The sequence below is a fragment of the Candidatus Methylopumilus rimovensis genome, assembly GCF_006364615.1.
Classification (GTDB): domain Bacteria; phylum Pseudomonadota; class Gammaproteobacteria; order Burkholderiales; family Methylophilaceae; genus Methylopumilus; species Methylopumilus rimovensis.
Genome location: NZ_CP040986.1, coordinates 1 through 922,746, shown reverse-complemented (window position 1 = coordinate 922,746; position 922,746 = coordinate 1). Strand labels below are relative to the sequence as shown.

Annotated in this window: 919 protein-coding genes, 30 tRNA genes, 3 rRNA genes, 3 other RNA genes, 1 pseudogene and 1 riboswitch (1 of these 957 only partly in view); of the genes and pseudogenes, 490 read left to right on the top strand and 466 right to left on the bottom strand. The window is 36.9% G+C overall.

Going from position 1 to position 922,746, the window contains the following annotated elements:
- The 6 genes in view from dapE to xseA are tightly spaced (at most 53 nt apart) and all read right to left on the bottom strand, a layout consistent with a single transcriptional unit that may run on beyond the window.
- Window positions 1-136: the 5' portion of a succinyl-diaminopimelate desuccinylase gene (gene dapE, locus FIT61_RS04720; protein ID WP_139883555.1), read on the bottom strand. The gene continues 992 nt to the left of window position 1, outside the view; the window shows 136 of its 1,128 coding nt (coding positions 1-136); the start codon lies at window positions 134-136; its stop codon lies beyond the left edge, outside the window.
- A 2-nt stretch (window positions 137-138) separates the two neighbouring features.
- On the bottom strand, window positions 139-501 hold the full coding sequence (locus FIT61_RS04715; RefSeq protein ID WP_139883553.1) for a Spx/MgsR family RNA polymerase-binding regulatory protein: 363 nt from the start codon (window positions 499-501) through the stop codon (window positions 139-141).
- 3 nt (window positions 502-504) lie between these two features.
- Complete coding sequence (gene dapD, locus FIT61_RS04710; RefSeq protein WP_139873638.1) at window positions 505-1,332, bottom strand: 2,3,4,5-tetrahydropyridine-2,6-dicarboxylate N-succinyltransferase; 828 nt, start codon at window positions 1,330-1,332, stop codon at window positions 505-507.
- 53 nt (window positions 1,333-1,385) lie between these two features.
- A complete protein-coding gene (locus FIT61_RS04705; protein ID WP_139873637.1) occupies window positions 1,386-2,201 on the bottom strand; it encodes a M48 family metallopeptidase in 816 nt (271 codons plus the stop codon).
- A 2-nt stretch (window positions 2,202-2,203) separates the two neighbouring features.
- Window positions 2,204-4,090, bottom strand: a complete 1,887-nt coding sequence (locus tag FIT61_RS04700; RefSeq protein ID WP_139873636.1) for a potassium transporter Kup — start codon at window positions 4,088-4,090, stop codon at window positions 2,204-2,206.
- A gap of 35 nt (window positions 4,091-4,125) precedes the next feature.
- Window positions 4,126-5,352 (bottom strand): exodeoxyribonuclease VII large subunit, encoded by a 1,227-nt coding sequence (xseA, locus tag FIT61_RS04695; RefSeq protein WP_223259444.1) that lies wholly within the window; start codon window positions 5,350-5,352, stop codon window positions 4,126-4,128.
- Between the two features lie 64 nt (window positions 5,353-5,416).
- Between xseA and FIT61_RS04690 the strand changes: the two genes are divergently transcribed.
- The 8 genes from FIT61_RS04690 to FIT61_RS04655 all read left to right on the top strand — a co-directional run bounded on the left by FIT61_RS04690 (window position 5,417) and on the right by FIT61_RS04655 (window position 11,930).
- Window positions 5,417-5,917, top strand: a complete 501-nt coding sequence (locus FIT61_RS04690; RefSeq protein ID WP_139873635.1) for a disulfide bond formation protein B — start codon at window positions 5,417-5,419, stop codon at window positions 5,915-5,917.
- Window positions 5,917-6,798 (top strand): cysteine synthase CysM, encoded by an 882-nt coding sequence (cysM, locus tag FIT61_RS04685; RefSeq protein WP_139883552.1) that lies wholly within the window; start codon window positions 5,917-5,919, stop codon window positions 6,796-6,798. Before FIT61_RS04690 ends, cysM begins: the two co-directional genes overlap by 1 nt.
- 4 nt (window positions 6,799-6,802) lie before the next feature.
- A complete protein-coding gene (locus FIT61_RS04680) occupies window positions 6,803-7,579 on the top strand; it encodes a 3'-5' exonuclease (RefSeq protein ID WP_139883550.1) in 777 nt (258 codons plus the stop codon).
- Between the two features lie 10 nt (window positions 7,580-7,589).
- Window positions 7,590-8,927, top strand: a complete 1,338-nt coding sequence (gene rlmD / locus FIT61_RS04675; protein ID WP_187351782.1) for a 23S rRNA (uracil(1939)-C(5))-methyltransferase RlmD — start codon at window positions 7,590-7,592, stop codon at window positions 8,925-8,927.
- 13 nt (window positions 8,928-8,940) lie between these two features.
- Window positions 8,941-9,423, top strand: a complete 483-nt coding sequence (locus FIT61_RS04670; RefSeq protein ID WP_139873631.1) for a L,D-transpeptidase — start codon at window positions 8,941-8,943, stop codon at window positions 9,421-9,423.
- Between the two features lies 1 nt (window position 9,424).
- Window positions 9,425-10,123 (top strand): queuosine precursor transporter, encoded by a 699-nt coding sequence (locus tag FIT61_RS04665; protein WP_139883943.1) that lies wholly within the window; start codon window positions 9,425-9,427, stop codon window positions 10,121-10,123.
- A gap of 21 nt (window positions 10,124-10,144) precedes the next feature.
- Window positions 10,145-11,164, top strand: coding sequence for a beta-N-acetylhexosaminidase (nagZ, locus tag FIT61_RS04660; protein WP_139883547.1), 1,020 nt, complete (start codon window positions 10,145-10,147; stop codon window positions 11,162-11,164).
- Between the two features lie 82 nt (window positions 11,165-11,246).
- Entirely contained in the window at window positions 11,247-11,930 is a 684-nt protein-coding gene (locus tag FIT61_RS04655; RefSeq protein ID WP_139883546.1) for a Bax inhibitor-1 family protein, read from the top strand.
- Window positions 11,931-11,962: 32 nt separating this feature from the next.
- Here the strand turns inward: FIT61_RS04655 and tadA are convergent, their stop codons facing one another.
- Together tadA and FIT61_RS04645 are read right to left on the bottom strand one after the other, a co-directional pair.
- Window positions 11,963-12,424, bottom strand: a complete 462-nt coding sequence (gene tadA, locus FIT61_RS04650; RefSeq protein WP_187351781.1) for a tRNA adenosine(34) deaminase TadA — start codon at window positions 12,422-12,424, stop codon at window positions 11,963-11,965.
- Between the two features lie 8 nt (window positions 12,425-12,432).
- Window positions 12,433-12,900, bottom strand: a complete 468-nt coding sequence (locus tag FIT61_RS04645) for a phosphate-starvation-inducible PsiE family protein (RefSeq protein ID WP_139874062.1) — start codon at window positions 12,898-12,900, stop codon at window positions 12,433-12,435.
- Between the two features lie 85 nt (window positions 12,901-12,985).
- Between FIT61_RS04645 and FIT61_RS04640 the strand changes: the two genes are divergently transcribed.
- On the top strand, window positions 12,986-13,573 hold the full coding sequence (locus FIT61_RS04640) for a nitroreductase family protein (RefSeq protein ID WP_139883544.1): 588 nt from the start codon (window positions 12,986-12,988) through the stop codon (window positions 13,571-13,573).
- Between the two features lie 39 nt (window positions 13,574-13,612).
- Complete coding sequence (locus tag FIT61_RS04635; protein WP_139873626.1) at window positions 13,613-14,002, top strand: thioredoxin family protein; 390 nt, start codon at window positions 13,613-13,615, stop codon at window positions 14,000-14,002.
- Here the strand turns inward: FIT61_RS04635 and FIT61_RS04630 are convergent.
- The 6 genes from FIT61_RS04630 to FIT61_RS04605 are packed head-to-tail and all read right to left on the bottom strand — an operon-like array spanning window position 13,980 to window position 18,859.
- The gene (locus FIT61_RS04630; protein ID WP_139873625.1) at window positions 13,980-14,945 is read right to left on the bottom strand and encodes a peptidoglycan DD-metalloendopeptidase family protein; all 966 of its coding nucleotides are present in this window, start codon (window positions 14,943-14,945) and stop codon (window positions 13,980-13,982) included. The two genes, FIT61_RS04635 and FIT61_RS04630, sit on opposite strands and share 23 nt — an antisense overlap.
- Window positions 14,942-15,691, bottom strand: a complete 750-nt coding sequence (gene surE, locus FIT61_RS04625; RefSeq protein ID WP_139873624.1) for a 5'/3'-nucleotidase SurE — start codon at window positions 15,689-15,691, stop codon at window positions 14,942-14,944. Before surE ends, FIT61_RS04630 begins: the two co-directional genes overlap by 4 nt.
- 1 nt (window position 15,692) lies before the next feature.
- Entirely contained in the window at window positions 15,693-16,028 is a 336-nt protein-coding gene (locus FIT61_RS04620) for a DUF2069 domain-containing protein (RefSeq protein ID WP_139873623.1), read from the bottom strand.
- The gene (gene wrbA, locus FIT61_RS04615) at window positions 16,025-16,618 is read right to left on the bottom strand and encodes an NAD(P)H:quinone oxidoreductase (protein WP_139873622.1); all 594 of its coding nucleotides are present in this window, start codon (window positions 16,616-16,618) and stop codon (window positions 16,025-16,027) included. Before wrbA ends, FIT61_RS04620 begins: the two co-directional genes overlap by 4 nt.
- Window positions 16,618-17,988: an adenylosuccinate lyase gene (gene purB, locus FIT61_RS04610; protein ID WP_139883542.1), complete on the bottom strand. Its 1,371-nt coding sequence runs from the start codon at window positions 17,986-17,988 to the stop codon at window positions 16,618-16,620. The genes wrbA and purB overlap by 1 nt, the downstream gene beginning before the upstream one ends.
- Before the next feature lie 31 nt (window positions 17,989-18,019).
- The gene (locus FIT61_RS04605; RefSeq protein ID WP_139883541.1) at window positions 18,020-18,859 is read right to left on the bottom strand and encodes a 23S rRNA (adenine(2030)-N(6))-methyltransferase RlmJ; all 840 of its coding nucleotides are present in this window, start codon (window positions 18,857-18,859) and stop codon (window positions 18,020-18,022) included.
- Window positions 18,860-18,934: 75 nt separating this feature from the next.
- Here FIT61_RS04605 and FIT61_RS04600 point away from each other — a divergent pair, with 75 nt between their 5' ends.
- The 42 genes from FIT61_RS04600 (at window position 18,935) to pqqA (FIT61_RS06840) (ending at window position 51,854) form a co-directional block, all read left to right on the top strand.
- Window positions 18,935-19,567 carry a uracil-DNA glycosylase gene (locus tag FIT61_RS04600; protein ID WP_139883539.1) on the top strand — a complete coding sequence of 211 codons (633 nt, stop codon included), beginning with the start codon at window positions 18,935-18,937 and terminating at the stop codon, window positions 19,565-19,567.
- 2 nt (window positions 19,568-19,569) lie between these two features.
- Window positions 19,570-19,749, top strand: coding sequence for a tautomerase family protein (locus FIT61_RS04595; RefSeq protein WP_139867296.1), 180 nt, complete (start codon window positions 19,570-19,572; stop codon window positions 19,747-19,749).
- A gap of 4 nt (window positions 19,750-19,753) precedes the next feature.
- Entirely contained in the window at window positions 19,754-21,550 is a 1,797-nt protein-coding gene (gene uvrC / locus FIT61_RS04590; RefSeq protein ID WP_139873618.1) for an excinuclease ABC subunit UvrC, read from the top strand.
- Window positions 21,551-21,563: 13 nt separating this feature from the next.
- Window positions 21,564-22,142 carry a CDP-diacylglycerol--glycerol-3-phosphate 3-phosphatidyltransferase gene (gene pgsA, locus FIT61_RS04585; RefSeq protein WP_139873617.1) on the top strand — a complete coding sequence of 193 codons (579 nt, stop codon included), beginning with the start codon at window positions 21,564-21,566 and terminating at the stop codon, window positions 22,140-22,142.
- A 68-nt stretch (window positions 22,143-22,210) separates the two neighbouring features.
- Window positions 22,211-22,286: transfer RNA gene (locus FIT61_RS04580), tRNA-Gly, on the top strand.
- Window positions 22,287-22,341: 55 nt separating this feature from the next.
- Window positions 22,342-22,415: transfer RNA gene (locus tag FIT61_RS04575), tRNA-Cys, on the top strand.
- A 68-nt stretch (window positions 22,416-22,483) separates the two neighbouring features.
- A tRNA-Leu gene (locus tag FIT61_RS04570) sits at window positions 22,484-22,570 on the top strand.
- Between the two features lie 22 nt (window positions 22,571-22,592).
- Window positions 22,593-23,516, top strand: coding sequence for a hypothetical protein (locus FIT61_RS04565; protein WP_139883537.1), 924 nt, complete (start codon window positions 22,593-22,595; stop codon window positions 23,514-23,516).
- Window positions 23,506-25,188 (top strand): single-stranded-DNA-specific exonuclease RecJ, encoded by a 1,683-nt coding sequence (gene recJ, locus FIT61_RS04560; RefSeq protein WP_139883535.1) that lies wholly within the window; start codon window positions 23,506-23,508, stop codon window positions 25,186-25,188. The genes FIT61_RS04565 and recJ overlap by 11 nt, the downstream gene beginning before the upstream one ends.
- Before the next feature lie 69 nt (window positions 25,189-25,257).
- The gene (gene tpiA / locus FIT61_RS04555; RefSeq protein ID WP_139873614.1) at window positions 25,258-26,010 is read left to right on the top strand and encodes a triose-phosphate isomerase; all 753 of its coding nucleotides are present in this window, start codon (window positions 25,258-25,260) and stop codon (window positions 26,008-26,010) included.
- Between the two features lie 18 nt (window positions 26,011-26,028).
- Window positions 26,029-26,379, top strand: a complete 351-nt coding sequence (gene secG / locus FIT61_RS04550) for a preprotein translocase subunit SecG (RefSeq protein WP_139883533.1) — start codon at window positions 26,029-26,031, stop codon at window positions 26,377-26,379.
- A gap of 19 nt (window positions 26,380-26,398) precedes the next feature.
- Window positions 26,399-26,483: transfer RNA gene (locus tag FIT61_RS04545), tRNA-Leu, on the top strand.
- Between the two features lie 39 nt (window positions 26,484-26,522).
- On the top strand, window positions 26,523-26,879 hold the full coding sequence (locus FIT61_RS04540) for an NADH-quinone oxidoreductase subunit A (protein WP_139873612.1): 357 nt from the start codon (window positions 26,523-26,525) through the stop codon (window positions 26,877-26,879).
- Window positions 26,880-26,882: 3 nt separating this feature from the next.
- Window positions 26,883-27,359, top strand: a complete 477-nt coding sequence (locus tag FIT61_RS04535) for a NuoB/complex I 20 kDa subunit family protein (protein ID WP_139873611.1) — start codon at window positions 26,883-26,885, stop codon at window positions 27,357-27,359.
- A complete protein-coding gene (locus FIT61_RS04530) occupies window positions 27,360-27,956 on the top strand; it encodes an NADH-quinone oxidoreductase subunit C (protein WP_139873610.1) in 597 nt (198 codons plus the stop codon).
- On the top strand, window positions 27,949-29,199 hold the full coding sequence (locus tag FIT61_RS04525) for an NADH-quinone oxidoreductase subunit D (RefSeq protein WP_139883531.1): 1,251 nt from the start codon (window positions 27,949-27,951) through the stop codon (window positions 29,197-29,199). Before FIT61_RS04530 ends, FIT61_RS04525 begins: the two co-directional genes overlap by 8 nt.
- Before the next feature lie 2 nt (window positions 29,200-29,201).
- Window positions 29,202-29,675 (top strand): NADH-quinone oxidoreductase subunit NuoE, encoded by a 474-nt coding sequence (gene nuoE / locus FIT61_RS06780; protein ID WP_187351780.1) that lies wholly within the window; start codon window positions 29,202-29,204, stop codon window positions 29,673-29,675.
- Window positions 29,676-30,995, top strand: a complete 1,320-nt coding sequence (nuoF, locus tag FIT61_RS04520; RefSeq protein WP_187351779.1) for an NADH-quinone oxidoreductase subunit NuoF — start codon at window positions 29,676-29,678, stop codon at window positions 30,993-30,995.
- Window positions 30,992-33,382, top strand: a complete 2,391-nt coding sequence (gene nuoG / locus FIT61_RS04515; RefSeq protein WP_139883529.1) for an NADH-quinone oxidoreductase subunit NuoG — start codon at window positions 30,992-30,994, stop codon at window positions 33,380-33,382. Before nuoF ends, nuoG begins: the two co-directional genes overlap by 4 nt.
- A 2-nt stretch (window positions 33,383-33,384) precedes the next feature.
- Entirely contained in the window at window positions 33,385-34,416 is a 1,032-nt protein-coding gene (gene nuoH / locus FIT61_RS04510) for an NADH-quinone oxidoreductase subunit NuoH (RefSeq protein ID WP_139883528.1), read from the top strand.
- Complete coding sequence (gene nuoI, locus FIT61_RS04505; protein WP_139873606.1) at window positions 34,417-34,908, top strand: NADH-quinone oxidoreductase subunit NuoI; 492 nt, start codon at window positions 34,417-34,419, stop codon at window positions 34,906-34,908.
- A gap of 3 nt (window positions 34,909-34,911) precedes the next feature.
- On the top strand, window positions 34,912-35,538 hold the full coding sequence (locus tag FIT61_RS04500; RefSeq protein WP_420886425.1) for an NADH-quinone oxidoreductase subunit J: 627 nt from the start codon (window positions 34,912-34,914) through the stop codon (window positions 35,536-35,538).
- Window positions 35,535-35,840 (top strand): NADH-quinone oxidoreductase subunit NuoK, encoded by a 306-nt coding sequence (nuoK, locus tag FIT61_RS04495; RefSeq protein WP_139867318.1) that lies wholly within the window; start codon window positions 35,535-35,537, stop codon window positions 35,838-35,840. The genes FIT61_RS04500 and nuoK overlap by 4 nt, the downstream gene beginning before the upstream one ends.
- Before the next feature lie 4 nt (window positions 35,841-35,844).
- Window positions 35,845-37,848, top strand: a complete 2,004-nt coding sequence (nuoL, locus tag FIT61_RS04490; RefSeq protein WP_139883526.1) for an NADH-quinone oxidoreductase subunit L — start codon at window positions 35,845-35,847, stop codon at window positions 37,846-37,848.
- Between the two features lies 1 nt (window position 37,849).
- A complete protein-coding gene (locus FIT61_RS04485) occupies window positions 37,850-39,352 on the top strand; it encodes an NADH-quinone oxidoreductase subunit M (protein WP_139883524.1) in 1,503 nt (500 codons plus the stop codon).
- Window positions 39,353-40,804 (top strand): NADH-quinone oxidoreductase subunit NuoN, encoded by a 1,452-nt coding sequence (gene nuoN / locus FIT61_RS04480; protein WP_139883522.1) that lies wholly within the window; start codon window positions 39,353-39,355, stop codon window positions 40,802-40,804.
- On the top strand, window positions 40,805-41,092 hold the full coding sequence (locus tag FIT61_RS04475) for a DUF2818 family protein (protein WP_139873602.1): 288 nt from the start codon (window positions 40,805-40,807) through the stop codon (window positions 41,090-41,092). It abuts the gene before it with no gap.
- The gene (locus FIT61_RS04470; RefSeq protein ID WP_139883520.1) at window positions 41,083-41,931 is read left to right on the top strand and encodes a sugar nucleotide-binding protein; all 849 of its coding nucleotides are present in this window, start codon (window positions 41,083-41,085) and stop codon (window positions 41,929-41,931) included. The genes FIT61_RS04475 and FIT61_RS04470 overlap by 10 nt, the downstream gene beginning before the upstream one ends.
- Window positions 41,932-41,971: 40 nt before the next feature.
- Window positions 41,972-42,048 (top strand) — tRNA-Val (locus FIT61_RS04465).
- Window positions 42,049-42,129: 81 nt separating this feature from the next.
- Window positions 42,130-44,037: a threonine--tRNA ligase gene (gene thrS / locus FIT61_RS04460; RefSeq protein WP_139883518.1), complete on the top strand. Its 1,908-nt coding sequence runs from the start codon at window positions 42,130-42,132 to the stop codon at window positions 44,035-44,037.
- Between the two features lie 28 nt (window positions 44,038-44,065).
- Window positions 44,066-44,638 carry a translation initiation factor IF-3 gene (gene infC / locus FIT61_RS04455; RefSeq protein ID WP_317615599.1) on the top strand — a complete coding sequence of 191 codons (573 nt, stop codon included), beginning with the start codon at window positions 44,066-44,068 and terminating at the stop codon, window positions 44,636-44,638.
- 52 nt (window positions 44,639-44,690) lie between these two features.
- Entirely contained in the window at window positions 44,691-44,888 is a 198-nt protein-coding gene (gene rpmI, locus FIT61_RS04450; RefSeq protein WP_028817792.1) for a 50S ribosomal protein L35, read from the top strand.
- Window positions 44,889-44,898: 10 nt separating this feature from the next.
- Window positions 44,899-45,261, top strand: coding sequence for a 50S ribosomal protein L20 (gene rplT, locus FIT61_RS04445; protein WP_139873598.1), 363 nt, complete (start codon window positions 44,899-44,901; stop codon window positions 45,259-45,261).
- A 59-nt stretch (window positions 45,262-45,320) separates the two neighbouring features.
- The gene (gene pheS / locus FIT61_RS04440) at window positions 45,321-46,304 is read left to right on the top strand and encodes a phenylalanine--tRNA ligase subunit alpha (RefSeq protein WP_139883517.1); all 984 of its coding nucleotides are present in this window, start codon (window positions 45,321-45,323) and stop codon (window positions 46,302-46,304) included.
- Window positions 46,305-46,316: 12 nt separating this feature from the next.
- Window positions 46,317-48,668, top strand: coding sequence for a phenylalanine--tRNA ligase subunit beta (gene pheT / locus FIT61_RS04435; RefSeq protein ID WP_139883515.1), 2,352 nt, complete (start codon window positions 46,317-46,319; stop codon window positions 48,666-48,668).
- Window positions 48,669-48,703: 35 nt separating this feature from the next.
- Window positions 48,704-49,006 (top strand): integration host factor subunit alpha, encoded by a 303-nt coding sequence (locus FIT61_RS04430; protein WP_028817796.1) that lies wholly within the window; start codon window positions 48,704-48,706, stop codon window positions 49,004-49,006.
- Window positions 48,990-49,430, top strand: coding sequence for a MerR family transcriptional regulator (locus FIT61_RS04425; RefSeq protein ID WP_139873595.1), 441 nt, complete (start codon window positions 48,990-48,992; stop codon window positions 49,428-49,430). Before FIT61_RS04430 ends, FIT61_RS04425 begins: the two co-directional genes overlap by 17 nt.
- Window positions 49,431-49,450: 20 nt before the next feature.
- Window positions 49,451-49,527: transfer RNA gene (locus tag FIT61_RS04420), tRNA-Pro, on the top strand.
- A 167-nt stretch (window positions 49,528-49,694) separates the two neighbouring features.
- Window positions 49,695-50,906, top strand: coding sequence for a nucleoside recognition domain-containing protein (locus FIT61_RS04415; protein WP_244925182.1), 1,212 nt, complete (start codon window positions 49,695-49,697; stop codon window positions 50,904-50,906).
- A 44-nt stretch (window positions 50,907-50,950) separates the two neighbouring features.
- Window positions 50,951-51,202 (top strand): hypothetical protein, encoded by a 252-nt coding sequence (locus FIT61_RS06795; RefSeq protein WP_222845037.1) that lies wholly within the window; start codon window positions 50,951-50,953, stop codon window positions 51,200-51,202.
- Window positions 51,203-51,223: 21 nt separating this feature from the next.
- Window positions 51,224-51,493 (top strand): hypothetical protein, encoded by a 270-nt coding sequence (locus FIT61_RS04410; protein WP_139883512.1) that lies wholly within the window; start codon window positions 51,224-51,226, stop codon window positions 51,491-51,493.
- 289 nt (window positions 51,494-51,782) lie between these two features.
- Complete coding sequence (gene pqqA, locus FIT61_RS06840) at window positions 51,783-51,854, top strand: pyrroloquinoline quinone precursor peptide PqqA (protein WP_012777389.1); 72 nt, start codon at window positions 51,783-51,785, stop codon at window positions 51,852-51,854.
- Window positions 51,855-51,909: 55 nt separating this feature from the next.
- Here pqqA (FIT61_RS06840) and FIT61_RS04400 read toward each other — a convergent pair whose 3' ends face one another.
- Window positions 51,910-52,914, bottom strand: a complete 1,005-nt coding sequence (locus tag FIT61_RS04400; protein ID WP_139883510.1) for a Gfo/Idh/MocA family protein — start codon at window positions 52,912-52,914, stop codon at window positions 51,910-51,912.
- Window positions 52,915-53,033: 119 nt separating this feature from the next.
- On the opposite strand from FIT61_RS04400, the gene FIT61_RS04395 reads away from it, so the two are divergent.
- A complete protein-coding gene (locus tag FIT61_RS04395; protein WP_139883508.1) occupies window positions 53,034-53,414 on the top strand; it encodes a surface-adhesin E family protein in 381 nt (126 codons plus the stop codon).
- Between the two features lie 4 nt (window positions 53,415-53,418).
- On the opposite strand, the gene FIT61_RS04390 is transcribed toward FIT61_RS04395, so the two are convergent.
- Window positions 53,419-53,733, bottom strand: a complete 315-nt coding sequence (locus FIT61_RS04390) for a hypothetical protein (protein ID WP_139883506.1) — start codon at window positions 53,731-53,733, stop codon at window positions 53,419-53,421.
- A gap of 64 nt (window positions 53,734-53,797) precedes the next feature.
- Window positions 53,798-53,873: transfer RNA gene (locus FIT61_RS04385), tRNA-Lys, on the bottom strand.
- 319 nt (window positions 53,874-54,192) lie between these two features.
- Between FIT61_RS04385 and FIT61_RS04380 the strand changes: the two genes are divergently transcribed.
- The gene (locus tag FIT61_RS04380) at window positions 54,193-54,804 is read left to right on the top strand and encodes a DUF2490 domain-containing protein (RefSeq protein ID WP_187351778.1); all 612 of its coding nucleotides are present in this window, start codon (window positions 54,193-54,195) and stop codon (window positions 54,802-54,804) included.
- 74 nt (window positions 54,805-54,878) lie between these two features.
- Here the strand turns inward: FIT61_RS04380 and FIT61_RS04375 are convergent, their stop codons facing one another.
- The 3 genes from FIT61_RS04375 to msrP all read right to left on the bottom strand — a co-directional run bounded on the left by FIT61_RS04375 (window position 54,879) and on the right by msrP (window position 57,749).
- Complete coding sequence (locus tag FIT61_RS04375) at window positions 54,879-56,183, bottom strand: DASH family cryptochrome (RefSeq protein WP_139883502.1); 1,305 nt, start codon at window positions 56,181-56,183, stop codon at window positions 54,879-54,881.
- A 28-nt stretch (window positions 56,184-56,211) separates the two neighbouring features.
- Window positions 56,212-56,628 carry a protein-methionine-sulfoxide reductase heme-binding subunit MsrQ gene (locus FIT61_RS04370; RefSeq protein WP_244925229.1) on the bottom strand — a complete coding sequence of 139 codons (417 nt, stop codon included), beginning with the start codon at window positions 56,626-56,628 and terminating at the stop codon, window positions 56,212-56,214.
- Window positions 56,629-56,804: 176 nt separating this feature from the next.
- Complete coding sequence (gene msrP / locus FIT61_RS04365; RefSeq protein ID WP_139883499.1) at window positions 56,805-57,749, bottom strand: protein-methionine-sulfoxide reductase catalytic subunit MsrP; 945 nt, start codon at window positions 57,747-57,749, stop codon at window positions 56,805-56,807.
- Window positions 57,750-57,860: 111 nt separating this feature from the next.
- Here msrP and FIT61_RS06775 point away from each other — a divergent pair, with 111 nt between their 5' ends.
- From FIT61_RS06775 to FIT61_RS04320, 11 genes are all read left to right on the top strand, one after another.
- Window positions 57,861-58,019 carry a hypothetical protein gene (locus FIT61_RS06775; RefSeq protein WP_187351777.1) on the top strand — a complete coding sequence of 53 codons (159 nt, stop codon included), beginning with the start codon at window positions 57,861-57,863 and terminating at the stop codon, window positions 58,017-58,019.
- Between the two features lie 127 nt (window positions 58,020-58,146).
- Window positions 58,147-58,752: an alternative oxidase gene (locus FIT61_RS04360; protein WP_139883497.1), complete on the top strand. Its 606-nt coding sequence runs from the start codon at window positions 58,147-58,149 to the stop codon at window positions 58,750-58,752.
- An 83-nt stretch (window positions 58,753-58,835) separates the two neighbouring features.
- Window positions 58,836-58,994: a hypothetical protein gene (locus tag FIT61_RS06770; protein ID WP_187351776.1), complete on the top strand. Its 159-nt coding sequence runs from the start codon at window positions 58,836-58,838 to the stop codon at window positions 58,992-58,994.
- A 5-nt stretch (window positions 58,995-58,999) separates the two neighbouring features.
- A complete protein-coding gene (gene msrA, locus FIT61_RS04355; RefSeq protein WP_139883496.1) occupies window positions 59,000-59,503 on the top strand; it encodes a peptide-methionine (S)-S-oxide reductase MsrA in 504 nt (167 codons plus the stop codon).
- 385 nt (window positions 59,504-59,888) lie between these two features.
- Entirely contained in the window at window positions 59,889-60,674 is a 786-nt protein-coding gene (locus FIT61_RS04350; RefSeq protein WP_139873583.1) for a bacteriorhodopsin-like, read from the top strand.
- Between the two features lie 113 nt (window positions 60,675-60,787).
- Window positions 60,788-61,513 carry a bacteriorhodopsin gene (locus FIT61_RS04345; protein WP_139883494.1) on the top strand — a complete coding sequence of 242 codons (726 nt, stop codon included), beginning with the start codon at window positions 60,788-60,790 and terminating at the stop codon, window positions 61,511-61,513.
- A gap of 59 nt (window positions 61,514-61,572) precedes the next feature.
- Window positions 61,573-62,517 (top strand): polyprenyl synthetase family protein, encoded by a 945-nt coding sequence (locus tag FIT61_RS04340; RefSeq protein ID WP_222845036.1) that lies wholly within the window; start codon window positions 61,573-61,575, stop codon window positions 62,515-62,517.
- Window positions 62,507-63,988: a phytoene desaturase family protein gene (gene crtI / locus FIT61_RS04335; RefSeq protein WP_139883942.1), complete on the top strand. Its 1,482-nt coding sequence runs from the start codon at window positions 62,507-62,509 to the stop codon at window positions 63,986-63,988. Before FIT61_RS04340 ends, crtI begins: the two co-directional genes overlap by 11 nt.
- Window positions 63,978-64,868 (top strand): phytoene/squalene synthase family protein, encoded by an 891-nt coding sequence (locus tag FIT61_RS04330; RefSeq protein WP_139883491.1) that lies wholly within the window; start codon window positions 63,978-63,980, stop codon window positions 64,866-64,868. The genes crtI and FIT61_RS04330 overlap by 11 nt, the downstream gene beginning before the upstream one ends.
- 3 nt (window positions 64,869-64,871) lie before the next feature.
- Window positions 64,872-65,999: a lycopene cyclase family protein gene (locus tag FIT61_RS04325; protein WP_139883489.1), complete on the top strand. Its 1,128-nt coding sequence runs from the start codon at window positions 64,872-64,874 to the stop codon at window positions 65,997-65,999.
- On the top strand, window positions 65,989-66,873 hold the full coding sequence (locus FIT61_RS04320; protein ID WP_139883487.1) for a Brp/Blh family beta-carotene 15,15'-dioxygenase: 885 nt from the start codon (window positions 65,989-65,991) through the stop codon (window positions 66,871-66,873). The genes FIT61_RS04325 and FIT61_RS04320 overlap by 11 nt, the downstream gene beginning before the upstream one ends.
- Before the next feature lie 96 nt (window positions 66,874-66,969).
- Here the strand turns inward: FIT61_RS04320 and FIT61_RS06765 are convergent, their stop codons facing one another.
- A complete protein-coding gene (locus FIT61_RS06765; RefSeq protein ID WP_187351775.1) occupies window positions 66,970-67,134 on the bottom strand; it encodes a hypothetical protein in 165 nt (54 codons plus the stop codon).
- Window positions 67,135-67,335: 201 nt separating this feature from the next.
- On the opposite strand from FIT61_RS06765, the gene FIT61_RS04315 reads away from it, so the two are divergent.
- A complete protein-coding gene (locus tag FIT61_RS04315; RefSeq protein ID WP_139883485.1) occupies window positions 67,336-68,643 on the top strand; it encodes a PQQ-dependent sugar dehydrogenase in 1,308 nt (435 codons plus the stop codon).
- A gap of 9 nt (window positions 68,644-68,652) precedes the next feature.
- Here FIT61_RS04315 and FIT61_RS04310 read toward each other — a convergent pair whose 3' ends face one another.
- From FIT61_RS04310 to FIT61_RS04300, 3 genes are all read right to left on the bottom strand, one after another.
- Complete coding sequence (locus tag FIT61_RS04310; protein ID WP_139883483.1) at window positions 68,653-69,399, bottom strand: TerC family protein; 747 nt, start codon at window positions 69,397-69,399, stop codon at window positions 68,653-68,655.
- Window positions 69,400-69,550: 151 nt separating this feature from the next.
- Window positions 69,551-70,006 (bottom strand): ferritin-like domain-containing protein, encoded by a 456-nt coding sequence (locus tag FIT61_RS04305; protein ID WP_139883941.1) that lies wholly within the window; start codon window positions 70,004-70,006, stop codon window positions 69,551-69,553.
- Window positions 70,007-70,231: 225 nt separating this feature from the next.
- On the bottom strand, window positions 70,232-72,565 hold the full coding sequence (locus tag FIT61_RS04300) for a TonB-dependent receptor family protein (protein WP_187351774.1): 2,334 nt from the start codon (window positions 72,563-72,565) through the stop codon (window positions 70,232-70,234).
- Between the two features lie 157 nt (window positions 72,566-72,722).
- Between FIT61_RS04300 and FIT61_RS04295 the strand changes: the two genes are divergently transcribed.
- Window positions 72,723-73,691, top strand: coding sequence for an L-threonylcarbamoyladenylate synthase (locus tag FIT61_RS04295; RefSeq protein ID WP_139883479.1), 969 nt, complete (start codon window positions 72,723-72,725; stop codon window positions 73,689-73,691).
- Window position 73,692: 1 nt separating this feature from the next.
- Here FIT61_RS04295 and FIT61_RS06760 read toward each other — a convergent pair whose 3' ends face one another.
- Window positions 73,693-73,842, bottom strand: a complete 150-nt coding sequence (locus FIT61_RS06760) for a hypothetical protein (protein WP_187351773.1) — start codon at window positions 73,840-73,842, stop codon at window positions 73,693-73,695.
- Between the two features lie 60 nt (window positions 73,843-73,902).
- Window positions 73,903-74,919, bottom strand: a complete 1,017-nt coding sequence (locus tag FIT61_RS04290) for a histone deacetylase family protein (RefSeq protein ID WP_139883940.1) — start codon at window positions 74,917-74,919, stop codon at window positions 73,903-73,905.
- A gap of 96 nt (window positions 74,920-75,015) precedes the next feature.
- Here FIT61_RS04290 and FIT61_RS04285 point away from each other — a divergent pair, with 96 nt between their 5' ends.
- The 6 genes from FIT61_RS04285 (at window position 75,016) to nhaD (ending at window position 81,607) form a co-directional block, all read left to right on the top strand.
- Window positions 75,016-75,441, top strand: coding sequence for a DUF4399 domain-containing protein (locus FIT61_RS04285; RefSeq protein WP_139883477.1), 426 nt, complete (start codon window positions 75,016-75,018; stop codon window positions 75,439-75,441).
- Between the two features lie 14 nt (window positions 75,442-75,455).
- Entirely contained in the window at window positions 75,456-76,049 is a 594-nt protein-coding gene (locus FIT61_RS04280) for a cation efflux transmembrane domain-containing protein (RefSeq protein WP_139873571.1), read from the top strand.
- Window positions 76,050-76,105: 56 nt separating this feature from the next.
- Window positions 76,106-76,762, top strand: coding sequence for a DUF4136 domain-containing protein (locus FIT61_RS04275; protein ID WP_139883475.1), 657 nt, complete (start codon window positions 76,106-76,108; stop codon window positions 76,760-76,762).
- Between the two features lie 9 nt (window positions 76,763-76,771).
- Entirely contained in the window at window positions 76,772-77,401 is a 630-nt protein-coding gene (locus FIT61_RS04270; protein WP_139883473.1) for a DUF6134 family protein, read from the top strand.
- 137 nt (window positions 77,402-77,538) lie between these two features.
- The gene (gene glnE / locus FIT61_RS04265) at window positions 77,539-80,229 is read left to right on the top strand and encodes a bifunctional [glutamate--ammonia ligase]-adenylyl-L-tyrosine phosphorylase/[glutamate--ammonia-ligase] adenylyltransferase (protein WP_244925181.1); all 2,691 of its coding nucleotides are present in this window, start codon (window positions 77,539-77,541) and stop codon (window positions 80,227-80,229) included.
- Between the two features lie 94 nt (window positions 80,230-80,323).
- Window positions 80,324-81,607, top strand: coding sequence for a sodium:proton antiporter NhaD (gene nhaD / locus FIT61_RS04260; protein WP_139883470.1), 1,284 nt, complete (start codon window positions 80,324-80,326; stop codon window positions 81,605-81,607).
- Between the two features lie 199 nt (window positions 81,608-81,806).
- On the opposite strand, the gene pqqA (FIT61_RS04255) is transcribed toward nhaD, so the two are convergent.
- Window positions 81,807-81,878: a pyrroloquinoline quinone precursor peptide PqqA gene (pqqA, locus tag FIT61_RS04255; RefSeq protein WP_012777389.1), complete on the bottom strand. Its 72-nt coding sequence runs from the start codon at window positions 81,876-81,878 to the stop codon at window positions 81,807-81,809.
- A 317-nt stretch (window positions 81,879-82,195) separates the two neighbouring features.
- On the opposite strand from pqqA (FIT61_RS04255), the gene FIT61_RS04250 reads away from it, so the two are divergent.
- The 7 genes from FIT61_RS04250 (at window position 82,196) to FIT61_RS04225 (ending at window position 87,208) form a co-directional block, all read left to right on the top strand.
- Window positions 82,196-82,648 (top strand): Fur family transcriptional regulator, encoded by a 453-nt coding sequence (locus FIT61_RS04250; protein ID WP_139883468.1) that lies wholly within the window; start codon window positions 82,196-82,198, stop codon window positions 82,646-82,648.
- A gap of 92 nt (window positions 82,649-82,740) precedes the next feature.
- Entirely contained in the window at window positions 82,741-83,997 is a 1,257-nt protein-coding gene (zigA, locus tag FIT61_RS04245) for a zinc metallochaperone GTPase ZigA (RefSeq protein ID WP_139883466.1), read from the top strand.
- Window positions 83,998-84,103: 106 nt separating this feature from the next.
- A complete protein-coding gene (locus FIT61_RS04240) occupies window positions 84,104-84,379 on the top strand; it encodes a hypothetical protein (protein WP_139883464.1) in 276 nt (91 codons plus the stop codon).
- A gap of 70 nt (window positions 84,380-84,449) precedes the next feature.
- Entirely contained in the window at window positions 84,450-86,555 is a 2,106-nt protein-coding gene (locus tag FIT61_RS04235) for a TonB-dependent receptor (RefSeq protein ID WP_139883462.1), read from the top strand.
- Window positions 86,556-86,660: 105 nt separating this feature from the next.
- On the top strand, window positions 86,661-86,795 hold the full coding sequence (locus FIT61_RS06835) for a hypothetical protein (RefSeq protein ID WP_280525204.1): 135 nt from the start codon (window positions 86,661-86,663) through the stop codon (window positions 86,793-86,795).
- On the top strand, window positions 86,792-87,061 hold the full coding sequence (locus FIT61_RS04230) for a TIGR03643 family protein (protein ID WP_139883460.1): 270 nt from the start codon (window positions 86,792-86,794) through the stop codon (window positions 87,059-87,061). Before FIT61_RS06835 ends, FIT61_RS04230 begins: the two co-directional genes overlap by 4 nt.
- Before the next feature lie 6 nt (window positions 87,062-87,067).
- On the top strand, window positions 87,068-87,208 hold the full coding sequence (locus FIT61_RS04225; RefSeq protein WP_139883457.1) for a DUF2256 domain-containing protein: 141 nt from the start codon (window positions 87,068-87,070) through the stop codon (window positions 87,206-87,208).
- Window positions 87,209-87,252: 44 nt separating this feature from the next.
- Here FIT61_RS04225 and FIT61_RS04220 read toward each other — a convergent pair whose 3' ends face one another.
- The 4 genes from FIT61_RS04220 to FIT61_RS06845 all read right to left on the bottom strand — a co-directional run bounded on the left by FIT61_RS04220 (window position 87,253) and on the right by FIT61_RS06845 (window position 90,355).
- Complete coding sequence (locus FIT61_RS04220) at window positions 87,253-88,782, bottom strand: cryptochrome/photolyase family protein (protein WP_139883455.1); 1,530 nt, start codon at window positions 88,780-88,782, stop codon at window positions 87,253-87,255.
- 203 nt (window positions 88,783-88,985) lie between these two features.
- Window positions 88,986-89,312, bottom strand: coding sequence for a DUF3147 family protein (locus tag FIT61_RS04215; RefSeq protein WP_139883454.1), 327 nt, complete (start codon window positions 89,310-89,312; stop codon window positions 88,986-88,988).
- Window positions 89,312-89,998 carry a DUF429 domain-containing protein gene (locus FIT61_RS04210; protein WP_139883452.1) on the bottom strand — a complete coding sequence of 229 codons (687 nt, stop codon included), beginning with the start codon at window positions 89,996-89,998 and terminating at the stop codon, window positions 89,312-89,314. Before FIT61_RS04210 ends, FIT61_RS04215 begins: the two co-directional genes overlap by 1 nt.
- Window positions 89,999-90,355, bottom strand: a complete 357-nt coding sequence (locus FIT61_RS06845) for a thiol-disulfide oxidoreductase DCC family protein (protein ID WP_139873557.1) — start codon at window positions 90,353-90,355, stop codon at window positions 89,999-90,001. It abuts the gene before it with no gap.
- Window positions 90,356-90,507: 152 nt separating this feature from the next.
- Between FIT61_RS06845 and FIT61_RS04200 the strand changes: the two genes are divergently transcribed.
- The 3 genes from FIT61_RS04200 to FIT61_RS04190 all read left to right on the top strand — a co-directional run bounded on the left by FIT61_RS04200 (window position 90,508) and on the right by FIT61_RS04190 (window position 93,170).
- Window positions 90,508-90,990: a hypothetical protein gene (locus tag FIT61_RS04200; protein ID WP_139883450.1), complete on the top strand. Its 483-nt coding sequence runs from the start codon at window positions 90,508-90,510 to the stop codon at window positions 90,988-90,990.
- Window positions 90,987-91,688 (top strand): pirin family protein, encoded by a 702-nt coding sequence (locus FIT61_RS04195; protein WP_139883448.1) that lies wholly within the window; start codon window positions 90,987-90,989, stop codon window positions 91,686-91,688. The genes FIT61_RS04200 and FIT61_RS04195 overlap by 4 nt, the downstream gene beginning before the upstream one ends.
- 135 nt (window positions 91,689-91,823) lie before the next feature.
- Entirely contained in the window at window positions 91,824-93,170 is a 1,347-nt protein-coding gene (locus FIT61_RS04190) for a CorA family divalent cation transporter (RefSeq protein ID WP_139873554.1), read from the top strand.
- 22 nt (window positions 93,171-93,192) lie between these two features.
- On the opposite strand, the gene FIT61_RS04185 is transcribed toward FIT61_RS04190, so the two are convergent.
- The 4 genes from FIT61_RS04185 to FIT61_RS04170 all read right to left on the bottom strand — a co-directional run bounded on the left by FIT61_RS04185 (window position 93,193) and on the right by FIT61_RS04170 (window position 96,860).
- Complete coding sequence (locus FIT61_RS04185; protein WP_139883446.1) at window positions 93,193-93,648, bottom strand: toxin-antitoxin system YwqK family antitoxin; 456 nt, start codon at window positions 93,646-93,648, stop codon at window positions 93,193-93,195.
- A gap of 4 nt (window positions 93,649-93,652) precedes the next feature.
- Window positions 93,653-94,045, bottom strand: a complete 393-nt coding sequence (locus FIT61_RS04180) for a hypothetical protein (RefSeq protein ID WP_139883445.1) — start codon at window positions 94,043-94,045, stop codon at window positions 93,653-93,655.
- 68 nt (window positions 94,046-94,113) lie between these two features.
- Window positions 94,114-94,698, bottom strand: a complete 585-nt coding sequence (locus FIT61_RS04175; RefSeq protein WP_139883443.1) for a hypothetical protein — start codon at window positions 94,696-94,698, stop codon at window positions 94,114-94,116.
- Between the two features lie 35 nt (window positions 94,699-94,733).
- Entirely contained in the window at window positions 94,734-96,860 is a 2,127-nt protein-coding gene (locus FIT61_RS04170; protein WP_139883441.1) for a YgiQ family radical SAM protein, read from the bottom strand.
- A gap of 85 nt (window positions 96,861-96,945) precedes the next feature.
- Here FIT61_RS04170 and FIT61_RS04165 point away from each other — a divergent pair, with 85 nt between their 5' ends.
- Complete coding sequence (locus FIT61_RS04165) at window positions 96,946-97,689, top strand: sulfite exporter TauE/SafE family protein (RefSeq protein ID WP_139883439.1); 744 nt, start codon at window positions 96,946-96,948, stop codon at window positions 97,687-97,689.
- Between the two features lie 64 nt (window positions 97,690-97,753).
- On the opposite strand, the gene FIT61_RS04160 is transcribed toward FIT61_RS04165, so the two are convergent.
- The 7 genes from FIT61_RS04160 to iscX all read right to left on the bottom strand — a co-directional run bounded on the left by FIT61_RS04160 (window position 97,754) and on the right by iscX (window position 102,953).
- Window positions 97,754-98,092 carry a helix-turn-helix transcriptional regulator gene (locus FIT61_RS04160; protein ID WP_139883437.1) on the bottom strand — a complete coding sequence of 113 codons (339 nt, stop codon included), beginning with the start codon at window positions 98,090-98,092 and terminating at the stop codon, window positions 97,754-97,756.
- Window positions 98,093-98,096: 4 nt separating this feature from the next.
- Window positions 98,097-98,336 carry a helix-turn-helix domain-containing protein gene (locus tag FIT61_RS04155; RefSeq protein ID WP_189342505.1) on the bottom strand — a complete coding sequence of 80 codons (240 nt, stop codon included), beginning with the start codon at window positions 98,334-98,336 and terminating at the stop codon, window positions 98,097-98,099.
- 66 nt (window positions 98,337-98,402) lie between these two features.
- On the bottom strand, window positions 98,403-98,993 hold the full coding sequence (locus FIT61_RS04150; protein WP_139883435.1) for a response regulator transcription factor: 591 nt from the start codon (window positions 98,991-98,993) through the stop codon (window positions 98,403-98,405).
- Window positions 98,986-100,413, bottom strand: coding sequence for a sensor histidine kinase (locus tag FIT61_RS04145; protein ID WP_139883433.1), 1,428 nt, complete (start codon window positions 100,411-100,413; stop codon window positions 98,986-98,988). Before FIT61_RS04145 ends, FIT61_RS04150 begins: the two co-directional genes overlap by 8 nt.
- Before the next feature lie 14 nt (window positions 100,414-100,427).
- A complete protein-coding gene (locus FIT61_RS04140; RefSeq protein ID WP_139883432.1) occupies window positions 100,428-101,309 on the bottom strand; it encodes a transporter in 882 nt (293 codons plus the stop codon).
- A 69-nt stretch (window positions 101,310-101,378) separates the two neighbouring features.
- Window positions 101,379-102,755 (bottom strand): phosphomannomutase/phosphoglucomutase, encoded by a 1,377-nt coding sequence (locus FIT61_RS04135; RefSeq protein WP_139883430.1) that lies wholly within the window; start codon window positions 102,753-102,755, stop codon window positions 101,379-101,381.
- 3 nt (window positions 102,756-102,758) lie between these two features.
- Complete coding sequence (iscX, locus tag FIT61_RS04130) at window positions 102,759-102,953, bottom strand: Fe-S cluster assembly protein IscX (RefSeq protein WP_139873542.1); 195 nt, start codon at window positions 102,951-102,953, stop codon at window positions 102,759-102,761.
- 159 nt (window positions 102,954-103,112) lie between these two features.
- Here iscX and glyA point away from each other — a divergent pair, with 159 nt between their 5' ends.
- From glyA to ftsB, 8 genes are all read left to right on the top strand, one after another.
- On the top strand, window positions 103,113-104,360 hold the full coding sequence (glyA, locus tag FIT61_RS04125) for a serine hydroxymethyltransferase (protein WP_139883428.1): 1,248 nt from the start codon (window positions 103,113-103,115) through the stop codon (window positions 104,358-104,360).
- Between the two features lie 20 nt (window positions 104,361-104,380).
- Window positions 104,381-104,827, top strand: a complete 447-nt coding sequence (gene nrdR, locus FIT61_RS04120; RefSeq protein WP_139873540.1) for a transcriptional regulator NrdR — start codon at window positions 104,381-104,383, stop codon at window positions 104,825-104,827.
- Between the two features lie 27 nt (window positions 104,828-104,854).
- Entirely contained in the window at window positions 104,855-105,910 is a 1,056-nt protein-coding gene (gene ribD, locus FIT61_RS04115) for a bifunctional diaminohydroxyphosphoribosylaminopyrimidine deaminase/5-amino-6-(5-phosphoribosylamino)uracil reductase RibD (protein WP_244925179.1), read from the top strand.
- 9 nt (window positions 105,911-105,919) lie between these two features.
- Complete coding sequence (locus tag FIT61_RS04110; protein ID WP_139883426.1) at window positions 105,920-106,717, top strand: TatD family hydrolase; 798 nt, start codon at window positions 105,920-105,922, stop codon at window positions 106,715-106,717.
- A gap of 355 nt (window positions 106,718-107,072) precedes the next feature.
- A complete protein-coding gene (locus FIT61_RS04105) occupies window positions 107,073-108,716 on the top strand; it encodes a CTP synthase (protein WP_139883424.1) in 1,644 nt (547 codons plus the stop codon).
- A complete protein-coding gene (gene kdsA / locus FIT61_RS04100; RefSeq protein WP_139883423.1) occupies window positions 108,713-109,549 on the top strand; it encodes a 3-deoxy-8-phosphooctulonate synthase in 837 nt (278 codons plus the stop codon). Before FIT61_RS04105 ends, kdsA begins: the two co-directional genes overlap by 4 nt.
- A 28-nt stretch (window positions 109,550-109,577) precedes the next feature.
- Entirely contained in the window at window positions 109,578-110,864 is a 1,287-nt protein-coding gene (eno, locus tag FIT61_RS04095) for a phosphopyruvate hydratase (RefSeq protein WP_139883422.1), read from the top strand.
- A gap of 1 nt (window position 110,865) precedes the next feature.
- The gene (ftsB, locus tag FIT61_RS04090; protein WP_139883420.1) at window positions 110,866-111,189 is read left to right on the top strand and encodes a cell division protein FtsB; all 324 of its coding nucleotides are present in this window, start codon (window positions 110,866-110,868) and stop codon (window positions 111,187-111,189) included.
- Here ftsB and ygfZ read toward each other — a convergent pair.
- The 7 genes from ygfZ to FIT61_RS04055 are packed head-to-tail and all read right to left on the bottom strand — an operon-like array spanning window position 111,186 to window position 117,462.
- Window positions 111,186-112,106, bottom strand: a complete 921-nt coding sequence (ygfZ, locus tag FIT61_RS04085; RefSeq protein ID WP_139883419.1) for a CAF17-like 4Fe-4S cluster assembly/insertion protein YgfZ — start codon at window positions 112,104-112,106, stop codon at window positions 111,186-111,188. The two genes, ftsB and ygfZ, sit on opposite strands and share 4 nt — an antisense overlap.
- Window positions 112,084-113,058 (bottom strand): vWA domain-containing protein, encoded by a 975-nt coding sequence (locus FIT61_RS04080; RefSeq protein ID WP_139883417.1) that lies wholly within the window; start codon window positions 113,056-113,058, stop codon window positions 112,084-112,086. Before FIT61_RS04080 ends, ygfZ begins: the two co-directional genes overlap by 23 nt.
- A gap of 4 nt (window positions 113,059-113,062) precedes the next feature.
- Complete coding sequence (locus tag FIT61_RS04075) at window positions 113,063-113,617, bottom strand: hypothetical protein (RefSeq protein ID WP_139873532.1); 555 nt, start codon at window positions 113,615-113,617, stop codon at window positions 113,063-113,065.
- Window positions 113,608-114,585 carry a vWA domain-containing protein gene (locus FIT61_RS04070; protein ID WP_139883415.1) on the bottom strand — a complete coding sequence of 326 codons (978 nt, stop codon included), beginning with the start codon at window positions 114,583-114,585 and terminating at the stop codon, window positions 113,608-113,610. The genes FIT61_RS04075 and FIT61_RS04070 overlap by 10 nt, the downstream gene beginning before the upstream one ends.
- Window positions 114,582-115,574 (bottom strand): hypothetical protein, encoded by a 993-nt coding sequence (locus FIT61_RS04065; protein WP_139883414.1) that lies wholly within the window; start codon window positions 115,572-115,574, stop codon window positions 114,582-114,584. The genes FIT61_RS04070 and FIT61_RS04065 overlap by 4 nt, the downstream gene beginning before the upstream one ends.
- A 5-nt stretch (window positions 115,575-115,579) precedes the next feature.
- Window positions 115,580-116,440, bottom strand: coding sequence for a DUF58 domain-containing protein (locus tag FIT61_RS04060; RefSeq protein ID WP_139883413.1), 861 nt, complete (start codon window positions 116,438-116,440; stop codon window positions 115,580-115,582).
- A gap of 5 nt (window positions 116,441-116,445) precedes the next feature.
- Window positions 116,446-117,462 (bottom strand): AAA family ATPase, encoded by a 1,017-nt coding sequence (locus FIT61_RS04055; protein WP_139883411.1) that lies wholly within the window; start codon window positions 117,460-117,462, stop codon window positions 116,446-116,448.
- A 161-nt stretch (window positions 117,463-117,623) separates the two neighbouring features.
- Between FIT61_RS04055 and fabA the strand changes: the two genes are divergently transcribed.
- On the top strand, window positions 117,624-118,139 hold the full coding sequence (gene fabA, locus FIT61_RS04050; RefSeq protein WP_139883410.1) for a 3-hydroxyacyl-[acyl-carrier-protein] dehydratase FabA: 516 nt from the start codon (window positions 117,624-117,626) through the stop codon (window positions 118,137-118,139).
- A gap of 24 nt (window positions 118,140-118,163) precedes the next feature.
- Window positions 118,164-119,393 (top strand): beta-ketoacyl-ACP synthase I, encoded by a 1,230-nt coding sequence (gene fabB, locus FIT61_RS04045; RefSeq protein WP_139873526.1) that lies wholly within the window; start codon window positions 118,164-118,166, stop codon window positions 119,391-119,393.
- Here the strand turns inward: fabB and FIT61_RS04040 are convergent.
- Entirely contained in the window at window positions 119,390-119,758 is a 369-nt protein-coding gene (locus FIT61_RS04040) for an Mth938-like domain-containing protein (RefSeq protein WP_139873525.1), read from the bottom strand. The two genes, fabB and FIT61_RS04040, sit on opposite strands and share 4 nt — an antisense overlap.
- A 106-nt stretch (window positions 119,759-119,864) precedes the next feature.
- Between FIT61_RS04040 and FIT61_RS04035 the strand changes: the two genes are divergently transcribed.
- Genes FIT61_RS04035 through FIT61_RS04015 form a run of 5 tightly spaced genes read left to right on the top strand, consistent with a single transcriptional unit; the run spans window position 119,865 to window position 125,119 of the window.
- Window positions 119,865-121,091, top strand: a complete 1,227-nt coding sequence (locus tag FIT61_RS04035; protein ID WP_139883408.1) for a pyridoxal phosphate-dependent aminotransferase — start codon at window positions 119,865-119,867, stop codon at window positions 121,089-121,091.
- 13 nt (window positions 121,092-121,104) lie between these two features.
- The gene (locus FIT61_RS04030; protein ID WP_139883407.1) at window positions 121,105-122,400 is read left to right on the top strand and encodes a homoserine dehydrogenase; all 1,296 of its coding nucleotides are present in this window, start codon (window positions 121,105-121,107) and stop codon (window positions 122,398-122,400) included.
- A 7-nt stretch (window positions 122,401-122,407) separates the two neighbouring features.
- Window positions 122,408-123,832 (top strand): threonine synthase, encoded by a 1,425-nt coding sequence (gene thrC / locus FIT61_RS04025; protein WP_139883405.1) that lies wholly within the window; start codon window positions 122,408-122,410, stop codon window positions 123,830-123,832.
- Window positions 123,833-123,836: 4 nt separating this feature from the next.
- Window positions 123,837-124,631: a thymidylate synthase gene (locus FIT61_RS04020; RefSeq protein ID WP_139883404.1), complete on the top strand. Its 795-nt coding sequence runs from the start codon at window positions 123,837-123,839 to the stop codon at window positions 124,629-124,631.
- Window positions 124,631-125,119: a dihydrofolate reductase gene (locus FIT61_RS04015; protein WP_139883402.1), complete on the top strand. Its 489-nt coding sequence runs from the start codon at window positions 124,631-124,633 to the stop codon at window positions 125,117-125,119. The genes FIT61_RS04020 and FIT61_RS04015 overlap by 1 nt, the downstream gene beginning before the upstream one ends.
- Here FIT61_RS04015 and FIT61_RS04010 read toward each other — a convergent pair.
- From FIT61_RS04010 to gnd, 4 genes are all read right to left on the bottom strand, one after another.
- Window positions 125,112-127,352 carry an arginine/lysine/ornithine decarboxylase gene (locus FIT61_RS04010; protein ID WP_139873519.1) on the bottom strand — a complete coding sequence of 747 codons (2,241 nt, stop codon included), beginning with the start codon at window positions 127,350-127,352 and terminating at the stop codon, window positions 125,112-125,114. The genes FIT61_RS04015 and FIT61_RS04010 overlap by 8 nt on opposite strands.
- A 9-nt stretch (window positions 127,353-127,361) precedes the next feature.
- Window positions 127,362-127,928, bottom strand: a complete 567-nt coding sequence (gene dcd, locus FIT61_RS04005) for a dCTP deaminase (protein ID WP_139883400.1) — start codon at window positions 127,926-127,928, stop codon at window positions 127,362-127,364.
- 83 nt (window positions 127,929-128,011) lie between these two features.
- On the bottom strand, window positions 128,012-129,487 hold the full coding sequence (gene zwf, locus FIT61_RS04000) for a glucose-6-phosphate dehydrogenase (RefSeq protein ID WP_139873517.1): 1,476 nt from the start codon (window positions 129,485-129,487) through the stop codon (window positions 128,012-128,014).
- 24 nt (window positions 129,488-129,511) lie between these two features.
- Window positions 129,512-130,420 (bottom strand): phosphogluconate dehydrogenase (NAD(+)-dependent, decarboxylating), encoded by a 909-nt coding sequence (gene gnd, locus FIT61_RS03995; RefSeq protein ID WP_139873516.1) that lies wholly within the window; start codon window positions 130,418-130,420, stop codon window positions 129,512-129,514.
- Window positions 130,421-130,574: 154 nt separating this feature from the next.
- Between gnd and pgl the strand changes: the two genes are divergently transcribed.
- A complete protein-coding gene (gene pgl / locus FIT61_RS03990; protein WP_139883399.1) occupies window positions 130,575-131,252 on the top strand; it encodes a 6-phosphogluconolactonase in 678 nt (225 codons plus the stop codon).
- Here the strand turns inward: pgl and apbC are convergent.
- Window positions 131,249-132,337, bottom strand: coding sequence for an iron-sulfur cluster carrier protein ApbC (gene apbC, locus FIT61_RS03985; protein WP_139883397.1), 1,089 nt, complete (start codon window positions 132,335-132,337; stop codon window positions 131,249-131,251). The two genes, pgl and apbC, sit on opposite strands and share 4 nt — an antisense overlap.
- Before the next feature lie 83 nt (window positions 132,338-132,420).
- Here apbC and metG point away from each other — a divergent pair, with 83 nt between their 5' ends.
- A complete protein-coding gene (gene metG / locus FIT61_RS03980) occupies window positions 132,421-134,454 on the top strand; it encodes a methionine--tRNA ligase (RefSeq protein WP_139883396.1) in 2,034 nt (677 codons plus the stop codon).
- Here the strand turns inward: metG and pyrF are convergent, their stop codons facing one another.
- The 9 genes from pyrF to aat all read right to left on the bottom strand — a co-directional run bounded on the left by pyrF (window position 134,455) and on the right by aat (window position 142,784).
- The gene (pyrF, locus tag FIT61_RS03975; RefSeq protein ID WP_139883394.1) at window positions 134,455-135,156 is read right to left on the bottom strand and encodes an orotidine-5'-phosphate decarboxylase; all 702 of its coding nucleotides are present in this window, start codon (window positions 135,154-135,156) and stop codon (window positions 134,455-134,457) included.
- Window positions 135,156-136,328, bottom strand: a complete 1,173-nt coding sequence (gene lapB / locus FIT61_RS03970; RefSeq protein ID WP_139883393.1) for a lipopolysaccharide assembly protein LapB — start codon at window positions 136,326-136,328, stop codon at window positions 135,156-135,158. The genes pyrF and lapB overlap by 1 nt, the downstream gene beginning before the upstream one ends.
- Window positions 136,329-136,415: 87 nt before the next feature.
- Window positions 136,416-136,694, bottom strand: coding sequence for an integration host factor subunit beta (locus tag FIT61_RS03965; RefSeq protein ID WP_028817882.1), 279 nt, complete (start codon window positions 136,692-136,694; stop codon window positions 136,416-136,418).
- Between the two features lie 8 nt (window positions 136,695-136,702).
- The gene (rpsA, locus tag FIT61_RS03960; protein WP_139873510.1) at window positions 136,703-138,418 is read right to left on the bottom strand and encodes a 30S ribosomal protein S1; all 1,716 of its coding nucleotides are present in this window, start codon (window positions 138,416-138,418) and stop codon (window positions 136,703-136,705) included.
- Between the two features lie 84 nt (window positions 138,419-138,502).
- Window positions 138,503-139,174, bottom strand: a complete 672-nt coding sequence (gene cmk, locus FIT61_RS03955; RefSeq protein ID WP_139873509.1) for a (d)CMP kinase — start codon at window positions 139,172-139,174, stop codon at window positions 138,503-138,505.
- Window positions 139,175-140,461: a 3-phosphoshikimate 1-carboxyvinyltransferase gene (gene aroA / locus FIT61_RS03950; protein WP_139883392.1), complete on the bottom strand. Its 1,287-nt coding sequence runs from the start codon at window positions 140,459-140,461 to the stop codon at window positions 139,175-139,177.
- Between the two features lie 9 nt (window positions 140,462-140,470).
- The gene (locus FIT61_RS03945; protein WP_139883390.1) at window positions 140,471-141,325 is read right to left on the bottom strand and encodes a prephenate dehydrogenase; all 855 of its coding nucleotides are present in this window, start codon (window positions 141,323-141,325) and stop codon (window positions 140,471-140,473) included.
- Window positions 141,326-141,339: 14 nt separating this feature from the next.
- On the bottom strand, window positions 141,340-142,101 hold the full coding sequence (locus tag FIT61_RS03940) for an arginyltransferase (protein ID WP_139883388.1): 762 nt from the start codon (window positions 142,099-142,101) through the stop codon (window positions 141,340-141,342).
- Complete coding sequence (gene aat, locus FIT61_RS03935) at window positions 142,098-142,784, bottom strand: leucyl/phenylalanyl-tRNA--protein transferase (protein ID WP_139883387.1); 687 nt, start codon at window positions 142,782-142,784, stop codon at window positions 142,098-142,100. The genes FIT61_RS03940 and aat overlap by 4 nt, the downstream gene beginning before the upstream one ends.
- A 37-nt stretch (window positions 142,785-142,821) precedes the next feature.
- Here aat and FIT61_RS03930 point away from each other — a divergent pair, with 37 nt between their 5' ends.
- Together FIT61_RS03930 and FIT61_RS03925 are read left to right on the top strand one after the other, a co-directional pair.
- On the top strand, window positions 142,822-143,676 hold the full coding sequence (locus FIT61_RS03930; RefSeq protein WP_139883385.1) for a TraB/GumN family protein: 855 nt from the start codon (window positions 142,822-142,824) through the stop codon (window positions 143,674-143,676).
- A gap of 1 nt (window position 143,677) precedes the next feature.
- A complete protein-coding gene (locus FIT61_RS03925; protein WP_139883383.1) occupies window positions 143,678-144,454 on the top strand; it encodes a TrmH family RNA methyltransferase in 777 nt (258 codons plus the stop codon).
- Here FIT61_RS03925 and hslO read toward each other — a convergent pair.
- The 3 genes from hslO to FIT61_RS03910 are packed head-to-tail and all read right to left on the bottom strand — an operon-like array spanning window position 144,444 to window position 146,530.
- The gene (gene hslO, locus FIT61_RS03920; protein ID WP_139883381.1) at window positions 144,444-145,331 is read right to left on the bottom strand and encodes an Hsp33 family molecular chaperone HslO; all 888 of its coding nucleotides are present in this window, start codon (window positions 145,329-145,331) and stop codon (window positions 144,444-144,446) included. The genes FIT61_RS03925 and hslO overlap by 11 nt on opposite strands.
- A 5-nt stretch (window positions 145,332-145,336) precedes the next feature.
- Entirely contained in the window at window positions 145,337-146,215 is an 879-nt protein-coding gene (gene gluQRS, locus FIT61_RS03915) for a tRNA glutamyl-Q(34) synthetase GluQRS (protein ID WP_139883379.1), read from the bottom strand.
- Complete coding sequence (locus tag FIT61_RS03910) at window positions 146,216-146,530, bottom strand: DUF3301 domain-containing protein (RefSeq protein WP_139873500.1); 315 nt, start codon at window positions 146,528-146,530, stop codon at window positions 146,216-146,218.
- A 239-nt stretch (window positions 146,531-146,769) separates the two neighbouring features.
- Here FIT61_RS03910 and FIT61_RS03905 point away from each other — a divergent pair, with 239 nt between their 5' ends.
- From FIT61_RS03905 to FIT61_RS03890, 4 genes are read left to right on the top strand one after another with little or no spacing between them, the layout of a single operon-like run.
- Window positions 146,770-147,960, top strand: coding sequence for an ammonium transporter (locus tag FIT61_RS03905; RefSeq protein WP_139873499.1), 1,191 nt, complete (start codon window positions 146,770-146,772; stop codon window positions 147,958-147,960).
- A gap of 45 nt (window positions 147,961-148,005) precedes the next feature.
- Window positions 148,006-148,686: a 2-C-methyl-D-erythritol 4-phosphate cytidylyltransferase gene (ispD, locus tag FIT61_RS03900; RefSeq protein WP_139883378.1), complete on the top strand. Its 681-nt coding sequence runs from the start codon at window positions 148,006-148,008 to the stop codon at window positions 148,684-148,686.
- A gap of 9 nt (window positions 148,687-148,695) precedes the next feature.
- Window positions 148,696-149,172 carry a 2-C-methyl-D-erythritol 2,4-cyclodiphosphate synthase gene (ispF, locus tag FIT61_RS03895; RefSeq protein WP_139873497.1) on the top strand — a complete coding sequence of 159 codons (477 nt, stop codon included), beginning with the start codon at window positions 148,696-148,698 and terminating at the stop codon, window positions 149,170-149,172.
- 8 nt (window positions 149,173-149,180) lie between these two features.
- Window positions 149,181-151,010 (top strand): ABC transporter ATP-binding protein, encoded by a 1,830-nt coding sequence (locus tag FIT61_RS03890; RefSeq protein WP_139883376.1) that lies wholly within the window; start codon window positions 149,181-149,183, stop codon window positions 151,008-151,010.
- On the opposite strand, the gene FIT61_RS03885 is transcribed toward FIT61_RS03890, so the two are convergent.
- Window positions 151,007-151,555, bottom strand: a complete 549-nt coding sequence (locus FIT61_RS03885; RefSeq protein ID WP_139883374.1) for a Smr/MutS family protein — start codon at window positions 151,553-151,555, stop codon at window positions 151,007-151,009. The two genes, FIT61_RS03890 and FIT61_RS03885, sit on opposite strands and share 4 nt — an antisense overlap.
- 4 nt (window positions 151,556-151,559) lie before the next feature.
- Window positions 151,560-152,501, bottom strand: a complete 942-nt coding sequence (gene trxB, locus FIT61_RS03880; RefSeq protein WP_139883373.1) for a thioredoxin-disulfide reductase — start codon at window positions 152,499-152,501, stop codon at window positions 151,560-151,562.
- A 168-nt stretch (window positions 152,502-152,669) separates the two neighbouring features.
- On the opposite strand from trxB, the gene FIT61_RS03875 reads away from it, so the two are divergent.
- Genes FIT61_RS03875 through serS form a run of 4 tightly spaced genes read left to right on the top strand, consistent with a single transcriptional unit; the run spans window position 152,670 to window position 158,553 of the window.
- A complete protein-coding gene (locus tag FIT61_RS03875; RefSeq protein ID WP_139883939.1) occupies window positions 152,670-154,970 on the top strand; it encodes a DNA translocase FtsK in 2,301 nt (766 codons plus the stop codon).
- Entirely contained in the window at window positions 154,963-155,967 is a 1,005-nt protein-coding gene (lolA, locus tag FIT61_RS03870) for an outer membrane lipoprotein periplasmic chaperone LolA (RefSeq protein WP_139883371.1), read from the top strand. Before FIT61_RS03875 ends, lolA begins: the two co-directional genes overlap by 8 nt.
- A gap of 5 nt (window positions 155,968-155,972) precedes the next feature.
- Window positions 155,973-157,277 (top strand): replication-associated recombination protein A, encoded by a 1,305-nt coding sequence (locus FIT61_RS03865; RefSeq protein WP_139883370.1) that lies wholly within the window; start codon window positions 155,973-155,975, stop codon window positions 157,275-157,277.
- Between the two features lie 7 nt (window positions 157,278-157,284).
- The gene (gene serS / locus FIT61_RS03860; RefSeq protein ID WP_139883368.1) at window positions 157,285-158,553 is read left to right on the top strand and encodes a serine--tRNA ligase; all 1,269 of its coding nucleotides are present in this window, start codon (window positions 157,285-157,287) and stop codon (window positions 158,551-158,553) included.
- Here serS and rpiA read toward each other — a convergent pair.
- On the bottom strand, window positions 158,550-159,224 hold the full coding sequence (gene rpiA, locus FIT61_RS03855) for a ribose 5-phosphate isomerase A (protein WP_139883366.1): 675 nt from the start codon (window positions 159,222-159,224) through the stop codon (window positions 158,550-158,552). The two genes, serS and rpiA, sit on opposite strands and share 4 nt — an antisense overlap.
- 68 nt (window positions 159,225-159,292) lie before the next feature.
- On the opposite strand from rpiA, the gene mfd reads away from it, so the two are divergent.
- Complete coding sequence (gene mfd, locus FIT61_RS03850) at window positions 159,293-162,694, top strand: transcription-repair coupling factor (protein ID WP_420886464.1); 3,402 nt, start codon at window positions 159,293-159,295, stop codon at window positions 162,692-162,694.
- Here mfd and FIT61_RS03845 read toward each other — a convergent pair.
- Together FIT61_RS03845 and FIT61_RS03840 are read right to left on the bottom strand one after the other, a co-directional pair.
- Window positions 162,691-165,333 carry a UvrD-helicase domain-containing protein gene (locus FIT61_RS03845; RefSeq protein WP_139883364.1) on the bottom strand — a complete coding sequence of 881 codons (2,643 nt, stop codon included), beginning with the start codon at window positions 165,331-165,333 and terminating at the stop codon, window positions 162,691-162,693. The genes mfd and FIT61_RS03845 overlap by 4 nt on opposite strands.
- On the bottom strand, window positions 165,330-167,930 hold the full coding sequence (locus FIT61_RS03840; RefSeq protein WP_139883362.1) for a PD-(D/E)XK nuclease family protein: 2,601 nt from the start codon (window positions 167,928-167,930) through the stop codon (window positions 165,330-165,332). Before FIT61_RS03840 ends, FIT61_RS03845 begins: the two co-directional genes overlap by 4 nt.
- Window positions 167,931-167,973: 43 nt before the next feature.
- Between FIT61_RS03840 and greB the strand changes: the two genes are divergently transcribed.
- Genes greB through efp form a run of 3 tightly spaced genes read left to right on the top strand, consistent with a single transcriptional unit; the run spans window position 167,974 to window position 170,164 of the window.
- On the top strand, window positions 167,974-168,459 hold the full coding sequence (gene greB, locus FIT61_RS03835) for a transcription elongation factor GreB (RefSeq protein ID WP_139883360.1): 486 nt from the start codon (window positions 167,974-167,976) through the stop codon (window positions 168,457-168,459).
- Window positions 168,452-169,552: an elongation factor P maturation arginine rhamnosyltransferase EarP gene (earP, locus tag FIT61_RS03830; RefSeq protein WP_139883358.1), complete on the top strand. Its 1,101-nt coding sequence runs from the start codon at window positions 168,452-168,454 to the stop codon at window positions 169,550-169,552. Before greB ends, earP begins: the two co-directional genes overlap by 8 nt.
- Before the next feature lie 54 nt (window positions 169,553-169,606).
- Window positions 169,607-170,164: an elongation factor P gene (efp, locus tag FIT61_RS03825; protein WP_139883356.1), complete on the top strand. Its 558-nt coding sequence runs from the start codon at window positions 169,607-169,609 to the stop codon at window positions 170,162-170,164.
- 2 nt (window positions 170,165-170,166) lie between these two features.
- Here the strand turns inward: efp and tldD are convergent, their stop codons facing one another.
- Genes tldD through acs form a run of 4 tightly spaced genes read right to left on the bottom strand, consistent with a single transcriptional unit; the run spans window position 170,167 to window position 178,317 of the window.
- On the bottom strand, window positions 170,167-171,603 hold the full coding sequence (gene tldD / locus FIT61_RS03820; RefSeq protein WP_139883354.1) for a metalloprotease TldD: 1,437 nt from the start codon (window positions 171,601-171,603) through the stop codon (window positions 170,167-170,169).
- Window positions 171,604-171,611: 8 nt separating this feature from the next.
- The gene (locus FIT61_RS03815) at window positions 171,612-172,466 is read right to left on the bottom strand and encodes a carbon-nitrogen hydrolase family protein (RefSeq protein WP_139883352.1); all 855 of its coding nucleotides are present in this window, start codon (window positions 172,464-172,466) and stop codon (window positions 171,612-171,614) included.
- A 2-nt stretch (window positions 172,467-172,468) separates the two neighbouring features.
- Entirely contained in the window at window positions 172,469-176,296 is a 3,828-nt protein-coding gene (locus FIT61_RS03810; protein WP_139883350.1) for a YhdP family protein, read from the bottom strand.
- Window positions 176,297-176,340: 44 nt separating this feature from the next.
- Window positions 176,341-178,317 carry an acetate--CoA ligase gene (acs, locus tag FIT61_RS03805; protein WP_139883937.1) on the bottom strand — a complete coding sequence of 659 codons (1,977 nt, stop codon included), beginning with the start codon at window positions 178,315-178,317 and terminating at the stop codon, window positions 176,341-176,343.
- Window positions 178,318-178,484: 167 nt separating this feature from the next.
- On the opposite strand from acs, the gene FIT61_RS03800 reads away from it, so the two are divergent.
- Together FIT61_RS03800 and FIT61_RS03795 are read left to right on the top strand one after the other, a co-directional pair.
- On the top strand, window positions 178,485-180,194 hold the full coding sequence (locus FIT61_RS03800; RefSeq protein WP_139883348.1) for a PAS domain S-box protein: 1,710 nt from the start codon (window positions 178,485-178,487) through the stop codon (window positions 180,192-180,194).
- Between the two features lie 13 nt (window positions 180,195-180,207).
- The gene (locus FIT61_RS03795) at window positions 180,208-180,846 is read left to right on the top strand and encodes a response regulator (RefSeq protein ID WP_139883346.1); all 639 of its coding nucleotides are present in this window, start codon (window positions 180,208-180,210) and stop codon (window positions 180,844-180,846) included.
- On the opposite strand, the gene FIT61_RS03790 is transcribed toward FIT61_RS03795, so the two are convergent.
- On the bottom strand, window positions 180,832-181,695 hold the full coding sequence (locus tag FIT61_RS03790; RefSeq protein WP_244925177.1) for a DMT family transporter: 864 nt from the start codon (window positions 181,693-181,695) through the stop codon (window positions 180,832-180,834). The genes FIT61_RS03795 and FIT61_RS03790 overlap by 15 nt on opposite strands.
- A complete protein-coding gene (locus FIT61_RS03785) occupies window positions 181,692-182,810 on the bottom strand; it encodes an aromatic ring-hydroxylating oxygenase subunit alpha (protein WP_139883344.1) in 1,119 nt (372 codons plus the stop codon). The genes FIT61_RS03790 and FIT61_RS03785 overlap by 4 nt, the downstream gene beginning before the upstream one ends.
- Window positions 182,811-183,089: 279 nt before the next feature.
- Here FIT61_RS03785 and FIT61_RS03780 point away from each other — a divergent pair, with 279 nt between their 5' ends.
- The 32 genes from FIT61_RS03780 (at window position 183,090) to FIT61_RS03630 (ending at window position 215,369) form a co-directional block, all read left to right on the top strand.
- On the top strand, window positions 183,090-183,581 hold the full coding sequence (locus tag FIT61_RS03780) for a urate hydroxylase PuuD (protein WP_139873476.1): 492 nt from the start codon (window positions 183,090-183,092) through the stop codon (window positions 183,579-183,581).
- A gap of 66 nt (window positions 183,582-183,647) precedes the next feature.
- On the top strand, window positions 183,648-184,826 hold the full coding sequence (locus FIT61_RS03775) for an aspartate aminotransferase family protein (RefSeq protein WP_139883342.1): 1,179 nt from the start codon (window positions 183,648-183,650) through the stop codon (window positions 184,824-184,826).
- A 22-nt stretch (window positions 184,827-184,848) separates the two neighbouring features.
- Window positions 184,849-185,772, top strand: coding sequence for an ornithine carbamoyltransferase (argF, locus tag FIT61_RS03770; RefSeq protein WP_139883341.1), 924 nt, complete (start codon window positions 184,849-184,851; stop codon window positions 185,770-185,772).
- Entirely contained in the window at window positions 185,765-186,979 is a 1,215-nt protein-coding gene (locus FIT61_RS03765; protein WP_139883339.1) for an argininosuccinate synthase, read from the top strand. The genes argF and FIT61_RS03765 overlap by 8 nt, the downstream gene beginning before the upstream one ends.
- A 10-nt stretch (window positions 186,980-186,989) precedes the next feature.
- On the top strand, window positions 186,990-187,301 hold the full coding sequence (gene ppnP, locus FIT61_RS03760; RefSeq protein ID WP_139873472.1) for a pyrimidine/purine nucleoside phosphorylase: 312 nt from the start codon (window positions 186,990-186,992) through the stop codon (window positions 187,299-187,301).
- A 28-nt stretch (window positions 187,302-187,329) separates the two neighbouring features.
- Window positions 187,330-187,824 (top strand): YajQ family cyclic di-GMP-binding protein, encoded by a 495-nt coding sequence (locus FIT61_RS03755; RefSeq protein WP_139873471.1) that lies wholly within the window; start codon window positions 187,330-187,332, stop codon window positions 187,822-187,824.
- 8 nt (window positions 187,825-187,832) lie between these two features.
- Window positions 187,833-189,236, top strand: coding sequence for a 3-isopropylmalate dehydratase large subunit (leuC, locus tag FIT61_RS03750; RefSeq protein WP_139883337.1), 1,404 nt, complete (start codon window positions 187,833-187,835; stop codon window positions 189,234-189,236).
- A gap of 3 nt (window positions 189,237-189,239) precedes the next feature.
- Window positions 189,240-189,875, top strand: a complete 636-nt coding sequence (leuD, locus tag FIT61_RS03745) for a 3-isopropylmalate dehydratase small subunit (RefSeq protein WP_139883335.1) — start codon at window positions 189,240-189,242, stop codon at window positions 189,873-189,875.
- Between the two features lie 23 nt (window positions 189,876-189,898).
- Complete coding sequence (gene leuB / locus FIT61_RS03740; RefSeq protein ID WP_139873468.1) at window positions 189,899-190,957, top strand: 3-isopropylmalate dehydrogenase; 1,059 nt, start codon at window positions 189,899-189,901, stop codon at window positions 190,955-190,957.
- Between the two features lie 19 nt (window positions 190,958-190,976).
- Window positions 190,977-192,095 carry an aspartate-semialdehyde dehydrogenase gene (gene asd, locus FIT61_RS03735; RefSeq protein ID WP_139883333.1) on the top strand — a complete coding sequence of 373 codons (1,119 nt, stop codon included), beginning with the start codon at window positions 190,977-190,979 and terminating at the stop codon, window positions 192,093-192,095.
- Window positions 192,096-192,100: 5 nt separating this feature from the next.
- The gene (locus tag FIT61_RS03730) at window positions 192,101-193,708 is read left to right on the top strand and encodes a type IV pilus assembly protein FimV (protein ID WP_139883331.1); all 1,608 of its coding nucleotides are present in this window, start codon (window positions 192,101-192,103) and stop codon (window positions 193,706-193,708) included.
- 284 nt (window positions 193,709-193,992) lie between these two features.
- Entirely contained in the window at window positions 193,993-194,346 is a 354-nt protein-coding gene (locus tag FIT61_RS03725; RefSeq protein ID WP_139883329.1) for a hypothetical protein, read from the top strand.
- 6 nt (window positions 194,347-194,352) lie between these two features.
- On the top strand, window positions 194,353-195,159 hold the full coding sequence (gene truA / locus FIT61_RS03720) for a tRNA pseudouridine(38-40) synthase TruA (RefSeq protein WP_139883327.1): 807 nt from the start codon (window positions 194,353-194,355) through the stop codon (window positions 195,157-195,159).
- 40 nt (window positions 195,160-195,199) lie between these two features.
- The gene (locus FIT61_RS03715; protein ID WP_139873463.1) at window positions 195,200-195,823 is read left to right on the top strand and encodes a phosphoribosylanthranilate isomerase; all 624 of its coding nucleotides are present in this window, start codon (window positions 195,200-195,202) and stop codon (window positions 195,821-195,823) included.
- The gene (gene trpB / locus FIT61_RS03710; RefSeq protein ID WP_139873462.1) at window positions 195,810-197,012 is read left to right on the top strand and encodes a tryptophan synthase subunit beta; all 1,203 of its coding nucleotides are present in this window, start codon (window positions 195,810-195,812) and stop codon (window positions 197,010-197,012) included. Before FIT61_RS03715 ends, trpB begins: the two co-directional genes overlap by 14 nt.
- A 7-nt stretch (window positions 197,013-197,019) precedes the next feature.
- Window positions 197,020-197,814, top strand: a complete 795-nt coding sequence (gene trpA / locus FIT61_RS03705) for a tryptophan synthase subunit alpha (RefSeq protein WP_139873461.1) — start codon at window positions 197,020-197,022, stop codon at window positions 197,812-197,814.
- Between the two features lie 16 nt (window positions 197,815-197,830).
- Window positions 197,831-198,688, top strand: a complete 858-nt coding sequence (gene accD / locus FIT61_RS03700; protein WP_139873460.1) for an acetyl-CoA carboxylase, carboxyltransferase subunit beta — start codon at window positions 197,831-197,833, stop codon at window positions 198,686-198,688.
- A gap of 34 nt (window positions 198,689-198,722) precedes the next feature.
- Entirely contained in the window at window positions 198,723-199,973 is a 1,251-nt protein-coding gene (gene folC / locus FIT61_RS03695; protein ID WP_139873459.1) for a bifunctional tetrahydrofolate synthase/dihydrofolate synthase, read from the top strand.
- Between the two features lie 3 nt (window positions 199,974-199,976).
- Entirely contained in the window at window positions 199,977-200,534 is a 558-nt protein-coding gene (locus tag FIT61_RS03690) for an SPOR domain-containing protein (RefSeq protein ID WP_139883325.1), read from the top strand.
- Entirely contained in the window at window positions 200,534-201,037 is a 504-nt protein-coding gene (locus tag FIT61_RS03685; protein ID WP_139873457.1) for a CvpA family protein, read from the top strand. Before FIT61_RS03690 ends, FIT61_RS03685 begins: the two co-directional genes overlap by 1 nt.
- A gap of 9 nt (window positions 201,038-201,046) precedes the next feature.
- Window positions 201,047-202,576 (top strand): amidophosphoribosyltransferase, encoded by a 1,530-nt coding sequence (purF, locus tag FIT61_RS03680; protein WP_139873456.1) that lies wholly within the window; start codon window positions 201,047-201,049, stop codon window positions 202,574-202,576.
- A gap of 176 nt (window positions 202,577-202,752) precedes the next feature.
- The gene (locus FIT61_RS03675) at window positions 202,753-203,925 is read left to right on the top strand and encodes an O-succinylhomoserine sulfhydrylase (RefSeq protein WP_139873455.1); all 1,173 of its coding nucleotides are present in this window, start codon (window positions 202,753-202,755) and stop codon (window positions 203,923-203,925) included.
- Window positions 203,926-204,011: 86 nt separating this feature from the next.
- Window positions 204,012-206,561, top strand: a complete 2,550-nt coding sequence (gene gyrA, locus FIT61_RS03670) for a DNA gyrase subunit A (protein WP_139873454.1) — start codon at window positions 204,012-204,014, stop codon at window positions 206,559-206,561.
- A 14-nt stretch (window positions 206,562-206,575) separates the two neighbouring features.
- The gene (gene serC / locus FIT61_RS03665) at window positions 206,576-207,652 is read left to right on the top strand and encodes a 3-phosphoserine/phosphohydroxythreonine transaminase (protein ID WP_139873453.1); all 1,077 of its coding nucleotides are present in this window, start codon (window positions 206,576-206,578) and stop codon (window positions 207,650-207,652) included.
- A 4-nt stretch (window positions 207,653-207,656) separates the two neighbouring features.
- On the top strand, window positions 207,657-208,727 hold the full coding sequence (pheA, locus tag FIT61_RS03660) for a prephenate dehydratase (RefSeq protein ID WP_139873452.1): 1,071 nt from the start codon (window positions 207,657-207,659) through the stop codon (window positions 208,725-208,727).
- A 49-nt stretch (window positions 208,728-208,776) separates the two neighbouring features.
- A complete protein-coding gene (hisC, locus tag FIT61_RS03655; protein WP_139873451.1) occupies window positions 208,777-209,871 on the top strand; it encodes a histidinol-phosphate transaminase in 1,095 nt (364 codons plus the stop codon).
- Between the two features lie 12 nt (window positions 209,872-209,883).
- Complete coding sequence (gene aroF / locus FIT61_RS03650) at window positions 209,884-210,903, top strand: 3-deoxy-7-phosphoheptulonate synthase (RefSeq protein WP_139873450.1); 1,020 nt, start codon at window positions 209,884-209,886, stop codon at window positions 210,901-210,903.
- A 109-nt stretch (window positions 210,904-211,012) separates the two neighbouring features.
- Window positions 211,013-211,930 carry a pyrroloquinoline quinone biosynthesis protein PqqB gene (gene pqqB, locus FIT61_RS03645; RefSeq protein ID WP_139883323.1) on the top strand — a complete coding sequence of 306 codons (918 nt, stop codon included), beginning with the start codon at window positions 211,013-211,015 and terminating at the stop codon, window positions 211,928-211,930.
- 15 nt (window positions 211,931-211,945) lie between these two features.
- Window positions 211,946-212,680, top strand: coding sequence for a pyrroloquinoline-quinone synthase PqqC (gene pqqC / locus FIT61_RS03640; protein ID WP_139883322.1), 735 nt, complete (start codon window positions 211,946-211,948; stop codon window positions 212,678-212,680).
- Window position 212,681: 1 nt separating this feature from the next.
- Entirely contained in the window at window positions 212,682-212,960 is a 279-nt protein-coding gene (gene pqqD, locus FIT61_RS06755) for a pyrroloquinoline quinone biosynthesis peptide chaperone PqqD (RefSeq protein WP_187351772.1), read from the top strand.
- A 12-nt stretch (window positions 212,961-212,972) separates the two neighbouring features.
- Window positions 212,973-214,157, top strand: coding sequence for a pyrroloquinoline quinone biosynthesis protein PqqE (gene pqqE / locus FIT61_RS03635; RefSeq protein WP_187351771.1), 1,185 nt, complete (start codon window positions 212,973-212,975; stop codon window positions 214,155-214,157).
- A gap of 51 nt (window positions 214,158-214,208) precedes the next feature.
- Complete coding sequence (locus tag FIT61_RS03630) at window positions 214,209-215,369, top strand: multidrug effflux MFS transporter (protein ID WP_139883935.1); 1,161 nt, start codon at window positions 214,209-214,211, stop codon at window positions 215,367-215,369.
- A 32-nt stretch (window positions 215,370-215,401) separates the two neighbouring features.
- Here FIT61_RS03630 and fdxA read toward each other — a convergent pair whose 3' ends face one another.
- The 7 genes from fdxA to FIT61_RS03595 are packed head-to-tail and all read right to left on the bottom strand — an operon-like array spanning window position 215,402 to window position 221,747.
- Complete coding sequence (fdxA, locus tag FIT61_RS03625; protein WP_139883320.1) at window positions 215,402-215,725, bottom strand: ferredoxin FdxA; 324 nt, start codon at window positions 215,723-215,725, stop codon at window positions 215,402-215,404.
- A 60-nt stretch (window positions 215,726-215,785) separates the two neighbouring features.
- A complete protein-coding gene (locus FIT61_RS03620) occupies window positions 215,786-217,063 on the bottom strand; it encodes a sulfate adenylyltransferase subunit 1 (protein ID WP_244925176.1) in 1,278 nt (425 codons plus the stop codon).
- Between the two features lies 1 nt (window position 217,064).
- Window positions 217,065-217,973, bottom strand: coding sequence for a sulfate adenylyltransferase subunit CysD (gene cysD / locus FIT61_RS03615; protein ID WP_139883318.1), 909 nt, complete (start codon window positions 217,971-217,973; stop codon window positions 217,065-217,067).
- Between the two features lies 1 nt (window position 217,974).
- Window positions 217,975-218,712, bottom strand: a complete 738-nt coding sequence (locus FIT61_RS03610) for a phosphoadenylyl-sulfate reductase (RefSeq protein ID WP_139883316.1) — start codon at window positions 218,710-218,712, stop codon at window positions 217,975-217,977.
- Window positions 218,709-219,317 (bottom strand): DUF934 domain-containing protein, encoded by a 609-nt coding sequence (locus tag FIT61_RS03605; RefSeq protein WP_420886455.1) that lies wholly within the window; start codon window positions 219,315-219,317, stop codon window positions 218,709-218,711. The genes FIT61_RS03610 and FIT61_RS03605 overlap by 4 nt, the downstream gene beginning before the upstream one ends.
- Complete coding sequence (locus tag FIT61_RS03600; protein ID WP_139883312.1) at window positions 219,310-220,959, bottom strand: nitrite/sulfite reductase; 1,650 nt, start codon at window positions 220,957-220,959, stop codon at window positions 219,310-219,312. The genes FIT61_RS03605 and FIT61_RS03600 overlap by 8 nt, the downstream gene beginning before the upstream one ends.
- A gap of 17 nt (window positions 220,960-220,976) precedes the next feature.
- A complete protein-coding gene (locus FIT61_RS03595) occupies window positions 220,977-221,747 on the bottom strand; it encodes a sulfite exporter TauE/SafE family protein (protein WP_139873442.1) in 771 nt (256 codons plus the stop codon).
- A 121-nt stretch (window positions 221,748-221,868) separates the two neighbouring features.
- On the opposite strand from FIT61_RS03595, the gene FIT61_RS03590 reads away from it, so the two are divergent.
- From FIT61_RS03590 to rlmB, 10 genes are all read left to right on the top strand, one after another.
- Complete coding sequence (locus tag FIT61_RS03590; RefSeq protein WP_139873441.1) at window positions 221,869-222,801, top strand: CysB family HTH-type transcriptional regulator; 933 nt, start codon at window positions 221,869-221,871, stop codon at window positions 222,799-222,801.
- A 13-nt stretch (window positions 222,802-222,814) separates the two neighbouring features.
- Window positions 222,815-224,470: a formate--tetrahydrofolate ligase gene (locus tag FIT61_RS03585; RefSeq protein ID WP_139883310.1), complete on the top strand. Its 1,656-nt coding sequence runs from the start codon at window positions 222,815-222,817 to the stop codon at window positions 224,468-224,470.
- Window positions 224,471-224,474: 4 nt separating this feature from the next.
- A complete protein-coding gene (locus FIT61_RS03580; protein ID WP_139883308.1) occupies window positions 224,475-225,059 on the top strand; it encodes an IMPACT family protein in 585 nt (194 codons plus the stop codon).
- Window positions 225,060-225,066: 7 nt separating this feature from the next.
- Window positions 225,067-226,248: a DNA recombination protein RmuC gene (locus tag FIT61_RS03575; protein ID WP_139883306.1), complete on the top strand. Its 1,182-nt coding sequence runs from the start codon at window positions 225,067-225,069 to the stop codon at window positions 226,246-226,248.
- Window positions 226,238-226,495, top strand: a complete 258-nt coding sequence (gene moaD / locus FIT61_RS03570) for a molybdopterin converting factor subunit 1 (protein WP_139873437.1) — start codon at window positions 226,238-226,240, stop codon at window positions 226,493-226,495. The genes FIT61_RS03575 and moaD overlap by 11 nt, the downstream gene beginning before the upstream one ends.
- A 2-nt stretch (window positions 226,496-226,497) precedes the next feature.
- On the top strand, window positions 226,498-226,947 hold the full coding sequence (locus tag FIT61_RS03565; protein ID WP_139873436.1) for a molybdenum cofactor biosynthesis protein MoaE: 450 nt from the start codon (window positions 226,498-226,500) through the stop codon (window positions 226,945-226,947).
- Between the two features lie 85 nt (window positions 226,948-227,032).
- The gene (gene galU / locus FIT61_RS03560) at window positions 227,033-227,899 is read left to right on the top strand and encodes a UTP--glucose-1-phosphate uridylyltransferase GalU (RefSeq protein WP_139873435.1); all 867 of its coding nucleotides are present in this window, start codon (window positions 227,033-227,035) and stop codon (window positions 227,897-227,899) included.
- A 16-nt stretch (window positions 227,900-227,915) separates the two neighbouring features.
- Window positions 227,916-228,449 (top strand): hypoxanthine-guanine phosphoribosyltransferase, encoded by a 534-nt coding sequence (locus FIT61_RS03555; protein WP_139883304.1) that lies wholly within the window; start codon window positions 227,916-227,918, stop codon window positions 228,447-228,449.
- 44 nt (window positions 228,450-228,493) lie between these two features.
- Window positions 228,494-230,812, top strand: a complete 2,319-nt coding sequence (gene rnr, locus FIT61_RS03550; RefSeq protein WP_139883302.1) for a ribonuclease R — start codon at window positions 228,494-228,496, stop codon at window positions 230,810-230,812.
- A 1-nt stretch (window position 230,813) separates the two neighbouring features.
- Complete coding sequence (gene rlmB, locus FIT61_RS03545) at window positions 230,814-231,560, top strand: 23S rRNA (guanosine(2251)-2'-O)-methyltransferase RlmB (protein WP_139883300.1); 747 nt, start codon at window positions 230,814-230,816, stop codon at window positions 231,558-231,560.
- Here rlmB and mqo read toward each other — a convergent pair.
- A complete protein-coding gene (mqo, locus tag FIT61_RS03540) occupies window positions 231,550-233,028 on the bottom strand; it encodes a malate dehydrogenase (quinone) (RefSeq protein WP_139883298.1) in 1,479 nt (492 codons plus the stop codon). The two genes, rlmB and mqo, sit on opposite strands and share 11 nt — an antisense overlap.
- Window positions 233,029-233,128: 100 nt before the next feature.
- Between mqo and FIT61_RS03535 the strand changes: the two genes are divergently transcribed.
- Both FIT61_RS03535 and FIT61_RS03530 read left to right on the top strand, forming a co-directional pair.
- The gene (locus FIT61_RS03535) at window positions 233,129-233,884 is read left to right on the top strand and encodes a glycosyltransferase family 2 protein (RefSeq protein WP_139873430.1); all 756 of its coding nucleotides are present in this window, start codon (window positions 233,129-233,131) and stop codon (window positions 233,882-233,884) included.
- Window positions 233,885-234,210: 326 nt separating this feature from the next.
- On the top strand, window positions 234,211-235,254 hold the full coding sequence (locus tag FIT61_RS03530) for a glycosyltransferase family 9 protein (RefSeq protein ID WP_139883296.1): 1,044 nt from the start codon (window positions 234,211-234,213) through the stop codon (window positions 235,252-235,254).
- Window positions 235,255-235,278: 24 nt separating this feature from the next.
- On the opposite strand, the gene FIT61_RS03525 is transcribed toward FIT61_RS03530, so the two are convergent.
- The 3 genes from FIT61_RS03525 to FIT61_RS03515 form a co-directional block, all read right to left on the bottom strand.
- Window positions 235,279-235,354, bottom strand: a tRNA-Asn gene (locus FIT61_RS03525).
- 82 nt (window positions 235,355-235,436) lie between these two features.
- Window positions 235,437-236,642 carry a pyridoxal phosphate-dependent aminotransferase gene (locus FIT61_RS03520; RefSeq protein WP_420886454.1) on the bottom strand — a complete coding sequence of 402 codons (1,206 nt, stop codon included), beginning with the start codon at window positions 236,640-236,642 and terminating at the stop codon, window positions 235,437-235,439.
- Window positions 236,643-236,715: 73 nt separating this feature from the next.
- Complete coding sequence (locus FIT61_RS03515; RefSeq protein WP_244925175.1) at window positions 236,716-237,654, bottom strand: S1 family peptidase; 939 nt, start codon at window positions 237,652-237,654, stop codon at window positions 236,716-236,718.
- A gap of 208 nt (window positions 237,655-237,862) precedes the next feature.
- Here FIT61_RS03515 and uvrB point away from each other — a divergent pair, with 208 nt between their 5' ends.
- From uvrB to radA, 8 genes are all read left to right on the top strand, one after another.
- Window positions 237,863-239,902: an excinuclease ABC subunit UvrB gene (uvrB, locus tag FIT61_RS03510; RefSeq protein WP_139883292.1), complete on the top strand. Its 2,040-nt coding sequence runs from the start codon at window positions 237,863-237,865 to the stop codon at window positions 239,900-239,902.
- A 103-nt stretch (window positions 239,903-240,005) separates the two neighbouring features.
- Window positions 240,006-240,383, top strand: coding sequence for a 30S ribosomal protein S6 (gene rpsF, locus FIT61_RS03505; RefSeq protein WP_139873426.1), 378 nt, complete (start codon window positions 240,006-240,008; stop codon window positions 240,381-240,383).
- A 42-nt stretch (window positions 240,384-240,425) separates the two neighbouring features.
- Window positions 240,426-240,674, top strand: coding sequence for a primosomal replication protein N (locus tag FIT61_RS03500; protein WP_244925174.1), 249 nt, complete (start codon window positions 240,426-240,428; stop codon window positions 240,672-240,674).
- A 9-nt stretch (window positions 240,675-240,683) separates the two neighbouring features.
- On the top strand, window positions 240,684-240,911 hold the full coding sequence (rpsR, locus tag FIT61_RS03495; protein ID WP_046487999.1) for a 30S ribosomal protein S18: 228 nt from the start codon (window positions 240,684-240,686) through the stop codon (window positions 240,909-240,911).
- Window positions 240,912-240,923: 12 nt separating this feature from the next.
- Window positions 240,924-241,376, top strand: a complete 453-nt coding sequence (gene rplI, locus FIT61_RS03490) for a 50S ribosomal protein L9 (protein ID WP_139883289.1) — start codon at window positions 240,924-240,926, stop codon at window positions 241,374-241,376.
- A gap of 67 nt (window positions 241,377-241,443) precedes the next feature.
- The gene (gene dnaB, locus FIT61_RS03485; protein ID WP_139873423.1) at window positions 241,444-242,823 is read left to right on the top strand and encodes a replicative DNA helicase; all 1,380 of its coding nucleotides are present in this window, start codon (window positions 241,444-241,446) and stop codon (window positions 242,821-242,823) included.
- A 5-nt stretch (window positions 242,824-242,828) separates the two neighbouring features.
- Complete coding sequence (gene alr / locus FIT61_RS03480; RefSeq protein ID WP_139883287.1) at window positions 242,829-243,911, top strand: alanine racemase; 1,083 nt, start codon at window positions 242,829-242,831, stop codon at window positions 243,909-243,911.
- Window positions 243,898-245,268 carry a DNA repair protein RadA gene (radA, locus tag FIT61_RS03475; RefSeq protein WP_139873421.1) on the top strand — a complete coding sequence of 457 codons (1,371 nt, stop codon included), beginning with the start codon at window positions 243,898-243,900 and terminating at the stop codon, window positions 245,266-245,268. Before alr ends, radA begins: the two co-directional genes overlap by 14 nt.
- On the opposite strand, the gene hpnD is transcribed toward radA, so the two are convergent.
- Together hpnD and FIT61_RS03465 are read right to left on the bottom strand one after the other, a co-directional pair.
- Window positions 245,250-246,107, bottom strand: coding sequence for a presqualene diphosphate synthase HpnD (gene hpnD / locus FIT61_RS03470; protein ID WP_139883285.1), 858 nt, complete (start codon window positions 246,105-246,107; stop codon window positions 245,250-245,252). The two genes, radA and hpnD, sit on opposite strands and share 19 nt — an antisense overlap.
- Window positions 246,104-246,964 (bottom strand): squalene/phytoene synthase family protein, encoded by an 861-nt coding sequence (locus tag FIT61_RS03465; RefSeq protein ID WP_139883283.1) that lies wholly within the window; start codon window positions 246,962-246,964, stop codon window positions 246,104-246,106. The genes hpnD and FIT61_RS03465 overlap by 4 nt, the downstream gene beginning before the upstream one ends.
- Window positions 246,965-247,015: 51 nt before the next feature.
- Between FIT61_RS03465 and FIT61_RS03460 the strand changes: the two genes are divergently transcribed.
- The 3 genes from FIT61_RS03460 (at window position 247,016) to FIT61_RS03450 (ending at window position 248,420) form a co-directional block, all read left to right on the top strand.
- The gene (locus FIT61_RS03460; RefSeq protein ID WP_139883282.1) at window positions 247,016-247,771 is read left to right on the top strand and encodes an S-methyl-5'-thioinosine phosphorylase; all 756 of its coding nucleotides are present in this window, start codon (window positions 247,016-247,018) and stop codon (window positions 247,769-247,771) included.
- Window positions 247,772-248,305, top strand: coding sequence for a peptide deformylase (gene def / locus FIT61_RS03455; protein ID WP_139883280.1), 534 nt, complete (start codon window positions 247,772-247,774; stop codon window positions 248,303-248,305).
- Between the two features lie 24 nt (window positions 248,306-248,329).
- A tRNA-Ser gene (locus FIT61_RS03450) sits at window positions 248,330-248,420 on the top strand.
- Window positions 248,421-248,424: 4 nt separating this feature from the next.
- Here the strand turns inward: FIT61_RS03450 and glnD are convergent.
- Complete coding sequence (glnD, locus tag FIT61_RS03445) at window positions 248,425-250,983, bottom strand: [protein-PII] uridylyltransferase (RefSeq protein ID WP_187351770.1); 2,559 nt, start codon at window positions 250,981-250,983, stop codon at window positions 248,425-248,427.
- 3 nt (window positions 250,984-250,986) lie between these two features.
- Window positions 250,987-251,787 (bottom strand): type I methionyl aminopeptidase, encoded by an 801-nt coding sequence (gene map, locus FIT61_RS03440; RefSeq protein WP_244925173.1) that lies wholly within the window; start codon window positions 251,785-251,787, stop codon window positions 250,987-250,989.
- A 163-nt stretch (window positions 251,788-251,950) separates the two neighbouring features.
- Between map and rpsB the strand changes: the two genes are divergently transcribed.
- The 15 genes from rpsB to rnhB all read left to right on the top strand — a co-directional run bounded on the left by rpsB (window position 251,951) and on the right by rnhB (window position 265,969).
- Window positions 251,951-252,703 carry a 30S ribosomal protein S2 gene (gene rpsB / locus FIT61_RS03435; protein ID WP_139873414.1) on the top strand — a complete coding sequence of 251 codons (753 nt, stop codon included), beginning with the start codon at window positions 251,951-251,953 and terminating at the stop codon, window positions 252,701-252,703.
- An 83-nt stretch (window positions 252,704-252,786) separates the two neighbouring features.
- Window positions 252,787-253,662 (top strand): translation elongation factor Ts, encoded by an 876-nt coding sequence (tsf, locus tag FIT61_RS03430; protein ID WP_139883274.1) that lies wholly within the window; start codon window positions 252,787-252,789, stop codon window positions 253,660-253,662.
- 94 nt (window positions 253,663-253,756) lie between these two features.
- The gene (gene pyrH, locus FIT61_RS03425) at window positions 253,757-254,482 is read left to right on the top strand and encodes a UMP kinase (RefSeq protein ID WP_139873412.1); all 726 of its coding nucleotides are present in this window, start codon (window positions 253,757-253,759) and stop codon (window positions 254,480-254,482) included.
- A gap of 15 nt (window positions 254,483-254,497) precedes the next feature.
- On the top strand, window positions 254,498-255,055 hold the full coding sequence (gene frr / locus FIT61_RS03420) for a ribosome recycling factor (protein ID WP_139873411.1): 558 nt from the start codon (window positions 254,498-254,500) through the stop codon (window positions 255,053-255,055).
- Entirely contained in the window at window positions 255,055-255,795 is a 741-nt protein-coding gene (locus FIT61_RS03415) for an isoprenyl transferase (protein ID WP_420886453.1), read from the top strand. The genes frr and FIT61_RS03415 overlap by 1 nt, the downstream gene beginning before the upstream one ends.
- Window positions 255,796-256,596 (top strand): phosphatidate cytidylyltransferase, encoded by an 801-nt coding sequence (locus FIT61_RS03410; RefSeq protein ID WP_139883272.1) that lies wholly within the window; start codon window positions 255,796-255,798, stop codon window positions 256,594-256,596.
- A complete protein-coding gene (ispC, locus tag FIT61_RS03405) occupies window positions 256,597-257,784 on the top strand; it encodes a 1-deoxy-D-xylulose-5-phosphate reductoisomerase (protein ID WP_139883270.1) in 1,188 nt (395 codons plus the stop codon).
- On the top strand, window positions 257,781-259,100 hold the full coding sequence (rseP, locus tag FIT61_RS03400) for an RIP metalloprotease RseP (RefSeq protein WP_139883268.1): 1,320 nt from the start codon (window positions 257,781-257,783) through the stop codon (window positions 259,098-259,100). Before ispC ends, rseP begins: the two co-directional genes overlap by 4 nt.
- Entirely contained in the window at window positions 259,100-261,445 is a 2,346-nt protein-coding gene (bamA, locus tag FIT61_RS03395; RefSeq protein WP_139883266.1) for an outer membrane protein assembly factor BamA, read from the top strand. The genes rseP and bamA overlap by 1 nt, the downstream gene beginning before the upstream one ends.
- A gap of 33 nt (window positions 261,446-261,478) precedes the next feature.
- A complete protein-coding gene (locus FIT61_RS03390) occupies window positions 261,479-261,985 on the top strand; it encodes an OmpH/Skp family outer membrane protein (protein ID WP_187351769.1) in 507 nt (168 codons plus the stop codon).
- 21 nt (window positions 261,986-262,006) lie between these two features.
- Window positions 262,007-262,984, top strand: a complete 978-nt coding sequence (gene lpxD / locus FIT61_RS03385) for a UDP-3-O-(3-hydroxymyristoyl)glucosamine N-acyltransferase (protein ID WP_139883263.1) — start codon at window positions 262,007-262,009, stop codon at window positions 262,982-262,984.
- A 14-nt stretch (window positions 262,985-262,998) separates the two neighbouring features.
- Window positions 262,999-263,460, top strand: a complete 462-nt coding sequence (gene fabZ / locus FIT61_RS03380) for a 3-hydroxyacyl-ACP dehydratase FabZ (protein WP_139873404.1) — start codon at window positions 262,999-263,001, stop codon at window positions 263,458-263,460.
- A gap of 20 nt (window positions 263,461-263,480) precedes the next feature.
- Window positions 263,481-264,254 (top strand): acyl-ACP--UDP-N-acetylglucosamine O-acyltransferase, encoded by a 774-nt coding sequence (lpxA, locus tag FIT61_RS03375; RefSeq protein ID WP_244925227.1) that lies wholly within the window; start codon window positions 263,481-263,483, stop codon window positions 264,252-264,254.
- A 2-nt stretch (window positions 264,255-264,256) separates the two neighbouring features.
- Window positions 264,257-265,393 (top strand): lipid-A-disaccharide synthase, encoded by a 1,137-nt coding sequence (gene lpxB / locus FIT61_RS03370; RefSeq protein ID WP_139883259.1) that lies wholly within the window; start codon window positions 264,257-264,259, stop codon window positions 265,391-265,393.
- Window positions 265,394-265,969 carry a ribonuclease HII gene (gene rnhB / locus FIT61_RS03365; RefSeq protein WP_139883258.1) on the top strand — a complete coding sequence of 192 codons (576 nt, stop codon included), beginning with the start codon at window positions 265,394-265,396 and terminating at the stop codon, window positions 265,967-265,969.
- On the opposite strand, the gene FIT61_RS03360 is transcribed toward rnhB, so the two are convergent.
- Genes FIT61_RS03360 through FIT61_RS03345 form a run of 4 tightly spaced genes read right to left on the bottom strand, consistent with a single transcriptional unit; the run spans window position 265,958 to window position 270,531 of the window.
- The gene (locus tag FIT61_RS03360; protein ID WP_139883256.1) at window positions 265,958-266,677 is read right to left on the bottom strand and encodes an SAM-dependent methyltransferase; all 720 of its coding nucleotides are present in this window, start codon (window positions 266,675-266,677) and stop codon (window positions 265,958-265,960) included. The two genes, rnhB and FIT61_RS03360, sit on opposite strands and share 12 nt — an antisense overlap.
- Entirely contained in the window at window positions 266,677-267,252 is a 576-nt protein-coding gene (locus tag FIT61_RS03355) for a Maf family protein (RefSeq protein ID WP_139883254.1), read from the bottom strand. Before FIT61_RS03355 ends, FIT61_RS03360 begins: the two co-directional genes overlap by 1 nt.
- Window positions 267,253-267,264: 12 nt before the next feature.
- The gene (gene oadA, locus FIT61_RS03350; protein WP_139873398.1) at window positions 267,265-269,106 is read right to left on the bottom strand and encodes a sodium-extruding oxaloacetate decarboxylase subunit alpha; all 1,842 of its coding nucleotides are present in this window, start codon (window positions 269,104-269,106) and stop codon (window positions 267,265-267,267) included.
- Between the two features lie 6 nt (window positions 269,107-269,112).
- A complete protein-coding gene (locus FIT61_RS03345) occupies window positions 269,113-270,531 on the bottom strand; it encodes an acetyl-CoA carboxylase biotin carboxylase subunit (RefSeq protein ID WP_139883252.1) in 1,419 nt (472 codons plus the stop codon).
- A gap of 110 nt (window positions 270,532-270,641) precedes the next feature.
- Here FIT61_RS03345 and FIT61_RS03340 point away from each other — a divergent pair, with 110 nt between their 5' ends.
- The 16 genes from FIT61_RS03340 (at window position 270,642) to FIT61_RS03265 (ending at window position 282,331) form a co-directional block, all read left to right on the top strand.
- Window positions 270,642-271,133, top strand: a complete 492-nt coding sequence (locus FIT61_RS03340) for a YceD family protein (RefSeq protein WP_139883251.1) — start codon at window positions 270,642-270,644, stop codon at window positions 271,131-271,133.
- 14 nt (window positions 271,134-271,147) lie between these two features.
- Window positions 271,148-271,327, top strand: a complete 180-nt coding sequence (gene rpmF, locus FIT61_RS03335; protein WP_028817942.1) for a 50S ribosomal protein L32 — start codon at window positions 271,148-271,150, stop codon at window positions 271,325-271,327.
- Between the two features lie 48 nt (window positions 271,328-271,375).
- Window positions 271,376-272,407: a phosphate acyltransferase PlsX gene (gene plsX, locus FIT61_RS03330; protein ID WP_139883249.1), complete on the top strand. Its 1,032-nt coding sequence runs from the start codon at window positions 271,376-271,378 to the stop codon at window positions 272,405-272,407.
- Window positions 272,404-273,357 carry a beta-ketoacyl-ACP synthase III gene (locus FIT61_RS03325; RefSeq protein WP_139873394.1) on the top strand — a complete coding sequence of 318 codons (954 nt, stop codon included), beginning with the start codon at window positions 272,404-272,406 and terminating at the stop codon, window positions 273,355-273,357. The genes plsX and FIT61_RS03325 overlap by 4 nt, the downstream gene beginning before the upstream one ends.
- Before the next feature lie 36 nt (window positions 273,358-273,393).
- Entirely contained in the window at window positions 273,394-274,320 is a 927-nt protein-coding gene (gene fabD / locus FIT61_RS03320) for an ACP S-malonyltransferase (protein ID WP_139883247.1), read from the top strand.
- Between the two features lie 21 nt (window positions 274,321-274,341).
- Window positions 274,342-275,091, top strand: a complete 750-nt coding sequence (gene fabG, locus FIT61_RS03315) for a 3-oxoacyl-ACP reductase FabG (protein WP_139883246.1) — start codon at window positions 274,342-274,344, stop codon at window positions 275,089-275,091.
- A 95-nt stretch (window positions 275,092-275,186) separates the two neighbouring features.
- A complete protein-coding gene (gene acpP / locus FIT61_RS03310; RefSeq protein ID WP_028817778.1) occupies window positions 275,187-275,423 on the top strand; it encodes an acyl carrier protein in 237 nt (78 codons plus the stop codon).
- Window positions 275,424-275,474: 51 nt separating this feature from the next.
- The gene (gene fabF, locus FIT61_RS03305) at window positions 275,475-276,707 is read left to right on the top strand and encodes a beta-ketoacyl-ACP synthase II (RefSeq protein ID WP_139873391.1); all 1,233 of its coding nucleotides are present in this window, start codon (window positions 275,475-275,477) and stop codon (window positions 276,705-276,707) included.
- A 63-nt stretch (window positions 276,708-276,770) separates the two neighbouring features.
- A complete protein-coding gene (pabC, locus tag FIT61_RS03300) occupies window positions 276,771-277,586 on the top strand; it encodes an aminodeoxychorismate lyase (protein ID WP_187351768.1) in 816 nt (271 codons plus the stop codon).
- Window positions 277,583-278,563: an endolytic transglycosylase MltG gene (gene mltG / locus FIT61_RS03295; RefSeq protein ID WP_139883244.1), complete on the top strand. Its 981-nt coding sequence runs from the start codon at window positions 277,583-277,585 to the stop codon at window positions 278,561-278,563. Before pabC ends, mltG begins: the two co-directional genes overlap by 4 nt.
- Entirely contained in the window at window positions 278,560-279,174 is a 615-nt protein-coding gene (gene tmk / locus FIT61_RS03290) for a dTMP kinase (protein WP_187351767.1), read from the top strand. The genes mltG and tmk overlap by 4 nt, the downstream gene beginning before the upstream one ends.
- The gene (locus tag FIT61_RS03285; RefSeq protein ID WP_139883242.1) at window positions 279,171-280,163 is read left to right on the top strand and encodes a DNA polymerase III subunit delta'; all 993 of its coding nucleotides are present in this window, start codon (window positions 279,171-279,173) and stop codon (window positions 280,161-280,163) included. The genes tmk and FIT61_RS03285 overlap by 4 nt, the downstream gene beginning before the upstream one ends.
- Window positions 280,160-280,942 (top strand): TatD family hydrolase, encoded by a 783-nt coding sequence (locus FIT61_RS03280; protein WP_139883240.1) that lies wholly within the window; start codon window positions 280,160-280,162, stop codon window positions 280,940-280,942. The genes FIT61_RS03285 and FIT61_RS03280 overlap by 4 nt, the downstream gene beginning before the upstream one ends.
- Window positions 280,924-281,697 carry an MBL fold metallo-hydrolase gene (locus FIT61_RS03275; protein ID WP_139883239.1) on the top strand — a complete coding sequence of 258 codons (774 nt, stop codon included), beginning with the start codon at window positions 280,924-280,926 and terminating at the stop codon, window positions 281,695-281,697. Before FIT61_RS03280 ends, FIT61_RS03275 begins: the two co-directional genes overlap by 19 nt.
- Window positions 281,698-281,705: 8 nt before the next feature.
- Window positions 281,706-282,077 (top strand): hypothetical protein, encoded by a 372-nt coding sequence (locus FIT61_RS03270; protein WP_244925218.1) that lies wholly within the window; start codon window positions 281,706-281,708, stop codon window positions 282,075-282,077.
- A 5-nt stretch (window positions 282,078-282,082) separates the two neighbouring features.
- Window positions 282,083-282,331 (top strand): hypothetical protein, encoded by a 249-nt coding sequence (locus FIT61_RS03265; protein WP_139883237.1) that lies wholly within the window; start codon window positions 282,083-282,085, stop codon window positions 282,329-282,331.
- Window positions 282,332-282,625: 294 nt separating this feature from the next.
- Here the strand turns inward: FIT61_RS03265 and FIT61_RS03260 are convergent, their stop codons facing one another.
- From FIT61_RS03260 to smc, 4 genes are read right to left on the bottom strand one after another with little or no spacing between them, the layout of a single operon-like run.
- Window positions 282,626-283,486, bottom strand: coding sequence for a tetratricopeptide repeat protein (locus tag FIT61_RS03260; protein ID WP_139883235.1), 861 nt, complete (start codon window positions 283,484-283,486; stop codon window positions 282,626-282,628).
- A 6-nt stretch (window positions 283,487-283,492) separates the two neighbouring features.
- The gene (gene ligA / locus FIT61_RS03255) at window positions 283,493-285,508 is read right to left on the bottom strand and encodes an NAD-dependent DNA ligase LigA (protein WP_139883233.1); all 2,016 of its coding nucleotides are present in this window, start codon (window positions 285,506-285,508) and stop codon (window positions 283,493-283,495) included.
- A complete protein-coding gene (locus FIT61_RS03250) occupies window positions 285,509-286,531 on the bottom strand; it encodes a cell division protein ZipA C-terminal FtsZ-binding domain-containing protein (protein ID WP_139883231.1) in 1,023 nt (340 codons plus the stop codon).
- A gap of 22 nt (window positions 286,532-286,553) precedes the next feature.
- Entirely contained in the window at window positions 286,554-290,054 is a 3,501-nt protein-coding gene (smc, locus tag FIT61_RS03245; protein ID WP_187351832.1) for a chromosome segregation protein SMC, read from the bottom strand.
- A gap of 78 nt (window positions 290,055-290,132) precedes the next feature.
- Here smc and queF point away from each other — a divergent pair, with 78 nt between their 5' ends.
- From queF to ppa, 4 genes are all read left to right on the top strand, one after another.
- The gene (gene queF, locus FIT61_RS03240; RefSeq protein ID WP_139873380.1) at window positions 290,133-290,579 is read left to right on the top strand and encodes a preQ(1) synthase; all 447 of its coding nucleotides are present in this window, start codon (window positions 290,133-290,135) and stop codon (window positions 290,577-290,579) included.
- A gap of 56 nt (window positions 290,580-290,635) precedes the next feature.
- A tRNA-Ala gene (locus tag FIT61_RS03235) sits at window positions 290,636-290,711 on the top strand.
- Between the two features lie 53 nt (window positions 290,712-290,764).
- A tRNA-Glu gene (locus tag FIT61_RS03230) sits at window positions 290,765-290,840 on the top strand.
- A gap of 81 nt (window positions 290,841-290,921) precedes the next feature.
- Entirely contained in the window at window positions 290,922-291,452 is a 531-nt protein-coding gene (gene ppa / locus FIT61_RS03225) for an inorganic diphosphatase (protein ID WP_139873379.1), read from the top strand.
- A gap of 3 nt (window positions 291,453-291,455) precedes the next feature.
- Here the strand turns inward: ppa and FIT61_RS03220 are convergent, their stop codons facing one another.
- From FIT61_RS03220 to FIT61_RS03210, 3 genes are read right to left on the bottom strand one after another with little or no spacing between them, the layout of a single operon-like run.
- Complete coding sequence (locus FIT61_RS03220) at window positions 291,456-291,833, bottom strand: hypothetical protein (RefSeq protein WP_139883227.1); 378 nt, start codon at window positions 291,831-291,833, stop codon at window positions 291,456-291,458.
- Window positions 291,834-292,571 (bottom strand): pseudouridine synthase, encoded by a 738-nt coding sequence (locus FIT61_RS03215; protein ID WP_139883225.1) that lies wholly within the window; start codon window positions 292,569-292,571, stop codon window positions 291,834-291,836. It lies immediately after the preceding gene.
- Window positions 292,572-292,587: 16 nt separating this feature from the next.
- Window positions 292,588-294,351, bottom strand: coding sequence for a pyrroloquinoline quinone-dependent dehydrogenase (locus FIT61_RS03210; protein WP_139883929.1), 1,764 nt, complete (start codon window positions 294,349-294,351; stop codon window positions 292,588-292,590).
- Window positions 294,352-294,543: 192 nt separating this feature from the next.
- Between FIT61_RS03210 and mnmC1 the strand changes: the two genes are divergently transcribed.
- Both mnmC1 and FIT61_RS03200 read left to right on the top strand, forming a co-directional pair.
- Window positions 294,544-295,746, top strand: a complete 1,203-nt coding sequence (gene mnmC1, locus FIT61_RS03205) for an FAD-dependent 5-carboxymethylaminomethyl-2-thiouridine(34) oxidoreductase MnmC1 (RefSeq protein ID WP_139883223.1) — start codon at window positions 294,544-294,546, stop codon at window positions 295,744-295,746.
- 9 nt (window positions 295,747-295,755) lie between these two features.
- Window positions 295,756-297,612 (top strand): O-linked N-acetylglucosamine transferase, SPINDLY family protein, encoded by a 1,857-nt coding sequence (locus FIT61_RS03200; RefSeq protein ID WP_139883221.1) that lies wholly within the window; start codon window positions 295,756-295,758, stop codon window positions 297,610-297,612.
- Here FIT61_RS03200 and FIT61_RS03195 read toward each other — a convergent pair.
- The 4 genes from FIT61_RS03195 to tsaE are packed head-to-tail and all read right to left on the bottom strand — an operon-like array spanning window position 297,609 to window position 301,114.
- Window positions 297,609-298,469 carry a DMT family transporter gene (locus FIT61_RS03195; protein WP_139883219.1) on the bottom strand — a complete coding sequence of 287 codons (861 nt, stop codon included), beginning with the start codon at window positions 298,467-298,469 and terminating at the stop codon, window positions 297,609-297,611. The genes FIT61_RS03200 and FIT61_RS03195 overlap by 4 nt on opposite strands.
- Window positions 298,466-299,407 carry a tRNA (adenosine(37)-N6)-dimethylallyltransferase MiaA gene (miaA, locus tag FIT61_RS03190; protein WP_139883217.1) on the bottom strand — a complete coding sequence of 314 codons (942 nt, stop codon included), beginning with the start codon at window positions 299,405-299,407 and terminating at the stop codon, window positions 298,466-298,468. Before miaA ends, FIT61_RS03195 begins: the two co-directional genes overlap by 4 nt.
- 4 nt (window positions 299,408-299,411) lie before the next feature.
- Complete coding sequence (locus FIT61_RS03185) at window positions 299,412-300,635, bottom strand: N-acetylmuramoyl-L-alanine amidase (protein ID WP_244925216.1); 1,224 nt, start codon at window positions 300,633-300,635, stop codon at window positions 299,412-299,414.
- A 17-nt stretch (window positions 300,636-300,652) separates the two neighbouring features.
- Window positions 300,653-301,114 carry a tRNA (adenosine(37)-N6)-threonylcarbamoyltransferase complex ATPase subunit type 1 TsaE gene (gene tsaE / locus FIT61_RS03180; protein ID WP_139883213.1) on the bottom strand — a complete coding sequence of 154 codons (462 nt, stop codon included), beginning with the start codon at window positions 301,112-301,114 and terminating at the stop codon, window positions 300,653-300,655.
- Between the two features lie 31 nt (window positions 301,115-301,145).
- On the opposite strand from tsaE, the gene queG reads away from it, so the two are divergent.
- Together queG and pgi are read left to right on the top strand one after the other, a co-directional pair.
- Window positions 301,146-302,219 (top strand): tRNA epoxyqueuosine(34) reductase QueG, encoded by a 1,074-nt coding sequence (queG, locus tag FIT61_RS03175; RefSeq protein WP_139883211.1) that lies wholly within the window; start codon window positions 301,146-301,148, stop codon window positions 302,217-302,219.
- A gap of 70 nt (window positions 302,220-302,289) precedes the next feature.
- Window positions 302,290-303,942 carry a glucose-6-phosphate isomerase gene (gene pgi / locus FIT61_RS03170; RefSeq protein WP_139883208.1) on the top strand — a complete coding sequence of 551 codons (1,653 nt, stop codon included), beginning with the start codon at window positions 302,290-302,292 and terminating at the stop codon, window positions 303,940-303,942.
- A 10-nt stretch (window positions 303,943-303,952) separates the two neighbouring features.
- Here pgi and sppA read toward each other — a convergent pair whose 3' ends face one another.
- The 4 genes from sppA to FIT61_RS03150 are packed head-to-tail and all read right to left on the bottom strand — an operon-like array spanning window position 303,953 to window position 306,932.
- Complete coding sequence (gene sppA, locus FIT61_RS03165; RefSeq protein ID WP_139873368.1) at window positions 303,953-304,927, bottom strand: signal peptide peptidase SppA; 975 nt, start codon at window positions 304,925-304,927, stop codon at window positions 303,953-303,955.
- 21 nt (window positions 304,928-304,948) lie between these two features.
- Window positions 304,949-305,296, bottom strand: coding sequence for a Rieske (2Fe-2S) protein (locus tag FIT61_RS03160; RefSeq protein ID WP_139873367.1), 348 nt, complete (start codon window positions 305,294-305,296; stop codon window positions 304,949-304,951).
- On the bottom strand, window positions 305,293-305,946 hold the full coding sequence (locus FIT61_RS03155; RefSeq protein WP_139883206.1) for an HAD family hydrolase: 654 nt from the start codon (window positions 305,944-305,946) through the stop codon (window positions 305,293-305,295). The genes FIT61_RS03160 and FIT61_RS03155 overlap by 4 nt, the downstream gene beginning before the upstream one ends.
- Entirely contained in the window at window positions 305,943-306,932 is a 990-nt protein-coding gene (locus FIT61_RS03150; protein ID WP_139873365.1) for an RluA family pseudouridine synthase, read from the bottom strand. Before FIT61_RS03150 ends, FIT61_RS03155 begins: the two co-directional genes overlap by 4 nt.
- Window positions 306,933-307,320: 388 nt before the next feature.
- On the opposite strand from FIT61_RS03150, the gene FIT61_RS03145 reads away from it, so the two are divergent.
- Window positions 307,321-309,657, top strand: a complete 2,337-nt coding sequence (locus FIT61_RS03145; RefSeq protein ID WP_139883205.1) for an Rne/Rng family ribonuclease — start codon at window positions 307,321-307,323, stop codon at window positions 309,655-309,657.
- A gap of 1 nt (window position 309,658) precedes the next feature.
- On the opposite strand, the gene crcB is transcribed toward FIT61_RS03145, so the two are convergent.
- Entirely contained in the window at window positions 309,659-310,036 is a 378-nt protein-coding gene (gene crcB / locus FIT61_RS03140; protein ID WP_187351831.1) for a fluoride efflux transporter CrcB, read from the bottom strand.
- Window positions 310,033-310,581: an oligoribonuclease gene (orn, locus tag FIT61_RS03135; RefSeq protein WP_139883928.1), complete on the bottom strand. Its 549-nt coding sequence runs from the start codon at window positions 310,579-310,581 to the stop codon at window positions 310,033-310,035. Before orn ends, crcB begins: the two co-directional genes overlap by 4 nt.
- A 100-nt stretch (window positions 310,582-310,681) precedes the next feature.
- Between orn and FIT61_RS03130 the strand changes: the two genes are divergently transcribed.
- On the top strand, window positions 310,682-311,911 hold the full coding sequence (locus FIT61_RS03130) for a M48 family metallopeptidase (protein ID WP_139883202.1): 1,230 nt from the start codon (window positions 310,682-310,684) through the stop codon (window positions 311,909-311,911).
- A gap of 61 nt (window positions 311,912-311,972) precedes the next feature.
- Entirely contained in the window at window positions 311,973-312,410 is a 438-nt protein-coding gene (queD, locus tag FIT61_RS03125) for a 6-carboxytetrahydropterin synthase QueD (protein ID WP_139883200.1), read from the top strand.
- A gap of 6 nt (window positions 312,411-312,416) precedes the next feature.
- Here the strand turns inward: queD and dnaQ are convergent, their stop codons facing one another.
- Genes dnaQ through FIT61_RS03110 form a run of 3 tightly spaced genes read right to left on the bottom strand, consistent with a single transcriptional unit; the run spans window position 312,417 to window position 314,256 of the window.
- Window positions 312,417-313,097: a DNA polymerase III subunit epsilon gene (dnaQ, locus tag FIT61_RS03120; RefSeq protein WP_139883927.1), complete on the bottom strand. Its 681-nt coding sequence runs from the start codon at window positions 313,095-313,097 to the stop codon at window positions 312,417-312,419.
- Entirely contained in the window at window positions 313,094-313,543 is a 450-nt protein-coding gene (gene rnhA / locus FIT61_RS03115) for a ribonuclease HI (RefSeq protein WP_139883198.1), read from the bottom strand. Before rnhA ends, dnaQ begins: the two co-directional genes overlap by 4 nt.
- Window positions 313,540-314,256 (bottom strand): class I SAM-dependent methyltransferase, encoded by a 717-nt coding sequence (locus tag FIT61_RS03110; RefSeq protein ID WP_139883196.1) that lies wholly within the window; start codon window positions 314,254-314,256, stop codon window positions 313,540-313,542. Before FIT61_RS03110 ends, rnhA begins: the two co-directional genes overlap by 4 nt.
- Window positions 314,257-314,300: 44 nt before the next feature.
- On the opposite strand from FIT61_RS03110, the gene gloB reads away from it, so the two are divergent.
- Genes gloB through FIT61_RS03080 form a run of 6 tightly spaced genes read left to right on the top strand, consistent with a single transcriptional unit; the run spans window position 314,301 to window position 320,719 of the window.
- On the top strand, window positions 314,301-315,026 hold the full coding sequence (gene gloB, locus FIT61_RS03105) for a hydroxyacylglutathione hydrolase (protein ID WP_139883194.1): 726 nt from the start codon (window positions 314,301-314,303) through the stop codon (window positions 315,024-315,026).
- A 55-nt stretch (window positions 315,027-315,081) separates the two neighbouring features.
- On the top strand, window positions 315,082-316,434 hold the full coding sequence (locus FIT61_RS03100) for a transglycosylase SLT domain-containing protein (protein WP_187351830.1): 1,353 nt from the start codon (window positions 315,082-315,084) through the stop codon (window positions 316,432-316,434).
- Between the two features lie 11 nt (window positions 316,435-316,445).
- A complete protein-coding gene (locus FIT61_RS03095) occupies window positions 316,446-318,080 on the top strand; it encodes a peptide-binding protein (RefSeq protein ID WP_139883190.1) in 1,635 nt (544 codons plus the stop codon).
- A gap of 1 nt (window position 318,081) precedes the next feature.
- The gene (locus FIT61_RS03090; RefSeq protein ID WP_139883189.1) at window positions 318,082-319,101 is read left to right on the top strand and encodes an ABC transporter permease; all 1,020 of its coding nucleotides are present in this window, start codon (window positions 318,082-318,084) and stop codon (window positions 319,099-319,101) included.
- Window positions 319,098-319,925 carry an ABC transporter permease gene (locus FIT61_RS03085; protein ID WP_139873354.1) on the top strand — a complete coding sequence of 276 codons (828 nt, stop codon included), beginning with the start codon at window positions 319,098-319,100 and terminating at the stop codon, window positions 319,923-319,925. Before FIT61_RS03090 ends, FIT61_RS03085 begins: the two co-directional genes overlap by 4 nt.
- An 11-nt stretch (window positions 319,926-319,936) precedes the next feature.
- Complete coding sequence (locus tag FIT61_RS03080; protein ID WP_139883187.1) at window positions 319,937-320,719, top strand: enoyl-ACP reductase FabI; 783 nt, start codon at window positions 319,937-319,939, stop codon at window positions 320,717-320,719.
- Here the strand turns inward: FIT61_RS03080 and FIT61_RS03075 are convergent.
- From FIT61_RS03075 to FIT61_RS03040, 8 genes are all read right to left on the bottom strand, one after another.
- The gene (locus FIT61_RS03075) at window positions 320,716-322,611 is read right to left on the bottom strand and encodes a SurA N-terminal domain-containing protein (RefSeq protein ID WP_139883185.1); all 1,896 of its coding nucleotides are present in this window, start codon (window positions 322,609-322,611) and stop codon (window positions 320,716-320,718) included. The two genes, FIT61_RS03080 and FIT61_RS03075, sit on opposite strands and share 4 nt — an antisense overlap.
- Window positions 322,612-322,715: 104 nt before the next feature.
- Window positions 322,716-322,792 (bottom strand) — tRNA-Asp (locus FIT61_RS03070).
- An 18-nt stretch (window positions 322,793-322,810) separates the two neighbouring features.
- Window positions 322,811-322,886: transfer RNA gene (locus tag FIT61_RS03065), tRNA-Val, on the bottom strand.
- 62 nt (window positions 322,887-322,948) lie between these two features.
- On the bottom strand, window positions 322,949-325,366 hold the full coding sequence (gene lon / locus FIT61_RS03060; protein WP_139883183.1) for an endopeptidase La: 2,418 nt from the start codon (window positions 325,364-325,366) through the stop codon (window positions 322,949-322,951).
- A gap of 83 nt (window positions 325,367-325,449) precedes the next feature.
- Window positions 325,450-326,730, bottom strand: a complete 1,281-nt coding sequence (gene clpX / locus FIT61_RS03055) for an ATP-dependent Clp protease ATP-binding subunit ClpX (protein ID WP_139883181.1) — start codon at window positions 326,728-326,730, stop codon at window positions 325,450-325,452.
- A gap of 8 nt (window positions 326,731-326,738) precedes the next feature.
- Window positions 326,739-327,356 (bottom strand): ATP-dependent Clp endopeptidase proteolytic subunit ClpP, encoded by a 618-nt coding sequence (gene clpP, locus FIT61_RS03050; RefSeq protein WP_139883179.1) that lies wholly within the window; start codon window positions 327,354-327,356, stop codon window positions 326,739-326,741.
- A gap of 2 nt (window positions 327,357-327,358) precedes the next feature.
- Complete coding sequence (gene tig, locus FIT61_RS03045) at window positions 327,359-328,672, bottom strand: trigger factor (RefSeq protein WP_139873348.1); 1,314 nt, start codon at window positions 328,670-328,672, stop codon at window positions 327,359-327,361.
- Window positions 328,673-328,700: 28 nt separating this feature from the next.
- A tRNA-Leu gene (locus tag FIT61_RS03040) sits at window positions 328,701-328,785 on the bottom strand.
- A gap of 209 nt (window positions 328,786-328,994) precedes the next feature.
- Between FIT61_RS03040 and FIT61_RS03035 the strand changes: the two genes are divergently transcribed.
- Genes FIT61_RS03035 through FIT61_RS03025 form a run of 3 tightly spaced genes read left to right on the top strand, consistent with a single transcriptional unit; the run spans window position 328,995 to window position 334,534 of the window.
- A complete protein-coding gene (locus tag FIT61_RS03035) occupies window positions 328,995-330,368 on the top strand; it encodes a TolC family protein (RefSeq protein ID WP_139883177.1) in 1,374 nt (457 codons plus the stop codon).
- A complete protein-coding gene (locus tag FIT61_RS03030) occupies window positions 330,368-331,441 on the top strand; it encodes an efflux RND transporter periplasmic adaptor subunit (RefSeq protein WP_139883175.1) in 1,074 nt (357 codons plus the stop codon). Before FIT61_RS03035 ends, FIT61_RS03030 begins: the two co-directional genes overlap by 1 nt.
- 6 nt (window positions 331,442-331,447) lie before the next feature.
- Window positions 331,448-334,534 (top strand): efflux RND transporter permease subunit, encoded by a 3,087-nt coding sequence (locus tag FIT61_RS03025; RefSeq protein ID WP_139883173.1) that lies wholly within the window; start codon window positions 331,448-331,450, stop codon window positions 334,532-334,534.
- Between the two features lies 1 nt (window position 334,535).
- Here FIT61_RS03025 and pabB read toward each other — a convergent pair whose 3' ends face one another.
- From pabB to tal, 4 genes are all read right to left on the bottom strand, one after another.
- Window positions 334,536-335,918 (bottom strand): aminodeoxychorismate synthase component I, encoded by a 1,383-nt coding sequence (gene pabB, locus FIT61_RS03020; RefSeq protein WP_187351829.1) that lies wholly within the window; start codon window positions 335,916-335,918, stop codon window positions 334,536-334,538.
- Between the two features lie 140 nt (window positions 335,919-336,058).
- The gene (gene hxlB, locus FIT61_RS03015; RefSeq protein ID WP_139873343.1) at window positions 336,059-336,592 is read right to left on the bottom strand and encodes a 6-phospho-3-hexuloisomerase; all 534 of its coding nucleotides are present in this window, start codon (window positions 336,590-336,592) and stop codon (window positions 336,059-336,061) included.
- 100 nt (window positions 336,593-336,692) lie between these two features.
- Window positions 336,693-337,325, bottom strand: a complete 633-nt coding sequence (gene hxlA / locus FIT61_RS03010) for a 3-hexulose-6-phosphate synthase (protein ID WP_139873342.1) — start codon at window positions 337,323-337,325, stop codon at window positions 336,693-336,695.
- Window positions 337,326-337,494: 169 nt separating this feature from the next.
- Window positions 337,495-338,445 (bottom strand): transaldolase, encoded by a 951-nt coding sequence (tal, locus tag FIT61_RS03005; RefSeq protein WP_139873341.1) that lies wholly within the window; start codon window positions 338,443-338,445, stop codon window positions 337,495-337,497.
- A gap of 473 nt (window positions 338,446-338,918) precedes the next feature.
- On the opposite strand from tal, the gene ppsA reads away from it, so the two are divergent.
- Both ppsA and FIT61_RS02995 read left to right on the top strand, forming a co-directional pair.
- Window positions 338,919-341,282 carry a phosphoenolpyruvate synthase gene (gene ppsA / locus FIT61_RS03000; protein ID WP_139883169.1) on the top strand — a complete coding sequence of 788 codons (2,364 nt, stop codon included), beginning with the start codon at window positions 338,919-338,921 and terminating at the stop codon, window positions 341,280-341,282.
- Window positions 341,282-342,097, top strand: coding sequence for a pyruvate, water dikinase regulatory protein (locus FIT61_RS02995; protein ID WP_139883167.1), 816 nt, complete (start codon window positions 341,282-341,284; stop codon window positions 342,095-342,097). Before ppsA ends, FIT61_RS02995 begins: the two co-directional genes overlap by 1 nt.
- Window positions 342,098-342,103: 6 nt before the next feature.
- Here FIT61_RS02995 and FIT61_RS02990 read toward each other — a convergent pair whose 3' ends face one another.
- Window positions 342,104-342,589 carry a glutathione peroxidase gene (locus FIT61_RS02990; RefSeq protein WP_244925215.1) on the bottom strand — a complete coding sequence of 162 codons (486 nt, stop codon included), beginning with the start codon at window positions 342,587-342,589 and terminating at the stop codon, window positions 342,104-342,106.
- Here FIT61_RS02990 and FIT61_RS02985 point away from each other — a divergent pair.
- Window positions 342,588-343,232, top strand: coding sequence for a hypothetical protein (locus FIT61_RS02985; RefSeq protein WP_187351844.1), 645 nt, complete (start codon window positions 342,588-342,590; stop codon window positions 343,230-343,232). The two genes, FIT61_RS02990 and FIT61_RS02985, sit on opposite strands and share 2 nt — an antisense overlap.
- Window positions 343,233-343,235: 3 nt before the next feature.
- Here the strand turns inward: FIT61_RS02985 and FIT61_RS02980 are convergent, their stop codons facing one another.
- From FIT61_RS02980 to FIT61_RS02970, 3 genes are all read right to left on the bottom strand, one after another.
- Window positions 343,236-344,756, bottom strand: coding sequence for a fumarate hydratase (locus FIT61_RS02980; RefSeq protein ID WP_139883162.1), 1,521 nt, complete (start codon window positions 344,754-344,756; stop codon window positions 343,236-343,238).
- 6 nt (window positions 344,757-344,762) lie between these two features.
- The gene (acnB, locus tag FIT61_RS02975) at window positions 344,763-347,327 is read right to left on the bottom strand and encodes a bifunctional aconitate hydratase 2/2-methylisocitrate dehydratase (protein WP_139883160.1); all 2,565 of its coding nucleotides are present in this window, start codon (window positions 347,325-347,327) and stop codon (window positions 344,763-344,765) included.
- Window positions 347,328-347,418: 91 nt separating this feature from the next.
- Window positions 347,419-347,509: transfer RNA gene (locus FIT61_RS02970), tRNA-Ser, on the bottom strand.
- 204 nt (window positions 347,510-347,713) lie between these two features.
- On the opposite strand from FIT61_RS02970, the gene adh reads away from it, so the two are divergent.
- The 6 genes from adh to recR all read left to right on the top strand — a co-directional run bounded on the left by adh (window position 347,714) and on the right by recR (window position 352,403).
- The gene (gene adh / locus FIT61_RS02965) at window positions 347,714-349,234 is read left to right on the top strand and encodes an aldehyde dehydrogenase (RefSeq protein WP_139883158.1); all 1,521 of its coding nucleotides are present in this window, start codon (window positions 347,714-347,716) and stop codon (window positions 349,232-349,234) included.
- Window positions 349,235-349,288: 54 nt separating this feature from the next.
- Window positions 349,289-349,675, top strand: a complete 387-nt coding sequence (locus FIT61_RS02960; protein WP_139883157.1) for a DUF779 domain-containing protein — start codon at window positions 349,289-349,291, stop codon at window positions 349,673-349,675.
- 30 nt (window positions 349,676-349,705) lie between these two features.
- An RNA gene (gene ffs, locus FIT61_RS02955) (signal recognition particle sRNA small type) lies at window positions 349,706-349,803 on the top strand.
- Window positions 349,804-349,833: 30 nt separating this feature from the next.
- Window positions 349,834-351,471, top strand: a complete 1,638-nt coding sequence (gene dnaX, locus FIT61_RS02950; RefSeq protein WP_139883155.1) for a DNA polymerase III subunit gamma/tau — start codon at window positions 349,834-349,836, stop codon at window positions 351,469-351,471.
- An 11-nt stretch (window positions 351,472-351,482) separates the two neighbouring features.
- Window positions 351,483-351,791 carry a YbaB/EbfC family nucleoid-associated protein gene (locus FIT61_RS02945; RefSeq protein ID WP_139873331.1) on the top strand — a complete coding sequence of 103 codons (309 nt, stop codon included), beginning with the start codon at window positions 351,483-351,485 and terminating at the stop codon, window positions 351,789-351,791.
- Between the two features lie 9 nt (window positions 351,792-351,800).
- The gene (gene recR / locus FIT61_RS02940; protein ID WP_139873330.1) at window positions 351,801-352,403 is read left to right on the top strand and encodes a recombination mediator RecR; all 603 of its coding nucleotides are present in this window, start codon (window positions 351,801-351,803) and stop codon (window positions 352,401-352,403) included.
- Here recR and FIT61_RS02935 read toward each other — a convergent pair.
- The 15 genes from FIT61_RS02935 to rluD all read right to left on the bottom strand — a co-directional run bounded on the left by FIT61_RS02935 (window position 352,400) and on the right by rluD (window position 366,599).
- Window positions 352,400-353,044, bottom strand: a complete 645-nt coding sequence (locus FIT61_RS02935; protein WP_139883154.1) for an HAD family hydrolase — start codon at window positions 353,042-353,044, stop codon at window positions 352,400-352,402. The two genes, recR and FIT61_RS02935, sit on opposite strands and share 4 nt — an antisense overlap.
- Window positions 353,041-353,766, bottom strand: a complete 726-nt coding sequence (gene ubiG, locus FIT61_RS02930) for a bifunctional 2-polyprenyl-6-hydroxyphenol methylase/3-demethylubiquinol 3-O-methyltransferase UbiG (protein ID WP_139883152.1) — start codon at window positions 353,764-353,766, stop codon at window positions 353,041-353,043. The genes FIT61_RS02935 and ubiG overlap by 4 nt, the downstream gene beginning before the upstream one ends.
- Window positions 353,736-355,070 (bottom strand): TRZ/ATZ family hydrolase, encoded by a 1,335-nt coding sequence (locus FIT61_RS02925; RefSeq protein WP_139883150.1) that lies wholly within the window; start codon window positions 355,068-355,070, stop codon window positions 353,736-353,738. Before FIT61_RS02925 ends, ubiG begins: the two co-directional genes overlap by 31 nt.
- A gap of 6 nt (window positions 355,071-355,076) precedes the next feature.
- A complete protein-coding gene (locus tag FIT61_RS02920) occupies window positions 355,077-356,390 on the bottom strand; it encodes an adenylosuccinate synthase (protein WP_139883148.1) in 1,314 nt (437 codons plus the stop codon).
- 6 nt (window positions 356,391-356,396) lie between these two features.
- A complete protein-coding gene (locus FIT61_RS02915; RefSeq protein WP_139883147.1) occupies window positions 356,397-357,548 on the bottom strand; it encodes an ATP phosphoribosyltransferase regulatory subunit in 1,152 nt (383 codons plus the stop codon).
- Between the two features lie 3 nt (window positions 357,549-357,551).
- On the bottom strand, window positions 357,552-357,737 hold the full coding sequence (locus FIT61_RS02910; protein ID WP_139883145.1) for a DUF2065 domain-containing protein: 186 nt from the start codon (window positions 357,735-357,737) through the stop codon (window positions 357,552-357,554).
- A gap of 3 nt (window positions 357,738-357,740) precedes the next feature.
- Window positions 357,741-358,616: a protease modulator HflC gene (gene hflC, locus FIT61_RS02905; protein ID WP_139883143.1), complete on the bottom strand. Its 876-nt coding sequence runs from the start codon at window positions 358,614-358,616 to the stop codon at window positions 357,741-357,743.
- 5 nt (window positions 358,617-358,621) lie between these two features.
- On the bottom strand, window positions 358,622-359,833 hold the full coding sequence (gene hflK / locus FIT61_RS02900) for an FtsH protease activity modulator HflK (RefSeq protein WP_139883142.1): 1,212 nt from the start codon (window positions 359,831-359,833) through the stop codon (window positions 358,622-358,624).
- A 13-nt stretch (window positions 359,834-359,846) separates the two neighbouring features.
- Entirely contained in the window at window positions 359,847-360,989 is a 1,143-nt protein-coding gene (gene hflX / locus FIT61_RS02895; protein WP_139883140.1) for a GTPase HflX, read from the bottom strand.
- A complete protein-coding gene (gene hfq / locus FIT61_RS02890) occupies window positions 360,989-361,225 on the bottom strand; it encodes an RNA chaperone Hfq (protein WP_139873320.1) in 237 nt (78 codons plus the stop codon). Before hfq ends, hflX begins: the two co-directional genes overlap by 1 nt.
- 18 nt (window positions 361,226-361,243) lie before the next feature.
- A complete protein-coding gene (gene gltX / locus FIT61_RS02885) occupies window positions 361,244-362,635 on the bottom strand; it encodes a glutamate--tRNA ligase (protein WP_139883138.1) in 1,392 nt (463 codons plus the stop codon).
- Window positions 362,636-362,647: 12 nt separating this feature from the next.
- On the bottom strand, window positions 362,648-363,967 hold the full coding sequence (rimO, locus tag FIT61_RS02880) for a 30S ribosomal protein S12 methylthiotransferase RimO (RefSeq protein ID WP_139883136.1): 1,320 nt from the start codon (window positions 363,965-363,967) through the stop codon (window positions 362,648-362,650).
- The gene (locus tag FIT61_RS02875) at window positions 363,967-364,764 is read right to left on the bottom strand and encodes a ZIP family metal transporter (protein WP_139883134.1); all 798 of its coding nucleotides are present in this window, start codon (window positions 364,762-364,764) and stop codon (window positions 363,967-363,969) included. Before FIT61_RS02875 ends, rimO begins: the two co-directional genes overlap by 1 nt.
- A gap of 64 nt (window positions 364,765-364,828) precedes the next feature.
- The gene (gene pgeF, locus FIT61_RS02870) at window positions 364,829-365,509 is read right to left on the bottom strand and encodes a peptidoglycan editing factor PgeF (protein ID WP_244925214.1); all 681 of its coding nucleotides are present in this window, start codon (window positions 365,507-365,509) and stop codon (window positions 364,829-364,831) included.
- 43 nt (window positions 365,510-365,552) lie between these two features.
- Window positions 365,553-366,599: a 23S rRNA pseudouridine(1911/1915/1917) synthase RluD gene (gene rluD, locus FIT61_RS02865; protein ID WP_139883131.1), complete on the bottom strand. Its 1,047-nt coding sequence runs from the start codon at window positions 366,597-366,599 to the stop codon at window positions 365,553-365,555.
- Between the two features lie 42 nt (window positions 366,600-366,641).
- On the opposite strand from rluD, the gene FIT61_RS02860 reads away from it, so the two are divergent.
- Window positions 366,642-367,442 carry an outer membrane protein assembly factor BamD gene (locus tag FIT61_RS02860; RefSeq protein ID WP_139883129.1) on the top strand — a complete coding sequence of 267 codons (801 nt, stop codon included), beginning with the start codon at window positions 366,642-366,644 and terminating at the stop codon, window positions 367,440-367,442.
- Here FIT61_RS02860 and der read toward each other — a convergent pair.
- The 9 genes from der to ndk form a co-directional block, all read right to left on the bottom strand.
- Window positions 367,439-368,869 carry a ribosome biogenesis GTPase Der gene (gene der, locus FIT61_RS02855; RefSeq protein WP_139883127.1) on the bottom strand — a complete coding sequence of 477 codons (1,431 nt, stop codon included), beginning with the start codon at window positions 368,867-368,869 and terminating at the stop codon, window positions 367,439-367,441. The two genes, FIT61_RS02860 and der, sit on opposite strands and share 4 nt — an antisense overlap.
- Window positions 368,870-368,871: 2 nt before the next feature.
- Window positions 368,872-370,044: an outer membrane protein assembly factor BamB gene (bamB, locus tag FIT61_RS02850; protein WP_139883125.1), complete on the bottom strand. Its 1,173-nt coding sequence runs from the start codon at window positions 370,042-370,044 to the stop codon at window positions 368,872-368,874.
- A 4-nt stretch (window positions 370,045-370,048) separates the two neighbouring features.
- A complete protein-coding gene (locus FIT61_RS02845; protein WP_139883123.1) occupies window positions 370,049-370,675 on the bottom strand; it encodes a YfgM family protein in 627 nt (208 codons plus the stop codon).
- Window positions 370,676-370,698: 23 nt separating this feature from the next.
- A complete protein-coding gene (locus tag FIT61_RS02840) occupies window positions 370,699-371,523 on the bottom strand; it encodes an ATP-binding cassette domain-containing protein (RefSeq protein ID WP_139883122.1) in 825 nt (274 codons plus the stop codon).
- A 19-nt stretch (window positions 371,524-371,542) separates the two neighbouring features.
- Entirely contained in the window at window positions 371,543-372,361 is an 819-nt protein-coding gene (locus tag FIT61_RS02835) for an ABC transporter ATP-binding protein (RefSeq protein WP_139883120.1), read from the bottom strand.
- Window positions 372,358-373,623 (bottom strand): histidine--tRNA ligase, encoded by a 1,266-nt coding sequence (gene hisS / locus FIT61_RS02830; protein ID WP_139883118.1) that lies wholly within the window; start codon window positions 373,621-373,623, stop codon window positions 372,358-372,360. Before hisS ends, FIT61_RS02835 begins: the two co-directional genes overlap by 4 nt.
- A 5-nt stretch (window positions 373,624-373,628) precedes the next feature.
- Window positions 373,629-374,816: a flavodoxin-dependent (E)-4-hydroxy-3-methylbut-2-enyl-diphosphate synthase gene (ispG, locus tag FIT61_RS02825; RefSeq protein WP_244925224.1), complete on the bottom strand. Its 1,188-nt coding sequence runs from the start codon at window positions 374,814-374,816 to the stop codon at window positions 373,629-373,631.
- Window positions 374,817-374,879: 63 nt separating this feature from the next.
- A complete protein-coding gene (rlmN, locus tag FIT61_RS02820) occupies window positions 374,880-375,977 on the bottom strand; it encodes a dual-specificity RNA methyltransferase RlmN (protein WP_139883114.1) in 1,098 nt (365 codons plus the stop codon).
- Window positions 375,978-375,986: 9 nt separating this feature from the next.
- Window positions 375,987-376,391: a nucleoside-diphosphate kinase gene (ndk, locus tag FIT61_RS02815; RefSeq protein ID WP_139870405.1), complete on the bottom strand. Its 405-nt coding sequence runs from the start codon at window positions 376,389-376,391 to the stop codon at window positions 375,987-375,989.
- A gap of 85 nt (window positions 376,392-376,476) precedes the next feature.
- Between ndk and trhO the strand changes: the two genes are divergently transcribed.
- On the top strand, window positions 376,477-377,457 hold the full coding sequence (gene trhO / locus FIT61_RS02810; protein ID WP_139883112.1) for an oxygen-dependent tRNA uridine(34) hydroxylase TrhO: 981 nt from the start codon (window positions 376,477-376,479) through the stop codon (window positions 377,455-377,457).
- 50 nt (window positions 377,458-377,507) lie between these two features.
- Here trhO and FIT61_RS02805 read toward each other — a convergent pair whose 3' ends face one another.
- The 41 genes from FIT61_RS02805 to rfbB all read right to left on the bottom strand — a co-directional run bounded on the left by FIT61_RS02805 (window position 377,508) and on the right by rfbB (window position 417,597).
- Window positions 377,508-378,179: an O-antigen ligase family protein gene (locus tag FIT61_RS02805; protein WP_187351828.1), complete on the bottom strand. Its 672-nt coding sequence runs from the start codon at window positions 378,177-378,179 to the stop codon at window positions 377,508-377,510.
- A 23-nt stretch (window positions 378,180-378,202) separates the two neighbouring features.
- Window positions 378,203-378,757 (bottom strand): hypothetical protein, encoded by a 555-nt coding sequence (locus FIT61_RS02800; protein WP_139883109.1) that lies wholly within the window; start codon window positions 378,755-378,757, stop codon window positions 378,203-378,205.
- A gap of 2 nt (window positions 378,758-378,759) precedes the next feature.
- Window positions 378,760-380,625 carry a polysaccharide biosynthesis protein gene (locus tag FIT61_RS02795; protein ID WP_139883107.1) on the bottom strand — a complete coding sequence of 622 codons (1,866 nt, stop codon included), beginning with the start codon at window positions 380,623-380,625 and terminating at the stop codon, window positions 378,760-378,762.
- A gap of 109 nt (window positions 380,626-380,734) precedes the next feature.
- On the bottom strand, window positions 380,735-381,949 hold the full coding sequence (locus FIT61_RS02790) for a DegT/DnrJ/EryC1/StrS family aminotransferase (protein ID WP_139883105.1): 1,215 nt from the start codon (window positions 381,947-381,949) through the stop codon (window positions 380,735-380,737).
- An 18-nt stretch (window positions 381,950-381,967) separates the two neighbouring features.
- Window positions 381,968-382,561, bottom strand: coding sequence for an acetyltransferase (locus tag FIT61_RS02785; RefSeq protein ID WP_139883103.1), 594 nt, complete (start codon window positions 382,559-382,561; stop codon window positions 381,968-381,970).
- Complete coding sequence (locus FIT61_RS02780; protein WP_139883101.1) at window positions 382,558-383,154, bottom strand: sugar transferase; 597 nt, start codon at window positions 383,152-383,154, stop codon at window positions 382,558-382,560. Before FIT61_RS02780 ends, FIT61_RS02785 begins: the two co-directional genes overlap by 4 nt.
- Complete coding sequence (locus tag FIT61_RS02775; protein ID WP_139883099.1) at window positions 383,154-384,581, bottom strand: lipid II flippase MurJ; 1,428 nt, start codon at window positions 384,579-384,581, stop codon at window positions 383,154-383,156. The genes FIT61_RS02780 and FIT61_RS02775 overlap by 1 nt, the downstream gene beginning before the upstream one ends.
- Window positions 384,578-386,017: a hypothetical protein gene (locus FIT61_RS02770; protein WP_139883097.1), complete on the bottom strand. Its 1,440-nt coding sequence runs from the start codon at window positions 386,015-386,017 to the stop codon at window positions 384,578-384,580. Before FIT61_RS02770 ends, FIT61_RS02775 begins: the two co-directional genes overlap by 4 nt.
- Complete coding sequence (locus tag FIT61_RS02765; RefSeq protein WP_187351827.1) at window positions 386,014-387,153, bottom strand: glycosyltransferase; 1,140 nt, start codon at window positions 387,151-387,153, stop codon at window positions 386,014-386,016. Before FIT61_RS02765 ends, FIT61_RS02770 begins: the two co-directional genes overlap by 4 nt.
- Window positions 387,146-388,102, bottom strand: a complete 957-nt coding sequence (locus FIT61_RS02760) for an NAD-dependent epimerase/dehydratase family protein (protein ID WP_139883094.1) — start codon at window positions 388,100-388,102, stop codon at window positions 387,146-387,148. Before FIT61_RS02760 ends, FIT61_RS02765 begins: the two co-directional genes overlap by 8 nt.
- Window positions 388,099-388,875 carry a glycosyltransferase family 2 protein gene (locus FIT61_RS02755; RefSeq protein WP_187351826.1) on the bottom strand — a complete coding sequence of 259 codons (777 nt, stop codon included), beginning with the start codon at window positions 388,873-388,875 and terminating at the stop codon, window positions 388,099-388,101. Before FIT61_RS02755 ends, FIT61_RS02760 begins: the two co-directional genes overlap by 4 nt.
- Window positions 388,876-388,904: 29 nt before the next feature.
- On the bottom strand, window positions 388,905-389,846 hold the full coding sequence (locus FIT61_RS02750) for an NAD-dependent epimerase/dehydratase (RefSeq protein ID WP_139883090.1): 942 nt from the start codon (window positions 389,844-389,846) through the stop codon (window positions 388,905-388,907).
- 7 nt (window positions 389,847-389,853) lie between these two features.
- Window positions 389,854-390,615, bottom strand: a complete 762-nt coding sequence (rfbF, locus tag FIT61_RS02745) for a glucose-1-phosphate cytidylyltransferase (RefSeq protein WP_139883089.1) — start codon at window positions 390,613-390,615, stop codon at window positions 389,854-389,856.
- Window positions 390,616-390,649: 34 nt separating this feature from the next.
- A complete protein-coding gene (locus tag FIT61_RS02740) occupies window positions 390,650-391,099 on the bottom strand; it encodes a dTDP-4-dehydrorhamnose 3,5-epimerase family protein (RefSeq protein WP_139883087.1) in 450 nt (149 codons plus the stop codon).
- Entirely contained in the window at window positions 391,096-392,163 is a 1,068-nt protein-coding gene (gene rfbG / locus FIT61_RS02735) for a CDP-glucose 4,6-dehydratase (RefSeq protein ID WP_222845050.1), read from the bottom strand. Before rfbG ends, FIT61_RS02740 begins: the two co-directional genes overlap by 4 nt.
- 10 nt (window positions 392,164-392,173) lie before the next feature.
- Window positions 392,174-393,406, bottom strand: coding sequence for a glycosyltransferase family 4 protein (locus FIT61_RS02730; RefSeq protein ID WP_139883083.1), 1,233 nt, complete (start codon window positions 393,404-393,406; stop codon window positions 392,174-392,176).
- Entirely contained in the window at window positions 393,403-394,335 is a 933-nt protein-coding gene (locus FIT61_RS02725; protein ID WP_187351825.1) for an NAD-dependent epimerase/dehydratase family protein, read from the bottom strand. The genes FIT61_RS02730 and FIT61_RS02725 overlap by 4 nt, the downstream gene beginning before the upstream one ends.
- Window positions 394,336-394,372: 37 nt before the next feature.
- Entirely contained in the window at window positions 394,373-394,927 is a 555-nt protein-coding gene (locus tag FIT61_RS02720) for a class I SAM-dependent methyltransferase (RefSeq protein WP_222845049.1), read from the bottom strand.
- 90 nt (window positions 394,928-395,017) lie between these two features.
- Window positions 395,018-396,172, bottom strand: coding sequence for a hypothetical protein (locus FIT61_RS02715; RefSeq protein ID WP_139883079.1), 1,155 nt, complete (start codon window positions 396,170-396,172; stop codon window positions 395,018-395,020).
- The gene (locus FIT61_RS02710) at window positions 396,172-396,861 is read right to left on the bottom strand and encodes an acylneuraminate cytidylyltransferase family protein (RefSeq protein ID WP_139883077.1); all 690 of its coding nucleotides are present in this window, start codon (window positions 396,859-396,861) and stop codon (window positions 396,172-396,174) included. Before FIT61_RS02710 ends, FIT61_RS02715 begins: the two co-directional genes overlap by 1 nt.
- Window positions 396,858-397,505, bottom strand: coding sequence for an imidazole glycerol phosphate synthase subunit HisH (hisH, locus tag FIT61_RS02705; protein ID WP_139883075.1), 648 nt, complete (start codon window positions 397,503-397,505; stop codon window positions 396,858-396,860). The genes FIT61_RS02710 and hisH overlap by 4 nt, the downstream gene beginning before the upstream one ends.
- On the bottom strand, window positions 397,498-398,262 hold the full coding sequence (gene hisF, locus FIT61_RS02700; protein WP_139883073.1) for an imidazole glycerol phosphate synthase subunit HisF: 765 nt from the start codon (window positions 398,260-398,262) through the stop codon (window positions 397,498-397,500). The genes hisH and hisF overlap by 8 nt, the downstream gene beginning before the upstream one ends.
- A 12-nt stretch (window positions 398,263-398,274) precedes the next feature.
- A complete protein-coding gene (locus FIT61_RS02695) occupies window positions 398,275-399,432 on the bottom strand; it encodes an N-acetyl sugar amidotransferase (protein WP_139883071.1) in 1,158 nt (385 codons plus the stop codon).
- The gene (locus FIT61_RS02690; RefSeq protein WP_139883069.1) at window positions 399,429-400,523 is read right to left on the bottom strand and encodes a nucleotidyltransferase family protein; all 1,095 of its coding nucleotides are present in this window, start codon (window positions 400,521-400,523) and stop codon (window positions 399,429-399,431) included. Before FIT61_RS02690 ends, FIT61_RS02695 begins: the two co-directional genes overlap by 4 nt.
- Before the next feature lie 2 nt (window positions 400,524-400,525).
- The gene (neuC, locus tag FIT61_RS02685; protein WP_139883067.1) at window positions 400,526-401,677 is read right to left on the bottom strand and encodes a UDP-N-acetylglucosamine 2-epimerase; all 1,152 of its coding nucleotides are present in this window, start codon (window positions 401,675-401,677) and stop codon (window positions 400,526-400,528) included.
- Complete coding sequence (gene neuB, locus FIT61_RS02680; RefSeq protein WP_139883065.1) at window positions 401,674-402,681, bottom strand: N-acetylneuraminate synthase; 1,008 nt, start codon at window positions 402,679-402,681, stop codon at window positions 401,674-401,676. Before neuB ends, neuC (FIT61_RS02685) begins: the two co-directional genes overlap by 4 nt.
- Window positions 402,678-403,676, bottom strand: coding sequence for an NAD-dependent 4,6-dehydratase LegB (locus FIT61_RS02675; protein ID WP_139883064.1), 999 nt, complete (start codon window positions 403,674-403,676; stop codon window positions 402,678-402,680). Before FIT61_RS02675 ends, neuB begins: the two co-directional genes overlap by 4 nt.
- 29 nt (window positions 403,677-403,705) lie before the next feature.
- On the bottom strand, window positions 403,706-404,908 hold the full coding sequence (locus FIT61_RS02670) for a polysialyltransferase family glycosyltransferase (protein WP_320410142.1): 1,203 nt from the start codon (window positions 404,906-404,908) through the stop codon (window positions 403,706-403,708).
- A gap of 168 nt (window positions 404,909-405,076) precedes the next feature.
- A complete protein-coding gene (locus FIT61_RS02665; RefSeq protein ID WP_139883060.1) occupies window positions 405,077-405,778 on the bottom strand; it encodes an acylneuraminate cytidylyltransferase family protein in 702 nt (233 codons plus the stop codon).
- A complete protein-coding gene (locus tag FIT61_RS02660) occupies window positions 405,779-406,597 on the bottom strand; it encodes a methyltransferase domain-containing protein (RefSeq protein ID WP_139883058.1) in 819 nt (272 codons plus the stop codon).
- Window positions 406,576-407,475 (bottom strand): class I SAM-dependent methyltransferase, encoded by a 900-nt coding sequence (locus FIT61_RS02655; RefSeq protein ID WP_139883057.1) that lies wholly within the window; start codon window positions 407,473-407,475, stop codon window positions 406,576-406,578. The genes FIT61_RS02660 and FIT61_RS02655 overlap by 22 nt, the downstream gene beginning before the upstream one ends.
- Before the next feature lie 17 nt (window positions 407,476-407,492).
- On the bottom strand, window positions 407,493-408,647 hold the full coding sequence (gene neuC / locus FIT61_RS02650) for a UDP-N-acetylglucosamine 2-epimerase (RefSeq protein ID WP_139883055.1): 1,155 nt from the start codon (window positions 408,645-408,647) through the stop codon (window positions 407,493-407,495).
- Window positions 408,644-409,690, bottom strand: coding sequence for an N-acetylneuraminate synthase family protein (locus FIT61_RS02645; RefSeq protein WP_139883053.1), 1,047 nt, complete (start codon window positions 409,688-409,690; stop codon window positions 408,644-408,646). The genes neuC (FIT61_RS02650) and FIT61_RS02645 overlap by 4 nt, the downstream gene beginning before the upstream one ends.
- 1 nt (window position 409,691) lies before the next feature.
- On the bottom strand, window positions 409,692-410,945 hold the full coding sequence (locus tag FIT61_RS02640) for a nucleotide sugar dehydrogenase (RefSeq protein WP_244925223.1): 1,254 nt from the start codon (window positions 410,943-410,945) through the stop codon (window positions 409,692-409,694).
- Window positions 410,946-411,040: 95 nt separating this feature from the next.
- Entirely contained in the window at window positions 411,041-412,861 is a 1,821-nt protein-coding gene (locus FIT61_RS02635) for an ABC transporter ATP-binding protein (RefSeq protein ID WP_244925212.1), read from the bottom strand.
- Entirely contained in the window at window positions 412,845-413,210 is a 366-nt protein-coding gene (locus FIT61_RS02630; protein WP_139883049.1) for a MarR family EPS-associated transcriptional regulator, read from the bottom strand. Before FIT61_RS02630 ends, FIT61_RS02635 begins: the two co-directional genes overlap by 17 nt.
- Before the next feature lie 146 nt (window positions 413,211-413,356).
- Entirely contained in the window at window positions 413,357-413,950 is a 594-nt protein-coding gene (locus tag FIT61_RS02625; RefSeq protein WP_139883047.1) for a hypothetical protein, read from the bottom strand.
- 22 nt (window positions 413,951-413,972) lie between these two features.
- Window positions 413,973-415,085 carry a hypothetical protein gene (locus FIT61_RS02620; RefSeq protein ID WP_139883045.1) on the bottom strand — a complete coding sequence of 371 codons (1,113 nt, stop codon included), beginning with the start codon at window positions 415,083-415,085 and terminating at the stop codon, window positions 413,973-413,975.
- A gap of 13 nt (window positions 415,086-415,098) precedes the next feature.
- A complete protein-coding gene (gene rfbC, locus FIT61_RS02615; protein WP_139883044.1) occupies window positions 415,099-415,647 on the bottom strand; it encodes a dTDP-4-dehydrorhamnose 3,5-epimerase in 549 nt (182 codons plus the stop codon).
- A gap of 10 nt (window positions 415,648-415,657) precedes the next feature.
- Window positions 415,658-416,542 carry a dTDP-4-dehydrorhamnose reductase gene (rfbD, locus tag FIT61_RS02610; RefSeq protein ID WP_139883042.1) on the bottom strand — a complete coding sequence of 295 codons (885 nt, stop codon included), beginning with the start codon at window positions 416,540-416,542 and terminating at the stop codon, window positions 415,658-415,660.
- Window positions 416,539-417,597, bottom strand: a complete 1,059-nt coding sequence (gene rfbB, locus FIT61_RS02605) for a dTDP-glucose 4,6-dehydratase (protein ID WP_139883040.1) — start codon at window positions 417,595-417,597, stop codon at window positions 416,539-416,541. The genes rfbD and rfbB overlap by 4 nt, the downstream gene beginning before the upstream one ends.
- Before the next feature lie 285 nt (window positions 417,598-417,882).
- Here rfbB and FIT61_RS02600 point away from each other — a divergent pair, with 285 nt between their 5' ends.
- From FIT61_RS02600 to FIT61_RS02580, 5 genes are all read left to right on the top strand, one after another.
- Window positions 417,883-418,719 carry a hypothetical protein gene (locus FIT61_RS02600; protein WP_139883039.1) on the top strand — a complete coding sequence of 279 codons (837 nt, stop codon included), beginning with the start codon at window positions 417,883-417,885 and terminating at the stop codon, window positions 418,717-418,719.
- Window positions 418,720-418,891: 172 nt separating this feature from the next.
- Entirely contained in the window at window positions 418,892-419,383 is a 492-nt protein-coding gene (locus FIT61_RS02595) for a helix-turn-helix transcriptional regulator (protein ID WP_187351824.1), read from the top strand.
- On the top strand, window positions 419,370-420,026 hold the full coding sequence (locus FIT61_RS02590; RefSeq protein ID WP_139883035.1) for a nucleotidyl transferase AbiEii/AbiGii toxin family protein: 657 nt from the start codon (window positions 419,370-419,372) through the stop codon (window positions 420,024-420,026). Before FIT61_RS02595 ends, FIT61_RS02590 begins: the two co-directional genes overlap by 14 nt.
- Before the next feature lie 125 nt (window positions 420,027-420,151).
- Window positions 420,152-420,373 carry a helix-turn-helix domain-containing protein gene (locus FIT61_RS02585; protein ID WP_139883033.1) on the top strand — a complete coding sequence of 74 codons (222 nt, stop codon included), beginning with the start codon at window positions 420,152-420,154 and terminating at the stop codon, window positions 420,371-420,373.
- A 348-nt stretch (window positions 420,374-420,721) separates the two neighbouring features.
- Entirely contained in the window at window positions 420,722-421,267 is a 546-nt protein-coding gene (locus tag FIT61_RS02580; RefSeq protein ID WP_139883031.1) for a Sak single strand annealing protein, read from the top strand.
- A gap of 106 nt (window positions 421,268-421,373) precedes the next feature.
- Here the strand turns inward: FIT61_RS02580 and FIT61_RS02575 are convergent, their stop codons facing one another.
- On the bottom strand, window positions 421,374-422,567 hold the full coding sequence (locus FIT61_RS02575; protein ID WP_222845048.1) for an O-antigen ligase family protein: 1,194 nt from the start codon (window positions 422,565-422,567) through the stop codon (window positions 421,374-421,376).
- A gap of 9 nt (window positions 422,568-422,576) precedes the next feature.
- A complete protein-coding gene (locus FIT61_RS02570) occupies window positions 422,577-423,350 on the bottom strand; it encodes a glycosyltransferase family 25 protein (RefSeq protein ID WP_139883027.1) in 774 nt (257 codons plus the stop codon).
- A gap of 279 nt (window positions 423,351-423,629) precedes the next feature.
- Between FIT61_RS02570 and FIT61_RS02565 the strand changes: the two genes are divergently transcribed.
- Complete coding sequence (locus tag FIT61_RS02565; protein WP_139883025.1) at window positions 423,630-424,391, top strand: outer membrane protein; 762 nt, start codon at window positions 423,630-423,632, stop codon at window positions 424,389-424,391.
- A 110-nt stretch (window positions 424,392-424,501) separates the two neighbouring features.
- Here the strand turns inward: FIT61_RS02565 and ssrA are convergent.
- Together ssrA and smpB are read right to left on the bottom strand one after the other, a co-directional pair.
- Window positions 424,502-424,864: a transfer-messenger RNA gene (gene ssrA, locus FIT61_RS02560) on the bottom strand.
- A 19-nt stretch (window positions 424,865-424,883) separates the two neighbouring features.
- Entirely contained in the window at window positions 424,884-425,336 is a 453-nt protein-coding gene (gene smpB, locus FIT61_RS02555) for an SsrA-binding protein SmpB (protein ID WP_139881591.1), read from the bottom strand.
- A gap of 54 nt (window positions 425,337-425,390) precedes the next feature.
- On the opposite strand from smpB, the gene FIT61_RS02550 reads away from it, so the two are divergent.
- From FIT61_RS02550 to FIT61_RS02520, 7 genes are all read left to right on the top strand, one after another.
- Window positions 425,391-425,825 carry a type II toxin-antitoxin system RatA family toxin gene (locus tag FIT61_RS02550; protein ID WP_139883023.1) on the top strand — a complete coding sequence of 145 codons (435 nt, stop codon included), beginning with the start codon at window positions 425,391-425,393 and terminating at the stop codon, window positions 425,823-425,825.
- Window positions 425,826-425,846: 21 nt separating this feature from the next.
- On the top strand, window positions 425,847-426,158 hold the full coding sequence (locus FIT61_RS02545; RefSeq protein ID WP_139883021.1) for an RnfH family protein: 312 nt from the start codon (window positions 425,847-425,849) through the stop codon (window positions 426,156-426,158).
- Window positions 426,159-426,226: 68 nt separating this feature from the next.
- Window positions 426,227-427,687 (top strand): IMP dehydrogenase, encoded by a 1,461-nt coding sequence (gene guaB, locus FIT61_RS02540; protein WP_139883019.1) that lies wholly within the window; start codon window positions 426,227-426,229, stop codon window positions 427,685-427,687.
- A 51-nt stretch (window positions 427,688-427,738) separates the two neighbouring features.
- Entirely contained in the window at window positions 427,739-429,298 is a 1,560-nt protein-coding gene (gene guaA / locus FIT61_RS02535) for a glutamine-hydrolyzing GMP synthase (protein WP_139883017.1), read from the top strand.
- Between the two features lie 3 nt (window positions 429,299-429,301).
- Window positions 429,302-429,799 (top strand): GreA/GreB family elongation factor, encoded by a 498-nt coding sequence (locus FIT61_RS02530; protein ID WP_139883015.1) that lies wholly within the window; start codon window positions 429,302-429,304, stop codon window positions 429,797-429,799.
- 20 nt (window positions 429,800-429,819) lie between these two features.
- Window positions 429,820-430,425 carry a nitroreductase family protein gene (locus FIT61_RS02525; protein ID WP_139883013.1) on the top strand — a complete coding sequence of 202 codons (606 nt, stop codon included), beginning with the start codon at window positions 429,820-429,822 and terminating at the stop codon, window positions 430,423-430,425.
- A gap of 22 nt (window positions 430,426-430,447) precedes the next feature.
- Complete coding sequence (locus FIT61_RS02520) at window positions 430,448-432,040, top strand: ABC-F family ATPase (RefSeq protein WP_139873269.1); 1,593 nt, start codon at window positions 430,448-430,450, stop codon at window positions 432,038-432,040.
- A gap of 3 nt (window positions 432,041-432,043) precedes the next feature.
- On the opposite strand, the gene typA is transcribed toward FIT61_RS02520, so the two are convergent.
- A complete protein-coding gene (typA, locus tag FIT61_RS02515; protein ID WP_139873268.1) occupies window positions 432,044-433,852 on the bottom strand; it encodes a translational GTPase TypA in 1,809 nt (602 codons plus the stop codon).
- Window positions 433,853-434,045: 193 nt separating this feature from the next.
- On the opposite strand from typA, the gene FIT61_RS02510 reads away from it, so the two are divergent.
- On the top strand, window positions 434,046-435,725 hold the full coding sequence (locus FIT61_RS02510) for a DEAD/DEAH box helicase (protein ID WP_139883012.1): 1,680 nt from the start codon (window positions 434,046-434,048) through the stop codon (window positions 435,723-435,725).
- Window positions 435,726-435,730: 5 nt separating this feature from the next.
- Here FIT61_RS02510 and FIT61_RS02505 read toward each other — a convergent pair whose 3' ends face one another.
- The 4 genes from FIT61_RS02505 to FIT61_RS02490 form a co-directional block, all read right to left on the bottom strand.
- Window positions 435,731-436,141 carry a group II truncated hemoglobin gene (locus tag FIT61_RS02505; protein ID WP_139883010.1) on the bottom strand — a complete coding sequence of 137 codons (411 nt, stop codon included), beginning with the start codon at window positions 436,139-436,141 and terminating at the stop codon, window positions 435,731-435,733.
- An 8-nt stretch (window positions 436,142-436,149) separates the two neighbouring features.
- The gene (purT, locus tag FIT61_RS02500) at window positions 436,150-437,346 is read right to left on the bottom strand and encodes a formate-dependent phosphoribosylglycinamide formyltransferase (RefSeq protein ID WP_139883008.1); all 1,197 of its coding nucleotides are present in this window, start codon (window positions 437,344-437,346) and stop codon (window positions 436,150-436,152) included.
- A 224-nt stretch (window positions 437,347-437,570) separates the two neighbouring features.
- Entirely contained in the window at window positions 437,571-438,212 is a 642-nt protein-coding gene (locus tag FIT61_RS02495; RefSeq protein WP_139883006.1) for a response regulator, read from the bottom strand.
- A complete protein-coding gene (locus FIT61_RS02490) occupies window positions 438,213-439,574 on the bottom strand; it encodes an ATP-binding protein (RefSeq protein WP_139883004.1) in 1,362 nt (453 codons plus the stop codon).
- A 142-nt stretch (window positions 439,575-439,716) separates the two neighbouring features.
- Here FIT61_RS02490 and FIT61_RS02485 point away from each other — a divergent pair, with 142 nt between their 5' ends.
- Entirely contained in the window at window positions 439,717-440,133 is a 417-nt protein-coding gene (locus FIT61_RS02485; RefSeq protein ID WP_139883002.1) for a zinc ribbon domain-containing protein, read from the top strand.
- 57 nt (window positions 440,134-440,190) lie between these two features.
- Here the strand turns inward: FIT61_RS02485 and FIT61_RS02480 are convergent, their stop codons facing one another.
- The 4 genes from FIT61_RS02480 to dnaE form a co-directional block, all read right to left on the bottom strand.
- Window positions 440,191-442,695, bottom strand: coding sequence for a TonB-dependent receptor (locus FIT61_RS02480; protein ID WP_139883001.1), 2,505 nt, complete (start codon window positions 442,693-442,695; stop codon window positions 440,191-440,193).
- A gap of 207 nt (window positions 442,696-442,902) precedes the next feature.
- Window positions 442,903-444,168, bottom strand: a complete 1,266-nt coding sequence (gene tilS, locus FIT61_RS02475; protein WP_187351823.1) for a tRNA lysidine(34) synthetase TilS — start codon at window positions 444,166-444,168, stop codon at window positions 442,903-442,905.
- Window positions 444,169-444,274: 106 nt separating this feature from the next.
- Window positions 444,275-445,243, bottom strand: coding sequence for an acetyl-CoA carboxylase carboxyltransferase subunit alpha (locus tag FIT61_RS02470; RefSeq protein ID WP_139882997.1), 969 nt, complete (start codon window positions 445,241-445,243; stop codon window positions 444,275-444,277).
- A 26-nt stretch (window positions 445,244-445,269) separates the two neighbouring features.
- Window positions 445,270-448,731 (bottom strand): DNA polymerase III subunit alpha, encoded by a 3,462-nt coding sequence (dnaE, locus tag FIT61_RS02465; protein ID WP_139882996.1) that lies wholly within the window; start codon window positions 448,729-448,731, stop codon window positions 445,270-445,272.
- Window positions 448,732-448,856: 125 nt separating this feature from the next.
- Here dnaE and tpx point away from each other — a divergent pair, with 125 nt between their 5' ends.
- Complete coding sequence (gene tpx / locus FIT61_RS02460) at window positions 448,857-449,357, top strand: thiol peroxidase (RefSeq protein WP_139883924.1); 501 nt, start codon at window positions 448,857-448,859, stop codon at window positions 449,355-449,357.
- On the opposite strand, the gene FIT61_RS02455 is transcribed toward tpx, so the two are convergent.
- Genes FIT61_RS02455 through FIT61_RS02435 form a run of 5 tightly spaced genes read right to left on the bottom strand, consistent with a single transcriptional unit; the run spans window position 449,354 to window position 456,357 of the window.
- The gene (locus FIT61_RS02455) at window positions 449,354-450,505 is read right to left on the bottom strand and encodes a THUMP domain-containing class I SAM-dependent RNA methyltransferase (RefSeq protein ID WP_139882994.1); all 1,152 of its coding nucleotides are present in this window, start codon (window positions 450,503-450,505) and stop codon (window positions 449,354-449,356) included. The genes tpx and FIT61_RS02455 overlap by 4 nt on opposite strands.
- 21 nt (window positions 450,506-450,526) lie before the next feature.
- A complete protein-coding gene (locus FIT61_RS02450; RefSeq protein ID WP_139882993.1) occupies window positions 450,527-451,324 on the bottom strand; it encodes a polyamine aminopropyltransferase in 798 nt (265 codons plus the stop codon).
- A complete protein-coding gene (gene hrpA / locus FIT61_RS02445) occupies window positions 451,321-455,082 on the bottom strand; it encodes an ATP-dependent RNA helicase HrpA (RefSeq protein WP_222845047.1) in 3,762 nt (1,253 codons plus the stop codon). The genes FIT61_RS02450 and hrpA overlap by 4 nt, the downstream gene beginning before the upstream one ends.
- A gap of 10 nt (window positions 455,083-455,092) precedes the next feature.
- Window positions 455,093-455,521 (bottom strand): hypothetical protein, encoded by a 429-nt coding sequence (locus tag FIT61_RS02440; RefSeq protein ID WP_244925211.1) that lies wholly within the window; start codon window positions 455,519-455,521, stop codon window positions 455,093-455,095.
- A 14-nt stretch (window positions 455,522-455,535) separates the two neighbouring features.
- The gene (locus tag FIT61_RS02435; RefSeq protein ID WP_139873255.1) at window positions 455,536-456,357 is read right to left on the bottom strand and encodes a class I SAM-dependent methyltransferase; all 822 of its coding nucleotides are present in this window, start codon (window positions 456,355-456,357) and stop codon (window positions 455,536-455,538) included.
- A gap of 74 nt (window positions 456,358-456,431) precedes the next feature.
- Here FIT61_RS02435 and ylqF point away from each other — a divergent pair, with 74 nt between their 5' ends.
- Complete coding sequence (ylqF, locus tag FIT61_RS02430) at window positions 456,432-457,328, top strand: ribosome biogenesis GTPase YlqF (protein WP_139882991.1); 897 nt, start codon at window positions 456,432-456,434, stop codon at window positions 457,326-457,328.
- Here the strand turns inward: ylqF and FIT61_RS02425 are convergent.
- From FIT61_RS02425 to FIT61_RS02410, 4 genes are all read right to left on the bottom strand, one after another.
- On the bottom strand, window positions 457,311-457,793 hold the full coding sequence (locus FIT61_RS02425; protein ID WP_139882990.1) for a ribonuclease H-like YkuK family protein: 483 nt from the start codon (window positions 457,791-457,793) through the stop codon (window positions 457,311-457,313). The two genes, ylqF and FIT61_RS02425, sit on opposite strands and share 18 nt — an antisense overlap.
- 144 nt (window positions 457,794-457,937) lie before the next feature.
- Window positions 457,938-459,083 (bottom strand): outer membrane beta-barrel protein, encoded by a 1,146-nt coding sequence (locus FIT61_RS02420; protein ID WP_139882988.1) that lies wholly within the window; start codon window positions 459,081-459,083, stop codon window positions 457,938-457,940.
- Window positions 459,084-459,262: 179 nt separating this feature from the next.
- Window positions 459,263-459,338 (bottom strand) — tRNA-Arg (locus FIT61_RS02415).
- A 12-nt stretch (window positions 459,339-459,350) separates the two neighbouring features.
- The gene (locus FIT61_RS02410; protein WP_139882986.1) at window positions 459,351-460,805 is read right to left on the bottom strand and encodes a M17 family metallopeptidase; all 1,455 of its coding nucleotides are present in this window, start codon (window positions 460,803-460,805) and stop codon (window positions 459,351-459,353) included.
- 250 nt (window positions 460,806-461,055) lie between these two features.
- Here FIT61_RS02410 and aceE point away from each other — a divergent pair, with 250 nt between their 5' ends.
- Genes aceE through lpdA form a run of 3 tightly spaced genes read left to right on the top strand, consistent with a single transcriptional unit; the run spans window position 461,056 to window position 466,819 of the window.
- The gene (gene aceE / locus FIT61_RS02405; RefSeq protein WP_139882984.1) at window positions 461,056-463,710 is read left to right on the top strand and encodes a pyruvate dehydrogenase (acetyl-transferring), homodimeric type; all 2,655 of its coding nucleotides are present in this window, start codon (window positions 461,056-461,058) and stop codon (window positions 463,708-463,710) included.
- A gap of 2 nt (window positions 463,711-463,712) precedes the next feature.
- On the top strand, window positions 463,713-465,032 hold the full coding sequence (gene aceF, locus FIT61_RS02400; RefSeq protein WP_139882983.1) for a dihydrolipoyllysine-residue acetyltransferase: 1,320 nt from the start codon (window positions 463,713-463,715) through the stop codon (window positions 465,030-465,032).
- Window positions 465,033-465,037: 5 nt separating this feature from the next.
- Window positions 465,038-466,819: a dihydrolipoyl dehydrogenase gene (lpdA, locus tag FIT61_RS02395; protein ID WP_139882981.1), complete on the top strand. Its 1,782-nt coding sequence runs from the start codon at window positions 465,038-465,040 to the stop codon at window positions 466,817-466,819.
- An 8-nt stretch (window positions 466,820-466,827) separates the two neighbouring features.
- Here the strand turns inward: lpdA and FIT61_RS02390 are convergent, their stop codons facing one another.
- Window positions 466,828-467,568 carry a type III pantothenate kinase gene (locus FIT61_RS02390; RefSeq protein WP_139882980.1) on the bottom strand — a complete coding sequence of 247 codons (741 nt, stop codon included), beginning with the start codon at window positions 467,566-467,568 and terminating at the stop codon, window positions 466,828-466,830.
- Between the two features lie 2 nt (window positions 467,569-467,570).
- Window positions 467,571-468,563: a biotin--[acetyl-CoA-carboxylase] ligase gene (locus FIT61_RS02385; protein WP_139882978.1), complete on the bottom strand. Its 993-nt coding sequence runs from the start codon at window positions 468,561-468,563 to the stop codon at window positions 467,571-467,573.
- Between the two features lie 116 nt (window positions 468,564-468,679).
- On the opposite strand from FIT61_RS02385, the gene FIT61_RS02380 reads away from it, so the two are divergent.
- Entirely contained in the window at window positions 468,680-470,449 is a 1,770-nt protein-coding gene (locus FIT61_RS02380) for a glutamine--tRNA ligase/YqeY domain fusion protein (protein WP_139882977.1), read from the top strand.
- A gap of 70 nt (window positions 470,450-470,519) precedes the next feature.
- On the opposite strand, the gene rrf is transcribed toward FIT61_RS02380, so the two are convergent.
- The 20 genes from rrf to rpoE form a co-directional block, all read right to left on the bottom strand.
- Window positions 470,520-470,633: ribosomal RNA gene (rrf, locus tag FIT61_RS02375) — 5S ribosomal RNA — on the bottom strand.
- A gap of 143 nt (window positions 470,634-470,776) precedes the next feature.
- Window positions 470,777-473,657, bottom strand: a 23S ribosomal RNA gene (locus FIT61_RS02370).
- 316 nt (window positions 473,658-473,973) lie between these two features.
- A tRNA-Ala gene (locus tag FIT61_RS02365) sits at window positions 473,974-474,049 on the bottom strand.
- Window positions 474,050-474,074: 25 nt separating this feature from the next.
- Window positions 474,075-474,151: transfer RNA gene (locus FIT61_RS02360), tRNA-Ile, on the bottom strand.
- 84 nt (window positions 474,152-474,235) lie between these two features.
- Window positions 474,236-475,777, bottom strand: a 16S ribosomal RNA gene (locus tag FIT61_RS02355).
- The 16S, 23S and 5S rRNA genes sit together here with 3 tRNA genes alongside, the layout of an rRNA operon.
- Before the next feature lie 267 nt (window positions 475,778-476,044).
- A tRNA-Met gene (locus FIT61_RS02350) sits at window positions 476,045-476,121 on the bottom strand.
- Between the two features lie 86 nt (window positions 476,122-476,207).
- Window positions 476,208-478,097, bottom strand: coding sequence for a molecular chaperone HtpG (gene htpG / locus FIT61_RS02345; protein WP_139882975.1), 1,890 nt, complete (start codon window positions 478,095-478,097; stop codon window positions 476,208-476,210).
- Between the two features lie 86 nt (window positions 478,098-478,183).
- The gene (locus FIT61_RS02340) at window positions 478,184-478,933 is read right to left on the bottom strand and encodes a tRNA threonylcarbamoyladenosine dehydratase (protein ID WP_139882974.1); all 750 of its coding nucleotides are present in this window, start codon (window positions 478,931-478,933) and stop codon (window positions 478,184-478,186) included.
- Between the two features lie 8 nt (window positions 478,934-478,941).
- Complete coding sequence (gene acpS / locus FIT61_RS02335; protein WP_139873240.1) at window positions 478,942-479,319, bottom strand: holo-ACP synthase; 378 nt, start codon at window positions 479,317-479,319, stop codon at window positions 478,942-478,944.
- 22 nt (window positions 479,320-479,341) lie between these two features.
- The gene (pdxJ, locus tag FIT61_RS02330) at window positions 479,342-480,067 is read right to left on the bottom strand and encodes a pyridoxine 5'-phosphate synthase (RefSeq protein WP_139882973.1); all 726 of its coding nucleotides are present in this window, start codon (window positions 480,065-480,067) and stop codon (window positions 479,342-479,344) included.
- Window positions 480,068-480,075: 8 nt separating this feature from the next.
- Window positions 480,076-480,792 carry a DNA repair protein RecO gene (gene recO / locus FIT61_RS02325; RefSeq protein ID WP_139882971.1) on the bottom strand — a complete coding sequence of 239 codons (717 nt, stop codon included), beginning with the start codon at window positions 480,790-480,792 and terminating at the stop codon, window positions 480,076-480,078.
- Between the two features lie 7 nt (window positions 480,793-480,799).
- On the bottom strand, window positions 480,800-481,690 hold the full coding sequence (gene era, locus FIT61_RS02320; protein WP_139882969.1) for a GTPase Era: 891 nt from the start codon (window positions 481,688-481,690) through the stop codon (window positions 480,800-480,802).
- Window positions 481,691-482,374 (bottom strand): ribonuclease III, encoded by a 684-nt coding sequence (gene rnc, locus FIT61_RS02315; RefSeq protein WP_139873236.1) that lies wholly within the window; start codon window positions 482,372-482,374, stop codon window positions 481,691-481,693.
- On the bottom strand, window positions 482,374-483,117 hold the full coding sequence (gene lepB, locus FIT61_RS02310) for a signal peptidase I (RefSeq protein WP_139882968.1): 744 nt from the start codon (window positions 483,115-483,117) through the stop codon (window positions 482,374-482,376). Before lepB ends, rnc begins: the two co-directional genes overlap by 1 nt.
- Window positions 483,114-484,910 (bottom strand): translation elongation factor 4, encoded by a 1,797-nt coding sequence (lepA, locus tag FIT61_RS02305; protein WP_222845046.1) that lies wholly within the window; start codon window positions 484,908-484,910, stop codon window positions 483,114-483,116. Before lepA ends, lepB begins: the two co-directional genes overlap by 4 nt.
- 107 nt (window positions 484,911-485,017) lie before the next feature.
- Window positions 485,018-486,442, bottom strand: coding sequence for a DegQ family serine endoprotease (locus FIT61_RS02300; RefSeq protein WP_139882966.1), 1,425 nt, complete (start codon window positions 486,440-486,442; stop codon window positions 485,018-485,020).
- 24 nt (window positions 486,443-486,466) lie between these two features.
- Window positions 486,467-486,901, bottom strand: coding sequence for a SoxR reducing system RseC family protein (locus FIT61_RS02295; protein WP_139882965.1), 435 nt, complete (start codon window positions 486,899-486,901; stop codon window positions 486,467-486,469).
- Window positions 486,902-487,858, bottom strand: coding sequence for a MucB/RseB C-terminal domain-containing protein (locus tag FIT61_RS02290; RefSeq protein ID WP_187351822.1), 957 nt, complete (start codon window positions 487,856-487,858; stop codon window positions 486,902-486,904). It lies immediately after the preceding gene.
- A gap of 7 nt (window positions 487,859-487,865) precedes the next feature.
- Window positions 487,866-488,324 carry a sigma-E factor negative regulatory protein gene (locus FIT61_RS02285; RefSeq protein WP_139873230.1) on the bottom strand — a complete coding sequence of 153 codons (459 nt, stop codon included), beginning with the start codon at window positions 488,322-488,324 and terminating at the stop codon, window positions 487,866-487,868.
- Window positions 488,325-488,348: 24 nt separating this feature from the next.
- The gene (gene rpoE, locus FIT61_RS02280; protein WP_139873229.1) at window positions 488,349-489,068 is read right to left on the bottom strand and encodes an RNA polymerase sigma factor RpoE; all 720 of its coding nucleotides are present in this window, start codon (window positions 489,066-489,068) and stop codon (window positions 488,349-488,351) included.
- A 111-nt stretch (window positions 489,069-489,179) separates the two neighbouring features.
- On the opposite strand from rpoE, the gene nadB reads away from it, so the two are divergent.
- Window positions 489,180-490,802: an L-aspartate oxidase gene (gene nadB, locus FIT61_RS02275; protein WP_139882964.1), complete on the top strand. Its 1,623-nt coding sequence runs from the start codon at window positions 489,180-489,182 to the stop codon at window positions 490,800-490,802.
- Window positions 490,803-490,876: 74 nt separating this feature from the next.
- Entirely contained in the window at window positions 490,877-491,356 is a 480-nt protein-coding gene (locus FIT61_RS02270; protein ID WP_139873227.1) for an FKBP-type peptidyl-prolyl cis-trans isomerase, read from the top strand.
- Here the strand turns inward: FIT61_RS02270 and FIT61_RS02265 are convergent.
- Window positions 491,353-492,153 carry an inositol monophosphatase family protein gene (locus FIT61_RS02265; protein ID WP_139882962.1) on the bottom strand — a complete coding sequence of 267 codons (801 nt, stop codon included), beginning with the start codon at window positions 492,151-492,153 and terminating at the stop codon, window positions 491,353-491,355. The two genes, FIT61_RS02270 and FIT61_RS02265, sit on opposite strands and share 4 nt — an antisense overlap.
- 94 nt (window positions 492,154-492,247) lie before the next feature.
- Between FIT61_RS02265 and FIT61_RS02260 the strand changes: the two genes are divergently transcribed.
- The 10 genes from FIT61_RS02260 (at window position 492,248) to fdx (ending at window position 500,199) form a co-directional block, all read left to right on the top strand.
- Window positions 492,248-492,991: an RNA methyltransferase gene (locus FIT61_RS02260; RefSeq protein ID WP_139873225.1), complete on the top strand. Its 744-nt coding sequence runs from the start codon at window positions 492,248-492,250 to the stop codon at window positions 492,989-492,991.
- A 63-nt stretch (window positions 492,992-493,054) separates the two neighbouring features.
- Entirely contained in the window at window positions 493,055-493,801 is a 747-nt protein-coding gene (cysE, locus tag FIT61_RS02255) for a serine O-acetyltransferase (RefSeq protein WP_139882960.1), read from the top strand.
- Window positions 493,802-493,890: 89 nt separating this feature from the next.
- A complete protein-coding gene (gene iscR / locus FIT61_RS02250) occupies window positions 493,891-494,373 on the top strand; it encodes a Fe-S cluster assembly transcriptional regulator IscR (RefSeq protein ID WP_139873223.1) in 483 nt (160 codons plus the stop codon).
- Between the two features lie 6 nt (window positions 494,374-494,379).
- A complete protein-coding gene (locus FIT61_RS02245) occupies window positions 494,380-495,525 on the top strand; it encodes a cysteine desulfurase family protein (protein ID WP_139882958.1) in 1,146 nt (381 codons plus the stop codon).
- 15 nt (window positions 495,526-495,540) lie between these two features.
- Window positions 495,541-496,752: an IscS subfamily cysteine desulfurase gene (locus FIT61_RS02240; protein WP_223259485.1), complete on the top strand. Its 1,212-nt coding sequence runs from the start codon at window positions 495,541-495,543 to the stop codon at window positions 496,750-496,752.
- 17 nt (window positions 496,753-496,769) lie between these two features.
- Window positions 496,770-497,153, top strand: coding sequence for a Fe-S cluster assembly scaffold IscU (gene iscU, locus FIT61_RS02235; RefSeq protein WP_139873220.1), 384 nt, complete (start codon window positions 496,770-496,772; stop codon window positions 497,151-497,153).
- Between the two features lie 7 nt (window positions 497,154-497,160).
- Window positions 497,161-497,484, top strand: a complete 324-nt coding sequence (gene iscA / locus FIT61_RS02230) for an iron-sulfur cluster assembly protein IscA (protein WP_139873219.1) — start codon at window positions 497,161-497,163, stop codon at window positions 497,482-497,484.
- A complete protein-coding gene (hscB, locus tag FIT61_RS02225; protein WP_139882957.1) occupies window positions 497,481-497,993 on the top strand; it encodes a Fe-S protein assembly co-chaperone HscB in 513 nt (170 codons plus the stop codon). Before iscA ends, hscB begins: the two co-directional genes overlap by 4 nt.
- Before the next feature lie 3 nt (window positions 497,994-497,996).
- Window positions 497,997-499,862: a Fe-S protein assembly chaperone HscA gene (gene hscA / locus FIT61_RS02220; protein ID WP_139882955.1), complete on the top strand. Its 1,866-nt coding sequence runs from the start codon at window positions 497,997-497,999 to the stop codon at window positions 499,860-499,862.
- 1 nt (window position 499,863) lies between these two features.
- A complete protein-coding gene (gene fdx, locus FIT61_RS02215) occupies window positions 499,864-500,199 on the top strand; it encodes an ISC system 2Fe-2S type ferredoxin (protein WP_139873216.1) in 336 nt (111 codons plus the stop codon).
- Here fdx and ppk1 read toward each other — a convergent pair.
- Window positions 500,196-502,310: a polyphosphate kinase 1 gene (gene ppk1 / locus FIT61_RS02210; RefSeq protein ID WP_139882954.1), complete on the bottom strand. Its 2,115-nt coding sequence runs from the start codon at window positions 502,308-502,310 to the stop codon at window positions 500,196-500,198. The two genes, fdx and ppk1, sit on opposite strands and share 4 nt — an antisense overlap.
- Before the next feature lie 93 nt (window positions 502,311-502,403).
- Between ppk1 and FIT61_RS02205 the strand changes: the two genes are divergently transcribed.
- A complete protein-coding gene (locus FIT61_RS02205; protein ID WP_222845045.1) occupies window positions 502,404-504,032 on the top strand; it encodes a Ppx/GppA phosphatase family protein in 1,629 nt (542 codons plus the stop codon).
- Here FIT61_RS02205 and FIT61_RS02200 read toward each other — a convergent pair.
- From FIT61_RS02200 to FIT61_RS02190, 3 genes are all read right to left on the bottom strand, one after another.
- Window positions 504,029-505,240, bottom strand: coding sequence for a glycosyltransferase (locus FIT61_RS02200; protein WP_139882952.1), 1,212 nt, complete (start codon window positions 505,238-505,240; stop codon window positions 504,029-504,031). The genes FIT61_RS02205 and FIT61_RS02200 overlap by 4 nt on opposite strands.
- Entirely contained in the window at window positions 505,241-505,753 is a 513-nt protein-coding gene (locus tag FIT61_RS02195) for a phosphatase PAP2 family protein (RefSeq protein ID WP_244925210.1), read from the bottom strand.
- Between the two features lie 78 nt (window positions 505,754-505,831).
- Window positions 505,832-506,551 carry a lysophospholipid acyltransferase family protein gene (locus FIT61_RS02190; RefSeq protein ID WP_222845044.1) on the bottom strand — a complete coding sequence of 240 codons (720 nt, stop codon included), beginning with the start codon at window positions 506,549-506,551 and terminating at the stop codon, window positions 505,832-505,834.
- 87 nt (window positions 506,552-506,638) lie between these two features.
- Between FIT61_RS02190 and FIT61_RS02185 the strand changes: the two genes are divergently transcribed.
- The 4 genes from FIT61_RS02185 to FIT61_RS02170 all read left to right on the top strand — a co-directional run bounded on the left by FIT61_RS02185 (window position 506,639) and on the right by FIT61_RS02170 (window position 509,132).
- Window positions 506,639-507,382, top strand: coding sequence for a UDP-2,3-diacylglucosamine diphosphatase (locus tag FIT61_RS02185; protein ID WP_139882947.1), 744 nt, complete (start codon window positions 506,639-506,641; stop codon window positions 507,380-507,382).
- Window positions 507,383-507,457: 75 nt separating this feature from the next.
- Window positions 507,458-508,249 carry a GNAT family N-acetyltransferase gene (locus FIT61_RS02180; protein ID WP_187351820.1) on the top strand — a complete coding sequence of 264 codons (792 nt, stop codon included), beginning with the start codon at window positions 507,458-507,460 and terminating at the stop codon, window positions 508,247-508,249.
- Window positions 508,250-508,575: 326 nt separating this feature from the next.
- Window positions 508,576-508,755: a hypothetical protein gene (locus FIT61_RS02175; RefSeq protein WP_139873210.1), complete on the top strand. Its 180-nt coding sequence runs from the start codon at window positions 508,576-508,578 to the stop codon at window positions 508,753-508,755.
- A gap of 8 nt (window positions 508,756-508,763) precedes the next feature.
- Window positions 508,764-509,132: a diacylglycerol kinase gene (locus tag FIT61_RS02170; RefSeq protein ID WP_139882945.1), complete on the top strand. Its 369-nt coding sequence runs from the start codon at window positions 508,764-508,766 to the stop codon at window positions 509,130-509,132.
- 65 nt (window positions 509,133-509,197) lie between these two features.
- Here the strand turns inward: FIT61_RS02170 and FIT61_RS02165 are convergent, their stop codons facing one another.
- Together FIT61_RS02165 and FIT61_RS02160 are read right to left on the bottom strand one after the other, a co-directional pair.
- Window positions 509,198-510,598, bottom strand: coding sequence for a hypothetical protein (locus tag FIT61_RS02165; RefSeq protein WP_139882944.1), 1,401 nt, complete (start codon window positions 510,596-510,598; stop codon window positions 509,198-509,200).
- A 220-nt stretch (window positions 510,599-510,818) separates the two neighbouring features.
- Window positions 510,819-511,091, bottom strand: a complete 273-nt coding sequence (locus FIT61_RS02160; RefSeq protein ID WP_139882942.1) for a hypothetical protein — start codon at window positions 511,089-511,091, stop codon at window positions 510,819-510,821.
- Window positions 511,092-511,218: 127 nt separating this feature from the next.
- Here FIT61_RS02160 and FIT61_RS02155 point away from each other — a divergent pair, with 127 nt between their 5' ends.
- The 3 genes from FIT61_RS02155 to FIT61_RS02145 are packed head-to-tail and all read left to right on the top strand — an operon-like array spanning window position 511,219 to window position 514,473.
- A complete protein-coding gene (locus FIT61_RS02155; protein ID WP_139882941.1) occupies window positions 511,219-511,980 on the top strand; it encodes a response regulator transcription factor in 762 nt (253 codons plus the stop codon).
- A gap of 48 nt (window positions 511,981-512,028) precedes the next feature.
- A complete protein-coding gene (locus FIT61_RS02150; protein WP_139882939.1) occupies window positions 512,029-514,005 on the top strand; it encodes a hybrid sensor histidine kinase/response regulator in 1,977 nt (658 codons plus the stop codon).
- Entirely contained in the window at window positions 514,006-514,473 is a 468-nt protein-coding gene (locus FIT61_RS02145) for a response regulator (RefSeq protein ID WP_139873204.1), read from the top strand.
- A gap of 42 nt (window positions 514,474-514,515) precedes the next feature.
- Here FIT61_RS02145 and FIT61_RS02140 read toward each other — a convergent pair whose 3' ends face one another.
- From FIT61_RS02140 to prfB, 4 genes are all read right to left on the bottom strand, one after another.
- A complete protein-coding gene (locus FIT61_RS02140; RefSeq protein WP_139882937.1) occupies window positions 514,516-515,487 on the bottom strand; it encodes a trypsin-like peptidase domain-containing protein in 972 nt (323 codons plus the stop codon).
- Window positions 515,488-515,960: 473 nt separating this feature from the next.
- On the bottom strand, window positions 515,961-517,373 hold the full coding sequence (locus FIT61_RS02135; protein ID WP_244925222.1) for a porin: 1,413 nt from the start codon (window positions 517,371-517,373) through the stop codon (window positions 515,961-515,963).
- Window positions 517,374-517,882: 509 nt separating this feature from the next.
- The gene (gene lysS / locus FIT61_RS02130) at window positions 517,883-519,403 is read right to left on the bottom strand and encodes a lysine--tRNA ligase (RefSeq protein ID WP_139882934.1); all 1,521 of its coding nucleotides are present in this window, start codon (window positions 519,401-519,403) and stop codon (window positions 517,883-517,885) included.
- Between the two features lie 3 nt (window positions 519,404-519,406).
- Window positions 519,407-520,511 (bottom strand): peptide chain release factor 2 gene (gene prfB, locus FIT61_RS02125; RefSeq protein ID WP_139882932.1). Its coding sequence is split into 2 segments (ribosomal slippage): window positions 519,407-520,429 and window positions 520,431-520,511, totalling 1,104 coding nucleotides; the frame shifts between segments, so codons are not numbered across the junction.
- Between the two features lie 132 nt (window positions 520,512-520,643).
- On the opposite strand from prfB, the gene FIT61_RS02120 reads away from it, so the two are divergent.
- The 5 genes from FIT61_RS02120 to FIT61_RS02100 all read left to right on the top strand — a co-directional run bounded on the left by FIT61_RS02120 (window position 520,644) and on the right by FIT61_RS02100 (window position 524,709).
- Complete coding sequence (locus FIT61_RS02120; RefSeq protein ID WP_139873199.1) at window positions 520,644-521,642, top strand: PstS family phosphate ABC transporter substrate-binding protein; 999 nt, start codon at window positions 520,644-520,646, stop codon at window positions 521,640-521,642.
- Window positions 521,643-521,765: 123 nt separating this feature from the next.
- The gene (gene pstC, locus FIT61_RS02115) at window positions 521,766-522,692 is read left to right on the top strand and encodes a phosphate ABC transporter permease subunit PstC (protein ID WP_139883919.1); all 927 of its coding nucleotides are present in this window, start codon (window positions 521,766-521,768) and stop codon (window positions 522,690-522,692) included.
- A 3-nt stretch (window positions 522,693-522,695) separates the two neighbouring features.
- Window positions 522,696-523,655 (top strand): phosphate ABC transporter permease PstA, encoded by a 960-nt coding sequence (gene pstA, locus FIT61_RS02110; protein WP_420886460.1) that lies wholly within the window; start codon window positions 522,696-522,698, stop codon window positions 523,653-523,655.
- Window positions 523,656-523,676: 21 nt separating this feature from the next.
- Entirely contained in the window at window positions 523,677-524,456 is a 780-nt protein-coding gene (pstB, locus tag FIT61_RS02105) for a phosphate ABC transporter ATP-binding protein PstB (RefSeq protein WP_139873198.1), read from the top strand.
- Between the two features lie 10 nt (window positions 524,457-524,466).
- Window positions 524,467-524,709, top strand: a complete 243-nt coding sequence (locus tag FIT61_RS02100; RefSeq protein WP_223259481.1) for a DUF6552 family protein — start codon at window positions 524,467-524,469, stop codon at window positions 524,707-524,709.
- On the opposite strand, the gene glmM is transcribed toward FIT61_RS02100, so the two are convergent.
- From glmM to FIT61_RS02080, 4 genes are all read right to left on the bottom strand, one after another.
- A complete protein-coding gene (glmM, locus tag FIT61_RS02095) occupies window positions 524,710-526,062 on the bottom strand; it encodes a phosphoglucosamine mutase (protein ID WP_139882931.1) in 1,353 nt (450 codons plus the stop codon).
- A gap of 2 nt (window positions 526,063-526,064) precedes the next feature.
- Window positions 526,065-526,895 (bottom strand): dihydropteroate synthase, encoded by an 831-nt coding sequence (gene folP, locus FIT61_RS02090; RefSeq protein WP_139882930.1) that lies wholly within the window; start codon window positions 526,893-526,895, stop codon window positions 526,065-526,067.
- 38 nt (window positions 526,896-526,933) lie between these two features.
- Window positions 526,934-528,772: an ATP-dependent zinc metalloprotease FtsH gene (gene ftsH / locus FIT61_RS02085; RefSeq protein WP_187351837.1), complete on the bottom strand. Its 1,839-nt coding sequence runs from the start codon at window positions 528,770-528,772 to the stop codon at window positions 526,934-526,936.
- Between the two features lie 131 nt (window positions 528,773-528,903).
- Window positions 528,904-529,521, bottom strand: a complete 618-nt coding sequence (locus FIT61_RS02080) for an RlmE family RNA methyltransferase (protein ID WP_139882928.1) — start codon at window positions 529,519-529,521, stop codon at window positions 528,904-528,906.
- Window positions 529,522-529,561: 40 nt separating this feature from the next.
- Between FIT61_RS02080 and FIT61_RS02075 the strand changes: the two genes are divergently transcribed.
- Window positions 529,562-529,849 (top strand): YhbY family RNA-binding protein, encoded by a 288-nt coding sequence (locus FIT61_RS02075; protein WP_139882926.1) that lies wholly within the window; start codon window positions 529,562-529,564, stop codon window positions 529,847-529,849.
- Here FIT61_RS02075 and FIT61_RS02070 read toward each other — a convergent pair whose 3' ends face one another.
- The 6 genes from FIT61_RS02070 to FIT61_RS02045 all read right to left on the bottom strand — a co-directional run bounded on the left by FIT61_RS02070 (window position 529,850) and on the right by FIT61_RS02045 (window position 536,895).
- Window positions 529,850-530,296 carry a DUF4149 domain-containing protein gene (locus tag FIT61_RS02070; protein ID WP_139882924.1) on the bottom strand — a complete coding sequence of 149 codons (447 nt, stop codon included), beginning with the start codon at window positions 530,294-530,296 and terminating at the stop codon, window positions 529,850-529,852.
- A gap of 35 nt (window positions 530,297-530,331) precedes the next feature.
- Entirely contained in the window at window positions 530,332-530,811 is a 480-nt protein-coding gene (greA, locus tag FIT61_RS02065; protein ID WP_139873191.1) for a transcription elongation factor GreA, read from the bottom strand.
- A gap of 68 nt (window positions 530,812-530,879) precedes the next feature.
- Window positions 530,880-534,083 carry a carbamoyl-phosphate synthase large subunit gene (gene carB / locus FIT61_RS02060; protein WP_139882922.1) on the bottom strand — a complete coding sequence of 1,068 codons (3,204 nt, stop codon included), beginning with the start codon at window positions 534,081-534,083 and terminating at the stop codon, window positions 530,880-530,882.
- Window positions 534,070-535,218 (bottom strand): glutamine-hydrolyzing carbamoyl-phosphate synthase small subunit, encoded by a 1,149-nt coding sequence (carA, locus tag FIT61_RS02055; protein ID WP_139882920.1) that lies wholly within the window; start codon window positions 535,216-535,218, stop codon window positions 534,070-534,072. The genes carB and carA overlap by 14 nt, the downstream gene beginning before the upstream one ends.
- 146 nt (window positions 535,219-535,364) lie before the next feature.
- Entirely contained in the window at window positions 535,365-536,177 is an 813-nt protein-coding gene (gene dapB, locus FIT61_RS02050; protein WP_139882918.1) for a 4-hydroxy-tetrahydrodipicolinate reductase, read from the bottom strand.
- Window positions 536,178-536,181: 4 nt separating this feature from the next.
- On the bottom strand, window positions 536,182-536,895 hold the full coding sequence (locus FIT61_RS02045; RefSeq protein WP_187351819.1) for an outer membrane protein assembly factor BamE: 714 nt from the start codon (window positions 536,893-536,895) through the stop codon (window positions 536,182-536,184).
- Between the two features lie 84 nt (window positions 536,896-536,979).
- Here FIT61_RS02045 and fur point away from each other — a divergent pair, with 84 nt between their 5' ends.
- Window positions 536,980-537,411, top strand: a complete 432-nt coding sequence (fur, locus tag FIT61_RS02040; RefSeq protein ID WP_139873187.1) for a ferric iron uptake transcriptional regulator — start codon at window positions 536,980-536,982, stop codon at window positions 537,409-537,411.
- Here fur and recN read toward each other — a convergent pair.
- Window positions 537,408-539,066, bottom strand: a complete 1,659-nt coding sequence (gene recN, locus FIT61_RS02035) for a DNA repair protein RecN (RefSeq protein ID WP_139873186.1) — start codon at window positions 539,064-539,066, stop codon at window positions 537,408-537,410. The two genes, fur and recN, sit on opposite strands and share 4 nt — an antisense overlap.
- 9 nt (window positions 539,067-539,075) lie before the next feature.
- Window positions 539,076-539,945 carry an NAD(+) kinase gene (locus tag FIT61_RS02030; RefSeq protein WP_139882916.1) on the bottom strand — a complete coding sequence of 290 codons (870 nt, stop codon included), beginning with the start codon at window positions 539,943-539,945 and terminating at the stop codon, window positions 539,076-539,078.
- A 179-nt stretch (window positions 539,946-540,124) separates the two neighbouring features.
- Between FIT61_RS02030 and hrcA the strand changes: the two genes are divergently transcribed.
- The 6 genes from hrcA to waaF are packed head-to-tail and all read left to right on the top strand — an operon-like array spanning window position 540,125 to window position 546,276.
- Window positions 540,125-541,144, top strand: a complete 1,020-nt coding sequence (gene hrcA, locus FIT61_RS02025) for a heat-inducible transcriptional repressor HrcA (protein WP_420886430.1) — start codon at window positions 540,125-540,127, stop codon at window positions 541,142-541,144.
- A complete protein-coding gene (gene hemH, locus FIT61_RS02020; RefSeq protein WP_139882914.1) occupies window positions 541,145-542,254 on the top strand; it encodes a ferrochelatase in 1,110 nt (369 codons plus the stop codon).
- A 23-nt stretch (window positions 542,255-542,277) separates the two neighbouring features.
- On the top strand, window positions 542,278-543,261 hold the full coding sequence (rfaD, locus tag FIT61_RS02015) for an ADP-glyceromanno-heptose 6-epimerase (RefSeq protein WP_139882912.1): 984 nt from the start codon (window positions 542,278-542,280) through the stop codon (window positions 543,259-543,261).
- The gene (locus FIT61_RS02010) at window positions 543,258-543,827 is read left to right on the top strand and encodes a D-sedoheptulose 7-phosphate isomerase (RefSeq protein WP_139882910.1); all 570 of its coding nucleotides are present in this window, start codon (window positions 543,258-543,260) and stop codon (window positions 543,825-543,827) included. The genes rfaD and FIT61_RS02010 overlap by 4 nt, the downstream gene beginning before the upstream one ends.
- A 3-nt stretch (window positions 543,828-543,830) precedes the next feature.
- The gene (gene rfaE2, locus FIT61_RS02005; RefSeq protein ID WP_139882908.1) at window positions 543,831-545,279 is read left to right on the top strand and encodes a D-glycero-beta-D-manno-heptose 1-phosphate adenylyltransferase; all 1,449 of its coding nucleotides are present in this window, start codon (window positions 543,831-543,833) and stop codon (window positions 545,277-545,279) included.
- 58 nt (window positions 545,280-545,337) lie between these two features.
- Window positions 545,338-546,276, top strand: coding sequence for a lipopolysaccharide heptosyltransferase II (gene waaF, locus FIT61_RS02000; protein WP_244925208.1), 939 nt, complete (start codon window positions 545,338-545,340; stop codon window positions 546,274-546,276).
- Here waaF and FIT61_RS01995 read toward each other — a convergent pair.
- From FIT61_RS01995 to edd, 3 genes are read right to left on the bottom strand one after another with little or no spacing between them, the layout of a single operon-like run.
- Window positions 546,273-546,932: an HAD family hydrolase gene (locus tag FIT61_RS01995; RefSeq protein WP_139873178.1), complete on the bottom strand. Its 660-nt coding sequence runs from the start codon at window positions 546,930-546,932 to the stop codon at window positions 546,273-546,275. The two genes, waaF and FIT61_RS01995, sit on opposite strands and share 4 nt — an antisense overlap.
- A gap of 9 nt (window positions 546,933-546,941) precedes the next feature.
- Window positions 546,942-547,568, bottom strand: a complete 627-nt coding sequence (eda, locus tag FIT61_RS01990; protein ID WP_139882905.1) for a bifunctional 4-hydroxy-2-oxoglutarate aldolase/2-dehydro-3-deoxy-phosphogluconate aldolase — start codon at window positions 547,566-547,568, stop codon at window positions 546,942-546,944.
- Between the two features lie 16 nt (window positions 547,569-547,584).
- Window positions 547,585-549,399 (bottom strand): phosphogluconate dehydratase, encoded by a 1,815-nt coding sequence (gene edd, locus FIT61_RS01985; protein ID WP_139882903.1) that lies wholly within the window; start codon window positions 549,397-549,399, stop codon window positions 547,585-547,587.
- A gap of 144 nt (window positions 549,400-549,543) precedes the next feature.
- Between edd and waaC the strand changes: the two genes are divergently transcribed.
- The 4 genes from waaC to dnaJ all read left to right on the top strand — a co-directional run bounded on the left by waaC (window position 549,544) and on the right by dnaJ (window position 554,301).
- Entirely contained in the window at window positions 549,544-550,503 is a 960-nt protein-coding gene (gene waaC / locus FIT61_RS01980) for a lipopolysaccharide heptosyltransferase I (protein ID WP_139882901.1), read from the top strand.
- Window positions 550,504-550,584: 81 nt separating this feature from the next.
- Complete coding sequence (gene grpE, locus FIT61_RS01975; protein ID WP_139882899.1) at window positions 550,585-551,115, top strand: nucleotide exchange factor GrpE; 531 nt, start codon at window positions 550,585-550,587, stop codon at window positions 551,113-551,115.
- Between the two features lie 70 nt (window positions 551,116-551,185).
- A complete protein-coding gene (dnaK, locus tag FIT61_RS01970; protein ID WP_139882898.1) occupies window positions 551,186-553,117 on the top strand; it encodes a molecular chaperone DnaK in 1,932 nt (643 codons plus the stop codon).
- A 62-nt stretch (window positions 553,118-553,179) separates the two neighbouring features.
- Entirely contained in the window at window positions 553,180-554,301 is a 1,122-nt protein-coding gene (gene dnaJ / locus FIT61_RS01965; protein ID WP_139873172.1) for a molecular chaperone DnaJ, read from the top strand.
- Here the strand turns inward: dnaJ and gloA are convergent, their stop codons facing one another.
- Genes gloA through FIT61_RS01935 form a run of 6 tightly spaced genes read right to left on the bottom strand, consistent with a single transcriptional unit; the run spans window position 554,302 to window position 558,654 of the window.
- On the bottom strand, window positions 554,302-554,691 hold the full coding sequence (gene gloA, locus FIT61_RS01960; RefSeq protein ID WP_139873171.1) for a lactoylglutathione lyase: 390 nt from the start codon (window positions 554,689-554,691) through the stop codon (window positions 554,302-554,304).
- Window positions 554,692-554,693: 2 nt separating this feature from the next.
- Window positions 554,694-554,951 carry a YfhL family 4Fe-4S dicluster ferredoxin gene (locus tag FIT61_RS01955; RefSeq protein ID WP_139882896.1) on the bottom strand — a complete coding sequence of 86 codons (258 nt, stop codon included), beginning with the start codon at window positions 554,949-554,951 and terminating at the stop codon, window positions 554,694-554,696.
- Window positions 554,952-554,953: 2 nt separating this feature from the next.
- Window positions 554,954-555,445 carry a pantetheine-phosphate adenylyltransferase gene (gene coaD, locus FIT61_RS01950; protein WP_139873169.1) on the bottom strand — a complete coding sequence of 164 codons (492 nt, stop codon included), beginning with the start codon at window positions 555,443-555,445 and terminating at the stop codon, window positions 554,954-554,956.
- Complete coding sequence (rsmD, locus tag FIT61_RS01945) at window positions 555,432-555,992, bottom strand: 16S rRNA (guanine(966)-N(2))-methyltransferase RsmD (RefSeq protein ID WP_139882894.1); 561 nt, start codon at window positions 555,990-555,992, stop codon at window positions 555,432-555,434. The genes coaD and rsmD overlap by 14 nt, the downstream gene beginning before the upstream one ends.
- 3 nt (window positions 555,993-555,995) lie before the next feature.
- The gene (locus FIT61_RS01940) at window positions 555,996-557,300 is read right to left on the bottom strand and encodes a M16 family metallopeptidase (RefSeq protein WP_187351818.1); all 1,305 of its coding nucleotides are present in this window, start codon (window positions 557,298-557,300) and stop codon (window positions 555,996-555,998) included.
- A complete protein-coding gene (locus tag FIT61_RS01935; RefSeq protein ID WP_139882892.1) occupies window positions 557,290-558,654 on the bottom strand; it encodes a M16 family metallopeptidase in 1,365 nt (454 codons plus the stop codon). The genes FIT61_RS01940 and FIT61_RS01935 overlap by 11 nt, the downstream gene beginning before the upstream one ends.
- 93 nt (window positions 558,655-558,747) lie before the next feature.
- Between FIT61_RS01935 and ftsY the strand changes: the two genes are divergently transcribed.
- From ftsY to FIT61_RS01890, 9 genes are all read left to right on the top strand, one after another.
- On the top strand, window positions 558,748-559,914 hold the full coding sequence (gene ftsY, locus FIT61_RS01930) for a signal recognition particle-docking protein FtsY (RefSeq protein WP_139882890.1): 1,167 nt from the start codon (window positions 558,748-558,750) through the stop codon (window positions 559,912-559,914).
- Between the two features lie 15 nt (window positions 559,915-559,929).
- On the top strand, window positions 559,930-560,592 hold the full coding sequence (ftsE, locus tag FIT61_RS01925; protein WP_139873165.1) for a cell division ATP-binding protein FtsE: 663 nt from the start codon (window positions 559,930-559,932) through the stop codon (window positions 560,590-560,592).
- Window positions 560,593-561,498 (top strand): permease-like cell division protein FtsX, encoded by a 906-nt coding sequence (ftsX, locus tag FIT61_RS01920; RefSeq protein ID WP_139882888.1) that lies wholly within the window; start codon window positions 560,593-560,595, stop codon window positions 561,496-561,498. It abuts the gene before it with no gap.
- 118 nt (window positions 561,499-561,616) lie between these two features.
- Entirely contained in the window at window positions 561,617-562,477 is an 861-nt protein-coding gene (rpoH, locus tag FIT61_RS01915) for an RNA polymerase sigma factor RpoH (protein ID WP_139882886.1), read from the top strand.
- Between the two features lie 67 nt (window positions 562,478-562,544).
- Window positions 562,545-562,925 carry a gamma-butyrobetaine hydroxylase family protein gene (locus tag FIT61_RS01910; protein ID WP_420886459.1) on the top strand — a complete coding sequence of 127 codons (381 nt, stop codon included), beginning with the start codon at window positions 562,545-562,547 and terminating at the stop codon, window positions 562,923-562,925.
- Entirely contained in the window at window positions 562,918-563,670 is a 753-nt protein-coding gene (locus FIT61_RS01905; protein ID WP_139873162.1) for a class I SAM-dependent methyltransferase, read from the top strand. Before FIT61_RS01910 ends, FIT61_RS01905 begins: the two co-directional genes overlap by 8 nt.
- Window positions 563,667-564,227, top strand: coding sequence for a ubiquinone biosynthesis accessory factor UbiJ (locus FIT61_RS01900; protein WP_139873161.1), 561 nt, complete (start codon window positions 563,667-563,669; stop codon window positions 564,225-564,227). Before FIT61_RS01905 ends, FIT61_RS01900 begins: the two co-directional genes overlap by 4 nt.
- A complete protein-coding gene (gene ubiB / locus FIT61_RS01895; RefSeq protein ID WP_139882884.1) occupies window positions 564,224-565,768 on the top strand; it encodes a ubiquinone biosynthesis regulatory protein kinase UbiB in 1,545 nt (514 codons plus the stop codon). Before FIT61_RS01900 ends, ubiB begins: the two co-directional genes overlap by 4 nt.
- Before the next feature lie 16 nt (window positions 565,769-565,784).
- Window positions 565,785-567,212, top strand: a complete 1,428-nt coding sequence (locus tag FIT61_RS01890) for a high affinity choline transporter 1 (protein ID WP_139882883.1) — start codon at window positions 565,785-565,787, stop codon at window positions 567,210-567,212.
- Here the strand turns inward: FIT61_RS01890 and mutM are convergent.
- Genes mutM through FIT61_RS01865 form a run of 5 tightly spaced genes read right to left on the bottom strand, consistent with a single transcriptional unit; the run spans window position 567,209 to window position 572,024 of the window.
- Entirely contained in the window at window positions 567,209-568,024 is an 816-nt protein-coding gene (mutM, locus tag FIT61_RS01885; protein WP_139882881.1) for a bifunctional DNA-formamidopyrimidine glycosylase/DNA-(apurinic or apyrimidinic site) lyase, read from the bottom strand. The two genes, FIT61_RS01890 and mutM, sit on opposite strands and share 4 nt — an antisense overlap.
- Window positions 568,025-568,032: 8 nt before the next feature.
- Entirely contained in the window at window positions 568,033-568,920 is an 888-nt protein-coding gene (locus tag FIT61_RS01880; protein WP_139882879.1) for a DUF4340 domain-containing protein, read from the bottom strand.
- Window positions 568,921-568,929: 9 nt separating this feature from the next.
- Window positions 568,930-570,315, bottom strand: coding sequence for a GldG family protein (locus tag FIT61_RS01875; RefSeq protein ID WP_139882877.1), 1,386 nt, complete (start codon window positions 570,313-570,315; stop codon window positions 568,930-568,932).
- A gap of 6 nt (window positions 570,316-570,321) precedes the next feature.
- Window positions 570,322-571,068: an ABC transporter permease gene (locus FIT61_RS01870; RefSeq protein ID WP_139882875.1), complete on the bottom strand. Its 747-nt coding sequence runs from the start codon at window positions 571,066-571,068 to the stop codon at window positions 570,322-570,324.
- Between the two features lie 23 nt (window positions 571,069-571,091).
- Entirely contained in the window at window positions 571,092-572,024 is a 933-nt protein-coding gene (locus tag FIT61_RS01865; protein WP_139882873.1) for an ABC transporter ATP-binding protein, read from the bottom strand.
- 155 nt (window positions 572,025-572,179) lie between these two features.
- Here FIT61_RS01865 and FIT61_RS01860 point away from each other — a divergent pair, with 155 nt between their 5' ends.
- The 9 genes from FIT61_RS01860 to FIT61_RS01820 all read left to right on the top strand — a co-directional run bounded on the left by FIT61_RS01860 (window position 572,180) and on the right by FIT61_RS01820 (window position 579,067).
- On the top strand, window positions 572,180-573,850 hold the full coding sequence (locus tag FIT61_RS01860; RefSeq protein WP_187351817.1) for a tetratricopeptide repeat protein: 1,671 nt from the start codon (window positions 572,180-572,182) through the stop codon (window positions 573,848-573,850).
- 21 nt (window positions 573,851-573,871) lie between these two features.
- The gene (locus FIT61_RS01855) at window positions 573,872-574,489 is read left to right on the top strand and encodes an outer membrane lipoprotein LolB (RefSeq protein WP_139882870.1); all 618 of its coding nucleotides are present in this window, start codon (window positions 573,872-573,874) and stop codon (window positions 574,487-574,489) included.
- 10 nt (window positions 574,490-574,499) lie between these two features.
- Entirely contained in the window at window positions 574,500-575,354 is an 855-nt protein-coding gene (gene ispE, locus FIT61_RS01850; RefSeq protein ID WP_139882868.1) for a 4-(cytidine 5'-diphospho)-2-C-methyl-D-erythritol kinase, read from the top strand.
- Between the two features lie 7 nt (window positions 575,355-575,361).
- A tRNA-Gln gene (locus FIT61_RS01845) sits at window positions 575,362-575,438 on the top strand.
- Between the two features lie 54 nt (window positions 575,439-575,492).
- Complete coding sequence (locus FIT61_RS01840) at window positions 575,493-576,425, top strand: ribose-phosphate pyrophosphokinase (protein ID WP_139873150.1); 933 nt, start codon at window positions 575,493-575,495, stop codon at window positions 576,423-576,425.
- A 75-nt stretch (window positions 576,426-576,500) separates the two neighbouring features.
- Entirely contained in the window at window positions 576,501-577,193 is a 693-nt protein-coding gene (locus FIT61_RS01835; protein WP_139882866.1) for a 50S ribosomal protein L25/general stress protein Ctc, read from the top strand.
- Window positions 577,194-577,252: 59 nt separating this feature from the next.
- Complete coding sequence (pth, locus tag FIT61_RS01830; protein WP_139882864.1) at window positions 577,253-577,828, top strand: aminoacyl-tRNA hydrolase; 576 nt, start codon at window positions 577,253-577,255, stop codon at window positions 577,826-577,828.
- 12 nt (window positions 577,829-577,840) lie between these two features.
- A complete protein-coding gene (ychF, locus tag FIT61_RS01825; protein WP_139882862.1) occupies window positions 577,841-578,926 on the top strand; it encodes a redox-regulated ATPase YchF in 1,086 nt (361 codons plus the stop codon).
- 64 nt (window positions 578,927-578,990) lie between these two features.
- Window positions 578,991-579,067, top strand: a tRNA-Met gene (locus FIT61_RS01820).
- A gap of 4 nt (window positions 579,068-579,071) precedes the next feature.
- Here FIT61_RS01820 and FIT61_RS01815 read toward each other — a convergent pair.
- Together FIT61_RS01815 and FIT61_RS01810 are read right to left on the bottom strand one after the other, a co-directional pair.
- On the bottom strand, window positions 579,072-580,202 hold the full coding sequence (locus tag FIT61_RS01815) for a GNAT family N-acetyltransferase (RefSeq protein ID WP_139882861.1): 1,131 nt from the start codon (window positions 580,200-580,202) through the stop codon (window positions 579,072-579,074).
- 37 nt (window positions 580,203-580,239) lie between these two features.
- A complete protein-coding gene (locus tag FIT61_RS01810; protein ID WP_139882859.1) occupies window positions 580,240-580,746 on the bottom strand; it encodes an EF-hand domain-containing protein in 507 nt (168 codons plus the stop codon).
- 167 nt (window positions 580,747-580,913) lie between these two features.
- Between FIT61_RS01810 and FIT61_RS01805 the strand changes: the two genes are divergently transcribed.
- Together FIT61_RS01805 and FIT61_RS01800 are read left to right on the top strand one after the other, a co-directional pair.
- A complete protein-coding gene (locus FIT61_RS01805; protein ID WP_139882857.1) occupies window positions 580,914-581,633 on the top strand; it encodes a response regulator in 720 nt (239 codons plus the stop codon).
- Window positions 581,630-582,946: an ATP-binding protein gene (locus FIT61_RS01800; RefSeq protein WP_139882855.1), complete on the top strand. Its 1,317-nt coding sequence runs from the start codon at window positions 581,630-581,632 to the stop codon at window positions 582,944-582,946. The genes FIT61_RS01805 and FIT61_RS01800 overlap by 4 nt, the downstream gene beginning before the upstream one ends.
- On the opposite strand, the gene cysG is transcribed toward FIT61_RS01800, so the two are convergent.
- Complete coding sequence (gene cysG / locus FIT61_RS01795) at window positions 582,943-584,322, bottom strand: siroheme synthase CysG (RefSeq protein ID WP_139882853.1); 1,380 nt, start codon at window positions 584,320-584,322, stop codon at window positions 582,943-582,945. The genes FIT61_RS01800 and cysG overlap by 4 nt on opposite strands.
- Before the next feature lie 132 nt (window positions 584,323-584,454).
- Between cysG and miaB the strand changes: the two genes are divergently transcribed.
- From miaB to FIT61_RS01740, 11 genes are all read left to right on the top strand, one after another.
- Window positions 584,455-585,777 (top strand): tRNA (N6-isopentenyl adenosine(37)-C2)-methylthiotransferase MiaB, encoded by a 1,323-nt coding sequence (miaB, locus tag FIT61_RS01790; RefSeq protein ID WP_139882851.1) that lies wholly within the window; start codon window positions 584,455-584,457, stop codon window positions 585,775-585,777.
- Between the two features lie 7 nt (window positions 585,778-585,784).
- Window positions 585,785-586,735, top strand: coding sequence for a PhoH family protein (locus tag FIT61_RS01785; RefSeq protein ID WP_139883915.1), 951 nt, complete (start codon window positions 585,785-585,787; stop codon window positions 586,733-586,735).
- 6 nt (window positions 586,736-586,741) lie between these two features.
- Window positions 586,742-587,197: an rRNA maturation RNase YbeY gene (ybeY, locus tag FIT61_RS01780; RefSeq protein ID WP_139873139.1), complete on the top strand. Its 456-nt coding sequence runs from the start codon at window positions 586,742-586,744 to the stop codon at window positions 587,195-587,197.
- On the top strand, window positions 587,194-588,027 hold the full coding sequence (locus FIT61_RS01775) for an HlyC/CorC family transporter (protein ID WP_139882849.1): 834 nt from the start codon (window positions 587,194-587,196) through the stop codon (window positions 588,025-588,027). The genes ybeY and FIT61_RS01775 overlap by 4 nt, the downstream gene beginning before the upstream one ends.
- Before the next feature lie 51 nt (window positions 588,028-588,078).
- Window positions 588,079-588,447 carry a hypothetical protein gene (locus FIT61_RS01770; protein WP_139873137.1) on the top strand — a complete coding sequence of 123 codons (369 nt, stop codon included), beginning with the start codon at window positions 588,079-588,081 and terminating at the stop codon, window positions 588,445-588,447.
- A 61-nt stretch (window positions 588,448-588,508) separates the two neighbouring features.
- Window positions 588,509-590,008, top strand: coding sequence for an apolipoprotein N-acyltransferase (lnt, locus tag FIT61_RS01765; RefSeq protein ID WP_244925207.1), 1,500 nt, complete (start codon window positions 588,509-588,511; stop codon window positions 590,006-590,008).
- Window positions 590,009-590,035: 27 nt separating this feature from the next.
- Window positions 590,036-590,965 (top strand): glycine--tRNA ligase subunit alpha, encoded by a 930-nt coding sequence (glyQ, locus tag FIT61_RS01760; protein ID WP_139873135.1) that lies wholly within the window; start codon window positions 590,036-590,038, stop codon window positions 590,963-590,965.
- Window positions 590,962-593,061: a glycine--tRNA ligase subunit beta gene (glyS, locus tag FIT61_RS01755; RefSeq protein WP_139882845.1), complete on the top strand. Its 2,100-nt coding sequence runs from the start codon at window positions 590,962-590,964 to the stop codon at window positions 593,059-593,061. Before glyQ ends, glyS begins: the two co-directional genes overlap by 4 nt.
- 3 nt (window positions 593,062-593,064) lie before the next feature.
- A complete protein-coding gene (gene gmhB, locus FIT61_RS01750; protein ID WP_139873133.1) occupies window positions 593,065-593,607 on the top strand; it encodes a D-glycero-beta-D-manno-heptose 1,7-bisphosphate 7-phosphatase in 543 nt (180 codons plus the stop codon).
- Between the two features lie 9 nt (window positions 593,608-593,616).
- The gene (locus tag FIT61_RS01745; protein WP_139882842.1) at window positions 593,617-594,324 is read left to right on the top strand and encodes a lysophospholipid acyltransferase family protein; all 708 of its coding nucleotides are present in this window, start codon (window positions 593,617-593,619) and stop codon (window positions 594,322-594,324) included.
- Window positions 594,317-595,039: a M48 family metallopeptidase gene (locus FIT61_RS01740; RefSeq protein ID WP_139873131.1), complete on the top strand. Its 723-nt coding sequence runs from the start codon at window positions 594,317-594,319 to the stop codon at window positions 595,037-595,039. Before FIT61_RS01745 ends, FIT61_RS01740 begins: the two co-directional genes overlap by 8 nt.
- On the opposite strand, the gene FIT61_RS01735 is transcribed toward FIT61_RS01740, so the two are convergent.
- Window positions 595,036-595,611 (bottom strand): SCO family protein, encoded by a 576-nt coding sequence (locus tag FIT61_RS01735; RefSeq protein WP_139882840.1) that lies wholly within the window; start codon window positions 595,609-595,611, stop codon window positions 595,036-595,038. The genes FIT61_RS01740 and FIT61_RS01735 overlap by 4 nt on opposite strands.
- Before the next feature lie 99 nt (window positions 595,612-595,710).
- On the opposite strand from FIT61_RS01735, the gene FIT61_RS01730 reads away from it, so the two are divergent.
- Together FIT61_RS01730 and FIT61_RS01725 are read left to right on the top strand one after the other, a co-directional pair.
- Complete coding sequence (locus FIT61_RS01730; RefSeq protein WP_187351816.1) at window positions 595,711-596,643, top strand: branched-chain amino acid transaminase; 933 nt, start codon at window positions 595,711-595,713, stop codon at window positions 596,641-596,643.
- A 2-nt stretch (window positions 596,644-596,645) separates the two neighbouring features.
- Window positions 596,646-596,807: a zinc-finger domain-containing protein gene (locus FIT61_RS01725; RefSeq protein WP_139873129.1), complete on the top strand. Its 162-nt coding sequence runs from the start codon at window positions 596,646-596,648 to the stop codon at window positions 596,805-596,807.
- Between the two features lies 1 nt (window position 596,808).
- Here FIT61_RS01725 and murI read toward each other — a convergent pair whose 3' ends face one another.
- Window positions 596,809-597,618 carry a glutamate racemase gene (gene murI, locus FIT61_RS01720; RefSeq protein ID WP_139882838.1) on the bottom strand — a complete coding sequence of 270 codons (810 nt, stop codon included), beginning with the start codon at window positions 597,616-597,618 and terminating at the stop codon, window positions 596,809-596,811.
- A gap of 78 nt (window positions 597,619-597,696) precedes the next feature.
- Here murI and FIT61_RS01715 point away from each other — a divergent pair, with 78 nt between their 5' ends.
- From FIT61_RS01715 to FIT61_RS01665, 11 genes are all read left to right on the top strand, one after another.
- Window positions 597,697-598,245 (top strand): cob(I)yrinic acid a,c-diamide adenosyltransferase, encoded by a 549-nt coding sequence (locus FIT61_RS01715; RefSeq protein ID WP_139873127.1) that lies wholly within the window; start codon window positions 597,697-597,699, stop codon window positions 598,243-598,245.
- Window positions 598,246-598,260: 15 nt separating this feature from the next.
- Complete coding sequence (gene pcnB, locus FIT61_RS01710; RefSeq protein ID WP_139882836.1) at window positions 598,261-599,523, top strand: polynucleotide adenylyltransferase PcnB; 1,263 nt, start codon at window positions 598,261-598,263, stop codon at window positions 599,521-599,523.
- 6 nt (window positions 599,524-599,529) lie between these two features.
- A complete protein-coding gene (gene folK, locus FIT61_RS01705; protein ID WP_139873125.1) occupies window positions 599,530-600,015 on the top strand; it encodes a 2-amino-4-hydroxy-6-hydroxymethyldihydropteridine diphosphokinase in 486 nt (161 codons plus the stop codon).
- The gene (locus tag FIT61_RS01700) at window positions 600,012-600,659 is read left to right on the top strand and encodes a deoxynucleoside kinase (protein WP_139873124.1); all 648 of its coding nucleotides are present in this window, start codon (window positions 600,012-600,014) and stop codon (window positions 600,657-600,659) included. The genes folK and FIT61_RS01700 overlap by 4 nt, the downstream gene beginning before the upstream one ends.
- Window positions 600,656-601,411, top strand: coding sequence for a 3-methyl-2-oxobutanoate hydroxymethyltransferase (gene panB, locus FIT61_RS01695; RefSeq protein WP_139873123.1), 756 nt, complete (start codon window positions 600,656-600,658; stop codon window positions 601,409-601,411). Before FIT61_RS01700 ends, panB begins: the two co-directional genes overlap by 4 nt.
- A gap of 2 nt (window positions 601,412-601,413) precedes the next feature.
- Entirely contained in the window at window positions 601,414-602,250 is an 837-nt protein-coding gene (panC, locus tag FIT61_RS01690) for a pantoate--beta-alanine ligase (protein ID WP_139882834.1), read from the top strand.
- A 47-nt stretch (window positions 602,251-602,297) separates the two neighbouring features.
- Complete coding sequence (gene panD, locus FIT61_RS01685; protein WP_139882832.1) at window positions 602,298-602,678, top strand: aspartate 1-decarboxylase; 381 nt, start codon at window positions 602,298-602,300, stop codon at window positions 602,676-602,678.
- 6 nt (window positions 602,679-602,684) lie between these two features.
- Window positions 602,685-603,047 carry a ribosome silencing factor gene (gene rsfS, locus FIT61_RS01680; protein WP_139882830.1) on the top strand — a complete coding sequence of 121 codons (363 nt, stop codon included), beginning with the start codon at window positions 602,685-602,687 and terminating at the stop codon, window positions 603,045-603,047.
- Window positions 603,044-603,505, top strand: a complete 462-nt coding sequence (rlmH, locus tag FIT61_RS01675; RefSeq protein ID WP_139882829.1) for a 23S rRNA (pseudouridine(1915)-N(3))-methyltransferase RlmH — start codon at window positions 603,044-603,046, stop codon at window positions 603,503-603,505. Before rsfS ends, rlmH begins: the two co-directional genes overlap by 4 nt.
- Complete coding sequence (locus FIT61_RS01670) at window positions 603,498-604,904, top strand: cryptochrome/photolyase family protein (protein ID WP_187351815.1); 1,407 nt, start codon at window positions 603,498-603,500, stop codon at window positions 604,902-604,904. Before rlmH ends, FIT61_RS01670 begins: the two co-directional genes overlap by 8 nt.
- A 145-nt stretch (window positions 604,905-605,049) precedes the next feature.
- Window positions 605,050-605,772 carry an MlaA family lipoprotein gene (locus FIT61_RS01665; RefSeq protein ID WP_139873117.1) on the top strand — a complete coding sequence of 241 codons (723 nt, stop codon included), beginning with the start codon at window positions 605,050-605,052 and terminating at the stop codon, window positions 605,770-605,772.
- 10 nt (window positions 605,773-605,782) lie between these two features.
- Here the strand turns inward: FIT61_RS01665 and pmbA are convergent, their stop codons facing one another.
- Window positions 605,783-607,117 carry a metalloprotease PmbA gene (gene pmbA, locus FIT61_RS01660; protein ID WP_139882825.1) on the bottom strand — a complete coding sequence of 445 codons (1,335 nt, stop codon included), beginning with the start codon at window positions 607,115-607,117 and terminating at the stop codon, window positions 605,783-605,785.
- Window positions 607,118-607,192: 75 nt separating this feature from the next.
- On the opposite strand from pmbA, the gene yjgA reads away from it, so the two are divergent.
- Window positions 607,193-607,693 carry a ribosome biogenesis factor YjgA gene (gene yjgA, locus FIT61_RS01655; RefSeq protein WP_139882823.1) on the top strand — a complete coding sequence of 167 codons (501 nt, stop codon included), beginning with the start codon at window positions 607,193-607,195 and terminating at the stop codon, window positions 607,691-607,693.
- Window positions 607,694-607,695: 2 nt separating this feature from the next.
- On the opposite strand, the gene FIT61_RS01650 is transcribed toward yjgA, so the two are convergent.
- Window positions 607,696-608,451: a PDZ domain-containing protein gene (locus FIT61_RS01650; RefSeq protein ID WP_139882821.1), complete on the bottom strand. Its 756-nt coding sequence runs from the start codon at window positions 608,449-608,451 to the stop codon at window positions 607,696-607,698.
- Window positions 608,452-608,507: 56 nt separating this feature from the next.
- On the opposite strand from FIT61_RS01650, the gene mog reads away from it, so the two are divergent.
- The 11 genes from mog to FIT61_RS01595 all read left to right on the top strand — a co-directional run bounded on the left by mog (window position 608,508) and on the right by FIT61_RS01595 (window position 616,774).
- The gene (gene mog, locus FIT61_RS01645) at window positions 608,508-609,083 is read left to right on the top strand and encodes a molybdopterin adenylyltransferase (protein ID WP_139882819.1); all 576 of its coding nucleotides are present in this window, start codon (window positions 608,508-608,510) and stop codon (window positions 609,081-609,083) included.
- A gap of 2 nt (window positions 609,084-609,085) precedes the next feature.
- Entirely contained in the window at window positions 609,086-610,030 is a 945-nt protein-coding gene (gene thiL, locus FIT61_RS01640; protein WP_139882817.1) for a thiamine-phosphate kinase, read from the top strand.
- Window positions 610,023-610,502, top strand: coding sequence for a phosphatidylglycerophosphatase A family protein (locus FIT61_RS01635; protein ID WP_244925206.1), 480 nt, complete (start codon window positions 610,023-610,025; stop codon window positions 610,500-610,502). The genes thiL and FIT61_RS01635 overlap by 8 nt, the downstream gene beginning before the upstream one ends.
- Window positions 610,487-610,987 carry a CinA family protein gene (locus FIT61_RS01630; protein WP_139882813.1) on the top strand — a complete coding sequence of 167 codons (501 nt, stop codon included), beginning with the start codon at window positions 610,487-610,489 and terminating at the stop codon, window positions 610,985-610,987. The genes FIT61_RS01635 and FIT61_RS01630 overlap by 16 nt, the downstream gene beginning before the upstream one ends.
- Before the next feature lie 45 nt (window positions 610,988-611,032).
- Window positions 611,033-612,067 (top strand): recombinase RecA, encoded by a 1,035-nt coding sequence (gene recA / locus FIT61_RS01625; RefSeq protein ID WP_139873110.1) that lies wholly within the window; start codon window positions 611,033-611,035, stop codon window positions 612,065-612,067.
- Window positions 612,068-612,215: 148 nt separating this feature from the next.
- Window positions 612,216-612,530: a regulatory protein RecX gene (locus FIT61_RS01620; RefSeq protein WP_223259476.1), complete on the top strand. Its 315-nt coding sequence runs from the start codon at window positions 612,216-612,218 to the stop codon at window positions 612,528-612,530.
- A 7-nt stretch (window positions 612,531-612,537) separates the two neighbouring features.
- Window positions 612,538-615,192: an alanine--tRNA ligase gene (gene alaS, locus FIT61_RS01615; RefSeq protein WP_187351814.1), complete on the top strand. Its 2,655-nt coding sequence runs from the start codon at window positions 612,538-612,540 to the stop codon at window positions 615,190-615,192.
- A gap of 5 nt (window positions 615,193-615,197) precedes the next feature.
- Window positions 615,198-616,421, top strand: coding sequence for an aspartate kinase (locus tag FIT61_RS01610; RefSeq protein WP_139882811.1), 1,224 nt, complete (start codon window positions 615,198-615,200; stop codon window positions 616,419-616,421).
- Window positions 616,422-616,470: 49 nt separating this feature from the next.
- A tRNA-Ser gene (locus tag FIT61_RS01605) sits at window positions 616,471-616,564 on the top strand.
- Between the two features lie 33 nt (window positions 616,565-616,597).
- Window positions 616,598-616,674, top strand: a tRNA-Arg gene (locus tag FIT61_RS01600).
- 23 nt (window positions 616,675-616,697) lie between these two features.
- Window positions 616,698-616,774 (top strand) — tRNA-Arg (locus FIT61_RS01595).
- 235 nt (window positions 616,775-617,009) lie between these two features.
- On the opposite strand, the gene FIT61_RS01590 is transcribed toward FIT61_RS01595, so the two are convergent.
- Both FIT61_RS01590 and ffh read right to left on the bottom strand, forming a co-directional pair.
- Window positions 617,010-617,085, bottom strand: a tRNA-Lys gene (locus tag FIT61_RS01590).
- Between the two features lie 65 nt (window positions 617,086-617,150).
- Entirely contained in the window at window positions 617,151-618,506 is a 1,356-nt protein-coding gene (gene ffh, locus FIT61_RS01585) for a signal recognition particle protein (protein ID WP_139882810.1), read from the bottom strand.
- A gap of 75 nt (window positions 618,507-618,581) precedes the next feature.
- Here ffh and FIT61_RS01580 point away from each other — a divergent pair, with 75 nt between their 5' ends.
- Window positions 618,582-619,385 (top strand): cytochrome C assembly family protein, encoded by an 804-nt coding sequence (locus tag FIT61_RS01580; protein ID WP_139882808.1) that lies wholly within the window; start codon window positions 618,582-618,584, stop codon window positions 619,383-619,385.
- Between the two features lie 4 nt (window positions 619,386-619,389).
- Here the strand turns inward: FIT61_RS01580 and FIT61_RS01575 are convergent, their stop codons facing one another.
- From FIT61_RS01575 to pssA, 3 genes are read right to left on the bottom strand one after another with little or no spacing between them, the layout of a single operon-like run.
- Complete coding sequence (locus FIT61_RS01575; RefSeq protein WP_139873076.1) at window positions 619,390-620,052, bottom strand: histidinol-phosphatase; 663 nt, start codon at window positions 620,050-620,052, stop codon at window positions 619,390-619,392.
- An 8-nt stretch (window positions 620,053-620,060) separates the two neighbouring features.
- Window positions 620,061-621,611: a 2-isopropylmalate synthase gene (locus FIT61_RS01570; RefSeq protein ID WP_139882806.1), complete on the bottom strand. Its 1,551-nt coding sequence runs from the start codon at window positions 621,609-621,611 to the stop codon at window positions 620,061-620,063.
- Between the two features lie 10 nt (window positions 621,612-621,621).
- Complete coding sequence (gene pssA / locus FIT61_RS01565) at window positions 621,622-622,401, bottom strand: CDP-diacylglycerol--serine O-phosphatidyltransferase (RefSeq protein WP_139873074.1); 780 nt, start codon at window positions 622,399-622,401, stop codon at window positions 621,622-621,624.
- Window positions 622,402-622,512: 111 nt separating this feature from the next.
- Here pssA and tgt point away from each other — a divergent pair, with 111 nt between their 5' ends.
- The 7 genes from tgt to clpA all read left to right on the top strand — a co-directional run bounded on the left by tgt (window position 622,513) and on the right by clpA (window position 630,768).
- Window positions 622,513-623,619: a tRNA guanosine(34) transglycosylase Tgt gene (gene tgt / locus FIT61_RS01560; protein ID WP_139882805.1), complete on the top strand. Its 1,107-nt coding sequence runs from the start codon at window positions 622,513-622,515 to the stop codon at window positions 623,617-623,619.
- A 54-nt stretch (window positions 623,620-623,673) separates the two neighbouring features.
- A complete protein-coding gene (gene yajC, locus FIT61_RS01555; protein ID WP_139873072.1) occupies window positions 623,674-623,988 on the top strand; it encodes a preprotein translocase subunit YajC in 315 nt (104 codons plus the stop codon).
- A 27-nt stretch (window positions 623,989-624,015) separates the two neighbouring features.
- A complete protein-coding gene (gene secD / locus FIT61_RS01550) occupies window positions 624,016-625,869 on the top strand; it encodes a protein translocase subunit SecD (protein ID WP_139882803.1) in 1,854 nt (617 codons plus the stop codon).
- A 2-nt stretch (window positions 625,870-625,871) separates the two neighbouring features.
- Window positions 625,872-626,810 (top strand): protein translocase subunit SecF, encoded by a 939-nt coding sequence (gene secF / locus FIT61_RS01545; RefSeq protein WP_139873070.1) that lies wholly within the window; start codon window positions 625,872-625,874, stop codon window positions 626,808-626,810.
- A gap of 13 nt (window positions 626,811-626,823) precedes the next feature.
- The gene (locus FIT61_RS01540; RefSeq protein WP_139873069.1) at window positions 626,824-628,101 is read left to right on the top strand and encodes an HlyC/CorC family transporter; all 1,278 of its coding nucleotides are present in this window, start codon (window positions 626,824-626,826) and stop codon (window positions 628,099-628,101) included.
- 75 nt (window positions 628,102-628,176) lie between these two features.
- Entirely contained in the window at window positions 628,177-628,491 is a 315-nt protein-coding gene (gene clpS, locus FIT61_RS01535) for an ATP-dependent Clp protease adapter ClpS (protein WP_139873068.1), read from the top strand.
- Window positions 628,492-628,500: 9 nt separating this feature from the next.
- Complete coding sequence (gene clpA, locus FIT61_RS01530) at window positions 628,501-630,768, top strand: ATP-dependent Clp protease ATP-binding subunit ClpA (protein WP_139882801.1); 2,268 nt, start codon at window positions 628,501-628,503, stop codon at window positions 630,766-630,768.
- On the opposite strand, the gene FIT61_RS01525 is transcribed toward clpA, so the two are convergent.
- Together FIT61_RS01525 and FIT61_RS01520 are read right to left on the bottom strand one after the other, a co-directional pair.
- Complete coding sequence (locus tag FIT61_RS01525; protein WP_139873066.1) at window positions 630,765-631,364, bottom strand: glutathione S-transferase; 600 nt, start codon at window positions 631,362-631,364, stop codon at window positions 630,765-630,767. The genes clpA and FIT61_RS01525 overlap by 4 nt on opposite strands.
- Window positions 631,365-631,366: 2 nt before the next feature.
- Window positions 631,367-632,380, bottom strand: a complete 1,014-nt coding sequence (locus FIT61_RS01520) for a quinone-dependent dihydroorotate dehydrogenase (RefSeq protein ID WP_139873065.1) — start codon at window positions 632,378-632,380, stop codon at window positions 631,367-631,369.
- 46 nt (window positions 632,381-632,426) lie between these two features.
- Here FIT61_RS01520 and FIT61_RS01515 point away from each other — a divergent pair, with 46 nt between their 5' ends.
- Window positions 632,427-633,578: a JmjC domain-containing protein gene (locus FIT61_RS01515; RefSeq protein WP_139873064.1), complete on the top strand. Its 1,152-nt coding sequence runs from the start codon at window positions 632,427-632,429 to the stop codon at window positions 633,576-633,578.
- 89 nt (window positions 633,579-633,667) lie between these two features.
- Window positions 633,668-633,799: a hypothetical protein gene (locus FIT61_RS06830; RefSeq protein ID WP_262981973.1), complete on the top strand. Its 132-nt coding sequence runs from the start codon at window positions 633,668-633,670 to the stop codon at window positions 633,797-633,799.
- Window positions 633,800-633,852: 53 nt separating this feature from the next.
- On the opposite strand, the gene FIT61_RS01510 is transcribed toward FIT61_RS06830, so the two are convergent.
- The 3 genes from FIT61_RS01510 to dapA are packed head-to-tail and all read right to left on the bottom strand — an operon-like array spanning window position 633,853 to window position 636,778.
- Window positions 633,853-634,623: an MBL fold metallo-hydrolase gene (locus FIT61_RS01510; RefSeq protein WP_139873063.1), complete on the bottom strand. Its 771-nt coding sequence runs from the start codon at window positions 634,621-634,623 to the stop codon at window positions 633,853-633,855.
- Between the two features lie 2 nt (window positions 634,624-634,625).
- Complete coding sequence (gene bamC / locus FIT61_RS01505; RefSeq protein WP_139882799.1) at window positions 634,626-635,903, bottom strand: outer membrane protein assembly factor BamC; 1,278 nt, start codon at window positions 635,901-635,903, stop codon at window positions 634,626-634,628.
- The gene (gene dapA, locus FIT61_RS01500) at window positions 635,900-636,778 is read right to left on the bottom strand and encodes a 4-hydroxy-tetrahydrodipicolinate synthase (protein ID WP_139873061.1); all 879 of its coding nucleotides are present in this window, start codon (window positions 636,776-636,778) and stop codon (window positions 635,900-635,902) included. The genes bamC and dapA overlap by 4 nt, the downstream gene beginning before the upstream one ends.
- 240 nt (window positions 636,779-637,018) lie before the next feature.
- Here dapA and rsxA point away from each other — a divergent pair, with 240 nt between their 5' ends.
- From rsxA to nth, 7 genes are read left to right on the top strand one after another with little or no spacing between them, the layout of a single operon-like run.
- Entirely contained in the window at window positions 637,019-637,600 is a 582-nt protein-coding gene (gene rsxA / locus FIT61_RS01495) for an electron transport complex subunit RsxA (protein ID WP_139882797.1), read from the top strand.
- Entirely contained in the window at window positions 637,601-638,158 is a 558-nt protein-coding gene (rsxB, locus tag FIT61_RS01490) for an electron transport complex subunit RsxB (RefSeq protein ID WP_139882795.1), read from the top strand.
- A 10-nt stretch (window positions 638,159-638,168) separates the two neighbouring features.
- Window positions 638,169-639,692, top strand: coding sequence for an electron transport complex subunit RsxC (gene rsxC / locus FIT61_RS01485; RefSeq protein WP_139882794.1), 1,524 nt, complete (start codon window positions 638,169-638,171; stop codon window positions 639,690-639,692).
- Window position 639,693: 1 nt separating this feature from the next.
- The gene (locus FIT61_RS01480) at window positions 639,694-640,713 is read left to right on the top strand and encodes an RnfABCDGE type electron transport complex subunit D (protein ID WP_139882792.1); all 1,020 of its coding nucleotides are present in this window, start codon (window positions 639,694-639,696) and stop codon (window positions 640,711-640,713) included.
- Window positions 640,714-640,717: 4 nt separating this feature from the next.
- Window positions 640,718-641,341, top strand: coding sequence for an electron transport complex subunit RsxG (gene rsxG, locus FIT61_RS01475; protein WP_139882790.1), 624 nt, complete (start codon window positions 640,718-640,720; stop codon window positions 641,339-641,341).
- On the top strand, window positions 641,338-641,967 hold the full coding sequence (locus tag FIT61_RS01470; protein ID WP_139882788.1) for an electron transport complex subunit E: 630 nt from the start codon (window positions 641,338-641,340) through the stop codon (window positions 641,965-641,967). The genes rsxG and FIT61_RS01470 overlap by 4 nt, the downstream gene beginning before the upstream one ends.
- Before the next feature lie 9 nt (window positions 641,968-641,976).
- Window positions 641,977-642,609: an endonuclease III gene (gene nth, locus FIT61_RS01465; RefSeq protein WP_139882786.1), complete on the top strand. Its 633-nt coding sequence runs from the start codon at window positions 641,977-641,979 to the stop codon at window positions 642,607-642,609.
- Here the strand turns inward: nth and FIT61_RS01460 are convergent, their stop codons facing one another.
- Genes FIT61_RS01460 through FIT61_RS01450 form a run of 3 tightly spaced genes read right to left on the bottom strand, consistent with a single transcriptional unit; the run spans window position 642,610 to window position 646,398 of the window.
- Window positions 642,610-642,783, bottom strand: coding sequence for a DUF1289 domain-containing protein (locus tag FIT61_RS01460; RefSeq protein ID WP_244925205.1), 174 nt, complete (start codon window positions 642,781-642,783; stop codon window positions 642,610-642,612).
- Between the two features lie 18 nt (window positions 642,784-642,801).
- Entirely contained in the window at window positions 642,802-645,471 is a 2,670-nt protein-coding gene (gene secA, locus FIT61_RS01455) for a preprotein translocase subunit SecA (protein WP_139882782.1), read from the bottom strand.
- Between the two features lie 36 nt (window positions 645,472-645,507).
- Window positions 645,508-646,398 carry a M23 family metallopeptidase gene (locus tag FIT61_RS01450; RefSeq protein ID WP_139882780.1) on the bottom strand — a complete coding sequence of 297 codons (891 nt, stop codon included), beginning with the start codon at window positions 646,396-646,398 and terminating at the stop codon, window positions 645,508-645,510.
- 41 nt (window positions 646,399-646,439) lie between these two features.
- Here FIT61_RS01450 and FIT61_RS01445 point away from each other — a divergent pair, with 41 nt between their 5' ends.
- The 3 genes from FIT61_RS01445 (at window position 646,440) to FIT61_RS01435 (ending at window position 649,797) form a co-directional block, all read left to right on the top strand.
- Window positions 646,440-646,883 carry a DciA family protein gene (locus tag FIT61_RS01445; protein WP_139882778.1) on the top strand — a complete coding sequence of 148 codons (444 nt, stop codon included), beginning with the start codon at window positions 646,440-646,442 and terminating at the stop codon, window positions 646,881-646,883.
- On the top strand, window positions 646,867-647,670 hold the full coding sequence (locus FIT61_RS01440; RefSeq protein ID WP_139882777.1) for a sulfite exporter TauE/SafE family protein: 804 nt from the start codon (window positions 646,867-646,869) through the stop codon (window positions 647,668-647,670). Before FIT61_RS01445 ends, FIT61_RS01440 begins: the two co-directional genes overlap by 17 nt.
- 102 nt (window positions 647,671-647,772) lie before the next feature.
- Window positions 647,773-649,797: a sodium-translocating pyrophosphatase gene (locus tag FIT61_RS01435; protein ID WP_139882775.1), complete on the top strand. Its 2,025-nt coding sequence runs from the start codon at window positions 647,773-647,775 to the stop codon at window positions 649,795-649,797.
- A gap of 48 nt (window positions 649,798-649,845) precedes the next feature.
- Here the strand turns inward: FIT61_RS01435 and FIT61_RS01430 are convergent, their stop codons facing one another.
- From FIT61_RS01430 to FIT61_RS01410, 5 genes are all read right to left on the bottom strand, one after another.
- Window positions 649,846-650,745, bottom strand: a complete 900-nt coding sequence (locus tag FIT61_RS01430) for a phosphoribosylaminoimidazolesuccinocarboxamide synthase (RefSeq protein WP_139882773.1) — start codon at window positions 650,743-650,745, stop codon at window positions 649,846-649,848.
- Entirely contained in the window at window positions 650,745-651,920 is a 1,176-nt protein-coding gene (locus FIT61_RS01425; RefSeq protein ID WP_139882771.1) for a phosphoglycerate kinase, read from the bottom strand. The genes FIT61_RS01430 and FIT61_RS01425 overlap by 1 nt, the downstream gene beginning before the upstream one ends.
- An 11-nt stretch (window positions 651,921-651,931) precedes the next feature.
- Entirely contained in the window at window positions 651,932-652,951 is a 1,020-nt protein-coding gene (gene gap / locus FIT61_RS01420) for a type I glyceraldehyde-3-phosphate dehydrogenase (RefSeq protein ID WP_139882769.1), read from the bottom strand.
- Window positions 652,952-653,020: 69 nt separating this feature from the next.
- Complete coding sequence (gene tkt / locus FIT61_RS01415; RefSeq protein WP_139882767.1) at window positions 653,021-655,012, bottom strand: transketolase; 1,992 nt, start codon at window positions 655,010-655,012, stop codon at window positions 653,021-653,023.
- Window positions 655,013-655,180: 168 nt separating this feature from the next.
- Window positions 655,181-655,735 (bottom strand): thioredoxin family protein, encoded by a 555-nt coding sequence (locus FIT61_RS01410; RefSeq protein ID WP_139882766.1) that lies wholly within the window; start codon window positions 655,733-655,735, stop codon window positions 655,181-655,183.
- A 43-nt stretch (window positions 655,736-655,778) separates the two neighbouring features.
- Here FIT61_RS01410 and FIT61_RS01405 point away from each other — a divergent pair, with 43 nt between their 5' ends.
- From FIT61_RS01405 to FIT61_RS01390, 4 genes are all read left to right on the top strand, one after another.
- Window positions 655,779-656,519, top strand: a complete 741-nt coding sequence (locus FIT61_RS01405) for a 16S rRNA (uracil(1498)-N(3))-methyltransferase (protein ID WP_139882764.1) — start codon at window positions 655,779-655,781, stop codon at window positions 656,517-656,519.
- Window positions 656,520-656,588: 69 nt separating this feature from the next.
- Window positions 656,589-658,142, top strand: a complete 1,554-nt coding sequence (gene argA, locus FIT61_RS01400) for an amino-acid N-acetyltransferase (RefSeq protein WP_139882762.1) — start codon at window positions 656,589-656,591, stop codon at window positions 658,140-658,142.
- A 27-nt stretch (window positions 658,143-658,169) separates the two neighbouring features.
- On the top strand, window positions 658,170-659,054 hold the full coding sequence (argB, locus tag FIT61_RS01395; RefSeq protein WP_139882760.1) for an acetylglutamate kinase: 885 nt from the start codon (window positions 658,170-658,172) through the stop codon (window positions 659,052-659,054).
- Window positions 659,055-659,672 (top strand): pyrimidine 5'-nucleotidase, encoded by a 618-nt coding sequence (locus FIT61_RS01390; RefSeq protein ID WP_139882758.1) that lies wholly within the window; start codon window positions 659,055-659,057, stop codon window positions 659,670-659,672.
- 5 nt (window positions 659,673-659,677) lie between these two features.
- Here the strand turns inward: FIT61_RS01390 and FIT61_RS01385 are convergent, their stop codons facing one another.
- The 20 genes from FIT61_RS01385 to rnpB all read right to left on the bottom strand — a co-directional run bounded on the left by FIT61_RS01385 (window position 659,678) and on the right by rnpB (window position 680,576).
- Complete coding sequence (locus tag FIT61_RS01385) at window positions 659,678-660,802, bottom strand: tRNA nucleotidyltransferase/poly(A) polymerase-related protein (protein ID WP_139882756.1); 1,125 nt, start codon at window positions 660,800-660,802, stop codon at window positions 659,678-659,680.
- On the bottom strand, window positions 660,803-661,753 hold the full coding sequence (locus tag FIT61_RS01380; protein WP_139882754.1) for a complex I NDUFA9 subunit family protein: 951 nt from the start codon (window positions 661,751-661,753) through the stop codon (window positions 660,803-660,805).
- A 167-nt stretch (window positions 661,754-661,920) separates the two neighbouring features.
- Window positions 661,921-662,871, bottom strand: a complete 951-nt coding sequence (lpxC, locus tag FIT61_RS01375; RefSeq protein ID WP_139882752.1) for a UDP-3-O-acyl-N-acetylglucosamine deacetylase — start codon at window positions 662,869-662,871, stop codon at window positions 661,921-661,923.
- Window positions 662,872-662,878: 7 nt separating this feature from the next.
- Complete coding sequence (ftsZ, locus tag FIT61_RS01370; RefSeq protein ID WP_139873035.1) at window positions 662,879-664,030, bottom strand: cell division protein FtsZ; 1,152 nt, start codon at window positions 664,028-664,030, stop codon at window positions 662,879-662,881.
- Window positions 664,031-664,046: 16 nt separating this feature from the next.
- The gene (gene ftsA / locus FIT61_RS01365) at window positions 664,047-665,285 is read right to left on the bottom strand and encodes a cell division protein FtsA (RefSeq protein ID WP_139873034.1); all 1,239 of its coding nucleotides are present in this window, start codon (window positions 665,283-665,285) and stop codon (window positions 664,047-664,049) included.
- Window positions 665,282-666,016 (bottom strand): cell division protein FtsQ/DivIB, encoded by a 735-nt coding sequence (locus FIT61_RS01360; protein ID WP_139882750.1) that lies wholly within the window; start codon window positions 666,014-666,016, stop codon window positions 665,282-665,284. The genes ftsA and FIT61_RS01360 overlap by 4 nt, the downstream gene beginning before the upstream one ends.
- Window positions 666,006-666,911, bottom strand: a complete 906-nt coding sequence (locus FIT61_RS01355; RefSeq protein WP_139882749.1) for a D-alanine--D-alanine ligase — start codon at window positions 666,909-666,911, stop codon at window positions 666,006-666,008. The genes FIT61_RS01360 and FIT61_RS01355 overlap by 11 nt, the downstream gene beginning before the upstream one ends.
- Window positions 666,911-667,789 (bottom strand): UDP-N-acetylmuramate dehydrogenase, encoded by an 879-nt coding sequence (gene murB / locus FIT61_RS01350; protein WP_139882747.1) that lies wholly within the window; start codon window positions 667,787-667,789, stop codon window positions 666,911-666,913. The genes FIT61_RS01355 and murB overlap by 1 nt, the downstream gene beginning before the upstream one ends.
- Window positions 667,786-669,177 (bottom strand): UDP-N-acetylmuramate--L-alanine ligase, encoded by a 1,392-nt coding sequence (gene murC / locus FIT61_RS01345; protein ID WP_139882745.1) that lies wholly within the window; start codon window positions 669,175-669,177, stop codon window positions 667,786-667,788. Before murC ends, murB begins: the two co-directional genes overlap by 4 nt.
- The gene (gene murG / locus FIT61_RS01340) at window positions 669,174-670,247 is read right to left on the bottom strand and encodes an undecaprenyldiphospho-muramoylpentapeptide beta-N-acetylglucosaminyltransferase (RefSeq protein WP_139882743.1); all 1,074 of its coding nucleotides are present in this window, start codon (window positions 670,245-670,247) and stop codon (window positions 669,174-669,176) included. Before murG ends, murC begins: the two co-directional genes overlap by 4 nt.
- Window positions 670,248-670,251: 4 nt before the next feature.
- Entirely contained in the window at window positions 670,252-671,409 is a 1,158-nt protein-coding gene (gene ftsW / locus FIT61_RS01335) for a putative lipid II flippase FtsW (RefSeq protein WP_139873028.1), read from the bottom strand.
- Window positions 671,406-672,755: a UDP-N-acetylmuramoyl-L-alanine--D-glutamate ligase gene (murD, locus tag FIT61_RS01330; RefSeq protein WP_139882741.1), complete on the bottom strand. Its 1,350-nt coding sequence runs from the start codon at window positions 672,753-672,755 to the stop codon at window positions 671,406-671,408. The genes ftsW and murD overlap by 4 nt, the downstream gene beginning before the upstream one ends.
- Window positions 672,752-673,855 (bottom strand): phospho-N-acetylmuramoyl-pentapeptide-transferase, encoded by a 1,104-nt coding sequence (mraY, locus tag FIT61_RS01325; RefSeq protein WP_139882739.1) that lies wholly within the window; start codon window positions 673,853-673,855, stop codon window positions 672,752-672,754. Before mraY ends, murD begins: the two co-directional genes overlap by 4 nt.
- A gap of 23 nt (window positions 673,856-673,878) precedes the next feature.
- A complete protein-coding gene (locus FIT61_RS01320; RefSeq protein WP_139882738.1) occupies window positions 673,879-675,225 on the bottom strand; it encodes a UDP-N-acetylmuramoyl-tripeptide--D-alanyl-D-alanine ligase in 1,347 nt (448 codons plus the stop codon).
- Window positions 675,226-676,656 carry a UDP-N-acetylmuramoyl-L-alanyl-D-glutamate--2,6-diaminopimelate ligase gene (locus FIT61_RS01315; protein WP_139882736.1) on the bottom strand — a complete coding sequence of 477 codons (1,431 nt, stop codon included), beginning with the start codon at window positions 676,654-676,656 and terminating at the stop codon, window positions 675,226-675,228. It lies immediately after the preceding gene.
- On the bottom strand, window positions 676,653-678,398 hold the full coding sequence (locus FIT61_RS01310) for a peptidoglycan D,D-transpeptidase FtsI family protein (protein ID WP_244925204.1): 1,746 nt from the start codon (window positions 678,396-678,398) through the stop codon (window positions 676,653-676,655). The genes FIT61_RS01315 and FIT61_RS01310 overlap by 4 nt, the downstream gene beginning before the upstream one ends.
- On the bottom strand, window positions 678,395-678,658 hold the full coding sequence (gene ftsL / locus FIT61_RS01305; RefSeq protein WP_139873023.1) for a cell division protein FtsL: 264 nt from the start codon (window positions 678,656-678,658) through the stop codon (window positions 678,395-678,397). Before ftsL ends, FIT61_RS01310 begins: the two co-directional genes overlap by 4 nt.
- Window positions 678,659-679,609, bottom strand: a complete 951-nt coding sequence (rsmH, locus tag FIT61_RS01300) for a 16S rRNA (cytosine(1402)-N(4))-methyltransferase RsmH (RefSeq protein ID WP_139882734.1) — start codon at window positions 679,607-679,609, stop codon at window positions 678,659-678,661. It lies immediately after the preceding gene.
- A gap of 24 nt (window positions 679,610-679,633) precedes the next feature.
- Window positions 679,634-680,080, bottom strand: a complete 447-nt coding sequence (mraZ, locus tag FIT61_RS01295; protein ID WP_139882733.1) for a division/cell wall cluster transcriptional repressor MraZ — start codon at window positions 680,078-680,080, stop codon at window positions 679,634-679,636.
- A 205-nt stretch (window positions 680,081-680,285) separates the two neighbouring features.
- Window positions 680,286-680,576, bottom strand: an RNA gene (gene rnpB, locus FIT61_RS01290) — RNase P RNA component class A.
- Window positions 680,577-680,763: 187 nt separating this feature from the next.
- Between rnpB and FIT61_RS01285 the strand changes: the two genes are divergently transcribed.
- Window positions 680,764-681,015 carry a helix-turn-helix domain-containing protein gene (locus FIT61_RS01285; RefSeq protein WP_139882731.1) on the top strand — a complete coding sequence of 84 codons (252 nt, stop codon included), beginning with the start codon at window positions 680,764-680,766 and terminating at the stop codon, window positions 681,013-681,015.
- On the opposite strand, the gene FIT61_RS01280 is transcribed toward FIT61_RS01285, so the two are convergent.
- From FIT61_RS01280 to rsmI, 3 genes are read right to left on the bottom strand one after another with little or no spacing between them, the layout of a single operon-like run.
- Window positions 681,012-682,268, bottom strand: coding sequence for a Y-family DNA polymerase (locus FIT61_RS01280; RefSeq protein WP_139882729.1), 1,257 nt, complete (start codon window positions 682,266-682,268; stop codon window positions 681,012-681,014). The genes FIT61_RS01285 and FIT61_RS01280 overlap by 4 nt on opposite strands.
- Window positions 682,269-682,277: 9 nt before the next feature.
- Window positions 682,278-683,312 (bottom strand): dihydroorotase, encoded by a 1,035-nt coding sequence (pyrC, locus tag FIT61_RS01275; RefSeq protein WP_139882727.1) that lies wholly within the window; start codon window positions 683,310-683,312, stop codon window positions 682,278-682,280.
- Complete coding sequence (gene rsmI, locus FIT61_RS01270; RefSeq protein ID WP_244925203.1) at window positions 683,305-684,147, bottom strand: 16S rRNA (cytidine(1402)-2'-O)-methyltransferase; 843 nt, start codon at window positions 684,145-684,147, stop codon at window positions 683,305-683,307. Before rsmI ends, pyrC begins: the two co-directional genes overlap by 8 nt.
- A gap of 131 nt (window positions 684,148-684,278) precedes the next feature.
- Between rsmI and FIT61_RS01265 the strand changes: the two genes are divergently transcribed.
- The 5 genes from FIT61_RS01265 (at window position 684,279) to FIT61_RS01245 (ending at window position 688,674) form a co-directional block, all read left to right on the top strand.
- The gene (locus FIT61_RS01265; RefSeq protein ID WP_139873016.1) at window positions 684,279-684,848 is read left to right on the top strand and encodes a BON domain-containing protein; all 570 of its coding nucleotides are present in this window, start codon (window positions 684,279-684,281) and stop codon (window positions 684,846-684,848) included.
- Between the two features lie 222 nt (window positions 684,849-685,070).
- Window positions 685,071-685,397: a thioredoxin TrxA gene (trxA, locus tag FIT61_RS01260; protein ID WP_139868364.1), complete on the top strand. Its 327-nt coding sequence runs from the start codon at window positions 685,071-685,073 to the stop codon at window positions 685,395-685,397.
- A 58-nt stretch (window positions 685,398-685,455) separates the two neighbouring features.
- Window positions 685,456-686,715, top strand: a complete 1,260-nt coding sequence (gene rho / locus FIT61_RS01255; RefSeq protein WP_139873015.1) for a transcription termination factor Rho — start codon at window positions 685,456-685,458, stop codon at window positions 686,713-686,715.
- 73 nt (window positions 686,716-686,788) lie between these two features.
- Window positions 686,789-686,989 carry a 50S ribosomal protein L31 gene (gene rpmE, locus FIT61_RS01250; RefSeq protein WP_139873014.1) on the top strand — a complete coding sequence of 67 codons (201 nt, stop codon included), beginning with the start codon at window positions 686,789-686,791 and terminating at the stop codon, window positions 686,987-686,989.
- A gap of 53 nt (window positions 686,990-687,042) precedes the next feature.
- Window positions 687,043-688,674, top strand: coding sequence for an ArnT family glycosyltransferase (locus FIT61_RS01245; RefSeq protein WP_139882724.1), 1,632 nt, complete (start codon window positions 687,043-687,045; stop codon window positions 688,672-688,674).
- A gap of 4 nt (window positions 688,675-688,678) precedes the next feature.
- On the opposite strand, the gene FIT61_RS01240 is transcribed toward FIT61_RS01245, so the two are convergent.
- Genes FIT61_RS01240 through FIT61_RS01220 form a run of 5 tightly spaced genes read right to left on the bottom strand, consistent with a single transcriptional unit; the run spans window position 688,679 to window position 694,566 of the window.
- Window positions 688,679-688,891, bottom strand: coding sequence for a formate dehydrogenase subunit delta (locus tag FIT61_RS01240; protein ID WP_139873012.1), 213 nt, complete (start codon window positions 688,889-688,891; stop codon window positions 688,679-688,681).
- A gap of 2 nt (window positions 688,892-688,893) precedes the next feature.
- On the bottom strand, window positions 688,894-689,712 hold the full coding sequence (gene fdhD, locus FIT61_RS01235) for a formate dehydrogenase accessory sulfurtransferase FdhD (protein ID WP_139882722.1): 819 nt from the start codon (window positions 689,710-689,712) through the stop codon (window positions 688,894-688,896).
- Window positions 689,713-689,721: 9 nt separating this feature from the next.
- Window positions 689,722-692,568, bottom strand: coding sequence for a formate dehydrogenase subunit alpha (gene fdhF, locus FIT61_RS01230; RefSeq protein WP_139882720.1), 2,847 nt, complete (start codon window positions 692,566-692,568; stop codon window positions 689,722-689,724).
- Between the two features lie 31 nt (window positions 692,569-692,599).
- Window positions 692,600-694,153, bottom strand: coding sequence for a formate dehydrogenase beta subunit (locus FIT61_RS01225; RefSeq protein ID WP_139882718.1), 1,554 nt, complete (start codon window positions 694,151-694,153; stop codon window positions 692,600-692,602).
- Window positions 694,150-694,566: a formate dehydrogenase subunit gamma gene (locus FIT61_RS01220; RefSeq protein ID WP_139883912.1), complete on the bottom strand. Its 417-nt coding sequence runs from the start codon at window positions 694,564-694,566 to the stop codon at window positions 694,150-694,152. Before FIT61_RS01220 ends, FIT61_RS01225 begins: the two co-directional genes overlap by 4 nt.
- A 182-nt stretch (window positions 694,567-694,748) precedes the next feature.
- On the opposite strand from FIT61_RS01220, the gene FIT61_RS01215 reads away from it, so the two are divergent.
- The 7 genes from FIT61_RS01215 to lplT all read left to right on the top strand — a co-directional run bounded on the left by FIT61_RS01215 (window position 694,749) and on the right by lplT (window position 702,880).
- The gene (locus tag FIT61_RS01215; RefSeq protein ID WP_139882717.1) at window positions 694,749-696,872 is read left to right on the top strand and encodes a molybdopterin-containing oxidoreductase family protein; all 2,124 of its coding nucleotides are present in this window, start codon (window positions 694,749-694,751) and stop codon (window positions 696,870-696,872) included.
- A 29-nt stretch (window positions 696,873-696,901) separates the two neighbouring features.
- On the top strand, window positions 696,902-697,888 hold the full coding sequence (moaA, locus tag FIT61_RS01210; protein WP_139882715.1) for a GTP 3',8-cyclase MoaA: 987 nt from the start codon (window positions 696,902-696,904) through the stop codon (window positions 697,886-697,888).
- A gap of 6 nt (window positions 697,889-697,894) precedes the next feature.
- On the top strand, window positions 697,895-698,470 hold the full coding sequence (gene mobA / locus FIT61_RS01205) for a molybdenum cofactor guanylyltransferase MobA (RefSeq protein ID WP_139882713.1): 576 nt from the start codon (window positions 697,895-697,897) through the stop codon (window positions 698,468-698,470).
- Window positions 698,467-699,744, top strand: coding sequence for a molybdopterin molybdotransferase MoeA (gene moeA / locus FIT61_RS01200; RefSeq protein ID WP_139882711.1), 1,278 nt, complete (start codon window positions 698,467-698,469; stop codon window positions 699,742-699,744). Before mobA ends, moeA begins: the two co-directional genes overlap by 4 nt.
- 103 nt (window positions 699,745-699,847) lie before the next feature.
- Window positions 699,848-700,315, top strand: a complete 468-nt coding sequence (locus FIT61_RS01195; RefSeq protein WP_139882709.1) for a peroxiredoxin — start codon at window positions 699,848-699,850, stop codon at window positions 700,313-700,315.
- A gap of 2 nt (window positions 700,316-700,317) precedes the next feature.
- Window positions 700,318-701,712 carry a PhoH family protein gene (locus FIT61_RS01190; protein WP_139882707.1) on the top strand — a complete coding sequence of 465 codons (1,395 nt, stop codon included), beginning with the start codon at window positions 700,318-700,320 and terminating at the stop codon, window positions 701,710-701,712.
- Window positions 701,693-702,880 carry a lysophospholipid transporter LplT gene (lplT, locus tag FIT61_RS01185; protein ID WP_139882705.1) on the top strand — a complete coding sequence of 396 codons (1,188 nt, stop codon included), beginning with the start codon at window positions 701,693-701,695 and terminating at the stop codon, window positions 702,878-702,880. The genes FIT61_RS01190 and lplT overlap by 20 nt, the downstream gene beginning before the upstream one ends.
- Here the strand turns inward: lplT and FIT61_RS01180 are convergent.
- The 4 genes from FIT61_RS01180 to FIT61_RS01165 all read right to left on the bottom strand — a co-directional run bounded on the left by FIT61_RS01180 (window position 702,877) and on the right by FIT61_RS01165 (window position 707,774).
- Window positions 702,877-704,184 carry an NAD(P)/FAD-dependent oxidoreductase gene (locus FIT61_RS01180; protein ID WP_139873003.1) on the bottom strand — a complete coding sequence of 436 codons (1,308 nt, stop codon included), beginning with the start codon at window positions 704,182-704,184 and terminating at the stop codon, window positions 702,877-702,879. The two genes, lplT and FIT61_RS01180, sit on opposite strands and share 4 nt — an antisense overlap.
- A gap of 94 nt (window positions 704,185-704,278) precedes the next feature.
- Window positions 704,279-704,746: a c-type cytochrome gene (locus tag FIT61_RS01175; protein ID WP_139882703.1), complete on the bottom strand. Its 468-nt coding sequence runs from the start codon at window positions 704,744-704,746 to the stop codon at window positions 704,279-704,281.
- Window positions 704,747-704,922: 176 nt separating this feature from the next.
- A complete protein-coding gene (locus FIT61_RS01170) occupies window positions 704,923-705,780 on the bottom strand; it encodes a substrate-binding domain-containing protein (RefSeq protein WP_139882701.1) in 858 nt (285 codons plus the stop codon).
- Window positions 705,781-705,899: 119 nt separating this feature from the next.
- Window positions 705,900-707,774 carry a PQQ-dependent dehydrogenase, methanol/ethanol family gene (locus FIT61_RS01165; RefSeq protein ID WP_139882699.1) on the bottom strand — a complete coding sequence of 625 codons (1,875 nt, stop codon included), beginning with the start codon at window positions 707,772-707,774 and terminating at the stop codon, window positions 705,900-705,902.
- A gap of 284 nt (window positions 707,775-708,058) precedes the next feature.
- Here FIT61_RS01165 and pip point away from each other — a divergent pair, with 284 nt between their 5' ends.
- Together pip and FIT61_RS01155 are read left to right on the top strand one after the other, a co-directional pair.
- Window positions 708,059-709,024, top strand: coding sequence for a prolyl aminopeptidase (gene pip / locus FIT61_RS01160; RefSeq protein ID WP_139882698.1), 966 nt, complete (start codon window positions 708,059-708,061; stop codon window positions 709,022-709,024).
- The gene (locus tag FIT61_RS01155; RefSeq protein WP_139882696.1) at window positions 709,024-710,262 is read left to right on the top strand and encodes a YhjD/YihY/BrkB family envelope integrity protein; all 1,239 of its coding nucleotides are present in this window, start codon (window positions 709,024-709,026) and stop codon (window positions 710,260-710,262) included. The genes pip and FIT61_RS01155 overlap by 1 nt, the downstream gene beginning before the upstream one ends.
- Here FIT61_RS01155 and FIT61_RS01150 read toward each other — a convergent pair.
- Both FIT61_RS01150 and FIT61_RS01145 read right to left on the bottom strand, forming a co-directional pair.
- The gene (locus tag FIT61_RS01150) at window positions 710,259-711,842 is read right to left on the bottom strand and encodes a tetratricopeptide repeat protein (RefSeq protein WP_139882694.1); all 1,584 of its coding nucleotides are present in this window, start codon (window positions 711,840-711,842) and stop codon (window positions 710,259-710,261) included. The two genes, FIT61_RS01155 and FIT61_RS01150, sit on opposite strands and share 4 nt — an antisense overlap.
- Before the next feature lie 11 nt (window positions 711,843-711,853).
- The gene (locus FIT61_RS01145; RefSeq protein WP_139872996.1) at window positions 711,854-712,372 is read right to left on the bottom strand and encodes a TIGR00645 family protein; all 519 of its coding nucleotides are present in this window, start codon (window positions 712,370-712,372) and stop codon (window positions 711,854-711,856) included.
- A gap of 127 nt (window positions 712,373-712,499) precedes the next feature.
- On the opposite strand from FIT61_RS01145, the gene FIT61_RS01140 reads away from it, so the two are divergent.
- The gene (locus tag FIT61_RS01140; protein WP_139882692.1) at window positions 712,500-713,423 is read left to right on the top strand and encodes a helix-turn-helix domain-containing protein; all 924 of its coding nucleotides are present in this window, start codon (window positions 712,500-712,502) and stop codon (window positions 713,421-713,423) included.
- A 13-nt stretch (window positions 713,424-713,436) separates the two neighbouring features.
- On the opposite strand, the gene FIT61_RS01135 is transcribed toward FIT61_RS01140, so the two are convergent.
- Complete coding sequence (locus FIT61_RS01135) at window positions 713,437-714,039, bottom strand: LexA family protein (RefSeq protein ID WP_139872994.1); 603 nt, start codon at window positions 714,037-714,039, stop codon at window positions 713,437-713,439.
- A gap of 200 nt (window positions 714,040-714,239) precedes the next feature.
- Here FIT61_RS01135 and FIT61_RS01130 point away from each other — a divergent pair, with 200 nt between their 5' ends.
- Both FIT61_RS01130 and clsB read left to right on the top strand, forming a co-directional pair.
- Entirely contained in the window at window positions 714,240-714,512 is a 273-nt protein-coding gene (locus tag FIT61_RS01130) for an HU family DNA-binding protein (protein ID WP_139872993.1), read from the top strand.
- Between the two features lie 79 nt (window positions 714,513-714,591).
- The gene (gene clsB, locus FIT61_RS01125; RefSeq protein WP_139882690.1) at window positions 714,592-715,734 is read left to right on the top strand and encodes a cardiolipin synthase ClsB; all 1,143 of its coding nucleotides are present in this window, start codon (window positions 714,592-714,594) and stop codon (window positions 715,732-715,734) included.
- Here the strand turns inward: clsB and FIT61_RS01120 are convergent.
- Window positions 715,731-716,678, bottom strand: coding sequence for a pentapeptide repeat-containing protein (locus FIT61_RS01120; protein ID WP_244925202.1), 948 nt, complete (start codon window positions 716,676-716,678; stop codon window positions 715,731-715,733). The genes clsB and FIT61_RS01120 overlap by 4 nt on opposite strands.
- A 59-nt stretch (window positions 716,679-716,737) precedes the next feature.
- On the opposite strand from FIT61_RS01120, the gene FIT61_RS01115 reads away from it, so the two are divergent.
- Window positions 716,738-717,433: an SDR family oxidoreductase gene (locus tag FIT61_RS01115; RefSeq protein ID WP_139882686.1), complete on the top strand. Its 696-nt coding sequence runs from the start codon at window positions 716,738-716,740 to the stop codon at window positions 717,431-717,433.
- A 131-nt stretch (window positions 717,434-717,564) separates the two neighbouring features.
- Here the strand turns inward: FIT61_RS01115 and FIT61_RS01110 are convergent, their stop codons facing one another.
- From FIT61_RS01110 to FIT61_RS01060, 11 genes are all read right to left on the bottom strand, one after another.
- Complete coding sequence (locus FIT61_RS01110) at window positions 717,565-717,882, bottom strand: PepSY domain-containing protein (protein ID WP_187351813.1); 318 nt, start codon at window positions 717,880-717,882, stop codon at window positions 717,565-717,567.
- An 86-nt stretch (window positions 717,883-717,968) separates the two neighbouring features.
- Complete coding sequence (locus FIT61_RS01105) at window positions 717,969-718,730, bottom strand: thiosulfate oxidation carrier protein SoxY (RefSeq protein ID WP_139882685.1); 762 nt, start codon at window positions 718,728-718,730, stop codon at window positions 717,969-717,971.
- Between the two features lie 78 nt (window positions 718,731-718,808).
- Entirely contained in the window at window positions 718,809-720,011 is a 1,203-nt protein-coding gene (locus FIT61_RS01100) for an SAM-dependent methyltransferase (RefSeq protein ID WP_139882683.1), read from the bottom strand.
- A 6-nt stretch (window positions 720,012-720,017) separates the two neighbouring features.
- A complete protein-coding gene (locus tag FIT61_RS01095; protein WP_139882681.1) occupies window positions 720,018-720,752 on the bottom strand; it encodes a DUF1365 domain-containing protein in 735 nt (244 codons plus the stop codon).
- The gene (locus tag FIT61_RS01090; RefSeq protein WP_139882679.1) at window positions 720,749-721,996 is read right to left on the bottom strand and encodes an NAD(P)/FAD-dependent oxidoreductase; all 1,248 of its coding nucleotides are present in this window, start codon (window positions 721,994-721,996) and stop codon (window positions 720,749-720,751) included. The genes FIT61_RS01095 and FIT61_RS01090 overlap by 4 nt, the downstream gene beginning before the upstream one ends.
- A 2-nt stretch (window positions 721,997-721,998) precedes the next feature.
- Complete coding sequence (locus FIT61_RS01085; RefSeq protein WP_139882677.1) at window positions 721,999-722,940, bottom strand: acyl-CoA desaturase; 942 nt, start codon at window positions 722,938-722,940, stop codon at window positions 721,999-722,001.
- A gap of 2 nt (window positions 722,941-722,942) precedes the next feature.
- Window positions 722,943-723,464: a lipocalin family protein gene (locus FIT61_RS01080; protein ID WP_139882675.1), complete on the bottom strand. Its 522-nt coding sequence runs from the start codon at window positions 723,462-723,464 to the stop codon at window positions 722,943-722,945.
- Window position 723,465: 1 nt separating this feature from the next.
- Window positions 723,466-724,203, bottom strand: a complete 738-nt coding sequence (locus tag FIT61_RS01075; RefSeq protein ID WP_222845043.1) for a DUF1295 domain-containing protein — start codon at window positions 724,201-724,203, stop codon at window positions 723,466-723,468.
- 17 nt (window positions 724,204-724,220) lie between these two features.
- Complete coding sequence (locus FIT61_RS01070) at window positions 724,221-724,727, bottom strand: DUF2878 domain-containing protein (RefSeq protein ID WP_139872981.1); 507 nt, start codon at window positions 724,725-724,727, stop codon at window positions 724,221-724,223.
- The gene (locus FIT61_RS01065) at window positions 724,728-725,783 is read right to left on the bottom strand and encodes an SAM-dependent methyltransferase (RefSeq protein WP_139882671.1); all 1,056 of its coding nucleotides are present in this window, start codon (window positions 725,781-725,783) and stop codon (window positions 724,728-724,730) included.
- A 38-nt stretch (window positions 725,784-725,821) separates the two neighbouring features.
- Window positions 725,822-726,826, bottom strand: a complete 1,005-nt coding sequence (locus tag FIT61_RS01060) for a S1 family peptidase (protein ID WP_139882669.1) — start codon at window positions 726,824-726,826, stop codon at window positions 725,822-725,824.
- A 54-nt stretch (window positions 726,827-726,880) separates the two neighbouring features.
- On the opposite strand from FIT61_RS01060, the gene FIT61_RS01055 reads away from it, so the two are divergent.
- Together FIT61_RS01055 and FIT61_RS01050 are read left to right on the top strand one after the other, a co-directional pair.
- The gene (locus tag FIT61_RS01055) at window positions 726,881-727,237 is read left to right on the top strand and encodes a DUF2237 family protein (protein WP_139882667.1); all 357 of its coding nucleotides are present in this window, start codon (window positions 726,881-726,883) and stop codon (window positions 727,235-727,237) included.
- Window positions 727,238-727,240: 3 nt separating this feature from the next.
- A complete protein-coding gene (locus FIT61_RS01050; RefSeq protein WP_139872977.1) occupies window positions 727,241-727,525 on the top strand; it encodes a 4a-hydroxytetrahydrobiopterin dehydratase in 285 nt (94 codons plus the stop codon).
- 2 nt (window positions 727,526-727,527) lie between these two features.
- Here FIT61_RS01050 and FIT61_RS01045 read toward each other — a convergent pair whose 3' ends face one another.
- Window positions 727,528-728,055 carry a peroxiredoxin gene (locus FIT61_RS01045; RefSeq protein WP_139882665.1) on the bottom strand — a complete coding sequence of 176 codons (528 nt, stop codon included), beginning with the start codon at window positions 728,053-728,055 and terminating at the stop codon, window positions 727,528-727,530.
- Window positions 728,056-728,076: 21 nt separating this feature from the next.
- Window positions 728,077-728,445 carry a hypothetical protein gene (locus FIT61_RS01040; RefSeq protein ID WP_139882663.1) on the bottom strand — a complete coding sequence of 123 codons (369 nt, stop codon included), beginning with the start codon at window positions 728,443-728,445 and terminating at the stop codon, window positions 728,077-728,079.
- Window positions 728,446-728,554: 109 nt separating this feature from the next.
- On the opposite strand from FIT61_RS01040, the gene FIT61_RS01035 reads away from it, so the two are divergent.
- Window positions 728,555-728,827, top strand: a complete 273-nt coding sequence (locus FIT61_RS01035; RefSeq protein ID WP_244925201.1) for a helix-turn-helix domain-containing protein — start codon at window positions 728,555-728,557, stop codon at window positions 728,825-728,827.
- 6 nt (window positions 728,828-728,833) lie between these two features.
- On the opposite strand, the gene FIT61_RS01030 is transcribed toward FIT61_RS01035, so the two are convergent.
- The 6 genes from FIT61_RS01030 to rpsU all read right to left on the bottom strand — a co-directional run bounded on the left by FIT61_RS01030 (window position 728,834) and on the right by rpsU (window position 733,757).
- Window positions 728,834-729,094, bottom strand: coding sequence for a transcription initiation factor IIE subunit alpha family protein (locus FIT61_RS01030; RefSeq protein WP_139872974.1), 261 nt, complete (start codon window positions 729,092-729,094; stop codon window positions 728,834-728,836).
- Window positions 729,095-729,119: 25 nt separating this feature from the next.
- Window positions 729,120-729,196: transfer RNA gene (locus FIT61_RS01025), tRNA-Ile, on the bottom strand.
- A gap of 14 nt (window positions 729,197-729,210) precedes the next feature.
- Window positions 729,211-731,106, bottom strand: a complete 1,896-nt coding sequence (gene rpoD / locus FIT61_RS01020) for an RNA polymerase sigma factor RpoD (protein WP_223259495.1) — start codon at window positions 731,104-731,106, stop codon at window positions 729,211-729,213.
- A gap of 154 nt (window positions 731,107-731,260) precedes the next feature.
- Entirely contained in the window at window positions 731,261-733,012 is a 1,752-nt protein-coding gene (gene dnaG, locus FIT61_RS01015; protein ID WP_139882662.1) for a DNA primase, read from the bottom strand.
- 78 nt (window positions 733,013-733,090) lie between these two features.
- Window positions 733,091-733,534 carry a GatB/YqeY domain-containing protein gene (locus FIT61_RS01010; protein WP_139882660.1) on the bottom strand — a complete coding sequence of 148 codons (444 nt, stop codon included), beginning with the start codon at window positions 733,532-733,534 and terminating at the stop codon, window positions 733,091-733,093.
- A 10-nt stretch (window positions 733,535-733,544) separates the two neighbouring features.
- Window positions 733,545-733,757 (bottom strand): 30S ribosomal protein S21, encoded by a 213-nt coding sequence (gene rpsU, locus FIT61_RS01005; protein ID WP_028818016.1) that lies wholly within the window; start codon window positions 733,755-733,757, stop codon window positions 733,545-733,547.
- Window positions 733,758-733,877: 120 nt separating this feature from the next.
- Here rpsU and tsaD point away from each other — a divergent pair, with 120 nt between their 5' ends.
- A complete protein-coding gene (tsaD, locus tag FIT61_RS01000; RefSeq protein ID WP_139883910.1) occupies window positions 733,878-734,876 on the top strand; it encodes a tRNA (adenosine(37)-N6)-threonylcarbamoyltransferase complex transferase subunit TsaD in 999 nt (332 codons plus the stop codon).
- Between the two features lie 3 nt (window positions 734,877-734,879).
- Here the strand turns inward: tsaD and plsY are convergent, their stop codons facing one another.
- The gene (plsY, locus tag FIT61_RS00995) at window positions 734,880-735,470 is read right to left on the bottom strand and encodes a glycerol-3-phosphate 1-O-acyltransferase PlsY (RefSeq protein ID WP_139882658.1); all 591 of its coding nucleotides are present in this window, start codon (window positions 735,468-735,470) and stop codon (window positions 734,880-734,882) included.
- A 52-nt stretch (window positions 735,471-735,522) separates the two neighbouring features.
- Here plsY and folB point away from each other — a divergent pair, with 52 nt between their 5' ends.
- Entirely contained in the window at window positions 735,523-735,885 is a 363-nt protein-coding gene (gene folB / locus FIT61_RS00990) for a dihydroneopterin aldolase (RefSeq protein ID WP_139882657.1), read from the top strand.
- Here the strand turns inward: folB and xerD are convergent.
- From xerD to FIT61_RS00890, 20 genes are all read right to left on the bottom strand, one after another.
- Window positions 735,882-736,808 carry a site-specific tyrosine recombinase XerD gene (gene xerD, locus FIT61_RS00985; RefSeq protein WP_139882655.1) on the bottom strand — a complete coding sequence of 309 codons (927 nt, stop codon included), beginning with the start codon at window positions 736,806-736,808 and terminating at the stop codon, window positions 735,882-735,884. The two genes, folB and xerD, sit on opposite strands and share 4 nt — an antisense overlap.
- A gap of 52 nt (window positions 736,809-736,860) precedes the next feature.
- Window positions 736,861-737,307, bottom strand: coding sequence for a 50S ribosomal protein L19 (rplS, locus tag FIT61_RS00980; protein WP_244925200.1), 447 nt, complete (start codon window positions 737,305-737,307; stop codon window positions 736,861-736,863).
- A 16-nt stretch (window positions 737,308-737,323) separates the two neighbouring features.
- Window positions 737,324-738,091 carry a tRNA (guanosine(37)-N1)-methyltransferase TrmD gene (trmD, locus tag FIT61_RS00975; RefSeq protein ID WP_187351812.1) on the bottom strand — a complete coding sequence of 256 codons (768 nt, stop codon included), beginning with the start codon at window positions 738,089-738,091 and terminating at the stop codon, window positions 737,324-737,326.
- Window positions 738,092-738,571: a ribosome maturation factor RimM gene (rimM, locus tag FIT61_RS00970; RefSeq protein WP_187351811.1), complete on the bottom strand. Its 480-nt coding sequence runs from the start codon at window positions 738,569-738,571 to the stop codon at window positions 738,092-738,094. It lies immediately after the preceding gene.
- 54 nt (window positions 738,572-738,625) lie between these two features.
- Window positions 738,626-739,156 carry a 30S ribosomal protein S16 gene (gene rpsP / locus FIT61_RS06825; RefSeq protein ID WP_139882652.1) on the bottom strand — a complete coding sequence of 177 codons (531 nt, stop codon included), beginning with the start codon at window positions 739,154-739,156 and terminating at the stop codon, window positions 738,626-738,628.
- Between the two features lie 282 nt (window positions 739,157-739,438).
- Entirely contained in the window at window positions 739,439-739,954 is a 516-nt protein-coding gene (locus FIT61_RS00960) for an acyloxyacyl hydrolase (protein ID WP_187351810.1), read from the bottom strand.
- 115 nt (window positions 739,955-740,069) lie between these two features.
- On the bottom strand, window positions 740,070-740,741 hold the full coding sequence (gene queC / locus FIT61_RS00955) for a 7-cyano-7-deazaguanine synthase QueC (protein ID WP_139883908.1): 672 nt from the start codon (window positions 740,739-740,741) through the stop codon (window positions 740,070-740,072).
- Window positions 740,731-741,315 (bottom strand): 7-carboxy-7-deazaguanine synthase QueE, encoded by a 585-nt coding sequence (gene queE, locus FIT61_RS00950; RefSeq protein WP_244925220.1) that lies wholly within the window; start codon window positions 741,313-741,315, stop codon window positions 740,731-740,733. The genes queC and queE overlap by 11 nt, the downstream gene beginning before the upstream one ends.
- Before the next feature lie 98 nt (window positions 741,316-741,413).
- A complete protein-coding gene (gene ybgF, locus FIT61_RS00945) occupies window positions 741,414-742,190 on the bottom strand; it encodes a tol-pal system protein YbgF (RefSeq protein WP_139882646.1) in 777 nt (258 codons plus the stop codon).
- Between the two features lie 14 nt (window positions 742,191-742,204).
- The gene (locus FIT61_RS00940; protein ID WP_139882644.1) at window positions 742,205-742,702 is read right to left on the bottom strand and encodes an OmpA family protein; all 498 of its coding nucleotides are present in this window, start codon (window positions 742,700-742,702) and stop codon (window positions 742,205-742,207) included.
- A 23-nt stretch (window positions 742,703-742,725) separates the two neighbouring features.
- The gene (gene tolB / locus FIT61_RS00935) at window positions 742,726-744,009 is read right to left on the bottom strand and encodes a Tol-Pal system beta propeller repeat protein TolB (protein WP_244925199.1); all 1,284 of its coding nucleotides are present in this window, start codon (window positions 744,007-744,009) and stop codon (window positions 742,726-742,728) included.
- A gap of 7 nt (window positions 744,010-744,016) precedes the next feature.
- Entirely contained in the window at window positions 744,017-744,808 is a 792-nt protein-coding gene (locus tag FIT61_RS00930) for a TonB C-terminal domain-containing protein (protein ID WP_244925198.1), read from the bottom strand.
- A gap of 8 nt (window positions 744,809-744,816) precedes the next feature.
- Window positions 744,817-745,203, bottom strand: a complete 387-nt coding sequence (locus FIT61_RS00925) for a biopolymer transporter ExbD (protein WP_244925197.1) — start codon at window positions 745,201-745,203, stop codon at window positions 744,817-744,819.
- A gap of 3 nt (window positions 745,204-745,206) precedes the next feature.
- Window positions 745,207-745,878, bottom strand: a complete 672-nt coding sequence (tolQ, locus tag FIT61_RS00920) for a protein TolQ (RefSeq protein ID WP_139882640.1) — start codon at window positions 745,876-745,878, stop codon at window positions 745,207-745,209.
- On the bottom strand, window positions 745,869-746,285 hold the full coding sequence (gene ybgC / locus FIT61_RS00915) for a tol-pal system-associated acyl-CoA thioesterase (RefSeq protein WP_139882638.1): 417 nt from the start codon (window positions 746,283-746,285) through the stop codon (window positions 745,869-745,871). Before ybgC ends, tolQ begins: the two co-directional genes overlap by 10 nt.
- Window positions 746,273-747,310 carry a Holliday junction branch migration DNA helicase RuvB gene (gene ruvB / locus FIT61_RS00910; protein ID WP_139882636.1) on the bottom strand — a complete coding sequence of 346 codons (1,038 nt, stop codon included), beginning with the start codon at window positions 747,308-747,310 and terminating at the stop codon, window positions 746,273-746,275. The genes ybgC and ruvB overlap by 13 nt, the downstream gene beginning before the upstream one ends.
- 9 nt (window positions 747,311-747,319) lie before the next feature.
- Entirely contained in the window at window positions 747,320-747,901 is a 582-nt protein-coding gene (ruvA, locus tag FIT61_RS00905; RefSeq protein ID WP_139872956.1) for a Holliday junction branch migration protein RuvA, read from the bottom strand.
- A complete protein-coding gene (ruvC, locus tag FIT61_RS00900) occupies window positions 747,898-748,401 on the bottom strand; it encodes a crossover junction endodeoxyribonuclease RuvC (protein ID WP_244925219.1) in 504 nt (167 codons plus the stop codon). Before ruvC ends, ruvA begins: the two co-directional genes overlap by 4 nt.
- 53 nt (window positions 748,402-748,454) lie before the next feature.
- Window positions 748,455-749,180 (bottom strand): YebC/PmpR family DNA-binding transcriptional regulator, encoded by a 726-nt coding sequence (locus tag FIT61_RS00895; RefSeq protein WP_139882634.1) that lies wholly within the window; start codon window positions 749,178-749,180, stop codon window positions 748,455-748,457.
- A gap of 2 nt (window positions 749,181-749,182) precedes the next feature.
- The gene (locus FIT61_RS00890; RefSeq protein ID WP_139882632.1) at window positions 749,183-750,136 is read right to left on the bottom strand and encodes a DMT family transporter; all 954 of its coding nucleotides are present in this window, start codon (window positions 750,134-750,136) and stop codon (window positions 749,183-749,185) included.
- Window positions 750,137-750,210: 74 nt separating this feature from the next.
- On the opposite strand from FIT61_RS00890, the gene FIT61_RS00885 reads away from it, so the two are divergent.
- On the top strand, window positions 750,211-750,642 hold the full coding sequence (locus FIT61_RS00885) for a CBS domain-containing protein (RefSeq protein WP_139872953.1): 432 nt from the start codon (window positions 750,211-750,213) through the stop codon (window positions 750,640-750,642).
- A 107-nt stretch (window positions 750,643-750,749) separates the two neighbouring features.
- Here FIT61_RS00885 and ntrC read toward each other — a convergent pair whose 3' ends face one another.
- The 3 genes from ntrC to glnA form a co-directional block, all read right to left on the bottom strand.
- Window positions 750,750-752,138 carry a nitrogen regulation protein NR(I) gene (ntrC, locus tag FIT61_RS00880; protein ID WP_139882630.1) on the bottom strand — a complete coding sequence of 463 codons (1,389 nt, stop codon included), beginning with the start codon at window positions 752,136-752,138 and terminating at the stop codon, window positions 750,750-750,752.
- Window positions 752,135-753,265, bottom strand: a complete 1,131-nt coding sequence (gene glnL, locus FIT61_RS00875) for a nitrogen regulation protein NR(II) (RefSeq protein WP_139882628.1) — start codon at window positions 753,263-753,265, stop codon at window positions 752,135-752,137. The genes ntrC and glnL overlap by 4 nt, the downstream gene beginning before the upstream one ends.
- Before the next feature lie 205 nt (window positions 753,266-753,470).
- A complete protein-coding gene (gene glnA, locus FIT61_RS00870; protein WP_139872950.1) occupies window positions 753,471-754,880 on the bottom strand; it encodes a type I glutamate--ammonia ligase in 1,410 nt (469 codons plus the stop codon).
- Between the two features lie 270 nt (window positions 754,881-755,150).
- Between glnA and aroE the strand changes: the two genes are divergently transcribed.
- Both aroE and mtgA read left to right on the top strand, forming a co-directional pair.
- Window positions 755,151-755,984: a shikimate dehydrogenase gene (aroE, locus tag FIT61_RS00865; protein ID WP_139882626.1), complete on the top strand. Its 834-nt coding sequence runs from the start codon at window positions 755,151-755,153 to the stop codon at window positions 755,982-755,984.
- Complete coding sequence (mtgA, locus tag FIT61_RS00860; protein ID WP_187351809.1) at window positions 755,985-756,704, top strand: monofunctional biosynthetic peptidoglycan transglycosylase; 720 nt, start codon at window positions 755,985-755,987, stop codon at window positions 756,702-756,704. It abuts the gene before it with no gap.
- Window positions 756,705-756,719: 15 nt separating this feature from the next.
- On the opposite strand, the gene uvrA is transcribed toward mtgA, so the two are convergent.
- Window positions 756,720-759,536, bottom strand: a complete 2,817-nt coding sequence (gene uvrA, locus FIT61_RS00855; protein ID WP_139882624.1) for an excinuclease ABC subunit UvrA — start codon at window positions 759,534-759,536, stop codon at window positions 756,720-756,722.
- 76 nt (window positions 759,537-759,612) lie between these two features.
- Here uvrA and FIT61_RS00850 point away from each other — a divergent pair, with 76 nt between their 5' ends.
- The 9 genes from FIT61_RS00850 to FIT61_RS00810 are packed head-to-tail and all read left to right on the top strand — an operon-like array spanning window position 759,613 to window position 767,311.
- Window positions 759,613-761,019, top strand: coding sequence for an MFS transporter (locus FIT61_RS00850; protein WP_244925196.1), 1,407 nt, complete (start codon window positions 759,613-759,615; stop codon window positions 761,017-761,019).
- Window positions 761,003-761,491 (top strand): single-stranded DNA-binding protein, encoded by a 489-nt coding sequence (locus FIT61_RS00845; RefSeq protein WP_139882622.1) that lies wholly within the window; start codon window positions 761,003-761,005, stop codon window positions 761,489-761,491. The genes FIT61_RS00850 and FIT61_RS00845 overlap by 17 nt, the downstream gene beginning before the upstream one ends.
- A 3-nt stretch (window positions 761,492-761,494) precedes the next feature.
- Window positions 761,495-761,752, top strand: coding sequence for an FmdB family zinc ribbon protein (locus FIT61_RS00840; RefSeq protein ID WP_139872946.1), 258 nt, complete (start codon window positions 761,495-761,497; stop codon window positions 761,750-761,752).
- 8 nt (window positions 761,753-761,760) lie between these two features.
- Complete coding sequence (locus FIT61_RS00835; RefSeq protein WP_139874020.1) at window positions 761,761-762,369, top strand: DUF502 domain-containing protein; 609 nt, start codon at window positions 761,761-761,763, stop codon at window positions 762,367-762,369.
- Between the two features lie 23 nt (window positions 762,370-762,392).
- The gene (gene aspS, locus FIT61_RS00830) at window positions 762,393-764,180 is read left to right on the top strand and encodes an aspartate--tRNA ligase (RefSeq protein ID WP_139882620.1); all 1,788 of its coding nucleotides are present in this window, start codon (window positions 762,393-762,395) and stop codon (window positions 764,178-764,180) included.
- Window positions 764,181-764,191: 11 nt separating this feature from the next.
- Window positions 764,192-764,563: a VOC family protein gene (locus FIT61_RS00825; RefSeq protein WP_139882618.1), complete on the top strand. Its 372-nt coding sequence runs from the start codon at window positions 764,192-764,194 to the stop codon at window positions 764,561-764,563.
- A 26-nt stretch (window positions 764,564-764,589) separates the two neighbouring features.
- Complete coding sequence (locus tag FIT61_RS00820; protein ID WP_139882616.1) at window positions 764,590-766,200, top strand: tetratricopeptide repeat protein; 1,611 nt, start codon at window positions 764,590-764,592, stop codon at window positions 766,198-766,200.
- A complete protein-coding gene (locus FIT61_RS00815) occupies window positions 766,184-766,864 on the top strand; it encodes a glycosyltransferase (protein WP_139882614.1) in 681 nt (226 codons plus the stop codon). The genes FIT61_RS00820 and FIT61_RS00815 overlap by 17 nt, the downstream gene beginning before the upstream one ends.
- 27 nt (window positions 766,865-766,891) lie before the next feature.
- Window positions 766,892-767,311: a secondary thiamine-phosphate synthase enzyme YjbQ gene (locus FIT61_RS00810; protein ID WP_139882612.1), complete on the top strand. Its 420-nt coding sequence runs from the start codon at window positions 766,892-766,894 to the stop codon at window positions 767,309-767,311.
- A gap of 381 nt (window positions 767,312-767,692) precedes the next feature.
- On the opposite strand, the gene FIT61_RS00805 is transcribed toward FIT61_RS00810, so the two are convergent.
- The 4 genes from FIT61_RS00805 to FIT61_RS00790 form a co-directional block, all read right to left on the bottom strand.
- The gene (locus FIT61_RS00805) at window positions 767,693-768,895 is read right to left on the bottom strand and encodes a porin (RefSeq protein ID WP_139882610.1); all 1,203 of its coding nucleotides are present in this window, start codon (window positions 768,893-768,895) and stop codon (window positions 767,693-767,695) included.
- A gap of 203 nt (window positions 768,896-769,098) precedes the next feature.
- Window positions 769,099-770,205: a deoxyguanosinetriphosphate triphosphohydrolase gene (locus FIT61_RS00800; protein ID WP_139882608.1), complete on the bottom strand. Its 1,107-nt coding sequence runs from the start codon at window positions 770,203-770,205 to the stop codon at window positions 769,099-769,101.
- A complete protein-coding gene (aroB, locus tag FIT61_RS00795; protein WP_139882606.1) occupies window positions 770,202-771,290 on the bottom strand; it encodes a 3-dehydroquinate synthase in 1,089 nt (362 codons plus the stop codon). Before aroB ends, FIT61_RS00800 begins: the two co-directional genes overlap by 4 nt.
- 4 nt (window positions 771,291-771,294) lie before the next feature.
- A complete protein-coding gene (locus FIT61_RS00790) occupies window positions 771,295-771,810 on the bottom strand; it encodes a shikimate kinase (protein ID WP_139882605.1) in 516 nt (171 codons plus the stop codon).
- 139 nt (window positions 771,811-771,949) lie between these two features.
- On the opposite strand from FIT61_RS00790, the gene FIT61_RS00785 reads away from it, so the two are divergent.
- Both FIT61_RS00785 and FIT61_RS00780 read left to right on the top strand, forming a co-directional pair.
- Window positions 771,950-774,232, top strand: coding sequence for a penicillin-binding protein 1A (locus tag FIT61_RS00785; RefSeq protein ID WP_139882603.1), 2,283 nt, complete (start codon window positions 771,950-771,952; stop codon window positions 774,230-774,232).
- 23 nt (window positions 774,233-774,255) lie between these two features.
- A complete protein-coding gene (locus FIT61_RS00780) occupies window positions 774,256-774,831 on the top strand; it encodes a hypothetical protein (protein WP_139882601.1) in 576 nt (191 codons plus the stop codon).
- Here FIT61_RS00780 and FIT61_RS00775 read toward each other — a convergent pair.
- From FIT61_RS00775 to rpe, 7 genes are read right to left on the bottom strand one after another with little or no spacing between them, the layout of a single operon-like run.
- A complete protein-coding gene (locus FIT61_RS00775; protein WP_139882599.1) occupies window positions 774,821-775,363 on the bottom strand; it encodes a hypothetical protein in 543 nt (180 codons plus the stop codon). The two genes, FIT61_RS00780 and FIT61_RS00775, sit on opposite strands and share 11 nt — an antisense overlap.
- A 13-nt stretch (window positions 775,364-775,376) precedes the next feature.
- The gene (gene hemB, locus FIT61_RS00770) at window positions 775,377-776,375 is read right to left on the bottom strand and encodes a porphobilinogen synthase (protein ID WP_139882597.1); all 999 of its coding nucleotides are present in this window, start codon (window positions 776,373-776,375) and stop codon (window positions 775,377-775,379) included.
- Between the two features lie 5 nt (window positions 776,376-776,380).
- A complete protein-coding gene (trpC, locus tag FIT61_RS00765) occupies window positions 776,381-777,172 on the bottom strand; it encodes an indole-3-glycerol phosphate synthase TrpC (RefSeq protein WP_139882595.1) in 792 nt (263 codons plus the stop codon).
- Window positions 777,165-778,151 carry an anthranilate phosphoribosyltransferase gene (gene trpD, locus FIT61_RS00760; RefSeq protein ID WP_139882594.1) on the bottom strand — a complete coding sequence of 329 codons (987 nt, stop codon included), beginning with the start codon at window positions 778,149-778,151 and terminating at the stop codon, window positions 777,165-777,167. The genes trpC and trpD overlap by 8 nt, the downstream gene beginning before the upstream one ends.
- Window positions 778,144-778,713 (bottom strand): anthranilate synthase component II, encoded by a 570-nt coding sequence (locus FIT61_RS00755; RefSeq protein WP_139882592.1) that lies wholly within the window; start codon window positions 778,711-778,713, stop codon window positions 778,144-778,146. The genes trpD and FIT61_RS00755 overlap by 8 nt, the downstream gene beginning before the upstream one ends.
- Before the next feature lie 3 nt (window positions 778,714-778,716).
- Window positions 778,717-780,189 (bottom strand): anthranilate synthase component I, encoded by a 1,473-nt coding sequence (gene trpE / locus FIT61_RS00750; RefSeq protein ID WP_139882591.1) that lies wholly within the window; start codon window positions 780,187-780,189, stop codon window positions 778,717-778,719.
- Window positions 780,190-780,237: 48 nt separating this feature from the next.
- Complete coding sequence (gene rpe, locus FIT61_RS00745) at window positions 780,238-780,936, bottom strand: ribulose-phosphate 3-epimerase (protein WP_139872927.1); 699 nt, start codon at window positions 780,934-780,936, stop codon at window positions 780,238-780,240.
- Window positions 780,937-781,037: 101 nt separating this feature from the next.
- On the opposite strand from rpe, the gene hemA reads away from it, so the two are divergent.
- Genes hemA through FIT61_RS00715 form a run of 6 tightly spaced genes read left to right on the top strand, consistent with a single transcriptional unit; the run spans window position 781,038 to window position 787,190 of the window.
- Window positions 781,038-782,282 carry a glutamyl-tRNA reductase gene (gene hemA, locus FIT61_RS00740; protein WP_139872926.1) on the top strand — a complete coding sequence of 415 codons (1,245 nt, stop codon included), beginning with the start codon at window positions 781,038-781,040 and terminating at the stop codon, window positions 782,280-782,282.
- 5 nt (window positions 782,283-782,287) lie between these two features.
- A complete protein-coding gene (gene prfA / locus FIT61_RS00735; protein ID WP_139882589.1) occupies window positions 782,288-783,367 on the top strand; it encodes a peptide chain release factor 1 in 1,080 nt (359 codons plus the stop codon).
- 3 nt (window positions 783,368-783,370) lie between these two features.
- On the top strand, window positions 783,371-784,225 hold the full coding sequence (gene prmC, locus FIT61_RS00730) for a peptide chain release factor N(5)-glutamine methyltransferase (protein WP_139882587.1): 855 nt from the start codon (window positions 783,371-783,373) through the stop codon (window positions 784,223-784,225).
- 8 nt (window positions 784,226-784,233) lie between these two features.
- Window positions 784,234-785,367, top strand: coding sequence for a homoserine O-succinyltransferase MetX (gene metX / locus FIT61_RS00725; protein ID WP_139882585.1), 1,134 nt, complete (start codon window positions 784,234-784,236; stop codon window positions 785,365-785,367).
- Entirely contained in the window at window positions 785,364-785,954 is a 591-nt protein-coding gene (gene metW, locus FIT61_RS00720) for a methionine biosynthesis protein MetW (protein ID WP_139872922.1), read from the top strand. The genes metX and metW overlap by 4 nt, the downstream gene beginning before the upstream one ends.
- Before the next feature lie 6 nt (window positions 785,955-785,960).
- Window positions 785,961-787,190, top strand: coding sequence for an AmpG family muropeptide MFS transporter (locus tag FIT61_RS00715; RefSeq protein WP_139883901.1), 1,230 nt, complete (start codon window positions 785,961-785,963; stop codon window positions 787,188-787,190).
- Here FIT61_RS00715 and FIT61_RS00710 read toward each other — a convergent pair.
- Window positions 787,187-787,960 carry an exodeoxyribonuclease III gene (locus tag FIT61_RS00710; protein WP_139874018.1) on the bottom strand — a complete coding sequence of 258 codons (774 nt, stop codon included), beginning with the start codon at window positions 787,958-787,960 and terminating at the stop codon, window positions 787,187-787,189. The genes FIT61_RS00715 and FIT61_RS00710 overlap by 4 nt on opposite strands.
- 23 nt (window positions 787,961-787,983) lie before the next feature.
- Between FIT61_RS00710 and pyrE the strand changes: the two genes are divergently transcribed.
- Window positions 787,984-788,628, top strand: a complete 645-nt coding sequence (gene pyrE, locus FIT61_RS00705) for an orotate phosphoribosyltransferase (protein WP_139872921.1) — start codon at window positions 787,984-787,986, stop codon at window positions 788,626-788,628.
- On the opposite strand, the gene gatB is transcribed toward pyrE, so the two are convergent.
- Genes gatB through gatC form a run of 3 tightly spaced genes read right to left on the bottom strand, consistent with a single transcriptional unit; the run spans window position 788,625 to window position 791,799 of the window.
- Window positions 788,625-790,055: an Asp-tRNA(Asn)/Glu-tRNA(Gln) amidotransferase subunit GatB gene (gene gatB / locus FIT61_RS00700; RefSeq protein WP_139882583.1), complete on the bottom strand. Its 1,431-nt coding sequence runs from the start codon at window positions 790,053-790,055 to the stop codon at window positions 788,625-788,627. The genes pyrE and gatB overlap by 4 nt on opposite strands.
- Window positions 790,052-791,509, bottom strand: a complete 1,458-nt coding sequence (gene gatA, locus FIT61_RS00695; RefSeq protein ID WP_139872919.1) for an Asp-tRNA(Asn)/Glu-tRNA(Gln) amidotransferase subunit GatA — start codon at window positions 791,507-791,509, stop codon at window positions 790,052-790,054. Before gatA ends, gatB begins: the two co-directional genes overlap by 4 nt.
- A gap of 2 nt (window positions 791,510-791,511) precedes the next feature.
- Window positions 791,512-791,799, bottom strand: coding sequence for an Asp-tRNA(Asn)/Glu-tRNA(Gln) amidotransferase subunit GatC (gene gatC, locus FIT61_RS00690; RefSeq protein WP_139882581.1), 288 nt, complete (start codon window positions 791,797-791,799; stop codon window positions 791,512-791,514).
- A 132-nt stretch (window positions 791,800-791,931) separates the two neighbouring features.
- Between gatC and FIT61_RS00685 the strand changes: the two genes are divergently transcribed.
- Genes FIT61_RS00685 through lysA form a run of 16 tightly spaced genes read left to right on the top strand, consistent with a single transcriptional unit; the run spans window position 791,932 to window position 805,709 of the window.
- Entirely contained in the window at window positions 791,932-792,993 is a 1,062-nt protein-coding gene (locus FIT61_RS00685; RefSeq protein WP_139872917.1) for a rod shape-determining protein, read from the top strand.
- Window positions 792,994-793,025: 32 nt separating this feature from the next.
- The gene (gene mreC, locus FIT61_RS00680) at window positions 793,026-793,913 is read left to right on the top strand and encodes a rod shape-determining protein MreC (RefSeq protein ID WP_139882579.1); all 888 of its coding nucleotides are present in this window, start codon (window positions 793,026-793,028) and stop codon (window positions 793,911-793,913) included.
- Window positions 793,897-794,361, top strand: a complete 465-nt coding sequence (gene mreD, locus FIT61_RS00675) for a rod shape-determining protein MreD (protein WP_139882578.1) — start codon at window positions 793,897-793,899, stop codon at window positions 794,359-794,361. The genes mreC and mreD overlap by 17 nt, the downstream gene beginning before the upstream one ends.
- A 22-nt stretch (window positions 794,362-794,383) precedes the next feature.
- Window positions 794,384-796,291, top strand: coding sequence for a penicillin-binding protein 2 (gene mrdA, locus FIT61_RS00670; RefSeq protein ID WP_139882576.1), 1,908 nt, complete (start codon window positions 794,384-794,386; stop codon window positions 796,289-796,291).
- 12 nt (window positions 796,292-796,303) lie between these two features.
- Complete coding sequence (gene rodA / locus FIT61_RS00665) at window positions 796,304-797,401, top strand: rod shape-determining protein RodA (protein ID WP_139882574.1); 1,098 nt, start codon at window positions 796,304-796,306, stop codon at window positions 797,399-797,401.
- A complete protein-coding gene (locus FIT61_RS00660) occupies window positions 797,401-798,303 on the top strand; it encodes a septal ring lytic transglycosylase RlpA family protein (protein WP_187351808.1) in 903 nt (300 codons plus the stop codon). Before rodA ends, FIT61_RS00660 begins: the two co-directional genes overlap by 1 nt.
- A complete protein-coding gene (locus FIT61_RS06750) occupies window positions 798,304-798,582 on the top strand; it encodes an HP0495 family protein (RefSeq protein ID WP_187351807.1) in 279 nt (92 codons plus the stop codon). It begins immediately after the preceding gene.
- Window positions 798,583-798,586: 4 nt separating this feature from the next.
- The gene (gene lipB, locus FIT61_RS00655; RefSeq protein ID WP_139872912.1) at window positions 798,587-799,204 is read left to right on the top strand and encodes a lipoyl(octanoyl) transferase LipB; all 618 of its coding nucleotides are present in this window, start codon (window positions 798,587-798,589) and stop codon (window positions 799,202-799,204) included.
- Window positions 799,201-800,151, top strand: coding sequence for a lipoyl synthase (gene lipA / locus FIT61_RS00650; protein ID WP_139872911.1), 951 nt, complete (start codon window positions 799,201-799,203; stop codon window positions 800,149-800,151). Before lipB ends, lipA begins: the two co-directional genes overlap by 4 nt.
- A complete protein-coding gene (gshA, locus tag FIT61_RS00645; RefSeq protein WP_139882572.1) occupies window positions 800,152-801,447 on the top strand; it encodes a glutamate--cysteine ligase in 1,296 nt (431 codons plus the stop codon).
- Window positions 801,448-802,371, top strand: a complete 924-nt coding sequence (gshB, locus tag FIT61_RS00640) for a glutathione synthase (protein ID WP_139882570.1) — start codon at window positions 801,448-801,450, stop codon at window positions 802,369-802,371.
- Window positions 802,358-803,407 (top strand): FAD:protein FMN transferase, encoded by a 1,050-nt coding sequence (locus FIT61_RS00635; protein WP_139882568.1) that lies wholly within the window; start codon window positions 802,358-802,360, stop codon window positions 803,405-803,407. The genes gshB and FIT61_RS00635 overlap by 14 nt, the downstream gene beginning before the upstream one ends.
- On the top strand, window positions 803,391-803,765 hold the full coding sequence (locus FIT61_RS00630) for a NusG domain II-containing protein (RefSeq protein ID WP_187351806.1): 375 nt from the start codon (window positions 803,391-803,393) through the stop codon (window positions 803,763-803,765). The genes FIT61_RS00635 and FIT61_RS00630 overlap by 17 nt, the downstream gene beginning before the upstream one ends.
- Window positions 803,746-804,267: a Gx transporter family protein gene (locus tag FIT61_RS00625; protein ID WP_139882566.1), complete on the top strand. Its 522-nt coding sequence runs from the start codon at window positions 803,746-803,748 to the stop codon at window positions 804,265-804,267. Before FIT61_RS00630 ends, FIT61_RS00625 begins: the two co-directional genes overlap by 20 nt.
- A 50-nt stretch (window positions 804,268-804,317) precedes the next feature.
- Window positions 804,318-804,449, top strand: coding sequence for an LPS translocon maturation chaperone LptM (lptM, locus tag FIT61_RS00620; RefSeq protein WP_139872906.1), 132 nt, complete (start codon window positions 804,318-804,320; stop codon window positions 804,447-804,449).
- A gap of 3 nt (window positions 804,450-804,452) precedes the next feature.
- A complete protein-coding gene (gene lysA / locus FIT61_RS00615) occupies window positions 804,453-805,709 on the top strand; it encodes a diaminopimelate decarboxylase (RefSeq protein ID WP_139882564.1) in 1,257 nt (418 codons plus the stop codon).
- On the opposite strand, the gene purU is transcribed toward lysA, so the two are convergent.
- A complete protein-coding gene (gene purU / locus FIT61_RS00610; RefSeq protein WP_139872904.1) occupies window positions 805,706-806,560 on the bottom strand; it encodes a formyltetrahydrofolate deformylase in 855 nt (284 codons plus the stop codon). The two genes, lysA and purU, sit on opposite strands and share 4 nt — an antisense overlap.
- A gap of 96 nt (window positions 806,561-806,656) precedes the next feature.
- On the opposite strand from purU, the gene ispH reads away from it, so the two are divergent.
- The 4 genes from ispH to FIT61_RS00590 are packed head-to-tail and all read left to right on the top strand — an operon-like array spanning window position 806,657 to window position 809,574.
- Window positions 806,657-807,598 (top strand): 4-hydroxy-3-methylbut-2-enyl diphosphate reductase, encoded by a 942-nt coding sequence (gene ispH / locus FIT61_RS00605; protein WP_139882562.1) that lies wholly within the window; start codon window positions 806,657-806,659, stop codon window positions 807,596-807,598.
- Window positions 807,599-807,600: 2 nt separating this feature from the next.
- Window positions 807,601-808,050: a dihydroneopterin triphosphate diphosphatase gene (gene nudB / locus FIT61_RS00600; protein ID WP_139872902.1), complete on the top strand. Its 450-nt coding sequence runs from the start codon at window positions 807,601-807,603 to the stop codon at window positions 808,048-808,050.
- Window positions 808,051-808,062: 12 nt separating this feature from the next.
- The gene (nadA, locus tag FIT61_RS00595; RefSeq protein WP_139882560.1) at window positions 808,063-809,160 is read left to right on the top strand and encodes a quinolinate synthase NadA; all 1,098 of its coding nucleotides are present in this window, start codon (window positions 808,063-808,065) and stop codon (window positions 809,158-809,160) included.
- A 3-nt stretch (window positions 809,161-809,163) separates the two neighbouring features.
- Window positions 809,164-809,574, top strand: a complete 411-nt coding sequence (locus FIT61_RS00590; protein WP_139882558.1) for an HIT family protein — start codon at window positions 809,164-809,166, stop codon at window positions 809,572-809,574.
- On the opposite strand, the gene FIT61_RS00585 is transcribed toward FIT61_RS00590, so the two are convergent.
- The 5 genes from FIT61_RS00585 to FIT61_RS00565 form a co-directional block, all read right to left on the bottom strand.
- Entirely contained in the window at window positions 809,566-809,874 is a 309-nt protein-coding gene (locus tag FIT61_RS00585) for a (2Fe-2S) ferredoxin domain-containing protein (protein WP_139872899.1), read from the bottom strand. The two genes, FIT61_RS00590 and FIT61_RS00585, sit on opposite strands and share 9 nt — an antisense overlap.
- On the bottom strand, window positions 809,875-810,750 hold the full coding sequence (locus FIT61_RS00580; RefSeq protein ID WP_139872898.1) for an energy transducer TonB: 876 nt from the start codon (window positions 810,748-810,750) through the stop codon (window positions 809,875-809,877). It lies immediately after the preceding gene.
- A 3-nt stretch (window positions 810,751-810,753) separates the two neighbouring features.
- Window positions 810,754-812,118 carry a UDP-N-acetylmuramate:L-alanyl-gamma-D-glutamyl-meso-diaminopimelate ligase gene (gene mpl / locus FIT61_RS00575; RefSeq protein ID WP_139882556.1) on the bottom strand — a complete coding sequence of 455 codons (1,365 nt, stop codon included), beginning with the start codon at window positions 812,116-812,118 and terminating at the stop codon, window positions 810,754-810,756.
- Between the two features lie 11 nt (window positions 812,119-812,129).
- A complete protein-coding gene (gene metH, locus FIT61_RS00570; RefSeq protein WP_139882554.1) occupies window positions 812,130-815,894 on the bottom strand; it encodes a methionine synthase in 3,765 nt (1,254 codons plus the stop codon).
- 80 nt (window positions 815,895-815,974) lie between these two features.
- On the bottom strand, window positions 815,975-816,211 hold the full coding sequence (locus FIT61_RS00565; protein WP_139882553.1) for an accessory factor UbiK family protein: 237 nt from the start codon (window positions 816,209-816,211) through the stop codon (window positions 815,975-815,977).
- 213 nt (window positions 816,212-816,424) lie between these two features.
- On the opposite strand from FIT61_RS00565, the gene FIT61_RS00560 reads away from it, so the two are divergent.
- The 5 genes from FIT61_RS00560 (at window position 816,425) to pqqA (FIT61_RS06820) (ending at window position 820,782) form a co-directional block, all read left to right on the top strand.
- Window positions 816,425-817,399 carry a TorF family putative porin gene (locus FIT61_RS00560; RefSeq protein ID WP_139882551.1) on the top strand — a complete coding sequence of 325 codons (975 nt, stop codon included), beginning with the start codon at window positions 816,425-816,427 and terminating at the stop codon, window positions 817,397-817,399.
- Between the two features lie 61 nt (window positions 817,400-817,460).
- On the top strand, window positions 817,461-817,799 hold the full coding sequence (locus tag FIT61_RS00555; RefSeq protein ID WP_139872893.1) for a P-II family nitrogen regulator: 339 nt from the start codon (window positions 817,461-817,463) through the stop codon (window positions 817,797-817,799).
- A gap of 15 nt (window positions 817,800-817,814) precedes the next feature.
- Window positions 817,815-819,305: an ammonium transporter gene (locus FIT61_RS00550; RefSeq protein WP_139882549.1), complete on the top strand. Its 1,491-nt coding sequence runs from the start codon at window positions 817,815-817,817 to the stop codon at window positions 819,303-819,305.
- A 92-nt stretch (window positions 819,306-819,397) separates the two neighbouring features.
- Window positions 819,398-820,597, top strand: a complete 1,200-nt coding sequence (locus FIT61_RS00545) for a hypothetical protein (RefSeq protein ID WP_139882547.1) — start codon at window positions 819,398-819,400, stop codon at window positions 820,595-820,597.
- 113 nt (window positions 820,598-820,710) lie between these two features.
- Complete coding sequence (gene pqqA, locus FIT61_RS06820; RefSeq protein WP_012777389.1) at window positions 820,711-820,782, top strand: pyrroloquinoline quinone precursor peptide PqqA; 72 nt, start codon at window positions 820,711-820,713, stop codon at window positions 820,780-820,782.
- A gap of 52 nt (window positions 820,783-820,834) precedes the next feature.
- Here the strand turns inward: pqqA (FIT61_RS06820) and mltA are convergent, their stop codons facing one another.
- From mltA to thiS, 4 genes are read right to left on the bottom strand one after another with little or no spacing between them, the layout of a single operon-like run.
- Window positions 820,835-822,088 carry a murein transglycosylase A gene (mltA, locus tag FIT61_RS00535; protein WP_139882545.1) on the bottom strand — a complete coding sequence of 418 codons (1,254 nt, stop codon included), beginning with the start codon at window positions 822,086-822,088 and terminating at the stop codon, window positions 820,835-820,837.
- Window positions 822,089-822,472: a Co2+/Mg2+ efflux protein ApaG gene (gene apaG, locus FIT61_RS00530; RefSeq protein WP_139882543.1), complete on the bottom strand. Its 384-nt coding sequence runs from the start codon at window positions 822,470-822,472 to the stop codon at window positions 822,089-822,091. It lies immediately after the preceding gene.
- A gap of 4 nt (window positions 822,473-822,476) precedes the next feature.
- Window positions 822,477-823,268, bottom strand: coding sequence for a thiazole synthase (locus FIT61_RS00525; protein ID WP_139882541.1), 792 nt, complete (start codon window positions 823,266-823,268; stop codon window positions 822,477-822,479).
- On the bottom strand, window positions 823,269-823,472 hold the full coding sequence (gene thiS / locus FIT61_RS00520; RefSeq protein ID WP_139882539.1) for a sulfur carrier protein ThiS: 204 nt from the start codon (window positions 823,470-823,472) through the stop codon (window positions 823,269-823,271).
- A gap of 108 nt (window positions 823,473-823,580) precedes the next feature.
- On the opposite strand from thiS, the gene FIT61_RS06745 reads away from it, so the two are divergent.
- Window positions 823,581-823,748, top strand: a complete 168-nt coding sequence (locus FIT61_RS06745) for a hypothetical protein (protein WP_187351805.1) — start codon at window positions 823,581-823,583, stop codon at window positions 823,746-823,748.
- Here FIT61_RS06745 and FIT61_RS00515 read toward each other — a convergent pair.
- The 6 genes from FIT61_RS00515 to FIT61_RS00490 form a co-directional block, all read right to left on the bottom strand.
- The gene (locus tag FIT61_RS00515; RefSeq protein WP_139882537.1) at window positions 823,745-824,482 is read right to left on the bottom strand and encodes a dienelactone hydrolase family protein; all 738 of its coding nucleotides are present in this window, start codon (window positions 824,480-824,482) and stop codon (window positions 823,745-823,747) included. The two genes, FIT61_RS06745 and FIT61_RS00515, sit on opposite strands and share 4 nt — an antisense overlap.
- Window positions 824,483-824,562: 80 nt before the next feature.
- Window positions 824,563-824,766, bottom strand: coding sequence for a hypothetical protein (locus tag FIT61_RS00510; protein ID WP_139882535.1), 204 nt, complete (start codon window positions 824,764-824,766; stop codon window positions 824,563-824,565).
- Window positions 824,767-824,837: 71 nt separating this feature from the next.
- The gene (locus FIT61_RS00505) at window positions 824,838-825,143 is read right to left on the bottom strand and encodes a hypothetical protein (protein WP_139882533.1); all 306 of its coding nucleotides are present in this window, start codon (window positions 825,141-825,143) and stop codon (window positions 824,838-824,840) included.
- A 62-nt stretch (window positions 825,144-825,205) separates the two neighbouring features.
- Window positions 825,206-826,192 (bottom strand): trypsin-like peptidase domain-containing protein, encoded by a 987-nt coding sequence (locus FIT61_RS00500; RefSeq protein WP_187351804.1) that lies wholly within the window; start codon window positions 826,190-826,192, stop codon window positions 825,206-825,208.
- Window positions 826,193-826,266: 74 nt separating this feature from the next.
- Entirely contained in the window at window positions 826,267-826,947 is a 681-nt protein-coding gene (locus tag FIT61_RS00495) for a TSCPD domain-containing protein (protein ID WP_139872882.1), read from the bottom strand.
- A 22-nt stretch (window positions 826,948-826,969) separates the two neighbouring features.
- Window positions 826,970-829,132, bottom strand: a complete 2,163-nt coding sequence (locus tag FIT61_RS00490) for an adenosylcobalamin-dependent ribonucleoside-diphosphate reductase (protein WP_139882530.1) — start codon at window positions 829,130-829,132, stop codon at window positions 826,970-826,972.
- 265 nt (window positions 829,133-829,397) lie between these two features.
- On the opposite strand from FIT61_RS00490, the gene FIT61_RS00485 reads away from it, so the two are divergent.
- Window positions 829,398-830,663 carry a 3-deoxy-D-manno-octulosonic acid transferase gene (locus tag FIT61_RS00485; RefSeq protein ID WP_139882528.1) on the top strand — a complete coding sequence of 422 codons (1,266 nt, stop codon included), beginning with the start codon at window positions 829,398-829,400 and terminating at the stop codon, window positions 830,661-830,663.
- On the opposite strand, the gene FIT61_RS00480 is transcribed toward FIT61_RS00485, so the two are convergent.
- The gene (locus FIT61_RS00480) at window positions 830,653-831,198 is read right to left on the bottom strand and encodes an isochorismatase family protein (protein ID WP_139882526.1); all 546 of its coding nucleotides are present in this window, start codon (window positions 831,196-831,198) and stop codon (window positions 830,653-830,655) included. The genes FIT61_RS00485 and FIT61_RS00480 overlap by 11 nt on opposite strands.
- A 5-nt stretch (window positions 831,199-831,203) precedes the next feature.
- Window positions 831,204-831,929 carry a protein-L-isoaspartate O-methyltransferase family protein gene (locus tag FIT61_RS00475; protein ID WP_320410141.1) on the bottom strand — a complete coding sequence of 242 codons (726 nt, stop codon included), beginning with the start codon at window positions 831,927-831,929 and terminating at the stop codon, window positions 831,204-831,206.
- A 24-nt stretch (window positions 831,930-831,953) separates the two neighbouring features.
- Window positions 831,954-832,048: riboswitch (TPP riboswitch) on the top strand.
- Window positions 832,049-832,086: 38 nt separating this feature from the next.
- Here FIT61_RS00475 and thiC point away from each other — a divergent pair.
- Genes thiC through mutY form a run of 4 tightly spaced genes read left to right on the top strand, consistent with a single transcriptional unit; the run spans window position 832,087 to window position 836,452 of the window.
- Window positions 832,087-833,982 (top strand): phosphomethylpyrimidine synthase ThiC, encoded by a 1,896-nt coding sequence (gene thiC / locus FIT61_RS00470; RefSeq protein WP_139882525.1) that lies wholly within the window; start codon window positions 832,087-832,089, stop codon window positions 833,980-833,982.
- Window positions 833,983-834,783 (top strand): undecaprenyl-diphosphate phosphatase, encoded by an 801-nt coding sequence (locus tag FIT61_RS00465; protein WP_139882523.1) that lies wholly within the window; start codon window positions 833,983-833,985, stop codon window positions 834,781-834,783.
- Between the two features lie 2 nt (window positions 834,784-834,785).
- Complete coding sequence (locus FIT61_RS00460) at window positions 834,786-835,433, top strand: exopolysaccharide biosynthesis protein (RefSeq protein ID WP_139882521.1); 648 nt, start codon at window positions 834,786-834,788, stop codon at window positions 835,431-835,433.
- Window positions 835,430-836,452 (top strand): A/G-specific adenine glycosylase, encoded by a 1,023-nt coding sequence (gene mutY, locus FIT61_RS00455; RefSeq protein ID WP_139882519.1) that lies wholly within the window; start codon window positions 835,430-835,432, stop codon window positions 836,450-836,452. The genes FIT61_RS00460 and mutY overlap by 4 nt, the downstream gene beginning before the upstream one ends.
- On the opposite strand, the gene FIT61_RS00450 is transcribed toward mutY, so the two are convergent.
- Entirely contained in the window at window positions 836,441-836,875 is a 435-nt protein-coding gene (locus FIT61_RS00450; RefSeq protein ID WP_139882517.1) for a GNAT family N-acetyltransferase, read from the bottom strand. The genes mutY and FIT61_RS00450 overlap by 12 nt on opposite strands.
- Before the next feature lie 72 nt (window positions 836,876-836,947).
- On the opposite strand from FIT61_RS00450, the gene FIT61_RS00445 reads away from it, so the two are divergent.
- The 3 genes from FIT61_RS00445 to FIT61_RS00435 all read left to right on the top strand — a co-directional run bounded on the left by FIT61_RS00445 (window position 836,948) and on the right by FIT61_RS00435 (window position 838,719).
- Window positions 836,948-837,376, top strand: a complete 429-nt coding sequence (locus FIT61_RS00445; protein ID WP_139882515.1) for a DoxX family protein — start codon at window positions 836,948-836,950, stop codon at window positions 837,374-837,376.
- Between the two features lie 170 nt (window positions 837,377-837,546).
- Complete coding sequence (locus tag FIT61_RS00440) at window positions 837,547-838,146, top strand: cytochrome b (protein WP_139882513.1); 600 nt, start codon at window positions 837,547-837,549, stop codon at window positions 838,144-838,146.
- Window positions 838,147-838,293: 147 nt separating this feature from the next.
- Complete coding sequence (locus FIT61_RS00435) at window positions 838,294-838,719, top strand: DUF3293 domain-containing protein (RefSeq protein ID WP_139882511.1); 426 nt, start codon at window positions 838,294-838,296, stop codon at window positions 838,717-838,719.
- A 4-nt stretch (window positions 838,720-838,723) separates the two neighbouring features.
- Here FIT61_RS00435 and FIT61_RS00430 read toward each other — a convergent pair whose 3' ends face one another.
- Genes FIT61_RS00430 through FIT61_RS00415 form a run of 4 tightly spaced genes read right to left on the bottom strand, consistent with a single transcriptional unit; the run spans window position 838,724 to window position 843,266 of the window.
- Entirely contained in the window at window positions 838,724-839,944 is a 1,221-nt protein-coding gene (locus FIT61_RS00430; protein WP_139882509.1) for an ABC transporter permease, read from the bottom strand.
- Window positions 839,944-840,651 (bottom strand): ABC transporter ATP-binding protein, encoded by a 708-nt coding sequence (locus FIT61_RS00425; protein WP_139882507.1) that lies wholly within the window; start codon window positions 840,649-840,651, stop codon window positions 839,944-839,946. Before FIT61_RS00425 ends, FIT61_RS00430 begins: the two co-directional genes overlap by 1 nt.
- Window positions 840,652-840,653: 2 nt before the next feature.
- Window positions 840,654-841,850, bottom strand: coding sequence for an efflux RND transporter periplasmic adaptor subunit (locus FIT61_RS00420; protein WP_139882505.1), 1,197 nt, complete (start codon window positions 841,848-841,850; stop codon window positions 840,654-840,656).
- Window positions 841,851-841,853: 3 nt separating this feature from the next.
- A complete protein-coding gene (locus tag FIT61_RS00415; protein WP_139882503.1) occupies window positions 841,854-843,266 on the bottom strand; it encodes a TolC family protein in 1,413 nt (470 codons plus the stop codon).
- A 145-nt stretch (window positions 843,267-843,411) separates the two neighbouring features.
- Here FIT61_RS00415 and FIT61_RS00410 point away from each other — a divergent pair, with 145 nt between their 5' ends.
- From FIT61_RS00410 to htpX, 6 genes are all read left to right on the top strand, one after another.
- On the top strand, window positions 843,412-844,650 hold the full coding sequence (locus FIT61_RS00410) for a TolC family protein (RefSeq protein WP_244925195.1): 1,239 nt from the start codon (window positions 843,412-843,414) through the stop codon (window positions 844,648-844,650).
- Window positions 844,651-845,793 carry an efflux RND transporter periplasmic adaptor subunit gene (locus tag FIT61_RS00405; RefSeq protein WP_139882499.1) on the top strand — a complete coding sequence of 381 codons (1,143 nt, stop codon included), beginning with the start codon at window positions 844,651-844,653 and terminating at the stop codon, window positions 845,791-845,793.
- Between the two features lie 2 nt (window positions 845,794-845,795).
- Window positions 845,796-848,891, top strand: coding sequence for an efflux RND transporter permease subunit (locus tag FIT61_RS00400; protein ID WP_139882498.1), 3,096 nt, complete (start codon window positions 845,796-845,798; stop codon window positions 848,889-848,891).
- An 18-nt stretch (window positions 848,892-848,909) separates the two neighbouring features.
- Window positions 848,910-849,245 carry a P-II family nitrogen regulator gene (locus FIT61_RS00395; RefSeq protein ID WP_139882496.1) on the top strand — a complete coding sequence of 112 codons (336 nt, stop codon included), beginning with the start codon at window positions 848,910-848,912 and terminating at the stop codon, window positions 849,243-849,245.
- Between the two features lie 67 nt (window positions 849,246-849,312).
- Window positions 849,313-849,804: a glycine zipper 2TM domain-containing protein gene (locus tag FIT61_RS00390; RefSeq protein ID WP_139882494.1), complete on the top strand. Its 492-nt coding sequence runs from the start codon at window positions 849,313-849,315 to the stop codon at window positions 849,802-849,804.
- Window positions 849,805-849,821: 17 nt separating this feature from the next.
- Entirely contained in the window at window positions 849,822-850,703 is an 882-nt protein-coding gene (htpX, locus tag FIT61_RS00385) for a protease HtpX (protein WP_139882492.1), read from the top strand.
- Window positions 850,704-850,706: 3 nt separating this feature from the next.
- Here htpX and hemE read toward each other — a convergent pair whose 3' ends face one another.
- The 6 genes from hemE to thiD all read right to left on the bottom strand — a co-directional run bounded on the left by hemE (window position 850,707) and on the right by thiD (window position 860,671).
- Entirely contained in the window at window positions 850,707-851,774 is a 1,068-nt protein-coding gene (gene hemE, locus FIT61_RS00380) for a uroporphyrinogen decarboxylase (protein WP_139882490.1), read from the bottom strand.
- Window positions 851,775-851,810: 36 nt separating this feature from the next.
- Complete coding sequence (locus FIT61_RS00375) at window positions 851,811-853,238, bottom strand: glutamate synthase subunit beta (protein WP_139882488.1); 1,428 nt, start codon at window positions 853,236-853,238, stop codon at window positions 851,811-851,813.
- On the bottom strand, window positions 853,238-857,866 hold the full coding sequence (locus tag FIT61_RS00370) for a glutamate synthase-related protein (protein WP_139882486.1): 4,629 nt from the start codon (window positions 857,864-857,866) through the stop codon (window positions 853,238-853,240). Before FIT61_RS00370 ends, FIT61_RS00375 begins: the two co-directional genes overlap by 1 nt.
- Window positions 857,867-857,940: 74 nt before the next feature.
- Complete coding sequence (hemL, locus tag FIT61_RS00365) at window positions 857,941-859,221, bottom strand: glutamate-1-semialdehyde 2,1-aminomutase (RefSeq protein ID WP_139882484.1); 1,281 nt, start codon at window positions 859,219-859,221, stop codon at window positions 857,941-857,943.
- 6 nt (window positions 859,222-859,227) lie between these two features.
- Window positions 859,228-859,854, bottom strand: a complete 627-nt coding sequence (thiE, locus tag FIT61_RS00360; protein WP_187351803.1) for a thiamine phosphate synthase — start codon at window positions 859,852-859,854, stop codon at window positions 859,228-859,230.
- Window positions 859,832-860,671, bottom strand: coding sequence for a bifunctional hydroxymethylpyrimidine kinase/phosphomethylpyrimidine kinase (gene thiD / locus FIT61_RS00355; RefSeq protein ID WP_139872855.1), 840 nt, complete (start codon window positions 860,669-860,671; stop codon window positions 859,832-859,834). The genes thiE and thiD overlap by 23 nt, the downstream gene beginning before the upstream one ends.
- 98 nt (window positions 860,672-860,769) lie before the next feature.
- Here thiD and FIT61_RS00350 point away from each other — a divergent pair, with 98 nt between their 5' ends.
- Window positions 860,770-861,240: a tryptophan-rich sensory protein gene (locus FIT61_RS00350; protein ID WP_139882480.1), complete on the top strand. Its 471-nt coding sequence runs from the start codon at window positions 860,770-860,772 to the stop codon at window positions 861,238-861,240.
- 7 nt (window positions 861,241-861,247) lie between these two features.
- Here FIT61_RS00350 and FIT61_RS00345 read toward each other — a convergent pair.
- Window positions 861,248-861,318, bottom strand: a tRNA-Gly gene (locus tag FIT61_RS00345).
- Between the two features lie 78 nt (window positions 861,319-861,396).
- On the opposite strand from FIT61_RS00345, the gene FIT61_RS00340 reads away from it, so the two are divergent.
- From FIT61_RS00340 to FIT61_RS00325, 4 genes are all read left to right on the top strand, one after another.
- Window positions 861,397-861,741 (top strand): hypothetical protein, encoded by a 345-nt coding sequence (locus FIT61_RS00340; RefSeq protein ID WP_139882478.1) that lies wholly within the window; start codon window positions 861,397-861,399, stop codon window positions 861,739-861,741.
- A 186-nt stretch (window positions 861,742-861,927) separates the two neighbouring features.
- The gene (locus FIT61_RS00335) at window positions 861,928-862,326 is read left to right on the top strand and encodes an MAPEG family protein (RefSeq protein WP_139872852.1); all 399 of its coding nucleotides are present in this window, start codon (window positions 861,928-861,930) and stop codon (window positions 862,324-862,326) included.
- 18 nt (window positions 862,327-862,344) lie between these two features.
- Window positions 862,345-862,668, top strand: a complete 324-nt coding sequence (locus FIT61_RS00330) for a rhodanese-like domain-containing protein (RefSeq protein ID WP_139872851.1) — start codon at window positions 862,345-862,347, stop codon at window positions 862,666-862,668.
- 1 nt (window position 862,669) lies between these two features.
- Window positions 862,670-862,906: a sulfurtransferase TusA family protein gene (locus FIT61_RS00325; protein WP_139872850.1), complete on the top strand. Its 237-nt coding sequence runs from the start codon at window positions 862,670-862,672 to the stop codon at window positions 862,904-862,906.
- On the opposite strand, the gene FIT61_RS00320 is transcribed toward FIT61_RS00325, so the two are convergent.
- The 6 genes from FIT61_RS00320 to FIT61_RS00295 all read right to left on the bottom strand — a co-directional run bounded on the left by FIT61_RS00320 (window position 862,884) and on the right by FIT61_RS00295 (window position 867,294).
- Entirely contained in the window at window positions 862,884-865,700 is a 2,817-nt protein-coding gene (locus tag FIT61_RS00320) for a valine--tRNA ligase (RefSeq protein ID WP_139882476.1), read from the bottom strand. The genes FIT61_RS00325 and FIT61_RS00320 overlap by 23 nt on opposite strands.
- A 90-nt stretch (window positions 865,701-865,790) precedes the next feature.
- Window positions 865,791-866,537, bottom strand: a complete 747-nt coding sequence (locus FIT61_RS00315) for a HesA/MoeB/ThiF family protein (RefSeq protein WP_139874015.1) — start codon at window positions 866,535-866,537, stop codon at window positions 865,791-865,793.
- 74 nt (window positions 866,538-866,611) lie between these two features.
- A tRNA-His gene (locus tag FIT61_RS00310) sits at window positions 866,612-866,687 on the bottom strand.
- A gap of 16 nt (window positions 866,688-866,703) precedes the next feature.
- Window positions 866,704-866,780 (bottom strand) — tRNA-Arg (locus FIT61_RS00305).
- Window positions 866,781-866,843: 63 nt separating this feature from the next.
- A tRNA-Pro gene (locus FIT61_RS00300) sits at window positions 866,844-866,920 on the bottom strand.
- 74 nt (window positions 866,921-866,994) lie between these two features.
- The gene (locus FIT61_RS00295; protein ID WP_187351802.1) at window positions 866,995-867,294 is read right to left on the bottom strand and encodes an EF-hand domain-containing protein; all 300 of its coding nucleotides are present in this window, start codon (window positions 867,292-867,294) and stop codon (window positions 866,995-866,997) included.
- A 135-nt stretch (window positions 867,295-867,429) separates the two neighbouring features.
- On the opposite strand from FIT61_RS00295, the gene folD reads away from it, so the two are divergent.
- The 3 genes and pseudogenes from folD to dksA all read left to right on the top strand — a co-directional run bounded on the left by folD (window position 867,430) and on the right by dksA (window position 869,132).
- Window positions 867,430-868,284 (top strand): bifunctional methylenetetrahydrofolate dehydrogenase/methenyltetrahydrofolate cyclohydrolase FolD, encoded by an 855-nt coding sequence (folD, locus tag FIT61_RS00290; protein ID WP_139882474.1) that lies wholly within the window; start codon window positions 867,430-867,432, stop codon window positions 868,282-868,284.
- 98 nt (window positions 868,285-868,382) lie between these two features.
- A pseudogene (locus FIT61_RS06810) lies at window positions 868,383-868,643 on the top strand (hypothetical protein); the annotation flags it as partial.
- A 126-nt stretch (window positions 868,644-868,769) separates the two neighbouring features.
- Window positions 868,770-869,132: an RNA polymerase-binding protein DksA gene (gene dksA / locus FIT61_RS06805; RefSeq protein ID WP_244925231.1), complete on the top strand. Its 363-nt coding sequence runs from the start codon at window positions 868,770-868,772 to the stop codon at window positions 869,130-869,132.
- A gap of 69 nt (window positions 869,133-869,201) precedes the next feature.
- Here the strand turns inward: dksA and pnp are convergent, their stop codons facing one another.
- The 8 genes from pnp to tyrS form a co-directional block, all read right to left on the bottom strand.
- Complete coding sequence (gene pnp / locus FIT61_RS00280) at window positions 869,202-871,331, bottom strand: polyribonucleotide nucleotidyltransferase (RefSeq protein ID WP_139882473.1); 2,130 nt, start codon at window positions 871,329-871,331, stop codon at window positions 869,202-869,204.
- A gap of 176 nt (window positions 871,332-871,507) precedes the next feature.
- The gene (rpsO, locus tag FIT61_RS00275; protein WP_139872844.1) at window positions 871,508-871,777 is read right to left on the bottom strand and encodes a 30S ribosomal protein S15; all 270 of its coding nucleotides are present in this window, start codon (window positions 871,775-871,777) and stop codon (window positions 871,508-871,510) included.
- Between the two features lie 67 nt (window positions 871,778-871,844).
- Window positions 871,845-872,747, bottom strand: coding sequence for a tRNA pseudouridine(55) synthase TruB (truB, locus tag FIT61_RS00270; protein ID WP_139882472.1), 903 nt, complete (start codon window positions 872,745-872,747; stop codon window positions 871,845-871,847).
- A gap of 9 nt (window positions 872,748-872,756) precedes the next feature.
- The gene (rbfA, locus tag FIT61_RS00265) at window positions 872,757-873,104 is read right to left on the bottom strand and encodes a 30S ribosome-binding factor RbfA (RefSeq protein WP_317615595.1); all 348 of its coding nucleotides are present in this window, start codon (window positions 873,102-873,104) and stop codon (window positions 872,757-872,759) included.
- 2 nt (window positions 873,105-873,106) lie between these two features.
- The gene (gene infB, locus FIT61_RS00260; protein WP_139872842.1) at window positions 873,107-875,605 is read right to left on the bottom strand and encodes a translation initiation factor IF-2; all 2,499 of its coding nucleotides are present in this window, start codon (window positions 875,603-875,605) and stop codon (window positions 873,107-873,109) included.
- 39 nt (window positions 875,606-875,644) lie between these two features.
- Window positions 875,645-877,111, bottom strand: coding sequence for a transcription termination factor NusA (gene nusA / locus FIT61_RS00255; protein ID WP_139872841.1), 1,467 nt, complete (start codon window positions 877,109-877,111; stop codon window positions 875,645-875,647).
- 22 nt (window positions 877,112-877,133) lie between these two features.
- Complete coding sequence (gene rimP, locus FIT61_RS00250; RefSeq protein ID WP_139872840.1) at window positions 877,134-877,574, bottom strand: ribosome maturation factor RimP; 441 nt, start codon at window positions 877,572-877,574, stop codon at window positions 877,134-877,136.
- Window positions 877,575-877,717: 143 nt separating this feature from the next.
- Complete coding sequence (gene tyrS, locus FIT61_RS00245; RefSeq protein WP_139882471.1) at window positions 877,718-878,917, bottom strand: tyrosine--tRNA ligase; 1,200 nt, start codon at window positions 878,915-878,917, stop codon at window positions 877,718-877,720.
- A 69-nt stretch (window positions 878,918-878,986) separates the two neighbouring features.
- Between tyrS and FIT61_RS00240 the strand changes: the two genes are divergently transcribed.
- Window positions 878,987-880,123 carry an anhydro-N-acetylmuramic acid kinase gene (locus tag FIT61_RS00240; protein WP_244925194.1) on the top strand — a complete coding sequence of 379 codons (1,137 nt, stop codon included), beginning with the start codon at window positions 878,987-878,989 and terminating at the stop codon, window positions 880,121-880,123.
- A 67-nt stretch (window positions 880,124-880,190) separates the two neighbouring features.
- On the top strand, window positions 880,191-881,474 hold the full coding sequence (gene gltA / locus FIT61_RS00235) for a citrate synthase (protein WP_139872838.1): 1,284 nt from the start codon (window positions 880,191-880,193) through the stop codon (window positions 881,472-881,474).
- Between the two features lie 7 nt (window positions 881,475-881,481).
- Here gltA and erpA read toward each other — a convergent pair whose 3' ends face one another.
- The 15 genes from erpA to FIT61_RS00160 all read right to left on the bottom strand — a co-directional run bounded on the left by erpA (window position 881,482) and on the right by FIT61_RS00160 (window position 893,288).
- Window positions 881,482-881,847, bottom strand: a complete 366-nt coding sequence (gene erpA / locus FIT61_RS00230; RefSeq protein WP_139872837.1) for an iron-sulfur cluster insertion protein ErpA — start codon at window positions 881,845-881,847, stop codon at window positions 881,482-881,484.
- Window positions 881,848-881,862: 15 nt separating this feature from the next.
- Entirely contained in the window at window positions 881,863-882,246 is a 384-nt protein-coding gene (locus tag FIT61_RS00225; RefSeq protein WP_139872836.1) for a bactofilin family protein, read from the bottom strand.
- Window positions 882,247-882,256: 10 nt separating this feature from the next.
- On the bottom strand, window positions 882,257-882,622 hold the full coding sequence (locus tag FIT61_RS00220; protein WP_139872835.1) for a hypothetical protein: 366 nt from the start codon (window positions 882,620-882,622) through the stop codon (window positions 882,257-882,259).
- Between the two features lie 12 nt (window positions 882,623-882,634).
- Window positions 882,635-883,678: an N-acetyl-gamma-glutamyl-phosphate reductase gene (gene argC, locus FIT61_RS00215; RefSeq protein ID WP_139872834.1), complete on the bottom strand. Its 1,044-nt coding sequence runs from the start codon at window positions 883,676-883,678 to the stop codon at window positions 882,635-882,637.
- 128 nt (window positions 883,679-883,806) lie between these two features.
- Complete coding sequence (gene rpsI, locus FIT61_RS00210) at window positions 883,807-884,199, bottom strand: 30S ribosomal protein S9 (RefSeq protein WP_139872833.1); 393 nt, start codon at window positions 884,197-884,199, stop codon at window positions 883,807-883,809.
- Window positions 884,200-884,212: 13 nt separating this feature from the next.
- The gene (gene rplM, locus FIT61_RS00205; protein ID WP_139872832.1) at window positions 884,213-884,641 is read right to left on the bottom strand and encodes a 50S ribosomal protein L13; all 429 of its coding nucleotides are present in this window, start codon (window positions 884,639-884,641) and stop codon (window positions 884,213-884,215) included.
- Window positions 884,642-884,727: 86 nt separating this feature from the next.
- Window positions 884,728-885,576, bottom strand: coding sequence for a 4-hydroxybenzoate octaprenyltransferase (gene ubiA, locus FIT61_RS00200; protein ID WP_139882470.1), 849 nt, complete (start codon window positions 885,574-885,576; stop codon window positions 884,728-884,730).
- A gap of 18 nt (window positions 885,577-885,594) precedes the next feature.
- A complete protein-coding gene (locus tag FIT61_RS00195) occupies window positions 885,595-886,239 on the bottom strand; it encodes an energy transducer TonB (RefSeq protein ID WP_139872830.1) in 645 nt (214 codons plus the stop codon).
- A 94-nt stretch (window positions 886,240-886,333) separates the two neighbouring features.
- On the bottom strand, window positions 886,334-886,813 hold the full coding sequence (locus FIT61_RS00190) for a chorismate--pyruvate lyase family protein (RefSeq protein ID WP_139872829.1): 480 nt from the start codon (window positions 886,811-886,813) through the stop codon (window positions 886,334-886,336).
- A 2-nt stretch (window positions 886,814-886,815) separates the two neighbouring features.
- On the bottom strand, window positions 886,816-888,879 hold the full coding sequence (gene recG, locus FIT61_RS00185; RefSeq protein WP_139882468.1) for an ATP-dependent DNA helicase RecG: 2,064 nt from the start codon (window positions 888,877-888,879) through the stop codon (window positions 886,816-886,818).
- Window positions 888,880-888,906: 27 nt separating this feature from the next.
- Window positions 888,907-889,284, bottom strand: coding sequence for a RidA family protein (locus FIT61_RS00180; RefSeq protein WP_139872826.1), 378 nt, complete (start codon window positions 889,282-889,284; stop codon window positions 888,907-888,909).
- Between the two features lie 30 nt (window positions 889,285-889,314).
- Entirely contained in the window at window positions 889,315-891,516 is a 2,202-nt protein-coding gene (locus tag FIT61_RS00175; RefSeq protein ID WP_139882467.1) for a RelA/SpoT family protein, read from the bottom strand.
- A 42-nt stretch (window positions 891,517-891,558) separates the two neighbouring features.
- The gene (rpoZ, locus tag FIT61_RS00170; protein ID WP_046486627.1) at window positions 891,559-891,774 is read right to left on the bottom strand and encodes a DNA-directed RNA polymerase subunit omega; all 216 of its coding nucleotides are present in this window, start codon (window positions 891,772-891,774) and stop codon (window positions 891,559-891,561) included.
- Window positions 891,775-891,790: 16 nt separating this feature from the next.
- The gene (gene gmk, locus FIT61_RS00165; protein WP_139882465.1) at window positions 891,791-892,402 is read right to left on the bottom strand and encodes a guanylate kinase; all 612 of its coding nucleotides are present in this window, start codon (window positions 892,400-892,402) and stop codon (window positions 891,791-891,793) included.
- 19 nt (window positions 892,403-892,421) lie between these two features.
- Window positions 892,422-893,288, bottom strand: coding sequence for a YicC/YloC family endoribonuclease (locus FIT61_RS00160; protein ID WP_139872821.1), 867 nt, complete (start codon window positions 893,286-893,288; stop codon window positions 892,422-892,424).
- A 134-nt stretch (window positions 893,289-893,422) separates the two neighbouring features.
- On the opposite strand from FIT61_RS00160, the gene rph reads away from it, so the two are divergent.
- The 8 genes from rph to FIT61_RS06735 all read left to right on the top strand — a co-directional run bounded on the left by rph (window position 893,423) and on the right by FIT61_RS06735 (window position 898,294).
- Window positions 893,423-894,136, top strand: a complete 714-nt coding sequence (rph, locus tag FIT61_RS00155; RefSeq protein ID WP_139882463.1) for a ribonuclease PH — start codon at window positions 893,423-893,425, stop codon at window positions 894,134-894,136.
- Between the two features lie 4 nt (window positions 894,137-894,140).
- Window positions 894,141-894,737, top strand: coding sequence for an RdgB/HAM1 family non-canonical purine NTP pyrophosphatase (rdgB, locus tag FIT61_RS00150; protein ID WP_139882461.1), 597 nt, complete (start codon window positions 894,141-894,143; stop codon window positions 894,735-894,737).
- Window positions 894,730-894,957 (top strand): hypothetical protein, encoded by a 228-nt coding sequence (locus FIT61_RS00145; RefSeq protein ID WP_139872816.1) that lies wholly within the window; start codon window positions 894,730-894,732, stop codon window positions 894,955-894,957. The genes rdgB and FIT61_RS00145 overlap by 8 nt, the downstream gene beginning before the upstream one ends.
- Window positions 894,958-894,964: 7 nt before the next feature.
- Window positions 894,965-896,134 carry a radical SAM family heme chaperone HemW gene (gene hemW, locus FIT61_RS00140; RefSeq protein ID WP_139882459.1) on the top strand — a complete coding sequence of 390 codons (1,170 nt, stop codon included), beginning with the start codon at window positions 894,965-894,967 and terminating at the stop codon, window positions 896,132-896,134.
- Window positions 896,135-896,143: 9 nt separating this feature from the next.
- A complete protein-coding gene (locus FIT61_RS00135; protein WP_139882457.1) occupies window positions 896,144-896,563 on the top strand; it encodes a protein tyrosine phosphatase family protein in 420 nt (139 codons plus the stop codon).
- A gap of 2 nt (window positions 896,564-896,565) precedes the next feature.
- On the top strand, window positions 896,566-897,417 hold the full coding sequence (locus FIT61_RS00130) for a radical SAM protein (RefSeq protein ID WP_139882456.1): 852 nt from the start codon (window positions 896,566-896,568) through the stop codon (window positions 897,415-897,417).
- Between the two features lie 115 nt (window positions 897,418-897,532).
- Window positions 897,533-898,147, top strand: coding sequence for a MarC family protein (locus FIT61_RS00125; RefSeq protein WP_139882454.1), 615 nt, complete (start codon window positions 897,533-897,535; stop codon window positions 898,145-898,147).
- Window positions 898,148-898,153: 6 nt separating this feature from the next.
- A complete protein-coding gene (locus FIT61_RS06735; protein WP_187351801.1) occupies window positions 898,154-898,294 on the top strand; it encodes a hypothetical protein in 141 nt (46 codons plus the stop codon).
- On the opposite strand, the gene FIT61_RS00120 is transcribed toward FIT61_RS06735, so the two are convergent.
- Entirely contained in the window at window positions 898,295-898,543 is a 249-nt protein-coding gene (locus FIT61_RS00120; protein WP_139882452.1) for a hypothetical protein, read from the bottom strand. It lies immediately after the preceding gene.
- Window positions 898,544-898,638: 95 nt separating this feature from the next.
- Between FIT61_RS00120 and FIT61_RS00115 the strand changes: the two genes are divergently transcribed.
- From FIT61_RS00115 to FIT61_RS00100, 4 genes are all read left to right on the top strand, one after another.
- Window positions 898,639-899,334, top strand: a complete 696-nt coding sequence (locus FIT61_RS00115; RefSeq protein ID WP_139872804.1) for a VIT1/CCC1 transporter family protein — start codon at window positions 898,639-898,641, stop codon at window positions 899,332-899,334.
- 216 nt (window positions 899,335-899,550) lie between these two features.
- Complete coding sequence (locus FIT61_RS00110) at window positions 899,551-900,579, top strand: efflux RND transporter periplasmic adaptor subunit (RefSeq protein WP_139874012.1); 1,029 nt, start codon at window positions 899,551-899,553, stop codon at window positions 900,577-900,579.
- A complete protein-coding gene (locus FIT61_RS00105; protein ID WP_139882450.1) occupies window positions 900,579-903,689 on the top strand; it encodes an efflux RND transporter permease subunit in 3,111 nt (1,036 codons plus the stop codon). Before FIT61_RS00110 ends, FIT61_RS00105 begins: the two co-directional genes overlap by 1 nt.
- Before the next feature lie 2 nt (window positions 903,690-903,691).
- Entirely contained in the window at window positions 903,692-905,086 is a 1,395-nt protein-coding gene (locus tag FIT61_RS00100; RefSeq protein WP_139882449.1) for an efflux transporter outer membrane subunit, read from the top strand.
- Between the two features lie 14 nt (window positions 905,087-905,100).
- Here the strand turns inward: FIT61_RS00100 and argH are convergent, their stop codons facing one another.
- The gene (gene argH / locus FIT61_RS00095; RefSeq protein ID WP_139882447.1) at window positions 905,101-906,495 is read right to left on the bottom strand and encodes an argininosuccinate lyase; all 1,395 of its coding nucleotides are present in this window, start codon (window positions 906,493-906,495) and stop codon (window positions 905,101-905,103) included.
- An 89-nt stretch (window positions 906,496-906,584) separates the two neighbouring features.
- Between argH and hemC the strand changes: the two genes are divergently transcribed.
- From hemC to FIT61_RS00075, 4 genes are all read left to right on the top strand, one after another.
- The gene (gene hemC, locus FIT61_RS00090) at window positions 906,585-907,514 is read left to right on the top strand and encodes a hydroxymethylbilane synthase (RefSeq protein WP_139872795.1); all 930 of its coding nucleotides are present in this window, start codon (window positions 906,585-906,587) and stop codon (window positions 907,512-907,514) included.
- Window positions 907,511-908,284, top strand: coding sequence for a uroporphyrinogen-III synthase (locus FIT61_RS00085; protein WP_139872794.1), 774 nt, complete (start codon window positions 907,511-907,513; stop codon window positions 908,282-908,284). Before hemC ends, FIT61_RS00085 begins: the two co-directional genes overlap by 4 nt.
- A gap of 90 nt (window positions 908,285-908,374) precedes the next feature.
- Window positions 908,375-908,773 carry a hypothetical protein gene (locus FIT61_RS00080; protein WP_139872792.1) on the top strand — a complete coding sequence of 133 codons (399 nt, stop codon included), beginning with the start codon at window positions 908,375-908,377 and terminating at the stop codon, window positions 908,771-908,773.
- 196 nt (window positions 908,774-908,969) lie between these two features.
- Window positions 908,970-909,164, top strand: coding sequence for a hypothetical protein (locus FIT61_RS00075; RefSeq protein WP_139872790.1), 195 nt, complete (start codon window positions 908,970-908,972; stop codon window positions 909,162-909,164).
- Window positions 909,165-909,225: 61 nt separating this feature from the next.
- Here the strand turns inward: FIT61_RS00075 and FIT61_RS00070 are convergent, their stop codons facing one another.
- Window positions 909,226-910,248, bottom strand: coding sequence for a CDP-6-deoxy-delta-3,4-glucoseen reductase (locus tag FIT61_RS00070; protein WP_139872789.1), 1,023 nt, complete (start codon window positions 910,246-910,248; stop codon window positions 909,226-909,228).
- Window positions 910,248-910,643 carry an FxsA family protein gene (locus FIT61_RS00065; RefSeq protein ID WP_139872787.1) on the bottom strand — a complete coding sequence of 132 codons (396 nt, stop codon included), beginning with the start codon at window positions 910,641-910,643 and terminating at the stop codon, window positions 910,248-910,250. Before FIT61_RS00065 ends, FIT61_RS00070 begins: the two co-directional genes overlap by 1 nt.
- Window positions 910,644-910,786: 143 nt before the next feature.
- On the opposite strand from FIT61_RS00065, the gene dsbD reads away from it, so the two are divergent.
- The 7 genes from dsbD to FIT61_RS00030 all read left to right on the top strand — a co-directional run bounded on the left by dsbD (window position 910,787) and on the right by FIT61_RS00030 (window position 916,740).
- Window positions 910,787-912,580: a protein-disulfide reductase DsbD gene (gene dsbD / locus FIT61_RS00060; protein WP_139882445.1), complete on the top strand. Its 1,794-nt coding sequence runs from the start codon at window positions 910,787-910,789 to the stop codon at window positions 912,578-912,580.
- On the top strand, window positions 912,567-913,115 hold the full coding sequence (locus tag FIT61_RS00055; RefSeq protein WP_139882443.1) for a TlpA family protein disulfide reductase: 549 nt from the start codon (window positions 912,567-912,569) through the stop codon (window positions 913,113-913,115). Before dsbD ends, FIT61_RS00055 begins: the two co-directional genes overlap by 14 nt.
- An 86-nt stretch (window positions 913,116-913,201) precedes the next feature.
- On the top strand, window positions 913,202-913,639 hold the full coding sequence (gene aroQ / locus FIT61_RS00050; RefSeq protein ID WP_139872782.1) for a type II 3-dehydroquinate dehydratase: 438 nt from the start codon (window positions 913,202-913,204) through the stop codon (window positions 913,637-913,639).
- 20 nt (window positions 913,640-913,659) lie between these two features.
- Window positions 913,660-914,112, top strand: a complete 453-nt coding sequence (gene accB, locus FIT61_RS00045; RefSeq protein ID WP_139872780.1) for an acetyl-CoA carboxylase biotin carboxyl carrier protein — start codon at window positions 913,660-913,662, stop codon at window positions 914,110-914,112.
- Between the two features lie 8 nt (window positions 914,113-914,120).
- Window positions 914,121-915,470: an acetyl-CoA carboxylase biotin carboxylase subunit gene (gene accC / locus FIT61_RS00040; protein ID WP_139882442.1), complete on the top strand. Its 1,350-nt coding sequence runs from the start codon at window positions 914,121-914,123 to the stop codon at window positions 915,468-915,470.
- Window positions 915,471-916,370 carry a 50S ribosomal protein L11 methyltransferase gene (prmA, locus tag FIT61_RS00035; protein WP_139872776.1) on the top strand — a complete coding sequence of 300 codons (900 nt, stop codon included), beginning with the start codon at window positions 915,471-915,473 and terminating at the stop codon, window positions 916,368-916,370.
- 52 nt (window positions 916,371-916,422) lie between these two features.
- Window positions 916,423-916,740 carry a YgaP family membrane protein gene (locus FIT61_RS00030; protein WP_139872774.1) on the top strand — a complete coding sequence of 106 codons (318 nt, stop codon included), beginning with the start codon at window positions 916,423-916,425 and terminating at the stop codon, window positions 916,738-916,740.
- A gap of 47 nt (window positions 916,741-916,787) precedes the next feature.
- Here the strand turns inward: FIT61_RS00030 and FIT61_RS00025 are convergent, their stop codons facing one another.
- The 4 genes from FIT61_RS00025 to dnaA form a co-directional block, all read right to left on the bottom strand.
- On the bottom strand, window positions 916,788-917,687 hold the full coding sequence (locus tag FIT61_RS00025; protein WP_139872773.1) for a LysR substrate-binding domain-containing protein: 900 nt from the start codon (window positions 917,685-917,687) through the stop codon (window positions 916,788-916,790).
- A 13-nt stretch (window positions 917,688-917,700) separates the two neighbouring features.
- Window positions 917,701-920,118: a DNA topoisomerase (ATP-hydrolyzing) subunit B gene (gene gyrB, locus FIT61_RS00020; RefSeq protein WP_139872771.1), complete on the bottom strand. Its 2,418-nt coding sequence runs from the start codon at window positions 920,116-920,118 to the stop codon at window positions 917,701-917,703.
- Between the two features lie 23 nt (window positions 920,119-920,141).
- On the bottom strand, window positions 920,142-921,242 hold the full coding sequence (gene dnaN / locus FIT61_RS00015; RefSeq protein ID WP_139872769.1) for a DNA polymerase III subunit beta: 1,101 nt from the start codon (window positions 921,240-921,242) through the stop codon (window positions 920,142-920,144).
- 229 nt (window positions 921,243-921,471) lie between these two features.
- Window positions 921,472-922,746, bottom strand: a 1,275-nt coding sequence (gene dnaA / locus FIT61_RS00010; protein WP_139872767.1) for a chromosomal replication initiator protein DnaA, incomplete at its 5' end; no start/stop codon positions are given.

The window sequence follows — 922,746 nt, the reverse complement described above, 5'->3', positions numbered from 1 at the left end:
CACCTACTTTAATTTTTTCACATTTAAAACCTAAAGGTTCTAAGAGGCTGATAAGCAAATCTTGACAGCCAGCATCGTCAGGCGTGTTAGATTTTCTAGCAATTAAATTCTTAGTGAGTTCTAATGTTCTGGTCATTTTTATTTTTTAAATAATTGTGTAAATGTAGCTTCATCAAATCCAAGCGATACTACTTTTTTGTCGATTGCTACCAAAGGTCTTTTCATCACCGTTGGTTTTTCTATAATTAATTGAATGGCAGTTTCTTTCTTGTCTCCAAGTTTTTTTTCTCGGTCTGTCAGATTTCTCCAGGTCATGCCGGATTTATTAATGAGCATATCCCAGGTTAAATGATTTGGAAGTTTTTTAACCCATGCAGTCAAAGTAGCTTGATCTAATGCTTCTTTTTTTAGATCAAAAAATTCATATTTAATTTTATGGTTATCAAACCAAGTTAATGCTTTTTTGACGGTGCTGCAATTTTTAATGCCGACCACCATCATAATTTAGATACCTCTAAGCAACTCGTTAATACCAACTTTACCAAGTGTTTTTTCGTCTACCTTTTTTACAATCACTGCACAGTAAAGACTATAAGAACCATCTTTTGATGGTAGGTTTCCTGAAACAACAACTGAGCCTTTAGGAATGCGGCCATAAGTTACTTCGCCTGTCTCACGATCATAAATTTTAGTAGATTGACCAATATAGACCCCCATAGAAATAACTGCGTTATCTTCAACGACAACACCTTCAACCACTTCTGATCGTGCACCAATAAAGCAATTATCACCAATAATAGTTGGACCAGCCTGAATAGGTTCCAATACCCCACCAATGCCCACGCCTCCTGAGAGGTGAACATTTTTACCAATTTGCGCACAAGAACCGACAGTCGCCCATGTATCGACCATTGTACCTTCGTCTACATAAGCCCCAATATTTACATATGAAGGCATGAGCACAACATTTTTGCCAATAAATGAACCGCGTCTTGCAATAGCATTCGGCACAACACGATAACCACCTGCTTTAAAATCTTCATCGGTGAAATTAGCAAATTTTGAATTTACTTTATCAAAGTAATTGGTATAACCACTCTTCATGACCTCGTTATCGTAGAGCCGGAAAGAGAGCAATACCGCCTTCTTAATCCATTGATGTGTTTCCCATTCCTGAGAATCTTTAATGCGTGTTGCCACTCGAAGTGACCCATTATTTAAATTATTAAGCACTTCATCCACAGTATCTTTAATTTCTTTTGGCGCATTTTTTGGATTGATTTCAGCTCTTATTTCAAAAGCATTTTCGATGATTGATTTTAATTGATCCATGAGAGTATATTTTTTTAAGTTAAAACAGTATTTTACATTAAAGTTTAATGTAATTATCGTGGTCGGTTTGATTCATAGAGAGGCTTTAATTTGTAAGCAAGATCAGTAAGCTCTCTAATGCGATTGTCATCAGATGGATGGGTACTTAAAAATTCAGGTGGTTTTTTTGTATCTTGTTGTTTCATTTTTTCCCATAAAGTGACTGAAGCGAAAGGGTTAAATCCTGATCTCGCAGCAAGTTCAAGACCAATAGCATCAGCCTCTTTTTCTTGTGTTCGGCTATTAGGAAGAGCAAAAAAGAGGGTGGTACCTAATGAAACTGCTTGCATTGTGGCATTAGCTCTATTTCGATTACTCGTATTAGAGATGTAAGCAGCAAAACCAATCAAACCTAATTGTTGAACGGCTGCTGTCGACATTCTTTCTCGTCCGTGTTCACGAAGTGCGTGAGAAATTTCATGTCCTATGACAGCTGCTAATTCATCATCAGTAGCGTTTAGCTTTCGAATAAGACCTGAGTAAACCATAATTTTACCCCCAGGCATGCAGTAAGCATTGACTTCATTGCTGTCTTCAATATTTATTTCCCAAGCCCATTGACTAGCTTCGGGCTTAAAATAACTTGCTTTAGCAATAAGCCTATTACTTATTCTTTTAACGCGACTTACTTGAAAAGGGTCAACATTAAGTTTATTTTTTTTGCTTGCTTCTTGAAGTGCAGATCTGTAGCCATCATTCGCCAGGCTTGCCACCATAGATTGGGGCATAAGCAAAAGCTGTTTTCTATCAACACCTGATTGATTTTTTAATGTAGTGGAAGCACAACCCACGACAAGAAATACTAAGAAGAATAAAACGCTATATTTCATTCTTAAAACAATACTTGGCTTCCTAATTCAACCACCCGGTTAGGCGGAAGCTTAAATTGATTGGTAATTGTTTCCGCACTTCTAAATAAACCGATAAATAGTTTCTTTCTCCAATAATTCATGTTGTCTTTTGGCGTAGCTAATAAAATTTCCTTGCCGATAAAATAAGAGCTATTCATTGGATCAATATTGACACCATTTTTCACACATAATGCCAAGTCTTTTGGTAAGTCAGGCTCATCTTTAAATCCATATTTCACAGTGACTTTGTAAAAGTTATAAGGCAGTTTTTCAACAGTTACTAGATCTTTTGTAAGTGAGTGAGGATAGTCCATAAACATCACAGTCAAAATAATAACTTTTTCATGGATTACTTTATTATGTTTAAGGTTATGAAGAAGTGCATGAGGAACACCTTCAGGATTAGGCGTCATAAATATTGCAGTACCTTCTACCCGAGGCGGCGGATTAGCGCCTATAGATGAAATAAATGAATTAATTTCAATAGCTTCACCCTTAAGTATTTTATAAAGAAGTGCACGACCTTTTTTCCAGGTAGTCATTAAAACAAAAAGAATGCAGCCGATTAAAATTGGGAACCAACCACCATCAGGTATTTTTAAAATATTGGCACTAAAAAATGCAAAATCGATCATTAAAAAAATTGCCATAAAAATAAGTGTTTTAATGGAGTTCCATTTCCACACTTCATAGAATACAAAGCTCGCTAGAAGCGTTGAGATTACCATGTCACCTGTAACTGCAATACCATATGCACCTGCAAGATTGCCTGAGCTTTTGAAAGTCACTACTAAAGCCATCACTGAAATCATTAAGAGCCAATTAATTCTTGGGAGATAAATTTGTCCCTCTTGATTTTCCGAAGTATGTTCGACGTGCATTCTTGGTAAGAATCCCAATTGAAGTGCTTGCCTTGAAACTGAAAAGGCCCCAGTGATCACTGCTTGTGAAGCTATAATTGCAGCGAGCGTTGCTAAAATAATAAGAGGAATACCAAGAAATTCGGGGGCCATAAGATAAAAAGGATTTTTAATATTTTCAGGATTACTAATAAGTAATGCACCTTGTCCAAAGTAATTTAATGTAAGCGCTGGAAGCACAAAAATAAACCATGCAAGTCTAATAGGATGTTTACCAAAATGTCCCATATCTGCATAAAGCGCTTCAGCACCTGTTACAGACAAAACGACAGCACCTAAAGCTACAAATGCAACCATGGGAGCTAATTGGAAGAAATGAAATGCATGTAAAGGATTAATCGCATAAAGTACATGTGGCTCTTGCGCAATATTCATAAGACCTAATAATCCAAGTGTTAAAAACCAAAAAAACATAATGGGACCAAAGAGTGCGCCTACAACATTTGTTCCTTTACTTTGTGCATAAAATAAAATAAAAAGTACTACAAGAGTTATTGGAATAATAAGATGGCTTAAGGAAGGCGCAACAACCTCAAGACCTTCAATCGCAGATAAAACAGAAATTGCAGGTGTAATCATTCCGTCTGCATAAAACATACAAGCCCCAAGAATGCCTAAAATCATAATCCAATTTCTTTTATTGCTGCTCGGTGCATTTTTATTAGCAAGAGAGAGTAAAGCCATAATGCCGCCTTCACCTCTATTATCAGCTCGCATGATAAAGCCTACATATTTCACTGACACAATCATAATGAGAGACCAGAAGACAAGCGAAAGTATGCCTAGAACGTTAAATTGAGTAAGTTCAACTGGATGTTTGCTTAAAGAAAAAACTTCTTTCATGGTGTATAGAGGACTTGTGCCAATATCACCAAATACCACACCTAAGGCTGCAAGCGAAAGTGTAGCTATCGAGACTTTGTGATTATTTTTTTTGATATCTTCCATGAGTGCCAGAGTATTTTTAATTCAATCTAAAATTATTAATTTTTAAGATCTGAAATATTTGCATCAGCTTGTCCATGGTTCAATTGAATAAGAATTTTATCATCAAGCTTTAACTGGTTTACATTATTTACAATCTGACCATCAACATTTGTGATAATGGAATAGCCTCTTGATAAAACAGCATGAGGGCTTAAATGATCTAAGTTTACTTTCAATTTATCGATCTCTAAACGATATTGGATCATTGCATTTTTCATGCTTTGATTAATCCTTTGTATATATTGATGAATCTGTTCTTTTTGTCTTTGAATTTGTTGTCGGGGCGATATAAGACGTTTCTCTAGATAGTCAATTTTCTGCATCAATTCACGAATGACGCCAGCCATTACTTTATTTAGTTGATTTTTGTATACTTGAATTGTTTTAACTAGTTCGACAGTATGGCTTGTGACGAGCTCAGCGGCGCCTGTGGGTGTCGGTGCTCTAAGGTCAGATACAAAATCAGCTATGGTTGTATCAGTCTCATGACCAACACCAGTAATAGTAGGTATTTTAGATGTAACAATTGCTCGCGCTACAATTTCTTCATTAAAGGCCCATAAGTCTTCAATCGAACCACCACCTCGCGCAAGAATGAGCACATCACATTCCATTCTGATATTTGCAGTTTCAATAGCTTTTACAATCGCGAGAGGCGCCTCTTTACCTTGAACGAGACTAGGATATATAAAGATTGGAATATGAGGACTACGTCTTTTAAGAGTAGTAAGAATGTCTTCAATTGCAGCGCCTGTAGGAGAAGTAATAACTCCAATAGACTTGGGAAATTGAGGTATGAGTTTTTTGCGAGAAGTTTCAAAAAGACCTTCTTTGAGAAGCCTTTCTTTTAATTGATTAAAGGCTTCCGATAAAAGCCCAGCGCCCGCATGTCTAATCAGATCAATATTAAGCTGGTATTCTCCGCGAGCTTCATAAAGCCCGATAAAGCATTTCGCTTCAATTTTTTCACCATTTTTAGGGGTCCAATCAGCAGCCATATTTTTATTTTTAAACATGGTGCAGCGCACTTGAGCTTCATCATCCTTAAGAGAAAAGTACCAATGTCCGGAGGATGCGCTTATAAAATTAGAGATTTCACCTGATATCCAAAATGAGGGAAAACTTTGCTCAAGAAGCTCCCTGACGAGGCGGTTAATTTCTTTAACAGAAAAAACCTTGGCCTCGTTAGGTTTGGAGCTATTTATTGGTGTTGAATTAATCAAACTAGGGGGATATCCGTTACAATTATCTTCATTATAGAGTTAATGAATAATTAAAGAGCTTTAATTGAAGAAATTTTTTTTATCACATAAACAAGCCCATTTATTTGCTTTTTTTGCTGCTTATTTTTTAGTTGCATTAGCGCTGATCATTCAAAAAAAATTTAATCTCGAACCTTGTCCTTTATGCATTACACAAAGGATTATTTTTATGGTGTTGGGACTATTCTTTTTGATTAATGCATTTATTAAGCCAACATATTTAATGAGAAGACTGACCTTAGTTGTCTTGTCTATAACCTCAATTATAGGCATGGTATTTTCGTTTAAACATATTCTGATTCAATCGAAAGCCATTGATGTTCCTAATGAATGTGGCGTTGACTTAAATTATATGTTTGAAAATTTTCCATTTTCAAAAGCTTTAAATTTGCTTTTTAAAGGGACGGGCGACTGCTCCCATATTGATTGGAGTTTACTGGGCCTCACAATTCCTCAGTGGGCTTTAATTGGATTCATATCCTTTTTCGTATACACCGTTCTTTTATTTCGGATGAATGTAAAGTAATGCACTTAGAAAATTTTATTGGTAACACCCCACTCGTTTCCTTGCAGCGCATGAATGGAAATTTAACCAGCGCGATCCATCTTAAATTAGAAGGTAATAATCCCGCAGGCTCAGTAAAAGATAGAGCCGCGTTTTCTATGATTCATAACGCTGAATTAAGAGGCGATATTAAACCAGGCGACACACTCATTGAAGCTACATCTGGCAATACGGGTATAGCGCTTGCTATGGTGGCTGCGATGAAGGGCTATAAAATGATTTTGGTTATGCCAGAAAATCAAACCATCGAAAGACGGCAAACTATGAAGGCATTTGGCGCAGAACTCATTCTGACTTCGCAAGAAGGCAGTATGGAGTTTGCAAGAGACACCGCTCTAGAGATGCAAAAAGAAGGTAAAGGTTTTGTTTTGGATCAATTTAGTAATCTTGACAATCCTAAAGCACATTATGAAGGCACCGGCCCCGAAATATGGAAAGATACAAAAGGTCGTATCACTCATTTTATTTCGAGTATGGGTACTACAGGTACGATTGTAGGCACCTCAAGATTCTTAAAAGAAAAAAATAAAGATATTCAAATTATTGGTGTTCAGCCAAAAGAAGGCTCTCAAATTCCAGGTATACGTAAATGGCCAGAAGCCTATTTACCTAAAATTTATAATCCAAAAAATATCGATCGTATTGAGTATGTCTCACAACAAAATGCAGAAGAAACTGCACGAAAACTTGCAAAAGAAGAAGGTATTTTTTCTGGAGCGTCTTCTGGCGGAGCGCTTTATGTCGCTCTTCAAATAGCGAAAGCAAATAAAGATGCTGTGATCGTATCTATTGCTTGTGATCGAGGCGACCGCTATTTATCTTCCAATTTATTTGTGAGTTAAAGTTTTGACTCCTATTCTAGTTTTTGATATCGAAACCATTCCTGATATTCAAGGTATTAGATCTTTATATGCATTAGATAATAATTTTTCTGATGATGTTGTTGTGAATGCTGCTACTTACAAAAGAAGACAAAAAAATGGCTCGGATTTTCTACAGCACCATCTTCAAAAAATTGTAGCGATCTCATGTGTTCTTCGAGAAAGAGATCAATTAAAAATATGGACATTGGGAGATATTGACGATTCCGAAGAAGAAGTTATTCAGCGTTTTTTTGATGGTATTGATAAGTACACCCCTATACTTGTATCGTGGAATGGATCAGGATTTGATTTGCCTGTATTAAATTACAGAGCTTTGATTTATGGCATTAATGCTTCCAAATATTTAGATATGGGCGAGATTGATAAGGATTTTAAATGGAACAATTATTTAAGCCGATATCACACACGCCATACAGATTTAATGGAATTTTTAGCTATGTTCCAAGGTAAAAATAATGCCCCATTAGATGATATTGCAAAGCTTTGTGGCTTCCCAGGTAAGTTAGGTATGGATGGTGGAAAAGTTTGGAATACCTATAGAGAAGGAGATATTCAATCGATAAGAGACTATTGCGAAACTGATGTTGCGAATACTTATCTTGTTTATCTTAAATTCCAATTAATCCGGGGCCATCTTAATCAAAACGAATATGATGCTGAAATTAATTTAGTTAAAAATACGATTCAAGAATATCAAAAAGATTATTGGGATGAGTTTTTGTCCGCCTGGAAATCTTAAGTCTTCCTCAATGCAAGACGATATTAAATCTAAAAAAAAATTATTACTCGCCACAATAGAAAATATTGATCAAGAGGGTAGGGGTGTTACTCATATTGATGGTAAAGCTATTTTCGTAGAAGGTGCGCTTCAAGGCGAGTTGGTTGAGTGTGAGTCTTATGTGAGAAAGCCAAGCTATGAAATCGCTTTTACACATAGAGTGATTCGACAATCTAATTTAAGAGTAAAGCCTAAATGCGATCACTTTAATCGATGTGGCGGTTGTTCTATGCAGCATTTTGAGTTTCAAGCTCAAATTGCAGCTAAGCAAAGAGTATTTGAAAATACATTATCCAGAATTGGTAAGGTTAAATCTGAAACAATCTTAACGCCACTTGCAGGACCCTCCTGGCATTACAGATATAAAGGCCGGCTAAGGGTTAAATTTGTTGTTAAGAAAAATAAAGCGCTTGTGGGTTTTAATGAAAAAAGAACACATTTTATTGCTGATATTTCCAGCTGCGAAGTGTTACCTCAAAACCTCTCTGATATCCTGCCCCCGCTTCAAGACTTGATTACTCAGCTTTCTATCAAAGATAAAATACCTCAGATTGAATTCGCAGCAGATCAAAAATATTTAGTGTTGGTATTAAGAATTTTAGAAAAGCTAGATTTAAGAGATGAAGCACTTTTAAATGCATTCTCAAGTCAATATTCCGTCCAATTTTGGACGCAATCTAAAGGCCCTGAAACAGTAAAACCGTTATCAAAGAAAGATGACGTGAAGCTCTCTTATGCTCTAAAAGAGTTTGGTCTGCAATTTAGTTTTATGCCTTATGACTTTACACAAATCAATCCTTTTATTAATCAAGTATTAGTAAGAAGAGCGATGAGTCTTTTAAAGCCATCAAAAGATGAACGTATTTTTGATTTCTTCTGTGGGCTTGGAAATTTCACATTGCCTATTGCAACTAGAGGTGCAAAAGTGACCGGTATCGAAGGCTCAGCATCACTGATAGAAAGAGCAAAACAATGTCGAGATGAAAATCACTTAAATGATTTTGTGGAATATCAATGCATCAATTTATTTGAAATTACTAAGGAAATATTATTAAAATTGGGTCATGCAAATAAATGGCTGATTGATCCTCCGAGAGATGGGGCGTTTGAATTAGTTCAGCTCATTGATGAAGAAATTAATCCCTCAGTGATTGTTTATGTATCTTGTAATCCAGCCACCTTGGCTAGAGATGCTCAAATATTAGTAAATGAGAAGGGATATAAATTAGATAAAGCTGGTATTGTAAATATGTTTCCACATACCTCACATGTAGAATCTATTGCATTATTTGTAAAGACAGCATCTTAAGAATTATTTAATTATGCATATTAAAATTTCAATCAAAGAGCAAAAACTTCATGTCTATCAAGATGATAATGTATGGGTGAAATCATTTGTGATTTCTACTGCAGAAAAAGGTCCGGGTCAAAATAAAGGCAGTTTTTGTACGCCCTTAGGTCAGCATATTGTGCGAGCAAAAATTGGCAACGGCGCACCTTTGTTCGCGCAATTTATAGCTCGAAGACTTACAGGAAAAATATGGAATTCAACAATGTCAGGCTCTAACTCCAAAGAGGATTGGATTTTAACTCGCATACTTTGGCTTTCAGGTCTCGAGGTTGGATTTAATCGTCTGGGCACTCAAGATACAATGCAGCGTTTTATTTACATCCATGGAACTAATGACTTAGCTCATTTGGGTCAGCCCAAATCTCATGGATGCATTCGTATGGATAACTATGACATCATCGATTTATTTGATCAAATTAACGTTGGTGATCATGTCTTGATCAATGAAATTTAATATGAATAAAAATCAATATCGATATTACGATCTAGTCATGGCAGCATTTGTGACGGTATTGATTACATCTAATTTGATTGGGCCTGCAAAAATTTCCCAAGTAGACGTTCCATTCTTTGGCGTCCTGACTTTTGGCGCTGGCGTTTTATTTTTTCCCATTTCTTTTATTTTCGGGGATATCTTAACTGAAGTTTATGGTTATGCGGCATCGAGAAGAGTGATATGGGCAGGATTTGCTGCACTTGCTTTTGCATCTTTTATGGCTTGGATGATTGTGGCATTACCACCCGCACCCTATTGGCATAATCAAGATGCTTATGAAGTTGCTTTTGGTTCAGCTTGGAGAGTTTCTTTAGCGAGCTTAATTGCTTTTGCAGCAGGTGAGTTTGCGAATTCTTTTGTATTAGCAAAAATGAAAATCATGACGAAGGGTAAATATTTATGGAGTCGCACGATTGGCTCAACTATTGCAGGTGAGGCGATCGATTCTATTTTGTTCTATCCATTAGCCTTCTATAACAGCGGTGTGATTCCAAATGACAAATTGATTCTTGTTGTTATGGCACAATTTTTTGCTAAAACATTAATCGAAGTATTATTTACACCAGTCATTTACAAAATTATTGCTTTTCTTAAAAAGAAAGAAAATATAGATTATTTTGATACGCGCACTAATTTCAATCCTTTTATTTTTAAATAATATGAATAAGATCGATTCTATATGACGATCGGCCCGTTAATGATTGATGTGGAAGGTCTTGCTTTGCAAGATGAGGAGACCAAAAGAATCATGCATCCGATGGTGGGCGGACTTATATTATTTACAAGAAATTACAAAGATACCGTTCAATTAAAAACTTTAACGGATGCGATTAGAAAAATAAGAGGCCATGACTTTTTAATTGCTGTAGATCATGAAGGCGGGCGTGTGCAGAGATTTAGAGAGGGCTTTACGACTATTCCTGCTATGAGAAAGTTAGGAGAAGTTTGGGATAAGGACCCTAAAAGAGCTAATCACTTAGCTTTTTTAATTGGCCAAATTATTGCTACTGAATTAAGAGTGTTTGATATCGACTTTAGTTTTACACCAGTTTTAGATATTGATTACAACGAAAGTACCGTGATTCGAGATAGAGCTTTTCATAATGATATTGAAGCGATCAAGGCTTTGGCATCGAGTATTTTGGAGGGCTTAAAAGAGGGTGGTATGCGCGGGGTTGGAAAACACTTTCCAGGACATGGATATATTAAAGCTGATTCACATTTAAGTGTTTCTGAAGATGAAAGAACATTTGATGAGATTGCTTCTAAAGATATGAGTATTTTTATCTCATTGATCAAGCACGGATTAAATGCAGTTATGCCATCCCACGTCCTTTATTCTGCGGTAGATAAACATCCCGCAGGATTTTCAAGTTTCTGGCTTAAAGATCAATTAAGAGAAAAGTTTCATTTTAAAGGCGCTATTTTTAGTGATGATATGAGCATGAAAGGTGCCATACTTGGCGGTGAAATGAAAGATAGGATTTTAAAGGCCCTCGAAGCCGGATGCGATATGGTCTTGTTATGTAACAGCCCCCAGCTGGTTGATGAGGTCTTACTTCATTTAGATTGGAAAATGTCATCCGAGAACATTTCAAGACTTCTTTCAATGAAAGGCACTAAAGAACCTGCTGATGCCTTAAAAATGATCCAAGAAAAAGGTTTCAAAGAGATGACAAGTCAAATTATGGCTATGTAAAATAATGCAAATGAATGTTGAAACTATTTAGTAGGTTATATAATCTAAACAAAGTATTAAAAACTTCTTAAAGAGGAAAAATATGGAAAATGTAAGAATTGAAAGTCAGTCGCAATCAACACTAGCGACAAATAAAGTACTAAGAAATACTTATGCTTTACTTGGTTTATCCCTCATTCCAACAACAATTGGCGCATACATAGGCATGAGCATGAACTTTTTATTTGCTCAACAACATCCTATTATGTTTGCCATTATGCTTATGGCCGGTATTTTTGGTTTATTTTTTGCTATTCAAGCAAATCGTAATAATAGCCTAGGCGTTGTTTTGCTATTAGCGCTTACTTTGTTCTTAGGTGTGATGTTAGGCCCAATTCTGCAAGTAGCTTTTAATCTAAGTAATGGTGCTCAAATCGTTGGTCTTGCTGCAGGCGGCACAGCAGCTATATTTTTAACTCTAGCGACGATCGCAACCACCACTAAAAAAGATTTTAGCTTTATGGGAAAATTTTTGATGATTGGCATCATTCTTCTTATCTTAGCTTCTCTGGCTAATTTATTTTTCCAAGTGCCTGCGATGGCTTTAGCTTTATCTGGTGTTGCAGTTTTATTATTTTCTGGATTCATTCTTTATGACGTAAGTCGTATTGTGAATGGCGGAGAAACAAACTACATCATGGCAACTTTGGCGCTTTATATGAATATCTATAACTTGTTTGTTAATTTACTTCAATTGTTAATGGCTATTTTAGGCAATAGAGACTAATCGTTTGATTGAAAGAAAGAAGCCGTAGTTTTCTACGGCTTTTTTCTTTTTGAAAGAAAGAAATCTTTTAGTATTTGACCACATTCTTTTTCTAAGATACCACCCAAAGCTTCTGCATGATGGTTAATTTCTTTAACGCTTATTAAATCAATCATGCTTCCACAAGCGCCAGTTTTTGGATCAGGAGCACCATAGATAATTTTCTCAATACGAGCGTGTTGAATAGCTCCAACGCACATAGCGCAAGGCTCCAATGTCACGTAAATCGTGCAATCTTTTAACCTATAATTTTTGATAGCCTTAGCAGCTTCTCTGATGGCATTTATTTCAGCGTGTGAAGTAGGGTCATAATCACTAATAGATGTATTCATACCTCGACCGATTATTTTGCCATCCCGAACAACTAGAGCGCCGACAGGTACTTCATTTTTTAACTCAGCTTTTTTTGCTAGCTCTAGAGCTAGCTTCATAAACTTAAGATCTTCATCTGTCATGAAGTGGTTTATTTTCTTTTGGGATCAGAAATTGTCGTTTTAAAACGGAGCACTAAAATATAGAGTAAGCCAATTAAAAATGCACCTCCAACCCAAATACCGACCTCTTCAAATGTTGGTGTTGAATCTTGAACGGGAAGCACAATGAGCTTTCTTAGGAAAAGAACCATCACAACTTCAATAAAGGTTTCAACTTCTAATTTACTTCCATTGAGGTAGCGCATTTCGGCAGAAATAAGGGCCGATATCGACCAAAGAAGCATTAAAGTGCCTAGCGCATGAATAAAGCCATGAATTAGATTGTGGGCATTCGCTGCAGCATTGATTTCATTAAAGAAAAGCCAAGTGAACATAATAATGGACGTCGCTAAGGCAAGGCCAATAATAATATGGGCGAAGCCATTTAAATAAAGCATTGCTTTAATAGCAAATCGATTAATGCCTTTGAATTCGGAAGGAAGTTCAGTTTGAATCATCATGGAATCCTTATTATTTAATTTGAACGAAGTGAAAACTATCTTTATTATAGAGACAACTTTAAATATAAAGATAGCTCCCTTAATGAAAAAACCAGCCATTACTGAACAACCTATTCATTCAATTCTAAGTGATAGATGGAGCTCTAGGGCTTACGATCCCGATCAGTTGGTCTCCCAAGAATCGTTTTTATCTCTTATGGAGGCTGCAAGATGGAGTCCTTCCTGTATGGGAGATCAGCCTTGGCAATTTATTGTATTCCATAAGAAAGATGCGACTTTCTGGACGCAAGCCCTTAATTGCTTATCTGTAGGTAATCAAAATTGGGCTATGGATGCATCCATTTTAATTTTGGCATGCGCCCGTCAAAGCTTCTCGAGTAATGAAAAACCTAATCGATGGAACCAGTATGATACGGGAGCTGCTTGTGAAAATATCTGTCTTCAGGCTACAAGCATAGGGTTAGTGGCTCATCAAATGGGCGGATTTGACGTTGAAAAAACTAGACAATTATTTCAAATTCCAAGCCAGTATGATTTAATGTCTTTTATAGCGATTGGTTATCCGCTCGCTATAGAGAAAATTAGTGCTGAAGCGCTAGTTAAAGAAAAAGAAGCTAGAAAGCGTAAGCCCTTAAGAGAGATTTTTTATACCAATCAATGGGGTGAGTAGTCGTTATAGTTTTTTAACCAAACACAACTGGGATATAAGATGGCAACAGTCAAGCTTACAAAAAAGAACTTTAAAAAAACAATCGAAGAAAATGATTTTGTGATTGTTGATTTTTGGGCCCCTTGGTGTGAGCCTTGTGTTGAATTTACCCCTCTATTTGAGGCAGCTTCGGACAAAAATAAAGATATTATATTTGGTATGGTAGATATCGAAGCTGATCCAGAAATTGGTGAGTATTTCCAGGTTGATAAAATTCCAGGCCTTTTGATCATCAGAGAGCAGGCTGGTATTCATACTCAAATCGGTCAAATTGGGGCATCAGCGCTTGATGAAATTATTACGTGGGCGAGAGACCACGATATGTCAACTGTAAGAGATTATTACGAGAGAGAAGCCAAAGGGGAAATTAAGGTTGCCCGAGAAAAGTAGTCGGATCGACTGATTGACCTTGTTTTCTAATTTCAAAGTGTAGTTTCACTTTATCTGTTCCAGAATCCCCCATTGTTGCAATTTTTTGACCCTTTACAATCGCCTGACCTTCTTTAACGAGAAGTTCTTTGTTATGGGCATAGACAGACAAGTAAGAATTATTGTGTTTTATGATGACAAGTTTGCCATATCCCTTAAGATCTTCACCGCTATAAATGACTTTGCCCGGCCCAGCCGCTTTAATATCCTGACCGAGCGCTCCTAAAATATCGATTCCTTTTTGTCCTTGTGCTTCATTAAAAAGATTTTCTAATTTGCCTTTGGTAGGCCATTGCCAATCCACTTTATCTTCTAAAAAAATAGACGCACTTTCTTTGAGTGTTGCGGGCGAAGTATTATTAGTTGTTTGTGTTTGAGCTGTAACTACCTTTCGGTTATATGCTTCCTCTGTATATTTCTCTCTATAAGCTTTTGGATTGTCTAAATGCGCAACACCCGCTGATACTGGTTTTGTTTGAGGTTGAGCCTCTGTATTTGCAATAGCTTCTTCATTATTTTTTAATGGTGAAGTCACAACCTCTTCATTTTTTTTAATTTCATTCGAAGTTGTAACGGGATTGTTTGTTTTAACTTGGTCAAATTTTATTTTGTCACCTACTTTAATAGCATAGGGCTCTTTAATATCATTTGCTTGAGCGACTTCTTTGTAATAGAAGCCACAATCAAGACTTAAGCTATAAAGCGTATCACCTGGTTTGACGATATAAGTATCAGGACATGGTTGACTAGAGTCTCTTTTCACTCTCGCGACAGGTTTTTTTTGCAATACTGTGGATTTCTCAGTAGCTATTCTTTTTTCAGTCACTGGCGCAGGTGCATTAGATGCACAGCCAGCAATTAAAGAAGCTAGCGCCAAGTAAATAATAAAAAAATTCAATCTCATTTAAAGTTATTCATCCATGTTTTTAAATCATTAATTTGATTATGTCTTGTAAGATCTGCATGAATAGGAGATACAGATACAAAACCATGACCCACTGAATAAAAATCAGTACCTTCCCCACCGTCGTTTGGAAGACCTGCAGCACCAACCCAATATAAAATATTGCCATCAGTATCTTCTGTTTTATTCACGGGTTCTGCTTTATGTCTTTTTCCAAGTCTTGTGATGTGTATGCCTTGAATTTTTTCTAAAGGGATGTCGGGGACATTAATATTTAATAGCATCGCATCTTGAGGTTTATTTTTTTGGTAATGCAAAATCAGATCAACTGTAATAGATGCAGCAGTTTCAAAATGTGTTGCTTCATGCTGTGACATTGATATAGCAAAAGAAGGGATATCTAATAAATAACCTTCCATCGCTGCTGCGACTGTGCCAGAGTAGATTGTGTCGTCACCCATATTGGCACCATTATTAATACCCGAGATCACCATATCTGGCATCTTGTCTAATAATCCTGTTAAGGCTAAATGCACGCAATCCGTAGGCGTGCCATTGATATGATAATAATCTTTTTCAACTTCTGTCACTTTAAGAGGGCGGTCAAGCGAGAGGGAGTTACTTGCGCCGCTCCTATTGCGATCAGGCGCGACAATTGTGACGTGCGCGATTTTTTTTAAATAGCTTGCAAGTATTTTAATGCCTGGCGCATCATAACCATCATCATTAGATAAAAGAATATTCATATTACGGACGATTAGCTTTCACGTAAAACGCTACACATAAAAAAAATACAATACTTAAAAAAACTTCAAGAAGTGCTATTTTAGATGATAGACCTTGATCAGAATAGGACCTCACAACGCCCTCAATAAAATAAATTAAAATCAGCATACCTGACCATTTGTAAGTATAAATTTTCCCTTTAAGAATACCCATCAGCGAGATAAGTAGCGGTATGATTTTAAGAACTAACCATGAGCTCTGATTTTTAAAGGGCGCTAAAAATAATTCCCAAGAGCATAAAAGAAAAATAAGGCAGATTAAGCTAACAGAAGCTCCTAATTGGAGATAATTTTTCATGCTGAAAGTTTGAGTGCGGTTTCGGCTAATCTTTTTCCCATCGCAAGACATATTTTTTTTTCATCTTCAGATATAGGTGCTTTATTTGATTCTCCCGCTACGTGGGATGGTCCGTAAGGCGTGCCACCAGTTTTGGTGCTACTTAATTCCGGCACTGAATATGGGACACCCACAATTACCATACCTAAATGAAATAATGGAAGTTGCATACTAAGCAGAGTTGATTCATTACCGCCATGGTGAGAACCTGATGATGTAAATACACAAGCAGGCTTACCAATAAGATTTCCATTTAACCATAAAGGTATAGTGCTATCGATAAAATATTTAAGAGGTGCTGCCATATTGCCAAATCTTGTGGGGCTTCCCAAAGCAAGCCCAATACACTCCTCGAGGTCTTTGTGTTCAACATAAGGAGGACCCTCGCTAGGAATATTGTCTTCTAATGTCTGAATGGTAGACGTGATTTTTGGGACAGTTCGAATTCTAGCTTTTACACCAGAAATAGACTCAATACCTCTCGCAATAAATGCGGCCATTTCTCCGACAGCACCTCCATGAGAGTAGTAAAGAACTAAAACTTCTTTCATTAGATTTTTTTTGCTAACTGAATGGCGTCGCCGATATAAGTTGCCGGCGTTAATTGAAGTAGTTGATTTTTAGCATCTTGAGGAATTTCAAGTTGCTGAATAAACTCTTGTATCACTTCTTTGGATATATGGTCGTTGCCGCGCGTTAATTCTTTTAGTTTCTCGTATGGATTTGCGATGCCATACCTTCTCATGACTGTTTGAATAGGCTCGGCTAAAACTTCCCAAGCATGATCCAGATCACCAGATAATTTTTTTGCATTAATTTCTAATTTATTAAGACCTTTGAGACAAGATTCAATTGCAAGCGATGTATATCCAAAACCTAAACCAATATTTCGAATGACCGTTGAATCTGTCAAGTCTCTTTGCCATCTCGAGATAGGAAGTTTTTCTGAGAAATGACTTAATAAGGCATTTGCAATACCAAGGTTACCTTCTGAATTTTCAAAATCGATGGGGTTTACTTTGTGTGGCATAGTAGATGAGCCCACTTCATTTTCTTTTAGCTTTTGTTTGAAATATCCGAGTGATATATAGCCCCAAATATCGCGATTAAGATCGATGAGAATCGTATTCATTCTTATCATATTTTGAAAGAGCTCTGCCATGTAATCGTGAGGCTCAATCTGCGTTGTATAAGGATTAAAAGTTAGCTTAAGTGATTGTACAAATGTTTTTGAAAAAGCTTGCCAATCAAAATCAGGATAGGTTGTTATATGCGCATTGAAGTTACCTACGGCACCATTAATTTTTCCTAGAATTTCTTGTGCTTTAAATTGATTAATTTGTCTTTCTAATCTATAGGCCACATTGGCAATTTCTTTACCCATTGTAGTTGGGCTCGCAGCTTGTCCATGTGTTCTTGCTAACATAGCGTGCGCACTTAAGTCGTGTGCGAGATCCTTTAATTTCTTAATGAGACTTTCAAAGTGAGGTGTTAAGACATCTTCTTTCGCATGCTTAATCATTAGCGCATGTGACAAATTATTTATATCTTCGGAAGTACATGCAAAATGAATGAATTCTGAAATATTTTTTATTTCTTGGTTGTCTTTAAATTTATTTTTTAACCAATATTCAACTGCCTTCACATCATGATTTGTTGTTTCTTCAATTTTTTTAATTTCAGCGGCGTCAGCTTCGCTAAAAGATTGGATAGTTTTTTGAAGTGACTCTCTGGTAGATTTGCTTAGTTCAGAAACTTCTTTAATCGCTTTTTCGTTTGACAATGAAATGAGCCAATTAATTTCAACTTCAACACGAAATTTAATGAGAGCAAACTCACTAAAGTACTGACGCAAATTATCTACTTTTTTAGCGTATCTTCCATCGAGCGGAGACAGGGCATTGAGCGTTGATAATTCCATGTAGAAATCCTATGAGATATATAGTGTTATTTTAACTCGTTTTTGCTTCAATTTCATAGGAACCGTGGCCGTTAAGCCCTAATTGCTCGCTTAAGTAGGGCATGATTTCTTCTAATTGTTCTTTCAGTTTCCACGGCGGATTAATAATAAAAAGATAGCTACCAAACATACCAACATCATCAGCAGGTTTAGCAATCGAAAGACTTACATAAAGCCATTCTTTAGCATTTAATTTTTGAAGTTGTTTAAGCATAGCTAAAGGTTCACTTCTATCAATCAAAGGGCACCAACACATATAAATCCCTGTTTCAAAACGCTTCAAACTATCTTTTAGAGAGTCCACTACTTTAAGGTAATCATTTTTAATTTCATAAGACGGGTCGGTTAAGATAAGTGCTCTTTTTGGAGGTGGCGGAATGAGCGCTTTTAGCCCCTGAAAGCCATCTTCACCATAGATTTTAGTATTTTGTTTTTTGCCTAAAGTATGAAGTAATGCAGTTAAATCAGTCGGGTGTAATTCAAAGAGTCTGATTTTATCTTCATGGGATAGAATTTGGCTCGCAATCCAAGGAGAACCGGGGTATTGTTTTAATTGATCACCGCCATTGAGATTCCGGATAATTTCAATATATTTTGCTAAAGCCAATGGCTTTTTTTTGTCATGAAAAATCTTATCTATGCCATCTAGGTGCTCAGATGTTTTGTTGGAAAATTCACTTTCAAGCGAATACTTACCTGCACCTGCATGCGTATCAATAAACCAATAGGGTTTATTTTTTTGTTTGAGGTAATCTAAGACCAGTGTTAGTACAATATGTTTTAACACATCAGCATGATTACCTGCGTGAAAGCCGTGTCGATAACTAAGCATGGATAGAGGTCATGATGAACATGGACTATTATAGAGTTTATAAATAAAATACGTGAATTCTCACGATATAAAATAATGACACAATATAAAGAAGACTGTAGAGAATGTCCTCGGCTTGCTACATTTTTAGATCAAGTTAAATTAGAGCAACCCAGTTATTTTTGTAAGCCAGTGCCGCCATTTGGCGACACATCAATTCGTTTATTGATTGTGGGTTTAGCCCCTGGCATGCATGGAGCGAATAAAACAGGTAGGCCTTTTACGGGTGATTATGCAGGGATTCTTTTATATAAAGCATTATTTCACTTTGGGTTTTCAAATCAACAAGAGTCAACTTCAGCAGATGACACATTAAGACTTATTGGTTGCAGAATTACAAATGCAGTGAAATGTTTACCTCCGCAAAATAAACCTGAACCTAAAGAAATAAAACAATGTAATCACTATTTAAAATCAGAATTAACTTCACTCCAACCACATACATTAGTATTGGCTCTAGGAAGTATTGCGCATCAATCAGTTCTATCGGCCTTTGAATTAAAAAAATCTGACTATTTATTTTCACATGGCGCTCGTCATGCTTTACCTAATCAACTAGTTTTGTATGATAGCTATCATTGCAGTCGATACAATACCCAGACAAAAAGACTTACCGATGAAATGTTTTTTAGTGTTTTTCAATCAATCAAAAAAGAAATGGAGAGTTAAATATGCCTTATATAAATATTAAATTAGCAGGAACATTAAACCGCGATCAAAAAGAAACGATTGCGAAAGAAATCACGACACTTATGGAAAAAGTAGCCCACAAGCCGGCATCTTACACATACATTGTGTTTGATGAAGTTAAGGGCGAAGATTGGTCTGTAGGAGGCAGTTTGTTAGGCTAATTAAATGGACATTAAACCCTTTTTAAAATCATTACCTAATTTACCTGGCGTATATCGGATGATTAACCAGGCAGGAGAGGTAATCTATGTTGGAAAAGCTAAAGATTTAAAAAAAAGGGTTTCATCATACTTTGTTAAAACTATTGTAAGTCCAAGAACAAAAATGATGGTAGGTCACATTGACCATATTGAAATCACTGTGACACATTCTGAAGCTGAGGCTTTGATCCTAGAAAACAACATGATCAAGTCTCATATGCCCCGCTACAATGTTATTTTTAGAGATGATAAATCTTATCCATATATTGTATTAACAGGTGAAAAATTCCCACGTTTAGCATTTCATCGGGGCACACAAAAAAAAGGGAATCAATATTTTGGACCTTTTCCAAATACCAACGCGGTTAGAGAAAGTATTCAGCTCTTACAAAAAGTTTTTAAATTAAGAACATGCGAAAACTCAGTATTTAAAAATAGATCAAGACCTTGCCTTCAATATCAGATTCATCGATGTACCGCACCATGTGTTGATCTGATTAAGGAAGATGAATATAAAAATGATATTAAACATGCATCACTTTTTTTAGATGGAAAAGATAGTGAAGTCATTAGCCAGCTTACCTATCAAATGAATGAAGCAGCAAGCTCGCATGCATATGAGTATGCAGCTTTATATCGCGATCGTATTCAAAGTTTAAGGCAGGTAAGAACTAAGCAATTTGTAAGTGACTTTAGCGCTAGCGATGCTGACATTATTGCGTGTGTCGAAGAGGCGGGCGAATACTGCCTAAATTTAGTAATGATTCGGGCAGGGAGACATTTAGGCGATAAAAGTTTCTTTCCTAAAAATGCTGCTGATATTGAGACGCAAGATGTTATTGAAACCTTTGTTGCGCAATATTATACAAATCAGACGATACCAAAATTAATTGTTACGCAGCAGCATGTAAATCAATCATTGCTATCTGAATTTTTTAAATTAAATTATGACATCGAAGTTAAAGTGATAAATAAGGCGATTGGCGATAAACGCGTTTGGCTTGCCATGGCACAAAAGAATGCGCAGATTGCTTTAAAACAAAAACTGATGCAATCAGAAACCCAAGAAAATAGAGTGGAAGCACTAAAAGCAATTTTTAATTTATCTGAATCATTTTCAAGAATTGAATGTTTTGATATCAGCCACACCATGGGCGAAGGCACAGTTGCTTCATGTGTGGTCTTTGATAAAGGCAATCTTCAAAATAAAGAGTATAGACGTTTTAATATTGAAGATATTACGCCTGGAGATGATTACGGAGCTATGCGCGAAGTATTAACGCGTCGCTATAAAAAAATTGCAACGGGTGAGGGTATTAAACCCGATCTTATTTTTATAGACGGAGGTAAGGGTCAACTTAATATTGCTATAGAGGTTATTCAAGAATTGGGCCTAAGCGATATTCTGCTCGTAGGTATTGCAAAAGGTGAGGGTAGAAAGCCTGGATTGGAACAACTTTTTGTGGAAGGTAAAGACGAGCCTATCATTGTTAAAAAAGATAATGTTGGATTCCACCTTATACAGCAAATAAGAGATGAAGCGCATCGTTTTGCCATTTCAGGACATAGAGCTAAACGTGCTAAAAAAAGGATAACATCATCCCTAGAAGATATTGAGGGTATTGGCGCACAAAAAAGAAAAAATCTACTCGTCTATTTTGGCGGTATAGAGCGTATTAAAAATGCTAGTATTGAAGAAATTATCATGGTTAATGGCATTGATAAAAAGTTAGCTGAAAAAATTTACGATTACTTTCATTAAGAAATAAATATATATGAAAATTAATGTCCCCAATGCGCTTACTTTTTTTAGGGTAGTTTTGATTCCTTGTTTTGTAGGTATTTATTATCTTCCTCACACACTTATCAATCAGTCTTTAATGAATTGGATCGGCGCTGGTATTTTCTTATTTGCGGCAATCACCGATTGGCTCGATGGATTCTTTGCGCGATATTTAAATCAAGCCTCTAAATTTGGTGCATTTTTTGATCCAGTAGCTGATAAATTGATGGTGGTTGCAGCGCTTCTTGTTTTATTAGAGCTTGATCGGGTGAATGCAATTATTTCTTTGGTTATTATAGGCCGTGAACTTTCTATCAGTTCTTTGCGAGAATGGATGGCAACGATTGGCAAACCGGGTGGTATGGCAGTTATGTTTATAGGTAAACTTAAGACCACAATTCAGATGATTGCCATTTTGATGCTTCTTTACTATGACAATCTATGGTTTATCAATTTAAAGTGGATAGGTAATATATTGATTAATATAGCTGCATTACTCACTGTAATTTCGATGGTTTATTACATCCGTGTGGCTTGGCCTACCTTAAGAAAGAGCATCAAAATAAGGTAAGTCTTAAGAATGGGGCGGACTTTAAATTGACACTAGCCCAAAAAACGCTAAAATACTCGCTTCTTTACGCGGGAATAGCTCAGTTGGTAGAGCGCAACCTTGCCAAGGTTGAGGTCGCGAGTTCGAGACTCGTTTCCCGCTCCAAATCAAAATCGGGGAAGCATCGTCTTCCCCTTTTTAATTTTGGTGATATTGATGTGGCGCGATAGCAAAATGGTTATGCAGCGGCCTGCAAAGCCGTAGACGCCAGTTCGATTCTGGCTCGCGCCTCCACTTATTAGTGCTTAAGTCTATTTAAGAATAATTAGTGATAAAATTCGGTCTTAGTTTTATTTCAAAAGGCCCGGGTGGTGAAATTGGTAGACACAAGAGACTTAAAATCTCTCGCTCGCAAGGGCGTGCCGGTTCGATTCCGGCCCCGGGCACCACATTTTATTATTTCCTTGTAGTTTGAATACAACCCTTCTTTGTAAATTTACTCCTAACCATCATCATCCAATACTTGATCGATTTTTGACGATTGGACAAGTTGAATCTTTAAAATTTTCCTACGAAGAATTTATATGTTATTTGTTAGGTGTAAAACCCAATCCCGATTATCCATTTGCTGCTATGGATTACCAAAAAAATCATAAACATTATTATCTCTATGCAGATCTAGTTTATTTGAGCCTTCAAAGAGATACATTTTTTTTAGAAAAAAAACTAACAGATGATTATACGAAGGATGAGATTGAGAAATTATGTCATGCCCTTAATGAGACATTTGAAGATGAAACTCGCGTATTTGTCTTAAATGATAAAGAACAGTTATTTCTTGAATTAAAAAAAGAGCCTCACATTAAAACGACATCAATTGCTCATATCAAACGCCAGTCGATTGATAAATTTATGCCGCAAGGCGATGAAGCTATGGCATGGCACGCATTTATGAATGAAATTCAAATGTTTCTTTTTGATCATCCGCTTAATCAAGATAGAGTTCAGCGAGGACTTCTTTCTCCTAACAGCATTTGGTTTTCAGGTGGCGGCCTATTGCCTAAGAGTATTCAAAACCCTTATACAACCATTTTTTCTAATAATAATTTTTTAAAAAAAGCGCTCTCTATTGATGCAAAGATTTCCCCAAAAACTTTAGATATATTTCATCAAGACAATATCAACAGCAACACATTTATTGCTTTTGAGGACGATAAAGAGATAGATCGCATTTTAGAAATTATATGGAATAATTTTAAGAAACGAAAAATAAAGCATTTGGATATTTATGTAAGCTATCAAGGAGAGCTCTTACATATTCATAATAGATTTATACAGTTACTTAAGCTATGGAAAAAAACTAATACAGTAGAAAATTATTTTAATGTTCATTAAATCAAAAAAAATTGATCATGCTGCTTTAGATATACTCGTTAATTCAGGGCTAAATCCTCATTTGGCGAAGTTTTATTCAGCGCGTGGTATTAAGCATATTGACGATGCCACGCTTTCTATTGAGAAAATTATTCCACCAGAAGCTTTAACAAATAACACATTAATGGCATCGATCTTAGCAGATGCTATTTTAGAAAAACAAAAAATTCTTATTATTGGTGATTATGATACAGACGGTGCAACCTCGACCGCTGTTGGAGTAAGAGCTCTCAAAATGATGGGTGCTGATGTAGATTATTTGGTACCTAATCGATTTGAATTCGGTTATGGGTTAACACCTGAAATTGTTGATTTAGCGAAAGAAAAAAATCCTAATATTATTATTACCGTCGATAACGGTATTGCAAGTGTTGAAGGTGTAAATCAAGCTAATCAATATGGTATCAATGTCTTAGTCACAGATCATCATCTTCCTGGTGACGTATTACCTCGCGCCAAATGTATTGTGAATCCTAATCAGCATGGTTGTGATTTCCCAAGTAAATATCTATGTGGTGTAGGCGTTATTTTTTATGTGATGTTAGCTTTAAGAGCCGAACTTCGAAAACGAGATTATTTTATGGACCATGCAGAACCTAACTTAATGCAGTTAATTGATCTTGTGGCTTTAGGTACAGTTGCAGATTTAGTGCCGTTAGATCGAAATAATCGTACTTTGGTTGAATATGGTATTCGAAGAATTAGATCAGGTCAGGCTAATCCTGGCATTAGAGCGCTCATGGCATTAACTAAAAAAAATCCATCACAATTTCATACTTCTGATCTTGCTTTTAGTATTGCACCAAGACTCAATGCCGCAGGAAGATTGGACGATATGACCTTGGGTATACAATGTCTTTTATCTGAAAGTTATGAGGATGCGCGTTTTATTGCATCATCACTTGAAACTTTAAATCTCAAAAGAAGATCAATTGAATCTGAAATGAAGGATGGTGCTTCAATTCAACTTCATGACGTGAATTGTGAAGCACAATTTAGCATCGCACTTTATGACCCCACTTGGCATCAGGGAGTGATTGGGATTATTGCTTCTCGCATTAAAGATAAATATCATCGCCCTGTGATTGTGTTTGCTAAATCTGATGAAGGCATACTTAAAGGCTCAGGTCGATCTATTCAATCACTTCATTTAAGAGATGCTCTCGATCTTGTTTCAAAAAAAAATCCAAATATTCTTATTACATTCGGTGGCCATGCTATGGCAGCAGGACTCACTATTAAAGAAACGGATTTTGATCATTTTGTTCAATTATTTGAAGAAACTGTAAAAGGTTTAATTTCATCAGACGATCTTGAATTAACAATTGAAGTAGATGATGCGCTTAATTTTTCAGAGGTCACTTATGAAGATATAGAACATATTAACGCGCAAGTATGGGGACAAGGTTTCCCCCTTCCTATCTTTGAAGGTGAGTTTGAAGTCGTTGAGCAAAAAATCCTTGCAGATAAGCATTTGAAGTTAAATCTTCTCTTACAAAATAAAGTGTTTGAAGCTATTTATTTTAATCATAGCGAACACCTCCCTCGCAAGATAAAAGCGATCTATCAGGTTGATTCTAATGAGTTTAATGGCAATAAAAAAATTCAAATTCAATTAAGAATGCTCTCTTAAAGAGATATCCTTGAATTGCCCATCTAGCGCCAACAAAGTAAAATTCAACAAACTATTTAAGAGAGTGTCATGAGACGTAAAATCGTTGTTGGTAATTGGAAAATGAATGGTTCTTTGGCATCTAACGAATCGCTCCTTAAAGCCTTGGCAGAAAAGATACCTCAGACAATCCCAGTCGACATTGTGGTGTGCGCCCCTTACCCCTACTTATTTCAAACGCAATCCTACCTTAAAAATTCGCCTATTCGCTGGGGCGCTCAGAACGTGGCTAAATTCGAATCTGGCGCTTTCACGGGTGAAGTAAGTGTTTCTATGCTCAAAGAATTTGGTGCAAGTTATGTGATCATTGGTCATTCTGAAAGAAGTACTGCTTACTGTGAATCAGATGAAAATATCGCTACTAAATTTATGATGGTAAAAAAAGCAGGTATGACGCCTATTCTCTGTGTAGGTGAAACTCTGATTGAGCGAGAAGCTGGCATTATGGAAAAAGTTGTTTCTAAACAGCTTGATACTATTATTGAAATGTATGGCGAAGAAATATTTGATGAGACTGTGATTGCTTATGAGCCTGTATGGGCAATTGGCACTAATTTGGCTGCATCTCCTGAGCAAGCTCAAGCGATGCATCAATTTATTCGTGAGAAATTATCTTCAAATACCAAGGTCGTAAAGAGCCTTAAAATCATCTACGGAGGGAGCGTAAACCCTCAAAATGCGTTACAATTATTCTCTATGCCAGACGTAGACGGCGGACTCGTAGGACGAGCTTCTTTAAATGCGAGTGATTTTGAGTCTATTTGTCATTCGGCTGAAATATAAATCAAAGAAAATAGGATTATGGAAAATTTATTAACAATTATTCATGTGATTGCATGTTTAGGTGTCATTGGTTTAGTGCTTATGCAACACGGTAAGGGTGCTGATATGGGGGCAGCCTTTGGAAGCGGCTCTTCAGGAAGTTTGTTTGGCGTAAGCGGCTCATCTAATTTTTTAAGCAGAACAACAGCAATATTTGTTTTAGTCTTTTTTCTAACTAGTATTGCCTTGGCGTTTATCGCAGGTCAAAAATCAGGCACTGGAAGTGTGGTGAAATCAACTGAGTCGTCAGAAGTTCAAAAACCTTCTGAAACTAAAAGTGGTGAAGCTCAGTCGAAGTCATCAAGTGGTGCTCAGAACATCCCAAAATAGAGACTGTTAAATCTATAAAGCCGTCGTGGTGGAATTGGTAGACACGCTATCTTGAGGGGGTAGTGACGAAAGTCGTGAGAGTTCGAGTCTCTCCGACGGCACCAAATTAAGAAAATCATGTAGTATTTTTTTAAGGAATCGTTGTGCTGGAAAATTATTTTCCAATTTTATTATTTATATGTGTAGGACTTGCGGTTGGTGCAGGGCCTCTTCTTATCGGCAGCATTCTCTCACCTAATAAACCTGATAACGAGAAAAATTCCCCCTACGAATGTGGTTTCGAAGCATTTGAAGATGCGCGTATGAAATTTGATGTGCGATATTACCTTGTTGCTATTCTTTTTATTTTATTTGATCTTGAAATAACATTTCTTTTTCCTTGGGCGGTAGTCATTCAAAAAATTGGTATGTTTGGATTTATTGCGATGATGATTTTCTTAGCCATTTTGGTGGTTGGTTTTATTTACGAATGGATGAAAGGTGCCCTTGATTGGGAATAGCGAATGAGCATTGAAGGCGTCATGGAAAAAGGATTTGTCACCACAAATCTAGATACTCTTATCAATTACACACGCACAGGCTCTTTATGGCCCATGACTTTCGGGCTTGCATGTTGCGCAGTTGAGATGATGCATGCAGGAGCAGCTCGATATGACCTAGATCGATTCGGTATTGTATTTAGACCTAGTCCAAGGCAATCCGATGTCATGATTGTAGCTGGCACACTAGTCAATAAAATGGCGCCCGCATTAAGAAAAGTTTACGATCAAATGGCAGAGCCGCGTTGGGTTATTTCGATGGGCTCTTGTGCAAATGGTGGTGGTTATTATCACTACTCTTATTCAGTCGTTCGCGGTTGCGATCGTATTGTGCCAGTAGATGTTTATGTGCCCGGTTGCCCACCAACAGCTGAAGCCCTTATGTTTGGGATTATTCAGCTTCAAAATAAAATTAAACGTACCAATACGATTGCGCGTTAAATGACGAACTCAGTCGAAATATTACTTAAAGAAATAAAGTCGACTTTTGGTAAAGAAGTAAGCCACACATTCATTGAGCATAATGAACTCACAATCGAAGTAAAAATCGATGATCTTTTAGCTACCTTAAAAACTTTAAAACAACACAAAGCATTTCAATTTAAACAATTGATCGATCTTTGCGGCGTTGACTATAAAGATTATGGCGAAGGCGCTTGGATCAAACCTCGTTTTGCTCTGGTATATCATTTCTTATCCATTGAACATAACCACCGTATTCGAGTACGAACTTTCTCTAAAGAAGATAATTTTCCATTATTTCCGTCAGTAATTGATTTATGGCCAGCTGCTAATTGGTATGAACGAGAAGCTTTCGATTTGTTTGGTTTTATGTTTACTGATCACCCGGATTTAAGACGCATACTTACAGATTACGGATTCGTAGGCTATCCATTCCGTAAAGATTTTCCGATGATTGGTAAAGTTGAAATGCGTTATGACGATGTGCAAAAGCGTGTTGTCTATCAGCCTGTGTCAATTGAAGAAAGAAATAACGTGCCACGTATCATTCGTGAAGAAGGTTTCCATAATGGCTGAGATTAGAAACTACACGATGAATTTTGGCCCACAACACCCTGCAGCGCATGGTGTGTTGCGATTAGTGTTAGAGCTTGATGGTGAAGTCATTCAGCGTGCAGATCCTCATATTGGACTTCTTCATCGCGGTACGGAAAAATTAGCTGAAAATAGAACGTACTTACAAACCGTTCCTTATATGGACCGCTTAGATTACGTATCTATGATGGCGAATGAACACGCGTATGTTCTAGCTATTGAAAAATTATTGAATATATATGTTCCTATTCGCGCTCAATATATTCGTGTCATGTTTGATGAAATTACCCGTATCTTAAATCATTTGTTATGGCTAGGAGCACATGCGCTTGATGTTGGCGCTATGACTGTATTTTTATATGCATTCCGCGAAAGAGAAGATCTTTTTGATTGTTACGAAGCCGCATCTGGCGCCAGAATGCATGCAGCATATTATCGTCCCGGTGGTGTTTATCGCGACCTACCTGATCGCATGCCTCAATATGAATCGACTTTTAAAAATAAAAAAGAATTAGATGGTCTAAATCAAAATCGCAGTGGCTCACTATTAGACTTCATTGAAGATTTTTCAAATCGCTTTCCAAAATATGTAGATGAATATGAAACATTATTAACAGACAATCGTATTTGGAAACAGCGCACAGTCGGTATTGGCGTTGTTGATCCTGATCGCGCCATAGCTCTTGGTATGACAGGCCCTATGTTAAGAGGCTCAGGTATTGCATGGGATTTAAGAAAAAAACAACCTTACGAAGTTTACGATCAACTTGATTTTGATATTCCCGTGGGTGTGAATGGTGATTGTTACGATCGATACCTTGTTCGCATCGAAGAATTTAGACAATCTAATCGCATTATTAAACAGTGCGTTGACTGGCTCAGAAAAAATCCAGGCCCAGTCATTAGTGACAATCACAAAGTAGCCCCACCTCCTCGCGCTGCCATGAAAGAAGATATGGAGGCGATGATTCATCACTTTAAATTATTTACAGAAGGCTTCCATATTCCGCCAAGTGAAGCTTATGCAGCAGTTGAACATCCTAAAGGTGAATTCGGCATTTATTTAATTTCGGATGGCGCAAACAAACCTTACCGCTTAAAGATTCGCGCTCCAGGTTTTCCTCATTTAGCAGCTTTAGATGAAATGACGCGAGGCCATATGATTTCTGACTTAGTGGCTATTATTGGTACGCAAGATATTGTATTTGGCGAGATTGATCGATAAAAATGATACACGCTGACGACATTAAATTAATTGATAAAGAATTAAAGAAGTTTCCGGATAACCAAAAACAATCTGCAGTGATTTCTGCTTTACGTATTATTCAAACACGACATGGTTGGCTATCTCATGAACATATTTCTGATGTTGCTCATTATCTCGGTATGCCGGAAATTGCTGTGATGGAAGTTGCCACTTTTTATAACATGTTCAATTTAGAAACAAAAGGTAAGTACCAAATTACGGTATGCACCAATATTTCATGCATGTTAAGAAATTCAGATGAAATTGTGCAGCACTTAGAAAAGAAATTAGGAATTGGTTTTGGTGAAGTCTCAAAAGATAAAAAATTCTCACTTAAAGAAGGAGAGTGTATGGGCGCTTGCGGCGGTGCACCTTTATGCCTAATTAATAACCACAGCATGCATGAACACTTAACGACCGAAAAAATTGACAAGCTTTTAGCGAGCCTTAAATAAATGGTAAAGCAAATCGACATCATTAAGCCATCAAAAATTTTTCCTAATCAAGATTTGGTTTGTTTAAGAACTATGGTTCATGATGATCCGGGTTCTATCGAGACTTATTTAAAAGTAGGTGGGTATGAACAACTTAAAAAAATACTCAAAAAGAAAATAAAGCCTGAAGCAATCTTAGCTGAATTAAAAACATCAGGACTAAGAGGTCGAGGTGGTGCGGGATTCCCAACGGCAATTAAATGGTCATTTATGTCGCGCGATTACGATGGTATGAAATATCTTGTCTGTAATTCAGATGAAGGCGAGCCTGGTACATTTAAAGATCGAGACATTCTAAGATATAACCCACATCAGCTTATTGAAGGTATGCTCATCGCAGCTTATGTAATGGGTACGCGTGTAGGTTATAACTATATTCACGGCGAGATATGGCGTGAATACGAGCTCTTTGAAAAAGCACTTGATGAAGCAAAAGACCACGGATTTTTAGGCGAAGACATTTTAGGATCAGATTTTAGTTTTGATTTATATGCAGTGCATGGTTATGGAGCTTACATTTGTGGTGAAGAGACAGCGCTGATCGAATCGATTGAAGGAAAAAAAGGGCAGCCGCGTTACAAACCACCATTCCCAGCAACTTATGGAATTTACGGTAAACCTACAAATGTAAATAACACAGAAACATTTGCATCTGTGCCTTGGATTTTGGAGCACGGCGGTCAAGCATTCCAAGATTTAGGTGTTGAAAATTCCGGCGGCGTTAAATTATTTTCTGTATCAGGCCATGTTGAAAAGCCAGGTAACTACGAAATTAAAATGGGCACCCCTTTCAGTGAATTATTAGATATGGCTGGCGGTATTTGGCATCGCAGAAAATTAAAAGCGGTGATTCCGGGCGGCCCTTCCACAGCAGTTGTTCCCGCAGCACTTATTGAAAATGCGACCATGGATTATGACGGATTACAAAAAATTGGCTCGAGTTTAGGCGCGGGTTCTGTGATTATTATGGACGACTCTACCTGTATGGTAAGTGCACTAAAACGTCTTTCTTATTTCTTTTATGAAGAATCTTGTGGCCAATGTACACCGTGTCGTGAAGGTACAGGTTGGGTTTATCGTGTAATTAAAAGAATTGTGGATGGTAAAGGCACCATGGAAGATCTTGATCTTTTAACGGATGTCAGTAAAAAGATTTCTGGCAGAACTATATGCGCTTTAGGTGATGCAGCTGCCACACCCGTATTAAGTTTCATCAAGCACTTTAGACCTGAGTTTGAATATTTTATTCAGCACGGGCATTCAATGGTTAAAGCTAAATGACAATTACAATTGAAATTGATGGCAAGAAAATTGAAGTAGAAAAAAATACGACGATTATTGCTGCTGCAGATAAAGCAGGTATTCCAATTCCTCGCTTTTGTTACCATAAAAAATTATCGATCGCTGCAAATTGCCGTATGTGTTTAGTTGATGTAGAGAAATTCAATAAACCGTTGCCGGCATGTGCTACACAAGTTACTGATGGTATGAAAGTTTCAACCACATCTAAAATGGCTACCGAAGCGCAGCAAAGTGTCATGGAATTTTTGCTTATCAATCATCCACTAGATTGCCCGATTTGTGATCAAGGCGGCGAATGTGAATTGCAAGATACTGCAGTGGCTTTTGGTAGTGGTCAGACACGTTACAAAGAAGAAAAACGAGTGGTATTTAATAAAAATATAGGCCCACTCATTTCGACAGATATGACGAGATGTATTCAATGCACGCGATGTGTGAGATTTTTACAAGAAGTCGGCGGCATGATGGAGCTTGGCATGGTGGGTCGTGGTGAGCATTCAGAAATTACAGCTTATGTTGATCGCTCGATTCAGTCTGAACTCTCAGGCAATATTATCGATTTATGTCCTGTAGGCGCACTTACAAGTAAACCATTTAGATACAAAGCCCGCACCTGGGAGCTCATTAGAAGGCCTACTATAGCCCATCATGATAGTTTAGGTTCACCTCTTGAAGCGCATATTAAACAAAACAAAGTGATTCGAATGCTTCCTCGCGAAGATGAGGGAATCAATGAATGTTGGATTTCTGATCGCGATCGTTTTTCATATGAGGGGTTGAATAGCGAAGACCGTTTGCAAGTTCCTATGATTAAAGAAAACGGGCAATGGAAAGAATCGGATTGGGAATCTGCATTAGCATTAATTGGCGAAAAACTAAAACATATTGTAGATCATAATGGGCCTGAAACATTGGGCATCCTCATATCACCGCATAGCACGATTGAGGAAGGCATCTTAGCCAAGAAAATAAGTAACACTTTAAATTCGCCTCATATTGACCATCGTATTCGTCAATCTGATTTTTCAATAGAGCATCAAGGTTCGCCATGGTTAGGAAGTCATATTGATGCGATCGGCCACTTTGACCAATATCTTTTGATTGGTAGCAACATAAGAAATGAACAGCCGCTTTTAACTTCAAGAATTCGCAAGTCTGTAAATCAAGGCGCAAATCTTTTTGTAGTTAATTCAGTTGATGCAGATCCTCTCATGACGGTATCTGAAAAGTTGATTCAAGCTTCTCATAAACTTCCTCACGCACTCGCAAAAGTTTTGAAATCAATGACAGAATTAAAAGGTGTATTAAGAAAAGATATTAAATTTATAAAAGCTGATATTGAAAAAATTAAAACCGACAAAGTAAGTGATGGAATAGCCCAACAACTAATGAAAAATGTTTTAGCTGGCAAAAAAAATAACACATCTATATTGCTTGGCCAAATAGCTCAAGAACATCCAGACTACTCAACGATTTATAAGCTTGCTTTTGAAATTTCAAAATTATCTCAAGCGACTTTTGGTGTTTTACCCACATATGCTAATAGTGTAGGACTTCATGCTGTTAATGTGCTTCCAGAAAAAGGCGGCTTAAATACATACGCGATGTTGGAGAAGAAATTAAAGGCCTATATTCTTTTAAATGTTGAACCTCAATTAGATACATCGAATGCACAATTAATGCATGATGCAATTGCTTCTTCAGACTTTACTGTGGCATTAAGTTCTTACAATTCGAAATATCTTAAAAATGCAGATGTACTTTTACCAGTCTCACCATTTACAGAATCATCCGGTACGATTATTAACATGGAAGGTCGAGTACAAAGTTATGCCGCTGTGACTCAGCCTTTAGGTCAATCGAGACCAGCCTGGAAAGTATTAAGAGTATTAGCTAATCATCTTAACTTGAAGGGATTTGATTACGAATCGAGTTTAGATGTCAAAGAGGTGCATATGAAATCTAAAAATCAATTCATCTCAAAAGAGCTTTCTAATGCAATTGATATTACAAATGATTACAAAATACCTAATACTAAGCCTCAGCAATTCTCGCGCATTGGAGAGATACATCAATATCGTATGGATCCTATTGTAAGAAGAGCTCCATCTCTTCAAACAGCGATTCAAAAATCAAAAGCGTTTGCGAAACTGAACCCGATAGAGATGAAGTCATTAAGACTTAAAGCAAATGACAAAATTAAAGTTACACAAGGTAAGCAATCGATCAATCTTGTCGTGACAGAAGATGTAAGTATCCCAGAAGGATCTATTTATATACCAAGCGGTATCGATGAAACGGCGAATCTGTCTGATATTTATGGTGATGTTACCGTTAAAAAAATAACTTCAAGGAGTGCATCTTAAAGATGGATGCTTTGATGACATCTTTCTTTGGAGCTTGGTGGCCTGATATTGCCAAAACATTATGGATACTTTTAAAAATTGTAGCTGTCGTTTTACCTTTGATGATATCGGTGGCTTATCTCACTTATTTTGAAAGAAAAGTCATTGGTTATATGCAAGTGCGTATTGGACCTAATCGTGTAGGTTATTTTGGATTACTTCAGCCAATTGCTGATGCCTTAAAACTTTTATTCAAAGAAATTATTCTCCCTACAGCATCAAATAAAGTTTTATTTTTCTTGGCACCTATTTTAGCAATTGCACCAGCTTTTGCTGCTTGGGCTGTTATCCCTTTTGATCTTAATTTAGTGATTGCAGATATTGATGCAAGTCTTTTATATATTTTAGCTATGACATCTATTGCAGTTTATGGAGTGATTATTGCAGGATGGGCTTCAAATTCTAAGTATGCATTTTTAGGAAGTCTACGTTCTGCGGCGCAGATTGTGTCTTATGAAATTGCCATGGGATTTACGCTAGTAGGCGTTTTAATGTGTGCCAATAGTTTAAATTTAGGAAAAATTGTCTTGGGACAAGAGGGAGGTTTCTGGTATTGGTATATCTGGCCTTTATTTCCTTTATTTATTATCTACTTTATTAGTGCTGTAGCAGAAACAAATCGAGCGCCTTTTGATGTGGCTGAAGGTGAATCTGAAATTGTGGCTGGATTCCATGTGGAATATTCCGGTATGGCTTTCGCAGTATTTTTCTTAGCTGAATATGCGAACATGATTTTAGTTTCGATGCTTGCAGCTTTAATGTTCTTAGGTGGATGGTTATCTCCCATTCCATTTATTCCAGATAGCTTTTTATGGCTTTTAATTAAAGTTGCATTTTTACTATTTTGCTTCTTATGGTTTCGAGCTACATTCCCTCGATATCGATATGATCAAATTATGCGATTAGGCTGGAAAATTTTTATTCCAATTACAATTGCATGGATAGTATTTATTGGCGGCATGATGCAAACCTCATGGGGATATCTATTTCACTAAATGATTAAAAAAACCAAACAATTCTTATCAAGTCTGATGCTCATTGAGCTTCTTAAAGGCATGCTCCTTACAGGCCGCTATTTCTTTGCAAGAAAGATTACTGTGCAGTATCCGGAAGAAAGAACACCACAATCTAATCGCTTTAGAGGCCTTCATGCGCTTCGTCGTTATGCAAATGGTGAAGAGCGTTGTATTGCCTGTAAATTATGTGAAGCTGTATGCCCTGCTATGGCAATTACGATTGAATCCGAAGAGCGGGAGGATAAAACAAGACGTACGACCCGTTATGACATTGATCTTACTAAATGTATCTTTTGTGGTTTCTGTGAAGAATCTTGTCCTGTGGATTCTATTGTTGAAACAAGAATTTTTGATTACCACGGGGAGTCTCGGGGCGATTTAATTTATACGAAAGACATGTTGCTTGCCGTAGGTGACAAATATGAAAAACAAATTGCAGAAGACCGTGCTCAAGATGAGAGGTTTCGATAAATCATGATTGAATTTAAAGATTTCGTATTTTATGTTTTATCCTTCGTGCTTATTAGTTCAGGATTGAGCGTCATTACTTCTAGGAATCCTGTAACTGCAGCACTATCTTTAGTATTAGCATTTTTTAACGCCGCAGGCATTTGGCTTCTATTGCAAGCTGAATTTTTAGCGATTGCATTGGTACTAGTTTATGTAGGTGCTGTGATGGTCTTATTTCTATTTGTGGTAATGATGCTTGATATCAATCTAGATAAATTAAGAGAAGGTTTCTGGGATTACTTACCCATGGCAGGATTTATAGGTCTCCTTATGATGGTTGAAATGGTGATGGTTTTTAAAACCAAACCATTTACTCTGGCGCTTATTACAGAGCCAATTTCAAATACCTCGAATACAGAAATGATAGGCAATACTTTATATTCTAATTACGTGCTTCCGTTTGAACTCGCTTCTGTTGTCTTACTTATTGCTATTGTTTCAGCAATTGCTTTAACACTGCGCGATCGTAAAGATAGCAAAAAAACAAATCCTGCAGATCAGGTAGCTGTGAAGCGTCAAGATCGAGTGCGAATAGTTAGAATGAAATCAGAGGAAAAGTATATAAAACCCAAAGCGAAGGAAAGAACATGATTGGTTTATCTCATTACCTTATCCTTGCTGCAATTTTATTTACGATCAGTGTAGTAGGTATTTTTCTTAACCGAAAAAATATTATTATTTTGCTTATGTCGATTGAGCTTATGTTGCTTGCCGTGAATATTAACTTTATTGCTTTTTCACATTACTTAAACGATATTGCCGGACAAATTTTTGTGTTCTTTATTTTAACGGTTGCAGCTGCAGAGTCAGCAATAGGCTTAGCAATTATCGTTTTAATTTTTAGAAATACTCGCTCTATTAACGTTGACGATTTAAATCGTCTTAACGGGTGATCACTTGAATTCTATTTATTCATATCTAGCAGTTCCGTTATTGCCTCTTATAGCGTCTTTCTGCGTAGGCATCTTAGGTCGAAAATTACCCGAATTTTTTGCATCAAGTATGACTATTTTTTCTGTTTTTATTGCATTTGTTCTTTCATGTTTCACGCTTAATGAAACATTAAATGGGTTAGTTTTAAATCAGACAATCTATCAGTGGCTTCTTACAGGACATTATCAATTTGAGGTTGGTTTTTTAATTGATAATTTAACAGCCATGATGATGGTTGTTGTAACTTTTGTATCGCTGATGGTTCACATTTATACGATGGGTTATATGAAAGGGGATCCAGGCTATCGAAGATTCTTTAGTTATATCTCCTTATTTACTTTTTCAATGTTGATGTTAGTTATGAGTAATAATTTCATGCAGCTCTTTTTTGGATGGGAAGCAGTAGGCCTTGTGTCTTATCTTCTTATTGGATTCTGGTTTGAAAGACCCACTGCAATTTATGCAAATCTCAAAGCTTTTCTGGTTAATCGTGTTGGTGATTTTGGTTTTATTTTAGGTATTGCTTTAATTCTTTATTGGACGGGCTCACTCGATTACGCGAAGGTATTTAATAGCACAGGGATTATAGCGGCCCACACGATGCAGTTATTTGGACAGCCTATTTCCGTCGTCACAGTAATATGTATTTTGTTATTTATTGGAGCTATGGGCAAATCTGCACAAGTGCCATTGCATGTGTGGCTTCCAGATTCAATGGAAGGCCCGACACCTATATCTGCATTGATTCATGCTGCGACGATGGTCACCGCAGGTATTTTTATGGTCTCACGAGCATCACCTTTATTTGAATTATCTGATACTGCACTTTCTTTTGTCATGATCATTGGTGCTATTACCGCATTATTTATGGGTTTATTAGGCATTATTCAAAATGACATTAAGCGTGTTATTGCGTATTCAACACTTTCACAATTAGGTTATATGACAGTAGCGCTAGGTGCTTCAGCTTATTCAGTGGCTATGTTTCATTTAATGACACATGCATTCTTTAAAGCTTTGCTTTTCTTAGGCGCTGGTTCAGTCATTATAGGTATGCATCATGATCAAAATATTCAACACATGGGCAATTTAAAAAAATATATGCCTATTACATGGATTACTTTTTTAATTGGCTCTTTAGCATTAATAGGCACACCATTATTTTCAGGATTCTATTCAAAAGATAGCTTGATTGAAGCTGTGAAATTCTCCCATATCACAGGAAGCCATTTCGCTTATTTTGCTGTATTGATAGGCGTTTTTATAACGGCTTTTTATTCATTTAGACTTTATTTCCTAGTATTTCATGGCAAAGAGAAATGGCGTCTTCAGAAGTTGGTGCATCATGATGATCACCATCATGGCTTGAGCGCAAAAGATAACCCACACGAGAGTCCTTTAAGTGTTACTTTGCCTTTGGCACTGCTTGCCATCCCGTCTTTAGTAATTGGCTATATGACAATCGAGCCTATATTGTTCGGTAACTTTTTTACAAAAAGCATTTTCTTAGATATTAAAGCGCATCCTTCGATGGAACACTTAAGCCATCATTTCCATGAAATTTATCATGGACCTTTTGGTATGGCATTACACAGCCTAGTGAGCTTACCTTTCTTATTTGCTTTAAGTGGTGTTGCATTCGCTTATTACTGTTACCAAGTGAATTTAAATTTACCCAAAGCTATTTTCAATCGAACACAAATGATTTGCCGCATATTAGAAAATAAATATGGATTTGATACATTTAATGAAAAGTTTTTTGCTTTTGGCAGTCGTTTTTTAGGTGAAAGATTCTGGCAAATAGGTGATGTAAAAATTATTGATGGATGGCTTGTCAATGGAACAGCAAAATCTATCGGTAAGTTTGCAGAAAAAATACGCGTGATTCAATCGGGTTATATTTATCACTATGCTTTTGCGATGGTGATAGGTGTATTTTTATTTTTAACCTTCTTTATAAAAATATAAGATGAATTTAACCCATATATTAAGTTATTCAATTTGGACGCCTATCTTTTTAGGCGGACTTATACTTTTATTAAGTGGGAAAGTAAACGACACACAAGCTAAATGGCTTTCACTTATCAGCAGTGTGATTTCATTTTTAATCACGATCCCGCTTTACACGGCCTTTGATTTTTCTTTTGGACAGTTCCAGTTCCAGGAATTTTTTCATTGGATTCCAGCTTTTCACATTAACTACCATTTAGGTGTAGATGGATTCGCTGTACCTTTAATTATTTTAACAAGCTTTACTACATTAATTGCAGTCATCGCTTCATGGCGATCTATAGAAGACCGTGTTGCACAATACATGGCGGCTTTCTTGATCATGTCAGGCCTTATGATTGGTGTTTTTAGTGCGCTTGATGCCATGCTTTATTATATTTTTTGGGAAGCTATGCTTATCCCTATGTTCTTGGTGATTGGTATTTGGGGTGGGCCTAATCGCATTTATGCCACGATTAAATTCTTTTTATATACTGTTTTAGGTTCTTTATTAATGTTGGTAGCGTTTATTTATCTTTACTTACATACTCATTCATTTGAGATAGTGAATTTTTATAATACCGGTCTTGGTCTTTATCCTCAGATTTTTATCTTCCTAGCTTTGTTTATGGCATTTGCAGTCAAAATTCCAATGTGGCCTTTACATACGTGGCTACCTGATGCTCACGTTGAAGCACCGACAGGAGGTTCAGTAGTATTAGCAGCAGTGATGTTGAAATTAGGCGCATATAGCTTTATGCGATTTGCAATGCCAATCGCACCTGACGCTGCGATCTATTTAAAAGGGTTTATGGTGACTCTATCACTCATTGCTATTTTATATATTGCACTGATTGCAATTGTTCAAAAAGATATGAAAAAATTGATCGCTTATTCATCGATATCACATATGGGCTTTGTCACGTTAGGCTTATTTATGTTTAATTCAATTGGCATTGAGGGCGCATATGTTCAAATGATTTCTCATGGTTTTATTTCAGCTGCGATGTTTTTATCTGTAGGTGTTTTATACGATAGATTACATACAAGACAGATTGCAGATTATGGTGGTGTCATTCACGCAATGCCAACTTTTGGAGCCTTTGCAGTATTTTTTGCTATGGCTAACTGTGGACTGCCAGGGACTTCAGGATTTGTAGGTGAATTTATGGTTATTATGGGTGCAATGCAGAATAATTTCTGGATTGCATTGATTGCTGCAAGCTCTTTAATTTTCGGTGCAGCATATTCTTTATGGATGGTTAAGCGAGTATTTTATGGTGAAGCGCGCAATCAAAAAATCAGCGCTTTAAAAGATATCTCGTGGCGTGAATTTTTCATACTTACTGTATTGGCACTTCTTATTATTTTAATAGGCATTTATCCGAAGATAATTACGGATATGACAAATGCAACAACAGTTCAATTTTTAGAGAATATGCATTTGATAAAACCTGTCACATCATTACCGCTGGATGTATAAATGAATTCATTCATTCAATCTGATCTTTCTCTAATCTTGCCAGAAATTTTTGTGCTTTCAATGGCAATGATTGTACTTATGACAGATTTATTTATTAAGCCATCAATGCGCTGGATTATTTTTGCTCTATCTCAATTTGCCTTATTAGGCGGCGCTTATTTGACTGGTCAACATTTTAATCATGAAACTGAATTTGCTTTTTCTAATATGTTTGTTCGTGATGGTTTAGCAGATCTTTTAAAGATGATGAGTTATTTAGGAACGTCACTGATTTTTTTCTATAGTCGGTCTTATATGAAAGATCGTAATTTATATCGTGGTGAATATTTTTCACTCGTTCTATTTGCATTGCTTGGCATGATGATTATGATTTCAAGTCATAATATGCTGCTCGTTTATATGGGTCTCGAGCTTCTCTCTTTATGTTTATATTCTCTAACAGCTCTTGATCGTGACAATCAAAAAGCGACAGAGTCCGCAATTAAATATTTTGTATTAGGCGCTCTTGCATCAGGACTTCTTCTTTACGGTATGTCGATGATTTATGGCGCGACATCAAGCTTAGATTTAAATGTGATTTCGATCGCATTGTTAAATCACCCCACAGACCATGCCATTCTTGTCTTAGGCCTTGTTTTTGTAGTTGCTGGCCTTGCTTTTAAATTAGGCGCAGTGCCATTTCAAATGTGGGTGCCAGATGTATATGAAGGCTCACCCTCATCTATCGCTATACTGATTAGTTCAGTGCCTAAATTAGCGGCTTTTGCTATTACCGTTCGTATATTAGGTGATGGTCTTCAGTCTATGATGGTGGATTGGAAGCAAATGATACTTATTATGGCGGTTCTTTCTATCGGTATCGGAAATGTTATAGCGATTGCACAAACAAATATCAAGCGTATGTATGCATATTCAACGATTTCTCATATTGGCTTTACTCTTTTCGGATTCATGAGTGGAACACTCAATGGTTACGCATCAAGTTTATTTTACGTAGTGAGCTATATGTTTATGACTTTAGTTTCTTTTGCAGTGTTAATGATGATGTCTCGGAAAAATTTTGAGTGTGAAACGCTTGAAGATTTTAAAGGTTTAAATAAGAGAAATCCTTGGTATGCATTTCTTATGTTAATCACCATGTTAAGTATGGCAGGCATACCCCCTACCATAGGTTTTTACGCAAAGTTTATGGTGCTTCAAGCAGCATTTGATGCAGGCTTTGCAAGTTTTGTGGTCTATGCAGTCATGATGGCTTTAGTGGGTATGTTTTATTACATGAGAATTGTAAAACTTATGTACTTTGATGAGCCAAAATTAAAAAATAAATTAGATGTGTCCATCGATATGCAATGGATCTTATCAGCTAACGCATTAGCGCTTCTAATTATTGGTTTAATGCCACATTCATTTATGGATGCTACTGCTCAAGCAATAGCTTTAAGTCTTCATTAAATGACTCAGTGGATCCTCATCTTAATTACTATCATCATGGCTAATGTGCCTTGGATGTTTAACGATTTTCTTTTTATTAAGAAATTCCCCTCTTATAAAAAACCATTTTCTTGGGCTTTACTTGAAGTTGTCATTTTGTATTTTGTGACCGGCGGTATTGCACTATTTACAGAACTTAAAGTAGTAGGACATATTCACCCGCAAGATTGGGAATTTTATACAGTGACTTTCTTTTTGTTTTTAGTTTTTTCTTTTCCTGGATTTATTCTTAAAACGCTTTGGAAATAAAATCTACTAAAGTATTAATTGTAGGCTGCGGTCAACTTGGCTTTTCGGTTGCTAAAAATATTGATTGCCATATTTTTAAACTCTATGGATTTAGTCGAAGTTTAAAAAAATCACCCCCTTCTATTGAAATGCATCAGGCGGATATTTTAAAAACTGAAACTATTGATACTATTAAATCAATAAATCCTGAAATCATTATCTATGCAGTTTCTGCAGATGCACAATCTGTTGAGAGCTATCAAGATCATTATGTGGTTGGCTTAAAAAAAACTTACGAAGCTATTTTAGATCTCGATCACTTTAAGCATCTTTTCTTTGTTTCAAGCACGAGAGTTTATGGACAAAAAACAACAAAGATCTTAAGTGAGTTTGATGTTGCTCAACCTTCTGATTACGGAGGTGAAGCGTTAATGGAAGCTGAAACGATTGCGCGTCAATTAAAAGAAAAGGCCACTATATTGCGTTTATCTGGAATATACGGCCCCACTCGATCGCGCATGATTCAATTAGCGCAAAGTAATCCTGGCAATTGGCCTGCAACCAATAACTGGTCTAATCGAATTCACGAGGAAGATGCTGCGCGCTTTATTGTTTTTCTCATGAATAAAATTGTGAGACAAGAATCTATCGAATCACTTTATCTTGTGACAGATGGCGAACCTACTAAACAATATGACGTATTAACGTGGATTAGAAAACATCTCAAATTAAGCACAGACACTATTGAGATACCGATTGTGGAAGGGGGGAAGCAACTACGATCTGTTTTATTGAATCAAACTGGATTCACATTAAAGTACCCTGATTTTACTTACGGCTACAAAGCGATGATTGATTAGGGTTCTTCAATAGGATAGAATCCAAACTCCTAAATTCTTTAGGCGCGTAGCTCAGCTGGTTAGAGCACCACCTTGACATGGTGGGGGTCGTTGGTTCGATTCCAATCGCGCCTACCAATTTTTTGCCTCATGGCTCAAGCTATCAAGAATAGAGAAAAGCTTATAAAATGATGCAATTCTTAATAACTTGATTCAACTATGCCTGAAATAAGATTACCAGACGGATCTAAGCGACAATTTGAAAGTGACATTACTGTTGCAGAAGTTGCACAAAATATTGGTGCAGGATTAGCCCGTGCAGCCCTTGCTGGTCGAGTCAATGATCAGTTAGTCGATCTTTCATTTGTCATTCGTGAAGATAGTGATCTTGCAATCATCACCGACAAAAATTCTGAGGGGCTTGAAGTGATTCGTCATTCAACAGCTCATCTTTTGGCATACGCTGTTAAAGAATTATTTCCAGACGCACAAGTGACGATTGGCCCTGTGATTGAACATGGGTTTTATTATGACTTTTCGTATTCGCGTCCTTTCACACCAGAAGATTTAGAAAAAATTGAAAAGAAGATGGCTGAAATTGCCAGTCGCGATTTACCGATCACAAGAAAAGTATTGCTACGTAATGACGCAGTGGAATATTTCAAATCAATCAAAGAAAATTACAAGGCTGAAATTATTGAATCGATTCCCGCGGATCAGGAAGTATCTTTATATTCCGAAGGCGAATTTACAGATCTCTGTCGGGGTCCTCATGTGCCATCGACTGGAAAATTAAAAGTATTTAAATTGATGAAAGTAGCAGGCGCTTATTGGCGTGGTGATTCTAAAAATGAAATGCTACAGAGAATCTACGGCACAGCATGGACAACTAAAGAAGACTTACAAAATCATCTCTTCATGTTAGAAGAGGCTGAAAAAAGAGATCATCGTAAATTAGGTAAGCAGCTCGATTTATTTCATATGCAAGATGAAGCACCTGGTATGGTTTTTTGGCATCCTAAAGGATGGTCGATTTGGCAAGAAGTTGAACATTACATGCGAAAGATGTTCTTAGATTTTGGATATCAAGAAGTTAAAACACCTACGGTCATGGATAAGACTTTGTGGGAAAAATCCGGACATTGGCAGAATTATCGCGATAACATGTTTACAACTTCATCTGAAAATAGAGATTATGCAGTGAAGCCTATGAACTGCCCTGGCCATATTCAAATCTTTAATAATGCGCTTCATAGCTATCGTGAATTACCTTTAAGACTTGCTGAATTTGGTTCATGTCACCGCAACGAACCCTCAGGATCCCTTCATGGGTTAATGCGCGTGAGAGGGTTTACTCAAGATGATGCCCATATTTTTTGTACCGAAGAGCAAATTAAAGATGAAGTAGCTCAATTCATCGTAATGCTCTTTAAGGCATACGAAGACTTCGGATTTAAGGATGTGTTAGTGAAATTATCCACTCGCCCTGAAAAACGCGTGGGTTCTGATGAGACTTGGGACAAGGCAGAAGCTGCCCTTAAAGCTGCTTTAGTTGAAAATAAGCTCGAATTTGACCTTCAGCCCGGGGAAGGGGCTTTTTATGGCCCTAAGATCGAATTTACCCTAAAAGACAGTTTAAGCCGTCTTTGGCAGTGCGGTACGATCCAGCTCGACTTTAATTTGCCTGAGCGTCTAGGCGCTGAATATGTCACAGAAGACAATAGCCGTAAGCATCCCGTGATGTTACATCGAGCCATTGTAGGCTCTATGGAGCGTTTTATTGGGATTCTGATTGAGCATTACTCAGGTGCCATGCCCCTCTGGCTTGCCCCTACTCAAGCGGTTATCCTCAATATTGCTGATGCCCATGCAGACTATGCCTCAAAAGTCATGGATGAACTCAAGAAAAACCACATCCGATGCGATTCTGACTTGAGAAATGAGAAAATAACCTATAAAATACGCGAACATAGCTTACAAAAGATTCCTTATCTCTTAATTGTAGGGGAAAAGGAAATGGAAGCTGGGCAAGTTGCCGTGCGAACCCGAAAAGGCGAAGACTTAGGATCTATGTCGATTAAGTCATTGATTGATCGACTAAATCAGGAAGTTCAAACTAAAGTCTAGTCATAAGGTAGCGCGGTTTTTCTTTTATATTTACAGGGGATTTGTTATCGCTCAAGAAAAAGAAGTCAGAATTAACGGGGATATTACAGCTCCAGAAATTCGATTAATTGGCGTAAATGGCGAAGCGCTTGGCATAGTGACACTAGCTGAGGCATTTGCAAAAGCAGAAGAGATAGATATTGATCTAGTGGAAATTGCTCCACAAGCCCAACCCCCCGTATGTCGATTACTCGATTACGGTAAGTTTAAATATGCAGAAAGTAAGAAGCAACACGAAACCCGCTTAAAACAAAAGCAGGTCAAGATTAAAGAAGTGAAGTTTAGACCAGGCACTGATGACGGTGATTACAACATCAAAATACGAAACCTCATCGGATTCCTTACGGATGGCGATAAGGCGAAAATCACCTTACGTTTTAGAGGTCGAGAAATAACACATCAAGAATACGGTTTAGCAATTCTAAAACGTGTTGAGCAAGATTTAATGGAATATGCAGTCGTCGAACAATTTCCAAAAATGGAAGGTCGACAAATGGTGATGGTTTTGGCTCCGCAAAAAAAAGCCAAAGCAAAAACCACAGAAGCAAAAGTTTCTGAGTGATACGGCTTAAACGGCATGCCTAAGCACTCTTAATACTCTAAAGGAGATCAAAATGCCAAAAATGAAAACAAAAAGTGGCGCAAAAAAGCGCTTCAAGTTTTTAGGAAGTGGTATGGTAAAGAGAACGCGTTCTCATTTACGTCATATCTTGACCAAAAAAACAACGAAACAAAAACGTAATCTCAGAGGCACTGTCCTCATTTCAGCAACCGATATCAAACGCGTTCGCGCGATGATGCCAACTCAATAAGGAGAATCATATGCCTAGAGTAAAACGTGGTGTCACCGCTAGAGCAAAACATAAAAAAGTTTTAGCACTTGCTAAAGGTTATCGCGGACGTCGTAAAAATGTATACCGCATAGCTAAACAAGCAGTGATGAAGGCAGGTCAGTATGCATACCGTGACCGCCGTCAGAAAAAACGTCAATTTAGATCATTATGGATTGCGCGTATTAATGCAGCAGCTCGTGAGTGTGGTCTTACATATAGCCGTTTCATGAATGGCCTTAAGAAAGCTTCGATCGAAGTAGATCGTAAGGTGCTAGCAGATATGGCAGTATTCGATAAAGCAGCTTTTGCTAAGTTTGTCGAAATCGCTAAATCTGGTTCAGGAGCAGCATAAAAATATTAATTTTTAAAAGGAGGCTTCTAGCCTCCTTTTTTTTATTAAAATGATAGTCAATGAATAATCTCGAACATACCTTAAAAGAAGCCCGTGAAGATTTTGAGCAGTGTCAGACTCTGACCGATCTTGATCAGGCTAAAGCTAAATATCTAGGTAAGAGTAGCATCTTAACAGAAGCACTCAAATCATTAGGTAAATTATCCGCAGAAGATAGACCTAAAGTAGGCGCTGAAATTAATGTTGTTAAGCAAGGCGTTGAAGAAGCTTTAGAAAAAAGACGTGAAGCTATTCTCAATGCCTCGCAAGCAAAACAGCTTGCAGAAGAATCATTGGATGTGACTTTGCCTTCACGAAAAGAGGATCAAGGTAGCTTGCATCCAGTCACACAAACACTTCATCGCGTTGAATCACTTTTTCATTCCATCGGATTCTCAGTGGCACATGGCCCACAGATTGAATCAGATTTTTATAATTTCACCGCACTTAATATTCCAGAATCACATCCAGCGCGTGCGATGCATGACACATTTTATATTGATGAATCTTATGTATTAAGAACGCACACATCCCCTGTGCAAATTCGTCATTTAGAAAAAAATAAACCACCACTCAAAATTATTTCACCAGGTCGCGTTTATCGTGTTGATTCAGACGCAACACACTCACCAATGTTTCATCAAGTTGAAGGTTTATGGGTTGATCAACAAGTAAGCTTTGCAGACCTTAAAGGTGTTATCGAAGATTTTCTTCAAAACTTTTTCGAGAATAAAGATTTAAAAGTGCGTTTCAGACCTTCGTACTTTCCATTTACAGAACCTTCAGCTGAAATGGATATGAGCTGGAAGGGCGGTTGGCTCGAGATTGGCGGCTGCGGCATGGTTCATCCAGAAGTATTTAAACATGTGGGTATCGATTCAAATCAATATCAAGGCTTTGCTTTCGGCTTAGGTATAGAACGTTTAACAATGTTGCGTTATGGCGTTCAAGATTTACGTCACTTTTTTAATAACGATTTACGTTTTCTTCAGCAATTTATTTAAAGACATTTCAATATGCAATTTTCTGAAAACTGGTTAAGGTCATACGTTAATACATCACTCGACAGTGATGGGCTTAACCACGTCATGATTATGGCAGGATTAGATGTTGATGATTCTCATCCTCTAGGAGCATCGTTTAGCCATGTTGTAGTCGGTGAGATTGTAGCTATTAAAAAACATCCTGATGCAGATCGACTTCAAGTATGTGATGTCAACATTGGTGATAAGTCATTACAAATTGTTTGTGGTGCATCTAATGCGAGACAAGGCATTAAAGTAGCATGTGCTTTAGTAGGCGCTAAATTACCCTCGATTGATATCAAAGAAGCAAAAGTACGAGGAGTTGAATCGTTCGGTATGCTTTGCTCATTAAAGGAATTAGGATTAGCTGAAGAAGCTGATGGTATTCTGGAGCTCAACCATGATTTAAAAAACGGTACAGATTTAAGAGTGGCGCTTGATCTTAATGATCAAATTACAACATTAAAATTAACACCTAATCGAAGTGATTGTTTAAGTGTTTGGGGTGTAGCTCGAGAAGTGGCAGCCATTAGTGCATCTTCACTTTCTCCCATCCATTATGATGTTAATCCAATCAAGCAAAGCGAAAAGAAAAATGTAATCATTGAAGAAAAAGAAGCATGTCCGCGTTATTGTGGTCGCATCATTAAAAATGTAGATAACACAAAATCGTTGCCTGAATGGATGACTTCAAGACTTGAGCGTTCCAATATAAAGTCAATCAGTCCTATTGTCGATATTACGAATTATGTGTTGCTTGAAATTGGACAGCCACTGCATGCATTTGACCATGAAAAATTACAAGGTGATGTCACGGTTAGATTCGCAAAGCCTGAAGAGCCGATACATCTTCTCAATGATACAAAAATTAAATTATCAAAAAAAGATCTAGTGATTGCAGATCAATCAGGCGCAATTGCATTTGCAGGGGTAATGGGTGGCATGCCTTCATCAGTCACCGATAATACTCAAACTATTTTCTTGGAAAGTGCTTTTTTTGATCCCATTGTGATTGCTGGTAAAGCTAGAGCATATAACTTATCTACAGACTCATCTTATCGTTTTGAACGCGGCGTAGATTTTTCTAATACGCGACATGCACTAGAACGTGCAACATCTCTTATTATTGAATACTGTGGTGGAGCAGCAGGAGAGATTACAGAAGTTTTAAATGCTTTACCAAAGCGCAATGAAATTCATCTAAGACTTAAAAAATTAAATGCTATCTTAGGTATTGAAGTTCCTAGCCAAGATGTTGAGCGAATATTTATACAATTAGGTTTTGAAGTGAATAAAACAATCGAAGGATTTAAAGTCACACCCCCTTCTTATCGCTTTGATATTGCTATTGAAGAAGATCTGATTGAGGAAGTTGTGCGATTGTATGGCTACGATAAAATTCCTTCACATCATCCTCTGAGCCATCAAGTGATGTTACCTACATCCGGCACTTATCATCGTGACCTTAAAGAAGCACTCACATCTCGAGGTTTTTATGAGGTAGTGACTTATAGCTTTATTGAAGATGAGGTTGAGAAATCATTACATGGAAATGCCAATCCGATTCAATTACAGAATCCAATTGCAAGCCAGATGTCGACGATGCGATCATCTTTATGGGGTAGTCACCTTGAAGTTTTAACTTACAATTTAAATCGCCAAGTATCGCGTTTAAATATTTTTGAGATCGCTCAAACCTTCCATGGTGTAAAAAAAGATTTTATTGAGACCGAAGTGATATCAGGACTCAGTTACGGTAGTTTTATGCCTGAGCAGTGGGCTGACAAAATTCGCGATATTGATTTTTATGACATAAAAGCACATGTTGAAGCTTTGACGTCTAAACAACTCACATTTAAAAGAAGTGATAAAACTCCATTAGCGCTTCATCCAGGACAATCAGCAGAAGTCATTTTGGACGCTCAGTCGATAGGTTGGGTGGGTAAATTACATCCAAAATGGCAGCAACACTTTTCCCTCCCTAAAGCCCCTTTTATTTTTGAATTAAAAATAGAGAAGCTTTTAGAAGACAAGGTATTTAAATACGAAGAAATCTCAAAATTCCTCCCGGTAAGGCGTGATATTGCTGTTGTGGTAGACGACTCAGTCGAGGTGGATTCGATTTTAGATGCGGTAAATAAGGCTAAAATTCCGTTCTTAAATCATATGGCTTTATTCGATCTTTACCAAGGAAAAGGCATCGCCGAAAACAAAAAAAGTGTTGCATTTCTGATACTTATGCAGGATACTTCAAAGACATTAGTTGATAGTGAAGCTGATTCTTCTGTATCAAAAATCGTTGAATTACTTGAAAAACAATTTGGCGCAACGCTCCGCAACTAATCCCATATTTAATACCGATTTAAAAGTAGGCCGTTATGACATTAACTAAAGCAGATCTATCCGAAATACTATTTGACCGTGTAGGTTTAAATAAGCGTGAAGCCAAAGATATGGTGGAGGCTTTTTTTGAAGAAATTCGCAATGCACTTGAAAATGGTGACAGTATCAAATTATCTGGTTTTGGTAATTTTGAATTAAGAAAAAAATCAGAAAGACCAGGCCGCAATCCTAAAACGGGCGAAGAGATTCCTATCAAAGCAAGACGTGTAGTGACTTTTCACGCAAGTCAAAAACTAAAAAGCAATGTAGAAGAGAACTACTCTGGAAAGAAAGCTTAAATCCCCCGTCTTACCTGAAATACCTTCAAAGAGATATTTTGCAATCGGAGAGGTAAGTGAGCTTTGTCTCGTCAAGGCGCATGTGCTTCGATATTGGGAGCAGGAGTTTGATCAACTCAAAGACATCAAGCGACGCGGCAATCGACGTTATTATCAATTACCTGAAGTGCTTCTCATTCGTAAAATTAGAGAGCTCCTTCATGATGAAGGCTTTACGATTCAAGGCGCTAAACAGCGACTTAAAGATAAAAATTTTGTTAAGGAAGTAAAGCAAGCTGAGCCCCCCAGAGAATTTCAAGTGACCAAGCAGGGTCAAGTTGAATTACCTTTAGAAAATCTCAATCAATCCAATTCTCTTGCTGGTCTTAATATCAAATCGATTAAAGACGAATTGCTCAGTATTATCGAGCTACTTAAAAAGTAATTCATCATTGTTTTAGTTTTCGGGGCGTAGCGCAGCCTGGTAGCGTACTTGCATGGGGTGCAAGGGGTCGTGAGTTCGAATCTCACCGCTCCGACCAATTAAAGCGATGAATTAGTTTTCAAAAATAGATTTCTTAGCCTTATAATTTTCATACATCTTTAAAATCTAGTAACTCGTACTGGGTGAGTCATTATAAAAATCAATCAACCTTATCAGAATAAAACTTCATCGAAGCATAATGGTTCGATATTAAATACGCTATGGGTGAGTTTTTTCTTTATCGCTTTGTTAAGTGCATTATGGCGATGGGCTAACTTAAGCGACCTCGAAGTTTTTGCTCGCATGGTAGACAGTCTTTTTTCTATGGCGAAATTATCTGTTGAAGTCATGATATTACTTTTCGGAACGCTAACACTATGGTTAGGCTTTTTAAAAATTGCCGAACATGCTGGTTTAGTTGAAAAAATTGCAGGTTGGCTTTCGCCATTATTTAGACGTCTTATGCCTGAGGTTCCTAAAAAGCATCCAGCAATCGGCCTTATCACTATGAATTTTATTGCAAATGGATTAGGTCTTGATAATGCGGCGACACCTATTGGACTAAAGGCGATGCGATCCTTGCAGTCACTTAATCCGACACCAAAGATTGCCAGCAATGCACAAATTTTATTTTTAGTGATGAATGCATCTTCACTTACTTTGCTACCTGTATCAATCTTTATGTATCGTGCACAACAAGGTGCTGCAGATCCTACTCTTATATTTTTACCTATTCTTTTAGCGACAAGCGCATCTACGATAGCTGGATTTTTTTCTGTAGCATTCACTCAACGTATTAAAATGAATGATCCTGTGGTATTGACATGGATGTTAACTATAGCGATTTTATTAAGTGCATTTATCTTTTTCTTAAGTCACTTATCAGCTGCGGCATTAGGCGTATTCTCGTCTTTCTTAGGGAATGCTGCACTTTTTGGATTGATTATTACTTTTCTTGTGATCGGTGTTTTAAAGCGTGTGCCAGTTTATGAGTCATTTATTGAAGGCGCTAAAGAAGGTTTTGATGTATCAAAAAATTTACTTCCTTATTTGGTTGCAATGTTATGTGCAGTAGGTGTTCTTCGGGCGTCAGGAGCACTTGATTTCACTTTAGACATGATTCGTTATTTAGCTCATAGCTTTGACTGGGATACACGTTTTGTGGATGCATTGCCTACTGCACTTGTAAAACCTTTTTCTGGGAGTGCCGCAAGAGCTATGTTAATTGATACTATGATAACTCACGGTGTAGATAGCTTTCCATCATTATTAGCAGCTACTGTGCAAGGAAGCACCGAAACTACATTTTATGTTTTGGCTGTTTATTTTGGTGCCGTAGGTATTCAGCGAGCTCGCCATGCAGTGGCATGTGCATTATTTGCAGATCTTATTGGGGTATTAGCTTCTATTGCTGTTTGTTATTGGTTCTTTGGATAAACGTATTTTAATTTGGATTTGATATGAATGTATTCATGATAATTATGTATGGTGGTATTTTATTTTTAATTGCTGCTTTTTCTTTTGCATTCATATCATGGAAGATTTATAAAAAGAATAAAAAAAGTAAACAATTAAAAAATTTATATTTGGCACGTGTTGTTTCCGCGGTACTTTTAACACCTTATGTATTTTTTCAGTATATATTTTCTGATTTAACTTACCTCCCTATCAGAATTGCTTTTGTAATTTTCTCTTTTTTCATTCTTTATCTTCTAGTTAAGCGTTGGGGGTAAAGAGGCATCATCAAGACGCAAATGATTACGATTAAATTAATTAAAGATTCTGATTTTGAAGTCACGGTGAAATTAAAATCGACTACACAACATGAGGTTCATGTTTCAAATGATTTCCATAAGTCACTAACGGATGGTAAGGTCTCGCATGAGAGTTTAATCAAAGCTTCGTTTGAGTTTTTATTGGAGCGAGAATCGAATAATTCGATTCTTTCTCAGTTCGATTTAGAGGTAATCTCGCAGTATTTTCCAGAGTACGAAAAAGAAATAAAGAAGCGGCTGAAGCCCTAGCCTTTCGTATACAATGTTCATTTATTCAACCTATTAAGGAGGTCATATATGGGTAGTAAAGATAAGAGAAAAGAATCTAAAGGTAAAAAACCACAACCTAAGCCAGCTAAGGTGTAGTTTTATAAGTTATTGATTTATATAGTTTTTAATATAAATTTATTGTTTTAGTGCCTTATCTCTCATGATTTTCATGAGACCTCATTCATGATCCTAAAGGTGTTTACTTTTATAGTCCGAGTAAGATTACATTTAAGTAATTTCTTATTAACTTAATAAAAGGATAAACATCATGTGGACAACTCCAGCTGCTACTGAAATGCGTTTCGGTTTCGAAGTTACAATGTATGTAATGAATAAGTAATTATTCAGATTTTAAAAAAGCCCGCTATATGCGGGCTTTTTTGTTTTTAAAGCTTTTAAAGATGAACCCAGGTTTTTGTTTTGATGGATGATTGAATAGCTTCCAATGTTTTTGTATTCCAAAGTGCATCATCTAAAGAAAGTTTAGGTGCGGTATTATTTATGATGCATTGGTTAAAGTGATCAATCTCAAGCGTAAAATGATTGGCTTTTTTAATATGTTCATTTTTTACGCCATCTGCATCTGTTGTTAAAGTTAATAAGGCTTCATCATTCTCATGCTGCCATACTGTATGGCACATTAATTTCCCTTTTGATCCGAATATTTCAAATTGAGAACGTCGAACACATTCAAAGCTGATATCAAATTGTGCGCGTCTGTTATTTCCAAAATCGATCATCCCTGAGGTTGTGAGATCTGCACCGTGTTCATTGAGATGGCTTTTTGCAACGATTGATAGAGGATTCTGCTCAAAGCATTGCCTTATCGTATGAATGGCATAAGGTCCAATATCCCAAAGTGCACCACCACCATTTTCAATTGAACGATCGATTCGATAAAAACGTGCAGGCTGGATTGGAAAAGAAAACATAGAATGCACATATTGAACATCACCTAACAATCCTGAGCTGATGATTTCTTTTACGCGATCAAATTGGGGATGAAAGACATACATAAAACCTTCCATCACCTTGACATGATTTTTTTCGGCAGCCTCTTGAATTGCTTTAACTTCTTTTGAATGAAGTGTGATGGGTTTTTCAATTAACACATGTTTTTTATTATTGACCGCTTTAAGAGCTGGCTCGGTATGCTCTTCATTTGAGAGTGGAATATAAATAGCATCTATATCGGGATGGTAAATCACTTCATCCAGTGAATTAAAGGTTTTAACTTTACCTTTTAGGTTGGGTTGATATTTTTCTAAACATTCTTCTGCGGCATTTGCTCTTCGACTTCCAATGGCAAATAGATCACCAAAAGGACTATTAGCAATAGCTGGAAGAAGTCGTTCGTTTACGCGCGCAGCCCCCAGAATACCCCAACGTATTTTTTTCATTTTTTTTAACTTAAATTAAACGATGTTTAATTATGCTCAGCCTTCAGTGAATAGACAAGCCGTGATTTCTCAGAAGTTTCATGTTGAGAAAATATTTATTAAATGCGATGATTTGACCCATGAAATTTTTCCTATCTCTTTTGTTTCTTATTCCAATTCATTCCTTTGCTGATTGGTCTTTGGTGCATCAAGACGATGCCGATCATTACATAGATTATGCTCTTATGAGTAAAAGTGGACATAAGACAAGGGCGTGGTATTTACAAAATTACGCCGAACCACAAACCATTAAAAATCTTCAATATCGATCTGTTAAAAATAGATCAGAGTTTGATTGTAAGTCTCGAAAAATGCGAATTCTTGCTTATGCGTTATACCCAGAGCCTATGGGGCAAGGCCATTCATTATTTAATAAAGGTGAAGCATTAGATTGGCAAGCAATCAAACCTAAAACGCTGAATGATTTGTACTTAAAAAGCGTCTGTAGCAAAAAGAAATAGAGTTTTATTTGCTTCCACGTTTAGGTAATACAACACCAAGTCTTTGAGCGGCCATTTCATTATTACCTTCTGAATCTGCTAAAACCCATCCAGTCATAAACATACGCGTCATATATTGTCTGTTATATAAAAAAGCCACAATGATCTGCCATAGCCCTAATGTGATAATTGAAAAAAGCATATGAAGTGCAGCTACACCTAATTCACCTCTAAAAAGCGGCACAAACCAACCAAAAAAAAGATAGGTCCAACTAAAACCATAGTAACCAATTTTAATCATGCCAGAATTCGGATGTTTAATAATTACGGCGGTAGCCATTGTTATTCCTTAGTTTTATAAAATTAAATTTTAATAGAGATTATCAGAAATAAATTAATTTTAGTGGTGGGGGATGCGAGGGTCGAACTCGCGACAAACGGATTAAGAGTCCGCTGCTCTACCAGCTGAGCTAATCCCCCAGAAAAGAACATTTTACAGTACTTGTGCGGGTTGTAGATGGCAAACCAAGTCAAAACTGCAAAGGGTGAATAGTGGCGAACTTTAAAACAACTGAAACTTCAGTAATTAGATTTTGTAAATTTCAAGATTTTGAGTGGTCTGAGTCATCAGGTATCTAATCTAGTAAACTAATGATAAATGCTTAAGCGTCATATTTCCTTCATAATTATCAGTGATTATCATAAGATTTGTGTGCATTCTATGTTTAAAAATTACATAAATTACCTAGTTTATATTTTGACTAGCTTCGTGCTTACATATTCTCCGCTTATCAAGGCTATGGATGAAGATAGTCGCTTATGGCAAGCCTTTATTGCAGAAGGCAATATTACAAAAGATGTGCGCTGGTATGCCGAGGTTCAGGCACGCTGGAAGGATGATGTAAAAAACTTCGACCAGGGTTTTTTACGTCCCGCTTTAAATTTTGCATTATCAGAAAAAGCCTCACTGTGGCTAGGGTACGCCTATGCTGACACTAAAGCGGCCAATGGGCATACTCACGAAGATCGTTGGTGGCAGCAGTTTCAATACGTATCAAAGTACAACGACATTACATGGCTTACTCGTTCTAGGCTTGAGCAGCGCCATTTGGATAGCGGCGACTCAGCATCATATCGCTTCAGACAACAGATACGTGCGAGTTTGCCGATCAATGGTAGAAATGACTTGAGTTATTTAGTTTGGGATGAAGTCTTCTGGAACGTAAATGATACGCAATGGGCAGGATCTGATGGTTTTAATCAGAATCGTCTATTTACTGGTTTGATGTGGAAATATACCGAGTCATCAAGACTAGAAATTGGCTACTTGAATCAGTATATCAATGGAACAAATGGTAGGACTGATCAAATGAATCATGTACTTTCTAGTTTTGTGTTTATCGGTTTCTAGCTATCTTTAATGATGTTTTGAAGTCTATTAAATTATTTGAGTATAAAGATAGAAAAAGTGGTGAGTGAAAAAAGCTAAATTGGAGAAATGTTTATGGACTGTTCTTTCCAATAATTCTTATATATATCAGTTGGATCATGTTCTAAATTTTGTTTTGTCGTATTAAATCTTCTTCCACCTCTAGGATCAGTGCCATTTCCTGCAATGTAAAGCCAATTCCCATGATTACTATAAACATCATAGTCAATTAATTGAGATTCAAACCATTGAGCCCCTTTTCTCCAGTCACACTCTAAATCATAAATTAAGTAGCTTGCAACAATTTGTCTCATTCTGTTTGATAGGTATCCAGTCAAAAAAAGTTCTCTCATGCCAGCATCGATTAATTGATTTCCTGTCCTACCATGTATCCAAGCTTCAAATTTAGATTCATTATGGTTTATGTGTGTTGGATTCTTATTTAATCCATTTTTTAAATAGAGACTTTTTCCATATTTAAAATGTAAGAATCTAAAGTAATCTCTCCATAGAAGTTCAAACCATATCCAATATGAGCTTTCATTTGCACCAAATTGATCCTCAAATTCTTTTAATTTAAAGGCTATATATTTTGCGGATATACAACCGATAGCAAGCCATGGAGAAAACTTTGTTGAAAAATCAATACCGGATAGTTTATTTCTTGTTTCTTTATAAGAATGAGGTAGTTTTTTAAGTAAATAATTTTCAAGGTGAGCCAGCGCAGTTTTTTCACCACCTAAGAATTGATTTTCTGTATATGGAAAAGATGATTTTTGATTCTTAATCTCTTTTGTAAAATTAATATTTATATCACTTTCAAATTTTTTGTTTGGAAGACGCGGAAGTTTTGAAGGCGATTGAGCCAATGTTTTTATTTCAATATTCTTTAACTCAATCTGCTTTCTAAATTCTGTAAAAATATCTGGCATATTTTGAGGTTCAAATGGAAGTTCGGATGGATCAATCATTGAGGACTGCCAAAATGTCACAACAGGAATACCGAGGCTTCGAATTAATGCTTCTTGCTCAAGCTCTTCAGGAGCTATAATTTTTTCGAAGAAAATATTTGTAGCACCGATTGCATCTGCTATTTTTTTTATCTGATCACAAATATTACCCTGAACTTCAATAAGATCTGAGCCCATCAATTTAAGACTAGCGCTTAATTGATTTAATGCCTGTCTTAAAAAAGTTTGTCTATGTATACCAACCCTTTTAACGCTTTTATAAATCAAATCATTATTCGGATGACAAAATAAAGGTAATAAAATATCGCTTTCACTTGCAGCCTTTAGAAAGGCTGGATTGTCTATTAAACGAAGATCATTTCTAAAACAGTAAATAGTGATATTGGGCATTTAATCTTAAATTTTTTAATTATGTGTTCTAAAGCTTTTGTCGCTTAAACATATTTAATCTCAATAGAAATAATATGAAAATAATGAGGGCGTAAATGAGTGGCTCGGTGATATCTTTTTTAACTAGCCATAAAAAGTGAAGTACACCTAGAATAGCTATTAGATAAATAAGACGATGTAACCTTTTCCAATTAAATTTAAGCTTTCTCATCATTGTGTCTGATGAAGTAATAGCTAAAGGTAATAACAAAAGCCATCCTAAAAAACCCACAAGTACATAGCGATGCTTAATGATGTCATTTTTTATATCAATCCAAGCAAAATGATAATCGAGCCCTATATAGCAAAGAAGATGCACTGTTGCATAGAAAAAAGTAAAAAGCCCTAACATTCTTCTATATAAAATCCATTGATTCATATGGGTGATTCTTCTTAAAGGCGTCATGCTTAATGTTAGACACAAAAAAATCAGTGCCCACTTACCAAAATGACGCTCAATAAATTCGACTGGATTAGCTCCAAGATTATTTAGGAATATAGCAACACTAAGAGATAAAATTGGCCAAAGGCTTATGATAAAAATTAAACGTTTGATATATATTTGATTTAACTTCAAAAGGCTTAAAAATACCTATTTAGATCCATGCCCTGATATAAGTGAGCAACCTCTTCTTGATAGCCATTAAACATCTGGGTTTTTAGTCGAGGTGTTAATAAACTTTCACCCACTCTTCTTTCAGTGGTTTGTGACCAGCGAGGGTGATCAACCTTAGGATTCACATTTGCGTAAAAACCATATTCCTTTGGGTTTGCTTTCATCCAAGTAGATATAGGCATTTTTTCTACTAATCTAATTTTTGTAATCGCTTTAATGCTCTTAAATCCATATTTCCATGGCACAACTAATCTGATAGGCGCACCATTTTGTTTAGGTAAAACTTTTCCATATAAACCCACTGCTAATATCGTCAAAGGATGCATCGCTTCATCTAATCTTAGGCCTTCGGTATAGGGCCAATCGAGCATGTCATCTTTTTGGCCAATCATTTCACTTGGCCGTTTTAAGGAGACAAATTCCACATACTTAGCATTTCCATTCGGGGACACTTTTTTAAGTAATGCATGTAATGGAATACCCACCCAAGGGATGACCATCGACCAACCTTCGACGCATCGAAGTCTATAAATGCGCTCTTCTAAAGGCATCTCTTTTATAAGTTCATCCAAATCTAATTTGAGTGGTTTAGTCACAGAACCTTCAATAGAGATTGACCAAGGGTCGATATTTAATTTTTCTGCGTAGTCATAAGGGTCAGATTTTGAAGTACCGAATTCATAATAATTGTTATAGCTTGTGATGTCCTTAAGTGAGGATAGCTTTTCTTTTTCTCGCTCTTTAGCTTGAGCAAATGAAGGTAGTGTATGAAGTGCTGCAAAACTTTTATTTGCAAATGCAGAGAGCGCAGTTGAACCTAAAATTAAACCTAAATTTTTTATAAAATGTCGACGATCAATATAAATATGCTCAGGCGTAATTTCTGATGACGGTATTTTTTTTATCTTCATTAAAATTAAGTAAATTTAGTTATTGCTGATACTCTAGTTGAAAATAGTTAACTTGAATAGAAATAGATTATAGAAATTTATCTAGCAATTATTTTATAAGGAGCTCAAATTTTGGAAGATAAAAGATGCTGTGGAAGAGGAGTCTGTATCATTAATGCTCAAGGTATTTGTTGGTGCGGTCAAAGGTGGGATGGTGAAAAAATGATCTCTTCAAAGCCAGATGACAGCAAAAAAATAGAATTAGAGAAAAAACGGCTATCAAAAAATTAATCATTTAAATGAATCACGCTCATTAAATATTGTAGCAAGGCTCTAGAAGGCGTGAGTTACAATAGAACCTAAATCCAGAGGTTTTTTCATTGAACTCATTCGATTAATTTAACTCTCTAAAAACATCATGATTAAAAGAATAACTCATCATAAAGCTGAAGGTTTTTCTGATTACTTTGCCTTAGCTTGTACTAAATTCCTTCGTTTTTTTGCAGATACTTTTTTTGCTGGACGATACGGACATAGAGCTGTAGTTTTAGAAACGGTAGCAGGCGTCCCAGGAATGATAGGCGGTACTTTACAACACCTGAAATCCCTAAGGCGGATGCAAAATGACGATGGTTGGATCAGGTTATTGCTCGATGAGGCTGAAAATGAGCGTATGCATTTAATGACCTTTATTGAAATTGCCAAGCCAAACGCTTTTGAAAGGTTCTTGATCATTCTGGCACAAGGCATTTTTTATAACTTATTCTTTTTGCTTTATTTGATTTCATCTAGAACAGCCCATCGCTTAGTTGGTTATTTTGAAGAGGAAGCAGTTTATAGCTATACAGAATATTTGCATGGTGTCCAAATGGGTAAATATGAAAATATTCCAGCACCTCAAATAGCTATTGATTATTGGCATTTAAAAAAGAACGCACGATTAAGTGATGTTATTTTGGCTGTGCGAAAAGATGAAATGAATCATAGGGATGTAAATCACTATTTTTCAAATCAACTTAACTAACTTCTTGGAACTAATAAATTTACATCGAATCTTAAATGCGTTAACCATAAGTTAATAATTTTAAGAACCCAAAAGGTGTAAATATGATTAATAAAGAAGATAAAAATAAAAACCGAAAAGTTAAAGATTTAGCAACAGAAGCAGCTATTAAAGCTTTAACACTTCCGGAACAATTCCCCTGTAAAGCTGAAGATAAAGCATGCACTAAAAGATGGCTTGAATCACAGTCTGATTGTGCTTGATTAAAATGGCTAATGAAACAGTATATTTGGCAGGTGGTTGCTATTGGGGCTTAGAAAATCTTTTAAGTGGAATTCCGGGCGTTGTTGATACAACGGTAGGTTTCTCCGGCGGGCATGTTAAAAATGTATGTTATCGAGAAGTCACAACCGGTACAACAGGGCATGCAGAGACAGTAAAAGTCGTTTTTGATTCTGATATTTTAAGTTTTAAGGACTTACTTTTATTCTTTTTTAAAATACATGATCCCACAACGCTTAATCAACAAGGCAATGATTTAGGCACTCAATACCGATCAGCTATTTTCGCAACCAATAATGAACAAATCATGATGGCCGAAGATTTAATTAAAAAGATCGATGCGTCAGGTGCGCTTTCAAGAAAAATTACAACAGAGGTAATTACATTCAGCTCATTTTTCCCCGCTGAAGAAAATCACCAAAAATACTTAAAGAAATACCCGGATGGCTATTCATGCCATTTTTTACGAGATATAAATTGGGTACTTTAAATATTATTACTTAATGAGGAGATGAGGCGTTAAGTTTGAGGGTGTTTTAATAAACAAAACCCCTTCTTTCTCTATTCATGCAAGGATTTAGTAAGCAAATAAAAAAAGAAGGGGCGAACCTAGGAAAAAATTTACGTCGAAATAAATTTTTAGCTAATCCAATTTATTCCTTTGATTACAAAAAATCAACACTATATAGGTTTTTATTTATTCCCATATTTGTTTTATGGTTAATGATAATCATGAATGAAATCAATAGAATAAAAATATATATAACAACCCTAAAGTTAGAGTGTAAACTTTCTTCAAGATAATTTTATTAATGCTACATTTAATTATCTAAACTTTAGTCGTTAAAGTTTTTTTCAATCAACAGGAGGTTCTTATGTTTCAAGGTTTTTTTAAATCCCTAAGAAATAAGTGCTTATTAGGATTGTCTTTATTAGGCTTATCAACATCAGTTTTTGCTACATCAGGTCAAGTGCTTCAATCAAGCGATTTTGTTGGTATTACCTTTTGGCTAATCTCAATGGCATTAGTTGCTTCAACTGCTTTCTTCTTCCTCGAAAGAGATCGTGTAGCAGGTAAGTGGAAAACTTCTCTCACTGTGTCCGGACTTGTTACATTAGTAGCGGCTGTTCACTATTTCTATATGCGTGACGTGTGGGTCGCAACTGGATCAACACCAACAGTTTATAGATATATTGATTGGCTCATTACAGTACCACTATTAATGATTGAGTTTTATTTGATCCTATCTGCAATTACCAAAGTATCAACAGGTGTTTTTTGGAGACTTGTAATTGGTACATTAGTAATGCTTGTGGGCGGTTATGTTGGCGAAGCTGGCTATGCTGACGTGATGACATCATTTATCGTTGGTATGCTTGGATGGTTCTATATCCTTTACGAAATCTTTGCTGGCGAAGCAAGCAAAATTAGTGCAAATAAGGCTCCTGCAACTGTGCAAAAAGCTTTTAACACTATGAGATTAATTGTAACTTTTGGATGGGCAATTTATCCATTAGGCTACTATTTCGGATATTTAACTGGCGCTGATCCTGCAAGCAGCATGGCATCATTAAACATTATCTATAACTTAGCTGATGTTTTAAATAAAATTGCATTCGGTGTAATTATTTGGTCTGTAGCTGTTTCAGAATCTAAGTAAGTATGTAATATATTAAAAAAACTGTGTGGCTTAGGCTACACAGTTTTTTTATTTTTTGCCTTTAAATTTAAATATATCAAAAGCCCAAGTAACAAAATCGATATACCCATACGATGAATAATGTTGAGTTTAATTTAGTTTATAACGCAATTTCATTTGCAATTGCTGCTTTTGGAGCCTCAACTATTTTTTTTCTATTGCAAAGATCGCAAGTATCTCCTGCATATAAAACTGCATTAACTCTCTCAAGTCTTGTTTGTTTGATCACAACGTATCACTACCTAAGGATTTTCGAAAGTTTTAATAATGCATACTTATTAAAAGATGGTTTAGTGATAGAAAGCGGTATGCAATTTAACAATGCATATCGATATGTTGACTGGTTATTAACAGTCCCTCTTTTGCTTTTAGAGTTTGTTTTAATTTTAAGATTGCCTCATTCAGAGACATACAAAAAAGGATTTGCCTTGGTTGCAGCATCAGCCCTTATGGTCTTATTGGGCTATCCTGGCGAAACGCTTACTATTGGATTTGCTAAGATTATTTGGTGGATTTTAGCCATGATTCCATTCTCATACATACTCTACGAAATGGTTTATGGCATAGGAATGTCAATCAAAACCCAACCTATGATTGTTCAACCGTTATTTAAGAAAACAAGATTACTTATTATATTGTCTTGGTCATTTTACCCTTTAGTTTATATTCTTCCCTTGCTAGGTTTTTCTGCATTTGTAAGTATTCAGGTGGGATATACCTTCGTAGATATTATTGCTAAATCAGTTTTTGGCATTTTGATATACATTATCGCGCAAAGAAAATCTGAAATTGGTGCCTAGTTAAGCCTTTTATCTAAATAAGCTAAATTTCTATATGCTTTCTTTTAAATAAATTAATGATGTATACAGACGAAAGCGACTCCATAAGTATTGTAAAAAAACATCTGGCGATGTCTTTTGATGTCGACGAGAAAAACTTATCTCAGTGGTTAAATTGGCATGGCAGATCAGAAGGTAAATTAATCAGATCGCACTTAGCTTTATCATCCGGTGAAGCCTTAGGAATCTCTAAACACACAGCAATTATTTGGTCTGTTGTTTGTGAGTTAATTCATAGCGCATCTTTACTTCACGATGATATTTGCGATAGCGATGAAATAAGAAGAGGCAAGGTAAGTGTTTGGAAGAATTTTGGAATTCCAGCTGCAATATGCACAGGCGATTATTTGATTGCTGAGTCGTTTCGAAAAATCACTGAAATTGAGCAGGGCTGGCATCAGAATATTTTACTTAGCCTGCTTTCAGGAACTGTTAAGGAAATCGTATTCGGTCAATCGGGAGACGTCAATACGAATTTTTTAAGTTTAAGTTGGGAAGAATATATAAAACTTGCAACAGCTAAAACATCACCACTTATTTGTTTACCTATTATGGGTATGTTCAAATGTGGAGAGCTAGAAGAGCCTTATTATATGCACTTAAGAAAATTAACAGACGAAATGGGGCTTGCCTACCAAATAGTGAATGACTTAGAAAATATTTTAATCAGCCAACATAACGAAATTCCCACAGATATTAAATTTGAGAGAGTGAATGCACTTATTGTTTTACTTAAGGAAAAGTCCTCCGAAAAAGAAATAAATTTCCTTAAGAAAAATAAGAGCGAGTTAAAGCAATATCTTTTATCATCAAATATTGCAGATGATTTAATTTTTAAAATTGAGAATATTCTACATGGCATTAAAAATTCTCTACATCTTATGCCAGTCGTCATCAGACCTATTATTTCTTCTTTAAGCGAAGAAATTGAAAAAAGATCCCATCAATTCTCACATGCAAACTAAAAAAATTATTGTCATTGGAAGTGGTTTCGGCGGTATTGCAGCTGCTTTGAGAATGCGAGCAAAGGGGTATGAAGTTGATTTACATGAAAAGCTTGATCAACTTGGCGGAAGAGCAAGACAATTCAATCAAAATGGGTTTATTCATGATGCTGGCCCTACAGTTATAACAGCGCCTTATTTATTTAGAGAGTTATTTGAAATTTTTGGTGAAGAAATAGATGATTTTATTAATTTCATACCTTTAGATCCATGGTATCGCTTTAGATTTCATGATGGATCATTTTTTAACTATGGTCCAAATCAAGATGAATTATTAGAGCAAATCAAAGCTTTTGAGCCTAAAGATGTGAATGGGTACCTTAAAATGCTTAAACATGCTGAGAAAATTTTTGAATTAGGCTACCTTAAGCTTGCTGACCAACCTTTTCATAAACTAAGCAGTTTGATTCGGTATACCCCCGATATTATTAAATTAAAAGGCTATCAATCTGTTTATCAGTTTGTTTCAACTTATTTAAAGCATCCAAACTTAAGACAAGCATTTTCAATTCAACCCTTACTCGTGGGTGGTAATCCTTTCAATACAACCTCTATATATGCATTGATTCATGCACTAGAAAAAAAATGGGGAGTATTTTTTGCTAAAGGTGGCACCGGGGAAATAGTCTCTCAATTAAAAATGCTTATGGAGCGAAAAGGGATTAATATTTTTTTAAATAGTGAGATTAATAAGATTGTGACTTCACAGCAAAAAGTCGACGGTATTGTAAATTCAAAAGGAGATTTTTATAAAACTGACTATTTAATTACAAATGCAGATCCCATTTATACAAATAATCATTTAATAGACAATCAGAAAATCTCACTCCATAACAAATTTATTAATAAAACAGCAAAACATTCAATGGGCTTATTTGTCCTTTTCTTTGGAACAAAAGTTAAGTATGAAAATATTGCTCATCATACGATATGGATGGGACCAAGATACAAAGAGCTATTAAGTGATATTTTTGACCTTCACAAATTGGCTGACGATTTTTCTATCTATCTTCATAGACCCACAGCAACTGATACTAATTTTGCACCTATCGGTTGTGATAGTTTTTATGCCCTAATTCCAGTTCCGAACTTGAAAGGGAATATAGTTTGGGAGGATGAAGCGCCCGCATTCATTAAATCAATTATCAAAGCATTAGAACAAACAATGATGCCAAAACTTACTGAAACCATTTGCGAATCATTTTATATGACTCCAGAAAACTTTCTTCAAGATTACAATACACCTTTCGGGTCTGGTTTCTCTATAGCACCTCTATTTAGACAATCTGCTTGGTTTAGGACTCACAATAAAGATGATTTATATCAGAATCTTTTTTATGTGGGTGCAGGTACTCACCCAGGTGCTGGTGTTCCCGGTGTTTTGAACTCTGCCAAAGTTATTGATAAGCTTATTCCTAAACATGAAAAATAATTTACTCATGCGTAAGCATGGTAAGACTTTTTATTGGGCTTCCCTTTTCCTTGATAAGTCGAACATGCAAGCCATTTATTCAATTTATAGCTTCTGCCGAAGAGTCGATGATATGGTGGATGAAGCCAAAACTACCCACATAGCAAAAAAAAGACTTTTGATATTTACGGAAGCATGGAAGAAGAGCAGATCACATCCTGTTATTAATTTGTTGAGCGATATTCCAAAAGAAAACTGGCCCAACCAAAAACTTGTTAAAAATTTCTTAAATGGACAAATTTCAGATATTAAATTTTCCACCTTTAAATCAGAAAAATCTCTAATTGTTTATTGTTATCAAGTTGCTGGTACTGTCGGTTTAATGGTCTGTGATATTTTTGGGGTAAAAGATAAAAAAATGCGATATTTTGCAATTGATTTAGGAATTGCGATGCAGTTAGTCAATATTTCGAGAGATATTTATGAGGATAGTCTACGAAACAGAGTTTATTTGCCAGAAAGTCTCATTGGGAAATATAGAGCTAAAGAAATTGCTAATCCAAACAAGGAGACAGCTAGAAAAATAGATGAAGCTCGAAAGAAAATGATTCAATTAGCGAACATCTATTTTGAAAGCGCTAGTCGAGCTATTGACCATTTACCCAAAGGCGCATCACTTGCCGTGAAATTAGCTTCAGCTTTATACCAGCAAATTGGATACCAGCTAATGAAAGCCCATTATGAGCGTAAAGAAAAAAGGTGTTATGTTAGTAATTTTTCTAAGTTTATGATTACATTGGGTATTATTACAAAATACTTGACCTCATTTAAACAAGAGATGAAGCTGCATAATAAAAATCTTCATAAATTTATTCATAATCTACCCGACGCACATTTTTGATATATGAAACAGAAATTTGATATTGGCATTATTGGCGCTGGTCTATCTGGATTAACTCTAGCGAATTCTCTTCTTAATAAAAAAATTAATAATTTTATTTTATTAGAGAAAAATCGCACTTTAGAAAATGATAAAACCTATAGTTTTTGGTCGGGACCAGGTCTCTTAGATATTAAAAAAAAATTAAATATTAAAATTAAAAAAGAATGGTCTCAGCTAGAAATTAAGGTAAAAGGTGAATCACATATTATTGATTTAGGCGATTATCGGTATGCATGCTATGAATCTAAATCAGTTATAAAGGAGCTTTATAAAAGATTAGTTACGAAAGGTATTAAAGTTGAGCGGGGATGCTTAATTAAGCAGATTAAAAAAATTAATGATGAGTGGGAAATTAATTTAAATAATAAAAAAATTTTACTAAAAAATATAGCAGATAGTAGACCAAATATTAAGTTTGACGATAAGTATCCTTCATTAAAACAAGTTTTTATTGGTTCTGAGGTTGTTTCAAACACAAAAATATTTAATGAAAATATTGTCACATTAATGGATTTTTTCGAATCTGAAAAAAATATTATTTTTACCTATATTCTTCCTTTCTCAAAAACTAGGGCATTAGTAGAGACTACTTTTTTTTCTCGAAAAATAAACTTCAAAGAAGTAGATAGGCTGCACAAAAAAAATCTAAAGAAGTTTAATATTAAAGAGATATTGAAGACAGAAAAGGCTGTTTTACCGATGTCGCCATATTCTGAAGCAAGAGCAGATAATCAATACTTTAGAATTGGTAATTTTGGAGGAGCTTCTAGACCCGCCTCTGGATATGCTTTTACCCGAATTGCTTTGTGGGCAAATCAAATAGATGTAAAAAATCAATTTTCATATGAAATGATAAATCACAAAAAAAAATATCTTACTAATTGGTTAGATAAAATTTTTCTTTCTGTCTTAAGATCAAATCCAAAAGAAGCACCTAAAATATTCCGAATTTTTTTTACAAAGGTGCCTATTGCATCAGTCATAAGATTCTTATCTGATCAAGCAAGGCTCATTGATTATTTAGCCATTATTTTGAAATTGCCTAAAATAATTATGCTTAAGGGTTTGCTGAATTTATATGTTAAATAAGATAAGAGTTCATCAAGCTATATATGTGATTTCAGGACTTTTTTTGATGTTTTTTAATCATCAGAATGCTTTCTTTAAAATTTCTGATATCAATTCATCTTTAGCTATCATTTTTGTAATCATCATGTCCCTTGGTGTTTCACACGGTGCTTCTGACTCTATTGTTATATGGAATGCTTACTCAAACATTAAAACAAGAGCGATAGCTTTTTTAGTTTATATATCCATAGTTTTTTTAGGCTTGTTTGTGTGGTTCCAAAGCCCTGCTCTTGGATTGGTTTCCTTAATTTTAATGTCTATTATCCATTTTGGAGAGAGCGATCTTACATATCTAAAAAAAGTTCCTCAAATGATGAAAGTATCATGGGGCTTTGCTATGACATTACTGCCAGTCATTTTTTTTGAAAATGATGTTAAAAACATTTTTGATATATTAGTGAATTTTGAAATAAACCCTAATGTATTCCTTGCTCTTAAAATACTTACACTTTTTTTTAGCTTTAGTTTTCTATTTCTTGTTTATACAAGTAATATCATTACAAAAAAAGATAAGATTTTTCTTTTTTTAGAGTTTCTAATAACCCTTATTCTAGCTAGCTTTTTGCAACCGCTTTTTTGGTTTGCTTTTTATTTCTGTTTTTTGCATGGCATTAGAGCCTTGATTAACGTCGGAATTAATTCTTTGCGAGATCTTTTATTTTTAATTATTTTTACCTTGCCAGTTACTCTTTTTGCTTACTTTGTACTTTTTGAGAATTTACAGATTGAATATTTAAATATTATTTTTTCTATTTTAATGGCCCTTACAATTTCCCATATGTTTTGGCCAGCAATTAATCGTTTTCTGTCAAATTTACTCGGCGAGCATAAATAGTTTTAACATATCAACTTCTCAGAATGGTTTAGAATCTAGAGGTTGTCATTAAAGTTTAATGGGGCATATCAAATACCCTATTTTGGTATCTATTAATTAAACACAATCTCCCATTGCAGCAGAGTATCGATGCCAGCAGTCTTTATCATTTTGTTTGCATACAAAAATATTTTCATCTGTGTTTTTTAACACTTTTGTTTTTTGTAAACCGGTCTTTTTTCCTTGACCCTTAGATGTTTTAATTTCTTTTTTTGATTTCATTTTTAACCCCTCATTAATAGTTTTTACGAATCAACTTTATGCCTCTTATTGTGATAAATCCAATGAATTGTTTTTAAGTATGTGATAAGTATTATAAATCAAAGATGGATTAGTCAGGGTCAAGTCAAGACGTCATGAGGACATTTACTGAGCCTAGAGAAGGATTGAGCTAAAACATTAACAATTCTATAAAATAAGGTCATGAAAAAAATATTAAGTATTTTTATATTGGCCATTCTCTTTTCTTGCCAAACAATTCTCTCTTCAGATTTGCCTCCATCGAGTTTAGGAGTAAATCCTGAATTACCTGAGCCAAGCGTATCAATTATCCCTACAGTGAATATTGCAAAGGCATCAAAATGGCCAGAAAATTTGACACCTATTGTTCATGATAATTTTGCGATAAATCTTTATTCAAGAGATCTCATACATCCTCGTTGGCTTTATGTTTTACCTAATGGAGATGTCCTTGTTGCGCAAAGTAATAAGCAACCCCCTAAAAAAGCTCAAGGATTAAAAGATCTTATAGCAGGATTCATCATGAAACGCGCTGGAGCTGGTAATGATAGTCCAGACAAAATTTCACTACTTCGTGATAAAAATGATGATGGGGTTGCTGAGCTAGCTAATGATTTTTTAACCCGATTACATTCACCTTTTGGCATGGCATTAATTGGCAATGATTTATATGTGGCCAATACTGATGCTATTTTGCGTTTTCATTATGAGTTAGGCGATTTAAGCATTGATACTAAAAAATACCCTCCAGAAAAAATTGCAGATTTGCCAGAAGGAGAGATTAACTCACATTGGACGAAAAATATTATTGCATCATCCGATGGCGCAAAGCTTTATGTCACAGTCGGATCTAATAGCAATATTGGCGAGCATGGACTAGATCAAGAAAATGATAGAGCCTCAATTATAGAAGTCGATCTTAAAACAAAACAAAAACGAGTTTATGCTTCAGGCTTAAGAAATCCCAACGGCCTTGCATGGCATCCAACTTCAGGTGAATTATGGACAGTAGTAAATGAAAGGGATGCATTAGGTAATGATTTAGTACCTGATTATTTAACCTCTGTTCATGATGGCGATTTTTTTGGATGGCCTTACGTATATTATAAAAATCATAAAGATCCTCGTGTGAAAGAACCTATGCCAAGCAATCTAAATCCTCGTTCACCTGATTATGCACTAGGCGCACATGTCGCAGCATTGGGCTTAGTTTTTTCGGATATTTCACAATTCAAATCGCCCTATAACTATGGCGTATTTATAAGTGAGCATGGCTCTTGGAATAGAAAGCCAAGAAGTGGCTATAAAGTCGTTTATATACCTTTTAAAGATAATGAACCTCAAGGGTTGCCAATCGATATTGTCACCAATTTTGTGGTCGGTGATGAAGCATATGGAAGGCCCGTGGGGTTAGTGATTGATAAAAAAGGAAATCTTCTTATTGCTGACGATGTAGGTAATCGTGTTTGGAGGGTTACTTCAAAACAATAAATTATTGCGTTACTCAGATACTTTCTTTTTATGGCGAGCTCGGATGTTTAGCGCTTCTACCCCAAGAGAAAATGCAACTGCAAAACCAACATATTCTTTTGGAATATGGATATCAAAACTTTCAGTAATTAAAATAAGGCTAACAAGTATTAACATAGATAGCGCTAAAATTTTAATTGATGGATAGCGATGGATAAAATCACTTGTAGGCTTTGCAGCTAAAAGCATAAAAAAGACAGACGTCAAAACAGCAGCAATCATGATTGAGATTTCATTGACTAAGCCAACAGCAGTAATGATACTGTCTAGTGAGAAAACCATATTAAGAATACCAATTTGGAGGATAGCGCCCCAAAAAATCTTCTGAGTGGATTTTGCTCTGAGGTTTGAAGAATCAATTTTCTCTGCAGATTCCTCTTTGGCTTCAACCTCAAGATAAATTTCCGAGCAAGCTTGCCATAAAAGGAATAAGCCACCGAAGAATAAAATTAAATCTTTGCCACAAATTTCTTGGTTATAAAGAGTAAAAAGTGTTTCTGTTAAGCCCATTACCCAAGCTAATGTCAGTAGCAATAAAACCCGCGTAATTAGTGCAAGGAATAAGCCAAATCGATTGACTGATTCACGGATTTCTGATGGAAGGCGATTAACAATAACGCTAATTAAAATAATATTATCAATACCTAAAACAATTTCCATAGCCGAAAGTGCAAAAAAAGCAATGATCGTATTTGGATTAAGAATGAACTCAAGCATTTTGTAGCTACATTACCTCAAAGAATTTAAAATTGATTATTACGCATATTTGAAATTTTGGTAAAAATAAATTTCTATATAAATTTAGCAATTACAAATTGCTAATGCATGTAAATTTAAACATTCATTAGCATGTTAGTTGAATAAAAATTTATGCATGGAATTTTGATAAATCACCTGGTTTTCTAAGCATTTTGTCTACCTCTCCAAGATGAAGTTCTTCTTGATAAATCATCTCTCGCGCATACTCTTCAAGCATTACTGACTCATCGGTTACGATATTTAAAAGATTTTTATATGCATTAAGAGTATTTAATTCATGAGCAAGTGACTCTCGTAAAATATCACCAATGTCATGGTTATGTGTTTCTAGAAGAGGGCCTATTGAGAGCGAAGGATGGCCACCTAAATGCGTAATGAGTTCACCAGCCTTGTCAGCATGCGCTAAAGACTCTGAGGCTTGGCCTCGAAGCCAAGATACGATAGGTATGCGATTGTAACCATAGACCATTAATGCATAATGCGTGTATCTTACAACTCCGGCTAATTCAAACTCTAAAATGGTGTTCAATGCTTTATTAATTTCATTTGTTTTTTTTTCGTCCATCATTAGACTCCTTTTGTAAATGTGCTATGCAATTTTTTGATCTAACTTCGAAAGCTCTAAATATTTTACAGGATTTGATACGATTGAGGAGTGAATCGTCATCGAGATTAATTAGCTTTTGCAGAACAGTGAAGTTATGCTGTTTGTTCTAGCATAGATTAATTGACCGCTCTTCATAGATAAAGCCTTATAGTCAATGAGAAAATACAAGACTTCTCACTCTATTTAAAAATCAATTTTTGCTCCAACTTGAAATAATGCTGGCATGCCTGTGATAATTCCTCTTGTTCTATCAACTATATATTCATTATCAAAAATATTTTTTCCAACAGCAAATAATGATGTTTTGTATTGCGGAATTTTATAGTTAACAGAAGCATTAAATATTGTATAACTATTAATGACGCCATTTTGTCCTAAAACATCAACATTTTTAGTTTCTGCAAAATCAGCAAATTGCTCTCCCACGTGAACTAATTCTAAAATTCCATCCCAGGAATTATTTCTAAATCCTAATCCAGCTGTGATTGTTTGCTTAGGAGCATAGGGTTGTCTTTTTCCTTCCATGCTATTTGCAACAATCGAATTATTATCAACTCTTCTAAATGCGCTTTCTTGTCTAGCAATAGGCAGCCAAGTAATAGCAGCTTTCGAATAAAACCCACTGTCAAAATCATATTTACCCAATATTTCAAGACCAGCGAATAATGCTTCACCTTGCGCCAGAGCTGGTAAATTTGACGCTACTGAACCAACAGCGATTAAGTTTCTAAAGTCGTTATAAAATGCAGTTGTTTCAATATAGCTCTTTGAGTTTGGTTTTGCCCTTAATCCAATTTCATGATTAGTAGAATTTTCGGCATTGACATCGATTGCTCCACCATCATTTGTGATCAAATCTTCTGTTCTAGGAGGCGCAAATCCTTTATGGACTCCGGCAAAATATGTGATCTGATCATTTGGAGTATATCCAACAGAGACGCCTGGCACCCAAGCATGTAAAATATTTTTTCCATGAGCTCCATTCAGCTTGTTTAATCTTTCATTTTCAATATGTTCATATCTCACTGCAGGTGTGATACTAAATTTATCTATTTCAAATCTATTGCTTATATACCCTGAAATTGCATTTGTTTCTCGATAATTGTCTTCGACCAAAGTTCCATCTCTCGCTCTTGGCGAAGATCCGTTTACTTGTCTTCTATCTTGTTGTTCGCGATGAATACGCATACTTAATTCAAGTAAGCCCAAGTCATGATTTATACTTAATCTAGGTTCAACACCGTATGTTTCATAAGCTCTTAGTCGGCCTTGATTTCCAAGACAATCATCACTGTTGATTCTTTGCCCGGCTTCACGCGCAGAACCTACACTATTGCAACCTGTTCCGGAGGCAATATTCCCAGCTGCTGAATTACTTTGCTGGCGCCACCAATCTCGATCAAAATAGCTGTAATAAATATTTGTTAATAGATACATATTTTGACTCACCTGCCAATCATGTGTTACTGAAGTACCATACCTTTTGGTCACAAAAGAATCATTTTTGAAGGGGTTATATTGACCTCCAAAATTCTCATATTCAGCTCTGGTGATTCCGCTATAGCTAACTTGAGAGTCTTCACTAAAATAATTTGTACGTAATGTTAATGCTTGATTTTCTGTTAAGTCACGAATGATTTTGAAATTCAAATCATCAATATTGTGATTAGTATTATCTCTAGCCCCATCCCCTTTCTTAAACGTATAGTCCAGCAACATTCCATTCCCACCAACATTTAACTTTGTATTAAGAAAGTCTCTATTACCTCCGGTATAACTTATAAAACCACCAAATTTTTCTGGAGGTAAGGGTGTAATATGATTAATAACACCACCGATTGTTTGTGGGCCATATTTTATTTGCCCTGCACCTTTAAGGACTTCAATTGAAGAAAATCGATCTATAGAAGGATAGTAGTAACTAGTGTTATCACCATATGGCGCATAAGCAAGCGGAATCCCATCTTCTAATAGCATGACTTTGGTCGAGCGAGTTGGATTGAGTCCTCTTATGCTTATATTGGGCCTCATACCAAAACCTTCCTCATCTCTTACAACTACACCTGGTACTTTTCTGAGAGCCTCATTAGTTGTCATTACATGATTATCATTTAGCTCTTTTTGTTCAATCGTATTAAATGAGCTAGGTAATTTAAACTGAAGGTTTTTAGAGCCTAAAATACTAGAGTCTCCCTTCACATCAATCGTACTTAGCTCAACGACATTTAATCTCGCCGTATTGATAGCGGTATTTAAAAATACTTTATTGGTATTCTCAGAGATTAAAGGGGGAGTGTTGCGACTTTGTAGATTTTTTTTTGTGAAGGTAGTCACTCTTTTCTTGAGATTTGTTTTAGCTAAACCGTCTTTAACACTTTCAATTTCATTACGCTCATTTTTTTTATAATAATTTTCATTTTCAGCTGTATTGGCAAAAGAAATACCCGGCAGCAAGCTTCCTATAAATAGGTAAATTATTGTTTTATTGAGATATTTTGATTTATTGTGTATTTCCACACCTAAATGATAATCATTCTCATTTAAAACATCAAGGAAAATATTAATTTATGTGTTTTCAAGGCATGGCCGGTTTACAAGACTAAGATAGAGGTAAGCCATAAAAAAATAAAAGAAGAAAAACATTCACTTTTTTAATTAAAATGATTTAAATCTTATGAAAACTATTCTTCTTAAAGCAAATGACATTGATTTAGACAAGGCATCACAATTACTATCTGATGGTGAGCTGGTCGCCATCCCTACAGAAACTGTTTATGGATTGGCTGCGGATGCGTCAAATATATCCGCCATAAATAAGATTTTTGAAGTTAAAAAAAGACCTCAATCACATCCTTTAATCTTACATCTCAGAAGCATCGATCAATTGAATGATTGGGCCATAGACATTCCAAGTGACGTCCATAATTTAGCAAAACATTTTTGGCCTGGACCCATGTCACTTTTATTAAAAAAACACCCTGATGTGCTAAGTGAAATTACTGGCGGATCAGACAAAATTTGTATTCGGATCCCTAATCACCCTGTGACGCTTTCTCTTCTCACAATTCTTAATAAAGGGATTGTCGCGCCATCTGCAAATTTATTTGGTCGTGTAAGCCCTACGTCAGCTCAACATGTCTTGGATGATCTTGATGGAAAAATTTCAGCTATTCTTGATGGCGGTCAATGTGAAGTGGGGCTTGAATCTACCATTATTGACTTAACAGAAATCAAACCTAAGATACTTCGCCCGGGAGGTTTGCCTATAGCTCATATTGAAGAGGTCATAGATAAAAAAATTCTGCCTCATTCTAATTCTGACGAGAAAATTTCAGGCAATTTATTGAATCATTATCAGCCGAGAGCTTCAGTTCATCCATATGAAAAATCAGAAATTGAACATTTAATTAACGATATGCCAATAAATAAATCTGTCTTATTACTTTTAAGCGATATCAATAAAAATAATATACATATTCATCAAATGCCAAAAGATGCCTATCAATATGGGCAAGTTTTTTACTCAACACTAAGGTTAATGGACGATAAAAAATATGAAAAAATATATATTGAATTGCCACCCGAAAAATCTGAATGGTATGCAATACATGACAGAATCAAGAAAGCTTCTTTTAAGATTTAAATTATTTATTTAGAAGATAGAGCATTAAGCCAAAGTATAGAAAAGCAAAAATAGCGACAATCCAAAATACTTTAAGCATATTGGTGTTAATGTCTGAGAGTTTTTGATGGATTTTTTCCAGCAATGCTTCTTCTATATTTTTTTTAGCCATAATTAACTCCTCAAAAATTGTATATTTTACTTTATCAAAGTAAGGGAATAATTTGAATTATTAATTGTTATGTTTAGATATCATTGCGTTCAGAATGCTCTCTGAAGCATCTTTTATATTTGTTGGCTCATAGCCACCTTCTAATACAAACATCATACGATTCATGGAGTATTTTTTTGCGAGTGACAATAAAATATCAGCAGCTTTTTTGTAACCATCATTTGAGTACTTTAATTGTCCAAGCAAATCATTTTCATGCGCATCAAATCCGGCAGAGACTAAAATAAATTCTGGTTTAAACTTGTCCATAGCAGGTATTAATTGATTATTTAAACCTTCAATGAATTCTCTATCTCCCGCACCTTTTGGTAAATCGATATTTAACGTAAAACCATATCCATTACCAATACCTCGCTCGGTTTGACGTCCCGTGCCAGGATAAAAAGGATGTTGATGAATGCTAAAATAAAATACCGAATTATCACTATAAAATATATCTTGCGTTCCATTGCCGTGATGAACATCAAAATCCACAATTAAGATACGCTTAATCCCATATTTATTTTGTAAATACTTAGCTGCAATGGCTACATTATTAAATACACAGAATCCCATACCTTTATCTCTAGATGCATGGTGTCCAGGAGGTCTTGTGAATGCAAATGCACTAGATACTTTCCCTTGCATGATTTGATCAATACCTTCAATCATTGCGCCAACAGATTTTCTTGCAACTTGATAAGATTTGTCAGAAATAACTGTGTCCCCTGTGGAGAGTGTAGCAACAGATTTATTAAGTCTTTCCGACTCTAGCTTTACAAGATTAATATATTTTTCTGAATGAACAAGACTTATCAAATCGATGGGCGCATAATCAAAAGAGGGCCATATCAAATGAGACTTAAATTGATATTCTTTTTTAAGAAAGTCAATAGCATGAGTAATGCGACTTGGATTTTCAGGATGATTGAGTCCGGTATTATGAAGGAGAAATTGATCATCATAAAGAACAGCAATCTTTAATGTATTTTTTTCTGATTCCGCCACTATCTCTGCGGGCTGAAGAAGTGCAATCATAGCTAAAAAATAATAAAAATACTTCATATCAATGAGACGTATTATGTTGATGAGTTTATTGTATTATCTAGGAGTCATTATATAAATCTACTGCCAATGAAAATTAAAACACTTTTTTTTATAGGGTTGTCTGCCTTGTGGCTCTCAACGCATATTTTTTCTTATCCAAGAAATGACATTCCAGTTCCTGAACCCTCTGTTGATTTTTTAAATCTTAAGGATGGTGATCAGGTCTCAAATCCTTTCAAGATCATATTTAAAGCCAATGGTATACGAACAGAGCCAGCCGGTGAGTTTAAAGAGAACTCTGGACATCATCATTTACTCATTAATAAACCTTATATCGAAAAAGGTAATGCTATTCCTGCGGATTCAAATCATTTGCACTTTGGGAAAGCACAGACAGAAACAGAGCTTAACCTAAATCCTGGCGTGTACACACTGACCCTTCAATTTGCGGATGGATATCATCGTTCATATGGGAAAGCTTTAAGTAAGACAATTCAAATTGAAGTGAAGTAGAGCCCAATATATCCATGCTTAGCAATAAAGAAGCACTATTTAAAAAATCTATTCTACTGGTAGCCTTAGCTAATTTAAGTTATTTTTTTGTAGAATTTTTTGTTGCACGCAATATCCATGCTACCTCTCTTTTTGCGGATAGCATTGACTTTTTAGAAGACGCTTCGATTAATTTACTTATCTTTCTTGCATTACATTGGACATCAAAAAATAAAGCAAGACTTGGTAAGGTCTTAGCGATCATTTTAGTTATCCCAGCTTTTGCTTTTTTGTATACAGCATGGCAAAAATTTTATGTACCTTCTGTTCCAGATCCATCGATGCTTTCTATCACAGGGGTCGGAGCCTTATTGATTAATTTCAGTTGCGTATATATCTTGGTGAAATTTAGAAATTATCAAGGTAGTTTATCTCGAGCCGCGTTTCTTTCAGCGCGAAATGATGCCTTGGCCAATATAGCTATTATTTTTGCTGGTTTAATAAGCTTTATTTGGTATTCGATATGGCCTGATTTACTCGTTGGTTTTTTTATTATGACTATTAATCTGGATGCGGCTAAGGAAATTTGGGAGGCTTCCGAAAGTTCAGATATAGAATTGAAGCCTTAGAAGTTTTCTTAAATTTAGAAATGAACAAATATAGAAATATTTAGTCCTAAATCAAAATGAGATTTATCTTTACCATCATTTCATTAATAGCCTTAGCTAGCGTTGCGGGATGCCAACATCTTGCGCAAAAAAATCCAAGCCTCAAGGCTGAACTTACTGTTTTTCATGAGCTTCCAAAAGACTTTAAACTTTCTACTGTTGCCATTGTTCCTTGGCATCAATCTCAAAAAGGCTCCTTAGAGTTTAAGCATTATTCTGCGATCTTAAAGGAGCGGATAGAGAAACTAGGCTTTACTGTCGTAGACCATTCTAAAAAACCTGAACTACTTTTATTCTTTGATTATGGGGATGACAATGGTAAGGAAATAACCGAAACCTACACCATCCCTGATTTTGGTATGATTGGATATACTGGATACTCTCTAAATTCTTGGGGTATGTATCCCGGTATGCCCATGTATGGATATCGAGGTTATCAAACTCATACTAATAAATACACTTTATTTACGCGATATATTCGTATTGATATAGCTAAACCCAAAATGAAAAGTACTGAACTAGATAAAATTTATGAAGGCCAGTTAAGAAGTAGAGGCACGTGCTCAAAACTTACCGTGACACTTCCATATCTCATTGACATGTATTTTCAAAATTTCCCGGGAAAAAATAATGATACTCAATCTCTTGAAAAATCTTGGGATGGTGTGTGCTAATATTTCTCTATGAAATCTTTAGCTTTTAAAAATTTAATTCTCTGTCTAACCCTTATTCCAAGCATAACTTTTGCAAAAGATTGGAATTTTGATGTCTTTATGGATGAAAAATTAATTGGAGAACATACTTTTCAGCTCAAAGAAGACGTTGAATTTAATCAGCTTACTAGCAATGCTCAATTTAAAGTCACGCTTTTATCTATCCCAGTTTATAAGTATAAACATATATCCCAAGAGCAATGGAATAAAGATTGTTTATATACTGTTGAATCTTCGACGCAGGATGGAGGAGACGCTTACAAAGTATTAGGCAAAACAGAGGCTAACACTTTTAAATTAATAGAGCCGACTAAACAAGCATTTGCAGCTGATTGCCCGATGACCTTTAGCTATTGGAATCCTCTTATGCTAAAACAGAAAAAACTTTTAAATGTTCAGACGGGGGAATACCCAGAAGTGTCGATTAAATATTTGGGTAAAAAGTCTATTAAAGTTAAAAATGAAAATATAGAAGCTGACTCATATCAGCTTTTAGCACCTAAAATTAATATACAGCTTTGGTACAAAGAGAATAAGGAATGGGTTAAGTTAGAATCAATCACACCTGATAATCATCATATTGTTTATATGCTTAAGTAAATATAATTGATCGAAGTCTAAGGTAATTAGTACTAGGCTATTCAAACAATCCTGTAATGAGTTTTTTTATGGTAATTTCTAGTGTATAGAAAATTTACTATTTCCATTTACGCATGCATACTCAGCACAATTCATTAATGAGTCAATTGATAGATAAGAATCTTGCTTACACTTTTTATTGTTCTCCTTTTATCAAAAGATTATTTGAGGCTGATCAAGACCTTGAACAAAAATCACTTGAACACATAAATCATCCCTTTAGTCGTCAAGAGATGGAATCTTGGCTGAATAGCCGTCAAATTTTAGATGAAGCAAGCTTAAATCAATCGCTTCGTAAATTACGTCAATATGTTGTTGCTAATATCATTCTTCGTGATCTTAATAAGCTTGGTGATTTAGATGAGGTTTTAGTGTCAATTACTGCACTTGCCGAAATCACGCTCATTCAAGCACATCAATTTCATTTCAATTACCTCAAGACCATTCATGGCTCGCCTATAGGATTAAATGGTGAAGAGCAACAATTAAGTATTGTGGGCATGGGTAAATTAGGTGGAGAAGAGCTTAATGTTTCATCTGATATTGATCTTATTTTTGCATATCCCGAAGAGGGTGATACCGAAGGTAAAGAACCTATAAGTAATCAAAGCTTTTTTATTAAGCTTAGTAAGAAAATCATATCGAGTCTCAACGACATCACAGAAGATGGATTTGTATTTCGTGTAGATATGCAATTAAGACCTTTTGGCTCTGAGAGTCAAATTACATGCAGCTATCAAATGCTAGAAGACTATTATCAAAAATACGGACGAGAATGGGAAAGATATGCTTGGGTAAAAGGTCGCGTTATAGCGGGGCCTCGAATAGAGCTTAATAAAATTATTGACCCTTTTGTCTATCGCAGGTATCTAGATTATGGCGCATTAAACTCTATGCGCGACTTAAAAAGTCAAATTCAAAACGACGTCAAAAAAAGAGGTATTCAAGAAAATATAAAACTTGGCCGAGGCGGTATTCGCAAAGTTGAGTTTATTGCGCAGGTCTATCAATTAATTAGAGGCGGTCAAGACAAAGCTTTAAAGCTAAAATCACTTTTGCCCACATTAAAACTTCTAGAAACTAAAAATTTATTATCTACCGAAGCTGTCAAATCCTTAACTGAAGCTTATCGATTCCTAAGAAATCTTGAGCATAGACTTCAGTATATAGAAGATAAGCAAACACAAGAGCTACCAAAGTCTGATGAAGGGAAATCAAGAGTCGCAAAATCTATGCAATATGAGGATTGGAATTTGTTTTATCGAGATCTTGAAATTCATAGAGCAAAGATAGAATTGTATTTTGATGAAGTCTTTAAAGAAGCCATTAAAGACGAGGATTCGCCTCAATTAAATATGGCTAAAGCACTTTGGCATGGCACTTTAAAATTAGAGGATGCACTTCAGTATCTCGAGAGTTTAGGATTTAAATTACCGAGTGAGACTTATCAAGTGCTTGATGGACTCAAGCATAGCTCACGATATATTCATTTACCTGAATCTAGTCGGCAACGATTCGATTTGCTGATGCCTTTAATTATAAATGAAGTCTCTTTGACGTCAGCATCTTATGCAACATTGATAAGAATGATCTCAGTTTTAGAGAGTATATGTCGGCGTGCAAGTTATCTTGCGATGCTCACAGAAAATCCAAGCGCACTAAAGATACTTATTAAATTATCGGAAGCAGGCCCTTGGCTTTCCCAATACCTTGTTCAGCATCCGATTTTAATTGATGAGCTTCTTGATATTAATCATTTTTATACAAAACCAGATTTTGCTGAAATAAAAGCGAGACTTCAAAAAGATTTACTGGATGCTCGAGATGATATTGAGCATCAAATGAATGTGATGCGGAATATTAAGCATGCCACGATTTTTAAATTAGCAGCGCTCGAGGTAATAGGAGATGTATCCGTTGAAAATCTTTCTGATTATTTAACTGAACTTGCTGATTTATTGATTGAAGAAACATTAGATTTAGTTTGGAGTTATATGTATTCAGAGCAGATTGACTTGCCTAAGTTTGCAGTAATTGCTTATGGAAAATTTGGTGGTAAAGAAATGAGCTATACGTCAGATTTAGATGTTGTATTTATCTATGATGATGAACGAGATGGTATGGCCGAAAAATATGCAAGATTTGCACAGCGTATTAATAGTTGGCTTAATACCTATACATCTTCAGGTGTGCTTTATGAAATTGATCTCGCATTAAGACCTGATGGTGCCAGTGGCCTTTTAGTCAGTTCAATCAATGCTTTTCGAGATTACCAATCAAAGAGAGCATGGACTTGGGAGCATCAAGCGATTACACGCGCTAGATTTTGTGCTGGAGATAAAGAAATAGGTAATCAATTTGAAAAGATTCGATTTAATATTTTAAATGCTCCAAGAGATATAAATCAGTTAAAGAAAGATGTAGTCGAGATGCGAGAAAAAATGGTTGAAAAACACAAAGTCGATCATCATTATTTCGATTTAAAGCAAGATCGTGGCGGTATTATTGATATTGAATTTATTGTGCAATATTTTGTATTGGCTTTTAGTGCTTCATATAAAGAACTCACTCACAATATAGGCAATATTGGACTACTTAATCTTTTTAGTAAAAAAAATTTAATAGAAGTTGAAATGGCAGAAAAACTTATTGATGCATATCGCTTATATAGATCACTCCAACATCAATTAGGGCTGGAAGCTAAACTAGATGGAAAAGTGATACTTTCTGAAGTGGATCATTACCCCATGGAAGTTATATCGATTTGGAAGGAACTTTTTAAAGATTAATTGCCATAAGTTTTTTCAATTTGAGTGATATATAAATCAAGGCATTTAAAATGTTAAAATCTAATTGTAAAAATAAATAAGCTAGCTAAAAATTATGATTAGTTCACTCATTATTATCTTCGTCATTACATATGCTTCAATTACGCTCGAACATTCTATAAAAATTAATAAATCAGCCAGTGCATTACTTGGTGGCGGATTGTTATGGACCATATATGCATTAGCAACAAGTGACCATTCACTTGTAGGTCACCAATTATCCGAATCAATAGCTTCTACAGCTGAAATTGTTTTTTTCTTAATTGGTGCTATGACGATTGTAGAAGTGATTGATGCGCATAATGGCTTTGAAGTTATTACATCTCGTATCAAAACTACAAAATTGACATCTTTACTATGGATTGTAGGGTTCCTATCTTTTTTCTTAAGTGCCGTATTAGATAATTTAACAACTACCATCGTGATGGTTTCGCTTACTAGGAAATTATTACAAAAACAAGAAGATAGGCTTTTATTTGCAGCAATGGTGGTAATTTCAGCTAACGCGGGAGGTGCTTGGTCGCCCATTGGCGACGTGACAACCACTATGTTGTGGATTGGCGGACAGATTACTACATTGGCTATCATTAAAGGTTTATTCTTAGCTTCATTAGCTAACCTTATTGCGCCCTTATTATTTGTTAGTCATTCAATGAAGGGCAAGCTTATTTCAACGCAAACTAAAACATATAACGCCCCTTCAATGCTGACATCTGATTTTGAGCGGAACACTATGTTTTATTTAGGCCTCGGTATTTTGATTTTAGTGCCTGTATTTAAAACAGTGACGCATTTACCACCTTTTATGGGCATCCTTTTTGGATTAGGAATTCTTTGGTTGGTAGGGGATTTGATACATTATAAGAAGGACGATGCTGATAAACAGCAATTCACTTTAGCCCATGCTTTACATCGTATTGACATGACATCGATTGTCTTTTTTATTGGGATTTTATTGGCTGTCGCTACACTCGAACATAGCCATATACTTCGCTCATTCTCTGAGTTTTTAGATAAAACAGTGGGTCGCCAGGATTATATTGTCACCTTATTGGGCTTATTGAGTGCTGTTGTTGATAATGTGCCCCTTGTCGCAGCTTCTATAGGGATGTACGACTTAACGCAATATCCGGCTGATAGTTTCTTATGGGAATTTATGGCTTATTGTGCAGGTACAGGTGGATCAATACTTATTATTGGTTCGGCTGCAGGAGTCGCTGCTATGGGCTTAGAAAAAATTCCATTTTTTTGGTATGTTAAAAAGATTAGCTGGTTAGCCTTGATAGGCTATTTTGCAGGCATAGCTGTCTATATTGCCCAATATAATTTAACTCACTAATTGTTATTAATGAATTTTTGTTGAACAAATAGGGCAGGTACATTTCCAGGAATGCACAAGCCACTCAAATGCTTCAGTTTTATTTTTATATTTCATTACTCTTCCTCAAATTATTAAACACTATCAGTAATGGCAGATAACATATAAAAAAGCCTAGTATGAACCAGGCTTTTTAGTTTTTTCATTTAAAAAAAAACAATTACTTGTTCATTACATACATTGTGACTTCAAAGCCAAAACGCATTTCAGTAGCTGCTGGAGTTGTCCACATAATATTTTCCCTAAAAGTTATTTTAAAAAATTAATAATGTCTAGTTTATTAATTCATTTAACAAGTCTTTTAACTTGTTAAATGAATCGTACTCTTAAGATTGATACATCATAGGAAAAATTCACTTAACATAAGCTAAGTAATTTCATGAATACAATAAAGGCTTGATTGTAAGAATTTATAAAAAAGATATTGATTGCAAACTTAATTAAAAGAAATTCATAAAAATTTAGACAAAATGCAAAGCATTTTCATCATAGCTACTTATAAAAATTCCTATTTAAAACCCACAGGGTAGTGGTATTATTTTTTTAATAATGAATAATTCACAAACTCTATTTGCACAAAAAAAGTTAAGAGCTACATCTTCCAGATTAATTATTGTCGATGTTCTTTTAAGTCACCATCAGCCACTTTCTCACCAGGATATATTAAAACAACTACCGCAAAATTTTGATCGCGTCACACTTTATCGAAATCTTAATTGGTTACTAAAAAAAGGTTTAATTCATCGCATTTCAGGTGAAAATCGCACTTGGTATTTTCAGTTGAATCATGAGTTCTTTAATTCCCAACCACGACCAAGGTTAACTGCAAAACAGAAAATCTCAACTACGAATCATTTGCATGCACATTTTAATTGTAAATCTTGTGGGCAAATTTTTTGTCTAGATGATATTCATCCAAAATTAAGCCACGTTCTTCCCGCTAAATTCTTTGCGGAATCCATTGAGCTTACCATCAAGGGTAAGTGTTCTCGCTGTCAATAATTTAAAATAGCCAAAAATATGCAACTTAGTTGCATATTTATTTTTTTCTTTTATAATGCAACAAAATTGCATATTTTTAAAAGGAAAACTCCTTGGAATCAAAAACTTTTGCCGTAAATAAAAAACTTCCCGTGACCGTTCTCTCAGGGTTCCTGGGTGCGGGTAAAACTACTCTCTTAAATCACGTTTTACATAATCGTGAGGGTAAAAGGGTTGCAGTTATTGTGAATGACATGTCTGAAGTAAATATTGACGCTCAATTAGTCCGAGACGGAGGAGCCGAGCTATCTCGTAGTGAGGAAAAATTGATTGAAATGAGTAATGGTTGTATTTGCTGCACTTTAAGAGAGGATTTACTGGTTGAAATTACCAGACTTGCAAAGGAAGGTCGATTCGATTACTTACTTATTGAATCCACTGGTATTTCAGAACCTCTTCCTGTCGCTGAGACATTTACATTTCGTGATGAAGATGGAGTTAGTTTATCTGATATTGCAGAGCTTGATACGATGGTGACTGTAGTTGATGGGTATAATTTTATCAAGGATTATAGCTCCAGAGATTATATTGCAGATAGAGGGGAGAGCCTTGGCGATGAAGATGAGAGAACAGTAGTAGATCTGCTAGTAGAGCAAGTTGAATTTTGTGACGTGATAGTTCTTAATAAGACAGATTTACTCTCCACTGATGAAATTGGACGTTTAGAAGGCATTTTAAAAACGTTTAATCCACGCGCTAAGATTATTCATAGTCAATTTTCTCAGGTAGCGCTTGATCAAATTATGAATACTGGATTGTTTAATTTTGATGTAGCTGCAGAATCACCAGGTTGGCTTAAGGAATTACGTGGCGAACATATTCCTGAGACTGAAGAATATGGAATTTCAAGTTTTGTATATCGCTCTCGCATTCCATTCCATCCAGAGAGGTTATGGGCGTACTTTAACGAGGAATGGCCTGGAGTGATTCGCTCAAAAGGTCGATTTTGGATAGCCTCACGACCTGATTGTTGCATGAATTGGTCTCAAGCTGGAGCTATCACAAGAACCGAATTAGCTGGGTTCTGGTGGGTGATTACGCCAAATACTCATTGGCCTGAAGATGAAGCTAGTCTTCAGCAAATTAGGGCGCGCTGGGAAAAGCCTTATGGCGACAGACAACAAGAGATTGTAATTATTGGCATGGATATGGATAAAGATGCGATTATAAGAGGGTTTAATGCATGCTTACTAACCCAACAAGAATTAGCTATTGGCGATCATGGAGAAAAAATGAATGCGTGGAAACACTTCAATGATCCTTTCCCAGAATTTACGAGCGAGCATTTAGCCAGTGAAGAAGTTCATTAGGTGGGCCTTTCTTTAGGGAAATTATGATTAGTATAATATGCAACATAGATGCATTTATGGTGCTACAATAAAATTTATGTTTAAACGATTGTTTTCTATATTGTGTTTGATAATTCTGTTTGCGGTAAGTCAGCAAGCAGCAATTGCGCATGAAATTTCTCATATAGAAGACTATACAGAAAAGACGCAATCACATAAGTCAGATCTTCATTCCTGTGCTCAATGTATTGGTTTCGCAAAACTTCAGCATATTAATGATGGTGAATTTGCTTTCAGTCTTGAAGAATTAAATCATTACACAGTATTTGTAGTTCAACCTAATTCATATGAATCTCTCACAGCAATTCACTTTGCTGCTCGCGCCCCACCTCAATACCTTTAAATTATTCGACTTTAAAATTACCCCATTTTAATTTGATGGGCTTTTGGTTTAAATATTTAAAAGGTTTGACATGAAACTCAAGAAACTAGTATTAGCGCTTTTTTTTATATCAGTGAACGAAGCGATCGCAGCTGAAAAATCTTTGATTACACTGCCTACAACACCGGTCACTGGAAATCCTTTGGGCGTTGGTTCAGATGAAATGGTGGTCCCCATTTCAATTCTCAATGGTCGTGAACTTTCATTAAGACGAGAAAATACATTGGCTGAGACATTAAATAGCATTCCAGGCGTGAGTAATAGTTCGTTTGGTCCTTCGGTGGGGCGTCCTGTGATTCGCGGCATGGATAGCGATCGGATTAGAATCTTACAAAATGGTATTAATAACTTAGATGCGTCTAATTTAAGTTTTGACCATGGCGTATCGATTGACCCTTTAATTATAGAACAGATAGATGTGATTCGAGGACCTGCCACACTTCTATATGGCGGTGGTGCAGTTGGGGGGGTAGTCAATGCGATTGATCATCGAATTCCTAAAGAAAAATTAGAAGGCATTACAGGTCGTGGTGAAGTGCGTTATGGAGGTGCTAACTTAGAACAAAGCAATGCGGCTGTGGTGGATGTCGGTACAGGTAATTTTGTGATGCACTTTGATGCTTACAATCGAGATAGTAAAAACTTAAGAATTCCAGGCAATGCGGTTTCAAGAAGACTTGAATCCACTGGATATTGGGACAAAGAAGAAGAAGTTGAAGGCTCAAAAAATGGATCTTATAAGCCTTATTTGACCGATCATGGTAGGGGTAGACTCCTGAATAGCCAATCTGAGACAAGGGGTGGTGCTATAGGAGCATCTATGATTTTTGATAGGGGCTATGCAGGTGTTAGTTACGCTAAACATCAAACAAATTATGGCAGCATCGTAAAACCAGTTCTTATTGATATGGATAGCGACCGCTTTGACTTTGCCTCTGAAATTAGAGATCTAGGTACTTTTTTTGAGCGCGCTAAATTTAAAGCAGCTTATACCGATTACCTTCATCATGAAAAAGATGGAAGTAAAATTCACACCACTTTTAAAAATAAAGGTATCAATGGGACATTTGAATTGACGCATGTACCTTTATTCGGTTTGAAAGGGGTGATCGGAACTCAATTTGATAATGGTAGATTTGATGCGCTTGGTCATGAAGCCTTTGTACCAAATTCAAAAACAAATTCTCAATCTGTTTATGTTTATGAAGAACTTCCCTTAAACCAACATAAGCTGACCTTTGGTTTAAGACATGGCAAACATAATGTGGCAAGTCAAGGTGGAGGAGATTTAGAAGATGGTGGAGGTTTTCATTTTGGTAATCCTTCTACAAAGAAATTTAATACCAATAATGCAGCTATTGGTGGCCTTTATGCGCTTAACGATCAATGGTCGTTGACAGGTAATGTCACTCATAATGAGCGTGCTCCTAGCTATTTTGAACTTTTCGCAAAGGGTATGCATGTTGCTACAGCTACTTATGAACAGGGTGATACTGGACTTAGGAAAGAAAGATCAAATGGATTAGATGGTCAAATTCGCTGGAAAGCAGGAGAAGATAGCTTGACGCTTGGAGCTTATTATACAAATTTTTCAAATTTTATTGGTCTTTTGTCTACTAGTGAAAAAGGAGACGCTTACGACCATGACCACGAAGAATATACATACCCTAAAATATCTCAATTTACAGGCATTAAGGCTATATTCAAGGGTGTGGAGTTAGAGGGTAAAACCATGTTGACAGAGAATCTTCAATTCAATCTTAGAGGAGATTATGTGGATGCTCAAGATAAAACGAATGGTGGTTATGTGCCACGCATAGCGCCACTCAAATTAGGCACAGGTCTTAAGTATGAATTTAATAGCTTTGGCGCAAGATTAGATGTACTTCATGCTTTTAGACAAGATCGTGTTGCGACAAACTATAATTACGAGGGAGGTAAGGAGCTTGTTACAGACAGTTATACAAACGTCAGCATGATGGCAACGTATAAGTTACCTACCCAATATAATTTAGAGGCATTTACGCGCGCTAATAATTTATTAGACGAAGAAATTCGCGAGCATACATCATTTCTAAAAGATATAGCGCCCATGGGTGGTCGATCGCTTATGATTGGTCTTCGAGGTGAATTTTAAATTTTCAAAAATTTAAAAAAGAACAAAGGCCGTATCATGAATTGAGTGAACTCTATCTTTAACATTTGCTCTATTCAGAGTTATTAATTACAAATAGGATTAGTCATGGCAAAAAAAGTAAAGCAAGAAAAAAAATGTTCCTACAATTGGCATATGGCTTTTAGATGTTTACTTGGAACTGCATTTTATGTTTTAGGTATTGCCGCTTTCGTTAAATATCTTTTTTGTTCTGCATCATGAGCCTAAAAAAGCCATTATTGAGTGAGGGTGATCTCTCACGTCTCATTGAAATGGCTTGGGAGGATAGAACGCCTTTTGAGGCAATCTTAAAAAATTTTCATGTAGATGAGCCGTCTCTCATGAGAATCATGCAAGAAAATCTTAAGCCATCCTCGTATCGGTTATGGAGAAAGCGCGTTAAAGAAAAATCAGTCAAACATCTGAAACTCAGATCGTCTGAGATAAAACGCGCTTATTGCCCTACGCAATATAAAATCAGCCGTTAATTTTTTATGAGAATGATAAAAAAAGCACAATTAGCCACTAAGATTTGTGTTGTGTGCCAGAAACCATTTGCTTGGCGAAAAAAATGGCAACTTGTTTGGGATGAAGTGAAGTTTTGTTCTGAACGTTGCAGGCGCCATAAAAATTAACATGAATGTCAAAATAAAATAACTGCTGCCCCTGTTACGCTTAGTTACAAAGTCTCAATATTTTGAATATATTTACGTGCTTGAGATTGCACATCCTTTAATAAATCAGGATCCATGTCTCGAAGTTGCTTGTATACAATGCCTAATCTAGGATTCTTACCAAGCTTTTCGGCATTTAATAAAAAGAAATTCCAATAAAGACTGTTAAATGGACAAGCCTTTTCACCAATTTTTTCATTTTTAGAATAATGGCAGCCCTCACAATAGTTACTCATTTTATTGACATAATTGGCAGTGGAAACATAAGGTTTACTCGCTAACTTTCCACCATCAGCAAATTGACTCATACCAATAGTATTAGGCATTTCCACCCATTCAAAAGCATCAATATAAATTCCAAGATACCATTGATGTAGTTTTTGTGGATGAATGCCTGCAAGAAGTGAAAAATTGCCAATCACCATAAGTCTTTGAATATGGTGAGCATAGGCTTCATTTAAAGATTGATTAATGGAATATTTAAGACAATTCATTTGGGTTTGACCATTCCAAAACCAACTTGGTACCTTTAATTGATGATTAAAATAATTTTCACTATTTAGTGAAGATATATTTGCCCAGTAATAGCCTCTTATATATTCTCTCCAGCCTAAAATTTGTCTGATAAAACCTTCGGCGGTATTAATAGATATGTGATTATCGCGATATGATCTCTCAACCTTCAAAATAACCTCATGAGGCGATAACATTTTTGTGTTAAGAGCAAAAGAAATTAATGAATGAAACATCTTTGACTCATCCTTATGCATCGCATCTTGATAATCACCGAAGTGCACTAATATGTTTTTTACAAAGAAATCGAGATGTTTTAATGCTTCTTGTCTATTTAATGGCCATCGAAAGTGAGATGCATTATTTTCACCAAAGCTTTGTATCTGGGCATTACAAATTTCATTCCATAGGGCACTATGATCATGTATGGGTCGAGTATCTTTAAAAGTCTTGGGTGTTCCCTTCCATACCTTTCTGTTCTCATTATCAAAATTCCATTTTGAACCGATTGGCTCATTTATATCATTCATCAGAATGTGATGCTTTTTTCTCATATAACGATAAAAAGACTCCATGAGCCATTGTTTTTTATCTTTAAAGACCTCTTTAACTTCATCACGGCTTGTATAAAAATGTTCTGATGAGACACATGCTGATGGTATAGAGATTTCATTACAAAAATTTTTTAATTCTTTATCTAACCTTGATTCGTCTGGCTCTTGATATTCAAATTTTTTAATATGGTGAACTTTAAGTAAGGCATTAAGATTAGATTTAAAACATTGTTGATTGTCTTTATCATTTATTTTTATATAAATGACGTGATGATTATTTTTTAAGAGAAACCCCTTAAAATCTCTCATGGCAGCAAATATAGCTATAATTTTTTGTGCATGATGAAGAACATAATTTGTTTCTTGCTTCACTTCCATTAAAACGTAATATATTTCATCATTTGTGGTTTTAAACCAGGAATGGTTTGGATTGAGCTGATCGCCTAGAATAAGTCTTAGAGTTTTCATATAAATAATCTAATAAAAACAATTTTTTTGTTTTTCACATATAAAATAGTGTTTTTACATTGCATCATTTAGTTATGAGTATTTTTGGAATTCATGAGGAAAAATATAAATAACTCAAGAAATATTGATGAAAAGGACTATATTCAATCACTATTAATGATTATAGGAAACTTTTTTAAAGATTATTGAGAGTAGTCCCATACTTAGAGTATTTTTTGGAGCAAATAAAAAAGTATTGTCATGATAATGATAGCCAATAGCATAGAAGTAAAATAACCATACTGGTTTTTTAATAGCCAGCTAAATAAGGGTAATACAGGCATCACTGGCAATACATAAATAAAATTTTCATTAGCCAGTTGAGCAATCTTTTCAGTATCTTTACTTTCAAACCAAATCATAGTGTATGCAGTAAATGAAATAATTGGGAGCGCTAAGAGGAGTGCTGCTATCTTAGTATCTTTTTTACTTAATTCAGTCACTAATACAATCACTAAAGTAGCGATAATAATTTTTACAAAGTAAGCCATCAGTAAGCAATTTGCATGTTTGGTTTTTTTGGGGCTTGGGGTATAAATGAAGCTTCATTGGATTGAATCCTTTTTGCGCTCCATAATACGGCAAGTGCATCTAATATATCATCATCCATGACATCTTTTTTTGGATATTGCATCCTTATTTCATCAAAATGAAAATATTTAAAATGTGTAGTTAATAATGAATTTCTTATATTAAAACCCTCAAAGGTCTTTTTGCTTTCCAAAATAACTTTTTCATTATTCATTGCCCTAAAACTCAACTCCGGATGTATTTCATAAAAATTCATTTTTTCATGGTGAATCATGGTTTGCACATCTTTAATCTTAGGAAATAAATACCATGATTGAAGCGACATAGACTTACCAAAAAGTCTTTTTGAAACTAATGAAGCTTTTTCATAGTTGGGCTGTTCTAACATTTCAGGAGTAGGTGCCGTAAATACTGAAGAAGCTTTTTTGCTGAGTAATTTTCTGGCTAGTTGGTCGGCTTCCCTTGGAATTTCATCAGATAGAATGACTGGCATATCAATGCCAATAACTAGATGATTTTCATCTTTAAAGAAATTATTTAAGTCATTAAGATTTGTAAAAATAGATGACTCAATATTCTCACTTTGATTTTCCCAAACTGAAAACCAACCAGACTTACAACCATCAATTCCAATAATGAATGCCAATTAATTCACTCGACAGTAATTGAGCCTGTTAAAACGCCATGACGCGAAATATTGATATGCTATTTTGCTCATAGGGTAAATGATAGGAAGCTTGATAACGATGCTTAAGCAGCGCCATCCTCTTAAATGTTTCCAAATAAGACAAAACGCATCGATACCTTTATGAAGCATTTCGTTTTCATCGATAGCGTGAAGGCTTAAAAGTGCATCCTTATATGTAATTTGATATTTGTTGAGCAGGTCTTTATTCGTATGAAGATTGCACCACAAAAAAATGTTGGTGGGGGCAATTGATTTGTAATATCGAATTTCTTTTTTGCAAATATTGCATTGATTATCAAATAAAATCTTTATCATAATTTTTTAAATGAGATTTAAAAAGAAAGGCCCCAAACCATTCAGGGTGAATTTGGAGCCTATCGAGCAATATTTCAGCTTATTGCTTCTTTTATAGAGCTCAGCCTCTATTAAAAATTCAATTTTTTTACTAAAGACCCTATACTTATTTTATGGATACTTTAAGTCATGCTTTATGGGGTTATGGTTTGTTTGGGTACAAGCGATATCCTTGGTCAGCCATATTCTTCGGTTCTATGCCAGATCTTATTTCGTTTGGATTCTTGATGCTTATAAATCTTATGACGGGGCATTGGCATTTTGGAAAACCCGCATTAGATTCTCTGCCGTCTTGGATTTTTCCAGCCTATTCAATCGGCCATAGTTTTATGGTATGCCTGCCTATCATTTATCTTGTTTATCGCTTTAACCGAGCATTTGCTATGGCGATGCTAGCTTGGCCTTTCCATATTATTCTCGATTTTCCTTTTCACTCGAAAGCTTTCTTTGCGACCCCGATTTTTTGGCCACTATCAGATTACAAAATGGATGGAGTGCCATGGACACATTGGTATATTTGGTATCCAAATATTTTATTTCTCTCTATTTTGCTCTTTTATCGTTACAAGAAAAATTTTAAGAAATTTAATCAGTGATCATACTTAGAAAATCAGAAGATCGAGGATATGCCGACCATGGTTGGTTAAAAAGCTATCATTCATTTTCATTTGCAGATTATTACGATCCTCAATATATGGGTTGGGGTAATCTTCGCGTCATTAATGAGGACTATATTGAAGTAGGCGGAGGCTTTGGAGATCATTCTCATAGAAATATGGAGATCATCACCTATGTACTTTCAGGTCAGTTGGCCCATAAAGACAGCATGGGCAATATGAAAACTATCAATCCAGATGAGGTGCAAAGAATGAGTGCAGGGAGCTTTGTTGCGCATAGCGAATTTAATAGTGCTAGTAATTCTATGACCCATCTATTACAAATTTGGATTGAGCCTCATGTGAAAAATATAGAGCCTAGCTATGAGCAAAAAACGATTTCTAGAGCTAAGAAAGAAGGTAAGCTTGCCCTCATTGCATCTTCAGATGGGAGAGATCAGTCCGTTTTGATTCATGCGGATGCGTCTTTATATGCCGGTATTTTCAATGAACATCAGAAAGCGATTTTAAAGTTGAGCCAAAATAGAAAAGCGTATGTTCATCTTATCAAAGGAGCATTGGAAATTAACGGCCATCATTTGAAGTCTGGTGATGCATTATTGCTAAAGGATGAGCCCCTAATCACCATTGAAAAGGGTGGGGATGGGGAAGTGTTGATATTTGATCTAGCGGCATAAGTATTAGCCAAACCACCTTATTTTCAAGGTATATATAAGTAATTCATTTTTATTGGTGATCAAGGTTTCAATTTGATGGCTATTACTTTACAATTGCCGAAACCTTAAGCTTAATCTGAATTCGAGGCAATTATCATGTCAGAAAAAAACAACATTGATAAGAAATTATCCAGTATCAAAAACTTGCTCGCTAAGCAAAATCTGGTTGGTAATCTCATTCAAAGACAAGAGATGTCTCGTCAGGATATTGTCGAATCTCTCATTCAAAAACAAAATTCCACCGAATTAGAAAAGCTTGTTAAAAAGCTAGAAGTTAATGACATTGCCAGAATTCTGGAAGCATTAATAGAGCAAGAGCGAATTGTTGTATGGGATCATATTGAAACAAGTCGTCGTGATGATGTGCTTCTGGAAGTTTCTGATGACATTCGTATGGATCTTGTATCTGACGAAACTCCAAATAAAGAGCAAATTACGGTTATTCGAGTATTTGACTTATTTAAAGGTCGTTTACGTCAAATACCTATTTACAGCCGAAAAGATCTTGAAAAGGCCAAGCCTATTTGGGTGGATCTTGTCACACCTGAGATTGAGCAGCTCGAATGGGCTAGAGAAATTTTTGGTGCGCATATTCCTAACCCCAATGAACTTACAGACTTGGAAACGAGTGCGCGTTTTTATATTGAAGATAATGGTGAAATTCATCTACATTCCAATTTCTTACTAGACACCACGAAAGAATCTAAAAACGTTACGGTGGCATTCGTTCTTAAAGACAAAATATTATTCACTGTTAGAAATGAAGAATTGCCTGTATTCAGACTTCAACGTTTAAGAGCGCGTGCAGAAGCAGGTTATGTATCTCAAGCGAAAGATGTCTTATTAGATTTGTATGCAGCAGATATTGAATATTCAGCGAACGCCCTTGAAGATGTTTACTCAAGACTAGAAAAAGTCGGTAAGCAGGTTGTGAAGTCCTATATGACAAATAGCCAGGCGGCGACGATTCTTTCTGATATTGCCATCGAGGAAGATTTGAACGGTAAGATAAGACGTAATGTGATGGATACTAGAAACGCTCTGTCATTTTTGATGCGTTCAAAGCTTTTATCAGTGAGTCAACATGAAGATGTCAAAGAAATTCTTCGTGATATAGACTCATTAGATGGCCATACATCATTCTTATTTAATAAGATCAACTTTCAAATGGATGCCACAGTCGGTTTCCTTAATGTAAATCAAAATATTGATTTGAAAAGATTGACGATTATCAGCGTCGTCTTTATGCCGGTGAATATCATTGCAGGTATTGGAGGTATGTCTGAATTTAGTATGATGACGAATGGTATCCCTTGGCAATTAGCTTATGGCTGTTTTATTTTAGTCATGATTGCGATTGGACTCTTTACATTTATAGGTTTAAGAACCTTTGAAAATAAGCGTATTGAAAAATTAAGATCAGAAAATTCTTTTGATAAATAAAAATGCTACCTAGGTAGCATTTTTATTTTGTGGGCTTTCCATCCTCATATAAGGTTTTAGATTTGACATCGCCATTCTTTTCCCAGTAAGTCTCATACCCTTCTTTTTTGCCATCTTTAAAAGTTGCTTCAGATCTTTTGGCGCCATTGTCATACCATTGTGTAAATAAACCATGCTCTTTACCATCTTTGTAATGCGCTTCTAATTTAAGTTGGCCACTTTCATACCATTGATTCCACACACCATCTTCTTTATCGTTTTTATAATTAGTTTGTATATATTTCAGTCCACTGTTGTACCAAAAAGTCTCTAAACCTTCTTTTTTGCCGTTGACATAATGGACCTCATATTTGGTATTTCCATTTTGGTATTTTTCAATATGTGTTCCTGAGAGTAATTTGCCATCTAAGTCTTTGGAGAATGAGAGATTGCAAAGACAGAGAATAGAAATGATCGCTATACATCGAATAATTTTCATAAAATTAACTTGCTAAGCAACTCGCCTTATAGTTTTTCGCTGATGCAAGAGAGGCTCTTAAGTCTTCCCTTGGATAAAAGAACGGTTCGCTAAGATAAGACTCTTCCATTTTTTCGCAGCTTTTTGGGTCTAATTTTTTAACGCTTGCTACAAAACATGAAGGATTGTATTTAATAAGCTCTTCAAGTAACGCCGCATGTTGAGCCCTTTTTTCATGATTAGAGACATTAACAAGAGCATTTTGAATGAATTGCTCTAATTGGGCAGGATTACTACATTGATTGATGTTACTAATAAATTGCTTTTGGCTTTGAAGTTTTTGAGTATTTATATCTTGATTAGCAAATGCCAATGAAAAACAACTAAGTAACGTTAAACATACAACTAAAGCTCTCATAAAAATACCTTATAAATGAAATGCTTCTTTGTCTTAAGTTTTATGAAAAAGTTCATAAAAATAAGAACTTAAGTTTTTGAAAGCTGTTTTCTAAAATTCTCAAGATTTTCTTGATAGTTTTTAGCATCTCCGTATTCTAAAAATTTTATATATCTTGAGTGTGTGCCCATGACTTTTCTTGCATGTTTTATAGGGCAGAAGTATTGCTCAGTTCTCGCTACAATTTCTGTGATGTAAGCTAAAAGTCCAGCCCCATAAGCACAGTAGGTGCAATGAAATTTTTCGATCCAATTAAGATAATGAAGATGGTGGCGATCAAAAGAAATGTAATCACGTCGCTTCACTAATTTAATTTCATAGATAGGAAAACACGTGAATTGATAAAAGCTTATACACGCATCTAGGATTAACATAGGGATGATCATGCTGTAGATAATGGGCCCTGTCATAAGATTGATGGGTCTTGTTGAAAACCAATGTATTAAACCTATTTTTAATTTCTTATGTGCCTCTTTAATAGAACTTTCAAATTCAACCTTCTTGCCTTTAAATTGATAGTTGAATTGAATTTCTTGCTGATGAATGACTTCATTCAGTTCTTTTTCAATCGCTTCCATCTGTTTAAGAAGTTCTGTGATTTTTTTGTTTTTCATTTTATTTTCTTTCAACTTCTTAGCGAAGTTAAAGGTTAGCGAGCGCGTTTAAAAGGCTTTGTAGTGGAGGGTTTGTTTCTCGCAAATTGATGCATTCTTTTAGAGTGATTTTCTGATAAAGGCTGCCTTGCTGGAATCAGATGTTTTTTACTGTCTCCAATTAAATCAGAGCGGCCCATACGTTGTAATGCCTCTCGTAACATAGGCCAATTTTTTGGGTCATGATAGCGAATAAATGCTTTATGAAGTCGTCTTATGCCACCTGCTCGAGGAATGGGAACTTCTTCACTATCATTTGTTACTTTACGCAAAGGATTTTTACCTGAGTGATACATGGCTGTAGCCATAGCCATCGGTGTCGGTGTAAAAGTTTGCACCTGATCTAATTTAAAGTCATGTTCTTTGAGCCATAGTGCCAAATTCATCATATCCTCATCGGTAGCACCTGGATGCGCTGCGATAAAATAAGGAATTAAATATTGTTCTTTGCCGACTTCTTTGGAGAAGCGATCAAACATCTCTTTAAATTTATTATATGAACCCATGCCCGGTTTCATCATTTTAGATAAGACATTTTCCTCAGAGTGCTCAGGTGCAATTTTCAGATAACCCCCGACATGATGTTGCACAAGCTCTTTGACATATTCAGGAGAAGTGACTGCAAGGTCATAACGCAGTCCTGATCCAATCAGTACTTTTTTGATACCTTTGGTGTTTCTGGCTTTTCGATAAAGCTCTATAAGGGCTGAGTGGTCAGTATTTAAATTCTCACAAATACCAGGATAAACACAAGAAAGCTTTCTACAAGAAGCTTCAATGGTTTCAGATTTACAAGCCATGCGGTACATATTTGCTGTAGGACCACCTAAATCTGAAATGACCCCTGTAAAGCCTTCAACTTTATCTCTAATCTCTTCAACTTCTTTTAAGATACTCTCTTCAGATCTACTTTGAATAATGCGACCCTCATGTTCTGTAATGGAACAGAAAGTACATCCACCAAAACACCCGCGCATAATATTCACTGAGAAACGAATCATTTCCCATGCTGAAATTTTAGCGTTGCCATAAGAAGGGTGAGGTTTTCTTGCATAAGGCATGCCATATACATAGTCCATCTCTTTTGTTGTGAGAGGAATAGGGGGTGGGTTTAACCAAACTTCACGATCCCCGTGTCTTTGAATGAGCGCTCGCGCATTTCCTGGATTCGCTTCTAAATGAAGGACGCGTGATGCATGCGCATAGAGCACCGGATTATCAACCACTTCTTCAAAGTTTGGTAAACGAACTACTTGTTTACTTCGATCTGTTTTTGTTTTTCGAACAACCTGAATGACTTTCACATCTTCAGGCAATTTTTCTTTGGTTTCGCAATCACTTCCAGCCCCCATTTTCATTTCATAAGGGTCAACATGGACTTCAATTTTTCCTGGGCGATCAAGGTGTGTGGACGCAATCTCTTCCCAGCCTTCAGGAATTTTTTTACGTAAGAATGCTGTACCTCTTATATCTTGAATATCTTCTACTTTTTCACCATCAGCAATACGGTGTGTGAGTTCAATCAGTGCGCGTTCAGCATTGCCATATAATAAAATATCAGCTTTAGAATCCACCAGTATTGAACGACGTACTTTGTCAGACCAATAGTCGTAATGTGCAATTCGACGAAGACTTGCTTCAATACTTCCAATCACTAATGGCACATCTGAAAATGCTTCGCGACAACGTTGAGAATACACAAGCACTGCTCGGTCAGGTCGTTTGCCTGCAATAGCGCCGGGCGTATAAGCATCATCAGATCGAATTTTTCGGTCAGCCGTGTATCGGTTGACCATACTATCCATATTGCCAGCGGTGATACCGAAATAAAGATTGGGTTTACCTAGCGCTCTAAAAGGTTCAGCACTCGACCAATCAGGTTGGGATATGATGCCCACTCGGAATCCTTGATCTTCAAGTAATCGTCCTACTAAGGCCATACCAAAACTTGGGTGATCAATATAAGCATCACCTGTCACTAAAATAATGTCGCAACTGTCCCAGCCTAATGCATCCATTTCCTTACGCGTCATAGGAAGCATTGGGGCTGCGCCAAAACGTTTCGCCCAATAAGGACGGTATTTGTTTATAGCTTTTACTGAAGATTGAGCAGTCGTTTGCATAGTTGAGCATTTTACTCCGATAAAGCTATTAAACGCTTTATAATTAATTAGTTAATATCATTAATAAGCGATTAAGAAAGTGTTTATGCATTTTGAATTGATTGATTTTACTATCAGCTTCTGTTTATTATTGGGTGCAATCTTGTATACATCAGTGGGGCATGCAGGCGCTTCAATTTATATTGCTATCATGACGCTATTTAATATCCCTAGTTCTGTGATTAAACCGACAGCATTAGTTTTAAATATCTTTATTGCTTCATTTACGAGCTGGCGTTTTATACGAAAAGGTTTTTTTGATTTAAAAGTTTTATTGCCGATTGCACTAGGTGCCATCCCATTCGCATTTTTAGGGGGTTATATCAATCCTCCGAGCCATATCTATAAATCTATTGTGGGTTTTATTCTTTTAATATCTGCTATTTCTCTTGTGACCGATCTTTCTAAAAAGATCGATAAAAATCTTAAAAAACCTCCATTTTTCTTAGCCGTTTTGATTGGTTCATGTATAGGCTTTTTGGCAGGATTAACTGGAACAGGTGGAGGTATATTTTTATCACCACTGATATTATTTTTAGGTTGGAGCTCAACCAAAACAACTTCAGGCATCACCGCACTATTTATTCTTATTAATTCTAGTTTTGGATTGCTTGGAAACTACTCTTCTATTCAGAGTCTACCTAATCAACTACCTTTATTCATAGGGGCTACTTTGATAGGCGCACTTATTGGCACAACGCTTGGGATAAAGTTTTATACAGCTAACACCATTAAAAAAACATTAGCTTTGGTTTTGGTGATTGCAGGATTAAAGTTGTTACTCACTTAAAACAAAAAAATCCCACATACCGCGATATATACGTGGGATAAAAACGATCCCGAAAGATAGTTTTTTATGCGGCCTTAGCGAGAACAGAGGGGTGAATTCCAAATCTTGCTTTGAATTTCACAGAAAATCTTCCGAGGTGTTTACATCCAACATTCAAAGCAATTTCAGTCGTTTTTTTAGTACTTTTGTGACGTTTAATTAAATCGAAAGCCAGAACGAGTCTTTCTTCTTCAATATATTCAAAAGGCGTTTTATCAAAATGCTTTTTAAATAAAAGCTGCAAAGATCGCTCTGAGTAGCCGGAGGCATTTCTTAAATCACTCATAGTTATTTTTTCTGAAAGATGCAATCGAATATATTCTTGAGCTAATTCAATTGCTTTATGAGGAGTTGCGTGAACCATTAAATTAGGAGATTTCTTCTGAATGAGGAATTACTTCAGAGATGGGTAAACCAACTGCCTTGGCATATTTTCTTACACACACTAACTTTAGAGAGGCAGAAGGAAAGTGCTGAAGTTTATTTTCCTCGATAGAAAGAATTTGTCTTTCAGCTAAACATAACTCGTTAGCAATATCCAGAGGAGATAAGCCACGTTCAATTCTTTTTTGCTTAAGTAAGCCAAAGTTATATTCTAATTTTTCCACAGCCAAATATTAAATGTACATTCGGTCTATGGATATCCTTCGAAAGCATGATATTTAGGGGTGGGGTTAGACGGTTTGATTACTTAAATTCATCAATTCGGAGAGTGATTTAACTCCTAATTTCCTCATCACTTCAGATTTGTACTGCTTAGCCGTTGGTAGCGAAACATTAATTTTTTTCATAAGTTCACTATTATTTAAACCTTGGATTAAAAGATCAAAAACTTGTTTTTCCCTGGGAGATAAGTTTTTTAATAATGTTTTTAAATTTACCCGCTTATGTTCTAAGCGAGTTGCTTTTTCGATCGCATTAGTTAAATCATTTATATCAAAAGGCTTTACTAAAAATTCAATAGCACCTTGTTTCATGGCATCAATACTTTGCTGAATAGAAGATTCGCCACTTATAAAAATTATTGGAATGTCTTCGCCTCGATCTGTAAGAGCTTTATAAAGCTCCACCCCGTTCAAATCAGGAAGGCGCATATCAGATACCAACACAGCAGGTCTTGAAATGTCAGAAAGCGTTAAAAAATCCATAGCATTTTTAAAAGATTGAAAAACAAATCCTTTGAATTCTAATAAAGACTCGATACTTTTAAGCTGTGAAGGATCGTCCTCAATCAAAAAAATAGTAATTTTATTTTTTTTATGCATTCTGAGTGATAGGAAGCTCAATCAAGAACTCTGCGCCTTTTAGATATTTCATATTAAGACCTATAGCACCTTTATGATTGAAAATAATGTACTTAGTTAACCATAAACCTAAACCCATATTTCCATCTTTTGAACTTTCATATAGCTCAAAAACTTTGTTTTTAATTTTTTTATTCACGCCTGGTCCATTATCAGAAATAGAACAGACTAATTTATTATTATTGATAGAGGTTTTAATTAGTATTAATTTACTTGTCTTTTTTGTTTTGGACAGCGCTTCCACTGAGTTATTAAATAAATTAGATAAGGCTTGTCTTAACTGGTCTGGATTAATACTTACAGAGGCTGAAGCATTTAATGAAAACTTAATAGAAATTTGCTTTTCTGAAGCAGCTTGAATAAACAAAGGCTTTAAGGATTCGATAAAAGTATCAAATTTTATAATTTGGTAAGTAGGATTACTGTTAAATGCAGATTTTAGTGTTGCAATAATATTTGCTGCTCTATCATTGTCTTGAATAATTTTTTTTATGAGGGCTTTTTCTTTTTTATTTTTTAATAAAAGATCTAAATGCTGACTATTTATTTTTATAGCACCAAGTGGTTGGTTTAGTTCGTGAGCTATCGAAGCGGAAAGCGCTCCAGATACTGCTGTTTTATTTGCTGACATTAAAGAATTAATTAATTTATATTTTTCATTTAGTAATATTTTTATTTTTGTATTTTCAATTAAATTTGCTGTACTTGATGAAGCAATTTTTTCTGTCCAATAGCCATTGATTGATATGTATGACCAAATATTAACTATGAGCATTAGCCATAGCATAGCAAGAGGGGCAATGGGTATTTCATTGAGACTGTCTATGAATCCATAGTCATTATTTAAGAGTATTAATATTCGAATGAGAAGCAAAATAAATTCAATAAATGTAGTAGCGGAAAATATTTTTAAATATTTTGAATCTTCATATAATTTTTGTTTTTTTATTTCTACAAGTAATACTAAGTAAGCCAATAATGAACAGCTGGCTGCAAAAAGTTGCCTATCTATAAAATTACCATTTTGCCTTACGACTTCAAATACAATTCCATATGCAATAACTGTCAATGAGTAGAGCTTTATATCTTTATTTGAAATTTTATATTTGAGACTTTTAGAGTAAAAAATAAGCCATATCGTAGAAGCAAAGAAAATAATATTGGAAAACGTTAAAAATAAACTTCCTTTTGCAAGGCTTTTTAACATAGCAGAACCCAAAGCGATACAAGTAATTCCAATCGAACCAGATAAGAGTGACGCTGCCCAATATTTTATAGATTTTTCATTGGGATAGATTTTGATAAGAGAAATTGAATTTACGAAAATTCCCAGCTGAATGATTGCAATCGTAATAAAAATAATTGGAATAATCAGATTCAATTAATTAACTTTCTTTAGAATTTAAATGTGTATATAGTGATTAATCGATGCTCTTCAATATAGCTATTTTCATTTACTAATTCTGAACCATACTGCAACGTGAGTCGACCAAAATTATAATTACCTTGACCGCTTAATTGGTAGCGATGAATTTTATTGATATTACCTTGATCAATTCCATTTATTGTACTTTCGCCTCCTACAGTATAGAAATATCCAATCGATACCGAATAAGTTGGATTAAATAAATACTGTAACCCTGTTTGGAATGTATAGAGCGGATCTTTTTCAAGTTTTTTATTACCTAAATATTCATTATTATCAGTGCTTAGAACTACGTCTAAAGCATTCATCCAGTTAATATTTTCCATGAGCTTTTTCTGGTAGCCAGCTTGCAAAGCTGTTTGATAAATATTGTTTCCAATATTAATCGCTCGATTTTTATCATAATCACCTGTGGGTAATGTTAAGTATGCTGCTATACCAAAGTGCTCTTCTTTTGCTCGATCGACATGAGGCCATAAAGCGAATACAAAGGCAGTGTCGCCAATACCATTTTCGTTACCATTGGCTACCCCGGGAATATTAGTATTTTCAAGATGATTTATAGATGATTGTACATAGGCAGCAGCTGGTATTTTCATAATATCAAAAGCATGACTTAGCCTCAAAAGAAAAGCATTGTAATTTATATGACTAGCATCTGATGTTTTTTTGCCGTGGGTATATTTATCTCCTTTTTCAACATACAAATAAGACATTTGTGCTGTATTAAATGTCCCTATAGGTGCTTTTATTTCTCCTGGCTGGAGATCAATCGCAAAGGCTATTTTATGAATCATCACGAGTGTGATGACATACAAAAGTTTGAATTTATTCAGATAGTTAATTAACATTAGGTTACTTTAACTGAATAGGCTCTTGATTGATTATCCTTCGATCGTAGGATATTGGTAATCAGGATCTTAAAAAGGTAAAACTGAATTCGGAGAGGCTATAGATAAAATACTTTTAAATGAACTTTGAATTCTCTCGAGTGCATTTTTGTTCTCAGCTTCAAATCTTAAAACAATGACCGGTGTTGTATTTGATGCTCGCATTAAACCAAACCCATCTTGATACTCAACGCGCAATCCATCGACTTTAATAATTTCGAGTGCATTATCAAATTGCGCTTCCGTTTGTAATTTTTTAATCAAAGCGTGTGGCTCACCTTCCTTCATTTTAATTTGAAGTTCTGGCGTGCTAATGCTATTAGGTAAGTTATTTAAAACTTCAGATGGATTATTGAAGCGACTTAAGATTTCTAGAAGTCTGGCACCTGCATAAATACCATCATCAAAACCATACCAACGCTCTTTAAAAAAAGTATGTCCACTCATTTCGCCAGCAAGCGCTGCATTTTCTTCTTTCATTTTAGCTTTGATAAGAGAGTGCCCTGTTTTCCACATTAAAGGTTTACCCCCTTTGTCTTTAATCCATTGAAATAAATTCCGCGTTGATTTCACATCAAAGATAATTGTGGCATTTGGATTACGACTTAAGACATCTTCAGCAAATAGTAAAAGCTGTCGATCTGGATAAATGATTTGACCATCTTTTGTTACCACACCTAAACGGTCTGCATCACCATCAAAGGCAAAACCTAATTCAGCTTCACTTTTTTTAAGATGCGCTATCACGTCATTTAAGTTATGAGGTTCAGAAGGATCAGGGTGGTGATTCGGAAATGTGCCATCCACATCACAGAATAATTCTTCGACAGAGCAGCCAATACTTTCATAAATCTTTCGAGCATAAGCTCCTGCGACACCATTGCCACAATCTATGACAATTTTCATGGGACGTTTTAAATGAATATGATTTTTGATTGCTTCAATATAGTCTTTCGCAATGTCATATTTTTTTTCAAATCCCTGACCTTCATGAAAGTTTTCTTCTTCTATACGGGTATAAAGTTTCTGTATGGCTTCGGTTGATAAGGTATCGCCACCTAAAACCATCTTTAAACCATTGTAGTCGGGGGGATTATGACTTCCTGTGACCATCACACCCGATTGGGTTTTAAGAAAGAATGTAGAAAAATAAACCATCGGCGTTGTGACCATGCCTAGATTAATGACGCTAATACCTGTTTTAAGTATGCCTTTGATGAGTGATTGAGATAATTCTGGGCCTGAAAGCCTTCCGTCAAAGCCAATAGAGATCTCTTTTTGCCCGCGATCAATTGCCTCACTTCCAATAGCGCGACCTATAATTTCTACAAATGCAGGCGTGAGCGTTTCGCCCACAATGCCACGGATGTCGTAGGCTTTAAAAATCTCTCTAGGAAGTAATGCCATGATTTATTCGGACTCTTCGATCCATGCGAGCTGAATGGCTTCTAGAATTTTTTCCCCACATTTATTAGGGTCATCTTCAAAGCCTTCAAGGTCTAAAATCCACTGGTATAAGTCAGTAAATCGAATCGTCTTAGGGTCTATATCAGGATGTTTGTCGTACAAAGCCTCAGCAATCCTTTGGCTATCAGTCCAATGCATATAAACCTTTCTCTTCAATATAGTCACAAGGATTATAACTTTTAGATTTTATCTAAGATAGAACTTCATTAAGAAAGATAGGTCAGACCCATGATAAAATATCGACTTTTCTGAGACAAAAATCTCTAATCATTTTAAATACATAGCGGAAATAAAGACATGTTTAGCAAAGCTCAAAAATTAAGTATTGTGGATCCAGAAATTGCGCTTCAAGTCACTCAAGAAGTGAAGCGACAAGAAGACCATATCGAGCTTATAGCATCTGAAAACTACACAAGCCCAGCGGTGATGGAAGCCCAAGGCTCTCAACTTACAAATAAATATGCAGAAGGCTATATCGGCAAACGGTTTTATGGCGGTTGCGAATTTGTAGATAACGTTGAACAAATTGCAATTGATCGCCTAAAGAAATTATATGGTGCTGAATACGTGAATGTGCAGCCACACTCAGGTAGCCAAGCGAATCAAGCTGTCTATTTTTCAATACTTAAACCTGGCGATACGATCATGGGTATGAACCTAGGACATGGCGGTCATTTAACCCATGGCTCCCCTGCAAATCTATCGGGCAAACTCTTTAACATTGTGCCTTATGGACTCAATGCAAATGAAGAGATTGATTACGATGAAATGGAAAAGCTCGCGATTGAATCAAAACCGAAACTGATTATTGGCGGTGCTTCAGCCTACGCTTTGCGTTTCGATTGGGAACGTATGTCTCAGATTGCAAAAAAAGTGGGCGCTTATTTCATGGTGGATATGGCGCACTATTCAGGATTAATTGCTGCTGGTGTTTATCCTAGCCCAGTGCCTTATGCAGATTTTGTAACATCAACTACACATAAAACTTTAAGAGGCCCTCGTGGCGGCATTATTTTGGCTAAAGCTGAATTCGAAAAAAGCATTAATAGTTTCGTATTCCCTGGTATTCAAGGCGGACCTTTAATGCATGTAATCGCAGCAAAAGCTGTTGCTTTCTTAGAAGCATCGAAACCCGAATTTAAAGCGTATCAAACGCAAGTCGTTAAAAATGCTCAAACCATGGCTGAGTCATTAAGCAAAAGAGGTGTTCGTATTATTTCTGGTCGCACCGAGTCCCATTTGTTTTTAGTTGATTTAAGACCTAAGGGATTAACTGGAAAAGTAGCGGATGTTCTTTTAGGCCAAGCGCATATTACAGTGAATAAAAATTCAATTCCTAATGATCCGGAAAGTCCTTTTGTGACATCAGGGATTCGTATCGGATCACCTGCAATTACGACACGTGGCTTTAAAGAAAAAGAAGCGGACATGGTGGCACAAATGATTGCTGATATTCTTGATCATCCGCATGATGAAAAAGTGATTAATGAAACTAAAGCTAAGGTTGTTGCCTTAACCGCTCAATTTCCTGTCTACGGATCTTAATTTAGATTTAAATACATCAAGTGAAATGCCCATTCTGCGGAACTGATGATACCCAAGTTGTTGACTCAAGAGTGAACGACGAAGGTAATTCAATTCGCCGTCGCCGTCGATGTTCAGAATGCGATAAACGTTTTACTACATATGAATCAGTCGAACTCACATTTCCTCAAGTTGTGAAGCAAAATGGCAAACGTGAAGACTTTAGCCGAAATAAACTTCACCAATCATTTAGCCGTGCCCTTCATAAGCGTCCTGTACCTGTTGAATATATAGATCAAGCGATTGAACGTATCATTCAAAAAGTTTTAGCGTACGGTGAGAAAGAAATTAGTGCCCGTGAATTAGGCGAAAACGTCATGCATGAATTAAAAAAAATGGACAAGGTAGCTTATATTCGTTTCGCATCTGTTTATAGAAGTTTTTCAGATGTTGAAGATTTCCATGATGTTATGCGTGACCTTGATTAAATGAATTCATATTCACCTCAATTTTTCATGAGTGAAGCTTTGAGACTTGCAGAAAAAGCTTTATTCACAACATCCCCTAATCCAAGAGTTGGTTGTGTCATCGTTCAAAACAATGAGATTGTAGGCCGTGGTTATCATATGAAAGCGGGCGAATCACACGCTGAAGTGATGGCATTAGAAGAAGCAGGAAATAGATCAGAAGGTAGCGATGTATATGTCACATTAGAACCCTGTTCTCATACCGGTAGAACGCCTCCATGTGTCAATGCTTTAATTAAAGCTAAAGTTAAAAAAGTATTTATTGCCATGCAAGATCCAAATCCTTTAGTGTCAGGTCAAGGTATTCAAAAATTAAAAGAAGCGTATATTGATGTTGAAGTAGGTGTGATGGAAGCACAAGCACAACAATTAAATATAGGTTTTATTTGTCGCATGACAAAAAAATCACCTTATGTCAGAGCAAAGCTTGCAGTATCAATAGATGGAAAAACTGCACTTCATAATGGTAAGAGTCAATGGATTACAGGCGAAGCTGCAAGGGCAGACGTTCAATACTGGCGAGCTTCTTCTTGTGCGATTTTGACTGGTATCGGCACTGTGTTATCTGACAACCCAAAACTTTCTGTAAGGCTTTATGAAAATGCACGTCAACCATTACGTGTAGTAGTAGATTCAGAATTAAAAATTCCACTAGATGCTGACATCCTGCATGAAAAGCCTTTACTTATAGTTTATGCCAATGATAAACAAAAAAAATTAGCGCAATTAGAAGCTTTAGGTATTGAATGTATTCAATTAGATGATAGAGGTAAAGTTGATTTAGCAGCGCTTATTAAAATACTTGCTGAACGGGAAATGAATGAAGTATGGATTGAAGCAGGCGAAGGTTTAAATGGCGCATTTTTAAAAGCTAATTTAATTGATGAGCTTATGATTTATTATGCGCCTGTGATTTTAGGTTCAGAGGCTAAAGGTATGTTTACATTGCCTGCTTATGAAAATTTAGAAAACAAAATTACCACCACACTCATAGATCATCGCTGGGTCGGTCAAGACTTAAGAATGCGATTTAAATTAAAGTGACCATTCGTAATGCTTATCGATAGTCACTGTCATCTAGATGCATTAGAGTTTAATCAAGAGCAAGATACTATTGTTAAAGAGGCGCTCGATCATGGTGTTGAAAAAATTATTGTTCCTGCGGTGAATAGAAAAAGTTTCGATGATGTTATTAATCTTAGAAAGAAATTTCCCAATTGTTTTTATGCATTGGGTTTTCATCCAATGTTTATCAATGATATGAAAGACGATGATTTAGATACATTGCAATCTTATTTAAAAACATATGAGCCTATCGCAGTGGGTGAGATTGGTTTAGATTTCTTTGTTACCAAAGACAACAAATTACTTCAAGAAGAAATATTTGTAGCGCAATTAAAATTAGCGAGCGCATTTGATTTGCCCGTCATCATGCATGTAAGGCAGGCGGTTGATGATGTACTTAAAAATTTAAGACGATATCCAGTGAGAGGTGGTATTGCGCACGCCTTTAATGGCAGCATGCAACAAGCCGAAGCTTTTATCGAGTTAGGATTTAAATTGGGCTTTGGTGGTGCTATGACTTATTCAAGAGCCACACATATTCAATTCTTAGCAAAGACGTTACCTATAGAGTCTATTGTGTTAGAAACAGATGCGCCTGACATTCCCCCATCATGGTTAGGTCATGGAAGACGAAATGCACCTCATGAGTTACATCAAATTGCAACTTTTTTCGCTGAATTACGAGATATGAATTTAGATTCAGTGATTGAGGTATCACATCAAAATACGCTCGATGCGCTCCCCAAAATAGTGCAGTTATGCACATCTTCTAAGAACTTACATTAACTTTAACCAAAAATCCTAATAGAATTAGGGACATAAGTTAAGTCATTGATTTTAAATAACTTTTATTTAGCTTAAAAAATAAGCGATTTAAAAAAATGCTTATAAATTCAAGAGTTATAAATTTATGTCATCTTTATCCACAAAGTTATCCACAGATTTTGTGGAGATGTTTTTTTATCAAAACCGGTTGACAGTGGATACCTTTATCCATTAAAGGAAATGCCATTTTCTGATTAATTGAGATAAAAACCTTTGAAATCCCTTTCCCTCTATGAGAAACCTCAAACTTCAATTGTGAGACACATAGCTTTAAAGTAAAATAGACTCCCGTCAGCAATTATTTAAAAGCCTTTCCATGACCAAATATGTGTTTGTTACTGGCGGTGTCGTTTCTTCCTTGGGTAAAGGTATCGCAGCTGCTAGTCTCGGGGCTATCTTAGAGTCACGGGGCATTAAAGTGACGATGCTAAAACTCGATCCGTATATTAATGTTGATCCAGGCACGATGAGTCCTTTTCAGCACGGTGAAGTCTTTGTGACCGATGATGGTGCAGAAACCGATCTTGATCTTGGCCATTACGAGCGTTTTATTTCGGCGCGCATGGGAAAGAAAAATAATTTTACGACGGGCCAGATTTACGACAGCGTTATTCGCAAAGAGCGTCGTGGTGAATATCTAGGTAAGACAGTTCAGGTCATCCCCCATATTACAGATGAAATTAAGTTACACATAAAGAATGGCGCAAATGGCGCTGATGTTGCAATCGTTGAAGTGGGCGGCACAGTTGGTGACATTGAGTCACTTCCTTTTCTAGAAGCTATTCGTCAAATTGGATTTGAAGAAGGCCGTGAAAATGCTTGTTATATTCACCTCACCTTACTTCCTTTTATTTCAACAGCAGGTGAATTAAAAACAAAACCAACGCAACACTCTGTTAAAGAATTAAGAGAGATTGGTATTCAGCCAGATATTTTAATTTGTAGAGCTGATCGTGCTATTCCAGATGATGAAAGAAAGAAAATAGCCTTATTTACAAATGTTTCACCTGAAGCAGTTATTTCAGCCGTTGATTCAGATTCTATTTATAAAATACCAAGCTTACTTCATCAACAAATGATTGATGAAATTGTTTGCCATAAATTAAATATTTTGGCGAAACCCGCAGATCTTTCAAGCTGGGACAAAATTACCGACGCATTAAAACATACGAAACATCATATTGATATCGCATTCGTAGGTAAATATGTAGATTTGACTGAGTCTTACAAATCTCTCACAGAAGCATTGATTCACGCTGGAATACACACATCATCAAAAATAAAAATTCATTATCTTGATTCAGAAGAAATTGAAAAAAGTGGTACTAAAGCATTAGCAGCTATGGAAGCCATTTTGGTGCCTGGTGGTTTTGGTAAACGAGGTACAGAAGGAAAAATTAAAGCGATTCAATTTGCACGTGAAAATAAAATTCCATACTTAGGTATTTGTTTAGGTATGCAATTAGCTGTTGTTGAATTTGCAAGACATAAAGCCATGCTCAAAAATGCAAACAGCTCTGAATTTGATCAAGATACTCAGCACCAAGTAATTGGGTTAATCACTGAATGGAAATCATCCGAGGGTACGATTGAAAAAAGAGATGATTCCTCAGATCTAGGAGGTACGATGAGATTGGGCGCACAGAAGTGTCCAATTGAATCCGGTACTTTAGCGTATAAAATTTATGGAGCTGAAGTGAATGAGCGCCATCGTCATCGTTATGAAGTTAACAATCATTACGTGGATCAGTTGATTAAAGCGGGACTTATAGTTTCAGCTAGAACGCCTTTTGAGCAACTCTGTGAGATCATTGAATTACCGCAGGATCAACACCCTTGGTTCGTAGGTTGTCAATTCCATCCAGAATTTACTTCCAATCCAAGAACAGGCCATCCATTATTTAAAGCCTATATTCAAGCCGCACTTAAATACAAACAATCTAAAGGAAGTGCATCATGAAACTATGCAACTTTGATGTTGGATTAAATCACCCATTATTTTTAATTGCAGGTCCTTGTGTGATTGAATCTGAAGCAATGACTTTAGATGTCGCGGGTCAGTTAAAAGAAATGACCGCAGCACTCAATATCCCATTTATTTTTAAATCCTCTTATGACAAAGCTAATCGAAGCTCAAATAAAACTTTCAGAGGTTTTGGCATTGATGAAGGATTAAGAATTTTGTCTGAAGTGAAAAAGCAAATAGGCGTCCCAGTACTTACAGATGTCCATGATCAATTTCAAGTTGAACAAGTTGCAAGTATTGTGGATGTAATCCAAACACCGGCTTTCTTGTGTCGACAAACTGATTTCATTACTGCTGTTGCAACTTCAGGTAAGCCTGTAAATATTAAGAAGGGTCAATTTTTAGCGCCAGGTGATATGAAACAAGTTGTTACAAAAGCTAAAGAAGCTAACGGCGGTCTCGATAATATTATGGTCTGTGAACGAGGCGCATCTTTTGGTTACAACACACTTGTATCAGATATGAGAAGTTTATCTATTATGCGAGAAACGAATTGCCCTGTTGTGTTTGATGCAACGCATTCAGTACAACAACCGGGCGGCCAAGGTGACAAGAGTGGCGGACAAAGTGAATTCGTACCCGTTCTTGCAAGAGCAGCAGTTGCGAGCGGTATCGCAGGCATTTTTATGGAAACACACCCTAATCCAAAAGAAGCTTTATCTGATGGACCGAATGCATGGCCACTTAAAAAAATGAAAGCATTGCTTGAGTTATTAGCTGAAATTGATCGATCAGTTAAAAAAGCAGGCTTCATCGAGATGTCCTAAACAATTAACTGTAAACGAAGGAAAAAGAATGAGTTTTGTGAAACAAATTGTTGCTCGAGAAGTTATTGATTCAAGAGGTAACCCAACTATAGAAGCTGATGTTTTATTAGATTCTGGTGTGATGGGAAGAGCAATGGTGCCATCAGGTGCTTCTACAGGAAGTAAAGAAGCGATTGAGCTTCGTGATGGCGATGCAAAACGTTATTTTGGAAAAGGTGTTTTAAACGCAGTGAAGCATGTCAATACCGAAATTGCTAAAGCAATAGTAGGTCTTGATGTAGATGATCAAACGTTGATTGATCAAACTATGATTGAATTAGACGGCACAGACAATAAAGGTCGCTTAGGGGCTAATGCAATTCTCGCAGTTTCAATGGCTTCAGCTATAGCAGCAGCAAAAAATTCTAATTTACCTCTCTATCGTTATCTTGGTGGCTCAGGTGCTATGCAATTACCTACACCAATGATGAATGTTATTAATGGCGGAGCGCATGCAGACAATAGTGTCGATATGCAAGAGTTTATGATTATTCCTGCTGGAAGACCTACATTTAGAGAAGCAATACGATGTGGTGCGGAAGTTTTTCAAGCACTCAAAAAAACATTAAGCAAAAAAGGTTTTTCAACGACCGTTGGTGATGAAGGTGGTTTCGCACCTAACCTTCCATCTAATGAGTCAGCCATACAAATGATTATGGAGGCTATCTCTCGAGCTGGATACGAGCCCGGCCGTGATGTTTACCTTGGTCTTGATTGCGCAAGTACTGAATTTTATAAAGATGGTAAATATCATCTCGCCTCTGAAAATTTATCTTTATCAAGTGAACAATTTACAGATTATCTAGCGACATGGTGTGATAAATATCCAATCATTAGTATTGAAGATGGTATGGGTGAATTTGATTGGGATGGTTGGCATGTTTTAACACAAAGATTAGGTAAACATATTCAACTTGTAGGCGATGATCTTTTTGTAACAAATCCAAAAATTTTAGATGAAGGTATTAAACGAAAAGTTGCTAATTCTGTTTTAATTAAAGTAAATCAAATTGGTACACTTACTGAAACATTTGAAACTATTGCGATGGCTAAAAAAGCAGGATATACCGCTGTCATTTCTCATCGCTCAGGAGAAACTGAAGACACAACAATTGCTGATTTAGCAGTGGCGACAAATGCATTGCAAATCAAAACTGGCTCACTTTCAAGATCTGAACGTATTGCTAAATATAATCAACTGCTTCGTATCGAAGAGGAGCTTGGATTAGCTTCATCATACGCAGGCCTTTCTTGTTTTTACCAATTGAATAAATAACATGAAATCTTTAACTGCTATTTTTGTCATATTGGTAGCGTTAATGCAATACCCATTGTGGTTTGGTAAAGGAAGTTGGTTGCGCGTATGGAGTTTAAATCATCAAATTGATGCTCAGAAAAAAACAAATGCGGATAATCAAGTAAGAAATAATGTTCTCAATGCTGAGGTAGGAGATCTTAAACAAGGTTTCTCAGCGATTGAAGAGAGAGCTCGTAATGAGCTTGGTATGATTAAGCAGGATGAAATCTTTTTCCAAGTGACAAATCACGAAAAAGATAAAAAAGAAAATGAAGCTTCAAGTAATTCGCAAGCTAAGCACTAATCAAATCTTCCTTGGTCTTCTAAAAAGATTTCAATTAATTCACTCTTAATGAAAAGCGCTTCGCGCGCTTGATCAACTCTTAATTCAATCAGCATGTTTGTTTTCTCATCATTTTCATTGGCTGATCTCACTAGCTGACCAATTTCTTCACCATTATTATTTAAGATCAGATCACCAGGATTAAGATCCGCGCGCGATTTAATAAAAGCACGATACATCCGTCTTTTAACTTTGCCTAAGTAGTGTGTTCGAGCAACAATTTCTTGTCCTGTATAACAACCTTTTTTAAAATTAATACCTTCGATTAAGTCCATATTTAAAGATTGTGGAATAAATGCTTCTTGCGTGGTTGGGTAAATATCAGGAATCCCATCTAGGATATTTAAATTATTCCAATCATTAAAACTCATGGATGAATATTCAGAAAAGTTAAGCTTCATAAATTCATTCACTTTAGAAGTTTCTCCAATGAGTTGGTATCTATCATCATCTTTTCCTAAACGCATAATCATGATGCCATTTGCTTGAATGATATCTAAATAATTTTTTGGAGGTTGAATGTTTTTTGTAAGAAGTACTTTGGAGCCCACAAAACCTACACATGTGAATGTTTCATTGGCTAATTTTAGCGACACTTTTGAGCGAAGAATATACATCCTAAGTTTTTGAAGTATAAAATTTTGAATGGAGCTATCAATTTGTAAGTGGATTGATTCATGATCTAAATAACACAACATAAAAGCCAGCATTCTACCCTTGGGGTTACAAAAGCCAGCGTATAGAGCATTATTTTGCGAGATGAGATTAATATCTTGAGTCAATTGGCCTTGCAAGAACTGAACTCGATCATCACCTTCAACTTTTATCGTAGAGGTTTTATCAAGAATAATGAATTTATTTTCTACGCTTAATGACATATTGTTTTATTTGTTTTATCGAAAAAAATCGAAGGCTAAAAATAATACCTGCGAGTGAGGCAAAAAACCATTTAAGATGAAAGTCAGCTGTATCTTGCCAAGCAGGCTTTTGTTTTTTCATTGCACTTAAGATATTTAATATGGAATCACCTCTTACATAAATCCCATTTATCTGTTTTGTAATGTCTTTTAAGTAGGCTTCATCTAGCTTAGACATATAGCGATCACTCTCGCCACCTGCCACATTGTCATCTCGAGTACCAATATTAGCCTCTGAGATTTGCGCAATACCTGGTTGTAATGCAAAGCTATCATTAGCCCAATAGCCAATGAGTTGATTTTTTCCATCTAACTTTGGAATGGGTGCTCCTTTTAAACTTCCAATTCCAACAATTACCCAATCATTTCCGCCTTGAAATTGAGAAAGATCTTTTGTATTAAATGCGTGGAGCTTTGGAGCTTCTTCACCGTCAGTAAAATAAACGACTTGAGAATTTTCAGGAAAGCTTCTAATTAAACGTGCTAAGTTAAAAAAAGATTCTCGAATACGTGAATTACCAGACCAACCCGAACGCCAATCCAAATGATCGATTGTGTCTTCAATAGCATCAAAATTTTCACAGACTTCAATAGGTGTATATGAGGCTGCCACACTCACACCTACAAACATACCTATACTCACTTTTGTACCACAAGGAAGCTCAGACATAATTTCATGAAGACTATGCTTCATATATTCAAGTCTTGAGATGGATTTATTCATGACAGACATATCAATCGTATTCATACTTTGCGAGATGTCAGTCACAAAGATATAGTTATAAATATTGTGTTTGAGAGGTATTGATGGATTGATAATCGCAAGCAACATAAACCCAATCGATACTATGAGTGATAGGGTATTAAAATCGAGATTGGATCCCGATTTTATGTTTTTAAGCCACGCTTTCATAGATTTAAGGAAGGCCTACAGGAACATTGCCTAAAATGAGTCCAGGCGAATCTGAATCGCCAACACCAGGCGTTGGGTTGGCAGGCAAAATCATAAGCACGCGATCAAGATTATGTTTTACATCCCATGCATGATTATCAATCTTAATAGATAGCATATAAGCTGCTTTTGCTTGTCTAAATAAATATTCTGTTTCATTTTTGACCGTCATATCAGTACCGTTGATCGCCAATGCGCGCTTAAAGAAAATATTACCAATATTGTATTGAATGGCTGCTTTTTGAGAGGGTGAAGCTATCGGTAAAAGATTTGTAAAAAGAATATTGGCTTCTTTATATCTTTCTTTAGTTGTGAGCCAATAAGCTGTTGCATAACGCGCTTCAAAACTATTGATAAACATACTCGGCGATTTACCTTCAGCAATATCTCGATTAAATACTTGAATATTTTTTAATTCAATCCATTGCTTTATAAATACACCAAGTGAAATTATGAGAAACAGTGCAAAAATCCAAGTGAGTTTTTTAGTGCTAAAAAGATTTTTTGTGATTAAAGCCATGATCTCACCTCAATTAATTTAAGCATCAGTAAACCTATCATCATAAGAGCCGCAACGACAAAACAATGAGTTGAATAATCTTGACCTGGAATTTTCTCAAAATATTTAATGGGTTTCTTTTCTTTTTGATTGATATCCTCGATGGCTTTTTGTAGTGTTTTTGGATCTTCTGCCTCATAAGCTTGAAACGGCGAATGAAGTGTTTTAAAAAATTCATTAAGCTCAATTTGAGGTGGTAGCGCCTCATCATCTCGTGCTTTATATGAAGTATTAAAAATACTGATACCACCTGGTTGTCTTAATACGATCCAATAAAGGCTAATTTTAAATCGGCCTAGCCAATCCTTAATTTTTTCTTGAGTAGCAGCATCGATACGACCTGCTCCATCTGAAAGTAAAATCATCGCTCTTGAACCAGAGTCTGGTACTTTATTAAATAATTCAGCACCCGTCGTAAGACCACTACCAATATTAGTTTGAAATAATGCGTTACCAGCTGTTGCTCTTACGGCTGAAATAATGGCATTTTTATTATCAGTCAGTGGCAAAACATACATGCCAGAATTGCTAAATGAAACCATACCAATCATGTCGTTTTTTCTTGATTTTACAAAGTCAGTAATTAGTCTGGCAGCAGCAGCTGATTTCATTTCTCCCACTTTGGATTGGTCGTTGCCTGCAAAAGGATCATCCATACTCGCACTTCGATCCAATACCAAACCAATTTGAGCGCCTATACCTGTTTTTTCAATTTCTTTTTGGCGAGAATGTGGCCCACTTAATCCAACAATGATTGCCAATAAAATCATGGTCGCGATAAATTTTAAGATAATAGCCACAATCCTTGAGAGTCGATCTTTTGGAATCATTTCATTCCATGAGTAGTACTGTAAGGATACTTCTTTAAAAAAAAGCGGAATAAAAGCTAAAGGAATAAGCCATAAGACCCATGGAAATGAAAATGTCATTTAGCTAAACCTGCCACGAGTGATTTTTTATCAACAATAAGTTTTCTCTCGCAATCTCGACAATGCCTTGAGAAATCTTTAAGCCATTTAAGTATTTCATCATGATCATATTTTTTATTTGAAGTATTAAAAAATACGAGTGTGGAAAGCTTAAAAAACTCGCGCAGTTCAGTATCGATATTTTTAAATGAAGGATTCTTAGCATAAAGATCATGAAGATTATCTGTAAAGAGAGTTTTTTCAATAACAAGATCAAAAGCACGATGCATGTCTGTGATTGCTTTTTCAATAGAAGCGGGAGTTGCCTTCATTTTATTGAATGAGCGATGGGTTCTTGCAAATATACCTCGAGCGTTTGGTAGCCATGCATATTGACTATAAATATATATAAGACCTAATAAAGAAAGAAGTGCGATGATGCCCGAAATTTTAAGTGTTTTTATAGGACTTTTCTCATCCATTAAAATGACGCCTCTTAATGGGCTCATATCTTGTTCAATTTTTATAGCGCCAAAAATAGATAAAGGAGATATCGCAATTTGATACTCAGGAATCCTATATTTAAAGACTTTCTTTTGTGGGTCATTAGGATTTAAGACTCGGATATATTCAGCTGGTAAGAATCCCGGTTTTGCGACTACATTATTTGTAAAAATTTGATACGTAAGATCCATGACTAATGTAGAAGATGTTTTATTTTCTTTTAATACATGTTTCATTGCATCCAATACGATACCTAAATCTTGGCCTTTATATTTTCTTTCGTAACCCGGAATAGGCAAAGACTCTTTAATAAGTACATAAGGTTTTTTAATTGTAACTTCTACATGTCTTTCTGATTTGTCCCCTACGGTATATCCGACTCGGTGAAGCGGCTCTTTTATTTTGATGGATATGATACCTTCTTGAATATCAGGCCACTCTTGCACATCCAGTGCAAAACTAGAAACTGATAATAGAAGCATCCATAAAGAAATAAGATATTTCATAATTATTAAGCGCCCACGAATTGATTGAAGTATTCGGTCATTTTAGTTGCATCAAAATGGTCATCTACAAAAAAAGGTGGAATATCAAAATTCATAAATGCTTTTGTAATGACAGCACGTCTTTTTTCAAATGAATCCACAATTTTTTCTTTCAGTTCTTTTCTTAAAAAAAGTGTATTTTTTTTACCACTTTCAGGATCGGTAATTGTGACAATGCCAAAATTAGGAAGATTGATGTATTCTTTCTTATCCCATAAAACTACAGGGACCACATGGTGCCTCATAAGATTAGATAAACAATTTTCTAACTCAACTTCTGGCATGTGAAAGTCTGAAATAAAGAAAATAAGTGAACGTTCACGAGGCATATACTGATAGAGGTCTTTGATTGCGCGATTCGATTTATTTGTAGATGTAAAGTTTTTAAGTTCGTGAATAAGTGTTAATGCATGTTGTGATCTAAATGATAAGGGTGCTAACCAATCTTCTCTAATCTCGTCATCAAAACCAATGAGACCGATAGCGTCATGACGATCTATGACAGAGTGAGCTATGGATTGCGCGACTTCAGCAGCTAAATTAATTTTTTTATTTTTTCCACCAAAATTCATACTGGCAGATAAATCACAGACAATCATGACGGGTGTCGCACTACGTTGATTAAATATTTTGACGTGAATCTCACCTAAAGGATCTCGAATCGATTGGCGAATATCAATTCGCCTTGGGTCAGGGTATGAAAGGAGTGTTGTGTGTCCTGCAAATTCAATACCCATTCCTCTCTGATTGCTTTTATGGCGACCAGGATGCTTGCCTTTAGATTTCCAACCGATGTGGTAATCAAATAATGGGGTGGATTGAACCATTTGGTTTAAGGTGCGTTGATGGCGTTTAAAATGCCATTAGTTAAATCACGTGCAATGATCGTTCTTCTCATTTCATAGACAGGGTTAAATACGAGTCGATGGGCAATAGTTTCATGGAAAACTGCGTGAATATCTGCAGGGGTCACTGATGTTCGATCATTAAGCCATGCATTCACACGCGCTGCTTTCATCATCATGCTCATACCGCGCGGGCTAGCGCCTGATACGATTAATCGATTCATATCAATATCAGATAATTTAATACCATAATCGCCAGGATTTTTTGTAGCCTTCCATAAACGTAACGCATAATTTTTTAATGCATCACTGGCTTTAATATTTTCTTGAATTGTTTCTGAAAGTTCATTGAGCTTATTAAATTTAATAAGATCAGGTTTGACTTCTTCAATCAGTTTGTCTGCGTTATGGAATTTAGTTTCAAAGACTAAGTCTTTCATCATCTGATCAGCTTTTGGGATAAGAATAGGTATTTCCATCATAAAACGATCACGCGCTGCTGAAGGAATTTCAAATGTTTCTTCACGTTCTACTTGGTTTCGATCAGCAAATACCACCATATGAGGAAAGTGATGTTCTTTATTAAATGCGGATAGTGTTTTTTCTGCCATGATTCTTAAAAGCAATGAATGCACTTGCGGTCTTGCACGATTGATTTCATTGAAAAAGAAAATTGATAAATCACTGCCTGACATCAAAATAGGGCCTGGGCTTACATGGGGCTTTCCATCTTCACCGAGATAAGTGTGATAGATAAGATCGTTTGGCATAAGGTCAATCGTACCTTCGATACGTTGGTAACCACCGCCAATAGCACGCGTAAAAGCCTTAAGTAATGTTGTTTTTCCAACTCCCACATCACCCTCAAGGAGAACGTGCCCTCGTGCAAAAATTGAAGTGGTAATAAGCCTGATAGGACTTTCTTGCCCTACGATAACTTTATTAATTTCTGCTTCAAGTTTGACTGCAAGTTTTCTCCAGTCAGCCAGATTTTGGTCGCTCATATCGAATCCTAATAGATGAAATTGTTAGTTGAGTGTTTTACTATGTTTTTCATAGTAGCGTAATAATTTATAAGGGTAAATAGATAAAAACACGATAAAATACTTGCGTTATCAAACAAATATTTTTTCACAATCTTTTTTATCAGCAGCCTAAAAACCCAATGCCTAAAAAAAATAGCTATACAAAAGAAGAGCTTTTGTCTTGCGGCCGAGGAGAGATGTTTGGTCCAGGCAACGCACAGCTTCCATTACCCCCCATGCTTATGTTTGATCGCATCGTTTCTATTACTGACGAGGGCGGCGAATACAATAATGGACAGATTATTGCGGAACTAGATGTCAATAGAGATCTTTGGTTTTTTGGTTGTCACTTTGAAGGCGACCCTGTCATGCCAGGCTGTTTAGGGCTTGATGCGATGTGGCAATTGGTTGGCTTCTATTTGGGATGGAAAGGTGGTTTAGGCCGTGGTCGTGCACTTGGCGGCGGTGAAATTAAGTTTACAGGTCAGGTATTACCTACAGCGCAAAAAATTACCTATGTAATTGATTTAAAAAGAGTAATTATGCGTAAATTAATCATGGGCATTGCTGATGCTAAAATGTCAGTTGATGGCCGAGAGATTTACCATGCGAAAGATTTGCGTGTCGGATTGTTTACGCGTACTGATAATTTTTGATCGTTATTTAATGGGAGGCGACGCATGACCCGTCGTGTTGTTGTTACCGGATTAGGTATTGTATCTAGCCTAGGTAATAATAAAAAAGAAGTTCAAGATAGCTTATACCAAGCTCGTTCAGGCATTAAATTTCAGCCTGAATATGAAGCTCATGGATTGAGATCTCATGTTGCTGGATCTATTGATTTAGATTTTTCTGAACTTATCGATCGTAAACTCCTTCGATTCATGGCCAAAGGCCATGCTTATGCTTGGCTTGCTATGCAAGAAGCTATTCAAGACGCCAATCTTCCAGAAACCCTTGTATCTAATATCAGAACAGGCCTTATTGTAGGCGCTGGAGGCACATCCACGGAAAGTATGTTGGAAGGCACAGACACACTTCGAGAAAAAGGCATTCGACGAGTAGGCCCTTATATGGTGACTAAAACCATGTCGAGTGGCGTAGCTGCATGTCTTGCAACTGGGGCTCAGATCAAAGGGATTAATTACAGTATTAGCTCTGCATGTTCAACCAGTGCGCATTGCATTGGTAATGCTTATGAGCAAATTCAATACGGTAAACAGGATATCGTATTTGCTGGGGGTGCCGAAGAAGAGCATTGGACCATGAGCTTTTTATTTGATGCAATGGGTGCACTTTCTTCTAAATATAATGCAACGCCAGATAAAGCATCTCGCACTTATGATGCGAATCGAGATGGATTCGTGATTGCAGGCGGCGGCGGCATACTTGTTCTAGAGGAGTATGAGCACGCGAAAGCACGCAATGCAAAAATTTATGCTGAAGTCGTAGGTTATGGGGCAACTTCAGACGGCTATGATATGGTGGCTCCGAGTGGTGAAGGGGCGCAACGTTGTATGGAATTAGCTCTTCAAGGTATTGATCAAGTTGATTATATGAATACACATGGCACAAGCACCCCTGTAGGTGATGTGAAAGAACTTGAAGCCATTCGTGCAGTCTTTGCCGATAATAAATATGGCCCTATGCCGCATATTGCCTCTACAAAATCTTTGTCGGGTCACGCATTAGGCGCGGCTGGCGTGAATGAAGCAATTTATAGTTTGATCATGATGGAAAATAAATTTATTGCACCATCAGTGAATATTGAAGAGCTAGATCCTTTAGCTAAAGATCTACCTATCGTAACAAAACGTATTGATAATATTGAAGTGAAAACGGCGATTTCAAATAGCTTCGGTTTTGGCGGTACAAACGCCTGTCTTGTATTCTCAACAAAAAATCTTTAAAGCATAAGCGCGAGCAATACTTTGCGCTCTTCGTTTGCCAGAATATTATAGGTTCTGCACGCGGATTGATTGTTCATACATTCAATCGCCATATTTTTCTTTGAAAAATATTCTAAAAGTCTTGGTTCAAGATGTTCTTGTATGTTGCCAGTGCCCAATAAAATAATTTCAATATTCAAAGATTCAATAGCTTCAAAACTATTTTCTTTAATATCTTTAATGGTTTTGACTGGCCATTCGAGAAGGAGTTTATTAGGCGTCATGATAAGACTTGTTTGATGGCGCTCTTGATTTACTTCCACCCAGTTTAAATCATACCCTGTGATGAGATTTTTATTATCAGATTGAATTAAGTGAAATTTCATAACATCGTGTTTTTAAAGAAATAAATTGAATCAAAACCCTCTCATTTGTTGGCGGAATGGGCGTTCACAAGGTAAGATAGCATATATTCAAATTTAGGTAATTAAATTGGCTCAGCTTAAAAAATCATCGAAATTAAATAACGTCTGTTATGACATTCGCGGACCTGTTTTAGCACACGCTAAAAAAATGGAAGAAGAGGGTCATCGCATTATTAAACTTAATATTGGCAACCCAGCAGCCTTTGGATTTGAAGCACCTGAAGAAATTGTGCAAGACGTGATTCGTAATATGAGTAAAGCATCTGGTTATACAGATAGCAAAGGCCTTTTTGAGCCAAGAAAATCCATCATGCATTACACACAGGAAAAAAACATTCTAAATGTAGATGTCGATGATGTGATTATTGGTAATGGTGTTTCAGAACTTATTGTGATGGCAATGCAGGCATTGTTAGATAACGATGATGAGGTATTGATTCCTATGCCTGATTATCCTCTATGGACAGCAGCCGTAACATTAGCAGGTGGAAAGCCAAGACATTATTTATGTGATGAAGCTGCAAGCTGGTACCCAGATCTTAAGGATATCGAAAGTAAAATTACAAGTAAAACAAAAGCTATTTTAGTTATCAATCCTAACAATCCAACAGGCGCACTTTATCCAAAAGAAATTCTAGAGGGTATTATTCAGATTGCAAGGAAACATAAGCTTGTTATTTTTGCAGATGAGATTTACGACAAAGTGGTTTATGACAAAAAGAAACATATTTCGATCGCATCCCTTGCAGATGATCTTCTCTTTGTGACATTGAATGGCCTATCAAAAAATTATCGTGCATGTGGTTATCGTGCAGGATGGCTAGTCGTGTCTGGAAATAAGAAAGAATCTGGGGATTATATTGAAGGTCTTAATATGTTAGCTTCCATGCGTTTATGTGCAAACGTTCCTGGGCAGCTTGCGATTCAAACAGCTTTAGGTGGATATCAAAGTATTGATGATCTTGTAGCGCCGACAGGACGATTATTTAAGCAAAGAGAGCTTGCATACGATATGCTTGTTTCTATACCCGGTGTCACTTGTGTTAAGCCGGAAGCTGCGATGTATCTATTTCCTAAATTAGACCCTAAGATATATCCAATTAAAGACGACCAAGAATTTATTCTAAAATTACTTATCGATAAGAAAGTATTGTTAGTTCAAGGTACAGGATTTAATTGGAAAGATCCTGATCATATAAGAATTGTATTCTTACCAAATGAAGACGATCTAAAAGAATCAATTAAGCGTATTGCCAATTACCTCGAAAACTTTAAGAAAAATACTGCGAACTAGAAAGTTAGAGCTGATGAAAAGAATGAATATAGGTTTGTTAGGTATCGGCACAGTGGGTGGCGGTGTATTTGAACTTTTAAAATCAAATATTAAAGAAATACAACGTAAGACATCTGTAGATATGAAAATTGTGGCTGTGGCAGATAAAAATATTGCGCGTGCAAAAGAAATTGTTGGTAGCGCTATAGAAGTTACTGATGACGCATTCAAGCTAGTTGCTGATAAAGAAATTGATGTCATTGTTGAGCTTATAGGTGGCACTACCATAGCAAAAGATTTGGTCATGAAGGCTATTGAAAATAAGAAACATGTTGTGACAGCCAATAAAGCATTGCTCGCAAATTTCGGAAATGAATTATTTCAATTAGCCAAAAAAAATAATGTCACATTAGCTTTTGAAGCTTCTGTCGCTGGTGGTATACCTATTTTAAAATCAATCAGAGAAGGTCTAGCTGGTAATAAGATTGAGTGGGTGGCAGGTATTATTAATGGCACTACTAATTTTATTTTGACTGAGATGCGCGAAAAAGGTATCTCATTCGCTAAAGCCCTATCTGAGGCGCAATCATTAGGTTACGCGGAAGCAGATCCTACTTTTGATATCGAAGGTATTGATGCTGCGCATAAACTAACAATTCTTGCTGGTTTATCTTTTGGCATACCTATGAGCTTTAAAGATGTATATGTAGAAGGTATTAAAGCGCTTGAACAAAAAGATATTCGGTATGCCGAAGAATTAGGTTATCGCATTAAACTTTTGGGCATCGCTAAAAAAAGAGATCAAGGAATTGAGTTAAGAGTTCACCCAACTTTAATTCCTGAAAAACGTTTAATTGCAAATGTAAATGGTGCTATGAACGCTGTTGTTGTTAAAGGTAATATGGTTGGACCAACACTTTACTACGGTGCTGGCGCTGGAGCATTACCAACTGCAAGTGCTGTTGTTGCTGATCTTATTGATATATCAAGATCATCTCAGGTTCCGCTACATGGTTTTGATGAAGGTAAAATTGATTCAATTCCTATTTATAAAATTGATGACGCGATTAGTGGTTATTATTTAAGAATTCGAGTTTCAGATAAGCCTGGTGTTTTAGCTGAGATTACAAAATTATTTGGTGATAAGAAAATTTCAATTGATGCGATGCTTCAAAAAGAACCTCAAGAGCACGAATCTGAAGCAGATATTGTCATATTAAGTCATTTAGCAGTTGAGAAGGATATCAATGCCGTGATTCATTCAATTGAGTCGTTGTCAGCCACTATTGGAAAAGTTATTAAAATTAGATTAGAAGAACTTAGCAAATAAAGGCTTTATGAAATACATTTCAACACGTGGTCAATCAAAGCCACTTTCTTTTTCTGAGATTTTATTAGGCGGTCTTGCACCTGACGGCGGTTTGTATCTCCCAGAGTCCTATCCTCAGTTTTCAGATCAAGATTTAAATAATATGCGAGGTATGAATTATGCTGAACTTGCATTTCATATTATTTCTAAATTCATAGATGACATACCGAAAGATGATTTAAAAGCAATTATCAATAAAACGTACACAAAAGAAGTGTATGCATTTTCAAGGGCACAACAAAGAGCAGAAGACATTACCCCTATTTTAAAAGTTAAAGAGAATCTTTATATTCTCTCGCTTTCAAATGGCCCGACACTTGCATTTAAAGATATTGCCATGCAATTGCTTGGTAATCTCTTTGAGTATGTGCTTGCAAAAGAAAATGCAGAAATTAATATTTTAGGCGCAACCTCAGGAGATACTGGCTCCGCTGCTGAATATGCAATGCGGGGAAAAAAAGGTATTAATGTCTTTATGTTATCGCCCTATCAAAAGATGAGTCGTTTTCAATCAGCTCAGATGTTTAGCATCCAAGATCCTAATATTTTTAATCTAAGCATCAAAGGCGTCTTCGATGATTGTCAAGATATTGTCAAAGCAGTATCTAATGATTTAGATTTCAAAAGAGATATGAAAATTGGCGCAGTGAACTCAATTAATTGGGGTAGGATTTTGGCGCAGATCGTTTATTACTTTAAGGGCTACCTTGCTGTTGCTAAAAATAATGAGGAGGTTAGCTTTACTGTTCCCACAGGTAATTTTGGTAATATTTGTGCAGGCCATATAGCACGTATGATGGGACTTCCAATCAAGAGACTTGTAGTTGCTACAAATGAAAATAATGTATTAGATGAGTTTTTTAAGACAGGCATTTATAAGCCACGTGACTCTGAAAATACTTTTCATACCTCAAGTCCTTCAATGGATATATCTAAAGCATCTAATTTTGAACGATTCATTTTTGACTTAATTGGGCGGGATAGTGAAAAATTAAATGCATTATGGAAATCAATCGATCAAGGCGGTAATTTTGATTTAAACCAAGAGGGCGTCTTTAAAAAAATTAAAGATTTTGGATTTACATCTTCCTCGAGTACACACAAAGAACGCATTCATTACATTAAAGAAATTTACAATCAATATAAGATCATGATTGATACCCATACAGCAGATGGATTTAAAGCAGCTTATGAGCACATGGATGATAATGTTCCGATGATTGTTCTCGAGACAGCATTGCCTACTAAATTTGAAGACTCTATTGTAGAAGCAATTAATCAGAAGCCTGAGAGACCTGAATCATTAAAATATTTAGAAGATCTTCCTCAAAGATTTGAGGTTTTAGATAATCAGGTTGAAAAAGTAAAAACATTTATAAGGCAAAACATCTAAGATTATGAAGCAATATTTAGATTTACTGAATCACGTTAAAAACCATGGTGATATTAAGCATGATCGAACAGGTACAGGGACTATTTCGGTGTTCGGTTATCAAATGCGATATGACCTATCTCAAGGCTTTCCTTTGGTTACCACTAAAAAAGTACATTTAAAGTCTATTATTCATGAGCTTTTATGGTTTTTAAGTGGCAGCACAAATATTAAGTACTTAAAAGATAATGGTGTAAGTATCTGGGATGAATGGGCTGATGAAAATGGCGACTTAGGTCCGGTATATGGTTATCAGTGGAGAAGTTGGCCTACTGCTGATGGAAAACATATAGATCAGATTACTGATTTGATAGAGTCAATCAAAAAAAATCCAGACTCAAGAAGATTAATCGTTTCAGCTTGGAATGTTTCAGAAATTTCAAAGATGAAATTACCACCTTGCCATGCATTTTTCCAATTTTATGTTTCGAATGGAAAATTGTCTTGTCAGCTTTACCAAAGAAGTGCAGATATTTTTTTAGGCGTACCGTTTAATATAGCATCTTATGCGCTTCTTACAATGATGGTGGCTCAGGTATGCTCATTAGAGCCTGGTGATTTTGTTCATACATTAGGTGATGCACATATCTATTCTAATCATATGGAGCAAGTCAACGAGCAGCTATCTCGAACACCTAGAACTTTACCTCATATGAAAATTAATCCTGAAGTTAAAAGCATTTTTGACTTTAAATTCGAAGATTTTGTTCTAGAAAATTACGATCCTCATCCTGCAATTAAAGCGCCTGTTGCGGTCTAGTGTCTAAACTATCCATTATTGTTGCCATGAGTTCTAACCGAGTCATTGGTGTGAACAATACGCTTCCATGGCATCTAAGCGAAGACCTAAAGCATTTCAAATCCTTAACGGTAGGACATACCATTATTATGGGTCGAAAAACTTATGATTCTATTGGTCGGGCGCTCCCCAACAGAAGAAATATTGTGATTAGCCGAAATATAAAAACTTCATGCGAAGGTGCAGAGGTTGTTCATAGCATTGATGATGCGTTTTCAATTTCAAAAAATGATGGTGAGGTATTTGTTATAGGGGGTTCAAATATATACGAACAAGCTTTACATTTAGTCGATCATTTATATATTACAGAAATTAAAAAAAGCTTTTCGGGAGATGCTTTTTTTCCTGAAATTAATAAATCAATATGGGCTGAAACTTTAAGAGAAGATCATATTGCAAATGATGGACTTGAATTTTCTTTTGTAAATTACCAAAAAAATATCAAATAGATACGCAATCTACAAAATAGTGCGCCTTGCCGTCAATCTTTTGTTTTACTAATCCGTGATTATCTGTTTCAAATCCTGGGAATTTCTCATTAAAATCTCGTGCAAATTTTAAATAATCCACAATAATTTTGTTAAAACGCTCGCCAGGGATGAGAAGCGGAATTCCCGGTGGATATGGTGTAAGAAGCACCGCTGTAATTCTGCCTTCTAGATCATCAATCGCAACACGTTCAATTTCTTTATGGGCCATTTTTGAAAAAGCATCTGTTGGCTTCATTGCAGGGACCATATCAGAGAGATACATTTCAGTTGTCAGTCTCGCAATGTCATGTTTTTTATAGATCTCATGAATCTGTGTGCATAAATCTCTTAATCCAATACGCTCATAGCTTGGTTGCTTTTGAATAAACTCAGGTAATACTTTCCATAAAGGTTGATTCTTGTCGTAATCATCTTTAAATTGTTGAAGCGCTGCAACCAGTGTATTCCATCGACCTTTAGTAATACCAATCGTAAACATGATAAAGAATGAGTAGAGACCAGTTTTTTCTACAATAACTCCGTGTTCTGCTAAATATTTGGTGACAATAGAGGCTGGTATTCCAAACTCGTCAGAAAACTCACCATCAACATTGAGTCCTGGGGTAATGATTGTTGCTTTAATTGGGTCGAGCATATTAAAGCCATCAGCAAGATTACCAAATCCATGCCAATGATCATTGGCATTTAACATCCAAGCATCCCGATCTTCAAGACCTTCATCTGATAAATCATTCGGTCCCCAAACTTTAAACCACCAGTCAGATCCCCATTCAATATCTACTTTTCGCATGGCGCGTCTAAAGTCCAATGCTTCCATTAGTGATTCTTCCACAAGTGCTTTACCACCAGGCTCTTCCATCATTGCAGCAGCTACATCGCAACTTGCAATGATTGAATATTGTGGACTGGTGGAGCTATGCATCAAGAAGGATTCGTTAAAGACTTCACGATCCAGTTTATTTTTTTCTGCATCCTGTACAAGAATTTGAGACGCTTGACTCAAGCCTGCTAAAAGTTTGTGTGTAGATTGCGTTGAGAAAATGAGACTATCTTTACAGCGTGGACGGTCAGCGCCAATAGCATGATAGTCGCCATAAAAGTCATGGAATGTTGCATGTGGCAACCAAGCCTCATCAAAATGAAGCGAATCAATTTTTCCATCTAACATTTCTTTAATTTCTTCTACGTTATAAAGGATGCCGTCATAAGTTGATTGTGTAATTGTTAATACACGTGGCTTGTCTTTTTTATTGGTGATGAATGGATTCTTTTGAATTTTTTCTTGAATATTTTTCCATTCAAATTCTTTTTTAGGTATAGGTCCAATAATGCCAAAGTGATTTCTTGTTGGCATTAAGAAAATTGGAATGGCGCCAGTCATAATAATGGAATGCAATACTGATTTATGGCAATTTCTATCTACGATAACGATGTCACCTGGCGCTACTGTTGAATGCCAAACCATCTTATTAGACGTCGATGTACCGTTTGTGACGAAATAGAGATGATCAGAGTTATATATACGCGCTGCATTTCTTTCTGAAGCACCTACAGGACCTGTATGGTCAAGTAATTGTCCTAATTCATCTACTGCATTGCATACGTCAGCTCGAAGCATGTTTTCACCAAAAAATTGGTGAAACATTTGGCCGACAGGTGATTTTAGAAAAGCAACACCACCTGAGTGGCCAGGACAATGCCAGGAGTATGAACCGTCGCCTGCATAATGAGTAAGAGCTTTAAAGAATGGTGGGGGCAGGCTATCTAAATAGGTTCTAGCTTCACGCACAATATAACGAGCTACAAACTCAGGCGTATCCTCATGCATGTGAATAAAACCATTAAGCTCTCTTAAGATCTCGTTTGGAATGTGACGACTTGTTCTTGTTTCACCATGGAGAAATATTGGAATTTCTTCATTGCGAAATCTAATTTCATCTACGAAATTTTTTAATTGTTCAAGGGCAGTCTGATTTTCTTCAACAAACTCTTCATCATCAATAGATAAAATAAATGCAGAAGCTCGACTTTGTTGTTGAGCAAATGAAGAAAGGTCACCATAACTTGTAACACCTAGCACTTCAAAATTTTCTTCCTCGATTGCTTTTGCTAAAACTCTAATACCAAGACCAGATGAGTTTTCAGATTTGAAGTCTTCGTCAATGATGACTACGGGGAAGTTAAATTTCATATTAACCCTTTATATTTTAGGTAATGTCACGCCTACTTGGCCTTGGTATTTTCCGCCACGATCCTTGTAGGATGTTTCACATACTTCGTCAGATTCAAAGAATAGCACTTGTGCACAACCTTCGCCTGCATAAATTTTTGCTGGAAGAGGTGTGGTATTGCTAAATTCTAGAGTCACATAACCTTCCCATTCTGGTTCAAAAGGCGTGACGTTTACAATGATGCCGCATCGGGCGTAAGTCGATTTGCCTAAACATACTGTGAGCACACTTCTTGGAATCCTGAAATATTCAACTGTTCTTGCAAGTGCAAATGAGTTAGGTGGAATGATGCAATAGTCGGCATTAAATTCCACGAAGGAATTTGGATCGAAATTTTTTGGATCGACGATAGTGCTATTAATATTAGTAAATACTTTAAATTCATTAGCGCATCGAATATCATATCCATAGCTAGATGTGCCATAAGAAACGATCTTTTGGTTGTCTTTTTCGCGTATAAGTTTAGGCTCGAATGGCTCAATCATGCCATATTGTTCAGCCATCTTTCTTATCCATTTATCTGATTTTATCGTCATAATTTTCTTGTCTCAAAAAAGAAAAATCCCGTTTGCACAATCTTGACGCTACGGGATTTCTAATGATTTAAATTTTCATTACTTTAGAGCTTATTTTCACCGATTTCAATACTCTGACGCCAAAATTGTTCAGGCTTATCAAAGATAACTTTGGACTCAGATGGGTCGGCACTTCCAGCAGCGTATGTAAAGACTGGGCTTTTGTCTTCATTCCAGGCTTTAATTACCGGATCAAGTAGTCTCCATGATGCTTCTACTTCATTAATATGAAGGTATAAAGATTGGTCACCTTGCATCAAATTAAGAAGAAGCGATTCATATGCATCTACGCTTTCATCCCCTGAGATTCTATTTGGGGCGTCCATAGCAACGGTTCTTACTTTGGTATCAAGCCCTGGGATTTTTGTTTGAATTTCAAAACGGGTAAATTCTTTGGGCTGAATACTGATGACGAGCCAGTTATCAGCTTGTTCTGAAAGTGAAAGTGGTGCCTTTTTGAATTTAATAGCTATCGCAGTATCGGCTGCGTGAAGTCGTTTTGCTGTCCTAACATAAATAGGTACACCTTTCCATCGCGGTGTATTAATGTAGAACTTCAGTGCTGCGTAAGTTTCAACTACACTCTTTGGATTGTCTAATTCTTCCAAATAACCTTTAACCTCTTCACCATTGATTTTGCCTCGACCGTATTGTGCTTTAAAAGCATGCTTCTTAATTTCGCCAAGTGGAATAGGTATAATTGATTCGAGTACTTTAATTTTCTCAGCACGAATATTTTCAGGGCTTAATGTTTGTGGCATCTCCATCGTAGTTAATGCAAGCATTTGCATGAGATGACTTTGAATCATATCTCTTAAAGCGCCAGTCGCATCATAAAACTGAGTTCTTTCACCTACGCCTAACGTTTCATTGTTTGTAATTTGAATATGATCAATATGTTCATGCGTCCAAAGTGGATCAAATATATGATTTGCAAAACGCGTGAGCAGAATATTTTGTAATGCTGATTTACCAAGATAATGATCGATACGGTAAATCTGGGTTTCTTTTAAATGTTTGGTGATTGATTTTTGAAGTGCTTGAGCTGTTTCTAAATTGGTACCAAATGGTTTTTCAATTACAACACGACGCCAAGCTTTGCTTTCATCAGTTAAGCCGACGCTCGCAAGCAAATCTACAATAGAAGCAAAGTCTGACGGTCTAACAGATAAAAAGAAAGCTAAATTTTGTGGGAAAGTTGATGCGTCGGAAAGTCTCTCGCTGAGACGTTTAAAAGCATTGCTATCATCAGGCGGATTTGCATGATAAAAATTTCTAGCAATGAAACGATCAAATACTTTTGCGTCGTAATTTTTTTTGAATTTAATATCAAGCATGGACTTGATGTCATCTCGCCATGCTGATTCTTCAACTTCAGATCTTCCCACCGAAAGAATTTTCATTTTCTCTGGCAATCTACCAAGAGAATCAAGTCTAAAAAGACCTGGAATAAGTTTTATTCTAGAAAGATTTCCACTTGCACCGAAGAGGACTAGGGTGCAGTCATCAATTTTTGTCATAGATAATTTAAGAATGTAAAAAAGTTATTTAGATTTTTTTACTACATGACCACCAAATGCATTACGCATTACTGATAGCAATCTATAGCCATAACCTTGTTTTTCTTGGCTTCTAAATCTCACTTGCAATGCAAGTGTAAGCACTGGAACTGGAATACCTTGCTCAATTGATTCAACAACAGTCCATCTGCCTTCGCCTGAGTCAGCTACATAAGGAGCAATTTCTTCAAGCTCTTGATCTTCTTTTAGAGCGTCAGCAGTTAAATCTAATAACCAACTTCTGACTACTGAGCCGTGCTTCCATAATTCTGTAATTTGCGCTAAATCAAGTTTAAATTCACTTTTACCTTTAAGAAGCTCAAGGCCTTCAGCGAATGATTGCATCATGCCGTATTCGATACCATTGTGTATCATTTTGGTAAAGTGACCTGAGCCTACAGGACCTACATGAGCCCAGCCACGATCTGCGTGAGCTAGCGCTTGAAGAATAGGTTTCATTGTATCTGCAACTTCTTGTTTTGCGCCTACCATTAAGCAGTAGCCGTTTGCTAAGCCCCATACACCTCCTGATGTGCCGCAATCCATGAAGCCAATACCTTTTTCTTCAAGGAGTTTACCGATGCGCTGAGAGTGTTTGTAATTTGAATTGCCACCGTCAATAATAATGTCGCCTTTATTGAGCATTGGAATGAGTTCTTTGATTTGTTCTTCGGTTGGATTTCCTGCTGGCACCATGAGCCATACAATTTTTTGACTATCTAATTTTGCTACAGCATCTGCAACTGAGTTTGCGCCAATAATGTTTGCTTTTTCTTCGAGTGTTTTTACAACTTCTGCACTTCGGTCAAAACCTACAACAGAAATACCTTTTTGAACAAGACGAGTAGCCATATTGCCACCCATTTTTCCGAGACCAATCATTGCTAATTTCATTTTTTTTACCTTTTTATGGAAGATTTGTTATTGCTTAATCTTTTGGAATAAAGCAAATTAGTTTAAAGTGCGATACAACTTAAATTATATCAAACGCAAGCCTCTTCAAGGAATTGATTTCGATATAAAATCCATATTATTTTGAAAGATTTACATGAATTTGAAACAAATCAAATGGCAGTCATTTGAAAGCCAAGCTTCTCTTGATCAAGCTGCTATGGAGAAGGTTATAGCCTTAGCAGAGTCTTCAATTAAAACGCGGGGCCAGTTTCATATTGTATTAGCGGGAGGATCGACACCTAAAAACGTCTATACACTGCTTAAAAACATCAAAACAGATTGGCACAAATGGCAGATCTATTTCGGTGATGAGAGATGTCTTGATTCCGATCACCAAGATCGAAATAGTACTATGGCGTTTGAAGCATGGCTCAATCATATCGATATTCCAGTGCAAAACATTCATACAATTCCAGCTGAGCTTGGTCCAGTAGAAGGTGCCCATGTATATAACCAAACATTAAGCCAGGTAGGTGATTTTGATCTTGTCCTTCTGGGGCTTGGTGAAGACGCCCATACGGCAAGTTTATTCCCAGGACATAGCTGGGATAACAATTTAGATGCTTTAGCGGTCTTTGATGCACCCAAGCCACCACCATTAAGAATATCTATGTCGCCAGCACGCTTAAGTCGATCTAAATCTGTACTTTTCTTGGTCAGTGGAAAAGAGAAACAAACAGCGATAAATCAATGGAAAGCAGGGGATTTGATACCTGCCAGCACAGTTACTTGTAACAACGGGGTAGATGTATTTTGTTTTAACGTAAGTTAGGTTTTTTGAATCACAATATTTGGGAATTTATTGCTGTAATCTTGGGCGAGTTTAGATACCTTAACGGCTGTTAAACGAGCAATTTTCATGTAAGTTTTTGCAGCGCTACTTTCAGGTTCGGCTACCACTGTTGGATTACCATCATCAGATTGCTCCCTAATCTTAATGTCTAAAGGAAGGCTTCCTAAAAGAGATACATCATAATCCTGACACATTTTTTTAGCACCACCCGATCCAAAGATATGTTCTTCGTTGCCACATTTTGAACATGTGTGCATAGCCATATTTTCTACAATACCAATAATTGGAATATTTACTTTTTCAAACATCTTTAGTCCGCGCCTAGCATCAAGTAAGGCGATATCTTGCGGTGTTGTAACAATAATCGCGCCTGTGACAGGTACTTTTTGAGATAAAGTGAGTTGAATATCGCCGGTGCCAGGAGGTAAATCAACAATAAGATAATCAAGGTTATCCCACCTTGTTTCTTTTAAAAGCTGTTCGAGTGTGCCTGTCACCATAGGACCTCGCCATACCATGGGCGTTTCTGTATCTACAAGGAACCCAATCGACATAGCTTGAATGTTGTGAGCCATAATTGGCTCCATAGATTTACCATCTTTGCTCTCAGGCTTTGTGTATATCCCCAACATTTGAGGCTGGCTTGGACCGTATATATCAGCATCCAAAATACCTACGCGAGCACCTTCAGTTGATAAAGCTAAAGCGAGATTGACTGCAGTTGTAGATTTTCCTACGCCACCTTTTCCAGAAGCGACGGCAATAATGTTTTTAACACCAGGAATAAGTGCTATACCTTTTTGAGCTGCGTGAGATGTGATTTTAAAATCAACCTCAATATTTAAATTAACTTCAGGTAGTGTTTTTTTAATTTGAGTCGCAATCAAATTTTTGATGTCATTTAATTGACTATTAGCAGGGTAACCAAGCAAGACTTTGATATCAATATCATTGTCTTTAATTGAAATGCTCTTGATAGATTTATCGTTAATAAGGTTGTCGTTTGTATTGGGATCAACAACGTCCTTTAATAAATCTTTTATTTGTTGTTCTGAGTGTGTCATGAGATGGTAATTTTAACCTATCTTAGTTGAGGCGTCATTTGATAGAATAGGGACTTAGTCAAATCAATAAAGTTTCTCAATTCATGCGAAAGATCTTAGTCACTTCAGCCTTGCCCTACGCGAATGGAAGCATTCATTTAGGCCATTTAGTGGAATATATCCAAACTGATATTTGGGTTAGATTTCAAAAGATGCAAGGCCATGAGGCCTATTATGTATGCGCCGATGATACACATGGAACCCCTATTATGCTCAGGGCTGAAAAAGAGGGTATTACTCCAGAAGCGCTGATTAAAAAAGTACATATAGAGCACTCGAAAGATTTTTCGGATTTTTTTGTAAATTTTGATAATTTTTACTCTACAAATTCCTCTGAAAATCTTGAGCTATCTCAAACTGTTTATAAAAAACTTAAACAGAATAAAAAGATTTATACGAAAACGATAGAGCAATTTTACGACCCAGTAAAAGAAATGTTTTTACCTGATCGCTTTATTAAAGGTGAATGTCCTAAGTGTCACGCTAAAGATCAATATGGTGATTCATGTGAAGTTTGTGGTGCAACGTATGCGCCTACAGAATTAATTAACCCTATATCTTCGGTCTCAGGCTCTGTTCCAATTAGGAAAGAAACGGAACATTACTTCTTTAAGCTTTCAGAATGTGAAACATTTTTAGCTGATTGGACATCCTCAGGAACACTTCAGCAAGAAGCTGCAAATAAAATGAAAGAGTGGTTTAAATCTGGCTTGGCGGATTGGGATATTTCGAGAGATGCACCTTATTTTGGTTTTGAAATCCCTGACGCGCCAGGTAAATATTTTTATGTATGGCTTGATGCACCAATTGGTTACATGGCGAGCTTTAAAAAACTTTGTGAAGATAAAAAAATTAATTTTGATGAGTTTTGGAACACAGATTCAAAAACAGAGCTATATCATTTTATTGGCAAAGATATTCTTTATTTCCATGCATTATTTTGGCCAGCAACATTAGAATTTTCTGGCTATAGAAAACCGACAAAGATTTTTGCACATGGTTTTCTCACAGTAAATGCGGAAAAGATGTCTAAATCTCGTGGCACTTTTATCACAGCCAGAAGTTACTTAGATCATATTAAAAATCCAGATTACCTTCGATATTATTACGCTGCTAAATTAAATAGTACGATGGAAGACATAGATCTTAATTTAGATGATTTCTTATCTCGAGTGAATAGTGATCTTGTAGGTAAGTTTATTAATATTGCAAGTCGAACATCAGGATTTATTCATAAATATTTTGAAGGTAAACTTTTTCTTGACGATTCAAAAACTGAAAAAGAACATATTGCTATCACTCAGAAATGTAAAGACATAGAAAATGAAATCAAAAGCTGCTTTGAATTTAGGGAGTATGGCCGTGCAGTTCGAGAAATTATGCGTGTGGCAGATATTACAAATGAGTATGTCAACACAAAAGCACCTTGGACACTTGCAAAAGATGATGCACAACATAAAACAGGTTCTGATTTGCATGTGATATGCAGCCGAAGCCTTGAAGCTTTTAGAAGGCTCTCTATATATCTCGCACCCGTATTGCCAAAACTTACGGCAGACATTGCAAAATTCTTTAATGAAAAAGAATTTATGTCATTCAAAGATCTTGATAGGAAAGATATTACCGTTAACGAATATCAGCACATATTAACTAGAGTTGAAAAGAAAGATATCGATATGATGATTGAATCAAACAAAGAATCCTTAGATAAAAATAATGAAGCTTCGAAAAAGGCAGAAGTCGATCAATCAACGATTTCCATCGATGACTTTATGAAGATTGATTTAAGAGTCGCGCTTATTAAAGAAGCTTCTTTTGTAGAGGGTGCAGATAGTCTTTTGAGGTTAAGTTTAGATCTTAATGACGGTCGCCCAAGACAAGTTTTTGCAGGTATTAAATCTAAATATAATCCTGATCAGCTTGTTGGAAAATTAACCGTCATGGTCGCTAATTTAAAGCCAAGACAAATGAAATTTGGCTTGTCTGAAGGTATGGTGCTTGCTGCAAGTGATGAATCAGAAGGGCCATTTGTTCTTTTTCCAGATCAAGGCGCCAAACCTGGTATGCGCATTAAATAATTAACTACGGTTAATTTCTAAGTAAATTTTTTCTAAAGTTTTTGATGGATCTTTTGATTGGGTTATAGGCCTTCCAATGACTAAATGACTGGATCCTGATTTAATAGCTTCAACAGGCGTCATCGTTCTCACTTGGTCATTTGCAATATCATCTGTCATTCTTATTCCTGGTGTTACAAATAAAAATGATGGGCTAAAGTGATTTTTTAAGAAAACTAAATCTTTGGCAGAACATACGATGCCATGAAGTCCGCTTTTTTCAGTTAATTTAGCAAGGTGTAATACCTGATCTTCCAAGTTTCTAGATATACCAATTTCTTCTAAAGTTTTTTGATCCATACTTGTTAATACGGTCACCGCAATTAGAAGGGGCGGCTGTTTAACTTTACTTGTGCCTTCGAGTGCAGCCTCCAACATATTAGTTCCTCCAGAAGCATGCACATTAAGCATCCATACTCCTAATTGACTCGCAGCCTCACATGCTTTTTTAACAGTAGTGGGAATGTCATGGAATTTAAGATCTAAAAATACTTTGAAATTTTTAGTTTGAAGATATTCGATGAGGGAAGGACCAGTTGCTGTAAATAATTCTTTGCCGACTTTTAAATTGCAATACTCTGGATTAAGTTGTGAAACTAAGGTTTTTGCTTCTACAAGATTTGCATAATCAAGAGCTACGGTAACTTTATGCTTTGCTGTCATTAATTAATTTCATTTATCTCAGTGGGTTCTGAAGGCAGCGCTTCCCAAGCATTACAAGCAGGGCATTGCCAATGGTGTTGTTTGGCTTTAAAGCCACAACTGCTGCATGTAAATAAACGTCGATTGCCAATAGCATTACGAACAGTTTGTTGAATAAGTTGGATGTCTTGTTCTTTATGCTTGCTATTCATGGCACGGGCTTGAAATAATTGATCTAGTGCTTGAAGGCTTGGCTTTCTTATAAGCTCTTTTCGCGCGAGCTCTTCAGCCATTTCCGAGCCTTGTAATTTTAATGTTGCTTCATAGATGACATTAAGTAGTGATCTTAATTTGTAATTTTCAAAATAAAGATTTAGAAGCGATAAACCTTCTTCGGGTTTTTTGAGCTTTTCAAACGAATTAAGTATCTTGGCTGCGACAAGACCTAGAGATTCAGGATCTTGAAACTCAATTTTTTTCCAATGATTGATCGCTTTATTATGATCACTATCTTCCGCATCCAAATCACCAAGTAAAATATTTGCACGAACACATTTCTTATGTGCGTCGAGCGCATCGTTAAGCGACTTAACTGCTGACTTTTTATCTTTATCTAAAATCGAATTCAGTGCGATTTCGCAATGGTAATGACTAATTTGTAATCTGAATGAAACACCTGATTCTTTTTCTAATTTTGTAGCCATCTTAATTGCGTTTTGCCATTCACGTTCTTTCACGTAAATCTCAAGCAAAGCATTAGATGCATATTGTTTATATTTTCCAGATTCTAACTTTAGAAATAACTCTTCAGCGCGATCAAATAAGCCGGCTTTAAGATAATCTTGAGCTAATTCAGCTTTCACGGATTCTTCTTGTGAGGGATTAAGGTCACGATTTTCTAATAAATCTAAATGCATATTGATAGCGCGATCAATATGACCTATACGCCTTAAGATACTGCCTAAGGCAAAGTGTAATTCAAGGGATTCATTATTAATACGAACAGCATCCATAAAAGCGTTTACTGCTTTATCGTATTGATTAGTGATAAGGTAATTAAGTCCTTTAAAGTAGGTCGCAGGAAGGCTTGTAGACTCCTTCATAAGTTGTTTAATATCAATGCGAGCGGCTACCCAGCCTAATGCAAAGAAGAAGGGAATAACAAGGAGCCACCAATATTCGAATTGAATCATATTTGATTTATTGTATATCTATTAATTGATAGATCAAAAAAAAAGCATATCCTGGTAAGAAGATATGCTTTTAAATGATGTTTAGTCTTATTTATCAACGCGATCTCTAAGTTCTTTACCTGCTTTAAAATGTGGAACATATTTTTCTGGTACTTCCACTTTTGAACCTGTTTTAGGGTTTCTCCCCAAACGAGGTGGTCGGTAATTTAAGCTAAAGCTACCAAACCCTCTGATTTCAATTCTTTTACCTTTGGATAGCGTTTCACCCATGGCATCAAGAATAGTTTTGACCGATAACTCAGCATCTTTATAGACTAACTGAGAGAAGCGGCTAGCAAGTAAGTTGATTAATTTAGACTTCGTCATAAGATTAATTATTTTTTACTATCTAATTTTGCCTTTAATAATGCGCCAAGATTAGTTGTGCCCGCATTATCAGAACTTTCTTCAGCTTCTACTTTTTTCTTAGCAGCTTTTGGTTTAGCTGTATTTTTAGACTTTAGTGAAAGTTGAATTGTTTTTTCTTTAGCATCGACATTGAGTATTTTAACTTCAATTTCGTCACCAACTTTAACAACAGTTGATGCATCATCAACTTTATCTTCGCTGACTTCGCTAATATCAACTGTGCCTTCAACTTGGTCAGCTAAAGTCACTAAGATACCAGAAGCATCTGCTGATTTAACTGTGCCTTTAACAAAACTACCTTTGTCGTTAGCTTTTGTGAAGCCTGTAAAGTTGTCGCCTGATAATTGTTTAAGTCCAAGAGAAATTCTTTCTTTCTCAACATCGATTGCTACGATAAGCGCTTCGAGTTCGTCACCCTTTTTAAAGTTTCTAATAGCTTCTTCACCTGTTTTATCCCATGAGATATCAGATAAATGGATGAGACCGTCTATGCCGCCATCAAGACCGATAAAGATACCGAAATCAGTGATTGATTTAATAGGGCCGCTAACTTTGTCACCCTTTTTATGTGTTTCAGAAAATTCTGCCCATGGGTTTGATTTGCATTGTTTCATACCCAATGAAAGTCTTCTTCTATCTTCATCAATTTCAAGAATCATGACTTCAACCTCATCACCGAGCTGTGCAATTTTTCCTGGGTGAATATTTTTATTTGTCCAGTCCATTTCTGAAACGTGCACTAAGCCTTCAATACCTGCTTCAATTTCAACAAACGCACCGTAATCAGTTAAATTAGATACTTTACCGAATAGGCGAGTGCTTACTGGATATCTTCTTGATAAGCCTTTCCAAGGATCATCGTCGAGTTGTTTTAAACCTAATGAAACACGATTTTTTTCTTGATCAAATTTAAGCACTTTAGCTTCAACTTCATCGCCAATATTTAAGATTTCAGATGGATGCTTTACGCGTCTCCATGCTAAGTCAGTAATGTGAAGTAAGCCGTCAATACCGCCTAAGTCAACGAACGCACCGTAATCTGTAATATTCTTAATGATGCCTTTTACAGTAGCACCTTCAGTAAGTGTGCCAATAACAGCATCTCTGTCCGCACCTGAAGATTGTTCCATCACTGCTTTTCTTGAAACAACCACGTTGTTTCTTTTCTTATCAATTTTGATAACTTTAAGATCCCATTCTTTATTTTCAAATGGCGATGTATCTTTAACAGGTCTCACATCAACGAGAGAGCCTGGTAAGAATGCTGTGATTCCATTTACAGAAACTCTTAAGCCGCCTTTAACGCGACTACTTACAAAACCTTTAACTACCGTTCCTTCGTTCATTGCATCTTCAAGATCAAGCCATGCCTGCATTTTCTTTGCTTTATCTCTTGATAAGATCGTTGAACCGAAACCGTCTTCTAGTTTTTCAATTGCAACTTTAACAAAGTCACCCACTTTAACGTCAAGTCCGCCTTGGTCATTAAGGAATTCTTCTGCTTTGATAACGCTTTCTGATTTAAGTCCTGCGTTTACAATCACAAAGTCATTATCAATAGATATAACTTCGGCTGTAATTACTTCGCCTGAACGCATTTCTTGAAGCGCAATGCTTTCTTCAAATAGAGCTGCGAAACTTTCTGTGGATTTTGATTCTGTATTTTTTGCTGTCGTTGCCATTAAATGTTACCTATAAAGTCCTACCTAGCGATAGGGATGTTAAAGTTAGCAATAGATCTTTGAAATCCATTACACCTAAATTTTTTAAGACGTTTGAGACTTTAAACTGAAGAGATGGGTGATGTTATCAACGGCATCAGATATGCTTAATGTGTCTGTATCTATTTCTATAGCGTCTTTTGTTTTTAAGAGGGGTGAGATTTCTCTTTGTAAATCTCGCTCATCTCTTAAAATAATTTCACTTAAAACCGAGGCCATATTAGCAGGGTTTCCTTTTGAGATCAACTGTTTATATCTTCTTTCAGCCCTAATTTGAGCGCTTGCAGTTAAGAATATTTTAATGTCAGCATGCGGGAAAACAACTGAAGTCATATCCCGTCCTTCAGCCACCAATCCGGGACTTTTTTCGAAGCTTCTCTGAAAGCCGAGAATTGCCTCTCTTAAAGCCTTATGAACTGCAACTTCAGAAGCTCCGCGACCTGATTCTTCAGTACGTATAGCTTCTGAGACGTCTTTACCATTGAGTAAAATTTGATCATTTTTGAAGTTTAAATCAGCATTTTCGAGAACTTTGAGAAGTAAGGCTTCGTTATCGAGGGGTATATTTTGTATGCGGCCTGCATAAGCGATCGTACGATAGATTGATCCGGAGTCTAGATAATGAAACCCAAGTTTTTCTGCAACAAGTTTAGCAACCGTGCCTTTTCCGGAAGCAGAAGGTCCATCAATCGCAATAATCGGAACGTGAGATGTCATCTATGTCTTTACAATACTTTCTAATACTTCAAAGTAAGTAGGAAATGTTTTATTTACACAAGCTGGATCATTAATGATGATCGGAATATTTTTAAGGCTGACTAATGAAAAACACATCGCCATTCGATGATCATCATAGGTGTCGATCTCTATATTTTCTTTGATGTGAAGAGGAGGGGTGATTTCAATAAAATCTTCACCTTCAACAACCTCTGCACCCAATTTTTTAAGTTCAGTCGCCATAGCTTTAATACGATCAGTTTCTTTAACGCGCCAACTTCCAATGTTATGAAGTTTAGTTGTGCCATTTGCAAATAAAGCTAAGACCGCGAGTGTCATCGCAGCATCTGGTATGTGATTACAATCAAGGTTGATGGCCTGAAGCGTTGAAGCTTTCGAAGCCTTGATCGATCCTTCAAGAATTTGAATTTCAGCGCCCATAAGCGTCAAGGCTTCGGTAAATTTTATATCACCTTGAATACTATTTTTTCCAATACCTTTGACTTCAATATCACCAGCAAGCGCACCAGCACCTAGGAAATATGAAGCTGATGAAGCGTCACCCTCGACAAATATTTCACCCGGACTGACATAACCCCCTGAGCCTGGAATTACAAAGTATTGCCAGTCTATTTTTTTTACTTGAACACCAAATCGATTCATAAGGTTAAGCGTGATATCAATATAAGGTTTTGAAATCAAATCCCCGACAATTTCAATAGAGACTTCTTTTTTTGTAAGAGGGATCGCCATTAATAGAGCTGTTAAGAATTGACTTGAAATATCACCTCTAATTTTTACTGAGCCATTAGTAATAATTTCAGAAGGAGATATTTTTAGCGGAGGGTACCCTTCTTCATTAAGATAAGTGATATCAGCATTTAATTGCAAAAGTGCATCGACGAGATCTTTAATAGGACGCTCATGCATTCGAGGCACACCACTTAACATGTAATCACCTTGACTAAAGGCTAATGCGGCAGTGAGCGGCCTAAAAGCTGTGCCTGCATTACCAAGAAAAATCTCCGCTGACTTATTTTTAAACTGACCTCGTGCACCTTGAATGAGAATGTCACCATTTTCTTTTTGTGTAAGATCAACTTGAAGTATTTTTAATGCCTCAATCATATGATGGGTGTCATCTGATTGAAGTGGATGCTTGATAGTTGTTTCTCCTTTTGCAATAGCAGATAAAAGAAGAATGCGATTAGTAATACTTTTAGATCCAGGAAGAGTAACTTGACCAAAAACAGATTGAACAGCTTTTAATTTCTTTTGGTTCGCCATGTGTTTATATTATTTTGACCATTCGTTTCGAGTTTTACTTGCATTTTCGAATAACGCCAAAATCTTTTTGGTATCTTCTTGTTCAATGGCTTCTTTAAGTAATTTAATTTGATTTTCAAAAAGCTGAATATCTTCAAGAATAAATTTCTTATTTGCAAGTGTAATATCTTTCCACATCTCAGGAGAGCTTGCCGCGATTCTTGTAAAGTCTTTAAATCCACTCGCAGCAAACTTTAAGAGTTCATTTGCATTTTTTCTTTGCGTAATCATATCTACAAGAGAGAAGGCTAATAAATGTGGTAGATGACTAATCGTTGAAAATATTTTGTCATGATCGTTATGAGACATATTTGAAACTATGGCGCCTGCATTTTTCCATAGCATTTCGATTTTTTGTTTTGCTTCAAAAGACGTCTCTTGATCTGCCGTTAATATGACATTTTTATTTTTAAATAGATCAATATGGGCTGCAGTTGCGCCATGTTTTTCAGATCCAGCAATAGGATGCCCACCAATGAATTGAGAGTATTGTGGGCCTAAAATTTGTTTGGCTGATTCAATGACATCAGTTTTTGTGCTGCCCACGTCAGTAATGATCGTGTGTGAAGATAAATGTGGTTGGATTAACTGGAGTATGACCGGAAATTGCGCAACAGGTGTTGCGATAATAATAATATGCGCTTCTGAAATATCTTTCTTTAAATCTTGGCTTGTGCGATCAATAAGTTTTAGTTTAATAGCATCATTGAGGTTATCTTGGTTCCTACCGACGCCCACAATATCGGATGCGAAACCTGATTTTTTTGCAGAGAGTGCAATAGATCCACCAATAAGACCTACACCAAAAATAAGAATTTTATTCACTGTATATAATTGATTTATTTGATATTGTTTAACAATTGAATTGTATCATGTTCACTATTAAATGATCGCCATTCATTATTTATGAATAACTCAAATGGCTTAAAGTGAGTTTTGTAATTCATCTTTTTACTCTCTTTAATCCAGTAGCCTAAATAAACATAATCTAATTTTTTTTCAATGCACCAATTGATAAGCCATAATATGGAATAAGTACCATAACTGAAGGATTTATCGTTTGTATCAAAAAATGTATAGACTGCAGAAATTCCGTCATCAATTACATCAACAAAACTTATTATTTTTAAATCATCTTGATCTTGAAATTGAATTAATCGACTATCAATATTACTTTGTAATAAAAATTCACTGTACTGATTAACTTCATCATCCGTTGTTTTAGATTTTTCATGTCTCGTTTTTTGGTATTCCATGTAAAGCTTAAAATGATTTTCATGAAAGGAAAGTGGAAGGACTGAAGCTTTTAAATGCTGATGTTTCTTTATGTTCCTTTTAAAGCTTTTAGAGGATATAAAATTTTTAACATTAATGCGAATAGGTATGCATGCATTACAAAGTTCACAATAAGGTTTATATGTAAACTTACCACTTCTTCGGAAACCTTTTTTAATAAGATCATTGTAATGACGTTGGCTAACAATATTATGGGGTGTGGCAACTAATGATTGTGAGGCACGGCCTTCTAGATAACCACATGCATAACTTGTAGTGACATAGAATTGAATTTTATGACTTGAAAGTTCGTCAGGAAGACTCATGTTTTAATATAATTATTAAGCAATTGAATAAATTGATTACGCGTAATTTCTTTAGCGCCAAAACTTAAAAGATGTTTTGTTTTCATTTGACAGTCTATCATTTTAACGCCCATCTTTTTTAAATATTGGACAGCAAGTACAAATGCAATTTTTGAGGCATCTGTTTCATAGTGAAACATAGATTCTCCGAAAAAAACATCATCCAAAATAATCCCATAAAGACCGCCAACGAGATTTCCATTAAAATAAATTTCAAAAGAGTGAGCTATTTTCATTTGATGTAATTCTGAATAGGCGTTAATAATGCGCTCATCAATCCAAGTTCCATCTTGATCTTTTCGCTTAACTTCACTGCAGCTTTTAATGACAGATAAAAAATTCTTATCTACTTCAAATTGATAATTATTTTTTTTAATTTTCTTAGAAAGCGATGATGAAATCTTAAGATCATGGGGAAATAATACTAATCTTGGATCGGGCGACCACCATAAAATAGGTTCATGTTGATTAAACCAGGGAAATATTCCTTGTTTATATGCTTCAATAATTCTCTCACTCTTAAGTGTATTAGATACTGCAATAAGACCATTAGGCTCAATAAGCGCTTGATCAGTATTCGGAAAGGGGTCATGATGATCAAGAAAAGCGATGGAACCGAAATCAGTTTTTATCCATTGACCCATATGTTTTTGTGAGGAATGCTTAATTTAATTTTAAGATATGAAACGTTTTTCAATATTAGTTATATTACTCTTAAATATTATCTCAATGGCTCATGCCAATGAGAGGGGTTTGTTCTGGCAATTAAAGGCGCCAAACGGTTCAACACATTATTTATTCGGAACAATTCATACTGATGACAATAGGATTATTAAATTCTTACCTGTCGTTAAAAAATCAGTCAGTCAGTCAGATCTTCTTCTTGTAGAAATTACACCTGATAATCATTCACCAAATCTCATTTTGAAGGATCATTCCTTAGTATCGAAATTGACTGAAGATGAATTGAATCAAGTGAAAAAACTTTCAGAATTTCATGTGATGTATTTCGAGAATGTCATCAGAATGAAACCTTGGCTTTTAGCAGTCATTTTTGATTCACCAAAGCCTCATACTGAATTTAATCAAGACTATCTTTTGATGGCCATGGCAGGAGATTTAGATAAAGATGTTATAGGCATAGAGTCATCCCAAGAACATTTTGCCACAATGGACTCATTATCTTTAGATGAACAATTAATCATGCTTAGAGCAGTTTTAAAAAAGACAGAGAAAGAAAGATTATCCGACTACAATTTACTTATGAAAGACTATCTTTCAGCTGATGCAGAACAAATACGTCATACCGATGAGCGATTAACGGGTAAGTTATTGCCAGAAGCGTTGTGGGCTAAAATTAAAGTTAAGCTTATGGATGAGAGAAATAAAAAAATGGTAGCAAAAATTAAAGAACTTTCAAAAGATAAGCAGTTGTTCATTGCAGTAGGCGCTTCACATCTTGCGGGTCAAGATGGCTTGTTAAGTCAGTTAAGGCAATCAGGATTTAAAATGTCTCCTATGAAGGCCTTTGAATAATATGAAGCACCAAGTTATTTCATCTCGCGGAAATCAACACTTTAAACATTTAAAAAAACTTAACGAATCACCGCGTTATCGCCACGAAGTACAGCAAACTATTTTAGATGGGATGCACCTTATTGAATCTTATGCGGAACGTTTTGGTTCTCCTGATTCAATAGCCTTAATCGAGGGCGGTAATCTTGATAAGATTGCATCTTATCTTAATGAAGATACACAAGTATTAGAATTCCCAGCAGGGCTTTTTTCTGAAATAGCGCCTGTCATATCGCCTACGGGTATTTTGGCTTCTATTAACATCCCACATTTGGAACCATCAAAAAAACAAAACTGTATTTTATTTTTAGAAGATATTCAGGATCCAGGTAATTTGGGCAGTATATTAAGATCTGCAAGCGCCTCTGGTGTTGATCTTGTTTACTTGTCTGATCATTGCGCTGACCTTTGGTCGCCTAAAGTTTTACGAGGTGGCCAGGGTGCCCATTTTCATCTTCCATGTATTGAGAAGGCAAATTTTTCAGATATCACAAAATCATTCACTGGAAAAATTTTTGCAACAACATTAAGTGGAAAATCCATTTTTAAAGAAGACTTGAAAGGTCCTGTCGCATTTATTTTTGGGAACGAGGGAAATGGTATTCATTCAGAAACGATGCAATTAACTTCACATTCAATTCATATACCTATGGAAAAAGGGATTGAATCTTTAAATGTTTCAGCAGCTGTCTCGATATGTCTATATGAAAAATATAGGCAAGAACATTTTAATGTTTAATTGAATCTTCTGATTCGTTAAAGATAAACTCCACTTCATCTTCCGAATATTTATAGCATTCGTTGCAGAAATCACAGTGAATTGTGATTGATGATTGTTCTTCAATGATAGATTCGCATTCTTTTTTGCCGATGAGACGAAGCATATTTTCTACGCTTTTTTTAGAGCAACTGCACGCAAAATTAGGATAGCTTGGATCGTATAGACGAATAGTTTCTGAAGAAAATATTGTTTGAAGAATTTTGGAAGCTTCTAATGCTGGATGAATAGTTTTAAAAGATTTATCAGCGGACATTACTATATCTTCCCAAGCACTTGTCATTGCATCATGATCGAGTGCTTCCGCTGAAGAATTAAATGGAAGTTTTTGTATAAGAAGCCCATGAAAGATATTTTCTTGAGAATGAATCCATAATTTTGTTTGAATCTGCTCCGACCTTAACATGTAATTTTCAAGTAGCTCACTGATTAAATTTCCTTCCATAGGAACAATACCTTGATAGGGTGTCTTTGCATTTTTTTGAATTAAGGTAATGATAAAGTGACCTTCTTTAATTAGATCAATAGGCGCTATGGATTCGATAGGGCCGTTCCATTTAACCGTACCTCTTATACCTAAGTTTTCATTGCATTCAGCAATTAATAATTTGAGTGGCCCATTTGTTTGAATTTGTAATGTTAAGGAACCATCAAGTTTGAGAGTGGAAGCAAGGAGAGAGCTTGCTACCATCAACTCACCTAATGCTATGTGAATATTCTGAGGCAAGGCTTGGTGTTGTGTAGCCTCTTCGATCGTGTGATTAAGCTTCACATAGTTGCCGCGAATGTCAGTATTTTCAAAAATAAATCGATGTAAAGTGTCTTCAGAGTTATGCATAAAATTTAAATTTCAATCGTTTTGATTTTGGGCACAAGTGAGATATCCCATAATTGAATAGCTGTAGTCCAAAAGTTTGTAAGTGTATTTTCTTTTTCAATTAACTCATAGTCTTGCCCAAGAAATTTAAGGCATGCGATCAGATTATTTTTTATATTTGCATCATTCACAGGGGTAGAATGATTTTCTTTGCTTAATTTTTTTTGATTTAAAGTTGCAATAGGTATATGACCGTAATTCATCGAAGGGAATGATAAATTCTTTTGTAAATATATCTGCCTTGACGTGGAGTCGATAAGATCGGCACCTCTTATAATAGTGTTGATATTTTGCAATGCATCATCAATAACAACTGCTAGCTGATAAGCATAAATACCATCTGATCTTTTTAAAATAAAATCACCAAAGTCTTTTGATATATTTTGATGAATGCTACCTTGGATCTTGTCTTCAAATGTGATGAAAGTATCTTTTGCTATGATTCTTAAAGCATGATGATTAGCATCTAATTTTTTATTTCTGCAAGTACCCGGGTAAATCATTCCATCAATCCCTGTCATGGCTGAATCAGCAATTTCTTTTCTACTACATTCGCAAAAATAAGTACTGCCTTGCTGATTTAAATTAGACAGATACGTTTGATAAATATCTATTCGATGGCTTTGATAAATGATTTCATCATCCCAATGAAAACCATGTTGATGAAGCGAATTGATAATAGCTTTATCGCTTCCCTCAACAAATCTTGGCTGATCGAGGTCTTCCATTCTGATTTTCCATATGCCATCGTGATGTTTGGCATCAAGATAGCTTGCGACTGCAGTGACCAATGATCCAAAATGTATTGGCCCTGTTGGAGATGGAGCAAAGCGACCTATATACATTTAAGAGGCGGTGTTGATATAAGGTGGAATATGCCAGTTATGCAAATTTTTGCCCAAAAGAAAAAGATTGCATTTGATTCGATCATTTGTGGAGCTACTTACCATAAATTCATAACATCGTAATATGGCAACCTGTCCTTTTTCATTGCGTTTCAATGTAATTTTTTCGCAGGCAACAGTTTCATCTAAAAACTGAAGATCAAATTGTTGAGATAGATTTTTACCAAGTTGAATAGCTAGCTCACGTTTCGAGATAGTATCAATCCAAAACCAAACGGTTGTAATTAGAAGAGCGAGAAGAATATATTCCAACATGGGGTTTAATTAAAAAAATCGATTTTGATATCTTAAACGGGGTTCATAAGACTTTAATGATTATTTTGATGCATTATTTATGTGCATCAAAACATGAATTGATATAAATGCACACAAATAGTGCTTAAAATTAGAATAATTCGCAAATTTTAAGATAAAAAAATTCACAATCTCTAATTTCCATTCTTTTTTATATAAAATTAAGTTTAATTAAATACTAAAGATAAGGAATTCTCGTCATGGATAACTTAATTGGTGCAAATGATGTTTTGTTTGTTTTGTTAGGCGCGATAATGGTGCTTGCTATGCATGCGGGGTTTGCATTTTTAGAAGTAGGTACAGTTCGTCATAAAAACCAAGTGAATGCGCTTGTTAAAATTCTTGTTGATTTTTCTGTGTCGACGATTGCATATTTCTTTATTGGGTATGGCATCGCATATGGGGTTAATTTCTTATCTCCAGCAGAAACATTGTCTGCTAAAAATGGATATGACCTTGTAAAGTTTTTCTTTTTACTAACTTTTGCTGCAGCGATTCCTGCAATTATTTCTGGAGGTATTGCTGAGAGAGCTAAATTCAATTCTCAATTAGCAGCCACTTTTGCTTTGGTAGGATTCGTGTATCCCATTTTTGAAGGTATTGCTTGGAATAATCATTTAGGCGTTCAATCTTTTCTTGAAGGTCATTTTGGATTTAAATTTCATGATTTTGCAGGTTCAGTCGTTGTGCATGCCATGGGTGGATGGATTGCTTTAGTTGCCGTGTTATTACTTGGTGCGAGACATGGGAGATATGGCAAAGACGGAAGGCTCCAAGCGTATCCGCCATCTAATATTCCATTTCTAGCTTTAGGTGCTTGGATTTTAACTGTAGGTTGGTTCGGTTTTAATGTGATGTCAGCGCAAACTGCCAACGGTATTTCAGGCCTTGTAGCGATTAATTCTTTAATGGCATTAGTAGGCGGCACAATTGCAGCACTCATCGTTGGAAAAAATGATCCTGGTTTTATCCATAATGGACCACTCGCAGGTCTTGTAGCTGTGTGCGCGGGATCCGATATTTTTCATCCCATAGGTGCCCTTATTACTGGTTTAGTTGCCGGCATACTTTTTGTATGGGCTTTTACGCTCACGCAAAATCGTTTAAAAATTGATGATGTATTGGGAGTATGGCCATTGCATGGACTATGTGGAGCCTGGGGCGGCATTGCAGCAGGTATTTTTGGATCCACATATTTTGGGGGCATGGGTGGTGTTAGTTTTACATCGCAACTCATTGGGACTTTATTGGGAGTGGGTATAGCACTTTTAGGCGGATTTCTGGTTTATGGGGTCATCAAGTATTTCTTTGGTATACGATTAAGCCAAGAAGAAGAATTTAATGGTGCAGATATTTCGATTCATAAAATTGCCGCTAATACAGAAGATTAATCTTATCTCTTAAAAGCCTCATATGAGGCCATGTTAAAATTTGCCATGGCCAAATTTCATATCATTATTCCAGCCGCAGGCTCAGGTTCCAGAATGGGGCTTGGCCAGCCTAAGCAATATCTTAAAATTCATAAGCAAACCTTTATTGAGAGAGTGCTTAGAGTTTTTCAAAATATTCCACTCGTTGATTCAATTCATATTGCACTTCACCCAAACGATGAAATCTGGAAAACACTTAACCTGTCTTTATCATCAAAGGTTAGTGTTCACTATTGTGGTGGTGAATCTCGAGCAGAAACAGTACTTAATACACTAAAAATAATAAAAGATTATGCAGATGACAGCGATTGGATTTTGGTTCATGATGCTGCTCGTCCTGGTATAGAAGAAAAAGATGTAGAGCGTTTAATGCATGTATTAAAAGATGATTCGGTAGGTGGTCTCTTGGCTTATCCTATAGCAGACACTATAAAAAAATCTGATAAAGAAGATAGGGTAGTTGAGTCACCCTCAAGAGATTATTTGTGGCAAGCACAAACACCACAAATGTATCGATATAAAATGTTAAGTGATGCGTTAGAAAAGTTTGACGGAATTCCAACGGATGAATCTCAGGCGATTGAGGGTTTAGGTTTGAAACCTAAATTAATTAAAGGCAATTTTAAAAATTTTAAAGTCACCTACCAAGAGGATCTCAGTATCCTTGAACGTTTAATAAATAAATAGGTATTTACTATGATAAAAGTCGGACAAGGTTTTGATGTTCATCAATTGGTGAATGGAAGAAAATGTATCATTGGCGGCGTTGATATTCCATTCAGTAAGGGATTGGATGGCCATTCAGATGCTGACGTTCTTCTTCATGCCATATCAGATGCTATTCTCGGCGCAGCTGCTTTAGGTGATATTGGAAAGCATTTTCCAAATACAGATCCTTTGATTAAGGATATAAATTCAAGAGAAATTTTAAAAAAAGTCATTTCACTTCTTCAGCAAAAAAAATATTCTATTGTAAATATTGATGCGACTGTGATTTGTGAATTGCCTAAATTAACCCCTTATATTGATCAAATTAAAAAGAATATTGCATCGGATTGTAATATAGATATAGATAGAATCAATGTTAAAGCGACAACTACTGAAACTCTTGGATTTACTGGTAGAGGAGAGGGTATTGCAGCCCAAGCTATCTGTTTAATAGAGTCTAATTAAGCTTTTTCATGTTTAAGCATTTCGAAAAGCTACTTAATCCATTTCCTGAAGATTTTTTAGTTACCCCACCTAAAACTTTATTACCATTTATTTGGTTGTGCACGAAAAATCTTAGATGGCTAATTTTATGTATGGCTTTACTAACAGCATTTATAGGTGGATTCGAAGCTGTTTTATTTTCATACATGGGATCGCTTGTTGATCTCTTAAATCATTCAAGTCGAAATGATTTCTGGAGCCAACATTTTTCAATGCTGCTATCTGCTTCCCTGATTTTAATTTTAAGTACAGTGCTTATTTTATTTCAAACATTAATTAAGCATCAATCACTTGCTGGCGCATTCCCGATGCGCATGCGTTGGAATTTCCATCGCTTGCTTCTTAATCAAAGTATGAATTTTTATCATAATGAATTTGCAGGAAGAGTTGCTGCAAAAGTTATGCAAACTGCTCTTGCTGTCAGAGATTTATGGTTTATTTTGGCTGACATATTAATTTATGTTGTGATTTATTTTCTCACGATGATTTTAGTTGTTGGCAAATTTAATTATGTATTAATACTTCCTTTTATTGGATGGGTAATATTTTATATTTTGGCTTTAGTGTATTTTGTGCCGCGCTTAAGCAAGCTATCAAGAAATCAAGCTGATGCTAGATCTTTAATGACTGGAAGAATTACAGATGCATATACCAATATAAGCACAATCAAACTATTTTCACATGCAGGACGGGAAGCTAATTTTGCAAAAGTGGCTATGAAGGAATTCTTAGTTAGTGTAAATAAGCAAATGCGATTAGTTAGCTGGATTGAAGTCATTAACCATTTGCTCAGTATGCTTCTTGTGATTGGTACTGCTTTTGCTGCAATTTGGCTGTGGTCGAGCAGCGAAATTATGGTGGGTGTAATTGCAACTTCCACCGCCATGGCTCTTAGATTAAATGGTATATCGCATTGGGTGATGTGGGAGATGACTTCGCTATATGAACAAGTGGGAACGCTTCAAGATGGTTTGAATACTTTATCAATGCATCAAGAGATTAAAGATGAAAAAAGTGCAAAAGATCTCCAAATAAAGAAGGCTTCGGTTTCATTTCAAAATATAGTTTTTAATTATCCTAACCAAAAAAAATCTGTTATTCATAACTTTTCTTTACATATTAATCCGGGTGAGAAGGTTGGCTTAGTAGGAAGATCTGGCTCAGGAAAATCTACGCTCGTAAATTTACTATTAAGATTTTATGATCTCAAAGCAGGCATGATCACAATTGATGATCAAGATATTTCTAAAGTAAAGCAAAATAGCTTAAGAGAAAAAATTGGTATGGTGACCCAAGATACTTCTCTTCTTCACCGTTCCGTTAAAGATAACATTGTGTATGGCAGACCTAATGCAACTCAAAAACAAATGATTGATGCTGCAAAAAGAGCTAAGGCGCACGATTTTATAATGCAGTTAGAAGATAATTTTTCTAGAAAAGGTTATGAAGCACACGTAGGAGAAAGAGGCGTTAAATTATCAGGCGGCCAGAGGCAGCGAATATCTATTGCCAGAGTTATGTTAAAAGATGCGCCGATATTGTTGTTAGATGAGGCAACAAGTGCGCTTGACTCAGAGATTGAGGTTGTGATTCAGCAAAGCCTCTATCAACTCATGGAAGGCAAAACAGTAATTGCAATCGCACATCGACTATCAACTATTGCAGCAATGGATAGACTAATTGTCATCGACAAAGGTAAGATTATTGAGGAGGGGTCTCATGCTGAGCTTATTAAAAAGAAAGGTTTATATGCGAGACTCTGGAGACATCAAAGCGGAGGCTTCCTTGGTGAGGCTTAATGTGCGCTTAATAAAACAATAACTGCGCCGCCACCACCATCATGCACTCTAGCTTGAGCGTATGCTATTACCTCTTCTTTTTGTGCTAACCAATGCTTTAATTTGTTTTTAAGAACAGGTTCCTTATTTTTCGAGTTGTAACCTTTTCCATGCACGATGCGAACGCATCGAATATTATTTTTTTTACATTCAGCAATAAATTGAACAACATAGGCTTTAGCTTCATCCGAAATCATGCCATGGAGATCAATAGATTTTTGTACAACCCAAAATCCTTTTCTTAGTTTTTTTAAAATATCAGGGGAATGGCCTTCTCTAATATAAAAAAGTTCTTCTCCATTCTCAATATCATGAAGCGGTTCATAGTGATCGCTGATGGAATCAATGAGCGCTTGTTTTTCGTCTCTTATAAGGTTAAGAGGTACCGGCTTGGGTTTTTTTTGAGGGGCTTTATGCTCTTTTTTCTTGGGACTGATTCTTAATGGATTTGCCCCTTTGATGGCTTCTCTGAATAAATCAATTTCGTCTTCATCATTTGCTGCCATGACATTATTTTGTTAAAAATCTTTCTGCATCGAGAGCTGCCATACAGCCCGTACCAGCGCTTGTAACTGCTTGACGATATATATGATCTTGCACATCACCCGCTGCAAACACGCCAGGGATTGAGGTAGCTGTAAAATTACCTTCGCGACCTGCATTGGTAACTATATAACCATTTTCCATATTTAATTGGCCTTCGAAAATTGAAGTATTCGGTTGATGACCAATAGCAATAAAAATACCTTTGAGTGCTATGGTTTTACTTTCATTTGTATTTACATCTTTGATTTTGATGCCTGTGACACCTGAAGCATCACCTAATACTTCCTCGAGGACTTTAAATGTTTCAAGGACGATTTTTCCCTCTTTTACGCGATCGTGTATTTTGTCCATCTGAATCGCTTCAGCTTTAAATTTATCGCGTCTATGAATTAAAGTTACTTTATTTGCAATATTAGACAAATAAAGCGCTTCTTCAATCGCTGTATTACCGCCACCGACAACAGCTACTTCTTGATTTTTATAAAAGAATCCATCGCATGTTGCGCATGCAGAAACTCCTTTACCTAAAAATGCTGTTTCACTATCTAATCCAAGATATTTTGCTGAAGCACCTGTGGCAATAATGAGAGCGTCACAAGTGTATTCGGATGAATCGCCTACGAGTCGAATGGGCTTTTCTTTGAGGTGTGTTGTATGAATATGGTCAAATACAATTTCGGTATTGAAGCGTTTAGCATGTTTTTCAAAACGTTCCATCAGTTCAGGGCCCATGACACCGTCAGGATCCGCAGGCCAATTATCAACATCTGTTGTAGTCATTAATTGACCACCTTGAGCAATACCTGTAATCAGGACAGGATTAAGGTTTGCTCGAGCTGCATAAACTGCAGCGGAATAGCCAGCGGGGCCAGAGCCTAAGATGATAAGTTGGGCATGTTTTGCCATAAAAAATTCCTGAAAAGAGTATGAAGTTACAAACGATCAATTTTAGTTTTCATCGCTTGATTAAGCAAACCTATTTTTGTTAGAACAGGCCTTTTTTGTGGCTTTTTTCATCATTTTTTGGCACCTCAAACTGATATAATTGATGAAACATTCCGAGTATTTACAACCTTGTTTTTTAAAAAAAAATCAGAATCTACAAAAGCTAGCCAAACTCCACAAGATAACAAGCTGAGTGGGATTAAAAATAAGCTAACACGCGAAGCTTGGTGGTTAAGTTTAATTTTTTTAGGCTTTTATTTAACCATCACACTTGCGACGTACTCTAACCAAGATCCTTCATGGTCTCATAGTGTCAGCGGTGCAAATTCAATTCATAATGCCGGTGGTATTATTGGCTCTTATTTGTCGGATTTGCTACTCTATATTTTCGGCTTATCAAGTTGGTGGTTAAGCTTTTTGTGTTTCTTTAGTATTTGGCTTCTTTACCCGCAATACAATAAAGAGTTAAAAGGCTATCGCTCTTTTTTACTTTTTAATTATTTTGGTTTCTTTCTTCTCATCTCTAGTTCAGCTGCATTTGAGGCTGGCCATCTTGTTGATCTGCCGGCTCAATTTCCATTAAGCCAAGGGGGATTGCTCGGAAAATTATTTGATCATGCGTTGCGTGCATCTTTAGGTTATTTAGGCTCAAGTATTTTTCTCATTACATCGATTGCGATCGGTTTTAGTCTATTTACAGGATGGTCATGGCTTAAAATTTCAGAGCATTTTGGCCACTTTACTTTTGCTTTATTTCAAAGAGCACAATTTAGATATAGAGATTGGCAAGACCGCAAACACGGAAGAATTATCGAGAAGCAAAGATTGGAGCTGCTTGAGAGTGAGCGAAGAAAATCTGAAAATAGATCGCCACTTAACATTGAATCTCCAGAAGTTGAAATTAAAAAAAGTGAGCGAGTTCAAAAAGAAAAACAAATTCCACTATTTAATTTTAGTGATAATTTATTACCGCCACTTCATCTTTTAGATCAACCCTCGCATCAGGTTGAACCTCAATCGCCAGAAACAATCGAGTTTATATCTCGACTTATTGAAAAAAAATTAATGGACTTTGGTATTGAAGCGAAGGTAATATCTGCTCAGCCAGGCCCTGTAATTACACGTTATGAGTTTGAGCCAGCGCCAGGTGTTAAAGGTAGTCAGGTGACCAACTTATCAAAAGATTTGGCACGCGCACTTTCTGTTGTGAGCGTTCGTGTGGTTGAAACGATTCCTGGTAAAACATGCATGGGATTAGAAATACCTAATCCTAAGAGACAGATTGTTTATTTGTCTGAAATTATGAGCTCTCAAATCTTTGCAGATACGAGCGCTTCACTCACGATTGCTTTGGGAAAAGATATTTCAGGCCGACCCGAGGTTGCTGATTTGTCGAAAATGCCACATGTATTAATTGCGGGTACCACAGGCTCAGGTAAATCAGTGGCAATCAATGCATTAATCTTAAGTTTGCTTTATAAAGCTAATTCTGAAAAAGTTAGGATGATTTTCATCGATCCTAAAATGCTCGAGTTATCAGTATATGAGGGCATTCCTCATTTATTAGCACCAGTTGTTACTGATATGCGCCAAGCTGCTAATGCATTAAATTGGTGTGTAGCTGAAATGGAAAGACGTTATAAGCTGATGTCGATGTTGGGCGTTAGAAATTTAGCTGGATACAACCAAAAAATTAAAGACAGTATTAAAGATGGCTCCCCAATTGCGGATCCTGTGAATCCAGAAAATACTGAACCTTTATCTGAAATGCCGCTTATTGTCATTGTGATTGACGAACTTGCTGATCTAATGATGGTGGTAGGTAAAAAAATTGAAGAGCTTATTGCAAGACTTGCTCAAAAAGCGAGAGCTTCTGGCATTCATCTAGTATTAGCAACACAAAGACCTTCCGTTGATGTCATTACAGGGCTTATTAAAGCTAACATTCCTGCAAGAATTGCATTCCAAGTCTCTAGCAAAATCGATTCTCGAACAATTTTAGATCAAATGGGCGCTGAAACACTCCTTGGGCAAGGGGATATGTTATATCAGCCAGCAGGCTCAGGCTATCCTCAAAGAATTCATGGTGCATTTGTGTCTGACCAAGAAGTTCATAAAGTAGTGAGTTATCTTAAGTCGCATGGCGAACCTAATTACATTGAAGGTATTTTAACTAACGAAACTTCAGAGAGCGGTGATTACGGCGACTCTTCTTCTAATTTCTCTGGCGAGAAAGACCCGCTTTATGATGAAGCTGTGGAGTTAGTATTACGAACTAGAAAACCATCCATCTCTTCAGTGCAAAGACATCTCCGCATTGGTTATAACCGTGCCGCAAGAATTATTGAAGATATGGAAAGAGCTGGGCTCGTTTCCGCTATGCAAAGTAATGGCAATAGAGACATCCTAGCTCCCAATCAAAATGAATAAAATCTTTTTTGCTTTTTTAATTTTCTCATTCAATGTTCTTGCAGACGGCATTTCAGATTTAAATGCTTTTGTGAATAACGTTTCAAGTATGTCTTCTGAATTTAGTCAGGTTGTTTTGGATAAGAAAGGCTTAAAACTTCAGGACGTAGAAGGCGTTATGTTATTTAAAAGACCTAATAAATTTAGGTGGGATTATTTAAAGCCTTATCAAAATCAAATTATCAGTGATGGCGATCGACTCTTTATGTACGATCAGGATCTAAGACAAGTTTCTATTAATCCTATAGCTAAAGTTGCTGGATCAACACCACTTCTCATTATTGCAGGCAAAAATATTGAAAAATATTTTACTCTCAGAAATATAGAAGACCAGGTCGCTAATGAAATGAACCAAAATATTAAATGGGTCGAAGCAGTTCCTAAAGAAGAGGGGGCTGGTTTTAGCAAAGTCATACTTGGATTAACTGAAAATAAATTATCAGTGATGAAAATTGTTGATGCATTTGAACATACCACAACGATTAGTTTTAAAAATGCAAAATACAATGTGAGCCTAGTGGACAATGATTTTTTATTTAAACTGCCAACTGGTGTCGATGTTGTACAAAATGGCGTAGCCTCTAATAATTCATCATCTACAAAACCTACTAATAATAAAGATTCAGAGCTGATTGCATTTGCGAATAGTTGGGTAAGTGCTTGGTCAGCCAAAGACATTGGGGTTTACTTAAGTAAGTATGCCGAAGATTTTAAAACACCCAACGGTGATGCGTTAGCTTTATGGCAAGCTTCAAGAAAACAAAAAATCTCATCACAAGGAAAAATTCTTGTTGAAATTGAAGATATAAAAGTGACTATGAAAAATGAAAATCTGGCCCGCATACAATTTAAACAGAAATATACTTCTGATAAATTAACTGAAGACTCTAATAAATCCCTTTTAGTCAAAAAAATAGATGGTAAATGGCTTATTCAAGAAGAGACTTCAGGTAAATAGCGCTTATGAACCAAATGTTTGAACCTAATCAATCCCAATTGCCTCTCGCTGAGTATTTAAGGCCTAAATCTGTCAGTGAAATTGCAGGACAAAAACATATTTTAGGTGAAGGTAAATCATTACGCGTCGCAATAGAATCAGGAAATCTACCGTCCATGATTCTTTGGGGGCCGCCAGGAGTTGGAAAAACAACGATTGCACGTGTGATTGCCAATTCCATTGATGCTGAGTTTATATCTGTGTCCGCAGTATTGTCTGGCGTTAAAGACATTCGAGAGGCTATAGATAAAGCACAGCTTAATTTACAACAATATAATAAGAAGACAATTCTATTTGTAGATGAAGTTCATCGATTTAATAAAAGTCAACAAGATGCATTTTTGCCGCATGTCGAATCAGGGCTCATTACTTTTATTGGAGCGACAACTGAAAATCCATCTTTTGAAGTTAACTCTGCTTTATTAAGTCGATCCCAAGTCTACGTTTTAAAAATGCTGGATCAAGAAGATCTTCTTTTGATCTATGAAAAAGCAAAAAATTATATTGCGCCAGATATTGAAGTAGATGAAGAAGCTAGACAAGAAATTATTGGTCATATCAATGGCGATGCTAGACGTTTGCTTAATTTCTTAGAATTACTTTTTAATACAGCCACATCTTTAAAAGTAAATAAAATTGATCAAGATTTTTTAAAGAAAACGATTACGAGCAAAGTAAGACGCTTTGATAAAGGCGGAGATCAATTTTACGATCAAATCTCAGCGCTTCATAAATCTGTGAGAGGCTCTGATCCGAATGCAGCTCTGTATTGGCTCCATCGTATGCTGGATGGGGGAGCTGATCCACTTTATTTGGCAAGAAGAATTGTTCGTATTGCAATTGAGGATATAGGGTTAGCTGATCCGAAGGCACAAACCATGGCTTTAGAGGCCTATCAAATTTATGAGCGTTTAGGTTCGCCTGAGGGTGAGTTAGCGCTTTCAAATGCGGTGATTTACTTATCTATTGCGGCTAAAAGTAATGCAGCCTATATGGCCTTTAATGAAGTGAAAGCGTTTGTAGGTGATGGTGATAATAGCGATGTGCCTGTACATCTTCGAAATGCTCCAACTAAGCTTATGAAAGAATTAGATTACGGTAAAAATTATCGATATGCCCATAATGAACCCGATGCGTATGCGTCAGGTGAAAAATATTTTCCAGATAATTTAGAGCCTATTGAATTTTATAAGCCTACAACTCGAGGATTAGAGAGTAAAATTCTTGAAAAAATGAATTATTTAAAATCTCAGGACAAGCAAAAGAAATAGGGTATTTATGATAGATATTCAGTTATTAAGAAATGATATTGAATTTGTTAAACAAAAGCTTTCAAGTCGAGGCTTTGATCTTGATTTAAGCACTTTTCAGTCATTGGAAAATGTAAGAAAAGAACTGCAAGTAAAGACGCAAGATTTTCAAGAAAAAAGAAACTCTATTTCAAAAGAAATAGGCATTGCGAAATCTAAGAATGAGAATACTGATTTACTTATGAAAAGCGTCAATGCTATTTCTGATGATTTAAAAGCAGGTGAGTCAGAATTGGCTGAGCTACAAGAAAAAATTAATCAGTTTATGCTGAATCTTCCTAATATTCCGCACGAATCTACCCCTCTAGGTAAGTCTGAAGCCGATAACAAAATAGTTAAGACGGTAGGTGAGCCTAGAAAATTTACTTTTAAAGTTAAAGACCATGTTGATGTGGGTGCAAATCATGGACTTAATTTTGATTTAGGTGCAAAGCTTTCTGGGGCTCGTTTTGTAGTAATGGAAGGTAAGCTTGCAAGGCTGCATCGCGCTATTGCGCAATACATGCTTGACACTCAAACAGAGAAACACGGATATAAAGAATGTTATACGCCTTATTTAGTGAATAGCGAGACACTAATAGGCACAGGACAGCTCCCTAAGTTCGAAGCTGATCTTTTTAGCCTTTCACACAATGAAAGTAAATTATATTTAATTCCAACTTCTGAAGTGACGCTAACAAATTTTGTTCGAGATGAAGTTGTTAAACAGTCTGATCTTCCTATTAAATTAACCGCACATACGCCATGCTTTAGGTCAGAAGCCGGATCATATGGAAAAGACACACGCGGTATGATTAGGCAGCATCAATTTGATAAAGTTGAAATGGTTCAGATTGTGCATCCTGATAAAAGTTACGAAGCATTAGAAGAGATGGTTTCGCATGCTGAGTTTATCTTGACTTCATTAGAGCTTCCATATCGATTGTTGTCATTATGTACAGGTGATATGGGCTTTGGCGCAGCAAAAACTTTTGATTTGGAAGTTTGGCTTCCATCACAAAATACATATCGTGAAATTTCATCTGTTTCAAATTGTGAAGCTTTCCAAGCTAGGCGATTAAAAGCTAGATTTAAAAGTGAAGATGGAAAGAATTTATTTCTTCATACATTAAATGGTTCTGGATTGGCTGTAGGTAGAACCTTGGTTGCAGTTATTGAAAACTATCAGAACGAAGATGGCAGTATTACGATACCCAAAGTATTGATTCCTTATATGGGCGGTATTGAAAAGATCTAGCTTCTCCAAATTTCACGAACATTTCCATTGTGGCTAATTAGAGCGCCATGAGCCAAATTGTAAAAAATACCATGTTCTACAATGCCAGGTGTTAGTGAAAGTAAGTTATTTAAGTTTTCACTACTCTTTTCAGCAAAATTAAAATCAAGCACAAAATTTCCACATGAAGTTATGGCATAACCATCTTTTGCTGCATTGATTCTAATATCCCCTGTACCTTTTTTCATCAAGACATTTTTTACAAGTTCCCAGGCGAATGGATGAACTTCTGAAGGGACGGGGAAATTATCTCCAATATTTTTAACGATTTTAGATTCATCCGCAATAACGATAAATTTTCTGGCTGCACGTGCAAGTAGCTTTTCTCGAACGAGATCATAACCACGCCCTTTAAGTAAAGTAAGGTCAGGTGTAATTTCATCTGCGCCATCAATATAAAGATCAATTTCTTTTATTTGATCTATTGATAAGAGAGGTAAACCAGCTTCTTTCGCTTTAATCATACTTACAACAGAGCTTGAGACCGCTCTTACATTTAATTTTTCTTCTTTATTTCGTTTAGCTAAAGCGTCGATAAAGAAGTTAGCAGTAGAGCCGGTACCTAAGCCCACAATCATATTTTCACTAACATATTGTAAAGCTTGATGTGCGACTAATTCTTTATCGTTCATGATATTCCCTCTCAATGAATGCAGCCTTTAAAGCTTATAATATTGGTAATCATTTATACATGCAATATATGTCAATAGAAGCAAATAATCAAAATAAAGAATCATTATCAATCGTAAATATTGATGGCTCGGATAGTTATTCTTTAGCTCGATATATTCAAGATGAAATTATTAAGAATAAAAAATATCTAGCTATTTTTACTGAGACTGCATTCGAAGCAAGACGTCTCATGGAAGAAATGCTTTGGTTTAGTCCAAATTTAAAAATTAATCTTTTGCCTGATTGGGAAACGCTCCCTTATGATCACTTTTCTCCTCACCCTGATCTAATATCCGAGAGACTCCTTACACTCTACCAAGTTACTCAGAAAAGTTTTGATGTGGTTATTATCCCTGTAACAACTGCGCTACATTTATTGCCACCCAAGAGTTATATTCAGCAATTTAGCTTTCATTTTGCCAAAGGGCAAAAAGTAGATATTGAGGCTTTTAAAAATCAACTAACACTAAATGGTTATATGAATGTCGTTCGCGTAATGGCTCCAGGCGAGTTTTCAGTGAGAGGCAGTTTAATTGATTTATTTCCCATGGGAAGCATAGTTCCATATCGTTTAGATTTTTTTGATGATGAGATTGATTCTATTCGAACATTCGATGTTGATTCACAAAGAACACTTTATCCTGTAAATGAAATTAAATTACTTCCTGCGCGAGAATGTCCGATGGATGAAAAATCAATCAGTACATTTAGACAAAATTATCGAGAACGCTTTGAAGGAGATCCATCTCGCTCTTCGATCTATAAAGACATTAGTAAAGGGATTCCTATAGGCGGTATTGAATGGTATATGCCCTTATTTTTCGATGAGATGAGTGATATTTTTAGCTATTTCTCGGATAACACTATTATTTATAAGCACGGTAACCTTGATCATGCATGTAATCATTTTTGGCAAGAAACTGAGAAACGCTTTCGATTATTTGCTTATGATGCCGAACGTCCAATATTAGAACCTAAAGATCTTTTACTTAAATCAGATCAATTTTTCAAATCTATTAATGCATATAAAAAATTCGATTTAAAAAGGCCAGAAATATTTGAGAAAATTCCAGATGTATCAATTGATCGAAAAAATATTCAGCCTTTAGCAAAGCTTGATAAATTTATCTCCGAAAACTCCAAAAGAATTTTTATTTTAGCTGATAGCTTAGGTCGCCGAGAAACCGTTTCTGAGCTTTTAAAAGTAGGTGGTATCAAGTTTAAATCTGCAGATGATTGGTCAGAATCTTTAAATATGAATGATCAAGTTGTATTAACAGTAAGCCCAGTTCATCAAGGCTATATTTCATCAGAGCATATTGTAATTACAGAGTCTGAGCTTTATGTGAATACTGTTCGGCAATCAAAAAGGCGTCAACGCGATAAGAATTTTTCAAGTGATGCAATGGTGCGTGACTTATCAGAGCTAAAAGATGGTGATCCGATTGTTCATGAACAATATGGTGTCGGACGATTTAGGGGATTATTTAATTTAGATTTCGGTGAAGGTGAAAGTGAATTTTTACTTCTAGAGTATTTTGGTGACGATAAACTTTACGTTCCTGTATCTAATTTAGATCTTATCTCCCGCTATTCTGGAGGGCCAGCAGAAACCGCGCCACTTCATAAGTTAGGTTCTGATCAATGGGATAAAGCAAAGAAGAAAGCTTTAAAACAGATTCATGATACTGCAGCTGATCTTCTAAATATTTATTCTCAAAGATCTATTAAGAAAGGCTATGCCTTTAAGATTAACTTACAAGACTATGAAAGATTCACAGATGGATTCCCGTTTGAAGAAACTGAAGATCAATTAACAGCAATCAATGCAGTCATCAATGATATGGAATCTCAAAAGCCTATGGATCGTCTTATATGTGGTGATGTAGGATTCGGTAAAACAGAGGTGGCATTAAGAGCTGCCTTTATTGCAGCGAACGATGGTAAACAAGTCGCAATATTAGTACCTACAACACTTCTTGCTGAGCAGCACTACAATAATTTTATGGATCGTTTTTCAGATTCCCCCATCAAGATTGCTGAAATTTCTCGTTTTAAATCTAAAAAGGAACAAGCTGAGTCACTTATAAAATTAGCAAATGGTGAAATTGATATCATCATTGGTACACATAGGCTTATTCAAAATGACATTAAATTTAAAAATTTAGGTTTGATTATTATTGATGAAGAGCACCGTTTCGGGGTGCGCCAAAAAGAATTACTTAAGGCAATGCGTGCGGAAGTTGATGTCTTAACTCTTACGGCAACACCTATTCCTCGAACACTATCTATGGCTATGGAAGGCTTAAGAGAATTTTCCATAATTTCCACACCCCCTCAGAAACGCTTATCAATTAAAACATTCGTAAATAATTATTCGGAAGGCATTATTCGCGAAGCAGTTTTAAGGGAATTTAATCGAGGCGGCCAAGTTTATTTCTTGCATAACGATGTTGACACTATTCTTTCAATGAAAGAAAAATTAGAAAAATTAATACCTGAAGCAAGAATTGAAATTGCTCATGGACAAATGCGAGAGCGGGAACTTGAAAGAGTTATGCATGATTTTTATCAACAAAAAGCTAATATTTTGCTTTGCACAACAATTATTGAAACGGGCATAGATATTCCTTCAGCGAATACAATTATTATGAATCGCGCAGACATGTTTGGATTAGCGCAACTTCATCAACTGAGGGGTAGGGTAGGAAGATCTCATCATCAAGCATACGCTTATTTACTTGTTGATCCCGACAGAAAAATTAGTGGCCATGCTCAAAAACGATTAGAAGCTATTCAACTTTTAGAGGATTTAGGGGCTGGATATTATCTTGCCATTCATGATTTGGAAATTCGTGGCGCCGGAGAGCTTCTAGGGGATAATCAAAGCGGCCAAATGCACGAAATTGGATTCAATCTTTATGTCGACATGTTGAACTATGCTGTTAAGCAACTCAAGCTAGGCAAAAAATTAAGTCTCGATAATCCACTCCAAAAAAATACCGAAATTAACCTGCATACACCAGCTATTATTACAAATAGTTATTGTGGTGATATCAATGAAAGACTTGTGCTTTATAAACGATTATCAGGACTCAATGATCATGAGGGGTTAATGGAAATGAAAGAGGAGCTGATAGATCGTTTTGGTGTCATGCCTGAGCAAACGCAATCACTTATTTCTTTTCATGATTTAAGAATTTTTATTCAACATCTCGACATTAAAAAAATAGATGCTAGTGACACTTCAATTCAAATTACCTTTGCAAGCGACAGTAAAATGGACCCACTAAAGCTTATTAAACTTCTGAGTGAGGATAAGCGGTGTCGCATGAATGGCCCGGATAAAATTAAAATAGGTGTCACGATTATTGATATTTTAGAAAGAGTTAAATTCATTAAAGATTTTTTGAAAAAAATTTCAATCTAAATTTTCAATCGCATAAGTTTGGGTACAAAGTCTTCAATTTTACTATTTGGTGTTTCTATTTTAATGTTTGTTATAGGTTTTGCTTCTTGAAAATTCCTGCCGTAGATATCCCAAAGCATACCTAAAAATGAATTTGAAGCAGCCTTCATTTCATCTTTAAATACTATAGAACCTACAAGGTGAAGTTTCATTTTTGCTCTTGTCATAGCAACATAAAGTAATCTTTTTAATTCATTTTCTTCCTTATTTTTTTCAATGTTATAAATAAGATTATGTAAGTGAGGTAATTTGTTATCTGGTTCGCTAAATGCTGTGATATGGCACATAAGATTATTTTTGATAAAATTATCAGATACAATCATTTTTTTGTCTGTTGAGCGTGTAGTTGAATTTAAAGATGGAATAATTACTGTATCGAATTCAAGGCCTTTAGCTTTATGAATCGTGAAAAATTGTATACGCTCTTCGGCTGATGGAATGTCTGATAAGTATGTTTTTGTAATTTGATATTCGACTAATTCAAAATCAATAGCTATAGGTGTACTCGATGTTTGCAAAATATCGAAAAACTTATTGATGTCTACGATATCATTTGGGTGATGAAGGCATTTCTCTCCACCTAAATTTATCCAAACTGATTCTATAAGTCTTCTAATGTGAGTCTTATTTTGATGCTCAAATGCATCATCTAGAATGTCGATTAGTCGGTTGATCCTTTTTTTTCCATCAGCAGAAATATTATTCATTTTGTTTGTATTATGAATAATTTCCCACACAGTAGATGAATGATCATCTTGAAAAAGTACAACTAAATCATTAAGTGTAATCCCACACCATGGAGCCCTGAGAATTGCAAGCCAATGAATTCTGTCGCTTAAATCAAGCATAGCGTAGCTTAAAGAAAGAATATCCTGAATTGATTGATGTTGATCTAATGCATCAATTTCTACGGCATTAAATTTTAAGGCAGGTTTAAATTTGCGAATGTAATTAATTAATTCTGAAAGGTGACTTCTTGATCTTGTGAGAATGGCAATTTTTTCATTCTCAGGAAATGTATCAATTAAATTACATACATACTTTGCTTCCTCGGTATCAATATCAGTACCTTCATCAAATGTTAATGCATGAAATTTGAATTCACTTGCACTGGTATCACTTTCTTTTTTTGCTGAGAAAAAAGGCTTGTAACTTACAGTGCCTTGTGAAATTGAGTCTTCTTTTGGTAGTATTTTTTCAAATATCTGATTTACTTCATTCACGATAAGGGAGGAAGATCGCCAATTATCTTGAAGCCGAATGGTTTCTAAAGGAATTGTATTGAAGCCATATTTTTTAGCTTCAATAAAAATGCTAACATCAGCCTCTCTGAATTTATAGATGGATTGCATAGGATCACCCACACAAAAAATGGTTTTCTGCGCTTCAGATGCCCAGCCATCAACTATTTTCTTTAAAAAATTAAAGTGACTTCTGCTCGTATCTTGAAATTCATCAATAAGTAAATGTGAAATTTTATAATCTAGAGATAATAAGAGATCGCTTGCTGCATCATTTTTACCAAGAGCTTCATTTGCTATTTCTATAATCTCAATAAAATCAACTGTATTACTCTGCCTAAATAGCTGCCTTAGTCTTTTTTCACATTGAAGAAGAAGGTTCGCAATAGATTTAAGTTTTATGACATACGATTCATTTAGAGGCTCTGGCATATCTTTAATGGCTATTAAGCAATCTATATTAGGTAGATTGAGACATTTAGCCTTATAAATTTCACCTTCTTCATCATTTTTGAATCCTTCTCGGGCTGTAATTGAAACTCGTCTAGTACTTTTATCTGTATATAATATTTGTGTGATTGTTTGCCATAAAGGGATTTCTTCTGCATCAAAATTAAAGCTATTTTTGTTTCCTAGCTTTATATCTCCTCTAAGCTTTATATTTTCAAGGTAATGAAGCACCTGCATAAGATCATTTAGCTGATCATGATTTAGTAAATCTTTAATTTTTCGATAAATAGGTTTAATTAAATGTTCAAGGTACGCATTGCTTTCTTCGACAATTTTTCCATTTGATTTTTGAGTAAGAGCATGGCATCTAGATTTCCACTGATCTCTAATTGACATCATCGCGATTAAACGACGATTAATTTTTTCATATTCATTATCATAATGAGCAAAGACAATTTTAATGTCTTCCATGCTCTCTTTATTCTGTAATGTTTGTTTAACAGATTCTTCGTAAAACTTTTCAGGAGTATCAGTGATATTGGGTTTATCACCCATTTTGCTTAATACAGGAATTTGACTGACTACGTTATGACAGAATTTATCAATAGTCATCACTTTAAGTCGCGATAGATCGTACTCAATGCCCCAGCCTTTTTCTTTTGAGCGCTTTAGAATTGTGTGGGCAAAAGGACTGTCGCCTTTTTTAATGCGCTCTAGGATTTTAGACTTCATCTCTGAAGCCGCTTTCTTTGTGAAGGTAATGGCTACAATTTCTTCGGGCACATCAACAATAGTGAGAAGTTTTAAATACCGATCCGTGAGTAACCTTGTTTTACCAGAACCTGCCGGAGCTTCAACAATAAATGAGCGTAAATCAAGAGCTCTTTGTCTTAATTGGATGTCACTCATTGCTTCGTTTGCTCAAATTGAAGTATTCGTTCAGGAAGCCTTAAGATCGGCTTAACCTGACAATAAGCCATGTCTTTTTCGCGCGTAAATTTGATAGCTGCGTTGCCTGATTCGTAACTTTTACTAGCCTCATCAATACGGTATTTCCAGAATCCGATTAAATCATCCCAAGATTGGTATTCGATAGCAGTAGCATCTTTGATGCCTTGAAGCAGACCTCTATCTCGACCGATACCAATCCATTGAGGTTTTGGTGAATTAATAATACCAATCGCAATGGCATCAATAGGTGTATTTGAGGCAAAGAGGGCATAAAAGGGCATCTGGAGCTCACCATACGCATTTAAAAACCATTCGTTTAGAGTCTTTGTTGCACCGGATTTGTAATCAATCACAATGTTGTTTTGATTCACTTCATCGATACGATCAATTTTGATATTAAAGTTAAGGCAACCTAAATGAATAGGTATATTTTTTTCCGTCTCTTTAACTTCAAAATCCCCTCTTTTTAATTCATGTTGAATCCATTTTTCAAGGTAGCTTATTAAGCGTATTTCTTCGATATTAAAAAATTCAGGTAAGATTCTGGGGTATTTTTTCTTTTCTATAGATATATTTTTATGTGCAATCACCTGTATTTTTTTTGACAGCTCTTTTTCATTTAAAGCGCTTACTAGAGAGGCTGATTTATTTTCCGTCCAGAATTGTTCTAGGGTTTTATGAAAGAGATTCCCGCGTAATCTAGTAGTTAAATTTTCCTCATCTTCTTCTTCTATTTTTCTGGCGCCAAGTCTAAACTCATAAAATGCCCAAGCAGGGCATATGGATTGTGCTTCAAGTAATTTTATGCCCGATTTAACCGTCTGCTGCACTTCAATATTACTTGAAGTACTGTCTTCAATATATTCTATAAATTCATGATTAAATTCATCTTTTTTAAATTTAAAATTGATATCTTCAAGTAATTTCGAAGATATAAAGTCATATAATGTTGGTGATGGAAATATCTCTTCTTCACCCATTTTTTTGGCATACGAAAGTGTTACAAAAGGTGATGTATGGGTAAATTTATCTAAAATCTTTGAGGCATTTAAATGACGTTTTTCATGGGTGTTGATATGCCTATCATGCTGAATTTTTATAGGTATAAATGGATTGTACTGATGAGGCGTAGGCCAATGATGTTCATTTAAATTCATAATCCACGTAGCGTCATAATTTTCATAAGTAGTTTCATGAAAACCTAAAATATCAATTTTAAAATTGCCTTGATGTTTGTGTTGGTGAGTGGTTTTTTTAAGGTAATACTGAAAAATATCTAGCATCTCTTGGATGGATATTTCACCCATCAGATTATCTAATGAAGATATCGTTTCGTTAGTTTTGTTCCATGCCTCATAAATACTTTCTTCAAAGGAATCTTTTGGAGCTAATAAACTAGATTGAATATTCTTTAAATACTCCTCAAATGTTTTAATCCATCCGGAAGGACTTCTTTTTGTTCGCCATTCATGATGTGAGGCATGTATGTGATTTAAATGTATTTTTAGGAAGGGTATTTCATTATTTAATCCTTCAATTAACTCAGACATCTCAATGAGATCTTTAACTGATAGATTGCCCCTTCGTTTTCTTTCTAGGTGGTTAATAAGCTTGTAGCGATGACATAACTCTTTGTCATCTGACCAGCCACTATGACTCAGGATGTTTTTAAGCTCATTGATCTTAGAGGTGCCTCTCGCAGCCAATTCTATTAATTTTAGGTTTAAATAAACCATAGATAAATGAAATAAGGGAGCATTCAAGGAGAACTGATAAATTCTTTTTTCTTGAGAGAGACTTGGGGTAAATGTTTCAGGATGAAATGTTTTATCAAGCATGCTTGTGAGGCGATCGATAATTTGATCGAGTTGCGGCGTCACAATCAATATCTTTTTGTTATTTTCTATTTGTGTTTTGCACCATTCGACAATCTGCATGCTTTCATGTTCTTCATTAAGAAAAACACGTGACTCAATATAAGGCTCTATTTGTGGCGCTTTAAAAAGCTCTATATCAACTTGAGTTTTACATGCTTCAATAAAAGAATCTTCAATAGGTGTTGTTAATTCAAAATTAACAAAACAAATAGGGTACTCAATTGAAATATCGCCATTTCTAATATGTTCTTCACTTATCTTTAAAAGATTATTAAAAGTGATAACATTTTTATCGCTACAGTATTTTTTAAAAAGCAGGCGCCAAGCGTTAAAAAATGCATGTTCTTCACTACGCTCTTCACTTTTTAAAGTATTTTCGCCAATATTAAATTGATCAATGAGACGGTTGGCCTGCATTGCGGTTTCACTTAAGTTTTCAATATTGGATAAATCAAAAAATGATTTTTTATATTGCTTAATACTGCTTTCCCATAACAATTTTTCTTCAATCCCATTAAGAACCCGATATGACATCTTGATATTTGGGTGTTTTTTAAAGAGGTTATTGATGAAGTCATGAAGCGCTATTACCTTTTCTTTTGAATCAAAATGTTGGCTTAATTTATAAGCTTCTTTTGAATTGCGGCAGAGGTAGATAGGCTTTTGCTCAGAATGCATGCTTCTATTGTAAACTTAACCCCGTTAATTATTATTAAAAAATATGACAGAGCGTAAAAATTACATTACTAAGCAAGGATATCAGCGCCTAAAAGATGAGCTCGATTTTTTAGTTAAAGTTGATCGACCTAAGGTTGTAGCTGATGTTTCATGGGCTGCAAGTAATGGCGATCGGAGTGAGAACGGAGATTATATCTACGGGAAGAAACGCTTACGCCAAATTGATACAAGAGCTAAATTTTTATTCGGTCGCATTGATGAAGCGGTAGTAATTGATCCTTCGTCGCAAGAGCAACAAGACAAGATTTTTTTTGGCGCATGGGTAACTTTACTCAATGAATCAGATGATTCGGAGCATCATTATCGCATTGTGGGGCAAGATGAAATTGATACAGAAAAAGGCTTTATTAGTTGGGTATCACCCATTGCTAAAGCCCTTTTAGGTAAAAACTTAGAGGATGAAGTGAAGGTTGAAACCCCTGGAGGTTTAGTGAAATTTAGAATTATTGATGTAGCTTATCATGAGTAATCAAAGTCCTATCGTGTGCCACTTAACATGTAAGGTGATTGATTTTTTTGGGGATATTGGTGTTGCTTGGCGAATAGCAAAGCAGCTTAAGATTGATTTTAATATTGAGGTGCATCTTCTCATTGACGATCTTGTAACCACCAAGAGATTGATACCTTCAATCGATATTTCCCTGCAAAAACAAACGATTAATGGAATCAATATTTGTCATTGTGATTTTAGTGAGGATTCAACATCACTTCCGCCGCCTCCAGATTTTGTATTAAACCTTTTTAATATAGATTTGCCACATAGCTATAAAACGCTTATTAAGCGCAAAAAGTCCAAATATATTGCGATTGAATATTTATCAGCCGAACCCTGGGTAGATAACTTCCATTTAAAACCTTCTATCGATCCTCAATCGGGGCTTATTAAAACTTACTTTTATCCTGGCTTTACTAATCAAACAGGGGGTCTTATTCGGGAAAAGGGATTGTTTTTGCGCCGAGAGGCTTTTGATCAATCTAGACGCAAAAAGCTTATTCAGTCATTAGGTGGAGATCCGAACTTATATTCAATATCACTCTTTTATTATCCAATACAAAAAATTGAAGTTTTTTTGGATGTAATAGATCACATAAATAAACCTGCTCAATTTTTTATACCTCAATATCTATTTGATCTTTTAAAGCTAAAAAATAATTATCAATTTATTCATATCATTCCTTATCCATTTTTAAATCATGATGATTTTGATAACCTACTTTGGTCATGTGATCTTAATTTTGTGCGAGGAGAAGATAGCTGGGCAAGAGCAATTTGGGCTGGCAAACCTTTTATTTGGCAGCCTTATATCCAAGAAAATAATATTCATTTAATTAAACTTAAGGCTTTTTTAAAGCGTTATTGCGAAGCATGCGATCAAGATTTATCTGAAATTTTAATTAAAATGCATGATGACTGGTCGAATAACAAATTTAACGAAGTTTTATGGCGTGATTTTTTTAAGCAACAAGCTCGTTTAGAAGCTTTTGTATTAAAGCAAAGTCATCATTATTTCAAAGAGGCTTCATTTGTAGAGAGTTTGGTCGATTATTGTTACGAAACATAATTTTCGAGTATAATTCCACCCTTTATTTGGTAAGCATTCCCAAGGATCAATATTATGAAAATCGCTCAAGAACTTCGCGCTGGTAACGTTATTATGGTTGGCACTGACCCTATGGTCATCTTAAAAACTGAATATAACAAATCAGGTCGAAATTCAGCTGTGGTGAAGATGAAGATGAAAAATCTTCTCACTGAAGCCCCTAGTGAAAACGTGTATAACGCGAGCGATAAATTTGAAGTGATTGTCTTAGATAAAAAAGAAGTTACTTATTCTTATTTCTCAGATCCTGCTTACGTCTTTATGGATAATGAATATAATCAATATGAAGTTGATGCTGAAAATATGTCAGAAGCATTGAATTTCTTAGAAGATGGCATGCCTTGCGAAGTTAAATTTTACAATGGTAAAGCGATATCTGTGGAGTTGCCAAATTCTGTGACGCGAGAAATTACCTATACTGAGCCAGCTGTAAAAGGAGACACTTCAGGCAAAGTAATGAAACCAGCTAAAATTAATACAGGTTTTGAAGTAATGGTGCCTTTATTCTGTAATACAGGCGATAAAATTGAAATTGATACACGCACTTTAGAATACAAAAACCGCGTTTTATAATTTTAAGCAGTTCCGCCTACAACTAAGCCATCAATTTTTATTGTGGGCTGACCTACACCTACCGGAACACTTTGACCTTCTTTGCCACAGGTACCCACTCCCGAGTCTAAAGACATATCATTTCCGATCATGCTAACTTTCTTTAATACCTCTGGGCCATTGCCTATTAGAGTTGCGCCTTTGACTGGATAAAGTAATTTTCCATCTTCAATCATCCACGCTTCAGCTGCAGAAAATACAAACTTACCGCTTGTGATATCAACTTGGCCACCACCAAAGTTAACTGCATATATACCTTTCTTGACTGACTTGATAATTTCTTCAGGTGTTTTGGTGCCATTAAGCATATAAGTATTTGTCATTCTCGGCATAGGAAGATGCGCATAGGATTCTCTTCTCGCATTTCCAGTGGTGGGCATATTCATAAGTCTCGCATTTAATGTGTCTTGAAGATATCCTTTCAGAATACCGTTTTCTATAAGCACTGTTCTTTGTGTTTCATTGCCTTCATCATCGATATTTAGTGAGCCTCTTCGATCTTGGATCGTACCATCATCAACCACAGTAATATCCTTTGCAGCAACTTGAGTGCCAATTTTATTGCTAAAAGCGGAGCTGCCTTTTCGATTGAAATCACCTTCTAGGCCATGACCAATAGCTTCATGTAAAAGAATGCCTGGCCATCCAGGGCCTAAGACAACCGTCATGCTCCCAGCGGGCGCAGGTTTTGCATTTAGATTTGTAGTGGCTTGATGAACTGCTTCATGCGCATATTGTTTTAATATTTCATCAGAGAAATATTCAAAACCAAAACGACCACCGCCACCGGAAGAACCTTGCTCTCTTTTTCCATTCGCTTCTGCAATGACATTAATCGATAATCTTACGAGGGGTCTAATATCTGCAGCAATTTTTTGCTCATGATTAATGACGAATATTACTTCATATTCTCCAGCAATCGATGCTGTGACTTTAGTAATACGCTCATCCATTTTTTTAGCAAAATTTTCTATTTTTTCTAGCATTTTAATTTTAGTTTCAGCAGGGACTGCCGAAAGGGGGTCTTGAGTGCTATATAAATTAGATATGATTCTTGGATGATCAAGTTTATGACTTTGATTTAAATTTTTTGAAGCAATAGCTTTAGCAATATTTGATGAGGACAAGAGTGCTTCAATGGAAATGTCATCAGAATATGCAAAAGCAGATTTGTCTTTGTTAACAGCCCTAACACCTACACCTTGATCAATTGAGAAGCTACCAGATTTAACTTGTCCTTCTTCAAGCCCCCAATATTCATTTTTTGTGTATTGAAAATAAAGGTCTGCGTAATCGACTCCATGTGACATCATGCTATTGAGTATTTTATTTAGATCATTTATATCTATACCAGATTGTGCGAGAAGCAAATCTTTTGCATGAGCAATTTTATGTTCCATAAGGGATGTTATTTAATAGTTCGATGTTTAAGAGCGGGTAAAGATTTCCGAATAGATTTAATGTATTCTTTATTTAAGAACCCAGTAATTACGCCAGAACCTCTAGTGAGACGATCCAGTATAGTCCCCCATGGATCGACGATCATTGAGTTTCCGTGAGTTTCTCGTCCTGATAAGTGATAGCCTCCTTGAGCAGGTGCTAATACGTAACATTGATTCTCAATCGCTCTTGCACGAATCAAAATTTCCCAATGTGCTTTACCGGTTGTTTCTGTAAATGCAGATGGAATGACAAGAAGATCAATATCTTTCATGGTTCTGAAGAGCTCTGGAAATCTTAGATCGTAACAAATTGCAATACCAATTTTTCCAAATGGAGAATCGATAACTACAACATCGGAACCTGCCTCAATTAATTTATCTTCGCGATAGTATTCATCCCCCATATCAAATCCAAAAAGATGAATTTTGTCATAGCGGTGAATTAAATTACCTTTGTCATCATAAATTAAACAACTGTTCCTAATTTTATTTTTATCTTTTGATACTAAAGGAATAGAGCCGCCAATAATCCAGACTTTGTTTTTCTTGGCTTGTTTTGATAGAAAAGATTGAACGAGACCATGCTCAGGCTTTTCTTTTGCTTTTAATTTCTCAGAATCTTTGGAAGACATGATGGAAAAATACTCAGGGAGCGCTATGAGTTTAGCGCCTTGGTTTGTAGCAATAGCAATTAAATTTTCAGCTTCATTAAGATTTGATTTGATGTCTGGCCCAGACGCCATCTGTATACCAGCAATTTTTATAATATCTTTATTTACCAACCTTGCTTTCGTTGTTTTTATTTTAGATTTAATTGCCATTATTATTTTTTATCATTTAATAAGTTTTTAGTATTATCGATCGTTGTTTTGATTTTATCAGATGCAGAGTTATTAACTTCTTCTGGTTTTTCCCATGTGCCAATAATTCGATATTCGGAAGTAAGAACTTTATTGAGAGGATCCTTAAGTATTTTTTGTGCAACGAAAGCTACAGCACCTGCTAATGGACCACCTGCTAATGCTGCAATCGATAAACTATCACTAATATGAGGGGTTACCTTGACATTTAAATCTTGTGTTTCATTAATGATATTAGTTTCACCTGACATAAATACTTCTGCAGCAGGACCATTCATCCTAAAATTTGTTGTTTTCATGATGCCATTATTCATTCTTATAGAAGCATTGATTGTGTCAAATATGAAACCACTACCAAACAAATCTCTAAAGTCTAGACTAAGTCGTCTTGGTAAACTTTGCAAAGTGACGAGTCCGAAAAGGCGACCTACGCCTGGCTCCACTTTTAAAATTGTTCCTTTATGAATATCTAAAGTGAAAGAGCCATCAATTTTAGTTTTATCAAAATTGATTGGACTTCCAATCCATTTAAATTGACCATTAATTTCCGCATCACCATCTTTAATGAAATGGTTGTATCCCAAAAAGTCGAGAGTATTGCCAAGATTATTAATCTTCCAGTTAAAATTAATATTTGTTTTTGAATTTTTATTCCAGTCGAGCCAATCACCATCTGCCTGAAAAATGCTTGTATCGCTTGTAACTTTGAATTTTTGAAAGGTAATATGTTGTTTTGATGTATTGGAAATAAGTTCTAATTTCCCTATTTTTTTGCCATCTACCTCAAGCGCTTCAATTTTGACATCTAGGTTAGGCACATTTTGGGTGCTCGTATTGTGAGATAAGGAAATCTTTTTTATTTCACTTGGAAGTTTGAGTCCATTTAAACGAGCAATTAATCTGTTATCTTTTTCAAACCACAAAAGATTACCTGATGTTTCGCTTGAGTTAATTTTAAATTTTGTATTGCCGTTACCTGGCGCTATTCCTATTTTGATATTGTTAAATCTTCTGTCAAATAGATCAGCACTCATAAGCGCTATATCTGCTTTATCTATTTTAAAATGATAATGACTATCACTTCCGCTATATACGCTAATAAAATCATCCAGATTGATGTAAGGGAGATTAGCTTTGAGATAAAGTCCTTTTTGGGGATTTGTTCTAACATCTGAATTAATAGCAATAAAGCCTTTATCAATAGTCATCAGATTATTTTTTTCAGTGCGCGATATTTTTGCGCTTACAATATTGCTGAATTTAAATTCAATCTCATCATTTTTTTGGTTATTCTGTTTTTTACTAAAATAGAATTTTTCTTCTTTATCTCTTGCTTTATTAAATGGGGCGGGGTAACCCATTTCAATACCTTTTAAATTTGACGAAATTTGGATATTTAGTAAAGGTTTTTTGTATTCTACAAAACCCTCCCAATCGGCTGAGCCACTGAATTTTGTAAAACTTTTACCTAATTTTTCTTCAATACCTTTATCAGTAAATTTACCATTTAATTTAATCTTAATAGCTTTACTTGGATCGGCAGTAAGGGAAATATTCGTATTACCTCCAAACATAGTACCGTTAAGATTTTCAGTTTTAACATTATGTTCATCAAATGTGACACTACCTTTAATTTTTTCTATATTAGGAATGCCGATCGATGAATTGCTCAGAGTACTATTTAAAAATTGATATTGACCTTTAAAGGTAATGGCATCTAAATTGTCCATGGGAATGTCAACATTTACCATCAACTTTCCTTCACCGGATCCTGCAGCATCATCAAAAAAATGTTGAGCTGATTCTTTTATGGGGCTGTTATTAATAAATTTAATTGCCTCACCTGTAGGGCTATTGAGATTTCCTTGAATATTAAGCACGGGGTGTTCAATTGCTATTGCGGGAATTGTCGTTTTAAGATCTTTAATTGTATTCCCTAAAATTTGACCTTTCTTACTTACCAACTCAAAAGTGCCAGCATTAATTGAGGCATTAAAATCAAATTTTTCGACTACAGGCCATCCTGCGCCATATTCAATTAAAGTATTTTTTCCGGTTGTAGTAACAATAAATTTGCCCTTGCTAGGATCGGGTCGATTATTCGCATCAACAAATGGAAAATCGGCTGTCGAGCCTTTTATAGCGACCAATGTATTTTCTAGATTTCCTTCAAGAAGAGAAGTGTCTAGCCAATGAAGGCCTTCTGCGCTAATTGTTCTTGGGTAATAAGTTTTTGCTTGTTTAAAATCGATATAAGGAATTGAAGCTTGTATGTCTAGATAAGTTACTTTTTGAGCATCGTATTTAATACTTCCATTTATTGAACCATTAATAAATGGATTATTAAAACTAATATTTTTAAACATTAAATAACTTTCTGTCCACTTTAAGTCGCCATGTAAGTCACTAAATTTAAGTTGCTCTCTAAATAATTTATTATATGAAAGCGAAACATCTGCTGATTTAAGTTTCAAAGAACCGTCTTTATTTGACAGACGAATAGTGCCTGAAAGATTTTCGAAGCCTGGCACATCCTCAAAAGATTTTAAGCTTAATTTGTCAAACTGAGCTTTGAGACTTATTTCAGTTTTTTTATTCTCCATCCATTTAAGATCTAAATTAGTTAATAATCCCGCAGGCTGAATTACATTAATTTTATTTTTCACATCATCAAAATATGGAATAGTTTGTAATATTTCATTGGCTGCCTCAAGTTGAATTGTATTTACCTTCAGAGAGAATGCGGTAGGTTTGTTTGTTTCAGATGAAATAGTAATAGAGCTATCAGCATCTTCGATATTAATGCCATTATTAGTTAGTAAGTAAATATTTTTAAATGCAAGCTGATAATCTTTTTCATTAGAAAGCCATATAATATCTCCAGAAAAATTCTTTAAATTTAGCTCGTTTTTGTAAGCTTGATTCAATTCAGTTTTAAAACTTGTGAGCTGAATTGATGATTTAATTTTTGTAATCGTAGCATTAGTGATGCTCGCAGTTAAATTTATGTCGCCAGTACCTGCATTAATTTTAATAGGATAATTAATCCAGGGCATATAGGCCGCAAAATTGATATTGCTAGCTTTAATTTTAACTTCGGAGTCCCATGAATTTATATCTTCAATTTTTTTTGCATAAATATTTCCGTTAATATTAATAAATTGATTGTCGCTATTGCTGATTTTAAAATGTAGAGCAAATTCATGTTTTCCAATGAGCTCGATAATAAAAGGTGTTTTATATCTAAAATTTAAATCTTTTAATGTGAGTGCAGGCGCTTGTCTGTATTCGTCATGCCAATCAATTTCACCTTGCTTTATTACCACCTTTTTTTGATTGAGGAGCCAATTCGTTAATTTATTATTAGCAGGTCCGTCGATAAGTATTCCACCAATGAAAATTTTGTTATTAAGGTCTCTCTTAATGAGAAGCTTGGGAGCTTGCAATCTGATTTCTGAAAGTGTTGGTTTTAAATAAAATGGACTTAACCACGAGAAGTCAATACTAATTTCTTTAAGTGTAAGGGTAATTTTATTTTGACTGTCATAAAATAAAACTTCTTGTAAAGCAATTTCTGGATTAATAAAATCCCATCGACCTTCAAGCGAGTTTATTTTAATCGTTTGCCCAGTTGATTGAGATACAAGGGCTTCAATTTTTGATTTGTAGTTATTTAAATTGGGCTTGATGTAAAACTGAAATGCAAGACTTGAGATAGCAACAAAAAGTGTATAGGTAACAGCAAGTACAAAACCAATTTTTTTAATATAAGGTAGTAATTTTCGCTTCATGGGTCTTTCTTAAACTTAAACCGCTTAAGCTATTTTACTTTAAATTATTGAATTGTTTTTTTTAGTTGCTCAAGAATTGATGGGTTATCTAGAGTTGAAATGTCGGATGTAATTTCTTCACCTTTTGCAAGAGAACGCAAAAGTCTGCGCATAATTTTGCCTGAACGCGTCTTGGGTAAATTGTCACCAAATCTAATATCTTCAGGTTTGGCAATAGGGCCTATTTCTTTACCAACCCAATCTCTGAGTTGATTTACTATCGCTTTGGCTTCATCCCCTTCTGGTCTTTTCCCTTTAAGGACTACATAAGCTACGATAGATTCGCCCTTAATTTCATGGGGTTTTCCTACGACCGCGGCTTCAGCCACAAGCGGATTTGATACTAATGAAGATTCAATTTCCATGGTACCAAGTCTGTGACCTGAGACACTTAATACATCGTCGATACGACCCATGATAGTGAAGTAGCCAGTCGTTTTGTCTCTAATAGCTCCGTCACCCGCTAAATACACTTTTCCGCCAAGCTCTTCTGGGTAGTAGCTTTTTTTATATCGCTCAGGATCTCCCCAGATGGTTCGAATCATTGAAGGCCAAGGTTTTTTAATTACCAATAGCCCACCTGTGCCCCATGGTACTTCATGTCCTGCCTCATCAACAATTGCTGCATCAATCCCTGGGAAAGGAAGGGTACAGGAGCCAGGTACTAATGGTGTGGCACCCGGCAATGGTGTTATGACATGACCCCCTGTTTCTGTTTGCCAAAATGTATCTACAATTGGGCATTGATGATGCCCAATTTTTTCGTAATACCACATCCATGCTTCAGGATTTATAGGCTCTCCTACAGAACCTAGAAGACGAAGGCTCGATAAATCATAAGTATCAGGATTAGATTCTTTATTTGATTCTGAAGCTTTAATAAGAGATCTAATCGCCGTGGGCGCAGTATAAAAAATACTGACATGATGTTTTTCTATCATCTGCCAGAACCGTCCTCCATGAGGAAAAGTGGGAATTCCTTCGTAAATAAGTTGAGTAGCCCCCATAGCAAGAGGCCCATAAGCAACGTAAGTATGTCCTGTTATCCATCCCACATCAGCCGTGCACCAGTAAATATCATCTCCTTTGATGTCAAAAGTCCATCGCATTGTATTCATGGCATGAAGTAGATAGCCTGCAGAAGAATGTTGAACGCCCTTAGGTGTTCCAGTCGAACCCGAGGTATAAAGTAAAAAAAGAGGATGTTCAGCATTCACATATATCGGATCACAATCTTTAGATTGATTCTTAATGAGTTCGTGCCACCACACTTCTTTATTTTTTAATTCGATTGCATCATTTGATTTTTTAAGTACCACATTACCAACAACTGACTCACAACCGCCTAAAATAAATGCTTCATCTACTGCAGCTTTGAGAGGAAGTATTTTTCCACCTCGAAATTGAACATCAGCTGTGATAACAAGTTTAGCTTGCGCATCTTTGATGCGCTCTTGAATGCTTTTTGCTGAAAAACCTCCAAATACAACAGAGTGTGTTAATCCAATTCTGGCACAAGCAAGCATAGCTACAACTGCTTCAATACCCATGGGCAGGTAAATAACAACCCTATCACCCAGATTTAGATTGAATGTTTTAAGGCCATTTGCAAATTGACATACTTTTTCATAAAGCTCTTTATAAGTGACATTATTAATATCACCATTATCAGCTTCAAAAATAATTGCAATTTTATTTGGTTGACTGCTTAAGTGCTTATCAAGACAGTTATATGAAACATTTAATTCCCCATCTTCAAACCATTTGTAAAAAGGGGCATTCGAATCGTTGAGTGTTTTAGTGAAAGGTTTTTTCCAGACAATCAACTCACGAGCTAAATTAGCCCAAAATTCCTCATAATTTTTGTTTGCAGCAGTACATAATTTTTCATAAGCCACCATGCCGGAAACATTGGCTCTGCTAACAAACGATTGATCGGGATGAAATGTTCTGTGTTCACTTAAGACTGACTCGATACCCATACGTTTTAACTGAAACCCCATTTAAAAAAGTAAATCTATTATTAGTAGTAATTTATTTTATGTAAAGCAAAAAAATGTGCTTGAATTATTTTCATTATTTAACTCTTGTGATCAAGGCTTTATGTGTGGTAAAAGTCTTTTCATATAATGATTAACACCGAGACATCATGAATTTAAGACTTAGATTAAATCTTTTGATTACGGTACTTTTGCTGGTCTTTTTTATTTCAATGGGTTATACCATCATGAAAGGGTCTAAAGAGTCCATTCAAGAGGGGGTAGAGTCGGCTAATAGAGTGACACTGCAGTTATTAGATACGGTCATCATAAGCTCTGCCCAAAATCCAGAATGGGGTTATACCCACGAGGTCTTAAAGAAATTTTTGGAAGAATTAGGTCATGTAAGAAGTAGCGATATTTATTTATATTCACTACAAGGCGAACTTCTTTATCAATCACCACCTTCTAGATATCGTGCAGATGATTTGCCACCACCCAAATGGTTTTCAAATTCCTTGGCACCTAAAGAGCACATTGATACAAGAACAGTAAGATTTGGAAAGTTGATTATAAAAACAAATCCAATTGGTGCCATAAAAGAATCTTGGTCTAAAATGCGTTACTTTTTTTGGATCACTCTTACATTTTTTATTTTGTTAAATATTTTAGTATATTGGATGCTTGGATTTTGGCTACGACCTCTTGCGCCTATGGTAAATGCTATTAATAAAATGGGGGAAGGCGATTTTGAAGTAAGACTTCCAAATTTTAATTTACCTGAATTTGCAACAATAGCTACAAACTTTAATCGCATGGGCGATTCACTTGAGTCTAAAATTCGTGAAAACCAAAGGCTAGCATTAATTGCTCAACAAACTGCAGACGCAATTCTTATTCATGATCTTCAATCTAAAATATCTTTTTGGAATGCTTCTGCTGAAAAAATATTTGGATATTCCTCAAAAGAAATATTAGGAAAATCAGCCTATATACTCACATCTAAAGCCCATGAGAATGAATTAAGAAAAAACTTTCAATTAATTCATAAAGGAAAAAATATTCATAATATAGAGTCGCAGAGAATTAAGAAGAATGGTGAAGCGGTTAATGTTGCTATATCATTTTCGCCTCTGATTGATCCCATCACCAATGAAATTATTGGTGATATCTGTAGCATGAGAGATATAAGTGAAAAGAAAATTGCAGAGGAATCAAAATTAAAACTTGAAGAAAATAGAAAATTTACTCAATTAATTCAAAGTCATATTGAAGATGAAAGAAGAAGTTTGGCAAGAGAGCTTCATGATGAGTTAGGGCAGTATGTATCTGCTATTAAAATATTTGCATCTAACATATCAAATAAAGCTAAAAAAATATCACCCGAAATAGAGAAAAATGCAGATTCTGTGATCTCCGCAGCTAATCAAATATACGATGGCATGCATAGCATTATTAAACAGCTAAGACCAAGTGCGCTTGATAACTTGGGTTTGGCTGAAACTCTTAAAGACACAGTAAACACCTGGCAAAAACAATATCAAGATTTAAAAATTCATTTGTCAATCAAGGGCGATCTTAATGGCTTAAATGAAACTTTAAATATAAATATTTATCGAATTATTCAAGAAGCAATGAATAATGTATTGAAGCATTCAAAAGCTAAAATAATTGAAATTAATTTGGTTTTAAATAAAAAGGGTCTTTTGGAATTGAATTTTAGAGACGATGGTCAAGGTATGGACCTTAAAAAAGTAGATCAAACAAAAAATTTTGGTATTTTGGGTATGCAAGAGCGCATTCAATCTTTGAATGGTTCGTTTGAATTAATTTCTAAAAAGAATCAAGGCACACAGATTTTAATTTCTGTGCCCACTTAAAAAGGATGAAAGATTGAGTCAAATTAAGATATTACTTGTCGACGATCATGCCGTAGTTCGTATGGGCTTTAAAATGCTGATCGAAGCTGAAGCAGATATTAAAGTTATAGGAGAGGCTGAAAGCGGCGAAGTTGCCGTTAAACTATTTCAAGAATTAAAACCTGACATTATTGTCATGGATATTACGATGCCAGGTATAGGAGGGCTTGAAGCCATCGATCGCATTATGGCGAAAGATAAAAATACCAAAATTCTTGTTTTATCTGCTCATGAAGATTCAGTGCATCCTAAGCGAGTCTTAAATGCGGGCGCGATGGGCTATTTAACAAAAAGAAGTGCAGCGGAAGAATTGATCAAGGCAATTAAATCTATTTACCAAGGAAAGCGTTATTTAGAGCCTAATATTGCTCAACAAATGGCTATTACACAATTATCGGGTGAAACGAATCCTGTTGAGATTCTCTCCGATCGAGAGTTTGAAGTCTTTATGGCATTAGCCAAAGGTAAAAGTACAAACGAAATTGCGGATACTTTATGTTTGAGTCCTAGAACTGTAGGCACTCATTTATATAATATTAAGCAAAAATTGAATGCAAATAATTCAGCAGAGATCGCTTTAATTGCTATTCGCTGTGGCTTAATTGATCCTTGATTTTAAGCTAATGTTTGAAGCAATGGCACCGCTTAAAATAATGAGGCTTGCCCCTATCAAATCTTCTATTCTCATTGTTTCGTTAAAATAAAGAAGACTGATAACACCAGAAAAAACAATTGTCAGATAAGACAACGCACCAATCACAAGAGTATTTCCAAGCCTGTATGCTCGTGTCATTGCAATTTGAGCAATGGTGGCTGATAAGCCAAGCGGAATTAATATCCACATATCATCCCACACCAACTTTTGACAATCGTTAAAGCTTATCCATAATCCCGAACCAACTGTTGATACAAGTGTGAAATAAAAGACAGTTCTCCAATCGGGTTCATTAAGTTTACTAAGCTGTATGACATGAATGTAAGCTAATGCTGCACCAATACCTGATATCAAGCCTACTAAACCCGCAAACCAACTTTGCCATTCTCCGTGTGGATCAAGAATTAATAAAGCACCAATAAAACCAATAATGGTACACATCAAAATTGATTTTTTTATTTTTTGGTGTGAGATAAAAGGCAAGAAAAAGCCAAGAAATATAGGTGATGTATAGTTCAGCGTCATCGCAGAGCCTAAATTAAGATGTGCAATGGCATAAAAGAAAAAAGCCAAAGATAAAAACCCTACAACGCCGCGATCAATTTGTTTTCTTAGATGAGGTGTTTTTAATTCCTCTTGACTAATAACGATGTAAATAAAAAGAAATAATAGGCTTATGAATGATCGATAGAATACAAGCTCGACGCTTGAAAAATGGGTAGCACCAATCTTTACAAATGACCCCATGAGCGAAAAAAAGAAGGTCGCTATGATCATCCATAGCATACCTTTTTTTTGGTTTGTCATAGATAGCTAGACATTTCTGTTTGATACCACTGATGAAAATGTTTTAATCCATTTTCTAACGGTTCGTGATATGGACCCATATCTTCTTGTTTGTTTTTAAATAGCAGGCGTCTTCCTTCGTGCATCTTTTCACAAATGACTTTATCTTCTAGCGCTGTCTCGTTATAAGCCGCTTGTTGTGCAGCAATATAATCTTGGTCAAAAAGAATCGTTTCTTCCGGATAATAAAATTCAATAATATTTCTGCAACGATCTGCCTCATCGGGAATAAGATGAGAAACGACAATTACATTGGGATACCATTCGATCATAAAAAAAGGATATATAGTGAGCCAAATTGCACCAAATGCAGGTTTTGAATCGCCACTTTGCTCATTAATCTTTGATTTCCAAAGATCATAAATGGGAGAGCTTACTGAATGATTTTTCTCCCTGAAAGGTACTTTTTGAATAGATGAAAATGATTTAAATTCCCAAGTTAAATCGTCACAGTTCACTATATTGTTTAGACCTGGATGAAAAGCCCAGACATGATAATCTTCAAGATAGACTTCAATAAATGTCTTCCAATTAAAATTGTAATGGTCAATTTTGATGCTATGTAATTTGTAAGATTCGAAATTTAATAAATGATTTAATTGTTTAAACTCCATCGCATCTTTGATATTCAATGAGGTTTGTTTATGTGTTTGTTTGAAAATGAGATCATGGATTTCTTCCACTGGAAATGATTCTAAATTGAGACAAGGCGTTTCTTTAAAATAGGGTGCGCCTTTCAATTCTCCATTAAGGCCATATGTCCAACGGTGAAGAGGGCAAACGATATTTGATGCCGAACCATTATTTTCAAGCATAAGCGCTTGTCTATGACGACAAATATTACTTAATAAATTGATTTTTCCGTGGTCATTTACAAGAATCGCTGATTGATTAAGTGCATCTAAAACTTGGTAATTACCGTGTTGAGGTGCCATTAACCGATGCCCTAAATATTTTGGATATTTATCGAAAATCGCCTTTTTTTCTATTTCGAAAATATGAGGATCGATATAGCTATGAACAGGTAGCTGACTAAAAATCTTAGCTTGGGAATCAACCGATTTGAGTGTCAACATACGTGATTATTAACTATTGGGAAATGTTTTTTAAAATCTAGGGCAATTTTGCCTTAAATAGGTTTTTTTGCAAACTTAATTTACCTTTTAAGCCCGCTATCTTGCTTAAATCGGCTATTTGAGCTACTCTCAGTGTTAGAATATTTATGTATTTTTTTAGAGGAGTTTATAGATGAAAAATCCACTTGATTCAATCTTAGGAACAATCATTTCAGGCTTGGTTCTAACACTAGTACTTTACGTTTTTCTTAAAAACTTTATTTTGTAGGAGTTTAAATAATGGAATTTATACCTGGACTTGCTAGATGGCTTCATATTGTGGCTGGTATTACATGGATTGGTTTACTTTATTACTTTAACCTAGTGCAAATTCCTGCATTAAAAGATGCAGCTGCAGACGGTTCAGCAGGCGGCATTACAAAGCATGTTGCACCGCGCGCTTTACTTTGGTTTAGATGGGCTGCTGTAGCAACTTGGCTAGCAGGCGCTGCAATCTTACAAGAAAATTTTATTAGTGCATTTACCTTGCAAACAGGATACGAGGGTATTGGTATCGGTTCTTGGTTAGGTACGATTATGCTATTTAATGTTTGGGTACTAATTTGGCCAAATCAACAGAAGATTTTAGGTATGGTTCAAGCTTCAGATGATGAAAAAGCTAAAGCACGCAGAGTAGCTTTCTTAGCATCAAGAACTAACTTAATGCTCTCTCTCCCGATGCTTTTCTTTATGGCAAATGGATTGACTCACCGCGCATTAATCGGTCTTTAATTTAATTTAAGCTGAAATAAACGGAGGCTTAAGCCTCCGTTTGTGTTTATAAGTTCGGAAAATTGTATGTCAAAAATGATGGATACCTATGCTAGACAGCCCGTCACCTTTGAAAAAGGTGAAGGTATTTGGCTATGGGCTAAAGATGGTAAAAAATATTTAGATGCCCTATCTGGTGTAGCTGTGAACGGATTGGGACATACACATCCTAAATTAATCAAAGCCATTAATGAGCAAATATCAAGACTCATCCATGTATCGAATGTATACCACATTGCCGAACAAGAAAGGTTAGCAGAAAAACTAACAGCCATTTCTTATATGGACAATGTTTTTTTCTGCAATTCAGGATGTGAAGCGAATGAAGCAGCAATTAAATTAGCAAGGCTTTTTGGACATCAAAAAGGCATTGATACCCCAGAAATTATTGTTATGGAAAAAGCTTTCCATGGACGAACTATGGCAACGCTATCTGCTACTGGTAATCGAAAAACACAGGCTGGCTTTGAGCCACTTGTAGGTGGGTTTATTCGAGCAGCTTTCGATGACTTAGAGGCTATTCAGCAAATTGCGTCAAGAAAGAATAATGTAGTTGCGATTCTTGTAGAGCCTATTCAAGGTGAGGGCGGTATCAATATTCCAAACAATATTCAAAACTACCTCAAAGGCTTAAGAGCAGTTTGTGATGAGCATGATTGGCTTTTAATGTTTGATGAGGTTCAGTCAGGTATTGGTAGAACAGGTAAATGGTTTGCGCATCAACATACCTCTGTTCAGCCTGATGTCATGACGCTCGCCAAAGGTTTAGGTTCGGGTGTTCCGATTGGCGCCTGTTTAGCTAAAGGCAGAGCAAGCAAGGTATTTACACCGGGCAAGCATGGATCAACATTTGGTGGCAATCCATTGGCGACCGCAGCAGGTTTCGCAACATTAACTATTATTGAAGAAGATAAGCTTTGTAGTCATGCATCAAAAATGGGCGCATTAATTAATGAAGAATTTACAAAGCACTTAAAAGATTGTCCTCAAGTAAAAGTGATCCGCAACTTGGGCTTGATGATAGGTATTGAACTTGATCATCCATGCGGAGACTTAACTAAATTAGCTTTAAATGAAGGGCTTCTTATTAATGTGACAGCAGAGAAAGTGATTCGACTTTTACCACCTCTTGTTATTAATGATATGGAAGTAAAAGAATTAGCCGAAAGATTATCTCAAGTGATTAAAAATTTTTTAGCAAAGTAAAGTTTTAAATAGAATTAATTTTATGAAAACAAAACATTTTTTAAGATTTAACGATCTCAAGCGAGATGAGTTTGAATATATTTTCGCGAGAGCAAGTTGGATTAAAAAACAATTTAAAGAATACAAGCAGTATTGGCCTCTTGTCGACAGAACTCTAGTGATGATCTTTGAAAAAGCAAGCACGCGAACAAGATTATCTTTTGAGGCAGGTATTCAACAGCTTGGCGGTTCAGCAATTTATTTAAATACGAGAGATTCTCAGCTCGGAAGAGGAGAGCCTGTTGAAGATGCGGGACAAGTAATTTCAAGAATGTGTGACCTTGTAATGATTAGAACATTTGAGCAGGATATCATTGACCGATTTGCACAAAATTCAAGAGTGCCTGTGATTAATGGATTAACTAACGAATATCATCCATGCCAAATTCTAGCTGATATTTTTACCTACATCGAACATAAAGGTTCTATTCAAGGCAAAACAATTGCTTGGATTGGTGACTCTAATAACGTATGCAATACGTGGTTACAAGCTGCTGAAGTTTTAGATTTTAATGTACATGTTTCAACACCTAAAGGTTATGAAGTTGAAGTCGAGCGAGCAGGCTTGTATGGCGATAAACATTTTGAAGAATTTGAAGATCCTATGGATGCTGCAAAAGATGCAGATATTGTCACAACTGACGTATGGACCAGCATGGGATTTGAATCTGAAAACGAAGAGCGTTTGAAAGACTTTGCAGACTGGCAAGTAGACCAAGAAATGATGTCAGTGGCATCCTCAGATGCTTTGTTTATGCACTGCCTTCCTGCTCATCGAGGCGAAGAGGTGACTGCAGAAGTCATTGATGGCCCTCAAAGCGCAGTATGGGATGAGGCTGAGAACCGCCTTCATGTTCAGAAAGCATTGATGGAGTACCTATTATTAGGAAAAATGAAAAATGAGTGATATTAAAAAAGTTGTTTTAGCTTACTCGGGCGGATTAGACACGTCTGTTATTTTGAAATGGCTTCAAGAAACTTACCAATGCGAAGTCGTTACTTTTACAGCTGACTTAGGTCAAGGCGATGAATTAGAGCCTGCAAGAGAAAAAGCTAAAGCAGCAGGCGTTAAAGAAATCTTTATCGAAGATTTAAAAGAAGAATTTGTTCGAGATTTTGTATTTCCTATGTTTAGAGCGAATACAATTTATGAGGGCGAATATCTCCTCGGTACCTCAATTGCGAGACCGCTTATCGCTAAACGCTTAATAGAGCTAGCTAGAAAAACTAATGCTGATGCTATTTCTCATGGCGCGACAGGTAAAGGTAATGATCAAGTTCGTTTTGAATTAGGCGCGTATGCGCTTAATCCTGACATTAAAATTATTGCACCATGGCGTGAGTGGGATTTACTGAGCCGAGAAAAATTACTTCAGTATGCTGAAAAAAATAACATTGCGGTTGAAATGAAACATAAAAAAGGCGGTAGTCCATATAGCATGGATGCTAACTTATTACATATTTCTTATGAGGGGCGTCACTTAGAAAATCCAGGTGCGGAACCCGAAGAAGATATGTGGCGCTGGACTGTTAGTCCTGAAAAAGCACCAAATGTATCTGAAACTGTCGAGATTAAATTCGAAAAAGGTGATCCAATAAGTCTTAATGGCAAAGCTATGAAAGCGCATGAATTATTAGCTGCGCTAAATCAATTGGGTGGAAAGCATGGCATAGGACGATTAGATCTTGTTGAGAATCGATATGTCGGTATGAAATCTCGAGGTTGCTATGAAACTCCCGGTGGTACTATTTTATTAAAAGCTCATCGAGCGATTGAGTCTATTACATTAGATCGTGAAGTAGCTCATCTTAAAGATGACTTGATGCCAAGATTTGCTTCTCTAATTTATAACGGTTATTGGTGGAGTCCAGAGAGACTTGCATTGCAAACTTTGATTGACCACACCCAAATAAACGTGAATGGCTGGGTTAAATTGAAACTCTATAAAGGTAACGTCACCATAATTGGAAGAGACAGTGAAACAGACTCACTTTTCGATACTTCGATTGCAACATTTGAAGATGATCAAGGCGCGTATGACCAAAAAGATGCAGCAGGTTTTATTAAACTCAATGCTTTAAGAATGAGAATCGCAGCAAAAATTAAAAAATAAGGTGAATTAAATGGCTCAATTTGACAATGTAAGTGTAAAGAAAAAAGCAAATATTTATTTTGATGGTAAATGTGTAAGCCATACTATTCTTCTTCCAAACGGAACAAGAAGTACGATTGGTGTCATTTTTCCAAGTTCATTAACCTTCAATACGCAAGCAGCTGAAGTTATGGAAATTCTAGCTGGACACTGTCGGGTGAAATTGCAAGGCGCTTCTGATTGGACGGAATATAAAGAAGATCAAAAATTTTCTGTGCCTGCAAATTCATCTTTTGAAATTGAGACAACAGATACGCTTCACTACGTTTGTCATTTTGAATAAGTAATTTTATTAAGCAAGGAGATTTCATATGCCATCTTTTGATATTTCATCCGAAGTAAATATGGCTAATTTAAACAATTCTATTGATGTCGCATCTCGAATGATTATCAATCGATACGACTTTAAAGGTACGAGTGCAAAAGTTGAATTTTCAGAAAAAGAATTAACTATTACACTTTATGGTGATTCTGATTTTCAATTAGGCCAAATCAAGGATATTTTATTGCCTGCTATGGAAAAGAAAGAAGCTGATAGCTCCAAAAGACTTGATCCTCAAGATATTCAAACTGTATCTGGAAATAAAGTAAAACAGGTTTTGAAATTAAAATCAGGCATTGATAGCGAACTTGCAAAAAAAATTGTTAAATTACTTAAAGATAGTGGACTTAAAGTTCAGGCAGCTATCCAAGGTGAAAGTGTTCGTGTGTCAGGCGCTAAAAGAGATAACCTACAAGACGCTATAGCATTCGTTAAAAAAAGTATTACTGATTTTCCATTGGAATTTGGAAACTTTAGAGATTAGTTAAACGCATGCAAGCTAAAACACTCTATGAAAAATTATTTGAGAGCCATATTGTTAGAGAAGATGCTGGCACTTATCTCATATACATTGATCGTCATCTTGTTCATGAAGTCACAAGTCCGCAGGCATTTGAAGGCTTAAGAATTAATCATAGGCCTGTATGGAGAAATAAATCCATTCTTGCAGTTCCTGATCATAATGTTCCTACGACAGATCGATCGCTTGGTATTTCTGATCCTATTTCAAAAATTCAAGTTGAAACGCTTGATGAAAATTGTAAGTATTTTGGATTGACTCAATTTCCTATGAATGACAATCGCCAAGGCATTGTTCATGTTATCGGACCTGAGCAAGGAAGTACATTACCAGGCATGACAATTGTATGCGGTGACTCTCATACAAGTACACATGGAGCATTCGGTGCACTTGCAATGGGTATCGGCACTTCTGAAGTTGAACATGTATTAGCTACTCAATGCTTACTCTTAAAAAAATTCAAGACAATGGAAGTGCGTGTAGAAGGAAAATTAAATAAAGGCATTACGGCAAAGGATATTGCTTTAGCCTTGATTGGGAAAATTGGAACAGCAGGTGGCACAGGTTATGCGATTGAATTTACTGGTGAGTCTATTCGTTCTCTTTCTATGGAAGGTAGAATGACGCTTTGTAATATGGCGATTGAAGCTGGTGCTAGAGCTGGAATGGTAGCAGTAGACAATGTCACGATGTCTTATGTTGAAAATAGACCTTTTTCACCTAAAGGTGAAGCTCTTGAAAAAGCAAAAGCTTATTGGAAAACATTACATAGCGATAAAGATGCAAAATTCGATAAAGTAGTCATGCTTAATGGAAGTGAAATCCTTCCGCAAGTTACATGGGGAACTTCGCCTGAAATGGTTGTAAGTATAGAAGGTATGACGCCTGATCCCAAAAATGAAAACGACCCTTCAAAAAGAAAAAGTATTGAGGATGCGCTTGCTTATATGGGTCTCGAACCCAATCTTCCAATCAATCAAATTCAAATTGATAAAATTTTTATTGGGTCATGCACTAATTCGCGTATAGAAGATTTGCGAGAAGCTGCCAACGTTCTTAAGGGGAAAAAAATTGCCCAAAATATTAAGTTGGCGCTAGCAGTTCCTGGATCAGGTCTTGTAAAACTTCAAGCTGAAAAAGAAGGTTTGGATCAAATCTTTATAGAAGCAGGCTTTGAATGGAGAGAGCCTGGCTGCTCGATGTGTTTGGCAATGAATGCTGATAGGTTAAATCCAGGCGAGCGTTGCGCATCAACTTCTAATAGAAATTTTGAGGGTCGACAAGGTCAGGGTGGCAGAACGCACCTTGTAAGTCCATCGATGGCTGCTGCTGCTGGTATTCATGGCCATTTTGTAGATATAAGATCTTTAAATTAATTTATGAATCCATTTATTACTCATACTGGTATTGTCGCCCCTCTTGATCGTGCGAATGTAGATACGGATGCAATTATTCCCAAACAATTTCTGAAGTCGATTAAGAAAACAGGTTTTGGCCCTCATTTATTTGATGAGTGGCGATATCTTGATCACGGCGAGCCAGGCATGGATTTAACTCAAAGGAAAAAAAATCCGGAATTTGTACTAAATCAGACCCCATATGAAAAGGCTTCTATTTTGATTGTGCGAGAGAATTTTGGTTGTGGCTCAAGTCGAGAACATGCACCATGGGCAATCGAAGACTATGGGTTTAGAGCGATTTTAGCGCCTAGTTTTGCTGATATTTTCTTTAGCAATTGTTTTAAAAATGGTTTGTTACCTATCGTATTGCCAAATGAAACAATCGATTTTTTATTTAAATCTATTTATGCAAATAAAGGTTATGTATTAACAATTGATTTAGAAAATCAATTTATTGTGATGCCTTCAAATGAAAAAATAAGTTTTCAAGTAGATGCATTTAGAAAGCATTGTTTAATACATGGATTAGATGATATTGGATTAACAATGCAGCATAGCGAGAGTATTAAAGCATTTGAGCAAGATTACTACCAAAAAAATTCATGGCTACTTTAAATTAGAAAGATTTTTTAAATAAAATGAAAATTGCAATATTACCTGGCGATGGCATTGGTCCCGAGATTACAAATCAAGCGGTTGATGTATTAAAAGCTCTTAATGTGGGCGCAGAGTTAGTGGAAGCTCCTATTGGCGGAGCTGGCTATGAAAAATTTGGCGACCCACTGCCCGATTCAACACTTGATTTAGCAATTAAATCTGACGCAGTTCTTTTGGGTGCTGTAGGGGATTGGAAATATGACACTCTGCCAAGAGATAAAAGACCTGAGCGCGGACTTCTTCGTATCAGAAAAGAACTTAATTTATTCGCTAACTTAAGGCCAGCAATTTTATATCCTGAGCTGGTGGGTGCTTCTACACTTAAAGCCGAGATTGTTTCTAATCTTGATATTATGATTGTTCGAGAATTGACAGGTGATATTTATTTTGGCCAGCCACGAGGTATTCATACAAATGAAAAAGGAGAGCGTGAAGGTATCAATACAATGCGCTATTCAGAATCTGAAATTAAACGTATCGCTCATGTAGCATTTCAGATTGCAATGAAACGATCAAAGAAGTTATGTTCAGTTGACAAAGCAAATGTTTTAGAAACCACAGAATTATGGCGTCAAATTATGATCGACCTCTCAAAAGAATATCCTGAAGTTGAGTTGACACATATGTATGTTGATAATGCAGCGATGCAACTTATTAAAAATCCAAAACAATTTGATGTGTTAGTAACTGGAAATATTTTCGGTGACATTTTGTCTGACGAAGCTTCGATGTTAACAGGGTCAATCGGCATGCTTCCATCTGCATCACTTGATAGTAATAATAAAGGCATGTATGAACCCAGCCATGGTTCAGCGCCTGATATTGCAGGAAAAAATATTGCAAATCCGCTTGCGACCATTTTATCTGTAGCCATGATGTTTAGATATACATTCAGTGACGAAAAAAATGCAAACAAAATTGAGTCAGCAGTTAAGAAAGCATTGAGTCAAGGTTTTCGAACAGCAGATATTTATTCTGACGGGGATAAAAAAGTAAGTTGTAGTGAAATGGGTGAGGCAGTGATTGCAGCTCTTAAATAATTAAAGAATAGGATATTTAATGATTCGAGTGGGCTTTGTAGGTTGGAGAGGTATGGTGGGTTCAGTCCTTATGCAGAGAATGCAAGAGGAAAGTGATTTCAAGGAATTTGACTCAACTTTCTTCTCAACTTCGCAAACAGGAAAAGCAGCGCCATCTTTTTCCGGAAGTCATAGTTCATTAAAGGATGCACATGATGTTAAAGATTTGGCAGCTATGGATATTATTCTTTCGTGCCAAGGTGGCGACTATACATCAGCTATATATCCAAAATTAAGAGATTCGGGATGGGAGGGGCATTGGATAGATGCAGCTTCTACATTAAGAATGGAAAAAGATGCGGTGATTATTTTAGATCCATTGAATGGTGATCTTATTGAATCAGCATTCAAAAAAGGTAATAAAAATTGGATTGGCGGTAACTGCACTGTATCGCTTATGTTATTGGCGCTCGACGGACTTTTTAAGAGAGATCTTGTTGAGTGGGTTTCATCGATGACCTATCAAGCTGCTAGTGGAGCTGGGGCACAAAATATGAGAGAGCTCATTTCGCAAATGGGTACTATTTTTAATCATGCAAAAGACTTAATTGAGGATCCTAAGACGTCTATCTTAGATATTGATCGAAATGTTTCGTCTACGCTTAAATCGCAGGATTTTCCAATAGATAACTTTGGCGTACCTTTAGCAGGCAGTTTAATTCCATGGATTGATAAAGATTTAAATAACGGTCAAAGTAAAGAAGAATGGAAGGGCTCAGCTGAAACTAATAAGATTCTCGGAAGAGAAAATAATCCTGTTGTCATAGAAGGATTATGTGTTCGCATAGGTGCAATGCGGTGCCACAGTCAAGCTTTAACAGTTAAATTAAAAAAGAATATTTCCTTAGAAGAAATTAATGAAACTATAAGCAATGCAAATGCCTGGGTTAAATTAATACCGAATGAGCGTGAAATCTCAATGAAAGAATTAAGTCCTGCAGCAGTTTCAGGTAAGCTTTTTATTCCTGTAGGGAGAATTAGAAAGCTTAATATGGGTCCCGAATATATATCAGCTTTTACTGTCGGCGATCAATTGCTCTGGGGAGCGGCAGAACCACTTAGACGTGTTTTAAGAATACTTATTAAATCCATTAAATAAAATTTATGAGCAAACAAATTAAAAAGTTACTTTTATTATTCGTATTCTTATTTCCGCTGATCGGGCAAGCATTGCAGTTAGGCAAAATTGTGGTCACATCTTCACAAGGTCAGCCTTTAAACGCAGAAATTGAAATGATGTTGGCGCCAGGTGAAGATGCATCAAAGCTTCAAACATCGCTAGCTTCAAAAGAGAATTATGAATCGCAAGGTATAGAGCGACTTCCTATTCATAATAATATCTCTGTTGAATTACAAAAAAATGAAAGAGGACTCACAGTTCTAAAATTGAAAAGCACTCAGCCTGTCCCAGAACCATTTTTAGATTTACTCATTCAAGTGGACTCTGCTAAAGGAAGAAATTATCGTGAATATACGGTACTTCTTGATCCGCCAGAAACCCCTATTATTCAACAAGAGAAAATTGTGGCCGTCGACAAGACAAGCCCACCTCTAATGAATGACAAAAAGGATATGAAGGAAAGTATTGAAAAAAACAAAGCTGCAATTGAAAAAGAAGTTAAAATCAGTCCTAAATCTTTAGAAAAAAATAAATCATCTGATTTTTCTGCAAAATCAATTACAGTTAAATCTGCAGATACTATTTACAAAATTGCCCGTGAAAATAAAATACCAGGCATTACAACTGAGCAGATGGTGATAGGTATTTTCAATCTTAATGAACTTGCTTTTACAAATAAAAATATTAATGGTTTAGAAGTTGGACAGAAAATTGTTTTGCCGACAAAAGATGATTTTATGAATTTAAGTCATGCTAAGGCGATGGCTGAAATTAAAATTCAATCTGCACAGTGGAATAAATTTAGCTCAAAAACAGCTGAAGCAGTTGCGGCCAGTCCAAAAATTATTTCTCCAAAGCCTGATGCACCAGTCACCCCTGCAACTGTTGTTCAAAGTGAATCAATTACACCAGCACCCCGTATTAAATTGACCGGAGATACATTAAGTGTTGATAAGAACAGTAAAGAAGTCGTTCAAAAAGAAATTAATCAAATTAATGACGATAAAACAGCATTAGAGAAAAACATTAAGGATGCCGAGCAAAAAATTGTACTCTTAGAAAAAGAACTTGCTGATGCTAAAAAAATATTAGCTGTTTCTAATCAAGCTTTATTTGAACTTCAAGAAAAGTCGAAGCAAGTCAATCAAACTAAAGATTTGGCTAACAAAGCCCCCGTGGTCGAAACAAAACCAGATTTAAATTCACTTATTAGTAAACCTAACGACTTAGATGCAAATAAAAATGAGGTTACACCGCCTGCTGATACAACATTTAAATCGTCTATCTCAGATGGCCCAATCGATGAAAATGCAAGTGCACAATTAGCTTCAGATAAAGAAGTTTCTAGCGTCTCATCATCTAGCGGATTATTTATTTTCTTAGGCGTTCTTCTTGCAATTTTAATTATGCTTTTTGTTTTTAAAACAAAAAAACAGCAGGAACAAAAAGAGCTTATTGATTATATCAATACGGATGATGATAAGCTTGAAGTGTCTTCAATTAAAGGAGAGAGCGGTGTAGATGAGGTTAATTTGTCAGGTATTGAAATTAATTTATCGGATAAAGATCAAAAGCCAACTCATCTTGATTAAGCAATTAAATTATTGTGCATGCATTAGTTAAATTTGTAGCTGTTTTGTGTGCTTTATTGCTTATTAATAAATATAACTTTAACTTCAATCTTTATTTACTCTTTTTTATTTTGGCCATTTCTTTTTTCTTAAAGTTTTCAATTCCTAAACTTATACTTAGATTAAAATTTTTTCTTATCATTACCTTTCTGCTTTATGTATTTAATACGCCGGGCGAGTATATAGTTCTTTGGGCTTATTTTTCACCTTCTTATGAAGGCCTTTTATTAGGTACAACTCAAATTATGCGTCTCATTAATTCAGTCGCTCTTATTACGATGATGATTTCATTCATGAGCTATCAGACTTTAATTGAAACTTTCTATTTAATAGTTAAACCATTAAGGTCGTTAGGTCTTGATGCAAAAATTTTTGCTGTTCGTCTTTGCTTAACTATGGAGTATGTTAAGACTTTTCAATCGAAACGCAAACTGCGTTTTAATTTTAACGATTTGTCTTCATTGCTCTTATATTCAAGTAATAAAACTCATAGAAAGCATACTTATATTGAAATAAAAGAGGAAAGAGTTAATACATTGTCTATGGTTATGATTTCTGCAATGGTATCTATTACATTTTTTGTGATTTCTTATATTTAAATCCTTATGAAAATCGCATTGTGTATTGAATATGATGGCTCTGATTATTCTGGATGGCAAAAACAGAATGATGTAGATTCTATTCAAGGTGAAATTGAAAAAGCGCTTGAAAGCATTGTGTTAGAAAAAATAGATACCTATGCATCAGGCAGGACTGATACCGGTGTTCATGCGCTTATTCAGATCATTCATTTTGAAACTTCAATTGAGAGACCTGTGACGGCTTGGATAAGAGGTGTTAATGCTTTCTTGCCATCTTCTATTCGAGTGTTATGGGCGCAAGAAGTTGATGATACCTTTCATGCGCGTTATTCAGCAACACAACGCCATTATGAATATTTAGTGTATAACGCCTCTTTTCCGTCTGCTCTATGGGCTAATAAAGCAGGATGGATTCACGATGACCTTGACTTTAAAAAGATGAAAAAGGCTATTCAATATTTTGAAGGTGAACATGATTTTAGTGCGTTTCGATCTTCAGAGTGTCAAGCTAAAGGTCCTGTAAGAACGATCACTCGCACATCTATTTTAAATTACCACCCATTTTATCTTTTTAAGTTTTCTGCGAATGGTTTTCTGCATCATCAAATAAGAAATATGATGGGGGCTATTCTCTATATTGGTAAAGGTAATTACCCAAGTGAATATATTAACGAGCTATTGATATCAAAAGATAGAAAAAAATCACCCCCTACTTTTTCTCCTCACGGCCTTTATTTGTGCGGTGTTGATTATGATCCGTGCTATGCATTTCCTTTTACGCATCGAACCGTCAATATTTTTGACAATAATCATTTAAGCCAAGATCGTTAATCCTTATAATGATCATCTTTCATCTTGAATTGATTTCACATTGAGAACACGTATTAAAATTTGTGGCATTACGCGCTTAGAAGATGCAAAAGCTGCTATTCATGCTGGCTGCGATGCGCTTGGCTTTGTTTTTTATAAAGAAAGTCCACGTTATATTGCTTTAGCTGCATTTAAAGACTTTGCTAAAGAGCTGCCACCATTTGTGACTAAAGTAGGCCTTTTTGTTAATGCGGATCCTGCCTATATTAAAGAGGCAATACAATCAGGATTGGTAAATGTTTTACAGTTTCATGGCGATGAAACCCCTGACTTTTGCAGGCAATTCAAATTTCCTTATATTAAAGCCGTTGCGGTTTCGCTATCAGTAGATTTGTTACAATATGAAAAGAGTTTTTATGATGCAGAAGCCTTATTGCTTGACGCACCACATGAGTATCTCAAAGGTGGCACAGGTCAAACATTTGATTGGAATTTAATCCCACTTTCGCTTTCTAAGCCTATTGTTCTAGCAGGTGGTCTTACAGTAGACAATGTGAAAGAGGCCATCAAAAAGGTTAAGCCATACGCAGTTGATGTGAGTGGCGGCGTTGAAGAATCAAAAGGTATTAAAAATTCTCTTAAAATTCAAGAATTTATAAAGGAAACTCAAGATGCAGCCGTATGATATGCCAGATGAAAAAGGCCATTTTGGTCAATTTGGCGGTGTATTTGTCGCAGAAACTTTGATTGAAGCGCTCGATGAATTAAGAGTGATGTATGAAAAGTATCGCCATGACCCGGATTTTCTTGCTGAACTTCATTATGACTTAAAGCATTTTGTGGGTCGACCAAGTCCAATCTATCATGCTAAAAGATGGTCTGATCGAGTGGGTGGCGCTCAAATTTATTTGAAGCGGGAAGACTTAAATCATACAGGCGCTCACAAAGTCAATAATACTGTAGGCCAGGCTTTACTTGCGAAACGTATGGGCAAGCCTCGCATCATAGCCGAGACAGGAGCAGGGCAGCATGGGGTTGCAACAGCGACTATTTCAGCACGTTTAGGTCTTGAGTGCGTAGTTTATATGGGAGCTGAAGATGTTAAAAGACAAGCGCCTAATGTATACCGCATGAAACTTCTTGGCGCTACGGTTGTACCAGTAGAAAGTGGATCTAAAACTCTAAAAGATGCGCTTAATGAAGCCATGAGAGATTGGGTTACTAACATCTCTACTACCTTTTATATCATAGGTACTGTGGCAGGACCTCATCCTTATCCTATGATGGTTCGTGATTTTAATTCTGTCGTGGGTGTTGAATGTAAAACGCAAATGAATGAAATGCTTGGCCGGCAACCAGATGCGGTGGTCGCATGTGTCGGTGGTGGTTCTAATGCGATGGGTATTTTTTATCCCTATATAGATTTGCGCGAAGTTCGATTAATTGGCGTTGAAGCTGCAGGGCATGGTATTGAAACGGGCAAGCACGCAGCACCTTTAACTGCCAATAGTCCGATAGGTGTGTTGCATGGCAACCGAACTTACTTAATGCAGAATGAAGAAGGTCAAATTATTGAAACACACTCAATATCAGCCGGTCTTGATTATCCAGGCGTTGGCCCTGAGCATGCTTGGTTAAAAGATATTAAGCGCGCTGAATATGTTGCTGTTACAGATACAGAGGCTTTGGATGCTTTTCATAGTCTATGTCTTACCGAAGGTATTATTCCAGCGCTTGAAACTAGCCATGCTCTAGCATATGCAGAGAAGCTTGCGAAAACAATGAAGCCCGATCAAGTGATTCTTGTGAATTTATCAGGCCGTGGGGATAAAGACATCAATACCGTAGCTAAAATTTCAAATATCAACTTGTAAAATTTATATGTCGAGAATCACAAATACATTTCAAGTGCTTAAAGAAAAAAATAAAAAAGCTTTAATTCCCTACATTACAGCAGGTGACCCGCATCCTGATTTAACTGTGTCAATGTTGCACGCTTTGGTTGATGCGGGTGCTGATATGATTGAATTGGGTATCCCATTTTCAGATCCGATGGCAGACGGACCTACCATTCAAAGGGCAAGTGAAAGAGCTTTAGCGCATCACGTAGGTTTGTCCCACGTATTTAAAATGGTAAAAGCTTTTAGAGAAAAAGATAATAAAACACCTATTATCTTGATGGGCTATGCAAACCCTATTGAAGCAATTGGTGCAGAGACTTTTGTGGAAAGAGCGAAAGCTTCTGATGTGGATGGAATTATCACAGTAGATTATCCGCCTGAAGAATGTAAACAATTTACAAAACTTCTTAATGAAAAGAACATAGATAGTATTTTTTTATTATCACCAACGACAGAATTGGATAGAGTAAAATTAATTATCGAACAAGCTTCTGGATTCTTATATTACGTCTCACTTAAAGGCGTAACAGGTGCTGCTAATATCGATATTGAACAAGTGAAATCCAAAGTAGGCATTATTCGTGAATTAACAAAACTTCCGATTGGTGTAGGTTTTGGAGTAAGGGATGCGGCAACAGCAAAAGAAGTTGCTAAAATTTCTGATGCCGTTGTAGTAGGCAGTCGCATGGTTCAGGAAATTGAGAATTCAAATAAAGATAATTTAATTCACAATATTTCAAAGTTAATGAAAGAATTAAGAGAAGCTGTTAATTAATGAGTCGAGTGAATATATGAGCTGGTTAAAAAACGTCATACCTCCCAAAATAAAACGCATCGTTGGTAGCGTATCTAAAAAAAATATTCCTGAGGGTTTGTGGTGTAAATGCCTATCATGCCAGGCGGTTCTTTATCGTACAGATCTTGAGCAAAACATGGAAGTATGTCCAAAGTGCTCTTTTCATAACAGAATTTCAGCCCGCGCGCGCATCGATACCATATTAGATAAAGAAAAAAGAAAAGAAATTGGTGCGCAGATTCAACCACTAGATTCTTTAAAATTTAATGATACGCAAAGTTATGCTGATCGCATTAAATCATCACAAAAAGATCTTAATGAAAAAGATGCGATGGTTGTGATGCAAGGTTCGATAGAGGGTAAGCCTGCGGTGATAGCTGCTTTTGAATTTAAATTCATGGGCGGATCTATGGGGTCTGTCGTTGGTGAAAAATTTGTGCGTGGCATTCAAGCTGCAATTAAATCTAAAGCAACATTTATATGCGTCTCTGCAAGTGGTGGTGCTCGCATGCAAGAAGGTCTGTTATCGCTTATGCAAATGGCAAAAACAAGCGCTGCTTTAACTAAGTTAAGCGAGGCTAAATTACCATACTTCTCAATTCTTACCGATCCTACTATGGGTGGTGTATCTGCCAGTTTTGCTATGTTAGGTGATGTCATTATTGCAGAACCTAAGGCATTGATTGGATTTGCTGGCCCTCGTGTGATTGAGCAAACGGTAAGAGAAAAACTTCCTGAAGGATTTCAGCGGTCTGAATTTCTTTTATCACATGGCGCGATTGATATGATTGTAGATCGCCGTGACATGAAAAAGAAACTTGTTAATTTAATATCTAAATTATCTAAAAATTAATTTAACTCCACTCCAGTTCCCACATAATCGCCCTATGAGTCTTAAAGATTGGCTAGGGTATATTGAATCGATTCATCCCTCCACAATTGATCTCACTCTAGAGCGTATCAAAGTTGTTGTTGAGCGTTTAAATCTAGATATTTCTTTCTCTATCATTACTGTTGGTGGCACTAATGGCAAAGGCTCTACCTGTGCTATTTTGGAGTCGATTTATAAGGAGGCAGGTTATAAAGTAGGCTGCTATACCTCACCTCATTTTTTACATTTTAATGAGCGAATTAAAATTCAAGCAGATCCTGTTTCAGATGATCTTATTTGTGAAGCCTTTACAAAAATTGAATCAGTTAGAAAGGAAATCTCACTTACTTATTTCGAATACGGCACGATCGCTGCCATGATTATTTTTGCCGACGCTGATCTAGATATTGCTATTCTTGAAGTAGGTTTGGGTGGCAGGTTAGATGCTGTAAATGTTTTTGATTCCGATTGTGCCATTGTCACTTCCATTGATCTTGATCATATGGATTATTTAGGACATACAAGAGAGGCGATCGGTTTTGAAAAAGCTGGAATTTATCGTGCTAATAAAATAGCAATATGTGGCGACTTCGATCCTCCTCAATCTTTAATAAATCATTGCGAATCTATTCAAGCTGAATTAAAAATAATAGGTAAAGATTTTGCTTATGAAGCACATCATGATTCCTTTGATTTTTCGATTGATTCCTCTTTTGTGATGAATTTACCATTACCTAGTTTGCAAGGCTTTTTTCAGCTTACCAATGCTTCAAATGCACTCATGGCTGTCAAAATAATGGAAGATCAATTACCTTTAACTGAAGCTGCAATTCAGCAAGGTATTGCTTCAGCATTATTGCCAGGTAGATTTCAGGAGGTGAAAACAAATCCTTCTTTGATTTTAGATGTTGCGCATAACCCTCATGCAGCTAGATCTTTAAGCGATAGTCTAAGAGCCCATAGCGCGTCTGGCAAAACGATCGCCATATTTTCAATTCTTAGAGATAAAGATATCTTGGGCGTAGTTGAAGCAGTAAGTCTTGATATTGATGCTTGGTATATTGCAGAAATTGAAAATGAGAGAGCCGCTAATATAGATACCATTTCTAATGCCATACAAAAAGTTAATCCATCAGCGCATATAGTGCCATTTAAAAATATACAAGAAGCGTACCAATTTGCATCCAATGAAGTCGCGAGGAATGATAGAATAATCGCATTCGGTTCTTTCTTTACCGTAGCCGATATTATGAAACTTATTCCCTAAGTTATGAGCGAAGACAATTCAATACAGTCTCAAGAAGATAAACTGATTAGCCAGGCCAAAAAGAGGCTTCTTGGCGCATGTGTCCTTTTATTTATTCTTCTTATTTCAGCGCCTTTTGTTTTAAAAAATCGTAACGAAGAAGGACCTACTGAACCTATTAAGATTTCAATGGAAAGTTCACCTGTCATTGCTGACATGAATGCCGAAAGCATTAAACCAGCAGATATAAAACCAGAGATTCCAGAATCACCTAGCCCTCAAAACAAAAAAGAATTATCGCCATCATCACCTGACGCAAAGGCAAAACAGGAAACAATCATATTATCAAATAGCGGCTTGTACATTCAATTAGGCGTTTTTTCAGACGTGGAAAAATTAAAACCGCTTCAACAAAAATTAAATCTAATAAATATTCAAACTAAAAGTGAAGTGGTTAAGATTAATGGTGTCGATAAAGTAAGATTAATTACAGATGAATTTAAAACTGAAGCTTTAGCAAAAGACACATTACTTAAAATTAAAAATGCAGGTATCACAGGCATTATCAAGAAGATTAATTAATGACATTTATTGATTATGGTTTTTTTATCATCATCATTGTTTCTTGTCTTCTTGGCTGCTACCGTGGTTTTGTGCGAGAACTTCTTTCTATCATTGCTTGGTTTTTTGCGTTTTATTTAGCACAATCTTTTTCTCTTGTTATTGCTTCAAAACTTCATTGGATTGATACGGAATCGATTCGAAATTTAGTCGCTTATGTCTTGATTTTTATTGCTGCCCTTGTTCTTTCAATGGGTGTGATTGCCGTTCTTAACAAATTTATTAAATATACGGGCTTTTCATTTCCTAATATTTTATTGGGAGGCTTATTTGGTTTTGTTCGCGCAATCTTTATTGGCTTGATTTGTCATTTTGTTATTCAATCAACATCGTTTGTAAATCATTCCGCTTGGCAAGATGCTTTTATTAAACCTTATTTCGAATCTTTTACAGCCAAGGCAGGCGTTTATTTGCCACTAGATATCCTTAAGCATGTAAAATATCCTCAACGAACATATTTTTAAGGCGCTGAAATGTGTGGAATCCTTGGAATAGTCGGTAAAAATCCTGTTAATCAGCTACTTTATGATGGCTTATTAGTTCTTCAGCATCGGGGTCAAGATGCTGCTGGTATTGTCACCTGTGACGGCAATACTTTCTTTATGCATAAAAATAATGGTCTCGTGAAAGATGTTTTTCATACCCGCCATATGCGAAATCTTATTGGTAATGCTGGTATTGCGCATGTGCGTTATCCTACTGCTGGTTCATCTTCTGCTGCCGAAGCTCAGCCTTTTTATGTGAACTCACCTTTTGGCATTGTTTTAGGACATAACGGAAATTTAACGAACGCGGAAAAACTTAAAGAAGATATTTTTAGGCAAGATCTTCGTCATATCAATACCACATCAGATTCAGAAGTTTTACTTAATGTGTTAGCGCATGAAATTGAAGAGTCTTCAAAAAGCACTGTCCTTAATAGTGACGTTGTTTTTGATGCTGTTACTTCACTTCATAAGAGATGCAAAGGCGCATATGCTGTAGTTTCTATGATTGCTAATTTCGGCTTACTTGCATTTAGAGATCCTCATGGTATTCGCCCGCTTGTTATTGGCAAACACGACAGTCCAGAAGGTGTTGAATATATGGTGGCTTCTGAAAGTGTAGCGCTTGATGTATTGGGATTTAAGTTAGTAAGGGATGTTGAGCCAGGCGAAGCAATCTTTATTGATATGAATGGTAATTTTTATTCTAAACAATGTGCCAAACCTAATCATCATCCTTGTATATTTGAGTATGTATATCTTGCAAGACCTGACTCTGTCATTGATGGCATTTCTGTCTATCAAACACGACTTAATATGGGAAAGACCTTAGCGCAAAAAATTAAAAAAGCATGGGCACATTTAGATATCGATGTAGTGATCCCTATACCCGATACAAGCCGTCCTAGCGCATTACAGCTTGCGCTTGAACTGGGACTTGATTACCGCGAAGGCTTTATTAAAAATCGTTATATTGGTCGTACTTTTATTATGCCTGGCCAAGCATTAAGAAAAAAATCAGTGCGACAAAAACTCAATCCCATTAAGATTGAATTTCAAGATAAGAATGTACTGTTAGTTGATGATTCTATTGTGCGAGGTACAACGTCAAAAGAAATTGTTCAAATGGCTAGAGAAGCGGGCGCTAAAAAAGTTTACCTAGTTTCAGCGGCACCTCCCGTGAGATTTCCCAATGTGTATGGCATTGATATGCCTTCACGTACAGAATTATTAGCGCCTAATAAAACAGACGAAGAAATCCGCGAAGAAATTGGTGCGGATGAATTAATTTATCAAGATCTTGATGCACTGATTGAGAATATTGCATCGATCAATCCAAAGCTTAAAAAATTCGACGCTTCTTGTTTTGATGGCAAATACATCACAGGCGACATTGATGAATATTATTTAAAAAATATTGAAACGCTTCGAGCTGACTCTAATAAATCTGATAAGCCGTCAAATGCAAGTACACAAATGGATTTAAATTTAATTAAAAATGAAGAAGAAGCTGCTTAATATTAAGCGTTTCTTGACGTATTTTTTTTATCGTGCATAATTCGAACTGCGCTGATTTGAGTGATAATTTATTTCTCAGCTTGCGGGCGCGTTAAAAATACAGCTAAAGCGAGGTCTGTCCCGTTTTAGCTTTTTGTGAAACGGGTTTTTTTATGCCCAAAAAAAGGTAACAGACTATGAATAACGATCCATGGAAATTTGATACACAAGCTATTCGAGCAGGCTCATTACAATCTGAGTTTGGTGAAAATTCTGAAGCTATCTTTTTAACTTCAAGCTATGTGTTTGATTCATCATCCCAGGCTGCAGCAAGATTTGCGGGTACTGAGCCTGGCAATATCTATTCTCGTTTTACAAATCCTACGGTCACAATGTTCCAGGATCGCCTTGCAGCTCTCGAAGGTAGTGAAGCATGTGTGGCAACTTCAAGCGGTATGTCAGCTATTTTAGCAACGATCATGGGCCTATGTTCTGCAGGCGACCATATTGTGGCGTCAAGAAGTATCTTTGGTACAACTGTTCAACTCTTTAGTAATATTTTAAAGCGTTGGGGTTTAGAAGTGACTTTTGTGTCACTCACTAATCTTAATGAATGGGAAGAAGCCATTCAAAAAAACACAAAACTTTTCTTTGTGGAGACTCCGTCTAATCCATTGACTGAAGTGACGGATATTAAAGCGCTTTCAAAAATTGCACATCATAAAGATATTAAATTGGTGGTCGATAATTGTTTTTGTTCGCCAGCACTTCAAAGACCTTTGTTATTTGGTGCCGATATTATTATTCATTCAGCCACCAAATATATTGATGGCCAAGGACGTTGTCTAGGTGGCGCAGTTCTGGCAGATAAAAAAACGATAGAGCCAATTTATCAATTCTTACGAACAGCAGGCCCTTCGATGAGCGCTTTCAATGCTTGGGTATTTTTAAAAGGCTTAGAAACATTATCTATTCGTATGGACGCGCACTCCAAGAGCGCTCTTCATTTGGCTTCATGGCTTGAATCCCAGCCTCAGGTAGATCGAGTTTACTATCCTGGATTGGCTTCCCATCCGCAGCATAAACTTGCTTTAACCCAGCAAAAAACCGGAGGAGCCATTGTATCTTTTGAGGTAAAAGGCAACCAAAAAGAGGCTTGGAGCCTAATTGATTCGACTCGGTTAATCTCTATTACAGCTAATTTAGGGGATGTTAAATCTACAATTACACATCCTGCAACAACCACTCATTCAAGAGTAAGCCTTGAAGAACGTCAAAAAGCCGGTATTAAGGATAACCTCGTTAGAATCGCTGTAGGCCTTGAGGATATAGAAGACCTAAAAGCCGATTTGTCTAGTCTTTCACGCTAAAAAATACCTTTAGCAGGGCAAGAATACAGCCCTGCTACATGCTAAAATTTGGGTAGTTTTCTACTTAAATTATCGATCTAAATCCTATGAATCAATTTGCCAAAGAAACCATCCCAATCAGCCTTGAAGATGAGATGAAACGCTCTTACCTCGATTACGCGATGAGCGTGATTGTCGGGAGAGCACTTCCTGATGTAAGGGATGGGTTAAAGCCTGTACATCGCCGTGTTCTTTTTGCGATGCATGAACTTAATAACGACTTTAATAAGCCTTATAAAAAATCAGCGCGTATTGTCGGTGATGTGATCGGTAAATACCATCCTCATGGCGACACAGCTGTATACGACACAATCGTTCGTATGGCACAAGATTTCAGCTTGCGATATATGTTAGTTGATGGTCAAGGTAACTTCGGTTCGGTAGATGGTGATAATGCTGCTGCTATGCGATATACGGAAATTCGTATGTCTAAAATTGCGCATGAGCTTTTAGAGGATATCGATAAAGAAACCGTTGATTTTGGCCCTAATTATGACGGCTCTGAGCAAGAACCGCTTATTATGCCAGCGCGCATTCCGAATCTTCTTATTAATGGAAGCTCCGGTATTGCTGTGGGTATGGCGACCAATATTCCACCCCATAATTTAAATGAAGTTGTCGATGCTTGTTTGCTGCTCCTCGAAAAACCTGAGTCATCAATTGATGCATTAATTAAGTTAATACCAGCACCAGACTTTCCAACAGCTGGAATCATTCATGGCACTTCAGGTGTTAAAGAAGGATATAGAACCGGACGCGGCCGCGTTGTCATGAGAGGTAGAACACACGTTGAAAAATTAGATAAAGGTAATCGTGAAGCACTCATTGTTGATGAGCTTCCATATCAAGTAAATAAAAAAACATTTATCGAGAAGATTGCTGAGCTCGTAAATGATAAAAAAATTGAAGGTATCTCAGATTTGCGAGATGAGTCAGATAAATCAGGTATGCGTGTTGTGATTGAGTTAAAGCGTGGGGAAAATCCGGATGTCATTCTAAATAATCTTTATAAGCAAACACAACTTCAAGATAGTTTTGGTATGAACATGGTAGCGCTCATTGATGGCCAACCAAAACTTCTTAACTTAAAACAAATTCTTGATGCTTTTTTAAGACATCGTCGTGAAGTTATTACAAGAAGAACAGTATTTGAATTAAGAAAAGCACGGGAGCGTGGCCATATCTTGGAAGGTTTAGCAGTGGCATTAGCAAACGTCGACGAGATGATTAAAATTATTAAAGCAGCGCCGACACCACCAGATGCTAAAAAAGAATTGATGGCGCGCACATGGAAATCTTCTGTCGTAGAAGGAATGCTTAACGGCGCTGCAATGGAATTCTCTCGCCCTGAAGGCTTATCAAAAGAGTTTGGGTTGAGTGCATCAGGCTATAAGTTATCTGATGTTCAAGCTCAAGAAATTCTTCAATTAAGATTACAACGTTTAACAGGCTTAGAACAAGAAAAAATTGTTAACGAATATAAAGAGATTATGAATGTCATCACAGACCTTCTTGATATTTTAGCAACGCCTGCAAGAGTCACAGCAATTATTGCAGATGAACTTAAAGCCATCAAAGAACAATATGGCGATAAACGTCGAAGTGAAATTGTTGAGAATGCATTAGATTTATCAACCGAAGATTTAATTACTCCTGAAGATGTAGTGGTGACACTTTCGCATACAGGTTATATCAAATCACAAGCATTAGCTGAATATCGCGCGCAAAAACGTGGCGGAAGAGGTAAGCAAGCAGCAACTACAAAAGATGATGATTTCATTGACAAAATGTTTGTGGCAAATACACACGACAACATTTTATGCTTCTCAAGTCGCGGACAAGTTTATTGGCTAAAAGCATATGAAGTGCCGCAAGGAAGCCGCACAAGCCGGGGTAAACCTATTGTGAATTTATTCCCTCTGCAAGAAGGCGAAAAAATTAATGCGATTTTGCCCATTAAAGAATTTGATGATAAGCATTATATTTTCATGGCAACGGCTTTAGGTACAGTTAAAAAGACCCCGCTTACAGATTTCTCAAACCCACGCAAGTCAGGCATTATCGCGATCAATCTTGATGACAATGACTTCTTAATTGGCGCTGAAATTACGGATGGCTCCAACGATATTGTTTTGGTTTCAAATGGTGGTAAGGCTGTTTGGTTTGATGAAGAAGACGTAAGAAGTATGGGTCGAAATACACGGGGCGTTCGTGGAATGAAATTGCAAGAAGACCAACAAGTGCTATCACTCCTAATTGCAAGTGATGATCAACAATCTATGCTTGTGGCTACTGAAAATGGGTATGGAAAACGAACTGTTCTCTCTGACTTTAGACATTCAGGACGAGCTACACAAGGCGTTAAAGCTATACAAGTGAGTGAACGTAATGGTCTTGTCGTTGCTGCAAAACTTGTGAGTGATGAAGATGAAATTATGTTAATTACAACAGGTGGTGTTCTTATTCGAACACGCGTCAGTGAAATTCGAGAGCTTGGTCGGGCAACGCAAGGTGTCACATTAATTAATTTAGGCGAAAACGAAAAATTATCAGGTCTCGAAAAGATCGTAGAAGCTGATGATGATTTAGAGGAATAGCTTTTTAATTCACCATGAAATGTACTTATAACTTTTCAGCAGGTCCGGCAGTACTTCCAAAATCAGTCATGCTTCGAGCGCAATCTGAAATGCTAGATTGGCATGGCTCAGGTATGTCTGTCATGGAAATGTCGCATCGTGGTAAACATTACATGTCGATTATTGAAAAAGTAGAAAGTGATTTCCGATCTCTTTTTAATGTCCCTAAAAATTACAAAGTACTTTTTTTACAGGGTGGTGCGATCGCTCAAAACTCCATGGTGCCTTTAAATCTTCTTAATGGTAAAAAAGCGAATTATGTAGTGAGTGGATATTGGTCTAAGCGCTCTTATCAAGACGCCTTACCTTTTGGCGATATGACGATTGCAGCTTCTTCCGAAGCTATTGGTTATGCAAAAGCACCTGATCCTAAAGACTGGAAAATTGACTCATCTGCAGCTTATGTTCATTTTTGTTCCAATGAAACGATACACGGTGTCGAATACTTTGATATGCCATCTATCAAAACGATTCCAGTTGTTGCCGATATGTCATCTCACATTCTTTCAAGACCGGTCGATATAAGTCAATTTGGGGTGATTTATGCTGGTGCACAAAAAAATATTGGACCTGCAGGTTTAACAATTCTTATTGTAAGAGATGATCTTTTAGATGTTGCTTCACCATTAACTCCCTCGGTATTTAATTGGAAAACACAAGTCGAAAATCAGTCTATGATTAATACACCGACGACTTATAGTATATATATGGCAGGCCTCGTATTTGAATGGCTTATTGAGCTTGGTGGTCTAGAAGTTATTGAGAAACAAAATATTAAAAAAGCTGAATTGTTATATGGCTACATTGATTCAACAGACTTTTACTCTAATCCGATTGATATCAAAAATCGTTCTCGTATGAATGTGCCTTTTAGAATTCAAAATGAAGATTTACATACATCTTTTGTAACAGGCGCTGAAAATTTAGGTATGATCGGCTTAAAGGGGCATCGCCTTGTAGGCGGTATAAGGGCTTCAGTCTACAATGCTATGCCTATTGAAGGCATTCAAGCCTTAGTTGATTACATGAAGGATTTTGAAAAATCACATTAATCTTATGACAGACGAATTAAAAAAATTAAGAGACGCCATCGACAAAATCGATAATGAACTTTTAGATCTTATTTCTAAAAGAGCTTCATTAGCGTCAAATATCGGAAGTCTAAAAACCGATGGTGTGATTTATCGTCCTGAACGAGAAGCTCAGGTCTTGCGTCGTTTGGTTGAACAAAACCAGGGACCGCTTTCAAATGAAAGTATTGAAAGTATCTATAAGAGCATCATGTCTAATTGTAGGGCGCTTGAAAAACAAATCTCCGTTGCATTTTTAGGGCCGCTCGGAACATTCAGCGAAGAAGCATCTATGAAACAGTTCGGTGAATCGATTGTTTCTATGCAAACATCGAGTATCGATGAAGTATTTCATCTTGTGGAATCACATAAAGCGCACTATGGTGTAGTGCCTGTAGAAAACTCCACAGAAGGTGCGATTAATCGGACGCTTGATTTACTTCTCACATCTAATACTTTGATATGTGCTGAGATTATTTTGCCTGTGCATCATAATTTAATAAGCAATGAAAAAAATTTATCGAGCATTAAAAAAATATACTCTCATGCTCAATCATTATCGCAATGTCATCAATGGTTGCTTAATCATGCTCCAGGCATTGAATTACAATCCGTTTCTAGCAATGCTGAAGCTACCAAGATAGCATCTAAAGAAAAGGGTACCGCTGCTATTGCTAGCATCCGTGCTGCAGGATTATTCAACACTCCTGTGTTAAATGAAAATATCGAAGATGATCCAAAAAACTCAACGCGATTCCTAGTAATTTCTAATCACGAAGTTAAGCCTTCTGGATTAGATAAAACATCCATTATTGTTGCCGCAAAAAATCAGCCTGGTGCTATTGCATCGATGATTGAACCTTTTGCAAAGAATAAAGTAAGCATGACTAAACTTGAATCTCGCCCATCTAAAACTGGCTTATGGGAATATGTTTTTTTTATTGATGTGGAAGGGCATATGACGGACACAAAAGTCGCGCTATCACTGAAAGAAATCGAATCTAAAGCTTCATTCTTAAAAGTCTTAGGATCCTATCCGCAATCTAATTTGACTTAATGGATTTATGCGCTAGCATGCCACTTAAGACTTTTTTTAATATTTGATTATGTCTATTCAATCTCTCATTCCAAAGTATATTTGTGATATTGCCCCTTACCAAGGTGGCAAACCTATCTCTGAACTTGCTCGGGAATACAACTTAGAAGAATCATTCATTGTGAAGTTAGCTTCCAATGAAAATCCTTTGGGTATGAGCCCAAAAGCGCGTGAAGTGATTTTAAAATCTATTGATGAGATTTATCGCTATCCTGATGGTAATGCATTTAAATTAAAAAACGCTGTTAGTCATAAATTTAATTTAAATCCCGATGGTTTAATTTTTGGAAATGGATCAAACGATATTTTAGAGTTAACTGCACGCACATTTTTAAAAGTGGGCGATGAAGTTATTTTTTCACAACATGCTTTTGCTGTTTATAGTCTTGTAACCCAGGTTATGGGGGCTATAGGTGTTAAGGTCCCGGCTTATAATTTCTCGCACGATCTTTCAAAAATGTTCGATGCGATCACTTCAAAAACGAAGATGATTTTCATTGCGAACCCCAATAATCCCACAGGAACACTTATTCTTAAAAATGAACTTAAAGCGTTTTTAGGTAAAATTCCTCAGCATATTATTGTGGTTTTAGACGAAGCTTACGATGAGTATCTAGACGGTGATGATAAATCAGTGAGCTTTACATGGCTTAATGAATTTCCAAATTTAATTATCTCAAGAACTTTTTCAAAAGCTTATGGTTTGGCAGGATTGAGAGTGGGTTTCGGGGCATCCAACCCTGAAATTATTCAATTTATGAATCGAGTAAGACAGCCTTTTAATGTCAATAATTTGGCGCAAGACGCTGCGGTTGCAGCATTATTGGACGACGCATTTGTCACTGAGAGTAAAATACTGAATAATAATGGAAAAAAACAATTAGAATCAGCTTTTCAAAAACTGAATTTAAGCTTTATTCCTACTTTTGGAAACTTTATAAGTTTCAAGGTAGACAAAGCTTCTCAAGTGTACGAGGCGTTATTAAAAGCGGGTATCATTATCCGCCCAGTGGCTAATTATGAGATGCCTGATTATTTACGTGTCAGCATTGGTCTTAAAGAAGAAAATGAAAGATTTATTCAGGCATTAGAAACGATTATTTAAATAGGATTTAGCATGATTATTGTAATGAGCAACGCTGCGACAGAAGAGCAAATTGAGTCGGTCATTAAGCGCATAGAAGAAAAAGGCCTAGAAGCCAATGTTTCTCGAGGCACTGAGAGAACAGTAATTGGTGCAATTGGAGATGAGCGTAGCCTTGATCCAGAGCTTTTAGAGTCTCTTCCCGGCGTTGAGCAAGCGCTTCATATTGTAAAGCCTTATAAAATTGTTGCACGTGAATGGCACAAAGAAGATACCGTGATTGATATAAAAGGTAATCTCATGGGCGGCAAACAAATCCAAATTATTTCAGGCCCGTGTTCAGTTGAGACGCCGGAGCAAATGGAAAAATCTGCAAAGGCTGTAAAAGCCGCGGGTGTAAGGCTTATGCGTGGAGGTGCGTTCAAGCCTCGCACAAGTCCTTATACGTTCCAAGGTACAGGTGTTGAAGGGCTAGAAATGTTTAGAAAAGCTGCAGACAAAGAAGGCTTGCCTATTGTTACTGAACTTATGGATGCAAGACAACTTGATACCTTTATGAAATATAAAGTAGACGTGATTCAAATTGGTACTCGTAGTATGCAAAATTTTGAGCTTCTAAAAGAAGTAGGTAAAGTCAATGTGCCAGTGATTTTAAAGCGTGGGATGTCAGCAACGATTTCAGAATGGCTAATGGCTGCAGAATATATTGCAGCAGGCGGCAATCATAATATTATTTTCTGCGAGCGTGGTATTCGAACTTTTGAAACTTATTATAGAAATGTATTGGATGTCACTGCGATTCCAGTGTTAAAAAAAGAAACACATCTTCCTGTGATCGTAGATCCGTCTCATGCCGGTGGTAAAGCATGGATGGTGGCAGCTCTATCTAGAGCAGCTATTGCTGCAGGGGCTGATGGTCTTTTAGTTGAGATGCATCCTAACCCATGCGAAGCATGGTGTGATGCAGATCAAGCGATTAATCCTCAAGAGCTTATTACGCTCATGGGAGAACTAAGAGGTATTGCAAAGGTGATTGGCCGCGAAATTCTTTAAAGAACTCATGGATTTCATGAGTTCTCTTTAGCAAATTTCCACTATGAGATTAGGTGTTTTTACCTCAGTATCATCCCATATTAAAAATTGATCTCATCGACAGGATTTTATGCATATACATGTATTAGGTGCAGGTGCGGGTGGCGGATTTCCCCAGTGGAATTGTAATTGCGAGAATTGTGATGGCCTTAGAAAGGGAACCATCAAAGCTACAAAACGCACACAATCATCCATATGTGTAAGTTCTGATGGTATCCATTGGGTGCTTTTTAATACGTCACCTGATGTGTTGCAACAAATTCAAGATTTTCCTCCTCTTCAACCGGGTCGAGCTATTCGTGATAGCGGTATTTCAGCCATTGTGCTTATTGATGCTCAAATCGATCACACCACAGGTTTATTGATGCTTCGTGAAGGCACACAAAAACGTGAACTCTATTGTACAGATATGGTGTATCAAGACCTCACTTCAGGTAATCCGCTTTTAAATATTTTAGATCATTACTGTGGTATCAATCATCATGAAATTCCAACTGATGGAAATACTTCATTTGAAATACCTCAGATTGAAAATCTTACATTTACTGCAGTTGCATTAAAAAGTGCAGCACCACCTTATTCCCCGCATCGAAATAATCCACATCCAGGCGACACGATTGGTATGTTGATCGAAGATAAAAAAACACAAAAGCGATTATTTTATGCACCAGGCTTGGGCGAAATTGAACCGCATTTACCACCTTTATTTGAAAAAGCAGATTGCATTATGGTGGATGGTACTTTTTGGACTAATACAGAAATGATTGATATGGGTTTAATGACTAGGAAGGCCCGGGATATTGGACACAATCCTCAATCAGGTGAGGGCGGAATGATTGAAGTATTAGATCGTTACCCTCGCGCTAAGAAAGTACTTATACATATTAATAATACAAACCCAATTTTGCGAGAAGACTCAAAAGAGCGTGCCATCTTAACCCAACACGGTATTGAAGTTGCATACGATGGTATGGATATTGTTTTATAAAAGGAATCGTTAGATATGGATAAAATTTGGACAAGGTCAGAATTTGAAGAAAAGCTTCGTGAAAAGGGCCGAGGTTATCATATCTATCACCCCTTTCATGTAATGATGTATGAAGGAAAACTCACTAAAGAACAGTTGCAATGTTGGGTATTAAATCGTTTTTATTATCAAATTGGTATTCCACAAAAAGACGCAGCGATTCTTTCTAACTGCCCTGACAAAGAAGTAAGAAAACAATGGATTGTGCGCATCACAGATCACGATGGTGTTGATGGTGCTGAAGGTGGTATCGAAGCATGGGTGAAACTAGGTGAAGCGGTTGGCTTAACTCGAGAAGACGTTACATCTTTAAAGCATGTGAGTCCAGGTGTTCGTTTCGCAGTCGACGCATATATTAACTTTGCAAGACAAAGACCATGGCAAGAATCAGTTTGTTCATCACTCACAGAATTATTCGCTCCACATATTCATCAGCAACGGATTAGTTCATGGCCTGAAGTATATCCATGGATTAAAGAATCAGGCCTCTCTTATTTTAAAAAACGTTTAACAGAAGCAAGACGTGACGTAGAACAAGGGTTGTCTGTGACACTTGATTATTTTAGTCAGTCACGTGCGATGCAAGAACGTGCATTAGATATTCTTCAATTTAAACTTGATGTGTTATGGGTAATTGCAGATTCTATTATGCTTGCATCTTCTAATATTAAAGTTGAAGATCGCGATTACTTAAGACAGCCTAGATACTAAAATGACGATTGAGCAAAAAGATATATTCAAGATTGCAGCCCATCATCGATTCCAATGGGAAGAAGCACAACAATCTCATGTTATTTTATTTCCTGAAGGTATGGTGAAATTAAACGGTAGTGCAGGTGAGGTTTTAAGTTTGGTTGATGGAAAAAACTCAGTCGATCAAATAATCGCTTCTTTAAAAATAAAATTTAAAGATGTGGAAGGTATTGAAAAAGATATTCTATCTATGATCCAATTCGCTTTAGATAAAGCTTGGATTGAGAAAGCTAAATAAAGGGGCAATAAGATGGCAACACAAAATAATGGTGTAGCAGCATCCGTCACACATACCCAGCCGTTATGGTTATTGGCTGAAATTACCTATCGATGCCCACTTCATTGTGCATTTTGTTATAACCCTACTGATTACGACAAACATACGCAAAACGAATTGTCGACCGAGCAATGGATAAATGTCTTACGCGATGCAAGAAAATTAGGCGCACTTCAATTAGGTATCTCAGGAGGAGAGCCACTCCTTCGTGATGACATTGAGGAAATCGTGGTAGAGGCAAAAAAATTAGGTTATTACAGTAATCTTATTACTTCAGGTGTTGGCTTAACTGAAAAAAGAATTCAAGCATTTAAAGAGGGTGGATTGGATCATATTCAGCTCTCCATGCATGACATCACTGAAGAAATTAATAATTTCATTACTAATACAAAAACTTTTGAATTAAAGAAAAAAGTTGCAGCTATGATTAAGAGCCATGGTTATCCGATGGTACTTAACGTTGTGATCCATCGCTATAACATTGGACATATCAAAGAAATATTAGATATGGCTGAAGCGCTAGGTGCTGATTATGTAGAACTCGCTAATACACAATATTATGGATGGTCGCTTGTTAATCGCAATCAATTAATGCCTACTAAAGAGCAAATTGATTATGCAGAAAAAGTGACGAATGAATTTAGAGAAAAAATTGGTAATAAAATGAAAGTATTTTTTGTAGTGCCTGATTATTTCTCAGATCGCCCTAAGAAATGTATGAATGGTTGGGGTGAAGTCTTTATGATTGTCACTGCGAATGGGGATGTACTTCCTTGCCATTCAGCGCGTGTATTACCTAATATTGAATTTCCAAACGTGCGTGATAAAGGACTTATGTGGGCTTGGCAAGATTCGCCTGCATTTAATCGATATCGTGGCGACAGTTGGATGAAAGAGCCATGCAGAACTTGCCCTGAAAAAGAAAAAGATTTAGGTGGCTGTCGTTGCCAAGCTTTCCTTTTGTCAGGTGATGCTGAAAGTGCTGACCCAGTATGTAGCATGTCTCCTCATCATCATCTAATAGAAAAAGCGATTGAAGATGCTCAAAATCCAGTTCTTCAAGCGCAACCTATTCTTTTTAGAAATGATAAAAACTCTAAAAAGATTATTTCAGGTGAAGTCAAAGAACTTGTTAAAGACTTCCACGCCACACCCTAAGTTTTTAGCTTCATTTTTCCTTTAAAATCTAAAACTATGATTTCATCTCATATGATCCGTGTCTTTGTTTTGGCTAGTTTGGCTGCATTAGCGCCTTTTGCTATTGATACTTATTTACCAGCGTTTCACGTCATGACAAATGATTTAGAAACAACACCGCATGCTATTCAGCAAAGTCTTACTTTTTATTTATTCCCTTACGCATTAATGACTTTATTTCATGGTGCTATTTCTGATGCCATTGGTCGAATTGATACTATTAAAATAGGTTTAGGAATTTTTATTTTAGGTTCTCTTTGCTCTGCTTTCGCGAAAAACGTTGAGATGTTATGGTTAGGTCGAATTTTACAAGGCTTAGGTGGTGGAGCAGGAAATGTTGTAGCGCGTGCTATGGTGCGCGATTTATTCCAAGGCCCTGAAGCGCAGCGTGTCATGGCTACTATACAAATGTTATTCGGTATTGCACCTGCAATAGCACCTATGATTGGCGGTCTTTTGCTAGGCATTCATTGGCATAGTATTTTTATATTTCTAGCAGTATATGCCTCTGTTTCTTTAATTGCTGCTATGAAATTTTTACCTGAAACAATGCCTCAAACAAAACGCGTTTCTTTTTCTTTTTCTGCACTTACATATCGCTATAAAACAATTTTTTCTGATAAAGAGTTTTTGTTTCTCATAATTGCTCTAGGCGCAAACTTCTCAGGATTATTTTTGTATGTTTTAGCAAGCCCAATATTTATTATGAACCACTTAGGTCTTAATTCATCTCAATTTGGCTATCTTTTCATACCTACTGTATCAGGAATGATTTTTGGTTCTTTCTTATCAAAAAAAGCTGCCGGAAAATTAACTCAAAAAAAGACTGTTCAAATTGCCTATACATGGATGGGTTTAATAACGACTCTTAACGTCCTTTTTTGTACTTTTTTTAATACTAATCTAATTATTAATACTGGATTTGTGGCTCTTTATAATATTGGCATGGCTTTGGCTATGCCTGTTCTATCTATTGCTGCTCTTGATCGTTTTGAAAAGATTCGTGGTACAGCTTCCTCAGGCCAGGCATTCGTTCAAATGCTGCTCTCTACTTTATCAGCAGGGCTAATAGTGCCTTTTCTTTGGTTTTCAACCCTTGGCTTATCTTTAGGTATGTTGGGGTACTTCTTCTTAAGTCTTATCGTGATATCTCAAACAAAATCATTACGATAGTGATTGAGAGTTAGAGATTTAGGTAAAAATTATTATTTTTCGAGCAATTCTCTTTTATTAGGTTTGCCATTAAATGAGTCAGCATCTGGAAGGGGACCTTTTCTCGATGAGATCACAGGCCAGATTTTTGACATCTCAGCATTGATCTTTATAAAGTCTTGCTGATCATTAGGAACGTCATCTTCCGCAAAAATCGCTTCTGCTGGACACTCTGCTACACATAATGTGCAGTCAATACATTCGTCTGGATTAATTGCCAAGAAATTAGGACCTTCAACAAAACAATCAACAGGGCAGACGTCTACACAGTCAGTATATTTACATTTAATACAATTTTCGGTTACTACATAAGTCATATCAGTCCTTTTATTTCTAGATATAGTTATTTTAATCTATTTTTTTTCTTGATCCAATCATTATGAAATCATGCCGGCTCCTACCGTATGGTAAGTCGACTCATCAATAATGATAAATGCACCTGTAGATCTATTGTTTTCGTAGAAATCCGCCATAATTGGTTGTGCTAACTTAAATGTCACTTGAGCTATATCATTCATGCTTAAATTGCCAATCGACTCATGCGCAAGTGTTTCGATATTCACCTTGAAGTGCATTTTATCCAATTTAGCTTTTGATTCTCGGGAGGTATGACGAATTAAATAAGTTCGTGATGATGCCATAGGTGTTTCTGATAACCAACAGACCATAGCATTAATATTTTTTGTAGGCTCAATAGAATCATTTGATTTTATGATCATATCGCCACGTGAAATATCAATTTCATCTTCTAGAAGAATAGTGATAGATTGTTCTGAGATAGCTTTTTGAAGTTGTGTGTCACCTAATTGAATTGATTTAATTTTTGATTTATATTGGGATGGCAATACTGTAATTTCTTCGCCTACAGAAATAGAGCCTGATTCAACACGACCCATAAACCCTCTAAAATCATGAAGCTCACGATCATCAGAAGCATGTGGACGGCAAACAAATTGAACTGGGAATCTGAAGTTTTTTTCTTTGCCCTCATAATCTGCAGTTGTTTTTTCTAAAACATCAAGTAATGTTGGGCCTTTATACCAATCAATAGATTCACCTCTATCTACAATCATGTCTCCATTTAACGCTGACATTGGCACAAATTCAATGGTACGATTTTCAGATAGTTTAATTTCTTTCGCAAAAGCTTTATAACTTTCGCAAATAGCTTTGTACTTACTTTCATCGTAATCAATAAGATCCATTTTATTAATTGCGACAACGATATGAGGGATACCAACTAGTTTTGCTAAAAATGAGTGACGTCTTGTTTGCGTTAAAACACCTTTTCTAGCATCAATTAATATAATAGCCAAATGGGCGGTTGAAGCCGCAGTCACCATATTGCGAGTATATTGTTCGTGTCCTGGGGCGTCTGCAATAATATATTTACGGGTGCCCGTACTAAAGTATCTATAGGCAACATCAATCGTAATGCCTTGTTCACGCTCAGCTTGAAGACCATCAGTAATTAAAGATAGATCCACAGCTGTCATACCTCTTTTTTTAGAGGTCTTTTCAATTTGAGTGAGTGTATCTGTAAGAATTGTTTTAGTATCAAAAAGAAGACGGCCAATGAGCGTACTCTTTCCATCATCAACACTGCCACATGTCATAAAACGTAATAAACTATCTTGAATATTTGCTTGTGACATTTTAGAAATAACCTTCTTTTTTACGTTGTTCCATAGAGGCATCTGATGTTTGATCATCAAGCCTTGTTGCACCGCGTTCCGTGATAGTAGTGCTTGCAGTTTCAATAATAATTTTTTCAACACTATCAGCCACACTTTCAACAGGTGCTGTGCAAGTAATATCGCCTACCGTTCTATAGCGCACCATAATTTCTTCAATCACTTCATTATCCTTTTTAGGCGTGAGAGAGGTAATAGGTACAATGGCACCCCCGCGTCTGACAATTTCCCGCTTGTGTGCAAAATAGATACTTGGCAAACCTAATTTTTCACGTTCGATATATTGCCATACGTCCATCTCAGTCCAATTTGAAATAGGGAAGGCGCGAATATTTTCACCCTTATGTACTTTAGCGTTATAGAGATTCCATAATTCAGGCCTTTGATTTTTTGGATCCCACTGACCAAATTCATCTCTAAAACTCATGATACGTTCTTTAGCGCGTGCTTTTTCCTCATCGCGTCTTGCACCACCAATACAACAATCAAATTCAAATTCAGCGATAGCTTCAAGGAGTGTCACTGATTGATATTTATTGCGAGGTTCATCAGGTGTTTTTAAAACGACTGTGCCGCGCTTCATGGAATCTTCAACAGATCTTACAATTAATCTTTCATTTAATTCTTTAGCACGAAGGTCTCTAAATTGAATGACTTCCTCATAATTATGGCCTGTATCAATATGAAGGAGAGGAAAAGGAAAGCGTCCAGGCCTGAATGCCTTTTCAGCTAATCTTAATAAGCAAAGAGAATCCTTGCCACCTGAAAAAAGTAACACTGGATTACTGCATTGGCCAGCGACTTCTCGAAGAATATGAATGGCTTCAGATTCAAGCCAATCTAGGTGCGTTAAATTTGAGAGAGATGTCATATTATTTTACGTGTAATCCACATTCTTTATTTTGTGGGTCTTCCCACCACCAGCGTCCAGCTCTAATATCTTCTCCCGCTGAAATCGCTCGTGTACATGGCGCACAACCGATACTTGGATAAAATTGATCATGAAGCGTGTTGTAAGGTACGTCATTAATTTTAATGTAAGCCCAAACTTCAAGTTCACTCCAAGTGCTTAAGGGGTTCAATTTTTGAGATTGATGTACCTCATCAAATTCTTCCTCTTTTAAAGCGAATCTTGTTTGTGACTGCTCTTGCCTCATGCCTGTGATCCAAACTTTTTTATCTTTTAAAGCGCGATTTAAAGGCTCTACTTTTCGAATTGCACAGCAAGATTTTCTTAGATCAACTGAGTTATAAAATGCATTAATGCCATTTGTATTGACATAACTCTCAATTTTTTGATAATCAGGAAAATAAAGTTTGATTTTAAATTGATATTTATCTTCTACTTTTTGAATTAAATTATAAGTTTCAGGAGGCAGTCTTCCTGTATCAATAGAAAAAGCTTCAACACTTAATTTATTCTTTTGGATAAGATCAATAAGCACCATATCTTCTGCACCTAAACTATTCGCAAAAGCTACAGAGCTATATTTTTCAATATTCTTTTGAATCAGTGAAATTACATTTTTTGATTTTTCATCAATTATTTTAATGAGCTCATCGTCGATATCGATTTTATCAATATGTTTTTTATTGGCATGGATCATCATGAACGCACTTTTCTTTTCCAGACAGGTTCTTTTATATCAACAGCCCCTTGGTAAGGATCGCTGAAAGATTGAAGCGCTTTTAATGCTTCATTTGGATCTTTCCCTTCTTTAATAAGGTAGCTATCAAATCCGGAGCGTTTTAAGTAAAACAACTGATCTTGTAATACATCACCAAAGGCTCTTAAGGTATTTTTAAATTGATGTCGCGTACGAAGTAAATTACCTAATGTAAATATTCGGCCATCTTGAAAACGCTCCACAAATACTGCAATAAGTGGAAATATATTGATATCTTTTTCAGCAGATATTAAGGGATCTAAAGTTTCATGTGTTGCTATCCATAATGCAATTTCATTATTCTTAGCTCTATGCTGCAATGCATCACGATTTTTTAAGTAAACGCTCAATGGCAAAATAATTTTTCCAGTTTGTGGAATGACTGTTTCATTAATTTGTAATTCTGAAGGTAATGATTCACCTGTTAATTTAAATAACACTACTTTACCTGCTTGCTTTTTTATTTCTTCATGGCCACTTGGAAGTGGTACAAATGTCCATTCATCATCAACGATGCTTTGATTGAGTATGAGTTGTGAATTAAGCATAGACATGTTCTTTAAATGGATTCACACCTAAGCGTCTTACTGTATCTATAAATCTTTCTTCGGGATTGCGTTGTTTGATATAAACATCAATGAGTTTTTTTACAACTCCTGGCATTTCTTCTGCTGCAAAAGAAGGGCCAATCACAGTTCCAAGACTTGCATCATTACCTTGTTTGCCACCAATCGTTACTTGATACCATTCGGATCCATCTTTATCGACACCTAATACACCAATATGACCAATATGATGATGACCACATGCATTCATACAACCTGAAATATTAAGTTCCAATTCTCCAATATCATGAAGGTAATCAAGGTCATCAAAGGCTTCTTGAATAGAAGTTGCAATTGGAATACTTTTCGCATTAGCAAGCGAACAGAAGTCTCCACCAGGGCAACAGATGATATCTGTTAAAAGACCTATATTAGGCGTAGCTAATTGATGTGCTTTAGCTTTTTCCCATAGCTTAAAGATATCTTTTAATTTCACATCCGCTAAAATGAGATTTTGTTCGTGCGATACACGAAGCTCACCAAAGCTATATTGATCTGCAAGTTCAGCCACAATTCTCATTTGGTCTGAGGTCGCATCACCAGGTGCTAAGCCGTGGGGTTTGAGAGACAAGGTAACAGATCGATAACCTTTTTGTTTATGCGGATGAACAGATCGCTTCACCCATGATGCAAAAGCCTTATTGTTTTTATTGACCTCATCGAACGCATCATCTTGATCCTTTAATTTTTCATAAGGCATTTGAGTAAAAAATTTTGTAACGCGTTTTAATTCGCCTTCATTAATTGTATTCGGTGAATTTTTTAAATGAAGCCATTCTGCTTCGACTTGTTTTTTAAATTCTTCAACACCTAAAGCTTTCACTAAAATTTTAATGCGCGCTTTATAGATATTGTCGCGACGACCATGAAGATTATAGACACGAATGATAGCTTCACAATAAGTCAGTACATGTTCCCATTCGAGATGTTCGCGAATAACAGATCCAAGAATAGGGGTCCTACCTAATCCACCACCCACCCAAACGCGAATAGCCATCTTTTGTTCTTTGTCATAATAAAATTCAAGACCTATATCATGCGCTTGAACAATCGCACGATCTTGTTTGCTGCCTGATACTGCAATTTTAAATTTACGAGGTAGGAGTGAAAATTCAGGATGAAAGGTACTCCATTGTCTCAAAATTTCAGCAATTGCTCTTGGGTCAATAATCTCATCAGGGGCCACACCTGCAAATTGGTCGGTCGTAATGTTACGAATACAATTTCCAGAAGTTTGAATAGCGTGCATTTCAACTTTAGAAAGCTCTTCTAGAATATCGGGTGTCTCTTCTAATTTAGGCCAATTGAGCTGTAGGTTTTGTCTTGTACTAAAGTGACCATAACCACGATCAAAGCGATCGGCAATATCAGCTAATTTGCGTAATTGTTTTGAAGATAAAAGCCCGTAAGGAATGGCAATGCGAAGCATTGGCGCATGACGTTGAATATAAAGACCGTTTTGTAATCGAAGTGGTCTAAATTCGTCATCAGTTAGTTTGCCACTTAAATAACGCGATGTTTGATCACGGAATTGTGTAACACGCTCATTGACAATGGTTTGGTCGATATTATCGTACTGATACATAAATTCTTTTTAAATACTTAATGAAAAATAAGTTTCTGGCCAACATAAATTAAGATTAAAGCCAATACATAGCGAACAGATTGTTCGCTGACTTTAGAACTTAAATGACTGCCAATATAGATACCTGGAATTGAGCCAATTAAAAGCACGCTTAAGAGAGAATAATCAACGGTGCCTAAGCTTACATGACCAAGACCTGCAACAAGTGTTAATGGTACCGCATGGGCAATATCGGTTCCAACAATTTTTGTAATACCTATTTTAGGATAAATTAGTAAAAGAGCTGTTACACCCAGAGCGCCTGCCCCTACGGAGGTTAAAGTTACTAAGCCGCCCAAAACTAGCCCTAAAAGAATAGTTGCAATTGCAATAGCATTATCTGTTTTTAATAGGCTCGCTTTTGATCTTTCAATGAGAAATGGTCTAAAGATAACAGCGACTGAGGTCAATAATAATGCAATACCTAGGTAGAACTTGATGATTTCGACTGCACCTGAGGATGACACATCAATTTGTCTTAAATAATAGGTTGTAAATATAGAAGCAGGAATACTGCCAAGCATGAGCCTTTTTACAATTTTCCAATCGATATTGCCTAATTTTCCGTGAGCAAATATACCAACCGATTTAGTAATGGATGCGTAAAGAAGATCAGTACCTACAGCAAGGGCAGGTTTGATGTGGAAAAATAAGACAAGAATGGGAGTCATGAGTGACCCGCCTCCTACACCGGTTAAGCCAACAAGAAGCCCCACTAAAAACCCTGAAAATATAAAACCAATATTCATACAATCCTAAAAAAATTTAACATTTAATGCTAAAGTGGACGTCAATATAGCAAATTTTGATATTATAAATTAATAATATAATATTCTATCATTATACCTTTTGGTTATATTGGAATAAGACATGAAACTCCAGCAATTACGATGTATCCATGAGGTAGTTAAAAATGGTTTTAGTATATCTAAAGCCGCAGAAGCGCTGCACACCTCACAGCCTGGTGTGAGTAAACAGATTCAATTGTTAGAAGAAGAAGTAGGCCTCCACATTTTCTTGAGACATGGTAAGCGTCTTGTAGGGCTCACTGAACCAGGACAGCATGTTTATAAGCGTATTAGCGAAGTAATACGCGAAATTAAAAGCATTAAACAAGTCAGCGATGAATTTAGTCATTCAAATGTTGGTGAATTAACAATTGCAACAACACACACGCAAGCACGTTATAAATTACCGAGCGTCGTTCAAGCATTTATGACTAAATATCCAGAAGTAAAACTTAATATTCACCAAGGAAACCCAACGCAGGTCACCGATCAAGTTGTTAAAGGTGAGGCGGATATAGGCATAGCTACTGAATCAATTAGTAAAAATGAAAAATTATTTTGTATACCCTGCTATACATGGAATCGTTGTTTAGTGATGCCAGCAAAGCATCCTTTAGCTAAAGAAAAATCAATTTCTCTTGCGAAACTTGCCAGTTATCCCATTATCACTTATGACTATGCATTTACTGGAAGTACTATTGTTTCGAAAGTTTTTCATGATTCAGGACTCACGCCGAATATTGTTTTAACTGCCATTGATGCTGATGTGATTAAAACATATGTAAATTTGGGTTTAGGTATAGGACTTATTGCTCAGATGGCTTACGATTCTAAAAGAGATCAAGGACTTGTAAGTATTGATGTAAGTCATTTATTTCCCACAAGTACAACTTATCTTGGCATCAGACGTGATGTATTTTTAAGAGGTTTTATGTATGACTTTATTGAAATGTTTACACCTCAATTTACAAAACAAACCATCAAGAAAATGATGTTAGAGCAAGATAATATTTGAGTCTCGAAACGACATGAAATCCGACTTAGAAATTAACCAAGCTACAAAACTAAAATCTATCAATGAGATTGTCAAATCACTTCATATCAAAGAAGATGATCTAGATTTTTATGGTGCATATCAAGCCAAATTAAAAGCTTCTTTTATAAGCCACTTAAAAGAAAATCAAATATCTAAATTAATTTTAGTTACCGCAATGAGTCCTACTCCTGCAGGTGAAGGCAAAACCACCACCACAATTGGCTTGGCTGACGCACTTTTTTCGTTAGGAAAAAAAGTGGCCGTTTGCATTCGTGAACCATCTCTAGGGCCCGTCTTTGGCATGAAGGGTGGTGCAACAGGAGGCGGTTATGCGCAAGTAGCACCTATGGATAAAATTAATTTACATTTCACAGGTGATTTTCACGCCATTACATCAGCTAATAATCTTTTAGCTGCATTGATTGACAATCATATTCATCACGGAAATTTACTTAATATTGATATTGATCAAATTTCATTTAGACGATGTCTTGATATGAATGATCGCGCTTTACGGAATATTGACTTAAAGCTTGACCATAATGATCGAAATACAGGTTTTGATATTACAGTTGCAAGTGAAGTGATGGCAATTTTTTGTTTAGCAGAATCGTTAGATGATCTTCAGCATCGGTTAGGAGAAATTGAGGTTGCAAAAAGAAAAGATGCAACGTCTGTTTATGCTAAAGATTTAAAAGCAGAAGGCGCTATGACAGCATTATTAAAAGATGCATTTCAACCTAACGTTGTTCAAACACTTAATGGAACACCTGCTTTTATTCACGGAGGGCCATTTGCAAATATTGCTCATGGTTGTAATTCAGTGGTTGCGACAAAAACAGCATTAAAATTAGCTGATTATGTGATCACAGAAGCTGGATTTGGCGCCGATTTAGGCGCAGAAAAGTTTATTGATATCAAATGTAGACAATCTGGCATCAAGCCCGACATCATTATTTTAGTTGCTACCATTCGGGCACTTAAATTTCATGGTGGTATAACCGTGTCCGAATTAAATCAAGAAAACTTAAAAGCACTTGAAGTTGGATTTAATAACCTAAAACGTCACATTGAGAATTGCTCTGAGCATTTCGGTTTAGACGTTATTGTTGCAATTAATCGCTTTAATTCTGATACAGACAACGAAATGATTTGGCTTCAAAACTCAATAGATAACATGGGATTTCAATCTGTTTTATGTTCGCATTGGGCAGATGGTGCCAAAGGTGCACAAAATTTAGCTGAATCTGTTTTGGATCAATTAAATAAACCCAAAACATTTAAATTTTTATATGAAGATAGTTTGAGTTTAAAAGAAAAAATAACGGCTATTGCTTTAAAAATATATCGTGCAAAAGAAGTACAGTTTTCGGATAGCGCTTTAAAAAAACTTGTATCACTTGAAAAAAATTATGCAAATTTACCAGTTTGCATTGCTAAAACACCTTATTCATTTTCAAGTGATCCCAAGGCGTATGGTGCGCCTGAGAATCATACGCTTATGATAAGAGAATTAAGGTTAGCAAGAGGTGCTGGTTTTGTAATGGCTATCTGTGGAGACCTGATGACGATGCCAGGACTGCCGAAGATTCCCGCAAGCGAAAAAATAAAGCTATCTGCTCAGGGTTTTCTCGAAGGATTAAATTGAGAGGATGAATTGTTTTAAAAGTATTTCAATACAAGAACAAACGATTCAAAAATCTAGGTTTATTGGGTATACATTTATAGGTGAAACAAAGCAGGATATATTGCGTGTATTGCAATCAATCGCAAAAGAACATCCTCATGCAAGTCATTTAGCTTTTGCCTACCAACTAAAATCAGAGCACGGATTTGAGCCCTATTATTCAGATGCAGGTGAGCCTTCAGGCACTGCTGGAAAACCATTGTTGCAATTAATTGATGCCCATCAAATCGTATCAGGTGGAATCGGTGTCATTCGATATTATGGCGGTATTAATTTAGGTACGGGAGGTCTCACAAGAGCTTATGGAGGTACCGGTAAGCTTGCTTTAACGCATTCCGTGATTGAGCCTTATATTGAATATATAAAATTAAAATTAACTATAAATTACAATAATTTAGATAATTATATTCATGTAATACATTCAATGAATGGCAGTGTTTTAGATAAAGCTTTTGATGATAAAGTGAGTCTTTTGATAAGGCTTCCTGATAATGCTTTAGATAAATTAAAAGCGCGTTTCCCCATGACCGAAATCAATCATTCGCTATAATCAATCTATGCTTAATTTTATTCTGATTTTACTTATTCTCTTGTGCGTTTTAGTTGCCTATTTGCTGTGGCGATTTCAAAGTCGTTCCCCCGAAGGAGCGACGATAAAAGCTCTTGAAGAAAAACATCGAGAAATGATTGTAGGCCTAAATGATAGTTTAAATAAGTTAACAGATCGTCTTAATGTGACACTTTCTGAGCAGGGCAAAATACAAGGTGAAATTGTTCGTGACACCATGGATAGCTCTACCAATCAATTAAAAAATCTACTCAATATGAGATTGCAAGATATTGATAGCAAGGTAAAAGAAAGTTTGGAGGAGGGGTTTAAGAAAACAAACGATACCTTTGATCGTGTCATGAAACAGCTTTCTACAATTGATGAAGCTCAGAAAAAAATAGATGGCCTCACTACCAACATTGTAAGTTTTCAAGAATTGTTAGGAGATAAAAAATCTAGAGGTGCCTTCGGAGAGGTGCAGCTTGAAAGTTTAGTACGTAATGCGCTTCCGCCCGATGCATTTTCGATGCAACACACATTATCTAACGGTAACCGAGTAGATTGTGTTTTATTTTTGCCAGAACCAACGGGCAATGTTGCGATTGATTCTAAATTTCCATTAGAAAGCTATAGAAAAATGTTGGATTCTAGCTTACCACCCGATGAAGTTAAAAATGCACAAAAACAATTTAAGCTTGATATCAAAAAACATATTCATGATATTGCGAGTAAATATATTATTTCCAATGAGACTTCCGATGGTGCAGTCATGTTTATTCCTGCCGAAGCTGTTTTTGCAGAAATTCATGCATATCATTCTGATTTGATAGAGGAGGCGATGAGCCAGAGGGTATGGATTGTATCTCCAACGACACTGATGGCTGTTCTCAATACAGCAAGAGCAGTTTTAAAAGATGTTGAAACAAGAAAGCAAGTTCATATTATTAAGGCAGAACTCGGTAGACTTGGGCAAGAATTTGAGCGTTTTGATGTACGTATGAAGAAATTAGCTGACAATATTAGACAGGCTCATGAGCATGCTCAAGATGTTCATGTCACAAGTCAAAAAATATCAAGACGATTTTCTCAAATTGAGCGCGTGGAATTAAAAGATGACCCAAATGCTTTATTAGAGTTCGAAGAAGAGATTTACACAAAACAAGAAGAGCAGAATAAAGATGAAAATTAAATTATTTTATTTTGCTAAAGTGAGAGAAATGGTGGGCATTGACCAGGAAGAAGTTGATGTTGAAAGTGATATCAAGACATTGGCTGAATTGATAGCTTTTCTAAAGCTAAGAGGTAGTCAATGGCAAGCTATTTTCAATATGCCTTCATCATTTAGAATGGCAGTCAATCAAGAGCTAGCAGAAGCAAGCGACAAAATAAATGCGAATGATGAGGTAGCCTTTTTTCCTCCAATCACGGGTGGATGATTATGTCTGTTTATGTTCAGCAAGACGTATTTGACTTACAAAGCATCACTCAACAACTAAAAAAACTTCATAATAGCGGTGCATCGGTAAGCTTTGAGGGGTATGTTAGAGATTTTGATCTTGGGAATGATAAGCTAGAGATGCTTGAATTAGAACATTATCCTGGCATGACTGAAAAGGCGTTATTAAATATTGAGTCTTTAGCAATGAATCGATGGCATTTAGATGATGTTTATATTGTGCATCGATATGGTAAATTAAAAGTCGGCGAGCCTATTGTAGGTATTGTGGTATTTGCAAAGCATCGTAAAGAAGCTTTCGACGCTTGTCATTTTATTATCGATTTTCTAAAAACTGACGCACCATTTTGGAAGAAAGAGATTACCAACCATCAATCATATTGGGTTGATGCTAAAAAAATAGATGATGAAGAGAAAAATAAATGGAATTAAATTATATAATTAATACATATAGTTATATATATAAATTAAAGTTAAATGTTAGAGAATAAAAGCCCATGAAAGTGACTTTATATATATGAAAGTAATAAAAAAAGCAGTATTCCCAGTGGCTGGGCTCGGTACACGTTTTTTGCCGGCTACTAAGGCGAATCCAAAAGAGATGCTTCCGATCGTAGATAAGCCTCTAATTCAGTATGCGGTAGAAGAGGCTATGCAGTCTGGTATTACTGAGCTAATTTTTGTGACAGGCCGCAATAAAAGATCGATTGAAGATCATTTTGATAAAAATGTTGAGCTTGAAGCTAGCCTTATAGCTTCCAATAAAAATCTTCTGCTCGAGTCTATTCGCTCCATTATTCCGTCCCACGTAAAGTGTATTTATACAAGACAATCTGAACCTTTAGGTTTGGGTCATGCCGTTCTTCAAGCAAAAACAATTATCAATGATGAGCCATTTGCAGTTTTATTGGCTGATGATTTAACAGATGCCAATACGCCAGTCTTAAAACAATTAATCATTCAACATGAAAAAGAACAAGTCTCCGTGATAGCCATTGAAGACATTCCAAAAGAAAAAACCTTACAATACGGTATTGTTGATGTAAGTGGTTCCAAAGGCAATCTCCATAAAATTAATTCTATTGTGGAAAAGCCTCAACCAAAAGATGCGCCATCAACATTGGGCGTAATCGGACGCTATGTTTTTAATCCAGAAATTTTTGATTGTTTAGAAAAAATTAAACCGGGTAAGGGCGGTGAGATTCAACTCACTGACGCTATTCAAATGTTGCTTGGTCAGCAATCAATTTTCGCATATCAATTTGAAGGTAAGCGATATGATTGTGGCGATAAATTAGGCTTCATGAAAGCCAATATTGAATTTTCAAAAAAACATCCAGAAATCGGAAAAGAATTTATTGAATTTCTAAAATCAATATCATGATTCGCTTTATTAGTTAATGGATACCATCCAAACATTGATTAATAAATCTTCTGTGCTGTATTCAGAAATTGAAATTAAAAATGCAATTCAAGATATTGCAAGTCAAGCCAATCAAACCATTGATGCAAGTGAGATTTACGTATTATGTGTCATGAATGGCGCACTAATTTTTGCAGGACAGCTTTTGCCTCAGTTAGAAAAAAATATTCAATACAGTTACATTCATGCTACACGATACGATAATTCGATCATAGGCGGTTCGATTCATTGGCTTGTTAAGCCCCCAAAAGACATTGAGGGGAAAACTGTTTTGATCCTTGACGACATTTTAGATGAGGGGATTACGCTTAATGAAATTGTATCGACTTGTCGCACAATGAATGCAAAAGAAATTTATACCGCAGTTCTTTTTGATAAAGAGATCACGAAAGAAAAATCTTATTCACCTAATTTTATTGGTCTTAGAGTACCAGATCAATTTGTCTTTGGATACGGATTGGATTGTAAGGGTCTAGGTCGAAATCTCCCGCATTTATATGCTTTAAAGTAAAAGCATCTTATGTTTCCTTAATTTAATGTCACAATGACACACATATGAGCAAAAAAAATAAATCCATTCGACAAGAAGACCCTCAAAAAGAACGCGAGGCCATGTTTTATGAAAAACCATTGCCAAGTCGCGAGCTGATTTTAAAGGTGATGGCTGATCAAGGTGTACCTCTTTCTATTTCAAAACTTAATGAATTGCTTGAAATTGCTGATGATGAATCCGAAGCGTTTAGTAAACGTATTCGAGCCATGGAAAGGCAAGGTCAGATTTTACGAAATCGTAAGGATGATTTTTGTATTTCTGAAAAATTAAACCTTATCCCAGGACGAATTCAAGGACATCCAGATGGATTTGGATTTCTTATCCCAGATCAAGGGGGCGATGATATTTTCTTGTCTTCAAGAGAAATGATGCAAGTTCTTCATAATGATCGCGTCATGGTTCAAACCATCGGCCAAGATAGAAAGGGCCGACCCGAAGGTAAAGTTATTGAGATCCTTGAAAGAAAAAATGAGACTTTGGTGGGAAGAGTGGTTCAAGGTCAAGGCGTCACTATTGTAGCTGCAGAAGATAAAAGAATTAATCAAGACTTTCTGATTCCATATCATCTTGATATGGGGGCTAAACCAGGCCAAATCGTCGTCATTGAAATTACTGCTCAACCTTCATTTAAATCGCGACCGATGGGTAAAGTAATTCAGATTCTTGGTAATTATGCAGATAGCGGCATGGAAATCGAGATTGCTTTAAGAAAACACCAACTTCCTTACAATTTCTCAGAAGAAACAATTCGTATTGCCGAATCTTTCTCAAAAAAAGTTTCAGAAAAAGATTTCAAAGGAAGAGTTGATTTACGGGACTTACCTCTCATCACTATTGACGGCGAAACGGCTAGAGATTTTGATGATGCAGTTTATGCTGAAAGTAGTGGTAAAAATTGGCGATTAGTGGTGGCTATTGCTGATGTAAGTTATTACGTGCAGCCTGATAACATTTTAGATAAAGAAGCATTTGAAAGAGGCAACTCAGTTTACTTTCCTAGAAGAGTTATTCCGATGCTTCCAGAAGCTCTTTCTAATGGCCTTTGTTCTCTTAATCCGCATGTGGATCGGTTGTGTATGATTTGTGACATGTTGATCGATCAACATGGAAAAGTCACATCTTATAAATTCTATCCATCTGTCATGGAATCAAAGGCAAGAATGACATATATGGATGTTAGTGCCTTATTAAAAGGGGCATCACCAGATTTAACAGAAAAATATAAATCTATTATCCCTCATATTAAAAATCTTGAATCAGTTTATAGGATTCTTACAAAACAAAGGCATGCTCGCGGTGCCATTGAATTTGACTCATCTGAAACCATCATGATTTTTAATGACCAAGGAAAAATCGATCGTATTGAGCCCGTGATTCGAAATGAAGCTCATCGGCTCATTGAAGAGTGTATGTTGGCAGCTAATGTATGCGCAGCTAATTTTTTAATTGAACATGAGCATCCGGCGCTTTATAGAATTCATGAAGGCCCGACCGAAGAACGCTTAGAAAACTTACAAACATTTTTAGCAGAGTTTGGATTTATGTTAGGCGGTGGAGATAAACCTAGCATTAAGGATTATGCAACTTTAATTGAAAAAATTAAAGGACGACCAGATGAACATCTATTACAAACAGTTCTCCTCAGGTCTATGCAACAAGCTGTTTATAGCCCTGACAATATTGGTCATTTTGGTTTAGCTTATGAAGCTTATGCACATTTTACTTCCCCGATACGTCGATACCCAGATCTTTTAATTCATCGTGCTATTAAAGCTACGATAGAAAAAAAGAAAATGCCTGCATCAAACTGGCATGTTTTAGGGCAGCATTGTTCTATGACAGAGAGAAGAGCGGACGATGCTACGCGCGATGTTTCTTCATGGCTTAAATGTTATTACATGCAAGATAAAATTGGCGAGATATATGAAGGCACTGTTGCAGGAGTCACAAGTTTTGGTTTGTTTGTTGCAATCGACGCTATTTATATTGAAGGTTTATTACATGTTACAGAATTAGGTAATGATTACTTTACTTATGACAAAGCAAGACATGCCATGATTGGTGAAAGATCTCATGCAATTTATCGCTTAGGCGATCGATTAAAAGTAAAATTGGTTCGTGTAGACTTAGAGCTCAGTAAAATTGACTTTAGCCTTGAGAGTCATCAAGAAGTTCAAAAATCAACATTAAAAGATAGAAAACCAAAAAATTTCTTTAAAGATAAAGCGACGCACAAAAAGAAATCTCAGGCTGCAAAACACCGAGGAACTTCAAAGCCAAGCAGATCGGCTAAAAGCAAAAAGAGAATAAGAGCAAAATAATATGTCACACAGTCAGATCATTTTTGGATTTCATCCGATTATCAGTCAATTAAGACAATCTTCTAGAAGCATTCAAGAAATTTATTTGGATAGTGATCGTAATGACCCTAGAGCTAAAGAAATTATTGAGCTAGCTAAAGAAAATAATATTCGTATCTTAATGGTGGATCGCGCAAGATTAGATGGTATTGCTTCGCAATCCAAACATCAGGGTGTAGTTGCAAAAATCATTCCTTTAGTAATTCCCTATAAAACGGTGGAAGATATTTTAGAAAGTGACCTGAAAGAGCCTGCGTTTTTTTTAATATTAGATGGCGTAGAAGATCCGCATAATTTAGGCGCTTGCTTGCGTGTTGCAGATGGGATGGGAGTCCATGCCGTTATTGCACCTAAAGATAGAGCAGTAGGATTGAATGCTACTGTCAGAAAGGTTGCTTCAGGAGCAGCAGAATCGTTACCTTTTATTGTCGTTACGAATTTAGCAAGAACGATTCGTCAGCTCAAAGAAGAAGGTGTTCTCGTTGTAGGAACAGCGGAAGATGGTGCAGAGTCTCTTTACGAAGCAAATTTTAAAGGGCCCATTGCTGTAGTGTTAGGTTCTGAAGGCAGCGGTCTGAGAAGATTAACCCGTGAAGTATGTGATTTCCTAATTAAGATACCAATGTTAGGCGCTGTTGAAAGTTTAAATGTAAGTGTTGCTAGTGGTATTGTGCTGTCAGAAATTAGACGGCAACGTTTTAAATCTTAAATCCAAGTGTTTTATAAGCAGATAGTCGAGTTTTCGTAAATAACGATGGTGTTTTACTTAAATCTTGATTGTACGATGGTGCTATTTTTTCAATTTTATTCTTCCAGACTTTAGAGTCAATTCTTCGTTTTAGACTTCTTTCTATGATATTTAGCATCGAATAAACTGAGGTTGAAGCTCCGGGAGACGCCCCCAAAAGAGCAGCAAGAGAACTGTCATCTGACCATACAATTTCCGTGCCAAATTCTAGTTTTCCAGCTATTTTTTTATAAGGCTTAATAATCTGAACTCTCTTGCCAGCAGATTCTAATTTCCAATCTTTTTCATTAGCTAACGGATAGAATTCTCTTAGCGTATTCATTTTGTTTTTATATGAATTGCTTGATTGTTTGATTAAATAACTAAGAAGATTTAGGTTGGATACAAACACATGAAGCATAGGAATAATATTTCGTACTTTGATTGATTTGATTAAATCTAAATAGGATCCCGTCTTTAAAAATTTAAATGTAAAACTCGCAAATGGGCCAAACATAAGCTGTTTTTTACCATTAATAATTCTCAAGTCTAAGTGAGGCGCTGACATAGGTGGTGCTTTGGGCCCAGCCAAGCCATAAATTTTAGAAAAGTGCTTCTTTGTAAGTGATGGATTCTTGCATATTAACCATTCTCCATTCACAGGAAATCCGGCGTAACCTATTTGATTTTTAATGTTACTTTTTTGAAGAAGATGAATTGCTGAGCCGCCGGCGCCAATAAAAATAAATTTTGCATTTACTAAAAATGTCTTATTGGTTTTTATATTGAATATTTTTATATCCCAGGTTTGATCTTTTTTTTGTGATATAGATTTAATCTCATGATGAGTATGCACAGAAAATTTTTTACTCTTTGATAAAATTTTTAACATTTCATGGCTTAATGACTCAAAATTTACGTCGCTACCATATTCATATTTTGTCATGGCAACTTCATCTTTAGTTTCCACGCCAATAAGAGGAGCCCATTTTTTAATGGTTTCTTTATTGCGAGAAAATTCCATTCCTTTAAATGAAAGTGTTTTACTAAGCGCTTCGTATCTTTTCTTTAAAAAAGAGATATTTTTTGCGCCTTTAACAAAGCTAATGTGAGGAACTTGGGTAATAAATGATTTTGGCTTAAAAGCTTTATATTTTCTTGCTAAAAAACTCCAGAATTGAAGAGACACTTCAAATTCTCTATTGATTTTTATTGCTCTTTCGATATTAACTTCTTTATACCTATTTAAAGGGGTGTAGTTAAGTTCACAAAATCCAGCATGACCTGTTCCAGCATTGTTTATAGATTGAGTACTTTCTAGCGCACAAGAAGAAAGTTTTTCATAAATAGTTACATCAGTATTTATGTCTAGTTCCTGGATTAATTTTGCTAATGTAATGCTCATAATGCCACCACCTATGCAAACAATATCTTTTTTTGTGGTTAGCATCTATTCATCTAATTCCTTAAAATCTGTTTATTTGATTTTATTAGTTGTTATAATCTATTGTAATAATTTACCTCTAAATTAACTATTAGTCACTACATTAATGCCTAGAATCTCCGTTATTATCATTGCAAAGGATGAGTCTGAAAATATAGCTGATTGTATTAAGAGCGCTAATTTTGCTGACGAAGTTATTGTTTTGGATTCAGGTAGCTCTGACAATACCATTTCTATTGCTAAGAAATTAGGTGCAAAAAGTTTATATCGACCTTGGAAGAGCTATGGCCATCACAAAAACATAGCTATTCAATTGGCCAAATACGAGTGGATATTTTCTTTAGATGCGGATGAGCGAATTACAAAAGCTTTAGCTAAAGAAATTAAAATTAAAATTAACTCTGGGTTATATGACGTTTATGATGTTCCAAGAAAATCATTATTTATTTCTAGGTTTATTAGATTTTCTGGATGGTGGCCAGATAGAACAAAAAGACTTTTTAAAAAAAATAATGCTCAATTTACAAAACATAACGTTCATGAGCATCTGATCACTAAATGTGAGATTGGCCATTTAAACGAACCTCTTATTCATTATTCATATAGAAATTTTGAAACTGTTTTAAAAAAGATCAATGTCTATTCAAGCTTAGGTGCTAAGGACCTTAAAAATAGAGGCAAGAATGGCAGCCTTAAAAAAGCACTTTTTCATGGGATTTGGGCTTTTATTCGAACTTATTTTTTAAGACTGGGCATTCTCGACGGAAGCGAGGGTTTTATTTTGGCTGTGATGAATGCAGAAGCAACATATTATCGCTATTTAAAATTAATTTATATAAATAAAAGATCAATTAATGTATAAATTTATATATTAGTTGAGGGTAATAATATTGTTAAAAATCTTAGGTGGATTTTAAATTCTAATTCGATATTTTATATGCAAAAGCCAACAATGGAAACTTGTGCAACGAAGTTGTTGCTAGAGGCTGGAGTCGATTCTGAAGAGTTGAACCATGACTTTTCGAATCCTGAGTCCTAATGCTTTTATTATTCAAATAATCCAATAAAAGTAAAAAATATGATTCGCAATGAGAATAAGTTCATTAATTAAATTAAAGATAAGTCATTGCAGCTAGTAATTGCAATTGGAGTTACTAAAAAGTACTTCAGACTTTTAGGTCAAGCATAATGAGTCCTCAGGAAAAAATTCTTTTTATACAATTCAAGTTTTTGGGAGACATTGTTTTTTTAACTCCAGTTCTCAAAGCATACAAAGAACAATTTCCAGAAAAAGAACTTCATGTTTTAGTCCCAAAAGAGGCGGCTCCTTTGCTTTCAAATTTAGTCTTCATAGATAAAGTTTGGGCATTTCCTCGAGTTAGAGGCAAATTAAATTTATTTAATTCGATTAAATTTCTTATGAAATTAAGATCACTAAATTTTGAATGTTCTTTGGATTTCGAAGGTAATGACAGAGGTTCAATAGCAACAAGAATTATTGCAGCAAAGCAACGTATTGGTGTTGTTAGATTTAATTCAACTCTTCTTCAAAAATCTGCATACCAAATTAAAGTTAATACCGATTTTTTTGCGCCTTCTTATATTGATTTTAATAAACAAATCCTTCAAAAAGCCTTTAACTTTAAATTTTTTAAAAAATTTCCAACAATGGAAATTCGCCCTGATTTTTCTTCAGCAGCTAGAGCTAAAAAATATTTTGATTCTAATTTTATTTTGTGCCACGTTTCTACAACTCAGGAAAAAAAACAGTGGTCTTTAGATAATTGGATTGATTTTTATAAATTGACTGAAAATTGTAAAATTCCACTTATATTTTCTGCTGGACCATCTGATACTGAACAATCTTTTTTATTGGAACTAAAAAGAAGAATTCCAAAAGCAAATATTCTAAAACCAATAAATGATTTAAAAATTTTTATAATATTTTTAAGTAGGGCAAGTTTACTAATTTCTAACGATACAGGTCCTTTGCATTTCGCAGCGGCAATGAATGTAAAAATAATAGGTTTGTTTGGCCCAGCGGATTCGGTTAGAAGGGCGGCTCCTATATACACTTCTGAGCAGAAACTTTTTGGAAAAAAATGCGAGTGTATAAATCACTTAGGCATGAAGCATTTTTGTTCAGCACAGGTAAGATGTATTGACACCATAAAACCAATCGAGGTTTTTAGCTTGATGAAAAAACAAATGAAAAAAGCCAAAAAATTTTAATAGATTTTGGCTTTTTATAGATTTTGGCTCCTCGACCTGGGCTCGAACCAGGGACACACGGATTAACAGTCCGTTGCTCTACCGACTGAGCTATCGAGGAATTGAGATACGACATAATAAAGCAGTTATTGCTCTAAGGTCAACTTTTCAAACCCTAAATTATACTTGAATTGAGGCTGCATTTAAACAGAGAGGGCACGTTTGATGCGTTTCATCGCCTCTACTAAATTGTCCATAGATGTTGCAAACGAAATTCTGAAATAACCATCCGAACCAAATGCAGAGCCTGGTACTACCGCTACACCTTCTTTTTCTAGGAGATAATCGGCCAAAGCAAGATCAGTTTTTTCTTTTAGAATTTTTTGATCATATAAACGTTCGATTGCCTTTCTTGCATCAGGAAAAGCGTAGAAGGCTCCTTGTGCTTCAATGCACGAAAGTCCTGGGATCTCATTAAAACTTTTGACGACGTAATCATGTCTTTCCCTGAAGGCTTTAATCATGGGTTGCATACATGCTTGCTCTCCCGAAAGTGCTGCCTCTGCTGCTACCTGCGATACTGATGTTGGGTTAGATGTTGATTGTGATTGGAGTATTTCCATAGCTTTTATAATGTAACTTGGACCTGCTGCAAAACCGATTCGCCAGCCTGTCATGGAATAAGCCTTTGAAACACCATTCATAACCACACAACGATCTTTTAATGATGGCTCAACATTTAAAATATTATAAAAAGGCATGTCTTTTAATTTGACATGCTCATACATATCATCTGTCCCAATTAAAATATTGGGATGTTTTGTTAGTATTTTTGCAAGAGATTCTAATTCTTCTTTTGAATAAACAGCGCCAGTTGGATTTGAAGGCGAGTTCAACATGAGCAGTTTTGTTTTTGGAGTGATTGCCTTTTCAAGTTGTTCGGCTGTCATTTTGAATTTTTGTTCAATTCCACATTCAACAATAACTGGTTTGGCATTTGAGACCAAGGCAATATCTGCATAAGATACCCAATAAGGTGCTGGAATAATAACTTCATCTCCTGCGTTTAAAACAGCAAGACAGAAATTAAAAATACATTGTTTGCCACCAACACCAACAATAACTTCATTAGAGTTGTATTCAAGATTATTATCGCGTTTAAATTTTTCAATAATCGCTTTTTTTAATGATGGAATGCCAGACACGGGTGTGTATTTAGTAAATCCATTATCGATCGCTTTTTTTGCAGCATCCTTAATGTGTTGTGGCGTATCAAAATCTGGTTCACCAGCAGCAAGACCAATAATATCTTTACCTTCAGATTTATAGCGAGCTGCTTTAGCAGTAATAGCGAGCGTTGGAGATTCTTTTATTCGGCCGACACAGTCGGATAGTTTGATGGCTGACAATTTAGATCCAGGGTTTATTAATGATTGCCCCTATTTTACGCAAAAAGAACTACAGTTGAAATAGACTTTTAGTCTAATCGCAGGTCTTAGAGCAGCCAAGCAGTTTATAATAATCTTCGAGAAGTTCAGGGTTCACTTTAGCAATTTGTTCTTGAATATTTTTAATTTCGATTTTGTCTTCTTTGCCTTTAGCAATAAAACCTAAACGCAAGAGTGCATCGGTATTTTGATTGTCTAATTTGATGGATTGTCGATATGCTTTTTCAGCAGCATTTAAATTATTAAGGTTTTCGTTAGCGAAGCCAAGTTCAAACCAAGCTTCCGCATTATTCATTTCTTTTCTTGTCCATTCGCTAGCTACTTCGAGTAATTTTTTCCAATCTTCTTTAATCGTTGGAATTGCAACTTGAAGAAAGATTGGTTTTTTATCTTCCTCTTCCTCCCATAAAGCTGTACCAGTGATTGGGAAATTAGTTTCAGTAGGTTTATTTTTAAGTGAATTGAGCCATTCAACCGGAAGAGCATAATAAAAAGAATTTTTTCCAGAAGTTTTGAAAGTATTTATACCTACAAGCCGACCTTCAGTATCAAATAAGCCACTTCCTGATGCGCCCATCCTAAATTTTGCCGAACTCAAGATTACCTTTCCTTGATCAAGATCATAAGTAGATTTCACAAAACCCGCACTTGTTAATGGGGCAGGTACGCCATTTGAATGACCTATTGCGATCACTTCTTGGCCTTTTTTAAGGTCAGTACTTTTGCCTATAAGAACCGATTTGTGTGGCATCCCGAATGTACTAACTAAACATAAATCATGCCAACGATCTGCTTTAACTGCCGTCACTGAGTAAGTTTCTTCGCCTTGAGAAATCCATGGTTGCTTTGTTTTTCTTAATACATGACAATTCGTGATGACTTGATTGTCTCCTACAACAACTCCTGAGCCATAAGCAAGACCGCCGGTTTCGTTGTATCCTCTTATCATGACAACGCTTAAAAATGAGCTCATTAACTGGTCATTATTTAAAGCAAATACATTCGTTGAAAAAAATGAAAACCCAATTGAAATAAATGCAAAAAATTTAAAGAATGGTTTCATAGGAAGTCGCTTTTAAAAAGTATAATGTTCACTGGACTGTATGCAATACTAAAAGTTCTCGTTAGTTTTGCCGCATATTTAATTTTCTAATAGTTTATTTAAGTAGAATACCACTATCTTGTTACTTACATTTCCAAATAGCCCTTATCAGTTATTCCAACCATTTCCCCCTGCTGGAGATCAACCACAAGCTATTGATCTTTTAACACAAGGGATTTTTGACGGAAAAAAGTTCCAAACACTCTTAGGTGTCACTGGTTCAGGAAAAACATACACCATAGCAAATGTAATCGCCAGAACAGGAAAGCCTGCAATTGTAATGGCGCCTAACAAAACACTAGCCGCACAACTTTATTCAGAATTCAGAGAATTTTTCCCCCAAAATGCTGTGGAATATTTTGTGTCTTACTACGATTACTATCAGCCTGAAGCTTATGTTCCCGCCCGAGATCTTTTTATTGAGAAAGATTCAAGTATTAACGAGCATATTGAACAAATGCGCTTATCTGCAACCAAAGCTCTTCTTGAGCGTGATGACAGCATTATTGTAGCGACAGTATCTGCGATCTACGGTATTGGTGACCCTGTTGATTATCAGGGTATGGTCATGCATCTCATTAAAGGTGAAAGGTTATTACAACGTAATATTATTTTGCGCTTAGTTTCTATGCAATATGAACGTAATGATTTTGATTTTTCACGAGGTGCCTTCAGGGTAAGGGGCGATACGATTGATATTTTCCCTGCTGAAAATTCAGAGACTGCAATTAGAGTCACATTATTTGATGATCTCATAGAGTCGATTACGCTCTTTGATCCACTCACAGGGCAGATGTATAACAAAGTGAATCACTTTACAGTTTACCCTTCGAGTCATTACGTAACGCCAAGAGAAACCACTGTGAGGGCAATTGAAAAAATTAAAAATGAACTAAGAGAGCGCTCAGATTATTTTGTAAAAGCCAATAAATTAGTTGAAGCTCAAAGAATTGAACAGCGCACTCGTTTTGATATTGAGATGTTAAATGAAATAGGTTTTTGTAAGGGCATTGAAAATTATTCGAGACATTTGTCAGGCAGGAACCCAGGTGATCCACCTCCCACCTTAATTGAATATCTGCCTAAAGATGCGCTTATGATTATTGATGAAAGCCATGTTACCGTTCCTCAAATTGGTGGGATGTATAAAGGCGATCGTGCTCGAAAAGAAAATTTAGTTGAGTATGGATTTAGATTGCCATCAGCGCTTGATAATCGACCTTTAAAATTTGAAGAGTTTGAAAAAACAATGCGTCAATGTATTTTTGTTTCAGCAACACCTGCTGAATATGAAGCCCTAAATACACAAAAAATTGTAGAGCAAGTTGCTAGACCTACAGGATTAATTGACCCTGAAATTATTGTCAAACCAGCAGATACACAGGTTGATGATTTATTAAGTGAGATTAATCTTCGCGTTGAAAAAAATGAAAGAGTATTAGCAACAACCCTTACTAAGCGTATGGCTGAAGATTTGACTGACTATTTATCTGAACATCAAATTAAAGTGCGCTATCTTCACTCAGATATTGATACGGTGGAACGCGTTGAAATTATTCGCGATTTAAGATTAGGCAAATTCGATGTAGTGGTGGGTATTAATCTATTAAGAGAAGGTCTCGATATTCCAGAAGTTTCTCTTGTGGCTGTATTAGATGCTGACAAAGAAGGCTTTTTAAGGTCTGAACGCTCCCTCATTCAAACGGCGGGAAGGGCAGCCCGTAATTTAAATGGACAAGTTATTTTCTATGCCAACAAGATTACACGAAGCATGAAAATAGCTATGGACGAAACTAGTCGAAGGCGCGCCAAGCAAATTACATTTAATTTAGAAAATAATATTACGCCCGTAGGCGTTACCAAAAAGATTAAAGATATTATTGATGGTACTTTTGATAAAGAAGAAGTCGATTTTAATCGGGCGCTGAAGAAGGAAGAGGCTCGCTATGACCATTTAAACGAGAAGCAGATGGCCAAGGAAATCCAAAAGCTAGAAAAATCAATGCAGATAGCGGCACGTAATTTAGAATTTGAAAAAGCGGCTCAACTTCGAGACGAAGCGAAATTCCTTAAAGAAAGACTTTATGGGGCAGGGCTTAGGGACCGAATTGACCTCTAAAAACCATTGATTTAATTCAAAAAACACCTATAATACTCGATCTTTCTACCTTGCTTTACAGTGAACCGCATCACTGAAAGCTATTAACCATAAGGGGATTTATATGCGACATTATGAAGTTGTATTCATCGTACATCCTGATCAAAGCGAACAAGTGCCTGGCATGATTGAACGCTACAGATCTCTAGTAACATCCAAAGGTGGAAAACTCCACCGCCTCGAAGATTGGGGCCGTAAACAGCTTGCCTACATGATTGAAAAAATTCACAAAGCTCATTATGTGCTTATGAATATTGAATGTGATCTTGAAACGCTTGCAGAGTTAGAGCATGCATTCAAATTCAATGATGCCGTTTTACGTCATTTGATTATGGGCACAAAAACAGCCGTGACTTCACCATCTATTATGATGAAAGAAGAAAAATCAAAATCAGTGCTTGATAAAGATGAGCGAGCTGCACCTGAGGTTGTTGAAGCTTAATTTAGATTGAACTGCTTAGAAATTTCTGGGGAAGTGTCCCACGTGGATCCAATTCGATACACACCCGCAGGAATACCAGCACTTAATCTTACTTTAAAACATAACTCAGAGCAGATTGAAGCGAATTTAAAACGTACAATCAATTGTGAGTTAAGCGCAAAAATCATGGGTAGCAATGCTTTGATACCAGTGAAAATTGGCGACAAAATTAAAACAAAAGGGTTTATTGGAAATAAGAGCGCAAAAAGTAATCAGCTCATTTTTCATATTAATTTTATAGAATATCTATAGGAGTTTAAGATGGCTAGAGAAATGTACAAAAGAAGACGTTACTGCAGATTTAGTGCTGAAGGCATTAAAGAAGTAGATTACAAAGATGTTGATTTATTAAAAGACTTTATTACTGAAAACGGAAAGCTGATTCCAGCTCGTATCACAGGCACTAAAGCCATTTATCAACGACAACTCAACATTGCGGTGAAGCGCGCTCGTTTTTTAGCGCTTTTACCATACACTGATAAGCACTAAGGAGATTATAAGATGCAAGTTATTTTATTAGAGAAAGTTGCTAATTTAGGAAACCTTGGTGACATTGTTAAAGTTAAAGATGGATTTGGTAGAAATTTTTTAATTCCACAAGGCAAAGCTAAGCGCGCAACAGATTCAAATAAAGCAGAATTTGAAGCAAGACGTGCTGAACTTGAAAAACAACAATCAGCGCTTCTTGATGCTGCCAAAGAAAGAGCTAAAGCCCTTGCTGGTTTTAATCTTGCTGTGACGCAAAAAGCTGGTGTTGACGGAAAACTTTTTGGCTCTGTGACAAACACAGATATTGCTGAAGGTTTAACAGCGAAAAATATTAAGGTAGTTAAAGCTGAGATTCGTATGCCAAATGGCCCACTCAAAACTGTAGGTCAGCATCAAGTCACCATTGCTTTGCATCATGATGTGACAGTTGATATTACAATCGACGTGATTGGTGAACCTGCTTAATAAAAAGCAATCTATTTTTTTAAAGGCTGCCTAGAGCAGCCTTTTTTTATTCCGTTATAATTAATCCATGGCTGACGATATTCTCAATACCCTTAAATTACCCCCACATTCGATTGAAGCAGAGCAGTCTTTATTGGGTGGTTTGCTCATTGAAAATGAAGCGCTTGATAAAATTGCGGACCTTGTGTCGCCCAGTGATTTTTATCGTCAAGATCATCGTTTAATCTATCAGCATATTATTAAGCTTGTTGAGCAAAATAGCCCAGCGGATATTGTGACTGTTGCTGAATCCTTAGAGAAGAATGCTGAGTTAGTAACGGCTGGTGGTATAAGTTATCTGGGTTCTTTAGCACAAAATACGCCAACTTCTGCGAATATTCGTCGATATGCAGAGATTGTTCGCGAACGTTCAATCATGAGACATTTGGTCGAGGTGGGTTCTGATATTGCAGATAGTGCTTTTGCGCCTCAAGGACGAGATGCTCAGCAACTTTTAGACGAAGCTGAAGCTAAGATTTTTCAAATTGCCGAAAAAGAAAAGCATGATCAATCCGGCTTTAAGGATATTAAAGAGCTTTTGCCTCAGGTAGCACAAAGGATTGATGATTTATTTACTGCAGGGGCGAGTGACGTTACCGGTGTACCCACAGGATTCTCAGATTTAGATGCGATGACCTCAGGATTGCAACCAGGTGACCTTGTTATTGTTGCTGGTCGTCCTTCTATGGGTAAAACTTCATTGGCTCTTAATATGGCAGAAAATGTTGCGTTGGACACAGGACTTCCTGTCGCAGTATTTTCAATGGAAATGGCTTCTACCCAATTAACTATGCGTCTATTAGGTTCAGTTGGACGTTTAGACCAGCACAAGATGAGAACAGGGCGTCTTGAAGATGATGACTGGGAACGATTAACTCATGCACTAGGAAGGCTTAATGAGGCACCTATCCATATTGACGAAGGCGCCGGTTTAAATTCTTTTGATATAAGAGCGCGCGCTAGAAGACTCTCGAGACAGTGTGGAAAATTAGGTTTGATTGTCATCGATTACCTTCAATTAATGTCACCTCCAGGTGGGCGACAAAGCGAAAATCGTGCGACGGAAATTTCTGAAATGTCACGATCACTTAAAGCTCTTGCAAAAGAGCTTGATGTTCCAGTTGTTGCATTATCTCAGCTCAATCGAAGTGTTGAACAGAGACCTGATAAGCGTCCCGTAATGTCGGACTTGAGAGAATCAGGTGCGATTGAACAAGACGCTGATTTAATACTTTTCATTTATCGAGACGAAGTTTATAACCCCGATACTCCAGATAAAGGCGTTGCAGAAATCATTATTGCAAAACAAAGAAATGGCCCTATTGGGCGAGTTAGACTCACATTCTTAGGAGAATATACTCGCTTCGAAAATTTTGCTAATCCAGGCTTTCAATCTTACGACGAATAATATAAATGCGTCCTCTTAAGGCATTCATTAATCAAGCTTCGCTTCGACATAATCTCGCTATTGTTAAGCAATTAACACCTAAATCTAAGATCATGTCAGTTGTAAAGGCTAATGGTTATGGACATGGTCTTATTAATGTTGCTCACGGACTAAGTGAAAGCGATGGTTTTGCTGTGCTTAGTTTAAATGAAGCAATTGACTTAAGAGAGCACGGTTTTGAGCAAACTATTTTATTGTTAGAAGGCGCTTTTGAAGCTTATGAAATTCCTATAGCAGCAAAAATGCGCATCAACCTTGTGGTGCATAATATTCAACAATTACAGATGATTGAACACGCAAAACTCAATCATCCTATCGATATTCACTTTAAGATTAATACTGGAATGAACCGTTTAGGATTTGACCCTAAGGATGCAAAAGATATTGTTAAATCTTTACAAAATAAATCTCATATTAAATCGATCACACTGATGACTCATTTTGCAACTGCGGATGAGCCTAGAGGTGTTGATTGGCAATTTAATATTTTTAATGATATTGCTAATCATTTTAATTTCTCTCGTTCGGTTGCAAACTCGGCATCTATTCTCAATTATAAAAGTACCCATCTTGATTGGGTCAGACCCGGGATTATGCTCTATGGTGCATCACCAATTGTAGGGGAAAAATCTAGTTCTTTTAACCTTAAACCTGTTATGCAATTGAAAAGCAAAATTATTGCAATACAAAATTTATCCAAAAATGATTCAATTGGATATGGCGACAGTTTTAAAGCTAAAAATGATATGCGTATCGCTGTGGTTGCATGTGGCTATGCGGATGGCTATCCGAGACATGCGCCAACTGGAACACCAGTCTTTGTTGAGGGAAAAAAAACATTTACAGTTGGTAGAGTATCTATGGATATGCTTTATATAGATATCACCAATATTCCTAAAGCATCTATTTCAAGCGATGTTGAATTATGGGGTGAGCATATTCTTGTCGACGAAGTTGCTGAAAAATCTGGAACAGTAGGTTATGAATTACTTTGTGCTATTTCCGCATCCATAAGAGTTCCTATGGAAACATTATATGGCCAAAAATAAGATTGCATTTGTTTGCACTGAATGCGGCGGTCAATCGACCAAATGGCAGGGGCAATGCCCACATTGCATGACATGGAATACCATGGCAGAAAGTATTATTGAGGCTTCTATGCCTAGTCGATATGCATCTCTGACACAAACCTCAGAACTAAAAAAACTTAACGAAGTTAAAATGTCAGCCGTTTATAAGAGAACGACCTGTATAAGTGAATTTGATCGAGTTCTAGGCGGTGGTTTTGTTCCTGGGGGCGTCGTATTAATTGGTGGAGATCCTGGTATTGGAAAATCGACACTACTTATTCAGGCGCTTTCACATATGACTAATGATAAAAGTCAGGCGCCATGCAAAGTTATTTACGTAAGTGGCGAAGAGTCACCGCAACAGATAGCTATGCGAGCAAAACGTTTAGAGCTAGAAGTCTCAGATATTTTTATCCTGTCTGAAATAAATTTAGAAAAAATTATTCAATCGATTGAAAAAAATAAACCCGATGTTGTTGTTATTGATTCTATTCAAACAATTTATTCGGAAGAGTTGCAATCAGCACCTGGTTCAGTTACTCAAGTCAGAGAATGTTCAGCACAATTGACGCGCATTGCAAAACAATTAGAAGTGAGCATGATTTTAGTTGGCCACGTTACAAAAGAAGGTTCATTAGCAGGTCCTCGCGTGCTAGAGCATATTGTAGATACTGTGCTTTATTTCGAAGGTGATCAAAACTCGAGCTTTAGAATGGTACGCGCATTTAAAAATAGATTTGGCGCTGTCAATGAGCTTGGTGTATTTGCTATGACCGAGAAAGGTTTGCGAGAAGTGACAAATCCTTCCGCACTATTTTTGTCACATCATCATGAAGAGGTTTCTGGATCATGTATTACAGTAACTCAAGAAGGAACGAGACCACTTCTTATTGAGATTCAAGCGCTTGTTGATAATGCGCATGGAGCATCGCCTAAACGCTTAGGTGTTGGTTTGGAGCAGAATCGACTTTCCATGCTTCTTGCCGTATTGCATAGACATGGCGGCATCGCATGCTTTGATCAAGATGTTTTTGTAAATGCGGTAGGTGGTGTCAAGATTACTGAGCCAGGTGTAGATCTTGCTATTTTATGTGCTATTGTTTCATCGTTTAAAAATCAACCTATCAATCAAAAAACAATTATTTTTGGTGAGGTCGGTTTAGCAGGCGAGGTAAGACCTATTCAAAGAGGTCAAGAGCGTATCAAAGAAGCTGCAAAATTAGGTTTTACACGAGCTATCATTCCCAAAGCAAATATTGCTAAACAAAAGATTGCAGGAATTGATGTCATGGGTATTGAATATCTTTCTCAAGCACTTCAACTGCTTAAAGCATAAAATTTATTTTTAAAGAAGCATTTAAATATGACGAGCATCTTCCTAAAAGGCGGGAGGATTACCTTGCGATTGAGTGTTTGTTCTGGCTGATCCCTTTTAATCTCAAGCAGTAATGTTTCATAAATTTTTCCCATAAGTAAGCCAGGAATCTGTGAATTTATATCTTCTTTAGGGATTTTTTCATAAGCAGACTTATAAAAATTTTCTGCACGCTCAATTTGATAAATCAATAAGTTTGATACATTTTTATTTTCTTGAAATCTTAAAATGTCATTTTCAGATACATTGAATTGATGAAGTTCATCGAGTGGAATATAGATTCTATTTTTTCTTGCATCTTCTCCAACGTCACGAATAATATTTGTGAGTTGAAGCGCAATACCCAAATCATGAGCAAACTTTAAAGTCCCTTGATTTTTAAAGCCTAATATTTTGACGCATAGTATGCCTACTACGCCTGCAACTCTATAGCAATAAAGTTGGAGCTGTTTAAAACTTTCGTAGCGATTAAATTTTAAATCCATTTCCATACCATCTAGCATTTCTATGAAATAGGCCTCATTAAGTTCATAGGTACCAATAAACTTTAAAAGTGACTTTGTCACTGGATGTTGCGGTGTTTCATGAAATAATCGATTTATTTCATTTTTCCACCAATTTATTTTTGCTGTTGCTACTTCGAGATCGATTGTGTTATCAACAATATCATCAATTTCCCTACAAAATGCGTAAAGCGACACAAGGGCATCTCGCCTGTTTTTACTTATAAAGTAAAAAGTCCACGTGAAATTTGATTTACTCTCTTTAACCTTCTCGTAGCAATATTGAATAGGAGTCATGATAGTTTTAGGGTTGCAGCTTTAAGGAATATGAATATCCAATCTAATGTTTTAATTTTAGGTGGGTTAATGAATAAATTACAGTCATTTTTTTTCATTCTTTCTACTAATAAAAGCGCTGCAAGCTCAATCATTTGTATTTCCAAGCCAAGCCTACCTTTTATTTTTTTTCCAAGCCCTAAGCCTTCCTTAAGGATTTGGTAATTTCGATTAACCCAAAATTTTTTATATCTTATCCATTGAGCTGAAAAGTTTCTTTTTTCGATATCTTTGATATTTAGATTAAATTCTTTTATCTCGTCTTTTGGAAAATAAATTCGACCTTTTTTATAATCTTCAACAGCCCCTTGAGCGAAATTAATAAGTGCTAACGCCGTACAAATCGCATTAGATTTGCGAATATTTTCTTTATTATCTTTTTTTGCAAGGCTTAAAATAAGTTCACCAGCTGGGTTCGCTGCATCCTCACAATATTTGATTAGGCCATTAAATCTAGAGTATTGTTTATGATTAATATCTTTATTAAAAGCATTAATAAATTTATATAAGTTACTGATTTTTATATTATATTTAATAAGTATTTTTTTTAATATTTTAAAATATGGGTCGTTAATTTTTTGATTTTTTTCAATTTTTTTTAGATGATCTTTAAGATATTTTATTTCTTTAAGACGGTCTTTCTTAGATTTATTTCCTTCATCAGCAATATCGTCACCGAGACGAGCAAAAGCATACAAGGTGGTAATAGCCTCTTTCATTTCTATACCAAGAACTAATGAGCCTACAGTAAAATTTTCATAATGCTTCTTTGTTTGCTTGATTTTGTATTGGTTCTTTATGTTTTGTGTAATCCTCATATACAGTAGTATGTTATAGAATGTAAATCTTTAATAGGTGAGGTTAGTTTTATGTTTGGAATTATTGGTGGCACGGGATTAGCTTCTATACATGAATTAAAAGTATTAAAGCGTGAGCTTATTAGAACACCTTATGGAGAACCTTCTCAGCCGCTCATTTTTGGATCATTATCCAATAAAAATATTGTTTTTCTAGCTCGTCATGGCTCGGGCCATACAATACCGCCTCATGAAATTAATTATCGTGCGAACATTTGGGCTCTTCAATCGGTGGGAGTTACGAAAATCATATCCGTAGCTACTGTCGGCGTAATCGATGAAGCAGTTAAACCAGGCGCTATATGTATTCCCAGTCAAATTATTGATTATACATATGGCCGTAAAAATACTTATTTTGATGGCGCTGAAATGCCAGTTAAGCACATAGATTTTACTTATCCATATGATGAATCTTTAAGAAAACAAATTATTACTTCTGCACAGGCTTTATTAAAAACAGTGGTGACTGAAGGTGTTTATGCGGCAGTGCAGGGACCTCGATTAGAAACTGCAGCCGAAATAAATCGTCTTGAAAAAGACGGTGCTAATATCGTTGGTATGACTGGAATGCCTGAAGCGGCTTTGGCAAAAGAACTTAATATTGCATATGCAGCCATATGCCCTATGGTAAATCACGCCGCTGGAAGAGGTCAAAGTAAAGATGCTATTTCATTTTCTAGTATTAATGAGCTTTGTGATAATGATGTTTGCCAACATATGATGATTGATGTAATTAGACTGATTCAAACAATTGTTTCAAAAAACTAAATGACCATAAGACAAGTGTTAAAAATGGGCGATCCGCTGCTTTTGAAAGTTGCAGAGCCAATTCATGATTTCAAAAGTCGCGCATTAAAAAATTTGATTGAAGATATGCAAGATACTATGCATTCTTTAAATGGCGCAGGCTTAGCAGCACCTCAAATAGGCGTGAGCCTAAGGGTTGTCATTTTTGGTATTAAAAAGACTCCGCGATATCCAGACGTAGAAGAAGTGCCATACACTATTTTAATTAATCCAAAACTTACTTTTCTTGATGATGATATAGAAAGTGGATGGGAGGGGTGTCTTTCCGTTCCTGGCATGAGGGGCTTAGTGCCAAGATTTAAAAAACTTCGTTATCAAGGCTATGATTTGAATCAGAATCCAATTGATCGCACAGTTACTGATTTTCATGCGCGCGTCGTTCAGCATGAGTGTGATCATTTAGATGGTATTCTTTATCCTATGAAGATTGAGGATTTGAGTAATTTTGGATTTTCTGAAGTTTTATTTCCCAATTCAGACCTTCAAGATGATTAAAGGTTATGTTAGAATTCTCGCTCGGGAAGAGTGGCTGAGCGGTTTAAGGCAGCGGTCTTGAAAACCGTCGAGGGTTCATAGCCCTCCGTGAGTTCGAATCTCACCTCTTCCGCCATTTTTTACTCAATTAATTCCCTCAGTCTTTTTACTAGGCTATCTTTTTTTATTTTCTTGAGCGCTTGATTATTTTTATATGTAATTAAAAAAGTGTCTTCTACGCGCGATCCTAATGTATTTATTTTCGCATCATTAATTGATATATCTTGTTTTGAAAGCTGGTCAGATATAAGGCTTAATAGCCCATTTCTATCATCAGTAATTATATCTAATTGATAAGTGGTGGATTGTTCAATCTGTGAAATAGAAATTTTCGTATCAAAAGAGTGATGTGTCGCTTGACGACTTCGTTCAGAAAGTTTTGTAGGCTTATTTTCTTTATGACTTTCAAATCGACTAGTTAATTCTTTTTCAATGAATTTAAAGAGCCCTTCGTAACTTACAGACTTAGGATTGGCATCAAGCAAATCAAAAAGGTTCAATGCATAATTATGTTGAGTTGTGAATATTTTTGCTGCAGCAATGTTATATCCAATTTCATCAAAAAAATGGCAAGTTTTGTTAAAAATATGTGCAGAATTTTTTTGATAAATAAGAACTTCTATGCCTTCGCCATTTGAGCGATGTCTAACTCTAATAATTGGTTTTGTGGGTGCTGTATGTGAAAATAATAACCTTGTCTGCCAGGCTATTTCTTCTTCAGTGTATTTGTAGAAATAGTTTTTCCCAAAATTTTCCCAAAGCACTTTGTAGTGATGATTTTTAATATTGTAATGTTCAAGAATTAATGCTGCTTTTTCTTTTCGTTTTGTAATTGAATCTTCATGAGACAACTTATCTTGCTCTAAATAATTTAAAGTGTAGTTAAATAAATTTTTGAGAAGTATAGCCTTCCATTGGTTCCATACATAAGGGCTTGTTGCTCTTATATCTGCAACTGTGAGGAGGTAAAGTGAAATCAAATTTTCTTTGTTTGTTACTTTTTTTGCAAAATCTTCAATTATTCTAGGATCTGATAGGTCTAATTTTTGTGCTGTATGAGACATAATAAGGTGAGATTTCACAAGCCATTTGATGATTTTATGATCTTCAGGAGGCAAATGATTGAGCTTTGAAAATTCATCAACATCTTTTGCTCCCAATTCGGAATGATCGCCACCTCGACCTTTTGCAATATCATGAAATAGTGCAGCGAGATACAAGACATATTTTTTTTTGTAATTTTTGAATAAATCATAACAGTCAGGAAACTCGTGTTTCAATTCATCCTTAGCGAATCTTCTTAAGTTACGAATAACGTTGAGAATATGTTCATCCACTGTATAGATATGAAATAAATCATGCTGCATCTGACCAACTATTTTTCCAAATGCAGGAATATATGCGCCGATTAGGTTGCATTTATTCATAATCCTTAACGTTCGATTTACCTTTTTGTCCGATTTGAGAATAGATAAGAATTTTTCTTGTTGTTTTTTATTTTTTCGAAATGCTTCATTTATTTCTTTTGAGGAATTTTGAAGTAGCATCATCAGCTTTGGCCCCAAAGATTTCAGCGATGTATGATTTTGAAAAGTAATAAAGACATCAAATATATGAGGTGTAATAGATTTATTTTTGAAATTTGAACCAATCTCTAAATGCCCATCCATAACAATCAGAAATTCGCTATTTTCAATTTTTCTTGGCTTAGTAATTTTTTTGGGGTTAAGCTTTTTAAGTAACACTTCATTAATGTACGTTGTGAAATTGATCGCTTTATAAAAGTCCCTCATAAATAATTCACTTCTTTTTTTATGAGGGCTATTTTTATAGTTAAGTAGTAAACCTAATTGATTTTGATAGTCGAAAAGCAATCTATCTTCATTCTGTTTTGCAGTGATATGAAGAAGAATTCTTAAGTTTTTAATAAAGAGCTCAGTATTTATAAGCTTCTGAAAATTTTGCTTATCAAGATCTTTTCTTTGATTTAATTTTTGTAAATTAAATCTTGGGATATGACTTTTACCAATCCATTGAATCATTTGGAGATCTCTTAGCCCACCAGGACTTTCTTTTATATTTGGCTCTAATTGATATGCAGATTGATTATATTTTTGATGTCTAAGAGCCTGTTCTTTAATTTTGCCTTCATAAAAGTGGATGGGAATGAGAGTTTCATTAACGATCTTTTTTAATTCTCTGAAAAGGCCTTTGTCTCCAATAAGACATCTACTCTCTAAAAGATTTGTTTGCACCGTAATATCTTTTTTAATTTCCCTTTTAGTCTCGGTAATATTTCTGACGCTATGGCCAATTCTTAAACCAAGATCCCATGCCAAGGTAATAAACTGTTCAATTTTTTGACTTAAGGATTTATTAAGATTCTTTGGAATTAATATTAATAAGTCGATGTCAGAATATGGAAATAATTCTTTGCGACCATATCCCCCGCAGGCGATAAGAGAGGCGCTATTTTTGAATTCAAGCCCGTCCCATAGTTTTTTTAATACTTTATCAATAAGTAGCGAGTGATTATCAAGATAAGACTGACCATCTCTTTTTTTTAAGAATGCTTTAATGAGGCTTAACTCATTTAAAGCGATTTCTTTTTTTAAATTGAGTATTTCTTTTTGAATCAAGATTTAATTAACAAATGTAGGCGGTGGAGGTGTTTTTTCAGAAACTGTAAGCACTTCATAACCATTATGAGTTACTAAGATTGTATGTTCCCATTGTGCTGAAAGGCTGCGATCTTTGGTGACTATAGTCCAACCATCAGGCATTTGTTTAATGTCTCTTTTGCCTGCATTGATCATAGGTTCAATTGTAAAAATCATACCCGCTTCCAAGGTAAGTCCTGTACCTTGTTTTCCATAATGAAGCACTTGAGGTTCTTCATGAAATCGCTTGCCAATTCCATGACCACAAAATTCTCGTACTACACTAAACCCATTTTTTTCAGCAAAATCTTGAATGATAAATCCGATATCGCCTAATTTTGCTCCGGGCTTTACTATTTGAATCCCGAGCCACATGGCTTCATAAGTCAGTTTACATAAACGTTTTGCTTGGATAGAGGTTTCGCCCACATGAAACATTCTACTTGTATCGCCATGGAAACCATCTTTAATTACAGTAACATCAATATTTACAATATCACCTTCTTTAAGCGCTTTTGGCCCAGGGACACCATGACAGATTTGATGGTTAATAGAAGTGCAAATTGACTTGGGATATGGTGTGTGTCCGTCCGGAGCATAATTGAGCGGAGCGGGGATAGTATTTTGTACATTAACCATATAATCATGACAAAGTTTGTCGATTTCGTCAGTGGTGATACCAGACCTTACAAAAGGTGTAATAAAATCAAGGACTTCTGATGCTAATTTACCAGCAACACGCATTTTTTCTATTTCTTGGGGATTTTTGATGTGTATTGTCATGATTGCTGCGTTTATATTGCGTTTGAGCTTATTTTTTGTGCTATTATAGCGCGCTTCTTCAAGGATCTTGAGGAAATAATTTTGCATTACCTAACGTTAGGGTGTCTATGAAAATAGATGTAATTAGGTAATGTTTTTTTAACCCATAACAACGGAGTCAAATATGTCAGTTACTATGCGTCAAATGTTAGAAGCGGGTGTCCATTTCGGCCATCAAACCCGTTACTGGAACCCAAGAATGGCACCATACATTTTTGGCGACAGGAATAAAATTCATATTGTTAACCTAGAAAAGACATTGCCAATGTTTCAAGAGGCTTTGAAGTACATTCGAACTCTTGCCGCAAATAAAGGGCGTATTCTTTTTGTGGGCACTAAAAGGCAAGCCCGAGAAATTCTTAAAGAAGAAGCATCTCGTGCGGGTGTGTCTTATGTAAACCACAGATGGTTAGGTGGCATGCTTACAAATTTTAAAACTGTTAGACAATCTATTAAGCGTCTTAATGATTATGAAGCTATGCTTCAAGACGGAAGCTTACAAAAGTTTAATAAAAAAGAAGCTTTAGGTTATAAGCGCGACTATGAGAAATTGCAACGCTCAATCGGTGGTATCAAAGATATGACAGCACTTCCTGATGCAATATTCATTATTGATGTGGGTCATGAAAGTGGTGCTGTAGTAGAAGCAAATAAACTGGGTATACCTATTATTGGTGTAGTCGACACAAATAACTCGCCTGATGATATTTCATATGTTATTCCGGGCAATGATGACTCAAGTAGAGCTATTAGGCTTTATGCTAGAGGCATGGCCGATGCAGTGCTGGAAGGCAAAAGCCAAGCATTAAATGAGCTTGCCAAATCAGTATCGCAAGAAGAAGAGTTTGTAGAAGTAACTGAAGCAGTTACTGAATAATTTTTATGTAATCGTTTTAAAAGGGGCTTCGTGCCCCTTTTTTAATAATAAGTTTAATCATACAGAATTTAAGGAGTATCAAAGTGGCAGAAATAACCGCAAGCATGGTCAAAGACCTTCGCGATCGCACAGACGCACCAATGATGGATTGTAAAAAAGCATTGACAGAAGCTGATGGAGACAGCGCGCGTGCAGAAGAAATTCTAAGAGTACGATTTGGCAATAAAGCAAGCAAGGCAGCTGGAAGGTTAGCAGCAGAGGGTATTGTTATAGCTTTTGTAGCTAAAGACGGTAAAACAGGAACGCTTCTTGAGGTGAACTCGGAAACAGATTTTTGTGCGAAAAATGAAGACTTTTTAAAATACGCACATGATCTTGTAAGTGCTATTAATGAAAAAAATCCAACTAATATTGAGGCTTTGGTGAACTTAACAATGTCGTCAGGTAATGCTGAAGAAGTGAGAGCGCAGCTTGTTGGAAAAATTGGAGAAAATATTACGCCACGTCGATTTATTCGATATCAAACAACTGGTCAAATAGTCAGTTATGTTCATAGCGGAAGAATTGGCGTTCTTCTAGATCTCCAAGGGGGTGACGACGCTTTAGGAAAAGATTTAGCGATGCATATTGCCGCAAATAAACCTAAAGCGCTTAATGCATCAGGCATTGATGCTCAATTGATTGAGGTAGAAAAACGAGTTGCGATTGAAAAAGCAAAAGAAGCGGGCAAGCCTGAAGCTATGCTTGAAAAAATTGCAGAAGGTACAGTTCAAAAATTCCTCAAAGAAGTTACATTGTTAAATCAACCTTTCGTGAAAGACGATAAAGTAACTATTGAGCAGCTGTTAAAAAATAACAATGCGACAATTAATGCATTTAGCATTTATTCTGTAGGCGAAGGCATAGAAAAGGCAGTTGTGGATTATGCTGCAGAGGTCGCAGCAGCAGCAAAGGTTTAATTCAGCAAGAAGAACTGATAAAGGATTGTATGATTTATACAATCCTTTTTTTATGTCTTCTAATTTAAAAATGCGTTAAACTTTAACAAAAATTATGACACGATCCGCGTACAAAAGAGTTTTGTTAAAAATTTCAGGTGAAGCCCTTATGGGTGACGATCCCTTTGGTATTAACCAACATACCATTTCAAATGTTGTTCATGAAATCAAAGAGGCGCTCGATTTAAATGTTCAAATAGGTATTGTGATTGGCGGTGGCAATATATTTAGAGGAGTTGCTTTAGGTGCTGCAGGTATGGATAGGGCAACTGCTGACTATATGGGTATGATGGCAACTGTCATGAATGCTTTGGCCCTTCAGGACGCAATGAAGCATGCTGGTATTGTGGCTCGCGTTCAATCAGCGCTCAATATTGAGCAGGTGGTTGAGCCTTACATTAGAGGTAAGGCAATTCGTTATTTAGAAGAAGGCAAGGTAGTTATTTTTGCTGCCGGTACTGGCAATCCTTTCTTTACAACCGATACTGCAGCAGCTTTGCGCGGGGTTGAAATGAATGCAGATATTATGATTAAAGCCACTAAAGTAGATGGGATTTATTCAGAAGACCCAAAAAAAAATCCAAAAGCAAAGCGTTATGAGGTTGTAAGTTTTGATGAAGCCATTCAAAAAGATTTGAAGGTAATGGATGCTACAGCGCTTACATTGTGCCGAGACCAACAACTACCTATTGCAGTATTTAATATATTCAAATCCGGAGCGCTTAAAAATATCTTATTAGGGCAAAATGAAGGCACGCTGGTAATGCCCAATGTTCATTGATTAAAGAGGACTGTAATGACTGAAGCAATCAAAATAAATGTAAATGAAAAAATGCAAAAATCTCTAGACTCTTTTAAGTCTGACCTTGCAAAAATTAGAACGGGTAGAGCACATACAGGGCTTCTTGATCACATCCTTATTGATTATTATGGATCGATGGTTCCAATAAATCAGGTTGCTGGAGTTAATTTAGGGGATGCAAAAACAATTAATGTGCAGCCTTATGAAAAAAGTATGGTTGCTAAAGTTGAGAAAGCAATTCGCGATAGCGATCTTGGATTGAATCCTGCGACATCTGGAGATCTTATTCGTGTTCCAATGCCAACACTTACTGAAGAGCGAAGAAAAGATCTTATAAAAGTTGTGCGTACAGAAGCTGAATCAGCAAAAGTGGCAATCCGAAATATTAGACGCGATGCAAATGACTCGCTAAAAAAATCTCTCAAAGAAAAAGAAATCAGTGAGGATGATGAGAGAAGATCGCAAGATGATGTTCAAAAAATTACAGATAAATTTATTGCTGAAATTGATAAGCTTCTTCAGTTAAAAGAATCTGAATTACTCGCTATTTAGTGTTTAATTTTTTTCGTTCATTACAAGCGCAAGACCAATTAATAGAAAAACCTCAACATATTGCTATCATTATGGATGGCAATGGGAGGTGGGCAAAAAAACGTTTAATGCCTCGTATTTCTGGGCATAGAAGAGGCTTAGAATCTGTTAAAACGGTGATTACCCAATGTCAAAAATTAAATATTCCATTTCTTACATTATTTGCTTTTAGTACAGAAAATTGGTTGAGACCCACTCAGGAAGTTGATTTTTTAATGTCTTTATTTCAAGATTCCATTAAAAAAGAATCTTCATCTTTAATTAAAAATAATATTCGTTTTAAACTCATTGGTGATCGTAAACCTTTCCCAAAGAAGCTGATTGATAAGATAAAAGATCTAGAGAATCTCACTGAAAAAAATACAGGCCTTACATTAAGTATTGCAATTAATTACGGTGGAAGGTGGGATATTGTGAATGCAGTAAATGAATACCGAAAAAAAAATCACTTTAAAAAACCATTTACTCAAAAAAATCTTATTCAAAATCTTTCTTTGAGTTTTGCGCCAGATCCTGATCTTTTGATAAGAACCGGCGGTGAAAAGCGCATCAGTAATTTCTTAATCTGGCAATTTTCATATACCGAACTTTATTTTACTGAAACACTATGGCCTGATTTTAATGAAAAGGCTTTTACCTCCGCATTAATTGAATTTCAAAAAAGAGAACGAAGATATGGTAAAACAAGTGAGCAGATATAAATGTTGATATCTCGAATTTTTTCTGCGTTAGCGATGCTTGCAGTTTTACTATCTTCTATGTTTCTATTTTCAGGAAGATATTTTTCTTTTGTGATTTATATCACTTCGATATTGGCTCTTTATGAATGGACAAAGCTTTTATATTTTAAATCTTATGAAAAAAAGATTTTTTTATTAGTCTCATTAGCTTTAATTTATTTAATTGATAGCCATCTTAATTCTGAAGGGTCAAGACTCATACTTTGGATAGCTTTAATTTTTTGGTTATGTGCGGCACCTTTATTTTTAATTTTTAAAATCACTTTAAAAAATTTCTTTTTTAGTGCTTTTATTGGCTGGATCTTAGTCATGCCACTTATTATTTCTTTGAATTATTTAATTCAATTAAGCCCTTGGACCGTCCTTACTGTTTTAACAACTATTTGGCTTGCAGACTCTGGCGCTTATTTCTTTGGTAAACGGTTTGGAAAAAGAAAACTAGCGCCATCTATTAGCCCGGGTAAAACATGGGAAGGTTTTTTAGGGGCGTTATTTGTCGTTTCATCATTTTCTATTGCTATGACTTACTTTGGTTTTGTTAATTCTTATATGTCTTTTTTGTTTTTTAATTTAATTTTACTTTTAAGTGTTGAGGGTGACTTATTTGAGTCATACATAAAACGAATGGCAAAAGTTAAAGATAGCGGTGATTTAATTCCTGGGCATGGAGGAGTTTTTGATCGAATTGACAGTCTCTGCTCAAGCCTTCCTTTTGCGACCCTAATTCTTATGTCACCTGCTTTTTTCGGAATAATAATTTAATTGGAAAATATTGCTATCTTAGGCTCAACGGGAAGTATTGGTTGTAATGCTCTTCAAGTCATAAAACTTCATAAAGAAAAATATAAAGTTTTTGCGCTGACAGCTAATGAGAATATTGATCTGCTTGCACAACAGTGTGTGGAATTTGAGCCTCACTTTGCTATTGCTTTAAATCAAGAAGCGAATCAAAAGCTGAAGAAAAATCTGCTTGCATTAAATTCAAAAACAATTGTTTTAGAGGGAGATGAGTCCCTAGATTGGATTGCTTCTCATAAAGATACAAATACTGTAATTTCAGCAATTGTAGGAGCGGCGGGCCTTAAGCCCACTATGGCAGCTGCCAATAGCGGTAAAAAGATTTTATTGGCTAATAAGGAAACGCTCGTGATGGCAGGGGAGTTATTCGTCAAAGCTGTAAATCATTCAAAGGCGACGTTGATACCCATCGATAGTGAACACAATGCAATTTTGCAAGTTTTGCCACAAAACAAAAAAATGAATTACAAATCTAACGGCATTAGAAAAATTTTACTGACTGCATCTGGCGGACCATTTAGGACTTTTTCTAAAGAAGAGCTGCTTCTTGTGACACCCAAAGAAGCTTTGCGACATCCTAACTGGGTAATGGGCAAAAAGATTACAATCGATTCAGCAACTATGATGAACAAGGGGTTGGAAATTATTGAAGCTTTTTGGTTATTCGATATTCCAGCATCAGATATAGAAGTAATAATCCACCCTCAAAGTATTATTCATTCTCTTGTTGAGTATATTGATGGAAGTACGCTAGCTCAATTAGGCAACCCAGATATGAGGACCCCTATTGCTTACGCTTTAAGTCATCCAGAAAGAATTGAATCAGGAGTGTTGGGCCTAGATCTCATAAAAACTAAAAAACTCGACTTTGAAGCGCCTGATTTAAATAAATTTCCTTGTCTTGGATTGGCTTATAAGGCTTTGGATATGGGTCATAATGCCCCCACAGTTCTCAACGCTGCAAATGAAGTTGCTGTAGATGCTTTCTTAAATGAATCGATCAGATTTAATCAAATTGCAGAGTTAATTGAATTTTGCATGGACACAATAAAATCAGAGCCATTAGTTTCTATTGATACAGTTTTGGATGTAGACAAGAAGACGCGTTATCTTGCCCTTTCTTGGATTGACAGCCATAAGCTAAGCGCATGATAATCTTTCTAGTTTTTATCCTTACAATCAGTATTGTCGTCGGTATTCATGAATTTGGCCATTTTCAAATGGCTCGGTGGTGCAATGTTAAGGTACTAAAATTCTCAATTGGATTCGGCAAACCTATTTTTACTTCCTTTTTTGGTAAAGATCATACCGCATTTGTTATATCTTCAATTCCTCTTGGAGGTTATGTAAAGCTTTTAGATGAAAACCATGGTGATTCAGAAGAAAAGATAAAAAAAACTGATCTTCATAGGACGTTTAATAGACAGCCCCTATTCAAGCGCTTTCTTATTGTTCTAGCCGGACCTTTAATCAATGTTTTTTTGGGTATCCTCATATTTTTTTCTATTTATATGCATGGATCGCCTCAAATCAAGCCACTAATCAACGAAGTTTCTCATTTTAGTGAAGCTTTCAAACAGGGCTTAAGAGCTGGAGATGAAATCGTATTGATTGATGGCGAGGAGATCAAATCCTTGAATGACTTGCAGATTTATTTAAGTGCCCACAAAGATCCATTCAAAATTTTAGGCTTTAAAAGAGGAGGTGACCTCTTTAGTATTCATAATTTATTTTGGACTAATGATATTCATCTATTCCCATATGGCATTCCTATTCTAATTCAGTCGATTGAGCCAGGAAGTATTGCTGAAAAAATAGGTCTCAAGCCCAATGATCAAATTCTTATGATTGATCAAATAGAAGTAAAAAGCATTCAAGACCTAGTTAATAGCATTCAAAATAATTGGTTAAAGTCTTATGATTTATCTATAAAAAGAAAAAATATTATTCAATTAATTCATATAAATAAAGATATTTTTGAAAGTAAAGTAGAGAAAAAAAGAATTGGTATTTCACTGAATTATGACGAAGCTTATATTAAACCCAATTTAATTGAAGTAAAAAGCACATTTTTAGAGTCTCTAAGTAAATCCTTAAGTCAAACCTATACTTTTTTAAATTTAACTTTAACTACGTTCAAGAATTTATTTACACAAAAAGCTAACTTAAAAGACTTGGGTGGACCTTTGGCAATTGCTCATATGGCCTCTTCTTCTTTTTTAGAAGGCATTCTTCCTTACGTTCAATTTATTGGGCTAATCAGTTTGAATATCGGAATATTGAATTTATTGCCTATCCCATTATTGGATGGAGGTCATTTGGCTTATTATTTCCTTGAATTTGTTATGGGCAAGCCTTTATCGAACAATAAAATGATGATAAGTCAAAGGGTTGGAGTGTTAATTTTGGGTTTACTAACTGCAATTGCGTTGTATAATGACGCCTGTCGATACCTATTAGGAAGCTAATGACTTTAAGATCTAAACTAGCTTTATTCGTTTCACTTCTGATTCTTTCCATAGTTGCCTTTGCTATGGAGCCTTTTGTTATCAAAGATATTAAAATTGAAGGCTTACAAAGAACTGAGCCAGGCACAGTATTTAATTACTTGCCTGTGCAAGTTGGCGACACGATGACTGAGGATAAGTCATCTGAAGCTATCAAATCTCTTTATCGAACAGGCTTTTTTAAAGACGTTAGAATCGAAGCAGATCAAAATATTCTGCTTATTACCGTTCAAGAGCGACCCTCAATTGCTGATATTCAATTTTCAGGAAATAAAATGTTTCAAACTGATAAGTTGAAAGAAAGTTTAAAAAGTGTAGGGCTTGTTGAAGGCCAAATTTACGACAAAACAAAGCTTGAATTTTTGGAACAAGAAATAAAAAAACAATATTTATCTCTTGGAAAATACACAGCATCAGTTAAAACAACAACATCCCCGCTAGAAAGAAATAGAGTAGCCATAAGATTTGATATTGAAGAAGGCATTATTTCAAGAATCAAAGAAATCAATATTGTTGGGAATCAAGTCTATCAAAAATTAGATCTTGTATCCCAGTTTCAACTTCAAACGACAAACTGGTTATCCTGGTGGTATAAAGATGATCAATACTCAAAACAAAAATTAACTGCGGATCTTGAAACACTCAAATCATTTTATATGAATCGCGGATATCTGGAATTTAGTATCGACTCTACTCAGGTATCAATCACCCCAGATAAAGAGGATGTTTTTATTACTATTAATATATCTGAGGGCTCTAAATATAAAGTTTCTGATGTTAAGTTAGCAGGCGACCTTCTTCAAGTTCCTGAAAATGAACTACAGAAACTCATTAGAATTAAAAAAGATGATATTTTTAATCGTGAAAAGGTTACGGAAACAACCAAAGCCATGAACAATCGTTTAGGAAATGATGGCTTTGCTTTTTCTAACGTTAATGCGATTCCTGACATCAATAAAGATGAACATACAGCCTCATTTACTTTCTTTGTTGATCCTGGGCGCAAAGTTTATGTTAGAAGAATAGATATTGAAGGCAATACAAGAACGCGTGACGAAGTTATTCGTCGCGAATTTAGACAGGTTGAATCCGGTTGGTATGCAGCAGATAAAATTGAACGCTCTAAAGAGCGACTCAGAAGAACACAATTTTTTAGTGACACGAATATTGAAACACCCGCTGTGCCTGGTACAACTGATCAGGTTGATCTCAAGGTCAAAGTTACCGAAAGAAATACTGGTAGCATTATGTTTGGAGCAGGTCTTAGCAACCAAGAAGGGGTTATAGGAAGCTTTAATGTTACCCAAGCTAATTTTCTTGGCACAGGCGACAGAGTTTCAGCTCAGGTAAATACAGGGCGGATAAACCGAACCTATGCTTTAAGTATGACTCAGCCATTTTTTACGCCTGAGGGAGTTGCCTTAACTTACGACGTTTATCGTCGGGATATGAATGCTTCAAGGATAACATTTGCAACTTACGATACTTCATCATTTGGTGCAGGGTTTAGGTTTAGCGTGCCTTTTACAGAAAGGAATGCTTTTTCATATGGGTTAACCTTAGACAATACAGAAGTTCAAAATCTATCAGATTTAGCACCTCGAAGGTTTATTAACTATTGCAAATCAGTGACGGGAGATTTAAATGCCACCGGCTGCTCCATGAATTCCCTAACTGCTTCAGTCGGTTGGACAGAAGATAGTCGTGACGATATTTTATTTCCAAAAAAAGGTGGATTAAGACGAGTAAATGCAGAAGTTTCAACCCCAGGGCTTGACATTCAAATGTATAAATTAACCTTCCAGGAGAGTGTATACAAGGAAATTACAAACGATCTTACTTTTATGATTAACGGCCAAGCAGGGTATGCGAATAGCTATGGAGGAAAAGAATTCCCTTTCTTTAAAAACTTTTATGTAGGTGGCGTCAATTCACTTCGGGGTTATCGAATATCCGCTGTTGGACCTGTCTGTCCTGCTGGAGACACCTCATGCGGAAGTCAAAACCAAGGAAGAGATATGTTTTTAGGGGGCACCAAACAATTAGTCGGAAGTGCAGAACTATTTATGCCTATTCCATTTCTGAAAAATAACAATCAATTTCGCTTGAGTGCTTTCATTGATGCTGGTAATGTATATGAAGAATCCGAACCCATCAAGTTATCCTCATTGAGATATTCTGCAGGTCTCGGCGTAATGTGGATATCACCTTTTGGCCCTTTGAAACTGGTAATAGCACAACCATTTAATGATAAACCCACAGATAGAACAGAGGTTTTTCAGTTCCAAATGGGTCAACAGTTTTAAGTTGATTAATTTTAAATCTTTAGGAGTAGTGAAGTGAAATTTAAGTGTTTAGTTAAAAGTCTTGTTTTATCAACCATCTTTCTTACAAGCCCAGCGGCTTTTGCTGAACTTAAAATAGGATTTGTTCAAGTAGATAAAATTCTTCAAGAGGCGCCACAAACTATAGAAAGCAATAAAAAGTTAGAAAAAGAATTTAGTGCTCGCACTGACAAATTAAAAGCAGATGTAAAATCTTTAAAAGATAAAGAAGCTGCATTTGCTAAGGATGCTCTAACAATGAAAGAATCTGAGCGTGACAATAAAGAAAAATCACTTTCGCAACTTCGTGTCGATGTTCAACGTAAAGAACGCGAACTTAGAGAAGATATAAATATCAGAAGAAATGAAGAGCTCGGCGGTCTTCAAGAGCAGATTAATAAAGCTGTAACTTCAGTAGCTAAAGCAGAAAGCTTTGATCTTGTTCTATACAATGGCGTTGCTTATGCTAGCGAAAAAATTGATATTACAGACAAGATTTTAAAATCATTAGGCAAAAAATAGTTATTGGCCTAATTTGTTCGTATGGGCCAAATAATCACATCTGGTGATCTAGTAAAGAAATTAGGTGGTGAGTTAATAGGTGATTCAAATATACTTATTGACTCTGCTGCTTCCCTTGAATCTTCTCATCAAAATTCAGTTTCTTTTTTTAATAACCCTAAATACCAAGATTTATTAAAAATTACAAAAGCAGCTATTGTTATAACTAATAGCGAAGGCCTAGCATTTCGTAAGGGTCCAGCAATAATTTCAAACAATCCATATTTATACTTTGCAAAAGTATCTCGACTATTAAATCCTAGTAAAGCACTAAAAAAAGAGATTCATAAGTCTGCAATCATTCATCCTACTTGCAAATTGGGACAAGATATCTTTATTGGCCCAAATGTTGTTATCGAAGAAAATGTTTCTATTGCTGATGGCGTTGTGGTCCATGCAGGAGTCATAATTGAAAGTGATATTGTTATCGGTGACAATTCAATTATTCATCCTAATGTTGTAATAAAGACGAATACAATTATCGGTAAAAATTGTACTATTTATGCAGGTTGTGTCCTAGGATCGGATGGTTTTGGCTATGCAAAAGATAATGATAAATGGTTTGCTATTCCTCAAATAGGAAAAGTTGTCTTAGGTGATAACGTTGATATCGGCTCAAATTCAACCATAGATCGTGGCGCTTTAGATGATACTATTATCTCTAGTGGCGTTAAAATCGATAATTTAGTACAGATTGGACACAACTGCATTATTGGTGAAAATACGATAATCGCAGGCTGTGTAGGTATTGCAGGCAGTGCTAAAATTGGAAAAAATTGTGCTATCGGAGGGGCTGCTATGATCTTAGGACACTTGTCAATTGTAGACAATGTCACTATATCGCCCGGCTCAATGATTACAAGATCAATAAAAAATTCTGGCACATATACTGCGCTGATGCCTTTTCAACCTCATGAAGCATGGCTTAAAACTGCAGCAAAAATTAGAAGATTAAAATAACAGGAATGGCAAAGATGGCTGAAAATACTGCAATGGATATACATGAAATTTTAAATCACTTACCCCATAGATATCCTTTTGTACTTATTGATAGGATTATTTCAATGGAGCTCGGGAAGGAAATTTTTGCTATCAAGAATGTTTCAATTAATGAGCCTTTTTTCCCAGGACATTTCCCTTATTATCCTGTAATGCCAGGTGTTTTAATTGTAGAAGCAATGGCCCAAGCTGCAGCTATTTTGTCTTTTAAAACAATGGATACAAAACCATCAGACGATTCAGTATATTATTTTGCTGGAATAGACAATGCACGTTTTAAAAAACCAGTTTCCCCTGGTGACCAACTAATTATTCATGTGAAAATTGATCGTGTCCTAAAAGGTATATGGAAGTATATTGCTGTTGCTAAAGTTAATGATGAAGTCGTTGCTGAAGCAAGTATGATGTGCATTTTAAAGCCTATCGAAAAAAAATAAACTTATAAAGTTGTAATATTATTTTGATTCATCCTACAGCAATTATTAATTCCAAAGCTAATTTAGATTCCAGCGTTAAAGTTGGCCCGTACTCTATTATTGATGGCGATGTAAGTATTGGAGCGGGATCTGTAATTGGCAATCATGTGACAATTACTGGAAATACTACCATCGGTAAAAATAATCATATATATCACTACAGTTCAATTGGTGAATCTCCTCAGGACAAGAAATATAATCAAGAAAAAACATTTTTAGAGATTGGTGATAATAATACAATTAGAGAATTCTGCACTTTTAATCGAGGCACTGCCCAAGATCAAAGTCTAACAAAAATAGGCAATGATAATTGGATTATGGCTTATGTTCATATTGCTCATGATTGCGAAATTAAAAATCACACCATACTAGCAAACAACACATCTCTTGCAGGTCATGTATCGATCGATGACTATGCGATATTAGGAGGCTTTACTCTTGTTCATCAGTTTTGTAAGATTGGCAGCCATATTATTACAGCTGTAAACACCGTAGTTTTTAAAGATATACCTCCTTATGTAATAGCTTCAGGTTATGATGCAAAGCCAAATGGTATTAATGCAGAAGGTTTGAAAAGAAGGGGATTTGATCCAAAAATTGTCGCCAAAATTAAAGAAGCTTACAAAGTTTTATATAGACAAGGCCTTTCTCTAAATGAAGCTGAAGAAAAAATTAAAATTTTAAGTAAAGAAACTGAGGAGCTTAATCTTTATATAGATTTTATTGCAAAATCTACCCGCGGTATTATTCGTTAATAATGAAAACGATTGCTATAGTTGCCGGAGAATCTTCCGGAGACTTACTAGGAAGTCACTTAATCAAGTCTTTAAAGTCAATTCGCCCTGATCTTTCATTCATTGGTATAGCTGGACCAAAAATGATAATAGAAGGTGCAGTTTCATTTTTTTCAATGGAAGAGCTATCTGTAAGAGGTTATTTTGAGGCTCTTAGGAAATTATTTCGCCTTTTAAAGTTAAGAAAGAATCTTCTAAATCAAATTTTAGATGCAAAGCCTGATTTATTCATTGGTATTGATGCACCTGATTTTAATTTTTGGATTGAAAGACAGTTAAAGAAAAAAGGTGTACCTGTGATCCACTATGTTAGTCCTTCAATTTGGGCGTGGAGGAAAAATAGACTTAGAAAAATTAAAAAATCTATAGATCATATGCTCACTATATTTCCATTTGAAAAAAATATTTATTTAAAAGCAAATATCCAAGCCAGTTTTGTAGGTCACCCTCTTGCTGAGATGATTCCACTGCATCCTAACAGAAAGAAGGCTCAGGATAAGCTTAAAATTATTAAAGCTACTAAAGTCATTGCTCTTCTACCTGGAAGTAGGCAAGGAGAAGTGAGGTGGCATGCACAACTTCTTATCGATTCAGCTATTGAAATATCTAAAAGAGTGCGTGATATTAAATTTTTGGTACCTTTACCAACAAGAGAAACATACGAAATTTTCTCAAGAACTTTATTTAGAAATACACATGCAGAATTAGATATTCAGCTTCTTATTGGTCATGCATCAGATGCAATCAATGCAGCTGATCTAGTTATTGTGGCATCAGGTACAGCAACCCTTGAAACAGCACTTTATAAAAAACCTATGATAGTGATTTATAAAATGTCTTCAATTAGCTGGCAAATTCTTAAACGTATGAGATATCTGCCATATATAAGTCTTCCAAATATTCTTCTGAATAAGTTTCTTGTGCCAGAGCTTTTGCAAGATGATGCCACACCAGAAAATATAACTGATAAAACTATTGAGATTTTAAAAGATGTAGCCTACAGAAAAAATTTATTAATTCAATTTACAAAAATACATCATCAACTAAAACAAAATACATCTAATCGCCTAAATAGAGTTATTTTAAAATTCATAAAGTAAATGCATGGAAACTTAATTTGTGGGGTAGATGAGGCTGGAAGGGGACCTTTAGCAGGTCCAGTTTATGCAGCAGCAGTTATATTAGGGCCAGCGTTTAATACTGAAGGTTTGCGTGATTCTAAAAAACTATCTGAGTCTAAAAGATACTTTCTAGCTGAACAAATAAAGAAGAATGCCTTGGCGTGGACGATTGGCATCTGTAGTGTAGATGAGATAGACGAATTAAATATTCATCAGGCCACACTTTTAGCTATGCAAAGAGCCATTAAGGCATTAAACATACATACCTCAATTAAAATTATGGTAGATGGGTTATTTTGCCCTCAAGTTGATTTTTCTTGTGAGGCTATAGTTAAGGGCGATGATAAGGTTGCGGAGATTTCCGCAGCTTCAATTATTGCAAAAACTGAACGTGATTTGAAAATGATTGAAATTGATAAAGCATATCCTGCTTATCAATTTAAAAAGCATAAAGGTTATCCAACTAAATTACACATAGAAATGATTAAAGGTCATGGGCTTTGCGAACATCATAGAAAAAGTTTCTCACCCATCAAAGAAATGTTAGCTTTGTAAAAGAAATACGCAAGGCTTATTCTTTAAATCTATTGCAATTTCTTTTTTCCAATCCCTGATATTTTTTGTATGAATAGATTCATTTTCCGATGTTATATCCAATCCTATACAAAGTTGAGTTTGCTCTTTTAGCGTTTCTATCAAATCATTAAAAACGTGCTGATTTCTATAAGGTGTTTCAATAAAAATCTGCGTTTCGTTATTTTTCCTAGATTCATTTTCAATTAAAATTATTTTCTTTATTCTTTCGTTTTTTTCAGAAGGAAGATAGCCGTGAAACTTAAATTGCTGTCCATTCAGACCTGAAGCCATAAGCGCCAATAGAATTGATGATGGACCGGTCATTGGTATGACTTTGATATTGTTTTGATGCGCTAAAGCAACCATTTTTGCTCCAGGATCAGCAACTGCAGGACTGCCTGATTCGGACAATAATCCAATATTAGAGCCTCTGAATAGAGGAGCTAAAAAATCTTTAATTTCTTCTTGAGTCGAAGATTTATCTAACACTTCAAAATGTAATTGATGAATAGGCTTGTGAAGATTAAGTGCGCCCAGATGAAATCGAGCTGTTTTTTCATTTTCAACAACAAAATAATCTATATATTCAACAATTTTTTGATGCTTTTCTAAAAGAACAGACTCTTTAGAGCTTTGGTCGATTGGAACTGGAATAAGATATAAGCATCCTTTTTCTTTATCTGTCATTAAAATGTAACGCTTTCATTTCGAAGCATATTAGATAATTTTATAAGAGGAAGTCCTATGAGTGCTGTGGGATCTTCACCTTTTATATAATCAAGGAGAGTAATGCCAAGACCTTCAGATTTAACGCTTCCTACACAATTGTATGGTTGTTCTTTCAATAAATAAGAGTTAATTATTTCAAGGTTTAATTCTTTGTATTTCACTTCAAAATCAACGACACATTCTTGCAATTTTTTTGTTTGAGTATTTAATAAACAAAGAGATGTGTAAAATGTTACGACCTTTCCACTTAATAATTGCAGTTGTTTTATTGCAAGTTCATGTGTATTAGGTTTTTCAATAATTTGATCCTGACATTCTGCTGTTTGATCTGAGCCAATTATAAGAGAATTTGAATAGTGTGGAGCAACCTTAAATGCTTTTTCCCGCGCAAGTCTTACGGAGATTTCTTTTGCATTTTCACCTATATAAGGTGATTCATCAATGTCAGGACTAAAGACATCAAATGGCAACTTAAAGCGCAATAATAATTCTCTTCGATATGGAGATGACGATGCTAAAACAAGCGTTATCATGCATCGTTTTCTTTAAGATTCAGGCTGAATTTCTAGTAACGTTTCGTCTGGTGATACAGATTCACCTTTTGCAACATGGATTGCAACTACAATGCCTGAAGTAGGGGATTGAATTTCATTTTCCATTTTCATGGCTTCAATAACAATTACACTATCTCCGGCTTCAACTCTGTCACCAATTTTAACTTTTACATCAATAATTGTACCTGGCATAGCTGTTGTGATACATCCTTCATGATTTGGTCTAGGCCTTACTGTTTTGGAATTTTCTTGAGTTTGTTTTTTTGAGGATTTTTTTCCGTTAGTCACTTCGACCTCATTTAAAGTCTCTACTAAGACTTCTTCAGAAATCCCATCTACTGAAACATAAAATGGCCTTCTTGCTTCTCCCGTATAGCCTGATCCTGTTAATTTAATATTAAATGTTTCACCATGAAGTGTGACGTTGAATTCACTTGGAGCAAATTTTTCAGCAGATGAAAATACACTATCTTTCGGAAGAAGTGGCTCAGGCTTAATGCTTCCTGCATTTCTTTCCTGTAAAAATATTTTGGCAACATCAGGGAACATGGCATACGTTAAAACATCATCATCAGATTTTATAATTTGCTCTGCTTCAATTTTAAGTTTTGGAAGTTCAGGCTCCAAAAGGTCAGCAGGTCTGCATGTTAGTGGTTTTTTTTCACCAATTGCCATTACTTGAATTTTTTGGTTAACTTTGCCAGGGGCTTTTCCATATTCACCCATTAAATAACTTTTTGTTTCATTTGTGATTGATTTATATCGGGTACCCGTTAACACATTTAATACTGCTTGAGTCCCTACAATTTGTGAAGTCGGAGTAACAAGCGGAGGGTAACCTAAGTCTTCACGAACTTTTGGAATTTCAAGAAGCACTTCATTCATACGATCTAATGCACCTTGTTCTTTGAGCTGGTTAGATAAATTTGAAATCATACCTCCAGGCACTTGATTACTTAAAACACGGGTGTCCACACCTGTGTAATCAGATTCAAATTGCCAATATTTTTTTCTTACAACTTTTAAATGCTCACTAATTTCCTCAACTTTTTTAATATCAATATCAGTTTTATAACCTAAGTCTTCTAGGGCGGCAATTATTGATTCTGTTGATGGATGACTCGCGCCTTCAGCAAAACTAGAATTACATGTATCTATGATGTCTACACCATTCTGCACCGCGGTTATAAGATTAATACTTGCAAGCCCTGACATTGCATGTGAATGAATATGAATCGGTAATGACACTGATTTTTTTAAAGATGTCACAAGATTTTTTGTTGCTGAAGGTGTTAAGAGGCCTGCCATATCTTTAATAGCAATAGTATCGCACCCATAACTTTCCATTTCTTTTGCAAGATTCACGAAATAAGGGATGTCATGAACGGGACTTGTGGTGTAGCTTAAAGTACCTTCTGCATGTTTTTTATATTTTTTTACTGATTTAATTGATGTTGTAAGATTCCTTACATCGTTCATTGCATCAAAAATTCTAAATACATCGACGCCATTATTTGCGGATTGCTTTACAAAAGCATCAACAACATCATCTGAATAATGACGATATCCCAGAAGATTCTGCCCTCGAAGAAGCATTTGTATGCGAGAGTTTGGGAGCGCCTTTCTCAAAAGCTTTAAACGCTCCCAAGGATCCTCTTTTAAAAATCTGACACATGCATCAAATGTAGCTCCGCCCCATGCCTCGATTGACCAAAAGCCAAGAGCATCTAATTGAGGGCATATTGGAAGCATATCTTCGGTGCGAAGTCTTGTTGCAATTTGACATTGATGCCCATCTCTTAAAACTAATTCGGTAATATGTATTTTCTTCATAGCTCTCTAAATGCCTTCATGTGCTGCAATAGCTGCAGATATGGCTGCAGCCATTAATTCAGGTGGAAATTGACTTTGATAGTTTATAAGTTCTGGGTGATCATCCACAAAACTCGTATTAAAGCTTGCTTCTTTAAATTGTTTATTGTTCATAATTTCTAAATAATAAGGGATTGTTGTTTTAACTCCAAATACAACAATGTCATTGAGTGCTCTTTTACCTCGCTGAATAACGCTTTCCCAGTTTAGCGCCCATACAGTGAGCTTTGCACACATTGAGTCATAATAGGGAGGGATAACATACCCTGTGTATATCGATGCATCAATGCGAACACCAGGACCTCCCGGCGCATAATAACGTGTAATTTTTCCAAAAGAAGGCATGAAGTCATACTTGGGATCTTCAGCGTTAATTCGATATTCGATTGCAAAACCTCTAAATTGAATTTCGTCTTGTTTGTATTGTAAAGACAGTCCAAAAGCAATTCTGATTTGTTCTTGAACGATATCAATGCCCGTAATAGATTCAGTAATTGTATGTTCAACCTGAAGACGCGTATTCATTTCCATAAAATAAAAATTATTCTCATTGTCTAAGAGAAATTCAACAGTGCCAGCATTTTCATAATTAACAGCCTTAGCTGCTTTCACAGCAAGCTCTCCTACGTAGTTTCTTTGAGCGTTAGTTAATTGTGGTGAGGGAGCTATCTCTATGAGTTTTTGATTTCGTCTTTGAATGGAGCAATCACGTTCAAAGAGATGTACTACATTGCCATAGTTATCTGCCAGAATTTGAACTTCAATATGTTTAGGCGATACGATACATTTTTCGATAAAAACTTCAGGCTTACCAAAAGCTTTGGTTGCTTCTGAAATGACACGGTCATAATTGGTAATAAGCTCTTTTTCATTATTGCATCGTCGAATACCGCGACCGCCACCCCCATTGGTAGCTTTAAGCATAATAGGATAGCCTATAGATGAAGCAAGCTTTTTAGCTTCGTCAAGACTCTCGATATTACCTTCGCTACCGGGAATAACCGGGATTGAGGACGCAATCATAGCCGTTCGAGCTTGAATCTTATCTCCCATTTGACGAATAATTTCAGCGTCAGGACCAATGAATTTAATGTCACGTCTCGCGCATATCTCAGCTAATTCAGGATTTTCAGACAAAAAACCGTATCCTGGATGGATGGCATCACATCCTGAAGTAACGGCGATATTAACAATGTTGTGAGCATTTAAATAGCCAGCAAGAGGGTCGGCGCCAACATTGTAAGATTCATCGGCCTTTTTGACATGAAGCGCATGGCGATCTGCATCTGAGTATATAGCTACCGAAGTAATGCCAAGCTCAGAACAGGCACGAATAATCCTTACCGCTATCTCGCCACGGTTCGCTATAAGTATTTTTTTGAACAAAGAAAAGCCTTAAGTTTTCAGCGAAAATCGCCAAATTAGGGTTAATTTAAGAAAATTATAGCATGTCATTTCTTATATAATAATGATGTCTTTTAACCCTAAATCTATTGATGGAACAGCATATAGACAATATTGATTTTTCAAGAAAATCGAGAGAAATTCGTGATATAATTCGCCTCTCTGATTTTAAGCGATTGCAAGATTTATGCTTAAATCTCGAAGATTCAGTTGCTTTTGTTTTAAGAGGCTTCGAAAATAAACATAAAGAGCCTTGTTTAGAGCTATTCATTGAAGGTAAATTGGATTTAATTTGCCAAAGATGTTCAGAAAAATTAGAGCATACGATTTTTTTAAAGTCAGGATTTTTAATTAAAGAAGAAACGCAACTCACTGGTTTTCAGGTTGATGACCATGCGGATTACGATTTAATTGAAGGTAGTGCAAAAATGGATGTTTTAAGTCTTATTGAAGATGAAATCATACTTTCTTTGCCGGTAGCACCAAAACATGAAAATGATAAGTGCCACTATAAAAAAACTGATGAAATGTTAGATCGCATTCATCCGTTTGCTGATTTAAAACAAAAATTATATAAAAATTAAATTTAGGAGTTGCTATGGCTGTTCAGCAAAATAAAAAATCACCATCAAAACGTGGAATGCATCGTTCTCACGATTTTTTATCTAATCCACCACTTGCTGTAGAACCTACTACTGGCGAAGTTCATTTGCGTCATCACGTAAGCCCAACAGGCTATTATCGAGGCAAAAAAGTTATTCAGAATAAATCAGAATAATTATTCTGATTTATTTCTTTCATTACTCTTAAAGCATTAAGAGAATCAATGACAATCACCCTAGCAGTCGACGCAATGGGCGGGGATCATGGTCCCAAAATCACCGTTCCGGCTTCCATTAATGCGTTAACAAGATATGACCAACTTCATATTATTTTAGTTGGCGATAAAGAGCTCATTGAAAAAGAGCTTCAAAAGAATAAGTACACCAACCCACGCCTGTCTATACAACATACAAGTGAAGTCGTGGAAATGGATGAATCTCCTCAAAGCGCTTTGAAAAATAAAAAAGACTCCTCCATGCGTGTCGCCATTAATTTAATCAAGGAAGAGAAGGCACAAGCCTGTGTAAGCGCTGGTAATACCGGCGCACTTATGGCAACAGCTCGCTATGTGTTAAAAATGTTACCAGGTATTGATAGGCCTGCTATTGCATCAAGTTTACCCAGTCAAAAAGGTACAACTTATATGTTAGATCTTGGTGCCAATACAGACTGCACAGCGGAACATTTATTGCAATTCGCAGTAATGGGCGCCATGCTAGTAAGTTCGGTGACCGGCAATCCTAATCCTTCTGTAGGACTCTTGAATATTGGCTCAGAAGACATTAAAGGCAATGAAATTGTTAAGGAAGCTAGTGAGTTACTTCGCCGAAGTCATCTTAATTTCTATGGTAATGTTGAAGGCAATGATATTTTTAAAGGCACAACTGATGTCGTTGTATGTGATGGATTTGTAGGTAATGTGGCTCTTAAAACAGCTGAAGGAATTGCCCAATTAATGGGTCGATTTTTAACGCAAGAATTTAAACGCAATTGGATTACAAAAGTTATGGCATTCGTTTCTTTGCTTGTTCTTAATCGATTCAAAAAAAGACTCGATCCTAGAAGATACAACGGAGCTAGTTTCCTAGGTCTCAGGGGTATTGTGGTTAAAAGTCATGGTAGCGCAGATAGTTATTCATTCTTTTTTGCAATTCAGACAGCTATTGAAGAGTCAAAAAATAATGTTTTAGAAAAAATACAAAAACAACTTGAGTTAGAAATCCCTTTAGATACTTCGTCATCAGAAAATATATGATTTATTCAAAAATTACAGGGACAGGAAGTTATCTCCCTGAAAAAATACTAAGCAATCACGATCTTGAAAAAATGTTTGAGACGACTGATGAGTGGATTACGACAAGAACAGGTATTAAAGAAAGGCACATCGTATCTGCACATCAATATACAAGTGATTTAGCAGTAGAAGCATCTAAGCTCGCAATCAATGCTGCGGGTATTGACGCAAATAAAATTGATCTTATCATCGTAGCAACTACTACGCCTGATAAAACATTTCCGAGTACAGCCTGCATTGTCCAGACAAAACTTGGCTTATCTTTGTGCCCAGCATTTGATATTCAAGCGGTATGCAGCGGTTTTGTTTATGCGCTTTCTGTTGCAGATAATTTTATTAAAACAGGCGCTGCAAAATGCGTTTTAGTCATTGGCGCTGACACTATGTCACGCATTACAGATTATTCTGACCGAAGCAACGCTATTCTCTGGGGTGATGGTGGGGGCGCTATTATTCTTGAATCATCAAATCAACCAGGAATTTTGTCTACCCATATTCATGCAGATGGTGCATATGAAAAACTACTTCATGTACCAAGCGGGGTATCTCATCAAAAAGGAAAGGCTACAATTGAAATGCAAGGGAATCAAGTATTTAAAATCGCTGTGAATACATTAGATTCTATTGTTGATGAGACCCTAGAAATGAATCAGTTAGAAAAATCAGATATTGACTGGCTTGTGCCTCATCAAGCCAATATTCGAATTTTAGAAGCCACCGCAAAAAAATTAAATATGAGTATGGATCGAGTCATTGTTACCATCGACAGGCATGGCAACACTTCTGCTGCATCAATTCCTTTGGCACTAGATACCGCCATTCGAGAACATAAAATCAAAAGAGGCGAAACACTTTTGATGGAAGCTTTCGGTGGTGGATTCACCTGGGGTTCAGCTTTAATTAAATATTAAAAATCATATATTTAATAAATATATATAAAGTAAATTATGAATAAATTCTCCTTTATTTTTCCTGGTCAAGGCTCTCAATCAGTCGGCATGATGGCAGATTTTAATGATCATCCTTTGATTCGCTCTGTTTTCAATGAGGCTTCCGAAGTTCTCAATATTGATTTTTGGAAAATGGCTGCTGAGCCTAATGAAGAAATTAATCAAACAATTCATACCCAACCAATACTTCTTGCAGCAGGCGTTGCAACCTGGCGTCTCTGGCAGTCTAGAACGGACAAACGTCCTGATTATTTTGCGGGACATAGCCTCGGTGAATATTCAGCGCTCGTCGCATCTGAAGCAATTGAATTCAAAGACGCTTTAAAGCTTGTTAAATATAGAGCAGAAGTGATGCAAAAAGCCGTTCCTGATGGGGTAGGTGCTATGGCTGCAATTCTTGGGATGAGTGACGAAGAAGTCGTAAATGCATGTAAAGAAGCTCAAGAAAATGATGTGGTTGAGGCAGTAAATTTTAATTCACCAGGGCAGGTGGTCATTGCAGGTAATGTATTAGCAGTTGAACGAGCTATTGAAGTTGCAAAAGCAAAAGGTGCTAAGCGAGCTATTCTTCTTCCTGTAAGTGTTCCTTCGCACTGTTCTCTTATGCAAAAAGCATCTAGCGAATTAAGGGAATATTTAAATAATATTACAATTAAAAAACCCACCATTACCGTTATTCATAATGTAGATGTAATGGGGCATGATGATGCAAACGAAATTAAGGATGCCCTCTCAAAACAACTCTGTCATCCGGTAAGATGGGTTGAAACTATAGAAAAGATCGCATTAAATAAAATTGGTTATATTGCTGAATGCGGCCCAGGCAAAGTACTCACAGGACTTACGAAGCGTATCTCAGCTGAATTAAAATGCATTGCCCTTGTGAATGAAACTGCTCTAGATGAATTTAAAACATTTATATAGTAAAACTATTTAGGAAAAATTATGTTTAATAATCTCGAAAATCAAGTTGCTCTTGTCACAGGTGCTAGTCGTGGTATCGGACAATCAATTGCATTAAGCTTAGGCAAACAAAAAGCTTTTGTGATTGGAACTGCAACGACAGAAGATGGCGCACAAAAAATTTCAACTTTTCTCAAAGAACAAAATATTGCAGGCAAAGGTATTAAATTAGATGTTAATGATAATGAAGCTATTCTTCAAACAATAGATGATATTACCAAAGAACATGGCGACATTTCAATACTTGTTAATAATGCTGGCATTACAAAAGATATGTTGTTCATGCGCATGAAAGAAGAAGAGTGGGATGATGTCATTTCAACTAATTTAAAATCTATTTTTCGAATGAGTCAGGCGCTCATTCGAAGCATGATGAAAAGTCGCTACGGTAGGATTATTAATATCACTTCTGTAGTAGGTCATATGGGCAATGCAGGCCAAACAAATTATGCCGCTGCTAAAGCCGGCGTTACAGGTTTTACAAAGTCATTAGCAAAAGAAATCGGTAGTCGAGGTATTACAGTGAATTGTGTAGCGCCCGGATTTATTGATACTGATATGACCAAAGGATTGTCAGAAGAACATAAAAAACAGCTTCTAGATCATGTTCCATTAGGTCGTTTAGGAAGTCCTGAGGATATTGGTGCTGCCGTATGCTTTTTAGCTTCAAAAGAAGCGTCTTATATCACAGGTGAGACTCTTCATGTCAATGGTGGAATGTTAATGATTTAAGTTATTTTTTTAACTTTATTACAAAATTCTTAACAAGATTTGTTAAAATAATGTATGGCTTCTGTGCCATTTCTTAAATAAAAGGGGTATTTTAGATGTCTGACATCGAACAACGTGTAAAAAAAATTGTTGCAGAACAACTCGGCACCAAAGAAGCTGATGTAAAAAATACATCATCATTTGTAGATGATTTAGGCGCTGATTCACTTGATACAGTTGAGCTCGTAATGGCGTTAGAAGAAGAGTTTGATTGTGAAATTCCTGACGAAGAAGCTGAAAAGATTACTACAGTTCAGCAAGCTGTTGATTACATCAACAAAAATTTAAAATAATTCAAATGTTGCCTAACCTTTTCTAGATTTTGAAAGGGTTGGGTTAAATCCATGTCGAAGAGAAGAGTTGTAGTCACCGGCTTAGGTTTGATTACCCCCGTAGGTATAGGGGTAAAAGAATCTTGGGCTAATATCATTAACGGCCAATCTGGTATAGGTAAAATTACCAAATTTGACTGCTCAACCTTTCCCTCTCAAATAGCAGGTGAAGTCAAAAATTTCGACCCACTTGCATACATTCCACCTAAAGATGCGCGCCGTATGGATACTTTCATTCAATTCGGTATTGCAGCAGGTATTGAAGCGTTTAAAGATTCTGGTATTGAAATTAATGATAACAATAGCGAGCGCATTGGTGTGTCTGTTGGTTCAGGTATTGGCGGAATTAATTTAATTGAATCTACAAGCGATGTGTTTGATGAGGGTGGCGTTCGTAAAGTTTCGCCATTTTTTATTCCAGGCACAATTATCAATATGATATCTGGCAATCTTTCTATTATGCTTAATTTGAAAGGCCCTAATGTTTCAATTGTCACTGCATGTACAACAGGCACCCATTCAATTGGTGATGCGGCGCGAATGATTGAATATGGCGATGCTGACGTAATGTTGGCGGGAGGGTCAGAAGCAGCTATTACTGAATTATCAGTGGCTGGATTTTCTGCAGCAAAAGCACTTTCATCACGTAATGACGATCCAAAAACGGCAAGCCGTCCTTGGGATAAAGACCGCGATGGTTTTGTTATTGGTGAAGGCGCTGGCGTTATGGTGCTTGAGGAATACGAACATGCAAAACAAAGGGGCGCCAAAATTTATGCAGAGCTTTCAGGTTATGGCATGAGTGCAGACGCTTATCATATTACCGCTCCCAACATGGATGGGCCGAGACGTTCTATTGTCAATGCATTAAAAAATGCAAATGTTAATACAGATAATGTGCAGTATATTAATGCGCATGGCACATCAACACCTCTTGGTGATCTTAATGAAACTAATGCCATTAAAGCTACATTCGGAGACTTCGCTAATAAACTCGTTGTGAATTCTACAAAATCAATGACAGGACATTTATTAGGTGGGGCAGGCGGCATCGAATCTGTTTTTACGGTATTGGCTATTTATAATCAAATTTCCCCACCAACAATTAATATTTTTAACCAAGACCCCGAATGCGATCTTGATTATTGTGCCAATGAAGCAAGATCAATGAAAATTGATGTTGCACTCAAAAATAACTTCGGTTTTGGCGGCACCAACGGAAGCCTTGTGTTTAAAAAAATATAGGTTCTTACAAATGGGTTTAATCTAAAATGAACTCATTAATTACTTCATAATCGGCTGTATAACTTGTCAAAACAATTCCTCATTAATGGCACATTCCAGAAGATCAGTCCTTTTGATCGCGCATTTCAATATGGCGATGGAATTTTTAGAACCTTTGTTGTAGAAAATAAAAAAGTGCTTCATTGGAAACATCACTACAAAAAAATAGTAGAAGACTGTCTTGCGTTAAAAATTACCCCTCCAAAAGAAAAAGATTTACTAACTGATATTAATACTTTATTTAAGTCTAAGAAAAAGTCAGTGGGAAAATTTATTATTTCTAGAGGTAATAGTGAGCGAGGCTATAAATTTAGTGAGGATATTGTGCATAATCGTTTTTTAATTAAAACTAAAATGCCAATTTACCCCAAAGAATATTTTAACCTTGGCGTTAATCTCTGCGTATGCAAGCAAAAGCTTAATCCTTCTATTCTTTCAGGCGTTAAACATCTCAATCGATTAGAAAACATTATGGCAAGACAAGAGTGGAAGGGTGACCATTATGCTGATGGCATTCTTCTTGATCAGAATGGCTATGTGATCGAATGCATATCCAGCAATATCTTTATGCGCATTGGAAACACTATTTACACGCCAAAGATAAGCCAAGTAGGCATTAAGGGAGTTACAAGGGAATTGATTATTAAAATCTCAATGAAATTAGGTTTTAAAATTAAAGAGACGACATTTAAGTTAAATAAACTTTTAGAGAGTGATGAGGTCTTCATAACAAACAGTTTATTTGGTGTTTTACAAGTTAAAGAAATTAAAAATAAGCTTTGGCAGCATCAAGAATTAGCTTCACTATTTAACCAGTCACTTGAGAATTTTAATACATGAAAAAATGGCTTATTCGGTTAATAATTCTTTTTATTCCCATCCTAGTTTGGATCGTTCATTTTCTAATAACGCCACTTCGCATCAATAAATCAGATTTGTCTATAGAAATCGAACCTGGCTGCAGTCTAAAAACGATTGCTTTTCAGCTCGTTGATGAAAAAATTCTTAATGAACCTTGGAGATTCATCATCCTTACCAAAGCTTTGGGGCAGTCAAGAAAACTAAGGCCTGGCAACTATAATCTTAATCCAAATATTACACCTTACCAATTATTGAAATCTTTTGTCGATGGGCGCGCCACTGAAGGCTCTATTACTTTTATAGAAGGACAAGACCTTCATTCGATGTTAGAAAAAATAAAAGCGAACGATAGTATCAAAAAAACAATGAAACCATACGATACAAAAGCTATTGCTATTGCAGTTGGAATTCCATATGAGTCAGCTGAAGGGCAATTCTTTCCTGACACTTATTATTTCAGTAGAAATACTACCGACATTGAAATTCTAAAAAGAGCTTATAAGGCGATGCAAAAAAAATTAAATTATGAATGGGCTCATCGATCAGAAGAGGCCCCTTACAAAAATAGCTATGAAGCTCTCACAATGGCTTCTATTATTGAAAAAGAAACAGGCAAGTCAATAGAAGCGAATCTTATCTCTGGAGTATTTATACATCGATTAAGTATTAATATGAAATTACAGAGCGATCCTACAGTAATATATGGACTCGGTAAAAAGTTTACTGGAGATATTACAAAAAAGGATTTGATTACGGACACACCTTACAATACATATACAAGAGAGGGATTGCCTCCAGGCCCTATAACAATGCCAGGGTTAATTTCTATTCGAGCTGCTCTTCACCCCACAAAAACAGATACTCTTTATTTTGTGGGCAAAGGTGATGGTACACATTACTTTTCTGCCAATTTAAATGAACATAATAACGCTGTCAGAAAGTATCAGATTAAATGATAAACAAAGGTAAATTTATTACATTTGAAGGCGTGGATGGTGCAGGGAAAAGTTCGCATATTGACGAAGTTATATCTTTTCTCGAATTACAAAAAATTGACGTTATAAGAACAAGAGAGCCTGGAGGAACAAAACTTGGAGAAAAATTAAGAGAATTGCTTCTTCATGATGAGATGGACCCTGAAACAGAAACACTTCTTATGTTTGCAGCTAGAAAGCAACATATCGCAGAAATTATCAAGCCAGCACTTGATAAGGGTGTATTTGTAGTATCTGATCGTTTTACTGATGCTACCTATGCTTATCAATATGGTGGCAAACAAGTATCTTACGCTAAAATTGAAGTGCTTGAATCGTGGGTGCATCCAGAACTCAAGGCTGATCTTACTTTGTTATTTGATTTACCTGTTGAAATAAGTATTGAACGTTTAAAGAAAAATAGATCTCCCGATAAGTTTGAAAAAGAAGATGAATCTTTTTTTAATCGTCTTAGAAATGTATACCTAGACCTCGCGAGACAAAACCCTAAACGTTATAAGATTATTAATGCAAATCAAGCTATTGAATCTGTAGCTCAAGATGTCATTAAGGCAATTAAGACTATTTTATGATGAACTCTATTTATCCTTGGTTTAAAGATGCTTGGATTGCTATTCATGAAAATGAAAAGCTTCCTCACGCTTTAATTCTAAAAGGCAAAGAAGGCATTGGAAAATATGATTTTGCAATGAAATTTACAAAATCATATTTATGTCAAAACCCTCTTGCTAATCATTTTCCTTGCGAGGTATGTTCAAGTTGCCAGTGGTTTCCTGAGTCACATCCTGATTTCAAACATATCGCCCCTATTGAAAGTGAGGATGATGAGTCATCAAAAAGAAAAACTATTCGTAAAAAAAATATTGTAATTGATCAAATTCGAGAGCTCTCAGAATATTTAGAACTTTCAGCTCATCAAGTAAGCGGTAAACGTGTTGTTTTGATTCAACCAGCAGACTCCCTTAATCAGGCAGCATCTAATGCGCTGCTTAAAATTTTAGAGGAGCCACCAGAAAATACTCTATTCATTCTTTTATCAAGCCAAATACAAAAACTAATTGCTACTATCCGAAGTCGTTGCCAATTATTAGACCTTCGAGGCCCATCATTAGATGAGGCCAATTTGTTTTTGATTGATCAAAATATAGTCCTTGAGGAAAGTTTGCTCTCATTTACTGGTGGCTCACCATTTAATGCTATCAAAGAATTAGAAAATAAATCGGAGCGCGAGGTTGTTACCCAATTATTATCTCAAGGCCATAATATCGATATCACTAAAGTTAATTATGCAATTCTGACTCAAGGGCTTGATTGGACATTAAATATGATTCAAAAATGGGCTTTTGATTTATTGCTAAGCTTCCATACGCAACAGAGTTATTATTTTACAAATGAAGAGAAGCTCATTCACTCTCAAGCAAAACAAATTAATCTTAATACCTTGCTTTTATTTACAAACGAATTAAATGAATTAAAAAAAATTGCATCACATCCAGTTAATCAGGAGCTTCAACTGCAAAATATTTTTATTAAATACAAACAAATTTTTGAGCCATCATGACAAGCTTTGTAGATTCTCATTGCCACATTAATTTTCCAGAGCTATATCAAAATATAGATTCTATTCTTTCCAAGATGTCATCTAATAAAGTTACCCATGCCTTATGTGTGAGCGTTACTTTGGATAAATTACCCGACATTTTTAAGATTGCAAATACATATCCACATATTTTTGCATCTGTTGGCGTTCATCCGGATTGCGAAGATATTGAAGAACCTTCTGTGGATGAGTTATGTCGCTTTACTAAAGAGAAAAAGGTTGTAGCTATTGGCGAAACCGGACTAGATTATTTTAGAGTGCTAGGCGATCTTTCATGGCAAAGGGATCGTTTTAGAACACATATTAAAGCTGCTATTCAATCAAATTTACCTCTTATTATTCATACACGAAATGCAGCAGAGGATACTTTAAAAATTATGCGAGAGGAGGGCGCAAATCATGTAGGTGGTGTAATGCACTGCTTTACAGAATCCCTTGATGTAGCTTTCGAGGCTATTAAACTTAATTTCTATATTTCATTCTCAGGCATTGTAACATTTAAAAATGCAACAGATCTTAAAGAAGTTGTGAAAGCTATTCCACTTGATCGGATTCTTATTGAGACTGACTCCCCATATCTGGCGCCTGTGCCTTATCGAGGTAAAATAAATGATCCATCCAATGTGATTCATGTGGCAGAGGAAATTGCAAAACTAAAAAATATTCCAGTGGAAGAGGTTGGTGAAGCAACCACACAAAATTTCTTTAAGCTTTTTTCAAAATGCCGTCCTTCGAATTAACCATTCTTGGCAGTGGATCAAGCGCGGGCACCCCTGTTGTTGGATGCAATTGTGAAACTTGCTTATCTGTCAATCCGAAAAATAAGCGAACACGTTGCTCATCCCTTATTAAATTAAAATCAGGCGAGCATATTCTTATTGATACCAGCCCTGATTTACGTTTTCAATCTCTAAGAGAATCAATTCCAAGAGTTGATGCTGTGCTTTATACACATACTCACGCAGATCATCTTCATGGCATAGATGATTTAAGAGCTTTTTGTCAGTTACACAAAATGCAAATACCTATTTACGGAAAAAAAGAGTCGCTTGAACATATTGCATTAAAATTTGGCTATGCTTTGAACGAACCTAAAGGGTTTTGGGAAATGCCTGTTTTAAAAGCAATGCCGGTCAATGATCCATTTCAGCTTTTTGGCGAACTTGTAACGCCAATTCCTGTTGCCCATGGAAGATCAGAAATCTATGGCTATCGCATTGGAAATTTAGCTTATCTCACTGACGTATCCGATATTCCTGAAAACTCACTGAAACTTTTGGAATGTTTAGACATCCTACTCTTGGATTGTTTACGCATTAAAGAGCATCATACACATATCAATCTTGAGCAAAGTTTAATTTTCGCTAATCGAATAAAAGCAAAGAAAACATATTTGATTCATATGACACATGATTTAGAATATGAAGCATTAAAAAAAGAATTACCTGGCCATATCGATGTTGGATATGACGGGCTTAAAATCATCATCAATTAAAGGTTAATATGTCTACATTATTAAAAAAAATATTATTTATATTCATAGCATTAGGAATTTCTTTTCATGTATTAGCTGAAGGAAAAAAACTATATACAGAGAATGAGTTTTTAGATACTTTCGGGGCTAAATCAAAAGAAAGAGTTCTTCAAGTTTTGGGTGAGCCAGAAAGAAAAGAAATGTCAGTGAAACCTACTAATGCAAGTTCAGTAATTGGAAGGCCCGCAGTAGATAAGTCGAATCCTAATAAACGAGTCAATATTGAGATGTGGTATTACGCGAACCTTGTAAAATCTGATGAAAAAAATACCTGGAAACAGACTGAATTAACAATCATGGATGGTAAAGTCTATAACATAGGCTTCTTTAATAGCCGTTAGGCGCTATGAGTGGCTCATCACACAAGGAGCTACTTAATCGAGCGATTGCATTCGCTATTAACGATGCGTGGGATGCCTCTCACAAAATCGTTCAGGACTTACATTCTAGCCAAGCTTATTGGATTCATGCCGTACTTCATAAGATCGAAGGTGATGAGTCCAATAGCCGTTATTGGTATGAAAGGGCACAACAATCTTTCGAAGCATATAACGACCCCATACAAGAACTTATCAACATACAAGATAACTTATAGAAAGCCCTTATGGACAATCAGGACGCCGTGGAAGTTACTTGTACCGACAATGGTAAAAAAGTAATTGGATACATTCTGAATTATAGGGCAAAGGATCAATTAGAAATTTCCTTAAATACGGTCAAAGTTCGAATGCAGTATAAATCTGGAATTTTTGTAGGTTCTATGGCGGGGATGGAGTTTGTCGTCCAGGAAGATACATTGCCTCGGCAGTTTAAAGACTTTCAGAGATAGGTTTAAGTGTTAATAACTTCGTATAATGTATATTATGTAAAATAGTATATACACTTTAAATTAAATGGCTTTGAAAAGCGCTTTTAGGTCCTCCGCCCCTATATCATTAGCAATCTTATTCGCTTCATCAAATTTTGATTTACTAAGTTCGTGATTAGATTTTTTTTTGTAATATTTACTTTCCGCATATAAAGCTTTAGCGAGGTAATATATTCCCCCATTCTCTCGAGCAAGCTTTTCAAATTTTAAAAGTGTTCTTTCAGCAGGAATAAGATCATTAACTTCAAGGTAGTACAAAGCGAGATTAATACCAGAGTCTGCATATTCACCAAGTAAACCTGTTCGCTCAAAAGCTAAATTCGCTTTTAACTCGTACTCTATAGCTTTGGTGAAATTTCCCATGGAAGCATAAGCAAAAGCAACTCGATCCAAATTAAAAGCACGCTCATCATCATTTGCAGCTAGTCCGTAGGCATCAAGAAATGATTTTGCTGCTTCCTCATGTTTAGCGAGAAGTAATAAAATTTCTCCTATTTCAACTAAGTTAAGGCGCTTGAATGCTTTATTAATATCAGTACGCGAAATGGAATTTTTAAAATACAAAAGAGCTTCATCTAATTTGTTGGCTTCTTTTAAAGATACCCCTGCGAGTAAATCAGCCATAGAATGATCAATATCATTTTTTGCTAATTTACTAGCTAACCTAAAATCATTTAAAGCCTCGTCGTAATGATAAAGCTTTAAATGAGCTTGTCCGTGGCAAAAGGCAGCTTTATATTCGGCTTTCTTTGTTTTTAATGCTTCTTCATACTTGTTGTCGCTTAATAGTTCATCACAGGACCTATTTATTTCTTTGGAAAAGATATTGTTTGAGAAAAAGATACTAAAAATTATTAGTAAAAATTGTGTTTTAAATTTCATAAGTTTTTAATCTATAAGTTTTAAAAGTTCATCTTGGGAAATGACTTTAACACCAAGTTCTTGTGCGACAGTTAATTTACTTCCGGCATCTGATCCTGCGACAACATAATCAGTTTTTTTAGAGACACTACCCGCAACCTTTCCACCATTCATTTCAATAATTGATTTAGCTTCTTCGCGTGACATCGAAGGCAAAGTTCCTGTAAGAACAAAAGTCTTAGCTGCAAAAATTCCAGAGGTGGATTTTTGTATATCGTGTTTGGGCCAATTAACGCCAAATTTTATTAACGATTGGATCACTTCTCTATTCTTATTTTGCTTGAAAAAATCACTGATAGATTTTGCAACTGTAGGGCCAATATCAGGTACAAGTTGCAAGCTCTCTTCTGTCTGTTTCATAACCTCATCTAACTCCCCATAGAAACTAGCAAGATCTTTAGCGGTTGATTCGCCTACGTTACGAATACCAAGCGCATAGATAAATCGAGGTAATGTAGTTTTTTTGCTTTTTTCAATTGCATCCAATAAGTTTTGACCTGATTTTTCTGCCATACGATCAAGGTTAATTAATTGTTTAAGCTCCAGCTTATAGATATCGGGTAATTCATGAATTAAACCAACAGCCACTAACTGTTCAACAGATTTGTCTCCTAAACCTTCTATATCCATAGCCTTTCGTGAGGCAAAGTGAATAATGGATTGTTTCTGTTGGGCTGGACAAACCAGGCCGCCTGAGCATCGAATAACAGCTTCATCATCTATTCGAATAAGAGGTGAACCGCACTCTGGGCATGCAGTTGGCATTTTAAATTTTTTGATTATCTTTGGTCGTTTGTCAATAAGCACTCTTACGATCTCAGGAATTACATCCCCTGCTCTTCGAACACTTACAATGTCACCAATATGTACGTCCTTACGAATCATTTCGTCTTCGTTATGAAGAGTTGCATTCGTGACGGTAACCCCACCAACAAAAACTGGCTTCAAACGAGCGACGGGTGTTATAGCTCCTGTACGGCCTACTTGAACATCAATATCTAAAATTTCAGTTAAAGCTTCTTCTGCTGGAAATTTATGAGCAATTGCCCATCGAGGAGCTCGTGATACAAAACCTAATTCATTTTGATAATTAAAAGAATTTACTTTATAAACCACACCATCAATGTCATAAGTTAAGGAATCTCTAAGTTTTAACACTTTCTCATAAAAGCTCTTTAAACCTTTTATACCCTTAACGCTTACTGATAAATCAGAAATTGGTAAATTAAATTGTTTTAAAAGCTGAATTGTTTCTGTATGCGTTTTTAAGTTTAAATTAGGTTCGCATACACCAAGACCATATGAAAAGAATGTTAATGGTCTTTTTGCGGTTATTTTCGGATCAAGCTGTCTTAAGCTTCCTGCCGCAGCATTTCTGGGATTTGCAAATTTTTTTTCGCCTAAAGACTCTTGTTTTTTATTGAGTAATTCAAAATCTTTTTTTAGCATTAAAACCTCACCTCTCACTTCTAAAATTTTGGGTGGGTTTGGATGATTAACTTTAGTGGGTATTGAGCGAATAGTTTTCAAATTGTGCGTGACATTCTCTCCAGTATAACCATCGCCTCGTGTAGCGCCTTGAACGAAAATGCCATTTTCATAAGTTAATGTAATTGCGAGACCATCAAATTTTGGCTCAACAGCATATTCCACTTCATCAATGCCGATATCATCTTTAATACGTTTATCGAAAGCAATAAGCTCATCTTCTTCAAAAGCATTATTTAAAGATAACATTGCTTGACGATGGATAACACTCTCGAAAGCTTCTAGGGCCTCACCACCTACCCGCTGGGTGGGAGAATCTGGTTTAATTAAATCAGGATTTGCATTTTCTAGATCAACAAGCGATCTAAAAATTTTATCGTATTCAAAATCTGAAATAGAGGGATTGTCTAAAACGTAATATTGATAATCGAATGTATTTATCTTTTCGATTAATTCTTCAATTTTTTTCTTAATATTTTCTTTTTTGGCTTCCATTTAAGAAAATAATCTTCGCGCACAAGAACTTCCAGGAGGGATATTTTTAGCAATCATTTGATTTTCAATTTTTTCAACTTGATATCTAATACGCTCAATATGATTAACGTTAAGTTCTTTTTTATTAGAATCAACAAGCATGCAATCAAGATCTTTTTGAAAATTAGTAATTGATTCCAACATAACATCAAAAGATTCTTTACAGTTCAACGTTAGTGGTAAATCCATTTGAAAAAGAATGCCTTGAATATAAGGATCAAGGTTGAAGTTTAAGGGTTGTTGATTTAATGAAGCTATGCGAAATAAGGGATGTTTATCGTGACCTTTAAATACATGATAACCATCTTTATTCTCTTTGAAACCATCTGTTTTTAATATATCAATAAGCTTTTTATTGTCAAACATACCGTTATTTTTTGGGATAAGAGTTAATGTCATCATATGGTCTACAAGAGCACAAAATTGATTAAGCTCTTTTGCGTCATTTTCGATATTTGAGCTAGAAAGCCAAATGAGACTACCGTCCAAGTCATTTTTAGTTTTTTCTACCAACATTCTAAATGTTTGTGTATGCGCTGATGATATAGGGCCTTGACGATCTACCAACTGTATCGCTAAAAGTATTTGATCAAATGAAACTGATCCGCTCATACCATCTGTTGAAGTCCACACATCCTCATTTTTACGAATAAATATATGCGTATGAGGCAATTCAATGAAGTCTCTAAGATTTAATTTTGAGATAGCATGAGTTGCTTTGTTAAGTTTAATAAATGCAATAGCATCAATATTACGGTAGATATCTTTAGGTAAATTTGAAAGTAAGTATTTCTCAGAGATACTTAAATCTTGATCGTAAGGATTTTTTTCTTCTTGGCTTAAACCATTTTCATCTTTATATAAAAAAGAATTTTCAGTCTGGTTTTGTTTTCGATACTGGATAAGGCGAATCCAGTTAAAAATGATCATGATAAGAATAATTATTACAGCCAGAATCGTCAAAGCAAACTGAATATCAGACATGCTTGTAATAAGCCCTGTTATCTTAATTTGCCAACTCCATTTTCTCTGCTTCTTCTAAAGACACTTCAACGATTCTTGATACGCCAGATTCTTGCATCGTTACGCCAATGAGTTGTTGGGCCATTTCCATAGCAATTTTATTATGTGATACGTAAAGGAATTGAGTATTTTTAGACATTTCAGTCACCATATTCGCAAAACGAAGTGTATTACTATCATCAAGTGGTGCATCAACTTCATCCATGAGACAGAATGGCGCTGGATTCAATTTAAATAAAGCAAACACAAGAGCGGTAGCGGTTAATGCTTTCTCTCCGCCTGATAATTGACTAATAGTCGTATTCTTTTTGCCTGGGGGCTGCGCTGTAACTTGAATGCCTGTATCTAAAATCTCTTCACCTAGAAGCTCTAATTGAGCTTGTCCGCCATTAAATAGAACTTTAAAAAACTCTGTAAAATTTTTATTTACTTCATTAAATGTTGTAATTAAACGATCTCGAGTTTCTTTATCGATACGTCTTATAGCGTCCTCTAGGGTATTACTTGCAGAAGTTAAATCTTCCACTTGACTATCAAGGTAGCCTTTTCTTTCTTTTTCGGATGTGAGTTCATGAATAGCTGCTAAGTTAACTGGACCCAGTAAATTAATTTCTTCTTGAAGTTTATTGCATAACTCTTGTACTTCTTTCACTGTTGTTTTTTCTGTAATTGACTCTGAAAGAACAACCTCATCTAATTGAGACTCATTAATTTCGTTTTGAAATTGCTCAAATAATAATTTTGATTCTTGCTCATTTAAGCGTGACTGTTCAAGCTTATCTCGAATTGGATGAACTGCCTGCTCGGTTTGCAATCTCTTTTGTTCACTTTCACGTAAATCGGTTTCCTTTTGCGCAAGATTATCTCGTGATGCGATTAGAATTTTCTCTCTTTCATCCTTAACGGTGATTTTTTCGCGTAGAGACAATTGCAGAGCCTCGATACTTTCAGTATTAATTGAAGCCTTAGCTAAATCTTTTTTGTTATTAAGGGTATTATTATCTTCAGTAAGTATATTAATTCTATTATTTAACTCATTGATTTTATTATTAATAATTTTTAAATTGAAATGGCTTTCTTGAAGTTGAATCTCAGCCTCATTGACATGCTTCCTAGCGCTTTCATATTCTAACTCATGTCTTTTTTTAATTTCTTCAGATGAAGTTTTTTGTTCTAAAAATCGATGCGCATCATTCTCTAAATTATGAATAAGACTAGATTTAGTTGTTTTATCAACTTCAATTTGAGTTAATTTTGCTTTGAGCTCATTTTGCTCGTTAGTAATATTGCTATGCTTTTCATTTGCGTAAGTAATGCTTTGTTGAATTTTCTCAACTTCAATCTCTGTTTGATGGAACGCATTTAAAGCATCTTTCAATTCTTCGCCAAAAGAATCGGCTTGCTCTTCATAATCATTCAATTGAAGTTCAGCTTCACTAAGCTTATTCAATACATCTTTATAGCTTTTTTCTATAGACGGAAACTTCTCTTGCAGTGCTTTGAGTCTCTCTTGGCGGAGAAGAATTCCATTAAGGGATGCGTCTTTGCCATAAAAAGAAACGCTATTTTTGGTAAAAATATCGCCTTGTTGATTAACTAAAAATTCGCCTTGCTCCAAATTACCAATGAAATTTTTATAACTTTCACCTTTTGGAATAATATAACAATCAGATAACCATTCTGACAAAAGATTCATTAGAAGCGGATCGCTAATTTCAATTACATCCAGAGCAGAATTTAATTTATTATTTTTTGGTTTGTAAGTATGAGATGCGTTTAAATTAGCAAGCACCATAGATGCTGGAGGCCTATGAGAAATAGTTTCATATTGAGCCAGAACTGCATTTAACTTTCCGCCGAGAGCAGATTCAATCGCCGTTACCCACTCTGTTTTAATCTTAAGTTTTTCCCACAAGCGATTAGATGTGTTGATATTATGCTGAGAAGTCCAACTTTTGAGACTTTCATTGCCTTGTGTGTCATCTTGAATTTGCGCCAGTGTTTTAATTTCACCTTCAATTTGACTTAATTCTTTTTGCATTTCAATTTGGCGCTGTCTTAAAGTATCAATCTCCTCCTCAAGATCAGTTGCAAGCGATTTGTTTTCATCTATCTTAGCCTCAATTTTTTCTACATGTGATCGCTTATCAGCTAAATCACTTTCTTTTACCTCGAGCAAAGACTGCCCGGTTAAATCAATATTACTAATCTCATTATTTAAAAATGTAATACGAGCATTTGTTTCTTCTTCAGTTTTATGGATGAAGTCTATCGTTGCTTTTTCAAGATTAATTTTTTCTTGCGTCGATTGGAATTGATTTGCAATTTGATTAAACTGCTCTGTTGAACCTAGATATGTTGCCTCAACTGATTGAATTGATGATTTAAGTGAATTAAAATTTTCTTCCTTAGTTTTATAAAGCTCACTTAATGCTGCTTTTTCAATCCCTGCTTCTTCAATGTCTTTTGCAAATTTAAGCTGATCGTCTGCATTCTTAGCAAGATTAGTCTCAATCTCAATTAATTCTTTTTTGCTGCGCTCTAAAAGCTCATTTTGATTTCTAATATTATTTTCAATATTAGAAACTTCAGCATTGATTTCATAAAAGCTTGCTTGATTCTTATTAATTTCGTCGGACGCATCAATATGAGCTTGCCTCAAATTTTCAACCTCGGCTTCAATTTTTCTTAAAGCGGCAGTTTGTTGCTCCAATTCATTTACAAGCTTCTCAACCTGGGACTGATGTTTTTTCCAAACAATACTAGCATCACGCTTTTTTAATACCCAAACTTGTGCTTGATGAAATTTGTGCTTCTCTGTTAATTCATTATATTTTGTTGCAATGACTGCTTGAGATTCAAGCTTTGCAATTTGCTGAATAATTTCATTTAAGACATCTTGAATACGACTTAAATTTTCTCGCGTATCTCTAAGTCTAAATTCTGTTTCGCGACGACGCTCTTTATACTTACTAACACCTGCAGCTTCTTCAAGGTAACTTCTAAGCTCCTCAGGCTTGGCTTCAATAATTTGTGAAATTGTATTTTGGCCAATAATGGCATATCCTCTTCCACCTAAACCCGTTCCCAAAAAGAGATCTGCAATATCTTTTCGTCTGACAGCTAAATTATTAATGTAATAAGTTGAGCCCTTTTCTCTTTCGATAACGCGCTTTACTGAAATTTCTGCATATTGTGACCATTCTGTAGGTGCTTTACCCAAAGAATTATCGAAAATAAGTTCGACGCTCGCTCGTGAAATTGGTTTGCGATTTTCTGACCCGTTAAAAATCACCGAATCCATATTTTCACTTCGCATTTCTTTAGCTGAAGATTCGCCAAGCACCCATTTTACTGACTCCATAATATTGGATTTTCCGCATCCATTGGGACCAACTATACCCACTCTTTGGCCTTGAAGTTGTATGGTGGTGGGATCTACGAAAGATTTAAAACCGGCTAATTTAAGTTGTATAAGTCGCACAATATTCTTTTATCGAAGTGAAGTAGGTGTTATCTATTAACAGTATAATAGCTTTTTTTTACTCCCTTATTTTAATCTATGAACGCACTTTCTTTGGGAAAAAAACCAAGCGCAAAACCTACTAAAAAGCTTGAAACTTTCGCTAATCCATGCCCTTCTCGGGACTTTCATATTCATATGCAAATACCTGAATTTACCTGTTTATGCCCTAAGACTGGGCAGCCAGACTTTGCTACTCTATATCTTGATTACATTCCTAATAAAAAATGTGTAGAGCTCAAAAGTCTGAAGCTTTATATCTGGTCTTTTAGGGATGAGGGTTGTTTCCACGAAGCAGTCACTAATCGTATTCTAGACGAGCTAGTTAAAGCGACAGAGCCACGTTTTATGCGTCTGCGTGCCGAATTTTTTGTTCGCGGTGGCGTATTTACTAACGTTGTGGTTGAACACAAGAAAAAAGGCTGGAAACCTGAGCCTATTGTTGATTTGAGTCAATTTTCAAAACAATCAAACACCCGATCTTAAAAGGATTGACGCGCTTACTTCTAAAATTTAAGATGTGCGCCTTTGATTAAATACCTGGGGGTATAGCTCAGCTGGGAGAGCGCTTGCATGGCATGCAAGAGGTCAGCGGTTCGATCCCGCTTATCTCCACCAAATACCTTATATCAAACGCTGTTCTATAGTAGAATAGCACCTTCTTTTCTTAGGTCCCCATCGTCTAGAGGCCTAGGACACCTCCCTTTCACGGAGGGAACAGGGGTTCGACTCCCCTTGGGGACGCCAATTATCAAGCTAGCTCAGTCATTCAGGGATAGCTTCAAACATGCTAAAATCACTTTTTTTTAAATTTCCCACTAAAAACCTATGAGCTTAGATAATGTTCTTCCTGGTAAAAATGTTCCAACACATTTCAACGTCATTATTGAAATTCCAATGAATGCTGATCCAATTAAATATGAAGTCGATAAAGAATCAGGGGCGATTTTTGTGGATCGATTTATGGGCACAGCTATGCACTATCCTACCAATTATGGTTACGTGCCCAAGACAATCGCAGGTGACGGTGATCCAGTAGACGTGCTTGTTGTTACTCCCTTACCTTTAATTCCAGGAGTGGTTGTGAGCTGTCGTGCTGTTGGGATATTGGAAATGGAAGATGAGCAAGGCCAGGATGCAAAAGTGTTGGCAGTTCCTGAAGATAGAATTCTTTCAATTTATTCACATTGGCAAAAACCTGAAGATATGAATCCTTTGCGACTCAATCAAATTCAGCATTTTTTCGAACACTATAAAGATTTAGAAAAAGGTAAATGGGTTAAAGTCAAAGGCTGGAAAGGCCCTCTAGATGCGCACAAAGAAATTCTTGAAGGTATTGAAAGATACAAAAAAAGTTAATCTTTAAAACCCATGATGGCCCACAACTTCTGCTGGGTCTTCATCTTTAAGATACGCAAATTCCCTTGCGACATCTATTTCGATCCAATCGCATGACAAAGATAAAGTTTCAAAACTTTCATCAATCACACAACAATCCAACCATTTCTTTTCGCCATTGATTAAAACGGCTTGAAAACCAATATCTCTCCATGCATTGACCAAATTTTCCATATCAATAGGATTCATGGCGCCATCTCTAAAGAGATATTCGTCATACCAAACTCGAGTCCCAAGAGAAGAAGCATGATCAATTAAGCATTGATCCCATCCACCAGGATATTTGTCTTCAATAGTTGACCTTCGAACAATGAAGTTAAAATGCTCTAATGCAATAGCCATTTAAAATTTTTCTTTCTGATCTAAAAATCGCCACATTCCTGTTGGTAAGTCACCTAGTAAAACATTACCAATCCTCACTCTTTTTAATCCAATGACATGAAGGCCAACAAGCTCGCACATTCTTCTGATTTGTCTATTTCGGCCTTCTATTAAAACAAAACGCAGTTGATCATCATTCTGCCATTCAACTTCAGCTGGCTTTAGCTTATAACCATCTAGTGAAAGACCATGCCTTAATAAATCCAAGCCTTTGTTAACCAGCTTTCCTTCAACTCGAACTAAATATTCTTTTTCAATCACACTTTGTTCGCCAATAATTGTTTTAGCAATTCTTCCATCTTGAGTGAGAACCAATAAACCAGAAGAATCAATATCAAGCCTTCCGGCGGGAGCTAATCCATCAGTGTTAAATCTTGGGTTACGAGATGAATGTTGTTTCGAAACTTGAAAGTTATCTTGAATAATGAGACTTGCAGCGGGTCTAAAAGCTTTATCATCATCAAGATGCGAAATATAACCTACAGGCTTATTTAAGATAACTGTGACTTTGGATGACTGTTGAATGGCTGCTTGTTTTTTTAATTCAACTTTTTGGGAACGATATGCGCGCGTGCCTAATTCAGTTACAACTTTACCATCAAGCGTCACGAGTCCTTGTTCGATATAAGTATCAGCTTCTCTTCTTGAACAAAGGCCAAGTTCAGATAAAATTTTAGAAATACGAACGGCTTCTTCCATCTTCAGGTAGTTTAATTTATTTAAGTTTATAAACTAAAACGTTGTCACCCTCTTTAAAGCCAAAAATAGAATTGCCGCCCGCAGCAACTGCAATATATTGAGTGCCATCAATTTCATAACTTATTGGTGGGGCATTAACACCAGCATCAGCTTTATTTGTCCAAAGGAGCTTTCCTGTTCTTGAATCGTATGCATTAAAATTTCCATTACCTTCGCCCATAAATACAAGATTACCTTCAGTGGCTAATAACCCACCCGTTAATGGCTGCGGTGTTTTAACTTGCCATTTAATTTTCTTAGTATTTAAATCGATAGCAGAAAGTAAACCCCATCGCTGATCTTGAGTGGGTTCAGAAGATGCATATTTAATTGAAGGCAAGTCATCATGAGCAGGTTCATCGACCAATGTATATTTGATAGGTGCATGAATCGCAGAAACAAATACGATTTGATTTTTTTCATCGAGTGAAGTTGGACCCCAATTAGCCCCACCCAATATTCCTGGATATATAACCGTACCCTCAGCTGTCGCTTTTGCAAAAAGATTTTTTTGTGGCACAAAAGGCTCTGTCTTTGCTAAAAGTTCACCCGTGATGCTATTGTGTATGTAATACCAACCGGTTTTACTAGCCTGGCCTACAGCTGGAACTGTTTTGCCCTCTTTTTTAAAATCGAATAATACTGGCGGACTTGCTACATCATATCCCCAGACATCATGAGGTACTTGCTGGTAAAACCATTTTAACTTTCCTGAAGTTGCATCAAGAGCCACAAGAGAAACTGTATATAAATTATCTCCGGGTCTTGATGTGTCATTCATTTGTGGTGAAGGATTGCCAGTGCCAAAATATAAAGTATTTGTGTCTTCATCGATAGCTGGCGTGCTCCATGCAGAGCCACCACCAAATTTCCAAGCTTCTTTATTATTTTTAAGACTTTCTTTTTCTTGAGCAATATTGCGATTTAAAGAAATATTGCCTTCAATCGTTTCTCTAAATTTACCCTCCCACCCTTCTGACGGAATTGTATCGAATTGCCATACGCGCTTACCTGTTTGAATGTTATATGCTGCTAAAAATCCTGGGCGGCCAAATCGACCATCTACACCAATCACAGCTCCTAGAGGCGCATCAGGTCTTGGTGTATCAACATGCAAGCCATACCCAACACCTGTAATGCCAACAATGACTATATCTTTATAAGCCATGGGTGCCATAGCAATACCTACCCCCGTTTGCCCATAGACATCCTTTTGACTTTTGCTATCGGACTGACTCAATGAGCTACTACTTTCAAATTTATTGTCGTTATCAGCAACATCAATATCCCAGATTTTTTTACCTGTTTTTGCGTCCAAAGCAATAAGCCTTGCGTCAACAGTGCCTATAAAAATTTTATTGCTCGAATAAGCCAATCCTCTATTAGCTGGGCCGCAACACATTCTCCAGTTATCTCTTTTTTTATGGTTATAACGCCATAATTCTTTACCTGTTTTTGCGTCTAAAGCAACAACATGGTTATGAGGAAGACTTACAAACATTACATTATTGATTACCAAGGGAGAGGATTGAAATGTAGCAGCAACACCTGATTTAAATTTCCAAGCAAGCTCGAGATTTTTTACGTTATCTTGATTAATTTGAGTTAAAGTCGAAAAACGCTGATTAGAAAGATTTTTACCGTATGAAGGCCATTGCTCATCAGAACCAAATTTAAATAATGGGAGCTTAGGTAACGATATCTTATCTAATGACAGTGAGTCTAATGATATAGAGTCCATAGAAGCACAGCCAGCAATAATGAGAAAAAATAGACTTAAAACTGCCGCTCTAATAGATTTCAACGTATACCCTTCAAAATGGTTGTATGACTTTGCTAGATTAATAAAGCACTTTATGGATAATGCTTACTACTGATATCTTATCTCAAGCAATTGTTTTTTAATACCAGATATAAACTGATAAATTTTTACATGCAAAAAAATATTTTAATCATCGGGGCTGGCATCGCAGGTTGTTCATTAGCACATTTTTTAGCTAATTCTGGATGGAATGTAACATTACTAGAGAGTGAAGATGACATAGCGCAAGGCGGATCAGGGAATCCGGTTGCAGCCATTTATCCAAAATTTATGTTAAATGATGAAGCTTACAATGATTTTATGTTGAAAAGTTTTAGATTTACGACAGGATGGATAAGACGATTAGGACTAAATGAAGGTGATTATCGATTTGATGGAGCAATTGAAATTCTGGAGGAAGCATACGCTCAAAAACTAGAAATTAATTTATCAAGAAAAATTACAAACAAAGAAAATTTTTTTAGCTTAATTAATGAATCAATTTTAAATAAGTATTTAATAGAAAGTAATTCAAGCGGACTATTCTTCCATCAAGGTGGATGGGTAAATCCTATAGCCTTATGCAGCCACCTAATTAATCACTCTAATATCAAAATAGTCACTCATCAAAAGATTAAGTCAATTGAAAAATCGACTGATCAATGGACACTTAAAACTGAGAGTCAAAAAACCTTTAATTCATCACATGTGGCTATTTGTAATGCTTCGTCTGTAAGTCAATTTGATCTTACCCAACACCTACATACAGATGCATTTAGGGGACAGGTTAATTGGATCAACTCAACAACATTGCAAATGCCACCCATCGTTACTTGCGATGAAGGTTATTTGGCGCCACTGATTCAAGATAAGCATATTTTTGGCGCAACTTATGCCATGAATGACTTTAATAAAGATTTAAGAAAAAGCGATACAAAAAAGAATATCGCCTCAATCAAAAAAATACACAGAGAATTTTATAACCACTGTGAAGCACAAGAATCAATTCATGGGAGAGTTGCCTGGCGAGCGTCTACAAAAGATAGAAAACCATATGTTGGCCGTGTATTTGATAACCAATTATTAGGAAAAATGCGTGTTAGAGAATTAGCGCGAGCCGATCAACTGCCTTGGCTTAAAGATTTATATATTGCAAGTGGGTTTGGTTCTAGAGGCTTTACGTTCGCGCCCTACTGCAGCTCTGTGCTCGCAAATTTAATTAATGATAATTTATCTCAAGAAGATAAAAAAACATTAAATTATACAAATCCAGAAAGATATCGACTTAAAAAAATGAGTTTAAAAAAAGTGGCAAGCCAGATTTTTAAGGTATAAATTTACATCATGTCGAAAATATTGATTGAAGAAGCAGAAAAATATGAAAGAGGGGGAGATCTTTCAAAAGCCATTAGTTCATTAAAGAAGGCGCTGCAGTTAGAACCTGAAAATTACATTATCCAATTAGAATTAGGAAATCTTTGTGCTTCCAACAAACAATTCGAAGAAGCTGCGGGTTACTTTAGAAGATGCTTGTATCAATTTAAAGATAATGTAGATATTAAAAATGCACTCTGTTTTTCTCTTACTTCATTCGGTAATGAGTATTATTTAGAATCAAAATTCAAATTATCAGAAGCTTGCTTTGAAGAAGTTCTAGAATATGAAAAAAATAATTGGGTTTACTATTACAACTTAGCAAACACACAAGATAAGCTTAATAAAATTTCTATAGCTTATGAGAATTATCAAAAAGCTATCCAACTAAATCCGAATGATGCTGATCTTTGGAATAACAATGGCAACGCAGAACGTAAACTGGGCTATTTAGATAAGTCTTTAATATCCTACCAAAATGCTTTGAAAATCAAGCCTGATCTTTTTCATGCACTAGTCCACCTTGCTCATCAAAAACAGCATATGTGTAACTGGTATGATATTGACAAATATTTCCAAAAAATATGTTCTATTGTAAATACAAATACAGAAGCACTTATTTCGCCTTTTGCTTTCGTTGCAAATCCCCTATCGTCCGCTCAAGATCAACTATTATGCGCAAATCAATGGACACAAAATCATTTTAAAGATCGACCTTTTAAAAAAGAAAAATGGAGACAAAAAAATAAAATTCGTATCGGCTATTTATCGTCGGATTTTAAACTTCACCCACTATATTTTTTAATTCGTGATGTTATCAAATATCACAATCGGGATATATTTGATATTTACGCCTATGACGCAAGTCCACATGAAAATACTAATGAGCGAAAAACACTTATTAGTTTATTTGATTGTTATCGGGACATTTCAAGCCTTAATGATGAAAAAGCTGTAAACCTTATTAATAATGACGAAATTGATATTTTTATTGATTTAACTGGCTATACCAATAATAGTCGTGCTTTTATTGCGCCGCAGCTTGAAAATACAACCACTATTAATTGGCTGGGCTATCCGGGCACGATGGGCCTAACACAAGAAAAACCACTTTATGATTACATCCTGGCTGATGACTTCATTATTCCTAAAAATGATGAAAAGTATTATGCAGAAACCATTCTAAGACTGCCATTTGCATATCAGCCCAATATAGAAAATCGCGCTCACTTAAATCAAAAAAATAGAAAAGATTACGGCATTCCTGAAGATGCTTTTGTGTATTGCGCCTTTAACCAATCTTTTAAAATTACCGAGTTCATATTCAAGGCTTGGCTTACACTCCTTGAAAAATATCCAAAAAGTATCCTATGGTTAACCTATTCAAATGCTTGGGCAACTAGTAATTTGAAAGATTATGCAGATAAGCATGGCATTAACCCAGAAAGAATCATTTTTGCAACACGAGCGCCTAACAATGAACATATAGCTCGTCATGCTTTAGCTGATGTTTATTTAGATACCTTGCCATATAACGCGCATACATCAGCAAGCGATGCCTTATCTATGAATTTACCTATAGTCACACTTAAGGGAAGTACATTTGCTTCAAGAGTGGCGGGAAGTTTGCTTCATAGCTTAAATTTAGATGAACTCATTACCGAAGATATTGAAAGCTACATTAATTGCGCTATTCGACTCACTGAAGACTTAAAATATCGACAAAATGTTATTTATAGATTGAATGAAGCTAAAAGAAATTCACCCGTATTCCATCCGCAATTATTCGTAAAAACATTAGAGAGTGTCTATCAAAATTTAATTTAATTTTTTGCGGCAAGAATAACTCCAGCAATAATCATGATGCCGCCAAACCATTCTTTAATTTCAATACTTTCACCTACAAGTAAGTAAGATGAAATTGCAGCAACCACGATTTCAAAAAGAAAAAAACTAGACGCTTCAACCGCTTTAATTTGTGTAACTCCAAATTGAACAAGTAAGGTTGAAAAAAATAAACATAATGCAATCGCAATAGCAATAAAAGCATCCACTGGCCTAAAAAAATGTAATGAAGGCATAGTGTCTTTATCAAAGAGAATGCATATTATGGCTATTATGATAACACCTATCCAAATTGCTAAAGCTTTCTGACTGATTGTCATATGCTGATGTTTTCTCGTCATGACATTGGTCATCGCAAAACCTATTCCTGAGCTCAGCGCTAACCAATCGCTCTTTAAATCTAAATAAATAAAATGGTTTGGTTGCCAGAACATAACCAATGCACCAAGAAGCGAAATAAATGCAGCAATATAATGTCTTTTTTGCGTATCTTCATTTAGCATAAAGTGAGATAAAAAAATAGTCCAAACTGGGGAGAGGTAAAACAAAAGCATAACGCGAATAACCTCGCCATCAATCACAGCTAATACATAACTAATATTGGTATAACCAGCTACAACAGAAAGAAACCAGAAATCTTTCGACCATATAGGAATCTTTTTCTTAGTGATAAAAAAATATGGTAGCGCAATAGCAAGTGTCAATATAAACACATAAAGACTGGAATATATGCCTGAAACACCAGCTTGTGCCATCAAGCGATATGGATACCAAATAATTCCCCAGACAAAAGCTCCAAAAAGCAATGAAAATATAGGAAGGTAATGTTTTATTCTCATACTAATGCAGCTTTTATGAAAGCTTCGACCTCTTCATTTAAACGATGATTTCCACAATCGAACACATTAAGATTTTCCATGCTTCTCATCCAAGTCATTTGCCTTTTTGCAAGTTGCCGAGTTGCGAAAACAATCTTATCGATACATTCTTTTTCCTGAAAATCACCATTAAAATACTCAAGCACTTGACGATAGCCAACTGATCTCATTGATGGCATGTGATTTTGAAGCTCAGGATACTTTTTACGCAAAAACTCTACTTCTTTAAATAAGCCAGCCTCAATCATTTCATTAACTCTAAATTCAATACGCTGATGAAGAATTTTTCTATTACTGGGCATCAATCCTAATTTAAAAACAGTGAAAGGAAATTCATTTTTATTTTTTGATTTATGAAAATAAGATAAAGTTTTTCCAGAAGAATAAAAAACTTCTAAACCGCGACTAATACGCTGAGCGTCATTAGGATTTAACTTCATTGCTGTTTCATTATCAACAGACTTGAGTTTTTCATAAAGTTTTGGCCATCCAAATTGAATGGCTTCTTTTTCTATATCTTTTCTTATTTGATAATCAGTTTTCGGCATTTGATTAATGCCTTTTTCAAGAGCGTTGAAATACATCATTGTGCCTCCTACCAATAGTGGAATATGGCCTCGGAGTAGAATTTCATCAATAAGCCTTAAAGTATCTTGTAAAAATTGCGCTACGGAATATGTTTCATCTGGCCTAATGATATTGATGAGATGGTGAGGTGCCACATTTAAGACATTTTGAGATGGCTTAGCTACACCAATGTTCATATCTTGATATATTTGAGCGGAATCAACACTAATGATTTCAAATGGGAAAGTATTAACGAGGTCAACAGCAAGTTTTGTTTTGCCTGACGCTGTTGGCCCTAATAAAAAGAAAATAGGTGGCTTATCTATTGCCATATCTTTAGAAATTCTTAGCGATATTAGGATTGGAAGATAAATATTTTTTTATACCAATTAAAATATTTTTAGCTAAAATTTCCTGATGTTCGTCATTATTTAAGATCTGCTCCTCTTTAGGATTACTAATAAAAGCTGTTTCAACAAGAATGGATGGAATATCAGGTGATTTAAGAACCGCAAATCCTGCTTGTTCGACATTAGACTTATGTAAGTCATTAATATCGCGTAGCTGATCCAAAACGAAATTACCAAGTTTTACGCTGTCATTAATAGTTGCTGATTGAGATAAATCAAGTAATGTTTTTGCTAACATCGGATCTTTATCATCCAAACTTACACCGCCGATTAAATCTGACTCATTTTCCTTGTTAGCTAAATATCTTGCCGAGGCAGACGTGGCACCACTTTCTGATAATGCAAATACTGAAGAGCCTTTGGCATCTGGATTAGTAAAAGCATCCGCGTGGATAGACACAAAGATATCCGCCTTTAATTTTCTTGCTTTTATAACCCGCCCATGAAGGGGAACGAAATAATCATCATCCCGCGTTAATACTGCTCTTAATTGCTCGTCATTATCAATCTCTTTTTTAAGTTTTCTCGCAATCGATAAAGTAATATTTTTTTCTAAACTGCCAGAGGCGCCTCTTGCACCAGAGTCCTCACCACCATGCCCAGCATCTATAGCAATCACGATTTTTTTAGTAGGAATTTTATTAGATTGCGATGATGGAGCTTCTTGAAGTGCTTTTTCTTTTTTAGTTTCTGATGGGGACGACAAAATAATCTCTTTCTTAGGGGCCGTTATATCTTTTTTTTCTTTGTCTTGGACAAGCGCCATTAATTCGTCAACTCTTGGATAAACATCGATCACTAAACGATGCTTATAACCCCCCGCAGGCTTTAGAGAAAAAATATTAATTTTAGATTCAGCCCTTAGCTCAATTACGACTCGAGACACTTGACTATTAAATTTAGCAACACGAATTTGTTTAATATTAGGATCGCTTGATAATATTTTTGTACTTAAATTTTTTAAATCATCATTCAGTTCAATGTCGTGAAGATCAATCACCAAGCGATCTGGGTTTTTTAAAATCATTTGATCATTACTAATAGGCTTGAGAGATTCTAGGGTTACTCGCGTGTACTCTCTTGCAGGCCATACTCGCGCAGATTCAATCGAATTTTTTGCAAAAATATGATTAGGGAAAATTGTCCACATTAGTACAAAAAAAACTTTTAGATGATGGCTTTTAAACATTCAGTTCCTATTGATGTATAACTAATCAAATGAAGATGTCGGCCATGAGGGGTGTGACTAAGCTCAATTGAAATGTCAGGTTTGGGAAGAATATGCCCTGCTTTTTCTGGCCATTCAACCAAGCAAATAGAAGTATTATTAAAGTACTCTCTAAATCCAGCATCATCCCATTCAGTTTCATCTTTGAAGCGGTAGAGATCAAAGTGGTAAATAGTAAATTTTTCTAAACTATAAGGCTCCACGAGCGTATAAGTCGGACTTTTAACTTTATCTTGATAACCAAGTCCTCGGAGAACACCTCTAACAAATGTCGTTTTGCCAGAACCCAATTCACCTTTTAAATATAAATTCATTCCAGGAAATAAATGACTTGCCATACTTTCCGCCAAACGAAGTGTTTCACTTTCATCTTTTAAGTCATAATTAGAATCAAACATCATAGATACAATTTATATAAAAAATAATTAAAACATGACAGAAATTTGGGATCAATTAGCATTGCAAATTAAAGGCTGGGGCCGAGAATTTGGTTTTGATCAAATTGGCATCGCTGATATAGATCTCAATCATACTAAAGATCATTATCTAGAATGGATTAAACAAGGGTTCCATGGTGAAATGCATTATATGGTAAAACATGGTTCTCGGCGATATAAGCCAGAAGAGCTAGTACCTCATACTATTCGAATTATCACAGCTAGACTTAACTATTTTCCTCATTCGCAAAATTCAGAAACTATTTTGCAGGATAGTCAAAAAGCGTTCATTTCACGTTACGCTTTAGGTCGTGATTATCATAAAGTAATGCGTGCAAAGCTAAAAAAGCTTTCAGAAAAAATTCAAAAAGAAGCACATAAAGCTTTAGATCACGCTTTTCAATTTAGGTTATTTACAGATAGCGCTCCAGTGATGGAGGTTGAGCTTGCTGAGAAATCTGGGCTTGGTTGGAGAGGAAAACATACTCTACTTATTAATAAAGAGCATGGCTCCTGGTTCTTTCTAGGTGAAATTTATATTAACTTACCTTTGCCTATTGATAAAAAAGTCGAAAATCATTGTGGTACTTGCACAAGCTGTATGGATGTATGTCCAACCAAGGCTATTATAGGGCCCTATAAACTCGATGCAAGAAAATGCATTTCTTATCTCACCATTGAACATAAGTCCTCAATACCCATGGAATATCGCAAACAAATTGGCAATCGTGTGTATGGTTGTGACGACTGTCAATTATATTGCCCCTGGAATAAGTTTGGTCAAATCTCCAAAGAAGATGACTTTAAGGTAAGGCATGGTTTAGATGATATAGAACTCGTAGAATGTTTTTTATGGACTGAAGCAGAATTTTTAGAAAACATGGAAGGTAGCGCAATTCTTCGCATAGGCTATGATCAATGGTTGAGGAATGTTGCAATAGGACTCGGCAATGCCAAAACATCTGAAATTATTGTGAATGCACTTAAAAGCAAATATCAAGAAGCCTCTGCACTCGTTAAGGAGCATATAACATGGGCTCTCGCACAACATAATTTTCATATAAATTAAGTATGTCTTTGCTATAATGTGAAGTTAAATTAAATTTTTCATTATTAAATCCTTAAATTGAACGTTATACATGTCGCAAATTAATCAATCGCCCATCTGGCAATCTCTAAATCAAAATAAAAAAGATATCGAATCCATCTCACTTCGCGAGATGTTTAAATCAGACCCCGATCGTTTTAATCAATTTCATATTCAATTTAATGATTTACTTCTAGATTATTCAAAACATCGCATTTCTAAAGAAACAATTAATCTTTTAGTTAAGCTTGCAAAAGAAGCTGATGTTGAGGGTTGGCGAAATCGGATGTTTGAAGGTGAAAAAATAAACTCCACCGAACATCGCGCAGTTCTTCACACGGCTCTTCGCAATCAAAACCACTCATCTATCATTTCGGATGGTGAAGACGTTATGCCAAAGATTAAAAATGTACTCAAAAAAATGCGTCGTTTTAGTGAAGAAGTAAGGTCAGGTCAATGGAAAGGTTTTACTGGTAAAGCAATTACGAGTGTCATTAATATCGGTATAGGTGGTTCTGATCTTGGTCCTGCCATGGTTTGTCAGGCATTAAAAGCTTATGGTTCAAAAACCATTACACCTTATTTTGTATCTAACGTGGATGGTGCTGATCTCTATCAGGCCTTAGAAAAATGTAATCCAGAAACAACGCTTTTTATTGTCGCTTCCAAAACATTTACAACGCAAGAAACAATGACCAATGCTTTTTCCGCAAGGGATTGGTTCCTTAAAGCAGCAAAAGACAACCAACATATTACAAAACATTTTGTTGCATTATCAACAAATCAACATGCTGTATCGCAATTTGGTATCGACACAGAAAATATGTTTGAGTTTTGGGACTGGGTAGGGGGACGCTACTCCCTTTGGTCAGCAATTGGGCTTTCTATTGCGCTTTATATTGGTATGGATGGATTCGAAGAGTTGCTCAAAGGTGGTTTTGAAATGGATGAGCATTTCAAAACAGCGCCAATAGAACAAAATATTCCGATGATGATGGGGTTATTAGGTGTCTGGTACATTAATTTCTTTAATTTTCCAACCCATGCAATCTTAGCTTATGATCAAGGCTTATCTAAATTAGCGCCTTATCTTCAACAAGCCGATATGGAAAGTAACGGTAAATTTATCAATCGAGATGGCGAGCACATTGATTTTCATACAGGCCCAGTTATTTGGGGCGAAGTGGGTACTAATGGTCAGCACGCTTTCTATCAACTGCTTCATCAAGGCACTGAGATTGTTCCTGCAGACTTTATCATGCCGATTGAATCTCAATACGCAATAGGTAAAGACGGTAATGAGCATCATAAAATTTTACTTTCAAACTTTATCGCGCAAACACAATCTTTGATGCTAGGAAAAACATATGATGAGGCTCGCGCCGAAATTGAAAAACAGGGTTATGAAGGTGAAGATATTGAAAGCTTTATTCCACAAAAGACATTTGAAGGTAATCGACCAACCTCTTCCATACTTTTCCCAAAATTAAGTCCAAATACCTTAGGTCAAATTATTGCAATGTATGAACATAAAATTTTTACCCAGGGAATCATCTGGAATATCAATTCATTTGATCAATGGGGCGTGGAATACGGCAAACAGATTGCAAAACAAGTTTTACCTAAATTATCTGAAAAAACACTTACAGATAACTTTGATAGCTCTACAAATGGATTAATTAATTACATTAAAAAATATCAATAAGTTATTGATTTTATTTAATAATTAATTTTTGATTAAGTATGGCGGTCCTTAAAGATTCATTCATAGAAGATCCTAAACTTGCTCCAAATTTACGAGCAAAACGATCAGCAAAACCTTCGTATGTCGTAAAATCAACCACCTCTTCAGCCTTAATTATTTCACGAGCAACATAATCATAATTTCCAAAACCATCAGCTAAACCAAGTTTGACAGCAGATTCACCATTCCAAAAAAGTCCGCTAAATGTATCTGGTGATTCCTTAAGGCGATTTCCACGCCCTTCTTTAACTACCACAATAAATTGCTGATGAACTTCATTTAACATTTCTTGAACAAAAGCTTGTTGTTTTGGATTGATTGGTGAAAAAGGATCAAGCATGGCTTTGTTCGACCCTGCTGTCATAAGCCGTCTTTCAATACCAACTTTTTTCAAAGTATCTGTAAAGCCAAAGCCATCCATTAAGACGCCAATTGAGCCAACGATACTAGCTTTATCAACAAAAATTTGATCCGCAGCTACAGCAATGTAATAGCCTCCTGAAGCGCAAATATCTTCTACTACTGCATAAACGGGAATATGTGGATGTAATTTTTTTTGCCGCTTAATTTCGTCATTAATCATCCCGGATTGAACTGGACTCCCTCCAGGACTGTTAATTTTTAGAACAATGCCCCTTGTACCACGGCTATCATAAGCCCTCTGTATACTTTCAAAAAAGTCTTTTGCATTAACTTCATCTTTCTCACCAATGACACCATTAATTTCAATCAACGCGGTATGATTGCCTGAGCCACCTTTTGTGTGCATCGCACCAAATGCCAAAAATAAAAGCACAAAGAGATAAAAAAATGTAATCGATTTAAAAAAAATACTCCAGCGCCTAGCAATTCTTTGCTCACCTAAAGCTGAAAGTGCGATTTTTTCTAACGCTTCTCTTTCCCAATGTTCTATTGGTTTCTTTTCTGTCTTTTTTCTAACTGCCATTTGGTTTGCTCCGTAAATGCTTTAATAAATTTCAACCCATAATACATCGTTTGATTCTGTTACATTTAATTTTTCTAATATTTCACCACGACAAGGCCCAGAAATGCATTCACCAGAAACGGGATGATAAATGGCCCCATGTGTCGAGCATACAATCCATTGCTTTTGATCATCCATAAATTCATTAGGCTTATAATCAAGCTCAATTGGCATATGCTTGCATTGATTAAGATAAGCATGATACTTACCTTCAAAAAGAACTACAAAACCAGATTGAATGGCAGCTTCTGTTTGATATTCAAATTTGGTCGTTGAGCCATCACCTTTAAAAGCCTTTTTATCTATTTCAATTTTTGTGTTTGTGCTCATGGTAATAAGAAATCTACAACCTCTTTAAATGAATCAAAACAGGCCAAAGGCTCAAAACTTATCAACACATCTTTTGGTTGTGCTCCATAAGTAACTGCAATAGTTTGAATGTGTGCATTCTTTCCCATTTCAAGATCATAATGAGTATCACCCACAATCACAGCACGATCAGCTGGTATCTGGGTTTCTTCTAAAATAGCCTCAACCATATGGGGATGGGGTTTAGAAAAGCATTCATCTACTGTTTTTGTAGATAAAAAATATCTATTTAAATCAGTATCTTGTAATGCAAACTTTAGACCTTTTCTACTTTTACCTGTAGCAACTGCAAGCTTACATTTATGCTGATAAAGCCGCTCAATACCCTCTTTTACGCCATCAAAAAGATATGAATTGCCCTCATTTGCATGATAATGCGAACGATAACCCTCAGCGACTTTCTCTAATAATGAAGACGACAAATGAGGAAATAACTTAAGCAATAATTGATTTAGACCCAATCCTAAGGTCTTTAAAATTAACTCTCTAGGAGGTGCTATAACACCAGCGCTTTCAGCAGCTGATATAACAGCATCTACAATAATGCCCGTTGAATCAGCTACAGTTCCATCCCAGTCTAAAATAACCAAATCAAAGCGAGGCGATTTCATGAGGTATGTTGACTTAAAAAGGCATCAAGTTCGCGCGGTAAAGGGGCTTTTAACTCTAATAACTCTTCCGTTAAGGGATGTTTCATTTTCATAGAGAATGCGTGAAGAAACATACGTTTTAAACCTTTTTTTTGGAGCGCTTTATTCAACGTAAAATCTCCATATTTATCATCGCCTAAAATAGGAAATCCTAGATACGCAAGCTGAACCCGAAGCTGATGCGTCCTTCCAGTAATAAGCTTAGCTTCCAGGAGTGAGTATGCTCCTAAAGATTTTTTTAAATAAAAAATAGTTTTACTCATTTGATTCTGACTATCGTCTTCACCATCGGTCACATTGACACGCCTCTCGCCACCTTGCGTGAATGTTTTTTTGAGCATTAATTCAACAGTTTTTTTAGGCTCGATCCATTCACCTTCAACCATCATGATATATTTTTTTTCGATACGGTTATGGCGCATCATATCGTGCATATTTACCAGCGCCGAACGCTTTTTTGCAATCAATAAAATGCCAGAAGTTTCTCGATCAATACGATGAACAAGCTCTAAAAACTTAGCCTTAGGTCTTGCATGACGAATCAGTTCTATAACGCCGAAATTAAGTCCGCTACCACCATGGACAGCATAACCACTTGGCTTATTAATCGCCAATAACGCCTCATCTTCATAAATAATATTTGTTTCTAACCAGGCTGTTTGTTGTTGTTTGGGCTCGATAACATGAGGCGCCCTCTCCACTTCTATTGCAATGGGAGGAATCCTTACTTGATCATCTATTTTAAGGCGATACGAAGTATCGATTCGCTTTTTATTTACCCTTACTTCACCGCTTCTAAGAATTTTATAAATGTGACTTTTAGGTACATTTTTTAAAATTTTTAAAAGGAAGTTATCAATTTTTTGTGTTTCACTTGCTTCATCCACAAGAACAAATGTGGCTTTTTCATGAGAAAAAAGATTTTTAGCGTTAGTATTTTGAGCCATATTTTGTTTAATTGGATTTATACCCTATACTAGATGTGTTCAGACTCTCTTAATCAATTGAATTGAAGAGATAATTTAAACTGAATTATACCGTGACAACAAATTACTATGGCTTTTTCCGCTCGCCTTATTTTAAGTAGCGGCCTTGAAACAAGGTTTGAAAATTTAAAGAATATTTTAGTTTTATTGCACATGTACACAAAAAAGATTCATAAATATTTTGCTCAACAATCTTACAAATAAGATCTGTGACTAAGTAAATAATTTAAAAACTTTTTAATAAAAAGTTTTATTTCAAGAAATGCTAACCTTTTCTGAGGTTAGATGTGCACCTGAATAACTGAAATACATTCTTTATCTTAAAACCTACTTGTAGGAGTTTTAGATAATGAAACGTATGCTTTTTAATGCAACCCAATCAGAAGAATTGCGAGTTGCGATTGTAGATGGTCAAAAATTAATTGATCTTGATATTGAACGTGGAAGTCGCGCACTAAAGAAAAGTAATATATACAAAGGTATCGTCACTAGAATAGAGCCTTCTCTTGAGGCAGCTTTCGTAAACTATGGCACAGAGCGTCATGGTTTTCTTCCTTTTAAAGAAATTTCACCTCAATACTTCAAAGAATCGACTCAAAACCGCCCTCGCATTCAAGATGTTATTGAAGAAGGTCAGGAAATTATCATTCAAGTTACGAAAGAAGAGCGAGGCAATAAAGGTGCAGCGCTTTCAAGCTACCTTTCTCTTGCAGGTCGGTATATCGTATTAATGCCTAATAATCCTGATGGTGGGGGTGTTTCAAGACGTGTTGAAGGCGAAGAACGCAATGAGTTCCGAGATCATATTTCAAATTTAGATATTCCAGAGGGTATGAGCGTTATTGGCAGAACAGCTGGCGTAGGTTCGTCGCTTGAAGAACTTCAATGGGATTTAAATTACCTTAAACAATTATGGACTGCTATTGAAGAAGCCTCGCAAGGCCAATCAGGTGCATTTCTAATTTACCAAGAAGGCAATCTCGTAATTCGAGCTATCAGAGACTACTTCCATCCCGACATAGGTGAAATTCTTATTGATACGCAAGAGATCTATGATCAAGCGACCCAATTTATGAATCATGTCATGCCAAATTATGTGGATCGCGTAAAGCTATACGAAGATGAAGTTTCTTTATTTTCTCGCTTTCAAATTGAACATCAAATTGAATCAGCTTTCTCTAGGGAAGTAAGATTGCCGTCAGGCGGCGCCATTGTGATTGACCATACTGAAGCTCTTGTTTCTATTGACGTAAATTCATCAAGAGCCACAAAAGGAAGTGATATTGAACATACTGCATTTAATACCAATATTGAAGCTGCTGAAGAAGTTGCTAAGCAATTAAGACTTCGAGATTTGGGTGGCTTAGTGGTGATTGACTTCATTGATATGGAAAGTCAAAAAAATCAACGCGAGGTTGAAAATCGCTTTAGAGAGGCACTTCATCATGATCGTGCGCGAGTCCAGACAGGTAAAATTTCTCGCTTTGGATTGCTTGAGCTTTCTCGTCAGCGACTTCGTCCAAGTATTGGCGAATCTAGCAATAGTATATGCACAAAATGTAATGGCACTGGTTCAATTAGAGATATTCAATCAACGGCATTGCATATTCTTCGTATGATTCAAGAAGAATCTATGAAAGAACATAATGCAACTATTTCGGCTCAATTGCCTATTGAAGTTGCAACATTCCTCCTTAATGAAAAACGCTCCGATATTTTTAATCTTGAACAGCGCTTAAAAGTTGAAATCATATTAATTCCTAATAAGCATCTTGAGTCTCCAAACTATTCAATCTCAAGTACAAAACAAGAGGATATTGCAAGCCAATCTAAGCCTAGCTATCAAATGATGGAGTCATTGAATGAAGGCAATCAAGTTTTAAGCTATAAACAAGCGTCTAATGAACCTAGACAAGAACCTTTAGTTAAAGGTATTGTTCCCGATAGTCCTGCTCCTTCAGGATCTGGAAAATCGAATAAAACATTATTTGGCTTCTTTAAAAATCTCATTGCTGGAGATGATGAGAATACAGAAAACAATAATGAAGAAAAACTGGAAACTTCTGAAACAAATGAAAACAATCGTCCACGACCACATCACAATAATCGAGGACGAAATAATCGTCATCAGAAATTTAAACAACATAATAGAAAACAAGCTCAAGGAGAAGGTCAGCCTTCTCAATCGGACATTGCAACAACTTCCACTGAAAAAGTATCGCCTTCAGATACGCGACCAAATCAAGAGAGCAACAGAAGAGGCCGAAACAATAAACGTGGTCGCTTCAATAAAGATCGAGATGCCAGAGCTAATCAAGGGCCAAATGATTTTGAGAAAAAAGCTTTAGCGGCGCAAGATGCTCCCGTTTTAAATAAATCTTCCCAAGAAGTTAATGATGCGCAGGCTAAGAAAATAGAGTCTAAATCAAATGAAATTTCTAAAAAACCTACTAAACCCAAAAAGCGAGAGGAAGAAAAACCAGTTGATCTAAAGGCGATTGGTCTTGAGCTTGTTGAAACAAAAAACAGATCAAAACCTAAAGCTAAAAAAGAAATAGAAGAAAAATCTAAAAAAGCAGCGCCAAAGAAAACGGCAGCTTGGCAAAAGAAAGAAAAAGATAAAGTTAAAGATGAGCCTATCGTAATGATAGAAACTAAGGCTGCGAAGAAAAAAGCTGCTAAATAGTTTATTGCTTAATAAAGCTTATAGAAAGCCAGCCAAGGTAGGCCATCAATAGAGATCCAATGACATGAAGCGCAACAAGAGTGAGCGAGGCAACGAGCTCATTCTTTTGCAGTAATTGAAAAACTTCGGCAGTGAAAGCGGAGAATGTTGTAAGGCCGCCTAAAAAACCAATATTAATAATCAATTTTAAGTCAGGGTTAAGTTCGCTAAACAACTCGAACGCGCCCATCGTTATACCTGTTAAATAACCACCTATTAAATTTGCTGTCAGTGTTCCTAATGGAAATAATGGATGCATAGCATTTAATAAAATACCTATACCCCATCGGCTCCACGCACCAAGAGCTGCAGCTAATCCTATATATAAAAAATTTTTCAAGATAATTTTAAAAAATGTTCACGATAATATTTTAATTCATCAATAGACTCATATATATCTGACAAAGCCTCGTGTTTACTTGATTTTTTAAACCCTTGGTATAGTGAAGGTCTCCATCGACGAGAAAGCTCTTTAAAAACGCTTACATCTAGATTCCTATAATGAAAATAGCTTTCTAGATTTGGCATGTGCTTTGCCATGAAACGTCGATCTTGGCAGATTGAATTTCCACACATCGGTGATTTATTCGGCGCAATATGCTTTTTTAAAAACTCAATGGTAATCTCTGATGCATAAACTTCATCAAACATTGATTGCTTAACCCTTTCTATCAGGCCCGACTTCGAATGTGTAGATTGATTCCAAGCATCCATGCCATTCAATATTTCATCCGCTTGATGAATAACAATAACAGGGCCTTCTGCAATGATATTTAAGTGTGGATCAGTCACTACAGTTGCAACTTCGAGCACCTTATCAGTCTCGGTATTAAGCCCACTCATCTCCATATCAAGCCATATTAAATTATCGTCCGAAGAGCTCATCATGATTTCCATTAAAAAAGTACTAATTGATTGAAACAATCTACAAAATAAGATTGTTTTCATACAGAATACTAGAATATTAACTTAATTCAGAGAGATTATGGACGAAATACTACGCAACACTTTTATTGCAATTCTTGCCTTAACTACGGGTATTCATTTATGGCTTGTAAAAAGACATATTAATTTTGTATCGCTTAATAAAAATAAAGTACCTGATGCCTTTAAGAAAAATATTAGCCTTAAAGATCATCAAAAAGCTGCACATTATGCAATTGAAAAAAGTGAATTGGGCTTTAAAGATACAATCGTTCAAGCTTTTACCCTTTTGCTTCTGACTGTTGGAGGATTTATCAGCGTAATCTCACAACTTTACAATGAAGTTACATCACCCCTTTTGAAAGATGTCGCAATCATTTTGAGTGTGATGTTGATTACAAGCCTTATCGATCTTCCTTTTAATTATTACAAAACATTCAGAATTGATGAAAAATTTGGCTTCAATCGAATGACAAAAAAATTATTTTTTACGGATCTTTATAAACAGATGATTTTAGGCTTGTGTCTTGGCCTTCCTATTTTATTTATTGCATTGTGGATGCTAAAAAATGCTGGGGATTATTGGTGGTTTTATCTTTGGGCAGTGTGGAGTTTATTTAATCTTTTAATACTTGCTATCTATCCTACTTGGATTGCTCCTTTTTTTAATAAATTCTCACCTTTAAAAGATAAATCCTTAAAAACTAAAATTATCGCATTATTAAAAAAATGTGGATTTAGGTCTCAAGGATTATTTGTTATGGATGGATCAGCAAGAAGCAATCATGGCAATGCATATTTCACAGGGTTTGGTAAAAATAAACGTATCGTATTTTTTGATACCCTTTTAGAACGTCTTAATCATAATGAAATTGAAGCTGTTTTAGCTCATGAGCTTGGTCATTTTCATCATAACCATGTTAAAAAAAGAATTCTTATGATGTTCTTAGTGAGCTTTGTTGGCCTCGCTATTCTAGGTTATCTAAAAGATCAAATATGGTTTTACCATGGCCTTGGTATTTCCAGTCCTTCGGATGGAAGTGCCCTGCTTCTTTTTATGTTAGTTGGCCCCACTTTTATCTTTTTTATAAGACCTATCATGGCCTTCTATTCAAGACAAAATGAATTTGAAGCAGATCGTTATGCAAAAATACATTCGAGCGCAAAATATCTCAAAGACTCGCTCGTAAAACTTTATCGAGATAATGCATCTACTTTAACACCCGACCCTTTATATTCGGCATTTTATGATTCTCATCCCCCAGCATTACAACGCATTGCGAGGCTATAGATCTTTTAATATGAAGCAATGGTAAAATGACATTTATCTAGACGACATTAAAGTTTAATAAATGGACATAACAACCAGATTAGAATTTGATGCAGGGCATCGCATACCCAACCATAAAAGTAACTGCAAAAATTTACATGGCCACCGTTATGCAATCGAAGTTACCGTAACAGGCCCCATTCATGACGATAATAAAAGTTCAGATTTTGGTATGGTTATTGATTTTTCTGATGTAAAACAAATTATTAAAGATTTAATAGTAGATCGCTGGGATCATGCATTTATTGTTTATAAAGATGATAAAGAAATTGTTAATTTTTTAAACACACTACCAAATCATAAAACTGTAATTTTTCCAGTTGTCCCAACTGCCGAAAATATGGCATCAGAAGCTTATTTAATTTTAAGTTCTGAATTTAATAATCGTTTTAATCATCAGCTTAAAATTAAACAAATTCGTATTTATGAAACGCCGAACAGCTGGGCTGATGCATTGTAGTTTTGATTACCAAGCTAGTTTCTTTTCGCCTTTCATTTTATTCAAATAAGCTTCATGACTTTTAAGTTCTTCATCATCAGCCTTTAAAATAAAAAGGTTTGTTGGGCGCTTGGCATTTTTTTCTCCAACAATATCAGACCCATTGTATTGAAAATCAATCATAAGATCCTCTTGTCCGCGAGTCATAGCCAAATAAACTTCGGCCAAAAGTTGCGCATCTAATAAAGCCCCATGAAGACTTCTTTGCGAATTGTTGATGTTATAAAAACGACATAAAGCATCCAAGCTATTTCGTTGTCCTGGCCGCATATCTTTAGCCATTTTTAAGGTATCAATAACATTTTCAACCGCTTCTTCAATTGGTGGCTTTTCGATTAAACCAAGCTCCATATTAATAAAACCAATATCAAATGGTGCGTTATGAATAATAAGCGTTGCGTCTTTAACAAATTTTATAAAATCAGAAGCAATTTCCGTAAATCTAGGTTTGTCTTGTAAAAAATCTAAAGTGATCCCATGCACTTCTTGAGCCGCAGGATCTATTTCCCTATCTGGATTTACATAAAAATGAAAAGAATTATTTGTGGGTCGACGATTTATAATTTCAATTGCAGCAATTTCAATAATTCGATGCCCTTGATTTGCATACAGGCCTGTTGTTTCAGTATCTAAAAATATATGTCTCACCATGACTCCTTAAATAAACTATCAACGCCCTGATTTGCAAGTTGATCTGCCTTTTCATTGCCATCATGACCAGCATGACCTTTAACCCATAGCCATTCGATTGAATGAGCAGATGCCAGCTCATCAAGCCTTTGCCATAAGTCTATATTCTTGATAATTTTTTTACTACTATTTTTCCACTGGTTAAGCTTCCAAGCATGAATCCATTCCGTAATACCTTTTTGAACGTAAGTGGAATCCGTATATATTTTAATTTCAGACGCCTGTTTAACAATTTCGAGCGCTTTAATAACTGCCAACAGCTCCATACGATTATTCGTAGTATTCTTTTCGCCACCAAAAATAGATTTTTCATTTGCTCCAGAAATTAATAATGCACCCCAGCCACCATCTCCTGGATTACCTTTGCAAGCACCGTCTGTATATATTGTGATATCAGGTTTCATGGTTTAACTTTATAAGTTTTAGATTTTTGTGCTGAATAAATTGTAGTCTTAATTAATTTCTTTTGCCACAAAGGCTGAATGGGCGTCATACCATGCACCCTCTTTTGTATAACTAGAAAATAAAATCCCCCCAACATTGGCCACCATCGATCGCCTAATTGTTCCATAACCTGTATTTTTTTCAGCCATGATGATTGCTGAATTGGAGGAATATAACACCCCATTTTCCCTTCAACCATTTCTAGCCCAACAATAGGTAGCCACTCTCTAATTTTGCTAAGCGATATAAATTTAGTATTCCAAGGGTAATCAATATCAAAACTTAAAAATCTTTTTATTCCCCACAAGCTCGTTGGATTAAAACCTGTAATTATCAGACGCCCTTCGGGCATCAACACCCGATGGATCTCTTTCAGTAATTCATAAGGTTCGGACATTTGCTCTAATATGTGAGGAACAATAAGCAAATCTACCGAAGACTCGTCAAAGGGCAAGGCTTCGTTCGACGTCATTAAATCAGCTTGATTCGAGTTTAACGAGAATTTGTTCTGAATTCGCGAATGATCCAAAAAATCAATGTCGAAATTGCCTATTTGAATCGCATAAAATCCAAATGTATCAACAACAACAGGGTTTATATATTTATATTCTAAAGCAATTAAATATCGACCCAAAGGGCTATTAAACCATTCCTGTGGTGAAATTTTAGGCATAAAAAATATCTTATAATGATAGAAATACTTTACTATGAATACAAATGACAGGCTACAAAGAAAAACAATTTATTAAAATCGAGCCCATTGAAGCCTTTCAAGATAATTATATTTGGTTAATTCATAACGATCAAAATTGCATTGTTATTGACCCTGGTGATGCAAACCCAGTCATCGAAGTATTAAAAAGAAAGAGCCTCAGCCTAGCTGCTATTTTAATCACACACCATCATGCCGATCACATTGGCGGGGTTTCGCAGCTTCACAAAAAATATCCGGATATTACAATCTATGCCCCAGAAAAAGACAAATATGATTTTGTCAATATAAGCCTTAAAAATGGGGATGAAATTAATATTCCTGAGCTTCAAATAAACTATAAAATAATTGAAATTCCTGGCCATACCCAAGGGCATATCGCATATTACGATATGAAAAACCTTTTCTGTGGTGATACCCTTTTTGCATGTGGATGCGGCAGAATATTCGATGGAACCCATGAGCAAATGTATAACTCATTAAAAAAAATAAGTGCTTTACCGAAAGAGACAAAAGTCTATTGTGCACATGAATATACTAAAAAAAATATTGCATTCGCTCTGTCATTAAAACCTCATGATATGAATCTAAAATTAAGAAGTGAATTTACTTCAAAACTAAAAATTACTGTTCCATCATCGCTCGACGAAGAGTTAAGAACAAATCCATTCCTAAATTGTGATTCTTTAGAGACATTCAAAAAGCTTAGAGATCTTAAAGATCAGTATTGAAATGATGTTACTCACTAAACACCTATTAGCTTGTATTTGTATCTCGATATCATTCATGTCGATTGCTTTGGCTGAAAGAAATATTCTAGGAGAAGAAATTAGTATCTTAGAAAATGATGTAACTGATCAAGAAATCAACAAATTAAATACTTTGAATTTCAACCCAACCAGCTCAACTAACAAGTCTCAAAATTTCCAATCCATTAAGGCTGAAATTAATTTATGGCAGCGAATTTATTCTAGATTTGATATTAAAGATGAGAATAATTCAAGATCCAAAAAATATGAAAAATGGTATTCGGCGCGACCAGAGTATATAGAAAGAATGATGGATCGAAGCCAGAAATATCTTTTCTACGTTGTGGGAGAGGTTGAAAAAAGAGGCATGCCATCAGAAATAGCGCTTCTTCCTATGATAGAAAGTGCATATAACCCAATTGCAAACTCTAGGAGTAAGGCCGTAGGCATTTGGCAATTTATCCCCTCTACAGGAAGACTATATGGCTTAAAGCAAGACTGGTGGCAGGATAAAAGACGTAATGTGGTAGATGCAACAAATGCAGCCCTTGATTACCTTCAAAAGCTTCATGCATTATTTGGTACCTGGGATCTTGCATTGGCTGCCTATAATGCTGGAGAAGGGACTGTAAGTCGAGCGATAGCTAAAAATAAAGCGAAAGGTCTGCCAACGGACTATGCAAATCTAAAACTACCCGCCGAAACTAAAGATTATGTTCCGAAACTGCAAGCCATAAAAAATATTGTATCCAATCCAAGCCAATACGGACTTTATATAGATCCGATACCTAATAAGCCTTATTTTACCTATGTTGAAGCGCCTACTGTTATAGATGCCGATCTTGCCGCAAATCTTGCTGAAATTTCTTATGATGAATTTTTGCTTTTAAATTCTGAGCATAGAAGACCACTTATTAGGACAAATGAAAAAACACAAAAATTTATATTACCTATAAATGCGGCTGATACCTTTGTGAAAAATCTTAGTCAAAATGAAAAGCCTTTGGTCTCGTGGAACATTTATCAAACAAAACGTAATGAGAAAATTAAATCAATCGCAAATAAATTTGATATGGAAGAAAGTGATCTCATTAAGGCAAATGACTTAAATCCACAAAAATTAATCAAGCCCTCTTCAATCATCCTAGTAGCAAAGAAAGAGGGAACAGAGACAAATGCGCATCAAGATATTGATGAATCAAAAATCCAAAAAGATAGCAAAACTGAGATTTCAGTTAGCCCAAATAAATACAAAGTTAAGCCTGGGGATACACTTACTAAAATTGCAAAAAAATATGGGATATCTGTTGATGAATTGAAAGATATCAATCAAATTACTGCATCAGATATTCAAATTGGATCTACCTTGCAGCTCAAAAGAAACAATTAACTGACAACTTTATGTTTTCAAAATATATATTCTTATTTTTATTTTTGTTTAACTTAACTTCGTGCAGCAGCAAGAAGGAAACTGTCTACAATTACGAAGGCTCTTTTCATAGTGAAAAAGGTGGAATGCTAATTGATGCAATGTCTGGAGAGCCAAGTAATCTTATTTCAATGATTGCAGGGGATTCGGCCTCATCAGCAATCTCAGGCAATATTTTTAATAAACTTATTAAATATGATAAAAATTTAGAGCTAGCGCCTGAATTAGCCGATAAATGGACAATTTCTGACGACCAAAAAACAATTACTTTTTATTTGAAAAGAAATCTTAAATGGGCTGATGGTCATTCCTTAACTAGCGAAGACGTTCTTTATACTTGGAAGCTTGTTACAGACGAAAAAACGAGAACTCCTTATGGGTCAGACTATAAATTAGTTGATGAAGCTGAAGCTCCCGACCCTTATACATTTCGAATTCATTATACAAAAGCATACGCACCTGCCTTGGATAGCTGGGCATCTCTTCAAATTCTACCAAAGCATATCCTCAAAGATGAGGATATCAATCAGACATTTTTCTCTAGAAAGCCAACTGGATCCAGTTACTACAAATTAACTCAATGGATAAATGGAGAAAAATTAACTTTGGAAGCCAGTCCTTCTTCAGTGATGGGTGAACCTAATATAAATCAACTGACTTCAAGATTTATTCCTGATACATCTTCTCAATTTTTAGAATTGATTGCTGACAATATTGATCTTATGAATATTAATCCTATTCAATTTGCTCGAGTCATACCCTCCAGACCTGATCTAAAAAATAAGCTAGCGCTTTATAAAGAGCTTGGAAATAGCTATACCTACCTGGGCTTTAATCTAAAACATAGTCCATTTAATGACATAAAGGTGAGGCAAGCGATAAATTATGCACTTGATAAGCAAGAAATAATTGACGGTGTGCTTTTAGGTTTAGGGGAGCCTGTTGCTTCACCCTACAAACCAGGGACTCGATGGAGCGATAAAAATCTTCGCCCCTATTCTTATGATAAAAATCAAGCCCTTAAATTACTTCATGAGGCTGGCTTTAATGATTCAAATCATGACGGCATCCTAGAGAAAGATGGAAAGCCTTTTACATTTGAAATTCTCACAAATCAAAACAAACAAAGAGAGATGACCGCGGTACTTATTCAAAGAAGGCTTAAGGATATCGGTATTGATGTAAAAATAAGAGTCATTGAATGGGCAAGCTTTGTAAATCAATTTATTAAAACAGGCGATTTTGATGCGGTGATTCTTGGCTGGAGCCTATCACTCGATCCTGATCAATATAATATTTGGCATTCTTCACAACAAAAACCTGGTCAATTTAATTTTATTGGATATAACAATAAAGATGTTGATCAACTTCTTGAAGAAGGTCGCACCGAATTAAACGCTGATAAGCGAGAAAAAATTTATCATGCATTTTCAAAAATTTTACTTAAAGAAAGTCCCGTAATTTATCTTTACGCTGGATATGGTTTAACTGCCATGAATAAACGCATTAGAGGCATTGAGTCACCTGCTCCACCAGCTGGAATTTCGTATAATTCTTATGAATGGTTTATTCCGTCTGTACTTAGAAGAAATGAAATAACTCCATAAAATGCTTAACTATCTCATTAAACGTTTACTATGGATGATTCCAATGTTAATTGGCATCAGTCTTATTTCATTCTTTATTATGCATCTAGCTCCTGGTGATATTACTGCATCAGAATCTGCATTTAATCCAAAAGCATCCGAAGAGTCGCGACAAAAATTAAGGGCACTTTACAATCTAGATAAGCCCTTAATGACGCAATATAGTTTGTGGTTAAAACGTATTGTTAAACTAGACTTTGGCAACTCTTTCGCCTCACATCAGCGTCCCGTCTTATGGGAAACTAAAGATGCTAAAGGAAATATCAGCAAAGGTATGATTCAAGACGCACTACCTATAACGCTTATGATTAATTTAATAGGGCTGCTTATCATCTTTGCGCTATCTATTTTTCTAGGTGTGGTTTCAGCAGTGAATCAAAATCGATGGCCAGACCGGCTCATTACTATAATTGTATTTGTAGGCTTTGCGGTTCCGGGTTTTTGGCTAGCACTTTTACTAATGTATTGGACTGGCGTCACGCATTCTTGGCTTCCTATTTCAGGTCTTCATAGTGCAGGTTTTGAAAAGATGAGTCATTTTGCACAATATGTAGATTTATTTAAGCATCTTATATTGCCTGTTTCTATTTCATGTTTAGGCGGACTCGCAAGCATCTCTCTTTACGTGAGAAATGGAATGCTAGATGTCCTTCAGCAAGATTTTATTACCACAGCTCGAGCCAAAGGCTTATCGGAAAATAAGGTTATTTATAGACATGCTCTAAGAAATACACTACTACCGCTTATTACTATTATAGGCTTATCTATTCCAGGTTTGATTGGGGGCTCTGTAATTGGAGAATCTATTTTTGCAATTTCTGGCATGGGTAAATTATTTTTTGACGCTGTATTAATGAGAGATTTTCCTGTGGTGATGGGAATTCTTACGATTGGATCGGTTTTAACGTTATTTGGGAATTTAATCGCAGATATTGGTTATGCCTGGGCAGACCCAAGAATTAGACGAGGCATTTCAAATTGAAAAAAATCATACAAAATCCATTAGCTTTAAGTGGGCTTATTATTATTGTTAGCGTGCTTTTTATAGCGATTTTCGCCCCATGGTTATCACCTTACGATCCTAATTTCATTGATATTCATTCTATTCTTTTACCGCCCTCTCTCTCGCACCTGATGGGAACTGATGGGTTAGGAAGAGATGTTTTTTCGCGTATGCTCTATGGATCGAGAATTTCACTTCTAGTAGGTTTTGTCGCGGTAGGTATTGCTACTTTAATTGGTACATTTTTAGGTGCTATTGCTGGATTTTATCGTGGTTATATCGATTCAATTATCATGCGCTTTGTAGATATCATGTTATCAATCCCTACTTTTTTTCTTATTCTTGCAGTGATTGCTTTTTTAACACCATCTATTTGGAATATTATGATTGTTATTGGGTTAACTTCCTGGATGGGTGTGACGCGTCTTGTTCGCGCAGAATTTTTAAGTCTTAGAAATCGAGAGTATATATTAGCAGCGGAAGCGATGGGTGCTTCAGATTTCAGACTTATCTCCAAACACCTTCTTCCAAATAGCTTAACACCTATCATCGTAAGTTCTGTTTTAGGCATCGCAAGTGCGGTTTTAACTGAATCCGGATTAAGTTTTCTTGGGCTTGGAGTTCAAGCGCCGCAATCATCTTGGGGAAATATTCTAACAGATGGCAAGGAATACATTCAGTTTGCATGGTGGCTATCATTATTTCCAGGGCTCGCTATTTTGATTACAGTCCTAGGTTATAATTTACTCGGTGAAGGATTAAGAGATTTGCTTGATCCGAAAAATAAGAATCAAAAAAAATAAAGGGATAGAACATGGGGTTTTTGAAAGGTAAACGCGTTTTAATTCTTGGTTTATTAAGCGACCGTTCTATTGCATATGGTATTGCTTCAGCCATGAAAAGAGAAGGAGCTGAATTAGCTTTCACCTATCAAATGGAAAAACACGATGAGCGCGTTAAAAAACTTGCTCAAGATTTTAATTCAAACATTGTATTACCATGCGATGTTTCAAGTGACGAGCAAATTGATAACTTATTTCCTCTTTTAAAAAAACATTGGGATAAATTAGATGTTATCGTGCATTCATTGGCCTTTGTTACAAAAGAAGCATTAAAAGGTGATTTCGTTGAAGCAACAACTCGTGAAAATTTCAGAGTAGCTCATGATATAAGTTCTTATAGCTTTACAGCATTAGCAAAAGCAGCATTGCCGATGCTTAGTGAGCATGCGAGTTTACTTACATTAAGTTACTTGGGCGCCGAAAGAACGATGCCTAATTATAATGTTATGGGGCTTGCTAAAGCGAGTTTAGAAGCAAACGTGAGGTATATGGCTCAAAGTCTAGGGCCAAAGGGCATTAGAGTAAATGCAGTATCTGCAGGGCCAATTAAAACACTTGCAGCATCAGGTATCGCCGACTTTGATCGCATGATTGGCTTTAATGAAAAACATGCCGCCTTGAGGCGCAACGTTACGATTGAGGAAGTTGGAAATGCAGCAGCTTTTTTATGTAGCGATCTTGCATCAGGCATTACAGGTGAAATTACCTACGTGGATGGCGGTATGAATATTACTGCTGCAGGCTCAATCGACTAGTTCTTTTGTGAAGTTTCAAAGAAATTTTGATTGACCGATACACTCGCCTTCGCTTTCAAACCTTTCAAATAAGCACTTAAATACTCAGCCGATAATGCTTCTGAGTAATCTGATGCAAATGCTTGTTTATTTTCTTCATTGCTGTCGTTTGGAAATGACACCTTATTAACTTTAACAATAACATACCCATTATTACCATCTATAAAACCGCTATAACTGGGCAACTTATCAGTAGGCATTTTATATGCATGATTAACGACAGCATCACTTAAGCCTTTAGTATTTTTTCGATCAACTAGTGTTGCTGGCTGCCAATCGATCTTACGTGAAGCGTCAGTGAGAAACTTTAAGGCTGCCTCCCCTTCGCTAGCAACCATTTTCTTTGCAGATTCAAATTTTAGATAATCTTCAATATTTTTTCTAACATCAGCAAATGGCTTTGTAGATTGTGCTTTGTAATCTACAACACGAGCAGAAATTAAGTTATTAGGAGTTACTTCAATTGCTTCAGTGTTTCGATGGTCCTTAATAGATTCTTTTGAATATAAAGCACTCATCAATGCTTCATTTTTGAAAAATTTATCTGAATCTTTACGACTAATCCAATCAGTTTTTTGAATGGGCAAATTAAATCTTTTTGATACTGCATCGAGGCTAGATGATTGCTCATAAACTTTATTGCTAAATTCTTCGGCAAGAGCTGCAAATTTTTCTTGTCCTTTTTGGTAGATTAATTCAGCTTTAATTTGTGGTCTCATTGCATCAAATCCGCCGCCTTCACCAATAATCTTAGTAAGTTTTATAATGTGATAACCAAAATCGGATTCAACAATATTGCTAATCTCATTAACTTTCATTGAGAAAACTGCATCATCAAAAGGTTTAACCATCATTCCGCGACTAAAAGATCCCAAGTCACCACCTTTTTTAGCAGATTCTGGATCTTGAGAGTATTTTGTTGCTAACTCTTCAAATTGTTTAGGATTTTTTCGAACCTGATTCAAAACATCTTCAGCTTTTGCTTTTGCCTTTGCTTTTTCTGCTGGCGGAGCATTTTTAGATGCAGCAATCAAAATATGGCTCGCTTCTCTTTGCTGTTGGTTTTGATATTTATCAGCATTTGCTTTATAAAAAGATTTTATTTCGTCTTCTGTAACATTAATAGTTGGAAGAATGTTTGCTAATGAAAATACAACAAACTCAGCTTTTACTTGTTCTGGCGCTAAAAATTTAGATTTATTTTGATCGTAAAAAGCTTGCATATCTTTTTCAGCAATATTTGCCTTTGTCATATATTCTTTAGTTTTAAATTCAGCGATGCTTATTTCTCTTTGTTGAGATGTTGCTTTTAAAGTTTCTGCTAAATTATTTGGTGGAATGAATGTAAGTTTTTGAAGGCCATCACGCACTTGCTGAATAAGCAAATCATTTCTAATGCTCTCTTCAAATTTTTTAGGTGTAAGCTGATTGTTTTGCAATACTTTATCGTAAATCTCTTGTGAAAATTTTCCATCTTTCTGAAATTCAGGCATACCAATTATGTATTGGCTTAATTGTTGGTCAGTAATTCTAAATTGAGATTTTTTAATATCATTATTAAGTAGTTGTTTTGTGATAAGGCCGTCGATTACCGACTCTTTAAATTCAAATGAATCGAACATTGCGGGATCAACTTTTTTACCCTCACTCATTATACGATTACGCACATTTTCAATTGCGCGATTGTATTCTGGCAGAGCAATTTTATAGCCATTAACTTTTGCAATGCTTAGATTATTGCCAGCTTGATTTAGATAAGAGTCAATTCCAAATAATGCAAAAGGAACCAGAATGAGCGCTAAAATAATTTTTGCAGCTTTAGTTTGAGCGTAACTTCTAAATTTTTCTAACATTGAATTTATCCTAATATCATTTAAGCTAATTGATAAAAAAAACTACCAAAAAGTTCTTACTGAGTGAATAAAAAGGCGAATCTTTGGATTCGCCTTAATAATGTTGGCGGAGTGGACGGGACTCGAACCCGCGACCCCCGGCGTGACAGGCCGGTATTCTAACCAACTGAACTACCACTCCAAAACTTGTTACTAAAATTGGTGGGTGCTGACGGGGTCGAACCGCCGACATTCGCCTTGTAAGGGCGACGCTCTACCAACTGAGCTAAGCACCCATGCACACTCGTTAGTAAGGCCGCTATTTTACAACATAGTCCTTACCAACGCTAGGTTTACGCTAATGTGTGATGCTTTTTATAATATTAGGGAGTTTTTTATGGGGTACAGGCACAGATTTTTGGTCCTTAGCAGCTGCACTCTTGGGCATTTTAGTCAAAGTAAGCTCTAAAACTTCATCAATCCAACGAACAGGATGAATTTCCAAGGCATTTTTAACTTCATCAGAAATTTCAGTCAAATCTTTTACATTTTGCTCCGGAATCAGGACGGTTTTAATACCGCCTCTATGAGCTGCAAGAAGCTTTTCTTTAAGCCCGCCAATCGGCAAAACTTCACCCCTTAATGTTATTTCTCCTGTCATAGCAACATCAGCCCTGACTGAAATATTAGTTAAAGCAGAAACAATCGCGGAGGTAATCCCTATACCAGCGCTTGGGCCGTCTTTGGGTGTAGCGCCTTCGGGTAAGTGGATATGAATATCGTTTTTTTCATAGAAATTCTCAGCGATGCCTAATTTCTTAGCTCGGCTTCTTACAACGCTCATCGCGGCATGAATAGACTCCTGCATGACGTCGCCTAATTTGCCTGTAATGATTGTTTTTCCTTTGCCCGGCAAAACGACAGCTTCAATAGTCAATAATTCACCTCCGACTTGAGTCCAAGCCAGGCCAGTAACTTGTCCTATTTGATTCTTTTTGGAGGCAAGGCCAATATCAAATACTTTCACCCCGAGATAAGATTCAAGATTTTTGCTATTCACAATGACTTTTTTAAGTGACTTTTTGCTAAGCAATTCCTTCACAGCTTTTCTGCAAATTTTAGCGATTTCTTGCTCAAGTTTTCTAACACCAGCTTCTCTAGAATAAAATTGAATAATTTCCCTGACCACTTTAGCGGTAATACTTATCTCAGATTTTTTTAGGCCGTGCATCTTGAGCTGTTTGGGAAGTAAATATTGCATCGCTATATTAAGCTTTTCAGCCTCTGTATAACCTGATAAGCGAATAATCTCCATACGATCCAAAAGTGGTTCGGGGATATTCATTGAGTTGGCAGTCGCCACAAACATCACATCAGACAAATCGTATTCAACTTCAACATAATGATCTGTAAAAGTATGATTTTGTTCGGGGTCTAAAACCTCTAAAAGTGCTGAAGCTGGATCACCTCGGTAGTCTTGACCCATTTTATCAACTTCATCTAGCAAAAATAATGGGTTAGTAACTCCTACTTTGCTCATACTTTGTAAAACTTTACCTGGCATGGAGCCAATATAAGTTCTTCGATGTCCACGAATTTCAGACTCATCTCGTACCCCACCGAGAGCCATACGAATAAATTTGCGGTTAACAGCTTTTGCAATACTTTGACCTAAAGAAGTTTTGCCTACGCCTGGAGGCCCAACCAAACATAAAATAGGTGCCTTTAATTTATCAACTCTTTGTTGAACCGCCAAATACTCTATAATACGTTCCTTAACTTTTTCAAGGCCATAATGGTCTTCATCTAAAATCTTCTCCGCAAGGGCTAATTCACGACTGATTTTAGTTTTTTTCTGCCATGGCAAACCAATTAATGTATCAATGTAATTTCTTACTACCGAAGCTTCTGCAGACATAGGCGACATCATTTTTAATTTTTTAAACTCAGATGTAGCTTTATCAAGAGCCTCTTTTGACATGCCTGCTTCTTGAATTCGTTTTTCAAGTTCATCTAAATCAGCGCCCTCATCCTGTTCACCAAGTTCTTTCTGGATAGCTTTAACTTGTTCGTTGAGGTAATACTCTCTTTGACTTTTTTCCATCTGTCGTTTAACACGACCACGAATTCTTTTTTCTACCTGAAGAATATCAATTTCAGATTCCATAATCTTTAAAAGATGATCCAAGCGATTTTTAATTTTTAATGTTTCTAAAATCGTTTGCTTTTCTTCTAGCTTTAAAGTTAGATGCGCTGCAATCATATCTGCTAATCTACCAGGATCAGTAATGGCAGCAAGAGACGTTAAAATCTCAGGAGGAATTTTTTTGTTTAATTTAACGTATTGATCAAACTGTGAAAATACAGTTCTCATTAATGCTAATGATTCTTTATCTTTGGGCTCGGGAATGTTTATTTCGTCAAAACATGCCACAAAACAAGCTTCCTGATCAATCACTTCCTTAATTTTTACACGATTTAAACCTTCAACCAAAACTTTGACGGTACCATCAGGTAATTTCAGCATCTGAAGGATAGACGCTACCGTTCCATATTCATAAAGATCTTTTGCATCAGGCTCATCTTTACTTGCAGACTTTTGCGCCACTAAAATTATTTTCTTATCTTTATCAGATGCAATTTCAAGTGCTTTTACAGATTTTGCTCGGCCGACAAAAAGAGGAATCACAAGATGAGGATAAACAACGACATCCCTGAGAGGAAGCAAGGGCATAAAATCTTGTTGTGAACTTGTAGTTTTAATTTCTTGAGCCATTGGATACTTTCATAAGCGTTAATTAATTTTTAATATTGGGTCAGTTTATAATATTTCAAGACGTTGCTGACCAATAGCGAAGCTTATTTTTTTCCTGAAACTTGTTTCTTTTCTGAGAGTAAAAGTATAGGTTTATTTGATTGTTCAATCACACCATCATCAATGACAACTTTTTCAAGATTTTTAATAGAGGGTAATTCGTACATTGTGTCTAATAAGACATGCTCCATAATTGAACGAAGACCTCGAGCGCCCGTCTTTCTCTCAAGAGCTTTTTTTGCAATCAGTCTTAAAGCTGAAGATCTAAATTCGAGAGACACATCTTCCATAGCAAAAAGTTTAATATACTGTTTAGTAAGGGCATTTTTTGGCTCAGTAAGTATTTGAACCAGAGCATCCTCACTCAAAGACTCAAGTGTCGCAACTACAGGAAGCCTTCCTATAAACTCAGGTATTAAGCCAAATTTAATCAAATCTTCTGGCTCAACGTCTTTAATAACATCGCCAATGACTTTAGCGTCTGTCTTGCTATTTACTTGAGCACCAAAACCAATTCCACCTTTTTCAGATCTTTGTTTAATAATTTTCTCGAGGCCATCGAAAGCACCGCCACAAATAAATAAAATATTTGTTGTATCGAGCTGAACAAATTCTTGATTTGGATGTTTGCGTCCGCCCTGAGGAGGAACTGAAGCTACAGTACCTTCGATAAGTTTTAAAAGTGCTTGCTGAACGCCTTCACCTGAGACATCCCTTGTAATTGAAGGGTTTTCAGATTTTCTTGAAATCTTATCAACTTCATCAATGTATACAATGCCTCTTTGGGCTTTCTCAATATCGTAATCACATTTTTGCAGTAATTTTTGCATAATGTTTTCAACATCTTCGCCAACATAACCTGCTTCTGTAAGTGTTGTAGCATCGGCCATTACAAAAGGGACATCAAGTAATTTTGCAAGCGTTTGTGCTAGTAGAGTTTTTCCAGAGCCTGTCGGTCCGATAAGCAGAATATTACTTTTTGAAATTTCAACATCTTTATGTTCAATATCTAACTCGGAATTGCTATCCCTAAGTCTTTTATAGTGATTATAAACAGCAACAGCTAAACTTTTCTTAGCACTTGTTTGACCAATAACATGCTCACCGAGTTGGTCGCAAATTTCTTTTGGTGAAGGGAGTTGATCATGATCTTTAACTTCTTTTGTAGCACCTTTGACTTCTTCTTTAATAATGTCATTACATAAATCAACGCACTCGTCGCATATAAATACCGAAGGGCCTGCAATTAGCTTTTTTACTTCATGCTGACTTTTGCCACAAAATGAGCAGTAAAGTAATTTTTCGTTATCGCTTTTAGTTGCCATAGGTAACGTTAAGCTACTTGCGATCGCTTTGAAATAACTTGATCGACCATTCCATAATCAACAGATTGCTCAGCACTCAAGAAGTTATCTCTATCAGTATCGGATGCAATTTTTTTAAGTGTCTGGCCAGTGTGATTTGCTAAAATTTGATTTAGCTTTTCTTTTAAAAATAAAATTTCTTTTGCATGAATTTCTATATCAGATGCTTGCCCTTGAAATCCACCTAAAGGCTGATGAATCATTACTCGAGAATTAGGCAAACAAAAACGTTTTCCTTTTTCTCCGGCTGCAAGCAATAATGCGCCCATGCTAGCCGCTTGCCCAATACATAATGTGCTCACATGAGGTTTGATAAACTGCATTGTGTCATAGATAGCCATTCCCGCAGTTACTGACCCGCCGGGAGAATTAATATATAAGGAAATATCTTTATCAGGATTGTCAGCTTCTAGAAAAAGTAATTGAGCAACAATAACATTTGCTGTCATATCGTCTACAGGTCCAACCAAGAAGATCACGCGCTCTCTTAAAAGTCGAGAATATATGTCATAAGCACGCTCACCTCGCCCGCTTTGCTCAATAACCATTGGCACATAGCCTAAATTATTCGGTGGTGTGTAAGCCATAATTAAGTTTTAGCTGATCCAGTCATAAGTTCATCAAATGTTGTTTTTTTATTTTGTACTTTACATTGCTTCATAAACCAATCAACCACATTAGTTTCGGTCGCAAGTGCTGTTGGCTCTTCAAGTCTGGATGGCTCCGCGTAAAACCACTTCACTGCCTCATCGGTATCGTCGAAATTAAGTGCAAATTCATTCACCATAGCCTTAATTTGATCAGGTGTTGCTCTCAAATTATTTTTATCAACTATCTCAGCTAATATCAATCTAAGCTTGCATGTTTTTTTGGCTTGCTCTTCAAACATTGACGGCTCTAATTTGAATTGTTTTAAATCAGCTCCACGTTGTTTTAAATTTGCGTAGGTTGACTGAGCCATGCGGTTAATTTCAACATTAATCAATGCCTTTGGCAAATCTGCCTTACAGCTATCTATTAGCTGAGTAAAAACTTGTTCTTTTAATTTTATTTTTATTCTCTTGTCTAGTTCTTGCTCTAAACTTTGTTTAATTTCTTCTCGCATTTTATCGACATTACCGTCTGCTACACCAAGAGATTGGGCAAATTGAGCATTCACTTCTGGCAGTTTAGGTTTAGCAATTAAAACAAAATTCACGTTGTATTGAACTTTTTTTCCTGCCAATTCTTTAGGGTTATGTGTTTCTGGGTAGTTAACTTCGAATGTTTTAGACTCACCTTCTCTACCGCCAACAAGATGATCGTCAAAAATAGCAAAGCGGGAATCATCGCCTAAGATAATTTGAATAGGTTTGTCACCTGTAGTTTCAACCTGTTTATCGTTAATAAAAGAGGTAAGTGTTAGAGTGAGTCGATCGCCTTTGGCGGCGGCTTCTTTCGTTTCAATAAATTGCGCTCTTTGCTTAAGTAAAACATCAATTGTTTTATTAACATCTTTATCAGTAATTTGAGCTTCAGGTTTTTCAATAGAGGCAGCTTTAAAATCAGCCAAAGTAACTTCAGGGAAAACTTCAAAAGTCGCAGTATATTCAAAGTCATCGTGAACTTGATTAAGTGGTTTATGCTGAATATTCGGCATGCCAGCAACACGTAACTTATTCTCTTGAATAGCCTGTCCAAAAGAAGTTTCAATCGCCTCAGCAAATACTTCTTCTTTTATTTGAGGACCGTATTGTTGTTCAATCATTTTTAGCGGTGCTTTGCCTGGTCTAAAACCAGGAACCTTTGCTGTTCGAGTTAATCGCTGAAAGCGACTAGACATCTCTTTTTGAAGAGGTTCAACCGGTACTTTAACCGTGATACGTCTTTCCAAGTTACTTAATGTTTCCACTGCTGTAGCCATACTTAAAATTCCCTAAAATTTGGATCGATGGTGCGAAAGGAGAGACTCGAACTCTCACGCCTTGCGGCGCTGGAACCTAAATCCAGTGCGTCTACCAATTCCGCCACTCTCGCAATGATTAAAAAAGTTATATATAACAAAAATTTAGCTCTATTTTATAACAAGTTAGTCTTTATCGAAAAGGAATAATTCAATGAATCAATGAAATACAGTGATATTTTGATTTAAGATGTCGTAACTTCTTTGAAATTGTTTAAATTCGACTTTAAGACATAAATTGAAAATCAAAGCATCCAAATTACACTTTTTCAACTCGTTGCTTTTGGCTAGTTTTATAGTACTTTTTCTCACAAATTGTAGCTTTAAAACCTACGAAACTAAGCCCCTGATAGATGAAAAAATTATAGATAAGATTATTGCAAAAGATCCAGATTCCCCTTCATTTAAGGCTTTTCTTAAAAATCAAGGATTAAATGATGACCATCTACCCATCAATGAATGGGGCCTAAAAGAACTTATGCTATGTGCGCTCTTTTTCAACCCCAAGATCGAAATTGCTAAAAAAGAATGGGATATAGCAAAAATTCAAGAAGTGATCTCCCCAATTAAAGCCGCATCTTCATTGGGCCTTGAAACTGGGAGACAACCTGCAGGCCCATTCGAAGAATCAAAAAATGCTATCGGTTTAAATATAACCACTTTGTTTGAGACAGCGGACAAAGCTAAGATTAGAGAAGAAAAAGCAATAAATCAGTCATTGGTTAAGAGACTAGAGCTTAGAAAGCTTGCATGGGATGTTAGATCAGATCTTACTCTGAATTATATTCGGTATCAGCAGCAGCTTAAAAATCTTCAAATTCTAAGGAATGAAATTAAATTACAAAGTGAAATCTTAAATATGGTTAAAAAAAGAAAGGCTCAAGGCCTAACCTCATCCATAGATAGTAATTTTAACCAAATCGAACTTAATAAAAATATTCAAAAATTAAATGAGGAGCAATATCAACTTAATGATACTAAGTCGAAATTAGCTGCAATTATTGGCCTTTCAGCAGAAAAATTTAATACGATGAGGCTAGCGACAGTTAATATTGACGAACAAACAGAAAGTTTTAATAAAATACTTGATGATGAAACAAAGCAACAAGATATTATCAACCTTGGTTTATTTAATCGCATTGATCTAAGAATTGCTTTAGCAAAATATGCAGTTTCAGAATCACAATTAAAATTAAATATTGCAAATCAATACCCTGATATTAGATTTTCACCAGGTTACATTTTTGATTACGGAGTAGGCAGGTGGCTTCTTGGTATAACTAGTATCATACCAACGATTGAAAAAAATAAATATTTGGTTGAGGAAGCAAAAAATCTTAGAGATATTGAAGGTTTACAAATAGAAAAAATTCAAACTTCTATTGTGAACGATATAACAAAATTAAGAGATAATTACACAATTGCTAAGGATATGGTTAGAAAAGATAGCGAGGACCTCTCTGCTGCAACTGAATTAGAAAGCTCAATCGAAAGTAAATTTCACCAAGGCGAAATAGACCGAATCGAATTAACACAACAGAAATTAATAACAATGCAGTACAAACGAAGATTCTATACAAATAAAATTGCATTGTTAAAAATAGGATTTGATTTTGAGTCTATTTTACAACAGTCCCTTAGCAGCATTATAAAATAATGAAAAATAAATTAAATGCACTTCTTATAGTTCAAGTATTACTAATCTTAATTCTATTATGGTTATTAACGTACTTTGGACGAGATGAATTTAATAATGCCAAATTAGCTAAAGACACTTCAAGCATTTCGCAGCCTTTATTAAAGTCAGTTAATGGGGTTAATTTTATAACTCTCAGCTCTGAAATACAGTCAAATAGCGGAATTAAAACAGTACCAGTTCAAAGCTCTATTTATAAAAAAAATCTCACGAATTACGCATCTGTTCTTAATATTGATCTACTCATTGAACAAAAAAATAGATTTAATGAAATTAAAAATCAGATCGGTGTCTTAGCAAATGAATTTGATAGGGATAAAAAGAATTACGAGAGATTTAAATTACTTAATGATGATAACAAAACCGTTTCAGATAAGGCTTTGCAAGAAGTGAAGGTCAGTTTTGAAAATACAAAAATAAAACTTCTTGCCACTCAAGAGCTTGTAAGTGGCATCAAACAAAATATCAGAGCTCAATGGGGTGAAACAATATTATCCATGATTGATCAGGGAATTAAAAAAGAATTATTTGAATTTCTACTTCAGGATAAGGCTAGAATTGTAAAGGTCACATTATCTGAAAATAGTGATAATCAACCCCCTAAAAATATTAGCTTAGCTCTCATTGATAATCCCAACGAAAAGTTTTTAGCAAATTATCTTGCGGAATCGCCTACATTAGATAAATCAGTAAAAGGGAAAACTTTTTTTTATATTGTTTATAGTAATAAATTAAGAATTGATTCAAAAGTAATTGCAACTTTAATCCATGATAATTTATCTTTCGAGTCAGAAAGATATTTAGCTATTCCCAAAGAAGCCGTTGTTTGGAATTCTGGGCAAGCATGGGTTTATATAAAAACAGGTGAAAATAAATTTATACGAAAAGTTATTGAAACTGATAATGAGAGTTCGAATGGTTGGATTGTAAAAGAAGAACATATCAAAGAAAATGACTTAATTGTAATTAATGGCGCCCAGCTTTTACTTTCGGAAGAATTTAAATATCAAATAAAAAATGAAAATGATGATTAAATCATTATGATGTCATCGATTGTCAAATTTTCAATAAGGTATACTGGGGTCATCATTGGCCTTGCAGTTATTGCAGTCATATTTGGGCTATATCAGATTACAAGGAGTCCTCTAAACGTCTTTCCTGAGTTCTCACCAAATCAAGTCATTATTCAAACAGAATCTCCAGGTCTTCCATCTGATTTGGTTGAGTCACTTGTTACCCTCCCAATTGAAAAAAATTTAGGAGGTACCATAGGAATTGAAACAATAAGATCCCAATCTATACCAGGTCTATCTGTAATCACAATTGTTTTCAATGAGCACACAGATATCTTTAGAAATCGACAAGTCATATCGGAAAGACTAGCTTCTATTGTAAGTGTTATGCCACCAGGTATTATCCCAAAAATTACACCATTAACATCAGCCGCATCATCGGTATTAGGTATTGGAATTACATCCAAATCAAAATCCCTAACTGAACTAAGAACGGTAGTGGATCGACTTATTATTCCGCATCTTTTATCAATTCCAGGTGTCGCAGATGTAAATATTTTTGGTGGAAAAGTTAAACAATATCAGGTTGAAATTCAACCCGAAAAACTAATTCAATCGAATATATCAATTGAACAAATAATTTCTGCTGCCAGCAAATCCTCTGGTGTTAGAGGTGCAGGCTTTATTGAAAATAATAATCAAAGAATTATTATTAATACAGAGGGTCAATCAAAATCACTTGAAGATATTGGAAAGACCGCTGTAATAAACAATAAAAACCAGATTATTTATTTAAAAGATTTAGCAGACATTAGAGAAGGATCACTTCCGACGATCAGTGCTGCCTCTATTAATGGTGATGAGGGTATATATCTATCAGTTCAAGGTCAGCTCGGCTCTGATACTTACAAACTCACGCAGCTTATTGAAGCTGCTGTAAAAGACATAAGACCGTCACTTCTCGAACAAGACATTAAAATTAATCCAGAATTATTTAGGCCTGCAAATTTTATTAATGCATCGATAAAAGGGGTTCGTTTAGATATATTAATAGGCTCTCTGCTTGTCATCATAGTTTTATTTTTATTCTTATTTAATTTCAGAACAGCATTCATATCAGCAACAGCTATACCTCTTTCATTACTCACAGCTATTATAGTTTTAAGCTATTTTAACCTTGGGTTGAATATTATGGTTTTAAGTGGTCTTGCGATTGCCTTAGGTGAGGTTGTTGATGATGCAATTATTGATTCTGAAAATATTTTTAGGCGGCTAAAAGAAAATATACAATTAAAAAATCCTCTACCTATTGCAAAGGTTGTATATGACGCATCTATGGAAGTGAGAAGCTCTGTAGTATATGCCACAATGATTGTAGTTACAGTTTTTCTTCCCCTGCTATCTTTAAATGGTGTAGCTGGAAAGCTTTTTGGTCCACTTGGAATTGCTTATATTTTTTCAATCTTAGCTTCATTGATAGTCGCGCTAACAGTAACACCAGCGTTATCTTACCTTCTTCTTGGTAAATTAAATTTCAAATCATCAGAATCTCCAATAATGACTTTTATAAAAAATAAATACATTGCGCTCTTATATTTAATTGAAAAAAGGTCGACTGCCATTACATTATTCACGTTTACTTTTATCTTAATTGGATTTTCACTTATCCCATTATTTAAAACACAATTCATACCCCCGCTTCATGAAGGTCATTTCATCATGCATATGACATCGCTTCCAGGAACTTCAGAAAAAGAATCATTACGCATTGGAAATGAAATTAGTAGGAAAATTCGCGGTATTCCTGGAGTAAAATCTGTTGCACAATGGGTAGGCAGATCGCCAATGGGTGCTGATACATTTGGAACTCATTATAGTGAATTCGAAATAGAACTTAATCATGCGGATGGACCAACCCAAGATAAAATCTTAGATCAAATCGAAAATTTAACTCAGAGTAATAATTACGTGGGACTTAACTTCGCAATTAATACTTTCTTAACTGAGCGTATTGAAGAGACAATTTCAGGATATTATTCTTCGGTAGTAATTAATATTATTGGCACTAATCTTGATGCTATTGATCAGGACACGCAAAAAATATCTTCTGCCCTAGCCTCGGTTAAAGGGGTTAAAAATATCAATATTGTATCTCCAGCAGGCACACCTCAAATTACTATTCATTTTTTATCTGAAAAATTAAGTCAATGGGGCATACAAAAAACCGACTTGTTGAATGTGATTCGAGCCGCATTTGAAGGCCTACCAGTTGCACAAGTTTATGAGGGAAATGCTAAGGTAAATATTTCTGTGATTTTAAATAAAAACTTTCGTGACGATATTACAGATATTCAAAAACTGCCTATTATGGCAGCAGATGGAAGAATTGTTCAGTTAGGTCAAGTTGCATATATAGCGCAGGAAAACGGAAGATCTAAAATTCTTCATCAAGGCGGCAAACGCATTCAAACAGTTACTGCTGATATTGATGAAAGAGATATTAATGATTTTAATAGTGATTTAAAAAATAAACTTAGTGCTCTTAAATTAAACCAAGGCAATTATTATGAGGTTACTGGAGAGGCTGAGGCGAACGCGAAATCACAAGAAGAGCTTATAGTTCATTCAATTATTGCAGGTGCAGGTATCTTATTAATGCTTTATGTTGCTTTTGGTAATTTAAGAAATTTATTACTCACACTATTCAATCTTCCATTTGCACTTATTGGTGGGGTTTTCGCAGTGGCTTTTAATGCAGGGTGGATTTCTATTGGATCGCTTGTTGGATTCGTGACGCTTTTTGGCATTACATTAAGGAATTCTATTATGTTGATATCCCATTACCAACATCTCATCGAAGTTGAGAGCTATTCATGGAATTTAGAGACATGCATTAAGGGTGCTTCTGAAAGATTACCTTCTATTTTGATGACGGCCATTGTTACCGCTTTAGGTTTGCTCCCGCTTGCTTTAGGCAGTGGTGAGCCGGGAAAAGAGATTGAAGGCCCCATGGCGACTATCATTGTTGGAGGGCTTGTGACGTCGACAATATTAAATTTATTAATTTTGCCAAGCATCATGTTACATTTTGGAAAGTTTGTAAAAAGAGATTAATTTAGTCTTTTTTAAAAAAATTAATCCACTTCTGAATGTTAGATGCTTTAAATGCAATTTCTTCAAATTCATTTTTGGCGTTTGATTGAGCAACAATACCTCCGCCAGAATAAAAATGAAGCTTGTTATCTTTTCTGATTATGGTCCTAATTGCAATATTAGTATCCATATGATGATTGAAACCAATGTAACCAATTGAGCCACAATAAATATCTCGCCTATGCGGTTCTAAATCGCTAATTATCTCCATGGATCTTGTTTTAGGTGTGCCAGTAATTGATCCGCCAGGAAAAGAATCTTTAAGTAATTTTATTAGTGTCGAATGAGGTTTTAATGTTCCCTCAATAATACTTTCTAGATGATGAACATTACTATAAGACTTAAGCTCGCAAAGGGCTTTCACATTGATGCTTCCTGGAATGCAATTTTTACTTAAATCATTACGAAGTAAATCAACAATCATTAAATTTTCTGCACGATTCTTTTCACTCGCAAGTAATTTTTCAGCATTTTCCTTATCTTTTTGAGGATTGCTATCTCTTGGCTCAGTTCCTTTGATTGGTCTTGTTTCTACGTGACTATTGTGAGATTGAATAAATCTTTCTGGTGATCCGCATAAAATATCAAAATCATCAAAGTGAATATAAGCCATAAAAGGAGCGCGATTAATCTCTCTTAATTTCTTATATCCAATCCAACTGTCACCTTCACAAGAGACAATATATTTATTAGAGATATTTATTTGATAGACATCTCCTTCTTTAATGAAAGATAAAATTTTATTAACAATAAAATCATACGCTTCAAAATTTAATAGCGATCTAATTGTTGAATTAATTTTAAAAGATTGATTATTTGGTTTTACGCTTTTTATTTTTATGCTAAGTTTAGTTAAATAATCTTTTGTATCTTTATTTACAAGGTGGGATGCAAGATACGCTTTTTTGTCTTGATGGTCTACAATCAAAGCCCAGTCATAAATGCCGACCATCATCAAAGGTATACCAATGTAGTCTTTGTTATTCTGAATGGTTGACTGACCTAATTCATACGAAAAATATCCCAAAGCTCCGCCTGTGAATGGCAAGGATGTTTCTTGAATATCAAAACCTGAAAGAATTCCTTCTAAAATATCAAAAGGGTTACCTTTTGTAATTTTTTTGAGATTATTTTCCTCAATGCTAACGCTAAAGTCATCTGCAATTATTTTAATAAATGGTTGGCTTACTATAATGTCGTATCTAGATTTCTCAGAAATATTTTTATCTAAGCCATTTTGGATTCCACTATCTAAATAAAAAGACCATGGGTCATTAGCAATAGCCTCAAAATAAATAGAGCTATCTGGCACATATGGCAAGGGAATGAGGTGTGTATTATTCAACGGCTGTTGATACCTATGCTTATAAATGTAAATTATAAGCTGATTAAATAATTAAGGGCGCTTAAAGCGCCCTTAATTATTAACTAAAGCTATGAATGACTATTTATTTAACAGCATTTTCGAGCTCTAATTTGTTGACCTTACTCAAGATTTGCGTGAATAGCTCGCATACCCTCTTCTGTTAATCCTTTAGCATGAATCAATTCCGAAATCACTGCTTCTAAATAGATTAAAGTAGATAATTCAAATGTGGTACCCATAGGCATGCCTTTAGTGAGGCCGAAAGAATCATCATTACCAATTTGAATAGTTAAATCAGCCATGTCAGACATAGGTGATTTATTTTTCATGGAGATTACAACAATTTTTGCGCCTTTTGATTTGGCTGTTTCGAGAAGCGGTAGAAGTGTTTTTGTGCCGCCCGAACCTGAAATCACTAAAAATAAATCTCCAGATTTAATAGCTGGCGTCACAATTTCACCCACCATATTCACTTGATAGCCGCTATGCACGAGACGCATTGCAAAAAAACGTGAAACAAGTCCTGATCGTCCAGCACCACCAACGAAAATACGGCCTGCCTCATCAACAAGCTTAAGAAGTTTAGCTGCATTGCTTTGTTCGGTCACTGATAAAACGCTTGAGATTTTATCTAATAATAATTTTTGATGCATATTGAATCCTTTTATTTAAAAATAAAAAACTATAAAAAAAATCCCGACTCATTGCTAAGTCGGGATTTAGTTTAGTTCATTAATAATTGTTTCTTAACAATTATCCATGAGCAATTTTTGTGATTTCTGCAGCAGCAGCAGCTGGGTCAGCAGCGCCGTAGATTGCAGCACCAGCAACAATGATTGCAGCACCAGCATCTTTAACTTGCTGTGTAGTAGCAGCTTTAACACCGCCAGCTACTGAAATCTTTGCACCTGTTTTAAGTGCAGCAATTGCAGCTAAGTCAGCAAATGGTGTGTGACCAGCAGCTTGTGCATCAAGACCAGTATGAACACCAATGATGTGCGCGCCAGCAGCAACAGCTTCTTTAGCTAAAGCTTCTTTGTTTGGAACGTTAATCATGTCAACTTGAACTTCTTTACCGTATTTCTTAGCAGCAGCAATCACACCTTTGATTGTAGCAATACCAGAAGCACCAAGAACTGTACAAATGTCAGCACCAGCCTTGTAGAAAGGCTCAGCTTCGTATTCACCAGCGTCCATAGTTTTTAAGTCAACAAGGATTTGGTTCTTTGGGAATTTAGCGCGAAGTGTTTCAAGAAGCTTGATACCGTTATGCTTAATGCATGGTGTACCAATTTCAAGAATATCCACGTGTGGAGCAACTTTAGTTGCTAATGCAACTGTTGCGTCAAAATCTAATGAATCTAATGCCATTTGTGTTAAAGCCATGGTTTTTTCTCCGTATTTATTACAAGTTTTCTAAAATAGTTCGTTGCTAAAAGGAAGTTTGAACTTCATGAAGCAGGAAATCGATCATATAGGGCTAATCGTCTTGTGTCAATGATTAGCCCTAGTGATTTTATAGCGATTTATTGTCTTTTTTATGACAAGAAATGATTTATAGCTTCTCGTTGAGAGCTGTTTCGAGTTTGTTTTGATCCACTACGAAACCACGAATACCTTCTGAAAGTTTTTCAGTTGCCATCGCATCTTCATTCAATGAGAAACGGAATTCGTCTTCAGTCATTTTAGCTGGCGCAGCTTTTGTAGCTCCACTATCTTTTAGAATGCGTGGCAAGTCACCTTGTGTTGCTTCAAGCTCCTGAAGAAGATTTGGAGCGATCGTTAGACGATCACAACCTGCTAGAGCTGTAATTTCTCCAATATTTCTAAATGAAGCGCCCATTACGACTGTTTTGTATCCATGTTCTTTGTAATATGCATAAATCTTTCGCACAGATATCACGCCCGGATCTTCTTCAGATGAGTAGGTATTACCAGTTTTAGCTTTATACCAATCAAGGATGCGGCCTACGAATGGTGAAATAAGGAATACACCTGCTTCAGCACAAGCGCGCGCTTGGCCAAAACCAAAAAGAAGCGTTAAGTTACAATTAATACCTTCTTTTTCTAAAATTTCACCTGCTTTAATGCCTTCCCATGTTGAAGCTAATTTAATAAGAACGCGATCTTTCTTAACGCCAGCTTCTTCATAAAGACCAATTAATTTACGTCCTTTTTTAACCATTGCATCAATATTGAAAGATAAGCGCGCATCCACTTCAGTAGAAATACGACCAGGGATATGTTTGAGAATCTCAAGACCTACGAGCACAGCTAGCTTATCAGCTGCATCTTCAATTTGTTGAGCTTTGTTGCTGCTTTTTGATTTTGCATAAGCAATAGCTTCTTTTATCATAGGCTCACATTGAGGAAGTGTACTAGCCTTTAGGAGTAAAGATGGGTTTGTTGTTGCATCATAAGGCTTTACTGTTTTAATTGCTTCCACGTCACCTGTATCAGCAACGATTGTTGTCATGTCTTTTAATTGTTCTAATAATGTTGCCATTGCTTTAAATCTCCAAAAAATGATGTCTTTGAAATCGGATCTGAAATTATATATGAATTGACTGGCAATCTAGCAGATTCAACTGATGTTTTATGGGTCAATATTAATTTTTTGGGCGTATTTCAGAGAGCTCTTATTAAAATAATGAGTAAAATTCAAAATTATCTATATTTAACAGATTTTAATTAATTTTAGATACATTTTAGCTACAATTAAGAGCATATTATTTAATCTCATTTCTTTTTTGTGTCTCATAAGGAAATCACATCACTCTCAACCCATTTCACTAAATATTTAGGCTAAGGATTCAGATGACAATAAGAGGTTAATTTGGCAAAATGACGTCTTTTTATGGCATCTCACATTTAAAGATTTTTTTAGCCATCTTTGTCGTGAAAACCAATTAAACTTAAAAACAGCATTACTAAAAATTAACTTCTTAAGTTCTTCAAGTTATTAACCTAAGGGCCTTTATGTCATCACATGTCATTCCACTAGAAAATCTTCGAAATACAGATGTCGGTTCTGTGGGAGGAAAGAATGCGTCATTAGGTGAAATGATTTCACAGCTTAATGCAAAAGGTGTCAGAGTCCCTACGGGCTTTGCAACGACAGCATTGGCATTTAGAGAATTTTTAACTCACAATAAACTCGACGATAAAATTGCTGATGAACTAAAAACATTAAATACAGATGATACGGATGCGCTCGCTGTCAGCGGTAAAAAAATTAGACAATGGATTATTGATACCCCATTCCCCTCTTCTTTAGAAAAAGCTATTGAAGAAAATTACACGCGACTCACAAAGAACTCTGCTGAAGGTACTACTTTTGCCGTGAGATCTTCTGCTACTGCAGAAGATCTACCTGACGCTTCTTTTGCAGGTCAGCAAGAGAGTTTTTTAAATATTCATGGTGTTGAGAATATTAAGCATGCAATCAAAGAAGTGTTTGCATCTCTTTATAACGACCGTGCTATTTCTTATCGCGTGCATAAAGGTTTTGTTCATGCTGATGTTGCTATTTCAGCAGGCGTTCAACAAATGGTACGAAGTGATATTGGCTGCTCTGGCGTGATGTTTACGATCGACACCGAATCAGGATTTAAGGATGTGGTATTTATTACTGCCTCTTATGGACTAGGTGAGACGGTAGTTCAAGGCGCTGTAAACCCAGATGAATTCTACGTTTTTAAGCCGCTTTTAAAAGAAGGAAAGCCTGCGATCGTAAGACGATCGATTGGATCCAAAAAAATTAAAATGGTCTTTAGTGATGCTACACAAGCTGGAAAAAGCACACACACCATTGATGTTAATCCTAAAGAAAGCGATTCGTTTAGCCTCAATGATGAAGACATTTTAGAGCTTGCTCAATATGCTGTAACTATTGAATCGCACTATGGATGTCCTATGGATATTGAATGGGGCAAAAATGGTTTAGACGGAAAAATTTACATTCTTCAAGCAAGGCCTGAGACTGTTAAATCTCAATCAAAAAATGCAGTTGAAATTTTTAAATTAAAAGGAAGCGGTAAAGCGATTGTAGCAGGACGAGCAGTGACACAAAAAATTGGCGTCGGTCCAGTTCGTATTGTTAAAGATCCTTCTGAAATGCATGCGGTTCAACCTGGTGACGTCTTGGTTGCAGACATGACTGACCCTAACTGGGAACCAGTGATGAAAAGAGCGTCAGCGCTTGTAACGAATCGTGGAGGTCGAACATGTCATGCTGCCATCATTGCTCGTGAACTTGGTATTCCAGCGATTGTAGGTAGTGTGAATGCAACTGAGCTTTTACAAGATGGAGATATGGTAACCGTCTGTTGTTCAGAGGGTGAAACTGGACTTGTATTCCAAGGTGCTCTTGAATACGAAGTTAATACGGAAAAAGAAACTGTCCTCCCATCACCACCAGTTAAAATCATGATGAACGTAGGTAACCCTGATATGGCATTTACATTCGCCCAAACACCTAATGATGGTGTGGGTTTAGCGCGTTTAGAATTCGTCATCAATAATATGATCGGCATTCACCCAAAAGCTATATTAAATTATTCAGCGATGCCTCAGGATATTCAAAAACAAATTACACATCGTGCGCGCGGTTATCTAAACCCCAAACAATTCTATATTGATAAAGTGGCTGAAGGTGTTGCAACAATTGCGGCGGCATTTTATCCAAAACCAGTCATTGTAAGAACTTCTGATTTTAAATCTAATGAATATAAAAAATTACTTGGTGGAGATATATACGAACCTGACGAAGAAAATCCAATGATTGGATTTAGAGGTGCGGCGCGCTATATGTCAGAAGATTTTAAAGAATGCTTTGTCATGGAATGTCAAGCCATGACAAAGGTAAGAGAAACTTTTGGTTTAACAAATGTAGAAATTATGATTCCATTTGTAAGAACTTTAGAAGAAGCAAAAGAGGTCACTTCCATTATGGCGGCTAACGGTCTTAAGAGAGGTGATCATGGACTTCGCTTAATTATGATGTGTGAAGTACCATCAAACGCAATCTTAGCTGAAGCATTCCTTGAATACTTCGATGGATTCTCCATTGGATCAAATGATTTAACACAACTTACATTAGGCACTGATCGAGACTCAGGCATTTTAGCTGATGGTTTTGATGAAAGAAATGATGCTGTGAAAGCACTTATCCAAATGGCAATTTCAGCAGCTAAGAAAACAAAAAAATATATTGGAATTTGTGGACAAGGCCCCTCAGATCATCCTGACTTTGCTGAATGGTTAGTAAAGGAAGGTATTTCATCAATGTCGCTTAATCCTGACACTGTTATCAGTACATGGAAGCGTATTAGCCAAAAATAATGGCACAACAAAAAAGAACAGCTTTCTTTATCTCTGACGGAACAGGTATTACTGCTGGTGCATTAGGCCAGCTTTTAGCTCACTTCCCAGATACACAATTTATACAAATCAGAATTCCATTTACCGATTCCGATGCAAAAGTGGACGACGCCCAAAAACGTATCGTGAATGCAAAAATGGAAAATGGTTTAAGACCGATTGTCATTATGTCAATTGGCAATCCTAAACTTCGTGCAGAACTTAAAGAGGTTGATGCTTATTATATTGATCTTTTTGATTCATTCATTGATCCTTTAGGCGTTGAATTAAAAGAAGAACCTCTCACACGTCCCGGTGTTGCCCATAGTATATCTGGTACTAATTATTCAGACAGAATGGAAGCGATTAATTTTGCATTAGGTCATGATGACGGGATGACGCATAACGGTCTCAATCAAGCTAATGTGATTTTGGTTGGTGTATCTAGATCAGGCAAAACACCAACGAGTATTTATCTTGCGATGCAGTTTGGTATTAAAGCTGCAAACTATCCGTTAACGCCTGAAGATTTTGAAAGAAAAGCGTTGCCACCTATTCTAGAAGGGTATATCGATAAAATTTTCGGTTTAACTATACAAGCAGATCGTTTAAGCAGCCTTCGAAGCGAAAGGCGACCAAATAGCACTTACGCATCACTTGAAAACTGTAGGAAAGAGATTGCAGATTGTGAAAGCCTTATGAAAAGAGCCGGCATTCCATGGGCGGATTCGACCACACGTTCGGTCGAAGAACTTTCAGCGATTATCTTACAAAAAATTCGTCAGCCTAATACTTAAAAGGTATTAATTTAACTCTGCTTTAATTTTATCTAAAATTTCCGGTGAGTCAGGTGTGACATCACTTGTAAATGCGAATACTTTTTTACCTTGAGGCAATATTAAATACTTAAAAAAATTCCACTGAGGCATTTGACCTGACGTTTTAATCAACTCTTGATAAAAAGGATTTGCATTCTTGCCTGTCACGCTAGATTTTGTTGTCATAGGAAATTCAACTGCATAGGTTAACTTGCAAAAATCTTTCACTTCCTTATCAGTACTTAATTCTTGATTAAAGTCATTGGAAGGAAAGCCAATCACCAATAGACCTTTATCGTGATATTTCTTATAAAGCGCCTCTAGTGCATTAAACTGCGGCGTAAATCCACATTTACTTGCGGTATTGACTACTAAAATAGGCTTTGATTGATAATCACATAAGTTAATTTTGTCACCCTGAAGTGTATTAAACTGATGATTATATAAAGAAGGACAGGCGGCATAAGTCATGGTTGGTATTATCCAAAAAAATAATAGTAAAAAAATTTTCATGAAACTAGTCTCAAAGTTTGATGTCATTACGACATATCTTTATTACTATAATTCAAAAATGTTAAAAATATTAGTGGCTTTTTCGGTTTTCTTTGCTTTAGTTTCGCAATCTATAACATCCGAAGTAAAAGCGAATACAAATTACGATTATTTGATACACATTAATGAAGATTTTGATAGGCATCCAATCCATTTAGTCGATTTTAGGGGGCAAGGGTATTGGGTAAAGCAAGGCTCACTTTTAAAAAAAGCAGTTTCATCAACACTACCCAATAGTGCTTCATGCGAAAAAGGTAATTATGGAAATTTGGTGTTATCTCTTGATCCATACATATTTTACAATCCACAAATGACAACTTTTTACGGCACGCTCAAAGCTAAAATCTATAATCAGGATGGAAAGGCCATAAAGAGAATAAAAGTAGAAGATGAGTTAGTTGGTAGAATCGGTATCTTGCATGAAATATCCATTGATAAACTCTATAAAAAACTTTTACTGAAACTTGACACACAAATTAAAAATGATTCAGAAATTAACATCCGAGGCAGCATTAAAAAATCACAAGGCATAGAAGGCGCTTTTTGTCTAATGCTAAACTAGAATTTATTTCAAAGTTTTGATGGGTATAGATTTGTTTTTCCATTGGGCTTGGGATTCAGAATAAATTGATAGTCCATTTGTATCGATTGAAACCATCACCGGCATATCTTTCACATCAAATTCATACATGGCCTCCATACCAAGCTCAGGAAAAGCAATCATCTTGGATGAAGCAATAGCCTTGGAAACTAAATAAGCTGCGCCACCGACTGCACTTAAGTAAACAGACTCATATTTTTTAATTATCTTAATTGCTTCTTCTCCACGCTCAGCCTTTCCGATTGTTCCTAGAACCCCTAATTTACCCAGCATCATTTCCATGAATTGATCCATACGATTCGCTGTAGTAGGTCCAGCAGGTCCTATCACTTCGTTATGAACCGCATTTACCGGGCCCACATAATAAATAAACTTATCTTTTAAATTAATTTCCATAGGTAAAGATTCTCCTCTTCTTAAAAGATCAGCAATTTTTTTGTGCGCGCCGTCTCTAGCGGTAATTAATTTTCCAGATAATAGAAGTAAATCGCCTTCCTTCCATTCCTTAATTGATTCCTTGTTTATCGAATTGAGATTGATTCTTTTGGCATCAGTTTGAGGAGACCAGATATCTTTAGGCCATGCATCTAAATTGGGGATTTTAAAATGTACTGGGCCACTACCATCCAAAATAAAATGAGTATGTCGTGTTGCTGCGCAATTAGGAATAAGTGCAACGGGCAGAGAGGCTGCATGGCAAGGATAATCCATAATTTTGACATCAAGCACTGTTGTTAACCCACCAAAGCCTTGAGCACCTATACCGAGTTGATTAATTTTGTTATAGAGCTCAATTCGCAGCTCTTCTGTTTTATTTTTTGCCCCACGCTCTTCAAGCGCATGAATATCTATTGGCAACATCAAAGACTCCTTAGCCATTAACATTGCTTTTTCAGATGATCCACCAATACCTATGCCAATGACACCTGGAGGACACCAGCCAGCGCCCATTTCTGGAATGACTTTAAGCACCCAATCTACAATGCTATCGGAAGGATTCAGTGTCGTAAATTGTGCTTTATTCTCTGAGCCCCCGCCTTTAGCACTAATAGACACACGCACTTTGTCACCTTTAATTATTTTTACATGTGTGATGGCAGGTGTATTGTCTTTTGTATTTTGTCTTTGACCTGCAGGATCTGAAACCATTGAAGGTCGAAGTGGATTGTCTTTATTTGTATAAGCACGCTTCACTCCTTCATTCACCATTTCTTCAATTGAAAGATCAGATAACCATGTGACATCCATCCCTACTTCTATAAAAGCAATGACAATGCCTGTATCCTGACATATGGGTCTTTGCCCCAATGCGCTCATTTTTGAACTTGTTAAAATTTGATGCATTGCATCTTTAGCAGGAATAGATTTTTCTTTTTCATATGCTTCGCGCATCGAAGAAATAAAATCTTCTGAATGGTAATAAGAAATAAATTGAAGAGCATCAGCGATACTTTCAATAAAATCTTCTTTTTTGATTAAAGCCATCGTCTTTTAAATTTCATTAATTTCAATAATTTTTTTGGGCTTATATTCTGGCATTTGATGAAAATTTAAATATCGATAAATTGAATCTAAATCTTTTGAGAGTTTTTGATTGCTAACAGCAAGATATTCAGCAAGTGTTGGAATCTTTCCTAAAGTTGCACAAACTGCTGAGAGCTCTGCAGAGCCCAAATAAACTTGAGCATCCTTGCCCATACGATTATCAAAATTTCGAGTGCTTGTAGAAAAAACGTGTGCTGCATCTTCAACTCTGGCTTGATTGCCCATACAAAGAGAACATCCAGGGATTTCTGTTCTAGCGCCCACTTTATTGAAAATCGAATAGACGCCCTCGTTCTTAAGCTCAGTTTCATCCATCCTTGTAGGTGGAACTATCCACAAGCGCGTTGGGATTTTATTGAAATCTTCAAGCACTTTTGCTGCGGCTCGATAATGCCCAATATTAGTCATACAACTTCCAATAAATACCTCATCAATTTTGTTACCTGCGATTTCAGATAGAGGTTTAATATTGTCAGGATCATTTGGACAAGCAATTAATGGCTCTTTAATATCATCAAGATTAATCTCGATAATGCTCGCATATTCGGCATCTTTATCCGCCTCTAGTAAAGTTGGATTTTTTAACCAATCTTCCATTGATTTAATGCGACGCAATAATGTTCTTTTATCTTCGTAATTGTTATCAATTAAATTCTTAATAAGTGCAATATTTGAATGAATGTATTCAATAATCGGCTCTTTATTTAGTTTTACTGTACATCCATTCGCAGATCTTTCTGCTGACGCATCTGCAAATTCAAAAGCTTGTTCGACTTTTAAATCAGGTAGTCCTTCAATTTCTAAAATGCGACCATTAAAAATATTTTTTTTATTTTGTTTTGCTACTGAAAGGTCTCCATTTTTAATCGCTACATAAGGTATTGCATTCACAAGATCTCTTAATGTTATGCCTGGCTGCATCCTGCCCTTAAATCTCACTAAGACAGACTCCGGCATATCGATAGGCATAGCGCCCATAGCTGAAGCAAAGGCTACGAGTCCAGAACCTGCTGGAAATGAAATGCCAATAGGAAAGCGCGTATGTGAATCACCGCCTGTTCCCACGGTATCAGGAAGTAAAAGACGATTGAGCCAGGAGTGAATAATGCCATCCCCGGGCCTTAATGTGACACCGCCCCTACTTGACATAAATTCAGGCAATTCATGTTGCAATTTAAGATCTACTGGCTTTGGATAAGCTGCTGTGTGGCAAAAACTTTGCATCACTAAATCAGCATTAAATCCGAGACAAGCTAATTCTTTTAGTTCATCTCTTGTCATAGCTCCCGTTGTATCTTGAGAACCCACTGATGTGACTTTAGGTTCGCAATATGTGCCTGGCCTTACACCAACACCATCGGGTAATCCACAGGCACGCCCAACCATTTTCTGTGCAAGCGTAAATCCTTTTTTAGAAGAAGCTACTGGAGCAGGAGTTAAGAATAAAGTACTAGGGGCTAATTCCAAAAACTCTCTGGCCTTAGATGTTAGTCCACGGCCAATAATAAGGGGTATTCTTCCACCTGCGCGATATTCGTCTGCAAGCGTAAATGGAGTTAAATTGAATGAAGCAATCAGTTCATTTTTGCTATTTAAAATACTACCCTCAAACGGTCTAATAATAATTTCATCACCAGTTTTCATTTGACTGACATCACATTCAATAGGAAGTGCGCCTGAGTCTTCTGCTGTATTAAAAAATATGGGTGCAATTTTGCTTCCCAATATAATTCCACCTGTTCTTTTGTTTGGAATATAAGGAATATCACTTCCCATGTGCCATTGGACAGAATTAATGGCTGACTTTCTTGATGAACCGGTGCCGACAACATCACCTACATAAGCAATAGGTAATTGCTTTAATTTTAATTCTTGAATCGTTTGAATACCATTTGGCATTTTATTATTTAACATGGCTTTTGCATGCAATGGAATATCTGGTCTTGACCAAGCTTCTTGTGCTGGCGACAAATCATCAGTATTTGTTTCGCCATCCACTTTAAAAACTAATGCTTTAATTTCTTTTGGTAATGCTGGTTTTTTTAAAAACCAATCGCCATTTGCCCATGACACCATTAATCTCATTGCGGCTTTATTGCCTGATTTTACTTTTTCACTTACATCATGAAATGCATCAAAAATTAAAATAATATGAGTTAGAACTTTAACGACTTCATCAGCAAGATCTGAATCTAGAAGTGATATAAGTGATTGAACGTTATAACCACCGACCATAGTGCCTAATAATTCAATTGCATATTTAGGTGAAATGATTGAAGATTTTTCAATGCCCTTAGCAATATCTGTGAGGTAAGCAGCTTTTATATATGCAGCTTGATCCACACCTGATGGGGCGCGATGACAAAATAATTCCATCAACGCTTCGGTATCTTTAATATGAGGTGATTTGAGTAATGTTATGAGTTCTGCGGTTTGCTTAGCCGTCAGAGGAAGAGGCGGCAGACCCTCTTTTAAACGATCAGCAGCTTCTTTTCTGTAATCATCAATCATTGTATGTAAACGGGCTTAAAAAAATTAAATAGGTGAGAAGCTCTAGTATAAAGCCAATACATTCATCTTTAAAAGATAAATCAATAGAATATGGCGGAAGGGGCGGGATTCGAACCCGCGTTAGGTTATTCACCTAAACACGCTTTCCAGGCGTGCGACTTAAACCACTCATCCACCCTTCCGAAAAGAGACGAAATTATAACTTAAGGGTCAGTTACATTAAGAATCATCTTTTCTCACTTGATTAAAGTTGATACTCGTATTAAGGTTGATCTATTGAATTTATTTACCGTACATCTATTGCAGTACATCCGTTTTAATAATTTCATAACTTATTGATTTATATAATATATTTTATTAATTAATTATCAACTTAGGGGTAATTTATGGGCTTAGAAACATTGAATAATCTTGGGGTGAAACATCCTTTCAAGGCCAAATATGACAATTACATTGGTGGAAAATTTGTGCCTCCAGTGGATGGAAAATACTTTGAAAACATTTCGCCTGTCACAGGTAAAGTATTTTGCGAAGTTGCAAGATCAAATGAAAAAGACATAAATCTTGCTTTAGATGCTGCGCATGCAGCTAAAGATAGCTGGGCTAAAAAGAGCCCTACTGAGCGCGCTAATCTCCTCATGCAAATGGCTGACATTATGGAAAAAAATCTTTCGACGATTGCGATCGCGGAAACGATTGATAATGGCAAGCCACTTCGTGAAACCACATATGCTGATATTCCTTTAGCGATTGATCACTTTAGATATTTTGCAAGCTGCGTCAGAGCACAAGAAGGTAGCATTGGTGAAATTGATCACGAAACTATGGCTTATCACTTCCATGAGCCTCTCGGTGTTGTCGGACAAATTATTCCATGGAACTTCCCTATTCTTATGGCAGCTTGGAAATTAGCACCTGCAATTGCAGCTGGTAATTGTGTTGTTATTAAACCTGCAGAACAGACACCTGTGTCATTGTTGGTAGTTGTTGAACTTGTAGGCCACCTCCTTCCACCTGGCGTGTTAAATATTGTGAATGGTTTCGGATTAGAAGCTGGTAAGCCACTTGCAAGTTCACCTCGTATTGCAAAAATCGCATTCACTGGTGAAACATCAACAGGTCGCTTAATCATGCAATATGCTTCACAAAATCTTATTCCTGTCACATTGGAGCTTGGTGGTAAATCACCTAACATTTTCTTTGAAGATGTAATGGATAAAGATGACAACTTCTTTGATAAGGCTCTTGAAGGCTTCACATTATTTGCACTTAACCAAGGCGAAGTATGTACTTGCCCTTCACGCGCACTGATCCAAGAATCTATATACGATAAATTTATGGAACGTGCACTTAAACGTGTTGCAGCAATCAAACAAGACAATCCCCTTGATATGACAACCATGATCGGCGCTCAAGCATCAAGTGAGCAAGTTGAAAAAATTATGTCTTATATGAAAATTGGTCAAGAAGAAGGTGCTCAACTCCTCATTGGCGGTAACCGCAAAAAATTAAGTGGTGAGTTAGCAGATGGTTATTACATTGAGCCTACTGTATTCAAAGGTCATAACAAAATGCGTATTTTCCAAGAGGAAATTTTTGGGCCTGTCGTTTCAGTAACAACATTTAAAGATGAAGATGAAGCACTTGAAATTGCAAACGATACGCTTTATGGCTTAGGCTCAGGCGTATGGTCTCGTAACGGCAATCGCGCATTTAGAATGGGCAAAGGCATTCAAGCAGGACGTGTATGGACTAATTGCTACCATGCTTATCCTGCACATGCAGCATTTGGTGGTTATAAACAATCAGGTATCGGTCGCGAAACACATAAGATGATGCTTGATCATTACCAACAAACAAAGAATCTTTTAGTGAGCTATAGTGAAAATAAACTTGGTTTCTTTTAAGATTCAATTTAACTAAAACTAAAGGCAAGGCTTTAAGTCTTGCCTTTCTTTTTTATGGAAAAAACTTTTACACGCATAGATACAACAGAAGCCGCAAACACACTGATTGATTCTTTAAAAGAAAAATATGGTGAAATCATGTTTCATCAATCAGGCGGATGCTGTGATGGAAGTGCGCCTATGTGTTACCCCAAAGGCGAATTTTATCTGGGCGGTTCAGACGTTGAAGTCGGTATTACGCATGGTGTCCATTTTTATATGGGCGCTAGTCAATTCTCGTATTGGGAACATACACATTTAACCCTTGATGCCATTCCGGGCAATGGCGGGCAATTTTCTCTCGAAAATGGAACGGGCATGCGCTTTATTATTCGATCTCGCTTATATAGTGATGAAGAATGGGCTTATTTAAGTCAACATCCCGTGAAACAGTGCGGGTAAAAGACGTTCCCTTAGGTTAAAATAATCACTGGCGGGCCTCCCCGCATTGTAATTTAGCCAACCTGGTCAGGTGCGGAAGCAAGCAGCCACAACTAAAGAAACAAGTGCCGGGGGTCTGGCTCGCCTCTTAATTAACTTGGATTGGTTAAACATTATTCATGAGTTATCAAGTTCTTGCTCGCAAATATCGCCCTCGTTCGTTTGATACGCTCGTTGGTCAAGCACATGTCGTGCAAGCTCTCAAAAATGCACTCGATCAAAAAAGACTTCATCATGCTTATCTTTTTACAGGTACTCGCGGTGTAGGCAAAACAACGTTAGCGCGTATTCTTGCAAAATCTCTTAATTGCGAAAAAGGTATCAGCTCATCACCCTGCGGCATTTGTGTGGCATGCACAGAAATAGATCAAGGACGCTACGTAGACTTAATTGAAGTGGATGCTGCATCCAATACCCAAGTAGATAATATGCGAGATCTTTTAGATAACGCACAATATGCACCTACCCAAGGGCAATTTAAAATTTATATCATCGATGAAGTGCATATGCTTTCAAAAAATGCATTTAATGCGATGTTGAAAACACTAGAAGAGCCACCAGCGCATGTTAAATTTATTTTAGCAACGACTGACCCACAAAAAGTCCCTGTCACTGTTTTATCAAGATGCTTACAATTTAATTTAAAACAAATGCCTTCTTTTTCTATTTCAGAATATCTAGAAAAAATATTAAAAGAAGAGTCCATTAATTATGAAATAAATGCGATTTATCTCATCGCAAAAGCAGCCAATGGAAGTATGCGTGATGCATTATCAATTCTCGATCAAGGGATTGCTTATTGTGGCGGCACTATTGAAGAAGCTACGATCAAGAGAATGTTGGGCGCTATTGACCAGTCATACTTATTCAATTTAATGCATGCAGTCATAGAGCAAGACGGCCTTAAAGCGATCGAGATTGCAAAACAAATGAATGAAAGAAATCTTTCGTTTGATGCAGCACTTCTTGATCTTGCTAATCTCATTCAAACCATTAGCGTTGCTCAAGCTATCCCAGATAGTTTAGAAGCTTCATATCTTGATCGCGATCTAGTGATCGCATTAACAAAAAAAATAAGTGCAGAACAATTACAGCTTTTATATCAAATTGTTATATTAGGTCGACGAGATCTTTATTTAGCGCCTGAAGAGTTTGCTGGATTTACCATGACACTTTTAAGAATGCTTTCTTTTGCCCCTCAGGATGTTATTACTTCTAAACCGATAGTTCCTGCAAAACCAGAGATTCTAACTCAAGTAGCAAGGCCAGAAGTGATTTCAAAACTCGATGAAGCCTCTTCTGATGCGTTTGAGATTAAAAAAAAAATTGATGTTATAGATGAAATTAAAAATAAAGCAATAAAAGAGACATTATCATTCAACGGAAACTGGCGCGAGCTTGTAGATCAATTGAAATTGGGCTTAGTGAAAGCCCTGGCACAACAATCAGAACTTGTCAGCTTTAAAGATAATGAGATGATTTTATCTATTGCAGATGAACATAAACATCTTCTTAATGAAACTTATCAAAAGAAATTAGAATTAAGTTTATCTGAGCATTTTAATCAACGCATCAAACTTGTAATCTTACAAAAAGGTGCCAATAATTCACCACTTAAACAAAAACAAGAAGAACGCTCAACACTCATGAAAGACACAGAAGAAGCTATGATAAAAGATCAGTTCGTACAATCATTACTAACAGAATTTAATGCTGAAATTATTCCATCGAGCATTAAACCTAATCAATCTTTATAAGGAGTCGTCATATAATGAAAGGTGGCATGGGTAATTTAATGAAGCAAGCTCAAATGATGCAAGCTAATATGCAGAAAGCCCAAGATGAACTTGGGCAGATTGATGTCGAAGGTTTGGCGAGTAACGGACTTGTTAAAATCGCCATCTCTTGCAAGCATCAAATTAAAAAAATTTCTATTGACCCCTCTGTAATGAATGATCACGAGATGCTAGAAGATCTTTTAATCGTGGCTTTTAAAGATGCATTACAAAAAATTGAACAAACGACGAATGCCAAAATGGGCAATATGCTCCCACCCGGTATGAAATTACCCTTCTAATTCGATTAGATGAGAAATACTGAAGCGCTTGAACAGCTCGTCGACGCCTTAAGGTGCTTACCTGGTATTGGCCCTAAATCAGCCTTACGCATGGCTTACCATCTCTTACAGCATGATAGAAAAGGCGCGTCTCAACTTGCAACTTCAATTGCCAATGCTATCGAACTTGTAGGACATTGCTCTCATTGTAATAATTTTTCTGAAGAAGTAATCTGCTCACTTTGCTCATCCAAAGAACGAGACCCTACTATTCTTTGTGTCATTGAAATGCCAAGTGATCTTATGATGCTAGAACAAACACATTCGTATAACGGTATGTATTTTATATTAATGGGTAAACTTTCACCTTTGGATGGCATTGGACCTAAAGATATTCATTTAGATAGGCTTTTGAAACGACTGGATGCAGGTATCATCAAAGAAGTCATTTTAGCTAATAATTTTACAGTGAGTGGTGATGCTACAGCTCATTACGTTACTGAACTTCTTAAATCTCGTGGTATTAAATTAAGTCGTATTGCAAGAGGTTTACCTATGGGTGGAGAGATTGAATATATCGATAGCGGCACACTCGCTCAAGCTATGATTGAAAGAAAAACGATTAAAGACTAAAGATAATTTAAAAGATCTATTGGCTCATCAATGATATGGTGAGCATTCCAATTTTTACCATCATCGCCTGCTTCTAAATATCCATAACGTGCAATCATACTTATCATGCCAGCATCATTGGCTGCTATGACATCTCGTCTATCATCTCCTAAATAAATCACTTCAGATGGTTGAATAGAAAGCATCGATGCAGCTTTCATAAGACCTTCAGGGGAAGGTTTTGGCGTATTTACGTCATCACCCGAAATAAGACATAGTGCATGTTTTAAAAGAGGATGATCCGTTACAATCGGTACTGAAAATTTGCTTGCTTTATTGGTCACAATACCCCAAGGGATTTTTTTACGATTTAAGTCTTGAATTAATGCTTCTACACCATCCATGCATTGCACATCTTGATTGAATATTTCTTTATAAATTTCTAAAAATTCTTCAATACGTGAATCAAATAGAGGGTCATTTTTATCCATATTAAACCCAGCCTTAAGAAGTCCTGCAGCGCCATGAGAGGCAAAAGGTCGGCCTTTTAAAAAGGGAATAGGGGTTAAATCATATTTTAGTCTTAATTGATTAAGGGCTCCTACAAGTTGCGGCGCACTATCAATCAAAGTGCCATCTAGATCGAAAAGAATTGCTTTCATGATGAGTCTTTGGTGACTTCAATCAGGTAATTGACTGATACATCATCACCTAATTTGTAGATATCTGTGATGGGGTTATAAGTCATACCCGTTAGTGTTTTTATATTTAAATTTTCTTTTTGGCACCATCCAATCAACTCAGAAGGTTTAATAAATTTTTCATAATCATGCGTACCCCGTGGCAATAACTTCAGAATATATTCAGCACCAATCACAGCAAATAAGTAGGCCTTAATATTGCGGTTAATCGTTGACATAAAAAGTGTACCGCCCGGTTTTAAAATTTTTGCGCATAAAGACACAATGCTTGATGGTTCTGGCACATGCTCTAGCATCTCCATACATGTAATGACATCAAATAAAGGGCCATCTTGTGAAGCTAAGACTTCCAATGAGGTGCATTGGTAATCAATATCGAGTTTAGATTGAAGTGCGTGAAGCTTTGCAATGTTAATCACTTTTTCACCCATATCAATACCCGTCACATCCGCGCCCAGTTTTGCCATGGACTCGGACAAAATACCTCCACCACAGCCAACATCGAGTACTTTTTTGTTTTTTAAATTCACTTTTTCGTGAATAAAATTAAGACGAAGTGGGTTGATCTGATGAAGTGGTTTAAATTCACTTCCCTCATCCCACCATTTATGAGCGAGCTCATTAAATTTATCGACTTCTTCTTGTGAAACGTTTATATGTTTTGTTTTAGCTTGAGTTGCCATCGTAGCGCTATATCCTTACATGCTTGAATATCCATGGATGCGAAGTGCCCTTCTTCATATTGCAATATGCCATTTACCCAAACATGACTGACTTCTTCCCGTGATGCTGCATAAATTAAATGGCTCATCGGATCATACATGGGCAATGTTGATATATGATCCATATTAAATACAGTCAAATCGGCATATTTACCTTTTTCGATAGATCCGATGCGATCGTCTAAGCCTAATGCTTTTGCAGCATTAATGGTCATCATCTCTAAAGATGTTTTAGCATTAAGTGTCGCAGGATTTTTTGTGAGCCCTTTAGCAAGTAAAGACGCTAATTGCATATCATGCAATAAATCTTGCTTATTGTTACTCGCACTGCCATCGGTGCCTATACATATATTAATGCCATGTTTTTGTAATGTGCTTATATCAGCCATACCACTCCCTAATTTTAAATTTGAAACTGGGCAATGAATGACTGATGCGGATTCTTTTGAGAGTATGGTTAAGTCTTCTTCGTTCAAATAAACAGAATGAACCGCCATAAATTGTGGGCTCAAAATGCCAAGACGATTTAGTCTTTCAATAGGCCTTAATTGGTATTGTTTTAAACTTTCTTGAATCTCATCTTCTGTTTCATGCACATGCATATGCATAGTGAGATTAAGCTGATTGGCATAGGTTAATACTTGAGAAAGCGTTTTATCTGAAACTGAATATGGTGCATGCGGTGCTAAACTTGAAGTAATTAATGCATCATCTCGCCAGCCATCTCGAGCCTCAAGCCCTTTCATCAAGTAATCGTCCCCATCATTCGCGTAATTCGATGGATAATCCATCACAAAAAGCCCAATGTTCGCTCTCATACCGCTTTGTTTAATTGCGCGCGATGCTGCTTCAGGATAAAAATACATTTCATTGAATGTCGTTACACCGCTCTTTAACATTTCAGCGCATGCAATTAATGTGCCTTCATATACAAAATCAGGGGTGACCCATTTTTTTTCAAGCGGCCAAATAGATTCGTTAAGCCATGTATGAAGTGGTTGATCATCTGCAAAACCTCTAAATAAATTCATTGCAGCATGTGTATGCGCATTGATAAGACCGGGAGTCACGATATGATGGTGAAACTGAAAGTGCTCTTGAGTTTGATAAAGTGAAGCAACTTTTTTTGTCTCAATAATATCAATGATTCGATCCTGATCAATAACGATCGAATGATCTTCTAGTGTTATATTATGCGGCCTAACAGGACAGATCCATTTAGCAGAAATAATCGTGCTGACATGCTGAACTTGAGGATCTGCCATCAGGTATTAATCGAAGGGATGTTTAAGAACAATCGTTTCATCACGCTCAGGGCCTGTTGATACAACATGAATTGGCACTTCACATAATTTTTCTAATGTTTTGAGGTAATGCTGTGCATTTTTAGGTAATGCATCCCATGATTTAATTCCGAATGTATTTTCATTCCAACCATCGACTTCAATCAGGATTGGCTTACAACGCTCAACTTGATCTGCACCTAACGGCAGTAGATCAATTTTTTTACCATCTAATTCGTAGCCTACGCATATCCCAATTTTTTTAATACCATCTAATACATCTAACTTTGTAATGCATAAACCTGTCAGACTATTAATCATGGCGGAGCGTTTTAATGCCGCAGCATCAAACCAGCCACAACGTCTTTTACGTTTAGTGACTGTGCCAATTTCTTTACCCTTCGTTGACATTTGATATCCAGGTGTATTTTCAGTTTCAATATCTAGTTCACTTGGAAAAGGGCCGCCACCCACACGCGTGGTATATGCTTTTGTTATGCCTAAAATATAATGCAACATATGAGGACCCACACCAGCGCCTGCTGCTGCTTGGCCTGAAACACAATTTGATGAAGTCACATAAGGATAAGTACCATGATCAATATCTAAAAGTGAGCCTTGCGCTCCTTCAAACAATAAATTTTTATTCTTGGCATTTGCCTCATAAAGTTTATGTGATACATCGGCAAGATATGGTTTAATTTTCTCCGCATGCGTCATTGAAAGATCGAATTGTTCATTCATATCAATCGGATCTTTTTTCAAATAATGCTGCAAGACAAAATTATGGTAATCCATGACCTCGATGAGTTTCTTTTTAAATGAGTCTGGATTAAGTAAGTCATAGACGCGCAGTGAACGACGCGCAACTTTATCTTCGTAGGCTGGGCCAATACCCTTACCCGTCGTACCGATCTTCGATTCACGCATCGCTTCCCGAGCTTGGTCGAGTGCAACATGGTGTTTTAAAATTAACGGGCAGCCCGGACTTACAAAAAGACGATTACTGACCTCAATACCATCTTGTTCGAGTGTTTTAATTTCATGAAGTAAATGTTCAATATCGAGGACAACACCATTACCAATGAAACAATCGACATTACTGCGGATGATACCTGAGGGTACTAAATTTAATTTATATTCTTTTTGGTTTGAGCCTTGGCCAATGACTAGGGTATGTCCAGCATTGTGTCCACCTTGAAAACGAACCACCCCTTCAGCATGATCAGTTAACCAATCAACAATCTTGCCTTTACCTTCATCGCCCCATTGCGTGCCAATGACTACTAAATTTTTTGCCATCTTTAATTAAACCGTTTTCACTTTCCACGCTTGAGACGCGTCTTGAACCAATATGCGATCACAATTATTTTCGACTGCTTTCATATTTCCAAATAAATCGATCGCAACAATTTCACCTTTTTGACGTAAAGACTCAATCGCTTTTTGTAATTCAGGATCATTATTGTGAGGCGCTAAAATAGCTTTCGCTTTTTTTCCATTAGGGAATAAAGTGACTATATTTTTTAAATCCATGGTGAACCCTGTTGCAGGACGATTACGACCAAAAGAGGCACCAATATTGTCGTAGCGACCGCCGAGTGCAATTGGTGAGTAGCAATTGTCTGCATAGACTGAAAATACCAAACCATTATGGTATTGATATCCTCGAATATCACTCAAATCATATGAAATTTTAATTGCATTATTTTTTAGGGCATTATCAATTTTTTTTAGGAATTGCAGTGCATTTTTAATCGTATGATCTTGTGGCAAAACTTTCTCGGCTTCTTTTAAGACATTCGCATCACCATAAAGATTAACTAATGCGATCAATGCATCTCGATTTTTTTTATCCATTGATTTTGTCAAATCAACCACTTCCGATTTGTCTTTTTTCTGCATAGCCTGATATAAACGATCGAGTTGATCGCGCTCTACATCCGATGAAGCAATTAAAGTGGTAAAAATATCAAGATGATTAAAATCAAATACGGCATGTTTGATACCAATCGTATTAAGTGTCTTAATTAATAATGTTTGAATTTCAAGATCAGCATCAATACCTTTAAATCCATAGAGCTCAGCTCCGATCTGGAAAGGTTCTCTTGATTGAAGAAAGCTTGCAGGCTTTGTTCTTAATACCGAACCTGCGTATGATAGTCTTGTCACTTCGTCATTTTGAATAAGATGTGCATCGATACGAGCCACTTGGGGGGTGATATCAGAACGAACCCCCATGAGTCTACCTGATAACTGGTCTACAACCTTAAATGTATCAAGATCCATATCCTGACCGTTACTATTTAAAGATTCAATGTATTCCAACATAGGAGGAATCACATAGAAATAACCATGCGATTGATAGAGATCAAGAATAGAACGTCTTAAAGACTCGAGATAGAAAGCTTCATCAGGAAGCATGTCTTCAACATAATCGGGGAGTGTCCATTGATTCATCGATTAACGGCCTAAGAATATAAAAATTAATCCTAACAAAAAAGACACCAGACCCATAAAACGGATCTGACCACTTTTCATTGTAATGAGTTTTTTAAAGGTATCACGCCAGCCTTGTGGAAAAAAAAAGGGCATAAGACCTTCTATGACCAACATCAATCCTAAAGATGAAAAAAGCCAATTTTTCATCTTTTATTCTTTTTTCTTCTTTGAGCTTCGAAAGTATTTTAAAAAGTCAGAGGTTGGCTCAAGGACCATCACGTCACTTTTATCTTTAAAGCTATTTTTATAAGCTTCTACACTTCGGTAAAAAGCATAAAACTCCGGATTCTTACCATAGGCATTGGCATATATTTCTGCTGCCTTTGCGTCGCCATCACCTTTTAATTTTTGAGCTTCTTTATAAGCTTCAGCGACAATAATATCGCGCTGTTTTTCAGCATCCGCACGAATTTTTTCTGAAGCTGCAAAGCCTTGAGAGCGTAATTCATTAGCGACTGATTTCCGTTCTGCATCCATACGTTGATACACTGATTCGCTCACTTCTTTTGGAAGGTCAACGCGCCTTAAACGTACATCTAAAATTTGAATACCAAGAGAGCGCAAATCACGATCAGCGCGTTCAGTTAAAATTTGCATAATCTCAGTTCGCTCTCCTGAAACCACATCATGAATTGTTCTTTTACCAAACTCAGCGCGCAATCCATCATTCACTGTTTGTGAAATTCTTCTTTCTGCCTGAACCTCATCGCCTTTAACTGACACATAATATTTCGCAGGGTCAATGATTTTCCATTTGATAAATGAATCCACTAAAACATTTTTCTTTTCACTCGTAATAAAACGATCAGCTTCCTGAACATTGAGCGTCAAAATACGATTATCAAAAAAACGTACATTTTCAATAAGAGGCGTTTTGAAATAAAGTCCCGGCTCTTTCTTAATTGACACAATTTCACCTAACCTAAAAACAATGGCATGTTCCCTTTGATCTACTGTAAAAGTCGATGCTGCAAGCATCATGATTGCGATAAAAAAGCCAACTGCTACGTACGTTATTTTTTTCATAATGATTACCTTACTTCACGCTCTCTCGATTTAAATGCATCTCTCGATCTTTCTAGATTTTGAAGAGATGTTTGATTCATATCCACCTGAGGTGAGACATTGATTGTGGAAGATATGTTTTCTTTAGAACTTGGTGACATTTGCTGAATCAATTTATCTAAGGGTAGGTACAAAAGACTGTTTGAATTTTTTTGATCCACAATCACCTTAGAAATATTCGATAAGATTTGCTCCTGGGCTTCGATATAGATACGGTCTCGCATCACTTCAGGTGCGCGATTGTATTGCGTCAATATTTGTTCAAAACGACTCGCATTTCCTTTGGCTTCACTTTCTACTTTGACGCGATAACCCTGTGCTTCAGACGTTAATCTTGATGCTGCACCCTTCGCTTTTGGAATAATATCGTTAGCATAAGCTTGACCTTCATTTTTTTGACGCTCTAAATCTTGTTTTGCCTTCACTGCATCGTCAAATGAAGCTTGCACCTGTTCTGGTGGTTGCGCATTTTGCATAGTCACGCTCGTTACATTAATGCCCGTGTCATAACGATCCAATATTTCCTGCATTAATTTTTTAGCTTTTACAGCAATTTCTTCACGACCTTCATAAAGAGCAAAATCCATTTTGCTTTTACCCACAATTTCTCGAATTGCACTTTCAGCAGCCCCCCTTACCGAAGCATCTGCGGAACGGTTATTGAATAGAAAATTTTCAGCTGATTTGAGGTTGTATTGCACGGCGAATTGAAGATCAATAATATTTTCATCATCTGTCAGCATCAATGATTCTCTGAGCTCTTTAGATCTAGCGACGCTATTACCAGACGAGCGATAACCCACCTCAAGCGTTCGCACTTGTTCTAGATTAACGACTTCCACTGACTCAACAGGAAAAGGAATGTGCCACCGCGGCCCTGGCATAGTCACTTCTGTATTTTTTCCAAATCTAAGCACCACACCGCGAGAGCCTTGATCCACAATATAGAATCCAGTGGCAGCCCAAATTAAGGCAATAATAAGCACAATCGTTGTCACCGGTAATTGATCTTGAGGTGTTTTAGATTGTGAACCTCCATTATTCGGCTTAGAATTTTTTTGGGCACTTTCTTTTCTGCCAAAAAGTCGGCCTATTTTTTTTCCCAAATCATTCAGGAGCTCATCTAAATCAGGAGGTCCTTGATCTTGGTTATTATTTTGTTCAGGATTTTTTGCCATATATGTCTACTAACTATGTATTGTTTAATGGAGTTTCTTCAAATTTATCGGTATTTGTTATTTGGCTTGCTTCATAGATTTCGAGGATAGCCTTTTTTAAAAGTTCAATCCCCTCACCTGTCTTTGCAGATAACTGAATAGATGAAATTCTACCATATTCATCCCTTTCATGATTTGCCTTTATATCAAGCCTATCAATTTGATTTAAAACAAGAATTTGAGGAATAGAGGAGGCTTTAATTTCCTCTAAAATCTTATGAACTGCGATGATTTGCTCATTATGATTGGGGTTAGCCATATTGACGACATGAAGCAATAAGTCGGCTTCTCTTGATTCTTCTAGCGTTGATTTAAAAGCTTCAATTAATGTCGTAGGAAGTGACTTTATAAAGCCGACTGTATCGGACACGACACATTCCACCCCCTCTCCTATAAAAAGCTTTCTTGAAGTTGTATCAAGTGTTGCAAAAAGCTGGTTCATGGCTAATGTATCGGCACGTGTGAGTTGATTAAAGAGCGTCGATTTGCCTGCGTTCGTATAACCTACGATTGAAATATTAAGCACGCTCGAACGACTTCGTTTTTTTCGCTGCATGGTGCGTTGTCGTTTTAATTTATCGAGTTTTTCTTTTAACTGCTTTATTCGAAGCCTCAACATTCGGCGATCAAGTTCTAATTGCTTTTCACCAGGGCCGCCTCTCACGCCAATACCACCCTTTTGTCTTTCTAAATGGCTCCAGCCTTTAATTAAGCGAGTAGATAAGTGATCAAGTTGCGCTAACTCCACTTGGAGTTTACCCTCATGACTTTTTGCACGCTTTGCGAAAATAAATAAGATAAGTGCAGTGCGATCTAAAATGCGCGTACTAAAGTATTTTTCTAAATTACGTTCTTGTGAGGGGCTTAAATTGTGATTAAAAATCACTGTATCTGCCTTTGATTCTTGGATGATGAATTTCACTTCTTCAGCCTTTCCTGATCCTAAAAAATATTTAGGGTCAGGCGCTGATCTTTTAATATTGACCGTACTGACAATTTTCATATCAGCACTTAAAACTAACTCTTTTATTTCTTCGACACTCTCTTCGAAATCGACATCACCAAAATTAATACTGATGACACAAGCGGACTTACCTTCATTCGGGCGTTCAAACATTAATCGACATCTGCTGGAGGCTCGATATTGACATTGCGCATAGGCACAATCGTTGAAATAGCATGTTTGTAAACTAATTGGCTTACTGTGTTCTTTAGAAGAATAGCGTACTGATCAAATGATTCAATATTGCCTTGTAATTTAATACCATTCATTAAGTAAATAGAGACGGACACATGTTCTTTTCTGAGTTGATTTAAAAAATCATCTTGTAAGTGTGTGCTCTTTTTATCCATGGTCAATTCCAAATAAAGTTATAAGTAAAGATTTAAACGCTTCAAAGTTTCATCCCGCCCTAATATAGCCATCACTGCATCAATGCTTGGGGATTGGGCAATGCCTGTCAAAAGGACCCGGAGTGGCATCGCAAGTTTTGGAAATTTAATCGCATGTGATGTCACGACTTCATTCATAGCATTATGAATGGCTTCTTTCGTCCAATCAATCTCAATTAAAGCAGCTTGAAAATTTTTTATAAGGCCTAATGCTTCGTCATTGATATGTTTTGCAAAATCTTCTGGATTGGGTTTTTGATATTCAAATACGTAGACTATATCTTTAGCAAGCGTGGTTAAATGATTTGCACGTTCACGGTGAATTTCAATCGATTTCTTTAAAAGGTCAACATCAATAGGTGCCTTAATAAGCGCTTTTAAATAAGGCTCGATCGCAATGCTTATACGATCGAGTGGTAATGTTTTAATGTAATGACTATTCAACCAATCTAATTTTTCGGTATTGAATTGTGCTGATGAAGAAGTGATATGGTCAAAATCAAACCATTGACAAAAGTCAGTCATACTAAAAATTTCATCGTCACCGTGGCTCCATCCAAGGCGTGCTAAATAATTAAGGATGGCTTCAGGTAAATATCCTTGATCAAAATATTGCATCACACTCACAGCCCCATGTCTTTTTGATAACTTTTGGCCATCATCTCCTAGAATCATCGACAAATGAGCATAAGCTGGGACATTTGCATTCAAAGCTTTTAAAAGATTAATCTGACGAGGTGTATTATTGATATGGTCATCGCCTCGAATCACATGAGTCACTTTCATTTCCCAATCATCAATCACCACACAAAAATTATAAGTAGGTGTACCATCTGATCTTGCAATAATTAGATCATCAAGCTCTTCATTAGCAATCGTAATATCACCTTTAACTAAATCACGCCAAGAGACATTGCCCGATGTTGGATTCTTAAAACGAACCACAGGTTTTATATCTTGAGGAATGGTGGGTAAATTTTTTCCGGGTTCAGGACGCCATTTACCATCGTATTTGGGTTTTAAGCCTGCTTTCATTTGTGTTTCACGAAGTATTTCTAATTCTTCTTTAGATGAATAACAAAGATAAGCTTTATCATCCTTCACTAACTGATCAATATATTTTTTATAAACTGCTGTACGTTGTGTTTGATAAATTGGACCATCATCATAATCAAGATGAAGCCAAGTCATGCCATCTATGATAGCTTGTACCGCTTCAGGGGTAGATCTTTCTAGATCGGTATCTTCAATACGTAAAATAAATTGACCATGATTTTTTTTAGCATATGCCCAAGAAAATAATGCAGTTCTCGCACCTCCAATATGAAGATAACCTGTGGGGCTTGGCGCAAAACGTGTCACAACGGTCATAGATATTTTTTCTTAAAGATTAGGGCCTGCAAATAAATCATGTTGATCATAAGATTCAATTTTAACATCGACAAAATCACCTGGCTTTAAAAGCTTGCCATCTCGCAAATAAACTTTGCCATCAATATCAGGCGCATCTGCCATGGATCTTGCAATCGCAAAGTCCCCTTCATGATCATCCACTAAAACAGTAAGTGTTTGCCCTATCTTATTTGCAAGTTTTTTGTGGCTGATACGTGCTTGTGTTTCCATAAATCTTTGTAATCGCTCTTCTTTCATTTCTTCTGTAACCTGACCTTCTAAAAGATTAGCACTCGCACCATCCACAGGCGAATACTTGAAACACCCTACTCGATCTAATTGGGCATTTTCTAAAAAATCTAAAAGTGCTTCAAATTCAGATTCGGTCTCACCTGGAAAACCTACGATAAATGTACTGCGTATCGTGATATCCGGACAGATTTCTCTCCATTTGTTGATACGCAAAAGATTATTTTCAGAACTTGCAGGTCGTTTCATTAATTTTAAAATACGTGGACTTGCATGTTGAAAAGGCACATCAAGGTAAGGCAAAATCAATCCTTCGGACATCAAAGGAATGATGTCATCGACATGAGGATAAGGATAGACATAATGCATTCTGATCCATACACCTAATGATCCCAAAGCCTCTGCTAAATCATAAAGTTTAGTTTTGATTGGGCGTCCATGCCAAAAGCCACTTCGATATTTCACATCCACGCCATATGCACTTGTATCCTGTGAAATCACTAAAATTTCAGATACACCGCTATTCACCAAAGTTTCAGCCTCACGCATCACATCATCAATCGAACGACTGACGAGATCTCCTCGCATGGAAGGAATAATACAAAATGAACATCGATGATTACAGCCTTCTGAAATTTTTAAGTAGGCATAATGTTTGGGCGTTAAACGCACACCTTGTGGAGGCACCAAATCACTAAACGGGTCGTGTGGTTTTTCTAGGTGCGTATGAACAGCCGTCATGACTTCGTTTAATGCATGAGGTCCTGTGATCGCGAGTAAGTTTGGATATTCCTCTTCAATAATTTCTTTTTTAGCACCTAAACAACCCGTCACAATCACTTTGCCATTTTTTCTAACCGCTTCGCCTATAGCATCCATGGATTCTTTTACGGCTGAATCAATAAAACCACAAGTATTAACAACCACTAAATCGGCATCTTGGTAGGACTTTGAAATGTCATAACCTTCGGCACGGAGTTGAGTCAAAATGCGTTCAGAGTCAGATCCAGCTTTAGGGCAGCCTAGAGATACAAAACCTACTTTAGGGATGGAGGATGCCATTAACCTTCAACGATCCATTGAGTCATAGCGACTGATGCAATACCTAATGCAATCAGGATGACTTGAAATATTGTGGAACGTAATTCTGTTTTCTTATGAAGTCCTGGAATCAAATCTGCAATGGATACATAAATCATACTGGAAGCTGCGAGCGCTAAAATAAAGGGCACCCAATCCATCATGGATTCCAAAATAAAATAAGCTAAGAGTCCGCCTAATACAGTAGAAAAACTTGCGAGCAAGTTAAAGATAAAAGCCTCTTTTTTCTTATAACCTGAATGGAGCAGAATTAAAAAATTACCCACCTCTTGAGGAATCTCGTGCGCAATGATCGCCAAAGCTGTGACAATGCCAACACTCGTATTTACCATAAATGCTGAACCAATTAAAATGCCATCCACAAAATTATGAAACAAATCTCCCACCATAATCATGCTGCCACTTCGTCCTTCGTCATGCGTATGCTGGTGACTTTTAGAAACATGGTCTTCATGATGCACATCGTGCACTTCACAATGATCGCCATGACAGTGACGCCACAAAAGTAATTTTTCAAGCACAAAGAATAAAAGAATGCCAAATAAAACAACAAAGGTTGTCGTTTCAATGTTATTTGTCAGTTTAAAAGCGTGTGGCAATATTTCTAAGAAGACAGCACCTAACATCGCCCCTACGGCGAAACTCACTAAATGTGAGACAAGGTGTATTCTTGTATGAAGTGTCACAAGCGCTGCTGTGATCACACTTAGTAAGCCACCTATAAAGCAGGAAGATAAAATCCAAAGAAGTGTATGCATGAAATTGACTTGAAATCTAAGATTTAAGCATTATATCGAAACTTCAAATAATTGGATGTCTTTATCATGCAATCCAAATGAGGGAGGCCATACGACCTGTTTCACCATCTCGTCGATACGAAAAATAATCTTTATGATGAGCGAATGTGCAATAGTCTTCAGTCACACTCGCACCGTAAATTTGACTAACACCATATGCATGAAGACGAATTTTGGCAAGCATATAAATATCAGCTAACCATTTTTGTTTGGATATCGACTTAAAAGCTTTTTTAGCCTCATCATGTTTTTCACAAAAACTATCCTTCACTTCACTACCCACTTCAAAATGATTTTGACTGATGGCAGGGCCTAACCATATCAGTATTTCATGCGCTGGAAGATTCATTTTATGCAGTGTATTTTCAATCACGCCATTTAAAAGACCTCGCCAGCCTGCATGAATGGCCGCGACTATTGTGCCATCGTTATTTGTAATTAACAAAGGCAAGCAGTCTGCTGTTTGCACTACACATACAATATTTTTATCTTTTGTGAAGCTCGCATCGGCATTTAATAGAGGCGATGGTAACTCGACCACATCAGCACTATGCGTTTGGCTTAGCCAACATGGCGCACTGGGTAAATGTTGATTTAATAATGCACGATTAAAATCCACGTCATTAATATCATCATTCACGTGTGTGGCTAAATTAAAACTGTTGTATTTGCCTTTGCTTTTTCCCTCAACTCTCACCGTTTGCATTGATTTAATATTTGACGGCACTGGCCATTTGGGGATAAAAAAATTACTCATCATCCTCCAAGATATCGTCATCGATATCATCGCTTGACTCATCAAGATAATCTTCAAAATCCAAATCTGCTAAAGGATCCGCAACATCAGACTGCTCCGACCTAATTGTCTCGAGTAAATTTTTCATATCATTTGGTAAATCGATAGACCATTCCATCGCTTTATTATTTGATGGATGAATGAGTCCTAATCGAATGGCATGAAGTGCTTGACGATCAAAACCTAATATATGCTGATGCAGTGCATGACTCATCGATTTAATTGGCATAATGCTTTTCAAACCATAAACAGGGTCGCCCACAATAGGCGCTTTTAGGTATTGCATATGAACTCGAATTTGATGTGTGCGCCCTGTTTCAAGATTACATCTTAAATAGGTATGCACGCCAAATCGCTCTAATATTTCATAATGGGTGATGGCAGGCTTTCCTGATAAATGAATAGCCATGCGTGTTCGTATAGATGGGTGTCTTCCGATTGGTTGATTCACCGTGCCGTTTTTCCATAGCTGACCCCACACAATTGCGCGATATTCTCTTTTCACTGTTCTTGCTTGAAGTTGTTGCACTAAATGTGTTTGTGCACTTAAAGTTTTAGCCACGACCAAAAGTCCACTCGTTTCCTTGTCTAATCGATGCACAATACCGCAACGAGGCATATGTGCGATATCTGGCGTATGATGAAGGAGTGCATTAAGCAGTGTGCCTGACCAATTACCTACCGCAGGGTGAACCACCATGCCTGCGGGTTTATTAATCACAAGCAACGTCTCATCTTCAAAAATAATATCAAGTGGAATAGCCTCAGGTAAAAATGCATTATTTTCTGGATTTTGTTGAATAATGATTTTGATTTCATCCCCTGCATAAACCTTATGCTTGGAAGATACAGGGGATTGATTAACGAATACGAACTCATTCTTAATCCACTCTTGTAATTTTGAACGTGAAAATTCAGGCAAGAGTTGTTGCAAAGCGACATCCACCCTTAAGCCAGCATGACTTTCAGGGATTGCCAATAATCTTTCATCATCACTCATAATGCTATAATTCGACGTATATTTTTAATGTTAAAGGTTCGTATGCGTATTCTCATAGTCGTTATTATGATGCTTTTTCTCGAGTCTTGTGCCATTTTTGGACCCCCGACTGAGCTAGACGATACAAAAGGTTTATCAGCAGAACGTATTTATGAAAAAGCCTCGGAACGGATGACAAGCAATGACTATAAAAAGGCGATCGAATATTTACAAAAATTAGAATCACGCTATCCAAATAGTAAATTTGGGGCACAAGCACAACTTGATATTGCTTATGCCTACTATAAGCAAGAAGATGCAGCCCAATGTGTATCTACCGTTGAGCGCTTTATTAAGATACATCCTAACCATCCTAATCTTGATTACGCTTACTACTTAAAAGGAGTGGCTTACTTTAAACAACGAGGCGTGATGGAAAAGTTGACATTTCAAGACATCAGCGATCGTGATCCTAAGATACTGAGACAATCTTTCCTTGCATTCAAAGATTTACTCTTGCTCTATCCTAATACCCGCTACGGCAAAGATGCCACTGAGCGCATGATTTACTTAAAGAATAAATTAGCTGATCATGAACTTCATGTGGCGCGTCATTACATGAAAATTAATGCTTATGTTGCTGCATTGAACCGAGCTAAATTTATGATTGAGACTTACCCTGACTCGAATTATATTGAGGAAGCGCTTGTGATTATTATCAGCGCTTATGATAACTTAGGTGCTAACGATCTCAAGGAAGATAGCTTGAGAATTTTAAAGCAGAATTATCCCAATAGTTCCATGTTTGCTAAGAGCAAAGATATCAAGAAAAAAGATTGGTGGAAATTCTGGGATAAAGATTAGCGCGTCTTTGCTGCTAACTTATTTTTTTCGGTCAATTTTTTACGTAAGGCATTTTTACGTCGACGCATCGAGACGACACCCTCTTTAGGTTTTCTTTTTTCTTCATCCAGGTAAGGATTCTCGCCTTGTTTAAACTGCACCCTTAAAGGTGTGCCAATGATTTGAAAAGCCTGTCTAAAAGCACCTTCAAGAAAACGCATATAGCTATCTTTAATGGCATTCACATGATTACCGTGAATGACAATCACTGGTGGATTCGATCCACCTTGATGCGCATAGCGTAATTTAGGACGAATACCTCTAGAGATGGGGGGTTGATGTTGTTGTAAGGTATCAATGAGAACTCTTGTTAATTTAGGTGTGGCCAATTTAATAAAAGCACCACGATAAGCTTCATCCACTGACTTTAAAATTTCGGTGAGACCTTTTTTCTTTAAAGCCGAGACATATTGAAATTCTGCAAATTTTAAAAATTGTAATTTACGCTGAATGTCTTGCTTCACTATATCTCTTTCATCTTCTTTTAAGCGATCCCATTTATTAATAGCCACGACGAGCGCTCGTCCTGCATCCAAAATATAAGCCCCCACATGCGCATCTTGCTCCGTAATACCTTCTTCTGCGTCGACCACAAGAATCGCTACATTTGCTTCTTCAATCGCTTGCAAAGTTTTAATCACGGAAAATTTTTCAACCGCTTCAAAGACTTTACCTTTTTTGCGTATACCTGCTGTATCAATGAGTGTGTAATTTTTTTGATTGCGCTCAATATCAATTTGAATTGAATCACGTGTCGTACCGGGTTCATCAAATGCGATGACACGATCCTCACCTAAGAATGCGTTGACGAGTGTGGACTTACCTACATTAGGACGACCTACAATGGCAATCTTTGGAATTTTTTGACTTACTTCATCAGTATCAACCTCTTCTTTTTTGAAAGGTTCTAAAGCCATTTGAATCATATCGCGCACACCTTCACCGTGCGCTGATGAAATACCTAAAGGATCACCTAAGCCTAATTCAAAAAATTCGGCGGTCGCCACCGCTCTTTGCATACCTTCCGTTTTATTGACGAGTAAATAAATATTACGATTCATCTTCCGAAGTAAATCTGCAATGACACGATCGTGCGGCGTGACACCTTGCCTACCATCCGTAATAAAAAAAATGATGTCGGCTTCATCAATGGCAAGAAGCGTTTGTTTTGCCATTTCTTTTTGAATGCCTTTTTCAATCAAAGGCTCAAAGCCACCTGTATCGATGACGATATAAGGCATATCACCACCTAAACCTCGACCATAATGACGATCACGTGTTAAGCCAGGAAGGTCGGCCACTAATGCATCGCGCGACTTCGTTAAACGATTAAATAAAGTCGACTTACCGACATTGGGTCGGCCAACAAGTGCTATGGTGGGTAACATGATTATTGAATACTGATGGCGTAGAGTCCGCCGTTACGTGTTTGTGCTAAAAATTTACCGGTTTCAAATTCAAGGAGTCGACGCATGACCGGCGCATCATCTAAACGAATACGGCCCAAAAATTGACCCGTTTCTTTATCTAAGATATGGATGTAACCTTCTAAGTCGCCAACTGCCACATGATCGCCCATACCTAAAGGTGTTGTGAGTCTACGATTTAAGAGTTCTCCTTGCCGCCAGTAGGTTTTACCAGATTCAATCGCGAGCGAATAAAGTGCACCACCGGTGTGTGCTACATAAATTCTCGCCCCCTCGACACTCAACCCTGTATAACTTGAGATATCACGACTCCACAGCGTTCGTGCGTTCACGCGATCGACCGCTGAAATCTTTCCTTGATAAGCGACTGTATAGATCGTTAATCCATCAATGACGGGGGAACTTGTCACATCCGATGCGCGTTCAATTTCTGTCACACCCTTCGGCTGAGCTACCGTAATTTCCCACATCAGCGTGCCATTATCTTCTCGAATGGCGGCGAGTTTACCTCCAGGAAAACCTGCATAAATCACACCATCACTTGTCACAATCCCCACACTTGAACGTAAAGTCAATGGTGGCCCGACTCTTGAAAAAGTCCACTTCTTTAATCCGTCTTTCACATTGATCGCATGAATGAGATTGTCTGATGTTCTCACAATCGCTAAACCTTCATGAATCGTCGGTGCACTTAAAATTTGACTCGATAGTCTTGTCTTCCAAAGTAATTTAGCATTTAAATCATACGCAATTAGTAAGCCGGTCGGTGTACCCACGATCATTTCATTTAAACTGACACCGACACCACCCGATAATTTTTCACCGGTGTTTATTTTCCAAATGGTTTTGCCCGTTTTTAAATCGACTTTTATGAGTGTCCCATCAGAGGATGCCGCATAAGCGTTATCTTCCATTAACCCTGGTGAAAATTCATAACTTTCACTGCCTTCGAGTTTAACGGACCATAAAATTTTTGGATTGAGTTTAGCCTTGAACTCTTTTAATTCGGCAGGTGGATCGACCGGATCTTGCCCTACAATTCTTTCTGTAATTTGGTCTTTAAAATCTTTAACAGGTCCGCAAGCACCTAAGGTTAAAGATAAAAGTAAAAGTGAAAGACATTGAAAAAATTTCAAACGACTACACTCCAAGTGTTTCTAATTTTTCTTGTGTGAATTTTGCATAAGGATCTTTAGGTCCAAATCGTTTGAGTGCTTCAAGGTATGCTTTTTTGGCATCTTCTTTTTTACCCATCGCACTTAAAGCATCTCCCTTTAGATCATTCGCTAAACCTAGATAACCTTCATTATCCACATCGTTCGCTTTTTTCAAAGCCTCTTCATATTTTTTTTCTTCTAACAATACTTGACCTAATTGAATGAGTGCAATGGATTCTGTCGCAGATTCTTTTGCATGTCTTGATGCCCACTCTAATTTTTCTTTTGCTTTATCTTTTGATCCTTCAGCGTAGCTGGCTTTTGCAAATAAAATAGCAGCACGGCCTGCATAGGGTGTACCCCCATAGTTATCCATCAAGCTTTCAGCTTTTTGCATAATCTCTTTGGTATTTTTTTCATCTAATACCACGATACTTTGATAAGCTTCGGACGCGTTCAATGATTGTTTATTTTGATAATAACCCCAGCCTTGAAAGAGTCCATACAACACAAAGAATGCAATAGCACCGCGTGTAATATAGGTGCCGTATTTTTTCCAAAGCGCTTTAAGTTCGTCTACCTGTTCTTGTTCTTCTAAATCGAGTGCCATAGCTTTTTATTTCCTTTAAAAAATTAACTCACTTTAAAATTAAAATGTTTTCCTGGTATTGCGTTTAAAAGTTCACGTGTGTAATGGGCTTTTGGTTTTTCATAGATACTTTTAACTGAGCCTTGTTCGACAATTTTACCTTGATGCATGACCACAATGTGATCTGCCATATGTCGAACGACTCTTAAATCATGACTAATAAATAAATAACTTAAACCTAATTCTTTTTGTAATTCTTTGAGTAATAATAAAATCTGTGCTTGAATCGATACATCAAGCGCTGATACCGGCTCATCACAAATCACAAGTTCTGGATCAACAATTAAAGCTCTTGCAATTCCAATTCTTTGTCTTTGCCCCCCTGAAAACTGATGTGGGTATTTATTTACATCAGCCACTTCGAGCCCTACTTTTTTAATCATGTCGCGGATCTTTTTATCACGCGACCTTTTGTCCCCTAAGCCATGAATCAATAAACCCTCTTCTAAGATTTCACCAATCTTCATACGAGGATTGAGTGAAGCATAGGGATCTTGAAACACCATTTGTATATGACGTTTAAGATCTTTTTTATCCTTAACATTTAAAGTTTTAAGATTTTTACCTTTAAAGAAAAGTTCCCCTTGATCAAGCGACAGCAATTGTAACAGACAACGCGCTAACGTTGACTTGCCACTACCTGATTCACCGACGATGGCCAGCGTTTCACCTTTTTTTATGGATAAACTGACGTTATTGAGTGCTTTGATCGTGCTTTGACGTCTTACAAAAAAACCAGACGTTTGCGTATAGGTTTTATAAAGACCTTTCGCTTCGAGCAGCATTTCATTTTTAATATTTTTTGCCATAATTTAAAAAAAGTAATTTCTAAATAAATGCGCGATGCTGAATGGGTTTTAGTTTTTTAATGCCTTTGGCATCGGGCACACATTGAAGAAGCGCTTTGGTGTAAGCATGCTTTGGTTTCTTTAATACTTCTTTGACACTTCCCTTTTCAACGATGTGACCCTGATACATGACAATCACATCATCTGCAATTTCTTCTACCACACCAAAATCATGCGTAATAAAAAGCATCGCCATCTGTCTTTTTTCTTTTAAAGAAGATAGAAGCTTTAAGATTTGTGCCTGCACTGTCACATCTAATGCAGTCGTGGGTTCATCCGCGATCAAAATAGCAGGTTCGCACGCAATACTCATCGCAATCATGATGCGCTGTCTTTGTCCTCCTGAAAGCTCATCAGGATAACTCGAAGCGCGATCCTCAGGAATACCCACTTCCTTTAAGAGAGACACCACTTTTTTATCTAAACTTTTTTTATCTAAATCAAGATGGACACTCAAGGCTTCTTTAATTTGATCTCCAATCGAGATCACAGGATTGAGTGAAGTCATGGGTTCCTGAAAAATCATCGCCATCGATTTGCCACGAAAGGATCGCATCTCCACATTAGATAGATGTGCAATATTTTTTTCCTCAAAAAAAATATCGCCTGTTTGTTTGAGTTGTGATGACAAAAGTTTCATGATGGAGAGTGCCGTTAAACTTTTACCACTGCCTGATTCGCCCACAATACATGTGGTGCGACCCGGGTATAAATCAAATGACACATCATCCACTAAAATTTTACGAAGCTCATGGATGGGAGACACTTTTAAATGTTTGACTTCTAGGATTTTTTTCATGATGTTTGTTTCAAGAAGAATGTGGCTAGTTCGTCTAATTTAATTTTAGATTGTTGATTTTCCACTCTTAAGGATTTGACTTGGGCCACACCCTCTTTCATTTCATCATCACCTAAGATCACAGCAAATGCCGCACCACTTTTATCAGCCCGTTTCATTTGCGATTTGAAGCTACTGCCCCCTGAATTTAATACCACTTTCAATCCATGAGATCTTAATGTTTCAGATAACTTTAATGCATACTTTTCGGCAAGATCCCCTACATTCACCAGATAAATATTGGGTTCGTTTTGGAGAACCACACCCATATCTTCTAAAAGTAGAATAATACGTTCTAACCCTATTCCAAAACCTAAGGCAGGTGTTTTATCCCCGCCTAAGCGCTCGATTAAATAATCGTATCTGCCACCACCCGCAATCGTACCTTGGCTGCCTAAGCGGTGCGTCACCCATTCGTATACGGTGCGATTGTAATAATCAAGACCTCGTACCAATCGATGGTTTAATGTAAAAGGAATACCTGCTTCTTTTAAATATCCACATACTGATTCGAAATGCGCTTTGGCTTCAGTATTTAAATACTCGGATAGTTTCGGTGCCCCTTCAATCATGGTTTGCATAGCAGGATTTTTACTATCCAAAATCCGCAATGGATTTTGATGGAGTCGACGTTTTGCATCTTCATCTAAGACGTCTTGATGAGTTTCAAAATACCGAATGAGCTCCGCTCGATAGGTCAATCGATCTTCAGGGTCACCGATCGAATTAATATGAAGTTCGACGTCTTTGATATCGAGCGCTTTCCAAAGCCTTGCCAATAATAAAATTTGTTCGGCATCAATATTGGGATCACTAAATCCAAACGCTTCAACACCTACTTGATTAAATTGGCGTTGCCTACCTTTTTGAACATTCTCGTGTCTGAACATAGGGCCTTGATACCACAAACGAATGGAGCCATTGTAGGTGAGGTTATGCTCAATGACCGCTCTTACACATCCCGCCGTTCCCTCAGGGCGGAGGGTTAATTGATCTTCATTTAAAGGGTCCACCCATGAATACATTTCTTTTTCAACAATATCCGTATGTGTGCCCACACTATCCACAAAAAGTGAGGTCGGTTCAACGATAGGTAAATTGATTTTTTCATACGCATAAAGATTTAATACTTCGCGTATCTTATCCTCGACAAAATGCCAAAGCGGCGTCTTATCAGGCAAGACATCATAGAAACCTTTAATGCTTTGTAATTTTTTTGACATAGCTGCTATTTTAACTTTGAATAGTGCGATTCCACATAGTTCATCACAATCGCTTTAAATTCATGCGCGATTTTGTCACCCTTTAAAGTCACCGTCTTTTCGCCATCGACAAATACAGGTGCTACTGGAATTTCTCCTGTACCGGGTAAGCTAATACCGATATTAGCGAGTTTAGATTCTCCAGGGCCATTGACGACACATCCCATGACCGCGACTGACATATCTTCAACACCCGGAAATGTATCTTTCCATTGCGGCATCGATTCGCGTAAAAAAGTTTGAATCTCTAAAGCCAATTCCTGAAAATAAGTCGAAGTCGTTCGACCACAACCAGGACACGCGGTGACTAAAGGTGTAAAAGATCGAATGCCCATGGTTTGTAAAATCTCTTGCGCGACCACCACTTCATTGGTGCGCGATTCATCAGGCGTTGGTGTTAGAGATACGCGAATGGTGTCGCCAATCCCTTGTTGTAAAAGAATCGCTAAAGCAGCTGTAGAGGCCACAATGCCTTTGGAACCCATGCCAGCCTCGGTCAAACCAAGGTGGAGTGGATATGAAGTTCTTTTCGCAAGCTCTTGATAAATAAGGATTAAATCTTGAACTACACTCACTTTACACGAGATCACAATTTTATTTTTTTGGAGTCCCCAAGAGACCGCTTGTTCTGCCGATTCCAAAGCGGATTGGATTAAAGCTTCCCGCATCAATGCATCGGATGGCAATGGCATTTTTAATTTCGCATTCTCATCCATCATGGCGGCCAACTTCACCTGATCTAAACTGCCCCAATTCACGCCAATGCGCACTGGCTTATCGTAGGTTTTAGCAATGGCTATCATCGCTTCAAACTGTTCATCGCGACGGCTACCCTTACCTACATTGCCAGGATTGATACGATACTTTGCTAATAATTTTGCACACTCTGGATATGCCTGTAAAAGCTTATGCCCATTAAAATGAAAGTCACCTACGATGGGGACATGACAATTTCTTTTCTGCAAACCTTCAATGATATGAGGAATCGCATCGGCAGAGGCTTCATTATTGACGGTGACTCTGACAATTTCAGAACCGGCTTTCCATAAATCGAAAACCTGTTCTACGGTTTTTTGAATATCTGCCGTATCGGTATTGGTCATGGATTGAACCACAATAGGCGAGCCCCCGCCGACAGGCACGGATCCTACCATCACTTGATAAGTCGGTTTTTTAATGAAGATTTCTTTCATTTTTTATTTAATTAAATCAATAGGTTATTGAGTTAAATTCATTCTTTTTAGAGATCTTGTGGTCTTATCTTTGACCTGCCCTGCGAGCTGCCCACATGCCGCATCAATATCGTCCCCCCGGGTTTTTCGGACTGTCACAATATAATCTTGGTTCATGAGGACCTCTTTAAAGCGTCTTATTTGTTCACTGGAAGAACACTTATATCCGCTATTCGGAAACGGATTAAAAGGGATTAAATTAAATTTACATGGCACATCTTTGACAATATTTAAAAGCGCTTTTGCATCTTCCACCGAATCATTAATGCCATCTAACATCACATATTCAAACGTCACAAAATCTCTCGGTGCTTTTTCTAAATAACGCTGACATCCTGCCATCAATTCTTTTATAGGGAATTTTTTATTAATGGGCACAATCTCGTCCCTTAATTTATCATTCGATGCATGAAGGGATACCGCCAATGCCACGGGACAATCTTCTTTTAAGCGATCCATGGCGTTGACTAAACCACTGGTAGAAAGTGTGACACGACGACGGCTTAAGCCATAAGCTCTATCATCTAACATCAACTTCATCGCAGCCACCACATTGTCATAATTGGCGAGTGGTTCACCCATCCCCATCATGACCACATTACTGATGATACGTTCTGAATTCGCTAATCCGTTATAACCCTCTTGTTGGCGAATGTAAACATTGGCGAGCCACAACTGCCCAATAATTTCAGCGGTCGTTAAATTACGATTAAAACCTTGGCGACCCGTGGAACAAAATGTACATTCAAGCGCACATCCGACTTGAGATGAAATGCATAAAGTACCTCGATCATCTTCGGGAATAAACACAGTCTCAATACCATTATTGCCGCCTACATCAAATAGCCATTTACGTGTGCCGTCGTCCGACATCGCGTCACTCATGACGCTTGGAAATTCAATGGTGGTTTTGTCTTTTAATACATCACGAAATACTTTAGAAATATCTGTCATCTCATTGAAATCAATGAGATTTTCATGATAAATCCAATGCATCAACTGCTTGGCTCGATACGGCTTTTCACCGAACGTTTCAATATATGAAACGAGGTGCTCGTAGTCCAAATCGAGCAAGTTAGTCATGAATAAAAATTAACCGAAGAAGTATTTAATTTCGATTTTTGCGTTATCTAATGAATCAGATCCGTGCACGGCATTCGCATCAATACTTTCCGCAAAGTCAGCACGAATGGTTCCAGGTGCTGCTTCTTTTGGATTGGTGGCGCCCATCAAATCACGGTGTTTTAAAACCGCATTCTCACCTTCTAAGGCTTGGATCATGACAGGACCTGAAATCATAAAACTCACTAGATCTTTAAAGAAAGGGCGATCTTTATGCACCGCATAAAAGCCTTCTGCTTCGGCTTGAGATAAATGCGTCATTTTAGCTTTGATAATTTTTAAGCCTGCGTTTTCAAAACGTGCATAGATTTGACCAATCACATTTTTTTTAACTGCATCAGGTTTAATAATGGATAAGGTTTGTTCAATTGCCATTGCTTCATACTCCTGTTGAGATTTAATACCGTTGAAAAGACTGATAAAATAACATTTTTAGAAGGTTTAATAAAGAACAAAGCTCATGCAACACATCTATTTAACAACAGCGATGTACCATTTTGTGAGACTTCCTCACTTTAAAACCTTACGTGAGCCGCTGCTCAATTTCTGCGTATCCCAAAACATCAAAGGCACAATTCTGTTAGCTGATGAAGGCATCAACGGTACCGTCGCGGGCTCTGAAAAATCTATCCATGCATTTCTCGATTTCTTAAAAAATGATCCACTTTTTGAGGGCAACTTTAAAAACTTAAGTCATAAAGAATCATGGTCAGATAAACACCCCTTCTACCGCATGAAAGTGAAGTTGAAAAAAGAGATCGTGACTTTAGGCGTCCCGGGAGTATCGCCTACTAAAGTGGTGGGCAAGTATGTCAAACCTCAAGACTGGAATAAGATTATTTCTGATCCTGAAGTCGTGTTGATCGATACACGGAATGATTATGAATATGCCATTGGGTCTTTTAAAAATGCGATTAATCCCAAAACGAATACATTCCGAGAATTTCCAGAATATGTGAAAGCGCATTTCGATCCTAAAAAACATAAAAAGGTCGCGATGTTTTGTACCGGGGGTATCCGCTGCGAAAAAGCCTCCTCCTTCATGATGGGTGAAGGTTTTGATGAGGTCTATCACCTAGAAGGTGGCATCCTTAAATACTTAGAGGAAGTCAGACCCGAAGAAAGCTTATGGCAAGGCGAATGCTTTGTGTTTGACCAAAGAGTTGCAATTAAGCATGGATTAGAAGTGGGTAATTATGATCAATGTTATGCATGTCGCTATCCTTTGTCAGCAGATGATATGCAAAGTGATAAGTACACACCAGGAATTTCATGTCCTCATTGCTATAATCAACATACTCCAGAGAAATTGAAAGCGCTGACCGAACGGCAAAAACAGGTAATCTTGGCGAAAGAGCGAGGTATTGAACATATCGGCACCAAACCTCAGTTTATGACAAAACAAAAAAAGAAGCGTCTGGAAAAAATTACATCAACCTGATCGCTTACAAAAAAATTTGCCAATTTAAGGGTAATTTCGTTTTTGTTTAACTAAAGCTTTCTTTTTAATTTAATTCTGCGTGTATTTAAATAACTTAAGTGCAAGCCTAAAAATAAACAGGCTAATATGCCGTGCTCGTGATGAAAGGTAGTATTAACAAAACCTATACCGAAAGTTGCCAACCAAGCGCTCATTGACCCCATCCAAAGATAAGCTGACTGACTTGAGAGTTTTGCCTGACCATAACTTTCAATTAAGGATTGCATCCACATTAAGATTAGAGATAGCGTGACCATAAACCCTAAAATGCCCCGCTCAGCAATATTGGTTAAGTAAAAATTATGTGCATGTTTAAATTTAAAATCGTAATAAGCTTCATTAAAATTTTCATGGCGGCTTTCAACAGATTTTTTAATGAGATCTTCTGAAACTAGAGCGCGATTATCAATCCCAATACCAAATACTGGATAAAGTCTGGCAGCCTCAATCGTCGTATGCCAAATTTCTGCTCTTCCATTTAAGGTTTGATTTGTCGATTGTAGTTGCAATTGTCTCTCTATCACTCCAGAGGTTAAAAAAAATGTTGGTAAAGTAAGTAAAGTTAAAAATGAAATCGATAATAACTTTAGTTTCAGGTTTCTTAAAAAAATTAATGAAAATAAAACCGTTAAAATAATTGCAATGCCAACTGCTGCTCTGCTGGAGCCTATAAGAAGGGCCACATAAAATATCGTTGTTAAAAGAATTAAACAATTTTTTTGGTCGCATTGCTATCTTTCAAAAAAGTTAGCATTAAACCAAATGTCGCTCCAAATATCATAGTCAGATAAATGGCTGAATGATTAATATGACCAACGGAATGTAATTCCAAAGAACTTTTAGTATGCAAAACTAAATATTGAACAAGTCCCCAACATAGCGGCGGAAGAGCGCTAAGAATAGTTAACCAAAATATCCATCCAAGTTGTTTTGAAGAATACTTTGATCTAGAAATCAGCCAACCAATACTCATAAAGGTTAGTAATGTCCTAAAGCCACTCCATTCATGGCCAGGGGCAAGTCCTGCAAATATAGTACTAAGAAAAGCGCCAGTGATAACAGCTAAAAACATCCAATCCCAATGACCCCAAATCATTAAGCTTTTCGTCTTAACTTGTCGAATAGTAGCTGTAACCACAAAGAGCACTAAAAAAATATTTTTAGGGGCTTCCAAGCTGGGAAGGCTTAGTAGCATAAGAAAAAGAAGTGTTAGCTCTAAATGAATAAGATGTAATTTTTTAAACTGTGAAATAAAATTCATTTTTAATGACTCTTAAAATTATTTTTTTGCTTAACGTTTAAGTCCGGTGAATAGCCCTTAACCCAATGGGCAAGGCTTTCCTTAAGAGTGTTTTCATCAAAATCGTGGCTAGATTCAATCCAAGATAATAGATCAATTAAGAGATTAGCATCAAATTTTCTTGCTTTAGCGACTCTGACTTTTTTGTGTTTTGTGAGAGTGGAATCTTCACCATCAGCAATTAGCTCTTCATATAGTTTTTCACCTGGACGAAGACCGGTAAATTTAATATCAATTTCATTTTCTTGAAAGCCAGAAAATTTAATCATGTCACGGGCTAAATCGACTATTTTAACTGGTTCACCCATGTCTAAAATAAATATCTCCCCACCCTCCCCCATTAAACCTGCTTGCATCACTAATTGAGCTGCCTCCGGAATTGACATGAAGTATCTTGTAATATCTGGATGAGTCACAGTGACTGGACCGCCATCGGCAATTTGTGTGCGAAATTTTGGAATGACACTGCCACTACTTGCTAATACATTACCGAAGCGTACTATTACAAAACGTGTGCCATCTTCTTGTTGAAGGCCTTGGCAAATCATTTCTGCTAAACGTTTTGTTGCCCCCATGACATTGGTAGGATTAACTGCTTTGTCTGTAGAAACTAAGATGAATTTTTCAACGCCTAAATCAAGACAACTTTTAGCAAATTGATAAGTGCCTAGTGCGTTGTTAGATATTGCTTCAGTTACATTATCATTTTCCATCATTGGCACATGCTTATAAGCAGCTGCATGAAAAACTAAACTTGGCTGATATTGAGAAATCAAATTACGTAATCGCAATTCGTTTTTTACGTCTCCAACAATATATAAAATATTCACTTGAATTTGATCTGGAATAAAGGATTGCTCAAGTTGATATAGTGCGTATTCAGAAAGGTCAAAACAGATAAGCAACCGAGGTTTAAATTTTAAAACTTGGCGACTAAGCTCTGAGCCTATCGAGCCTCCGGCACCTGTTATCATAACCACGTTATTTTTGATTAAATTTTCCAATCCAGAATTATCCAGCTCAACACTCTCTCGTCCAAGTAAATCTTCTACATCCACGCGGCGAATTTGCGAAATATTTAACCGGCCGCTCATAAGATCATCAATAGCAGGAATTGTGAATATTTCAATTTTAAGTTTATTCGCTAAGTTAAATATGAAGCGTTTTTCTTTATAAGAATCTAAAGGCAGTGCAATGATGACATGACGAAATTTGAATCGCTCATACATTTTAGTTAACAATTCAATTGGACCAAAAACTTTTAAACCTAAAACTTCTCGCCCATGCATACTCTTATCATTATCTAATATACCAATCACTTGCCATTCCGGACTTTGTGACAAATCTCTTATAAGTGAAAGAGCGGTTTTAACAGCACCAATGATAAAAACTGGTCTGCCCTTCTGAAAATTTTCACCATAAATTTGACGCTCTTTAAGTGCACGATAAATAATTCTGCTGCCACTCATCATCAGAATTAACAGAATAGGATTCAGTATTAAAATAGAACGAGGTACATGTGTTTCGATATTCGTAATAAATAACATCGAAACTAGAATAACTGAAGAGACAAATGTGCCAGCTAAAATACGCTTCAGATCGGCGAGGCTTGCATAACGCCATGCGCCTTTGTATAGGCCAAAGGAAATTAAAGTAATAGCTTCTACAGCAAGGACCATAATAATGGTGCTCTTCATTAAAGCCATTTGTTCTAATGGTATATTAAAATTGAAGCGAAGCAAAAAAGCGCTATACCATGCAAATATTGCAACAGTAATATCATGCATAAAAGCTAACGCGCTTCTAAAGCTAAAGGGCCATTTTTTCATTGTTAATTAAGGTTTAAATATATACTTTAGTTTACATGGATATTAAATTTGTAGATACATACACCTAGGTCAAAAAAATTATTATTACGTCAACATAAAAATTGCTATATTAAATGCTTGCCGATTTTAAGACGTCCGCAATCACTTCTTTTGCTTTCTTGATGTTTTCTTGAGTAAGTGTAGGATGCACCAAAAACATAAGTGATGTATCGCCTAACATCTTTGCGATTGGTAAGCGGTTTTTAGGAATAAAGCCGGTACCTTCAAAAGCTTTTTCTAAATAAACTTCAGAACAGCCCCCTTGAAAACAAGGCACACCTTGCATCTCAATTTTTTCAATAATGCGATCTCGAGACCAACCTTCTTTTAAGTTAGCATTATCAACATACACATAACATTTGTAGTGGGCATGTCTGCATTGATTTAAAGAAGAGCAATCCTTAATACAATCTTTATTGCATTGAAATTTAGGTATACGAATAGCTTTGAATAGTTCAAAAGTCTTCAATAGACTTAGCGTAATTTCTTTCCGTTTAGCACTCCACTCGGTCATTTTCTTTAATTGAATACGACCAATGGCAGCCTGTATTTCTATCATCCTAAAATTACTACCAAAACTCTCATGTACCCATCTAAATCCTGATGGATGCTCTCTCTCGTAAACAGCTTCATAACTCTTACCGTGATCTTTATAAGCCCACATTTTTCGCCATAATGTTTCGTCATTGGTCGTGATCATACCTCCCTCACCCCCTGTGGTCATAATCTTATCCTGACAAAAACTCCATGCACCAATATGCCCAATGCTGCCAACGGATCGACCCTTATACATGGCACCATGCGCTTGGGCGCAATCCTCAATCACTTTAATATTATGTAGAGAAGCCAATGTCATAATAGGATCCATATCACATGGCCAGCCTGCAAAGTGCACACAGATAATCCCTTTTGTTTGAGGAGTTAATACTTTCGAAATGGTTTCGGCAGTAATGTTTCCTGACTCGGGATCAACATCTGCAAAAATAGGTGTAGCACCTACATTAACTACACAAGAAATGGAGGCAATAAAAGTTCTTGGCGTTACAACCACTTCGTCGCCAGGACCAATATCGAGGCCTCTAAGAGCTACTTCAAGTGCTAGTGTGCCGTTAGCTAAAGCAATGGAATAATCAACACCAGACCAATTAGCAAATTCTTTCTCAAATTTGCGACATTCATCACCAGTCCAATAATTGACTTTATTTGATAGTAAAACATTCTTAATGGCTTCAGCCTCTTTTTCTGAAAAAGATGGCCATGGAGCAAATGTAGGGTGATTTAACAAGATAAACTCATAAAGTTTTTAAATAGCACGTGCAGGATTTCCCACAACGGTGACACCAGATGCAATATCATTGGTTACAATGGAACCTGCTCCTACGGTGACACAATCAGCAATTGTTATACCTGGCAATACAATGGCACCCGCTCCAATTAAAACGCTCTGACCTACTTTAACTCCACCGCCAAGACTTGCATGAGGGGCTATATGACAAAAATCTCCGACAGAGCTGTCGTGATCAATAACTGCATGATGATTCACAATAACATGTTTACCAACGTTAGCATCGGGGCTAATGATTGAGCCCGCCGCTAAAAATGTACCGACTTCAATTTTTGCTCTTGATGAAATAACTGCATCAGGATGATAAATAGAGAAAAATTTGAAATTTTTAAATTTTTTGGCGATTTCTTCTCTCACCTTGCAGTTTCCTATTGCAATATGAAGCTCAATATCATTAATCTCATTTAAAAATGAAGATTTAAATATAGGCAAATCAATCCATTGGCCTTCGCGACAATCATCAAGAAAGCCTTCGCAAAAAAGATTTGATTTTTTCATGGCATCCCAAACAACCTTAGCATGACCTCCGGCTCCATAGATAAAATATTTCATTTTTTATTTCCTTTAAATTTTGACATTGTTACCTCACCAGGCTCTGCAATTCCTTCCTGCAGAAAAATTCTCTTGATCGTTAAAACAATAATTTTAAGATCAAGCCAACATGTATGATGATCAATATACCAAATATCAAAATCAAATTTTTTCTTCCATGATATTGAATTTCTTCCATTTACTTGCGCCCATCCAGTAATGCCTGGCTTAACCTCGTGTCGTCTTTTTTGATTTTTGTTATATAAAGGTAAATATTCCATCAAAAGCGGTCTGGGCCCAACTAAACTCATATCACCCTTCATCACATTCCATAAAGCCGGCAATTCATCAAGACTCGAAGCTCTTAAAAATTTACCGAACCTATTCAATCTCTTTTCATCGGCCAGTAATTTACCTTTAGCATTTGTCAAATTGGTCATCGAACGAAATTTATATAAATAAAACAATTTTTCATGAAGGCCCGGTCTTAATTGGCGATAAATAACTGGTGAACCTAAATTATAGAACACTAAAAAAAAAATAATTAAAAGGATAGGCAAAAGAAGAAGAAGTGCTAAAAAAGAAAAAGAAAAATCAAAAAGTCTTTTAGTCATTAAAATTTAAAAAAAAGTTTCTCTAAAGATATTATAAACTTTTCATAATTTAATAGAATAATTATGAAAATAAATAAACTCCATATCAAAATTACTATTAAAGCATTTGAAATGCTTAAATATTTTTCTTTTGCGTAGTAAAAAAGCAACAGAAAAGAGCCAAATCCACTAGAAATAGCTAATGATAAAGACAGTCCTGCAACATTAATAAATTTGATAAAAAACAAGCCTAATATCAGATTTAGAATTGCAACAATAAGGGAGGTTAATACTAAAAAACTCAATCTACTGATTGCATTTCCATGTTTGACTAATATCGCAGTAAAAACCCAAAAAGGTAATTGCAATATGCTGTATGAAATGACCGAAGATAATTCAAGAATAGATTCTTTATCCTCAATAATTCGATGAAAAATTAAGAATGTCAAATTCTCACTATAATAAAAAAATAGGAGAGAAAAAGGAGTTAAAATTAAAGCGGTAAACAAGATGAGAAAAGAAATAAAATTTTTTAAATCAATGACCCCAAAAATTTTAATAGCTCGGGATAAATAAGGTAAAAATACTGAGGAAAATATTGCTGCTAATATGCCACAAATAAAAAGGTTAAATTTAATCCCAAAATTAAAAATAGAAAGTGCTCCATCTCCTAAGGTTGAAGCCAAAAAAGAGCTTATTGGCAAGTTGATTGAAGTCAAGATTGCGAGAGCAATCAAGTGAAGATAATTCACCCAAAAATCTTTTTTTATGGAAAGGGGGCGGTTAAAATTTAAAGGCCATAAAAATATCTCTTCTTTTTTTAAGAAAAAATTAATTATTAATAAGTTAGCAACTTGCCCAAATGTCATTCCAAAAATTACAGAATATATTCCCATTGAGTTTGCAAATAAGAATATAAAGCAAATAGCAGATAAAGGTACAATTAATTGAGCAAAACTTGGCAATAGATAATAGTGTAGCGAAGAAAGAATTGAGTTGGAAGTAATTAACCAGCCACTCAAAATGAGCAATGGAAGAAATGCCAAAAAAGCTAAATTGAAATTTTGATCAAAAAAATAATTTTTTAAAAAAAAATATTGAAGACTGAATATTGCGAAAGAAATAAAACATAGCGTCAAACAAAAAAGTATTGATATGGCATAAAAATAACTGATAGCTGATTTAAATTCAGATCTTTTACTTTTTGTAAGAAATGGTATTAGTGCTTGTCCAAAAGGGATGCAAAAGATTCCAACAAAAAACATTGGAATAATTGATATCTTGTAAAACAGATCGGACTCTGAAGTAAAGCCGAAGTATTTAACTATAAGGAAATCTCTTAAAAAAAACCCAAGGAATAGCAAAAGGGTTAAGATTGCAACAAAAAAAGAATTCTGTAAAATCTTTTCTTTTTTAATTTTAATAAAATTTTTTATTAAATTTTTCATTTAAGACACTCTTTGAAACTACAAATAATTTTTTTTGAGCTAATTCGATCAAACATAAAGCTCCATCCAGAAAATCCGAGAAGCAATAATATTATCTCAAACGGATAACGAATACGATAAAGCGTCCCAATATTTGGAATTGCAATTCCGTAAATTAGTAATGGGACAAAAGCAAAACATAAACAAATCAAAATTTGATAAGGAAATTTTTGGAGAATTATAAAAAATAAACCAATAAATACAATATAACAAAATAACATCTCAATACTGCTTATGTAGCTTACTAAAGTTTGAGATTGTAACCATCTGTCTGGAAAGGGCGCTAAAAATGAAATCAGAAATGCTCTTGGCATGTAATTAAGCAACTCAGTTGCGCTTGATGGCTTTTGTTCTATGTCTATCATTGATTTTGCTTTATTAGCAATGCCAAAGCTAATTAGTGACGCTCGAGTTGATAATAAATTATTTAGTTTTCTTTCGAAAATTTTTGGTAAATACTTTGATTTTTCCCACAAGAAAATATTTTTTTCTACACTGGAGCTATTTGAATCAGCTGAAGATGTACTTATTTTTATTTTGGATATTTCCGGCAAATAATTAGGCTCCTCCTGCAAAAAATTAATTTTATTATTAGAGCTATATGAATCACCCGAGAGCCAAGGCAAACTATGATGTCTTGTTATTTGTGAGCTTGCAAAAATTATCGAGCATAAATAAATACAAAGAGCACAAAACTTTAAAAAGTTAAAAGGTAATAATCTACAAACCTGAAGAAAAATAATTAAGACTAGAGTAACAGAAAGAATTTGAAGAAAATATGGCTTTATAGATGCAATTATAATTAATGAGAGAATAGCAATAAATGTATATCTTAATATTTCTGTACGACTTTCCATCGGAGAGAAAATCTTTAAAATGGTAAATAATGCGAGATAAATACCTGCGTTCAAAAATGAATCCTTTTGAATTTGTCCAACCCAAGTCATTGCAGATGGAAATGCAATAAACAATGAAGAAGCTATAAGTGCAATATTTGCTTTGAACCGATTGGTAGGAAGCACTCTTAAACCAATCAAATAAATTATAACGCCAGACAAAGCGTGAAAAATAGCATTAAGAAATATTGCAATAGCATGATTTTCCCCAAAAAAAACATAGAAAATTGCTAGTAAAGAGGTTGCGCCAGATGCACCATCTGCTGGGTATAATTCCCAATAAGACCAACCTTTAAGATCAATCTTTTGAGCTAAATTCAATGCAATCAAATTAAAGTAGCTCGAGTCTGGTGTTAACTTCCATCCCTTCATATGAAGCGAGGATATATTAGGGATGATATATTCTAAGAAAAATAATCCAACAATTAAGGAATAAATAAAAAATAAAAACCACAAGATGATAGGCTTTTTTATTAAATCTAAATTTTTTTTAATAATCATTTTTTTAATATATGTGAATAGAATTGAGTCCAAAATTTAGTTATTCTATGTGCATTAAATTCGTTATGCACTCTACTTCTGGCAGCTTTACCAATTTTTTTAGCAATATGAGGATTGTTGAGGAAATATTGCATTTCCTCATAAATAACATTTACATTCTTTACTGGATGAAGTAATCCTGTTTTATTATGGATTATCGCATCCGAAATACCATAAATTTTTGATGCAATAGCAGGCAAACCTACTGCCGCTGCTTCTATAATTACATTTCCAAAACCCTCTCGATAGCTTGGCAAGACTAAAACGTTAGAGCCTGCTAAATACTTCTCTGGTATATTTGTAAAGTTCACGAATTTTATTTGTTCGGCTTTATGAGAATTTATTTCTTTTATCCTACCAACAAAGTCTTTCTCATCTGGACCGACAAATATTAAAAAAGATTTTTTGCTATTTATCTTGGCGAATGCTTCAGCTAAATCTAATAAACCTTTTTCTTGATTAAGCCGTCCAAGGTAGATAAATACAAATGCAGTTCTAGGAATAAGTAATTCCTTTCGTATCATATTATAATAATATCTACTGGGCTTAAATCGCTTAAGATCGACACCCGATATTGAGCCAGCACCGAAAACTAAAGATTTATTTTTTGATAACACTCCTTGTTGAATCAAAAAATCTCTTTGAGAATGGCTATCAACCAAATTAAATGTTGATACCCGCGCAATCAAATAATCAAAAAAAATAAAAAAATAACGTTTTATTCCATTCTTATTAGCCCAAACTTGACCAGTAAAAGTATGAATTCGAAAAGGAATATTCATAGAAAAAGCTGCCAACATACCCAAAAATCCTGCTTTAGGGGTAATTGAATGAACCAGATGAGGCTTATGTTTAATAAAAAATAAAAGTAACTTAATTAAACAAAAAAAATCTATAAAAACATTAATTTTTCTAGAGAAATTTAAAGAAACAATTTTTATATCTAATTTTTGCTTTTTTAAAAAAGATGGGTTATTGCAATGAGTAATTACAGTGATATCATATTTCTTTGAGAGAACCTTAAGATGATTGAGTAAAAAGGCATTAATAGTAACCTCAGAAGTAATCACAAAAAAAACTTTGAATTTTTTATTCATTATTTTTTGCATATTGAGATGCATATCTAGGAATTGGTTTCAATGGCAAAAAGCCTAAATAATTTTTTATTTTATTTGATGGGTATGTTTTTAAGGATGTAAGTGCATTAATTCTATTTATTGTTAAGACTTTAATGTTAAAAATAGTCATAACCGAACATAGTAATCGTACAGAAAATTCTGGAAGGCAATAAATTTTTTTACTAATATTGTTAGTAATACAAACTGCATAAACAATTTCCGCCAATTTACAGTCGTTAGATAAATTAAATATTTGATTTTTTGCTTTAAACGAAGTTCCACATAAAAATAAGGCTTCTACTACATCATCAACGTGAATATAATTTGCTATAGATTCTCTATTGCGAACGAAGAAAAATTTTCTAGACTTTATAGCATTTATTAAGGAGAAGAAAGACTTATTTTTCATATCATTTCCAACAACATTAGATGGTCTTAATATTGAATAAGTAACATTACTTTTAGTTAACATTTGAATCAAAATTTTATCTGAAACTGCTTTAGACTTTTCATAATCGCTTTTAGGTGCAATTCTCGACTTCTCAGTAATATTAACTTGTTTAGAAAAATTACCGTATACACCAATACTGCTTAATTGAATCCAATGTATTTTTTTGCCTTCGATTTTTGCGATTTCAACTGCTGCTTTTAAAAGTCTTTTTGTGGCGTCAATATGCAATGATCTCATTTTAGAAATATCAGAAATCTCAGCGGCACAATGGAAAATTAAATCACAACCGCTAACTAAGGAATGAAGATCTAATTTATTTAAAGAAAGATCTCCTTCTACAATATCCACATTACTTGATTTATATTTAAACTTGCCAATGTCTCTAGTTAGCAATCGAAGTGAGAATCCCGCTCGAAGAAGTCTTCTTGTAAGTCTTTTACCAATAAAACCATTAGCTCCGGTTAATAAAGCTTTCATTGGGATCCATTTACCTGTTTAGAGTTAAAAAAAGACCTGATACTATAAAAAAAATATTTCAAATATTGAAAAAATAAATTAGGCACATATAGGTACAAAGGGATTCGCAATGGGATTACAAGGCTTTTTAACGTTTTAATCGCTTTTTTTGTTTCTGCAACTTTACCGCCAGCAATATTGTTATTGTGTAGCCTGTATTTAATTAAGCTTTCTTGAATACCTACAATTTTAAAATATTTACTAACTCGAAGCCACATCTCATAATCTTCTCTCAAACATGGCGACTCAGTTAGCATTCCAAGCTTTTTAAAAACAGTCTTTTTTATAACAACGCTAGAATTAGGAATAAAATTGCCTTGAAGCAAACTAATAAAATGTGATGACCATAATGCTTTTCGATTCATATTTTTTTTAACCGTCAGTCCATTAATGAAAGATTCGGCTTGGCTATAACACATTGCAACTTCAGAATCAGACTCAAGCAATGCTATTTGAATATGCAATTTAGTCTCAAGCCACAAATCATCATCATCACAAAAAGCAATATATTGACCTTTGGCTTTAAGGATTCCTAAATTTCTATTAATTGCAATTACTCCAAAATTTGGATTTCTAAAATAACGAATTCTTTCGTCTTTCAAGCTAGAAATATAATGCTTAGTCTGATCTGATGACATATTATCAACAATTATTAATTCAAAATTATTGAAGGATTGATTTAATATTGAATGCAAAGTATCACTTAACATTTCATAACGATTGAATGTTGTCACAATAATACTAACTTTAGGAGACTGGATTATCATAAAGTTCTATTTGAAAAGTTCTCTAAACAAAATAACAAAGTAGCATCAATTTCGTCATTTATTTTCTTTGCCAATTTAAAACCTGTTGACTTCAACTTTTCAATATCGTATTTGAGCACGGACTGTGAATATGCTCTATCTTTTTCACGAATTATTATTTCCGGAGAATAATTAAATAAAGCCCTGCATCTTGAACCTATAAGACCTGCCATTTGAAAAATATTTATTGAAAATTCACCACCTAAGTTGTATACATCATTAAATTTATTGGGTGGCATTTCAATAAAGCTATCTATTGCAGATATAACATCAGTTAGAGTTATAAAATCACGCAATTGTGAAATATCAGAATTTAAGGTCATCGCTCGTTTTTCAATTGCTTGACGACAGAGATCGTTAACCAATAACATCCAACAATTGACATCTCTATGAGTTGGAGGTCCAAAGGCATTAGAAATTCTCAAAACAAAACCTGTAATTTGATTGTCAGACAATATAAAGTTTTCACCAGCTAGATGTGAGGTTGCATAAGGGTGAAGATTCTTTAAAGGAGTATTTTCATTAATATGTCCTAATAGAGGGGCTGAATAAACATGCGCTGTTGACAAATATATAAATCGTTTAACTTTTTGAGTCTTTGCTGCTTGTAATAAGTTATCTGTATATTGTCCATTCACTTTCAAGGCTTCGAGTGAATTTAACTTTGATTCTTTAGCATTCATACCTGATGTATGAATAATGACATCTATATGTTTGCACGCAAGAGTCAAACTTAAAGGGTCACACCAATTAATTAAAATATTTTTTGCTTCAGGGAGCCAATTAGTTCTTTGATGTAAATTTCTTGAGCCCAAAAAAACTTCTCTGCCATGAGTAAAAAGATACTGAGCTAGCCTTCCACCGATATAACCGTAACCACCAGTTATTAGTACACGCATTAAGTATTTAAAGAACCCAAGGGGCGCCTTTTGCCCAGAGCGATTCTAAAAGTTCATGGTCACGCTTAGTGTCCATACAATGCCAAAATCCATCATGACGATAAGCCATTAACTCACCAGCTTGAACTGCCTTCTCTAACGGTTCACGCTCTAACAGGGTATTATCACCATCAATATAATCAAAAAATGAAGGTTCAAATATGAAATATCCACCATTAATCCATCCTTCATGAAGTTGGGGTTTTTCTTTAAAGCTATTAACTTTATCGCCATTTATTTCCAGCTCGCCAAATCTAGCGCCTGGGCGAACAGCAGAAATAGTAACCATTTTTCCATGGCTTCTATGAAAAGCTAGTAATCTATCAAGATTAATATCAGCAACCCCATCCCCGTATGTGAGCATACAACTTTCTTTTCCAATAAACTTTTGCAAACGCTTAACACGACCTCCAGTCATTGACGACTCGCCTGTATTGACCAATGTAATTTTCCAATCAACCTCATCATTTTGGTGGGGTGAAATTTCTCCCGATGAAAGATCGACAGTAAAATCAGAATTTAAAGCACGGTAATTAAGAAAATAATCTTTAATTATTTCGGCCTTATAACCGAGCGCTACATAAAAATCCTTATGACCAAAATTTGCATAAGTTTTCATAATATGCCAAAGAATTGGTTTCCCGCCAATAGACACCATAGGCTTAGGGATGACATCTGTATACTCAGACAATCGCGTACCGAAACCACCTGCCAATAGAATTACTTTCATAAAAATTTACCTTTAATTAGGAAGATTATGCAAATTATCTGTTTTGCAATGCCCAGTCATATGGAACTTTTAGATCTGTCGGCAATAATCTTTCTATTTCAGAGGGTGTATGGGGAATATTTGCACAATTAGCCACTATAGAAGTCTGAGTACCAACACTTTTGAATCCATTCCACACCATTGGGGGGACAGTAACTAACATGTAGTTTTCAGGAGAGATAAAAAACTCCTGAATTTCTCCCTGCGATGGACTCCCTATCCTATCATCATATAAAACAAATTTAATTTCACCAAATATAACAGCATAGTTAAGTGTCATTTCTTTATGCCGGTGCCAAGCTTTCACAACGCCGGGATGAGTACAAGAGAAATAAATCTCACCAAACTTTAAAAAAATAGGTGAATCCGAACGAAGCATATGCATAACCTTTCCACGCTCGTCAAAAATTTGACGTAAAGGCGTTAGTACAACTCCGTCTATCATATAAAACTCCTAAAATAAGCATTAAGTTGAGATATGGTGATTTCTTCAGCATCGCCTCCATTTAAGACAGATTTGTACCAGATAGCGGTAGCATCTAGAGTTTCACCGACAGTCCAACGTGGATACCAATTTAACAACTGGTGAGCTTTATCGCAATTAAGCTGCAATAGGTTTGCTTCATGAATATTATTAGCCGAATTTAAGATCTCAACTCGACCCTTGCCTATATGCTTAACCATAATATCAGCAACATCTTTAACGGTCTTAATTTCCTGTGTAGATGGGCCAAAATTCCATGCCCCAGAGTATTTTTTAGGATTATGATACAAGTTAAATGCAAGAGTAAGATAACCAGACAGAGGCTCCAAAACATGTTGCCAAGGTCTAGTTGAAAATGGATTTCTTAAAAAGATCGTAGTATCGGATTCAATAGCCCGCACACAATCAGGAATAATCCTATCAAGAGCCCAATCACCTCCCCCAATTACATTTCCAGCCCGAGCACTTGCAACTCCTATCTTAGGATTTGAATTGAAAAAAGATTTCTCATAAGAAGAAAAAACAATCTCGGCTGCAGCTTTAGAGGCGCTATAAGGATCCCTTCCGCCTAAAGGATCATTCTCTCTGTACCCCCAAATCCATTCAACATTTTCGTAACATTTATCAGATGTTATATAAACAAGCGATCTTACAGAATTTGATTGACGAACAGATTCTAATAAGTTTATAGATCCTTGAATGTTTGTAGAAAAAGTATCAACTGGATCACTATATGACGTTCGAACTAAAGCTTGCGCAGCAAGATGGAAAACAAATTCTGGTTGAAACTTAGTTAGCGATTCATTTAGATGTGAAAAATCACGCACATCTCCAATAATATGATTTACCTTTTTATCTAATGCAAGCAAGGAAAAGTTATTTTTTTCTCTCGATGCAGATAATGAAAAGCCGGTAACATCAGCACCAACTCTATGAAGCATATATGCTAACCAAGACCCCTTAAATCCTGTGTGGCCTGTAATAAATACTCTTCGTCCTTTGAATACGTTAAAAACTTCTTTCATGTCTCTCATTTTATATCTCTAATAACTTAGTATAAATATCTGAATAATTATTTAACGCTCTTTGACAGGTAAATTTTTCTTTAAATCTTATCAATCCAGCTTGTCCCATCTCAACACGCTTAATTGGATGGTTAACCAAATAACAGATCGCATCACTAAGCTCTTTTGATTTGCGGGGTCTAAATAAGATGCCGGTTACTCCATCAATCACTTGCTCCGGCGTTCCTGCCAACCGACTAGCTATAACAGGTTTACTCAGAGCCATCGCTTCGATTATAACATTGGGAAAATCCTCATCACGAATAGACGGGAGCACTAAAATATCCAATATTGACATAAAATCAACAATGTTATCCTCTGTACCTACAAATTTAATCCAAGTACTTAACTTATTCTCAATTACAAAGTTCCTCAAGTCTTTAAGTAAGGGGCCTTCGCCTTCTATAAGGACCATAAAATGGTCATCCAAGACTATACGATCTTCAACAATATTTTTAATCGCATCCAGTAAAACTTGATGGCCTTTTCTCTCAATTAAAAGAGCCACAACTCCAAAAATAACTCCACTGAAATTTTCTAAGCCAAGTCGCTTCTTTGTAATTTTCTTAAAAGAGCTCGTTTTCTTTAATGAGATTCCATTGTGAATAGCATTGACTTTTTCGGCCGACAACTTCAAAACAGAAATCAATTGTAAAGATGCAACTTGGGATCCTGTAATAAATAAATCAGTTAATTTCCGAACCAGAATATCAATTGGATAATCAAAAATTCTAGGGAATCTTTTGTAATCAAGAGCTAGATTATTAACAACCATTAATACTTTTGGAATCCCAGCCAATTTGGCGGCAATTACTGCAGCTCGTGCAGATAATGCTCCAGGGTATCCCCCATTATTAATATGTAAAATATTTGGCTTTATTTTTCTAAACAGTCTAAATAAGGTGAAAATTTGATACAAAAAAACAAATGCTGTTAATGACAACCTAAAAAACAAAATGGCCAGCCTATTAAGTAATCTTCTATCGAAAAAAGAAAAATCAGAAAAATCTAAGAAAAATAGAGGGTAAACAGGGAGTGGGCGCTCAATACGAAGATTAAATTCTTGAGAATATTTCACTGAATATCGGTAGCTAAAACTAATATCGTGAGTTTTTCTGAATTTTTCTGAATTAAAAAAATTAATCAGCATATTCTCACACCCAGCAAAAAAAGGGCAATCAGAATGGTAATGGATTTTAATCATTCGTTGGATTTTTTTAGGTGGTTAACTGTTTTTCGAATCCCCTCCTCGATATTGACTTTGGGATTCCACCCAAGCAAATCGGATGCCAGCGATATTTTCAATGAGTAATCCATAATCTCATTAGGTCTGTATTCCACTTCCCCAAATTTTAGTCTTCTTAATGCAGTGGGCGCTATTAAATTAGCAGTCATTTCGGCAATATGATTTATTTTATGTGAGACTCCAAAGCCAATATTTATTATCTTCCCATTAACTCGCTCATCCGCTGATAATACTTTTATAATGGCATTTATGACATCATTGATATAAACGAAATCACGAAACTGCTCACCAAGGGTCATTTGAAAATCTTTATCTGAAAGCAATGAGTGTATTAACGAGGGTAAAAACATTTCATCATTCTGCTCTGGGCCGTATATAATAGAAGCTCTTAACACAATGGAAGGAAATAAATCTGTGTGGTAGAGAGACAAAAGAAGTTTTGATATAGAAAGTTTTGATAGCCCATAAGCATTAGAAGGAAATTCATTCTGACCTTCAGAGTAAGGTCTTGGTCCAAATCCGTACTCATCACAAGAACCTAAAAAAACAAATCTTTTAAGATTCAATAAATTGCGACAAGCATTTATAAGATTTAATGCCATTAAAAAATTGGCATTATAATCATTACCAAAGCTTTCTAAATTATTGTTTCTGTTTTTTTTAGCTGCAAGATGAATAACGTAATCTGGCTTTAAAAAGTTAATTAAATCAAAAACTTTGATCTTGTCTGTGAGATCAACTTTATAAGATTCTAAAAATGGCAAATTCTGTTCAGGGCCTGAGCGAACTGCAATAGATACTCTAATTTTTCTAGCGATCAACATCCTAAGAAGATGTCTTCCTACGAAACCATTAGCCCCCGTAATAAAAATATGAGTTTTTTGCACAGTTTTCTTTTGTAAAATTTTTAGCTTATTAAAATGTTTAACATTTTTTTAAGTAATAAGTAATATCATCCAACGGAAATAAATGACTTAAATAAAACTCATATTTATTAGGGTACTTGTTAGCAATAAAAATCATAACTCTTTTTAACCATCGATTGGGGAGTGTCTCATTAAAAACAATATCTTCAACATAAAATCTTGCCGATGTGTATTCATACCTATGACAAGTCGGACTCCTTGGATCAAAATAAGAAAATGAATTAACAGTAAAAAAATTTTTATGTGTTGGGTCAATAAATGCCCAAATAGATCTGAAGTATGGGACAATAACTTTGATAATTGCCTTTTTCTTACAAATCCTATTAACTTCTTCCATTACTCGTATTGGATCATCTAGGTGCTCCAAAACATTATCAAGATAAACTTCATCAAATACTTCATCGCCGAATGGGTAAGGAAAGACATTTAAGTTATGAATAACATCAGCTTCATGCTTGTCTGAAAAATCTACGCCTATAGCGCCCTTACGTTTTTTTTTTCCGCATCCAAGGTCTAAAATTTTTAATTTAGTATCAGGTTTAATATTATCCAATGGGTATATCCTTTAAATTTTTATAAAGTTTTTTAAAATATAATTTAATTTGTAATCACAAAGTTTATTTTCTTTACATTTTAAAATAATCTAAATTGAATTTATCTCCCTCAAAAAGATTTCGGAAGATAATATATTTTCTGATAATTTAGAAGTTAAATATCTATATTTATACTTTGTAAAAAATTGCTTTCTAGGTTGCTGAATTTTAAATTTTCTACTTTCATAGATCATGTCAATATTGTATGCTTTTTCACCTAAATATTTTGATAGCGAAAAGATACCGTCTAATATAGTTGGCGTCTTAAGTTTAAACATTTCTTCTGTATAAAAAAATATAATCGGTTTAAAATTTAAGATAGCGAAACTTACTGCAGATGTTGTATGCATTAGTACAAACTCTGCATCTTTAATAAGCTCGGCTGTCTGCATTTTAAATACTTGCCTTCCATAAAATTCACTTTTTTTAATATCAGCAGTTGGATGAGCAGCAATAACAATTCTAATTTTATATTGCTTTTCAATCAGTGAAAAAAAGTTATTAAGAGATTTGTAATATTTTTTAGCGGTTACAGTAGGTAAATTAAGCAATTCAAAATCTAAATGATAAGGAAGATTTTGATCTATAAATACAGCATATTTGTAATTAACAATACTATTTTTATCTTTTACTTTAATCCTAAGAAAATCTTCATAATCGGAAAAATTTATTGGAACTGCTTTTTTAGAAAACATTTTTTTCTTGTATGGCATATCTCCAACATAAAAAATAATATCAAAAGGCTTTATTACTTTAAATTTTTTCATTACAAACCATAGCAATTTTTCTAAAGTAAGCTGGGCAAGTTTTATTGGATTATGAGAAATCCAATAAAATATTTTTTCAATTCTAGCTGCTTTAGAATAAGGCATTTCACCCCAATCAATAAACACTACCTTCTTTAGGTGCTTACTTAGTATTTGAAATGGCCGCCTAGTCGGCCATGATGGCGAAATTAAAACAACATAAACTGCGTTTCTATTTTCAGTACTTTGTATTAAAAGTTCAAAATTTTTCCAGCTCTTAATATTGCGGACAATATCAAATATTGAATCGCTATATGTAGAAAATTTCTGTCTCAAAATTCCAGAAATATCCCAATATTCAACGTTTAATCCAGATTGTAATAAATAATTCAAATACCAATCTTGAGCAATTTTATTATTTAATTTTACCCATGAAATGTAAATAACCTTTTTTTTCACTATAAAAACTCATCTGCAATAAATTCAGCTAATCTCCAATCCCATTCAGAGTCGATGTCTATAGCCTCTTCAGGTCGATCGGATATTAAAGGTATGATTTGTGAAGCGTAAAATGAATTTGTAATCCTAAGATTCTCTGGTGAAATTAGGTAAAAAGAACCATTCACAACGAAGGCTGGAGGTAAGTCTTGGGATCGCAATTTTTTGCTATTTTCCGCAAAAAAACTATCCATTATTAAACCATTTATTTTAAAACATAGCCATGGATGAGATTGGGCCGGAGAAAAGCCCACTATAGAACATTGCTTATTTTGCTTAAAAAGATTAATGCCTTTTATAATTGTTTCTTTATGCCTAAAAGGAGATGTAGGTTGCAATAGTAATACCCCGTCTACCTCACAATTGTTATTTTCATACCAATTAAGCGCATGCAAAGCTACGTCGGCTGAGGATGATAAATCATCAGCTAATTCAGCTGGGCGCAGCCATGGTACAAGTACACCGGAATTATGAGATATCTCTGCCGCTATAGGATCATCAGTTGAAATAAGAATATCACATATTTCATCAATATCTTTTATTGCATCAATGCTCCATTCAATTAGTGGCTTTCCTTTCAAAATTTTAACATTTTTACCGGGCAACCTTTTGGATCCAGATCTTGCTGGTATTATTGCAAGTATTTTCATAGCAATAAAAAATTTTTCAAAATTTTCAATCCAATTTCTCCGCTTTTTTCTGGATGAAATTGACAGCCCATAATATTTTCCTTTAAAACAAATGCTGGAAATGAATAGCCGCCATATATACTGCAAGCATATTCATTTTTAGCACTTTGTATATTCGCCACAAATGAATGTGCAAAATATACTGAGCTTCCTGGAACAATGTCTTGCAATACAGAACCGTTCCAATTTTTACAAGTTTCTGTATATTGTAATGCGCCCCAACCTATATGCGGAATTTTGAGTAATCCATTTACTCTTGTCTGAGAGGGCAAAGGAACGACATTTCCGGAAATAAGTCCCAGCCCCTTAGTTAGTTCAAACTCTTCGCTTTGATCAAATAAAATCTGCATACCTAAGCAAATACCCATTAAAGCTGTACCTCGCTTACCAGCAGATACAAGAGCCTCGCCTAAGCCACGAGAATGAAAATTCTGCATTGCATCAGAAAATGCACCAACGCCCGGTAAAATAATTTTTGAAGCTGAAAATATTACATCAGGGTCAGATGTAACTATGACGGTTGCATTCAGATATTCAAAAGCACGTCGAACACTTAACAAATTACCCGAATTACAATCAACTATTATAATTTGTAAGTTAGCCATTATTTCTTACTTCAAAACCTTCATCTTTTATAATCTTACGAATATCGTAAATATTTGCGCGGTTGTAATGCAGGATATCAGCCATAGCTACTGCATTAACCTCAGTAAAACTCAAAAGATCCTTAATATCTTCAATCTTACCCATGCCACCACTAGCTATAACCGGAACGGAAACTTCATTTGTGACTGACTTTATTAAGTCCAAATCAAATCCTTTTCTGGTGCCCTCTTTATCAATTGATGTAAGCAAAATTTCACCTACTCCTTTTGAAACTGCGTCTTTGGCCCAACTTACAACATCTAAGCCAGTCCGCTCACGACCATTATTTGTGTATGCCTCCCAACGTTCATAGCCTATTTGCTTAGCTTCTATAGAGAGAACCATTGACTGACTTCCGAATCGTCTTGCAATATCTGAAATGAGCTTTGGATTAATAATTGCAGCTGTATTTACTGCAACTTTATCTGCGCCAGCTCGCAAAATTTCTGTTGCGTCATCAACAGAACGAATCCCCCCTCCAACAGTTATAGGCACAAAGATATTTTGAACTGCAGCGCTCACAATTTCGGCTAAATGATTGCGCCCATAAAGAGTTGCAACGCTGTCCATATAAATAAGCTCATCTATACCATGGCTATAATATTTTATTGCAAAGTCATTAGGCAGGCCCAAAACACGAAGACCTTCTAGATTAATTCCTTTAATAAGGTTTTTACCTTTTATATCCAAACGAGCTATTAATCTTATATCTCTCAATTTTATAAATAATTAAGAATTACTTGATATGGAAAATCGCAACTTCCATTCTTCATTTTCTTTAAACCATAAATGGTCTGATCGCCAACTATCAATAACTTCATAAATCTCTTCTTTGGTGATAGAGCAAAATTCCAGAAATTCATTAAAATATCTTTGGGGGAATTCATGATCGAATCGTTTAACTAGAGCAATACCTTCTTCGCGAGTAATTTTCCCATCACGAATTTCATGTGAAGAATCGGAAGTAGCCCTACCAATTCCAAATTTAATATAAGATAAATAATAATGAAACCCATCAAGCTCATCGTCTAAACTCGCATATTTCGAATAAGTTCCTTCGGTTCTTTCGTTATTAGGGCGAAAACCGGTGTGTTCATAACAATAATAGAAATTTTCTTGTGGGTCCCAAAATTTGTAATATCCCATGAAATGAATTTCTGTTTTATTTTTTTTAATTTCTTCAAATTTTGGTGACATAAAAGGCTGAAGATCTGCTAATGAGATTCCATGTTCAGTCCAAAATTGAGGGGGCAATCCAGAAAAATAGTGCGAATCGTGATCTTCAATATCTCTATCCGGCCTAAAGGCATTTTTCATGCTTCCTCCGTATTCAACTTCGCCATTTTCACCGTACATGATTAATTGAATATTGTGTTTTATAGCCATTTGTAGAGGGAAATTAGTTTGGCCATAGATAAATGGTTGAAATGGGTCTCCCAAATGCTTGAAAGAAAGTTTAGTTAATTTTCGGGTAACCTGCGGATTTGGCGTTCCTAAAATATGATTAAATCCCGAAGCTATAAAAGCATCTAGGTTGGTACGTCCAATAGCTGTTGCTTTTAATGGTGCCCATGTTACGGCCAGAGGATTCATGCCATATTTATACTTTAGTTGATGTGCAACAAAACCACCATCTTTGCCGCCACTGCATGGAACGATAACATCATACTCTCCATTATTTTTTCGATGTTTATCACATAGTTTAATTAACTCAGATTCTCGAGCATTCCAATCAATTTTTGTCTGCTTATATTCTGCATAATTACAAGCAGAACAAACCCCTTTTTCGTCGAATGTGATTCGTGGTCTCTGATTAGAAACTGTACATTTTTTACAAAATTTTACTTCTGTTGGTAAGTTGTATAATTTTATTAAATTTCGCTTCACTTAGATATTTCCTTTTTGTATTTGATTTCAGCTTTTATATTCTTTTTTGCAATTTCTAAATCGTGATGGCTACCAACATCAAGCCAAGGCTCATGCATTGGATATGCTACTGTACGTTTTTTTAAAGTCTGTAAACGTTCAAACAATCCAGGCATATCACAATGCTCTCCCAGTTCCAATAATTCCAAAACCTGCGGATTAAGAACATATACACCTGCGTTAATATGACTTCGAGTAATAGGCTTTTCTTCGAATCCAACAATGTCTAATCCGTCAGTCTGAACAATACCAAAAGGATTTTGATATTCATGAGCTCTAACTGCCATAGTTGCAGAAGCATCATGACGATTATGAAAATCCAAAAGCTCGCCATATTTAATATCAGTTATAACATCTCCATTTGTAACTATGAAGGGTAAATTAGGCGCGCTTGGTAAAAGCGATAAAGAGCCTGCAGTGCCAAGAGGAATATCTTCTCTAATGTAATTAATTTTGATATTAAATTTCTTGCCATCTCCAAAATAATCTTCCAAGATATGACCTAAATAATTAATTGATATAATAAAACTCTTAAAACCCTCTGATTTTGCGTGCTGAATAATATGCTCTAAAATTGGTTTTCCAGCTATTTCAAGCATGGGTTTTGGACGCTCATTAGTGAATGGATGCAAACGCTTACCCCGCCCCCCAGCCATAATGACCATAGTATTTTTTCTATCTTTTGGCTCAAGCAAGTAATCAAATAAATGTAATCCAATCAGTTTATTATTTTCATCAACTACAGGTACTTGTCTAATTCTATTCAAACTCATTAATTCAAGAACTGAGTCGCGCAAAATATTTTTTGAAACAACCAAGGGATTTTTATTCATTATAGCTTTTATAGGGCTATTTAAAGTTAGCCCTTTAAGAAGACCGCGACGTATATCACCATCCGAAATCGTACCTAAAAGAGTTTTATCTTTATTGCACACCAGAACAATCTGAATTGCAATTTTGTCTAAATTAACAATTGCGTCTTGAATGCTTGAATTCTCTAAAAGAATTGCATGCTTCCAATCTCCAATATACTTATTATTATAATTTTGCATGGCTATAAATCATAAAAGCGTTTTTTCAAAAGACTCTTAAAGTCTTTACGCTCTAATATTTTAACAATAGTCTTACTAGACCCCCCTGAACCGTAGGGATTCTCAATGTTTTTAAGCTTCAATTTAAATTGAGCAGAAAAGAGTTTTTTTATTGCATCGCTAATAGAATTTCGATTTGGGTCGCAATCAATCACACTTGCAGCCCTTAATCTTCCACGCTGACGATCTCCAATATTTATAGTACCCTTCTTAAACGATGGGGCTTCCAATAAACCGCTAGATGAATTTCCTATTACACCATCCACATGCTTTAAACACGAAAAATATAATTCTTGTCCCATCGAAACATAAGATTTTGAATGAGGATGATGTAAACAAAAATCTTGAATCTTATGAAATATTAGACGATTATTATTATCTGCATTAGGCATTGTAAAAATTAGTCCTATATTTTTTAATTCAGCTAAACTTTCAAGTAATTCATCTATTTGTTTAATACATTTATCTAGTTCTAATGTCACAGGATGAAAGGTAATAAGAAGATTTCGAGTTAAAAATTTGAAATTTAAAGATTTCTCTACTTGACGTAATTTCATTAATTTTATATGTAACATGCTATCAACTCCCAACCCTCCAACTAAAAACACATTTTTAGGTTGTTCGCCTAATTGAATCACGCGCTTTTGGTAAACTTCGGCAGCAACGAAATGTAAATGTGCCATTTTTGTAATAGAGTGGCGAATAGAATCATCGAAAGCCCCTTCTGTTAATTCACCTCCATGTATATGTGCTATTGGCAACTGAAAAATCATAGCGGCTGAAGTAGCAGTAAAAATTTCATATCTATCTCCTAGCACTAAAACTAAATCAGGCTTTAATTCAGCAAAAGCGTCAGCAAAGCCTATAAGTCCTAACCCCATAGATTTTGTAATTCCAGCTGCTGAATCTGAGTTTAATAACATCTCAACTTTTTTATCTATGTTAAAGCCATCATCTTCAATCTTTTTAAAAGTCGATCCAAATTCGGCTGATAAATGTGACCCGGTAACTATGATTTGTAATTTTAATTTGAATGACCGATTAATGCCTTCCATAACCCAACGCAGCAAGCCATATTCAGATCTACCTCCCGTAACAATACAAATTTTTTTCATATTTCAATTAACTCATCTTGATTGAAATCTCTCAAAGCCTTTTTACCGATTACAATGTCCCATAACATCGGAGAAACTCCCGTACCTGGTCTTTTGACAGTAATATTTGAGGTAGTAAAAAGCTCACCTGATTTTATTTCTTTTGCTGCAACTATAGATTTCCGGACAAAGGGTAAATTTTTTAATTCACTTATCGAAGGGCGCTTAATATTACTTCCAAGTGCTAATTCTATATTTCTAATTGCACATACCATCGCTTTTAGCTCCAATGGCTCTAAGCTAGCTTTATGATCAGGCCCAGGAAGATTTCGATCTATAGTAAAGTGTTTCTCAATAATCTTTGCGCCCATTGCAACAGCCGCTAGAGCAACTTCAATACCTTCGCTATGATCTGAATAACCTACATTTACGCCAAAAGACGATTCAATTGTTTGCATGGCTCTTAAATTCAAGTCCTGCATTGGCGCCGGATATTCTGAGGTACAATGTAAAACTGTGATTTTTTCTCGAGAAGTGCCTGCATCTTCTAAAATTTCTATGGCATTTTTAATTTCATTTAAGAATGACATCCCAGTAGATAAAATAATTTCTTTTTTTAAGCCGCCAATATGTCTAAGATACGGCAAGTTTGTAATCTCTCCAGATGGGACTTTAAATATCTTTTGGCCGAGATATTCAAGAAATTCTAAACTCTCTAAATCAAAAGCAGATGATAAAAAACCTATACCTTGAAGCTTAGAATAGTCCTTTAATTCGAAATGTATACGCTCTGTAAGCTCAAGTTTGGATAGCATTTCATATTGAACTTCTTTTTTTTTAGAATTTATAATCTGATATTGAGCTTTTTTTGCAGCCTGCGTAACTAATAGATTTGTTTTAAAAGTTTGAAATTTTACAAAATCAGCTCCTGCTGCTGCTGCAACGTCAATAAGTTGTTTTGCTAAATTAATGTCTCCATTATGATTCACTCCGGCTTCAGCTATTAAAATTGCTTTAGTTTTCATATATTATAAATATCTGGTTTGTATTTTTTAATATTGTCGCTCTTTAAAAACCATTCAATTGTCTCACTGAGGCCTCGCCTAAAACCATCTTGACCTGAAAACTTGGGGGACCATCCAAAAAGCTTTTTAGCCTTGCTATTATCAGCCCATAAACGCTCCACTTCTGAAGCCTGAGGTCGAAGTCGAATTTCATCGGTAATTATTTCAATCTTTGAATTCATAATTTCAGCAATTAGCTCTGCTGTTGCACCTATAGAGATTTCAAAATTACTACCAAAATTAATTACTTCTCCCATGCCAATGTCGGAATTTATTACAGAGATATACCCTTCAACTGTATCTTTTACATAATTAAAATCTCTTGTAGGTGAGGTAGCTCCTAATTTAATCGTTTTTTTACCCGAAGCAATTTGAGAAATTATAGTCGGAATCACGGCTCGAGCTGATTGTCTTGGTCCATAAGCATTAAAAGGACGGGCAATAACTACTGGCAAACCAAAAGACGTATAAAAAGAATATGCAAGTTGGTCGGCTCCAATTTTACTCGCAGAATAAGGTGATTGCCCCTGAAGGGGATGATCTTCAGTGATAGGAATAAATTTAGCCGTTCCATAAACTTCGCTAGTTGATGTATGAACAACCTTCATTATTTCAAGGTCTCTCGCAGCTTGAAGTATATTTAAAGTACCTTTTATATTTGTATCAATATATGTATCAGGTGAGTGATAAGAATAAGGTATAGCAATTAAGGCTGCTAAGTGTAAAACAGTATCACAGCCTCTCATAGCTTCTCTGACACCGTATGCATCTCGAATATCGCCAGAAAAAACTTCGAGTCCTGCCTTAATTTCTGGATGACAATAATCTAGCCAGCCCCAAGAATTAAATGAATTATAAAAAACAAATGCTCTAACATCGTATCCACACGATATCAGGGCCTCTACCAAATGAGATCCAATAAATCCATCAGCGCCGGTAACAAGTATTTTTTTCATTTAATAGTCAATATGAGAGATTGAAGAAATTAAAAATTACCCATAATTTTTATTTTTCTGGCTGTTATAGGGGTAAGCAAAAAATTTGAACTAGTAATTTTTCTTCTCAAAAGAAAATTTCGCAAAACTCCCAATAACGTATAGGCACTTCTAAAAAAATTATAAAAATATAATCCAAAAAATTGAGAAAGGGTTCTATCTGGTTCGGTCTCTAAAATTCTTTTAACCACGCTACCAAGTGCCTCTATAGATTTTGAACACAATGGAAAATTTGCTTCTTTATAAAGAATATTCTCGATATCAGCGCTCATAAAAAAATCATTAGATTCAATTTGTCTAATATTATCTAAAAGATCATCAATATTATAAGGAGCGATTACATGTTCCATTAATTTATTGTTTTCCTCAAAATACTTACTAACAAATCTCTGCCTTTCAGGATCTATATTAGCAATACTTATAGGTGTAATACCAAGCATAAAGCAATCATAAAAACTTGTTGATGGCGGGCCTATCACGCAATTTTGCTCTACTGCCCAACTAGAGAATGGAAGTTGAGGATCAACAATATCAATATCTAAATGAAGAAAGCTATCAATTTTTCTCCAAGTATCTGGATTCTCACGAGGATGAATTTTAATTGACACATTATAGCCGTCGGCTTTAAGTCTTTTGATAATTTTAATGATAATTTTAATATCAATTATTTCTAAAAATAAATCATGGTCCGGTCTCGAACCTCTTTTTTCATTAATCAAAAAATCGTCATTTGCTTGATTCTTATACTCATAGAGAATGTCATCATTAAGAAATCTATTAACTAGATCAGCAATTGGATTCCTTTCATAGTAATCATTTATTGCAACAAATCTAGTTATAATTCCGACACTTTTTTTATGGTAACTTTTATTGTTAGGGCTATTTTTGCCAATCGCCCTCTTATCGTGCCTTGGATGTCCAACTACATAGCACTTATTTTTTAAGGGTGGGTATGAATTTCTTACAACATTTGCAACTTGCTCACCCCAAAAACAAAAAGCTGATACTTTCTCGACTGAATCATTTTTTCCACTCATAAAGTCAGGATCTAATGCGCATCGCAAAAGCATCTTAGGATGAGTATCATCTGCAACAATCCCTATATTTTCTGTATAAAGCATTACATATTTTGACTTAAGTTTATTTATCTGATTTTCATTAAATATGGCGCTAATAAATAAAGGTTTTGGCAAAATGATTGCATCAAAAATCCATTCAAAATGTTTTAAAAGTCTTGATAAAAAACGATTTCCATATATTACTTTCCATCCATATTTTTTTAATTCTGAGCCTAGGACGCTAGCAACAATTGCATCTCTATTTAGCTCATCAATATGGAAATATATATATCTCATTTGATATTAATTTTCAAATAAAAAGTTTGCTAGTCTTAAATCAAATTCTGTATCTATATTCACAAGCTCTCTTTCAATTAATACTGCAGCACATTTATTACCTATTAATGGCTTTTTTTCTATCAAAACATCTCTCTTAACAGCGTAACACGCTCCATTTCTATGATAGCAATCAGGTATATTTTGTCTAATGTCAAATTGTTCGCCATCCTTGATAAAAAAATCAAGATTGCCGCAAGAATCAATTTCTAGCGTTTTTTGTGGTGAATAATGAGCAGGTGTTTTACTTACCGTAACTGCTGTATCAAATCTTATATTATCGATCTTGATAATAGTTTGCTCAATATCATCAAGAGATCTTAGTGGGCAGGTTGGTTCAAGAAGAATCGAATAGTCGAATTTTACTTCATAGAAGTTCTCGGCCATAACTAATGCACTTGTCCACATATCAAGAGATTTTGACTGGTCGCCTGCATACTCAGCAGGTCTCATAAATGGAACCGCTAATCCTAATGATTTGGCATGGTTAGCTATTTCAGTATCATCGGTTGATATTATAGTATAATCAATCCATGAAGCTTGTTTTACAATTTTTGCTGTATGAGCAATAAGAGATTCACCATTTACCAAAGAGAGGTTTTTTTTGGGAATGCCTTTGCTGCCGCCCCTTGCAGGTATCACAGCAAGAACTTTTTTACCATTCCACATTTAATTTACTTTTCTAGCAGTTAATGAAAAGGCTGTAGGAAACTCAGTATGAGCTCTCATTAAATTAATTTTAAATTTCTCATCCCAATCCATTAGCTCCCCAAAGTGTTCTTCGTAAAACCATTTTTCCATTTTATCTCGCTCGGGTTTTGGAAAATACTGTAGAGCTTGAGTCCAGCAGTATGCTATTGAAGAAAATGGCCCGCCAGTAGTTTCAACTTCATCCTTTATTAATTTATATTTTTTCAAAACAAATTCCAAACCAAAAGGGGTGTATCTCAAAAAATCCTCTGGAATTTGATGCAGCTCCCTCACCAAAGCTTCGAAAATATATACAATTCCATTAACTTTGGTCACACGCGCAATTTCTTTAAATAATTTATCTTGATCTTTGATATGATGAACCAAATTGGGCACTAAAATTAAATCTGCACTTAATCCTGCAAGTTTTATATTATCAATATCAGCTCTTAAGTCGTAAGGTCGTGATATAAATCGAGTATCATTAACCAACTCTTCATTGTAAGCCCCCCTATCCTCTCCAGAAGTAGGGCTGCAATCTACGGAAATAAAATTATAATCTTCAAAAAAAGGCGCTAAAAGACTATTGCCTCCATAAAGAAGTGTTCGTTCAAATGAGATAATTATGCTTCCTGGCTTTAAAGATTTGCTAAAATTTTGAATATTACTTAGCAATAAATTGAATTGCGGCCACTTTGAAGAAGTTTGAAAAACTTTCTCTTTTAAAAGTGCCATATGTTGAGAAATTTCTAATGATGTGTGTTTCATAAAGACTCCTAGTTGCTTTTTTCTAGCCACAAATAAAGATAGTCACCTAGGCCATTATTTTCTAAATTGTTTTTCCATGCCTGATCTAAATTCTCATCAATACTAGCAAACGCGACTTGACCACTAGGTTTTCTATCTCTCAGCCACAGCAGGGTATTAGCAAGACCAAATCTATGAACACATTTAGATTTAATCACTTTCAACCCAGCTAAGTTCGCACACTTTTTTAAAGAAATTTCATCAAAATACCATCTGTGAACTCTACGATAAAAAAAATTTTGATAATCTTTTGGCAGGATTTTCATGAGTAAATCATTTCTGTTTGGAGTGCTAATTATAAGCGTACTGGATGAATTCATAACTCTAGATATTGCCTGTAAGAATTTAAGCGGATTTAGCACGTGCTCAATTACACTAAAGGAAAAAAAATAATCTACATTTAAATGCTTAGCACCTGCCAAACCTTCGCATGAGTTATAGACTTGATAGCCCCTTTTTAATAGTGATTGATGGTAAGTTTGGCAAGGTTCCACAGCAATTATATCTCTAGTTAAGCCTGAAATATGATCAAGAAAGCTTCCAGCAGCACATCCAATATCAGCCACGACTTTATTTCTAAGAATTGAGGGCTCAATTAATCTTAAGCGCTCCAACTGTAACTTATCATGTTCGCTAAAAAAACTATCTGAATCTAAACCTTCCTTGAGTATTGATCGGTAACCTTCAGATTCATATATTTCGTCTGAATAACATGCAGTCTCTTCTAACCTTTGAACAGCACAAGATAAACACTCAAAAACTTTTGTAGGTTCAGAAGACATATTCCCAAATGAACCATTTCTCACATAACCTTCATATATAATTTTATTATCGTGACAACCACATATTTCACAGACTCTACTAGACATTTTTATACCTGTTTAGATTAGTAATGTAATTTTTTTTGAATTTTATAATTTGATGTTGCTAACAGATTTGCAATTTTTTTCCCTGCCTGTCCATCACCAAAAATTGGGGAGGATTTATAGTTACCGTGCTTCAATTGCAATAAAATAGCACTTTCAATTTCTAAAGAATCATAGTTTACATGAATTACGTTTTCACCAGATTCTCTTGTGTTTTGACGCGTTCCTATATTAATCGCAGGAACACCAAGAAATGAACCCTCCCTCAAAGCGGAGCTAGAATTCCCAATTTGACAAGCGCAATTAGCAATCAATCGAATATAGTCCTCGGGTGAGAAATTTTTAAAAAAATGTACGTAATCAGGATTCTCCCTCTCTCTATACATTCTTAAACCCTTTGATATATCATCAGATCCAGCATCAATATTCGGCCAAAGCCAAACAGTTTGCATTTTTAAATTTGATATAGCTTTGATAGTTTCATTAATCTGAGTAAGTCCACTCCCGAACTCTGTCGTAACAGGATGTTGCAAAACTACAAGATAAGGTTTTGATAAATCAATTTCTGCGCCAACTCCTTTGTACTTTGACATAATTTCAGGTGTAAGATTCTTATCACTCTCTAAAACTAAATCCATAGCAGGACATCCAGTACAAAAAATTGTCTCCGGATCCTCACCCATTCTAATAAGATTTTTTTCTGAATTTGCGGTCGCTGGAAAATGTATATGAGCTAACTTAGTAATTGCATGTCTTACACTTTCATCTATTGATCCAGTAACCTCTCCGCCTTGAGTGTGCGCCAAAGGAATGTTCATATAGCTTGCTGCAACGGCTGTAGCTAAAGTTTCAAATCTATCTGCAACAGTTAAAACTACATCTGGCTTTAAATTATCAAACATTGTTGCCAGTTCTATTATTGCTAAACCAGTTGACTTTGCCATAGTTGTTGGCGTTTCACCCTCTATAATAGAGTGGACAGTGCCGGAAATTTTAAAACCATCTTGTTCTATAATTTCACGTACATTGCCAAACCGCTGCAATAACGCGGAAGCTCCGACAAGTAACTGCAGATCTGTTTTAGGATTATCACGAAGCGCTCTGAGCACTGTTTTAATTCGCCCATAATTAGCTCTGCTATTAACAACAACGCAAACTTTTCGAGTAGCTTTCATTTGTTTTTAACCTCTATATCACTCCATTTAATTAACCTATCAGCCAAGACGTCGCATAAAACTCTTTTCCCCACTAATTTATCTCTTTCATTAACCGATATGCCTGTACCTGGTTTTTTAAGTGTTAAATTTTCAGTATGAATAATTTCTCCTGCTTTCAAAGAATTAATCAAGCACAAACTTTTTGTAAAAATACTTCTTGTTGTGCGCAGATCTTTTGCAGTAAGATCTTTTTTTATTGGATTTTTACGAAGGGTAGTAAATGATTTGTTCGCAGTAACAAGAAAATCTAAGTCTTCTATAGTGATTGAAGATGATGTGTCTGGCCCATACATTCTTTTATCAAAAACCACATGAACCTCAATAATGTCAACAGATTGAACCATCGCGGCTAAAGATGGAAATACTGTCCCACTATGATCTGACAAGCCCAAACAACAATCGTATTTATCTCGAAACTCATTTAAAATGTTAAGCCCTACTTTTTCCAGGGGGGCTGGATATAAACTTACACATTGAAAAAGAGCAAAATCTACCGAAAAGCTTTTAAAAATTTTATAGGCTTCATCAATCTCGTTATATGTTGCCATGCCAGTACTTAATAAAATAGGTTTTCTAGTTTCAATTATTTTATTAAGAAGATTAGAATTGTAAAATTCACCAGATCCAATTTTCCACGCTGGAATACCAATACCATCAAGAATTTCAAAAGCTTCACAAGAAAAAGGTGAGCTTAAAAATATTAAGCCCTTTTGCTTTGCGTGTTTATACAATTCATGCCATTGATCTTTAGTGAATTCCATTCTTTTCCAGTAATCCCACCGCGTATTGTCTTGGCCGCTCATAGGAACCCGAAAGTTTTCATCTTTGGTCGATTCAGCATCTGCTATATGCGTCTGAAATTTAATTGCATCAGCCCCAGTTTCCGCTACCGCATCTATAAAAGAATGAGCCAACCCCAGAGAACCATCATGCGCCTGAGCAACTTCAGCAATTATAAAAGTCCCGTTACCCCCATTGATAACTTTATCGCCAATCTTCAACTTAAAGCCTCCAAAAGCATATTTGATTTTCTTTTAAAACTTTCTCATCAAAAGCTGATTTAACATCTACAAATACACCTTTATGATTTAACTTATCTAAAATATTAAAAATAGGGATTTTTAAAAATTCCTTATGGGGAACGGCAACAATTACAGCATCTAAGTTCGCGATCAAATCATGCCAGCTAGTTAATTTAACATTGAATTCTTCTTTTGCTTCGACTGGATTAGCAAGAGGATCATGGATAATTACATCGCAACCAAACTCATTAAGCTCTCTCAAAATATCTATAACTTTAGTATTTCTTAAATCAGTACAATCTTCTTTAAAAGTAAATCCCAAGATACAAACTTTTGCACCCTTTACGTTTAAGCCTTGATGAATCATTAACTTAACAGTATTTTCTGCAACATACTTGCCCATACTGTCATTAATTCGTCTGCCAGCTAAAATAACTTGCGGATGATATCCAATTTTTTCGGCTTTATAGGTGAGGTAGTAAGGGTCTACTCCAATACAATGGCCTCCTACAAGCCCTGGTTTAAATTTTAAAAAGTTCCATTTAGTACCAGCTGCTTCTAAGACCTCCGTTGTATCTATACCAATTTTATGGAAAATTATTGAAAGTTCATTCATTAAGGCTATATTAAGGTCCCTTTGCGTATTCTCAATAACCTTAGCTGCTTCCGCAACTGCTATGCTACCAGCTCTATGAACGCCAGCATCAATTATACTTTCATAAAGAGTGGCAACTTTTTCAAGCGTCTCACTAGTATCAGCTGAAACTACCTTAATAATCTTTCTTAACGTTCTTTCTTTATCACCAGGGTTTATTCGTTCAGGGCTGTATCCAACATTAAAATGTGTTTTCCAACTTAATCCTGAAGCCTCTTCTAAAATAGGAATACATATCTCTTCAGTAGCGCCTGGGTAGACTGTCGACTCATAAATAACTATTGACTTATGAGTAAGATATTTTCCAACTATCTTACTTGCCAATATTAAGGGGTTAAAATCTGGAGTATGGGCATTATCTACAGGAGTAGGAACAGCAATGATAAAGAAATTTGCCTTAGCAATATTAATAGGATCGCTCGTCAAAACTAAATTTCCAGAACTCAGAGAATCTTTTAAATCTGAAGTAGATATTTCCCCTGATGGATCAAAAAAATTTTTATAAGAATTTACCTTGTCAGCCGACAAATCAAATCCGATGGTTGAAAAATTTTTACTAAATTCAATTGCGAGAGGCATCCCGACATATCCAAGCCCAATAACTGCAATAATATGATTATTTGTCACTTAAATTACCTTTTCTATTTTTTTTCAAAATTAAATTATTAAGATTTTCATAATTTTTTAATTAAATGAGTCTTATTGGATGAGTTAAAAATATCTTGATAGCTACCAATATTGATAATAGCTCCATTAGCAATTTCAATAATTTTTTTACATTTTTTTAAGGTTGTAAGCCTATGGGCGACCATAATTACAGTAATATTATTGCCAAGTCTTTCTATAGACTTGATAACAGAATCTTCTGTTTTATTGTCTAGTGCGCTAGTTGCTTCATCAAAGATAAAAACATCTGCACTTTTATATAACGCTCTTGCAATACCAATTCTTTGGCGTTGACCGCCAGAAAGCCGAACCCCCCTTTCTCCAACAAGTGTATTGTATTGATTCGGCAATTTATCGATAACATCTTGAAGTTGTGCCTTATTTGCTGCATCACGCACTCTATCAAAATCAATATTTTTTTTATCGACACCAAATGCAATATTTTCTGCAATCGTTGTATCCGACAAAAAAATAGCTTGTGGTACGTGGGCAATTCGTCTTTGCCATTCAGAAACATTCTTCTTGGTGATAGCTTTTCCATCAATTTTTAAAGCACCTGATGTTGGCTCAAGAAGACCCATTAAGATATCAATCAGAGTGCTCTTACCACTTCCAGTGGCACCAACGATACCCACTCTATCCCCTTTATGAATCGACAAACTAAGATGCTTAATAACGTTTTGAAAATCAGAATTATAATGAAAGCTAACCTTATCAAATTTGATATCTCGACTAAAATTAATTGTAAGCTTTTTTTTATTAAAAGAATTAGAAGGTAATGGTTGATTAATTAATAAAAGCGTATCTTCAAGGGATGCATAGCTCCCTTGTATGGATGACCAAGCCTGATAACTTTGCTGCATGATTGGGAGTATTTTTTGAGCGCCTAACGCTAAAACACCAAGCATAGGAATGGCTTTTGATACGCCATCAGACCTATTGAATAAATAATATGCAAGGCATGCTATCAAGACCATACCTAAAGATTCCATAATGAATCTCGGAGATTGACTTACAACTTGATTATTTGCTTGTGCTTGTCTTAATGGAGTATTTGCAAGTTTAAATATCTCACAATAAACATGCTGCGAACCGTCAATGAGGACATCTCGAATACCTCCTAAGCCCTCTTGCAACGACTTAATGATCTGAGTTGATTGCTCTGAAATTACGCGACTATTTTTAATCTTATTATTACGTGTATATTTCGTAAGCAAGATATAAATCGACCCAAAGATAACGGTAGTAAAAAGAGAAATAATGGGATCTATATAGATAAGTGTAATTAAGATCGCAGAAAGCATAATGCTACTGCTAACAATAGTAAGTGCGGGAAGAATAACACTATAGATAATTGCATGAGCTTTATTTGAAATGCCATTGATAATTTCACTACTATTTCGACTCACATGAACTTTATAAGGTTGATAGAGAGTTCTTTGATAAATATCTACACCAAAATCTGAACCTGTTGCAAAAGATAGGCGAGTGGTAAACATCAATAAAACTAATCGAATGCCCCCAGACAAAATTGCTGATAAACAAAAAACAATCGTCAAAGGAACAATAAGTTGATTTGCATTCTCAATTCTTAAAAAAGAAATCAATGGCTGAGCTAAGGGGTTAATAAAAAAAGTTTCGGGTGATGTTAGTGCGCTCAAAAAAGGAATCACACTACCTATACTTATAATTTCAGCGAATGAAGCAATTACCATTAAAGCCAGCAACAAAATAAATTGATTTCTACGTCGAAGACTCATATGTTGCCAAAGCCGAAAAAGAAGCCTGCCAATGGGTGTAATACTCTGCATATTAGCGAGAACCGCCATTCATCAAGTTTGAACATTTAATTTTGGATTTAACCATATCAATTTCCATCTTCAGCGCTTTATATTCATCCATTTTGCGCTTTAAAAAACTCGTTGCAAGTATGGCTTTATTTGATAATCCAGCTGGAGTGAGCAAATAAAGATATGCTGATTTATTGGAATTTTTTTGAAAATTATTAATTTTCAAATGTCCTAATTGAACTAAAGCATTTAGGCAGTAATTTACGCCTCCGAGACTAACCCCTAATTTTTTTGCAAGCTCTCTCTGTGTAAGGACAGGATTTTCTTCTAAAAAATGTAGAACTCTAAAATGCAAATCTGGATTAATTGAATTATTCTTTTTTTTCATATATTTAATTTATCATTATGTTCATTTTTGAACATTTAATCCTCCTATAAAATAAATGTCAACAAAAAAATACAAAAATAAAAATAAAAAAACCTTTTGGAGAAGAAAGAAATTAGGGCGAAGGACAAACGATTGAGAACAAATAATTAGTTAGATTTAAAATTACCTATAAAGAAAAAGTACAATAAAAAAGAAAGTAGTGTCATTGAAGAAGTAAATAAAAAAATTGCAAATTGGGTTTTAAAATAGGAGGTAGAATTGCTAATAAGGACTTCTGAGATGATTGATGGAGGAATGGATGCACAATTAGAGCAGAGTAAAGACGATTGAGATTTTAAATTATCTAAAAATTTTTGCGTCTCAAGCTCAAGTTTTTGTTTTATTAAAAGCTTATTATTACCTTGCAATTCCATAAGAATAAGTGTGTCAGATGAAGAATATTTTGATAATTTAATTTCATCGCTAGCCGTATCATTCCTCGAGCTAAGATAATTAAACTTAAGCACCTCAGAATCTATATCAAAAAAATTTATTTTTTTTTGAATTTTATTAACATTATCAAAATAAATAGAATACCCGGTAAATAATAAGACTTCTCCTTTGAAACTTTTAAATACATAATTATTTAAAAAAAACGAAGTACAAAAAAACGTTAAAAGATTTAACAAAATAAAAAAGAGACTATATCTTTTTATTAATAGAATAATACGTAGAATCGAAATTTTTCTGAGTGTACCCATAGAAAACCTTAAATAAAAAAATTCAAAATCTAGTTTTGTTAAAGTTAAATGCGTTGGAAATTAAAGCGGCAAAAAAAATTTGCCCAAATATACTGTAAATTATACCGTAATGAGTCGAAGCAATTATAGCTAAAATTAAATATTTTCTATTTTGATCATAACATATCCAAATAAGGTAAAAGTTAAAAAAAATAAAAAAAATCCCAAATAATTTAATGCCCGATAAATTAGCAAAATCTCCACCAATACTTTTGGCGCTAAAATTACCTAAATCTTGACCAAATAGAAGGTCTACCCAGCTTTCGTATCTAAAGTAATTCAAAAATAAATCTTTTTTTATAATAAAATTTGTATACAAATAATCCAAATCAATCCTATTATTTAAATGGTGACTAAATAAAAAATAAATTAAGAAAAAAATTAATAAAAAAATTAAACTCGTTCGAAAATTAGAAAATAATTTTAAGGTAATTAGCACTAGTAAAATAATAAAGGCAGTTAATGAAAAGGTCATAATTAAACAAAAAATTGCTAATAATAAAGTAAGAACATTCTTTTTTTTAATTAAATTAATAGCTTTATCTAGAAATATAAAAATGAATAATAATGCAATACAAGAAGATGAAGTTGAATTTAATCCTGGGCCTAAAGCCCGAAAACCATCTTCGCCAAACTTAGTTTTTCCCAAAAAATTAACATTATTTTGATCGTAAAAAGAAAAATAGTATGGATCAATATTATTTGAGATAGAAAAATATTCATATATAACAAAAATCGTGAAAATAAATATATAACTATTCGTGAGCTTTGCATTTTTATTTAAATAAAAAAAACTACAAGTTAATAATATTCCGTAAAAGTAGCGCATTGCGCTTATAGTCAAATCTATTGATGCTTGTCTTAGCAACATTGAAATAATTGCTATAGAAATAAAGGCTAGTCCTGAGATAAATTTTGCTTTAGAAAATTTTACATTTAAATTAGTTAGCAAATTAATTATCAATAATGGATAAAAAATTTTGTTCAAACCCAATACTGAATTAAAACTAAGTATAAACAACTTAAAACTAAGTATAAACAACTTAAAATTAAGTAATTGGTTTCGCATAGCCGCCGAATTAATATTTTTTAACATTGATTTTTGAAGTTTACTTAAAAAATTCTGAAAAGATGAAAGGTTTGTTACTAGCATCTTTTGCTGATAATATGGGGTGTTTTTCAATTGGCCATAAAATATTGAGGTGTGGATCGTTCCAAATAATACCCCTTTCAAGATCACTACTATAAAATTTGTTTGTTTTATATTGAAAGATAGCACTCTTAGATAAAGTCAAAAAACCATGAGCAAAACCCTCAGGTATGTATAGTTGTTTTTTATTTTTTTCTGATAGCACTACTGAAACATGCTTACCAAAAGTTGGTGAGGATTTTCTAATATCTATCGCTACATCAAAAACCTCTCCTTCAACTACACTTACTAATTTACTCTGAGCGAGTGGGGGAATTTGATAATGAAGTCCTCGCAAAGTTCCTAGCGACGATTCAGATTGATTTTCCTGTACAAAATTTATTTTTCTCCCAAATGCAAGATCATATTTTTTTTTATTATAGCTTTCAAAAAAAAATCCTCGATTATCTGAAAAAATCTCCGGTTCAAAACAAAGAACATCAGGAATATTTAAAGAATATATTTTCATAATAAAAAATTTAATTAAGCAGTATTTTTAATATTCTTTTAACTTCTATCTTCCAATGTGGAAATTCTAGCATAAATGTTTTTTTAATTTTTGTACTATCTAGGCAGGAATTAATTGGTCGCTTGACTAATGCAGAATATTCCTGACTTAAAATTGATTTGATATCTCCTGATATCAATTTAGGATTTAGCCCTAAACGTATTGCTTCATCATTTACAAAACACGCATATTCATACCAGTTAGTCTCGCCTTCAAGGGCGACATGGTATGTCCCAAAATCCTCAAAACCAGCTTTATTTAAAATAGTTTCTATAATTTTATAAGTGACATCAGCTAATACGTTAGCTGAAGTTGGTATACCTTTTTGATCGCTTACAATATTTAGAGTGGTTTTTTCTTGAATAAATTTTAAGATCGTTTTTAAAAAATTTTGTCCACGGCTACTGAACACCCAGCCCGTTCTTAAAATAATATGTTTTTTGTGATTTCGAACCGCTTCTTCGCCCTCCCATTTTGTTTTCCCATAAACGGATTGGGGGTTAGTTTGATCAGTTTCGACATAGGGTTCATTTTTTAAACCGTCAAATACATAATCTGTTGAAAAATGAATCATAGGAATATTAAGTTGGGATGCTTTTTCTGCTAAAACCTTAGGAGCTTCTGTGTTTACTTTACGAGCCAATTCAATTTCTGTCTCTGCCTTATCAACGTCTGTATAAGCTGCAGCATTAATAATAATATCGGGTTTAATTTTTTCAATAAATGCTCTGATTGCATCAGAATTTTCTAAATTAAGTTCATTGCGATCGGTCGCAATAACCTCCCCTACTGACACTAATTTTTTATGTAATGCGAAACCAACCTGACCGTCTTTGCCTGTGAGTAAGATTTTCATGGGTACTGTTTTTGAATCCAATCTTGATATTCACCCGTCACAACATGGTCCATCCAGGCTGCATTTTCCAAATACCATAGAACTGTTTTACGAAGTCCCATTTCAAAAGTTTCTTGAGCCCTCCAATTCAGTTCGCTTTCTAATTTCGAAGCGTCAATTGCATATCTTTTATCGTGACCGAATCTATCTTTAACGAAAGTGATTTGATCAGCATAACTTTTGCCATTTGATTTTGGTTTTAACGCATCTAACATCGTGCATAAAGCTTCAACGACTTCTAAATTTGTTTTTTCATTCCGTCCACCAACGTTATAAGTTTCACCAATATGCCCTTGCTTTAAAACTTCACGAATAGCGGCGCTATGATCTTTCACATAAAGCCAATCGCGAACCTGTTGACCATCGCCATAAATAGGTAAAGGTTTGCCCTGTAAAGCATTCAAAATACATAAAGGGATCAATTTTTCCGGGAATTGGTATGGGCCATAATTATTGGCAGAATTTACTGTAAGGACTGGCAACTTATAAGTCTGAAACCACGCACGGACTAAATGATCACTCGCGGCTTTGCTCGCACTGTATGGGCTATTAGGTTTATAAGGATCTTTTTCGTTTGATGGGGGATCAGTTAAATCAAGTGATCCATAAACTTCATCTGAGGATATATGTAAAAAACGAAAATCTTGTTTTAAATTTTGATCTAAATTATTCCAATAGCTTCTTGCTGATTCAAGCAAATTATAGGTACCCACAATATTAGTCTCAATAAAATCTTTTGATTCATGAATTGATCGATCCACATGGCTTTCAGCTGCAAAGTTGACAATCGCTCTCACCTGGTATTTTTTTAGGAGGCTTGATACTAAATTACGATCTCCAATATTGCCCTGCACAAAATGATGATGAAGATTGTTATCCAAAGAAGATAAGTTTTGGAGATTTCCTGCATAGGTTAATAAATCTAAAGAAATCACATCCTCAGTTAATTGACTAAACCAATCCAAAACAAAATTTGAGCCAATAAAACCTGCAGCGCCTGTAACGAGAATAGTCATTGCGTAATTTTATCATTACGACCAAGGTTTAAGCTTTTAAGGCCTTTTAATGAAAGATTTTTTATGGGGATGTTTTAACTAAGACTCTATAAATTCGTAAATTTTTCTAAAAAAAAATTAAAAATAAATTTCATTTGCGACGCCTAAGAAATATAAGCTATTCCGCCTTTTTAGATTAAGGATCTGTAAAGTGTAACTTGACATATGTGATTGATTTACTTGAAATTTTTAATATTATCCCCATATTAAAAATTCCATTAATTATTCAAGAAAGAAGTGTTAAAAATGGCAACAGAAGCACAGATTAAAGCTAACCAAGAAAACGCTAAAAAATCCACCGGCCCTGCAACATCTGAGGGCAAACAAAGATCAAGCATGAATGCGATGACACATGGCATTTTTGCTAACATCCCTATTCTGCCGGGGGAAAACGAAATAGATCTTAATGAATTAAAAGCGCAAATTATTCAAGCATTAAAGCCTACAGATGCGATTGAGTTGGGATTTGTAGAACGCATTATCCAGTCAAGATTTCGTCAAATCAGACTTCGGGAAGCAGAAGCTGCAAAACTTAAGATTTCCATGATGCCTGAAGTATTGGCGGAGTCGATTACCCATATCTTAAAGCACTCAACATTTAAGAATTATATTGCTGAAGATCTTTCAACGCAGACAGCTTATACCTATAAATTCTATCAAGTGGCTCTTGAAGAAATTGATAAAAGCGGATATCAGACTTATGCCATTTCAATCGAGACAGTGAAAGAAAAAATGCCTAATACTTTGCATTTTCTCGAGGCAAGAATTAAAAATCATGCCACTATGAGATGGGATGAATTCATCAAAAACCCAGCTATCATTAGTAAAGTCATTGGTGAAACAAGGCGAGATATATCTGGCTTTATTGAATCTAATAAAAATAGTTATGTAGCGCGCAGCATTGCGAACGATATGAAGATTATTCACCGTATTCCACAAGGTCAAGATATGGCCATCTTTAGTAAATATCAAATACAACTCGATACAGATATTGATCGCGCCATGAAAGGACTCTATGAATATCGTAATAACAAGGCAAAACTTATCGAGGGTGAGGTCATTGAAGATTTGACTGCGCATTAAAAAATACTTTTTTTAATGCAAAAATGGGCAGTCTTATGATTATATTTTTATAAAAAAATGTAAAATTTAATTTAAATTAATATAATTAAATCAATATATTATGTATGTAATATGCAATATATTGTGTAAAGTATACTTTACATTTATAAATAGGATTGTTATACTCCACTTTATGAATATGGTCGATATTGGACGCACAGTAAAAGAAAAGAGAGGTTTATTAAACTTGTCTCAAGCTAAGCTTGCATCCTTATCTCAAGTATCCAGAATCACCATTAATGCTTTAGAAAATGCCCAATTAAAAGAAATAGGTGTGACTAAACTTTTATCCATTATGAAATCACTTGATATGACATTCGACTTTAAACATAATAGTGAGCCCCATAAAGTTTTAATTCAAATGACGAATAGTGCAAACGTGAGCTATAAAGATTTACTCACGCCTACTGTTTTTAAAAATGCATTAGTCAAGGCAGCCATGCCAAAAAAATATATTGGCAATATGATGTATTTCTTTGATGAAGCGCCAGAAAGTATGGTGAATAAAACCATTCAAGCTGTTGCAACATTAAAGAAGATGGAACCTCTCACTATTAAAAATAATGCTAAAAAAATAGCGCAAGAAATTAAATCACCAAGATCTATGTGGTATGACAATAAGTAAATTACATTTTCCGGAAGGTGCTTGGCAAAGCTTATTTGACAGAGCCATGAGTATCTTGGATGAACTTGCTGCTCGAGGTAACGCCATTCCAACATGGTCATTGGGTGGTGGAACAGTATTGATGTTCTATTACGAGCATCGAAAGAGTAAAGATATTGATATTTTTATTCCTGATCCACAACTGATTAATTATTTAAAACCTGATCGCAATGATTTCGTAGAGGGTTTAATCAGTAAGCATTACGACAATAACGATTCGATTAAACTTCAATTTAAAGAAGGTGATATTGATTTTGTTGCAACAAGCCCTTTAACAAAAAAACCTTACACCATAGAAAATATAAGGGATCGAGAAATTAAGGTTGAAACACCTGTGGAAATTGTAGCTAAAAAAATGTTTTATCGCGGCTCAACAGCACTTGCCCGAGATTTATTTGATTTGGCTTTGGTAATTGAGCATGAAGAAAGTACACTAAGTAAGTATGGCGACATTATTAATAAACATGCAGATGTTTTTCTAGATCAATGCCAAACACGATCAATACTTAGAGATCAATTTGATGATATTGATAAAATCAGATTTGATAAATCTTATGACGACTGCCTTCAAATTGTTACAAAGTTTCTACGAAGCTTAAAATAAAAAATATTAAAGGCTTTTCTCTCCCTTTTTTAAAGTTATCGATAAACTTTAAATTCAAGCTTCAGCTGCTGATCCATTTAAATAAAGCTATAATTCAAGCATTAATTTATCTACTGGATTAAGCATTGAAAACAACTGCAGAACGCGTCGAGTACATGATGAAAACACTCAAAATAAATGAACAAACTGAGTTTGGTAAGTTATGTGGTGCATCTAAAAATGTTGTCTATCAATGGCTATCCGGAAGAATTAAAAGTATTGATGCCCGATATGCTTTCAAAATTGAAGACAACACCGAATTCTCGGCGCGCTGGATTATGCTTGGCGAGGGTAAAATCAAAAAATAGTACTCATCAGTTTCTTTGAAGTGAATTTTTAAGCCACTTTTTTAGTGGCTTTTTTATTTCTTAAAATAAATCTGCTATTTTTAAAATAGATGTAGACTTCTTCACTTTTATGGTGTACAGTTCTTCACTATAGATTAAAATTAACTCCTAAAAAAATTATGAAAATTAAACCATCAACATGGATAACCATTAGATATAAAGAGAACTTATTCGATATCAGGCTTTCACTTCAAACTTATGAAATCGAAGAAATTAGATCTGTGGATAGCGAAATTAATATCACCTCCCTTATAAGATCCGAGGTTAAAAGAGAAATTCAAAAAATCATTACTAATAAAGGAACTCATCATGCACTATAAAGAGTTAAGACAAATTAATGTCAGCCAGCACATTGAAAAGAAAAACGGACTCTCCTATCTTTCGTGGTCGTGGGCACTCGATCAATTACTGCAACTCGATAATGATGCAACATGGGAATACTTAGAACCTAAAAAGTTTGGTGAAAGCTTGATGGTATTTTGTAAGGTGACTGCCTTTGGCAAATCGAGAACCGCCCAACTCCCTGTGATGGATTTTAGGAACCGCGCGATATTGAATCCCAATGCCTATGAGGTTAATACTGCCATGCAAAGATGTTTAGCCAAGGCCATATCACTTCATGGTATCGGTCTTTATATCTATGCAGGTGAAGATCTTCCTATAGCAGATCAAGATGTGGTGACAGACAATCCATTGATGCTCGTAGCTCAGGAAGTCATGAATCAAATTAAATCAGGCAATATTAAATCAGCACATCAACGATGCGAGGGTTTAAATCAGAAAGATAAATTAGGTGTGTGGTCTTTATTAAACGCAAAAACAAAACAAGCACTTAAGCAATATTTAGAAGCATAAAACTATCTTTACCCTTTGCGTACTCTAGAAAACTGTCAAGGTTAATAGCGTCTATTGCATCATTTTTTGATAAGTGAATCTCAATTTAAGCTTATATTGCGACGCCTTAATGCTTTATTTTATTTGACTCACTGGCCAACATAATACCTAACCAAATATAAATAAAGCGCCCTTCTGTGAAGGTTGAAAAATGCGAACTAAATAGGCTTGTTGCACACCAAGCCATAAGAACGCCTACGCCTAGATGAAAATACATCTTAGATGATTTTTGGAATAAAGATGACGCAAGCATACTTAAAAATACAATCAACCCAAGCATACCCATCTCTGCCCAAATCTTTAAGAATTGATTATGCGGGTCATGCATTATATTTTTTTCCCAGTCGGGATTATCTTTAATTTTTTGACTATAAGCCTCTTCAAAACCACCCGTTCCAAAACCTAACAAGGGACGATCCTGAATCAGCTCGATCGTATGTTTCCATAACACCATGCGCATCCCCATAGAGCTTGATTCGATATTTGTAGGATCCACATGCTGCATTTCTTTGACACCTAACTCTATTCGGTCCTGAACGAGGGGTGAGGTTAATAAAAGAGTAGATGACAATAAAAAAACTACACTTAACACTTTATAAAGCTTCGCACGAAATAATAGATAACCCAAATAAACTGTCACCACCATAAAAGCTAAGTATCCACTTCTGCCTGGCGTCATATAAACGAGAACACCAAGGATTGGCAACATAGAACCCAAAAACCATGCACTTCGAATAGGCAGCATATGTTTCTTGAATAATAAAAATACGCTCATCAAAAAAAGCGTAACGGAAAATATCATGCCCTGGGTCGCATGGTTGCGAATTAATACGCCAGGCACTTGTGCACGAATATTTAACTCCAGTAGGTAAAAAAGAATACAAGATAGGCTGACTATCACCACAAATGTCATGAGACTAAAAGCAAATTTATTTTTCCATAAGGCATCGTTAAATAAAACAAGTCCCAAGGGTAAAAGTAAAATTTTCCTCCAGCCCCATAAGGACTCTAGCGTCTCTTTTAAAGGTGCAACACTATAGAAACAGTCTATGGACAAAAGCAATATAAATAGCGCTGATGCTAAAAGTAATGGCTGATTTTTAAAACTCCAAAAACGCGCTCTTAAATCTCGATTAAATATAAAGAGTCCGAATAAGATAATTTCAAGGACATTCGTAAAAAAGGGAGAGAATAGAATCGTGATGCTTAAGGAAATCATCATCCATCTTGCTAGATCCACAACATTAAAATTAAGTCGCATATGCATGAACTATGATTTCTTTCGTAAGTAATATTTAAGTTTAACTATAAAACTTCGTAATTTGCGTCTTTGTATCTTATTCCAATGATATCTTAGTATATTAAAAAACTTGGAGTGCTTTAACCTGTGCTGATCCAATTTGGTAATAAACTTTCCGGTAACGCTCCCTTGCTCTACTAACGGTTTTTTTGACCAATAGTGTCTTGTCTTATTGTCTTGGTCAATTTTTACAATCAAATGGTCGGCAGGTAAATTAATTTTGTGGTTTTTAAGCCATTGAATACGTTTTTTTATGCTTGGCAGATCTACGATATAGCCCTCTGCTGTGGCTAATGGGAGTTCCACCAAAGGGCCTTGTGTTAAAAAAAAATGCTCAGGCACTTTTGTATCCCCTCCACCTAAAAAAATAAGAAAATCTTGGGGTAAAGTTTTCATTGCTTGCATAATCTTTTCTAATTTCCCATGAAAATTCTTATCCAAAATGACGTCGTCCTCAAAAATTAGAATATGTTTATGATGATGTTTTAGTGCATCTTTCCAAGCTTGGATATGCTTTAAAACCAGCGATTTTTGTGCCATCGTGAGTTGAGATTCACCAAAAACTTTTAGCTCAGATTTTGATAATTGAGGAATGTCGTAATCAAAGATAAAAACAAACGGAATGCCATAACTACTCATTTGGTCTTTAATATGAGTAATACGATCTTTAAACGATTTCACACTTAAAACATAAACTTGATCTATATCCGGATGAAGTAAGCGCTGCTTATATATTTTTTGCATAATTTTTAAAAAAATAATTGGTGAAGCCGCACAAAATGGGATAGTTTTATTTTCCCGAATTTAATCAATATGTTGTGGGTTTTGCAAACCCCTCTTACCCACAAAACTACCCACAAAAAACTTTATGGTGAGTATTGATATCCTGCCCAGATGTTAGGAGTATTTTAGCAGGATTGGTTAAGGGGAGGATTTTTTCGGGTTAAATGCTACAAATTCCTGGACGGGATTAGGATATTAATTTAAGCTCATAAAAATTAAATATCTATATTAAGATTCGACATGAAAAAATTACTCGTTTTACTTTCGCTGCTCACACTATCCCAACCCTCTTTCTCAGAAGATAAATTTCTTGGTCCTTATATGGGTGCTGGAATTTCTTATGGACAGGGAGTTAAAACTGGAGATAATATTTGGCACGCAGCTATTGCGGACAATGCTTTTGATGTCTATAAAAATATTCCATATCAATATGATGTTAAGGCAGAAGGTTTGTCTTTAGGAATTACCGCGGGCTATAACTTTAAATTTAAAGATCAAATTATTTATGGGTTAGAGCTAGAGCATAATCAAAGTAATAATGTAAGAGATCAATCCAATCTTACCTTACCTCAAAACGCGAACGTCAATGGTGCTTGTGAAATGGATTCAACAGCAAAACAAAATTTAAAAGCATTTGATTCTCTTAAAATGCGCGTTGGTTTTCTTCCAAAGGAAAATATTAATATTTATGCTTCATTGGGTCCAGCAATAGGAAAAGTAAAAACAAATATATTACATAAATGGGATGGCACAGTTGGTGGTTGTGGCGGACCAGCAGAGGCTAATGATAGTTCAACTGAATTTGGATATGCAGCCTCTCTTGGAGCGGAATATTTACTTAATAATCATTTAGCCCTAAAAGCTGAATATACAAGATTAGATTTGGGGGATAGCAAGTTGAATATGTATAGAGCAGCTGACACAAGCTCTCAAGTAGCAGATTATAAATTTAAAAATGAATATGATTTTGTGAAATTTGGCATTAATTATTATTTTAAATAATTAAGCATTTAAATTTATTAAGCCACTCATCGTAGTGGCTTTTTTATTGCCTGCTACTTTTGTGGGTATAAATAACCACCTCTCGGTGGCTTCTTACTCTAACTAAGGTGTGGTGGAGCTGGGGGGAATCGAACCCCCGTCCGTAAGCACTCTACAGAAAGTTCTACATGTTTAGCTATCGTTGTTTTTGTTTAACGGTTCAATCACCAACGAGCAAGCAATTTCGCCGCGAGTCACCTTAGTTTAATTATTAGTTAAGTGACCCAACCAATAACGAGTCTCTCTTTATGACGCTGCTGTGGTTGCCCACCCGACCGAGAGACACTTCGGTGCAGCGTCCAGCTGGATTAAGCAGCTAGAGCGTAAGTTTCGTCGTTTGCGACTATACTTGTTTCTAGATGGATTTACGAGGTAACTAGGCCTCGACATGCCCTCACCTGCTTTGCAACCCACGTCGAAACCGGGTCAGCCCCAAAGCAAGTCGTCATTATACTACTTCTTGTTAGCCGCCCGCATGATTCTTGCCTTATCCCGCTCCCAATCACGCTCTTTTTCTGCATTTCGTTTGTCGTATTGTTTTTTACCCTTGGCTAAACCGATTTCGATTTTGATGCGCCCACCTTTAAAGTGCATATCAATAGGTACTAAGGTATAACCTGAACGCTCAACTTTACCAATGAGCTTTGCGATTTCTTCGTTATGCAGAAGAAGTTTTCGGGTGCGGATCGCATCAGGACGAATGTGTGTTGAAGCTGCACCCATGGGTGTTATATGGCAGCCAATAAGATAAATTTCACCTCGCTGGATAATGACATAGGCTTCCTTGATGTTGGTACGATTGTCTCGAATGGCTTTCACTTCCCATCCTTCTAATACGATACCCGCTTCATATTTTTCTTCGATGAAGTAGTCGTGGAAGGCTTTTTTGTTTTGAACAATACTCATGGAAACTAACTAATCCTTTAAAATGTGTATTTTACGCTAATTCGAATTTCGCCCATGGCAGATGTCAAAAAAAATGTAATTGTGAATCACTCTGATGAGAGGATGTTTAACCTGGTCGATCGCATTGAAGACTATCCGCTATTTTTACCTTGGTGCGGCGGCACAAAAGTATTAGAACGAAATAGTGAAATTACGAAAGCTTCTATCCATATTAAATATAGCGGGGTGAATCAAAGCTTTACCACTCAAAATACTAAACATTACCCAAATCGTATTGATTTAAAATTGATCGATGGGCCTTTTAAAGTATTGGAAGGTTATTGGATTTTTACGAAAATCAATGAAGAAGCATGCAGTATTGAATTTCATTTGCATTACGAGTTTTCAAATTTTATTTTAGATAAATTAATTTCACCCATATTCAGTCAAATTGCCAATACGTTTGTGGATGGTTTTGTGTCCCAAGCTGATAAAATATATACAACATAACTGAAAGAAAAAAGTAGCTTTATGCCCAACGAAATTTTGATTGAAGTTGCTTACGCGCTGCCAAAAAAACAACTCATTATCCCTGTGAAAGTTAAGCAAGGCATCACTGCGGAAGAGGCCATTAAACTTTCAGGTATTACAAAAAAATTTCCAGAAATTGATTTGAGTGTGAATCAAATCGGTATCTTTGGAAAATTGACACAACTTGATCATGTGATGCGTGAGCGTGATCGCATTGAGATCTATCGCCCCCTGATTGCCGACCCTAAAGAGATTCGACGCCAACGTGCCCTTGAGGGTAAAGTCATGAAAAAAGGTGGGGATAGCGCATAAAAGCTCGCATTTCTTAGCTATAACGAGACTTTTTCTGTATAATTTCGTTTTGCGCAAAGGATCAAAAGATGCGTTTAATACAACAAGCACTCACTTTCGATGATGTGCTCCTCGTGCCAGCTCATTCTACAGTATTGCCTCGTGAAGTTAATTTAACGACGCAACTCACAAAAAAAATTAAACTTCATATTCCGATTGTCTCCGCTGCGATGGATACCGTCACAGAATCAAGGTTAGCCATTGCGCTCGCGCAAGAAGGAGGTCTTGGCATCATTCATAAAAATATGACACCCGAAGAACAAGCTTATCAAGTCTCACGTGTGAAACGTTTTGAATCGGGTGTGGTGAATGATCCCATTACCATTGAACCGAATATGTCGGTTCGCGATGTCATGCAACTCACGCAACTTCATAAAATTTCAGGTTTACCTGTGATAGATCAAGGCAAGATTGTCGGTATTGTGACTAACCGAGATTTACGTTTTGAAACCAATCTCGATCAGCCTATTAAAAATATCATGACACCACGTGATCGATTGGTCACAGTCAAAGAAGGTGAATCGAAAGAAGAAGTGATTCGTTTACTTCACCATCATCGTTTAGAGCGTGTGTTAGTGATTGATAAAAATGATGCGTTAAAAGGCCTCATCACGGTCAAAGATATTCAAAAATCATCGGACCATCCTTTTGCTTGTAAAGACGATAAAGGTCGACTTTGTGCAGGGGCTGCGGTAGGTGTCGGTGAAGGTACTGAAGCGCGCGTCGAATTATTAGCACACGCGGGTGTGGATGTGATTGTGGTGGATACAGCGCACGGTCATGCGCAAGGTGTATTAGATCGCGTCACTTGGGTTAAAAAACATTTTCCACATATTGAAGTGATTGGTGGCAATATTGCGACCGCTGATGCCGCTAAAGCGTTAGTTGATGCAGGGGCAGATGGTGTGAAAGTCGGTATCGGTCCAGGCTCTATTTGTACCACACGTATTGTGGCAGGCGTCGGCATTCCTCAAATATCCGCGATCAGTAATGTGGCTGAAGCATTAACCAAACTGAATATTCCATTCATTGGTGATGGTGGTATCAGATTCTCAGGCGACGTTGCCAAAGCGATTGCAGCAGGTGCCCATTCTGTGATGTTAGGTTCGATGTTCGCAGGCACTGAAGAAGCGCCGGGTGAAGTTGAACTCTTCCAAGGTAGATCTTATAAATCTTATCGTGGGATGGGTTCGATTGGTGCGATGCAAAAAGGCTCATCCGATCGTTACTTCCAAGACTCTGAAAACAATGCAGATAAATTAGTCCCTGAAGGTATTGAAGGACGTGTCCCTTATAAAGGCAGTGTCATTAATGTCATCCACCAATTGATGGGGGGGCTTCGAGCTTCCATGGGTTATGTGGGGGCGAGAACCATTGATGAAATGCGAACAAAAGCTAACTTTGTTCAAATCACAAGTGCAGGCATGCGTGAATCACATGTGCATGATGTGCAAATCACCAAAGAAGCACCGAATTACCGTGTGGATTAATTTAAAAGTAAAAAATGACAAGCCTCTCTTTCGGGAGGCTTTTTAAATCCTATGGATAAAATTCTGATTCTTGATTTTGGTTCACAATACACACAACTCATCGCGCGTCGAGTGCGTGAAATGCATGTGTATTCAGAATTGCATTCACATGATATGAGTGAAGAGGATATCAAAGTCTTTAATCCGAAAGGTATTATTTTGTCAGGGGGTCCTAATTCAGTGTATGAATCCGATACACCGATCGCCCCGCCGATTGTTTTTGATCTTGGCATTCCAGTCTTAGGGATTTGTTATGGTATGCAAACCATGGCAGCGCAACTGGGTGGTAAAGTTGAAAATGCACATTCGCGTGAATTTGGTTACGCTGAAATTAGAGCACATAATCACTCACCGCTTCTTAACAATATTCAAGATAAAACAAATCCAGAAGGTCACGGGCTTCTTGATGTATGGATGAGTCATGGCGACAAAGTGACAGCATTACCACCTGAATTTAAAGTGATTGCAAGTAATGCTTCCACACCTATCGCTGGCATGATGCATGAAACAAAAAATTTTTATGGTGTGCAATTTCATCCGGAAGTCACCCATACCAAACAAGGCTTTAACATGCTCAAACAATTTGTAAATCACATTTGTGCATGTCAACCGAGTTGGACCATGCCTAATTACATTGAAACAGCGATCAAACATATTCGAGAGACAGTCAAAGATGATGAAGTGATATTGGGCTTATCAGGTGGTGTGGATTCATCGGTTGCCGCAGCCCTCATTCATCTCGCGATTGGAAACAAACTCACCTGTGTGTTTGTGGATAATGGCCTTCTTCGCTTAGATGAAGCGACACAAGTTATGAAAACGTTTCATGACAATTTAGGTGTGAAGGTTGTTCATGTGGATGCCTCAGATAAATTTTTGAGTGATTTAAAAGGTGTGACGGATCCCGAACAAAAACGAAAAATTATTGGTCGTGAATTCGTGGAAGTATTTCAACAGGAAGCTAAAAAAATTCCAAAAGCCAAATGGTTAGCACAAGGTACCATTTATCCTGATGTCATTGAATCAGCATCCGCTAAAACTAAAAAAGCACATACGATTAAAAGCCATCACAATGTCGGCGGCTTACCAGAAACGCTTAACTTAAAACTTTTAGAACCTTTACGTGAACTCTTTAAAGATGAGGTGCGTGAATTGGGTGTGGCATTAGGTCTTCCTCATGCCATGGTATATCGTCACCCCTTCCCTGGTCCTGGTTTAGGTGTGCGCATCTTAGGGGAAGTCAGATCAGAATTTGCAGATCTACTTCGACGTGCGGATGCTATTTTTATAGAAGAACTTATTCATTCAGGTTGGTATGAAAAAACTTCACAAGCGTTTACTGTCTTTTTACCTGTGAAATCTGTAGGTGTGATGGGCGATGGCAGAACCTATGAATATGTCGTGGCATTAAGAGCCGTTGTCACCTCAGATTTTATGACGGCACACTGGGCAGAGTTGCCCTATGATTTATTAGGCAAAGTATCCAATCGTATAATCAATGAAGTGCGTGGCATTAATCGTGTGGTATATGACGTCTCAGGCAAACCACCTGCCACCATTGAATGGGAATAATTGATGAGTCGCGCATTTGTTAAAGAAAATGATTTAGAACACGCAGGTATTGATATTCCTGAGAGACCCTTAAGTGATGAACCTAACTATGTCACGCCCAATGGTCTCAAATTACTTAATGCACAAATGGATGCACTTGAAACTGAGCGTGAAGCATTAAAGAATAAAAAAGACGATCCTATCGCTAAACAAAAAATTGCCATCGTAGAACGAGATATGCGTTATTATGCAGCGCGGATTGAATCAGCCATTCTCACGGCCCCTAAAGAAGAAGACCATTCGATAGTATTGTTTGGTGCCATTGTGACTGTAGAAGATGAAGAAGGACAATTGAGTACTTATGAAATCGTGGGTGAAGATGAAGCAGACATTCATAAAGGTAAGGTAAGTTACTTGTCCCCTCTTGCTGAGGCACTCATCGGTGCAAAATTGAATGATGAAGTGACCTGGGAAAAACCCATGGGTGATACCCATCTCACGATACAAAAAATAGAATATTAATTTTTAAGAAAGTAAAGCGCATGCAAGTTAAAGAAGCCGTTCAACAAAGAAGATCCATTAAGCATTTCGATACCAATCACGTAATGACTGAAAAAGAAATCCATGAACTTCTCTCTCACGCCATTTTATCGCCTACGGCTTTTAATATTCAAAACTGGCGATTTGTTATCGTCACGGATAAAGCATTACGTCAAAAAATTAGAGCTGTGAGCTGGGGCCAAGCGCAAGTGGAGGAAGCGTCACTTCTCATTGTATTGGTTGCAGATCTTATGGCTTGGCATAAAAATCCTTCTCGTTATTGGAAAGATGCGCCCAAGCCTGTGCAAGATTATTTAGTGCCTGCGATTTCTCAATATTATGATGGCAAACCTGAAGTGCAACGCGATGAAGCCATGCGCTCTTGCGGTATGGCGGCGATGAATTTAATGCTGACAGCTAAATCAATGGGTTATGATACCTGCCCTATGGACGGCTTTGATTTTGACAAGGTGAGTTCATTATTAAACTTACCATCCGATCACATGCCTGCGATGTTTGTATGTGTAGGTAAAGGGATTAAAGAGGCTATGCCAAGAGGTGGGCAACTTCCACTTGATCAAGTTGTGATACAAAACCAATTTAAATAAAAATTTTTAAGGATCTTTAAGCGTGCTTATTAGTAATAACATCACCATTCAGTTTGGTGCAAAACCACTTTTTGAAAACGTATCCGTTAAATTTGGTGATGGTAATCGCTACGGTTTAATCGGTGCTAACGGTTGTGGTAAATCCACTTTCATGAAAATCCTTGCAGGTGTTTTAGAGCCCACTTCAGGTAATGTCTCACTCGATAAAAATGAACGCATGTCCTGGCTTAAACAAGATCAATTTGCTTATGAAGAAGAACGTGTCTTAGATGTGGTCATGATGGGTCATGAAGAAATGTGGAAAGCTAATGCTGATAAGAACGCGATCTACATGAATCCAGATGCGACTGAAGAAGATTATATGAAAGCCGCTGAACTAGAAGGTGTCTATGCTGAATTTGATGGCTACACTGCAGAAGCAAGAGCTGGTGAATTATTGATTGGTGTAGGTATTCCGATTGAGCAACATCAAGGCCCTATGAGTCAGATTGCGCCGGGTTTTAAATTACGTGTGTTATTAGCGCAAGCGATTTTTTCGAACCCAGATATCTTATTGCTGGATGAACCTACCAATAACTTAGATATTCATACGATTCAATGGCTCGAAGATACATTGAATAATCGTAACTCGACGATGATTATTATTTCTCATGATCGACACTTCTTAAATCAAGTGTGCACACACATGGCCGATATGGATTATGGAAAACTCACGGTCTATCCAGGTAATTATGATAATTACATGGAAGCCTCCACCATGGCACGTCAACAAAAATTAAAAGACAATGAAAAAGCCAAAGAACAAATTGCAGAACTTCAAGAGTTTGTGCGACGCTTTTCAGCAAACGCTTCAAAAGCAAGACAAGCCACAAGTCGTGCTAAACAAATCGATAAAATTAAGGTGGAAGAATTTGTTCCCTCAAGTCGTCAATACCCTTTCATTCGTTTTGATTATGACGATAAAGATAAGCTCCATCGTCAAGCAGTCGAAATTAAAAATTTAAGTCACGGTTTTGATCACACATTATTTAATAATTTTAATTTACTTGTCGAAGCGGGCGAACGTATTGCTGTCATTGGTGAAAACGGTATTGGTAAAACCACTTTCTTAAGATGTTTAGCAGGCGACCTCACATCTAATCATGGTGAAATTAAGTGGGCTGAAAAAGCTAAAATTGGTTACTTTGCGCAAGATCATGCGATTGATTTTGAAAAAGATGTCACCCTCTTTGATTGGATGAAAGACTGCGCACAATCGGGTGAAGACGATCAAGCCATTCGAAGCATTTTGGGTAGGCTTTTATTTTCAGGTGAAGACACTAAAAAATCAGTGAAGGTTCTATCAGGGGGAGAACAAGGGCGCATGCTCTTTGGTAAACTCATGCTCGCAAAATCGAATGTGCTTCTGATGGACGAACCAACCAATCACATGGACATGGAATCCATTGAGTCGCTGAATACTGCCCTTGATAAATATAAAGGTACTTTATTTTTCGTGAGTCACGACCGTGAATTTGTGAGTTCGATTGCAACACGTATTATTGAAATTAAAGCAGATCGTATTATCGACTTCTCTGGTAATTACGAAGATTATTTACTGACGCAAACGACTTAAAAATTATTCTTTAGATGCGCGTTTTCTTTCGTGCTCGAGTAAGTAACGCTTACGAATGCGAATGGATTTGGGCGTAATTTCGACCAACTCATCATCTTCGATAAATTCAACAGCAGATTCAAGTGTCAATTGCACGGGTGGCACTAATCGGACTGCTTCATCGGTACCTGAAGCTCTGACGTTAGTGAGTTGCTTTCCTTTAATGGGATTCACCACCAAATCGTTATCTCTCGAGTGAATACCAATCACCATACCTTCATATAATTTATCACCTGGGCTTGAATACATACGGCCACGATCTTGAAGTTTCCATAACGCGTAAGCGACAGCTTCACCTTGCTCAGCTGAGATCAAGACACCGTTACGACGTCCTGGCATATCTGCTTTCACAGGGGCATATTCATCAAAGACGTGTGCCATTAAACCTGTACCTTTTGTCATCGTCATGAATTCACCTTGGAAACCAATAAGCCCACGTGCTGGAATTTTATATTCTAGACGTGTACGGCCATTACCATCGGATTCCATGTTTTGTACTTCACCGCGACGGCGTCCTAATTCTTCCATGACAGCGCCTTGTGTGTCATCTTCTAAGTCCACTGTTAAGACTTCATAAGGCTCACACTTTTGACCATCAATTTCACGATAGACCACACGTGGTTTACCGACGGCCATTTCAAAACCTTCACGACGCATATTTTCTAATAGAATCGTTAAGTGTAATTCGCCGCGACCTGAGACACGGAATACGTCTGCATCTTGAGTGTCTTCCACACGTAAGGCGACATTCACTAATAATTCTTTTGTTAAGCGATCCCTAATTTGTCGGCTGGTCACAAACTTACCTTCAGTACCAGCGAGTGGTGAGGTGTTGACCATAAAGTCCATAGTCAATGTCGGTTCATCGACCGCCATAATAGGGAGACCCACTGGATTATTAGGGTCGGCAATAGTGACCCCAATACCAATTTCCTCAATACCTGAAATAATGACAATATCCCCTGCTTCAGCTTCTTCAACTGGAATTCTTTCCAGTCCTTTAAAGCCTAATACTTGATTGATACGGCCTTGAGACACTTGTTTATCGCCATGCATCACGACCACTGATTGACCTGATTTGATGACACCGTTTTTGACTTTACCTACACCTAAGCGACCCGTATAGGTTGAATAATCGAGTGCTGAAATTTGAAGTTGTAATGGGTTATCGCGACTACCTTCTGGCGGACTCACGTGTTTTAACACGGTCTCAAATAAAGGCTTCATCGTGTCTGATGTTTGTTCCAAATCGAGTGTTGCAAAACCGTTTAATGCAGACGCATAAACAATCGGAAAATCTAACTGCTCATCGGTTGCACCTAAGTTCGCAAATAAATCGAATGTATGGTTAATCACCCAATCAGGACGCGCACCTGGACGGTCTACTTTATTAATGACCACAATCGGTTTTAAACCAAGCGCTAATGCTTTCTTCGTCACAAAACGTGTTTGCGGCATCGGACCTTCCACTGCATCCACAAGTAACACCACACCATCCACCATACCTAATACACGTTCTACTTCGCCACCGAAGTCCGCATGTCCAGGGGTATCCACAATATTGATGTGTGTGCCTTCAAAATTAACGGCTGTATTTTTAGCTAGAATCGTGATACCACGTTCTTTTTCAATATCGTTGGAATCCATCACACGCTCAGTGACCGCTTGATGTTGTGCGAAGGTACCTGATTGTTGAAGAAGTTTATCGACGAGGGTTGTTTTGCCATGGTCCACGTGGGCGATGATGGCGATGTTTCTTAAATTGCGTGACATAAAAAGCTTACCAAAATTGAATGGAGGCCGAATTCTAGCATATTATGAGTAAAATAAGCTTTGATATTCATGGATTTATCTATATACTGCGCACTCACATCAAGTAACACAGCCAGCGTTTAAATCTAGTGATTGGAAGTTTTGAATTTTTTAAAAGATTAAATGCACCTAACCCTTTTTAAGGAGTACGACATTGTCTTTTGATTCATTAAAGCTCGACCCACAGATCCTGCGCGCGTTACATAGTGTAGGTTATAAAACCCCCACCCCTATTCAAGAAAAAGCTATTCCTGTGATCTTAGAAGGTCATGATTTAATGGCCTCCGCTCAAACAGGCACCGGTAAAACAGCGGCATTTATTTTGCCAGCCTTAAATTTATTAGCGACACCCCATCCGATCAAAGAACGTGGTCCGCGTATTTTAGTCTTAACCCCTACACGAGAATTAGCAGCACAAGTCAATGAAGCGGCGCGTAAGTACGGTACATTTATTAAAGCTAAAACCACCAGTATCGTAGGTGGCATGCCTTACCCATTACAGAATAAATTATTATCTCAACCTTTGGATATTTTAATCGCAACCCCTGGTCGGCTTCTAGATCACATGGAACGTGGTCGTATTAATTTGTCACGTTTACAAATGCTCATTTTAGATGAAGCGGATCGTATGCTTGATATGGGCTTTATTCCTGATGTGAAAAAAATCTGTGCTGCTATTAATACAAAACATCAAACCTTATTATTCTCAGCAACCTTAGATGGTCAAATTAGTAAGATCGCTAAAGATCTTTTACACAATCCTAAAACGATTGAGATCTCACACTCTAAAGATAAGCACGAAAATATTACGCAACATATGTATTTCGTCGATAACTTAAATCATAAAAATAAACTCCTTGAACATTTACTGATTCAGCCCGGTGTGAAACAAACGATTATTTTTACCTCCACCAAACGTCATGCCGATTTATTAGCCGATGAACTTTATAACGCAGGTCATAAGACAGGGGCACTTCATGGGGACATGACACAAGGTGCTAGAAACCGAACGCTCACTAAATTTAGACATAACGATATTAGTGTGCTTGTTGCAACTGATGTTGCAGCGCGCGGTATTGATGTCGATGGCATCACACACGTCATCAATTATGATCTTCCAAAGTTTGCTGAAGACTATGTCCATCGTATTGGTCGAACAGGTAGAGCCAAAAAAGAAGGTGTTGCGATTTCATTTGTAGCACCCATGGATGGCAAAGCATTACGTGATATTGAAAAATATACAGGTCACAAAATTGAAGCGAGAACGATGGCAGGTTTTGAACCGAAACTACAATCGCGCGATCAATTAGGTGAAGAAAGAAAATCTAAATCGCGTGGTGGTAAAAGAAATTCCAATGATAGAAAGTCTTTTGGTGACAGAAAACCTTTTGGTGAAAAAAAATCATTTAATGACAGAAAACCAAGTGAACGCAAATCATTTGGGGATAAGAAATCATTCGGTGATAAAAAATCATTTGGGGATCGATCATCAATGAGCGATAAAAAACCTTTTAAAAAAGAATTTGGATCAAGTGACTCACCAAGACGTGATTTCGAACCTCGTACCCCTCGAAGTCCTTTTGAGAAAAAGGCTGTAGAAAAAAGATTGTTTGGAAAAACGTCGGATAAAAAACCGAGCTTTAGTCGATCAGATGCCGACAAAAAAACATTTGGTGAAAAAAAATCATTCGGTGACAGAAAAACCACTGATCGAAAACCAGCGACTAAACGTGAATCAGCGCCTAAAACCTTTACTAAAAAACCATCGACGATTAGAACGTTTAGGGCATCGGACTCAAAACCAGATACTGCAAAACGTAAAGCACGCGTTTAAAATAATTACTGATTTCGCATGAAGTCAGCGATAGGATAAAGCGCATTCAAAAGCGCTTTGATCTTTGCTTCCTCCATCTTTAAGTGAAGCATGCCCTTTGTCATACAATAGATCCATTGATCACGTTCTTCTTCCCCTATTTTAAAAGGTAGATGACGACGTCTTAAAAAGGGATGTCCATAACGTTCAATATAAAGTTGTGGTCCACCTGTCCAGCCTGTCAAAAACATAAAAAGTTTTTCGCGAGAAGAAGTTAAATCTTTTGGATGCATCAAGCGAATGGTTTTCGCATTCTCATCCGAATCCATCACATCATAAAAAGCCTCAACGATGTCTCGGATTTGATTTGTCGCTTCAGGCTCACCCCCTAATAAATCATAAAGGGATTGAGGGGTTGATGCTGTAGCTTCAGACATAAAAAAAATTAAACAGAAGTTTTAACGAGGGATGAAACTTTTTGGGCTCTGTTTCTGGCTTCACTCACATTGTCAGCTGAAGCTAATGCGACACCCATGCGACGACGTTTAAATGAAGTCGGTTTTCCAAAAAGTCTTACATCAGATTCTGGCACACTTAGGGCTTTGTCGATATTTTCAAAAGAAATCGCATCTGCATCATGATGGCCATAAATGACCGCACTTGCAGAAGGTCTAGTTAAGGTTGTATTCACAGGTAAACCTAAAATCGCTCGTGCATGAAGTTCAAATTCATTTTGACGTTGGCTTGCCATGGTGACCATGCCGGTATCATGTGGACGTGGGCTTACTTCTGAAAACCATACTTCATCATGTTTCACAAAAAGCTCCACACCAAATAAACCTAATCCACCTAACGCATCGGTAATTTTTTTAGCGATGTCATGCGCTTTTTTTAATGCCACTTCATGCATCGGTTGTGGTTGCCAACTCTCGACATAATCACCCTCCACTTGCTTATGCCCGATAGGCTCACAGAAATATGTTTCAATGTCACCCTTTTCGTTTTTGGCTCTCACTGTGAGTAAGGTAATTTCATAATCAAAATCAATTTGGCCTTCGACAATGACCACACCTTTATTCACGCGTCCAGCGGAAGCTGCATAATCCCATGCATCTTTCACTTTTGATGCATCTATAATGCGAGATTGTCCTTTACCCGAGGATGACATGGTAGGCTTCACAAAGCATGGATAACCAATACCACTGTCAATGGCTTGTTGTAACTCCTCTAAACTTTTAGCAAATGCAAAAGGAGAGGTCGGAAGTTTTAATTGGTTAGCCGCTAGATCACGAATGCCTTCACGATTCATGGTGAGCTGAACCGCTTTAACGGTAGGAATCACAATTGAATCCCCACGCTTTTCAATCTGCGCTAATACTTCGGTATTGATTGCTTCAATTTCAGGGACGATGTAATGTGGTTTTTCTGATTGAACAAGATTAAGTAGTGCTTCACTATTCGTCATATCAATGACGTGGGATCTATGAGCGACTTGATGGCCTGGCGCGTTCTCATATCGATCGACTGCAATGACTTCCACACCTAAACGTTGCAAAGCAATAATCACTTCTTTACCGAGTTCACCGCTGCCAAGAAGCATGACACGTGTGGCATTTGGCGATAAAGGGGTTCCAATTTTCATAGGTAAAATCATATCATGAGGAAAGGTGCTTAATTTGTCTTAAACCATAAAAAAAGGGATTCAAAAATGAATCCCTTTAAAAAACCCTTTACTCGTGGAGTCGAGTGCAGTCTCGTTATAAACTTTTATGGCAAAGTATTAAGACAAGAGCAGTTTAACTTCTTCTATAAAATGGTGCCTGATCTTAACTCCCAAAATTGTTTGAGAATTCTTCCCGAAAAAACCTAATTTTTAATGACACCTGCCTTAATCGCATAACGGATGAGTTCAACCGGTGTATTAATATTGAGTTTTTGTTTAATCATGGTCTGGTAATTAGATACTGTCTTAGAGCTAATATTAAGTGTGGTTGCGATCGCATCAATCTCAAGCCCTTCGGCTAATAATCTAAAAATTTCAAATTCACGCGCTGAGAGTTCATGAATAGGATCTTGTTCACCTGATATCGATTGCATGGCCATCTTTTTGGCAATCTCGTCACTTAAAAACACTTCTCCTCTTGATACTGTTTGAATGGATTTCACCAAGTCGTCACCTAAAGTATTTTTAATAAGATAACCCTTTGCCCCTAATTTCAATGCCTGATTAGCAAATGATAAATCCTCATGCATGGTGAGTACCAAAATCCGAGCGCGCTCATGACGCATCAAAATCCTTCTTATCGCTTCTAAACCACCCATACCCGGCATTGATAAATCCATCACCATTACATCCGGCTTTAATTCGCCGAACATGTGGTAAGCCTTCTCCCCACTTTCAGCTTCCCCTATCACATCAAATAAGGCTTCTTGCTCGAGAAGACGTCTCACCCCTGCTCGAACCACTGCGTGATCATCCACTAAAACAATGGTGACTTTTTTACTCATTTATTTTTGGATTCTTTTTAATGGGAGTTGAATATGAAGCGAAACACCTTGATTCACTTCGCTCACAATTTTAATGTTGCCGCTCACTTCATGAATACGCTCACGCATGCCAGATAAGCCAAAGCCGTCACGATGGGATTTAGAGAGTCCGATACCATCATCTTTCACATGAATGTCTATCATTTTGGAAGCACCATTTTTTTTAATCAATTCAATTTCAATCGCTACATGTTTAGCTTTGGCATGCCTTGAAATATTCGTTAAACACTCTTGAATAATCCGATAAGTAGTAATGGAAATGATTTCATTCGTTTTAGGTAAGCCTTTTAAATTGACTTGATATTGAAGATTTATTTTAGGATGTCTTAATTTCCAGGTATCTATTAAATCGATCAAACCTTCTTCCAAACCTAATTCATTTAATACACCCAGCTTTAAACGATTAAGCATGCCACCCACAAGATTCATCAGATGTTTTGATAAGTCTGATATCGCATGCGCTGATGGCTTAATCTTTGGGTATTCTTTATGCGCGAGTGTTTTTAACACAGCCGCATCTGCATGAATCGCCGTTAAAGATTGTCCGAATTCATCATGAAGATCTCGCGCTAAACTTTTTTTCTCTTCTTCTTGGACACGGATGAGCTTTTGTGTGAGCCGGTGATTTTGTTCAATGCTAAGCCTTAACGTTTTCACCATATGATTAAATTTAGAACTAATCGCGGATAATTCAGACGTTTTTAAATAGGGCATTTTGACTTTTAGGTTTCCCAATTCAAGTTCAGTTAAAGCTTTCAAAATAAATTCAACAGGACTTAAAGCTCTGAATACAATCCATGCCACCAAAATATTCGTCAAGATAAAAAAGGCGCCCGCCAAATAAAAAATACCTGTTAATTGATTCCAGATCTCCCCAAACTCATAACTGGGGTCAGGCGTAATAATAATCGCACCCTTTGCTTGGCCTAATATTTCAACAGGTAGGCGCTTCGGCTCCCAGGGATCTGAAATAAGTCCCATAAAATTCACAAACCAAGATGGTGCTTGATCCATCGTCTGTATGCGTGATTCTGAGATATTACTCTCCACCAATTTACCCTCTAAATTATAAAACTCAATCTTGAGGTGTCGCATATGTACCAAGCTCTGCAAATTAAGCGGCTTATACTCACTCTCAATCGAGTAATACTTAGGGTTATTTAACACACCAATTTCAAATAAATAAAGGGTGAGTTTTTCAGAAGATGCCACCTCTGCCCGCACATTTTTTTTGGCTGTATCAATCGCTAAAATTGATCCGAGTACCAATATCAGAAGCAATACCGCGTTGATAATTAAAATAAGGCGAAGCTTTAAGCTCAAAGGTGATTCCTTCTCATTTCAGTGTCTATTGTGTCGTACATTTTATAAAAGCATATCAGGAAAACTTCCCAAATTATTTAAGGATGAATTCATGGATTCTTTTAGGAAAGGCAATTTAGGATAGCTTCTTTAGAATTTTGAAATGAAATCAACCATGATTTGTTATGAATGCGGGCATCACATTAAAAGAGATTTGGCTAAGTTCTGTGATCACTGCGGATCAAGCTTAGAAATGAAGCTTAAAAAAACTTCCACACAAAAAGAAGTTGTGATAAAGATGGAAGACGAAATCGATCAGGCAGCGAACCTATTCTTGCTTTGGAATAGTGCGATTGCCGCGGCGTTTGTTTTTTATATCATTCACGTGATGACAGATGGTTACCTCTACTTATTTCTTTTAGTGCTATTTATGTTAGTTGTATCTTGGATACTACTCTTAACAAAACTCCATGATCTGGCTTCAAGATATCGTCAATCTAAGAAACAATTCATACTCATGAATTTTGGATTGCCCATCATTGGCACCTTCTATTCATTCATCAAACTTACACAAAAATAAATAGGCTGACAAATAAAAAAGGGAGCTTATCGCTCCCTTTTTTATTCCTCATTGCTATTAGTTAGCTTCTGGTGCGCCACCAAATTCGTAGCGGAAACCAATCCATGCGGCACGCGGAGCGCCTGGTAATAAACCTCGCACGTTCGTTTCAGCGCCATACTCGCCTGCTGGGTTAAACATCGTCTCAGCTAAACGACCTGCTACATTGTACTTCTGATCGAAGATGTTAATCGCTTTTGCGAAAGCACTCCAGCCCTTACCAATGTTATATTGTGAGTCTAGATTCACAACGACATAACCACTGATTTTGCCTGATCCGCATGCAAAGCCTCCATCTTCTGGCCCACCTTCAGTTGACGGTTGGCCACATGCGTTTCGTACACCAGTCTCTCCAGCATTATTAGCTTGATGTCGATTATTCTCGTTACCCCAAATATATTGCTGAGTAAACCCAATTACATTAGTGCCTACAGACCAATCAGGTGTGACTTGATATTGAGCTCTAAGTTTTAATTGATGCTTTGGAATACTCGGTAAGTAATCACCTTTTTTCACTGAAATAACGCCATCATCATCGCTACTTGAGTTTTGAGGGGCTAAAAGATCTAAATCGCCATCATATGTAGCTTTGATAAAGCTGTAACTCGTATTCCATCTCAATTTGTCTTGCTGTCCTGCCAATCCTATATCAAAACCCTGACGTTGTGTTCTTCCAACGTTAGCAAAATAGCCGTGATTTCTCAGATCTGCCCTAACGAACTGAATGTCGTCATGATTTACCGTATGGTAAACGGACGCATTCCACTTAATTGAATCATTCAAATAGCCTCTTGCACCGAAGTCATAGGTTTTAGCAACCACTTGCTTTAATGGTGGGTCATCCGCCATTGCCGCTGGGAGTAAACATGGACGCGCTGGATTAGAACAGCCTAACTCAATCGAAGTAGGCGCTCTACTTGATTCAGAATACGAACCAAAGATCGCACTTTTATCACTCGGCGTGAAGGTCAAACCAACTGTTGGATTAAGCCTTGCATAAGTTGCATCTGCAGTCAGTGAGCCATTGTCAGCAGTCGGAACTGGGTTAAGCTGATCGCGGTTGTTAATTCTTGTGTAGTTATATCGCATACCAGCGTTGACATGCCACTGTTGATTGATTGACAAGGTATCTGTTGCAAAGATACTGTAAGTTTGTTGTTTGCTCTTAAGATAAGTACTTTCATAGGGGCCGTATACACCATTACCTGCTGTACTGAAAGCTCTATTAGAATCAAAAATTTCTGTATCTGAGGATGCACGATATTGAGTTACAGCGTTATCAAGCTCTACTATTTCATTTGTACCGCCTCGTGTCTGAAGAATTTCTGACTCATCATACAAATTCACTAGACGATTTTGATTAAAGCGTATTTTTGAATAGTCATAGCCTACGCCCGCAATAAACTGATTCTTTTTACCCAAGAGGTCTTGATTGAAAGCGGCTTGAAGCGTAAAACCTAAATTATCCTGTTTAGTTTTGGTGCGATTCATCACAGAGCCCAACATCTCAACATCGTCAGCCTTGTTAGCATTGCTCGCATAGTTTGTACCCAAAAAGAGATTTTGATCGGCAATACCACCTTCGTAAAGATCGCCATTTCTGGTATGACGGTTCGATTTTCTGTAATACGTGTGACCGGAAAGCATCACGTCATTATTGACCCAATGGGAGCCATTCAGTGCTAAGTGATGATAGTAGTTATTCGTCCAATCTGGGCTTGTATGGATTTGATCACGGTCACCTGATAAAAGGAATTCAGGTGTAAATCCGTTACCGACTAACTTATTGTTTGTACCGATATAGCTTAAATCAAGTTTAGTTTTTTCGCTTTGCCAGCCTGTTTTAGCAAAGGTTTGATTTAAGTGGCTTGGAGAAAATTGACGCCAACCATCTTCTCTCGTGGTTTGATGACCAATGAAATAATCCACGGATCCATCTTTAGAGACACCACCATATTGCGCTAAATAACGTTGACGATCCCAAGAGCCTGCTTCAAATTCTACGGACGCACCTTTTGCATCGCGACCACTTTTCGTTTGCATGGCGATCGCACCACCAAGGGTATTTAAACCATAGAGTGGATTTGAACCAGGGACTAATTGCATGCCACCAATGGCAAAGTTAGGAATCTTGTCCCAAAGTGTCACGTCACCAAAAGGTTCATTCACACGCACGCCATCGATATAAGTGGAGATACCTTGTGGCATACCAAGGAGTGGTGATGCAGAAAATCCACGGAAGGTGATTTCAGGCTGCCATGGATTACCGCCCATTTCAGTCGTCGTCACACTTTGCATATTATTATTCATGTAATCCGCTAAGCTCACCCCAACCTGTTCATTGATCGCCTTAGGTGTCGCCATTTGAATGTTGGCCGGAATCATATTAAGTGGCAAGCCAATCGAATGAAGCGGTGTTGCGCTATACACATTGATGGTGTTTGTCGTGAGTTTGTCAGCAGCATTAAGGGGTGCTGAGCTAGCGAGGGCTAAAGCCACGATTCCAGATAATTTTAGTTTCATGAAATTTATTTCCGTACGTATTGAAGATGATGTGACTTTAGTGAGGTTTTGAAAGAAATTCAATATCTGAAGCGCTTAAAATGCATAGGAAAACTTCCCGAAGAAAGACCTCCCCTATTTCAGTTAAAAAAAATTAAATAAATCAATAAGTTAGTAGGTTAAAAAAGCGCCCATAGCAGAATCATTTTGTAGCCTAAAAACAACACATCATTTACTTGGTATGAATTTGATTTCTAAACCCATTTCTTGGGGTTTGACTTGATATTTTACGTCCATGCCATAATGAGGAATAAAAGCCAAATCATCGCCCACAAAAATCAAAGGTAAATTTTCTCTCTCCCAAGGCGGTAAATTTGATTCCTGTAAAAGCTGTTTAATTTTTTTAGTGGGTCTTTTAGCATCCGGTTTAAAAAATTCTCCACCTTGTCGATTTCTAATTTTTAAAGTTTGTTCGTTTAAAAATTTTATATTGATACCTCGACCTTTCACTTTTTTAAATGTTAATTGGTGACCATTGGGCAAAATCATTTTTGATTCACCCCGCCAAATCATTTCATAATTTTTTTGATTTTTTTGATTTTTTGGAACGATAAAAATCTCATCTTGATAGCGACGAATTTGATTATCTTTTGAGAGTTGAATTTTTAAATCCGCATCTTTTTTGGCCGTTAAAACCTGTCTTAAAAGTTCATCTAAAAGGTCTTTTGTGGGCATCAATTGATCATTTAATGCTAGCCAATAACGTAAGACATTTTTAGCGCGATAAGGAGACAATTGAATTAAAGTTTTTACTTGAAGTTTATGTTTATATTTTATTGATTTTAAATGACTTTTTAAATCTATTTTAGCTAAATCATCGAGTAGATGTTGTGCTTCTGCTAAATGCGATGAAGACCTAGAAATCACTTTAATAATATGATGAAACCTATTCTTTAATATAGGTAAAACTTTTAATCGAATGAAGTTTCGATCAAAATCAATATTTTGATTACTTTCATCCTCAACCCACTTTAATTTGTGTTGTTTGGCATAACTTTCAATGTCACTTTTTGAGGCATTAAGAAGTGGTCGCCAGAGGTGTCTGTCTTCATCAAAATGTGCCATGGATGACAAACCTTTCACCCCTGCCCCACGGATTAATTGCAGTAAAAAAGTCTCCGCTTGGTCGTCTTCGTGATGCGCTAAAACGACACAATCTGTTTTCGCTTGAAGGAGTTTTTCATAGCGAAGTCGCCTTGCCTCACCCTCAATACCGAGTGACTTTTTTTTCGGTAATTGGATATAGTGAACCTCTAGGTCGATAGACCATTTTCTACATAATGCTTCACAAAATTTGACCCATTGATCTGCGTCTTCACTTAACCCATGATGGACATGCGAGGCTTTTAAGGTAAAACGATATTTCTTTTGCAGTTGATGTACAAGATGTAAAAGGACGACTGAATCAACACCGCCACTTAAAGCGACCGTCATCGATTTTATCTTCTTAGGTGATTGATTGAATGCTAAAAAAGCCTTCTCAACTAAATAAAGTAGGGATGGCTGTTTAGTCTTTTTTGAACTGGGGGCTTTAACGTTTTTACTTAGCGGTTTCTTTAAACTTGCCATAGCTAAGTAGACGTTCGTGTCTTACATCAAGGAGTTGTTTGAGTGATTTCTTTTGAAGTTTAGTTAAGTGTTCTTTTAAGGATTTTCTGACAATTTCCATGAGTTGATTGGGATTACGATGTGCACCGCCTAAAGGCTCATTGAGAATGGTATCCACCAAGCCTAACTCTTTTAAGCGGGTGGCTGTAATCCCTAATGTTTCTGCCGCAGTGGATGCCTTATCCGCACTCTTCCATAAAATAGAAGCGCAACCTTCAGGCGAAATGACGGAGTACGTTGCAAATTGAAGCATGATCAGTTGATCCACGACACCTAATGCGAGTGCCCCTCCTGAACCACCTTCACCAATCACAATACCGATGATAGGCACTTTAAGTTCTGCCATGACATATAAGTTACGTGCAATCGCTTCTGATTGGCCGCGCTCTTCGGCATTAATCCCTGGATATGCACCTGGGGTATCAATGAAAGTGACGACGGGTACATTGAATTTTTCAGCTAATCGATAAAGACGTAAGGCTTTACGATAGCCCTCAGGCTTTGGCATACCAAAATTACGGAATTGTCTTTCTTTAACGTCGCGCCCTTTTTGATGACCAATCACCATCACAGGGATCCCCTCAAATGAGGCTAAGCCCCCCACAATCGCTGGGTCATCGGCAAAAGCGCGATCACCATGCAACTCTTCAAAGTCTGTGAAAAGTTTCTCAATATAATCAAGGGTATAGGGTCTTTGTGGGTGACGTGATACTTGGGAAATTTGCCAAGCGTTTAAGTTATCATAGATCTCATGAAGTAACTTTTCAGTCTTAGATGCTAGCTGCGTTAACTCTTTTGAAATATCAAGATTCTTATTCTTGTTGTGCGTCTCTTTAAGCTTCTCGGTTTGAGCCTCGAGTTCTGAGATCGGCTTTTCAAAATCTAAATAACTAATTTTCATGGATCAAAACTTTTAAAATCTGGGCATTAATTATAAAGGATTTTTACGTTTTCTTCGCTCAACCATTGGGTTAAACCGTCTATCAATTCATCATGTAAATCCACCTGCCAATCTTGACCTAAGATGAGTTCCACATGACCCTTTTCGTTATGGTAGTCAATTTTAACGCGGCAGCGTTTGAGGTTATTTTGAGATGCCCCACAATAAGGCTTTAAGATGTCTCTTAATTTAAGCGCGTCCGATTGTCCGTTACATGAAATCTTTAAGTGATGCGCGAATTGGTTTCTCGCAGTCGCTAAATCAAAAAGTTTTCGGGCAGTGACACGAATACCACCAGTGAAATCATCGTGGCTCACCCGTCCTTCCACGATTAAAAGTTGATCTTCTTGAACCAATCTTTGTGATTGGGTGAGAAGTTCATTACCCACCACAACATCCACTCGAGAAATCGCATCATCTAAGGTGACAATCGCCATCTTGCCGCGAGCTGTCATACGGATACGAATCGCTACAATGACGCCTGCTATTAAATAAGGTTGTTCTTGCGGCTTTAATTCTTTGATCTGGGTTTTGATAAAAGGTCTGACGCGCTTTTCTAAGAAGGTAAATGGATGGCCACTAAAATAGAATCCAAGGGCTGCTTTTTCTTCTTGTAATTTTTGTTGGGGCGTCCATGGTTCTACTTTGACCATGTCAATACTTTGTGTTTGCTCGTCACTGAATAAACTATTTTGTCCCACATTGGCTTTTCCTTGCTCGGCGGCTGTGATCGCTAAATTCACACTCGCGAGTAACGATGCCCGATTAGGCTCTAACACGTCAAATGCGCCACCACGGATGAGAGATTCCACCACGCGACGATTCACTTTTCTTAAATCAAGCCTCGCACAAAAATCAAAAAGATTTTTGAAAGGGCCTAATTTTTCACGAGACGCTAGAATAAGTTCGATCGCAGCTAACCCTGTGCCCTTAATGGCGCCTAATCCATATAAAACTTCCTGGGTATTAATCGGAATAAATTCAAAACCACTTTGATTAATATCGGGCGCTAATAATGCCACACCATTCGGTTTGCAATCCTCAAAAAAGATTTGAATGTTATCCGTGTTATTCATATCAGCCGACATCGAAGCGGCTAAGAAAGCTGCAGGGTAATGTGTTTTTAAATACGCAGTTTGGTACGCCACCATCGCGTAAGCTGCTGCGTGTGATTTATTAAATCCATAACCTGCAAATTTTTCTAATAAATCAAAAAGTTCACGCGCTTGTCTTTCGTTCAGTCCATTTTTTAACGAGCCTGCCACAAAACCTTCGCGCTGCGCATCCATTTCCTCTTGTTTCTTTTTACCCATCGCACGTCGTAATAAATCTGCAGCACCCAATGAATAACCTGCAACCGTTTGCGCAATCTGCATCACCTGCTCTTGATAAACAGCGATACCGTAAGTTTCTTTTAAAATAGATTCAGTCGATGGATGGGGATACACAATCCGTTGTTGTCCATGTTTACGTTTGCAGAAATCTGGAATCAAATCCATAGGGCCTGGACGATAAAGCGCCACGAGCGCCACAATATCTTCAAAGCAATCCGGCTTCGCTTGCTTTAACATGTCTTTCATACCGCGAGATTCAAGTTGGAAGACAGCGGTGGTATTCGCATTTTTTAAAAGTTGGAAGACCGTTTTATCATCGAGTGGTAAGTGATTTAAATCGAGCGGTGGTAATTGTTCATTCGCACGTAATACATTCGCGTTCTTTAATGCCATGGCTAGAATAGTGAGTGTACGTAATCCTAAAAAGTCGAACTTCACTAAACCTAAAGCCTCAATATCATCCTTGTCAAATTGACTGACTAAACTATCCCCATTCGCCTGGCAATAAATGGGTGTGAAGTTTGAAATTTTTCCTGGGGCGATTAACACACCCCCTGCATGCATACCTACATTTCGAACAATACCTTCGAGTCTTAATGCAAGATCAAAGAGCTCTTTGACTTCCTCTTCTTTGTTATAGCGATCCTGAAGTTGCGGTTCTTTTTCTAAGGCATCTTGAAGCGTGATGCCTAATTCCATCGGGATCAATTTTGCGATGCCATCGACAAAATTAAATGGAAGATCAAGTACACGACCCACATCACGAATCACCGCGCGGGCTGCCATCGTACCGAAGGTCACAATTTGTGAGACTGAACCGGCACCATATTTTTGTTTGACGTAATCAATCACGCGATCTCGGCCCTCTTGGCAGAAGTCGATATCAAAGTCAGGCATCGAGACACGATCAGGATTTAAAAACCGCTCAAAAAGAAGTTGATATTGAATGGGATCAAGATCGGTAATCCCTAAACTAAAAGCAACTAACGATCCCGCACCGGATCCTCGACCAGGGCCCACAGGCACATGATTATTTTTAGCCCAGTTAATAAAGTCAGCCACAATTAAGAAATACCCTGCAAAACCCATTTGATTGATGATAGACGTTTCAAAAAGTATACGTGCCTCATACGCTTCTCTTACTTCATTTCGTTTTGATTCATCTGGAAAAAGTTCTTTTAAACGAACCTCTGATCCTTTTTTAGATTCTGAAATTAAAAAGTCTTCGAGCTTTTCTTGATTAGGGGTGGGGAAATCAGGTAAATAATTTTTACCTAAAGTAAATTCAAAGTTACAACGTTTTGCAATCTCGACCGAATTTTGAAGCGCTTCTGGAATATCAGCAAACAAAGCTGCCATTTCATTTTCATTTTTAAAATACTGTTCATGTGAAAATAATTTAGGTCGACGGTGGTCCGCCATGATGTAACCTTCAGCGATACACGTTCTCGCTTCATGCGCACGGTAATCATCGGAATCCATAAATTGAATCGGTTGGGTCGCGACTACAGGAATTTCTAAACTTTGGGCTAGATTTAAAGATTGATTGATAAAACGTGCTTCATTTTTTTTATCATCCCCTTCGGCGATGCGCTGAATTTCGATATAGAAACGATTTTTAAAGTGGGTTGCCCAATCCTTCATGGCATGTATGGCCATATCCATATGTTCTTGAAGGATCGCTTGACCCACATCACCCATGAGACCGCCTGAGAGAATGATGAGACCCTCGTTCTTTTCAAGTAACCAAGATTTTTTAATTTCGGCTCGACCGCGATATTGATTTTCTAAATAAGCGCGTGTGAGCATTTCAGAGAGTGCAAGATAGCCTTTATCATTTTGACAGAGTACTAATATGCGATAAGGCTGATCACGATTGATTTCATTTTCAATCCAAAGGTCTGCGCCCAAAATAGGCTTAATCCCTTTTTCGCGGGCCTTCTTATAAAATTTCACCAAACCAAAAACATTATTTAAATCCGTGAGCGCTAACGCCGGCATGTTTTCTTCAAATGCTTTTTCCACATAATCATCAATGCGCACAATGCCATCGGTGATGGAGTATTCGCTATGACACCTTAAATGAATAAATGAGACGGGATGAGCTTCTGACATGACTCTATTTTAAAGGATGAATGACTTAAAAATTGAAGCTCAACCACAAAAAAAATGCTTGATCTACCCATAAAAAAATAACTGATGTATATTGTCAACTATTACTCAATTTTTAAGGAATGTACATCATGGCAGTCACACTCAAAGGGGGTCCGGTCAACATAGGTGGTCAATTTTTAAGCAAAGGACAAAAAGCACCTGAGTTTAATCTTGCAGATAAAACACGTGCCGATGTGGGCTTAGCTCATTTTGCAGGCAAACGTAAAGTGCTGAATATTTTCCCAAGTGTGGATACACCGACATGTGCGACTTCTGTCAGAAAATTTAATGAAGCGGCAGCTAAACTCAATAACACGGTCGTGTTATGTATCTCAGCGGATCTTCCTTTTGCGCAAAATCGTTTTTGCGGTGCTGAAAAAATTGAGAACGTACAAACGCTTTCTACATTCCGTAATACGAAAAAATTTGCGACTGATTTTGGTGTGTCCATTGAAGACACAAGCTTAGCGGGTTTAACATCGCGCGCTGTCATCGTGCTCGATGAAAATAATGTGGTACTTCATAGCGAACTCGTATCAGAAATCACCGAAGAACCTAATTACGAAGCTGCCTTAAATGCACTTTAGTTTTTTGGTTTTCGGTTGCTACCTGCCACCATTTTAATTTCAAATAAGCGACACTCTAATGCCCCGTTAAATAACGGGGTTTTTTTTGAGGGTTTCAATCGCATGTCTTTCGGCATCTCAAGATCAGCGGTTAAAAAATAAGTATCCCAGCCGCCGAAGGATTCTTTCATGTGCTTCGCCCAAACAGGATAGACTTCTTTTAAATCTTCATCTTCGCCTATACGTTGACCGTATGGTGGATTTGTCACAAGCACCCCTTCAGATCGAGGGGGTTCTAGTTTAATAAAATCACTTTGCATCACTTTCGCCACTTCTTCTAAACCTGCTACTTTTAAATTATGACGTGCAACCCTGACCGCTCTTAAATCCATATCGGATCCGTAGATTTCTAAAAATTCAATCGGCTTCATTTTAGCAATAGCTTCTGTTTCAATTTTTTTCCAAAGTGTTTCATCGAATGATTTGAGATGTTGAAAACCAAAGTGACGTTTCAATCCAGGCGGCTGGTTCACTGCGATCATGGCAGCTTCAATTAAAAAAGTACCGCTGCCACACATCGGATCTAAAAAGGGTGTGCCTGGTTTCCAACCGGATAGCATAATAATCCCTGCTGCTAAATTTTCTCGTAACGGGGCGATCACACTCACATCGCGAAAACCTCTTTGATAAAGGGGAGCTCCTGAAGTATCTAAATAAAGTTGATATTGATTTTGTGTGAGATAAGCATGAATACGAATATCAGGATCTCTGACACTGACGGATGGTCTTAGGGCGCCCTCTTCCCGAAAACGATCACATACCGCATCTTTAATACGAAGAGTGACAAAGTCTAAACTTTTTAAAGGGCACTTGACCCCAGTCACTTTGACGCGAATGGTTTGGTTCACTTTAAACCATGAAGGCCAATGAAGTTTAAACGTGGCTTTATAAATATCTTCTTCAGACGTATATATACCTTGACCTACACGAGATAAAACGCGTGTGGCTATTCGCGAATGCAAATTAACACGATACATAGTCTCTAAGCTACCTTCAAAAGAAACGCCACCATCGGTTGCTATGATTTTATCGGCTTGATTGTGTGAGAGTTCATCGACCAATAAAGCTTCCAAACCTCTGGGGCACGTTGCGAAAAATTGATAATTCAAATCTTTATACCTTTTAAAAAATTAACGATCAAATTGAAGCGTATGCGATGGCTGATGATTATGAAGCATAAGCTGATTAAAGAATGCCAAAAATTCAAGTCCGTATGTTTTCTCAAGTGATTTCGCTTTTACTCTTAAAGTCTTCACATCGAGTTCACGCGGTAAATCATGAAATCCTAATACGATTTGGTTACCCGGTTTGCCTGTGGGAATGACTAAGATAAGATCATCAAAGACACGACGCATGCGGTCAATGTAAAGATCATAATGGGGATCACTCGCCCATATATTCATCACGAAGATACCGTGGGCTCGCAAGGTTGATTTACATACATCAAAAAATGAAAGGCTTCTAAAGTTTCTAGGGATACCTTCAGGATCAAAAGCGTCAATCATCAATATATCTGTCGACTGCGGATGCTCTTTCATATAAGGAATCCCGTCGCCATGAATCACTTTGAGTGACTTATCATTAGGTGGCAGATGAAACATTTGATGCGCGACACTGATCACTTTTCTATGAATCTCCACCACAGTCGATTTCATGTCAGGTAAAAAACGATGAATAAATTTAGGGATCGATGCCCCACCTAAACCAATTAATAAAATCTTCTTTGGACGAGGATGGAAAAGTAAAAACATCATCATGGCCCTTGTATAAGTGAGCTCTAAATGAAAAGGTTTTTTTAAGCGCATCGAACTTTGAATCGCGTGAGATGCAAAGTGAAGTGAGCGAATACCTTCAGATTCACTGACATCAATACTGATGTCATCATCCGTCACTTCTTCAAAGAATATTTTTTTAAATAAATCTCTCATGCGTAATAAGGAATATCGTCCAATGCTTTTTCTAATCGTTTAAGGGACACAGGGTATGCCGTTTTTAAATCCTGCGCAAATAATGACACGTGAAGCTCTTCAATTTGCCATTGAAAATCTTTCAAGGCTTTAGGTGGCGTCATTTTTTTAGAGGTATAAGGCTTTAATCTCGCATCGAGCAATTGATGAATGCGGTCAATGTCTTTTTGTAATAATGCATCTTTGTCCACTCTTGAAGCATATTTTTCAATACGAATCATCAGCGCTTTTAAATAGCGTGGTAAATGAGAAAACACATGGGAGGGAGTCGTTAAAATAAATTCATTATGTATTAAAAAATGCATACGATTAATAAAAATGGATTCTGATCTTTTTTGTATCGGGGTAAGTTTATTTAGTAGCTCTTTTAACTGATGATAATATGACGCACTTAAATGAATGGTATCTAACATAGCCTTCATGGTTTGCGGCAAAACATGTTTCATGTTTTTTACAAGCGATAAAAAATCGCTCGCATGTCGAGGCATAACCTCCTCATGGCTTAAGGCCGAATCTAAAACCATTTCAATCACATCACTTCTTAACTCATCAGGCTCAATCATATCTCTTAGATAAAGCTGTGCTTCTTTCAGCTGATTTAATTCTTTTTCAAGTTGCTTGAGTTGTGGCTTTAATTCATAACTTAATAATCTCAACACCCCTTGACGATGTGATTGCTTCATCTCTTCTTCTGATACAAAGACACGAATCGATACCGACTCATCATCATCCGATAACCCTACAAAACCTTTGTAATCCTTTTGATGCGCATTTAAATCGATCGTGTTCGGTAACGCATCAAAATCCCACCTTTTTAAATTGAATCGCTCGATAGTATTCGTTTTCTCATTCTTTTTAACATGCACCTGAGGCTTCACTGAATTTTTTAGAAGATTTAAATCACGCCCTTGAATGATGATCTCATTTTTTTGATTTATGACTTCAATGTTCATAAAACAATGACGAGGTAGACTTTCAATGTCATCTTGATCGATCATGTACGGCTCTTTCGTTTTTTTTAGAATAAAATCACTGATCGATTGAAATAAATGATGATACGTTTTGTATTGCGTTAGGAATTCTGTCACGCTATCCGCAAGTGGCAAAAGTTGTGTACGAATATTTTTAGGTAGTGACTTAAAAATACAATTCAATTTTTCACGAATCATGCCAGGTACTAACCACTGCAATCTATTTAAGTCTAATTGATGAAAATCAATTTCAGAAATCATAGCTGTCACGCCGTCGTCCATATGGCCTGGCTCAAAACGATATTTGAGTGGGATCATGACGCCATCCAAATCTAAAGTTTCAGGGTATTGAACTTCTGTAATCTCATTCGCATCCCTTTTCATAAGGAGTGCTTTTGTGAGGAATAAAGCCTTAGGCTCTTTGACCTCAATCTCGCGACGCCAATCCTCAAAACCATCACCATTGATAATCCCTTGCGGAATTTTTGTATCATAAAACTGAAAGAGATCTTCTTCATTGACTAATACATCAAGACGTCTTGCTTTATGTTCTAGAAGCTCAACCTCACTGATTAAATCTTGGTTATGTTTCCAAAATAATCCTTTTGAGACATAGCCGCCTTGGACTAAACCTTGTCTAATGAATATCTCGCGCGCAATTTCAGGATTGATGGGGCCAAAGTGCACATTCCTTTTAGGCACAATCGTGAGCCCATAAAGCGAAATTCTTTCGTGGGCATTCACACGCGCTAATTTAGTGTCCCAATAAGGATCGGTATGATGATGTTCTACTAAATGGTGACTTAAGGATTCAATCCATGTCACATCAATTTCGGCTGCTGTTCTCGCATATAGTTTTGTGGTATCGACAAGATCTGCTGCCATGACCCATTTGGATTTTCTTCTTTTAATATTAGACCCAGGCGATAAGTGAAAATGAATATTTCTAGCACCCAAATAAGAATCGTCTTCGAGTGCTTTTGTGCCGATATTACCTAAAAGGCCAGATAATATAGAGCGATGAATCTGCATATAATTGGCTGGCATCTCATTTATTTTAAAATGCATCTCTGATAGGAGATCACGAATTTGTTCATAGAGATCTCGCCACTCACGCATCCTTAAGTAAGATAAGAAATGGGCATGGCACAATTTTCTTAATTGATTTTGTGAAGTCTTCTTCTGAATTGCTTCATCAAAAAATGTCCAGAGTTTTAAGTAAGAAATAAAATCAGATTTTTCATCAAAGAATCTAACTTGCGCCGCTTCGCTTTCAGCTTTTTTATCCAAAGGTCGCTCCCTTGGATCTTGAATACTTAAAGCACTCACAATAATAAGAAGTTCAGACAATGCATTTTCTTTTTTAGCCTGAAGAAGCATGCGACCTAATCTGGGATCCATCGGGAGCTTCGCTAAATCTCGACCGATCGTCGTTAATTCATAGTGGTCATTCACAGCACCTAATTCTTGCAATAACAAATAACCATCCTGAATAAATCGGCGACTAGGCGGTTGTATAAAAGGGAACTGTGATACATCGCCTAAATGAAGTGATGCCATTTTTAAAATGACAGAGGCTAATGATGATCGATAAATTTCAGGGTCTAAGAATAAAGGTCTCGCATTAAAATCCTCTTCGGAATAAAGTCTCACGCAAATACCATCCGATACACGTCCGCATCGACCACTTCGCTGCTTGGCTGACGCTTGAGAAATCTTCTCAATCTGCAATTGTTCCACTTTGTTTCTGGTGCTATAGCGATTCACTCTCGCAATACCAGGATCGATCACATATTTAATACCAGGCACCGTGAGGGATGTCTCAGCGACATTCGTTGACAAAATAATACGTCGGCCGTTCGAACCTCTAAATATTTTTTGTTGTTCATCATGAGAGAGTCTTGCAAAAAGAGGGAGTACTTCATAATGCGGTGGTAATTTAGCTTTCAAGAAATCAGACACATCTCTAATTTCTCTCTCACCGGGTAAAAAAATTAGTGTATCGCCACCTACTTTTGAAAAATCTTTCACGACATCAAGAATGGCCTCTTCAATTTTTTCTTCTTGATCATCTTCATCTTTGACTTCCAAAGGTCGATAACGAATTTCAACAGGATATGTGCGCCCTGATACTTCAATAATAGGTGCGTCATTAAAGTGTTTTGAAAAACTCTCCACATCAATCGTGGCACTGGTAATAATAATTTTTAAATCTCGCCGTCTAAAGGTGAGTTGCTTTAAATAGCCTAAAAGAAAATCAATATTAAGACTCCGCTCATGCGCCTCATCAATAATAATGGTGTCGTATTGTTTTAGATCAGGATCGGTTTGTGTCTCTGCCAAGAGAACACCATCGGTCATGACTTTAATGAGTGTTTGTGGAGACACTTTATCTGCAAATCGAATCTTAAAACCTACCGCATCACCTAAGGGTACTTTAAGTTCTAATGCAATACGAGAGGCCACCGATCTTGCAGCGATACGTCTTGGTTGTGTATGCCCAATGAGGCCTTTAATACCACGGCCCAGCTTCAAGCATATCTTAGGGAGTTGTGTGGTTTTACCTGAACCTGTTTCACCACAGAGAATCACAACCTGATGTTTTAGAATCGCCTCATGAATCTCTTTGATTCTTTGTGAAACGGGAAGTACTTCTGGAAACTCTATGGATGACAGGCTCTCGAATCGAGCCTGTCTTGATGCTTCTATCGCTAAATTTTTATCTTGCTTATTTGATGTTACATTCACAATTTAAAAATTACTGCTTCACGCAATCTTCAAATCCTGAATTGCCACCTTTGAATTGTGGTTCATAATAAAACTTATGAAACTGCCATTGGCCTTTTGCATTTTTTGTAAACTGCGCAATGCCTGTACCAAAATCATGCGTCGATTGATTTTCTAATGCAAAATATATCGCAGCATTTAACCCATTCGCTGCCATATGGCCTGGATACTTACCAAAACCAGGTACCTCAAGTAGAAAATCATAGCTGCCATACTGAGCCTGGCTATGTTCTTTTTTTAATTTTATGGTCACTTTGCCTTTGTATGAACCTTCGTGCGTATCACTGCCAGTACATTGATAAACACCTGTAAAATCGGGTCCTGAAAATGCCGGGTTTTTGCCTGCAGCAAATCCTAATGATGAGATAATCAAAAAAATAAAACTTACTATAAAACGCATACAGCTCTCCTTTATTAAATGATGGGTAAAAATCTAGACTTCAAAGATTCTAGATGACATGTTGCTAAAATTTCTTCTAACCGATCCAATGCAATTTTTTTAGGTTGATGGATATTTTCAGCCAAGATGAGCTCATTTTTCATGGAATGTTCCCAACCGACTAGCTCAGTGACCGTCACTTTATAACCCATACCTTCCAACAATAAGCATCTTAATACATTAGTGAGATGACTTCCAAACTCTCTCGTATGAATGGGATGTCGCCATAATTCGGATAATGTATATTTTAATTGATCTGATTTTTCTGATCGCAACGTTTTTGATACTTCTGCTTGGCAACAGGGAATGAGCACCATATATTGTGCTTCTTTTTTAAGTCCAAAATAAATAGCGTCATCGGTGGCCGTGTCACATGCATGAAGTGCTGTGACTATGTCTACCTTATTGGGAAGGCTCGAATCTTCTAATGAATTTTTTATATCGGATGCAAAAAAATGCATACGATCAAATTTTAAAGTTTTTGCTAATGCAAGCGCTTTCTCAATCAACTCAGATCGATGCTCGATGGCATAAAGCTCGCCACCTTTTTCTTTTAAAAAAAGATCATACAAAATAAAGCCTAAATAAGACTTCCCGGCGCCATGATCCACTAAAGTAAAGTGAGGATTCATCGCTAGTGCTTTTTCTAAATAAGGCTCGATCAATTGGTAGAGATGATAAACCTGTTTTAATTTCCGCCTTGAATCCTGATTCATTCGCCCATCGCGCGTCAGAATATGAAGCGCTTTAAGCAGCTCAATGGATTGTTGGGGTTTGATGTCTTTTAAATCTTCCATAACTTCATCAGTTTAACGTATGCGTGAAGACTTATGACAGAGTAAAATGATGCTGATTAAATGAAAGATCAATCATGAGTATTCAGTGGTTCCCAGGACACATGGTGGCAGCGCAAAAAAAAGCGGCCGAAACCATGGAATTTACCGATGTGGTCATCGAAGTATTAGATGCCAGAATCCCTGGTGCGTCTCAAAACCCCATGATTAAAGAGCTTGGTGCTGCGCGCCAACGTGCTCATCTTAAGATACTCAATAAATCTGACTTAGCGGATCCAAAGATTACCGAGCAATGGATTCAATATTTCAATAAGATGCCGCATACAAAAGCGATGGCGATCTCATGCAAAAAAGTGAATGAGCCCAAAAAAATTCTTAACATTTGTAAAACATTGGCACCCCACCGAGGCGATCCAATTAAACCCCTTCGTATGATGATTATGGGTGTGCCTAACGTTGGGAAATCAACCCTCATGAACGCAATTCTGAATCGTCGCATTGCGAAAGTCGGTGATGAGCCCGCCATCACTAAACAACAGCAACGTCATCAAATCAATGATCACATGATTTTGGTCGATACCCCGGGCATGATGTGGCCCAAAATTCGCCATCCCTCGGATGGTGATTTATTAGCTGCCAATAACAATATAGGTAAGAATGCCTATTACGAAGAAGAGGTCGCTGAAAAATTAGGCCACATCATTCTCGAAGCCTATCCAGCATTGATTAAAACGCGCTACAAACTCGAAGATTTAAAAATGGATGCTATTCAACTTTTAGAATGGATCGCCAAGAAAAAAGGGTTCCCCCTTAAAAATCATGGTGCAGATTTAGAAAGAGCCGCCTCGACTTTATTGAATGATTATCGGCAAGGTTTATTAGGTCGTATGAGTTTAGAAACACCTGCATCCAGAATGCTCATGATGAGTCGCCAGACATTGCCTCAAGAAGAAGCGCTAGACAGCGACCTTTAAGCTTTCAAGCGTTTTAAATTTTCCTGCAGCATAAGAGGCTGCAAATGCATTCGGTTTGACCATGGGAATGACATTACATGTGCCACGAATATAACCAATGGCCTCATTGATCACACAATTAGATCCAAACATCTCATCTGGATTAATATCGAGATGAACTTCAACAGTTCTTTCTTCTAATATATCTGCTAATTTAAGGTACAAGTCCGATACCTTATACACCTCGTTCATTAAACGATAGCGCGGTTTATTTTGTTTTTGATCATAGTCCCTCTCTCGAACTACCTCACCAAAAATTTTGCATCCATTATTTCCATTGATATGAACCACAATAGCCATCACATAATCTGCATACCAATCTTTTCCAATTCTAATTCTTTCAGAATCGCAGCCAATATAAATTTTTGACGCTATGGTTTGCGCCTCAATAAAATTTCGCACTTCTTCTAAATTTATTTTTTTCATGATTTATTCAGTTCTATGTAAGAGATGACTTATCCATATTTGGTTCTATATATATGTTCATGTTTGTGACTTACATATCATGAATCTATTACACAACATTGTGGGATTGATATAAAGATAAATTTAATGGAATAAAGAGATGGATCAAAATTCCAAAGCGAGCAATGTGGTGAGTAGCAAATTATCATGAGACTGATGTGTAGCTTCATATGAATCATCGCCTGAAACATTAATCTTTTTTAACTCAATGCGATACATGATGGATGTATTCGGACGAAAATCTATATTGCTAGAGAAAGCGCTCGCCCTAAAGCCACGATCGCCAACTCTTTGAATCATGACTTCCTTAGGATCCTGATAGGCTTCAAGTCTTGCTGTCATTGACCACTCCGGATTCCATTGATATCGCGCCTGAATCAATGGAGCGTGCCAAACGTAATAGCGACTACTCGACTTTTCTGCTTGCTCGGCGCCAATATCCCAAGCCAATTGCATTTGTAATTGTTCGGTCATAGGAATTTGCATATTGAAATGATGAAAGTAGCGCATTTTTCTATCATGATCGGGCGTGTCACTGCCAATAAAAGAACTGCTGTTAATCAATATGCCTGAGGGGGACTGATAACTAATTAAATGTCCGATAGCAGGCAAAGTGTTATCAGCTTGGCGACGGATTCTTTGCCACCCATTCAGCACTAAACCAGCGACAGTCCAACGCTGGTCTTGACTGGTAAAACTTAATTTAGCCCCGGTTTCAAAGTAAGGCGTATTGTCTGCCATCAAGCTACGCGTAAGGGCCCAATTCTCATTGCCTTTCGCAGTTTCTAAACCAATATGTGAGGGAAGAACACCCATATCAAGCCACCATTGTTGATGATCGGACAAACGAAAACCAATATTAGCCTGATATAAATTGTTGAGTACGCCAGACTCTTTAGCATAGTTGGCGCGCATAAAAGTACCAGAAGCGATACCTAAGTTGGCACGAACGGCGTCACTTGAATACTTGGCTTGGATGAGACCCAGATTGATATTTAACTGCTCTGTTTGCTGATAGCTATAGACATAGTTTGGAAGATCGCCATCATTGTGACGGGGATTCACATAATAGCTCTCTAGATAACCACTTAACTTTAAGTTAGACGAGGATTTAAGTGATTCTTTATCAATATCTGCATGACTCGGTAGGGTAAAAATAAGAAATATGGCTGCACAAAAACTTACTACAGAATCTCTTTGTTTTTGAGGCATACCTTCAGTATCTATAATCGTGACAATACTGTAAGTCACTGATTATCTTTTTTTGTAAAACTTCATTAAAGCTTTAATACCTTTGATAACAAAAAAAATTAAGAGGCCTACATTGATCAAGTAAAAAATAATAATAGAAATATCTATCAAATTAATCTTTGATATCCATTCTAAAAAGTCTTCTGTGATTTGCATAAAAAAATTCTACCTTCAAAGAGTGGCGCCCTCGACACGAATCGAACGTGTGACCCTCCCCTTAGGAGGGGGATGCTCTATCCACTGAGCTACGAGGGCAAAATTTTAAAATTACTTCTGTAAATATTTTTTCAAAACTTGAATACCAAAATTGACACCAAATCCATTCACTTCACTTAATGCGGCACCAAGACCACCCTTTCGATTGCTTGATGAAAGATCAGTATGTAGCCACGGTACATTTTTTTCAATAAAACGATTTAAGAAACGTGCGGCATGAATGTGATCTGCACCACCTTCAAGCGTGCATTGTTTGATATCAGCAATACCGCTTTCCAAATCTTCTTCATAATCTTCATCGAATGGAAATGCAGCAATACGTTCGCCTGAATCACTGCCAGCACCGACGGCCAAACAAGATAACTCAGCGCGATTTGAAATGACGCCACTGTAACGATCACCCAATGCTGTTGCCATACTTCCGGTGAGTGTTGCAAAGTCCATCATCATGTCAGGTTTCAATCGAGATGCTAAGGTTAGTGTATCTGCTAAGACCATACGCCCTTCTGCATCGGTATGAATAATTTCAATGGTAGTACCATTAAGAGATTTCACCACATCATTTTGTTTATAAGCTTTAGGTCCAATATGATTTTGTGCAATCGCTAACCAGCAATCAATTTGAATAGGTAATTTTAAAAGAGTTGCAGTTAATAAAATACCAAGAGAGACTGCGGAACCATTCATGTCTTCGTGCATGCCATGCATATAGCGTGCAGGTTTTAGATTATGTCCGCCTGTGTCAAAACAAATACCTTTACCAATAACTGCAATCGTTTTTTTAATGTGCTTAGGTTTGTATGTAAGATGCACAATCGCTGCATCTTGCGGCTCAGAGCCTTGGCCTACCGCCACAAAAGAACCTGCGCCCATCTTTTTTAATTTCGTCATATCAAACTCTTCCATTTTCCAGCCGTTTGATTTTGCGAGTGATTTAATTTTTGTGCGGTATATGGAAGGTGTGAGCTCATTGGGTGGCAACATGGTGAGTTCACGTGTCAAAGTATTGCCACTGACAATCGCGACTTCTTCAATGAATTTGTCTTTTATCTCAATCCCAAATAATTCAATTGATTTGATATTTTTTTTAAGATTTTCTTTCTTTCGACTCGGTAAGGTTTGACTATTCATGAGTGCCACATAAATAGCAGCGCGCGCATTGAGCTCTTTTAAATCTTCGCTACCCAATACTGCGATGGTGAACATGTCAGGGTTTTCTGAAAGTAAAGGTTGCAGTGCTTTTCGTATTGCAGTGTGGCGTTGAAACGTATTATTTTTTTTATCTAAAAGTACAAAACTTAACAAATGCCCGTTCTGAGTCTCCATAGTGACAGGTGATTTAGCCAAGCTCTCCCTTTTTTTATGGGTACGCTTGAGTTTCCGATCAAGCTCCTTATGAAACGGAAATGTTTTTAAGGTTGCGCTATCCAACACAAAAAGATGATGACTCCCTTTGATGTTTTTTTCTGTCGCTAAACCTCTTTTTTGTACAATTTGAATCGCCATAAGCTTTAATCCTTAAATGAACGTCCTATTAAAAAATATCAATAAAATCAATAGAATATTACTTTTTTTCACACTTTCAACTTACTTTTTTACTTGACCCAAAGCCTTAAAAACGCCAAACTTAAAGGTATATGAGTTCATTCAACGCGTTATCACTCACAAAATTTAAAACCCCTTTAGGCACTAGGTAAATAAAGCACTTATTATACCGTTAGCGTCCTTAATAAAAATTCTGGAGTTATATTAAAACATGGCATCTATACCCGATATCGACAATCAAGAAACGCAAGAGTGGCTTGACGCTCTTAATGCCGTCATTGAAACGGAAGGTGTAGAACGCGCTCATTTCTTGATTGAATCTATGATTGATCAAGCGCGTCGATCTGGGGCTAATTTGCCATACAACGCGACTACCGCTTACCTTAACACCATACCGACTCACCTCCAGCAACGCCATCCAGGTAACCCTGATATGGAACGTCGTATCCGTGCACTCATTCGATGGAATGCAGTCATGACAGTATTGCGTGCGAATGAAAAGTCACCAGGTGTCGGGGGTCACATTGCAAGCTTCCAATCGGCAGCGACTTTATATGACGTAGGCTTCAATCATTTTTTTAGAGCAGCGAATGATAAATTCCAAGGGGATCTTGTCTATTTCCAAGGTCACTCATCCCCTGGTGTGTATGCAAGAGCTTATCTAGAAGGCCGTATCAACGAAGAGCAACTTTCTAATTTCCGTATGGAAACAGGGGGCAAGGGATTATCGAGCTACCCTCACCCATGGCTTATGCCTGATTTCTGGCAGTTCCCCACGGTATCGATGGGCTTAGGTCCCATCATGGGCATCTACCAAGCGCGATTCTTAAAGTACTTACACGATCGCGGTATTGCAGATACATCAGATCGTAAAGTCTGGGTCTTCTGTGGTGATGGTGAAATGGACGAGCCTGAATCATTGGGTGCGATTTCATTAGCGTCACGTGAAAAACTCGATAACCTCATTTTTGTGGTGAACTGTAACCTACAACGTCTCGATGGCCCTGTGCGTGGTAACGGCAAAATTATTCAAGAACTTGAATCTGATTTTAGAGGTTCAGGTTGGAATGTGATTAAAGTGATTTGGGGTTCTTACTGGGATCCTTTAATCGCGATGGATAAAACAGGCTTACTTAAAAAACGTATGGAAGAATGTGTGGATGGTGAATACCAAAACTTTAAAGCGAAAGGTGGTGCCTACACACGCGAACATTTCTTTGGTAAATATCCAGAATTAAAAGAGATGGTAGCGGCCATGTCAGATCAAGATATCTGGCGTTTAAATCGTGGTGGGCATGATCCTCATAAAGTATATGCAGCATATGCCGCAGCGACATCACATAAGGGCCAACCTTCCGTCGTGTTGGCAAAAACGGTCAAAGGTTACGGCATGGGTGATGCAGGTGAGGGACAAAATATTACGCACCAACAAAAGAGCATGGACATTAGTTCTTTAAAAGCTTTCCGTGATCGTTTTGATTTACAAATTACGGATGAGGAAGTTGAAAAATTATCTTTCCATAAACCTGCACCTGATTCACCTGAAATTAAATACATGATGGAAAGACGTGAAGCACTCGGTGGTTTTGTACCACAACGTAAACGTAAAGGTAATGCACTTAAAACACCACCGCTTTCAACGTTCGAAAATATGTTAACCGCAACAGGGGAACGTGAGATCTCAACGACGATGGCGTTTGTGCGTATCTTATCAACGCTTGTACGTGACAAAGAGCTCGGTAAATATGTTGTACCTATTGTGCCCGATGAAGCGCGCACCTTTGGTATGGAGGGTATGTTTAGGCAGCTTGGTATTTATTCTTCCGTCGGTCAATTGTATGAACCGCAAGATTCAGATCAAGTGATGTTCTATAAAGAACAACGAGACGGTCAGATTCTAGAAGAAGGTATTAATGAAGCAGGCTCATTTTCATCCTGGGTAGCAGCAGCCACTTCCTATACCGTCAACGGCATTCAAATGATTCCGTTTTATATTTTCTATTCCATGTTTGGTTTCCAACGCATTGGTGACCTTGCATGGGCAGCAGGTGATTCCCGTGCACGCGGATTCTTACTCGGCGCTACTGCAGGTCGCACCACATTAAATGGTGAAGGCTTGCAACACGAAGATGGTCACAGCCAACTGATGGCAGCGATGATTCCTAATTGCGTTTCCTATGACCCCACCTTCTCATACGAACTTGCTGTGATTATGCAAGACGGTTTAAAACGTATGGTTGAAAATCAAGAGGATGTGTTCTATTACATTACCCTCATGAATGAAAATTATAGCCACCCTGAAATGCCTAAAGGGGTTGAGGCAGATATCATCAAGGGTATGTATCCATTCTCCACTTCAAAAATCAAGGGTGAGAAAGTACAGCTCATGGGAAGTGGTGTCATTCTTCGTGAAGTGATTGAAGCACAAAAAATCTTAGAAAATGATTATGGTGTTTCAGCGGATGTATGGAGCGTCACAAGCTTTAACGAACTTCGTAAAGATGCATTAGAGATAGATCGTTGGAATCGAATGAATCCTGATAAGCCGCAAAAAGAATCCCATATTACAAAACTTCTTAAAAAAGCAGAAGGTCCTATCATTGCATCGACTGATTATATGAAATCATTCGCAGAACAAATCGCTGTCTTCTTGCCACATACATTTGTAGCTTTAGGTACCGATGGTTTTGGACGTTCTGATTCAAGAGAAAATTTACGTCAGTTCTTTGAAGTCGATCGTCATTATGTCGTGGTCGCCACACTTAAAGCATTAAGTGATGAAGGTAAGATCAAATCATCTATCGTGACTGATGCAATTAAGAAATTTAAACTTGATCCTAATAAACCTAATCCGGTGACTCAGTAAATATGGCTATTGAAAAAATACTCGTACCCGATATAGGTAACTTCGACAGTGTCGATGTGATTGAAGTCATTGCGAAGGTCGGCGACTCGATTAAAAAAGATGATCCATTGATCACACTCGAATCCGATAAAGCATCGATGGATATTCCAGCACCAAATAGTGGTGTGGTGAAAGAAATTCTTTTAAAAGTGGGTGACAAAATAAAACAGGGCTCACCTATTTTGATGCTTGATATTGTGGAGTCTGACAAAAAATCAGAAGCAAAAGAAGAAATAAAAGAAACTAAAAAAGAAGAGGCTCCGAAAGCTTTGATTCCTGAACCCACACGTCCAGCGCCTGAGCCTCCGCAAAAAATTAAGCCACAGCAAACACCAGCCCCTATAGGGGATAGCGTCGTGGTAGCACCTAATAAAAAATCACACGCGAGTCCTTCGGTCAGAAAATTTGCGCGTGAGCTTGGTGTTAATTTGGCATTCGTTCAAGGGTCGGGTCCTAAAAATCGCATTCTTGAATCTGATGTACAAAGTTATGTGAAAGGTGAGTTGGCAAGACCTCGCACAGACAATATGGGTAACGCACCGACCGTGATGCCTATGCCTGTGATTGACTTTAGTCAGTACGGTGAGATCGAAACTAAACCACTCTCAAAAATTAAAAAACTATCAGGTGCCAATCTTCATCGCAATTGGGTGACGGCACCGCACGTGACCCAATTTGATGAAGCAGATATTACTGATCTCGAAGCATTCAGAAAATCGATGCAATTAGATGCTGAGAAAAAAGGCGTGAAACTTACCCTGCTCGCTTTCCTCATGAAGGCATCTGTGAATGCACTTAAAACTTATCCTAACTTTAATGCTTCACTATCCGCCAATGGAGATGAACTCATTTTAAAAAGTTATTACAACATCGGTTTTGCATGTGATACACCGGATGGTTTAGTGGTCCCTGTCGTCCGTGATGTTCACCAAAAAGATGTGCTCGATATTGCAAAAGATTTAGGTGAACTTTCTGCGAAAGCACGTGAACGCAAACTTAAATTAGAAGAGATGCAAGGTGGGTGCTTTACGATTTCAAGTCTGGGTGGCATTGGTGGTACTAAATTTACACCGATTATTAATTGTCCTGAAGTGGCCATTCTTGGTATATCGAGATCATCCATGGAACCTATCTATGATCCTAAAACAAAAACATTTGAAGCAAGACTTATCTTGCCACTCTCACTCTCATATGATCACCGTGTGATTGATGGTGCCGATGGTGCCCGCTTTACAAGTCACTTACGCATGATGTTATCTGACGTGAGACGACTCCTTCTCTAGTTCTTATGGCTAATACTTTTCAAATCACGGTACCTGATATCGGTAACTTCGATAGCGTTGAAGTCATCGATGTAATTGTTAAGGTTGGCGACATCATTAAAAAAGAAGATTCACTCATTACGGTTGAATCTGATAAAGCATCGATGGATATTCCATCCACACATGAAGGTAAAGTGACAAGCATTGATTTAAAAGTCGGCGACAAAGTAAAACAGGGTTCGAATATCCTTGTCATCGAATTAAATGAATCCAATGCAAAACCGCAAAAAGCTGAAACTAAAAATGAGATGAAGTCTGAAGTAAAGGCAGACATCAAAAAAGAATCCCCTCCTAAAATAACTTCACAAGCAGTCACAAAAAAATCGGATGCTGTATCGACACACGAAACTGAGCTCGTTGTTTTAGGCTCAGGCCCTGGTGGCTATACCGCTGCATTCCGTGCTGCTGACTTAGGTAAGAAAGTGATTCTCATTGAGAGATACGACACCTTGGGTGGTGTATGTCTTAATGTCGGTTGCATTCCATCCAAGGCACTTCTACACACCGCTAAAGTGATCACAGAGGCTGAAGAAACAGCAGCCCATGGTGTCTCTTTTGGCGAACCCTATATTGACCTAGAAAAAATTCGTCACTGGAAAGCCAATGATGTCGTCGGTAAATTGACGCAAGGTTTAAGTGCGATGGCAAAACAAAGACAAGTGACCGTGATTCAAGGTGTCGGTGAATTTACAGCATCGCATCAAATCAAAGTGACAAAAGCGGATGGCCAAACTGAAACGATAGGTTTTGAACACTGCATTATTGCAGCCGGTTCTCAATCCACAAAATTCCCAGGTGTGAAGGATGATCCTCGTATTATGGATTCGACGGGTGCATTGGAACTAAAAGACATTCCAAAACGTTTCCTCATTGTGGGTGGTGGCATCATTGGTTTAGAAATGGGTACCGTTTACGACGCTCTTGGAAGTAAAGTCAGTGTCGTTGAATTATCAGATGGTCTCATCCAAGGATGTGATCGTGATTTAGTGCGTCCATTACAAAAACGTATGGAGCAGCGCTTCGAAAAAATTATGCTCAATACCAAAGTCACATCGATTGAAGCAAAAGCTGACGGCATTCATGTCGGCTTTGAAAGCGAAGGTAAATCAGAATCTCAAATGTATGACCGCGTCCTCATTGCAATTGGGAGACGTCCAAATGGTAAAGCCATTAAAGCAGAACTCGCAGGGGTCACTGTCACGGACCAAGGATTTATTCCGGTCAATAAACAAATGCGAACGAATGTGTCGCACATCTTTGCGATTGGCGATATTGTAGGTCAACCGATGTTAGCTCACAAAGCAACGCACGAAGGTAAGGTGGCAGCGGAAGTCATTGCGGGACATAAAGTTGAATTCCAAGCGCTTACCATTCCATCTGTCGCGTATACCGATCCTGAAGTCGCATGGGCAGGTATCACTGAATTAGAAGCGAAACAAAAAAATATTGACATTGAAAAGGCAAGTTTCCCATGGGCCGCGAGTGGTCGCGCGCTATCTAATAATCGAAGCGAAGGGACCACTAAACTTATTTTTGATAAAGAAACACATCGATTGATTGGTGCAGGTATTACCGGTGTGAATGCAGGCGAACTTATTTCTGAAACAGTACTAGCCATTGAAATGGGTGCTGACGCACACGACCTTGGTTTAACGATTCATCCACATCCAACACTCTCTGAAACTGTGTGCTTCGCAGCAGAAGTTAAAGAAGGTACCATCACTGATCTTTATATTAAAAAACGCTAAAACGTTTTTTAATGCTTCGCTAGAACAAAAAGTCCATCGAGCACTAAATCTTTTCTAATGATGGTGTGACTCTTTAAATCTTCACTTAAATGCTGATAAATATACTCAGCATCCCCGCCACTTAAAATAATCTTTACATCTTTAGACTTCGACCATGCTAAATCAAAGAGAGATTTAACATTACCTAAAACGCTTAAAATAAATCCAGATTGAATCGCATTGGCTGTATTGGTGGCTGGTACTTGAAATACACCCTCATCATTTTTTAAACGCGCTGTATTTTGAGATAAAACCTTTTTTGTAAGATGAAGTCCTGGGAGGATCACACCACCTTCAAATGTATATTGATGCTCTTTTTTATCAAAACTCAGATAATCAATCGTCACCGCAGTCCCCACCGAGACAATCACGGTAGCTTTTTCTATGCTATTAGATACACTCAATGCAGATAGCCAACGATCAACACCAAGGGATGAGCTATCTTCATAGATATTCAAAAGATGTTTCCATTTTTTTGGTGTCTCCACAAACTCAACAGGGCATGAAAATTTTTTAAGTTTAATTTTTAATATCGCTTCTTTTTCAAAGCCAGCGACATTTGAAATGAATATTTTTTGGATCTTGTCACTCAACAAGAAGTGATCTTGATCGATATCTTCTGTTAAAAATGAATCCTCTTGATAGACTTTTCCTTGGTCACGAAGCATCCATTTTGTTTTTGTATTACCTATATCAATCAGTAGAAACATGTTTATGCTTTTCTTAATGTAATTTCACCCGATGAGAATGTTTCAATACCACTGGATGGGTTTTCAATCATAAGCGCACCATCATCAGTGACACCTTGTGCTAAACCTGTCACAGATCTGCCATCTCCGAGAGACAAGGTCACAATCTGGTGCTGGTAAACGTGATAGCTCATCCACTCTTCTTTTAAAGATGCAAACTTAGATGTATTAAATTGGCCTAATACGTCCGCCAAATCCTTTAAGATCTGGCCCAATAATACATTAGGATCAATATCCTCCACACTTATACTTTTTAAATCAATCGCCGGCTGATCTATTTGACTTAAACTTTTTTTAGATAGCTTTAAATTAATACCAATACCAATCACAGCAGTACTCTGCCCTTCCATATCACCTTGAAGCTCAATCAAAATACCCGCTAGTTTTTTATACTGCGATCCATCTTGAATCAATACATCGTTCGGCCATTTTAATTGTGCGCTCAATACACCAAAGCGATGAAGGCTTCGAATGATCGCGACCCCTACAGCCAAACTTAAGCCTGAAAGAGTCGCCGCTCCTCCGTTAAATCGCCAGAGGAGTGAAAACGTTAAGCTTTCACCTAAAGCTGATTGCCATGATCTGCCTCGTCTACCTCTACCCTTGGTTTGAATATGGGTCGCCGCAACCGATGCATGGGGATGTCCTAAAGAAGCTTTTTCCATCAAATAACTATTCGTGGACTCCATCACATCGAAAATCTCTAGATGAAACCAATGATGAATTTCCCCCATCACCTGCTCAATGGTGGACTTTTTCAAAAGCATAATAGGCTGAATGAGTTTGTAACCTCGTCCACGGACAGAATAAATTTCTACACCGAACTCCTCTGCTTTTTTAATGGCATTCCAGACAGACACACGAGAGATGTCGAATGTTTGCGCAATCGATTCACCGGAGTGAAATTTGCCATCAGACAGAACGTCTAACACTTTAAAGACGAGGTTATGTTGCATTGAGTATTAGATTAAAAATCAAAAGTTGATCTTATCATAGCGGATCTTTTTTAGCTTTAAGATCAAGGGATTGGGGCTAGAGAAGCCATCATTTCAGTGTAGAATATCGTTCTATTATGTCAGACCATAAAACAATAACTCAGGCACCTTCCAACTTTATCCGTGGCGTCATTGAGCGCGATTTAGCGAATAAAAGTTTTGAGGGTAAAACATGGGCAGGTTCGCCTGGTGACGCCTCACATCATGAAAAAGCACCGATGGATGAAGCTAAAATCAGAACGCGATTTCCCCCTGAGCCTAATGGCTATCTTCATATAGGGCACGCAAAGAGTATTTTCTTAAACTTTGGATTAGCTAAAGATTATGACGGCATTTGTCATTTACGTTTTGATGACACCAATCCTGAAAAAGAAAATCAAGAATATGTCGATAGTATTAAAAGCAATGTGTCATGGTTAGGTTTCTCATGGGAACAAAATAAAACTTCTCATCTTTATTTTGCGAGTAACTATTTCGACTTTATGTATCAAGCGGCTGAATCGCTTATTCAATCGGGTCACGCTTATGTCGACAAACAAACACCTGATGAAATTCGTATCAATCGCGGCACCCTCACTGAGCCAGGTAAAAATTCTCCGTGGCGAGATAAATCCATAGAAGAACATCTCACATGGTTCCGTGAAATGCGTGATGGCAAATATCCTGATGGATCGATGATCTTACGTGCCAAAATTGATATGGCTTCCCCCAATATTAATCTGCGCGATCCTGCCATCTATCGCATTAAACGTGCACACCATCACAACACGGGTGATACATGGTGTATTTATCCGATGTATACCTTTGCGCATCCTATTGAAGATGCCTTAGAAAAAATTACGCATTCTATTTGTACATTAGAATTTGAAGATCAACGCCCATTCTATGATTGGATTTTAGATCGCCTCATTGAGAATGGATTGCTTTCAAAACCTCAGCCACGTCAGTATGAATTCGCAAGGCTTAATTTAACCTACGCTGTACTTTCAAAAAGAAAGTTGATTGAACTCGTTGAAGATAAACATGTGACCGGCTGGGATGATCCAAGACTTCCGACGTTAGAAGGTGCCCGTCGTCGTGGTTACACACCTGAAGGCTTTAAACTATTTACCGATCGCATTGGTGTCTCCAAAGCCGATTCATGGATTGACTATGCAACGCTCGAAGAGTCTATGCGTGAAGTTTTAAATGTCTCTTGCGAGAGACGCATTGCAGTTTTAGATCCGATTGAACTTGAAATTACAAACTACCCAGAAAATTTTGAGGAAGATTGTTTTGCACCTAATCATCCATTAAAACCTGAATTAGAAAAGCGTATCGTTAAATTATCTAAGTCGCTTTGGATTGAACGCGAAGATTTTATGGAAGAGCCTTCAAAACAATTCTTCAGATTATATCCAGGTAATATGGTACGTCTCAGATATGGCTATGTAGTGAAGTGCACGTCTTTTGAAAAAGATGCAAATGGTAAGGTCACAAAAGTATTATGCGAATATTTGCCTGACACAAAATCAGGCACCCCTGGAAGTGATAGCGTGAAGGTCAAAGGCAACATTCATTGGGTGTCTAAAAAACATTGTTATCACGGAACAATTCGTTTGTACGACAAACTTTTTAGCGCAGAACATCCTGGCAGTCATTATACTAACTATCTAGAACAGCTCAATCCTAATTCATGCGTCACTATTGAAGCAGAATTAGAAAAAAGTTTAGAATCAATTCAACCAGGTGAGCAATTTCAATTTGAACGTCATGGCTATTTCGTTGCAGATGTAAAAGATTCAAAACCGAATCAACCTATTTTCAATCGAACAGCAACACTCAAAGATACATCACAAAAAATTTAATTTCAAAAGTTACAGACAATAAAAAAACCCTAAGCTCAATTCTGAGGTTAGGGTTTTTTAATTATAAGAAGCTTGGCAGTGACCTACTTTCGCATGCAAAAAGCATACTATCATTGGCGATAAGTCGTTTCACTGTCCTGTTCGGGATGGGAAGGAGTGGTTCCAACTCTCTATGTCCGCCAAGCAAACTGGCTGAGATACTGATCAAAGATCAATGTCTCGAATTCGGACAAAATATGAAGAAGTAAAGTTATTGTGTGTTTTGATTACAAAGTCAGCTTTAAAAAAATCTTATAAACCCTTAAAAAGAACAAGTCTTAAGGTTATAGGATCAAGCCTCACGAGCAATTAGTATCGGTTAGCTTAACGTATTACTACGCTTCCACACCCGACCTATCAACGTCCTGGTCTTGAACGACTCTTTAGTGTGCTTAAAGCACAGGGAAGTATCATCTCGAGGCGAGTTTCGCGCTTAGATGCTTTCAGCGCTTATCTCTTCCAGATTTAGCTACCCGGCTATGCCATTGGCATGACAACCGGTCCACCAGAGATCTGTCCACTCCGGTCCTCTCGTACTAGGAGCAGCCCCCCTCAAACTTCCAACGCCCACGGCAGATAGGGACCAAACTGTCTCACGACGTTTTAAACCCAGCTCACGTACCACTTTAAATGGCGAACAGCCATACCCTTGGGACCGGCTACAGCCCCAGGATGTGATGAGCCGACATCGAGGTGCCAAACTCCCCCGTCGATATGAACTCTTGGGAGGAATCAGCCTGTTATCCCCAGAGTACCTTTTATCCGTTGAGCGATGGCCCTTCCATACAGAACCACCGGATCACTATGACCTGCTTTCGCACCTGCTCGACCTGTCCGTCTCGCAGTCAAGCAACCTTATGCCATTGCACTATCAGTACGATTTCCGACCGTACCTAGGTTACCTTCGCACTCCTCCGTTACTCTTTGGGAGGAGACCGCCCCAGTCAAACTGCCCACCATACACGGTCCCCAACCCCGTTTCGGGGTCTAGGTTAGAACCTCAACAACATCAGGGTGGTATTTCAAGGTTGACTCCACACGATCTAGCGACCGCGCTTCAACGTCTCCCACCTATCCTACACAGATCTTGTCAAAGTCCAATGTAAAGCTACAGTAAAGGTTCATGGGGTCTTTCCGTCTAGCCGCGGGTAGATTGCATCTTCACAAACATTTCAACTTCGCTGAGTCCCAAGAGGAGACAGTGTGGCCATCGTTACGCCATTCGTGCGGGTCGGAACTTACCCGACAAGGAATTTCGCTACCTTAGGACCGTTATAGTTACGGCCGCCGTTTACCGGGGCTTCAATCAAGAGCTTGCACCCCATCATTTAACCTTCCGGCACCGGGCAGGCGTCACACCGTATACGTCCACTTTCGTGTTTGCACAGTGCTGTGTTTTTATTAAACAGTCGCAGCCACCTTTTCACTGCAACCCCATCGGCCTTCGCAAGTAAATTGCTACAACCTACCGGGGCGCACCTTCTCCCGAAGTTACGGTGCTAGTTTGCCGAGTTCCTTCTCCTGGGTTCTCTCAAGCGCCTTAGAATTCTCATCCTGCCCACCTGTGTCGGTTTGCGGTACGGTCTCAACTTAACTGAAGCTTAGTGGCTTTTCTTGGAAGCATGGTATCAGTCACTTCATGAGCAAGCTCACTCGTTATCACGCCTTGACATTGACTCTCCGGATTTGCCTAAAGAATCTGTCTACACGCTTGAACCGGGACATCCAACACCCGGCTGACTTAACCTTCTCCGTCCCCACATCGCATTAAATTGAGGTACAGGAATATTAACCTGTTTCCCATCGACTACGCATTTCTGCCTCGCCTTAGGGGCCGACTCACCCTGCACCGATGAACGTTGTGCAGGAAACCTTGGGCTTTCGGCGAGAGTGCTTTTCACACTCTTTATCGCTACTCATGTCAGCATTCGCACTTCTGATACCTCCAGCATCCTTCACAAGACACCTTCGCAGGCTTACAGAACGCTCTCCTACCGCGCATATAAATATGCACCCGAAGCTTCGGTTACGTGCTTAGCCCCGTTACATCTTCCGCGCAGGACGACTCGACTAGTGAGCTATTACGCTTTCTTTAAAGGGTGGCTGCTTCTAAGCCAACCTCCTAGCTGTCTATGCCTTCCCACTTCGTTTTCCACTTAGCACGTCATTTGGGACCTTAGCTGTCGGTCTGGGTTGTTTCCCTCTTGTCCACGGACGTTAGCACCCATGGACTGTCTCCCGTAATTACATTTCTCAGTATTCGGAGTTTGCAATAGTTTGGTAAGGTCTTATGACCCCCCTAGCTATAACAGTGCTCTACCCCCGAGAATGATATACGAGGTACTACCTAAATAGTTTTCGGAGAGAACCAGCTATCTCCAAGTTTGTTTAGCCTTTCACCCCTATCCACAGCTCATCCCCAAATTTTTCAACATTTGTGGGTTCGGACCTCCAGTACGTGTTACCGCACCTTCATCCTGGCCATGGATAGATCACTTGGTTTCGGGTCTACACCCAGCAACTGAATCGCCCTATTAGGACTCGCTTTCGCTGCGCCTCCCCTATCGGTTAAGCTTGCTACTGAATGTAAGTCGCTGACCCATTATACAAAAGGTACGCAGTCACCCTTGCGGGCTCCCACTGTTTGTATGCATACGGTTTCAGGATCTATTTCACTCCCCTTCCGGGGTTCTTTTTACCTTTCCCTCACGGTACTAGTTCACTATCGGTCGATTACGAGTATTTAGCCTTGGAGGATGGTCCCCCCATATTCAGACAGGATTTCACGTGTCCCGCCCTACTTGTCGTTATCCTAGTTCCACACACGGGTTTTCGTATAAGGGGCTATCACCCTCTATGGCCGGACTTTCCATTCCGTTCTACTAACACGTGTGCTAAAAATAACAGGCTGCTCCGATTTCGCTCGCCACTACTATCGGAATCTCGGTTGATTTCTTTTCCTCGAGTTACTTAGATGTTTCAGTTCACTCGGTTCGCCTCTTGTCTCCTATATATTCAGAGATAGATACCCTTGCGGGTGGGTTTCCCCATTCGGACACTTCCGGATCAAAGCTTGTTTGCCAGCTCCCCGAAAATTTTCGTAGACTACCACGTCCTTCATCGCCTGTAATCGCCAAGGCATCCGCCATATGCACTTATTCACTTGACCCTATAACATTAAAACCTGAGCCCTTTTAAACTCAAATTTTGGTGACGCATGAGACGTCTTGTTATAAGTTTTTCTAAAGCAACTTAAGACCCATATTCATATCCTTATAAAAAGCTACATATATAAGGTATAAACAAAGTCATATGTTGTTTCTGATTTTGCAATCAATTACCCATTTGAATTTATCTGCTCATCACAAGTCAGATAAATTCACTTTACTTCTTCCATTTTGTTAAAGAACGAACTTAGCATTAAAGCTAAGCGTTAAAGATTGTGAATCACAACCCTTAAGGCTTATCTTTACTTATCAAAGAATTGGTGGAGGATGACGGGATCGAACCGACGACCCCCTGCTTGCAAAGCAGGTGCTCTCCCAGCTGAGCTAATCCCCCAAGTTTCGGAAAAAAAGATTAAATCTGGTGGGTCTGGTTGGGCTCGAACCAACGACCCCCGCCTTATCAAGACGGTGCTCTAACCAGCTGAGCTACAGACCCCTTAAATAAAACGGGCCAATGTTTCTTTGATAATGCCTAACAACTGATAAGTGTGAATGCTTGATAGTTCAAGACGTTCTCTAGAAAGGAGGTGATCCAGCCGCACCTTCCGATACGGCTACCTTGTTACGACTTCACCCCAGTCATGAATCCTACCGTGGTAATCGTCTTCCTTACGGTTAGACTAACTACTTCTGGTAAAACCCACTCCCATGGTGTGACGGGCGGTGTGTACAAGGCCCGGGAACGTATTCACCGCGACATGCTGATCCGCGATTACTAGCGATTCCGACTTCATGCAGTCGAGTTGCAGACTACAATCCGGACTACGATCGGCTTTCTGGGATTGGCTCCCCCTCGCGGGTTGGCAACCCTCTGTACCGACCATTGTATTACGTGTGAAGCCCTGGCCATAAGGGCCATGAGGACTTGACGTCATCCCCACCTTCCTCCGGTTTGTCACCGGCAGTCCCATTAAAGTGCCCAACTAAATGATGGCAATTAATGGCAAGGGTTGCGCTCGTTGCGGGACTTAACCCAACATCTCACGACACGAGCTGACGACAGCCATGCAGCACCTGTGTTACCGTTCTCTTTCGAGCACTTGAACATCTCTGCTCAATTCGGTACATGTCAAGGCCAGGTAAGGTTTTTCGCGTTGCATCGAATTAATCCACATAATCCACCGCTTGTGCGGGCCCCCGTCAATTCCTTTGAGTTTTAATCTTGCGACCGTACTCCCCAGGCGGTCAACTTCACGCGTTAGCTACGTTACTCATAGATTTTACTCTACCAACAACTAGTTGACATCGTTTAGGGCGTGGACTACCAGGGTATCTAATCCTGTTTGCTCCCCACGCTTTCGTGCATGAGCGTCAGTGTTATCCCAGGGGGCTGCCTTCGCCATTGGTATTCCTCCACATCTCTACGCATTTCACTGCTACACGTGGAATTCTACCCCCCTCTGACACACTCTAGCCTTGCAGTTTCGAACGCAGTTCCCAGGTTGAGCCCGGGGATTTCACATCCGACTTACAAAACCGCCTGCGCACGCTTTACGCCCAGTAATTCCGATTAACGCTCGCACCCTACGTATTACCGCGGCTGCTGGCACGTAGTTAGCCGGTGCTTCTTATCAAGGTACCGTCAACCTCATGATTTATTCGATCATAAGTTTTCTTCCCTTGCGAAAGAGCTTTACAACCCGAAGGCCTTCTTCACTCACGCGGAATGGCTGGATCAGGGTTGCCCCCATTGTCCAAAATTCCCCACTGCTGCCTCCCGTAGGAGTCTGGACCGTGTCTCAGTTCCAGTGTGGCTGGTCGTTCTCTCAAACCAGCTACTGATCGTCGCCTTGGTGAGCCTTTACCTCACCAACAAGCTAATCAGATATCGGCCGCTCCATTAACGCAAGGTCTTACGATCCCCTGCTTTCCCCCGTAGGGCGTATGCGGTATTAGCGAATCTTTCGACTCGTTATCCCCCATTATTGGACACGTTCCGATATATTACTCACCCGTTCGCCACTCGCCACCAGAGAGCAAGCTCTCCGTGCTGCCGTTCGACTTGCATGTGTAAAGCATTCCGCCAGCGTTCAATCTGAGCCAGGATCAAACTCTTCAGTTTAATCCAAAACTATTACTTGATCCTTCCTTACGAAAGGATCGGTATATTGCATTTGCTTTATTAAATCTCAAATTCATTGATAAGGTTATTAGCCTAATAAATTAAGCTAAGTGTCTTGTCATAAATTTAAAAAGTGTAAAGCACTTATATTTTGAGATCCTTATGACGAACAAAGTTTGACCCTTGTCGCGCCATAAGGATTTGTCTTAAAACTATAAGCACCCACACTTATCAGTTGTCTATTTGTTAAAGAACAGTATTTGATCTTGGTTGCGGGGACAGGATTTGAACCTGTGACCTTCGGGTTATGAGCCCGACGAGCTGCCAGACTGCTCCACCCCGCGATCGATCTGCGTACATGACGCAGAGAGGTGAGACTATAGCATCTTTTTTGAAGGGCTGTCAAACATATCCAGCCCTAAAATCAAGGCTATTCGACTAAAAATTGGTTAATTTTCTTTACAAAAGCGACCGGATCCTTTAATTGACCCCCCTCAGAAATCAACGCTTGATCAAAAATCACTTCAGCAAAATCATTGAAGCGAGCTGAGTCACCTGTATTTTCAAGCTTTTGAATGAGCTTATGCGTGGGGTTGATTTCTAAAATCGGTTTGGTGTCTGGTGTTTTTTGTCCTGCAGCTTTTAACATGCGCTCTAGATTGCCTGATAAATCGTGCTCTCCAGCCACCAAGCATGCGGGTGAGTCCGTTAAACGATGCGTGACTTTTACTTCTTTCACTTTATCGCCTAATGCTTTTTGAATTTTTTCAACGAGAGATTTTGCATCCTTCTCGATTTTCTTTTTCTCTTCTTTTTCTTTTTCGTCTTCTAGCTTTCCTAAATCAAGATCACCTTTTGCAATCGATTGTAATTTCTTACCTTCGAATTCATTGAATGTAGAAAGTAGCCACTCATCAACGCGATCACTGAGCAATAAAACTTCAATACCTTTCTTATTAAAAATTTCTAAGTGCGGGCTATGCTTTGCTGCTTCATAGGAATCAGCAGTGATATAGTAAATTACTTCTTGTCCATCCTTCATGCGAGCGACATAATCTTTTAAAGATACCACTTGTGCATTAGATGCTTCGTGTGTGGAATTGAAACGGAAAAGTTTTGCAATTTTTTCTCGGTTCGCAAAATCTTCACTGTGACCTTCTTTCATCACCGCACCAAATTCTTTCCAGAAATTTTTATAGTCGTCAGGTTTTTTTTCACTCATCTCGTCCAGAAGATCTAGAATCTTTTTAGTAGAGCCTGCGCGAATCGCTTCAACCTCTTTACTGTCTTGTAAAATTTCTCGCGATACATTTAAAGGAAGATCAGCACTATCAATCACCCCTTTAATAAAGCGTAAATAATTCGGCATAAGTTTTTCTGAAGCTTCCATGATGAAGATACGTTTCACGTAAAGCTTCACGCCATGATGACGTTCGCGATCAAATAAATCGAAGGGTGCTTTCGCTGGTATATAAAGGAGTGAAATATATTCTTGCTTACCTTCAATGCGATTATGTGCATAGGTGAGAGGTGGCTCTTGATCGTAAGAAAGATTTTTATAGAACTCGTGATATTCAGTTTCCTTAATCTCATTTTTATTTCGCGCCCAGAGTGCTGAAGCTGCATTCACAGTCTCATCTTCATCTGTAGGCACTTCTTCACCATCTTTCCATTCTGATTTTTTCATGACGATAGGAAGCGTGATGTGGTCTGAATATTTCTTGATAATGCTTTTCAAGGTCCAGTCACTTAAGAATTCATCTTCATCTTTTTTAAGGTGCAAGATGACGTCGGTACCGCGCGAAGCTTTTTCTATTTCACTGATAGTGTACTCACCCTCACCTTGCGATTCCCATTGAATACCTTGTGACGCGCCTGCACGTCTTGTGATCACCGTCACGCGGTCGGCAATAATAAATGAGGAATAAAAACCAACACCAAACTGACCGATTAAATTCGCATCTTTAGCTTGGTCGCCTGTTAAATTATTTAAGAATTCTTTTGTGCCTGATCTCGCAATCGTACCAATATTACTAATGACCTCATCTCGACTCATACCAATACCGTTATCAGAGATAGTTAAAGTGCGTTGCTTTTTATCAAAGCTTAATCTAATTTTTAATTCAGAATCTTTTTCATAAAGGCTCGCATCTTTAAGCGCTTCGAAGCGTAACTTATCAGCAGCGTCACTCGCATTAGAGATCAATTCACGAATCACGATTTCTTTATTACTATATAAAGAGTGAATCATGAGATGAAGAAGTTGCTTCACCTCTGCCTGGAAGACTAATTTTTCAGATGCATTTTCTTTTGTTGCCATGTCTATTACCTTTTTTAAAAAAATTAATATGGGATGACACTTAAAATGGGGATCACAAATTAAATTTCAAGGGTGAAAAAAACTTTTTAGCGTATTTTCTTTAAAGCAAGTGATGCTGCCATCAATCCAAAAGTGGCTGTTACCATAACACTGGATCCAAAACCGCCACAATGAAGGCCTGTCAGTGACTCATCCGTATCACAAGCACCCTCAGGCTTTATCATGACTTCATCTGTGAAGACGACATCAATACCTACTTTTTGTGATTCCTTTAATTGCAAAGCTTTTTTAACGTCATGCCGAATCTTAGCGGTCAGTCTATCCCCATGGGTTAAACTTAAATCAGCAATTTTGATGCTTGATGGATCAATACGGCCACCAGCGCCCCCTGTCATCACAAGCGGAATATTTTTACTTAAAGCGTGAAGCGCTAAACTTGTTTTAATAGATGCCTGATCAATGGCGTCAATCACGATATCAAAATGAGATGTGATGAGTGTCTCTATATTTTCATGAGAAATAAAGTCATCGACGATATGAATCTCACACATGGGATTGATTTCGAGCATTCTTTCTTTCATGGCTAGCACTTTAGATTTTCCAAGGGTACTTGTGAGTGCGTGAATTTGTCGATTGATATTCGATTCGGCAATATGATCTAAATCAATCAGCGTGATTTTTCCAATCGCATTGCGACCTAGCGCTTCAGCTGCCCAAGAGCCTACGCCACCAATGCCCACTACACACACGTGTGCATACTTAAAACGATCTAACGCTTTTTTTCCATAAAGACGTTCGACTCCACCAAAGCGTCGATTGAAATCAATGTCTTCCATAGGATGTTTTAAGTTTCGAGAACCACAAAGGCAGTTGCAATATTCTTTTCATCTGAAATAGAAATATGCTGACTTAAGATATTTTTTTCTTTTAAGTAACTTTTTAATGCTTCATCAAATTCTAGAATAGGTTTTCCTAGATCGTCATGACCTACGATAATATTTTGAAAGCGAACGGGTGATCTAAAACCGGTACCTAATGCTTTTGCAAAAGCTTCTTTCGCGGCAAAACGTTTTGCTAAGAAACGAGATTGTGTAGATGACTTTAGATAACTCTCAAATTCGGAGTCACTTAAGATTCGGCGTGCAAATGTATCGCCAAATTTTTCAATGGAGTCATGAATGCGAGAAACTTCAACAACGTCAGTACCAATACCAAAGATCATAATAGGATTATCTTTTTAAACATTACTTCGCATAGGTACGTAATAATAATTTCATTTCACGTACTGCATTGTCCCAACCTACAAATAGTGCGTGCGCTACAATTGCGTGTCCAATATTAAGTTCTTCAATACCGGGAATCCCAGCGATTAAATTCACATTATGATAATGAAGACCATGACCTGCATTTACGACAAGGCCTAAAGATAAGGCATGTTCTGCCGCATCTTGAACGCGTTTAAATTCTTTTTGTTTGGTGCCTTCATCTTCAGCATCAGCATAACTACCGGTATGAATTTCAACCACAGGTGCGCCCATTTTTTTTGCGAGATCAATGTCTTTTAAATCGGGAGCAATAAAAAGAGAAACGCGACACCCTTGCTCTCCTAATGTTTGTGTTGCACGATATAGATGATCATAGGTCTCTTTAATATTTAAGCCACCTTCGGTGGTTCGCTCTTCACGTCTTTCAGGAACAATACATACATCTTGAGGTTTGACACGTGACGCAATCGCAATCATTTCATCAGTCGCAGCTAACTCTAAATTCATTTTTGTTTGAAGGAGGGGTCGAATCGCAAAGATGTCTTCGTCTTGCATATGACGACGATCTTCACGAAGATGAAGTGTAATACTATCAGCACCTGCTTGCTCAGCTCGGAGAGCCGCCTCAACCACACTTGGGTACTTCGTCCCTCGCGCTTGTCTCAGCGTTGCTACGTGATCAATATTAATACCGAGCCTAATCATAATCTGTCTTATCCTTGTAAGTCGACAAAGAGCTGTTTAGAATGAAGGGGTTTGTCGCCTAAATAAAAACCTAATAAATAACGCATCAATTGCTTACTTTGTTGCTGTGTCTCTTTATCCTGATATTGGTCATTTGCCATATCAAGGAGCGTTTTACCTAAAACTTTAATGCCGCGATCGGTCTTCGTTAAATCACAGGCACCGTATTCGGCTTCATAACGGTATATTTTATCAGGGATAATCGGGTTTGAATCTTCATCGTAATCTAAAGTGACCGCATAGCCTAAAGCTTGTAAAAGTTTTAACTCGAACCGTCGTAATGTGATGGTGAGCTCTCGACCATCACTTAAGGCTAAAATTGTTTCATGATAAAAATGAAAGAGTTCGGTGTGAGGCTCATCTCTAGGTAATAAACGAATCATCAATTCATTAAGATAAAAGCCACACATCAATGCATCACCTTCTAAGATGGTGAGTTTCTCGCACCATTCCAATCCGTTTAAACTTTTGAGTTCAGATTTTCCTGACCAATTTGCAAGGAGCACTTGAAAAGACTGAAGCATACCGCGAGTGGATGATCGCGGACGACGCGCGCCTTTAGCAACCACTGGTATGCGGCCAAATTTTTCTGAGAAAATTTCTGCGATTAAACTTGTCTCTTTAAAAGGATAGGTGTGCAAAATATACACACGTTGATTTTCTTGACGATGACTTGGAGTTGCCATTTTAAAATTAAAGGCCTAATGATTTTAAAACGCGCTGATCGGTTGACCAGCCACTTTTGACTTTCACCCAAGTCTCAAGCCATACCTTGCCACCAAAGAGTTCTTCCATATCTTGTCTGGATTCAGTTGAAATCTGTTTTAGCTTTTCACCGTCTTTACCTATCAGCATCGGTTTCTGACTTTCTTTATCGACAATGATGGCAGCAAAAATACGACGCAAATGACCTTCGACTTCAAATTTTTCAATTTCAACTGCAATGGAGTAAGGTACCTCTTGTCCTGTTAAGCGAAATATTTTTTCACGAATAATTTCAGACGCTAAAAAGCGCTCACTCTTATCGGTAATTTCATCTTCACCATAAATAAAAGGTTGTTCAGGTAAAAAATCTCGCACCGTCGACAATAAATGATCGAGGTGTTTATTTTTTTTAGCAGATACAGGGACCATCGCTTTAAAGCTATAGGACTCACTTAATGTTTTAATTTCTTTTAAGAGTGTGTTCTTATCTTTCATTAAATCGACTTTATTCATGACGAGAATCGTGGGTCGATCTTTAGGAATCAATTTCAACACCGCTTGATCTTCTTCTGTCATGCCTCGAGACTCAATCACAAAGAGAACGACATCCACATCACCTAAAACTTGATTGACTGTTTTATTTAAACCTTTATTCATAAGATTTAAATGTTTAAGTTGAAAACCGGGTGTGTCTATAAAAAGAAATTGGGTGTCATCAATCGTTTGAATGCCTAACAATTGATAACGTGTAGTCTGTGCTTTTTTGGAGGTGATACTGATTTTACTGCCCACCAAATAATTAAGCAGTGTCGATTTACCCACATTGGGCCGTCCTACGATAGCAATCGTACCGCAACGTGTGATTTGATGTTCACTCACTTACATAGACTCCAACATCAAGTGATAAGCTTTAGATGCTGCTTCTTGCTCTGCTATGCGGCGGCTATTACCCACACCTTGCGTTTTAATATTTGATTTCTTGATATGACATTCAATGGTAAAGGTTTGGCTATGCGCTTCACCTTCAATTGAAACCACGTTGTAAATAGGCAAATCACTCTTCTTACTTTGTAATAATTCTTGCAATAATGTTTTAGCATCTTTTTGAATAAGCTTAGGATCAATTTCATTCAATTGTGTTTCAAAGCAACGTGAAACAAATTGATGTGTGGGCTCAATACCCCCGTCTAAATAGATAGCGCCGATGATGGATTCAAAAGTGTCTGCGAGAATAGATGGACGTCGCCATCCTGCACTTTTAAGTTCACCCTCACCTAATCGAATAAAGTCACCTAAGCCCATCGATGTCGCAATAGCACTCAATGAACTTTCTTTCACGAGTTGTGCACGTAAGCGACTCAAATCTCCCTCATCGATACGAGGAAATCTTTTGTAGAGTTCGCTTGCAATAAGAAAACTTAATACGCTGTCGCCCAAGAATTCGAGACGCTCATTGTGTTGGGCCGAGAAACTGCGATGTGTGAGTGCCATGATCATAAAAGAAGGATCATTAAATGTGTAATGAATGATCCTACTTAATGAAGCTTGGCGTTCTTTATCCATTAACGAATGATAGATCCTATACGTTTAAATTCGCTGAAGTTAAACCAAATAAAAAAAGCACGGCCCACTAAATGATGTTCAGGCACAAATCCCCAGACACGGCTATCAGCACTATTATCTCGATTATCACCGAACGCTAAGTAATGGTCTTTAGGGACTTCGAATTTGAAATCGTCACCCGGTAAATCATGGATGAGAATCGAGTGATTCACATCGCCTAAAGCTTCTTTAAATTCCTTCGCTTCAATATGATGAATCTCATTCATGGTGTAAGGATATTTATCGACAAATGTTTGCTCCATCTTTTTGCCATTCACAAAAAGTGTTTTACTTTTGTATTCAATCACATCGCCTGGAAGACCCACTACACGCTTAATATAATCAATAGAGGGTTTCGGTGGGTAGTGAAACACGAAGACGTCTCCACGTTTAGGTAAACCTACTTCTATCATCGTGTGATTTAAAATAGGGACACGAATACCATAAGTAAATTTATTCACGAGAATAAAGTCGCCGGCTAAAAGGGTTGGCATCATCGAACCTGAAGGAATCTTAAAAGGTTCTGCAATAAATGAACGAATAAAAAATACTAAAAAGATAACTGGGAAAAAACTTTTTGAATATTCAATGAGTATGTGTTCTTTTGCATTCGCTGCTCTTTTTTTGCTAAAAATAAAAATATCGAAAAGCCAAATGAGCCCTGTGATTGTTAACACAATAACCATAATTAAAGCAAAAATCATTTTTCTTCCACCCTTAAAATAGCTAAGAACGCTTCTTGAGGAATTTCAACATTGCCTACTTGCTTCATGCGCTTCTTACCCTCTTTTTGTTTTTCTAGTAATTTCTTCTTACGTGTAATATCGCCACCATAACATTTAGCGAGAACGTTCTTACGCATCGCTTTGACTGTCTCGCGTGCAATGATGTTAGCCCCAATAGAGGCTTGAATGGCCACGTCAAACATTTGTCGTGGAATCAATTCACGCATTTTGGCCGCCACTTCACGTCCACGGTAAACACTATTCGAACGATGCACAATTAAAGAAAGCGCATCGACCCGATCGCCATTCACCATGATATCAAGCTTCACTAAATCAGCCGCTCTAAATTCTAAGAATTCATAATCCATCGATGCGTAACCTTTTGAAATCGATTTCAATCGATCAAAAAAATCGAGCACTACTTCATTCAATGGCATCTCATAAGTCAACATCACTTGGCGACCTAAGTACTGCATATTTTTTTGAATACCACGCTTACCATTACATAAGGTCATGACAGGGCCAACATAATCTTGCGGCATCAATAAATTAATCAGAATAATGGGCTCTCTTATTTCTTCGATGCGAGAGGTGTCAGGTAATTTAGATGGGTTTTCAATTTGTGTGACTTCACCATCTCTTTTTAAAAGTTCATAGACCACAGTCGGAGCAGTTGTAATTAAATCCATATCGTACTCGCGCTCTAAACGTTCTTGCACGATATCCATATGAAGAAGGCCTAAGAAACCACATCGGAATCCAAAACCTAACGCTGTTGAATTTTCCGGTTCAAAGCGAAGCGATGAATCATTTAAACTTAATTTTTCTAAAGCGGTTCTTAACGCTTCGAATTGATTCGACTCGACAGGATAAAGTCCTGCGAAGACTTGGGGCTTTACTTCCTTAAAACCACCTAAAGCTTCAGCGGCTGGCTTATCTGCGATCGTCACCGTATCGCCCACTTTGGCGCTCGCTAATTCTTTAATACCTGCAATGATAAAACCTACCTCACCTGCGGAAAGAGACTCTTTGCTTCTCGATTTTGGGGTGAAGACACCGACTTGCTCACATAAATATTGATCGCCTGTCGCCATCAATTTAATTTTATCTTTTGGTTTTAAGACACCATCAACCACACGGACTAACATCACCACACCCACATAGTTATCAAACCATGCGTCAATGATTAATGCCTTTAAAGGTTGCGTTGCATCCCCTTTTGGAGGTGGCACTTTGGAGACAATCGTTTCTAATACATCTTGAATGCCCTCACCTGTTTTAGCAGAGCAGCGTATCGCATCGGTCGCATCAATACCTATCACATCACCAATTTCTTCAATCACACGATCAGGATCGGCGGATGGCAAATCAATTTTATTTAACACAGGGGTGACTTCTACGCCTTGATCGATTGCGGTATAACAATTGGCGACCGTTTGTGCCTCAACCCCTTGGCTTGCATCTACCACTAAAAGTGCACCTTCACAGGCAGCCAAAGAACGGCTGACTTCATAAGTAAAGTCGACATGCCCTGGTGTATCGATAAGATTAAGGTTGTAGATTTTGCCGTCTAAGGCTTTGTATTGAAGGGCTGCTGTTTGTGCTTTGATGGTAATACCGCGCTCGCGTTCAAGATCCATAGAATCTAATACTTGCGCTTCCATCTCGCGATCCGATAAACCACCACAGGTTTGAATAATACGATCAGCCAATGTCGATTTGCCGTGATCGATATGCGCGATAATTGAAAAGTTTCTAATGTTATCCATCAAGAATAATGACGCCTTCGGTTACCTAATAACAAAGGCGCTTAAAACTCTTTAAGCGCCTTTGATTGAAAGCATGTATTTTACAACAAAGCCTTTGTGCCTAGCTTAATTTATCGCTCATTCGTGATCTTAACCGGCACATAAAGCGTTTCGTCATTTCGTAAAATGAGGAGTGCTACAGTCTTGCCGTTTGGAATAGTCGCGACTTCTTTCGCAAAAGTGTCAGCACTTTCTACTTCACTATTATTAAGGGCTAAGACAATATCACCGCGACGAATGCCTGCTGCTGCGGCTGAGCCTTGGGCATCGACAACGAGTAAGCCTTTTTTGCCATTCATTTTTTTACGTTGTTGAGGAGGCGCTTCTTTTAAGACTAAGCCTAGACGATTCACTTCGGCTTTTTCAGGCGTCTTATTATTTGCAATCACCTCAGATTGATCGGACGGCATTTCACCTACCGTTAAGTTAAGTATCTTCACATTACCTTTTCTGAAGACTTCAGCTACCACTGTTTTACCCGGTTTTGTATTACCCACAGCTTTTGGTAAATCAGAAGAAGATTCAATGGCCTTGCCATCAAATTTAGTAATGACATCACCCGGTTGGAGACCGCCTTTATCTGCAGGCGCGCCTTTTTCGATACCTGCGACTAACGCACCGTTGGTATTTTTCATGCCGAATGACTCGGAGAGTTCTTTTGTTACTTCTTGAATCGCAATACCTAACCAACCACGAATCACTTTTCCATTTGCTTTAAGTTGATTCATGACATCCATCGCCACATTAATAGGAATCGCAAATGAGAGCCCCATATAGCCACCGGTACGGCTATAAATTTGTGAATTGATTCCAATCACTTCGCCCTTTAAGTTAAATAAAGGACCACCTGAGTTACCTGGATTAATAGCCACATCGGTTTGAATAAACGGCACAAAATTTTCTTGCGGGAGTGCGCGACCTTTAGCGCTCACAATGCCTACAGTCATCGTATTTTCTAAACCGAAAGGTGCACCAATTGCTGCCACCCATTCACCGACTTTAATGGTGTCAGGATTACCAATAGCAACTTTTGGTAAATTAGTTGCATTCAATTTTAAAACAGCGACATCGGTTCTTAAATCAATGCCGATAACTTTCGCTTTAAATTCACGCTTATCATTTAATTTCACCATCACTTCATCAGCGTCTTTCACCACATGCGCATTCGTTAAGACATAACCATCGCCCGTCACAATAAATCCAGAGCCTGTAGCATACACTTGCTTTTCAGGCGCGCCTTGTTGGCCGCGACCATTATGCGGTGGCATACCTGGAGGCACTGGAATACCAAAACGCTTAAAGAATTCCTGCATCTGCTCATCTTCAGGTGAACCTTGCATCATTGGATTTTGACGATTTTTTTGAATCGAACTAATATTCACCACCACTGGACTTTGTTTTTCAGCAAGCTCAGTAAAGTCTGGAAGTTCCTTCGCAACTAAACCAGTCACTATGCATAATTGAAGTAGGCATACATAAAAAAAACGTCTTATCATGGTCTATAAATTCCTTAAATTAAATTATTTAAATCGAATTAATTGTGCTTCGTTATAAAACATCTGCATCTTTTCATTGATGATGCGCTTAATCACCACAACACCTAAAAACAAACCCGTCACAGCACCTATAAGTGAAAAGAACTCTTTCATCTCTTTTACAAAACTATTGGCCATCACCATACCTAAAAACATACATAAGATGGGCACACCATAGAGCATGAGTGCGCTTTTAAGCATCAATGTTTCATCAATACCTAAAATCACAACGTCACCTAGTTTGGCATTTAAATTATTGTGAGTTTCAATATGGCCGGAACGGTGAGAAAAAATTTTGCCCCAAATAGAATTGCCACATCCTCTTACCTGTCCGCATAAACCACACGGCTTACTTCGAACTACTTCGAGTGTGACATTTTCTTTTGACGCTTTAATGACAATCGCTTCTTCTTCGATCATTTAATGTACTTTGATATCTTGAATCGAATTCGAAATTTTTTGAATCGTCGCCTGTGGTACTTCACCTACGACCATAATTTGATTCCCGTTCATCACACGTGCAAAGATATGTGATGAGCCGACCTGCGTTTCACCTATACGTGATTTCTGACCCTTTGGAATCTGATTTACAAATAAAGATACAAAAGAAAGTCCGTCTGAAAATATCCAATGATGCACGGGGTGTGGTTGATTACCCATCATTCTTGTGACGTGACTTACTTCTCGATAGCCGGTCGGTAAATTGGCAATCGTGCAATATTTTTCATGTGATACTTTATTATTAGACGCGTCATCCATGATATATTTTTTATGCGTATCCACATTGGGTTTAAACCAATTTAAATCTTGCCCGCTAAATAAAGCAATTTGATTAAAGCTCGCTTGCTCAATCACTTTTTGTTGGTGATCAAGGATGCTCATTTTTAAAATCAAGCCATATTCTTTATCCAACCATAATTTATAAAGATATCGATACTCGTCTCTAGGTTCAAGGTAGACGATTTGTGCTTCGCGACCGCCCACACGTTCTTGATCGACAAAGCGAAGCGTATAAATCGCTTTCACACTTTCAATATCTGGCGGCAAAATAGCAGGGAAAAGACTTTGATTCTGTCTTGTTTGAATCATGACATTTTCTTTGCTTGGATTAAAGACCACCATATTATTACCACGCGACAAAGCTTCACGAGGCTTGCCATCTAAAGTCACGATACGCGCGAATTCTTCTGCGCCATTATTTAAATGTGTGATTTCGATGGAACGAACATCTTGATGATTTTGATAAAGAAAAATACCTTTGTAACTTAATTTACGAGCAGCTTGCGCCGCTTTTTCTAAATGAAGCCAAGGATCCTCTACGCTTTGTGCACAAAAACTTAAAAGAAAAAGTGTGAGGCCAACAACAAATCGCTGCATAAAAAAATTATTTGGCTTGTGTTTCAACATATAACGCGACATTCGTCGGCGCTAACATTTGATGTGCTTCAATATATTCATTTGGAATATCTTGTGCAATTTCAACAGCATTTGATGTGTTCATACGAAGTGGATTCATCGTGATCATAGCGCCCACAAAAAGCACCGCGATAAATGATGCCGCGATCCGCCATGACATCCAATCGGGACTTGCGATAGCCATCACATCGGATAGTTTTTTATGGTTATTGAATTGAATTTGGATAGGCTCTTTATCAATCGCATCTAAGATAGATTGAGATGAAAGTGTGGCATCACTTAATTCGTTTTTCATAGCATCACGAATCAATTGATAGGCTTCAAAACGTTCACGTAAACGTTTGTCCTTAATAATCTCCGACACTGTATGACTTGAGCTTTTAATATCGAGCTCGTCATCGAGGAGTGTTGAAATTTTTTCTTTCATATCGCTTTTCCTTTAAAAATAAATCTACCAACGTTTATTATTGTGTTGTGACAATAATGGTTTTAATTTCTCTGCAATTGTTTCACGCGCTCTAAAAATACGTGAACGCACCGTGCCAATGGGGCAATCCATGAGCTCCGCAATTTCTTCATAACTTAAACCTTCAATTTCGCGTAATGTAATCGCGACTTTTAATTCTTCTGGTAAAGATTCAATCGCAGTATTGACCGTAATACCAATCTCTTTAGTCAAAAGCGTGGTCTCTGGATTATCAGCTTCCGCCACTTGATGGGTTTCTTCAAACTCACCGTCTTCATTTTCAAACTCAGTCATGTTACGTGGGCGTTTACCCATCGCGACTAAATGATTTTTTGCCGTATTAATGCCAATACGATAGAGCCATGTATAAAAGGCACTATCGCCCCTAAAGTTAGGGAGTGCACGATAGGCTTTGATAAAAGTCTCTTGCACGATATCTTCAATTTCAGTTTGATCGCGCACCATGCGGGTGAGAATACGGCCTAATTTTCTATGGTATTTTTCAACCAAAAGACCAAAGGCTTTTTTATCCCCTTTTTGCGCACTTTCCACTAGAACTTGATCAAGTGCACGATTCGGATTTTCTATTTTGTCACTCACAGGTTGGCTTGGCGATGATTCAACATGCTCTGAAGTATACACGGCAGGCCTATCTTGAACGAGTGATAATTTAGTTTGTTCTATGTTATTGTTAAGTCTTGGCATCGTATTTTATAAACCCCTGAATGAATCTTAAAAATAAAAAAAACCTAAAACATACTATATATATGTTGATTGACGCCCTCTCTTTTAATTAGTTCATGGAAAATACTAAAAATGTTACGTTGTGATGTGCTCATTATAGGAAGCGGTCTAGCCGGACTTACCTCAGCGCTTAAACTCGCGGACCATAAAAAAGTACTCATTGTGAGTAAGCGTGAGATTTTAGATAGCTCAAGTCAGTGGGCCCAAGGCGGGGTTGCTGCCGTCATGTCGAGTGACGACTCCGTTGAAAGTCATGCGAAGGATACCGAATTTGTAGGGGGTGGTTTAACGGACCCTAAGGTGGCAAGCTTTGTGGCATCTCATGGTCAGGAAGCCATTCAGTGGCTTATCGATTTAGATGTACCCTTTAGTCGAGATGAAGCCACACAACAATTTCATTTAACTCAAGAAGGTGGGCATAGCCACAGGCGCGTCGTGCATGCCAAAGATGCCACGGGTCGTGCGATACAAAAAACTTTAAGTGATCAAGTTAAATCACATCCTAATATCACGATGCTAGAAAACCATATTGCGGTCGACCTCATCACAGAAAACAAATCTTTAAAAGTTACAAAAATTAAATCGAATCGATGCTTAGGTGCTTATGTCTTAAATAATAAAACCGGCAAAGTGATTACAATCGCGTCGCACGAGACGATTCTTGCAGCGGGTGGCGTGAGTAAAGTCTATCTCTATACAACGAACCCTGATGTGAGTACAGGGGATGGTGTAGCGATGGCTTGGCGTGCGGGTTGCAGGGTTGCTAATATGGAATTCATCCAATTTCATCCAACCTGCCTATTCCACCCTAAAGCTAAATCTTTTTTAATCTCTGAAATTGTAAGAGGTGAAGGCGGCCTTTTAAAATTGCCCGACGGATCTCGCTTCATGGATGAATATGATGAAAGAGGCGAACTAGCCTCGCGTGATATTGTGGCACGAGCGATTGACTTTGAAATGAAGAAGCGCGGTATCGATTGTGTCTATTTAGATATCTCACATAAGGCCCCTGATTTTATTAAGTCACATTTTCCGACGATCTATGCACGCTGTTTAGAATTAGGGATCGACATCACGAAAGAATGGATCCCAGTAGTCCCTGCTGCTCACTATAGCTGCGGCGGTGTGATGACTGATTTATCGGGTCAAACCGATTTAGCGCATCTTTATGCGATTGGTGAAACTGCTTACACAGGCCTTCATGGCGCGAACCGTTTGGCGAGCAATTCACTTCTTGAATGCTTGGTATTTGGTGATGCGGTCGCAAAACATATTCTGAATTCAAAAGTAGATGTATCCAGTTTTGATTTACCTCACTGGGATGAGAGTCGTGTAACCGATGCGGATGAAGAAATTCTAATCACCCACACTTGGAATGAATTACGAAGATTCATGTGGAATTATGTGGGTATTGTGAGAACCAATAAACGTTTATCACGCGCGCTTCATCGTATTCATATGTTACGTGATGAAGTGCATGAGTTTTATACCAACTTTAAAGTAAGTCACAATCTCATTGAGTTAAGAAATCTTTTGCAGGTAGCAGAACTCATTGTGGAGTCAGCCATCGCACGACATGAAAGTCGCGGGCTTCACTTTAGTCGCGATTATCCAAAACAATTAAAGGTTGCAAAACCTACGATTCTGAAGCCCTCTAATTTTTACACCCTCCTTGATCACGATCACGGGCATTAAAATAATTATAAAAAGTCGCACCTCACTCCTTTCATCCCCTATAAAATATTAAAAAACATTTGAAGGAAATTTTTATGCAAGTCTCCATGAACACAGTGGTCACCATGACCTATGAACTTAAAGATGCTGATGGCGTTATTTTGGAATCAAGTGATCAGCCTGTAGCTTATCTTCATGGCGGCTATGACAATATTTTTCCAAAAGTGGAAGAAGCAATGCATGGAAAAAATATTGGCGACACAATTGAATTAGCCCTGGAACCTGTAGATGCTTTTGGAGAATACGATGCAGAACTTGTACAAATAGAGCCTGCGTCAGCTTTTCCTCCAGAAAATTTGAAAGAAGGTGCGCAATTCGAAGGGGAGGATGAAACCGGTGAAGTCATCTTATATACAGTAACCAATATTGCCGATGGAAAAGTTGTCGTTGACGGTAATCATCCATGGGCTGGTCAACGTATTATTTTTAAAGCGACTATTAAAGATGTACGCTCTGCAAATCAAGAAGAAGTATCACACCAGCACGTGCACGGTGCGGGTGGTCATCACCACTAAACTTTAATATCGTTTGTTAAGTGCGGCGCCAAGGTTTCGACCATGGCATCATAAATTTTAGGTGAGGCAGCTAAGATGTTGCCGGACTGAAGCCAGCCCTCTTTGCCATTTAAGTTTGAAATAATGCCACCTGCTTCTCGAACCAAAAGTCCGCCCGCTGCAATATCCCATGGGGATAAACCTATTTCCCAAAAACCATCAAGCGATCCATTGGCAACGTAAGCTAAATCTAGCGCAGCTGAACCTGGCCGTCTAATGCCTGTTGTTTTTTGAAGCATGGATTTAAACATACCTAAATAAGTATCAAGGTGCTTAAAGTCACGAAATGGAAAACCTGTGCCAATTAAAGACTCTTGAAGCTTGTCACATTTCGAAACGCGGATACGTTTGTCATTTAAGAACGCACCACGCCCTTTGGTCGCTGTATATAAATCATTTCGATTAGGTTCGTAGATGACCGCTTGAGTGATCTCACCTTTATGTTGCAACGCAATTGATACGCAATACTGTGGAAAGCCATGTAAGAAATTTGTGGTGCCATCTAATGGGTCAATGATCCAAATGAAATCACTTTGATGCGATGTCGAACCTGATTCTTCCCCTAAGAAACCATGTGTAGGATATGCATCTTTTAAGGTATCAATAATTGCGCGCTCAGCCGCGACATCGACTTCACTTACAAAGTCGTTAAAGTTTTTACTTTTAATAGTTAAAGTTCCGATATCTTGCGATGCTCGATTAATAATGGCGCCTGCGCGCCTAGCTGCCTTCACTGCAATGTTTAACATCGGATGCATAAATGGATTTCTTTCTTTTTTATAAGAACGTGTCTATTTAAATCTTTGTTTTTTTATAGACTTGATAAAATGCTATTTTACATGAAGGAACTCCATGGTCGCTACTTCAGAAGCACTCAATCGAATTCGAATTATTCTTTGCCAGACAAGTCATCCAGGTAATATTGGCGCTACTGCGCGTGCGATGAAGACGATGGGCATTCATTCGCTTTATCTCGTATCACCTAAAAAATTTCCACATTCTGAAGCGACTGCAATGGCGTCGGGGGCTGATGATATTCTAATGAATGCGCACGTTGTCGATGATTTAAAGAGTGCTTTAAAAGGTGTCAAGCTCGCTGTAGGTTTGTCTGCAAGAAGACGCGAATTATCTCAACCCTATTTAGATATTCGTGAAGTCGCAAACGAAATGATTCGTATTGCAGATCAGTCTGATGTGGCTTTTGTCTTTGGTAATGAAACGAGTGGCCTTTCAAATCTTGAAACAAATCAATGCCAAATGTTAAGTTTTATTAATGCTAACCCAAATTACTCATCGCTTAATTTAGCCCAAGCCGTGCAAGTGGTATGTCACGAATTAAGGCAGTCAAGCATCTCAACAAATTCACCTAAGCTCTATATCAAAGACTTAGATCTCTTAGCGGATCATGATAGCTTGATGGGATTCTTGTCGCATTTAGAAATCATGCTAGACGAAATTGATTTCCTAGATAAGGTTCAAGGTGAGCGTTTGATGCAACGGCTTCATATTCTTTTCACGAGAGCACAACTCGAGATCGATGAAGTCAATATTCTGCGCGGCATATTAACGCAGGTTCAAAAAAAAATAAAATCTTAATGAAGGTTTTTTATTAACCTAGCAATTTAGTCAAGTTTAGCGTTTCATGCGATAATTTCAATTATGTTTAAAAAAATTAGAGAAGATATTGCTATTGTGTTTGAACGCGACCCAGCCGCGAGGTCAACACTTGAAGTACTAACGACCTACCCTGGTGTGCATGCATTACTCATTCACCGACTAGCTCACGCTTTTTGGCAAATTAAATTTTACTGGTTAGGTCGCATGATTTCTCATATCGGTCGTTGGTTCACCGGTATTGAAATTCATCCAGGCGCGACAATTGGTCGTCGTGTATTCATTGATCATGGTATGGGGGTCGTGATTGGTGAAACCGCGATAATTGAAGATGATTGCACGCTCTATCATGGCGTCACATTAGGGGGCACATCTTGGAATAAAGGTAAGCGTCATCCTACGTTAAAGCAAGGTGTCGTTATTGGTGCGGGCGCCAAAATCTTAGGCCCTATTACCATCGGACGCGGAGCTAAAATCGGATCCAATGCAGTGGTGGTGAAAGACGTGCCAGCTAAAGCGACGGCCGTCGGTATTCCTGCGCGCATTGTTGAAGAAGAAGGCAAAACAAAACAAAAAAGTGCGGTGCAATTGCCAGCCTTTAACGCTTATGCAGTGGGTAAAGATGAGCCTGATCCCATGCATAAAAATATCGATCATTTAATGTCGGCCATTAGAAAACAAAACCAAACGATTGAGCGTTTAGAAGCTCAAATCAAGTCCTTGAAGCCTAGGGCCAACGAGGATCTCAAGCTCGCCAAAGCCTTCTCGCTCAAGAAAAAGACCTCTAAATAATACTTGACTAAAATGTTAGGTTATTCTATAGTCTAAGCTTCGGAAATTTCAAAAATTTCTTATAAGTTTAAAGATAAAAGGATTTTCTTATGCGTCTGACTACCAAGGGTCGTTTTGCAGTCACTGCCATTCTTGATCTCGCGCTCAACGAGTCAGAAAAGCCTGTCACTTTAGCTGACATCAGTGAGCGACAATCCATTTCTTTATCTTATCTTGAGCAACTTTTTAGTCGCATGCGACGTGAAGGCATTGTAAAAAGTGTTCGCGGTCCTGGTGGCGGTTATCACCTAGCTAAAAAACATCAAGACATTACAGTGAAGTCTATTATCAGTGCTGTCGACGAAGAGATTGATGCCACACAATGCGCTGGCAAAGAAAATTGCCATGAAGGCGGACGCTGTATTACCCATGATCTTTGGGCATCCATTAATACCAAAATTTTAGATTACCTTGAAAGTTTAACTTTAGCGCACCTTGTCGAAGCTCAATCTAAAGACGTTAAGAATCATGAGCGTGCAATTTTTTTCTTGAACGATAAACTTAATCAAGACAATTTAGCTAAAGCTAGTTAACCCAATATGCAAAAAGTTTATTTTGATCATAACGCGACAACGGCCATAGACAAAAAAGTCTTGAGCGTCATGATGCCTTACCTTGAAACACAGCAAGGTAATCCGACAAGCCAACATAGTTTCGGTCGGCATGCGAGAACAGCGATTGAAGAAGCGCGTGAACAAGTGGCATTAGCCATTCACGCTCACCCTTCTGAAGTTATCTTTACTTCAGGTGGCACTGAAGCCAATAACATGATCGTGCATGGTGCGGCGATTAAAAATCCTCAAAGCACTTTGGTACGAAGCAATATTGAACACCCTTGTGTCGCACGCCCCATGGAAGCCCTCACGCATCAGGGCTGGCATCAAGACTTACTCAAAGTAAATCATGATGGCGTGATACCGGATGAAGCTTATAAAAGTATCACTGCAGATAATATTAGCCTTGTCTCTGTGATGTTAGCGAATAATGAGACAGGTGTGATTCAAGAGGTCTCTCGCCTATCTGATTTTGCAAAAGGAAAAAAAGCAATCTCGCATACAGATGCTGTGCAAGCCTTTGGAAAAATGGAGGTGCGCTTTGATGAGCTTGAGATTGATGCAATGACACTTTCTAGCCATAAAATTTATGGCCCTCAAGGTGTAGGTGCTTTAATCTTAAATAAGCGCTCTGATATTGAGCCCCTTATTTATGGTGGCGGACAAGAGAAGAATTTAAGGAGTGGCACTGAAAATATTGCTGCGATTGTAGGTTTTGGTAAAGCGTGCGAATTGATTTCAGAATCATTAAAAGAATCATCCATGCGTTCACGTGAACTTCAAACAACACTCGAATTTCATTTAAAAACATTGGGTGCTGAAATTTTTTCTGAAAAAGTAAAAAGACTAAGCAACACCACTTTCTTTGCATTTAAAGATATCGAGGGTTCAACGCTACTCACTGCATTAGATAAAAAAGGTTTTGCGATTGCGAGCGGTTCTGCATGCTCAAGCGTCAATAAAGAACCAAGTCATGTATTACTTGCTATGGGTATCGATGAAGATTTAGCGCGTGGTGCATTGCGTATTAGTTTTGGAAACCAAAACACAATAAATGATGTCACATCATTTATTGAAACATTAAAAAAAGAATTACAAACATTAAAACAACTGACCGCAATCGCGGCATAAGAGATGACCGAACATATGGAACGTAAACCAATTTATTTAGATTACTCAGCAACGACACCGATTGATCCCCGTGTCGCCGAAAAAATGATTCCGTATATCACAGAACATTTTGGCAATCCTGCATCAAGAAGCCATAGCTTTGGTTGGACTGCAGAAAAAGCAGTGGAAGAGGCGCGTGAAGAAGTCGCTAAACTCGTCAATGCTGACCCTAGGGAAATTGTTTGGACGTCAGGCGCTACTGAATCTAATAACTTAGCGATCAAAGGTGCGAGTCATTTTTATAGCACCAAAGGTAAGCACGTCTTAACGATTGCGACTGAACATAAAGCAGTCATCGATGCGGTGCGTGAACTTGAACGCGAGGGTTTCACGGCGACTTATTTAGAGCCTGAGCCTAATGGCTTAGTCGATTTAGAAAAATTTAAAAAAGCCATTCGCCCAGATACGGTTTTAGCCTCTGTCATGATTGTCAATAATGAAATTGGTGTGATTCAAGACATAGAAGCCCTAGGTAATATCTGCCGAAATGAAAAAGTTATCTTTCATGTAGATGCTGCGCAAGCGACTGGTAAGGTTGATATCGACCTTGAAAAATTACCTGTAGATTTAATGAGTTTTTCTGCACACAAAACATACGGACCTAAGGGTATTGGTGCGCTTTATGTAAGACGTAAACCACGTATTCGTATTGAGGCGCAAATGCATGGCGGTGGTCATGAGCGCGGCATGCGTTCAGGTACGCTAGCCACACACCAAATTGTAGGCATGGGTGAAGCATTCAGAATCGCTCGCTTAGAAATGAAATCAGAGAATGAACGCATCATAAAATTACGGGATAAATTACTTCAAGGCTTACAAAGCATTGAAGAGGTTTATGTGAATGGCGACTTAAAACATCGCATCCCACATAATCTTAATATCAGCTTTAACTATGTTGAAGGTGAATCACTCATCATGGCAGTGAAAGATATTGCGGTCTCAAGCGGTTCTGCATGTACGTCAGCTAGTTTGGAACCAAGCTATGTATTGCGTGCACTAGGTCGCTCAGATGAATTAGCTCATAGCTCTATTCGTTTTTCGATTGGACGCTTTACCACAGAAGCTGATGTAGATTTTACGATTCAATTACTAAAAGACAAGATTCAAAAATTAAGAGAGCTCTCACCATTGTGGGAAATGTTTAAAGATGGCATTGATATTAGTAAAGTTGAGTGGGCTGCCCACTAGTTTTTTTAAGGACATATATGGCATACAGCGATAAAGTTTTAGATCACTATGAAAACCCAAGAAATGTGGGATCCCTCGATAAGAATGATCCACACGTCGGTACCGGCATGGTCGGTGCGCCAGCATGTGGTGACGTAATGAAATTACAAATTAAAGTGACTGATGATGGTGTGATTGAAGATGCAAAGTTTAAAACCTACGGCTGTGGTTCTGCGATTGCTTCGAGCTCACTCGTGACCGAATGGTTAAAAGGTAAAACATTAGACCAAGCATCTGAAATTAAAAACTCAGCTATTGCAGAAGAGTTAGCATTACCCCCTGTTAAAATACACTGCTCAGTCTTAGCGGAAGACGCAATTAAATCAGCCATTGCGGATCTAAAGAGTAAACAAGGTAAATAAACTTAACATGACCATTTCTTTAACACCTAAGGCTGCGGAGCGCGTCGAAAAATATCTCAAAAATCGAGGTAAGGGCGTGGGACTTCGACTAGGCGTTAAAACAACGGGCTGCTCCGGCATGGCTTACACATTAGAGTTTGTGGATGACACCCTACCTGAAGATCAAGTATTTGAAAGTCATGGCATCAAAATCATGGTGGATCCAAAAAGTCTTGTTTATATAAACGGAACCGAACTCGATTTTGCTAAAGAAGGTTTAAATGAAGGTTTTAAATTTAATAATCCTAACGTCAAGGCAGAATGTGGCTGCGGTGAAAGCTTTACAGTGTGAGTCAAAATTTTTTTACACTCCTCAAACTTCCAGAAGCATTTGTTATCGATTTAGAAAGACTTGATCAGAACTACCAAGACATTCAAAAAGAAATTCATCCAGATCGCTTCGCATCATTTGATGATGAAACTAAATTAGAATCCATCAAAAAAACAGCTCAAGTGAATGACGCTTATCAAACTTTAAAGTCGCCTATTCGACGCGCAGAATACATGCTTCAACTTCATGGTGTGAATATCCATGATGAAAAATATACGGCTGTGCCTCAAGATTTTTTAATGCAGCAAATGGAATGGCGTGAAGAACTCGAAACACACAAGCAAAATAAATTAGCCCTTGAAAAATTAGCTACTGAGATTCAAAAAAATAAAAATGACATGATGAATCAACTTCCAGCCTTCTTTGATCAAAAAAATCATCTTAACGATGCCATTAAAATCACGCGTGAACTTAATTTCATTGAAAAAATTGAACAGCATATTCATGATGCATTAATCGAGATTGTTTAAATTATGGCGCTACTTCAAATCGCAGAGCCTGGTCAAAGCACCCTTCCTCATGAACACAAAACTGCGGTAGGTATTGATTTAGGTACAACAAACTCTCTGGTAGCTACTGTTCAAAGTGGATTACCTACCATCATAAAAGATGCCAATGGAAAGTCCCTCATACCATCGATCGTCTATTACGGACAAAATAATATTAAAGTCGGTCATGATGCATTGTCCTATTTATCAACTGATGCAAAGAACACCATTGTGTCAGTGAAACGCTTTATGGGTCATACTAAATCTGATATTCAATATCGAGAATCACTGCCCTACGCTTTTGATGATCATAGCGATGACATACAAATTAAAACCGAGCAAGGCTTAAAACATCCGATTGAAATTTCATCCGATATCTTAAAAAAATTAAAAGATCTTGCTGAAGTTTCTTTATGTGGTGAGATTACAGGTGCGGTAATTACGGTTCCTGCTTATTTCGATGATGCACAACGTCAAGCCACAAAAGATGCTGCCAAATTAGCCGGTTTAAATGTCTTAAGACTCATCAATGAACCGACAGCCGCTGCTGTTGCCTATGGTCTCGATCAAAAGAAAGAAGGTACCTTCGTCATATATGATTTAGGTGGCGGTACTTTTGATGTTTCAATCTTAAAGCTTCATAAAGGTATATTTGAGGTCTTAGCCACGAATGGTCATCCGCGTCTGGGCGGTGATGATTTTGATCAGGCTATAGTAGAACTTATCAAACATGATAACCAAATCGCTCATCTTAGTCATGAGGATAAACGCGCACTCATTACGCACGCTAAATGCTTAAAAGAAAAACTTACGAATGATGCGTCTGCAAAAACGGTGATCAAACTCGCAGGTGGGCAAGAGATTAGTTTTTCATTGGATAGAGATACATTTTTTAAATTAACGCATGATCTTGTGCAAAAAACAATTCAGCCTATAAGGCGTGCATTAAATGATGCTCAATTATCCATCGATTCTATTGACGGTATTGTGATGGTGGGTGGCGCGACACGCATGATGCATATTCAATCAGAAATTAAAAATTTCTTTAAGAAAGATTTGCTTAATGATCTTAATCCAGATGAGGTTGTTGCACTTGGTGCTGCAAGACAGGCACATACACTTGCCGGAAATAAATCAGATCAAGACCTACTTCTTCTTGATGTAACACCCTTATCTCTTGGGGTTGAAACGATGGGTGGTTTAGTAGAAAAAATTATTCATAGAAACTCCACGATTCCGATCGCAAAAGCACAAGAATTTACAACCTATAAAGATGGGCAGACTGCAATGTCGATTCATGTATTGCAAGGTGAACGTGAACGTGTATCAGATTGCAGATCGCTTGCAAACTTTACCTTAACTGACATTCCTCCAATGGTCGCAGGGGCCGCCAAAATTCGTGTGACCTTCCAGATTGATGCTGATGGATTACTTTCAGTAGCAGCAAAAGAATTATCTACTAATAAAGAAACAAGCATTACCGTTAAACCTTCTTATGGCTTATCTGAAGATCAAATTTCAAATATGCTTAAACAATCTTTTGAGAAAGCCGATGAAGATAAAAAGATACGCGCATTGAGCGAGGCTAAAATTGAAGGTGAGCAAATTATCATAGCCGTGCGAAATGCCTTAGATAAAAACGGCAATAAACTACTAACGCAGGAAGAAATTACAGCCATTCAATCTGCCATACAAAGACTTTTATCTGCTCTAAGCTCTGATAATTCCGATTTAATTACAGAGCATACAAAAGATTTAAACACACTTACAGAATCATTTGCAGCTAGACTTATGGATGAGTCTGTGAGTCATGCACTTAGAGGCAAATCGATAGATAAGGTAAACTTCTAATATGCCAAAAATTATTATCTTGCCACATGTTGAAATCTGCCCTCATGGTGAAGTGATTGATGCTAAACCGGGGCTTTCTATCTGTGAGAATTTATTACAAAACCATATTGAGATAGAACACGCTTGCGATCAGGTATGTGCATGCACTACATGTCATGTGATTGTGAGAGAAGGATTTGATACATTAAATCAAGCTGATGATTTGGAGGAAGATCTTCTTGATAAGGCGTGGGGATTGGAACCTAAATCAAGATTATCTTGCCAAGCTATTGTGGATCAGAATGATCTCACCATTGAAATTCCTCGTTACACTATTAATATGGCAAAAGAAGGTTAAGCTTTAAGTTTTCGTTTTGAAGATTTTGTAACTACACTATATTTAAGTAATAAATTCTGTTGGCCCGATAATTTATTATTTGATGCAGATGCTGATTGTTTATATAGACCATCTGAATTCATATTCCAGCTAGAAACGTCTTTCAGTAATTCATTTAAGCCTTCATTAATAACTTTTTGTTTTAATTCAGGCTCTAGAATAGGAAATGCCACTTCAATTCTTCTAAATAAGTTTCTATCCATCCAGTCTGCAGAGGATAAATAAACATTTTCTTTACCGTTTGCATAAAAATAAAAAATACGATGGTGCTCTAGAAATTGTCCAACAATAGATCTTACTCGAATGTTTTCGGAGAGGCCTTTAACTTTAGGCTTAAGTGCGCACACCCCTCTTACAATTAAATCAATTTTGACACCTGCTTGCGAGGCTTTGTAGAGCTCATTAATCACAGCAGGCTCTAGGAGTGCATTCACTTTCACCACAATTCTTGCAGGCTTACCTAACTTTGCTGCCTTGGCTTCAGCTTGAATATGCTTCACAATTTGATCAAACATAGTAAAGGGCGAGTGCCATAATGATTTCAGCTTGATTAAACGACTTGTTCCTGTGAGCTGCATAAAAATCTTATGAACATCGTCACAAATTGATGGGTTTGAAGTCATCAACCCGAAATCGGTATATAGCTTCGCTGTTCTAGGATGATAGTTTCCTGTCCCTAAGTGCACATAACGTTTTAAAGTGTGCTCTGGTTTTCTTTTGCCTTTTACTGGCAATAACTCTTTTCTTACAATCATGATCATCTTGGCATGACATTTATGTTTCACCACACCATAAACAACATGCGCACCGACCTCTTCTAATTTAGCTGCCCATGAAATATTTGTTTCTTCATCAAAACGCGCTAAGAGCTCCACAATCACAGTTACTTCTTTGCCATTCTTAGCAGCTTCAATTAAAGCGTCCATCACAGGCGATACATTGCCGGTTCTATATATCGTTTGTTTAATCGCTAATACATCAGGATCTTTTGAAGCAGTTCTGAGCAAATTCAAAACAGGCTCAAAGCTTTCATAAGGATGATGAAGTAAAACATCGCGCGTTTTAAGTTCATCAAAGATAGAACCCTTGATTAAAGGTAACTTAGGAATATGAGATGGAAATTTCAGGTCGGGTCTATTCACAATCTCTGCTACTTGCATTAAGCGCATTAAGTTAACTGGCCCATCTACGCGATAACAATCTTCAGGATTCAAATCGCAAGATTTTCTTAAATACTTAAGAAGGTGATCTGGAATATCAGAAGAGATTTCAAGTCTTACTGCATCACCTAAATGTCTTGTAGACAACTCACCTTTTAATGATTCTTTTAAGTCAGAGATGTCATCATCCGATACAAATAAATCTGAATTTCTTGTCACTCTAAATTGGTAGCATCCTGTAATTTTCATACCGGGAAAAAGTTCGTGCACGAAAGATTGCATAAAGGTCGATAAGATCGCGATGCCATAAGGTTTTTGACTAATACGAGCCGGCATTTGAATGACGCGGGGTATAGAACGAGGTGCTTGAACAACAGCTAACTTAGGCGTCCTTCCAAAATCATCCTTGCCTTCTAATGTTACAAAAAAGTTTAAACTTTTATTGATGACTTTAGGGAATGGGTGGGCTGGATCTAAAACAATCGGAGTTAAGAGTGGAACGAGTTCTTTTTCAAAATATGTTTTTGCCCAACGATGCTGACTTGGCGTCCATGCGCTCTCGAAATGAAGGTGAACTCCTTCTCTCTCAAGTCTCGGTAAAATATCTTTCTGAAATATTTTGTATTTGTGGCTAACAAGCGTTTGTGTCTCTTTCACAATGTTTAAATACGCATCACCTACTATGAGCCCATCTTGGGTCTTGCTTTTAGGATTTTTTCTTAGCTGCTCCTTAAGCACTGCGATTCGAATTTCAAAAAATTCATCTAAATTACTTGAAACAATACAGATGTACTTAAGGCGCTCTAAAAGAGGTATTTTAAGATTTTGCGCTAAGGCAAGGACACGTCGGTTAAATTCGAGAGCGCCTAATTCACGATTTAATAAATTAAGTTTAGATTTCACAACATTCATACTATCATTGTGATTACAGAATGTGACATTTACATGACATTTGTAAGATATGTCATAGATATGTCACAAATTTGATTTAAATTAGCGTCCTTTATGATGATACCCTCTCGCAAAACAGTCCAATCTCCCGAAAATCTCAATGGTTTATACGCCTCGATAGACCTGGGCTCTAACAGCTTTAGAATGATGATTGCAAAAGTCAATTATCTAGCTACCGGTATTCAATTTCAAACCATCGACACCTTAAGGGATACCGTCAGACTTGCTGGAGGACTTAATCAAGATAATGAATTAAGTGAAGAGTCAACAACGAAAGCGCTTGCAGCTATTTTAAGATTTGGCGACCGATTAAGAAGCTTTAGCCCAAATCAAGTCGTTGCCGTGGCTACGAATACCTTTCGTGTCGCTCGAAATGCTAAAAAATTTATTGATGAAGCAGAAAAGCTTTTAGGCTTTCCGATTGATGTCATCTCAGGCAATGAAGAAGCTAGGCTTATCTACATTGGAGCCTCATATATCGCGCCCATGTGTGTCGGCAAAAGGCTTGTATTTGATATTGGCGGCGGCTCAACTGAAATCATAATCGGTGATGGCCATGAGCCGAAGCTTTTGGAGTCCCTTCCTATAGGGTGCGTTTCTTTTAGCCAAAGATTTTTTTCTGAAGGTATCATCGATGAAGAGAATTTCAAAGCTGCTCAGAATGCTGCTTTAAAAGAAATTAAAGCGATCGCACCTTTCTATCGGAAAATGGGTTGGGAACAAGCGATAGGCTCCTCGGGAACAGCCAGAGCTATTGCAGAACTTATTGCACTCAATGGATTAAGTGGTGAACCGCACAATCTTCCTGTTGAAGAAACAGGCGGGATTATCACACGTCATGGCTTAGAGTTACTTAAAAAAAACTTACTTGAAACAAAACATATCGAACGATTAAGCTTATTAGGTTTAAAAGCGGATCGAAAGCCTGTATTACCCGGAGGCCTTGCTATCATGATCGCAGCCTTTGAAGAGTTAGGCATTGAGCATATGGAAATTACGGAAGCTGCCCTTCTTTTTGGCTCTCTCCATCATCTCCATAATCAATCCAAGCATGGTGCCAATACGAAGAAAAAGGGTATTCTTAAAACACTCTTTAATGCGATTGGTAAGCAAGAAAATATCGATACGAGATATGATCTTATCGAGCAATTAGGCAAACGTTTTAATGTAGACGAAGCACAATTTAAACGGGTGAGTCAAATGGCTGATTTTTTTCTAGATCAATTACCTACCTTTAAAAAAGAAGATAGAAAAAATAATCGCAAGCTTCTAACTTGGGCATCATTCCTAAATGAAATTGGTTTAGCTGTATCACGCGCTGATTACCAAAAACATTCTGCTTACATTATTTCTAATGCTGATTTGCCAGGATTTTCAAGACTTGATCAGGCAAGACTTGCAGGGCTTGTATTAGGGCATAACGGTAAACTCAATAAACTTCCTATCAGCCCTGGGTATATTGATTGGCACTTGTTATTCTGCTTAAGGCTCGCACATGTCGTCTCTAGAAAAAGAGAAAATTCAGCGCTGCCTCTTATCAAAGTCGAACAAAACCCTAAAGGATTTAAATTAAAGATTTCTAAGGCTTGGTTAGAAAAAAATCCATTCATTCAATTCGGACTCAACAAGGAAGCATCCGACTGGAAAAAAATTGAATGGAAGTATGAGATAGAGCTCTTCTAGGCTGTACCTTTTGCATTGCCAATTCTAGTATTGGTATATCTTGTGAGTGATATTTTTTGTGCGATGACACTCTTATAGAATTTAGCCACTTTTTTAGCTAAGACATTAGCGCCCCATTTTTCTCCTGCGTATTGCCTACCCTTTTTTCCAATACTTCTACGTTTTGAGGGGTCAGATAAAAGCATGCTCACTTTATCTGCAAAATCATAGATATCGTCTTTTGCGATTAACGTTCCCTCGCCTTCGATAAGTATTGATTTAGTTCCAAGCTCTGCTAATGCAACGACAGGTGTTCCTTGAGCCATAGCCTCTAAAAGCACCAAACCTTGAGTCTCACTCTTAGATGCAAAGACAAATACATCAGCCGCCTTGTAACAGGCAATAAGCTCATGGCTGCGGTCTAAATATCCAATCATCTTTACTTTATTCACGAGACCTAATCTCGCGATAGATGCCTTAATAGATTCTTCTGCTGGACCCTCACCTGTAATCACCAATAATGCATCAGGATACTTTTGAATTAATTCCCCATGCATTTCAAGTAAGAACTCAATATTTTTTTCATGGGCTACGCGACCTACAAATAAAAGCATCGGTTGTGCTAATGGAATGTCATGACTGATCCGGAAAGACTCTCCATCGACCTTAGCAAAACTTGACTCATCTAAACCTGTAGCCACCACTTCTGCAGATGTCTTAATACCATATGCTTTTAATACATCCAACATGGGTTTTGATGGCGAAATAATGCCATCAACTGCATTACATTGTCTTCTCGATATTGTTCTTGCAAGCTTTCTAGAAATAAATTGTGGGATAAAGGGTAAATAATGATGTAAATAATCCTCAAAGAATGTGTGGTAAGTTTCAACCACTGGGATATCTAATTTTTTTCCAAAATCAATACCCACGTAATGAGCTGTAAATGGTGTATGAATATGTATTACATCAAAATGTCCTTCTTCAACCCATGGTAATAATGCTTTCAATTTACCAAAATTCATTAAGCGATCTTCAGGATCGAAATAAATCTTATGAGAAGGCACTCTTATAATCCAGTCTGCATGTTTATCGTCATCTCCATAAGAAGGTGCGATTAAAGTTACTTGGTGGCCAAGTGCTTTAAGCTCATTTGCAAAAGTATTAATGGATGTAGAGACCCCGTTCACACGAGGAAAAAAAACATCAGATATAAAAAGTATATTCATTTAGATAATATAAAAAGAAATGATTGAAATAAGCATGCCTATTAAACCACCCACTAAAACATCACTTGGATAATGAAGTCCTAAAATAGGTCTAGATAATCCAATTAAAATCGTGAATGGGATTAATGCAGTCGCTAACATAGGATAATAATGGATAGCTACCATTGAGAATATGACCGCATGTAATGTGTGTCCGGATGGAAAGCTAAATTGATCTAGGGGTATGCTTCTTAATGAAATTTGCTGGTATACATTGAATGGGCGTGGACGAAGTGTTCTGACCTTGAGCCACTTATAAATTAATGTGCCAATCAATCCAGCAGCTACCATATGACATACAGGCAATAATGCGCGAGCCTGATCTAAACATAACATAAGTGCCATGAAGCTATACCAAAATACACCATCACCTAGACGACTAATGCCCTTAAAGAAATTTCGGATGAGAATGTTATGGCTGGTTTTATTAAATGTAATGCATAAATGACTATCGACATGATGAAGCTGGTTCATGTACAACTTGAGTTTATTTGGCATAGCATTTATCCATAATAGATATTGCGGTAAGGTTAATATCAAATTGTGAAAGTTTTATGACAAATTTTGAGATAAGTTTTTTTGAATCATTTCATAGGTATAGCTTGCAAGTTCCTTTCTATTGCCTCGAGGTTTGATAGGCTGCAAGACATCGACGACAGCTTTAATACGTTTCTCTTTTTTAATCTTCATGATTGAATCGACAAGCGACATATCACCCACAAATGCAACCTTGTCTGTGTAAGCGCTGTCATCTTTATACAGCAAGCATATAGGGAGAATCGCTCTATTAGAATCAATCGAAGATTGAAATAAATTACTCTTAAAGGGTAAGACATATCGACCATTGGTAGAAGTACCTTCTGGAAATATACACACAGATCGTTTGATTAAACGTCGCTTTATCTTCTTTAAAGCTTTTTTTATATCCGACACCTTATCGCGCTTAATAAATATTGTCCCTGTCATATGAGCTACCCAGCCAAAAAGAGGCCACGAAGCTACATCGGACTTCGCTACAAAAATAGATGGCTTAATGGATTGAATGACGATGATATCAAGCCATGAAATATGGTTAGACACGAGTAGATATTTTTTTTGATTAAAGAGAAATACTTCTTCACCTTTTAGAACAACCTTAATCTCAAAAATAGACAAAAGTTTTTTACACCAAAATTGAATAATTTTCTCTTGTTGCGACTTTGGTGAGATAAGGATTAATAGACATAGAGGTATGACCAATAATATGTGTAAAAGTACCTTTAAGGTTTTCATGTCACACATGTTAATGATCTTCTGTGTCATATTTGTGACACTGTTTTGTCACGAAACTTTCATACTTGTCATATTTAATGGTCACATATGAAAAGATATCGGGCAATTTGGATTTCTGATGTTCACCTAGGTACTGCCGAATGTAAGGCCGAATACCTTCTCGACTTTCTTAAAAATAATACTGCTGAAACGATTTACTTGGTGGGCGATATCATTGATGGATGGGCGCTCAAAAAACGCTGGTACTGGCCACAAAAACATAATGACGTGATTCAAAAGCTATTACGTAAAGCAAGAAACGGTTCTAAGGTCATCTATATACCAGGCAATCATGATGAGTTGGGTCGCCAATTTATTAATATGACTTTCGGTGATATTGAAATCAAAAATGACCTTATCCATACAACATTGCATGGTAAAAGATTGTGGGTGACCCATGGCGATCTTTTTGACAACATCATCTCATGCGCTAAATGGCTTTCATTTGTGGGCGATACCCTCTATTACATCATCTTGAGAATTAATAATTTCTCTAATACCTTGAGACACAAATACGGATTTCATTACTGGTCGCTCTCTTTATCCATCAAGAACTCAATTAAGAATGTCGTGAAGTATGTTGAGAATTTTGAAAAACTCATGGCAGCTGAAGCCAAAAGAAAAAAATGCGATGGCGTGATATGCGGACATATCCATAAAGCAGCCATTAAAAAAATTAAAGGTATTGATTATTACAACGATGGCGATTGGGTAGAGAGTCTGACAGCGCTTGTAGAAACTAAGAAAGGAAAGTTAAAACTTGTCGACTGGCATCAGCACTCATTGTCATAAAAGATTAAAGCTATCTTCACACAAATGAAATATTTCACTTTTAGAGTGTTATTAAAATTTATCTAAGGAATTTTTATGAGTGAATTAATATTAGACCCATCCTTAATGTGCGAGCTAGACACGCAAGATCAAAAATTTTTACGCACAAATCAAAAAAATACTATCCAAATTTCATGGGCACAGGATGAAAATGAGATAAGAGAGGCCCAGCAATTAAGATATAAAGTTTTTGCTGAAGAGATGGGCGCCCACTTAATATCTAATTACGAAAAAATAGATAAAGATATTCTTGATCAATACTGTGACCATCTTTTAATCCGAGATACCGAAACACTTAAAGTCATCGGCACCTATCGAGTCCTTCCCCCGCAGAAGGCTAAAGAGGCTGGGTTTTATTATTCAGACCTTGAGTTTCATCTTGATCGACTCATGCATTTATCGGATAAGATGGTGGAAGTGGGTCGCTCTTGTGTGCATAAAGATTTTAGAACAGGCGGAGTCATCATGGCCCTATGGAGCGGTCTTGCAGACTACATGAAAAAAAATAATTACGAAGTGATGATTGGCTGTGCCAGTGTGCCGATGGGAGATGGAGGACATTATGCAGCAAGTCTCGCTAAAAAAATTAATGCTTTACACTTATCACCCTTAGAGTATCGTGTCACACCAAAACTACCCTTGCCTATTCATGAATTAGATCAGGATCTTAACGTTGAACCTCCAGCACTCCTAAAAGGTTATTTGCGGTTGGGTGCAAAAGTATGTGGTGATCCTGCATGGGATCCAGACTTTAATACTGCAGACTTTTTAACCATGTTCTTCTTAAAAGATATCCCTCCGCGTTACGCTAAACATTTCCTGGTGTAAAATTCATCTTTGTTTGTGCATGTTTTCCTCGATCATCGACGCTTGAGGAATACGCTTATTTTTCCGGTGAAGCATTAAAGACTCTCTGATATTAAACTCTAAATCATTTCCATAGTTTTTAGAGGTGAAATTTTAAAAATAGTCCTATAGGTCGGACAGCATTCACCTGACAAAACGAATCTGCAGCGATAAGAATTTTAATTGCACAAAGCTTTATAAAAATTATGACATTTTTGTTACAGAAACCTTAATTCTTTATTTTTAATTTTTCAACAAATATAATTATCAGAGTATATTGATCATTCCATTTAAAGAGGAAATTTAAAATGCCTAACTATTATATTCAGCTAAAAAAAATGGATGATGTTCATCAATACTTTACATGGTCACCTGATGAGATCGAGATGCCTTGGTCAATTAAATATGATGATATGGCTCTGGGCTATTATAAAGATTCAATTGCAGCGCTTGAAGAATGGCGAAACAACTACTCTCGAATTAAATAATTTACATTATGAAAAATCCATACAAAGGTAAGACTGGTCTTCGAAGGCTCATTAACGCTTTTGGCTATTCAATTTCTGGAACATTAGCAGCATTTAAGCATGAGGACGCATTTAGGCAAGAAGTTATTTTAAGTTTGATTCTTATTCCGCTTGCAATCTATTTTGGTGAGAGTGCTATCGAACAAGGGCTGATGATTAGCAGCATCCTACTCATTATTATTGTCGAACTTATTAATTCATCTATTGAGGCAACGGTTGATCGTATTTCAATAAAGCGTCATAAACTTGCAAAGCGCGCTAAAGATATTGGAAGTGCGGCTGTCTTTTTTACTCTCATCAATGCCGCTGTGACTTGGTTTTTAATACTCGTTAAATAAACCATTACTTTCGCTTTCTTTTTTAGAGAGCTATTAATTACATAATTGAAGAATTTAAAACTATCTTATTTTGGGCCTGAAATAAGATAAAGCTCTCCTAGCTCTATTAACTCTGGATCATTTATTTTTTTATGGATTTGGAGCGTACCTAGAAAATATCGCTCATTTTTTTTATACCAAGGCGCATGTGTTAGATGCTTTGTAATTTCAACAATACCTGAGTGTTCTTCATCCATCGTCAAGAAATTAGGATGATTCTGGTCTTGAAAAAACTCTGGCTTCACTGAAAAAAGTTTTGTAGTCTTTTTCGTATGAGGATCAAGCTCCCAGATTGATGCGAGGTGCTCATGATTACCAGGATCCTCATTAATGAGTATTTTTCCGTTATCAGACACTGTGATATTGTCAAACATCTGCGCACCAATTTCTGAAGCGTTCAGAATAGATTGAATCGAGCCCCCTTGCTTAGGATTATTGATGTCATCGAATGTGAGTTGAAGGATTTGACTCATGCCATCAATCTTGTCTGTAGTAGAAAAGTAGAAGACATTTTTATTGAGTGTATCCCACGCTCCATCTTCTGGTCTTTTAAACTGCATAATATTTTTTTCAAGTCCTAGCTGCTCTATCTCGCTACCCGACATTTGAGATACATCACCTAGTTCAACTAAATTAAATCGATCACCAATCACTTTAATCCCATAGAGGTTGCCATACATAAGACCGGCTCTCTCCACTGGATTGCCTTTCGATTTTTTTTCTCCTATGTAAAGATAAACTTGACCGTCCTTGTTGTCATCCATACCCACCACGATTGTTTTCTCACCGCTCTTAGGGTGTGCTAACAAATTCTCCCAAGAGGATTTACCTAGATAGGGAAGCTCATAGGATGTTCCTTTTTCAGGTCCTGAAACAATATGCGCAAAAGCTCTTCCTCCGTTTCGATCTTCTTCACCACTTAAAAAAAATCTCCCTTTAAATCCTTTCATTTTTTTTGTGTCAAAAAATGCTGACTGACTTGGAAGATCACCTGAACATAATTTATGAATGGAAGCGTTATTGATTACTTCAAATATTTTTTTGTCACGATCCCATAATTTAGCTTTTTTAATAAGATCATTGCCTGAGGTAATTTTTTTAGATCTTATGTCAAGTGTCCATTCCGAAACGAAAGCACCCCTACTCCCGTGTGATCTAATAATTCCCTGATCACTTGAAATCTCATGATTGACGAATATTGATATGAGATCATTATTTTTATTTAGCACTCCAATACCATCAGGAGATGCAACTAATCGATACTGATTTTTATTTGCATTTGTCTCTTCGTTTATGAGAGATTTTATATGCCAGTCCTGATGAAGTTCATCGATGAGCTTATGCTGAATCGTTTCTGCACTATGCACACTATCAATGATTAAAAAAGTTTTTAAAAAGAATAGAATGTAAAATAAAAATTTAGTCATCAACTATCTCGTGTTTAATTTTTGTAAATATTTCAGCGGCTGATTCAAGTCAAATCCGTAATTTTATGCTTTTAAATAATCCAATGGAGTGCTTCTATAGTTTTTTAAGCTTTCTTAATAATACGCTAAGGCATTACTTAGACCCAACGTTAATACAAAAAAAATCCTTCCGATCGAAAGATCGGAAGGATCAAGAAGCTATCTATATATTAAAGTTTTATTAGTCCGAATTTTTCACGGCATACGGTTGTCTACCGAGCATATGAAGACGCATGGGCTTATGTTTTGTGTCTTCCTCCACTTGCTCATTGATCAATGTCGCACCCTCAAAATTATCTTTCTTAGACTCAATAGGTGCCTGACTATATGGTCGTTTTGAAAGATTTTGATTATTGATATTAAATTTAGTATCTTTATTTTCATCTGCATAAGCGCTAGCTACTGCTAATAATATTCCAGCTGATAATACTGCGATTAGATTTTTAGTTTTCATAATGATCTCCTAGTTAATTTTAATTTTTAGTTAGTTTTAATACCTTTGTTCATGGAGTGCATTATGTGCGGTCTTAGGCAAGGAAAAATCTACCAAAATAGGTAGAACGGTGTATACTGATCGGCATATGGCAAATGAAATCAAAAATAACCCCAAGCAGCTTTCAAGTGCACGCGCATTCAGGCAGAGCCTCAGAGAGACGGAGTCAAATGAGTCACACTTACGTCTTTACTTAGAGTTTGGTCAACAACTATTCATGCAGGGGTGGAATGTAAATACCGCATCGAGCCTACTGCACTCCTTATGTAACCTTGTGTCAGCGCAACAAGCTGTGCTTGCCATAGAAAATATGGGCAAACTCGTTATCTATACTCAAATTGGTCAAACGCTCCCTGTGGGAGCCAGAATTCCCATGATGGGTATACTAGCGCAAATGCTAAAAAATCCAGTGCAGTTTACACTCTATGAAAACAAAAATACGCAGTTATGGACACACTTAGATCCCCTTCATCATGAGTGTTTAGTTCCTATTGCAATCGGACAGCATGCTAAAGGTGTCATTGGATTATCAGGGAAAAAACTTACACTCAGTCATGTAGAGAAAGATTCTTTAAACGCTGTAGCTGGCATCATTGCACTTGCAATCTCTCAACATCAAGGAATAGCTCGAAGTGAATCAGATCAATCCATTCTGGAAACGCTTACCCCAAGAGAGCGAGAAATTTTTGCACTGCTACCAGCGGGATTGAGTAATAAAGAATTAGGTCATAAACTAGGCATTGCGTCTGGGACTGTAAAAATACATGTGGAGCGTATACTCAATAAGCTTGGTGTCAAAGACAGAACACAGGCCGCTGTAAAAGCTGTTGAGCTAGGTTATAAATCTTAAATTTTAAAATTATTTCAATACGTGAATCCATAGATTAAATTTCTTAAGATGAACAATCAAATTACAAACGCTAAAATAAAAAAATTTCCGCCAGCACGCTGGCTTGAAAAAGCATGGCAGAATTTGCCGTTAGGTTTCAAGGGTGTCATTGTGATTGCGCTACCCTTAGCGATATTACTGGCTTCCTTAACTTCACTCTTCATACGCGAGCTAGAATCTACCAAGCTCGAAAATCAACTTAAACGTGCACTTCAAAATCAGCGTGATATTCAAACCGTTCATACCCAACTCCTAGAAGCCTCAACTGGTGTGAGAGATTTCTTACTGACCGGTGACAAACACTTTCTAGGTATCTTTTTTGAGGCAGAAAAAAAACTACCGAAAATCATCACCACCTTGGAAGAGCGACTAGAAAACGACGAGCAAAAAGAGCGACTATCTAAAATCTTGCCACTCGTCACTAAAAATTTAGCAGACTTAAAGGCGCTCTCTAGTCATGAAACTGCGATTGCCTCGAATCAATTAATTGCACAATTTAAATCTCAAGTAGCCACGCTGGATAAACTGAGAGAAGAAATCGAGGCGCTCAACACTGAAGAAGCACTCCTAGCTGAGCAAGATCAACAAGAAATATTTTTGCAGCGCCAACAAAATATTACCGTGACACTGATCGCTGCGATTGCCGGTATCATTGGTTCACTTATGGCTGTATGGATATACTCTCGCACTATTGTTAAACGTGTGCGTCTCCTTCGAGATAATGCAGGTCACTTAGCACGCGCAGAAGCGCTGGATATAGCCTCGAGTAGCAAAGACGAACTAGGACAGCTATCAGATGAGTTAGAGCAAGCTTCACAATTACTCGCAAAAAATATTAGTGACGCTCTGCAAGCAAGGCATGAAGCGGAAGAAGCGAGCGCTTCAAAAAGTATGTTTTTATCTAGAACGAGTCACGAACTCAGAACCCCACTCAATGCTATTCTAGGATTTACGCAGCTATTAGAGCAGGACTTACCACTTGGCAAACAACGTGACAGTGTCTCGCTGATTAGAGGTGCTGGACAACACTTACTCAAACTGATTAATGAGGTACTGGAAATTGCGCGCATTGAATCAGGCGAAACCTCTCTAGAATTAACAGCGACTCCAATTAATGAACTATTAGAAGAAGCAACACACTATATCTCGCCTATAGGAAAAATTCGCGACATAGAAATTAAATGTAATATTGCTCCGAATCTTTGGGCAAAAGCGAACCGACAAAAACTTTTACAAGTGATATTGAATTTACTTTCCAACGCACTGAAATATGGCCCAGTGAGTTCCTCTGTAGCATTGAATGCCTACCGCAAACAAGACCACATTGTGATCGAGGTTCAGGATAGTGGGCCTGGTATTCCTGCTCAATTAAGAGAAAGATTATTTACGCCTTTTGAGAGACTGGGTGCCGAGAATACCAAAATTGAAGGGACGGGCTTGGGTTTAGCGCTCTCGAAACAGATTATGCTAGCCATGAATGGCAAGATTGATGTAGCCAAAGATAAAAGTCTTTTCTGGATAGAAATTCCGGCAACGAGTGCAAGCCATACATCCAGCGAATTAAACCATGATACCCATGACAAACAATCTTTTAAGTTACTTAAGAATAGCTCAATTCTTTATGTTGAAGACAATGTGAGTAACCGTGCATTGGTGGAGGCCATTATTCATCGCCAGCAAGATTTACGCATTCACAGTGTAGCGACCATTAAGGATGCTAAACGCTTTTTAAAAGAAATGGTGCCATCATTACTTTTGATAGACCTTCACTTGCCCGATGGCTCTGGTGAAGATCTGGTGAATCATGTGAAATCAAAATCAGAATTCCAAAATATACCCATGATGATTTTAAGTGCAGATGCATTACCCGAAACTATGGAGCGCTTGAAATCAAATGGTGTTGTCGATTACATGACCAAGCCGTTAGATGTTGCAGTGTTCAGTAAAAAAGTGAGAGAACTCATAGGATCTGAAGGAAAAAAATAAATGAATGAAACCGATATTTTAAATACTAAAATTTTAATCGTCGATGATGCTGAGGCTAATTTAAAGCTATTAGAAGACTTGCTCACAAGAGAAGGTTTTCATCAGATTATTAGTACCACAGACTCTACACGTGCACTCGATTTATTTATAGCCTTTCAGCCTGACTTGATTCTACTTGATCTCATGATGCCCGAGCTTGATGGCTATGCTGTCTTAGAAATATTATCACGCCATATTCCTAAGGATGAGTACTTACCAGTATTGGTATTAACGGCGGATGCCACCATCGTTGCAAAAAGAAAAGCGCTCGCACTAGGTGCAAAAGATTTTTTAACTAAGCCCTTCGATACCATTGAGGCCATGCTACGTGTGTGGAATCTCCTTGAAACACGCATACTTTACCGTCAACTCAAAGCACTTAATAAAGAAATCAAACCTATCACTCACTCACCTCACATACATGAGTAATATAAAAATCGGTAGAAGCCTATTGTTCTATTGAGAATGTTATCAATTACTTAACAATGCCATTTGATTTGGCTTAACATTCATAGCAGCAGTTCTTTCAGTAATCTTATTTAAATATGCAATGGTCTCTTCGTCATGATGGTGAAACGTCAGTGCTTTTTTGAAGTGCGCTTCAGCTTCATCATAATGTTTAGTTTCAAACTCAGCGATTGCTAAATAGAACCAAGACTCTGCCGTATTGGGTTCTTGTTTTACCCATGCATTGGAAATGTTCATTAATACATCCCAATCATGTGACACATAAGGTTGCACCACTTGCATGAAGAAGGGACGGTTTTCGCTTGCCATCGCCCAGAATGGCTTTTCGTTATGTGCCCCCAGAACTTGTGCTGGTTTATGCATCAAAGCCTGAACCCACTCAACAGGCATGTAGTAGTAATGGATTTCACCGCCGCGACTTTTTAAGGTAATGATCCCTACGAGGTGTCCTTCTTCGTCAAACATACCGCCACCACTGGCGCCTAATTTGAAAGTACTTGTTGCACGAATAATAAAACTATCATCCATTGGAAAAAGTCCTTTAACTTTACCAAAGGTATTGATTGGCTGAGATGTTGTATTAGGATAACCCACTGTCAAAATCGGGGTGTCATAATGTAAATGTTTGCTCTCACCCATTTTTGCAATCGGCGCCTCTAGGTTTTCCACTGTGAGAATACATAAATCATGATACCAGTCTGGTTTTATTGCAGAAGCGCTGAGCGCTTCACCATGCGCCAACACCTTGATATTTTTAGCGTCCGTAACCACATGGCAATTGGTAATGACTTGATCTTTTGCAATCACGACAGCTGAACCCAAGCCATTACTTCCATTGTTATGTTTAACCTCTACACGCAACACCTGAGCGTTTAATTCATGCAACAGACTCTCTTCTGGCATGGCAAACGCTTCATTCCATAAACAAAAGCTAAGCAATGTCGAACATAATAAAACCAAGGCCTTTTTATTCATATTGCACTCCTACTTAGTAAGCTTGATATGCAACAACGTATTTAAAAACTTCGCTGTTGCTCTTACTTACTATGTGAGCAATTACTGTGCCAACTATCGCGAATGTCTCGACAAGCTTATTTAGCCGCTAAAGTGGGAGGTTAGGCTCTAAAAATTGCGGGGATAACGTAAAACTTAAAGGTGTTGATTCGCATGCTCATGGTGCATCGATGATGCAAATGAGTGCAATTATTTTTAAGAAAATTAAAATGCACTACCTATAAACATTTCTAGGAGGTAAAACAAAATGGAGGTATAGGCAAAAGGTTAAAATTTTTTTAAACGGTATTAAGGGTTAAAACGAAGAATTGATTTTGTCCCTAAGGAAGAGTTAGGAACGCGCCAGAGGCATGAATAGTAAAAAAAGGCACTATAAAAAAATTATAGCGCCTATCAATTTCAGATTTATTTAAGTTTAATTTTTTAATAGTTAACTAGTAATTCCATTGAAGCTGAAGACGCAACACATCAGCCTCAAATCTCGCATAATCCAATCTATTATTTGTATTACCTGTAACTAGATTATTACGTTTCATTCTATGGTATTCAGCCACTAGCTCAACCTCTGGGGCAATCTGCCACTCCATACCAAGCTCCCAGTCGTTCACTTGGTTTCGTGGGGCGTTGTCTTCAGCCTTGTTATACCCGTCAAAGTACTGCCATTTGAGGAATGGGATCAATGTACCGTTCGTATCGAGGAATTTAAAGTTATCAATCTTATACATCGTTTGAACATAACCACCGTTCAGACTTTTTTCTTGAATAGTATTTGTTGCTATATCAAGACCTGGTGTTTTGCCCCAGTTCCATTCTGCTTCTAGCCCGAATGGTTGAGGGTACATCATAAAGCTTAAGCCGACCCGTTCATCTGCTATACCGTTACTTACGGCTAATCTAGGTTGACGCGTCACTAGGGTGGCACCACCAGAAGTAGCAGTTATCCTACCGATATCAGCGGTAGCAAGAGTAGCAGTGGTGCCACCAGTGGCGTTATATGTCCTTGCGACGGGCACATACTCACCATGGTAGCCTTGGATACCCATCTCAAAGATTTGACCACTTTCTGTCTTCCATGGGTAGGTGGCACGCGCAACTACATGATAGTTATCATTCATATCACGTGCATTGGCACCTTGACCGTTATAAATGCCCAATGCCAACATACCGTAATTACCACTATGTTTAAGGCCTCCATCTTGAATCTCTTTGAATAGGGCTTGAACGTTTTCAGGGGTGTAGTAATAGAATGCACCTAAGTCACGCTCATCACGGACCGCACTGTTCATGGCATCCACACGATCTAAAGCCAGACGGTTTTGAGAAGACTGCATATTTTCAAAGCCATATGGGACTTTAGACTGACCTACACGGATTCGGTGTACCTTGTTTTTAGTAATGTAAATATCACCGTAGGCGTCACGCAACTGTGCAAAGCCACCCGCGCCACTTACGTTTGAGTTCGAGGTGCCACCAATAGAACTCGCAAGGTCTGGTTGAACGTAATAATACAAACGGTCTCCCACATCACCATAGAAAATCATACGCATTCGACGGATCAAAAAGTTATGATCTTGATTATTTAAAGAGGAATCATCACCTACGGAACGGTCTGACCATAAATTGATACCATCGTCACCACTTATGACAGGGGTATTACGGGCTTGGGTATAACCGCGGAAGTTGAACGAACCTCTGGCATAGCTTTTTTCTTTTTTCTTTGTGCCATCCACTTCGCCTTGATGGCCCTTGGTTAATAGCTTCCCTTCCTCTTCCGTTAACACGCCTTTTGTAACGAGCGCATCGACAAGATCATTCGTACTATCCGCCAAGGCTAATTGACCTGCCATAATAAAGACAGCGCCAGATACTGCAGCCACTAATTTTTTATGAATAAATTGCATGTGTTACCCCTTTTTATAAAATTCTTAAAAGTTTTCTCAGAAATGTTATTTTTTAAGATGTATGAACACTACAGGGGCAATATGACACTTATATGACAAAGAATTATTACAAGTCATTTTTTTAAAAAAAATGTTTAATTGTTGTAAAAAAACAACAGCTGCCTTTCAAACCTATTTAAAGCTATTAAGGATAATGAAATCTGTATGAGAACAAAATATGATTGAGTTTTTTTGGATGAAAATAATTTTAATCGAATGTAACTTAAATTTAAGAGGCTTAAATAAGACGACAACGCATATAACTTCCACTGTCTCTATCTCGCCAGTGAGCGGGCAAACTCTTCTTTGAATGCCCTCGATCTTCAATCAAGATTAAAGAAACAAATACTTTTCTAGAAAAAAATGTTGAGTGATTAGAGATGATCTAAAAAAATTTCTCGTAAACTTTGAATCTACTAATTTACCTCAGGACGCATGTGCGGGAATAAAATCACATCACGAATCGAAGGGCTATCTGTAAGAAGCATCACGAGTCGATCAATTCCGATACCACATCCGCCAGTGGGTGGCATGCCATATTCAAGCGCCCGAATAAAATCAGCATCATAAAACATCGCCTCAAGATCTCCCGCTTCTTTTGCTTTAGCTTGGTGATGGAAACGTTGCGCTTGATCTTCTGAGTCATTCAACTCAGAAAAACCATTTGCAATTTCACGGCCTGCGATGAAGAGCTCGAAACGCTCTGTGATGTCCTTATTGTTATCCGACGCACGAGCAAGCGGAGATACCTCCACTGGGTAATCAATAATATAAGTTGGATTCCAAAGTTGAGATTCGGCTGTGGCCTCAAAAAGCGCTAGCTGTAGAGCACCCAGACCTACGTGATCGAATGCTTTGTGATCGAATTTCAAAAGTTCGGTACGTAGAAATTTTTCATCATGAAGTTGAACGTCTGTATATTGAGAAGCATATTTCTTAATTGCGCCCACGATGGTGAGTCGCTCAAACGGATCTGTGAAATTAATTTCTTTACCTTGATATTCGATGGTAGTCTTTCCTAAAGCAATCATCGCTGCATCACGGATACAATCTTCTGTGAATTGCATGAGCCAGTTGTAATCTGTATAGGCTGCATAAAATTCCATCATAGTAAATTCCGGGTTGTGTCTTACACTCAATCCTTCGTTTCTAAAATTACGATTGATTTCAAACACACGATCAAAACCACCTACCACTAATCTCTTTAAATAAAGTTCAGGTGCTATACGCATATACATTTGCATATCAAGCGCGTTGTGGTGCGTAATAAATGGTTTCGCTGCAGCACCGCCCGGAATCGGATGGAGCATCGGTGTCTCCACCTCATTAAAACAATGCTTGACCATGAACGCTCGAATGCCACTCATGATTTTTGATCTTGTTAAAAATGTTTGCTTTGTCTCATCGCTCATAATGAGATCAACATAACGCTGACGATACTTCACTTCCTGATCTGCAAGTCCATGAAATTTTTCAGGTAAGGGTCGAATCGATTTTGTGAGCAATCTTAAATGACTCACGCGAATAGAAAGCTCACCTGTTTTAGTTTTAAATAAGACACCACTCGCACCCAAGATGTCTCCAAGATCCCAGTGTTTAAAATTTTCATAAATTATTTCTGCGTCATGATCTTTAATATTTTCTTTTGAGATAAAAAGTTGGATGCGTCCCGATCCATCTTGAAGTGTTGCGAAGCTTGCCTTACCCATGACACGCTTTAACATCATACGACCTGCCACAATGACTTCAACGGCTTTAGGTTCAAGCGTATCATTCCCTTGAGAACCAAACGCTTCATGAATAGTTTTTGCAAAATGTTGGGGCTTGAAGTCGTTTGGAAATGCAACGCCAGCCTCTCTCAATTTTTTTAATTTTTCACGTCGCTCTAATATGACGTGATTTTCATTTTGCTCTATCGATTGATTTTCTTCTGACACTTTTTACACTCCCTGCTTTAAGCTTTCACTAATAAATGGATCAAGGTCACCATCAAGCACACCTTGTGTATTACCTACTTCAACATCGGTTCGTAAATCTTTAATGCGCGATTGGTCGAGCACGTAGCTTCTAATTTGATGTCCCCAGCCTATGTCTGTTTTGGCATCTTCCAGCGCTTGTTTTTCTTCGTTGCGTTTATTTAACTCTAACGCATAAAGTTGTGCGCGTAACATATTCATTGCTTCTGCTTTATTGCGGTGCTGCGATCTATCATCCTGACATTGCACAACCGTATTGGTGGGTATATGCGTAATACGAACCGCTGAGTCAGTCTTATTAATATGCTGGCCTCCAGCACCTGAAGCTCTGAAAGTATCAATTCTTAAATCTGCTGGATTGATATCCACTTCAATGGAGTCATCTACCTCAGGGTACACCTGGACACTTGCAAAGGATGTATGACGTCTATTACCAGAATCAAAAGGTGATTTTCGAACCAATCGATGCACGCCCGTTTCAGTTCTTAAGTGCCCAAAAGCATAATCGCCAGATATTTTTAATGTCGCACTTTTAATGCCTGCGATATCGCCGTCTGAAATATCGAGCACCTCTACTTTAAATCCTTTTCTTTCTCCATACCTTATATACATGCGAAAAAGCATATTTGCCCAATCTTGCGCTTCAGTGCCGCCACTTCCCGATTGGAAGTTAATGAAACAATTGTTTGCATCCATGGGATGAGAGAACATACGACGGAATTCCATCGCCTCCACACTTTTTTCTAAAGTGTCGCTTTCTTCTAAAACAACTTTAAGCGTCTCGTCATCATTTTCAATGCGAGCCAATTCAAATAACTCACACTGGTCTTTCAAATTGATTGCAAGCGTCTCAAGTCCGTTCACAATAAAGTCAAGCTCACGCTTTTCTTTGCCTAAGGTCTGACTTTTGGCTTGATCATTCCAGATCGAGGGATCTTCAAGTTCTTTTGAAATCTGATCTAAGCGAGACTTTTTGACGTCAAAGTCAAAGGTACCCCCTAAGTGCTTGATGGCGTTCATTTAATCCATTAAGTCGGTGCTCAATGAGGTTAAGGGTCTCTGCGTCCATGGGTCTTTTTATCTATAAAAACAAAGAATTATACATTTAAATGGTTACTTAATTTTCTGTCATATATCTGTCACAATTAGCTCATACACTTACTCTAGATTCAATCACTTAAAACAAATACCGGAGCCTTTAATGAAATATAACAAAATCAATAGCTTAGGTTTGGCAGCTTTAGTTGCTTCAACCCTTACATTCTCATTCAACATCCACGCCGCAGATAAAACAATTTCAATTGACGGTTCTTCCAGTGTTTACCCAATCACTGAAGCCGTTGCTGAAGACTTCCAAAAGAAAACAGGTACGAAAGTCACTGTAGGTGTCTCAGGCACAGGTGGTGGCTTTAAAAAATTCTGTCGCGGTGAAACGATGATCTCAAATGCTTCAAGACCGATTTCTAAAAAAGAAATGGACATGTGTGCTGAGAGCGGCGTCACTTTTATTGAATTACCTATCGCTTACGACGCTTTAACAGTCGTGACTAATAAAGCGAATGACTGGGCAAAATCCATCACTGTGGCTGAGCTTAACAAAATTTGGGCATCAGGTAGCTCCGTCAAAAGTTGGAAAGATGTAAACCCAGCTTGGCCTAATCAACCCATGAAATTATTTGGCCCAGGCGCTGACTCAGGTACTTTTGACTACTTCACAGAAGCGATTAATGGACGTGCTAAATCATGTCGCTCTGACTTCACAGCGTCCGAAGATGACAATGTGTTAGTAACTGGTGTATCAGGTGATAAAGGGGGCTTAGGCTACTTTGGTTTAGCGTATTACCTTGAAAACAAAGATAAGCTTAATGCTGTTGCAATCGTGGCTAAAGATAAAACGAATGGTGTTCTACCTTCAGAAGCCACTGTGATGGATGGCACATACCAACCGTTAGCACGCCCTTTATTTATCTACGTGAATGGTGCTAAAGGTGCTTTTGATAAAGATGTGAAAGCTTTTGTTGAATACTATATCGCTAATGCCCCTAAGCTCGTGAAGGAAGTTAAATACGTTCCACTCACTTCTACTGAGTACGCAGCGGTATCTAAACACTGGCAAAGTAAAAAATCTGGCTCAGGTTTTAATGGCACTGCTGAGGTTGGTTTAAAAATTGAAGACCTTATTAAACGCATCAAAGACTAAGCATTGAAAGGCCTTTAAAGCAAGTGAGTAACCATTAAAAAAGGCGGCATAAATGCCGCCTTTTTTAACTTTGAAACGTTACAATAATTTTTATGTAACTCTATAAGAAAAAATAAATTGGCAATCACTCCATTACAAGATCCACCCATCAGTAAAAGACTCGCTAAAAATATTAAGCGAAACTTTATTGAACGCATCATCGAAATCATTCTGCTTTTTGCAGCGCTTGCTGCTACTTTTATTACCTTAGGTATTGTTTATATTTTAGTCACTGAAGCCTCAGGGTTTTTTAAAGAGGTCAGCGTGGTAGAGTTCTTAACGAGCACGCAATGGAGCCCGCTCTTCGAAGATGCCCACTACGGCATCCTTCCTCTGGTATCAGGCACGCTCACAACCTCTTTCGTGGCGCTCATGATTGCAATCCCCATTGGCACAATTGCTGCAATCTATCTTTCTGAATTTGCATCTCACAAAACACGTGAGACTGTAAAGCCTATACTAGAACTTCTTGTAGGTGTTCCTACGGTGGTCTTTGGTTACTTTACCCTTCTTTTTGTGACACCCTTACTTCAGAAGTTAAACCCTGACTTACCCACGTTTAACATGCTAGGGGCCGGTATTGTCATGGGTGTCATGATTATCCCTTACATCGCATCGGTTGCGGAGGATGCTATGAGAGCAGTGCCTATGAATATGCGAGAAGGTTCTTATGCGATGGGGGCTACTAAATTTCAAACAGCGATTCGTGTCGTCACACCCGCCGCCACATCGGGCATTATTGCCGCCTATATTTTGGGGATCAGCCGTGCGGTCGGAGAGACTATGGTCGTCGCGATCGCAGCAGGACAGCAACCTAGCTTTACCTTTAATCCACTCGAAGGGGCAGCGACCATTACAGCCTACATCGTGCAAGTCGCGATGGGAGATTTGCCGCATGGCAGCTTAGGCTATCAGAGTATTTTTGCAGCAGGTATGGTCTTATTTTTACTGACCTTCTTATTTAATATTCTAGGTCATATGGCTCGTAAACGATTTGCAGAGAGATATTAATGTATGGTGAAAGATAAAATGGACTCTGAATTTAGTTTAATCAAGCCTAAAACGCTTAACGAAGTGCGCGCTATGATTCGAAAGCATAAGCGTAACGACTTTATTTTTTCATCGATTGGTTTATTGACCATCATATTCGCCCTCCTTACATTGCTTATTCTATTTGTCGATCTTGTGATGGATGGCTACCCTAAATTAAATTATGAATTCTTTACAGACTTTCCATCAAGACGTGCGGCACACGCGGGTATTTTGTCAGCATGGGTGGGTTCGTTACTGATTATGCTGGTCACCTTTATTACTGCAGTGCCTATGGGGGTCGCGGCTGGCGTTTATTTAGAAGAATATGCGCCCAAGAATTGGTTCACTGACATTATTGAAATTAATGTCACCAATCTTTCTGGTGTGCCATCCATTATTTATGGCTTACTCGCACTAGGGCTTTTTGTATACACATTTCATCTTGGACAAACGATTGTCACCGCGGGACTCACACTCGGTCTTTTAATGTTACCTATTGTCATCGTATCCACACGTGAAGCTATTAGATCTATCCCTATTGCTATTCGTGAAGCTGCTTATGCGGTAGGTGCGACTAAATGGCAGGTTGTATTGCATCACGTCATTCAGTATTCATTTGGTGGTATTTTGACCGGTATCATTATTGGTATGGCTCGAGCGCTAGGTGAAACAGCGCCTATTATTACTGTGGGAGCCCTCACCTTCATCGCGTTCTTACCGCCAGCGCCTATTTCCAGCTCAGCGCCATTTATTTCTTTTGAATGGTTACAGTCTGGATTTACCGTTCTACCGATTCAAATGTTTAGCTGGCTCTCACGACCTGAGCATGCATTTCATATTAACGCAGCTGCTGCGGGTGTCGTGATTATCATGCTCACACTTCTTATGAATGGAACAGCGATTTGGTTACGTTATCGCATTAGAAAAAATATTAAATGGTAAATTTTATTTACAGGAAAAAAAATGTCAGAAAATAAATTAAATATTAAAGCTGAAGCAAAGAATCTTAACTTTTTTTATGCGGATGGAACCAAGGCATTAAAAAATGTAAGTCTTCCTGTCTATGAAAATAAGATCACTGCCCTCATTGGACCATCGGGTTGCGGTAAATCTACATTCTTACGTTGCTTTAATCGCATGCATGATCTTTATCCTGGTAATCGCTATGAAGGGCAAATCCTTCTTCATCCTGATAACACCAACGTGCTCGCTAAAGGTGTTGATCCCATTGAAGTGCGCATGCGCATTAGTATGGTGTTTCAAAAGCCCAATCCATTTCCAAAATCTATTTATGAGAATGTAGCCTACGGATTAAGGGTACGTGGTGAAAGATCAAAGTCTGCTGTTGATGATAAGGTTGAGGAAGCATTAAAAGGTGCATCGCTCTGGAATGAAGTTAAAAATAGATTACAAGATTTAGCTTTTAATTTATCCGGTGGTCAACAACAGCGTTTATGTATTGCGCGTGCTTTAGCGACTGACCCTGAAATTATGTTATTCGATGAGCCTACTTCCGCACTTGATCCTATTGCAACAGTGAATATTGAAGAGCTGATGTCTGGATTAAAAAATAAATTATCTATCTTGGTCGTGACACATAACATGCAGCAGGCTGCACGTATTTCTGATTACACAGCCTATATGTACCTAGGCGAGATGATTGAGTTCGATGCGACAGATAAGATCTTCACCAACCCGAGCAGAAAAGAAACAGAAGATTACATTACAGGTAAATTCGGTTAGTTCTGTCAAATTGATCCATACAACAAGAAAATTCTTTAAAAAAAATTTAAAGTGGTTTGCTACTTTTTTTATTTTATTAGGATTACTTCTCACCAATCTTAATCTCTACCCTTACAATATTTTTTCTCATAGCTTAGGGGTGATGGGCTGGACGTTCACAGGATACTTAAGTAAGGATAAAGCCATTATGATTAACTTTGGATTACAAATCCCTTTATTCATGATTGGCTATTTAAAAATATTTGGATTTTAGTTAGGCAACTTCCCTCACTGTGTCAGCAATAAAGTGCGCATGATTTTTGACTGCCTCAAAATCTTCACCCTCTACCATGACACGAATCTTAGGCTCTGTGCCTGAAGGTCTCAAGAGTACTCGCCCTTTGCTATTCAATTTAACTTCTACCTTTTTTACTGCATCCTGAATTGATTTATTTTTTTCTAAATCAATTTTTTTGTGTGTCTCAACATTGATTAGTACTTGAGGATAGAGCGGTGAATCTTTGGTCGCCTCATGAAGTGATTGATTGAGAAGTCTTAAAGACTTTAAAACTTGCAAGGAAGCGATGATAGCGTCTCCCGTTGAATGCTGATCAAGGGTAAGTATATGTCCTGAATTTTCTCCACCAATGAGCCAACCTTTTTCAAGCAAGGCTTCTAAAACATAACGGTCACCTACTTGCGTTCTTACAAATTCAACGCCTAAATCTTGGAGCGCTTTTTCAATCGCCATATTCGTCATGAGTGTTCCAACCACGCCACCTTTTAATTGATTTTTTTCTTTTAAAGCACGTGTGATCACTAAAAGGAGTTGATCGCCATCAATGATATTTCCTAAGTGGTCAATCATCACGACACGATCACCATCGCCATCAAAAGCAATACCTAAATCTGCCTTATGTTTTAAGGTGGCTTCTTTGATGGTTTTAGGATGTGTGGAACCCACATCGAGATTAATATTAAATCCATCAGGCTCATTACCGATAGCGATCACCTCAGCGCCAAGCTCTGAAAATATTTTAGGGGCTACATGATAAGTCGCACCATGGGCGCAATCGAGCACCATCTTGAGTCCGCGAAGATTAAGTTTTTCTGGGAATGTACTTTTACAAAACTCAACATAACGACCTTCTGCATCATCTACACGCTTCGCTTTACCAAGCTCGTGAGGCAATACTGTTGTAATAGGTTGGCTTAATGCTAATTCCACTTCCGCTTCAAAAGCATCAGGTAATTTTTCTCCAGCCTCTGAAAATATTTTAATGCCGTTATCTGGAAATGGATTATGTGAGGCAGAGATCACAATACCTGCTTGCGACCTTAAGGCTTTTGTAAGATATGCAACCGCTGGTGTTGGCATAGGGCCTGTTAAATACACATTGACGCCTGCAGCAATAAATCCAGCCTCTAATGCTGACTCCAGCATATAACCTGAAACTCTTGTATCTTTACCAATGACAACACTTGGATGTTTAATTTTTTTATCCGTATTATTTTTGACTAGAATAGATCCGATGGCGAACCCGAGACGAATGAAGAAATCAGGTGTGATAGGATCGTGCCCCACTACGCCTCGAATACCGTCTGTGCCGAAATAATGTCTTGCCATAATTAAGTTTTGCCTTGCGCTACATTGATAATTTTAAGTGCGCTTTTTGTTTCTTTTACATCGTGAACTCGTAGTATTTTAGCGCCTTTTATGACAGAAAAGATAGCCGCGGAGAGGCTACCTGATAAATGATCATCAGTGTCGCCATTTAAAATTTTTCTAATAAATGATTTTCTGGAGAGCCCGACCAGAAGTGGAAATTTTAAGGATTGAAATGATTCTAGATGTTGCAGAAGCTCTATATTGTGCTCGAATGTTTTACCGAATCCAAAGCCTGGATCTAAAATTATGCGTGACTTATCAATACCCTCAAGCATGAGATGATTTACGCGCGCTTCTAAAAATAATTTCACTTCACTCACAACATTTGTATACTGAGGATTCACCTGCATCGTCTTAGGTGTGCCTTGCATATGCATTAAACATATGCCGACATTAGACTCTTTAATGATATCAATAGCACCAGGCTGACTTAATGCATACACATCATTAATGATCGCCACATCCAAAGCAATAACCGCTTTCATCACTTGAGGCTTATAAGTATCGATAGAGATAGCAATGTCAGACTCTTTTTTTAAGGCCTCAATGATGGGCGTGATACGTTTTAATTCTTCATCTGCACTTACAGGATCTGATCCTGGGCGAGTCGACTCACCACCAATATCGATGATATCCACACCCTCTTCAATCATTTGATGAGCGCGCTTTAATGCGCTATCCAAAGTTAAGTATTGGCCACCATCTGAGAATGAATCGGGTGTGATATTTAAAATGCCCATGATCAGTGGGCGTTTTAAATCAAAGACATGTTTATTTAATTGCAGCATCATAAAAAAACAAAGGCTAGATAAACTAGCCTTGATTTCATTTAGCCTTTGGCGCTCGGTTGAGGAACCACGGCTACTTTCGTACCTGAAGATCCTTTGTCGCTCTTAGGAGGATTGGGTGTTTGTGTAGGTTTTGGCGGTCTCGCTTTTTTACCTGCCATGATGTCATTAATCTGATCCGCATCAATGGTTTCATATTCAAGCAGCGCTTTAGCCATCGCCTCAACTTTACGACGATTTTTTTCAATCAGTTTTCTCGCAACACTATATTGCTCATCTAGAATACGGCGAATCTCAGCGTCTACTTTTTGTTGAGTAGCTTCAGAAATTGTTTTAGAAGACATTGCGCCAAAGAATGAATCCTGATCTTGACCCACATAAACCATCGTACCCAATTTATCTGACATACCGTAACGTGTGACCATGTCACGTGCTAATTTTGTTGCGCGCTCAAAATCATTCGATGCACCTGTCGACATTTGCTTCATAAATACCTCTTCAGCAATGCGTCCGCCAAAGAGAATTGAAATCTCTTCTAACATCTTATTCTTATAGTTGCTGATTCGATCAAACTCTGGCAACTGCCATGTCAAGCCTAATGCCCAACCGCGAGGCATGATAGTCACTTTATGAACCGGATCTGCATGAGGTAACAATTTTGCAACCACTGCATGACCTGATTCATGGTATGCCGTATTCATGCGCTCCTCTTCTCGCATCACGAGTGATTTTCTTTCAGGGCCCATAAAGATTTTATCTTTAGCATCTTCAAAATCTTGCATATCTACGGTACGTTTATTACGACGCGCTGCAAACAATGCTGACTCGTTCACAAGGTTTGCTAGGTCTGCACCTGAAAAACCAGGCGTACCTCTTGCAATGATGCTTGCCTTCACATCAGGATCTGCTGGAATTTTTCTCATATGAACTAATAGGATTTCTTCGCGACCTTTAATATCAGGGAGTGACACCATCACTTGACGATCGAAACGTCCCGGACGAAGTAGCGCTTTATCTAATACATCGGCACGATTGGTTGCCGCAATGACAATCACGCCTGAATTTGCTTCAAAGCCATCGAGCTCAACTAAAAGTTGATTGAGTGTTTGTTCGCGCTCATCATTACCGCCGCCGGTACCTTGACCACGATGACGACCTACCGCATCAATTTCATCGATAAAGATAATGCATGGTGCGCTTTTTTTAGCTTGCTCAAACATATCGCGAACACGAGCAGCACCTACACCTACAAACATTTCTACGAAGTCAGATCCTGAAATCGTAAAGAAAGGGACTTTTGCTTCACCAGCGATGGCGCGAGCCAATAATGTTTTACCTGTGCCTGGAGGTCCCACCATGAGCACGCCCCTTGGAATGCGGCCGCCCAATTTATGGAATTTACCTGGATCTTTTAAGAACTCAACAATCTCAGTGACTTCTTCTTTAGCTTCATCACATCCTGCGACATCAGCAAATGTAGTCTGATTGTTAGTTTGATCAAGCTGTCTTGCTTTACTCTTACCAAATGAGAATGGGCCGCCACCTTTGGAGCCACCTTGCATTTGACGCATAAAGAAAATCCATACGCCTACCAGAAGAATCATCGGGAACCATGATATGAAAATGCTCATAAGGATCGATTGTTGCTCTTCAGGCTTAGCTTCAACGATGACATTATTTTTTAGAAGATCAGATACCAACCAAGGATCTGTCGGCGCATAGGTATTAAATTTCTTACCTTCGCTCGTTGTTCCTTTAATTTTGTGGTTATCAATTTCAACTTTGGCGATCTTGCCATCTTTCACTTGTTCCATAAATTGTGAATAGACCAGTGAAGTATCATTTTTCGAAGAGCCCGAAAACTGATTGAAAACAGTCATAAGAATGAGTGCGATCGCGACCCAAATGGCAATACTTTTTAGTGTGTTGTTATTCAATTGATGGATGACCTCGTATCATCTGTTTTAATCACTTTATTTTAAACCTAATTATGTGACTTTATTGAGACTTTTTAAGCTTTTGCAAAGCCTAGCAAATAAACTTCACTGCTACGATCACGAGAAGCTTTAGGCTTCACCGTAATCACCTTTTCAAACTCAGGACGCATCTTTTTTACCAGCTCATCAAAGTCACTACCAACAAAGGTTTTGACTAGAAAATGTCCGCCTGGTTTCAACCATTGTAAAGAAAAATCTAAAGCCAGCTCGGTCAAATACATAACACTTGGCTGATCAACTGTCTTGATACCTGTAATATTGGGGGCCATATCCGAAATTACAAGGTCTATCGGTGAATTATTTAAGCGGGCTTCAAGCTCTCTAAGAGAGGCCTCTTCTCTAAAATCCCCTTGGATAAAATCAACTCCAGGAATAGGGTCCATAGGCAACAAATCCATAGCAATAATGTGGCCTTTTCCTTGGAGAAGCTTGGCGGCCACCTGAGACCAACTTCCTGGGGTTGATCCTAAATCAACAACATTCATCCCGGGCTTAATAAGCTTATATTTCTCGTGAATCTCCATGAGCTTATATGCAGCTCTCGATCGAAAGCCATCTTTCTGGGCTTGTTTGACGAAGGCGTCATTCACATGCTCTTGCATCCAGGCCTTGCTAGTTCTTGTTCTTTTCATCTGTTAAAATCGATTCTTTAGATCTTTAGAAGTTTCTACCTTGAATTCAAAAGCCATTGCATACCTTCGAAGCTTAGCGCACACATTAAATCCAGTGGTCAGAATTGGCAATAAAGGCTTAACATCATCCGTCATTAAAGAAATCGATCTTAGTCTTAAAGCGCATGAGTTGATTAAAATTAAAATCCAAAATGACGAAAAGTCAGTTCGTGAATCCATGTTAAATGAAATATGTGAGGCACTTCAAGCCACTGCTATCCATCATATCGGCTTACAAATTATTGTTTATCGTGCGGCGTCAGAGCCCAAGATAGTATTGCCCAAATAATTATCTAATTTTTAAGATAGCAAAAACACCTAAGAAACACTCAAGTAAATACGCAATACTTGAGATACCATGCCAAGTTGAAAATCGATCTGCAAAGACACTCTCCATGACATCTTTTGGCATCGCGTCTAATTTGAATTTTTCTAACAACGGATTAATGCCTAAATGACTAATCAAAATAAGAACAAGCATGAGAACAATAATCCAAAAGAAACCTTGTTTTAATGCATTTGTACCATACTGATATATACGTTGAATCAGAAGATAAATGCTAGCGGCCATACCCACATAAGCCATCATTCGAAAAAGCTGTCCTGCAATATTGCCTGCAAGTTGTGCCTCAGGTATCAGTTTGAATAACTCATAAGCCACAATACCTACAACCCACAAGCCGCCTATCCAAAAGGTTGCGGTAATGATTGCTAAATTTTCTAACCATTGTTTCATGATGTTTTTAGTTTAATACAAAAATGGGTTTTCATTTATAGATACTTGATATCGAGTATCTCATAAGATTTGGCACCACCTGGGGTATTCACTTCGGCCACATCCCCAACAGCTTTTCCGATAAATGCTTTTGCAATCGGCGAATTGATTGAAATCTTTTTCTGTTTAATATCAGCCTCATCATCTCCTACAATTTGGTAGGTAAAAATATCTTCGGTATCAAGATCCTGAGCTTCAACAGTTGAACCAAATACACATTGATTTTCACCAACAATAGTAGAGGGATCAATCACCATCGCATTTGATAATTTTGCTTCAATTTCTGCAATACGGCCTTCGATAAAACTTTGGCGTTCTTTTGCTGACTCATATTCAGCATTCTCAGATAAGTCACCTTGTGCTCTTGCTTCTGAAATAGCTTGGATAATATTCGGACGATCAACACTTTTTAAACGTTGCAGCTCTTCCTTAAGAAGCTCGGCGCCTTTAATGGTCATGGGTATTTGTTTAAGCATATTCATTCCTATTAAAACAAAAACCACGCTCTATAAATGGAGTGTGGTTTATAAAAATTGAGTGTATTTTAAGTAAGTTCTTTATGCAAGCTTTGGATAGAGGTGACAGTAATCTCTTCGACGAAATTCATCCCAATGCATGCCGCTTTGGCGCCTGCAATAGTTGTGTAATAAGTCACTTTATTTTGTAACGCGTATCTTCGAATTTCATACGAATCTGCAATAGCACGTTTATCTTCTGTGACATTGACGATAAAAGAAATCTCATTATTTTTAATCATATCAACAATATGAGGTCTTCCCTCTGCTACTTTATTGACTGACTCAACATGAAGTCCTGCATCCATCAAAGCTTTTGCAGTGCCCTTAGTTGCCACAATCTGAAAACCTAATTTATCTAATGATTTTGCAATCTCAACAACCTTGTGATGGTCTTCACGGCGCACACTGATAAACGCCTTTCCATCTTTAGGTAATTTTGTAGAGGAGCCAAGTTGAGATTTAATAAACGCTTCCGCAAATGTTTTACCTAGGCCCATAACTTCACCTGTTGATTTCATTTCAGGCCCTAAAATTGTATCGACACCAGGGAATTTAATAAATGGGAACACAGCCTCTTTGACAGAGAAAAATTTAGGCACAATTTCTTTCGTCACTTTTTGTGACTTAAGAGTTATACCGACCATATTGCGTGCTGCAATTTTAGCTAACTGCAACCCACATGCTTTAGATACAAAAGGAACGGTACGAGATGCTCTAGGATTAACTTCTAGAACATAAATTACATCACCTTGAATCGCAAACTGCACATTCATCAAGCCTACAACGTTAAGCGCCTTCGCCATCTCAATAGTTTGTTTTCTTAATTCATCTTGAGTTTTTTTAGACAAGCTATAAGGAGGGAGTGAGCACGCAGAGTCACCTGAGTGAACACCCGCCTGTTCGATGTGCTCCATAATGCCGCCAATAATGACATCTGTACCATCTGATAATGCATCGACATCCACCTCAAGTGCATCATTTAAAAATCGATCAAGAAGCACAGGAGATTCATGAGAGACTTTTACAGCTTCACGCATGTAACGTTCAAGTTGTGCTTGCTCATGTACAATTTCCATCGCACGACCACCAAGAACATAACTCGGTCTTACCACAAGTGGGTAGCCAATTTCTTCAGCTAAACGAATCGCATCTTCAGGAGTTCTCGCTGTGCGATTAGGCGGCTGCTTAAGGCCAATAGAATTTAACATTTTTTGGAAGCGCTCACGATCTTCTGCCATATCAATGGCATCAGGTGAGGTGCCAATAATCGGTACGCCTGCTTTTTCTAAATCTTTAGCTAATTTTAATGGGGTTTGTCCGCCGTATTGCACAATGACGCCAAATGGTTTTTCAATAGCGACAATTTCTAATACATCTTCAAGTGTCACGGGCTCAAAATAAAGTCGGTCTGAGGTGTCGTAATCAGTGGATACAGTTTCAGGATTACAATTCACCATGATGGTTTCGAATCCATCCTCACGCAATGCTAATGCTGCATGCACACAACAGTAATCAAATTCAATACCTTGTCCAATACGATTAGGTCCGCCACCTAATACAATAATTTTTTTCTTAAGCGTTGGATTAGCTTCACACTCTTCTTCATATGTTGAATACATATAAGCTGTATTCGTTGAGAATTCTGCAGCGCAGGTATCTACACGCTTATATACTGGTCTTACGTCATGCTTATGACGATAATTTCTAACATCCTCTTGTTTGGTTTTTAAAAGTGTTGCAAGCCTTCTATCAGAAAACCCTTTTTGCTTTAACTGAAATAAATCTTCTTTTGATAGATGATTAAGTGAGGTACCTATCAAATCTTTTTCGATATCAATAATATTTTTAATTTGATGTAAGAACCATGGATCAATATTGGAGTGTCCAAAAACTTCTTCAATCGACATGCCTAATCTAAATGCATCACCAACATACCAAATACGCTCAGGTCCTGGCTCTCTTAACTCTTTAATGATGAGATCTTGATCCGTTGTTTTTTCATCTAAGCCATCCACACCAATTTCAAGACCTCTTAATGCTTTTTGGAAAGATTCTTGGAAGGTACGTCCAATGGCCATAACTTCGCCCACAGATTTCATCTGAGTCGTAAGTCTTGAATCTGCTTGTGGAAATTTTTCAAACGCAAATCGAGGTACTTTAGTAACTACGTAATCAATACTTGGCTCAAAAGATGCAGGTGTTGCGCCACCTGTAATTTCATTTTTTAATTCATCTAATGTAAAGCCAACTGCAAGTTTTGCTGCAATTTTTGCAATCGGGAAACCTGTCGCTTTTGAAGCTAGGGCAGATGATCGAGATACACGAGGATTCATTTCAATCACTATCATGCGTCCATCTTTTGGATTGATTGCAAATTGCACATTGGAACCACCTGTATCCACGCCAATTTCTCGCAAGACTGCAATCGATGCATTACGCATGATTTGATATTCTTTATCGGTAAGTGTTTGCGCAGGAGCAACAGTAATCGAGTCGCCCGTGTGAACGCCCATTGGATCTAAGTTTTCAATCGAACAAATAATGATGCAATTATCTTGAGAGTCACGCACCACTTCCATCTCATACTCTTTCCATCCGAGCAAAGACTCTTCAATAAGAAGTTCTTTTGTGGGGGATGCTTCCAGTCCTCTTTCACAGATCGCTATAAACTCTTCACGATTGTATGCAATGCCACCGCCACTTCCTCCCATGGTAAATGATGGGCGAATAATAGCTGGATAACCAATACCTGCTTGAACTTGAATTGCCTCTTCTAGGCTATGTGCAATGGCTGACTTTGCCGAACCTAGGCCAATCTTATTCATAGCCTCTTTAAATTTTTGTCTATCTTCTGCTTTATCAATCGCTTCTTTCGATGCGCCAATTAATTCAACATTATATTTTTTTAGCACACCGTACTTATCTAAATCGAGCGCGCAATTGAGGGCAGTTTGCCCCCCCATTGTAGGAAGAAGCACATCTGGTTTTTCTTTTGCAATAATTTTTTCAACGATTTGCCAATTGATTGGTTCAATATAAGTTGCATCCGCCATTTCAGGATCTGTCATGATCGTAGCTGGATTCGAATTAACTAAGATGACGCGATAGCCTTCTTCACGAAGCGCTTTACAGGCTTGTGCGCCTGAATAGTCAAACTCACATGCTTGACCAATAACAATAGGGCCTGCACCAATAATGAGTATGGAATTAATATCTTTACGCTTTGGCATGGCTCATTTTCTTTTTTTCAATAAGATCAATAAAGTGATCAAACAAATAGCTCATTTCAGACGGGCCAGGACTTGCTTCAGGATGACCCTGAAAACTAAAAGCAGGTTGATCAAGTCTCTCAATACCTTGTAAGCTGCCATCAAAAAGAGATTGATGGGTAGCTGCTAAATTTTTAGGAAGTGAAGTTTGATCGACCGTGAAGCCATGATTTTGGCTGGTAATAAAAACACGTTTTGTTTTTAAATCTTGGACAGGGTGATTTGCCCCATGATGTCCAAATTTCATTTTAGATGTTTTAGCGCCACTCGCTAATGCTAAAAGTTGGTGGCCTAAACAAATACCAAAGGTAGGATAGCCATCGTCAACCAATTGTTTAATAGCTTTAATTGCATAATCGCATGGCTCAGGGTCTCCTGGTCCATTCGATAAAAATACACCATCAGGTTTTAAGCGAATCACTTCTTTATAAGAAGTTTCAGCAGGGACAACTGTCACCTTACATCGTCTTGAAACTAACATTCTTAAAATATTTTTCTTGATACCGTAATCAAATGCAACTACATGATAATCCGACTCTTTGTGATTGCTATAACCTTCAGATAATGACCACTCACCTTGATTGAACGCATAAGCTTTTTTAGAGCTCACAACTTTAGCGAGATCCATTCCGGAAAGTCCTGGAAAATTTTTAGCTTCTTGATGTGCTTTTTTATCATCATCAGACTCAGCAACAATACAGCCCGCCTGTGAGCCATGTTCTCTTAAATGTCTTGTGAGTTTTCTTGTATCAATATTTGCGATCGCAACAATGTGATTCGCTTTTAAGTATTCGGATAATGTTTGTTCGCTTCTAAAATTGCTATTAATCATGGCAAGATCGCGAATGATTAAGCCACTCGCATAGACCTTATCAGATTCAATATCTTCTTGATTAACACCTACATTACCAATATGAGGATAAGTAAGCGTGACAATTTGTTTTGTATAAGAAGGATCAGTCAGAATTTCTTGATAACCAGTCATGGAAGTATTAAAAACAACTTCACCTGTGGTTAAACCTGGAGCACCAATTGAAATACCTCGAAACTTAGTTCCGTCTGCAAGCACTAACACTGCCGACATATTTCGCGACAAAATGATTCTCCAGTATTTGCGAATTCAAGGGTTTGGGTACTGGATATACAAAACGGGAGAAGTTTTTAGCAGCTCCCGTCTCAAATATCGTAGATATTATAGTCGATTTAGCGCCTTATTTCAACGCACTAAATCACGATAAATAACTATTGATCAGAAAGTCCTAAGACCTTTTGCATGTCAAAAAGGCCGGTTTTTTGTTGAGACAAAAACTTTGCAGCTCTGAGCGCCCCTTTAGCAAAGGTCGCTCGACTTGAAGCCTTGTGAGTTAATTCAATACGCTCACCCGTACCTGCGAACAAAACCGTATGGTCACCTACAATGTCGCCACCGCGAATCGTTGAAAAACCAATAGTAGTTTGCTTGCGCTCGCCTGTGTTGCCATAACGCTCATACTGCGCATCCTTTTTAAGGTCTCTGCCGCTTGCTTTTGCAACCGCTTCTCCTAATCTCAAAGCTGTGCCTGAAGGTGCATCAATTTTATGTCGATGATGCGCTTCAATAATTTCAATATCAAAATCATCTTTGAGTAATTGCGTTGCTTTTTCAACTAATGAAATTAATAAATTAACGCCCACACTCATATTGGGTGCAAAAACAATCGGTATCGTTTTTGAAGCATCAAGAATAATTTTCTTCTCTTGATCTGAAAATCCAGTCGTACCAATTACATACTTCACTTGATGTGCTTCGCATAATTTCAAGTATTCGAGACTTGCTTCAGGTCTTGTGAAATCAATCACAACGTCAGCAGATGAAATCACTTTTGCAATGTCATGATCAATCTTAATGCCTGTGGAAATACCCAATGCCTCTCCTGCGTCAGAGCCTAACTTCTCGCTTGATTTATGATCAATGGCCGCCACAAGTGCCAAATCTTTATCGGCAGTAATTTCTTGGATGAGCGTTTGACCCATTCGGCCAGAAGCGCCTACGATAAGAATATTTATTTTGCTCATACGATTAGAATCCTATTTTTTCTAACATTAAATCAAAGTAATTGGGATCGGTTTCAGCTGGCAATGGTTTTGAATTACCAGTTTTTGAGGCTTCAGGTTTTACTACCTCAGGCTCTTTTTTAATTTCAACTGGAGCCACTTCGGTCACAGGCTTTTTAATTTCAGGCTCTAATTCTTTCGCTGGCTCAGTTATCTGTTTCTTTGGTGCCACAGATTTCCTATCTTCTAAAGGCGCTTCTTTTTTAGTTGGAACTATTTTTGGAGCAGGCTTCTCCTCATCGTCTTCCCAAAATTTTAAACGATCAAGCATGCCTTTTTCTTTTTGAATTGGTTTCTGATTAGCATCATTATTTTTTTGAGGAGCTATTTCTTGGCGCTCTTCATTCTTATTTTGAGGGGCGGGAATAACGTCACCTTTTACTTTAGCAAGCAAGTCTTTTTCAAACATCAAGATAACTCTTCTTTTTTCAATAATTACGCCATCATTTTCCATTTGATAAAAATAATCCCATTGATCTTTATGAAAGCTATCAGAAATTAATGGTGTGCCCATGACAAAGCGAACTTGAGTTTTTGTCATGCCTGGCTTTAATTGGGACATCATTTTTGAGGTGACTAAATTGCCTTGTTGAATTGGCATCTTATAAGGCTTAATAGAGGGTAATGAAGAAGAGCAGGCAGTGACTAAAAGGCTTAAAACAAGAAGAAATATACGCATTTTTATAACTTTAAACATAATGCATATTAATATAACATGCTAGACAGCATTCAAAATGTTTCGTAAAGCAATTTTTAAGGTGACATGATGGCACAAGATCATAAAGATTTAAAAAAATCAGGGCTTAAGGCAACGCTTCCCCGACTTAAAATCTTAAGTCTCTTTGAGCATAGTGATGCCAAACATCTCTCAGCCGAAGATGTCTATAAACTCTTAATTAAATCTGGTGAAGATGTAGGTCTAGCAACAGTCTATCGTGTGCTCACCCAATTTGAACAAGCAGGTCTTTTAATACGTCATCATTTTGAAAGTGATAAGGCTGTATTTGAATTAAGTGACTCGCAACATCACGATCATATTGTCTGTATGCAATGTGGTCACGTAGAAGAATTTTGTGATGATGAAATTGAAAAAAGACAGAAAATCATTGCAAGTAAAAAAGGATTTGTCATCCAAGAACATTCACTTTATATCTATGCTGAATGTACTAAAACACCCTGCCCTAACAAGATTTAAATCTGCAACATTTCCTTCGCGTGCTCTCTTGTGGTATCGGTAATCGATATACCTCCTAACATACGTGCAATTTCATCAACACGCATCTTGTCATCCATTAAATAAATATGGCTGAGTGTTTGGTTGTTTTCTTGTGTTTTGGATACTTTGTAATGATGAATAGCTAATGATGCAACTTGCGGTAAGTGAGTAATAACTAACACTTGCCTTTTATCATGATTACCCAATTCTTTTAAAAGCTTACCTACAATTTCTGCAACACTGCCTCCGATACCTACATCAACTTCATCAAAAATCATACAAGGCACATTTGCTTTTGAAATGGATGCCACACGAATTGCAAGACTTAAGCGAGAGAGTTCGCCTCCAGACGCTGCTTTATGAATAGGTCTTGGTTCAGCGCCTAAGTGGGATGCCACCATAAATTCAATATGCTCTAGACCATGGGCTGTTGGATCTTGAGGTGTGAGATTCACTTCAAAGCGTCCATGACTAAAAGATAATTTTTGCATCGCTTGAGTGATATTTTGACTTAAAGTCGCTGAAGCAGCTTTTCGAGCTTTAGATAATAAGTGTGCACTTTCATTGAAAGCTTGAAGCGCTAATTTTTCTTTAGCTTCGATACCTTCATCTGATTGGAAAGACTCAAGCTCATCCATTCGCGCTTGCCAAGAAATGAGTGTGGATTCAAATTCCTCAGGCTTGATACGATGCTTTCTGCCAAAGTTATGAATCGCTTGAATCCGCGCTTCAATATCTTTTAGTCTTTCTGGATCTAAATCAACTTTTTGTAAATACCGATTAAGAGAGCGAAGAAGTTCTTCTGTTTGAATATTAATGGAATCAATAAGCTCGGAAGATTCTTTCAATTTCTCATCAATAGTTACCGAGTGAGAAATTTTTTGCTGGATCAAATGAAGTCTATCTGAAATTGCTGTTTCATCTTTTTCTAAAACTTCAATACAAAAATTAATATCTTCAATAAGCTCGTTACCATGTGACAGCATGGCGTGATCTTGTTGCAAGGCTTCCCAGTCGCTCAGAGTAAATGAAAGTTGTTTTAACTCTCTTAATTTATCTCTTAATTCTGCAAGCTCATCGCTATAAATTTGCGCATTTTTTTCGTACTCAATTTTTTGTTGGTAAAGCTTATGCCATGTTTGATGTAGATTATAAGTTTTGAGGGCTAAGTCTGAGTGGCCACCAAAATCATCTAAAATTTGTCTTTGTGCGCTTAATTTTAAAAGTGAATGATGGGAGTTTTGACTATAAATATCAACGAGTGACTCGCCCAATTCTTTCAACTGCTGAAGTGTTGCCACTTTGCCATTAATAAAAGCTCTTGATTTTCCATCAGCATGAATCACTCTTCTTAAAATGAGTTCATAGCTATCAGATTCAAGTTCGTTTTCTTTGAGCCAATCGATTACTTCCTGATTATCTTTAATATCAAAGATAGCGCTGATATCCGCCTTTTCCTGCTGAAGCCTCACTACCCCACCCTCATTACGCTGGCCTAAAGCTAGGGATAGAGCGTCAATGAGAATTGATTTCCCAGCGCCTGTCTCACCTGTTAATGCTGAAAAACCAGATTTAAAATCCAAACTCATTTTGTCAACAATGACAAAATCAAGGATAGATAAATTAAGTAACATAGCGCTTTATTAACCCCAGTTTAATTTTTTTCTTAACATCTCAAAATAACAATAGTCTTTTGGATGAAGAAGCGTAATCATTTTTTCTGCGCGTTTAATTTCAACGCGATCACGAGGCTCAAGAGGTACTTTAAGTTGTCCGTCTATACTTAAGTAAGATTCGTCCATACTCACCACATGAATCTCGATAACGCTTTGACTGCTTACAGCGATAGGGCGATTACTTAATGTGTGCGGGCTAATCGGCACAATGGAAATAGCTTCTAATTCAGGATGAAGAATGGGTCCGCCTGCGGAAAGAGCATAAGCAGTCGTCCCTGTAGGTGTAGTCACTACAAGGCCATCTGATCTTTGTTTATGAACAAAACTACCATTAATTGACACCTCTAATTCAATCAAACGGGAACCGCTTCGGACAACCACGTCATTAAGCGCTAATGACTCATGAATGCATGTGGTGCCTCTAAAAATTTTAGATTGCAAAAGCATTCTTTTGTCTTTATATGAAGAACCTCGAAATATCTCATCGATTGATTCCAACATATTGCTTGTATTTAAATCTGCTAAAAATCCGAAACGTCCTTGATTCACCCCTATCAAAGGAATATCAAAATTCACTAGAGATCTTGCAACACCTAGCATAGTGCCATCACCACCAACGACGATCGCGAGATCTGCTTTTGCTCCAATCTCTTCTAATGTAATCGATTTAAATGCTTGAAACTTTCCAGATTGATGTGTTTTAGCCTCAATGAAGATATTGATATGCTTACTCGTTAAATATTGAGCGAGCTCTAAAAGCTGAGATTCAATGTCAGAAGATTCGCTTCCGCTCGCATATTTTCCGATAATTGCGACTGATTTATAGAGACTTTCCATAATTGAATTAAAGCATACTTAAGACGTAAGAATATATAGCAATTTAATATAGAAAAACTTAGTATATAAGCATTCATTTACAAAAGTCTTGCGTGTTAGAATGGCTTATTAACCAAGAAAATTAAGCTTTACGGAGTATTTTAAAGCATATCGATTTATATGAATAACCCTATTTGATGATGCTAGATAAGCGCGCCCAAATTCTTTTAAAAACCCTCATTGAACAACACATTCATGATGGTCAGCCTGTAGCTTCTAGAACCCTTTCTAAATCATCAGGCCTTGATTTAAGTCCGGCTTCTATACGCAATACTATGAAAGATCTTGAGGACCTCGGTTTTATTACAAGCCCTCACACTTCTGCAGGAAGAATTCCTACGCAATTAGGTTATAGGCTTTTTGTGGACTCTCTTCTGACCGTTAAGCCTTTAGACGATAAAATGGTCACCTCATTAAAAGATCAAATGAATATTGGTGATAACAAAAAAATTATTAATAATGCTGCAGATATCTTGTCGACACTGACACATTTTGCTGGTGTAGTTCTGATTCCTAAAGCAAAAAAAACAACATTCAAACACTTAGAATTTATTGGCTTGTCTGAGAAAAAAATTCTTGTAATTATCGTAACAAATGACGGTAATGTTCAAAACAGAATTGTGATGACTGAAAAGCATTACACTCATGATGATTTAATTGAGGCTGCAAATTATTTTAATCATAATTTTAGCGGTAATACTTTTGCAAAAGTTAAAGATACGCTTGTGGAAGAGTTATCTAAAATGCATGCTGATATGATTAAACTTATGACAGCAGCTATTGAAGTAGGTAATGATGTTATTTCACCTGAAAGTGAATCGATTGTGATTACAGGGCAAAATAATCTTATTCAATCTGAAGAACTCGCGAAAAATATATCAAGTTTAAGAAAAATTTTTGAAGTCTTTGAAAAGCGAACAGCTCTCATGAAACTTCTCGATAAAAGTCAACTTGCCGAAGGCATTCAAATATTTATTGGAAATGAATCAGGCTATTCATCTTTAGATGAATGCAGCCTCATCACCTCCCCATATGAAACAGATGGTGAAATCGTAGGCACCTTAGGTGTGATTGGGCCTACAAGAATGGCTTACGAAAGAGTCATTCCTATTGTCGATATCACAGCAAAACTTCTTTCTAACGCACTGAGTCAACATTAAATGAATTACTTCACAAAAGAACCTCAATATCAACATGGTGATGTGCCAAAAATTGGCATCATACTTGCAAACCTTGGCACTCCAGATTCTCTCAGCACTCATGCCGTAAGAAAATACTTACAGCAATTTCTTATGGATCGAAGAGTTGTCGAAGTGCCTCGATTTATTTGGTGCTGGATACTTCATTTTATTATCTTGGTCTTTAGGCCAGGAAGCTCAGCTAAAAAATATGCGAAAGTTTGGACAAAAAAAGGCTCCCCACTTTTAGTTAATGCTACAAATCAAACAAAAGCATTAAGCACAAAAATTAAAAAAGCAGTTTCTCAGCCCGTTGAAGTGGAATTAGGCATGTCTTATGGGAATCCTTCAATGAAAAATGCAGTACTCAAACTAAAAGAAAAAAATTGTACTAAAATTCTTTTGCTTCCCCTTTATCCTCAATATGCAGCTTCATCAAGCGCATCAGCAATGGACGCCTTATGGCGCGTGCTTCTTAAAACAAGAAATGTTCCTGCAGTGAGAACGGTGAGAAATTATCATGACCACCCTCTTTACATTAATGCGCTTAAATCATCTGTTTTACAGTTCTGGAAAAGAAATGGAAGGCCATCAAAATTAGTTATGAGCTTTCATGGCATACCAAAAAAATCATTAATGCAAGGTGACCCTTATCATTGCGAATGCTATAAAACTGCACGCTTACTTGCTGAGGCTTTGAAATTAAAAGAAAGTGAATACATGGTCTCGTTCCAATCGAGGTTTGGCAGAGCTGAATGGCTAAAACCTTATTACGCTGAAGTGATGGCTGATTTGGGCAAAAAGAAAGAAAAAAATGTACATGTCATTTGTCCTGGATTCTCAAGTGACTGTCTAGAGACTTTAGAAGAAATTAATATTGAAGGTAGGCATATTTTCTTAAGTCATGGTGGCAAAAGTTTTAGCTATATTCCAGCCCTCAATGACGATCCAGAATGGATTACTGCAATGCAAGGTATAATTCTAGAAAATTTACAAGGCTGGATTGATAAGGGCTGGACGGCAAAAAAAGAGGCTCAAAATTCAGCGATCACTAAAAAAAGAGCGCTACTCGTAGAAAAGAAGCAGTCTTAATTATTTAAAGATAACATCCCATTATGATAATACTGACTGGTGGTGCTGGCATGATCGGAAGCGTCATTGCTTGGCATCTTAATACCATCCTTGATCGAAAAGACATCATCATCGTGGATGACATCCAACACCCAGATCAATGGAATAATTTAAGCAAAAGAACATATATCGATTATCTTGCTAAAGATGATCTTTTTCCTTGGCTTGAAAAAAAACAAGATATTGAAGCTATTATTCATATGGGCGCAATCAGCGCTACAACTGAAACTGATTTCAACAAACTCTTAAATCATAATATTCGTTACAGCCAAAATTTATGGCGCTATGCAAGCGAGCATAAAATTCCTTTTCTTTATGCAAGCTCTGCAGCTACTTATGGTGGAGGTGAGTTTGGTTATGATGATAAAGAATCTGAGCTAAGCAAACTAAGGCCACTTAACGCTTACGGCTATTCAAAGCAATTTTTTGACCAATGGGTTGTTCAACAAGTGCTAGCGAAAGAAAAAACACCGCCACATTGGTGTGGTTTCAAATTCTTTAATGTGTATGGTCCAAACGAATATCATAAAAACAGAATGGCAAGTGTTGTATTTCATTCATTTAACCAACTTAAAAAAGAAGGCGAAATAAGACTCTTTAAAAGTGATCGTCCAGACTATCAAGATGGTATGCAATTACGAGATTTTGTTTATGTCAAAGATGCAGCCGCAGCTGTCTTACATTTTTTAAGCCACAAAGACCATTCAGGTATTTATAATATAGGCACAGGAAAAGCATCGAGCTTTAAAGCGTTAGCTGAGTCGCTCGTTAAAAGTCTAGAGGGCGATTTTGATGTAATTAAATATATTGATATGCCAAATGACCTTAAGGGAAAATATCAATATTTTACTGAAGCTAACATTAAGAAACTAAAAGATGCGGGATATACAAAACCCTTCTTAACGATTGAAGAAGGCGTTAAAGATTACGCAACGAATTACTTAACAAAAAGTGATACATACGCATGAGTGAAAATATTAAAAAAATAGAATCCATCTTTAAAAGTCATCTTGATACGATTCATAAACTATCCTCAGTTATTAATAATGTGAATGAAGTTGCAGATATTATTAAAAAGACACTTCACGCTGGTGGTAAAGTATTAATTTTTGGCAATGGCGGAAGTGCCTCTGATAGTCAACATATTGCAGCTGAAATTGTTGGTCGCTTTGTTAAAGAAAGAAAAGGTTTGCCCGCAATTGCACTAACTACAGATACATCAATTCTCACAGCAGTTGGAAATGATTATGGCTTTGAACATATTTTTTCAAGACAAGTTGAAGCATTGTGCTTAAAAAATGATGTGGTGATTGGTATCTCTACATCAGGTAATAGTAAAAATGTGGTGAAAGGTTTAGAAAAAGCAAACGCATTAGGTGCCATTACCATTGGATTAACAGGCGGTGATGGTGGTCTTATTAAAAAAATATCAAATCATAGTATCGTCGTAGATTCCAATGAAACAGCAAGAATTCAAGAGGCGCACATCCTAATCGGACATACGCTTTGCGAACTTATTGATGAAAATAACTAACATATGACTGATATCGACATTATCAAAAATAAATTCAATGCTCGCAATAAATGGGCATTAGTTATTGGCGACTTAATGCTAGATCGTTATTTAATTGGTAACGTATCAAGAATTTCTCCTGAAGCACCTGTTCCCGTCGTAAGACTTAAAGAGTCTTTTGATCGTATTGGGGGATCTGGAAATGTTGCTGCAAATTTATCGCTCTTGGGAATTAAAACGGTACTAGCTGGCCAGATTGGTGATGATATAGACGGAAAAAAATTACTCGAGATTCTTAAAAAAAATCATATTGGTGTAGATGGCATCATTAAAGACAAAAACCCGACTACAACAAAAACACGGATTATTGGTGAACATCAACAAATGATGAGAATCGACCAAGAAGCAACCTCTGATCTTATCGACTCTAAAGCACTTATTAAAAAAATTACAACACTTCTTAATAAAAAACCAGCCATAGTGATACTTTCGGATTATGCAAAAGGTGTTTTAAGTGAACGTTTATGTCAGCATGTCATCAAAATTGCTCGATCAAAAAAAATACCTGTACTAGTCGACCCCAAGGGTATTCATTATGAAAAATATAAAAATGCAACGGCTATTACACCCAATAAAAAAGAAGCGATTGAAGCTTGCCATATTCATGTCACCAAAAATACTAATTTTTTAATGCCACTTTTAAAATTAAAGAAATCTCTCAATTTACAATTTATAGCAATGACAAAAGGTGAGGATGGCATTGATTTAATACAAGGTAATACGATTAAGAATCTACCCGCTGTCAATCAACAACAAGTATTTGATGTTTCAGGGGCTGGCGATACAGTTATCGCCACTCTTGCGGCATGTATGATCGCAAAAATGCCTATCGAAACCTCACTGAACATTGCTAATATTGCTGCAGGTATAGTGATTGGCAAATTAGGTACGATTCCGATTACACTTGCAGACCTAATTAAAACCATAAGCTCGCAACACTCAGATCAAGAGAAAAAAATTCACTCGCTTGAAAGCCTGATGGAGCAAGTAGCCATCTGGAAAAAAGAGAAAAAGAAAATTGTATTTACAAATGGTTGTTTCGATATTCTTCACGCTGGTCATGTGACTTACCTTGAAAAAGCAAAAAAATTAGGTGATGTCTTAATTCTCGCTCTTAATAGCGATTCATCTGTAACGAAACTTAAGGGCAAATTGAGACCTGTAATACATCAACAAGATCGAGCAAGAGTTTTAGCGGCACTTTCTTCTGTAGATGGTATTGTAATTTTTAGCGAGGCAACGCCACTGCATTTAATAAAAAAAATTCAACCTGATGTCTTAGTCAAGGGCAGTGATTATAAAAAGAATCAAGTCGTAGGACATCAAGAATTAAAAAAATGGAATGGTAAAGTAGAGTTAGTTTCGATTGTTCCAGGAAGAAGTACTAGCGCTATTATCAAAAAAATATCTTAAGATTTTGAGCCCTCAAAAAATTCTGGTTTTAGGTCCATCATGGTTAGGCGACATGGTTATGGCACAAAAACTTTTTAAAGCCATTAAAAATCATTACCCTAAAAGTGAGCTTCATGTAGCTTCGCCCATATGGACTATCCCCTTAGTCTCTCGAATGCCTGAGGTTGACAAACCCATACCTTTGCCATTTTCTCATGGCGAACTAAATTTAGTTAAGCGCTACCAATTAGGTAAAAGTCTAAGAATCGAGGGTTATACACAAGCCATTATATTAACTAACTCGTTTAAATCTGCACTCATTCCACTTTTCGCCAATATTCCCAAGCGCACTGGATTTTTGGGAGAAATGCGCTTTGGACTCATTAATGATCGTATTAAAAAAGATAAAAGCCTTTATCGAACTGTTGATCAATTTTTAGCACTCGCGCCAAAGAATAAAAATGTTAAAACGAGCTTATTAACCTGCCTCATTTCAAAACCTCATGAAGCAAGGAAATTTTTAAAAGGTAAATTAAAAATATCAGATAAAATTTTAGGGATTGCTCCAGGTGCTGAATATGGGGAAGCTAAAAGATGGCCTGTTGAGCATTTTGCAAAAGTCGCAATAAAAGCGATAGATAAAGGCTGGAAAGTTATTTTGCTAGGATCTGCTAATGATCATGATCTTGGTAGATCGCTAGACCAACTTACAAAAAATAAGGTAATTAATCTCATTGGTAAAACAAAACTTGAAGAAGTTATTGATGTTATGAGTATATGCAACTCATTTTTAAGTAATGACTCTGGTTTAATGCATGTAGCTGCGAGCATGGGGATTAAACAAGTCGCTATTTTCGGTTCCTCTGACCCAAAAAAAACACCGCCCTTGAGTCGTCATGCTGAAATAATGTATTTAAGTCTTTCATGCAGCCCATGCTTTGAAAGATCTTGCCCGCTTCAACATACGAACTGTCTTAAAAATATTAAACCTGAAGAGGTTATCAGAAAAGTAATTTAATGATTGAGATCATCTAACTTCTGATAGATCTCGATCTTATTTTCCGCACAAAAACTTTTCCATTCAAAAAAATTAGTCCAATCACTTAAGAAAATAAAATCCAAATTATTTTTTTTAGCGACTTGATAGTCATATTTAGAATCGCCAATAAATAATGCTGGTTTTTGTCCAGTAGATTTTTTCAATTCGCGGGTCACAATATCTTCTTTTGAATCAGGACTTCCGAAAATGCCTACATCAAAATATTTTAATAAATTTTTTCTGGTAAATAATCGGATAATCTCTTCTTGATCTCCGCCAGAGACAATCATCCAATTGGAATCTTTAGTTTTTTCTCTTAAGGCTTCAAGGCCTTCAGCGATCTCACAATTTTCTAAAAGCCTTTCAACCTCGTAATTAAGTTGATTTAAAAGATGATTCATCGAAATATCATCTACTGTCTTATTAAGGATTTTTTCTAAAAAATAACTGAATTTAATATTTCGAGATATGCCGGTATATTCGATATGGTGATTCACTAACTTCATTGCATCTTCCTCGGATGCGCCGAACTCAAGAGCCGTTAATCGGTAGGCTTCTATCTTAAGAAAATTTGAATTAAGTACGACGCCATCACAATCAAATAAGATTGTCTTGTATTGAGAAATGGGAAGCATGAGATTGAATTAAGGGCGTTTAATCGCGCTTGCTTCTTTTGCTAATTTTGTAATTTCAATCCAGTTTTTGTTTCCAACGAGATCTTTTGGAGTAAGCCAAGTGCCCCCACAAACTGGCACATTGGGTAAACTTAAAAAGTCAGGTGCTGATTGAACAGTCACCCCACCTGTTGGACAGAATTTGACATCTGAAAAAGGGCCTGCAAATCCTTTAAGAAGATTAATTCCGCCTACTGCAACCGCAGGAAAGAGTTTCAGGAAATAATAGCCATCATTATTCGCCATCATCACCTCACTTCCAGTTGATACACCTGGCAATAAAGATAATCCAATATCCAAACAATGTTTACCAATTTCTGATGTATATCCTGGACTCACTGCGAATTGACATCCAATTGATTTTGCAGCCGAAGCATCTACTTTGGTTCTTACAGTGCCTGCACCTACAATTGCTTCAGGTAAATGCTTAATAATACGATCCATAGCATCAAGAGCACATGAAGTTCTTAATGTGACTTCTAAAACTTTAATACCACCTTCAAGCAAAGCTTCTGCCATAGGCACAGCATCTTCCACTTTATCAATCACAATGACTGGAATTACTGGACCGTAATTTGCTAAATCTAATGTCTTCATATTGTCCTTATACAATTTATAGCCAGGTGATTGCGCCTTCTTCGGCAGAAATCACATTTTTTCTCATGCCAGCAAATAATTCACGTCCGATATCATGCGCATTATTATTTCTATGCTGGTCAGAAAGATTTTCATTCTCTCTCTCATACCAGGTATCTTCATCAACTAGTGCATTTAAAGTCCCAACCATCGCGTTTAATCGAATCATATCGCCGTTACGAATTTTACCAATAGGTCCGTTAGCTGAAGCTTCCGGGCTTACGTGAATTGCAGCTGGAATTTTTCCGGATGCGCCGCTCATTCTTCCATCAGTGACCAAAGCTACTTTAAACCCTTTGTTTTGAAGCACCGCTAAAGGAGGTGTGAGCTTATGAAGCTCAGGCATTCCATTGGCTTTAGGTCCTTGGAATCTTACAACCGCAACGAAATCTTTTTCAAGCTCGCCTCGATCAAAAGCACTAAGCAGCTCTTCTTGTGTGTCAAAAATAATTGCGGGTGCCTCAATAATATATCGATCTTGAGGTACTGCAGAAATCTTAATCACTGAGCGACCAAGATTGCCTTTTAAAAGTTTTAAGCCACCAGACTGATTAAAAGGATTGTCTGCTGTTCTCAAAATTGTTTCATCGCCACTCTCTTTAGGTAAATCTTTCCAAGTAAGTTTGCCGTCTTCTTTCATAGGTTTTTTTGTATATTGATTTAAGCCGCCTTCGCTTACAGTCATCACTTCCGGATACATGCATCCAGTTTCAATTAATTCTCGAATCACATACGCAGGACCGCCTGCGGATTGGAATTCATTCACATCTGCTTTGCCATTTGGATAAATACTTGCTAAAAGAGGTGTTGAACTCGCAAGATCGTGGAAGTCAGTCCAGTCAATAATAATACCAGCGGCTCTCGCAACTGCCACCCAATGAATAAGATGATTAGTAGATCCGCCTGTGGCTAATAACGCCGCCATTGCATTTACTATGACTCGCTCATCTACTAATTTACCAATGGGTTTATTTTGTTTGTTTTTGATAATGCTTAAAAGAGATCGAACTGACTCACGCGTGATTTCTTCTCTAATATCTTGGCGAGGATGAATAAATGCAGCGCCTGGAATATGAAGACCCATTGCCTCCATGAGCATTTGATTACTGTTAGCAGTGCCATAAAATGTACACGTACCTTCGCCATGATATGCAGCAGACTCGGAAGCGAGTAACTCTTCACGCCCTACTAATCCTTGCGCATATTTTTCACGCATTTTAGATTTTGAAGTATTGTCGATACCAGTAGACATTGGCCCTGCCGGTACAAAAATTGTAGGTAAATGTCCAAAATGTAAGGCTCCAATTAATAAACCAGGGACAATCTTGTCACAAATACCTAGCATTAATACGCCATCAAACATGTCATGCGATAACGCAACTGCTGCAGACATCGCGATGGTATCTCGAGAAAATAAACTTAACTCCATGCCCGGCTCGCCTTGCGTAATTCCATCACACATGGCTGGCACACCGCCAGCTACTTGGGCAGTAGCATCAAGCTTATTAGCTTCATCACGAATAAGTGAAGGGTAATTTTCGTAAGGTTTATGTGCTGACAGCATATCGTTGTAAGCCGTCACAATCGCAATATTAGGTTTCTTCTCACTAATAATTCTTAATTTATCATTTTTAGGAAGAGCGGCAATCGCATGAGCAACGTTAGCACAGCCTAAGCGATCTGCTCCTCGCTGCCTTTGAAGCATCGCATCAATACGCGATAAATAAGCAACACGTGTTGGTCTACTTTTTTCTTTGATTCTTTCAGTGATTTCTATGATGGACTGTTTCATTTAATATATTCATTATGTTGAAGAAATAAAAATTTGTATCTAATTCCATTATCCTAGAAACACTTAAGAAGCGTCAAATAATTAAACATTAATTTATGTTTTAAGTTATTTATAGGTATTGATTTATATGCGAAAATTCACTACATGGTCCGCATACTCATCATTAAAACATCCTCTCTCGGGGATATTATTCACTGTTTGCCCGTTGTTAATGATATTAAATATTTTGTCCCTGAAAGCTCAATTGATTGGCTAGTTGAAGAGTCTTTTGCTGACATCCCAAGGCTCCATCCTGAAATTCATTCAGTTATCACTATCTCTCTTAGAACTTGGAAAAAAAACCTTAGAAAAAAAACAACATGGACAGGCCTTTATAAGGCAATTAAAGCAATTCGCCAGGAACACTATGACATAGTGATTGATTTCCAGGGGTTACTTAAAAGTGCATTTTTTACTTTATTTACCCATGGAGATATTCATGGCTTTGATAAAGCCTCTGTTCGAGAGGCAGCTGCTTCTTATTTCTACAAACACACACATACTGTATCAAAACAAATTCATGCTGTAGTTCGCAATCGAGAATTAGCAGCCAAATGTTTTCAATACGATCTAATGGATCATCCTGCTCATTTTGGATTAGAAATTCACAATATCACCAACTTTAATCTATCGGAGCGCTATGTCGTTCTCATTCATGGATCGAGCAAAAAAACCAAACAGTGGCCTATAGGTCATTGGCAAAAAATTGTTCAATTTTTTAATGTTTTAGGTCTTAGAGTTTTATTGCCATGGGGTAACCTTGAAGAATACGAGGTCTCCAAAATACTTCGAAAAACATCTACCAATTGCCTAGTACTTCCTAAAATGAAGATTAGCGATCTTGCTAATATTATTTCGAGCGCAAAATGTGTTGTGGGTGTTGATTCGGGGCTGACTCATCTTGCAAATGCTCTTGGAATTCCAACTATAGGTCTATATATGGACAGCAACCCATACCTTACTGGCGTTTACCCTAATATCAAAGTACCGTCTGTTAATTTAGGCGAAATTGGTGTCATTCCCACTGTCGAATCAACGATTTCCCAAATCGAAGCAATTATTTAACTTTAATACCTTGAAATTTAAAGTTTCACCCCCAAATTTGCTCTAAGTTGTAATTTTTCAAAAGTTTTAAAAGGCAAAATTATGAATGCAGAAGATAAAGAAAATTCATCTATTGATGATTCAAACAATAATCCAGATCAGACCATTTCAAGCACCTCGGAAGATCAAATAAAACTTCTCGAAGAGAAATTAGCTGAAGCTCAAGCTCAAGTTCTTTATGTTAAAGCCGAAGGGGAAAATATAAGAAAACGTTCTTTCGAAGATATCGATAAAGCTAGAAAATTTGCACTAGAAAAATTTAGCGGTGAATTACTTTCTGTAAAAGACAGTCTCGACGCAGCTTTAACAGTTGAAAATGCAAATGTAGATAGTTATAAAAATGGCGTAGAACTCACACAAAAACAACTTATTAATGTATTTGAGAAGTTCGGTATACATGAAATTAAAGCATTAGGTGAAAAATTCGACCCTAATCAACACCAAGCAATCAGCATGGTTGAATCAGAAGAAGAGCCAAATAAAATTTTAACTGTTCTTCAAAAAGGTTATCTATTAAATGAAAGAGTTATAAGACCAGCTCTTGTAACCGTATCAAAAAGTAAAAATATATAAGCTCTTGAAAAATTCAAGACTGTCCCAATTATAGACACATCAAATTAAATAGATTTTTTAAGGAAAAAAAATGGCTAAAATTATTGGTATTGACTTAGGAACAACAAACTCCTGTGTGGCTGTTATGGAGGGTGGAAAGCCTAAGGTGATTGAAAACGCAGAAGGCGCTCGAACAACGCCTTCGATTATTGCTTATCAAGATGATGGTGAGATTCTTGTGGGCGCACCCGCTAAAAGACAAGCAGTTACTAATCCAAAAAATACATTATTTGCTGTAAAGCGATTAATTGGACGTCGTTTTGAAGAAAAGGAAGTGCAAAAAGATATTGGCTTAATGCCCTATGAAATTTCTAAGGCTGACAACGGCGACGCCTGGGTAAAAGTTCGCGATCAAAAAATGGCGCCTCCTCAAATTTCAGCAGAAGTTTTAAGAAAGATGAAAAAAACTGCTGAAGATTACCTTGGTGAAGAAGTTACAGAAGCGGTCATTACTGTTCCTGCTTATTTTAATGATAGTCAACGTCAAGCTACCAAAGATGCAGGTCGAATTGCAGGGCTTGAGGTTAAACGTATCATCAATGAACCTACTGCAGCTGCGCTTGCTTTTGGTCTAGACAAACAAGAGGGAGACCGAAAGATTGCTGTATACGATCTAGGTGGCGGAACATTCGACGTATCTATTATAGAAATCTCAACTGTTGATGGTGAGCATCAATTTGAAGTGTTATCTACGAATGGAGATACTTTTTTAGGTGGAGAAGACTTTGATAATCGCCTTATTGACTTCTTGGCTGATGAATTTAAAAAAGAAAATGGTCTTGATTTAAGAAATGACCTACTTGCAAAGCAACGTTTAAAAGAAGCAGCTGAAAAAGCAAAGATTGAGCTGTCAAGTAGCCAGCAAACAGAGGTGAATTTACCTTATATTACAGCAGACGCAAGTGGTCCAAAGCACCTTGTCGTAAAAATTACACGTGCAAAGTTTGAGTCTCTTGTGGATGATTTGATTGAAAGAACAATCGAGCCTTGTAAAGTTGCAATGAAAGATGCTGGTGTTTCTGGAAGCGATATATCTGACATTATTCTTGTTGGTGGTCAAAGCCGTATGCCAAAGGTACAAGAAAAAGTAAAAGATATCTTTGGTAAAGAGCCTAGAAAAGATGTTAATCCCGATGAAGCAGTTGCTGTAGGTGCAGCTATTCAAGGTGGCGTGCTTCAAGGTGATGTTAAAGATGTTTTACTTCTCGATGTGACACCATTAAGTTTAGGCATTGAAACACTCGGAAGTGTTATGACTAAACTTATTAAGAAAAATACAACGATACCTACCAAGGCATCGCAGGTATTCTCAACGGCTGAAGATAATCAAAATGCTGTTACGATTCATGTGCTTCAAGGTGAGCGTGAAGTAGCTTCAGGCAATAAGAGTTTAGGTCAATTTAATTTAACTGATATACCTCCAGCACCAAGAGGGACACCTCAGATTGAAGTAACTTTTGATATTGATGCTAATGGTATCCTGCACGTGTCTGCTAAAGATAAAGCTACTGGTAAAGAAAATAAAATTACAATTAAAGCAAATAGCGGACTCAGTGAAGAAGAAATTAAAAAAATGGAAGAAGATGCTGTTAAATATGCTGACGAAGATCGTAAAATTCGAGAGCTTGTTGATGTTAAAAACTCTGCTGACGGTATGATTCATTCAGTGAAAAAATCTATCACCGATCATGGTGATAAATTAGATGCAGCTGAAAAAGAGAAAATTGAAGCCGCTATAAAATCTTTAGAAGAATCATTAAAATCTGACAATAAAGATGAGATTGAGGCTAAAACAAAAGAGTTAATGGAAGCATCTCAAAAATTAGGCGAGAAAATATATGCTGAACAACAAGCACAACAACCTAATGCTGGTGCCGCACCTCAGCAAGAAGAAAAAACAGTTGACGCTGAAGTAGTGGATGCAGAATTTGAAGAAGTTAAGCAAGACAAAAAAGATAAATAACTTTTAACCATTAAAACAACATCAGCTATTCTGGTGTTGTTTTGTTTTTTTGAAAAAATACCATGGCGACAAAAAAAGATTATTACGAGACTCTTGGTGTATCTCGTGACGCTTCAGATGATGAAATAAAAAAAGCTTATCGTAAACTTGCGATGAAATTTCATCCTGATCGCAATCCTGATAATCCAAAAGCTGAGGAAAGTTTTAAAGAGGCTAAAGAGGCTTATGAAATACTTTCGGACTCACAAAAGAGAGCTAGCTATGATCAATATGGTCATGCAGGAGTAGATCCAAGCATGGGCGGTCATGGGTCTGGCGGATTTTCAGACTTTAATGATGCTTTTGGTGACATTTTTGGTGACATTTTTGGTGGTGGTCGTGGCGGCCAAAAATCAAATGTATATCGAGGAGCCGATCTTCGCTATAACATGGAAATTAGTCTTGAAGATGCGGCAAAAGGCACTGAAACAAAAATTCGCATCCCTGTTATGACATCTTGTGACCCATGCAAGGGAACTGGCGCTAAACCTGGCACACAACCAGTCACTTGTGATACATGCCATGGTCATGGTCAAGTGAGAATGCAGCAAGGATTTTTTTCTGTACAACAAACATGTCCTAAATGTCATGGCACTGGAAAAATTATCAAGGAACCATGCTCAACCTGCCATGGAGCTAGTCGTGTTAAACAAAATAAAACTCTTTCCGTTAAGATCCCTGCAGGCGTAGACGAAGGTGATCGCATTCGCTTATCGGGCGAGGGCGAGTCAGGTGTTAATGGCGGACCTCCAGGAGATCTGTATGTTGTTGTTCATTTAAAGAAACACGATTTATTCGAACGCGATGGTGGTAATTTGCATTGTGAAATGCCTATTAGCTTTACTACTGCTGCACTTGGCGGCGAAATAGAGGTGCCTACATTAGATGGTCATGCAAAAATGAAAATACCTGCGGAAACTCAAACAGGTGCTGTATTTAGATTGAAAGGTAAGGGTATTAAACCTTTAAGACAAAATTCACCTGGCGATTTACATTGTCATGTTTCTATAGAAACGCCTGTAAAACTCACGGACAGACAAAAAGAATTATTAAAAGAGCTTGAAGAGATTAATCAATTAGATCGTGGCAAGCACAGCCCAAAATCAAAAGGCTGGCTTGATAAAATGAAAGACTTATTTGATTGATTAAAAAGTACCGGTTTGGATTAATTCAATCTTATAGCCATCTGGATCTTCAATAAAAGCAATCACTGTCGAACCATGTTGCATGGGGCCTGCTTCACGAATTACTTTTCCACCCTTTGTTTTAATTAATTCACAAGCCTTGTAAGCATCTTCAACTTCTATTGCAACATGTCCAAAAGCATTGCCTTTGTCGTAGGCTGTCACACCCCAATTATATGTAAGCTCAATGACTGCATGATTTTTTTCATCACCAAACCCCACAAAAGCTAATGTAAATTTTCCATCAGGATATTCGTGTCGCCTTAAAAGCTTCATACCTAAAATATTCGTATAGAAATTGAGTGATTTTTCTAGATCAGTGACACGAATCATGGTGTGAAGTACTCGCATAACTAACTCACTTTATCTTTTTGTAGTTGATGATACTTAAGCATCAGCGTTTCTTTGGATTCAACAAATTGAGGATGAATTGGAATACAATCTACAGGGCATACTTCTTGACATTGCGGCGTATCAAAATGTCCTACACATTCTGTGCATAATTCAGGATTGATTTCATAAATCTGAAGGCCTTGATAAATTGCATTGTTTGGACATTCAGGTTCGCATACGTCACAGTTAATACATTCATCCGTAATCATTAGCGCCATGATTAACGTCCAGTTTCTTTCATAGCTTCTTTCACAACTGGGGATACAAATTGTTCTATATTTCCTCCTAAGGTAGCAACTTCCCTTACTAAACTTGAAGATAAAAAAGTAAATTGCTCAGAAGGCGTTAGAAAAAGCGTTTCAACATTTGGATAAAGTTTGCGATTCATACCTGCCAATTGAAATTCATATTCGAAATCTGAAACAGCTCTTAAGCCTCGAATAACAACTTGAGCATTTTGTGACTCAACAAAGTCCATTAAAAGTCCATTAAACCCAATCACTTCAATTTTTTTATGGTCTTTGAAGACGGCCTTCACCAAATCCACCCTCTTCTCAAAGGCAAAAAAGCATTGTTTGCTTGTATTGCCAGCAACAGCCACAATTACTTTATCAAAGATTTTTGTAGCTCGATGAGCAATATTCTCATGTCCTAATGTAATGGGGTCAAAGGTTCCGGGATAAACGGCTATAGATAAATTAGATTGGCTCATTATTTTTTAATGTCACAAGATGGTAAAAAACATTTCCTGCTTTTCTTTTTTTTAAAACATTAAACTCACTGTGTTCTATTAAAACAGATTCTGATTCGAAGTATATTAGCCCATCCTTAGTTAAATGGTTAGCTAGTTGAGGAAATAATTTATCTTCCCAGCCTTCATTAAACGGAGGATCACAGAAAATAATATCGAACTTAGCATTGCTATGCTGGAGAAATAAAAGTGCATCCATAAAATGAAGTTGAGCTTTTTCTGCCTGAAGAAGCTTTTTATTTTCCTGAATCATTTTAAAAACTTGGGGAGATTTTTCAACCATCACTACACTTGAAGCGCCTCTTGAAAGAGATTCAAAACCAATGATGCCCGAACCCGAAAAGAGATCTAAACAAACCTTCCCGGTCAGATCTTGGTCCAACCAATTAAATAAAGTCTCCCTAACTCTGCTTGGAGTGGGTCTTAATCCCGGCGAATCAATAAAAGAGACATTTTTTCTTTTCCATTGTCCGCCAATAATTTTGACTTGATTTTTGCCAGTCTTCAAAAACTACTCTGCACCTACAATAATAGTCGTTAGTTTATTAGGATCAATTTTACTTTTAAATGCCATTTTTATTTGATCAATTGTTACTTTATTAATCTCACTTATATAATTGTCAATATAAGAAATTGGTAGCTTATAGAAAGCAATCATACTTAAGTAATCAACAATTTTTGCATTGCTATCGAGCCTTAGGGGGAATCCGCCAACTAAATTTTGTTTAGCAGCAGTAAGTTCTTTTTCAGTTGGGCCTTCATCAATAAATTTTTTAATAGTTGAATTTATAATACTAAGCGCCTCATCAGCTTGCTCCTTTTTGGTTTGCAAGCCAATCTCAAGAGGGCCTTCAACATAGAGCGGCATGAAATAACTGTACACACTATAAACCAATCCTTTTTTCTCTCTAACCTCTTCAGTGAGCCTTGAAACAAAACCGCCTCCGCCTAGAATGTAATTGCCGACATACAAAGGAAAATAATCCTTTTCGCCACGTTTTAGAACTGGCATACCCATTAATATATGAGCCTGTTTTGCAGGATGCTGTATTTTTTTAACTCCTGCGTAATTTTGATTAATCACGGAAGCTATATTGTGTTTAGTATTTCCCTGAGGCAATCCCTGGCTAATAGACTCACTTATTTTTTTAGCTTCATCAGCGTTTACATCTCCAACGATCACGATTGAAGCTTCGGATGATAAATAATAGTTTTTATAGAATTGTTTTAAATCAGCTTGATTCATCTTTTGTAAACTATTTATATCTCCAGCTTCATCATGCGCGTATGGATGATCGCCGTATAAAGATTTCATGAACGCCAAATTAGCAATCGTTTCTGGCTGCGTCATAGACTGTTTGATGCTTGCAATAATTCTATCTCTTTCCCTATTTAATACTGGAACAGGAAAATCAGGCGCATGTATTACATACTTAAATAGTGAAAGTGCTTTGTCCTTCTGCACAGAGGAACTTAAAGTTCTTAATTTAAAGTAAGCTCTGTCGAGATCGACATCTCCGCCAATTGCTGCACCAATATCTGAAAATTGATTGGCTAATTTTTCTTCATTTATACCACCAGCCCCCAAATTCATAAGATGATGAGTTAGATGCGCAAGACCTTCTTTACCATTAGGATCCTGCGCGCTCCCTGCGAAGAAATTTACATTGATATCAAGTATAGGAAGATCGTGGTTCTCAACGAAAAGAACTTTAGCTCCTTCTTTTGTTTCCCATGTATTAATTTTTAACGCAGCAAAACTATTTTGCTGAAAACAAACAAACAAAAAAATAAGTTGAATAATTTTAATGAACATGCGGACGTCCCTTAGGGGTTAAATCTTGATTCATCGGCTGTGGATCAAGAATAACTATCGATAAATTATCTCGAGTTAAATATTTTTTAGCGACATTTTTTATTTGTTCAGAAGTTACGCTATTAATTTTATCAATATATCCATCGCTTAAATGGAAGGAATAATTCATTGTTTCAAGCTGTCCGACTTCCATTGCCATTCCAAACATAGAATCTTTTTGATATACATCACTTGCAATAACGGTTGCCTTCACTCTATCTAATTCTTCTTGAGTGACGCCATCTTTTTTAATTTTTTCAATTTCTTGAAGTAATGCATTTTCTAGATCATTAATATTTTTAAAATCGTTTGGAGTCCCTTCCAATTCAAAGATGCTTACTCTTCCTCGAGATAGGGAATCATAACCAGCGCTTACATTGATAGCCAAATGTTGATTTCTTACAAGATTTTGGTTAAGTCTTGAAGAGCTATTACCAGCAAAGATATTGGATAGAACTTCTAAAGCATATGGCTCCCAAGAATTTTCATCATTTCCATTTCGACTATTCAGGGTTGGCACAGGATACCCCATCAAAAGATAAGATAACTCGCTTGGCGCCTTAACTATCGACCTTCTTTCCCCATTTTGCTTAGGTTCAATCTGAGGTTTTCTTTCTGGTATTTTTCTTGCAGGGATTTTTTCATAATATTTTTTTGCAAGATGTAGCACATCGTTAGCGTAAATATCCCCAACCACTACTAAAATTGCATTGTTAGGAGCGTACCAATTTTTGTACCACTCTTTTGCATCTTCGACCGTCATATTTTCCAGATCATTCATCCAGCCTACAACAGGCCTGCTATAAGGATGGGCTTTAAAAACAGTAGACCCAAATTGCTCTTTAACTTGAGATGTTGGCTTATCTTCAGTTCTCCATCGTCGTTCTTCCATTACTACCTTAATTTCCTTATCAAATTCCTCTTTAGATAAATTAAGATTCTGCATTCGATCTGCTTCTAATTTAAATGAAAGCTCAAGATTTGATTTTTCAAGCTGCTGGAAGTAACAGGTATAGTCTGCCCCGGTAAATGCATTCTCTTTACCGCCTGCTTTGGCAATAAGTCTAGAAAACTCTCCGGCCTTAATTTTTTTAGTCCCTTTAAACATCATGTGTTCAAGAACATGAGCTACACCAGTTTTTCCATTCACCTCGTCAAGACTACCAGCTCGGTACCAAACTTGAGAAACAACTACGGGAGAACGATGATCTTCTCTTACAATAATTTTTAATCCATTGGAAAGCTTAAATTCTGAAGTTTGTGCTAGCAGTAAACTTGGAAACAACAATAGAAAAAGTAGAATATTTTTTAACAACGCGTCTAATCCTTAAGTGATTTAGCTATTATAATGAATATCAATGTTTCGTAGACTTTTCTTTATCTCATTAAGTTCTTAAAATTTTAAAAAATGTTTGAATTCCTGAAAAAAATTATAAAGAAAGACAGCCCAGAAAAGAAATCTGCGGCAAAAAAAGAAGTCGCCAAAAAACCACAAAAAAAAGGTCCTTCAGCACCAAAACAAAAAGTTTCTAAAACTCCAAGAATTTCTGAGAAAAAAGAGGCATTAAGGCCGAAACAACGTTTCGAGCCATCTCCCAAAGTTGTTGAAAAAAAACCAATTGCAACTTCTGAAGAAAAAATAATACCCAAAGAAGAAAAGAAAAGTGGTTTTTTTGGTTTTGCAGACAAAATAAAGAAAGGCCTCACCAGAACTCGAGAAAAGTTAACCACTGAACTTACTACATTATTTTCTGGCAAAAAAATCGATGAGGCACTCTTTGAAGAGTTAGAAACAATATTACTTACTTCCGATGTGGGCATTTCTGCTACTACTTATCTCTTAGATAGCATTAGAGCTTCTATAAAAAAGAATAATATAGAAAATGCAGATGAGATTAAGGGTTTACTGAAAGAAAAATTAATTGAATTATTGGCTCCTATCGAAAACCCTTTGGTACTAAAAGGAACAAATCCTTATGTCATTATGGTTGTAGGAGTAAATGGTGCAGGCAAAACAACTACTATTGGAAAGCTTACAAAAATTTTCCTTGATGAAGATAAATCTGTATTAATTGCTGCAGGCGATACTTTTAGGGCGGCTGCTACAGAACAACTGCAAGTATGGGGTCAAAGAAATAATGTTCATGTTGTTTCACAAGCTTCGGGTGATCCAGGTGCTGTTATTTTTGACGCTATCAACTCTGCGAAAGCAAAAAATATTGATATCGTGATTGCGGACACAGCAGGTAGATTGCCTACACAAAAACATTTAATTGATGAAATTACAAAAGTTAAACGTGTGATTAACAAATGTCACACTGAAGCACCTCATGAAATTCTTCTTGTGTTAGATGCAAATACCGGGCAAAACGCCATCAGTCAGCTTAAGATATTTAACGAGGCTTTAGGAATTACCGGTCTTGCCCTAACTAAGCTTGATGGAACCGCTAAAGGTGGTGTTATTGCAGCGATTGCTAAAGAACAACCGATCCCATTAAGGTATATTGGTGTTGGTGAATCTATAGATGATCTAAAAGTTTTCAACGCGCAAGAATATGTAGATGCGCTTTTTTAAAATCGGTTTTTATTAATGATTAAATTTGATCAGGTCCACAAAAGATACCCCGGAAATTTAGAGGCATTACAAAACATTACTTTTGAAATTAATGCTGGTGAACTTATTTTTGTAACAGGTCCTTCAGGGGCAGGAAAATCAACATTATTAAAATTAATTACAGCGATTGAACCTCCTACACACGGGACAATTATTTTTGAAAATCAAAATTTAAGTCAAATAAAAAGTGCTGCCATTCCTTATATAAGAAGGAAATTTGGGTTAGTTTTTCAAGATCATAAACTTCTATATGATCGTAATTGTTATGAAAATATTGCACTTGCTTTGGAGATTAATGAGGTGAGCATAAATGATGTTAGAGGTCGTGTTCGAGCAGCTCTAGACAAAGTGGGATTGCTTAATCGGGAAAAATCAATGCCTATTAGCTTGTCAGGTGGCGAACAACAGCGTCTAGCAATTGCAAGAGCCATTGCTTGTAGGCCTTCGATTTTACTTGCGGATGAGCCCACAGGAAATTTAGATAAGAAATATGCAGATGAAATTATGGATCTTTTTTATAACTTTCAGGATCTAGGTGTGACTGTGATTATCGCAACACATGAAATACCAACTACTTCGAAAAAACATAAGCAACTTTACTTACAAGAAGGCAATCTTATAAAGATTACTGACCAATAGATGAATTACTTCGTTTCTCATTATCAAATACTACTGAAAGCGCTTCAGCGCAGTCACGCATCAATGCTTTCTACTCTTATGATGTTCTTGGTTATAGGTGTTACATTGATTTTGCCGAGTATATCTTTCCTGGTAGTACAAAATTTAAAATCGATTTCTGAAACTATTCAGCATGAATCTCAAATTACTATTTTTCTTAAAAAAGATATTTCAGCAGATGCGAAAAACAAAATCGAAAAAGAGTTAAAAAGTCGAATTGAAATTAATAATTATCATTATGTTAAAAAAGAGGAGGCTTGGCCTAAACTTCAAAAATCAATGGGCTTTAACGAATCAAATAATGGACTCTCAGACAATCCATTACCTGATGCTTTTTTTGTTTCGCCTAATAGCGTCAATCCAAATCAAATTGTGATTTTAAAATCATCTCTGGATAGACTTGAGGGGGTAGATCAAGTGGTTGTTGATACGGGTTGGGTTAAAAAATTAAACTCTTTGCTCCATTTAGCAAATAAAGCTATTTTTTTAGCATCAATTTTATTGGCCTCTATGCTCACAATGGTCATTGGTAATACTATTCGCCTTCAAATGACTTCGCACCACGAAGAAATTGAATTGAGTAAATTAATTGGTGCTACAAATCAATTCATAAGAAGACCTTTTTTGTACAGTGGGTTTATTTATGGTTTAGGGGGCGGATTAACTGCTGCTCTCAGCCTCAAATTGATTGTAATATTCTTAAATCAAACTGTGGTTGAGGTTGAGGCTCTTTATGGGACCCAATTTATTATTATTGATTTAACTCTTCTACAGTACTTATCTATTGTTGGCAGCTCAATTCTGATTGCTGTCGCGGCTTCTTTTATCTCGATTAATCAATCCATTAAAAAATTAATGACTACTTAACCTATTGTATTTATTAGGTTAATTTAAAATTTAGGGAACTTTATTAAACTAGCACTCTCTAATGAAGAGTGCTAAAATTACGCTTTTTAATGTAGTTTTTACAAAGGATTTTATTAAGATGACTTTGGATCTAAGCTTACCTGCATTAGGCTCTATAGATAGTTACGATCGCTATATGCAATCCATTAGAGCCATTCCCTCTCTTACTGCCGAAGAAGAGATAGAACTTGGTATGCGTCTTAAAAAATCAAACGACCTTGAGGCAGCTAAAACACTGATTTTGTCTCACTTAAAGCTAGTAGCTAAAGTGGCTAAGGGCTATGCCGGATATGGACTTCCTCAATCAGACTTAGTTCAAGAAGGCAATATTGGCCTTATGAAAGCTGTAAAGCGATTTGACCCTGAGAGAGGTGTAAGACTAGTGTCTTTTGCAATCTACTGGATTAAAGCAGAAATTCAGGAATACATCGTTAAAAATTGGCGTTTAGTTAAAACAGCAACAACAAAGGCTCAGCGTAAATTATTTTTTAATTTACGAAGTATGAAAAAAACTCTACAGCCTCTTAAGTCTGATGAGATCAATTCGATCGCTAAAGAGCTCAATGTTAAACCCGAGGATGTTCGTGAAATGGAGTATCGTTTTAATGGTAACGAAATTTCATTAGATTATGGTTCAGAAGAATCAGAAGATGATGTCTTCAGGCCCATTGCTTATCTTAAAGATGAAGCGCCAGAACCTTCAGAAAAAATGGAGCTAGATCAATCTGAAGGAAATAGTTTATCGTCCCTTAGTAAAGCACTTTCATCGCTTGATGAAAGAAGCCGTCTTATCCTAGAAGAAAGATGGTTAAAAGATAAAGACGCCTCAACACTTCATGAACTTGCAGATAAACTTGGTGTATCAGCTGAAAGAATTCGACAAATCGAGCAAGCAGCTATGAAAAAAATTAAATTATTGATGTTGTCTTCCAGTCATTAATTTTTTAAATTTACCAAAAAAGCCAAAAGAACTCCGATAAAATAGTTTTTTTAGGCTTCTCCATAAAGTGACAATAAGTAACGCTAAAATATACCCCTTAGAAATTAAGCTTCATCAAGCATCCAAGCTATTAGAAATAAAATTTAGCAACCTAACTGAATGTATGCTTTCCTGCGAATTTCTTCGAGTACATTCACCATCAGCTGAAGTAAAAGGTCATGGACCAGGCCAAGAAATACTTCAAACACATAAGGAAAATGTCAGCATAGAAAGTATTGAGCCAGTCGGTCAGTATGCAGTCAAATTAGTATTTTCAGATGGTCATAATACAGGCATCTATACATGGGATTATCTATATGAGCTTGCTGCAACCTATGAAGTGCTTTGGGAAGAGTATATAAAAAAATTATCAAATGCTGGTATTCAAAGAACAAAAACGGATGGCTAATAAAAAAACACATTTTGGTTATAGTGAAATAGATGCATCACAAAAAGCAGGCAAAGTAGCCTCTGTATTTCATTCTGTCGCTTCAAATTATGACCTAATGAATGATCTGATGTCATTTGGTATGCACCATATTTGGAAAAAATTTCTTGTGAATACATCTAACATCAAGAAGGATGCTCGTATTCTAGATATTGCTGGAGGAACTGCAGACCTATCTATTCTTCTTGCAAAAAAAATTGGGGTGCAATCAGCCAACTTTAAAGGTCAAATGATTCATTCAGATATCAATTTATCTATGTTAAATATTGGCCGTGATAAATTAATTGATCAAGGTATCTTTATACCTTCCATCTTATGCGATGCTGAATCCCTTCCATTTCCGGATAACTATTTTGATTGTGTCACTATTGGTTTCGGCATTCGTAATATGACAGATAAAAAGAAGGCACTGAAAGAAATTTATCGAGTTTTATCTCCAGGGGGAAAAATTTTAATTCTAGAATTTTCAAAAATATGGAAACCATTACAATTTTTTTATGATCAATTCTCGTTTAAATTATTACCAAAGTTAGGCAAATTATTTGCCAAAGATGAATCAAGCTATCAATATCTTGTTGAATCTATAAGAATGCATCCTGACCAGGAATTATTAAAAAAAATGATGGAGGAAGAGTCATTCTCTAAAGTGGAGTACCTTAATTTATCCTCGGGCGTCGTCGCAATTCACATGGGATACAAATTTTGATCATTGACACTATAAAAAGAAATCTTACTAATCATTTATTTCAACAAAATGAATGGTTAAAAAAAGACTTTTCCAAACATAAATCAAAATCTATTTTATTCGTTGTTGGTCCGATTCATTATGCATTCAGGGTGAATGAAGACGGTATTCCAGAATACAAGGAGTATATTGATAATTATGATGCAGAAATTAAATTATCTATATCATCAGCTTTAGAGCTGATGCGCGGTAATAAAAAAGCAAATATTGAAATTAAAGGTGATATAGATTTTGCAACAGTAATAAGTAGCGCATTAAAAGATATTGAATGGGACTATGAAGACGATTTAAGTGAAGTGATTGGTGATATTCCAGCTTATCATCTTGTAAAACTAGGAAAAAAAATCCTTAAAACCACAAAAGAAACATCATTCAATATCGCAGATACCTTCAAAGAATATTGGCTCGAAGAAAAACCACTTATTGCAAAAAAAAGACTGGTTGATCAATTCAATAAAGAAGTTGATACCTTGCGATTTGATGTTGATCGCTTAGAGCAAAGACTTCAAAAACTATGAAATATATTAGGCTTATTTACATTATCTACATACTCCTTAAGTATCGCCTTGAGGAGTTTATTATATTCAATCGAAAGCTCAATCTTCTTGCTCGCTTTATCTCAATAATCTTTTTCTTTAGGCCACATAATAAAAATAGAGGAACAAGACTTAGGCTTGCGCTTGAAAATTTAGGTCCTATCTTTGTTAAGTTCGGCCAACTGTTATCTACTAGAAGAGATCTCATTCCCTTGGACATTGCTGATGAATTAGCTTTGCTCCAAGATCAAGTACCTCCTTTTCCATATAAAGATGCCGAAAAAATTATTACGGGCTCGTATGGCAAGTCACTAGATAAGATTTTTAAATCTTTCGATACTAAGCCAATAGCAAGCGCATCAGTAGCACAAGTTCATTTTGCAACACTCCATGACGGTAAAGATGTTGCAGTCAAAATATTAAGGCCCAATATCAAGCACGTCATCGATAAAGACATTAAGCTTTTATATCTTATCGCTCGCTTACTAGAATTAATCTGGTCTGATGGAAAGCGCCTAAGACCCAGAGAAGTGGTTGCTGAATTTTATAAGCATGTGCAGAGCGAATTAAATCTTATGTTAGATGCAGCAAATTGCAGTCGCTTAGGTGAAAATTTCAAAGATAAAAAATTACTTATCGTACCAGAAGTTTATTGGGATTTTTGCAATGAAGACGTGATGGTGATGGAAAGAATGCATGGAACACCAATCAGTCATGTCGAAACACTTCGTAAGAAAAAAATTAACATCAAAGATCTTGCTCGCAATGGTGTAGAGATATTTTTTACCCAAGTATTTAGGGATAGTTTTTTTCATGCAGATATGCATCCTGGCAATATTCAAGTGGCTGATGATGGACGCTATATTGCTATGGATTTTGGAATTATGGGCTCTTTAAGTGAGAACGATAAGAACTATTTAGCACGTAATTTTTTAGCTTTTTTTAAGCGTGATTATCATGATGTGGCTCTGGCTCATATCGAGTCTGGATGGGTCCCTAAGGATACTTCTATTGATGAATTTGAAAATGCTATTCGTTCGGTATGTGAGCCTATATTTAATAAACCCTTAAAAGAAATTTCGTTTGGACGTTTGCTCATTAGATTATTTCAAACCTCTAGACGTTTTAATATGGAAATTCAACCCCAACTAACAATGCTCCAAAAAACACTTTTAAATGTAGAAGGTCTTGGTAGAAACCTAGATCCTGATTTAGACTTATGGGAAACAGCTGCCCCATTTTTAAAAAAATATATGTCGGAACAAAAAGGTATTAAACATATTATTAAAAGCTTAAAAAATGAATTTCCTCATTGGCTTCATCTCACGCCTAAATTACCTAGACTCATTCATGAATTTCTCGAAAAAAGTAATTCACAAAATAAAAACGTAATGACAAAAGATGACTTTGAAAGCTTCTTAAAGTCTCAGAGGAATCAAACTCGTTGGTTTAAAATCATAATCACTTTCATTGGAATTACTTTATTGGTAAATTTAGTGATCTTGTTTTATTTTATTAAATAAATTAAGGAAGCAGTAATTGCTTATCTGGTTTGTATCTCTATATCTATTAGTTACTATTGGAATCGGCATCTTTGTTTCTTCTCGCGTTAAGAATACTAAAGATTATGCCGTGGCAGGTCGCCACCTTCCGCTTCCTGTAGTTACTGCAACCGTCTTTGCTACATGGTTTGGCGCAGAAGCCATTTTTGGCGTTTCATCAACTTTCGTTAAAGAAGGATTAAATGGTGTTGTAGCTGATCCCTTTGGCTCAAGTCTTTGTTTGATTATTGCCGGCTTATTTTTTTCCTCTAAATTATACAAATTAAATATCATCACCTTAGGTGACTTCTATAAAGCCAGATACAACAGAACCATTGAGGTTTTAACGACTATCGCTATTGTTATTTCGTACTTAGGATGGGTGGCAGCACAGATTAAGGCGCTTGGTTTGATATTTAATATAATTACAGATCAATTTATTAGCGAGCAAATGGGTATGATTATTGGTACATTAATTGTACTTACTTTCACCACATTTGGCGGTATGTTGTCTGTGGCTATTTTAGATTTTATTCAAATGATCGTGGTTATTGGTGGGCTTCTTTATATTGCAAATGCGATTTCTCAATTAACGGGCGGAATTAGTCCTGTAATTGAAAGTGCTGCCATTAATCATAAACTAGATTTTTTCCCTAAAGGTGATATTTGGACATGGATCACTTTTTTTGGGACATGGATTACTATGATGCTGGGATCAGTTCCTCAACAAGATGTATTTCAACGAGTTACATCTGCGAAAAATGCAAAAATTGCCTTATACGGCTCGATACTCGGAGCATTAATTTATTTTACATTCACATTTGTACCAATGTTTATTGCTTACTCAGCAACTTTAATTGACGCAGAATATTTTAATGGTCTTGTAAATAGAAATTCACAACACGTTTTACCAATGCTTGTACTTAATTACATGCCTTTATTTGCTCAGGTAATATTCTTTGGAGCAGTTTTATCAGCTATTATGAGTTGTTCATCAGCTACACTTTTAGCACCTTCCATTACTTTTGCAGAAAATATTGTAAAAGGGTATTTTCCAAAAATTAGCGATAAGCATTTACTTAAAATTATGAGAATTACACTTGTATGTTTTTCTTCTATTGTTTTACTTTATGCACTCAGTTCAAATCTATCAATTTTTAAAATGGTTGAGTCAGCTTATAAAATTACACTTGCGGGCGCATTTGTCCCGCTTGTGTTTGGTGCATTTTGGAAAAAAGCAAATAGTCAAGGAGCTTTATTGGCTATTATTGGAGGAATAGGATCTTGGTTATTTGCTGAAATTTTTCTCGGTAACCATGCACCAATACCTGCACAACTTATAGGCTTGGGTAATAGCATTATTGGGATGATAGTAGGTTCTTTGCTTCCTAAAATCATAAAGGAAGCAGATAAAATCAATAATTAAGTTTGGCATTTAGGGCAAAAAAAGCTTGATCGCTGCGCAATAATTATTGATTCAATGGTTGATCTGCACTTGCGACAGGCTTTCCCTTTTCTTCCATACACTGCATATGTTTGTTGAAAGTACCCGGACTGTCCGTTCACATTATAAAAATCTCTAAGTGAACTGCCTCCTAATTCGATAGCTTTATGTAGTGTTTCTTTGATATATTTTACGATCTTCTTACATTCACTTAATGTGACGTCCTGAGCTATTCTGCTTGGAAGTACACCAGCTTTAAATAATGATTCGCTCGCGTAAATATTTCCAACTCCTACAACAATATGGCTATCCATAATAATATTTTTTATAGTAGTTTTTTTATTTTGTATTTTTAAAAATAAATATTTTTCAGTAAATAATTTTTCCAAGGGCTCGGGGCCTAATTTTGATATCAAAAAATGCTGGCTAATATCATTCTCTACCCAAAGTATGGAGCCAAATCTTCTAGGGTCTGTATATCTTAAAATATTCTTTGTGTTGTGAAATTGAATATCCACATGATCGTGCTTATGCGGGGAAATATCTTTCCTTAAAATTTCAAGTCGTCCGGACATGCCTAAATGAATCATTAGATGCCCATTCTCAAATTGAATAAGAATATATTTGGCACGTCTTTTAATATTTAATATTTTTTTGTTAGGAAGTGTTTTTTTTAAATGCGACGGAACTGGCCATCTTAGAGAAGGGTTTCTAACAATAATATCTTTGATAGATTTTTTAAGTATGGGCTGAAGTCCCATACAGGTAATCTCAACCTCAGGAAGTTCCGGCATAAATAAATTTATTTTTTAGGCTGCTCAATCGGTGGATTCATCATCGTAAACCCAATATCACTACCGAAATGATAGAGCAAACCCTCATCAACCCTAAATAGTTGAGTTTCAGGAGATTCTTGCACTCGTAAAAAAGTAATTTTTTTACCGCCTTCAGTGCGAACATCAAAACTCTTGTATGGTATTCTTAAATCTAAAGGATATTTTTCTACTGATCTTGCAGGATTTTTAACCCAAGTCATATCAAACCATTCAGCCATCTCGTCTTGTTTAAGTGAGTTGCCCTCATTGGCTTTCCATTCGTTATTACTGCGTGATACTTTTAAGCGTTTAGGTTGCCATTGCTCAAGTCGAGAAAAATCAAATTCTTTAACTTGCTCTGTTCTACTTAGAGGTGATTTATCAATAAGCTCTATAGGCTGAGTAGATGCGGCCTCTGAATAAGAACCACTGATAAGATATACGTTATTTTTATATAAAAGATATTGATCTTCCGTGACGGAATTATATGTACCAAAAATAAACTCTTCTTCTGCACCCTTATGTTGAAGTTTTAATTTAACGATAGGCTTATCTAAGCCATATTTAGGCAGGTCATTTGATGGTAATTTTTCACTACTAGATGTTGCCACGATAGAAATAATTTTTTGAACTGAAAATTGATCTGCGCGACCTTTGATCGGCTCAAGCATATCCCAGGCTTCATTATTTTTTTTAATAACAACAGATGCCCTAGAAGGAAAATCAATCTTAAGAGCATCAAAATCACTTAAATTAAAAGCGCTGACTTCAAATTGTTTTGTTTGTTTTTTTTGTGGGGGTTTAAGAGCTAAAAAAAGAGAAATCGATAAAACGATCACAAGCAAAATAATATTAATTAGCCAACGATTTTTCATGTTTCTATACTAAGCTTTTCTGCGCTTAAACCAGAAAAAAATGCCTAAAACAAAAATAATGATTGGGATGAAATACTGGAAGCTATGGAATACTGTCCAGGCGACCAAGACGGAAGTGTTATCATTTGGAATAGTTACATTCACATCTTTCAAGGGCATGGGCTGAATAGAGATTAAATTATCGTCTCCTGACAACCAATTGATCATATTAATGCCAAGATCTAAATTACCACCTGTCGTAATGAATGTATTAGATAAGAAATTTCCATTGCCAACTACAACTACTCTTTGACCTTTTTTACCATAAGTCCTCTGGAGAGCGACTGCAATATTAATGGGGCCTGGTTTGTCATTATTCTTATCAAAAGTTGATTTTTGATTCGCTTTTGATTGTGAAGACTCTAACCAACCATTTGGAGAAACCTCGATAAGTTTACTAACTTCCCATCCATTATCTAACGTGCCTTTAGCGCTTACTTCATGCGCGTTCGAAAAGAGCGTTCTTAGCATAAAGTTTTTAGTGATTGCATGTACGCCATAGGAGGATGCGAAGGATACATTTTCATCAGCACCCTCAACTTTTGCTGTTGGATCTACTACATGTTCATTTGAAACAGTGAGTCCAAGATATGAAGCCACCTCTTCCAAGCCATGAAAGTTATTATCATCAAGAAGCCAAAGTAAATTTCCACCAGATTCTAGGAATTTTTTAATTTTTTTAGCTTCTACAGCTGAAATATTTTTTTGTGGGCTAGCAATTACTAGCATTGAACCATTTAAGGGCACTTCTGATTCAACAGCAAGGTTTGGATTGGCAAATTTAAAGCCCTTGGATTCTAATTGCTTACCGAATTCGCCTACGTCATTGTTTTTAAGTCCAATTAAATTTCTTTCGCCGTGACCATCTAAATACATAACAGCTTGCTGATTGGTTCTAGATAAACGCATAAAAAGATTGGTCATCTCCTGCTCGGCAAAAGGAGGATTGATGTGCTCTGATCTTTTTTGATACTCAACTACAACTTCACCATCTACCTTAATTCCCATTTCTTGCGCTAATTTTGGTTCTTCTATAGGGCTAATAAATTTAATATTGATATCAGGCTTAGTTCTTTGATACCTGGTCATGAAATTAATAATGCCCTGTCTAAACGTATCTCCATTATTAACATCATCTTTAGATGCAAACACGGTTAGTGAAATTGGTCCTTTCATTTGTTTAAGGACATTGATGCTTCCAGTGGTGAGCGTATTTCGATTGGCTTGTGTAATATCTTTTGAATATTTATATTGATTTGCAAGAAAACCCAAAAGAAATACTAAAACAATAAATAGAACAACAAAAAAACTATTCTGAATGAGAATTTGTAATCTTAATTTTGAATTAATTTTCATAAATATTTATCCACGAAGCCTGTCAGCGTCGAGACGTCTAATCGTTAATGTTAAAAATGTTGATATAAATAAAAAGAAATACATTAAATCTGAGCTATCAATAAGGCCTCTTGAAAAGCTTTGAAAATGCTTCATAAGTGATAAGTAAGAGAACCAATGATTAGGATCGCTTGCAAAAAAACGTTCCATAATCATTAATGCAAAAAGAGAAATAAAACTTAATATTGCAGCAATAATAGGTTGTTGAGTTAAGCTTGAAAAATAAATACCGAGCGCTGAAAAACTCGCTACAAGCAACCAAAGGCCTATCGAGTTAGCAATGAGATAACCAAAATCTATATCTGCCCAAATATTAAGTGTTGTGAGCATAAGAAAAATATAAAAAACAAGAATACTTAAAAAAACAATTAAGCCTACAAATTTTCCCAGAACTATTTCAGTAAGCGAAATGGGTGCGCTGAATAAAAATGGTAAGGTTTGACTTCGTCTTTCTTCGCTAATAAGTCGCATTGTAAGAAGAGGAACTGCGAAAAGCATAATAAAAGAAGCAATACTATAAACTGTTTGCCCAACAAATATAGTGACGCCCACACGCTCAGCAGGCCTAATAGCACCTGACATTACCTCAAAGTAATTGTTAACACCTGTAAGGTAATAACTTCCAAATGCCATCATAAGAAGCGCGAGAATAATCCATCCCATCGGGGACGCGAACAAACTTTTAAGTTCTTTTCTTGCAATATTTAAAATCATTTTTGGTTACCACTCATATGTGTTTAATTTTTTTGTTTCTTTTCAGTTAATTGTACAAAAACATCTTCAAGGCTTGTTTGATCAGGAGCAATTTGATAAAGCCCCCAACGATTTTTCACTGACAGCTTCACGATAGCTTCTGACGGTGATTGTTTGTTTTTAAAATGTATGCGATACATATCTGCCTCAACTTTTTCAACCTTAGTCACACCTTCAATATCTTTCAGCGCTGACAAAGGAGGTGCTTTTGAAAAACCTGCTAAAAGTTTATTTCCTTGTCGATGTTGTTTTAATTCGTCAATAGAGCCATGAAATACTAAATTACCTTTATCAATAATCTGCACACGATCACAAACCATCTCAACTTCAGGAAGAATATGTGTGGACAAAATAACGCTATGCTTTTGACCTATTTCCCGAATAAGAGATCTAATTTCTCTAATTTGAATCGGGTCAAGACCTACTGTTGGCTCGTCTAGAATAACAACTAATGGATTATGAATAATAGCTTGAGCAATGGCTACACGCTGCTGATATCCGTTCGATAAGTTTTCAATTAATCGCTTGCTCATGTGACTTAAACCGCATTTTTCTTTTGCAATATCTACAGCTTTTTTAATTTGCTTACTAGGCACCTTGTGAAGACGAGCAGCAATAGTTAAAAACTCGTCAACCGTAAGTTCTTTATATAAAGGTCGCATTTCAGGCAAATAGCCAATCAATGCTTTTGCTTCTTTAGGGTTTTCGATCATGTCGATACCACAAATTTTTACCGTACCAATCGAAGGAGCCAAATTACCCGTGAGCATACGCATGGTAGTAGATTTGCCAGCGCCATTTGGGCCCAAAAAGCCTAAAACTTCGCCCTTTTCTAGATGAAAACTTACATTTTTAACAGCCTCACGGCCACCAAAAAGACGTGTCAGCTCAATAGCTTCTAGGGTTAAATTCGACATAGATGTTTTTTTGAATTTTTATTGAAAAAATGAATCATAGATTATACATATTAAAAATATTGTTTTGGTTTATTAACCGTCGCATCATTGTTATCGGACTAATAATTAGTCAAATTAGTTTAAAATATTGTAGAAATCAAATCTCAGGAAACTTTATGCATCTGCTTCGAATATTTTCACTTTTTACTCTTCTATCCTTTGGCGTGCTTGCTAATGCTAAACCTGATCCATCTGGCTCTATTGACAATTATACCAATCCCGATCTTGTTTTTAAGCTCTTACTGGCTGAAATTGCCTCTCAGCGTGGCGAACTTAATCTTGCTAGCGAACTTTTTTTAGATTTAGCAAAGCAAACAGATAATGCACTTTTAGCCGAACGGGCTACGAGACTGACTAGCTATACAAGAAATGGCGTAATAGCTTTAGAAGCTTCTAAAATTTGGAATGAGCTTAATAAAGACTCTATTGATGCACAACAAGTGCTCAGTGAGATTCTTATAGCAAATAATAAACTCAATGAGGCCAAGCCAATTCTTCAAAAACTTTTACTTAAAGAAAAAACAAGAGCAGGTGGTTTTTTGTATTTAAATAGTCTGTTCTCGAGAGTGTCGGATAAAAAAGCCGTATTGGCTCTTGTCGCAGATTTAGCTCAGCCTTATCCCAAATTAGCTGAGGCACATTTTGCTGTGGCTCACGCTGCCTGGTTAAACAAAGATCAAAAAACATATGAAAAAGAACTAGCCTCTATAAATCAAATTAAGCCAGATTGGGAAATGCCTATTTTATTCAAAGGGCAGATCTTAGCCCAAGAAAATCCTGAGAGAGCCCTTGCTTTTTTTAGTGATTTTTTAAACAAATATCCTAAATCAAGCGAAGTAAGACTGGAATATGCAAAATTACTCACTAATGGTCGAAAGTTTAATGAAGCAAAAACTGAATTTATCAAGCTTGTAAATACTGCTAATAGTTCAGCAGAAATTACAGTCGCTGTGGGTCTATTGTCAATAGAGCTTGAAGATTACGATCTTGCGGAAAAATATTTCCTGCAAAGCTTAAAAAGAAATCCCAAAGACAAAGATCAAATATTCGTCTATCTTGCGAAGATAGCAGACAAAAAAAATCAAAGCGAAGCAGCAATTACTTGGCTCAATAAAATTAACAATGGGCCTCGCTTTATTGAATCAAAACTAATCACGGCTGAAATCATTGCAAAAAAAGAATCCGTTGACAAAGCTTTGCGTTTTTTAGACAAACTCAACGCAAATTCGCCTGATGAAAAATTAACCCTCATTCAATCAAAGGCATCATTTCTCACCAGAGCTAATCGCCACCAAGAGGCATTTCAAATTATGCAAAATGAGGCATCGAACTTCCCTCATTCACCTGAATTTAAATTTGATTATGCGCTTCTTGCCGACAAATTAAATAAATATGACTTAATGGAAAAGCTTTTAAGAGAGGCTATTAAAATCAAACCTGATTATGCTGTTGCATACAATGCTCTTGGATATTCATACGCGGATCGTAATATCAATTTAGAAGATGCTAAAAAATATATTGAAGTTGCTTTATCAATTTCGCCTAATAATCATTATATTTTAGATAGCATGGGCTGGCTCTATTATAGATTGGGTAAACTAGATTCAGCACTTTCATTTATTCAAAAAGCATACGACGTGCAACCTGATCCTGAAATCGCCGCACACCTAGGTGAGATTTTATGGGCCCAAGGAAGAAAGAAGGAAGCAAATGATATCTGGGATCTTTCACTTCAATCATTTCCTGATAATGAAATTTTAAAAGAAACCTTCAAAAGACTTCATTAATTTTCAAGAGTTGGCCATCAATTGAATTTTAAATATGCTCTAACTTTTTTAGCAACTTTTTTTCTTTCTGCATGCGCAACTTTAAACGATCCATTTGAGATGTTTAAATCTCATGCGCCTTCAATTGAGACGCCTCAAGCAATGAATGAAAATCTGTTCATTGAAGAATTTTCTATAAAAGCTAAGTTCTCCTATTCTGTTGACTCTAAGGGTGGTTCGGGTCGACTTATTTGGCGCTATGAAAACAATCAAGATGAAATTGATATCTTTACACCTTTCAATAATCAGGTAGCAAAAATCATTTACTCAGCTAATGAAAAAAAAATTATTGATAGTAATGGAAAAGTTTTATCTGGTGATGATTTTGATCATTACATACAAGCCTTATTCGGAAAAAATATCTCACCGGACTTGTTTAGACATCTTATTACAAATCATATTGAGCGGATTAAAGATTTGCACAAAGAAGATAATCAATTGAATCGAGCTACGCATTTTTATAACGATGAATGGAAGATTGTAATTAATGCATTTAAGACGCAAGACAAACTGACTATTCCATCGAAAATATCAATATCCCAAGGTACATTCAATTTTAATTTTATTGTAGAAGAGATTATTAACATTGCAGGCAAATGAACTGATAGGTATGGGGTTTAAGGAATTTTTAGCGCCTGCTAAATTAAATCTATTTCTTCATGTCGTTAACAAGCGAACTGATGGCTATCACAACATCCAAACAGTTTTCCAGCTTATTAGCCTTTATGATCATATTTTTATTAAAACAAATACATCTGGGAATGTACGTCGCATTTCCGATCATCACGGGATTCAGGAATATGATGATTTAACAATCAAAGCGGCTCAAATATTAAAGCCTTTTTGTGAGAATCAGTCGGGAGCAGATATTTTTATTAAAAAAAATATTCCGATGGGGGGTGGTCTTGGTGGCGGAAGTTCAGATGCTGCTGCGACACTTATTGCCTTAAATGCCCTATGGCAATGCCATCTGAGTCAAAAAGAGCTCCAAGAATTAGCCCTTAAATTAGGGGCTGATGTCCCTTTCTTTGTTTTTGGCCAAAATGCTTGGGCTGAAGGTATAGGCGAAAAACTCACACCTTTCTCTATCGCTATGCGATATTACCTTGTGATAGCACCGAATGAGACAGTTTCTACAAGGGAGGTTTTTGAGTCACTTGAATTGACAAAAGACCGGATTCCATTGAAAATAGCAGGCTTTTCCGATGAATTGGACCTCAAAAATTTGGCTAACGACTTAGAAAAAGGAGTCTTAAAAAAATTTAAAGGCATTTCCGTTGCATTTGATTGGTTAAACCAATTTGGCCAGGCAAAAATAACGGGTTCAGGATCATGCATCTTTATCCCTTTAAATACGAAGGATATTGGCAAAGAAATTTTAGAAAAAAAGCCTCAAGACACAATAGGCTTTATAGTTAGAGGATTAGATAGCCACCCGCATTTGAATTTAATGGTGGAAACGTAACAACCATAGGGGAGTCGCCAAGCTGGTTAAGGCACTGGATTTTGATTCCAGCATGCGAAGGTTCGAATCCTTCCTCCCCTGCCATTTTTAAATAGACCGCTCATAACCAGGACCAAGACTTTGGATAATAATAGCGTCATGATCTTTACGGGAAATGCCAACCCTCTACTTGCTGAGCAAGTGGCTGGGAATTTAGGTATTCATCTCGGACGTGCAGACGTAGGCCGTTTTAGTGATGGCGAAGTTATGGTCGAACTTCTTGAGAATGTTCGTGGTAGAGATGTTTTTGTTCTTCAGTCTACAAGCCATCCTACCAACGATAATTTAATGGAAGTTATGGTGATTGTAGACGCTTTAAGAAGGTCGTCTGCATCAAGAATTACTGCAGCAATTCCCTATCTTGGTTATTCAAGACAAGATAGAAGACCAAGATCTGCTCGAGTTGCTATTACTGCAAAAGTTGTCGCAAACATGCTGACAAGTGTTGGTGTAAATAGACTCCTTACTATGGATCTTCACTCCGACCAAATTCAGGGATTTTTTGATATTCCCGTAGATAATATTTATGCTACACCCGTTCTTCTTAAAGATTTACTTGAACAAAACCATAAAAATCTTGTAGTGGTTTCACCTGATGTAGGCGGCGTTGTAAGAGCTAGAGCGTGCGCTAAACAATTAGGTTCAGATCTTGCAATTATTGACAAACGTAGACCCAAGCCCAACGTGTCTAAAGTGATGAATATTATTGGCGAAGTGGAAAACAGAACTTGCGTCATTATTGATGACATGGTTGATACTGCAAATACACTATGCGAAGCTGCTGCTGCTCTAAAAAAGGATGGCGCTCTTAAAGTGGTGGCTTATGCAACGCACCCGATTCTCTCAGGAGACGCCGCAAAAATTATTACAGATTCTGAATTGGATGAATTAGTTGTAACAAATACCATTCCGCTCAGTAAGGCGGCAATGGCATGTAAAAAAATTAGGCAACTAAGCGTTGCTGAACTCTTGGCCGAAACGATTCGTCGAATAAGCCAAGGCGATTCCGTAAGTTCTCTTTTTATGGAATAAAAACATTTGGTCATGTTGGCCAATAAACTGCTGCAGTCTGGTCGCGGAATGCAGAATTAAATTAAGGAGTAGTAAATGAAAATTGAAATTAGTGCAACAAAACGTGTTGTGAAAGGTACGGGTGCGAGCCGCCGTCTTCGCCACGCTGGAAGCGTTCCTGGAGTTTTATACGGTGGTGGCAAAGAGCCAATCTCCCTTGACCTTGAACAAAAGTCTTTATTTTTACAATTTAGACATGAGGCATTTCATGCTTCAATCTTAACGCTTAATTTAGAGGGCAACAAAGAGTCTGTCTTATTAAGAGATTATCAAATGCACCCTGTAAGAAATACAATTCAGCATATTGATTTTCAACGCGTTAATGAGAATGAAAAAATTCACGTCAAAGTGCCATTCCACTTTATTAATGCTGAAGTTTCTCCGGGCGTTAAACTTAACGGTGGTATTGTTTCGCATATCATGACTGAAGCAAATATTTCTTGCTTACCAAAAAATCTTCCTGAATTTATTGAAGTTGATTTGGCGACAATTGATATTGGCCAATCAATCCATTTATCAGAAATTAAAATGCCTGATGGTGTGGAATTTGTTCAACTTGCACATGGTAACGACGCAGCAGTTGCTTCTGTTGCCAAACCAAGAGCTGTGGTTGAAGAAGTTGCTAAACCTGCTGAAGGCGCTCCTGATGGAGCAGCTCCAGCAGCTGAAGGCGCTAAAGCGGCTGATGCAGCAACAGCTGATGACGCTAAATCAGATAAAGCTAAGTAATTTAACATTGACATGAATAAGGCGCACTTTTTAAAATCAAGTGCGCCTTATTTTTTCATATGAGCCAAATTAAATTATTTATAGGTCTTGGAAATCCTGGCGAAAAATATTCCGATACCAGACATAATGCAGGATTCTGGTGGATTGATCTTGTTGCTCATCAACAGAATATCAATTTGCAAAATAGTGATAAATTTTTTTCAAGCATTGGAAAATCTTCTAATGCAGAAGAATTTTATGTCGCAAAGCCCAATACATTTATGAATGATAGTGGCAAAGCACTTGCAGCAATTGCAAAATTTTACAAAATAAACCCAAATGAAATTCTGGTTATTCATGACGATCTTGATATAGATGTCGGACAGGCCAAACTAAAATTTGGTGGTAGTCACGGAGGGCATAATGGACTCAAAAGTATCTTTGCTTGTATTGGTTCCCAAGATTTTTGGCGCTTGAAAATTGGGATTGGCCACCCAGGCGAGAAACATTTAGTTGTAGATTATGTATTAAAAAATCCTTCATCCAAAGAGAGAGATCTCATTGATGAATCTATAGAAAGAAGCATTCAACTTTTTAATGAAATTGGTTCGGGTCAATTTGAAAAAGCGATGCTCAATCTTCATACCAATAAATAAAGAAAATAAATTATGAAATGTGGAATTGTTGGATTACCTAACGTTGGAAAATCAACGCTATTCAATGCGATTACTAAAGCTAGTATTGCTGCAGAAAATTATCCTTTCTGCACCATCGAGCCCAATATTGGAATTGTAGAAGTACCGGATCCTAGAATTGAAAAGCTCGTAGCTATTGTTAATCCAGAAAAAACCCAACCAGCTATAGTTGAATTTGTTGATATTGCAGGCCTTGTGGCTGGCGCATCTAAAGGCGAAGGTCTTGGTAATAAATTTTTAGCAAATATTAGAGAAACTGACGCTATTGTCCATGTGGTTCGTTGCTTCCAAGACGATAACATTGTTCATGTCTCTGGAAAGGTAGACCCTCTTTCTGATATTGAAGTCATTAATACAGAGCTTATCTTAGCCGATATGGAAACTGTAGATAAAACACTGCAGCGTGAAAATAAAAAAGCAAAATCTGGCGATAAAGAAGCTATTCAGCTTGTATCAATTCTGACAAAAATTTCAGCTCATCTTGACCAAGGAAAATTGGTTAAAAATTTAAATCTAGACGAGGATGAACTAAAACTCATCAAACCTTTATGTTTAATTACGGTTAAGCCTGTCATGTTTGTAGCCAATGTCAATGAAACAGGCTTTACTAATAACCCTATACTCGACTTACTTAAGGCTTTAGGTGAAAAAGAAAATCTTCCTGTTATTTCTATCTGTGCAAAGATTGAAGCAGAGATTGCTGATTTAGAAGATGAAGATAAGGCTATATTCTTAAGCGAGCTCGGATTAGAAGAGCCAGGTCTTGATAGGGTAATTAGATCAGCTTATGCCTTATTAGGATTACAAACTTACTTCACTGCAGGTGTTAAAGAAGTTAGGGCATGGACCGTAAAAAAAGGGGCAACTGCACCTGAGGCTGCAGGCGTTATTCATACCGACTTTGAAAAAGGCTTTATTCGAGCTGAAGTTATTTCTTACAATGATTTCATTACTTACAACGGCGAACAAAAATCTAAAGAAGCCGGGAAAATGCGTTTAGAAGGCAAGGAATACATCGTTCAAGATGGGGATGTTATGCATTTTAGATTTAATGTCTAATATCAGCCTTTGACTTTAGGTGTTTTAAAAAATATAATTCAACGCTTTATTTTGTTTTATAAATGGTGATGTAGCTCAGCTGGTTAGAGCGCAGGATTCATAATCCTGAGGTCGAGAGTTCAAGTCTCTCCATCACCACCATTTTCTAAAGATTTAGATCAGTCTTATATGGCGCTCTTTCATTAAGTTCGTTTGTATATTTATCGATTCCGCTCTTTTCTCTTCTTAAAAAATCTTTGATTGCATACTCAAATTTTTCATTAAAAATTCTGTGATATGAGAATGTATTGAATGGCTCAAAGCCTCTTGCTAGTTTATGCTCTCCCTGCGCCCCGCCTTCGAATACCACCATCCCATTTTCAATACAAAATTCCTGACCTTGGTAGTATGAAAGCTCGAAATGCAATCCAGGATAAAAAGATTTTGAGCCCCAATATCTTCCATATAAATTTTTATCATCATAAATAAAGAATGATCCTGCAATAGCTATGTCACCTTCATATGCCAATATCAACAATATATTCTCAGGCATGCTTTCTCTGATAAGGCTAAAAAAATTTCTTGTGAGATATGGATTTGAATGATGTTCTTGATAGGTATTGCAGTAACAAGTGTAAAAAAAATCTAAATCTGATTCTGTAATTTCTGTGCCTTTTACTTTTTTAATTTTAAGACCTAAGTCCTGAATTTTTTTTCTTTCTTGTTTTATTTTTTTCCGCTTATCATGAGAAAGCTGAGATAGGAATTCTTCAAAATTTTTATAATTTTTGTTAAGCCACTTAAATTGCACGCCTTCTCTTGGCATCCATTTTGTATCTTGATATATATCTGCCTCGCTCTCACCACAAAATAAAATATGACTTGATGACATTTTATTTCCATAAGCTAACTCTTCTATTTGCTCAACTATATTTTTTTTAATTGACGCATCTGATCCAAAAACTCTAGGTCCAGAAACTGGGGTAAATGGTATACATGAAACAATTTTAGGATAATAGCTTTCGCCATATTTTTGGTAGGCTTCCGCCCAAGACCAATCAAATACATATTCGCCGTAAGAGTGCTGTTTTAAAAATATAGGTGAAGCGCCAATGATCCTTCCTTCGTGAGTAACAATTGCTGGAAAAGGATGCCAGCCTGTGCTCTCCCCTATTGAATTGGATGCTTCAAGTGATTGAAAAAATTCAAGCTTTAAAAAAGGATTTGATTTTGTAAGATCATTCCATTCTTTTTGATTAATATTTTTAAAGCTAGATTGAAATTCTATACGCGCCATAGCGATCTATTTTAACGAAGATTCACTAAGGGTAAATTTATATGGGTGTTTTAGTGCTTGATGAGGCTTGGTTATTTTTACGTTTGTTACTATCTAAATGATTTTTTTGAAATTCTTTTGCCAACAATGCAAGCTCATCTAACGATATAACTTCATTTTCGTCGAGATCGAGTCGATTAAACTGACGAGCCACTTGAGGTAAACATTTTATCGTTTCCGAAAGGTCGAGGGTATTATCGCTGTCTTCATCACAAGCAATAAAACGTGACTCTAAGCCTTTTAACATTTCCCTCTGTTTCTCTTCAATAAGAGTACTTTCCTTACCTGAGGATCTTGCATAGGCAGCAAGTGCGCGTCTAATTCTCGCCCGTTCCTCTGGTGACAAAGCGCTACTTTCTTTTAATTTATTAAGCTCGGCAGCAACCGATGAATTGTTTTCTGATTCTACTTTTGGGGCTTGATTATTTGCTCCAGCTAATACCTCTGAAGAGAGGCCAAAAGCCGCAGCAAAGCAAAATAAAAAAGGTTTTAAAAAATTATGCAATTGATTGATTTTTATTTGGAAAGGAATGTTATATTCAAGCTTAAATGTAAATACTTTATTACAAAAAAATGCATATTTGTTTCTATTTGTAACAATAGATCATAATTACTTATGATGTAAACTGATACATTAAGTTCATTTCGTACTAACTGATCTAAATTAAACTCATGGCAATCAATCCAGCATCCATTTTAATTGTTGATGACGATCCAAAAATAAGAGATCTCACAAGTCAATATCTTATTGATCAAGGCTTGAATGTCCATACAGCCAATGGCGGCAAGGAAATGGATTTATTTATTGCTAACCACCAAGTTAGCCTCATTATCCTAGACCTTATGATGCCGGAAGAAAGTGGACTTGCTATATGTCAAAGATTAAGAGGTTCAGGAAACTTCACTCCTATTATCATTCTCACGGCAAAAGGAGATGAAATTGACCGTATTGTCGGCTTGGAAATGGGGGCAGATGATTATGTATCAAAACCATTTAACCCTAGAGAGCTTTTGGCACGTATTAATGCTGTATTAAGACGAAATGAATTAAAACAAACCCAAAACTCATCGTCTGAAAACTTAGCATTTGGTCCTTTTATATTTAGTTCAGACACAAGAAGCCTCACAAAAAACGGAGCTCCTATTAGTATTACATCTGGTGAATTTGAATTATTAAAAGTATTTATTGATCATCCCCGCCAGCCCTTGTCTCGCGATCAAATTATGCAATTGGCAAAAGGGCGTGAACTTGATGTTTTTGATAGAAGTATCGATGTTCAGATCTCAAGATTAAGAAAAATTCTAGAAGAAGATCATACAAGCCCCAAATTTCTCCAGACCATGTGGGGCTTCGGATATATCTTCGTTCCAGATGGTGATACTGCACATTGAAATTTATTCCCAATACACTTCTTGCTAGATTTCTTATTCTTATCGCAACCGTGCTCATCATTGCGCAGATTGTATCAATCCGCATATTTGATTATTTCGAAAGAGGCCCTAGAGCCGAAGCAGTAGCTCAAGAAATTGAAACCGTGGTTAATTTTACTAGAGCTTCTCTTATATCATCAAGAGAAGATAAAAGACTTGAGCTTTTGTCAGAGTTATCTACAAAAGGCGACATCAGAATTTACCCTGCATACTATTTCGAAGATATTGAACCTCTTGCTCCAGATCCTTTCCTGCAAGTTGTTGTAAGAAAACTAAAAGAGAGGCTTGGTGAAAATACAATTGTGATTACCAATCACTATGGCATCCCAGGTCTTTGGGTAAGCTTTTCTATTGATCAAGATGAATTTTGGGTGGTAATTCCTACCCCGGGTGACAGGCCTTTTCCGTGGCATTGGATTGGTTGGGGCATTATTGTTGCTGGCCTTTCAATCATTGGCGCATACGCTACTGCAACAAGAATTAATCGGCCTTTGAATCTCTTAATTCAAGCCACAGAGCAATTAAAAAAAGGTGAGTTTCCCAAAAAACTCCCTTTAGATAGTGTGACTGAATTTCAAGCCATGAGTCAGACATTTAACGAAATGGCAGAAGGCCTTAATAAGGTAGAACAAGAAAGAAAACTTCTTCTTGCAGGTATCTCACATGATGTGAGAACCCCTCTTACGAGACTTAGAATTGCTATCGAAATGCTTCCGGAAAAAATAGCTGTCAAATTTAAAAAAAGCATGGAAGAAGATATAACTGAAATAGACAGTATTCTTAATCAATTCATGGATTACGTTCGTGGCTTTGATCAAGAAAGTAAAATTTTAACAAATTTAAATGATTTTTTTAGTCACTTAAAAGAACAACACAAAATACTCAATCACAATATTGTTTTAGTGAGCAATCTTAAAATACCTATTTTTTATGACATCCGGCCTGTTTCATTTAGAAGATTATTTGATAATTTAATCAATAATGCCTTCTCCTATTCAAAAGGGGAGGTATTAATCACGCTTAAAAAAAATAAGGACAGCATTACAATTAATATTTTAGACGACGGTCCTGGGATACCGCCCGAAGAAATTAAGCGTCTTCTTAAGCCCTTTGAGCGTATGGATGAAGCTAGGGGAAATAGCGAAGGTTGCGGCCTGGGCCTTGCCATTGCAGAACGTATTACTCAGTCACATGATGGAAAACTTACGATATCTAATCGACCCAAAAAAGGTCTTGAAGTTAAAATCACCTTGCCTTTAGTAAGCGAAAGCTAATTAAACCAATTTAATTTTCTTCGAAGTTTAACAACATTACCAACAATAATGAGTGACGGTGATTTTAACTTTTCGCCTTTTACTTTTTGAACGATATTTAAAAGACTGCCGGTAACAACTTTTTGACTTGAGGTTGCCCCCTGTTCTACAACTGCAATCGGTAAATTTTTAGAAGCACCATGTTTAATAAGTTGATTGCATATTTGCGAAAGCGCCAAAAGGCCCATATAAACCACTATTGTTTGATTAGGCTTTGCTAACGAACCCCATTCGAGCGTCAGCTTTTCATCTTTCATATGGCCTGTAACAAACGTGCATGACTGCGCATAATCTCTATGTGTCAATGGAATGCCTGCGTAACTTGATACACCATTAGCTGCTGTAATTCCAGGTACAACTTGAAATGGAATTTTATGTTCCATGAGCATTTCTATTTCTTCTCCACCCCTACCAAAAATAAAAGGATCGCCACCTTTTAAACGCAAAACTCGCATACCTTTTTTTGCTAACTTCACAAGTAATTGATTAATTTTTTCTTGCGGCACAGTATGCCGATCTCTTTCTTTGCCAACATAAATAAGCTCGGCATCACGCCTCACTAAATTCAAAACATCCTTACTAATCAATTTGTCATAAACGCATACGTCTGATCTCTGCATTAAATGAAGCGCTCTGAATGTAAGTAAATCCGGATCACCCGGTCCGCCTCCAACCAAGAAAACTTCCCCTTGTTTCTTTTGTATTTCATTCTTTTTTACCAAAGCTATTAATTGCTGCGCACTTAATTTCTTAGTTTGATTTAGAAACTGTCTTACTAAAGGATGATCAATAAAATTTTCCCAAAAAATTCTTCTTGACTGTGTTGTTTCATATCGATTTTTAACACTATCTCTCATAGAGCCCATGACGGAAGCAAGCTTACTAAAGCTATGTGGAATCAAAGCTTCAATTTTTTCACGAACAAATTTGGCTAAAACAGGCGCATTGCCTTCACTGGAAATTGCAATCAATAATGGTGAACGATCTATGATTGATCCCATTGTAAAAGTACAGAGCGAAGGCTCATCAACTACATTAACTGGAATATTAAGTGCTTGAGCAGTTTTAGACACTAATAAATTAACTTTTTTATTATCGGTTGCTGCAACAACGAGCACAGGATGGGTTAAATCATTTCTCTCAAAAGACTTTATTTTGACCTGAATTTTTTTTAGCTTTTGATAGTGCTTTAATTCTTTACATAAGCTAGAAGCAATCACAGTAATTTTTGCGTCGGCCTTAAGAAGCATTTCAATCTTTCTTAAAGCGACGTCACCTCCTCCTATTACCAATACGGGCTTATGAAATAAATTAATAAAAATTGGGAAACTTTTCATAACATCATTTTACATGTTCATTGGAAGGTAGATCTTATCTAAAATGCAATAATTTACCTGTATTATTAATTACTTAAAGCCACTATACTTAACACAACCTAATTTTAATGCACCACCTATTTCATTAGCTTTATGCTTAAAAAAGTTTTTATTAAAACGTTCGGCTGTCAAATGAATGAGTACGACTCATCCAAAATGCAGGATGTATTAAATCAATCTCACGCTACTTCCAAAACAGAAGATCCGAAGGAAGCTGATCTTATTATCTTAAATACTTGCTCTGTCAGAGAAAAGGCTGAAGAAAAAATATACAGCCACCTTGGTGAATATGAAGCTCTTAAAAAAACCAATCCCAATTTACTTATTGCAATTGGAGGATGTGTTGCTAGCCAAGAAGGAGACAATATTCTTAAGCGGGCTCCTTTTGTAGATCTTATTTTTGGCCCACAAACTCTTCATCGATTACCAGAGTTAGTAAACAAAAGAAAATCGGCTGGCTCATCACAAGTTGATATTTCCTTCCCTGAAATAGAAAAATTTGATCATCTTCCCGCTCCAAGCTTTTCAGGGGCTTCTGCTATGGTTTCAATTATTGAGGGATGTAGCAAATATTGTTCATTCTGTGTTGTTCCTTATACGCGTGGGGAAGAGATCTCTAGGCCTTTTGACGATATATTAGCTGAAGTGATCCATCTAGCATCTTTAGGCGCAAAAGAAATCACCCTTCTCGGACAAAATGTTAATGCTTATCGATCTATCACTAAAAATGGATCTTCTGCAGACCTGGCTTTACTTATAGAATATATTTCTGAGATTGATGCAATTAAACGCATTAAATTTACAACAAGCCATCCTAATGAAATGAATGACAGTCTTATAGAATGTTTTGGAAAATTTCCAAAGCTTGCAGCACATCTTCACTTACCTATTCAATCAGGCTCAGACCGCATATTGTCATCAATGAAGAGAAATTACACGGCTTTAGAATACAAAAATATCATAAGAAAATTAAAAAATAATTGTCCTCAAATTTCAATAAGCTCTGATTTTATTATTGGATTTCCTAACGAAACAGATGCTGATTTTGAAATGACAAAAAGAATTATGGAGGATGTTAAATTTGATTTCAGCTTTAGTTTTTTATATAGCCCAAGACCAGGAACTCCAGCCTCATACATTCACGACGAAATCTCTCATGAAACAAAATTAAGAAGATTGAATGAATTACAATTAATAAATGATGCGCAAGGCAAGGCGATAAGCCATCTTATGCTGGGCACTAAACAACGCATTTTAATTGATGGTCAATCATGGAAGAATCCAACTGAAATGGCTGGCAAAACAGATAATAATAGAGTGGTTGATGTTAAAGCCGATAAATCATTTATTAACCAATTTGTAGACGTCACAATTACCGAGGTGACTTCAAAAAGACTTCGCGGAGAAATTATTTAATATGGGGATGGAGTTCGAATTACCTTCTGACAACAACAGGCAATTATCTAATTTATGTGGGGCATTAGATCAAAATCTAAAGCAAATTGAAGCTGCATTAGAGGTTGATATCGTAAGACGTGGATCAAGTTTTATTATAAACGGCTCTTCAAAAAATATAAAAGCTGCCGCAGCTCTTATCCAAAAATTTTACAAAAAAGCTATTGACCCTATTGAATTAGAAGATATTCAATTAGGACTTGTCGAAATTAATAAATTTGAAAAAGGAATAAAAGCAACTTCAGAAATCAATGAACTCAAAACAAAAAGAACTGACCTGAGGGGTAGAACGCCTAGACAAAATGCATACTTAAAAAATATACAGGATTTTGATATCACTTTTGGCATTGGCCCCGCAGGTACAGGAAAAACTTATCTTGCTGTTGCAAGCGCTGTAGACGCAATTAACCGGGATAAAATTAAACGTATCGTTTTGGTGAGGCCTGCTGTAGAAGCTGGTGAGAGATTAGGTTTTCTTCCAGGTGATTTAGCACAAAAAGTGAATCCTTATTTAAGACCTCTTTATGATGCACTCTATGATTTGGCTGGCTACGACAATGTTCATAAAATGATTGATAAAAGCATCATCGAAATAGCGCCCTTAGCCTATATGAGAGGTCGTACACTTAATCAAAGCTTCATCATCTTAGATGAAGCTCAAAATACTACTCCTGAACAGATGAAGATGTTCTTGACCCGCATAGGTTTTGGATCGAAAACTGTGATTACAGGGGATATTACTCAAATTGACTTAGCGAAAGGTCAAAAAAGTGGCTTGATTGAAGCAAAAAAGGTTTTGTCGAAAGTGAAAGGCATTGCATTTACTCATTTCTTATCTGAAGATGTAGTAAGACATCCTCTTGTTCAAAAAATTATTAATGCGTATGAAAATTTTGAAAAAAAGAAAGTAGATAATTAACATCAAATGGAATTGAAACCCATCATTGCAATTCAAGATATGGTGCACACAAAACCAATAGTAAAAAAAACACACTGCTATAAATGGCTCGCACCTATCATTGATCAAAATGCCGAAATAACTATTCGAATTGTAGGAAGTGATGAATCAAAAAATCTAAATACTATATATCGCAAAAAAAAATATCCAACCAATGTACTTTCTTTCCTTGTAGACGATGCGCATCATCTCATTGGAGATATTGTCCTTTGTGCTCCAGTCATAGAAGAAGAAGCAAGAGATCAATCTAAAAATCTCGAAGCCCACTATGCTCACCTTATTATTCATGGTGCACTTCATTTATATGGTTATGATCATGAAAATAAAACAGATGCTGAAATTATGGAAGAAAAAGAGATTAAAATTTTAACTAAACTTGGCTATAAAAACCCTTATCTTTTAGAAGAGAAAAAATCGCAATGAGCGAATCAAAAAAATCTAAATTAATTGAACGTCTGAGTCATTTTCTTTTAAGAGGCCCTGAAGATCGGGGGCAGCTTTTTGAGTTGCTTAAGTCTTCATATGAAAAAAATTTAATGGACGCTGATTCGCTATCTATGATTGAGGGCGTTCTTCAGGTTTCAGAAATGCAGGTAAGAGATGTCATGATTCCAAGATCACAAATGGACGTTATTGATATTTCTCACTCACCTGAAAAATTTATTCCTTTTATTATAGCGACTGCTCACTCGCGCTTTCCTGTGATTGAAGATGACAAAAATGATGTCATTGGTATATTGCTAGCAAAGGATCTTCTTAAATATTATGCAGGCGACGACTTTGAAATTAGAGATATGTTGCGCCCTGCTATATTCATTCCCGAATCCAAAAGACTTAATGTGCTTCTCAAAGAATTCAGAAGCAGTCGTAATCATATTGCAATCGTAGTAGACGAATACGGCGGAGTCTCAGGTATGGTCACAATTGAAGATGTTTTAGAACAAATCGTGGGTGAGATTGAAGATGAATTTGATTTTGATGAGACTGAGGATAATATCATTCAAGACAAAAATGGCCGCTATAGAGTAAAAGCATCAACTGAAATTGAAGACTTTAATGAATTTTTTAAGGTGACCTTTAGTAATGAGGAATTTTCAACTATCGGCGGCTTAATTATTCATGCATTTGGTCACCTGCCAAAACGAGATGAAAAAATTACTTTTCAGGGATTCAAAATTACAGTTTTAAGGGCTGATAGTCGCAAACTCTATTCTATCCTTCTTGAAATTGACACTCCTGGTAATAACGTGTAATTTTTTGAACTAATCGACTTATTCTTTTTCCTATTACTTTAGGAGTTCTTAATGAAAAAACAATTTTTAGCTATCCTTTTAATTTTATCTCCGCACCTATTCGCTAACGAAATTGATAAAAGCACTCTTCCCGTAGATGAAAAATCCTTTATCGAGGCTATCAGTCGTTTTAACAAAGATGAAATCTTAAAAGCTCTTGGGGAGCCAGCCTCCAAGGAGGATATTAAAATCAAATCGTCTGATCAAGTAATAGGATCGGTTTGGCAATATCATCATATCAATACCGCGGAAAATGGTAGTTATTACCCAACAACAGAATTAGATTTTTTAGATGAGTTTGTTGAGACTGTTGTTTTTAAAAATAATAATGGTGAGCCTTTAGGTAGCCCTTCTCAAACATATAAAATTCAAAAGCCTTAATTACTTTTAAGGCTTTATTGTTCATAATTCAGTACAATTGTCTTAAACGGCATTTTGTATTTTGAATAAACATTACCCATTCCTTTATATAGCCATTTCCTTTTTGCTCGGAGCTCTTTCAGTTCTGAGTTTTGCCCCTTTTAACTATCACTCTATTTCGCTCATTTCCCTGAGCGGTCTTTTTTACATTTGGTACAAATTAAATCATGCAAGATGGAGTTTTCTATCAGGGCTTTTTTTTGGACTAGGTTTATTTTGCTTTGGTATCTCATGGATTTACATAAGCCTCAACTTTTATGGTGGTATGCCTGCATGGTTGGCATATCTAAGTACTTTTTTATTCTGTCTCTTCTTAGCTTTTTTTATTGGCATTGTTGGATGGCTTTCTTCACATCGAAAATCGAGCTTTTTTTTAATTCCATTTATTTGGACATTATTTGAATGGATTAGAGGATGGTTTTTAACTGGATTTCCATGGCTCACAATGGGCTATTCACAAGTACCTTCAAGCCCTCTTGTTGGATTCTTACCGGTCATAGGTATTTACGGAGTAACCTTCATAGTCACTTTTCTGGCTTTAATACTTAGCCTCGTTTTGCGTGATAAAAACAAACACTCACTACTTATAAAACTGAGCGCAATAGGTTTCGTATTGCTATCAGGTCAACTCCTTAAAAATATTGAATGGACTGATCGTATTGGTGAACCTGTAACTGTGTCACTTATTCAAGGGAATATTGCTCAGGATATTAAATGGCAAAAAGAGACTATTTCACAAACATTAAATACGTATCAAGCGCTTATTCAAAAAACAAAAGGTCAGATTATTCTTCTCCCGGAAACTGCTTTGCCACTTCTTATGGAATACATCCCTACGACATTTAAAGAATCTATTTTAAGGCATGCTTCAAAAGAACAAAGTCATATTCTTATGGGTGCGATTGAGCGCCAAGATACAAAATATTTTAATGTTGTATTGAATTTAAAAAAAGATTCATCTCAAGTTTATCGTAAATCACATTTAGTGCCATTTGGTGAATTCATACCCTTAAAATTTATTTTTCAATACATTTATACACATTATCTCAATATGCCTATGAATGACCTATCTAGAGGCAGCATCCACCAAACGCCTATGGCTATTGGGAATCAAAAAATTGCATTTAATATTTGTTATGAAGATGTGTTTGGTGAAGAAATTATTCAATCCCTTCCCTCTGCAACACTTATAGCTAATGTAAGTAATGATGCATGGTATGGAAGATCTATTGCTGCTTACCAGCACTTACAATTTTCTCAAGCAAGAGCTATAGAAACAGGCAGAATGGTTATTCGCGCTACAAACACTGGCGCCACAGCCATTATTGATGAACATGGAATCCTTATAGAAACACTGCCCGAATTTACTGAAGGTGTTCTCGAAGGCTCCGTCCAAGGATTCAAAAATGCAACGCCTTATGTTTTGCTTGGTAATTGGCCTGTTATTTCTTTATGTTTCATTGCGCTTCTTGGTTGGTTTGTGAGGCATTCAAAACTTTTATGGATATTGAAAAAGAAGTAGAATGCTTGAATTAGAGATCAATTCATTATGCAATTAACCTTTCAAGACATCATTCTAAAACTTCAAAATTATTGGGCTAACCAAGGATGCGCTATTCTTCAGCCATACGATATGGAGGTTGGCGCAGGCACTTCACACACAGCAACTTTTTTGAGGTCGCTCGGACCCGAGCCCTGGAAGGCAACTTATGTCCAACCAAGCCGACGTCCAAAAGATGGGCGCTATGGTAAAAATCCAAATAGACTTCAACATTATTATCAACTACAAGTTGTTCTGAAGCCTTCCCCATTGGATATCTTAGAGCTTTATTTGGGTTCACTCAAAGCGCTCGGGTTTAATCTTAAGGAAAATGATATTCGCTTTGTTGAAGATGATTGGGAAAACCCAACGCTTGGCGCTTGGGGTTTAGGTTGGGAAGTTTGGCTCAATGGAATGGAAATTACTCAATTCACTTATTTTCAACAAGTAGGTGGTATTGACTGCAAACCAATCACGGGAGAAATAACTTACGGGCTCGAAAGGCTTGCAATGTATATTCAAGGAGTCGACAACGTTTATGACCTTATCTGGACCGATAATTTAAAGTACGGTGATGTCTATCTTCAAAACGAGATTGAACAAAGCGCATACAACTTTGAACATAGTGACGCTGACTTTCTATTTCAAGCGTTTACTGCACACGAAAAAGAAGCCAACCATCTCATGACTGAGCGCTTAGCTCTTCCTGCATATGAACAAGTTTTAAAAGCAGCCCATTCTTTCAATCTTTTGGATGCAAGAGGCTCTATTAGCATCACCGAAAGAGCAGAATATATTGGTCGCATTAGAAATTTAGCTAGAAATGTTGCGAATAGTTACCTTCAAAGCCGTGCAAATTTAGGCTTCCCATTGGCTGATAAAAATCATGCAAAAGAAATCATTGATCAACTTAATGCAAAAAAGACCATTAAATCGTGAAGCTAGATAATTTACTTATAGAGCTTTTAACAGAGGAGTTACCTCCAAAATCACAAAAACAACTTGGCATTGCATTTGCAAAAAGTGTAAAAGAATTTCTTATAAAACATCATCTCGCAAATGAAACATCTGAAGATTCGATTTTTTCTACGCCAAGAAGAATCGGAGTATATCTAAAAGATGTTAAAGACGAAGCTGAGAACCAAAATACATCTATCAAATTAATGCCAGCATCTGTTGGATTTGATGCCTCAGGTAAACCAACGGAAGCTTTATTAAAAAAATTGCATGCAATTGGTTTAGATGAAAAATCTGTAAATCTGATCGCTAAAAAAAATGAAAATAATAGTGAAGTTTTATATGTTGATAAAGATATAGAAGGAGCAAAACTAAAAGATATTATTGCTGAATGTATTTCGTCAAGCTTGATACGTTTGCCAATTAAAAAAATGATGTCGTATCAACTTTTGGATGGATGGACTACTGTAAATTTTGTAAGGCCAGCCCATGGACTAATTATTCTTCACGGTGCCAACATTATCAAAACAAATATTCTAGGTATCGAATCCAATCGAAGAACATTGGGTCATCGCTTTGAATCACAAAAAGAAATGATTGAGATTCAACATGCTGATCAATACAAAGAACAAATGAAAACTGAAGGCAATGTCATTGTATCTTTCGAAGAAAGAAAAGCGCTAATCAAAAATGAATTAGATAGTCGAGCTGCTAGCCTCTCAAGTCAACTTACCCCTATCAACGATGAGGACCTTCTTGAAGAGGTCACAGCGCTTGTTGAATATCCAAATGTTTTAGTGGGAGAATTTGAGTCGAAGTTTCTTGAGGTGCCTCAAGAGTGTCTTATTTTAACTATGAAGGCTAATCAAAAATACTTCCCCTTAATTGATAAAAACAAGAAACTAGCAAATCAATTTTTAATTGTTTCAAATATAACTCCAAAAAATTCAACTCTCATCATTCAAGGCAATGAGAAAGTGATCAGGCCAAGACTATCGGATGCAGAATTTTTTTATACTCAAGACAAGAAAAAGCCTCTTAAAGATTACCTCTCACAACTTCAACATATTGTGTATCACAATAAACTTGGCACCCAATCTGAGAGGGCCGAAAGAGTTAAAATAATCGCGTCTCTGATCGTAAAAAATTTAAATCAACCTAAATTACTAGAAAATGTAATGCTTGCATCCGATTTATCTAAAGCTGATTTATCTTCTAATATGGTAGGTGAGTTCCCTGAACTCCAAGGCATTATGGGCAGATATTACGCACTAAATGAAAAAATTTCAGAAGAAGTAGCGTTTGCTATTGAAGATCATTACAAGCCAAGATTTTCTGGCGATACACTTCCAAGAAGCACTGTAGGAGATATCGTAGCAATTGCTGACAAAATTGAAACTTTAATAGGTTTATTTAGTATTGGTGAAAAGCCGACGGGCGACAAAGATCCTTTTGCATTGAGACGACAAGTTATAGGAATCATCCGTATTCTTACCGAAAAAGATATCGACCTAAATTTAAATACAACTATTTCTGATTCTATTCAGGCCACCAAATTAACGGAATCTAAAGATCTTAATTCTTTTATCTTCGATCGAATCTCCAATTTTTTCAAAGATCAAGGTTATGCTGCGCTTGATATCGAAGCTGTCCTTGCGATTGACTCAGGATTGATTGGTGAGATACCTAAAAGATTAATTGCAATTAAAGAATTTTCCCAGCTTCCTGAGTCTAAGGATTTAGCATCAGCCAACAAAAGAGTTGGAAATATTCTTAAAAAAGCAAATCTTAAATCCACATTAAAAGTTAATCAGGCTTTACTTAAAGACATAGCCGAAGTTAGTTTATATAAAACATTAGATTTGGTAGATGCTGAAGCTAGAAAAGAATATCTAACAAAAAATTATTCAGGTTCATTAAAATTACTTTGCAAACTCAAAAATCCCATTGATCAGTTTTTTAACGATGTCATGGTAAATGCAGAGGATGAATCGCTTAAGATGAATCGACTTGCCCTTCTCGAAAAACTCTACTCAGCAATGAATTTAGTTGCTGACTTATCCAAACTCTCGTCCTAGATTATGAAATTAGTCATTCTAGATAGAGATGGCGTAATCAATGAAGATAGCGTGAATTTTATTAAAACACCTAATGAATGGATCCCTATTCAAGACAGTCTAGAGTCAATCGCGCTTTTAAACCAATCTGGCTTTAAAGTTGTCATAGCAACTAATCAATCGGGAATTAGCCGAGGTCTGTTTGATGTATCAACGCTTAATCGTATACATGAAAAAATGTTTAAATTACTTTCTCAACAGGGTGGGCATATTGATGCTATCTTTTTCTGCCCTCATCGGGCCGAAGAGGGTTGTGAATGTCGCAAACCAAAACCAGGCATGTTAAAAGAAATTGCCCATCGATTTGGGATTGATTTAAAAAAAGCGCCAGGTATAGGAGACTCCCTAAGGGATCTCCAAGCCTTTGAAGCAGTCGGTGTCCAACCTATACTTGTTAAAACAGGCAAAGGTGAAGAGACGCTTGCTAAAGGTGGGTTACCCAAGAATACCTGGATCTGTGAAAATCTCGCAGAGGCGACACAAAGAATTATTACGGAGTACGCTTAACTTAAAATAATGCTTTATTTAAGATCCATTATTTTTCTAGTTGGTATGTGGATTTTTACTATCCCATTTACCTTGGCATCCCTGCTTACATTCCCCTTTCCGCCCATTGCAAGATATAAATTTATTTCAATTTGGGCAAAAACAATGCTATATTGGCTTCGAATTTCCTGTAATCTAAATTTTGTTGTCAAAGGGGAGCAAAACATAGGTTCTACAGCATCGATTGTACTTTCCAAACATCAATCAGCATGGGAAACTCTTGCTTTTCAAAAAATCTTTCCTCCGCAAGTTTGGGTTTTAAAACAAGAATTATTGTGGGTTCCATTTTTCGGATGGGGTTTAGCGATGACTTCCCCGATCGCCATTAATCGAAAAGCAGGACGAAAATCTCTAGAACAAATTCTTACTCAAGGCCTCGATCGACTTAAAAAAGGTTTTTGGATTGTTATGTTTCCTGAAGGAACGCGAACTCAGCCTGGACAAAAAGGTAAATACCATATTGGTGGCGCTTGGGTAGCCTCAAAAACAAATACACAAGTTATTCCCGTTGCTCATAATGCAGGTTTATTTTGGCCAAAAAATTCAATTCTTAAAAAACCGGGAACAATTCAAGTTAGTATCGGCGAGCCCATTGATGTAAAAAATAAAGAGCCTAATGAAATTATTAAGCTTACTGAAAATTGGATTGAAAAAGAGGTTTTATATTTAAATGATTAATTTAAAACCTACCAATCTTGAACTTTTTTTGCCTAGTGGAAAAAAAATTAAATACCTCCTAAAAAGAAGAAATCGAAGAACGATTGGTTTAAAAGTCGATCATGATGGCCTTGTTATTCATGCACCAATTCTTATTCCTAGATCTCGGATTGAAGAGCTTATTGCGCCAAAACTTGACTGGATTCAAGAAAAACTCTCTCTTCAATTAAGTAAGAAGAAGAAAGTTAACTGGAAAACAGGTGAAGTAATTCATATTTTGGGTAATAAAGTTATTCTTAGTCTCAAGACAAGCAGGACAAATTCGGTTCTCCAGGACAAAGATATACTGCATGTCGAGACAAATCGCATGCACGATCAAATCCATTCTGCCAAGCTTGTATCAAAATGGCTAAAAGAAAAAGCATTAAAAGATTTTGTTCGAAGAGTTGAAGTATTTAGCGTAAAACTAAACGTTCATCCTTCTAACGTGTATCTATCAAATGCAAAATCTCGATGGGGAAGTTGTAACTCTAAAAAAGAAATTAGGCTTAATTGGAGGCTAATTCAAGCACCACCCCATATTATTAATTATGTGATCTGTCATGAATTGGCTCACCTAAAAGAAATGAATCATTCAAATCGCTTTTGGGAAGAAGTAGAAAAAGTACTTCCTGAATATCGCTCATCAGAAAAAGAACTTAAAACTCTCTCGAGCGACTTATATCTCATTGGTTAAATAAGCTTTGCAAGGTCGCTTGCCATGTCCTCAGGCTTTTCTCCATGACTTATGCGAAGCTTAATGCCTCCTTGCTTATCGATCACATATAACCCTGCACTGTGATCAATTGTATAGCCCGCTTTACTTCCATCATCCACTTTTTTATAAAAAATCTTAAATTGACTTGCGACTTTAACTATATCGCTCTCTGATCCAGTAAGACCGAGAAAAGAGCTATTGAATGTCGGAATAAATTTCTTTAAAACATCCTCAGTATCGCGAACTGGGTCTAAGGTTATAAAAATAACTTGTACGCTTGAAGCTTTTTCTTTGAGGAGAGTCATTGTTTTTTTAAGATCAGTCATCGTTGTGGGGCATATATCAGGACAATGTGTAAACCCAAAAAAAAGCACTACAACCTTTCCTCGAAAATCTTCTAATGTCCGGGTGCGTCCGTTAAAATCTCTTAATTTAAAAGCAGCATTCATATGAGCTGAACTTATATCGGTGCCTACAAAAATTTCATCCTGAGCCTTTTGACAAGACAGAAGACAAATAAAGATTAAAAATAAAAGTGCAATTTTTTTCATAATATATTTCTCAATAAAAGCGATTCATTTTATCATGTTAATAAATGGCAATAAGCCTCAAAGAAACCTAACAAAGATTTACCAATTTTAAGGAAAAATATGGCAATCCCAACATCAATGGAAGACCGTGACGGACACATATGGTTTGATAATAAAATGACGCCTTGGCGTGAAGCAAAGACTCATGTGCTTACTCACACACTTCACTATGGTATGGGTGTCTTTGAAGGGGTAAGGGCTTATAAAGCAAGTGAAGGCACTGCCATTTTTAGACTTAAAGAACATACAGATCGCCTCTTTAATTCTGCGCATATTCTTGGAATGAAAATCCCTTACGATAAAAATGTCATTATGGATGCTCACAAGAAAGCTGTTAAAGAAAACAAACTGGAATCTGCTTACATTAGACCTATGGCATTTTATGGTGCCGAAGCTATGGGTATTTCAGCAAAAACCTTATCAACACACGTCATTGTTGCAGCATGGGAATGGGGTGCTTATATGGGCAAAGAAGCCCTTGAAAATGGCATTCGCGTTAAAACGTCTTCTTTTTCGAGACATCATGTCAATATCACTATGTGTAAAGCTAAAGCAAATGGCAATTATATGAATTCGATATTAGCCCACCAAGAAGCAAGTCAAGATGGCTATGATGAAGCCTTACTTCTTGATGTAAATGGTTTTGTAACTGAAGGTTCGGGCGAAAATATATTTATCGTGAAACATAACAAACTTATTACACCTGATCTCACAAGCGCATTAGAAGGTATCACTCGTGACACAATCATTCGGATCGCAAATGACTTAAATATTCCAGTGATCGAAAAAAGAATTACGCGAGATGAAGTCTATACAGCGGATGAAGCTTTTTTCACAGGTACAGCAGCTGAAGTCACCCCTATTAAAGAATTAGACAGAAGGATGATCGGTAAAGGCCAGCGCGGAGAAGTTACTAAAGAATTACAAAGTATTTATTTTGATGCAGTTACAGGAAAATCAAAAAAATATGCGGATTGGCTTACTTACGTCTAAACATGAATAATAAAATTATAAATGTAGGTCAAAAAGATCTTCCATTGTTTTGCCCAACAAAAAAAGAAAATTTATTCTCGTCCCATCCAAGAGTATTTTTAGATATTACAAAAACTGGCGTGGTATCTTGCCCCTATTGTGGCGCAACATACAAATTAAAATAAATTAAAACCAAAGGCCTTTAAAATTAAAGCTTTTTGAATTGTCGCCCCATAACTTTGAAATAACCTTATCAGCGTTTTGATCTAAGCTGTTAGTCCAAAAATCAGTTGTTCCTGGCTTGGCATTCTGATTTAACATATTTTTTTCTACTAATACAAGTTTTAAATAATTTGATACAGCGTCTCCTGTGTCAACAATCTTAATATACTCAGGCATTAATTTCTTAATCGTTTTCTTTAAAAAAGAATAGTGGGTGCATCCCAATACTAAAGTATCAATTTCTTCTTTTAAAAGAGGATCAATGTATTTTTTTAAAAGTGTAATAAGCTCTGGGCTTTCAGTATCGCCTTGCTCAACAAGCTCCACTAGGCCAAAACAAGGTTGCGTAATAAAATGAATATCGTTACCATGGTGCTCTAATAGCGCTGAGAATTTTGCGCTTAATAAGGTACCTGAAGTTGCTAAGACACCAACTATTTTGTTTTTTGACATTAATGAAGCAGGTTTCACCGCTGGTTCCATGCCTATAATTGGATAATCAAATTTTTCTCTGACTATCTGAATTGAAGCTGCTGTTGCTGTATTGCAAGCTACGACTACAGATTTTACTTCTTGTTTATTTAAAAAATCAAAAACGGTTAAAACACGACGTGTAATTTCTTCACTTGTTTTTTCTCCATACGGCGCAAACTTTGAGTCAGCAACATAAATTAAATTTTCATGAGGTAGATGGGCTCTTATGCACTTAAGTACGGAGATACCCCCTACTCCCGAGTCAATCACGCCAATAGGATTATTTTGAAATGGAGCCATGAGCTTAATCTAAGTTTTATTCAAATCTAAATATAGATGATAGTAAGCTTAATGTACAATAGATTGAAAAGGAAAATCATGGGCTACCGTTTATCAAAAATATTTACTAGAAGTGGCGACAAAGGATCTACTGGCTTGGGTGATGGCTCAAAAACCAAGAAATTTAGTGATCGCATTGTTGCACTGGGTTCAATAGACGAACTCAATTCGATGATCGGTCTTATGCTTACCGAAAATCTTCCACCTAAAATTAATAAAATTTTAACTGTTATACAGCATCATTTATTCAATCTTGGTGGAGAAATCTCAATGCCAGGGCATAAAATTATCCAAAAGGATGATGTGCTTGAATTAGAAGAAATCATCACTTTATATAATAAAGACTTACCACCATTAAAAGAATTTATCCTCCCAGGAGGCTCTAGAGCTGCAGCATTTTGTCACATGGCGAGAACTATTTGCAGAAGAACTGAGCAAGCCGTATTTAAGCTCAACTCCAAAGATGCTATTAACTCCTACTCGCTTCAATATATTAATCGGCTCTCAGATTTGTTGTTTGTGCTTGCTAGAGTTATTAATAAACACAAAAAAGTTAAAGATATTTTTTGGAAAAAAAATATTAGCTAATATAGATCTACATTAATGTCATCCGCTCCCCCTATCCTTAAATCCTTTTTTAAAAAATTTAAAAAAACTAAAAGATCTAATTTTGAAATTGATTTTAAAGAAATTGATATCAGTCTAATTAGTATCCACGCAATAAAAACTATAGAAATTTTGGAAGACAATGGCTTTGAAGCATATCTTGTAGGCGGCGCTGTAAGAGATCTTCTTTTTGGAATTAAACCTAAAGATTTTGATGTGGTTACAAACGCGACGCCTGATCAAATACATCATTTATTTAGGCGCTCCAGAATGATTGGTAGGCGTTTTAAATTGGTTCATGTTATATTCGGCCGAGAAGTTATTGAGGTCTCAACCTACCGCTCTCAGCACAAAGAAATTATTCAGGCTGACGGCTCCGTTATTAAAGATGATAACCACTTCGGAACAATTGAAGAAGATGCGATGCGACGCGACTTCACGATCAATGCTATGTTTTACAGCCCAACTAATTATAAGCTTGTTGATTTTCATGAAGGACTTGAAGATCTTAAAAATGGTATTGTTCGGATCATTGGGGAACCGGAAAAGCGCTATCAAGAAGATCCCATTCGCATATTAAGAGCATTTCGTGTATGCGCAAAGCTTAATATGTCACTTGATAGCTCTTCGAGAAATCCTATCAAAAAAATTGTACCTTCACTTCATGAGATCCCACATTCAAGATTATTTGATGAAGTCATTAAATTTTTCTTAACTGGTCATGCATTAAATAGCTATAAAGTCATGCGTGACGAAAACATCTACTCGCAGTTTTTTTTATCTCCAGACGCCGAATCAAAAGAGATCGATCTTTTAATTTTAAATGGCCTTAAAAATACAGATTTGAGAATTAATCAAAATAAATCTTGTAACCCAAGCTTCTTATTTTCATTTTTGTTGTGGTATCAAGTTCATCAACTATGGGACCAATATAAAATTGAGCTTAAACACTCTATCGCGGGCCTTAACCAAGCTATTGATGAGGTAATCGAAAAACAAATTAAACTTTTCCCTATTCATAAACGCTTCACCATCACGATGAAGGAAATATGGCGATTACAACCTCGCTTTGAAAATCAATCTCCAAAAAAAATATATCGCTTATTGCTGCATCCTAGATTCAGAGCTGCTTATGATTTCATGCTACTAAGATGTCAATCTAACGAGCTCGACCAAAGCATTGGTATATGGTGGACAAATTTTATTGATGCTGATCATCATGAAAAATCATTGATGGTTAAAGAACTTACCCGCAAATAATTAAAGATGGGTACCCTAGCTTACATTGCAATAGGAAGTAATCTTGTAAATCCAATCAATCAGGTTCTCACCGCATTTAATGAAATTGGGATGATGCCTAAAACTAACCTTGTAAAGAAATCAAGTTGCTATTCCAGTCCACCTTTAGGTTATAAAGATCAACCCGATTTTATTAATGCTGTGGTTCTGATTGAGACAGAATTGAGCCCGCGAGAGCTTTTGTTTGAGCTTCAAATGATAGAACATTTTCACAAAAGAGAGCGTTCATTTCCCAATGCACCAAGAACAATCGATTTAGATATCCTTCTTTATGGAGATACAAGAATAAATAGTCCAGAACTTACTATACCGCACCCAAGAATGCATGAGCGAGCTTTTGTGATTTTCCCTCTTCAGGAAATTGATGGAAATATTACTATTCCTCTTATAGGAGATATCGCTAAAATAGCTAAAGAACTTGATCCTGATATTGCCAGGCGTATAACTTTATGAATATTTTTGATAAATTTCCTTACATTGTCGTTGAGGGGCCCATTGGCTCTGGAAAATCTACTCTTGCAAAAATTTTAGCTGATCGATTTTTAGTTAATTTTTTAAGTGAAAAAGCTGAAAAAAATCCTTTCTTGCCTAAATTTTATGAGGACATGAAACGATACGCCTTATCAACTCAATTATTCTTCCTTTTCCAAAGAGCTGATCAAATAAAAAAAATTTCACAAAAAGACATGTTTAAAAAATCAATAATTGCAGACTTTTTTCTTGAAAAAGATCCTATCTTTGCAAAAATTAATTTAGATGAGGAGGAGTTTAATCTCTATCACCAAATCTTTTCTCACTTACAATTAAAAGCCCCTAAACCAGATCTCATTATTTATATTCAAACATCCGTAGAAACCTTAGAAAAAAGAATTAAAGAAAGAAATATTGATTTTGAAATGGATATTTCAACTAAATATCTCGAAACGATTGCAGAGTCATATAGCCAATATTTTCATAGCTATAACCACTCACCTGTATTAATTCTTAATAATGAAAATTTAAATATTCTAAAAGATAAAAATGCTATAGATCTCCTCATTGAACGAATCATGGGCATCAAAAGTAATCGAGAATTTTTCAACCCTCAGCTGCTATGAATTTAACATCTCTTAAATCCATGAAGAATAGTGGTAAAAAAATTACCATGCTAACTTGCTACGATGCTTCATTTGCTCACCTCTTAGAATCCATTGGTGTCAATGCTCTTTTAGTCGGAGATTCTTTGGGCATGTTCATTAAGGGTGATAACAATACACATGATGTGTCGCTAAATAATATGCTTTATCACACTCAAGCTGTAGCTCGAGGTGTTAAATCGACATTTATTATTAGCGATCTCCCAATTAATACTTATGAGACCCATGATCTTGCTTATAAAAATGCTTTAGCACTTATTGAAGCTGGTGCAGATATGATCAAACTTGAAGGTGGCGCATCATTAGCTTCCGTCGTCCAATTCTTGAAAACAAAAGATATTACAATGTGCGGTCATATTGGATTTATGCCTCAAAGCACTAAAAATATGAGTCATAGTGAAATTGATTATTCAATGGAAAAAGGTTTGGAAACTATTATTGAAGATGCAAAAGTGCTTGAAAGATCTGGCATTGATATGTTGGTTCTTTCTTCTGTACCTGAAAGTATTGCAAAAACAATTACACAGGAGATATCTATCCCAACGATTGGATTTCATTCAGGCAAAGGATGTGATGGAGAAGTTTTTATTTTATATGACTTATTAATGCACTCAGATTCCTCTCGTGATCTTTATTTACGTGACTCGCTTCGATCAAATAAATCGATTGATATAAAAGAGTTTCTTCTTAAATTCATCAAAGATCATTCCTAAAAATGCATGTTATTCACACTCAAAATGAGTTAGTCGAAACCTTAAAAAAATTAAATAATATTGCTTTCGTTCCGACAATGGGTAATCTTCATGACGGACATCTCAAGCTTATTGAAGAGGCATTAAAAAAAACAAACCTTGTCGTGGTAAGTATTTTTATTAATCCACTTCAATTTAATTCAAAGGATGACTTTAAAAACTATCCGCGCACATTAGATGAAGATTTATTGATGCTTGAAAAATTAGATGTGCCATTTGTATTTGTACCACCCAAAGAAAATATTATCGACTCATTACAGACAATTGAAATTCATCTATCTGATATTGCAAATGATTTATGTGGAAGATTTAGACCAGGCCATTTTAATGGTGTTGCCACCATTATCTGCAAGTTGTTTAATCTGATTCAACCCGAATTGGCTTTTTTTGGAAGAAAGGACTTTCAACAACTTTTTCTAATCAAAGAGCTGGTAAAACAACTGAATTATCCTATTCATATCATAGCTATTGATACGGTTCGTGATAAGAACGGTCTAGCTATGAGCTCAAGAAATATTTTGCTCTCAGAAGAAGATAGAAAGAGAGCCCCTCAATTATTTGAACTCTTGAATGTAATGAAAGACAAAGTTATGCAAAAAAAATTGTCGTTTAAAGAAATTGAAGAAGATGCTGATCGACTATTAAATGCTTCCGGTTGGATTGTCGATTATTTAACCATTCGCTCAGCTGAGTCTCTAAAAACCCCAGTTCATGATGAAAAACAGTTAGTTATTTTAGGGGCTGCAACTCTAGGGTCTGTTCGCCTTATTGATAACATTGAATTTTGCATCCAGGATTGAACTGGCTATAATAGAACATCCTTTTGTCCGAGTTTTGTAGCCCAATTATGCAAAGAATCATGCTTAAATCTAAGCTCCATCGTGTTCAAGTGACCCATTCTGAACTTGAATATGAAGGCTCGTGCGCAATCGATGAAACATTGCTTGAAGCTGCCCAAATTAGAGAGTACGAACAAATTGCTATTTACAATATTACAAATGGCGAGCGTTTTACTACTTATGCTATTAAGGCACAAAGAAACTCGGGTGTTATTTCTATTAATGGAGCAGCTGCTCACAAAGCCAACCCTGGCGATCTCATTATTATTGCAACCTATGCAAATTACTCAGAGTTAGAGCTTGAAAAATATAAGCCCGCTCTTATTTATGTTAATGAGAATAATCAAATTATTGCAAAAAAAGACTCTATCCAGATTCAAGCTGCATAATTATCGATGACTTTAAACGATATTAAAAAAGCGGTGGTTGAGGCGCTTGAAGACATAAAGGCATTTGATATAGAAGTCATTGACGTAAGAAAAATTACAACTGTGACTAGTTTTATGGTGATTGCGAGCGCCAATTCAATTAGACAAACAAAAGCGCTTGCTCATAATGTTTGTGAAAAAATGAAATCACTTAATATTCATGTCAATGGTGTTGAAGGCGAAAAAGAAGGGGAATGGGTTCTCGTAGACGTCGATGATGTGATTGTTCATATTATGCTTCCTACGACACGCGCCTATTACAATCTTGAGCAGTTATGGATTGAGCCCTCTAGAATGCAATCTACTAAAAAAATTAGTTCGCTTCATTGAAGATTAAAATTATTTCAATTGGCAATAAAATGCCTGCATGGATTAACGAAGCCTTTGATAGCTATATGTCAAAGCTAGATCGCGACTTTACCATTCAACTCATAGAAATAAAACCTGAAAAAAAATTTGATTCTATAGAGCAAAAAAAATTCAGTGAGGCTGAAAAAATTTTATCTCACATCGATAAAGAATTTTTAATTGTACTTGATGAAAAAGGTCTCCAATTTTCATCGCAAGAGCTTGCTCAAAAATTAAAACATTGGTCAGAACATTTTAAACACATCACTTTTGTAATTGGCGGCGCAGACGGTATTCATGAAGATATTCTTCATAAAGCTAACCTCACCTGGAGTCTCTCTAAATCAACTTTTCCTCATACATTTGTTAGAATATTAATTACAGAGCAACTATATCGAGCACATTCAATTTTAGAAAATCACCCTTATCATCGTGAATAAAAAATATAGTAATTCACTCGTTTGGTTTAGAAGAGATTTGCGTGATTATGACCATGCTGCTCTATCTCATGCTCTTCAAGAATCTCATCGTGTTTTTTGTATTTTTATTTTTGACAAAGAAATTTTAAATGCTCTAAAGAATAAAGAAGATAGACGCGTTGAATTTATTTGGGAATGCGTTAAAGAGCTTAAAGAAAGACTTATAGAAAAAAAATCAGACTTAATTGTGATGCATGATTTAGCTTCTAATGCTATTTCTCGAGTGATTGATGAATTTAAAATTGAAGCAATTTATACCAACAGAGATTATGAACCCAAGGCTATTCAGCGAGATGAAGCAATAAAAAATCTTGCTATTAAAAAAAATGTTGTCTTTTATGGTTTTAAAGATCAAGTGGTTTTTGAAGAAAATGAAATTCTCACCGCGCTCGAAAAACCTTATACCGTTTTTACCCCCTACAAAAATAATTACTTAAAAAAACTTAACCAAACTACTCTTCCTCGTTTTGATGTTGAACCGTTTATCCAAAATCTTGCTCAATTTAAATCTGAGTCTCTGCTAACTCTTAAAGATATGGGATTTCAAATAACCAATCTCCACGAGATTAAAATTCATACAGGCATGACGGGAGGAAAATTACTCGTGGAGGATTTTAAAGGGAGAATAGCGCTTTATAAAAAAACACGAGATTTTCCAGCAATTAAAGGCGTTTCTTATTTGTCTGTCCATTTGCGATTTGGAACCCTCTCGATTAGGCAACTCTTCCGATTAGCTTTAGAGTCATTTAGTGAAGGTAGTGAAACCTGGTTAAATGAATTAATATGGCGCGAATTTTATTTTCAGATTTTATTTCATCGTCCTGATGTAGGGCTCGGCAAAGCCTTTAAAAAAGAATATGAATTGATCCCTTTTGAAAACAATCCCGACTATTTCAAGGCATGGACAGAAGGTAAAACTGGCTACCCTATTGTAGATGCCGCGATGAAACAACTCAATCAAACAGGTTTTATGCATAACAGGCTTCGAATGATTACCGCGTCTTTTTTAGTAAAAGATCTTCTGGTCGATTGGCGATGGGGGGAAGCCTATTTTGCTGAAAAACTTATAGATTTTGACTTAAGCGCTAACAATGGGGGTTGGCAATGGGCAGCCTCTACAGGATGTGACGCCCAGCCATGGTTTAGAATTTTTAACCCAGTTACGCAATCTTTAAGATTCGATCCACAAGGTAAATTTATTAAAAAATATATTCCTGAGCTTTCTGATTTTAATGGCGATGAGATTCATGCTCCGTGGCTCTGTCAAAATTTTCATAAAATCAACTATCCTCAACCTATTATTGATCATGCATCCCAGCGAATTAAGGCTTTAGCCCTCTATAAATGTTCAAAAACTTAGAATGTTGTTTTTATGCAACAAAGTGCATAAAAGCCATTGCTCATAAACCATGATTTTTAATAAATTATAGACATAAAAACAACATTCATAGATAATTCACAGAAGTTTCATAGATAATCCAACTAATAAAAATAAAGAAGTCTTAATGATAAAACTAGCCAATAAGTTTCTAATTGCAATTCTCATCTCTTCTTTTATGGTCGGTTGCGCTACTCAGCAAAATAAAGATCCAATCGAAGGGGTCAATCGAGCAGTTTATAAATTTAATGACGTTTTAGATAAAGCCGCTTTAAAACCTGTAGCTCAGGGCTACCAGGCAATTACCCCGACTCCAATTCAAAAAGGGGTCAGTAATTTCTTTAAAAATATCTTTGATGTTGTGACTCTTGTGAATGAACTCTTTCAGTTCAAATTTAAACAAGCAGCGAATACAACGGGCCGCGTTGCTTTAAATACTACTATAGGTTTACTGGGGGTTTTTGATGTTCATTCAAAATCTGGCGGAGTTCGAACCAGAGAAGATTTTGGTCAAACATTAGGTTATTATGGCGTCGGTAGCGGTGCATATTTAGTTTTACCTTTCTTTGGCCCATCAAGCACTAGGGATGGTATTGGATTTTTCACTGACGCATTTTTCTTTAACCCAATTGGTTATATCAATGATGATCCTACTAAGTGGGCATTGATAGGGCTAGCCGTTGTTGATATACGCGCTGAATATATGGTTGATATCGATATTCGAGACAAAGCTTTCGATCCTTATGCTTTCATGCGAGACAGTTATATGCAAAATAGAGAAAATTTAGTCAAAGATGGTGCGGAAGATCCAAATGCCGTTGCGCCTTACTCAGTTCCTCTCGGCAGTTAGTATATATTACTCAGCTAGATGCAATACTCATTGTTTCTAGCAATATCGAACCTGTGTGTTTCGATCCATTTCTATAAACGTCTTTACCAATTGCTACAATTTGTTTCAACATATCTTTCATATTGCCTGCAATCGTAATTTCCTCAACTGGGTAAGCAATACCCCCGTCTTCAATCCAATAGCCTGCAGCACCTCGGGAATAATCACCAGTGACCATATTTAATCCATGGCCGAGCAACTCTGTTACAAGCAACCCTTTATGCATTGTTTTAATAAGATCATTCAAATCTTGATTGCCTGTCTTCACAATTAAATTATGCGCTCCGCCAGCGTTACCTGTTGATTGCATACCAAGCTTTCTAGCAGAATAAGAAGATAAGAGATATCCATTAATAGTGCCTTGATCTACCAATAATCTTGGGTGCGTTGCCACTCCCTCATCATCAAACATAGAGCTTGCGTCTCCGCGTAAAAGGGAGGGGTCTTCTTCAATGGTTAATTGATCGCTTGCTACTTTTTCCCCAAGCGAATCTAAAAGAAATGAGGATTGACGATATAAATTACCCCCAGAAATAGCTGAGATAAGAGATGAAATAATTCCTGTAGCGATTGGTGCCTCAAAAATGACAGGAGCATGGCAGGTATGTATTTTTTTAGCCCCCAATCGAGAAACTGTTCGGGTACCTGCTAATTTGCCAACCGAATCAACAGACTCTAAATCTTCAACATGTCTTGCAGATGAATACCAGTAGTCTCTTTGCATCATCGATTTTTCTTCAGCAATTACAGAACAACCAATCGAATGTCTCGATGTTAAATAACCGCCCATAAAACCATGGCTATTTGCATAAATAAAAACACCTTCAGAAGAAGAGATGCTAGCACCTTCGGAATTTGTAATTTTTTTACTAACATCAAGCGCTGACGCCTCGCATGTTTTTGCAAGATCAATCATATGGTCTATAGAAACATCCCATGCATTATGAAGATCAAGATCTTTCATATCAGTCGCCATAAGATTTTTATCAGCCAATCCAAATAAAGGATCTGGAGCTGTATAGCGTGCAATATTAAAAGCAGCATCAACCGTATCTTCAATACTCTGTATAGATAAATCAGATGAGCTTGAACTGCCCTTACGCTGTCCGTTAAATAGAGTGACAGAGAATCCTTTGTCTCTATTAATTTCAAGAGTTTCAAGGCCGCCTAAGCGAACAGAAATATTTTTACCTGTCCCAAAACTCACTTCCACTTCAGAAGCGGTCGCGCCTATTTTTTTTGCATAATCTAAAGTATGATCGGCAATTTTTTTTAAATGCTCCGAATCAAATTGATTTTTTTTCATATCTCTATGGGTAGGAAAGTAAACCCTGTTATCATAACTTAGAAATGGTCACTCTTTAAAGTCACTTACATACATATGGCAAAAGGCAAGGATCTAGAAAAAAATACCGTCAGCAGGACACAACTTAAGCTTGAAGCTGAGAAACTTCAATCGCTTGGATTGAAATTGTGTGATTTATCTATATCTAAATTAAAGGCGCTGGATTTGCCGCCAAGTTTATTTGAAGCAATTTTGGCGATGCAAAAAATTACTAGCAATGGTGCTAAAAGGCGGCAAAGTCAATATATTGGCAAGCTCATGAGAAATTTTGACGCCACTGAATTAAATACCATTATGACGTTTTGGGATCAACAAGAGCTTAAAGAAAAACAACACTTTCATAATATAGAATTATGGCGAAAAAGATTAGTTGAAGAGCCGGGAAGCGTTAATGATTTCCTAACAAAATTTCCTACTGAAGAAAAACCAGTCCTATTAAACACAATCAAAGAAGCCCTAGAAGAAAAGAATCAAGATAAACCGCCCAAATATAATCGCGAGCTATTTAAGCTTGTAAAAAAAATTATTGAAAAATAAAATTATCTTCGATTAAGCTCAGCAGCCACTACCTTTTCTTCGTCATCTCTCGCGTATTTTATTTTTACTTTATTGCCTTGTTGTTTAAATACCGATTTAGAAAATTCCTCCGGAGACTCTGTATTCGCATCATTGAAAGCATGAACGACATCTCCTTTTTGAATTCCCGCTTTAAAAGCTGGCGAGTCTTTAATAACGGCAATAACTTTTAACCCTTTTTCTTGCTGCGTCTCTTTTGTGTCTGAATTTTTTGTAATTAATTTAATAACGTGCAAACCCAAAATAGGTGGCGGCAATTTTGCCCAATAAGTTGCATAAAATTCAAATTTACTATTTTTATCATTTAAGTCAGTTTCACTAACTTCAATTACAGTATTTTTTTCACCCTTATTCTCTTTTTTCATTTCGTCATGAATCTGTCTCAAGCGGGCTGATCGGGTCATCTCGTTTATTTTACGATCGTATACTAATACTGCGTCTGCCTCGATAGTTTGTGCATGTTTAAGAGCTTGATTGGGCTCTACAAAAGGTCCTTGAAATGAGGATATCCCCATCAAATCATAACCATCTTCTAACATTCTAATATTGTCTTTTTCTTTGTTCATGCCAGCATAAATTTTAGTGTCCGGCTTTTTTTGCAGAGAATGTAAGTTGTTATTACTTTGAGTTGAATAATTTACTTGAAATAAGTTTGCTTCTTCAGCGATAGCTAACGTACTGAATAAATTCAGCATTATAAAAATAAGTTTAAATGGCATAGAATCCTCTTAAAGCGATAATGTTATGATCAAGCTTTTATATCTTATGACCTATCATGCAAAATAAGTTCACTAAAATTGGACTCATTTCAATCAGCGACCGGGCTTCGAAAGGCGAATATGAAGATCAGGGCATCCCTAATCTTAAGTTTTGGCTTCAAAAAGCCTTAAGCTCCCCTTTTGAAACTGTAGAAAAAATTATCCCTGACGAAAGGCCCTTGATTGAATCTTCATTGATTAATTTTGTAGATATCGAATTGTGCGATTTAATTCTTACAACAGGTGGAACTGGACCTGCTTTACGGGATGTAACTCCTGAAGCTACTCTTGCGATTGCAGATCGTGAAATGCCAGGCTTTGGCGAGCAAATGCGTCAAATTAGTTTACATTTTGTTCCAACTGCGATTCTATCAAGACAAGTTGCCGTCGTTCGTAAAAATACACTTATTATCAATTTGCCTGGCCAGCCTAAATCTATCGCCCAAACGCTTGAAGGTCTAAGAAATGATCAAGGTGAAGTAATAGTTCATGGTATTTTTGCTGCGGTACCTTATTGTGTAGATCTTTTAAATGGGCCCTTCATCGAAACGCATGAAAATATTGTAAAAACTTTTAGACCTAAAGCAAAATAATAATGACTTCAGAATTTGAAATTATTGAGCACTACTTTAAGAAAAAAATAAAGCAAACTGCTTTGGGTGTTGGTGATGATGCAGCAATAATTAATGTTCAAAAAAATTATCAACTAGTTATCTCCTCAGACATGCTGATAGAGAATATTCACTTTTTAAAAAATACAAATCCATCACACTTGGGTTGGAAATCTTTAGCGGTTAATTTATCTGATATCGCTGCGATGGGTGGAAAACCTAAATGGGCAACTTTATCAATATCGCTTCCAAAGATAAACCATGTTTGGCTGAAAAAATTCTCAGAGGGATTTTTTAAATGTGCCAATCAATTTGGTATTGATCTTGTTGGAGGAGATACTTCGAAAGGTCCACTTAGTATTTCAATTACCATCATGGGCGAAATTAAAAAAAATCAAGGTCTATTAAGGTCTGGCGCAAAAATCAATGATGATATCTGGGTAACAGGCCAGTTAGGACTTGCCTCAATGGGCTTGGCGAGCCTCCAGGGGGAATTAAAGCTTGCTCCTTCTTTAAAAGTGAAATGTATAAAAGCGCTTGAGATGCCTACTCCAAAAGTCTCATTAGGCTATCATTTATCTCGGCATACAAATAGCTGTATTGATATTTCTGATGGTCTTATTCAAGACTTAAATCATATTTTAAAAGCTTCTAAAGTTGGCGCTGCTCTTTTGTTGAATGACATACCATGTGAAAAATTTATTCATGCATCAAAACAATATCAATTTGTATTGAATGGTGGTGATGATTATGAACTCTTATTTACGGCCCCTAAAAAAAATAGACCTTATATAGAAAAAATTGCAAAAAAAACGAACACAGCTATTAGCGTCATTGGTGTTATCACTCAGAACAAAACACTAAAAATCATGGATCAAAAAGGCAGATCCATATCATTTAACAAAAAAGGATTTGATCATTTTGCCTAATCTTAAATTTCTAATAAAGCATCCGTCATATTTTTTAGCTCTAGGTTTTGGTGCGGGACTTTCAAAAAGAGCGCCGGGCACGCTGGGGACGCTTGTAGGAATTCCTATTTATTTATGGGTATCGTCGTATAGCTTTTCTATACAGATGATGGTGGCCTTGTTGTTTACAATTTTAGGCGTCTTTATTTGTAATCAAACAGCACTTGCACTTAAAGTTAAAGATCCAAGTGCTATTGTGTGGGATGAAATCTCCGCTTTCTTTTTAATGTTAATTATTGCGCAACCCCTTTTAAATACTCTCAAAATTTTTGAGTTATTTGTACTCTTTAGAATCTTTGATGTTTGGAAGCCTTTTCCAATCAATTATCTAGATAAGCATGTGGGGGGTGGATTAGGTATCATGCTTGACGATTATGTTGCTGCATTTTTTGCGCTAATAATTTATTTTTCAATACAATGGCTCATACTTTAATTCAAGATATCTGCCTTGAGCTTGGCAATGCGCTCACGAAAAAAAAATTTCGGATAGCGCTTGCTGAGTCATGCACTGGGGGGTTAGTTTGTCAGCACCTCACAAACATTCCTGGGAGCTCTTTCTGGTTCGACCGAGGATTTGTAACTTATAGCAATGAGTCAAAAATGGAATTGCTTAAGGTTAGTCAAACTTCACTCACAAAATTCGGCGCAGTAAGTAAAGAAATTGCTTCAGAAATGGCATTAGGGGCACTTAATGCTAGTCATGCCGATATAGCCCTATCAATTACTGGGATCGCTGGCCCTTCAGGGGGGTCGATTGAGAAGCCTATAGGTACTGTTTTCTTTGCGGTTGCTTATCAAAATAAGGTTATTTTTAGTACCTCAAAAATCTTCCCTGGATCAAGAGAAAACATACGTGAATCTTCTTGTCTATTTGCACTAAATCAGGTCTTAGCGCTTACTTTAAACCCTCAAGTATGAAATAATTATTAGTGATAAAAACACTTTAATTAAAGGCAAATTTAGATGGATGACAATAAAAGTAAAGCACTCGCTGCAGCATTAGCGCAGATCGAAAAACAATTCGGAAAAGGATCTGTCATGAGGATGGATGATTCCGATGTCATCGAAGATATTCAATCTGTTTCAACAGGCTCCTTAGGTCTTGATATAGCACTGGGTATTGGCGGCCTCCCTAGGGGACGTGTTGTTGAAATATACGGCCCAGAATCATCAGGTAAGACTTCTTTAACCTTATCTGTCATTGCTCAGATGCAAAAACTGGGTGGCGTAGCTGCCTTTATTGATGCTGAACATGCTCTTGACCCTCAGTACGCAGCCAAATTAGGTGTTGTGGTTCCAGACTTGCTCATTTCTCAACCTGATACAGGAGAGCAAGCACTTGAAATTGCAGACATGCTTGTAAGAAGCGGTTCGGTTGATATTGTTGTGGTTGACTCAGTCGCAGCCTTAACACCGCGCGCAGAAATTGAAGGTGAAATGGGTGACTCTCATATGGGGCTTCAGGCTCGGCTCATGTCACAAGCATTGAGAAAATTAACAGGTAACATTAAGAAAACAAATACGCTTGTCATATTTATTAATCAAATTCGTATGAAGATTGGCGTAATGTTTGGAAATCCAGAAACGACAACCGGTGGTAATGCTCTTAAATTTTACGCCTCCGTGAGACTTGATATTCGTCGCATTGGCGCAATCAAAAAAGGTGATGAAGTTGTCGGTGCAGAAACAAGAGTTAAAGTGGTTAAAAATAAAGTTGCTCCTCCATTTAAACAAGCTGAATTTGATGTGCTTTATGGTGAAGGCATTTCAAGAGAAGGTGAAATCATTGAAATTGGCGCTCAACTGAAATTTATTGAAAAAGCAGGCGCGTGGTATAGCTATAACGGAGAAAAAATTGGTCAAGGCAAGGATAACGCAAGAGAGTTTTTAAAAGAAAATCCAAAAATTGCTCAAGAAATTGAAGATAAAATTAGAGCGAACTCATCGGCTCTAAGCGAAGCAATGACAGCGCCGCAGGAATCTGACGAAACTGAGTAACACACAAAATAATCCATTAATTTTACTTAAAAAAAGAGCGCTTTATTACCTAGCAAAGAGAGAATATTCGCATCTTGAATTAAAATTAAAATTAAGTGAATACGCTCAATCGCTAGAATTAAACGAAGAGGCATTAGGTCTTTTTTTATTGTCTTTAGTATCTGATGGATGGCTTTCTAATGAGCGTTATTGCGAACAATTCATTCATGCAAAAAAAAATAAATTTGGACGTTATAAAATTGTTAGGGAGCTTGAAGAAAAAGGGATAGATTCGGCACTTATCGAGCAATACCTTAGCCCACTTAAAAATCAAGAATTATTATATGCAAAACAGGTTTGGCAAAAAAAATTTAAATTTCTCCCATCCTCTAAAGAGGAATGGTCAAAACAAGCTCGCTTCCTTCAAAGTCGCGGATTTGATGTCTCTCTCATAAAAAAAATATTGAATGCCAAGGAAGAATAGTTAGCGTATGTCTACTTCATCAAATCATCCAATTATTTCTAGCGAAGAAATTAGAAATATATTTCTAGATTTTTTCAATAAAAAACAACATCAGGTTGTAGCCTCAAGTTCTTTGGTGCCCGGAGAAGATCCTACTTTGCTATTTACAAATGCAGGTATGAATCAATTCAAAGACGTTTTCTTAGGTTTTGATAAACGTAATTATTCTAGAGCGGCTTCAAGCCAAAAATGTGTCAGAGCCGGCGGTAAACATAACGATTTAGAAAATGTAGGCTATACAGCAAGGCATCATACTTTTTTTGAAATGCTCGGAAACTTTAGCTTTGGTGATTACTTTAAAAAAGATGCGATTAAGTATGCATGGGAACTACTCACTGAAATTTACAAAATACCCAAAGAAAGACTTTTGGTTACGGTCTATAGTGAAGATGATGAAGCTTATGATATCTGGGCCAAATTAATCGGCATTCATGCTGAAAAAATTATCCGCATTGGAGATAATAAAGGCGCCAAATATGCATCAGATAATTTTTGGATGATGGGAGATACTGGCCCATGCGGTCCATGTACTGAAATTTTCTATGACCACGGAAATCATATACCTGGTGGACCTCCTGGATCTAAAGATGAGGATGGCGATCGTTTCATTGAAATCTGGAATATTGTTTTTATGCAATATAACCGTGATGAAAAAGGTGTTATGCATTCGTTGCCGAAACCTTCAGTTGACACTGGTATGGGTCTGGAAAGAATCAGCGCGGTGCTTCAAGGTGTTCATGCTAATTACGAAACAGATTTATTTGTACCGCTCATTAAATCAGCGGCAAATATAACAAAAACATCGGACATCAACCATCCTTCATTAAAGGTGTTATCAGATCATATACGCGCTTGTACATTTTTAATTTCGGACGGTGTGATTCCAAGTAACGAAGGTCGCGGTTATGTTTTAAGAAGAATTATTCGTAGAGCTATAAGACATGGATATAAGCTAGGCTGCAGACAACCTTTCTTTTATAAATTAGTTGATGATGTTGTTGGCATGTTAGGCAAGGCTTATCCTGACATTGAAAAAAATAAACAAAAAATTGCATTGTCGCTTATGCAAGAAGAAGAAAGATTTTTCGAAACCATTGAAAATGGTATGAATATACTCGAAGAATCTATTCAAGCGCTTACTCAAAAAAATCAAAAAACTTTTGATGGTCAAATTGCTTTTAAACTGCATGACACTTTTGGATTTCCTCTCGATCTAACTGCTGACATTTGTCGAGAAAAGAATATTTCGATTGATCAAAAAGGTTTTGATGCGGCAATGGAAGCGCAAAAGTCAATGGCTCGATCTTCTAATAAGTTTAAAATGAAAATGAACGTCGACTATAGTGGAGAAGCTACTGAATTTAAAGGCTATGAAGTCACTGAGTGCAAAGCTAAAGTGCTAGCTTTATTTAAAGATGATGAATCTAAAACAGAACTTGTCAAAGGTGATTTAGGTATTGTCATTCTTGATATGACCCCTTTCTATGCAGAATCTGGAGGCCAGGTAGGTGATAAAGGCATCATCAAAACTTCAAATGGTCTTTTTAGAGTTGAAGACACACAAAAAGTTAAAGCAAAAATTTTCGCACATTATGGTGTTGTTGAAGCAAACAGCTTAAAAGTTTCTGATGAAGTTACAGCATCGGTTGAAAATGACTTAAGAAAAAATATCATGCGTAATCATTCTGCCACTCATTTACTTCACAAAGCTTTAAAAAATACTTTAGGCGCTCATGTAGAACAAAAAGGTTCTCTTGTTGATGATTCAAAAACACGCTTTGACTTTTCTCACCCGCATGCTTTAAATGCAGATGAAATTAAATCTGTAGAAATGTTTGTGAACCAAGAAATACTTAACAATACAGATACCAAAGCTCAGACAATGCAGTTAGAAGATGCTAAGAAAAGTGGTGCCATGATGCTCTTTGGTGAAAAATATTCTGATGAGGTCAGAGTGCTTAGTATAGGATCAAGTAAAGAATTATGTGGCGGAACGCATGTACAAAGAACGGGTGATATTGGCGCTTTTAAAATTATTTCGGAAACAGGTATTTCTTCTGGTATTCGACGTATTGAAGCCACAACCGGATTTAATGTTATTGATTATATGAATGAGCATGTTTCAATCATTGATCGCTTAGCTTATGAACTTAAAGTGCCCTCCTCAGAACTTTTAAATAAAATTGATCAAATTCAAGAGCAAGTGAAAGAACAAGAAAAAAATATCCAACAATTAAAAACAAAAATTGCATCCTCTGAAAGTGGCAATTTATCTAAAAAAGCTATATCCGTAGGAGAAATTAAAATTGTCATGGAAAAATTAGGTGCTTATGATGCGCAGGCCTTAAGAGAGACCATTGATAAACTTAAATCAGATCTTAAAAGTGCAGTTATAATTTTAAGTGGTGTTGATCAAGGTAAAGTGACTTTAGCTGTTGGCGTGACACAAGATCTTACGACTAAAATAAAAGCAGGTGAAATTGCAAGTGAGTTAGCAATTGCAATTGGAGGTAAGGGTGGGGGCAAGCCTGACTTAGCAATGGCTGGCGGATCAAAACCAGAACTTCTTGATCAAGCTTTCAATGATTGCTTAACTAAAATAAAGAAAATAATTATCAACTAAAATATATGAGTTTAATTGTACAAAAATATGGCGGTACTTCAGTCGGAACACCAGAAAGAATAAGGGCTGTTGCAAGACGTGTAGCTCGATATAAATCGCTCGGCCATCAAGTAGTGGTTGTGGTTTCTGCAATGTCAGGAGAAACCAATCGACTCATTAGTCTAGCCAAAGAAATTATGGAAGAACCTGATCCGAGAGAATTAGATGTGATGGTATCAACAGGAGAACAGGTGAGTATTGGTATGACCGCCCTCGCATTAATCGATCTTGGTATTAAAGCTAAAAGCTATACTGGCTCCCAAGTAAAAATTCTCACTGATGACGCTCACACCAAAGCTAGAATTTTAAAAATTGATCATAACAATATCCAAGATGATTTAGATAAAGGTTATGTCGTGGTCGTTGCCGGATTTCAAGGTGTTGATGAACGGGGTAATATTACTACACTTGGTCGCGGAGGCTCTGATACCACAGGTGTTGCACTAGCAGCTGCGCTTAAAGCTGATGAATGTCAAATTTATACAGATGTCGATGGTATTTATACAACGGATCCAAGAGTTGTCCCTGAGGCTAAAAAATTAGATTCAATTACTTTCGAAGAAATGCTTGAAATGGCAAGCTTAGGGTCAAAAGTGCTTCAAATTAGATCCGTTGAGTTTGCAGGTAAGTACAAAGTTAAGTTAAGAGTGCTATCAAGTTTCGAAGAAGAAGGTGACGGCACTTTAATCACATTTGAGGAAAAAAATAATATGGAACAACCCGTTATTTCAGGTATTGCTTTTAATCGTGATGAAGCCAAAGTAACTATTCTTGGTGTGCCAGACAAACCAGGAATTGCTTATCAAATACTAGGTCCTATTGCAGATGCTAATATTGACGTCGACATGATCATTCAAAACGTGGGCGCTGTTGGAACAACAGATTTTACATTTACAGTTAATAAAAATGATTTGAACAAGGCTTTAGCAATTCTTAATGAAAAAGTTAAGGGTCACGTGAGTGCAAGAGAAGTAAATGGAAACGATAAAATTGCAAAAGTATCTATCGTGGGTGTTGGTATGCGCTCACACGTAGGTGTTGCAAGCCAAATGTTTAGAACATTGTCCGAAGAGGGCATTAATATCGACATGATCTCAACAAGCGAAATTAAAATTTCAGTGCTTATTGACGAGAAATATCTAGAGCTTGCAGTAAGAGCCCTTCACAAAGCTTTTGGACTTGATGCATAAGCCCTAGAAATTGATTTTTAAAGCAATTTAGCGTATCGTTCGCGCTTCTGGAGAGCTGGCCGAGTGGTCGAAGGCACTTCCCTGCTAAGGAAGCATACGGGCTTAAACCTGTATCGAGGGTTCGAATCCCTCGCTCTCCGCCATTATTCAATATCATTAAGTTATAATGTCACAACGCGCCCGTAGCTCAGCTGGATAGAGTACTTGGCTACGAACCAAGGGGTCAGGAGTTCGAATCTCTTCGGGCGCGCCACTTTTGTAATCTCTCGTATAAACGCGCTCGTAGCTCAGCTGGATAGAGTACTTGGCTTCGAACCAAGGGGTCAGGAGTTCGAATCTCTTCGGGCGCGCCACTTTAAAAAAGCTAAACAAGAAGCATTTAAAAATAGCGCAAAATGAAATAATAAAATATGCAAAATATTTTTTTAATTTCAAATTAAATTTAACTTTAATAAAATTAAAACTATTAGAAATGAAGTGTCTACAAAAATACTATCTCCACTGATTTTATTCTTTAGTCTATAGGAAGTTATGAGGTAATTTGAGATGGACTTTTTATGGTTAATACTTAAAAGTCCTTGATATAAATGGTGGGTCGGGCGGGATTCGAACCCACGACCAACGGATTAAAAGTCCGCTGCTCTACCGACTGAGCTACCGACCCAGAAGAAACAAAACACGTGATTATCCTTTATTGAGCCTAAATGGTCAACAATGGTTCATGGAAGATTAGGGTCTGAGGCCAGGTATTTTGCCAGCCATACCGCGCATCAGCTTACCCAAACCGCCTTTTGAGAACATTTTCATCATCTTTTGCATCTCTTCGAACTGATTAAGGACGCGATTTACATCTTGAACCTGAACGCCAGAACCCATAGCAATTCTTTTCTTTCTTGTAGCTTTAATCAATTCAGGCTTTCTTCTTTCAAGAGGTGTCATTGAGCTAATAATGGCTTCTATTTGACGAAGTGATTTATCACCATCTTCAGGATTAATTTTCGATGCGGCACCCGAAAATTGGGCTGGCATTTTATCCATCAACGCACTCACGCCACCCATTTTTTTCATCTGTCCTATTTGATTTTTGAAATCATCTAAATCGAAATTTTTTCCTGACTTAACTTTTTCTGCTAGCTTCTCTGCTTCTTTAACATCCAATGTTTTCTGTGCATCTTCAACAAGACTTACAATGTCTCCCATACCAAGAATTCTCGATGCCATTCTTTCAGGGTGAAAAGGTTCAAGGCCATTAATTTTTTCACTTGTCCCAATATATTTAATAGGCTTACCAGTCACTTGTCGAACAGATAGAGCAGCCCCACCACGCGTATCACTATCTAGCTTAGTTAAAATGACACCGGTTAAAGGTAGTGCGTCTCCAAAAGCTTTTGCAGTATTCACTGCGTCCTGCCCTTGCATGGCATCAACAACAAATAAAGTTTCAATTGGATTTAATTTTTTATGGAGTGATTTAATTTCGTCCATCATTTCAACATCAATGCCTAAGCGACCTGCTGTATCAAAAATCACTACATCAAAAAAATGTTTTTTTGCATAATCGATGGTTTCTGATGCAATCTTTAATGGTTTTTGATTGGGGTTTGAATCAAAACATTCAATATTTAAACTTTTGGCGAGTGTTTTAAGTTGATCAATAGCCGCAGGACGATACACATCAGCACTCGCAAGTAATACTTTTTTCTTTTTTTCAATAAGTAATTTGGCAAGTTTGGCAGAGGTAGTTGTTTTACCAGAGCCTTGAAGGCCCGCCATTAAAATAATAGCGGGTGGGGAAACATTAAGCTCTAAGGCGACGTTCTGATCCCCCATAAGAACAGTGAGCTCATCTTGAACAATTTTAATAATGGCTTGTCCTGGAGATAAGCTTTGCAATACCTCTACACCAAGCGCTTTAGTTTTAACGCGATCAATAAAATCTTTTACGACAGCCAAAGCAACATCCGCTTCAATTAAAGCAATTCTAACTTCGCGCATAGCATCACTGATATTTTGTTCAGAAAACCTTGCTTGCCCGCGGATTGTTTTAATTACGCTTTGTAATCGATCTGTTAGATTTTCTAACATATTTGTATCCTGTTTTAAGTTAACTCTTCTTTATGTACATGGTATATTAAACTTTTAATTACTAATAAAAAAAATATGGAAATTTGGCTGCCTATCTTAATAGCTTGTTTTTGTTACCTCACCCCAAGTTTATTGCTATTTAAAAATCCAGCGCCAAATAAAAAACTAATTAATTTTAATGCGCTACTTATTGGTATTGGCTTACTAGCTCATTTTACGATTCTTAAGGCTAGCATTTCTTTCAACCCCATAAATCTCGGCTTTACTAATGCGCTTATTGGAACTTCTTTTTTCAGCATTTTGATTTTCTGGCTACTTAATTTTAATAAAAATTTTAGCTATCTGCAGCCATTTTTGCTTATCCCATCATTGATTTTGTTGATCATACATCCTTTTTTTCTATCAAATCATTTTCTAACGACTGACTTATCACCATTATTTGTAACACATATCGCCATAGCTCTATTGGCATATAGTCTATTTACTTTTTCTGCTTACCTGTCCATATTTATTTTAATTTTTGAGAAAAAATTACATGAAAAAAAGAAAATAGATCAGCTCTTGAGTGGTTCGCAGCCTTTAATTGAAATGGAGAATTTCCTTTTTAATATTAATAAATTTGGCTTCATTTTACTAACCATTACACTTGGCAGCGGTATTTTATTTTCAGAGCAAGTTTTTGGAACGCCACTCCAGTTAAACCATAAAACCATTTTCTCAATTTTAGCTTGGTTAATTTATGGGCTTCTTCTAGCGGGCAAAAAACTCAATGGTTGGCGAGGAAGGAAATTTATTTACATTTCACTTACTGCCTTTTTATTTCTATTATTGTCTTATCTTGGCAGCAAATTTGTTCTAGAAATTATTCTTCATAGATAATGGATTATCTTAAAGAAATCTGAGGCCACCCCTTAGATTTAGCGTATTCCGTTAAAATATCATCAGAATCAACGGCGACAGGATGCGTCACTCTCTGCATTAATGGTAAATCATTATGCGAATCACTATAAAAGTATGATTTTTGAAAATCAGCAAATGATAGATGCTTGCTTTTGAGCCAAGCCTCTAAGCGCGTCACTTTACCTTCTTTAAAAGAAGGTAAACCTGCAACTTTACCTGTAAATTCACCTTCTTTTTCTTCTGGATCAGTGCCAATTAAATTTTCAATGCCAAATAATGCAGCAATCGGTTTAGTAATAAAGCTATTAGTAGCTGTAATGACGATAAGTAAATCGCCTTCTTCATGGTGCTTTTTGACTAAGGCGATTGCCTTTTCGGTAATCATTGGCTTAATAATTTCGTCTACATACTTTTTTAAAAGTTGATTAAGGACGCTTCTTGGATTTCTAGCAAGAGGTTTAAATTGGAATTCCACAAACGCATAAATATCGAGTGTGCCTGCTTTATAGTCAGCGTAAAATTTTTCATTTTTTTCAGCGTGAATTTTACCGTCTAGATAACCTTCTTGAATCAAAAATCGACTCCAGTTGTAGTCGCTGTCACCAGCTAAAATAGTATTATCTAAATCGAAAAGTGCTAAATTCAAATTAACCCCTAAACCTGAGGGTGAGCACGTTCTAATTTGGAATGGAGTTTGTTTAATCCATTGATATAAGCTTTAGCAGATGCAATCACAATATCTGTATCAGCGCCCTGGCCATTCACTATTCGACCACCCTTTGCTAATCTCACAGTCACTTCACCTTGAGCATCTGTGCCGCTTGTAATGTTATTCACAGAATAAAGTTGCAGTTCAGAACCTGAGTTTGCAATTTTTTCGATTGCTTTAAATGTCGCATCTACAGGACCGCCCCCAGCAGACTCAGCAATAACTTCTTTTCCATTCTCAGAAATTTTAATTTCCGCATGAGGTGTTGTGCCTGTCTCTGACATTGTTTTTAAATGAATCAATTTGAAATGCTCTATCGCTTCTGAGGTATATTCTTCACTCATAAGAGCATGGAGGTCTTCATCAAAAATTTCTGATTTCTTATCAGCCAAATCTTTAAATCTTGCAAATGCTGCATTAACAATATCTTCGGATTGAATATCAATGCCTAGCTCTTGAAGTCTTGTTTTAAACGCATTACGACCTGATAATTTTCCAAGCGAAATCTTATTTGCGCCCCAACCCACATCTTGAGCGCGCATAATTTCATAAGTTTCTCTGTGTTTTAAAACACCATCTTGATGAATACCAGATTCATGAGCAAAAGCATTTGCTCCGACTATCGCTTTGTTAGGTTGAACAGGATAACCTGTAATTGTTGAAACCAACTTTGAAGTCGGCACAATTTGTGTGGTATCAATACCCGTCGTTAAATTAAATAAATCTTTTCTTGTTCTAACTGCCATGACAATTTCTTCTAAACTTGCATTGCCTGCTCTTTCACCCAAACCATTAATAGTGCATTCAACTTGCCTTGCGCCATTCATGACAGCAGCAAGTGAATTTGCAACAGCCATGCCAAGATCATTATGACAGTGTGTAGACCATATAACTTTTGAAGCATTTTCAACTTGATTAATTAATGTTTTCATTCGCTCGCCCCAAACTCCTGGGATTGAATAACCAACAGTATCTGGCACGTTAATAGTTTTAGCGCCCGCTTTGATTACAGCATTAAAAACTTTTACAAGAAAATTAATTTCGGACCGCACTGCATCTTCAGCAGAAAACTCTACATCATCGGTATATTCCAAAGACCATTTCACCGCTTGAACAGCTCGATCTAATACCTCATCTTCTGACATGCGAAGTTTATTTTCCATATGAATTTTGCTAGTTGCAATGAATGTATGGATACGTCCTTTTTTTGCATATTTAATCGCTTCACCAGCTTTGCGAATATCATTTTCAACGGCGCGCGCTAATGAACATATAGTTGACTCTTTAATATTTTTTGCAACAGTGCTCACGGAATCAAAGTCTCCTGGACTTGCTGCCGCAAATCCTGCTTCAATCACGTCAACACCTAACTTTTCAAGCTGCCTTGCAATACGTAACTTCTCTTCCTGAGTCATAGAAGCACCAGGACTTTGTTCCCCATCTCTTAATGTGGTATCAAAAATAATGAGTTTGTTATTTTGAATTTCTTGTTGCATCTACTGCACCTTATTTTTTAAATTTAAACTGTCTTATTAAATTGAAATAGCCTGATAAAAAGTAGCAACCCACTATTATGAAGATAGCTTCAGGCGGACTATAAGAAACTAATACAAACGCCAAAATGACTAATAAAATAGCGACGAATGGAACGCTGTTTCTAAGATTAATGTCTTTGCCGCTGTAGAATCTAATCTCGCTTACCATTGAGAGTGCGATTAACATCGTCAATGACCATGAGACCCATTTCATTTTGATCATGTTAAAAAAAATCTCGCTTCCACTAAAACCGTTTTCATTGGACACCCAAACAAAACTCACAAGCAATGCGGCTGCAGCTGGGCTTGGTAATCCAAAAAAATATTTTTTTTCATCTTGATCTAATTTCACATTAAAGCGAGCAAGTCGAAACGCTGCACAACAACAATAAACAAAGGCTGCAATCCAACCTAATTTCCCCAAAGGCTTTAATGCCCAAACATACAGAATTAGAGCCGGTGCTACGCCAAATGAAACCATATCAGAAAGACTATCGTACTCAGCACCAAATGCACTTTCAGTATGAGTCAGTCTTGCAATACGACCATCTAATCCATCCATAATAATGGCAATAAAAATAGCAATGGCTGCGAGCTCATACTTACCATTCATCGCTTGAACAATTGAATAGAATCCAGAGAATAAAGAAGCCGTTGTAATAAAATTAGGCAGCAAATAAAAAGTATGCTTCCCTATTTTATTTCTTAATAAATTTTCTTTATTTTTTCCGATACTTTTAAACTTTTTCATGTCTCATTTTCAAGTGAAAACTTAATCTTTTAGTATAACAAAGCTTTAACGATTTCATTAATTCTAATTTATACTCATTGACTTACTGCAGAACGAACTCACAATATAAACATGCAATTCAATCTCATTCAAAAAGATGGTGAAGCCAGACGTGGTGAATTAAAACTCCAACATGGCACCGTGCAAACACCGGTATTTATGCCTGTAGGCACTTATGGTGCAGTCAAATCTTTAAGCCCTCAAGATTTGGAATCTATAGGTTTTGAAATTATTCTTGGAAATACTTTTCATCTATGGCTCCGTCCTGGTCTTGAAACTATTTCAACTTTCAAAGGGCTGCATGACTTTATCCAATGGCGTCGATCTATCCTTACTGATTCTGGTGGCTTTCAGGTATGGAGCCTTGGCAAAATGAGAAAAATTACTGAGGAAGGTGTTGAATTTAAATCGCCAATTAATGGCGATTCTTGTTTTCTAAGCCCTGAAGAATCCATGCGAATTCAAAAAGCACTTAACTCAGATATTGTAATGATTTTTGATGAATGTACGCCATATCCAGCCTCCTATGAGGAGGCAAAAACCTCTATGCAGCTCAGTTTAAAATGGGCTTATAGAAGCAAAGTAGCGCATGAATCAAATCAGAACGCTTTGTTTGGCATCATTCAAGGAGGCATGTTTGAAGACCTTAGAGAGTGCTCGCTTGATGAATTAAAAAAAATTAATTTTGATGGTTATGCAATTGGCGGATTATCGGTCGGCGAACCCAAAGAAGAAATGCAAAAAGTTATTGCTTTTATTGCACCTAAAATGCCCGAAGATAAACCGCGCTATTTGATGGGCGTTGGCACCCCAGAAGATATAGTTGAGGCAATTGCTCATGGTATTGATATGTTTGACTGCGTGATGCCGACAAGGAATGCAAGGAATGGCTGGCTATTTACTCGGTATGGAGATTTAAAGCTTAAAAATACACAGTATAAAAATGATACAAATCCAATCGATAGCGATTGCGACTGTTATACCTGTAAAAACTTTTCTCGCGCCTACCTTCATCATCTTTTTAGAATTGGAGAAATGTTAGGCTCTCGCCTCAATACCATCCATAATTTGTTCTTTTATCAAAAAATAGTTCAAGAGGCTAGACTAGCCATCGAAACTGGTACATTTGAAACTTATAGAAAAATATTCCATCAAAACAGGAAACGCGGCATTCAATAAACGCCTGCTGTGCTAAAATTAACCTTTAAAATTAATTACCTGTAGGAAATATAAATGTTTATAAATCACGCATATGCTGCTGATACCCCACCCACCGATTTGATGAGCTTTTTGCCATTTATTATCATTTTTGTACTTTTTTACTTTATGTTAATTCGCCCTCAAATGAAACAAGCAAAAGCCCACAAACTTATGATTGAGTCACTTAAAAAAGATGATGAGGTTGTGACTAACGGAGGTGTGCTTGGCAAAGTTGTTAAAATCAAAGATCAATTTGTTACATTGGAAATTACGACTGGAACTCAAATGCATATCCAGAAGCAATCTATACAAACTCTACTTCCTAAAGGCACCATAAAATCCATCTAATTTCTGAATTGACGGCTTAAGTTAATAATGAATCAATATCCCAAATGGAAGTATGGCCTTGTTTTAATCGCAATTTTTATTGGCCTGATTTACTCTGTTCCTAATTTCTTTGGTGAATCTCCTGCTGTGCAAATCATGCCAACTAAAGCCTCAGATAAATTAGATTTATCTATTTTAGCTACGATTGAAAGCACTTTAAAAGAAGCGAGCCTTCCTTTTGATGGAATCATTCAAGAGCCTAATGGCATCAAAGTTAAATTTTCAAATCCTGACGGTCAAGTTAAAGCAAAAGATGCACTTCAAAACGCGCTGGGCGGTAATTATGTAATTGCTCTAAACCTTGTCTCTAAGTCGCCTACATGGCTATCTAAAATTGGTGCTATTCCCATGTATCTCGGCTTGGATTTAAGAGGTGGCGTCCACTTTCTTCTTCAAGTAGACATGAAAGCTGCAGCTGAAAAAGCGGCTGAAAGCTACTTAAATGATTTCCGTATGACGCTTAGAAAAGAGCGTATCTCATATATTGGCGCTTCAAGATTAAATGAAATTGTAAAGCTTCAGTTTGACAGCCAAGAAGAGTTAGAAAAAGCTAAAAAACTTATCAAAGTAAATTACCCAGATTTAATGGTTAATGAATCTCCATCTGGAAAAGATAAAGCACTCGATATTGGAATGAGCGAAATGGGCAAGAAAAAAATTCAAGAATTCGCGCTCAAACAAAATTTACAAACACTTCATAACCGCATCAACGAACTAGGCGTTGCTGAGCCTATTATCCAGCAACAAGGTTTAGATCGGATTGTTGTCCAACTTCCAGGCGTTCAAGACACAGCCAAAGCTAAAGAAATTCTCGGACGAACAGCGACGCTCGAAATAAGATTAGTCGATGAAGATAAAACAGATATTGCTACTTTGGAAAGCGCTCAAAAAGGCAATACTCCTTTCGGAGATGATTTATTCAAAGATAGGGACGGTAGGGCCATTCTCGTAAAGAAAAATGTATTACTTACAGGCGACAGAATTACTGACGCTGGTCCAGGTGTGGATCAACAATCAGGTAGATCTGTTGTTCATGTGACGCTGGATGGAAGAGGTTCAAATATATTTAAACAAGTAACTCGTGAAAATGTAGGTAAACGTTTAGCGATTCTTCTTATAGAAAAAGGACAAACGGAAGTTGTAACAGCACCGGTCATCCAACAAGAAATTGGTGGTGGTCGTGTACAAATTTCTGGGATGAATAGCCCACAAGAAGCTACCGATATATCTCTTTTATTAAGAGCTGGTGCTCTTGCAGCTCCTATGCAAATAATTGAAGAGCGCACCGTAGGTCCAAGCATGGGTGAAGAAAATATTAAACGAGGTATTCACTCTACGTTGTGGGGATTTGCCGCTATTTCCGTCATGATGATCTTTTACTACATGGTTTTTGGAGGCGTTTCTATTTTTGCTCTTGGTGTAAATTTATTATTATTAGTCGCTTTATTATCTATTCTCCAAGCCACCCTAACACTTCCTGGATTGGCAGCGATTGCCTTAGCATTAGGTATGGCAATTGATGCAAACGTGCTAATTAATGAAAGAATTAGAGAGGAGCTTAGAAACGGCAATACCCCGCAAGCAAGTATTCATGCCGGTTATGATCGCGCATTTGACACAATCCTAGATTCCAATGTCACGACATTAATTGCAGGTCTCGCCTTATTTATGTTTGGTACAGGTCCCATTAAAGGGTTTGCTGTCGTTCATGTATTAGGCATTTTAACTTCCATGTTTAGCGCTATTTTGGTGTCAAGAGCGCTTGTAAATATTCTTTACGGGTATCGACGTAAAATTGATAAATTATCTATCGGTCAAATCTATAGGCCCCATCAAGACTAATTATGGAATTATTTAGAATAAAAAAAGATATCCCTTTCATGAGTTATGGTCGCTTAACCACGACCATTTCTCTCATCACTTTCATTATTGCGATTATCTTCTTAGGCCTGAGAGGTCTTAATCTTGGTGTTGATTTTACTGGCGGCACACTTATGGAAGTCAGTTATAGCCATCCGGCAGATATCGATAAAATTCGTCAAGTAATGGATAAAATTGATCTTAAAGATGCAACGGTGCAAAACTTTGGCACAAGTAAAGATGTTTTGATTCGCTTACCTATTCGACAGGATTTATCGATTGCTCAATTATCAGAAAAAGTATCAACGGCTCTTCTTGAAAGTGACAAAGATACAAAAATACAAAGAGTAGAATCTGTGGGCTCGCAAGTTGGTGAAGAACTTTATGCAAATGGTGCGCTCGCTTTGCTCCTTGTGTGCTTTGGAATTATCGCTTATCTTGCACTGAGATTTGAATGGCGTTTTGCGGTTGCAGCCATCATTGCTAATATGCATGATGTCATTATTATTTTGGGCTTTTTTGCATTTTTTCAATGGGAATTTAACCTCACCGTTCTTGCAGCCATCCTTGCTGTATTAGGCTATTCTGTGAATGAATCTGTTGTTGTTTTTGATCGCGTCAGAGAAAATTTTAAAAAAATGAGAAAAGCAAGTGTGGTCGAAGTCATTGATAACGCGATCACAAGAACAATGTCACGCACTGTGATTACCCATCTTATGACACAAACTATGGTGTGCTCAATGCTATTCTTTGGTGGAGAAACCCTTCATAACTTCTCACTTGCTTTAACGATTGGTATTTTATTTGGCATTTATTCGTCAGTACTTGTAGCATGTCCGGTTGCAATGTGGCTTGGTGTATCTCAGCGCAATCTCAGTCAAGATCAACCTAAAGAAAATCAGTCACAAGAAATTAATCCTTAAGTTTTTTTAAACTTTGAACACCCTTTCCATTAGTTATCAATTTGTCATTCTTATAGCTTTAGTTGCTATATCAGCATTTTTCTCGCTTGCTGAAACAAGCTTAATGACACTCAATCGTTATAGATTAAAACATCTGGTATCCCAGGGTAATCATGCAGCAAAACTTACTCACAAACTTCTCTCTTCAACAGATAAGCTTTTAGGCGTCATATTGCTATGTAAAGAATTCGCGAATGCAGCCTCTGCAATGTTTGTAACGGTTATTACAGTTAGGCTTTATGGAGAAGGTCAAATAGCGCTCATGGTCGGAACTTTAGTAACTACATTTTTGATTCTTATTTTTGGCGAGATATCACCTAAAGTTATTGCAGCTTCCAAGCCTGAACGTTTTGCTTTCTTTAGTAGCTACGTGCTCTACCCGCTTTTAAAAATTCTCTATCCCATAGTTATCTTAGTTAACTTTTTTGTATTAACATTTGTAAAAATATTTAATGTGAAGATAGATTTCAATAATAATCTTCATGCAATATCCATGGATGAATTAAGAAGTATTATTTCTGAAGCTGGTCAATTCATTCCCAATCAACATCGCAAAATTTTACTTAATTTATTTGAGCTCGAACGGATAACTGTTGATGATATTATGATTCCTCATACTTCTGTTGAGTCTATCGATTTTGATTTAACTGATGAAGAGGTTATTCAAAAACTGCTTACCTTCCAACACAGTAGAATATTAGTCAAAAAAAATTCACCTGAAAGTATTTTAGGCTTGCTTAATACTCAAAAAATTATCAAACAACTTAATTTGCATGATGCCTTAAATAAAATTACAAAAGATGATTTAAAAACACTCATTTCAGAGCCATACTTTATTCCTTCGGGCACACCTTTATATACCCAAATGCAACACTTTCAAGATAAGCAAGAAAGAGTGGGTTTAATTGTAAATGAGCATGGTGAATTTATTGGGCTATTAAGCCTTGAAGATATCTTAGAAGAAATTGTCGGTGAATTTAACCTAGATTTTCTATCAAAATCATCTAAATTTAGTCAAGATCAAGATGGCGGATGGATTGTAGATGGAAGTGTCGCCATTCGTACACTGAATAAAAAATTGAATCTTCAATTTCCAATTGACGGACCTAAAACACTGAATGGCTTAGTATTAGAATATTTTGAGGATATCCCTGAACCGAACACAAGCTTCAAAATTGCTAATCACACCTTAGAAATTCTTCAATCTCACGATCGCATTGTGAAGAGCATAAAAATCTACCCAATATCGTAATTTTTTTTAAATTCTCAAAAAGAATTGCTTGAGTTTTTATTTTTTTTAATCACAATAATCATTAGGGTTTAGCTAATGCCAAAAATAAATGCAACTGAAGACATAAAGCTTAGTCCAAAAAAAGCTAAGACTAAACTTCCTAGTATGTACAAAGTGATCATACTAAATGATGACTTTACGCCCATGGAATTCGTAGTAAATACGATTCAACGTTTTTTTAATAAAAGTGTTGATGAGGCCACTCGTATAATGTTAAAAATACATACAGAGGGATTAGGTGTATGTGGAATTTTCCCTGTAGATATTGCCGAAACAAAAATGAATCAAGTGCTAAACTATGCGAAAGAACATCAGCATCCTTTGCAATGTATTATTGAAAGAATTGATTAAACTTAAATTATGATTGCTCAAGAACTCGAAGTAAGCCTACATATGGCATTTATGGACGCTAGACAAAAGCGTCATGAGCTTATTACGGTTGAACATTTACTTCTCGCTATGCTTGACAATCCCTCAGCAGCCGAAGTACTAAAAGCGTGTGGCTCGAATATTGATACGCTTAGAAATGAATTAACACAATATATCGATGATCATACGCCAACCATATCTGGTGAAGATGAAGTAGACACCCAACCCACACTCGGATTTCAAAGAGTTATTCAAAGAGCGATGCTTCATGTGCAATCTTCTGGCAAAAAAGAAGTAAATGGCGCAAATGTTTTAGTCGCAATATATGGTGAAAAAGATTCACACGCTGTTTATTTTCTTCATCAACAAGGTGTGACTCGACTTGATGTTGTTAATTTTATTGCGCATGGCGTTTCTAAATTAAATGAAGGTGATACACAGAAAACATCTCCCGAACAAGAAAATGATCAAGAATCCCCTTCTTCTAAAGCTCTAGAAACATATACGATCAATCTAAATAAGATGGTATTGGCTGGAAAAATTGACCCGCTTATTGGTCGAGATTCAGAAATTGAACGTGTCATTCAAACATTATGTAGAAGAAGAAAAAATAATCCGCTCTTGGTAGGTGAAGCCGGGGTTGGTAAAACTGCTATTGCCGAAGGACTCGCAAAAAGAATTGTCGACAAAGAAGTTCCTAGTATTTTAGAAAATACCACCATATTCTCTCTCGATATGGGCTCCTTACTTGCAGGCACAAAATATCGTGGAGATTTTGAACAAAGACTTAAATCTGTCATGAAGCAACTGAACGAACAAAAAGATGCTATTTTGTTTATTGATGAAATTCATACCCTTATAGGGGCTGGTTCTGCAAGTGGTGGAACACTTGATGCATCTAATCTTCTTAAGCCGGCGCTATCAAATGGATCTATTAAATGTATCGGCGCAACGACTTACCAGGAATACAGAACAGTCTTTGAGAAAGATCATGCGCTCACAAGAAGATTTCAGAAAATTGATGTTAACGAGCCTAGTATTCTTGATACGATCAATATCCTTAAGGGTCTTAAATCAAGATTTGAAAAACATCATAATGTAAAATATTCTGTTACAGCGATTAATAGTGCTGCGGAACTTTCTGCAAAATATATCAATGATAGACATCTCCCTGACAAAGCTATTGATGTAATTGATGAAGCTGGGGCAGCACAAAGAATACTCCCAAAAAATAAACAAAAAAAAGTTATTACTAATAAAGAAATTGAAGATATCGTGGCGAAGATCGCAAAGATACCTCCAAAAAATATTTCTAATGACGACAAAAACGCCCTTAAAAATCTTGAACGAGATCTTAAAGCGGTAATTTTCGGGCAAGATAAAGCAATCGAAAATCTAGCAAGCGCTATCAAGATGACAAGAAGTGGATTAGGTATGCCAAATAAACCGATTGGCAATTTCCTCTTTAGCGGCCCAACAGGCGTTGGAAAAACAGAAGTGGCCCGCCAACTTGCTTATATATTAGGTATTGAACTCGTTCGTATTGATATGAGCGAATATATGGAAAGACATGCTGTATCAAGACTCATCGGCGCTCCTCCAGGGTATGTGGGATTTGACCAAGGCGGGCTCTTGACTGAATCTGTCAACAAACAGCCTTATTGTGTGCTTCTTCTTGATGAAATTGAAAAAGCGCATCCAGATATTTTTAATATCCTTCTTCAAGTGATGGATCACGGTTCTTTAACAGATAGTAACGGTAGAAAAACGGATTTTAGAAATGTCACGCTTATTATGACAACAAATGCTGGAGCAGAGTCCCTCTCAAAAACTTCTATGGGATTTACGCAATCTAAAAAAATGGGCGATGAACAAGCGGAAATCAAACGATTATTTACCCCTGAGTTTAGAAATAGACTTGATGCAACGGTATCATTTGCGCCACTCAGTCATGACGTCATTTTAAAAGTTGTCGACAAATTCCTAATGCAGCTCGAAGATCAACTCCATGAGAAAAAAGTGGATGCAACTTTCACAGATTCACTTAAATCATATTTAGCTAAAAATGGTTTTGATCCGAGTATGGGCGCAAGACCGATGTCACGCCTCATTCAAGATACAATCAGAAAAGCGCTTGCGGATGAGCTACTTTTCGGAAAGTTAACCAATGGTGGCAATGTAATCATTGATATTGATAGTAATGATAAAGTGAAATTAATTTTTGAAGAGGAAAATAAAGCCATCCTTCAAGAGTCTTAATTCTTTTTCATTACATCTTTAAACATTTGGCTTTCTATGAAATTCTGAAGCCATTTTTTTAATTCTCGATATTTAGAATTTAAAAACCAATCTTCATCCACCAAAGAAAACTGTCTTATAAAAGGAAATATTGCTACATCAGCAAGGCTTATTTTTTCTGTCATCAAATAATTTTTTGATTTTAATTTTTCATTCAATACATTTATAAATAGTTCACATTGAGCACGATAATATTCTTTGGAGTGCTCAGGAAAACGATCGGCATATTTATATCTATCTAGATTTTTCTTAAAACTAAAATCATTTTCATAAATAAGCTCCTGGCTAAGATTATTATCATTTAAGATCCAATTGTCTGGATCAGATTTATTGAGTGCCCATATCATGATTTCCAAGCTTTCTTCGATAACCTTTCCATTATTATCAACTAACACTGGAACTGTACCTTTAGGGCTGAGTGCTAAAAAATCAATAGGTTTATCTTTGAGTGAAATTTCTATAGATTCATAATCTATTTTAGCTTGATATAAAGCTAGCCGTGATCGAATAGCGTAAGGACAGCGTCTATATGTGTATAGTCTTGGTCTAATTAACATTATTAACCAATGGACTGGCAAGCATCGAGAACGAGCTTTCTTCCTTGGTAAACGAGACCTGAATAAATTTGGACAAGCTCTGCACCAGCATTTATTTTTTCTAAGGCATCTTCTCCAGAAAATATACCTCCGACGCCAATAATGGGAACCTCGCCTTGAAGTCTTGCATGAAGTTCGCGAATAATTGAATTAGATAATTTAAATAGAGGTTTGCCTGACATGCCTCCAGCTTCTTTTCCGTTAAAAAGATCACTCACCAACTCTCTGCTAATAGTTGTATTAGTTGCTATTACGCCATCAATTCTATTTTTGATAATGCTTTTTGATATTGCATCTAAATGTTTATTTGTTAAATCAGGTGAAATTTTTAATGCAATAGGGACATAGCGTCCATAGTAATCAGCTAATCTAGTTTGCTCATCTTTAAGTTGAGCCAAAAGAATATTTAAAGCTTTAGTTTCTTGAAGGTCTCTTAAGTTTTTGGTATTGGGTGAAGAAATATTGACTGCAATATAATTTGCATATTGATAAACCTTTTTCATACATAAAAGATAATCTTCCCCAGCCCGTTCTAGAGGTGTATCAAAATTCTTACCAATATTAATTCCAAGCACACCTTTATATTTACTTAATCTTATATTTTCTACTGCGGCCTCAAGACCTACATTGTTGAATCCAAATCGGTTAATAATGCCCTGAACCTCTGGCAATCTAAATAATCGCGGCTTTGGATTGCCTAATTGAGGTCTTGGGGTAATCGTCCCAACTTCAATAAAGCCAAACCCCAATTTACCTAAAGCATCTATGTGATTTGCATTTTTATCCAGTCCTGCAGCTAATCCCACTGGATTTTGAAAGGGAATACCCATTACAGTTCTGAGCTTGCAAGGGTTTGGGGATTTTAAAAAACTTAAAAGTCCGATTTTATTAGAAAGAGATAGTGCCTTAAGGGTTAAGTCATGCGAAAATTCTGCATCAAACTTAAATAACAATGAACGAATTAATTGGTGGCTCATAACACCGTTATTTTAACTTAGGAAGTTATAAGGCTTAATAAATATTATGCGATTAAATCGTAAAAATCACATTTTAGGAAAAACATCGGTTGATACCTTCTTAAAAAAATATTGGCAAAAAAAACCGCTCCTCATTCGAAATGCAATTGAAAACTTTCAATCCCCCATCACAGAAAAAGATCTTTTTTATATTGCACAAGATGAAGAAGCCATATCCCGTCTTATAGAATATAAGCAAGGCTTGTGGCAAGTGAAATATGGTCCCTTCGAAAAATCAGACTTCCCTAAAAAAAAGAATGCGCCTTGGACGGTACTTGTACAAAATATTAATCATCATTTTTCTTTTGCCAATTCTTTTCTAAATCTTTTTAAGTTTATTCCATATGCACGGCTTGATGATTTAATGGTGAGTTATGCCACGAAGAATGGAAGTGTTGGCCCTCATTTTGACTCCTACGATGTATTTTTATTTCAGGCAAGCGGTGAAAGAGAATGGAAGATTAGCGACCAAAAAGAATTTTCTCTAGATAAAAAATCAGCTATTAAGATTATTACCAATTTTAGAAGTAAAAATTCTTGGGTACTCAAACCGGGTGATATGCTCTATTTGCCTCCTAATATAGGGCACTGGGGCATTTCGCAAAGTGATGATTGTCTCACTTATTCGATTGGCTTCAGAGCACCTAGTACATTTGAAATCCAATCTAAATTTTTAGATTTTATTCAAGACAGCTTGAACACGAATAAAAATTATTTGTATAAAGATCCGAATTTAAATCTTCAAAAAGATCCAGCTGAAATTAATACAAATATGATTAAGAAAATTCAACAGACAGTTAATCAATTGCGTTGGAGTAAAAATTTGATCAATACTTTTATTGGTCAATTACTTACTGAGCCAGTTGAAACTGCTATTTTTCAGCGCCCTAAGCCGATTTCACTTGAAATCTTTAAAAAAAATCTCTCAAAAAAGATTCTAGAACTTAACCCTAAAACAAGAATGCTTTTTATAAAAAATAATTTTTATATTAATGGTGAGCTCATCGAAGTTGATAAGAAATATGCTGCATATCTAAGACAACTTGCAAATAACAAAAAAATCGCATTTAAACCCAGTTTAGACAAAAAAGATTTAAACGCTTTGGGGATAACCTTACTCCCTTTGTACCTCTCAGGATTTATTGATTTTATTCAATAATATTTAACTATCCAGCTTGTTTTGTTGTAGAATAATTGTCAGGGAGCTTTACATAGCCCCGAATTCAACATTAATTTTAAGGATTAAAAATGACACGTTCACTACTTATCGCTTTATTATTAGCTATTGGTTTAACTGCTTGCGGCAAAAAAGAAGAAGCTGCTCCTGCTGCTGATGCAGCTCCAGCTGCTGAGGCTGCTCCAGCTGCTGAAGCTAAATAATAGATAATTTATCTATTGTACGAATAAAAAAGCCGGTTTTTAACCGGCTTTTTTTATATAACCTGCCACGACGTTCCGTCGACTTGCGTTGCAATTTTTATCCAATCACGCTCACATCCTATTTTTCCTACAATAGCTTCTTTCACTAGCTCTTCAGTATTATTTTTCTCACTTAAATGCGCTGCGACAAGATGTTTTAATTGTTTAAATTGAATTTTCCCCAAAATTTCAGCTGCTGTTTGATTGTCTAAATGACCTAATTTACCGCTAATTCTTTTCTTCAAGCTGTATGTGTACTCGCTTGATTCAAGCAAATTAAGGTCGTGATTAAATTCTATAATGAGCGCATCTAGTTGCTGAAGCATCTTTTCAATATGAGGTGTTGAGCTTCCCGTGTCTGTCAAAATGCCCAATTTATGATTGCCATCACTTAATGTAAATTGAGTAGGCTCTCTTGCATCATGAGGCACTGGAAAGGGTTGAATGACAAAATCTTCTATTTCAAATGTATTGTGACTATCAATTATATTCAAATCAATTTCATAAGATTTAATCATGTGTTTTTCACACATCTTGTAAGTCCCATAAGAAAGCCATATAGGAATCTTGAATTTGTTTGCTAGTTTAAAGGCGCCTTTGACATGATCTTCATGTTCATGAGTTAAAAGAATGCCTGTGATATTTTCTGGGGATTGATTAAGTCGATCCAATCTAGACACAATATCCTGCATTGCAAAACCACAATCAATCATTAAAAGTGATTGGTTTTGCTTTACTATAAACGAATTACCAGCGCTCCCGCTGCCTAAAGATGCGAATTGCATCTTTATTTTAATTGATCATAAAGAAGAGTGATGATTCGATTTGCGGTAGATGAGTTGTTTCTCTTGCCATCTTGGAACTCAATAATAACTTGAGAGCCGCCATTGTCTGAAGAAATAATTTTAATGCGATATTGTTTTTCTGGATTAGTTTTTTCTTTATCGCTTCCGCCCCAGAATTTAAGCTTCTCAGATAAAGGCTTATCTTTTTTCTGGCTGATATCTTTATCCTGCTTGTCTTTTTTGTCATCGTCGCTCCAGAACATAAGAGAGTCTAGCACTCCTTTTTTCTTCTTGGGGCTATCATCAATATCAACATCAGCATATTTTACAAAATAGATTCCATTTGATCTGTCTTTGTCTTCAATCACAAATCCGATGATATCTAAAGCCAAACCTACTCTGCGCCAAGCGCGATCAAAAGGATCTTGAATTTCGAGCGAAGAACTTCCATCCGCTTCTTTTTTTACTTCAGCTCTCTTTTGATTAACTGGTGCTGCAATAATTTCTTTCGCTCGCTTATCTGCTACACCAAGTTTTATCATAAGCCTTCTTAAAAGCTCAGCATCTAATTCATCATCTTTCGAATCTGCTTTTGTTTCCAGCTGAGTCTTTGCATCATTTCTAAAACCGTTATCTACAACACCGTAAGGAGTTCGGATTTTTTCCTTACCGTCATCAGGCGCTGCATCTACACTTCGATGTGTCATATAAATCTCAGTCGTGCCTTCTTGAAGACCACGATCTAGTCGAGTTCTAAATTTTTTACGGTTAGCCGTGCCAGATGAGATAGAATCAAGCCATGCATCAAATTTATCGAGCGCGCTTTTATTATTGTCTGCTTTAAGATCACCTTCTTTAATCCATTCAGTTTCCATAACGCCTGTTTCTGGATTTTCTTTTTTTACGGCAAATCCCATATCTAACCAAAAATCTCGTATTACTGGCCATATTTTCTCAGCTGGCGCATTAACAACCAGCCATCTTTGAGCACCTGCTTTTACAATTTTCATGCCCTCTGGATTAGGCAAAATGTTTGACTGGCTATTATCTTGTTTCTGTCCATTCTTAAAATCCGAATAACTAGTAGATCCTGGTATTGCATACGCATCATTTGAAGTCGCTGAAGTTAAGTCAGGAGGCACTTCTAGAGGACGAGATCTCCCTGCAGCCTTGTAATCAGGCGCTGTAACTTGATCCACAAAAGGAATGTTGTCACATCCATTTAATATTAAGAATAAAGGCAAAACATAAAGCCATTTACTTTGCGCTAGTAATTTCATTGAATATGAGCTTCCTTCATGGCAGTTTGAATAATTTTATGATACTCCGTGCTAAGTTCTACTAAAGGTAATCGAATACCTTCTTTGATAAGACCCATTGTCTTTAATGCCCATTTTACAGGTATTGGATTAGCTTCTATAAATAGATTAGTGTGAAGTGAAAACAATTGCTGATTAATCTCGATCGCTTTTTCGTTTTGTTTAGCAATGACGCAAGCATACATTTCATGCATTAATTTAGGCGCAACATTTGCCGTTACAGAAATCACACCTTTACCTCCGAGCAACATAAGCGATAAAGCAGTCGCATCATCACCGCTTAAAACTGAAAAATTAGACGGTAATCTTTTAATAAGATCGATACCTCGAGTCAAATCTCCTGTCGCATCTTTAATGCCTACAATATTAGTAATATTACTTAACTTTAAGACGGTATCGTTCTTTAAGTCACAGCCTGTTCTAGAAGGTACATTGTAAAGAATTTGATCAATTGCAACTTCATTTGCAACTTTACTAAAATGCTGAAAAAGTCCTGTTTGATTGGGTTTGTTGTAATAAGGTGTCACCAATAAACAAGCATCTGCACCAAGGCGTTTTGCTTCTTTTGTAAGATCGATAGCTTCTTGCGTAGAGTTAGCGCCTGTTCCAGCTATTACTGGGATTCTTTTATTGACGTGTTTAACGGTTGTTTCAATAAGCTGACAATGCTCTTCGCAATTAACCGTAGGTGATTCACCCGTTGTTCCCACAATGACAATGCCATCCGTACCTTCATTAATATGAAAATCAATTAATCCATGCAGCGCTTGGATATCAAGACTTCCGTCAGGAAACATTGGAGTAACAATTGCAACAATACTGCCTTGAGGTGACATGAGATTGGCTATTAATTTAGTAAAGCCGCTATTTTAACTTAAATAGCTAAACACCAAAAAAATTGATCATTTGTTATATATATAATAGTTATATAACTATAAAAGTTTATTCTTTGAAGTAATATAGAACTATTGATATATTTTAACCTCAAAAAAAGATCTTGAACTTTCAAAAGCCTCAATTGACAGAGGCTTGAGCTATAAGTATTTTCGGCAATTTTAAACGTATAATTTAACTTTATGATCCAACACTATTTCTTAATTATTATCAGCACGGTATTGGTCAACAATATCGTTTTAGTTAAAATTTTAGGGCTATGCCCTTTCATGGGTGTATCTAAAAAACTAGAAACATCGATCAGCATGTCTGCTGCTACCGCTTTTGTATTAACCATAGGCTCAATGACAAGCTGGGCAATTAATCATTATCTTCTAGAGCCTAATGATCTTATTTATTTAAGAACACTTTCATTTATAGTGGTGATCGCAGGCGTTGTTCAATTCACTGAAATGTTAATGGAAAAAAACTTTCCATTGCTTTATCAATTGTTAGGTATTTTTCTGCCTCTTATAACCACTAATTGTGCCGTATTAGGGATCCCTCTTTTGAATGCGCAATCGAGTCATACACTTATAGAATCGGCATTATTTGGATTAGGCGGTGCCATTGGATTTTCAATTGTATTAATTTTATTTGCATCATTAAGAGAGCGTCTAGAAGGTGCTGAAATACCTTTGCCATTTAAAGGTACAGCAATAGCGCTTGTCACAGCCTCCATTATGAGCCTCGCCTTTATGGGATTCGCGGGCTTAGATCGTTAAATGATTACCGCACTCTTTGTGATGATTTTTCTTGCCATCCTTTTAGGATTGGTCCTAGGCTATTCTGCTATTAAATTTAAAGTAGATGGCGATCCTATGGTTGCAAGAATTGACGCCATTCTTCCCCAAACACAATGTGGTCAATGTGGTTATCCCGGTTGTAAACCATATGCTACTGCCATTGCGAAAGGTGAAGCTGATATAAACCAATGCCCACCAGGAGGTGATGCTGGCGCCAAAGCTTTAGCGGAATTAATGGGCGTAGAATTTAAACCTCTTAATGAAGAACATGGCATTCAAAAACCAAAGTCGGTTGCTTTAATCGATGAGTCAACTTGTATTGGATGTACTTTATGTATTCAAGCTTGTCCAGTGGACGCCATTTTAGGCGCTGCAAAACAAATGCATACGATTATTGCAAGTGAGTGCACGGGTTGCGAATTATGCTTGCCACCATGCCCGGTGGATTGCATAACGATGGAACCTGTTCTTGAAAATTCAGAATCATGGAAATGGAAATATCCTATCTATAACATTCAAAAAGCTCAGAAGGCTTAACGCGTTTATTATGCAATTAAGAAATATTTTTAAATTTAATGGCGGGGTTCATCCAGATGAAAATAAAAGTGTATCCACTCGTCTTCCTATTGCAAAATTAGCTATTCCAAAAAAATTAGTACTGCCACTTAGACAACATGTAGGTCACGTTGCAAAAGTTAAAGTTAAACCCGGCGATCAAGTTCTGAAAGGCCAGATGATTGCTGAAGCTGATGGCAATATTTCCGCCTCTATTCATGCGCCCACATCAGGAAAGATCCTAAAAATTAGCGAAGAAATCCTTCCTCATCCATCAGGCCTACCTGATTTTTGTATCACGATTGAACCAGACTTCGAAGATACCTGGATTGAAAAAAAACCTATCTCGTGGAAAAAAATAGATAGGGCTCAATTAATTGAAGCATTGGCACAGTCGGGTATTGTTGGCTTAGGTGGCGCAGTATTTCCAACGCACATGAAATTAAAGATTAATCAAAATCAAACCATCCATACATTAGTCATCAATGCTGCCGAGTGCGAACCATTCATTACATGTGATGATATGTTAATGAGAGAAAGAGCTGATGAAATTATCCAAGGTGCTCTCATTACGCAAACTATCCTTGGTGCAGAAAAGTGTGTAGTTGGTATCGAAGATAATAAAATTGAATCTTATGAGGCACTAAAAAAAGCCGCTCAAAAAACAACGGTTGAAATTAAAGTGGTGCCCACCCTTTATCCAAGTGGCGATGCAAAAAGACTCATTTATCTCTTAATGGGGATAGAAGTTCCAAAGGAAAAGCGCTCTGTAGATCTAGGAATTCAAGTATTTAATGTGGCTACGGTAGCGGCTATCTATAGATACCTTGAGTTGGGTGAACCATCGATCAGTCGAATTGTAACAATTACAGGAGCTGTCAAAACCCCTCAAAATTTTGAAGTTTTATTTGGAACGCCTTTATCAGACTTAATCAATGCTGCGGGAGGCTCTTCAAGCAAACCAAAAAAATTTATTATGGGCGGCCCTATGATGGGATTTGATTTGCCATCAATTCATGTGCCAGTCACAAAAGCAATGAATTGTGTCATCGAAAGTTCTCCAGAATTGTTTCCAGATCCAAAGCCTGTAATGCCTTGTATTCGGTGTGCAAGATGTGCGGATGCCTGCCCAGTCAACTTACAACCTCAAGAATTATATTGGTTCTCAAAGTCTTCTCAGCTTGAAAAAGCGAGGGAGTACAATTTATTCGATTGTATTGAATGTGGATGCTGTACTTATGTTTGTCCAAGTAATATTCCGCTTGTACAATTTTATAGGTACGCAAAAAGTGAAATTATTGCCCAGGATAAATCAAAAGAAGCTGCAAATACAGCTAGAGAAAGAAATGAATTTAGACTTGCAAGAATAGAAAGAGAAAAAAAAGAACGTGCTGAAAGAAATGCGCAAAAAGCTTTAGGGGCTCAAGAGAAGCAAGCTGAGGATGAGAAAAAATCAACCATTGCTGCAGCGATGGAAAGAGTCAAACAAAACCAACAAGAAAATGTAAAAAACTAATATGGAAAATAGATCGCCTTATATTGTTAACGCGCCTTCAGTAAGCACCATTATGCTCAAAGTCCTACTCGCGCTTATTCCTGGCATAGCTTTATATGTTTATGTATTTGGCTTAGGCGTCATTGTTAATATCCTTTTGGCTTCTCTTACCGTCATAATGACTGAAAGTGTAATTCTTGCCATAAGAAAACTACCGATTAAGCCATTCATTTTAGATGGCAGCGGACTTGTCACTGCCTGGCTTCTTGCTTTATCTATCCCATCAATAGCGCCTTGGTGGATTATTGTTTTAGGCACATTACTTTGCATTACTTTTGGCAAACATGTTTATGGTGGATTGGGTTACAACTTATTTAATCCAGCGATGGTGGGATACGCTATCTTACTAATCTCTTTTCCCTCTATCATGACGCACTGGCAAATGCCTAATAATCTTATGGCTTCCCCTTCTGACTGGCTTGATCAGATTAGAGTTATTTTTAATAGTAATTTATTACCAAAAGAAACACTCGATGCAATGAGCTCTGCCACACCTCTTGATTACATTAAAACCCAGCTCACTTTGAATCAGCCATTAAACACAATTCAACAAGACAAAATTTTTGGCTTTATTGGAGGCAGAGGGCTTGAGTTAATTAATTTAGGTTATCTTGCTGGAGGTCTTTATTTACTTAAAGAGAAGATTATTTCATGGCATTTACCTGTTGCCTTCTTGTCGACTTTATTTTTAACGGCATTGCTGTTTAATGTTTTAGCGCCAGATACATTCGCATCTCCACTCTTTCATATTATGAGTGGCGGAAGCATGCTTTGTGCTTTTTTTATCATTACCGATCCAGTTAGCGCACCCACAACACCTAAAGGAAAAATTTATTTTGGTGTAGGTATAGCCTTATTAGTTTTCATAATTCGAATTTTTGGTGGTTACCCAGAAGGGATTGCATTTGCTGTATTGCTATTCAATATTTGTGCGCCACTCATAGATAGCCTTACACAGCCAAGAATTTTTGGTCATAAATAAATATATGTTTAAAGATCATTTAAAAAAAATATCTACTACTGCAGCAACTATGATTATTTTTTCTTTAGCGGCTTCAACTGCTTTAAGTGTTTTTTATTTCATTACGAAATCACCTATTGATGAGAGTGATGCTAGAGCAAAACGCATATTCTTAAATCAAGTAATTCCCGCAGATTTATATGACAACAATCTTGTGAAAGATACTATTTCCGTTGAGCCTAGTCCTCTTTTGGGAAATAAAAAGAATATTGATGTCTATCGAGCAAAGAAAAACAACCAAGTGATTGCGGTCATTATTGAAGCTGTCGCCCCCGATGGCTATAGCGGTGAAATCAAAACACTCGTGGGGATTGATCAAGAAGATAAAATATTAGGTGTAAGAGTAATTACTCACAAAGAAACCCCTGGCTTGGGAGACTATATTGAAATAGATAAAAGTCAGTGGATTAAAAATTTTAATCTAAAGTCTTTGGATAAAGTAAGTGAAAAACAATGGGCTGTTAAAAAAGATGGGGGTGATTTTGATTACATCTCTGGAGCGACAATCACGCCTCGTGCTGTCATCAAATCTACCTACAAGTGTCTTCTTTACTCAAAAGAAAATAAAAAAAGGTTATTCACATCATGAGTGATATTAAAAAAATTGCATTGGATGGGTTTTGGAAACAAAATCCCGGTGTAGTTCAGCTTCTCGGATTATGTCCAACTCTGGCGGTCACAACCTCTATGATCAATGGATTAAGCCTTGGTATTGCCACAGCAATTGTGATGGCTGTATCAAATGCTTCAGTATCACCTATTCGTAAATTTATACCAACCGAAATTAGAGTCCCAGTTTTTATTCTTATCATAGCCTCGCTTGTAACAATTATTGACTTCAGTATTCATGCTTTCATTCAACCCCTTTATAAAGCTTTGGGGATATTTATTCCATTGATTGTCACTAATTGTATTGTTCTGGCTCGCGTTGAGTCTTTCGCCGCAAAGAACGAAACTACGCCTTCATTTTATGATGGTCTTTTTATGGGTCTTGGATTGGCGATGGTTTTAACTCTTCTTGGGGGGTTAAGAGAGTTCTTCGGCAAAGGCACTTTGTTGTCTGGCATTGATCTTATTTTAGGGCCTTCAGCAAGTAATTTAGTGCTTCATTTTTTTGGAGATTACAATGGCTTTCTTTTGGCTATCCTTCCTCCTGGAGCCTTTATTGGTTTAGCTTGTCTTATTGCACTAAAAAACCGCATCGAAGCACGTTAATTAATTTTTATGAACCCTCAGAAGCGGTTTAAAATTTTTGAAGCGCTATCAAAAAATACACCCAATCCCACCACCGAACTTAACTATCAAACGCCTTTTCAGCTCCTCATTGCAGTTATTTTATCTGCACAGGCGACTGATAAATCAGTCAATAAAGCCACCTTGTTACTATTTAATAAAGCATCTAATGCAAAACAACTCGCCCAAATGCAATTAAGCGATATTGAATCTTGTATAAAAACTATTGGACTCTATAAAACAAAAGCTAAAAACATACTTGAAACCGCTAAAATTATTCATGTCAAATTTAAAGGCGAGGTGCCTCATGATCGATTGTTACTAGAAGCACTTCCTGGTGTTGGAAGAAAAACAGCCAACGTTATTTTAAATACAATTTTTAATGAGCCAGCGATTGCAGTTGATACGCATATATTTAGAATTTCAAATCGAATAAATATTGCGCCAGGTGAAAATGTACTTCAAGTAGAAAAAAAATTGATGAAAGTTACACCAAAAGAGTTTTTAAAAGATGCACACCATTTATTGATTCTTCATGGGAGGTATACCTGCACAGCAAGACTTCCAAAATGTAGCAGGTGTGTGATCAATGATTTATGTGAGTATAAGAAAAAAAATTATTAATTAAAACGAAATAAGATTAATCTGTCTTTGAGTTGCTAATTGATTAATCTCTTTTTTTTGATCATCACTTAATGTGATCCATTCAGAAATTTCATCTTCACTTCTAAAGCAGCCCTCACAAAACTGATGCTCTTTATTAATGCTGCAAACGCCAATACAGGGAGATTCAATCAAAATAATAAACCTCCTTAATTAGTCTAAAGTGCCGTGACATTGTTTATATTTTTTATTGCTTCCGCAAGGGCATGGATCATTTCTACCAACTTTAGGAAAAGTATTTGTTGCATCTTCTTTTTTTCTGGATGATTTTTTAATTTCATCTTTATTTTTTTCATCAATCTCGTTGACTTCAGCCTCATTCTTTATTTTTACTACCATAGTAATGCGAGTGACTTCAGTCTTGACTGTATCTAAAAGATATCCAAATAATTCAAATGCCTCTTTTTTATATTCTTGCTTAGGATTTTTTTGCGCATAAGAGCGTAAATGTATGCCTTGTCTTAAATGATCAAGAGATGACAAATGTTCCCTCCAGTGGTGATCAATACTTTGTAACATCACTGTTTTTTCGAAATGCCGAATAGTATCTTTGCCAACTAAAGATTCTTTTTCCTGATATTGCTTATTAGCGAAGGTAATGACTCTCTCATAAATCTCTTCTATATCAATTTGAGGTTCTTTATCAACCCATGCTTTAATAGAAAGATTTAAACCATAATCAGAAACTAAAATTTTCTCTAAAGATGGAATATCCCACATATCTTCCATGCTGCCTGGAGGGATATGTCCTTGCATGAGATCACGAAGAACATCTGCTCTCATCGCAGCGATTGTTTCTGCCGTTTGATCAGAATCAAGCAATTCATTTCTTTGTTCATAAATTACTTTTCTTTGATCGTTTGCAACATCATCGTATTCAAGCAACTGTTTTCTAATGTCAAAATTACGCCCTTCCACTTTCCTTTGCGCATTTTCAATAGCTTTTGTTACCCATGAATGCTCAATAGCTTCACCTTCTGGCATCTTAAGCTTTTCCATAATAGCTGAGACGCGATCAGATGCAAAAATTCTTAATAATGAATCCTCTAGAGATAAATAGAATCGACTAGATCCTGGATCTCCCTGCCTACCTGCGCGGCCTCTGAGCTGATTGTCCACACGTCTTGATTCGTGTCTTTCAGTGCCAATAATATGAAGCCCGCCTGCTTTAACTACCAAGCTATTCTGCTCTTTCCATGCGTCTTTAAGCGCTTTAATTTCTTTTTCTTTTTTACTTTCAGTTAATTTGTCGTTTAATTTAATTTCATGAATATCAGCTTCAATACTTCCGCCCAGCACAATATCCGTTCCCCGGCCGGCCATATTAGTTGCGATAGTAATCATACCTGGACGCCCTGCTTGCGCAATAATATGTGCTTCTTTTTCATGATGTTTTGCATTCAATACCTGATGCTTTAATTTTGCTTTTGTAAGTAATGCAGAAATAAGCTCTGAATTTTCAATTGACGTAGTGCCTACCAAAACTGGCTGCTCGATTTTTTGACACGCTTTAATATCTTCAATCACTGCAGCATATCGCTCTTGAGAAGTGCGATACACTTTATCCATCATGTCTTTTCTTTGAGTCGTTCTGTGAGGGGGGATAATAATAGTTTCTAATCCGTAAATTTGACTAAATTCATAAGCCTCCGTATCAGCTGTACCTGTCATCCCAGATAACTTTTGATACATCCTAAAATAATTTTGGAATGTAATAGAAGCGAGTGTTTGATTTTCTTTTTGTATTTCAACACCTTCTTTAGCCTCAACAGCTTGATGAATGCCTTCTGACCATCTGCGGCCCGGCATCATTCTTCCTGTAAACTCATCAACAATAATGATGCTGTTATCTCGCACCACATAATGCTGATCTTTATTGAAGAGGTTCCTTGCTTTTAATGAGGCGTTAATATGATGGACAAGTGAAATATTAGTTGCATCATATAAGCTTGATTGTTCAGATAATAATCCTGCGTTAATTAATAGCTGCTCTACATTCTCATGGCCACTTTCTGAAAGAACTACTTGATGTGCTTTTTCATCTACCCAGTAGTCGCCATTTTCTTCTTCAGTTTTTTGTCTTGAAAGTTTGGCTACTACTAAATTAATCTTTGTATAAAGATCGACGTTATCTTCAGCTTGTCCTGAAATAATGAGAGGTGTTCTTGCCTCATCAATTAAGATTGAGTCAACTTCATCAACCAAACCGTAATGTAATTTTCTCTGAACACGCTCTTCTTTAGAGAAGATCATGTTGTCTCTTAAGTAATCAAAACCAAATTCATTATTGGTGCCATAAGTGATATCAGCTTGATAAGCTTTTTTCTTCTCCTCACTTGAAATGCTAGACAAATTAATACCGACTTCTAGGCCTAGGAATCTATATATTTGACCCATCCACTCCGCATCTCGTTTTGCAAGATAATCATTAACTGTAATAACGTGAACGCCTTTGCCTTCAAGGGCATTAAGATATGTTGGTAATGTAGCAACAAGTGTCTTACCTTCACCCGTCCGCATTTCTGAAATTTTTCCATCATGAAGGGCCATACCGCCCATAAGTTGCACATCAAAATGACGCATTTCTAATACACGTCGACTCGCTTCTCTTACGACAGCAAAAGCCTCAACAAGCAAATCATCTAGTTTTTGTCCTTCACTAAGACGTTTTTTAAATTCTGAAGTTTTAGCCTTTAGAGCGGTGTCACTCAGCTTTTTAATTGCTTCTTCTAACGAATTTATTTGCTGAACTTTTTTACCATACTCTTTAAGGAGTCGATCGTTTCTGCTTCCAAATAAATTCTTAACAATGGTCTTTAACATAATATGAATATTCTTAATCGAGATAGTTTGAAATAATTAATATTGAAGATACTTGCGAGGATCTAAAGACTCGCCATTCATTCTAATTTCATAATGAAGATGTGGCCCTGTCGATCTTCCAGTATTGCCTACTAGAGCAATAACTTGATTCTTTTTAATACGCTCACCTTCTTTCACTAATAATTTAGATGCATGTGCATATCGTGTTTCAAGTCCAGACCCATGAGAAATACGAACCATATTGCCGTATTCAGGGGTTACCTCAGCGGCCAAGACAATGCCTGCAGCCGTTGCCTTAATGGGTTGACCAACATCTGCGCTAAAGTCTAATCCTTCATGAAACGCCCTTACACCTAAAAAAGGATCCACCCTCCAGCCATAACTTGATGAATTGAAAGGCACATTGACAGGGGAGGCATTAGGTAAAGTGTCTTTAAAAACACTTTGTTTTAGATAAAAAGCTTCTAAATTATTGTAGTACTCTTCGTGTTTTTCAATATCAAGTGTTAGCTTATCAATAAATGATTGAAGTTCAGTCTCAGAAAAATTCTTTTCAGGGACGAAGGGCCCGCCTTGGCCAGATGATTTTATTGGAGCTGGTTTAGGCATCTTTTCATTTGTTTTTAATTTCTCTTTAGCAAAATCTTGAAGTCTCTGAGCTTGATTATCTATACGTATTAATCGCGCTTGAAGTTCGCCAATTTGGGTTGCATAAACATCTAAATTCTTCTGAAAACTCCCTAAATTAAGATCAAGTTTAAGATTAATTAATGATTTCTTTTCTTCAACACCGCCGTTATATTTCGAATCAAGCCAGTTAATACCTTGAATGAGCGCAATAAAAAGCAAAAAGATTGTGGCAATAAAAGTTACTACATGGATACTTTTTGGCTTTGATGTACTATTTGTAACAAAGATAATTCGCATTGAAGTCTAAATTTAGCTTAAATAATAGATAATTATAACTTATGAAGCCCGTGAACAAGCTTTTGGAAAGTGAAGTATTTTCCTTAATTAGAGAGAAAAATCGCTCTATTTCTAGCTATCAAAAGCTATGGTCTATCAAGGCCCCAACCAAACTAGTCCCTTTATCTCATATCGGTGGTATTCGAGACGATATTTTGACCGTCTATGTTGAAAATAGTGGCATTGCCAGCAAATTAAAGTTTATTGAATCTTCACTTCTGAAGGAATTGAATGAAGGCATTCAAAAAGAAATACCTTATGCCAACCCAATTAAATCTTTAAAAATAAAATTGATGATTAAAAATTCTAAAGTGATGCCGCCCCGATCTAAAAGCTTTCCTGCTCAAGCTAAATCAGCTTTCGAAAATCTACTCAGTAGTCTAGAGGATTCACCTCTAAGACATCGTCTCATTAAACTCATTAAACATCATGCAAATTCTGACTGAAGCGCTCATACTCTTAATTGCTGGAAGCTTTGTTGGCACTCTATCTGGGCTTCTCGGCATTGGCGGCGGCCTTATAATTGTCCCTCTTCTAACTTACCTCTTAATTCATTTTCATCAAGTTGCCTTTGATCAAGCAATGCTTATGGCTATTGGAACTTCTCTTGCTTCCATTATTTTTACAGGGGGAGTGTCGAGTTTTTTTCATACAAAACAGAACAATATGAGCTGGTCAACGGCAGCACATTACATCCCTGGAGTTTTTTTAGGTTCTTTGGCTATGGCTTTTATCATTCCTCATTTAAATATTGCATTTATTAAGCACGCTTTTATTGCCTACACTTTCCTTGCCGCCTATGAAATTTTTAAATCTCCTAAAATCAAGAGCTTGGTTCAATTACCGTCCTTTATTTTTGCTAATCTTTATGGATTCATAATAGGCTCTGTCTCCACTATTATTGGAATTGGAGGAGGCACTATGTTTGTACCTTATTTTATTTATCACAAAGTTAATCCTAGGCTTGCTGTCGGACTCTCTAGCTCCCTAGGGGTGTTTATTGGGCTGGGTGCTTCATTTGGATTTATTAAAAATGGCTTATATGTTAACCAACTACCTCAATTCAGTGTCGGCTACATCTATTTACCCGGCCTTATATTTATGACGGCTTCAAGTCTTATTTTTGTGCGGCTGGCAACAAAATGGATACATCAAATTTCTGTTTCATCATTAAAAAAAATATTCGCCTACCTATTAATTTTAATAGGCTTGTCAATGCTTTTCACAGGCTAATCTATAATTAAAATTTTAAGTTTAGTAGTGACAAAGCTATTGAATGTGATAATTTATCGTATAAGTTTTTCATTTTAAGATTTCCAAAATTTAGGAGCATGTATGTCAGAACTTAACCTTATTATTGGCGCAGCACTTTTAGCAATTCTTTATGGTGCAGTCATGAGCGCATGGATATTTAAATTGCCCGCTGGCAACTCAAAAATGCAGGCAATCGCCCTCGCCATTCAAGAAGGCGCCAAAGCTTATCTTGCAAGACAATATAAAGCGATATCGATTGTAGGTATTGTTTTAACAATTCTGATTGGTATTTTTATTTCCAAAGATACGGCATTAGGCTTTGTCATTGGCGCGCTTCTCTCCGGCGCTTGCGGATTCATCGGTATGAATGTCTCTGTCAAAGCAAATGTGAGAACAGCCCAAGCTGCTACAAAAGGGATTGTTCCAGCGCTTGATGTCGCCTTTAAAGGTGGCGCTATTACGGGATTATTAGTGGTCGGACTTGGTCTTCTTGGTGTTACAGGGTTTTATATGTACCTAGGTGGCGCTGAAGCAACTAATTTAAATCCTCTTATTGGACTCGCTTTTGGTTCTTCACTCATCTCAATTTTTGCGCGTTTAGGCGGCGGTATCTTTACCAAAGGTGCAGACGTAGGCGCTGACTTGGTTGGTAAAGTTGAAGCAGGTATTCCGGAAGATGATCCAAGAAATCCAGCTGTAATTGCAGATAACGTTGGTGATAATGTAGGTGACTGTGCAGGTATGGCAGCAGATTTATTCGAAACTTATGCGGTAACTTTAATTGCAACCATGGTCCTTGGTGGTCTTATGATCACTAATAATGGTGCAAGTGGAATTATGTACCCTCTTCTTTTAGGTGCAGCCTCTATCGTGACATCCATTATTGGATGTTTCTTTGTAAGAGCAACCCCTAAAATGAAAAATGTTATGCCCGCTTTATATAAAGGCCTCATCGTAGCTGGCGGACTTTCACTCATAGCTTTCTACTATGTTACAAACTTTGTTTTCCCTGAAGGTGTTTCAATACAGAATGTAAATGTATCTTCAATGGCCTTATTCCAATCATGTATCGTAGGCTTAGTATTAACAGCAGCTTTAGTATGGATTACAGAATACTATACAGGTACTGATTACGAACCTGTAAGGCATGTAGCGCGAGCTTCAAAAACAGGTCACGCCACAAATATTATTGCGGGTATCGGTATCTCGATGAAATCTACCGCGCTTCCTGTTATTTCTGTTTGTATTGCAATCTTTGTATCTCATCATCTTGCAGGCCTATATGGTGTTGCTGTTGCTGCAACATCGATGTTGAGTATGGCTGGTATTATTGTGGCATTAGACGCATACGGTCCAATCACTGATAACGCTGGTGGTATTGCAGAGATGGCTGGATTACCAAAGAGTGTTCGTGATGTTACAGATCCATTAGATGCTGTTGGTAATACAACTAAAGCAGTGACTAAAGGTTATGCGATTGGATCAGCTGGTCTTGCAGCACTTGTTCTTTTTGCAGACTATACTCATAAATTAGAATCTGTAGGCATAGCAACCACATTTGATTTAAGTGATCCATTGGTCATTATTGGATTAATTATTGGAGGTCTTATTCCTTACCTTTTTGCTGCGATGGCAATGGAAGCAGTGGGAAGAGCTGCAGGAGCAGTTGTCGAAGAAGTTAGACGACAATTTAAAACTATCAAAGGTATTATGACTGGCAAAGGCAAGCCTGACTATGCAAGAGCTGTTGATATGTTAACGACAGCTGCAATTAAAGAAATGATTGTTCCTTCATTACTTCCGGTTGCCGTTCCTATCGTAGTAGGTTTATCTTTAGGGCCTAAAGCTTTAGGTGGGCTTCTTATGGGTACTATTGTGACAGGATTATTTGTAGCAATCTCAATGTGTACAGGAGGCGGTGCTTGGGATAATGCTAAAAAATATATTGAGGATGGCAATCACGGTGGGAAAGGTTCAGAAGCTCATAAAGCAGCTGTTACTGGTGATACTGTAGGTGATCCTTATAAAGATACAGCTGGCCCAGCAATTAACCCACTGATTAAAATTATTAATATTGTGGCTCTTCTTATTGTGCCGCTTCTTTAATTTTAATATATAAAAAAAGGCGCCTTTAAGGGCGCCTTTTTTATTTAATTACTTTTTTATATCGTGACCTGTAAGTTTTTGAAAGGCTTCTAAATATTTCTGGCTTGTTTTTGTAATCACATCTATTGGTAAAGAAGGGGGTGGAGGCGTTTTATTCCATCCGCTACTTTCTAGCCAATCTCTAATAAATTGTTTATCAAAACTTGGTTGAGATTTGCCTTCACGGTATTGATCTAATGGCCAAAAACGAGAAGAGTCTGGCGTTAATATTTCATCAATCAGCACTAAATTATTATTGTCATCTAAACCGAATTCGAATTTGGTATCTGCAATAATAATACCTTTTGTAAGCGCGAATGCAGAAGCTTCCTGATATAACTTAATACTAATTTCTTTAATACGTGATGCAATTTCTTTTCCAACGCGAGTTTCACATTCTTCATATGAAATGTTTTCATCGTGTTGCCCAACTGCTTCTTTACTGGAAGGAGTAAATATAGGGTCCTGTAATTTTGCAGATTCTTTTAAATTTTGTGGAAGTTTTATACCGCATACAGCTTGAGTTTTTTGATAATCTTTCCAGCCACTTCCTGATAAGTAACCTCGAACAATAGCCTCAATAGGAAGCGCTCTTAATTTGCGTGCCACAATAGCGCGATTTTTCACCTGGACTACTTCGTTTTCAGACACAACAGTTTCAGGCGCAATGCCTGATAAATGATTTGCAACCACATAAGAAAGTTTTTGAAACCAGAAATCAGCCATTTGTGTAAGAACAAATCCTTTATAGGGAATAGGCTCATTCATCACGACATCAAATGCTGATAATCGGTCTGTCGTTACGATCAGCAGATGTTTGTCATCAACCCCATATATATCCCTCACTTTACCTTTATGAAGTAAAGGAAGGCTTTTGATAGATGTTTCTGTCAATTGAATATGAGCCATTAAAATCTTCTTTCTAAAATTTCAATAGCAGGAAGTTTTTTGCCTTCTGCAAACTCTAAAAATGCACCACCTGCAGTTGAAATATATGAGATATCTTTTGCAACATTAAACTTTTCTATTGCAGCGATCGTATCGCCACCTCCTGCAAGTGAAAATGCTTCAGAATTGGCAATCGCATGTGTCATCGTCTCGGTGCCTTTTGCAAACTGATCAAATTCAAATACGCCAATAGGTCCATTCCATATAATGGTTTTAGCGTTATGAATACATTTCACAATTTCATCTACTGAATTTTGTCCTAGATCAAATATCATGTCGTCCTTATGAACATCTTTAATATTTTTTGTAACGGCAACTTCTTTAGCGTCAAACTTTTTACCACAAACAACATCTGAAATAAGCGGAAGTGAGGCGCCACGTTTTTCTAGTTTATCTATTATTTTTCTAGCCGCAGGCACAAGATCTTCTTCATACATTGAGCTACCGACTTCAAAGCCCATCGCTTTGATAAAAGTATTAGCAATACCACCACCCACAATAAGCTGATCTACTTTGTCAGATAAGGTATCCAATATACTTAATTTTGAAGATACTTTACTTCCACCTACAATGGCAATCATAGGCCGAGAAGGCTCTAATAATGCTTTTTCAAGCGCTTCAAGTTCAGCTACAAATAAAATGCCTGCACACGCAGTCTCTGCATATTCTGCAATGCCATATGTGGAAGCTTCTTTGCGATGAGCCGTCCCAAATGCATCCATGACAAAAATATCTGTAAGTGAGGCATATTTTTTTGCCAATGCTTCATCATTTTTTTTCTCGCCCATATTAAATCTACAGTTTTCTAAAACTGTTAATTGACCTGGTGCAATATCAAAAGAAGAATTAACCCAATCTGAAACAAGATGAACAGGATACTTAAGATGACTCTTTAAAAAATCTACTACGGGCTTAAGTGAATCATCGCTACTATATTTCTCCTCCTCGGGTCTACCTAAGTGAGATGTCACCATGACACTGGCGCCTTTTTGAAGGGCAAATTCAATAGTGGGAATAGAAGCTAGAATTCTTTTAGGAGAAGTAATTTTTCCATTTTGAATAGGCACATTTAAATCCGAGCGAATAAAGACTCTTTTACCTTTGAGATCTAAATCAACAAGTCTTTTAATGTTCATTAAACAACTATTTATTTAGCTGACATCATAGCGATGGCCGTATCAATCATGCGGCAGCTAAAGGCCCACTCATTGTCATACCAGCCAAAGACTTTGACTAGCAAACCATCCTCACTTACTTTAGTTAAGTTAGCATCAAAAAATGAAGATGCTTCCGTATGATTGAAATCCACTGAGACTAAAGGTTCATCGTTATAAATTAATATGCCTTTTAAACTTCCTTGATTAGCCGCCTCTTTTATAATGCGATTAACCTCATCTTTTGATGTCGCTTTCTTTGGCGTAAAAGTTAACTCAACTAAAGATACATTTAATGTTGGAACGCGAATAGCAATGCCATCTAATTTACCCTTTAACTCAGGTATCACCAAACCTACAGCATCTGCTGCACCTGTTTTTGTTGGAATTATTGAGGTTGTTGCAGAACGAGCTCTTCTTGGGTCCTTATGTTGATTGTCATTTAAATATTGATCGTTTGTATATGAGTGAATCGTTGTCATAAGTCCTGTGATAATCCCTAATTGATCATGCAAGGGCTTCACCATAGGAGCCAATCCATTAGTGGTACAAGAAGCGTTTGAAACAACTGTATCAGTCGCTTTTAAAATTTGATGGTTGACGCCATATACAATAGTTGCATCTACATCTTTACCGCCAGGGGCGGAAATCAATACTTTCTTAGCGCCTTGTTTCAGATGTACGATTGATTTTTCTTTGCTCGTAAAAGCGCCTGTACATTCCATGACGACATCTACATTCAATTTATCCCAAGGCAACTCTTCAGGATTTCTTGTGGAAAAAAATTTAATCACGTCACCGTTGATGATCATTTCATGATCATTTGTTTTGATGTCGGCATTAAATTTACCGTGTGCACTATCGTATTTTAATAAATGGGCATTAGATGTTGCATCACCGCGACTCGAATTAATGGCGACGACTTTAATATCTTGATGATTTAATTCATAAATCGCTCTTAATATTAAACGGCCTATTCTTCCAAATCCTGTGATTGCTATCTTGATTGCCATAAAGATTTCCTCAGTAAAAAATAAGGCATCTCAAATTTGAGATGCCTTATTCAACTTACTCAATAATGATTACAGAATTGATTTAACAGTTGAAACCACATTTTCTACTGTAAATCCAAAGTGTTTAAATAACGCGCCTCCAGGTGCTGACTCACCAAATGTATCAATACCTACAGCAGCGCCATCTAAACCGATATATTTTCTCCAGAAATCAGTCACGCCTGCTTCAATCGATACGCGTTTTACACCCTTTGTTAGAACGCTATCTTTGTATGCTTGATCTTGACGATCAAATACATTAGTTGATGGCATAGAAACCACGCGCGCTTTAATATTTTGTTCTTTTAATGCAGCTTGTGATTTCAATGCGAGATCTACTTCTGATCCAGTTGCAATTAGAATTACATCCGCTTTACCACCTTCTGCTTCTGCTAAAACATATGCACCTTTGCGAATCAAGTCAATTTGCGCATCAGTTCTTTTTGTAAATGAAGTATTTTGTCGGCTTAATACTAAACTGGTTGGATTGTGAATGCTTTCAACAGCGACTACCCATGCTACTGCTGTTTCCGTTGAATCTGCTGGTCTCCATACATCCATTCTAGGAATATAACGAAGGCCTGAAGTAGTTTCGATTGGTTGATGTGTTGGGCCGTCTTCGCCTTGACCAATTGAGTCGTGCGTTAACACATAGATTACTCTTTGTTTCATAAGCGCTGCCATTCTCATACCGTTCTTCATATAATCCGAGAACATATGGAATGTGCCACCAAATGGAAGCACACCACCATGAAGTGCCATACCATTCATAATCGCCGCCATACCAAATTCACGAACACCATAAGAAATATAATTACCTGGTGTTTTACCACTTACGTGTTGGAATGATGAACAACTTGTGAGGTTTGATCCTGTTAAGTCTGCTGAACCGCCTACAAACTCTGGCAAGATTGGCGCAAGACCTGCAATCGCATTTTGCGAAGCTTTGCGTGTTGCTAATACTTCAGCTTTTTCGTTGACAGATTTAATCATGGCATCTGTCGATGATTTCCAATTTTTTGGAAGATCACCTTTCATACGACGTTTAAATTCAGCAGCTAGATCTGGGAATTCTTTTTCGTAAGCCGCGAACTTATCGTTCCATGCTGCTTCGGCTTTAGCGCCTTTATCTTTAGCGCTCCATCCTGCATATACGTCTTCAGGAATCACAAATGGATCGTGCTTCCAACCAATTGCTTCTCTTGTAGCAGCAACTTCAGCATCACCTAAAGCTGATCCATGACAATCATGCGATCCAGATTTGTTAGGTGAGCCTTTGCCGATAATAGTTTTACAGCAAATTAATGATGGCTTGTCTGTGATTTTTTTTGCCGCCTCAACTGCTTTGTTGACCGCCTCAAAATCATGGCCATCTACATTTGGAATTACATGCCAGCCGTAAGATTCAAAACGCTTAGCCGTGTCATCTGTATACCAACCTTCGATGTGACCATCAATAGAAATGCCGTTGTCATCCCAGAAAGCAATTAAATTACCAAGACCCCATGTACCTGCTAGAGCACAAGCTTCATGAGATACACCTTCCATCATACAACCATCACCTAAGAATACATATGTGTGGTGATCTACGATTTTATGATTAGGTTTATTAAATTGATTCGCGAGTAATTTTTCAGCCATTGCAAAACCCACTGCATTACTGATACCTTGACCTAAAGGTCCTGTTGTTGTTTCAACACCTGGCGCATAACCATATTCGGGGTGGCCTGCACACTTAGAGTGGAGTTGACGGAATGTTTTAATTTCATCTATTGGTAAATCGTAACCTGTGAGATGAAGTAATGAATAAATCAACATTGATCCATGACCATTCGAAAGAATAAAGCGATCACGATTAGCCCAATTTGGATTAGTAGGGTTATGTTGTAAATGATGATTCCATACAACCTCAGCAATTTCAGCCATACCCATAGGTGCACCTGGGTGTCCTGAGTTTGCTTTTTGAACTGCATCCATTGATAACGCGCGAATTGCGTTAGCTAAATCTTGACGTGTTGCCATTATTGCCTCCCGAAATTGACAGCATTGCAATTATTTTTTAAATATTTGCGTACTAAATGTAAAGTTAAAAAATTGATGTTATTTTTACCTAAATTATTGCTTAAATAGCCCTTTTCAGCAAGGCGAATAGGGTCTTTTTGCCTCTTGATTATTTGCTCTAAATGCTTTTCATTCTCTCCATTTAATAGAGCAGCCAATGCTTGATTTTTGTTCGGTAGGCCCTTTTTGGGTTTCAGCAATAAGCTTCATTGCTTCAAATAAATCATGCGTATTATCGGGTGGCGGAACTCCCCGACCAGTTGCGTCAAAACGGCCACGATATTGCAACTCTAAATTTCGATTAAATCCGAAAAAATCTGGCGTACAAATAGCGTTATAAGCTCTTGCGGTTTCTTGAGTCTCGTCAATAACATATGGAAAAGAAAAATGAGATTGATAAGCAATAGACTTCATATTTTCAAACGAATCTTCAGGATAATTTAAAGGGTCATTACTCTGAATAGCGATCGTTTCAATTCCAAGGCCCTTTAAGATTCGAAGATCATGGACAAGTCTTGGCAATATTGCTTTTACATAAGGACAGTGATTACAGATAAACATCACAAGTAAACCATTCTCGCCTTTTGATTTTTCTAGAGTCCAAAATGTGTCATCGACACCTTGTAAATTAAAATCAATGGCTTTCCAACCAAAATCACAAAGCGGAGTATTTAAACTAACCATGTTTTATGCCTTAATATAGCTTACCTATTAGATAGAATTGACTATGGAAGAAAATCGATTTTACCACTCTGAAAACCTAGAACTCAAACATGTCGTTGAGTTAGGCGCACAAACTCATATTCACGCTACAAAAGTTTTAAGATTGAAAGTAGGCGATCAATTCGCTCTTTTTAATGGCGATGGTTTTGATTATGTCGCAAAAGTCATCGAAGTATCGAAACATAAAACATCCGTTGAAATTATCGATAAATATGAAGTCAATCACGAGTCTCCTTTAAAGATAACGTTAGCCCAAGGTCTTGCAGCAGGAGACAAAATGGATTGGATTATTCAAAAAGCCGTTGAGCTCGGCGTTCATGCTATCCAGCCCCTATTAACAGAACGGTCTATTATTAAATTGGACCAGGAAAGAACTGATAAAAAACTTGAGCACTGGAAAACTGTCGCTATTTCAGCATGTGAACAAACGGGGCGAAGCGTCGTTCCGGCTATCTTAAGCCCCCTCCATTTAAATCAGTGGTTAAGCAAAGAAATTCTAACAACAGACAACTTAAAATTAATCCTCACGCCATCAAAAGCACAAAATATAAATCACTTAAACAAACCGTCTAATTCGATTGTCTTTATGGTAGGGCCTGAAGGTGGTTTCTCAGAAAAAGAAATGGCCTTGGCGACAAACCATGCTTTTATTCCAGTGAATTTTGGTCAAAGAATATTAAGAACGGAAACAGCCCCTATAGTCGCTCTTTCTATTTTACAAAATTTATGGGGTGATTTTGCATAAAACGCAAAAATTATGGTAATTTTTTAAAAAATGCATGTAAAATATGTGTTTTAAGCAAATTTTTACCTTATGTCACTTGGCGAAGCAATCAGAAAAAGAAGGAAGTCTTTAGGGCTAACCCTTCAAGTCTTAGCGGAAAAAATTGCGAGCGATCCTGGCAATCTTTCTAGAATAGAAAGAGGTGCTCAAAATGTCAGTGAAGCGCAATTACTTAAAATATGTGAGGTGCTCAATTGCGCACCCTCTAGTCTTTTTCAAAATAAGACTTCCCCCAACCCCATTCAGAAATTAGATAGCCAAACATTTGCAAGATGGTTTAGGTTGGCAGCACCCTATATCAACACCTTTAGTAATAAAACATTTGTCATTGCTTTTGGGGGTGAACTTCTCGATGAAGATCAATTTACAGCGCTCTCTCATGACATCAATTTATTAACCTGCTTAAACGTCAAAATTGTCCTCGTCCATGGTGCAAGACCTCAAATCGATCAAAAACTTAAAGAGAAAAAAATATCCACCCAGCTTGTACAAAATGTTCGCGTTACTGATGATTTAGGCATGGAAGCTGTTAAAGAAGCCAATGGTCTTATTAAAATTAATATTGAATCTACACTTTCGTCGAGTCTTTTAAATTCACCTATGGCGGGAAGCGATATTAAAGTTTCTAGCGGAAACTTTATTACTGCAAAACCTTTGGGTGTAATTGATGGTGTCGATATGCAACACACTGGGGAAGTAAGAAAAATTGATAGTGCAGCAATTAAGAAAAAATTAGATAACAAAGAATTAGTTGTCATATCCCCCATCGGATATTCGCCAACAGGTGAAGTGTTTAATCTCACCATGGAAGATGTAGCGCTCAAAACATCTATCGCACTCGAAGCAGATAAACTTATTCTTCTTATAGATTCTGATGGTATCTTTAATTTAAGAAATGAGCTCCTTCACGAGATGACTTTAGAAAAAGCTATCAATCTTTATAAAAGTATTGCAAAAAATAACCCAAAAAAAAATGAGCTCATCAACATCAGCTCAAATGAGTTAGATCTTTTAGAGATTGCTATCAAAGCCTCCGAAGCGGGTATTCATAAGATTCATTTAATTAATAGGCATATTGATGGCGCCATTCTTCAGGAATTATTTACGGATGAAGGTGTAGGCACGGTCATTACAGAAAAAGCGCTCGATGCAATTAGACAAGCTAATCATAATGATGTCAAAGGCATTCACAAACTGATCAATCCGTTAGAAGCTGGTGGCTATCTTATTAAAAGAGGCAAAGAACGTATTGATCATGACATAGAAAACTTTTTCGTCATTGAGCATGATAAAAAAATTATCGGTTGTGCCGCTTTGTATCCTTACAACGATCATGTTGAGTTTGCTTGTTTTGCAATTAATAAAAACTACCAATCAAAAGGCTTTGGCTCAAAACTTTATAATTATTGCGAAGAAATTGCGCGAGAAAAAAGTTACAAGTATTTATTTGCTCTAACAACAAGAACTGAACATTGGTTCATTGAAAAAGGCTTTAAAGAAGAGAATATCCAAAAACTTCCTAAAAAAAGATTGGAGTCTTACTTGCCTCAAAGAAATTCAAAATTTTTTATTAAAAAGCTTTAAAATCTTAAAAAAACTATAGGTATAAAAATGAGTCAAGACATTAAACCGGAACACAAAGCCAAAATATTAAGCGAAGCTTTGCCGTACATTAAAAAGTTTTTTGGTAAAACCATCGTCATTAAGTATGGTGGCAATGCTATGGTTGACGAAAATTTAAAGCAATCATTTGCAAGCGATGTCGTGCTTTTAAAATTAGTAGGCATGAACCCAGTTGTCGTCCATGGTGGTGGCCCTCAGATTGATGAGCATCTTGATAAACTTGGTAAAAAAGGTGAGTTTATTCAAGGTATGAGAGTCACTGATACCGAAACGATGGATATTGTAGAAATGGTTCTCGGAGGACAAGTCAATAAAGAGATAGTGAATCTCATTAATAGACATGGCGGAAAAGCTGTGGGTTTGACAGGACAAGATGGGAATTTTATTCATGCAAAAAAACTTGTCGTACAAAATGATACGGACCCAAAAAAAACGATAGATCTTGGACACGTGGGTGAGATTGCATCAATTAATCCGAGTATTATTAATTTTCTAGATGAGGGGGATTTTATTCCTGTAATTGCACCGATTGGTGTAGGCGCCAATGGTGAAACCTACAATATCAATGCCGACCTTGTAGCTGGAAAATTATCTGAAGTATTAAGTGCAGAAAAATTAATCTTACTTACTAATACTCCTGGTGTGCTAGACAAAAAAGGCTCGCTCCTCACGGGATTAACACCTAATGAAATTGATAAACTTGTGGAAGATGGCACTTTATCTGGTGGCATGCTACCTAAAATAAGTTCAGCGCTTGATGCTGCAAGAAGCGGGGTCAAAAGCGTCCATATTATCGATGGTAGAGTGCAGCATGCACTTTTGTTAGAAGTATTAACAGACGAGGGTGTAGGTACTTTAATTAAGGCAAAATAATTGTCAAAAGTATGGATTTTTGATTTAGACGACACACTGCACGACGCAAGCTCTAAAATATTCCCAAGCATTAATCAATCTATGACTAACTATGTCAGTCATAAACTCAAAATTAGTCACCATGATGCACATGACCTTCGCGATCAATATTGGAAAGTCTATGGTGCAACTTTAAAGGGGTTAATAGAAAATCACGGCGTTGATCCAAAAGAATTTTTACTCAGCACACACAATGCAGAAGAGCTATCAAAATTCGTAAAACAATCTCATGCTCTAGAAAATACTTTAAAAAAAATTAAAGGGAAAAAAATTGTTTTTACAAATGCTCCGCTTCACTATGCGATCGCAATTATTAAATCACTTAATATTCAAAAATATTTTTCAGCAGTCTATAGTATAGAGTCAACGCTTTACAATCCGAAGCCATCGCTATATGCATTCAAAAAAATCTTAAGACAGCTTGGTAAAAAAGCGCATCAATGCATCATGGTGGAGGATGATCTTGCTAATTTAAAAACCGCTTACAAGATAGGTATGAAAACAATTCTAGTATCTAAGCAAAATAAAAAAATAATTTTTGTAGGTAAACGCATTACAAAAATTACTCAATTAATTTAAGTTTGTTAGATAAGTTTTGTTAATACTTGAAGGCGGGCGTCATAAACCGCATCCTTAATATCGAGGCCACGCTTATTTTGACTAATCGAACTTAGATTTAATTTATTGAGTTGCTTCAAATACTTTTGCATGATTTTTAAAGTTGTTGATGCCGATTTATACTGGATTGACTGACCCTTAATAAAGGCCTCAAAGACTTTAATCACATCCAATAGCATATCTGGATTTCTAAACAAATCCATTTTATAAATCAAATCTAGAATTTGGCGTGGTTTAAGCTTTTTAAATTGCTTTAGATCGGATAAATTCAATATTGTTTTTTCGGTTAATTTCTTTACAGCATTCGGTACAGATAGCCTTGTATAAATTTTCTCTTGTAGCTTGATATTAGCTTTTATAGGGTAGAGATACATAAAAAATAAAGCTGCCTTAATTTCAGCAGAATACTTAGATTTTGCTGCGTATTCGAAACTCTTCTTCATGGAATTTTTATGTTTAACATAATTCATTTCTGGTAATAATAATTTAAGCGCTCCGCATCGATGAAGAACTTCAAACATTAAATAAGATTTTTTTTCAGAAAATCCAACAGAGAATTCATGCCAAATTCTTTCTGATGCTACAGATTCTATTTCTTTATTTTTTACAATCTGCCTTAAAATAAGTTCCGTCTTTGGATGTATTTTGAACTGATGAAATCGAGCAGAAAATCGAGCGATACGTAATACACGAATAGGGTCTTCCACAAAAGCTGGGCTAACATGCCGTAAAACTTTATTTTTAATGTCTTTAATACCTTGAAAGGGATCAAAAAACTGGCCTTTCGTATCCTTAGCAATAGCATTGATTGTGAGATCTCTTCGCTTCAGATCTTCCTCTAAAGTAACTTCTTTTGAGGCATAAACTTTAAAGCCTTTATAACCTTTTGAAACTTTACGCTCTGTTCTCGCTAATGCATATTCATGATGTGTTTTAGGATGTAAAAAAACTGGAAAATCTTTACCGACCGGCTTATATCCTAATTTGACCATTTCTTCCGAAGTTGATCCTACGACTACATAGTCTTTATCTTTAACCGATAAACCCATGATTTGATCTCGCACAGCGCCGCCCACAAGATATATTTTCATTTATCGACCAGATTTACTTCTATATAAATTATATTTAGTTCGCATAGGTAGTCTATTTTTTTTATTTTCTAGGTAATGCTCCAATCGTTCTTGAGAATATCGATATGGCATTACATATTGAGGATCCACTACATTATTAACCTGCATAGATCGCCAATTATCACGAGTCAATATTTTAATTGGCAATATTTCCATACTTAGAGCAAATATATATGAGAGTGGTTTGTTAAGAGGAATGATAAGACGATGCAGTTTTTCTGACTTAATAATCAATTTAATAATTTCTTTAAGTGAATAAACATCGGACCCACCTAGCTCGTAAACTTTTCCATATGTTTTTTTATCCCAAAGACTTTTAATAAGCGCTTTTGAAACATCCTCAATATAAATCGGTTGAAATTTAGATTGCGGCGATAAAAGAACTATCACTGGTAGCCATTTTACAAGCACCTTAAACATATTAATAAAATTATCTCTTGCCCCAAAAATAATCGAAGGTCTTAATATGGTTAAATTTAAATCTTTCTGATTAAGTAATGCAGTTTCACCATGCGCTTTTGATTTGAGATATAAACTTGGAGCGTTAAAACTTGCGCCTAAGGCACTAAGGTGGATAAGCCGCTTAATCCCCAAATCTTTCATCGTATTAGCTAAATGGCTTGGCCATAGATGATGAATCTTATCAAAAGAATCTTTTTTAGATTGATGAAGAATACCTAAGAGGTTAATGACAGCATCTGTATTTTTTAAATCTTTTTTTAGTTGCGTCAAATTATCAAGATCGAAGTCAAATATTTGGATATCCGGATTCACCGTCCAATATTTAATTTTTTCTTTATTCCGTGAAAATAATTTTAGACGACAATTGGATTGATTTAGTGCTAAGACAATACTAGAGCCTAAAAAGCCTGAAGCTCCAAAAATTGCAATTGTTTTCTTTGATTGAGCCACTTGATGTTAAAGCAATCTTATTATAAATATAAGTATAAGAATTAATGTGATGTTAGTTGTAAGCTTTAAATATTTTAAATATTTTTTATTTTTTGTATTTAAATATAAAAAAGTAAATGCTATCAATATTGCGAGCAATAAAAATATACAAAATCTTAAAATGTTCATTAGTAAACTCCCGCTATTTCTTGATTTAAAATGCCACTCTTAGAGTTAATATAGCGCGTTGCTAAATTTGATGTCTTAGGATCTTTACTGTCTAAAGTAATAAGGCTCCAACTTTCTTTATCAGAAAGCAATTCGAGTAATAATTTATTATTTAATTCATGACCTGATTTGTAGGCTTTAAAATTACCTATGATCGAATAACCTAACATATAGAGATCGCCAACAGCATCTAATATTTTATGTCGCACGAATTCGTCATTGTATCGTAGTCCATCCGTATTAATAATCTTATACTCATCTAAAACAATTGCATTATCAAGCGATCCACCTCTTGCTAATCCATTAGATCTTAAGTATTCGACTTCCTGCATAAATCCGAACGTGCGAGCACGACTAATTTCTGTGACATAGGATTCATCATAAAAATCTAGGGCAACTTTATTCGTTGATTCATCAAATACTGGATGAGGGAAGTCGATTGTAAAATCAACTTTAAATCCTTCATAAGGTTCGAATCTTGCCCATTTGTCCTTATCTTTAACTTCTATGACATCATTTATCAGTACAAATTTTTTAGGAGCATCCTGTTCTTTAATTTGTGCAGTTTGAAGAAGGTAAATAAATGGTATAGAACTTCCATCCATAATCGGTACTTCAGAGCCATTCAATTCAATAATAATATTATCGATGCCTAGAGCAGACAATGCTGACATTAAATGTTCAACTGTAGCTACACGCGAAGCATCTTGCCCAATGGCTGAACACATCTTCGTATCTTTAACTGCATCAGGGCTCACTTTAACTTCGTGATTTTCCTTTTGATCAACTCTGCGAAAGACAATACCTTGGTCAACTTCAGCAGGTTTGAGTGTCAAAGTCACTTTTTCGCCATTATGCAGGCCTACACCAGAAGTCTGGACAGATTTTTGAATGGTTCTCTGTTTAATCATTAAATACTTATTCGCCTTTTTTTCTTAAGAATGCTGGGATATCGTACTCTTCCATACCTGACATTTTCATGATTTCAACTTGCGCTCTATTCTCATTTGAGCTGAATACATCTGGCTCATCATCCATAACAGCCTCATCTTCAATGACAGGTGACTTATTTTGCATAATTGGTCTAGGCTCTATCCGTGGCATTCTTTGTTTTACATTTTGCGCCAAACCTGTTGCTACAACTGTGACTCGTATCGAATCTCCCATTGCCTCATCAATAACATTACCAACAATGACAGTAGCATCAATCGCTGCAAACTGTTTAATTGTTTCCATCACCTCATGGTATTCCTTAAGTGTAAATTTACTGCTTGCTGATATATTGACTAATACACCTCGCGCATTTACTAAATTAACATCTTCTAAAAGTGGACTAGCAACTGCAGCTTGAGATGCTTTGTATGCTCGATGCTCTCCTTGCGCCACACCAGAACCAATCATAGCCATACCCATTTCACCCATAACCGTCTTCACGTCAGCAAAGTCCACATTAACTAATCCTGGGCTATTAATAATTTCTGAAATACCTGAGACTGCGTTATGTAATACATCATTAGCGGCATTAAAGGCTTCTAAGAATGGGATATGCTCACCTAGCACTTCCATTAATTTTTCATTTGGAATAACAATTAAGGAATCTACATGTTGAACTAACTCATTAATACCATCGGTCGCTATTGCTGTTCTTTTGCCTTCAAATAAAAAAGGTTTTGTAACAACCGCGATCGTTAAAATACCTAATTCTTTAGCAATTTGTGCAATTACAGGTGCAGCGCCTGTTCCTGTACCACCGCCCATACCTGCGGTTATAAATAACATGTCAGCGCCTTTAATAGAGCTAATAATTTTCTCTTTATCATCGATAGCTGCTTGTTTACCAATTTCGGGTTTAGCACCAGCACCTAAGCCCTTAGTCATTGCTTGACCAATTTGCAATATATGACTTGCACGACTTTTTTTCAGTGCTTGCATATCAGTATTGGCGCAGATGAATTCAACACCCGTTAAATTCTTATCGATCATATGATCAATAGCATTGCCGCCACAGCCGCCTACACCAATGACTTTTATAATGGCATTTTGTGACTTGCTATCAACAACTTCAAACATATCCTATCTCCAAGAATTAAAAGTTACCTTGAAACCAATTCTTCATTTTCATAAAGATTTGATTTATTGAATTGCCATCAATTTGATTCATCATTTCTTTTTCTAACTGACCTTTGCCCATAAGTAATAATCCAATACCTGTAGAGTATCTTGGATTATCAACAACCTCAGACAAGCCGCCTACATTTCTTGGTGTACCAATCCTAACTGGCATTCTAAATACACTTTCCCCAAGATTAACCATGCCTTTCATTAAGGATGATCCGCCTGTAATCACAATGCCAGAAGCTATCATATCTTCCATACCACTTCGTTTCAACTCACTTGCAACAAGCTCATAAAGCTCAACTAATCGAGCTTCAATGACCTCTGCTAATGACAGTGTTGAGATAGTTTTAGACTCTTTTCCATCGACCACAGGAATTTCAATTTGTTCTGAGGCTGAAGCTAAACTTCTTGCAGCATAACCATGTTTAATTTTTATCTCTTCAGCAGATGGCAAAGGAGTTCTGAATGCCACTGCAATATCATTATTAATTTGATCGCCCGCAATTGGAATGACAGCTGTATGACGAATAGATCCATGTCTTAATACTGCGATATCAGTTGTTCCACCGCCAATATCAACCAAACATACACCCAATTCTTTTTCATCATCCGTAAGGACTGCCATACTTGAAGCTAAAGGTTGCAACACCAATTCAGATACTTCAAGACCACAACGCTTAATACATTTGACAATATTTTGGGCGGCTGCAATCGCGCCTGTCACAATGTGAACTTTCACTTCTAATTTCATACCACTCATACCAAGAGGCTGTCTTACGTCCTCCTGCCCGTCAATTACATATTCTTGTGTCAAAATATGAAGCACTTGTTGATCATTAGGAAGTGTAATAGCACAAGCAGTTTCAATCACTTTATCCACATCTAATTGAGAAACTTCAGTATCCTTAATTTTCACCATACCGTGTGAATTGATACTTTTAATATGGCTACCAGCGATACCGGTATACACATCAGTGATTTTGCAATTTGCCATGAGCTCAGCTTCTTCAATTGCTCTTTGAATCGCCTCCATAGTGGAATCGATATTGATGACGACGCCTTTTTTTAATCCTTTTGAGCTATGCTGCCCTAATCCAATCACATTCAATAAGCCGTCTGGTTGTAACTCGGCAACAATAGCCACAATCTTAGATGTTCCAATATCTAGACCAACGATGAGATTTTTTTCTTCTTTTTGTTTAATCATATAAGCGGCCTCTCACCACTATCTATTTTTTGAATCGGTTCAGTAGATTTTTTAATCGCAAAACCATTGGGGTATCTTAAGTCAGCCGAACCAATTCTTTTAACTGAAACTAAAATATTGTCATACTGGGACATAAAGCGAGTCAGATTCGCTTCGATGTTATCTTTGCTTAAAATAATTTTCATGTTGTTAGTTGTTCTAATGTCCCAAGTGTACCTAGAAGATAGGGAAACTTGCGCAATTTTTAATTGTTTTTTATCTAAAATACTTTGCATTTTTTTATACTCCAATGCTATATAACTTGCCGTTCCTTCTGGTCCAAAAAAAAGCGGCAAATCTTCATCGGATGCCCCGTGAAAAATTTCACCATTCTCATTAACTAAAGCTATCGCACCCCATCTTCCTATTGCCTGATGTTCTTCAACAAAAACTTCTAATCGATCTGGCCACACTCTTCTTAAACTGACATTTCTAATCCAAGGTAGTTTTGTAAAGGCTTCCTTAGTGCTATACAAATCTAAAGAAAAGAAGTTACCTTTAACAAATCGATCTGAGATCATGCTAACTTGATCTTCATCTAAATGTTGATATTGACCTACAACTTTAATTTCTCGTATCGGAAATTTAGCAAAATGCATAAATCGATAGCTAAATAAAAAAAGTATCAAAATAATATTAAGTAAGAATACCAAATTACCTAACCAATAAATTTTTAGATGATTATTTAACATCTGCAGTTTTTAATATCTCTAAAACTAATTGATCAAAATTAATACCAATCTCTTTAGCTGCCATAGGCACCAAGCTATGGCTTGTCATTCCAGGCGAAGTATTCACTTCTATAAAATAATGATGGCCTTGTTGATCCATCATAAAATCGACTCGACCCCAACTGGAACAGCCAATCGCTTTAAAAGCCTCTAGGGCTTCTTGTGCGATGAGATCTTCTTTGTCTTTTTCAATACCTGAAGGACAAATATATTGCGTATCATCTTTAAGATATTTAGCTTCATAGTCATAAAACTCATTGCTCGGTTTAATTTTAATGACTGGTAGCGTTTTATTATTCACAATTGCCACGGTATATTCTTCACCATCTACAAATTTTTCAACGATTACATTTGCATCAATTTTTGATGTCTTTAAAAAAGTTTCTTTATATTGTTGTTCATTTTTAATCTTATCGATTCCAATACTTGAACCTTCATTGGATGGCTTTATAAAAAAAGGTAAGCCAATTGAATTGACGATATCTGCATAAGAAGTTTTTTCAGTCACTTGTAAAAAATCTGGTGTTGAAATATTAAGCGACCGCCATAGTAATTTTGTTTTGAGCTTGTCCATGCCAATTGCAGAGCTTGCAGAGTTACTGCCTGTATATGCAACATTTTTTGATTTTAGAAAAGCTTGCATAGAACCATCTTCGCCACCGCGTCCATGAAGAGCTATAAAGACCCTGTCATAAGTTTTAATTTCTTCAATGTCTCTTTCAGACGGGTCAAAAGTTTCAGTTTCAATACCTAAGCGTTTTAGTGCATGAAATACAGCATTACCACTTAAGAGTGAAACAGCCCTTTCGTTTGAGTCTCCTCCCATTAGCACTGCCACTTTCCCGAAGTTGGTCATCAATTTAGAAAGTCACCTAAAATTTTGACTTCTCTTTCAAGCTTGATCCCTTTTCTTTTAAACACTTCAGATTCAACATGATCAATAATATCCTCGATATCTTTTGCAGATGCTTTGCCCAAATTGATAATAAAATTCGCATGTTTGTCTGATACTTCTGCATTGCCAACCCTGTAACCTTTTAATCCGCACTCTTCAATGAGTTTTGCGGCAAAAGTATCTTTAGGATTTCTGAAAGTTGAACCAGCTGTAGGCCAATTGAGAGGTTGTGTATTTTTTCTATGATTAAGATATTCCTTAATCTTACTTTCCGGGTCAGCTGTCATGTCTTTTTTGAAATTAAACCAAGCACCCACAAACCATTCATTTAATTTGGGCTTGACTACTTCACGATAGGAAATCAAAAATTCATTTTTTAGTCTTGTGACTATATTTCCTTCTTCATCGATCATATTCACTTGAGTTACATAATTCCATGTTTCAGAACCGTAACATCCAGCATTCATTGCCAATGCTCCTCCTACAGTGCCTGGAATACCAGCAAAAAATTCTCCGCCAACATAATGTTCTTTAGCAAGATTTTTTGCGATCTTTGCACATGTATTACCTGCTTCTGCATACACACTATCATCAGTCATTTGAATTTCATTCAAAGCGGCATGTATGACAATAACTGTTCCACGAATTCCTCCGTCTCTTACCAAGACATTTGATCCCAATCCAATAAAAGTGAGAGGCTTTAAATATTTTCCTTCTTTTAAGAAATTTTTTAGCTCTTCTAAATTTTTTGGGGTAAATAAATTGTCGGCGGCTCCACCTACACGCCAACTGTTGTATTTGTTTAATGACTCATTCTTGAAAATTAATGCATTTGTCATGTGTTCACAATACTCAATATATCCTTCGTTACTCTTCCTACTGAACCTGCACCCATTACTATTAAGATAGAATCTTGGTCAATTTGTTGAAGTGCTGTTTTAGCCAATACCCCAATGTCTTTCTCAAAATAAACTTTGTTTGTAATTTTATTCATACGATCCATCATTGCTATGGAATTTACCCCTGGAATTACTTTTTCACCAGCCGAATAAATATCAGTGAGAAGAACTTTATCTGCTTTTTGGAGCACTCTTACAAACTCATCAAAACAATCTCTTGTTCTGGTATAGCGATGAGGCTGAAAAACAAGGTGAATAGATTTATTGGGATAAGCATCCCGCGCTGCATCAAGGACAGCTTCAATTTCAACAGGATGATGTCCATAGTCGTCTACGAGAGTAAAAGATTTTTTATCAAAGATTAAATCTTTATAAGTTTCGAATCTACGTCCCACGCCTTTGAAATGCTTTAAGGCATCAATTGTTTTGGAAATTGGTATCTCAAGCTCATCAGCTAATGCTATTGCAGCTAATGCATTTCTCACATAATGCTTTCCTGGTAGATTCAAAGTCATTTCTTTTTTAACGACATCAGAATGTTTTATCGTCACTTTAAAATGCATTTTGCCTGCATCTGCTTCAACTTCTTTAGCATGTACATCTGCATCATCAGACAAGCCATATGTGATGATAGGTCTAGAAATTTCGGGAAGAATAGATTTAATAACAGGATCGTCAATACACACAATCACCACACCATAAAAAGGTAATCGATGTATGAATTCGATATAAGTTTTCTTGAGTTTATCAAAATCATTGTCATATGTTTCCATGTGATCTTGATCAATATTTGTCACAATAGAATAAACTGGCGTCAAATGTAAAAATGACGCATCCGATTCATCAGCTTCCACAACAATATATTCACCATTACCTAGCTTGGCATTTGCATTCAAAGAAGAAAGTCTTCCACCAATTACGTAGGTCGGATCCATAGAGGCTTCTGCCAATATAGAGGCTATTAAACTTGTTGTTGTTGTTTTACCATGAGTACCAGCTACAGCAATACCTTTTTTAAATCGCATCAATTCTGAGAGCATTTCCGCTCTCGGCATAATCGGGATTTTATTTTTTATAGCAGCTTTTAATTCGGGGTTGTCTTTATCTATTGCTGAAGAGATAACAATGACATCAATATCTTTAATATTCTCTGTTGCATGATTAATAAAAATCTTAATGCCAAGCTCTTTTAATCTTGCAGTAACTGGCGAATCCTGAATGTCGGAGCCGGAGACAAAATAACCTAGGTTATGCATCACTTCTGCAATACCGCTCATCCCTGAGCCACCTACACCTACAAAATGAATTCGGTTGATATTGTGTTTCATTTTTTAATTAATCGCTCACATGCTTGATAAATCATTTCTTCAGGTTTTGTTCCCTTATTTTCTAATGCAGCTTTAGACATTTTTAAGCATTCATTTCTTGTCATGCCTTTAAGTAAACCACTTAATAATTCGGTTGTGAGTTCCTCCTGAATTATAAGTCGCGCTGCCTTCTTATCACTTAAGTATTTTGCGTTATAAAACTGATGATTATCTACAGCAAAAGGGAATGGCACCAAAATACTAGGAATTCCTGCTGCCGAAAATTCAGATACCGTGAGGGCGCCAGATCTTGCTATGACAAGGTCTGCCCATTCATACACTTTTTCAATATGGTCCAAATAAGGCCTGCAGTCGGCTTTAATGCCACATTTTTTGTAATTTACTTTTAATTCTTGAAAATGCTTCTCACCGGATTGATGAATGATGGTGGGCCTGTCTTTAGGATTGATTTGTTTAATACTTAAAGGAATCGTATCGTTAAAAAATTTAGCTCCCAAACTACCGCCTACTATAAGTAATCTTAAAGGACCTTTTCTATTTTTAAATCTTTGGACTGGAGGTTTGATTTGTCTAATCTCATCTCTTACTGGATTGCCAATCTTATACGAGGCTCGTATTAATTTAATTGGAAACGCGGAATATATTTGTGTTGCGATCATTGCTAATAATTTATTGGTAAGGCCTGGAATCGAATTTTGTTCATGCACAATGAGTGGCTTACCCATAAGCCTCGCCATAAGGCCGCCCGGAAATGAAACATAACCACCCATAGCAATTACTACATCTGGCTTTTCTTTTTTAATTGCTTTTGCACATTGTATTAATGCGATTAAGAGCTTAAATGGAAGCTTTAACCAACTTAAAAAGTTTTTGCCTCTAACGCCAGTAATATCAATCATCGCTTTTTGATAGGGCTTTTTATCGATCAACTTATTTTCCATGCCATGCGAAGTTCCAAGCCATGTAATCGACCAACCTTTAACTTTTAAATAATCGGCTATCGCAATGCCCGGATAAATATGTCCTCCGGTACCTCCTGCGATAATCAATATTTTTTTATTGGATTTCAAGAATTTAAATTCCTCTTAAGCCTCTTCGGTTTTCCCAGTCAATCCTAAGCAATATAGCAAGCGCAACCATATTGGCTAATATGCCGCTGCCGCCGTAAGATAGAAGTGGTAAGGTTAAGCCTTTAGTAGGGAGAAGCCCCATATTCACACCCATATTAATAATGCCTTGTGTGCCAAACCAAATACCGATACCTTGAGATAACAATGCCGAATAATAACTTTCATTAATAATAGCCTCTTTGGCAATACCAAAAGCTCTGATCACAAGCCATGAAAATAATCCAATAACGATCAGGACTCCAAAGAAACCAAATTCTTCACCTAATACAGCTAAAATAAAATCGGTATGGGCCTCGGGTAAATAAAGTAATTTTTCGACACTACCCCCAAGTCCTACTCCGAAAAATTCACCACGACCAAATGCAATAAGGGCATGCGATAACTGATAACCTTTTCCATAAGGATCGGCCCATGGGTTGAAAAAACCTATTAATCTTTGATACCTATAGTCGGAGCTAAAAATTAATGCTGCCATTCCAATGGGAGCAACAATACTTAAGCCCATCAGTATTTTTTTATCGATACCGCCTAAAATTAAAGTGCACATTGCAATAACTGAGATTACAGCAAATGCACCGAAATCAGGCTCAAGCAATAATAATGCGCCTATTAACATGATCACTGCTGCCATTGGAAGAAATCCTTTTAAAAAACTACCAATCTCTTTAGATTTTCTCAGGACATAATCTGATGCATACATGGCTGTAAATAATTTCATAAATTCTGAAGGTTGCATATTAAATATAAGCAATGAAATCCAACGTCTACTTCCATTCACCACATGACCAATACCAGGAATAAGAACAAGAATTAAAGACACCATACCTGCCATGAACAAATAAGGGGACATCTTTTGCCACCAACGAATCGGTATCTGAAAGGTAATAAATCCAACGACAAAGCCTAATAAAATATAAATTGATTGTCTTAATAAAAAAAAGTAATTTTGGTGTTTGGTTAATTTACTAGATTCAGCGAAAGAAATTGAAGACGAGTAAACCATAATAAGACCAATTGCAATCAGTATGCATGAAACCCAAAATAGTCCTTGATCAAAAGAAGGCTTATCTATTGTCGATTTATTTGAAAATTTATCGATCATGATTTATTTTTTAGCTTGCTTACGCAATCCTTAAAAACTTCTCCGCGTTGAACATAATTCTTAAACATATCTGTACTTGCACATGCTGGAGAGAGAAGAATTACATCGCCAGAGTTAGCCAATTCAAATGATTTAATTACTGCTAGCTCAAGATTTTTTTCAATACATACAGGAATTCCTTTATCACTAAATACCTCTTGCATAATTTGTGCATCTTTACCAATCAATGAAATATTTTTAACTTTCGATTTGAGTATATTTATCAATGGCTTAAAGTTTTGATTTTTACCATCTCCCCCTGCAATGAGTAAGACTGGTTTACTCATACTTTGAATAGCAGCAATCGTAGCTCCTAGATTAGTTCCTTTTGAGTCGTTATAAAAATCAATGCCTGATATGGAGTCAACATATTCAACTCGATGGGGTGGGGCTTTAAATTGACTGACTACTTTTTTAATCACGTCATTAGAAATTTTAAATGGTTCACATAATGCCAAAGCGGCCATGATATTTTGTATGTTATGGAGGCCCTTAAGTTTAATTTCATCTAAAGAGATAATTTCAGCATTGCCTTTGGCAATGAAATATTGATTTCCATTCTTTTTAATGCCGTAATTTTTCTCGTCTGAATGATTTCCGAATGTCACTGAATCTTCGTTAATCTGAGATTTGAGATATTCATCATCTCGATTCAAAATAATCTTTTTAGCATGATTGAATATTCTGTATTTAGCTTTCGCATACTCTTCGATTGATGTATACCGATCCATATGATCTTCTGAAATATTCAATACTGTTGCGGATTCAAGTGCTAATGAATATGTTGTTTCTAGTTGATAACTGGATAATTCAAGAACATAAACTTCAGGCACTTTTTGATTTAGGGTATTTAATATAGGTATGCCGATATTTCCTGCAACAATGGTCGATATACCCGCTGCTTTTAATAGCTCCCCCACAAGCGCAGTGACTGTTGTTTTACCATTCGATCCTGTAATACCAATCACCTTTGAACTGATTGATTTAACTTGTGAGAAGATTTCAATGTCACCAACTACAGGTATGCCTCGACTTAAAGCAGCTTGAACATATCTTTCTTTTAACGAAACACCCGGACTAATAACAATTAATTCAATATCATTAATGATATCTTCGTTAAATGTCTCTCCAACAGAGAATTTAACCTTTTTAAATTTTTCTTTTATTTCATCTAAATTCTCAAGAGTTGGTCTTGTATCAATTGCATGAATGACGCACTCTTTGTTCATTAAAAAATGTAATACAGATTGACCGGTATCTCCGAGACCAATTACTAAAACTCTTTTCTTATTAAAGTTAATGGTCATCTAATTTTCAGTGATGAAATCCCAATTAATACAAGCATCATTGTGATGATCCAAAATCTAACAACGACTTGCGTTTCTTTCCAGCCTTTTTTTTCATAATGATGATGAAGTGGGGCCATAAGAAAAATTCGCTTACCAACGCCATATTTAAATTTAGTATATTTAAAATACATGACTTGAATAGCAACAGAAAAAGTCTCTACTACAAAAATTCCTCCCATAATAAATAAAACGATTTCTTGTCTTACAATCACTGCGATCGTTCCTATAGCTGCTCCTAGAGCAAGTGCACCTAAATCTCCCATAAATACTTCTGCGGGATACGTGTTAAACCATAAAAATCCTAGGCCAGCACCTGCCATCGCAGTGCAAAATATAGCCAATTCACCAGCGCCACTTATATAAGGAATACCTAAATATTTTGCTATCACAAAATTACCTGCAACATAAGCAAATACACCTAAAGCGCTTGCAACTAGAACTGCTGGCATAATCGCCAACCCATCAAGTCCATCTGTAAGATTTACTGCATTACTGCTTCCTACAATGACGATATAACTCAAGAGAATAAAGGTAAGTCCATTCATCGAAAAGCTTACATCTTTAACGAAAGGTAAAATAAGCGATGTTTGTTCAGGAGTAACTGCGTTAGACCAAAGATAAATCGATACACCAAGGCCTATGATCGACTGCCATAAGTATTTTTGACCTGCACTAATACCATTCGGATCTTTATAAATCACTTTTTTTAAGTCATCTATAAATCCTATAAGACCAAAGCCAAGAGTAACAATCAATAATACCCAAATATAGTTATTTCTTATATCTGCCCACAATAAAGTCGATGCCATAATCGATACTAATATTAAACCGCCGCCCATAGTGGGTGTGCCTGTTTTAATAAGATGGTCTTTAGGGCCGTCTGATCGAACAGCTTGACCTATGTTGTATTGATTCAGTTTCTTAATTAACCATGGGCCAAAAGCAAAAGAAATAACTAGCGATGTGATAGTGGCCATCACCGCTCTTAATGTAATGTAATTAAATACATTAAATCCGTGAATTTCTTTTGCTAAAAATTTAAATAATTCAAGCAACATAATTTTTATCTTTCTTAAAAATTTTAAGTAAGCGCATCTACCACTTCTTCCATCTTCATAAAACGTGAACCTTTAACAAGTACACATGAATTTTTTCTTATTATTGATTTGACATATTGAATAAGTTCTTTTTTATTATTAAACCATTTCGCATTGCCATTACATTTATCAATCGTATGTTTAGTTAATTTGCCTATACCTACCACATCTAATATTTTCTTTTTATTGATATGAGTCGCGATAGAAACATGATATTGCGCTGCTTTTTTACCGAGCTCACCCATATCTCCAATTATTAAAATTTTTTCATAATTTTGATTGGCTAATACATCAATTGCCGCCCGCATAGAGTCAGGGTTGGCATTATAAGTATCATCAATCACCATTGATCCATTGAAGCCTTTTTTAATCTCTAATCTTCCATAAACTGGCTTTATAGCCTCAATACCTTTTTTAATTGTTTTTAATGGGATCTTAAGTGCAATCGTTGAGGCTATCGCAGCAAGCGCATTTTTTAAATTATGCTCACCTTGTAATTTCACTTTAATATCAATCGAGCCTTTAGGTGTGTGAATTTGAGAAATACCTTGCGTTGTTTTCTTAAGGTAAATGTCAGATTTTTTGTTCAATCCAAATGAAATGATATTTTTAGTTTGAGCTGCATCTTTCATTAGAGTATAAAACTCGTCATCTCGATTTATGATAGCAGTGCCATTTTTTTTCAAACCTTCAAATATTTCTGATTTTGCTTTTGCAATTCCTTTTTTAGATCTAAAAAATTCGATATGTGCTTCAGCTATATTTGTAATTACTGCGATGTCCGGTTTTGCAATTTTACTTAAATAACTAATTTCACCTTTATGGTTCATACCCATTTCAACTACAGCGCATTTTTGTATTTTTTCTATATTTAATAGAGACAAAGGCAAGCCAATATCATTATTAAAATTTCCCTGGCTCATAAGAAGCTTCTTCTTACTTTTGAGATGTGATGCAACAATGCTACTAATCATTTCTTTTGTCGTTGTCTTACCATTACTGCCAGTAATAGCGACTAAAGGTATTTTTGATTGTGACTTCCAATATTGAGCTATCTTTCCTAAAGCTTCACGGCCATTTCTTACAACAATTCTATTTTTTATGTCTTTTTGATTGGTCGAGACAATTGCAGCAATAGCACCTTTTTGAATAGCGCTTGAAGCAAAAAGATCCCCATTAAATTTTTCACCCTTAATGCCTATAAAAAGATCATTCTTACAAATGTCATTACTATTAATAGAAATACGCTTAATCCTTTTTTTAAGCAGAACTGCATCTCCATGATAAGTTCCACCAACAATTTTTTTAACCTGATTTAAAGTAAGGTTCATTCAGTGCGCTTTATATGTTTTAAGTGCTTTTTTTGCATATTTTTGATCGCTAAATGGATATCTAACCCCTTTAATTTCTTGATAAATTTCATGGCCCTTCCCAGCTATAAGAATCACATCATTTTTTTTAGCATGTTTAATTGCCTTTTTTATGGCGTTATGTCTATCAAATTCAATATGATAAGAACCCTTCATATATTTACTAATTTCATTAATAATATTTTTAGGGTTTTCATTTCTTGGATTATCTGACGTAATAAAATTGATATCGGCTATTTTGGAAGCTACTTCTGCCATATCTTTTCTTTTTCCTGTATCCCTCTCTCCGCCGCATCCAAATATACAAATAAGATTGCCATCAGTTTGTTTTTTGAGAGTTTCAAGTGCTTTTTTTAAAGCATCGGGGGTGTGTGCATAATCAACAAAGATTTTGGGTGTATTTTTAGAACCTAATCTTTGCATTCTTCCTGGCACTTGAGAGATAAAACTTATTTGTTTAACAATTTTTTGTATTGAATAACCAGATGCTATTAATGAAGCAATTACTGCCAATAGGTTATAAACATTGAACTCTCCAACTACAGGAGCTTTAACTTGGTATATTTTTTTTTTGTATTTAATTTGAAAAGACGTACCTAAATTTGAATATTCAATCTCTGTTGCTCTAATATCACCAGTTTTTATTCCGTAACTTAAAACTTTAGTTTTATTTTTGACGAGCAAGGTTTTAAGTTTTTTTCCATATAAATCATCGATATTAATTACAGCAACTTTTATCGACGGGAAAAAAAATAACTTTTTCTTTTCATTAAAATAATTTTTAAAATTGAGATGATAATCTAAATGGTCTCTTGTTAAATTTGTGAATAAGGCAATATCAAAAAGAATACCATTCACTCTTCCCTGAGATAAAGCATGTGATGAAACTTCCATCACTGCTGATTTCATTTTCTTGTCTTTAAATTGTTTTAAGATGCGATGGCTAGATATTGCATCAGGAGTTGTATATTCATGCAATTTTAATTTTTTGTATCCATATCCAAGCGTTCCTATTAAGCCTGATTTTTTGCCCATAAGATTTTGTATTTCTGCTATCCAGAAAGCACATGATGTCTTACCATTTGTGCCGGTAATACCAATTGTATGTAAATGCTTAGAGGGTTCTTTAAAAAATGTGTGAGCAATTTCACCTTCTTTAGCTTTCAAATCCTCTATAGGGCAATGGTTTACACTCCATGATTTTTTCCATATAAAATTTTTCTTTTCATAGAGTATTACTTTGGCACCTTTTTTAATGGCTGCTTCTATATAATTTCTACCATCATGATGCGCCCCAGGATAAGCTAGAAATAAAGAATTCTTTTTTGTATGTCTACTATCGTTTGATATATCAGAGAGATGATGTCCAATTTTTTTTAATACATTGTTCATATCGTTTCTTTTGAACTACCTTTATCTTGCGGTATAACTTTATTTTGAGTTTTTATATCCTGTGGAATTTTTAATATTTTCATGACATCGGCCATCACACTACTAAAAACTGGCGCTGCTACAGCCCCTCCGTAATGGCTTCCAAGACTTGGCTCATCTATCATCACTGCCATAATAATTCTTGGATTGGAAGCTGGGGCTAAGCCTATAAATGAGCCTATATTTTTATTTTTTTCATAAGCTCCATTTGCTCCAATTTTTTCAGCTGTACCTGTTTTACCTGCAACTCTATATCCCATAATTTTTGCATTGCCTCCAGTACCTTCCTCAACAACTTGCTCCATCATTTCCACCATTGTTCTAACAGTTTGCTTCGAGAATACTTTCGTCCCTATAGGTGTCTCTTCTTTTTTGAACATTGTGACTGGCTTCATTTCCCCATCATTGGCAAAAACTGTATATGATTGCGCTAATTGAAGAAGTGTTAAATTAATACCATGTCCAAAAGATATAGTTGCTTGATCTACTTTTCCCCAATTTTTATAATCACGAATTCTTCCAGATACTTCCCCGGGAAATCCAACCCCTGTTTGCATTCCAAAACCTACTTTGTTAAAAGTTGACCATAAATTTTTAGGTGTTTGCATTAATCCAATTCTTGCTGCTCCAACATTAGAAGATTTTGCAATAACCTCTGAAACTGTCATAAAAGGTTTTGTTTCGTCAGCGTGTGCATCATGAATTGTAGCTGATCCAATTTTCATAAATCCTGACGAAACTTCGACCAATGAACTAGGATTAAGTATTCCTGCATCTAATGCTGAAGACACAGTGAATGGTTTAATTGTTGATCCAGGCTCAAATACATCTGTCACTGCTCGATTTCTTGTTGGGCCTGCGCCTTCATTAAGATTATTTGGATTGTATGAAGGGAGATTAGCCATGGCTAATATTTCCCCTGTCTTGGCATCTAATACGATGGCTGAACCTGCTTTAGCTTTATGAATCTCAATTGATTTCGCTAACTCTCTATAAGTTAAATATTGAATTCTTGAATCAATAGAAAGTTTTATGTCATGGCCATCTTGAGGCAACTTAACCTCTTGAAGGTCATCAACAATCTTTCCAGCATTATCTTTAATTACTTTTTTACTGCCGATCTTGCCGGAAAGGGATTTATTTTGAGCAAGTTCAATACCTTCTTGCCCTATATTATCGAGATTAGTAAATCCAACTAAATTAGCTGTTACATCAGCAGCTGGATAAAATCTCTTAAACTCTTTTTGAAAAAATATTCCCGGTATTTTAAGTGCTTGGAGTCTTCTTGCATCGTCAGGTGAAATCTGTCTCTTGAGGTATATAAATTCCTTTTTATTATTGAGTAGTTTTCGATCAACTTCTTCGCTGCTTAACTTAAGAATATTTTCTAATTCTAATTTTTGATCTTTATTTATTTTAACGTTCGGTGGATTTGCCCACACTGACTCGACTGGACTGCTTATCGCTAAAATATCTCCATTCCTATCTGTAATTTTTCCTCTATCTGCATAAAGAGAAATTACTCGTGTACTTGTTGCATTTCCTTTTGATTGCAAAAAGTTTTTATCTAAACTTTGTAAATATAGCGCTCTAAATATAAGCGTTAAAAATCCAGCTAAAAATAAAAGTAGAATTAATCTTCTGCGAATTCCGGAAAGTTCGAAGAATGTTTTTTCAACCTTATTGTTTATAAATAAACTCAAGGGTGCTCCAACAAAATAATTTTTTTAGGCTCAGGACTTTTCATCTTTAATGATTTCTTGGCTATATCTTCAATTCTTCCATGCATAGCCCACGTGCTTTGTTCTAACTGAAGCTGGCTGTATTCTGCATTTAACTTTTGTCCAATCTCCTTTTGTTGTCCAAGCTCAAAATACAATCTTCTTGACTGATGTTGAGAATTTACTTTTGCAAGAGCCATAAGCACGATTACAAAAAATAAAATGAAGTTTATTTTTGTCATCTAATATGCAGTCCTCTCAGCCACTCGCATAATGCCGCTTCTCGATCGTGGATTATATTTCACCTCTTCTTCACTCGCCCTTATTGGCTTTGTCACAATATTTAATCGAGGCTTTGGCAATTCTTCACTTCTAATTGGAAAATTTGAAGGTAACGTATCTCTATTTTTCTCATCATTAATAAACTGCTTCACAATTCTGTCTTCGAGAGAATGAAAACTAATCACCACCATAATGCCGCCTGTTTTTAATCGCTCTAAAATTTTAGGCAAAACTTCTTTCAACTCTTCGAGTTCCCGATTGACATAGATCCTTAATGCTTGAAATGTTCTTGTTGCAGGATCTTGCCCAATTTCTTTTTTGGGCATATGGTCCGCGACAATTTTTGAAAGCTGTTTTGTCGTTTCAATCGAGCCCACCTCATCTCTTTCTTTAATAATCGCAGTCGAAATTCTTCTAGCAAATTTTTCTTCGCCGTATTCTTTTAAAATCTTTTCTAATTCTTTCTGTTCAATATCTTTCAAGACTTCTGCTGCTGTGAGTCCTTTCGTCTGATCCATGCGCATATCTAAATACGCATCAAATCTAAAACTAAAGCCGCGATCGCCTTCGTCAATTTGTGGTGATGAAATACCTAAATCAAGAAGTACACCATCTACCTTCGAAATACCTTTAGCTTTTAAAACTTCATCAATCTCTGAAAAATGCTTGTGCACGATTTCGAATCTTGCATCTTTAATTTTTAAACCTTCTTCATACGCAGTTTTATCTCGATCGATCGCGATTAATCTGCCTTCTTGGTTTAATTTTTCTAAAATTAATTTACTGTGACCACCCCGGCCAAACGTGCAATCTACATAGACGCCATCTTTTTTTAAAACTAAATGGTCAACCGCTTCATGCAATAGGACAGTGATGTGCTCATGATTAGAATTAGGTTGGGCTTGATTCATCTGTCACTAAATTAATTTGCATTATTAAAGAGAGAATCCTTCGAGTTCAATCGGCATACTTGAAGCGTCTTGTTGTGTCGCATTTTGCATTTGCTGATCCCAAGCTTCTTTATCCCAAAGCTCAAAATGACTACCTTGGCCCACTAACATGGCTTGCTTATCTATACTTGCAAATTCTCTTAGCACCTGAGATAGAAGCAATCGTCCTGCTGTATCGAGAGATATGTCTTCTGCATAGCCCACGAGCAATCTTTGTAAAGCGCTCGACTTTTTATCAAAGCTTGAAAGTGCCATGATTTTTGACTGAATAGGTTCCCAAGCAATTTGGGGGTAAAGCAATAAACATCCGTGGGGGTGTGCTGTAATGACTAAGTCGCCTGAGGATTGGACAAGTAAAGTCTCTCGATGCTTAGTCGGCATTGCCATCCTGCCTTTAGCATCAATATTCAAGAGATTAGCGCCTCTAAACATAATTCCCAACCCGTTGTTCAATTCAAAAAAAGTGGGAAATTACTAAATACCCTTAGTTCTACTTAGAAATTTCCCACAAAAAACCACTTTTTTCCACTAATGACACTATAGATAATAAAAAAGAGCTGTGCAAGCTCTTTTTTTGAGGGTTTTTTCATATCTGACAAGGGTTTGGACGGATAAAACCAAGGAATTTGTAACAAAAAGTTGAAGCCAACCGATAAGCCGGGTTCTGTCGTGGACAGTCATTCATCTAGGCACATGATTACTCATGCGCTCAAGCAGTCTACCCGGTAGCAACACGAGCAGTGCTATTACTACCCTATTTGACTTTGCTCCGAGTGGAGGTTACCGCGTTTCACCGTAACTAAATACGCTCGTCTCTGTGGCCCTATTCCTCGTTTTGCAACGTACGGCCGTTAGCCGTCACTCCGCTCTATGGAGCCCGGACTTTCCTCTCCTTGAGTTAACAAGCAGCGACTGTCTAGTCAGCTTCACATGAATTTTAGCATACCCATAAAATGCAATTTTTTAGTGCGTTGAATTCATGTGCTTACTAAGGCTATATTTTTGCTGTTTAAAGTTTACAAAAAATCATGAGTCGATTGCTAGCCTTTGATTACAAAAAATTTGGTAAACTATAGACGGAAGACAGGCTGCTAATAGATATTTAACCTTGCGGCATGACAAAAGCAAAAGCATTCGGCAGGGCCTTAAAAAAAATTCGGTTAAAGAAAAATTTGACTCAAGAAGATTTGTCATTACAAGCTGAAATTGCAAGGGTATATATATCTGAACTCGAATATGGAAAAAAAATACCTTCCATTGAGACGGTATTTAAATTATCCAAAGCTTTAAATATAAAATGTTCCAAATTAATGGACTTAACCGAAAAAGAACTTCATCCTAGCTTATTGAATCAGTTTTTTAATTAACTCGCGATCATCAACTGATCCCAATCAGTTGTGTAATTTCTTGATTTGAATTGGGCCTTCATTTCCCATTCTTTTGTCACCCCTTCGCTACCTAACTTTAATTTACCTTTCCATCTTTGATTGATGGTGTCCATAATTTTCATGCGTGAATGAGCGATGGTATCGTTAAATAAATTGCCTTGCATTTTATCTTTAGAGGTTAAATTACAAAGCGTGACACCTGCTTTTTGATAATCAAAACCCTCGCGGTAAATATAATCCAGTCCCAATAAAGCGGCATTGGTTAATGCCATTGAATCATCAGTCGGCTGAAATAATGGAATATTGACTCCATTCGCATATTGCTTTTTATCATCATGCGGGCTTGTTCTGATATAAACATACAAAGATGTAGCGACTGATTCCTGTTTTCTCATTCTTTCAGCCGCTCGACTTGTATATGAAGTGATAGCTTCTATGAGCTCTTGTTTGTCTTTGACTCGTCTACCAAAAGAACGAGACACTATAATTTCTTTATTAGGCTCTTCTATATTTTTTAATTCCATACACATCACACCATTCAATTCACGCACCGTTTTTTCAAGGACGATACTAAATTGTTGGCGTATATAGTCTGGATCTGCAAGTTTTAAATCTAGAACAGAAATAATACCGAGTTGATTCAGTTTAGGTGCTAACGATCTTCCAACGCCCCACACTTCATTTACTGGAATATGACTCATCCAAGTTTCAAGCGTATCTTGATCCATGACATTTAAATTACATACGCCTTTAAATGAAGAATTTTTCTTTGCGATGTGATTAGCTAGTTTAGATAAAGTTTTAGTGGAGCCTATGCCTATAGATACAGGAAGTCCTGTCCATTGTTTTATCTTAGTTTTAATTTGCTGACTATATTGAATAAGATCTTTGGACTTGAATGATGTTAAATCTAAAAATGACTCATCTATAGAATAAACTTCTTGATCTGGACTAAATTTAGAAAGCAATGTCATGACACGATGACTCATATCTAAATACAAAGTGTAATTGGATGAGAGTGCTGTGACGTTTTCTTGCTTAGCAAACTCTTTAAACTTAAACCAAGGTGTTCCCATTTTAATACCAAGTGCTTTAGCTTCATTTGAACGAGAAATAGCACATCCATCATTGTTACTTAATACCACCACGGGTTTATTTTCTAGCTTAGGGTTAAATACTCTTTCACAGCTGACATAGAAGTTATTAACGTCAATGATGGCGATCGACTTCATAATAAAAAACTATATTACTCGCCAGGAAATTTTTCTTCCAGCATATAGCGGAATAATTGCTTCATCACCTACAGTAATTTTTTCAGGCACAGCCCACTCTTCTTTAATAAGATTGATTGATGATTTATTTCTTTCTAATCCGTAGAAATCGGCACCGTAAAAACTTGCAAAACCTTCTAATTTGTCTATCGCATTGAGCTCGTCAAATACTTCAGCATAAAGCTCAATAGCACTTGCTGCAGAAAAAATACCTGCGCAACCGCAAGCATTTTCTTTTGTCGATTTTAGGTGAGGCGCACTATCAGTGCCTAAAAAGAATTTTGGATTGCCTGATGATGCTGCGCTTAAAAGTGCTTGTCGATGCGCTTCTCTTTTTAAAATAGGTAAACAGTAATGATGTGGATTGATGCCACCTATAAACATATGATTTCTATTCAATAAAAGATGTTGTGGTGTAATCGTAGCCGCCACTTTTTTAGAGCTACTTAAAATAAAATCAGTAGAATCTTTCGTGGTGATGTGTTCCAACACAATTCTCAAATTAGGAAATGTTTTATGTATTTTTAATAAATGCTGATCAATGAATACTTTTTCTCGATCAAAAATATCAATTCCTGGATCTACCACTTCACCATGTAATAAAAGGGCTACATCTAATTTTTCCATGAGCTCAAAAACATCATAACGATCATCAATATTTCTGACGCCAGAATCTGAATTGGTTGTGGCACCCGCTGGGTAATATTTAATACCTACAATTTGTTTATATTCAGGGATCTTTTTAATTTCATCGAGTGAAGTTTTATCTGTGAGATATAAAGTCATGAGAGGTTGAAAGTGGTTATCACTTTCCAAAGCACTTTTAATTCTAGATTCATATTGAATTGCTTGGTCTACTGTCGTGATAGGCGGTTTTAAATTAGGCATCACAAGCGCTCTCGCAAATTGCTTCGCAGTATAAGGAACGACTGAAGCCATAAGTGCATCATCTCTTAAATGCACATGAAAATCATCTGGGGTGGTAATCGTTAAAGTCTTAGTCATGTTTTTTTACTTTCAAAGCCTCCTCATATAAATAATTCTTATTGACTTTTAATATCTCAACGCCTAATTTCACTGCCGCATTGGTAGGCATATGATTGAGTAATATTTTTAATATTCTATGCTGATCTTCGGTGAGCAATTCTTTTTTTTCATGGCAAATGGGAGAAACTAGAATCACAAACTCGCCCTTTTGAAAATTACTATCGCTTTCAATCGTTTCTTTAACCTTTGAAATTTTACCCCGATAAATACTTTCAAATGTTTTAGTAAGTTCACGTGCTACGACAATCTCATGTTGATCCCCAAAAAAAACAGCCATATCGCTTAAGGTTTTAATGATACGGTGAGGTGCCTCATAAAAAATCATGGGGCATGATTGTATTTGAAGGCTCTCAAATACTTTTATTCTTTGACTGCTGGTGGTCGGTAAAAATCCATAAAAATGAAAGCTTGTATATTCCATCCCTGAAACAGAATAAGCAGTCGTAACTGCCGAGACGCCTGGAATAGGAATAATTTCAAAACCAGCTGCTGCCACCCCCTTCACAATCAAACCGCCAGGATCGCTTATATTAGGGGTCCCTGCATCTGTCACCAATGCAATATGTTTTCCATCTTTTAAGTATTCAATGATTTTTTGTGCGGACGCTTTTTCATTGTGTTGATGCACTGCAAATTGTTTTTTTTCAATGGAAAAATGGGATAAAAGACCTTGAGTATGTCTTGTATCTTCGGAAGCAATCAGGTCTACTGATTTAAAAGTTTCAAGCGCTCTATAGGTAATATCATTTAAATTGCCTATAGGGGTCGCTACTACATACAATTTTCCACTCATCATTAACGGCCCAATTATTTTTAAAGCGCTCAAGAAAGCTCTTTTAATTCGCTCACTCAAGACCTCTTTAAAAGAGATATAATCATTTTGTCACATATCAACACTATGTTAATAAAAGTTTAGAGGAAACTATGCTTAAACATATCAAATTACTTTTTATCTCATTCATCTTATTACAACTCTTCGGATGCCCAGCTGCTATCATTGGCGGCGGCGCTATAGGCATTGATACGGCTGCAGATCGAAGAACCCCGGGGATCATTACTGAAGATACAACCATTGAATTAAAAGCGTTTGGTGCTATTCAAAACATCAAGGAAGAGGTAAGTTCAAGTGTGTTTAGCTACAATGGTCACGTCCTTATTGTAGGTCAAGTTCAAAACCAAGAAGTCAAAACAAAGATCGAAAATAAAGTGAAAGAAATTACCAATGTAAAATCTGTCACTAACGAATTAACTGTGGATGCTATCGCTTCTATTTCCTCTCGTGCAGAAGATACTTTAATTACCTCTAATGTTAAAGCACGTTTATTTAAAGAAAATAAAGTATCGCCGTTCCATGTCAAAGTAATCACAGAAAATAAAGTCGTTTATCTCATGGGTATTTTGAATGAGAAAGAAGCTAAAGAGGCTGAAGATATTGCTAAAAATACAAGCAAAGTCACTAAAGTCGTTAAGTTATTTGAATACATCAATAAATAAAACGATTTGTCTTTAAGCTTAACTTATTGAAAATAAAGAACTATTAAACAGCCTTGGGCCCTATAAAATCAGGGTCTTAGGTGTTATTTGATTTAATTGAAGATGTTGCTATAATGATTTTCATAGTTTTTTCAAAACATTCAAGTTAGTTCTTAAATCCCAAAATAAATTGCCCGTAACACTAGCTAGCTTAATTACAGATTTAATCCATTAGAGGTCATCATGAGTAAAAATATTATCCATTTATCAGACGCAACTTTTGAAACTGAAGTGCTTCAATCTACCGTCCCTGTTCTTGTAGACTATTGGGCAGAATGGTGTGGGCCTTGCAAAATGATTGCGCCAATTCTTGATGAAATATGTAAAGACTACGACGGTAAATTAAAGATTGCTAAACTGAATATTGATGAGAATGCTCAAACTCCAGCTAAGTTTGGCATCAGAGGCATTCCTACTTTAATGATTTTTAAAAATGGTAATGTCGAAGCAACTAAAGTTGGCGCCTTATCAAAATCCCAATTAACCACATTTATTGATAGCAATATCTAAAGCTAATACCCCTCCTTAAAAAACCCCTCAACGTAACACTAATCGGAAACCCTCAAACATGCATTTATCTGAATTAAAACACCTCCCTATTGCACAACTCGTAGAAATGGCGATCACAGACGAAATCGAAAATGCGAGTCGTATGAGAAAGCAAGACTTGATCTTCGCGATCTTAAAAAATAAGGCAAAAAAAGGGGACAGTATTTTTGGAGATGGGACTTTAGAGGTGCTTCAAGATGGCTTTGGATTCCTAAGATCACCAGATACTTCATACCTAGCAGGTCCTGATGATATCTATGTGTCACCTTCACAAATTCGCCGCTTCAATCTTCATACGGGCGACACAATTCAAGGTGAAATTAGAACGCCTAAAGATGGTGAGCGTTACTTTGCACTGGTCAAAGTTGATCAAGTAAATAATGAAGCTCCAGAAAATACAAAACACAAAATTCTTTTTGAAAACTTAACGCCTCTTTTCCCAACTATACCTCTTACGTTAGAAAGAGATATTAATGGCGAAGAAAATATTACAAGTCGTGTGATTGATATGATCGCGCCTATTGGTAAAGGGCAACGCGGTTTGATCGTAGCGAGCCCTAAAAGTGGCAAAACTGTCATGATGCAAAATATTGCGCATGCGATTACTGCGAATCATCCTGACGTTTCTTTGATTGTGCTTTTGATTGACGAAAGACCAGAGGAAGTAACTGAAATGACAAGATCTGTGAAAGGTGAAGTCGTTGCATCTACATTCGATGAGCCAGCAACACGTCACGTTCAAGTCGCTGAAATGGTGCTTGAAAAAGCGAAGCGTCTTGTTGAACATAAAAAAGATGTAGTCATTCTTTTAGATTCCATTACAAGATTAGCGAGAGCTTATAACACAGTCATTCCTTCATCTGGCAAGGTACTAACCGGTGGTGTCGATGCCAATGCACTTCAAAAACCAAAACGTTTCTTTGGTGCAGCGCGGAATATTGAAGAAGGGGGTTCTCTCACTATATTAGCCACTGCTCTCATTGATACAGGTTCTCGTATGGATGATGTGATTTACGAAGAATTTAAGGGTACCGGCAATATGGAAATTCACTTAGATCGTAAAATGGCTGAAAAACGACTCTATCCTGCAATTAATGTCAATAAATCAGGCACCCGCAAGGAAGAACTCCTTATTCCTAAAGATAATTTACAGAAAATCTGGGTACTTAGAAAACTTCTACATCCAATGGATGACTTGGAAGCGATGGAATTCTTACTGGATAAGATTAAAGCTACTAAAAATAATAATGACTTCTTTGACAGTATGCGAAGAGGTTAAGGCGTAAAATTGATTGATTTTTGATCCTAAATCATTGATAATGCGCATCTATTGAACGAAAGTTGGAAAAATTATGAAAGCCGATACACACCCAAATTACCCTGAAATTAATATCACATGTAGCTGTGGTAATAAATTCAAGACACATTCAACTGTTGGAAAAGATATGAACATTGAAGTTTGCTCACAATGTCACCCTTTCTATACAGGCAAACAAAAGATTTTAGATACTGCAGGCCGCGTTGAGAAATTCAAACAAAAATATGGCATGTAAGGATTCATTCCTATATCAAAAGGCAGCATAAGCTGCCTTTTTTTTTATAAATTATGCGATTTCAACTCGAACATGATTGGCAAGATAATATGGCCACCCCCCGAAGCCGATTGGGTGAGCGGGCCAAAATTCATTCTTTCATTGTGTTATGTTTGATCTGGGTATTTGCAGGTCTTTTTGGTCATGCGCCATGGAAAGGCTATGAAACTCAAAGTATAAGTGCAATTCATGCTGTATTGAATGGTCATGTGTTAGCGCCTCTAGCAGCAAGTGAGGATTCACTTGCCAATCCACCCCTTTACTATTGGACCGGGGCCATCCTTGGCGAACTTTTCACACCCTTAATATCTCTCCATGATGCCAGTCGCCTCGTTAATGCTTTATGGATGGGATTTACTATCTTAATGATCGGTATGGCAAATCGAGAATTATGGGGTATCGGTTTTGGAAGACAAGCAGCACTTATTTTTATAGGTTCGGTCGGCCTCATTCTTAATGTCCATACATTGATGCCTGGTATTGCAACATTAACAGGTCTCACTATGGGATTTTATGGCTTGGCTCTTTCCAAAAGACGCCCTTTTAGGTCGGCCATGCTTTTAGGGGTGGGTTTAGGATTAAGCTTTTTATCAGGAGGTATCTTACCACTTCTTATCCTTATGCTTTCAGCACTTCTTCTACCAATATGTTTTGAAATATGGCGTACACGACGTTATGGTCTTGTTTTGAGCTTAAGTCTACTCGCAAGCTTACCTTTTTTAATCATATGGCCAACTCTTCTCTGGTGGTACCAACATGACATATTTATGAAATGGATAAATAGCTTCTATTTATTTCAAACACAAAATTATATTTTTTATATCAAGAATCTTTCATGGTTTACTTGGCCAGCGCTTCCTTTGGCTATTTGGGGTTTGTGGAAGTTCAAACATAAAATGTGGTCCCAAGCTAAATTTCAATTACCTATTATTTTCTTCATATCGACACTCATCATCACTGCTGCTTATACAAAAACAAATCAAGCACTCTTAATGCCATTTTTAATTCCACTATCCACTATTGCAGCAGGAAGTATTGAGACTTTAAGAAGAGGTGCGGCGAGTGCATTGAACTGGTTTGGCATTATTTTATTTTCAACCCTCCTCTTTCTTATTTGGCTTGGTTGGAGTGCAATGCTTACAGGCTACCCACAAAAAACATATGAACGCATGCAATTTTTAGCACAAACGAATGAATCTCATTTCAATGTTTTTATTTTAATCATTGCAATACTTCTGACAGTGATTTGGATTTTTTCTATGATTAAAACAAGAATTACAAATCGCTCATGCACAACCAATTGGTCAATTGGCCTCACAGTAAGCTGGGCTCTTTTAATGGCTTTATGGCTTCCATGGATTAATCACAAAAAAGACTTTAGTCCGCTCTTTTTATCTATGGAAAAAGTCATCCAAGATAAAACTTGTCTCACTACACACAATATCAATGATGCACAAATTGATTTGATTGATTATTATTTAAATATCAAAGCCACCAGGGAAGGCGACCGAAGTAATTGTCATTACTTACTTGTGTATCAATCACACAAAAAAGATCTCCCACCGATGACTGAAAATTGGAAATTAGTTTGGAGTGGAAAACAACCTGGCGATAAAAATAATTACAAACTATTCTATAAAGAATAAAAAATCAAAGATACTTTTTGATTGCATCAATCACAATAACTTCTAAATCTCTACCCGCATTTTTTGCAACGTGCTCTTTAATTTGATTGCGCATAGGTGGCGCCCAAAATTTCTTTAAATGATTTGCAATCTCTTCTTTCGCTTTTTCTTGATCCGGATAGGATTTAAAAAAAGAGCCGATCTGATTGGCCATGGTAACAAGTTGATCAATATTCATAATTAATTTTTTTTAACTCTTTCAGCATAAGTATAAATTACATACTGGGGGGTTCTTGCGAAGCCAACCAAACATAAGCCGTATTTTAACGCAGATCGTATGGCAAGTCCCGTGGGTGCCGATATAGCGATCAACATCGAAGCACCTAGCATCAGTGTTTTTTGGACCATCTCATAACTTGCACGACTAGTTGTGATCACAAAACCTTGATCGGTGATGTCTTTTGATTTAAGTGCACCAATCAATTTATCTAAGGCGTTGTGTCGACCCACATCTTCCCGCACAATTTGAATCTCGCCTTCTTGGTTGGCCCATGCGCATGCATGTGTCGCACCTGTCCTCTTTTGCAATGTTTGTGAGGTATGGATTGCCTCGAGCGCTTTAATCATCGCACTCTCTTCAATCGCTAAAGGATAATCTATTTTTTTTTCTGGCAATCTTAATGCTTGGTCTAAATTTTCAGCGCCACATAAACCACAGCCTGTTCGGCCAAGCAAATTTCTTCTTTTATCTTTGAGTGACTGAAAACACGCTGACGCGACATCAATTTGAAGTTCGATGCCATTAGCTTGATGAATAATTTCAATCCCGTACACATCACTTTTATTTTCTACAATACCTTCTGAAATAGAAAAGCCTAAAGCAAAATCTTCAAGGTCTGAGGGAGAGGCAAGCATGACAGCATGGGAGACGCCGTTATAGACAAATGCAATCGGCACTTCTTCTGCAATATCATCTTTTTCGATCTTATTTGCATAGCTTTTTAAAACTTCATAAGTCCTAAAGCTATGCTCTGTATCAATAAAAAGATTTTGTGCCACTGATTAAAGCTAATGAATTTTTAATGCGTTAGATTTACCTGCAAATTCAATTTGCTCTTCACTGAAATGTTGATATTGTTTCTGCCAATCAGATAATTGTGTCACCTTGCTGACTTGCACCGCTGTCACTTTAAATTCAGGGCAATTTGTAGCCCAATCTGAGTTGTCTGTCGTAATCACATTGGCCCCTGATTCAGGATGATGGAATGTTGTGTAAATCACACCGGGCTGAACGCGCTCTGTAATATGAGCTCTTAATACAGTTTCCCCTGCTCGACTTACAATACCTACCCAATCACCCGATTGAATACCTCTCTCTTCGGCATCATGCGGATGAATCTCAACCACATCCTCTTCATGCCACGCAACATTTTTTGTTCTTCTTGTTTGTGCGCCCACATTGTATTGAGAAAGTATTCTGCCTGTCGTTAAAATGAGTGGAAATTTCTGTGTCACTTTTTCAGAAGTGGGCACATACTCAGTAATAATAAATTTACCTTTGCCACGGACGAATTCATCGATATGCATGGTGGGTGTTCCAAGAGGATGCTCTTCATTACAAGGCCATTGAATACTTCCTAATTCATCTAACTTCTGATAACTCACACCTGTAAATGTGGGGGTAAGTTTTGCAATCTCATCCATAATGTCTGAGGCATGCTTGTACTCCATTTTGTAACCTAATGCATTACTAAGCATCTGTGTGATCTCCCAATCTTCATAACCATTCTTAGGAGACATCACTTTTCTTACTCTCGAAATACGTCTTTCTGCATTTGTAAATGTGCCATTCTTTTCTAAGAATGAAGAGCCTGGGAAGAATACATGCGCATACATCGCGGTTTCATTTAAAAATAAATCTTGTACGATTACACACTCCATCGACTCCAATGCATGTGTCACGTGCTGCGTATTTGGATCAGATTGTGCAATGTCTTCTCCTTCACAATAAAGTGCCTTGAATTGTCCATCTATCGCAACATCTAACATATTTGGAATTCTTAGACCGGGTTCATTTTGTAATTTCACATCCCATGCTTTTTCAAATAAAGCTAAGGTTGCTTTATCAGATACATGTCGATATCCTGGGAATTCATGGGGAAACGATCCCATGTCGCAGGCGCCTTGAACATTATTTTGTCCTCGTAAAGGGTTAACCCCTACACCCTCTCGTCCGATGTTACCTGTCAACATAGCAAGATTAGCGATACCCATAACCATTGTTGAGCCTTGACTATGTTCAGTCACACCCAATCCATAATAAATCGCAGCATTACCACCTTTAGCATAAAGTTTTGCAGCAGCTCTTACATCTTTAGCATCTACCCCTGTAAATGCGCTCATCGCTTCAGGTGAGTTTTCAGGTTTAACAATAAAATCTTTCCATACTTTAAAGGCTTCATCTTCACATCGTGCTTTAATGAAAGAATCATTCATGAGTTTTTCAGTAACAATCGTATGGGCCAATGCATTGACCATAGCTACATTGGAACCAGGTTTAAGCTTTAAATGATAATCAGCTTTGATATGAGGCGTGTTATCGACAAGATCGATAGCGCGAGGATCAACAATGATAAGTTTCGCACCTTCCCTTAAACGTCTTTTCATTTGTGACGCGAATACAGGATGGCCGTCTGTTGGGTTAGCCCCAATAATCATAATCACATCCGAATGCAGGACTGAGTCAAAATTTTGTGTACCTGCTGATTCACCTAGCGTTTGTTTAAGTCCATATCCTGTCGGTGAATGACACACACGCGCGCAAGTATCCACATTATTATTGCCTAAAGCTGCACGCACTAATTTTTGAACAACATATACTTCTTCATTCGTACATCGTGAAGATGAAATCGCACCGACTGAATCGCGACCATATTTTTTTTGAATGCGCTGAATTTCACTTGCTGCATAATTAATCGCAACATCCCATGTTACTTTTTCCCAGGGATCATGAATGCTTTTACGAATCATAGGTGTGGTGATGCGATCTTTATGTGTGGCGTATCCCCAAGCAAACCTTCCTTTAACGCAGGAATGTCCATGATTAGCACCGCCATCTTTATTAGGCGTCATACGAACTACTTCTTCGCCTTTCATTTCTGCATGGAATGAACAACCGACACCACAATATGCACAAGTCGTTGTGACACTATGTTCGGGAACGCCTGCTTCAATGATGGTATTTTCAATCAAGGTAGCGGTTGGACAAGCCTGCACGCAGGCACCACATGAAACGCATTCTGAATCTTTAAAATCTTTATTACCTGCTGACACTTTAGAATCAAACCCACGGCCTTGAATAGTCAGTGCAAATGTACCTTGAACTTCTTCACAGGCTCTGACGCATCTTGAACATACAATGCACTTAGAAGGATCAAACGTGAAATAAGGATTTGAAGTGTCTTTAACACTCTGTAAATGGTTTTCTCCTTCGTAGCCATAACGCACATCCCGAAGGCCAACAGCGCCTGCCATATCTTGTAATTCGCAATCGCCATTCGTAGCGCAGGTTAGACAATCTAAAGGATGGTCTGAAATATAGAGTTCCATCACACCACGCCTAATGTCGGCGAGCTTGGGTGTTTGTGTGTGCACTTTAATACCTTCAGCAACAGGTGTTGTGCATGAAGCTGGATAGCCTCGACGACCTTCAATTTCAACGAGGCAGAGACGGCATGAACCAAAGGGCTCTAAACTATCTGTGGCACATAATTTAGGTACAGTGACACCCGATACAGATGCGGCATGCATAATGGAAGTGCCCTCAGGCACAGAAACAGATACGCCATCAATCGTTAAATTGATCGTCTTATCTGAAGTTCTTTTTGGTGTTCCAAAATCTTTTACATCATCCATAGGTTTTCTCGAAATAAATCAACGTATTAGTCTATGCCTTGGGCTCTTTTGCATCAACCCCAAAGTCTTTAGGGAAATGATTTAAAGCGCTCAAAACGGGGTAAGGCGTCATACCACCTAAAGCACATAAAGAACCATTTAACATGGTATCTGAAAGATCTCTAATTAATGCCACGTGTTTCTTAACATCATGCCCTTGCATAATATGATCTATCACTTCAACACCGCGCGTCGAGCCAATTCGACAAGGTGTACATTTTCCGCAAGATTCAATTGCACAAAAATCAAATGCATAGCGCGCCATCTTTGCCATATTAACCGTCTCATCAAATGCCACAATACCGCCGTGACCCAAAACGGCCCAGATTTCAGAAAATTTTTCATAATCGAGTGGGGTATCAAATTGCGATTCGGGTAAATAGGCGCCCAAGGGTCCGCCTACTTGCACTGCTTTAATAGGCTTGCCTGATAAAGAGCCTCCGCCAAAATCGTAAAGAAGCTCCCTTAAAGTTATACCAAAGGCTTTCTCAACAAGACCCGTGCGCTTTAAATTTCCTGCTAACTGAATAGGAAGCGTGCCTCGTGATTTACCCATACCAAAATCTTGATAATACTTAGCACCTTTAGCCAAAATAATGGGTACAGTCGCTAATGAAATCACGTTGTTTACAACCGTAGGTTTACCAAATAGACCTTCGATTGCGGGAAGCGGTGGTTTAAATCGCACCAATCCTCTTTTGCCTTCTAGGCTCTCTAACATCGAAGTTTCTTCACCACAAATATACGCGCCTGCTGCGCGTCTTACTTCTAAATGAAAAGATTTACCTGACTTCAAAATATCTTCGCCTAGATAACCAATCTTTGTCGCTTGGCGAATGGCTTCATTTAAAGTTTTTAGTGCATGAGGATATTCGGAGCGTAAATAGATATATCCTTGTGTGGCGCCTACAGCAAGGCCAGCGATAATCATACCCTCAATCAAAACAAAGGGATCGCCTTCCATAATCATACGATCTGAATACGTGCCTGAATCACCTTCATCTGCATTACATACAATATATTTTTGTGTAGCTTTGGTATCTAATACCGTTTTCCATTTAATTCCTGTAGGAAAAGCTGCACCACCTCGGCCTCGCAGACCAGAAGCTGTAATGGTTTCCACAATTGCTTCAGGTTTCAAATTCAATGCATTTTTTAAGCCTTGAAATCCATCATGCGCCATGTACTGATCAATATTAGCGGGCTCGGTAATACCCATACGAACAAAAGTTAAGCGCTCTTGTTTTTTTAACCAATCAATCTCTCCGACAAGACCTAATGCAAGAGGATGCTTACCTCCATTTATAAAATCTGCATCAAATAAAGATTTCACATCGCTTGGAGTGATAGGGCCAAAACCTATGCGGCCTTGAGGCGTTTCTAATTCAACCAAAGTTTCCAGCCAAAATAATCCGCGCGAACTATTGCGAATGATTTGAATGTCTAATTTTTTAGCCTGAGCTTCTTTTGAAATTGCTTCGGCAACTTCATTAGCGCCAAGAGATAGTGCTGTTGAATCGATAGGTACAAAAATTTTAATGCTCATGACGTACTCTTTAAATCTGAAATTAGTTGATCTATTTTTTTATTGTCTACACGGCCATAAACTTCTTCATTAATCATCACACTTGGAGAGCATGCACAATTTCCTAAACAGTAAATAGGCTCTAAAGTGAAGGTGCCATCAGGAGTGGTTTCATGAAATTCAACACCCAATTTATTTTTAATGTGAATTTCAAGCGCGTCGCTTCCCATAGCCTGGCAAGACTCTGCGCGACAAACTTGTAAAATATGACGGCCAGGTTGATGTGTTCTAAAATGATGATAAAAAGTCACAACACCATGGACTTCAGCCACAGACAAACTCAAAGCTTTTGCAATTAAAGGATAAGCTAATTCTGGCACATAGCCTATGTCATCTTGAATGGCATGCAAAAGAGGCAATAAGGCCCCAGGCATAGATTGATACTCCAAAATATGCTGATTAATGATCTTATAATCTTGAGGATTTAAGACAAGGTCTTCCAACGATATCTCCAGATATTTCTTGAGCGCTTGTCTCAAGAGCAAAATAAAATAGTATTATAAATTATCAAGATGATATCCACTTAAGTAATTTCATTATTGAAGGGGCATTAAAGATGAAAGCACAAAAAGAAAGCAACTATTTTCATGGGGGCTGCCCTCATGACTGTCCTGATACTTGCTCAATGGTTTATGAGGTACAAGACAATAAACTCATAGGCGTCAAAGGCAACGTGGATCATCCAATGACCCGTGGTGGACTATGTGTGAAACTTCAAGATTATGAAAAGCGTCACTATCATCCAGATCGCCTGCTATACCCTATGAAGCGAATCGGTCCGAAGGGTACAAAACAATTTAAAAGAATTTCCTGGGATGAAGCGCTCGATACCATAGTTGATAAATGGCAATCCATTATTAAAGAATTTGGTTCAGAAGCCATTATGCCCAACAGCTACTTAGGTAATCAAGGCTTAGTGCATGGCATGAACGGTGGAGACTCTTTCTTTGCTCGATTAGGAGCAACTGTTACTGAAAGAACATTCTGCGGGGAGGGTTCGGCCACCGCTTGGCTACTAACCCTTGGGCCTACTGCGGGGGTCGATCCAGAGAGTTTTATTCATTCGAAATTTATTATTATTTGGGCTTGTAATTCAGTCAGCACCAATGTCCACCATTGGCATATTGTTAAAGAAGCACAAAAGAAAGGCTCAAAGGTTGTTGTCATTGACGCTTATGCTTCAAGAACTGCTAAAGAAGCAGATTGGCATATTTGTCCTAAACCAGGCACTGATGGTGCTTTAGCGATGGCAATGATGCACGTGATTATTGAAGAAGGATTGGTGGATCAAGACTATGTAGATAAATATACAGTAGGTTTTCCAGAATTAGCAGAACTTGCAAAAAAGAGAAGTCCTGAATGGGCAGAAAAAATCACAGGTGTCTTAGCAAATGATATTCGAAAATTAGCCCGAGAATATGCAACGACCAACCCATCGGCTATCAGAATTGGTGTAGCCCTTGAAAAAAGCTGGGGAGGAGGCCAGGCTATTAGAGCTGTTGCATCTCTTCCGGCTCTAACTGGGGCTTGGCGTCATGTAGGTGGAGGCATCCTTCAATTCCCAGTATGGGAGCAGCCTTACAGATTTGACGTCATTTGCAGGCCTGACTTAATTCCAAAAGGCACACAAGTTGTAAATAACCTTCAGCTGGGGCGTGTTTTAACGGGCGAACAAAAACTAAAAGTACCTATCAAGTCAATGATGTGTTGGAATACAAATCCCGTCACTCAATCAACAGAAAGCGAAAAAATATTAGAGGGCTTGAAGCGCGAAGATCTATTTTTAGTTTCCGCAGAACACTTTATTTCCGATACTGCAGCCTATGCTGATATTCTTCTCCCAGCATCCATGGGAGCAGAACAAGAAGATATCATTTTATCTTGGGGTCATTTATATCTCACCTACAATACAAAATGTATAGAATCCCCAGGTGAAGCCGTACCAAATTATGAAATTTTTAGACGTCTTGCTAAAAGATTTGGTTTTGAAGAAGAATGTTTTAAATGGTCGGATACTGAATGTCTTCAACATTATATCGACTGGAATTCTCCGGCCTGTAAAGATATTGATTTGGATTATTTAAAAAAATATGGTTATGCGAGAATCAATGTGGGTACAAAAGATAATCGAGCGCCTCACAAAGAAGGAAAGTTTCCAACGCCATCTGGCAAATGTGAATTTAGGATAGTTGGGGCTAAGAATTTTGTTGCTGGGCCCTTTAGGCAAATGTACGAAGCTTTTCAGCCAGGAGAGGATATTCCTGAGTTGCCTGATTATGTGCCATCCAAAGAGACAGCATCCGCAAATCCAGCCTTAGCTAAAAAGTATCCATTAAATATTTTGGCACCAAAAAGTCATGGTTTCATTAATTCGAGTTACGCCAATATCGAAAATAAACTTAAGGCTCAAGGAGACCAGTTTGTGATGATTCATCCATTGGATGCAGAAGAAAGAGGTATTAAAAATGGCGATCGAGCGAAAGTATTTAACGATCGAGGGTTCTTTGAAGCTATATCAAAAATAACAACTGATGTTAATAAAGGAATCGTAGTGACGACGCTTGGCTATTGGAGACAACTAAATAATGGTGTCGTCAATTCGGTGAGCTCCAATGCTTTTGGTGATATGGGAAACTCACCAACCTCCCATGATTGCTTGGTCGAAGTTCAATTAGCTTAACTAAATTGTCAACGCAGAGCCATCCCCCTATGGAATTAATAGATCGATTTCATCGAAAGATTAATTATCTTCGATTATCTATTACTGATCGATGCGATTTTCGTTGCGTTTATTGTATGAGCGAAGATATGCAATTTTTACCTCGCGATGAAGTTCTATCTCTTGAAGAGTCCGCAAGAATTATAAAAATTTTCGCCTCTCTTGGTGTCACAAAAGTAAGGATCACGGGCGGTGAGCCTTTAGTTAGAAAAAATATTTCGTGGCTTTTTAATGAAATATCAACTATTAAACCTCTAAAAGAAATTGTCATTACAACGAATGGTAGTCAGCTAGCGCAGCATGCGCATATGCTTAAAATGTCTCAAGTTAAACGTATTAATATTAGCCTTGATAGTCTTGATCCCATTCTTTTCAAAAAAATCACGCGTACGGGTGACTTAAATAAAGTAATGCTCGGTATTGATGAGGCGATTAAAGAAGGCTTTTCGAATCTCAAACTTAATGCCGTTTTAATGAAAGGGATTAATGATCACGAAGCAATCGATTTAGTTAATTTTGCATTGCATAAAAAGATGGATATTTCTTTTATAGAAGAAATGCCTTTAGGCGATGTTGATCACACAAGAAAAGATACGTTCATCAGCAATGATGAAGTATTAAAAAATTTACAAAATTATTTTAATTTAATACCAACCACCTTTACTTCGGGCGGTCCTGCAAAATATTGGCAGCTTGCCAATCAATCAACTAAAGTAGGTTTCATTTCTCCACATAGCCATAATTTCTGCGACACCTGCAATCGTGTGAGAGTGTCATCGAAAGGTGAATTATTTTTATGCTTAGGACAAGAAGAAAAAATAGAGCTCATGCCTCTCTTGCGACAATATCCCAATGAAGATTGGCCTATTCAAAAAGCTATTATAGAAAGTATGATGGTTAAACCGGAAGCGCACGATTTTAATCTTGAAATTACTAAACCTGCCGTCGTGCGCTTTATGTCGCATACCGGGGGTTAAATTTAAGTGGATGAGAAAATCGCTGTGGTCATTTTAGCTGGTGGCCAATCAAAACGTATGCAGGTTCAAAATAAGGCAACTGTTTTATTTAAAGGCAAGCCTTTAATTAGTCATGTCATTGACCGCATGAAACCGCAAGCAGCGCATATTTTTATTAATACGCATCAAAATCAAAATGATTTTGATGGATTTCATTTGCCTCTCATCGATGATGCATTAACTATTCAAGAAGGTCCTCTTTTAGGTATCTTAACTAGCTTACAGTTAATCAAAACAGATTGGATCCAGTTTGTACCTTGTGACACACCCAATCTTCCAGATAATCTTATTGCAAATTTACTAAAAGAAAATAAAGCACAAAAAACTCTAGCTGCAGTCCCTGAAACGGTGGATGGCCTCCAATCAGCATGTCTTTTATGCCATGTATCCACATTAAAAAATCTTCAAGATTTTTTTAATCGAGGAGGACGCAAGATTGAAGACTGGATAAGACAATTATCTTTTTCTATTGTGCGATTTCATGATCATTCACAATTTATTAATATCAATACACAAGAAGAATTAAAGAAAACATCTCTATGAAAAAAGATATCAGCTTAAGTGATTTAATTTCTGAATCGAATATAGTGCACGATTATGATCCTAATGCGATGTCAGTTGAAAAAGCCAAAACATGGATTGCCAATTTTTTAAAACCAAGCGATCAACAAGAAATCATACATATCAAAGATGCGCTCCATCGTATTGTCGCGGAATCTATCACAGCATCCATTAACGTTCCTAATCATGACAATTCAGCCATGGATGGTTATGCAATCAATATAAATATTCTTAACGGTGACGGTCCTTTTAGTCTCAAAGTGACAGGCAAACTCTTGGCAGGTAATCAATTAGAAGGTAATGCAAATGAAGCCGTTCGCATCATGACAGGGGCCAGTATTCCCTTTGGATTAAACGCGGTCATTCCACAAGAGTATGTTGAACTCAATGAAGGTGTAATTACATTCAAAATAAAACCTCATATCAATCAAAACATTCGACGCTTAGGAGAGGATATCAAAAGTGGACAAGTAGTATTTCAAAGCGGTCGAAAGATAGAGCCTTGTGATTTAGGTTTGCTTGCGTCACTTGGTATAGATTCAATCAAAGTTTACCGAAAAATTAAAGTTGCTTTTTTTTCAACAGGCGATGAAATTGTTTCACTCGGTAATCCTTTGTCAGCGGGTCAAGTTTTCGATAGTAATCGCTATAGTCTTATTGGCCTTTTAAAACGTCTTGATGTGGAAGCGATCGATCTTGGCGTCACCCCTGACAATAAAAAAATCATTGAAGATACATTAAAAAAAGCAAGTGATATGGCAGATGTCGTGATTACAACAGGAGGTGTTTCTGTCGGCGAAGCGGATTATATGAAAGAAATATTAAAAAAAATAGGCGAAATCTTATTTTGGAAAATTTCTATGAAACCAGGACGACCTCTTGCGTATGGAAAAATTGGTCACTGTCATTATTTTGGACTTCCAGGGAATCCTGTGTCAACGATGGTCACTTTTTATCAATTTGTAAGAGAAGCTATTCTTACTTTATCAGGTCAAACACATATTCCCAAAACACCCCTCATCAGAGCGCAACTTTTATCGCCGATTAAAAAAGTACCTGGCCGAACAGAATTTCAAAGAGGTATTTATGAACAAGGCCACGAAGGCACTTTTAAAGTGAGTCCTCTCAAAGATCAAGGCTCAGGTATTCTAAGATCTATGAGTGAGGCGAATTGTTTTATTGTGCTTCATGAAGATACGGCACATTTAGAAAAAGATATGTGGGTCGATATTCAGTTATTTGATAGCCTTTTTTAAAGCTCAAAAAAAGTAATTTTTTTATAAAAAAAGTTCCTTAAAACCTTCAATTTTTTTCTAAAATCCCATCACTTTTTTATTAAAAATCGCTTAATATAGAGACGTGGAAATCAATAAAAAAGTCCCTTCATTTAAACTTCCTGGCACGAGTGGTCTTCAATTTAATCTGTCAGATTTCAAAGGTCGTTACCTTGTTGTTTATTTTTACCCCAAAGACGCAACCCCAGGCTGCACTACCCAAGGTGTTGACTTTAGAGATGCTTATAAAAAATTTCAGGCTCTTGATGCTGAGATATTCGGCATTTCTCGTGATACTTTAAAGTCACACGAAAACTTTAAGGCAAAATTTACCTTTCCCTTTGAGCTTTTAAGTGATGAAGAAGAAAAAGCCTGTGAATTATTCAATGTCATCAAAATGAAAAATATGTATGGTAAACAGGTAAGGGGTATTGAGCGCAGCACTTTTGTAATTGATCCTGATGGAAAATTGATTCAGGCATGGCGAGGTGTCAAAGTCGAAGGTCACGTCAAAGAAGTTTTACAATTTATTAAACAACACAACTCTATTTAACTATGGTCAAAAAAAATAGTGCAACTAAACTTTTTGTATTAGATACGAACGTTTTAATGCACGATCCCTCAAGTATTTTCCGATTTGAAGAACATGATATATACCTTCCGATGGTGACCTTGGAAGAATTAGACAATAATAAAAAAGGTGTCAGTGAGGTTGCGCGTAATGCGAGACAAACGAGTCGTAATTTAGAAGAGATTATAGGAACGAATGAAGAGAGTTTAGAAAAAGGACGCTCACTTGGTATTAAAGGCAATACACATGTCACAGGAAAGCTTTTCTTGCAAACAACAGCACTTCCTCATGATTTACCAATGCTCGCAGGCAGTAAAGCTGATAACCAAATTTTAGGCATCGTCGCCTATCTTAAAAACCAAAATCCTGATCGCCAAGTTATTCTTGTTAGTAAAGATATCAATATTCGTATTAAAGCGAGAGCTTTAGGGATTGCTGCTGAAGATTATTTCAATGATAAAGTGCTTGAAGATACTGAGATGCTCTATACGGGTATTACAGAACTCCCTGAGGATTTCTGGGAGAAGCACAGTAAAGACATGGAATCATGGCAAGAGAATGGCAGAATGTTTTATCGTCTGACAGGACCTATGTGTCCAAACTTTTCGATCAATGAATTTATTTTTTATGAATTCGACAAACCCTTCCACGCCATTGTTAGAAAAATTTCTGGCAAAACAGCCACACTTGAAATCATTAAAGATTTTATTAATGGTAAACATAATATTTGGGGTATCAATGCTAGAAATCGAGAGCAAAATTTTGCACTCAATCTTTTAATGGATCCTGATATAGATTTTGTAACCCTTCTAGGGCAAGCGGGTACAGGTAAAACCCTTCTGACTCTTGCAGCTGGATTAGCACAAACACTCGATAAAAAAATCTACAATGAAATAATCATGACGCGTGTCACAGTGCCTGTAGGTGAAGATATCGGTTTTTTACCAGGCACAGAAGAAGAAAAAATGACGCCATGGATGGGTGCATTGGAAGATAACCTAGATGTTTTAAATAAAACAGATGAAGAAGCCGGCGAATGGGGAAGAGCAGCGACACAGGATCTTATTCGTTCACGTATCAAAGTAAAGTCACTCAACTTTATGCGTGGTCGCACATTTCTTCACAAGTATCTCATTATCGATGAAGCTCAAAATCTAACGCCAAAGCAAATGAAGACACTCATTACGCGCGCGGGTCCGGGCACTAAAGTTGTTTGCTTGGGTAATATTGCGCAAATCGATACACCTTATTTAACAGAAGGCAGTTCAGGTTTAACTTATGTCGTCGATCGCTTCAAAGGGTGGGATCATAATGGTCATATCACACTTGTTCGCGGTGAACGTTCGCGCTTAGCTGATTATGCTGCTGAAACACTTTAATTTTAAAGTCTCAAAAGGCTTCATTCCCTTACTGATTGCACAGTTTTTATCGGCACTAGCTGATAACGCCCTTTTGTTTGCAGCGATTGCATTACTCGCACAAATAAACTCGCCTCATTGGCATCAGCCACTCCTGCTTCAGTTCTTTGTGATCTCTTATATTATTTTGGCGCCTTTCGTAGGAGGGATCGCAGATGCTTACCCTAAAGGCCGAGTGATGTTTTATTCCAACGCCATTAAGTTTATTGGAAGTTTATCTATGTTATTGGGCATGCAACCACTTTATGCTTATGCAATTGTAGGTGTGGGAGCTGCCGCATATTCTCCGGCTAAATACGGTATTTTGACTGAGCTCCTTCCACCTAAAGAGCTCGTGATGGCAAATGGCTGGATGGAAGGGTCAACAGTCTTTGCGATTATTCTGGGTTCAATTATTGGTGGGGCGCTTGCTCAGTTTGATCCGCTTGTGGCAATTATTATTATTACAGGACTTTATTTGCTCGCTGCTATATTTAATCGATACATTCCAGCACTTCCTGTTGATCACAAATTACCTAAAAAAAATCCTCTTTATATGATCAAAGACTTTTGGCATGCATTCAAAATATTATGGAAAGATCCTGAAGGACAATTATCGCTTGCTGTTACCACTTTGTTTTGGGGGGCCGGCGCCTCACTAAGATTAATTGTGATTGCATGGGCAGGCTATGCATTGCAATTTAATTTGGAGGAATCGACACGCTTAACTGCTATGGTTGCGTTTGGTATTGCAATTGGTTCGGTGATTGCAGCTCGCTATATTAGCCTTAAAGATTCTGTGAGGGTGCTTCCTGCAGGTATTCTTATGGGTGGATTTGTAATGACAATGACTATCATTCACGACTGGCAGATTGCAGCTCTTATTTTTCTATTCATTGGTGCTTTGTGCGGATTCTTTATTGTGCCGTTAAATGCACTGTTGCAGCATCGAGGTCATATACTCATTGGCGCAGGCCATTCGATTGCCGTGCAAAACTTTAATGAAAATATTGGTATTCTTTTATTAAGCGGCACTTATACTTGGATGGTCAGAGAAGAATTTTCAATTAATAGCATCATTCTTCTATTAGGTTTATTTGTTAGTGTAACTATGCTGGCAATCTACAAACACTACAAAAAAATTATTTAATGTAGCTTAACTTGCGCTTCTGTTCGTCGCGTAATCATGCGAGCAATCGTTTGAAGGGCTGTGCTCATAAATCCATGAAGTGCCATCAAATGCATTTTATAAAGTGATTGATACATAAGTCGGGCAACAAATCCTTCGATAAACATAGATCCGCCCATTAATGAGCCCATCAAATTACCTACAGTTGAATACTCGCCCATATTTACAAGTGAGCCGTAATCTTTATAAGTGTATTGAGGTAAATTTGTTTTGCCTTTGACACGAAGCTTCATAGATTTAAAAAGCAATGACGCTTGTTGATGCGCCGCTTGTGCTCTTGGTGGTACAAACTGATCCGTGCCTTCAATTGGACATGCAGCACAATCACCAAATGCAAAAATGGAATCATCACGTGTCGTTTGGAGTGTTGTGTGGACCAGTAATTGATTAATGGGATTTGTTTCTAGCCCATCTATTTTTTTTAAGAAATCAGGTGCTTTCACTCCGGCAGCCCACACTACTAGAGCTGAAGGAATAAAGCGCTTGCTGTGTGTCTTAACTCCTTTAGCAGACACTTCAGTCACACGCTCACCCATATAAAGATGTACGCGTAATTTTCGTAATTCTAATTCTACGGAATGTGATAACTTTTGCGGGAGCGCTGGAAGCAAGCGAGGGCTCGCTTCAATAATAGAAATTTTTATATCACGATCAGGATTCACCCGATCAATCCCGTAGGCTGTCATCTCGCGCGTCGCTTTATGAAGCTCCGCTGCAAGTTCCACACCTGTCGCGCCTGCGCCCACGATCACAACTTCTAATTGACCTGGTTGAATTGCTTTCTTTTGTGTTTGTGCCTTTAAAATAGCATGGTGTAATTTTTGATGAAACACTTCAGCTTGCTCTTGCGTATCTAAAGCAATCGAATGTTTTGCTGCCCCTTTAATGCCAAAGTCATTTGTTGTGCTGCCAACAGAAATAATTAAGGTGTCATACTGAAAGCTTCTTCTCGGAATAATTTCTTTGCCGTCTTCGTCTTCATAAGGTGCGATCGAGACTTCTTTTTTACGACGATTCAATCGATCCATGCGACCTAAGCGAAAACGAAAGTGATGCCAGTGTGCTTGCGCCATATACTCCAACTCATGCTTGTCTGGATTCATGCTCCCAGCAGCAATTTCATGAAGGAGCGGTTTCCATACATGTGTTTTTGTGCAGTCAATCAATGTGATTTCAGCTTTTTTCTTTTTGCCTAATGTATCGCCAAGTCTTGTTGCAAGCTCTAAACCGCCTGCACCGCCACCTACTATCACAATCTTATGCATCTTACTTCCTTAAATACAGATAATAAAAAACCACTACTGCAATTATACAGGAGTGGTTTTATTATTTTTTTAAGAAACTAAATAAGGATTAATTTTACTCGTTACCTGTAACTGTTCCTTGTGTGCGAATCCAAGCGATGACCTTAAGAAGCTCATCTGGAGTCACACCATTTTTTGGATCTGTTGCATCCATAAGTCCGATTCCTTTAGCGCCCATACCGCCATTTGTTCCTGCCCAAACTGTTTCAAACATACCTTTGTTAGTAGCATCTTTTGGATAGCGAAATGTGGGGCCAACTAATCCGGGACCAACTTGACCTTTTGCATCCCCGCCATGACATTGCGTGCAAGAATACAAACCAAAAATCTTTTTACCTTTTGCAGTTGCTTCGGCATTACCAACGTAAGGATTTTTGCCAGTAGCTAGAAATTCTTTTGCTGCAGGTGTATCAAATAAACTTGGGTCAATTTTTAATGCGCTTCCATCTGTTGTCTTTACAAATGAAACGTCTGCAGATACCACGCCTGCAAATGCCATCATAGAAACTAAGAGTGATGACATAAGTACTTTTTTACTTGCATAATTTCTCCTAAAAATTGTGTAAATTTTGGAGGATGTTTAATCCAAAATATAAATTCTAAAATACGGTTTTAACTACCTAAAAATCTGAAAAACACACACTAATATTACTCATTTTTTGTTATAAAGTCACTCATTTCTGAATGACTTTTTTAACTTTAATTTCCTATCTTATCCCCTGAAATAATGGGCTTATGAGGGATGCCGTAGTCATCTAAAATCTTCAAAATTTTAGCCTGATTGCGATCCAGCGCCCCTTGAATCATTTCCATGCGGTCTTTATCTTTTTTGCGAACAGCCACAGAAATATTCCACTCTTCTTTGCCCTTCACATTGACTGATTTATATTCGGGCACAGGAACAACGACGAGAGGTTCTTTTGATTGTTTTGCATAATATCCACCAATTGGCCCCCATATGATCGCGACATCAATTTTACCTGCGACCAAATCATCAATCATGTGGCCTGGTGACAAATTGAGATCTCTTTGCAATCGATAAGGACGAGCATTCGCCATCAGATCATGATCGCGTAACGGAATCGTTGGTGGACTTTCCCCCACAATACCAATAATGCCTTTTTTAAGATCTTCTGCATCCCAATCTTTAATATTGTAATTACTTGATTTCCGATATACGAATACATATCCTGAACGATAATAAGGTTTAGAAGTGCGTAACGAATCTACATCACTGCCCATGCCAATAATGACATCGCAGCGTTGTGCATTAATTGTATTTCTTAAATAGCCTTGACGATCAAGCCAAAATTCGTAAGTTAATTCTTTACCTAAATCTTTCGCTAAAACTTCTGCAATTTTATTTTCAAAGCCCTCACCTTTTTGATTTGAATAAGGAAGACTTTCAGGGTCGGCACACACTCTAAATTCGTTTTCCGTCGGAGTTCGATAGGGCATACCAGGTAAACCATCTTCACGATCTTGACCTAAAGCGAATACCGATCCAGCTTGAATTAAATTCAAAACACATAAAGCTAATATTATTTTTTTAAACATTCTTTTTCCTTGGCAATGAATAATCGTGAGTCCTATAAAAAAACACCCCGCTTAAAAAGCGGGGTGTTTATAGGACATACTAACTAACAGTTAGTTCTATAAAAAATCTTTCGATTTAATTATAGGCTAAATACTGTTAAAGCACCGCCGCCAGGAGCAGCATTGTACTTAGTAAGTTCAGCATAACCACCAGCAGCACCAAGAGCGTCTGTTGGGTTAGTTAAGCCAAGGTTCATCGCAACGCCAGCCCAACCACCAATACCTGATAAAACACCAACGTATTGTTTGCCGCCGTTTGAGTATGTGAATGCATTACCAATCACACCAGAACCAACTTGGAATTTCCAAAGTTCTTTACCTGACTTAGCGTCAAGAGCTTTGAACCAACGGTCAAGAGTACCGTAGAAAACTAAGTCTGAAGCAGTTGTTAAAGCACCGCCCCAAGCAGAGAATTTCTCTTTGTTGTACCAAGCTTTTTTGTTTGTCATTGGATCATAAGCAGCGAAGCCACCCATAACACCGTCTGGACCAGCAAACATAGTTAATGTTGCACCAACCCATGGTTGACCTGCTACATACTTAGACTCAACTGGTTCGTATGTCATACATACGTGGTTGAGTGGTGAGTAGATAAGGCCAGTCTTAGGTGAGTAAGCAGCTGGTTGTTGATCTTTTGTACCCAATGCAGCTGGGCAAACACCCTTAGCATTGTAGTCTTGGTGTGTAGAAGCTGAAGCTAACTTGTTAGGTACACCAGATTTTTTGTCAACGTCAGTTGCCCAGTTAACAAATGGATGTACTTTTTCTGCAGCAACTAAAACACCGTTATCAGCTTGCCATGTGTAAGCAAAACCGTTACGGTCATGGTGCCATGCATATGTCTTACCACCATTGTCAAATAAGATCACTTCGTTAATACCGTCGTAATCCCACTCGTCATGTGGAGTCATTTGCATACCCCAGCGTGCAACGCCAGTGTTTAAGTCACGTGCGAAAACAGTCATAGACCATTTATTGTCGCCTGGACGTACATCTGGATTCCAAACTGATGGGTTACCTGTACCGTAGTACACTAAGTTTGTTTTTGGATCATATGGCCACCAGCCCCATACAGAGCCACCACCATGTTGCCAACCATCTTTAACTGCTTGTGGTTTTAACCATGTTTTAAGACCAAGATCTTTTTCACCGCCTTTTAACTTAGCAGTATCAATTTTCTTGAATGAACCGCCTTGTTTGTTACCACCATTAACGTCTTCATAGACTGATAATGCTGAGTAAAGTGGTGTGTCTTTGTTAAAGTCTTTGCCGATTAATACTTCAGCATCAGGACCTGTTGAGTAAGCTTTCCAAGCTAACTTGCCGTCTAATGTGTAAGCTGAGATAAAGCAGCGAACACCGAATTCAGCACCAGAACAACCTGTTAAAACTTTGTCTTTAATTACGTGAGGAGCGTTTGTGTTTGTAGCACCAACTTTAGGGTCAGTGTTTTTAGCGTCCCATAATTTTTTACCTGTCTTAGCATCTAAAGCAACTAACATACCGTCGTTTTGTTGTAAGAAGATTTTACCGTCGCCATAACCAAGACCACGTGAAACGTTATCACAGCAGAGAACTGCTTGAACTGATGGATCTTGTTTTGGGAAGTAAGACCAAACGATTTTTTGATTGTCGTTTAAGTCAAGCGCGTAGATGTTGTTTGGGAATGCTGTATGAACATACATCATGTTACCAACAACAACTGGAGCACCTTCGTGACCACGGTTTACACCGGTAGCGAATGTCCAAGCAGCTTTAAGGTTTTTTACATTACCTTGGTTGATTTGAGTTAATTTGCTGTGTGCTTGGTTTGTGTAGTCACCGCGTGGTGCTGCCCAGTTATTAGCATCAGCAATAGCTTTTTCTTGATCAGCAGCTGCTGAAGCAATCATTGGCATTGCCACTGATAGACCAGCTACTAAACCAAGAGCTAACTTGATTTTATTAATTTTCATATAAATCTCCATAGTTTTTACTAAGGGTTTTAAAAAGAAGTAAACTCTCTAGTCACTTTAAATTTTAAAGTGTTTCACTTTAAGACTTGAAAGCGCTTCGAAGGCCTACCTTCAGCACAATTTGACTTATGCTTGATGAACAATATATGCCTCTTTTTTTAGAATTGCAACAATTTCGTTACAATTTGTTAACATTTTTTTAAGTCTCAATTTTAATTATTCCTGAACTTTGCTAAATTTGTTAAAATACCTAATAAAATCAATAAGAAAGCTAATTATTTTCTATGCCAACTGACTCTTTATATACCTTATATCCAGAGATTTCTCCTTATCATGCGACCTGGATAGAAAGACCTCGTGGACATAAAATTTATGTCGAACTTTCAGGAAATCCCCATGGAAAACCTATTATTTTTCTTCATGGCGGACCTGGTGGCGGAACCAGCCCCAAACAAAGACAATTTTTTGATCCAAAACACTACCAAATCATTCTTTTTGACCAAAGAGGCTGTGGACAAAGCAAACCCTTAGGAGAAACGAATGGCAATACCACTCAAGATCTTCTGTCTGACATGGAAGCGATTCGTAAACATTTTGATATAAAGCGTTGGATTATTTTTGGAGGCTCTTGGGGAAGCGCTTTAGCATTGGCATACGCGACTCAATATCCTGAAACGATCAAAGCACTTATTTTGCGAGGCATCTTCTTAAGTCGTAAAACGGAACTTGATTGGTTCCTAGATGAGGTTAAAGCTTTTTTCCCAGAAGCCCATCAAACACTGCTTGATTTCTTACCAGATGATAAACGTGATGATCTTGTAAAAAATTATAGTGAACTTGTATTTTCAAATGATTTAAAAATTAGCGGGCCTGCGTCCATTGCATGGAATCGTTTTGAAAGTGGCCTTTTAAAACTATTACCTCAAGCAGAAGGTAATAAAATACTGACAGATGAAGATATACAAAATGAAATTGCGCGTGCACGCGTTCAACTTCATTACATCAAAGATCAATGTTTTATTGATGGGAAAAAAATATTAGAAGAGGCCAACCAGTTAAAAGATATTCCAACAACTATTATTCAAGGGCGTTATGACATGGTATGTCCTCCCATTACAGCCTATGAACTTTATCAATGCATGCCACATGCAAATTTTATTATGGTACCGGATGCAGGACACTCAGCCTCAGAACTTTCAATGACAAGCGAACTCGTTAAAGCTACCAATCACTATAGAGCATTAGCGTAATGATTAAATTACATCCGCTTTTCAAAAATCTTTATCAAAAAAAAGATGAGTCACTGCTCGTCTTTATGATGAAAGAAACATTAGCGGGCTGCAAACGTCATAATGTATTTGGTTTAACTGCATCCTTATCTTTCTTTTCTCTTTTTGCACTCATTCCGATGATTCTTCTCATTTTCTTTTTCTTAAGTCATTGGTTAGTTAATTCTGAATTTGCTTTAGGAAGATTAGCGCTTCTTACAAGTGACCTATTACCGCAAATGAGTAAAAAAATTATGCTCGAAGTTTATAAGGTATCAAGCCATACTAAGGTATGGGGAATCTTAGGTACATTAATTTTATTGTGGGCAGCAACACCCCTCACAAGCTCTCTTCGTGCAAGCCTTCTCATTATTTCGGCGACTGAAGAAAATCCATCATTTCTAAAAAGTAAATTTCGAGATATTGTCGCTATTATTGGCATACTTTTACTTTTCCTCTTCTTTACTTTATCAGGTATGGTCTTTCAAAAAGCTGCTATGTTCTTTGGGGAATATTTAAGTTTTGTAAATTCACAAATGATTTATTTTGTAAGTTCATTCTCATTTGTTGTTTTATCTTTAACACTTTTTAATCGATTTTTTTTTCCTATTAAAGTTGATGTCAAGCATATTCTTTTGGGTTCACTACTAACAGCTCTTTTATGGCTTGGACTTAGATCAACATTCGATATCTTTTTGTCGTTGAGTCAATCTTACGGCACCTTTTTTGGTGGCATGAGGAATCTTTTTATTTCATTAATATGGCTTTATCTAAATATTGCATCTTATTTACTTGGCGTAGAGCTTATGGCAACACTTCACAAAAAAGATATGTTGTTATTAAAAAAATTATTTGACGACTCGATTCCGCTTTCAAGCTCTTTCATTCATTATCTTGCTTTGCGTTACGGGAAAAAATATAAGCAGAATACAATGATTTTTGAGCAAGGTAATCGCGAACATAATGTCTATTATATTGTTCAAGGCTCAGTCAATTTAATTCAAGATGGTCAAGTAATACGCTCTTTAAAAGCACATGAATATTTTGGAGAAATGGCAGTGCTAAATGAAACCCCAACTATTGCCATGGCTATGTCGAATTCAAATGAATCTGAAATTATTGCCATTCCAAAAGTCCATCTAGAAATGATGCTAGCCGACGAACCTAAAGTAGCGATGAAATTTTTAAGAAAAATGTCCTTAAGATTGCAACAACGCTAAATGTCTGCAGGTTTTAAATCAAAAGCAATACAGATTCGCTCTTCATTGGAGCTAAAAGGTATCGTTCGATGAAAAACGGAAGATGGAAAGAAAATAACATCACCAACTTGAGGTAGGTATAATTTTTTTTCAAAGTTATCGTGCATTCTTGGGTAATCATCTCCATCAATACTTAATTCAATGCCGCCTTCATCTGGTTGTTTTTTTTGCTGCGGAATCGCCAAATAGACAGCTCCACTAATCCAGCCCTCTTCATGAATATGAGAGCTCAAATGACCACCTGTCTGCATTTTGACAAACCAAGAACTACTAAACTCTATATTTTTTGGAAATGCCTTAATAAATATAGAGTCTTCATTTTTATAGCAATCGTAATATCTTTTAATAAGTAATGTAATCTCTTGTGACAACCTTTTAAAAGAAGAATCCTTTCGTTTAAAGAGATTCCCTGATGACTGAATCCCATTGATTAATCGACTTTGCATGCGCTCAGAAATGTCAGCTTCGTTAATATCATGTAAGAGTGATTTTAGTAAATCATTCCTGGGATCTTTTAAGGCATCGACTTGGCCATGAAATACAAAACGAAGTGGGTCTGGACAAAAATTGTAGCGGTCTTCTTTGTGAAAATTTTTTCCAAAGTGAGTTGAGAGTGTTGCAAGCAATGGCGATCTATTCTTTTTAAGAATCGCACTATTTAATTCTTTTTCAAAAATATCGAATTGTTTTGTTTTATATAAACAATAAAGTGCGCGCTCTTCCCAATCTTTCATTTGAGAAGCTTTGTAAAATTCATAAGCCTCCTGAAATTTTTTATTATCATGAAGGAATGTTGCAAGATTGTAATTGGCGATTGGATTTTCTGAATTTAATATCACAGCTTGCCTTAGGTATTGGTTGGCTTCTGAAATTTTGCCTTGATGCCATAATGCATCACCTAATACCGAACAAACTTCAGCATCATTTGGATTCATTGCAATCGCTTTTCGATATGATTGAATAGCTTTTTCTAGGTATCCTTGATTGCGATAAGCATTACCTAAATTTAAATGTCCACGAGGGTGATCTTGAATGTTGAGTGATTGCTGGAAAGAGTGAGTCGCTTGATCAAAGTCACCCTGAAGTAAATAGACGGCACCCTTATTGCCATGTGCCTCATAGAATCCTGGCTCTAAATCAATTGCCTTTTGATAAGCGCTCAAGGCTTTATCGAATTGCGATTCATTCTGATAAGCAATGCCTAGATTAAAATACGCTACCACTAAATCAGGCTTTATCTGTATTGCTTTTTGATAATGTTGAATTGCACTTTGATTATCGCCTAACTGATACAGTACTGAACCTAAATTAAATTGCATCTCCGCAAGTTGCGGTTGAATTTTTAAAGCATTACGATAGCTGTCAGCAGCTTCTTTAAATTTTTTTTGTGCTTCTTGAGATACACCTAAAATATTATGCAAAATTAATTCTTGTGGAAATTCATCTAGTAATTTTTTTGCTTTTTGTTCCGCAAGATGTAATTGGCCTGACTGATGAAGTTGAATTAAATCATTAATTTCTGACTGCTTTAAAATTCTCATTGCAAAGGCTTTTAATGATGCGGGGTATCTTCTGCAATTTTATCCATAATTGCAAAGAGAACGCCTGAGATGATGAATGTAGCGTGAATACCCACCATCCAAGCCATTTGAGTATTTGTAAGCATTTGTCCTGGTATGGACGCATGCATAAAAGCTTTCAAAAGATCGATGGCAGAAATTGCAACTATTGAGCCAATCAACTTAAGCTTCAATCCAGAATAATCAACTTTACCCATCCAATGAGGCTTATCTTCATGATTATCGATATCTATTTTAGATACAAAGTTCTCATAGCCACTAAAAATAACCATGATAAGAAGATTTGCAACAAGCGTCATGTCTACTAAGGCTAAAATTGATAAAACAATCTCTCTCTCCGGCGTGTCAACCACCGTCATCATGATATGAAGAAATTCTTGACCAAATTTTATAAGCAAACAAACTAACCCACCGACCAATCCCAAATACATAGGGGCTAATATCCATCGACTCTTAAACACTAATTTTTCTATAATTTCTTCAGTCTTCATTCGATCTCCATCAGTTATCGTTAATTGGATAAATCATATCATTACCGCGCCATATATATGTTTCAGTAATGATTGAAAAAAACTCTTATTAGGATACTATTTTATCTTTACTTTCGTAAATCATGTGATGTCAAACGATTCAATCATTATTCATGGCCATCTTTTAAAAGAAGCGCGCGAAGATCTAAATCTTTCGATAGATGATGTTGCACATCGTTTAACTTTAAGTAACAAACATATCATCTCTATGGAAGAAAATAAGAAAGATGGATTTGTATCTTTTCAAATCAAACTCATATCGATCAGAAAATATGTAGCTTTTCTTGAATTAGATATTGATACCATTATTGAAAATACAAAAAATAAAACTAAATCTTTAAATCTCCCAGAGCCTGAATTGGAAAATAAGACAGATGAAACGGATGAACTACCTGAGAAAAAAATACTGTTTTTAATAAAAATAAAATCATTTTTTGTATGGGCAAAAACACATATCAAAGTGCCTCATATTTTTTATTTTATTATCTTCCTTTTTGTATCCAATTTTGTAATTGGTGTTTACCAAAAATATGCTGTTGCTCATAAAAATTTTGAAGGTCAGGAAGTTGAATTACCCAATATTGATTCTCTTCCGAATGATATAGTGACTTATGAGACTAAACCTTTAGAAGAGAAAGAACTATCAAGGGAGATGTTACCTATTGAAGTCAAAAAGCCAGAAGAAAATAATAAGGATGTTGCTATCAAAATGTGCGGTCAAGCCATTTCAAAACCAATTACACAAGTTTCTTCTCCTACGGATCCTCTTAAGCCTGGCGACTACTTCCATATTATCTCTAAAGGCCAACAGACGATTTGTATATTAGATGCTAAAGGTGCGGAAAATAAGTATTCCCTGACCGAAGGTCAAAAACTAACCTACCGAGGCGGAAAAGCTCCCTTTAAACTCTTGATAGATCCTGCCATCAGTGAAATATTCTATGAGGGTTGGTTGGTGAAGCTTAAGACTGAACAAAGCTATATTCAACTTAATCCAAAAACCTATAATTAAAATTTAAATAAATTTATTTAAATTTTCTAACAGCGCCCGTAACGACGCCCCATATTTGAAACTGCACACCGTCTAAAACTTCAATAGGGCTAAATGCCTCGTTTGCTGGTAACAAGCGTGGGGAGCCATTTTTATTTTTAGCTAAAGTCTTAACTGTAAATTCACCGTCTAATGAAGCTAATACGATGTCGCCAATAGATGCCTCTTGCGATCGATCCACTATCACAACATCATCATCATGAATACCAGCGTTATCCATTGAATTTCCTTTAATGCGCACAAAAAACGTTGTATCAGCCTCACGAATAAGATAATCATTAAGATCCATCCTTTTCTCAACATGATCATCTGCTTGGGAAGGAAGTCCTGCAGGCACCTTGTGCTCAAATAGAGGAATCTTAGTTTTTTTCATTGCTTCGCTTACCAAATCAATAGATACCACATTAGAAATTTCTTGAATCTTCCTTTTAGCATAAGCCTCAAGAATGTTTGATATCACAGCGGTTTGACTTTCTGGCACTCTCACTAGCGTTGTCTTTTCGCCAAATTTTCCAGTACCTGATTTACGTCCAGCACCTGGTCTTTTACCGCCTCGAATGGGGACAATTTTTTTCATTTGAATATTGTAACAAGAATCAAATGAAAAGATACCTTTATTTTAAATTTAATGAATATCGACAGAACCCTTATCCAATGTGAAAAAAATTGCATATGACTGTTGACAAGGCTTAAAAATCAATGCAAAGTACGCCTAGACCTTCTATGACGCTGTCATTTCAATGGTCTTACATATCTTAATTTACATTTGGAGGAATTATGAATAAAGGCGAACTAATCGAAGCAGTTGCAAAAGCAGCAGGTTCAACAAAAGCAGACGCTGGTCGTGCGATTGATGCAACACTTGCAGCTATCACTAAAGCTCTTAAAAAAGGTGATGTAGTAACACTTATCGGCTTTGGTACTTTTAAAGTTTCAAAACGCGCTGCACGAGTTGGTCGTAACCCACAAACTGGTAAAGAACTTAAAATACCAGCACGTAAAGCTCCAACATTCAAAGCAGGTGCTGCTCTTAAATCAGCAGTTAACTAAGCTTAGAATTAGTTATTCATACAAAAACGCTTGGGGTTTGAACCCTAAGCGTTTTTTTTATGCCTTAAAATAAAGCACCATGCCCTACTACTTAAAAGAAAATAAGATTGAATTGCTTAAAAATGGCAAAGATTATTTTGCCTCTGTGATTCATTCGATTAAACAAGCTCGGTACAATATTTTTGTAGAGGCTTATATTTTTAGTCATGATGTGACGGGTATAAAAATTTTAGCTGCACTTAAAGAAGCGGCTAAAAGAAATGTTGAGGTTTATTTATTACTTGATGGATTTGGAAGTCGCGATCTTTCAAAAAAAGTAATAGATGAAATCAAGGCTTCTAAAATTCATTTTCTTTTTTACCACCCTAAAATTTCACCTTACCAAATGAAGCGTATTTCGTTAAGACGACTTCATCGGAAAATGTTTTTGATTGATCATAAGATCGCTTACATTGGTGGTATTAATATTATTGATGATATGAATGTCCCAAATGGTAAAGCGCCACGTATCGACTATGCTGTTCAATTAGAGGGTCCCGTCATTCACTTAATCAGTCAAAGTATGGTTAAGCTTTGGAAAAGAGTCTCATGGTCCCATTTAGAAAAATCTTATGTTCCAAAAAATAATCATAAAAATATATCGTCATACCCAAATGGTATAAGGCTTAACTTTATAGAGCGCGATAATTTTCGGCATAGACAAGATATTGAAAAAGCTTACTTACATGCCATTCAAAATGCTAAAGACGAAATATTTATTGCAAATGCTTATTTTATTCCAGGGAAAAAATTTGAAAGAGCTTTAATTGATGCTGCTAGAAGAGGTGTGTTAGTGACCCTTCTTTTAAAAGGTGAAATGGATTACTTTTTATCTAATGCCACGCGTGCTTTTTATGCTAAATTTTTAAAAGAAGGTATTTCTATTTTTGAATACACGAGAAGTTTTATGCACAGTAAGGTGGCTGTTATTGATGAAACTTGGTCAACAGTAGGTTCATCAAACATTGATCCTTTTAGTCTTCTTTTAGCTCGAGAAGCCAATATTGTGGTCTTTGATAAATCTTTTGCGTCTCAGCTTAAAAAAAATATTAAAGAAGATATTCAATTCGGCGGCACTGAAATTCTTTTAAAAGACTGGGACAAAGCGCATTTAATCAAAAGATTAAAAGCGCGCATGGCTTATTTATTTATTCGACTAAGCTTAGGTGTTGTAAGTATTTAAGGCATACCACAATCACGGCATTTACCTTTTACCGTTGAAAAACCTTTGACTGTTGAAAGGCCCTTAACATTAGTAAAGATCGCGCCATCTACGTTCGCATCAGTCAAATCCGCATTAGTGAGATCAGCCCCCGTTAAATCAGCTTGAATTAAATCAGCTCGATACATATTGGTATTTCTTAAGTTAGCCTCTCTTAAATCACCAAATGTAAAACTCGCAATATTTAAATCGGCCCCTTCAAAATTCGCTTTGTAAAATTTACCTGCGACTGAATCAAATTTCATTTGCCCCATAGGCTGATTACCAACATCCAAACCAAATTTACCATATTTAATGGTAGCCCCTGACATATTCACTGCACCTAATGTGCCAATCATGCGAGCACGCGTTAAATTAGCACCTTTAAAATTAGTTTCGCCAAAAATCGCTTGAAAGATTATAGCCTCAGTTAAATTAGCTCCTGAAAAATTAGCTTTTTCAAGACGCGCTAAATTTAAATAAGCTCTTTGCATATTGCTATTGGATAAATTAGCACCGATGAGATTCGCACCAAAAAAACTTGTATTAATCATTTTGCAATGACTTAAATCGAAATCATTCATATCTAGATAACCTAAGTCTTTGTTTGAAAAATCACAATCAGGACTTTTAATTTCTTTTAATAATTCTTCTTGTGATATTTTCTTACGGTCAACCTCTTTATTTTTTTCGTAAAAGACGCTAGCTTTTTTGATAAATTCATCAGGTGTTTTTAAAAATATTTCTTTACTCACTTCACTCCCAAAACAATAAACCTTACTCTGGTAGCTTGCGCTAACTGAGCAATCCGTTTGGAGAAAACGACCTTCGGATAAACTTAAAAGACAGTAATTACCAAATTCACCGGCATAAGCAAGATGAGCTATAAAAAATAAAAATGAAAACCAATATCTCTTTAATAACATATTAATACATCCTAAAGATTTTGATTTATTATAAACCTTTATCATTTTATATTTTTATTATGTCTCACATTAAATATACAGTTCTTATCACTGGTACAAATAGGGGTTTAGGTCTTGAATTTGTCAAACAGTTCGCTATAGAAGGTTATCAAGTCATCGCATGTACTAGAAAGATAAATAAAAAGGATGAGCTTCACCAGCTTCAGAAAAAATTTAAAACTATCTCAATATGTAAGCTTGATATTGCAAATTTTTCGTCCATTGATCAGTTTGCAAAATTATTCAAAAAACCCATCGACATTCTTATTAATAATGCCGGTGTTTATCCAGATAGCTCAGTTGATCATGTCGATTATAAATCTTGGCTTGATGCTTTTAAAATTAATACCCTTGCTGCATTTAAAATGACAAAAGCGTTTCTACCTCATCTTAAAAAAGGCCAATTAAAAAAGATAGCATCACTTACAAGCAAGATGGGGAGTATTGATGACAATTCGGGTGGCGGGGAATATATTTATCGATCAAGCAAAACAGCCTTGAATATGGTCATGAAAAGTTTATCTATTGATTTAAAACCTTATGATTTATCCGTTATTACACTCCATCCCGGGTGGGTTAGAACAGACATGGGAGGACCTAATGGACTTATTGATGTTGATGAGAGTGTTGCTGGTATGAAACGTCAAATTGATAAACTTACCATAAGGACTTCAGGTCAATTTATTGCTTACGATGGCAAAAAAATTTCTTGGTAATCAAAACGCTTTCGCATCATCAAATTAAAACATCTGTTTCATTTGTATCTGAGCTTGACAGAGATTGGGAAGACCTAACAAAAAAGCCACTTAAAATCTTAAGTGGCTTTTTTTAAAAATTCAAATAACTATTAATCTCGATCTAGTTTATCTTCTACCACTTGACCAGTTTCAGCATCACATTCAATTTCCCAATGCTTGCCGTCGGAATCTTGAATATCAATATCGAATATAGGCCGGCCATCTTCTTTTTCCATTTCAATCTCAACAATAGCACCAGCATGTTTACTTAAAGCAGTCTTCATACACCCTGCCATCATTTCGTTATGTTTTTTTATGTCACTTATAATGGGTCTATCATCATGCTTATATGTTTTACCAAAAAATAAAACTACGCCTACCAATACCGCAACAAGAATAGCTGCTATTAAGGCTAAATACTTTTTCAAAATTTTCTCCTTCATTTAAATATTAGGAACAGATTAAAATTAAAATTCAACAAGCCTTAAATTAAAGGGCTTTGACTTGCATTAAATCATTTGCCAATATATTGCTTACCTTGAGTATCTACTGCTAAAACTTGAAGATTCCCCTTAATTTTAGGGGCGTCAAAAACAAAGAAAGGGTTTTCAGCGGTACTTCCTCCACCAAACTCAGCACTCCAAATTTCTTTTTCCTGGTCCTTGACTACAACACTTGATAAATGCCACTCGGGCAAAATGAAAAGTCCTGTGTAATTACTCAAATTGGCCTGATAACCATTATGCTGAGGATGTTTAATGAATACAGAAGCTCTCGTGCCTGTATTTAATACCTTCATAGAACCTATTTCTTTCAATACAGAATCAGCATCATAAGTTACACCTGCTGAACAGCCTCCTGCAGAACGAATTGCTACTTGATTATAAAAAAACTTACCTTCTTCATCTTCTGCAATCACATCAACATAACTATCTTGTTCCATACGAATATGTGTTTCAAATGTAAATGGAGCCACCTTAGGATACATGGTCAATGCAAGAGATCCAATACCAGGCAATTGATGTGGATTACCTTCTACTACCACTGAAATATTTTTATATTTTTTATTGACTGTAAATTTAAATGGGACTTGTGTGCCATCAAGCGCTCTTTTTGCTACATCAAATGTAATATCATCTGTTTTGGTTAAGACTTTACCTTTAAAGTACTTATCTACCACCCCATCTAAAAGATTAGGTGTTTCAGCGCAAACTCCCAATGCAAAAAAGCTACTCACTAAAAAAGTTGGAATCAATAGAATTATTTTCTTCATCATATTGCTACCTTATGGTTTATAACAATTTACTGTCTTTATAATGCGCTTAAACGATCAAATGTTCAAGGAAACTCAACCTTATTTTGTTCGATATCCCGGTTTAATTAATTTAAGATGTATATCGCTAATAACCTTCTCTTTAAAGCCTCCTTCACAATAAGATAAGTAAAAATGCCACATGCGAATAAAAGCATCATCAAATCCTAGGGCTTTAACTTGCTTGAGGTTTCTAAAGAAACCTTCTCTCCACAAAGCAAGCGTTTTTGCATAATGTTCGCCAATATCCTGAATACCATAGATTTTTAAATCAGATGATTTGGAGATGCTATTTTGTAATGCTGTAATAGAGGGAATACAGCTACCAGGGAAAATATATCGCTGAATAAAGTCAACTGAGCGCTTCGATTTCTCGTAACGTTGATCTGCAATGGTAATAGTTTGAATGAATGCGAGGCCATGTGGCTTTAATAATTGGCTACAGACATTAAAATAAGTATCGTAATACTGATAGCCGACAGCTTCTAGCATTTCAATAGATACTAATTTGTCATACTGTCCTTTTAAATGCCGATAATCTGAAAATAAGACCGTAATCTTATGTGATAACCTTAAATCCTTAATTTTCTGTTTTACGTACTTATATTGTTCTTTTGAAATAGTCGTCGTGGTGACCTTGCATCCGAAATTTTGTGCAGCGTAAATCGCAAATCCACCCCAACCAGAACCAATTTCAATGATATGGTCTTGAGAAGTAAGCTCTAATCCCTGGCAAATAGTCTTTAATTTATGGATAGATCCTTTGTAAAGTGAATCCTGAGGGCTTCTAAAAACTGCAGATGAATACATCATGGTTGAATCTAAAAATAATGAAAAAAAGTCATTGCCTAAATCGTAATGCTTAGAAATATTGATCTGACTTCCTTTGACTGAATTTTGATTCAAATAATGAAGATATTTAAGAAGTGGCTTTAAAAAAAGATTGAATAATCCTTCTAATCGATCCATCGTATTTTGATTGATGGCCATGATACGAATTAACTTTGTTAAATCACTGACAGTCCAAAACTTTTGCATGAATGCTTCACTCACACCAATCGAACCACCAAAAGCCAAGGCCCCATAAAATCTTGGATCATGAACCGTTAATGTGATATTTAATTTACCTTTTTTTCCAAATGAAAATTTCTTAGGTCCTTCGATAATAGCAATATGACCTATTTTGATTTTTCTTAATTGATTAAAAACAAGCGCTCTAGCAAGTCGGTGTAAAATATTTTTCATAAGATATTAAGGGTGAGAAAAAAAAGGGATCCGTTTAAATTTTAAACGTAAAGCATTCCAATAAATAGCCATAATTGTTTTAAAAGTTTCTGGTGGAAACCTAAAGAGCAAATAATTAAGCGATTGATTGTTTAAAGCTCTCCTATGAAGCCTCATCGTTGCGTTAAAAATAAACTCTTTTTTATGCATATTATTCATAGAAACTACGATTTCCTTTCCTGGCTCATTAAATGACCATTCATACTGGACATCCATAGGCATAAAGGGTGATACATGAAAATTCTTTTGAAACTGAAAGTATTTCATTGCTTGCTTTAATCCTCGGCAATCATGAACATATGCGTGATTTTCATTCCATGGTGTATTGGTAATATGCGACACAATGACTTCTAATTTATTTTTTAAATTAAAACAATAATAAAAACTCACAGGATTAAAACAATAGCCAAAGTATCGAGGACTTGTTAAAACAAATATTTTTCCTTGATGTTTAAAATGAAGCTTTTTTTTAATTTCATCTTGTATTGATTTTTTTAAGCTATTTTTTGAATAGCCAAAATAGTCTGATCTTAAAAAACACCCCAAATTAAAACGGTTATAACTCCAAAATAGTTTATTTGAAAATGTTCTCACTAGATCATCAAGATCAAGATATAACATATGAACACGATATTGAAATGCGTGCTTATTCGGTTTTACCCTTGTATGATTTAACGTGCCTTCATAGATTGCCTGCATCATTGAAATCCATGCACGGCATTGAATTGTTGAATGGCATCAAGTGCACTCTTAACCCCATCTTCATGAAAGCCATTGCCCCAATATGCACCTGCAAATGAAGTACGATTCACACCTGAAATTAAATGGTACTTAGACTGCGCCTCAATACTTGGTAAACTATATTGTGGGTGAGCATAAGAAAGTGTTTTAATAATTTTCTTTTTGTTGATTTTTTGCAGTGGGTTTAATGTCACTAAAAGGGGTACTTCCGTTTTTAAATTCTGCAATATATTCATATTATAAGTTAGAGATGCTGGTGAGTTGGCATTATCATCAATGTGATAATTCCACGCTGCCCAAGCAAGCTTTCTTTTGGGCATAAAGTGATCATCATAATGCAAGATCACTTCATTATCTGTATATGGAATCGCTTTTAAAATATTTTTTTCATGGAAGCTAGGACTTTTGATTAATTTCAAAGCTTCATCACTATGGCAAGCAAAAAATACCCAGTCAAATTTTTCTACGCGATCTTTATGATGAATAGCAATATGATCTTTTTTTCTTTCTACATATTTTATATTCTGATTAAGTTTGATTTTTTTTCTAAAAGGCTTGATCATCTTATCGACATAGTTAATTGAGCCCCCGGAGATTGTTAACCACTGAGGTCTGTCATTGATATTTAACATGCCATGATTATTAAAAAACTGTATAAAAAATTTAGCAGGAAATTGCATCATTGTTTTAATGTTAGATGACCAAATTGCTGAGCCCATCGGCAAAATATAATATTTCTTAAAGAAATCCGAGTAGCGTTCTCGTTTCAGATAATCACCTAAACTAATCTCTTCATCACCACTTAATAAGATAATTGAAGACTTATTAAATCGAAGAATCTCTCTAATCATTTTATAAAAGCTAGGATTAATAAAATTCTTTCTTTGCGCAAATAGTGCATTGAGATTTGTGCCGTTATATTCAAAATCTTTTTGGCTGTCTTTGACACTAAAACTCATGGCACTATTTTCATAGGGCACTTTAAGTTCATGTAATAGCTTTAAAAAATTAGGGTATGTTTTTTTGTTAAATACAATAAACCCCGTGTCTACACTCACTTTTTGATTGAATACATCAATGTGATGTGTATGTGAGTGGCCTCCAATACGATCATTGGATTCAAAAAGTGCAATCTGATGGTGGGGGTTTAAATAATATGCAAGGGTATTGCCAGAGATGCCTGAGCCTATGATTGCTATCTTCATGGCTAGTGATGATGATGTTCTATTTTTTTAGATTCGCGAATATTATCAGAAACAGTACGCATATCCCAAATAATGCCGATCATCGCCAAAAATTTTAAAACATAATAAGTGAGATCAATTTCCCACCAATAAAATCCTTGTCTTGCTGATCCAGGGTAATGATGATGATTATTATGCCAACCCTCACCAAAAGTCAGAATCGCAATAATAAAATTATTTCGACTTGTATCCTTAGTTTCATAACGTTTCTTTCCCCATTGATGCGCCACCGAATTGACTAAGAAGGTTGCGTGATAAAGCATGACTGTTGAAACTGAAAATCCCCATATCAATAACTGAAAACCATTTGTATTGAGTTGTGGCTCATATTGATTCAGATAATAACCTACAAAAAATAAGGTAATAGATAATGCTAATGGCATGAGAAGATCGAATCGATCTATGATGCGCAATTCAGGAAATCTAATTAATTCACGTACAAACTTTGTATTAGTCACAAAATTAGACTTAGTCAAAAACCACCCCATATGACTCCAAAAAAATCCATGCTCTTGAGGTGAGTGTTTATCTTCTGGTGTATCAGAATGCATATGATGGCCTCGATGATGCGCTGCCCACCACAGAGGACCTCTTTGCACTGCAGTAGCTCCAATCATCGCAAATAAAAGTTGAACAAACCTCGAAGTTCTAAACGTTTTATGAGAAAAATAACGATGGTAAAAGCCTGTAATAGCAAACATGCGAATAGCAAAAAGAGTGATACATACCGTAAATGCTGTCCAACTAAATCCAACAATAAAGATAAAAAAACAAGATAAATGAAGAAGAATAAAAGGAATGACTCGCATCCAATCAATTTCTTTGCCAGAAGTAATAGAAGCATACTTTTCTTCAAGAAAAGAATTATCAAACCAAAAAAATAATTTTTTAAAAAATGTATTCATGATTAATTTGAATGCTCAATCCAACGTATTTTTTTAATATCGTAGCCATCGGTTTCAATTTTTTTCACTAATTGTTCTAAAGTCTTTTGCTCTATCTTTTTTTCACGCGACATAATCCAGACATAATCACGGTCATCTCTGGCAATAATTGTATTTTGGTAAGCTTCGTCTAAGTAAACAATTTTATATTGCGCTTTGATTGGCCATATAAATTGCATACCCCATAGTGCATTACCTGAATCTTTTATAACAAACCCTTTGGGTTTATATGTCTTTAAAGGCCCCGTGAGATCCCCTTCATTAAAAGTGAAGGTGGTGCCAATGGTGCCATCCTGATTTAGCTCATAAGACTCAATTGCATTAAATGCATTCTTCTCAATAAATGTTGGTATATGTCCGATGACATACCATGGGCCCATAAATTTTTGCAAATTAACTTCAGAGACAGTTTTAATTGGTGGTTGAGTCATACATCCATTCAGTAATAAAAAAATTGCTGTGAGTAAATAATGTTTAAATCGCATATTATTTTTTCCAAAATCGAGGAATAATTGTATTCACTTTTTTCTGATAATCATCATACCCATTAAATTTTTTAATCAGATTAACCTCAAGAAGTGTCACGCCTGAAAATCTTAATATTAAAAAAGTCATAAGCAAGGGTGCTATCAAATTAAAATGAATACCGGTCACAAGGGTGGTGATAAAAAAGCCCCACCATACTAAAATTTCTCCAAAATAATTAGGATGTCGACTTAATTTCCATAGTCCTGATTGTAAAAGTTTTCCGCGATTTTTGATGTCATTCTTAAATTGCATCAATTGATAATCTGCAATTGATTCATAAATGATTCCACAGAGCGTGACTAAAAGTCCTAGGCTATCTAACCAAGTGAGTGGATGATCATTTTCTATAGCTATAAGAAGAATTGAACCCACGATCCATGCAAGAATAGATTGAAAACCAAAAATAATATATGCGCTTTTAAACCTAAAATTAGGTTCATTATTTTGTCTAATTTTTAAATAACGTGCATCTTCTGATTTGCCCCAATTTCTTATTGCAAGATAAACCGAAAGACGTAAACCCCATAACAAAACTAAAAAAAGAATCAGGGTAGCCCTTAATGATGGCGTAAACGCAATATAAAAATAAAGTGCATTGAGCACAAAAAATAAACTCCACATGATATCGACATGCGTCACATTGTTTTTTTTAAGGCTTAATAGCCAGCCTCCGAAAGCAAACAATAAGTTAATCAAAAGAGCATGAAAAAATATCACGTGCGGAATCCATCCCATCTTTTAGCGATCACAAGAGATAACGGCGTCAGTAAAGCCCATCCTAATCCCAATGCAATAAGCGCATAAGGTGTCATTAATTGAATCGCATTCAATTTTTCAGCAGCTATATAAGCCAAAGGACCGCCTATGAGGCCGAATAAAACTGCAATTAACTTGTAATGTTTTAACCAACTTAAAGATACATTTAATGTGCTTGCAAATAAACCCCACAAAGCCACAATCCAAATCGGCACAATAGATTGTGAAAATTGGCTTTTATACTCAATGAATCCAAAAGCTAATAAGCATTGATCAAACAAAGGTCCTAAAACCATTACAAACAGAATTAACATAAATGCTTCTTTTTTATAGCGCGCCTGAAAGAGATGAATCATTAATATTAAAGCGACAGCTATCATAGATGGAAGTAATTTTTGTTGAGCCGCTCCCCAAATCGCAATAAACCAGCCCAACTGAAAAAGTCCAAAATTAATGAGTTTCATTTATTTTTTTGGTTTCTCAAATTGATAGTGCGTCACCCACCACTCTTGGCCATTTTGATAGCCAAATAATTCGGCACAGGCCATATAAAAAATTCGCCAACGATTAAACCATTGTGTTGCATTTTTATTGCCATAAGTTTTTCGAAGGATAGGATAAATATCAAGTTTTGCTTGATCCATATTTTCTAGCCAAGCATTTGCCGTTTTTTCATAGTGCGTTCCATCCCAGCACCATTTCTCTCTTAGCTTTAAATGTTCTTGAAAATGTAATGGCAAATCATCGCTTGGCATCATGCCACCTGAAAAGAAAAACTTACTCATCCAATCATCTTGATCTTTTACTTCAAATGCATAGGGCGTATGCTGATGCACAAAAATATGCATAAAGAATTTCCCTCCTGGCTTTAACCATTCATAAAGCATACGATAAAGTTTTCGATGATTCCGCATATGCTCAAACATTTCAATCGAAACAATACGATCAAAACTTTTAGGTATTTTAAAATTTTTAGGGTTAAACCGATTCATGTCGCACGTGATGACATGAATATTTTTAAGCTCCCTTTTTTTGGCTTCGCCTTCAATAAAAATTCTCTGGGAGTTTGAATTAGATACCGCAAAGATTCGACTCTTTGGATATTGTTGAGCCATAAAAAGAGTTAGTGAACCCCATCCACAACCTAATTCAAGAATCGTCTGGCCATTTTTTAAATCTGCATGAACTGCACTAATCTTGAGCGCATTCCATTCTGCATCATCTAGATTTTTTGTATTTTGATCCCAATAACAACTACTGTATTTTTTATGTTTACCCAAGCAAAAATCAAAAAAAGTAGATGGCACTTCATAGTGTTGTTTGTTTGCAAGGTGCGGGACTAATGCAATAGGTGATTGATCCATGCTCTCAAAAAAATCACTTTTTAGGGCTTGTGATTTTTCTGCATTTTTGTGACTAATTTCTTCAAGACGTTTTTTTAAAAGTTGTCTAATACCAAAACGAATAAGCGCGTCTGGAAGATAACCTTTTTCTGCAAGTGATAAAACTTGTTTTAGCATATTGAATATTGTGAATAAGATTTATTAAAAAATAAATCTTACTTGATCTTATCAAATTTATTCGAAATAACTTCTGCAAAACTTGTATTTAATTGATTGACCTTTTTTTGAATATTTTGTAGGGTCGCTAAATCTTTTTCGGATTCAGCTATTTCAGCTAGTCCCATCATAGCATCCACATGCCTAGGGTTTATTTTCTCAGCTCTAGAAAATGCTTCTTTTGCGGCTTTGAGATCTTTTTTCCCTTGCTCAGCTAATCCTAAAAAATACCACGCATCAGATGAATTAGATTCTTCTTTAATCCACAAATCTGAAATGGATTTAAGCGTATCCCATTCTTTATTTTGGTAAGGGATGACTACCTTCATAAAATTGGGTTTTTGGTCAAAAGGTAAGGCCCAAAATGGTACGTCCATAGTTTTAAGAGACTTAGTATCGGGCTGACTCATTAAATATTTAATCCATTCAACAGGTAAGCTATAGAAAAACCCTTGAGGTCCGGGACTTTTAAATGTTGTAATGCCGACTAAATTATATTTCTCATCAAATAGTCCGCCGCCACTTGAGCCCAATGAGAATGCTGCATCAGATCTGATGATGACGCTGTTATCCAAACGATGGATCGCCTTTACTGATCCATATGAGGGCTGTGGCACATTACTTCCATTAGGGAAGCTCACGCTAAAGACATCTTCTTCATACTGCAATGTATTGCTGTCCCTTAAGGGAAAAGGTTTAAAGGGAAGCTCTTCAAATTTTAACAAACATAAATCATGTTTCCAGTCTGCTTTAAAGGCAATGGGTTTATAGGTGTCATCAAATTTAGAAATATTAGCACCTAAAGTATTCGCAATCACATGGCAGTCTGTAGCCACATACTCTTTACTAACCACCACACCTGAGCCTGTGCCGGAAGATCCGTCTGGCAAATCGACATTGACTGAAACTATAGAATTATTAAGCTCTAATAGTTTTTCGAAAGATGGAATAGCTGCCACTTGGCTCGTGATGAGCAACAAAAATAAACTTATAGCTTTTTTCATAGTCAATACGACTTAACTATATCAATATCGTTCATACCGGCGCTATAAAAAACCATGAAAAATGTCCTTGGAACAAAATTAGAAATCTGTAACCTTAACCCTATCACAGGATTTACCAGAAATGGGTGCTGCGAAACAGGCCCTCAAGATATTGGCCAGCATACGGTATGTGCTGAAGTCACCCAAGAATTTCTTCAATTCTCCAAAATGCAAGGCAACGACTTAATGACGCCAAGACCTGAATTTGAATTTGTAGGTCTAAAAGCTGGTGATCGATGGTGTTTGTGTGCCAGTCGATGGCTTGAAGCTTTAGAAGAAGGTGTTGCGCCGCCCGTGATTTTAGAAGCAACTCACGAAAAAGCTTTGGATTTGATTAATCTTGCAGAGCTCAAATATCATCAATTAAGGTAACTTATGGCTTATAACGCAAAAGAAATAGAAGAAAAATTAAAACGTAGATGTACCACTTGGTCTTATATCTTCCCCTCTATTGAGAAGAAATTTTCAACGGCGCATTTTGATGAATCTATTCAGATTGCAAATGAAATTGCAAAAATTGCTAACCAATTAAATCATCATCCAGAGTTAATTTTTAGACATAACGCTCTCATTATTAAAACTCATACGCATGATGCATCAGGTATTACGGATAAGGACTTTGAGTTAGCCGAACATATAGATCGGTTACTCTCAACTTAAATTTATTCTTTAAGCTTTTTTAGATCTTCAATAATTTCTTGGCTATGTTTTGATGTATCTACACTAAGATAAATTTTAGCAATCTTGCCTTGGGGGTTAATTAAGTATGTATATCTTTTAGCTAGCTTGATCACTAAGAAATTGTTCAACGCACCGTATCGATCCGCAACCTCTCCTGAAGCATCTGATAAAAGAGGAAAAGGTAAATTATATTTTTCTGCAAATTTCTGATGAGAAAAGCTATCGTCGATACTGATACCGATGACTTTAGCGCCTAAAGCCTCTAGAGTTTTAAAATCATCTCTAAACTGACACGCCTCCTTTGTACATCCAGGGGTATCATCTTTCGGGTAAAAATATAGAACAGCCCATTTACCTTTATAGTCATTTAAGCTGACTTGATTGCCTTGGCTATCTGGAAGCGTAAAAGTTGGTGCGTCCTCACCTATTTTTAGAATCGGTGCTGCCATGACATTCACTCTAAATAAATAAAATGCTATAGCGAAGCTAATTAAGATAAATATTTTCATAAGCCTATTCTTTAACCTTTTCTAACGAATCGTTTTAATAAGTTCTAAAAGTTTTGTGGTCATTTTAATGAGCGTTTCTTTTAAGGTTTTAGCCTGTTCAGCAATAATAGACTGGTTATTGTCATCATCGTTTGATGTTTGAAGATCTTCGATATAAAAAAGTCGGCTATCAAGTTTCAACCATAAAATTAAAACCATCACTCTTTCTTGGTTCGGAAAGGACAATCCTTTAAGCCATTTTCTCGCAGATTCTTGCGAAATATGAAGTGAGGATTTTTTACAGTGCTTATTAAACTGAGTTGCAAAATAAAGTGCAGAAATTTTTTTAGATTTGTACTTAAGCCTTAATGCTTTGTTGAGCTCATCAGAAAATAACTTATGTGTATTCATAATTTAGCAAATTAAATAGTGCATCTAATTCTCTGCCCCCCCTGATTCCATCTATAAGTTGCAAGTAATTGGTGCCTGCAACTTCTACTTCGAATTATGCCACCTAAGAATGACAGAATTATTTTTTAATTTAATGCATAGTGACTTTGTGAACAAACTTACAAAAATTGATATCACTTTTGGAGCTGTATTAAGAAAAAAAAGGCTCTGTAAAAAGTTTACACAAGAAGCCTTATCAATTGAATCAGGTCTTTCCCGTGCTTACATCAGTGAATTAGAAATGGGTCACAAGGACCCAAGTCTTTACACGATATTTAAATTAGCTTCTGCTTTAAAAATCAAACCTTCCACGATTATCGACGAAGTCGAGCGTCAGATTTAATTTAAATTATTGCGGTGGTGCTGCAGGTGCTTTTCTGCCTGGCGCTGCTGGTGGTGTATAACCTGCAATGCGGCATTGAATACCCTCGATAAGTTTACCTTTGGCACCATGCTGGATGATGGTACATGTCTGTATAAGATTTTTACTTTGTAATTCAGAAATCGTTTTTCTTAATTCTTTTAAATCAATACCTGTGTCTTTGACAATTTCGTAATCAATTTTTTGTCCGTGTTTTTGTAAATATTTTAATACTACTTCTTTTGTCATGTTGTTACCTTTCTTTTACTAAATTTGGTGGGCCCACCTGGACTCGAACCAGGGACCAAAGGATTATGAGTCCTCTGCTCTAACCAACTGAGCTATAGGCCCTCTGATAGATTGGTTTATTCTTTTCCGTTTTCTAAAAAGCTACGTAATCTCTCTGAGCGTGTTGGATGTCTTAATTTTCTTAACGCTTTCGCTTCGATTTGTCGAATACGTTCGCGTGTCACATCAAACTGTTTACCTACCTCTTCTAGGGTATGGTCTGTATTCATCTCAATACCAAAACGCATACGTAACACTTTCGCTTCACGCGGCGTCAGTGACTCTAAAATTTCTGCCGTCACATCACGAAGAGACCCATACACAGCCGCATCAATCGGTGTCAATGTCGCAGCATCTTCAATAAAGTCGCCAAGATGAGAATCTTCATCATCACCAATCGGTGTTTCCATCGAAATAGGCTCTTTAGAAATTTTTAATATCTTACGAATCTTATCTTCTGGCATTTCCATTTTTTCAGCGAGCACGGATGGATCAGGTTCAGCACCTGTCGATTGCAAAATTTGTCGTGAAATACGATTCATCTTATTAATCGTTTCAATCATATGAACTGGAATACGAATAGTTCTTGCTTGGTCAGCAATCGAACGTGTGATCGCCTGACGAATCCACCAAGTCGCGTACGTTGAAAATTTATAACCACGACGGTATTCAAATTTATCCACCGCTTTCATCAAACCGATATTACCTTCCTGAATGAGATCCAAGAATTGAAGGCCGCGGTTGGTATATTTTTTTGCGATCGAAATCACAAGACGTAAGTTAGCTTCGATCATTTCACGTTTTGCACGGCGAGCTCTCGCTTCACCTGTCGTCATTTGCTTATTTATTTCTTTTAAATCCTTAATCGACAAACCTGCTTCTTTTTCAATTGCAATCAATTGATCTTGCTGGTCTACGATCGAGTGTTTAAAGCGTTCGAGTTTTGCGTTGTAAGGCTTATCGTGTTTGAGTTCGTCTGTTAACCAATGAAGGTTGGTTTCATTACCTGGAAAACTCTTAATAAAATACGTACGAGGCATACCAGATTTCTCGACACAGAAATCCATCAATTTTCTTTCGTGCGTTCTAATTTCATTGACACGATCTCTCACAGAGTCACAAAGCGCTTCGACTTGTTTTGCTGAGAATCTAAATTCCATCAATTCTTTTAAAACAGATTCATGGAGTTTTTTATATGCAGGATCGTCAATGCCTTTTTTAAGGCGAATATCATTCATCTTCTGATTGGTTTTTCGAATCGCAGCAAAACGTGTTAAGACTTCTTCACGTAATTTTGCGAGTGCTTCAGCTGAGATGGCAGCAGCTTTAGCGCCATCTGCATCATCGTCTTCTTCTTCATCAATATCTTCTTCGACTTCTTCTTCAACATCAGCTGCCACCATAGGCGCTTCGACTTCGACATCGATTAAACCATCGACCACTTCGTCGACACTCAATTCATTCGATTCAACTTTATCGACCATCGCAAGCAGTTCAGTAATCGTTGTAGGGCACGCGGCAATGGCTTGCACCATATGTTTTAAGCCATCTTCAATACGTTTTGCAATTTCGATTTCGCCTTCGCGCGTTAATAGATCGACGGTTCCCATTTCGCGCATGTACATGCGCACAGGGTCTGTCGTTCTACCAAACTCAGAATCTACAGTGGCAAGAGCTTGCTCAGCTTCTTCAGCGGCCTCTTCGTCCGTCACAGGGGGTGGCACATCAGCCATAAGAAGGGCTTCTGCGTCAGGGGCTTGTTCGTAGACCATAATCCCCATATCGTTGATCATGCTGACAATACCTTCGATTTGTTCGGACTCTTGAATTTCGTCAGGCAAGTGGTCGTTAATTTCAGCGAAAGTGAGATAGCCTCGCTCTTTACCAAGAACGATTAACGATTTAAGACGAGTACGTCGCTCTTCGACATCCTTAGGATTTGCATCATTCGCATTTCCATAGAAATCTTTCATTTTGGGGTTCTTTTTTTGCGACGGGTCTTTTTTTGGTCTGGCCATGCTCTACCTCTTCTTATTAGGGCTTATTTTGCCTTATAAATCAACAAAATATAAGTAAACGCGTAACCCTTAAGTGTACCAAAAAGAGGCTTTTTGGTCAACGAAAGGCTTAAGTTTTAGGGGGTGTTTTGGGTCTTTGCGTAAGGGTTTTAAGGTGCGCTTTTTCTTCTTCGGTTAAGCTACTTAAAGGCTTATCCTTCAAAGCACTAAAATGGGCTTTGGTTTTAGAAGCTTTCCCCTGCTCTAGCAATGTCATTCTAGCCCCCTCAATTTCAGACTCAAAATGGATCTGATCATCAAAATGAGTCAATTCTTCATGCACCAAATCCATGATGACACTATCCACTTGTGCTTTTAGACCATGAAGAATGGAAGAAGGTTTCGATTCCGGTTGATTTAAAGCAAACCCTAAGACTTTTTTAAGTAAATCGTCTTCAAAACTATCGCTTTGGGCCAAATCCAAATCCTCCGTGATAGCAAGCTGAGGCTTTAAAATAAGCAGCAGGATAAATTTACGTTTCACTGAAGAAGGAAGTTTACCCTTCGTTTTGATATTCGTTTTATTGTTTTGCACTTGAGGTTGTGCCACATGAAGCAATTGATCTATTTCTTTGTCATTTAAATGAAGTAATTCTGCAAAACGCTTACGTAAAAGTAAGCTTAATTTAGGGGCTGTGATTTCTTTTAAAATCGGTTCTGCTTCATTAAGAAATTTCACTTTATCTTCTTGAGTGGCTAAATGATTTTTTTCAGTTAGGTGTTGCACTAAATATTGTGATAGCGGCATCGCATCTTGCATCATCGATTCAAAAGCTTCTTTGCTATGCGCTCTAATGAAGCTATCGGGATCATGCTCTTCAGGTAAAAATAAAAATTTCAAAACCACTTTATCGTTCAAGCTTGGAAGCGCATTCATCATGGCACGCCATGCTGCGGCTTTGCCTGGATTGTCGCCATCAAAACAAAAGATGATCGTATCGGTTTGACGCATTAACTTTTTAATATGAAATGCAGATGTGGCAGTACCTAATGTTGCAACCGAATTCATGACACCAAATTGCGCAAGACCTACCACATCCATATAGCCCTCAACGACAAGCACACAACCTTTTTCACGAATGGATCGACGTGCTGCAAAAAGTCCATAGAGCTCTTGGCTCTTTTGAAAAAGTGGCGTTTCAGGTGAGTTGTAATATTTAGGGGTATCTTCAGGATTAATGACACGTCCACCAAAGCCAATGATTTCACCCTTCATATTATGAATCGGGAACATGATGCGATCACGGAAACGATCATAGCGTTTACCTTGATCATTCTTTAACACAAGTCCTGCTATATTCAGCGCTTCGTCATCATATTTTTTAAAGACGCTTTCTAAATTTTGCCAACCTTCAGGTGCGTAACCCAATTGAAATGTTTTAGCAATTTGTCCTGTAAGCCCACGTTTTTTTAAATACTCAATCGCGCGTTCTGATTTTTTTAAAGCACTTTGGTAATACTGAGAAGCAATTTGTAATGCCTCACCTAAAGCTAAATTTTTTTCTTTGACTTCAGGTGAAATTTTTTGTGTATCTTGTGGGACAGTTAAGCCCACTGATTTAGCAAGATCTTCCACCGCATCCACAAAACTCATGCCTTGATATTCAATGAGAAAACTTAAAGCAGATCCATGTGCACCGCATCCAAAGCAATGGTAAAACTGTTTAGAAGGACTTACTGTAAATGAAGGTGACTTCTCTTGATGAAAGGGACAGCAAGCAACATAGTTACTGCCTGCTTTTTTTAAAGGCACACTTTTATCAATCACATCGATCACATCGACGCGATTTAAAAGTTCTTGGATGAATGACTCTGGAATCATATGCGTTTAATCATAGCTTAAAAATAAAAAGGAGCCTTAAGCTCCTTCATCATTTTTTTAAATTTTTATATTGAGTTCTTAACCGAGTTTTTGTTTGATGAGCACAGATAATTTACCCATATCTGCTCGACCCACGACTTGGGGTTTTACGATCGCCATCACTTGACCCATCTCTTTAATACTTGTGGCATTCGTGGCTTTAATCGCAGCATCTAGAATGGCGCCCACTTCTTCATCAGTTAAAGCTTTCGGAAGATAACTTTGCAAAATTACCACTTCAGCTTTCTCAGCATCCGCTAAATCTTGCCTTGCTGCGGACTCATAAGCCTCAATGGAATCACGACGTTGTTTTAACATTTTTTCAATGACAGCCATCACATCTTGATCGGTCAATTCAATGCGTTCATCGACTTCACGTTGTTTAATAGCTGATTGAAGAAGTCTAATCGTGCCAAGGCGAACAACGTCCTTAGCGCGCATAGCTTCTTTCATGTCCTCAGTAATTTTTACTTTTAAGGACATCTTAAAAAAATTAGAATAATTTTGGGGGGAGCATTTGATTGCGAAGACGACGGTACTGACGCTTCACTGCAGCAGCAGCTTTACGTTTACGTTCCCATGTTGGCTTCTCATAGAACTCACGCGCACGTAAGTCGTTAATAAGGCCGGTCTTCTCAATTAAGCGCTTGAAACGACGAAGTGCTACGTCGAATGGCTCGTTTTCTTTTACACGTACTGTTGACATTAAACTCTCTTATTTTAAATAATGCGTTTTTGTGTGTTTTTTTCCAAATGGAATTTTGGAAAAGTCCATTATTTTAATGCTAATCTATTCATTTATCAATCTTTTTTGAGCCTTAAACCCATGTTAGTCCTTGGTATTGAAACCTCCTGCGATGAGACTGGATTAGCCCTTTTTGACAGTGAAAAAGGCCTTTTAGGCCATACCCTTCATTCTCAGGTCGACCTTCATGAGGCTTACGGCGGAGTGGTCCCTGAATTGGCCTCTCGAGACCATATTAGGCTTATTTTGCCATTACTTGAAAGTCTTTTTAAGAATGCGGGACATAAAAAAGAGAATGTGGATGCGATCGCTTACACCCAAGGACCGGGATTATCCGGGGCCTTATTGGTCGGAAGTTCACTTGCTGAAGCCTTAGCTTTTTCGCTTCAAATTCCTACTATCCCGATCCACCATTTAGAAGGTCATTTATTAGCCCCATTATTGGAAAAAAATGCACCCAACTTTCCTTTTCTAGCACTTCTAGTTTCAGGGGGTCACACACAAATTATTCATGTAAAAAAAATGGGTCTATACGAAATTATTGGCGATACTTTAGATGATGCCGCAGGTGAGGCTTTTGATAAAACTGCACAATTATTAGGTTTAGGATATCCGGGTGGTTTAGCTCTATCTCTTCTCGCCGAAAAAGGAAAACCTCATTTTGAATTACCGAGACCTCTTATTCATAGCAAAGATTTAAATTTTAGTTTTAGTGGATTGAAAACAGCGGTTCTACATCTTATTCGTGCGCAAGAAAATTTAACGGATGAAATTAAAGCAGATGTCGCATTTGCATTTCAAGAAGCAATCACCGATGTATTAACTAAAAAATGTCTTCATGCTTTAGATCAAACAGGTTTAAAAAAGCTTGTTGTATCAGGCGGTGTCGGGGCTAATAAACAATTACGACAAAAGTTGGTCAGTGAATTCGCTCAAAAAAATTATGAAGTATTTTTTCCTCGCTTAGAGTTTTGTACAGACAATGGTGCCATGATTGCTTTTGCAGGCGCAATGCGATTAGAAACTTCTTTAAAGCGTGATCTTGGTTTTTCAGTCAAGCCCAGATGGCAATTGGCTTAAAAACTATTTCTTATCTTTAAAACCTGATTCAGTGCCATCAATTAAACGTTTAATATTTTCAATATGACGCAAAATTAAAATGAGTGCGATGATGGATGTTGCGATCAACTCATAAAAATCAATCTTATAAAAAAAGCCAATTACAGGGGATAAACTTGCTGCAAGAATGGCCGCTAGTGATGAATAACGCCAAATAAAAAATACGCCGAGCCATATGGCCAATACTATAAGCCCCATGATCCACGAAAACATAAAAAGAATGCCTGCTGCTGTAGCAACGCCCTTGCCGCCTTTAAAGCCATAATAAATAGGAAAGATATGTCCTATGAGAGTTGCAATCGCAATGAATCCCACTATAGGGGATGGTAATTCAAAATATTGCGCCAAACCGACTGTTAAAGCACCTTTTAAAGCATCACCTAAAAGAGTGAGTAAAGCTGCTAATTTTTTTCCGGTTCGTAAAACATTCGTTGCGCCCGGATTTTTAGAACCAATAGTTCGAGGATCAGGCAGAGAAAAAATATGGCTGATGATAATACCGAATGAAATGGCACCGATGAGATAACTAAAAAGAAGGTAAATCACATTCATCATTTGAAAATCACTTTATAATGAAAACTCTATTTTACAATTTTTTGAAGCACTCATGATGGCCCCACTTATTTTTATAGAAGAGATGAAAGTTGAAACTATTATCGGTGTCTCTGACTGGGAACGCGCACTTCCTCAAACGCTGCTCATTGATCTTGAAATGACTTTACCTCAAATCACTTCAGCCAATTCTGATTTGATCACAGATACCATTGATTATGCCCTTGTTGCTGAACGCATTAAATCGATCACATCAAATCATACATTTAAATTATTAGAGCCTTTAGCGTATCGCATCATTGAAACACTAGAAAAAGAATTCAAAGCTCCTTGGATGAAACTTAAAATTTCAAAACCTCAAATCCTGCCTCAAGTAAAAGCTGTGGGGGTAATTTTTGAAAAGGGTGTTCGCACTTAACCTCTAGGGTGATGGGTTTCATGCAGTTTCTTTAAACGTTCGCGTGCCACATGTGTATAAATTTGTGTTGTCGAAATGTCTGCATGCCCCAATAACATTTGAACCACCCGCAAATCTGCACCATGATTAAGTAAGTGTGTTGCAAAGGCATGTCGCAATACATGCGGAGATAATGTTTTTTGAATGCCTGCGATCAAGGCGTAGCGTTTAATTAAATGCCAGAATGATTGGCGCGTCATTAATTCTCCACGTTGTGTTACAAATAAATCATCTGACACATGTTGATTAAGAATATGAGGCCTCGCTTCTTTTAAATAACGATCAATCCATTCAACAGCAACTTCTCCCATGGGGACCAATCTTGTTTTGCTTCCCTTGCCTGTCACACGAATCACACCGTCAGTGAGGCTCACTTCAGTCACTCTTAAGCTAATCAGTTCTGTCACGCGTAAACCACAGGCATAAAGAAGCTCTAACATCGCGCGATCACGAAGGCCCAAAGGGGATGCAATCTCAGGGGCTTTTAAAAGCGATTCCACTTCAATTTCATTTAGGCTTTTAGGGAGTGACTTCGGTAATTTTGGTGCTTCAATATGAAGTGTCGGATCTTCATGGATACGACGTTCACGTACGTGATAACGATAGAAGCGTCGAAGTGTTGCGATCAATCTTGAAATGCTTCTCGCTTTTACATGGCTAAATTTATTCGCAAGGTAAGCTTGAATGTCGCTTTGATGAGCCTCTAATAATATTTTTTTGATATCGCGATTTAAAAAATCTGCGAACTGCATTAAATCAAAACGATAACTTTCTAAAGTATTTTTAGCTAAACCATCTTCAAGCCATAAATGATCAATGAATTGATCGATAACTTTTTTTTCGTCATCAGAAATTACAACGGGCTCTCGTGTTTTCTTCACCATACAAAAAGATTAACACAAATAAAAAAGCCCCGCTTTAGCGGGGCTTTTTAAATTACTCAGCTGCCTTATCGGGAGCTGCCTCAGGCGCTACCGCCTTTGGTGTTTCTGTTTTTGGAATGTCTTGAATAATTTCTTTTTCACGTGCGTCTAATTTTTCACGGATACGTGCAGATTTACCTGAACGCTCACGTAAGTAGTAAAGTTTTGCACGGCGAACATCACCGCGACGTTTTAATTCGATTGAAGCGATGAGTGGAGAATAAGTTTGAAATGTACGCTCAACACCTTCACCAGATGAAATCTTACGCACTGTGAAAGCTGAATTAAGACCGCGATTTCTTTTTGAAATCACAACACCTTCGTAAAGCTGTACACGTTTTCTTGTACCTTCGACTACATTCACACCCACTACGACTGTGTCGCCTGGTGCAAAGTTAGGGATGGTTTTACCTAGACGAGCAATTTCTTCTTGCTCTAATAATTGAATAATATCTGCCATAATCCGTTCCTTTTAGTTATATAGAGTCTTGTTCCTGCTTATCTATTGCTTCAAGCAGCCGAGTCTCTTCTTTAGTCAACAGCCTTGCGGCCCACAAATCAGGTCGTCTGACCTTGGTTAACGCTAACGATTGCTGTAATCGCCAGGCGCTAATTCTAGCATGGTTACCCGATAATAATACATCCGGCACCTTAGATCCTTCATACACTTCTGGTCTCGTATAGTGAGGGCAATCAAGTAAGCCATTCACAAACGAATCCTCAATAGCCGAATTATCATCTCCTAACACGCCTGGTAGTTGCCTAATAATGGCATCCATCACGACCATGGTAGGTAATTCCCCGCCACTTAATACGTAGTCGCCAATTGAAATTTCTTCATCGACACTACTTTCAATCAGCCTCTCATCTACACCCTCATAACGACTCGCTAAAAAAATGAGTCCTGAAGCTTTTGACAGTTCCATCACTTTTTGATGTGTGAGTGGTAATCCTCTTGGGGATAAATGAATCACTCGAACATCTTGAATACCTTTATTCATTTGCGCTTTTTTAGCAGCATCGATGGCCTTCTTCAAAGGCTCAATCATCATAAGCATGCCGGGGCCGCCGCCATAAGGCCTGTCATCCACTGTGCGATGTGCATCATTTGTAAAATCTCTTGGATTCCATAAAGTTAAATCAACAAACGCTTCATGAAATGCACGAGAGGTAATGCCAAAATCCTTCAATGCTTGAAACATCTCAGGAAAAAGTGTCACCACATCAAAAGACAAGGATTTCATTTAAAAATCTTTATCCCAGTCGACTTCAATTTCTTTTTTTGCCATATCCACATTGACAATCACATGCGGAATAAAAGGGATTAAATATTCTTTGTCGCCCTTAACGACTAAAACATCGTTCGCTCCCGTTTCAAGAAAAGTCTGAACGACACCTAAATATTCTTTCTGTTGATTGATGACTTCATGCCCCATCAAATCATTCCAGTAATATTCGCCTTTTTCTAAAGCGGGTAACTCATGTTTGGGTATTAAAATCGTTTTATTCTTTAACCCAAATGCCGCATCTCGATCATCCACATTCACTAGCTTAGCGACAATACCATTGCCGTGTATTTTTGATGTTTCGATTGAGTAGCATATCGAAGATTTTTCATCTCCAATAAGCCACTCTTTTTTATTGAGAAGTTGATGGATATCTACCGTGAAGGGCTGAATCTTAATCCAACCTTTAACACCATATGGCCCACTGATGCGTGCCATGATAAATTTTTCTACCTCACTCATATCACTTGTAACAACAAGTGAATCAAAACATTAAGCGCTTTCAGCTGGTGGTTCAGTCGCCTCAGCTGGAGCTGCTTCTGGAGCTGCTTCTGGCGTTGCCTCAGGAGCTGCTGCTTCTGCTGCTGCCTCAACCGGTGCTGCTTCTGGAGCAGGCGCTGCTGCAGCTGCGGCTTCTGCCTCTGCTGCTTTCGCTTTTTCTTCTGCTTCTTTAGCGTCCATCGCTGCTTTTAATTCTTCAGCTTTTTTAGCTACTTCTTTAGCTTTTCTAGCTTCTACTTTGTCTGCATCTTTTTTCTTTAAAGCCACAATTGCTTCTGGGCCTTTTAAATGTAACTTCACTAAGCGATTCACTGAATCTGAAAGAAGAGCGCCATGGCCTTTCCAATGTGTCACACGTTCGTTATCAATACGAAGTGCTTCGGTGCCAATTTTAGCCATTGGATTATAAAAACCAATACGCTCAATAAAGCGTCCATCGCGGCGATTTCTTGAATCTGCCACTACTACATTGTAAAAAGGGGTCTTTTTTGAACCGCCTCTAGAAAGTCGAATAATTACCATAATTTACACTCTTCAATTAGTTAAAAATTTTCTTAAGAAAGGGGCGGATTTTACGCTATTTTTGGCATGTTTGGCAAGCAAAATTACTTTGCCGAAGCAAGACTAGCTTTAAATAAAATCGAAAAAGCGTCATTCACTGACTTAAATTAACCTTTTGAAAAAGCCTTACGTTAAAAAACTCTAAATTGCTCAGAAGTTGAGGCAGTTAGAGTCAGCAGATAAATTAGGCTTAGGAAACAGAACCTTAGAGAATAAAATCAAAAAATTAAGAAATGATTAGCTTTAAAAATTATATTCAAGACGTATTTGATGGAAGTTTATACCAGGGTTAGGATGATCTATTCCAGCATTGGAGAGATGCTGAAGTCTATAAGCAATAGCAAATGCATCATGCTCGCCAAATTTAATACCAGCAGCTATATGATCCCCAAATTGAAAATTTGTACTAAATTGTTTATTTTGAGTAATAGTTTTTTCTGTCAAATAATGGGCTCCTATGCCGAGCTCCACATAAGGCACAAATTTTTCTGACCCATTCGCCTGAAGTCTTAAAACAGGAGTAATACCAAAGTCACCAACGCTATGCGTACCAGCTGAATCTTCTGTATGCCAATAGCCAACGGTTGCATCCCAATATCCTTTTAAAACAATACTATTGTTTTTATATAATGGTTCATTCCAGTTCCACTGAACGCCCAATCGTCCCATATTTGTATCTTTATCTTTATCGCTAAACGAACTTCCAGCTTCAATTGAGACGCTATCAATACCTAATCCATTGCTCTCTTGAGCACACAATAAATGGGGGGCTAAATATAGGGAAAGGCAGGAAAGTAATATTTGTTTTTTCATAGCGGAATTTTACATCTTTTTGAGTTACTTACAAAAAGAAAAATTTAAAGTCTCTTTTGGTTTATTGGTAAGAGGTGGGGTCATCCATCCCAGCCGCTTTAAAGCCATGTTGCCTTAAACGACAAGAATCACAAACACCACAAGCCTGGCCATCTTTATCAGCCTGATAACATGAAACAGTGAAACCGTAATCTACGCCTAATTTCATACCCTGAAGAATAATGGCTTCTTTAGATAGATGAATCAACGGCGTGTGAAGTTGGATATTTTGACCTTCTACAGCTGATTTGGTCGCCAAGTTAGCCATTTTCTGAAATTGCTCAATATATTCGAGTCTGCAATCAGGGTAACCTGAATAATCCACGGCATTGACCCCTATAAAAATATCATGCGCACCGATGACTTCTGCCCAACCGAGAGCCAAACTGAGCATTAAAGTATTTCGCGCGGGCACATAAGTAATCGGGATATGAGAACTTAATTCGGTTGGTACTTTTAAATCAGGATTAGTAAGCGCTGAAGTGAGCATCCAACTTAAATCCATCTCAACCGTTCTATGATCTTTCACTTTAAACTGCTGAGCAATTTTCTTAGCAGCTTCGAGTTCCGCAATATGGCGCTGGTGATAATTGATACTCAAAGCATAACATTCGTAACCTTCATTTTTCGCAATGGCTAACGTGGTTGCCGAATCAAGACCCCCTGATAAAAGCACGACTGCCTTAGACACCAGGTTTTTCTCCCCAGAGTAATTTATGTAATTGAATTTGCATACGCACATGGAGCTGATCTTTCAAAATCCAATTTCCTAAATCAGTGGCATTGAGTTTTTGATACACAGGAGAAAATAAGACACTACATTTTTCTGTGAGTTTATATTGATCAAGTATTTTTTTAGCCCAGTCATAATCTTCACGACTGCAAAGTACAAATTTAATTTCATCTTTTGAATCAATGATATCTAAATTTTCCCAGTGATTTTTTTTCTCTTCACCTGACTCCGGGGTTTTGATATCTAAAATAATTTTAATGCGAGGATCAACTTCTTTAATAGACAGTCCACCACCAGTTTCAATCGACACTTCATAATTACTATCAGCTAAAGTCTTAAGAAGCTTAAGCACTTCTTTTTGCACCAGCGGTTCACCTCCTGTGACTGTGACATAGCGCGTGTCATATTTTTTGATGGATACCATGATGTCCTCGATGTCCATCATGGATCCACCTTGAAAAGCGTAAGCTGTATCACAATAATGGCAGCGCATCGGACACCCACTTAAGCGAATAAATATCGTAGGTAATCCCATACGAGAAGATTCACCTTGTAGTGAATAAAAAATTTCAAAGATTTTAAGTTGTGTCACGTTGAGGAATGTAGGACTAAAAAATTTAAGATATAAAAATTTTAGGGCTTAATGCTTTCTAAAACCTTCAAACGCTTTTGTGCATTTTGAATCACATCACTCTTAGGATATTTTTTAATCAAATCCTTTAGACTTTTCTTGGCTTCGGGAATAAGTGCCAATTGAATTTGTGCATTGGCTAAACCTAATAAAGCTTCTGGGTTTTTTATAAAATCCGGATGTTGATCCAATAATTTTTGATAAGTACCAAGGGACGCTTTGTAATTTTTTAAACTAAATTGTGTATTCGCTAAAGCATATTTAGCATCAGGCAATAGCGCGCTATGAGGGAATTGCTTAATAAAATCAGTAAAGGCTTGAAAGGCTTCTTTATATTTCATAGCTTCTAAAAGCTGATTCGCTTCATCATAAATTTCTTGATCTGATGGCGGTTTGACTTCAGGAAGCGGAGGAGCCTCTGTAACTTTTCCAGATGGAACGGGATTACTTGCAACTGATTTTTCTTCCATCTTTCGAAGTCTGCCATCTAAATCTTGATAAAGATCTTTCTGACGCTGTTCAACAGTAGCATTTAAATGACGAAGTGTTTCCAAATCACCACGAAGTTTAGAAACATCTTGTTTGATTAATTCGATTTGATTAAGCATATCGTTGAGGCTGCCACTTTTAATGACAGCCTCAAGACTTACAATGCGGGCATCTAACTCTGTTTCTTTTAATTGCATCTCCTGAAGTTTTTTTCTTGCATCCGTATCTTCAAAAAGTGCCGCGTGAACTGGTACTGCAAATAAACACGCTAAAAGAATGAGTTTTTTCATTAAAGTATGAATGCTTACTCTTTTTCGTAAGAGATATCGACGCGACGATCTTTTCCATAACATGCATCATCTTTACAATTGGTATCTGCGCGCTCTTCACCAAAACTCACTGTTTCGATTTGTGTATCTTGCGCACCTAAAACGTTCATAGATTTCTTAACTGACACAGAACGTCTTTGGCCCAATGACACATTGTATTCGCGTGAACCGCGATCATCCGTGTTACCTGTTAAAGTCATTTTTGCTTTTGGATGTGAAGCCACATATTTAGCATGAGCTTCAACGAGATCTTTGTATTCAGCTTTCACCGCATCTTTGTCGTAATCAAAGTAGATGCTTCGTTTCGATAAAATATTATTAGGGTCACGTAAGCTTGCTAAATCGAGATCTTTTTCATCATCAGAAACTGATGCAGATGGGCTATTAGGTTTTGATGCATCGTTAATCGGCGTTGAACTACAACCCACTAAAAATAGTGAAAGTAAGGTTGAAAGTAATAGTGATTTTTTCATTTTCCAAATCTCCATAAGTTAATTTATTTTACAAAAGGTCCCCAAGCAGGCTCTCTAATATCATCGGCATGAATATTGAATGATTGGCGAACGACGCCATCAATCGATACGGTAGAAAGTTCGCCTGATCCGTTGATCTTATGTGCATATAGTATCACATGCCCATTGGGTGAAAACTTAGGTGCCTCATCAAAAGGGCCGTCAGTAATTTTCGTAATTTGTCCTGTTTGTAAATCATGTAAGGCCACTCTAAATCGACCTTCATCTTGCGTCACATAAGAGAGCATTTTCCCATCGGGTGAGACATTAGGATTTAAATTTTGGTTTCCTTCAAAGGATACACGTTGTGGCTCACCGCCACTTGATGACACCTTATACACTTGCGCTCGACCCCCACGATCCGATGTGAAATAAATCCACCTGCCATCAGGGGACCATACAGGCTCTGTATCAATATGCGCACTCTGGATAAGAGGTTTTAAATTAGAGCCGTCGGCATCGATTAAATAAATTTGTGAGTTTGCGTTATAAGTTAAAACAATCGCCAAACGTCTCCCATCAGGTGACCATGAAGGGGAGCTATTATTCCCTTTAAAGTTGGCTAATACTGTTCTTTGGCCTGTCACTAAAGATTGAATATAAATAATTGGCTTTTTCTTCTCGAAAGATACGTAAGCGAATTTAGTGCCATCGGGTGACCATCTTGCGGAAATTAAAGGTTGAGGGGAGCCCACTACCGATTGAATATTAAATCCGTCCGCATCTGCCACGTTTAGAGAATAGCGGCCTTTATTCTTTGAGATATAAGAAATCTTAGTACTGAAGACCCCTGGAATACCTGTTAATTTTTCATAAATGATGTCAGAAATTTTATGCGCGATGGCACGGTATTGCGCAGCAGGCCCTGAAAATTCCATCGTCGTTAAAATAGTTTTTTTATTCACATCCACTAAAAACCAATTCACTTTTAAACGATTGTTATTGATTTCAACCTGGCCTAGCGTCATTACTTGCGCTTCAATCGCAGTCATTTCAGGATAATTAATTTCACTCAGTACAGATGGTTTATTAATTAATCCATTAATATCTAAGGGTCTAAAAAATCCAGAACGATAAAGATCAGCTGCAATAATTTGATGCATACGGCTATTCGTTTTGTCTGTCACTACTTCCTTATATGGCATCACTGCAATATTGATTTGTTTCGTACCACCTCCGGAAATCTCAATCGTTTCAATCGCCCATGCATGTTGTGCTATGAGAGAAAATAGGCATAAAGAAATAAATGCTTTGAATATTTTTAACATACTTAAATTATATTTTTTCATTGGGTCTAAAGTTAAGTTTTAAATTTTTAAATTTCGAAAATAAATCGGTATCTGTGGGTACCGGTAAAGGTTGTGATTGAAAAATAGCGCGCTCAACCGATTCATCGCATACAGGCATACCGCTTGATTTTAACATTTTAGGATTGCCAATCAATTCGCCTGTTGGCATTAGGCTAATTTCGAATTGAAGCTCGACAGAGCTTGTGCCACACAATTGCTTATTCACATTCTGCTGAATTTTTCGTTGAATTAATAATTTATATTTATCTATTTCACCTAATTTAGCGCCCCCTTCGGTAGGATTAACATTTGATTGTTTCATATCTTCATGACGATTTAATGAAGGCTTTGATTTGTCTTGTAATAACTCCTGCTGAAGCTTGGCTAATTGATCTTGCTTTAAAAGTTCTTCCTGAATTTTCTTCAAATCATCTTTCTTTTTTTGATCTTCTACTTTTTTACGTTCCTCTTCTTCTTTTTTTTGTTTCAAACTAATCTCAGCCTTATCACTTGTAAGTGACTTAATGATTTCTTCTACTTTAGAGGGTTTAGGGGCCGGCTTAGGAGGCTCTAATTCAACTTGCTTTTCAACTGGAGGCGCTTCAACTGCTTTAGCGTTTGGCTGTGGAATAGCATCCCATAACTCGACCTCAGCCACTTGAGGTAACTTCACTCTCCATTCAAAACTGACAATCATGATGAGCATTAAAACAATATGCACACTCACTGCATAAATCGCAGATCGCTTCGCTATGATTTTTTCTTGGGGTCGAATCACGTCTTAATTTATTTTTGTGGCTTTAAAAGTAAGCCTACCTTTGAGACATTGTTTTGCTTTAATAAATCCATAAGGCTGATGACTTCGTCATATTTCACATTTTTATCAGCTGCAATCACAAGCGCTCGATCAGGGGTTGTTTTAATTAAAGACTGCACATGACTCAATAATCGATCGCGCGTATAAATTTCCCCTTCAATCTCAATCGTGTTATTCAGTTTGACTGTGATGACAATAGGTGCACCGGTTTGTTTTAAAGTTTCACCAACTTCAGGGAGCTCCACTATTCCTGGATTTGTCATAGGCGCTGTCACCATAAAAATGACGAGTAAAACTAATGTCACATCAATATAAGGCACGACATTGATTTGATTCATTAAGCGACGTTTACGCATCACTTATCCTTTTCTTTGTAAGATGTTGACGAACTCTTCCATGAAGCTTTCGTATCTCACAGATAAACGATCGACAGAAGTTGCAAAACGGTTATAGGCGATCACTGCGGGAATGGCTGCGAATAAGCCAATCGCGGTTGCAATTAAAGCCTCTGCAATACCTGGGGCTACTTGTGTTAGGGTTGCTTGTGCAACATTCGCTAAACCCCTGAACGCATTCATGATCCCCCATACGGTTCCAAATAAACCAATATAAGGACTCACAGATCCCACAGAAGCAAGAAAGGGCAAGTGTGCATCTAAAAAATCAAGTTCACGATTATAAGTCGCGCGCATCGCACGTCGCACACCTTCAATCACATCGCTCATATCGGCACGCGATGTTTTATGACGATTAAATTCTTTGTAGCCTGCTTCAAAGATTGCTGCTAAGCCTTGATTTTTAATACGGCCATTACGAATACTGTCATGTAATTTACTCAGATCTCCGCTTGTCCAGAAGGTGTTTTCAAATTCATCGACTGTGAGTTCTGCATTTTTTAATACAGAGACTTTGATAAAGATATACCACCAAGAAAATCCAGAAGCAGCTAATAAGATAATCATCACGAGTTGAACCGGGATCGTGGCCCCTGTAATTAAACTTAAAAAAGATAAATCATTCACTACATGCATAAAGACTCCATAGTTTGTTTAACGGCGGATGGGATGCGTACAGGTTTAAATTTTTCACTATCAATACATGCAATATCAACATTTGCATCAATTAACATTTCTTCATCACGATAAATCATTTGCCTAAATTCAATTTTGCTCGAGCCTATATTTAAGAGCTCGCTTTTAACTTCCAAGTCATCATTAAAGCGTGCAGGTAATTTGTATTGGATATCGATACGATGAACCACAAACATAATATGCGCATGATATTTTAATTGATGTTGATCAATACCAACACTTCTCAACCATTCTGTTCTGGCGCGCTCCATAAATTTTAAATAATTGGAGTGATACACCACACCACCGCTATCGGTGTCTTCAAAATAAATGCGAACAGGAAAAGAAAAAGTTTTTATTCCTGCCATAAATGATCAGTGAGGTGTTGGGTGGGTGGCTTCATACCAAAATGAAGATAGGTCGCTTGTGTGACCACACGGCCTCTCGGCGTCCGCATAAGATAGCCTTGTTGAATGAGATAAGGTTCTAATACATCCTCAATGGTTTCGCGCTCTTCACCAATCGCTGCTGCTAAATTATCTAAGCCTACAGGGCCCCCATTAAATTTCTCTAAGATAGCTTGAAGTAATTTTCGATCCATGACATCTAAGCCTAATAAATCAACATCCAACATTTTGAGCGCATCGTCTGCAATGTTCGCTGTAATTTTTCCGTTGGATTTGACTTGTGCAAAATCTCTTACACGTCTTAATAAACGATTTGCAATGCGAGGCGTTCCTCGAGAACGTTTTGCAATCTCTAATGAACCCGATGGATCAATATCAGCCTCTAAAAGCGTCGATGAGCGATCAACAATTTTGGCAAGCTCTTGTTCACTGTAGAATTCTAATCGAGACACAATACCAAAACGATCACGCAATGGATTGGTCAACATGCCTGCGCGCGTGGTCGCTCCCACTAATGTAAATGGAGGCAAATCAAGTCGCACGGATCGGGCCGAAGGGCCTTCACCAATCATGATATCCAATCGATAATCTTCCATCGCGGGATATAAAATTTCTTCAATGACAGGTGATAAGCGATGAATTTCATCAATGAATAACACATCGTTCGGTTCTAGATTGGTTAAAAGTGCCGCAAGGTCCCCTGCTTTTTCTAAAACCGGGCCTGACGTTTGACGGAGATTCACCCCCATCTCTTTTGCAATAATGTGCGCTAAAGTCGTTTTACCTAAACCGGGAGGTCCAAAAAGAAGTACATGATCTAAGGCTTCATTTCTATTTTTAGCAGCTTTAATAAATATTTCTAATTGGCTTCTGACTTTTTCTTGGCCCACATATTCTTGAAGCTCTTTTGGGCGAAGCGCACGCTCAATCGATTCCTCGACGGGCTCATTTAAGGTGCTTGCCACAAAACGATCCGATTCAATCATAGTGATTCATTAGCCCTTAGATAAATATTTTAAAGCTTGTTTAATACCGTCATTCACAGTGAGATTTGTATCTAAACTTTTAACGGCATTTAAAGATTCACGTTCATTGTAGCCTAAGGCAATCAATGCATTGAGTACATCTTGGCTTATCGATGCGATACCAGCGCTTTTCATACTTAAAGCTGAGTCGAGCGTAAATTTATCTTTGAGTTCTAACAATAATCGTTCGGCTGTTTTTTTACCAATACCAGGTACGCGCGTTAAAAGACCCGCTTCTTGAAGTGATACGGCTTGAATAAGTTCTTCAATGGATAACCCGCTTAAAATGGCGAGCGCTGATTTTGCTCCAATACCATTCACTTTTAAAAGTTGTCTAAACATTAAACGTTCTTGGTGCGTACCAAAACCAAATAAGAGTTGGGCATCTTCTCGCACCACAAAATGTGTGAGTAATGTTACTTTTTCTCCTGCTTGAGGAAGTAAATAAAAAGTACTCATGGGCACTTCGCATTCATAACCTACACCGTTACAATCAATTAAGGCGTGAGGCGGTGTTTTATCTAAAAGAATGCCGGAAATTCTTCCTATCATACGAGCCTACCTTTTTTCATCCGGTAACTTAAAGCATCCATATTTTGTAATTGGTGATAAGCATGCGCATGACACATCGCACATGCTAAAGCGTCTGCAGAATCAGCTTGGGGAACTTCGGGTAACTTTAAAAAGCGTTTGACCATTTCTTGCACCTGTTCTTTTTTTGCATGTCCTGAACCCACCACTGATTTTTTAACTTGTAAGGCTGTGTACTCGTAGACAGGTAATTTTTTAAAGACAGCCGCACTGATGGCAGCCCCTCTTGCTTGTCCCAATAAAAGCGTGGATTGTGGATTCACATTCACAAACACTTTTTCGATGGCTACTTGTTTCGGCTTATATTGATCAATCACTTCGAAGAGCCCTTCTAAAATAATTTGAATACGCTCTGGCAAACTATCCCGCGCATCTACTTTAGCGCTTATAGTTTTAATCACACCACTTCCAAGGTAATGAATCTTGTCACCATTTTTTTCAACCACACCAAATCCCGTCATTCTTAAACCAGGGTCAATGCCAAGGATGATGATAGATTCACTCAATCTTTACTTTAATCTTCAATCACTGCGGTAGTATAAACTTCCTGCACATCATCTAAATCATCGAGTGTATCTAAAATTTTTTGCATCTTGATACCGTCGTCACCACTTAAAGCATTCTCTAATGTAGGGCGCATAGCGACTTCAGCGAGTTCTATTTTTAAACCTGCATTTAAAAGTGCTTCTTTAATCTGAATAAATTCTTGAGCAGGTGTGATCACTTCAATGCTCCCATCTTCATCACTGATAATATCTTCAGCACCCGCTTCAAGCGCTATTTCCATGACTTTATTTTCATCACTACCTGGCGCAAAAAAGATACGGCCACAATGTTTAAATAAAAAAGCGACCGATCCATCGGTACCTAAATTACCGCCATGTTTCGTGAGCGCATGCCTCACATCAGCGACAGCTCTTTGTTTATTATCCGTTAAACAATCAATAATCATGGCAGCCCCACCAATACCATAACCTTCATATCTCACTTCTTCGTAACTCACGCCCTCTAATTCACCTGTACCTTTTTTAATCGCACGCGTGATGTTGTCTTGTGGCATGTTTTCTTCTTTAGCAAGAGCCACAGCAGCTCTTAAGCGTGGATTGAAATTTACTTCACCACCACCAAGTCTTGCTGACACTGTAATTTCTTTGATAATTTTTGTGAAAACTTTTCCGCGCTTAGCGTCTTGCCGACCTTTGCGGTGTTGAATATTTGCCCATTTGGAATGTCCTGCCATGCCTATCCCTTTCTAGGCCCTGATTTTATCATGGGTTTGTTTTTAAGCCATGGCTGAACCAAGCCTTCTTGGTGACTTTTAATGCGGTTATAAGAGATCATTAATAAGGATATGCCAATAAAAAACATACCTAAAAATTCAAAAGGCTTAATTGTTTCATGAAGTTCAATCGACGATGCAATCACAGCAATCACAGGGCAAACTGTGGTCGTCATCGTAGCTATACCTGCAGATAACTGTCTTAATGCATAAAGCCATAATAGCCATGCAATCGCGTTCCCAAAGACTGCGTTATAAATAAGCGCTCCAATAAAATAACTATTCCATTCAATCGAAGTCGAATGTGTCATAAAAGCCAATACGACAATGGGTATGGAACCAAAAAGCATCTGCCATGCTGTGAGAGAAATCAAATCAAGATGGGGCGAACGTGCTTGAAGTTTTTTAGCTAAAATCACGGCCAATGCCCATGAAATACCAGACACAATAGCTAATACCATACTGAAAATATCGCTCCCTAAATGAAGCGGATCCAAAATAAATAAAATACCCATCAGCGAAAACAAGGCTGCGGGCCATTGCCATCCCTTTAATTTTTCGCCTAAAAGGGGCCAAGCTAAAAGCATGGTCCAAAAAGGCATGGTATAGGTAAGCACCGCTGTTTTACCCGCACCCCCTTCAACGAGAGCCCATACTAAAAGCCCTGTAAAGCCTGCAGTTTGAAGAAGACCTAAAACAATTAAACTTGGAATTTCTTGAATTTTGAAAGGTTTTTTCAAAGTGAGCATCACTATGAATAAACAGAGCGCTCCTAGGATAGTGCGAAGGGCCGCAAAATCATAAGGACCAGAAAAATGAAGGGCATTTTTCATCACCACCCAGTTGTAACCCCAAATAAGGCACAAAAGTATGAGGGCTAAAAAAGCCATCAAGTTTTTATTTTTTTTATAAGGCATTTTTACACTTGTTCAATAGGATGACATTATTATAAAGTGTATATTTGACTTTACTCTTTTAATATAGGTGACTTATGAAAACAGCTGCTCAAATGATTGCAGACAAAAAACATAAAGAAGTAATTAGTATTGCCCCTAATCGTCCTGTGATTGATGCACTTATCATCTTAGCGGAATATAAAATTGGCGCGTTAGTGGTCATGGATAAAGATAAAATGGTAGGAATTTTTTCAGAGCGTGATTATGCTCGTGAAGTAGTTTTGAAAGGAAAGTCTTCCAAAGTCACGACCATTGAAGAGGTGATGACAAAAAATGTGCTTGTGGGCAATGGTAAAGATACTTTTGAAAAAGCAATGACCGTGATGACCGAAAATCATATTCGTCACTTACCCATTATGGATGGCCATAATGTCATTGGTATGCTCTCTTTGGGTGATGTCGCTAAAGAAATGATTGCCTATCAAAGAAACCTAATCAAGGAGCTTGAAGGTTACGTTAAGCAATAATTAATTTATATAAATTGGGTTCGTTTTAGAATTTGGTTATTTTGTAAAATTTGTTCTCTATTCGTCTAAATAACATAATCAGGCATAGCTAGATTAAAAAAATAAATTCATTTTTCTATTTTTAATTCTTTAACTTTTCGGGTTAAGGTATTTCTTCCCAAACCTAAAATTTCAGCAGCTTCAATACGTCTACCTTTTGTGAAGTTAAGCGCTTCTTCAATAAGAATTTTTTCGAAAGTTTGATTTAATTGAGTCAAAATATCTTTCTGATTTTTATTTAAGGCCATTTGCACTTCTTGCTTTAATGTATCTTTCCAGTCGGAAGAGATTTCTTTGTGCATATCATTATTTTTGAGTTCAGGTGGCAAATCAGCAATGTCAATATTTTGTCCAGGTGCCATGACAGTCAACCAATGGCAGACGTTCTCAAGTTGGCGAACGTTACCGCTCCAATGAAGATGAGATAGATAATTTAAAGTCTCTTCAGATAAAATTTTTGTTTCTACACCTAATTGCTGTGCGCTTTGTTGTAAAAAGTGACGAGCTAAATCTGGAATGTCTTCTGCGCGCTCACGTAATGCTGGCAAATGTAAACGAATCACATTAAGTCGATGAAATAAATCTTCGCGAAAGAGGCCTGCTTTAACGCGCTCTTCCATGTCTTGATGGGTAGCTGCAATCACACGTACATTGACCTTGATCGGGCTATGCCCACCTACACGATAAAATTGACCATCACTTAAAACACGCAAAAGCCTTGTCTGAAGGTCGGCTGGCATATCACCAATTTCATCTAAAAACAATGTGCCACCATCAGCTTGTTCAAAACGACCTTTACGCAAAGCCTGAGCCCCAGTAAAAGCTCCGCGCTCATGACCAAATAATTCTGACTCTAATAAATCTTTTGGAATCGCTGCTGTATTAATCGCAATAAAAGGTTTATCAGCACGAGGTGAATGTTTATGAAGAGCACTAGCAACAAGTTCTTTGCCGCTGCCTGACTCGCCGTTAATCAGCACAGTCGCATGAGAGCGACTAAGACGCCCGATCGCACGAAAAACTTCTTGCATGGAGGGGGCATGTCCAATCATCTCAGTCGTATTTTCAAGAGAAACTTCTTGGGTGCTTTGTTTTAGAGATTCATCAATTGCACGATGAATAATTTCAATCGCTTGATCCACATCAAAAGGCTTAGCTAAGTATTCAAAAGCACCACCTTGAAAAGCTGCGACTGCGCTTTCTAAATCAGAATAAGCCGTCATAATGATGACAGGAATATGCGCATATTTTTCTTTAATCACTTGAAGAAGTTCCAAACCTGAACCTTGTGACATTCGAATGTCACTCACAATCACTTGTGGCTCTTCATCTTTAATCGCCTGCAGTGCATCTTTAATTGAGCTAAAAGTTTTAAAATTTAAATCGGTACGTGCAAGCGCTTTTTCAAATACCCAGCGAATAGATTTATCATCATCAATAATCCAAATAGCTTTCATAGTGAAGATCCTTGTGATTCTTGGTTGTTATGAACAGGAATTTCTTTTGTATCTAGATCTTTGATCGGCAATAAAATCGTGAAGATCGTTTGTCCGGGTTCGCTCTTACATTCAATCATCCCTTGATGTTGACTCACATAAGTTTGCGCTAATGATAAGCCGAGACCAGACCCACCTTCACGACCGGAGACGAGCGGATAGAATATTTTGTCGCGAATACCTGGCGGTATGCCTGGCCCATTATCGATAATGTCGAGTTTAATACCGACGCGATAGCGTTTCTTAGCAAGCATGATTTGCCGTTCAGCACGCGTTTTAAAAATAATGAGACCATGTTGTTGTTTTTCATGCATCGCTTGGACTGCATTACGCGCAATATTAAGTACTGCTTGGATTAATTTTTCGCGATCGCCAATAATGTCAGGCAGGCTCGTATCGTAATCACGTTGAATTTTTATTTCATCAGGCGATTCAGCTAACAATAAACTTCGAACGCGCTCTAATACTTCATGGATATTTGTAGGCTCATATTTAGGTTTTTGATGAGGCACGAGTAGTCGATCCATCAATGACTGCAAGCGATCGGCTTCTTTAATAATCACTTGTGTGTATTCTTTAAGTGAAGGATCAGGTAACTCATGCTCTAGAAGCTGAGCGGCTCCTCGTAACCCACCTAATGGATTTCTAATTTCGTGCGCTAAATTTCGAATCAATTCAGAGTTGGCTTGTTGCTGAATCAACATACGCTCTTCTTTTGCGATTCTTAATTGCTGATCCATCTGTTGGAATTCAAGAATATAACGAATCGAATCGCTTTGAATTGGGGTGATGGTACATGTCACAGAAAATGATTGATGCTTTAATGTGGTAATCAAAAATTCATGTTCACGATAAGGGGTGTCATTATTTAAAGCTTGGCTGATGGCTAGTTTTAAAATATCGGCATATGGAAATACCTCATCAAGCGACATCTTATAAATATGTTTAGCGCTTAAACCAAATAAAATTTCAGCGGATGGATTCATGTACAAAATATGGCCCTCGACATCACATAGCAATACCGCACTCGCTAAGTGTTCAATCCCCTTTAATTCAGGGGTTAGTGATGGGATGGTATTTTTTTTCATGAATAGTCTGTTCTCATTAATATACTAAGCAAAACTTGAGCCAACTTTAAGAGATCGCTTTTTGGCCTATTTCAAGGGCTCTATCAAGGTATTGTAAGGAATATTAAGCAGTAATGCACTAAAATAGTGCATTTTTGGAAAACCTTAAAATAAAGGCATAAAAAAAGACGGCTATTTAAGCCGTCTTTTTTATTAGGCGCACGAATTAGCAGCTGTAATACATACCAAATTCGATTGGATGAGGTGTCATACGCATCTTAGTCACTTCTTCCATCTTAAGATCGATATAACTATTGATCCAGTCATCCGTAAATACACCACCGCGCGTTAAGAATTCGCGATCTTTATCTAAATACTCAAGCGCTTGTTCAAGCGATGAACATACGGTTGGCACTTGTGCGTCTTCTTCAGGCGTTAAATGGTACAAATCTTTTGTCGCTGGCTCACCTGGGTGAATTTTATTTTGAACACCATCTAAGCCTGCCATCATCAATGCACTGAAGGCTAGATAAGGATTTGCTATAGGATCTGGGAAACGCGCTTCGATACGACGCGCTTTGTCCCCCTCCACGAATGGAATACGAATCGATGCTGAACGGTTTTTAGCCGAGTAAGCTAATTTTACTGGGGCTTCAAAGCCTGGTACTAAACGTTTATAAGAGTTAGTCCCTGGGTTCGTAATCGCATTGAGTGCACGCGCATGTTTGATGACACCACCAATGTAGAACAATGCAAACTCACTTAAGCCTGCGTAACCTGAACCTGCAAATAAATTTTTACCGTCTTTCCAAATCGATTGGTGCACATGCATACCTGAACCGTTGTCACCGACCATCGGTTTTGGCATAAATGTCGCTGTCTTGCCGTAATTATGGGCTGTATTTAACACCACATATTTAAGAAGTTGTGTCCAATCGGCACGTTGTGTGAGGGTGCTAAATTTAGTACCAATCTCACATTGACCTGCCGTTGCCACTTCATGGTGATGCACTTCAACAGGCACACCCATGGCTTCGAGTGTAATTGACATCGCTGAACGCACATCCTGAAGAGAATCGACTGGAGGTACTGGGAAGTAACCACCTTTCACACCTGGGCGGTGACCAGTATTGCCACCTTCATGTTGTGTGGAAGAATCCCATGCACCTTCTTCTGAATTGATGGTGACATGACAGCCTCTCATCTCTTGAGACCAAGTAATAGAATCAAAAATAAAGAACTCAGGTTCTGGTCCAAAGTAAGCAGTATCGCCTAAGCCAGTTGATTTTAAATAAGCTTCTGCGCGACGCGCTAAGCTTCGTGGACAACGCTCATAACCTTTACCATCTGTAGGATCTACAACATCACATGTGAGGATAAGGGTTGGCTCTTCCATAAAAGGATCGATGTTTGCTGTGTCTGGATCTGGCATGAGTAACATGTCAGACGCTTGAATACCTTTCCAACCTGCAATCGATGAGCCATCGAATGCATGACCTTGTTTAAATTTACTTTCATCAAAAGCTGAAACAGGCACACTGACGTGCTGTTCTTTGCCTCGTGTATCCGTGAATCTAAAGTCCACGAATTTAACGTTGTTATCTTTAACCTTTTTCATTACATCAGCGATTGCCATTTCATTCTCCTAAAAGCGTCATTTTTGATTCAATCTAAAGCGTGTTAATACATTTCAACATATTAATATTAAGCATAAATTGTGCCAATCGAATAATGTGCTAAGACTTTGTTATTATGTGCGTTTTAAAAGGTTTTCTTAAAAAAATGCACCATAAAAATGCATTATTCATATTTACGCACTTAAATAGTGCGTAAGTGTCGTGGATGGCAGTTTTTTAAAAAACACTTATACTCAAAACCTTAATCCAATCGATGTGATAACCGCACCATGACTGAAGTTAAAAAACATTTTGCTGTAATTGGTAACCCCATTCATCACAGTCTATCCCCTCAAATTCATACTATGTTTGCAAAAGATGCAGGGCTTCTAATGGATTACAAAGCAGTGCTATCACCACTCAATGAGTTTCAACAAACATCACAAACACTCATTTCAGAAAAACTAAGTGGTGCTAATGTCACATTGCCATTTAAAAAGGAGGCTTATCAATTAGCGAATCAACATTCTCAACACGCTAAAATCGCTGAAGCAGTAAACACACTCGAATTTAAAGATAAAGAAATCATTGGACACAATACTGATGGCATCGGATTAGTTCGAGATCTCGAACAAAATCTTCAAATAGATTTAAAACATAAAAAAGTTTTACTCATTGGTGCGGGTGGTGCGGCCGAAGGTGTGTTGTATTCCATATTAGAAAAAAAACCATTAGAACTCACACTCACCAATCGCACGATTGAAAAATCAAACACGATTAAAAATAAAATGAATGCGTACGCGAAACATTTAAATGTCGATTTAAACGTCATCGAAATCAAAAAACTTCAACATCAATATTTTGATGTGATCATCAATGCCACTTCTGCAAGTTTAAATGAAGCTGATCTTGGTTTAGACAACAAAATCTTTCATGAGAAATGTTTAGCTTATGACATGATGTATGGCAAAGAAACACTATTTATCAAGCAAGCAAAATCTCAACACGCTCAAACATCAGATGGTCTGGGGATGCTTGTAGAGCAAGCGGCTGAAGCGTTTTATATTTGGCACCACATCAAACCCCAAACAAAACCTATCATTGATTTTTTTAGAAATAAATAATTGCCTCAAAGATTCAAAAATCTATTCTGGCATCATCGTTCATTAAAAGGAAAAATTACATCCGTTTTATTCCTTTTATTTTTTTTCTATCAGCTTTGGGTATTAATACATATTCTTTTGTGGACGTTCGTCAATCCGAGTGAAAGCGCATTTATGGAAACAAGACTAGAACATCTTCAAGAAAAAGATGAGAAAGCAACCCTTAGACATCAATGGGTCAATTACAACCAAATCTCTATTTATATTAAACAAGCTGTGATTGCAGCCGAAGATGCTAAATTTATTGATCACGAAGGTTTTGATTGGGAGGGTATTGAAAAAGCCTATGAAAAAAATAAGCGACGCAAAAAAATTGTCGCAGGGGGATCTACCATTAGCCAGCAACTCGCTAAAAATTTATTTTTATCGAATCAAAGAACACCGTGGCGAAAGATAGAAGAAACCATCATTACCTTGATGCTGGAAACGATTTTAAGTAAAAAAAGAATTTTAGAAATTTATTTGAACGTGATTGAGTGGGGAAATAATGTCTATGGCATTGAAGCGGCATCCCAACGTTATTTTTCAGCGCATGCAAAAGAGCTCAATAGTTTTCAGTCGGCCAAATTAGCTTCTATGATTCCTAACCCTAAATATTATGAACAACACCAAGATACTTCAAGACTCATTGAGCGAAGCGGCATTATCTTGTCTCGCATGAATGCAGCCCAAGTACCATAAGTTTATGGCCTTCACTTATTTCAAGTAAGGTTTTAAATATTTACCTGTATAGCTCTTTTTGTTATTCGCAACTTCTTCAGGGGTGCCTTCTGCAATAATTTCCCCGCCCCCGTCACCACCTTCAGGCCCTAAATCAATAATCCAATCTGCTGTTTTAATGACATCTAAATTATGTTCGATAATCACAATCGTATTACCTGCATCGCGAAGCTTATGAATCACATCAAGCAATAATTGAATATCAGCAAAATGAAGTCCAGTCGTGGGTTCATCCAAGATATAAAGTGTTCGCCCTGTATCTCTCTTTGAAAGTTCTAACGCTAATTTGACGCGCTGTGCTTCGCCCCCTGAAAGGGTCGTCGCATTCTGTCCTAAGGTGATGTAGCCTAAGCCTACCTCGATTAAGGTCCGTAATTTTTTTTCAACCGCAGGAATCGCATTAAAAAATTCATGTGCTTGTTCAACGGTCATCGATAAAACATCATGAATATTTTTTCCCTTGAATTGAATTTCTAAAGTTTCACGGTTGTAGCGTTTTCCTTGACAAATATCACAAGGGACATACACATCAGGTAAGAAGTGCATTTCAACTTTAATCACACCATCGCCTTCACATGCCTCACATCGACCACCCTTGACGTTAAATGAAAAACGGCCAGGGCCATAACCCCGATTACGACTTTCATTGAGTTGCGCAAAAAGTTCTCGTGTGGGCGTAAAAAGTCCTGTGTAAGTCGCAGGATTGGATCTCGGTGTTCGACCAATGGGGCTTTGATCCACATCCACCACCTTATCGAAAAAATCTAAGCCTTTAATCGAGGTATGTTCTGCAGGTTCGGTATGGCTCCCATATAAATGATGTGCGACTGCGCGATAAAGTGTGTCATTGATGAGCGATGATTTACCACTGCCTGAGACACCGGTAATACATGTGAGAAGCCCAATCGGTAATTTTAAATGCACATGCTTTAAATTGTTTCCCGTGGCACCTTTTAACTCCAACCATTTCAAAGCGCGTGGCAAAACTCTTTTATTTTTATATTTTATTTCTCTACGACCACTAATATATTGCCCTGTGAGAGATTGCGCATGTTTTGCAATCATCTTAGGTGTGCCTTCAGCGACGATATAGCCACCATGTTCACCAGCCCCTGGACCAATATCAACTACATGATCTGCAGCAAGAATAGCGTCTTGATCGTGTTCCACGACAATCACAGTATTACCTAAATCACGTAATCTCTTTAAAGTTTCAAGTAAACGATCGTTATCACGTTGGTGTAATCCAATCGAAGGCTCATCAAGCACATACATGACACCAGTTAAACCACTACCAATTTGGGAAGCTAAGCGAATACGCTGTGCTTCACCCCCTGATAAAGTTTCGGCTGAACGAGAAAGGGATAAATAATCTAAACCCACATTGACTAAAAATTTTAGACGGCTGGTAATTTCAAAAATGATTTTTTCAGCAATAGTTTTTTTGGCTCCCTTTAGTTTTAAGGACTCAAAAAAATGTACGGTTTCTTTTAAAGGGGTATTACATATTTCATGAATATTTTTTTTACCCACTTTGACATGTCTTGCTTCAATCCTTAAACGTGAACCTTCACAGGATGGGCAAGGCTGCATATTTAAATATTTTGCAAGCTCATCTCGGACTGTCCCTGAATCCGTTTCATGATAGCGACGTTTTAAATTATTTAAGATGCCTTCAAAGCTATGCATCTTTTTAATGATCTGACCACGTTCATTGATATAAGAAAAATTAATATGCTCCGATCCACTCCCATTCAAGATCACATGTTGAATTTTTTCAGGCAAATCTTCAAAAGCGGTTTCTAAGTCAAATGTGTAATGCTCACTTAAAGATTGCAGAAGTTGGAAATAAAATTGATTACGTTTATCCCAACCTTTGATGGCACCTGAAGCAAGAGACAAATGTGGAAAAGCCACTACGCGCTTAGGATCAAAGAAATTAATATTGCCAATCCCATCACATTCGGGGCAAGCTCCCATTGGATTATTAAATGAAAAGATGCGTGGCTCTAATTCTTCCAATGAATAGTCGCACAAAGGGCATGCAAACTTTGCTGAAAAAAGATGTGATTTATGCGTATCCATCTCCACTGCAATCATTTTGCCATCAGCGAGTTTTAAAGCTGTTTCAGTGGACTCTGTGATGCGCTGCTTAATGTCTGGATTAATTTTAATGCGATCTACCACGACATCCACTTGATGTTTTTTAGTTTTGGTGAGCTTGGGTAGCGCATCAATTTCATAAATCTCACCATCGATACGTAAACGAATAAAACCTTGTGCTTTTAAATCTTCAAATAAATCTTGTTGCTCACCTTTGCGGCTATTCACAATAGGGGCTAACAACATAATTTTTGTGTCACTAGGTAGCGCTAATAAGGTATCCACCATCTCCGATACCGTTTGCGACTCTAAAGTATGTGCGTGCGTGGGGCATTCAGGTTCACCCGCTCTTGCATATAACAACCTTAAGTAGTCATGAATTTCAGTGACGGTACCCACGGTTGATCTCGGATTATGAGAGGTTGATTTTTGTTCAATAGAAATGGCGGGTGATAAACCTTCGATCAAATCGACATCAGGTTTATTCATACGCTCTAGGAATTGACGTGCATAAGCCGATAACGATTCGACATAGCGACGCTGACCTTCTGCGTATAAAGTATCAAAAGCGAGTGATGATTTGCCGGAGCCGGATAAACCTGTGATGACAATCAATTTATTGCGGGGTAAATCGAGTGAAATATTTTTTAAATTATGGGTTCTAGCCCCGCGAATCTTAATCGTATCCATGTCGCTTTAAGCTTTTTAAAGGTAACCTGTTAATATACGAAATTATTCCAAAATAAGAAATATCTAATTCAAGTTTATGAAAATAGAACAAGGCATGACCCCGCTCGAGATTCGATCCAGTTTAAGTTTGGCATCGATCTATGGCTTAAGAATGTTAGGTATGTTTTTAATCCTGCCGATTTTTGCGATCTATGCGGAAGGCTTGCCCGGCAGCCCTTCAGCCTTTCAAGTAGGTTTGGCACTGGGTGCCTATGGTCTTACGCAAGCGCTCTTTCAATTACCTTTTGGCATGCTCTCCGATCGTTATGGCCGCAAAAATATCATTTATATTGGCCTCCTTTTATTTGCCTTAGGTTCTTTTGTGTCAGGTTATTCGAACGACATTCATATCATTATTCTAGGTCGTGCCATTCAAGGGGCAGGTGCTATTTCAGCTGCCATTACAGCACTTGTCGCAGACTTAACCCGGGATGAACATCGCACCAAAGCGATGGCGATGATTGGAGCCACCATTGGCATCACTTTTGCCTTGTCTTTAATGGGCGCTCCTCTGCTCAATAAGCTGATAGGTGTGCCTGGTATTTTTATACTGACAGGCCTTTTATCTTTACTTGCTATTTTAGTGGTGCGCTTTGTGGTACCTACACCTTTAACGCTCACTACCTCCAAAGTATTAAAAGCATCTCAGCCATCCTTTAAATCGATCCTTAAAAATACCCAACTCTCACGTTTAAATTTTGGGATATTTGCCCTTCATGCCGCTCAAATGGCGATGTTTATTGTGGTACCGATAGCACTCGCAACGTCGGGTGGATTGGATGTCAACCAACATTGGAAAGTCTATTTACCTGTGCTTCTGAGCTCTTTTGTTTTTATGGTACCCATCATTATCTTGAGTGAAAAATTCGATAAATCAAAACTCGTATTTATTAGCTCTATTTTTTTAATGCTCATCGCCCAACTCATGTTTGGTGTTTTGATTCATGTTTTTTGGGGTCTCATCGCATCTTTATTTGTCTACTTTGTAGCCTTCAATATTTTAGAGGCAAGTCTACCTAGTTTGATTAGTAAAATTGCCCCGCCAAGCGCTAAAGGGACGGCGATTGGGGTGTATAATACCTGTCAATCATTAGGTGTCTTTTTTGGTGGTTTATTAGGTGGTTTTTTAGCAGATTTGGGTGGCAGTTTTTCAGTGTTTTCGTTTTGTGCCATTTTGATGACATTGTGGGCAACTTTTGCTTTATCGATGAAAGCCCCGCCTGCAATTAAAACATTGATGTTTATGATTAAAAATAAATCATTACTCAAAAACACTAAACAATTAGCTTTGATAGAGCTTAAATTACAAGAAATGAAAGGTGTGCGTGACGTCATGATCTTGCTTGAAGAAGGCCGGGTGATGCTTAAGGTCAACAAACACGAAACGATTCATGAGGCATCGATTATTCAGTTATTAGGAGGAAAACATGGCGTCAGTCAATAAAGTTATTTTAATGGGTAACCTAGGCAAGGATCCTGAGGTACGATTTATGCCTAATGGTGATGCCGTATGTAATTTTAGTATTGCCACCACAGATAACTGGAAAGATAAAAACGGTGAAAAACAAGAGCGTACCGAATGGCATAACATTGTGATGTATCGAAAGTTAGCTGAGATCGCAGGCGAATATTTAAAAAAAGGTCGCCCCGTATTTATTGAAGGCAGACTTCAAACGCGTAAATGGCAAACGAAGGAAGGTCAAGATCGTTACACCACTGAAATTATTGCAGAGAGTATGCAAATGTTAGGCGGTCGAGATAGCGGTGGTGGATCCTCAAACAGTTCATCAAATGCGCAAAATCAATCTCCGTCACAAGGCAATGATGAATTTAATCAAGCTCCTCAAAGAACAGGTGGCGCTCTGCAAGCCGCAGCGACTAACTTTGACGACTTTGAAGACGATATTCCTTTCTAATTCATGCCCATTTTCGATTTTAAATGTGAAGTTTGCGGATGCTCAAAAGAGTTACTCCGTAAAATTTCAGATCCGATCATGACTGAATGTCCTGAGTGCCATAAAGAAACTTTTAAAAAACAAGTCTCAGCGCCCAGCTTTCAGCTCACAGGTTCTGGATGGTATGTCACAGACTTTAAAAATAAATCTAAAGATGGCGCAAAAACGGATACTAAAACTGAAACTAAAAAAGATGTGAATACATCTTCAACGACGAGTTAATTGACATGATGTTTAAACGTTATTTTTTAACTGGATTACTCGTACTTGTCCCACTCGCAATTACACTATGGGTCATTACTTCTCTTATCCATTTTTTAGATCAAACATTGATTTGGTTGCCTTATGATTTCCAACCTAGAAATCTTTTTGGGTTCGATATCCCAGGCTTAGGTGTTGTTTTAACAGTGGGCGTGATTCTAGGTATAGGACTTTTAGCCTCTAACTTATTTGGCCGTCAATTTTTAAAACTATGGGAAGTGATACTCTCAAGGCTTCCATTTGTGAATTCAATTTATTCAAGTATCAAGCAAGTCTCTGACACTTTATTTTCAGAATCAGGTCGTGCTTTTAATAAAGCAGTGCTCATTCGTTATCCTGATCGTGATACTTATACCATTGCGTTTTTAACAGGGGAGCCAAGTCCTGAGATTGCAAAACATTTAAAGGGCAAATACTTAAGTGTCTATGTACCCACAACCCCTAATCCTACTTCAGGTTATTTTCTGATGGTGGCTAAAAAGGATATGGTGGAATTGGATATCAGTGTCGATCAAGCGTTGAAGTATGTGATCTCCATGGGTGTGGTACCACCTCGTAAAAAAATCAAAAAAAATTAATTTTATATAAAGAGAATATCAAAATGATGCGAACGCATTACTGCGGTGATTTAAATAAAAAACATATAGGGGAGACCGTCACTTTGTGCGGCTGGGCTCACCGTCGTCGTGATCATGGTGGTGTGATCTTTATTGATCTTCGCGATCGAGAAGGTATTGCTCAAATTGTGATTGATCCTGACACTAAAGAAACATTTGCAATCGCTGAATCAATTCGTAATGAATTCGTTCTAAAGGTGGTATGTAAAGTAAGAGCTCGCCCAGAGGGAACAGTGAATTTAAACATCCCTACAGGTGAAGTTGAGATGTTAGCTTCGACTATTGAGATTTTAAACCCATCACTCACTCCACCATTCATGCTTGATGATGACTCTATTTCAGAAATGATTCGTCTTGAATATCGCTTTATGGATCTTCGTCGTCCGATGATGCAAAATAATTTACGTCTTCGCTATCGCGTCGCAAAAGTTTTACGCGACTTTTTAGATGAAAACGGGTTCATGGAAATTGAAACACCGATGTTGACACGAAGCACCCCTGAAGGTGCTCGCGATTATTTAGTGCCATCACGTGTCCATGCAGGTGAATTTTTCGCACTCCCTCAGTCCCCTCAATTATTTAAACAATTGTTGATGGTGTCAGGCTTTGATCGCTACTTCCAAATCACAAAATGTTTTCGCGATGAAGATCTAAGAGCGGATCGACAACCTGAATTTACACAAGTCGATATTGAAACTTCATTTATGAATGAAGAAGACATCATGACGATTGTTGAAAAAATGATTCGTGAGATGTATAAGAAAGTGGCATCGATTGATTTGCCATCACAATTTCAACGCATGACTTACCTTGAAGCAATGCATAAATATGGCTCAGATAAACCAGATATGCGTGTGACTTTAGAAATAACTGAATTGACCGATATCATGAAAGATGTCGACTTTAAAGTTTTTTCAAGTGCAGCCAATATGAAGGGTGGGCGTGTCGCGGCATTAAGAGTGCCGAATGGATCTCTAATTACACGTTCTGAAATTGATGCTTATACCGAGTTTGTCAAAATTTATGGCGCTAAAGGTTTAGCTTATATCAAGATTAATGACATCCATGAATTAAATGAGACGGGTCTCCAAAGTCCCATTGTTAAGAATATCCACGTGAATGCTTTGAAAGCAATCATTGAAAAAACCGGCGCTACTAATGGCGACATTATTTTCTTTGGTGCGGATAAAGAAAAAATTGTGAATGAAGCCTTGGGTGCTTTGCGTCTTAAAATCGGTCATGAAAAAAATCATGTCGATGGAAGAGCATGGGCGCCTTTATGGGTCGTTGATTTTCCGATGTTTGAACATGATGAAGAAACGGACCGTTGGGTGGCTATCCATCATCCTTTCACAGCGCCTAAAGAAGGTCATGAAGACTTACTTGCGAATGAACCAGGTAAGTGTTTATCTAAAGCCTACGACATGGTGATAAACGGTTGGGAAGTCGGTGGTGGCTCCATTCGTATTCATGAAGAAAAAGTGCAATCAAAAGTATTTGATGCATTAAAAATTTCAAAAGAAGAAGCGAAAGAAAAATTTGGCTTTCTGCTTGATGCCCTTCAATATGGTGCACCTCCACATGGCGGCTTAGCCTTTGGCCTTGATCGCTTGGTCACTTTGCTAGCAGGCGCTGAGTCCATTCGAGATGTGATCGCATTCCCAAAAACACAGCGTGCACAGTGTTTGCTCACTAAAGCACCGAACGTTGTGGATGAAAAACAATTGCGTGAGCTTCATATTCGTCTTCGCACACCACAACCTACCACTTAAAAAATAATGAGATGATTTTATCTATCAATCATATTCAGCTTGTTGCAAAAAAAGATTTGGTGATTCAGTTAAGAGATTTTTATTGTGATGTCGTCGGTTTAACTGAAGGCTTTAGACCCACATTCGAGCGCTTTGGCTTTTGGTTATATATAGGCGACAAAGATGTATTGCATCTTATTACACCTAAAGAAGGTGATGGACGCTCGCTTCATAAATCATCCTTCGATCATGTCGCATTTAAAACAGCTCATTATCAAGATGTTTTAAAAAAGCTCCAATCGCTTCAAATTCCATTTGAAGAAAAACCTATTCCAGGTATGACAGCCCATCAAATCTTTTTGCGGGATCCTGCAGGAAACCGTGTTGAACTTAATTTTGATTAGATCTTTTTTACTCAAATAATGGCCCAGTGGACAAATTAAGAAATTCTCTAAAAATAAAAAGACTTCTTGAAAAATCTCTGGCACATTGTCAGCAGGGTCAATTTTTAGAAGCAAAGTTAATCTTTGAAGAACTGCTACGAATAGTTCCAAATCATCCTCAAGTGCTCACCAATCTTGGAACAATAGAAATACAATTAGGAGACATAGAAAGGGGGATTTCCTATATAAAAAAATCTATTGAAGTGGACCAAAAACAACCAAAAGCCATCTCAAACTTAGCAAATGGATTGCTGGAAATAGAAAAATTCGAAGAGGCTCTTCAATACTACAACCTTGCTCTTAAATTAGATCCTAATTTTGTGGATGCTTACTATAATAAAGCTAGAGCGCTAAAATTTCTTCAAAAATATGATGAAGCAATATTAAATTATCAGCAAGCGATAAAATTAAATCCCCAATACTCAAAGGCAATCGTAAATTTAGGATTTTTGTATAATGAACTTAAAGAGTATGACAAAGCTCTTGAGCAATATAATCTTGCATTAAATATTAATTCTCATAGCGCAGAAACTTTATACAACCGTGGAATTGTTTACGAAAATCTTAATGAATTTAAAAAAGCTCTAGAAGATTATAATCATGCAATTGAACTGAATCCTGATTTTCCTGATGCACTATTTAATAAAGCAATTCTTGAGTTATCTCAAGAAAATTATGAAGATGGTTGGAAATTCTATCAAGCAAGATGGGTGGCCAAAAAGCTTTCATATCTGCAGACATCAAAACCTGAATTATTGGATTTTGACGTAAATCAAAAAAATATTCTTATTTGGTCAGAGCAGGGTATAGGTGATCAAATACTCTTCAGTGCTTTACTTCAAGAAGCTTTTACAGTGTCAAATAATTTTATCTTGAGTATTGATCGCAGGCTGATATCTATATACCAAAGATCTTTCAAAAAATTTTCCAATGTTACTTTCATATCTTCAAAAGAGTTGCTCAATGAAACTGCCTATGATTTTCATCTTCCAATTGGCAATCTAGGTAAATTTTTTAGAAACTCAGTCGAAGATTTTAAAAAACAACCATTAAATTACCTCATATTCGATGAGGAAAAATCAATGTCTCTCAAAAAAACATTCAAAAATAGTAAAAAATTTATTTGTGGTATTGCATGGAAAAGTAAAAATGAAGAAATTGGACCTGACAAGAGCCTATCATTAAAACAATTGCTCCCTATTCTTAAGCTACCTAATATTGATTTTATAGACCTTCAATACGGCGATACTAAAGAAGAAAAAAAATCTTTGTATGATGAGTATGGTATTGAAATTAAAACTATAGATGAGATTGATAACTTTAATGATTTTGATGGGCTATCATCTCTAATTAACTCTTGTGATTTTGTAATAACATCGAGCAATGTCACAGCCCACTTGTCTGGATCCTTAGGTAAAAAGACATATTTAATTGCGCCATATAGTGTCGGAAAAATATGGTACTGGCATGAAAATCGGAACGTAAGCTTATGGTATCCTTCAATTAATATCTATAGGCAGGAATCAAACAAGTCTTGGCATGCGCCAATAGAAAATATTATTTCGGACTTAAAGGATTATTATGGTAGAAAAAATTAATATGGTCATTGGTTTCGATCAAAGAGAATCTATTGCATATCATACATTTACACAGAGCATTATGGATAAATCATCCTTACCCGTCTCATTCACTCCTCTCGCGATTAACACCTTAAAGGGATATCATGAAACTCATACTGACAAAAGCAATGATTTCATTTATTCAAGATTTTTAACGCCCTATTTAAATGCATTTAGTGGCTGGGCTATTTTTGCCGATGGGGATATGATTTGCCAATCAGATATTAAAGAACTATGGGACTTAAGGGATGAATCAAAAGCAGTTCTGGTCGTAAAGCACGACTATAAAACAAAAGCACAGAAAAAGTACCTTGGAAATATCAATAAGGATTACCCTAAAAAGAATTGGTCTAGTCTCATTTTATGGAATTGCTCTCACCCTAAGCATAGGCTATTAACGCCAGATTTTATTTCAAATCAAACGGGAAAATTTCTTCATAGATTTTCTTGGCTCGAGGATGAAGATATTGGCGACCTTCCAAAAGACTGGAATTGGCTTGCTATTGAGTATCCAGAAAATAAAAATGCAAAGCTAATTCATTACACCTTGGGCACTCCTTGTTTTAAAGAATATTGGGATTGCGACATGTCTGATATTTGGCATGCAAATCAAAAAAGAGTAATCTGCGGCATGAAAGTTTAATACATTTTTTAGTGAGGTAGAGTTTTTATGAAAAATTATCGCAAAGAGCTATGGTTTAATGCACCAACCCGAATGCACTTTACTAATATTACATCTGACATAAGAGAATGTTTGGTTGAAAGCGGCATCAAAGAAGGCCTTATACTTGTAAATGCTATGCACATTACGGCAAGTGTTTTTATTAATGATGATGAATCAGGCTTGCATCACGACTATAAAAAATGGTTAGAGGCAATGGCTCCCCATGAACCAGTAAGTAATTATCGCCATAATGATACAGGTGAAGATAATGCAGATGCGCATATTAAACGTCAAATTATGGGACGTGAAGTTGTTATTGCGGTATCTTCAGGTAAGCTTGACTTTGGCCCTTGGGAACAAATTTTTTATGGCGAATTTGATGGGCGTCGAAAAAAAAGAGTGCTCGTTAAAATTATTGGCGAATAAGTCTTCCATGTTTTAAAAAAACATCTCAAAGTATATATTCTTGTCTTATCATTCCTTGCACTGAAACTTTATCTGACGATGCACACCTGAACTATCTCGCACCTCATTCAACAAGTTATAGCCTTCCTTGCATGTTCTCCTGGCTTTGTCGTAACAGGTCCCTATAGTCTCTGCAAGGCCGCTACAATTTGTACTATAAATTTTTGCTTTACCGTCAATTAAATTAACTGGTTGCTCTTGCGGGTTCATGAGCGCTGCGCAAGAAACATTTAGGGCTGTTAAAAATAACACAATATATATTTTCAATTTAAATTCCTTAAATAAAAAAACGGCAACCTAAGTTGCCGTTTTCAAGTGCTTTAAACAACTAAGAAATTAATCTTAGAAGAATAGAATCGCACCAAGAGAGACTGAGCGAGACTCATTCTTAACGTTATTTTGAGCTTTAGTCTCCATATCGTTGTACTCAGCTACTAAGTTTAAGTGCTTAGTAAGTGGGTGATAAGCGCCAAGAGTAATACGCTCATTATCTTTAAATAATAAACCACTTGTAGCTGTATTATCAGCTGCATTTGCCGTATCTAAGCTAGATATACCGTAAGCTAGACCAATTTTAGTTTTGGTAGGCAATATGTATGTAGCTTGAACGTAACCGCCATCTGAATCACGCTTTACACCAGCTGCTGAAGCGCCATTTTGAAGTGGCATGTATGATCCAACGCCATCACCATTGTAGTAATAACCTGTTAAACCAAAGTTACCAGCATTTACATTTGCACCAATGTCATAAACGTCTGCGGTATATTCAACTGCAGTCGTTGGTTTAACTTTATAAGATGCACCACCTACCCAAATTTTACCGTTTACGTCACCAGTAAATGAGTAAGATGCTTTACCTTCAAGGCCGAAACGATCTTGGTGTAAGCTGTTTACAGCAGATGCTGTACCAGAGCCTACTAGACCTTGGTTAGGGTTCACGATACCAACTGTTGCTTGGAAGCCATTCATGTTAGGTGTTGTGTAAGCCACTTGACCTTTCCATCCTGCATAGATATAGCCAGAACCGATACCACCTAAAGTAGTTTGAGTGCCAGATACGCCACCAGCTCCACCAACACCGAGCAATGTCATGTCGTTCAAGATAGCATCAGATGCAAAAATACCAATATCTTTACCTAGCTTGAATGATCCCCATGATTTATCACCAAATGTTAAGAATGACTGACGGAATAATGGTGCAAGCACGTCGCCCATAGTGTCGTTGTCAGAAACGTTTGGTTGCATAGAAATTGTGAAAGATACATCTACGTCGTTTTGACGTGTAGTACCTGTAAAGCCTAACCATGCTGGTAATAAGCCTGTATTGATAGCTTGGCCTGATTTCTCACCAGCAGTATCTCTTCTTTGTGCAATTCCACCTACAATAGCGTTATTGTCACTTCCGCGGCTCATAATTGCAAATGCGTTCACGTTACCGTTTACGTCTAATGTCCAATCGCCTGCTGGAATGATAATACCAGCTTGTGCTGCAGAAGTAGCTGCAAAAATTGCACCCGCCACTGCTAATTTAATATTCTTGTTCATATATTTCTCCTATTGTTTTTAAAACCTCATCAATTGCTTGATGAGAAAGTTCGCGAACTTTCCCAATGAATAAAAGCTTCATTAAGAAGGTTAAGTGAATTATGAGCTATCAAACTGGGCGATCGCAAGTTTTTTTAGTGTTTTTTGCGACATTTATGTTGGTTTGTTGTAAATTTACAACAAAATTATTTTAACTTATTGATTTATAACAACTTTTCAAACTCACGAATCGCATAACGATCCGTCATACCGGCAATATAGTCCGCAATCACTCTTGGTTTTTCCTCTCGACCGATCGATTGGTAGTCTGAAGGAATAAGACTTAAATCATCCATATAGACCTTAAATAAGCCTTCAATCGTCTTGGTAGCCTTATCTGTCATTATCGTGACCTTAGGATGGAGATATAAAGACTTTCTTAAGAATTGTTTAAGCTCTAGCTGTTTTTCTGCCATGTCAGTTGAAAAGTCGATCATGGGGCCATGAAGCCTCACCTCATCCACATGTTTTGGTTTTGATACCTTTATATATGAGAGGCTCGTTCGACATAAATCATCGACCAAACTATGGATCATGCGGCGAATCGTTTCATGAACGAATCGTTTTGGAGATAAATCAGGATAAAGGGTTTTGACTTTTAATGCGGATTCTTTAAAAAGGGAAACCTCCATGAGCTGATCGATCGTTAAAAGTCCGGAACGAATGCCATCATCAATATCGTGATTGTTATAAGCAATCTCATCCGCGAAATTAGCAATCTGTCCTTCTAAGGTTGTTTCGGTTTTATTCAAAAATCTAAGTCCGACGTCGCCCAATTTTTCAGCATTTTTAATAGAACAGTGCTTCAAAATGCCTTCTCTTGTTTCAAAGGTGAGATTAAGCCCATCAAATGCTGCATACCTTTGCTCTAAAAGATCGACGACGCGAAGTGACTGAAGGTTATGTTCAAATCCACCATAATCTTTCATGCAACGATTTAACGCATCTTGTCCTGCGTGACCGAAAGGGGTGTGACCTAAATCATGGGCTAAGGCAATCGCTTCTGCTAAGTCTTCATGGAGGTTTAAAGTGCGCGCAATACTTCTTGCAATTTGCGCGACTTCTAAACTATGAGTGAGACGCGTTCTAAATAAATCACCTTCGTGATTCACGAATACTTGCGTCTTATATTCAAGCCGTCTAAAAGCAGTCGAGTGAATTACACGATCACGATCCCGCTGAAAATCATTTCTTAAAGTTGAGGCTTCTTCTTTAAAACGTCGGCCGCGTGATTGTTCTGGATGTGCGGCATAAGGTGCTAACTTCATCATGCCGAAAATTTTTGTGTATTTAATGTAGTCTTTAAATGATTTGGGTTGTAATCACTCGTGATACAAGAATCGCCGATCCCTTTTTGAAGCACCAGTCTAATTTTTCCATCGACAACTTTTTTATCCATGCTCATAAGTTTCAAATATTGATCTTCACTCATGTTTGGAGGATCAATCGGAAGCTTGGCTTCTTTTAAAAGTTTAACGATACGATTAAATTCATTATCTTTTAACCAGCCCATCAGTTTGGATAGGTGAGCTGCCATGACCATGCCTGCCGCAACTGCCTCGCCATGAAGCCAAACACCATAGCCCATCGCATTTTCAATCGCGTGTCCAAAAGTGTGGCCGAGATTAAGTGTTGCTCGAACACCTGATTCATGTTCGTCCATCTCCACCACATCTGCTTTGTTTTGACATGAGCGTTTGATCGCTTCAATCAAAAGGGACGGATTTAATTTCATAAGGCCTTCAATATTTTTTTCAAGCCAATCAAAAAAAGCTTCATCACGAATCAGTCCATATTTAATAACCTCTGCCATACCTGCAGAAAATTCTCGTTGAGGCAATGTTTTAAAAGTATCAATATCCGCAATCACGCATTGTGGCTGATAAAAAGCACCAATCATGTTTTTACCCAAAGGATGATTAATACCTGTTTTACCGCCGACAGATGAATCGACTTGTGATAAAAGTGTGGTGGGTATTTGAATAAAAGGTACACCCCTTAAATAAGTCGCAGCGGCATAACCTGTCATGTCCCCTATCACACCGCCACCTAATGCAATGAGTGTTGTAGTGCGTTCACATTTTTCTTTTAGAAGTGCATCATAGATAAGATTTAAAGTCTCTTGATTTTTATATACTTCCCCATCAGGCAAGATAATTGGAAACGCTTTAATACCATGTTGTTTTAAGCCATGTAATAAGGGATCAAGATACAAAGGGGCGACCGTCGTATTCGTCACAATCGCCACATGTTTCTGTTTTAAATGTGACTCAATCAATTTGATTTGAGACAACAATCCTTCTCCAATATAAATCGGATAAGATCGATCCTCTAATTGAATATGAATGGTTTGCATGAACTTATCTTAGCAGCGCCTCAATTTTATGAATAATCGTTTGTGTTTTTTGTTGGCCTGTGTCCACCACAAATGATGAAACCCCCAAATACAAGGGATGTCTTTGTTGATAGAGATTATTTAAAGTATCTAACATATTGCCTTGTTGTAAAAGCGGTCGATCTTTATCAAAAGCCATGCGTTTCGCCAAATGCTGTGGCTTGGCATTCAAATAAATCACCTTACCTCTTTCTTTAAGTAGACGTCTATTTTCCTCGCTTAATACGGCACCGCCACCTGTGGCTAAGATGATATCTTTTTTGTTCGTCAACTCATCAATCATCTGTGTTTCTCTTTTACGAAAACCTTCTTCACCTTCAAGCTCAAAAATCACGGACACTTTAACGCCTAATTTTTTTTCAATTTCATGATCAGTGTCATAAAAAGTTTTTTTGAGTTTTTTGGCTAACAATTTACCTATGGTCGTTTTTCCAGCGCCCATGAGTCCTACAAAAAAAATATTGTCATTAATCGTTGCCATGACGAACTAGCTTTATATTCAAGAATACTCATTATTTTAAGGGATTAATAAGGTAATGGCTCGAATTGCTTACAAATAATCCTCAACACCTTTTATAATGTGGGTTCAATAAAAATCAAAGTCATTATTCATTTTACTTATGGCAAAACCCACCTTCTTTAAAAGCCTCTTGTTGTGGTTTTTCGTAAGCTTATGTGCGATTGGAGCCTTAATTGCTTTAACCATAGCGCTTGTCATTCCCTCATTACCCTCGCTTGAATCATTGACAGAATATCGTCCTAAATTACCTTTAAGAGTTTATAGCTCGGATGGTTTTCTCATGGCTGAATTTGGAGAAGAACGCCGTGCTTTCATTAAAATTCAACATGTGTCTAAAAAAATGAAGAACGCTATTTTGGCCATTGAAGACCGTCGTTTTTATCAACACAAAGGGGTCGATGCTGTAGGTGTCGGTCGAGCCATTGTGAAAAATTTAGCGGGTGCTTCTCATGAAGGGGCAAGTACGATCACGATGCAAGTCGCACGTAATTTTTTTCTGTCCTCTGATAAAACTTTAAGACGAAAAATTAGTGAAGTTTTTCTCTCTTATAAGATTGAAAAAAATTTAAATAAAGATCAAATTTTAGAGCTTTATATTAACCAAATTTATTTGGGTCAAAGAGCCTACGGTTTTGGTGCAGCCGCCCTTGTCTATTATGGCAAACCCTTAGAAAAACTGACTTTAGCTGAATGTGCACTTTTAGCAGGCCTTCCTAAAGCACCTTCTAATTACAATCCATTCACCAATCCAAAACGCGCCATTCAACGTCAACGTGAAGTCTTAAAAAATATGTTGCGTTATGAATTTATTGATCAAAAGGCTTTTGAAGAAGCGATGAGTCAAACACTTCATTTCAAGGAATCACGACAATCCAGAGACTTGATGGCTGATCATGCATCTGAAATGGTAAGACAAACACTCTACGATCAGTATCAAGAGGATATCTATACGAGCGGCATCAAAGTCTACACCACCATTAAAAAAGCGAATCAAGAGGCAGCTAATGAAGCGGTATTAAGAGGTATCTTAGATTACGATCGTCGTCACGAATATCGAGGCCCAGAAAAAAACATCGATTTAGAAGGTAAAAAATTTGAAGATCAAAAAACTAAGATCGTCGACATACTTGATGGACTTGAAGAATATAACGGATTTATTCCGGCAGTCGTCATAAAAGCTGATGCCAAATACGTGCAAGCCTTCACTAAAAAAGGTGACTTAGTCGACATTAAAGGAGATAACTTAGCGCTCATTCAAAAAACATTGAGCGACAAAGATCCTAAAAATAGAAAAGTCAAACCAGGTGCTGTGATTCGTGTCATTCAAAAAAATAAACAATGGGAAGTGGTGCAACTCCCTAAAGTCGAGGCTTCTTTAGTTTCAATGGATCCACAAACAGGTGCCATTACAGCGTTAGTAGGTGGTTTTGATTTTAATAGAAATAAATATAATCACGTCACTCAAGCAAAACGTCAGCCTGGTTCCACCTTTAAACCTTTCATTTATTCTGCAGCATTAGAAAAAGGGATTACCCCTGCAACGATCGTCAATGATGCACCTCTTCATTTCTCCGCAGCGGAAACAGGAAGTGGTATGGACTGGGATCCACAAAACTATGACGGAGATTTTGATGGTCATATCAGACTTAGAAATGGTTTGGCTAAATCTAAAAACTTGGTCGCTATTCGCGTTTTAAAAGCGATTGGTCCTGCTTATGCTCAAGACTATGCGACTCGTTTTGGTTTTGATCCTGCCAATCACCCAGCATACTTATCGATGGCTTTAGGAGTTGGTTCTGCCACACTCATGGAAATGGTCACCGCTTATGGAGTATTCGCGAATGGTGGCTACCTTAAAAAACCTTACCTCATTGAAAAGATGGTGGATAGTCAAGGTAAAGTCATCGATCAAACGAATGCAATGTTTCAAAATGAAGAAACGCCTCGCATCATTGACCCACGAAACGCATTTATTATGACAACACTCCTACAAGACGTTGTAAACAAAGGGACAGCTCAAAAAGCTAAAGCATTAGGTCGCTCAGATATCGCAGGTAAAACGGGAACAACCAACAATCAAGTGGACGCATGGTTTGCAGGGTTTACGCCTTCTCAAGTCGCTATTGCATGGATTGGATTCGACCAACCTAAAACGCTCGGTAAGGATGAGACTGGCTCTCAGGCTGCATTGCCTATTTGGATTAGATATATGCAAACGGCATTAAAAGATTCACCTGTTCAAAATTACAACATGCCTGATGGTGTCATCATTCAAAAAGTTAAACCGGATACAGGTACCCCTGCAAATGAGAATGAAGAAGGTGTGAATGAATATTTCTATTCAGAGTTTCCACCGCATAATGAGATCCAACTTCTCAATTAATTTTTTAAAAAAAAGTGTTTCATATGGCAAGACAAAGTAAACACCTACGATTCCAAGTGGCACATAAAGCTGCTCAAATGATGGCTGAAGAAGGTATTAGCGATTACGCATTTGCAAAACGTAAAGCCGCTAAATTTTTTGGGCTTAATGATGGGGATGCGCTACCTTCAAATGATGAAATCAATGATGCAATCAAAGAGCATCAAGCGATCTATTTTGATGAAGAACATGAAGCGCGTCTTAAAGTATTAAGGCTTGAAGCACTTAGCCTCATGAAAAAATTAATTGCTTTTAATCCACATTTAACCGGTGCTGCATTAGATGGGACAGCGGGCCGATATCCGACACTTCATATTCAGCTCTATGCTGACTCCATGAAAGAAGTTGAATTTTTTTTGCTAAATCACAATATCGCATACGAAACGCGCGATCGCAAATCGCGAACTAAAGACCCCATGCAAGATAAAAAAATGATTCCGGTATTAACCCTTGAAGGCTCGATGGGGCCTATTGAACTTTTAATCTATCACGTGGATGATTTAAAAATAAATAAATCCAAAGCATCAATTGAAGAAACTGAAAAACTTCTTACAAATTAATTTTTTCTTTAGGTTTCACAGCAACCCAAAACCCATGCCCCATGACTCCATGTGTTTGCAAATGTAATACTTCAAAATATTTAATGAGTTTTTCTAACCACCAAGAACTTGGTTTCTGAATTAAATGGGCATTTCTTCCATCTGCTAATACTTTAACTGCTGGGCCCATATGAACAGAGAAGAAGCCGAATTTACTAGTAATGTTTGCCAAATCTTGGATGACATTATCAATAAGATCGGGCTCAATATGCTCTAAAACATCGATACAGCAAACTAAATCAGCCGCCTTAGCTTCGCCATATTCAGGAAAAGCTGGATCATAAGGTAAATAAACTTTTAACTTAATTCCGAGCTCAGTCAAGCCCTTTAATAAATTCTTTTTCCCAGCGCCATAATCACTCAATGATTCAACATTGAGATCTTTAATAATATTTGCAACAATCGGTGCGAACTGAAGTGACGCAACACCATAATTTGGATTCTGATGTAATTCTTGCTGTAACTTTCTATATTCTTCAGTAATAACTTTCATTGATCATCCAAATTTAAATTGATTTATTTTCTTGAAGCCATCGCGCCACTTCCATGGCGTAATAACTTAAGATCCCATCAGCGCCTGCACGTTTAAAAGCTAGAAGAGATTCCATCACAATTGCTTTTTCATCTAACCAACCATTTTGTGATGCAGCTTTAAGCATCGCATATTCTCCACTCACCTGATACGCATAAGTCGGTACTCCAAAAGCAGTTTTCACGCGATAGACAATGTCAAGGTATGGCATACCGGGTTTCACCATCACCATGTCAGCGCCTTCATTAATGTCGAGTTCAACTTCAGTCAAAGCTTCATCTGTATTCGCTGGATCCATTTGATAGCTATTTTTATTACTTCCACCTAAATTTTTAAGAGATCCTACGGCATCTCTAAATGGGCCATAAAATGACGAAGCGTATTTTGCTGAGTACGCTAAAATTTTTGTATGCACAAATCCTTCTTTTTCTAGAGCTTCGCGAATTTTTCCAATGCGTCCATCCATCATGTCAGAGGGAGCTACAATATCAGCACCTGCTTTAGCATGACTTAAAGCTTGTTTGATTAAAACCTCTACCGTTTCATCATTCAACACATAACCTGATGCATCAATCAAACCATCTTGGCCATGGCTGGTATAAGGATCGAGGGCCACATCTGTAATCACACCAAGATTGGGCACATGTTGCTTGAGTAAAGCTACCACTCTTGGAATAAGCCCTCCCGGGTTATAGGCTTCTTTTGCATCTTCTGTTTTTAATTTCGAATCAACGACTGGAAATAATGCAATCGCCGGAATGCCTAATTTAAAACATTCTTCTGCAGTCTCTAGAATGAGATCCATACTTTGACGTTTAATGCCTGGCATGGATGGAATCGCTTCTTCTTTTTGGTGACCTTCCATGACAAATACTGGATAAATTAAATCATCCGTTGTCAAATGATGCTCTCGCATCAATCGACGCGAGAACTCATCTTTACGCATGCGTCTGGGTCTATTCGAATTTTCCATAATGTTTAGAATTGAAATAAAGTTTTTAAGGATTGTCCTGGATCAGATTCTCGCATAAAAGCCTCCCCAATAAGAAAGGTATTCACATGATGATCTTGCATCAACTTCACATCATTCGATGTGAAGATCCCCGACTCAGTCACAATAATTTTGTCAGAATTTATATTTTTGATTAAATCAAAAGTTGTGTTTAGAGAAACATCAAATGTTTTTAGATTGCGATTGTTAATACCTAGAAGTGGTGTTTTTAATTGCAATGCTAATTCAAGCTCTTCTTGATTGTGCACTTCGACTAAAACATTCATACCTAAGTTAAGTGTAATTTCTTCAAGCTCTTGCATTAAGTTCAAAGGAAGCGCTGCCACGATTAAAAGAATACAATCAGCCTCCATCGCACGTGCCTCATAAATTTGATATGAATCCACCATAAAATCTTTACGCAATACGGGAAGACTGCATGCAGCTCTTGCTTCTTTTAAATAGTTAGCGTGGCCCTGGAAATATTGTTGATCTGTGAGTACAGATAAACAAGTCGCCCCGCCTTTTTCATAGGAGATGGCAATCTCTTTTGGATTAAAATGTTCTCGAATGACACCTTTGGAGGGACTTGCTTTTTTGATCTCAGCAATCACCGCTGCTTTATTTTTTGAGAGCTGTGTTTCAATCGCTTTTATAAACCCTCTGGGCTGAGATACATTTCTCGCTTCATCTTTAAGTTGATCGAGTGATTTAATTTTTTGTGACGCTTTAATTTCTTCAAATTTAGTTGTAATGATCGTGTCTAGAATATTAGCCATGGGATGCTACCTTCAATGCTTCTAGTTTTTTGAGTGATAAACCTTGATCAATGACCGATTTAGCTTTTTCAATACCTTCTTTTAAAGTGGAGGTAAGGCCGCTGACATAAATCGCAGCCCCTGCATTAAGAAGTGTGATATCGCGATGAGGTCCTTCGTGACCCTCTAATACATCAAGCATCATCGCTTTGGATGCATCGACATCTTCAACTTGAATCGTTTTAAGGTCTGCCATATTCAATCCAAAATCAGTCGGCTTAATAGTGAAGGTGGTGATCGATTTATTTTTAAGTTCGCTAATTCTTGTCCCACTCGAAATTGAAATCTCATCCATACCATCTTCACCATGCACGACCATCACATGTTCGCTTCCTAGTTTTGATAATACTTCCGCCATCGTTTCTGTGAGTGATGCCTCATAGACGCCTAATACTTGATGCGTCGCTGAAGCTGGATTAGCAAGCGGGCCTAAAACATTAAAAATCGTTCTCACACCTAATTTTTTTCGGACCGGTGCAGCATATCGCATAGCTGGATGAAAGTTCGGTGCAAACATAAAAGCAATACCAATATCATTCACAAGTGAGGCTACTTTTTCAGGAGTTAAATTCACATTCACACCCAAAGCTTCTAACACATCAGCACTGCCACACTTAGATGAGACTGAGCGACCACCATGCTTAGCTACTTTGACGCCCGCACTTGCAGCCACAATCGCACTTAAAGTCGACACATTAAACGTTTGAATACCGTCCCCTCCTGTGCCACATGTATCCACAAGATAGTTTTTATCTTGAATGTCGACCTGTTTTGCAAATTGACGCATGACGGTTGCTGCATCAAAAATATTGTCTGCAGTGATACCTTTTTCATTGAGCGCTAAAACATAAGATTCAATAATGTCATCACTTAATACACCTGACATTAAAGACTGCATAAAGTCTTTGACTGATAGTTCTTTTGAATCTATGTTAGCCATAAGTTTTTAAGAAATTATTTAATAGATCATGTCCATGTTCGGTGAGGACTGATTCAGGATGAAATTGCACGCCCTCAATGGGTAATGTTTTATGGCGCACCCCCATAATTTCTTCATCATCTGTCCATGCAGTGACTTCTAAACAATCAGGCAGCGTTGAGCGTTCAATCACGAGCGAATGATAACGTGTTGCTGTAAATGGATTTTTTAAATCTTTAAAGACACCTTGATCCGTGTGATGGATTTGTGAAGTTTTACCATGCATCAATGTTTTAGCATGAATAATTTTTCCACCAAAAGCCTGACCGATTGTTTGATGTCCTAGGCAAACACCTAGAATCGGGATCACACCTTTGAATGTATTAACAACTTCCAGAGAAACACCTGCCTCATTGGGTGTGCAAGGGCCTGGAGACAACACAATATATTGAGGATTCTTTTTTTTGATCTCATCAATCGTGATCTCGTCATTACGATAAACCTCAACCTCTTGTTTAAGCTCAGCCAAATATTGAACAAGGTTATAAGTAAATGAATCGTAGTTATCAATCATGAGTAACATAATTTATTTTCCTGATTGCACAATTTCTGCGGCACGTAATACCGCTTTTGCTTTATTTTGTGTTTCAACCCATTCATTATGCGGTACGGAATCTGCAACAATACCGGCACCCGCTTGTACATAAAGCGTTTTGTTTTTAATCACACCTGTTCGAATGGCGATTGCTACATCCATGTCGCCATCAAAACCTAAGTAACCGACTGCACCTGCGTAAATACCGCGCTTACTCGGTTCTAATTCATGAATAATTTCCATCGCACGTACTTTAGGTGCCCCGCTCACAGTGCCTGCTGGAAAAGTTGCTTTCAATACATCCATCGCATGCATATTAGGTTTTAATGTGCCCTCCACATTCGATACGATATGCATCACATGCGAATATCGTTCGATCGTCATATTATCTGTCACTCTGACCGAGCCTGATTGAGAGACCCGTCCAATATCATTTCGACCTAAGTCCATCAGCTGAACATGTTCTGCACATTCTTTAGGATCAGCTAATAACTCTTTTTCTAATTTTAAATCTTCTTCTTTAGTTTTACCGCGAGGACGGGTGCCTGCAATAGGTCTTACCGTGACTGTTTCATCTTCGAGTCTCACTAAAATTTCAGGGGATGCACCCACCACATGATGATCATCCATATGATAATAAAACATGTAAGGCGATGGGTTTAATGTACGAAGCGATTCATAAAGTGCTAATGGAGATGCTTCAAATGTTTGTGACATTCTTTGTGATAACACCACTTGCATGATATCACCTTCAAAAATATAAGACTTCGCTTTTTCAACAGCTTTCATAAAAGCATCTTCACCAAATTCAGAATGTGCTTCGATTTGATTTGATATTTGGGGCTTTTGAATTTCAATCGATTGATGAAGTTGATCATGAAGCTTATCTAATCTTTCAATGCCTAATGCATAGGCATGCTGAATGGATGGATCCGCATAACTCACAATAAAAATTTTACGCGCCACATTGTCAACCACAATAAGCTCATCGGACAACATGAGTAAGATATCAGGTACACCTAAAATATCTTTTGTTTTTTTATGCTTTAAACGAGATTCAATGTATTGAATCGTTTCATAGCCAAAATACCCCGCGAGTCCGCCCGCGAATCGAGGTAATTCAATATCAGCTGGCACTTTAAATTGAGTTAAATAGTCCTGAATAAAATCGAGTGGATTGTGTGTGACTTCTTTTTGAATGACTTTATTTTGATCAATGACTTCGATCACATGATCGCGAATCACAATTCTTTTTTTAGAGGGAAGTCCAATAATCGAATAACGACCAAAGCGTTCACCGCCTTCCACAGATTCTAAAAGATAAGAAAAAGGAAGGTTGGCTAACTTTTGATAAATTGATAAAGGTGTTTCATGACCGACATCAAAAGATTTCACCAATGGAATGAAATTAAATCCTTCATTCTTATAAGCATTAAATTGATCTGATGTGATTAAGGTAGTCATGATAGAAACATGAAGAAGCTATTTTTAAGCTTCTTCATGTTTTTTTAATTAAAGAGATGCAAGAGATGCGCGTAATGATTTCACCACGGTGTCGTAACGATTAGGATCGGTATCTTTACCTGCACCAAAAATAGCAGAGCCTGCCACAAAAGTATCAGCACCTGCTTTTGCAATGTCTGCAATATTATTCGCGTTCACACCACCGTCGACCTCTAACCAAATTTGACGGCCTGTTTTTTCATAGTAGGCATCAATTTTTTGGCGTGCGATTTTAAGTTTATTGAGCGTTTCAGGAATAAATTTTTGACCGCCAAATCCTGGGTTCACTGACATTAATAAGACCATATCAATTTTATCCATCACATGATCAAGATAATCGAGTGGGGTGGCTGGGTTAAATACCAAACCTGATTTACATCCTGAATCACGCACCAATGAAAGACTGCGATCAATATGCTCTGAACCTTCAGGATGGAAAGTAATGATATTGGCACCCGCTTTTGCAAAGTCAGGAATAATACGATCCACAGGCTTCACCATTAAATGCACATCAATGATAGCATCCGTCACAGGACGAATCGCTTCGCACACTAAAGGACCAATGGTTAGATTAGGTACGTAATGATTATCCATCACGTCAAAGTGAACGATATCAGTGCCTGACTTAATCACATCATTAATTTCTTGGCCAAGTTTCGCGAAATTCGCTGAAAGAATACTGGGGGCAATTCTAAATGTTTTATCCATATTTCTAGTGATCCCAAATGAAAGTTGAGTGAGATATTGTAAAATAGCTATTTTAACTCTTAAATGACGTGAAGCTAAAGCGTCGGATTAAGAATATTCACATGCAGCTTTATACCGTAGGCATTAACCACACCACTGCCCCTATTGCGATTCGCGAAAAAGTCGCTTTTGATCCTGATCATTTAAGTCAAGCCTTACTTGGCCTTATGGAGCATAAAGTCAGTGAAGCTGCCATTTTATCGACCTGCAACCGCAGTGAAATCTATGCTAAAGCCCGGGATCCTCAAATCATCATCGATTGGCTGTGTAAATATCACGATATCAAATTAAAAATGGTTGAATCTCATCTTTACGTCTATGAAAACCAAGAAGCGATTCAACATGCTTTTCGTGTCGCTTCAGGCTTAGACAGCATGGTCTTGGGAGAACCTCAAATTTTAGGGCAAATGAAGCAGGCCATTAAAACTGCTGAAAATACAGGTACTTTAGGCGTGCTTTTGAATAAACTCTTTCAAAAAACATTCTCAGTGGCTAAAGAAGTTAGAACTAAAACAGATATTGGTATGAGTTCTATTTCGATGGCAGCAGCTTCGATCAAGCTCGCTGAGCGTATTTTTGGGGATTTAAAAACTTCAAAAGTACTTTTTATTGGTGCAGGTGAAATGATTGAACTTTGTGCTGAGCATATTAAAAATAAAAAGCCTAAATCGATCACCGTCGCGAATCGTTCGCTTGATCGGGGTTTAGCTTTAGCTAAACATATGAAGGGTGATGCCTGTCTTATTTCAGAACTGTATGATCGCCTTCATGAGTTCGATATTGTTGTGAGTTCTACAGCAAGCCAATTACCAATTGTAGGTTTAGGGATGGTGGAACGCGCACTCAAAACAAGACGAAATCGTCCTATGTTTATGGTCGACCTTGCCGTCCCGCGAGACATTGAACCTGAAGTAGGGAACCTCAATGATGTTTATCTTTATACGGTCGACGACTTATCTCACCTCATTGAGGAAGGTTTAACAAATCGTCAATCAGCTGCGATTGAAGCTGAGAAGTTGATTGATGACCACGTCAAAGATTTCGCACAATGGTTAAAAACGCGTACCATCGTGCCTACGATTAAAGCGCTTCGTGATCATGCTGAAAGCTACCGCATGACTGAACTTAAAAAAGCACAAAAACTTCTTAATCAAGGTATGAAGCCAGAAGAGGCTTTAGAAGTATTAAGCAAAGCATTAGCGAATAAATTTCTTCATCATCCAAGCCAAGCGCTCAATGAAGCGCATGGTGAAGAACATGAACTTTTAACCAAAACATTAAAGAAAATTTACCCACTTAAAGACTAAATGCCATGAAACCCTCCATGCAAAAAAAATTAGCGGCATTAAGTGAGCGCATACAAGAACTCAACACTTTATTAAGCTCTGAATCCATCACGAATGATATGGATCAATATCGCAAGATTACTAAAGAGCATTCAGATATCACGCCTATTGTGGATGAATATTTAGCATATAAAAAAAATGAAGATAACTTAAATGAAGCACAAGCCATGCTTTCCGATCCAGAGATGAAGGAATTTGCGCAAGAAGAAATTGAGCAATGCAAATTAAAACTGGTCACCATTGAAGATAATTTACAAAAATTATTACTGCCCAAAGATCCAAATGATGAAAAAAATATTTTCTTAGAAATTCGTGCAGGTACCGGGGGTGATGAATCCGCTTTATTTGCAGGCGATTTATTTAGAATGTATTCAAGATATACGGAACGTCAGGGTTGGAAAATGGAAATTGTGTCATCCAGCGAATCTGAAGTCGGTGGCTACAAAGAAATTATTATGAAAATTATTGGGCATGGTGCTTATTCAAAATTAAAATTTGAATCAGGCGGTCATCGTGTGCAACGTGTACCTGATACAGAAACGCAAGGTCGTATTCATACCTCTGCTTGTACAGTCGCAGTATTGCCTGAAGCAGATGAAATTAGTGATGTGATTATTAATCCCGCTGAAATTAGATTGGATACCTACCGCGCATCTGGTGCAGGTGGTCAACATATCAATAAAACAGATTCGGCTGTCCGCATTACACATTTGCCCACAGGGATTGTAGTGGAATGTCAGGATGATAGATCACAGCATCGTAATAAAGCACAAGCAATGAGTGTCTTAGCAGCGCGCATTCGTGATGCACAAATTCGTGAACAACAATCTAAATTAGCATCCGATCGTAGATCTCTCATTGGTAGTGGAGATCGCAGTGAACGTATTCGCACATACAACTATCCTCAAGGCCGTATTACAGATCATCGAATTAATTTAACCCTTTATAAAATAGAAGCCATAACCGATGGTGATATGGAAGAACTCATTAATGCATTGTCCAATGAGCATCAAGCCGATCTTCTTGCAGGTTTTGCAGAGGATTAAAATGTGGCGACGCTTCGCGACGTATTAAAAAATACTGAGAGTAAACTTCACCAACACATTGCTTATTCTCTAGATGAAGCAAAACTTGAAGCGCGTTTTATTCTGGAATATGTTTTAAAGATGAGTCAAAAAGAAATCATCCAAGAAAATGATCGGCTGCTTAATGAAGAAGATCAATTACAAATTGAAAGCATCACAGAAAAAAGAATTGTTGGCATACCTCTGCCATACGTTTTAGGTGAATGGTCTTTTTATGGAAGAACATTTAAAGTCAATCGGAATGTACTGATTCCAAGAGCGGATACTGAAATACTCATTGAAATAGCGCTTTCTAAAATAAACGCGCGCGATACATTTAATATACTCGATTTAGGATGTGGTACTGGGATTATTGGCATCACATTAGCGCTTGAAAGACCGCTTTCAAAAGTGACCCTCATTGATCAATCGGAAGATGCTCTAAAAAATACAAGAGAGAATCTTGCGCTTTATCAGACATCTAATGTCACTCTGCAACAAAGTGATTGGTTTCATGCTTTAATCAAAAAAAAATTTGATGTGATCGTCAGTAATCCGCCTTATTTGGAAGAAAATGATCCGCATTTATCAAAAGGGTTAGAACATGAGCCCATTGATGCTCTCGTCTCAGGGCCTATGGGCATGAAAGCGATACAGCATATTATTGAAAACGCTAAAAATCACTTGAATATTGATGCGTGGCTTTTGATTGAGCATGGTTATAATCAAGCTGAAATTGTAAAAGATTTATTTCGAAAAAATGGCTATCAGCATGTTGAAAATGCTAAAGATATTCATGGTATTTATCGTGTCACTTTCGGACTATATTCAATAGTATAATCGTCAGCATGAGTGAAAAAAATTCAGTCGGTCTTGTCAAAGCAAAGTTTGCCCAATTTACAAAACCACTTCAATTAACGAGTGGTAAAAAATTACCGAGCTATGAACTCGCCTATGAAACTTATGGCACATTAAACGCCAAAAAAAATAATGCAGTGCTTGTCTGTCACGCACTCTCAGGTAACCATCATGTCGCAGGACGTTATAAAAAAGATGATAAATATCCGGGTTGGTGGGATAACCTCATTGGTCCTGGACGACCGCTCGACACCAATCGCTTTTTCGTTATTGGTGTTAATAATCTAGGCGGCTGTCACGGCAGTAGTGGATCTAAAAGCATCAATCCTAAAACGAAAAAACCATGGGGATCTGATTTTCCGATCGTCACTGTGGAAGATTGGGTCAACGCACAAGCGGGACTCTTAGATCAATTAGGTATTGAACGTTTAGCCGCTGTCATTGGTGGAAGCTTAGGCGGTATGCAAGCCATTCAATGGACGCTTTCCTATCCGAAACGTGTGCGTCATGCCGTTGTTATTGCAGCAGCGCCCAATCTTACTGCACAAAATGTTGCTTTTAATGAAGTCGCAAGACAAGCCATTATCACTGATCCTGATTTTTATAATGGGGACTATTACCGTTTTAAAAAGAAACCAAAGCGCGGTCTTCGTATTGCCAGAATGTTAGGCCATATTACCTATTTATCTGATGATGCCATGGGTATGAAATTTGGTCGCAAACTTAAAAATAAAAATATTGAATATTCTTTTGATGTGAATTTTGAAATGGAATCTTATTTGCATTATCAAGGTGATAAATTTGCTGAAGAGTTTGATGCGAATACCTATTTAAGAATGACGCGTGCATTGGACTATTTTGATCCAGCAAAAGATTATCAAGGTAATTTATCTAAAGCATTTAAAAAAGTAGAGGCCGAATTTTTAGTGGTTTCATTTACGAGTGATTGGCGATTCTCACCTCAACGCTCCAAAGAAATTGTAAAGGCACTTTTAGATAATGAATTGACTGTAAGCTATGCTGAAGTCACAGCGCAACATGGACATGATGCCTTCCTCATGTCAGATGCGCATTATCACGGCATACTCACAACTTACTTTAAAAAGATTGCGAATCAATTATGAGCGCACAATTTAGACAAGACTTTGCTGTCATTGCCAATTGGATTCCTTTTGGTGCCAAAGTGCTCGACTTAGGCTGTGAAGATGGATCGCTTTTAAAATTTCTAGAAGGCTCTTTAGAAGTCAAAGGTTATGGTATCGAAAAAGATGATGCACATTGGCTTAACACTTTAAAACAAGGTTTAAATGTGATTCAAATGGACTTGGAATCGGGGCTCTCTGGTTTTGAATCTCAATCGTTTGATGTGGTCGTTTTATCTCAAACGCTGCAAGCCATGCACAACACCGAAAAAATTGTGCATGAAATGCTAAGAGTCGGCAAAGAAGCGATTGTGACGTTTCCAAACTTTGGTTATTGGCGGCATCGCATTCAGCTCATTCAAGGTCAAATGCCTGTCTCTAAGAATTTACCTTATGAGTGGTATAACACACCCAATATTCATTTATGTACGATTAAAGACTTTGATGAGTTTTGTATTAAAAATAAAATTGGTGTGAAAGAGCGTCTTATTCTGACCCACGGTAAACCTATTCATGTCATGCCTAATCTCATGGGCGCATTAGCCATGTATCGTCTCGTTTCAAAATAATTTTTGATGCAACTTCGGAATCGATTCTGGCAAGGCATCTTTTCCAAAAAAATGTTGGTATGCATTTTTACAGGATTTAGTTCGGGCCTTCCGCTTTATATATTGATCAGTTTATTGCCTGCATGGTTAAGATCGCATCAGTTAGATTTGAAAGCGATTGGATTATTTGCACTCATTCAACTGCCCTATACATGGAAGTTTATTTGGGCACCTTTCTTTGATCGATTTACATGGTTGATGGGTCGGCGTCGTGGATGGCTGTTTTTTTTTCAATGCTTACTTTTAATAAGTATTCCCTTGTTGGGTTTTTATAATCCTGAAACTGATCTCACCATCATTGTTTTAATTGCATCGTTGATTGCTTTCTTAAGTGCGAGTCAGGATGTGGTCATTGATGCTTATCGACGCGAACTTTTACTCGACAAAGAATTAGGGTTGGGCAATGCCATTCATGTGAATGCATATAAAATTGCGAGTTTGATTCCCGGTTCTCTATCGCTCATCTTGGCAGATCATTTCGACTGGCACATAGTATTCATGATCACGAGTCTCTTTATGTTGCCGGGACTTCTTTTAACGCTTCTTATGAAAGAGCCCAAAGTAGCTAAAATAAAAAAACAGGATTTAACGACTTCACTCCTTTTACCTTTCCAAGAATTTATAGGTCGACATGGTTTAAGAAGCGCACTAACTATTCTTCTTTTTATTTTCTTTTATAAATTAGGGGATAGTATGGCGACTGCCTTAGCTACGCCTTTTTATTTGGATTTAGGATTTAGTAAAACTGAGATTGGTTTAATCGCAAAAAATGCAGGCTTATGGCCAAGTGTGGTTGGCGGTCTTTTGGGTGGTGTTTGGATGATGAAATTAGGCATCAACCGCGCATTGTGGCTTTTTGGTTTTCTTCAAATGATTAGTATTTTAGGTTTTGCTTGGCTCGCTCACATAGGTTACAGCCCAGAATGGTTAGCCCTTGTCGTAGGCTTTGAAGCTTTTGGGGTAGGTCTTGGTACGACTGCTTTCGTAGCTTTCATTGCCAAAACCACACATCCACTTTATACCGCAACACAGTTTGCACTATTCACAAGTTTGGCTGCAATTCCTAGGACGCTTGTCAATGCATCGACAGGTTATCTACAAAATTTTTTTGGTTGGGAACAGTTTTTTATACTGTGTTTTTTCCTTGCAATCCCTGGCATGGCTTTACTATACAAAATCGCACCGATTAAAAATTAAAGCTTATAGTCAATAATAAGTGGTGCGTGATCGCTAAACTTTTCATCTTTGTAAATAGAGGCTTCTAGAATCTGATCTTCTAGAGAAGGATGTGCAATTTGATAATCAAGACGCCATCCAACATTCTTAGCATAAGCTTCACCCCGATTACTCCACCAGGTATAAGAAGTGTCTGTCGTATCAGGATAAAGCTTACGATAAGTGTCAATCCAACCCACACTTTCAAATAAATCTGTCATCCATTGACGCTCTTCGGGTAGAAACCCTGAATTTTTTTTGTTGCCTTTATAATTTTTTAAATCAATTTCTTTATGTGCGATATTGATATCTCCACAAAGAATCATCGGCAAATTATCTAACATACGTTTTTTTAAATAAGGTAATAAATAATCCAAGACTTCAAATTTAAATGCTTGTCGCTCTTCACCACTTGAGCCCGATGGCAGATATATTGAAATGACACTTAAATTGTCATACATAAGTTCGAGATAGCGACCTTCGCTATCAAAAAGTGGAAGGCCTATTTCACGAATAATTTTTTTAGGTTGTCTTTTGGTGTAAATACCGACGCCGCTGTAACCTTTTTTTTCGGCGAAACTAAAATAGCCCTTATAGTCGCCATACGCTTTCATGTCTTGCGTTAAATCATTCTCATGTGCTTTGACTTCTTGCACACAAATAAAATCAGCTTCTTGTGAATCAAGCCATGAAAAAACGCCTTTATTCGAAGCGGATCGAATTCCATTCATGTTTAGCGTTATAATTCTCATCATTCATCTCTATCGATTTATCTATGGATCATTCAAGTCAAGAGTTTATCGAATTTGCCCTAAAAAAACAGGTTTTACAGTTCGGTCAATTTAAAACAAAAGCCGGTCGCTTAAGTCCTTACTTTTTTAATACAGGTCTTTTTAATGACGGTGAGAGCTTAATGAAGCTCGGAATGTTTTATGCCAAATCCATTGAAGCTTCAAACATTCCTTTTGATATGCTTTATGGTCCCGCTTATAAGGGCATTCCTTTAGTCACATCCATTGTGATTGCTTTTGCGAGCTTAGGCCGTAATGTGCCTTTCGCATTCAATCGCAAAGAAAAAAAAGATCATGGTGAAGGTGGTGTCATTATTGGAACGCCATTAAAAGGACAGGTGCTTATTGTAGACGATGTCATCTCTGCGGGCACTTCTGTGAATGAATCTGTAAATCTTATTTTAGAAGAAGGTGCTAAACCCTCAGGCATTGCTATTTCCATTGATCGAGAAGAAAAAGGGAGTAGCACACTTTCAGCTGTTGAAGAAATTAAGGCCACACATCACTTGCCTGTCTGCCACCTCACTTCTCTAAAAGAAATTATGCGTTATATTGAATCGAATGCAACATACGCATCGCATATGGACGCAATGCGCGCCTATCAAAAAGAATATGGAATTAAAACTTAGCTTAATTTTTTACGAAGGAGTTCGTTGACCTGCCCCGGATTGGCTTTGCCTTTAGAGGCTTTCATAATTTGACCTACAAGTGCATTAAACGCTTTTTCTTTACCTGATCGATATTCATCTATCATCGCCTGATTATTTTTTAAGACTTCATCAATCATGGTTTCAATAAGACCGCTGTCTGAAACTTGTTTTAATCCTTCAGATTCAATCAACGCATCAATGTCTAAATCTGGGTCGGTCCACAATTTTTCAAAAAGTTGTTTAGCACCATTATTTGAAATAGTGCCATCTTGAATACGTTTTAAAAGTAAACTCAAAACTTCGGGTTTTATCGGTGAATATTCAACCGATAAATTATGCTCATTCAATTTAGAAAATAATTGGCCTAAGATCCAATTTGCAATTTGCTTAGGCTCGGCACCTTCTTTTAAAGTAGCAAAAAAATAATCGGCAACATGTTTATCGCTTGTAATACCGGACGCATCATAGGATGACAATTGATAATCACGTTCTAATCTAGCCTTCATAAGATGAGGTAATTCAGTCATGCTTTCTTTAATCTGATGAATTTTTTCATCAGAAATTTCTAATGGTAAGAGATCGGGATCCGGGAAATAGCGATAATCATTAGCCTCTTCTTTAGAGCGCATCGCTTTTGTTTCCCCTGTTTCAGGGTTGAAGAGGACAGTCGCCTGTTGAATAGTTTGTCCTTCTTCTAACATCTCAATTTGCCATTGAGTTTCGAAATGAATAGCTTGCTCAATAAATTTAAATGAATTTAAATTTTTAATTTCGCGACGTGTACCTAATTTATCTGTACCCGCAGGTTTTACTGAAACGTTAATATCGCAACGAAAACTACCTTCTTGCATATTGCCATCACAAATGCCAATCCATTGCACTAGCTCATGTAATTTTTTTGCATAAGCGACTGCTTCAGCCGCTGAAGTCATATCAGGCTCAGAGACAATTTCTAAAAGTGGTGTACCTGCACGATTTAAATCAATGCCTGTGCCATTTTGAACCGCACCGTGTGATGATTTCCCAGCGTCTTCTTCTAAGTGTGCACGTGTAATACGCACTGTCTTTTTAATCTCACCTACTTCAATTTCAAGCGATCCTTTGCCAACCACCGGTAATTCATATTGGCTAATTTGATAGCCTTTAGGTAAATCAGGATAAAAATAATTTTTTCTTGCAAAAATAGATCTTGGCGCTATCTCGGCATTTGTGGCTAATCCGAATTTAATGGCGCATTGCACAGCTTCATAATTTAAAACAGGGAGTGTGCCAGGAAGCGCAATGGATAATACGCAAGCTTGTGTATTCGGTTCTGCGCCAAATGCAGTCGAAGCGCCTGAAAAAATTTTAGTTTTAGTTTGAAGTTGCACATGAGTTTCAATACCAATCACGACATCCCAGCTCATGAAAGCGCTCCTTCTGGAATAGCTTTATGCCAGTCAGTCGCTTTTTGGAATTGATGTGCCACATTCAACATGCGTGCTTCATTAAAATAATTGCCAATGATTTGTATGCCTACTGGAAGTTTGTTCACAAAGCCTGCTGGAATACTCATGCCTGGCAAGCCTGCAAGATTAGTCGCAATGGTATAAATATCTTGTAAATACATCGTGACTGGATCATCAATTTTTTCATTAGCTTTAAAAGCAGTCGATGGCGCAGTAGGTCCCATGATGACATCACATGATTGAAATGCTTTTTTAAAATCTTCAGAAATCAAATGGCGTATTTGTTGTGCTTTTAAATAATATGCATCGTAATAGCCTGCACTTAATACATAAGTACCAATTAAGATACGTCGTTTCACTTCTTCGCCGAATCCTTCTTGGCGGGTCTTGCAATACATATCCATAAGATCATCATATTGACTTGTACGATGTCCATAACGCACACCATCGTATCGTGACAAATTGCTCGAGGCTTCGGCAGGCGCTAAAACATAATAAACAGGAATCGATAAATTGGTGTTAGGCAAACTCACATCCACAATGGTGGCGCCCAGTTTTTTGTATTGATCAATCGCAGATTCAATCACTTTTGCAACGTCACTATCTAGGCCTTCTGCAAAGAATTCTTTAGGCAATCCAATTTTTAGGCCTTCGATCGGCTGATCAATATTTTTTGTGTAGTCTTCTTTTTTATGATCAATCGATGTGGAATCTTTGGGATCAAAGCCTGCCATCACATTCATCATCATGGCGCAATCTTCGGATGACTTTGCCATAGGCCCTGCTTGATCTAGACTTGATGCAAAGGCAATCATGCCATAGCGAGATACTAAACCATAAGTGGGTTTTAAACCTGTCAGTCCGCATAAAGAAGCTGGCTGCCTAATAGAGCCTCCGGTATCCGTCGCCGTAGCACCTGGACACATGCGAGCTGCAATCGCTGCTGCACTTCCACCTGAGCTTCCGCCTGGAACGCGCGTCAGATCCCAAGGATTTTTAACACCGCCAAAATAAGATGTTTCATTCGATGAACCCATCGCGAATTCATCCATATTAGTTTTACCTAAATTGATAGCACCTGCCTCATTAAATTTTTTCACAACGGTTGCATCATAAGGTGCTACAAAGTTATGAAGCATTTTAGAGCCACATGTCGTGAGCCAATCTTCTGCACAAAAAATATCTTTTTGCGCAATTGGGACACCTGTCAATACATCGCCTTCGCCTTTTTGAATCAATTGATCTGCAAGCTTGGCCTGCGTTAAAGAGCGATTTTCATCCACCGTAATAAAAGCATTAATCTCGGGGTTCTTTTTTTTGATGTGCTGAAGATAGTCGGTGGTAATTTCAACACTTGATATTTTCTTTTCCCTCAAAAAACTTGAGAGTTCTTTGATGCTCCAGTCTTCCATGATTATTCAATGACCTGAGGCACGATATATAATCCACCACTCACTTCCGGTGCGATTTTTTGTAATTTTTCTCTTTGGTTTGTTTCTGAGACCACATCATCACGAAGTCTTTGCGTGACTGATTGGGCATGGGACATAGGGGCAATATTAGTGGTATCCACCTTTTTCATGTCTTCTATCAGATTTAATATGCCGGATAATTTTTTAAGCGTTGCATCCGCCTCTTCTTCTGTAATTTTGATGCGTGCTAAATGAGCAATTTTTTTGATTTCGTCATGCGTAATCGACATACAAATAGAATTCCTGTTTTTCTAAATAAAAGCTGTTAATTTATTGATCAATATAATGTATTATACCCTGATTCTATTGACCTTTCTTGGATTTGAAGCGCCACTTTTTTTAAAGAAATTCTAACGACAATCATGCTTAAAAATTTATTTAGTTTTGATCAATTTATGGCCAATGATATTGCCATTGATTTAGGTACTGCCAACACCCTCATTTATATTCGTGGCAAAGGCATTGTGTTAGATGAGCCTTCTGTGGTGGCCATTCGTCATGAAGATGGTCCTAATGGGCCATACAGCAAAAAAGCGCTGCTTGCTGTCGGTATTGAGGCTAAAACGATGTTGGGTCGCTCTCCGCAAAATATTCAAGCGATTCGCCCTATGAAAGATGGTGTGATCGCCGACTTCAATATCACCGAAGATATGATTAAGTTTTTTATTGCAAAAGTTCACGACACAAGGTGGTTTGTGCCAAGTCCTCGTATTATTATTTGCGTTCCTTATGGTGCAACGCAAGTGGAGCGAAGAGCGATTCGTGAGTCTGCTGAAAGAGCAGGCGCTAAACAAGTATTTCTCATTGAAGAGCCCATGGCAGCTGCGATTGGTGCAGGCCTGCCGATCAGCGAAGCAACAGGATCAATGGTCATCGATGTAGGCGGGGGCACCACCGAAGTGGGTGTGATTTCTCTAGGCGGTATTGTTTACGCTAAATCAGAACGTGTGGGTGGCGATAAAATTGATCAAGCGATTATCGATTACTTAAGACGTAATTACGGCACATTGATTTCTGATCCGACAGCCGAAATGATTAAGAAAAAAATTGGCACCGCATTCCCAATGTCTGAAATTTTAGAACTCGAAGTAACCGGTAGAAATCTTGCTGAAGGACTTCCTCGTCGACTCAAAATTAACAGTAATGAAATTTTAGAAGCGCTTCAAGAACCTTTAAACGCTATTGTGAGCGCTGTGAAATCAGCACTCGAACAAACGCCGCCTGAATTAGGTGCTGATATTGCTGATAACGGTATGGTATTAACCGGTGGTGGTGCACTTTTAAGAAATCTCGATCGTTTACTTATGGAAGAAACAGGCATACCAGTGGTCACAGCCGATGATCCTCTGACCTGCGTTGCAAGAGGCTGTGGTAAAGCGCTCGAATCACTCGATCAATTTTCGACCGTATTTGCGCACGAATAATTTTTTTCTGCTTCATTAATAGTTAAGGCTTAATGATTAAATCTCATCAACATTCATCTAAGCTTTTTAATAAAGGCCCTTCACTTTTATCTAAATTATTACTACTCACCTTCATATCGATCGTATTGATGGGCGTCGATTTTCGTTTTCATTATTTAAAAGACATTAGACAATTCACCAATATATTTACCAAACCATTTCATGCAGTCTTAAACTTACCAAATGATATTTACGATTTCACAACGCAATACTTTGGCAATCAATCTCGCTTAATTCATGAAAATGAAGTGCTGAAGCTTGATATAGATCAATTAAAAGGTGATCTTCAACGTTTAGATTTTATAGATCAAGAAAATGATCGATTAAGAAATTTACTCGAAGTTAAAAATACCCAGAAATTTAAAACAGAAGCGGTCAGTATTATTTATTCCCGCTTTGATCCTTTCAATCAGAAAATTATTATTGATGGTGGTCAAAATAAAGATTTCCAACCTGGTCAACCAGTCATTGATGCATTAGGTCTTGTAGGACAAATCAGTAGCGTTTTTCCTGAAACGAGCGAGGTCACTCTCATCATTGATAAGAAAATGTCAGTGCCTATTCAAATACAAAGAAATGGTTTAAGAGCTATTACCAATGGTAATGGACAAAGTGAAACAGTCTCACTTTCTTATTTACCGAATAGTGTCGATGTGATGAAAGGCGATATTTTAAAAACATCAGGTATTGATACAATTTATCCGGAGGGCATTGCTGTCGCGGAAGTATTGGAGATTATCCATAATCCAAAACTACCTTTTGCAAAAATTATTTGTAAGCCAATCTCAGCGATTCGTAATCACAGTCATGTGCTTGTAGTCGCCCCCATCAACAAAGTCGCTAATAACGTAGCACCTATAAAAAATGATCAGAAAAAATAAATCACTGATTTTTTCTTTAATCGTCGCCGCGATCATGAATCTTATTCATATCAATATTTTTAATACTGATTTAACACCTGATTTTATTTTACTCGCACTTATCTTTTGGTTCTTTAAAAACCCAAATGCTGTATCCATTTCGTTATTTTGGTTCGTAGGTCTTGTGACGGATATTTTTATAGGGGATCTTTTGGGTCAATATGCATTGACTTATGCGTCTTGCTATTTCATTGCACAATATTCTATTAATAAAATCATGCTTAACAACAAATATCAGCAATTATTTTATATTTTCTTCATATTTTTAAGCGCTCAAATTATTATGCTGATGATTAATGTGATGCATGATCTTCAATATCCAGGTCTTAGTTACTTCATTCAAAGCATAATAGCCGCACTTATATGGTACCTATTAACTCAATCTAAATTTTTTAAATTAGAACGCTAAAGACTGAAGTGTAATCTTTAAGATGTCTTTTATAAAAAATAATCAAAACATTTATAAGTCGCGCTTCTTATTTAAGCGAAGGTTAGCGCTTCTCACAGGTTTAATATCCATTGCTTTTTTAGTGGTCATTGGACGTTTTTTTTACCTACAAATTTTTAAATACGATTTTTATAAAGGCTTATCTGAGAATAATCGTATCGCTGTCATTCCCAATGTGCCGAATCGAGGACTTATACTCGATCGAAACGGTATCATCTTGGCAGATAATTATTTTGTATATAGCCTAGAAGTCACACCTTCTAAAGTTACTAACCTTAATAAAACTATTGATAATCTAAAACCTATTGTTGAATTAAGTGTTAGCGATTTAAAACAATTTAAAAAAATTTTAAGAGAAAGCTCTTCATTAGATAGTATTCCCATCAAAACGCACTTGTCCGAAATTGATGCCGCAAGATTTGCTGCCAATAAATTACAATTTGAAGGTGTCGAAATTAAGTCTAGATTATTTAGACGCTATCCCAAAGGTTCATTTGCTTCACATCTTATTGGTCATATCAACCGTATTAATGAAGAAGATAAAGAGACTATTAAAAAATTAGGTTGGCAACAGAACTACAAAGGCACTGACTCCATAGGTAAATTAGGTATCGAAAAATACTACGAAGCAAGACTTCATGGCACGACTGGATTTCAAGAAGTTGAAATCGATGCCAATGGTAATTCAGTGCGTATTTTAAATAACACGCCGTCTATCGAAGGAGATGCTATTACATTATCTATCGATGCAAATTTACAAGACATTGCTGAAAATGCTTTCAATAAATATCGTGGCGCTCTGGTGGCAATCAATCCAAAAAATGGAGAGGTACTTGCTTTTGTCAGTCGCCCTAATTTCGATCCCAATCATTTTGTAGGTGGCATTGATCTTGATGAATGGAAACTACTTAATGAGTCGCTAGATAAACCCATGCTTAATCGCGCTATCAATGGTTTATATCCACCAGGGTCAACCATTAAACCTTTTGTTGCATTAGCAGCCTTAGAAAACGATATTCGTAAACCACCTTTTAATATTAAAGATCCTGGATTTTTTACACTTCCAAACTCAGGCCATACTTATAGAGACTGGAAGCCATTTGGGCATGGTACTGTCGATATTGTCATGGCAATTACAATTTCATGCGATACATTCTTTTATGGGCTGGGTATTGAATTAGGTATTAATAAATTATCTGAATTTTTATCTCAATTTGGTTTTGGAAAATTGACGCATATTGATATGTTTGGAGAGAATGCTGGATTACTTCCATCAACCGAATGGAAGCAAAAAAGGTTTAAACAACCTTGGTATCTCGGTGAAACCGTCATTACAAGTATTGGTCAAGGGTATACACTTGTCACGCCTATGCAATTAGGGCAAGCGGTCGCAACTCTCGCTAATGCTGGGCTCACTATTCAGCCAAGACTTATTCAATCAATTAAAAATAGTCAGACTGGCAAAATGGAGGTGTTTAAAAATAAAATGGTTCAAGAATTACATTTTAAACCTGAACATTTGGCTCTCGTCAAAGAGGGTATGATTAATGTGACACAGCCTGGAGGGACTGCTGCAAGTGTCGGTGCTGGAGCGCCTTATAAAATTGCTGCTAAAACAGGAACAGCTCAAGTGGTAGAGATGAAAGCGAATCAAAAATATAATCCTGATCGAATGAATGAAAGGCATCGTGACCATGCGCTTTTTATTGCTTACGCACCTGCAGATGACCCCACTATTGCAATTGCTTTGATTGTTGAAAATGGCGGCCATGGCGGATCAACCGCAGGCCCAATTGCAAGAAAATTAATGGATTATTATTTACTTAAAAAAGTATCTTCGAACAAAGAAGAAAATAAAGTAAGTTCTCTTGAATCTGAATATCACGATTAAAATAAGACCACTATGCTAGATCGTTTAACCTTGCGCTTCAAAAAAAATATTGATTCTATTTTGATGATCTTTATTAGCTCAGCTTTAGTCGTCGGTCTTTTTACGCTATATAGTGCCTCAGGGCGAAATATTATTTTAGTACTCAATCAACTACTCTATATTGGTTTTGGATTTACGTTACTTTGGATCACGGCAAGAATTCATCCTAAATATTATGAAAAACTAGCCCTGCCGATTTATATCATGGGTTTGTTATTGCTTTTTGCTGTCATGTTTGTGGGTCAATCGAGCCATGGCGCTAAACGCTGGTTAAATTTAGGTATTTTTAAAATGCAGCCTTCTGAGATTATGCGTATCGCAGTCCCCATTGCTATGGCCTGGTATCTTTCTAAGCGAGAAAATAATCGACATGCTATTGACTATTTTATTGCCTCTCTTTTTTTTATTTTGCCCGTCATCCTTATTATCAATCAGCCTGATTTAGGCACAGGGCTATTAATTACTGCATCAGGTTTTTATATTCTTTTTTTGGCTGGCCTAAATTGGAAATTCATTGTGGGGGGTGCTATCGGTCTTTTTTCTCTGGCACCTATCATTTGGACACATTTGCATGATTACCAAAAAAATAGGCTGCTCATTTTATTAGATCCAAGCCAAGATCCATTAGGTTCCGGATATCACACCATTCAATCTTCGATTGCCATGGGATCCGGAGGTCTTATTGGTAAAGGGTGGCTTAATGGTACACAAGGTCAACTTGAATTCTTACCCGAACGAACGACTGATTTTATTTTTGCGGTTTTTAGTGAGGAATTTGGTTTGTTAGGCAATCTTCTTCTCTTGGGACTTTTTGCATTCATTATTGGCCGAAGCCTCATGATTGCTTCTCAAGCAAAAAATACATTTACGAGGCTTCTGGCTGCTAATATTGGGCTTACTTTCTTTACTTACATTTTTATTAATATCGCTATGGTAAGTGGCATCATGCCCGTGGTGGGCGTGCCTTTACCGCTTATTAGTTTTGGTGGTACATCGATGACAATTATTTTAGTTAGCTTTGGTATATTAATGAGTGTGCATTCACATAAAGAGCTTGTGGGATCATCTTAATGATTAAAATTTTTTCCGTCCTCATTCTTATTTCCATACTTACAGGCTGTGCGAGTGCTCCCTCTTTCAAAAAAGAGACTGTAGCTGTCCCTTCAAAAAAAGGTGGTGGCTATTACCTCGACGATGGGCCAGGTGATAATCCGCCTGAAAATATTGATGCCATTCCTGATGCAACGCCTAAAGTTGAACCTTTTTATGCGCGTGCAAATCAACCCTATATTGCACTTGATAATAAATACACCCCTATGACTTCCTTCTTCCCTTACAAAGAGAAAGGTATCGCCTCTTGGTACGGCAAACGTTATCACGGCAAAAAAACATCCGTGGGCGAATACTATGATATGTATGGCATGACAGGTGCTCATACCACACTCCCCATACCTTGTTATGTCAGAGTCACTAATACTGAAAATGGTAAAAGTGTAATTGTGAGAATTAACGATCGAGGTCCATTCAAAAAAGATCGCGTCATTGATTTATCATATGCTGCAGCTTACAAATTAAGACTGTCTGATAAAGGAAGTGGTCCGGTAGAAGTAGAGCTTATTGATCCGAGACAATTTAGTGCTCTCAAAAAAACACCTGATATCATTAATGAAAAATTAAAAGAAAAAGAAGTAAGTACTTCACAAGTGAAATCAGCGGAAGCGGCAATAACTAATGAACCGCTTTATATTCAAGCCGGCGCCTTTAAAAATGAAAAAAATGCAGATCTTTTGTTAAAGCAGCTCGCAGAAATGAAATTGGAAAATACGCCGCCATTTAAAAAACAATTTTCAGAGGATTTATTTCATGTAGTTATCGGTCCTTTCAATTCGAAAGACGAGGCAAATAACATCGCCGATCTTATTAAATCAAAAATAAAAATTAGTATTTTTGTACTTGCTAAAGAAAACAATTAATTGACAGATCAAAATATATCGCCAGAGACACTGATTGAATTTCCATGTCACTTCCCTATTAAAGTCATGGGAGAAGTTCATGACGAATTTACATCCACTGTGATTGAAATCATCACGCAAAAAAATGAAAAATTCGATCCAAGCACAATCGAGATGAAGGGAAGTAGTGAAGGTCGCTATATCAGTCTGACTTGCTTTGTTTATGTCAAAAATAAACCTGAGCTAGATGATATCTATCGATCACTTTCATCACATCCAATGATCAAAGTCGTTCTTTAATTTTATGGCAATCTGCGTCAAATATCTTGGGCTCACGCCTTATGAATCCACATGGCATAAGATGAAAAATTTTACTTTCAAAAGAGATAGGTCCACTCAAGATGAAATATGGATTACAGAACATGATGCTATCTATACATTAGGTTTAAACCGTAAAGATTTTAAAGAGCCTTTAAGAAATGATATTCCAGTCCTTCATGTGGATCGCGGCGGAAAAATCACCTATCATGGCCGAGGCCAGCTCATTATTTATCCACTGATTGACCTTGAGCGTTATCATCTAACCATTAGATCTTTTGTAACATTAATTGAAAAAAGCATCGTTAATTTTTTATCTCTTCGCGACATCAAAGCCAGTGCTAAAATAGAAGCTCCTGGTGTATATATTGAGAATAAAAAAATTGCATCTCTAGGGTTGCGCATCAAAAACCATGCTTCATATCATGGTTTAAGCTTGAATATTGATATGGATTTAACTCCTTTTGAAGCGATTGATCCTTGTGGTTATAAAAATTTACAAATGACACAATTAAAAACATTTATCAATGATGTATCGATTGAAAATATCGGCTTAGAAATTGCGAATGATATTAAAGATCAATTACTCAATTTAAAGTCATGAAACCTCATACTCCAAAACCAATAGGTATTAAAGAAACTGATTTTGAGAAGACTTCTAAAATTCCTATCAAAATTATTGAAGCACCTATTAAAGCAAAACCGCATTGGATCAAAATGCAGCTCCCTCAAAGCCAGCGATTCAATGAAATTAAATCTATTTTAAGAAAAAATAATCTTCATAGCGTATGTGAAGAAGCAAGCTGCCCTAATATTGGTGAATGCTTTAGTCAGGGCACTGCGACATTTATGATCCTCGGTGACCTTTGTACAAGACGCTGTCCATTCTGTGATGTGGGTCATGGTAGGCCCTTGCCGCCAGATACAGAAGAGCCAAAAAAATTAGCTCAAACGATTCGAGAACTTAATTTGAAATATGTCGTGATTACAAGTGTCGATCGCGATGATTTACGTGATGGTGGTGCGCAGCATTTTGTCGATTGTATTAAAGAAATTCGTAACATTTCGCCCCATACTAAAATTGAAATTTTAGTGCCTGACTTTAGAGGCCGCCTTGATAAAGCCCTCGATATCTTAAGCTTGATGCCACCTGATGTGTTTAATCATAATCTTGAAACCATTCCAAGACTTTATAAAAAAGCACGTCCGGGATCGGACTATCAACATTCGCTTAATTTACTGCTTAATTTCAAATTAAAATTTCCAAACATACCAACAAAATCAGGTCTAATGTTAGGACTCGGTGAGACTAATCCTGAAATTATAGAAGTCATGAAGGACTTAAGAGTGCATAAAGTTGAAATGCTGACGCTTGGACAGTACTTACAGCCTAGCGTGCATCATCTTCCTGTAGATCGCTTCGTAGATCCAAAAGAATTTGATACTTTAAAAGACGAAGCGATCCGTATGTCATTTTCATCGGTCGCAAGTGCGCCCATGGTAAGAAGTAGCTACCATGCCGACCTTCAAGCTCATGAGGCACAGAACTAAATGGTTCCTCATTTAAAAACTGCACTCACAGGCCCGCTTCTTTCATTAGAAAAACATCTCATTCATGAAATGGCAAATATTGAACATTGGTTTCGAACACAATGGCTAGAACATGCAGCGCCTTTTTACGCATCTGTTGATTTAAGGAATGCAGGATTTAAATTAGCGCCCGTTGACACCAATCTTTTTCCAGGAGGATTTAACAATTTAAATCCAGATTTTTTATCGCTTTCTGTTCAGGCTGCAATGGTAGCAATTGAGAAAGTTTGCCCTGAAGCACATCGCCTCCTCATCATTCCTGAAAATCACACGCGCAATATTTATTACTTAAAAAATTTGTTTGAATTAAAAAATATATTGAGAAAATCGGGTTTAGATGTGCGCATTGGGAGTTTAGATGAAACCATTAAAGAACCCCTAACCATTCCCGTTGAAGATAATAAATCTTTACTTATTGAGCCTCTCAAACGTACTAAAAATAGATTAGTGCTTGAAAATAAAATACTCGGTAATTTTGATGCGTGTGCCATATTATTAAATAATGATTTATCTGCTGGCATTCCTGAAATATTAAAAAATCTTGAACAAAATTTAATTCCCCCTCTCCATGCAGGCTGGGCAACGCGCAGAAAATCTCAGCACTTTAAAGTTTATGATGCAGTTGTGAAATCATTTTCTGAATTTATTAAAGTAGACCCTTGGCTCATCAATCCTTATTTTGATCATGCGAGTCAAATTGATTTTCATGCAAGGCAAGGAGAAGATGAGCTTGCGAAAAAAGTAGATCAAATCTTAACGAAGATTCGGTTGAAATATAAGGAATATAAAATCGAACATGAGCCCTTTGTGATTGTGAAAGCAGATGCTGGCACCTATGGCATGGGTATCATGACAGTCAAGGATGGTGACGAATTAAGAAATTTAAATCGAAAATCACGCAATAAAATGTCTGTAGTCAAGGAAGGTCTTGAAGTATCAGAGGTAATTATTCAAGAAGGTGTTTATTCTGAAGAGTGTATTAATGAAGCAGTCGCCGAACCTGTGGTTTACATGATAGATCATTTTGTCATTGGTGGTTTTTACCGCGTGCATACCACTCGAGGTAAAGATGAGAACCTTAATGCGCCCGGTATGCATTTTGTACCTTTAGCCTTTGAAACTTCTTGTTCCACTCCTGAAATTGATGAATCACCGCTTTCAACGCCTAATCGATTCTATGCTTATGGCGTTATTGCAAGATTAGCACTGCTTGCAGCATCTATTGAACTTGAAACACATGACCCGATGAATCACTAAATGACGCCTATTCTTTTTATTATAGACCCCCCGCAATCACTTCAATTAAAGAAGGATTCAACCTTAGCTTTAATGAAGGAAGCGGTTAAACAAAATCATGAAGTTTATTTTTGTTTACAGCATGATCTATATATTGATGCCAACCAATTATTTTGTAGAACATATCGTTTTGAATTAGATGTTTTCCCCAAGCATGAAAAAACCTATGAAACGCATCCCGTTTCATTTTTTCATGCCCTTTTTATGAGGAAAGATCCGCCCGTCGATCAAGCTTATCTTCATACGACCTATTTATTAGATATAGCTGAAAAATCAAATGTGAAGGTATTCAATAAACCTTCCTCAATTAGAAGCTGGAATGAAAAAATATCGATACTTCAATTCGATACGCTCATCCCCAAAACATTAGTAACTGCTAATCCACAAATCGTGAAGCAATTTTTTAAAGATCATGGCGACATCATTTTAAAACCCCTTGATGGCATGGGCGGTAAAAATATTTTTCGTGTCAGTGAATTTGAAAAAAACCTAAATGTCATTTTAGAAATTATGACTAATCATGGACATCAAATGATCATGGCACAGCAATATATCCCAGAAATTAAATTAGGCGATAAGCGAATTGTCATTATCGAAGGCAAGCCTTTTCCCTATGCGTTAGCTCGCATTCCTATGGAAGGAGAAACACGTGGTAACCTCGCCTCGGGCGGTCAAGGTGTTGCGCAACCGCTTTCAAAAAGGGATATAGAGATAGCCACGATCGTAGGTAAAAAACTATTAAGTGAGGGCCTTCATTTCGTTGGAATTGATGTGATTGGAGATTATCTAACAGAAATTAATGTCACAAGCCCGACTGGTATCGTTGAACTTTTTGAACAAACAAAACAGAACCCTGCAGAACTTATTATCAATGCGCTTCATTAAGTTTTTCTTTATTGTCTTTACCCTATGTTTTCTTCAATCTTGCTCCCAAACATCTTTATACCAATCTAAGCATTATGTATTTGGCACTATCGTAGATATTTCTATTTATGGAGAGAGTGATAAAAAAGCCGAAGAAGCAACACAAGCCGTTCTTAAAGAATTTACAAGGCTTCATAACTCGCTTCATGCATGGAAAAAAAGTGATCTAACCGATCTTAATGAATCGATAGCTAAAAATAAGTCCTATAGAAATGCCTCAGCAGAACTGATTGAAATCATAAAAGAGGTTAAGCTCTTGGAACATGCTTCTGGTCATCTATTCAATCCAGCGATTGGGGAACTCATCGATTACTGGGGATTTCATCAGGATGAATTTAATCCTATACATCCTGATCAATCTAAAATTAAAATTCTTGTTGAAAGGAATCCATCTCTAGATCAAGTCCGCATTTCAGGTTCCACAATTAGCAGTACTAACCCTCACGTTAAGATTGATCTTGGTGGATATGCAAAAGGATATGCGCTGGATCGAGCAAGCAAAATCCTTCGTGACTATCATATTAAAAATGCACTCATTAATATTGGTGGGAATATTATCGCTATCGGCCAACATGGAAATAAACCTTGGCATGTAGGCATACAAGATCCGAGAGGCTCACAGGCGATTGCTAAACTTGACTTACTTGATGGGTGGGCGATTGGTACATCAGGCGATTACCAACGGTATTTCATGAATGATGGGGTTCGTTATTGTCATGTCATCCATCCTTTCACAGGATTTCCAGTGCAAGATGTTTATTCTGTGACAGTCCTCATAGAACCTGCTCAAAATGCAGGTGCTTTATCTGACGTATTATCTAAACCACTTTTTATTGGAAAAAGAGAAGATCGACGAGCTATTGCAGAAAAACTTAATATTCGTCATTACCTCATCATTGAAGATAAGGTTATATCTGCGACTCAAACAATGGCAGATAGAATTCAATTTTTAGATGTTCCCTCTCAGAAAAAAAATCACCTTGAAATTACGCGCTAAATTTTTTATAGGTGACAGTCTTATTATTTTAATAAGTCTTATCTTTATTGTGTTTGCTTTCAAAACTTTTTGGCATTTTGAAACTGGCAGTGTGGTGCAGGTAAATTTTCAAGGGAAAACTTATGGAAACTTTAGTCTATTTCAAGACAAAAAAATTAGTCTTATAGGTAAAGAGGGTGAAAGTATTATTGAAATTAAAGAAGGGCGAGCTCGTTTTAAATCTGCGCCATGTAAAAATCAATATTGTGTACAACAGGGTTGGATTCATTTGACAGGACAAATGCTGATTTGCATTCCCAACGAGGTCAGCATTGAAATATTAGGCAAATCGAAAGCTTATGACTCGCTCAATTATTAAAATTAAAACGACTTTACTTGATCATCAAATTGCACAATTAAGTGCGATTGCAATAGGCCTTAGCCTCATTGAATCAATATTGCCATCACCTATGCCCGGTGTAAAGCCAGGCATTGCTAACATCATCACACTGTATGCCATTTATCACTTTAATTTTAAAACAGCGATGTGGGTGAGTGTCTTAAGAGTTTTTGCAACAAGCCTCATATTGGGGCAATTTCTTGGTCCTGCATTTATGTTGAGTTTAATCGGGTCAATGTTAAGCCTCTTAACTTTATATTTTGCGATTAAATTACCATCTAAATTTTTTAGCCCTATAGGTCTTTCAGTCCTTTCTTCTTTCGCACATATTACAGGTCAACTTTTTCTTGTTCGCATATGGTTGATTCCTCACGTCAGTATCTATTATTTGGTTCCTATTTATAGTGCAGCAGCGCTTTTATTTGGACTCATTAATGGATGGATTACATACCGCTTACTTAAGCACCACAATTCCATATAACACATCAAGATAATGCTAAAATAACTCTAATCAAAAAAGGTATAGACATCATGAAAAAATATCTATGTATTTATATAAGCGCTTTCTTACTTTTAAACCTTGTAGGTTGTGGCACCAAAGGCCCTTTATATATTCCTGAGCAAAAATATCCACAAGACACTGCACCAACTGAGACAAAATAAATAATGGCTCAAACGTCATTCATTCATGCTAATCAAGGCATCCTTTTTGCAGAAGATGTTTCGCTTGAAACGATTGCAAATCAATTTGGCACACCTACTTACATTTATTCAAAAAATACACTGATTCAAGCTTTTGAGTCTTTTCAAAAAGGGCTTCTTAAAACCAATCATTTGATATGTTTTGCGGTGAAAGCTAATTCTAATATTGCAATTCTCAATCTTTTTGCAAGCTTAGGCGCTGGATTTGATATCGTGTCAGGTGGTGAACTTGAGCGTGTCTTATATGCTGGTGGCGATCCGCAAAAAATTGTATTTTCAGGAGTAGGTAAAACAGTATCTGAAATTGAAGCCGCTTTAAAAGCAAATATCTTATGTTTTAATGTGGAATCTCGAAGTGAGCTTCTTCGCATTGAAGCAGTGGCAAGCAAAATAAATGTCAAAGCACCTATCTCTATTCGAGTGAATCCGGATGTCGATGCTAAAACCCATCCCTATATTTCAACAGGATTGAAAGACAATAAATTTGGTGTCGATTTTAATCAGGCATTAGCACTCTATCTTGAAGCAAAAGGTATGAGCTATATTGAAATCAAAGGCATCGATTGCCATATTGGCTCACAAATTACGGAATTGAAGCCTTTTGTGGACGCATTAGATCGTGTTTTATCACTCGTAGATCAACTCAAAAAAAATAATATTCATTTAAGTCATGTTGATATTGGGGGTGGCATCGGTATTTGTTATCAAGATGAATCACCCCCAGATTTTGACATCTATACCAAAGCAATCTTAAATAAAATTCAAAATCTTGATGTCAAAATTATTTTTGAACCTGGTCGAGCGCTTGTAGGCAATGCTGGAGTTCTTTTATCTAAAGTCGAATATTTAAAACAAAATGATATAAAACATTTTGCCATTATCGATGCAGCGATGAATGATCTGATGCGACCTACTTTATATGATGCTTATCACGAAATAAAAATAGTGCGGGAGCAAGATACTAAACTTCAATCATTCGATGTTGTAGGTCCTGTGTGTGAGAGTGGTGACTTTATTGCAAAAAATCGATCATTAAAATTAAAAGAAAATGATCTTGTTTGTATTATGTCAACGGGGGCTTATGGCATGAGCATGAGCTCAAATTACAACTCTCGCGGACGCGCTGCGGAAGTGATGGTTGATCGTGATAAGATTTTTGAAATTAGAGCACGTGAAAAATCGAGCGATCTATTTAAGCTCGAAAAGAAAATCCCGCTTTAATCAAAAATAACAGTTTTATTTGCGTAAATGAGAATACGATTCTCAATATGCCAACGCACGGCTTTAGATAAAACGATACGTTCTAAATCTCTGCCTTTTTGAATGAGATCTTCAACTTGATCGCGATGGGAGATGCGATCAATATCTTGCTCGATGATAGGGCCTTCATCTAAAACTTCAGTCACATAGTGACTTGTAGCCCCAATCAACTTAACACCTCGCTCAAAAGCACGATGATAAGGTCTTGCGCCAATAAAGGCGGGCAAGAAGGAATGATGAATATTAATGACGCGCTGTGGATAACGCTTAACAAAATCCTCGCTTAAAATTTGCATGTAACGAGCGAGCACAATGAAATCAACTTGATACTTATCAAACAATGCAAATTGCTTTGCTTCAGCTTCTTTCTTTTTATCTTTTTCAACAGGGATATGAAAAAAAGGAATCCCATAAAATTCAGCGAGTTTTTGTGTATCTAAATGATTACTGATAATGAGTGGGATATCGCATATAAGCTCGCTATTCTTATAGCGGTGCAGTAAATCTGCTAAACAATGATCATATTGCGACACCATAATCGCCATACGAGGCTTATCTTTGGAAAGCTTTAATTCCCATGTCATCTTATAAGTTTTAGCGATGCTCTCAAAAGCTTTTGCAAAAGAAGCTTCATCTAATGAAAAATCTTTTAGGTCCCATTCGACACGCATAAGAAAGAGGCTATTTTCAGCATCTTGGTGTTGATCAGCATGCAAAATATTTGCATTATGTTGATATAAAAAATCTGCGATAGCAGCCACAATACCTTTGGTATCAGGGCATGTAATTAATAAAGTCGCTGTATTTTTCATAAGATTAAATATCCATCTTGAATAAAACGAATTATACATGGACAATCAGGAATAAAATAATAAGTCATCACTACCAAAAGCCCTAAAATACAATCTATGGCAGATAAAATTAATATCCTTTTAGCTAATCCCCGCGGATTTTGCGCAGGCGTTGATCGCGCAATTCAGATTGTCGAAGAAGCCTTAGCTCAATATGGAAAACCTATTTATGTGCGGCACGAAGTCGTTCATAACCAATACGTCATCAACGATTTAAAAACAAAAGGTGCCATTTTTATTGAAGACCTCAATGACGTACCTAAAGGTGCCCATGTCATTTTTAGTGCGCATGGTATTTCAAAAGCTATTCGTGAAGAAGCCAAATCACGCCAACTCATTCCCATTGATGCCACTTGTCCTTTGGTGACTAAAGTTCATGTCGAAGTGAACAAAATGCTTAGTCAAGACATGGATATTATTATGATTGGGCATCAAGGCCATCCAGAAGTAGAGGGGACCATGGGTCAAATTGAAGAACATCAGGCCCACCGTAAAATGTACCTCATCGAAACGATTGAAGATGTTAAACGCTTAATTGTCGACCATCCAGATAAAGTAGCCTATGTCACGCAAACCACGCTTTCGATCGATGATACAAAAACAATCATTGAGGCATTAAAAACAAAATACCCGAATATCCAAGGTCCTAAAAGTGATGATATTTGTTATGCCACACAAAATAGACAAGATGCGGTTAAAGCAATGAGTGGCCAATGCGATCTCATTATCATTGTGGGCTCTCACAACAGTTCGAATTCAAATCGTCTTAAGGAGCTAGCCTCTAGAGAAGGTGTTGAAGCTTATATGATTGATCATGAAGATGCACTTCAATCCTCTTGGCTACTTAGTAAGAAAAATATTGGTATTTCAGCAGGAGCCTCAGCGCCTGAGATTAGCGTTAAAAATATTGTAAATAAAATTGAATCTCTTACAAAAGCAAATATCACTGAGCTTCCAGGTGTTGAAGAAAGTATTGTTTTTAGATTGCCTAAGATTTAAATATGGCATTTAAAAAACCTGTTTCCTCTCTTGTATTAATTTATACTGAAGATTTTAAAGTGCTACTTATGGAGCGTGCTGATAAGAAAGGTTTCTGGCAATCTGTCACGGGCAGTCTAGAAGAAAATGAAACACCAAGAGATGCTGCGATAAGAGAAGTATTTGAAGAAACGGGTATTGATTCAACGCAATATCATCTTGAAGACTGGGCACTTTCCCACGTATACGAAATCTATGCACACTGGCGATATCGTTATGCGCCTGATATTACTCACAATACAGAACATATTTTTGCTCTTAAAGTGCCGACTTCGATACATATTCAATTATCAGCAGATGAACATGTCCAATATCTATGGGTAAATTGGCGTGATGCCATGGATAAAGTTTTTTCTTGGACTAATGTAGAAGCTATTAAAAAATTAGCCGAAATTCACCAACTAAAACTGTAAAATAGAAGTTCTATGCAAGTTGCTCAAATCAAATTTAATGCGTTTGAATCTATCAGCGATGAAGATTGCCAACAAAGAATTATTGCGGCCAAAAATAAGCTTGGTAAAAATTTAGTTATCTTAGGTCATCATTATCAACATGAATCTGTTTATCGACACGCAGATTACACAGGTGACTCTCTTAAGCTTTCAAGAATAGTAGAGTCTCTTGATGCTAAATATATTGTATTTTTAGGTGTGCACTTTATGGCTGAAGTCGCAAATATTCTATCAAGACCTGATCAAATTACAGTTCTTCCAGATCTAGCCGCAGGATGCTCAATGGCTGATATGGCTAATTTAAGCAAGGTAGAAAGAAGTTATAAAGAACTTTCAAAAATACTTTCATTTGATGAAGTCGTCACTCCCGTCACTTATATTAATTCTGCCGCTGACCTTAAAGCTTTTTGTGGTGAGCATGGCGGCATAGTCTGTACTTCAACGAATGCAACAAAAATTATTGAATGGTCATTTAAGCAGCGTGAAAAAGTCTTATTTTTCCCCGACCAAAATCTAGGTCGTTGGAGTGGTCATAAAATGGGTATTTCTTTAGATGAAATGCCTGTATGGGACCCTGATCTTCCGCTTGGAGGCCTCACTGAAACACAAATTAAAAAAGCTAAGATCTTTTTGTGGAAAGGTCATTGCGCTGTACATCAAATGTTTCGTCTTCAAAATATTGAACGTTTTAGAGAAGAACATCCCGATGGTAAAGTGATTTCTCATCCCGAATGCCCTTTTGAAGTTTGCTCTCATTCAGATTATGTAGGCTCCACTGAATATATTTTAAAAACAATTACCGATGCCCCTCAAGGGACTAAATGGCTTGTAGGTACTGAGCTTAATTTAGTGAATCGTCTTGCCAATCAAATGAAGTCAGAAGGTAAGCTTGTACAATTTATGTCGCATGTGATTTGTGAATGCTCAACGATGGCTCGTATCGACCCTCAACATCTTGCATGGTGTCTAGAAAATATTATCAATGAAAAACCAGTCAATATTATTAGAGTGCCTGATGATGAAGCAAAATTAGCTAAACTCACTCTTGATCGTATGTTAATGGTGTCATAGATTATGTCATGTGCGATTTGTGATAGTTGCGAAGGAGAAATTATCTGGAGTGATAACACACTTCGCGTAGTTCTTTTAGATCATTTAGATTACAAAGGTTATTGTCGTGTTGAATTGATTAGTCATCAAAAAGAAATGACTGACTTAGATGAAGCACTTCAATTTAATGTTATGCGTTGTGTATTTAAAGTTGAAGCGATTTTAAGAAGAATTTTTAACCCTGATAAAATTAACTTGGCAAGCTTGGGCAATAAAACACCACATATTCACTGGCATATCATTCCTCGCTTTAAGGAAGATGCACATTTTCCAAACTCACATTGGGGAGAAAAAGTAAGGCAAGGTTTACGTCAGACTCTATCAGCACAAGAAAAAAAAGAGCTGATTACGCTGCTTAATCAATCTTTAAGCTAATAAACGCGTAACAATTTTTCCACGTTGAATGTGGCTTTCGATAATTTCATCGATATCTTGTTCATCTATAAAGTTATACCAAGTGGCTTCCGGATAAATGACTAACAAGGGCCCTTCACCGCAACGATCAAAGCACCCAGCGCGATTGATTCTTGCTTTAGATTCACCATTCAAATTAAGTGATTTAATTTTTGATTTCATATACATAAACATCGCTTCGCTTCCTTTATCCGTGCAGCACGCCTCGCCATCATCGCGCTGATTTAAACAAAAGAAAATATGATGTTTGTAATAATTCATTTATTGGGATGACAAATGCTCGTCTTTAGTAAAAGTCCAGGTTCTTGTAATACTTAGTATATCTACTTCTTTTCTAATGTCTTCAGGGAAGGGTGCGTAAGGTGCACCTAATTCCACAATTTTTTTAGCAGCTTCATCTAGTATTTTAAATCCTGAGCTCTGATTAATTTCAATATTATCGATTCGTCCATCAGGCTTAAGTGATACGGTCATTCTCAATTGACCTGAAAATTTCTTTTCACGCGCTTCCTCAGGGTAATTCATATTACCTAAAGTTTCCACTTTTTGTCTCCATGCTTCTGCATAAAGCGCATATTTATATTCTTTGGTGCGTGCACCAATATATTTTCGTCTAGGCTGTTTTTCAAAATTAGAAGGTTGATTAGATAAGGCAGCATCTGATGCACTTATTTCACTAGCACTCGCTAAAATATCTTCTTTGCTAATCGATTTATTAATGACGCTTGATTCTTTTGGTTGTTGAACTGCTTTTGGCTCATTTAAAATTGGCGCTTCTTTTTTTACAGTTTTTTCTTGTGAAGAACTTGAGGCTTTTCCAGCTACATTCTGATCATTACGATTGTTCAGTTGAAATGTATTCTTATTTTCAGTGATGATAGGTAGCGGTGACTTTTTATGGACATCTTTTTCTATATTGCCCCCTTTATTAGAGTTACTTTGTGCTAAAACTTCTGCATCCTCTTGCTTATTGTCTTTAGAGTTTGTTAAAACCACTTCAATCGCTGAAAACTTATTTTGAAAAGGTTTTAAGGGCTTAAAGTGTATGAGCTGTATAGCCAAAAAATGTAGAGCAAAAGATAGAAGAATAGAAAGCTTAAGAATATTATTCTTGTATAAAATCTCATCTCTCGGCATGACCTAAACTATTCCATTAAGTAGAGTTTGATGAATACCATTAAAGCTTCCATTACTCATCACAAGAATATGATCGCCTGATTTTGCCTCTTTTAAAATAGCTTCAACAAAATTTTTCATATCGAGGCCTATAAATGATTTGTTTTTGATTGGTGCTAATGCTTCCTCGGCATTCCATGTTAATTTTTCACCATAGCAAAATACTTGATCTGCATCTTTTAGGCTCTCGGGAAGCGCACTCTTCATGGTACCTAATTTCATCGTATTAGATCTTGGCTCTAAAACTGCAATGATTCTTGCTTTGCCAACTTTTGCTCGCAGGCCTCCAAGGGTTGTGGATATGGCTGCTGGATGATGCGCGAAATCATCATAAATCGTGATGCCGTTTTTTTCGCCAATACATTCCATTCTACGTTTTACATTTTTGAATGTTTGTAACGCTTCTAATGCATTTTCTAGCGTCACGCCTACGTGATGAGATGCTGCAATCGCAGCCAATGCATTCATACGGTTATGATGACCTAGGAGATCCCAAGATAAAGTACCCACCAATTTATTCTGATTTAAAACTTCAAATGATTGGTCTTGATTCACTTTACCAATCGACAAACCTTGCTGACTCCCAATATAAAATTTTTCCGACCAGCAGCCTCTTTCAATTACTCTTTTCAAGCTTTCCTCTTCATCGTTAATAATGATACGTCCAATGCCAGGTATCATGCGAACCATATGATGAAATTGAGTTTCAATCGCATGAAGGTCTGGGAATATGTCTGCATGATCATATTCAAGATTATTTAATATAGCCGTCTTGGGGTGGTAATGAACAAACTTAGATCGCTTATCAAAAAAAGCTGTGTCATATTCATCTGCTTCGATCACAAAAAAAGGTGAAGCTTCATTCGATTTATTTTTTTGTGGCAGACGCGCTGAGGCATTAAAATTAAGTGGTACGCCACCAATCAGAAAACCAGGCGCGTAGCCAGTAAATTCTAAAATCCAAGCAAGCATCGATGTTGTAGTTGTTTTGCCATGCGTACCAGCAACCGCGAGTACCCATTTATCTTTTAAAATTGCTTCATAAAGCCATTGGGGTCCTGAAATATAGGGCAGCCCTTGATTCATAATCTCTTCCATCAAAGGATTGCCGCGAGATACTACATTACCAATCACATAAAGGTCAGGCTTTAATTCAGTTTGTTTTTTATCAAATCCTTCGATGAGTTCAATACCAATGCTTTCTAGCTGAGCACTCATTGGCGGATAGACGTTAGTATCACAACCGGTGACTTTATAACCGGATGCCTTGGCAAGGGAAGCCAAACCTCCCATAAATGTTCCGCAAATGCCTAGGATATGAATATGCATGTTTATAAATTTTATAAATTAGGTGCTAACCATTTTTTTAAAAATTCGATTGAGACATCTCGACGCTTAGCCATATCTTTTAATTGATCATCTCCAATTTTATCAACACTGAAATAATCTGCTTCTGGGTGTGCAAAATAAAAACCGGATACTGAGGCAGCGGGGGTCATCGCGAATGAATCGGTAAGATGCATATCGATTTCATCTAGCTTTAATAAAGTAAAAATATCTTTTTTAACGGTATGATCAGGGCATGCAGGGTATCCCGGTGCCGGTCGAATGCCTTGATAATCTTCTTTAATAAGTGACTCTTTATTTAGATTTTCATTTGCTACATAACCCCATAAATCTTTTCTGACGCGCTCATGCATATATTCAGCAAATGCTTCAGCTAAACGATCAGCTAAAGCTTTAAACATGATGCTACTGTAGTCATCATTTTTATTTTTAAATGCTTCTTCATATTTTTCCATGCCTAATCCACTCGTCACGGCAAACATACCAATATAATCTTTAATATTTGATGATTTAGGCGCAATAAAATCAGATAAACACTGATTAGGTTTTTGCACATTATCAACTTTAGGTTTTTCAGATTGCTGTCTTAAGCCATAGTATGTAAATAAAGTTTTTTCACGTGATTCGTCTTCATAAATTTCAATATCATCCCCTACGCTATTCGCTGGATAAAATGCGACGACGCCGTTAGCCACAAGCGCTCGGTTATTGATGAGTTTTGTAAGCATAGTTTGCGCTTCATTAAAAACTTGTGAGGCGCTCTGGCCCACAATAGGATCATTCAGTATAGCCGGATAAAACCCTACCAAATCCCATGTTTGGAAGAATGGGCTCCAATCAATATAGGGTGCAATTAAATTTAAATCGATATTTTTAAATACGCGTTTACCAATAAATTTTGGGGGTTTCGGTGTATATGCTTTATCAAATTGAAGTTTTAATTTATTCAGTCTTGCTTCTTCAAGTGTTAATAATTTAATACCTTTTTTATTGGCATGTTGATCACGTGCCCGAGCATAATCTTTTTCAATATCACTGATGTACTGATCTTTTTGTTCAGGGGTTAAAAGAGATTGCATGACAGCTACCGATCTCGATGCATCAGGAACATAAATCACTGGGCCATCATAATGCGGTGCAATTTTAACAGCTGTATGGGCACGTGAGGTTGTTGCGCCGCCAATGAGGAGCGGTGTTTTTAACCCTCTGAAGTGGGGATCACGCTGCATCTCTTTTGCGACATGCGTCATTTCTTCTAATGACGGTGTTATGAGACCAGACAAGCCAATAATGTCGACATTTTCTTTTTTAGCCATCTCTAAAATTTCTGAGCACGGCACCATGACACCCATATTAATGACTTCAAAGTTATTACATTGCAAGACAACTGACACAATATTTTTACCAATATCATGCACATCCCCTTTGACGGTGGCGATGAGCATTTTGCCTTTAGGTTTTGAAACGATGCCCGTTCTTTTTTCTTCTAATTTTTTTTCTTCTTCAATGAAAGGGACTAAGTGCGCAACAGCTTGCTTCATGACACGCGCTGATTTTACGACTTGCGGTAAAAACATTTTGCCTTGCGCAAATAAATCGCCAACTACATTCATGCCATCCATCAAAGGGCCTTCAATCACATGAATCGGTCGTCCATTTTTTTGCATCGCTTCTAATCGGGCTTCTTCAGTATCTTCTACAATAAAATCTGTGATGCCATGAACTAATGCATATTCAAGTCTTTTATTCACTCGCACTGGTTCGGCATCTGTGCCTCGCCAATTTAATGTTTGAACTTCTTTTTTACTTCCTTTTAGTGTTCCGGCAATTTCAATCATTCTTTCTGTAGCATCAGGTCTTCGATTAAGCACAACATCTTCAACGCGCTCTTTAAGTTCTGGATCAAGATCATCGTAAACACCCATCATGCCTGCGTTGACAATCCCCATCGACAATCCAGCTTTGATCGCATGATATAAAAAGACCGTATGAATTGCTTCGCGTGCTGCATCATTGCCTCTAAAACTAAAACTCACATTAGATACGCCACCTGAAATTTTTGCATGCGGTAAATTCTCTTTAATCCATCTTGTAGCATTAATAAAATCTACTGCGTAATTATTGTGTTCTTCAATACCTGTTGCAATCGCAAAAATATTTGGGTCAAAAATAATATCTTCAGGTGGAAAATTAATTTTTGAAATTAATAAATCGTAAGCGCGCTTACAAATTTCTGTTTTTCTTTGAAAAGTATCTGCTTGTCCTTTTTCATCAAAAGCCATCACGATCACAGCCGCACCATATCGTCGACATAATTTAGCTTGACGAATAAATTCAGCCTCACCTTCTTTCAATGAAATAGAATTTACAATCGCTTTTCCTTGAACACATTGAAGACCTGCTTCAATCACATCCCATTTCGATGAATCAATCATGATAGGAATACGAGCAATATCTGGTTCTGATGCTACTAGATTTAGGAAATGCTTCATCGCTTTTTGCGCATCCAGCATACCTTCATCCATATTGATATCAATAATTTGCGCACCATTCTCTACTTGCTGACGCGCGACTGATAAAGCTTCATCATATTTTTCGTTAATGATTAGATTCGCAAATACTTTTGAGCCCGTGACATTAGTTCTCTCACCGACATTCACAAACAATGAATCATCTTTAATTAGAAAAGATTCGAGGCCTGAGAGTCTTGTCATTGTCTCAACGGTTGGAATATCTCGAGGTTTGATATTTTTTATTTCATTTGCAATCGCTTTTATATGGTCAGGCGTGGTGCCACAACAGCCACCTGCAATATTCACAAAACCACTTGTTGCGAATTCTTTAATTAACGATGAAGTATCTTTCGGCTTCTCATCAAAGCCGGTATCTGACATTGGATTCGGTAGACCGGCATTGGGATAAATACAAACATAGGTATCTGCAATATTGGATAATTCTTCTGCATAAGGCCTCATCAATGCTGCACCTAATGCGCAATTAAGGCCAATGGTCATCGGTTTTGCATGGCGCACTGAATTCCAAAACGCAGCGACTGTTTGACCAGATAAAATACGACCCGATGCATCAGTGACGGTACCTGACAACATAATTGGAAGACTGATTTTATTTTCTTCGAAGTAGGTTTCGATCGCAAAAAGAGCTGCCTTACAATTTAAGGTATCAAAAATTGTTTCAACGAGAAGAATATCAACACCACCTTCAACCAATGCTTTCACTTGATTGAAATAGCTATTTTTTAATGCTTCAAATGTAATATTCCGTGCCGCAGGATCATTTACGTCTGGCGATATCGAAGCAGTTTTAGGTGTAGGTCCAATAGCGCCTGCTACAAATCTAGGTTTGTCTTTCGTTGAAAATTTGTCTACCGCTTGGCGCGCTAATTTAGCAGATGCCACGTTCATTTCATAAGCCAAATCTGACATCGCATAATCTTCTTGTGCAATTTCGGTCGCACCAAAAGTATTGGTTTCAATAATGTCAGAACCTGCTTCTAAATATGCTTCATGAATACTTTGAATAATGTGGGGTTGGGTGAGGCTTAATAGCTCGTTATTGCCTTTGAGAAAAAGTTCACGCTTACCTTCTGGCCCAGAAAATTTCGCAAAGCGGCCATCGCTGCCTCCGCGATAATCTTCTTCCGTGAGTTTATGTTGTTGAATCATCGTGCCCATCGCACCATCCAACAACAAAATACGTTCAGCCAAAAGCTTTCTTAATATTTTTTCTTGAGCAGTCATGAAATCCTATGGCATTCAGTTTTTAAACATGCATTGGGCAATTTTTTTAGTCTAAAGTGCAATAAAAAACTAACAAGTTATTATTTTTTACGCGCTTCAATCTCGGATAGTTTCTTTTCTAGTTCTTCTAATTTTTGACGTGTGCGTTTTAACACTTCTGTTTGAACATCAAATTCTTCGCGGGTGACAAGCTCCATTTTAGTGAACATGCCTTTTAAAAGTGCATCGATATTCTTTTCAATATCAGGGAGCGGGGAATCTTTCACTATCTCTCTGATTTTATTAGATATTTCTTTTAATTTTTCATTATTTAACATGATCATTTCCCCTATAAGTCAAGAGTTTATCAGATTTAAACGCACATCTTAAGTCCATTTGAAACGCTGAACGTTTGTATACCTATTTTTAACTCATTGATTTTAAATGAATTAATAGGTTGGCACACTAATTGCTTTAAGTAATATGTGAACATTCATTAATACAGAGTCACATTATTTTCAGGAAGTTTTACCTTAAAAGGAGAATTAAACATGGTTAAATCACTCATTTCCCTGGCAGTATTGGGAACACTGGTTACTCCAGTAGTTTACGCTGCAGAGACCACCAAGACTGAGACAAAAGAGGAATCCAGCTGGTCAATGACGACCAATATGGGTTTTGTATCAGATTATCGCGCTCGCGGTGTGTCTCAAACATGGCGCAAAGAAGCCATTCAAGCTGGCATAGACCTCACCCATAGTAGTGGCTTTTATTTAGGTGCCTTTGGTTCTAACGTGTCACCTAATACTTACCCTAAGGCTAACGTGGAATTGGATCTCTATGCCGGTTATAACGGTACGGTAGCGGCTGTCGAAGGTTTGGGCTATACGGCAGGTGTTATTGGCTACTTCTACCCTAATGGTAGCTGGAAGAAATATAACGGTGTACTTGATAATGTAGCAGCTGGTGGCGTGGAAGTTCAGCAGACACCAAATGGCGGTCGTTGGGATACTTACGAAGCTAATGCCGGTATTTCTTATAAATGGTTAAGTGCTAAAGGCTCAGTGACTTTAGGCGATTGGTACGGCGCTGAACAAAGTACAGGTTGGACTAAAAGCACTCGGGGTACAACCTACTTAGAATTAAATGCGGCCATCCCAACCCCATTAAATGGCTTAACTTTGATTGGCCACGTCGGTCGGTTAAATGTGAACGGACAATTGGATGCACGTTATATTGATGAGGCTATTCCCGGTACTTTAATTGGCAACAATCTTCCAAGCGGTCCAAACGCTTCTACTTCAGGCGCTCTTAATCCAGACTACACTGATTACAAAGTGGGTTTGAGCTACGCCTTCAAAGTGCTTAATGCGGACGGTTGGAACGCTGGTTTATACTACATCGGTCACAATAACGATAACTACTGGGGTAGCCGCGGGTATGGTGGCGCCAGTTTTAACGGTAGCATAGAAGCTAAAAATCTTAATAAAGATGCTGCGGTGTTTACATTGGGCCGTACATTCTAATTCATTAAAAATCATGGCGGGTGAAAACCCGCCTTCGTTGATGTCTATCTAGGAGGTATACATGAAGTTTATAACAGCAATCATCAAGCCGTTTAAGCTCGATGAAGTTCGTGAAGCGCTATCCGGTATTGGCGTTCAGGGCATTACGGTGACGGAGGTCAAAGGTTTCGGTCGTCAAAAAGGTCATACGGAACTTTACCGAGGTGCTGAATATGTCATTGATTTTTTACCTAAGGTCAAAATCGAGGCAGCCATTCCAAATAAATTACTCAAACGTGCAGTGGAGGCTATTCAAAAATCAGCGCTCACTGGCAAAATCGGTGATGGCAAAATTTTTGTGATGGAACTCGAGGAAGTTTATCGTATAAGAACTGGTGAAACTGGGGAGGACGCTCTTTAATCAGAGGATCAAATTATGAAAAAATTATTATCAACTTTCGCATTAATTAGCTTCTTATGTCTAAACTTTTTAGGTATGACAAGTGTAAGTTTTGCTGATGAAGCAACCTCAGTAAAAGCGAGTGATGCTGTAACTTTAGTTGCAGATGCCACACCCGCTGAAAAGCCTGCTGAAGCAAAAGATGAACCTCCTGCACCAACGCCAAATAAAGGTGACACTGCATGGATGATCGTCGCTACGATTCTGGTGACCTTAATGGTGATTCCAGGCTTAGCCCTCTTCTATGGCGGATTGGTCAGATCCAAAAATATGTTGTCTGTCCTCATGCAAACCTTCGTTATATTCTCACTCATGGGTGTTTTATGGGCAATCTACGGATATAGCGTTGCATTTACGGGCGGCACTCCATTTTATGGTGGCTTCAGTAAATTATTTTTAAGTGGCATTACACCAGACTCTGTAGGTGCTACTTTTAGCAAAGGTGTTGTGATTCCTGAATTCATCTTTGTAGCTTTCCAATTAACTTTCGCAGCGATTACACCTGCTTTGATTATTGGTGCATTTGCTGAACGTATGAAATTTTCAGCAGTACTTTTATTCTTAATCATCTGGTTTACATTTGCATACTTACCTATGGCACATATGGTGTGGTATTGGGACGGTCCAGATGCAATCACTGATGCTAAGTCATTAGAAACAGTTATTGGTAATGCGGGCTGGTTATGGGCAAAAGGTGCACTCGATTTTGCAGGGGGCACAGTGGTTCATATTAATGCTGGTATCGCAGCCCTTGTTGCAGCCATTATGGTGGGCAAAAGAATTGGCTATGGCAAGGAAGCGATGCCTCCTCACAGCCTTACATTAACCATGGTAGGCGCTTCATTACTATGGGTGGGCTGGTTTGGTTTTAATGCAGGTTCAAATCTTGAAGCTACAGGCTTAGCAGCATTAGCGTTTGTTAACACAATGCTTGCTACGGCAGCTGCAACGCTTTCTTGGATCGCATTTGAATGGATCTTAAAATCAAAACCATCTATGTTAGGAGCAGCTTCAGGCGCGGTCGCAGGACTGGTAGCGATTACTCCAGCGTGTGGATTCGTGGGTCCAATAGGTGCACTTGTGATTGGTGCAGGTGTATCTCCTATCTGCTTATTCTTCGTGTCTAAAGTTAAAAAAGCTTTTGGGTATGACGATACACTTGATGTATTTGGTGTTCACGGTGTAGGTGGTATCTTTGGTGCAATTATGACCGGTATATTCGTAAGCCCAGCTTTAGGTGGTACAGGTGTTTACGATTATGTGGCAAATAAAGTAGGTGAGTTTGATATGCATACGCAAATCATGTCTCAACTCTGGGCAGTAGGTACAGCGATTGTTGTATCAGCAACTGTATCTTATGTTGCTTTAAAACTGATCGACATGACAATTGGTTTACGTGTGAAACCGGATGCTGAGCGTGAAGGCTTAGATATCGCTGAACACGGTGAACAGGCATATCATAAATAAAATATCCTGAAAGTAGTGACTTCTCAAGGGCGCTTTTTAAGCGCCCTTTTTTTATGCATAAAATAAATATGCTTAAAGTTATAATAGGGCTCATGTTTAAAAAATTTTCTTTTTTCAATCGCGCATTTCTTAAGAATGCTTTATCACTCATCTTAAGCCACAAGCTTTTTTTCAATGACGGACACATTCCTCCGAAGAATCATAAAATTCCCAATCATTTTTTTGGATTAAGCCTGACCATCGAAGATTTAATTGAGGATCCCATAGGTGTCGTTGAGATGTGTCGCCAGCATAAAATTCAAGATGTCACGCTGCTTATTCCATCAAATCGTATCGGTGAATTTAGTCCTACCTTTATGGATGATTTAATGGGGCACGATATTAAATTTAATCTGAAATTAGTGCTCGTCGACCAAGAAGATATTTATCTTCAATGGCGAGAACTTTTAGATCTCACATTGCTAGGCTATCAAAAACATATTGCCTCCATTGAAATTGAGATGATAAGTTTTAGTCAAGAAGCGCTTCACGCATTTTTAAACATCTGGGCTATGACTTTTAACATGGCAAGACTTAAAAAAATTAAAGTGGCAGGGCCTTCTATTCCCTCATTTAGCCCCTTCTTTAACGACATGGTATTCAAGCTTTTAAAAGACAAATATCAGCTCCCTGACATTCATACGATTAATTTAACTAATGAAATGGATAAGGAGCCTGAACTCATTTATTCGAATTTCTTAATTCCAATGTTAGGTAAATTTTTTAAATTCAATCTCATTAAAAAATTAGCACTTATCCAAAGAATCGCTGAAAGCTTTAACATCAAAACTATTTATGTTGCCATTGAGTTAAAACGTCATGAGATTACGTCATATACTCTTCGCGCAATTTCTTTGCTCATTGCTTGTGGGCGCCTGACTAAACTTTATCTACCTTATCGAAATGCTGAAGGCGTTTTGTTTCTGGTTGATCGTATGGAAGGCATGACTTATATGGGCGCTTTATTTAACGATATGCCCTTTGAAATCCATCACTTTAAAAATGATAAAGAGCAAATGCACGCCATTTGGGCACGAGATGATAAAACATTAAATCCAGAGAGTTTTTACCATATTGAGGATATCTATGCCGCTAAAATCTATGACAGCCATGGAGATATAATCGATTTCACGCAATTTAAAATTACAGATACCCCTATCTATCTTGTGTGGCGATCTATGGATCCCATTATCTTTATTGATACGCCCAAAGTCTTGGATTTTAATGCCACTAATATCATAGCCCTATCATGAAAATCATGAGGTCTAATTCATCACTTGTTCCGTGTGTAAAGCGTGTGGGCGTAATATAGTGCTTTCAATGCATCTTTGAATGCAGTTGATTAACCCTTTTAAGGAGAAATACTATGTGGACAACTCCAGCAGCTACAGAAATGCGTTTTGGCTTTGAAGTAACTATGTACGTAATGAACAAGTAATTGTTTGTTATTTAAAGTTACTTAAAAAAGGAAGCTTTTTAGCTTCCTTTTTTTATTTAGAAGCTTCCTCAATACGATTTCGTTTCATCACAAATTCTTGGGTGGCTTTTGGGAATTCATAATCCCTGGGCAAAAGAGTCCAGATCTTACCTTGTTGCTTCATAGATCCTGCTTTACGTCCTGCCTCATCGCCACTTCCCCAATAAAAGTCAGCACGCACACCACCTCGAATAGCACCTCCTGTATCTTGAGCTACCATCAGTCGTTCGAGTGGTTCACTTGCATTAGGTTGTGTCGTCGATAAGAAAACAGGGGCGCCTAAAGGAATAAATTTTGGATCAATCGCGACACTTCGCTCAGCTTCAATCGATACACCTAAGGCGCCAATCGGACCTGGTAAATCGTTAGGCAGTTTTCTAAAGAAGACATAGCTCGCATTCATATTTAAAAACTCTCGTAACTTAGTAATATTTTTTCGAGCCCAGTTTTTAATGCCTTCCATTGAGGCTTCAGCCATAGTGATCTCTTTCTTTTGAACCAAAGTGGAACCAATCGCTTTGAACGGATAACCATTTTGATCAGCATATCCAATTTGCATGGCCTCCCCATTATCAAACTGAATAATGCCGGATCCTTGAATCTCTAAGAAGAAAGCTTCGACTGGATCTTCGACCCATACAATTTCATTGCCCGCCAAAGGTGAGCCTTGTCCATCAATCTCAGCCCTTGATAAATAAGGTATTAATTTATTTCCCGCTAATTTACCGCGTAAGCGTTTTGATTTTAATTCTGGATAGACATCACTTAAATCGACCGTGATCAAATCTTTAGGTGTTGTGTAAAGTGGGACTTTGTAATGTGATGTTTTAACCTTGCTACCCTTCAAGATGGGTTGATAGTATCCGGTAATCGTGCCAGTATCTGAGCCATCCATATTAGTAGCGCTATAGAGATTAAAATATTTTTTAAAATAATTTTTAATATTTTCATCACTAGGCTCTTTAATATCATCTGCGAGATCGCAGACTTTTTTCCAAGTATCTTTTTGTTTTAAAACAGAGCAACTTCTAAGCCATGCTGTCCAAGTAAGGAGTACATTGTCACTTTCAAATGAGGATTCAATCGCACTCCAATCTGATTTTCTTAAAAGGCCATAATCCGGAATTTTTGCGAGATCTTCTTTTTCAGTTTTAATTTTTGGACAATCGCAATTTGATTTTGCATTTGATGTTTTATCTCCCTTTTGTGCCACCTCTGCACATGAGACAAGAAATAAAATAAGTAAGAATAGAATAAAACGTTTCATTTAGTGAAGCGTCCTTGGCATCGATAAAATAAACATAGGAATTTCTGCATCGAATGATGTCCCATCTTCATTGATCATCTGATAAGTGCCATGCATCGAACCTACAGGGGTATTGATTTCAGTACCACTTGTATATGTATAAGATTCATGCGGTTGAATAAGCGGTTGTTCACCGACTACACCTAAACCCTTTACTTCGAAAGATTCTTCATTCGCATCGGTAATAATCCAATGACGACTCACAAGCTGTGCAGGTATCAAGCCATCATTACTGATCGTCACTGTGTAACTAAAAAAATAACGATTATGTTCAACACTTGATTTTTCATCTATAAATTGAGTTTCCACACTGATACGAATCGCATGTAATTTTGTGGATCCCATAATGTTAGGAAATCATACCTTGTGTGGGAGAGCTCGGTGATGCTGAATATAATTTTTTAGCCATACGTCCAGCTAAAAATGCTTCACGTCCTGCTTCTATGGCTTTTTTCATAGCGCTCGCCATCATGATCGGATCTTGAGCACTTGCAATCGCTGTATTCATAAGCACACCTTCGCAACCTAATTCCATGGCGATCGCGGCATCGGATGCGGTTCCTACGCCTGCATCCACTAGCACAGGAACTTTCGCATGCTCGATAATAATTTGTAAATTCCACGGATTTAAAATACCCATACCTGAACCAATAAGAGAGGCTAAGGGCATAATGGCACAGCAGCCAATATTTTCTAGTTCTTTCGCGACAATTGGATCATCCGATGTGTAAACCATCACATCAAATCCTTCTTTAATTAAGACTTCTGCGGCCTTTAAAGTTTCTATCACATTAGGATAAAGCGTTTTAGGATCGCCCAATACTTCTAATTTCACGAGCTTATGACCATCTAATAATTCACGCGCTAAACGAAGTGTGCGCACTGCATCATCGGCTGAATAACATCCTGCTGTATTAGGCAAATAAGTAAAACGATTAGGGGGCACAAAATCAAGTAGTGATGGCTCACCTTCGTTTTGACCAATGTTAGTGCGGCGAATCGCCACCGTAATAATTTCAGCGCCACTCGCATCAATTGCGAGTCTTGTTTGTTCAAAGTCTTTATATTTACCGGTACCTACCAACAGTCTTGATTGGTAAGGTTTTCCTGCGATAAGAAGTTGATCTTTTTTTTGTGTCATCTAACCGCCACCTACAGCGCCCACAATTTCTAATTGGTCGCCATCTTGAAGTGTAATGTTTTGAAATTCAGATTTTGCAATAATCATGCCGTTTTTTTCTATGGCAATGCGTTTACCTAAGAGATTAAGTTTTGTAACTAAACCTTCGACTGTCATCGTACTGTCATCAAAAGATTTTATATTACCGTTGATTCTAAGTTGCATAGTTGTAAATTTTTTAATGAATATTGAATTTTTATTCAAATTAAACGTCTTAAATACGTGAAACACAATTTCACAAAATGTTTGTTTAATCCCAAAAGGAAACTTTATATGCAAAATTATAATACAGATTCTACGAAGGCTTTGCCAAAAGGCAACGGTGAGATAGTTGAGGCTCTCCCTCCGGAATATCAAGAGACTACAGCTCAATTTAGCGAATTAGAAAAAGAAACTATTCGTCGCAGACGTTGGCTTGAATCAATCTCAGATTGCGTTTAAGTAAGTTTACGTTGAAACAGTTTTAGCGCGAGTTCGTAACCCAAAAAAGCCAACTCGGGATCGTAACGCTCACCCTCATCACGCATAAAGGCATGCTGACCATTAAACTCGTGCCACGTGAATTTGAGTTTTGCATCAAGCATTTTCTCATACACAGTTTTACGACCTGCATCTGGGATATGGTTATCCTGCTTACCCCAAATCATAAGAAGCTCACCATTGATCTCTTTTAAGCGCTCCATCGAATGTTGATTGGGTTTATTTGGAATGACAGTAGTATGTAAATCTGTCGCATAAAAACAAGCAGTTGCTTCAATTTCAGGTTGGAGGGCCGCTCTAAAAGCTAAGTGTCCACCAATACAAAATCCCATTGCACCCATATGACCTGAAAACCATGGTTGATTTTTGACCCATGCAATCATGGCTTGATTATCTGTGTCATAACCTTCGACATCTTTTGCTGACTTATCTGCATTACCTTTATCACGCCCTGCATCGTCATAAGCGAGCACGGTTCCGATTGGATTTAACTCATGAAATACTTCAGGTACCAAAACAGTGAATCCATGACCAGCGATAATTTTAGCTGCACGCTCAATGGGGCCTGTTTGCTGAAAAATTTCTGAGTAAAAAAGAATTGCAGGTGTTTTTTTAGCTGTCACAGGCTTATGCATATAGGTGCGCATAATGCCTGTAGGGGTATTTAAATCAACGAATTCTGACTGAATTAACATGCTTCATCCTATAAATAAGGGGTTAATATAAACACGGAAAGCCTTATTTTACTTGATTCGAAGCGAGTTTAAAGTGAAATTTAGTATTCTGAACTACGGCCTGTGGAGTAATTTAAAGGGGCATCATTTTGCCATTCGCCACAATCGACACACTGATGATCTTCCATGGTGGGACAATATTGCAAATGAGTTACATGACATTTAAAACAAGTCATGTCTTTATGATGACGATCATGAATTTCTGAAGATACTTTAGTACTACCTAAACCATACTTATTATCCATAAGACTCTCCCTTAAAAAATCAAATGGGTTGAAGCTTTAATGTACGCTTCGTTTTATGGAAGCGCAAGACTCTATTTTAATTTTTGTAGACGACATTTTTGATAGGTTAAAACATCGCCTTCTTTAATATAAGTTTCTGGGTCATTGATTTCTAATGTTGTACTCTCATTGTTATAAGTATTTTTTAAAGTCTCTACTTGTTTTAAGCCAAATTCACGATTTGGCAGAATAAGCCACATCTCTTTACCGCCTTCAAGCGACTTCACATAAAACTTTTTATTTTTTTCACATTGATATGAGTAAGCATCTTTCGGTGCAGGCGATTGTTCACGAAACTCACCATTCAACATCGGTATACTCACTTCAGGGATTTTCATGCTGCCACAACTCGAAATGAAAAAAAGCATACTTAGCAGTATCCATTGTTTAAAACTTTGCTTCATTGCGCTTCTTTCAATAAGGATTCATCTAATTGACTTAACAATGTTTCAATGGCCTGAGCTTGATTTGCATCATGATTCAGTTTTGCTAACTTTAACAAATAAAGCTGCGCTTGTGCGTGACGTGGATTTTTTTTAACGACCTCGTTCAAAACTTTTTGAGCTGTCTCATAATCTTTTAATTCAAAACGCGCAATCGCACCGGAAAAAAGTGCCTCACTCGATTGCGGCTCATTCTTAACCCAAAGTGCTGAGATTTCTTTTAAACGATCCCATTGAGCTTCACGCACCGCGTCATAGGCTTGCATAAAATAAGGTCGTTTTTCAAAAGGCGCATCCCAAAATGGCAATTCAGTTTGGGCGGTCAACTGTATCTCTTTTCCTTGGCTCAATAAATGCTTGATCCACTCGACAGGAATACTGTAGTAGTAAGCATAACGACCAGGGCTTTTAAAAGTAGTGAGTCCGATGAGGCGGCCCTCATCATCAAACAGTCCACCACCCGATGCCCCCATCGCAAATCCCGCAGAGGACTGAATAATATTTTCATTATCCAATGCATACAATGCTTTAATCTGCCCAAAGGAAATGATGGGTTTAACAGCATTACCCCCAAAACTTTTAGAAAAGACTGATTGTTCGTAGTTGAGTTTTTTTGTGTCGCCTAAAGTAATCGGTTTCAAGTCTAAGAATTTAAATTGAAGAATACATAAGTCATGTCGCCAGTCTGCTTTCATGCTGATCGGTGAGAAGGCTTCCCCTAATTTACCAATTTGAACGCCCTGTGCATTTGCCACGACATGACAATTGGTCGCAACTTGATTATCAGCTACGACAATGCCGGAGCCCACACCATGATTACCTTTTGAATCAATAACATGAACCTTCACGACAGAAGATGCAACTGCAAAAGTCGCCTCGTCCGTAGGTGTTGCAAAAACAATCTGAGAAAATAAAATGAAAAGGAAAGTTAGTAATTTACACATGACTGACCGGGCCTTTAAATGAATGTCATGCATAGATAAGGAACTAAGGGGCTTAGTTCCTTAAAGATAAATTTTTAGCCACATTTACTATCGCCACAACTTAAGCATGTAAGACATCCGTCCATCATGATGACTGCTTTGGTTTGGCATTTGCTACAAAGTTGTGAGCCTTTTGGATATCCTGTGCTGTCCATTTCTTCAGCATGTTTTTCCATGTATTCCGCACGTTTTTCTTCCATCAATTTTTTTTGATGTTCGTCAGGCAATGCTTTTTTAAGCATACCGATATCGATTAAATGTTGCTCAACCACTTCACCGATTTCAGCCACTAAACTTGGTACATACTTGCCACCTTTTTTAAAGTAGCCGCCATTAGGATCAAATACACTATGGAGCTCTTCCACTAAGAATGTCACATCACCACCTTTTCTGAATACTGCGGACATAACGCGCGTCAAACCTACAATCCATTGGAAGTGGTCCATATTTTTTGAATTAATAAAAATTTCGAACGGACGACGGTGCTCTTGAGGCGTACCTTCATTCATGATGATGTCATTGATCGTGATATAAAGTGCATGCTCAGTTACAGGTGTTTTTACTTTATAAGTAGAACCTGTAATTTTTTCAGGGCGGCCTAAAGGCTCACCTAATTGCACGACGTTTTGATTTTCTTTTTGAGTTAAAGCATTCGCTTTATCTTCTTCAGAAACAACGTTGTAACCTACGATCTTTTTTTCAATTTTAATTGCCATTATTTTCCTTTAATGTCTTCTATTAGAACTTACCGTAATAACCTTCTTTGAGTGCGTCATAAAGATTCGCTGCTGAATGGGTTTCACCATCATATTCAATTTCTTCATTACCCTTCACTTCAACTTGAGAGCCATCATCTAAAGTAAATTTATATGTCGTGTTCTCTAAATCTTTTTCTGTGACCAACACACCTTGGAAAGCCTCTGGGTTAAATCTAAATGTTGTACAACCCTTGAGACCTTTGTCGTATGCATATAAATAAATATTTTTAAAATCTTCGTAATCATAATCCGTTGGCACATTGATCGTTTTAGAGATTGAACTATCAATCCACTTTTGTGAAGCCGCTTGAATGTCTACGTGAGCTTTCGCTTGAATCGTTGAAGAATCTAAAAAGTAATCCGGCAATTTTTCATCTTCGTTTTCTGAAAATGGCATCGCTTTTGGATTAATTAATTCGCGATAGGCTAGTAATTCATACGAATACACATCTACTTTTTCTTTTGATTTCTTACCTTCACGAATCACGTTACGGCTGTAGTGATGTGCAAAAGAAGGCTCAATACCATTACTTGCATTATTCGCGAGGGATAATGAAATTGTACCTGTCGGTGCAATGGAACTATGGTGTGTAAAACGTACGCCTTTTTTTGCAATCTTATTACGTAAGCCTTCAGGGAATTGCTGCATGTAACGGCTATATTTACCGAGCAAAACTTTACCTTTCACTTTAGCGCCTACTTTAATACCGTCGGCTGCCATCTCAGGACGTTTTGCTAACATATCAGCGGTCACCACAAATTCTTCTTCCATGATCGGTGCTGCACCTTTTTCTTCCGCTAAATCAATGCCTGTTTCCCAACCCACCTCAGCTAAAATGCGACTTACTTCTTCAGTGAATTTAAGTGAGTCTTCGTCACCGTATTTCATCTTAAGCATCGTTAGTGAAGAACCTAAACCTAAGTAGCCCATGCCGTGACGACGCTTACGTATAATTTCTTTACGTTGTTCTTCGAGCGGTAAGCCATTAATTTCGACCACGTTATCTAACATACGTGTAAAGATTGCGATCACTTCTTTATATTCAGCCCAATCGAAAAACGCTTCGTCAGTGAAAGGTTTCTTCACAAATTTGGTGAGGTTCACAGAGCCTAATAAACAAGCACCGTAAGGAGGTAGTGGTTGTTCACCACATGGGTTAGTTGCACGAATGTTTTCGCAGAACCAGTTATTATTCATTTCATTTACACGATCGATCAAAATAAAACCAGGCTCAGCAAAATCGTAAGTCGATGACATGATGATGTCCCACAAACGTCTTGCTTTAATCGTTTTGTAAACACGGCATGCTACTTTACCTGCATCAATGCCTTCAGTTTTAGTGAGATATTTACCTTTCACAGGCCATTCTCTCCAAACCACCTGGCTTTCATCATTCACATTCAAACCATCGACAATGGATTCTTTTTCAGTGACAGGGAATGCAACTTTCCAATCGCTGTCAGCTTTGACTGCTTCCATAAATTCTTTAGTGATTAAGCATGAAAGATTGAATTGACGGAGTCGACCGTTTTCACGTTTCGCTTTAATAAAGTCAGTCACATCCGGATGTGCAATATCAAACGTCGCCATTTGAGCACCTCGACGACCGCCCGCTGATGATACGGTGAAACACATCTTGTCGTAGATATCCATAAACGAAAGTGGGCCGCTTGTATAAGCACCCGCACCTGCGACAAAAGCACCTTTAGGTCTTAAGGTCGAGAATTCATAACCAATACCACAACCTGCTTTTAAAGTAAGTCCTGCTTCATGCACTTTATCTAAAATGCCAGACATACTATCTTCCACAATGCCTGATACCGTACAGTTAATCGTGGAAGTGGCTGGCTTATGTTCTAGGGCACCTGCATTAGAAGTAATACGACCTGCTGGAATAGCGCCGCGTCTTAATGCCCATAGGAATTTTTCATACCATTCTTCTCTTTTAGCTGGAATTTCAACGTCTGCTAAAGCTCTCGCCACACGTATAAAGGAATCATCGATATCTTTATCAACGTGCTCGCCCTGTTTTGACTTCAAACGATACTTTTTGTCCCAGATATCGAGTGAAACATCTTGAATCGGTATTTCGTGGTCTTGATGGTCACTTAATGCGGACTTTGGACGAACAGCTTTGAGCATGAATTTCCCCTGAATTATTCTTTTTTATAAGTTTTATTACTAATTTAACTGCTAGATGGTATTTTTGCTTAAAACCACAAGATATAGTGGTTTTGTGAACATATTATCCATGGTCTAGTAGTCCGTCAATTGAAATATATGCACAAATTTAGAGCAAAAGTTAACCCCTATTTTCCGAGGTTAATTTTTAAAGCTTAAGCAATACCTTTCTTGAAAAATAAATTAAACACAAGTTCATCAAGATGGTTTATGCGAAAATATCCCCATGATTCGCTTTTTCTATAGTCTTTTAGTCTATTTTCTTCTCCCGTTCACCGTAATTAAGCTGATTTATAGGAGTTTTAGGCAGCCTGACTACTTAAAACATTGGAGTGAGCGCTATGGTTTTTATAGCACTTCTACAAAAAAAATCTGGGGAAAACGAAAAACGCTTTGGATTCATGCTGTTTCTGTGGGCGAAACCAAAGCTGCGATTCCATTCATCAAACTTTTTTTAAAAAAATATCCGCATCATCATTTACTGATTACGCACGGCACACCTACAGGACGTGCGACATCCATCAACATAAAAAATGTTCGCGTCACTCGCATCTATCTTCCTTTTGATACAGTGGATGCCACGCAAAGATTTTTAAATACATTTAAACCTGAATTAGGTTTCTTACTTGAAACAGAGCTTTGGTTTAATTTAATTCATCAAGCACATAAAAAATCTATTCCACTTTATTTAGTCAATGCACGCTTATCTGAAAAATCATTTCAACTATATAAAAAAATTTCGCTACTTATCAAACCATCCTTACAAGAATTAAAAGGTGTATTAGCACAAACTACAAATGATGCGAAGCGCTTTAAAACGCTTGGTGCAAGAGGCGTTGAAGTGATGGGTAATTTAAAATTTGATGTTGAACCACCGCGCGATACAAACATACAAAGTACAGCACTTAAAAAACATTTACACTTAAAAAATCAATTTGTACTTTTGATTGCAAGTTCAAGACAAGATGAAGAAGAAATGATTTTACAAAGTTTATTAAAACTTCAAATCAAAAATCTCGTCACGATTTTTGTACCTCGTCATCCGCAACGTTTTAAGGAGGTTGAATGGATGTTAAAAAAATATCGTGTTTCTTTTATCAAACGAAGTGATACAAAAATAACTGCAAAACCTTATCAATTTATTTTAGGTGACTCTATGGGTGAGATGTATAGCTATTACAGCTTAGCGAATATCGCACTGATGGGTGGCACAATACTACCTTATGGCGGACAGAATCTTATTGAGTCGATGGCGATGAAAGTACCTGTGATTTTAGGTCTCCATACCTATAACTTTCATGATATATCGAATGAAGCGATTCGATTAGGTGCGGGAATTAGAATTCAAACATTAGATCAATTAGAAAAAGTATTACCTGAGATGCTTAAATCATCTTCTCAATTAAAAATGAAAAAAGCTTGTGATGACATGATAAAAAAATATCAAGGCGCAACATTAAAGATATTAAATAAAATTAAATCTAGGATTTGATAAGTTTGACTATCGCTTTAAAGTGATCGCCATCAGCGACTCGCAACCACTCAAAAACGACTGATTCTGTATTTGTAATCACCACACCTTCCGATCTTAATCGATGAATCGCATTTTGATGATTTAAATTCGATCTTGAAAGTGTCGCATCTTCCACCACAAAAACTTCTTTACCTGAAGATTTCAAAGCCAAAGCAGTTTGTAAAATACAAATGTGTGTTTCTAAACCACATAAAATAATTTGGGGTCTTGATTTAACTAAATGACTTTTAAAGTGAGGTGCATCAAGGCATGAGAATGCTTTTTTTTCAATCGGTGAGTTAGGTAGCAACGATTTTAATTTCTTCACTGTGGGGCCTAGGCCTTTAGGATATTGCTCAGTATAAAGACAAGGCACATCTAAAATTTTTGCAGCTTGAATAAGAATGCTTGATGCATCGATGACTTTTTTAATTTCACTTTTAGGCATGACATCTACAAGCTTGTCTTGGATATCAATGAAGACGATCTGACTTAAGAGTTGATCATTGATCATAATCACTAAAACACAAATGTATTTTCATGTTTCACGAGCAAGGGAGGCACTACCGTTTCAAATAAAATTTCTTCTTCAAAATCTTTGTTGCTTGTTTTTGTAATTAATGTTGCATGCATCGAAGGAGCTTCACCTAAAATAGCTAACAATCTTCCATTTATATTTAATTGATGTCGAATAGTTTCTGGCAATTGAGGTAAAGAGCCTGCAAAAAGAATGGCGTCATAAGGTTGATCTTTTGCCCAACCTAATGAGCCGTCCCCTGTCACAAATGTAATATTGTTAATTTTTAATTTTTGACAATTTTGTTTAGCGAGTTTTGTAAAATAAGGATTGATATCAATCGATACCACGGTTTTAGTTAAACTTGCTGCAAGTGCTGTGAGATAACCACTACCAGAACCCACAACTAATACATGGTCTTTTTTTTGAAGCGATAAAGACTGAATGAGTCTTGCTTCTAATTTTGGTGCCAACATAAGCACGCCATCATGCAGAGGAATTTCAGTATCTGCAAAAGCGACACCTTGGTATGCAGTCGGTACAAATTTTTCGCGTGGTACCTGATGAAGTAGATTAAGCACTTCGGGGTCTAAGACTTCCCAAGTCCGAATTTGCTGCTCAATCATATTAAAACGATGTTGTTCGATGGTATTCATTGTCATGTGCACATTATAACCAAAGAAAAGTTCACAGTTTTGATTCTCATTAAATATAAATCTAACTTGCATTTCATGGGGGTTTCGCGTAATTTTATGGAGTGCTAGGGGTCCATCTTTAAGGTGGTGAGAAAAACCCTTTGAACCTGACGCGGGTAATACCGCCGTAGGGAATGCAGTCCTATAAAAGACTCCTTACGGTATGACAAAAAAAATTAAGGAGTAACTCATGAACGCGACCGATAAACAATTACAAAAAAATATCGATCAATTTTTAAACGAAACAGCTTCGCTCGATCCTGAAGCGCTCAAACCTTTTGCAAAATCAAAAAAAGTCTATGTGACAGGTTCGCGTCCGGATTTAAAAGTACCCTTTAGAGAAATCTCTTTATCTGATACACCATCATCTTTTGGTGCGGAAAAAAATCCACCGGTGATGGTCTATGACACCTCAGGTCCTTATACCGACCCTAACTATCAAATTGATATTCGTAACGGACTTCCATCATTACGATCCAAATGGATTGAAGAAAGAAATGATACCGAATTTTTAGACGGTCCAACTTCCCTTTACGGGCACGAGCGTAAAACAAATCCTGAGCTCACTAAAATGCGTTTTAATTTATTAAGACAACCACGACGAGCTAAAGCAGGTAAAAATGTTTCACAGATGCATTATGCAAAACAAGGCATTGTGACGCCTGAGATGGAATACATTGCTATTCGTGAAAATCAAAGACGTGAAGGTATGTCCACATTTTTACAAACACAACATCCAGGTCATGACTTTAATGCAGCAATTCCTAAACTCATCACGCCAGAATTCGTGAGAGATGAAGTGGCACGTGGTCGTGCGATTATTCCTGCCAACATTAATCATCCTGAAACAGAGCCGATGATTATTGGCCGAAATTTCTTAGTCAAAATTAATGCCAACATCGGTAATTCAGCATTAGGTTCTAGCATCAGTGAAGAAGTAGAAAAAATGGTGTGGGGTACACGCTGGGGTGCAGATACAGTCATGGATTTATCTACAGGTAAAAACATTCATGAAACACGTGAATGGATTATTCGTAATAGTCCAGTGCCCATTGGTACTGTGCCTATTTATCAAGCACTCGAAAAAGTGGATGGTAAAGCGGAAGATCTCACTTGGGAAATTTTTAAAGACACACTGATTGAACAAGCAGAACAAGGTGTAGATTATTTTACGATTCATGCAGGTGTCAGATTAAGTTATATCCCAATGACTGCAAAACGTATGACCGGTATTGTGAGTCGCGGTGGATCGATTATGGCGAAATGGTGCCTAGCACATCATCAAGAATCTTTCCTCTACACGCACTTCGAAGAAATTTGCGAAATCATGAAAGCTTATGATGTCAGTTTCAGTCTAGGTGATGGTTTAAGACCGGGTTCAATCTATGATGCGAATGACGAAGCTCAATTTGCAGAGCTCAAAACATTAGGTGAACTCACACAAATCGCATGGAAGCATGACGTGCAATGTATGATCGAAGGTCCAGGTCATGTGCCGATGCATCTTATTAAAGAAAACATGGATCTTCAGCTTGAGCATTGTGGCGAAGCCCCCTTCTACACATTAGGACCTCTCACCACAGATATTGCTCCGGGTTATGATCACATCACGTCAGGTATCGGTGCTGCAATGATTGGTTGGTATGGTTGTGCGATGTTATGTTACGTCACACCTAAAGAACATCTCGGGTTACCTGATAAAGAAGATGTGAGAGTCGGTATCATCACATACAAAATTGCAGCGCACGCTGCCGATCTTGCTAAAGGTCATCCAGGCGCACAAATTCGTGACAACGCACTATCCAAAGCACGTTTTGAATTCCGCTGGGAAGACCAATTTAATTTAGGTTTGGATCCTGAAAAAGCAAAAGAATTCCACGATGAAACCTTGCCACAGGAAGGCGCTAAACAAGCACATTTCTGTTCGATGTGCGGTCCTCATTTCTGCTCTATGAAAATTACTCAAGATGTCAGAGACTATGCTGCATCGAAAGGCATGAAGGAAGATGAAGCTCTAAAAAAAGGTATGGAAGAGAAATCAATTGAGTTCATTAAGAAGGGTGTTGAGATCTACCAAAAAACATAAATGGATCTCTCACTTTATTTTTCGAGTTTCATTTTAGGCCTTGTCGAGGGAGCCACCGAATTTTTACCTGTGAGTTCTACAGGCCATTTAATTATTGCAGCTGAGTTTTTAAAATTTAACCAAACGTCTGCAAATGTTTTTGAAATCTTTATTCAATTAGGGTCGATACTGGCAATTGTCGTCGAATATCGTAAAACACTTTTCAAAGTTTCAAGCCATGCGCTTCATGATCAAGCTTCACAAAACTTTGTCTTACGTCTCTTCATTGCATTTTTGCCGGCAGCGATTCTAGGTCTTTTATTTCATAAAGCCATTAAAGCTTATTTATTTTCACCAATTTATGTATCGCTCGCCCTCATCTTAGGTGGTGTTGTTATGATAGCGATTGAAAAACGTCCCTTAAGAATCATTTCAAAAGCGACTAACGATATCAGTATGATGCAAGCTTTTAAAATTGGCTGTGCACAATGCTTATCTTTAATTCCCGGGGTATCGAGAGCGGCAGCAACCATCATGGGTGGTATGCTTACAGGACTTAATCGCAAGACAGCTACTGAATTTTCTTTTTATTTAGCCATTCCTGTTATAGCAGCAGCATCCCTTTTTGATTTACTCAAAAATTTCCAAGATTTAACGATACAAGATTTACCTATTTTTGCGATTGGTTTTGTCACTGCATTTTTAAGTGCTTATGCTGTCATTAAACTTTTTATTCGTTTTGTAGCCACACATACCTTTATTTCTTTTGCCTGGTATCGCATCATTTTAGGTATCCTCGTTTTTATTTATTTTAGTGGGTGATTATGTCTAACCATCAAGCGCTCATTCAAAAACTCCACGGCATAGCTAAAAAGGCAGAACGTCAATCTGTCAACATTGAAGAAGGTTTGTCAGCACTCAATCATTTTGGATTTTCATTGATCAGTTTTTTATTAGCGCTACCTTTTATGCAGCCGTTTCCAGTCGGGCCTATCAGTGTATTAGGGGGAGTGGCTTTTGCTGCCTTTGGCTGGCAAATTTTAAAAGGATATAGCACTCCTCATTTACCTCAAAAAATAAACGAGATTGTTCTAAGTGCTGACAATTGGCGACGTATCACAAATGCGGCCATTAAAATTATTCACTGGACTGAAAAGTTTACGAGGCCTCGCTTAGCTTTATTAATTCGCGATTCATTAGGCATTCAAATAGAAGCATTCATTCTCATTCTCTCAGGTGTACTCATGGCAGTGCCCTTTGGCATACTCCCTTTAAATAATTTCTTCCCGGGCCTTGCTATTGTATTTTGTGCATTAGGCCAACTCCATAAAGATGGATTCTTTATTTTGATCGCATTCTTCTGGATTCTTTTTACCATTCTTTATTTTGCTGCATTTTTTATAGGTCTCTATCTTCTAGGGCTAGAAGGTATCCATAATTTTAGCCACTGGCTACATCAACTCGTTTCATGAAATCATTGGCTGACCTTTTAATTACTTGGCATGCCAAGTCAGGTCGGCATCATTTACCCTGGCAACAATCTAAAGATCCTTACTCAGTTTGGGTTTCTGAAATCATGTTGCAACAAACACAAGTCGCAACCGTCATTGATTATTACAATCGCTTCATGAAAAAATTTCCGACGATTAAAGCATTAGCACATGCTGATGAAGAAGAAGTCATGAAGCTATGGAGTGGTTTAGGTTATTATCGACGAGCACGATTTTTACATGAAGGTGCACAAATGATTATGGAAGAGATGGGCGGTAATTTTCCATCTGAATTTGACATGATGTTGAAGATACCTGGTATTGGACGTTCAACTGCAGGGGCTATTGCTGCATTCTCATTTAATCAAAAAAAGGCGATTCTTGATGGCAATGTAAAGCGTGTCTTAAGTCGTTATTTTTTAATTGCGGAGTGGAGTGGCTTACCTAAAACAGAAAAAAAATTATGGGATTACGCAGAGTCAGTTCTTCCAAATAAAAACATCGATACTTATACACAAGCGCTTATGGATTTAGGGGCGACCTTATGCAACAAAAACCCTAAATGCACTCTATGTCCTCTAAAGAAAACATGCCTCGCATTTCAAAAGAATAAAGTTCATCTCATACCTGCACCTCGCCCTCAAAAAAAGATACCTACACAATCCACTCATATGGTGATCATCAAACATCACGATGAAGTTTTACTTGTTAAACGTCCTCAAGGTGGTATATGGGGAGGACTTTGGTCGCTACCTCAGTTCGAAAATACATCGACCACATCTAAAGCATGGGTTAAAAAATACTTTGAATTAGAAACGAATGTGCTAGAAGAAAATTTAAAAGCTTCAACGACGTTTACGCATTTCAAACTTGATATTACTTATAGCATCCTTGAAGCCAAATCGCAGCGCTCAAAAATTCCACATACTTGGCTATCACTCAATCATATTGAAGGAGCAGCGATTCCTGCCATCATTAAGAAAATACTTTTAAAAATCTAACTTCATATCTCGATGTGGAATCTCCACATCCAAATAAATATCGCTCGTTACTTCAAATCCAAATTTTTTATAAAAGTTGATCGCATGACATTGTGCACTGATATAAATCCCAGAGAGCTGATTAAGCTTAGCTAATGTCATAGCTATTTCTATTAATGCACTTCCAATGCCTTCTCCGCGATATTTCTTTAAGACAGCCATACGTCCTAATTGCATACGATTTTGAATCACAAAAGCTCTCGCACATCCGACAGCCTTTTTATCTTTAAATGCCAAGAAATGAATCGCTTCTTTATCCATGCCATCCCATTCTAATTGAGAGGTCACTTTCTGTTCCTCAATAAATACTTTTTCACGAATCATGGTGAGCAACTCATACTCATCTATCCATTTTACGATTTCAATTTTCAGTTTATTTTCCATAAGTGAAACGCTTGCATCTTAATGCTGTTAGAGGCATGATGTGCTTTCTTTATATTTACTTTTAAGGATTATATGAATAAATTTTTACCTGCTATTGCGCGTGTATTTCTTGCACAAATTTTTCTTGTATCCATTCTCATTTCACTTAACGGTATTATGAACACACCGGATGGTTATATCGCTTACCAAAACGGATTAATGAGTCACGGTCTTCCAGGTATTTTTGCACCGATCTCAGTTATTGTTCAACTTTTAGGTGGTTTAACTCTTTTTATAGGCTTTAAAACAAGATTAACTGCGTTTGTGTTAACTATTTATACACTCATCAACGCATTGTCTTATTTATTTACCTTCACGATTATGCCTTCTCCTGTGAATCTCATCCCACTTCAACAAGCGCTTCAATATTTAGCAATTACAGGTGGCTTGATTGTTTTAATGCAAAATCCTATGACAACATTTGCACTTGATAATGCATCACAAACAAAAAAACGTAAATAAATCTTATATACATTCAAAAAAAGCAGCCACTGGCTGCTTTTTTTATGTTGGTTTATATCAAATATTTTTATCAATCATGGTTACCATTAAAATAATTTTATTAGATATACTCAATGTTTTAGAGTGCGCTAGAATATAAGTCAAGTTTTATTAAATTTAAGGAATTCAACATGGCAATAGCATCGACCAAATATACAAAGACTGCGATTATTCTTCATTGGCTTATTGGTTTCGGCATTATTTTTATGTTCTTATTAGGTTGGTATATGTGCGACCTACCAAAAGAAGCTGCTAAAGCTTCAAGCTATGACTTGTTTGATTTAGGTATTTATACATGGCAATTGAATGAGGAAGTTTCTCCTCGTACCTTTTACTTTAATCTTCATAAATCACTTGGTATCACAATCTTAGGTCTTATTGCATTTAGAGTTTTCTGGAGGCTGACACATCCAGCACCAGCCCTTATTAAAACGTTGAAAGCTTGGGAGAAAAAATTAGCGCATGCCACACATCATGCTTTATATCTTATTATGATTTTGTTACCCCTATCAGGTGCAGCGATGGCGCTCTATAGTAAATATGGCATTAAATGGTTTGGTATTCCATTGGCTCAAGGTTTGGGAGATGATGCTATGAGAGATTTCTTTAAAAATGCTCATGAAGTGATTGGCATTATTCTGCTTGTCTTATTGGGACTTCATATCCTTGCCGTCCTCAAACATACATTCTTGAATAAAGATGGTACTCTAAAACGTATGATGTTTAAGTAAGCCTTTAAAATTTGTTATATCACCGAGTGATTAAATAGTTTTTATAGTTTGTGAACCGCATCTTCATCTTTTTGATCAATGTTCGAAAAGATTATCGTAACTCTCAAAAAAAATTAACAATATACCTCTCTTCACAGAATTGATCTCATGACTGACACCTCTATCAATAATGAACTTCTAGCGTCATACAAGCTAGCTCACTATCATGTATATGGATCACCGAGGTTTATTTTAAAGATAGGGCAATACAGTCCTGAACTTCATGATATATATAAAACTTCTCCCAAGAAGATAGCTGCATTCATCACAGCTTTCAACCCCGCAAGTATTGAACTCTCAAATCAAGAAAATAAAGAACGCAATCAACAGCTCGAGGAAAAAATTAAAACGCTCCATCTTTGTTACCTTCATGGCGAAGGAAAATGCGATGAAAATGAAAGATCAGGCGAAGAGAGTTTTTTAGTTTTTGAGATTGATCAAACAGAAGCGATTCGATTAGGAAGGGAATTTGGCCAAAATGCGATTGTCTGGATTCCCGAAAACAGCATTCCAGAATTACTTCTTCTCAAATAAATATTTATTGATATCGTAAAGCTTCGATTGGATGAAGCTTGGCAGCTTTACTTGCTGGATAATATCCAAAAAATACGCCTACACTCGCTGCAACTGAAAATGCCAATACAATCGATTGTATTGAAATAACAATTTCAGTGCCCACGATTTTCTTGACGAGCAATGCGGCCCCTAACCCTAATAAAACACCAATTACGCACCCTACAATAGAAATCACACATGCTTCTAAAAGAAATTGAAGGAGAATATCGTGCTCCCGCGCACCAATTGCCATACGAATACCAATCTCACGAGTTCTTTCAGTCACCGATACGAGCATAATATTCATGATACCTATACCACCGACTAAAAGTGATATAGATGCAATAGCTCCTAAAAGGATCGACATAGTCTTGGCTGTTTCACTTGCAGTTTTCGCCATAGCAGTTAAATTTCTTACTGAAAAATCATTTTCTATATTTTCACGAATATTATGACGCTGCCTTAGAAGATCAGTAATTGTGTCTTCAACTAGACTCATATATTTCTCTGATTTTGTTTGCGCCATAATCATTCGAACACTGCCGGGAATTTGATTGCCTAATAACTTTCTTTGGGCAGTCGTGATGGGAACAATTATCACATCATCCTGATCTCGGCCATCAAAGCTTTGCCCCTTATTTTCAAGTAATCCTACAATGGTGAAAGGATTTTTTTGTACGCGAATCGTTTGGCCGACAGGATCAACTTCACCAAATAAATTTTCAGCGACTGTTTTACCAATTAATGCAACACGACTTGCAGATCTAATATCGTCATCACTAAATATCTCCCCCCCTTCTGTATACCAACTTCGAATTGAAAAATAAGAAGGGGTGGTACCAATAATGGAGGTATTCCAATTATTACCTGCAAAAATTACTTGGGCGTTACCGGTGCTAATAGGCGCAATCATTTCGATATCTTCCAAATCTTTAATTGCATTAGCATCTCCTATACTCAGTGCTGATGAATTTCCAGAGCCACTTCTTGATCCTGAAGTACTTGAGGAGCCAGATAGAATTACAATTAAATTTGTCCCCATAGAGTCAATAGATCTTTTAATAGATTGCTGTGCACCTTCACCAATCGCCATCATGAGAATGACTGCTCCAACTCCGATGACCATACCTAACATGGTGAGAAAAGTTCTTAGGCGATTAGCGCCCATCGAATACCAGGCTTCACTTAACATTGAAAAGAACATTACTTTGTCACCTTGGATTTTTTAGTCTTATGATCCTCTAAAATCTTGCCATCTAAAAAACGTATCTGTCTTGATGCATGATCCGCAATATCATTTTCATGAGTGACGAGAATAATCGTATTGCCAATCTGATTCAATTCATCAAAGATTTTCATAATTTCATCGCTCGTTTTACTATCAAGATTACCTGTAGGCTCATCTGCTAATATGACTTTAGGCTGATTCACCAGTGCACGAGCAATAGCTACCCGCTGTTGCTGCCCACCAGAGATTTGGTTTGGTTTGGATTCAAAATATTGTCCTAGGCCCATGCGTTCTAAAATATTTTTTGCAATTTTAATTCTTAAATCTTTTTGATCTTTGGCATACACTAAAGGCAATGCCACATTATCCACAAGCGAAGATCTAGCCAATAAATTAAATCCTTGAAATACAAAACCAATTGTTTTGTTTCTAAGTGTTGCAAGTTCATTATTATTTAATTGGTTCACATCTTGGCTGTCTAGAAAATAAGAGCCAGTAGTTGGACGATCAAGACAACCTAAGATGTTCATAAATGTGGATTTACCGGATCCCGAGGGTCCCATGATCGCAACATACTCGCCCTCATTAATCGTGAGGTTAATATTTTTTAAAACGGGAAAACTACCGGCTGTAGTTTGATAATCTTTATAAAGCCCCTTAATTTTTATTATGGGTTGAGCCATCATTAAAATACGCGAGGTGGTCGACTTGGCCCTTGAGCTCCTGAACGTTGTTTCTGATCACTCACAAGATCTCCGGTAATTATAAGATCATTCTCCTTAATCTCTGAACTCATAACTTCAGTCAATTTTCCATTGGTAATACCTGTATTGACTTTAATCATTAAGGGTTTATTGTCTCGAAGCGTATAAATTTTTCCTACACCATAACCTTCCCTCTTTGTTCTATCTCCATTTCGAAAAGCCTCACTTTTTTTGGCTGTAAGATTAAAATTTTCATTTTTTGGTTGGTACCTCAGCGCAGCATTGGGCACTAAAAGGACTTTTTCATGATGCGCAAAATTAATGGTCACATAAGCAGTCATACCTGGAAGTAATAACCCCTCTTGATTTTCCACTAAAATTACAATGTTATAAGTGACAACATTTGCTGTATTGACAGGATTTAGACGGATTTGTTTTACCGTTCCCTCAAAAGTGCGATTAGGGTATGCATCTACAGAAAATTTAACCGATTGCCCGACTTGAATTTTTGCAATATCAGCTTCTGCGAAGCTCGTATCAATTTCCATTTTAGATAGATCCTTCGCAATTTTAAATAAAATAGGTGTTTGAAGACTTGCAGCGACAGTTTGACCAACATCTACCACACGATCAATAACGATGCCTGACACGGGCGATTTAATGATGGAATATCCATAATTTGTTTGATCAAGACTTAATTTTGCCTTGGCGGACATTAAAAGTGCCTCCGATGATTTTAAGGCTTGCACTGCTTGATCAAGATCTTGTTTAGACACATATTCTTTTTCAAATAATGAGCGCATTCTTGCCTCATTTGCCTTCGCAAGCTCGACGGATGCTTCGCAATTTTTTACATTGCCTCTTGACTGCTCAATTTGGGCTTTAAATAAATTATCTTCTAGCTCTAAAAGTATCTGACCTTGTTTTACCTGATCGTTAAAATCTGCATATATGTTTTTTACAAGTCCTGAGACTTGTGTGCCAACGTTTACCATAGCCACAGGATTGATCGTGCCATTGGCTGTCACATTTTGTTCGATATCCCCTAATGTCAATCTTTCTAGTCGATATAAATCTTCGGGTTTCTTTTTATTAGACAACTTATAAACATACATCGCTCCAAAGATAAATGCGAGAATTAAGGCAATATTAATCAAATGATGAACAATTCTTTTCATAATCTAATTTCGCCTTGCCTCAGGTAATTTTTGGATCATTGCATTATCAAGGACACCTATAGATTGAGCAAGCGTTGTGCGCGCAATATTCCAATTTAAAATAGACTGAATTTTTTGTTGCTTTGCGCTTGCAAGTGCACTTTGAGCATTGAGTGTATCAATAATATTTCCAACGCCTTCTTTATAGCGGCCTAAGGCCACGTGAGACGACTCTTCAGCGCTAGTCAATAGTATTTGAGAAGCCTTAATCGATTCATTGGCTGTTTTAAGATTTTGATAGGCTGTCCATACATCGAGAGAAACTTGTAGTCTCAATTGATCACGTTTTGACGCTTTAAGTTCTGCAGTCGCTTCTGCGGATCGAATCAGATAACTTGGTTTATAGCCTTCAAAAAAAGGAATGGTCACCGATATACCAACTTGTGAAGCGTTTATATCCTTAAGAAAAATTGTCTCGCTATCATACTGATTGGATGCTTCAATTTTCACTTTAGGTTTTGCCTCTGCTTTTACTGATTCAATGTTAGCCAGTGAAGCCTTTAACTCTGACTCCGTTGCAATTAAGTCAGGCCTCTGGATTATGGCCTGCTCAATTAATGCTTGGATATCCTGATCAATAAATTCAGGCATAACATCCATGTCATTATCTATAATTTCAATAGGTGTTCCAGGGGCTGCCCCCATGATAGTGGCTAAATTTCCATAAGCAATTCTAAGCAACCCTTCATTAGTAAGTCTAGTCAAGGTGGCACTGGCAAATGAAGTGTTGACTTGAAGTTTATCTGCAGGGGTTGCAATACCTGCAATATATTTGGCTTCTGCAGCTTTAAAACTTTCTTCAAAAAGTCTTTCTGACTCAATTGATGCTTTCAAAATTGCTTTATTTGCATGCACTTGATAAAAGGCATTGACTGCGCTCAGCAAAACCCTCTGAACGATTGCATCTTGGGTGGCGCTTGCTGCTTTTAAAAGTTGATTGGCGTTCTCTAAGTTAGCATCTCGACCCCCAAAATCATATAAAAGATATGATGCTACGATTTGATTTTGGGTATTTCTAAAACTATTTTGTCCTCTGGTTTGACTACGAATCTGATTCTCTGTGACAGCCACCGTATCTCTTAGTGAGGGAAAAAATAAAGATCGAGCTACCCCCACTTCCGCTGCCTGAATCTTTGCGTTGGCATAAACCTCCTTGGTATTTGGATTATGACAAAGAGCTGCCTCGGTCACTTCAAGCAAAGATAAGGGTCTGTTGTAAGCCTTCGTTTGGCATGGGTCCATAATACTAGGATCAATATAGCCTTGAGGTATTTGCTGAATTTGATCTGGGTCTTTATCAGAATAAAAAAATGAATCGGCAGCGTAACTTAAGGTAAATAAATTAAAAACGATAAGGATAAAAATTCTAATCAACATAAGAAAAATTTTAGCATGTAGCGGGATCAAATCTGACGGAAGATAGAGAAATAAGGTTTAAATTTAATAAGTTATCTATTGTCATTTTTAGCTAATAATTGCTTTTCTCGAAACATTCGTATCTTTAATGACGTATAATTTTCACATGCGTATCGTATTTTTATTGCTTTTCTTAGGGCTTTTTTCAAATAGCGTTTGGTGTGTTCCTCAATATACATTACAAGATCTAATTGATATCGCAAAAAGAGAAAATCCTATCTTAGATGTTTTAAAAGCTAAGGAAGATGCTGCGAGATCAAATGTAATTACAGCTGAATCTTATCTTAATCCATCAATTGCAATCGGCACTGGTCCTTCTCGTTTTAGGACACCAAATTCCAATACAAATCAACGTCGGAATTACGATGTAAATTTATCGCAACCTCTAGAATTCCCGAATGTGCGAAGCGCAAAAAAAGCCGTAGCTGAGTCGCGAGTCAATTATGCATCATCAGTCACTGAGGCCACCCTGATTAATTTATCCTTACAGATTAAAAAAGCTTTTTATGATGTCCTTCAAAATGAAGCTATTTTAAAAATTGCGGAGGGCGATCGAGATGCTTTAAAAAATATTCAAGAAAAAGTAGCTTTAAGAGTTGAGGTAGGAGAAGCTCCCCGATATGAAGTCATCAAAGCAGATACTGAATTAGTGGCAGCGCAAAGAGATGCAGATGCCGCAAGACTTAGAATCTATGAGAGTAAACTCTATTTAAGAGGCTTGGTGAGTAAGTCTTTAACTGATGCTTTTGATTTAACAGGCACGCTCCCATCGAGTGATATCAATTTAAATGCAGATACCTTAAAAAATGAAATCATAAAAAGCCCTAGGTTAAGACAAATTAAAGCTTCTGCAGATATTGCCGAAAATCAATTGCGTTTAGAGGAAAAACTTATTAATCCCGGAATCACCCTTAACGCAGGGGTTGACCAAGACCCTGATATCGCCAATTATCGTTTTGGTATCAGCATCCCTATTCCAATTTGGAATCAAAGACAAGGGCAAATTGGAGAAGCTGCTGCCGGTTATCGTGAACTTCAAGCGCAGTATACCGATCAGGAATTAGCACTGAAGCGTGATATTGAGTCAGCTTTTCAGCGTTATCTCATCGCGCAACAACAGGTCAAAACCTTCGAGTCAGGCCTTCTATCACAAGCCGAATCTGTTTTAAAGGTGGCTGAGTCTGCTTATCGATATGGCGAACGCGGTATTCTTGAATATCTTGATGCACAAAGAACTTTTCGACTAGTTAGAAAAGATTATCTCGCGTCAAAATATGATTACATCGTCGCAATTTTAGAAATTGAGCAATTACTAGGCATGGACATTCTGGAGAATAAAATTTAAATGAAAAAAAGTATCACACACTTATGTTTACTATTACTTTCGCTCAGTCTTTTAGTGGCGTGCTCAAAACATGAGGATAAAAGTAAAGAAAAAAAACTTGACCCACTCGAGATCATCATTACGCCTGATATTCAAAAGCAAATAAAAACAGAGGTTGTGCGCTATCAAGAGATTAGCGAAACGCTTATGATCCCAGGACGTTTGGAAACTCAAAACCGAAGACTAGCCAAGATTGGCTCTCCTATCGTGGGTAGAGTGAGCGATTTATACGTAAGCCTTGGTGATATTGTCAAAAAAGGCCAAGTTCTTGCGCGCGTTAATAGTATCGAACTCACGCAAACACAACTGACTTTAATCAAATCCACACAACTCATTGGATTAAAAACCAAGGCAGTCGAGCGAGCTAAATTATTATTCGAAGCTGATGTTATTAGTAAGGCTGAAATGTTACGTATTGAAAATGAATTAGAGGCAGTTAAGGCAGATTATAGGGCCAGCCGTGACCAACTCATGGTTCTCGGTATGAGTGAAAAAGCGGTTGAGAAATTAGAGGCTTCGGGGCAAATAAATTCTTTTGGAGATATAAGAAGTCTATTTGATGGCATTATTATTTCTCGTGCCATTAATGTAGGACAAATCGTTAATCCGCAAGATAATTTATTTCATATAGCAGACCTTTCTAAATTATGGGCTGTAGCTAATATTCCAGAACAACAAGCTTCCTTTATTCAAAAAGATGAAGTTGTTTCAATCGAAATTCCCGCATTAGACAATAAACAGATAGAAGCCAAAATTGTTTTTGAAGATAGCATTGTAGATCCTCAAACGAGAACCGTCATGGTGCGCGCTGAATTAGATAATCTTGGTTTATTATTTAAACCTGACATGCTGACATCGATGTATATTCGCTCAAAAAAAATATCCAAACTGGCCATACCTATTTCATCTGTGGTGAGAGAAAACGATCGTAAGTATGTCCTTGTCCAAAATACACCTAAAACCTTTAGATTAAGAGAAGTTGAACTTGGTATGAGAGATGGGAACCTGATCAGCATAATAAGTGGCCTCTCTGAAGGTGAGACTGTTGTCACAGACGGCGCTTTTCATCTTAACAGCGAACGTAAGAAAAAAGAGCTTGAATAAGTATGATTGAAAAAATAGTAAGGGGTTCGCTCCAAGAAAGACTGATTGTTTTAGTCTTTGCCATTGCACTTTTGGTCGCTGGCTTTTTTGGCGTTAAAAAACTAACTATCGATGCCTTTCCTGATGTCACAAATATCCAAGTGCAAATTGCAACTCCAGCGCCAGGAAAATCGCCCGAGGAAGTAGAGCGCTTTATCACTATTCCGATTGAAATTGCCATGACAGGTTTGCCTGGTGTCACTGACATGCGCTCACTTAACAAAAATTCACTGTCGCTCATCACACTTGTATTTACCGATAACACAAGTGTCTATTTCGCAAGACAATTGGTCATGGAAAGACTGATGGAGGTCATGGAAAAAATGCCTGATGGTATTGTGCCAGTGCTAGGTCCAGTATCCACAGGATTAGGAGAAGTTTTTCAATACACACTTGAAAAGCCAAGTGACGAAAATAAAAAAATTTCTGAGGAAGAATTAACCGAAAGAAGAACCATTCAAGATTGGGTAGTCAGGCCTCTTTTAAGAAGTGTCCCCGGTGTTGCTGAAATTAATTCATTTGGTGGCTTCATTAAACAATATCAAGCGCTTGTTGATCCTGACCGACTTAACCATTACGGGATTAAACTCCATGAAGTCTATACCGCATTAGCTAAGAACAATACCAATAGTGGTGCAGGGGTGCTTCCTCAATTTGATGAACAATTTTTGATCCGTGGTGTAGGTCTTATTAAAAACTTAGATGACATTCGCTCCATCGTTTTAAAAGAGCGTAATGGTGTGCCTGTTTATATGAAAGATGTGGCTGAAGTCAAACTTGGCCATGAAGTCCGAGTGGGATCGCTTGTGAAAAATGGGGATACAGAATCAGTCGGGGCTATTGTCATGATGCTTCGCGGGGGCAATGCCAAAGAGGTTGTTACTCGCATTAAAACCAAGGTCAATGAAATTAATGAAAAAAAATTATTGCCAGGTGGCCTTCAAATTAAATCTTTCTATGATCGTAGTGAGTTAGTCGACTCTGCATTATTTACCGTTGTTAAAGTTTTAATTGAGGGTGTGATTTTAGTGATAGGGATTCTTTTCCTTTTTTTAGGCGATGTACGATCAAGTTTAATTGTCGTGATGACATTAGTCCTCACACCACTCGTAACATTTATTGCAATGAATTATTTTGGCATATCTGCCAATCTCATGTCATTGGGTGGCTTAACGATCGCTATTGGTCTTATGGTCGATGGTGCTGTTGTGGTGGTTGAAAATACCTTTCATAGACTGGGTCATGATAAATCAGACAGTAAAATTCGTACCATTTTAGAGTCAGCGACTGAAGTCGGCACCCCTGTTCTTTTTGGTGTGGGTATTATCATTTTAGTATTTCTTCCGCTTATGACCTTGACCGGTATGGAAGGTAAGATGTTTAGTCCTCTTGCCGTCACAATAGCGATAGCACTTCTTATCTCATTGATACTTTCGTTTACCTTAACGCCAGTCTTATGCTCATATTTTTTAAAAGGTGGTAGTGGAGAGGATACGAAAATTATTAAACTCATTAAAGCGCCTTATGAAAAACTCCTGAATCTTTGTTTAAATAATGAGAAAAAAACAATTTTAATAGCTAGCGCAGTATTTATTTTTTCCATTGTCTTATTACCCTTCTTAGGCACTTCTTTTATTCCAGAGATGAAAGAAGGAACGATTGTAGCAAGCATCACACGTATGCCAAATATTTCACTGGATGAATCTATTGAAATGGAAAAAAAAGCAACCAAAGAAATCACTACAGTGCCAGGCGTTTTAAGTGTGGTCTCAAATATTGGCCGTGGTGAAAGTCCTGCGGACCCTCAATCTCAAAACGAATCTCAAGCTGTAATTAGTCTAAAGGATAAAGATACCTGGCCTGATGGTTGGACCCAAGATACGATTGCTCAAGAAATTAAAAATAAATTGCAATCCTTGCTAGGCGCCCAAACTGTGATGATGCAGCCAATTTCTGCGCGTGTAGCAGAATTATCGACGGGTGTTCGAGCAGATGTTGCAATCAAAATTTTTGGTGAGGATATCAAACTTTTAAAAACAAAAGCGGATGAGGTTGCCCGATTAGCAGGAGGTATTAAGGGGGCCGCTGATATTAAAATTGAAAAAGTATCAGGTCAAGTGTATCTAAATATTAATTTAGACCGACAAGCGATTGCCCGTTATGGATTCAATGCATCTGATATTAATGAGTTAATCGAAACCGCAATTGGCGGAAAAATTGCAACACGCGTCTATGAAGGACAAAGAAGTTTTTCTGCAGCAGTTCGATTCCCTGAAGATCAGCGAAGTGATGTAGAAACGATAGGTAATACCATGCTGATATCACCTAATGGATCAAAAATTGCATTGAAAGACTTGGCTTCCATTGAAATTAAAGATGGTCCAGCTCAGATCAGCCGCGAATTCGCTAAACGAAGAATTGTCATTGCAATGAATGTGAAAGATCGAGATCTTGGTGGATTTGTTGCAGAATTACAAAAAAAACTCGATACTCAAATCAAGTTACCGGAAGGTTATTATTTTGTTTACGGGGGTCAATTTGAAAATATGCAACGTGCATTAAATCATCTGGCGCTCATTGTTCCTGTCACGATTCTTGCTATCTTTTTCTTACTCTTTATCTTATTTAATTCGATTCGTTTTGCCACTATGATTATTTCCGTTCTTCCTTTTGCAGCCATTGGTGGCGTTTTTGGTCTCGCTATCACAGGCGAATATCTTTCAGTACCTGCTTCTGTCGGTTTTATTGCACTATGTGGTATTGCTGTTCTCAATGGAGTTGTCTTGATCACTTGTATTCAACAGTTAAAATCTGAAGGTATGTCGCAATTCGATGCCATTCGAGAAGGTTGCAAACAAAGATTAAGGCCTGTGCTGATGACTGCAACCGTAGCCCTTCTTGCCTTAGTGCCCTTCTTGTTTGCCACAGGCCCGGGCTCTGAAGTACAAAAACCGCTCGCCATTGTTGTCATTGGTGGTCTCATTACCTCAACAGTGTTGACCTTACTTGTATTACCAACCTTATATAAAAAATTTGCAGAGGCGCCAACCGAAGCCTAATGAATGGGATAACATATTATGAAAGAAATTAAAGCCATCATTCCACCTCATCGATTACCTAAAATTCGTTCAGCGATGAGAAATCTTAAAAATTTTCCTGGCATGACTGTCACTAAAGTAGACGGTTGTGGACATGGCTTAAAAAAAGTTACAGATGATTTAAGACAAGAACTCAGTGACTACACGCCTAAAATATTCATCCAGATGATTACGCCTGATAATTTAGTGGAAGGGATTTTACAAATTATTGTCGAAACGGCACATACCGGTCAGCAAGGAGATGGTTTAGTTTGGGTCACGCCTATTGAGCGTATGATTCGCCTTTCGGAAAAAATTATTGTGGAAGAAGATTAATTTTTTATAGAATTGAACTTAAGATCTTAGATTCTCATCTAAAAATTACTTATAAAAAGGATATATTATGAAAAAGCTCTCGATTGCTCTTATGTTTTTAGCTTCAAGCTTTGCGAATGCTGCCGAATTTTCAGATATGGCTACGGTGAAAAGAGTCACCCCTCGTTACATTGAAATCAACCGTCCTATTTCTTCATGCCAAAACTCAACTGAAGCAGCTCCGCCAAAGGAAAAAGGTATTGCCGGTGCCATTATTGGTGGTATGGCAGGAGGATTGTTGGGAAGCCGCGTAGGCAAGGGAAGTGGCAAAGTCGCTGCAGGTGCAGTAGGTGCTGCAGTAGGTGCTGTTGTAGGTGACCGTGTGCAAAATGCCGATGCTAATGACACAAATAATGTTGAACGTTGTACGCAACGTGATAATTACCAAAGGGTTCAGGAGGGTTATATTACGACTTTTTCCTACAATGGTCACGAGTTCGAAGAAGAGACTCAAACTAAATATCGTGTAGGACAAAAAGTATCCGTTCAAGTTAACGCAGTTATTGATCAACCTAACTAAAGAAAGCATTTTTTAAGATGAAGCGTATCTTTTATTTTCTTGTTACGAACCTTGCGATTGTTTTTGTTCTTTCTATCACTATGCGATTGCTTGGTGTAGAACCCTTCCTTAATGCGAATGGACTTAACCTTAACAGTCTTTTAATTTTTGCAGCGGTGATGGGCTTTGGAGGTGCTTTCATTTCGCTCGCTATTTCAAAGTGGTCAGCCAAACAAATGTCGGGCGCTGTCACCATCGACAATCCTAAAACGCCTGATGAAATTTGGCTCATGAATATAGTCAAAAATCAATCACAAGCGGTCGGCATTCAAATGCCTGAAGTGGCTATTTTTAACTCTCCAGTTGTCAATGCGTTTGCAACAGGTATGAGTCGCAATAGTTCTCTTGTGGCTGTGTCTTCAGGCTTGCTTGAAATGATGACAAAAGACGAAGCTGAAGCAGTTATTGGTCACGAAATATCTCACATTGCGAATGGCGACATGGTCACATTGACACTCATACAAGGTGTTGTGAATACGTTTGTCTTGTTCTTCTCACGCGTTATTGGTTATACAGTAGATAAAGTTATTTTTAAAACAAGAGAAGGTACAGGTCCTGCATTCTTTATCACGATGATTATCTCGGAATTGCTGTTAGGTGTTCTTGCTTCGATCGTTGTCATGTGGTTCTCTCGTCAACGCGAATATCGAGCTGATATTGGCGGTGGCCAACTCGCAGGAAAACAAAAAATGATTGCAGCCCTTCAGCGACTCAAGGCGCAATATGAATCTAGTGCTTTACCAAAATCAATCGCAGCATTAGGTATTTCAGGTGAACAAGGCATGGGCCTTAAGGAATTATTTTCGACTCATCCAAGTTTAGATGATCGTATTGCTAGACTTCAACAAAATCCAAATTAATTTTTATTTGATGTGAAATTGCTGGCTGTATTCACGTACAGCCGTGAGCATCACATCTACGTTTTCGGGTGGTGTGTGTTCTGTAATACCATGGCCTAAATTAAAAATATGGCCAGTGCCCGCACCGTAACCATCTAATATACGTTTGACTTCTTTTTCAATCGCTTCAGGTTTAGATAACAAAATCGCAGGATCTAAATTGCCTTGAAGTGCTACTTTTTGACCCACTTTTTGGCGTGCGATTCCAATATCAGTTTGCCAATCAAGTCCTAATGCATCAGATCCTGCTGTGACTTGATCCTCTAGCCAAAGACCGCCACCTTTAGTAAACATGATCGATGGAATTTTTTTACTACTCATCATCTTTAAATTAGACAAAATTACTTTCATATAAGGCAATGAAAATTCTAAATAGCCTTGATGAGATAGTGCACCACCCCATGAATCAAAAATCATAATGGTATCGACACCCGCTTCAATTTGACCTTGTAAATATTGTGTTACAGCTTCTGTCGTTGTTTTTAAAATGTGATGAAGTAAATCAGGACGGCTGTACGCCATTTGTTTAATCGTTAAAAAGTCGGTGCCGCCTTGGCCTTCGACCATATAAGTTGCCAACGTCCAAGGGCTTCCGGAAAATCCAATGAGAGGAACGCGTCCTTGTAATGCACTTTTAATTTGTGAAACTGCATCGATTACATACTTCAAGTCTTTATCGATATCAGGTATTTTTAATTTTTGAATATCCGCTTCATCACGCAAGGGTCTTTGAAACTTAGGTCCTTCGCCAGCTGCAAAGTATAAGCCTAATCCCATCGCATCGGGCACGGTCAAAATATCTGAAAATAAAATAGATGCGTCTAGAAGTGGATAACGATCAAGCGGTTGCAATGTGACTTCGGTTGCTAAATTTGGATTTTTACAAAGACTTAAAAAGTCGCCAGCTTTCTGACGTGTGGCACGGTACTCCGGCAAATAACGTCCTGCTTGACGCATCATCCATATAGGTGTGTACGGTGTGGGTTCTCTATAAAGAGCTTTTAAGAAGTTATCGTTTTTGAATTGTGTCATAAATGATTTTAAAACTTAAAAATAAAGTTTTAAAAATTAACGTGGGAGGGTAGAGGTTCCCATCAAGAATTCATCGACTGCGCGCGCGCATTGACGACCTTCACGAATTGCCCATACGACAAGCGACTGACCACGACGCATATCACCTGCTGCAAAGACTTTAGCTTTCGATGTGATGTAAGCGTCTTTTCCTTCTGTCGATGCTTTGACGTTACCACGCTGATCTTTATCCACACCAAAGAGATCTAACATTTTTTGCTGTGGACTCACAAAACCCATCGCAAGCAATACAAGATCTGCTTTCAATGTAAATTCTGAATTCGGCACTTCCACCATCTTGCCATCTTTCCACTCAACACGTGCTGCAATGATTTCTTTAACCTTACCATTTTCACCCACAAAACTTTTTGTAGTGACAGACCAATCACGCTCACAGCCCTCTTCATGAGAGCTTGATGTGCGAAGTTTGAGGGGCCAATTCGGCCAAACGAGTTCTTTATTTTCTTGCTTAGGTGGCTGTGGCATTAATTCAAATTGTGTGACCGAAGCTGCATGATGACGATTCGATGTACCTACACAATCAGAACCTGTGTCGCCACCACCAATGACGACCACGTGCTTACCTGTCGCTAGAACTTGATTTTGTAGTTTGTCACCTGCAACTATTTTATTTTGTTGCGGCAAGAAATCCATCGCAAACATGACACCATGGAGTTCACGACCAGGAACAGGTAAATCACGAGGGTGTTCTGCACCACCAGCAAGAATCACAGCGTCAAAGTTACTTGTGAGCTCTTCAGGTTTTACATTTTCGCCAATATTCTGATTGATTTTGAAAACAACGCCTTCAGCTTCCATTTGTTTTACGCGACGATCAATGTGTGACTTTTCCATTTTGAAATCTGGAATACCGTAACGCAAAAGACCGCCAATACGATCATTTTTTTCATAAACAGTAACAGAGTGGCCAACACGCGCTAATTGCTGAGCCGCAGCCAAGCCTGCGGGGCCAGAGCCCACAATTGCAATTTTTTTGTTTGTTTTATTCGTTGAGACTAAGGGTTTAACCCAATTATTTTCCCAAGCTTTATCGATAATCGCATGTTCAATGGATTTAATACCAACAGCATCATCATTTATATTGAGTGTACATGCTGCTTCACATGGTGCAGGACAAATACGACCTGTAAATTCTGGGAAGTTATTTGTGGAATGCAATACTTCGATCGCTTCTTCCCAATTTTGGTTATAAACCAAATCATTCCAGTCAGGAATAATGTTATTGATGGGGCAGCCTGATGTGCAGAATGGAATACCACAATCCATGCAACGTGCGCCTTGTTTCTTAGCTTCGTCATCTGAGAGATGAAGTACGAATTCTTTATAATTTTTTAAACGTTCCTGTGGAGGTATATTTTGTTCGCTGATGCGATCAAATTCCATGAAGCCAGTGACTTTACCCATTATGCAGCTTCCTTTGTAAGTGACGCATGAAGTTCATTTAATGCGCGTTTATATTCGTTTGGCATGACTTTAATAAATTGTGTCCTTGCTTTATCCCAATTATCTAAAATATACTTCGCGCGTTCGCTATTCGTGTATTTAAAATGTTTTTCAATCAGCGTTTTAAGAATGACTTCATCTGGTTGATTTAAATGTTGAGGCACTTTAGCTTGTACTTCTTTAGTTTCTACTTTTTCTAATGACACCATCGATGGATTGCAACGTTTATTAAATAAACCATCTTCGTCATACACGTAAGCAACCCCTCCTGACATACCTGCTGCAAAATTTTGTCCGGTGTTACCTAGAACAACAACTGTACCACCTGTCATATATTCGCAACCATGGTTACCCACACCTTCAACTACTGCAGAAGCTCCTGAGTTTCTTACACAGAATCTTTCTCCTGCCACACCACTGAAATAACTTTCTCCTGTCGTGGCACCATACATCACAGTATTGCCTACAATAATATTTTCATGCGACTTGGCTTTAAATGCTTGAGGTGGTTTGATGACAACTCTGCCACCACATAATCCTTTAGCCACATAGTCATTACCTTCGCCAATGAGTTCCATGGAAATACCTTGCGCTAGAAATGCCGCAAAGCTTTGTCCAGCAGTTCCATTTAAAGTAATTTGAATCGTATCTTGCGGTAAACCTTCATGGCCAAAACGTTTTGCAATTTCATGTGACAACATCGTACCTACTGTTCGATTTGTATTGACGATTGGGAGATTGATCGATACTTTTTCACGTTTCTTTAATGCAGGTTTTGCTAATTTAATAAGTTCGTTATCAAGCGCATGTTCAAGACCGTGCGATTGTTCTTCATTGTGTCGACGTGACACTTCTTTTTCGATCGCTGGTTGATAGAAAATTTTACTGAAATCAAGTCCATGAATTTTCCAGTGTTCAATGCCTGCTTGTGTATCTAGCAAATCGGCACGACCGATTAAATCATCAAATTTACGAATGCCTAAAGATGCCATCAATTCACGAACTTCTTCAGCAACGAAGAAGAAATAATTCACCACATGTTCAGGTTGTCCTGTGAAACGTTTACGTAATTCTGGATCTTGCGTCGCTACACCCACTGGGCATGTATTCAAATGACACTTACGCATCATGATGCAACCTTCGACGACAAGAGGTGCTGTCGCAAAGCCGAATTCATCTGCACCAAGGAGCGCACCAATCACTACATCGCGTCCTGTTTTCATTTGTCCATCGACCTGCACAATGACACGTCCACGTAAACGATTTAAGACTAAAGTTTGTTGAGTTTCAGCTAAACCAATTTCCCAAGGCGTACCTGCATGTTTAATCGACGAAATAGGCGAAGCGCCTGTGCCACCGTCATGACCTGCGATCACAATGTGATCAGATTTAGCTTTTGCCACACCCGCAGCCACTGTTCCCACACCCGTTTCTGATACAAGTTTTACTGAGATACTTGCACTTGGATTTGCATTTTTTAAATCATGAATAAGTTGTGCTAAATCTTCGATCGAATAAATGTCGTGATGCGGTGGCGGTGAAATAAGTCCCACACCAGGTACTGAGAAACGAAGTTTTGCAATATAAGGGCTTACCTTATGGCCTGGTAATTGACCACCTTCGCCAGGTTTTGCACCTTGTGCCATCTTGATTTGAATTTGATCGGCTGAACTTAAATATTCTGCTGTCACACCAAAGCGACCGGAAGCCACTTGTTTAATGCGTGAACGAAGTGAGTCACCTTTTTTAAGTTTAATATCACTTTCAATTAAATTAAGTCCGATGACGTTAGCAACCGTATTATCTTTATCTAGCGTTAAGAAACGTTTTGCATCTTCACCACCTTCGCCCGTATTCGATTTGCCACCAATACGATTCATCGCGATCGCTAATGTCGTATGTGCTTCGGTTGAAATGGATCCTAATGACATCGCACCTGTTGCAAAACGCTTCACAATTTCTTTGGCTGACTCGACTTCGTCAATCGAAATTGATTTGTCATTCATTTTTAATTTAAATAATCCACGTAACGTCATTTGACGTTTCGTTTGATCATTAATTAAAGCGGCATATTCTTTATAAGTGTTGTATTGATTAGTACGTGTCGCGTGTTGCAATTTTGCAATCGAATCGGGTGTCCACATATGCTCTTCACCACGGATTCTAAATGCATATTCACCCCCTGCATCTAATGCATGCGCTAATACAGGATCGGATCCAAATGCAGATTGATGAATGCGCATCGTTTCTTCCGCAATTTCTTCAATGCCGATACCTTCAACATTAGTGGCTGTTCCTTTGAAATATGTATTAATAAGTTGTGAGTTAAGACCCACTGCTTCAAAAATTTGTGCGCCACAATAAGATTGATAAGTCGAGATGCCCATCTTAGACATCACTTTATAAAGACCTTTGCTAATCGACTTAATAAAATTCTTGTGAGCGAGGTTGTGATCCGTTGTCATCGCGTTCATTGACTCATAAGCGAGCCATGGACAAATTGCTTCAGCCCCATAGCCACCTAAAAGTGCGAAGTGATGCACCTCACGTGCAGAACCTGTATCTACGACTAAACCTGTATTTGTACGCAAACCTTCACGCACTAAATGTTGATGAGTAGCTGATGTGGCTAACAATGCTGGGATCGACATACGATCTTTTGATTGGTTACGATCAGATAAAATGAGAATGTTGTAACCATCTTTCACAGCTTTGTGTGCGTCTTCGCGAAGTGTGTCAATCGCTTTTTTCATGCCATAGGCATCGTCTTTTTTAAGGCCCTTCACATCGTATGTAATATCGAGGACGAGTGATTTGTAGGCATCTTTTGTGAGTTTAGAAATATTTTTTAATTGTTCTAGATCATCCAACGTTAAAACGGGCTGACTTGTCTCAAGACGCGTCGTTGGTTTTGTTTCATCGACAGCTAATAAATTAGGTTTAGGTCCGATGAATGTCACAAGCGACATCACTAATTCTTCGCGAATCGGATCGATTGGTGGATTAGTAACTTGCGCAAATAATTGTTTGAAGTAGTTGTAAATAAGTTTTGGTTTTTTTGAGAGCACAGGGAGTGCTGCATCATTACCCATCGAACCTGAGTTCTCTTCACCGTTCGCCACCATCGGTTGAAGAATAAATTTAATATCTTCTTGTGTGTAACCAAAACTTTGTTGTGTGTCTAGAAGTGTCGCTTTAAGTTCAGTCTTGCTATTTGTCTTTGGGAAGTCGCCTAAGAAATAGCGAGAACTGTCAATCCACTGACGATAAGGTTTATGTCTTGCGAGTTCTTTTTTCACTTCTTCATCATCAATGATACGACCTGATTCAGTATCAATGAGAAGCATTTTGCCTGGTTGTAAGCGCCACTTCTTAATAATTTTTTCTTGTGGGAATTGAAGTACACCCATTTCAGATGCCATCATCACAACGCCGTCATCCGTCATTAAATAACGTGCGGGGCGTAATCCATTTCGATCTAATGTGGCACCAATCATACGACCATCGGTAAATGCCACTGCTGCTGGACCATCCCATGGTTCCATTAAGGCAGCATGATATTCATAGAATGCACGGCGGTTTTCATCCATCATCGGATTGCCCGACCATGCTTCAGGAATTAACATCATCATTGCATGTGGAAGACTGTAGCCACCCGCAACTAATAATTCCAAACAATTATCAAAACATGCGGAGTCTGATTGACCTTCGACAATGAGTGGCCATAATTTTTCTAGGTCATCACCTAGTAGTGCGGATTGCATACTTTCGTGTCGTGCGCGCATCCAATTGACATTGCCTTGTACTGTATTAATTTCACCGTTATGCGCAATCATTCTAAATGGATGTGCTAAATCCCATGCAGGGAAGGTGTTCGTTGAGAAACGTTGATGCACGAGAGCTAATGCCGATGTCACACGCTCATCTTTTAAATCTGGGTAATAAGTGTCTACTTCGTTTGCAAGCAGCATGCCTTTATATACAATCGTGCGGCTTGAAAGGGATGGAATATAAAACTGTGCGGGATCATCGAGCCCTAATTTTTTAACGCTATGTTCAATGCGCTTACGAATCACAAAAAGTTTTCGTTCGAAATGATTTTGATCTTTAACTTCTTTACCTTGGCCAATGATGACTTGCTTGATTTTTGGCTCTAACGCTTTCGCAGCATCTGCGATATTGGAATTATTAGTGGGCACATCACGCCATGTTAAGAATGTTTGGCCTTCTTCTTTGATAATGTCAGTGATGATCTTTTCACATTGATTTCGATACTGAGCGGATTGTGGAAAGAAAATAAGGCCGCATGCGTATTGACCTATAGCAGGTAAATCAATCGATAGTTTTTTAGCTTCATCTCGAATGAGGCCGTCTGGCATTTGAATGAGGATGCCGGCACCATCACCTAATTTGGGGTCATAGCCTGTCGCGCCACGATGCGTTAAGTTCGTTAAGATCTGAAGGCCTTGCGCCACAATGGTGTGACTTTTTGTGCCATGAATGTTAGCCACAAAGCCGACGCCACAGGCGTCATGCTCATTTTTAGGGTTATAGAGACCTTGTTGCTCAGGTCTTTCGAATTGAGTCATAAACTACATTAAAAAGATTAAACGGAACCTTTAATCATAAAGCCTAACGCCTTGTAATTCAACAATTATTGAGCTTATTTAAGGACTTGAAAGACTTCTTTTGCGGCTTCAATCGTTTGATGAATGTCCTCGTCTGTGTGGGCATTCGACACAAAGCCCGCCTCAAATGCAGATGGGCCAAAGTAGAAACCGGAGGTAAGCATATGATGGAAAAATTGATTGAACTGCTCTTTATTACTTTTCATAATTTCATCAAAGCTTGTTGGAGCCTTTTCACTGAAATAAATACCAAACATACCACCTACGGATTGCGCACTGAATTTCACATGTAAGTCATGTGCAACTTTTGTTAAGCCGTCCACGAGTGATTTGGTTTTTTTGGTTAATTCCTCATAGAAATGTGGGGCTTGAATTAACTTCAAGGTAGCTAATCCTGCTGCAACTGCTACAGGGTTTCCAGACAATGTGCCTGCTTGATATACAGGACCTAAAGGTGCTAAACATTGCATAATGTCGCGACGTCCGCCAAAGGCCCCCACGGGTAAACCGCCACCAATGACTTTACCTAGCGTCGTTAAATCAGGAGTGATGCCATAGAGCGCTTGAGCGCCACCTAAATGCACTCTGAAGCCTGTCATCACTTCATCAAAAATAAGCACAACACCATGTTTGGTGCATAACTCACGAAGTGTTTGTAAAAATTCGATTGTAGGAATAATAAGATTCATATTACCAACCACGGGCTCAATAATGACAGCTGCAATGGTGTCACCTTTTTCTTTAAAGAGTGTTTTGAGTGCTTCTACATCGTTATAAGGAAGCGTCAATGTATGCTTTGCCACATCCTCTGGAACGCCAGCGGAACTTGGTTCTCCAAAGGTTAAGAGCCCTGAACCTGCTTTCACTAATAACGCATCGGCGTGACCGTGATAACAACCTTCAAATTTAACGAGCGTGTCACGTTTCGTAAATCCACGTGAAACTCGAATCGCACTCATGGTAGCTTCTGTGCCTGAACTTACCAATCTCACTTGTTCAATACTTGGAACGAGCTTCACGAGAAGTTCCGCCATCTCGAGCTCGCGTTTTGTGGGTGCGCCAAATGACAAACTATCGAATGAGGCTTCTTGAATGGCTTTAAGCACTTGAGGGTGCGCGTGACCCAAAATCATCGGACCCCAGGAATTGATGTAGTCGATATATTCACGACCATCTTCATCCCATAACTTACTGCCTAAACCTTTTTTGAAAAAAATCGGCGTGCCACCTACAGACTTAAATGCGCGGACAGGGGAATTCACACCACCTGGAATGACTTTTTGTGAACGTTCAAATAGCGTTTTATTTTGACTCATATCGATTTAATGAAACATCTTAGAGAATGTTTCTGCGGTTTCCTTAATGGTTTTAGCCTCAAAAAGACTATTAATGACAGCGATCGCGTCGATTCCCGTCTCAATCACATCATGAGCATTATTCATGGTGATGCCCCCAATTGCAACGACGGGGATTTGAATTTGAGATTTAACCTCTCTTAAAAGTTCTAAAGTGGCTCTCGGTGCATTAGGTTTTGTGAGGGTTTCGAACATTGCACCAAAAGCCACATAACTTGCACCCTCATTTTGAGCCTGTTTTGCACGGTTCAGTTGGTCATAACATGAGCTTCCAATGATTGCATCTTCGCCTAAAATGCGCCTAACATCTGCGATATTGTCGTCTTTTTCACCTAAATGAACACCATCTGCTTCCAAAATACGGCACATGTCCACATCGTCATTGACAATGCAAGGTATCTTATATTGACGACAAAGACGTAAAATAGCAGCACATTGCTGCATTTTAGCGTCACGATCGTGGATTTTGCTGCGATATTGCACCATAAAAGCACCGCCTTCAATGGCTAATTGAGTCTTTTGAATAAGAGTCTTTAAGTCCGCCATATCGGGAGTGATGGCGTACAAACCTTTAATGATGAATGAATCGCGCATATTCCAATTCATCGTCATGGGCCCAAAAAAGTCGATCTGGAATAAACTGGCCCATGCCTGGCTTAAATCCATGTTTTAAAGACTGCCAAGTAAAACGTTGTCCTTCTTGAATCGCTTCTTCTAAGGTGGATCCTAATGCCATACAACCTGCAATCGCTGAAGCTAAAGTGCAGCCTGAACCATGATAACTGCCTGCCAATCTTTCCCAGTTGTAGCTCTTCACTTTGCCATGCTCGTTATATAAGGTGTTGATGACTTCGGTCGTTACTTCATGTGTGCCGGTAATTAAAGCCAATTGGCAACCCGTATTAAGAAGTCGCTCTGCACATTCATCTAAACTTGCTTCACCAAAATCATCATGATCTCTAAACGCTAAACGTCTTGCTTCAATACTATTGGGTGTAATAAGTGTTGCTTGAGATAACAACAAATCTGACATCGCATTAATCATTTCATTTGTCACCAATGCATCACCTCGGCCTGAGGCTAATACAGGATCAATGATAAGTGGAATGGTCGGATAATCCGCCACAATTTCTGCAATCATTGCAATCGTTTCTACACTGCCTAATAAACCGCATTTAAATGCAGCAACTTGTATATCTTCTAATAAGCTACGTGCTTGGTCATTCACCCAGTCCGCATCAAAAGCCATCATACTTTCAACACCTGAGGTATCTTGAACGGTAATCGCCGTTGTCACAGACAACGGGTGACAGCCTAAGCTAGCAAGCGTTAAAACGTCAGCCTGAAGTCCTGCGCCGCCCGTCGGATCGGTCGCTGAAAATGTCATGACGCATGGAGGATTTTTTTTCATGATTTAATGTCTTTTAGAACGCATAGTTTCAGTAGTATTATGAATTAATTAATAACTCAAAAGTTTAATCAACAAAATTATTTTTTAAGGAATAGTTCATGTTCAATATCAAACCCAATCGCCGCGGTCTTATTCAATTGTTGGTCATCAGCCTTGGCATTACCACGTTGATAAATGGCATTCTTTTTACATTCAACATCAATCAATCAGTCACTCAACCCATTAAACCTGAATATCCTTTGTTGCCTTCATCTTGGATGATTGGTCTTATTTGGACAGTGCTGATTGGTTTTATGGCTTATACACAATGGCTGCTTATCAAGAAAACACGTGACCGTGCATTGCTTTCAATAGTGCCGATTTTATTTTTAAACTGTGTACTCTACCCTTTATACAGTCAAGGATTTACAAATGACTTCAATCAATTGATTGGAAATTTATTTACGATTACTTATGCAGCTTTCATCACCGGCAGAATTCGAAGCATCACAAAGTTCGGCTCTAATTTAATGTTGATGGTCACACTCTGGGCACTCTTCGCTACTTTTGCCACATCAAAATTAATTTAGCCATTTGAGCGGATGACGGGAATCGAACACGCATGTCGAGCTTGGGAAGCTCACATTCTGCCATTGAACTGCATCCGCTTTAAAAAATTAAATATTCTTTAAGCTAAAGTTGATTATAATTTTGACATATCCTCTATTAAGAATGGGCTTATTAAAATGAAAGTTAAGAATATTTCAGTACTTATTAGTGCGATATTTATATCTGCTTGCAGTTCTATGACTTACACCACAAAACAAGAAACAACTGAAAAAAATAAGTCTTTAGTCACTGAAATTAAATGTGTACTTATCGATGCATGCAATGCAAAAGCAAACGAGTTATGTGCGGACGGTTATAATGTAATTAGCACCTCGGAGTCTATACCTTATGTACTAAATAAAATGGAAATATCTTGCAAAACTAAAGCACCTTCAGTAGTTAAGAAAAAAGAAGAAACAAAAATGGATAATGCCATCATTGAAATAGAAAAAGAAATGAAAGAAATGAATGAGAAGAAATAAAATTCAAATTACGCTCATTTAGTATTGAAATTTAAAAGAAGTAATGAATGTATGTGCATTTTCTCATCAAAGTCTTTTGGTAAAATGCACTCTCCAAGGTTATAAAAATTAAGTAGTGCCCGTTTATAAGGGCCAAGTCTCGATGTTATAATGAGGCCTTCTTAGATTATTTCATTCAAAAAAACCATGTTAAAAATTACTGCTATTTACGCTGCTATCCTTACCTTTGTATACGTTAAATTAACATTAAACGTCATTAACTTAAGGCGGCAAAATGAAGTGTCTTTAGGCGATGGCGGTCGAGACGATTTGCAACAAGCAATCCGTTCGCATGGTAATTTTGCAGAGTATGTTCCCTTAGGTCTTATCCTCTTAGGATGTCTTGAAGCTAATCATATTCATTGGACAATCGTTTTACTTCTAGGTGGCTTATTTACTGCAGGTCGACTTTATTATGCAAAAGCTTTTCTAGAAGCAACGCCTAATATAGAACTTAGAGTTCAGGGTATGAAATACACACTGTGGGGCTTGCAAGCACTTGCTGCGACAAATGTGATCGCCCTGATCATTCAAAAAATTCTTTAATATATAAGCTTTTCTTTTATGAGTGCTTTCATGACTATAGATGCCGAAACTTTACATGGCATGATCAAACAAGATGATTTAGTTTTAATTGATGTAAGAAATGATGACGAAGTTGCAAGAGGCATTATCCAAGGGGCAAAACATATCCCCCTTGCTAACCTTCCTCAAGCATTTGATAAGCTTCCTAAAAAATCTAGTATTGTTTTTTATTGTCATAGCGGTATTCGTTCAGCGCACGCAGCATCTTATCTTGCCGAACATGATTATCACGATGTGTATAACTTAGCAGGTGGTGTCATTGCCTGGGCAAATGCTGGGTATACTTTTTCAGCACTCAAATAATATGCATTATGATCACGAAGTAGATGCAACAGGGCTTAAATGTCCGTTGCCTATTTTGCGATGTAAAAAAGGTTTAAATGAAATTCAATCTGATCAGGTTTTAAAAATTATCGCAACAGACCCTGGGAGTAAGAAAGATTTTGATGCATTTTGTCGCCAGACAGGGCACGAACTTTTGTCTCTTGAAGATGATGATGGCGTCATTACCTTCTTTATCAAAAAACGTCGTTTAAGCTAATTTTTTTTAGCTGTGCTTCTAACTTTTCAAAAGTCTCTGTAAATTCTTCTAAACGTTTTTTTTCTTGAACGATTACTGCTTCAGGTGCCTTATCAATAAAGCTAGCATTTTCTAACTTTCCTTTAGCTTTCTGTATTTCAATTTGAATACGATTCAGTTCTTTTGTGATTCTTTCTTTTTCTTCTGCTACGTCCACTTCAACTTTAAGCATTAACTTAAAATCTTTCACTAACATGACGGGTGCATCCATCGCTGGAAGTTCATCCACAATCTCGACGTTAGTTAATTTAGCGAGCGCTTTAAGATAAGCTGCATATAGCTCAAGTGATTTTTTATCGCCGGAAATGACAAGTGGAATTTTCTGTGCCGGAGAAATGTTCATTTCGCCGCGAAGTTTCCGGCATACATCGACCATCTCTTTTAAAATTGACATCCATTGAATACTTTCTTGATCTATTTTCTTGGCGTCACTTTGAGGATATACCTCCAGCATAATTGAAGGTCCCGACCTTCCATTCATAGGCCCTATTGTTTGCCAGATTTCTTCGGTAATGAAAGGCATCACTGGGTGTATCAATCTTAAAATGGTTTCAAGAACGCGCAAAAGTGTTCTACGTGTCGCTCTTTGTTCAGCTTCGTTGCCGATTTGCAATTGAACTTTAGCCACTTCAAGATACCAATCACAAAATTCATCCCATACAAATTGATAAAGCTCTTGGGATAACAAATCAAATCGATAATCTGCAAATGCTTTTTCAATCGCCGCTTCTCTTTCTTGCAATACGCTCACGATCCAACGATCAGCTTTTGAAAATTCTAAATAACCATCCACACATTCGCCAAAACCATTTTCTTTGCCTTCGCAATTCATCAATACAAATCGCGTCGCATTCCATAATTTATTACAAAAGTTTCGATAGCCTTCACAGCGCTGAAGATCAAATTTAATATCACGTCCAGGACTCGCTAAACTGGCATAAGTAAAACGTAGAGCATCAGTGCCAAAAGCGGCTATGCCTTCTGGAAATTCTTTACGTGTTTTTTTAGTAATCGATTCGGCTTGCTTTGGATTCATAAGCCCCGTCGTTCTTTTTTCTATGAGCGCTTCTAATGAGATGCCGTCAATTAAATCAATAGGGTCCAAAACATTGCCTTTTGATTTACTCATCTTCTGGCCTTCTGCATCACGAATCAATCCGTGCACATACACATGCTTAAAGGGAATTTTTCCAGTGATATGTTTTGTCATCATCACCATCCGCGCTACCCAGAAAAAGATAATATCGAAACCTGTCACTAGCACTGTGGAAGGCAAATAAAGATCGAGCGCTGGATTTGATACTTTCGGATAGTCAGGCGTCCAATCAAGCGTTGAAAAAGGCCAAAGTGCTGATGAATACCAGGTATCTAAAACATCTGAGTCACGTTTTAAATGGCCTTGGTAACCTTCTTTTAAAGCGAGCGCTTTAGCTTCTTCTTCATTATGCGCAACCCATACTTGGCCTTGTTCACCATACCAAGCTGGTATTTGATGGCCCCACCAAAGTTGTCTTGAAATGCACCAATCTTGAATATTGTTTAACCACTGGTTATAAGTATTCACCCAATTATCAGGAAAGAATTTAATCTCACCCGCTTTTACTACATCGAGTGCTTTTTCTGTAATGCTTTTTCCATCATGGCCTTTTTTTGTCATGGCAACAAACCATTGATCTGTGAGCATCGGTTCGATCACTACATCTGTTCTATCGCCACGCGGAATTTTCAATTTATGTTTTTCAGTTTTAACAAGAAAATCTTGCGCATCTAAATCTTCTACAATTTTTTTGCGCGCAGCAAATCGCTCTAAACCTTGATAAATTTTTGGTGCTGATTCATTAATGTGTCCATCGAGTGTCAACACACTTATCATGGGAAGCTTATGACGCATGCCTACGGCATAGTCATTAAAGTCATGTGCTGGCGTTACCTTCACAACACCTGTCCCAAATGTTTGATCTACATAATCATCTGCAATGATTGGAATTTCACGATCACATAAAGGAAGCTTTACCATTTGGCCAACTAATTTTTCATAGCGCGCATCTTCTGGATGAACCATAATCGCCACATCACCCAACATCGTTTCAGGTCTTGTGGTGGCAACCGTTAAGTGGCCTTTGCCGGATGCAAGTGGATATTGAATATGCCACATGAACCCATCCTCTTCTTCTTGAACGACTTCTAAATCAGATACAGCTGTTTGTAATTGAATGTCCCAATTCACCAAACGTTTGCCTCGATAGATAAGTCCTTCTTTATATAAACTTACAAATGTTTCGGTGACTGTTTTTGATAAACCTTCATCCATCGTGAAACGCTCGCGTGACCAGTCAGGCGAAGTGCCTAGGCGACGCATCTGTTGTGTGATCGTGCCACCTGAATATTCTTTCCATTCCCATACTTTTTCTAAAAACTTTTCTCGGCCTAGGTCATGTCTTGAAATACCTTCTTTATCAAGCTGTCTTTCAACCACGATTTGTGTCGCAATACCTGCGTGATCAGTACCTGGCTGCCATAGCGTATTGTCACCTTTCATGCGGTGATAACGCGTTAATGCATCCATAAGTGTTTGGTTAAATCCATGCCCCATATGTAACGTTCCCGTTACGTTGGGTGGCGGCAATAAAATACAAAATGAATGATTATTTTTTGTATCTACACCTGCTTGGTAAAAGCCTTTTGATTCCCAAAAGTCATACCATCGACTTTCAATATCTTTTGGACTAAAAGGTTTAGAGAGATTATTTTCCATGAATAAAACACATAGAGGATTTGTTAAAGGTTCATTTTAACATAGGGATAAGTGATATCAGGCCTCATGGCAGATGTCTGCCATAAAAAATCACTTAGAGCATACGGGGCAGGAAGGATCTTTTTTAAGTTGAATATTTTTCCATTGCATCGATTTCACATCTAGCAATAGTAAGCGGCCCTCTAAAGACTCGCCGATACCTAAAATAATTTTCATCACTTCAGCAGCCTGCGAAGTACCAATCATACCAACGGTAGGAGAAAAAACACCATTGTCAGCACAGCGTGTTTCATTGCGATCACCTGTATCAGGGAATAAACAATGATAACAAGGGCTCTTATCATGCCTCATATCAAAGACACTGATCTGACCCTCAAATCCTACAGCAGCGCCTGAAACTAAAGGCTTTTTTAACTCCACTGCAATTCGATTAAGTGCATAACGTGTAGCAAAATTATCTGAGCCATCAATAATGACATCGACATCTTTTGCAATCACTTTCATGCTTGCTTCAGTTTGTTTGTTTGTCACTGCAATCACTTCTATATCTGGATTAAGTAATTGAATAAATTGTTTTGCGGAAAAAGCTTTATTAATACCTACGGATTGTGTGTCATGAATGATTTGTCTTTGAAGGTTACTTAAATCTACATCATCAAAATCACATATAGTTATTTTTCCAATACCGGCGGCGGCACAATACATTGCAATGGGCGCACCTAAACCGCCTGCACCTACAATTAGAATATGACTATGAAGAAGTTTTTCTTGCCCTTGATACTCAATATCAGGCAATAAAATATGACGGCTATATCGGAGAAGTTGCTGATCGTCCATGAATGCATTAAACATTAATTAAAGTTGAAATGACTATATCGTCAATTAACTGTGGATTCAATGCATTTAAAAACTGGGGTGGCTGATGGGGCTCGAACCCACGACAACAGGAATCACAATCCTGGACTCTACCAACTGAGCTACAGCCACCAATGAACTATGAAATTGGCCTGCCCGACAGGAATCGAACCTGTAACCCCCAACTTAGAAGGTTGGTGCTCTATCCAGTTGAGCTACGGGCAGCTTAACAACACAAAGCGTGTTACAGAAAATCCTTTTTTTCTATAGTAAGTAAGATGCTAAATCTGGTCGGGGTGGAGAGATTCGAACTCCCGACATCCTGCTCCCAAAGCAGGCGCGCTACCAGGCTACGCTACACCCCGAGGGCGAGAATATAGCCTAATTAAGGGTTTAGGTCAAATCAAAGGGGTGGCTTGGGCCCCATGATTTCTTCTATTTACGTAGCTTTAGCGGCTTTTTTATGGCCTGACTTACCCTTCTTACCTTTGCATGCATTGAGCTCATCTTTGGTCAATGTCCCGTCATGATCTTTATCCATAAGATCGAAATCTTCCTTGCAAACGGCTTTGGCTTCTTCACGATCAAGCGTTCCATCACGATCAATATCCGCTTCATCAAATGATTTTTTTGTATGCATCTTGCAATGCTCGCCCGTGCCGTCATGGTCTGCAAAAATAGGTGTATTGAACCCAAAAATTAATGCCAATGAAACTAACCAAAAACTTTTTTTCATCATTTTTAACTCCCTTAAAAAATAATCAAGATTAATCATACTCTTCGACGACTCTTCTTACAAAAGATTCAGTCCTTATGAAACATAGTTAAAAGTCCAATATGTTAAAATGTTGTTTTTATACTCATAGATCAATCCATGTCAGCCAAGATAATTGATGGAAAAACAGTTGCTGAAAATCTTCTTCAAGTTCTTAAACAAGAAATTGATGTGAGATTAAAAAAAGGCATTCGAAATCCCAGTTTAGCGGTCATTCTTTTGGGTTCTGATCCTGCATCTTCCATCTATGTTAGGAATAAACGTTTAGCTTGTGAAAAAATTGGCGTGAAATCGATTGCTTATGATTTGCCTAATACGACGTCTGAAAAAGAACTTATCACACTTATTGAAACATTAAATAATGATGCCAATATTGATGGCATCTTAGTTCAGTCGCCCTTACCGGATCACATTAACAATGATGTCATTTTTGAAACCATTTCGCCGCGTAAAGATGTGGATGGATTCCATCCCAAAAATATTGGTCTCTTAGCCGTAAGACAACCTCAATTAAGATCTTGCACACCCTTCGGTGTGATGAAGCTTATCGAGGCCACTCAGCTCCCAACAAGAGGGCTTGATGCAATAGTGGTTGGTGCATCTAACCATGTTGGTCGGCCTATGGGTCTAGAACTTCTTTTAGCTGGCTGTACCGTGACGATATGTCATCGTCATACTCAACATCTTCAGCAAAAAATTGAATTGGCAGATATTGTTGTGGCAGCAGTGGGGATACCTGGGCTTATAAAAGGTAGCTGGATTAAGCCTGGTGCCATAGTGATTGATATTGGTATCAGTAGGCTTGATGACGGAAAAATAGTAGGAGATGTTGAGTTTGATATCGCTAAAACAAGAGCTGGTTTTATTACGCCCGTTCCAGGAGGAGTGGGACCTATGACGGTGGCTACGTTAATGGGAAATACGCTTCTCGCACAAAAGTTGTCTGCCCTATAAATAGTCAGAAAAATACCTCAATTACATCTTGCTTTCATAGTCGATCAGTGTAAACTTTCGCGATTATTTTCATTTGTTTTTACTTTAGGATTAAAAAAATGGCAGTTAAAAAAGTAGCTAAAAAAGTTGTTGCTAAGAAAAAAGCTCCAGTAAAAAAAGTGGTAGCTAAGAAAAAACCAGCAGCTAAAAAAGTAGCGGTTAAAAAAGCAGCTCCTAAGAAGGTAGCGGCCAAGAAAGTAATAGCTAAGAAAGTTGTTGCTAAGAAAAAAGCTCCAGTAAAAAAAGTGGTAGCTAAGAAAAAACCGGCAGCTAAAAAAGTAGTGGTTAAAAAAGCAGCCCCTAAAAAGGTAGTAGCTAAGAAAGTTGTTGCTAAGAAGCCTATACCTGCAAAAATTGTTCCGCTTAAATCTAAAAAAGTAGTTAGCTCGTCTCAAAAAGGCTTAAAACAATTTAGAGCTTATGAGGCTAAAAAGGGCGAGAACTATATGAGTAAAAGCCAACTTAATCATTTCCGCACAATCCTTAATGAATGGAAAACAGAATTAAGTCAGGATATCGATCGCACAGTTCATACTATGCAAGATGAACTCACTTCATATGCAGATCCTAATGATCGTGCAAGTCAAGAGTCTGATATGGCACTTGAACTCAGAAACCGTGATCGCGAACGTAAACTTATCAAAAAAATAGATGAGACCTTAAGAAATATCGAAAGCCAAGATTATGGTTATTGCACTGGCTGTGGCGAAGAGATTGGCTTAAAGCGTTTGGAAGCGCGTCCTACAGCGACGCTTTGTATTGATTGCAAAACACTTGATGAAATCCGTGAAAAACAGATGGCAGGCTAATCAAACTATTGAAATAAAAAAACCCGGGAGATCCCGGGTTTTTTGTTATCTTAAATTTCTTCAAAACAACTAGTCTTCTTTTTTGCTTTCAGATTTTTCTTCAGCAGGAGGTGGCTCAATCAATGCTTTTGCACTTACACGAACACGACCCTTATCGTCCACTTCAATCACTTGCACTTTAACTTTTTGTCCTTCAGACAAGAAGTCGGTCACTGCATTTACACGTTGATGTGCAATTTGTGAAATATGAAGTAAGCCGTCTTTACCAGGAAGGAGAGATACAATGGCACCAAAGTCTAACATCTTAATCACAGTACCTTCGTAGATTTGACCTACTTCAATTTCTGCTGTGATTTCTAAAATACGACGTTTAGCTTCTTCACCTTGTAAACCATCGACACAAGCAATCTTGATCGTGCCGTCATCCTCAATATCGATAGTCGCACCTGTTTCTTCAGTTAAAGCCTTAATCACTGATCCGCCTTTACCAATCACTTCGCGAATTTTATCTGGATGAATTTTCACAGTAATAATTCTTGGTGCAAATGTAGATAACTCTTTTCGGCTACCTTTCATTTCTTTTTTCATAATCGCTAAAATATGTTCACGTCCTTCTTTAGCTTGGCTTAATGCCACTTGCATAATTTCAGTCGTGATACCTGTAATTTTGATGTCCATTTGAAGCGCTGTAATACCATCTTCAGTGCCCGCCACTTTAAAGTCCATATCACCTAAGTGATCTTCATCACCTAAGATATCTGTCAGAACTGCAACGCGGTTACCTTCTTTAATAAGGCCCATAGCAATACCTGCAACGTGCGCTTTAATCGGAACGCCAGCGTCCATTAAAGCTAGACAGCCGCCACATACAGAAGCCATAGAACTTGAACCATTAGATTCTGTAATTTCTGAAACGACACGAATTGTGTAACTAAAATCTTCTTTAGAAGGTAATACAGCAATCAATGCACGCTTAGCGAGTCGACCGTGACCAATTTCACGACGCTTAGGTGTTCCTACACGTCCTGTTTCTCCGGTTGCATATGGAGGCATATTGTAATGAAGCATGAAGCGATCTGAATACTCACCTTGCAGTGCGTCAATCGATTGTTCATCACGGCCTGTGCCTAATGTGGCTACTACAAGCGCTTGTGTTTCTCCACGCGTGAATAATGCTGAACCATGTGTTCTTGGAAGAACGCTTGATCTAATCGCAATCGGTCTTACTGTGCGAGTATCTCGACCATCAATACGTGGCTCACCATCTAAAATTTGTGTGCGTACTGTTTTTGCTTCTAAATTAAAAAATTCATTTTTAATTTTGTTTGTTTCGATCGTATCTGTATCTTCAGTAATCAATTCTGCGAATACTTTATTTTTAATTTCTTCTAGTTTTGCTGAGCGATCGCCTTTTGATTTAATTTGAAATGCAGCATGAACATCTTTTGCTGCTAAATCATGAATCTTTTTAATGAGTGCTTTATCTGGTTCTGGTGCAACCCAATCCCACGGCTCTTTACCTACTTCTTTAGCTAACTCATTAATCATTTTAATCACAGCTTGCATTTCTTTGTGGCCATGAAGTACGGCACCCAACATGATGCTTTCAGGTAGTTCTTTTGCTTCTGATTCCACCATCAATACAGCTGAATCTGTCGCCGCAACTACGAGGTCAAGTTCACTGTCTTTTAATTGCGAAGCTGTCGGATTGGTAACATATTCCTCGTTAATGTAACCTACGCGCGCTGCGCCAATCGGTCCATAAAATGGAATACCGGAAATAGCGAGTGCCGCTGAAGCGCCAATGATTGCTGGAATATCAGAATCAATTTCACTGTCAGATGAAACAACCATCGCAACGATTTGAATTTCGTTGTAAAAACTTTCTGGAAATAAAGGGCGTAATGGACGATCAATTAAACGCGAAGTGAGTGTCTCTTTTTCGCTTGGACGTCCTTCTCGTTTGAAAAAACCGCCAGGAATTTTACCTGCAGCGTATGTTTTTTCTTGATAATCAACTGTAAGTGGAAAGAAATCTTGACCTTCTTTAACATCGTGTTTGCCCACGACTGTAACTAACACTGCTGTATCACCATAACTAACTAATACTGCGCCATCTGCTTGTCTTGCTATCTCACCTGTTTCAAGTGTTAAGGTGTGCGCACCAAATTGAATACTTTTCTTAATTGCTTTAAACATAATTTACCCTTTTCTTTTTTCATTCATTATTCACTTCTTAATAACGAATACATTAACTAACATTTAACATCCAATAAAAAAGCCGACGCATCTTTCTTTAAAGAAGGATTGCAATCGGCTTCAAAACTTACGAATCAATAAATCTCTTAAACTAATTAATTTAAATAGTTAAAAAATTATTTACGTAAACCAAGACGCTCAATCAATGATTGATAGCGACCTAAATTCTTACCCTTGAGGTAATCTAATAATTTTCTGCGTTGACTTACAAGCGCTAAAAGTCCACGACGTGAGTGATGGTCTTTTGCATTGGTTTTGAAATGTTCTGTTAAATAACCAATACGACTTGTGATAAGTGCAACTTGCACTTCTGGGGATCCCGTGTCGTTCTTTGCCTGTTGATATTCACTTACAACTTTGGCTCTTTCTGCTGCTGTTGATGCCATTTAATCTTCTCTCCTCATTCAGAACCGCGTATTTTAATTGTATTCTTTTGATTTAACAATATGTTTTTTATAATATATTTGCGATTAAGCGCTTAGGAAAAAGGCGCCCCTCAAGGTCGGGCTGGCCTACGCCTACAAATTGACCTGTAGCACTATATAAGCGTAATTCTTTCTCATTTTTACCAATAAAATCAATACTTTGCCCTTTTTTAATCGCTTCCGTTTCGGCCACAGTTAATTCGACCGATAATAAATCTTCGAGTAAAGCATCAATGGGTATGAGTGATTTTTCTCGTGACGCCATAGACATAGCCTCAAGTGCTTCGACTGAGAGTGCATCTGATAATTGAAAATTACCTGTTTGGGTCCTTACTAAACCCTTTAAATGGGCACCACATCCCAATGTCTGCCCAATATCTTCTGCCAAGGTTCTAATGTAAGTGCCTTTACTGCATGCAACTTCAATAGTGATGATGCTCTCTTCAATTTTTATAAGCTTGATGTCGTAAATTTTGATTTGTCGAGATTTCCGCTCAATTTCAATCCCATCTCTTGCATATTCATACAAGGGTTTTCCTTCAAATTTCAGCGCAGAATACATAGGCGGTATTTGTGTAATCTCACCTATAAATTTTTTTAATGTATCATTTAATTGAGCTTCATTTAAGACAACTTCTTTGTCTGAAACTACAGCCCCTTCTTGGTCTCCCGTTGTAGTAGTGATGCCCAATTGAATCGTTGCGATATAAGTTTTATTGGCATCAAGAAGACGATGAGAAAATTTTGTAGCCTCACCTAAACAAATAGGCAAAAGTCCTGAAGCCATCGGATCAAGGGTGCCTGTGTGTCCTGCTTTTTTTGCATTTAACAACCATTGAATTTTTTTTAACGCTTGATTTGAAGAAAAACCAAGCGGCTTATCGAGTAGAAAAACGCCATCAATCTCGCGCTTCGAAGACTTCTTTTGCATAGAAATAAATTACTGGGGAGGGAGTGCGTCTTTAATGAGTTGTGAAATTTTCATACCCTCATCGATAGACGTATCGTACACAAAATGAAGTTGGGGTATGCCGCGTGTTGCCATGCGCTTTGATAATTGGGCACGTAAATATCCTGTGGAGCGCTCTAGGCCTTGCATGATCAAAGGATCATTAGTGGGGGATGTAAAATATATTTTAGCGTGAAGTAAATCAGGAGTCACTTGGACTTCAGTAATGGTCAGCATTCCTACTGCAGGATCTTTGAGTTCTGATTGAATAAGCTCTGCGAGTTCTCGCTTAATTTGCTCTGAAATGCGATCACTTCTCGCATAAGATCGATTCACCATGGTTAAAGCTTACGAGCAACCTCAACCACTTCGAATACTTCGAGCATATCGCCCACTTCAATTTCATTAAAGTTTTTTATAGAGAGTCCGCATTCAAAATTATTTTTAACTTCTTTGACATCATCTTTGAAGCGTTTCAATGAATCGAGTTCGCCTGAATGAATCACAACGTTATTTCTTAAGACCCGCACCATTGAATTTCTTCGAATCACACCATCTTGAACATAACAACCGGCGATCGAACCCACTTTAGAAATTTTGAACACTTCGCGAATTTCAACCATACCAATAACGCTTTCTTTTTGCTCAGGAGATAACAATCCGCCAAGCGCCGCTTTCACTTGATCCACTGCTTCATAAATAATACTGTAATAGTGAACATCAACTTCGAGTGAATCAATTAATTTACGTGCACCTGCTTCTGCTCTTACATTAAAAGCAATTAAAATTGCTTTTGATGCGCTTGCTAAGTTCACATCAGACTCCGTCACTGCACCCACACCCATGTGAATCACATTCACTTTAACTTCATCTGTGGATAATTTTTGGAGTGATGTAGATAGCGCTTCGTAAGAACCTTGTACATCGGATTTAATAATGAGTGGTAACACTTTGACGCTACCCTCAGCCATTTGATCAAATATATTTTCGAGTTTTGCAGCTTGTTGTTTTGCTAATTTCACATCTCTAAATTTACCTTGACGGAATAAAGCAATTTCACGCGCTTTGCGTTCATCATTTAATACCACAACTTCTTCGCCTGCATTCGGAACGTCTGCTAGACCCAGCACCTCAACCGGAATCGAAGGTCCTGCTTCTTTAATTTCTTTACCTGTTTCATCGAGCATCGCACGAATACGACCAAAAGCTGATCCAGCCAATAATGTATCACCGCGTTGTAATGTGCCTGATTGAATAAGAATAGTTGCAACAGGGCCACGACCTTTATCCAAACGGCCTTCAATCACGATGCCTTTAGCTGGCGTATTTTTAGGTGCTTTGAGCTCTAACACTTCAGCTTGAAGAAGAACTGACTCAAGCAATTTATCAATACCTTGTCCTGATTTTGCTGAGACCTCCACGAACATGGTGTCGCCACCAAAATCTTCAGGTACCACTTCTTGCGCAACGAGCTCCATTTTCACGCGCTCTGGAGCTGCTTCAGGTTTATCAATTTTATTAATTGCAACTACAAGCGGAACATTACCTGCTTTTGCATGATGAATCGCTTCAATAGTTTGTGGCATGACTCCATCATCTGCTGCCACCACTAAAATCACAATATCGGTAGCTTTAGCGCCGCGAGCGCGCATTGCCGTAAATGCTTCATGGCCTGGTGTGTCTAAAAAAGTCACCATGCCACGTGGTGTTTCCACGTGATATGCACCAATATGTTGTGTAATGCCGCCTGCTTCGCCAGAAGCTACGCGTGTTGTTCTAATGTAATCAAGAAGTGATGTTTTACCGTGATCCACGTGACCCATGACAGTCACGACTGGAGGACGCATTTCTAAAATAGCCTCTACTGTTGAGTCTTGATCAATCAACGCTTCAGGATCGTTATCTAAAGCTGCAATCGCGTTGTGACCCATTTCACCGACCACAATCATTCCAGTATCTTGATCTAGAATTTGATTGATTGTTACCATCATGCCCATGTTCATGAGCACCTTAATCACTTCGGTAGCTTTCACTGACATCTTATGCGCTAAGTCAGCCACTGAAATCGTTTCTGGTACGTGAATTTCCCGAACGATCGGTTCGGTGGGCGCCACAAATGTTGACTCTTCATTCTCTTCGCGATGTTTTGATTTTGATTTAGGTGAGCGCCATCCTGAAGCAGCGCTAGAATCACCACGGCCTTTCAGTGTACGTTTTTTAAATTCGCGATCAGACCAATCCTTCTCGCTCTTATCAACTTGTTTGTCTTTACCTTCCACTTTAACGCCAGCTTTTGAAGCAGGGCGATGCAGTGTGCCTTCACTTAATTTGGCTGCTGGGGCTGCATTTGCTTTTGCAACCGCTTCTTGTTTTTTTCTAACGTCTTCAGCTTGCGCTGCAGCAAGGGCCGCATGACGCTTAGCTTCATCTTCCCTCATCGATAATTCGTCTTCACCAAGCACATGACCTTTTGCTTGAGGTTTCGCAACTGACTCAATAGGCTTAGGCGCTTCAATAGGTGTATCAACAGGCTGTCCATCTTCACGTCTTACCAGAACACGTTTTTTACGGACTTCAACTTGAATGGTGCGAGCGCGTCCTGTGCTATCTGTTTTTTTAATCTCTTTGTTTTGCTTGTGCGTTAAAGTGATTTTATTTTTTGGCGCTTGAGATTGACCATGCTCCTTACGAAGATATTCAAGCAATGCTGATTTATCTACTTCGGTTAATGAATCTTCTGCTGCTGATTTATTTACGCCAGCACTTTTAAGCTGTTCGATTAATAAATCAACAGGCAATCCTAATTCCTCAGCAAATTTAGTGACAGTTGATTGTCCCATTTAATACCTCATAATATTCATCGAAGGATGCACATGCCTTTAAACAAACCAAGGCGCTCTAGCAGTCATAATTAACTGTTTCGCACGCTCTTCATCCATTGAAGTCATTTCAACCAATTCATCTACAGCAAGATCTGCAAGATCTTCCATTTTTGAAATGCCTTTGGATGCAAGGAGATTTGCCGTAGCGTCATCCATACCTTCCATCGTAAGTAAGTCTTCAGCTGCCTCTTCAACTTTTTCTTCTTTAGCAATCGCTTCAGTAAGAAGAGCAGCTCTCGCACGTGAACGAAGTTCATTCACTGTGTCTTCATCGAATGCTTCGATCTCAACCATTTCTTGTAATGGTACATATGCAATTTCTTCTAATGTACTAAATCCTTCTTGCACAAGAATATCAGCCACATCTTCATCCACATCAAGTTTCGCCATGAATAATTGACTTGTACTTGCATATTCCTCTTCATTTTTCTTAGAAGATTCTTCTTCCGTCAGAATATTAATATTCCAACCTGTGAGTTCAGATGCAAGACGAACGTTTTGTCCATTTCGACCAATCGCTTGCGCTAAATTTTCTTCATTCACTACAACATCCATGCTGTGTTTTTCTTCATCGACTACAATGCTTGAAACTTCAGCAGGTGCCATGGCATTAATCACAAACTGTGCTGGCTCCATAGACCATAAAACAATATCAACACGCTCACCCGCAAGTTCACCCGTCACTGCTTGAACTCTTGATCCACGCATACCGACACATGTGCCTACCGGATCAATTCTTTGATCGTTTGCTTTTACGGCAATTTTTGAACGTAAGCCTGGATCACGTGACGCAGATTTAATTTCTAATAAACCTTCTTCAATTTCAGGTACTTCAAGTTCAAATAAACGAACAAGAAATTCAGGTGCTGTTCTGGATAAAATCAATTGTGGTCCGCGGTGACTTCTTTCAACGCTTGTAAGATAAGCTCTTACGCGGTCACCGATTCGTAAATTTTCTTTAGGGATCATTTGATCGCGCGGAAGCACTGCTTCAATGCGGCCCACTTCAATAATGCCATTGCCGCGATCCATACGCTTAATCACACCTGTCACTAATTTTTCATTACGGCCTAAGAAGTCTTCTAAAATTTGCTCTCTTTCAGCTTCACGTACTTTTTGTAAGATCACTTGTTTTGCCGCTTGTGCGCCAATTCGTCCAAATTCAATAGATTCCAAAGGTACTTCGATCGTATCGTTTTCAGCTTTGCCTTCTGCACGAGGATCAGTCAAAGAGATCTGAGCATCTTCATTTTCAATAAGCTCATCATTCAAAATCGTCCAACGTCTAAAAGATTTATATTCGCCCGTATCGCGATTGATTTCGACACGCACGTCAATATCTTCTGTATTTTTTTTCTTTGTAGCAGAAGCCAAGGCTGATTCAAGTGCTTCAAAGACCACGTCTTTGTTCACATTTTTTTCATGGGCTAAAGCATCTACTAATAATAAAATCTCGCGACTCATTTCAATCTCCGCAAATCATTTTCTAACGTTTAAATTCTGGGCTCAATCGCGCTTTATCAATATTTGATAAAGCAAAACGATAAAGCTCACCCTCGCACATCAAAAGCACAGTATCTTTTTCTGTCCCATCAATGGTGCCTAAAAAATTTTTACGCGCATCTAGAGGCATCCTTAACTTCACAGAAGCTCGCTCACCTTTAAAGCGTTCAAAATCAGCTAATTTCTTTAATACGCGATCCATACCAGGGGATGACACCTCTAGTCTGTCGTAATCTAAATCCTGCTCTACGGTAAATACGTGACCTAGGTGGTTGCTCACTAAAGTGCAATCATCAATCGTCACAGAATCAGGCTTGTCAATATAAACACGTAAAAGCTTTCCTCGATTTGAAATCTCCAAATCGACCAACTCGTATCCGAGCTGTTGTACGGTTTTTTCAATTAATGTCTCAAGCTTTTCCATCTAAGGCTGATTTCCTAAAATTACCCAAGTTGCAGAAACAAAAAATGGGCCTAAAGCCCATCAATATTTTCATGCCGAATTATATCAATAAATTCAGATAATTGAAATCAAAACTTCATTAAAAATCAATGCGATCCATCACGTTAAAGCACTTTAATCTTGGCAAATTTTCGTTTGCCTATTTGAGCTACAAATTCACTATTTTTAGAGATCATTTTTTTGCCATCTTCAAGGCGCTCGCCGTCAATTTTAATACCACCGCCCTCAATAAGACGCATGCCTTCTGAAGTGCTCGTCACAAGGGCCGCCTCTTTAAGAATCTGTAAAATACCTATCGTATCAGTTTGAATAGTGATGTTTACCTCAGGCACATTCTCTGGGATGCCACCTTTAGAGCGAGTTTGGAAATTATCCAGCGCTTCGATAGCGGCCTCTTTTGAATGAAATCGCGCCACAATTTCTTGAGCAAAAGTAACTTTGATATCACGAGGATTTTGACCTGCCTCTACGTTTGCTTTCCAGCTTTGAATCTCATCCAAAGTTGCAAAAGAAAGTAACTCAATATATCGCCACATTAATTCATCTGAAATTGACATAATTTTTGCAAAAATTATCTCAGGTGCTTCATTAATCCCAATGTAATTACCTAGCGATTTAGACATTTTTTGCACGCCATCTAAGCCTTCGAGAAGTGGCATCGTAATAACACATTGCGGAGATTGACCTGATTGTTTTTGTAATTCGCGACCCATTAATAAATTAAATTTTTGATCAGTACCGCCCAATTCCACATCTGCTTTTAATGCCACAGAGTCATAACCTTGAAGAAGGGGATATAAAAATTCATGAATAGCGATAGGCTGGTTAGCTTTATATCGCTTACTAAAATCATCACGCTCTAGCATTCGTGCGACTGTATGGCTTGCCGCTAATTTCAACATACCGGCAGCACCCAAATCGGTAAGCCATGTTGAATTAAAAACTACTTCGGTTTGATCACGTTTTAATATTTTAAAAACTTGCTCGGCATAACTCTCAGCATTTTTTTTAACTTCATCTTGAGACAAAGGGGGTCGTGTCGCACTTTTACCTGTGGGATCCCCAATCATCCCTGTGAAGTCACCAATTAAAAATAAAACGTGGTGGCCTAAATCCTGAAATTGTCTAAGTTTATTTAATAGAACGGTATGGCCTAAATGAAGATCGGGGGCTGTAGGATCGAAGCCAGCTTTAACTCTTAAAGGTTTGCCTTTTTTGAGTTTTTCAAGAAGCTCTTCTTCTAGAAGAATTTCTTCAGCGCCTCTTTTAATGAGCGCTAATGCTTGATTGATTTCAGTAGCCACAAATATTTCCGAATGGTTTTATTGAAGTTTAATAATTGCCATCATTTTAGCCTAAATTATTTTACCAATATGGAAAATAGCGGAAATAAACCATTTACAATCTCACACATGAATGAATTATTTATAGGTCTTATGTCCGGCACCAGCCTTGATGGCATGGATGCAGTGCTTGTCAATTTTGGTGAAAAATCTCAAGACATCAAAATTATGGGTCATAGCTATGTGCCCTATGAGGATAAACTCAAAATGGCTTTATTAAGACTCCATTCACCAAATACTAATGAGCTTGAAGAAAGTCTCGTCATAGGCAACACAGTTAGCAAAAAAGCCTATGAAGCGATTGAAGCTTTGCTTAAAAAAACAAATATCGTATCCAAAGATATCAGAGCCATTGGATTTCATGGGCAAACCATTCGGCATCAACCCCAAAAAGGCTTCACCTTGCAAATTGGAAATCCTGCACTTTTAGCTGAGCTTTCCAATATCAATGTGATTGCTGATTTTAGAAGTCGAGATGTTGCAGCAAGTGGACAAGGTGCGCCATTGGTACCCGCATTTCATCAAGAAATTTTTTCACATCCAACCACTTATCGTGCCATTCTTAATATTGGCGGAATTGCTAATGTCACTCTATTAAATCCTAAAGCTACTGTGTCAGGTTTTGATACGGGCCCTGGTAATATTTTATTAGATCACTGGAGCAAGACGCATCGAAATCAAGCATTTGATGAGAATGGTGTATGGGCTAAAGAGGGTAAAATTATTGAAACACTCCTTGGTGCTTTTTTTAAAGACGCTTATTTTGAAAAAACTGCGCCCAAAAGTACCGGCCGTGATCACTTTAATGAATCGTGGCTTAATAAACACCTACAAAAATCTTACTCAACACAAGATATCCAGAGAACGCTTTTGGAACTCACGGCATTAAGCATTGCAAAAGCAATAGATACGCATGCTGCAAACATCACTGAAATATATTTATGTGGTGGTGGTGCTTTAAATAGTTTCTTGGTTGAACGATTAAAAGCATTAATGCCCAAAATTAAAATTCAACCCTCAGATCTGCTTGGTATACCTACACAATATGTTGAAGCCGCAGCATTCGCATGGCTTGCAAAACAAATGCTATTTTCAAAACCAGGCAACTTACCCGAAGTCACTGGGGCTAAAGGCTTACGCATTTTAGGTGCACTCTATCCTGCATAAAGATAGCGCTAGCAAAAGTGTCGTGAAAAGTTATAATTCATTTAATAATTAATTTTATTTTTCAAAAATGAAATCAACTAAAGTCACATTAAACTTTGATCAAGAATCAACATCCTTAGAATTGCCTTTGGTAAAAAGCACTATGGGTAACGACGCCATTGATATCCGTCAATTAGGTGCTCATCAAGTCTTTAGTTATGACCCCGGTTTTATGTCGACTGCTTCTTGCAGCTCTGAAATTACTTTTATTGATGGAGAGAAAGGTCTTCTTCTATACCGTGGCTACCCTATTGAGCAACTAGCAGAACATTACGATTTTTTAGATGTTGCTTACCTATTAATGCATGGTGAATTACCCAAGCCTCAAGAAAAAGAAACATTTTCAACAACCATTAATCGTCACACCATGCTCCACGATCAATTAAATAATATTTTCCGTGGATTTAGACGTGATGCTCATCCTATGGCAGTCATGGTAGGGGTTGTAGGCTCAATGTCTGCATTTTATTTTGATGCCATGGATGTGATGAATCCTGAACATCGTCAAATATCTGCGCATCAGCTATTAGCTAAAGTACCTACTATCGCGGCATGGAGTTACAAATATAGCTTAGGCCAACCTTTTATTTACCCTAAAAATGATTTGGGTTATGCAGAAAACTTTATGCGCATGATGTTTGCAACACCATGTGAAGAATATAAACCTAATCCAGTTCTTGCTAAAGCATTTGAACGCATTTTAATTCTTCATGCAGATCATGAACAAAATGCATCCACTTCTACAGTAAGGCTTGCGGGCTCATCAGGAGCTAATCCTTTTGCATGTATTGCTGCAGGCATTGCATCTCTCTGGGGCCCAGCACATGGCGGCGCGAACGAAGCTACTTTAAAAATGCTCGAAGAAATTGGGGATGAAAGTAGAATTGGCGCATTCATTAAACGCGCAAAAGATAAAGATGATTCTTTCCGTATGATGGGATTTGGCCATCGCATTTATCGCAATAAAGATCCTCGTGCAGAAATCATGCGTAAGACTTGCTATGAAGTCCTTGATGAACTTGGCTTGAAAGATGATCCTATTTTCAAACTTGCCATGAAAGTAGAACAAATTGCACTTGAGGATGAATACTTCATTGAGAAAAAACTATACCCAAATGTAGATTTCTATTCTGGCATAGTGATGCGCGCTATGGGAATTCCTAATTCGATGTTTACTGCGGTGTTTGCGCTTGCAAGAACGGCAGGTTGGGTTGCTCAATGGAATGAAATGCTAGGTCAACCTGGAAGTAAAATTGGCCGACCACGCCAAGTTTACACAGGTAAACCTCGACGTGACGTCCCTAAAAATTAAATCCGTTTTAAGCTGAGAAAGAAGAACCGCAACCACAAGTTGTTTGTGCGTTTGGATTCTTAATGACAAATTGTGAGCCTTGAACGCTATCTTGATAATCAATTTCAGCACCCATTAAATATTGCAGGCTCATGGGGTCAATCAACAAAGTGACAGAATCTTTTGTTACTTGCGTGTCGTCTTCGTTGATTGCTTCTTCAAATGTAAATCCATACTGAAAACCCGAACATCCACCACCACTCACAAATACTCGAAGTTTGAGCTCTGGTTGACCTTCTTCTTCAATCAATTCCTTTACTTTCTTTACAGCATTATCTGTAAAAATAAGTGGGGTTGGCATTTCCATTTCTTTTGATTCAACGATTTGATTCATAATATTTACTCCTGATTATTTCTTTTTTTGTGACTGATAATCTTTAGCAACTTCTTTAAGTCGTCCATACACTTTAGCACCTGCATGAATTTCTATCACCTTATATTCGATGTCGCCCATAATTCTGGCATTCCCATGAAGCTCTAAGTACTCGGCACATACAATATTACCATTCACATCTCCGCCAATAATGGCTGTATGGGCTGATATATTTCCTTTAATGCGACTCTTATTACCCATAATAAGAGTGCCCGCCGTACCTGGAAGTTCAGTGAGATTACCATGAATGGAGCCATCTACACGAATGCCGCCTGAATAAGTCACATTACCACGCACCGTAATATCTTTATCAATGAGTGTATCAATTGTGCGCGCTTTATTTTTTTTATTAAAAAACATGAAATATCCTTTATCGTTTCTTGCCTACAATTTTTTCGTAAAAAAGAATGTCTTCTTTTAACTTGGCATTTTCTTCTTGGAGTTTAGTAATATCGCCTGATACTTTATCGCCTGAAATCGATTTCAATTGAAGCTCAATTTTTTGTTGTAATAACTGGCCTTGTATTGATTGATTTTCAGCTTCCAATGCTTGAATTTTTGAAATAAATCCAATCACTGAGCCACCGTTTAACTCCCAATAAGTAAACCCTGCGCCGCCTATAAATGAGAGCGCAGCGATTATCAAATAGGTATGCCAAGACGCACCTGCTTTAATGCGCATTCTCCGACGTGTTACGCCAAAATATTTTGTATAGGTTCGCTTAACTTTTCTCATAGAAACAACACTTTATGGCATCAAAGGCACAAGATCAAGTCCAGAAATCTCTGGAAAATCAAACATAAGATTCATATTTTGCACAGCCTGTCCTGCCGCGCCTTTCACGAGATTATCGATGACAGATAAAACAACAACCTTATGACTTCCCTGCGGCTGATGGATACTGATGCGACATTGATTTGAGCCTCTTACAGATCTTGTTTCGGGATGAGCGCCTTTTGGCATCACGTCCACAAAGGACTCATGCTTATATCTCGATTCAAAAAGTGCTTGTATGTCTATATTTTTAGTCAGCGTTGCATAAAGTGTTGCATGTATACCTCTAATCATAGGCGTTAAATGTGGCACAAAGGTTAAATGCACCGCTTGATTCGCAACACCCGTAAGTCCTTGCGTGATTTCGGGTAAATGTCTATGCCCTTCAACACCGTATGCTTTAAAGTTATCAGACGCTTCCGCCATCAATGCATTCACTTCAGCTTTTCTGCCCGCACCTGACACACCTGATTTAGCGTCTGCGATGAGATCATCAAGGTTAATCACACTAGATTCAATCAAAGGAATAAATCCCAATTGAATCGCTGTGGGATAACAACCCGGATTAGCTACAAGTGAAGCTTTTTTAATTTTTTCTCTATTAATTTCTGGCAAACCATAAACAGCATCTTTAAGTAGATCGCTACATGAATGCGGCATTTTGTACCATTTTTCCCAGACGTTAGCGTCTTTTAGCCTAAAATCTGCTGCCAAATCAATCACTTTGACCCCAGCTTTAAGAAGTGCGGGCACTTCTTGCATGGCAATCCCATTAGGTGTTGCAAAAAACACGAGATCACAATTTACCAAATCAGCAGTCTTTGGATCTTCAAATTTAAGATCGATTAATCCTCTTAAGCTCGGAAATAAGGTCGCGATGGATAAGCCAGCTTCTGCTCTGGAGGTCACGGTTTGGATAGTCACATGAGGATGTTTAACTAAAATTCTTAATAGCTCAACGCCGGTATAACCGGTCGCACCCACCACGCCTACTTTAATCTTTGAAAGATTACTCATCACGTTCGCACCTTTAATTTAAAAGAAGTCTTAATCCTTAAAAACCCATACTAACAAAATTTATTTAACTCTATATAACAAAAAAGCCGCTTGAAAGCGGCCTTTTTGCTCTTTGGAACTTGAAACAATTAACGTTTCGAGAATTGTTTACGTCTACGAGCTTTTCGAAGACCCACTTTTTTACGCTCAACTTCACGTGCATCACGTGTTACAAAGCCAGCTTGTGAAAGCGTACTCTTTAAATTTGTATCATAGTCAATAAGTGCACGTGTAATGCCATGACGCACTGCACCTGCTTGACCAGACTCACCACCACCGATGACATTCACATGAATATCAAATGTATTTAAAGTATTCGTTAAATCAAGTGGTTGGCGGAAAATCATACGAGAGGTATAACGTGAAAAATATTCATCTGCAGGTTTGTCGTTCACTGTAATCACACCTTTACCTGGCTTAATGAACACACGAGCTATTGAGCTTTTTCTGCGACCCGTTCCGTAATTGTATTTACCTATCATAGTATTTCCTTAACTATATGCTTAATGGTTGTGGTTGTTGTGCCACATGATCATGAGTTGCGCCTGAATAGACTTTCATCTTTTTAATCATGGCATAACCCAAAGGTCCTTTTGGTAACATTCCCTTCACTGCCTTTTCTAAAGCACGACCTGGAAAACGGTCTTGCATCTTAGAGAAGTTCGTTGTTGAAATGCCGCCTGGATAACCTGAGTGGCGATGGTAAACCTTGTCATCTCCTTTGTTACCCGTTACTTTAATCTTTTCCGCGTTGATCACTACAATGTAATCACCTGTATCTACGTGCGGTGTATAAATGGCTTTATGTTTGCCACGTAATCGATGTGCAATCGCACTTGCTAATCTACCCAATACTAAATCAGTTCCGTCTACAACGAACCAATCGCGTTTTACTTCGTGGGATTTTGCTGAAAATGTCTTCATTTCAATACCAACTTTTGCGCTATAAATTTAAAAAAAGAGGTGAATTCTATGTCAAAACTGCCTGTTTTGTCAATTTTATTAATGATTTAGTTCACATAGAGATAGTGAAAAAACACACCTAAAAAGACGAGCCCGCCCAGGTAATTATTGCTCAAAAATGCATCAAAACAGGCTTTTGGGTTGAGCGCCCTGATTTGTCGACAAAGAACCCCAATAAAAATAAGACTCAACATCATAAATCCGTAAAAAGGCCAGCTAAAATTTTCTGACTGTCCTACCCAAATCAAGCATCCCATCATACAGGTATAACAGAACATAATGGCTTCTTTCACGTAATTTCCAAACCAAATAGCCGAAGAGCGAATACCAATTTTTAAATCATCATTTTTGTCTGTCACCGCATAAAGCGTATCGTAAGCAATCGCCCAAAATACATTTGCAAAAAATAAAAGCCATGTCGTTAAAGTTAGGGAAATATCATTTGCAACAAAAGCGATGGGAATGCCCATACCAAAACTTAAACCTAAATATGCCTGTGGCATGACAAAGAATCTTTTGGTTAGGGGATAAGTGAGCGCTAAGAATAAAGCTATCAATGAAAAATAAAATGATTGTTCATTTAAAAATAAAACACATATCAATGCACCCAATAACAAAGTAATCAGTAAAAAGAATGCATTATTAACGGAGATGGATTGATTCGCTAAAGGACGTAATTTTGTACGTGTGACAAAAGAATCAAATTTGCGATCAAGAATATCATTCGCCACACAACCAGCTGAGCGCATTAAGACTGTACCTAAAATAAAAATGGTGAGATGTTGAATGCTCGGATGGCCATGGCTTGATATGAGAAGTGCCCATAAGGTTGGCCACAATAACAAAAAAATGCCAATGGGCTTATCAAGACGCATAAGATGAAAATAAGAACGCATCTTTAAAATTAAATCGGATTATTCGAGTTTGAATGAAATAGGCACAAGCACATTAAAATTTTTACCACGCAAATTATCTGGTGGAGCTGGAAATGGCGAAGCTTTTTTTATCATTTCGAGCGCTTCGTTATCTAAAACTTCATAAGTACTACTCTTTTTAATCTTGACACTAATCACTGAGCCTTTACTATCAATTTCAAGATCTGCAATAACAGTCCCTTGCCAACCTCGCATTTGAGCAATTTTTGGATATTGCTTATATTTTGCAATCGCATTTGCAAGCAAACTGCTATAACTCTCTATAGACTGAGTCACTTGTTCTTGTGGTACAACATTCGGAATTTTTGAAATAACCTCTGCAGGCGCAGGTGGCGCCACTTCTTTCGGCGCAGGTTGAGCAACTGTTGTTGCATTTTTATCAATAATTGGTGTAATTTTTTTCTCTATTTTCTGAATAGGCTCCACTTTTTTTATAGGCTCAGGCGTTTCAATTTTTTCGATTGGCTGTTGAATTGGCGAACTTGAAATCGTAACGCTCATCTCTTGCGGTGTTAATAATGGCTTATTAAATTCGGGTAAACCTACCATCAAAATGATATGAATAGCGATTGAAACTCCAATAGCTTTAGGCAAATCAATATGAAAGGGAATATGTCTCGACAAACTCACAATTGTTGAAAAATGCTTTGAAAAAAATTAAAGGAAAATTATAGCTTAAATGAGAATGATTATCATCAATAAGCTAACATCAACTTGGTTATTGATTGAAAAGTTTTGGCAAAAAGGCTTCAGTTAAAGAAAGAATCTTTCCGTCTTTTTCCCATTTCGATTTTCTAATCCATAAAATTTCTTCATGAATATAACCAAGTGATTTTAAACGTCTATATAAAATATCATCTGAATCACATAATCGATACAAAAGTGAATGTCTAAAAATTTTGGGATCTTTAAATAAAATATTTGCGAGCGATTGTTGGCCAAGTTCTTTTAAACAGCTCCAAGCACTATCAAGATCAATCATTTTTACTCGCGTCTGAGCAAATATCATAGGCTTATCACAACTTTTGATAATTACTTCACGAATGTAATCTGTTTCTTTTTCTGAGGCCAAACCTTCATAAATGACATCAACTTTGACATCGTTAAATTCTTTTTTTAATCGCTCTGTTAAAGAACCTTCTTCAGTAATCCAAGAAAACTCATGTCCTTTAATTGCAGGTGATCCTAGCCATGACATGGTTATACTTTCACTCTTTCATTCGCATGGCTTAGCCAGCGTTTTAAGTGAAGATGAGAAGCTTCAGGATAATCTTCCAATAATTGGTCCGCTATCGTTTTAGCTTCTTCTAATAATTTAAAATCACGATTGAGATTAGCAATGCGCAACATAGGCACCCCGCTTTGTCTGACCCCTAAAAATTCTCCGGGGCCTCTTATGTTTAAATCTTCTTGTGCAATGATAAAACCATCAGTATTTTCAAAAATCACTTTGAGTCTTTGTCGTGCTAGCTCTGATAATTTTTTTTGAAATAATAAAATGCATGTACTTTTAAGTGAACCCCGCCCCACGCGACCACGTAATTGATGTAATTGTGAAAGTCCCATGCGCTCGGCATTTTCAATCACCATCAATGTCGCATTGGGCACATCAACACCCACTTCAATTACTGTAGTCGCTACTAATAATTGAATATCACCTTTCACAAAATCAGACATGACTTTTTGCTTCTCTGATGATTTCATTCGTCCATGAACTAAGCCTACCTTTAAGTTTTTAAAATGAGATTGCATATTTAAATAGGTTTCTTCTGCCGTTTGAAGTTGTAATACTTCACTTTCTTCAATTAAAGGGCATACCCAATAGACTTGGGCACCGGCATGACATACCTCATGCACCCTTTTTAAAATCTCGTCTCGTCGATCTTCTGAAAAAAGTTTTGTCACAATCGCTTCACGGCCTTTAGGCAATTCATCGATCACCGACACATCAAGATCTGCAAAATAACTCATGGAAAGTGTTCTTGGAATGGGTGTTGCACTCATCATGAGCTGATGAGGCTCAATCACTTTATTTAATTCGCCTTTTTTTCTTAAGGCCAATCTTTGCTCAACCCCAAATCGGTGCTGTTCATCAATAATACTTAAGCCTAATTTTTTAAATATCACATGTTCTTGAAAAAGGGCATGCGTACCTACTACAATATGCGCTTCACCCGATTGCGTCATATATAAAGAGGTTTCACGATTTTTTTTGGATTGACTACCTGTTAACCATGCGACTTTTATATTTAAAGGGGTCAACCATTTATAAAGTTTACGATAATGTTGTTCCGCTAAAATTTCCGTAGGTGCCATAAAAGCAACCTGACTTCCATTCTCGATCACTTGCAGAGCGGCGATTGTTGCTACTACTGTTTTACCACTGCCTACATCACCTTGTAATAATCTTTGCATTGGATAGTTTTTCTCAAGGTCATTTTTAATTTCTTGAATGACTTTTTTCTGCGCATGCGTTAAGTCAAATTCAAGATGACCCATAAAAATATTCGTGAGTTTATTGGTGGCTTTTAAGGGAGTGGCGGTAAGTGCTCGTCTAATTAAATAATTAGATCTTAAAGATAATTGTTGCGCTAAAAATTCATCAAAGATGATTCTTTTATATGACATGCTAGAAAAAGCTTCGTGGCTTGCAACTTCTTTAAAGTCTTTCGGGTGATGAATGCTTTTTATGCTCTCATATAGATTTGGTAAGCGTAATTTTTCATACACTGATGGCGAAAATAGATCTTTTAAATAATTTTTTAGATCGAAGTGATGAAACAATTTATCGATCGCATCTTTGACTGTTTTTTGTCCCACACCTGCAACTAAAGAATAAATGGGCGTAAGTGCTTCTGGCAATTCATCACCTTCTCTAGTCAATTTACATTGAGGATGAATCATCTCGAATGCGAATAAATTATGACGAGCCTCCCCTAAAATACGAATACGATTACCCGATTCAAACATCTTCATTTGACTTGGATAGAAATGTAAAAATCTAAGCTGCAAGCTGCCAGATGTATCTTTGACTTGTACGATAAGCATTTTTTTGGGCTTATAGACAATTTCTGCACGAATAACCTCTGCTTCTATTTGAGAAAGCACACCCATTTCAATATCACGAATGGGCGTCACAATAGTTTCATCAATATAACGAATAGGAAGATGCATTGCTAAACTAAATACATCTTCAAGGCCCAATTTTTTGAGCTTATTTAATACTGAAGGTGTAAAAAGCTTAAGCTCGGCTAAAGAAGTCAGATTGAAATACTCTTAAATAAAAATAATTTAAATAACAACGACGCCATCAGCTTCAATAAGTGCATTTCTAGGAAGTGATGCAACACCTACCGCAGCTCTGGCTGGATAAGGTTTCGTAAAATATTCGCCCATGATGGTATTGACTAAAGCAAAATGAGACAAATCAGTTAAGTAAATATTAATTTTAACGATGTCGCTTAATTGAGCGCCAGATGCTTCAACGACTGATTTTAAATTTTTAAATACCTGATGAATTTGTGCTTCAATACCTTCAACTAATTGCATGGATTGAGGATCAAGTGCAATTTGACCAGACAAATAAATAGTGTTGCCTGTTTTAACAGCCTGAGAATAAGTCCCAATCGCTTCTGGTGCATTTTTAGTTTGAATAATTTCTTTTGTCATTTCTTCAATCTTTCTTTTGTAATAAGTTACTTAAAAGGTTTTCATTTTGACACGACTGATTCTGGAAATATTAGTAATTTTTCTTAAGTTTCGCATGAGATCTGCTAAGTGAATTCGATTATGCACTTGCACAATAAAGTTCACATTTACAAAATGTCCGCCATCCGACTCTTCAACGTTCACATTATCAATATTTGAATCTGATTCTGCAATCACGGAAGAAATCTTAGCAAGCATCCCGCGCTCATTTAATACCATAATTTGTAAATTAACCTTGAATAATCGATCTGGATTTGGATCCCATTCAACATCAAGCCATTTATCAGGATCAAGTTTAAATTTTCTAATCGCTAAACAATCATGGGTATGAACCACAAGGCCTTTATCTTTATTAATAAATCCTAAAATAGGGTCGCCTGGAATAGGGTGACAGCAACTTGCTAATTGAATCGCCATGCTCTCAGAGCCTTTAATGGTGATCACATCGAGCTGCTTATGTTTACCTTTTTCATGACTCACGCCATCCATAAAACTAATAAGTTGATGGGCTACCATGACATTCATACGCCTACCCAAACCAATCTCTGCCAAAATATCTTCTTTATTTTTAACGCCATAATCACTGATTAATTTTTTCCAATGAGACTCTTTAATAGATGACGGGCTGATGTGAAGAGCTTTGAGTGCTTGGTTAAGCATGCCTTCGCCAAGCCTTGAAGATTCTTCTGATTCAATAGATTTTAAATATTGTCGAATATGTGATCTTGCTTTTCCAGTAATAACAAAATTTAACCATGCAGGATTAGGTTTAGCTAACGGCGCTGTGATAATTTCAATGTGATCGCCGTTATGGACTTCTGCACGAAGCGGGACGAGTTCTTGATTGTATTTTGCTGCTACACAACAATTACCCACATCACTATGAACTGCATATGCAAAATCAACTGCGGTCGAACCTTTAGGAAGCGCTAAAATTTTCCCTTTAGGCGTAAATACATAAACTTCATCAGGGAAAAGATCGACTTTTAAATGTTCTAAGAATTCGAGTGAGTCTGAACTATCTGATTGAATCTCTAAGAGACGTTTTAACCATTGATGTGTTTGTTGTTGCAGCTCAGTGAGATGTGCATCTTTTGTTTTATAAAGCCAATGTGCTGCAACACCTGCCTCTGCAAGTTTATGCATTTTTTCACTACGAATTTGTACTTCGATGGGTGTCCCAAAAGGTCCAAACAAACTTGTATGCAATGATTGGTATCCATTAGCTTTTGGAATCGCAATGTAATCTTTAAATTTACCTGGAAGAGGTTTATAAAGTGCATGCAATGCACCTAATGCTGAGTAAGCGTCGTTTGCTTCTTTCACGATAATTCTGAATGCATAGATGTCATTGATCTGTGCAAATGACATACCCTTTTCACTCATCTTCTTATAAATACTATAAGTATTTTTTTCGCGGCCTGTAACTTCCGCTTCCATTTTCATCTCAGTGAGTTTTTGTTGAATTGCCGCCGTAATTTTTTCAACCACTTCACGACGATTTCCTCGAGAAGCTTTCATGGCTTTTTGAATTGCGCGATAGCGCATTGGATATAGATGTTTAAAACTTAAATCTTCAAGTTCTTGATAGATGGTATTTAAGCCTAATCGATTTGCAATGGGTGCATAAATATCATGCGTTTCTTGCGCAATACGTTTTTGTTTTTCAGGCCTTAGCACATCTAAGGTTTGCATGTTATGAAGACGATCAGCGAGCTTCACTAAAATGACACGGACATCATTCGACATCGCCAATAACATTTTTCTGAAATTTTCAGCTTGCGCTTCTGTAGCATCTTGAAATTCAATTTTATCAAGCTTGGATAAACCGTCGACTAATACGGATACCTGTTTTCCAAACTTCTTTTCAATTTCTTTTGTTGTAACCGTTGTATCTTCAACGACATCATGAAGTAGAGCTGCAAGTATTGTAGGGGCGTCAAGATGAAGTCTGGCTAAGGTACATGCCACAGCCACTGGATGCACAATATACGGCTCACCACTGCGTCGAGATTGGCCGTGATGTGCTTCTTCGCTAAATCGATAGGCATCCCATATTTTATGGATGTCCTTGGTTTTTAAATAGCTCTTGAGAAGGATTGTGAGTTCAGAGTCTTCGTTATCGACAGGCAGTAACGGAAGCGGCGGTGTTTTTTGAGCATCCGCTTTATTAAAATGAGCGGTACTAGCCATGGTCTTTACTCTTTTGGGGGCGTTAAGCCCTAATTTTTAGAATTAGTACGTTGTTTTTCTATTTAAGATATCAAGACCAACTTTACCTGCTGCAATTTCTCTTAATGCTAATACCGTAGGCTTATCTCTTAAGCCATGTGTGCTCACTAATGCTTCAGCACCGTTGGCTAATTGTCTTGCGCGGTATGCGGCAGCTAATGTAAGTTTAAAGCGATTAGGAATCATCTCTAAACAATCGTCTACTGTAATTCGTGCCATGTTATTTCTCCAAATTTCAAGTCAAGTTTTTAATTAAGTGGCTATGTCGTTTAAGCTGAATATGACACATTAATCGAGTAGATCGAATAATGGCCATAAGATCATGAAGAGCTACTTCAAAGTCATCATTGATTGTAACATAATCAAACTCATCTACATGGCTCATCTCTTCTCGGGCAACCGCGAGTCTCTTCGCAATCGTCTCATCACTATCATGTCCACGGTTATTTAATCTTTCAGCTAATGTTTCAACAGAGGGTGGCAATACAAAAATTGAAATGGCTTCTTTAAACTGAGCTTTGAGTGCTTGCGCACCTTGCCAATCAATTTCTAAAATCACGTCTTTCTTTTGATCAAGAATAGACTGGACTGATTTTTTACTCGTACCATACATACCGCCGTGACATTCAGCAGATTCTAAGAATTCACCTTTTTTCTTCAAATCTAAAAAGGTGCTTTCATCAACAAAATGATAGTCCACACCATTCACTTCACCTGGACGTGGTTTTCGCGTGGTGTGTGATACCGAGGCCTGAAGATCTTTATCTTTATTTAATAGGGCTTTTACGAGTGTCGTCTTACCGGCACCGGAAGCTGCTGCAATAATAAATAAATGGGCTTGGCTCATATATATTCTTTAATCATTATTATTCAATATTCTGAATTTGTTCGCGCATTTGCTCAATCAAAACTTTTAAATCCACTGATATTTGTGAAGTTTTAGGTGAAATCGATTTTGAACCTAAAGTATTAGCTTCCCGATTAAGTTCTTGCATCATAAAGTCTAGTTTTTTACCAATTGCACCATCTGTTTTAAGTAAGCGCCTTACTTCATCGATATGGGATGTAATACGATTAAGCTCTTCGTCAATATCCATCTTTTGTATAAAAATAAGAAACTCTTGTTTTAGTCGATCATCATCAATTGCGATTAATGCATCCTTAAATTTATTTTCAATTTTAGTTTGATATTCTTTGATTAAAACGGGCAAGATTTTTTTAGCTTCATCTATAAGCATTTCAATATCTTTTAATTTGTCCAATAAAATCTTTTGTAACTTTTCACCTTCGCGCGCTTTAGATGCCTGAATTTCGATCAGCGCTTCTTTAAGATTTTTTTTAAGGTCTTGCTCAAGCAAGTTTATATTGACCGATTGATCGTGCATGATCTCAGTTGTTTTTAAAATATCGAGCGCATTAATCGGTTGAACATGAGGAAAATATTTTGCAATTTCATCCACTGAAGTTGCGAGCTGTTTTAACTTAATGGTATCTACATTTTTAACATCAAGCGCATGCGTTTTAGATTTAAAATAAATTCTGCAATCTACTTTGCCTCTTTTAATTTCTGCGGATATCAGATCGCGAATCATGGGCTCAAAAGACCTTAAGGATTCGTCTAATTTAACTTGGAGCTCTAAATATCGATTATTTAAAGACCGAAATTCAAGGAGCAAAATACCCTGTTCTGTATCTGCTTCTTTAAAAGAAAAACCGGTCATACTTAAAGCCATAGGGTATCCAATTCAATGTTTAAGCGTCATTTTATCAATCTATAGTTGCATTTGCGACTAAAACCTTTAAATGACAAGATATCAATCAATTAAAGCTAGCTTATAATGACGACTTCTATTGAGGAATGATGATCATGAGATTAAATCAACGCGCTCACAACCAATTAAGACCGGTTGAAATTATTAGGCATTACACAAAACATGCTGAAGGTTCTGTCTTAATTAAATTCGGTGATACCCATGTGTTATGCACTGCAAGTATTGATGAAAAAGTACCCTCTTTTTTAAAAGGCCAAAATCAAGGTTGGATTACAGCAGAATATGGGATGCTTCCAAGATCAACAGGATCTAGAATGGATAGGGAAGCTGCGCGAGGAAAACAATCAGGTCGCACTCAAGAAATTCAACGTCTTATTGGACGAAGCTTAAGAGCCATTATCGATTTAAAAAAACTTGGTGAACGCACCATTCAAATTGATTGTGATGTAATTCAAGCTGACGGTGGTACCCGCACTGCAAGTATTACAGGGGCTTATGTCGCGGTTCACGATGCAATTTCACATTTAATAAATCAAAAACTTATTTCCGAATCCCCATTGATTGATGCTGTAGCAGCTATTTCTGTCGGTCTCCATGAAGGAAAAACTTTATTAGATTTAGATTATTCGGAAGATTCAAGTTGCGACACAGATATGAATATTGTCATGACAGGCTCAGGTGGTTTTGTGGAAATTCAAGGCACTGCCGAAGGCACACCTTTTTCTCGCGAGATGATGGATCAAATGTCTGACCTTGCAGCAGAGGGCATTAAAGAACTTATTCAATTACAAAAAAACGTTTTAAAGTAATTTCATGAAGAAACAAATCGTCATTGCAACAAGCAATGCCAAAAAACTCATCGAAATTCAGTCAATTTTAAATGACATGAGTGTCGAGATACTTCCGCAATCACACTTTAAAATTGAGGCAAGTGAGGAGCCTTTTCATACATTCGTTGAAAATGCACTTATTAAAGCAAGGCATGCAAGCCGTTTATCAAAATTACCTGCGATTGCAGATGATTCAGGTATTTGTGTCGATGCACTTGATGGTAAACCTGGTGTTTTATCTGCTCGATATGCAGGAGAACCTTCATCGGATGAAAAAAATAATGAAAAACTTTTAAAAAGTTTAGAAAACGAATCAAATCGAAAAGCGCATTACATTTGTGTCATTGTATTTGTAAAACATGAAATGGATCCGGAGCCCATCATTGTTGAGGGTATTTGGCATGGAGAAATTCTGAAAGTCCCAAGAGGTTCAGGTGGTTTTGGTTATGACCCCTTATTTTTAGATCATATGACTGAAAAAGCTGTGGCAGAATTGCCTACAGACATTAAAAATAGAATTAGTCATCGCGGACAAGCATTACAAAAACTTAAATTAAAACTAAATCAGATTTATGGATAAATCAAAAAACAAATGGCCTACTTGGGTTCGTGACGACAAAACAGTCGTTTCATGTACAGAAAAAATTAAGGTCATGAAAGAAAACTTTGATGAGTTAAAGCAACTTTCTCAAGATGCCATTGAAGATGGTCTTTTAATGGAAGTCTCAGAACAACAAATGAAAGAAGCACTTCATCAAATGGTTGATGATCTTATTAATCCTTATTTAAAAAATAAATAAATCATCTATGAGTCAAACTTCAAGACTCGCTATCCCACCGCCACTATCGCTTTATATTCATATTCCTTGGTGTGTAAAAAAATGTCCCTATTGTGATTTCAATTCCCATGAACATAAAGAAACACAAAGTTTTACTGATATGGAATCTATGTATGTGGATGCGCTCATTAAAGATCTTGAATACTCTCTACCTAAAATTTGGGGTAGAAAAATTCATTCAATTTTTTTTGGTGGTGGAACACCAAGTCTTTTTAGCGGAAAAGCTATTCATAAAATTTTAAGTCAAGTTCGCGCGCTCACACCAATCTTATATGATGCTGAAATTACACTTGAGGCCAATCCAGGTACGATTGATACCAATCACTTTGCGGATTATAAAGATGCTGGTGTTACAAGAGTTTCGCTTGGAATTCAATCATTTAATGATGCGCATCTCAAATCATTAGGTCGCATTCATGATAGTGAAGATGCTAAAAAAGGCATTGAAATTGCGATGTATCATTTTGATAAGGTGAATTTAGATTTAATGTACGCATTACCTCATCAAACATTAGATGAAGCGATGGATGATGCTAAAACAGCAACCTCTTTCAATACACAGCATTTATCTTTTTATCATTTAACAATTGAACCAAATACTTTCTTTTTTAAGCATCCTCCTCAATTACCACTAGATGATGAGAGTGCAGTGATGCAAGAAACTATTGAAATTATATTAAGTGAACATGGTTATGAGCATTATGAAACATCTGCTTTTGCAAAACCTAAATCACAATGCCAACATAATTTGAATTATTGGCAATTTGGAGATTACTTAGGTATAGGCGCAGGTGCTCATAGTAAACTTACATTTCATGACAAAATGACACGTGAAAGTCGCTACAAAAATCCGAAGCAATATATGGAAAAAGTAAATTCACAAAATATGATTGAGTCAGAAACAATCATTCATGAAAATGATTTGGCTTTCGAATTTATGATGAATCATTTACGCCTTATTGATGGATTTACTATTCAAAGTTTTGAAGAAAAAACTGGATTAACTATTTCATCTATTGAAAAGGAACTTAAAACTGCAGTGGATAAAAAACTGATTAGCATAAATCACGAAATGATTAAGCCAACAGTTCTAGGTCAGCGATTCTTAAATGACCTGCTTGGCATTTTTTTAAAGTAGAATGAAGTTATGAAATTTGCAAAAATAAATAACGAACTGACTGTCTCTGATCAAATCACGATCGAAGACTTAAAAGAGATTCATGCGCAAGGATACAAAACTATATTTTGTAATCGGCCTGACCAAGAGTCTGAAGGCCAGTTAGCTTTTTCACTCATCGAAAAAGAAGCTCAAAATTTAGGTATTAAAGCAATTCATCAGCCGGTGGTAGGCGGACAAATTTCAGATGTTGATATTATTCAATTTGACGCTTATTTTAAGGTAGCTCAAAAACCTGTTTTTGCTTATTGTCGAACAGGCACCCGTTGTTCAACACTCTGGGCTCTTTCCCATGCAAGCACACTACCTATTGATGATATTTTGAGCAAGACTCAAAATGCAGGCTATGACCTATCTTCATTAAGAGATCGTCTCAACGCGCTTAAATAAGCATGAGCGTATCTAAACAGTATCTTAGTATTCATGATCACAGCCGAGAATTAAGTGGTCTTAAATATATTTATTCTGTTGTATCAAGACGTGCTGGTGGATTATCTATTGGTATAAATCTGAATGTAAATAATGCTTGTAATTGGCAATGCATTTATTGTGAGATTCCAAATCTTACGCGTGGCTCACCTCCGCCCATTGAGTTAGACGTGCTTGAAAATGAACTACGTCTTTTTCTTCACGACATTATTCATGGAGATTACATGGAGAGAAATGTAGCAATTGAAGATCGTCATTTAAAAGACATTGCTTTTTCAGGCAATGGTGAACCAACAAGTGCTGCAGAATTTCCGCAAGTTATCTTAATTGTCAAAAAAATACTTCAAGAATTTGATTTGCTTCATAAAATTAAAATTAGATTGATTACTAATGGAAGTTTGATGCATGAAACTTCTGTATTAAAAAGTATTGAAATGCTTGAAGAAATAAATGGTGAAGTTTGGTTTAAAGTTGATGCTGCTACTGAAGAAACTATTAAAACTGTTAATCAAGTTAATCTTAAACCCAATCAAATATTAGAGCGACTTCTAAATACTGCAAATATTTGCCCAACTTTTGTTCAGACTTGTGTTTTTATGATCAATGGGAAAAGTCCCGATGATAAAGATATTGATGCTTATATAGAATTAATTAACAAAGCAAAAAAAATTATTAAAGGTGTTCATCTTTATGGTTTAGCAAGGCCTTCATTACAGCCCAGGGCAGGTGATTTAGGACGTATTAGTGAGGAAGAGCTTAAAAATATTGCTAAAAAATTAATTGGCCTTAATATACCGACCACGGTCAGTTATTAATTCGATTGAGATCTCATCGCAAAGTTATGCAATCATTTACCATCACAAAATCATTTTTATATTTTAGTATGAATAGCTACTTGAGTTTAATAGGATTTTAAATAAGGAAAACATCATGATTGAATGGACCTTTATTATTAAAACAACCATTGCATTGTTTGCAATTGTAGATCCCATTGGATGCCTGCCACTTTTTCTAAGCCTGACGGGTCAACATAAAAAAATTAACAAAAAAAATGTCGTCAAGATGACAGCAATTACTGTCTTTATTATTCTTGTAACCTCTCTTTTCTTGGGCGATAAAATTTTAAACATGTTTGGTATCACCATGCCAAGCTTTCAAATTTGTGGCGGTATTCTTCTATTAATTATGGCGATCTCTATGATGCTAGGTAAACATCAAATTATTGAATCAGGGCAAAATGGAAAATCAGATAAAGAATTGATTGCTTTTGTACCCTTGAGTATCCCTCTTCTCGCAGGTCCTGGCGCCATGAGTAATATGATTATTGCAGCCCACCAAGCGCCTAATTTAATTAATCAAAGCTTTCTTGTCTTGCCTTGTATAGCTGTGTCTCTTTTAATCTGGCTCACATTAAGTTTTGCAGAAAACATTTCTAAGGTGATTGGTGCGATTGGCACAAAAATTATTACACGCGTCATGGGATTGCTTTTAGGATCTATGGCAATTGAATTTATTACACGAGGCGTATTAGATATTATTGCGTAATGTTTTATGAAGCAAATTCGAAAACTTAAATTACGCTCTCAAACACATTACGCACTTTTCCGTGCTGACTTACCTTTTAAACCTAAAGTTGAAAAAGACAAAACAAAGTTTAAAAGACAGCCTAAACATAAAGCTAAATTCGATTAACTATTTTTTCTTTTTGTCTTTTTTGCGGCTGCATGACATCCAACAGACCATCTTGCCATCTTTGAAACTATATCGGCCAATAATAAATAAAATAGTCGCTAAAAAAACTTGCTGAAATATGAAGATAGGTACATTGAAAGTTGTTACACCATCATAAACACAGTGGTATTGAAATGCTGCTGTAGGCACATATGAAAAAGACAAAGCAAAAATTAGTAAGGCTAATACATTGTAAGTACATTGTTTCATTTTTAAGTCCTTAATATTTAAATAGCTTGATAATGTTTAAATTGCAAATCTAATATATAGTATTTTTAACAAAAATAAAATTTAATGAAACGCGTATGTCAAACAATCATCACTCGGAAACACACTTCACTTCTACGGAAATAGTTAGGGATGTTGTCATTGGTATGTCAGATGGACTTACGGTTCCATTCGCTTTAGCTGCAGGCTTATCCGCAGCTGTCGATTCATCAGCTATTATTGTGACAGCTGGATTAGCAGAAGTTGCTGCAGGTGCTATTGCCATGGGTCTTGGCGGATATCTTGCTGGTAAAACAGATATTGAACATTATGACTCTGAGTTAAAACGTGAAGTCTATGAAATTAAACATTTACGTGAGCGTGAAATTTCGGAAGTTGAGGAAATACTTTCAGAATATGGACTTAAAGGAAATACACTCAAAAGTGTTGTTAAATCTATTACTTCTAATCGTGAACGCTGGATTAAATTTATGATGAAATTTGAATTAAATTTAGAAAGGCCTGACCCCAAAAGAGCTTTGATTAGTGCCACGACTATTTCATTAGCCTACATTATTGGCGGCCTCATTCCTTTAACGCCGTATATCTTCATATCTGATATTGGACCAGCCCTAAAAATGTCCGTGATTGCGACAAGTATTGCATTGATTCTCTTCGGTTGGATAAAAGGTCGTTTTACAGGTATGAATCAAGGACGCTCAGCGATGCAAACGTTTGTTATTGGCGCATTAGCATCTTCAGCTGCTTTTGGTTTAGCTCACTTATTTTCCTAAAAGTTTCATATCTATTTAAATTTTTTAAACTCATCTTAATCCCCTGATTTAATTGTAAAATGAGCTCTTAACAGAAACATTTGTTTCAGTAGCTTATTTCTAAGATTGGGGCTTTACTTGCAGCAGCATTTTTTGTCATCTCGATTTATTTTACTTGTTAGTTTCCTTCTACTTTCATTAAATGGTTGTCATAAACAGCAAGATCAAGGTACTGGTATGCCGCCTAATTTTGTTTTGCCAGTGACCATGCTTGAAGTGTCGCCTACAAGTGTTCCTATTACAGCTGAAGCTGTGGGCCAAACAGAAGGGGCTAAAGAAGTTGAAATTAGGCCACGTGTTGGTGGTATTTTATTAAAACGAAAATATAATGAAGGTTCTGCAGTAAAAGCTGGTCAAACTTTGTTCGTAATTGATCCTGAACCATATAAAATTGCCCTAAATCAAGCACGCGCTCAATACAATCAAACTCTTGCTCGAGCAGAACAAGCAAAGCGTGAAAAAAAACGTTTAGAAAGTTTAATCGAGTCTCAATCAATTAGTCAGCGTGAATTTGATAATGCAGCATCCGATGAATCTATTAGCGTTGCAGCCCTTGCTCAGAGTCGTGCAAATTTAAAACAAGCCGAACTAAATCTTTCTTATACGAATGTCACAGCTCCTGTAAATGGCATCTCAGGTCGTTTTCAGTTCTCCGAAGGTGCCCTCATTTCTGCAAATACAAGTTTACTCACTACACTTGCCCAGGTAAATCCTATATGGGCTCGCTTTAGTTTTTCAGATAATGAACTTAAAAAACTAGGCGGTGCATTAAATGAAAAAAATGTAGAAGAAGTTTCTATTATCCTGCCTGATGGAAATGAGTACTCTAAAAAAGGAAAAATAAATTTTGCAGCAAGTGAAATTAATCCAGCACTTGGAACACAGGAACTTCGTGCAACATTTGAAAATAATGAACATCAAATTTTGCCAGGTCAATTCGTTCGTGTTCGTGTGACCACTGGTAAAAAAGATGGTGTATTTGTATTGCCTCAATTAGCCGTTCTTAATTCCGATCAAGGTAAGTTTGTATTTGTCGTGAATGAAAAAAATCAAGCTACACCTCGCCCTGTGATCACGGGTGAGTGGAAAGGAAAAGATTGGGTTATTTTAGGAGGACTTCAAGCTGGCGATAAAGTCATTATCGACAATCTTATTAAAGTGCGTCCTGGCATGCCTGTCACTAACATGCCTAACTTCAAAAAATAATGAGTAAATTTTTTATTACGCGGCCTATTTTTGCTGCGGTAATCTCAATCATTATTGTTCTAGCTGGTATTGCGGCTGCCTTTAAATTATCGATTGCACAATATCCACAAATTGCTCCGCCTACAGTCGTTATTACTGCAAACTATCCTGGTGCGAGCGCAGAAACACTTTCTAAAACAGTAGCAGGGCCTATTGAGGAACAATTAAGTGGTGTTGAAGGTCTTCTTTATTTTAATTCAAGCACCGATTCTAGCGGTACCCTTAATATAACTGCAACTTTTGAAATTGGCACTAACATTGATCAGGCTACCTTCAATGTAAGTAATCGTGTCAACATTGCTTCTCCTCGCTTACCAGAAATGGTAAGGCGCACAGGTGTCATTGTGCAAAAAAAATCAAATGACATTCTTTTAGTGGTCATGCTCACGTCAAAAGATAAACAATTTGATCCACTTTATTTAAGTAACTATGCAACGCTAAACGTATTAGATGAAATCAAACGCGTCAAAGGTGTGGGTGATGCTAACATTTTTGGAGCTCGCGATTACTCTATGCGAATCTGGCTAAAACCAGATCGAATGGCACAGCTTGGTATTACGACCAGTGATATCGCAGCTGCCATTCAAAGCCAAAATGCACAATATGCGGCAGGTAAAATTGGTCAAGAACCCTCAGTCACTGATCAACAGCTTATATATACAGTGAATGCAAAAGGTCGATTGTTAGATCCTGACCAATTTGGAAATATTATCGTAAGAGCTGGCGGGCCTGATGGCATTCTTTATCTCAAGGACATTGCACGCATCGAATTGGGTGCACAAACCTATGATATTAATACCACATTGAATGGCAAACCCGGCGTAGGCATTCCTATTTTCCTTCAAACAGGTGCTAACGCTCTTGATACGGCCAAAGGCATTAAAGAAAAAATGGCAGAACTCAAAGAGCGCTTTCCTAAGGGTATGGATTTTGAAATTCCTTATGACACAAGTAATTTTGTAAAAGCATCTATGAAAGAAGTATTCAAAACGTTGGGCGAAGCAATGCTTCTTGTAGTGCTTGTCGTATTTTTATTTTTACAAAATTGGCGCGCCACTTTAATTCCTATCATTGCGGTACCAATATCTCTTATAGGTACATTTGCAGGTTTATATCTTTTTGGTTTTTCAATAAACACACTGACACTTTTTGCTATGGTCTTATCTATTGGTATCGTAGTGGATGATGCCATTGTCGTTTTAGAAAATATTGAGCGCTTGATGTCGGAAGAAAAACTTTCTCCCATTAAGGCTGCTATTAAATCTATGGAACAAGTGGCTGCTGCAGTAATTGCTATTGTATTGGTATTGTGTGCCGTCTTTGTGCCAGTTGCATTTATGGGTGGTATCGCAGGAGAGCTTTATCGTCAGTTTGCAGTGACAGTAGCTATTGCTGTGGTGATATCTGGCATTGTGGCCTTAACACTCACGCCCGCATTATGCGCAATTATTTTAAATCCAAACAATATTCATTCTAAATTTTTTGATCATTTTAATAATGGCTTTAATCGCTTAACTCATTTTTATATTAAGGTCGTTAATAGTACCCTCCGTCACCGCCTTATTGGTGGTATTGTTTTTATTGGTATTGTGATTAGTTCTGTTTTTCTTTTTAAATTTACGCCCACAAGCTTTATACCTTCTGAAGATCAAGGTTATGTAATCACAGCGGTGATGCTCCCTGATGGCGCTACAATTAGTCGTACTTCCAAAACCACAGAAGCTGTACGTTCCGCAATAGCTTCAGATCCTGCGAGCACATTTCAATTTGCAGTGAATGGTTATGATCTTATTGGTGGTGGTAACAAATCAAATTCAGCTACTATGTTTGTAAGATTAAAAGATTGGGCAGAAAGAAAAAGCTCTGCGAGTGACATTGTCAATAAACTTTTCGGTATTGGTATGATGCAGCCCGACGGTCTTGCAATCGCGTTTAACCCCCCGTCCATTCGTGGGTTAGGTAATTCTGGCAGCATGGAAATCTATATTCAAAGTCGCAGCGATACAAATCCATTAGGTTTATTTGCGGCAGTGAATTTATTTGTAGAGGCACTTAACAAAGAACCTCACCTTACAGGTGTTAATACTTTTTTTAGGCCTACCGTACCACAACTCTTTATTGAAGTAGATGAAGCCAAAGCCATGAGTTTAGGTATCCCTATCTCAAGTATTTATGACACGCTTCAAAGCACCATGGGTTCACTTTATGTGAATGATTTTAATAAATCAGGTAGAACTTATCGTGTTCAACTTCAAGCGGAAGCACCTTATCGAATGAAGCCTGATGATCTAGGAAAAGTTTATGTGCGCTCAAATACCGGTGCTATGGTTCCCCTTTCAGCAGTTAGCTCAGTGAATAGTATTGTCGGTGCTGAACAGCTTGAACGATTTAATGGGTTACTGTCAGCTAAAGTCCTAGCGGGTGGTGCCTTTGGTGTAAGCTCAGGTGACGCAATTAAACTTGTTGAGAAAATTGCAAAAGAAAGCTTACCTGATGGCTATCAAATGGCTTGGACAGGACAAGCTTACCAAGAAAAACGTACCGGCTCTGCAGCACTCTTTGCGTTTGGTTTCGCCATTATTATGGTGTTCTTGATTTTAGCTGCACAATTTGAAACATGGGCATTACCTCTTGCAGTGATTATGGCTGTGCCATTTGCAATCGCTGGCGCTCTCATTGCTATCATGATTCGCGGCATGCCTAATGATATTTATTTTCAGATCGGCTTAATTACTTTAATTGGTCTTGCTGCTAAAAATGCAATTTTAATTGTTGAATTCGCAAGCCAAAAAATGGAAGAGGGTATGCCAATTATGGAGGCTGCTATTGAAGCTGCTCGTCTTCGATTTAGACCTATTGTCATGACATCCATGGCATTCGTTTTTGGTATTGTGCCTCTTGTCTTCGCGACAGGGGCGGGTGCAGCCGCACGACAATCTATGGGCACTGGCGTATTTGGTGGCATGATTTTGGCAACCTTTATAGCTACTATTTTTATCCCACTCTTCTTTGTATGGCTTAGTGGTCATCATATTCGTCATCATGGCCATATTGATGAGGAGAAAAAATAAAAATGATACTTCGTCTTTTATTACTTTTTATTTTTTCAAATTTAATCAGTTGTGCGTTGGTTGGTCCGGATTACAAACGCCCAGAGATTAATTTACCTAATACTTATCATCAAGAAGTTAATAAGGAAAATATAGCCACAGATTTAAATAATTGGTGGAAGCTTTATCAGGACCCGGCACTTGATCATCTCATGGATAAAGCATTAAATAAGAATGTAGATATAAATGCCGCCATTGCAAGATTAGAAGAGGCTGATGCATATTTAAAACAAGTAGGTGCTGCTCTAATACCTTCTGTAGATTTAACGTCTCAGGGAAATCGGAGCAAAGCAACTGAAAATGGCATTATTCCTCCAAGTTTTGTACAGCCTTTTCGTAAAAATTTTAATATTCAATTAGGCACATCATTTGAGCTAGACTTTTGGGGAAGGTTACGTCGAGCAAAAGAATCAGCGCGCGCAGAATATATTGCATCTCAATATTCAAAAGATACTGTGGTACTGAGTTTACAAAGCACGCTTGCAAGTAATTACTTATTATTACGGAGTATTGATTCACAAATACTAGCTTTAAAAGAAAATGTGGTATCTCGCAAAGAAAATTTAGAGCTAACCAAAAAGCGTTTGGAGAGCGGGCTTATATCAGCGCTCGATCTTCATCAAGCAGAAGCAGCTTTAAATAATCTTTCAGCTCAACTTAGCGATCTTATGCGTCAACGCGAAATCGTTGCGAATCAGCTTATTCTTTTATCGGGCGATATGAATTTAAATATTCCAGAAAATAAATTAGATGCCTTGGTCACACCTCCTATACCTCCGGCTAATATGCCATCGTCACTTTTAGAATCACGGCCAGATATTAAAGAAGCTGAACAAATAATGATTGCAGCTAATGCAAATATTGGCGTTGCTAAGGCGGCTCTTTTTCCAAATATTGTTCTTACAGCAAATTTCGGGAGAGAAAGTGCTGAATTAAAAAACATCGATAAAACTGGTTCAGATATATGGGGAATCGGTTTGGGATTAACACTACCAATTTTTGATTCGGGAAGAGCGCAAACGAGAGTTTCTCAAGCGACAGCCAAACAAAAACAGGCGCTTAGCTATTATGAGTCTTCTATACAAAATGCTTTTAAAGAAGTGAATAACGCGATCGTTTCTTTAAAAGAATATACTGAACAAGAAAATGATTTAAAACTTACGCAAGACGCAGCAAAGAAAGCAATGGATATTGCATCAAATCGCTACAAAGCTGGTTATTCAAGCTACCTAGAATATCTTGATGCTCAGCGTATATACAACGATGCATCGATTGCATATATTCAAAAAAGGCAATTGAGACTTATGGCGAGCGTGGAACTATTTAAATCTTTAGGCGGCAGCTGGTCTACTCAATAAAATCTTTAAATTAATTATTGATTTAAAGATTTTTTAGCTTTTTCAATCGCCTTTTTAACTTGATCATAGGACGTACCGCCTATGTGATTTCTGGACTTGATTGACCCCTCAAGCGTGAGATGTTTATATACGTCACTTGAAATCATCTTACTAAATTTTTTCAATTCATCTATTTTAAGTTCTGACAAATCACATTTGTTTTTTATAGCTGCATGTACAGCTTTTGCAACAATTTCATGTGCATCTCTAAATGCTACACCTTTGATCACAAGATAATCTGCTAAGTCAGTGGCGGTAGCGTATCCTTTTAAAGTCGCTTCTTTCATATTTTTTTCATTGACGGTGATGCCTTTTAGCATATCTGCATAAATAGTCAGTGCATCTAAAATTGTATTAGCGGTATCAAAAAGAGGCTCTTTATCTTCTTGGTTATCTTTATTATAAGCAAGGGGCTGTGCTTTCATAAGCATAAGAAGGCCCATTAAATGCCCTGTCACTCTTCCTGTTTTGCCTCTCACTAATTCTGGCACGTCTGGATTCTTTTTTTGCGGCATGATCGATGAACCGGTACAAAATCTATCGGCAATTTCTATAAATCCAAACATCGGACTCGACCACATAATAAGTTCTTCTGAAAATCTTGATAAATGCGTCATTAATAAAGAAGCTGCAAAAGTAAATTCAATTGCAAAATCTCTATCTGAAACTGCGTCTATAGAGTTTTCACATACGCCATCAAATTTAAGTTTTTTAGCTACCTTGTTTCTATCAATAGGGTAACTTGTACCCGCAAGTGCCGCGGCACCGAGCGGCAATTGATTCATTCTTTTTTTGGCGTCTTCAAATCTTGTAAGATCTCTTTGCAACATTTCATAGTAAGCCATCAAATGATGACCGAAAGTCACAGGCTGGGCCACTTGAAGATGTGTGAAGCCAGGCATGATTGTTTTTTGATGTTTATCTGCTAACTGAACAACCGACAACTGAAGCGTTCTAATTTTTTGGATCGTTTCATCTGTAATCGCTCTTAACCATAACCTCAAATCAGTGGCGACCTGATCATTTCTTGACCTGCCTGTATGTAATTTTTTACCGGCCTCACCAATTTTATCCGTTAATCTTTTTTCAATATTTAAATGTACATCTTCTAAATCGACTGACCATTTAAAGGTGCCCGTTAAGATTTCTTTTTGAATGTTCTGTAAGCCATCTTGAATCGCTTTTAAATCTTTTTGTGTGATAATTTTTTGTGCAGCTAACATTTCAGCGTGTGCCATTGATCCTTCAATGTCGTAAAGACCTAATTTCTGGTCGAAGTTAATCGATGCTGTAAATCTTTTAACGAGTTCTGTCACAGGCTCATTAAATCTGCCTGACCAATTCGCTTTTTTTGTCTCTTTTTTAGCCATAGGTGAAAGTATAAGCTAAAGCTTATGATTTTCTAAATTTTCAATGGCCTAGCTTATGATAAAATGTCTTATTCGTTTTAATTTCAACTATGACCCAGCCTAAACATATAACCATCGCGACACGCGAAAGTGAGCTTGCGATTTGGCAAGCCGAATATATTAAGTCACAACTTTTATCTTTATATCCGAGATTAGAAGTGAGTATTCTTGGTATGACAACCCAAGGTGATAAAACACTTAATAAATCACTCTCTAAAATTGGTGGCAAAGGTCTTTTTATTAAAGAGCTTGAAGTCGCATTACAAAATAAAGAAGCTGATATTGCTGTGCATTCTCTCAAAGATTTACCCATGCATTTAAGTGATGAATTCATGATTGCCGCAATTGGGAAGCGAGAAGATGCAAGAGATGCGTTCATTTCTAATGACTTTGGAGCGCTCGAGATGCTGCCTCCTGGAAGTGTTGTAGGCACTTCAAGTCTTCGCCGACAAAGTCAACTACAACGTCGGTTTCCTGAGCTAGTTATTGAGCCTTTACGAGGTAATTTGCAAACCCGATTAAGAAAACTCGATAAAAAACAATATCAAGGAATTATTTTGGCAGCAGCTGGACTCATTCGACTCAAATTAAAAACGCGAATCCGACAATATATGTCTCCTGAAAATTCAATTCCTGCAGTGGGGCAAGGTGCGCTTGCTATTGAAATATTAAAAGTACGAGCTGATCTTGTTGAGCTATTAAAGCCACTTCATCATTATGAGACGGCTCAGTGTGTTTTAGCTGAAAGAGAAATGAGTCGAACTTTAGGTGGTAGTTGCACTGTGCCTCTTGGCGCGCATGCCATTATTGAAAATAAATTACTTAAACTACAGGGCTTTGTCGCTTCTATTGATGGAAAAGAAATGGTCAAAGATAAAGTTGAAGGCTCCATTGAAGACGCTGAAAAGCTTGGCGAAAAACTCGCTAAGCAACTTCTTGATCAAGGTGCAGATAAAATTTTAGCAAGTCTTGCGATATGAGCAAAAAAGAACTCCATCAAACAGGTATTGTAATTACACGTCCCTCTCATCAAACAGGGGAAATTAAAGCTTTGGTGAACGAGCACCAAGGACATCCAATTGAATTTCCATTGCTTGAAATCAAGTCAAAAAGCCAAAATGAAATTTTTCAAAATATCGTTTTGAAATTAGATGATTATGATTGGGCTATTTTTATTAGCTCAAATGCAGTTCAATTTGGTATGCCGGTAGTAAAACAGGCATTTCACACATTACCTAAGTTAACCCAATTTGCAGCTATTGGGCCATCTACTCAAAAAGCATTGAAATTATTTGATGTAAATAATGTACTCATCCCAGATGAAAACTTTGATAGTGAAGGTTTGCTTGCTACCAAGGAAATGAATGACATTAAAAATAAAAAAATTGTAATTTTTAGAGGTGAAGGCGGTCGAGAAACTTTGGCAGAAACATTAAGGGCTCGAGGCGCTGAGGTCACTTATGCGGAATGTTATACACGCACTTTTCCTCAGAGTAATTTAGATTTACTAAAGGCTTTTTCCGAAAAAATTCATATTTCAGCAGTATTTATTACAAGCTCGGAAGCATGCAAAGAATTTGTTCGTTTAAGCCGTTTGAAAGATATGAATTTTTTAAAAGATGTTCTTTTTATTGTAAATCATCCAAGAATGGTAAGCGTGCTTGAAAGAGAATCTTTTATGACTTTTGCGTCAGACGAACCGTCTGATCAATCAATGATGAAAAAACTTTTAGAAACAATCGATCATTAATTTTTTAATAAAAAATATCGCTGCGTATTGTGGATTGTGTAATAAAACTCAAATGCTAAATTAGTGAGTCTTTAATTCACTAAGCCGTATATGAAACTTGTTGGAAAGCTTGGATTGCTTATAAGTATTATTCTGTCTATTTTAGTCGGTCTTAATAATTTAAATTGTTCTTGGCTCTTGCTTATCATTGCATTTCAAACTATCAGTTATTATTTTTTTCATTTCAAGAATTTTAAATTTAAGAAAATAGGAAAGAGAAATAATCCATTCGTTAAGGAATTACCTCGACATTTAATTACTCATTCCTTTATTGTCTTGATTTGTTTTGGCATTGGATTTGGTATAAATATTTTCCTAGGTCATGAAGTTTATGCTTCGCTTTTAGGACATATTACAAAAATTTTTCATGCTATTAAATTTACAATAGGCGCTGTAAAGCAAGCTATGATTGAGTTTTATAGCGCTATATTGCAAAGTCGTTTTAATTAAAAATTATTTTCTTTGTATATGCGCTATAAACATCATGGAACTTCTTCAGAATATTTAAGTCTTTGACTGTGAGTCGTATTTTTGTAGATAAAAATTGTGGCTCATGTATAATGCGCGTCAAATCGTGCTTTATTCACGATTCAATATGTATCACTTTGATACATATTTTTGTTTAATTAATATTTAAGGAAATTACATGTCTAAGTTATTCGCTTCATTAGTTGCAGGTTTATTCGCACTTTCTTTAAACGCTTTCGCTGCTGACGCTGCTAAACCAGCTGCTGATGCTAAAGCTGCTCCAGCTGCTGATGCTAAAGCTGCTAAACCAGCTGCTCCAGCTGCTGATGCTAAAGCTGCTAAACCAGCTGCTGATGCTAAAGCTGCTAAATAATTAGCTTTTTGTATCCAAAGAAAAAGGCGCTTACAGCGCCTTTTTTTATGCTTATTTGTTTCTATTTTTTTAAGGGTGCTGCAAATGTAAAGGCATCTGAATAAAATTCATCTTCCGGAAGTCCTTGTGCAATAAATGCTTTATGAGCGACTTCTACCATTTGTGGGGCACCACAACAATATAGCTGGTAGTCATTCAGACTTGTAAAGTCTTTTAAGACAACTTCATGCACCAAGCCTTCGCATCCCTGCCATTTATCTTCTTTGCGTGATTCTGACAATACAGGTATATATTCAATGTGCGAAAATTCGTGTGCCCATTTTTTGCATAACGCATCCATATATAAATCTTCTAATATTCTTGCGCCACGATAAAGCCTAATAGGTCGTTTCATGCCTTTTTGAATAGATTCTTCAATCATGCCCTTGATTGGTGCAAAGCCCGTTCCCCCAGCTACAAAAATAATAGGCTTTATAGAATTTTCGCGTAAGAAGAAATTTCCAAATGGACCTTCCACGCGCAAAATAGATTTTTCTTTCATTTCTTGGAATACATATTCTGTAAATTCGCCACCTGGAATTAATCTAAGATGTATCTCAAGTAATGAGGATTCATATGAGGGGCTTGCAATCGAAAATGCTCGGCGCTTTCCATCTTTAAGTAAAAACTCTAAGTATTGTCCTGCTACAAATTGAAGTTTGTCAGTGCTTGGGAGTTTTAATTTCATCAACATGACATCAGATGTAAGTTTCTCTAAAGCCTCAACACGCACAGGAAATATTTTAGGCTTAATATTATTAGTGCTTCCCAATTCTTTAATCTCAATGGTTAAATTTTCTATTGGCATTGCTCTACAAAACAGTGTCATACCATTTTTAATCTCTTCTTCTGAGATAATGGCTGATTGATACTCTTCTAAATGTACTTTACCCTCAACGATTTTGCCTTTGCATGCGCCACAAGCGCCATTTCGACAACCATATGGTAAATGAACACCCGCATCAATTGCTGCCTCTACAATTGTTTGGCTTCCCTTGGCTTGAAAGGTATGTCCACTGGGTAAAAGTTTTATGGTGTAACTCATTATTTTAAAAGCTCATCATCTCGTCGATATTCACCTTCGATAACATCTTCCTCTTTTGGATCAATATTTTGAGAAGCTTTATCTTTAATAGGTATTAAAAGCAATATAATTGCAAAAAAATCTGTAACCACACCTGGAATAATAAATAAGATACCTGCAAAAAAATTACGTGCACTTCCAATCATGGCTTTAATTGGGTTACCACCTTGACTCATTGAGCCCATTAGCTTTGCAAAAACTAATTGTTTTTCTTCTTTGATTAATCTCCAACCAAGGTACGTGACTAAAATCATATAAAGAAAAAACCACCACCCATAAAGAGCGCTTAGTTTAAAGATGCCCCATATCTCAATGATTGGGAAGGATAATAAAAGAATAGTAAAAAGTAATCGCATTAGGTTATTCTATTAATTTAGTAGAATTATATGTAATAAATGATCGTTGTGCTTAAGAGCTTGATTGAATCATACTTAAGGAACGATTTTGTGATGATTTAACTCCAACCTACTAACTTCTTATAAATTAAAGGTCATTATTCATGTTTAGCCGTATTTTTTCTTTTTCAAAAAAAATAACAGTTTTGTTTAGTTTATTTTTTATCGGCTTACACATCAATATCGCAAATGCTAACGAATCTTTATTCTTAAAAGATAAAAATGCTTTTCTACAGCCTGACGAAGCTTTTCAATTAACAATCAAAAAAAATTCTCAATCTATCGAGGCAGCTTTCTTTATTGCGAAAGACTATTATCTTTATCGCAACAAATTGAAAGTTGAATTTGATCATATTTCTCAAAATCAAATACTTTTGCCAACGGGAGAAATTAAAACTGACCCTCATTTTGGAAAAACAGAAATTTACCATGGCACTTTAAACGCCTCAATTCCATACGATCCAAATCATCCACCAAAAAAAATTAGCCTGACATATCAGGGGTGTAGTTCAAAAGGTCTTTGCTATGCGCCCATTTCAAAAGAATTTAAGTACGATAACATTCAAACTAAAAATTTAAACGCGATCAGCTCTAATTCTGAAGTTGATACGATGCAATTTTTATTGCAGTCACAACACATTGGTCTTATTTTGTTAGGATTTTTTATTGCAGGGCTTTTACTTTCATTAACACCTTGCGTTCTTCCCATGATTCCGATTTTATCAAGCATTATTTTTGCTTCACATAAACGCCCCTCTCATCAAACACGCTTAAAAGATTTTTTTCTGTCTTTCAGTTATGTGGGTGGCGTTTCTTTTACTTATACCTTCATAGGTATTTTTGCAGGATTGTCAGGAAATTTAATTACGTCAAGCATTCAAAGCCCTTTGCTCATGTTTGTTCTCGGCGTTGTTTTTATTCTTTTAGCACTTTCTATGTTTGATCTATATGCGCTTAAATTACCTCACTTCATTGAAAATTTTATTGCGACATCTATCCTTCGTGTAGAAGGGGGCAAGTATCTTAATGTATTTATTATCGGAATGATTTCATCTCTTGTATTAAGCCCCTGCATTGCGCCTCCTCTTGCAGGAGCAATCATCTATATCAATCAATCAAGAGATTTTGTCTTGGGCGGCTTAGCTTTATTTACACTTTCTATTGGCATGAGTATCCCACTACTTCTTATTGGTATCTTTTCTGATCAATGGCTACCTAAACGCGGCCACTGGATGATTATTGTTAAAGAGCTGATTGGCTTTATCTTAATTGCCATGGGCCTGTTTATTATGAGCCCATTGTTCCCTGAAAATATCGATCAGATTGCTTACAGCGCTTTATTGCTTGCGCTCTCTATTTATTTATTTTTTGCAATTCGTCGCTTCAAATATAAATCGATGTCTTGGGTTCATCTACTTGCTTTTGTGACACTCATTGCTTCCATTTTACTTTTTGGACTAACACTTCAAAAAATAGATTTATCTGCTAATAAAAATATTTCTATTGCCGCGAAGTCTAATCACGTCTCTGTTTTACCATTTAAACAAATTCAAAGTCTTGATGATTTATCTCGGGAACTGAATCAGCGAGACAACAAGATGATCATGCTAGATTTTTATGCAGATTGGTGTGTATCTTGTAAAGAATACGAAAAACTTACTTTCAATAACGCAAAGGTCAAAGAACACCTCAAAGAATATAGATTGCTTCAGGTTGACGTCACTCAAAATAATACCGAGCATAAAGCTTTATTAAAACATTTCAATCTTTATGGTCCGCCAGCCATATTATTTTTCGATAAACAACATAACGAATTACATACTTTTAAAATTGTAGGCTTTAAGAATTCATCACAAATGCTAGATCACCTTAAAACGCTCCAACATGAAAATCAATAAAACTAAACTTCATGTGACCATCTATGTGGTTGCCATTATTTTTTTAGGATTTTCTTTTTCTCGCATTTTTTTAAAGCCTGCGGAAAAAAACAATCTCTCGTCTGCCCCTCTATTTGCATCGGTCATAAATGATCCTTATGGCAAGCCTCAAAACCTCAAACAATTTCAGCATAAAATCATTGTGCTTAATTTTTGGGCAACTTGGTGCGAGCCATGTCGCGAAGAAATGCCTGAATTGTCTAACATCTATGTTGAGAATCAACCTAAAAACGTTGTGGTAGTAGGGATTGCAATTGATGAAGAAAAGGCCGTGAGGTCTTATCTTAAAAGCACAAAAGTAACATACCCTATTCTTGTAGATGAGGATAAAGGAGTGGTTCTGGGTAAAAATTTAGGAAACAATGAAGGTATTTTGCCTTATACTGTAATCATAGATTCGCAAGGTATCATTCAAAAAACCATTCCTGGTCGTATTCATCAAGACCAATTGAATGCCATACTCAAACCTTTATTGCAACCCTCTAAAAGCCTTTAATTTTCCTTAATTTCGTCTAATTTGTAGACAAAAAACGTTATTTTCGGCAAAATTAACTTCCATAGATTCAAGAAAAAACGTAACGCATGGCAACAAAATCAATCCTAGTTTTGCATGGGCCCAACCTAAACCTTCTAGGCGAGCGCGAGCCGCAGCATTATGGCAAACAAACCTTAGAAGACATCGATCAAGTCTTAAAAACCATTGCATCAGCAAAGGCCATTAAACTTGAAACCATGCAAAGCAATAGTGAAGGGGACTTAGTAAACAAAATCCAATCACTTCATAAAGACAAAATTGATTTTCTAATTATTAATCCGGCAGCTTATACGCACACATCTGTGGCGATGCGCGATGCATTATCAGCTGTGAAAGTACCATTTATAGAAGTTCATTTATCTAATGTATATGCAAGGGAGCCTTTTAGGCATCACTCCTATTTTTCTGATATCGCTGTCGCTGTGATTAGCGGCTTAGGTGCGGATGGTTATATAGCAGCCCTTAATTTTGCAATTAACGCTTAAAGTTTTAAAAAGAGGTCATTATGGATTTACGCAAACTTAAAAAATTAATCGACTTGGTTGAAGAGTCTGGTATCGCTGAACTTGAACTCACCGAAGGTGAAGAAAAAGTCAAAATTAGTCGTCAACTTATGAATCAAGGCGCGCCTATGACGCATTATATTCAAGCGCCTCAGCCTCAAATGACAACTCCATCAGACGTAAGCGCTCCAGAAACTAAACCTGTTGCAGAAAAAATAGATGGTCATGCAGTAAATTCGCCGATGGTAGGAACTTTCTATCGTTCACCTTCTCCTGATGCTAAGTCTTTTGTCGATGTGGGGTCTAAAGTTACTAAAGGTGACACGCTTTGTATTATTGAAGCTATGAAATTACTCAATGAAATTGAAGCGGATGCAACTGGTACGATTAAAAAAATCTTGGTTGAGAACGGTCAGCCCGTTGAGTACGGCGAAACTCTCTTTATTATTGGCTAACTAACTTTATGTTTGAAAAAATACTAATCGCCAATCGTGGCGAAATTGCACTTAGAGTATTGCGTGCATGTCGTGAGCTTGGCATTAAAACAGTCACTGTGCATTCTGAAGCAGACCGCGATGCAAAATATGTCAAACTGTCTGATGAATCTGTATGTATTGGCCCAGCACCTTCCACTCAAAGCTATTTAAATATTCCGGCTGTAATTAGTGCCGCTGAAGTGACGGATGCAGAAGCAATTCATCCTGGCTATGGTTTTCTATCTGAGAATGCAGATTTTGCTGAGCGCGTTCAACAAAGCGGCTTCGTATTTATTGGTCCTCGTCCAGAAACTATTCGCCTAATGGGCGACAAAGTCAGCGCAAAAAATGCAATGAAAGAAGCCGGTGTACCATGTGTACCGGGCTCGGATGGAGCGCTTCCTGATGAACCCAAAGAAATAATCGCTATTGCTAAAAAAATTGGTTACCCAGTAATCATTAAGGCTGCTGGTGGTGGTGGTGGGCGAGGCATGCGCGTTGTTCATACCGAGGCCGCCCTTATTGCTTCGGTTAATATGACCAAACAAGAAGCACAAACAGCATTTGGTAATCCAACGGTTTATATGGAAAAGTTTTTAGAAAAACCTCGGCATATCGAATTTCAAGTCCTCTCTGACCAACACGGTAATGCAGTATATCTTGGCGAACGCGATTGTTCTCTCCAACGTCGCCATCAAAAAATTATCGAGGAAGCACCTGCACCTGGTTTATCTGCAAAACTTCGCGAGAAAATTGGCGAACGCTGTGCCGAAGCATGTCGCACAATTAATTATCGAGGCGCAGGCACATTTGAATTTTTATATGAAAATAATGAATTTTATTTCATTGAAATGAATACACGTTTGCAAGTTGAACATCCTGTTACTGAATTTATAACCGGTATTGATATTGTTCAACAGCAAATCAAAATTGCTGCGGGTGAAAAATTACCATTTAAGCAAAAAGATATTGTATTTAAGGGTCACGCGATTGAATGTCGAATTAATGCTGAGGATCCTTATAACTTTGTTCCTTCACCTGGCAAAGTAACTACATTCCATATGCCAGGAGGTCCTGGTGTTCGCGTAGATACACATACTTACGCAGGCTATACCGTGCCTTCTAATTACGACTCTATGATTGGTAAATTAATTACTTATGGTGATACACGAGATCAAGCTGTAGCAAGAATGCGTGTGGCCTTATCAGAAATGGTCGTGGAAGGTATTAAAACAAATATTCCTTTGCACTTAGATCTCATGGCTGATCTAGCGTTTAACAATGGCGGTGTCAGCATCCATTATTTAGAAAAAAAACTCGGCATACAAAAAAAATAAATGGCCGCTTGGATCAATCTTAAAATCCAAGCAAGTGCAGAATATGCACACATCATTAGTGATGCTTTAATCGAACTTGGCGCACTTTCATCATCCATCGAAGACTCGTATCTCAATAGCGAAAATGAAGAAGCCCTTTTTGGCGAACCCAATATACCTAGCAATACGATCTGGCAACACAACACAATTGAATCTCTTTTTGATGACTCTATATCTATTGATACTGTGATAGATGAACTTAAAACTATGACGGGTTTATCTGATATTGATTACACGCTTGAGTCTGTAGAAGAACAAAATTGGGTCACGTTAACACAATCACAATTTGAACCGATTAGCATTTTAAATAAACTTTGGATCGTTCCAAGCTGGCATACAACACCCAATCCAAGCGCTATCAATATTATTTTAGATCCTGGATTGGCATTTGGTACAGGAAGCCACCCTACAACACATTTATGTTTAGAGTGGCTTATTAAAGAAGTAAAGATCAATGATTGTGTCTTAGATTACGGATGTGGGTCAGGTATTTTATCGATTGCAGCAAAGAAATGTGGTGCAAAAGAAGTCGTAGGTGTAGATATTGATCCACAAGCAATTATTTCAAGCACACATAATGCAAAAGAAAATCATGTCAACATTCAATTTTATAATTCAGAATCATCATTAAAATTTGAAGCTGACATTGTTGTTGCAAATATTTTATCTAGCGCACTCTCTGTCTTAGCGCCCATCATAGCCAAGGCTTGCAAGCCTCAAGGAAAAATTGCGTTATCTGGTATATTAAAAGAACAAGTTGAAATGCTGACTGAAATATATAGTGCATGGTTTAATTTAAACAAACCGATTGAACGCGAAGGCTGGATTCTCATGTCAGGCACGAAAAAAAGTATTTCCTAAATTTTTTAATTCGTTTATGATGCAAACTCCTCTTAATAAAAAGGATTAGTAAATGAAGAAGAACGTTAAAGGTTTAGAAAGAGTAGTTCGTATTGCTGTTGGTGCTGCTGTATTAGGCCAAGCAATTGGTGGTTACTCTGTTTTTGAATATGGCATGGTTGATGAAATCGTCGGTGTATTTTTATTAGGCACTGGTGTTTTAGCTTCATGTCCTGTCAAATCTGTTTTAGGTCTTGGTTCTAAGAAAGCGCCTGCAAGGTCAACTGCGGCAAGAAAACCAGCTAAACGTAAACCAGCTCGTAAAGCTGCTGCTAAAAAACCAGCTGCTAAACGTAAAGCGGCTCCAAAAAGAAGACGCGCAGCTCGTTAATCGCTTATCCATATTAAGAAGCGTTATATATCAATAACGCTTCTTTCTTAAATCATTTCAATCGTATCTGTTTTAATCAATCGTATCGCCTCTGAAATAGTTTCCAAAGCCTTCATTCGCACAAAGCTTTTGCGATAAGCCACTGCAATAGTTCTTGAAGGAATAGGTTTAATAAAAGGTATCACCTTTATTAAATGATTTTGATAACGATCTGAGGTTGCACTTTTTGGTAATACGGTAATACCTAGGTTAGATGCCACCATATTACGAATTGTTTCAAGTGAATTGCCTTGAAGCACTTCGCCTTTTTTAGATAAGTCTGGACACGACTCCACCACCTGCAAACTAAAACAATGTCCACTATTTAAAAGTAATACTTTTTCATCACTTAATTCTTTCGGGTCAATATTTTTTCGAGCTGCCCAAGGATGATTATTCGGCACAGCCACTACAAACTCTTCTTTATAAAGAGGCAAGACTTGTATACCTGGAATATTAAATGGCAAAGCCACAATCGCTGCATCAATTTGTCCGTTTTTTAATTGTAATTCAAGACTTGAAGTAATATTTTCTTCGACTTCTAACGGCATTTTCGGCGCTAGTTTTCTTAAAATAGGAATAATTTGTGGTAACAAGTAAGGTCCGACTGAATGAATCATGCCTACTTTAATTGATCCATCTAAGGGATCTCCGCCAGATTTGGCGAATGATTTAATTTTTTCAACTTCGTCTAAAATGATATTGGCTTGCGCAATAATTCTTTCGCCAATTTCCGTAATAGTAACTTCGGTACGATTTCTTTCAAATAATGAAACATTAAGTTCTTCTTCTAGTTTTTTAATGGCTAAACTTAATGCTGGCTGGCTCACAAAACATTTACTTGCTGCGCGTCTAAAGTTTTTTTCTTTAGCTACAGCAACCACAAATCTTAGTTCACTTAGTGTCATAAATTAAGTAAACCTAAATATCGAGATTACTTGCTCCTAATGCATTGTTTTCAATAAACGCGCGTCTAGGCTCTACTTGGTCGCCCATGAGCGTTGAAAATATTTCATCGGCTGAAATAGCATCTTCAATTTGAACTTTAAGTAATCTTCGCACATTGGGATCCATAGTTGTTTCCCAAAGCTGTTCAGGATTCATTTCACCTAAACCTTTATAGCGCTGTATATTTAAATTATGTTTTGCTTCACCTAACAACCAGTCGAGCGCTTCTTTAAAATTTGAAATTGATTGTGATTTTTCACCGCGCTGAATCACAGCACCTTCCGCCACTAGACCATCAAGCATTTGTGATGTTTTTAATAATTGTTGGTAATCTCCACTTGATAAGAACAATGCGTCAATGACACAACTTTCTAAATTACCGTGTACGAATTTATTTACCGCCAATTTATAAGATTTAGTTTCTTCATCAAGTGACACAATCACTTCTGATTTTTCAGTGCTCTTATTAATAAGACGCTCTCTAATGGCTTCTGCAATTTTTTCGGCTTTAGCTTCACTTGATAAATCAATAGCGCCTACATGAAGAATTGCACGCAAAACAGCCTCATCATAGTGAGGGGCAATACGACGAATCACTGCTTCTGTTAATACCATTTGTCTTGCAATCTCACCCAATCCATCCCCAGTTAAGTGAGTGCCGCCTTTTTTAGTTAACAAAGTTGCATCTTTAATAGCGGACTCAAGTAAATACTGATCGAGTTCTTGTTCGTCTTTTAGATATTGTTCATGCTTGCCTTGCTTCACCTTGAAAAGCGGTGGTTGGGCAATATAAATATGGCCTCGTTCGACAAGCTCCGGCATTTGACGATAGAAGAATGTTAAAAGTAATGTACGAATATGTGCGCCATCGACGTCCGCGTCAGTCATGATGATAATTCGGTGATAACGTAACTTCTCAACATTAAAATCATCTTTACCTATTCCAGTACCCAAGGCAGTTATGAGTGTTGCGATTTCTTGTGAGGATAATAATTTATCGAAACGCGCTTTTTCTACGTTTAAAATTTTTCCTTTTAACGGAAGGATTGCTTGGTTCTTGCGATCGCGTCCTTGCTTTGCAGAGCCCCCTGCGGAATCACCCTCGACCAAATAAATTTCGCATAAGGAAGGATCTTTTTCTTGGCAGTCTGCTAGTTTTCCTGGGAGACCCATAGAATCCATAGCGCCTTTACGACGCGTCATATCGCGCGCTTTTCTCGCTGCTTCGCGTGCTCGAGCAGCGTCAATAATTTTATTACAAATAATTTTTGCATCTGCTGGGCTCTCAGCTAAGAAATCAGCAAGTTTAGATGCAACCACATCAGATACTACAGGTTGCACTTCACTTGATACTAATTTATCTTTTGTCTGTGAAGAAAATTTAGGCTCTGGTACTTTCACTGACAAAATACAGGTGAGCCCTTCGCGCATATCGTCACCAGTTGTTTCTACTTTTGCTTTTTTGGCGAGATCATTTTGCTCAATAAAATTGTTTAGAGTTCGAGTCATTGCTGTGCGAAGACCTGTTAAATGTGTACCGCCGTCTCTTTGAGGAATATTATTTGTAAAGCATTGAACATTTTCACCATATGAATCGTTCCATTGCATAGATACTTCAACGCTGATACCGTCTTTTTCGCCAAATGCATGAAATGCTTTTTTGTGAAGTACAGATTTAGATCGATTCATATACTCGACGAAACCTTTTACGCCACCTGAGTATGCAAAGTTTTCTGATTTATTTGTTCTTTGATCTATTAATTCCATTTTAACGCCATTATTAAGGAACGATAGTTCACGTATGCGTTTTGCTAAAATTTCATAATGAAAATCAATATTGGTAAATGTTTCAGCTGACGGGAAAAAGTGAACTTCTGTTCCACGACGATCAGTCGTACCCATCTCTGCTAATGGCGCCACACGTTCACCGCGTTTAAACTCCATTTGATAAACCTTGCCATTACGACACACTTTTAAACGTAACCATTCTGATAAAGCATTCACTACAGAAACGCCCACACCATGTAAACCACCGGATACTTTATAAGAGTTTTGATCGAACTTTCCGCCTGCATGTAATTCAGTCATAACAATTTCTGCAGCGGAACGTTTAAATTCGTCATCTTCTTTAATATCCGTTGGAATGCCGCGACCATTGTCCGAGATGCTAACGGAGTTATCTGGATGAATAATAATTTTAATATCATCGCAGTGGCCTGCTAAGGATTCATCAATTGCATTATCAAGAACTTCGAAAACCATATGGTGAAGACCGCTACCATCGGAAGTGTCACCGATATACATACCCGGTCTTTTTCGCACCGCATCTAATCCCTTTAAGATTTTAATGCTGTCTGAGTTGTATTCTTGATTATCTATCTTTTGAGCCATGGGTTTCTCTTTTTTTAATTGAATTAAATGCGCATTGGCATTACTACATATTTGTAGTTATTGTTATTGGGTATCGTAAACAAACAACTACTATTTGTGTCTAGAAAAGCTAGGTTAACTTTTTCATCTTGTATGTTTGTGAGCACATCAATTAAGTATGTCACATTAAAACCAATATCAATAGGATCTTGTTGATATTGAATTTCCAACTCTTCTTCCGCTTCCTCTTGTTCTGTGTTTGTGCTCATAAGCTTTAAAATGTTATCTGAAATCATCATACGAATACCGCGATATTTCTCATTCGATAAAATAGATGCGCGTTGAAGTGATGTTAAAAATTGTGTGCGGTCAATTGTAAATTGATTGTTATGTCCCTCTGGAATAACGCGTGTGTAATCAGGAAATTTACCATCAATCACTTTAGAAATAAGTTGTATATCATTAAAGCTAAAATTTACCTGGCCTTTATAAAGCTCAACAGTTACTAGCTCCTCTGAATCATTAAGAAGTTTAATTAACTCAATCACTGTTTTTCTTGGAAGAATCACTTCTGTTTTATTGTAGTTTTGATCTAAATGAATTGAGGTAAAACTTAAACGATGTCCGTCTGTACCTACAATATTTAATTGATTGCCATTTACTTCAAACAACAAACCATTTAAATAATAACGAATGTCTTGTTGTGCCATCGCAAACTCAACTTGCTTTAATAAACGTTTAAGTTGAATTTGAGAAATAGTAATTACAACAGCCTCACTTGAAGCTTTTGTCATCACAGGATAGTCTTTTGCAGGTAATGTTTGAATTGCAAAACGACTCTTATTTGCTTTTACCGACACACGATTATCTTTAATTGCAATATCAATTACACAATCATCAGGCAATGATCGTGTAATATCAAAAAACTTTCTAGCTGATATTGTAGTTGCAATTTCTTCTTTAAGGTCTGCTTTAAAACTTAAAGACACTTGCATTTCTAAATCAGTTGCTGTGAGTTGTACTTGACCATCCTTACCTTGAATTAAAATATTTGAAAGAATTGGAAGTGCGTGCTTACGTTCCACAATACTTGCAACATTTGCGAGTGGTTTTAGTAATGCATCTCGATTAATTTTTATATTCATATTCTTCTTCTTTAATTAATGTTTTTTAATATATAAATCTAACAATAGTAATAAAGGTAAGGTTTTCTATGGATAACCCTATAAAATTTAATATAAACAATTAGTTATCTTGTGAATAACTATGCATTTCTATTGTAATTTCCTGTGGATAATTTGTGCATAAAAAACACATATTTTTATAAACCCTTACTTATCCACAATTCATCCACAACCCTTCCACAGGGTTTAATTAACCCTTAAGGACTTGTTTTAGTATTCCCAAATCTTGCGCAATAGATTGATTGTTTAATCGCAATTGTTCAATTTCTTCGCATGCATGCATGACTGTTGTATGGTGTCTGCCACCATAGGCCTCACCAATTTCAGGAAAACTTAAATTGGTGAGTTCTCTTGTTAATGCCATCGCAAGCTGTCTGGGTTTAGAATAATTGCGCGAACGTTTTTTGCTCAACATATCTGATATTTTAATTTTAAAATATTCAGCCACTGTTTTTTGAATATTCTCAACACTCACTTGGCGCCCACGTACTGCAATTAAATCTTTAAGTGCATCTTTGGCTAAATGAATGTCAATAGCCGACTTTGTAAAATTAGACATGGCTAATATTCTATTTAATGCTCCTTCTAATTCACGTACGTTAGATCGAATTTGTTTTGCAATAAAGAATGCAACTTCTTCAGAAATTTTCATTTTATTTTCTTCCGCTTTTTTAAGCAGAATAGCAACGCGCATTTCAAGCTCTGGAGGTTCAATCGCTACTGTAAGACCCCAGCTAAAGCGGGTTCTTAAGCGTTCGTCTACACCTTCTATTTCTTTTGGATAACTATCGCAAGTAATGATAATTTGTTTTTTATTTTCAATTAGCGTATTAAATGCATAAAAGAATTCTTCTTGAGTGCGATTTTTTTTTGCAAAGAATTGAATGTCATCAATCAATAGTAAATCTAATGAATGATAATTTTTTTTAAATGCATCAAATGATTTATTTTCATAAGCTTTAACGACATCAGATACGTAACGTTCTGCATGAAGATATTTAATTTTTGCATCGGGCTGAATATGTTTTAAGTGATTACCGATGGCTTGAATTAAATGTGTTTTGCCTAATCCGACGCCACCATAAATAAATAATGGGTTATATGCCTTACCTGGATTTTCAGCCACCTGCATGGCTGCAGCGCAAGCTAATTGGTTGGCTTTGCCTGTCACGAAACTTTCAAATGTAAAATTAGGATTAAGGCCTGAAGCTTTAGCTTCTTTTAATGTGCCACCTGCACTTTTTTTGGTTGCGTCATGACTTGGTGCTTCAGCTATATTATTTGGTGGTGAAATTGCCAAAGCTTTTGATAAAACTGCCTCTTTTTTAGGCAGTATAGATTCTTTGATGGCGCGTATTGCAAACTCAACTTTTGTAACATCAGGAAGCTGTTCTTTGGCTAATACTTCAATTTTTTGGGCAAAGCGATCTTTGACCCACTGCTGTACAAACTTATTGGGTGCCAA

What these genes read in the sequence shown, in the direction of transcription:
- FIT61_RS02195 (WP_244925210.1), bottom strand. Translation starts at nt 505,753, where the DNA reads ATGAACCAGCTTCATCATGTCGATAGTCATTTATGCATTACATTTAAT.
- hemL (WP_139882484.1), bottom strand. Translation starts at nt 859,221, where the DNA reads ATGAGTCAAAATAAAACGCTATTTGAACGTTCACAAAAAGTCATTCCA.
- thrS (WP_139883518.1), top strand. Translation starts at nt 42,130, where the DNA reads ATGCCTGAAATAAGATTACCAGACGGATCTAAGCGACAATTTGAAAGT.
- FIT61_RS04065 (WP_139883414.1), bottom strand. Translation starts at nt 115,574, where the DNA reads ATGAAATATCTTATTTCTTTATGGATGCTTCTATTATCAGTTTCTAGT.
- panD (WP_139882832.1), top strand. Translation starts at nt 602,298, where the DNA reads ATGCAAAGAATCATGCTTAAATCTAAGCTCCATCGTGTTCAAGTGACC.
- guaB (WP_139883019.1), top strand. Translation starts at nt 426,227, where the DNA reads ATGCGTTTAATACAACAAGCACTCACTTTCGATGATGTGCTCCTCGTG.
- ligA (WP_139883233.1), bottom strand. Translation starts at nt 285,508, where the DNA reads ATGGAAGCCAAAAAAGAAAATATTAAGAAAAAAATTGAAGAATTAATC.
- FIT61_RS03600 (WP_139883312.1), bottom strand. Translation starts at nt 220,959, where the DNA reads ATGTATCAGTACGATAATATCGACCAAACCATTGTCAATGAGCGTGTT.
- FIT61_RS02920 (WP_139883148.1), bottom strand. Translation starts at nt 356,390, where the DNA reads ATGGCAAAAAATTTAGTAGTCATTGGCACGCAATGGGGCGATGAAGGT.
- dnaJ (WP_139873172.1), top strand. Translation starts at nt 553,180, where the DNA reads ATGGCGACAAAAAAAGATTATTACGAGACTCTTGGTGTATCTCGTGAC.
- glyA (WP_139883428.1), top strand. Translation starts at nt 103,113, where the DNA reads ATGTTTAGCAAAGCTCAAAAATTAAGTATTGTGGATCCAGAAATTGCG.
- FIT61_RS01775 (WP_139882849.1), top strand. Translation starts at nt 587,194, where the DNA reads ATGAGCGAATCAAAAAAATCTAAATTAATTGAACGTCTGAGTCATTTT.
- argA (WP_139882762.1), top strand. Translation starts at nt 656,589, where the DNA reads ATGTCACTTGGCGAAGCAATCAGAAAAAGAAGGAAGTCTTTAGGGCTA.
- FIT61_RS01180 (WP_139873003.1), bottom strand. Translation starts at nt 704,184, where the DNA reads ATGCATAAGATTGTGATAGTAGGTGGCGGTGCAGGCGGTTTAGAGCTT.
- rlmD (WP_187351782.1), top strand. Translation starts at nt 7,590, where the DNA reads ATGCAAGACGATATTAAATCTAAAAAAAAATTATTACTCGCCACAATA.
- FIT61_RS04340 (WP_222845036.1), top strand. Translation starts at nt 61,573, where the DNA reads ATGTATACAGACGAAAGCGACTCCATAAGTATTGTAAAAAAACATCTG.
- accB (WP_139872780.1), top strand. Translation starts at nt 913,660, where the DNA reads ATGGATTTACGCAAACTTAAAAAATTAATCGACTTGGTTGAAGAGTCT.
- xerD (WP_139882655.1), bottom strand. Translation starts at nt 736,808, where the DNA reads ATGGTGAAGAAAACACGAGAGCCCGTTGTAATTTCTGATGACGAAAAA.
- FIT61_RS00450 (WP_139882517.1), bottom strand. Translation starts at nt 836,875, where the DNA reads ATGGAAAATAAACTGAAAATTGAAATCGTAAAATGGATAGATGAGTAT.
- gloA (WP_139873171.1), bottom strand. Translation starts at nt 554,691, where the DNA reads ATGCGAGTACTTCACACCATGATTCGTGTCACTGATCTAGAAAAATCA.
- greA (WP_139873191.1), bottom strand. Translation starts at nt 530,811, where the DNA reads ATGCTTAAACAAATACCCATGACCATTAAAGGCGCCGAGCTTCTTAAG.
- FIT61_RS04140 (WP_139883432.1), bottom strand. Translation starts at nt 101,309, where the DNA reads ATGTTAATTAACTATCTGAATAAATTCAAACTTTTGTATGTCATCACA.
- glnE (WP_244925181.1), top strand. Translation starts at nt 77,539, where the DNA reads ATGAGTCAATTGATAGATAAGAATCTTGCTTACACTTTTTATTGTTCT.
- FIT61_RS03155 (WP_139883206.1), bottom strand. Translation starts at nt 305,946, where the DNA reads ATGAAATCGCCTCGCTTTGATTTGGTTATTTTAGACTGGGATGGAACT.
- FIT61_RS04190 (WP_139873554.1), top strand. Translation starts at nt 91,824, where the DNA reads ATGTCAGAAAAAAACAACATTGATAAGAAATTATCCAGTATCAAAAAC.
- FIT61_RS01440 (WP_139882777.1), top strand. Translation starts at nt 646,867, where the DNA reads ATGCAAATTCTGACTGAAGCGCTCATACTCTTAATTGCTGGAAGCTTT.
- FIT61_RS01515 (WP_139873064.1), top strand. Translation starts at nt 632,427, where the DNA reads ATGCGATTAAATCGTAAAAATCACATTTTAGGAAAAACATCGGTTGAT.
- FIT61_RS02155 (WP_139882941.1), top strand. Translation starts at nt 511,219, where the DNA reads ATGGCAAATGAAATCAAAAATAACCCCAAGCAGCTTTCAAGTGCACGC.
- FIT61_RS04705 (WP_139873637.1), bottom strand. Translation starts at nt 2,201, where the DNA reads ATGAAATATAGCGTTTTATTCTTCTTAGTATTTCTTGTCGTGGGTTGT.
- purT (WP_139883008.1), bottom strand. Translation starts at nt 437,346, where the DNA reads ATGAAAATTGGAACCCCTTTATCGCCAAATGCCACACGTGTCATGCTT.
- rsxB (WP_139882795.1), top strand. Translation starts at nt 637,601, where the DNA reads ATGATTACCGCACTCTTTGTGATGATTTTTCTTGCCATCCTTTTAGGA.
- FIT61_RS02575 (WP_222845048.1), bottom strand. Translation starts at nt 422,567, where the DNA reads ATGCGACTTAATTTTAATGTTGTGGATCTAGCAAGATGGATGATGATT.
- FIT61_RS01085 (WP_139882677.1), bottom strand. Translation starts at nt 722,940, where the DNA reads ATGAATACATTTTTTAAAAAATTATTTTTTTGGTTTGATAATTCTTTT.
- pstB (WP_139873198.1), top strand. Translation starts at nt 523,677, where the DNA reads ATGTCAGAAAATAAATTAAATATTAAAGCTGAAGCAAAGAATCTTAAC.
- FIT61_RS02505 (WP_139883010.1), bottom strand. Translation starts at nt 436,141, where the DNA reads ATGTCTGAAGCTACAGCATCAACCCCTCAATCCCTTTATGATTTATTA.
- truB (WP_139882472.1), bottom strand. Translation starts at nt 872,747, where the DNA reads ATGCAAAAGAAGTCTTCGAAGCGCGAGATTGATGGCGTTTTTCTACTC.
- FIT61_RS06845 (WP_139873557.1), bottom strand. Translation starts at nt 90,355, where the DNA reads ATGATAAAGATTTTATTTGATAATCAATGCAATATTTGCAAAAAAGAA.
- dnaK (WP_139882898.1), top strand. Translation starts at nt 551,186, where the DNA reads ATGGCTAAAATTATTGGTATTGACTTAGGAACAACAAACTCCTGTGTG.
- FIT61_RS06745 (WP_187351805.1), top strand. Translation starts at nt 823,581, where the DNA reads ATGCAAAATTATAATACAGATTCTACGAAGGCTTTGCCAAAAGGCAAC.
- FIT61_RS04375 (WP_139883502.1), bottom strand. Translation starts at nt 56,183, where the DNA reads ATGCCCAATATCACTATTTACTGTTTTAGAAATGATCTTCGTTTAATA.
- FIT61_RS04225 (WP_139883457.1), top strand. Translation starts at nt 87,068, where the DNA reads ATGAGAATGATAAAAAAAGCACAATTAGCCACTAAGATTTGTGTTGTG.
- tolQ (WP_139882640.1), bottom strand. Translation starts at nt 745,878, where the DNA reads ATGCATGTAGTGAATGATTTATCTTTTTTAAGTTTAATTACAGGGGCC.
- FIT61_RS01265 (WP_139873016.1), top strand. Translation starts at nt 684,279, where the DNA reads ATGCTTAAACATATCAAATTACTTTTTATCTCATTCATCTTATTACAA.
- FIT61_RS03025 (WP_139883173.1), top strand. Translation starts at nt 331,448, where the DNA reads ATGATGTCATCGATTGTCAAATTTTCAATAAGGTATACTGGGGTCATC.
- FIT61_RS01725 (WP_139873129.1), top strand. Translation starts at nt 596,646, where the DNA reads ATGAATAATAAAATTATAAATGTAGGTCAAAAAGATCTTCCATTGTTT.
- pip (WP_139882698.1), top strand. Translation starts at nt 708,059, where the DNA reads ATGCCAACTGACTCTTTATATACCTTATATCCAGAGATTTCTCCTTAT.
- FIT61_RS03145 (WP_139883205.1), top strand. Translation starts at nt 307,321, where the DNA reads ATGAAACGTATGCTTTTTAATGCAACCCAATCAGAAGAATTGCGAGTT.
- rsxG (WP_139882790.1), top strand. Translation starts at nt 640,718, where the DNA reads ATGTTTAAAGATCATTTAAAAAAAATATCTACTACTGCAGCAACTATG.
- FIT61_RS01385 (WP_139882756.1), bottom strand. Translation starts at nt 660,802, where the DNA reads ATGAAAATATATCTTGTGGGCGGCGCTGTGCGAGATCAAATCATGGGT.
- FIT61_RS00085 (WP_139872794.1), top strand. Translation starts at nt 907,511, where the DNA reads ATGAGCAAAAAAGAACTCCATCAAACAGGTATTGTAATTACACGTCCC.
- FIT61_RS04040 (WP_139873525.1), bottom strand. Translation starts at nt 119,758, where the DNA reads ATGAAATTTCACTTAATTCAATCTGATAATAAAAATCTCATCACAGGG.
- FIT61_RS04500 (WP_420886425.1), top strand. Translation starts at nt 34,912, where the DNA reads ATGATTGAATTTAAAGATTTCGTATTTTATGTTTTATCCTTCGTGCTT.
- recR (WP_139873330.1), top strand. Translation starts at nt 351,801, where the DNA reads ATGAGAAATACTGAAGCGCTTGAACAGCTCGTCGACGCCTTAAGGTGC.
- FIT61_RS00845 (WP_139882622.1), top strand. Translation starts at nt 761,003, where the DNA reads ATGGCGTCAGTCAATAAAGTTATTTTAATGGGTAACCTAGGCAAGGAT.
- FIT61_RS00025 (WP_139872773.1), bottom strand. Translation starts at nt 917,687, where the DNA reads ATGACACTAAGTGAACTAAGATTTGTGGTTGCTGTAGCTAAAGAAAAA.
- FIT61_RS01835 (WP_139882866.1), top strand. Translation starts at nt 576,501, where the DNA reads ATGAAAATTGAAATTAGTGCAACAAAACGTGTTGTGAAAGGTACGGGT.
- grpE (WP_139882899.1), top strand. Translation starts at nt 550,585, where the DNA reads ATGAATGCAGAAGATAAAGAAAATTCATCTATTGATGATTCAAACAAT.
- ispF (WP_139873497.1), top strand. Translation starts at nt 148,696, where the DNA reads ATGATAAAAGTCGGACAAGGTTTTGATGTTCATCAATTGGTGAATGGA.
- FIT61_RS04605 (WP_139883541.1), bottom strand. Translation starts at nt 18,859, where the DNA reads ATGCTTAGTTATCGACACGGCTTTCACGCAGGTAATCATGCTGATGTG.
- FIT61_RS01905 (WP_139873162.1), top strand. Translation starts at nt 562,918, where the DNA reads ATGGCTAATAAAAAAACACATTTTGGTTATAGTGAAATAGATGCATCA.
- FIT61_RS03630 (WP_139883935.1), top strand. Translation starts at nt 214,209, where the DNA reads ATGATCCGTGTCTTTGTTTTGGCTAGTTTGGCTGCATTAGCGCCTTTT.
- FIT61_RS01220 (WP_139883912.1), bottom strand. Translation starts at nt 694,566, where the DNA reads ATGCCTGGGGCCTTATTGCCTCTTTTGCATGCCATTCAAGATGACATA.
- FIT61_RS00775 (WP_139882599.1), bottom strand. Translation starts at nt 775,363, where the DNA reads ATGAAAGTTATTACTGAAGAATATAGAAAGTTACAGCAAGAATTACAT.
- mpl (WP_139882556.1), bottom strand. Translation starts at nt 812,118, where the DNA reads ATGCATATTCATATCCTAGGCATTTGCGGAACATTTATGGGAGGTTTG.
- FIT61_RS00825 (WP_139882618.1), top strand. Translation starts at nt 764,192, where the DNA reads ATGATTTTATCTATCAATCATATTCAGCTTGTTGCAAAAAAAGATTTG.
- FIT61_RS02190 (WP_222845044.1), bottom strand. Translation starts at nt 506,551, where the DNA reads ATGAAAACCTTAAAGGTACTTTTACACATATTATTGGTCATACCTCTA.
- pdxJ (WP_139882973.1), bottom strand. Translation starts at nt 480,067, where the DNA reads ATGATTAGGCTCGGTATTAATATTGATCACGTAGCAACGCTGAGACAA.
- FIT61_RS02120 (WP_139873199.1), top strand. Translation starts at nt 520,644, where the DNA reads ATGAAATATAACAAAATCAATAGCTTAGGTTTGGCAGCTTTAGTTGCT.
- prmA (WP_139872776.1), top strand. Translation starts at nt 915,471, where the DNA reads ATGGCCGCTTGGATCAATCTTAAAATCCAAGCAAGTGCAGAATATGCA.
- FIT61_RS03755 (WP_139873471.1), top strand. Translation starts at nt 187,330, where the DNA reads ATGCCATCTTTTGATATTTCATCCGAAGTAAATATGGCTAATTTAAAC.
- truA (WP_139883327.1), top strand. Translation starts at nt 194,353, where the DNA reads ATGAAAATCGCATTGTGTATTGAATATGATGGCTCTGATTATTCTGGA.
- FIT61_RS00320 (WP_139882476.1), bottom strand. Translation starts at nt 865,700, where the DNA reads ATGGAAAATAATCTCTCTAAACCTTTTAGTCCAAAAGATATTGAAAGT.
- iscU (WP_139873220.1), top strand. Translation starts at nt 496,770, where the DNA reads ATGGCATACAGCGATAAAGTTTTAGATCACTATGAAAACCCAAGAAAT.
- tpiA (WP_139873614.1), top strand. Translation starts at nt 25,258, where the DNA reads ATGAGACGTAAAATCGTTGTTGGTAATTGGAAAATGAATGGTTCTTTG.
- FIT61_RS02185 (WP_139882947.1), top strand. Translation starts at nt 506,639, where the DNA reads ATGAAAAGATATCGGGCAATTTGGATTTCTGATGTTCACCTAGGTACT.
- FIT61_RS02045 (WP_187351819.1), bottom strand. Translation starts at nt 536,895, where the DNA reads ATGCGTATATTTCTTCTTGTTTTAAGCCTTTTAGTCACTGCCTGCTCT.
- rnhA (WP_139883198.1), bottom strand. Translation starts at nt 313,543, where the DNA reads ATGAAACCTGATATCACAATATATACAGACGGTGCTTGCAAAGGTAAT.
- nuoI (WP_139873606.1), top strand. Translation starts at nt 34,417, where the DNA reads ATGATTAAAAAAACCAAACAATTCTTATCAAGTCTGATGCTCATTGAG.
- hemC (WP_139872795.1), top strand. Translation starts at nt 906,585, where the DNA reads ATGACCCAGCCTAAACATATAACCATCGCGACACGCGAAAGTGAGCTT.
- metX (WP_139882585.1), top strand. Translation starts at nt 784,234, where the DNA reads ATGAGTGAAAAAAATTCAGTCGGTCTTGTCAAAGCAAAGTTTGCCCAA.
- FIT61_RS00130 (WP_139882456.1), top strand. Translation starts at nt 896,566, where the DNA reads ATGAGCGTATCTAAACAGTATCTTAGTATTCATGATCACAGCCGAGAA.
- lipB (WP_139872912.1), top strand. Translation starts at nt 798,587, where the DNA reads ATGGCAATCTGCGTCAAATATCTTGGGCTCACGCCTTATGAATCCACA.
- FIT61_RS04645 (WP_139874062.1), bottom strand. Translation starts at nt 12,900, where the DNA reads ATGATTCAAACTGAACTTCCTTCCGAATTCAAAGGCATTAATCGATTT.
- rlmB (WP_139883300.1), top strand. Translation starts at nt 230,814, where the DNA reads ATGTCACACAGTCAGATCATTTTTGGATTTCATCCGATTATCAGTCAA.
- hpnD (WP_139883285.1), bottom strand. Translation starts at nt 246,107, where the DNA reads ATGACTCCTATTCAATATTGCTACGAGAAGGTTAAAGAGAGTAAATCA.
- aceE (WP_139882984.1), top strand. Translation starts at nt 461,056, where the DNA reads ATGGCATCTATACCCGATATCGACAATCAAGAAACGCAAGAGTGGCTT.
- FIT61_RS04670 (WP_139873631.1), top strand. Translation starts at nt 8,941, where the DNA reads ATGCATATTAAAATTTCAATCAAAGAGCAAAAACTTCATGTCTATCAA.
- FIT61_RS04290 (WP_139883940.1), bottom strand. Translation starts at nt 74,919, where the DNA reads ATGATTGCACTTCTTCAGCCCGCAGAGATAGTGGCGGAATCAGAAAAA.
- aroE (WP_139882626.1), top strand. Translation starts at nt 755,151, where the DNA reads ATGACTGAAGTTAAAAAACATTTTGCTGTAATTGGTAACCCCATTCAT.
- FIT61_RS01165 (WP_139882699.1), bottom strand. Translation starts at nt 707,774, where the DNA reads ATGAAAATTAATAAAATCAAGTTAGCTCTTGGTTTAGTAGCTGGTCTA.
- FIT61_RS03210 (WP_139883929.1), bottom strand. Translation starts at nt 294,351, where the DNA reads ATGGACTCTATATCATTAGACTCACTGTCATTAGATAAGATATCGTTA.
- apbC (WP_139883397.1), bottom strand. Translation starts at nt 132,337, where the DNA reads ATGACACACTCAGAACAACAAATAAAAGATTTATTAAAGGACGTTGTT.
- FIT61_RS02925 (WP_139883150.1), bottom strand. Translation starts at nt 355,070, where the DNA reads ATGGCAGATCCTCAAGTTCAGCATGTCAGCACGATTATTTCTGCTAAA.
- FIT61_RS00100 (WP_139882449.1), top strand. Translation starts at nt 903,692, where the DNA reads ATGATACTTCGTCTTTTATTACTTTTTATTTTTTCAAATTTAATCAGT.
- FIT61_RS03265 (WP_139883237.1), top strand. Translation starts at nt 282,083, where the DNA reads ATGAGTGGCTCATCACACAAGGAGCTACTTAATCGAGCGATTGCATTC.
- FIT61_RS03555 (WP_139883304.1), top strand. Translation starts at nt 227,916, where the DNA reads ATGGATACCATCCAAACATTGATTAATAAATCTTCTGTGCTGTATTCA.
- tmk (WP_187351767.1), top strand. Translation starts at nt 278,560, where the DNA reads ATGATAAACAAAGGTAAATTTATTACATTTGAAGGCGTGGATGGTGCA.
- gyrB (WP_139872771.1), bottom strand. Translation starts at nt 920,118, where the DNA reads ATGGCTCAAAAGATAGATAATCAAGAATACAACTCAGACAGCATTAAA.
- FIT61_RS04370 (WP_244925229.1), bottom strand. Translation starts at nt 56,628, where the DNA reads ATGACGCCTTTAAGAAGAATCACCCATATGAATCAATGGATTTTATAT.
- FIT61_RS00395 (WP_139882496.1), top strand. Translation starts at nt 848,910, where the DNA reads ATGAAAGAAATTAAAGCCATCATTCCACCTCATCGATTACCTAAAATT.
- nuoN (WP_139883522.1), top strand. Translation starts at nt 39,353, where the DNA reads ATGAATTCATTCATTCAATCTGATCTTTCTCTAATCTTGCCAGAAATT.
- FIT61_RS01105 (WP_139882685.1), bottom strand. Translation starts at nt 718,730, where the DNA reads ATGATGAAGAAAATAATTCTATTGATTCCAACTTTTTTAGTGAGTAGC.
- FIT61_RS03865 (WP_139883370.1), top strand. Translation starts at nt 155,973, where the DNA reads ATGAACCAAATGTTTGAACCTAATCAATCCCAATTGCCTCTCGCTGAG.
- FIT61_RS01045 (WP_139882665.1), bottom strand. Translation starts at nt 728,055, where the DNA reads ATGAAAATATTTATCTTAATTAGCTTCGCTATAGCATTTTATTTATTT.
- rfaD (WP_139882912.1), top strand. Translation starts at nt 542,278, where the DNA reads ATGATAATACTGACTGGTGGTGCTGGCATGATCGGAAGCGTCATTGCT.
- FIT61_RS04275 (WP_139883475.1), top strand. Translation starts at nt 76,106, where the DNA reads ATGAGATTTATCTTTACCATCATTTCATTAATAGCCTTAGCTAGCGTT.
- hflC (WP_139883143.1), bottom strand. Translation starts at nt 358,616, where the DNA reads ATGAAAAAAATAACGTACGTAGCAGTTGGCTTTTTTATCGCAATCATG.
- dapB (WP_139882918.1), bottom strand. Translation starts at nt 536,177, where the DNA reads ATGAGCAAAATAAATATTCTTATCGTAGGCGCTTCTGGCCGAATGGGT.
- FIT61_RS01770 (WP_139873137.1), top strand. Translation starts at nt 588,079, where the DNA reads ATGAAAAAACAATTTTTAGCTATCCTTTTAATTTTATCTCCGCACCTA.
- FIT61_RS03220 (WP_139883227.1), bottom strand. Translation starts at nt 291,833, where the DNA reads ATGGCTATTGCATTAGAGCATTTTAACTTCATTGTTCGAAGGTCAACT.
- FIT61_RS00160 (WP_139872821.1), bottom strand. Translation starts at nt 893,288, where the DNA reads ATGGCTTTAAGTATGACCGGTTTTTCTTTTAAAGAAGCAGATACAGAA.
- FIT61_RS02440 (WP_244925211.1), bottom strand. Translation starts at nt 455,521, where the DNA reads ATGCGTTTTATAGTAAGTTTTATTTTTTTGATTATCTCATCATTAGGA.
- secF (WP_139873070.1), top strand. Translation starts at nt 625,872, where the DNA reads ATGGAATTATTTAGAATAAAAAAAGATATCCCTTTCATGAGTTATGGT.
- FIT61_RS00525 (WP_139882541.1), bottom strand. Translation starts at nt 823,268, where the DNA reads ATGACACAAAAAAAAGATCAACTTCTTATCGCAGGAAAACCTTACCAA.
- FIT61_RS00685 (WP_139872917.1), top strand. Translation starts at nt 791,932, where the DNA reads ATGCTTAAAAATTTATTTAGTTTTGATCAATTTATGGCCAATGATATT.
- FIT61_RS00495 (WP_139872882.1), bottom strand. Translation starts at nt 826,947, where the DNA reads ATGGCAATTAAAATTGAAAAAAAGATCGTAGGTTACAACGTTGTTTCT.
- iscR (WP_139873223.1), top strand. Translation starts at nt 493,891, where the DNA reads ATGCGTCTGACTACCAAGGGTCGTTTTGCAGTCACTGCCATTCTTGAT.
- FIT61_RS03605 (WP_420886455.1), bottom strand. Translation starts at nt 219,317, where the DNA reads ATGCTTAATTCACAACTCATACTCAATCAAAGCATCGTTGATGATGAA.
- FIT61_RS04330 (WP_139883491.1), top strand. Translation starts at nt 63,978, where the DNA reads ATGAAAAATAATTTACTCATGCGTAAGCATGGTAAGACTTTTTATTGG.
- clpA (WP_139882801.1), top strand. Translation starts at nt 628,501, where the DNA reads ATGATTGCTCAAGAACTCGAAGTAAGCCTACATATGGCATTTATGGAC.
- FIT61_RS01120 (WP_244925202.1), bottom strand. Translation starts at nt 716,678, where the DNA reads ATGTTATTAAAGAGATATTGGTTTTCATTTTTATTTTTTATAGCTCAT.
- ispE (WP_139882868.1), top strand. Translation starts at nt 574,500, where the DNA reads ATGGGGTTTAAGGAATTTTTAGCGCCTGCTAAATTAAATCTATTTCTT.
- FIT61_RS00370 (WP_139882486.1), bottom strand. Translation starts at nt 857,866, where the DNA reads ATGACTCAATTCGAAAGACCTGAGCAACAAGGTCTCTATAACCCTAAA.
- FIT61_RS04160 (WP_139883437.1), bottom strand. Translation starts at nt 98,092, where the DNA reads ATGGTTCACGCAACTCCTCATAAAGCAATTGAATTAGCTCAAGAATAT.
- FIT61_RS02710 (WP_139883077.1), bottom strand. Translation starts at nt 396,861, where the DNA reads ATGAAAATACTTGCAATAATACCAGCAAGATCTGGATCCAAAAGGTTG.
- FIT61_RS01135 (WP_139872994.1), bottom strand. Translation starts at nt 714,039, where the DNA reads ATGAAAAAAATTGTCCCCATTCGAGGCGGTAAAAGACCAGGTGCTGGA.
- rpsF (WP_139873426.1), top strand. Translation starts at nt 240,006, where the DNA reads ATGCGACATTATGAAGTTGTATTCATCGTACATCCTGATCAAAGCGAA.
- FIT61_RS02550 (WP_139883023.1), top strand. Translation starts at nt 425,391, where the DNA reads ATGGCAGATGTCAAAAAAAATGTAATTGTGAATCACTCTGATGAGAGG.
- fdx (WP_139873216.1), top strand. Translation starts at nt 499,864, where the DNA reads ATGCCAAAAATTATTATCTTGCCACATGTTGAAATCTGCCCTCATGGT.
- FIT61_RS02775 (WP_139883099.1), bottom strand. Translation starts at nt 384,581, where the DNA reads ATGAAAAATTTAATAAAAAATTTTATTAAAATTAAAAAAGAAAAGATT.
- FIT61_RS00445 (WP_139882515.1), top strand. Translation starts at nt 836,948, where the DNA reads ATGAATAAATTTTTACCTGCTATTGCGCGTGTATTTCTTGCACAAATT.
- FIT61_RS03685 (WP_139873457.1), top strand. Translation starts at nt 200,534, where the DNA reads ATGACATTTATTGATTATGGTTTTTTTATCATCATCATTGTTTCTTGT.
- leuB (WP_139873468.1), top strand. Translation starts at nt 189,899, where the DNA reads ATGAAAATTGCAATATTACCTGGCGATGGCATTGGTCCCGAGATTACA.
- FIT61_RS02985 (WP_187351844.1), top strand. Translation starts at nt 342,588, where the DNA reads ATGGTTGGTATTATCCAAAAAAATAATAGTAAAAAAATTTTCATGAAA.
- FIT61_RS02300 (WP_139882966.1), bottom strand. Translation starts at nt 486,442, where the DNA reads ATGATAAGACGTTTTTTTTATGTATGCCTACTTCAATTATGCATAGTG.
- recN (WP_139873186.1), bottom strand. Translation starts at nt 539,066, where the DNA reads ATGTTACTTAATTTATCTATCCTTGATTTTGTCATTGTTGACAAAATG.
- FIT61_RS02630 (WP_139883049.1), bottom strand. Translation starts at nt 413,210, where the DNA reads ATGAAAAAAAAGAATAATTCAATTAATCCAGATTTGCATTTTAGAGTT.
- lolA (WP_139883371.1), top strand. Translation starts at nt 154,963, where the DNA reads ATGAATAAAATCTTTTTTGCTTTTTTAATTTTCTCATTCAATGTTCTT.
- FIT61_RS04320 (WP_139883487.1), top strand. Translation starts at nt 65,989, where the DNA reads ATGTTAAATAAGATAAGAGTTCATCAAGCTATATATGTGATTTCAGGA.
- FIT61_RS02240 (WP_223259485.1), top strand. Translation starts at nt 495,541, where the DNA reads ATGGAACGTAAACCAATTTATTTAGATTACTCAGCAACGACACCGATT.
- dnaG (WP_139882662.1), bottom strand. Translation starts at nt 733,012, where the DNA reads ATGATTCCAGAGTCATTCATCCAAGAACTTTTAAATCGCGTCGATGTG.
- FIT61_RS00940 (WP_139882644.1), bottom strand. Translation starts at nt 742,702, where the DNA reads ATGAAAAAATCACTATTACTTTCAACCTTACTTTCACTATTTTTAGTG.
- rimO (WP_139883136.1), bottom strand. Translation starts at nt 363,967, where the DNA reads ATGGCATCCTCCATCCCTAAAGTAGGTTTTGTATCTCTAGGCTGCCCT.
- FIT61_RS00835 (WP_139874020.1), top strand. Translation starts at nt 761,761, where the DNA reads ATGTTTAAACGTTATTTTTTAACTGGATTACTCGTACTTGTCCCACTC.
- mfd (WP_420886464.1), top strand. Translation starts at nt 159,293, where the DNA reads ATGTCAATAGAAGCAAATAATCAAAATAAAGAATCATTATCAATCGTA.
- FIT61_RS01735 (WP_139882840.1), bottom strand. Translation starts at nt 595,611, where the DNA reads ATGAAAAAAATTGCACTTTTATTTTTAATCTTTATTTGTCTTCTGTCT.
- FIT61_RS03885 (WP_139883374.1), bottom strand. Translation starts at nt 151,555, where the DNA reads ATGGCAGCAAATGATGAAGACGAAATTGATTTATTCAGAGAAGCCATC.
- pstA (WP_420886460.1), top strand. Translation starts at nt 522,696, where the DNA reads ATGGTGAAAGATAAAATGGACTCTGAATTTAGTTTAATCAAGCCTAAA.
- hxlA (WP_139873342.1), bottom strand. Translation starts at nt 337,325, where the DNA reads ATGGCTTTAACACAAATGGCATTAGATTCATTAGATTTTGACGCAACA.
- FIT61_RS02635 (WP_244925212.1), bottom strand. Translation starts at nt 412,861, where the DNA reads ATGGCGGTTCTCGCTAATATGCAGAGTATTACACCCATTGGCAGGCTT.
- ftsY (WP_139882890.1), top strand. Translation starts at nt 558,748, where the DNA reads ATGTTTGAATTCCTGAAAAAAATTATAAAGAAAGACAGCCCAGAAAAG.
- mraY (WP_139882739.1), bottom strand. Translation starts at nt 673,855, where the DNA reads ATGTTGCTTGAATTATTTAAATTTTTAGCAAAAGAAATTCACGGATTT.
- pyrF (WP_139883394.1), bottom strand. Translation starts at nt 135,156, where the DNA reads ATGACAGCAAAGCATAAAGTTACCGTAGCTCTTGATTATGCAAATCTT.
- FIT61_RS00055 (WP_139882443.1), top strand. Translation starts at nt 912,567, where the DNA reads ATGAAAATCAATAAAACTAAACTTCATGTGACCATCTATGTGGTTGCC.
- FIT61_RS04170 (WP_139883441.1), bottom strand. Translation starts at nt 96,860, where the DNA reads ATGCAAACGACTGCTCAATCTTCAGTAAAAGCTATAAACAAATACCGT.
- argH (WP_139882447.1), bottom strand. Translation starts at nt 906,495, where the DNA reads ATGGCTAAAAAAGAGACAAAAAAAGCGAATTGGTCAGGCAGATTTAAT.
- fdxA (WP_139883320.1), bottom strand. Translation starts at nt 215,725, where the DNA reads ATGACTTATGTAGTAACCGAAAATTGTATTAAATGTAAATATACTGAC.
- FIT61_RS00815 (WP_139882614.1), top strand. Translation starts at nt 766,184, where the DNA reads ATGGTAGAAAAAATTAATATGGTCATTGGTTTCGATCAAAGAGAATCT.
- FIT61_RS01245 (WP_139882724.1), top strand. Translation starts at nt 687,043, where the DNA reads ATGCGATTTCAACTCGAACATGATTGGCAAGATAATATGGCCACCCCC.
- FIT61_RS03790 (WP_244925177.1), bottom strand. Translation starts at nt 181,695, where the DNA reads ATGACAAACCAAAAAAAAGGTATGCTATGGATGATCATAGCGACCTTC.
- nadA (WP_139882560.1), top strand. Translation starts at nt 808,063, where the DNA reads ATGCAAGTTGCTCAAATCAAATTTAATGCGTTTGAATCTATCAGCGAT.
- tgt (WP_139882805.1), top strand. Translation starts at nt 622,513, where the DNA reads ATGCAATTCAATCTCATTCAAAAAGATGGTGAAGCCAGACGTGGTGAA.
- FIT61_RS03080 (WP_139883187.1), top strand. Translation starts at nt 319,937, where the DNA reads ATGGGGTTTTTGAAAGGTAAACGCGTTTTAATTCTTGGTTTATTAAGC.
- dnaX (WP_139883155.1), top strand. Translation starts at nt 349,834, where the DNA reads ATGAGTTATCAAGTTCTTGCTCGCAAATATCGCCCTCGTTCGTTTGAT.
- FIT61_RS03730 (WP_139883331.1), top strand. Translation starts at nt 192,101, where the DNA reads ATGAGCAAACAAATTAAAAAGTTACTTTTATTATTCGTATTCTTATTT.
- FIT61_RS00190 (WP_139872829.1), bottom strand. Translation starts at nt 886,813, where the DNA reads ATGTCATGGCTAGGATCACCTGCAATTAAAGGACATGAGTTTTCTTGG.
- apaG (WP_139882543.1), bottom strand. Translation starts at nt 822,472, where the DNA reads ATGGGATCCACAAAATTACATGCGATTCGTATCAGTGTGGAAACTCAA.
- FIT61_RS02265 (WP_139882962.1), bottom strand. Translation starts at nt 492,153, where the DNA reads ATGCATCCGATGTTAAACATTGCAGTGAAGGCAGCTAGGCGCGCAGGC.
- FIT61_RS01215 (WP_139882717.1), top strand. Translation starts at nt 694,749, where the DNA reads ATGAAAGCACAAAAAGAAAGCAACTATTTTCATGGGGGCTGCCCTCAT.
- rpoH (WP_139882886.1), top strand. Translation starts at nt 561,617, where the DNA reads ATGACTTTGGATCTAAGCTTACCTGCATTAGGCTCTATAGATAGTTAC.
- FIT61_RS02675 (WP_139883064.1), bottom strand. Translation starts at nt 403,676, where the DNA reads ATGAAAAAAATACTTGTTACCGGCGCTGATGGATTTATTGGATCTCAT.
- FIT61_RS00840 (WP_139872946.1), top strand. Translation starts at nt 761,495, where the DNA reads ATGCCCATTTTCGATTTTAAATGTGAAGTTTGCGGATGCTCAAAAGAG.
- FIT61_RS00180 (WP_139872826.1), bottom strand. Translation starts at nt 889,284, where the DNA reads ATGACAAAAGAAATTATTCAAACTAAAAATGCACCAGAAGCGATTGGG.
- FIT61_RS02150 (WP_139882939.1), top strand. Translation starts at nt 512,029, where the DNA reads ATGAACAATCAAATTACAAACGCTAAAATAAAAAAATTTCCGCCAGCA.
- FIT61_RS03575 (WP_139883306.1), top strand. Translation starts at nt 225,067, where the DNA reads ATGCTTAATTTTATTCTGATTTTACTTATTCTCTTGTGCGTTTTAGTT.
- FIT61_RS02080 (WP_139882928.1), bottom strand. Translation starts at nt 529,521, where the DNA reads ATGAAAAGAACAAGAACTAGCAAGGCCTGGATGCAAGAGCATGTGAAT.
- thiE (WP_187351803.1), bottom strand. Translation starts at nt 859,854, where the DNA reads ATGCGCGATTCATTCATCATTAAAGGTTTGTACGCCATCACTCCCGAT.
- FIT61_RS04635 (WP_139873626.1), top strand. Translation starts at nt 13,613, where the DNA reads ATGGCAACAGTCAAGCTTACAAAAAAGAACTTTAAAAAAACAATCGAA.
- cysE (WP_139882960.1), top strand. Translation starts at nt 493,055, where the DNA reads ATGTTTAAAAAAATTAGAGAAGATATTGCTATTGTGTTTGAACGCGAC.
- FIT61_RS00590 (WP_139882558.1), top strand. Translation starts at nt 809,164, where the DNA reads ATGTCATGTGCGATTTGTGATAGTTGCGAAGGAGAAATTATCTGGAGT.
- aroA (WP_139883392.1), bottom strand. Translation starts at nt 140,461, where the DNA reads ATGGCGAACCAAAAGAAATTAAAAGCTGTTCAATCTGTTTTTGGTCAA.
- FIT61_RS02690 (WP_139883069.1), bottom strand. Translation starts at nt 400,523, where the DNA reads ATGCAAAATTATAATAATAAGTATATTGGAGATTGGAAGCATGCAATT.
- hslO (WP_139883381.1), bottom strand. Translation starts at nt 145,331, where the DNA reads ATGCATAACTCTGAAGACACTTTACATCGATTTATTTTTGAAAATACT.
- FIT61_RS02750 (WP_139883090.1), bottom strand. Translation starts at nt 389,846, where the DNA reads ATGCGTGTACTAATAACTGGTGGTTACGGTTATATCGGTGGAAGGCTA.
- FIT61_RS04400 (WP_139883510.1), bottom strand. Translation starts at nt 52,914, where the DNA reads ATGAAAAAAATACGTTGGGGTATTCTGGGGGCTGCGCGCGTAAACGAA.
- FIT61_RS01630 (WP_139882813.1), top strand. Translation starts at nt 610,487, where the DNA reads ATGGCTCATACTTTAATTCAAGATATCTGCCTTGAGCTTGGCAATGCG.
- rlmN (WP_139883114.1), bottom strand. Translation starts at nt 375,977, where the DNA reads ATGACTAACTTGCTCGATTTGGACTACGAGCACCTCGTTTCATATATT.
- FIT61_RS00340 (WP_139882478.1), top strand. Translation starts at nt 861,397, where the DNA reads ATGAAAGTTAAGAATATTTCAGTACTTATTAGTGCGATATTTATATCT.
- FIT61_RS01425 (WP_139882771.1), bottom strand. Translation starts at nt 651,920, where the DNA reads ATGAACATTAAAAGACTTGTTGATTTAGATCTCAAAGGTAAAAGAGTC.
- FIT61_RS01030 (WP_139872974.1), bottom strand. Translation starts at nt 729,094, where the DNA reads ATGACAAAAGAAGTAGTATTAAAATATTTACAAAAACACGGACAAAAA.
- greB (WP_139883360.1), top strand. Translation starts at nt 167,974, where the DNA reads ATGACAGAGCGTAAAAATTACATTACTAAGCAAGGATATCAGCGCCTA.
- hemA (WP_139872926.1), top strand. Translation starts at nt 781,038, where the DNA reads ATGCAGCTTTATACCGTAGGCATTAACCACACCACTGCCCCTATTGCG.
- rfbF (WP_139883089.1), bottom strand. Translation starts at nt 390,615, where the DNA reads ATGAAAGTAATTCTATTGGCAGGTGGTTTCGGTACGCGATTGTCTGAG.
- FIT61_RS02205 (WP_222845045.1), top strand. Translation starts at nt 502,404, where the DNA reads ATGATGATACCCTCTCGCAAAACAGTCCAATCTCCCGAAAATCTCAAT.
- moaD (WP_139873437.1), top strand. Translation starts at nt 226,238, where the DNA reads ATGAAAATTAAATTATTTTATTTTGCTAAAGTGAGAGAAATGGTGGGC.
- FIT61_RS01285 (WP_139882731.1), top strand. Translation starts at nt 680,764, where the DNA reads ATGACAAAAGCAAAAGCATTCGGCAGGGCCTTAAAAAAAATTCGGTTA.
- adh (WP_139883158.1), top strand. Translation starts at nt 347,714, where the DNA reads ATGGGCTTAGAAACATTGAATAATCTTGGGGTGAAACATCCTTTCAAG.
- FIT61_RS02640 (WP_244925223.1), bottom strand. Translation starts at nt 410,945, where the DNA reads ATGCCTCTCGCAATTGAATTTAGTAAAAATTTTTCAACCATCGGATTT.
- FIT61_RS04175 (WP_139883443.1), bottom strand. Translation starts at nt 94,698, where the DNA reads ATGAAAAACAAAAAAATCACAGAACTTCTTAAACAGATGGAAGCGATT.
- plsX (WP_139883249.1), top strand. Translation starts at nt 271,376, where the DNA reads ATGACAATCACCCTAGCAGTCGACGCAATGGGCGGGGATCATGGTCCC.
- lpxD (WP_139883263.1), top strand. Translation starts at nt 262,007, where the DNA reads ATGGGCCAAATAATCACATCTGGTGATCTAGTAAAGAAATTAGGTGGT.
- FIT61_RS02285 (WP_139873230.1), bottom strand. Translation starts at nt 488,324, where the DNA reads ATGAAAGAAAAAATTTCAACACTCCTCGATGACGAGCTCGATATTAAA.
- FIT61_RS02915 (WP_139883147.1), bottom strand. Translation starts at nt 357,548, where the DNA reads ATGAATCAATGGACACTCCCCGATTATGTTGAAGACATGCTTCCTGAT.
- FIT61_RS04630 (WP_139873625.1), bottom strand. Translation starts at nt 14,945, where the DNA reads ATGAGATTGAATTTTTTTATTATTTACTTGGCGCTAGCTTCTTTAATT.
- rpsP (WP_139882652.1), bottom strand. Translation starts at nt 739,156, where the DNA reads ATGGTAATTATTCGACTTTCTAGAGGCGGTTCAAAAAAGACCCCTTTT.
- nth (WP_139882786.1), top strand. Translation starts at nt 641,977, where the DNA reads ATGAACCCTCAGAAGCGGTTTAAAATTTTTGAAGCGCTATCAAAAAAT.
- fabZ (WP_139873404.1), top strand. Translation starts at nt 262,999, where the DNA reads ATGGCTGAAAATACTGCAATGGATATACATGAAATTTTAAATCACTTA.
- pyrE (WP_139872921.1), top strand. Translation starts at nt 787,984, where the DNA reads ATGGATCATTCAAGTCAAGAGTTTATCGAATTTGCCCTAAAAAAACAG.
- gyrA (WP_139873454.1), top strand. Translation starts at nt 204,012, where the DNA reads ATGAATCAATTTGCCAAAGAAACCATCCCAATCAGCCTTGAAGATGAG.
- FIT61_RS00400 (WP_139882498.1), top strand. Translation starts at nt 845,796, where the DNA reads ATGATTGAAAAAATAGTAAGGGGTTCGCTCCAAGAAAGACTGATTGTT.
- FIT61_RS04530 (WP_139873610.1), top strand. Translation starts at nt 27,360, where the DNA reads ATGACGAACTCAGTCGAAATATTACTTAAAGAAATAAAGTCGACTTTT.
- FIT61_RS02785 (WP_139883103.1), bottom strand. Translation starts at nt 382,561, where the DNA reads ATGAAATATTTTATCTATGGAGCCGGAGGTCATGCTAAGGTTGTTTGG.
- mltA (WP_139882545.1), bottom strand. Translation starts at nt 822,088, where the DNA reads ATGAAACGTTTTATTCTATTCTTACTTATTTTATTTCTTGTCTCATGT.
- FIT61_RS01320 (WP_139882738.1), bottom strand. Translation starts at nt 675,225, where the DNA reads ATGAACCTTACTTTAAATCAGGTTAAAAAAATTGTTGGTGGAACTTAT.
- mqo (WP_139883298.1), bottom strand. Translation starts at nt 233,028, where the DNA reads ATGCTAACCACAAAAAAAGATATTGTTTGCATAGGTGGTGGCATTATG.
- FIT61_RS00225 (WP_139872836.1), bottom strand. Translation starts at nt 882,246, where the DNA reads ATGTTTTTTAATAAAAAAAATAAAGCGCGCACAATTGATACACTCATT.
- fabF (WP_139873391.1), top strand. Translation starts at nt 275,475, where the DNA reads ATGTCGAAGAGAAGAGTTGTAGTCACCGGCTTAGGTTTGATTACCCCC.
- rsmH (WP_139882734.1), bottom strand. Translation starts at nt 679,609, where the DNA reads ATGAATCAAGCCCAACCTAATTCTAATCATGAGCACATCACTGTCCTA.
- FIT61_RS02980 (WP_139883162.1), bottom strand. Translation starts at nt 344,756, where the DNA reads ATGGCTTTAATCAAAAAAGAAGATTTTATTGAAAGTATCGCTGATGCT.
- ybgC (WP_139882638.1), bottom strand. Translation starts at nt 746,285, where the DNA reads ATGGCAGGAATAAAAACTTTTTCTTTTCCTGTTCGCATTTATTTTGAA.
- FIT61_RS02170 (WP_139882945.1), top strand. Translation starts at nt 508,764, where the DNA reads ATGAAAAATCCATACAAAGGTAAGACTGGTCTTCGAAGGCTCATTAAC.
- FIT61_RS00295 (WP_187351802.1), bottom strand. Translation starts at nt 867,294, where the DNA reads ATGATGAAAAAAAGTTTTTGGTTAGTTTCATTGGCATTAATTTTTGGG.
- rpiA (WP_139883366.1), bottom strand. Translation starts at nt 159,224, where the DNA reads ATGAACGATAAAGAATTAGTCGCACATCAAGCTTTACAATATGTTAGT.
- moaA (WP_139882715.1), top strand. Translation starts at nt 696,902, where the DNA reads ATGGAATTAATAGATCGATTTCATCGAAAGATTAATTATCTTCGATTA.
- rpsO (WP_139872844.1), bottom strand. Translation starts at nt 871,777, where the DNA reads ATGGCATCAACAGCAGCAGAAAGAGCCAAAGTTGTAAGTGAATATCAA.
- FIT61_RS04410 (WP_139883512.1), top strand. Translation starts at nt 51,224, where the DNA reads ATGATTACGATTAAATTAATTAAAGATTCTGATTTTGAAGTCACGGTG.
- rodA (WP_139882574.1), top strand. Translation starts at nt 796,304, where the DNA reads ATGCTAGATCGTTTAACCTTGCGCTTCAAAAAAAATATTGATTCTATT.
- FIT61_RS04220 (WP_139883455.1), bottom strand. Translation starts at nt 88,782, where the DNA reads ATGAAAACTCTAAGACTTATTCTAGGCGATCAGCTCAATCCAAACCAT.
- ftsB (WP_139883420.1), top strand. Translation starts at nt 110,866, where the DNA reads ATGAAATCTTTAACTGCTATTTTTGTCATATTGGTAGCGTTAATGCAA.
- rpsB (WP_139873414.1), top strand. Translation starts at nt 251,951, where the DNA reads ATGTCAGTTACTATGCGTCAAATGTTAGAAGCGGGTGTCCATTTCGGC.
- FIT61_RS03535 (WP_139873430.1), top strand. Translation starts at nt 233,129, where the DNA reads ATGCCTAGAATCTCCGTTATTATCATTGCAAAGGATGAGTCTGAAAAT.
- ruvA (WP_139872956.1), bottom strand. Translation starts at nt 747,901, where the DNA reads ATGATAGGAAGAATTTCCGGCATTCTTTTAGATAAAACACCGCCTCAC.
- FIT61_RS04430 (WP_028817796.1), top strand. Translation starts at nt 48,704, where the DNA reads ATGACATTAACTAAAGCAGATCTATCCGAAATACTATTTGACCGTGTA.
- FIT61_RS02995 (WP_139883167.1), top strand. Translation starts at nt 341,282, where the DNA reads ATGGCACAACAAAAAAGAACAGCTTTCTTTATCTCTGACGGAACAGGT.
- nuoH (WP_139883528.1), top strand. Translation starts at nt 33,385, where the DNA reads ATGGATGCTTTGATGACATCTTTCTTTGGAGCTTGGTGGCCTGATATT.
- FIT61_RS00420 (WP_139882505.1), bottom strand. Translation starts at nt 841,850, where the DNA reads ATGAAAAGAATTGTTCATCATTTGATTAATATTGCCTTAATTCTCGCA.
- FIT61_RS00515 (WP_139882537.1), bottom strand. Translation starts at nt 824,482, where the DNA reads ATGTTAATTCAGTCAGAATTCGTTGATTTAAATACCCCTACAGGCATT.
- FIT61_RS03280 (WP_139883240.1), top strand. Translation starts at nt 280,160, where the DNA reads ATGACAAGCTTTGTAGATTCTCATTGCCACATTAATTTTCCAGAGCTA.
- FIT61_RS02580 (WP_139883031.1), top strand. Translation starts at nt 420,722, where the DNA reads ATGCACTATAAAGAGTTAAGACAAATTAATGTCAGCCAGCACATTGAA.
- FIT61_RS03340 (WP_139883251.1), top strand. Translation starts at nt 270,642, where the DNA reads ATGGAACAGCATATAGACAATATTGATTTTTCAAGAAAATCGAGAGAA.
- FIT61_RS03590 (WP_139873441.1), top strand. Translation starts at nt 221,869, where the DNA reads ATGAAACTCCAGCAATTACGATGTATCCATGAGGTAGTTAAAAATGGT.
- FIT61_RS00545 (WP_139882547.1), top strand. Translation starts at nt 819,398, where the DNA reads ATGTTTAAAAAATTTTCTTTTTTCAATCGCGCATTTCTTAAGAATGCT.
- aspS (WP_139882620.1), top strand. Translation starts at nt 762,393, where the DNA reads ATGATGCGAACGCATTACTGCGGTGATTTAAATAAAAAACATATAGGG.
- dnaE (WP_139882996.1), bottom strand. Translation starts at nt 448,731, where the DNA reads ATGTCAGAAGCTCATCCCGTCTCATTTATTCATTTAAGGTGTCATAGC.
- FIT61_RS02595 (WP_187351824.1), top strand. Translation starts at nt 418,892, where the DNA reads ATGAATATGGTCGATATTGGACGCACAGTAAAAGAAAAGAGAGGTTTA.
- FIT61_RS02860 (WP_139883129.1), top strand. Translation starts at nt 366,642, where the DNA reads ATGCGTATTCTCATAGTCGTTATTATGATGCTTTTTCTCGAGTCTTGT.
- pheA (WP_139873452.1), top strand. Translation starts at nt 207,657, where the DNA reads ATGACAGACGAATTAAAAAAATTAAGAGACGCCATCGACAAAATCGAT.
- panB (WP_139873123.1), top strand. Translation starts at nt 600,656, where the DNA reads ATGAATTTAACATCTCTTAAATCCATGAAGAATAGTGGTAAAAAAATT.
- ybeY (WP_139873139.1), top strand. Translation starts at nt 586,742, where the DNA reads ATGGAATTGAAACCCATCATTGCAATTCAAGATATGGTGCACACAAAA.
- asd (WP_139883333.1), top strand. Translation starts at nt 190,977, where the DNA reads ATGATTCGAGTGGGCTTTGTAGGTTGGAGAGGTATGGTGGGTTCAGTC.
- FIT61_RS01315 (WP_139882736.1), bottom strand. Translation starts at nt 676,656, where the DNA reads ATGAACAATGTATTAAAAAAAATTGGACATCATCTCTCTGATATATCA.
- gatB (WP_139882583.1), bottom strand. Translation starts at nt 790,055, where the DNA reads ATGAGCTGGGATGTCGTGATTGGTATTGAAACTCATGTGCAACTTCAA.
- FIT61_RS01155 (WP_139882696.1), top strand. Translation starts at nt 709,024, where the DNA reads ATGATTAAATTACATCCGCTTTTCAAAAATCTTTATCAAAAAAAAGAT.
- FIT61_RS00315 (WP_139874015.1), bottom strand. Translation starts at nt 866,537, where the DNA reads ATGGACGATCAGCAACTTCTCCGATATAGCCGTCATATTTTATTGCCT.
- mrdA (WP_139882576.1), top strand. Translation starts at nt 794,384, where the DNA reads ATGTCTTTTATAAAAAATAATCAAAACATTTATAAGTCGCGCTTCTTA.
- FIT61_RS01510 (WP_139873063.1), bottom strand. Translation starts at nt 634,623, where the DNA reads ATGCAATTCGCATCTTTAGGCAGCGGGAGCGCTGGTAATTCGTTTATA.
- FIT61_RS03595 (WP_139873442.1), bottom strand. Translation starts at nt 221,747, where the DNA reads ATGAATATTGGTTTTATATTTTCAGGGTTTTTAGTGGGGCTTCTTGTT.
- FIT61_RS01430 (WP_139882773.1), bottom strand. Translation starts at nt 650,745, where the DNA reads ATGGCTCATATTCAATTGACAGAAACATCTATCAAAAGCCTTCCTTTA.
- FIT61_RS02570 (WP_139883027.1), bottom strand. Translation starts at nt 423,350, where the DNA reads ATGCAAAAAATATATAAGCAGCGCTTACTTCATCCGGATATAGATCAA.
- pgeF (WP_244925214.1), bottom strand. Translation starts at nt 365,509, where the DNA reads ATGCAAACGGTGAGAGTTGAGGGAAAAAGCAAAGGCAAATACAACAGT.
- wrbA (WP_139873622.1), bottom strand. Translation starts at nt 16,618, where the DNA reads ATGAAAGAAGTTTTAGTTCTTTACTACTCTCATGGAGGTGCTGTCGGA.
- oadA (WP_139873398.1), bottom strand. Translation starts at nt 269,106, where the DNA reads ATGAAGAAAATACATATTACCGAATTAGTTTTAAGAGATGGGCATCAA.
- FIT61_RS03965 (WP_028817882.1), bottom strand. Translation starts at nt 136,694, where the DNA reads ATGACGAAGTCTAAATTAATCAACTTACTTGCTAGCCGCTTCTCTCAG.
- FIT61_RS03030 (WP_139883175.1), top strand. Translation starts at nt 330,368, where the DNA reads ATGAAAAATAAATTAAATGCACTTCTTATAGTTCAAGTATTACTAATC.
- iscA (WP_139873219.1), top strand. Translation starts at nt 497,161, where the DNA reads ATGACCATTTCTTTAACACCTAAGGCTGCGGAGCGCGTCGAAAAATAT.
- FIT61_RS00625 (WP_139882566.1), top strand. Translation starts at nt 803,746, where the DNA reads ATGACTCGCTCAATTATTAAAATTAAAACGACTTTACTTGATCATCAA.
- FIT61_RS02730 (WP_139883083.1), bottom strand. Translation starts at nt 393,406, where the DNA reads ATGATTAAAATCCATTACCATTCTGATTGCCCTTTTTTTGCTGGGTGT.
- FIT61_RS04105 (WP_139883424.1), top strand. Translation starts at nt 107,073, where the DNA reads ATGACCAAATATGTGTTTGTTACTGGCGGTGTCGTTTCTTCCTTGGGT.
- der (WP_139883127.1), bottom strand. Translation starts at nt 368,869, where the DNA reads ATGTTACCCACCATAGCACTTGTTGGCCGACCCAATGTCGGTAAGTCG.
- moeA (WP_139882711.1), top strand. Translation starts at nt 698,467, where the DNA reads ATGAAAAAAGATATCAGCTTAAGTGATTTAATTTCTGAATCGAATATA.
- mutM (WP_139882881.1), bottom strand. Translation starts at nt 568,024, where the DNA reads ATGCCGGAACTTCCTGAGGTTGAGATTACCTGTATGGGACTTCAGCCC.
- pgl (WP_139883399.1), top strand. Translation starts at nt 130,575, where the DNA reads ATGAATTTGAAACAAATCAAATGGCAGTCATTTGAAAGCCAAGCTTCT.
- FIT61_RS01145 (WP_139872996.1), bottom strand. Translation starts at nt 712,372, where the DNA reads ATGAAGACTGAAGAAATTATAGAAAAATTAGTGTTTAAGAGTCGATGG.
- FIT61_RS03460 (WP_139883282.1), top strand. Translation starts at nt 247,016, where the DNA reads ATGTTTGGAATTATTGGTGGCACGGGATTAGCTTCTATACATGAATTA.
- FIT61_RS04390 (WP_139883506.1), bottom strand. Translation starts at nt 53,733, where the DNA reads ATGGCTACCGCCGTAATTATTAAACATCCGAATTCTGGCATGATTAAA.
- miaB (WP_139882851.1), top strand. Translation starts at nt 584,455, where the DNA reads ATGCTTAAAAAAGTTTTTATTAAAACGTTCGGCTGTCAAATGAATGAG.
- FIT61_RS01480 (WP_139882792.1), top strand. Translation starts at nt 639,694, where the DNA reads ATGGAAAATAGATCGCCTTATATTGTTAACGCGCCTTCAGTAAGCACC.
- FIT61_RS03785 (WP_139883344.1), bottom strand. Translation starts at nt 182,810, where the DNA reads ATGTTGACACTCAAATCGGTTGATTCCCAAGCTAAGATTTTTAGTCAG.
- gap (WP_139882769.1), bottom strand. Translation starts at nt 652,951, where the DNA reads ATGGCAATCAAGATAGCAATCACAGGATTTGGAAGAATAGGCCGTTTA.
- fabB (WP_139873526.1), top strand. Translation starts at nt 118,164, where the DNA reads ATGACCCGTCGTGTTGTTGTTACCGGATTAGGTATTGTATCTAGCCTA.
- FIT61_RS01130 (WP_139872993.1), top strand. Translation starts at nt 714,240, where the DNA reads ATGAATAAAGGCGAACTAATCGAAGCAGTTGCAAAAGCAGCAGGTTCA.
- FIT61_RS00330 (WP_139872851.1), top strand. Translation starts at nt 862,345, where the DNA reads ATGAGTGCTTTCATGACTATAGATGCCGAAACTTTACATGGCATGATC.
- rplI (WP_139883289.1), top strand. Translation starts at nt 240,924, where the DNA reads ATGCAAGTTATTTTATTAGAGAAAGTTGCTAATTTAGGAAACCTTGGT.
- FIT61_RS01520 (WP_139873065.1), bottom strand. Translation starts at nt 632,380, where the DNA reads ATGAGCCACCAATTAATTCGTTCATTGTTATTTAAGTTTGATGCAGAA.
- FIT61_RS00480 (WP_139882526.1), bottom strand. Translation starts at nt 831,198, where the DNA reads ATGATCAATGATCAACTCTTAAGTCAGATCGTCTTCATTGATATCCAA.
- rluD (WP_139883131.1), bottom strand. Translation starts at nt 366,599, where the DNA reads ATGAGTGATGATGAAAGATTATTGGCAATCCCTGAAAGTCATGCTGGC.
- FIT61_RS03410 (WP_139883272.1), top strand. Translation starts at nt 255,796, where the DNA reads ATGTTGATATCTCGAATTTTTTCTGCGTTAGCGATGCTTGCAGTTTTA.
- murD (WP_139882741.1), bottom strand. Translation starts at nt 672,755, where the DNA reads ATGACCATTAACTTTAATAAGAAAAGAGTTTTAGTAATTGGTCTCGGA.
- FIT61_RS04135 (WP_139883430.1), bottom strand. Translation starts at nt 102,755, where the DNA reads ATGGCATTACTTCCTAGAGAGATTTTTAAAGCCTACGACATCCGTGGC.
- dnaN (WP_139872769.1), bottom strand. Translation starts at nt 921,242, where the DNA reads ATGAATATAAAAATTAATCGAGATGCATTACTAAAACCACTCGCAAAT.
- FIT61_RS04665 (WP_139883943.1), top strand. Translation starts at nt 9,425, where the DNA reads ATGAATAAAAATCAATATCGATATTACGATCTAGTCATGGCAGCATTT.
- frr (WP_139873411.1), top strand. Translation starts at nt 254,498, where the DNA reads ATGACTGAAGCAATCAAAATAAATGTAAATGAAAAAATGCAAAAATCT.
- lipA (WP_139872911.1), top strand. Translation starts at nt 799,201, where the DNA reads ATGAAACCTCATACTCCAAAACCAATAGGTATTAAAGAAACTGATTTT.
- panC (WP_139882834.1), top strand. Translation starts at nt 601,414, where the DNA reads ATGCATGTTATTCACACTCAAAATGAGTTAGTCGAAACCTTAAAAAAA.
- nagZ (WP_139883547.1), top strand. Translation starts at nt 10,145, where the DNA reads ATGACGATCGGCCCGTTAATGATTGATGTGGAAGGTCTTGCTTTGCAA.
- trpE (WP_139882591.1), bottom strand. Translation starts at nt 780,189, where the DNA reads ATGACTACCTTAATCACATCAGATCAATTTAATGCTTATAAGAATGAA.
- efp (WP_139883356.1), top strand. Translation starts at nt 169,607, where the DNA reads ATGAAAATCGCTCAAGAACTTCGCGCTGGTAACGTTATTATGGTTGGC.
- FIT61_RS04150 (WP_139883435.1), bottom strand. Translation starts at nt 98,993, where the DNA reads ATGCATAAAAAAAATAAAATTACTATTTTTTTGATTGAGGACGATCCT.
- FIT61_RS00335 (WP_139872852.1), top strand. Translation starts at nt 861,928, where the DNA reads ATGTTAAAAATTACTGCTATTTACGCTGCTATCCTTACCTTTGTATAC.
- nhaD (WP_139883470.1), top strand. Translation starts at nt 80,324, where the DNA reads ATGATTAGTTCACTCATTATTATCTTCGTCATTACATATGCTTCAATT.
- FIT61_RS01995 (WP_139873178.1), bottom strand. Translation starts at nt 546,932, where the DNA reads ATGCTTCCCATTTCTCAATACAAGACAATCTTATTTGATTGTGATGGC.
- FIT61_RS04185 (WP_139883446.1), bottom strand. Translation starts at nt 93,648, where the DNA reads ATGAAAATTATTCGATGTATAGCGATCATTTCTATTCTCTGTCTTTGC.
- FIT61_RS04360 (WP_139883497.1), top strand. Translation starts at nt 58,147, where the DNA reads ATGATTAAAAGAATAACTCATCATAAAGCTGAAGGTTTTTCTGATTAC.
- mutY (WP_139882519.1), top strand. Translation starts at nt 835,430, where the DNA reads ATGAAATCATTGGCTGACCTTTTAATTACTTGGCATGCCAAGTCAGGT.
- FIT61_RS00475 (WP_320410141.1), bottom strand. Translation starts at nt 831,929, where the DNA reads ATGCAAGTTAGATTTATATTTAATGAGAATCAAAACTGTGAACTTTTC.
- hemH (WP_139882914.1), top strand. Translation starts at nt 541,145, where the DNA reads ATGAATTACTTCACAAAAGAACCTCAATATCAACATGGTGATGTGCCA.
- pqqB (WP_139883323.1), top strand. Translation starts at nt 211,013, where the DNA reads ATGCATATACATGTATTAGGTGCAGGTGCGGGTGGCGGATTTCCCCAG.
- carB (WP_139882922.1), bottom strand. Translation starts at nt 534,083, where the DNA reads ATGCCAAAGCGTAAAGATATTAATTCCATACTCATTATTGGTGCAGGC.
- rph (WP_139882463.1), top strand. Translation starts at nt 893,423, where the DNA reads ATGAGATTAAATCAACGCGCTCACAACCAATTAAGACCGGTTGAAATT.
- trpA (WP_139873461.1), top strand. Translation starts at nt 197,020, where the DNA reads ATGTCGAGAATCACAAATACATTTCAAGTGCTTAAAGAAAAAAATAAA.
- zwf (WP_139873517.1), bottom strand. Translation starts at nt 129,487, where the DNA reads ATGACAAAAATTGATGACTGCACCCTAGTCCTCTTCGGTGCAAGTGGA.
- acnB (WP_139883160.1), bottom strand. Translation starts at nt 347,327, where the DNA reads ATGATTGATGATTACAGAAAAGAAGCTGCTGATCGTTTAAAAGAGGGT.
- FIT61_RS04640 (WP_139883544.1), top strand. Translation starts at nt 12,986, where the DNA reads ATGAAAAAACCAGCCATTACTGAACAACCTATTCATTCAATTCTAAGT.
- alr (WP_139883287.1), top strand. Translation starts at nt 242,829, where the DNA reads ATGCGTCCTCTTAAGGCATTCATTAATCAAGCTTCGCTTCGACATAAT.
- trmD (WP_187351812.1), bottom strand. Translation starts at nt 738,091, where the DNA reads ATGAAATCCTTGTCTTTTGATGTGGTGACACTTTTTCCTGAGATGTTT.
- ftsH (WP_187351837.1), bottom strand. Translation starts at nt 528,772, where the DNA reads ATGACTGTTTTCAATCAGTTTTCGGGCTCTTCGAAAAATGATACTTCA.
- FIT61_RS02990 (WP_244925215.1), bottom strand. Translation starts at nt 342,589, where the DNA reads ATGACTTATGCCGCCTGTCCTTCTTTATATAATCATCAGTTTAATACA.
- gltX (WP_139883138.1), bottom strand. Translation starts at nt 362,635, where the DNA reads ATGACCGTTGTGACACGTTTTGCGCCAAGCCCCACAGGTTATCTTCAT.
- FIT61_RS03275 (WP_139883239.1), top strand. Translation starts at nt 280,924, where the DNA reads ATGCCGTCCTTCGAATTAACCATTCTTGGCAGTGGATCAAGCGCGGGC.
- FIT61_RS00805 (WP_139882610.1), bottom strand. Translation starts at nt 768,895, where the DNA reads ATGAACAAGAATATTAAATTAGCAGTGGCGGGTGCAATTTTTGCAGCT.
- FIT61_RS01175 (WP_139882703.1), bottom strand. Translation starts at nt 704,746, where the DNA reads ATGTCATCACTCTTAGTTTCTATGATGGCATTTGCAGGCGTGGTATCT.
- FIT61_RS02340 (WP_139882974.1), bottom strand. Translation starts at nt 478,933, where the DNA reads ATGGAAGACATTGATTTCAATCGACGCTTTGGTGGAGTCGAACGTCTT.
- aroB (WP_139882606.1), bottom strand. Translation starts at nt 771,290, where the DNA reads ATGCAAACCATTCATATTCAATTAGAGGATCGATCTTATCCGATTTAT.
- FIT61_RS00565 (WP_139882553.1), bottom strand. Translation starts at nt 816,211, where the DNA reads ATGTTAAATAATGAAAAATTAAAAGAAATATCTAATAAAATCAGAGAG.
- FIT61_RS03160 (WP_139873367.1), bottom strand. Translation starts at nt 305,296, where the DNA reads ATGAGCACAAACACAAAAATTGAAATAGATAAAAAGGCTTTTAAAGGT.
- yjgA (WP_139882823.1), top strand. Translation starts at nt 607,193, where the DNA reads ATGGCAAAAGGCAAGGATCTAGAAAAAAATACCGTCAGCAGGACACAA.
- FIT61_RS02270 (WP_139873227.1), top strand. Translation starts at nt 490,877, where the DNA reads ATGCAAGTCTCCATGAACACAGTGGTCACCATGACCTATGAACTTAAA.
- FIT61_RS03355 (WP_139883254.1), bottom strand. Translation starts at nt 267,252, where the DNA reads ATGATAACGCTTGTTTTAGCATCGTCATCTCCATATCGAAGAGAATTA.
- FIT61_RS01700 (WP_139873124.1), top strand. Translation starts at nt 600,012, where the DNA reads ATGAATATTTTTGATAAATTTCCTTACATTGTCGTTGAGGGGCCCATT.
- smpB (WP_139881591.1), bottom strand. Translation starts at nt 425,336, where the DNA reads ATGAGTATTGTTCAAAACAAAAAAGCCTTCCACGACTACTTCATCGAA.
- leuC (WP_139883337.1), top strand. Translation starts at nt 187,833, where the DNA reads ATGCAAGCTAAAACACTCTATGAAAAATTATTTGAGAGCCATATTGTT.
- hemW (WP_139882459.1), top strand. Translation starts at nt 894,965, where the DNA reads ATGAGTCAAACTTCAAGACTCGCTATCCCACCGCCACTATCGCTTTAT.
- FIT61_RS04475 (WP_139873602.1), top strand. Translation starts at nt 40,805, where the DNA reads ATGACTCAGTGGATCCTCATCTTAATTACTATCATCATGGCTAATGTG.
- kdsA (WP_139883423.1), top strand. Translation starts at nt 108,713, where the DNA reads ATGAAACTATGCAACTTTGATGTTGGATTAAATCACCCATTATTTTTA.
- FIT61_RS01190 (WP_139882707.1), top strand. Translation starts at nt 700,318, where the DNA reads ATGGTCAAAAAAAATAGTGCAACTAAACTTTTTGTATTAGATACGAAC.
- tsaE (WP_139883213.1), bottom strand. Translation starts at nt 301,114, where the DNA reads ATGATGTTTGATTCTAATTATGACTTAAAAGATGAAAGTGAAACACTT.
- FIT61_RS04395 (WP_139883508.1), top strand. Translation starts at nt 53,034, where the DNA reads ATGAAATTTTTCCTATCTCTTTTGTTTCTTATTCCAATTCATTCCTTT.
- FIT61_RS00790 (WP_139882605.1), bottom strand. Translation starts at nt 771,810, where the DNA reads ATGGCAACGATTAATGACAATATTTTTTTTGTAGGACTCATGGGCGCT.
- tilS (WP_187351823.1), bottom strand. Translation starts at nt 444,168, where the DNA reads ATGACGGTCGCTTTAAGTGGCGGTGTTGATTCAGTCGTCCTTTTACAT.
- thiL (WP_139882817.1), top strand. Translation starts at nt 609,086, where the DNA reads ATGACTTCAGAATTTGAAATTATTGAGCACTACTTTAAGAAAAAAATA.
- FIT61_RS02910 (WP_139883145.1), bottom strand. Translation starts at nt 357,737, where the DNA reads ATGAAAAATTGGCTTTTTTCATCTTTAGGATTGATGTTGGTCATAGAA.
- FIT61_RS01860 (WP_187351817.1), top strand. Translation starts at nt 572,180, where the DNA reads ATGCATCTGCTTCGAATATTTTCACTTTTTACTCTTCTATCCTTTGGC.
- FIT61_RS06765 (WP_187351775.1), bottom strand. Translation starts at nt 67,134, where the DNA reads ATGAAATCAAAAAAAGAAATTAAAACATCTAAGGGTCAAGGAAAAAAG.
- FIT61_RS00120 (WP_139882452.1), bottom strand. Translation starts at nt 898,543, where the DNA reads ATGAAACAATGTACTTACAATGTATTAGCCTTACTAATTTTTGCTTTG.
- FIT61_RS03910 (WP_139873500.1), bottom strand. Translation starts at nt 146,530, where the DNA reads ATGTTGGAATATATTCTTCTCGCTCTTCTAATTACAACCGTTTGGTTT.
- FIT61_RS00465 (WP_139882523.1), top strand. Translation starts at nt 833,983, where the DNA reads ATGGATCTCTCACTTTATTTTTCGAGTTTCATTTTAGGCCTTGTCGAG.
- FIT61_RS04075 (WP_139873532.1), bottom strand. Translation starts at nt 113,617, where the DNA reads ATGGCTTTAATCACAAAAAATCTTTTTAGCACTAAAAAACTCACTTGG.
- ftsA (WP_139873034.1), bottom strand. Translation starts at nt 665,285, where the DNA reads ATGATTAAACAAAAAGAAGAAAAAAATCTCATCGTTGGTCTAGATATT.
- typA (WP_139873268.1), bottom strand. Translation starts at nt 433,852, where the DNA reads ATGTCACGCAATTTAAGAAACATCGCCATCATCGCCCACGTGGACCAT.
- FIT61_RS02165 (WP_139882944.1), bottom strand. Translation starts at nt 510,598, where the DNA reads ATGACTAAATTTTTATTTTACATTCTATTCTTTTTAAAAACTTTTTTA.
- secD (WP_139882803.1), top strand. Translation starts at nt 624,016, where the DNA reads ATGAATCAATATCCCAAATGGAAGTATGGCCTTGTTTTAATCGCAATT.
- ubiG (WP_139883152.1), bottom strand. Translation starts at nt 353,766, where the DNA reads ATGGCAACTCAAGCTAAAACAAAACATATAAACGTTTCACAAGAAGAA.
- ruvC (WP_244925219.1), bottom strand. Translation starts at nt 748,401, where the DNA reads ATGACGGGATTTGGTGTGGTTGAAAAAAATGGTGACAAGATTCATTAC.
- FIT61_RS00430 (WP_139882509.1), bottom strand. Translation starts at nt 839,944, where the DNA reads ATGTTCTTTTCAATGTTAAGTGAAGCCTGGTATTCGATGGGCGCTAAT.
- serS (WP_139883368.1), top strand. Translation starts at nt 157,285, where the DNA reads ATGATAGATATTCAGTTATTAAGAAATGATATTGAATTTGTTAAACAA.
- ubiA (WP_139882470.1), bottom strand. Translation starts at nt 885,576, where the DNA reads ATGCGTTCTTATTTTCATCTTATGCGTCTTGATAAGCCCATTGGCATT.
- FIT61_RS03090 (WP_139883189.1), top strand. Translation starts at nt 318,082, where the DNA reads ATGCTTAACTATCTCATTAAACGTTTACTATGGATGATTCCAATGTTA.
- pheT (WP_139883515.1), top strand. Translation starts at nt 46,317, where the DNA reads ATGCAATTTTCTGAAAACTGGTTAAGGTCATACGTTAATACATCACTC.
- FIT61_RS03930 (WP_139883385.1), top strand. Translation starts at nt 142,822, where the DNA reads ATGAAACGTTTTTCAATATTAGTTATATTACTCTTAAATATTATCTCA.
- FIT61_RS04250 (WP_139883468.1), top strand. Translation starts at nt 82,196, where the DNA reads ATGAATAATTCACAAACTCTATTTGCACAAAAAAAGTTAAGAGCTACA.
- FIT61_RS02485 (WP_139883002.1), top strand. Translation starts at nt 439,717, where the DNA reads ATGAAATCAACCATGATTTGTTATGAATGCGGGCATCACATTAAAAGA.
- FIT61_RS04080 (WP_139883417.1), bottom strand. Translation starts at nt 113,058, where the DNA reads ATGAAAGCGTGGCTTAAAAACATAAAATCGGGATCCAATCTCGATTTT.
- FIT61_RS04595 (WP_139867296.1), top strand. Translation starts at nt 19,570, where the DNA reads ATGCCTTATATAAATATTAAATTAGCAGGAACATTAAACCGCGATCAA.
- waaC (WP_139882901.1), top strand. Translation starts at nt 549,544, where the DNA reads ATGGTCCGCATACTCATCATTAAAACATCCTCTCTCGGGGATATTATT.
- mreC (WP_139882579.1), top strand. Translation starts at nt 793,026, where the DNA reads ATGATTAAATCTCATCAACATTCATCTAAGCTTTTTAATAAAGGCCCT.
- rsxA (WP_139882797.1), top strand. Translation starts at nt 637,019, where the DNA reads ATGATCCAACACTATTTCTTAATTATTATCAGCACGGTATTGGTCAAC.
- FIT61_RS02470 (WP_139882997.1), bottom strand. Translation starts at nt 445,243, where the DNA reads ATGAAAATTAGTTATTTAGATTTTGAAAAGCCGATCTCAGAACTCGAG.
- ppk1 (WP_139882954.1), bottom strand. Translation starts at nt 502,310, where the DNA reads ATGAATGTTGTGAAATCTAAACTTAATTTATTAAATCGTGAATTAGGC.
- ispD (WP_139883378.1), top strand. Translation starts at nt 148,006, where the DNA reads ATGGCCAAATTTCATATCATTATTCCAGCCGCAGGCTCAGGTTCCAGA.
- rplT (WP_139873598.1), top strand. Translation starts at nt 44,899, where the DNA reads ATGCCTAGAGTAAAACGTGGTGTCACCGCTAGAGCAAAACATAAAAAA.
- rsmI (WP_244925203.1), bottom strand. Translation starts at nt 684,147, where the DNA reads ATGAGTGGAAAATTGTATGTAGTAGCGACCCCTATAGGCAATTTAAAT.
- FIT61_RS02135 (WP_244925222.1), bottom strand. Translation starts at nt 517,373, where the DNA reads ATGGCAGGTCAATTAGCCTTGGCGGATAGTACGAATGATCTTGTCGAT.
- leuD (WP_139883335.1), top strand. Translation starts at nt 189,240, where the DNA reads ATGAATCCATTTATTACTCATACTGGTATTGTCGCCCCTCTTGATCGT.
- FIT61_RS04295 (WP_139883479.1), top strand. Translation starts at nt 72,723, where the DNA reads ATGAAAACTATTCTTCTTAAAGCAAATGACATTGATTTAGACAAGGCA.
- FIT61_RS00660 (WP_187351808.1), top strand. Translation starts at nt 797,401, where the DNA reads ATGATTAAAATTTTTTCCGTCCTCATTCTTATTTCCATACTTACAGGC.
- rplM (WP_139872832.1), bottom strand. Translation starts at nt 884,641, where the DNA reads ATGAAGACATTTTCAGCAAAATCCCACGAAGTAAAACGCGATTGGTTC.
- FIT61_RS02530 (WP_139883015.1), top strand. Translation starts at nt 429,302, where the DNA reads ATGAGTCGCGCATTTGTTAAAGAAAATGATTTAGAACACGCAGGTATT.
- ylqF (WP_139882991.1), top strand. Translation starts at nt 456,432, where the DNA reads ATGAGTATTCAGTGGTTCCCAGGACACATGGTGGCAGCGCAAAAAAAA.
- pheS (WP_139883517.1), top strand. Translation starts at nt 45,321, where the DNA reads ATGAATAATCTCGAACATACCTTAAAAGAAGCCCGTGAAGATTTTGAG.
- FIT61_RS01240 (WP_139873012.1), bottom strand. Translation starts at nt 688,891, where the DNA reads ATGAATATTGATCAACTTGTTACCATGGCCAATCAGATCGGCTCTTTT.
- trpC (WP_139882595.1), bottom strand. Translation starts at nt 777,172, where the DNA reads ATGGCTAATATTCTAGACACGATCATTACAACTAAATTTGAAGAAATT.
- FIT61_RS02760 (WP_139883094.1), bottom strand. Translation starts at nt 388,102, where the DNA reads ATGAAAGCTTTATTAACCGGAGCTAATGGTTTTATTGGTAAAAGACTT.
- FIT61_RS02835 (WP_139883120.1), bottom strand. Translation starts at nt 372,361, where the DNA reads ATGAAAAAAATCCTAGAAGTCAAACATTTAAAAGTGTCTCCCATCCAT.
- alaS (WP_187351814.1), top strand. Translation starts at nt 612,538, where the DNA reads ATGTCTACTTCATCAAATCATCCAATTATTTCTAGCGAAGAAATTAGA.
- FIT61_RS02765 (WP_187351827.1), bottom strand. Translation starts at nt 387,153, where the DNA reads ATGAATAAAAAATTCAAAGTTTTTTTTGTGATTACTTCTGAGGTTACT.
- FIT61_RS02845 (WP_139883123.1), bottom strand. Translation starts at nt 370,675, where the DNA reads ATGGCACTCGATTTAGAAGAACAAGAACAGGTAGACGAACTTAAAGCG.
- FIT61_RS04655 (WP_139883546.1), top strand. Translation starts at nt 11,247, where the DNA reads ATGGAAAATGTAAGAATTGAAAGTCAGTCGCAATCAACACTAGCGACA.
- FIT61_RS00110 (WP_139874012.1), top strand. Translation starts at nt 899,551, where the DNA reads ATGCCGCCTAATTTTGTTTTGCCAGTGACCATGCTTGAAGTGTCGCCT.
- FIT61_RS01570 (WP_139882806.1), bottom strand. Translation starts at nt 621,611, where the DNA reads ATGCAACAAGAAATTCAAAATAACAAACTCATTATTTTTGATACCACA.
- FIT61_RS04055 (WP_139883411.1), bottom strand. Translation starts at nt 117,462, where the DNA reads ATGAGCGACCAAAATCTGGCTGACTGGAGAAAACTTGCAGTCAAACTT.
- FIT61_RS01665 (WP_139873117.1), top strand. Translation starts at nt 605,050, where the DNA reads ATGATAAAACTAGCCAATAAGTTTCTAATTGCAATTCTCATCTCTTCT.
- FIT61_RS00485 (WP_139882528.1), top strand. Translation starts at nt 829,398, where the DNA reads ATGATTCGCTTTTTCTATAGTCTTTTAGTCTATTTTCTTCTCCCGTTC.
- FIT61_RS04270 (WP_139883473.1), top strand. Translation starts at nt 76,772, where the DNA reads ATGAAATCTTTAGCTTTTAAAAATTTAATTCTCTGTCTAACCCTTATT.
- FIT61_RS01225 (WP_139882718.1), bottom strand. Translation starts at nt 694,153, where the DNA reads ATGAGCATTAAAATTTTTGTACCTATCGATTCAACAGCACTATCTCTT.
- FIT61_RS04285 (WP_139883477.1), top strand. Translation starts at nt 75,016, where the DNA reads ATGAAAATTAAAACACTTTTTTTTATAGGGTTGTCTGCCTTGTGGCTC.
- FIT61_RS02600 (WP_139883039.1), top strand. Translation starts at nt 417,883, where the DNA reads ATGGCAACAGAAGCACAGATTAAAGCTAACCAAGAAAACGCTAAAAAA.
- gshA (WP_139882572.1), top strand. Translation starts at nt 800,152, where the DNA reads ATGGTTCCTCATTTAAAAACTGCACTCACAGGCCCGCTTCTTTCATTA.
- ribD (WP_244925179.1), top strand. Translation starts at nt 104,855, where the DNA reads ATGAGTGAAGCTTTGAGACTTGCAGAAAAAGCTTTATTCACAACATCC.
- FIT61_RS04315 (WP_139883485.1), top strand. Translation starts at nt 67,336, where the DNA reads ATGAAAAAAATATTAAGTATTTTTATATTGGCCATTCTCTTTTCTTGC.
- rpoD (WP_223259495.1), bottom strand. Translation starts at nt 731,106, where the DNA reads ATGAAAGATTTCTATGGAAATGCGAATGATGCAAATCCTAAGGATGTC.
- folP (WP_139882930.1), bottom strand. Translation starts at nt 526,895, where the DNA reads ATGATGCTGCAATTAAATAAACATGTCTTTGATTTAAAACGCCCACTG.
- trpB (WP_139873462.1), top strand. Translation starts at nt 195,810, where the DNA reads ATGCAGCCGTATGATATGCCAGATGAAAAAGGCCATTTTGGTCAATTT.
- FIT61_RS01610 (WP_139882811.1), top strand. Translation starts at nt 615,198, where the DNA reads ATGAGTTTAATTGTACAAAAATATGGCGGTACTTCAGTCGGAACACCA.
- pnp (WP_139882473.1), bottom strand. Translation starts at nt 871,331, where the DNA reads ATGTTTAAAGCAATTAAGAAAAGTATTCAATTTGGTGCGCACACCTTA.
- def (WP_139883280.1), top strand. Translation starts at nt 247,772, where the DNA reads ATGACCATAAGACAAGTGTTAAAAATGGGCGATCCGCTGCTTTTGAAA.
- FIT61_RS04070 (WP_139883415.1), bottom strand. Translation starts at nt 114,585, where the DNA reads ATGACATTTTCATTTCCATGGGTCTTATGGCTTATTCCTTTAGCTTTT.
- sppA (WP_139873368.1), bottom strand. Translation starts at nt 304,927, where the DNA reads ATGGCAGTTAGAAAAAAGACAGAAAAGAAACCAATAGAACATTGGGAA.
- lysA (WP_139882564.1), top strand. Translation starts at nt 804,453, where the DNA reads ATGGCTCAAACGTCATTCATTCATGCTAATCAAGGCATCCTTTTTGCA.
- FIT61_RS02425 (WP_139882990.1), bottom strand. Translation starts at nt 457,793, where the DNA reads ATGAAAAAAATAAATTTAGAAGAAGTGCGAAATTTTATTGAGGCGCAA.
- lplT (WP_139882705.1), top strand. Translation starts at nt 701,693, where the DNA reads ATGCTGCTGAAACACTTTAATTTTAAAGTCTCAAAAGGCTTCATTCCC.
- rpoZ (WP_046486627.1), bottom strand. Translation starts at nt 891,774, where the DNA reads ATGGCACGAATTACAGTAGACGATTGTTTAGAGATGATTCCTAATCGC.
- ruvB (WP_139882636.1), bottom strand. Translation starts at nt 747,310, where the DNA reads ATGATTGAATCGGATCGTTTTGTGGCAAGCACCTTAAATGAGCCCGTC.
- recA (WP_139873110.1), top strand. Translation starts at nt 611,033, where the DNA reads ATGGATGACAATAAAAGTAAAGCACTCGCTGCAGCATTAGCGCAGATC.
- FIT61_RS01840 (WP_139873150.1), top strand. Translation starts at nt 575,493, where the DNA reads ATGATCTTTACGGGAAATGCCAACCCTCTACTTGCTGAGCAAGTGGCT.
- FIT61_RS02800 (WP_139883109.1), bottom strand. Translation starts at nt 378,757, where the DNA reads ATGAATTTTATTTCACAGTTTAAAAAATTACATCTTATTCATTTAGAG.
- FIT61_RS03725 (WP_139883329.1), top strand. Translation starts at nt 193,993, where the DNA reads ATGCGTCTCATTAATTCAGTCGCTCTTATTACGATGATGATTTCATTC.
- tig (WP_139873348.1), bottom strand. Translation starts at nt 328,672, where the DNA reads ATGGCTACAGCAGTGGAAACATTAAGTAACTTGGAAAGACGTATCACG.
- gluQRS (WP_139883379.1), bottom strand. Translation starts at nt 146,215, where the DNA reads ATGTATATAGGTCGCTTTGCTCCATCTCCAACAGGGCCAATACATTTT.
- rplS (WP_244925200.1), bottom strand. Translation starts at nt 737,307, where the DNA reads ATGGCAGATATTATTCAATTATTAGAGCAAGAAGAAATTGCTCGTCTA.
- pgsA (WP_139873617.1), top strand. Translation starts at nt 21,564, where the DNA reads ATGAAAATTAATGTCCCCAATGCGCTTACTTTTTTTAGGGTAGTTTTG.
- dnaB (WP_139873423.1), top strand. Translation starts at nt 241,444, where the DNA reads ATGGCTGACGATATTCTCAATACCCTTAAATTACCCCCACATTCGATT.
- FIT61_RS03565 (WP_139873436.1), top strand. Translation starts at nt 226,498, where the DNA reads ATGTCTGTTTATGTTCAGCAAGACGTATTTGACTTACAAAGCATCACT.
- FIT61_RS02665 (WP_139883060.1), bottom strand. Translation starts at nt 405,778, where the DNA reads ATGTGGAATGGTAAAAAAGTTCTTGCTGTGATACCTGCAAGGGGCGGC.
- ppa (WP_139873379.1), top strand. Translation starts at nt 290,922, where the DNA reads ATGAGCTTAGATAATGTTCTTCCTGGTAAAAATGTTCCAACACATTTC.
- FIT61_RS01745 (WP_139882842.1), top strand. Translation starts at nt 593,617, where the DNA reads ATGCTTTATTTAAGATCCATTATTTTTCTAGTTGGTATGTGGATTTTT.
- rsxC (WP_139882794.1), top strand. Translation starts at nt 638,169, where the DNA reads ATGCAATTAAGAAATATTTTTAAATTTAATGGCGGGGTTCATCCAGAT.
- argC (WP_139872834.1), bottom strand. Translation starts at nt 883,678, where the DNA reads ATGAGTAATCTTTCAAAGATTAAAGTAGGCGTGGTGGGTGCGACCGGT.
- rpsA (WP_139873510.1), bottom strand. Translation starts at nt 138,418, where the DNA reads ATGGCAACGACAGCAAAAAATACAGAATCAAAATCCACAGAAAGTTTC.
- FIT61_RS00415 (WP_139882503.1), bottom strand. Translation starts at nt 843,266, where the DNA reads ATGTTGATTAGAATTTTTATCCTTATCGTTTTTAATTTATTTACCTTA.
- FIT61_RS01055 (WP_139882667.1), top strand. Translation starts at nt 726,881, where the DNA reads ATGAAAAATGTCCTTGGAACAAAATTAGAAATCTGTAACCTTAACCCT.
- tal (WP_139873341.1), bottom strand. Translation starts at nt 338,445, where the DNA reads ATGGCAACATTATTAGAACAATTAAAAGACATGACAACAATCGTTGCT.
- FIT61_RS00780 (WP_139882601.1), top strand. Translation starts at nt 774,256, where the DNA reads ATGGCAAGACAAAGTAAACACCTACGATTCCAAGTGGCACATAAAGCT.
- FIT61_RS00325 (WP_139872850.1), top strand. Translation starts at nt 862,670, where the DNA reads ATGCATTATGATCACGAAGTAGATGCAACAGGGCTTAAATGTCCGTTG.
- FIT61_RS01410 (WP_139882766.1), bottom strand. Translation starts at nt 655,735, where the DNA reads ATGGTTAGTTTAAATACTCCGCTTTGTGATTTTGGTTGGAAAGCCATT.
- FIT61_RS00175 (WP_139882467.1), bottom strand. Translation starts at nt 891,516, where the DNA reads ATGGCTAGTACCGCTCATTTTAATAAAGCGGATGCTCAAAAAACACCG.
- recJ (WP_139883535.1), top strand. Translation starts at nt 23,506, where the DNA reads ATGTTCATTAAATCAAAAAAAATTGATCATGCTGCTTTAGATATACTC.
- hemB (WP_139882597.1), bottom strand. Translation starts at nt 776,375, where the DNA reads ATGGAAAATTCGAATAGACCCAGACGCATGCGTAAAGATGAGTTCTCG.
- neuC (WP_139883055.1), bottom strand. Translation starts at nt 408,647, where the DNA reads ATGAAAGCTACTCGAAAAGTTTGCGTTGTTGTTAATAGCAGAGCTAAT.
- nuoG (WP_139883529.1), top strand. Translation starts at nt 30,992, where the DNA reads ATGACAATTACAATTGAAATTGATGGCAAGAAAATTGAAGTAGAAAAA.
- FIT61_RS02180 (WP_187351820.1), top strand. Translation starts at nt 507,458, where the DNA reads ATGAGTGAATTAATATTAGACCCATCCTTAATGTGCGAGCTAGACACG.
- argF (WP_139883341.1), top strand. Translation starts at nt 184,849, where the DNA reads ATGAAAACAAAACATTTTTTAAGATTTAACGATCTCAAGCGAGATGAG.
- FIT61_RS02010 (WP_139882910.1), top strand. Translation starts at nt 543,258, where the DNA reads ATGAGTGAAAATATTAAAAAAATAGAATCCATCTTTAAAAGTCATCTT.
- FIT61_RS00635 (WP_139882568.1), top strand. Translation starts at nt 802,358, where the DNA reads ATGCGCTTCATTAAGTTTTTCTTTATTGTCTTTACCCTATGTTTTCTT.
- FIT61_RS01435 (WP_139882775.1), top strand. Translation starts at nt 647,773, where the DNA reads ATGTCAGAACTTAACCTTATTATTGGCGCAGCACTTTTAGCAATTCTT.
- FIT61_RS03780 (WP_139873476.1), top strand. Translation starts at nt 183,090, where the DNA reads ATGGAATTTATACCTGGACTTGCTAGATGGCTTCATATTGTGGCTGGT.
- clpX (WP_139883181.1), bottom strand. Translation starts at nt 326,730, where the DNA reads ATGGCAACTAAAAGCGATAACGAAAAATTACTTTACTGCTCATTTTGT.
- FIT61_RS01065 (WP_139882671.1), bottom strand. Translation starts at nt 725,783, where the DNA reads ATGCTAAAACAAGTTTTATCACTTGCAGAAAAAGGTTATCTTCCAGAC.
- ispG (WP_244925224.1), bottom strand. Translation starts at nt 374,816, where the DNA reads ATGGTAGGATCCGTGCCTGTCGGCGGGGGCTCGCCTATTGTGGTTCAA.
- dapD (WP_139873638.1), bottom strand. Translation starts at nt 1,332, where the DNA reads ATGGATCAATTAAAATCAATCATCGAAAATGCTTTTGAAATAAGAGCT.
- glnA (WP_139872950.1), bottom strand. Translation starts at nt 754,880, where the DNA reads ATGGCAATCGCTGATGTAATGAAAAAGGTTAAAGATAACAACGTTAAA.
- rfbC (WP_139883044.1), bottom strand. Translation starts at nt 415,647, where the DNA reads ATGAAAATATATTCTTTAAATATTCCTGATGTTCTTTGTTTTGAACCG.
- erpA (WP_139872837.1), bottom strand. Translation starts at nt 881,847, where the DNA reads ATGAATCAAATCGTTGAATCAAAAGAAATGGAAATGCCAACCCCACTT.
- FIT61_RS04020 (WP_139883404.1), top strand. Translation starts at nt 123,837, where the DNA reads ATGAAGCAATATTTAGATTTACTGAATCACGTTAAAAACCATGGTGAT.
- htpG (WP_139882975.1), bottom strand. Translation starts at nt 478,097, where the DNA reads ATGGCAACAAAAGAAAATGCATCTGAAAAATTAGTCTTCCAGGCAGAG.
- FIT61_RS02385 (WP_139882978.1), bottom strand. Translation starts at nt 468,563, where the DNA reads ATGCAACATAACCTCGTCTTTAAAGTGTTAGACGTTCTGTCTGATGGC.
- nadB (WP_139882964.1), top strand. Translation starts at nt 489,180, where the DNA reads ATGTTACGTTGTGATGTGCTCATTATAGGAAGCGGTCTAGCCGGACTT.
- thiS (WP_139882539.1), bottom strand. Translation starts at nt 823,472, where the DNA reads ATGCAACTTAGAATCAACGGTAATATAAAATCTTTTGATGACAGTACG.
- FIT61_RS03195 (WP_139883219.1), bottom strand. Translation starts at nt 298,469, where the DNA reads ATGAGAATAAAACATTACCTTCCTATATTTTCATTGCTTTTTGGAGCT.
- FIT61_RS03360 (WP_139883256.1), bottom strand. Translation starts at nt 266,677, where the DNA reads ATGACAGATAAAGAAAAAGGATGCTTATATCTTATTCCAGTTCCAATC.
- FIT61_RS00925 (WP_244925197.1), bottom strand. Translation starts at nt 745,203, where the DNA reads ATGCGTAAACGTCGCTTAATGAATCAAATCAATGTCGTGCCTTATATT.
- FIT61_RS02590 (WP_139883035.1), top strand. Translation starts at nt 419,370, where the DNA reads ATGACAATAAGTAAATTACATTTTCCGGAAGGTGCTTGGCAAAGCTTA.
- FIT61_RS02295 (WP_139882965.1), bottom strand. Translation starts at nt 486,901, where the DNA reads ATGATCGAAGAAGAAGCGATTGTCATTAAAGCGTCAAAAGAAAATGTC.
- rpsR (WP_046487999.1), top strand. Translation starts at nt 240,684, where the DNA reads ATGGCTAGAGAAATGTACAAAAGAAGACGTTACTGCAGATTTAGTGCT.
- FIT61_RS04310 (WP_139883483.1), bottom strand. Translation starts at nt 69,399, where the DNA reads ATGCTTGAGTTCATTCTTAATCCAAATACGATCATTGCTTTTTTTGCA.
- FIT61_RS03130 (WP_139883202.1), top strand. Translation starts at nt 310,682, where the DNA reads ATGGACGAAATACTACGCAACACTTTTATTGCAATTCTTGCCTTAACT.
- FIT61_RS02450 (WP_139882993.1), bottom strand. Translation starts at nt 451,324, where the DNA reads ATGAGAGATTTATTTAAAAAAATATTCTTTGAAGAAGTGACGGATGAT.
- FIT61_RS02160 (WP_139882942.1), bottom strand. Translation starts at nt 511,091, where the DNA reads ATGAAAACTAAAAATCTAATCGCAGTATTATCAGCTGGAATATTATTA.
- FIT61_RS00895 (WP_139882634.1), bottom strand. Translation starts at nt 749,180, where the DNA reads ATGGCAGGACATTCCAAATGGGCAAATATTCAACACCGCAAAGGTCGG.
- gloB (WP_139883194.1), top strand. Translation starts at nt 314,301, where the DNA reads ATGACAGGCTACAAAGAAAAACAATTTATTAAAATCGAGCCCATTGAA.
- tolB (WP_244925199.1), bottom strand. Translation starts at nt 744,009, where the DNA reads ATGTTAAAAATATTCAAAGCATTTATTTCTTTATGCCTATTTTCTCTC.
- FIT61_RS02625 (WP_139883047.1), bottom strand. Translation starts at nt 413,950, where the DNA reads ATGGGTACACTCAGAAAAATTTCGATTCTACGTATTATTCTATTAATA.
- fdhF (WP_139882720.1), bottom strand. Translation starts at nt 692,568, where the DNA reads ATGGATGATGTAAAAGATTTTGGAACACCAAAAAGAACTTCAGATAAG.
- FIT61_RS01865 (WP_139882873.1), bottom strand. Translation starts at nt 572,024, where the DNA reads ATGTCGAATTTAACCCTAGAAGCTATTGAGCTGACACGTCTTTTTGGT.
- FIT61_RS01170 (WP_139882701.1), bottom strand. Translation starts at nt 705,780, where the DNA reads ATGTTTAAAAAAATAATATTAGCTTTATGTGTTTTGAATTTAATTCAA.
- FIT61_RS03925 (WP_139883383.1), top strand. Translation starts at nt 143,678, where the DNA reads ATGAAGCACCAAGTTATTTCATCTCGCGGAAATCAACACTTTAAACAT.
- lpxB (WP_139883259.1), top strand. Translation starts at nt 264,257, where the DNA reads ATGAAAACGATTGCTATAGTTGCCGGAGAATCTTCCGGAGACTTACTA.
- FIT61_RS04030 (WP_139883407.1), top strand. Translation starts at nt 121,105, where the DNA reads ATGAAAAGAATGAATATAGGTTTGTTAGGTATCGGCACAGTGGGTGGC.
- purF (WP_139873456.1), top strand. Translation starts at nt 201,047, where the DNA reads ATGTGTGGAATCCTTGGAATAGTCGGTAAAAATCCTGTTAATCAGCTA.
- FIT61_RS01360 (WP_139882750.1), bottom strand. Translation starts at nt 666,016, where the DNA reads ATGTTAAATAATCATCTAAAAATTTATTGGTTAGGTAATTTGGTATTC.
- clpS (WP_139873068.1), top strand. Translation starts at nt 628,177, where the DNA reads ATGCCAAAAATAAATGCAACTGAAGACATAAAGCTTAGTCCAAAAAAA.
- ftsE (WP_139873165.1), top strand. Translation starts at nt 559,930, where the DNA reads ATGATTAAATTTGATCAGGTCCACAAAAGATACCCCGGAAATTTAGAG.
- FIT61_RS00710 (WP_139874018.1), bottom strand. Translation starts at nt 787,960, where the DNA reads ATGAGAATTATAACGCTAAACATGAATGGAATTCGATCCGCTTCGAAT.
- FIT61_RS02245 (WP_139882958.1), top strand. Translation starts at nt 494,380, where the DNA reads ATGCAAAAAGTTTATTTTGATCATAACGCGACAACGGCCATAGACAAA.
- FIT61_RS02655 (WP_139883057.1), bottom strand. Translation starts at nt 407,475, where the DNA reads ATGTCTAGTAGAGTCTGTGAAATATGTGGTTGTCACGATAATAAAATT.
- pgi (WP_139883208.1), top strand. Translation starts at nt 302,290, where the DNA reads ATGTCGCAAATTAATCAATCGCCCATCTGGCAATCTCTAAATCAAAAT.
- dcd (WP_139883400.1), bottom strand. Translation starts at nt 127,928, where the DNA reads ATGACGATAAAATCAGATAAATGGATAAGAAAGATGGCTGAACAATAT.
- FIT61_RS06735 (WP_187351801.1), top strand. Translation starts at nt 898,154, where the DNA reads ATGAAGCAAATTCGAAAACTTAAATTACGCTCTCAAACACATTACGCA.
- lptM (WP_139872906.1), top strand. Translation starts at nt 804,318, where the DNA reads ATGAAAAAATATCTATGTATTTATATAAGCGCTTTCTTACTTTTAAAC.
- ybgF (WP_139882646.1), bottom strand. Translation starts at nt 742,190, where the DNA reads ATGAAAAAACTCATTCTTTTAGCGTGTTTATTTGCAGTACCAGTTCAC.
- FIT61_RS02410 (WP_139882986.1), bottom strand. Translation starts at nt 460,805, where the DNA reads ATGGCGATTCAAATTGTACAAAAAAGAGGTTTAGCGACAGAAAAAAAC.
- FIT61_RS03250 (WP_139883231.1), bottom strand. Translation starts at nt 286,531, where the DNA reads ATGTCTGATATTCAGTTTGCTTTGACGATTCTGGCTGTAATAATTATT.
- FIT61_RS03110 (WP_139883196.1), bottom strand. Translation starts at nt 314,256, where the DNA reads ATGCCTAAAATTTCACCACAGGAATGGTTTAATAGCCCTTTGGGTCGA.
- ffh (WP_139882810.1), bottom strand. Translation starts at nt 618,506, where the DNA reads ATGTTAGAAAATCTAACAGATCGATTACAAAGCGTAATTAAAACAATC.
- rnhB (WP_139883258.1), top strand. Translation starts at nt 265,394, where the DNA reads ATGCATGGAAACTTAATTTGTGGGGTAGATGAGGCTGGAAGGGGACCT.
- FIT61_RS04620 (WP_139873623.1), bottom strand. Translation starts at nt 16,028, where the DNA reads ATGAAAAATTATCTCCAATTAGGAGCTTCTGTTAGCTTAATCTGCCTT.
- pssA (WP_139873074.1), bottom strand. Translation starts at nt 622,401, where the DNA reads ATGAAAAAGTTTAAAAGTATCGGAAAAAATAAAGAAAATTTATTAAGA.
- ftsZ (WP_139873035.1), bottom strand. Translation starts at nt 664,030, where the DNA reads ATGTTTGAAGTTGTTGATAGCAAGTCACAAAATGCCATTATAAAAGTC.
- FIT61_RS00405 (WP_139882499.1), top strand. Translation starts at nt 844,651, where the DNA reads ATGAAAAAAAGTATCACACACTTATGTTTACTATTACTTTCGCTCAGT.
- FIT61_RS03465 (WP_139883283.1), bottom strand. Translation starts at nt 246,964, where the DNA reads ATGAGGATTACACAAAACATAAAGAACCAATACAAAATCAAGCAAACA.
- FIT61_RS04010 (WP_139873519.1), bottom strand. Translation starts at nt 127,352, where the DNA reads ATGAAATTTAACTTCCCCGTAGTCATCATTGACGAAGACTTCAAATCT.
- FIT61_RS03095 (WP_139883190.1), top strand. Translation starts at nt 316,446, where the DNA reads ATGTTTTCAAAATATATATTCTTATTTTTATTTTTGTTTAACTTAACT.
- pqqD (WP_187351772.1), top strand. Translation starts at nt 212,682, where the DNA reads ATGACGATTGAGCAAAAAGATATATTCAAGATTGCAGCCCATCATCGA.
- rnc (WP_139873236.1), bottom strand. Translation starts at nt 482,374, where the DNA reads ATGGATAAAGAACGCCAAGCTTCATTAAGTAGGATCATTCATTACACA.
- FIT61_RS02200 (WP_139882952.1), bottom strand. Translation starts at nt 505,240, where the DNA reads ATGAATATACTTTTTATATCTGATGTTTTTTTTCCTCGTGTGAACGGG.
- FIT61_RS02290 (WP_187351822.1), bottom strand. Translation starts at nt 487,858, where the DNA reads ATGCAGCGATTTGTTGTTGGCCTCACACTTTTTCTTTTAAGTTTTTGT.
- mreD (WP_139882578.1), top strand. Translation starts at nt 793,897, where the DNA reads ATGATCAGAAAAAATAAATCACTGATTTTTTCTTTAATCGTCGCCGCG.
- gmk (WP_139882465.1), bottom strand. Translation starts at nt 892,402, where the DNA reads ATGAGCCAAGCCCATTTATTTATTATTGCAGCAGCTTCCGGTGCCGGT.
- FIT61_RS04325 (WP_139883489.1), top strand. Translation starts at nt 64,872, where the DNA reads ATGAAACAGAAATTTGATATTGGCATTATTGGCGCTGGTCTATCTGGA.
- hemE (WP_139882490.1), bottom strand. Translation starts at nt 851,774, where the DNA reads ATGACACAATTCAAAAACGATAACTTCTTAAAAGCTCTTTATAGAGAA.
- FIT61_RS00715 (WP_139883901.1), top strand. Translation starts at nt 785,961, where the DNA reads ATGCAACTTCGGAATCGATTCTGGCAAGGCATCTTTTCCAAAAAAATG.
- galU (WP_139873435.1), top strand. Translation starts at nt 227,033, where the DNA reads ATGAAAGTAATAAAAAAAGCAGTATTCCCAGTGGCTGGGCTCGGTACA.
- rbfA (WP_317615595.1), bottom strand. Translation starts at nt 873,104, where the DNA reads ATGGTGAATCGATCTTATGCGAGAAGTGATCGCATTTCAGAGCAAATT.
- FIT61_RS04345 (WP_139883494.1), top strand. Translation starts at nt 60,788, where the DNA reads ATGAATAATGTTGAGTTTAATTTAGTTTATAACGCAATTTCATTTGCA.
- hisH (WP_139883075.1), bottom strand. Translation starts at nt 397,505, where the DNA reads ATGGCTAACTTACAAATTATAATAGTTGATTGTAATTCGGGTAATTTG.
- rdgB (WP_139882461.1), top strand. Translation starts at nt 894,141, where the DNA reads ATGAAGAAACAAATCGTCATTGCAACAAGCAATGCCAAAAAACTCATC.
- FIT61_RS02840 (WP_139883122.1), bottom strand. Translation starts at nt 371,523, where the DNA reads ATGGCAAAAAATATTAAAAATGAAATGCTGCTCGAAGCGAAAGGTCTT.
- rpe (WP_139872927.1), bottom strand. Translation starts at nt 780,936, where the DNA reads ATGGATAAAACATTTAGAATTGCCCCCAGTATTCTTTCAGCGAATTTC.
- acs (WP_139883937.1), bottom strand. Translation starts at nt 178,317, where the DNA reads ATGGGTATCGAGTCAGTCTTAAGTGAACACAGAACATTTCATCCCGAT.
- FIT61_RS00585 (WP_139872899.1), bottom strand. Translation starts at nt 809,874, where the DNA reads ATGAATTATTACAAACATCATATTTTCTTTTGTTTAAATCAGCGCGAT.
- FIT61_RS00125 (WP_139882454.1), top strand. Translation starts at nt 897,533, where the DNA reads ATGATTGAATGGACCTTTATTATTAAAACAACCATTGCATTGTTTGCA.
- dksA (WP_244925231.1), top strand. Translation starts at nt 868,770, where the DNA reads ATGAGTAAAAGCCAACTTAATCATTTCCGCACAATCCTTAATGAATGG.
- FIT61_RS01095 (WP_139882681.1), bottom strand. Translation starts at nt 720,752, where the DNA reads ATGATGCAGGCAATCTATGAAGGCACGTTAAATCATACAAGGGTAAAA.
- FIT61_RS03100 (WP_187351830.1), top strand. Translation starts at nt 315,082, where the DNA reads ATGTCGATTGCTTTGGCTGAAAGAAATATTCTAGGAGAAGAAATTAGT.
- FIT61_RS01650 (WP_139882821.1), bottom strand. Translation starts at nt 608,451, where the DNA reads ATGCCATTTAAACTTATTTTTATAATGCTGAATTTATTCAGTACGTTA.
- ppnP (WP_139873472.1), top strand. Translation starts at nt 186,990, where the DNA reads ATGGCTCAATTTGACAATGTAAGTGTAAAGAAAAAAGCAAATATTTAT.
- pth (WP_139882864.1), top strand. Translation starts at nt 577,253, where the DNA reads ATGAGCCAAATTAAATTATTTATAGGTCTTGGAAATCCTGGCGAAAAA.
- FIT61_RS02770 (WP_139883097.1), bottom strand. Translation starts at nt 386,017, where the DNA reads ATGATTATTAAAAAAAATTTAGATTTAATAAAAAAGCCTATCATCTTG.
- yajC (WP_139873072.1), top strand. Translation starts at nt 623,674, where the DNA reads ATGTTTATAAATCACGCATATGCTGCTGATACCCCACCCACCGATTTG.
- FIT61_RS02525 (WP_139883013.1), top strand. Translation starts at nt 429,820, where the DNA reads ATGCAAGTTAAAGAAGCCGTTCAACAAAGAAGATCCATTAAGCATTTC.
- FIT61_RS03765 (WP_139883339.1), top strand. Translation starts at nt 185,765, where the DNA reads ATGAGTGATATTAAAAAAGTTGTTTTAGCTTACTCGGGCGGATTAGAC.
- nuoK (WP_139867318.1), top strand. Translation starts at nt 35,535, where the DNA reads ATGATTGGTTTATCTCATTACCTTATCCTTGCTGCAATTTTATTTACG.
- FIT61_RS01450 (WP_139882780.1), bottom strand. Translation starts at nt 646,398, where the DNA reads ATGCGAATTATCTTTGTTACAAATAGTACATCAAAGCCAAAAAGTATC.
- FIT61_RS02380 (WP_139882977.1), top strand. Translation starts at nt 468,680, where the DNA reads ATGTCAGACCATAAAACAATAACTCAGGCACCTTCCAACTTTATCCGT.
- nuoE (WP_187351780.1), top strand. Translation starts at nt 29,202, where the DNA reads ATGATACACGCTGACGACATTAAATTAATTGATAAAGAATTAAAGAAG.
- FIT61_RS03610 (WP_139883316.1), bottom strand. Translation starts at nt 218,712, where the DNA reads ATGATGATCCATGCCAATAAAAAACATATTGATAAAATCGATATCGAC.
- FIT61_RS03840 (WP_139883362.1), bottom strand. Translation starts at nt 167,930, where the DNA reads ATGCATTCTGAGCAAAAGCCTATCTACCTCTGCCGCAATTCAAAAGAA.
- hisC (WP_139873451.1), top strand. Translation starts at nt 208,777, where the DNA reads ATGTCTATTCAATCTCTCATTCCAAAGTATATTTGTGATATTGCCCCT.
- dsbD (WP_139882445.1), top strand. Translation starts at nt 910,787, where the DNA reads ATGTTTAGCCGTATTTTTTCTTTTTCAAAAAAAATAACAGTTTTGTTT.
- FIT61_RS04180 (WP_139883445.1), bottom strand. Translation starts at nt 94,045, where the DNA reads ATGAGAGCTTTAGTTGTATGTTTAACGTTACTTAGTTGTTTTTCATTG.
- trxB (WP_139883373.1), bottom strand. Translation starts at nt 152,501, where the DNA reads ATGGCAAAACATGCCCAACTTATCATCTTAGGCTCTGGCCCCGCTGGC.
- eda (WP_139882905.1), bottom strand. Translation starts at nt 547,568, where the DNA reads ATGAAGACATTAGATTTAGCAAATTACGGTCCAGTAATTCCAGTCATT.
- FIT61_RS03585 (WP_139883310.1), top strand. Translation starts at nt 222,815, where the DNA reads ATGAAATCCGACTTAGAAATTAACCAAGCTACAAAACTAAAATCTATC.
- queG (WP_139883211.1), top strand. Translation starts at nt 301,146, where the DNA reads ATGACAGAAATTTGGGATCAATTAGCATTGCAAATTAAAGGCTGGGGC.
- thiD (WP_139872855.1), bottom strand. Translation starts at nt 860,671, where the DNA reads ATGAAAAAAAATCCTCCATGCGTCATGACATTTTCAGCGACCGATCCG.
- FIT61_RS01525 (WP_139873066.1), bottom strand. Translation starts at nt 631,364, where the DNA reads ATGTTAATTAGACCAAGACTATACACATATAGACGCTGTCCTTACGCT.
- cysM (WP_139883552.1), top strand. Translation starts at nt 5,917, where the DNA reads ATGCACTTAGAAAATTTTATTGGTAACACCCCACTCGTTTCCTTGCAG.
- folD (WP_139882474.1), top strand. Translation starts at nt 867,430, where the DNA reads ATGTCAGCCAAGATAATTGATGGAAAAACAGTTGCTGAAAATCTTCTT.
- FIT61_RS04200 (WP_139883450.1), top strand. Translation starts at nt 90,508, where the DNA reads ATGGATACTTTAAGTCATGCTTTATGGGGTTATGGTTTGTTTGGGTAC.
- FIT61_RS01785 (WP_139883915.1), top strand. Translation starts at nt 585,785, where the DNA reads ATGGAGTTCGAATTACCTTCTGACAACAACAGGCAATTATCTAATTTA.
- tadA (WP_187351781.1), bottom strand. Translation starts at nt 12,424, where the DNA reads ATGACAGATGAAGATCTTAAGTTTATGAAGCTAGCTCTAGAGCTAGCA.
- FIT61_RS02620 (WP_139883045.1), bottom strand. Translation starts at nt 415,085, where the DNA reads ATGTTAAAAAATATTAATTCGGCGGCTATGCGAAACCAATTACTTAAT.
- hflX (WP_139883140.1), bottom strand. Translation starts at nt 360,989, where the DNA reads ATGTTTGAACGCCCGAATGAAGGTAAGTCCGCTTGTGTCATCAGTATT.
- aroF (WP_139873450.1), top strand. Translation starts at nt 209,884, where the DNA reads ATGATTATTGTAATGAGCAACGCTGCGACAGAAGAGCAAATTGAGTCG.
- miaA (WP_139883217.1), bottom strand. Translation starts at nt 299,407, where the DNA reads ATGGCAATAGATAAGCCACCTATTTTCTTTTTATTAGGGCCAACAGCG.
- thiC (WP_139882525.1), top strand. Translation starts at nt 832,087, where the DNA reads ATGAACGCGACCGATAAACAATTACAAAAAAATATCGATCAATTTTTA.
- FIT61_RS00135 (WP_139882457.1), top strand. Translation starts at nt 896,144, where the DNA reads ATGAAATTTGCAAAAATAAATAACGAACTGACTGTCTCTGATCAAATC.
- FIT61_RS01875 (WP_139882877.1), bottom strand. Translation starts at nt 570,315, where the DNA reads ATGAAAATTAATTCAAAATTAAGATTACAAATTCTCATTCAGAATAGT.
- hisS (WP_139883118.1), bottom strand. Translation starts at nt 373,623, where the DNA reads ATGTCAAAAAAATTACAAAGCATTAAAGGTTTCTATGATGTCTTGCCT.
- rpsU (WP_028818016.1), bottom strand. Translation starts at nt 733,757, where the DNA reads ATGTCAACAGTACGTGTAAAAGAAAACGAGCCATTCGACGTAGCACTT.
- FIT61_RS03620 (WP_244925176.1), bottom strand. Translation starts at nt 217,063, where the DNA reads ATGTCACAAGCAAATATTCAAGATAGTTTATTACGTTTTATGACATGT.
- aceF (WP_139882983.1), top strand. Translation starts at nt 463,713, where the DNA reads ATGGCTATTGAAAAAATACTCGTACCCGATATAGGTAACTTCGACAGT.
- lpxC (WP_139882752.1), bottom strand. Translation starts at nt 662,871, where the DNA reads ATGATTAAACAGAGAACCATTCAAAAATCTGTCCAGACTTCTGGTGTA.
- FIT61_RS02545 (WP_139883021.1), top strand. Translation starts at nt 425,847, where the DNA reads ATGCCCAACGAAATTTTGATTGAAGTTGCTTACGCGCTGCCAAAAAAA.
- pqqE (WP_187351771.1), top strand. Translation starts at nt 212,973, where the DNA reads ATGGCAACACAAAATAATGGTGTAGCAGCATCCGTCACACATACCCAG.
- FIT61_RS01010 (WP_139882660.1), bottom strand. Translation starts at nt 733,534, where the DNA reads ATGTCCTTAAAAGTAAAAATTACTGAGGACATGAAAGAAGCTATGCGC.
- FIT61_RS00390 (WP_139882494.1), top strand. Translation starts at nt 849,313, where the DNA reads ATGAAAAAGCTCTCGATTGCTCTTATGTTTTTAGCTTCAAGCTTTGCG.
- rseP (WP_139883268.1), top strand. Translation starts at nt 257,781, where the DNA reads ATGATAATCTTTCTAGTTTTTATCCTTACAATCAGTATTGTCGTCGGT.
- FIT61_RS00490 (WP_139882530.1), bottom strand. Translation starts at nt 829,132, where the DNA reads ATGCTCAAAGCTGTTCGTCCAAAGTCCGCATTAAGTGACCATCAAGAC.
- ndk (WP_139870405.1), bottom strand. Translation starts at nt 376,391, where the DNA reads ATGGCAATTGAACAAACCTTATCCATTATTAAACCTGATGCAGTTAAA.
- FIT61_RS01040 (WP_139882663.1), bottom strand. Translation starts at nt 728,445, where the DNA reads ATGAATACACATAAGTTATTTTCTGATGAGCTCAACAAAGCATTAAGG.
- murB (WP_139882747.1), bottom strand. Translation starts at nt 667,789, where the DNA reads ATGACAAATGCATTAATTTTCAAGAATGAGTCATTAAACAAATACAAC.
- gmhB (WP_139873133.1), top strand. Translation starts at nt 593,065, where the DNA reads ATGAAATTAGTCATTCTAGATAGAGATGGCGTAATCAATGAAGATAGC.
- glyQ (WP_139873135.1), top strand. Translation starts at nt 590,036, where the DNA reads ATGCAATTAACCTTTCAAGACATCATTCTAAAACTTCAAAATTATTGG.
- gnd (WP_139873516.1), bottom strand. Translation starts at nt 130,420, where the DNA reads ATGAAATTAGCAATGATTGGTCTCGGAAAAATGGGTGGCAATATGGCT.
- ubiB (WP_139882884.1), top strand. Translation starts at nt 564,224, where the DNA reads ATGAAATATATTAGGCTTATTTACATTATCTACATACTCCTTAAGTAT.
- FIT61_RS03200 (WP_139883221.1), top strand. Translation starts at nt 295,756, where the DNA reads ATGTCGAAAATATTGATTGAAGAAGCAGAAAAATATGAAAGAGGGGGA.
- pqqC (WP_139883322.1), top strand. Translation starts at nt 211,946, where the DNA reads ATGGATAAAATTTGGACAAGGTCAGAATTTGAAGAAAAGCTTCGTGAA.
- accD (WP_139873460.1), top strand. Translation starts at nt 197,831, where the DNA reads ATGAGCTGGTTAAAAAACGTCATACCTCCCAAAATAAAACGCATCGTT.
- FIT61_RS02030 (WP_139882916.1), bottom strand. Translation starts at nt 539,945, where the DNA reads ATGGAAAGTCTCTATAAATCAGTCGCAATTATCGGAAAATATGCGAGC.
- earP (WP_139883358.1), top strand. Translation starts at nt 168,452, where the DNA reads ATGAGTAATCAAAGTCCTATCGTGTGCCACTTAACATGTAAGGTGATT.
- surE (WP_139873624.1), bottom strand. Translation starts at nt 15,691, where the DNA reads ATGAATATTCTTTTATCTAATGATGATGGTTATGATGCGCCAGGCATT.
- FIT61_RS03690 (WP_139883325.1), top strand. Translation starts at nt 199,977, where the DNA reads ATGAGCGAAGACAATTCAATACAGTCTCAAGAAGATAAACTGATTAGC.
- FIT61_RS01115 (WP_139882686.1), top strand. Translation starts at nt 716,738, where the DNA reads ATGTCTCACATTAAATATACAGTTCTTATCACTGGTACAAATAGGGGT.
- FIT61_RS01955 (WP_139882896.1), bottom strand. Translation starts at nt 554,951, where the DNA reads ATGGCGCTAATGATTACGGATGAATGTATTAACTGTGACGTATGCGAA.
- FIT61_RS00105 (WP_139882450.1), top strand. Translation starts at nt 900,579, where the DNA reads ATGAGTAAATTTTTTATTACGCGGCCTATTTTTGCTGCGGTAATCTCA.
- dapA (WP_139873061.1), bottom strand. Translation starts at nt 636,778, where the DNA reads ATGTCACCTCAAGGCAGTATTGTTGCAATTGTTACTCCAATGTTTCCT.
- FIT61_RS00785 (WP_139882603.1), top strand. Translation starts at nt 771,950, where the DNA reads ATGGCAAAACCCACCTTCTTTAAAAGCCTCTTGTTGTGGTTTTTCGTA.
- fabA (WP_139883410.1), top strand. Translation starts at nt 117,624, where the DNA reads ATGCCTAAAAAAAATAGCTATACAAAAGAAGAGCTTTTGTCTTGCGGC.
- FIT61_RS01715 (WP_139873127.1), top strand. Translation starts at nt 597,697, where the DNA reads ATGGGCTACCGTTTATCAAAAATATTTACTAGAAGTGGCGACAAAGGA.
- fabG (WP_139883246.1), top strand. Translation starts at nt 274,342, where the DNA reads ATGTTTAATAATCTCGAAAATCAAGTTGCTCTTGTCACAGGTGCTAGT.
- fur (WP_139873187.1), top strand. Translation starts at nt 536,980, where the DNA reads ATGATGGCACAAGATCATAAAGATTTAAAAAAATCAGGGCTTAAGGCA.
- ygfZ (WP_139883419.1), bottom strand. Translation starts at nt 112,106, where the DNA reads ATGTCATTAAGCGTAGAAAATAAATTCATTATTCTTGATAAAACCTCT.
- gatC (WP_139882581.1), bottom strand. Translation starts at nt 791,799, where the DNA reads ATGTCGATTACGCATGACGAAATCAAAAAAATTGCTCATTTAGCACGC.
- pyrC (WP_139882727.1), bottom strand. Translation starts at nt 683,312, where the DNA reads ATGACTAAGACTTTAACGATTACCACCCCAGATGATTTTCATGTGCAT.
- FIT61_RS00070 (WP_139872789.1), bottom strand. Translation starts at nt 910,248, where the DNA reads ATGAGTTACACCATAAAACTTTTACCCAGTGGACATACCTTTCAAGCC.
- FIT61_RS01880 (WP_139882879.1), bottom strand. Translation starts at nt 568,920, where the DNA reads ATGAAAAATCGTTGGCTAATTAATATTATTTTGCTTGTGATCGTTTTA.
- purU (WP_139872904.1), bottom strand. Translation starts at nt 806,560, where the DNA reads ATGAAAAATACAGCGACTTTATTAATTACATGCCCTGATACCAAAGGT.
- fabD (WP_139883247.1), top strand. Translation starts at nt 273,394, where the DNA reads ATGAATAAATTCTCCTTTATTTTTCCTGGTCAAGGCTCTCAATCAGTC.
- lepB (WP_139882968.1), bottom strand. Translation starts at nt 483,117, where the DNA reads ATGATTTTTGCTTTAATTATGGTTATTGTGTTAACAATCACAGGGCTC.
- murI (WP_139882838.1), bottom strand. Translation starts at nt 597,618, where the DNA reads ATGGCTCCATTTCAAAATAATCCTATTGGCGTGATTGACTCGGGAGTA.
- eno (WP_139883422.1), top strand. Translation starts at nt 109,578, where the DNA reads ATGAGTTTTGTGAAACAAATTGTTGCTCGAGAAGTTATTGATTCAAGA.
- FIT61_RS02875 (WP_139883134.1), bottom strand. Translation starts at nt 364,764, where the DNA reads ATGCATACACTTCTTTGGATTTTATCTTCCTGCTTTATAGGTGGCTTA.
- cmk (WP_139873509.1), bottom strand. Translation starts at nt 139,174, where the DNA reads ATGACATCTCACGTTCCGATTATTGCGATTGATGGACCTTCTGCTTCC.
- FIT61_RS03580 (WP_139883308.1), top strand. Translation starts at nt 224,475, where the DNA reads ATGAATTGTTTTAAAAGTATTTCAATACAAGAACAAACGATTCAAAAA.
- FIT61_RS01100 (WP_139882683.1), bottom strand. Translation starts at nt 720,011, where the DNA reads ATGAAAAATATTTTACACCGACTTGCTAGAGCGCTTGTTTTTAATCAA.
- FIT61_RS01730 (WP_187351816.1), top strand. Translation starts at nt 595,711, where the DNA reads ATGGCAATCCCAACATCAATGGAAGACCGTGACGGACACATATGGTTT.
- FIT61_RS01150 (WP_139882694.1), bottom strand. Translation starts at nt 711,842, where the DNA reads ATGAGAATTTTAAAGCAGTCAGAAATTAATGATTTAATTCAACTTCAT.
- FIT61_RS04380 (WP_187351778.1), top strand. Translation starts at nt 54,193, where the DNA reads ATGGATGAAGATAGTCGCTTATGGCAAGCCTTTATTGCAGAAGGCAAT.
- FIT61_RS01470 (WP_139882788.1), top strand. Translation starts at nt 641,338, where the DNA reads ATGAGTGATATTAAAAAAATTGCATTGGATGGGTTTTGGAAACAAAAT.
- mltG (WP_139883244.1), top strand. Translation starts at nt 277,583, where the DNA reads ATGAAAAAATGGCTTATTCGGTTAATAATTCTTTTTATTCCCATCCTA.
- FIT61_RS00460 (WP_139882521.1), top strand. Translation starts at nt 834,786, where the DNA reads ATGTCTAACCATCAAGCGCTCATTCAAAAACTCCACGGCATAGCTAAA.
- FIT61_RS02140 (WP_139882937.1), bottom strand. Translation starts at nt 515,487, where the DNA reads ATGAATAAAAAGGCCTTGGTTTTATTATGTTCGACATTGCTTAGCTTT.
- FIT61_RS01445 (WP_139882778.1), top strand. Translation starts at nt 646,440, where the DNA reads ATGAAGCCCGTGAACAAGCTTTTGGAAAGTGAAGTATTTTCCTTAATT.
- FIT61_RS00810 (WP_139882612.1), top strand. Translation starts at nt 766,892, where the DNA reads ATGAAAAATTATCGCAAAGAGCTATGGTTTAATGCACCAACCCGAATG.
- recO (WP_139882971.1), bottom strand. Translation starts at nt 480,792, where the DNA reads ATGGCAACTCCAAGTCATCGTCAAGAAAATCAACGTGTGTATATTTTG.
- folB (WP_139882657.1), top strand. Translation starts at nt 735,523, where the DNA reads ATGATGGCCCCACTTATTTTTATAGAAGAGATGAAAGTTGAAACTATT.
- rsfS (WP_139882830.1), top strand. Translation starts at nt 602,685, where the DNA reads ATGACTTTAAACGATATTAAAAAAGCGGTGGTTGAGGCGCTTGAAGAC.
- map (WP_244925173.1), bottom strand. Translation starts at nt 251,787, where the DNA reads ATGACAATACACATCAAAAATCCCCAAGAAATAGAAAAAATGCGTGTT.
- aroQ (WP_139872782.1), top strand. Translation starts at nt 913,202, where the DNA reads ATGGCAACAAAATCAATCCTAGTTTTGCATGGGCCCAACCTAAACCTT.
- FIT61_RS03675 (WP_139873455.1), top strand. Translation starts at nt 202,753, where the DNA reads ATGAATAACGATCCATGGAAATTTGATACACAAGCTATTCGAGCAGGC.
- queE (WP_244925220.1), bottom strand. Translation starts at nt 741,315, where the DNA reads ATGGGATTACCTACGATATTTATTCGCTTAAGTGGGTGTCCGATGCGC.
- FIT61_RS00560 (WP_139882551.1), top strand. Translation starts at nt 816,425, where the DNA reads ATGGTTAAATCACTCATTTCCCTGGCAGTATTGGGAACACTGGTTACT.
- neuC (WP_139883067.1), bottom strand. Translation starts at nt 401,677, where the DNA reads ATGAAAAAAATTTGTATTGTTACGGGAGGTAGATCTGAATATGGCTTG.
- FIT61_RS00080 (WP_139872792.1), top strand. Translation starts at nt 908,375, where the DNA reads ATGAAACTTGTTGGAAAGCTTGGATTGCTTATAAGTATTATTCTGTCT.
- FIT61_RS01580 (WP_139882808.1), top strand. Translation starts at nt 618,582, where the DNA reads ATGGAAATTTGGCTGCCTATCTTAATAGCTTGTTTTTGTTACCTCACC.
- FIT61_RS01940 (WP_187351818.1), bottom strand. Translation starts at nt 557,300, where the DNA reads ATGTTCATTAAAATTATTCAACTTATTTTTTTGTTTGTTTGTTTTCAG.
- rnr (WP_139883302.1), top strand. Translation starts at nt 228,494, where the DNA reads ATGAGCAAAAAAAATAAATCCATTCGACAAGAAGACCCTCAAAAAGAA.
- FIT61_RS03845 (WP_139883364.1), bottom strand. Translation starts at nt 165,333, where the DNA reads ATGAGTGACATCCAATTAAGACAAAGAGCTCTTGATTTACGCTCATTT.
- plsY (WP_139882658.1), bottom strand. Translation starts at nt 735,470, where the DNA reads ATGATGAATGTGATTTACCTTCTTTTTAGTTATCTCATCGGTGCCATT.
- FIT61_RS00065 (WP_139872787.1), bottom strand. Translation starts at nt 910,643, where the DNA reads ATGCGATTACTTTTTACTATTCTTTTATTATCCTTCCCAATCATTGAG.
- FIT61_RS00030 (WP_139872774.1), top strand. Translation starts at nt 916,423, where the DNA reads ATGAAGAAGAACGTTAAAGGTTTAGAAAGAGTAGTTCGTATTGCTGTT.
- secA (WP_139882782.1), bottom strand. Translation starts at nt 645,471, where the DNA reads ATGTTAAAGACCATTGTTAAGAATTTATTTGGAAGCAGAAACGATCGA.
- neuB (WP_139883065.1), bottom strand. Translation starts at nt 402,681, where the DNA reads ATGAAAACTAAAGCAATTTTAATAGCTGAAGCCGGAGTGAATCATAAT.
- FIT61_RS00350 (WP_139882480.1), top strand. Translation starts at nt 860,770, where the DNA reads ATGTTCAATATCAAACCCAATCGCCGCGGTCTTATTCAATTGTTGGTC.
- FIT61_RS01090 (WP_139882679.1), bottom strand. Translation starts at nt 721,996, where the DNA reads ATGAAGATAGCAATCATAGGCTCAGGCATCTCTGGCAATACCCTTGCA.
- FIT61_RS04215 (WP_139883454.1), bottom strand. Translation starts at nt 89,312, where the DNA reads ATGGCTTACTTTGTAAAAATTATTATCGCTACTTTAGTGATTGTATTA.
- lon (WP_139883183.1), bottom strand. Translation starts at nt 325,366, where the DNA reads ATGGCTCAAGAAATTAAAACTACAAGTTCACAACAAGATTTTATGCCC.
- purB (WP_139883542.1), bottom strand. Translation starts at nt 17,988, where the DNA reads ATGGAATTATCAACGCTCAATGCCCTGTCTCCGCTCGATGGAAGATAC.
- rimP (WP_139872840.1), bottom strand. Translation starts at nt 877,574, where the DNA reads ATGGAAAAGCTTGAGACATTAATTGAAAAAACCGTACAACAGCTCGGA.
- ychF (WP_139882862.1), top strand. Translation starts at nt 577,841, where the DNA reads ATGAAATGTGGAATTGTTGGATTACCTAACGTTGGAAAATCAACGCTA.
- nusA (WP_139872841.1), bottom strand. Translation starts at nt 877,111, where the DNA reads ATGAGTCGCGAGATTTTATTATTAGTAGATGCTTTAGCCCATGAAAAA.
- uvrC (WP_139873618.1), top strand. Translation starts at nt 19,754, where the DNA reads ATGGACATTAAACCCTTTTTAAAATCATTACCTAATTTACCTGGCGTA.
- FIT61_RS04110 (WP_139883426.1), top strand. Translation starts at nt 105,920, where the DNA reads ATGCTTATCGATAGTCACTGTCATCTAGATGCATTAGAGTTTAATCAA.
- folC (WP_139873459.1), top strand. Translation starts at nt 198,723, where the DNA reads ATGAGTCTTAAAGATTGGCTAGGGTATATTGAATCGATTCATCCCTCC.
- FIT61_RS04280 (WP_139873571.1), top strand. Translation starts at nt 75,456, where the DNA reads ATGCTTAGCAATAAAGAAGCACTATTTAAAAAATCTATTCTACTGGTA.
- FIT61_RS04165 (WP_139883439.1), top strand. Translation starts at nt 96,946, where the DNA reads ATGCATTTTGAATTGATTGATTTTACTATCAGCTTCTGTTTATTATTG.
- nuoF (WP_187351779.1), top strand. Translation starts at nt 29,676, where the DNA reads ATGGTAAAGCAAATCGACATCATTAAGCCATCAAAAATTTTTCCTAAT.
- FIT61_RS04700 (WP_139873636.1), bottom strand. Translation starts at nt 4,090, where the DNA reads ATGGAAGATATCAAAAAAAATAATCACAAAGTCTCGATAGCTACACTT.
- FIT61_RS02145 (WP_139873204.1), top strand. Translation starts at nt 514,006, where the DNA reads ATGAATGAAACCGATATTTTAAATACTAAAATTTTAATCGTCGATGAT.
- rpmE (WP_139873014.1), top strand. Translation starts at nt 686,789, where the DNA reads ATGAAAGCCGATACACACCCAAATTACCCTGAAATTAATATCACATGT.
- FIT61_RS00850 (WP_244925196.1), top strand. Translation starts at nt 759,613, where the DNA reads ATGAAAATAGAACAAGGCATGACCCCGCTCGAGATTCGATCCAGTTTA.
- FIT61_RS00505 (WP_139882533.1), bottom strand. Translation starts at nt 825,143, where the DNA reads ATGAAAATCCCTGAAGTGAGTATACCGATGTTGAATGGTGAGTTTCGT.
- FIT61_RS00580 (WP_139872898.1), bottom strand. Translation starts at nt 810,750, where the DNA reads ATGCCGAGAGATGAGATTTTATACAAGAATAATATTCTTAAGCTTTCT.
- FIT61_RS03530 (WP_139883296.1), top strand. Translation starts at nt 234,211, where the DNA reads ATGAGTCCTCAGGAAAAAATTCTTTTTATACAATTCAAGTTTTTGGGA.
- FIT61_RS00075 (WP_139872790.1), top strand. Translation starts at nt 908,970, where the DNA reads ATGTCTAAGTTATTCGCTTCATTAGTTGCAGGTTTATTCGCACTTTCT.
- ntrC (WP_139882630.1), bottom strand. Translation starts at nt 752,138, where the DNA reads ATGAAAGCTATTTGGATTATTGATGATGATAAATCTATTCGCTGGGTA.
- FIT61_RS00240 (WP_244925194.1), top strand. Translation starts at nt 878,987, where the DNA reads ATGGAAAATAGCGGAAATAAACCATTTACAATCTCACACATGAATGAA.
- rfaE2 (WP_139882908.1), top strand. Translation starts at nt 543,831, where the DNA reads ATGACTGATATCGACATTATCAAAAATAAATTCAATGCTCGCAATAAA.
- accC (WP_139882442.1), top strand. Translation starts at nt 914,121, where the DNA reads ATGTTTGAAAAAATACTAATCGCCAATCGTGGCGAAATTGCACTTAGA.
- murC (WP_139882745.1), bottom strand. Translation starts at nt 669,177, where the DNA reads ATGAAACACAATATCAACCGAATTCATTTTGTAGGTGTAGGTGGCTCA.
- mraZ (WP_139882733.1), bottom strand. Translation starts at nt 680,080, where the DNA reads ATGTTTAGAGGCGCTAATCTCTTGAATATTGATGCTAAAGGCAGGATG.
- folK (WP_139873125.1), top strand. Translation starts at nt 599,530, where the DNA reads ATGGGTACCCTAGCTTACATTGCAATAGGAAGTAATCTTGTAAATCCA.
- rho (WP_139873015.1), top strand. Translation starts at nt 685,456, where the DNA reads ATGCATTTATCTGAATTAAAACACCTCCCTATTGCACAACTCGTAGAA.
- gltA (WP_139872838.1), top strand. Translation starts at nt 880,191, where the DNA reads ATGAAATCAACTAAAGTCACATTAAACTTTGATCAAGAATCAACATCC.
- bamA (WP_139883266.1), top strand. Translation starts at nt 259,100, where the DNA reads ATGACTTTAAGATCTAAACTAGCTTTATTCGTTTCACTTCTGATTCTT.
- pcnB (WP_139882836.1), top strand. Translation starts at nt 598,261, where the DNA reads ATGTCATCCGCTCCCCCTATCCTTAAATCCTTTTTTAAAAAATTTAAA.
- hrcA (WP_420886430.1), top strand. Translation starts at nt 540,125, where the DNA reads ATGCTAGATAAGCGCGCCCAAATTCTTTTAAAAACCCTCATTGAACAA.
- argB (WP_139882760.1), top strand. Translation starts at nt 658,170, where the DNA reads ATGAGTCAAGACATTAAACCGGAACACAAAGCCAAAATATTAAGCGAA.
- FIT61_RS01035 (WP_244925201.1), top strand. Translation starts at nt 728,555, where the DNA reads ATGACAGAATTATTTTTTAATTTAATGCATAGTGACTTTGTGAACAAA.
- FIT61_RS06770 (WP_187351776.1), top strand. Translation starts at nt 58,836, where the DNA reads ATGATTAATAAAGAAGATAAAAATAAAAACCGAAAAGTTAAAGATTTA.
- FIT61_RS00410 (WP_244925195.1), top strand. Translation starts at nt 843,412, where the DNA reads ATGCGTATCGTATTTTTATTGCTTTTCTTAGGGCTTTTTTCAAATAGC.
- FIT61_RS00550 (WP_139882549.1), top strand. Translation starts at nt 817,815, where the DNA reads ATGAAAAAATTATTATCAACTTTCGCATTAATTAGCTTCTTATGTCTA.
- msrP (WP_139883499.1), bottom strand. Translation starts at nt 57,749, where the DNA reads ATGAAGATAAAAAAAATACCGTCATCAGAAATTACGCCTGAGCATATT.
- FIT61_RS04305 (WP_139883941.1), bottom strand. Translation starts at nt 70,006, where the DNA reads ATGGACGAAAAAAAAACAAATGAAATTAATAAAGCATTGAACACCATT.
- prfA (WP_139882589.1), top strand. Translation starts at nt 782,288, where the DNA reads ATGAAACCCTCCATGCAAAAAAAATTAGCGGCATTAAGTGAGCGCATA.
- rpmI (WP_028817792.1), top strand. Translation starts at nt 44,691, where the DNA reads ATGCCAAAAATGAAAACAAAAAGTGGCGCAAAAAAGCGCTTCAAGTTT.
- FIT61_RS00375 (WP_139882488.1), bottom strand. Translation starts at nt 853,238, where the DNA reads ATGGGTAAAGTCACTGGCTTCATGGAATTTGATCGCATCAGCGAACAA.
- FIT61_RS03815 (WP_139883352.1), bottom strand. Translation starts at nt 172,466, where the DNA reads ATGGCAATTAAATCTAAAATAAAAACAACGAAAGCAAGGTTGGTAAAT.
- rpmF (WP_028817942.1), top strand. Translation starts at nt 271,148, where the DNA reads ATGGCTGTTCAGCAAAATAAAAAATCACCATCAAAACGTGGAATGCAT.
- guaA (WP_139883017.1), top strand. Translation starts at nt 427,739, where the DNA reads ATGGATAAAATTCTGATTCTTGATTTTGGTTCACAATACACACAACTC.
- FIT61_RS02740 (WP_139883087.1), bottom strand. Translation starts at nt 391,099, where the DNA reads ATGATAGACGGAGTTGTACTAACGCCTTTACGTCAAATTTTTGACGAG.
- FIT61_RS03215 (WP_139883225.1), bottom strand. Translation starts at nt 292,571, where the DNA reads ATGGAAGAAGCCGTTCGTATTTCTAAAATTTTATCTGAACTTGGCCTT.
- FIT61_RS04230 (WP_139883460.1), top strand. Translation starts at nt 86,792, where the DNA reads ATGAGCCTAAAAAAGCCATTATTGAGTGAGGGTGATCTCTCACGTCTC.
- FIT61_RS00435 (WP_139882511.1), top strand. Translation starts at nt 838,294, where the DNA reads ATGACTGACACCTCTATCAATAATGAACTTCTAGCGTCATACAAGCTA.
- FIT61_RS02435 (WP_139873255.1), bottom strand. Translation starts at nt 456,357, where the DNA reads ATGGAAGATTTAAAAGACATCAAACCCCAACAATCCATTGAGCTGCTT.
- hxlB (WP_139873343.1), bottom strand. Translation starts at nt 336,592, where the DNA reads ATGCATCAAAAATTATTATTAGATAAAATCTCAAGCGTTTTATCAGTG.
- lapB (WP_139883393.1), bottom strand. Translation starts at nt 136,328, where the DNA reads ATGATTCAATTCGAATATTGGTGGCTCCTTGTTATTCCCTTCTTCTTT.
- FIT61_RS02390 (WP_139882980.1), bottom strand. Translation starts at nt 467,568, where the DNA reads ATGTTTCTACTGATTGATATAGGTAATACAAAAACAAAATGGATGCTT.
- FIT61_RS04350 (WP_139873583.1), top strand. Translation starts at nt 59,889, where the DNA reads ATGTTTCAAGGTTTTTTTAAATCCCTAAGAAATAAGTGCTTATTAGGA.
- rfbG (WP_222845050.1), bottom strand. Translation starts at nt 392,163, where the DNA reads ATGAAAGAAGTTTTTAACGTATTCAAAGGACGAAGAGTATTTATTACA.
- FIT61_RS03775 (WP_139883342.1), top strand. Translation starts at nt 183,648, where the DNA reads ATGTCAAAAATGATGGATACCTATGCTAGACAGCCCGTCACCTTTGAA.
- rpsI (WP_139872833.1), bottom strand. Translation starts at nt 884,199, where the DNA reads ATGATAGGTAAATACAATTACGGAACGGGTCGCAGAAAAAGCTCAATA.
- pyrH (WP_139873412.1), top strand. Translation starts at nt 253,757, where the DNA reads ATGACACGATCCGCGTACAAAAGAGTTTTGTTAAAAATTTCAGGTGAA.
- FIT61_RS01355 (WP_139882749.1), bottom strand. Translation starts at nt 666,911, where the DNA reads ATGACCAACTTCGGGAAAGTGGCAGTGCTAATGGGAGGAGACTCAAAC.
- rimM (WP_187351811.1), bottom strand. Translation starts at nt 738,571, where the DNA reads ATGGCACGCATCAGTGGGCCATATGGTGTTAAAGGTTGGATTAAGATT.
- FIT61_RS04235 (WP_139883462.1), top strand. Translation starts at nt 84,450, where the DNA reads ATGAAACTCAAGAAACTAGTATTAGCGCTTTTTTTTATATCAGTGAAC.
- crtI (WP_139883942.1), top strand. Translation starts at nt 62,507, where the DNA reads ATGCAAACTAAAAAAATTATTGTCATTGGAAGTGGTTTCGGCGGTATT.
- FIT61_RS02780 (WP_139883101.1), bottom strand. Translation starts at nt 383,154, where the DNA reads ATGACTAAAAGACTTTTTGATTTTTCTTTTTCTTTTTTAGCACTTCTT.
- FIT61_RS03150 (WP_139873365.1), bottom strand. Translation starts at nt 306,932, where the DNA reads ATGGCTCAAAATACTAACGCTAAAAATCTTTTTTCTCATGAAAAAGCC.
- FIT61_RS00510 (WP_139882535.1), bottom strand. Translation starts at nt 824,766, where the DNA reads ATGGATAATAAGTATGGTTTAGGTAGTACTAAAGTATCTTCAGAAATT.
- FIT61_RS02795 (WP_139883107.1), bottom strand. Translation starts at nt 380,625, where the DNA reads ATGAAAAAATGGCCCTTTAGCTTTAGAAGCGCGTTAGCTTTTATGCAT.
- FIT61_RS00890 (WP_139882632.1), bottom strand. Translation starts at nt 750,136, where the DNA reads ATGCCTTATAAAAAAAATAAAAACTTGATGGCTTTTTTAGCCCTCATA.
- FIT61_RS01740 (WP_139873131.1), top strand. Translation starts at nt 594,317, where the DNA reads ATGATTAATTTAAAACCTACCAATCTTGAACTTTTTTTGCCTAGTGGA.
- FIT61_RS02175 (WP_139873210.1), top strand. Translation starts at nt 508,576, where the DNA reads ATGCCTAACTATTATATTCAGCTAAAAAAAATGGATGATGTTCATCAA.
- uvrA (WP_139882624.1), bottom strand. Translation starts at nt 759,536, where the DNA reads ATGGATACGATTAAGATTCGCGGGGCTAGAACCCATAATTTAAAAAAT.
- rfbB (WP_139883040.1), bottom strand. Translation starts at nt 417,597, where the DNA reads ATGACTATTCTCGTTACAGGCGCTGCAGGTTTTATTGGCTCAAATTTT.
- FIT61_RS03260 (WP_139883235.1), bottom strand. Translation starts at nt 283,486, where the DNA reads ATGAAATTTAAAACACAATTTTTACTAATAATTTTTAGTATCTTTTTC.
- FIT61_RS06760 (WP_187351773.1), bottom strand. Translation starts at nt 73,842, where the DNA reads ATGGCTAAAAAAAATATAGAAGAAGCATTGCTGGAAAAAATCCATCAA.
- ispH (WP_139882562.1), top strand. Translation starts at nt 806,657, where the DNA reads ATGGCAGATAAAATTAATATCCTTTTAGCTAATCCCCGCGGATTTTGC.
- FIT61_RS01140 (WP_139882692.1), top strand. Translation starts at nt 712,500, where the DNA reads ATGTCAAACGATTCAATCATTATTCATGGCCATCTTTTAAAAGAAGCG.
- coaD (WP_139873169.1), bottom strand. Translation starts at nt 555,445, where the DNA reads ATGAGCCAATCTAATTTATCTATAGCCGTTTATCCCGGAACCTTTGAC.
- radA (WP_139873421.1), top strand. Translation starts at nt 243,898, where the DNA reads ATGGCCAAAAATAAGATTGCATTTGTTTGCACTGAATGCGGCGGTCAA.
- hscA (WP_139882955.1), top strand. Translation starts at nt 497,997, where the DNA reads ATGGCGCTACTTCAAATCGCAGAGCCTGGTCAAAGCACCCTTCCTCAT.
- infB (WP_139872842.1), bottom strand. Translation starts at nt 875,605, where the DNA reads ATGGGACAATCAACTGTCACTAAATTTGCTGAGGAATTAGGATTGCCT.
- FIT61_RS03940 (WP_139883388.1), bottom strand. Translation starts at nt 142,101, where the DNA reads ATGAGTCTTCCTGACGAACTTTCAAGTCATAAAATTCAATTCTATGTC.
- trpD (WP_139882594.1), bottom strand. Translation starts at nt 778,151, where the DNA reads ATGGCTAACATAGATTCAAAAGAACTATCAGTCAAAGACTTTATGCAG.
- ppsA (WP_139883169.1), top strand. Translation starts at nt 338,919, where the DNA reads ATGTCATCACATGTCATTCCACTAGAAAATCTTCGAAATACAGATGTC.
- ftsL (WP_139873023.1), bottom strand. Translation starts at nt 678,658, where the DNA reads ATGACAAAAATAAACTTCATTTTATTTTTTGTAATCGTGCTTATGGCT.
- FIT61_RS04060 (WP_139883413.1), bottom strand. Translation starts at nt 116,440, where the DNA reads ATGGTTCAATCCACCCCATTATTTGATTACCACATCGGTTGGAAATCT.
- tldD (WP_139883354.1), bottom strand. Translation starts at nt 171,603, where the DNA reads ATGGAACATAAAATTGCTCATGCAAAAGATTTGCTTCTCGCACAATCT.
- FIT61_RS00425 (WP_139882507.1), bottom strand. Translation starts at nt 840,651, where the DNA reads ATGGCTCAACCCATAATAAAAATTAAGGGGCTTTATAAAGATTATCAA.
- FIT61_RS00220 (WP_139872835.1), bottom strand. Translation starts at nt 882,622, where the DNA reads ATGAGAAAAGTTAAGCGAACCTATACAAAATATTTTGGCGTAACACGT.
- rfbD (WP_139883042.1), bottom strand. Translation starts at nt 416,542, where the DNA reads ATGAAAATCTTACTCACAGGCAAAGACGGTCAGGTTGGTTTCGCATTA.
- hflK (WP_139883142.1), bottom strand. Translation starts at nt 359,833, where the DNA reads ATGGCAAAAAATCCTGAACAAAATAATAACCAAGATCAAGGACCTCCT.
- FIT61_RS00755 (WP_139882592.1), bottom strand. Translation starts at nt 778,713, where the DNA reads ATGTTACTCATGATTGATAACTACGATTCATTTACTTATAACCTTGTT.
- FIT61_RS03185 (WP_244925216.1), bottom strand. Translation starts at nt 300,635, where the DNA reads ATGTGGACAATTTTCCCTAATCATATTTTTGCAAAAAATTCGATTGAA.
- FIT61_RS06835 (WP_280525204.1), top strand. Translation starts at nt 86,661, where the DNA reads ATGGCAAAAAAAGTAAAGCAAGAAAAAAAATGTTCCTACAATTGGCAT.
- FIT61_RS00800 (WP_139882608.1), bottom strand. Translation starts at nt 770,205, where the DNA reads ATGATGAAGTTAGCACCTTATGCCGCACATCCAGAACAATCACGCGGC.
- acpP (WP_028817778.1), top strand. Translation starts at nt 275,187, where the DNA reads ATGTCTGACATCGAACAACGTGTAAAAAAAATTGTTGCAGAACAACTC.
- FIT61_RS03810 (WP_139883350.1), bottom strand. Translation starts at nt 176,296, where the DNA reads ATGAAGCGAAAATTACTACCTTATATTAAAAAAATTGGTTTTGTACTT.
- FIT61_RS01070 (WP_139872981.1), bottom strand. Translation starts at nt 724,727, where the DNA reads ATGAAACTCATTAATTTTGGACTTTTTCAGTTGGGCTGGTTTATTGCG.
- FIT61_RS01080 (WP_139882675.1), bottom strand. Translation starts at nt 723,464, where the DNA reads ATGCGATTTAAACATTATTTACTCACAGCAATTTTTTTATTACTGAAT.
- FIT61_RS03325 (WP_139873394.1), top strand. Translation starts at nt 272,404, where the DNA reads ATGATTTATTCAAAAATTACAGGGACAGGAAGTTATCTCCCTGAAAAA.
- acpS (WP_139873240.1), bottom strand. Translation starts at nt 479,319, where the DNA reads ATGATCTTTGGTATTGGTACTGACGTTGTTGAAGTTTCTCGCATTCAT.
- gshB (WP_139882570.1), top strand. Translation starts at nt 801,448, where the DNA reads ATGACGCCTATTCTTTTTATTATAGACCCCCCGCAATCACTTCAATTA.
- cysD (WP_139883318.1), bottom strand. Translation starts at nt 217,973, where the DNA reads ATGACATCTCTCTCAAATTTAACGCACCTAGATTGGCTTGAATCTGAA.
- cysG (WP_139882853.1), bottom strand. Translation starts at nt 584,322, where the DNA reads ATGAAAAGTTTCCCAATTTTTATTAATTTATTTCATAAGCCCGTATTG.
- FIT61_RS03800 (WP_139883348.1), top strand. Translation starts at nt 178,485, where the DNA reads ATGAATTTAAGACTTAGATTAAATCTTTTGATTACGGTACTTTTGCTG.
- FIT61_RS01060 (WP_139882669.1), bottom strand. Translation starts at nt 726,826, where the DNA reads ATGAAAAAAGCTATAAGTTTATTTTTGTTGCTCATCACGAGCCAAGTG.
- FIT61_RS04600 (WP_139883539.1), top strand. Translation starts at nt 18,935, where the DNA reads ATGACACAATATAAAGAAGACTGTAGAGAATGTCCTCGGCTTGCTACA.
- FIT61_RS01805 (WP_139882857.1), top strand. Translation starts at nt 580,914, where the DNA reads ATGGCAATCAATCCAGCATCCATTTTAATTGTTGATGACGATCCAAAA.
- orn (WP_139883928.1), bottom strand. Translation starts at nt 310,581, where the DNA reads ATGAGCTCTTCGGACGATAATTTAATATGGCTTGATATGGAGATGAGT.
- glmM (WP_139882931.1), bottom strand. Translation starts at nt 526,062, where the DNA reads ATGGCAAGACATTATTTCGGCACAGACGGTATTCGAGGCGTAGTGGGG.
- hfq (WP_139873320.1), bottom strand. Translation starts at nt 361,225, where the DNA reads ATGGATAAAAAGAGCACACACTTACAAGATGATTTTTTAAATCAACTC.
- FIT61_RS03890 (WP_139883376.1), top strand. Translation starts at nt 149,181, where the DNA reads ATGTTTAAGCATTTCGAAAAGCTACTTAATCCATTTCCTGAAGATTTT.
- FIT61_RS03515 (WP_244925175.1), bottom strand. Translation starts at nt 237,654, where the DNA reads ATGAGCTCATTTTTAAGCGTTGTCATGATAAGAGGATACAACGAAACC.
- FIT61_RS02935 (WP_139883154.1), bottom strand. Translation starts at nt 353,044, where the DNA reads ATGAAAGCAATTCTTTTCGATCTAGATGGCACTTTGATTGATAGTGCG.
- metH (WP_139882554.1), bottom strand. Translation starts at nt 815,894, where the DNA reads ATGACTGCTCAAGAAAAAATATTAAGAAAGCTTTTGGCTGAACGTATT.
- clpP (WP_139883179.1), bottom strand. Translation starts at nt 327,356, where the DNA reads ATGGCTTACACACCACCGAATAATTTAGGCTATGTGCCAATGGTTATT.
- aat (WP_139883387.1), bottom strand. Translation starts at nt 142,784, where the DNA reads ATGGGTCAATGGATAAAAACTGATTTCGGTTCCATCGCTTTTCTTGAT.
- gatA (WP_139872919.1), bottom strand. Translation starts at nt 791,509, where the DNA reads ATGGAAGACTGGAGCATCAAAGAACTCTCAAGTTTTTTGAGGGAAAAG.
- FIT61_RS01050 (WP_139872977.1), top strand. Translation starts at nt 727,241, where the DNA reads ATGGCTTATAACGCAAAAGAAATAGAAGAAAAATTAAAACGTAGATGT.
- msrA (WP_139883496.1), top strand. Translation starts at nt 59,000, where the DNA reads ATGGCTAATGAAACAGTATATTTGGCAGGTGGTTGCTATTGGGGCTTA.
- waaF (WP_244925208.1), top strand. Translation starts at nt 545,338, where the DNA reads ATGGCACAAAAACTTTTTAAAGCCATTAAAAATCATTACCCTAAAAGT.
- metW (WP_139872922.1), top strand. Translation starts at nt 785,364, where the DNA reads ATGAGCGCACAATTTAGACAAGACTTTGCTGTCATTGCCAATTGGATT.
- rpoE (WP_139873229.1), bottom strand. Translation starts at nt 489,068, where the DNA reads ATGCCAAGACTTAACAATAACATAGAACAAACTAAATTATCACTCGTT.
- secG (WP_139883533.1), top strand. Translation starts at nt 26,029, where the DNA reads ATGGAAAATTTATTAACAATTATTCATGTGATTGCATGTTTAGGTGTC.
- pmbA (WP_139882825.1), bottom strand. Translation starts at nt 607,117, where the DNA reads ATGAAAAAAAATCAATTTGATTCGGAGCATTTAAAAAAAATTGCCGAT.
- tsaD (WP_139883910.1), top strand. Translation starts at nt 733,878, where the DNA reads ATGTTAGTCCTTGGTATTGAAACCTCCTGCGATGAGACTGGATTAGCC.
- FIT61_RS00440 (WP_139882513.1), top strand. Translation starts at nt 837,547, where the DNA reads ATGGCAATAGCATCGACCAAATATACAAAGACTGCGATTATTCTTCAT.
- trhO (WP_139883112.1), top strand. Translation starts at nt 376,477, where the DNA reads ATGCAACACATCTATTTAACAACAGCGATGTACCATTTTGTGAGACTT.
- FIT61_RS00555 (WP_139872893.1), top strand. Translation starts at nt 817,461, where the DNA reads ATGAAGTTTATAACAGCAATCATCAAGCCGTTTAAGCTCGATGAAGTT.
- ftsW (WP_139873028.1), bottom strand. Translation starts at nt 671,409, where the DNA reads ATGATCGATAAATTTTCAAATAAATCGACAATAGATAAGCCTTCTTTT.
- FIT61_RS04715 (WP_139883553.1), bottom strand. Translation starts at nt 501, where the DNA reads ATGATGGTGGTCGGCATTAAAAATTGCAGCACCGTCAAAAAAGCATTA.
- FIT61_RS06795 (WP_222845037.1), top strand. Translation starts at nt 50,951, where the DNA reads ATGTATGGTGGTATTTTATTTTTAATTGCTGCTTTTTCTTTTGCATTC.
- FIT61_RS04485 (WP_139883524.1), top strand. Translation starts at nt 37,850, where the DNA reads ATGAATTTAACCCATATATTAAGTTATTCAATTTGGACGCCTATCTTT.
- FIT61_RS00115 (WP_139872804.1), top strand. Translation starts at nt 898,639, where the DNA reads ATGTCAAACAATCATCACTCGGAAACACACTTCACTTCTACGGAAATA.
- FIT61_RS01280 (WP_139882729.1), bottom strand. Translation starts at nt 682,268, where the DNA reads ATGAAGTCGATCGCCATCATTGACGTTAATAACTTCTATGTCAGCTGT.
- nudB (WP_139872902.1), top strand. Translation starts at nt 807,601, where the DNA reads ATGGCATTTAAAAAACCTGTTTCCTCTCTTGTATTAATTTATACTGAA.
- FIT61_RS03285 (WP_139883242.1), top strand. Translation starts at nt 279,171, where the DNA reads ATGATGAACTCTATTTATCCTTGGTTTAAAGATGCTTGGATTGCTATT.
- FIT61_RS01815 (WP_139882861.1), bottom strand. Translation starts at nt 580,202, where the DNA reads ATGGCGCGTATAGAATTTCAATCTAGCTTTAAAAATATTAATCAAAAA.
- FIT61_RS01405 (WP_139882764.1), top strand. Translation starts at nt 655,779, where the DNA reads ATGGAAGAAAATCGATTTTACCACTCTGAAAACCTAGAACTCAAACAT.
- mog (WP_139882819.1), top strand. Translation starts at nt 608,508, where the DNA reads ATGCAAAATAAGTTCACTAAAATTGGACTCATTTCAATCAGCGACCGG.
- queD (WP_139883200.1), top strand. Translation starts at nt 311,973, where the DNA reads ATGGACATAACAACCAGATTAGAATTTGATGCAGGGCATCGCATACCC.
- FIT61_RS03075 (WP_139883185.1), bottom strand. Translation starts at nt 322,611, where the DNA reads ATGTTAGAAAAATTTAGAAGTTACGCTCAAACTAAAGCTGCAAAAATT.
- FIT61_RS03905 (WP_139873499.1), top strand. Translation starts at nt 146,770, where the DNA reads ATGGATAACTTAATTGGTGCAAATGATGTTTTGTTTGTTTTGTTAGGC.
- mnmC1 (WP_139883223.1), top strand. Translation starts at nt 294,544, where the DNA reads ATGCAAAAAAATATTTTAATCATCGGGGCTGGCATCGCAGGTTGTTCA.
- FIT61_RS00145 (WP_139872816.1), top strand. Translation starts at nt 894,730, where the DNA reads ATGGATAAATCAAAAAACAAATGGCCTACTTGGGTTCGTGACGACAAA.
- glnL (WP_139882628.1), bottom strand. Translation starts at nt 753,265, where the DNA reads ATGAAAAAAAATACCATCCCATCACTAACCCCTGAATTAAAGGGGATT.
- tkt (WP_139882767.1), bottom strand. Translation starts at nt 655,012, where the DNA reads ATGGCAACACGTCAAGATTTAGCTAACGCAATTCGCGCGTTATCAATG.
- metG (WP_139883396.1), top strand. Translation starts at nt 132,421, where the DNA reads ATGCGAAAGATCTTAGTCACTTCAGCCTTGCCCTACGCGAATGGAAGC.
- FIT61_RS02480 (WP_139883001.1), bottom strand. Translation starts at nt 442,695, where the DNA reads ATGAAACTAAAATTATCTGGAATCGTGGCTTTAGCCCTCGCTAGCTCA.
- serC (WP_139873453.1), top strand. Translation starts at nt 206,576, where the DNA reads ATGAAATGTACTTATAACTTTTCAGCAGGTCCGGCAGTACTTCCAAAA.
- queF (WP_139873380.1), top strand. Translation starts at nt 290,133, where the DNA reads ATGAACGCACTTTCTTTGGGAAAAAAACCAAGCGCAAAACCTACTAAA.
- FIT61_RS03270 (WP_244925218.1), top strand. Translation starts at nt 281,706, where the DNA reads ATGTCTACATTATTAAAAAAAATATTATTTATATTCATAGCATTAGGA.
- FIT61_RS00500 (WP_187351804.1), bottom strand. Translation starts at nt 826,192, where the DNA reads ATGTGTAAATTACTAACTTTCCTTTTCATTTTATTTTCTCAGATTGTT.
- ftsX (WP_139882888.1), top strand. Translation starts at nt 560,593, where the DNA reads ATGAATTACTTCGTTTCTCATTATCAAATACTACTGAAAGCGCTTCAG.
- FIT61_RS01870 (WP_139882875.1), bottom strand. Translation starts at nt 571,068, where the DNA reads ATGATTTTAAATATTGCAAGAAAAGAACTTAAAAGTTTGTTCGCGTCC.
- FIT61_RS02960 (WP_139883157.1), top strand. Translation starts at nt 349,289, where the DNA reads ATGGAAAAAACTTTTACACGCATAGATACAACAGAAGCCGCAAACACA.
- FIT61_RS02565 (WP_139883025.1), top strand. Translation starts at nt 423,630, where the DNA reads ATGAAAAAATTACTCGTTTTACTTTCGCTGCTCACACTATCCCAACCC.
- iscX (WP_139873542.1), bottom strand. Translation starts at nt 102,953, where the DNA reads ATGCATTGGACTGATAGCCAAAGGATTGCTGAGGCTTTGTACGACAAA.
- bamC (WP_139882799.1), bottom strand. Translation starts at nt 635,903, where the DNA reads ATGAAATTACTAGCGCAAAGTAAATGGCTTTATGTTTTGCCTTTATTC.
- FIT61_RS04535 (WP_139873611.1), top strand. Translation starts at nt 26,883, where the DNA reads ATGAGCATTGAAGGCGTCATGGAAAAAGGATTTGTCACCACAAATCTA.
- clsB (WP_139882690.1), top strand. Translation starts at nt 714,592, where the DNA reads ATGCCCTACTACTTAAAAGAAAATAAGATTGAATTGCTTAAAAATGGC.
- htpX (WP_139882492.1), top strand. Translation starts at nt 849,822, where the DNA reads ATGAAGCGTATCTTTTATTTTCTTGTTACGAACCTTGCGATTGTTTTT.
- FIT61_RS02260 (WP_139873225.1), top strand. Translation starts at nt 492,248, where the DNA reads ATGGTCGCTACTTCAGAAGCACTCAATCGAATTCGAATTATTCTTTGC.
- FIT61_RS04525 (WP_139883531.1), top strand. Translation starts at nt 27,949, where the DNA reads ATGGCTGAGATTAGAAACTACACGATGAATTTTGGCCCACAACACCCT.
- FIT61_RS02070 (WP_139882924.1), bottom strand. Translation starts at nt 530,296, where the DNA reads ATGAAACAATGGTTAGAAAATTTAGCAATCATTACCGCAACCTTTTGG.
- FIT61_RS02495 (WP_139883006.1), bottom strand. Translation starts at nt 438,212, where the DNA reads ATGAGTAAAAAAGTCACCATTGTTTTAGTGGATGATCACGCAGTGGTT.
- thrC (WP_139883405.1), top strand. Translation starts at nt 122,408, where the DNA reads ATGAAATACATTTCAACACGTGGTCAATCAAAGCCACTTTCTTTTTCT.
- FIT61_RS00885 (WP_139872953.1), top strand. Translation starts at nt 750,211, where the DNA reads ATGAAAACAGCTGCTCAAATGATTGCAGACAAAAAACATAAAGAAGTA.
- trxA (WP_139868364.1), top strand. Translation starts at nt 685,071, where the DNA reads ATGAGTAAAAATATTATCCATTTATCAGACGCAACTTTTGAAACTGAA.
- FIT61_RS06830 (WP_262981973.1), top strand. Translation starts at nt 633,668, where the DNA reads ATGACACGTTCACTACTTATCGCTTTATTATTAGCTATTGGTTTAACT.
- edd (WP_139882903.1), bottom strand. Translation starts at nt 549,399, where the DNA reads ATGAAACAGTCCATCATAGAAATCACTGAAAGAATCAAAGAAAAAAGT.
- lpdA (WP_139882981.1), top strand. Translation starts at nt 465,038, where the DNA reads ATGGCTAATACTTTTCAAATCACGGTACCTGATATCGGTAACTTCGAT.